This is a genomic window from Synechococcus elongatus PCC 6301, from assembly GCF_000010065.1.
Taxonomy (GTDB): Bacteria; Cyanobacteriota; Cyanobacteriia; order Synechococcales; family Synechococcaceae; genus Synechococcus; species Synechococcus elongatus.
Genome location: NC_006576.1, coordinates 228,290 through 1,045,000 on the forward strand (window position 1 = coordinate 228,290; position 816,711 = coordinate 1,045,000).

General features: G+C 55.7%; 787 protein-coding genes, 12 tRNA genes, 1 other RNA gene, 8 pseudogenes, 1 riboswitch and 1 other annotated feature (2 of these 810 only partly in view). Of the genes and pseudogenes, 377 read left to right on the plus strand and 431 right to left on the minus strand.

The window, feature by feature from the left end:
- The 3 genes in view from SYC_RS14040 to SYC_RS01035 are tightly spaced (at most 11 nt apart) and all read left to right on the plus strand, a layout consistent with a single transcriptional unit that may run on beyond the window.
- Positions 1–1,164, plus strand: the end of a protein-coding gene (locus SYC_RS14040) for a PAS domain S-box protein (RefSeq protein ID WP_011242512.1). It extends 2,334 nt beyond the left edge of the window; 1,164 of the gene's 3,498 nt are visible here — the last part of the coding sequence; its start codon lies off the left edge, out of view; its stop codon occupies positions 1,162–1,164.
- An 11-nt stretch (positions 1,165–1,175) separates the two neighbouring features.
- Positions 1,176–1,616: a response regulator gene (locus tag SYC_RS01030; protein WP_231621307.1), complete on the plus strand. Its 441-nt coding sequence runs from the start codon at positions 1,176–1,178 to the stop codon at positions 1,614–1,616.
- Entirely contained in the window at positions 1,613–4,402 is a 2,790-nt protein-coding gene (locus SYC_RS01035; RefSeq protein ID WP_011242514.1) for an EAL domain-containing protein, read from the plus strand. Before SYC_RS01030 ends, SYC_RS01035 begins: the two co-directional genes overlap by 4 nt.
- Positions 4,403–4,427: 25 nt before the next feature.
- On the opposite strand, the gene SYC_RS01040 is transcribed toward SYC_RS01035, so the two are convergent.
- The 3 genes from SYC_RS01040 to acs form a co-directional block, all read right to left on the minus strand.
- Positions 4,428–5,924: an MFS transporter gene (locus tag SYC_RS01040; RefSeq protein ID WP_011242515.1), complete on the minus strand. Its 1,497-nt coding sequence runs from the start codon at positions 5,922–5,924 to the stop codon at positions 4,428–4,430.
- Positions 5,925–6,430: 506 nt separating this feature from the next.
- Positions 6,431–7,156 carry a DUF3120 domain-containing protein gene (locus SYC_RS01045; protein ID WP_231621308.1) on the minus strand — a complete coding sequence of 242 codons (726 nt, stop codon included), beginning with the start codon at positions 7,154–7,156 and terminating at the stop codon, positions 6,431–6,433.
- 192 nt (positions 7,157–7,348) lie between these two features.
- Complete coding sequence (gene acs / locus SYC_RS01050) at positions 7,349–9,319, minus strand: acetate--CoA ligase (protein ID WP_011242517.1); 1,971 nt, start codon at positions 9,317–9,319, stop codon at positions 7,349–7,351.
- Positions 9,320–9,432: 113 nt separating this feature from the next.
- Between acs and SYC_RS01055 the strand changes: the two genes are divergently transcribed.
- From SYC_RS01055 to SYC_RS01075, 5 genes are read left to right on the plus strand one after another with little or no spacing between them, the layout of a single operon-like run.
- Positions 9,433–10,125 (plus strand): HAD family hydrolase, encoded by a 693-nt coding sequence (locus tag SYC_RS01055; protein WP_039755972.1) that lies wholly within the window; start codon positions 9,433–9,435, stop codon positions 10,123–10,125.
- 3 nt (positions 10,126–10,128) lie between these two features.
- The gene (patD, locus tag SYC_RS01060; protein ID WP_155813855.1) at positions 10,129–10,461 is read left to right on the plus strand and encodes a heterocyst frequency control protein PatD; all 333 of its coding nucleotides are present in this window, start codon (positions 10,129–10,131) and stop codon (positions 10,459–10,461) included.
- Positions 10,458–11,144 (plus strand): YqiA/YcfP family alpha/beta fold hydrolase, encoded by a 687-nt coding sequence (locus SYC_RS01065; protein WP_011242519.1) that lies wholly within the window; start codon positions 10,458–10,460, stop codon positions 11,142–11,144. The genes patD and SYC_RS01065 overlap by 4 nt, the downstream gene beginning before the upstream one ends.
- 35 nt (positions 11,145–11,179) lie before the next feature.
- Positions 11,180–11,479 carry a hypothetical protein gene (locus SYC_RS01070; RefSeq protein WP_011377997.1) on the plus strand — a complete coding sequence of 100 codons (300 nt, stop codon included), beginning with the start codon at positions 11,180–11,182 and terminating at the stop codon, positions 11,477–11,479.
- Between the two features lie 17 nt (positions 11,480–11,496).
- Entirely contained in the window at positions 11,497–12,492 is a 996-nt protein-coding gene (locus SYC_RS01075; protein ID WP_011242520.1) for a 2-hydroxyacid dehydrogenase, read from the plus strand.
- A gap of 93 nt (positions 12,493–12,585) precedes the next feature.
- Here the strand turns inward: SYC_RS01075 and nuoK are convergent, their stop codons facing one another.
- From nuoK to SYC_RS01105, 6 genes are all read right to left on the minus strand, one after another.
- A complete protein-coding gene (gene nuoK / locus SYC_RS01080; protein ID WP_011242521.1) occupies positions 12,586–12,897 on the minus strand; it encodes an NADH-quinone oxidoreductase subunit NuoK in 312 nt (103 codons plus the stop codon).
- 18 nt (positions 12,898–12,915) lie between these two features.
- Positions 12,916–13,521 carry an NADH-quinone oxidoreductase subunit J gene (locus SYC_RS01085; protein ID WP_011242522.1) on the minus strand — a complete coding sequence of 202 codons (606 nt, stop codon included), beginning with the start codon at positions 13,519–13,521 and terminating at the stop codon, positions 12,916–12,918.
- Between the two features lie 3 nt (positions 13,522–13,524).
- A complete protein-coding gene (ndhI, locus tag SYC_RS01090; protein WP_011242523.1) occupies positions 13,525–14,133 on the minus strand; it encodes an NAD(P)H-quinone oxidoreductase subunit I in 609 nt (202 codons plus the stop codon).
- Positions 14,134–14,175: 42 nt separating this feature from the next.
- Positions 14,176–15,294, minus strand: a complete 1,119-nt coding sequence (gene nuoH, locus SYC_RS01095) for an NADH-quinone oxidoreductase subunit NuoH (RefSeq protein ID WP_011242524.1) — start codon at positions 15,292–15,294, stop codon at positions 14,176–14,178.
- Positions 15,295–15,508: 214 nt separating this feature from the next.
- Positions 15,509–16,600 (minus strand): GDP-mannose 4,6-dehydratase, encoded by a 1,092-nt coding sequence (gene gmd / locus SYC_RS01100; RefSeq protein WP_011242525.1) that lies wholly within the window; start codon positions 16,598–16,600, stop codon positions 15,509–15,511.
- 69 nt (positions 16,601–16,669) lie between these two features.
- Positions 16,670–17,755 (minus strand): AI-2E family transporter, encoded by a 1,086-nt coding sequence (locus SYC_RS01105; RefSeq protein ID WP_011377994.1) that lies wholly within the window; start codon positions 17,753–17,755, stop codon positions 16,670–16,672.
- Between the two features lie 116 nt (positions 17,756–17,871).
- On the opposite strand from SYC_RS01105, the gene def reads away from it, so the two are divergent.
- The 3 genes from def (at position 17,872) to SYC_RS01120 (ending at position 19,648) form a co-directional block, all read left to right on the plus strand.
- On the plus strand, positions 17,872–18,450 hold the full coding sequence (gene def, locus SYC_RS01110) for a peptide deformylase (RefSeq protein ID WP_011242527.1): 579 nt from the start codon (positions 17,872–17,874) through the stop codon (positions 18,448–18,450).
- An 87-nt stretch (positions 18,451–18,537) separates the two neighbouring features.
- Entirely contained in the window at positions 18,538–18,732 is a 195-nt protein-coding gene (locus tag SYC_RS01115) for a hypothetical protein (RefSeq protein WP_011242528.1), read from the plus strand.
- Positions 18,733–18,796: 64 nt separating this feature from the next.
- Positions 18,797–19,648: a DUF3747 domain-containing protein gene (locus SYC_RS01120; RefSeq protein ID WP_011242529.1), complete on the plus strand. Its 852-nt coding sequence runs from the start codon at positions 18,797–18,799 to the stop codon at positions 19,646–19,648.
- A gap of 147 nt (positions 19,649–19,795) precedes the next feature.
- Here SYC_RS01120 and SYC_RS01125 read toward each other — a convergent pair whose 3' ends face one another.
- The 14 genes from SYC_RS01125 to dnaB form a co-directional block, all read right to left on the minus strand.
- Positions 19,796–24,100, minus strand: coding sequence for a beta strand repeat-containing protein (locus SYC_RS01125; protein WP_041676900.1), 4,305 nt, complete (start codon positions 24,098–24,100; stop codon positions 19,796–19,798).
- A 67-nt stretch (positions 24,101–24,167) separates the two neighbouring features.
- Positions 24,168–24,332, minus strand: coding sequence for a DUF4915 domain-containing protein (locus SYC_RS14080; RefSeq protein WP_011242531.1), 165 nt, complete (start codon positions 24,330–24,332; stop codon positions 24,168–24,170).
- Positions 24,325–25,251 carry a TIGR03032 family protein gene (locus SYC_RS01130; RefSeq protein ID WP_011242532.1) on the minus strand — a complete coding sequence of 309 codons (927 nt, stop codon included), beginning with the start codon at positions 25,249–25,251 and terminating at the stop codon, positions 24,325–24,327. The genes SYC_RS14080 and SYC_RS01130 overlap by 8 nt, the downstream gene beginning before the upstream one ends.
- A 289-nt stretch (positions 25,252–25,540) precedes the next feature.
- Complete coding sequence (locus SYC_RS01135; RefSeq protein ID WP_011242533.1) at positions 25,541–26,335, minus strand: aminotransferase class IV; 795 nt, start codon at positions 26,333–26,335, stop codon at positions 25,541–25,543.
- Positions 26,332–27,729, minus strand: coding sequence for an aminodeoxychorismate synthase component I (gene pabB, locus SYC_RS01140; protein ID WP_011242534.1), 1,398 nt, complete (start codon positions 27,727–27,729; stop codon positions 26,332–26,334). The genes SYC_RS01135 and pabB overlap by 4 nt, the downstream gene beginning before the upstream one ends.
- The gene (gene queC / locus SYC_RS01145; RefSeq protein WP_011242535.1) at positions 27,726–28,421 is read right to left on the minus strand and encodes a 7-cyano-7-deazaguanine synthase QueC; all 696 of its coding nucleotides are present in this window, start codon (positions 28,419–28,421) and stop codon (positions 27,726–27,728) included. The genes pabB and queC overlap by 4 nt, the downstream gene beginning before the upstream one ends.
- Positions 28,421–29,041 carry a 7-carboxy-7-deazaguanine synthase QueE gene (locus SYC_RS01150; RefSeq protein ID WP_011242536.1) on the minus strand — a complete coding sequence of 207 codons (621 nt, stop codon included), beginning with the start codon at positions 29,039–29,041 and terminating at the stop codon, positions 28,421–28,423. The genes queC and SYC_RS01150 overlap by 1 nt, the downstream gene beginning before the upstream one ends.
- Positions 29,042–29,045: 4 nt before the next feature.
- Positions 29,046–29,222 carry a chlorophyll a/b-binding protein gene (locus tag SYC_RS01155; RefSeq protein ID WP_011242537.1) on the minus strand — a complete coding sequence of 59 codons (177 nt, stop codon included), beginning with the start codon at positions 29,220–29,222 and terminating at the stop codon, positions 29,046–29,048.
- A 214-nt stretch (positions 29,223–29,436) separates the two neighbouring features.
- A complete protein-coding gene (locus SYC_RS01160) occupies positions 29,437–30,003 on the minus strand; it encodes a class I SAM-dependent methyltransferase (RefSeq protein ID WP_011242538.1) in 567 nt (188 codons plus the stop codon).
- Between the two features lie 2 nt (positions 30,004–30,005).
- Positions 30,006–30,716, minus strand: a complete 711-nt coding sequence (gene psb32 / locus SYC_RS01165) for a photosystem II repair protein Psb32 (protein WP_234701787.1) — start codon at positions 30,714–30,716, stop codon at positions 30,006–30,008.
- 235 nt (positions 30,717–30,951) lie between these two features.
- On the minus strand, positions 30,952–31,344 hold the full coding sequence (locus SYC_RS01170; RefSeq protein ID WP_011242540.1) for a DUF1622 domain-containing protein: 393 nt from the start codon (positions 31,342–31,344) through the stop codon (positions 30,952–30,954).
- A 65-nt stretch (positions 31,345–31,409) separates the two neighbouring features.
- Positions 31,410–31,703 carry a hypothetical protein gene (locus tag SYC_RS01175; protein WP_011377987.1) on the minus strand — a complete coding sequence of 98 codons (294 nt, stop codon included), beginning with the start codon at positions 31,701–31,703 and terminating at the stop codon, positions 31,410–31,412.
- Positions 31,704–31,817: 114 nt separating this feature from the next.
- Positions 31,818–35,279 carry a transcription-repair coupling factor gene (gene mfd / locus SYC_RS01180; protein WP_011242541.1) on the minus strand — a complete coding sequence of 1,154 codons (3,462 nt, stop codon included), beginning with the start codon at positions 35,277–35,279 and terminating at the stop codon, positions 31,818–31,820.
- Positions 35,280–35,359: 80 nt separating this feature from the next.
- A complete protein-coding gene (gene dnaB / locus SYC_RS01185) occupies positions 35,360–36,724 on the minus strand; it encodes a replicative DNA helicase (protein WP_011377985.1) in 1,365 nt (454 codons plus the stop codon).
- Positions 36,725–36,922: 198 nt separating this feature from the next.
- On the opposite strand from dnaB, the gene SYC_RS01190 reads away from it, so the two are divergent.
- Complete coding sequence (locus SYC_RS01190) at positions 36,923–39,682, plus strand: DEAD/DEAH box helicase (RefSeq protein WP_011242543.1); 2,760 nt, start codon at positions 36,923–36,925, stop codon at positions 39,680–39,682.
- Between the two features lie 31 nt (positions 39,683–39,713).
- Here SYC_RS01190 and SYC_RS01195 read toward each other — a convergent pair whose 3' ends face one another.
- Both SYC_RS01195 and SYC_RS01200 read right to left on the minus strand, forming a co-directional pair.
- On the minus strand, positions 39,714–40,562 hold the full coding sequence (locus tag SYC_RS01195) for a DNA-formamidopyrimidine glycosylase (RefSeq protein ID WP_011377983.1): 849 nt from the start codon (positions 40,560–40,562) through the stop codon (positions 39,714–39,716).
- A 108-nt stretch (positions 40,563–40,670) separates the two neighbouring features.
- Positions 40,671–40,898 carry a photosystem I reaction center subunit IV gene (locus SYC_RS01200; protein ID WP_011242545.1) on the minus strand — a complete coding sequence of 76 codons (228 nt, stop codon included), beginning with the start codon at positions 40,896–40,898 and terminating at the stop codon, positions 40,671–40,673.
- A gap of 179 nt (positions 40,899–41,077) precedes the next feature.
- Here SYC_RS01200 and SYC_RS01205 point away from each other — a divergent pair, with 179 nt between their 5' ends.
- Both SYC_RS01205 and SYC_RS01210 read left to right on the plus strand, forming a co-directional pair.
- Positions 41,078–42,097, plus strand: a complete 1,020-nt coding sequence (locus SYC_RS01205) for a hypothetical protein (RefSeq protein ID WP_011242546.1) — start codon at positions 41,078–41,080, stop codon at positions 42,095–42,097.
- A gap of 117 nt (positions 42,098–42,214) precedes the next feature.
- Positions 42,215–43,171: a CHAD domain-containing protein gene (locus SYC_RS01210; RefSeq protein WP_011242547.1), complete on the plus strand. Its 957-nt coding sequence runs from the start codon at positions 42,215–42,217 to the stop codon at positions 43,169–43,171.
- Here SYC_RS01210 and pyrR read toward each other — a convergent pair.
- From pyrR to SYC_RS01225, 3 genes are all read right to left on the minus strand, one after another.
- Positions 43,138–43,677, minus strand: coding sequence for a bifunctional pyr operon transcriptional regulator/uracil phosphoribosyltransferase PyrR (pyrR, locus tag SYC_RS01215; protein ID WP_011242548.1), 540 nt, complete (start codon positions 43,675–43,677; stop codon positions 43,138–43,140). The two genes, SYC_RS01210 and pyrR, sit on opposite strands and share 34 nt — an antisense overlap.
- A 65-nt stretch (positions 43,678–43,742) precedes the next feature.
- Complete coding sequence (locus SYC_RS01220; protein ID WP_011242549.1) at positions 43,743–44,594, minus strand: metal ABC transporter permease; 852 nt, start codon at positions 44,592–44,594, stop codon at positions 43,743–43,745.
- Between the two features lie 6 nt (positions 44,595–44,600).
- Positions 44,601–45,338: a metal ABC transporter ATP-binding protein gene (locus tag SYC_RS01225; protein WP_011242550.1), complete on the minus strand. Its 738-nt coding sequence runs from the start codon at positions 45,336–45,338 to the stop codon at positions 44,601–44,603.
- A gap of 64 nt (positions 45,339–45,402) precedes the next feature.
- Between SYC_RS01225 and SYC_RS01230 the strand changes: the two genes are divergently transcribed.
- The 3 genes from SYC_RS01230 to ftsH4 all read left to right on the plus strand — a co-directional run bounded on the left by SYC_RS01230 (position 45,403) and on the right by ftsH4 (position 49,977).
- Positions 45,403–46,434: a metal ABC transporter solute-binding protein, Zn/Mn family gene (locus tag SYC_RS01230; RefSeq protein ID WP_234701788.1), complete on the plus strand. Its 1,032-nt coding sequence runs from the start codon at positions 45,403–45,405 to the stop codon at positions 46,432–46,434.
- Between the two features lie 93 nt (positions 46,435–46,527).
- The gene (trmFO, locus tag SYC_RS01235; RefSeq protein ID WP_011242552.1) at positions 46,528–47,928 is read left to right on the plus strand and encodes an FADH(2)-oxidizing methylenetetrahydrofolate--tRNA-(uracil(54)-C(5))-methyltransferase TrmFO; all 1,401 of its coding nucleotides are present in this window, start codon (positions 46,528–46,530) and stop codon (positions 47,926–47,928) included.
- A 177-nt stretch (positions 47,929–48,105) separates the two neighbouring features.
- The gene (gene ftsH4 / locus SYC_RS01240; protein WP_011377979.1) at positions 48,106–49,977 is read left to right on the plus strand and encodes an ATP-dependent zinc metalloprotease FtsH; all 1,872 of its coding nucleotides are present in this window, start codon (positions 48,106–48,108) and stop codon (positions 49,975–49,977) included.
- 100 nt (positions 49,978–50,077) lie between these two features.
- Here ftsH4 and aspS read toward each other — a convergent pair whose 3' ends face one another.
- Complete coding sequence (gene aspS / locus SYC_RS01245) at positions 50,078–51,877, minus strand: aspartate--tRNA ligase (protein ID WP_011242554.1); 1,800 nt, start codon at positions 51,875–51,877, stop codon at positions 50,078–50,080.
- A 175-nt stretch (positions 51,878–52,052) separates the two neighbouring features.
- Here aspS and SYC_RS01250 point away from each other — a divergent pair, with 175 nt between their 5' ends.
- Positions 52,053–53,855: an ABC transporter ATP-binding protein gene (locus SYC_RS01250; RefSeq protein ID WP_011377977.1), complete on the plus strand. Its 1,803-nt coding sequence runs from the start codon at positions 52,053–52,055 to the stop codon at positions 53,853–53,855.
- Between the two features lie 77 nt (positions 53,856–53,932).
- Positions 53,933–54,289 carry an IS630 transposase-related protein gene (locus SYC_RS01255; RefSeq protein WP_011377976.1) on the plus strand — a complete coding sequence of 119 codons (357 nt, stop codon included), beginning with the start codon at positions 53,933–53,935 and terminating at the stop codon, positions 54,287–54,289.
- Positions 54,290–54,463: 174 nt separating this feature from the next.
- Here the strand turns inward: SYC_RS01255 and cmpR are convergent, their stop codons facing one another.
- The 4 genes from cmpR to SYC_RS01275 form a co-directional block, all read right to left on the minus strand.
- Positions 54,464–55,435, minus strand: coding sequence for an HTH-type transcriptional activator CmpR (cmpR, locus tag SYC_RS01260; RefSeq protein WP_011242557.1), 972 nt, complete (start codon positions 55,433–55,435; stop codon positions 54,464–54,466).
- Positions 55,436–55,505: 70 nt separating this feature from the next.
- Positions 55,506–56,438: a methylenetetrahydrofolate reductase gene (locus SYC_RS01265; protein ID WP_011242558.1), complete on the minus strand. Its 933-nt coding sequence runs from the start codon at positions 56,436–56,438 to the stop codon at positions 55,506–55,508.
- Positions 56,435–57,448 (minus strand): tryptophan--tRNA ligase, encoded by a 1,014-nt coding sequence (gene trpS / locus SYC_RS01270; protein WP_011242559.1) that lies wholly within the window; start codon positions 57,446–57,448, stop codon positions 56,435–56,437. The genes SYC_RS01265 and trpS overlap by 4 nt, the downstream gene beginning before the upstream one ends.
- A 66-nt stretch (positions 57,449–57,514) precedes the next feature.
- Positions 57,515–58,330, minus strand: coding sequence for an ABC transporter permease (locus tag SYC_RS01275; protein WP_011242560.1), 816 nt, complete (start codon positions 58,328–58,330; stop codon positions 57,515–57,517).
- A gap of 98 nt (positions 58,331–58,428) precedes the next feature.
- On the opposite strand from SYC_RS01275, the gene SYC_RS01280 reads away from it, so the two are divergent.
- From SYC_RS01280 to SYC_RS01295, 4 genes are all read left to right on the plus strand, one after another.
- Entirely contained in the window at positions 58,429–58,989 is a 561-nt protein-coding gene (locus tag SYC_RS01280) for a DUF3172 domain-containing protein (protein ID WP_011242561.1), read from the plus strand.
- A 77-nt stretch (positions 58,990–59,066) separates the two neighbouring features.
- The gene (locus SYC_RS01285) at positions 59,067–60,677 is read left to right on the plus strand and encodes a dipeptide ABC transporter ATP-binding protein (protein ID WP_011242562.1); all 1,611 of its coding nucleotides are present in this window, start codon (positions 59,067–59,069) and stop codon (positions 60,675–60,677) included.
- 101 nt (positions 60,678–60,778) lie between these two features.
- Positions 60,779–61,351 (plus strand): hypothetical protein, encoded by a 573-nt coding sequence (locus SYC_RS01290; protein WP_011377972.1) that lies wholly within the window; start codon positions 60,779–60,781, stop codon positions 61,349–61,351.
- A gap of 9 nt (positions 61,352–61,360) precedes the next feature.
- The gene (locus SYC_RS01295) at positions 61,361–61,759 is read left to right on the plus strand and encodes a hypothetical protein (RefSeq protein WP_011242564.1); all 399 of its coding nucleotides are present in this window, start codon (positions 61,361–61,363) and stop codon (positions 61,757–61,759) included.
- A gap of 25 nt (positions 61,760–61,784) precedes the next feature.
- Here the strand turns inward: SYC_RS01295 and SYC_RS01300 are convergent, their stop codons facing one another.
- The 3 genes from SYC_RS01300 to SYC_RS01310 form a co-directional block, all read right to left on the minus strand.
- On the minus strand, positions 61,785–62,261 hold the full coding sequence (locus SYC_RS01300; RefSeq protein ID WP_011377971.1) for a universal stress protein: 477 nt from the start codon (positions 62,259–62,261) through the stop codon (positions 61,785–61,787).
- Positions 62,262–62,369: 108 nt separating this feature from the next.
- Positions 62,370–63,791, minus strand: coding sequence for a RecQ family ATP-dependent DNA helicase (locus SYC_RS01305; protein WP_011242566.1), 1,422 nt, complete (start codon positions 63,789–63,791; stop codon positions 62,370–62,372).
- A gap of 57 nt (positions 63,792–63,848) precedes the next feature.
- Positions 63,849–64,418 carry a 5-formyltetrahydrofolate cyclo-ligase gene (locus SYC_RS01310; protein ID WP_011242567.1) on the minus strand — a complete coding sequence of 190 codons (570 nt, stop codon included), beginning with the start codon at positions 64,416–64,418 and terminating at the stop codon, positions 63,849–63,851.
- A gap of 238 nt (positions 64,419–64,656) precedes the next feature.
- Between SYC_RS01310 and SYC_RS01315 the strand changes: the two genes are divergently transcribed.
- Positions 64,657–65,619, plus strand: coding sequence for a DUF362 domain-containing protein (locus SYC_RS01315; protein ID WP_011242568.1), 963 nt, complete (start codon positions 64,657–64,659; stop codon positions 65,617–65,619).
- Between the two features lie 54 nt (positions 65,620–65,673).
- Here the strand turns inward: SYC_RS01315 and SYC_RS01320 are convergent, their stop codons facing one another.
- The 3 genes from SYC_RS01320 to SYC_RS01330 all read right to left on the minus strand — a co-directional run bounded on the left by SYC_RS01320 (position 65,674) and on the right by SYC_RS01330 (position 70,613).
- Positions 65,674–67,404 carry a diguanylate cyclase gene (locus SYC_RS01320; protein WP_011242569.1) on the minus strand — a complete coding sequence of 577 codons (1,731 nt, stop codon included), beginning with the start codon at positions 67,402–67,404 and terminating at the stop codon, positions 65,674–65,676.
- A gap of 787 nt (positions 67,405–68,191) precedes the next feature.
- Complete coding sequence (locus SYC_RS01325; RefSeq protein ID WP_011242570.1) at positions 68,192–69,601, minus strand: NAD(P)-dependent malic enzyme; 1,410 nt, start codon at positions 69,599–69,601, stop codon at positions 68,192–68,194.
- 316 nt (positions 69,602–69,917) lie between these two features.
- Complete coding sequence (locus SYC_RS01330; RefSeq protein ID WP_011242571.1) at positions 69,918–70,613, minus strand: 2OG-Fe(II) oxygenase family protein; 696 nt, start codon at positions 70,611–70,613, stop codon at positions 69,918–69,920.
- A gap of 139 nt (positions 70,614–70,752) precedes the next feature.
- On the opposite strand from SYC_RS01330, the gene SYC_RS01335 reads away from it, so the two are divergent.
- Entirely contained in the window at positions 70,753–72,141 is a 1,389-nt protein-coding gene (locus tag SYC_RS01335; protein ID WP_011242572.1) for a lysophospholipid acyltransferase family protein, read from the plus strand.
- A gap of 67 nt (positions 72,142–72,208) precedes the next feature.
- Here SYC_RS01335 and SYC_RS01340 read toward each other — a convergent pair whose 3' ends face one another.
- Positions 72,209–73,777, minus strand: a complete 1,569-nt coding sequence (locus tag SYC_RS01340; protein ID WP_011377967.1) for a serine/threonine-protein kinase — start codon at positions 73,775–73,777, stop codon at positions 72,209–72,211.
- Between the two features lie 135 nt (positions 73,778–73,912).
- Between SYC_RS01340 and pheT the strand changes: the two genes are divergently transcribed.
- Together pheT and dnaG are read left to right on the plus strand one after the other, a co-directional pair.
- The gene (gene pheT, locus SYC_RS01345; protein WP_011242574.1) at positions 73,913–76,348 is read left to right on the plus strand and encodes a phenylalanine--tRNA ligase subunit beta; all 2,436 of its coding nucleotides are present in this window, start codon (positions 73,913–73,915) and stop codon (positions 76,346–76,348) included.
- A 142-nt stretch (positions 76,349–76,490) separates the two neighbouring features.
- Positions 76,491–78,575 carry a DNA primase gene (gene dnaG, locus SYC_RS01350; protein WP_011242575.1) on the plus strand — a complete coding sequence of 695 codons (2,085 nt, stop codon included), beginning with the start codon at positions 76,491–76,493 and terminating at the stop codon, positions 78,573–78,575.
- 9 nt (positions 78,576–78,584) lie between these two features.
- Here dnaG and smtB read toward each other — a convergent pair whose 3' ends face one another.
- On the minus strand, positions 78,585–78,953 hold the full coding sequence (smtB, locus tag SYC_RS01355) for a Zn(II)-sensing metalloregulatory transcriptional repressor SmtB (RefSeq protein WP_011242576.1): 369 nt from the start codon (positions 78,951–78,953) through the stop codon (positions 78,585–78,587).
- Positions 78,954–79,053: 100 nt separating this feature from the next.
- Here smtB and SYC_RS13475 point away from each other — a divergent pair, with 100 nt between their 5' ends.
- Positions 79,054–79,224, plus strand: coding sequence for a metallothionein (locus tag SYC_RS13475; RefSeq protein WP_011242577.1), 171 nt, complete (start codon positions 79,054–79,056; stop codon positions 79,222–79,224).
- A 108-nt stretch (positions 79,225–79,332) separates the two neighbouring features.
- Here the strand turns inward: SYC_RS13475 and SYC_RS01360 are convergent, their stop codons facing one another.
- From SYC_RS01360 to SYC_RS01375, 4 genes are all read right to left on the minus strand, one after another.
- Positions 79,333–80,673 (minus strand): TldD/PmbA family protein, encoded by a 1,341-nt coding sequence (locus SYC_RS01360; protein ID WP_011242578.1) that lies wholly within the window; start codon positions 80,671–80,673, stop codon positions 79,333–79,335.
- A 306-nt stretch (positions 80,674–80,979) separates the two neighbouring features.
- Complete coding sequence (locus SYC_RS01365) at positions 80,980–81,486, minus strand: DUF4240 domain-containing protein (protein ID WP_011242579.1); 507 nt, start codon at positions 81,484–81,486, stop codon at positions 80,980–80,982.
- Between the two features lie 165 nt (positions 81,487–81,651).
- Positions 81,652–83,484 (minus strand): calcium-binding protein, encoded by a 1,833-nt coding sequence (locus tag SYC_RS01370; RefSeq protein WP_011242580.1) that lies wholly within the window; start codon positions 83,482–83,484, stop codon positions 81,652–81,654.
- A 514-nt stretch (positions 83,485–83,998) separates the two neighbouring features.
- Positions 83,999–85,210 (minus strand): molybdopterin molybdotransferase MoeA, encoded by a 1,212-nt coding sequence (locus tag SYC_RS01375; RefSeq protein WP_011377960.1) that lies wholly within the window; start codon positions 85,208–85,210, stop codon positions 83,999–84,001.
- 103 nt (positions 85,211–85,313) lie between these two features.
- Here SYC_RS01375 and moaCB point away from each other — a divergent pair, with 103 nt between their 5' ends.
- From moaCB to SYC_RS01435, 12 genes are all read left to right on the plus strand, one after another.
- On the plus strand, positions 85,314–86,285 hold the full coding sequence (gene moaCB / locus SYC_RS01380; protein WP_011242582.1) for a bifunctional molybdenum cofactor biosynthesis protein MoaC/MoaB: 972 nt from the start codon (positions 85,314–85,316) through the stop codon (positions 86,283–86,285).
- Positions 86,282–86,554 (plus strand): molybdopterin synthase sulfur carrier subunit MoaD, encoded by a 273-nt coding sequence (gene moaD / locus SYC_RS01385; protein ID WP_011242583.1) that lies wholly within the window; start codon positions 86,282–86,284, stop codon positions 86,552–86,554. Before moaCB ends, moaD begins: the two co-directional genes overlap by 4 nt.
- 2 nt (positions 86,555–86,556) lie before the next feature.
- Positions 86,557–87,054: a molybdopterin synthase catalytic subunit gene (locus tag SYC_RS01390; protein WP_011242584.1), complete on the plus strand. Its 498-nt coding sequence runs from the start codon at positions 86,557–86,559 to the stop codon at positions 87,052–87,054.
- Positions 87,051–88,034 carry a GTP 3',8-cyclase MoaA gene (gene moaA / locus SYC_RS01395; protein WP_011242585.1) on the plus strand — a complete coding sequence of 328 codons (984 nt, stop codon included), beginning with the start codon at positions 87,051–87,053 and terminating at the stop codon, positions 88,032–88,034. The genes SYC_RS01390 and moaA overlap by 4 nt, the downstream gene beginning before the upstream one ends.
- Positions 88,035–88,677: 643 nt before the next feature.
- Positions 88,678–89,370: a hypothetical protein gene (locus SYC_RS01400; RefSeq protein WP_011242586.1), complete on the plus strand. Its 693-nt coding sequence runs from the start codon at positions 88,678–88,680 to the stop codon at positions 89,368–89,370.
- Positions 89,371–89,375: 5 nt separating this feature from the next.
- Positions 89,376–90,470, plus strand: coding sequence for an FUSC family protein (locus SYC_RS01405; protein ID WP_011242587.1), 1,095 nt, complete (start codon positions 89,376–89,378; stop codon positions 90,468–90,470).
- Positions 90,467–90,718 carry a hypothetical protein gene (locus SYC_RS01410; RefSeq protein WP_011377953.1) on the plus strand — a complete coding sequence of 84 codons (252 nt, stop codon included), beginning with the start codon at positions 90,467–90,469 and terminating at the stop codon, positions 90,716–90,718. The genes SYC_RS01405 and SYC_RS01410 overlap by 4 nt, the downstream gene beginning before the upstream one ends.
- A 26-nt stretch (positions 90,719–90,744) precedes the next feature.
- Positions 90,745–90,945: a 50S ribosomal protein L35 gene (gene rpmI / locus SYC_RS01415; protein ID WP_011242588.1), complete on the plus strand. Its 201-nt coding sequence runs from the start codon at positions 90,745–90,747 to the stop codon at positions 90,943–90,945.
- A 44-nt stretch (positions 90,946–90,989) separates the two neighbouring features.
- Positions 90,990–91,340 carry a 50S ribosomal protein L20 gene (gene rplT, locus SYC_RS01420; RefSeq protein WP_011242589.1) on the plus strand — a complete coding sequence of 117 codons (351 nt, stop codon included), beginning with the start codon at positions 90,990–90,992 and terminating at the stop codon, positions 91,338–91,340.
- Between the two features lie 10 nt (positions 91,341–91,350).
- Positions 91,351–92,133, plus strand: coding sequence for a transporter substrate-binding domain-containing protein (locus tag SYC_RS01425; protein ID WP_011242590.1), 783 nt, complete (start codon positions 91,351–91,353; stop codon positions 92,131–92,133).
- A 30-nt stretch (positions 92,134–92,163) separates the two neighbouring features.
- A complete protein-coding gene (locus SYC_RS01430) occupies positions 92,164–93,327 on the plus strand; it encodes a DUF389 domain-containing protein (RefSeq protein WP_011242591.1) in 1,164 nt (387 codons plus the stop codon).
- A gap of 29 nt (positions 93,328–93,356) precedes the next feature.
- Positions 93,357–93,884, plus strand: a complete 528-nt coding sequence (locus tag SYC_RS01435) for a tetratricopeptide repeat protein (protein WP_011242592.1) — start codon at positions 93,357–93,359, stop codon at positions 93,882–93,884.
- A 283-nt stretch (positions 93,885–94,167) separates the two neighbouring features.
- Here the strand turns inward: SYC_RS01435 and SYC_RS01440 are convergent, their stop codons facing one another.
- A complete protein-coding gene (locus tag SYC_RS01440) occupies positions 94,168–95,703 on the minus strand; it encodes a bifunctional ADP-dependent NAD(P)H-hydrate dehydratase/NAD(P)H-hydrate epimerase (RefSeq protein ID WP_011242593.1) in 1,536 nt (511 codons plus the stop codon).
- Between the two features lie 50 nt (positions 95,704–95,753).
- Between SYC_RS01440 and SYC_RS01445 the strand changes: the two genes are divergently transcribed.
- Positions 95,754–96,281 (plus strand): SRPBCC family protein, encoded by a 528-nt coding sequence (locus SYC_RS01445; RefSeq protein WP_011242594.1) that lies wholly within the window; start codon positions 95,754–95,756, stop codon positions 96,279–96,281.
- A gap of 58 nt (positions 96,282–96,339) precedes the next feature.
- Positions 96,340–97,077, plus strand: coding sequence for a glycosyltransferase (locus tag SYC_RS01450; RefSeq protein ID WP_011242595.1), 738 nt, complete (start codon positions 96,340–96,342; stop codon positions 97,075–97,077).
- Between the two features lie 12 nt (positions 97,078–97,089).
- Here the strand turns inward: SYC_RS01450 and SYC_RS01455 are convergent, their stop codons facing one another.
- On the minus strand, positions 97,090–97,296 hold the full coding sequence (locus SYC_RS01455; RefSeq protein ID WP_041676904.1) for a hypothetical protein: 207 nt from the start codon (positions 97,294–97,296) through the stop codon (positions 97,090–97,092).
- A 279-nt stretch (positions 97,297–97,575) separates the two neighbouring features.
- Positions 97,576–98,973 carry a magnesium transporter gene (gene mgtE / locus SYC_RS01460; RefSeq protein WP_011242596.1) on the minus strand — a complete coding sequence of 466 codons (1,398 nt, stop codon included), beginning with the start codon at positions 98,971–98,973 and terminating at the stop codon, positions 97,576–97,578.
- Positions 98,974–99,283: 310 nt separating this feature from the next.
- Here mgtE and SYC_RS01465 point away from each other — a divergent pair, with 310 nt between their 5' ends.
- From SYC_RS01465 to SYC_RS01480, 4 genes and pseudogenes are all read left to right on the plus strand, one after another.
- Positions 99,284–100,738 (plus strand): phosphoglucomutase/phosphomannomutase family protein, encoded by a 1,455-nt coding sequence (locus SYC_RS01465; protein WP_011242597.1) that lies wholly within the window; start codon positions 99,284–99,286, stop codon positions 100,736–100,738.
- 47 nt (positions 100,739–100,785) lie between these two features.
- Complete coding sequence (locus tag SYC_RS01470; protein WP_011242598.1) at positions 100,786–101,565, plus strand: HpsJ family protein; 780 nt, start codon at positions 100,786–100,788, stop codon at positions 101,563–101,565.
- Positions 101,562–102,139, plus strand: a pseudogene (gene rdgB, locus SYC_RS01475) (RdgB/HAM1 family non-canonical purine NTP pyrophosphatase). Before SYC_RS01470 ends, rdgB begins: the two are co-directional and overlap by 4 nt.
- Before the next feature lie 116 nt (positions 102,140–102,255).
- Positions 102,256–102,969: a potassium channel family protein gene (locus tag SYC_RS01480; protein WP_011242600.1), complete on the plus strand. Its 714-nt coding sequence runs from the start codon at positions 102,256–102,258 to the stop codon at positions 102,967–102,969.
- Here the strand turns inward: SYC_RS01480 and SYC_RS01485 are convergent.
- A complete protein-coding gene (locus SYC_RS01485; protein ID WP_198407991.1) occupies positions 102,932–104,575 on the minus strand; it encodes a cation:proton antiporter in 1,644 nt (547 codons plus the stop codon). The genes SYC_RS01480 and SYC_RS01485 overlap by 38 nt on opposite strands.
- A 103-nt stretch (positions 104,576–104,678) precedes the next feature.
- Between SYC_RS01485 and SYC_RS01490 the strand changes: the two are divergent.
- The 3 genes and pseudogenes from SYC_RS01490 to tpiA all read left to right on the plus strand — a co-directional run bounded on the left by SYC_RS01490 (position 104,679) and on the right by tpiA (position 108,292).
- A pseudogene (locus SYC_RS01490) lies at positions 104,679–105,804 on the plus strand (THUMP domain-containing class I SAM-dependent RNA methyltransferase).
- Positions 105,805–105,867: 63 nt separating this feature from the next.
- Positions 105,868–107,487, plus strand: a complete 1,620-nt coding sequence (locus SYC_RS01495; protein ID WP_011242603.1) for an NAD(P)/FAD-dependent oxidoreductase — start codon at positions 105,868–105,870, stop codon at positions 107,485–107,487.
- Between the two features lie 76 nt (positions 107,488–107,563).
- The gene (gene tpiA, locus SYC_RS01500; RefSeq protein ID WP_071818116.1) at positions 107,564–108,292 is read left to right on the plus strand and encodes a triose-phosphate isomerase; all 729 of its coding nucleotides are present in this window, start codon (positions 107,564–107,566) and stop codon (positions 108,290–108,292) included.
- A 151-nt stretch (positions 108,293–108,443) separates the two neighbouring features.
- Here the strand turns inward: tpiA and SYC_RS01505 are convergent, their stop codons facing one another.
- The 5 genes from SYC_RS01505 to SYC_RS01525 form a co-directional block, all read right to left on the minus strand.
- Complete coding sequence (locus SYC_RS01505) at positions 108,444–109,271, minus strand: M48 family metallopeptidase (protein ID WP_011242605.1); 828 nt, start codon at positions 109,269–109,271, stop codon at positions 108,444–108,446.
- Between the two features lie 72 nt (positions 109,272–109,343).
- Positions 109,344–110,522, minus strand: coding sequence for a TRC40/GET3/ArsA family transport-energizing ATPase (locus tag SYC_RS01510; protein ID WP_011242606.1), 1,179 nt, complete (start codon positions 110,520–110,522; stop codon positions 109,344–109,346).
- A 47-nt stretch (positions 110,523–110,569) separates the two neighbouring features.
- Positions 110,570–110,983 (minus strand): DUF2358 domain-containing protein, encoded by a 414-nt coding sequence (locus SYC_RS01515; protein ID WP_011242607.1) that lies wholly within the window; start codon positions 110,981–110,983, stop codon positions 110,570–110,572.
- Positions 110,983–112,830, minus strand: a complete 1,848-nt coding sequence (locus tag SYC_RS01520) for a chloride channel protein (RefSeq protein WP_011242608.1) — start codon at positions 112,828–112,830, stop codon at positions 110,983–110,985. The genes SYC_RS01515 and SYC_RS01520 overlap by 1 nt, the downstream gene beginning before the upstream one ends.
- 51 nt (positions 112,831–112,881) lie before the next feature.
- Positions 112,882–113,436 carry a glutathione S-transferase family protein gene (locus SYC_RS01525; RefSeq protein ID WP_011242609.1) on the minus strand — a complete coding sequence of 185 codons (555 nt, stop codon included), beginning with the start codon at positions 113,434–113,436 and terminating at the stop codon, positions 112,882–112,884.
- Positions 113,437–113,499: 63 nt separating this feature from the next.
- On the opposite strand from SYC_RS01525, the gene SYC_RS01530 reads away from it, so the two are divergent.
- Complete coding sequence (locus SYC_RS01530) at positions 113,500–114,663, plus strand: aminotransferase class V-fold PLP-dependent enzyme (RefSeq protein WP_011242610.1); 1,164 nt, start codon at positions 113,500–113,502, stop codon at positions 114,661–114,663.
- Here the strand turns inward: SYC_RS01530 and SYC_RS01535 are convergent.
- Complete coding sequence (locus SYC_RS01535) at positions 114,660–115,049, minus strand: cyclic nucleotide-binding domain-containing protein (protein WP_039755728.1); 390 nt, start codon at positions 115,047–115,049, stop codon at positions 114,660–114,662. The genes SYC_RS01530 and SYC_RS01535 overlap by 4 nt on opposite strands.
- 244 nt (positions 115,050–115,293) lie before the next feature.
- Here SYC_RS01535 and SYC_RS13480 point away from each other — a divergent pair, with 244 nt between their 5' ends.
- Entirely contained in the window at positions 115,294–115,575 is a 282-nt protein-coding gene (locus SYC_RS13480) for a hypothetical protein (RefSeq protein WP_011377937.1), read from the plus strand.
- Between the two features lie 106 nt (positions 115,576–115,681).
- On the opposite strand, the gene SYC_RS01545 is transcribed toward SYC_RS13480, so the two are convergent.
- Both SYC_RS01545 and tsaD read right to left on the minus strand, forming a co-directional pair.
- Positions 115,682–116,959, minus strand: coding sequence for a metallophosphoesterase family protein (locus SYC_RS01545; RefSeq protein ID WP_011242612.1), 1,278 nt, complete (start codon positions 116,957–116,959; stop codon positions 115,682–115,684).
- Positions 116,960–117,027: 68 nt separating this feature from the next.
- On the minus strand, positions 117,028–118,077 hold the full coding sequence (tsaD, locus tag SYC_RS01550; protein ID WP_011242613.1) for a tRNA (adenosine(37)-N6)-threonylcarbamoyltransferase complex transferase subunit TsaD: 1,050 nt from the start codon (positions 118,075–118,077) through the stop codon (positions 117,028–117,030).
- A 177-nt stretch (positions 118,078–118,254) separates the two neighbouring features.
- On the opposite strand from tsaD, the gene SYC_RS01555 reads away from it, so the two are divergent.
- Both SYC_RS01555 and psaJ read left to right on the plus strand, forming a co-directional pair.
- Positions 118,255–118,734, plus strand: coding sequence for a photosystem I reaction center subunit III (locus SYC_RS01555; protein WP_011242614.1), 480 nt, complete (start codon positions 118,255–118,257; stop codon positions 118,732–118,734).
- A 34-nt stretch (positions 118,735–118,768) separates the two neighbouring features.
- Positions 118,769–118,894: a photosystem I reaction center subunit IX gene (gene psaJ / locus SYC_RS01560; protein ID WP_173282512.1), complete on the plus strand. Its 126-nt coding sequence runs from the start codon at positions 118,769–118,771 to the stop codon at positions 118,892–118,894.
- Positions 118,895–119,286: 392 nt separating this feature from the next.
- Here psaJ and SYC_RS01565 read toward each other — a convergent pair whose 3' ends face one another.
- From SYC_RS01565 to SYC_RS01585, 5 genes are all read right to left on the minus strand, one after another.
- Positions 119,287–119,964, minus strand: coding sequence for a hypothetical protein (locus tag SYC_RS01565; protein WP_011242616.1), 678 nt, complete (start codon positions 119,962–119,964; stop codon positions 119,287–119,289).
- On the minus strand, positions 119,954–120,193 hold the full coding sequence (locus SYC_RS01570; protein WP_011242617.1) for a hypothetical protein: 240 nt from the start codon (positions 120,191–120,193) through the stop codon (positions 119,954–119,956). Before SYC_RS01570 ends, SYC_RS01565 begins: the two co-directional genes overlap by 11 nt.
- A gap of 4 nt (positions 120,194–120,197) precedes the next feature.
- A complete protein-coding gene (gene crtH, locus SYC_RS01575; protein WP_011242618.1) occupies positions 120,198–121,712 on the minus strand; it encodes a carotenoid isomerase in 1,515 nt (504 codons plus the stop codon).
- 457 nt (positions 121,713–122,169) lie between these two features.
- Positions 122,170–122,514, minus strand: coding sequence for an AAA-associated domain-containing protein (locus SYC_RS01580; RefSeq protein WP_011377933.1), 345 nt, complete (start codon positions 122,512–122,514; stop codon positions 122,170–122,172).
- A 337-nt stretch (positions 122,515–122,851) separates the two neighbouring features.
- A complete protein-coding gene (locus SYC_RS01585; RefSeq protein WP_234701789.1) occupies positions 122,852–124,123 on the minus strand; it encodes an ABC transporter ATP-binding protein in 1,272 nt (423 codons plus the stop codon).
- 274 nt (positions 124,124–124,397) lie between these two features.
- On the opposite strand from SYC_RS01585, the gene SYC_RS01590 reads away from it, so the two are divergent.
- Positions 124,398–125,093, plus strand: coding sequence for a Crp/Fnr family transcriptional regulator (locus tag SYC_RS01590; protein WP_011242621.1), 696 nt, complete (start codon positions 124,398–124,400; stop codon positions 125,091–125,093).
- Between the two features lie 152 nt (positions 125,094–125,245).
- Complete coding sequence (locus SYC_RS13715) at positions 125,246–125,401, plus strand: hypothetical protein (protein ID WP_155813857.1); 156 nt, start codon at positions 125,246–125,248, stop codon at positions 125,399–125,401.
- 56 nt (positions 125,402–125,457) lie between these two features.
- Here SYC_RS13715 and SYC_RS01595 read toward each other — a convergent pair whose 3' ends face one another.
- Both SYC_RS01595 and SYC_RS01600 read right to left on the minus strand, forming a co-directional pair.
- Positions 125,458–126,387 (minus strand): LysR family transcriptional regulator, encoded by a 930-nt coding sequence (locus SYC_RS01595; RefSeq protein ID WP_011242622.1) that lies wholly within the window; start codon positions 126,385–126,387, stop codon positions 125,458–125,460.
- Positions 126,378–127,427: a HEAT repeat domain-containing protein gene (locus SYC_RS01600; protein ID WP_011242623.1), complete on the minus strand. Its 1,050-nt coding sequence runs from the start codon at positions 127,425–127,427 to the stop codon at positions 126,378–126,380. The genes SYC_RS01595 and SYC_RS01600 overlap by 10 nt, the downstream gene beginning before the upstream one ends.
- Positions 127,428–127,713: 286 nt before the next feature.
- Between SYC_RS01600 and SYC_RS01605 the strand changes: the two genes are divergently transcribed.
- From SYC_RS01605 to SYC_RS01630, 6 genes are all read left to right on the plus strand, one after another.
- Positions 127,714–129,252: a ferredoxin--nitrite reductase gene (locus tag SYC_RS01605; protein WP_011242624.1), complete on the plus strand. Its 1,539-nt coding sequence runs from the start codon at positions 127,714–127,716 to the stop codon at positions 129,250–129,252.
- Positions 129,253–129,316: 64 nt separating this feature from the next.
- Positions 129,317–130,648: a CmpA/NrtA family ABC transporter substrate-binding protein gene (locus SYC_RS01610; RefSeq protein ID WP_011242625.1), complete on the plus strand. Its 1,332-nt coding sequence runs from the start codon at positions 129,317–129,319 to the stop codon at positions 130,646–130,648.
- A gap of 56 nt (positions 130,649–130,704) precedes the next feature.
- Entirely contained in the window at positions 130,705–131,544 is an 840-nt protein-coding gene (gene ntrB, locus SYC_RS01615) for a nitrate ABC transporter permease (protein WP_011242626.1), read from the plus strand.
- A gap of 14 nt (positions 131,545–131,558) precedes the next feature.
- Positions 131,559–133,538, plus strand: a complete 1,980-nt coding sequence (locus SYC_RS01620; RefSeq protein ID WP_011242627.1) for a nitrate ABC transporter ATP-binding protein — start codon at positions 131,559–131,561, stop codon at positions 133,536–133,538.
- Between the two features lie 9 nt (positions 133,539–133,547).
- The gene (locus SYC_RS01625; protein ID WP_011242628.1) at positions 133,548–134,372 is read left to right on the plus strand and encodes a nitrate ABC transporter ATP-binding protein; all 825 of its coding nucleotides are present in this window, start codon (positions 133,548–133,550) and stop codon (positions 134,370–134,372) included.
- Between the two features lie 197 nt (positions 134,373–134,569).
- Positions 134,570–136,759, plus strand: a complete 2,190-nt coding sequence (locus SYC_RS01630; RefSeq protein ID WP_011242629.1) for a nitrate reductase catalytic subunit — start codon at positions 134,570–134,572, stop codon at positions 136,757–136,759.
- Between the two features lie 514 nt (positions 136,760–137,273).
- Here the strand turns inward: SYC_RS01630 and SYC_RS01635 are convergent.
- Complete coding sequence (locus SYC_RS01635) at positions 137,274–137,777, minus strand: methyltransferase family protein (protein WP_011377930.1); 504 nt, start codon at positions 137,775–137,777, stop codon at positions 137,274–137,276.
- A gap of 265 nt (positions 137,778–138,042) precedes the next feature.
- On the opposite strand from SYC_RS01635, the gene SYC_RS01640 reads away from it, so the two are divergent.
- The 5 genes from SYC_RS01640 to cobM all read left to right on the plus strand — a co-directional run bounded on the left by SYC_RS01640 (position 138,043) and on the right by cobM (position 142,323).
- Entirely contained in the window at positions 138,043–138,726 is a 684-nt protein-coding gene (locus SYC_RS01640; protein ID WP_011242631.1) for a potassium channel family protein, read from the plus strand.
- Positions 138,727–139,026: 300 nt separating this feature from the next.
- Positions 139,027–139,566: a cytochrome b6-f complex iron-sulfur subunit gene (petC, locus tag SYC_RS01645; protein WP_011242632.1), complete on the plus strand. Its 540-nt coding sequence runs from the start codon at positions 139,027–139,029 to the stop codon at positions 139,564–139,566.
- Between the two features lie 45 nt (positions 139,567–139,611).
- Entirely contained in the window at positions 139,612–140,586 is a 975-nt protein-coding gene (petA, locus tag SYC_RS01650) for a cytochrome f (RefSeq protein ID WP_011242633.1), read from the plus strand.
- Between the two features lie 83 nt (positions 140,587–140,669).
- Entirely contained in the window at positions 140,670–141,539 is an 870-nt protein-coding gene (lgt, locus tag SYC_RS01655) for a prolipoprotein diacylglyceryl transferase (RefSeq protein ID WP_011242634.1), read from the plus strand.
- Complete coding sequence (gene cobM, locus SYC_RS01660) at positions 141,493–142,323, plus strand: precorrin-4 C(11)-methyltransferase (protein WP_011242635.1); 831 nt, start codon at positions 141,493–141,495, stop codon at positions 142,321–142,323. The genes lgt and cobM overlap by 47 nt, the downstream gene beginning before the upstream one ends.
- Here the strand turns inward: cobM and SYC_RS01665 are convergent.
- Positions 142,292–143,161: an EamA family transporter gene (locus tag SYC_RS01665; RefSeq protein WP_011242636.1), complete on the minus strand. Its 870-nt coding sequence runs from the start codon at positions 143,159–143,161 to the stop codon at positions 142,292–142,294. The genes cobM and SYC_RS01665 overlap by 32 nt on opposite strands.
- A gap of 27 nt (positions 143,162–143,188) precedes the next feature.
- Between SYC_RS01665 and radC the strand changes: the two genes are divergently transcribed.
- Both radC and SYC_RS01675 read left to right on the plus strand, forming a co-directional pair.
- Complete coding sequence (gene radC, locus SYC_RS01670) at positions 143,189–143,923, plus strand: RadC family protein (protein ID WP_011242637.1); 735 nt, start codon at positions 143,189–143,191, stop codon at positions 143,921–143,923.
- Positions 143,924–143,964: 41 nt separating this feature from the next.
- A tRNA-Val gene (locus SYC_RS01675) sits at positions 143,965–144,036 on the plus strand.
- Positions 144,037–144,146: 110 nt separating this feature from the next.
- Here the strand turns inward: SYC_RS01675 and SYC_RS01680 are convergent.
- Complete coding sequence (locus SYC_RS01680; RefSeq protein ID WP_011377926.1) at positions 144,147–145,412, minus strand: M16 family metallopeptidase; 1,266 nt, start codon at positions 145,410–145,412, stop codon at positions 144,147–144,149.
- A 176-nt stretch (positions 145,413–145,588) separates the two neighbouring features.
- Here SYC_RS01680 and SYC_RS01685 point away from each other — a divergent pair, with 176 nt between their 5' ends.
- The 3 genes from SYC_RS01685 (at position 145,589) to devC (ending at position 148,686) form a co-directional block, all read left to right on the plus strand.
- The gene (locus SYC_RS01685; protein WP_011242639.1) at positions 145,589–146,335 is read left to right on the plus strand and encodes a phycocyanobilin:ferredoxin oxidoreductase; all 747 of its coding nucleotides are present in this window, start codon (positions 145,589–145,591) and stop codon (positions 146,333–146,335) included.
- An 88-nt stretch (positions 146,336–146,423) separates the two neighbouring features.
- Positions 146,424–147,524, plus strand: coding sequence for an HlyD family efflux transporter periplasmic adaptor subunit (locus SYC_RS01690; protein WP_011242640.1), 1,101 nt, complete (start codon positions 146,424–146,426; stop codon positions 147,522–147,524).
- Positions 147,508–148,686: an ABC transporter permease DevC gene (devC, locus tag SYC_RS01695; protein WP_011242641.1), complete on the plus strand. Its 1,179-nt coding sequence runs from the start codon at positions 147,508–147,510 to the stop codon at positions 148,684–148,686. The genes SYC_RS01690 and devC overlap by 17 nt, the downstream gene beginning before the upstream one ends.
- A 20-nt stretch (positions 148,687–148,706) precedes the next feature.
- On the opposite strand, the gene truB is transcribed toward devC, so the two are convergent.
- Positions 148,707–149,591 (minus strand): tRNA pseudouridine(55) synthase TruB, encoded by an 885-nt coding sequence (gene truB, locus SYC_RS01700; protein WP_011242642.1) that lies wholly within the window; start codon positions 149,589–149,591, stop codon positions 148,707–148,709.
- 92 nt (positions 149,592–149,683) lie between these two features.
- Between truB and SYC_RS01705 the strand changes: the two genes are divergently transcribed.
- A complete protein-coding gene (locus tag SYC_RS01705; protein WP_011242643.1) occupies positions 149,684–150,061 on the plus strand; it encodes a response regulator in 378 nt (125 codons plus the stop codon).
- 121 nt (positions 150,062–150,182) lie between these two features.
- Here SYC_RS01705 and rpmA read toward each other — a convergent pair whose 3' ends face one another.
- Both rpmA and rplU read right to left on the minus strand, forming a co-directional pair.
- Positions 150,183–150,449 carry a 50S ribosomal protein L27 gene (rpmA, locus tag SYC_RS01710; protein ID WP_011242644.1) on the minus strand — a complete coding sequence of 89 codons (267 nt, stop codon included), beginning with the start codon at positions 150,447–150,449 and terminating at the stop codon, positions 150,183–150,185.
- A 34-nt stretch (positions 150,450–150,483) separates the two neighbouring features.
- Positions 150,484–150,867, minus strand: coding sequence for a 50S ribosomal protein L21 (gene rplU, locus SYC_RS01715; RefSeq protein WP_011242645.1), 384 nt, complete (start codon positions 150,865–150,867; stop codon positions 150,484–150,486).
- A gap of 237 nt (positions 150,868–151,104) precedes the next feature.
- Here rplU and SYC_RS01720 point away from each other — a divergent pair, with 237 nt between their 5' ends.
- The 3 genes from SYC_RS01720 to kaiC all read left to right on the plus strand — a co-directional run bounded on the left by SYC_RS01720 (position 151,105) and on the right by kaiC (position 153,966).
- Entirely contained in the window at positions 151,105–151,959 is an 855-nt protein-coding gene (locus SYC_RS01720) for a circadian clock protein KaiA (protein ID WP_011242646.1), read from the plus strand.
- Between the two features lie 89 nt (positions 151,960–152,048).
- Positions 152,049–152,357, plus strand: a complete 309-nt coding sequence (kaiB, locus tag SYC_RS01725; protein ID WP_011242647.1) for a circadian clock protein KaiB — start codon at positions 152,049–152,051, stop codon at positions 152,355–152,357.
- Positions 152,358–152,406: 49 nt separating this feature from the next.
- The gene (kaiC, locus tag SYC_RS01730; protein WP_011242648.1) at positions 152,407–153,966 is read left to right on the plus strand and encodes a circadian clock protein KaiC; all 1,560 of its coding nucleotides are present in this window, start codon (positions 152,407–152,409) and stop codon (positions 153,964–153,966) included.
- Here kaiC and SYC_RS01735 read toward each other — a convergent pair.
- The 4 genes from SYC_RS01735 to SYC_RS01750 form a co-directional block, all read right to left on the minus strand.
- The gene (locus SYC_RS01735) at positions 153,963–154,970 is read right to left on the minus strand and encodes an acyl-CoA dehydrogenase family protein (protein WP_011242649.1); all 1,008 of its coding nucleotides are present in this window, start codon (positions 154,968–154,970) and stop codon (positions 153,963–153,965) included. The genes kaiC and SYC_RS01735 overlap by 4 nt on opposite strands.
- Positions 154,971–154,995: 25 nt before the next feature.
- Positions 154,996–155,478, minus strand: coding sequence for a glutathione peroxidase (locus tag SYC_RS01740; RefSeq protein WP_173282542.1), 483 nt, complete (start codon positions 155,476–155,478; stop codon positions 154,996–154,998).
- 151 nt (positions 155,479–155,629) lie between these two features.
- The gene (locus SYC_RS01745) at positions 155,630–156,046 is read right to left on the minus strand and encodes a type II toxin-antitoxin system VapC family toxin (RefSeq protein WP_011242651.1); all 417 of its coding nucleotides are present in this window, start codon (positions 156,044–156,046) and stop codon (positions 155,630–155,632) included.
- Positions 156,047–156,049: 3 nt separating this feature from the next.
- Complete coding sequence (locus SYC_RS01750; RefSeq protein ID WP_039755738.1) at positions 156,050–156,274, minus strand: hypothetical protein; 225 nt, start codon at positions 156,272–156,274, stop codon at positions 156,050–156,052.
- 151 nt (positions 156,275–156,425) lie between these two features.
- Between SYC_RS01750 and SYC_RS01755 the strand changes: the two genes are divergently transcribed.
- The 6 genes from SYC_RS01755 (at position 156,426) to SYC_RS01780 (ending at position 158,178) form a co-directional block, all read left to right on the plus strand.
- Positions 156,426–156,686, plus strand: a complete 261-nt coding sequence (locus SYC_RS01755; RefSeq protein WP_011242652.1) for a DUF4160 domain-containing protein — start codon at positions 156,426–156,428, stop codon at positions 156,684–156,686.
- Positions 156,687–156,690: 4 nt separating this feature from the next.
- Complete coding sequence (locus SYC_RS01760) at positions 156,691–157,035, plus strand: DUF2442 domain-containing protein (protein ID WP_011242653.1); 345 nt, start codon at positions 156,691–156,693, stop codon at positions 157,033–157,035.
- Positions 157,035–157,283, plus strand: a complete 249-nt coding sequence (locus SYC_RS01765; protein WP_011242654.1) for a DUF4160 domain-containing protein — start codon at positions 157,035–157,037, stop codon at positions 157,281–157,283. Before SYC_RS01760 ends, SYC_RS01765 begins: the two co-directional genes overlap by 1 nt.
- A gap of 2 nt (positions 157,284–157,285) precedes the next feature.
- Positions 157,286–157,546 (plus strand): DUF2442 domain-containing protein, encoded by a 261-nt coding sequence (locus SYC_RS01770; protein ID WP_011242655.1) that lies wholly within the window; start codon positions 157,286–157,288, stop codon positions 157,544–157,546.
- Positions 157,547–157,667: 121 nt separating this feature from the next.
- Complete coding sequence (locus SYC_RS01775) at positions 157,668–157,922, plus strand: type II toxin-antitoxin system Phd/YefM family antitoxin (protein ID WP_011242656.1); 255 nt, start codon at positions 157,668–157,670, stop codon at positions 157,920–157,922.
- The gene (locus SYC_RS01780; RefSeq protein WP_011242657.1) at positions 157,915–158,178 is read left to right on the plus strand and encodes a Txe/YoeB family addiction module toxin; all 264 of its coding nucleotides are present in this window, start codon (positions 157,915–157,917) and stop codon (positions 158,176–158,178) included. Before SYC_RS01775 ends, SYC_RS01780 begins: the two co-directional genes overlap by 8 nt.
- A 126-nt stretch (positions 158,179–158,304) precedes the next feature.
- On the opposite strand, the gene SYC_RS01785 is transcribed toward SYC_RS01780, so the two are convergent.
- Together SYC_RS01785 and SYC_RS01790 are read right to left on the minus strand one after the other, a co-directional pair.
- Positions 158,305–158,538 (minus strand): DUF2281 domain-containing protein, encoded by a 234-nt coding sequence (locus tag SYC_RS01785; RefSeq protein WP_231621315.1) that lies wholly within the window; start codon positions 158,536–158,538, stop codon positions 158,305–158,307.
- Between the two features lie 38 nt (positions 158,539–158,576).
- Positions 158,577–158,741 (minus strand): tyrosine-type recombinase/integrase, encoded by a 165-nt coding sequence (locus SYC_RS01790; RefSeq protein ID WP_011377917.1) that lies wholly within the window; start codon positions 158,739–158,741, stop codon positions 158,577–158,579.
- Positions 158,742–158,813: 72 nt separating this feature from the next.
- Here SYC_RS01790 and SYC_RS01795 point away from each other — a divergent pair, with 72 nt between their 5' ends.
- The 8 genes from SYC_RS01795 to trpC all read left to right on the plus strand — a co-directional run bounded on the left by SYC_RS01795 (position 158,814) and on the right by trpC (position 167,675).
- On the plus strand, positions 158,814–159,056 hold the full coding sequence (locus SYC_RS01795; RefSeq protein WP_190528567.1) for a type II toxin-antitoxin system Phd/YefM family antitoxin: 243 nt from the start codon (positions 158,814–158,816) through the stop codon (positions 159,054–159,056).
- Positions 159,053–159,466: a type II toxin-antitoxin system VapC family toxin gene (locus SYC_RS01800; RefSeq protein WP_011242660.1), complete on the plus strand. Its 414-nt coding sequence runs from the start codon at positions 159,053–159,055 to the stop codon at positions 159,464–159,466. The genes SYC_RS01795 and SYC_RS01800 overlap by 4 nt, the downstream gene beginning before the upstream one ends.
- A gap of 87 nt (positions 159,467–159,553) precedes the next feature.
- A complete protein-coding gene (locus SYC_RS01805; protein WP_011242661.1) occupies positions 159,554–162,004 on the plus strand; it encodes a glycosyltransferase family 39 protein in 2,451 nt (816 codons plus the stop codon).
- Positions 162,005–162,007: 3 nt separating this feature from the next.
- Positions 162,008–163,438, plus strand: a complete 1,431-nt coding sequence (locus tag SYC_RS01810) for a glycosyltransferase (protein ID WP_011242662.1) — start codon at positions 162,008–162,010, stop codon at positions 163,436–163,438.
- 16 nt (positions 163,439–163,454) lie between these two features.
- Positions 163,455–164,468, plus strand: coding sequence for a lysylphosphatidylglycerol synthase transmembrane domain-containing protein (locus SYC_RS01815; RefSeq protein ID WP_041676910.1), 1,014 nt, complete (start codon positions 163,455–163,457; stop codon positions 164,466–164,468).
- Positions 164,437–165,213, plus strand: coding sequence for a TrmH family RNA methyltransferase (locus tag SYC_RS01820; RefSeq protein ID WP_011242664.1), 777 nt, complete (start codon positions 164,437–164,439; stop codon positions 165,211–165,213). The genes SYC_RS01815 and SYC_RS01820 overlap by 32 nt, the downstream gene beginning before the upstream one ends.
- Before the next feature lie 58 nt (positions 165,214–165,271).
- Positions 165,272–166,711 carry a dihydrolipoyl dehydrogenase gene (gene lpdA, locus SYC_RS01825; protein WP_011242665.1) on the plus strand — a complete coding sequence of 480 codons (1,440 nt, stop codon included), beginning with the start codon at positions 165,272–165,274 and terminating at the stop codon, positions 166,709–166,711.
- 76 nt (positions 166,712–166,787) lie between these two features.
- Positions 166,788–167,675: an indole-3-glycerol phosphate synthase TrpC gene (gene trpC, locus SYC_RS01830; RefSeq protein WP_011242666.1), complete on the plus strand. Its 888-nt coding sequence runs from the start codon at positions 166,788–166,790 to the stop codon at positions 167,673–167,675.
- Between the two features lie 306 nt (positions 167,676–167,981).
- On the opposite strand, the gene sipA is transcribed toward trpC, so the two are convergent.
- The gene (gene sipA / locus SYC_RS01835; RefSeq protein ID WP_011242667.1) at positions 167,982–168,218 is read right to left on the minus strand and encodes a regulatory protein SipA; all 237 of its coding nucleotides are present in this window, start codon (positions 168,216–168,218) and stop codon (positions 167,982–167,984) included.
- A 76-nt stretch (positions 168,219–168,294) separates the two neighbouring features.
- Positions 168,295–168,795 carry a hypothetical protein gene (locus SYC_RS01840; RefSeq protein WP_011377911.1) on the minus strand — a complete coding sequence of 167 codons (501 nt, stop codon included), beginning with the start codon at positions 168,793–168,795 and terminating at the stop codon, positions 168,295–168,297.
- A gap of 14 nt (positions 168,796–168,809) precedes the next feature.
- On the opposite strand from SYC_RS01840, the gene SYC_RS14135 reads away from it, so the two are divergent.
- Positions 168,810–168,941: a hypothetical protein gene (locus tag SYC_RS14135; RefSeq protein ID WP_265575067.1), complete on the plus strand. Its 132-nt coding sequence runs from the start codon at positions 168,810–168,812 to the stop codon at positions 168,939–168,941.
- Between the two features lie 79 nt (positions 168,942–169,020).
- On the opposite strand, the gene SYC_RS01845 is transcribed toward SYC_RS14135, so the two are convergent.
- Positions 169,021–169,743 carry a pyridoxine 5'-phosphate synthase gene (locus SYC_RS01845; RefSeq protein ID WP_039755983.1) on the minus strand — a complete coding sequence of 241 codons (723 nt, stop codon included), beginning with the start codon at positions 169,741–169,743 and terminating at the stop codon, positions 169,021–169,023.
- A gap of 329 nt (positions 169,744–170,072) precedes the next feature.
- Between SYC_RS01845 and SYC_RS01850 the strand changes: the two genes are divergently transcribed.
- Both SYC_RS01850 and SYC_RS01855 read left to right on the plus strand, forming a co-directional pair.
- Complete coding sequence (locus SYC_RS01850) at positions 170,073–170,840, plus strand: lysophospholipid acyltransferase family protein (RefSeq protein ID WP_011242670.1); 768 nt, start codon at positions 170,073–170,075, stop codon at positions 170,838–170,840.
- Positions 170,841–170,932: 92 nt separating this feature from the next.
- Positions 170,933–171,526, plus strand: coding sequence for a hypothetical protein (locus SYC_RS01855; protein WP_011377909.1), 594 nt, complete (start codon positions 170,933–170,935; stop codon positions 171,524–171,526).
- A gap of 89 nt (positions 171,527–171,615) precedes the next feature.
- On the opposite strand, the gene gmk is transcribed toward SYC_RS01855, so the two are convergent.
- Positions 171,616–172,167, minus strand: a complete 552-nt coding sequence (gene gmk, locus SYC_RS01860) for a guanylate kinase (protein WP_011242672.1) — start codon at positions 172,165–172,167, stop codon at positions 171,616–171,618.
- Between the two features lie 168 nt (positions 172,168–172,335).
- Between gmk and SYC_RS01865 the strand changes: the two genes are divergently transcribed.
- Complete coding sequence (locus SYC_RS01865) at positions 172,336–173,796, plus strand: leucyl aminopeptidase (RefSeq protein WP_011242673.1); 1,461 nt, start codon at positions 172,336–172,338, stop codon at positions 173,794–173,796.
- Between the two features lie 90 nt (positions 173,797–173,886).
- On the plus strand, positions 173,887–174,471 hold the full coding sequence (locus tag SYC_RS01870; RefSeq protein WP_011242674.1) for a molybdenum cofactor guanylyltransferase: 585 nt from the start codon (positions 173,887–173,889) through the stop codon (positions 174,469–174,471).
- Between the two features lie 3 nt (positions 174,472–174,474).
- Here SYC_RS01870 and SYC_RS01875 read toward each other — a convergent pair whose 3' ends face one another.
- The 9 genes from SYC_RS01875 to ndhC form a co-directional block, all read right to left on the minus strand.
- The gene (locus SYC_RS01875) at positions 174,475–174,867 is read right to left on the minus strand and encodes a DUF4346 domain-containing protein (protein WP_011242675.1); all 393 of its coding nucleotides are present in this window, start codon (positions 174,865–174,867) and stop codon (positions 174,475–174,477) included.
- A gap of 117 nt (positions 174,868–174,984) precedes the next feature.
- Complete coding sequence (locus tag SYC_RS01880; protein ID WP_011242676.1) at positions 174,985–176,160, minus strand: GNAT family N-acetyltransferase; 1,176 nt, start codon at positions 176,158–176,160, stop codon at positions 174,985–174,987.
- A gap of 6 nt (positions 176,161–176,166) precedes the next feature.
- Complete coding sequence (locus SYC_RS01885; protein ID WP_011377905.1) at positions 176,167–176,865, minus strand: RibD family protein; 699 nt, start codon at positions 176,863–176,865, stop codon at positions 176,167–176,169.
- Positions 176,866–176,868: 3 nt separating this feature from the next.
- Positions 176,869–177,144 carry a hypothetical protein gene (locus SYC_RS01890; protein WP_011242677.1) on the minus strand — a complete coding sequence of 92 codons (276 nt, stop codon included), beginning with the start codon at positions 177,142–177,144 and terminating at the stop codon, positions 176,869–176,871.
- Between the two features lie 231 nt (positions 177,145–177,375).
- On the minus strand, positions 177,376–178,278 hold the full coding sequence (locus SYC_RS01895; RefSeq protein WP_011242678.1) for a 6-carboxytetrahydropterin synthase: 903 nt from the start codon (positions 178,276–178,278) through the stop codon (positions 177,376–177,378).
- A gap of 24 nt (positions 178,279–178,302) precedes the next feature.
- A complete protein-coding gene (locus tag SYC_RS01900; RefSeq protein WP_011377904.1) occupies positions 178,303–179,037 on the minus strand; it encodes a hypothetical protein in 735 nt (244 codons plus the stop codon).
- A gap of 166 nt (positions 179,038–179,203) precedes the next feature.
- Positions 179,204–179,722, minus strand: coding sequence for an NAD(P)H-quinone oxidoreductase subunit J (locus SYC_RS01905; protein WP_011242680.1), 519 nt, complete (start codon positions 179,720–179,722; stop codon positions 179,204–179,206).
- Entirely contained in the window at positions 179,715–180,422 is a 708-nt protein-coding gene (locus SYC_RS01910) for an NADH dehydrogenase subunit K (protein WP_011242681.1), read from the minus strand. Before SYC_RS01910 ends, SYC_RS01905 begins: the two co-directional genes overlap by 8 nt.
- Entirely contained in the window at positions 180,413–180,775 is a 363-nt protein-coding gene (gene ndhC / locus SYC_RS01915) for a photosynthetic/respiratory NAD(P)H-quinone oxidoreductase subunit C (RefSeq protein WP_039755986.1), read from the minus strand. Before ndhC ends, SYC_RS01910 begins: the two co-directional genes overlap by 10 nt.
- Before the next feature lie 212 nt (positions 180,776–180,987).
- Between ndhC and SYC_RS01920 the strand changes: the two genes are divergently transcribed.
- From SYC_RS01920 to SYC_RS13490, 6 genes and pseudogenes are all read left to right on the plus strand, one after another.
- Positions 180,988–181,404: a rubredoxin gene (locus tag SYC_RS01920; RefSeq protein WP_011242683.1), complete on the plus strand. Its 417-nt coding sequence runs from the start codon at positions 180,988–180,990 to the stop codon at positions 181,402–181,404.
- A gap of 32 nt (positions 181,405–181,436) precedes the next feature.
- A complete protein-coding gene (locus tag SYC_RS01925; RefSeq protein WP_011242684.1) occupies positions 181,437–182,486 on the plus strand; it encodes a photosynthesis system II assembly factor Ycf48 in 1,050 nt (349 codons plus the stop codon).
- A gap of 64 nt (positions 182,487–182,550) precedes the next feature.
- Positions 182,551–182,802 carry a cytochrome b559 subunit alpha gene (psbE, locus tag SYC_RS01930; RefSeq protein ID WP_011242685.1) on the plus strand — a complete coding sequence of 84 codons (252 nt, stop codon included), beginning with the start codon at positions 182,551–182,553 and terminating at the stop codon, positions 182,800–182,802.
- A gap of 21 nt (positions 182,803–182,823) precedes the next feature.
- A complete protein-coding gene (gene psbF, locus SYC_RS01935) occupies positions 182,824–182,958 on the plus strand; it encodes a cytochrome b559 subunit beta (protein WP_011242686.1) in 135 nt (44 codons plus the stop codon).
- Positions 182,959–182,970: 12 nt separating this feature from the next.
- Positions 182,971–183,092: pseudogene (locus tag SYC_RS13485) on the plus strand (photosystem II reaction center protein L).
- 80 nt (positions 183,093–183,172) lie between these two features.
- The gene (locus SYC_RS13490; protein ID WP_011242688.1) at positions 183,173–183,292 is read left to right on the plus strand and encodes a photosystem II reaction center protein J; all 120 of its coding nucleotides are present in this window, start codon (positions 183,173–183,175) and stop codon (positions 183,290–183,292) included.
- 89 nt (positions 183,293–183,381) lie between these two features.
- On the opposite strand, the gene SYC_RS01940 is transcribed toward SYC_RS13490, so the two are convergent.
- Complete coding sequence (locus SYC_RS01940) at positions 183,382–184,650, minus strand: TIGR04283 family arsenosugar biosynthesis glycosyltransferase (protein WP_011242689.1); 1,269 nt, start codon at positions 184,648–184,650, stop codon at positions 183,382–183,384.
- A gap of 167 nt (positions 184,651–184,817) precedes the next feature.
- Here SYC_RS01940 and lnt point away from each other — a divergent pair, with 167 nt between their 5' ends.
- From lnt to SYC_RS01970, 6 genes are all read left to right on the plus strand, one after another.
- Positions 184,818–186,368 carry an apolipoprotein N-acyltransferase gene (gene lnt / locus SYC_RS01945; protein ID WP_234701790.1) on the plus strand — a complete coding sequence of 517 codons (1,551 nt, stop codon included), beginning with the start codon at positions 184,818–184,820 and terminating at the stop codon, positions 186,366–186,368.
- Positions 186,369–186,406: 38 nt separating this feature from the next.
- Positions 186,407–187,918, plus strand: a complete 1,512-nt coding sequence (locus SYC_RS01950) for a cryptochrome/photolyase family protein (RefSeq protein ID WP_011242691.1) — start codon at positions 186,407–186,409, stop codon at positions 187,916–187,918.
- 278 nt (positions 187,919–188,196) lie between these two features.
- Positions 188,197–188,679 carry a 2-C-methyl-D-erythritol 2,4-cyclodiphosphate synthase gene (gene ispF / locus SYC_RS01955; RefSeq protein WP_011242692.1) on the plus strand — a complete coding sequence of 161 codons (483 nt, stop codon included), beginning with the start codon at positions 188,197–188,199 and terminating at the stop codon, positions 188,677–188,679.
- Positions 188,651–190,414: an ABC transporter substrate-binding protein gene (locus tag SYC_RS01960; protein WP_041676913.1), complete on the plus strand. Its 1,764-nt coding sequence runs from the start codon at positions 188,651–188,653 to the stop codon at positions 190,412–190,414. Before ispF ends, SYC_RS01960 begins: the two co-directional genes overlap by 29 nt.
- Entirely contained in the window at positions 190,407–191,189 is a 783-nt protein-coding gene (gene larB / locus SYC_RS01965) for a nickel pincer cofactor biosynthesis protein LarB (protein ID WP_011242694.1), read from the plus strand. The genes SYC_RS01960 and larB overlap by 8 nt, the downstream gene beginning before the upstream one ends.
- Positions 191,186–191,743, plus strand: coding sequence for a phycobiliprotein lyase (locus tag SYC_RS01970; RefSeq protein WP_011242695.1), 558 nt, complete (start codon positions 191,186–191,188; stop codon positions 191,741–191,743). The genes larB and SYC_RS01970 overlap by 4 nt, the downstream gene beginning before the upstream one ends.
- A 10-nt stretch (positions 191,744–191,753) precedes the next feature.
- On the opposite strand, the gene SYC_RS01975 is transcribed toward SYC_RS01970, so the two are convergent.
- On the minus strand, positions 191,754–193,079 hold the full coding sequence (locus SYC_RS01975; protein WP_011242696.1) for a recombinase family protein: 1,326 nt from the start codon (positions 193,077–193,079) through the stop codon (positions 191,754–191,756).
- A 305-nt stretch (positions 193,080–193,384) separates the two neighbouring features.
- Here SYC_RS01975 and SYC_RS13495 point away from each other — a divergent pair, with 305 nt between their 5' ends.
- The gene (locus tag SYC_RS13495) at positions 193,385–193,672 is read left to right on the plus strand and encodes a phosphorylase (protein WP_011242697.1); all 288 of its coding nucleotides are present in this window, start codon (positions 193,385–193,387) and stop codon (positions 193,670–193,672) included.
- 2 nt (positions 193,673–193,674) lie between these two features.
- On the opposite strand, the gene SYC_RS01980 is transcribed toward SYC_RS13495, so the two are convergent.
- A complete protein-coding gene (locus tag SYC_RS01980) occupies positions 193,675–195,099 on the minus strand; it encodes a hypothetical protein (protein WP_011242698.1) in 1,425 nt (474 codons plus the stop codon).
- Positions 195,100–195,785: 686 nt separating this feature from the next.
- On the opposite strand from SYC_RS01980, the gene SYC_RS14205 reads away from it, so the two are divergent.
- Positions 195,786–196,118, plus strand: coding sequence for a phage integrase N-terminal SAM-like domain-containing protein (locus tag SYC_RS14205; protein WP_081422168.1), 333 nt, complete (start codon positions 195,786–195,788; stop codon positions 196,116–196,118).
- On the opposite strand, the gene SYC_RS01990 is transcribed toward SYC_RS14205, so the two are convergent.
- Genes SYC_RS01990 through SYC_RS02005 form a run of 4 tightly spaced genes read right to left on the minus strand, consistent with a single transcriptional unit; the run spans position 196,024 to position 199,119 of the window.
- Entirely contained in the window at positions 196,024–197,199 is a 1,176-nt protein-coding gene (locus SYC_RS01990; RefSeq protein WP_011242699.1) for an MFS transporter, read from the minus strand. The genes SYC_RS14205 and SYC_RS01990 overlap by 95 nt on opposite strands.
- A 15-nt stretch (positions 197,200–197,214) precedes the next feature.
- Complete coding sequence (locus SYC_RS01995) at positions 197,215–197,670, minus strand: DMT family transporter (protein ID WP_011242700.1); 456 nt, start codon at positions 197,668–197,670, stop codon at positions 197,215–197,217.
- 3 nt (positions 197,671–197,673) lie between these two features.
- Positions 197,674–198,168: a DMT family transporter gene (locus tag SYC_RS02000; protein WP_011242701.1), complete on the minus strand. Its 495-nt coding sequence runs from the start codon at positions 198,166–198,168 to the stop codon at positions 197,674–197,676.
- 48 nt (positions 198,169–198,216) lie between these two features.
- Entirely contained in the window at positions 198,217–199,119 is a 903-nt protein-coding gene (locus tag SYC_RS02005) for an NAD-dependent epimerase/dehydratase family protein (RefSeq protein ID WP_011242702.1), read from the minus strand.
- 104 nt (positions 199,120–199,223) lie between these two features.
- On the opposite strand from SYC_RS02005, the gene SYC_RS02010 reads away from it, so the two are divergent.
- Together SYC_RS02010 and SYC_RS02015 are read left to right on the plus strand one after the other, a co-directional pair.
- Positions 199,224–199,724 carry a MarR family winged helix-turn-helix transcriptional regulator gene (locus tag SYC_RS02010; protein WP_011242703.1) on the plus strand — a complete coding sequence of 167 codons (501 nt, stop codon included), beginning with the start codon at positions 199,224–199,226 and terminating at the stop codon, positions 199,722–199,724.
- A 343-nt stretch (positions 199,725–200,067) separates the two neighbouring features.
- Positions 200,068–203,211, plus strand: coding sequence for an EAL domain-containing protein (locus tag SYC_RS02015; protein ID WP_011377890.1), 3,144 nt, complete (start codon positions 200,068–200,070; stop codon positions 203,209–203,211).
- A gap of 38 nt (positions 203,212–203,249) precedes the next feature.
- Here the strand turns inward: SYC_RS02015 and SYC_RS02020 are convergent, their stop codons facing one another.
- The 3 genes from SYC_RS02020 to SYC_RS02030 form a co-directional block, all read right to left on the minus strand.
- Positions 203,250–206,435: a UvrD-helicase domain-containing protein gene (locus tag SYC_RS02020; protein WP_011242705.1), complete on the minus strand. Its 3,186-nt coding sequence runs from the start codon at positions 206,433–206,435 to the stop codon at positions 203,250–203,252.
- On the minus strand, positions 206,422–209,019 hold the full coding sequence (locus SYC_RS02025; RefSeq protein ID WP_011242706.1) for a PD-(D/E)XK nuclease family protein: 2,598 nt from the start codon (positions 209,017–209,019) through the stop codon (positions 206,422–206,424). The genes SYC_RS02020 and SYC_RS02025 overlap by 14 nt, the downstream gene beginning before the upstream one ends.
- 301 nt (positions 209,020–209,320) lie before the next feature.
- Positions 209,321–209,923 (minus strand): hypothetical protein, encoded by a 603-nt coding sequence (locus SYC_RS02030; protein ID WP_039755988.1) that lies wholly within the window; start codon positions 209,921–209,923, stop codon positions 209,321–209,323.
- Between the two features lie 50 nt (positions 209,924–209,973).
- Between SYC_RS02030 and SYC_RS02035 the strand changes: the two genes are divergently transcribed.
- From SYC_RS02035 to SYC_RS02055, 5 genes are all read left to right on the plus strand, one after another.
- Positions 209,974–211,380, plus strand: coding sequence for a GTPase family protein (locus SYC_RS02035; protein ID WP_011242708.1), 1,407 nt, complete (start codon positions 209,974–209,976; stop codon positions 211,378–211,380).
- Positions 211,377–213,221: a GTPase family protein gene (locus SYC_RS02040; RefSeq protein WP_011242709.1), complete on the plus strand. Its 1,845-nt coding sequence runs from the start codon at positions 211,377–211,379 to the stop codon at positions 213,219–213,221. The genes SYC_RS02035 and SYC_RS02040 overlap by 4 nt, the downstream gene beginning before the upstream one ends.
- A gap of 617 nt (positions 213,222–213,838) precedes the next feature.
- On the plus strand, positions 213,839–214,846 hold the full coding sequence (locus SYC_RS14210) for a septal ring lytic transglycosylase RlpA family protein (RefSeq protein ID WP_011377885.1): 1,008 nt from the start codon (positions 213,839–213,841) through the stop codon (positions 214,844–214,846).
- A gap of 203 nt (positions 214,847–215,049) precedes the next feature.
- Positions 215,050–216,633, plus strand: coding sequence for a bifunctional pantoate--beta-alanine ligase/(d)CMP kinase (locus SYC_RS02050; protein ID WP_011242711.1), 1,584 nt, complete (start codon positions 215,050–215,052; stop codon positions 216,631–216,633).
- A 148-nt stretch (positions 216,634–216,781) separates the two neighbouring features.
- Entirely contained in the window at positions 216,782–217,438 is a 657-nt protein-coding gene (locus SYC_RS02055; RefSeq protein ID WP_011242712.1) for a DUF305 domain-containing protein, read from the plus strand.
- A gap of 35 nt (positions 217,439–217,473) precedes the next feature.
- Here the strand turns inward: SYC_RS02055 and SYC_RS02060 are convergent.
- Positions 217,474–217,547 (minus strand) — tRNA-Pro (locus SYC_RS02060).
- A gap of 78 nt (positions 217,548–217,625) precedes the next feature.
- Here SYC_RS02060 and SYC_RS02065 point away from each other — a divergent pair.
- On the plus strand, positions 217,626–218,603 hold the full coding sequence (locus SYC_RS02065; protein WP_011242713.1) for a UDP-glucuronic acid decarboxylase family protein: 978 nt from the start codon (positions 217,626–217,628) through the stop codon (positions 218,601–218,603).
- Here SYC_RS02065 and SYC_RS02070 read toward each other — a convergent pair whose 3' ends face one another.
- Positions 218,604–219,821, minus strand: a complete 1,218-nt coding sequence (locus tag SYC_RS02070; RefSeq protein WP_011242714.1) for an HD domain-containing phosphohydrolase — start codon at positions 219,819–219,821, stop codon at positions 218,604–218,606. It abuts the gene before it with no gap.
- 416 nt (positions 219,822–220,237) lie between these two features.
- On the opposite strand from SYC_RS02070, the gene SYC_RS02075 reads away from it, so the two are divergent.
- From SYC_RS02075 to SYC_RS02090, 4 genes are all read left to right on the plus strand, one after another.
- Positions 220,238–220,945, plus strand: coding sequence for a hypothetical protein (locus SYC_RS02075; RefSeq protein WP_011242715.1), 708 nt, complete (start codon positions 220,238–220,240; stop codon positions 220,943–220,945).
- A 98-nt stretch (positions 220,946–221,043) separates the two neighbouring features.
- Positions 221,044–221,301, plus strand: a complete 258-nt coding sequence (locus tag SYC_RS02080) for a BolA family protein (RefSeq protein WP_011242716.1) — start codon at positions 221,044–221,046, stop codon at positions 221,299–221,301.
- Positions 221,302–221,349: 48 nt separating this feature from the next.
- The gene (gene grxD, locus SYC_RS02085; RefSeq protein ID WP_039755754.1) at positions 221,350–221,673 is read left to right on the plus strand and encodes a Grx4 family monothiol glutaredoxin; all 324 of its coding nucleotides are present in this window, start codon (positions 221,350–221,352) and stop codon (positions 221,671–221,673) included.
- A 67-nt stretch (positions 221,674–221,740) separates the two neighbouring features.
- Positions 221,741–221,814, plus strand: a tRNA-Pro gene (locus SYC_RS02090).
- A 246-nt stretch (positions 221,815–222,060) separates the two neighbouring features.
- On the opposite strand, the gene lptC is transcribed toward SYC_RS02090, so the two are convergent.
- From lptC to metG, 3 genes are all read right to left on the minus strand, one after another.
- The gene (gene lptC / locus SYC_RS02095) at positions 222,061–223,092 is read right to left on the minus strand and encodes an LPS export ABC transporter periplasmic protein LptC (protein ID WP_011242718.1); all 1,032 of its coding nucleotides are present in this window, start codon (positions 223,090–223,092) and stop codon (positions 222,061–222,063) included.
- Between the two features lie 222 nt (positions 223,093–223,314).
- A complete protein-coding gene (locus SYC_RS02100; RefSeq protein ID WP_011242719.1) occupies positions 223,315–223,911 on the minus strand; it encodes an NYN domain-containing protein in 597 nt (198 codons plus the stop codon).
- 78 nt (positions 223,912–223,989) lie between these two features.
- Positions 223,990–225,567 carry a methionine--tRNA ligase gene (gene metG / locus SYC_RS02105; RefSeq protein WP_011242720.1) on the minus strand — a complete coding sequence of 526 codons (1,578 nt, stop codon included), beginning with the start codon at positions 225,565–225,567 and terminating at the stop codon, positions 223,990–223,992.
- A gap of 136 nt (positions 225,568–225,703) precedes the next feature.
- Between metG and SYC_RS02110 the strand changes: the two genes are divergently transcribed.
- The 3 genes from SYC_RS02110 to hmpF all read left to right on the plus strand — a co-directional run bounded on the left by SYC_RS02110 (position 225,704) and on the right by hmpF (position 229,950).
- Entirely contained in the window at positions 225,704–226,390 is a 687-nt protein-coding gene (locus tag SYC_RS02110; protein ID WP_011242721.1) for a Mo-dependent nitrogenase C-terminal domain-containing protein, read from the plus strand.
- 18 nt (positions 226,391–226,408) lie between these two features.
- Positions 226,409–228,166 carry an FAD-dependent oxidoreductase gene (locus tag SYC_RS02115; protein ID WP_011242722.1) on the plus strand — a complete coding sequence of 586 codons (1,758 nt, stop codon included), beginning with the start codon at positions 226,409–226,411 and terminating at the stop codon, positions 228,164–228,166.
- Between the two features lie 113 nt (positions 228,167–228,279).
- Entirely contained in the window at positions 228,280–229,950 is a 1,671-nt protein-coding gene (hmpF, locus tag SYC_RS02120; RefSeq protein ID WP_011242723.1) for a pilus motility taxis protein HmpF, read from the plus strand.
- Here hmpF and tilS read toward each other — a convergent pair.
- Positions 229,925–230,902: a tRNA lysidine(34) synthetase TilS gene (gene tilS / locus SYC_RS02125; RefSeq protein ID WP_041676919.1), complete on the minus strand. Its 978-nt coding sequence runs from the start codon at positions 230,900–230,902 to the stop codon at positions 229,925–229,927. The genes hmpF and tilS overlap by 26 nt on opposite strands.
- A gap of 104 nt (positions 230,903–231,006) precedes the next feature.
- On the opposite strand from tilS, the gene SYC_RS02130 reads away from it, so the two are divergent.
- Positions 231,007–231,753, plus strand: a complete 747-nt coding sequence (locus SYC_RS02130; RefSeq protein WP_011242725.1) for a DUF561 domain-containing protein — start codon at positions 231,007–231,009, stop codon at positions 231,751–231,753.
- A gap of 137 nt (positions 231,754–231,890) precedes the next feature.
- Here SYC_RS02130 and SYC_RS02135 read toward each other — a convergent pair whose 3' ends face one another.
- The gene (locus tag SYC_RS02135; RefSeq protein WP_011242726.1) at positions 231,891–234,488 is read right to left on the minus strand and encodes a M1 family metallopeptidase; all 2,598 of its coding nucleotides are present in this window, start codon (positions 234,486–234,488) and stop codon (positions 231,891–231,893) included.
- Between the two features lie 95 nt (positions 234,489–234,583).
- On the opposite strand from SYC_RS02135, the gene SYC_RS02140 reads away from it, so the two are divergent.
- The 7 genes from SYC_RS02140 to SYC_RS02155 all read left to right on the plus strand — a co-directional run bounded on the left by SYC_RS02140 (position 234,584) and on the right by SYC_RS02155 (position 240,845).
- A complete protein-coding gene (locus SYC_RS02140) occupies positions 234,584–235,102 on the plus strand; it encodes a gamma-glutamylcyclotransferase (RefSeq protein ID WP_011242727.1) in 519 nt (172 codons plus the stop codon).
- 396 nt (positions 235,103–235,498) lie between these two features.
- Positions 235,499–235,777 carry a hypothetical protein gene (locus SYC_RS13720; protein ID WP_126148198.1) on the plus strand — a complete coding sequence of 93 codons (279 nt, stop codon included), beginning with the start codon at positions 235,499–235,501 and terminating at the stop codon, positions 235,775–235,777.
- 44 nt (positions 235,778–235,821) lie between these two features.
- Positions 235,822–236,112 carry a hypothetical protein gene (locus SYC_RS13725; protein WP_126148199.1) on the plus strand — a complete coding sequence of 97 codons (291 nt, stop codon included), beginning with the start codon at positions 235,822–235,824 and terminating at the stop codon, positions 236,110–236,112.
- 77 nt (positions 236,113–236,189) lie between these two features.
- Positions 236,190–236,465: a hypothetical protein gene (locus SYC_RS13730; RefSeq protein ID WP_155813861.1), complete on the plus strand. Its 276-nt coding sequence runs from the start codon at positions 236,190–236,192 to the stop codon at positions 236,463–236,465.
- Positions 236,466–236,612: 147 nt separating this feature from the next.
- A complete protein-coding gene (locus tag SYC_RS02145) occupies positions 236,613–236,861 on the plus strand; it encodes a hypothetical protein (protein ID WP_126148201.1) in 249 nt (82 codons plus the stop codon).
- 94 nt (positions 236,862–236,955) lie between these two features.
- A complete protein-coding gene (locus tag SYC_RS02150) occupies positions 236,956–239,100 on the plus strand; it encodes a peptidase domain-containing ABC transporter (RefSeq protein WP_011242728.1) in 2,145 nt (714 codons plus the stop codon).
- A gap of 41 nt (positions 239,101–239,141) precedes the next feature.
- A complete protein-coding gene (locus SYC_RS02155; protein WP_011242729.1) occupies positions 239,142–240,845 on the plus strand; it encodes an HlyD family efflux transporter periplasmic adaptor subunit in 1,704 nt (567 codons plus the stop codon).
- A gap of 50 nt (positions 240,846–240,895) precedes the next feature.
- On the opposite strand, the gene SYC_RS02160 is transcribed toward SYC_RS02155, so the two are convergent.
- The 5 genes from SYC_RS02160 to SYC_RS02180 all read right to left on the minus strand — a co-directional run bounded on the left by SYC_RS02160 (position 240,896) and on the right by SYC_RS02180 (position 247,142).
- The gene (locus SYC_RS02160; RefSeq protein ID WP_011242730.1) at positions 240,896–241,117 is read right to left on the minus strand and encodes a ferredoxin-thioredoxin reductase variable chain; all 222 of its coding nucleotides are present in this window, start codon (positions 241,115–241,117) and stop codon (positions 240,896–240,898) included.
- A gap of 138 nt (positions 241,118–241,255) precedes the next feature.
- Entirely contained in the window at positions 241,256–243,070 is a 1,815-nt protein-coding gene (locus SYC_RS02165) for a PP2C family protein-serine/threonine phosphatase (RefSeq protein ID WP_011242731.1), read from the minus strand.
- 56 nt (positions 243,071–243,126) lie between these two features.
- Positions 243,127–243,975 carry a hypothetical protein gene (locus SYC_RS02170; RefSeq protein ID WP_011377873.1) on the minus strand — a complete coding sequence of 283 codons (849 nt, stop codon included), beginning with the start codon at positions 243,973–243,975 and terminating at the stop codon, positions 243,127–243,129.
- Positions 243,976–244,077: 102 nt separating this feature from the next.
- The gene (locus SYC_RS02175) at positions 244,078–245,166 is read right to left on the minus strand and encodes a bluetail domain-containing putative surface protein (RefSeq protein ID WP_011242733.1); all 1,089 of its coding nucleotides are present in this window, start codon (positions 245,164–245,166) and stop codon (positions 244,078–244,080) included.
- 506 nt (positions 245,167–245,672) lie between these two features.
- Positions 245,673–247,142 carry a TldD/PmbA family protein gene (locus SYC_RS02180; RefSeq protein ID WP_011242734.1) on the minus strand — a complete coding sequence of 490 codons (1,470 nt, stop codon included), beginning with the start codon at positions 247,140–247,142 and terminating at the stop codon, positions 245,673–245,675.
- Between the two features lie 149 nt (positions 247,143–247,291).
- On the opposite strand from SYC_RS02180, the gene SYC_RS02185 reads away from it, so the two are divergent.
- Entirely contained in the window at positions 247,292–248,125 is an 834-nt protein-coding gene (locus SYC_RS02185) for an ABC transporter permease (RefSeq protein WP_011242735.1), read from the plus strand.
- A 57-nt stretch (positions 248,126–248,182) separates the two neighbouring features.
- On the opposite strand, the gene SYC_RS02190 is transcribed toward SYC_RS02185, so the two are convergent.
- The 4 genes from SYC_RS02190 to rpmG form a co-directional block, all read right to left on the minus strand.
- Positions 248,183–249,118 (minus strand): Hpt domain-containing protein, encoded by a 936-nt coding sequence (locus tag SYC_RS02190; protein WP_011242736.1) that lies wholly within the window; start codon positions 249,116–249,118, stop codon positions 248,183–248,185.
- A gap of 96 nt (positions 249,119–249,214) precedes the next feature.
- On the minus strand, positions 249,215–251,227 hold the full coding sequence (locus SYC_RS02195) for a ribonuclease R family protein (protein ID WP_011242737.1): 2,013 nt from the start codon (positions 251,225–251,227) through the stop codon (positions 249,215–249,217).
- 21 nt (positions 251,228–251,248) lie between these two features.
- Entirely contained in the window at positions 251,249–251,464 is a 216-nt protein-coding gene (rpsR, locus tag SYC_RS02200) for a 30S ribosomal protein S18 (RefSeq protein WP_011242738.1), read from the minus strand.
- Positions 251,465–251,519: 55 nt separating this feature from the next.
- Positions 251,520–251,714, minus strand: a complete 195-nt coding sequence (rpmG, locus tag SYC_RS13505) for a 50S ribosomal protein L33 (RefSeq protein WP_011242739.1) — start codon at positions 251,712–251,714, stop codon at positions 251,520–251,522.
- Positions 251,715–251,930: 216 nt separating this feature from the next.
- Between rpmG and SYC_RS02205 the strand changes: the two genes are divergently transcribed.
- The 4 genes from SYC_RS02205 (at position 251,931) to SYC_RS02220 (ending at position 257,451) form a co-directional block, all read left to right on the plus strand.
- Positions 251,931–254,051, plus strand: coding sequence for a serine/threonine-protein kinase (locus tag SYC_RS02205; protein WP_234701791.1), 2,121 nt, complete (start codon positions 251,931–251,933; stop codon positions 254,049–254,051).
- A gap of 448 nt (positions 254,052–254,499) precedes the next feature.
- Positions 254,500–254,655: a high light inducible protein gene (locus tag SYC_RS02210; RefSeq protein WP_011377870.1), complete on the plus strand. Its 156-nt coding sequence runs from the start codon at positions 254,500–254,502 to the stop codon at positions 254,653–254,655.
- A gap of 571 nt (positions 254,656–255,226) precedes the next feature.
- A complete protein-coding gene (locus SYC_RS02215; protein WP_231621404.1) occupies positions 255,227–255,898 on the plus strand; it encodes a TVP38/TMEM64 family protein in 672 nt (223 codons plus the stop codon).
- A gap of 2 nt (positions 255,899–255,900) precedes the next feature.
- Complete coding sequence (locus SYC_RS02220; protein ID WP_011377869.1) at positions 255,901–257,451, plus strand: mercuric reductase; 1,551 nt, start codon at positions 255,901–255,903, stop codon at positions 257,449–257,451.
- 20 nt (positions 257,452–257,471) lie between these two features.
- Here the strand turns inward: SYC_RS02220 and SYC_RS02225 are convergent, their stop codons facing one another.
- Both SYC_RS02225 and SYC_RS02230 read right to left on the minus strand, forming a co-directional pair.
- Complete coding sequence (locus SYC_RS02225; protein WP_011242744.1) at positions 257,472–258,134, minus strand: EcsC family protein; 663 nt, start codon at positions 258,132–258,134, stop codon at positions 257,472–257,474.
- A gap of 204 nt (positions 258,135–258,338) precedes the next feature.
- Positions 258,339–259,547 carry a phosphoglycerate kinase gene (locus SYC_RS02230; protein ID WP_011242745.1) on the minus strand — a complete coding sequence of 403 codons (1,209 nt, stop codon included), beginning with the start codon at positions 259,545–259,547 and terminating at the stop codon, positions 258,339–258,341.
- A gap of 247 nt (positions 259,548–259,794) precedes the next feature.
- Between SYC_RS02230 and SYC_RS02235 the strand changes: the two genes are divergently transcribed.
- The 5 genes from SYC_RS02235 to SYC_RS02255 are packed head-to-tail and all read left to right on the plus strand — an operon-like array spanning position 259,795 to position 264,651.
- On the plus strand, positions 259,795–260,175 hold the full coding sequence (locus SYC_RS02235; RefSeq protein WP_011242746.1) for a universal stress protein: 381 nt from the start codon (positions 259,795–259,797) through the stop codon (positions 260,173–260,175).
- Positions 260,172–261,035 carry a ribosome biogenesis GTPase YlqF gene (ylqF, locus tag SYC_RS02240; protein WP_011242747.1) on the plus strand — a complete coding sequence of 288 codons (864 nt, stop codon included), beginning with the start codon at positions 260,172–260,174 and terminating at the stop codon, positions 261,033–261,035. The genes SYC_RS02235 and ylqF overlap by 4 nt, the downstream gene beginning before the upstream one ends.
- Positions 261,036–261,041: 6 nt before the next feature.
- Positions 261,042–262,133 carry an AI-2E family transporter gene (locus SYC_RS02245; RefSeq protein WP_011242748.1) on the plus strand — a complete coding sequence of 364 codons (1,092 nt, stop codon included), beginning with the start codon at positions 261,042–261,044 and terminating at the stop codon, positions 262,131–262,133.
- Positions 262,130–263,071, plus strand: coding sequence for an RluA family pseudouridine synthase (locus SYC_RS02250; RefSeq protein ID WP_011242749.1), 942 nt, complete (start codon positions 262,130–262,132; stop codon positions 263,069–263,071). Before SYC_RS02245 ends, SYC_RS02250 begins: the two co-directional genes overlap by 4 nt.
- Complete coding sequence (locus SYC_RS02255; protein ID WP_011242750.1) at positions 263,068–264,651, plus strand: serine/threonine-protein kinase; 1,584 nt, start codon at positions 263,068–263,070, stop codon at positions 264,649–264,651. The genes SYC_RS02250 and SYC_RS02255 overlap by 4 nt, the downstream gene beginning before the upstream one ends.
- A gap of 336 nt (positions 264,652–264,987) precedes the next feature.
- Here SYC_RS02255 and SYC_RS02260 read toward each other — a convergent pair whose 3' ends face one another.
- From SYC_RS02260 to SYC_RS02270, 3 genes are all read right to left on the minus strand, one after another.
- Positions 264,988–265,521, minus strand: coding sequence for a response regulator (locus SYC_RS02260; protein ID WP_173282515.1), 534 nt, complete (start codon positions 265,519–265,521; stop codon positions 264,988–264,990).
- A gap of 253 nt (positions 265,522–265,774) precedes the next feature.
- Positions 265,775–266,848, minus strand: a complete 1,074-nt coding sequence (gene cobD, locus SYC_RS02265; protein WP_011242752.1) for a threonine-phosphate decarboxylase CobD — start codon at positions 266,846–266,848, stop codon at positions 265,775–265,777.
- An 18-nt stretch (positions 266,849–266,866) separates the two neighbouring features.
- A complete protein-coding gene (locus SYC_RS02270) occupies positions 266,867–267,142 on the minus strand; it encodes an HU family DNA-binding protein (protein WP_011242753.1) in 276 nt (91 codons plus the stop codon).
- 294 nt (positions 267,143–267,436) lie between these two features.
- Here SYC_RS02270 and SYC_RS02275 point away from each other — a divergent pair, with 294 nt between their 5' ends.
- From SYC_RS02275 to SYC_RS02295, 5 genes are all read left to right on the plus strand, one after another.
- Entirely contained in the window at positions 267,437–268,225 is a 789-nt protein-coding gene (locus SYC_RS02275; protein WP_234701792.1) for a pentapeptide repeat-containing protein, read from the plus strand.
- 140 nt (positions 268,226–268,365) lie between these two features.
- A complete protein-coding gene (locus SYC_RS02280; protein WP_011242755.1) occupies positions 268,366–268,836 on the plus strand; it encodes a CRR6 family NdhI maturation factor in 471 nt (156 codons plus the stop codon).
- Positions 268,837–268,979: 143 nt separating this feature from the next.
- Complete coding sequence (apbC, locus tag SYC_RS02285; RefSeq protein WP_011242756.1) at positions 268,980–270,065, plus strand: iron-sulfur cluster carrier protein ApbC; 1,086 nt, start codon at positions 268,980–268,982, stop codon at positions 270,063–270,065.
- A gap of 31 nt (positions 270,066–270,096) precedes the next feature.
- On the plus strand, positions 270,097–271,362 hold the full coding sequence (rodA, locus tag SYC_RS02290; protein ID WP_011242757.1) for a rod shape-determining protein RodA: 1,266 nt from the start codon (positions 270,097–270,099) through the stop codon (positions 271,360–271,362).
- A gap of 97 nt (positions 271,363–271,459) precedes the next feature.
- Positions 271,460–272,191: a glucosamine-6-phosphate deaminase gene (locus SYC_RS02295; RefSeq protein WP_011242758.1), complete on the plus strand. Its 732-nt coding sequence runs from the start codon at positions 271,460–271,462 to the stop codon at positions 272,189–272,191.
- Between the two features lie 64 nt (positions 272,192–272,255).
- On the opposite strand, the gene SYC_RS02300 is transcribed toward SYC_RS02295, so the two are convergent.
- Positions 272,256–272,684: a hypothetical protein gene (locus tag SYC_RS02300; protein WP_011242759.1), complete on the minus strand. Its 429-nt coding sequence runs from the start codon at positions 272,682–272,684 to the stop codon at positions 272,256–272,258.
- 11 nt (positions 272,685–272,695) lie between these two features.
- Positions 272,696–273,853, minus strand: a complete 1,158-nt coding sequence (locus SYC_RS02305) for an HhoA/HhoB/HtrA family serine endopeptidase (RefSeq protein ID WP_011242760.1) — start codon at positions 273,851–273,853, stop codon at positions 272,696–272,698.
- 109 nt (positions 273,854–273,962) lie between these two features.
- Between SYC_RS02305 and dnaA the strand changes: the two genes are divergently transcribed.
- From dnaA to thiC, 4 genes are all read left to right on the plus strand, one after another.
- Positions 273,963–275,411: a chromosomal replication initiator protein DnaA gene (gene dnaA / locus SYC_RS02310; protein WP_011242761.1), complete on the plus strand. Its 1,449-nt coding sequence runs from the start codon at positions 273,963–273,965 to the stop codon at positions 275,409–275,411.
- Positions 275,412–275,551: 140 nt separating this feature from the next.
- The gene (gene ubiE, locus SYC_RS02315; protein ID WP_011242762.1) at positions 275,552–276,253 is read left to right on the plus strand and encodes a bifunctional demethylmenaquinone methyltransferase/2-methoxy-6-polyprenyl-1,4-benzoquinol methylase UbiE; all 702 of its coding nucleotides are present in this window, start codon (positions 275,552–275,554) and stop codon (positions 276,251–276,253) included.
- Between the two features lie 2 nt (positions 276,254–276,255).
- Entirely contained in the window at positions 276,256–277,494 is a 1,239-nt protein-coding gene (locus SYC_RS02320; RefSeq protein ID WP_041676922.1) for a DUF445 domain-containing protein, read from the plus strand.
- A gap of 80 nt (positions 277,495–277,574) precedes the next feature.
- Positions 277,575–277,672, plus strand: a riboswitch (TPP riboswitch).
- Between the two features lie 117 nt (positions 277,673–277,789).
- Positions 277,790–279,160 (plus strand): phosphomethylpyrimidine synthase, encoded by a 1,371-nt coding sequence (gene thiC, locus SYC_RS02325; protein WP_011242765.1) that lies wholly within the window; start codon positions 277,790–277,792, stop codon positions 279,158–279,160.
- 75 nt (positions 279,161–279,235) lie between these two features.
- Here the strand turns inward: thiC and SYC_RS02330 are convergent, their stop codons facing one another.
- Positions 279,236–279,661 (minus strand): hypothetical protein, encoded by a 426-nt coding sequence (locus SYC_RS02330; RefSeq protein ID WP_011242766.1) that lies wholly within the window; start codon positions 279,659–279,661, stop codon positions 279,236–279,238.
- Positions 279,662–279,978: 317 nt separating this feature from the next.
- Between SYC_RS02330 and SYC_RS02335 the strand changes: the two genes are divergently transcribed.
- The 4 genes from SYC_RS02335 to SYC_RS13945 all read left to right on the plus strand — a co-directional run bounded on the left by SYC_RS02335 (position 279,979) and on the right by SYC_RS13945 (position 282,740).
- Positions 279,979–280,596, plus strand: a complete 618-nt coding sequence (locus tag SYC_RS02335; protein WP_011242767.1) for a TenA family protein — start codon at positions 279,979–279,981, stop codon at positions 280,594–280,596.
- Between the two features lie 137 nt (positions 280,597–280,733).
- Positions 280,734–281,870 carry an anhydro-N-acetylmuramic acid kinase gene (locus SYC_RS02340; protein ID WP_011242768.1) on the plus strand — a complete coding sequence of 379 codons (1,137 nt, stop codon included), beginning with the start codon at positions 280,734–280,736 and terminating at the stop codon, positions 281,868–281,870.
- Positions 281,851–282,510, plus strand: coding sequence for a class I SAM-dependent methyltransferase (locus SYC_RS02345; protein ID WP_011242769.1), 660 nt, complete (start codon positions 281,851–281,853; stop codon positions 282,508–282,510). Before SYC_RS02340 ends, SYC_RS02345 begins: the two co-directional genes overlap by 20 nt.
- Before the next feature lie 89 nt (positions 282,511–282,599).
- Positions 282,600–282,740, plus strand: coding sequence for a hypothetical protein (locus SYC_RS13945; protein ID WP_162010010.1), 141 nt, complete (start codon positions 282,600–282,602; stop codon positions 282,738–282,740).
- 238 nt (positions 282,741–282,978) lie between these two features.
- On the opposite strand, the gene SYC_RS02350 is transcribed toward SYC_RS13945, so the two are convergent.
- The gene (locus SYC_RS02350) at positions 282,979–284,142 is read right to left on the minus strand and encodes a class I SAM-dependent methyltransferase (protein WP_011242770.1); all 1,164 of its coding nucleotides are present in this window, start codon (positions 284,140–284,142) and stop codon (positions 282,979–282,981) included.
- Positions 284,143–284,239: 97 nt separating this feature from the next.
- On the opposite strand from SYC_RS02350, the gene SYC_RS02355 reads away from it, so the two are divergent.
- The gene (locus tag SYC_RS02355; RefSeq protein WP_011242771.1) at positions 284,240–285,037 is read left to right on the plus strand and encodes a TPM domain-containing protein; all 798 of its coding nucleotides are present in this window, start codon (positions 284,240–284,242) and stop codon (positions 285,035–285,037) included.
- 115 nt (positions 285,038–285,152) lie between these two features.
- On the opposite strand, the gene clpB (SYC_RS02360) is transcribed toward SYC_RS02355, so the two are convergent.
- The 5 genes from clpB (SYC_RS02360) to glgB all read right to left on the minus strand — a co-directional run bounded on the left by clpB (SYC_RS02360) (position 285,153) and on the right by glgB (position 292,794).
- Positions 285,153–287,777, minus strand: a complete 2,625-nt coding sequence (gene clpB, locus SYC_RS02360; protein WP_041677077.1) for an ATP-dependent chaperone ClpB — start codon at positions 287,775–287,777, stop codon at positions 285,153–285,155.
- A 166-nt stretch (positions 287,778–287,943) separates the two neighbouring features.
- A complete protein-coding gene (gene petE / locus SYC_RS02365; RefSeq protein ID WP_011242773.1) occupies positions 287,944–288,321 on the minus strand; it encodes a plastocyanin in 378 nt (125 codons plus the stop codon).
- A gap of 28 nt (positions 288,322–288,349) precedes the next feature.
- Complete coding sequence (locus tag SYC_RS02370) at positions 288,350–289,324, minus strand: NAD-dependent epimerase/dehydratase family protein (protein WP_011242774.1); 975 nt, start codon at positions 289,322–289,324, stop codon at positions 288,350–288,352.
- Positions 289,325–289,345: 21 nt separating this feature from the next.
- Positions 289,346–290,410, minus strand: a complete 1,065-nt coding sequence (hemE, locus tag SYC_RS02375) for a uroporphyrinogen decarboxylase (protein WP_011242775.1) — start codon at positions 290,408–290,410, stop codon at positions 289,346–289,348.
- A 59-nt stretch (positions 290,411–290,469) separates the two neighbouring features.
- A complete protein-coding gene (gene glgB / locus SYC_RS02380) occupies positions 290,470–292,794 on the minus strand; it encodes a 1,4-alpha-glucan branching protein GlgB (RefSeq protein ID WP_011242776.1) in 2,325 nt (774 codons plus the stop codon).
- 208 nt (positions 292,795–293,002) lie between these two features.
- Here glgB and SYC_RS02385 point away from each other — a divergent pair, with 208 nt between their 5' ends.
- Positions 293,003–293,329 carry a hypothetical protein gene (locus SYC_RS02385; RefSeq protein ID WP_011242777.1) on the plus strand — a complete coding sequence of 109 codons (327 nt, stop codon included), beginning with the start codon at positions 293,003–293,005 and terminating at the stop codon, positions 293,327–293,329.
- 9 nt (positions 293,330–293,338) lie between these two features.
- On the opposite strand, the gene SYC_RS02390 is transcribed toward SYC_RS02385, so the two are convergent.
- The 7 genes from SYC_RS02390 to SYC_RS02425 all read right to left on the minus strand — a co-directional run bounded on the left by SYC_RS02390 (position 293,339) and on the right by SYC_RS02425 (position 305,188).
- Positions 293,339–294,715: a glycosyltransferase gene (locus SYC_RS02390; RefSeq protein ID WP_011242778.1), complete on the minus strand. Its 1,377-nt coding sequence runs from the start codon at positions 294,713–294,715 to the stop codon at positions 293,339–293,341.
- A gap of 282 nt (positions 294,716–294,997) precedes the next feature.
- The gene (locus SYC_RS02395; RefSeq protein ID WP_011242779.1) at positions 294,998–297,778 is read right to left on the minus strand and encodes a cation-translocating P-type ATPase; all 2,781 of its coding nucleotides are present in this window, start codon (positions 297,776–297,778) and stop codon (positions 294,998–295,000) included.
- Between the two features lie 904 nt (positions 297,779–298,682).
- Positions 298,683–299,384 carry a potassium channel family protein gene (locus SYC_RS02400; RefSeq protein WP_011242780.1) on the minus strand — a complete coding sequence of 234 codons (702 nt, stop codon included), beginning with the start codon at positions 299,382–299,384 and terminating at the stop codon, positions 298,683–298,685.
- A 6-nt stretch (positions 299,385–299,390) separates the two neighbouring features.
- The gene (locus SYC_RS02405; protein ID WP_011242781.1) at positions 299,391–300,734 is read right to left on the minus strand and encodes a TrkH family potassium uptake protein; all 1,344 of its coding nucleotides are present in this window, start codon (positions 300,732–300,734) and stop codon (positions 299,391–299,393) included.
- A gap of 629 nt (positions 300,735–301,363) precedes the next feature.
- The gene (gene recG / locus SYC_RS02415) at positions 301,364–303,817 is read right to left on the minus strand and encodes an ATP-dependent DNA helicase RecG (protein ID WP_011242782.1); all 2,454 of its coding nucleotides are present in this window, start codon (positions 303,815–303,817) and stop codon (positions 301,364–301,366) included.
- 9 nt (positions 303,818–303,826) lie between these two features.
- Positions 303,827–304,762, minus strand: a complete 936-nt coding sequence (locus SYC_RS02420; RefSeq protein WP_011242783.1) for a hypothetical protein — start codon at positions 304,760–304,762, stop codon at positions 303,827–303,829.
- Positions 304,763–304,876: 114 nt separating this feature from the next.
- A complete protein-coding gene (locus SYC_RS02425; RefSeq protein WP_041677082.1) occupies positions 304,877–305,188 on the minus strand; it encodes a DUF3067 family protein in 312 nt (103 codons plus the stop codon).
- 329 nt (positions 305,189–305,517) lie between these two features.
- On the opposite strand from SYC_RS02425, the gene SYC_RS02430 reads away from it, so the two are divergent.
- The 3 genes from SYC_RS02430 to SYC_RS02440 all read left to right on the plus strand — a co-directional run bounded on the left by SYC_RS02430 (position 305,518) and on the right by SYC_RS02440 (position 307,258).
- Positions 305,518–305,934, plus strand: a complete 417-nt coding sequence (locus SYC_RS02430) for a YbjN domain-containing protein (protein ID WP_011242785.1) — start codon at positions 305,518–305,520, stop codon at positions 305,932–305,934.
- Between the two features lie 147 nt (positions 305,935–306,081).
- Positions 306,082–306,870, plus strand: a complete 789-nt coding sequence (locus SYC_RS02435; RefSeq protein ID WP_011242786.1) for a hypothetical protein — start codon at positions 306,082–306,084, stop codon at positions 306,868–306,870.
- 82 nt (positions 306,871–306,952) lie between these two features.
- Entirely contained in the window at positions 306,953–307,258 is a 306-nt protein-coding gene (locus SYC_RS02440) for a hypothetical protein (RefSeq protein WP_011242787.1), read from the plus strand.
- A gap of 89 nt (positions 307,259–307,347) precedes the next feature.
- Here the strand turns inward: SYC_RS02440 and rph are convergent, their stop codons facing one another.
- Positions 307,348–308,064, minus strand: a complete 717-nt coding sequence (rph, locus tag SYC_RS02445; protein ID WP_011242788.1) for a ribonuclease PH — start codon at positions 308,062–308,064, stop codon at positions 307,348–307,350.
- A gap of 164 nt (positions 308,065–308,228) precedes the next feature.
- Here rph and SYC_RS02450 point away from each other — a divergent pair, with 164 nt between their 5' ends.
- The 4 genes from SYC_RS02450 (at position 308,229) to SYC_RS02465 (ending at position 311,516) form a co-directional block, all read left to right on the plus strand.
- Positions 308,229–308,744, plus strand: coding sequence for a P-loop NTPase family protein (locus SYC_RS02450; RefSeq protein ID WP_234701793.1), 516 nt, complete (start codon positions 308,229–308,231; stop codon positions 308,742–308,744).
- A gap of 123 nt (positions 308,745–308,867) precedes the next feature.
- Positions 308,868–309,368, plus strand: coding sequence for a bifunctional nuclease family protein (locus tag SYC_RS02455; RefSeq protein ID WP_011242790.1), 501 nt, complete (start codon positions 308,868–308,870; stop codon positions 309,366–309,368).
- A 295-nt stretch (positions 309,369–309,663) separates the two neighbouring features.
- Positions 309,664–310,785 (plus strand): aldo/keto reductase, encoded by a 1,122-nt coding sequence (locus SYC_RS02460; RefSeq protein ID WP_011242791.1) that lies wholly within the window; start codon positions 309,664–309,666, stop codon positions 310,783–310,785.
- Positions 310,786–310,964: 179 nt separating this feature from the next.
- Positions 310,965–311,516: a hypothetical protein gene (locus tag SYC_RS02465; protein ID WP_126146592.1), complete on the plus strand. Its 552-nt coding sequence runs from the start codon at positions 310,965–310,967 to the stop codon at positions 311,514–311,516.
- A gap of 225 nt (positions 311,517–311,741) precedes the next feature.
- Here SYC_RS02465 and SYC_RS02470 read toward each other — a convergent pair whose 3' ends face one another.
- The 24 genes from SYC_RS02470 to SYC_RS02585 form a co-directional block, all read right to left on the minus strand.
- Positions 311,742–313,037 carry a dihydrolipoamide acetyltransferase family protein gene (locus tag SYC_RS02470; RefSeq protein ID WP_011242793.1) on the minus strand — a complete coding sequence of 432 codons (1,296 nt, stop codon included), beginning with the start codon at positions 313,035–313,037 and terminating at the stop codon, positions 311,742–311,744.
- A gap of 195 nt (positions 313,038–313,232) precedes the next feature.
- Positions 313,233–313,781, minus strand: a complete 549-nt coding sequence (locus tag SYC_RS02475; RefSeq protein ID WP_011242794.1) for a DUF4145 domain-containing protein — start codon at positions 313,779–313,781, stop codon at positions 313,233–313,235.
- Positions 313,778–314,026, minus strand: a complete 249-nt coding sequence (locus SYC_RS13950; RefSeq protein WP_011377849.1) for a hypothetical protein — start codon at positions 314,024–314,026, stop codon at positions 313,778–313,780. Before SYC_RS13950 ends, SYC_RS02475 begins: the two co-directional genes overlap by 4 nt.
- 4 nt (positions 314,027–314,030) lie before the next feature.
- Positions 314,031–317,150, minus strand: coding sequence for a type I restriction endonuclease subunit R (locus SYC_RS02485; protein WP_011242795.1), 3,120 nt, complete (start codon positions 317,148–317,150; stop codon positions 314,031–314,033).
- On the minus strand, positions 317,147–318,508 hold the full coding sequence (locus tag SYC_RS02490; RefSeq protein WP_011242796.1) for a restriction endonuclease subunit S: 1,362 nt from the start codon (positions 318,506–318,508) through the stop codon (positions 317,147–317,149). Before SYC_RS02490 ends, SYC_RS02485 begins: the two co-directional genes overlap by 4 nt.
- 264 nt (positions 318,509–318,772) lie before the next feature.
- The gene (locus tag SYC_RS02495) at positions 318,773–319,021 is read right to left on the minus strand and encodes a DUF4351 domain-containing protein (protein WP_011242797.1); all 249 of its coding nucleotides are present in this window, start codon (positions 319,019–319,021) and stop codon (positions 318,773–318,775) included.
- 13 nt (positions 319,022–319,034) lie between these two features.
- Positions 319,035–319,292, minus strand: a complete 258-nt coding sequence (locus SYC_RS02500) for a DUF4351 domain-containing protein (RefSeq protein WP_011242798.1) — start codon at positions 319,290–319,292, stop codon at positions 319,035–319,037.
- A gap of 9 nt (positions 319,293–319,301) precedes the next feature.
- Positions 319,302–320,237: a DUF4351 domain-containing protein gene (locus SYC_RS02505; protein ID WP_011242799.1), complete on the minus strand. Its 936-nt coding sequence runs from the start codon at positions 320,235–320,237 to the stop codon at positions 319,302–319,304.
- Positions 320,238–320,240: 3 nt separating this feature from the next.
- On the minus strand, positions 320,241–320,390 hold the full coding sequence (locus SYC_RS02510) for a hypothetical protein (protein WP_197058179.1): 150 nt from the start codon (positions 320,388–320,390) through the stop codon (positions 320,241–320,243).
- 72 nt (positions 320,391–320,462) lie between these two features.
- Positions 320,463–322,490: a type I restriction-modification system subunit M gene (locus tag SYC_RS02515; RefSeq protein WP_011242800.1), complete on the minus strand. Its 2,028-nt coding sequence runs from the start codon at positions 322,488–322,490 to the stop codon at positions 320,463–320,465.
- A 191-nt stretch (positions 322,491–322,681) separates the two neighbouring features.
- Positions 322,682–323,614, minus strand: coding sequence for a DUF1517 domain-containing protein (locus tag SYC_RS02520; RefSeq protein ID WP_011242801.1), 933 nt, complete (start codon positions 323,612–323,614; stop codon positions 322,682–322,684).
- Between the two features lie 112 nt (positions 323,615–323,726).
- On the minus strand, positions 323,727–323,939 hold the full coding sequence (gene thiS, locus SYC_RS02525) for a sulfur carrier protein ThiS (RefSeq protein WP_011242802.1): 213 nt from the start codon (positions 323,937–323,939) through the stop codon (positions 323,727–323,729).
- A gap of 17 nt (positions 323,940–323,956) precedes the next feature.
- The gene (locus tag SYC_RS02530) at positions 323,957–324,988 is read right to left on the minus strand and encodes a thiamine phosphate synthase (protein ID WP_011242803.1); all 1,032 of its coding nucleotides are present in this window, start codon (positions 324,986–324,988) and stop codon (positions 323,957–323,959) included.
- Between the two features lie 38 nt (positions 324,989–325,026).
- Positions 325,027–325,809 (minus strand): helix-turn-helix domain-containing protein, encoded by a 783-nt coding sequence (locus SYC_RS02535; RefSeq protein ID WP_011242804.1) that lies wholly within the window; start codon positions 325,807–325,809, stop codon positions 325,027–325,029.
- Between the two features lie 26 nt (positions 325,810–325,835).
- Entirely contained in the window at positions 325,836–326,459 is a 624-nt protein-coding gene (locus tag SYC_RS02540) for a HEAT repeat domain-containing protein (RefSeq protein ID WP_011242805.1), read from the minus strand.
- A gap of 6 nt (positions 326,460–326,465) precedes the next feature.
- Entirely contained in the window at positions 326,466–327,287 is an 822-nt protein-coding gene (locus SYC_RS02545) for a HEAT repeat domain-containing protein (protein WP_011242806.1), read from the minus strand.
- A gap of 90 nt (positions 327,288–327,377) precedes the next feature.
- Positions 327,378–327,869, minus strand: coding sequence for a phycocyanin subunit alpha (gene cpcA, locus SYC_RS02550; RefSeq protein WP_011242807.1), 492 nt, complete (start codon positions 327,867–327,869; stop codon positions 327,378–327,380).
- A 51-nt stretch (positions 327,870–327,920) separates the two neighbouring features.
- The gene (locus tag SYC_RS02555) at positions 327,921–328,442 is read right to left on the minus strand and encodes a phycocyanin subunit beta (RefSeq protein WP_011242808.1); all 522 of its coding nucleotides are present in this window, start codon (positions 328,440–328,442) and stop codon (positions 327,921–327,923) included.
- Between the two features lie 509 nt (positions 328,443–328,951).
- A complete protein-coding gene (locus SYC_RS02560) occupies positions 328,952–329,197 on the minus strand; it encodes a phycobilisome linker polypeptide (protein ID WP_011242809.1) in 246 nt (81 codons plus the stop codon).
- Between the two features lie 91 nt (positions 329,198–329,288).
- A complete protein-coding gene (locus tag SYC_RS02565) occupies positions 329,289–330,158 on the minus strand; it encodes a phycobilisome rod-core linker polypeptide (RefSeq protein WP_011242810.1) in 870 nt (289 codons plus the stop codon).
- A 47-nt stretch (positions 330,159–330,205) separates the two neighbouring features.
- On the minus strand, positions 330,206–331,027 hold the full coding sequence (locus SYC_RS02570) for a phycobilisome rod-core linker polypeptide (RefSeq protein WP_011242811.1): 822 nt from the start codon (positions 331,025–331,027) through the stop codon (positions 330,206–330,208).
- A gap of 105 nt (positions 331,028–331,132) precedes the next feature.
- Entirely contained in the window at positions 331,133–331,624 is a 492-nt protein-coding gene (gene cpcA, locus SYC_RS02575; RefSeq protein ID WP_011242812.1) for a phycocyanin subunit alpha, read from the minus strand.
- A 51-nt stretch (positions 331,625–331,675) separates the two neighbouring features.
- Positions 331,676–332,197: a phycocyanin subunit beta gene (locus SYC_RS02580; protein ID WP_011242813.1), complete on the minus strand. Its 522-nt coding sequence runs from the start codon at positions 332,195–332,197 to the stop codon at positions 331,676–331,678.
- Between the two features lie 628 nt (positions 332,198–332,825).
- Positions 332,826–333,254, minus strand: coding sequence for a hypothetical protein (locus SYC_RS02585; RefSeq protein WP_011377843.1), 429 nt, complete (start codon positions 333,252–333,254; stop codon positions 332,826–332,828).
- Positions 333,255–333,400: 146 nt separating this feature from the next.
- Between SYC_RS02585 and SYC_RS02590 the strand changes: the two genes are divergently transcribed.
- The 3 genes from SYC_RS02590 to SYC_RS02600 all read left to right on the plus strand — a co-directional run bounded on the left by SYC_RS02590 (position 333,401) and on the right by SYC_RS02600 (position 336,546).
- Positions 333,401–334,972 (plus strand): SpoIID/LytB domain-containing protein, encoded by a 1,572-nt coding sequence (locus SYC_RS02590; protein WP_011242815.1) that lies wholly within the window; start codon positions 333,401–333,403, stop codon positions 334,970–334,972.
- 80 nt (positions 334,973–335,052) lie between these two features.
- On the plus strand, positions 335,053–335,775 hold the full coding sequence (thyX, locus tag SYC_RS02595; RefSeq protein ID WP_011242816.1) for an FAD-dependent thymidylate synthase: 723 nt from the start codon (positions 335,053–335,055) through the stop codon (positions 335,773–335,775).
- A gap of 117 nt (positions 335,776–335,892) precedes the next feature.
- Positions 335,893–336,546: a diacylglycerol/polyprenol kinase family protein gene (locus SYC_RS02600; protein ID WP_011242817.1), complete on the plus strand. Its 654-nt coding sequence runs from the start codon at positions 335,893–335,895 to the stop codon at positions 336,544–336,546.
- Here the strand turns inward: SYC_RS02600 and SYC_RS02605 are convergent.
- The 3 genes from SYC_RS02605 to SYC_RS02610 form a co-directional block, all read right to left on the minus strand.
- Positions 336,535–336,870, minus strand: coding sequence for a hypothetical protein (locus tag SYC_RS02605; protein ID WP_011242818.1), 336 nt, complete (start codon positions 336,868–336,870; stop codon positions 336,535–336,537). The genes SYC_RS02600 and SYC_RS02605 overlap by 12 nt on opposite strands.
- Positions 336,871–336,971: 101 nt before the next feature.
- Positions 336,972–337,118: a hypothetical protein gene (locus SYC_RS13735; RefSeq protein ID WP_155813863.1), complete on the minus strand. Its 147-nt coding sequence runs from the start codon at positions 337,116–337,118 to the stop codon at positions 336,972–336,974.
- A gap of 117 nt (positions 337,119–337,235) precedes the next feature.
- Positions 337,236–337,793, minus strand: coding sequence for a GIY-YIG nuclease family protein (locus SYC_RS02610; RefSeq protein WP_011242819.1), 558 nt, complete (start codon positions 337,791–337,793; stop codon positions 337,236–337,238).
- A 368-nt stretch (positions 337,794–338,161) separates the two neighbouring features.
- On the opposite strand from SYC_RS02610, the gene SYC_RS02615 reads away from it, so the two are divergent.
- Complete coding sequence (locus tag SYC_RS02615) at positions 338,162–338,638, plus strand: DUF1348 family protein (protein ID WP_011242820.1); 477 nt, start codon at positions 338,162–338,164, stop codon at positions 338,636–338,638.
- 25 nt (positions 338,639–338,663) lie between these two features.
- On the opposite strand, the gene psbP is transcribed toward SYC_RS02615, so the two are convergent.
- Genes psbP through SYC_RS02630 form a run of 3 tightly spaced genes read right to left on the minus strand, consistent with a single transcriptional unit; the run spans position 338,664 to position 341,761 of the window.
- The gene (gene psbP, locus SYC_RS02620) at positions 338,664–339,224 is read right to left on the minus strand and encodes a photosystem II reaction center PsbP (protein ID WP_231621319.1); all 561 of its coding nucleotides are present in this window, start codon (positions 339,222–339,224) and stop codon (positions 338,664–338,666) included.
- 36 nt (positions 339,225–339,260) lie between these two features.
- Positions 339,261–341,204 (minus strand): biosynthetic arginine decarboxylase, encoded by a 1,944-nt coding sequence (gene speA, locus SYC_RS02625; protein WP_041676926.1) that lies wholly within the window; start codon positions 341,202–341,204, stop codon positions 339,261–339,263.
- A gap of 53 nt (positions 341,205–341,257) precedes the next feature.
- The gene (locus tag SYC_RS02630) at positions 341,258–341,761 is read right to left on the minus strand and encodes a hypothetical protein (protein WP_011242823.1); all 504 of its coding nucleotides are present in this window, start codon (positions 341,759–341,761) and stop codon (positions 341,258–341,260) included.
- A 193-nt stretch (positions 341,762–341,954) separates the two neighbouring features.
- On the opposite strand from SYC_RS02630, the gene SYC_RS02635 reads away from it, so the two are divergent.
- Positions 341,955–342,749, plus strand: coding sequence for a proteasome-type protease (locus SYC_RS02635; RefSeq protein WP_011242824.1), 795 nt, complete (start codon positions 341,955–341,957; stop codon positions 342,747–342,749).
- Here SYC_RS02635 and SYC_RS02640 read toward each other — a convergent pair.
- The 5 genes from SYC_RS02640 to SYC_RS02665 all read right to left on the minus strand — a co-directional run bounded on the left by SYC_RS02640 (position 342,700) and on the right by SYC_RS02665 (position 348,571).
- Positions 342,700–343,563, minus strand: a complete 864-nt coding sequence (locus SYC_RS02640; protein ID WP_011242825.1) for a transglutaminase family protein — start codon at positions 343,561–343,563, stop codon at positions 342,700–342,702. The genes SYC_RS02635 and SYC_RS02640 overlap by 50 nt on opposite strands.
- A 3-nt stretch (positions 343,564–343,566) precedes the next feature.
- Positions 343,567–344,523, minus strand: a complete 957-nt coding sequence (locus SYC_RS02645; protein WP_011242826.1) for an alpha-E domain-containing protein — start codon at positions 344,521–344,523, stop codon at positions 343,567–343,569.
- A 19-nt stretch (positions 344,524–344,542) separates the two neighbouring features.
- Positions 344,543–346,009, minus strand: coding sequence for a circularly permuted type 2 ATP-grasp protein (locus SYC_RS02650; protein WP_011242827.1), 1,467 nt, complete (start codon positions 346,007–346,009; stop codon positions 344,543–344,545).
- Between the two features lie 496 nt (positions 346,010–346,505).
- Positions 346,506–347,627 (minus strand): histidinol-phosphate transaminase, encoded by a 1,122-nt coding sequence (locus SYC_RS02660; RefSeq protein WP_011242828.1) that lies wholly within the window; start codon positions 347,625–347,627, stop codon positions 346,506–346,508.
- Between the two features lie 29 nt (positions 347,628–347,656).
- Positions 347,657–348,571 carry a branched-chain amino acid transaminase gene (locus tag SYC_RS02665; protein ID WP_011242829.1) on the minus strand — a complete coding sequence of 305 codons (915 nt, stop codon included), beginning with the start codon at positions 348,569–348,571 and terminating at the stop codon, positions 347,657–347,659.
- A gap of 603 nt (positions 348,572–349,174) precedes the next feature.
- Here SYC_RS02665 and SYC_RS02670 point away from each other — a divergent pair.
- On the plus strand, positions 349,175–350,131 hold the full coding sequence (locus SYC_RS02670) for an alpha/beta fold hydrolase (RefSeq protein ID WP_011242830.1): 957 nt from the start codon (positions 349,175–349,177) through the stop codon (positions 350,129–350,131).
- 269 nt (positions 350,132–350,400) lie between these two features.
- On the opposite strand, the gene SYC_RS02675 is transcribed toward SYC_RS02670, so the two are convergent.
- Positions 350,401–350,664 carry a DUF370 domain-containing protein gene (locus SYC_RS02675; RefSeq protein WP_173282518.1) on the minus strand — a complete coding sequence of 88 codons (264 nt, stop codon included), beginning with the start codon at positions 350,662–350,664 and terminating at the stop codon, positions 350,401–350,403.
- A gap of 125 nt (positions 350,665–350,789) precedes the next feature.
- Here SYC_RS02675 and SYC_RS02680 point away from each other — a divergent pair, with 125 nt between their 5' ends.
- Positions 350,790–352,544 (plus strand): Rqc2 family fibronectin-binding protein, encoded by a 1,755-nt coding sequence (locus SYC_RS02680; protein WP_011242832.1) that lies wholly within the window; start codon positions 350,790–350,792, stop codon positions 352,542–352,544.
- A 396-nt stretch (positions 352,545–352,940) separates the two neighbouring features.
- Here the strand turns inward: SYC_RS02680 and SYC_RS02685 are convergent, their stop codons facing one another.
- Positions 352,941–353,348: a tetratricopeptide repeat protein gene (locus tag SYC_RS02685; protein WP_011242833.1), complete on the minus strand. Its 408-nt coding sequence runs from the start codon at positions 353,346–353,348 to the stop codon at positions 352,941–352,943.
- A gap of 69 nt (positions 353,349–353,417) precedes the next feature.
- Between SYC_RS02685 and SYC_RS02690 the strand changes: the two genes are divergently transcribed.
- The 3 genes from SYC_RS02690 to SYC_RS02695 are packed head-to-tail and all read left to right on the plus strand — an operon-like array spanning position 353,418 to position 355,467.
- Complete coding sequence (locus SYC_RS02690; RefSeq protein ID WP_011242834.1) at positions 353,418–354,410, plus strand: DMT family transporter; 993 nt, start codon at positions 353,418–353,420, stop codon at positions 354,408–354,410.
- Between the two features lie 19 nt (positions 354,411–354,429).
- The gene (locus tag SYC_RS13510) at positions 354,430–354,675 is read left to right on the plus strand and encodes a hypothetical protein (RefSeq protein WP_011242835.1); all 246 of its coding nucleotides are present in this window, start codon (positions 354,430–354,432) and stop codon (positions 354,673–354,675) included.
- 3 nt (positions 354,676–354,678) lie between these two features.
- On the plus strand, positions 354,679–355,467 hold the full coding sequence (locus SYC_RS02695) for a DUF1350 family protein (protein WP_011242836.1): 789 nt from the start codon (positions 354,679–354,681) through the stop codon (positions 355,465–355,467).
- On the opposite strand, the gene SYC_RS02700 is transcribed toward SYC_RS02695, so the two are convergent.
- The 4 genes from SYC_RS02700 to SYC_RS02715 all read right to left on the minus strand — a co-directional run bounded on the left by SYC_RS02700 (position 355,442) and on the right by SYC_RS02715 (position 359,939).
- On the minus strand, positions 355,442–356,785 hold the full coding sequence (locus SYC_RS02700) for a 2-succinylbenzoate--CoA ligase (RefSeq protein WP_011242837.1): 1,344 nt from the start codon (positions 356,783–356,785) through the stop codon (positions 355,442–355,444). The two genes, SYC_RS02695 and SYC_RS02700, sit on opposite strands and share 26 nt — an antisense overlap.
- Positions 356,770–357,720, minus strand: a complete 951-nt coding sequence (locus SYC_RS02705) for an o-succinylbenzoate synthase (RefSeq protein WP_011242838.1) — start codon at positions 357,718–357,720, stop codon at positions 356,770–356,772. Before SYC_RS02705 ends, SYC_RS02700 begins: the two co-directional genes overlap by 16 nt.
- Complete coding sequence (gene malQ, locus SYC_RS02710; protein ID WP_011242839.1) at positions 357,717–359,216, minus strand: 4-alpha-glucanotransferase; 1,500 nt, start codon at positions 359,214–359,216, stop codon at positions 357,717–357,719. Before malQ ends, SYC_RS02705 begins: the two co-directional genes overlap by 4 nt.
- An 87-nt stretch (positions 359,217–359,303) precedes the next feature.
- Positions 359,304–359,939 carry a hypothetical protein gene (locus SYC_RS02715; RefSeq protein WP_011242840.1) on the minus strand — a complete coding sequence of 212 codons (636 nt, stop codon included), beginning with the start codon at positions 359,937–359,939 and terminating at the stop codon, positions 359,304–359,306.
- 118 nt (positions 359,940–360,057) lie between these two features.
- Here SYC_RS02715 and SYC_RS02720 point away from each other — a divergent pair, with 118 nt between their 5' ends.
- The 11 genes from SYC_RS02720 to fumC all read left to right on the plus strand — a co-directional run bounded on the left by SYC_RS02720 (position 360,058) and on the right by fumC (position 373,614).
- The gene (locus SYC_RS02720) at positions 360,058–360,819 is read left to right on the plus strand and encodes a YebC/PmpR family DNA-binding transcriptional regulator (RefSeq protein WP_011242841.1); all 762 of its coding nucleotides are present in this window, start codon (positions 360,058–360,060) and stop codon (positions 360,817–360,819) included.
- Between the two features lie 261 nt (positions 360,820–361,080).
- Complete coding sequence (locus SYC_RS02730) at positions 361,081–361,563, plus strand: chemotaxis protein CheW (RefSeq protein WP_011242842.1); 483 nt, start codon at positions 361,081–361,083, stop codon at positions 361,561–361,563.
- A gap of 15 nt (positions 361,564–361,578) precedes the next feature.
- On the plus strand, positions 361,579–364,098 hold the full coding sequence (locus SYC_RS02735) for a methyl-accepting chemotaxis protein (protein WP_011242843.1): 2,520 nt from the start codon (positions 361,579–361,581) through the stop codon (positions 364,096–364,098).
- A gap of 2 nt (positions 364,099–364,100) precedes the next feature.
- A complete protein-coding gene (locus tag SYC_RS02740) occupies positions 364,101–366,887 on the plus strand; it encodes a hybrid sensor histidine kinase/response regulator (RefSeq protein ID WP_011242844.1) in 2,787 nt (928 codons plus the stop codon).
- A 3-nt stretch (positions 366,888–366,890) separates the two neighbouring features.
- Positions 366,891–367,127 carry a hypothetical protein gene (locus tag SYC_RS02745; RefSeq protein ID WP_011377830.1) on the plus strand — a complete coding sequence of 79 codons (237 nt, stop codon included), beginning with the start codon at positions 366,891–366,893 and terminating at the stop codon, positions 367,125–367,127.
- A 646-nt stretch (positions 367,128–367,773) separates the two neighbouring features.
- The gene (locus SYC_RS02755; RefSeq protein WP_011242845.1) at positions 367,774–368,547 is read left to right on the plus strand and encodes a response regulator transcription factor; all 774 of its coding nucleotides are present in this window, start codon (positions 367,774–367,776) and stop codon (positions 368,545–368,547) included.
- A 12-nt stretch (positions 368,548–368,559) separates the two neighbouring features.
- On the plus strand, positions 368,560–369,801 hold the full coding sequence (locus tag SYC_RS02760) for a sensor histidine kinase (protein ID WP_011242846.1): 1,242 nt from the start codon (positions 368,560–368,562) through the stop codon (positions 369,799–369,801).
- 14 nt (positions 369,802–369,815) lie between these two features.
- A complete protein-coding gene (locus SYC_RS02765) occupies positions 369,816–370,547 on the plus strand; it encodes a pseudouridine synthase (protein WP_011242847.1) in 732 nt (243 codons plus the stop codon).
- A gap of 206 nt (positions 370,548–370,753) precedes the next feature.
- A complete protein-coding gene (locus SYC_RS13350) occupies positions 370,754–371,167 on the plus strand; it encodes a helix-turn-helix domain-containing protein (protein ID WP_162010018.1) in 414 nt (137 codons plus the stop codon).
- A gap of 164 nt (positions 371,168–371,331) precedes the next feature.
- Positions 371,332–372,186, plus strand: coding sequence for a formyltetrahydrofolate deformylase (purU, locus tag SYC_RS02775; RefSeq protein WP_011242849.1), 855 nt, complete (start codon positions 371,332–371,334; stop codon positions 372,184–372,186).
- A 36-nt stretch (positions 372,187–372,222) separates the two neighbouring features.
- A complete protein-coding gene (gene fumC / locus SYC_RS02780) occupies positions 372,223–373,614 on the plus strand; it encodes a class II fumarate hydratase (RefSeq protein ID WP_011242850.1) in 1,392 nt (463 codons plus the stop codon).
- A 780-nt stretch (positions 373,615–374,394) separates the two neighbouring features.
- Here the strand turns inward: fumC and SYC_RS02790 are convergent.
- Positions 374,395–375,474, minus strand: a complete 1,080-nt coding sequence (locus SYC_RS02790; protein ID WP_011242851.1) for a tetratricopeptide repeat protein — start codon at positions 375,472–375,474, stop codon at positions 374,395–374,397.
- A gap of 99 nt (positions 375,475–375,573) precedes the next feature.
- Complete coding sequence (locus SYC_RS02795; protein ID WP_011242852.1) at positions 375,574–376,203, minus strand: HAD family hydrolase; 630 nt, start codon at positions 376,201–376,203, stop codon at positions 375,574–375,576.
- On the opposite strand from SYC_RS02795, the gene SYC_RS02800 reads away from it, so the two are divergent.
- The gene (locus tag SYC_RS02800) at positions 376,202–376,555 is read left to right on the plus strand and encodes a cupin domain-containing protein (protein ID WP_011377826.1); all 354 of its coding nucleotides are present in this window, start codon (positions 376,202–376,204) and stop codon (positions 376,553–376,555) included. The genes SYC_RS02795 and SYC_RS02800 overlap by 2 nt on opposite strands.
- On the opposite strand, the gene SYC_RS02805 is transcribed toward SYC_RS02800, so the two are convergent.
- The gene (locus SYC_RS02805) at positions 376,531–378,084 is read right to left on the minus strand and encodes an anthranilate synthase component I family protein (protein ID WP_011242854.1); all 1,554 of its coding nucleotides are present in this window, start codon (positions 378,082–378,084) and stop codon (positions 376,531–376,533) included. The two genes, SYC_RS02800 and SYC_RS02805, sit on opposite strands and share 25 nt — an antisense overlap.
- Before the next feature lie 117 nt (positions 378,085–378,201).
- Positions 378,202–378,629 (minus strand): annotated as a pseudogene (locus tag SYC_RS02810) (photosystem I reaction center subunit II PsaD).
- A 208-nt stretch (positions 378,630–378,837) separates the two neighbouring features.
- Here SYC_RS02810 and SYC_RS02815 point away from each other — a divergent pair.
- From SYC_RS02815 to SYC_RS13515, 3 genes are all read left to right on the plus strand, one after another.
- Positions 378,838–380,631 (plus strand): aspartate kinase, encoded by a 1,794-nt coding sequence (locus tag SYC_RS02815; RefSeq protein ID WP_011242856.1) that lies wholly within the window; start codon positions 378,838–378,840, stop codon positions 380,629–380,631.
- Between the two features lie 516 nt (positions 380,632–381,147).
- Positions 381,148–384,378 carry an endonuclease/exonuclease/phosphatase family protein gene (locus SYC_RS02820; RefSeq protein WP_041677083.1) on the plus strand — a complete coding sequence of 1,077 codons (3,231 nt, stop codon included), beginning with the start codon at positions 381,148–381,150 and terminating at the stop codon, positions 384,376–384,378.
- A gap of 258 nt (positions 384,379–384,636) precedes the next feature.
- Complete coding sequence (locus SYC_RS13515; RefSeq protein WP_011377821.1) at positions 384,637–384,936, plus strand: hypothetical protein; 300 nt, start codon at positions 384,637–384,639, stop codon at positions 384,934–384,936.
- 61 nt (positions 384,937–384,997) lie between these two features.
- On the opposite strand, the gene ftsH is transcribed toward SYC_RS13515, so the two are convergent.
- Entirely contained in the window at positions 384,998–386,896 is a 1,899-nt protein-coding gene (gene ftsH, locus SYC_RS02825) for an ATP-dependent zinc metalloprotease FtsH (protein ID WP_011242858.1), read from the minus strand.
- A 188-nt stretch (positions 386,897–387,084) separates the two neighbouring features.
- On the opposite strand from ftsH, the gene rpmF reads away from it, so the two are divergent.
- Entirely contained in the window at positions 387,085–387,261 is a 177-nt protein-coding gene (gene rpmF / locus SYC_RS02830; RefSeq protein ID WP_011242859.1) for a 50S ribosomal protein L32, read from the plus strand.
- Positions 387,262–387,276: 15 nt separating this feature from the next.
- Here the strand turns inward: rpmF and SYC_RS02835 are convergent, their stop codons facing one another.
- Together SYC_RS02835 and SYC_RS02840 are read right to left on the minus strand one after the other, a co-directional pair.
- On the minus strand, positions 387,277–388,350 hold the full coding sequence (locus tag SYC_RS02835) for a hypothetical protein (protein ID WP_231621322.1): 1,074 nt from the start codon (positions 388,348–388,350) through the stop codon (positions 387,277–387,279).
- Entirely contained in the window at positions 388,313–388,708 is a 396-nt protein-coding gene (locus SYC_RS02840) for a DUF565 domain-containing protein (protein ID WP_011377819.1), read from the minus strand. Before SYC_RS02840 ends, SYC_RS02835 begins: the two co-directional genes overlap by 38 nt.
- Before the next feature lie 62 nt (positions 388,709–388,770).
- On the opposite strand from SYC_RS02840, the gene SYC_RS02845 reads away from it, so the two are divergent.
- Both SYC_RS02845 and SYC_RS02850 read left to right on the plus strand, forming a co-directional pair.
- On the plus strand, positions 388,771–389,340 hold the full coding sequence (locus tag SYC_RS02845) for a hypothetical protein (RefSeq protein WP_011242862.1): 570 nt from the start codon (positions 388,771–388,773) through the stop codon (positions 389,338–389,340).
- A gap of 22 nt (positions 389,341–389,362) precedes the next feature.
- Positions 389,363–390,751, plus strand: a complete 1,389-nt coding sequence (locus tag SYC_RS02850; protein ID WP_011242863.1) for a DUF697 domain-containing protein — start codon at positions 389,363–389,365, stop codon at positions 390,749–390,751.
- Here the strand turns inward: SYC_RS02850 and SYC_RS02855 are convergent.
- Entirely contained in the window at positions 390,718–392,715 is a 1,998-nt protein-coding gene (locus tag SYC_RS02855) for a hypothetical protein (RefSeq protein WP_011242864.1), read from the minus strand. The two genes, SYC_RS02850 and SYC_RS02855, sit on opposite strands and share 34 nt — an antisense overlap.
- Positions 392,716–392,787: 72 nt before the next feature.
- On the opposite strand from SYC_RS02855, the gene pxcA reads away from it, so the two are divergent.
- From pxcA to SYC_RS02880, 5 genes are all read left to right on the plus strand, one after another.
- The gene (gene pxcA / locus SYC_RS02860; RefSeq protein WP_011242865.1) at positions 392,788–394,053 is read left to right on the plus strand and encodes a proton extrusion protein PcxA; all 1,266 of its coding nucleotides are present in this window, start codon (positions 392,788–392,790) and stop codon (positions 394,051–394,053) included.
- Between the two features lie 9 nt (positions 394,054–394,062).
- Complete coding sequence (gene cobU, locus SYC_RS02865) at positions 394,063–394,605, plus strand: bifunctional adenosylcobinamide kinase/adenosylcobinamide-phosphate guanylyltransferase (protein ID WP_011242866.1); 543 nt, start codon at positions 394,063–394,065, stop codon at positions 394,603–394,605.
- A gap of 89 nt (positions 394,606–394,694) precedes the next feature.
- Complete coding sequence (locus tag SYC_RS02870; RefSeq protein WP_011377815.1) at positions 394,695–395,138, plus strand: hypothetical protein; 444 nt, start codon at positions 394,695–394,697, stop codon at positions 395,136–395,138.
- Positions 395,139–395,242: 104 nt separating this feature from the next.
- Positions 395,243–395,569, plus strand: coding sequence for an MgPME-cyclase complex family protein (locus SYC_RS02875; protein WP_011242868.1), 327 nt, complete (start codon positions 395,243–395,245; stop codon positions 395,567–395,569).
- A gap of 224 nt (positions 395,570–395,793) precedes the next feature.
- Entirely contained in the window at positions 395,794–396,237 is a 444-nt protein-coding gene (locus tag SYC_RS02880) for a transcriptional repressor (RefSeq protein ID WP_011242869.1), read from the plus strand.
- Positions 396,238–396,285: 48 nt separating this feature from the next.
- Here SYC_RS02880 and SYC_RS02885 read toward each other — a convergent pair whose 3' ends face one another.
- Genes SYC_RS02885 through SYC_RS02905 form a run of 5 tightly spaced genes read right to left on the minus strand, consistent with a single transcriptional unit; the run spans position 396,286 to position 400,892 of the window.
- Positions 396,286–397,437 (minus strand): glycosyltransferase family 4 protein, encoded by a 1,152-nt coding sequence (locus SYC_RS02885; RefSeq protein WP_011242870.1) that lies wholly within the window; start codon positions 397,435–397,437, stop codon positions 396,286–396,288.
- Positions 397,438–397,480: 43 nt separating this feature from the next.
- The gene (locus SYC_RS02890) at positions 397,481–398,863 is read right to left on the minus strand and encodes an MFS transporter (RefSeq protein WP_011242871.1); all 1,383 of its coding nucleotides are present in this window, start codon (positions 398,861–398,863) and stop codon (positions 397,481–397,483) included.
- A complete protein-coding gene (gene recO / locus SYC_RS02895; RefSeq protein ID WP_011242872.1) occupies positions 398,847–399,647 on the minus strand; it encodes a DNA repair protein RecO in 801 nt (266 codons plus the stop codon). The genes SYC_RS02890 and recO overlap by 17 nt, the downstream gene beginning before the upstream one ends.
- The gene (gene deoC, locus SYC_RS02900; RefSeq protein WP_011242873.1) at positions 399,644–400,330 is read right to left on the minus strand and encodes a deoxyribose-phosphate aldolase; all 687 of its coding nucleotides are present in this window, start codon (positions 400,328–400,330) and stop codon (positions 399,644–399,646) included. The genes recO and deoC overlap by 4 nt, the downstream gene beginning before the upstream one ends.
- A 19-nt stretch (positions 400,331–400,349) precedes the next feature.
- Positions 400,350–400,892 (minus strand): SRPBCC family protein, encoded by a 543-nt coding sequence (locus SYC_RS02905; RefSeq protein ID WP_231621323.1) that lies wholly within the window; start codon positions 400,890–400,892, stop codon positions 400,350–400,352.
- Between the two features lie 130 nt (positions 400,893–401,022).
- Between SYC_RS02905 and SYC_RS02910 the strand changes: the two genes are divergently transcribed.
- The 4 genes from SYC_RS02910 to SYC_RS02920 all read left to right on the plus strand — a co-directional run bounded on the left by SYC_RS02910 (position 401,023) and on the right by SYC_RS02920 (position 404,443).
- On the plus strand, positions 401,023–402,717 hold the full coding sequence (locus SYC_RS02910) for an ATP-binding protein (protein WP_011242875.1): 1,695 nt from the start codon (positions 401,023–401,025) through the stop codon (positions 402,715–402,717).
- A 69-nt stretch (positions 402,718–402,786) separates the two neighbouring features.
- Positions 402,787–403,180, plus strand: a transfer-messenger RNA (tmRNA) gene (ssrA, locus tag SYC_RS13420).
- 60 nt (positions 403,181–403,240) lie between these two features.
- Positions 403,241–403,864, plus strand: coding sequence for a LysE family translocator (locus SYC_RS02915; RefSeq protein ID WP_011377814.1), 624 nt, complete (start codon positions 403,241–403,243; stop codon positions 403,862–403,864).
- A gap of 75 nt (positions 403,865–403,939) precedes the next feature.
- A complete protein-coding gene (locus SYC_RS02920) occupies positions 403,940–404,443 on the plus strand; it encodes a DinB family protein (RefSeq protein ID WP_011242877.1) in 504 nt (167 codons plus the stop codon).
- Between the two features lie 40 nt (positions 404,444–404,483).
- On the opposite strand, the gene SYC_RS02925 is transcribed toward SYC_RS02920, so the two are convergent.
- Positions 404,484–404,702: a hypothetical protein gene (locus tag SYC_RS02925; RefSeq protein WP_039755778.1), complete on the minus strand. Its 219-nt coding sequence runs from the start codon at positions 404,700–404,702 to the stop codon at positions 404,484–404,486.
- Between the two features lie 188 nt (positions 404,703–404,890).
- Positions 404,891–406,102, minus strand: a complete 1,212-nt coding sequence (gene petH / locus SYC_RS02930) for a ferredoxin--NADP reductase (RefSeq protein ID WP_011242878.1) — start codon at positions 406,100–406,102, stop codon at positions 404,891–404,893.
- Positions 406,103–406,506: 404 nt separating this feature from the next.
- Between petH and SYC_RS02935 the strand changes: the two genes are divergently transcribed.
- Positions 406,507–407,508 (plus strand): phosphoribulokinase, encoded by a 1,002-nt coding sequence (locus SYC_RS02935; RefSeq protein WP_011242879.1) that lies wholly within the window; start codon positions 406,507–406,509, stop codon positions 407,506–407,508.
- A 111-nt stretch (positions 407,509–407,619) separates the two neighbouring features.
- On the opposite strand, the gene SYC_RS02940 is transcribed toward SYC_RS02935, so the two are convergent.
- A complete protein-coding gene (locus SYC_RS02940) occupies positions 407,620–410,349 on the minus strand; it encodes a CBS domain-containing protein (RefSeq protein WP_011242880.1) in 2,730 nt (909 codons plus the stop codon).
- Between the two features lie 23 nt (positions 410,350–410,372).
- Here SYC_RS02940 and rsmH point away from each other — a divergent pair, with 23 nt between their 5' ends.
- Both rsmH and SYC_RS02950 read left to right on the plus strand, forming a co-directional pair.
- Entirely contained in the window at positions 410,373–411,263 is an 891-nt protein-coding gene (gene rsmH, locus SYC_RS02945) for a 16S rRNA (cytosine(1402)-N(4))-methyltransferase RsmH (RefSeq protein ID WP_011242881.1), read from the plus strand.
- A gap of 116 nt (positions 411,264–411,379) precedes the next feature.
- Complete coding sequence (locus tag SYC_RS02950) at positions 411,380–412,759, plus strand: UDP-glucose dehydrogenase family protein (RefSeq protein WP_011242882.1); 1,380 nt, start codon at positions 411,380–411,382, stop codon at positions 412,757–412,759.
- Here SYC_RS02950 and SYC_RS02955 read toward each other — a convergent pair.
- A complete protein-coding gene (locus SYC_RS02955; protein ID WP_011242883.1) occupies positions 412,756–413,148 on the minus strand; it encodes a RidA family protein in 393 nt (130 codons plus the stop codon). The two genes, SYC_RS02950 and SYC_RS02955, sit on opposite strands and share 4 nt — an antisense overlap.
- Positions 413,149–413,363: 215 nt before the next feature.
- Here SYC_RS02955 and SYC_RS02960 point away from each other — a divergent pair, with 215 nt between their 5' ends.
- Positions 413,364–414,614 (plus strand): DUF4912 domain-containing protein, encoded by a 1,251-nt coding sequence (locus tag SYC_RS02960; protein ID WP_039755781.1) that lies wholly within the window; start codon positions 413,364–413,366, stop codon positions 414,612–414,614.
- A 20-nt stretch (positions 414,615–414,634) separates the two neighbouring features.
- On the opposite strand, the gene crtD is transcribed toward SYC_RS02960, so the two are convergent.
- Positions 414,635–416,206, minus strand: a complete 1,572-nt coding sequence (gene crtD / locus SYC_RS02965) for a C-3',4' desaturase CrtD (protein WP_011242885.1) — start codon at positions 416,204–416,206, stop codon at positions 414,635–414,637.
- A gap of 115 nt (positions 416,207–416,321) precedes the next feature.
- On the opposite strand from crtD, the gene SYC_RS02970 reads away from it, so the two are divergent.
- A complete protein-coding gene (locus SYC_RS02970; RefSeq protein WP_011242886.1) occupies positions 416,322–417,149 on the plus strand; it encodes a dienelactone hydrolase family protein in 828 nt (275 codons plus the stop codon).
- A 9-nt stretch (positions 417,150–417,158) separates the two neighbouring features.
- Here the strand turns inward: SYC_RS02970 and SYC_RS02975 are convergent, their stop codons facing one another.
- On the minus strand, positions 417,159–417,365 hold the full coding sequence (locus SYC_RS02975; RefSeq protein WP_039755782.1) for a hypothetical protein: 207 nt from the start codon (positions 417,363–417,365) through the stop codon (positions 417,159–417,161).
- A gap of 90 nt (positions 417,366–417,455) precedes the next feature.
- The gene (gene hemC / locus SYC_RS02980) at positions 417,456–418,418 is read right to left on the minus strand and encodes a hydroxymethylbilane synthase (RefSeq protein ID WP_011242887.1); all 963 of its coding nucleotides are present in this window, start codon (positions 418,416–418,418) and stop codon (positions 417,456–417,458) included.
- A gap of 152 nt (positions 418,419–418,570) precedes the next feature.
- Between hemC and SYC_RS02985 the strand changes: the two genes are divergently transcribed.
- Positions 418,571–419,158, plus strand: a complete 588-nt coding sequence (locus SYC_RS02985) for a hypothetical protein (RefSeq protein ID WP_011242888.1) — start codon at positions 418,571–418,573, stop codon at positions 419,156–419,158.
- Positions 419,159–419,166: 8 nt separating this feature from the next.
- Here SYC_RS02985 and SYC_RS02990 read toward each other — a convergent pair whose 3' ends face one another.
- Together SYC_RS02990 and SYC_RS02995 are read right to left on the minus strand one after the other, a co-directional pair.
- Positions 419,167–420,129, minus strand: coding sequence for an inositol monophosphatase family protein (locus tag SYC_RS02990; RefSeq protein ID WP_011242889.1), 963 nt, complete (start codon positions 420,127–420,129; stop codon positions 419,167–419,169).
- 13 nt (positions 420,130–420,142) lie between these two features.
- A complete protein-coding gene (locus tag SYC_RS02995) occupies positions 420,143–420,661 on the minus strand; it encodes a hypothetical protein (RefSeq protein ID WP_011242890.1) in 519 nt (172 codons plus the stop codon).
- Between the two features lie 216 nt (positions 420,662–420,877).
- Here SYC_RS02995 and SYC_RS03000 point away from each other — a divergent pair, with 216 nt between their 5' ends.
- Both SYC_RS03000 and SYC_RS03005 read left to right on the plus strand, forming a co-directional pair.
- A complete protein-coding gene (locus SYC_RS03000; RefSeq protein ID WP_011242891.1) occupies positions 420,878–421,258 on the plus strand; it encodes an MGMT family protein in 381 nt (126 codons plus the stop codon).
- Entirely contained in the window at positions 421,194–422,549 is a 1,356-nt protein-coding gene (locus tag SYC_RS03005; protein ID WP_041676931.1) for a 16S rRNA (cytosine(967)-C(5))-methyltransferase, read from the plus strand. Before SYC_RS03000 ends, SYC_RS03005 begins: the two co-directional genes overlap by 65 nt.
- A gap of 17 nt (positions 422,550–422,566) precedes the next feature.
- On the opposite strand, the gene SYC_RS03010 is transcribed toward SYC_RS03005, so the two are convergent.
- Together SYC_RS03010 and SYC_RS03015 are read right to left on the minus strand one after the other, a co-directional pair.
- On the minus strand, positions 422,567–423,580 hold the full coding sequence (locus tag SYC_RS03010) for an LCP family protein (protein WP_011242893.1): 1,014 nt from the start codon (positions 423,578–423,580) through the stop codon (positions 422,567–422,569).
- A gap of 88 nt (positions 423,581–423,668) precedes the next feature.
- Positions 423,669–424,856 (minus strand): ABC transporter ATP-binding protein, encoded by a 1,188-nt coding sequence (locus SYC_RS03015; protein WP_039756004.1) that lies wholly within the window; start codon positions 424,854–424,856, stop codon positions 423,669–423,671.
- Between the two features lie 99 nt (positions 424,857–424,955).
- Between SYC_RS03015 and obgE the strand changes: the two genes are divergently transcribed.
- Entirely contained in the window at positions 424,956–425,987 is a 1,032-nt protein-coding gene (gene obgE / locus SYC_RS03020) for a GTPase ObgE (RefSeq protein ID WP_011242895.1), read from the plus strand.
- A 174-nt stretch (positions 425,988–426,161) separates the two neighbouring features.
- A complete protein-coding gene (purN, locus tag SYC_RS03025; RefSeq protein WP_011242896.1) occupies positions 426,162–426,791 on the plus strand; it encodes a phosphoribosylglycinamide formyltransferase in 630 nt (209 codons plus the stop codon).
- A 6-nt stretch (positions 426,792–426,797) separates the two neighbouring features.
- Here the strand turns inward: purN and cobO are convergent, their stop codons facing one another.
- The gene (cobO, locus tag SYC_RS03030) at positions 426,798–427,445 is read right to left on the minus strand and encodes a cob(I)yrinic acid a,c-diamide adenosyltransferase (RefSeq protein ID WP_011242897.1); all 648 of its coding nucleotides are present in this window, start codon (positions 427,443–427,445) and stop codon (positions 426,798–426,800) included.
- 3 nt (positions 427,446–427,448) lie between these two features.
- Positions 427,449–428,591 (minus strand): CobW family GTP-binding protein, encoded by a 1,143-nt coding sequence (locus SYC_RS03035; protein ID WP_011242898.1) that lies wholly within the window; start codon positions 428,589–428,591, stop codon positions 427,449–427,451.
- Positions 428,592–428,726: 135 nt separating this feature from the next.
- On the opposite strand from SYC_RS03035, the gene SYC_RS03040 reads away from it, so the two are divergent.
- From SYC_RS03040 to SYC_RS03055, 4 genes are all read left to right on the plus strand, one after another.
- Positions 428,727–429,245, plus strand: coding sequence for a hypothetical protein (locus tag SYC_RS03040; RefSeq protein WP_011242899.1), 519 nt, complete (start codon positions 428,727–428,729; stop codon positions 429,243–429,245).
- A 31-nt stretch (positions 429,246–429,276) separates the two neighbouring features.
- Entirely contained in the window at positions 429,277–430,251 is a 975-nt protein-coding gene (locus tag SYC_RS03045; RefSeq protein WP_231621324.1) for a YgfZ/GcvT domain-containing protein, read from the plus strand.
- Between the two features lie 57 nt (positions 430,252–430,308).
- Positions 430,309–430,773, plus strand: coding sequence for an EVE domain-containing protein (locus SYC_RS03050; RefSeq protein WP_011242901.1), 465 nt, complete (start codon positions 430,309–430,311; stop codon positions 430,771–430,773).
- 123 nt (positions 430,774–430,896) lie between these two features.
- Entirely contained in the window at positions 430,897–431,688 is a 792-nt protein-coding gene (locus SYC_RS03055; RefSeq protein WP_011242902.1) for a RecB family exonuclease, read from the plus strand.
- A 143-nt stretch (positions 431,689–431,831) separates the two neighbouring features.
- Here SYC_RS03055 and nadC read toward each other — a convergent pair whose 3' ends face one another.
- The gene (gene nadC, locus SYC_RS03060; RefSeq protein ID WP_041676933.1) at positions 431,832–432,680 is read right to left on the minus strand and encodes a carboxylating nicotinate-nucleotide diphosphorylase; all 849 of its coding nucleotides are present in this window, start codon (positions 432,678–432,680) and stop codon (positions 431,832–431,834) included.
- A gap of 99 nt (positions 432,681–432,779) precedes the next feature.
- Between nadC and SYC_RS03065 the strand changes: the two genes are divergently transcribed.
- Genes SYC_RS03065 through SYC_RS03080 form a run of 4 tightly spaced genes read left to right on the plus strand, consistent with a single transcriptional unit; the run spans position 432,780 to position 436,870 of the window.
- On the plus strand, positions 432,780–434,096 hold the full coding sequence (locus tag SYC_RS03065; protein ID WP_011242904.1) for an ABC transporter substrate-binding protein: 1,317 nt from the start codon (positions 432,780–432,782) through the stop codon (positions 434,094–434,096).
- Entirely contained in the window at positions 434,093–434,971 is an 879-nt protein-coding gene (locus SYC_RS03070) for a carbohydrate ABC transporter permease (RefSeq protein ID WP_011242905.1), read from the plus strand. Before SYC_RS03065 ends, SYC_RS03070 begins: the two co-directional genes overlap by 4 nt.
- Positions 434,971–435,798 carry a carbohydrate ABC transporter permease gene (locus SYC_RS03075; RefSeq protein ID WP_011377802.1) on the plus strand — a complete coding sequence of 276 codons (828 nt, stop codon included), beginning with the start codon at positions 434,971–434,973 and terminating at the stop codon, positions 435,796–435,798. The genes SYC_RS03070 and SYC_RS03075 overlap by 1 nt, the downstream gene beginning before the upstream one ends.
- 4 nt (positions 435,799–435,802) lie before the next feature.
- The gene (locus SYC_RS03080) at positions 435,803–436,870 is read left to right on the plus strand and encodes an ABC transporter ATP-binding protein (protein ID WP_011242907.1); all 1,068 of its coding nucleotides are present in this window, start codon (positions 435,803–435,805) and stop codon (positions 436,868–436,870) included.
- A gap of 18 nt (positions 436,871–436,888) precedes the next feature.
- Here the strand turns inward: SYC_RS03080 and SYC_RS03085 are convergent, their stop codons facing one another.
- The gene (locus SYC_RS03085) at positions 436,889–438,376 is read right to left on the minus strand and encodes a flavin monoamine oxidase family protein (RefSeq protein WP_011242908.1); all 1,488 of its coding nucleotides are present in this window, start codon (positions 438,374–438,376) and stop codon (positions 436,889–436,891) included.
- Positions 438,377–438,710: 334 nt separating this feature from the next.
- Between SYC_RS03085 and arsS the strand changes: the two genes are divergently transcribed.
- Complete coding sequence (gene arsS / locus SYC_RS03090; protein WP_011242909.1) at positions 438,711–439,724, plus strand: arsenosugar biosynthesis radical SAM (seleno)protein ArsS; 1,014 nt, start codon at positions 438,711–438,713, stop codon at positions 439,722–439,724.
- 52 nt (positions 439,725–439,776) lie between these two features.
- Here arsS and SYC_RS03095 read toward each other — a convergent pair whose 3' ends face one another.
- Positions 439,777–441,015: a bifunctional folylpolyglutamate synthase/dihydrofolate synthase gene (locus SYC_RS03095; protein ID WP_011242910.1), complete on the minus strand. Its 1,239-nt coding sequence runs from the start codon at positions 441,013–441,015 to the stop codon at positions 439,777–439,779.
- Positions 441,012–442,280, minus strand: a complete 1,269-nt coding sequence (locus SYC_RS03100; RefSeq protein WP_011242911.1) for an aspartate aminotransferase family protein — start codon at positions 442,278–442,280, stop codon at positions 441,012–441,014. The genes SYC_RS03095 and SYC_RS03100 overlap by 4 nt, the downstream gene beginning before the upstream one ends.
- Positions 442,281–442,667: 387 nt before the next feature.
- Between SYC_RS03100 and ftsH2 the strand changes: the two genes are divergently transcribed.
- From ftsH2 to SYC_RS03115, 3 genes are all read left to right on the plus strand, one after another.
- Positions 442,668–444,560, plus strand: a complete 1,893-nt coding sequence (gene ftsH2, locus SYC_RS03105) for an ATP-dependent zinc metalloprotease FtsH2 (RefSeq protein ID WP_011242912.1) — start codon at positions 442,668–442,670, stop codon at positions 444,558–444,560.
- Between the two features lie 183 nt (positions 444,561–444,743).
- Positions 444,744–446,453, plus strand: coding sequence for an ABC-F family ATP-binding cassette domain-containing protein (locus tag SYC_RS03110; RefSeq protein WP_011242913.1), 1,710 nt, complete (start codon positions 444,744–444,746; stop codon positions 446,451–446,453).
- A 424-nt stretch (positions 446,454–446,877) separates the two neighbouring features.
- Positions 446,878–447,228 carry a helix-turn-helix domain-containing protein gene (locus SYC_RS03115; RefSeq protein WP_011242914.1) on the plus strand — a complete coding sequence of 117 codons (351 nt, stop codon included), beginning with the start codon at positions 446,878–446,880 and terminating at the stop codon, positions 447,226–447,228.
- A gap of 44 nt (positions 447,229–447,272) precedes the next feature.
- On the opposite strand, the gene cysC is transcribed toward SYC_RS03115, so the two are convergent.
- Entirely contained in the window at positions 447,273–447,899 is a 627-nt protein-coding gene (gene cysC / locus SYC_RS03120) for an adenylyl-sulfate kinase (protein ID WP_011242915.1), read from the minus strand.
- 77 nt (positions 447,900–447,976) lie between these two features.
- Entirely contained in the window at positions 447,977–448,297 is a 321-nt protein-coding gene (locus SYC_RS03125; protein ID WP_041676934.1) for an ArsR/SmtB family transcription factor, read from the minus strand.
- 92 nt (positions 448,298–448,389) lie between these two features.
- Here SYC_RS03125 and SYC_RS03130 point away from each other — a divergent pair, with 92 nt between their 5' ends.
- From SYC_RS03130 to SYC_RS03140, 3 genes are read left to right on the plus strand one after another with little or no spacing between them, the layout of a single operon-like run.
- The gene (locus SYC_RS03130) at positions 448,390–449,082 is read left to right on the plus strand and encodes an MBL fold metallo-hydrolase (RefSeq protein ID WP_011242917.1); all 693 of its coding nucleotides are present in this window, start codon (positions 448,390–448,392) and stop codon (positions 449,080–449,082) included.
- A 46-nt stretch (positions 449,083–449,128) separates the two neighbouring features.
- A complete protein-coding gene (locus SYC_RS03135; RefSeq protein ID WP_011242918.1) occupies positions 449,129–449,674 on the plus strand; it encodes a rhodanese-like domain-containing protein in 546 nt (181 codons plus the stop codon).
- A 4-nt stretch (positions 449,675–449,678) separates the two neighbouring features.
- Positions 449,679–450,449 (plus strand): sulfite exporter TauE/SafE family protein, encoded by a 771-nt coding sequence (locus SYC_RS03140; RefSeq protein ID WP_011242919.1) that lies wholly within the window; start codon positions 449,679–449,681, stop codon positions 450,447–450,449.
- Between the two features lie 11 nt (positions 450,450–450,460).
- On the opposite strand, the gene SYC_RS03145 is transcribed toward SYC_RS03140, so the two are convergent.
- Positions 450,461–451,522 (minus strand): anthranilate phosphoribosyltransferase family protein, encoded by a 1,062-nt coding sequence (locus tag SYC_RS03145; RefSeq protein WP_011242920.1) that lies wholly within the window; start codon positions 451,520–451,522, stop codon positions 450,461–450,463.
- 99 nt (positions 451,523–451,621) lie between these two features.
- Here SYC_RS03145 and SYC_RS03150 point away from each other — a divergent pair, with 99 nt between their 5' ends.
- Entirely contained in the window at positions 451,622–452,107 is a 486-nt protein-coding gene (locus SYC_RS03150) for a nitrate reductase associated protein (RefSeq protein WP_011242921.1), read from the plus strand.
- 17 nt (positions 452,108–452,124) lie between these two features.
- Here the strand turns inward: SYC_RS03150 and lpxB are convergent, their stop codons facing one another.
- From lpxB to SYC_RS03185, 7 genes are all read right to left on the minus strand, one after another.
- Positions 452,125–453,315 (minus strand): lipid-A-disaccharide synthase, encoded by a 1,191-nt coding sequence (lpxB, locus tag SYC_RS03155; RefSeq protein WP_196794065.1) that lies wholly within the window; start codon positions 453,313–453,315, stop codon positions 452,125–452,127.
- Positions 453,316–453,324: 9 nt separating this feature from the next.
- Positions 453,325–454,131, minus strand: a complete 807-nt coding sequence (gene lpxA, locus SYC_RS03160; protein WP_011242923.1) for an acyl-ACP--UDP-N-acetylglucosamine O-acyltransferase — start codon at positions 454,129–454,131, stop codon at positions 453,325–453,327.
- A gap of 6 nt (positions 454,132–454,137) precedes the next feature.
- Entirely contained in the window at positions 454,138–454,605 is a 468-nt protein-coding gene (fabZ, locus tag SYC_RS03165) for a 3-hydroxyacyl-ACP dehydratase FabZ (protein WP_011242924.1), read from the minus strand.
- A gap of 18 nt (positions 454,606–454,623) precedes the next feature.
- Positions 454,624–455,478, minus strand: a complete 855-nt coding sequence (gene lpxC, locus SYC_RS03170) for a UDP-3-O-acyl-N-acetylglucosamine deacetylase (protein ID WP_011242925.1) — start codon at positions 455,476–455,478, stop codon at positions 454,624–454,626.
- 9 nt (positions 455,479–455,487) lie between these two features.
- Positions 455,488–457,653, minus strand: a complete 2,166-nt coding sequence (locus SYC_RS03175) for a BamA/TamA family outer membrane protein (protein WP_070105206.1) — start codon at positions 457,651–457,653, stop codon at positions 455,488–455,490.
- A 117-nt stretch (positions 457,654–457,770) separates the two neighbouring features.
- The gene (gene purC / locus SYC_RS03180; RefSeq protein WP_011242927.1) at positions 457,771–458,496 is read right to left on the minus strand and encodes a phosphoribosylaminoimidazolesuccinocarboxamide synthase; all 726 of its coding nucleotides are present in this window, start codon (positions 458,494–458,496) and stop codon (positions 457,771–457,773) included.
- Between the two features lie 27 nt (positions 458,497–458,523).
- Positions 458,524–459,783 carry a tetratricopeptide repeat protein gene (locus SYC_RS03185; RefSeq protein ID WP_011242928.1) on the minus strand — a complete coding sequence of 420 codons (1,260 nt, stop codon included), beginning with the start codon at positions 459,781–459,783 and terminating at the stop codon, positions 458,524–458,526.
- 154 nt (positions 459,784–459,937) lie between these two features.
- Between SYC_RS03185 and purD the strand changes: the two genes are divergently transcribed.
- The 6 genes from purD (at position 459,938) to psaK (ending at position 465,797) form a co-directional block, all read left to right on the plus strand.
- Positions 459,938–461,239, plus strand: a complete 1,302-nt coding sequence (gene purD, locus SYC_RS03190) for a phosphoribosylamine--glycine ligase (RefSeq protein WP_011242929.1) — start codon at positions 459,938–459,940, stop codon at positions 461,237–461,239.
- Positions 461,240–461,302: 63 nt separating this feature from the next.
- Positions 461,303–463,297 (plus strand): two-component system sensor histidine kinase NblS, encoded by a 1,995-nt coding sequence (nblS, locus tag SYC_RS03195; RefSeq protein ID WP_041676936.1) that lies wholly within the window; start codon positions 461,303–461,305, stop codon positions 463,295–463,297.
- Between the two features lie 51 nt (positions 463,298–463,348).
- Positions 463,349–464,224: an S-methyl-5'-thioadenosine phosphorylase gene (locus tag SYC_RS03200; protein ID WP_011242931.1), complete on the plus strand. Its 876-nt coding sequence runs from the start codon at positions 463,349–463,351 to the stop codon at positions 464,222–464,224.
- Complete coding sequence (gene gluQRS / locus SYC_RS03205; protein ID WP_011242932.1) at positions 464,224–465,126, plus strand: tRNA glutamyl-Q(34) synthetase GluQRS; 903 nt, start codon at positions 464,224–464,226, stop codon at positions 465,124–465,126. The genes SYC_RS03200 and gluQRS overlap by 1 nt, the downstream gene beginning before the upstream one ends.
- Positions 465,123–465,425: a DUF3593 domain-containing protein gene (locus tag SYC_RS03210; protein ID WP_011242933.1), complete on the plus strand. Its 303-nt coding sequence runs from the start codon at positions 465,123–465,125 to the stop codon at positions 465,423–465,425. Before gluQRS ends, SYC_RS03210 begins: the two co-directional genes overlap by 4 nt.
- 117 nt (positions 465,426–465,542) lie before the next feature.
- Complete coding sequence (psaK, locus tag SYC_RS03215; RefSeq protein ID WP_011242934.1) at positions 465,543–465,797, plus strand: photosystem I reaction center subunit PsaK; 255 nt, start codon at positions 465,543–465,545, stop codon at positions 465,795–465,797.
- A 196-nt stretch (positions 465,798–465,993) separates the two neighbouring features.
- Here psaK and SYC_RS03220 read toward each other — a convergent pair whose 3' ends face one another.
- Both SYC_RS03220 and SYC_RS03225 read right to left on the minus strand, forming a co-directional pair.
- A complete protein-coding gene (locus SYC_RS03220) occupies positions 465,994–466,440 on the minus strand; it encodes a YlqD family protein (RefSeq protein ID WP_011377788.1) in 447 nt (148 codons plus the stop codon).
- Between the two features lie 48 nt (positions 466,441–466,488).
- Entirely contained in the window at positions 466,489–468,438 is a 1,950-nt protein-coding gene (locus tag SYC_RS03225) for an AMP-dependent synthetase/ligase (protein WP_011242936.1), read from the minus strand.
- A gap of 286 nt (positions 468,439–468,724) precedes the next feature.
- On the opposite strand from SYC_RS03225, the gene SYC_RS03230 reads away from it, so the two are divergent.
- On the plus strand, positions 468,725–468,991 hold the full coding sequence (locus tag SYC_RS03230; protein ID WP_011242937.1) for an NIL domain-containing protein: 267 nt from the start codon (positions 468,725–468,727) through the stop codon (positions 468,989–468,991).
- 212 nt (positions 468,992–469,203) lie between these two features.
- On the opposite strand, the gene SYC_RS03235 is transcribed toward SYC_RS03230, so the two are convergent.
- Both SYC_RS03235 and SYC_RS03240 read right to left on the minus strand, forming a co-directional pair.
- Positions 469,204–469,275: transfer RNA gene (locus SYC_RS03235), tRNA-Thr, on the minus strand.
- Positions 469,276–469,285: 10 nt separating this feature from the next.
- Positions 469,286–469,367, minus strand: a tRNA-Tyr gene (locus SYC_RS03240).
- 174 nt (positions 469,368–469,541) lie between these two features.
- Here SYC_RS03240 and SYC_RS13520 point away from each other — a divergent pair.
- The 4 genes from SYC_RS13520 to SYC_RS03255 are packed head-to-tail and all read left to right on the plus strand — an operon-like array spanning position 469,542 to position 471,232.
- A complete protein-coding gene (locus SYC_RS13520) occupies positions 469,542–469,670 on the plus strand; it encodes a hypothetical protein (protein WP_011242938.1) in 129 nt (42 codons plus the stop codon).
- A gap of 10 nt (positions 469,671–469,680) precedes the next feature.
- Positions 469,681–470,130 carry a type II 3-dehydroquinate dehydratase gene (aroQ, locus tag SYC_RS03245; protein WP_011242939.1) on the plus strand — a complete coding sequence of 150 codons (450 nt, stop codon included), beginning with the start codon at positions 469,681–469,683 and terminating at the stop codon, positions 470,128–470,130.
- Complete coding sequence (locus SYC_RS03250) at positions 470,127–470,738, plus strand: tRNA-(ms[2]io[6]A)-hydroxylase (protein WP_011242940.1); 612 nt, start codon at positions 470,127–470,129, stop codon at positions 470,736–470,738. The genes aroQ and SYC_RS03250 overlap by 4 nt, the downstream gene beginning before the upstream one ends.
- 2 nt (positions 470,739–470,740) lie before the next feature.
- Entirely contained in the window at positions 470,741–471,232 is a 492-nt protein-coding gene (locus tag SYC_RS03255; protein ID WP_321167206.1) for a GNAT family N-acetyltransferase, read from the plus strand.
- Positions 471,233–471,234: 2 nt separating this feature from the next.
- Here the strand turns inward: SYC_RS03255 and SYC_RS03260 are convergent, their stop codons facing one another.
- The 9 genes from SYC_RS03260 to SYC_RS03295 form a co-directional block, all read right to left on the minus strand.
- Positions 471,235–473,193: a DNA polymerase III subunit gamma/tau gene (locus tag SYC_RS03260; protein WP_011242942.1), complete on the minus strand. Its 1,959-nt coding sequence runs from the start codon at positions 473,191–473,193 to the stop codon at positions 471,235–471,237.
- A gap of 75 nt (positions 473,194–473,268) precedes the next feature.
- Positions 473,269–473,520: a hypothetical protein gene (locus SYC_RS03265; protein WP_011242943.1), complete on the minus strand. Its 252-nt coding sequence runs from the start codon at positions 473,518–473,520 to the stop codon at positions 473,269–473,271.
- Between the two features lie 9 nt (positions 473,521–473,529).
- Entirely contained in the window at positions 473,530–473,958 is a 429-nt protein-coding gene (locus SYC_RS03270; protein WP_011242944.1) for a tetratricopeptide repeat protein, read from the minus strand.
- 68 nt (positions 473,959–474,026) lie between these two features.
- Positions 474,027–474,383 carry a HesB/IscA family protein gene (locus SYC_RS03275; protein WP_011242945.1) on the minus strand — a complete coding sequence of 119 codons (357 nt, stop codon included), beginning with the start codon at positions 474,381–474,383 and terminating at the stop codon, positions 474,027–474,029.
- Between the two features lie 147 nt (positions 474,384–474,530).
- Complete coding sequence (locus SYC_RS03280) at positions 474,531–475,238, minus strand: hypothetical protein (RefSeq protein WP_011377786.1); 708 nt, start codon at positions 475,236–475,238, stop codon at positions 474,531–474,533.
- Positions 475,239–475,351: 113 nt separating this feature from the next.
- Complete coding sequence (locus tag SYC_RS13740) at positions 475,352–475,564, minus strand: hypothetical protein (protein WP_011377785.1); 213 nt, start codon at positions 475,562–475,564, stop codon at positions 475,352–475,354.
- Positions 475,565–475,826: 262 nt separating this feature from the next.
- The gene (locus tag SYC_RS13745) at positions 475,827–476,291 is read right to left on the minus strand and encodes a hypothetical protein (protein WP_039755790.1); all 465 of its coding nucleotides are present in this window, start codon (positions 476,289–476,291) and stop codon (positions 475,827–475,829) included.
- A 152-nt stretch (positions 476,292–476,443) separates the two neighbouring features.
- On the minus strand, positions 476,444–476,986 hold the full coding sequence (locus SYC_RS13750) for a hypothetical protein (protein ID WP_011377783.1): 543 nt from the start codon (positions 476,984–476,986) through the stop codon (positions 476,444–476,446).
- A 429-nt stretch (positions 476,987–477,415) separates the two neighbouring features.
- A complete protein-coding gene (locus SYC_RS03295; protein WP_162010019.1) occupies positions 477,416–477,919 on the minus strand; it encodes a hypothetical protein in 504 nt (167 codons plus the stop codon).
- A 313-nt stretch (positions 477,920–478,232) separates the two neighbouring features.
- On the opposite strand from SYC_RS03295, the gene acnB reads away from it, so the two are divergent.
- Positions 478,233–480,818: a bifunctional aconitate hydratase 2/2-methylisocitrate dehydratase gene (acnB, locus tag SYC_RS03300; RefSeq protein WP_011242949.1), complete on the plus strand. Its 2,586-nt coding sequence runs from the start codon at positions 478,233–478,235 to the stop codon at positions 480,816–480,818.
- Positions 480,819–480,978: 160 nt separating this feature from the next.
- Positions 480,979–481,839, plus strand: coding sequence for a calcium-binding protein (locus tag SYC_RS03305; RefSeq protein ID WP_231621325.1), 861 nt, complete (start codon positions 480,979–480,981; stop codon positions 481,837–481,839).
- A gap of 58 nt (positions 481,840–481,897) precedes the next feature.
- Here SYC_RS03305 and SYC_RS03310 read toward each other — a convergent pair whose 3' ends face one another.
- Positions 481,898–482,752, minus strand: coding sequence for an alpha/beta fold hydrolase (locus SYC_RS03310; RefSeq protein ID WP_011242951.1), 855 nt, complete (start codon positions 482,750–482,752; stop codon positions 481,898–481,900).
- Positions 482,753–482,932: 180 nt separating this feature from the next.
- Between SYC_RS03310 and SYC_RS03315 the strand changes: the two genes are divergently transcribed.
- Positions 482,933–483,136: a hypothetical protein gene (locus SYC_RS03315; protein WP_011242952.1), complete on the plus strand. Its 204-nt coding sequence runs from the start codon at positions 482,933–482,935 to the stop codon at positions 483,134–483,136.
- 144 nt (positions 483,137–483,280) lie between these two features.
- Complete coding sequence (locus SYC_RS03320) at positions 483,281–484,078, plus strand: DUF6816 family protein (RefSeq protein WP_011242953.1); 798 nt, start codon at positions 483,281–483,283, stop codon at positions 484,076–484,078.
- A gap of 95 nt (positions 484,079–484,173) precedes the next feature.
- Here SYC_RS03320 and SYC_RS03325 read toward each other — a convergent pair.
- From SYC_RS03325 to minD, 4 genes are all read right to left on the minus strand, one after another.
- Positions 484,174–484,245: transfer RNA gene (locus SYC_RS03325), tRNA-Thr, on the minus strand.
- 13 nt (positions 484,246–484,258) lie between these two features.
- Complete coding sequence (locus SYC_RS03330; protein ID WP_011242954.1) at positions 484,259–484,651, minus strand: (2Fe-2S) ferredoxin domain-containing protein; 393 nt, start codon at positions 484,649–484,651, stop codon at positions 484,259–484,261.
- Positions 484,648–484,923 carry a cell division topological specificity factor MinE gene (gene minE / locus SYC_RS03335; protein ID WP_011242955.1) on the minus strand — a complete coding sequence of 92 codons (276 nt, stop codon included), beginning with the start codon at positions 484,921–484,923 and terminating at the stop codon, positions 484,648–484,650. Before minE ends, SYC_RS03330 begins: the two co-directional genes overlap by 4 nt.
- A gap of 14 nt (positions 484,924–484,937) precedes the next feature.
- Positions 484,938–485,744 carry a septum site-determining protein MinD gene (gene minD / locus SYC_RS03340; RefSeq protein WP_011242956.1) on the minus strand — a complete coding sequence of 269 codons (807 nt, stop codon included), beginning with the start codon at positions 485,742–485,744 and terminating at the stop codon, positions 484,938–484,940.
- 174 nt (positions 485,745–485,918) lie between these two features.
- Here minD and SYC_RS03345 point away from each other — a divergent pair, with 174 nt between their 5' ends.
- Positions 485,919–487,091: a hypothetical protein gene (locus SYC_RS03345; RefSeq protein WP_011242957.1), complete on the plus strand. Its 1,173-nt coding sequence runs from the start codon at positions 485,919–485,921 to the stop codon at positions 487,089–487,091.
- Between the two features lie 67 nt (positions 487,092–487,158).
- Positions 487,159–487,731 (plus strand): shikimate kinase, encoded by a 573-nt coding sequence (locus SYC_RS03350; protein ID WP_011242958.1) that lies wholly within the window; start codon positions 487,159–487,161, stop codon positions 487,729–487,731.
- Positions 487,732–488,292: 561 nt separating this feature from the next.
- Here the strand turns inward: SYC_RS03350 and psbA are convergent.
- Positions 488,293–489,375, minus strand: coding sequence for a photosystem II q(b) protein (gene psbA, locus SYC_RS03355; protein ID WP_011242959.1), 1,083 nt, complete (start codon positions 489,373–489,375; stop codon positions 488,293–488,295).
- An 81-nt stretch (positions 489,376–489,456) separates the two neighbouring features.
- Between psbA and cofG the strand changes: the two genes are divergently transcribed.
- On the plus strand, positions 489,457–490,467 hold the full coding sequence (gene cofG / locus SYC_RS03360; protein WP_011242960.1) for a 7,8-didemethyl-8-hydroxy-5-deazariboflavin synthase subunit CofG: 1,011 nt from the start codon (positions 489,457–489,459) through the stop codon (positions 490,465–490,467).
- Positions 490,468–490,540: 73 nt separating this feature from the next.
- On the opposite strand, the gene SYC_RS03365 is transcribed toward cofG, so the two are convergent.
- Positions 490,541–490,840, minus strand: coding sequence for a DUF1830 domain-containing protein (locus tag SYC_RS03365; RefSeq protein WP_011242961.1), 300 nt, complete (start codon positions 490,838–490,840; stop codon positions 490,541–490,543).
- Positions 490,841–491,217: 377 nt separating this feature from the next.
- Entirely contained in the window at positions 491,218–495,828 is a 4,611-nt protein-coding gene (gene gltB / locus SYC_RS03370; protein WP_011242962.1) for a glutamate synthase large subunit, read from the minus strand.
- 294 nt (positions 495,829–496,122) lie between these two features.
- On the opposite strand from gltB, the gene SYC_RS03375 reads away from it, so the two are divergent.
- The 8 genes from SYC_RS03375 (at position 496,123) to SYC_RS03410 (ending at position 504,136) form a co-directional block, all read left to right on the plus strand.
- Positions 496,123–497,940 carry a phosphodiester glycosidase family protein gene (locus SYC_RS03375; protein ID WP_011242963.1) on the plus strand — a complete coding sequence of 606 codons (1,818 nt, stop codon included), beginning with the start codon at positions 496,123–496,125 and terminating at the stop codon, positions 497,938–497,940.
- The gene (locus tag SYC_RS03380; protein ID WP_011242964.1) at positions 497,937–498,296 is read left to right on the plus strand and encodes a phosphomannose isomerase type II C-terminal cupin domain; all 360 of its coding nucleotides are present in this window, start codon (positions 497,937–497,939) and stop codon (positions 498,294–498,296) included. The genes SYC_RS03375 and SYC_RS03380 overlap by 4 nt, the downstream gene beginning before the upstream one ends.
- A gap of 155 nt (positions 498,297–498,451) precedes the next feature.
- Positions 498,452–498,826, plus strand: coding sequence for a 30S ribosomal protein S12 (gene rpsL / locus SYC_RS03385; RefSeq protein ID WP_011242965.1), 375 nt, complete (start codon positions 498,452–498,454; stop codon positions 498,824–498,826).
- 167 nt (positions 498,827–498,993) lie between these two features.
- The gene (gene rpsG, locus SYC_RS03390; RefSeq protein ID WP_011242966.1) at positions 498,994–499,464 is read left to right on the plus strand and encodes a 30S ribosomal protein S7; all 471 of its coding nucleotides are present in this window, start codon (positions 498,994–498,996) and stop codon (positions 499,462–499,464) included.
- Positions 499,465–499,538: 74 nt separating this feature from the next.
- Positions 499,539–501,623: an elongation factor G gene (gene fusA / locus SYC_RS03395; protein WP_011242967.1), complete on the plus strand. Its 2,085-nt coding sequence runs from the start codon at positions 499,539–499,541 to the stop codon at positions 501,621–501,623.
- A 26-nt stretch (positions 501,624–501,649) separates the two neighbouring features.
- Complete coding sequence (tuf, locus tag SYC_RS03400) at positions 501,650–502,879, plus strand: elongation factor Tu (RefSeq protein WP_011242968.1); 1,230 nt, start codon at positions 501,650–501,652, stop codon at positions 502,877–502,879.
- Positions 502,880–502,952: 73 nt separating this feature from the next.
- Positions 502,953–503,270 (plus strand): 30S ribosomal protein S10, encoded by a 318-nt coding sequence (rpsJ, locus tag SYC_RS03405; RefSeq protein ID WP_011242969.1) that lies wholly within the window; start codon positions 502,953–502,955, stop codon positions 503,268–503,270.
- A 209-nt stretch (positions 503,271–503,479) separates the two neighbouring features.
- A complete protein-coding gene (locus SYC_RS03410; RefSeq protein WP_011242970.1) occupies positions 503,480–504,136 on the plus strand; it encodes an LON peptidase substrate-binding domain-containing protein in 657 nt (218 codons plus the stop codon).
- Positions 504,137–504,148: 12 nt separating this feature from the next.
- Here the strand turns inward: SYC_RS03410 and pheA are convergent, their stop codons facing one another.
- Complete coding sequence (gene pheA, locus SYC_RS03415) at positions 504,149–505,024, minus strand: prephenate dehydratase (RefSeq protein WP_041677085.1); 876 nt, start codon at positions 505,022–505,024, stop codon at positions 504,149–504,151.
- Between the two features lie 79 nt (positions 505,025–505,103).
- Between pheA and SYC_RS03420 the strand changes: the two genes are divergently transcribed.
- A complete protein-coding gene (locus SYC_RS03420) occupies positions 505,104–505,661 on the plus strand; it encodes a DUF1997 domain-containing protein (protein ID WP_011242972.1) in 558 nt (185 codons plus the stop codon).
- A gap of 22 nt (positions 505,662–505,683) precedes the next feature.
- On the opposite strand, the gene SYC_RS03425 is transcribed toward SYC_RS03420, so the two are convergent.
- Both SYC_RS03425 and SYC_RS03430 read right to left on the minus strand, forming a co-directional pair.
- The gene (locus SYC_RS03425) at positions 505,684–506,331 is read right to left on the minus strand and encodes a ribonuclease HII (protein WP_011242973.1); all 648 of its coding nucleotides are present in this window, start codon (positions 506,329–506,331) and stop codon (positions 505,684–505,686) included.
- Positions 506,315–508,579, minus strand: coding sequence for an Rne/Rng family ribonuclease (locus SYC_RS03430; protein ID WP_234701794.1), 2,265 nt, complete (start codon positions 508,577–508,579; stop codon positions 506,315–506,317). The genes SYC_RS03425 and SYC_RS03430 overlap by 17 nt, the downstream gene beginning before the upstream one ends.
- Before the next feature lie 59 nt (positions 508,580–508,638).
- Between SYC_RS03430 and SYC_RS13955 the strand changes: the two genes are divergently transcribed.
- A complete protein-coding gene (locus SYC_RS13955) occupies positions 508,639–508,848 on the plus strand; it encodes a hypothetical protein (RefSeq protein WP_162010011.1) in 210 nt (69 codons plus the stop codon).
- A 242-nt stretch (positions 508,849–509,090) separates the two neighbouring features.
- Here the strand turns inward: SYC_RS13955 and SYC_RS03435 are convergent, their stop codons facing one another.
- Together SYC_RS03435 and alaS are read right to left on the minus strand one after the other, a co-directional pair.
- Positions 509,091–511,709 carry a TIGR03960 family B12-binding radical SAM protein gene (locus SYC_RS03435; protein WP_011242975.1) on the minus strand — a complete coding sequence of 873 codons (2,619 nt, stop codon included), beginning with the start codon at positions 511,707–511,709 and terminating at the stop codon, positions 509,091–509,093.
- A 191-nt stretch (positions 511,710–511,900) separates the two neighbouring features.
- Positions 511,901–514,531, minus strand: a complete 2,631-nt coding sequence (gene alaS, locus SYC_RS03440; protein WP_041676939.1) for an alanine--tRNA ligase — start codon at positions 514,529–514,531, stop codon at positions 511,901–511,903.
- 88 nt (positions 514,532–514,619) lie between these two features.
- On the opposite strand from alaS, the gene SYC_RS03445 reads away from it, so the two are divergent.
- From SYC_RS03445 to SYC_RS03455, 3 genes are all read left to right on the plus strand, one after another.
- Positions 514,620–515,123 (plus strand): hypothetical protein, encoded by a 504-nt coding sequence (locus tag SYC_RS03445; RefSeq protein WP_011242977.1) that lies wholly within the window; start codon positions 514,620–514,622, stop codon positions 515,121–515,123.
- A 3-nt stretch (positions 515,124–515,126) separates the two neighbouring features.
- A complete protein-coding gene (locus tag SYC_RS03450) occupies positions 515,127–518,186 on the plus strand; it encodes a DEAD/DEAH box helicase (protein ID WP_011242978.1) in 3,060 nt (1,019 codons plus the stop codon).
- 193 nt (positions 518,187–518,379) lie between these two features.
- The gene (locus tag SYC_RS03455) at positions 518,380–519,468 is read left to right on the plus strand and encodes a DUF4062 domain-containing protein (protein WP_011242979.1); all 1,089 of its coding nucleotides are present in this window, start codon (positions 518,380–518,382) and stop codon (positions 519,466–519,468) included.
- 167 nt (positions 519,469–519,635) lie between these two features.
- Here SYC_RS03455 and SYC_RS03460 read toward each other — a convergent pair whose 3' ends face one another.
- Positions 519,636–520,214, minus strand: a complete 579-nt coding sequence (locus tag SYC_RS03460) for a hypothetical protein (protein WP_011242980.1) — start codon at positions 520,212–520,214, stop codon at positions 519,636–519,638.
- A 46-nt stretch (positions 520,215–520,260) separates the two neighbouring features.
- Here SYC_RS03460 and SYC_RS03465 point away from each other — a divergent pair, with 46 nt between their 5' ends.
- Positions 520,261–520,470, plus strand: coding sequence for a type II toxin-antitoxin system HicB family antitoxin (locus SYC_RS03465; RefSeq protein WP_039755800.1), 210 nt, complete (start codon positions 520,261–520,263; stop codon positions 520,468–520,470).
- On the plus strand, positions 520,463–520,690 hold the full coding sequence (locus tag SYC_RS03470; RefSeq protein ID WP_011242982.1) for a type II toxin-antitoxin system HicA family toxin: 228 nt from the start codon (positions 520,463–520,465) through the stop codon (positions 520,688–520,690). The genes SYC_RS03465 and SYC_RS03470 overlap by 8 nt, the downstream gene beginning before the upstream one ends.
- A 33-nt stretch (positions 520,691–520,723) precedes the next feature.
- Here the strand turns inward: SYC_RS03470 and SYC_RS03475 are convergent, their stop codons facing one another.
- The 8 genes from SYC_RS03475 to ebsA form a co-directional block, all read right to left on the minus strand.
- Complete coding sequence (locus tag SYC_RS03475; RefSeq protein WP_011242983.1) at positions 520,724–521,314, minus strand: helix-hairpin-helix domain-containing protein; 591 nt, start codon at positions 521,312–521,314, stop codon at positions 520,724–520,726.
- An 8-nt stretch (positions 521,315–521,322) separates the two neighbouring features.
- Complete coding sequence (locus SYC_RS03480; RefSeq protein ID WP_407830099.1) at positions 521,323–523,065, minus strand: ABC1 kinase family protein; 1,743 nt, start codon at positions 523,063–523,065, stop codon at positions 521,323–521,325.
- Between the two features lie 6 nt (positions 523,066–523,071).
- Positions 523,072–523,329, minus strand: a complete 258-nt coding sequence (locus tag SYC_RS03485) for a DUF6825 family protein (protein WP_011242985.1) — start codon at positions 523,327–523,329, stop codon at positions 523,072–523,074.
- Between the two features lie 126 nt (positions 523,330–523,455).
- Positions 523,456–524,037 carry a hypothetical protein gene (locus tag SYC_RS03490; RefSeq protein WP_011242986.1) on the minus strand — a complete coding sequence of 194 codons (582 nt, stop codon included), beginning with the start codon at positions 524,035–524,037 and terminating at the stop codon, positions 523,456–523,458.
- Positions 524,038–524,099: 62 nt separating this feature from the next.
- Complete coding sequence (locus SYC_RS03495) at positions 524,100–524,591, minus strand: YajQ family cyclic di-GMP-binding protein (RefSeq protein WP_011242987.1); 492 nt, start codon at positions 524,589–524,591, stop codon at positions 524,100–524,102.
- Positions 524,592–524,663: 72 nt separating this feature from the next.
- Positions 524,664–525,182, minus strand: a complete 519-nt coding sequence (locus tag SYC_RS03500; RefSeq protein ID WP_011242988.1) for a hypothetical protein — start codon at positions 525,180–525,182, stop codon at positions 524,664–524,666.
- Positions 525,183–525,368: 186 nt separating this feature from the next.
- On the minus strand, positions 525,369–526,550 hold the full coding sequence (locus tag SYC_RS03505) for a phosphotransacetylase family protein (RefSeq protein ID WP_011242989.1): 1,182 nt from the start codon (positions 526,548–526,550) through the stop codon (positions 525,369–525,371).
- A 53-nt stretch (positions 526,551–526,603) separates the two neighbouring features.
- A complete protein-coding gene (ebsA, locus tag SYC_RS03510) occupies positions 526,604–526,942 on the minus strand; it encodes a type IV pilus biogenesis protein EbsA (RefSeq protein WP_231621328.1) in 339 nt (112 codons plus the stop codon).
- Between the two features lie 165 nt (positions 526,943–527,107).
- Here ebsA and SYC_RS03515 point away from each other — a divergent pair, with 165 nt between their 5' ends.
- Positions 527,108–528,397: a bifunctional sterol desaturase/short chain dehydrogenase gene (locus tag SYC_RS03515; RefSeq protein WP_011242991.1), complete on the plus strand. Its 1,290-nt coding sequence runs from the start codon at positions 527,108–527,110 to the stop codon at positions 528,395–528,397.
- Between the two features lie 233 nt (positions 528,398–528,630).
- On the opposite strand, the gene SYC_RS03520 is transcribed toward SYC_RS03515, so the two are convergent.
- The 6 genes from SYC_RS03520 to SYC_RS03545 form a co-directional block, all read right to left on the minus strand.
- Positions 528,631–529,590 carry a chemotaxis protein CheW gene (locus SYC_RS03520; RefSeq protein ID WP_011242992.1) on the minus strand — a complete coding sequence of 320 codons (960 nt, stop codon included), beginning with the start codon at positions 529,588–529,590 and terminating at the stop codon, positions 528,631–528,633.
- Between the two features lie 10 nt (positions 529,591–529,600).
- Positions 529,601–532,456 (minus strand): hybrid sensor histidine kinase/response regulator, encoded by a 2,856-nt coding sequence (locus SYC_RS03525; protein ID WP_011242993.1) that lies wholly within the window; start codon positions 532,454–532,456, stop codon positions 529,601–529,603.
- A gap of 8 nt (positions 532,457–532,464) precedes the next feature.
- Positions 532,465–536,685 carry a GAF domain-containing protein gene (locus SYC_RS03530; RefSeq protein ID WP_011242994.1) on the minus strand — a complete coding sequence of 1,407 codons (4,221 nt, stop codon included), beginning with the start codon at positions 536,683–536,685 and terminating at the stop codon, positions 532,465–532,467.
- Between the two features lie 71 nt (positions 536,686–536,756).
- Entirely contained in the window at positions 536,757–537,185 is a 429-nt protein-coding gene (locus SYC_RS03535; RefSeq protein WP_231621329.1) for a chemotaxis protein CheW, read from the minus strand.
- Between the two features lie 97 nt (positions 537,186–537,282).
- Positions 537,283–537,645 (minus strand): response regulator transcription factor, encoded by a 363-nt coding sequence (locus SYC_RS03540; protein WP_011242996.1) that lies wholly within the window; start codon positions 537,643–537,645, stop codon positions 537,283–537,285.
- A 44-nt stretch (positions 537,646–537,689) separates the two neighbouring features.
- Complete coding sequence (locus SYC_RS03545; protein WP_234701795.1) at positions 537,690–538,922, minus strand: response regulator; 1,233 nt, start codon at positions 538,920–538,922, stop codon at positions 537,690–537,692.
- A 737-nt stretch (positions 538,923–539,659) separates the two neighbouring features.
- Here SYC_RS03545 and SYC_RS03550 point away from each other — a divergent pair.
- Positions 539,660–539,860, plus strand: coding sequence for a hypothetical protein (locus SYC_RS03550; RefSeq protein ID WP_041676942.1), 201 nt, complete (start codon positions 539,660–539,662; stop codon positions 539,858–539,860).
- Between the two features lie 88 nt (positions 539,861–539,948).
- On the opposite strand, the gene SYC_RS03555 is transcribed toward SYC_RS03550, so the two are convergent.
- The 4 genes from SYC_RS03555 to purM form a co-directional block, all read right to left on the minus strand.
- Positions 539,949–542,345 (minus strand): GH116 family glycosyl hydrolase, encoded by a 2,397-nt coding sequence (locus tag SYC_RS03555; protein ID WP_011242998.1) that lies wholly within the window; start codon positions 542,343–542,345, stop codon positions 539,949–539,951.
- A 127-nt stretch (positions 542,346–542,472) separates the two neighbouring features.
- Positions 542,473–543,708, minus strand: a complete 1,236-nt coding sequence (locus tag SYC_RS03560) for an LL-diaminopimelate aminotransferase (protein ID WP_011242999.1) — start codon at positions 543,706–543,708, stop codon at positions 542,473–542,475.
- Positions 543,695–544,171 carry a transposase gene (locus SYC_RS13525; RefSeq protein WP_011243000.1) on the minus strand — a complete coding sequence of 159 codons (477 nt, stop codon included), beginning with the start codon at positions 544,169–544,171 and terminating at the stop codon, positions 543,695–543,697. Before SYC_RS13525 ends, SYC_RS03560 begins: the two co-directional genes overlap by 14 nt.
- A 148-nt stretch (positions 544,172–544,319) precedes the next feature.
- Positions 544,320–545,345, minus strand: coding sequence for a phosphoribosylformylglycinamidine cyclo-ligase (gene purM / locus SYC_RS03565; RefSeq protein ID WP_011377763.1), 1,026 nt, complete (start codon positions 545,343–545,345; stop codon positions 544,320–544,322).
- 553 nt (positions 545,346–545,898) lie between these two features.
- Here purM and SYC_RS03570 point away from each other — a divergent pair.
- Together SYC_RS03570 and hemJ are read left to right on the plus strand one after the other, a co-directional pair.
- On the plus strand, positions 545,899–546,099 hold the full coding sequence (locus SYC_RS03570; RefSeq protein WP_011243002.1) for a DUF2811 domain-containing protein: 201 nt from the start codon (positions 545,899–545,901) through the stop codon (positions 546,097–546,099).
- Positions 546,100–546,144: 45 nt separating this feature from the next.
- Complete coding sequence (gene hemJ / locus SYC_RS03575) at positions 546,145–546,756, plus strand: protoporphyrinogen oxidase HemJ (protein WP_011377762.1); 612 nt, start codon at positions 546,145–546,147, stop codon at positions 546,754–546,756.
- A 186-nt stretch (positions 546,757–546,942) separates the two neighbouring features.
- On the opposite strand, the gene SYC_RS13755 is transcribed toward hemJ, so the two are convergent.
- Complete coding sequence (locus SYC_RS13755) at positions 546,943–547,104, minus strand: hypothetical protein (RefSeq protein WP_155813866.1); 162 nt, start codon at positions 547,102–547,104, stop codon at positions 546,943–546,945.
- 126 nt (positions 547,105–547,230) lie between these two features.
- Between SYC_RS13755 and uvrA the strand changes: the two genes are divergently transcribed.
- The 6 genes from uvrA to gor all read left to right on the plus strand — a co-directional run bounded on the left by uvrA (position 547,231) and on the right by gor (position 555,513).
- Complete coding sequence (uvrA, locus tag SYC_RS03580; protein WP_011243004.1) at positions 547,231–550,242, plus strand: excinuclease ABC subunit UvrA; 3,012 nt, start codon at positions 547,231–547,233, stop codon at positions 550,240–550,242.
- A gap of 103 nt (positions 550,243–550,345) precedes the next feature.
- Positions 550,346–551,458 carry a type IV pilus twitching motility protein PilT gene (locus SYC_RS03585; RefSeq protein ID WP_011243005.1) on the plus strand — a complete coding sequence of 371 codons (1,113 nt, stop codon included), beginning with the start codon at positions 550,346–550,348 and terminating at the stop codon, positions 551,456–551,458.
- A 41-nt stretch (positions 551,459–551,499) separates the two neighbouring features.
- Complete coding sequence (locus SYC_RS03590; RefSeq protein ID WP_231621331.1) at positions 551,500–552,315, plus strand: D-hexose-6-phosphate mutarotase; 816 nt, start codon at positions 551,500–551,502, stop codon at positions 552,313–552,315.
- Positions 552,316–552,768: 453 nt separating this feature from the next.
- Positions 552,769–553,479 (plus strand): PHP domain-containing protein, encoded by a 711-nt coding sequence (locus tag SYC_RS03595; RefSeq protein WP_050738279.1) that lies wholly within the window; start codon positions 552,769–552,771, stop codon positions 553,477–553,479.
- A gap of 163 nt (positions 553,480–553,642) precedes the next feature.
- The gene (locus SYC_RS03600; RefSeq protein ID WP_011243009.1) at positions 553,643–554,074 is read left to right on the plus strand and encodes a hypothetical protein; all 432 of its coding nucleotides are present in this window, start codon (positions 553,643–553,645) and stop codon (positions 554,072–554,074) included.
- 98 nt (positions 554,075–554,172) lie between these two features.
- On the plus strand, positions 554,173–555,513 hold the full coding sequence (gor, locus tag SYC_RS03605) for a glutathione-disulfide reductase (RefSeq protein ID WP_011243010.1): 1,341 nt from the start codon (positions 554,173–554,175) through the stop codon (positions 555,511–555,513).
- Positions 555,514–555,566: 53 nt separating this feature from the next.
- Here the strand turns inward: gor and SYC_RS03610 are convergent, their stop codons facing one another.
- The gene (locus tag SYC_RS03610) at positions 555,567–556,880 is read right to left on the minus strand and encodes an MSMEG_0569 family flavin-dependent oxidoreductase (RefSeq protein WP_407830100.1); all 1,314 of its coding nucleotides are present in this window, start codon (positions 556,878–556,880) and stop codon (positions 555,567–555,569) included.
- Between the two features lie 224 nt (positions 556,881–557,104).
- Between SYC_RS03610 and SYC_RS03615 the strand changes: the two genes are divergently transcribed.
- Genes SYC_RS03615 through SYC_RS03635 form a run of 5 tightly spaced genes read left to right on the plus strand, consistent with a single transcriptional unit; the run spans position 557,105 to position 561,412 of the window.
- Complete coding sequence (locus tag SYC_RS03615) at positions 557,105–557,587, plus strand: MSMEG_0572/Sll0783 family nitrogen starvation response protein (RefSeq protein WP_011243012.1); 483 nt, start codon at positions 557,105–557,107, stop codon at positions 557,585–557,587.
- A 36-nt stretch (positions 557,588–557,623) separates the two neighbouring features.
- Positions 557,624–558,628: a Nit6803 family nitrilase gene (locus SYC_RS03620; RefSeq protein WP_011243013.1), complete on the plus strand. Its 1,005-nt coding sequence runs from the start codon at positions 557,624–557,626 to the stop codon at positions 558,626–558,628.
- The gene (locus SYC_RS03625; RefSeq protein WP_011243014.1) at positions 558,621–559,718 is read left to right on the plus strand and encodes an MSMEG_0568 family radical SAM protein; all 1,098 of its coding nucleotides are present in this window, start codon (positions 558,621–558,623) and stop codon (positions 559,716–559,718) included. The genes SYC_RS03620 and SYC_RS03625 overlap by 8 nt, the downstream gene beginning before the upstream one ends.
- A 48-nt stretch (positions 559,719–559,766) precedes the next feature.
- Positions 559,767–560,399: an MSMEG_0567/Sll0786 family nitrogen starvation N-acetyltransferase gene (locus SYC_RS03630; protein WP_081422170.1), complete on the plus strand. Its 633-nt coding sequence runs from the start codon at positions 559,767–559,769 to the stop codon at positions 560,397–560,399.
- Positions 560,396–561,412, plus strand: coding sequence for a sll0787 family AIR synthase-like protein (locus tag SYC_RS03635; RefSeq protein ID WP_011243016.1), 1,017 nt, complete (start codon positions 560,396–560,398; stop codon positions 561,410–561,412). Before SYC_RS03630 ends, SYC_RS03635 begins: the two co-directional genes overlap by 4 nt.
- Positions 561,413–561,789: 377 nt before the next feature.
- On the opposite strand, the gene ruvB is transcribed toward SYC_RS03635, so the two are convergent.
- The 4 genes from ruvB to SYC_RS03650 form a co-directional block, all read right to left on the minus strand.
- Positions 561,790–562,917 carry a Holliday junction branch migration DNA helicase RuvB gene (gene ruvB, locus SYC_RS03640; RefSeq protein ID WP_011243017.1) on the minus strand — a complete coding sequence of 376 codons (1,128 nt, stop codon included), beginning with the start codon at positions 562,915–562,917 and terminating at the stop codon, positions 561,790–561,792.
- Positions 562,918–563,342: 425 nt separating this feature from the next.
- Positions 563,343–563,996 carry an alpha/beta hydrolase gene (locus SYC_RS03645; RefSeq protein ID WP_041676944.1) on the minus strand — a complete coding sequence of 218 codons (654 nt, stop codon included), beginning with the start codon at positions 563,994–563,996 and terminating at the stop codon, positions 563,343–563,345.
- Positions 563,997–564,218: 222 nt separating this feature from the next.
- A complete protein-coding gene (locus SYC_RS13975; protein WP_173282520.1) occupies positions 564,219–564,395 on the minus strand; it encodes a hypothetical protein in 177 nt (58 codons plus the stop codon).
- Between the two features lie 7 nt (positions 564,396–564,402).
- A complete protein-coding gene (locus tag SYC_RS03650) occupies positions 564,403–565,467 on the minus strand; it encodes a RuBisCO accumulation factor 1 (protein ID WP_041676945.1) in 1,065 nt (354 codons plus the stop codon).
- 487 nt (positions 565,468–565,954) lie between these two features.
- Between SYC_RS03650 and SYC_RS03660 the strand changes: the two genes are divergently transcribed.
- Together SYC_RS03660 and SYC_RS03665 are read left to right on the plus strand one after the other, a co-directional pair.
- Positions 565,955–566,179, plus strand: coding sequence for an IS5 family transposase (locus SYC_RS03660; RefSeq protein WP_011243020.1), 225 nt, complete (start codon positions 565,955–565,957; stop codon positions 566,177–566,179).
- 394 nt (positions 566,180–566,573) lie between these two features.
- A complete protein-coding gene (locus SYC_RS03665) occupies positions 566,574–567,230 on the plus strand; it encodes an HD domain-containing protein (protein ID WP_011243021.1) in 657 nt (218 codons plus the stop codon).
- 18 nt (positions 567,231–567,248) lie between these two features.
- Here the strand turns inward: SYC_RS03665 and asnS are convergent, their stop codons facing one another.
- Together asnS and SYC_RS03675 are read right to left on the minus strand one after the other, a co-directional pair.
- Positions 567,249–568,637: an asparagine--tRNA ligase gene (asnS, locus tag SYC_RS03670; protein WP_011243022.1), complete on the minus strand. Its 1,389-nt coding sequence runs from the start codon at positions 568,635–568,637 to the stop codon at positions 567,249–567,251.
- A 103-nt stretch (positions 568,638–568,740) separates the two neighbouring features.
- The gene (locus SYC_RS03675) at positions 568,741–569,073 is read right to left on the minus strand and encodes a septal ring lytic transglycosylase RlpA family protein (RefSeq protein ID WP_011377749.1); all 333 of its coding nucleotides are present in this window, start codon (positions 569,071–569,073) and stop codon (positions 568,741–568,743) included.
- Positions 569,074–569,337: 264 nt separating this feature from the next.
- Between SYC_RS03675 and SYC_RS03680 the strand changes: the two genes are divergently transcribed.
- Positions 569,338–569,706 carry a DUF2237 family protein gene (locus SYC_RS03680; RefSeq protein WP_011243023.1) on the plus strand — a complete coding sequence of 123 codons (369 nt, stop codon included), beginning with the start codon at positions 569,338–569,340 and terminating at the stop codon, positions 569,704–569,706.
- A 69-nt stretch (positions 569,707–569,775) separates the two neighbouring features.
- Positions 569,776–570,822, plus strand: a complete 1,047-nt coding sequence (gene cobW / locus SYC_RS03685; protein ID WP_011243024.1) for a cobalamin biosynthesis protein CobW — start codon at positions 569,776–569,778, stop codon at positions 570,820–570,822.
- Between the two features lie 128 nt (positions 570,823–570,950).
- Here cobW and SYC_RS03690 read toward each other — a convergent pair whose 3' ends face one another.
- The gene (locus SYC_RS03690; RefSeq protein ID WP_011243025.1) at positions 570,951–571,886 is read right to left on the minus strand and encodes a serine hydrolase; all 936 of its coding nucleotides are present in this window, start codon (positions 571,884–571,886) and stop codon (positions 570,951–570,953) included.
- 38 nt (positions 571,887–571,924) lie between these two features.
- Between SYC_RS03690 and SYC_RS03695 the strand changes: the two genes are divergently transcribed.
- Positions 571,925–572,623, plus strand: a complete 699-nt coding sequence (locus SYC_RS03695) for a C40 family peptidase (RefSeq protein WP_011377747.1) — start codon at positions 571,925–571,927, stop codon at positions 572,621–572,623.
- 60 nt (positions 572,624–572,683) lie between these two features.
- Here SYC_RS03695 and SYC_RS03700 read toward each other — a convergent pair whose 3' ends face one another.
- The 7 genes from SYC_RS03700 to purS form a co-directional block, all read right to left on the minus strand.
- Positions 572,684–574,390, minus strand: coding sequence for a bifunctional lysylphosphatidylglycerol flippase/synthetase MprF (locus tag SYC_RS03700; RefSeq protein WP_011243027.1), 1,707 nt, complete (start codon positions 574,388–574,390; stop codon positions 572,684–572,686).
- Positions 574,365–575,408 carry an AI-2E family transporter gene (locus SYC_RS03705; protein ID WP_011243028.1) on the minus strand — a complete coding sequence of 348 codons (1,044 nt, stop codon included), beginning with the start codon at positions 575,406–575,408 and terminating at the stop codon, positions 574,365–574,367. The genes SYC_RS03700 and SYC_RS03705 overlap by 26 nt, the downstream gene beginning before the upstream one ends.
- A gap of 81 nt (positions 575,409–575,489) precedes the next feature.
- The gene (locus SYC_RS03710; protein WP_011243029.1) at positions 575,490–576,515 is read right to left on the minus strand and encodes an ABC transporter permease; all 1,026 of its coding nucleotides are present in this window, start codon (positions 576,513–576,515) and stop codon (positions 575,490–575,492) included.
- A complete protein-coding gene (locus SYC_RS03715) occupies positions 576,502–578,103 on the minus strand; it encodes an ABC transporter substrate-binding protein (protein ID WP_011243030.1) in 1,602 nt (533 codons plus the stop codon). The genes SYC_RS03710 and SYC_RS03715 overlap by 14 nt, the downstream gene beginning before the upstream one ends.
- Positions 578,104–578,184: 81 nt before the next feature.
- The gene (locus SYC_RS03720) at positions 578,185–578,619 is read right to left on the minus strand and encodes a hypothetical protein (protein WP_011377744.1); all 435 of its coding nucleotides are present in this window, start codon (positions 578,617–578,619) and stop codon (positions 578,185–578,187) included.
- A 73-nt stretch (positions 578,620–578,692) separates the two neighbouring features.
- Positions 578,693–579,358 (minus strand): phosphoribosylformylglycinamidine synthase subunit PurQ, encoded by a 666-nt coding sequence (purQ, locus tag SYC_RS03725; protein ID WP_011243032.1) that lies wholly within the window; start codon positions 579,356–579,358, stop codon positions 578,693–578,695.
- A complete protein-coding gene (gene purS / locus SYC_RS03730; RefSeq protein ID WP_011377743.1) occupies positions 579,355–579,624 on the minus strand; it encodes a phosphoribosylformylglycinamidine synthase subunit PurS in 270 nt (89 codons plus the stop codon). Before purS ends, purQ begins: the two co-directional genes overlap by 4 nt.
- A gap of 231 nt (positions 579,625–579,855) precedes the next feature.
- Between purS and SYC_RS03735 the strand changes: the two genes are divergently transcribed.
- Positions 579,856–580,248: a Fur family transcriptional regulator gene (locus tag SYC_RS03735; RefSeq protein WP_011243034.1), complete on the plus strand. Its 393-nt coding sequence runs from the start codon at positions 579,856–579,858 to the stop codon at positions 580,246–580,248.
- A gap of 104 nt (positions 580,249–580,352) precedes the next feature.
- Entirely contained in the window at positions 580,353–582,398 is a 2,046-nt protein-coding gene (locus SYC_RS03740) for a putative bifunctional diguanylate cyclase/phosphodiesterase (RefSeq protein WP_011377742.1), read from the plus strand.
- Between the two features lie 84 nt (positions 582,399–582,482).
- On the opposite strand, the gene SYC_RS03745 is transcribed toward SYC_RS03740, so the two are convergent.
- The 7 genes from SYC_RS03745 to SYC_RS03775 form a co-directional block, all read right to left on the minus strand.
- Complete coding sequence (locus SYC_RS03745; protein WP_011243036.1) at positions 582,483–583,214, minus strand: ABC transporter ATP-binding protein; 732 nt, start codon at positions 583,212–583,214, stop codon at positions 582,483–582,485.
- Positions 583,215–583,220: 6 nt separating this feature from the next.
- A complete protein-coding gene (locus SYC_RS03750) occupies positions 583,221–583,445 on the minus strand; it encodes an indolepyruvate ferredoxin oxidoreductase subunit alpha (RefSeq protein WP_011243037.1) in 225 nt (74 codons plus the stop codon).
- A gap of 32 nt (positions 583,446–583,477) precedes the next feature.
- Positions 583,478–584,740, minus strand: coding sequence for an ATP phosphoribosyltransferase regulatory subunit (locus SYC_RS03755; protein ID WP_011243038.1), 1,263 nt, complete (start codon positions 584,738–584,740; stop codon positions 583,478–583,480).
- A 25-nt stretch (positions 584,741–584,765) separates the two neighbouring features.
- The gene (locus tag SYC_RS03760; protein ID WP_011243039.1) at positions 584,766–585,686 is read right to left on the minus strand and encodes a J domain-containing protein; all 921 of its coding nucleotides are present in this window, start codon (positions 585,684–585,686) and stop codon (positions 584,766–584,768) included.
- A gap of 124 nt (positions 585,687–585,810) precedes the next feature.
- A complete protein-coding gene (locus SYC_RS03765; RefSeq protein ID WP_011243040.1) occupies positions 585,811–587,394 on the minus strand; it encodes a cation:proton antiporter in 1,584 nt (527 codons plus the stop codon).
- 99 nt (positions 587,395–587,493) lie between these two features.
- Positions 587,494–587,727, minus strand: coding sequence for a hypothetical protein (locus SYC_RS03770; protein WP_011377740.1), 234 nt, complete (start codon positions 587,725–587,727; stop codon positions 587,494–587,496).
- A 53-nt stretch (positions 587,728–587,780) separates the two neighbouring features.
- Positions 587,781–589,481 carry an ArnT family glycosyltransferase gene (locus SYC_RS03775; RefSeq protein WP_162010021.1) on the minus strand — a complete coding sequence of 567 codons (1,701 nt, stop codon included), beginning with the start codon at positions 589,479–589,481 and terminating at the stop codon, positions 587,781–587,783.
- Between the two features lie 119 nt (positions 589,482–589,600).
- Here SYC_RS03775 and SYC_RS03780 point away from each other — a divergent pair, with 119 nt between their 5' ends.
- Positions 589,601–591,730: an HAD-IIB family hydrolase gene (locus tag SYC_RS03780; RefSeq protein ID WP_011243042.1), complete on the plus strand. Its 2,130-nt coding sequence runs from the start codon at positions 589,601–589,603 to the stop codon at positions 591,728–591,730.
- Positions 591,731–591,901: 171 nt separating this feature from the next.
- On the opposite strand, the gene SYC_RS03785 is transcribed toward SYC_RS03780, so the two are convergent.
- The 4 genes from SYC_RS03785 to pdxA are packed head-to-tail and all read right to left on the minus strand — an operon-like array spanning position 591,902 to position 595,293.
- Entirely contained in the window at positions 591,902–592,741 is an 840-nt protein-coding gene (locus tag SYC_RS03785) for an Rpn family recombination-promoting nuclease/putative transposase (RefSeq protein ID WP_011243043.1), read from the minus strand.
- Between the two features lie 13 nt (positions 592,742–592,754).
- The gene (locus SYC_RS03790; RefSeq protein ID WP_011243044.1) at positions 592,755–593,486 is read right to left on the minus strand and encodes a 16S rRNA (uracil(1498)-N(3))-methyltransferase; all 732 of its coding nucleotides are present in this window, start codon (positions 593,484–593,486) and stop codon (positions 592,755–592,757) included.
- Positions 593,486–594,232 (minus strand): MBL fold metallo-hydrolase, encoded by a 747-nt coding sequence (locus tag SYC_RS03795; protein ID WP_011243045.1) that lies wholly within the window; start codon positions 594,230–594,232, stop codon positions 593,486–593,488. Before SYC_RS03795 ends, SYC_RS03790 begins: the two co-directional genes overlap by 1 nt.
- Complete coding sequence (pdxA, locus tag SYC_RS03800; RefSeq protein ID WP_011243046.1) at positions 594,232–595,293, minus strand: 4-hydroxythreonine-4-phosphate dehydrogenase PdxA; 1,062 nt, start codon at positions 595,291–595,293, stop codon at positions 594,232–594,234. Before pdxA ends, SYC_RS03795 begins: the two co-directional genes overlap by 1 nt.
- On the opposite strand from pdxA, the gene SYC_RS03805 reads away from it, so the two are divergent.
- Positions 595,292–596,074 carry an ABC transporter permease gene (locus tag SYC_RS03805; RefSeq protein ID WP_011243047.1) on the plus strand — a complete coding sequence of 261 codons (783 nt, stop codon included), beginning with the start codon at positions 595,292–595,294 and terminating at the stop codon, positions 596,072–596,074. The two genes, pdxA and SYC_RS03805, sit on opposite strands and share 2 nt — an antisense overlap.
- Positions 596,075–596,076: 2 nt before the next feature.
- Here SYC_RS03805 and SYC_RS03810 read toward each other — a convergent pair whose 3' ends face one another.
- Together SYC_RS03810 and SYC_RS03815 are read right to left on the minus strand one after the other, a co-directional pair.
- A complete protein-coding gene (locus SYC_RS03810; protein WP_011377737.1) occupies positions 596,077–596,664 on the minus strand; it encodes an allophycocyanin alpha chain-like protein in 588 nt (195 codons plus the stop codon).
- Between the two features lie 104 nt (positions 596,665–596,768).
- Entirely contained in the window at positions 596,769–597,374 is a 606-nt protein-coding gene (locus SYC_RS03815; protein ID WP_041676946.1) for a superoxide dismutase, read from the minus strand.
- Positions 597,375–597,532: 158 nt separating this feature from the next.
- Here SYC_RS03815 and SYC_RS03820 point away from each other — a divergent pair, with 158 nt between their 5' ends.
- From SYC_RS03820 to ruvC, 3 genes and pseudogenes are all read left to right on the plus strand, one after another.
- The gene (locus tag SYC_RS03820) at positions 597,533–598,126 is read left to right on the plus strand and encodes a chromophore lyase CpcT/CpeT (RefSeq protein WP_011243050.1); all 594 of its coding nucleotides are present in this window, start codon (positions 597,533–597,535) and stop codon (positions 598,124–598,126) included.
- A 70-nt stretch (positions 598,127–598,196) separates the two neighbouring features.
- Positions 598,197–599,738, plus strand: a pseudogene (locus SYC_RS03825) (photosystem II high light acclimation radical SAM protein); the annotation flags it as partial.
- Positions 599,739–599,776: 38 nt separating this feature from the next.
- Positions 599,777–600,262: a crossover junction endodeoxyribonuclease RuvC gene (gene ruvC / locus SYC_RS03830; protein WP_011243052.1), complete on the plus strand. Its 486-nt coding sequence runs from the start codon at positions 599,777–599,779 to the stop codon at positions 600,260–600,262.
- Between the two features lie 48 nt (positions 600,263–600,310).
- Here the strand turns inward: ruvC and SYC_RS03835 are convergent, their stop codons facing one another.
- Entirely contained in the window at positions 600,311–600,556 is a 246-nt protein-coding gene (locus SYC_RS03835; protein ID WP_041676947.1) for a hypothetical protein, read from the minus strand.
- Positions 600,557–600,860: 304 nt separating this feature from the next.
- Entirely contained in the window at positions 600,861–601,406 is a 546-nt protein-coding gene (locus SYC_RS03840; RefSeq protein WP_011243053.1) for a DciA family protein, read from the minus strand.
- 127 nt (positions 601,407–601,533) lie between these two features.
- Between SYC_RS03840 and SYC_RS03845 the strand changes: the two genes are divergently transcribed.
- The 8 genes from SYC_RS03845 (at position 601,534) to SYC_RS03880 (ending at position 608,627) form a co-directional block, all read left to right on the plus strand.
- Positions 601,534–602,145: a hypothetical protein gene (locus SYC_RS03845; RefSeq protein ID WP_011243054.1), complete on the plus strand. Its 612-nt coding sequence runs from the start codon at positions 601,534–601,536 to the stop codon at positions 602,143–602,145.
- Positions 602,146–602,347: 202 nt separating this feature from the next.
- Positions 602,348–603,121 (plus strand): PspA/IM30 family protein, encoded by a 774-nt coding sequence (locus SYC_RS03850; protein WP_011243055.1) that lies wholly within the window; start codon positions 602,348–602,350, stop codon positions 603,119–603,121.
- Positions 603,122–603,319: 198 nt separating this feature from the next.
- On the plus strand, positions 603,320–603,988 hold the full coding sequence (locus SYC_RS03855; RefSeq protein WP_011243056.1) for a PspA/IM30 family protein: 669 nt from the start codon (positions 603,320–603,322) through the stop codon (positions 603,986–603,988).
- Between the two features lie 102 nt (positions 603,989–604,090).
- Positions 604,091–605,326, plus strand: a complete 1,236-nt coding sequence (locus tag SYC_RS03860; protein WP_050738280.1) for an MFS transporter — start codon at positions 604,091–604,093, stop codon at positions 605,324–605,326.
- Between the two features lie 43 nt (positions 605,327–605,369).
- Complete coding sequence (locus SYC_RS03865) at positions 605,370–606,608, plus strand: CCA tRNA nucleotidyltransferase (protein ID WP_011377730.1); 1,239 nt, start codon at positions 605,370–605,372, stop codon at positions 606,606–606,608.
- Positions 606,609–606,870: 262 nt separating this feature from the next.
- Positions 606,871–607,299, plus strand: coding sequence for an RNA recognition motif domain-containing protein (locus tag SYC_RS03870; protein ID WP_011243059.1), 429 nt, complete (start codon positions 606,871–606,873; stop codon positions 607,297–607,299).
- Positions 607,300–607,413: 114 nt separating this feature from the next.
- Positions 607,414–607,737 (plus strand): hypothetical protein, encoded by a 324-nt coding sequence (locus SYC_RS03875; protein WP_011243060.1) that lies wholly within the window; start codon positions 607,414–607,416, stop codon positions 607,735–607,737.
- Between the two features lie 95 nt (positions 607,738–607,832).
- Positions 607,833–608,627 (plus strand): glutathione S-transferase family protein, encoded by a 795-nt coding sequence (locus tag SYC_RS03880; protein ID WP_011243061.1) that lies wholly within the window; start codon positions 607,833–607,835, stop codon positions 608,625–608,627.
- 68 nt (positions 608,628–608,695) lie between these two features.
- On the opposite strand, the gene SYC_RS03885 is transcribed toward SYC_RS03880, so the two are convergent.
- From SYC_RS03885 to SYC_RS13530, 4 genes are all read right to left on the minus strand, one after another.
- Positions 608,696–609,574, minus strand: a complete 879-nt coding sequence (locus SYC_RS03885; protein WP_011243062.1) for a metallophosphoesterase family protein — start codon at positions 609,572–609,574, stop codon at positions 608,696–608,698.
- A 64-nt stretch (positions 609,575–609,638) separates the two neighbouring features.
- Entirely contained in the window at positions 609,639–610,505 is an 867-nt protein-coding gene (locus SYC_RS03890; protein WP_011243063.1) for a hypothetical protein, read from the minus strand.
- 110 nt (positions 610,506–610,615) lie between these two features.
- Positions 610,616–612,649, minus strand: coding sequence for a transglycosylase domain-containing protein (locus SYC_RS03895; RefSeq protein WP_011243064.1), 2,034 nt, complete (start codon positions 612,647–612,649; stop codon positions 610,616–610,618).
- 82 nt (positions 612,650–612,731) lie between these two features.
- Entirely contained in the window at positions 612,732–613,022 is a 291-nt protein-coding gene (locus tag SYC_RS13530) for a hypothetical protein (protein ID WP_231621333.1), read from the minus strand.
- A gap of 312 nt (positions 613,023–613,334) precedes the next feature.
- Here SYC_RS13530 and hisG point away from each other — a divergent pair, with 312 nt between their 5' ends.
- From hisG to SYC_RS03915, 4 genes are all read left to right on the plus strand, one after another.
- Positions 613,335–613,991: an ATP phosphoribosyltransferase gene (hisG, locus tag SYC_RS03900; RefSeq protein ID WP_011243066.1), complete on the plus strand. Its 657-nt coding sequence runs from the start codon at positions 613,335–613,337 to the stop codon at positions 613,989–613,991.
- Positions 613,992–614,023: 32 nt separating this feature from the next.
- Positions 614,024–615,820 (plus strand): ABC transporter ATP-binding protein, encoded by a 1,797-nt coding sequence (locus tag SYC_RS03905; RefSeq protein WP_011243067.1) that lies wholly within the window; start codon positions 614,024–614,026, stop codon positions 615,818–615,820.
- A 239-nt stretch (positions 615,821–616,059) separates the two neighbouring features.
- Positions 616,060–618,624, plus strand: a complete 2,565-nt coding sequence (gene ppsA, locus SYC_RS03910; protein ID WP_011243068.1) for a phosphoenolpyruvate synthase — start codon at positions 616,060–616,062, stop codon at positions 618,622–618,624.
- Positions 618,621–619,994: a serine/threonine protein kinase gene (locus tag SYC_RS03915; protein ID WP_011243069.1), complete on the plus strand. Its 1,374-nt coding sequence runs from the start codon at positions 618,621–618,623 to the stop codon at positions 619,992–619,994. The genes ppsA and SYC_RS03915 overlap by 4 nt, the downstream gene beginning before the upstream one ends.
- Here the strand turns inward: SYC_RS03915 and SYC_RS03920 are convergent.
- Both SYC_RS03920 and SYC_RS03925 read right to left on the minus strand, forming a co-directional pair.
- Positions 619,986–622,379, minus strand: a complete 2,394-nt coding sequence (locus SYC_RS03920) for an HD family phosphohydrolase (protein WP_234701796.1) — start codon at positions 622,377–622,379, stop codon at positions 619,986–619,988. The two genes, SYC_RS03915 and SYC_RS03920, sit on opposite strands and share 9 nt — an antisense overlap.
- 161 nt (positions 622,380–622,540) lie before the next feature.
- A complete protein-coding gene (locus tag SYC_RS03925) occupies positions 622,541–623,011 on the minus strand; it encodes a hypothetical protein (protein WP_041676948.1) in 471 nt (156 codons plus the stop codon).
- Between the two features lie 29 nt (positions 623,012–623,040).
- Here SYC_RS03925 and folD point away from each other — a divergent pair, with 29 nt between their 5' ends.
- Genes folD through SYC_RS03940 form a run of 3 tightly spaced genes read left to right on the plus strand, consistent with a single transcriptional unit; the run spans position 623,041 to position 625,337 of the window.
- On the plus strand, positions 623,041–623,910 hold the full coding sequence (gene folD, locus SYC_RS03930; protein ID WP_011377721.1) for a bifunctional methylenetetrahydrofolate dehydrogenase/methenyltetrahydrofolate cyclohydrolase FolD: 870 nt from the start codon (positions 623,041–623,043) through the stop codon (positions 623,908–623,910).
- A 42-nt stretch (positions 623,911–623,952) separates the two neighbouring features.
- Positions 623,953–624,858, plus strand: a complete 906-nt coding sequence (gene crtE, locus SYC_RS03935; protein ID WP_011243072.1) for a geranylgeranyl diphosphate synthase CrtE — start codon at positions 623,953–623,955, stop codon at positions 624,856–624,858.
- Positions 624,858–625,337: a divergent PAP2 family protein gene (locus SYC_RS03940; protein ID WP_011243073.1), complete on the plus strand. Its 480-nt coding sequence runs from the start codon at positions 624,858–624,860 to the stop codon at positions 625,335–625,337. The genes crtE and SYC_RS03940 overlap by 1 nt, the downstream gene beginning before the upstream one ends.
- A gap of 138 nt (positions 625,338–625,475) precedes the next feature.
- Here the strand turns inward: SYC_RS03940 and SYC_RS03945 are convergent, their stop codons facing one another.
- Positions 625,476–626,363 (minus strand): alpha/beta fold hydrolase, encoded by an 888-nt coding sequence (locus SYC_RS03945; RefSeq protein WP_011243074.1) that lies wholly within the window; start codon positions 626,361–626,363, stop codon positions 625,476–625,478.
- Between the two features lie 75 nt (positions 626,364–626,438).
- Here SYC_RS03945 and SYC_RS03950 point away from each other — a divergent pair, with 75 nt between their 5' ends.
- The 3 genes from SYC_RS03950 (at position 626,439) to SYC_RS03960 (ending at position 628,939) form a co-directional block, all read left to right on the plus strand.
- Positions 626,439–626,987 (plus strand): GNAT family N-acetyltransferase, encoded by a 549-nt coding sequence (locus tag SYC_RS03950; RefSeq protein WP_041676949.1) that lies wholly within the window; start codon positions 626,439–626,441, stop codon positions 626,985–626,987.
- A gap of 14 nt (positions 626,988–627,001) precedes the next feature.
- Positions 627,002–627,595, plus strand: coding sequence for a chromophore lyase CpcT/CpeT (locus tag SYC_RS03955; protein ID WP_011243076.1), 594 nt, complete (start codon positions 627,002–627,004; stop codon positions 627,593–627,595).
- Between the two features lie 129 nt (positions 627,596–627,724).
- A complete protein-coding gene (locus tag SYC_RS03960; RefSeq protein ID WP_011243077.1) occupies positions 627,725–628,939 on the plus strand; it encodes a glutathione S-transferase family protein in 1,215 nt (404 codons plus the stop codon).
- Here the strand turns inward: SYC_RS03960 and SYC_RS03965 are convergent.
- The 9 genes from SYC_RS03965 to SYC_RS03995 form a co-directional block, all read right to left on the minus strand.
- On the minus strand, positions 628,936–630,426 hold the full coding sequence (locus SYC_RS03965) for a bifunctional metallophosphatase/5'-nucleotidase (RefSeq protein WP_234701797.1): 1,491 nt from the start codon (positions 630,424–630,426) through the stop codon (positions 628,936–628,938). The two genes, SYC_RS03960 and SYC_RS03965, sit on opposite strands and share 4 nt — an antisense overlap.
- Before the next feature lie 24 nt (positions 630,427–630,450).
- Positions 630,451–631,353 carry a hypothetical protein gene (locus SYC_RS03970; RefSeq protein ID WP_011377718.1) on the minus strand — a complete coding sequence of 301 codons (903 nt, stop codon included), beginning with the start codon at positions 631,351–631,353 and terminating at the stop codon, positions 630,451–630,453.
- A 47-nt stretch (positions 631,354–631,400) separates the two neighbouring features.
- Complete coding sequence (locus tag SYC_RS03975; RefSeq protein ID WP_011377717.1) at positions 631,401–632,057, minus strand: Coq4 family protein; 657 nt, start codon at positions 632,055–632,057, stop codon at positions 631,401–631,403.
- A 74-nt stretch (positions 632,058–632,131) separates the two neighbouring features.
- Complete coding sequence (locus SYC_RS13760; protein WP_126146781.1) at positions 632,132–632,329, minus strand: hypothetical protein; 198 nt, start codon at positions 632,327–632,329, stop codon at positions 632,132–632,134.
- A 262-nt stretch (positions 632,330–632,591) separates the two neighbouring features.
- Positions 632,592–632,674, minus strand: a tRNA-Leu gene (locus SYC_RS13770).
- A 57-nt stretch (positions 632,675–632,731) separates the two neighbouring features.
- Positions 632,732–633,166: a Rho termination factor N-terminal domain-containing protein gene (locus SYC_RS03985; RefSeq protein ID WP_011377716.1), complete on the minus strand. Its 435-nt coding sequence runs from the start codon at positions 633,164–633,166 to the stop codon at positions 632,732–632,734.
- 158 nt (positions 633,167–633,324) lie between these two features.
- Complete coding sequence (locus SYC_RS13535) at positions 633,325–633,531, minus strand: IS1/IS1595 family N-terminal zinc-binding domain-containing protein (RefSeq protein WP_039755816.1); 207 nt, start codon at positions 633,529–633,531, stop codon at positions 633,325–633,327.
- 10 nt (positions 633,532–633,541) lie between these two features.
- Positions 633,542–634,189 carry a BRO family protein gene (locus SYC_RS03990; protein WP_011243082.1) on the minus strand — a complete coding sequence of 216 codons (648 nt, stop codon included), beginning with the start codon at positions 634,187–634,189 and terminating at the stop codon, positions 633,542–633,544.
- A 62-nt stretch (positions 634,190–634,251) separates the two neighbouring features.
- Positions 634,252–634,530 (minus strand): hypothetical protein, encoded by a 279-nt coding sequence (locus SYC_RS03995; RefSeq protein ID WP_039755818.1) that lies wholly within the window; start codon positions 634,528–634,530, stop codon positions 634,252–634,254.
- Between the two features lie 143 nt (positions 634,531–634,673).
- On the opposite strand from SYC_RS03995, the gene SYC_RS13540 reads away from it, so the two are divergent.
- The 5 genes from SYC_RS13540 (at position 634,674) to SYC_RS04020 (ending at position 637,800) form a co-directional block, all read left to right on the plus strand.
- On the plus strand, positions 634,674–634,892 hold the full coding sequence (locus SYC_RS13540; protein WP_071818112.1) for a helix-turn-helix domain-containing protein: 219 nt from the start codon (positions 634,674–634,676) through the stop codon (positions 634,890–634,892).
- 121 nt (positions 634,893–635,013) lie between these two features.
- Positions 635,014–635,223 carry a helix-turn-helix domain-containing protein gene (locus SYC_RS04000; protein WP_234701798.1) on the plus strand — a complete coding sequence of 70 codons (210 nt, stop codon included), beginning with the start codon at positions 635,014–635,016 and terminating at the stop codon, positions 635,221–635,223.
- Positions 635,192–635,590 (plus strand): helix-turn-helix domain-containing protein, encoded by a 399-nt coding sequence (locus SYC_RS04005; RefSeq protein ID WP_011243084.1) that lies wholly within the window; start codon positions 635,192–635,194, stop codon positions 635,588–635,590. The genes SYC_RS04000 and SYC_RS04005 overlap by 32 nt, the downstream gene beginning before the upstream one ends.
- 427 nt (positions 635,591–636,017) lie before the next feature.
- The gene (locus tag SYC_RS04010) at positions 636,018–636,569 is read left to right on the plus strand and encodes a Panacea domain-containing protein (protein WP_011243085.1); all 552 of its coding nucleotides are present in this window, start codon (positions 636,018–636,020) and stop codon (positions 636,567–636,569) included.
- Positions 636,570–637,071: 502 nt separating this feature from the next.
- Positions 637,072–637,800, plus strand: a complete 729-nt coding sequence (locus SYC_RS04020) for a hypothetical protein (RefSeq protein WP_011243086.1) — start codon at positions 637,072–637,074, stop codon at positions 637,798–637,800.
- Positions 637,801–638,157: 357 nt separating this feature from the next.
- Here the strand turns inward: SYC_RS04020 and SYC_RS14215 are convergent, their stop codons facing one another.
- The 42 genes from SYC_RS14215 to SYC_RS13785 form a co-directional block, all read right to left on the minus strand.
- Complete coding sequence (locus SYC_RS14215; protein WP_081422172.1) at positions 638,158–638,421, minus strand: restriction endonuclease; 264 nt, start codon at positions 638,419–638,421, stop codon at positions 638,158–638,160.
- Positions 638,422–638,627: 206 nt separating this feature from the next.
- A complete protein-coding gene (locus SYC_RS13775; protein WP_155813882.1) occupies positions 638,628–639,125 on the minus strand; it encodes a hypothetical protein in 498 nt (165 codons plus the stop codon).
- Between the two features lie 199 nt (positions 639,126–639,324).
- On the minus strand, positions 639,325–640,008 hold the full coding sequence (locus SYC_RS04025) for a hypothetical protein (RefSeq protein WP_011243088.1): 684 nt from the start codon (positions 640,006–640,008) through the stop codon (positions 639,325–639,327).
- Positions 640,009–640,200: 192 nt separating this feature from the next.
- Positions 640,201–640,623, minus strand: a complete 423-nt coding sequence (locus SYC_RS13550; protein ID WP_011377710.1) for a DUF488 domain-containing protein — start codon at positions 640,621–640,623, stop codon at positions 640,201–640,203.
- A 1-nt stretch (position 640,624) separates the two neighbouring features.
- Positions 640,625–641,440: a hypothetical protein gene (locus tag SYC_RS04030; protein ID WP_049749325.1), complete on the minus strand. Its 816-nt coding sequence runs from the start codon at positions 641,438–641,440 to the stop codon at positions 640,625–640,627.
- A gap of 271 nt (positions 641,441–641,711) precedes the next feature.
- Positions 641,712–642,176 carry a glycoside hydrolase family protein gene (locus tag SYC_RS04035; protein ID WP_011243089.1) on the minus strand — a complete coding sequence of 155 codons (465 nt, stop codon included), beginning with the start codon at positions 642,174–642,176 and terminating at the stop codon, positions 641,712–641,714.
- Positions 642,173–642,349: a hypothetical protein gene (locus SYC_RS13780; RefSeq protein WP_155813884.1), complete on the minus strand. Its 177-nt coding sequence runs from the start codon at positions 642,347–642,349 to the stop codon at positions 642,173–642,175. Before SYC_RS13780 ends, SYC_RS04035 begins: the two co-directional genes overlap by 4 nt.
- A 29-nt stretch (positions 642,350–642,378) precedes the next feature.
- Positions 642,379–642,573 carry a hypothetical protein gene (locus tag SYC_RS04040; RefSeq protein WP_039755822.1) on the minus strand — a complete coding sequence of 65 codons (195 nt, stop codon included), beginning with the start codon at positions 642,571–642,573 and terminating at the stop codon, positions 642,379–642,381.
- Positions 642,573–643,151 (minus strand): D-Ala-D-Ala carboxypeptidase family metallohydrolase, encoded by a 579-nt coding sequence (locus tag SYC_RS04045; protein WP_011243090.1) that lies wholly within the window; start codon positions 643,149–643,151, stop codon positions 642,573–642,575. The genes SYC_RS04040 and SYC_RS04045 overlap by 1 nt, the downstream gene beginning before the upstream one ends.
- A 269-nt stretch (positions 643,152–643,420) precedes the next feature.
- Positions 643,421–644,863, minus strand: coding sequence for a contractile injection system protein, VgrG/Pvc8 family (locus SYC_RS04055; protein WP_011243091.1), 1,443 nt, complete (start codon positions 644,861–644,863; stop codon positions 643,421–643,423).
- Positions 644,860–645,072, minus strand: a complete 213-nt coding sequence (locus tag SYC_RS04060; protein WP_011243092.1) for a tail protein X — start codon at positions 645,070–645,072, stop codon at positions 644,860–644,862. Before SYC_RS04060 ends, SYC_RS04055 begins: the two co-directional genes overlap by 4 nt.
- Positions 645,072–645,992: a phage tail protein gene (locus SYC_RS04065; protein ID WP_011243093.1), complete on the minus strand. Its 921-nt coding sequence runs from the start codon at positions 645,990–645,992 to the stop codon at positions 645,072–645,074. Before SYC_RS04065 ends, SYC_RS04060 begins: the two co-directional genes overlap by 1 nt.
- Positions 645,992–648,844 carry a phage tail tape measure protein gene (locus SYC_RS04070; protein ID WP_011243094.1) on the minus strand — a complete coding sequence of 951 codons (2,853 nt, stop codon included), beginning with the start codon at positions 648,842–648,844 and terminating at the stop codon, positions 645,992–645,994. The genes SYC_RS04065 and SYC_RS04070 overlap by 1 nt, the downstream gene beginning before the upstream one ends.
- Before the next feature lie 123 nt (positions 648,845–648,967).
- Positions 648,968–649,258 (minus strand): phage tail assembly protein, encoded by a 291-nt coding sequence (locus SYC_RS04075; RefSeq protein ID WP_011377704.1) that lies wholly within the window; start codon positions 649,256–649,258, stop codon positions 648,968–648,970.
- A gap of 3 nt (positions 649,259–649,261) precedes the next feature.
- A complete protein-coding gene (locus SYC_RS04080; protein WP_011243095.1) occupies positions 649,262–649,765 on the minus strand; it encodes a phage major tail tube protein in 504 nt (167 codons plus the stop codon).
- The gene (locus SYC_RS04085) at positions 649,762–651,186 is read right to left on the minus strand and encodes a phage tail sheath C-terminal domain-containing protein (protein WP_011243096.1); all 1,425 of its coding nucleotides are present in this window, start codon (positions 651,184–651,186) and stop codon (positions 649,762–649,764) included. Before SYC_RS04085 ends, SYC_RS04080 begins: the two co-directional genes overlap by 4 nt.
- A gap of 107 nt (positions 651,187–651,293) precedes the next feature.
- On the minus strand, positions 651,294–651,530 hold the full coding sequence (locus SYC_RS14085) for a hypothetical protein (RefSeq protein WP_231621337.1): 237 nt from the start codon (positions 651,528–651,530) through the stop codon (positions 651,294–651,296).
- A gap of 273 nt (positions 651,531–651,803) precedes the next feature.
- A complete protein-coding gene (locus tag SYC_RS04095; protein ID WP_011243098.1) occupies positions 651,804–652,967 on the minus strand; it encodes a phage tail protein in 1,164 nt (387 codons plus the stop codon).
- A gap of 4 nt (positions 652,968–652,971) precedes the next feature.
- Complete coding sequence (locus SYC_RS04100; protein WP_011243099.1) at positions 652,972–654,423, minus strand: hypothetical protein; 1,452 nt, start codon at positions 654,421–654,423, stop codon at positions 652,972–652,974.
- Between the two features lie 3 nt (positions 654,424–654,426).
- Positions 654,427–656,442 carry a DUF4815 domain-containing protein gene (locus tag SYC_RS04105; RefSeq protein WP_011243100.1) on the minus strand — a complete coding sequence of 672 codons (2,016 nt, stop codon included), beginning with the start codon at positions 656,440–656,442 and terminating at the stop codon, positions 654,427–654,429.
- Between the two features lie 3 nt (positions 656,443–656,445).
- The gene (locus tag SYC_RS04110) at positions 656,446–656,931 is read right to left on the minus strand and encodes a hypothetical protein (RefSeq protein ID WP_011243101.1); all 486 of its coding nucleotides are present in this window, start codon (positions 656,929–656,931) and stop codon (positions 656,446–656,448) included.
- Positions 656,932–657,029: 98 nt separating this feature from the next.
- On the minus strand, positions 657,030–657,869 hold the full coding sequence (locus SYC_RS04115; RefSeq protein ID WP_011243102.1) for a phage tail protein: 840 nt from the start codon (positions 657,867–657,869) through the stop codon (positions 657,030–657,032).
- A complete protein-coding gene (locus tag SYC_RS04120) occupies positions 657,866–658,705 on the minus strand; it encodes a baseplate assembly protein (protein ID WP_011243103.1) in 840 nt (279 codons plus the stop codon). Before SYC_RS04120 ends, SYC_RS04115 begins: the two co-directional genes overlap by 4 nt.
- Positions 658,702–659,046 carry a GPW/gp25 family protein gene (locus SYC_RS04125; RefSeq protein WP_011243104.1) on the minus strand — a complete coding sequence of 115 codons (345 nt, stop codon included), beginning with the start codon at positions 659,044–659,046 and terminating at the stop codon, positions 658,702–658,704. Before SYC_RS04125 ends, SYC_RS04120 begins: the two co-directional genes overlap by 4 nt.
- Entirely contained in the window at positions 659,046–659,315 is a 270-nt protein-coding gene (locus SYC_RS04130) for a PAAR domain-containing protein (RefSeq protein WP_011243105.1), read from the minus strand. The genes SYC_RS04125 and SYC_RS04130 overlap by 1 nt, the downstream gene beginning before the upstream one ends.
- Positions 659,312–659,872 (minus strand): phage baseplate assembly protein V, encoded by a 561-nt coding sequence (locus SYC_RS13355; protein WP_011377697.1) that lies wholly within the window; start codon positions 659,870–659,872, stop codon positions 659,312–659,314. Before SYC_RS13355 ends, SYC_RS04130 begins: the two co-directional genes overlap by 4 nt.
- Positions 659,853–660,095, minus strand: coding sequence for a hypothetical protein (locus SYC_RS04140; protein WP_041676952.1), 243 nt, complete (start codon positions 660,093–660,095; stop codon positions 659,853–659,855). Before SYC_RS04140 ends, SYC_RS13355 begins: the two co-directional genes overlap by 20 nt.
- Before the next feature lie 110 nt (positions 660,096–660,205).
- Complete coding sequence (locus tag SYC_RS04145) at positions 660,206–660,844, minus strand: hypothetical protein (protein WP_041676954.1); 639 nt, start codon at positions 660,842–660,844, stop codon at positions 660,206–660,208.
- A complete protein-coding gene (locus SYC_RS04150; protein ID WP_231621338.1) occupies positions 660,837–661,130 on the minus strand; it encodes a head-tail joining protein in 294 nt (97 codons plus the stop codon). The genes SYC_RS04145 and SYC_RS04150 overlap by 8 nt, the downstream gene beginning before the upstream one ends.
- Before the next feature lie 23 nt (positions 661,131–661,153).
- Positions 661,154–661,483, minus strand: coding sequence for a DUF2190 family protein (locus SYC_RS04155; RefSeq protein ID WP_011243108.1), 330 nt, complete (start codon positions 661,481–661,483; stop codon positions 661,154–661,156).
- 47 nt (positions 661,484–661,530) lie between these two features.
- Complete coding sequence (locus SYC_RS04160) at positions 661,531–663,405, minus strand: prohead protease/major capsid protein fusion protein (protein WP_011243109.1); 1,875 nt, start codon at positions 663,403–663,405, stop codon at positions 661,531–661,533.
- Positions 663,406–663,427: 22 nt separating this feature from the next.
- Positions 663,428–664,891 carry a phage portal protein gene (locus SYC_RS04165; RefSeq protein ID WP_011243110.1) on the minus strand — a complete coding sequence of 488 codons (1,464 nt, stop codon included), beginning with the start codon at positions 664,889–664,891 and terminating at the stop codon, positions 663,428–663,430.
- Positions 664,891–665,100, minus strand: a complete 210-nt coding sequence (locus SYC_RS04170; RefSeq protein ID WP_011243111.1) for a phage head-tail joining protein — start codon at positions 665,098–665,100, stop codon at positions 664,891–664,893. Before SYC_RS04170 ends, SYC_RS04165 begins: the two co-directional genes overlap by 1 nt.
- A 127-nt stretch (positions 665,101–665,227) precedes the next feature.
- Positions 665,228–667,108, minus strand: coding sequence for a phage terminase large subunit family protein (locus SYC_RS04175; protein ID WP_011243112.1), 1,881 nt, complete (start codon positions 667,106–667,108; stop codon positions 665,228–665,230).
- A 308-nt stretch (positions 667,109–667,416) separates the two neighbouring features.
- Positions 667,417–667,920 carry a hypothetical protein gene (locus SYC_RS04180; protein WP_231621339.1) on the minus strand — a complete coding sequence of 168 codons (504 nt, stop codon included), beginning with the start codon at positions 667,918–667,920 and terminating at the stop codon, positions 667,417–667,419.
- Positions 667,921–668,170: 250 nt separating this feature from the next.
- Positions 668,171–668,776 carry a hypothetical protein gene (locus SYC_RS04185; RefSeq protein WP_011243114.1) on the minus strand — a complete coding sequence of 202 codons (606 nt, stop codon included), beginning with the start codon at positions 668,774–668,776 and terminating at the stop codon, positions 668,171–668,173.
- A gap of 24 nt (positions 668,777–668,800) precedes the next feature.
- Entirely contained in the window at positions 668,801–669,346 is a 546-nt protein-coding gene (locus SYC_RS04190) for a hypothetical protein (protein ID WP_011243115.1), read from the minus strand.
- 269 nt (positions 669,347–669,615) lie between these two features.
- The gene (locus tag SYC_RS04195) at positions 669,616–672,159 is read right to left on the minus strand and encodes a primase-helicase zinc-binding domain-containing protein (RefSeq protein ID WP_011377695.1); all 2,544 of its coding nucleotides are present in this window, start codon (positions 672,157–672,159) and stop codon (positions 669,616–669,618) included.
- Positions 672,152–672,514, minus strand: a complete 363-nt coding sequence (locus SYC_RS04200) for a VRR-NUC domain-containing protein (protein WP_011243117.1) — start codon at positions 672,512–672,514, stop codon at positions 672,152–672,154. The genes SYC_RS04195 and SYC_RS04200 overlap by 8 nt, the downstream gene beginning before the upstream one ends.
- Positions 672,507–673,916 (minus strand): DEAD/DEAH box helicase, encoded by a 1,410-nt coding sequence (locus SYC_RS04205; RefSeq protein WP_011243118.1) that lies wholly within the window; start codon positions 673,914–673,916, stop codon positions 672,507–672,509. Before SYC_RS04205 ends, SYC_RS04200 begins: the two co-directional genes overlap by 8 nt.
- A gap of 218 nt (positions 673,917–674,134) precedes the next feature.
- Positions 674,135–674,578, minus strand: a complete 444-nt coding sequence (locus tag SYC_RS04210) for a hypothetical protein (protein WP_011243119.1) — start codon at positions 674,576–674,578, stop codon at positions 674,135–674,137.
- Positions 674,579–675,195: 617 nt separating this feature from the next.
- On the minus strand, positions 675,196–675,444 hold the full coding sequence (locus SYC_RS13785) for a hypothetical protein (RefSeq protein ID WP_041674884.1): 249 nt from the start codon (positions 675,442–675,444) through the stop codon (positions 675,196–675,198).
- Positions 675,445–675,555: 111 nt separating this feature from the next.
- Between SYC_RS13785 and SYC_RS04220 the strand changes: the two genes are divergently transcribed.
- From SYC_RS04220 to SYC_RS04265, 8 genes are all read left to right on the plus strand, one after another.
- On the plus strand, positions 675,556–676,638 hold the full coding sequence (locus tag SYC_RS04220) for a hypothetical protein (protein WP_011243121.1): 1,083 nt from the start codon (positions 675,556–675,558) through the stop codon (positions 676,636–676,638).
- 60 nt (positions 676,639–676,698) lie between these two features.
- The gene (locus SYC_RS04225; RefSeq protein ID WP_011377693.1) at positions 676,699–676,989 is read left to right on the plus strand and encodes a hypothetical protein; all 291 of its coding nucleotides are present in this window, start codon (positions 676,699–676,701) and stop codon (positions 676,987–676,989) included.
- A 2-nt stretch (positions 676,990–676,991) separates the two neighbouring features.
- On the plus strand, positions 676,992–677,195 hold the full coding sequence (locus tag SYC_RS04230) for a hypothetical protein (protein ID WP_039755827.1): 204 nt from the start codon (positions 676,992–676,994) through the stop codon (positions 677,193–677,195).
- Positions 677,196–677,526: 331 nt separating this feature from the next.
- A complete protein-coding gene (locus SYC_RS04240; RefSeq protein WP_039755828.1) occupies positions 677,527–677,757 on the plus strand; it encodes a hypothetical protein in 231 nt (76 codons plus the stop codon).
- Positions 677,750–678,253 (plus strand): hypothetical protein, encoded by a 504-nt coding sequence (locus SYC_RS04245; protein ID WP_011243123.1) that lies wholly within the window; start codon positions 677,750–677,752, stop codon positions 678,251–678,253. The genes SYC_RS04240 and SYC_RS04245 overlap by 8 nt, the downstream gene beginning before the upstream one ends.
- Positions 678,250–678,903, plus strand: coding sequence for a hypothetical protein (locus SYC_RS04250; RefSeq protein ID WP_011243124.1), 654 nt, complete (start codon positions 678,250–678,252; stop codon positions 678,901–678,903). Before SYC_RS04245 ends, SYC_RS04250 begins: the two co-directional genes overlap by 4 nt.
- Before the next feature lie 71 nt (positions 678,904–678,974).
- Entirely contained in the window at positions 678,975–679,454 is a 480-nt protein-coding gene (locus tag SYC_RS04255; protein WP_199290753.1) for a dCTP deaminase, read from the plus strand.
- Between the two features lie 386 nt (positions 679,455–679,840).
- Positions 679,841–680,059, plus strand: a complete 219-nt coding sequence (locus tag SYC_RS04265) for a hypothetical protein (protein ID WP_039755830.1) — start codon at positions 679,841–679,843, stop codon at positions 680,057–680,059.
- On the opposite strand, the gene SYC_RS04270 is transcribed toward SYC_RS04265, so the two are convergent.
- The 3 genes from SYC_RS04270 to murA all read right to left on the minus strand — a co-directional run bounded on the left by SYC_RS04270 (position 680,035) and on the right by murA (position 682,718).
- Positions 680,035–681,078, minus strand: a complete 1,044-nt coding sequence (locus SYC_RS04270; protein WP_011243126.1) for a tyrosine-type recombinase/integrase — start codon at positions 681,076–681,078, stop codon at positions 680,035–680,037. The two genes, SYC_RS04265 and SYC_RS04270, sit on opposite strands and share 25 nt — an antisense overlap.
- Positions 681,079–681,271: 193 nt before the next feature.
- A tRNA-Leu gene (locus SYC_RS04275) sits at positions 681,272–681,355 on the minus strand.
- Between the two features lie 46 nt (positions 681,356–681,401).
- Positions 681,402–682,718: a UDP-N-acetylglucosamine 1-carboxyvinyltransferase gene (gene murA / locus SYC_RS04280; RefSeq protein WP_173282550.1), complete on the minus strand. Its 1,317-nt coding sequence runs from the start codon at positions 682,716–682,718 to the stop codon at positions 681,402–681,404.
- Between the two features lie 170 nt (positions 682,719–682,888).
- Between murA and SYC_RS04285 the strand changes: the two genes are divergently transcribed.
- From SYC_RS04285 to ctpC, 4 genes are all read left to right on the plus strand, one after another.
- Positions 682,889–682,972 (plus strand) — tRNA-Leu (locus SYC_RS04285).
- 158 nt (positions 682,973–683,130) lie between these two features.
- The gene (locus SYC_RS04290) at positions 683,131–684,837 is read left to right on the plus strand and encodes an N-acetylmuramoyl-L-alanine amidase (RefSeq protein ID WP_011243128.1); all 1,707 of its coding nucleotides are present in this window, start codon (positions 683,131–683,133) and stop codon (positions 684,835–684,837) included.
- Positions 684,838–684,907: 70 nt separating this feature from the next.
- Positions 684,908–686,131 (plus strand): (E)-4-hydroxy-3-methylbut-2-enyl-diphosphate synthase, encoded by a 1,224-nt coding sequence (ispG, locus tag SYC_RS04295; RefSeq protein ID WP_011243129.1) that lies wholly within the window; start codon positions 684,908–684,910, stop codon positions 686,129–686,131.
- Between the two features lie 99 nt (positions 686,132–686,230).
- The gene (gene ctpC / locus SYC_RS04300; RefSeq protein ID WP_011243130.1) at positions 686,231–687,508 is read left to right on the plus strand and encodes a carboxyl-terminal processing protease CtpC; all 1,278 of its coding nucleotides are present in this window, start codon (positions 686,231–686,233) and stop codon (positions 687,506–687,508) included.
- Positions 687,509–687,683: 175 nt separating this feature from the next.
- Here the strand turns inward: ctpC and carB are convergent, their stop codons facing one another.
- Positions 687,684–690,977: a carbamoyl-phosphate synthase large subunit gene (gene carB, locus SYC_RS04305; protein WP_011243131.1), complete on the minus strand. Its 3,294-nt coding sequence runs from the start codon at positions 690,975–690,977 to the stop codon at positions 687,684–687,686.
- Between the two features lie 122 nt (positions 690,978–691,099).
- Between carB and SYC_RS04310 the strand changes: the two genes are divergently transcribed.
- A complete protein-coding gene (locus SYC_RS04310) occupies positions 691,100–691,738 on the plus strand; it encodes a DUF3318 domain-containing protein (protein WP_039755832.1) in 639 nt (212 codons plus the stop codon).
- A 2-nt stretch (positions 691,739–691,740) separates the two neighbouring features.
- On the opposite strand, the gene SYC_RS04315 is transcribed toward SYC_RS04310, so the two are convergent.
- Together SYC_RS04315 and SYC_RS04320 are read right to left on the minus strand one after the other, a co-directional pair.
- Positions 691,741–692,070, minus strand: a complete 330-nt coding sequence (locus tag SYC_RS04315; protein ID WP_011243133.1) for a hypothetical protein — start codon at positions 692,068–692,070, stop codon at positions 691,741–691,743.
- 51 nt (positions 692,071–692,121) lie between these two features.
- Positions 692,122–693,846 carry an ABC1 kinase family protein gene (locus tag SYC_RS04320; RefSeq protein WP_196794064.1) on the minus strand — a complete coding sequence of 575 codons (1,725 nt, stop codon included), beginning with the start codon at positions 693,844–693,846 and terminating at the stop codon, positions 692,122–692,124.
- Positions 693,847–693,939: 93 nt separating this feature from the next.
- Between SYC_RS04320 and SYC_RS04325 the strand changes: the two genes are divergently transcribed.
- Together SYC_RS04325 and cbiT are read left to right on the plus strand one after the other, a co-directional pair.
- Positions 693,940–695,409 (plus strand): aminotransferase class I/II-fold pyridoxal phosphate-dependent enzyme, encoded by a 1,470-nt coding sequence (locus tag SYC_RS04325; protein ID WP_011243135.1) that lies wholly within the window; start codon positions 693,940–693,942, stop codon positions 695,407–695,409.
- Positions 695,390–696,004 (plus strand): precorrin-6Y C5,15-methyltransferase subunit CbiT, encoded by a 615-nt coding sequence (gene cbiT / locus SYC_RS04330; RefSeq protein ID WP_011243136.1) that lies wholly within the window; start codon positions 695,390–695,392, stop codon positions 696,002–696,004. Before SYC_RS04325 ends, cbiT begins: the two co-directional genes overlap by 20 nt.
- Before the next feature lie 6 nt (positions 696,005–696,010).
- Here the strand turns inward: cbiT and SYC_RS04335 are convergent, their stop codons facing one another.
- From SYC_RS04335 to SYC_RS04355, 5 genes are read right to left on the minus strand one after another with little or no spacing between them, the layout of a single operon-like run.
- Positions 696,011–696,610, minus strand: a complete 600-nt coding sequence (locus SYC_RS04335; protein WP_231621340.1) for a transglutaminase-like domain-containing protein — start codon at positions 696,608–696,610, stop codon at positions 696,011–696,013.
- A gap of 22 nt (positions 696,611–696,632) precedes the next feature.
- Positions 696,633–697,268: a Vat family streptogramin A O-acetyltransferase gene (locus SYC_RS04340; protein ID WP_011243138.1), complete on the minus strand. Its 636-nt coding sequence runs from the start codon at positions 697,266–697,268 to the stop codon at positions 696,633–696,635.
- A gap of 32 nt (positions 697,269–697,300) precedes the next feature.
- A complete protein-coding gene (dprA, locus tag SYC_RS04345; protein ID WP_011377689.1) occupies positions 697,301–698,509 on the minus strand; it encodes a DNA-processing protein DprA in 1,209 nt (402 codons plus the stop codon).
- A gap of 26 nt (positions 698,510–698,535) precedes the next feature.
- Positions 698,536–699,324: an SAM hydrolase/SAM-dependent halogenase family protein gene (locus SYC_RS04350; protein ID WP_011243140.1), complete on the minus strand. Its 789-nt coding sequence runs from the start codon at positions 699,322–699,324 to the stop codon at positions 698,536–698,538.
- Positions 699,321–699,782, minus strand: coding sequence for an acyl-CoA thioesterase (locus SYC_RS04355; protein ID WP_011243141.1), 462 nt, complete (start codon positions 699,780–699,782; stop codon positions 699,321–699,323). Before SYC_RS04355 ends, SYC_RS04350 begins: the two co-directional genes overlap by 4 nt.
- 141 nt (positions 699,783–699,923) lie before the next feature.
- Between SYC_RS04355 and SYC_RS04360 the strand changes: the two genes are divergently transcribed.
- Positions 699,924–700,757, plus strand: a complete 834-nt coding sequence (locus SYC_RS04360; protein WP_011243142.1) for a universal stress protein — start codon at positions 699,924–699,926, stop codon at positions 700,755–700,757.
- Between the two features lie 97 nt (positions 700,758–700,854).
- Here SYC_RS04360 and psbM read toward each other — a convergent pair whose 3' ends face one another.
- Together psbM and SYC_RS04370 are read right to left on the minus strand one after the other, a co-directional pair.
- Positions 700,855–700,962, minus strand: a complete 108-nt coding sequence (gene psbM, locus SYC_RS04365; protein ID WP_011243143.1) for a photosystem II reaction center protein PsbM — start codon at positions 700,960–700,962, stop codon at positions 700,855–700,857.
- Between the two features lie 240 nt (positions 700,963–701,202).
- Positions 701,203–701,496, minus strand: a pseudogene (locus tag SYC_RS04370) (2Fe-2S iron-sulfur cluster-binding protein); the annotation flags it as partial.
- 336 nt (positions 701,497–701,832) lie between these two features.
- On the opposite strand from SYC_RS04370, the gene psbB reads away from it, so the two are divergent.
- From psbB to SYC_RS04400, 6 genes are all read left to right on the plus strand, one after another.
- Positions 701,833–703,359: a photosystem II chlorophyll-binding protein CP47 gene (psbB, locus tag SYC_RS04375; protein ID WP_011243145.1), complete on the plus strand. Its 1,527-nt coding sequence runs from the start codon at positions 701,833–701,835 to the stop codon at positions 703,357–703,359.
- Positions 703,360–703,435: 76 nt separating this feature from the next.
- Positions 703,436–703,531 carry a photosystem II reaction center protein T gene (locus tag SYC_RS04380; RefSeq protein ID WP_011243146.1) on the plus strand — a complete coding sequence of 32 codons (96 nt, stop codon included), beginning with the start codon at positions 703,436–703,438 and terminating at the stop codon, positions 703,529–703,531.
- 209 nt (positions 703,532–703,740) lie between these two features.
- Positions 703,741–704,247 (plus strand): transcriptional regulator NrdR, encoded by a 507-nt coding sequence (gene nrdR / locus SYC_RS04385; RefSeq protein ID WP_011243147.1) that lies wholly within the window; start codon positions 703,741–703,743, stop codon positions 704,245–704,247.
- A gap of 277 nt (positions 704,248–704,524) precedes the next feature.
- Positions 704,525–705,448 (plus strand): 30S ribosomal protein S1, encoded by a 924-nt coding sequence (locus SYC_RS04390; RefSeq protein WP_011243148.1) that lies wholly within the window; start codon positions 704,525–704,527, stop codon positions 705,446–705,448.
- A 100-nt stretch (positions 705,449–705,548) separates the two neighbouring features.
- Positions 705,549–706,334, plus strand: a complete 786-nt coding sequence (locus tag SYC_RS04395) for an HAD family hydrolase (protein WP_011243149.1) — start codon at positions 705,549–705,551, stop codon at positions 706,332–706,334.
- Positions 706,335–706,395: 61 nt separating this feature from the next.
- Complete coding sequence (locus SYC_RS04400; RefSeq protein ID WP_011243150.1) at positions 706,396–706,950, plus strand: alpha/beta hydrolase; 555 nt, start codon at positions 706,396–706,398, stop codon at positions 706,948–706,950.
- On the opposite strand, the gene SYC_RS13360 is transcribed toward SYC_RS04400, so the two are convergent.
- On the minus strand, positions 706,947–707,291 hold the full coding sequence (locus SYC_RS13360) for a hypothetical protein (protein ID WP_011377685.1): 345 nt from the start codon (positions 707,289–707,291) through the stop codon (positions 706,947–706,949). The two genes, SYC_RS04400 and SYC_RS13360, sit on opposite strands and share 4 nt — an antisense overlap.
- A gap of 134 nt (positions 707,292–707,425) precedes the next feature.
- On the opposite strand from SYC_RS13360, the pseudogene clpS reads away from it, so the two are divergent.
- Together clpS and SYC_RS04415 are read left to right on the plus strand one after the other, a co-directional pair.
- Positions 707,426–707,714, plus strand: a pseudogene (gene clpS / locus SYC_RS04410) (ATP-dependent Clp protease adapter ClpS).
- The gene (locus tag SYC_RS04415) at positions 707,698–708,531 is read left to right on the plus strand and encodes a CPBP family intramembrane glutamic endopeptidase (RefSeq protein ID WP_011377683.1); all 834 of its coding nucleotides are present in this window, start codon (positions 707,698–707,700) and stop codon (positions 708,529–708,531) included. Before clpS ends, SYC_RS04415 begins: the two are co-directional and overlap by 17 nt.
- On the opposite strand, the gene SYC_RS04420 is transcribed toward SYC_RS04415, so the two are convergent.
- The 8 genes from SYC_RS04420 to SYC_RS04455 form a co-directional block, all read right to left on the minus strand.
- A complete protein-coding gene (locus tag SYC_RS04420) occupies positions 708,522–708,860 on the minus strand; it encodes an ArsR/SmtB family transcription factor (RefSeq protein ID WP_011243153.1) in 339 nt (112 codons plus the stop codon). The genes SYC_RS04415 and SYC_RS04420 overlap by 10 nt on opposite strands.
- Entirely contained in the window at positions 708,835–710,454 is a 1,620-nt protein-coding gene (locus SYC_RS04425) for a DUF3352 domain-containing protein (protein WP_011243154.1), read from the minus strand. The genes SYC_RS04420 and SYC_RS04425 overlap by 26 nt, the downstream gene beginning before the upstream one ends.
- The gene (gene cofH, locus SYC_RS04430; protein WP_011243155.1) at positions 710,444–711,604 is read right to left on the minus strand and encodes a 7,8-didemethyl-8-hydroxy-5-deazariboflavin synthase subunit CofH; all 1,161 of its coding nucleotides are present in this window, start codon (positions 711,602–711,604) and stop codon (positions 710,444–710,446) included. Before cofH ends, SYC_RS04425 begins: the two co-directional genes overlap by 11 nt.
- 10 nt (positions 711,605–711,614) lie before the next feature.
- Complete coding sequence (locus SYC_RS04435; protein ID WP_039755834.1) at positions 711,615–711,815, minus strand: hypothetical protein; 201 nt, start codon at positions 711,813–711,815, stop codon at positions 711,615–711,617.
- 218 nt (positions 711,816–712,033) lie between these two features.
- On the minus strand, positions 712,034–713,701 hold the full coding sequence (groL, locus tag SYC_RS04440; RefSeq protein WP_011243156.1) for a chaperonin GroEL: 1,668 nt from the start codon (positions 713,699–713,701) through the stop codon (positions 712,034–712,036).
- A 106-nt stretch (positions 713,702–713,807) separates the two neighbouring features.
- A complete protein-coding gene (fabG, locus tag SYC_RS04445) occupies positions 713,808–714,557 on the minus strand; it encodes a 3-oxoacyl-[acyl-carrier-protein] reductase (protein WP_011243157.1) in 750 nt (249 codons plus the stop codon).
- 57 nt (positions 714,558–714,614) lie between these two features.
- A complete protein-coding gene (locus tag SYC_RS04450; RefSeq protein ID WP_011243158.1) occupies positions 714,615–715,640 on the minus strand; it encodes a potassium channel family protein in 1,026 nt (341 codons plus the stop codon).
- A gap of 36 nt (positions 715,641–715,676) precedes the next feature.
- Positions 715,677–716,636: a glycosyltransferase family 9 protein gene (locus SYC_RS04455; protein ID WP_011243159.1), complete on the minus strand. Its 960-nt coding sequence runs from the start codon at positions 716,634–716,636 to the stop codon at positions 715,677–715,679.
- Positions 716,637–716,719: 83 nt separating this feature from the next.
- On the opposite strand from SYC_RS04455, the gene ispD reads away from it, so the two are divergent.
- A complete protein-coding gene (ispD, locus tag SYC_RS04460; protein ID WP_011243160.1) occupies positions 716,720–717,418 on the plus strand; it encodes a 2-C-methyl-D-erythritol 4-phosphate cytidylyltransferase in 699 nt (232 codons plus the stop codon).
- A 14-nt stretch (positions 717,419–717,432) separates the two neighbouring features.
- Here ispD and SYC_RS04465 read toward each other — a convergent pair whose 3' ends face one another.
- From SYC_RS04465 to SYC_RS04480, 4 genes are all read right to left on the minus strand, one after another.
- Positions 717,433–718,248, minus strand: coding sequence for a sterol desaturase family protein (locus SYC_RS04465; protein ID WP_011243161.1), 816 nt, complete (start codon positions 718,246–718,248; stop codon positions 717,433–717,435).
- 225 nt (positions 718,249–718,473) lie between these two features.
- Complete coding sequence (locus SYC_RS04470; RefSeq protein ID WP_011243162.1) at positions 718,474–718,797, minus strand: RNA recognition motif domain-containing protein; 324 nt, start codon at positions 718,795–718,797, stop codon at positions 718,474–718,476.
- 272 nt (positions 718,798–719,069) lie between these two features.
- Positions 719,070–719,141: transfer RNA gene (locus SYC_RS04475), tRNA-Val, on the minus strand.
- Positions 719,142–719,179: 38 nt separating this feature from the next.
- A complete protein-coding gene (locus SYC_RS04480; protein ID WP_011243163.1) occupies positions 719,180–719,815 on the minus strand; it encodes a ribonuclease D in 636 nt (211 codons plus the stop codon).
- A 289-nt stretch (positions 719,816–720,104) separates the two neighbouring features.
- On the opposite strand from SYC_RS04480, the gene SYC_RS04485 reads away from it, so the two are divergent.
- On the plus strand, positions 720,105–720,500 hold the full coding sequence (locus SYC_RS04485) for a PadR family transcriptional regulator (protein WP_336884509.1): 396 nt from the start codon (positions 720,105–720,107) through the stop codon (positions 720,498–720,500).
- On the opposite strand, the gene SYC_RS04490 is transcribed toward SYC_RS04485, so the two are convergent.
- A complete protein-coding gene (locus SYC_RS04490) occupies positions 720,463–721,668 on the minus strand; it encodes a lipid-A-disaccharide synthase-related protein (protein ID WP_011377678.1) in 1,206 nt (401 codons plus the stop codon). The genes SYC_RS04485 and SYC_RS04490 overlap by 38 nt on opposite strands.
- 95 nt (positions 721,669–721,763) lie before the next feature.
- Between SYC_RS04490 and SYC_RS04495 the strand changes: the two genes are divergently transcribed.
- Complete coding sequence (locus tag SYC_RS04495) at positions 721,764–722,285, plus strand: cofactor assembly of complex C subunit B (RefSeq protein WP_011243166.1); 522 nt, start codon at positions 721,764–721,766, stop codon at positions 722,283–722,285.
- On the opposite strand, the gene hemF is transcribed toward SYC_RS04495, so the two are convergent.
- The 6 genes from hemF to SYC_RS04525 form a co-directional block, all read right to left on the minus strand.
- Positions 722,282–723,310 carry an oxygen-dependent coproporphyrinogen oxidase gene (gene hemF / locus SYC_RS04500; protein WP_011243167.1) on the minus strand — a complete coding sequence of 343 codons (1,029 nt, stop codon included), beginning with the start codon at positions 723,308–723,310 and terminating at the stop codon, positions 722,282–722,284. The genes SYC_RS04495 and hemF overlap by 4 nt on opposite strands.
- A gap of 340 nt (positions 723,311–723,650) precedes the next feature.
- Entirely contained in the window at positions 723,651–724,733 is a 1,083-nt protein-coding gene (mutY, locus tag SYC_RS04505; RefSeq protein ID WP_011243168.1) for an A/G-specific adenine glycosylase, read from the minus strand.
- Complete coding sequence (locus tag SYC_RS04510) at positions 724,733–725,695, minus strand: RNA polymerase sigma factor, RpoD/SigA family (RefSeq protein WP_011377675.1); 963 nt, start codon at positions 725,693–725,695, stop codon at positions 724,733–724,735. Before SYC_RS04510 ends, mutY begins: the two co-directional genes overlap by 1 nt.
- Positions 725,696–725,928: 233 nt before the next feature.
- Positions 725,929–726,426 carry a COG2426 family protein gene (locus SYC_RS04515; protein ID WP_011377674.1) on the minus strand — a complete coding sequence of 166 codons (498 nt, stop codon included), beginning with the start codon at positions 726,424–726,426 and terminating at the stop codon, positions 725,929–725,931.
- 18 nt (positions 726,427–726,444) lie between these two features.
- Positions 726,445–727,461, minus strand: coding sequence for an aspartate carbamoyltransferase catalytic subunit (locus SYC_RS04520; protein WP_011243171.1), 1,017 nt, complete (start codon positions 727,459–727,461; stop codon positions 726,445–726,447).
- Positions 727,458–728,057, minus strand: coding sequence for a DNA-3-methyladenine glycosylase (locus tag SYC_RS04525; RefSeq protein WP_011243172.1), 600 nt, complete (start codon positions 728,055–728,057; stop codon positions 727,458–727,460). Before SYC_RS04525 ends, SYC_RS04520 begins: the two co-directional genes overlap by 4 nt.
- A gap of 96 nt (positions 728,058–728,153) precedes the next feature.
- On the opposite strand from SYC_RS04525, the gene SYC_RS14140 reads away from it, so the two are divergent.
- Positions 728,154–728,276 carry a hypothetical protein gene (locus SYC_RS14140; protein WP_039755839.1) on the plus strand — a complete coding sequence of 41 codons (123 nt, stop codon included), beginning with the start codon at positions 728,154–728,156 and terminating at the stop codon, positions 728,274–728,276.
- A gap of 9 nt (positions 728,277–728,285) precedes the next feature.
- On the opposite strand, the gene SYC_RS04535 is transcribed toward SYC_RS14140, so the two are convergent.
- Entirely contained in the window at positions 728,286–728,597 is a 312-nt protein-coding gene (locus SYC_RS04535) for a DUF6679 family protein (protein ID WP_011243173.1), read from the minus strand.
- A 223-nt stretch (positions 728,598–728,820) separates the two neighbouring features.
- The gene (locus SYC_RS04540; protein ID WP_011243174.1) at positions 728,821–729,441 is read right to left on the minus strand and encodes a J domain-containing protein; all 621 of its coding nucleotides are present in this window, start codon (positions 729,439–729,441) and stop codon (positions 728,821–728,823) included.
- A gap of 162 nt (positions 729,442–729,603) precedes the next feature.
- Between SYC_RS04540 and SYC_RS04545 the strand changes: the two genes are divergently transcribed.
- A complete protein-coding gene (locus tag SYC_RS04545) occupies positions 729,604–730,350 on the plus strand; it encodes a creatininase family protein (protein ID WP_011243175.1) in 747 nt (248 codons plus the stop codon).
- A gap of 7 nt (positions 730,351–730,357) precedes the next feature.
- Here the strand turns inward: SYC_RS04545 and SYC_RS04550 are convergent, their stop codons facing one another.
- The 5 genes from SYC_RS04550 to SYC_RS04570 all read right to left on the minus strand — a co-directional run bounded on the left by SYC_RS04550 (position 730,358) and on the right by SYC_RS04570 (position 737,165).
- Entirely contained in the window at positions 730,358–731,707 is a 1,350-nt protein-coding gene (locus tag SYC_RS04550) for a mechanosensitive ion channel domain-containing protein (RefSeq protein WP_011377671.1), read from the minus strand.
- Positions 731,707–733,605, minus strand: a complete 1,899-nt coding sequence (locus tag SYC_RS04555; RefSeq protein ID WP_011243177.1) for an adenylate/guanylate cyclase domain-containing protein — start codon at positions 733,603–733,605, stop codon at positions 731,707–731,709. Before SYC_RS04555 ends, SYC_RS04550 begins: the two co-directional genes overlap by 1 nt.
- A gap of 119 nt (positions 733,606–733,724) precedes the next feature.
- Positions 733,725–734,639: a FecR family protein gene (locus tag SYC_RS04560; RefSeq protein WP_011377670.1), complete on the minus strand. Its 915-nt coding sequence runs from the start codon at positions 734,637–734,639 to the stop codon at positions 733,725–733,727.
- Between the two features lie 68 nt (positions 734,640–734,707).
- The gene (locus tag SYC_RS04565) at positions 734,708–736,300 is read right to left on the minus strand and encodes a hypothetical protein (RefSeq protein ID WP_234701799.1); all 1,593 of its coding nucleotides are present in this window, start codon (positions 736,298–736,300) and stop codon (positions 734,708–734,710) included.
- A 28-nt stretch (positions 736,301–736,328) separates the two neighbouring features.
- On the minus strand, positions 736,329–737,165 hold the full coding sequence (locus SYC_RS04570) for a prephenate/arogenate dehydrogenase (RefSeq protein WP_011243180.1): 837 nt from the start codon (positions 737,163–737,165) through the stop codon (positions 736,329–736,331).
- 57 nt (positions 737,166–737,222) lie between these two features.
- On the opposite strand from SYC_RS04570, the gene SYC_RS04575 reads away from it, so the two are divergent.
- The 4 genes from SYC_RS04575 to SYC_RS14145 all read left to right on the plus strand — a co-directional run bounded on the left by SYC_RS04575 (position 737,223) and on the right by SYC_RS14145 (position 739,776).
- Complete coding sequence (locus tag SYC_RS04575) at positions 737,223–738,728, plus strand: helicase C-terminal domain-containing protein (RefSeq protein WP_011243181.1); 1,506 nt, start codon at positions 737,223–737,225, stop codon at positions 738,726–738,728.
- An 83-nt stretch (positions 738,729–738,811) separates the two neighbouring features.
- Positions 738,812–739,024, plus strand: coding sequence for a DUF2839 domain-containing protein (locus SYC_RS04580; protein ID WP_011243182.1), 213 nt, complete (start codon positions 738,812–738,814; stop codon positions 739,022–739,024).
- A 169-nt stretch (positions 739,025–739,193) separates the two neighbouring features.
- A complete protein-coding gene (locus SYC_RS04585) occupies positions 739,194–739,535 on the plus strand; it encodes a DUF1815 family protein (RefSeq protein WP_011243183.1) in 342 nt (113 codons plus the stop codon).
- Between the two features lie 106 nt (positions 739,536–739,641).
- The gene (locus tag SYC_RS14145; RefSeq protein WP_265575062.1) at positions 739,642–739,776 is read left to right on the plus strand and encodes a hypothetical protein; all 135 of its coding nucleotides are present in this window, start codon (positions 739,642–739,644) and stop codon (positions 739,774–739,776) included.
- 146 nt (positions 739,777–739,922) lie between these two features.
- Here the strand turns inward: SYC_RS14145 and psbC are convergent, their stop codons facing one another.
- Together psbC and psbD are read right to left on the minus strand one after the other, a co-directional pair.
- On the minus strand, positions 739,923–741,308 hold the full coding sequence (gene psbC / locus SYC_RS04590; RefSeq protein WP_011243184.1) for a photosystem II reaction center protein CP43: 1,386 nt from the start codon (positions 741,306–741,308) through the stop codon (positions 739,923–739,925).
- The gene (gene psbD, locus SYC_RS04595) at positions 741,292–742,350 is read right to left on the minus strand and encodes a photosystem II D2 protein (photosystem q(a) protein) (RefSeq protein WP_011243185.1); all 1,059 of its coding nucleotides are present in this window, start codon (positions 742,348–742,350) and stop codon (positions 741,292–741,294) included. Before psbD ends, psbC begins: the two co-directional genes overlap by 17 nt.
- 222 nt (positions 742,351–742,572) lie before the next feature.
- On the opposite strand from psbD, the gene SYC_RS04600 reads away from it, so the two are divergent.
- From SYC_RS04600 to SYC_RS04610, 3 genes are read left to right on the plus strand one after another with little or no spacing between them, the layout of a single operon-like run.
- Positions 742,573–743,139 (plus strand): photosystem I assembly protein Ycf4, encoded by a 567-nt coding sequence (locus tag SYC_RS04600; protein WP_011243186.1) that lies wholly within the window; start codon positions 742,573–742,575, stop codon positions 743,137–743,139.
- Position 743,140: 1 nt separating this feature from the next.
- The gene (locus SYC_RS04605; RefSeq protein WP_011243187.1) at positions 743,141–743,872 is read left to right on the plus strand and encodes a peptidylprolyl isomerase; all 732 of its coding nucleotides are present in this window, start codon (positions 743,141–743,143) and stop codon (positions 743,870–743,872) included.
- On the plus strand, positions 743,869–745,458 hold the full coding sequence (locus SYC_RS04610) for an NAD(P)/FAD-dependent oxidoreductase (protein ID WP_011243188.1): 1,590 nt from the start codon (positions 743,869–743,871) through the stop codon (positions 745,456–745,458). Before SYC_RS04605 ends, SYC_RS04610 begins: the two co-directional genes overlap by 4 nt.
- Here SYC_RS04610 and priA read toward each other — a convergent pair.
- Complete coding sequence (priA, locus tag SYC_RS04615) at positions 745,421–747,841, minus strand: primosomal protein N' (RefSeq protein WP_011243189.1); 2,421 nt, start codon at positions 747,839–747,841, stop codon at positions 745,421–745,423. The two genes, SYC_RS04610 and priA, sit on opposite strands and share 38 nt — an antisense overlap.
- A gap of 81 nt (positions 747,842–747,922) precedes the next feature.
- On the opposite strand from priA, the gene SYC_RS04620 reads away from it, so the two are divergent.
- Positions 747,923–748,408, plus strand: a complete 486-nt coding sequence (locus SYC_RS04620) for a GNAT family N-acetyltransferase (protein WP_011243190.1) — start codon at positions 747,923–747,925, stop codon at positions 748,406–748,408.
- 207 nt (positions 748,409–748,615) lie between these two features.
- On the plus strand, positions 748,616–749,815 hold the full coding sequence (gene rpoD, locus SYC_RS04625; protein ID WP_011243191.1) for an RNA polymerase sigma factor RpoD: 1,200 nt from the start codon (positions 748,616–748,618) through the stop codon (positions 749,813–749,815).
- A 72-nt stretch (positions 749,816–749,887) separates the two neighbouring features.
- Here rpoD and SYC_RS04630 read toward each other — a convergent pair whose 3' ends face one another.
- From SYC_RS04630 to SYC_RS04655, 6 genes are all read right to left on the minus strand, one after another.
- Positions 749,888–750,670, minus strand: coding sequence for a serine protease (locus tag SYC_RS04630; RefSeq protein WP_234701800.1), 783 nt, complete (start codon positions 750,668–750,670; stop codon positions 749,888–749,890).
- A 173-nt stretch (positions 750,671–750,843) separates the two neighbouring features.
- A complete protein-coding gene (locus SYC_RS04635; RefSeq protein ID WP_041676959.1) occupies positions 750,844–751,386 on the minus strand; it encodes a L,D-transpeptidase in 543 nt (180 codons plus the stop codon).
- 204 nt (positions 751,387–751,590) lie between these two features.
- Entirely contained in the window at positions 751,591–751,818 is a 228-nt protein-coding gene (locus SYC_RS04640; protein WP_011377661.1) for a hypothetical protein, read from the minus strand.
- A 6-nt stretch (positions 751,819–751,824) separates the two neighbouring features.
- The gene (gene hemL, locus SYC_RS04645; protein WP_011243193.1) at positions 751,825–753,126 is read right to left on the minus strand and encodes a glutamate-1-semialdehyde 2,1-aminomutase; all 1,302 of its coding nucleotides are present in this window, start codon (positions 753,124–753,126) and stop codon (positions 751,825–751,827) included.
- A 117-nt stretch (positions 753,127–753,243) separates the two neighbouring features.
- The gene (cikA, locus tag SYC_RS04650) at positions 753,244–755,508 is read right to left on the minus strand and encodes a circadian input-output histidine kinase CikA (protein WP_011243194.1); all 2,265 of its coding nucleotides are present in this window, start codon (positions 755,506–755,508) and stop codon (positions 753,244–753,246) included.
- Positions 755,509–755,617: 109 nt separating this feature from the next.
- Positions 755,618–755,821 (minus strand): heavy-metal-associated domain-containing protein, encoded by a 204-nt coding sequence (locus SYC_RS04655; RefSeq protein WP_011377659.1) that lies wholly within the window; start codon positions 755,819–755,821, stop codon positions 755,618–755,620.
- Between the two features lie 91 nt (positions 755,822–755,912).
- On the opposite strand from SYC_RS04655, the gene SYC_RS04660 reads away from it, so the two are divergent.
- Together SYC_RS04660 and SYC_RS04665 are read left to right on the plus strand one after the other, a co-directional pair.
- The gene (locus tag SYC_RS04660) at positions 755,913–756,458 is read left to right on the plus strand and encodes a peroxiredoxin (protein ID WP_011243195.1); all 546 of its coding nucleotides are present in this window, start codon (positions 755,913–755,915) and stop codon (positions 756,456–756,458) included.
- Positions 756,459–756,586: 128 nt separating this feature from the next.
- The gene (locus SYC_RS04665) at positions 756,587–758,494 is read left to right on the plus strand and encodes a fumarate reductase/succinate dehydrogenase flavoprotein subunit (RefSeq protein WP_011243196.1); all 1,908 of its coding nucleotides are present in this window, start codon (positions 756,587–756,589) and stop codon (positions 758,492–758,494) included.
- Positions 758,495–758,591: 97 nt separating this feature from the next.
- Here SYC_RS04665 and SYC_RS04670 read toward each other — a convergent pair whose 3' ends face one another.
- Together SYC_RS04670 and eno are read right to left on the minus strand one after the other, a co-directional pair.
- Positions 758,592–760,358, minus strand: a complete 1,767-nt coding sequence (locus SYC_RS04670; protein ID WP_011243197.1) for an ABC transporter ATP-binding protein — start codon at positions 760,356–760,358, stop codon at positions 758,592–758,594.
- Positions 760,359–760,613: 255 nt separating this feature from the next.
- Positions 760,614–761,906 carry a phosphopyruvate hydratase gene (eno, locus tag SYC_RS04675; RefSeq protein WP_011243198.1) on the minus strand — a complete coding sequence of 431 codons (1,293 nt, stop codon included), beginning with the start codon at positions 761,904–761,906 and terminating at the stop codon, positions 760,614–760,616.
- A gap of 213 nt (positions 761,907–762,119) precedes the next feature.
- Here eno and gloA point away from each other — a divergent pair, with 213 nt between their 5' ends.
- The 8 genes from gloA to rplL all read left to right on the plus strand — a co-directional run bounded on the left by gloA (position 762,120) and on the right by rplL (position 768,707).
- Positions 762,120–762,533: a lactoylglutathione lyase gene (gloA, locus tag SYC_RS04680; protein ID WP_011243199.1), complete on the plus strand. Its 414-nt coding sequence runs from the start codon at positions 762,120–762,122 to the stop codon at positions 762,531–762,533.
- A gap of 87 nt (positions 762,534–762,620) precedes the next feature.
- Positions 762,621–765,308: an ATP-dependent chaperone ClpB gene (gene clpB / locus SYC_RS04685; protein ID WP_011243200.1), complete on the plus strand. Its 2,688-nt coding sequence runs from the start codon at positions 762,621–762,623 to the stop codon at positions 765,306–765,308.
- A 104-nt stretch (positions 765,309–765,412) separates the two neighbouring features.
- A complete protein-coding gene (secE, locus tag SYC_RS04690) occupies positions 765,413–765,658 on the plus strand; it encodes a preprotein translocase subunit SecE (protein ID WP_011243201.1) in 246 nt (81 codons plus the stop codon).
- A gap of 8 nt (positions 765,659–765,666) precedes the next feature.
- Complete coding sequence (nusG, locus tag SYC_RS04695; RefSeq protein WP_011377657.1) at positions 765,667–766,284, plus strand: transcription termination/antitermination protein NusG; 618 nt, start codon at positions 765,667–765,669, stop codon at positions 766,282–766,284.
- 7 nt (positions 766,285–766,291) lie between these two features.
- Positions 766,292–766,717 carry a 50S ribosomal protein L11 gene (gene rplK / locus SYC_RS04700; protein WP_011243203.1) on the plus strand — a complete coding sequence of 142 codons (426 nt, stop codon included), beginning with the start codon at positions 766,292–766,294 and terminating at the stop codon, positions 766,715–766,717.
- Between the two features lie 74 nt (positions 766,718–766,791).
- A complete protein-coding gene (gene rplA, locus SYC_RS04705) occupies positions 766,792–767,505 on the plus strand; it encodes a 50S ribosomal protein L1 (protein ID WP_011243204.1) in 714 nt (237 codons plus the stop codon).
- 46 nt (positions 767,506–767,551) lie between these two features.
- Positions 767,552–767,691 (plus strand) — a sequence feature (ribosomal protein L10 leader region).
- Between the two features lie 42 nt (positions 767,692–767,733).
- Positions 767,734–768,261 (plus strand): 50S ribosomal protein L10, encoded by a 528-nt coding sequence (rplJ, locus tag SYC_RS04710; RefSeq protein WP_011243205.1) that lies wholly within the window; start codon positions 767,734–767,736, stop codon positions 768,259–768,261.
- 59 nt (positions 768,262–768,320) lie between these two features.
- The gene (gene rplL / locus SYC_RS04715; RefSeq protein WP_011243206.1) at positions 768,321–768,707 is read left to right on the plus strand and encodes a 50S ribosomal protein L7/L12; all 387 of its coding nucleotides are present in this window, start codon (positions 768,321–768,323) and stop codon (positions 768,705–768,707) included.
- Positions 768,708–769,008: 301 nt separating this feature from the next.
- On the opposite strand, the gene SYC_RS04720 is transcribed toward rplL, so the two are convergent.
- Positions 769,009–770,151, minus strand: coding sequence for a DUF3747 domain-containing protein (locus SYC_RS04720; RefSeq protein WP_011243207.1), 1,143 nt, complete (start codon positions 770,149–770,151; stop codon positions 769,009–769,011).
- Positions 770,152–770,242: 91 nt separating this feature from the next.
- On the opposite strand from SYC_RS04720, the gene SYC_RS04725 reads away from it, so the two are divergent.
- The gene (locus SYC_RS04725) at positions 770,243–770,449 is read left to right on the plus strand and encodes a hypothetical protein (RefSeq protein ID WP_011377654.1); all 207 of its coding nucleotides are present in this window, start codon (positions 770,243–770,245) and stop codon (positions 770,447–770,449) included.
- Here the strand turns inward: SYC_RS04725 and speE are convergent.
- From speE to ahcY, 12 genes are all read right to left on the minus strand, one after another.
- Positions 770,446–771,306: a polyamine aminopropyltransferase gene (speE, locus tag SYC_RS04730; protein WP_011243208.1), complete on the minus strand. Its 861-nt coding sequence runs from the start codon at positions 771,304–771,306 to the stop codon at positions 770,446–770,448. The two genes, SYC_RS04725 and speE, sit on opposite strands and share 4 nt — an antisense overlap.
- 50 nt (positions 771,307–771,356) lie before the next feature.
- Entirely contained in the window at positions 771,357–772,121 is a 765-nt protein-coding gene (locus SYC_RS04735) for an HAD family hydrolase (RefSeq protein WP_011243209.1), read from the minus strand.
- 18 nt (positions 772,122–772,139) lie between these two features.
- Positions 772,140–772,211: transfer RNA gene (locus SYC_RS04740), tRNA-Gln, on the minus strand.
- Positions 772,212–772,361: 150 nt separating this feature from the next.
- Positions 772,362–774,221, minus strand: a complete 1,860-nt coding sequence (ilvD, locus tag SYC_RS04745; protein ID WP_011243210.1) for a dihydroxy-acid dehydratase — start codon at positions 774,219–774,221, stop codon at positions 772,362–772,364.
- A gap of 176 nt (positions 774,222–774,397) precedes the next feature.
- Entirely contained in the window at positions 774,398–776,164 is a 1,767-nt protein-coding gene (locus SYC_RS04750; RefSeq protein WP_011243211.1) for a R3H domain-containing nucleic acid-binding protein, read from the minus strand.
- Positions 776,164–777,222, minus strand: a complete 1,059-nt coding sequence (gene ldpA / locus SYC_RS04755) for a circadian clock protein LdpA (RefSeq protein WP_011243212.1) — start codon at positions 777,220–777,222, stop codon at positions 776,164–776,166. Before ldpA ends, SYC_RS04750 begins: the two co-directional genes overlap by 1 nt.
- Before the next feature lie 9 nt (positions 777,223–777,231).
- Entirely contained in the window at positions 777,232–778,611 is a 1,380-nt protein-coding gene (gene trxB, locus SYC_RS04760; protein WP_011243213.1) for a thioredoxin-disulfide reductase, read from the minus strand.
- 59 nt (positions 778,612–778,670) lie between these two features.
- On the minus strand, positions 778,671–780,668 hold the full coding sequence (locus tag SYC_RS04765) for an ABC transporter ATP-binding protein/permease (protein WP_011243214.1): 1,998 nt from the start codon (positions 780,666–780,668) through the stop codon (positions 778,671–778,673).
- A gap of 21 nt (positions 780,669–780,689) precedes the next feature.
- Positions 780,690–781,868 (minus strand): hypothetical protein, encoded by a 1,179-nt coding sequence (locus SYC_RS04770; protein WP_011243215.1) that lies wholly within the window; start codon positions 781,866–781,868, stop codon positions 780,690–780,692.
- A 144-nt stretch (positions 781,869–782,012) separates the two neighbouring features.
- A complete protein-coding gene (locus tag SYC_RS04775) occupies positions 782,013–782,717 on the minus strand; it encodes an SIMPL domain-containing protein (protein ID WP_011243216.1) in 705 nt (234 codons plus the stop codon).
- A 77-nt stretch (positions 782,718–782,794) separates the two neighbouring features.
- On the minus strand, positions 782,795–783,412 hold the full coding sequence (locus SYC_RS04780) for a DedA family protein (RefSeq protein ID WP_199290787.1): 618 nt from the start codon (positions 783,410–783,412) through the stop codon (positions 782,795–782,797).
- A 70-nt stretch (positions 783,413–783,482) separates the two neighbouring features.
- The gene (ahcY, locus tag SYC_RS04785) at positions 783,483–784,763 is read right to left on the minus strand and encodes an adenosylhomocysteinase (protein ID WP_011243218.1); all 1,281 of its coding nucleotides are present in this window, start codon (positions 784,761–784,763) and stop codon (positions 783,483–783,485) included.
- 131 nt (positions 784,764–784,894) lie between these two features.
- On the opposite strand from ahcY, the gene SYC_RS04790 reads away from it, so the two are divergent.
- Positions 784,895–785,272, plus strand: a complete 378-nt coding sequence (locus tag SYC_RS04790; protein WP_011243219.1) for a hypothetical protein — start codon at positions 784,895–784,897, stop codon at positions 785,270–785,272.
- 11 nt (positions 785,273–785,283) lie between these two features.
- Here SYC_RS04790 and hrcA read toward each other — a convergent pair whose 3' ends face one another.
- Both hrcA and SYC_RS04800 read right to left on the minus strand, forming a co-directional pair.
- Entirely contained in the window at positions 785,284–786,345 is a 1,062-nt protein-coding gene (gene hrcA / locus SYC_RS04795; protein WP_011243220.1) for a heat-inducible transcriptional repressor HrcA, read from the minus strand.
- A gap of 57 nt (positions 786,346–786,402) precedes the next feature.
- Positions 786,403–786,747, minus strand: a complete 345-nt coding sequence (locus SYC_RS04800; protein WP_011243221.1) for a rhodanese-like domain-containing protein — start codon at positions 786,745–786,747, stop codon at positions 786,403–786,405.
- Between the two features lie 160 nt (positions 786,748–786,907).
- Between SYC_RS04800 and SYC_RS04805 the strand changes: the two genes are divergently transcribed.
- The 3 genes from SYC_RS04805 to SYC_RS04815 all read left to right on the plus strand — a co-directional run bounded on the left by SYC_RS04805 (position 786,908) and on the right by SYC_RS04815 (position 790,374).
- Complete coding sequence (locus tag SYC_RS04805; RefSeq protein WP_011243222.1) at positions 786,908–788,587, plus strand: DUF3352 domain-containing protein; 1,680 nt, start codon at positions 786,908–786,910, stop codon at positions 788,585–788,587.
- Positions 788,588–788,590: 3 nt separating this feature from the next.
- Positions 788,591–789,079: a phosphohistidine phosphatase SixA gene (gene sixA / locus SYC_RS04810; RefSeq protein WP_011243223.1), complete on the plus strand. Its 489-nt coding sequence runs from the start codon at positions 788,591–788,593 to the stop codon at positions 789,077–789,079.
- Positions 789,080–789,213: 134 nt separating this feature from the next.
- Complete coding sequence (locus SYC_RS04815) at positions 789,214–790,374, plus strand: citrate synthase (RefSeq protein WP_011377647.1); 1,161 nt, start codon at positions 789,214–789,216, stop codon at positions 790,372–790,374.
- 3 nt (positions 790,375–790,377) lie between these two features.
- On the opposite strand, the gene SYC_RS04820 is transcribed toward SYC_RS04815, so the two are convergent.
- From SYC_RS04820 to SYC_RS04840, 5 genes are all read right to left on the minus strand, one after another.
- Complete coding sequence (locus SYC_RS04820) at positions 790,378–792,759, minus strand: endonuclease MutS2 (RefSeq protein ID WP_419756854.1); 2,382 nt, start codon at positions 792,757–792,759, stop codon at positions 790,378–790,380.
- 36 nt (positions 792,760–792,795) lie between these two features.
- Positions 792,796–794,580 (minus strand): mechanosensitive ion channel family protein, encoded by a 1,785-nt coding sequence (locus SYC_RS04825; RefSeq protein WP_162010022.1) that lies wholly within the window; start codon positions 794,578–794,580, stop codon positions 792,796–792,798.
- 131 nt (positions 794,581–794,711) lie between these two features.
- Positions 794,712–796,202 carry an NADH-quinone oxidoreductase subunit M gene (locus tag SYC_RS04830; protein WP_011243227.1) on the minus strand — a complete coding sequence of 497 codons (1,491 nt, stop codon included), beginning with the start codon at positions 796,200–796,202 and terminating at the stop codon, positions 794,712–794,714.
- A gap of 83 nt (positions 796,203–796,285) precedes the next feature.
- A complete protein-coding gene (locus SYC_RS04835) occupies positions 796,286–796,747 on the minus strand; it encodes a 1,2-dihydroxy-3-keto-5-methylthiopentene dioxygenase (protein ID WP_011243228.1) in 462 nt (153 codons plus the stop codon).
- Positions 796,748–796,878: 131 nt separating this feature from the next.
- Positions 796,879–797,205, minus strand: a complete 327-nt coding sequence (locus SYC_RS04840; RefSeq protein ID WP_011243229.1) for a hypothetical protein — start codon at positions 797,203–797,205, stop codon at positions 796,879–796,881.
- Between the two features lie 13 nt (positions 797,206–797,218).
- Between SYC_RS04840 and aat the strand changes: the two genes are divergently transcribed.
- Both aat and SYC_RS04850 read left to right on the plus strand, forming a co-directional pair.
- Positions 797,219–797,899 carry a leucyl/phenylalanyl-tRNA--protein transferase gene (aat, locus tag SYC_RS04845; RefSeq protein WP_011243230.1) on the plus strand — a complete coding sequence of 227 codons (681 nt, stop codon included), beginning with the start codon at positions 797,219–797,221 and terminating at the stop codon, positions 797,897–797,899.
- Positions 797,892–798,875 carry a bestrophin family protein gene (locus tag SYC_RS04850; protein WP_011243231.1) on the plus strand — a complete coding sequence of 328 codons (984 nt, stop codon included), beginning with the start codon at positions 797,892–797,894 and terminating at the stop codon, positions 798,873–798,875. Before aat ends, SYC_RS04850 begins: the two co-directional genes overlap by 8 nt.
- A gap of 77 nt (positions 798,876–798,952) precedes the next feature.
- Here SYC_RS04850 and rpe read toward each other — a convergent pair.
- Positions 798,953–799,637, minus strand: a pseudogene (gene rpe / locus SYC_RS04855) (ribulose-phosphate 3-epimerase).
- Between the two features lie 198 nt (positions 799,638–799,835).
- Here rpe and SYC_RS04860 point away from each other — a divergent pair.
- From SYC_RS04860 to SYC_RS04880, 4 genes are all read left to right on the plus strand, one after another.
- Positions 799,836–801,128: a glucose-1-phosphate adenylyltransferase gene (locus SYC_RS04860; RefSeq protein ID WP_011243233.1), complete on the plus strand. Its 1,293-nt coding sequence runs from the start codon at positions 799,836–799,838 to the stop codon at positions 801,126–801,128.
- 4 nt (positions 801,129–801,132) lie between these two features.
- A complete protein-coding gene (locus SYC_RS04865) occupies positions 801,133–801,741 on the plus strand; it encodes a hypothetical protein (protein WP_011243234.1) in 609 nt (202 codons plus the stop codon).
- A gap of 786 nt (positions 801,742–802,527) precedes the next feature.
- Complete coding sequence (locus SYC_RS04875; RefSeq protein ID WP_011243235.1) at positions 802,528–804,060, plus strand: serine/threonine-protein kinase; 1,533 nt, start codon at positions 802,528–802,530, stop codon at positions 804,058–804,060.
- A 123-nt stretch (positions 804,061–804,183) separates the two neighbouring features.
- The gene (locus SYC_RS04880; protein WP_011243236.1) at positions 804,184–804,786 is read left to right on the plus strand and encodes a TetR/AcrR family transcriptional regulator; all 603 of its coding nucleotides are present in this window, start codon (positions 804,184–804,186) and stop codon (positions 804,784–804,786) included.
- Between the two features lie 14 nt (positions 804,787–804,800).
- Here SYC_RS04880 and SYC_RS04885 read toward each other — a convergent pair.
- Both SYC_RS04885 and SYC_RS04890 read right to left on the minus strand, forming a co-directional pair.
- Positions 804,801–804,872: transfer RNA gene (locus SYC_RS04885), tRNA-Met, on the minus strand.
- Between the two features lie 242 nt (positions 804,873–805,114).
- Positions 805,115–806,716: a LysM peptidoglycan-binding domain-containing M23 family metallopeptidase gene (locus tag SYC_RS04890; protein WP_234701801.1), complete on the minus strand. Its 1,602-nt coding sequence runs from the start codon at positions 806,714–806,716 to the stop codon at positions 805,115–805,117.
- A 607-nt stretch (positions 806,717–807,323) separates the two neighbouring features.
- Between SYC_RS04890 and menB the strand changes: the two genes are divergently transcribed.
- Positions 807,324–808,163 carry a 1,4-dihydroxy-2-naphthoyl-CoA synthase gene (gene menB / locus SYC_RS04895; protein WP_041676962.1) on the plus strand — a complete coding sequence of 280 codons (840 nt, stop codon included), beginning with the start codon at positions 807,324–807,326 and terminating at the stop codon, positions 808,161–808,163.
- On the opposite strand, the gene SYC_RS04900 is transcribed toward menB, so the two are convergent.
- A complete protein-coding gene (locus tag SYC_RS04900; protein ID WP_011243239.1) occupies positions 808,160–809,092 on the minus strand; it encodes a methyltransferase domain-containing protein in 933 nt (310 codons plus the stop codon). The genes menB and SYC_RS04900 overlap by 4 nt on opposite strands.
- A 97-nt stretch (positions 809,093–809,189) precedes the next feature.
- On the opposite strand from SYC_RS04900, the gene SYC_RS13555 reads away from it, so the two are divergent.
- Genes SYC_RS13555 through SYC_RS04925 form a run of 6 tightly spaced genes read left to right on the plus strand, consistent with a single transcriptional unit; the run spans position 809,190 to position 813,278 of the window.
- On the plus strand, positions 809,190–809,378 hold the full coding sequence (locus SYC_RS13555) for a hypothetical protein (protein ID WP_050738281.1): 189 nt from the start codon (positions 809,190–809,192) through the stop codon (positions 809,376–809,378).
- 19 nt (positions 809,379–809,397) lie between these two features.
- Positions 809,398–809,739: a DUF2808 domain-containing protein gene (locus SYC_RS13430; protein ID WP_050738282.1), complete on the plus strand. Its 342-nt coding sequence runs from the start codon at positions 809,398–809,400 to the stop codon at positions 809,737–809,739.
- Positions 809,708–811,384 (plus strand): CocE/NonD family hydrolase, encoded by a 1,677-nt coding sequence (locus SYC_RS04910; RefSeq protein ID WP_011243241.1) that lies wholly within the window; start codon positions 809,708–809,710, stop codon positions 811,382–811,384. Before SYC_RS13430 ends, SYC_RS04910 begins: the two co-directional genes overlap by 32 nt.
- Before the next feature lie 30 nt (positions 811,385–811,414).
- The gene (locus SYC_RS04915; RefSeq protein ID WP_041676964.1) at positions 811,415–811,603 is read left to right on the plus strand and encodes a hypothetical protein; all 189 of its coding nucleotides are present in this window, start codon (positions 811,415–811,417) and stop codon (positions 811,601–811,603) included.
- Positions 811,604–811,613: 10 nt separating this feature from the next.
- Positions 811,614–812,168: a DUF3887 domain-containing protein gene (locus SYC_RS13375; protein WP_050738283.1), complete on the plus strand. Its 555-nt coding sequence runs from the start codon at positions 811,614–811,616 to the stop codon at positions 812,166–812,168.
- 27 nt (positions 812,169–812,195) lie between these two features.
- The gene (locus tag SYC_RS04925; RefSeq protein WP_011243243.1) at positions 812,196–813,278 is read left to right on the plus strand and encodes an ATP-dependent 6-phosphofructokinase; all 1,083 of its coding nucleotides are present in this window, start codon (positions 812,196–812,198) and stop codon (positions 813,276–813,278) included.
- Between the two features lie 13 nt (positions 813,279–813,291).
- Here the strand turns inward: SYC_RS04925 and SYC_RS04930 are convergent, their stop codons facing one another.
- From SYC_RS04930 to SYC_RS04940, 3 genes are read right to left on the minus strand one after another with little or no spacing between them, the layout of a single operon-like run.
- The gene (locus SYC_RS04930) at positions 813,292–813,618 is read right to left on the minus strand and encodes a TMEM165/GDT1 family protein (RefSeq protein WP_011243244.1); all 327 of its coding nucleotides are present in this window, start codon (positions 813,616–813,618) and stop codon (positions 813,292–813,294) included.
- A gap of 4 nt (positions 813,619–813,622) precedes the next feature.
- Positions 813,623–813,970 carry a TMEM165/GDT1 family protein gene (locus SYC_RS04935; RefSeq protein ID WP_011243245.1) on the minus strand — a complete coding sequence of 116 codons (348 nt, stop codon included), beginning with the start codon at positions 813,968–813,970 and terminating at the stop codon, positions 813,623–813,625.
- 46 nt (positions 813,971–814,016) lie between these two features.
- A complete protein-coding gene (locus tag SYC_RS04940; protein ID WP_011243246.1) occupies positions 814,017–814,382 on the minus strand; it encodes a YkgJ family cysteine cluster protein in 366 nt (121 codons plus the stop codon).
- Positions 814,383–814,529: 147 nt separating this feature from the next.
- Between SYC_RS04940 and psb30 the strand changes: the two genes are divergently transcribed.
- Positions 814,530–814,649: a photosystem II reaction center protein Ycf12/Psb30 gene (psb30, locus tag SYC_RS13560; protein WP_071818110.1), complete on the plus strand. Its 120-nt coding sequence runs from the start codon at positions 814,530–814,532 to the stop codon at positions 814,647–814,649.
- Positions 814,650–814,749: 100 nt separating this feature from the next.
- Positions 814,750–815,925 (plus strand): formate-dependent phosphoribosylglycinamide formyltransferase, encoded by a 1,176-nt coding sequence (purT, locus tag SYC_RS04945; RefSeq protein ID WP_011243247.1) that lies wholly within the window; start codon positions 814,750–814,752, stop codon positions 815,923–815,925.
- A gap of 81 nt (positions 815,926–816,006) precedes the next feature.
- Here purT and SYC_RS04950 read toward each other — a convergent pair whose 3' ends face one another.
- A protein-coding gene (locus tag SYC_RS04950; RefSeq protein ID WP_011243248.1) for a valine--tRNA ligase crosses the window boundary here: on the minus strand, positions 816,007–816,711 show its 3' end. The gene runs 2,025 nt beyond the window's last position; only the last 705 of its 2,730 coding nucleotides appear in the window; its start codon lies off the right edge, out of view; the stop codon is at positions 816,007–816,009.

Sequence of the window (816,711 nt, forward strand, 5' to 3'; positions counted from 1 at the left end):
ACGGGGCAAGCCGTTCGTGATGAAACTGGAGCGATTGTAAGAATCTCGGGGGCATTTCAGGATGTTAGCGATCGCAAACGGGCCCAACGTGAGGCTCAGCGACTGGCGGATCGGCTACGAACCACGCTTGAAAGCATTACTGATGGCTTTTATACCCTCGATGAAAACTGGCGATTTAGCTACCTCAATCAGGAGGGTGCTCAGCAGCTGGGCGTCAATGTAGAAGAAACGCTAGGCCAAATGGTCTGGACTGCTTTTCCTGGGTCCTACGAGAGCGAACTCGGCCATATTTATCGGCAAGCGATTGCTACGGGCGAAGCCGCTCATTTTGAGACCTACTATGAACCCTTCGGCCGGTGGTTTGAAGTCCATGCTTACCCTTCTGAAGACGGTTTGGCAGTCTACTTCCGCGATGTTTCAGAACGTCGGCAAACCGAACAAAATTTACGGATTACGCTGCGAGAGCTAGAGCGCAGCAACCAGGAGCTGCAGGAATTTGCCTTTGTTGCCTCCCACGACCTTCAGGAGCCACTGCGCAAAATTCAGGCTTTCTCGGATCGCCTCATTGCTCGGACCAGCAACCTAGATGATGAATCTCAGGATTATCTGAGGCGTATGGCCTCTGCAGCAGGACGAATGCAGACCTTGATCATCGATTTGTTGAACTACTCCCGTGTCAACACTCGGGGTCTGCCCTTACAGCCCTTATCCCTCGACCAAGTACTCGACGATGTCTTGGTCGATATGGAAGCTAGTCTCGATCAGGCCTCTGCGATCGTGGAGCGGCAGCCCTTGCCAACTATCCAGGGTGACGCCGGTCAGTTTCGCCAGGTTTTCCAGAATCTGTTGAGTAATGCCCTGAAATTTCAGTCAGCAGACAACCAACCATTAATTCAGATTTACAGTGAGCTGACAGAGGCTGGGCAATTGAGGTTGTGCATCGCTGATAATGGCATTGGATTCGATGAGAAGTATCTAGACCGAATTTTCAACCCCTTCCAGCGCTTACATAGTCGCGATGCCTATGCTGGTACAGGGATTGGACTAGCGATCGTCAAAAAAATCATTGAGCGCCACGGCGCGACGATTACTGCAAAGAGTATCCCCGGACAAGGTAGTGTATTTTTCATTACTTTTCCTGTAACTGAAAAAGATTTCCGATGAGGCCCAAGACCGTGCACATTCTGATTGCAGATGATGATCAAGACGATTGCTTGATGACACGGGAGGCCTTTAAAGAGTGCAGGATCGCCAACCCCCTCCACTTTGTCCATGATGGCGAAGCCCTCTTGGATTACCTCAAACGGCGCTCTCCCTATACTGATGACCAGCGTTTTCCTTTGCCGGGGCTCATTCTTCTCGATCTCAATATGCCGCTGAAAGATGGCCGCGAGGCACTCGCTGAGATCAAATCCGATCCAGAATTACGATCAATTCCAGTCGTTATTTTAACGACCTCATCAGCTGACGAGGATATTTTGCACAGCTACAACATTGGTGTTAATTCTTTCATCACGAAGCCTATTAGTTTCTCGGGCTTGATAGAGGTAATCTGCGCTTTGGGTCGTTACTGGCTAGATATCGTTGAGTTGCCAAGCGAGAACCGCGGAGCATGACCTATAGCGAAGTTCACTGGCGGTTGCTCTTGGTCGATGATGATGAGGATGATTTCATCATCACCCGTGACTTACTGCGCGATGCTCAACAGGCACAGATCCAGTTGGACTGGTGCTCCGACTTCCAAGAAGCATTGGCAACAATGGGCCGCCAAGAGCATGACGTATATTTGGTGGACTATCGACTGGGTGCTGAATCAGGATTAGACCTGATTGACCAAGCAATTCAGGCTGGGATTACCCGACCTATTATTTTGCTGACGGGGCAGGGGAATGAACAGCTTGATGCCTCTGCAATTGAACTTGGGGCTGCCGATTATCTGGTCAAAGGACAGCTAGATTGTCAGCAATTGCTGCGCAGCATTCGCTATGCCATCGATCGCAATTTAGCAACGACTCGTCTGGCGGAAAGTGAATCCCGTTATCGGTTGCTATTTGAAGCTAATCCAGAACCGATGTGGGTTTTTGCCAAACAAGGGTTGCAGTTTTTGGCGGTTAATCAAGCAGCTTCTCAATTTTTTGGCTACAGCCAGCAAGAATTTCTTGCCATGACGGTTTTAGATATCCAGAGTGAGGAGGAAAAAACACGTTTTTTGCAGTTTTTTGAATCGTTAATCTGCAATCAAATTGTTGATCCTGCTGTGGGAGTTTGGGCTTATCGACATAAACAGGGGCATCTAGTATTTGCTGATGTTCTCATCCATGACTTTGAGTTTGACAACCAACCCTGCTGCCTTATTTTAGCAATTGATATCACCGAAAAACAAGCTGCACGGGAGTTAGCCCATCAGCGCGAACAGGCTTTTCGGAAGCTACTGAATGACAATCGGGATCCACTACTAGTGATTTCAGGCGATCGCAGGATTTGCTATGCCAATCCTGCAGCCCAAAAATTACTAAAGTTGAATTTAGAACAATTAGAATCTCAATCTTTAGATCTACCGCTACTGAGTGACAAGCTTACTGAGTGGGCCTTGACGTTGCCTGATGGCAGCGTAGCAGAGGTAGAGATTCATCGTTCAGAAACTGATTGGGAAGGACAGCCTGCAGACCTGCTCTCACTTCGAGATATTGCTGAGCGTAAGGCATCAGAACAGCAGCTTCGTTTGCTCAAAGAAAGTCTCGAAGCGAGCTTCAACGGTGTTGTTATTGTAGATGCAATCGAACCTGACATGCCTGTGATCTATGTCAATCCAGCCTTTGAGCGAATCACGGGTTATTCTGAAGCTGAAATGCTAGGCAGAAACTGCAGAATATTACAAGGCAATGAGCGTGACTCTCTCCAAATTGAAGAAATTCATCGCGGTCTCAGTCAGGCTGAAAATGTTCATGTAGTCATCCGTAATTTTCGAAAAGACGGCCAACCATTCTGGAATGATCTCTATATTTCGCCTATTTTTAATGCACAAGGTAATGTCACTCATTTCATTGGAGTACAAAACGATATTACAGAGCAAAAACGCTACGAGGAAGAACTAAGCTTCAGTGCTAGCCACGACGTTCTCACAGGTTTACCAAATCGTGCTGTGCTCGAAGACCGCTTACGGCAGGGTTGCAAGATGGCCCTTCGCCAAAAGCATAGCCTTGCCATCCTCTTCATTGACTTAGATGGATTCAAATTAATCAATGACTCTATTGGCCATCGCTCAGGTGACTTGCTACTTGTTGAAGTCGCTCAGCGCATGTGTGAACAAGTGCGGGCGGGTGACACAGTTGCACGTATCGGAGGAGACGAATTTATCATTCTTTTAGTTGATTTAAAACTTGAAAATGATGTTATTTCAATTGCCGATCGCCTACTTGCTAGTGTTGCTCGTCCCTATCATATTCAAGGAATTTATCTGCATGTAACGGCCAGTATGGGGATCACCCTGAGTGACGGTGATATTGAACAACCCACTCAGTTGATCCAACAAGCTGATCTGGCAATGTACAAGGCTAAGCAAGAAGGTCGCAATAATTATCAGTGGTATACCAACGACCTAAACCTACGGCTACGCGAACGAGTTCATCTACGCAATGAGCTGCAAAAGGCAATTGAGACAGAAGCCTTTGAGTTGTACTTTCAGCCCAAAATAGAGGGTTGTAGTGGGCAAGTGATCGGTCTGGAAGCCTTGTTGCGTTGGCAACATCCCCAAATGGGATTTATTTCTCCTGCCACATTTGTACCGATCGCCGAGGATACTGGGCAAATAATTCCCCTGAGCCAATGGGTTTTGGAGACTGCTTGTCGACAGCTCCGAGACTTATTACAGCAAGGAATAGCAGCCCCATCCGTAGCAGTTAATATCTCAACCGTTCAATTTCGACGCATTAACTTCGTTAAGAGTGTTCAATCTGCTTTGCAAAAGTATCAGCTTAAGTCAGAACATTTAGAGATAGAGATTACTGAGAATGTTTTGTTTGACAACACCGAGAAAGCGATCGAGAAATTGCAGCGACTCAAAGAATTAGGAGTAAATATTTCGATCGATGACTTTGGAACTGGATTTTCAAGTCTGAGCTACCTTAAAGAACTACCCATTGATACTGTCAAAATCGACCGCTCATTCGTCCAAGAGATCAACACTGACTCTCGTGATGCAGCTATCACCCAAGGAATCATTTCGATGGCTCACCACCTGCGACTCAATGTTGTTGCGGAAGGGGTTGAGACTGAGCAACAGTTCAAGTTTCTCCAGCAGAGCAACTGTGACCAATACCAGGGCTATTATTTTGCCAAACCGATGCCCTTCGAAGCATTGAAGCAATATTTAATGGATGAAGCTGCGCGCGAACTTCCATAATTTTTGCTGAACACCTATCTTAGGGTCATTGGGCAGTACCCGAACTCTTTAGCGAAGCGGCAGTTGGCGCTCTTCTGGGGCGGAGCACTGAAATTACAGCACCCACCAATCCTAGTGTTGCAGCCAATTGAAAAGCAGACCGCTGTGCACTCAAAAATGCCTCTAATTGAAACCCGCTCAGCCGCACGCCTGCTGCTCCTGCTAGAGCATCTCCCGCACCAGCTGCACTGAGCCCTTGGGCTAGGAGTGTTGCTGCGATCGCTGCTCCAATCGCCTGCCCAAAGTTGCGTGATGTCGACAAGAATCCGTTAGCAACGCTGAGATTTTCCGGTGGGACCTGATTGAGCGTGGCTGTGTTGTTAGGGGGATTGAATAGACCGCCACCCATGCCTTGCAGTATCAACGGCGCAATGATTGCAGTCGAGGATGCGTTGGCGCCCAATGAGGACAAGCCGAGCAAGGCAACGCTAACGCAGAGCAGACCTATGGTGCTGAGAGTCCGAGCACTAAAGCGATTACCTAGGCGACCGATCGTTAAACTTGTAACCGTAATCGCCACTGAGAGCGGGATCAGCAGAACACCCGCCATAACCGGCGATAGCCCCAACACGAGCTGAGCGTATAGGGGTAGGAAAAAGTAGCAGGATACTGCCGAAACAAAGTAAAAAGCAGCCGAAGCAGAGCCGCACGTAAATGCTCTAGATCGAAATAGGCTGAGGTTTAGCAGAGGCTGCCGGACACGCTGTTCTACAAACACGAACAAAAGCAGCGCGACCACTCCTACCGCCAAGAGCAGCAAGCTGGAGGGGTTTAGCAAATTCTTTGAGAGTTCTTCAACGAAGATAAAGGGTGCACTTGTAGCCCCAATAGCAAGGAGAGCTCCTATCCAGTCCAATGATGCTCGGCCTTGAGTTCGGGAACGCAATTTTAGAATCCCTATGCTCAAGATCAGTCCGAGCAGGCTCACCAGCAGGATGATTAGAAAGAGCGATCGCCAGCCAAATTGAACAATAAAGAGTCCGCCAAGAACCAGTCCTGTGACCTGAGAAAGAGCCAAGACCGAAGCATTAACAGCCATTGCCTTACGTTGATCTTGCTTGGGAAAGACAGCAGTGATTTCAGCCATCACGTTTGCTAAAACTAGCCCGCCACCAATGCCTTGAATGACTCGGCAAGCAATGAGTATCTTGACTGTCGGCGCCAGCATGCAGAGCCAAGCGCTGATGAAAATAACACTCATGCCGATAACAACGATGCGTTTACGGCCCCAAATATCCGCTAGTCGACCAGCGGGTAGCAGCGTCACCGTCACCGCGAGTAGGTAAGCAACAACCACCCATTTAAGAATGGGAAGGCCAACATCGAAATGACGCGCCATCGCAGGCAGGGCCAGGGTGACAATGAACCCATCCATGTACACTACGAAGTTGCCGCATTCCACTGCTGCTAACGCCCACCAACAGTGATTCTCACCTTGGGTACCGCTCCAAAAATCCCGGATTTTTTGAATGATTTGATTCATGGTGAGTGATGATTGGATGATGGACTTTGCAAATCGTGCAAGAGCGGCTACGACAGAAAAAGCGTAGGCAACTTAGAACAATAAAACCTCCAAGCTCTTTAGTTATTGAATTGCTATCAAGAACTAAAATACTGAGATTTCGTAGCGAATATAACTAACCCAAAGCTAGCCACTTTAACTATCTAGCAACCCTAACTCTTACCAACAAACTGGAAGAAATTTCTTCAGAAAGATCTCGTGCTTGGTCGTAGTCATTGCTCTATCAGCAACAAGGAGCTTCACTGCGTCAGGCCCAACAGGCTGCCCCGATCCTCAGACTTCACCAGGATGGAATGAGGATTCTCGAACCGCTGCGATCGCTAGACATAGCAGTTCTTCGTTTTGAAGAGAGCTCAGTTATCGATGACGACTGGTCCCGCTGGAGTCAGCCAAGGATTTCGGCATGGAGGATGCGATCCCTGAGCAGGCAGGGACTGAGGATGTGTCGCCTAGTCGTGGTGTGGAAATTACAACTGGGTGAGGCTGAAGCGATCGCTGACAGCAACGAGACCAAACAGGGCATCAACGAGAAGAGTACCGAGCAGGGCACCCGCAAAGGCCCAATGGGCAGGATGGGTGCGGCGCAACGCCCAAATGCCAGCTCCGCAGAGGAGTGAGATCAAGGCGATCGCCCCAATAAGAGCGTTGGGTGTTTGCAAACAGGCGATCGCTTGCTGAGCAAGGGGCAGAGCTTCCGCAGGGGTACTACGAGCGATTTCGCGCCAGAACGGTACTGCACCAATCCAGTAGAAGTAACCGTCGGTGATCGCTGTCCCAATCAAAGAACCCAGGTAGAAGCCATGACCGACCAGGCCTTGCTGGCGGCGTAAACCTGCAATCACAAAGGGCAGGGCGATCGCTTCAACGGGTAAATGAAGATAGGGCTCCCAACGCAACCAGCCCCAGTAAATCGAACCCGCCAGCCAGCTCCAAGCGAACCCCTGGAGTAAGTCTCCCCAGCCCTGCCAGCGCGACTGGCGCTGCAATAGGCCTGCGATCGCGAACCAGAGCACACTGATCAGCAAACTGGCTTCGGGACAAACTCGAACTAAGGGAGCTTGAACGAAAACAGGGACGGAGACCAGAAAGGTTGCGGCCCAAAGTTTTGTCCAAGGGCGCGGCGCAGCCAAAACCATGTCCCGTGACAGCAGCCGGACAAGGGTATCGGCAGGTGGACGGGACGTGACAACCAAGGGAAGCAGACGCCTTCTAAGAAACTTTATTTTTATTCACATTAGCAGAGATTATCGCGACGAAAAGACCCACCAGAGCGTCTTTGGGACTGAGCCTTGTCCGAGGCGATCGCCTCGGACTGTCATCGCAGATCAATCAACTACCTGCAGGAATTGTGCTCTAGGAGCGATCGATTGCTCCAACCGCGCTTCCTAAGTGCCTTGACGCAGCTTATCGAGCACCGAGCGATCTTCCAAGGTGGAAGTGTCGCCCGAAACTTCTTGACCAGCGGCGAGACTGCGCAACAGACGGCGCATAATCTTGCCCGATCGCGTTTTGGGCAGCGCCTCACTGAAGCGAATTTCATCGGGACGAGCGATCGCGCCAATTTCTTGGGCGACGTGTTTCTTCAGGTCTTTAACTAACTCATCGCCAGTCTCAATGCCCGATTCCAGCGTGATGAAAGCAACAATGCCTTCACCTTTGAGATCGTCAGGCCGACCGACAACTGCAGCTTCGGCAACTGCCGGATGGGAGACCAAGGCCGACTCAATTTCCATCGTGCCGAGACGGTGACCTGAGACATTGATCACGTCATCGACGCGCCCCATCACCCAGAAATAGCCATCGGCATCGCGGCGCGCGCCATCGCCGGCGAAGTAGAGATACTGGCCATTTTGCGGAGGAATATGCTCCCAATAGGTGCGACGGAAGCGATCGGGATCGCCGTAGACCGTGCGCATCATGCCTGGCCAAGGATGGCGAATCACCAAGTAGCCACCTTCGTTATCCGGCACCGATCGCCCATCCAGATCGACAACGTCTGCCAAGATGCCCGGGAAAGGTTTAGTGGCAGAGCCCGGTTTGGTCGGCACGGCTCCCGGCAGCGACGTAATCATATGGCCGCCCGTTTCGGTCTGCCACCAGGTATCGACAATCGGGCAGCGATCGCCACCAATGACGCGGTGATACCAGATCCAAGCTTCGGGATTGATGGGCTCTCCGACGGTGCCCAACAGTCGCAATGAGGAGAGGTCGCGAGCGGCGGGATGCTGCTCACCCATTTTGATGAAGGCGCGGATCGCTGTTGGGGCTGTGTAGAAGGTCGTAACGCCATACTTTTCAATCACATCCCAGAAGCAACCGGGATTAGAAGCGCGGGGGGCACCCTCATACATCAGTGTGGTCGCACCGTTGGAGAGCGGCCCGTAGACGATGTAGCTGTGACCGGTAATCCAGCCGACGTCCGCCGTACACCAGTAGACATCGGTATCCTGCAGGTCAAAAGTCCACTGGGTGGTGATGTGGGCGTAGAGGTTGTAACCGCCGGTGGTGTGGACGACACCCTTGGGTTTGCCGGTGCTACCGGAGGTGTAGAGCACGAAGAGCAGATCTTCGCTGTCCATCGGCTCCGCCGGACAGGTAGCGCTGACGGTCTGTTGCAGCTCATGCCACCAATGGTCGCGCCCCGGTTCCATGTGGATGTCTTGCTTCGTCCGTTCCACCACGAGGACATGCTGGACGCTGGGGCAGGCATTGCCTTCCAGGGCTTGATCAACAGAATCCTTGAGGGGCACGATCGCATCTTTGCGCCAGCCACCATCCGCCGTGACAACCAGCTTGGCTTGGCCATCCACCAAGCGATCGCGCAGTGCTTCCGCACTAAAGCCCCCAAAGACAACGCTATGCACTGCGCCAATCCGCGCACAGGCCAGCATGGCGATCGCCGCTTCGGGAATCATCGGCATGTAAACGCCAACGACATCACCTTTTTGAATGCCCAAGGATTTGAGCACGTTGGCGAACTGACAGACCTCGCGATGCAGTTGCGCGTAGGTCAGCGTCCGTGAGTCACCGGGTTCGCCTTCCCAGATAATCGCCGCTTTATTTTTGCGCCAAGTCGTCAAGTGGCGATCGAGGCAGTTGTGGGAAATATTGAGTTTGCCACCGACAAACCACTTCGCAAACGGCGGATTGCTCCAGTCCAGCGTCTGTTGCCAAGGCTCAAACCAGTCCAGCTCCTGAGCTGCCAATTCGCCCCAAAAAGCCACCGGATCGGCCGCCGCTTTCTGGCAGAGCGCTTCGTACGCTTCGGGATTGATTCGCGCCGCACTGGCAAATTCTGCCGAGGGAGGAAAAACCCGCTTCTCTTGGAGGATCGACTCGATCGTTGGCTGGCTCATGGGAAGTGGCTGAAACGTGCTTGAATACGGGCGAGAAGGCGCGATCGCCCCCTGAAAACCATACCCAATCCCTTTGGGGGACGGGTAGGCACGTAGTGTTTTTTGACAGACCCATGCCCCAAGCCGTTATTTACGATCTCGATGGTCTGCTGCTAGACACGGAGCCGATCCACGCCCAGGTCTACGACGAAGTTGCTCAGCAGTTTGGTGTTCAGCTCGATCCCGCCTTTCAGGCCAAATTGCGCGGTCGTCCCTCCCGTGAGACTTCACGCTTGATTGTGGAAACCCTCAATCTCCCCGTGACGCCGGCGGAGTTTCTGGCGATTCGCAAACCGATCATCGAAGCGCGAGTCGCCCAATCGCCAGCCCGTCCGGGTGCTGCGGAATTGGTGCAGGCGTTGCATCAGCGGCAGTTTCCCCAAGCGATCGCCACCAGTTCGACCCAACCGGCATTTGCGATCAAAACCCAGCAGCACCAGCATTGGTTTCGGCTGATCGAGACTGTTGTTTGCGGCGATGACCCGCAACTGGAACGGCCCAAACCTGCGCCGGATATTTTTTGGCTGGCGGCCAAGCGCCTTGGGGTCAAACCCGAAGCCTGTTTGGTCTTCGAAGATTCCGTCAGTGGCGTACGGGCAGCCCTGGAGGCGGGGATGACAGTTATCGCTGTGCCTGATCCTGCCGATCGCGATCGCTTGCCCTCGGAAGTGCACTACTGCTTAGAAAGTTTGGCCGACCTCTTGGACCGCGATCGCTATCCTGACCTCTTAGCGGACTTGACGGCCCTACCGGCTTTGCCTCGATAGCAGATGCGGCGTCAATTCAGAGGCATGGAGATGGATCTGCGATCGCAACTGTTGGCTTGGCAAGTAGTCCTGATAGCCGAGGCGCCGGATTGGACGGCGATCCAACAGCAGGGCCAAGCAATCACTCAGACCCTTGCGCAGACCGAGGGCGATCGCTACCTCACCTATCGACTTGAAATTGAGAAGCACCTGCGGCTCTTACAGCTGGATCTCAGCTTTTGGCAGCGCAGCCGCGCTTCCCAGAGCCAACATGTCCGGGTTGCAGCTCTACAGCAACGTCAGCAAACCCTCATCCGCTACTGTGAAGCAGTGCTTACTGCGATCGCCCAGGCATGACGCGCTACTTCTACCTGCATGGTTTTGCCTCGGGGCCAGAATCGGCTAAGGCCAAGTATTTACGCGGCTGCTTTCAGCGGCTAGGCCTAGAGCTGATCTGCCCAGACTTTAACGAGCCCGACTTTTCCAGCCTGACCTTCAGTCGTCAAGTAGCCCAAGTCGAAGCGCAACTGACCGATGAGCCGACGATCGTGATTGGATCTAGTCTGGGCGGACTGACGGCTGCTTGGCTAGGGCAGCGCAATCCCCAGATCCAGAAGCTCGTTTTGCTTGCACCGGCTTTTGAATTTCTGGCTCAGTGGTTGCCGCGTATGGATGACTCCGCTCTAGCGCAGTGGCAGCAAGCAGGGTTTCGTCCGGTTTACCATTGGCGCGATCGCGATTTTCGTCCTCTTCATTGGCAATTTGTGGAAGACCTGCATCGCTGGCAAGATCAAGATTTAAAGCGATCGCTGCCCACCTTGATCCTGCATGGCACGGCGGATGAAGTGATCGATTTTGCCGCGAGCGAGCGATTTGCCGTCCAGCGGCCTTGGGTGACGCTGCAAGCGCTGACCAGTGATCATGCCTTGGGCAATGTCAGTTCGCAAATTTGGCGCGCCTGCCGGCAGTTTGCCGAACTTTCCGTCTGCGATCGCGGAGCGTTGAGTCAGAAGAGCATTCCGGGCAATCGCCTATCCTGAGGGGCAGTGACCATCTTCAGAATGTCCTGTACGGTATGACATCCTCGCCACTCACGGATCCGCCTAACAACGCCTTCGCGACAGAAATCGAGGCTTTCATTCAGCAGATGGCTCCTCAAGAAGGTCCAGGGATTGTGCTCTGTCGGGGTCATGAACTCTACTACTTCAACGCTGCTGCGATCGCCCGCTGTCCCGACCCTGCCCTACGGGAAGATATGGCCAGCAGTCTGGCTGATCTCGATTTCGCAGCGGAATATCTGGTGGGCTGGTTGGACGGACAGAGCTATCAACTCCAGCGCTGCACTTGGTCTCATCCGGTCAGCGATCGGGACTAAACCCATTTCCCCCAATCATGAAAGTTGCCTTCTTCAGCAGCAAAGCCTACGATCGCACCTTTTTTGAGGCAGCCAACGCTGACTATGGCCACGACCTGCAGTTCTTCGAGACGGGGCTCTCTCTAGGAACTGTTCAACTTGCTACGGGTTTCCGCGCTGTCTGTAGCTTCGTCAACGATCGCCTTGACGCCATCACCCTAGAAGCGCTGGCAGAGCTGGGCGTGGAACATGTTGCCCTGCGCTGTGCTGGGTTCAATCAGGTCGATTTAAGCGCCGCTGAACGCTTGGGCCTCAGGGTAGTGCGTGTACCGGCCTACTCGCCCCACGCCGTTGCAGAACATGCGATCGCGTTGATCCTGACGCTCAATCGCAAAATCCATCGCGCCTACGCCCGCACCCGCGAAGGCAACTTTGCCCTGGATGGTTTGGTGGGCTTTGACCTGAATGGTTGCACCGTTGGCATCATTGGCACGGGACGAATTGGGGCTGTGCTGACGCAAATTCTGCGCGGCTTTGGCTGTCATGTTCTCGCCCATGACTTGGTGGAAAATCCCGACTGTCTGGCAGCGGGGGCTGTCTACACCGACCTTGATCAGCTCTGGCAAGAGGCTCAAATCATCAGCCTGCACTGCCCGCTTACACCCCAGACCTATCACCTAGTCAATCGTGAGGCGATCGCCAAAATGCAGCCCGGCACAATGCTGATCAACACCAGTCGTGGCGGTTTAGTCGATACCCAAGCGGTGATTGAAGGCCTAAAACTCAAGCGGATCGGGGCGCTGGGCCTAGATGTCTACGAACAAGAAGAACCGCTATTTTTCCAAGACCACTCGACAGAAATCATTCACGATGACGTCTTTCAGCGCTTGTTAACCTTCCCCAATGTCGTGATCACGGGTCATCAAGCCTTTTTGACGGATACGGCTCTCCACAACATTGCCGAAACCACTCTCAGCAATCTGACCGATTTAGAGCAGGGTCGAGCCTGTCCCAATCAGCTGTTCGCTGGGTGACGCTACTAAAAAGCTGCCTTGCGGAAACCGAAGGCAGCCATTGCTTGCAAGATTCAAGATTTAGTCAAGCTCAGACGCAGATAGGGCGATCGCCTACCATTTCAAAAGATTGAACTGTTCCATATCCACCGTGTTGCGGTTGCGGTAAATCGCTAGCAAGATCGCGAGACCAACCGCCGCTTCTGCCGCTGCTACCGTAATCACAAAAACCGTAAAGACTTGGCCGCGAATCAATGTGCCATCCAGATAGTTGGAGAAGGCCATCAGGTTGAGGTTGACGGCATTCAGCATCAATTCGATCGACATCAAGACGCGAACGGCGTTGCGGCTGGTCACCAACCCATAGACACCAATACAGAACAGGGCGGCAGCCAAGACCAAAAAGTACTCGAGAGGTACAGTCATGGGATTGTTCCTTATCGCTTATTTCTTGCCAGCACCTGTCAGCAACTCTTCCCGCGATCGCTCGGGTAGCTGCAAATCTGCGGCCGCACCCGTGATCAGGTCTTCAGGTTCGAAGTCGCGGCGGGCCAAGACGATCGCCCCAATCATCGCCATCAACAGCAACACCGAAGCCAACTCAAAGGGCAGCAGGTAGTCGCTGAAGAAGTGTTCACCGATCAGGTAAATCGCTTCATCGCCACTGGCACCAGGGGTTGGCGTCACCGCCCAAGGGGTCGAAATTACAGTCAGGCTCAGGAGGGCAAAGAGACCGCCACAAACCAGAACCGTCAGCCCTTTGCGCAGCCAATTAAACTTGAGTGGTCGGAAGTCTTCCCGTTTGTTGACCAACATGATCGCAAACAGGATTAAGACGTTGACAGCGCCAACATAAATCAGCACTTGGGCAAAGGCCACAAAGCTGGCATTCAGCAGCAGGTAGAGACCAGCGATGCTGATGAATGCGCCTCCCAGCAAAAAGGCCGAGTAGACAATGTTGCTGCTGAGTACAACACCTAGGGCTGCCAAAACCACCCCAGCCGTCAGGATGATGAATGTAACTAGTTGAACGCCTTCGGCAAGAGTCACGGTCTAGTTCTCCTCGTTAGCGGCAGCAGCCTGCTTGTACTGATCGACGAGTTCTTCGGGACGCTGGCCCGCCCGGGGGCGATCGCTCGGCACCACGTGGGGGTCATACTCGCCTTTGGGCAAGTAAGCGAACTCTCGGAAGGGCGTCACCATTGGATCATCGGTCACTTTGTAGGGCAGACGACCGAGGGCAACATTGTCGTAGTTCAGCTCGTGGCGATCGTAGGTTGCCAGCTCATATTCTTCCGTCATCGACAGGCAGTTGGTCGGGCAGTACTCGACGCAGTTGCCGCAGAAAATACAAGCCCCAAAGTCGATGCTGTAGTTCTTGAGGTCTTTCTTCTTGGTCTCTTTGTTGTAGACCCAGTCCACTACCGGCAGGTTGATCGGGCAGACTCGAACGCAGACTTCGCAGGCGATGCACTTGTCGAATTCGTAGTGAATGCGGCCGCGGTAGCGCTCCGACGGAATCAGCTTTTCGTAGGGATACTGCACCGTGACTGGACGCCGCTGCATGTGGTCAAAGGTAACCCCCAAACCTTGGCCGATCGCTTTAGCAGCTTGGAGACTTTCCTTGGCGTAGTCTCCGACTTGCTTCAGAAATTTCAGCATGATCGTGTTCCTTCAGAACTCTCAAGAAAAGACCGAGACGGACTAGCCCCCAAAGGCCACGGGGAAGGTCAGTTTCAGCGCCGCCGTCACCAGCAAGTTGACCAATGAGATCGGCAATAGGAACTTCCAGCCCAAGTCCAGCAGTTGGTCAATCCGCACCCGGGGCACCGTCCAGCGCAGCAGAATCGCCGTGAACACCAGCAGATAAGCCTTGAGGACCGTCATCGTGATCCCCAGCGCTGCCGTTGTGATCTGCAGAATCGGGTTGGCAGGGTCAACACCGATCCAGTCAGCAACGCGATCGAGGGGAATCGGGAACTCCCAGCCACCCAAGTAGAGGATGGAAACGAGCAGGGCAGAGAGAATCAGGTTGACGTAGGAACCAACATAGAAGAGAGCGAACTTCATGCCGGCATATTCGGTTTGATAGCCCGCGACCAACTCTTCTTCTGCTTCCGGCAAGTCAAAGGGCAACCGCTCACATTCGGCCAGCGCTGCAATCCAGAAGATGATGAACCCCACCGGCTGTCGCCAGATGTTCCACCCCAAAATGCCGTAGCCCGACTGCTGGTCAACGATGTCGATCGTGCTCAGCGAGTTGGACATCATCACCACTGCCAGCACCGCCAGTGCTAGGGGAATCTCGTAGCTAATTGACTGCGCCGCAGCCCGCAAGCCACCGAGGAGCGAATACTTGTTGTTCGAGGCGTAGCCCGACATCAACAGGCCAATCGGCTGGATGCTGGAGAGGGCAATCCAAAGGAAAACGCCAGCACCAACATTGGTAATAATCAGTTCTTGCCCAAAGGGAACGATCAGATAGGACAAGAAGACAGGGATGACGACCAGCGCTGGGCCGATCGTGAACAAGAAGGCATCCGCCTTAGCGGGGATGATGTCTTCTTTCAGAATTAATTTCAGACCGTCGGCAGCTGATTGCAGAACCCCCAGCGGGCCTGCATACTCAGGGCCAATCCGTTGCTGCACCGCCGCTGAAATTTTACGCTCCAGCCACACGGTCACGAGGACCCCTACCGTTGCCGCGATGATCATCAGCAGCATCGGCAAGGGCATCCAGAGAACCTTCGAGAGGCCTGGCGAGAGCCCTAAAGACTCAAGCGATTGAATGAATGTGCCTTGGAGGTCGATCCCTCTGTCCATGGCTACTCCACTGCTGCCGATCATGGGTCACGAGTTGCTGTCAATCGCCGCTTTTGCAGGGAAAAACAGGCTTTTATGACTGTTGCTCAGTATATCGGTAGGCCGATCGCCCTCCCTGCAAAACTGAGCACTTTTGCTTAATTCCAAGATTGGAAGTTGCTATCCAGAAGATTCAAAAAACTGTTCATTCAAGCTGGGACGGTGCGATCAGACCTCACTCGAAGTAGTCGAAGGCCTTGTACCCCGCTTGTTTGATCAGAGCATCGCGCTCCGCCAGATGCAAATCTTCGCGCATCATCTCGCTCACCAACTGTTCAAAACTGATGCGCGGCTCCCAGCCCAGCTGCCGCTTCGCCTTCGAGGGATCGCCCAGCAATGTTTCTACTTCAGTCGGACGGAAGTAACGGGGATCAATCGCCACGATCGCTTGTCCCGTGGCTGGGTTGATGCCCTTTTCCTCCACACCACTGCCCGACCACGCAATTGTCAGACCCACTTCCGCCGCCGCAATTTCCACAAACTGACGCACGGAGAACTGTACGCCGGTGGCAATTACGTAGTCATCCGGTTGCTCCTGTTGCAGCATCAGCCACTGCATCTCGACATAGTCGCGGGCGTGACCCCAGTCCCGTTTGGCATCCAAGTTGCCGAGGTAGAGGCAGTCCTGCAGCCCCAGCTTGATCCGAGCAAGAGCACGGGTAATTTTGCGGGTGACAAAGGTTTCACCCCTCAGCGGTGACTCATGGTTGAAGAGAATGCCATTGCAGGCATAGATGCCGTAAGCTTCGCGGTAATTAACTGTGATCCAATAGGCGTAGAGCTTAGCAACAGCGTAGGGGCTGCGCGGGTAGAAAGGGGTCGTCTCAGTTTGGGGAATTTCTTGGACGAGGCCGTACAGCTCAGAGGTCGAGGCTTGGTAGAACCGTGTCTGCTGCTCTAGTCCGAGGATCCGAATCGCTTCGAGGATGCGCAGGGTGCCCAAGCCATCGGTGTTGGCAGTGTACTCAGGACTGTCAAAGGAGACTTGAACGTGGCTCTGGGCCCCGAGGTTGTAGATTTCGTGGGGCTGAATCTGCTGGACAATTCGAATGAGGTTGGTGGAATCGGTGAGATCGCCGCAGTGCAGAATAAAGCGCCGATCGTCGACATGGGGATCTTCGTAAAGATGATCAATGCGATCGGTGTTAAACAGTGAAGCGCGGCGTTTGATGCCGTGAACTTCGTAGCCTTTGTCGAGAAGAAACTCTGCCAGATAAGCCCCATCTTGGCCAGTCACTCCGGTAATCAGGGCGCGCTTACGGGTCATGGCAGAGCAAGGAAGGGAGAGACGGCTCGCTGTAATTTAGCAGCGATCGCGACGCTCTTCCTCAAACCTTCAGGGCAGTTCCACCCCAGAAGCGATGGGATCCTCGGTTGCTGCTGTCACAACCATTGGGGCAAACCCAGTTTTTAACCAATCACTCATTAGACTGGCGAGGGGTACGGCGACAAACAGGCCGAGAATGCCAAAAATTTTGAGCCCGAGCAGGACTGACAGCAAAATCCAAACGGGATTGAGGCCGATGATCTGACCCATCAAGCGTGGCTCGATCAGGTTGTCGTTGATCTGGCCCAGAAGGAACACTGTGATGAATAACTTGGCGGCGATCGCGGGATCCTGAAACAGTAAGACCCCGCAGAGGCTGATCACTAAGAGGATGTCGAGGAAGGGAATCAAGCTGCCGAGGCCGAGCACCAACCCCAACAGCAAAGCGAAGGGTATCTTGAGCAGGCTGAGGGCAACCAGCAGCAGCACGCTATAGAGACTGGCAATAATCAGCTCGCCGCCCAGAAAAGCCTGAAACTTTTGGCGGAGACCAATCGCAAGGCGATCGCGCCAAATCGCAGGCAAGCGTTGCAGCACTGTGCCGCTCACTTCTTCGCCATACATCAGTAGAAAGAGGGTGAGTACGACGGTGATCAGAAAGTTCAGTGCCCCGTCAAAAAATTCGAGGGTGAGGCTCAGAAGTTGGGTACTGAGGGTTTCCACCAGATCTGTCACTTCTGTCACCACCCGCTGAAACAGACTGACCCAATCCAGCGGCAGGTTGAAGGATAGGGTCCAAGCTTCGAATTGCAGCACCTCCAGTTTGGCGGTGTCGTACCAATGGGGTAGCGCCCGAGTCAGAACATTGACTTCGACTAATAGCGGCGGCAAGAGCCAAGTTGCGAGGGCGATAATCAGCGCAATGCCTCCGCCCAAGACTGTCAACAGAGCGAGCGATCGCGGCAGGCCTCGTTGCACGAGCCAGCGCACGGGGAGATCCAGAATGAACGCCATCAGGGCAGCCACCAGAACCATATTGGTCAGGGGCTGCAGCCAGTCCAGCAGTAGTTGCAAAAGCCAGAAATTCAGGGCAAGCAATGGTGCGAGAAGCAACCACCGAATCACCGCTGGCCAAGTACGCCAATCCGCGAGCATGCCAGTTCAGGAAACAATGGGCCGATTTTAGCGATCGCTTGGCACGACTTTACTAGGGCCTTCCGCCGAATCGCGATCGCTTCGTTAAGATTGAGCAAGCCACTGATACTAGACCTATGACCGCTGCTGTCGCCATTCGGGTTGCCAAAAAGAAACTGGCGAAGCCTCCTCTCGATCTCCACTACCTCGGCGATCGGGTGCTGCGACAGCCCGCCAAACGGGTCAGCCGGATTGACGATGAATTGCGGCAAACGATTCGGCAGATGTTGCAAACCATGTACAGCGCTGATGGCATTGGTTTGGCAGCCCCCCAAGTGGGCATCAATAAGCAATTGATTGTGATTGACCTCGAACTCGAGGATGAACAAGCACCACCCCTCGTCTTGATCAATCCCAAAATTGAACGCACTGCTGGTGATCTGGAGCAATGCCAAGAAGGCTGTCTGAGCATCCCCGGCGTCTATCTGGATGTAGAACGACCCGAGATCGTTGAAGTCTCCTACAAGGATGAGAACGGCCGGCCGCAGCGACTCGTTGCCGATGGTCTCCTTGCTCGCTGCATTCAGCACGAGATGGATCACCTCAACGGTGTGCTCTTTGTCGATCGCGTTGAAAATCGCCTTGAGCTGAACGAAGCCCTCGACAAAAAAGGCTTTGCAGTCCAAGCGGTTCGCCCTGTCGCCGCTGCCAGCTAAGTCGACCCTGCATCGGGCACTAGGGCTAGATGTCTGGGGGCTAGCCTGCTATTCTGCAAGCGCAAATTCCTAGCGCGGCTGCGATCGATGGTTGGTACTCCCAAAAGCTCTCTCTTTCTAGGGTTGTCCTGTATTGCCGCGATCGCGGCGGTTGGTTCTGTCTTTGAACTGACCTCGGGCACCCCTCAGCTCGGCACGTTAGTGACTGGTGGCATTCTGGGGCTCAGTATCCCAGTGGCAATCGGTTCCTTTCTGGCGGCTGTGCGTGCTGCTCAGTCTTAAGCCAATCCCGCAGCGGACAGTTCTTCAACTGGTTGCGGAACTGACTTAAGTTTTCCCCGTCCCTGTGGCCATTGAATGGCAATTAATGCCTGAATTTCTCTGTCGTCCCGTGCTTGTGCAAATCGAGGCATCCATGCGAATCCCCTTCTTTCTGCCCCTAGCGGCGCTGGCCGGTACCCTTCTGACGAGTTTGACCCCTCTTACGCCGCAGGCACGGGCGGCTCAGTTCGGGCAAGCTGAGGTCGATCAGAGTAAATTTGTCTTAGCTGCTTCACCGATCGGCAACGGTAGTCGCCATCAGTTACTGATCATTGAACAGGTCAAAAGCACCCGTCCTTGCTGGGTGGAAGAGGCAGGTACCCCAACACGTATCAATCCGCTGTTGTTGACCTTCGACTTCTCTGGCATTTGCGATCGCAAGATCGACAGCAATGGCTACTCCCTGCGAATTGCTGGAGTAGATCTCGGTTTAAACTACCGCCTCAGCATTGTTCGCCGTAATGGCCAAATGGTGTTGGTTGGTCAAGCCTTTCGCAGTGGTCCTGAGCTGGTGATTGCGACGGCCAATGGGGAATCTGCCGGCTTTACTAAGCTGGAACTGCAACCGGGCTGGCGCTTGGGTCGTCGGACTTTTGATGGCAAAGCCTTGGGTCATATCTATTTAGTGACCGATCAGATCCCGCCCGGCATGGCCCTACAAGGTGCTCAGACCAGTCCGAGTGCTGCGGTGGTTCCTCCAGCTAACGTGACCACACCGGTTAAACCAGCCCCTGCACCTGCTTCATTGCAACAACCAGTGCCTCCCCGGCCGCTCCCTAGTGCAAGTCAAGCCCCTGCCCCCACGCTCCGGCCTCTGACTCCCCCGCGGCTAACCCCGCTGCGTCCCTTGCGCCCGTTGACCCCAACCCAGCCGTAACTGACTCAGGTTGAGCTGATCTGCGATCGCCCTGCAACCCATCCTGCTTTCAACCGTTCAAGCCCAAGCGATCGGGCTTGAACGGTTACTCTTTTTCAGCAGGTTGACGGACAACTTCCATTCGGTTCCAGCAGGCTACTTTCCAACCTAAATGATGATGTTTTCACCAATGACGAGGGCAGAAGAAGAGACACCAAGCAGGGTCACTAGGGAGACAAAGTCGGGCACTCCACCGAGTCCCGCTACATTGACAGAGACCGTCGTGCCCAAGAAAGACTGACTGTTCAAGCGCAGGACCTGATCCGCAACAGGATTAGAGCCTTGATAGCCCAGACTATCCAACAACCCGCTTAGATCCAGAACATCCTGCTTGGCATTAAAGTCGATGATTAAGTCGCGAGCCTCAGTAACAGCGGTGTAGACAAAGCGGTCCTTGCCGGCTCCACCAGAAAGGACGTCAGAGCCGAGTCCGCCAATCAAGGTGTCATTACCAGCCCTGCCAAACAGGAAGTCATTCCCCCCGAGCCCCGTAATCAAGTCATCTCCCTTGCTGCCTCGGAGGAAGTCGAGTCTGGGGGTTCCAGTGATTGTATTGACTTCATTCTTGAAGCTCAGCGTGGTAGTGACTACCGCACTGGTGTTGGCAAAATCTGCTCCATCGTCGAGGACAAACTCAATCGTGCGACGGCTTACATCCAGATCGGCTGCATTAGAGGTGTTGGTATAGGTGACGGTGCGCAGGACTTTCTCATAATCCGCCACAGTAGCCAGACCCACGAGCAGCAGCACCCCGGTATTGCTGTCATAGCTGGCCTTAATTGCAGTGCCATCCGTGATTGCACTCAAACTTTCAGCAATGCCATCGGGCCGGTTGACCAAGGTCACGGTCGCTGCGGCGAGGGTTGGAGAGTTGAGATCGGTAATGGTGAGTCCTGAACCCACAACTGAGACTGGCGTACCAGTAAAGACAGCGCCAAAGTTCAGCTCTGGTGATGTGGTGCCATCCAAATCAAGCACCGGTGCTGCGTTGCCAAACACCACATAGCTCTGACCAGATTGACTACCATTGGGGTCGGCAGTTGGAGCACCAATGAGCAGATCATCGATACCATCGCCATTCACATCCCCCGCACCACTCACCGAAGAGCCGAAACCGTCGCCTGCAGTAATGCCATTGATGGCAAAACCATTGACGCCATTCAAGTCAGAGAGATTCAGCTCAGCTGCAAAGCCCCCCTTCTTGCCAAAGACTACATAGCTCTGACCAGAAAAGTTGCCATTTGGGTCTGCATTAGATGCCCCAATGATCAGGTCATCAATCCCATCACCGTTCACATCCCCTGCACCACTCACTGAACGGCCAGATTCGTCGCCTGCAGTAATGCCATTGATGGCAAAACCATTGCGACCATTGAGCGCGGAAAGATTCAGGTCAGCACTGAAGCCCTGATCTGAGCCAAAGACCACATAAGTCTGGCCAGCGTTAGTAGCGTTAGTATTGCTATGGGGAGAGGCACCAAGAGCCCCAATAATTAGGTCATTAATTCCATCACCGTTCACATCCCCAGCACCACTCACCGAAAAGCCGGATTGATCATTTACAGCAATGCCATTAATGCGGAAGCCATTGCTGCCATCTAAATCAGCGAGATTGAGCTCAGTATCAAAGTCATCTGTCTTGCCGAAGACTACATAGCTCTGACCAGAATAATTGCCATTGGGGTCGGCAAGAAACGCTCCAATGATCAGGTCATCAATCCCATCACCATTCACATCCCCAGCACCACTCACCGAAAAGCCGGATTGATCATTTACAGCAATGCCATTAATGCGGAAGCCATTTGTGCCATTCAAATCCGCAAGATTTAGGTCAGCACTAAAGCCCTGATCTGAACCAAAGACAACATAGCTCTGGCCAGAACGAGCTCCATTTGGGTCGGCAAGAGACGCTCCAATGATCAGGTCATCAATCCCATCCCCGTTCACATCTCCAGCACTACTCACCGAAAAGCCGGAGAAGTCATCCGCAGCAATGCCATTGATGGCAAAGCCATTACTCCCATCCAGACTCGAGAGATTTAGGTCAGCACTAAAGCCCTGATCTGAACCAAAGACGACATAGCTCTGACCAGAAAGATTCCCATTGGGGTCGGCACCAAAAGCTCCAATGATCAGGTCATCAACGCCATCACCGTTCACATCCCCGGCACCGCTCACTGAACGCCCAGAGTAGTCATACGCAGCAATACCATTGATGGCAAAGCCATTACTCCCATCCAGACTCGAGAGATTTAGGTCAGCACTAAAGCCCTGATCTGAGCCAAAGACCACATAGCTCTGACCAGCACTATTAGTGCCATTTGGGTCGGCATCGCGTGCCCCAATGATCAGGTCATCAATCCCGTCCCCATTCACATCCCCAGCATTACTGACCGAACTGCCGGAGAAGTCATTCGCTGCAATGCCAGTGATGCGGAAGCCATTACCGCCATCCAGACTGGAGAGACTGACGCTTGCCTTATCCGCCAAGGGGAGCCTTAGAACCGTCACGCTGGTGGTGACTACTGCACTAGTGTTGGCAAAGTCTGCTCCATCGTCGAGGACAAACCCAATCGTGCGATGGCTCACATCCAGATCAGCCGCATTCGAGGTGTTGGTATAGGTGACGCTACGCAGGACTTGCTGATAGTCCTCTACTGAGGCTAGACCTGAGAGCAACAGCACCCCGGTATTGCTGTCATAAGTCGCTGTAATTGAAGTACCTGTGGTTGTGGCACTCAAGCTTTCAGCAATGCCATCCGGTCGGTTGACCAAGGTTACGGTCGCTGCGGAGAGTGTCGGGGAGTTTAGATCAGTGATGGTGAGCCCTGAACCCACGACTGAGACTGATGTACCGGTGAAGACAGCGCCAAAGTTTAGTTCTGCTGATGCAGCGCCATCCAAATCAAGCACCGGAGCAGCGTTGCCAAAGACCACATAGCTCTGGCCGGCATTGGTATTGCCATTGGGGTCGGCATAGTTAGCTCCAATGAGGAGGTCATCAACCCCATCCCCATTCACATCCCCGGCATTGCTGACGGAGGTACCGGAGTTGTCCCCTGCCGCAATGCCATTAATGCGGAAGCCATTATTGCCATTCAGCGCGGAGAGATTTAGGTCAGCACTAAAGCCCCCCTTCTTGCCAAAGACCACATAGCTCTGACCAGAAGCCCCGCCATTGGGGTCGGCATTTCGTGCTCCAATGATCAGGTCATCAATCCCATCCCCGTTCACATCCCCAGCACCATTGACAGAAAAGCCGGAGAGGTCAAACGCCGCAATGCCATTGATGGCAAAGCCATTGCTGCCATCCAAATCCGCAAGATTCAGATCAGCACTGAAGCCCTGATCTGAGCCAAAGACCACATAGCTCTGACCGGCACTATTAGTGCCATTTGGGTCAGCACCAAAAGCCCCAATGATCAGGTCATCAATGCCGTCCCCATTCACATCCCCAGCACCACTGACAGAAAAGCCGGAACGGTCATAAGCTGTAATGCCATTGATGGCAAAGCCATTGCTGCCATTCAAATCTGCAAGATTCAGGGCAGCACTAAAGCCCTGATCTGAGCCAAAGACCACATAGCTCTGGCCAGAAGCACTGCCATTGGGGTCGGCACCACTTGCCCCAATGATGAAGTCATCAAAGCCATCCCCGTTCACATCCCCAGCACCACTGACAGAACGGCCGGAGTAGTCACTCGCAGTAATGCCATTGCTGGCAAAGCCATTGCTGCCATTCAAATCTGCAAGATTCAGGGCAGCACTAAAGCCCTGATCTGAGCCAAAGACCACATAGCTCTGACCAGACAGATTTCCATTAGGGTCAGCAAAATAAGCCCCAATGATCAGGTCATCAATCCCATCCCCATTCACATCCCCGGCACTACTGACTGAAAAGCCAGATTGGTCATACGCCGCAATGCCATTGATGCGGAAGCCATTGCTGCCATTGAGAGTGGAGAGATTCAGGGCAGCACTAAAGCCCTGATCTGAACCAAAGACTACATAGCTCTGACCAGACAGATTTCCATTAGGGTCGGCATAATTAGCCCCAACAATCAGGTCAGCAATGCCATCCCCATTCACATCCCCCGCATTACTCACAGAAATGCCAGAGCGGTCATCTGCCGCAATGCCATTGATGCGGAAGCCATTGCTGCCATCCAAATCCGCAAGGTTCAGATCAGCACTGAAGCCCTGATCTGAGCCAAAGACCACATAGCTCTGACCTGAATAGCCGCCATTGGGGTCGGCATAGTTAGCTCCAATGATGAGGTCATCAATACCATCGCCATTCACATCCCCAGCACCACTGACAGAACGGCCAGAGTAGTCATACGCCGCAATGCCATTGATGCGGAAGCCATTGCTGCCATTGAGAGTGGAGAGATTTAGAGAAGCCTTGGCCATGACCACACCAACGGGGAAAAGAACAGAATCGACAACAGGTTTGGTTTATAGAGGGATTCAGACCGGTTTAGCCCGATTCTTGGACTCGAATCATCCGCCGAATTTCATCAGTCTTGAAGCCAATCGCCATGGGTCTGCGTACCTGTGGCAACACCTGCACGTCATAGAGCTCTTTCACCACTCCTTCTATCCGCAGCTGATGCACCACATCCCCACTGCGTAAATCAATCACCGCTATCCCACAGCGCGGTTGCGCCGTGCTTTTGACTCAGCGTTTCGGTCAGCGGCAAATCACTAAACGTTTTGTTGTGCCGTGCTTGCGATAAACCAACAATCGCAAAGTCCCCATGAAAGGCTAAGCCCCGTAAATACCCCGCACAAAAAGCCACCGGCTCAAACTTGCCTTGCTCGAGATCAACAAAGCCAAACTCTCCAGTGCCTGAGTTTAAGAGCCAAAGCTTGTCTTGATACCAGCGCGGTGAATGGGGCATCGTCAGTCCTGTGAGTAGGACTTCATTGCTGTCGATATCAATGACACAACCCCCACCCAAGCGATGCTCTCGCCAACCATCGGCCACATCCGATTGACTCACTACCGTCACGTAGCGCGGTTGTCCATCTCGGAATGCTAGGCCATTCAAATGGCAGCGGTCTTCTGCGGCTAGCTTGCTAATAAACGGTGGCTGCCACAGCGGTTGAAAGCTATGGCTCTCACTCATCACACTCAGGCAACTAAACGGCGTGTTGACTCCCACGATCTGTTCAGCACTACTGCTAAAGCTTCCTTCTCGTAGACCAATGTCATGGAGGTCTAGGTCTCCGGTGACATAGCTCAGCTGGGGAATGTAGAGCGCGTCATAGCCGTTATGAGTCTCCCCTGGGCTGAGAACGTTCTCGAAGCGCCAGAGTTGATAGAGAGTACTCAGATACAGACTCGACCCTTGAGCGTAAAGCCCCATGCAGCGCTCAAAGGTTCGCTCAAAAACTGACAGCTCTCCGTTCGGCTGCAGGCCAATGAAAAATAGCTTGCCCGCTTGATAAGTCGAGAAGGTCAGACTCAAATGTTGCTCATACAGCCAAGCCGTAAACTGTCGTGAGGCGTTCAGCTCTAAGCTCGGTTGCTCAGCGCGATCGCTGCTGGGAATGCTCATCGCTACTGTTTATTTGGCTCGCTTCAGTCCAAGGGACTCGGGGGAGATCAGAACACCCCTGCGGATTGCAATCTTGACCAGTGCCACTCAATCTTTACTGACTAGTATTGATTGAACGCTCGAATGATTACATTGGCGACATTAGTCTATACGCCTGATTACTGATTGTGAAGACTGTTCTACACATTAAAACAAGTAGCAGCTCAACTTGTCCTAGTTAGCCCTGACCTCAGGATCAACGCCAATCAGTACAGCCAGAAACACCTTAATTAATTCGAAAGATTTGATATCAGAGCTGCAATGCCTCAAAGCGCGATCGCCAGTCCTCTAAATCAGTCCAGAGCGCCCGACCATCCCAGTGACTAACGGGGCGAAAACTGAGGCTATTGCTGAGGGCGATTGCTTCAACCTGATTCCGTTGTGACCAAGCGATTGAGGTTTCCTTTGCCCAGCCGGTTGCGAGCAAGCGCTGGCGCACAATCCCAGGCAGGGCTCCGTCACTGAGAGGTGGAGTCCACCAATCATCGTTGAGGCGGAAGAAGATATTGGCTGCTGCTGCTTCGCTGAGGCGATCGCTCGGGGTCAACAACAGCGCTTCATCGGCTTGCCGCTGTTCCGCCTCCTGTCGTGCCAAGACATTTTCTAGGTAGCTCAGCGTTTTGAAGCGCGACAGAATCGATTCAGGACACCGACGCACAGTTTGAGCCGTAATCAAGCGCAACGGCTGAAATTGAGGCTGACTCAAGCTCGGTACAATCACCAGCAGCGGCTGCAGCGGTTCCGGCGATTGTAGGCCGCGCTGCCCACAGCCACGGGTCAGAGTCACTCGAAGCGCTCCCGTTTCGAGCTCGTTGTGATCAACCGTTGCTTGCAACAGGTCAATGTTTGCATTCGGCGGCAGCGGAATCCGCAACTGCTGGGCACTACTTGTCAGGCGCTGCCAATGTTGCTCAGCCAGACGAACCTTCCCCTGCCAGACCAGCAAGGTTTCAAACAAGCCATCCCCCAAGCTAAATCCGCGATCGGTGACGGCGATCGTCAGATCTTCCGTTGGGATCCACTGACCGTTGCAGTAGCCAATCATGAGGGCTGGAGCGATCGCAACAGGGGTTGCACCTTGACCTGCATCTCAGCGCATTCGTCTAGCGGATCGGAGTCAGCGACGATGCCGCAACCGGCTTGAGCAAGGACTTGGCCTTGGCTGATTTGCAGCGTCCGAATCAAAATGCTGGCATCTAAGCTGCCGTCAAAGCCCAGCCAAAAGAGACTGCCACAGTAGGCTTGGCGGGGAATCGGTTCAAGCTCGTGAATAATTTCCATCGAGCGGATTTTAGGCGCTCCCGTAATCGATCCGCCCGGGAACGTTGCCCGCAGTAAATCCACCGCCGTCAAGCCCGATCGCAGTTGACCAATCACCTGCGAGGTGAGGTGATGGACGTGCTCGTAGCTTTCCAATTGGCAGAGTTGGGGCACCTGAATCGAGCGGGGACGACGAACGCGACCCAAGTCGTTGCGCAGGAGGTCGACGATCATTACGTTTTCTGCCCGATCCTTCTCACTGGCCTGCAACTCCGTCGCTAACTGGCGATCGTGAGCCGGATCGGCACTACGAGGACGAGTTCCCTTAATCGGGCGCGTTTCTACCCAGCCATCGCGGTCGAGGCGCAGAAAACGCTCCGGCGACACCGAGAGCAACTGAAAATCGCCCCCTGCGAAGTAGGCCGAAAAAGGTTCGGGGCTGAGCTGATAGAGCCGTCGATAGAGTTGCCAAGGGCTCAGATCCTTTGGCTGACTGGCGCGAAAAGCCGTGGTTAAGTTGGCCTGAAAAATATCGCCAGCGCGAATGTGGCATTTGACCTGATCCACAGCCTGACAAAAGTCAGCTTCAGTTTGCAGGGCTTGCCAATCAGCCTGAGGCTGCCAATCAGGAGACTGTGAAGGTAGAGCTGACTGCAGGCGATCGCAGACCCATTGCAGTCGTTGTTCCGCCCGTTGCTGGCGATCGCGCGGATCCTGCAGCGGCAATCCCGAGGAGAAAATCCAGGTGCGCCGTTGCTGGCGATCGCAGGCAACCACCAAGTCATAGAGGCTCAACGACCAGAGCGGCAGTCGAGGTTCAACCGGTTTCGGTGTCGGGAGCCGCTCCAGCCAAGCCCCACATTCATAGGACAGAAATCCGCAGATACCGCTCTGAAATGGAGGCAGGTCAGAGTCAGAATTCGTCTGCCAATCTACTGTGGCCAGTGACGTTGCCAAAGCCTGGAAAGGATCAGCCTCAGTTACCAAGCGATCGCCTCGCTGGGTGGCATAGGGCGACAGACAGAGGTAGGCGTAACGGCTTTCGGGCGTTGCTGGCTCCCCCAGATCGAGCAGGACTGCATGGGGATCTTGAGCGAAGGGCGCAAAGGCCTGCTGCGGATCGCACCAAGCAATTTCCCGCACCAAGGGTTGCACGACTCGACGGGCGATCGCGGTCATGGTTGGAGGCTAACGAGCGATCGCCCGATCGCGGTAGCCCATTCGGGATAGCCGGCTTCAATCAAGGCGCGATCGCGAATCCGGCAGGAATCACAACGGCCACAGGCTTCTGCACCACCGGCGTAGCAAGACCAAGTGGCTGGAATCGGCACGCCCAGCACCACGGCCCGCCGCACGATATCGACTTTGTGATCGTGAATCAACGGCGCAACCAGTTGCGGGGCTTGACCTTCGACGCCCACTTTGGAGGAGAGACTCGCCAGTTGCTGAAAAGCAGCCAAATAGTCGGGACGACAGTCGGGATAGCCACTGTAATCCACCGCATTGATGCCGAGATAGATAGCGCTGGCCTGCTGCGCTTCTGCGAGCGAGAGTGCTAAGGCAATGAAGACCGTATTGCGCCCCGGCACGTAGGTTGACGGAATCTCACCGGCGACGACCCCGGACCCTGGCAGGGGTTCCGCCGCATCCGTCAGGGAAGAGCCGCCCCACTGGGCAATGTTGACATCGACAAAAAAGTGCTGATTGATCCCTAGAGCAGCCGCCACCGATCGCGCCGCTTCCAATTCCCGCACATGGCGCTGACCATAGCGAAACGAGAGGGCGATCGCTTCATAGCCATCAGCGATCGCCTGAGCCGCAGCGGTGGCAGAATCTAGCCCACCGGACAGCAACACTACAGCCTTGGCCATCAGCGCACTCCTAGAAACTTGTGCGTCTGCAAACTGACGCGCCAGCGGGGATGTTGCCGCACGTAATTGACGACGCGATCGCAACTTTCGGGGCTATTCCACTCGGGCTGCAGGAGTTTCAGGGTCGTCTCCGGCACCGCGATCGCCTCTTGCTCAGCAAAATCGAAGTCGGCATCTGTCTGAATCACGACTTTCAGTTCATTCGCCCAGTTGTAATTCGCCGCCACCACCGCTTTGAAAGGCTTGGGCGAGAGTGTCACCCAGTCGAAAGAGCCACTGGGAGAAGCACTGCCAGAAGTTTCCAAGTGGCAACGTAGACCCTGCGATCGCAGAGCATTCGTCAGCTCTGTCAGATCATGCAACAGCGGTTCCCCGCCGGTGATCACGACAAATTGGGGCTGAGCAGCAACTGCGGCTTCCACTAGATCGGCGATCGCAACTTCGGGATGGCGATCGCGCGGCCAAGACTGCTTGGTATCACACCAAGGGCAGCCGACATCACAGCCCGCGAGTCTAATGAAAAAAGCACTACAGCCCATCCAAGCGCCTTCCCCTTGCACCGAATGGAAGGTCTCGACGATCGGGAGTGTGGCAGCGGCGATCGAGGTCAGAGCGGACATGGGGTTAGGGGCGCAGACCCAGCCAAGTGATCAGGTCTTGGTGGGTAAAAAATTCCAGCAGCAGTAGAGCTACAAAGCCAACCATGGCAAAGCGGCCATTGATCCGCTCGGCATAGGCGCTCCAGCCGAAGGCCGGATCAGGTTCGGGCAGATTGTCGCGTTTGGCCGAATTGCCAGACATGGGGAAACCGTTGAGCGTTATCTTTTTTCGAGTCTAACGGCTGGCGAGAAGCCGCGCTTTGGCGCAGCGATCGCGGACTTTTATCGCCGCTACTATCAAGCTGGTTGGGCGATCGCTCCCGTGGGTCAGACTGCTCTTGCCAGTACGGCGTAAAAGGGATCTTGTCCTAGCCCCAACCACTGCTGCCAGCCCAGAGCGGGTGAGACTTCTGCAATCACTTCCGGTTCACTAAATCCAGCCGTCTGCGAATGTAGTGCTGCACCAAAGCCAAACGCTGGGCATCACTGCCGTCGCGCCAAGCCGCGATCGCTTTGGAGTAGAAGAGGCGATTGGAGAAGCTGATAATTAGCTGCCCGCCCGGACGGAGGACACGTCTTACCTCTGCCAACACCTGTTCGGGCTGCTGCAGATACTGCACTGAGACTGCGATCAAGACAGCATCAAAGCTACTGTCCAGCTCGGGGAGTGCGGACTGTTGATTGAGGTTCTGAACAAACCAGCGATCGCAGCGGGGATTGCGGTCGAGTTCCTGGGCATTGAGACCGTGGCCAACCACCGTCGCGAAGAGCATTTCCTCCGGCAGATGCGAGACCCAACTACTCATCAGATCCAGCACCTGACTGTTGGGCTGCAGGCGTTCGCGATAGAGCTGCGTTAAGCGCTTCAGGAAGGCGTCATCCACGTGGGTGACAAAGCGCGGCTGTTCGTAGAACAGGGCATCATCACTGCCATCGAGTTTGCTGCGCTGTTCGGCTGTCAGCCAAGGTCCAACAACAGCCATCTTTAGCGGACGTACCAGTAGTAAGTCGCCATCGGAATCACAGTCGCCAGCACCAGCGATACGATCACCACAACCGTTGAGTTGCCACGGCTTTCTTCCGTTTCTTCAGCACTCGCGAAGGTGCCTTCAACCCGGGTGGTGTCAATCACGACGGGCGGGCCCGGATCCGGTTCGCCGGAAAGCACTGCCACGAGGCGATCGCTGGCATCTAGAATTGCCTGATTGTACTTATTGCCCTGACGCAGCGGTACCTGCATCGTTTCGTCGATCACGCTGGTGGCAATCGCAGGGGTGAGCCGTTCAGCCGCCACCTCACCGACCCGGATGCCAATCGTGTTGGTAATCGTATCGAGGGCGATCAGCACCTGATTGGCCTGGGCTTCCGCATCGGGATACCAACGTTTGAAAAGTTGGTCGACAAAGCTATCGATCGTTTCGCCGTAGTCCAAGCGACGCAGGGTCACAAATCGCACCTCGATCCCAGTTTTCTGGGACAGTGGCTGCAGTTCACCCGTCAGCTGACTTTCATTGATTCGGCTCAAGGACTGGGCTTCATCGACAATCCAAGTGTTGCTACCCGCAGGGACCAAGGGTAAGTCCACCGCACCCGTTGCCCATGCCGGTGCCATGGGTAGAACCAAACCTGCGATCGCAATCGCAGTACAGAAGCACAGCTTGAGAAGCCTTGCGCAGCGAACCCAAAGTGAAGTCATAGCAGCGGACAGTCAGTAGCCGCTTTTTATCGTGACATACCGCTGTCGATTGCTTGAGGCAGCGACTGTGCCGCTGGAATTTTTGGGAAGGAGCCGCGATCGCCTTAATTCGATTTGGTCTGAGTGGTGACAGATCGGGTGGATAGCTGCAATCACGGGCTACCCCTAACAGGCGCAGTCCAGCCGTTATTGGCGATCCCTACATACGACTCTGGCTTGGATAGGGCACTTCGAATTAGTGGGTCGACTCAGCCTGCGCGCCTTGAGTTTGCTGTTCTAGCCTCTGCTCCATCTCCATTTCCCGTGCCAGAAAAAAATTGAGAAAGGTTCGGATCAGTGCTACCGCCCCCAGTTGAAGCAGCGATCGTGTGCTGGGCGATGTGGTGGTCGCCACAATATCGGCGCCGAGTTGAAACTCCAAGGCCAAGGAAAGCCAGCCGCCAAAAGTCAGGCGAATCCTGGTGAATGGGGGTTCATTACGCCAAAACTGTCTGCGGAGCAGACCGCTAAGCCGGAGCGTTGACAGCAGTCCAGCCACCACACAAAGCACAGACAGGCTCTCGAGGCAGAGGCGAATGCCCATTGCCAAGACAGCAAGGCCATATTCAAAAGGGGCAAGCTCGGGCATGTTCAAGCTCCTGTTGTTGCGATCGCACGATAAGGCAACTCTCAGAAGCTGTCTGGCCCCACCCTCTACTGACCTCTAATCAGGCTAGAGATACAACTCAGCGAGGCACGGTTGGCAAAATCCTGTTGGAGCTTCTGGTTGTTCTCCAAGCGGACTAAGTAGGCATTGCCACGAGTCTTAAGCTCGTTCAGCATGCACTGACAAATCGGTTTGGCAAACTGCGATGGTGCCCCTCTGGTTTTGGCAGTTTCTTGGCAAACCTGCAGGAAGTTGGCCTGCTTATCGGCTGGGATGTCGTCTTGGGCGGTCACTGGAGCAGCGAACCCAAGGGCGATCGCAACAATTGGCAGCAGTTTCATCGAGTCTTCCAGAAGGCAAAAGTCGGACAGTAGACAACCGGCCGCATAGTCCTAAGCTGGCCGAGTGTTTATTGGGAGCACTAGACGCTTAAGGCTCTTTTTTGGTTTCTGAATTTAGGCTGCGATCGCGACTTCTGACAAGCTTCCTTGGAGAGGAGTCAGCCAGGTGATCAAATTTTCCACCTGTTGATCGGCGCTCTGCAGTCCCAAACCTCGTACCGTCACTCGCCCAGCCGCATAGACAAATCGCCCTTGCAGATTGCTAGGAAGCTTTTCGTGAAGCCGCTTCCAAGCGGGGGCTTCCATCGGCGTCTCCAGAATGACGTGCTGTTTCGACTCGGTTCGAGTGCGCGCAAAGCCAAGGGATTTAGCGACTTGTTTAAGTTCCATCACCCGCAGCAGTTGCTGCGCTGAGGCGGGCAGTGAGCCGTAGCGATCGCTCCAATCCGCAGCAATTTGCAGCAGATCTGCCGGTGTTTGCGCCGAAGCCACAGCGCGATAGGCGCTCATCTTGGCATCGATGTCGGGGATGTAATCAGCCGGAATGAAGGCCGTCAGGCTGAGGTCGATCTGGGTGTCATCGACCTGGGGAATATCCTGACCGCGAATTTCTTGGAGGGATTCCTGCAGCATCTCCATATAGAGGTCAAAGCCGATCGCTTCCATCTGTCCCGACTGTTCCACGCCGAGCAGATTACCGACGCCCCGAATTTCCAAGTCGCGCATGGCAAGTTGATAGCCGGAACCGAGTTGCGTGAACTCCTGAATCGCTCGCAGTCGCTGCCGTGCCTGATCGGACAGCACCGTCTCGCCAGGGTAGAACAACCACGCATGGGCTTGGATCCCAGCCCGCCCGACACGCCCCCGCAACTGATAGAGCTGCGACAGGCCAAAGCGCTGGGCGTCCTCAATCAAGATTGTGTTGACGCGGGGAATATCCAAGCCGGACTCGATGATTGTGGTGCAGATCATCACATCAGCTTCGTTGTTGTTGAAGGCCAGCATGGTTGCCTCTAGTTCGCCTTCCGGCATCTGACCGTGGGCGACAGCAATGCGTAAGCTCGGCAGCATTTCCTGCAACCGCGTCGCGATCGCTTCAATCCCCTCCACGCGAGGCACGACATAAAAGACCTGGCCACCGCGATCAATTTCTTGCGAAATCGCTGTTCGCACTGCCTCCAAGTCGTAGGGCATCAGGTGCGTCTTAATTGGGCGACGGGAAGGCGGCGGCGTGGTGATCAAACTCATTTCCCGCACGCCGGAAAGCGCCATATACAAAGTGCGGGGAATCGGTGTGGCACTCAGGGTTAGGACATCGACTTGGGTTTTGAGCGCCTTGATTTTTTCCTTCTGGTTGACCCCAAAGCGCTGCTCTTCATCGACGACTAGCAAGCCGAGATCACGGAATTGCGTACCTTTGCTCAGTAGCTGTTGGGTACCAACCACCACATCCAGTTCGCCAGTCGCCAGCCGTTGCTGAATGTTTTGGCGCTCACTGGCCGTCCGAAATCGGTTGAGCAAACCGATCTGAATCGGGTAGGGTGCGAAGCGTTCCTTGAGGGTGTGGTAATGCTGCTGGGTCAGAATCGTGGTTGGGGCCAATAGAGCAACCTGTTTACCCGCCGTCACCGCCTTGAAGATGGCGCGAACGGCCACCTCTGTTTTGCCAAAACCAACGTCGCCGCAGACCAAGCGATCCATGGGTTGCGGACTTTCCATATCGCGCTTAACTGCTTCGACAGCCTTGAGTTGATCGGCGGTGGGTTGGTAGGGAAAGGACTCTTCCAGCTCCTGCTGCCAAGGCTGATCCGGTGGGTAGGCGTGGCCCTCTTGCTGCGATCGCTGGGCGTAGAGCTTGAGCAGATCGACGGCGACCTTACGGACGGCTTTGCGGGCCTTGGCCTTGGTTTTCTCCCAAGCCTTGCTAGTCATGCTGCTCAGCTCGGGACGTTCACCGCCCATACCGCGATAGCGACTGAGGCTACCCATCTGATCGGCAGCCACCCGCAGCAGGCCATCGGCATACTGCAGTACCAGATACTCGCGCATTTCGCCACTGAGGCTGAGGCTTTCTAGTTTGACGAAGCGCCCAATGCCGTGACTGCGATGCACCACGTAGTCGCCGGGTTTGAGGCGATCGCGATCGACTTGTTTGGAGGCCGCCCGCCGCCGCTTGCGCACGTAGGTTGGTGAGGCGAGGACGTGCTGACCAAAGCACTCGCGATCGGTGATTAAGGTCAGCCGAAACGTCGGCAGACTGAAACCTTCTAGCTCCGCTAACCCCGAATGCTTGAGGGCGATCGGGACACGCTTTTCACTGAGGCGATCGATCGCGGGATAGTCGCGGGGATTTGGAATAAATTGCGACGGACAGTCGTGCTCCTGCAGCAGCGCCACCATCCGCGAGGGTTGAGCTGAGACGAGCCAAATGCTGTGACGATCGCGTTCAGTCCGAATGAAGTCCGCCAGCTTGCCAAATTGGTGGGGCAGAACGGGGAGCGATCGCGCCGCTAAATCCAGTACCGGCAACTCGCTGTCACTGCTGCTATTGAGTTGTGAAAGTTCAATGCGCTGGAAGCAACGGATTTCTTCCCAAGCAGCTTGAAAGTCGCGGTGGATGGCGGGCCAAACCTGTGCTTGTTCCTGCCAGTGATCCTGAACGTGCTCAATCCAGCGATCGCTGTGGGCGCGACACTGCAACGGTTCATCGATCGCGATCACGGTGCCCGCTGGTAAATAGTCCAGCAGGGAAGCCGATCGCTCAAAGGCTACGCCCAAAAAGCGGCGCATTCCTTCCGGTGGCTGCCCTTCCTGCCAGGCTTCCTGTTCCGCTTCCGTCAGCCAGTCATCGAGGGAGCGATCGGCGAGCGCCGCTGCGATGACTGAGGCGTAGCTGGTGGGGGTTAAGCGTAGGACCTCAATTTCATCGAGCGATCGCTGGGTTGCGGGATCAAACTCCCGTAGTCGCTCCAGCTCATCGCCAAATAATTCCAGCCGCACCGGCAGCTCGGCCGAGACGGGGAAAAGGTCGATAATGTCGCCGCGCCGACTCCACTGCCCCTCCGTCTCAACGGTATCGACGCGCTCGTAGCCAAACTGCGCGAAGCGATCGGCCAGCTCACCGAGGTTGACCTCCTGTCCGCGCTGCAGGGTTTGGCAAAAGGGGCGCAAGGCTTCGACAGGCGGCAAATGGGGTTGTAGCGATCGCTCGGTCGCCACGATCGCTACTGGCTGACTCTGTTCCAGCAGATCGGCAAGGACTTGCAACTGCCCCCAAACCAGCTCTGATTCGGGATCAAAGGCTTCGTAGGGCGAGGATTCTGAGGTCGGGTAAAAATGCAGCGTCGGCCAGCCCATGCCTTCCAGCTGCGCAGCCCAGCGACCGGCTTCTTCGAGGGTGGCGCAAATCACCAGTAGCGATCGCGACTGGGCTTGGACAAGGGCTGAGGTCACCAACCCCTGCGCTAAGCGACCGGCTCCAATCAGCCGCAGGCCCGATTGCTTCTCTAACTTCGTCAGCAGGTCTTGGCTGAGGGGCGATCGCGCCAAGGTGCGAATCAGTGCTGAAAAAGTCATGGATAGATGACCGGTGCGTCAGAGATGAAGTCAAAGAAGAATTTGTCGATCCATTGTGCCGTTTGGGCGATCGCTGGAAATCAACCCGTAGGCGCATGACTGCCCGCTAAGTTGCGAAAGCGCGTAAATTGCGGCTCGAATAGCAGCTTGACGGTTCCGACTGGTCCATTCCGATGTTTGGCGACAATAATTTCCGTGATCCCGCGATCGGGCGTATCGGGATTGTAGTACTCATCCCGATAAATCATCATTACTAAATCAGCATCTTGCTCAATCGAGCCACTTTCCCGCAAGTCGGACATCATCGGTCGTTTGTTCGTCCGTGATTCCACACCCCGACTGAGCTGTGAGAGGGCAATCACGGGTACATTTAATTCACGAGCTAAACCTTTGAGCGATCGCGTAATTTTAGAAATTTCCTGAACCCGATTATCACTGGAGCTACCTTCCATCAGCTGCAAATAGTCAATCAAAATGAGCCCCAGTTGCCCACCCTGCTCAGACATCAATCGTCGAGCTTTCGATCGCATTTCTGAGACAGTCAACCCCGGCGTGTCATCAATAAAAACAGGCAATTGGGAAAGCTGCATAATGCCTTTACCCAGCATCTCCCACTCGTGATCGCCAATCCGGCCCGATCGCAGGCGGCTACTCTCAATCCCAATCTCCATTGACAACAGGCGGTAGATCAGCTGCTCTTTTGACATCTCCAAACTGAACACACAAACAGGCAGTTTGTGAGCAACCGTAATGTTGCGAGCAATATTGAGAACGATACTGGTTTTACCCATGGCGGGACGACCCGCAACAATGATCAAATCCGATCGCTGAAAGCCTTGGGTCATGGCATCCAGATCGTAGTAATTACAGGAGATACCCGAGAGTGCAGTTCCCATGGAACGGCTCTCAATTTCTGCAAAGGTGCTGGTAAGAATCTCGGCTGCTGGCAACAAGCCCATGGTTGGGCGTTCTTGAGTAATCCCAAAGACTTTTTGTTCAGCCTGATCGAGCACTGCTTCTAGCGGTTTAGTCGTGTCATAGCCCAGTTGAATGACGGAATTACCGGCTTGAATCAGTTGCCGCCGCAGAAACTTATCGATGACTAACTGAGCGTATTGCTCGACGTTAGCCGTCGTCACTACGCGATCGACCAGCTTCGCCAGCCGAGATTGACCGCCGACCTTGTCGAGCTGACCGGCATCTTGGAGGGAGGTGGTCAGACTGGTCAGATCGGTCGGCTGGCCTTGGCTATGCAGCTGGACAGCAGCGCGATAGATGTCGCGGTGGTTGGAGTTGTAAAAGGCTTCGGGTGAGAGTACATCGGCAATCCGCCCGATCGCCTCGGGATCGAGCAGGATACTCCCGAGAATCGCTTCCTCAGCTTCGACGTTTTGGGGCGGCTCATGGCGATCGGGAAGGATGTCGAAGCGAAGTTCCTGCACCATGGACGGTCTCAGCAGACGAGTTTATCGATCGTGACATACTCCCACCTCACAGCAGCGGAATCGGTCGCCGCAAGCACCTCGCTCACTGCCGATCGCCCTAGCTCAGAGGAGTCGACCTCCCAATCCTGCGATCGCAGTCCCTGAGAGAGGGCGATCTAACTGCCTGGGCTTCTGACATCCTTCGGTCCGCCAGAGTCTGTGTCTGAAGCCGAATGGGTCACAATTGAAGGGTCGCCCTCAATTCTGGATGTGCTCGTGAGTCAGACTGAAACAGCCTTTTCGCTGGATGTGGCGACGCTGTTTCCGTTCGAGCTAGATGATTTCCAGAAAGAGGCGATCGCGGCACTGGATCAAGGGCGATCCGTCGTCGTTTGTGCTCCCACCGGTTCTGGCAAAACGCTGATCGGTGAATATGCAATCTACCGAGCGCTGGCTCGGGGCAAACGCGTTTTTTACACCACGCCGCTCAAAGCCCTCTCCAATCAAAAGCTGCGGGACTTTCGTGAACAATTCGGCAGCGATCGCGTTGGACTGCTGACGGGCGATACTTCGATCGCGCGGGATGCGCCGATTGTGGTCATGACGACCGAGATCTTCCGCAACATGCTCTACGGCACGCGGATTGGTGAGGTCGGCACCTCGATGATTGATGTCGAGACAGTAGTGCTGGATGAATGCCACTACATGAACGACCAGCAGCGTGGCACCGTCTGGGAAGAGTCGATCATCTACTGTCCGCCGACCGTGCAATTAGTGGCGCTGTCCGCAACGGTCGCCAATGGCGGTCAACTGACCGATTGGATCGACCAAGTTCACGGTCCGACTGACTTAATCTATTCGGACTATCGGCCGATTCCCCTTGCCTTCAGCTTCTGCGGCAACAACGGCTTGTTCCCATTGCTGGATGAGACAGGCAAATCTATTCATCCATCCTTCAAGGTGCGGCGCAAGACCAAGGGCGCCAAGCACGATCGTAAAGGGCGGGAAATTCCTGAGATTCCCTCCCTCGGCTTTGTAGTGGGTCAGCTGCAACAGCGGCAGATGCTGCCGGCGATCTACTTCATCTTCAGCCGGCGGGGTTGCGATAAAGCCGTGCGTGATCTCGGGCCAATCTCCCTAGTCAACGCCGACGAAGCCGCCCGACTCAAGCAGCGGGTCAACGCTTTTCTGGCCCAAAGTCCCGAAGCGGCGCGATCGGGCCACGTTGAGCCACTCTTGCGCGGCATTGCCTCCCACCATGCCGGGGTGTTGCCAGCCTGGAAAGGCTTGATTGAAGAGCTCTTTCAGGAAGGCCTAGTCAAGGTTGTTTTCGCCACCGAAACCCTAGCGGCAGGCATCAACATGCCAGCACGGACGACGGTGATTGCTAGCCTCTCAAAGCGAACCGATAGCGGCCATCGGCTGCTGTTGCCCTCTGAGTTCCTGCAGATGTCGGGTCGGGCTGGTCGGCGCGGCTTGGATGATCAGGGCTACGTCGTCACGGTTCAGTCTCGTTTTGAGGGATCCCAGGAAGCCGCTCACCTCGCAACCGTGGGACCCGATCCGCTGGTCAGCCAGTTCACGCCCAGCTACGGCATGGTCTTGAACCTGTTGCAAAAGCACAGCCTCGAAGAAGCGAAGGAGTTGGTCGAGCGCAGTTTTGGTCGCTACCTCGCTACTCTCTCGCTCAAGCCAGAGCAGGAGAAAATTGCCGCGATCGCTGCTGAGCGCGATCGCCTCCAAGCAGAGCTGGCGGATGTTGATTTTGCGACTCTTGCTGAGTACGACAAACTCTACGGTCGCCTCAAGGAAGAAAAGCGGCTGCTCAAAATCCTGCACGAGCAAGCGGAAGAGGTCGTCCATCGCGATTTAGCTATGGCTCTCTCCTTTGCTGTGGCGGGCACCATCCTCAGCCTCAAGGGTCGCCATGTGCCGGTGCCCGAGCCGCTGCCTGCTGTGCTAATTGCTAAGATTCCTGGCTCAGGCCAGTTCCCTTGGTTGCTCTGCTTGGGTATGGACAACCGCTGGGTTGTTGCGACGACCTCGGATGTCGTCGGGTTGCATGCTGAACTTGCCCGCATCAGCGCTGTTGATTTCCTTCATCCACCGGCACAGCTGCACAAACCGGGTCAGCATCACAAGGGTGATGAAGCAACAGCTTGGATTGCTGAAAAGTTGTGGGAATTGAGCCAACGGCATCACCTCGCCCTCGCGGGCAGTGATCTGGCTGAAGAGGTGGTGCAGCAGGCGGAGCAAGTCGAAGCGGTCAATACGCTTTTGATCAACCATCCAGTGCATTGCTGGCAGAACCGCAAGCGCCTGCATAAACGCCAGCAACAGTTGCAAGCGCTGGAGGATGAAATCGGCGATCGCCGGGCTCGCCTCGAAAAATTGGGGCAGCGCCACTGGCAGGAGTTCCTCAGCTTGATGAGTATCTTGGAAAACTTCTCCTGCTTAGAAGACCTGAAACCAACGGAAATGGGTCAGAACGTTGCGGCTCTCCGAGGCGACAACGAGCTCTGGTTGGGCCTTGTCCTCATGAGTGGAGAACTCGACGGTTTGACACCCGCTGAATTTGCCGCTGCTAGTGAAGCCTTGGTCACGGAAGTTTCACGGCCCGACCTTTGGACGCGTTTTGATGTGCCGCCTGCTGTGGAAGATGCCCTGATGGGGGTGCGCGGTCTACGGCGTCAGCTGCAGCAACAGCAAAGTCGCCGCAATGTCTTTACACCGATTTGGCTCGAACTCGATCTAACCGGTCTGGTCAAAGCCTGGGCAGAAGGCATGGAGTGGAATGAACTCTGTGCGGCTACCAGCCTTGATGAGGGCGATATTGTGCGCGTGCTGCGCCGCACGATCGATTTCCTCGCTCAAATTCCCCACATGCCCTACCTACAAGGGGGTGTGAAAAATACTGCCAGTACCGCTCTCGGCTTAATTAACCGCTTCCCCGTGAAGGATATGGAAGATGAAGCCTGAATAGTCGTGGGTTGAGCCAACTCACTCACCGCTAGGAACAGGGCTGACAGCGAGGACAAAAGTGACTCGATCGCCCAGCCAGTTTGAGTTTTTGAATCGGAGTCCCGCAAGTGCGACAAGGTTGATCCTTGCGGCCATAGACCCACGCTTGACCGCCATAGTTACCGTTCACACCCGTTAGATCGCGGAAGTCACTAAAGGTCGTGCCGCCTGCTCCGATACTGGCCGTGAGGACCTCAACGATCGCTTCCCGCAGTTTTTCCGCCTGGATCTTGGTTAGGCGATCGCTTGGTGTGGTCGGATGAATACCGGTGCGAAACAAACTTTCATCGGCATAAATGTTGCCAATACCCGCCACCAAGGACTGATCGAGGAGCGCCGTTTTGATGGGGCGTTGGCTCCGCCGCAGGCGATCGCGCAGATAGCGGGCGGTGAATTCCGGTGCAAACGGTTCTGGCCCCAGTTTGCTCAAGCCCGTAATCACGGATTCCACAGGGCGATCGGGCGGTACCCACCACATCTGGCCAAAGCTGCGGATATCAATAAATCGCAACTCGCGATCGCCCTCAAACCGCAGCCGCACCCGCGTATGTTTGGTCAGCGGCGTTGCCGGCTCTGTCCAGAAAAACTGCCCTGTCATCCGCAGATGCACGCCCCAAGTTCCTGCAGGCTCTCCCTCACGACTGAGGTCAGCTAACAAATATTTGCCACGGCGTCGCCATTCCTGAATTTGGGTCTGCTGCAGCGCCACGAGGAACAGTTCGGGCGTGGGTGTCGCGATCGTACGAGAGAGTAAGACTTCGCCACCTGTGCAAACGCGTTGCAGGGTTTGTTGAGTCAGTCCACGGCGGACAGTTTCGACTTCGGGCAGTTCAGGCAAAGTGGAGAGCGATCGCGACCGAAGCAGTATACGGCGAGAAATTCAGCCACAAAAAACGGCCACAGTGATGTAGCCGTTTCAGGAACCTCTTGTGAAGACAGAAGCAGTCTATTTTTTGGCGGCTGCTGCAACCACTTGTAATTCTGCTTCGGCAAAGTTGTTGGTGTTGACACCGCCATCCGAGCCGCTGAAGCCGTTGTAGTTCACTTTCTCGAAGCGGACGACCACGGGATACTTGATGCCGCTTTGGTCGACCGAAGCCACCGTGCCGACTTCGTTGAACCAGTAGGACTCTGGGCGGAGGATCCGAACCTTATCACCACGCGCGATGGCCATAACTGATGCTTCCTCGATGAGCTTCTGCGATGTCTCAAAAGGCTGGAATCAGCTTGCAGACATCGTTTCTAGACTACTACCGGTGTTCCAATTGCCGAGGCTTCTCGCCTTTAAGTTTTGTTTCTCTGGACGCTACAGCCCAGTGCGATAATGACCGCCTACCTCCGTGACCTTGGCTTATGACTGTCCTTGCTGCTCCGCCTGAAGCGTCCTTGGATCTCGAGCTTCCCGATCCCAGTGATGAGGCGCTCACCGAAGGCGACTTTCAGCAGCAGGTCGATCAGGCTTGGCTGGTCTGCGATCGCTTTGACTTGCAAACCGAGATTTGGCGCGGTCGCATCCTGCGCGTGGTGCGCGATCGCGAGAAACGGGGCGGAGAAGGGCGCGGCATGGGCTTTTTGAACTGGCTCAAGGATCGCGAGATCACCAAAAGTCGGGCCTATGCCCTGATTGAGTTGGCCAACAGTGCGGATGCCTTGGTGGATGAAGGCATTTTGGAAACAGATACCCTCTCGCGCTTCAGCAAACGGGCCTTTGTCGAAACCTCCCAATCCGCCCCAGAAGTACAGCAGCTGATTGGCGATGCGGCTCGCAACGGCCAGCGGATCACGCGGCAGCAAGTGCGGCAACTGACGGATGAATGGACGGCAGTCAGCTCCGATTTACTGCCGGAACCCGTGCGCCAAAAAGCGGCTGAGAATCGGCTACCGGCCAAAGCGATCGCGCCATTTGTACGAGAGCTAGAGAAACTACCGGAAGTCCACCAAGCGCCACTGCAAGAAGAAGTCGCACTGCAGCCCGATCTCAACACCCTGAAAGAGATGACGGCGGCGGCTCGCTATCTGTCGCGCTACCTCGAAGCAGCCCAGCAAGTGCGGACGCTCAACAATACGACACTGGATTTGGAGCAGGCCCTGAACGAAGCCCAACGGCTCGATATTCTCAACCTCGTGTCCGATCTATTAAGCCAATCGGCACAACTTGAACAGGCGATCGCTAAGCTTTACACCAGTTGGCGGCGTGTCAGCAGCCTCAGCGATCGCCTCTATTTGGAAAGTGGCGCCAGCACACCCAATCTGCGATCGCTGCTCCAGCAGTTGCAAACCCTCTCCGGCACCTTGATCTGCCTGCCCCTCGGCGACATTCAAAGTGGGCGGGTGATTCAACTGCAAGTGGTGGATGACGGCGAGCCCGCTTAGACAGAGCGATCACAATCGCAGCAGGCAGTCTCGCTAGACTGGATCCAAGGGGTATGGCTGCCCATCTTGCTCCTGACCAGCGGAGTCAGAAAGCCAGCCAGCGAAGGAGGATCGGTGATGTCTGATTCCCTCAATCTGCCCGCTGAAAGTCTGGGTCAGTGCCTGCTGCAAGGCTTGCAAAAACAGGTCGATCACTATCTGCACTATCGTCGGGCCGTGCTGAGCGATCGCGATCCTGAGGATCTACACCAGTTGCGCGTCAGTCTGCGACGGCTGCGCAGCTTATTGGAGAACTACGACTTTGCTCTGAGTCTTCCAAAAGCCGTATCCCTGCGATCGCTCTCGACTTTAGGACGCCGCTGCGGTCGTGTCCGTGATCTGGATGTCCTACTGGAAGCCTTGCACGCCTTACCGAAGCCGGAGCGACCTCAAGAAGCACATCAGCTTCTCCAGCTCCAACGAAAATTGAAAAAACGCTGTGGGCAAGCTCGCCGTCAGCTTCAGCGTGAATTAAAGCGATCGCGCTACCAACACTGCATCTTGGCCCTGAGAAATTGGTTGGCTAAGCCCCGCTTTCAAGCAGCTGCCCACCTCGCGATCGCTGACCTATTGCCCGAGTTAGTTCTGCCCAGTTATGCCTGCCTCCATCTCCATCCGGCTTGGTGGATCGACAGGGTTGCCGTAGAGCGCTTGCGGCCCATCGATAATCGACAGCTGCACGACCTTCGCAAGACTGTGAAGCGTTTCCGCTATGGCGTAGAGGTTTTAGAATTTTCGCCAGAACTAGATTTTGAGCCCTTACTGCAGCGACTCAAACCCCTGCAAACAGCTTTAGGCAACTGGCAAGATCGCGCCACTTGGACGGCGTTACTAGCCCATCAGCAGGCGAACTGGCAGCAACGGATTCCGAGCCTGGCCGATCGCTGGCAGCAGGATAGCCAAGTTGCATGGCGGCAATGGTTGGAGCAGCAACAAACCCTGCGTGAACCCAGTACAGGCTTGCAGGTCACGGTCTACGACTGCTTGGGCTGGCGATCGCCTCAGTCGGGCCGGATCAGTGCCACCCCTTCGTGACCATCAACGGACTGGAAGTAGACTTCCACCCGCTCACTGCGCCGCGTCGGCACAACCTTGCCGACGAAATCGGGCTGGATCGGTAGTTCCCGATTGCCGCGATCGATCAGAACTGCGAGGCGGACGATCGCAGGGCGGCCGTAGTCATTCAAGGCATCCATGGCGGCGCGAATCGTTCGACCGGTGAAGATCACGTCATCGACCAGAACCACGGTGCAACCCGATAAGTCCTGGGGGATGCGGCTGCGCTCCGGTTGGCGAGCCCCGATGCGATCGAGGTCATCGCGATAGAAGGTGATGTCCAAACTGCCCCAGGCGATTGGCTGACCTTCGAGCTGGGCGATCGCTTGCGCCAGTCCTTCTGCCAGATAAACGCCTCGGGTATGAATCCCGATTAAGACTAGGCGATCGACCTGTCGGGCACTCTCAACAATCTGCGAAGCGAGACGATTGAGGGTGCGGCGCTGCTCGTCGGCAGACAGCAATTCGATTTGAGAAGGGCTCATGGCGATCGCCTGCAAGACAAGCTCATTATTAGGGGAGGATTGGCCCCACGTCGGTCAAGCAGACCTTAGCTCAGTTTGGATTTAGCGCGCGATCGCCCCCAGATGCCACGACTCGGACTAAACAGAAAGGCTGCCAGAAATGCCAAGAAACTGATCAGGGCGATCGCGGGTCCCGAGGGCAGGTTGAGATAGTAGCTGCCATACAGCCCCAGCCAAGCAGAGGCGACACCGATCACACTGCTGAGCACCAGCATCCAGTGCAGCTCTCGCACCAAAAGGTAGGCTGCTAGCGCCGGGCAGGAAATCAGGGCAATGATCAAAATGACGCCCACCGCCTGCATGCCTGCAATGATCGTCAAACTCATCGCCGTGACTAAGCCAAATTCCAGCCAGCGTACTGGCAAGCCGATCGCCGCTGCTCCCACCGGATCAAAGGAGTAGTAGAGCAAAGGACGATAGCAAAGCGCGATCGCCAGCAACACTCCCACGGCAATGCTGCCACTCCGCCAGAGATCCGTGGGACTGACGCTGAGGATGTCGCCAAACAGAAAGCCTTCCAGATTCAAGCGGCTACCGAGGATGGGAATTAGCAGCATTCCCAGGGCAAAAAAGCTCGCCAAAATTGCATTCATGGCCGCATCGGGTTTAACCACAGCCTGACTCTGAATCCAAGTCAGCAGGCCCGAGCTGAGCAATCCTGACAAGAAAGCGCCAATGCTAATGTCGAGGCCGATCGCTTGGGCAATCACCAAGCCCGGCAGCACCGCATGGGAGATCACATTCGCCAAAAAGCCAAGGCGCTGCACGATCAAGTAACTCCCGACCACCGGCCCAATCACGCCGGCGATCAAGCCCATCAGTAAGGCCCGCCGAAAAAAGTCGTAGGTCAGCGGTGCAGTCAGACTGTCAACAATCACGATCGCCTAGCAAGCAAAGCCCCATTGTCGATCAGGGGGAGCATCAGGCTGGCGCGCACCAAAGGTTTGCTGCAAGTTCTGCGGCGTCAGGGCTCGATCGGGAATGTCGTGGCAGATGATCCGCCGGTTCAGCAAGATCAGGCGATCGTAGCGCTGGAGGGCGTCGCCCCATTCATGGCTACAGACAATCAGGGTTTTTCCCTGCTGGGCAAACTGCTGGAATAGATTCTGCATCAGCCGCTCGGTCGGGTGATCGATGCCAGTAAAGGGCTCATTTAGCAGCAGCAGATCGGCTCCTTGGGCGATCGCCCGCGCCAAAAATACCCGCTGCTGCTGACCCCCAGACAGTTCCGCCAAGGGCCGGTGGCGTAGCTCAGTCAATTGAACTTGTTCGAGAGCCGCCGCGATCCGCGATCCTGTTTGGGGCGATCGCCCCCACCAAGAACGAACCTCAGCCCCCAGTCGCACCACTGTTTCCACGGTGATTGGATACTGCCAATCAATCTGCGATCGCTGGGGCACGTAGGCGATCGAACGCTGACCCCGCCGCAAGGGTCGACCGCGCCAGCGCACTTCTCCGGCATAGGGTGTCAGCAACCCCAGAATGGCGCGCACCAACGTACTTTTCCCAGCACCATTCGGCCCAATCAGAGCTAACTGCTCACCGGCCTGCACCTGTAGACAAATATCTTCTAAGACCCGCTGCTGGCGATAGCAAACGCTGAGGTGCTGGATCTCGAGCATAGGGAATGATAACGATTCTCAAGTTAATCTATCATCAACCTGCGGGTGTTCTGACCAAGTGATGATGAAGATTACGTTGGGTTCTGCTAAAGCACTGAGTCTGATCTGTGCGACAGCGCTGCTTTGGGGCTGTCAGCAGCCTGCTAGCCGCGATCGTAATCAGCCCAAGGTGGTGGCCACGACTGCCGTACTCTGCGACCTCGCGCAGCAAATTGGCAGCGACAGCATCGACCTCACCTGCTTGCTGCAACCTGATCAAGATCCCCACGTCTACACCCCCACACCTGAGGACCGGCGCGCAGTGGAAGAAGCGCAGCTGGTGCTCTACGGTGGCTACGACTATGAGCCATCCCTCATTCGCATTGTCCAGGCCACCCAGTCTGCGGCTCCCAAGCTGGCGGTCTACGAAGCTGCCGTGCCAACCCCTTTGTTGGGGGGAGCGCATGACCATGACCACGGCGAGAAAGCAGGCGACGATCACGGTCACGATCATGCAGAAGAGAAGACAGCAGCAGCCACTGCTGACGCCGATCAGACACCGGATCCCCACGTCTGGCACGATGCCCGCAATGGCATTGCGATCGCCCAAGTGGTCACCCAAGCCCTGAGTGAGCTCCAGCCCGCTGAAGCCAGCACCTATCAGCAACGGGAGCAAGCGATCGTGGCGGAACTCCAGCAAATTCAAGCCTGGATTCCCCAGCAAATTGCCACGATTCCCGCCAATCAACGGCGGCTGATTACCACTCACGATTCGTTTGGCTACTATGCCCGCGCCTATGGGCTGACAGAATCAGGGGCGATCGCTGGCCTCAGCACCCAAGAGCAACCGACACCGACGCGCCTGACGGAATTGGTCAATAGCCTGCGCGCTGCTCAAGTCCCGACTGTTTTCAGAGAGACCACTAGCAATCCCCAGTTGATTGGCACCGTCGCCCAGGAGGCCGGAGTACAGGTCTCTGCGCAACCGCTCTACGTGGAAGGCCCGGGTGGCGCTGATTCCCCCGCCCCCAGCTACCAGCAGATGCTGATCCACAACACCTGTGCGATCGCGACTGGCTTGGGCGGGCGTTGCCAACCGCCTCAGCGGCAGTCCTAGGCTTTCAGCGCTGAGTTCCCAAGGCTGCAGGCTGTTTTGGATGGGGCGGCGGTGCAGATTCGCTAGGATGAAGATTGAATTTTTCCGTTCAGCATGGCAGCCATATCGCAACCCGTCATCGTCATTGGAGCAGGGTTAGCGGGGACCGAAGCGGCTTGGCAGATTGCTGAAGCAGGTGTGCCGGTCATCCTCTACGAGATGCGGCCCCAGCGACAAAGTCCGGCGCACCACAGCGAATCTTTTGCAGAGCTGGTCTGCAGCAACTCTTTTGGAGCGATGGCCAGCGATCGCGCGGCAGGTTTGCTGCACGAAGAATTGCGGCGTCTGGGATCCTTAGTTTTCAGCAAAGCGAGCGAGCATCAAGTGCCGGCAGGCGGTGCGCTTGCAGTCGATCGCGCCTTATTTAGCGAAGATCTGACCCGCACTGTGGCGGATCATCCCTTGGTTGAGATTCGGCGGGAAGAATTGCGATCGCTGCCAACCGAGGGCATTGTTGTCCTCTGCACCGGCCCGCTCACCAGTCCCGATCTTGCAGAGGACCTGCAGCGGTTTACGGGACAGGACTATTGCAGCTTCTTTGATGCGGCCAGCCCAATCGTCACGGGCGAGTCGATTGATCAAGCGATCGCCTTCCGAGCCTCGCGCTACGACAAAGGCGAAGCCGCTTATCTCAACTGTCCCCTCAATCGCGATCAATATCTGGCTTTCCGCGAAGCTCTAGTCACGGCAGAGCAAGCCGAACTCAAGGATTTTGAACAGGAGTCAGCCAAATTCTTTGAAGGCTGCCTGCCGATCGAAGAATTGGCGCGGCGCGGTGAAGACACCATGCGCTACGGTCCGCTCAAACCCGTTGGCCTGTTTGATGCCCGTCTCGGCGATTGGCGCGATCCCGAAAATCGGAGTCGCCGTCCCTACGCGATTGTCCAGCTGCGGCAGGAAGATCGAGCCGGCAACCTTTGGAATTTAGTTGGGTTTCAGACCAATTTGCGCTGGGGCGAGCAAAAGCGCATCTTCCAGATGATTCCGGGGCTCAGCCAAGCAGAGTTTGTCCGGTTTGGGGTCATGCATCGCAATACCTTTGTCAATGCGCCGCAACTGCTCGATGCCAGTCTGCAATTCCGGCAGCGACCGACTCTCTTGGCTGCGGGGCAGTTGATTGGTACAGAAGGCTATAGCGCGGCGGTGGCGGGCGGCTGGTTGGCCGGAACCAACGCGGCGCGCTTAGCCCTTGGGCGATCGCCCCTAGTCTTACCCGACACGCTAGTCAGTGGCTCCCTGTTCCGCTTTATCAGTAGCGCTGAGCCTAAGTATTTCCAGCCGATGCCGCCTAACTTCGGTATCCTACCCAATCTGGAGCAGCCCCCTCGCAACAAGAAAGATCGTTACGCCGCGTACCGCGATCGCGCCCTTCAAGATTTACGGGACTGGCAGCAAACCCACGCGATCGGCAATTTGTCGCCAAGTACAGGTTTAGCTACAACGGCGATCGCGTAACCCAGAATCGGACTAGAACAGCTCTCGAGAATTAGCCCGCTCTAGCTGTTGGCCAGATTGGTGGGATGGCACCGCTCAATTCCTTTCCCGCGATCGCCAAGGGGTGTTGATAACCGCATGACTCGGGATCGCCATTAGGCTACCTTGTTCCCAAAGCCCCTCCACGTGAGAGCGATCATGGCCATCAAGGAGAATCCCACGCGGCCGAGCCGCAACCGTATTATCAGCTTCGTCCTGTTTGGTGTGGGTCTGTTCTTTTTGCTGATTGGGTTAATTCCCGGCGTGGGCAGTCCCCAAGTCTCTCGGGTGCCCTACAGCCTATTCATCGATCAGGTGAATGATGGCTTGGTTGCCCGGGCTTACATCACGCAGGAACAAATTCGCTACCAACTCAAGGATGTTGAGGGCGAAGCGGGTGATGTCCTCAGCACAACGCCCATCTTTGACTTGGAACTCCCTCAGCGTCTGGAACAAAAGGGGGTTGAGTTTGCTGCTGCCCCACCTCAGAAAGGAAATTTCTTTACCACTCTGCTCGGTTGGATCATTCCGCCCTTGATTTTCATTGGGGTGCTGCAATTCTTTGCAGCTCGGCAAGCCCGCAATGGCCCGCAAGGCGCGCTGTCTTTCACGAAGAGTCGCGCTAAGGTCTACGTCGAAGGTGATGATACCCGTACCACCTTCAGTGATGTGGCGGGCGTCGAAGAGGCGAAGGCCGAACTGCAAGAGATTGTTGACTTCCTCAAAACCCCTGAACGCTACCTCAACATTGGCGCTCGTATTCCAAAAGGGGTATTGCTGGTCGGGCCTCCGGGTACCGGTAAAACCCTGCTGGCGAAAGCCGTAGCCGGTGAAGCCCGCGTGCCGTTCTTCTCAATTTCTGGTTCGGAATTCGTCGAACTCTTTGTTGGCGCTGGGGCAGCTCGCGTCCGTGACCTGTTTGAACAAGCCAAGCAGAAGGCACCTTGTATCGTCTTCATCGATGAGTTGGATGCGATCGGGAAATCTCGTGCCAGCGGCAATTTCATGGGTGGCAACGATGAGCGGGAGCAAACCCTCAACCAGTTGCTGACCGAAATGGATGGGTTCTCGGCAGATGGCGCCACTGTCATTGTCCTTGCAGCCACCAACCGGCCAGAAACACTGGATCCGGCATTACTACGTCCGGGTCGCTTCGATCGCCAAGTCCTAGTCGATCGCCCTGATCTGGCGGGACGGAAGGCAATTTTGGACATTTATGGCCGCAAGGTCAAGCTGGATCCGGAAGTCGATTTACAAGCGATCGCGGTACGAACCTCAGGCTTTGCCGGTGCGGACCTTGCCAACCTCATCAATGAAGCTGCTCTACTGGCAGCGCGTAACGGTCGCACAGAAGTCGCGCAAGCTGATCTGAATGAAGCGATCGAGCGGGTGGTCGCGGGTCTGGAGAAGAAGAGCCGCGTCCTCAACGACAACGAAAAACGGATTGTTGCCTACCACGAAGTCGGCCACGCGATCGTGGGTGCCCTGATGCCCGGTGGCAGCAAAGTGGCCAAGATTTCGATCGTGCCGCGCGGTATGGCAGCTCTGGGTTACACCCTGCAACTGCCGACGGAAGATCGCTTCTTGCTCAGTGCCGAGGAACTCAAAGGCCAGATTGCCACGCTGCTAGGTGGGCGATCGGCGGAAGAGATCATCTTTGGCAGCATCACCACCGGCGCTTCCAATGACCTGCAGCGAGCCACAGACGTGGCGGAGCAGATGGTCACCACCTACGGCATGAGCCAAGTCTTGGGCCCGTTGGCCTTTGATAAAGGCGGCGGCAATAACTTCCTTGGCGGTGAGGGTATGAATCCTCGCCGGCGGGTCAGTGATGAGACGGCGAAGGCGATCGACGCAGAGGTCAAGCAACTCGTGGATGATGGTCACGATCAAGCCCTGGCAATTCTGAATCGCAATCGCGATCTACTCGAGGAAATTGCTCAGCGCATCTTGGATGTGGAAGTGATTGAAGGCGACGAGCTGCAATCCCTCCTCCAACGCGCTGAACTGCCCGAGTTGCAGCCAGCCTAAAGCCCAAGGTTACGTCAGAAATTTTGAAGCCCTCCTTTGCAGATAGCGAGGAGGGCTTTTGCGATCGCTTCCAGTCGTTGTCTTGATTGATCCTGAAACCTTAGTCGCGTTCTTTGATCGGCGGTTGCCAAGTGGAGGCGACGTAGAGTTCTTTGAGCTGGCGATCGCTGACATCAGCCGGCGCTTCGGTCAACAGACAGCGGGCTTGCTGCGTTTTCGGGAAGGCGATCGCATCACGGATCGATTCTTCGCCGGTCAGCAACATCACAAGGCGATCGAGACCGTAGGCGATGCCGCCGTGGGGTGGAGTACCAAAGTCGAAGGCTTCCAGTAGGAATCCAAATTTAGCTTGGGCTTCCTCGTGGGACAGGCCGATCGTTTCAAACACCCGTTCTTGAATGTCGCGTTGGTAAATCCGCAGACTACCGCCGCCAATTTCCAAGCCATTGAGGACGATGTCGTAGGCTTGGGCTCGCGCCGTTGTCAGGTCTTCTAGATCTTGAGGATTGGGGGCCGTGAAGGGGTGGTGTAGCGCTTCGTAGCGCTTCTCATCGGCATTCCACTCGACCATCGGGAAGTCCACGACCCAGAGCAAGTTGAGTGCCTCGGGATCGATCAATCCCAACTCTTTACCCAAGAATTGGCGGACGCGATCGAGGGACTTGTTGACGATGTCGGTGCTCCCTGCTCCAAATAGCAACAGCGTTCCGGGTTGTGCCTGAGTGCGACGGAGGATCTCAGCTTTCTGCTCATCACTGAGGTTGTCTTTGATCGCGCCAATCGTGTCGATCTCGCCGTTTTCACGGACGCGAATGTAGGCCAGACCGGCAGCACCGGCTTCCGTGGCTTCTTTGAAGATGTCGCCGCCGGGCTTGATCCGCACGTTGGAAATGCGATCGTTGCCATCGGGAATCGGCAGGATTTTGACCTTGCCGCCGGATTTGACTGCGCCACTGAAGACCTTGAAGCCCATGTCCGCAACGACATCGGAAACATCCACCAGCTTTAGGCCAAAGCGCGTGTCGGGGCGATCGCTGCCGTAGCGATCCATCGCCTCAGCGTAGGTCAAGCGCGGGAAGGGTCGCGGCAGCTCAATACCCTTCACTGTTTTGAAGATGTGAGCAATCAGCCGCTCGTTCAGGTCGATGATTTCTTCCTGGGAGAGGAAGCTCATTTCCATATCGAGCTGGGTAAATTCCGGCTGACGATCGGCGCGCAAATCTTCATCGCGGAAGCAGCGGGCAATTTGGTAGTAGCGATCGAACCCCGACACCATCAGCAGTTGCTTAAACAGCTGCGGTGATTGCGGCAGGGCAAACCATTCGCCCGGATTGACCCGCGAGGGCACCAAGTAATCCCGTGCGCCTTCCGGCGTCGACTTGGTCAGGACGGGTGTTTCAATCTCGATAAATTGTTCTTCATCTTCCAAGAAGCGGCGAATCGCCTTGACGACTTGGTGACGCAGCTGCAGATTGCGGTTCATGCGATCGCGGCGCAGATCCAAGTAGCGGTAGCGCAGCCGCAAATCTTCCCGCACCGTCTCTTCATCGGCGCTGGAAACTTGGAAGGGCAACTGACGGCGGACTGCGTTCAGAATTTCAATGCGATCAGCGTAGATTTCTACTTCGCCCGTTGGCAGCTTCGGGTTGAGGGATTCCGCCGGCCGACCGCTGACCCGTCCGGTGATTTTTACCACATACTCGTTGCGCAGGCCTTCGGCTTGGTGGTATGACTCCGGCGTCCGTTCTGGATCACTAACGATTTGCACCGTGCCTGTGCGATCGCGCAGATCGACAAAGATCACGCCACCATGATCCCGACGCCGATCGACCCAGCCATAGAGCGTGACGGAGGTGCCAACTTGCTCGGCACGAAGTTCGCCGCAGTAGTGAGTGCGCATGGAGACGGGGGCGAGCCTGAACAACAAACTCTCTATTATCTGTGAAGCGGTTCCGATCGCGTGCGATCGCGCCAGAATTCCTAGACTAAGGAGACAAGAGCGTCGCGCCCATTGCCAAGCGATCCAGCCCTGATCTACTGTCCTCAGAGTTGAGGATCTTTGCGTCGGCAGCCCCTTGAACGATCTGTTTCGCCTCTGGTCTCACCTCGCGCCACGCCGACGGCGGCAGCTAATTCTGTTGCAACTGCTGATTTTGGGTTCCAGTTTGGCGGAGCTAAGCAGTCTCGGGTCTATCCTGCCCTTTCTGACTGCTTTGGCCCAGCCCGAGCAATTACTGCAGTATCGCTGGCTCCAACCGATCGCCCAGCGCCTCAGCATCGATAGTCCCAGAGAACTGATCCCTTGGGTGACGGGGGTGTTTGTTGCGACCGTCATCATCAGTAATGGCCTACAGCTACTGACCCTAAACGTACGGGTGCGGCTAGCCTTCCGAATTGGCTCCGATCTCAGTCGAGCTGTGTTTCGCGGCATCCTTTACCAGCCCTATCCTTTCCATGTACGCCACAACAGCAGCAGCCTAATTGCGGAGATTACCCACGACGTCAATGGTGTGGTCTCCAGTGTGATTCAACCCCTGCTGCAACTCAATGCCAGTGTGGTGGTGATTGCAGCGTTGCTGACCGGGCTGTTACTCCTGACGCCTGAGTTGACGATTGCTGCAGCCTTAATTCTCGGTTCCACCTACAGTGCCGTCTATTGGCTCAATCGCCAACGCTTGCTCCGCTTTAGCCGCCTCAAATCTGAAAACTCGCGCCTTGTCCTCAAGATCCTGCAGGAGAGCTTGGGCGGTATCCGCGATGTTTTGCTGGATGGCAGTCAAGGTCTATTTGAGGATCTCTACCGCCGCTTCGACTACAACTATCGCCGCAGCCAAGAAGCTCGGATGCTGATTGCAGAGTCGCCGCGCTTCGTGATTACTGGGATCGCGATCGTCAGTATTGCCTTGATGGCCCAGATTTTAGCCAGCCAAGAACGGGGATTTGCTGAGGCCTTACCGATTTTGGGAGGTTTTGCCCTCGGCTCCTATCGGCTGCTGTCGCCCTTACAGCAGGGATTCGCCGCGATCGCCACGATCCGGTCCGATGCTATGGCCTTGAGTGCCGTGCTGACAGCCCTTGATCGCCCTTTACAGTCGTCCTCAACGGCAATCGCCCCGAGGCCCTTGACCCTAGAGCGATCGCTGCAATTTGAGTCTGTGCGTTTCCGCTATGGCGAGACAGGGCCTTGGATTCTCGATCAGCTCGACCTGACCATTCCGGCCTGTAGCACGGTGGCTTTTGTTGGCAGTACTGGCAGCGGCAAGAGCACCACCGCCGATTTAATTCTGGGATTGTTACAACCCGTTGAAGGCACGATTTGGATTGATGACCGCCCCCTGCAGTCCCCCGAGACGATTCGTGCTTGGCAACAGGCGATCGCCCATGTTCCTCAGTCGATTTTTCTGGCGGATGGCACGATCGCTGAGAACATTGCCTTTGGCATTCCTCCCAAACGGATTGATCGCGATCGCGTCAGGCAGGCTGCTGAGTGGGCACAGATTGCTGAGTTTATCGAGGCGCTACCGCGAGGCTACGACGAAGCGATCGGTGAGCGTGGGGTTCGACTGAGCGGCGGTCAGCGGCAACGGATTGGCATTGCCCGGGCTCTCTATCGCCGTGCCTCCGTTTTAGTACTGGATGAGGCTACAAGCGCCTTGGACAATGCGACTGAAAGTGCCGTCATGGCAGCGTTGCAAGAACTCAGCCGCAATCTCACCGTTATCTTGATTGCTCACCGCCTTTCGACAGTCGAGCGCTGCGATCGCATTTTTGAATTTTCTCAAGGCAAAGTGATCGCGAGCGGTACCTATGCGGAACTTCTGGAGCGATCGACCTCTTTCCAACGCTTAGCGCAGCACGATAGTGATTCTCTGGGATGAAGCGAGGATCAACGAACCAGCCATCCGTGACACATGGCAGGAATTAAGATTATTAGGACATGTGCGAGGAGAGAAGGATGCCGGCAGCCTACAGCAATGACCTGAGGGAGAAAGCGCTAGCAGCCGTCGCAGCAGGGGAGCGCAAAAGTCACGTCAGTCAGATATTCAACATCAGTCGCAACACCTTGGACCTGTGGATAAAACGCAAAGCTGAGACCGGCAGCGTCTCACCCCGTCGTTCTCGCCCCGGTCCTGCAGGAAAGATTAGAGACCTTGAAGCTTTTCGAACCTTTGTCGAGCAGCATGGTCATCTCACCCAAGAGCAAATGGCTGCACTCTGGCCAGAGCCCATCAGTAGTCAAACCTTGGGTCGTGCCTTGAAACGGATTGGGTTTACGCGCAAAAAAGAGTTACGGCTACCGCGAACGAGATGACCAGCAGAGAGAAGCGCTCATAGAAGCTAGCTCCAGCTATAGCGAAGCAGAGGGGGTCACCATCGATAAAGCCAGAGTGGATGACACCCAAGACTACCGATGGGGATAGACCGTCCAATTGTCCTAACCTGCTTGCAGCAAGGACATTGCATGGAGTGGAGCCTATCCATCTGCTTAAACCCCGACGACCGGCTGAGGGGCATCCAACTCCGGATCGGTGGTGGTTGATTCAGGGATTTGGATATCTGCCGCAATCCGCTGGCTTTCGGTCAACAGGTAGTCCAAGAAAGTGGCCGCGACGGTTGAGAGCTGCTTGCCTGCTGGATATACGGCGTGCCACTGACGATGGATGGGGAAACCTTCTACCTCAAACATCTTCAGCTCCGGCGTAGCTCCGGCTGAAGTCAGGGTGTGATAAGAGAGTACCGCTAGGCCCAAGCCACCTAAAATTGCCTGCTTGATCGCCTCATTGCTGCCGAGGTCAAGTTTGACGTTCAAATTGAGGTTATGAGCTGCAAACAGCTGTTCTGTCGCTTCGCGGGTGCCCGAACCACGTTCACGCAAGATGAAAGGCTCTTGCGCCAAACGCTCTAGGGAGATTCCCCGTTGGTTGGCCAGCGGGTGGGAGGCTGGCCCAACGACCACGAGGGGATTATCGAGAAATGGTTGCACAGTAATATCAAAGCCGCTCGGTGGACGGCTGAGTACGTAGAGATCATCAAGGTTGTCATTGATGCGATTGATCAAACCTTCGTGATTCGTCACTTTAAGGGAGACATTAATGCCGGGATAGCGCTGGCAAAAGGGTCCAATCAAGCGCGGGATAAAGTACTTGGCCGTGGTGATCACTGCTAGGCGCAGTTGACCTTGTTTCATGCCTTGCAGGTCCGCGATCGTCATGTCGAGCTGTTCCAATTGCTCAAACACCTGTCGCGTTGTTTTGTAGAGCTGACGCCCTGCCTCAGTCAGGTAAAGTCGCTTGCCGATTTGCTCGAACAGTGGCAAACCAACGGCCTTTGTCAGCTGCTTGACCTGAATGGAGACTGTTGGCTGAGTGAGATAGAGCTCCTCGGCTGCGCGCGTGAAGCTACTATGGCGAGCAGCGGCCTCAAACACTTTGAGTTGGTGCAGCGTTAGATTTTTCACAACTCAAATCACCATTCAATAGATTTAAGTCTATCTTTAATTCGTTGTTTTTAGAATTTTCTCTATATATCTACGACATAAGCAAAGTCGATGATTGGCGATCGCTGGAGGGTTGTAACGGAGCAATGCCTGCCTGATCGAGAATGGCTGGAATCAAGTCTTCTCTCCGCACCGCCATTAAGTGCACGCCTTGACAGAGTTGCTGCGCCCAACGAACCTGTTCAGCCGCGTTCGCAATCCCTTCCGCCAATGGATCCGCTGCCGCTGCGAGGCGATCGATGATCGTCTGGGGAATCTGCACCCCTGGCACATTGCGGTTGATAAACTCCGCATTCTTAGCGGACTTGAGTAGAAAAATACCGGCCAGTACTGGGCGACCGCTAGGCCGTGCAATCTGCTCCATGAAGCGATCGAGGCGATCGAAATCACAAATTAGCTGACTCTGGAAGAACTGCGCGCCAGCGTCTACCTTGCGCCAGAACCGGCGCTCTAGTCCGGACCAGCTCTTCAGTTGCGGATCGACAGCTGCACCCACAAACAGATCACTAGCGCCATCGGGCAAGGATTTCTCGTGGATATCCAGTCCGCTGTTCAGCTTTTGGATGAGCTGCAGCAAGCGGACAGACTCTAGCTCAAACACTGCCCGGGCTTCGGGACTGTCACCCGCCTTCACCGGATCGCCAGTCAACGCCAGAATGTTGTCCAGACCCAGCGCTTGTGCTCCCAACAAATCCGCTTGCAGGGCAATACGATTGCGATCGCGGCAGGCAAACTGGCAGATCGGTTCAATCCCCTGTTGACGCAGGAGCGCTGTGGCAGCCAAAGCAGACATGCGCATGACGGCCCGACTGCCATCGGTAATGTTGATGGCATGAACCCGCGATCGCAGCAATTCGGCATGAGCCAACATTCCGCTGGGATCGGCACCTTTGGGCGGCGCTACCTCAGCGGTGATTAAAAACTCACCGGCGGCGACCGCTTCCCGAAAACGACGCATGTTCATGCCACGGGCCGACTAAAACCAAGGGCATCTTGGACACGGCGCAATGTAGCATTTGCCACTTCACTGGCCCGTTCTCGGCCTTGCTTCAGCACACTATCCAGGTAGCCCGGCTCCGATCGCACTTCTTCGTATTTGGTCTGGATCGGACGCAGGGCTTCGATCGCCGCTTCTGCCAACAGCGGCTTGAATTGCCCCCAGCCCATGTCGGCACATTCTGCGGCAACAGTCTCGCGACTACGGCCACTCAGGATCGCGTAGAGGCTCAACAGGTTATTGCACTCGGGGCGATCGGGGTTGTCGAACTCCAGCCCACGCTGGGGATCGGTCTTACAACGCTTGACCTTCTTCTCAATCAACTCGGGCGGATCGAGCAAGTTGATCCGGCTTAGTTCAGTCGGATCGGACTTCGACATTTTCTTGGTGCCATCGGTCAGACTCATCACCCGCGCACCTGCCTTGGGAATCAATGGCTCCGGCAATTTAAAGATCGGGGTGTCATCACGACCGAACAGGTGATTGATGCGAACCGCAATGTCGCGGGTCAACTCCAAGTGTTGCTTTTGGTCTTCGCCCACCGGCACGCGATCGGCATCGTAGAGCAGAATATCTGCTGCCATCAGCACGGGGTAATCCAAGAGCCCCGTCGAGACGTTCTCACCCTGTTTCAGCGCTTTTTCTTTGAACTGGATCATCCCCTCTAGCCAGTTAAGTGGAGTGATGCAATTCAGGAGCCAAGTGAGCTCACTGTGTGCAGGCACATGAGACTGGACAAAAATGGTGGAGCAGCTCAGGTCAATCCCGCAGGCGAGATAGAGCGCCGCCGTCCGATAGGTGTTTTCGGCTAAGCTAGCGGCCTCATGCGGCACCGTGATCGCATGCAGATCAACCACACAGAAAAAGTTGTCGTACTGCTGTTGGCCTTCGACCCAATTGCGAATCGCCCCGAGATAGTTGCCGAGGTGCAAGTTGCCGGTCGGTTGAACGCCGGAAAGAACGCGGGGCTTCCCCATGGGGCAGGCAGAGTCCAAATGGCTACAAAGGACTATTGTGCCTGAGGATTTCACTGCACCCGCACCTTAGTCTTGCTGGCTGGCAAACTGCTTAGCACCCAAGGCTGCCAAACTCGTGGCCAACAGCACCAGAATCAGCAAGCTGTACCAAGGGTAATTGGCGGGATTGTAGGCCGCTGCTCGCAGCCCCAAGTTGGTGTACGTCAGGGGCATCAGGTAGACCGCTGCTTTGAGAACGATCGGCAGTTGCGCCGGATCAAAGAAGGTCGCACCCAAGAAGGACATCGGCACGATTAAGAAGTTGTTGTAGAGACCCACGGTTTCCAAGGACTTGACTCGCAAGCCGACCAAGACACCAATTCCGGCAAAAGTGGCGCAGTTGAGTACCAACGTCAGCAAGAACAGGGGGTTCAGGAAGCCCCAACTGCCAGTCGCCAGAATTGCGATCGCTAGCAGCGAAACCGAAGTCAGCAGCCCACGCACGACGCCCGCGATCATTTTGCCGATGTGCAGCGCCAGCGGATGAACTGGGAGGAGCAGTGTTTCTTCAAAAGTTTTGCTGAATAGTCGCTCGCCGCAGATCGAAAAAGTGGTGCCGCCAAAGCTAATCGCCATCGACGACAGCGCCACCATGCCTGGCAGGATGAATTCTAAGTAGCTGTTGTAGCCGCTAGGCAGCCCAGAACCTGGACGCAGGGAACTCCCCAGGCCAAAGCCAAAAGCCACGATATAGATCAATGGTGAGACCAAACCAGAGGAAACAATCTGGGTAATGCGCACCCGGAGATCGAGCCAGTCTCCCCAGAAGACGGTCAGGCTGTCTTGCCAAATCAAAGCCAAGGGCGATCGCGGCGCTGCAGTCGAAGCGAGGAGACTACTCATGAGGTTCAGGGAACAATCGTGCTAAACCAGTACTCAGATCAGGATACGGTGCGTTCTTGGCCGCACCTCTCACTCTGCAGTTGCCAACGAGGCTTTGCATGCGTCGCCGTCCTTCCCCTCCTTCCTACCCCAGCCGCTACTCGGAGCCGCCGAGCCGCCCGCCTCAGCAGCCCCAGAACAAAAATCCTTTCGACTTGATGACCTTGTCGATTCTAGGTGGTGTGCTGATCATCGGAATCGGGATTGGCTCGGTGATTACGTCCAACCTAAGCTTCTCGCCAGAGAACGTCGTTTCGCGGGAAGCCTTAGATCAGCAGGCTCCCGATCGCGATATCTGTGTGCAGTACGGTGCCAGTGCTGTCGCGATGGACATGCGCGTCTTTATGACCCTCAATCCGTTTAGCGTCTATGTGTCGCAGCCGGTGATGCAGCCGGGTTGTGTGATTCGGCGGAATAACTGGGCCGTGCTCGAGCAACAGGGAGCCGTCAGCGGAAACGATGTGCGCGACTGCAAAAACCGGATGAATACCTTTGCCTATACAGGGACGCTGCGCAGCAAACCGGCTGTGAATTGCGTCTATCAAAACGACGCTGCTCAGAACCTCTTCCTCTCGCCGGGTGGGGCCGAGCAATCGCCTAACGAAAGCAACCAGTTCTAAAGCGGCAGCTGAGGTTTAATGCAAGGGGCTATTGCCCCTTGTCTGCTTTTGAGACTTGTGAGACCTGCGATCGCTCCATGACTCTTCTGTCCATCGATCAACTTTCGGTGACCTATCCGGGCTCAGAGCAACCGGCTCTCCAGCAGCTATCGCTGGAGCTAGCTGCGGGTGAACGCTTGGGGTTAGTCGGTGAGTCAGGGTGCGGCAAGAGTACGCTGGGGCGCGCCATTCTGCGATTGTTACCGCCCGGCAGCCACCAGCAAGGAGACATTCGCCTCGCGGGGCAAGCACTCGGTCAACTTCAGGGGCGATCGCTCCAACGGTTCCGTGGCGGCCAAGTAGGGCTGGTCTTCCAAGATCCGATGACGCGCCTCGATCCGCTGCAGACGATTGGCGATCACCTGCTAGAAACGCTACAAGTCCACCGACCACACCTCAGCCGCCGCCAAGCCAAACAGCAGGCTCTGAGCTGGCTTGAACGAGTACGGATTCCTGCCAATCGCTGGTCCCAGTATCCGCATCAGTTTAGTGGCGGCATGCGGCAACGCGTGGCGATCGCGCTGGCTCTCCTCTTGCAACCGCGTCTCGTGGTTGCTGATGAGCCCACCACTAGTTTGGATGTGACGGTCGCGGCGGAAATTTTGCAGGAGCTGACGCGCCTCTGTAGCGAAGAAAATACCAGTCTGCTGCTGATTTCCCACGATTTACCAATGGTGGCCGCTTACTGCGATCGCATTGCAGTGCTTTATCAAGGGCAATTGGTGGAAACTGGTCCAACCACAGCCGTGCTGACTCGGCCTCAGCATCCCTATACGCAAACCCTGCTGCAATCTGCCCGAGCTGCGATCGCGTCATCCCCATCAACGCTTCCTGCCACCACACCGCTGCTGCAACTAGAGAACGTCACCCAACATTTTCGTGTTGCTCAATCTTGGCTGCAGGGCTGGCGCGGCGGTGGTGAGATTGTGCGGGCAGTAGATGGCCTGAGTTTAGAAGTCTGGCCCGGCGAAACCCTCGGACTGATTGGGGAATCAGGCTGCGGTAAAAGCACGTTGTTGCGTACCATCCTGCAACTCCTTCGTCCCAGTCAGGGTAAAGTGCTGTTTCAAGGGCAGGATCTGACGCAATTGCCCGATCGCCGTCTGCGATCGCTGCGGCGTGAACTGCAGCTGATCTTTCAAGATCCGGCGGCTTGCCTCAACCCTCGCCTCACGATTGGCGATGCAATCGCCGATCCCCTCAAGATTCAAGGGCTGGCTCGCGGCGCTGCGGCCAAGCAACAAGTGCTGGCGATTTTGGAACAGGTCGGTCTGACGCCCGCTCCCACTTGGGTCGATCGCTATCCCCATCAACTCTCCGGTGGACAGCAACAGCGAGTTGCGATCGCCCGAGCGTTGATTACCCGCCCCAAACTTGTCCTCTGCGATGAGCCGGTCAGCATGTTAGATGCCACGGTACAGGCTCAAGTGCTTGCGCTCATGCAGGAACTGAAGCAGCAACTCAACCTCACTTACTTATTTGTCACGCATGACCTACGGGTAGCGCGGGAATTTTGCGATCGTGTCGCGGTTTTGCAGCGCGGGAAAATCGTCGAAATTGGCCCTGCTGCCCAGGTGTTGACACAACCTGAACATCCCTACACGCGATCGCTGCTGGCTTCGCTACCGGAGTTGCCGATCGCAATTTGAACTCGAAGTTACATCTTTGGGGATCAACGCTGGTAGTATCTTTGCCAGCTCTCGCGACTCAGGGTCAGCATTAACCACTTTGTATTCTGAGGTTTATGGCAATGCCGCCAGCTACAACGGATAAGACAACTGCTCGCTTTCGTCCAGCCTCTGATTTCCCTCGTTCGATCACCGGCTTGAAACAGGAGAAGGCTGAGGCGATCTACTTAGAGCTGCGTGACTGTCTCATTTTCACTAACCGTAGTCGTGGCCAACTGACTCGGCGCAATCAGGAATACAAAAACAAAGCGATGCAGCTGCAGTCGGATGTGCAGCGCCTTCAATCCCTGATTGAAAAGTTGGAAGTTGACAAGCTTCAGATCGAAGCCAGTAAGCGGCAAGTCATTTCCGAGCTACAGGCTGAATTTGCTACTGTCTCCCAACATCTTGATGAGCTATCAAGTGCCTTTGATGAGATTCAAGATTTTGAGAACTTACTCAAGAGCCCTACAGGCTTGATTAGTGCTACACCTCGCTTGATTAAATTTCTGCGCCGGATTGTCACCATCGTGCGCTTTTGGCGGCGACCTGATGATTCCCAACCAACCCTGACAGGCACGGAGCAGGATCGTCGCGATCGCCCGCAGATGTACGACGATCCCGAATCCAATGGGCGTTCGCTCCTCGATCGCTAGGATTGAACGATGGGCAAAGCAAAACTTCAGCGGCTACTGGGAGAACTCGAGGCGGTTCAACTCTCCGATCGCCAGAATGCAGCAGCGATCTATACGGTAGCCACCGTGGCCGTCCAAAAGTTGAAAGAGCAAGCTGTTGCCCCGCCAGTGCCTGCTTTGCCCGAGGCTGCTCCTGTCGATTTTTCAGCGTTCAAACAGCAGTTCGTTGACCACAAAGCTTGTCGGCAATGGTTGAAAGGGCAGGGAGTTCAATTTGCCAAAACACCAAGCTGGGAAGACCTCTATCAGAGTTGGCGATACCTCCTGGCAGTCCAGCCAGCTCTGACAACAACCTTGCAAACTCATCCGTTACCGGCATCGGCAAAGCTCACGATTGCCCCTCACACTCTGCTGGAAAGTCTGGACTAGCCCAGGCTGGTAGCTACAGTTGAGGCTACTGGTCGGCTTGAACGATCAGTACATCGCAGCTGACGTGGTGGACGACATAGCTACTGACGCTGCCCATCAAGATTTCTGAAATCCCGCTCAGACCACGCCGACCCACAACAACGAGGTCTACGCCCAAGTCTTTGACGGCATCGCAAATGCCTCGGCTGGGATCGATAAAGCGAAGCAAGGGAATGGCTTCGATATTAACTGCGGTTGCTTGTTGTCGCAGATCTTGCAGTTGCTGGCGGGCCAACTCAGCATCTTGCCGTTGGCTGGCTTCTGCCAAGCTGAGATCGACAGTCCAGTCAGATGGCGAGTTTAGGAAGTTGATGTAGCTGCTGCTGTAGACCGGAGGTAATGGCGAGCAGTGCAGTAAAACCAGTTGAGCCTGATTTTGTTGGGCTAGCGTCAGCGCTTTCTTAAAAATCGAACTTTTGCCAGCCGAAAGATCAATCGCTGCCAAGATTTTTTGATAGCTCATCTGGCACCTCACAAGCAGCGCTGTTCTACTTCAATTATCCTGCTAGCCCTGCGAATTCAGTATTTAGCTGTCATTGCGAACTGTTGAGCATAGGGATGACAAGAGGGCTCAGCCAGTGGTTTGGCAGCGATCGCAGTGTCCACAGCGCCAAGTTGTGGGGTGATTGCTCCCGAAGGATTGCAACAGCGATCGCCAACGGCAGTCGCGACTGTAGAGGAACTGCCGCAGGGGTTGTAGATCCAGCCGGGGTGCTGGGCGTGGAGTGGGTATGGCTCGCCGCCGATACCGGAAGGGATCCAGCCACTGCAACTGCCCCAGTCTTTGCAGGTAGGCCAAGGCTAAATCCAGTTCATTACTACTGGCTAGGCTGCGAAGATCGCCACTGGCGGGAAGTTGCTGGGCTTGCCGTTGGGCCGCTTCCCATTGTTGCTGGGTAGCCTGCTGAAATCCTTGCCAGCGATCGCGATCGCTCGGATCGAGCCAACCACTGGGCTCACTCACTAAGGTCAGGCCTTGGGCCCGTTGTTGATCACGTCCACCACGGCCGACTTCTTGCAGATATTCACTGAGGAGCAAAGGGGGGTGTACATGGGCAACCCAGCGTACATCGCGCTTATCAATGCCCATCCCAAAGGCAGAGCTACAGACTGCAAAGGGCAGCGAACCAGTTTGCCAAGCTTGCTCAATTTGCCGCCGTTCGCGATCGCTCACTCCGGCATGATAAGCCGCGCAGCGGTAGCCTCGATTGCGCAAGCGGTCGGCCCAGGTTTCACAGTCGCGCCGGCTGCGCAGATAGATTAAGCCACTCTGACCTTGATGTTTGGCTAAAAAGTCTAAGAGCTGATTCTGACGCTGGCGAGGCGTCCACACCGTCTTCACGGCTAGGACAAGATTGCTGCGATAGGGATCGCGCTGATGTCGTTGAGGTTGTTGCAGTTGTAGTATCTGGCTGAGTCGTGCCACCTCTTGGGGGTAAGCGGTCGCTGTGAAAGCTGCGATCGGGAAGGAAGGTTTACCCAATCGGACGAGAGCAGGTCGGATCGCACCTAGCCGCAGGTAGGTCGGTCGGAAACTTTCGCCCCACTGCAGCAGACAGTGGGCTTCGTCGAGGATGAGTCCTGCGATCGCAATCGTTGGCTCCGTCAGACGCGACCAGAGAGGCGTACTCAGTAAGGTTTCGGGCGCCAGATAGAGCAGCTTGAGTTGCGGTAACTTCTGAAGCACGGCCTTGCGATCGCGTGGAGCCATCTGGCTATGGAGGCAGGCGGCAGCAATTCCCCGTGCTTGTAGGTCCGCCACTTGATTTTCAATCAGGGCAATCAGCGGCGTCACCACGATCGTCAACCCCGATCGCAGAAGTGCTGGCACTTGGAAGCAGAGCGATTTGCCACCGCCGGTTGGCCAGATGATCAGACAATCTCGACCTTGAGCGATCGCCTCTACAATCTCAGCCTGTCCCGGTCGAAAGGCGGGGTAACCCCAATGCTGCTGAAGCAGTTGTTGCGCGGTGAGTGATGCGGCCTGAACCATAGCCGGCAAACAAGCAGTGTCTCCAGCATTCCCGCTAGCCACTGCAGATCCCCAAGCTCAGTCAATCAGCCAGTAGCCGTTCTCAGTGCAAACTGCTGAAAAAGGGATGTCCCAAGGATCGTGGGGTAACTCCGACATGATCTGCGCTGCATAGGCGACCACGATCGCCGGAATCGATCGCCAAGCTGGGTCCGCCCGCAGGCGATCGTAGTAGCCACCGCCATACCCCAACCGATAACCTTCCTTATCCACAGCCACTGCTGGCACGATGAGCAGATCAATTTCAGCTGGAGAGACTGTTAGAGAGTCTGCTAGAGGCGCAAGCACTCCAGCGCAGTCCTTTGCTAGAGGCTGTTCAAACTGATAGCAATGGGCATAAAGCCGTTGATTTTGACAGCGAGGCAGTGCCCATTGTTTGGGTTGCAAGAGTAGTGATCGCAAGTCCGGCTCAGCCCCTAGCGGCCAATAACTCAAAACCGTTGTCGCCCGCTGAAACAGCGAAGAGGCTTGCAAATGTACCGCGATCGCTTGGCTGTACTGCTGTCGTTCCACCACTGACAGCGATCGCCGTTCTGCAAGTAGTTGTCGCCGCAGGCTGGCCTTATCAAGGTGCAAGCGCGGAGTCATCCAAAACTGAGTGATCCACAGATTACAAGCGATCGAGGATGGAATGCTGGAATCAGGCTTCTGAAGGACATTTGCACTGATCTAATGATTGTCTACTTATGTTCTACAGTCATTTATCTTATATCAAGAAATTTGAGACTTAAAGCAAGTCCAACTTGAGTCTTTAATAAGAACCTTGGGATATGAAAAATTGGAGGCTCATGGTTACGATCCCAGAGATAACCAAGACGGGTTCGCTATGTCACCGACAGTTGCCTTGCTGCGGGTCGATCGCTACGAAGCCCAATTGCTCGATGAGCGACTCGCGGCCTTACTTGCGCCTTGGGGGGGAATGGCTGCTTTCGTGAAGCCCGGCCAGAAAGTCTTGCTCAAACCCAATTTGTTGACAGGAAATCGGCCCGGTAAGGAGTGTGTGACGCGTCCCGACCTCGTAGCAGCGATCGCGCGGCTAGTTCGCCAAGTCGGTGGAGAGCCATTTTTGGGCGATAGTCCTGCTTTTGGGAGTGCCAAAGGGGTCGCGATCGCTAGTGGCTATGGCCCAATGTTGGAGGAACTCGATATTCCCCTAGTGGAATTTCGCGGTGTGCGACAGAGTACTGACAGTCCTACTTTTCAGCACCTCAGGCTTAGTCGGGAAGCTTTAGGGGCAGATGTCGTTATCAACATCCCCAAGCTCAAATCCCATGTGCAGCTGACGCTCTCGGCAGGCGTGAAAAATCTGTTTGGTTGCGTCCCCGGCAAGATGAAAGCGTGGTGGCACCTCGAAGCTGGGAAAGATCGCGATCGCTTTGGTGAAATGCTTGTGGAAACTGCTCGGGCGATCTCACCAGCACTGACGATTTTGGATGCGATCGTCGCCCATGAGGGCAATGGTCCCAGCAACGGCGAACCGCGATCGCTCAAGCTATTAGCAGCAGCGGATGATGTTTTTGCCCTCGATCAAGCCTGTGCAACATTGCTAGGGCTAAATGAGTTGGCCGTTCCGACCCTAGCAGCGGCAGCACGACTGCAATTACAGCATCCAACATTGCACTATCCCTTTCTAGATGCTGGTGATTGTCGGATTCTGGATTGGCGGCAACCCGACCGCCTAGTTCCCATTGATTTCGGTGCACCTAGAATTCTGCGATCAACCCTGAAGCATCTCTACATCCGATTAATTAAAGAACCGTTCCAAGCCTATGCACGGTCGTCTTCGTAGTTACGAGACTCGTACACAGATCAGTAGGTTGAGGAAACGAAAACGCGATCGCAACTAGAGCTGACTAATCCGAACCGTCTGATTGCGACCATTCAACTTCGCTTTGAGCATCGCCATATTTGCAGCTTTCAACAGCTCAGAGGGAGTTTGGCCAGCAGAAGGGAAGGCTGCAACGCCGAGAGAAATCGTGATCCGACAATTGCTCACTGCTTTCTGACTCACAGCCAGTCGAATTTGCTCAGCCCGTTGATAGGTCATGTCCTCATCCATGCCTGGCAAAATGAGGACGAACTCCTCGCCCCCATACCGACAAGCAAGATCTTCACCGCGCCGACACGATTCCAGCATCGTTTGTCCGAGTGTCTGCAACACTTGATCGCCAACAGCATGTCCAAAGCGCGTATTAAAGTCTTTGAATTTATCAACATCCAAGAAGATTAATCCCACTGAATAAGGGGCATCCCCTAGAGACCGCGATTCATTACGACGAATTGCTGTTAGTAACGTTCGTTCAAGAATTTCATCAAGGAAACGCCGATTATAAAGAGCTGTATTACTATCTCGATAGCTCAACTGTTTGAGCTGTTCTTGAAGGTGCATTACTGCCAAAGGTAAGGCTAATTGCTGACCAAAAGACTCCACAATTTTTTGAGACTTAGGGTCAACATTAGTCAGGTGTAAAATACCAATCAGCTGTTCATGTGCTTGTAATGGAATACAGATAATATTATCAGGAATAATCTCTCCATGTAGATGGTGACAGAGACCGCAGGGATAGGTAAATTCCGCTTGACTAGAGTGATAACATTCGCCTCGTCGCATTGCCCAACAATCGGAGGGCATCGCGAGAGAAGGTAATTCCAACTCACCAAAGCGAGCAATCTCAACGAGTGTATCTCTCGAAGCACTGATTTCAAGGACAGCACCTTGTGCTTGAGGAAACCAGCGCTGAAAGAAATCCTCCAGAATTTTTTTAATCTCTTCTGTAGAGCGACAGGTCAGGAGTAAACTACTTAATTTCTGTTCGAGCTGCAATACTTTGAGCTTGTGATTGAGCGTATCTTCTTTCTCTTGGTAATCATGATCAATGACACTCATCTCCCGTTGCTCTCGGCGTTGTTCTTGATAGAGTGCGATCGCAAGAGTCAAGCCTAGGAGCGAGCCTAAAATCAGGAGGACATTTGTGAGTAGACGATAGCTATCAACATTAATTACACGACGATCGAGGATTCTTCGCTCATTTTGAACAATCTGATTGATTTGAGAGTGTACATTATAATAAGAGGCATCGAGGCTTGGTGTAGCCTCTTGCTTTGCATTCATTAGATTTTGCTGCTCCTCTAGCTTGGATTGGATCAGCGCTGATAACGCCGCAATCTCTTTCAACTGTTCTGGATTGGGGGGCTGAACATAAAAGCTTTTTAACTTATCAATTGAATCCAACAGCTGTTCTTGTCCAAGCTGATAGAGTTTGTTATCGGTTTCTTGGCGACTTTCCAGGTAGCTGTTAAATCGGAAGAGCAGTCGAATCTGGTAGTAGTCAATTATTTGTGCAACTTCGATCGCTTCAAGAGAGCGATCGACTTGGCGACGGGCTTCTTGAATTGCGAATAGTCCTAAGCTCCCTGCAATGCCAAAAACACCGAGGAGTAAGCCTGCCCCACCATAAACCCAAGAACGCCACCCCTTGACTTTTAGGCGCGGTTTTGGGTTTGGTAGTCCTACCTCTATCTCATCCAGTAGTGACTGATCTGAGGAGTCTGCTGTACTGAAGGCATTTTGCATCGCTCTAGAATCTTGAGGCTCCCATAGTCAGTATCGCCATACGTTTTTAGTATTCCCTAACTCATTTTGTCGCCCTTCAGGGTGTGCAAAAAACAATCCTGGTAAATATTCATTGATGCAAACTAGCGTGCTAATTATCAACTAGCAAATTTCACTGCTGCGAATCATTCCAAGCGATCGCTGCTCTTGCAGCAATTTCGACTGACCGTTCTATCTGAGTCATCTACAAGAAAATAAGACTGATATGAGACTGGGGTTATGAGTTACTAGATGCTAGGGTAACTGCTTGCCCTTCTGCGGTGTACGCAAGATGGCGGAATTCTGAAACTCTTATCTAGAGCAGTTTTAAGGGTGTTTAAAGTCCAGAACAGATTGATTTGGACTACTTTTATTTTTTGGAGATTGGCTTTTTGGGGTTCTTACAGCCTAACATGTCCTGCAAATTTTTCTCATTCTGGTCTCATTACTTCTTAATCGCTCTCACCAATTCCAGCAGCCTGGACTAAATAGCGATCGTCTGAAAATTAGCGGTCAAAATCCCCAGTTCGGTTCTTATTTCGAGCCACGAAAAACTCCGGATTGTTCAGATCCAGTCCCGGATTCAGTCGCATATGCCCCATGTCTGCTTGGATAGAGCCGAGAACAGCCTGCCTCTAGGACAAGAAGCTCGCCACCTTGTTTCCGCTCCTAAGACTGTCTCAACTGAAACAATATCTGCCCTACAAAAAATTAGGCCCAAAGCGATCGCCCTGAGCCTAGAAAGGTTTGAAAGTGGCTGGGTTATGCGCTAGTGAGTCACAGCAAGAGTTTGCGCTAGACCATTTGCCTGTGCTGCTTCGACAACGGCGGCTGCGACAGCCGGCGCTACACGAGAATCAAAAGCACTGGGGACGATGTGCTCTGCCGAAAGAGTTTCTGGGGGTACTAGAGCTGCGATCGCTCGTGCAGCGGCTAGGAACATGCTGCTGGTCAGGCTCTTCGCCCGACAATCCAAGGCTCCACGGAATACGCCTGGGAAAGCCAGGACATTATTAATCTGGTTCGGGTAGTCACTGCGGCCCGTGGCGATGACGGCTGCCCGCCCCTGAATCAGCTCTGGTTGAATCTCGGGGATGGGGTTGGCCATCGCGAAAATAATGCGATCGCTCGCCATAGTTTCCACCATTTCGACGGTCAGCACCCCCGGCACGCTGACACCGATAAAGACATCCGCATTGACCAGAGCATCAGCTAAGCTCCCACCTGCTTCAATGGCGAATGCTTGCTTCTGGGGCGTCAGATCGCTGCGATCGCAACTAAGAATCCCGCGAGAATCACAAATGATGATGTTAGTAGCGCCCGCTTCCCGCAGCAGCGAGGCAACGGACAGACCGGCCGCACCGGCTCCATTCATCACGATCCGCACCTGTGAGAGCGATTTCTTGACCAGCTTCAGAGCGTTTTCAAGTGCTGCGAGGGTGACGATCGCGGTGCCATGCTGATCGTCGTGAAACACCGGGATATCTAGCTCTTGCTTCAGTCGAGCTTCAATTTCAAAGCAACGAGGAGCCGCAATATCCTCCAAATTCACGCCCCCAAAGACCGGCGCGATTCGCTTCATCGTCTCGACAATCTCATCCGTGTCTTGGGTATCAAGACAAATCGGGAAGGCATCGACATCGCCAAACGCCTTGAACAGCATGGCTTTGCCCTCCATCACCGGCAATGCACCGGCTGGGCCAAGGTTACCAAGGCCAAGAACGGCGGTCCCATCGGTGACGATCGCCACCATGTTTTGTTTGACCGTTAGCTCGTAGACGCGATCGGGGTTAGCCGCAATCGCCTTACAAACGCGACCCACACCGGGCGTATAGGCCATAGCAAGCTGGGCTTGACTGGTCAACGGCAGCTTTGGCTCGACGCTAATTTTGCCACCACGGTGTAGTGCAAAGGTGCGATCTTCGCTGTCTAGCAACTCCAGATCCGGCACTGCTGCGATCGCTTCAACCACTGCTGCAGCCTGCTCTTCACTGGCCGCTTCTACTATCAGCCGACGGTCAATCCACTGGTTAGTCCGCTGCAGCAATTCCATCTCTGTTAAGTTCGCGCCGGTCGTGGCGATCGCCTGCACAACATGCAGCATGGCAGCGGTATTGCTGGGCATACGCACCAGAACCGAAACGCTGTGACTGGCATTAGGAGTAAGTGCAGAAGCCATTGAGACAGGGGTGCGAAGAGTCTTAATGCCATTGTCCCACCCTGCTCGAGTCTCCCCTAAAGGATTTCTGCCTTCCTTTTAGCTAGAGGCACGGGCGATCAGCTATACGGTGAGATTTTAGCTTGTCTACTAGTCTTATAAAAGTCGCAACTAAGTCCAAAAACAAGTCTTATAAATCTTATAAATAGACAAAAATCACCCTAGAGCTAATCACTGACCTAAAAAAAGACCCAAAGCCTTAAACAGCCTTGAGTCCAGCGATCAGCTCTGCAAATGACTGATTTTTAAGGAACACTCAGTTTGTCTGTGCAGTCGCTCAGCGCAGCTGGATGGGGCTCCAGCGATTCACGGGAGGAGCCAGATATTCTGGGGCAAGTTCCGTCGCCGATCGCGCCGTGAGGTACAGGTCAAAGCTGACTGAGAGTCGCGTCAAGTCAGTCAGGTTTTCGGTGACGCCATGTCTTGTGCTGGCAGGAAACAGCAGCAATAATCCAGCCTGCGGTGGATAGTCAATCCACGCTTGGTTGAGTGCAGCCTCCTCGGCAATCACCTCGCCATAGCCAACGGCTAAGCCGGGCACCAACTCATTGCGCGGGCGATCGTCAAAAATTCTGAGGGCTCCCAGTTCAGGATCGCCGCTGCCGTTCAAGTAGTAGATAGCGCTGAGATGGGCGTTGGGATGGTGATGGGCGCCAATGCTTTGGCCGGGCTCAGAAACAACCGGCCACGATCGCTGAATCCACAATTGCAAAGCCTCCGTTTGAAAACCCAACGCTTGGCAAAACTGCAGCGCTTCAACCTCTACCTGCGATCGCAACCAAGCAAAATCAGGATGTTCATGCACCAAGGCCACGCCATTCATGTCGCCGGTCCAGGCCGATTCCCCACTCGGATTCGCCCAGAGATCACCGCGCCATTGAAAAATCTGAGCAACCATCCGCTCATGTAGAGCCGGATCGGGCGTGAGCAGGTTGCGAGAAACAGCAAGCGGGAACCAAGTATCAATGGGCATCGATTACGGCTGTGAAGAGTCTTTCGATACCCTACTCCACTCGTTATAACTAGCCGAAATAGCCAGAGATTGTTGTCAGCAAGGGCCACAATAGGGGGCACCGTGGCCTTTCTTGGCGATCGAGCGATCGCTATCACGCATGCCTCATGCCATCGTGCAACAGGCCCAGCCTGCCCTGGAATTCATTCCGCCTGACTATCAGCCCTGGCTGCATCGACTGGTCAAGCTAGTTTTACCGTTCCTGTTACGCGCCCAAAAAATTCAGCGGGTTGAGGCCACAGGGATTGAGGAGCTAGCAGGGCTACTGGCACAATTTCAAGCCCGTCAAGTTCGCCTGATTTTGGCTTTTCGACATCCCAGCACCCAAGCCCCCCTTGTTTTGGCCCATTTGCTTTGGAAAACCATCCCGACGGTGGCACGCCACAATCACATTCCGCTGCGATCGCCGGTGCATAGTCAATTCCTCTACGATCGCGGCATTCCGATCTGGGCCGGTCAGTTCACAGGCTGGGTGCTGTCGAAGTTGGGGGGGATTCCAATTCAGCGCGGCAAGTTAGACCGCACTGCCCTCAAAACAGCCCGCGATCGCTTAGTCAATGGCAACTTTCCCCTCGCGATCGCCCCCGAAGGGGCCACCAATAATCACAGTGAAATCCTCAGCCCGTTGGAACCGGGCATTGCTCAGTTAGCCTTTTGGTGTTGTGATGACCTAGCCGCTGACGATCGCGCTGAAGCGGTCGTAATCGTCCCAATCGGTCTGCAATATCCTTTCGTCAACAAGCAGGATTGGCACGCGATCGACCATTTGTTGACGGAACTAGAGCAAGACCTCAACCTCTCCAGCCTCTTACCTTCCTCAATCGATGATCCGGCCGCACGTCGCTACGCCCGTCTGGCGCGACTGGGGCTACAAATGCTCACCACCTTTGAAACCTTTTACCGGGAAGCCTATGGCCAAACCCTAGACCCCAATCCGGCAGACCCTGCAACCGCATCAACGGCCTATCCAGACTTTGCCAGACGACTTCAGCAGCTGCGGGAAGTGGCCCTGTCAGTGGCGGAATCCCACTTCAATCTGCCGGCTAAAGGTTCAATTAGCGATCGCTGTCGTCGCATTGAACAGGCAGGCTGGGATCGCATCTATCGCGATGATTTAGATCAGCTTTCGCTAGTGGCGCGAGGGTTGGCCGACTGGAATGCTACGGAAGCCAGTATTCGCATGGGGCACATGAGGCTAGTAGAGCATTTTGCCGCCGTCTCAGGCTCCTACGTCCGCGAGAAACCGACGATTGATCGCTACGCAGAAGTGCTGACGATCATGGCGCGGGCAATCGCTTGGACTCAAGGTCGCAGTCCCCAGTCCGTCTCTAAACTCAGCCAACGGATTGCCAAGCTACAAATCGGGCAGCCGATCAACGTCAGCGATCGCTATCTGGACTATCGCCAAAACCGGCGAAGTGCGATCGAGCAACTCACCTGTGACCTAACCAATCGTCTCGAACAATCCATCCAAACCTCGACTCACTGAGTCCGTTCTGCAGTCCAGTCGAGTACGGAGATGGTCTCTCAGGCTGTCAGTCTTATTCGCTAGGGAATTAGAACAGTCGCCCTCGGCGGCCATCCGGCAGAATCGTCCACCAGTTCGTTTTCGCCATCTTTAGCTGCACCGGCGTCAGCTTGGCACCCCGCAAGTTAGCCCCGCAAAGATTCGTGCCCCGCAGGTTGGCATTGCTCAAAATGGCATCGCTGAGATCTGCCTTCTGCAAATTGGCGAAACTGAGATCGGCGTTGCCAAAGTAGGCCTGATGAAGATTGGCTCGTCGCAAATTGGCGCGGTGGAGATTGGCCTGACCAAAATCTGCACGCTCTAACTGAGCGGCAACAAAGAGCGATTCCTTGAGTTGAGCCCCTTGAAAGTTGACGCTGGGCAACTGTGATTCACTCAGGTCAATCCGGTTGAGCGGTTGCTGACTAAAATCACGCCGTCCACGCTGGTAGGTTGCCAGAATGTCACGGGCATTGAGGCTGAGTCGTCCAGCACTGTTATTGCCCGAGGTATTGCTCGTCCCACCTGTCCAAGCGGCGATTTGCTGTGCATCTGCCAGTTGCTCAGGCCGATTGCCACTGCGATCGCGGCGTCGAGCGCGAATGGCCTCAGCTTGACGCTCTTGGGGTGAAGGATAGCCTGATCCGGTTCGTCCAGAGGAGGGTTTGATCGGCGGGGCACCTGGGGGCAAGGCACTGAGGCCCTGAATCAGACTGTCGTGGTAAGGCTGTAAATCCAGAGCCGTCATCACTTGCTCAGCTCGTTGGTAGCGATAGCGCACAGAAGCTGCCAACATCTTGCCGAGTACGGTTGCGAGGGCATCACTGACCTGCACCGAATTACGCCACAACAGCTCGCCAGTAACCGGGTTGTAATCCAGATCTTGAGGGCCTTTCCCGGTCATCAAGAACAGACAGGTCACTCCCAAGGAATAGAGATCGCTGCTGTAGACAGGCCGCATGGCAAGTTGCTCGGGCGGCGCATAACCACGGGTGCCGACAGAGAAGGAGGTCAAGGCTGTCAGGCCACTGCCGCCCTGGATTTGACTGACTTGGTCTTTGACCGCGCCAAAGTCGATCAGGACAAGGCGGCGATCGATGTCGCGGCGGAGCAAATTCGCTGGCTTGATGTCCCGATGAATCACGCCTTGGTTATGCAAATACTGCAGGAGGGGCAGCAGTTCACTCAGGAATTGCTTGGTCGCTGTTTCGCTATAAACTCCCTGCTCCCGTACTTCCTGCTCAAGAGTTTTGCCCCGAATATATTCTTGAACTAGATAAAAGCCTTCGGGGGCTTCGAAATAATCCAACAGTGTCGGGACTTGGGGATGGCTGCCAATGCGGCCGAGGGTTTTGGCCTCCCGCCGGAATAGCTCCCGCGCCATCAGCATAATTTCAGGGTCTTGCACCTGGGGCAGCAGCTGCTTGATGACGCAGAGGGGTTCTCCTGGCAACTGGAGGTCTTGCCCAAGATAGGTCGCTCCAAATCCACCCTGGCCGATCGCCTTGACCACGCGGTAGCGATCGCGCAGCAGGAGCGGTGAGCCGCAAGTGGCGCAGCTGCTGTTAGCGTCGTCGTTATTTGGCTGTCCGCAGTCTGGATTGAGACAGAGAGCCATGAGCAGGGTGCAGGGAAGAACCAGATCTTCTACAGTTGCATCCACTTTAGCGGCGATCGCGGCTTCGCAAAGCCCTCCACCCTTTGCCGATAGAATGATTGAGCCGAAACGGGGCACTCAAGGAAGGCGGTTAGCATGCGGATATCCCTGAACTGGTTGCGCGAGCTGGTCCAGGTTGACCTCGAGCCCGAGGTGCTCGCGGAAAAACTGACCCTAGCGGGTTTTGAAGTTGAAGAAATCGAAGACCGCCGCACTTGGGCCGCCGGGGTTGTCGTGGGTCGGGTCTTGGAACGCGAACAGCACCCAAATGCCGATCGCCTCAGTGTTTGTCAGGTGGAGATTGGCCAAGCAGAACCAGTCACGATCGTCTGTGGTGCCAGTAACGTCCGAGCAGATATCTGGGTCGCTGTCGCCACCTTGGGCAGCTATTTACCCTGCATTGACCTCAAGCTAAAGCCGACCAAACTGCGGGGTGTGCGATCGGAGGGCATGATTTGCTCTCTGTCTGAGCTAGGACTGACCAAAGAATCAGAAGGCATCCACATCTTCCCTGAGGATGCAGGCTTACAAGCGGGGCAGCCCGTTGGCCCCCTGCTGGGGCTGGATGATGTTGTCCTCGATTTAACCTCAACGGCGAATCGGGCTGATGCCCTGAGCCTGATCGGGATCGCGCGGGAGGTGCGGGCCTTAACTGCGGCTACCCTGACGCTACCTGAGGTGGGAACTGCAGACCTATCCCGAACTACCCTGTCTTGGCGATCTCTCTACAAAGTGAAGCCTGGAAGCCACTACAGCGGCACGATCATCGAAGGGGTGACGATCGCGCCCTCGCCGGAGTGGTTGCAAAAGCGGCTGCAACTGGCCGGGATTCGCACGATTAATAATGTCGTCGACATTACCAACTACATCCTGTTGGAGTACGGTCAGCCGCTCCACGCCTTCGACCGTCAGAAACTGCAAGCGATCGCGGGCAGTAGCGATCTTGCGATCGGGGTGCGATCGGCCCAAGCCGGTGAAACGCTGAAGACCCTAGACGATCAGGAACGGACGCTAGCCGAAGCCGCTCTGGTAATTACGGCGGGTGATTGCCCAGTGGCCTTAGCAGGCGTCATGGGCGGTGCTGACAGCGAGGTTAGCCAAGAAACCACCCAACTCCTGTTGGAGGCCGCTTGGTTTGAACCGATCGCTGTGCGTCGGTCAGCTCGGAGCCAAGGGCTGCGCACCGAAGCCTCAGCTCGCTATGAGCGTGGGGTCAATGTGACAGAACTGCCGATCGCGACGCAACGGGCGATCGATCTGTTACTACAAATCGCTGGCGGTACTGTCATCAGCCAAACAGTGGCGACCACCACGCAAACTGAACCGGAGCACAGCATCACCCTGCGCCTCCAGCGGATTAATGAATTGCTTGGCCCTGTTCAAGCAGAAGACGAGGAACTGAAAGATCTCGGTGCCGATGATATTGAGCGGTTGCTAACCGCGATCGGCTGTCATCTAACCTTGGTGGATGATGCGGTTTGGCAAGTCCGCGTGCCACCCTATCGCTACCGCGATCTAGAGCGTGAGATCGACCTGATTGAGGAAGTGGCTCGCCTCTACGGGTACGACAACTTTGGCGAAACCCTACCACCACTGGGCAGTGACGAAGGAGCGCTTTCAATCGATGAAAGTCTGCGCCGCCAAATTCGGGCCGTCTGTCGGGGCGTCGGCCTGACGGAATTACAGCATTACTCCCTAGTCAAACCCGGTAGCGATCGCCAAGTCCATCTGGCTAATCCGCTACTGGCGGAATATTCCGCCCTGCGGCTCGATTTGCTCAGTGGTCTGATCGATGCCTTCCAGTACAACTGGGAGCAGGGTAATGGTCCACTCTGGGGCTTTGAAATCGGTCGCATTTTCTGGCGGGAAGAGGATGGCTTCTTCGAGGCCGATCGCATGGGCGGCATTCTTGGCGGTGATCCCAGCCGAGGCCGTTGGCAGCGCGGGGGCAAAGAGCAGGCGATCGACTGGTATGCCGCTAAAGGGGTCTTGGAAGAAATCTTTGAGCGCTTTGGCCTCACGATTGAGTTTCAGCCCGATCGCCAAGACGATCGCTTCCATCCAGGTCGCACTGCTTCGCTCTGGCTGCAGGGTGATCGCCTCGGACGTTTTGGTCAGCTTCACCCATCACTCTGCGAGGGGCGGGGTCTGCCAGCAGAGGTCTACGCCTTTGAGCTGGATCTCGATGTCTGGCTCGACCACCTCGATCAACCAGAACGGCAAGTACCGCGCTTCCAGCCTTATAGCAGCTTCCCTGCCAGCGATCGCGATTTGGCTTTCTTCGTCGATCAGTCTGTGACTGTGGCGGAATTGGAGCGGATCATTCGCCGTCAGGGTGGAGCCCTCCTCAGCGAAGTCGAGCTATTCGACCAATATTGCGGTGAGCATGTGCCGGAGAACCAGCGCAGTTTGGCCTTCCGTCTCACCTATCGGGCGAGCGATCGCACCCTGACTGAGGCAGAAGTGGAGCCGGTGCACGATCAGGTGCGACAGTCCCTCGTCGAACGCTTCCGCGTCACCCTACGCAGCTAAAACAGTCCTAAAGTGATCGCTATCAGCCTCTCTCCAGTAACGAGGGAGAGTCCTTGCTGGCGATCGCCTTGCCAATTTTTGCGACCCCCCTGCGGGGATCAAAAGTCTCCCTCACAATAGGAGCAGGTTGCCCAAGGCGGCCATGGATACTCCTCGGCTTCATCCCGAAACGATCGCAGCAGTCAAAGAACGGGCCGATATCGTCGATATCGTCTCGGAACAAGTCGTGCTGAAAAAGCGCGGCAAGGATTTTGTCGGCCTCTGCCCGTTCCACGACGATAAATCGCCGAGCTTCACTGTCAGTCCGGCTAAGCAGTTCTACTACTGCTTTAGTTGCGGCGCCGGCGGCAATCCGATCAAGTTCCTGATGGAGCTAGGCAAGCAGTCCTTTAGCGAAGTTGTCCTCGATCTCGCGAAGCGCTACCAAGTTCCGGTTCGTACCCTCGAAGTTCAGCAACATCAAGAGCTGCAACGCCAGCTCAGCCGCCGCGAACGCCTCTACGAAGTTTTAGCTGTCGCGACCCAGTTTTACGAGCAGTCGCTGCGCCGACCAGAAGGTGCGGCAGCCTTGGATTACCTCAGGCGATCGCGGCAACTCCAAGAGTCCACCATTCAGAAATTTCAGCTCGGCTATGCGCCAGCCCAGTGGGCCAGTCTGGCAACCCATTTGATTGAGCAGAAGCGCTTTCCTGCTGACTTGGTCGAAGAAGCCGGTTTAGTCGTGGCGCGGCGCAATGGCCAGGGCTACTACGATCGCTTCCGCGATCGCCTGATGATTCCCATCCATGACCTGCAGGGGCGGGTCGTGGGCTTCGGTGGCCGCACGCTGACCGGTGAAGAGCCGAAGTATCTCAACTCGCCCGAGACCACGCTCTTTGAGAAGGGCAAGCTACTCTTCGGGTTGGACAAAGCCCGCGCTGCGATCGCCAAGCAGGATCAAGCTGTCGTCGTTGAAGGCTACTTCGATGTGATCGCCCTGCATGCAGCAGGCATCGATCATGCGGTGGCTTCCCTCGGAACGGCCCTCAGTCGCCAGCAGGTCAAGCTGCTCTCGCGCTACAGCGAATCCAATCAGATCGTGCTCAATTTCGACGCCGATCGCGCTGGTGCTAAGGCGGCAGAACGGGCGATCGGGGAAGTTGAAGATCTGGCCTATCAAGGACAGGTACAGCTGCGGGTCCTCAATCTGCCTGGCGGTAAGGATGCTGACGAATACCTACAGCGTCACAGTGTCGCCGACTATCGTGAGCTACTGGCGCGATCGCCCCTCTGGTTAGATTGGCAGATCGATCAACTGCTGCGCGATCGCAACCTCGATCAGGCCGATCAGTTTCAAGCCGTCGTTCAAGCGATCGTGCAACTGCTGGGCAAGCTGCCCAACACACCTCTACGCACCCACTACGTTCACCAAGTCGCCGAGCGCCTCAGTCAGGGTGAAGCCCGAACTGCTGTTCAGCTTGCCTCAGACCTGCGGGCACAAGTGCGGGGTCAACGTTGGCATGGTCAGGCTAGCCGCTGGGAGAAACCGGGCGATGACAGCATTCGGGAGCAAGCGGAAGCGCAGATTCTCAAGGTCTATCTCCATTGCCCACGCTTGCGCTTGGCTGTCCGCAAAACCCTCCACGATCGCGAAATTCAAGGTTTTAGCCTGCAGCCCCACCGTTTGCTCTGGCAGGCGATTGCTGAAATAGAAGAAGCGCACCTTGGCTTTGCAGCCATGTATCAAGTCGAGCGAGGGGAAGGCAACGGTGACGACTTAGCAGCGATCGACCTCGTGCCGATTCTGCGCGATCGCCTCGATCAACTCACAGGAGTTTCCCTCGGTGGCTTCTTGGAACTGAGTGAAAATGACCACGCCGATCTCACCCATCCACTGCCGTTGTTACGGGGTGCTGTGGCCTTGGTGGAACGACTGCGCTGCGAAAAACGTTGCCGCCATTTGCTTGACTCTTGGGCACGCCAGAGTATTCACACCTTTGAACATTGCATTGAGCAACTGCTGCAAGCAGGCATTGGGGAGGATGTTGATGCTGAGGCGCAGATTACCGCTCTGCACGAACAGCTCAACCAAGAGGCGCTTCACTTCCAAAAGCTTTACTACAACGAGCGCCGCTATCTACAGCAACTCGATCAAGAACGCTGCCTGAATCCCCAAGCATTCTTGGGCATGACAGAGCACGATGCTACTGCGATCGCCCCGACCACTCCCCAGCCGATTTCTGCCTAAGGTGCATCTCTAGCGACACTCTTGTAAGTGATCGAGGGCGTTTTGATAAAGCGCCACAATGTGATGATCCTGTAGCTGGTAGTAGACATGCCGCCCTTGCTTGCGATAGCTCACCAGCCGCAGATTACGGAGCGATCGCAATTGGTGAGACACCGCCGATTCGGAAACACCAATTGCCTGGGCCAAATCCCCAACACAGAGCTCCGATCGCGCTAACAGGGACAGCAACCGCAGTCGATTTGGATCGGCCAGCACTGCAAAAAATTCGGCTAGCGATTGGGCAACTTCGGGTGCGATCGCTTGAAGCTCCGAGGCGATCGCCGCATGAGTCCCTTGGCAGACTACCGTCTCTCCGTCCTGCAGCACTGGTTTTGTCATGAGCCAATCACGGTTTGTCCACCCACCATACCTGAATCAAGATTCAGATGTTAGGCTAAACACATGAACAGTTATTCAGATATTCAAAGGAGTTGCTGTCATGACCTCAACAACCTTGGTCAAATGCGCTTGTGAGCCCTGTCTCTGCAACGTCGATCCCAGCAAAGCGATCGATCGCAACGGTCTGTACTACTGCAGCGAAGCCTGTGCCGATGGCCACACCGGTGGTAGCAAAGGCTGCGGCCACACCAGCTGTAACTGCCACGGCTAATCAACTGTTTCCCTGCTAATCCCCCATCAATCGAAAACCGCTGGCTCCTCAATCATGGGCCAGCGGTTGATTATTTATAGGAGGTGCGATCGCGCAGCCTTACAACCCCTACTCGCCGGTGATCGAGAGACCTTCGACCCAAACAGCCGGCGAAATCCCACCGGGCGTGATCTGGGCGATCGCATCGACTTGGACGATATTGCGCAACAGTTCCCGAAAATCGCCTGCAGCGGTTGCTGATTCGATGCTGACGCGATCGCCTTGATTGACCAACCAGCCATCAAAGGGCAGCGAGAACGAGCCTTGCAAGGACTGAACACCCGCATGGAGCGCTTGCAGATCATCGATCAAGATCACAGACTCGGCCGTATCGAGGCTCAGTTCCGATCGTGCTTCCGCGGCTTCGACTACCCCAAAGTGGGGGCTAACGGTGACTTTAGCCCCAAGGTTGGCGTGACCGGTCGGGCTGGCACCCAGTCGCTTAGCCGTCCCCGCACTATGCAAGAAATTTTTGAGTACACCGGCTTCAATCAACGGGAGCCGGCGAGTCGGAGTCCCTTCACCGTCAAAAGCTGTCGCCCCCCCATTAGATGGATGACGGGCATCGTCGTAGAGATTCAACAGCGGCGAGGCGATCGCCGTTCCCAAGGATTCTGGCGTCGAGAGGCTCTGGCGATCGAGCACACTCTGGGCATTGAACAAGTTGGAAAAGGCTCCTAGCAGTTGTAGAAACGCTTCTGGTGAGAAGCAGACCAAGTATTTCCCTGAAGTGATCGGGCGGTAGTCGAGGTGACTGATCGTTTTCTCTGCTGTCTCAGTAACGCAGCCACTGAAATCGAGATCGGCCAAGCGGTGCGCCATCCGAAACGCCCCCGCACTGCGCGGCTTGCGATCGGCCTGCTCGGTCTTGCTGTAGAGGTAGAGCGAAGCGTAGCTGCCTTTCTCCGATCGCAAGGCCCCAGCGCTATTCAGATAGAAACCCTCACTGCGTCGACGCGCCAAACCGTTGTAGGGCACTGCCGCAATCGCGGGATGACTGGCGAGCAACTGCTGCTCAGCCTCAGCCAAGGCAGCAATCAGCTCGGGCACCGCTTCGATGTCGTAGTTGGGAATCTCCAGCGGCTCTAGCGGTACAGTCGCCTCGGGGCTGAAGTCCGGCGCGTGCTCACGAATCCCGAACTGGCTGGCTTCCAAAGCCGTTTGCAGCGCCAGCTCTAAGCCCGGCAGATCGCTCTCACTGGTGGACGTGACGCCAACCTGTCCTTGCTCATTCCAGACGCGAACTGTGACGCCCGATCGCTGGGAGGCTTTGACCTGTTTGGGGTCGCCCTTCTCGACCTGCACGCTGGTCTCTTCGACGGCAGAACCAGAGACATCGTATTGAGCAATGCCCAAGCGTCGGGCACTTTCACTCACTTGTTCGGCAAGGCGATCGATGGCCAGGGGCATAGTCACACAAGAAAAACGCTGAGAAGAGCCGCAGAAGCTCCTGCTCCTAGTGTATGGATTCTGGAGCGGCGGCGGGGTGCGAGTCGGCTTACCAGAGGGGTAATGACTGCAAACCTGAAATTATTTTGTGAATGTAGGGAAAGAGACAAATCTACATGAATCAATCGTTTTGAATAAAGCAACCGCAATGTGTCTGCGGCTATTCCACGTCTCTACCCAAGCTTTTCCCCGCTCAGCGATGGCGGGGTTTTTCTTGGCCAAATCCATCAGCGCGATCGCCTATTTCTCTCCTCTCAGCCCGGAAGTTCAGTCTGAATCAGCCGCTTCCATCAATGCTGTGAGCCGAGGCAATAACTGCTCAAGTTCCTCTTCTTGCCATTCCTCACCGCTCGGTTGATTGGGATGCGGTTGCAATCGCGGTGGACTGAATCCTGCAGCGGCTTCTACCCCATCCGCCACGGCATACTGAAAGCCCTCGAAGAACCAAGCCTCTTCATCAAAGTCCGTGATATCGATCGCATCGGGATTGGCGATCGCCGTTTCGTAGGCTGCTTGCCCCCGTGAGATCAACGAAGCGCGAAAGACGCTAAATGCATCATCACTGCAGCCACCCTGCAGCAAATAGGCTGCGCCCCAAAGCGACCAATCGTAGGCTCGATCCATCAAGGCATCAAAGTGCTGACTAAAAGCGATCGCCTCTTCCGCACTCAGACTCGCAGGCTGTGTTTGCAAGCGATCGCACTTGGCCTCCATATCGCCATCACTGCGATCGTGCACGTCTTGAATGATGGCCCAGAAATCTTTGAGATCCATTATTTCGCGCCTGAAAGCAGCACCTAGATTGCCCAAGTATTCCTAGAGCGATCGCATGATAATGAACAGAGCCCTCTAAAAGTTAGCGCAAGAAAAACTCCCGCTAATTTAGCAGGAGTTCAGGTAAACCTTTGTGCAAAAAGGCAAAGAGTTGGGGACAATAAATTAACAGCAGCTATATGGCTGAAGCATATCTAATGCTGAACCTCCAATAATTAATGTTTCTGGAGTTGTTGTGGCAGTAATAACATCACCCATCATTGCATTAGAAGCCTTAAACAGGAGAAGTTCAGTAAAAGAATCACCCATTCCTGGATCTCGCGATTCAAAGGTAGTATCAGTTAGGACTCCAGCAATAGCAAAAATATCTGAGATCATTCCAACACTGACAATCACATAATTACCATCACCATCAATGAATGCAGTACCAACTGAAGATTGAATCGTAAAACCATCAGTTCCTACAATGATAGAGTCGATCGATTCAAAGTCAGTAATGTAATCAAATCCATTCCCGAAGGTGACACTACCATTTTCACCACTTGTCGCTGCGATACCGTCACCTGTTGCCGCAAAGCTAAAAGTGTCTGATCCAAGCCCACCAGTTAAGGTGTCAGCGCCAGTGCCACCGTTAATCGTATCGCTGTCTGTACCGCCTACGATTGAGTCATTATCATTATTACCTTCAATCAAGTTACTTCCGTTGATTGCGATAATAGTATCATTCCCATTACTGCCACTAACTGTGTTGCCAGATCCAGAGATAGTAAAACTAGGATTAATGGCAATCTCGATAGAATCATTACCCATGCCACCATCAATAGTATTATTTCCAAATTCAACATTAATGGTGTCACTGCCATCGCCGCCATTAATGGTAGAAGCGGAAAAGCCGAGGATTGAATCATTCCCTAGACCTCCGAGGAGAGTACTACCAAAACCAATCTCTGTGATGACATCATCATTTTCACCACCATCGATCGAGTTACTGCCAGCGATCGTTCCTTCAATCGTATCGTTACCGCTCCCACCTAAAATAGTATTACTGTCACCAAAACCTCGAATATTATCGTTACCTGAATCACCGAAGATTGAGTCATTTCCAAGACCACCATCGATCGTGTCAGCACCATCACCACCTAAAATAGTGTCAGCACCAGCGCCACCATTAATTCTATCGCTGTCTGTACCGCCTACAATTGAGTCATTATTATTATTACCTTCAATCAAGTTGTTTCCGCTGATTTCGATAATAGTGTCATTCCCATCACCGCCCAGAATAGTATCGTCTTGATCAGCGCCAGTGAGTCTATCGTCACCTTCAAATCCATAGAGCACTGCAGGATTAGTACCTATAGCAGTTAAGGTATCAGCACCGATCGTCCCGATTCCTACAAACAAACCGACACCAACAGAGTCTGTTCCATCAAAGACGTTCAGTTCACCGAACAGAGCAGTATCTAGCGCTGTAATCGTTGAGGTTGTTGGCGATCCATTATTAACCGTTCCAGGCATGAGGTTAGTTGTACCAACCCGTGCGGTTAAAGTGTCACTATCAATATCCTCTGCAGTGAAAGTGATGCTGTTAGCGTCAACAACAGGCCCTGCAGTAATTGTTGGAGCATCATTAGTGCCAGCAAGATTAATTGACAATGTCCTCGTCTGAGAGACTGCTCCACGTGAGTCTTTAACAACATAATCAATTGCAATTACTTGAGTATCACCAAGACCTAAGCTGTCATAGCTAGTATCGTCTTGGTCAAAGGAATAGCTACCATTAGAATTGAGAGTAAATCCTGCTGGAGCTACTTGATTAGGGGCAAGTAGGAAAGTGATTGGATCACCATTCGGATCACTGGCGATAAGCTGACCGTTAAAAAGACCCGCGTTTTCAGTAAGGTTTTGTGTTTGGCTTTGTGCGATCGGCTTGCTGTTGAAGTTGAACAGACGTGAAAAGAGCTTGACGAAAGTGAACGCACTGAAATTAAAGGGTGCCATGTCGGTAGAATTCTATGCCGTCGATGGATAAACTTGCCAAAGCGAAAGTCAAAACTGAAAGTCCGGGTTTTGACTAAATTGTTTGGGATTATAGCCCAGAATTTTCAAAGATGTTGGTAGTCGAGGCTTCCACAGATTTCCTGCTAACCACTAATCGAATCATCGTATTGAGGTTATGAAGAGCTAAAACTCGAGCCATGAACTGTACCAAACAATGATTACTCGGTCAGCAACTCAAGAGCGATCCGCACAAACCAGAGCCAAGAAAAGGTATTAACCTACTTCACCCTTCCCTAGTTTTTAAGAATTTTGGTTTCTCCAGAAGAAAATTCTTGTGACTCAGGATATCTGCCTTAGTCACTTCACCACAGTCTTCGTCATCTAGGTTTACTGGATTTATCGAGACTATGATTGTTTCCCATCAGAAAGTTAAGGCATTGACCTTTTCCTAGTGCAATGACTTTGCCAGCCTTGGCACTTGAGCCTGATAACTCAGACTCTAAAGGCATCAGATCTACAGCGATCGCACCTCAACGGGAGTTCCCGCCGCGAGGAAGTCCTGACCAGCCGGCAGAATTGCCCAATGGGTTGATTCAACCAGAGACTTGAGCGCTGCAGAGGACTGCTGAGGATCTACCCAGACCTTGCCCTCGGGAGTCAGCCGCGATCGCCAGAAGCACTGCAGTCCCTCTGGTTTGCGGACAGATTCTGCTAAAGGCAACCAAAGGGGCGATCGCACTTCGTTGCGGCAGGCCATCAGCAAGGGTTTCAGGAAAAACTCAGCCGTGACGGTTGTGGAAACAGGATTGCCCGGACAAGCCAAGACGAGGCCTTGGTGCTCCGGTGCGATCGCAAACAACAGCGGCTTTCCGGGTCGAATTGCGACTTTATGAAAAATCGTTTGGCAGCCCAAGCGTTCCAGGGCAGCGGGCACAAAGTCAGCAACGCCCATCGAGACAGCACCTGTGGTTAGTAATAAGCGCACGCCTTGCGACCAAAATTGCTGAGCGATCGCGGCAAACTGTTCGGGGTCATCCGGGACATGAGCGATCGCCCGTACCTCACAACCGAGTCGCTGCAACTGCTCAATCAAAAAAGGCTGACTGGAATTGCGGATCTGCCCAAGTTCCAACGTCGGTTGCGACCAAGGCACCACCTCAGTCCCTGTGGAAATCAAGCCCACAGGCAGTTTCGACCAGACTGGCAGTTCACCCATCCCCACAGCAGCGGCCAGCATCAATGCCATCGGCGTGAGTCGCTGACCTTTCGCCAGCAGGGGCGAGCCTTGGCGGAGATCTTCGCCCTGCCTTCGAATGAATTGACCGGCGGGAATCGGTGTCGAAACCGCGATCGCATTCTCTTCTTGCACCACATCCTCGACTTTGACGATCACATCAAAGCCAGCCGGAATTGGCGCACCCGTCATCACCGCACAGGCAACGCCTGTGGGATTTGCAAGTAGCGGTGGTTGCTCACCTGCCATCACACGACCAACAACTGGCAACCGCACGGGGCGATCGGGGCTGGCTGCCGCAACATCCTGACTGCGCAGGGCAAAGCCATCCATGGCAGAGTTGTCCCAGTGCGGTAAGTCGCAGGGCGCGGCCAAATCCTTCGCCAACAGGCGATCGCCCGTTTCCAGTAGCGGCACCCTTTCGATTGCCAACGGTAATTGCGCCACTTCAGCCAACAGCAACTCGATCGCTGCCGAATAGGACAAGATCATCACCGCTCCCTTGCGAACGCCCACTCATCTCTTCCCATCAAATCAGTTGGCAGCTCACTCGCTGGCACAATCGAGAGCGAAACAATCGGGCAGGGCAACAGCGATGAGCATCCGCATGATCGATGTCGGTGATAAGGCGGTCACGGAACGAACAGCGCGGGCTGAAGGTTGGATTCGCCTTGCCCCCGAGGTCTATCAGCGCGTTACTCAAGGTCAACTCCCCAAGGGCGATGGCTTTTTGCTTGCCCAAGTCGCCGGCATTCAAGGAGCAAAACGCACGGCGGATCTGTTGCCGCTCTGCCATCCTCTGCCGATCGAAGGGGTGAAAATCGACTGCCAGCCCCTAGCGGATAGCCAAACGATTCGGGTCGAGGCGCGAGTCCGCACCACCGGTAAAACTGGCGTGGAGATGGAAGCCCTCGCCGCTGTTTCGGCAGCACTGCTCTGTCACTACGACTTAACTAAGATGTTCGACGCGACTGCTGAGATCGGCGGTATTGGCCTGCTCGAAAAAACGGGTGGCAAGTCGGGTCATTGGCAGCGGCCAGCGATCGCTCCTGATGTAGCCCCAACCGGCGCCTTAGCAGGCGTTTTCGCAACGGTGACCACGGTCAGCGATCGCGTAGCGGCGGATCAAGCGGAAGATCGCTCAGGGCCACTGATCCAAAACTGGTTAACCGATCAAGCAGCAACGATCGCGACTGCAACCTGTGTTGCCGATGAACCGGCTTTGATTCAAGCGGCGATCCAAGCAGCGATTGCTCAAGGATCCGCATTGATTCTTCTGACCGGGGGAACGGGGCTAGGACCGCGCGATCGCACCCCCGAAGCGATCGCCGATCTAGGTGCCATTCCTGTACCTGGCATTGGTGAAGCGCTCCGCCAAGCCGGGCGATCGGAGACGGTAATGACTTGGCTGCCCCGCAGTGGCGGCTGGATGCTTGAGGGCAGTTTCGTGATCGCTTTGCCCGGCAGTTCCCGCGCTGTTAGCAGCGGTTTGGCGATGTTGCAACCCTTGCTGCCCCACAGTTTGGCAATCTTGAAAGGCGCAGATCATGGAACAGTGAAGGGATGACAACAACGATCACGCTGATCTGTTTTGGAGGGCTGGCAGCACTCAGTCCTGAGGGGCAGCCCATGCCGCTGGAGCTCGACCTACCGGCGACGGTTGCTGACCTTAAAGTGGCGATCGCCCGAGCCTGCGATCTGATGCCAGATTCAGCACTGGCGCAACTGCTGCAAAAGTCAGCGATCGGCAGCGAAACCCGCATCTATATAGATAGCGATTTAATCCCTGCCAGCCTCTCGCACCTGGCCTTGCTGCCCCCCGTGAGTGGAGGTTGAACATGCCAGACTTGCTGACCTGCGATCGCCATCAGATTGAACTGAGCCTAGCCCCCATTCCCCTCTCAGCTGCTGCTGAATTTTGTCACGACGATCGCTACGGGGCCTTTGCCAGCTTTGTGGGCTGGGTGCGGCGCGTCAATGTCGGTCGCTTAGTGACGGGCATCACCTATCAAAGTTTTCAGCCGCTCTGCCGCACAGTTCAGACCGAAATTTGCCAAGAGGCTGAGCAGGTGTTCGGCCAAGAACTGCGCATCTACGTCCAACACCGCCTCGGTGAAACTCGTGTTGGTGACCCCACCGTGCTGATCGGCGTCGGTGCCATTCATCGCGATGAAGCCTGTGAAGCCTGCCGCTACGTAATTGAGGAGCTAAAACATCGCGCCCCAATCTGGAAACTCGAACACTATGAAGATGGAGACTCGGGCTGGGTGCCTGGCAACTGTCTCTGCCAAGAGCGGCGATCGCGCGATCGCAGAGGATCCACAGGGCCGGAATGATCGTTCTAGCAGACCATCACGATCGGCAATTTCGCTATCTGCGCCTGTCCTTAACAGACGTTTGCAACTTCCGCTGCGGCTACTGCCTGCCCAAGGGGCAACAGCTGGATCCACAACGGCCCGCACTGCTCACCCTCCCAGAAATTCGGCATCTAATTGAAGGGTTTGTGGCGCTGGGGATCGAAAAAGTCCGACTGACGGGCGGTGAACCAACGCTGCGATCGGATCTAGTTGATATCGTGCGTGCCGTGGCGGCTGTACCCGGCATTCGCCGTGTTGCCCTGACCAGCAATGGTTGGAATCTGCGCGATCGCTTGGCCGATCTTCAGGCTGCTGGGCTGACTCAGCTCAATCTCAGTCTCGATAGTTTGGACGCTGCCCGCTTTCAGGCTATTACTGGCAGCAGCCGTTTTGAAGCCGTGATGGCCGCCCTTGAACAAGCGATCGCGCTGCGCTTACCGATCCTCAAGGTCAATGCCGTCCTGCTGAAGACGCTGAATTATCCGCAGCTCTCAGACTTTGTTGAATTTGTGCGCGATCGCCCCATTAGCATCCGTTTCATTGAGCTGATGCAAACCCTCGATAATCACGACTACTTTCAGCAGGAGTTTCTATCAGGCTCTGTCCTCACCGAACAGTGGCTAGCGCAGGGCTGGCAACCAATCAAACGCGATCGCACTGCAGGGCCAGCCCAAGAATATTGCCATCCCAATTACCAAGGGAAATTGGGCATAATCGCCCCCTACAGTCCTAACTTTTGCCAGAACTGCAATCGCCTGCGCGTCACCAGTCGCGGGGCGCTGCGACTCTGCCTGTTTGGCACGGGCGAATTTGACCTCCGCCCTTGGCTCCAACATCCCGATCAGCGATCGCAGCTTCTTGAGCAAGTCCAGCAAACCCTCAACTTCAAAACCGCAGGACACCAACTAGCTGAAGCCAACAGCGGCGATACCCGCAACCTAGCGACCTATGGCGGCTAGCAGGTTATTTCTGCCTTAGCGGGAATGAGCAGCCAATTGGCGCAGTTTGCGGAGGCGACGTCTGGCCACTTTTGGAGCTTTAGGACTGTATTTGCGATCAATGAGGATCAAGAGATGGCGATCGATCAGCATCATGGCTTCCTCCTAATCTCAACTCAGGAAAATTTTGCAACTTGATTCAACAAACTATCGAGTTTCTGATTACAAGCTGGCCTGCACTTTTATTATGACTCTCTCAAGATATTCAAGAAGATGCCAATGGCAATAATCAATTCAGCAGAGTAATTGATTTAAGGCAATCTAATTGCAGTTTGGTATTTAGATTGACAATTAAATTTACTTGAGTTTTGCTTTTGCAGTTATCTTGGTTTTTGAGATGAGCAAGAGAGGGAATAGTTGCTCGAGTGATCGCTGCTTCTGCCCTCAATTAGCTTGCCACGGGCCGCGACAGACGCTAAATGTCATCAAATCCCTACACCCCGCTCGTTGACTTGAGAAAGCAAGCTGTTCAAGGGCTGGGGTACCCTAGTCTCGATTCACAAACCTTTTTTGACGGTGAGTTGTTCTAGTTTTAGGGCAAAAGTGGTGCTAAAAAACCAGCTGTGGTTCTCACTAATGATGCCAAGAGGAGGCAAATAGAGAAATGCGCTTTCATTTGCGTAGCCGCTCTGGCGAAGAAATTGTTCTCTATCTGCGGCCTGGTAATCCCTCGGCACCGATTGAGATGGCGGGACCTGCCAATCTCTGTGGCACGGTTTCAACCCTGCTCAAGATGTCTCTGACTGGTTTGTCGGCCACGTCCGACGACTTACTGAGCCTCTGTGAGTACGATCCAGTCTTTCGCCATTGGTTCCGACTCGACGCTGTTGTCAAAGATGGAGATCCAGAGCCAGCCCATCGCGAAGATGCCAAGTTCGCAGCCATGGAGCCGATCTATCCATCCCAAGTGGCGGCCATGCGGCTGGGTGAGCGGCTGACTGCAGCGAGTCTGGTGACAAAGGAGCAGCTAGACGAAGCCCTGAAAGGCATTCAAGAGCAGATGCCACACCTACAAATTGGGGAAATTCTCTGCGGGCGGGGCTACCTCAGTCATAGAACCATGGAGTTTTTCCTCGACCCGATCACCAAGATGAACACGGCTTTTTTGACCCTGCGGCTGGGCGAGCGACTACAAGCAGCGGGTGTCGTCATCGATCGCGATGTCCATCGCGCCTTGCAATGTCAGCAATGGCTGCCGCTGTCTCTGGGGCGGCTACTGGTGCTGAACGGCGCGGTTTCGCAGGCCACAGCAGACTTTTTTGGTCGGTTGAGCATTGAGCCGTCCAGCCTGAGCTAACCCCCATGAAGAGGCTACAGCTCACACTCACGCGAGGGCAATGGCGTCACCTTTGCAAGAGTGCGCTGGGGGTCGTGGTGGCGATCGCGATCGGCAATCAGTTAGATCAGATTCAACCCGACATCTGGAGTTTAAGCGACACAACCTGGAGCGCTGTCACCGTCCTCGTTGTCCTGCAGGCCAACTTGGGGGGCTTAGTCAAAGCAAGTACCAGTCGTCTTCAGGGCACCGTCATTGGAGGAAGCTGCAGCACCTTAGTCGGGTTGCTGCTGGGCTTTTCCCCTTTGAGCGCCGGGCTTTCTGTCTTTCTCTCCTTAGCCTGCTGCTTAACGGCTGGGTTGAATGATGCTTTGCGGCTAGCGGGTCTAACCAGCTTGATTGTCCAAAGCAGCTTTGCGCTAGGTGTCAGTCAGCCTTGGTTGGTTGGACTGGGACGCTTCACCAGCGTCTTAGTGGGGGTCACGATCGCCTTTATCATCTCGCTGCTGCTCTGGCCTCAGCCAGCCTTGCGGCAGCTAGACCAAGAATTGCGATCGCTATTTGCTGATGCCGCCCAGCTCTACACTGCGTTGAATCTCAACGGCGACCAGGATGAGGCGATCGCAGCGCCGCAGCGCACAGCTGGTATTCAACGGCTCCGCCAGCATCTCCGACTCAATCGCCAGAGCCTCGATGAGATTCAGCATGAACCTTGGCTCGACCATGACCGTCGTAGCCAGCCCGATCTGCGAGCCCGCGAAGCCGACACGTTGGTTTTTGCCTTGTATGCCCTGGTGGAGCTCCGGCGCGAAGGTTCCATGCCGCCAGAACTGGAGAGCCCCGATCTCGATTGCTGCATTCAGCAAGGGCTGCAAAGCCTAGCTCAGAAGCTTTCCCTGCCTGCTGAGATTGGCCAGCAACTCGCTACAGTCCTAAAAGAGCAGGTTGAACATCTCCGCACTCTACGGCAACGCCGCGCCCTGCGATCGCTTGATGAGGCTGACTTACTGCGCGGCTTGGCATTCCTACAAGAGATCACGCTGATCGGTCGGCTGCTTCTCCGTTTGGAAGGCCGGCTGGACAATCATCGCTATTGGGATGTGACAGCTGCTAGTGAATGAGCGATCGCACCCTTACCCGCTTGTATAGCAGTCTGCAGGCAGGTGAGGACAATTTGATTTTGGCTTGGCTGGTGCGGATTGGACAGCCTCTGTCCTTTGGGGGAGTTGAGTCCCTCAACCCCCTCGCAAAAACGTCTTTTTTTGATAGAGATGATGTGGTGGCAGGGAAACAAGCTGCGTCAGAGTCGATCGCTTCAGACAAGGACAGTGATGTGGTTGCCCTAGACCAAGCTCTCACGCTACGCTAGTTAACTGTTCGTTTCGCAGCAGAGCAATGCCGAAACTCAAAACTCGCAAAGCAGCGGCGAAGCGGTTCCGCATCAGCGGTAACGGCAAAGCCATCCGCCGTAAGGCTTTCAAAAACCACCTGCTCCAACACAAAAATGCCACCCGCAGACGCCGGCTTAGCCAGCCTGAGGTTGTGCATGAGACCGACCAAGAGCGGGTGAAGTTGATGCTGCCTTACTCCTTCTAGGACGCGGCCACTTCCCCTCTTAGTAAACCGAAGGATTCCAGACCATGGCTCGAGTGAAGCGCGGCAATGTTGCCCGCAAACGTCGTAACAAAATCCTGAAGCTGGCGAAGGGCTTCCGGAGCGGTAACTCCAAACTCTTCCGCACTGCCAACCAACGTGTCATGAAGGCATTGACCAATGCCTATCGTGACCGTCGTCGTCGCAAGCGGGACTTTCGCCGTCTTTGGATTGCCCGGATCAACGCCGCAGCTCGTCTGCACGGTGTCAGCTACAGCCGCTTGATCGGTGCTCTCAAGAAGGCCGACATTCAAATCAACCGCAAGATGCTCGCTCAATTGGCTGTCTTGGACAGTGCGGGCTTCAAAGCGATCGTGGACCTAGCACTGAAGGCTTAGGTTAATCGTTATGAATAAAGCCAGCCGACCGACCCTGTTGCGACGCTGGCTCCTTCTTGGGACGTCAGTATTGGCGTCCTTTTTTTATGGTGCGAACACCAGCGGTACGATCGCAGCTGATCTAGAAACAATTAAGCGCCGCGGCTACCTGATCGTTGGTGTGCAAGCTAACGTTGCCCCGCTGTCTTGGCAAGATGCCCAAGGTCAATGGCAGGGCTTTGAAGTCGATCTGGCGCGATCGCTGGCGGCAGAGTTATTAGGAAATTCAGCTGCAGTCCGATTTGAAGGCTTACAGAGCCGCGATCGCCTACCCGCCCTCCTAGCGGATCGCGTTGATCTACTGATCGCCCAAATGACCGTGACTGATGCGCGGCAGCGGGTGGCGCAGTTTAGTCGGCCCTACTACCGCGATCGCATTGGACTGCTCACAAGACGAGGGATCACTCAACCGCAGCGGGTAGCTGTCCTGCAGGGATCCAGTGCGATTCCCTTATTGCGCTGGCAAGCGCCCGAGTTGGCACTTGTGGGCGTCAAGAGCTACGCGGCAGCCCAAACGGCCCTCGATCGCGGTCAAGTCGATGGGATCGCGGCCGACCGCTTGGTTTTACAACAATGGCAGCGCCAGAGCGATCGCTATCAGCTGTTGCCCCAGCAATGGGGCGATTTTCCACTGGCGATCGCCCTGCCTCAAGGACTGCAGTACCGATCCCTTCAAATTGCCATCGATCGCCTGATCCAGAACTGGGATGCAGATGACAAGCTAAGAGACATCCGAAAGCGCTGGGGCCTTTGAGCCGCAGCCACCTGCTGGTCTTCTTTATCCATGCCCAAGACATTATTGGCGTCGCCGCTCTCACCGAGTGAGCGCGATCGCAAGTCCAGAGAGTTAGAGCGTACGATTCGCCGTGCCTCGGGGTTAACGCAGTCCTACTTATTTTTGGTCGTCACCTCAGCCCTTGTCGCAACCTTTGGGCTACTGGCTAACAGTGTGGCCGTAATCATCGGGGCGATGTTGATTGCTCCTGTGTTGCAACCGCTACGAGGTTTGGCGCTGGCTGGCGTCAATGGCAATCCTCGCTTGCTCAAACGGGCCGGCATTAGCCTGTTGGTCGCCGTGCTATTGGCGATTGCCCTGTCTTGGTTTTTGGGGCGGGTCGTCGCCTTGCCCGAATACGGCAGTGAGGTACTGGGTCGCACCAATCCCAACCTGATCGACCTCGGGATTGCTGTAGTGGCTGGTGCCGTCGCGGCCTATGCCAGCGTTGAGCACAACCTCAGCGATGCGATTGCAGGGACCGGGATTGCAGTTGCTCTGATGCCGCCCTTAGCCACAGTCGGACTGACGTTAGCGCAGGGGGATTTGCGAGCCAGTGGCGGGGCAATGCTGCTCTTTTTGACGAACGTGGTGGGCATTATTCTGGCTGAAATTCTGACCTTCAAGTTGATGGGGGTCAGCCGCCACAAAACCTCACGAGGCCTCTATCTCAGCCTAGTCCTCACCTCACTTTTGAGCATTCCCCTCGGCCTGAGTTTTTGGGAATCCCTACAGAATGCTCGTCTGCAACGTGACCTGCGGGAAATTCTGCTAACTGAAACGATTACGGTCGGGCGGCAAGTTCAGTTGCAGGGGGTCAATATCAACTGGAACCGCAAGCCGGTTGAAGTACAGCTGCAGGTGCGGGCGCTGCGCCCTGTTACACCGAGACAGGTCAAACTCGTTGAAACATTTCTTGAGAACAAATTGGGGCAACCCGTTCGCCTGATCTTCTTTGTCTCGAGTTCTGTGGAAGTGACCTCCGATGAGCCCCCAGAATTGGATATCCCCGAACCGGCCCCAACTAAACCGCCTGCTCCTGCTATAGAAACCAGCCCTGCAGGATCAGCTACAGACCCAGCGGCGGAAGCACAGCCAGCATCGGATACGGAAGCTGACTCCCCGACAGAACCAGCCACAGTGAAGCCACCGGCAGCTTCTGAGGTACCGTAAGGAACGGACCTACACTGCTGCGATCGCTCATGGACGGGACCCCGACTCTCTACCTGTTTGCGTTGATTGGCCTGTTGGGGACAGCGGCATGGTTTGTGTTTCGCCAAGTCCTGAAAACTCGGCGCACCGAGGTAGATTTCAGCCGCCTCCAGCAGCAGTTGAGCCAAGGTCGCGGTGCTGCTGAGGATCACTACCGGTTGGGAAGCATCTTCCTTGAGAAAAAACTTTACGGCCCGGCGATCGCGCAGTTTCAACTGGCTCTCAAGGACAAAAATTTGACTGATCCGGTAGGTTTAGCTCTGCTCTATAACGCCCTTGGCTATGCCTATGCAGCGCAGGAGCAGTTTGACCTCGCGATTCGGCAGTACAAAGAGGCGCTGGAGCAGCAGCCAGATTACGTGACCGCGCTGAATAACCTTGGCTTTGCCTACGAGAAGAAGCAGTTGCTCAGCCAAGCGATCGCCACCTACGAATCCGTCTTGGCTCTAGAGCCGAATAATCGCACCGCTCAACGGCGATCGCAGAGTTTGCAGCAGCGTGTCTCGCCCTCGACGTAAGCCCAGCGATCGCCTGTAATGTCTGGCCGAGAGCAAGTTGTGGTGCTCTGCAAGTAGGTTAGGACATTTTGTCTGAAGGGTATTGGCTGGGGAGTCAACAGCCGCTGTCCGTGGGGGTGATTGCGCACCCCCACACCCACGCATTGGGGGACTCGACTTCCCCAAGCCCCCCGCAACAAGATTTCGGGTGAGACTGATCGGTGGGGCCGCGATCGCTGCGGGTAAAACTAGCCGGTGATGACCTTCGGTGTGAGGTCAATGGGATCACCCTAAAGCATCCTGTTTAACTTGCTAGATACTGTGCTATTTCCGACTGCAGCCGTTGCCCCAGCCAAGGTGTCAATTGGGCAGCAAGTTCCGTGGGTGTGACGCCCAAGGCTGTCTGCTTCTGCGCGATCGCCTGAGCGGTTCGGCTATGCCACCAAGTCGCGGCGATCGCGGCGGAGACGGCATCTGTTTGCGCCAAGAGTCCACCCAGCAATCCGGTCAGGACATCGCCTCTGCCGCCTCGGGCTAAGGCAGGTGTACTGTCCACTAAGGCCCAACTCGCGCCAACGGGCGTCACCACCGTTGGAGAAGGCCCTTTGCGCACCAGAATGAGCGATCGCTCAGATGCGGCTGAAGAGAGGCTTGCGGGAGTGGGGGCAGACCCAAATAGCCGTTGAAATTCGCCCGCATGGGGTGTGATCACAGTCCTAGCCTCCGCCGGTCGTAAAGCCCAATCCTCAGGATGCTGAGCCAAGACGGTCAGCGCATCAGCATCGATCAAGAACGGTGTTGATTGCTGCAAAACCCTGTGCAGGATGGTGCGAATTGTTGGCCCGGTCCCAACCCCTGGTCCGATCGCAATGGCGTTGTAACGATCGCGGTCGATGGGCAGCTCAGCTATCTCGCCAGTCTCAGTTTCTGGACAAGCGACGACGAGAGCTTCTGGAACTTGAGCGATCGCGATCGCACTCAGACTGGCAGGCACCGCTAGGGTCATCATCCCGACGCCACTCGATCGGGCCGCCAAAGCCGCTAATAGCGCCGCACCCCGATAGCGCTGGGAACCCGCGATTAACAGTAGCTGGCCGCGCCGATACTTGTGAGCATCCGCCGCGATCGGGAGCGGTAAAGCCGCGATCGCCGCTTCATCGGTCAGGATCTGGCGATCGGGGACTGGTCCCAAAACGGCAACAATATCTGCTTCAGCAATGCCGAAATCAACCCGCTCCAACTCACCATGCCAAGGAGCTGCCACCAGCTGAAGTAATCCTTGCTTCCAAAGCCCTAAGCAATACGTTCGTTCCGCTCGAATTGCTGCGCCGAGCGGCTCGCCAGAATCAGTATCTAAGCCAGAGGGCAGGTCGATGCTGAGGATTGGTTTGCCACTGTCATTGAGCTGGGCGATCGCGGTTTGTGTTGCTTCATTCAACGGGCGATTCAGCCCAAAACCAAAGCCCCCGTCCAGCCAGCGATCGCAATGCTCGGGATAGTCGCAGGCGATCGAAATCCCGAGGTGCTGGGCAAATTGCAGATGTGCCTCGGTCAGAGGCTTGCGGCGCTCAAACGGATGCCAGATTTGCACTGGATAGCCCTGCAGGTGTAATTCCCGCGCAACTACTAACGCATCACCGCCGTTGTGCCCTGGCCCCACCCAAATGCCCCAGCGTTGGGTGCGATCGGGGTATGCCATCTGCAAGCGTTGACTGAGCAGACCCGCGACTTTCTCCATCAGTGCGGCGACGGGCATGCCAGCAGCAAACAAACGCGATTCGATCGCCTGCATCTGCTCCGCAGTCACCACCACGCGATCGGCCAAAGACAGTGCTGCCATCAGTTCTCCTGCCGCTATCCTCAAAACACAATAGGGCGGGTCAGACAAAGATGGCTGAGCGGTGTTTTCAGCAAGCGATCGCATTTCAAGCCAGTTGCGCGGCGGTCGAAGCTTGCTTCCAGGATTTAGAGCTGATGCATCGCTGGCTCAACCCACTCCTGCGCTGTCGCCCTGAGGGGGACTGGAATCTCGATCGCGGTAGCCGCAACCGATTTCAGATCCAAATTCCCTTGATCTATCCCAGTCTGGAGTGTGTTGTTTGCGATCGCGCCGAAGGACTGATTGTCTGGCAGTTTGAAGGATTTTTTCAGGGAACCGACACTTGGCGCTGGTGGCAGGAGGGTGAGCACACCCAACTCGACAATTGCTTCCGCTTCCGGATTGCCAAGCCCTGGGTTGCTTGGGGCTTCGATCGCGTCGCGGCCGGAGTCACACAACGAGATATGCAAGCCCAACTTCAGCGGCTTAAAGCGATCGCAGAAACATTACCCGTCGCCTCGACAGTGACAGATAATCTGCCCAGTCCCAGCCCCGAGGCCGCCGCTAGTCCATCCACTCCAGCAGACCGTCCTCTCTAGAAGGTTTTGGTTCAAGTTCCCTTGATAAAATCACCCCACGCGATCGCCGGAGTGATTCATGGGCAGCGCTTCTTCTTGCCGCCGCATCTACATTGGCACTGAAGCCAACCAATACTTAGCGGAGCAGACGTTGATCTATTCGATCCGCAAGCACCTTTCGGATCCCAGCATTGAGATCATTCCGCTGACCCAAACTCAGCAGCGCGTTGGTGGCACCCGTTTTGGCTTTGTGCGTTTCACGCTACCGCAAGCAATGGGCTATCAGGGCAAAGCCCTCTACCTCGATGCCGACCAGCTAGCCCTCACTGATTTAGCGCCAATCTTTGACCTTTTGCCAGACGACAAGGCGATCGCCTGCGTCTACGAAGCAGAAGGGCTTTACAACGGCAAACCCCATGTCCAGACCTGGCATACCAGCGTCATGCTGCTGGACTGTGAGCAACTAGCCTGGCAACCAGATGAGCTGTTTGCCACAGTGGTGCCGAACAAGCAAGAACCTAAGCCTGGTCAGATTCGCTATCGCAACTTCATGGAGCTGCAATGGTTCGAGCAGGAGCGCATTGCCAAGCTGCCGCCTTCTTGGAATCACTTCAACATCGTGACGCCCGAGACGAACATTGTGCACTTTTCCCATGTCCGTAGTCAGCCTTGGAAAAATCCTCGCCATGAGTTGACGGATTTTTGGCTGGGTTATCTCAAGGAAGCGATCGCAGCAGGTTATTTACGGCGACGGGATGTAGTCGCAGCAGTTGCACGGGGACATGTTCACCCTTGGACGCTCAAAGCGATCGCCTAGGCGACCGAGAGTCTAGAAACCAAGGCGTTCCCAGTTGAGAATCAACACGGTTGCCAAAACGAGGGTGACGCCCAGCATGGCAAAGCGGCCATTCCAGATCTCAGCCTGTGGCGTAAAACCACGTTTCCAGGCATTCAACTCTTCTCTAGGCACAAGAGGTGTGACGTCGGTTTCTGAAACGTCAGTGAGGTTGAGCACGCGGCTATCAATAGGGGCCATAAGGGGGATCCGAGGATTGCACTCCAACCTGGATTTAGGATCAGGTCTGATCCCTGCCAGATGATTAGTTGCTTTACATATTGACATCATTACAAAAATTGTGGGTGGCTGCCCTTACTGTTAGCGCTGCGCATCAGAAGAGTCATCTTTAGACCGGTTGAGAACCGGCTACCCTGATTAGCTCTCTATTAACTTTTGCAAGCTTTCTGAAATAGCTGAGCTGCAATCCGTTGAACGCCTCCATGAACCGGCGCCAAGGTATTGGTAGCGTCACACTGCTCAGTTCAATCCAAGGATGGCGCGGGCGAGCTGGAGATAGACAAACACACCAGCGACGTCAACTACCGTAGTGATGAAGGGTGCAGACATCAACGCCGGATCGAGGCCAAGGCGTTTGAAGACCAGGGGTAGGACTGATCCAGCAGTGGAAGCCAAGATCGAAATCACCAGCAAGCTGAACCCCACCGCGATCGCGACTTGCCAGTTGCGTTCCAGCAGAAACGCCCAAACAGTGACCACCGCAGCCAGCATGACTCCCAGTAAGGCTCCAGCAATCAACTCCCGCGACACAATCGTCATCGGGTTCATACTCCGCAGGCGATCGGTGTTCAAGCCTCGAATCACAACCGTGGAAGACTGCGCCCCCACATTGCCGCCGGTGCCAATCAATAGCGGAATAAAGGCAGCTAAGGCAACCACTTTAGACAGCACATCTTCTTGACTGCTAATCACTGCACTCGTGCCAGTATTCGTAATCAACAAGACAAATAGCCAAACCACTCGGCGGCGGGCTACCGTCAGCAAATTGGTCTGGAAGTAGTCATCTTCACCCGACTGCACGCCGCCCAGGGTGTAGATATCTTCGGTTGCTTCCTCTTCCAAAATGTCGATCACATCATCGACGGTGACGATCCCGACTAGCCGTTCTTCGCGATCAACGACTGGCACTGCCAGCAAGTCATAACGCTGGATCACCCGGGCGACTTCTTCTTGATCTGTGTCGGTATGCACACTGATCACATCGCGGGTCATCAGTGCACCAATACTGTCCTCCGGGGGGGCTACCAACAGCTCCCGCAGCGATAAAATTCCAGTCAGCCGACGACTGACATCCGTAACGTAAAGGGTATAGATCGTTTCGGTGCGGGGCGCCATCAAGCGCACGCGAGCCAGCGCCTGATCACCCGTCATTCCCTCTTTCAAGGCAACGTATTCCGGGGTCATCAACCGGCCTGCTGTGCCCGTTCCACAGCCGAGCAGCAGTGATGTAATCTCGCGTTCCGCGGGACTGAGTTGCTGCAGTAGCCGCCGGACAATTTTGGCAGGGAGCTCATCAAACAAGCGCACGCGATCGTCGGGCGACATCTGCTCGACGAGGTCGAGGACATCCTGACTGCGCAATTCATCAATCAGTGCTTGCTGCACCGTGCTGTCGAGGTACTCGTACACCTCGATCGCTTCATCTTTGGGTAGAAGACGGAAAGCAAGAGCCTGTAGCGTTTCAGGTAACCCTTCGATCGCCTCAGCAATGTCGGGATATTGCACCGGCTGGAGCAGGACTTTAGCTCCTTGATAGTCGTTGATTTCCAACAACCCCTGTAGTTGCTGTCGAACGATATCGCGAAGCTCTTGGCTGGCGATCGTCCCTTGACCTTGCTCTCGGTTGCTGTCGACCACGCCTTCTCCCTCGCGGCTCCCGAGAGTCTATCAAGAATGCTCCCTATCGGATCAGGACGATCGCGGAAGTTGCGGCAGACAGCGGGGATGACCGCAGGAGGAACAGAATTCTCTCTCATCCTCCTCTCGTCGAGGTTCTGGCAAATGACTATTGAGAAGCAGAAGCAAGCGTGAGTAAAAGTGCGGAGATTCCCTGAGAGGCACCCCAGAGCCCTCACAGCGCCTTGGGCCGCATCCGCCGAAGAGCAACGCCCTGGCTTGCTCAGGCCGATGGCTCGGTAGACTCGTAAGCAACGCTGGTTCCTCTGTCATGTCTGCTGTGCATCTCACTGTCACCCCTCCGGGCCCGATTCGTTTTGGTACTGATGGCTGGCGGGGCGTGATCGCAGCTGATTTCACCTTTGAACGGCTCTTTCGTGCAGCTGGAGCAGCAGCCAAAGTCTTAGCTAGGACTTACGGTGATAACGGGTCTCGCCGCATTTTGGTCGGCTACGATCGCCGTTTTTTGTCAGAAGAATTTGCCAGCATTACCGCCCAAGCGATTCAAGCGGTCGGCCTCGAAGCCCAACTCGCCTCGAACTACGCCACAACTCCTGCCCTCAGTTGGGCAGTTCACGAGCAAGCCGCCCTGGGTGCCCTGGTCATTACGGCTAGCCACAACCCAGGACAATATTCCGGGCTGAAGATTAAAGGCGCTTTTGGCGGCTCAGTGCCCGGCAGTGTCACTGCTGAAGTCGAGGCGCTTTTAGATCAGGGCTTCACACCAGATCTGCCGGATTCCTCAAGTGCGATCGCCCGCTTCGATCCCTGGCAATCCTATCGGCAGATGCTGCGCCAGAAGGTTGATCTGGCTGCCATTCAAGCCGCGATCGCCGGCGGGCGACTGAGTGTGTTTGTCGATGTCATGCACGGCGCTGCTGCGGGTGCTTTGGCTCAGATCCTAGAGGCGCCAGTCACAGAACTGCGCAGCGATCGCGATCCACTCTTTGGCGGCGGTGCACCGGAACCCTTAGCTGCCAATGTAGTTGGGCTCTGCCAGCGACTGAGTGATGGCGTCACTACACCTTTGGCAGTCGGCTTTGTCTTTGATGGCGACGGCGATCGCATTGCAGCGGTCGATCGCTCCGGTGAGTTTCTGAGCTCCCAGGTCTTAATTCCAGTACTGATTGAGCATCTAGCGGCCCGCCGCAGTTGTCCCGGCGAGCTAGTCAAAACCGTCAGTGGCTCGGACTTGATGCCCAAAGTTGCGGCACTCTTCAACATTCCTGTCACGGAACTTCCGGTTGGCTATAAATACATTGCCGATCGCATGCTGAGCCAAACCGTTCTATTAGGTGGCGAGGAGTCTGGCGGCATTGGCTACGGCAGTCATATCCCCGAGCGCGATGGTCTACTCTCAGCCCTCTACCTACTGGAAGCGATTGTCCAGAGCGATCGCAACCTCGGCGATCTCTATGCCGATCTGCAGGCTCGCACACAATTCCAATCGACCTACGATCGCATCGACCTGCCCCTAGCCGATATGAGTGCCCGCGATCGCGTTTTGCAAGCACTGCAGACCCAGACCCCCCAAGCGATCGCCGGTTTAGAAGTCATTAGTTACCAAACCATCGATGGTTTTAAGTTTCGGCTCAGCGATGGTCGCTGGCTAATGGTGCGCTTTAGTGGCACCGAACCCCTGCTGCGGCTCTACTGCGAGGCATCCAGCCCAGAGGCCGTTCAGGAAACCCTCAACTGGGCTAAGGATTGGGCGCAGCGCTGCTGAAAGCCGTCGCTTTGGCAGTACGCTAACGGCAGTCGACCTCTGGCACCATGACTGACGGTTTGCGCACCCCTCCCACCTTTGTTGCCTTTTGTCTGCGTCTGAGCGGGCTATTGATTGTGGTGGCAGGCATCCTCGGACTGCTGCTCCGCCTTCTGGCCGCTTCCTGGAGTGAGCTGACCTGGCGAGCCAGTTTTCTGGCGGAATTTGCCGATCGCGGGGTTATTCCGCTGATTGGTTTAGCCCCGTTTATTTTCGGCTGGGGCCTCGATGGTTTGTCGGGCCGCAGTGGGGGGCGCTGGCAACAGGTTCGCTTGCCGCTGTTTGCAGTGATCGCCTTACTGGGAGCGCTCTATTTGGCGGTCGTTCCGCTCTATTGGAACGACAGCAGTGCGGCAGGTCGTGAGGCACGGCAGAACCTCAATAATCAAGTCGCTCAAACCGAAGCAGAAATCAATAACCGCTATCAAACCCAAGAGTCTGTTCTTGCGCAGCTGTTGGCCAGTCCTGACCAGATCGCGGAATTAGAACGGGCGATCGCGGCCAACCCCAATGCAACGATTCCCGACTTTCTGAAGAAGAATGCCGCTGATTTGCGCAACAACCCCGAGAAAGTGCGGCAGGCCCTGCGCAATGAGCAAAAACAAGAGCTCGATCGCGTCCAAGCTGAGCAGCAACGCCAAGAGCGTCAGCTCAGTAGTGAATTGACCCGTAGCCAAGTGCGTATTGCCTTGAACGCCCTGCTGTTGGCGATCGCCTACCTCTGGCTGGGCAATGCGGGCCTACGCTTGCCCCAACGCTCCACGGCGCAACCGGAAGCAGACGCATGAAGCCATTAGTCGTCGCAACAGGGAATCCGGGCAAACTGCAGGAGCTGCAAGCTTACTTGGCTGAGAGTGGCTGGACCTTGCAGCTGAAGCCAGCCGATTTAGAAATTGAGGAAACTGGCCAGACCTTCGCGGAGAATGCCGCCCTGAAAGCGCAACAAACCGCGATCGCGACGGGAGAATGGGCGATCGCTGATGACTCGGGACTGAGTGTCGATGCGTTAAACGGTGCCCCCGGACTGTTTTCCGCTCGCTGGGGCCATAGCGATCGCGATCGCATCGATCGCTTGCTGCGCGAACTTACAGGACATGAGCAGCGAACCGCAGCGTTCATCTGTGCGATCGCTGTTGCCTCACCCCAAGGCAACATTGTTCTGGCGGTCGAGGGCCATTGTCCCGGCGAAATCCTGACAGCCCCGCAGGGGGCGGGTGGCTTTGGATACGACCCTATCTTCTGGGTGCCCGAGCTGTGCTCAGCTTTGCTGAGTTAGCGCCTGAGCAAAAACGCCAGGTCAGTCATCGCGGGCGAGCCCTTGCTCAGCTTTTGCCCCAACTGCGATCGGTGGCGACCCAGTAGACGGCGCAGCCCTAGTCTCTATGCTCGCTGGGCCAAGAGCGAAGCAACGGAGAGAACTTGAACGAGAAGGCCAGTCGGCGATTGTTAAAATTCAGGCGGCAGGGCGAGGGCACTGAATGTATGTACTGATTGGCGGCGCCGGCTTAATTGGACAACAGCTAGCTCGACAAGTGCTGGATCAGGGGCACACGGTCGCCGTGATCGATCAGGATCCCCAAGTCTGCAAGATGGTGCGCGATCGCCTTGGTGCTATGGCCTTTGAGGGCAGCGCCGTCAACACGGATATTTTGCTCGAAGCTGGGATCTGTCGCGCCGATGCCGTGGCAGCAGTCCTGCGCCAAGACGCACTCAATCTGGCATTGGTGACTCTGGCGTGTCACTACGGCGTCTCGCGGATTATCAGCCGCATCAGCCAGCAAGACTTCATTGAGCCGATGCGGTTGGCAGGAGCTCATCACATCATCAGCACGGTCGATCTGGTCGTCTCGACGATGGTCAACGCGATCGAATGCCCGCAGGTGGAATCGATGCTCCACTTCGAACAGGGGCAGATCGAGGTCTTCAAGTTGACCCTCGACAGTCAGTCACCGGTGATTGGCCGCAGTGTCGCAGCGATCGCGCAGGATCGGAACTTCCCCAGTTCGTCGCTGATCATTGGCTACCAGTCCCATCCCCAGGCAGATCTAGTGATTCCCAGTGGTAACACGGTGCTAGAGGCCAATGCGACGGTTCTGCTGGCAACCAAACCCGGACTGGTGCAATCCTTGGTCAACTTTCTGATGCCCAGTCTCTTTAGTCCGCTTCAGCCCGCAGGAGTTCTGCATCAATAACCTGCAGGCGATCGGCGATCGCTTCCTCGGTCAGAATGCCTTTGCGCGCCGAATCGAGTAGGGCATTTTTTTCCACCAGCAGTAAGCGACGCTGCAGGCTCGAAAAAGCGGGAGCTGCGCTGTTGCGGAGATTGGTCGATCGCCGGTTGTAGAGGCCGCGCAGCGATTGCTCTGCTCCTGCGATCGCCAGTTGGTAGCGCGCCCGTAGTTCTTCATGGACTGCCTTGGGCAAGACCCCTGCATCGTAGAGGTTCAGCAATTCCGATTGCACCGCTTTACCGGCAATCAGCTGCGCTTGCAGTTGTTCTGCTTCCTGCGATCGCGTCGAGCGGGTCGCCACCTTCAAGCGTTTGACAAACCAGGGCAAGCTCAACCCCTGCACCACCAGAGACAGCAACACCACCCCAAATACGAGGTTGACTAGTTCACTGCGGTTCCCGAGGGTAGCGGGCAAACTCAGCGCCAGAACCATCGAGAGCGAACCCTTGATATTGCCCAAAAACAACACATGCTGCCAGCGGAAGGGGATGGGGCGATCGAAACGGTTGACCAGCGCCATCAGGGGATAGACCGTGACGAGGCGAGCAAGCTGGTAGGCCACGATCGCCAGCAGGACAGCCGGCAGCGTTTGCAGCAGCGATCGCGGATCGACTTCTACACCGATGAACAGAAAGATGAAAGTGTTGACGCAGAAGGCTGCGTACTCCCAAAAGTTGATCAGCGTCAGCCGACTTGAGGGGGATTGGGCGCGATCAAGGGCGAGATTCCCCACCGTCAATCCTGCCACCACCACCGCAACAACGCCGGAGACATTCAGCGCTTCCCCTAGCTGAAAGGTGCCCAAGGCCACGGCGACAGTCAGCAGAATGCCACTGAGGGAGTCATCGGCAAGGGTGCGAAACAAGCCCGAGGCCAAGTAGCCCGTCGCCAGTCCCAGCAGTCCTCCCCCCAAAACCACCAGAAAAAAGGACTGCACTGCACTGATTGCTGTCACCTGCTCACCGGCCTGCAGTTCGACGATCAGGCCAAAAATCACGAGGGCTACCCCATCGTTGAACAGACTTTCCCCTTCCACAATCGTGGTCAGGCGTGAGGGCACGGCAATCTCCCGGAAGACGGCAATCACCGAAACCGTGTCGGTAATCGCCAGAATGCTGCCCACTAAGAGCGCTGGTATCCAGTCAAGATTCAGGCCAAATTTCAGCACACTGGCCGTGACCCCCGTGGCTAGCAGAATGCCCGGCCCCGCCAAGACACTGATCGGAGCAAATGAGCTGCGCAGCCGACTGATGTCGGTGTTGATGGCGGCTTGGAAGACCAAAATGGGCAGAAACAGATTGAGAATTAAGCCTGAATCAATCCCTAGGCGACGCGGCAAGAGGTTGGTAATCGTCAATCCCGCCAACACCAGACCGGTGACGTAGGGAATGCGAAAGCGCCGCGAAATCAAGGCCACAAGCGTGGCCCCCAGCAGACAAATCGTCAGGGTGGTGGCCAGGTCGGCGCTGGGTTCTGGCTTGGCAGTGACCGCAGCCAGAGAGAGATCAGCGAGCAGAAAAGGCAGCACGGGCAGGAGGGGTAGCGATCGCCCTCTAGTGTGCGACAAAACCTCAGACTGCAGCGGTCGTTAACCCCCCTTGTTAGGATCAAGGACTGTCCTCTTTCGTGGCGGTTCAGGGCAGCAGTCCACCCATGGTTTTCCTCCCGTCATGAATCAGTACTTTGCCACCGTTGGCCGGGGCCTCGAAGCAATCGCAGCACAAGAGCTGGAGCAGCTTGGGGCCCAAGCGGTGGAACCCCAGTTTTGTGGCGTCGCGTTTCAAGGCGATCGCGAGTTGCTCTATCAAGGTCAACCTCTGGGCACGCATTCCCTTTCGGATTCTCTGGGAGATTGATCAGTTTCCCTGCTGGGATGCCACGGATCTCTACGAGGGCATCCGCGATATCGACTGGACCTATTTCTTGACGCCCGATCGCAGTTTTGCAGTCAGCGCCACGGGCAAAACCGATCGCCTCAATCACAGTCACTTCACCGCCCTCCAGGTCAAAAACGCGATCGTCGACCAACAGTGGGAGCAATTCGGCGAGCGATCGCCGATCGATACCGAACGACCAGATCTGCTAGTGCGGGTTCACCTGGCTCAAGAGCGCTGCAGCCTCAGTCTGGATAGCTCTGGCAGTAGCTTGCACCGACGTGGCTACCGTCCAGCGGTTGGCCTGGCGCCACTCAAAGAATCCCTCGCAGCGGCATTGATCCAACTCTCGGGCTGGGAGTCATCGCAGATGCTCTACGATCCGCTCTGCGGTTCTGGCACCCTGCCGCTCGAAGCAGGACTGATGGCCCTGCAGATTGCGCCGGGTCTATTCCGCGATCGCTTTGGTTTTGAGAGCTGGTGCGACTTTGATGCGCAGTTATTCGAGACTCTCTGCCAGCAAGCCCAAGCCCGTCGTCTGGAGGTACTGCCCGCACCGATTTGGGGTAGCGATCGCGAGGCAGCAGTCGTCGATCAGGCGATCGCCAATGCTGAAAACTCTGGTTTGGCAGAGCGTGTCTATTTCTCGCAATTAGATTTATCAGACGTGGTCGCTCCTGCTGATAGCGGTGTCTTGATTTGCAACCCGCCCTACGGTGAACGGCTCGGCAGTGATAGCGATTTAGGGGCGTTCTACAAGCAATTGGGCGATGTGCTCAAGCAACAATTCAAGGGCTGGACGGCTTTTGTTCTCAGTGGCAACAAGGAGCTAGCGCGGGCGATCGGGCTGAAATCTGCGCAGCGGACGCCTGTTTATAATGGGGGATTGCTCTGCCAGTTAATGAAGTACGAGCTCTACTAATAGCTCAGCTTTTGGATTCGTGGTGAGCGATCGCGCTTTTATTTCTGTTGGCTGAACCGTCGTATGCTGCGCCTCTCCGAAATCAAATTGCCACTGGATCATCCCCCTGAGGCGATCACCACTGCGATTTTACAGAAACTAAAAATTCAGGCGGATGAGCTGCTTGGCTACGAAATTTTTAAGCGTAGCTACGACGCCCGCAAAAAAGACGCGATCGTTTGGGTTTATATCCTCGATCTTAAAGTCAAGAATGAGGCGCAACTACTCAAGCGCTTCCAGAAAGATCCCCACGTCAACCCAACCCCTGATATGTCCTATCGGGTGGTTGCCCAAGCACCGGAAGGATTGACGGAGCGCCCCGTGGTGATTGGTGCCGGTCCCTGCGGGATGTTTGCGGCTTTAACCCTCGCGCAGATGGGCTTTCGGCCGATTCTGTTTGAACGCGGTAAAACCGTCCGCGATCGCACGGCAGACACCTTTGCCTTTTGGAAAAAACGGGGCGAGTTCAACCCGGAATCTAATGCCCAATTTGGTGAAGGCGGTGCGGGTACTTTCTCCGATGGCAAGCTTTACAGCCAAGTTCGGGACCCGCAATACTACGGCCGCAAGGTATTGACTGAGCTTGTCAATTCCGGAGCTAATCCCGAAATTCTTTATGTCAATAAGCCCCATATTGGCACTTTTAAACTCGTGGGTGTTGTTCAGCAAATGCGGGCTCGTATTGAAGCCCTAGGTGGTGAAATTCACTTTCAAAGTCGGGTAGAGTCGCTGCATATTGAAGACCGACAAGTGCGAGGATTGCGGTTGACTAATGGGGACTATATCCCCGCTCGCCATGTGGTTCTTGCGATCGGCCATAGTGCCCGTGACACCTTTCAAATGCTCTTTGATCAGGGCGTTTACATTGAGGCCAAGCCCTTTTCGATTGGCTTCCGCATCGAGCATCCCCAACCCCTGATCGATCGCGCTCGTTTTGGTCCCTTTGCCGGCCATAAATCCCTGGGTGCCGCTGACTATAAATTGGTTCACCACTGTCAGAATGGGCGCACCGTTTACAGCTTCTGCATGTGTCCGGGTGGCTTGGTTGTTGCGGCGACCTCCGAGCCGGGACGAGTCGTGACCAATGGTATGAGTCAGTACTCCCGCAACGAGCGCAATGCGAATAGCGGCATTGTGGTCGGCATCACGCCAGAGGACTACCCTGGGCATCCCTTGGCGGGTATTGATCTGCAGCGTCGCCTCGAAGCCAAAGCCTTTGAGTTGGGTGGTGGTACCTACGAAGCGCCAGGCCAGCTGGTGGGGGACTTCCTCGCCGGTCGCCCCTCGCAACACCTGGGGACTGTTCGTCCCTCCTACGCCCCTGGCGTGCATCTCACTGATCTGAGTGAGAGTTTGCCCGATTATGCGATCGCGGCGATTCGTGAAGCCCTGCCCGCTTTCAATCGCCAGATTCAAGGCTTCGCTCTACCCGACGCCATGCTGACAGGTGTGGAAACACGCACCTCCTCGCCGGTTCGGATTAAACGTGGCGAAGATTTTCAGAGCCTCAACACAACGGGGCTGTTCCCGGCTGGCGAAGGAGCCGGCTATGCCGGTGGCATTCTGTCTGCCGGTATTGACGGCATCAAAGTAGCCGAAGCCGTTGCCCTCGCCATGCTGCGATCGCAACCTCAAACGGTCTAACGCTGGGAGCAAGTTGGGAGAAGTCCGGCGACATCTTAAACTGGTGAACGGTCTTGCAAGGAGCGAACAGTCAGCCGTGCGTCGGATCATCATTGCCGGGAACTGGAAAATGTACAAAACCCAGGCCGAAGCCCTGGAGTTCTTGCAAGCCTTTTTGCCACAGCTCAGCGAAACGCCAGAATCGCGCAAAGTTGTGCTCTGTGCACCCTTCACGACCCTGTCTAGCCTGAGCAAAACCCTCCACGGCAGCCGGGTGCGCGTGGGTGCTCAAAACATTCACTGGGCCAAGGAAGGGGCTTTCACTGGCGAAATCTCGGGAGCAATGCTGACGGAGATTGGCGTTCGCTATGTAGTGGTTGGTCACAGTGAGCGCCGTCAGTACTTCGGGGAAACAGATGAAACCGTCAACCAGCGCTTGCTGGCAGCCCAATCCTTCGGTCTGTTACCGATTCTCTGCGTGGGTGAGTCGAAGCAACAGCGCGATGCTGGTGAGACTGAAGCCGTGATCAGTCGTCAGTTGGAGCGTGGGTTGGTCGGTGCCGATCAAACCAACTTGGTGATTGCCTACGAACCGATCTGGGCGATCGGGACTGGTGATACCTGTGCAGCCGAGGAAGCTAATCGCGTCATTGGCCTGATTCGCAGTCAGCTCAAGGATACTGATGTGCCGATCCAGTACGGTGGTTCGGTCAAACCTGAGAACATCGACGAGATCATGGCGCAGCCAGAAATTGATGGAGCCTTGGTCGGCGGTGCTAGCCTCGAAGCTGAGAGTTTCGCCCGCATCGTCAATTACCAGAGCTAACAGCTCTTGCACCCAGCAGATTCATAAGGATGTTGCTGCTGGGTGTAATCAGGCTTTGATCTCAGATCACAGCCCACACTCATTGGAGGAAGCGATCGCAGCTTCATCAGCTGAACTTCTGACAGTCAGTGCCAATCAAGGACCCTGACAACTAAAGACGAGCAAGCACCTGCTGGCGATAGGTCCAATCATCCAAGCCAAAACCTTGATTCATGCGGTTGCGATCGCCATTCAGTTGCGCAGTCAAGGCACGCGCCCGCTCCCGAGAATCGGGGTGGGTGCTGAGGAAGGTTATGCCGTTATTGCCAAGGCCGGCCAGCTTGTGCATCACTGAAATCAAGCCTGCAGGAGCATAGCCAGCCCGCTCCATAATTCGCAGCCCTCGAGCATCCGCGTCAAACTCAGCGCTGCGACTGTTCGGGCGGTTTAGGGCTAAGTCAACGGCAACTTGAGTGAAGCGATCGCTATCGACACCCAGAGCAGACAATCCAGCTTGCTGTAAGTAACTCTGGCCCAAGCGCTGGGGCAAGTGCCGCCCTTCAATATGGCCGATTTCATGGGCGAGAACGCCGGCCAATTCCGCTTCATTGCTGAGGAAACCGAGCATCCCCGTGGTGATGTAGACGTAGCCACCCATCGTTGCAAAGGCATTGATTTCGCGGCTATCCACCACCTGGAATTGCCAAGGCAGATCAGGGCGATCGCTTTCGGCGGCAAGTCGTTGACCTACATCGTTGACGTAGGCCGCCAAAATGCGATCGCGATTAGGTCGAAAGCGTTGGCTCAGCATCTGCTGGTTCATTTGCCGCCCCAGCTGCACCTCTTGATTGGGGTTGAGGTTGCTAAAGTTCAGGCCCTGAAACAGCTGGATTCCGCCGCGCAGCAGGTTGAGCAGACGCGGGTCAAATTGAGCCTGAGCAGGCCCTGCTGTTAAAGCTAAGGCCGCGATCGCAGCAATTATCGGACGACGCAAAGACATAGATTTCCTAGAGCCCCTCAGAACACTAGAGACGCTCTCTCGATAACCGTCGTTCCATCGCAAGCCGCTTTCTTAACTGGCTGCAAAGCGAATCTTGAGGTAATCATCCTCCATGCTGGCACCCATGGGGCTGAGTGCAGCCAAAGCCTGGGGCAAAACAAGATTGCGGCGATGGTTGCCGATGCGAATGTTCAGCTCATCACCGTTTTTACTAGGGTCAATCTGGCTCTTGGGAATCCCCGGCAAATAGACCTCGAGGTTGTAATCGCTGCCATTTTGGACAACTCGGAGAGTAGTTTCTTTGTAGTAAACCTGCGTTGGATCTTCGTTGGCGTAAAGGGTCTCCTTCAGCCGTTCTAGGGCTTCCAGTCCACACATCTCTTCCGAGTAGAGCGGCACTTCCTTGATTGGCAGAGGGTGAAAATCAGCGTGAATTTCGTCGCGATATTGCTTTTGGTTATCTTTCCAGCGCTGGAAGAAGGGATCCGTAACGCTGTCAGGAATGATCCGATTGGCAATCACCAAATCAGTACCGACGTTGTAGAGGCTGAGATAAGCGTGGGCCCGCAATGATTCTTTGATCACCATCTTTTCGGGGTTGGTGACCAAACGCACCGAGGTAGTCCCCGGATCCGTCAGGACTTTCTCAAGCTCGACCAGCTGTTCGTAGAACTCATAAGGCGCATCCATCACCTCTTTGGTCGGCAGGTTGAAGCCGGCTACCGGGCGAAACAGCGGCTGAACCAGCGGCCGCAACACTTCCGAAACCGCTTGGAAGGGCTTGTAAAGCTTGCGCATGTACCAGCCCGCAACTTCCGGCAGACTAAGTAGCCGCAGCGCAGTGCCGGTTGGAGCCGAGTCGATGATCAGGACCTCATACTCGCCTTCGTCGTAGTGGCGCTTCATCCGCACGAGGCTAAAGATTTCATCCATGCCGGGCAAAATCGCCAGCTCTTCTGCCTCGATTCCTTCTAGACCCCGGGCTTGCAGCACATCCGTGATGTAGCGTTTGACCGCGCCCCAGTTGCCCTCAAGCTCCATCAGAGCATCCAATTCCGCACCCCACAGGTTGGGTTTGACCTCACGGGGTTCATGGCCGAGTTCCATATCGAAACTATCGGCGAGAGAGTGGGCCGGATCCGTACTCAGAACTAAGGTCTTATAGCCGAGTTCCGCACAGCGCAAGCCGGTGGCAGCGGCCACAGAGGTCTTGCCGACGCCGCCCTTACCGGTCATCAAAATTACACGCATGGAGTCCTTGCCCTGATGAGAATCGCTTAAAGATTCGTCAACTTATTCTATCGGTGATTTTTAGTGCGCCGTCGCGGTATCTGTTGGCGTAAAACCGCCCAGGGCGAGCAATCCCAGTAATCGCGGTGGCTGCTAATGGTGCCCTCTGCCGTGAGTTCAAACAGGGTGCGGCCACTGATCTGCGATCGCGGTCGCCAAGGCCAAGGACTGGTCCAAGTCAGCGTCCAGCGGCTTTCGATGCCCGTCTCAGTCGCATGGATGTCATGCAGGGTCAGCTCAGGATCCAGAAACCAGCGATCGATGAAGGCAATCATTTTCTGGTAGCGATCGCGACCCTGAAAGCGCGTCAGGGGATCTTGAAAAAACGCGTCGGGGTCGTAAACCTCGAAGCTTTGATCCTTGGGAAAGCGGGCATAGTCTTGCCGCAGCGTTTCCAGTAGGTCATCCAGCGCGATCGCCATCAGGCTTTCTCCGTGAAGACAGGGGCAGTCAGTTGACGGGCTTGATGGGCCAGGAGTTGATCCTGCGCTTCCGCCAGATTGAGGGCTTGCTGAATGCTGTCGCGATCGACCCAGCCTTGAACCGCAGTCATGGCCACAGCTGACTCATCCGTTCCCCCCGCAAGCACCGGTAATTGCTGCAGGCCGCGCACATCCATCCGCGCGATCGCCTCCGCGAGACTTTCGCCGCAATGCACCCAAATCAACTCTCGGCTGGCGATCGCTAGGAGTGGTTCTGTCGGAGTTGCTGAGAGGCTGCGTTGTAGGTCGGGTAACGTCACTAAACCTAAGACGCGATCGTGGCGATCGTGCACGAGGGCGTGATAACTGGCAGCCTCGATCAGCTGGGCTAGGGCTTGATCAGCCGTTAAGTCACTGGGGAGCCAGCAATCCACCGGACGCAGCGCCACTTCCACAGGCAACCGAAGCGGTAAATCTGGCTCTCGCTTTTGGGGTAACCCGGGCAGATCAGAATGGGTCGCTTTGGGTCGCAGGCGATCGGCCAGCCAAGCACTCAGGCCTGCCGCCGCCATCAGTGGCAGCACAATCCGATAGTCCCGTGTCAATTCAAACAGCAGCAAAATCGCCGTCAATGGAGCACGGACACTTCCCGCCAGTACAGCAGCCATGCCGACCATGGCGTAGGCCGGTGGCGTCGCGATCGGAATCCAGGAGGTTGGGAAAAAAGCCGTTAACACCCAGCCGTAGAAGCTACCCAAAACGGCACCGAGGAACATCGCGGGAGCAAAGCCCCCGCCCACAAAGCCACTGGCTAGACAGAGCGCCGTGAGGCCGAGCTTACCGATCAGCAAGAGCACCAACGTTAGGGGCGTCAGGCTCATGCCACTGAGTAGCCCCTCAATTGTTTCGTAGCCGACGCCCAGTACTTGAGGGAACTGGAGCGCAACGAGCCCGACAATCAAGCCAGCCAACGCAGGCCGCAGCGATCGCGGAATTCGTCCCAAGACTGCACCGATCGCGGTTTCGCCGCGAAAGGCTTGCTGCAGCACCTGCACCAGTGCCATGTAGCTACTGGATACCAAGCTAGCGAGCACGCCCAGCCCCAGATAGAGCGGCAGTTCTAAGGGCGATCGCACGACGTAGTCTGGCAGGGAAAAAGCCGGTTGTGCTCCTAGCCCCACTTGCGCAACCAGCGCCGACAGGACGGCCGCAATCAAGACGGCACTGACGGCTGCCCCAGCAAAACTGGTGCCCAGCACGACTTCGAAGGCAAAGAAAACCCCTGCGATCGGGGCATTAAAACCAGCTGCAATCCCAGCCGCAGCCCCAGCGCCAATCAGCAACAGCTGCCGCTCGCGCGACATTTTGGCCCAACGGGCGATCGCCAGCCCTAAGTTGCCGCCACTCTCCACACTCGGTCCTTCCGGCCCCAGAGAAGCGCCACTGGCCAGCGAGAGTGATGCGGCAAAAAGTTTCTGCGGTGTCCGCAGCGGTTCATCACCACCAGTCCCACGCGCTAGGCCAATCAACCCCGTCATACTTGGCCCAAAACGCGGCCAAATCAGGATCAGACCGCCCATCACCAGACCGCCCAGTAGGGGAATGAGCGCCAGGGTTTGATGGCCACCCCAAGCTGAGAGCGTACTGGTGAGCCAGCTAAACACCCCTTGATGCAAGGACTCGTAGAGCAAGTGGAAGCCTACGATCGCAGCACCTGTGCTCAGCCCAACGCCAGCCGCGAGCAGCAGTAGGTAGGACTCAGGGCTAAACAGCCGCACCAGAGGATTGCTCCAGTGCAGCCCGACAGGCGGATTGGGAATCTCAGCAACAGGAGGAGGGGTCGTCATGGCCTAGCCAATCCGGGATCTTCTTCGGGTCTAGCGCAATGGGAGCTGTTCCTAGCGCCGACCAATCGACTGTTGGTAGGCCGGCCGCTGCGTCAGACGGCGAATGTAGTCCTGCACAGCGGGGTAGGGACTGAGGTCGAAGTCCGGGAAGAACATCGGCACGTAGGCCAGATAGGAACCCACGGCGACATCTGAAACACTGAGGCGATCGCTCACCAGATACTCACGCTGACTGAGCAGGGTATTGAGGCTCCCCAGCAACCGCGGCGCTTCTTTGGCGCGGTTGGCTTCTACAAACAGGCCAGGGCCCAGCGTCGCATTGGCAAACAACACCCACTGCGCTGCGATCGCGCGGTCTTGCGGGGTCTGCAGCTCGCCAAATTTTTCAGCGAGGTAGAGCAAAATCGCACCAGATTCCCAAAGGGTGAATGCGTCGTCGACCAGAGCTGGCACTTTGCCAAAGGGATTGAGTGACAAAAAGGTCGGTTGCCGATGCTCACCTGCTGCCATATCGACGGCAACAGATTCGTAGGGCTGACCGAGTTCTTCGAGGTACCAGGCAACAAGAGAAGCGCGGGTGCGAGCGCTGCCGTACAGCTTCAGCATGGGTCGCGTTCACGAGAGGGTCGTTTCCACTCTACGGTGAAGAAACCTGCATCCTGCTAACTGATGACCCGCGATCGCTTACTCACCCACCGCCAGCAATTCCCAGCGCTCCAAAACAAGGCCTATTTCAACTACGGCGGACAGGGGCCGCTCTCAACGGCAGCGTTGACAGCGATTCAAACTGCTTTCGCCGATAGTCAGCAGCTTGGACCTTTTTCCCTGGCAACTGGTCAGCGAGTCGAGCAGATTAGCGATCGCCTGCGAACGGATCTGGCAGCGCTGCTTCAGACCCAGTCCGAGAACATCACCCTGACTGAAAATGTCTCGGTCGGCTGCAACATTGCGCTCTGGGGGGTGGATTGGCAGGCCGGCGATCGCCTTTTGATCACCGACTGCGAGCATCCCAGCGTCATCGCTACCGCACAGGCGATCGCCCAACGCTTTGGCGTAGAGCTGGATATTTGGCCGTTGCAGGCTGCTGTTGTCGCCGGTCAGGATTTAACTGAAGCGTTTGCAGCGCAACTCAACTCCCGAACGCGACTCGCTGCGATCAGTCACGTCCTCTGGAATTACGGCACAGTTCTGCCCCTCGCCGCGATCGCCGAACAAGCGCACCGTCAGGACTGCCTGCTTTTGGTCGACGGAGCGCAATCGGTAGGGCTGTTGCCGCTAGATCTGCCCGCTACTGGAGTCGATTTCTACGCCTTCACCGGCCATAAGTGGCTCTGTGGCCCCGAAGGAGTGGGTGGTCTCTACAGTCGACCGGAGTCCCGCGCCACTTCTCTGCCGACTTGGTTGGGCTGGCGAGGGGTCGAAAAGAATACCCAGGGCCGACCGATTCGCTCTAAAAGTGATGGTCGTCGCTACGAAATTGCGACCTCGGCTTATCCGCTCTATGCGGGTCTGAGTGCTGCGATCGCCCAACAAGCTGATTACGGGACGATTGAGGATCGCTACAATCGCAGCCGCCAACTGGCCCAGTGGCTCTGGCAGTCGTTACAGGCATTACCAAAGGTGCGCTGCCTCGCAACCACACTGCCACAAGCTGGGCTGATTTCGTTTCAAATCGATAGCTCTCAGTCCCCGTTCAAAATCGTTAGCCACCTGGAAGGCCAAGGACTGCAAATTCGCAGTTTGGTCGGCCCAGATTGTCTCCGGGCCTGCTGTCACTACCTGACTTTGGAAACTGAGTTGGAGTCGCTAGTTGCCGCGATCGCCCAGATCTAGTGACTCGCTGTAGTTAGCTTTGCATTCTTCAGCGCCCGCAGCCGCCGCGAGAAGCTCCGGATCACATCCAGCGCAAAGGTCGGTGTTTCTTGGATGGCAAACAGGAAGCGCCGGCGGTCGAGACGAGCCAGTCGGCAGTCTTGACGCGCGATCGCAGTGGTGGCGCGAAACTTCTGGGCTTGGACGAGAGCACCTTCCCCAAAAACATCACCTGCTTGCAGGACTTCAACGGTGCGATCGCCCACCTTGAGCTCTACCTCACCGGCAAGAATGCCATACATTTCTGCGGCAGCCTCTCCCTCCGAAAAGATGACACTCCCTGCTGGAATCAAAAGATCTTCCGCGTCACGTTGGAGTGCTTTGACGGTCGATGCAGGTGCAAACATGGGCATTCCCCCTCCCCGGGTTAGCAGTGGAAAGAGCTAGAGAGACTTATCAGCATCGCCAAAAATGGTGTTCGCAGAAAAGCTCTTAAACGGTTCTTAACCTAAGGGTTAACCTAACGCATTCCAAGTCGCTGTGATCAACGACACCGTTTGCCAAGCGATCGCGATGTGATCAGCGTTCTTGCAGGCGCCGGCAACTGCCCTTCAGAATGAACAGTGAACTGTCCCTCACCCGCAACCCACCATGAGCCAACCCAATCGTTTCGCAGGCGGCTTCCTTTTGGGTGCTGTCTTTGGCGGCATTCTCGGCGGCGTCTTGGGAGTAGCCCTCAGCCAACGCTCCGCTGCAGCGCTGAATGCGGGTGCAGAACGGGACGGTGACGACGATCGTGATCCAGAAGGTCCAATCGATAGCACTCGGCGCGGCCTCGAGGACAAGATTGCTCAGCTCAGCGATGCGATCGATGACGTTCAGCAGCAGTTGCGTAATGTGCAGCCGCTGGCTGATCTGCAAGCCGACGACTGACTCGACTGATTCTGCGGGTGTGATCTCAGATTGATCAGGATATTTCTGGGCAGCGATCAACGTCGGCTAGTCAGACTTGCTGCGATCGCTACTGCCACCAGAGATCTCAAGTCAAGCTGGCGGCAATCGCGGTTTCCAAGAATCGGTAGAGGTCTGCGGCTTCTTCGCCTCGGAGCGAGCGGTCTTTGAGGTCTTGCAGGACAGGCGTGAGCTGGTCGCAGCGATCGCGGTAGGCCTGATGCTCCGCCAATTGATCGGCAAAGACGCTAGCCTCGATTGCCTCAGGGGTGACCTGTTCACTCAACAGCACGGGTGAGGCAAATTCCCGACCGCTGACGTCGTAGCGCAGGTTAAAAATCAGCGCCCGACTTTGTTGGTGAAGCTGCGCTTGCAGCGATCGCGTATCGAACTCTGAGCGCGGGAAGGCCACAGAGCCACTGATTCGCAGCTCAACGATTGCTTCTTGCGTAGTTCCGGTGGCAATCGCCTGCTCAACCGTTGCGATCGCGGCGGCTTCCAAGTCTGCGGGTGACCAATCTACGCGCGTTTCAAGACGCAAACGGACTATAGGCCGCTGCAGATAGTCCCGTTGCAAAGTGACTTGCGGTTGCTTCTGGCCTGACTTCAATTCCACCGACAGCACGCCCCGAGGCGCTTGATCCTGGCCTTCGGCAATACTGTTCGCTTCCACCGAACCGGGATTAAAGACCCAGTTTTCTAGCTCGTAATACTTATGAATATGGCCAAGCGCGAGGTAGTTCACGCCCGCTTCACGCAGGGGCAACAAATCCTCGTAGCGCAAGGCGCCGCTATAGCGGGCGATCTGGCCTTCCACGCCGTGATGAAACAGCATCACGGTATGTTCAGGGCCAGGCGGTAAAGCGCGAATATCCGCAGCCAAAAGACGAATCATCTGCGGAGCGGCGGAGCCATACCAACAGGAGCCCAGGATCCGCACGCCGCAGTCGAGGTCGATGTAGCTGCCAGTGTGGGTTTCGGGATCCCAGGGTTGATAGCGGTTATCGCCTTCGGCAACACTCGCTTCTGGCTCCAGCAAAATCAGGCCATACCATTCGGCGAGGTAGCGGAGCCAACTACTACGGCTACCGTAGGGCCGATGATCATGGTTTCCCTCGATCGCGATCGCGGGGATCTCAGCTTTCTTCAGCAGGTCTAGCACCAGCAACGCCTGACTGAGAATGGCCGGCTGCACCACTTTGTGTTCGAACAAATCGCCGGCAATCACCACAAAATCGACCTTAGGGTCAATCGCATAGCGAACGAGCGCATCTTCGAGAGCGTGAAAGAAGTCGGTGGTGCGCTTGGGATTGTTGTAGCGATCGAAGCCTAAATGAACATCCGCTAGATGCAGAAAACGCGCCATATCATCGCCAGACTTCCAGCCAGCAGTTTAACGGCGATCGCTCTTGCATTGCTGAGGGCCTAGGGCACCTAGGCGGACCGCTGATAGAGCTCAGCCACAGCTTCTAGGGGCAAGCGCGATCGCACGGTCAGGCTTAGATCCGAGCGATCGCCCACTGCGAGGTGAGCCGCTGCCGCACAGGCAATCATGGCAGCGTTGTCGGTACAGAGCGAAAGCGGCGGAAAGAGCGTTGTGATGCCATGCTCAGCTGCCGCTTTGCCCAGTTGTTCGCGCAGACCGCGATTAGCTGCAACCCCGCCCCCCACGGCGATCGTGGTTAACCCCTCATCCAAGGCTGCTGCGATCGCTCGTTTGGTCAGGCTGCGAGCCACTGTCGCTTGGAAGCTGGCTGCCAGATCCGCGATCGGAAGGTCTTCAGATTCTGCCCGCAGGCGATCGCAAAGCCGCAACATTGCTGTTTTGAGACCACTAAAGCTGCAGTCGTAGGGGTGATACCCCCCACCCGGCAGGGAAATTTGGCCTTCTGGCAGCGGAAACGCTTTGGGATTGCCATTGGCTGCGAGGCGATCGATCACGGGCCCACCGGGATAGCCCAAGCCCATCAGTCGGGCGACTTTATCAAAGGCTTCACCGGCCGCATCATCGCGGGTTTGCCCAAGGGTTCGGTATTGGCCACAGCCATCGACTCGAATCAGGCTGGTGTGCCCGCCCGAAACCAGCAGCGACAGGAACGGCGGCTCCAAGGAGGGCTCCTGTAAATAGGCCGCGAAAATATGACCTTCGAGGTGATGAACGCCCAAAAACGGTTTGTTGTGCAGCAGCGCCAGTGTCTTAGCAGCCATAGTGCCAACTAGTAGAGCGCCGACTAAACCGGGTGCAACCGTCGCTGCAATCCCATCGATCGCCGACCAATCAAGGCCTGCCTCAGAGAGGGCGAGCGCGATCGCGGGATTGACGGTTTCTAGATGCTGCCGCGCCGCCATTTCCGGCACAACTCCGCCGTAGCGACGGTGCAGATCAATCTGCGAACTGACAATGCTGCTGAGAATGTGACGATCCTTTACGATCGCCACCGCTGTTTCATCACAACTTGTTTCAACTGCTAAAACGGTTGTCATCAACTGATACGGTTCCTGATAAAGCTTTCCCGAAGCTTCGGGATTGATTCTATTCGGAAACGAGTGCTTGGCGCTCGTCTTCGAGTTTTTGTACTGCTGGTCGGAGTTCGATCGCTCTTATCGATCGCGGCTCCCAATGCGACTGTTCTGTCGTCACTTCTCGAAGGAAGCCAGTTCATGCGTCGACTGTTTGCTGTCGTGCTCGCCGCCTGTCTGTGGCTGGGCTTTGCTCCCCAGGCTTCGGCTGATGTTGCCGGCCTAACGCCCTGTAGCGAGTCCCCCCGTTTCATCCAACGGGCTGAAGCCGCTGCAACTCCCCAGGCGAAAGCCCGCTTCGAAAACTACTCCCAAGCCCTTTGCGGCGCGGATGGTCTGCCCCACCTGATCGTGGATGGCCGCCTCGATCACGCGGGTGATTTCATCATCCCCAGCTTGCTGTTCCTCTACATCGCCGGCTGGATTGGCTGGGTGGGTCGTTCCTACCTGCAAGCCATCAAGTCTGACAAAGATGCTGCAGGCAAAGAAATCGTGATCGATGTGCCCTTGGCCGTCAAGTTTTCCTTGACTGGTTTTGCTTGGCCCTTGGCAGCGTTCCAAGAGTTCAGCAGCGGTAAGCTACTTGCGAAAGCAGACGAAATCACCGTCTCGCCCCGCTAAGATTTCTGTCGTTTTACGGAGCTGAATGCTAGCCATGGATGGTCTCAAACGTTATCTATCTTCTGCCCCAATTCTCGCAACGATTTGGTTTGCGATTACTGCTGGCATCCTGATTGAATTCAATCGCTTCTTCCCTGATTTGCTCTTCCATCCCCTCTAGGAAAGCGTCAGAAATCAAGTGACACTTAGAACCGGGTTGAGTCTATGACTGAGCCCGGTTTTCGTTTATGGACTTGTTGTTCAAGGGGCATGCACAAAGAACTTATGGCAGTCTCTAATCAAGTTAGGACGGTTCGTGAAGATGGGCATCCTCTGGGACTGTCTCAACTGAAACAATGGCTGCTAAGGAAACGTAGCCAGCAGCACAATCCATGAGATCAATCTACGATCGCCCTTAGATCTCGATCGCCGCTGGTGAGATGGAAGGCGATCGCACCAGTTCGGAACAGCGGCAGTGAGTGCCCGCATTTCGAGCGACTGGTGACGCCTGCTCAAAATAAATGAGGGAAGCAATGCTTCCCTCTTCCACTTCCTCGCTGTTCGGCTTAGAGCCTATCTGACCGTTAAGGACGGTGGCGATCCCCCAAAGTTCCCGAGGATTTCAAAAAAAATTTGATTCCTGAAACTCCCTGACCGATCGCCTGTTGATTGCAGTCTTCGGGTCGCGATCGCCCCTGACCAATCGGGCAGCGCCACCCAAACCACCCAGACATCGACCAGCAAGAGCAGCAGCGTCAGGACTAGCAGAATAATGTACATCCAAGGTTGGGAGAGGGGGCGCACATCGCGCATATCAATCGTTGTTCGCGCTTGCAGCAGGCGGGTGAGTTCCGCAAACCCAGCAATGCGCATTGGCAATAAGTAGCCTTGGCCTTGCTGATCAATCAGGTAGTAAACCAATCCACCCTGTCCAGTCGATCGCGGTTGGATGCGAGCGATCGCTTCCCAAGGCAACTGCCACTGCCGCCGTAGGAACCAACGGCACCAGGTGGGATAGCGGACTTGAATCCCTGCAGAGCTAACTTCGACCTGTTCACTGAGGGCGGCGTAGACCAGGACAAAGCCGATCGCTAAACCCACTTGCAGCCAGCGAGGGGAAACAGGTGCTTCCGTCACTTCCGCTAAGCTCGCGAGGGGACTGGTGAGCGCTAGGTAGAGCAGCAATAACGTGCCGCGAATCAAGGGCGAAATGCGATAAACCCGTTGCTCTGGCAAAAATTCAGTCGTCATTGTGCGATCGCTCTCCACCAAAGACTTCAGCCTCACGGCCCACCCACCATTCACCCAGACCCATCAGCTCTTGGTGCAATTCCGCGATCGCAGCTTCATAAGCGGCGGGTTCCATGCAATCGCGATCGTCTTGCAGCTTTTTCAGACGCAACTGCAACAACAACCAAGGTTTGCCGACTCCCTCAGTTGCACTGATGTAGCGTCCTAGCGCATCGCTGTCTAAATCCATTGCCTTAGACCAAACCCAAGTCAGCGGCGACCCGGTGGCCACAGGCGTAACCTGAGAAAGCCACTGCGTTTAGTCCCTGACCGGGGAAAGTGCTGTCGCCGACGCAGTACAAACCAGGAATTGCGGTGCGATTGAAGGGCATCCCCAGCAAGCCTGCCAATTTACGACGCGGAATTGGCCCATAGGTGCCGTTTTGCCGACCCAAAAAGCGGCGATGGGTGCGGGGCGTACCGACTTCTTGATAGTCGATCGCGCTGCTTAATCCCGGGAAGATCGCCTCCAATCGCTGAATCAGTTTTGCGGCCGCTGCTGCCTTGCGATCGCGGTATTCACTGGGGCTGAGGTTATCCCATTCACCCAACCAGCTGGGCGTGAAGGTGTGAATAATGTGGCGATCGGGCGGAGCTAAAGAGGGATCGAGCAGGGTCGGAATCGAGACAAAGATTGTGCCTTGTTCCACTTCCAATTCATCCCAATTTTCCAGCAGGATGTGGTGGCATTCTGTGCCAGCTGGCAGCAAATCGGCTTTGACTCCGAGATGAAGACTGAGGAAACTGGGCGACTGGCGATAGCGTTGTTGCCAGCGCTGTTCCTGAGCGGGTTCTTGTTGTGGCGGTAGCAGTTCGCCAAAGGTATTCCAGCGGGTGGCGTTGGAGATAATTCGCTTCGCGTAGAGTTTTTCACCATCCGCCAATTCCACGCCGATCGCTCGACCCTTTTCGGTAAGAATGCGGGTGACTCGGGCTTTATAGCGGATGCTGCTGCCCTTAGCTTCCAGACCGGCCACCAGCTTTTCAGCAATGCGGCCAACACCGCCCTTGGGATAGTTAATTCCGCCGTAGTGGCGATCGCTAAAGACCATACCAGCATTGATCATCGGTGTCATCGTGGCAGGCACCACCGACCAGCAGTAGCACTCCATGTCGATGAACTTCAGCAGATCGGGATTGCGAATGTAGCGCCGTGCAATATCACCAACATTCTGGGGCAGATATTTGACCAGGCCCAAGCAGGCCAAAGGGTGTTGCAGGAAGACATTGAACAGATACTTCGGTTCCTCGAGCGACAGTAGTGGCATCGCATTAAGGCAGTTGAACACCTGCCAACACTCGTCGTAAAAACGACGAATTCCCTCCGCTTCCTGGGGGAACTGGGCGATCAGTTCTTGTAGGAAAGCTTCGTAGTCCCGATGCACCTTGAGATCGAGCTGGTTCGGCAAGTGGTAATGAATCTGCACCGGATCGGGGATAGTTTCCAGCGCTTGCCCAACATCGGCCAAGGGGGGAGTCAGCAAATTAGTCGTGCCGGGATCGCCAAAGCCAAAGATTATCGATGCGCCGAAATCGAAGCGATAGCCTTCCCGCTCGAACCAGCCCGCACTTCCGCCCGGAATCAGATAGCGCTCGAGCACCAAAACCTTTGCGCCTTTGGCTGCGAGCTGGGTTGCCGTCACGAGTCCGCCAATGCCCGAGCCAATCACGATGGCGTCGTAGGCGGGTGCAGCGATCGCAGCAGTCATAGCAGGTGTCAAACAGGTTCGATTTCTGAGTGTAGCCCGCTCAGCCTCGGCCCCAACGCAGAAAAAAAGGGCGACCCACCGCCGCCCCAAATGCCGATCCTGCTTGGCTGTGTGCCCAAGAGGAGAAGAGAACACGTCGCCCACTACTGTAGGGCGAACTGCTATTTAATGCAATAGATTCTCAATAAATAAATTGATCAAGCGCTGACCAGGTTGCGATCACCTTCTGATAAGTTACCTAGAATCCTTGACGAATAACGCGATCGCTGCGTAGTTACTCGCTGGGATGGTCGAGCGATCGCCAAGAGGGATTATCAATTATTGAAAAACTGTTGCGTTTGGCAAAAGCTACAGATTAGGTCTACCGTCCTAACCACCGTGGGACGAGAAGCCTTGGCTTCGGTTGGGGTTCAGTCCGTCACTAAAAATCAGAATCAGCATCCACCGCTTCGGCCGATCAGCCCTCAAGGCAGCCACGCCCATCTGTCAGCAAGAGCCGCTCTTCCCGCGAGTCATACTCGAACAGTTCTACGTAGCACCCCCAGTCCACCGCAGTAGTGAACTGCTGTTTGGCCCCTAGTCGAGGAGACTGATTTTCCCACAAGTTCAGGAAGAAGCCGGTTTGCAGCGAGTAGCTGCGACGCTCGCGCAGGGTTTGCACGATGCTGCTGATCCCAGAACTGTGCTGCAGCACCTGTTGCCGAAATCGCTTCTTAATGGGCAGGATCGTTGTTGCAGCAAAGTCTTTGCCGATCGCCGTCAATTGCACTTGACCCTGCTCAAGCTCGGCAAACTGCAACATCACGGCCGCATCAATGAGTGGCAATCAATCATCGACTTCCAGTTGCAAACGCTTCGCAAGTTTAGGAATTATGCGACAGGCTGAAGTTTGCGCGTCAGTTATGTTTGACCTTCAATCGCTGTCAGATCCTTGGAATACGTTGAGTTTTTATTGTGGGAGTTTCTCTGAAAGCACGACTTAATCCACATCCAATTCCCAGCTTCCTTGCATGACTCTGCAAGTCACTTGCTCTGAATGACGGTAGCAATGATTCTTGGAACTGATCAGGATCAATAAAGCCCTATTGGAATGGTTCTCCTGTCGCTATTGGCTAACACAACCACTCTCTCATGATGGCTTAACTCGAGGGTGATGTTGAGCCCAGAGAATCGCGAGATGTTGCGATCGCGGCCGGAGAAGAAAACTCGCTAATCCAGTGCAGGTCAGCCCCCAGGTCAATCACCCCTTCACAGAAGCGATCATTAACCACCTCAAACACCAGCGCCTCATCAATCCAGTCGTAAACCTCGCAATCTTCACTGGTGATTGCAATGCTGATAGTGTAAACCCCCGCATTAAGTTGGTTTCGCCAGCGAAAACTCAACTCCGGAGAACTACCAGCAGCCAAAGCCTTCGGTCGTTTCTCGAGCTGTAGATTGTTGGTTCCATAGATCACAACCCCGTATAGATTGCGAATCGATAGACCAATCAGGGCATCAGGTAAATCCTGATGAATTTGCAATTGGAAAGTGAGGGTCAGGTCACCGCCTTGGAGCACCTTATCAGCCTGCAGACCTGAGCCGCTGAGCCAAGCTTTCGAAATCGTGGCGCGGCCATTGCCATGGCGATTGGGATGAGCGGCCTGCTCGACATAGCAGAGACCGGCCTGTTGGGTTTCCTGCGCCAGCGGTCGATAGTTGTCCCGATCCTCCAGCCCCAACAGTTGGTTGTAGTGATTCAGCACCCAATTGGGATTGCCTCGCTCTAGAATCCGGCCGCCCTCCAGCAGAACTGCTTCATCACAAAGCATCCGCACAGCGTTGGCGTCGTGGGAGACAAACAGAATCGTGGTGCCCTTTTCCTTCAGTTCGCGAATTCGCTTCATACAGCGGGCTTGAAAGCGGGCATCACCAACCGCTAACGCTTCATCAACAATCAACAACTCCGGATCAAGGTGAGCCACTACCGAAAAAGCCAACCGCACCATCATGCTGCTGGAGTAGGTTTTGACCGGCTGATCTAGGAAGTCACCAATTTCGGCAAAGGCAACGATCTCAGCAAAGCGATCGCGAATTTCTTGGGGGGTCAGGCCGAGCAACTGCCCATTGAAAAAGACATTCTGGCGGCCGGTAAATTCTGGATTGAACCCACTGCCCAGCCCCAACAGCGCTGCTACACGGCCACGCACCTTGACCCGGCCACTACTAGGGGTCAGGGTTCCTGCCACAATCTGCAGTAGGGTGCTTTTGCCCGCGCCATTGCGGCCAACAATGCCTATTGTGCGACCGGGCTCTACCTGCAAACTAATGTTTTCCAGTGCTTGGAAGGTCTGCACCCGGGAGGTACGAGGAAATAGCAATTCCCAAAGGCGATCACGGGGATGCCTGTAGCGCTGGAAGCATTTGCTCACAGCCTCCAATTCCAGCACAGGATCCATAGAGGTATTGCCTATCACTCGCCAACCAGCTGTGGGGTTGAGTTTACCGCAGCTCTCCTTGCTTCTCGACCCAGCCCCTGCTGCAGCGATCGCAGTGGGGACTGATGCCTTAGCCAGCAACATTGATTGACATCCGGGAGAGCCACCGTAAGGATGATGCGAGAACAGTCGTGAGCTTGACCCCAGCAGGATTCACCGAGCAGCAGGGTCAGCCCATCAGTCTGGCGTTGCGATCGCGATAGTTGGCATGGCAGATTCTTCGGCAGTTCAGCAGCATCCTCTCTTTGCCAATCTCTCAGCCGAACAACTCGCTCGGCTGACCCAAGCCAGTCGCCCGCGACACTATCCAGCAGGCCAAGCGGTGCTTCTGGAACATGACTGGAGTGATGGTTACTACTTGATCACAGCAGGGATTGCCAAAGTCGCGATCGCGAGCTCCGGCGGCGATGAAGTCATTGTGGGACTACTAGGGGCAGGGGAGTTGTTTGGCGAACTGCGGGCGCTGGGTTTCGAGGCCCGAACCGCAGAAGTCACTGCGCTCACAGCGTTGCAAGTGATTCATCTGCAATCTACGCCCTTGAGCCAAGCCTTGCAGGTTGAACCGCAGCTCGGTCTGCGTCTAGCCCAGGGGTTGGCACGACGACTTTTGGAGACCAATCGTCGCTTTGCCTATCGCAGTGAGGATGCCACTGCCCGTGTGGTTGAGGCCTTGGATTGTCTGGCCCAAAAAGCAGCACTCCCCCAGACGACCAGCGCTTGGCAACCCGTCCCCCTGATCAACGTCAGCATTGTTGGGAGTTTGGCCGGGATGGCACGGGAGACCGCCTCTCGGGAGTTGAGCACCCTAGAAAAGCGGGGTTTCCTCGTTCGCAAGTCCGATCCGTGGCAGCTGTCTGTGCAGCTCTTGAGGCGCTATGGCCTCCGCGCGGAGAGTGCTTCCTGATCGAGCCTTGCTGCTAAAGCGATCGCAGGCAGCCCATCAACGCTACTGTGATCGATCTCACAAGCGCCCCTGATCCAGCGCACAGCATTGGGACGATCGCCGCCGCAGGCTAGAAGCAACCCGCACTCAGCAGGCTTGCTCTGCACTCGACCATGGCTGCACCCACTCCCATCACTCGGACCGCAGTATTGGTGAACAGTGGTCTTTGTACCGCCGCTCTATTGTTGCTGTCACAGTTGATGACTCTGCCGCCATCGCCACTGCCGATCGCTCCAGGATTGCCCGTCGCCCAACGGCCCAGCAGCTAATCCAGATAGCGATCACACCACAAGGACGGACTCGGTTTCGACGCGATCGCACCGAGCTAGAACAGTTGGCTCAACGTCTTAAAATCACATAATTCAGCGGTCATCGCTTCGCGGCAGAGCTGACGAAAATGGCGCACCGGCGGCAGACTGAGTTGCTCCTCAGGAATGACCAGCTTGATGCGACGAGTCAGGCGCGGTTCTGCAGTAGGGCGAATCACAAGGCGCGGATCATGTCGGGCATCGACCAAGGCGGCTTGCGGTAACAGCGCCAGCCAGTAGCCTTCTCGCACCACCCCCCGAAAGCTGTCAAGGGAGTTGAGTTCGAGACAACTATTCAGCTCTAACCCCAACTCTCGAAAGCGCTGCTCGACCAAGCGCTGCATCCCGTAGCCATCCTTAAAGACAACTTGGGGGACATGACTGAGTTGCTCCCACGCGATCGCCTTTTGGTCAGCAAGAGGATGATCAACGGAGAGCAGAACCTGCACTTCCTCTTCGAGCAGCAAATCCACCACGAGACCGGCACTAGTGGTCAAAGTGGGCGAGTCCATCACGATCGCCAAATCAATCAAGCCATCCCGCAGCACTTTCAGCGCGCGATCGCTGCCAAGGGTACTTACGCGCAAATGAATGGAGGGCCACTGCTGCTGAAACCGGTTGAGGACAGCGGGCAGATAGCAGCCGCCGATCGAGTCTGCGATCGCCATGCATAATTCGGTTTGACGCCCCGTCAGCAACTCTTCAATTTCAGTGCAAGCGGTTTGCCACTCTTGGCAAATGCGACGCAGCCGTGGCAGTAAACGCTCACCTGCTGCCGTCAGTTTCATCCGCCCCTGACGCCGAAACAGGGCAATCCCTAGCTCATCTTCCAATCCCTTGACTTGGCGACTGATCGTGGATTGATTACAGCCGACTTTTTGGGCTGCTTCTTGAAAACTTCCGGTTTCCGCCACCCGCAGCGCGGCTTGGAGCTGTTCTAGGCGCATGGCGACCCTTCCCACTCCTTAATCAGCGTTCGCACCGCCGTCAGCAGGGGTTCATCCGCAGGGGTATTCAGCAGCGATCGCAATTGCGACAACGCGCTACGGTCATCGAGCTGCTTGAGGCTATAGAGGCAATCGGCCGGGCGCGGGCAGTTGGGCAACCACCGCAGCAGCAACAAGGTTGCCGCTCGTTTGTGGGGGTGCTGCCCCAGGGAACGGAGACAGGCTTGCCAATCGGCCGTTGTCCAAGCCGTTGTCGTCAGGCGGGACAAGCGAGTCAAGGCTTCTGTTGTGCGAGCATCGGCCAGGGCGGCCAGCGCTTCGGTGCGACCCCGACCCGATTGCATCGCGATCGCAACCAAGTAATCCCATGCTTCTGGCGTCGCGATCGCGGCAATTCCCCAAACTGCCACCTGCACAATGCTGGAGTCATGATCCTCCGCACCTGCCCGAAAGATCGCCAGCCGTTCACGCACCGTAAATAATTCCGAACTCCGCACCGCTTCCAAGGCCGCGCGGCGCACTTGAGGATCGGGATCCAAGCAGAGCTGTTGAAGATGCAGGCGACTGCTAGAGTCCCGCGCCGCCCCCAAGGCGGTAGCTGCCTGCGATCGCCATTGAGGATCAGGATCGCTACTCAAATCCCGGAGTTGCGTTAGCAGAGCCGGATCCTGACTGCTGGCTAAGGCCGGTAGTAGCCAAGTCCGTTCAGCTAAGTCGGCTAGGGCCGCTTGAATGATGTCAGTTGCATTCGACCCCTGGGCCAGCCAAGCTTTATAAATTTCTGTTTTGACCAAACCATCCCGACATAACTCGGTCAGGGCTTGCAAAACAGCGGGGATGCGATCGTGCTGCCAGAGACTGCAAAGGTGAGCCAATAACCACTGCGTCTGCCAGTCATCAGGTATCGCTTGGCAGCGCTGCAACCCAGCTTCGAGGACGCGAACATCAACTGTTTTGGCCAGTTGCTGAACCTGTCGCCAACAATGTTCAAAATCACCGCTTGGCCAGCCGTCACTCTCTGCAAACGCTGCATCAGTCATGTGCAATCAATACAGGTTAAAAACCATGCTAATGGCTCCACCTAAGCGGGCTTCAGAGTCAAGGCTTGTAGCAATTGCTACTAAAAACTGCGATCGCTGCTGAAATGAGCTGGAATTCTGTCCCTCTCAGCTCAAAAAGTATCAATGATTACTTAATGTTTGTTCTGCGCAAACTTCTTGCAGAACATGCATGATTTACAAAAAGTTGTAGTTTCTGTTACCAATTGCGAATCGAGAACTGCCTAATCTGCCGAGTATGCAAGCTGCTTTGTAGGCAGATGAATCCATGGCTCAAGCCACCGCTACTACTGAAAAACTCAATAAATTTGAGAAGCTAAAACTTGAAAAAGATGGTCTCGCTGTCCGCGACCAAATTCAGCATTTTGCCTCGATTGGCTGGGAAGCAATGGACCCCGGCGATCGCGAACATCGCTTGAAGTGGCTGGGTATTTTTTGGCGACCCGTTACGCCAGGCCGGTTTATGGCACGGCTCAGAATTCCCAGCGGCATTCTGCAGAGCCAACAGCTCAATGCTCTAGCTAATTTTCTACAACGCTACGGCGACCAGGCCAGCATTGACATCACCACTCGCCAAAACTTACAGCTTCGGGGTCTTTTGTTAGAAGACACACCGGAATTTTTAGAACGATTGCATGCAGTGGGCTTAACCAGTGTGCAGTCGGGTATGGATAACGTTCGCAACATCACTGGCTCGCCGGTTGCTGGACTCGATGCTGCAGAGTTGTTTGATACGCGATCGCTCATTCAAGCGCTTCAAGATGATCTGACAGCAGCTGGTCAAGGGAATTCTGAATTCACCAATTTGCCGCGCAAATTCAATATCGCCATTGAGGGTGGACGAGATAACTCGATCCACGCAGAAATCAATGACTTAGCATTTACGCCGGCTTATCAAGATGGCACACTCGGGTTCAATGTTTGGGTGGGGGGCTTCTTCTCCTCGACCCGAGTGGCACCAGCCATTCCTCTTAATGCTTGGGTGCCGGCGGACCACAGCGTGATTCGACTTAGCCGAGCCATTCTCGAAGTCTTTCGTGACAATGGCTCACGGGGCAATCGCCAAAAAACTCGCCTGATGTGGCTGATTGATGAGTGGGGGATCGAGCGCTTCCGCCAAGTCGTTAGCGAAGCCTACGGAGCGCCCTTAGCAGCGGCAGCTCCCGAGCTAATGGACTGGGAGAAACGCGACTTCCTCGGTGTCCATCCCCAAAAGCAAGCGGGTCTCAACTTTGTTGGCCTGCATGTGCCGGTCGGTCGCCTGACAACCGAAGACCTCTACGAGCTCGCCCGTCTGGCCGACACTTACGGTCAAGGGGAAGTGCGACTGACCGTTGAGCAGAATGTCATCCTCACCCACATTCCCGATGCGCAGCTGCCCACTCTCCTCGCCGAGCCACTGCTGACACGGTTCTCGCCCCAGCCAGCCCCCCTGAGCCGTGGCACCGTTTCTTGCACGGGGTCTCAGTACTGCAACTTTGCGCTGATTGAAACAAAGCAACGAGCGATCGCGATCGCCCAATCCCTCGAAGCAGAACTCGACCTGCCGCGACCAGTTCGCATCCACTGGACGGGCTGCCCCAACTCCTGCGGTCAACCGCAAGTCGCTGACATCGGCCTCATGGGAGCCAAGGTTCGCAAAGACGGCCAGATGGTTGAAGGCGTTGACATTTTCTTAGGCGGCAAGGTTGGCTACGACGCCCACCTCGGTGAAAAAGCGATGACCGGCGTCGCCTGCGAGGATTTGCCCGACGTGCTGCGCCAACTGTTGATCGAGCGATTTGGGGCTCAAGCGCGATCGCACTAGAGCCCACTCTTCACCTAGACCGGAACCCGAACAATTTCCACCCTTTTCTCCACTTCCAAACATCATGAGTCAATTTTCTCGGCGCAAATTCCTGTTGACGGCGGGCGGAACTGCAGCAGCAGCCCTCTGGCTCAATGCCTGCGGTAGCAACAACAGCTCCACTGATACGACTGGTTCGACTTCAACCCCGGCTCCCAGCGGTACGAGTGGCGGCGATGCGCCAGAAGTCAAAGGTGTGACCTTGGGCTTCATTGCCCTGACCGATGCAGCGCCGGTGATCATCGCCCTCGAAAAAGGTTTGTTCGCCAAGTACGGCCTACCCGACACCAAGGTCGTCAAGCAAACCTCTTGGGCTGTCACCCGCGACAACCTTGAGTTGGGCAGCGATCGCGGCGGCATCGACGGTGCCCACATCCTTAGCCCAATGCCCTACTTGCTGACGGCGGGCACGATCACCAAGTCGCAGAAGCCGCTGCCGATGTACATCTTGGCGCGACTCAATACCCAAGGTCAGGGCATTTCGCTTTCCAACGAGTTTCTGGCTGAAAAGGTTCAGATTAAGGATCCAAAACTGAAGGCGATCGCCGACCAGAAGAAAGCCTCAGGCAAACTGCTGAAAGCAGCAGTCACTTTCCCTGGCGGTACCCACGACCTCTGGATGCGCTACTGGCTGGCAGCCAATGGCATTGATCCCAACAATGACGCCGACCTGGTGGTGATTCCGCCGCCACAGATGGTCGCCAACATGCAGACCGGTACCATGGACACCTTCTGTGTGGGTGAGCCGTGGAATGCACGCTTGGTCAACAAAAAACTCGGTTACACCGCTGCTGTGACTGGCGAACTCTGGAAGTTCCACCCCGAAAAAGCGCTGACGATTCGCGCAGATTGGGCAGACAAAAATCCCAAAGCAACAATGGCACTGCTCAAGGCTGTGCAAGAAGCCCAAATCTGGTGCGAAGATCCCGCCAACTTGGATGAGCTCTGCCAAATCACTGCTCAAGACAAATACTTCAAAACCAGCGTCGAAGACATCAAACCCCGCCTCCAAGGCGACATCGACTATGGCGATGGCCGGTCGGTCAAAAACTCTGACCTGCGGATGCGCTTCTGGAGTGAAAACGCCTCCTTCCCCTACAAGAGCCATGATCTCTGGTTCCTGACTGAGGACATTCGCTGGGGTTATCTGCCCGCTTCGACCGATACAAAAGCCTTGATCGAGAAGGTCAACCGTAGCGATCTCTGGCGCGAAGCTGCTAAGGCGATTGGTCGCGAGCAAGATATTCCGGCTAGCGATTCCCGGGGGGTAGAGACCTTCTTTGACGGTGTCACCTTCGACCCTGAAAATCCCCAGGCCTATCTCGACGGTCTCAAGTTCAAAGCCATCAAAGCCTAAGTCGTCCTGTTCACGCCTGCGATCGCGCGATCGCAGGCACTCACCCCGCCCCTGTCATGACTGTCACGCTTCGCCCCCCCAGTTCTGTCCGTCGCTCTGCTTGGGTTAAAAATCCAAAGCTCAAGCCCTTTCTGCCCTACGTTGTCTGCCTGCCAATTTTTCTGGCGATCTGGCAAGTGATCTCGGCCATCCTCGGCCAAGATCGGCTACCTGGCCCGATCAACGTTGTGGCCAACACTTGGATGCCCTACATCGTCGAGCCCTTCTTTGATAACGGCGGTACCAGCAAAGGTCTCGGCCTCCAGATTTTGATCTCCCTCCAGCGGGTAGCGATCGGCTATCTCTTGGCAGCCTGCACGGGCATCTTGGTCGGTGGTGTTCTAGGGATGAGTAAATTCCTGGGCAAAGGGTTGGATCCGGTGATCCAAGTCTTGCGAACAGTGCCGCCCTTGGCTTGGTTCCCTATCTCCTTGATGGTGTTTCAAGATGCCAATACCTCGGCAATCTTCGTCATCTTTATCACGGCGATCTGGCCGATCATTATCAATACAGCCGTGGGAATTAACCAAATTCCCGATGACTATAACAACGTTGCTCGCGTCCTAAAGCTGAGCAAAAAAGATTACATCCTCAACATCCTGATTCCTTCGACCGTTCCCTACGTTTTTGCAGGTTTGAGAATTGCGGTTGGCCTAGCGTGGCTGGCGATCGTCGCTGCTGAGATGCTCAAAGCGGACGGTGGCATTGGCTACTTTATTTGGGATGCCTACAACGCAGGGGGTGACGGTAGCTCGAGCCAGATTATTCTGGCCATCTTCTACGTCGGTTTAGTCGGTCTTAGTCTCGATCGCCTCGTGGCTTGGGTCGGTCGGCTCGTCAGTCCTGTCAGTCGCTAGGGAGCCCTATCGCCATGTCTGTTTTCTTAGCGGTTGACCACGTTCATCAGGTCTTTGACCTACCGGGTGGCGGACAATATATCGCCCTCAAAGATGTCAGTTTGAATATTCGCCCCGGCGAATTTATCTCCTTGATTGGCCACTCCGGCTGTGGTAAATCGACGCTGCTCAACTTGATTGCTGGCCTTGCCCAACCCAGCAGCGGCGGCATCATTCTTGAAGGTCGGCAGGTCACGGAACCTGGCCCCGATCGCATGGTGGTTTTCCAGAACTATTCGCTCTTACCGTGGCGAACTGTCCGCCAGAATATCGCCCTTGCCGTCGATAGTGTTCTGCACGATCGCAATCGCACCGAGCGCCGCACGATTATCGAAGAAACCATTGATCTTGTTGGGTTGCGGGCCGCAGCCGACAAATATCCCCACGAGATTTCCGGCGGGATGAAACAGCGGGTCGCGATCGCACGCGGCTTGGCGATTCGGCCCAAACTGCTACTCCTAGATGAACCCTTTGGTGCCTTGGATGCCCTGACCCGTGGCAACCTGCAAGAGCAACTGATGCGGATTTGCCAAGAGGCTGGTGTGACGGCGGTGATGGTCACCCATGATGTCGACGAGGCATTGTTGCTCTCCGATCGCGTCGTGATGCTAACGAACGGTCCCGCCGCCCAAATCGGTCAGATTCTGGAAGTTGATTTCCCCCGTCCCCGCCAACGGCTGGAGATGATGGAAACGCCTCACTACTACGATCTGCGCAACGAGCTGATCAACTTCCTACAGCAACAGCGACGGGCCAAGCGGCGAGCCAAAGCTGCAGCACCAGCTCCGGCTGTGGCAGCGTCGCAGCAGAAAACTGTCCGACTGGGCTTTTTGCCCGGCAACGACTGCGCTCCCTTGGCGATCGCTCAAGAATTGGGTCTGTTCCAAGACCTCGGTCTGTCCGTGGAACTGCAGTCCTTCCTGACCTGGGAGGCACTGGAAGACAGCATCCGGCTGGGGCAACTGGAGGGCGCCTTGATGATGGCGGCCCAGCCCCTCGCCATGACCATGGGTCTGGGGGGACACCGGCCTTTCGCGATCGCAACACCCCTGACGGTCAGCCGCAACGGTGGGGCGATCGCCCTCTCCCGTCGCTACCTCAACGCCGGTGTACGCAGCCTCGAAGATCTCTGCCAGTTCTTAGCTGCAACTCCCCAGCGATTGCGCCTCGCCATTCCTGATCCAATTGCCATGCCAGCCCTGCTGCTGCGCTATTGGTTGGCCAGCGCCGGCCTCAACCCCGAGCAAGACGTTGAGCTGGTGGGAATGTCGCCCTACGAAATGGTGGAGGCACTCAAAGCCGGTGACATCGATGGCTTTGCGGCGGGTGAAATGCGGATTGCTCTCGCCGTCCAAGCAGGAGCCGCCTACGTCCTAGCAACCGATTTGGACATCTGGGCGGGACATCCTGAGAAGGTTTTGGGGCTGCCAGAAGCGTGGCTACAAGTGAATCCTGAAACCGCGATCGCCCTTTGCTCGGCCCTGCTCAAAGCCGGCGAACTCTGCGACGATCCTCGTCAGCGCGATCGCATTGTCGAGGTCTTGCAACAACCGCAATATCTCGGGTCTGCTGCCGGCACGGTGCTACAGCGCTACTTTGACTTTGGCTTGGGCGATGAACCCACCCAAATTCTGCGCTTCAACCAATTCCACGTCGATCAGGCCAACTACCCCAATCCGCTCGAGGGCACTTGGCTGCTGACTCAGCTCTGCCGCTGGGGTCTGACGCCCTTACCCAAAAACCGGCAGGAATTGCTCGATCGCGTCTATCGCCGCGATATCTACGAAGCCGCGATCGCTGCCGTGGGCTTCCCGCTCATCACTCCCAGTCAGCGAGGCTTCGAACTCTTCGATGCGGTGCCCTTCGACCCCGATAGCCCGCTGCGCTACCTCGAACAATTCGAGATCAAAGCGCCGATTCAGGTTGCTCCCATTCCGCTTGCTACCTCTGCCTAGGTCTTGACCATGACTGCGATCCTTCCCTCCACGGCTGCAACGGTGAATACGGGTTTTCTTCATTTCGATTGTGTTGGCAAAACCTTCCCAACGCCCCGGGGTCCCTACGTGGCGATCGAGGACGTTAATCTCTCGGTGCAACAGGGTGAATTTATCTGTGTGATCGGCCACTCTGGCTGTGGCAAATCGACCCTACTCAACTTGGTCTCTGGCTTCTCGCAGCCGACGAGCGGCGGCGTCTATCTAGATGGTCAGCCGATTCAGGAACCGGGGCCCGATCGCATGGTGGTCTTCCAGAACTACTCGCTCTTGCCCTGGAAGAGTGCCCGCGACAATATCGCACTGGCCGTCAAAGCAGCGCGTCCCCACCTCAGCACCAGTGAGCAGCGGCAAGTTGTCGATCATCACCTCGAACTGGTGGGACTGACCGAAGCGCAGCACAAGCGGCCCGATCAGCTCTCCGGCGGGATGAAACAGCGCGTTGCGATCGCCCGTGCCCTCTCAATTCGGCCTGAAGTGTTGATCCTCGATGAACCCTTCGGTGCCCTTGACGCGATTACAAAGGAAGAGCTGCAAGAAGAGCTGCTCAATATCTGGGAAGAAGCGCGCCCGACGGTGTTGATGATCACCCACGATATTGATGAGGCCTTGTTCCTCGCCGATCGTGTCGTGATGATGACCAATGGCCCCGCAGCCACGATTGGTGAAGTGCTGGAAATTCCCTTCGATCGCCCCCGCGAACGCGAAGCCGTGGTTGAAGACCCTCGCTATGCCCAACTGCGGACTGAAGCACTCGACTTCCTCTATCGGCGTTTCGCCCACGATGACGACTAACCGCCGCCCTGGCTTCCATCTTGCGGTGGAAGCTCCCAGATCTCTCTAATTGCAGCGGCGATCGCAGGGCCTGATCAATCCCCACAAGCGGTTGCTTTCCCTCATTGCCTTGTCCCTTCTCCCCGTGCGGGGGGAGGGAAGCTGCTCTAGTGTTTCATCGCTCCTGATCCCTCGGTAGCGGCGTTGGCGCTGAGGGAATGTTCGATCTCTCGAAGTTTCTGCCGGTCATCACTCCACTCATGATCGATACCGCCAAAACCTTGTGCCCTTACTGCGGTGTGGGCTGTGGACTGGAAGCTGTCCCCCCGGCACAACCCGGCCGAGCCACGGTCCGCGATCGCGAGGGCACACCGATCTGGCAGATTCGGGGCGATCGGCAACATCCCTCCAGTCAGGGAATGGTCTGCGTCAAAGGCGCAACGGTGGCGGAATCTGTCAGCAAAAGCCGGCTGAAATATCCAATGTTCCGGGCCAGTCTCGACGACCCATTCACGGAAATTAGCTGGGACGAAGCCCTCGACCGCCTCTGCGATCGCATCCAACAGACGCAGGCCGACTACGGCAAAGACGGTATCTGCTTCTACGGCTCCGGCCAGTTTCAAACTGAAGACTACTACATCGCCCAAAAGCTGGTGAAAGGTTGCCTCGGCACCAATAATTTCGATACCAACTCGCGACTCTGCATGTCCTCAGCGGTGTCGGCTTACAGTCTTTGCCTGGGTAGCGATGGCCCACCCGCCTGCTACGAAGATCTTGATCTAGCAGACTGCCTGCTGATCGTGGGCAGCAATACAGCGGAGTGCCACCCGATTCTCTTCAATCGCTATCGCAAGCGCCATAAACAGGGTGGCACCAACCTGATCGTCGTCGATCCACGCTGCACACCAACGGCTGAGGTTGCCGATCTCCACCTGGCACTCAAGCCCGGCAGCGATGTCGCCCTGCTCAACGGCTTGGGCTGGCTGCTCTACCAAATGGGCTATGTCAAAAAGGACTTCATTGCCAACCAGACCGAAGGCTTTGAAGACTGGCTAGCGATCATTGAGGACTATCCACCCCAGCGCACAGCAGAACTGACGGGACTGGCAGTCGCTGAGCTGGTGCGAGCCGCCGACTTGATTGCCTCAGCTCAGCGCTGGCTCTCGCTTTGGTCGATGGGCGTCAATCAGTCGATTCAGGGTACGGCGAAGGCGACCAGCCTGATCAACCTGCACCTCTTGACCCGCCAAATTGGTTTACCAGGCTGTGGTCCTTTTTCCTTAACTGGCCGACCAAACGCCATGGGCGGTCGTGAAACGGGTGGGCTCGCGCATCTGTTACCGGGCTATCGCAAGGTCATCGATCCCCAGCATCGTGCTGATGTGGAGACGATTTGGGGACTGCCGATGGGCAGTATTTCGCCTCAACCCGGTCGTACCGCTTGGCAGATGATCGAAGGCCTGGAGCAGGGTGCAGTGGGCTTCCTTTGGGTAGCAGCGACCAATCCAGCAGTCAGTCTGCCGGATGTGAAACGGGCTCAAGCAGCCCTGAAGCGATCGCCTTTTACCGTTCTCCAAGACGCCTACCATCCCACCGAAACCACAACCTACGCCCACCTCCTTTTACCCGCTGCTCAATGGAGCGAGAAAACGGGCACGATGACCAACTCCGAGCGGCGAGTGACGCTTTGCCAAGCCTTTCGCCAGCCCCCCGGGGAAGCCCGAGCCGATTGGCAAATTTTTGCGGAAGTGGGACGGCGCTTAGGGTTTGCCTTTGACTACACCGATGCGGCTGCCGTCTTTGCAGAGTATGTGCAGGTGACAGCGGGTCGGCTCTGTGACCTCAGCGGCCTGAGTCATGAGTTGCTGGCGCAGGCGGGACCTCAACAGTGGCCATTTCCAGCGGGAGCAGAACCGACGACCGAAAGTAAGCGCCTCTACACGAAACATCACTTTGCCTATGCCGACGGTCGTGCCCGTTTCCAGCCTTTTCATCACTTGGGAGTAGCAGAGCCACCCGACGATCGCTATCCCTTGGTGCTGACAGTGGGACGACTTTACGGCCACTGGCATACTCAAACCCGGACCGGCCGCATCGACAAAATCAACAAGCTGCATCCCAGCGCATTTGTCGAAATTCATCCCCGCGATGCCGATCGCTACAACATCAGTGAAGGGCAAGCTGTTGTGATTCGATCGCGACGCGGAGAAGGCTGTTTTCCGGCCAAGGTGACAACGGCAATTTCACCAGGAGTATTGTTTGTGCCGATGCATTGGGGGGCACTATGGGGCGATCGCACGGAGGCTAATGCCCTCACCCATCCGGCAGCTTGTCCCATTTCTGGCGAACCAGAACTCAAAGCTTGTGCTGTGCAGATTGAAGCAGCGAGTTCAACCTTCACAATCTAAGGGTGTGCAATCAAGAGCCTCACTAAAGCGATCGCTAAGTTGATCTCTAGGCAGAGCCTTATGGCAGCAATTCTGGCTGACTGTTCTCGCCTAAAGGAATGGAATCCGTAAGAGAAATACCCCCCAAGCGATGGTAGCGCCGTAGTAGCAGTAGCTGGTCATCCTAGCGAAGCTAGAAAGTCTACGATGTCTTTTGACTAAAAAAAGAGTGGGAATTAGCAGCAGAGCTGAAGGCAGATAGGCAGCTATAAAAATGATAGTTCCAATACCCAGATAGCCTCCTTGGCTGACAAGTAGGAGGTGATAGAATCCCCAAACAATCGCACCAATAATCACAATTATTTGGCAGGCTGATATCACCTCAAACAAGTTATTAGAGGAGGAGGGATGATCTGTCGGTGGTTTAGAAGCGCTCATGCTGTTCCCAGAGAGACAGGCTTAATCGCATATTGTCTCTAGATAAAACAAAAGACAATTAATGAGTCAATTAAGGTATCAACTTTTGCGATCGCTGCTAAATCAGGCCCGGAATAAAAGCTTTAACGCGAGTTTGGTAGTCGACGTAGTCGGAATAACGATCGCGCAACCATCGTTCTTCTAGCCGCGCCTTCCCAATCAGAACCCCAATTAAGGCGAGGCTGACTGCTGCCTGACTAAGACTCCAAAGCGCGATCGCCCAACCAAGACTGCCTATCATCAAGCCGCTGTAGAGCGGATGACGAATCCAAGCATAGATCCCAGTTTGCACCAGGGTTGATTCTGCATGGGGTGCCGGAAGCGGCGAGAGGCTATCTCCCAAAAAGCGCAGACCGGCAATCGCCAGTCCAGCTCCCATGATCAGGAAGGGAATTGCGATCGCCCATCGCCAAACAATCCAATCTGCTGCGATCGGGATGGCCCAGCGGGGAACCAAAACGAGGGCCACCAACAAGACGAGTTGCGCCAGAAGCCAATACTCACCGCGATCGCCCCGATACCAATGCTTCCAGTCAAAGCCCCAACGCTGAAACAAAGCCATAGCCGCCTCCGAGCTCTGCACATACTATGACTAATCTGAGAGCGATCGCAGACTGTAATGTTCAGAAATTTTTCTTAAAATTAGCCATTAGAAATTTTGCAAGTGAATCCATCAAAATCAATAACAAATATCACTTAAAACGATTACTTTAATTGTCTTTTTGCGACAACAAAAATCCTTTTGATTGATCCAAGAAGTTGACTTTTTAGGAGGTACTTGAAATGATGAAGTGAAGCATCTGCCATAGACTGACAGGTTGGGCGCCATGAAGTGGCATTTTCTTAGACTTTCCCTGGAACGCCCCTACAATCAGCTATTGTTTATTCTTGTTGCGATAATCTCTGTTGGGATTATCTTCAAGATCAACCCAATTGCAACAATTGCTGTTTCTTTTATCCTGTTTAGCAGCTTGCTACAAGTCATCAAAATTGCACGCCCCTCACTGCAGACATCCAAGTCCCTACTTAGGTTTTCCCTATTAACTTTCAGCATTATTGTCATCAATGAATTAGGAGTTCTACAACCCTTTCCCGGTCTTAGTGAAATTTTTCGATTTGTTACCCTTATCGCCCTATCAGTTTTTTTGAGTCTTGTAATTATACTGCTGATCAAAACTCTAATGCATGAGTCGCAAGTCACTGCCGACCTCGTCAAAGGAGGTATTTGTATCTATTTTTTAGTTGCAATTCTTTGGTCGCTCCTCTATGAGGCGATCGCTGTTTTTGATCCTCTCGCTTTCTTGATATTGCCGGAGCACAAAGACAATAATCCTTATGTTTACTTCAGCTTTATCACGCTGACCAGCACAGGCTTCGGGGATATTTTGCCAATCAATCCGGTTGCAAAACTGCTAGCTAGCTTTGAAGCAATGTTTGGGCAACTCTATCTGGCGATCGTGATTGCTCGTTTGGTCAGTCTTTACAGCAGTCAAAATTCGTCGGACTCCTAGGATCCACGCAGCTGCATGGCCTTAGAACTGGGGCGAATGTGAATAGCCTCTCGTGCCAACGGTTCTGCGATCGCACATTTAATCAGTCTCTCTTCACCTCAGCCCCGTCTTTTGGCCGCCAGATCACTGGACCCTCAGGATGCGATCGCGCTACTGCATCCCGTGTTTGTGAAGACTGGCTGCAGCCTCAGTCAGCTTTCAGAAAGTTACAAAACTCAACACTTGGGCGCTAATTTCTTAACGATACAAGGGGAGTGCGATAATACATCCTTGCAGGATAACCATTGCAGCGTCGGTTTTATGACTCAAGTATCGGGAGCTTCAGACGTCCCCAGCATGGGGCGTCGGCAGTTCATGAACCTGCTGACCTTCGGCTCAGTCACAGGTGTCGCCCTGGGTGCCCTTTACCCCGTGGTGAACTACTTTATTCCGCCTTCCAGTGGTGGTAGCGGTGGCGGTGTCGCAGCCAAGGATGCGCTTGGCAATGATGTCGTCCTCTCTAAGTTTTTGGCTGATCACAATGTGGGCGATCGCACCTTGGTACAAGGTCTGAAGGGTGACCCCACCTATCTTGTGGTCGAAAGTAGCGAAGCGATCGGCGACTACGGCATCAACGCAGTTTGCACCCACTTGGGCTGCGTGGTGCCTTGGAACGCTAGCGAAAACAAATTTAAGTGCCCCTGCCACGGTTCGCAGTACGACGCAACCGGCAAAGTGGTCCGTGGTCCCGCACCGCTGTCCTTGGCGCTGGCTCACGTTTCCGTGACCGACGACAAAGTCTTCCTCTCGCCCTGGACCGAAACCGACTTCCGCACCGGCGACAACCCCTGGTGGGCTTAATTACTCCCCCGTCCTCTGAAGACTTCCGAGCCCTGTAATAAAGCCATGAACATGCGTTTTTCTCCAAAAGCTCTTGTGCGCCAACTGGGTCGCCTGAGCTTGGTTGCCTGCCTCAGCCTGGGACTGTTGGGTGCTGCAGACTGGCTCCAGCCTCAAGCAGCGGCAGCCTATCCCTTCTGGGCCCAAGAAAACTACGCTTCGCCGCGGGAAGCGACCGGCAAAATTGTCTGTGCGAACTGCCACTTGGCTAAAAAGCCAACCGAGGTGGAAGTGCCTCACTCCGTTCTGCCCGACACCGTTTTCAAAGCGGTTGTCAAAATCCCCTACGATCGCTCCTCGCAGCAGGTCTTGGGTGATGGCAGCAAGGGTGGCCTGAACGTCGGTGCTGTTTTGATGCTGCCCGACGGTTTCAAACTGGCGCCTGAAGACCGCATCTCCGAAGAACTGAAAGAAGAGATCGGCAACGTCTACTTCACCAACTACTCGGCAGACCAAGAAAACATCATCTTGGTGGGCCCGCTGCCTGGCGATGACCATCAAGAGATTGTCTTCCCGGTACTTTCGCCCGATCCAGCCAAAGACAAAAACGTCTTCTTTGGTAAGTATCAAATTCACGTCGGCGGCAACCGTGGCCGTGGTCAGGTCTACCCTACCGGTCAAAAGAGCAATAACGGCGTTTACACCGCTTCTGCAGCTGGTGTGATCGATGCGGTCACCGAAACGGCTAGCGGCTACGACATCGTCATCCGTAAGGCAGATGGTTCGACCGTGACCGACGCAGTGCCGGCTGGCCCCAGCCCGATCGTGGCAGTGGGTTCGGAAGTTGCAGCTGGCGCAGCGCTGACCAACGATCCGAACGTCGGTGGCTTTGGCCAAATCGATACCGAGATCGTGCTGCAAAGCAGCAATCGGGTCTTGGGTGTGATTGCTTTCTTCTTTGCTGTGATGCTGGCGCAGATCATGCTGGTGCTCAAGAAGAAACAAGTCGAGAAAGTGCAAGCTGCTGAGCTGAACTTCTAGATCTGGTTGCAATAACGGTTGCAAGAGAGAGGGCGGGCCTAGCTTGCCCTCTTTGTATTTGGATAGAAAGGGATGCTGTAACGGTGGCGATTGTGACTCTCTTGGCCCTGCAATTCACCTCCCCAGGTCCAACTCTTGTTGAGATTGGGCCACTCAGCATCCGTTGGTATGGCCTTTTGATTGCCTCAGCAGTTCTGCTGGGAATTAGCCTGTCTTCCCGTCTGGCTCGACGCCGCGATATCGATCCGAATGCGATCGCGGATCTTGCCGTCTGGCTGGTGATCGGTGCGATTCCTGCCGCCCGTCTTTACTACGTCGCCTTTGAATGGCAGCAGTATGCCAGTCGCCCCGCCGAAATCTTGGCGATTTGGCACGGCGGCATTGCAATTCATGGCGCCATTTTGGGCGGTACTGCCGCCCTGATTCTCTTTGCTCGGCGGCGGCAGACTCCGATCTGGCAGCTTACCGATGTGGTGGTGCCTTCGCTCGCACTTGGACAAGCGATCGGGCGTTGGGGTAACTTTTTTAACTCCGAAGCCTTTGGCACACCCACCGATCTGCCTTGGAAACTATTCATCCCCATTGATCGCCGACCCCTGGCCTACATCCAGAGCGAGTATTTCCACCCGACCTTTCTCTACGAATCGCTCTGGAATTTGCTGCTTTGCCTGTTGCTGATCTGGCTATTCCGGCAAGGCCTGCGCCAGCGATTGCCACTCAAGGCTGGGGTGATGACTTGTATCTATCTGATTGGCTACAGTCTCGGTCGGATCTGGATTGAAGGACTGCGTACCGATAGCTTGATGCTCGGTTCCCTGCGGATTGCCCAGATGGTCAGTATCGTGGCGATCGCCTTTGGGGTGCTGGGTTTGGTCTGGATCTACGGCCTGAAGCGATCGCTGCCGGATGTGGTTCGTCCCGCCATTTCGGGAGAGTCGCGTAGTGAGCTTTAGTGCAGGCGTTTACTTCGTCGGGGTCGGCCCGGGTGACCCGGAGCTAATGACGGTACGGGCTCAAAAGCTGATTGCCGCCGCCGATGTTCTGCTCTACACCGATTCCTTGGTGCCCCCGGCAATTTTGGCGGATGCAAGGCCAGACGCAGAACGACTGCCAACGGCCCATCGCACGCTGGAAGAGATTTTGCCAATCCTCAAAGAGCGAGTGGCCGCGGGAGCGATCGTGGCGCGGCTCCACGACGGCGATCCCAGCCTCTACAGCACGATCGCGGAACAGATCGCAGGGTTGCGATCGCAGGACATTCCCTATCAAGTTATTCCTGGCGTCAGCGCCTTTCAAGCAGCGGCCGCTCGACTCGGGCAAGAACTGACTTTGCCGGGACTGGTTCAGACGATCATCCTGACTCGCTGTGCCGGTCGAATTGGACTGCCCGATCGCGAATCCCTCTCGTCCTTAGCCGCGCATCAAGCTAGCCTCTGTCTCTATCTGAGCGCTCGCCAAGCGGAAAAAGCGCAGACGGAATTGCTGGAACATTACTCCCCAGAAACGCCGATCGCAGTTTGCTATCGACTGGGTTGGCCAGATGAAGCGATTTGGCTAGGGAAACTGTCGGAACTGGCGCAGATCACTCAAGATCAGCAACTCGATCGCACGGTGCTCTATCTGATCAGTCCTGCTTTACAAGCCGTCGAGACTGGGCGATCGCAGCTCTACAATCCCGACTATCACCATCTGTTTCGGCCAGAAACTACAGCAGCACGATCGCCCCAGCCATCATGAGCGCCGCGCCCAAAAAGCGCTGTCGGAGCTGCTTTTCACCAAAAAAGACTGCGCCGTAGACGACGCCAATCAGGGTGCTGAGCCGTTTGACGGAAATGATTTGTACGACCGTGGCTTGGTTGAGCGCCACCATTTGCGCGACGACGCCAACGCTGTTGAAAATCGCCATGGCACTGAGCGATCGCCAAGGGTATTTTCGGACAGGCCCTAAGCCGCGCCCCAAGATCAGCAGCACGATGCCGGTGCTGCCAAACAGACAGAGCAGCCAGAAATAGGGATCAGAGGACTGGACGCCGATTTTGTCGAGGTTGCTGGTGATACTCCAGAGGAAAGCCACGACCACCATGATTCGTTGAGCTGGCTGCTGCCAGAGATCGATCAGCGGTTGTAATCGAGAGCTACTGTCGCGATCGCGGCGATTCAGTTGATAGGCACCAATCACGAGCAAGATCACGCCAGCGCTGCCCTGCCAAGCCAAATGTTCTGCCACAATCAGCGGCGAAGTCAGCAGTAGAAACAGGGGTGTCAGGTTAACGATCGGGGCTACGAGCGATAACTCACCCATTTGCAGCGCCCGTGCGTAGAGCCAAAAGGCCACTAAATTGAGGCTGCTGCCCAGCAAGCAGCTCCACCAAAAGTTGGGCCCGATCGCCGGAATCCCCTGCCAGAGCACAATCGGCAAGAGGAGTAGCGTTGTGAGGAGCGAGAGCAACGCGGCTAGACGCGTGGCCGAGAGTTGCTGCAAGCTGCGCTTGGCAAACAGGTCTTTGGTCGCCTCACAGGTGGCTGTCAGGCTGGCAAGTAGTAACCAAGGTGCCAAGCGAATCTCCGTGGGCATGCTGAGGGAGCGTTTCTCTGCAATCCTATGGCGACTTCTGGTTTGCGCGTGGCTGATCTGCCCGAAGATGAGCGACCGCGGGAACGGCTGATGCGATCGGGAGCTAGCAGCCTCTCGACGGCTGAACTGCTCGCGATCTTGTTAGGAACGGGACAAGGACCGGGTGGATTGTCCGCCGTTGGGCTGGGTCAACTGCTCCTCAGTCAGCTAGGAGAACACCAACGCGAACCGTTGCGCGTTCTGCGTCAAATTACGGTTACTGAACTGATGCAAATTCCTGGAATTGGTCCAGCTAAGGCGACAGCGATCGCTGCTGCGATCGAGTTAGGTAAGCGCATCTATCAAACGACGACGAGTGAGTTGCTACCGATCACGTCGCCGGAAGCGGCTGCCAAGGCTCTCAGCGCCGATCTGATGTGGGCGGAGCAGGAACGCTTTGCCCTGCTGCTGTTGGATGTTCGCCATAACCTCTTGGCCCAACGGGTGCTGACCATCGGGACCGCCACTGAAACCTTGGCCAATCCCCGCGAAATTTTCCGAGAAGCCCTACGCCTCGGGGCAACTCGCTTGATCGTGGCCCATAACCATCCGTCTGGGCAGGTCGATCCCAGCAGTGCCGACCTGAGTTTGACGGAACAACTACTGCAACTCGGGCAAGCGCTGGAGCTACCCGTGCTCGATCACCTCATTTTGGGCCAAGGACACCATCGCAGCTTGCGCGACACCACAGGGCTTTGGCAGAAATTTCCACAGGGCGATTGAACTTGCGCGATCGCTGAAATCGCCGTAATATTAGAGCTTACGGGCGATTAGCACAGTGGTAGCGCACTTCCTTCACACGGAAGGGGTCACTGGTTCGAATCCAGTATCGCCCATCAATCTAAACACTTTTGTGACTCTTTTGTGCCCACTAAGGACTGCGAATAATCCTGGCTTGGGCGCTTGAACGTAGCGATGTTTTTCGGGTCGAAAGCCTGGCACTGGGCTAGATCAAATCCGCAATCGCTGCTTCGGGACCAACTAAGGAAAGGCAGCCTTGCTGGAGCCAAGTTTGAGCAACGCGCTGTAAGTCAGTCGCTTGTACGGCCGCGATCGCTTCCGGAAACTGCTGGTCAAAATCGATGCCCAGACCCAGCGTTTCGTACCAGCCATAGAGTTGAGCAATTTGAGCGTTGCTCTGTTTACTAAGCGCGTACTGCCCCAACACCTTGCGTTGGGTGACGGCCACTTCCTCAGAACTGAGCAGGGCTACACTGAGGCGATCCAACTCCGATCGCAGCGCCGCTAGGGCTTGGGGCCCATTTTCGATCGCTGTTCCTAGGTAGGCGACGAATGGTGCGGGGCCAAGTCGCGTCGGGAAGACCGCCGAAACTTCGTAGGCAAGGCTTTGCTTTTCGCGCAGCTCTACAAACAGGCGACTGGACATGCCATTACCCAGGTAAGCCGCCAGCAACTTGAGTGCCGTGTAGTCGGGCGATCGTACATCAACGGTGGCGAAGCCCAGCATCAAAATCAGCTGTTGCATCTGACGGACTTGGCTGACGCGATCGCTGGGTTGATTGCGATCGGGCAGTAGGGCGATCGGTGCGGGAGTCGGCGGATTTTGCCAATCCCCAAAAACCTCTTCGACCCAAGATTCGGCTTCTTCGGGGGTGATCTGCCCTGCCACACTGATCACCAGTTGATCCGGGCGGAAGTATTGCTGATGTGCCGCTGCCAAGCGATCGCGGCTGAGGGACCCGAGGGTCGTTTCGGTGCCCAAGGTGTCGAGGGCATAGGGATGCTGACCGTAGAGACTCTGCCGCAGTTGGTCGTAGGCCAGATTGAACGGCTGCTCCCGTTGACTGCGCAAGGCTTCGAGGGCTAAGCGTTGCTCTAGATCAAATTCGGCATCTGGCAGACTGGGATAGCGCAACAGTTCCGCTGCCAAGGTCAGCAAGGCTGGGAAATCAGCGGCAACGCTCTTGAGGCTGACCAAGAAATAATCGTTGGCGACATCCGTGCCGAGGCTCGCGCCACTGGACTCAACAAATTCAGCGATTTCATGGGCACTGCGATCGCGGCTGCCCTTGGTCAACAAAGCCGAGAGGAGCGCCAGTAAGCCTGCTTGTTCAGGGGGCTCGCTACTGCTGCCCTGCCGCAAGAATAGTCTCCCCGCCACAATATTGGCGCTGGGATTTTCGTAGACCAACAGAACAATACCGTTGGCTAATTGGCTGCGATAGCACGGGGAGGTCAGGAGGGCAGGCAAGGGGAAATTGTCCTGAGCGGGTCGCCGCTGTGACGGCTTGAGCAATGGATTTACAAAAGAGCAAAGGCTCACACGGAGGCGCAAGGCCCTTTTGTTACGATAGCCTGCGCGCTTGCAAGCCTTGCGCGATCGAGATTTTAGAGTGAGTAGTCAATAGGCGTTTTTCAGCGTTGGCGATGTCCTCCAGCACGCGAGTCGGCCTCAAAGAACAGCTGCATCCCTTGATTCGGGATTTGGCCACAGGCATCGAAGCGACTTGGCAGCGGTGGCTGAACCTCGAGCCCTACGCGGCGATGCCAGCAGATTTGGGTTACATCGAAGGCAAGCTAGAAGGCGAGCGGCTCCAGATTGAAAATCGCTGCTACCAAAGCCGGGAGTTTCGCAAACTGCACCTCGAGCTAGCACGGGTTGGCAACAACCTCGATATCCTCCACTGTGTCCTGTTTCCCCGAACAACTTTTGATCTGCCGATGTTTGGCGCAGACTTGGTCGGCGGCCGGGGTCAGATCAGTGCGGCGATTGTCGATCTCTCACCGACTACGATTGCCCGAGAACTTTCCAACGATTACATCGCAGGTTTGACGGCGTTGCCCAATCCAACCTTTCAAGGCCTGCGGGAGTTACCCACGTGGGGTGATATTTTCTCGTCCTTCTGTCTGTTTATTCGCCCCGGGTCACCCGAGGAAGAAGCGGCCTTCCTCGATCGCGCCTTGGGCTTTTTGCAAGTCCATTGTCAACAGGCAGCGGCAGCTACAGCGCTGACCGACCCAGAGGCGATCGCCACCGTGCTCGAGCAGCAGCGCTACTACTGCGAGCAGCAGCGACGCAATGACAAAACCCGTCGCGTCTTGGAAAAAGCCTTTGGTGATGACTGGGCCGATCGCTATATGACGACCATGCTCTTTGATTTGCCCAGTGATTGAGGCAATCGCCTGAGCAAACCGAATTCACGACCGTTACGAAGCGTAATAATCCTTGGCAGAATAAAGAGACTCCTTTTTGACTGCTGCCATGGTTGAGACGCGCAGTCCGGCGACTTTCAAGCCGGCTCTTTCAGGCAATCGCCAGCGCTGGCTGATCTACGGTGGCCTTGCAATCGTCGTCATTGGGGGTGTGGCATTTTTGCGGAGTCGCAGTGCTGCTCCTCCAGAGCCGGCTCCTGTGGCTCAAACCCAAGTCGATCGCTATGTGGGCGCTTTGGGTCGCTTGGAACCGGAAGGCCGTGTGGTCAAGCTGACGGCTCCCCAGTCGGGCTTTAGTCAGGCACGGATTGCGGATCTGCGAGTTGAAGAAGGCGATCGCGTTAGCGAAGGGCAAATTCTGGCGGTACTGGACAATCAGCCAGAATTGGCTGCTGCTGCCGCTGCCGCCAATAGTGCAGTTGCGGTAGCCACAGCAGACTTGAACCGAATTTTGGCGGGTGCCAAATCGACCGATCGCCAAACCCAGCAGCAGCAGATCAACCGTATTCAAGCGGAACTAGCGATCGCTCAGCGGGAATACGATCGCAACCAAGCCCTGTTCCAGAGTGGCGCGATCGCGGCCACAGCCCTCGATAGCAAGCGTTTGGATGTTGAGCGACTTCAAGGTGAGCTAGCAGTAGCTCGCAGCACCCTCGCCAGTTTGTCGGAAGCCCAACCGGAAGAAGTCCAACTCGCTCAAGCCCGCCTCGCTCAAGCTCGGGCTCAGGCCCAAGAAGCAGCAGCGCAACTGGCAAATACGGTCATTCGCGCCCCCTTTGCGGGTCAAGTGCTGCGAGTCAATAGCCGACCGGGTGAAAGCGGCAGTGATGACGGGGTGATTGAATTAGCCCGCACCGATCGCATGCAGGTGGTGGCGGAAGTCTATGAAACGGACGTGGGGCGGATCCGCGTTGGTCAACCCGTGACGATTACCAGTGAGCACGGTGGCTTTAGCGGCAGTCTTACCGGTCGAGTGGCTTTGATCGGCGGCAAGATCGACAAGAAAGGCGTTTTCAGCACTGATCCTGCCTCCGATATCGATTCGCGTGTGGTCGAAGTGCGGATCGATCTGGACCCCAGCGATCGCCAAAAAGTCTCGCAGCTAACCAATCTCCAAGTCCTGGTGCGGATTGATGCAGGTCGCTCTTAAATGGCCATGGCCACGCCGGATTCCCCTCGCATGGCGACAGTTAGCCCGCCAGCGGGTGCGACTGCTCGTGGCCTTAGCCGGCATCAGCTTTGCCGGTCTGCTGATGTTTATGCAAATGGGCTTTCGCGACGGTCTGTTTGACAGCATCGTCACCCTACATGAGGCGATCGCGGCGGATGTGGTGCTGATCAGTCCGCAATCGACCGCACTGACGTCGATGCGGCCTTTTCCGCAACGCCGCCTCTACCAAGCCCTCAGCCTGTCGGATGTGCAATCGGTTAGCCCGCTTTACGTCGGCTTGGTCAACTGGAAAAACCCAGAGAACCGCCAACCGCGATCAATCCTGACACTGGGCATTAGTCCGGATGAGGCCGCATTTGACCTCAAGGGCTTACCGGAAAATCTCAATGCAATCCGCATCCCAGATGTCGTGTTGTTTGACCAGACCTCGCGATCGGAATTTGGCCCAGTAGCCCAGCGTTTTCGGTCGGGGCAATCGGTGGTTACCGAGGTCGGCGAGCGGCGGATTCGCGTCGGTGGACTGTTTACGATGGGCGCCTCATTTGGAGCCGACGGCAATATTATCACTAGCGATCTCAACTTCCTGCGTATCTTTCCTCAGCGACGACGCGATGAGATTGATGTGGGGTTGATCCGCGCTGAACCCGGCACCAATATTGCCCAGCTCGTCCAAGAACTACAGCGATCGCTGCCACCCGATGTGCGAGTCATGAGCAAGCGGCAATTTGTCGAATTTGAGCGCAACTATTGGGCGACCAGTACAGCGATCGGCTTCATCTTCACCTTCGGGACGGTGATTGGCTTCATTGTTGGCGGCGTGATCGTCTATCAGATTCTCTACAGCGATGTTTCGGACCATTTGGCGGAGTACGCTACCCTCAAGGCGATGGGCTACAGCGATCGCTACTTACTGTGGGTCGTGTTTCAAGAAGCCCTGATTCTGGCTGCGCTGGGCTATATTCCCGGCGTGATTCTCTCGACAGGTCTCTACGCCATCACCCGCAGCGCCACGATGATCCCGATTGGGATGACCTTCGATCGCGCCTCGATTGTCTTTATCCTCACCCTTGTCATGTGTTTGGGGTCAGGCATGATCGCGGTGCGTCGCCTAGAGGCAGCTGATCCAGCCGACATTTTCTAACTGGGAACGAGCAATCGCTCTCAAAGAGCCGCGAGTACGACTTTGGGCTTGCACAGTCCTGCCGCGATCGCGCCGATTCCTAAGAACTGGCCGTTGAGATCATAGACACGGACTGGAGCTGCATCGGGAAGAACACTGTCAGGCACGGGCATCGCTTGTCCTTGTCGCCAGCGATCGCTGGTTTCGGCACTCAGTTGAACTTTGGCTAAATGCTGCAATGGCAAATCCAAAGCCAAGAGCGGCACCGCTGCTCCATCGAGCAGTTCAGTCAGCGGCGTGCTCTGGTTCAGATCAAAGCCACTACTCGCAGTACGACGCAACTCTGCTAGGGTGCCACCGACCCCCAGCACGGCTCCGAGGTCTCGCGCTAGAGAACGGATGTAAGTGCCAGCACCACAGTGGATTTCGACAGATAATTCGGCTTGACTGCCCGATCGCCACTGGAGAATTCGAATTGACTGAATTTCTACGGTGCGCCAAGGGAGCTCCGTGGGGGCTTCCCCGCGCCGAGCAAGCTGATAGAGTCGCTGCCCTTGCACTTGTACGGCACTAACCTGGGGCGGTTGCTGCTGAATGTGGCCGAGGAATTGGGGTAGCGCCGCCTCGATTGCCTCTCGCGACAAGTGGCTGGTATCGGCTTCTGCCAGGCGATCGCCCGTCAGATCGTCCGTACTGGTCTGCAACCCGAAGCGAATGGTGCCGACGTAGGTTTTGCCACTGGGAAGATAGGGTAGGAGCCGCGTGGCTCGTCCCACCGCGATCGGCAGAACACCTGTGACTGCCGGATCAAGCGTGCCACCATGGCCGATACGCCGCTCCCGTAACAGACGCCGTAACTTGGCGACACAGTCATGGGAAGTCCAGCCCGCTGGCTTATCGAGGTTGACAAACCCTTCCGATGACATAGCAAGACCTCTGTCTTAAGACGGTAGACTGCATCACAGCCACAAGCGATCGTCGATAGTAGAATTGGCTCTTCTGAGTTACGGTTGCGCAGATGGCCAATATCCTCGTTGTTGATGACAGCAGTCTCTACCTAGAACTTGCCCGTCAAGCCTTAGTTGATCATGGCCACCAGGTTGAACTTGCCAACAACGGTCAAGAAGCCTTGCAATCCGTCGCCAACAAGAAGCCTGTCTTGATTCTGCTCGATATCGTTATGCCAGAAATGAATGGCTACGACGTACTGCGATCGCTCAAGAAATCAGCTGAAAACGCTACGATTCCTGTCATTCTTTGCTCGACCAAAGGCGAGGATTTTGACAAGTATTGGGGGCTCAAACAGGGAGCCAATGCCTACTTGACTAAGCCCTATGAACCAACCGAACTATTGCTATTGGTGCAGGAACAACTGACTGCAGCCCGCAATTCTTGAAATTTGGCGGGGCGATCGTGACCTCTGACCTGACAAAATCAATTGATCAGACGCGATCGCAGACAAAGTGAAGGGGATCAGGACAATAATGTCCGATCCCCTTTGTTCTAGTTCGCTGGAATTAAGCAGCTTCGCCAGCAGGGTAAACGCTGACTTTCTTGCCGCCTTTGCCTTTGCGCTCAAAGGTGACGACGCCGTCGATCAGTGCAAACAGGGTGTCGTCACCGCCGCGACCAACATTGACACCCGGATGGAACTTAGTACCCCGTTGACGAACGATGATGCTGCCCGAGCGCACCACTTCGCCACCGAATTTTTTGACGCCGAGGCGCTGAGCGTTAGAGTCACGCCCGTTACGAGTACTACCCGTACCTTTCTTATGAGCCATGGTCTTGGAATCCTCTGGTTAGAACGACGAAAAACTAGCCAGCAGCGTCAATGTCCGCTTCTGATTTCGGTAAGTCAGCCGCGTTAGCCGTCAAGACTTTACCGCCTACAGTAATCGACTCCACCAAAACCCGGGTCAAATCTTGGCGATGGCCTTGTTTCTTACGGGTTTTTTTCTTGGGCGTCATCTTGTAGACAGTGACTTTGCGACCCCGAGGGTGACTCAGAACCGTCACTTGCACTGTGGCACCGGCCACGTAGGGCTGTCCAATCTGCGGTGCGCCTTCGTCTTGAACGAGCAGGACTTTGTCGAGGGTGAGCGACTGATCCAAGTCTGCGTCGAGGCGATCGAGATCGTAGAACCGACCGGGTTCAACCCAGAGTTGCTTATCGCTTGCTTCGATGATTGCGTAAGCCATGCATTTTCAGCCGTAGAGGTGGCTACACCTGCCGAGGGCAGAGAGAGCACTTGAAGAAACCTGTTCCGAGCCGCCTTTTAAACAACAGCCCTCTATCATCTCAGAAACTTTTGAGAACTGTCAAACTGTGGACAAAGCGATCGCGGCCTCATGAGCTGCAGTGCTAGGCTAAATTAAATTTTTCCTTTGTCCAGAGATTAATCTGTCTGCAGACTCAGTCCTGACAGGAGCGACTGCGTGCTCTCGCAAATTGCAATCTGCATTTGGGTGGAATCGACGGCAATTTTGCAGGATTGCCAGCGGGCGCTGTCGGCCGATCGCTATCAACTCCAAGTCTGTGAGTCTGGCGAAATGCTCTTGGAGTATGCCCAAACCCATCGTGACCAAATCGACTGCCTGATTTTAGTGGCAGCCAATCCCAGCTTCAGGGCAGTTGTTCAGCAGCTCTGCTTTGAGGGAGTGGTGGTACCAGCGATTGTCGTAGGCGATCGCGACAGTGAGGATCCCGATGAACCAGCCAAAGAACAGCTCTATCACAGCGCTGAACTGCACCTCGGTATCCATCAGCTCGAGCAATTGCCCTACCAAGTTGATGCTGCACTGGCTGAATTTCTGCGCTTAGCCCCGGTCGAGGCCATGGCCGACCACATCATGCTGATGGGGGCCAACCACGATCCCGAGCTATCGAGCCAGCAGCGGGACCTCGCTCAGCGACTACAAGAGCGCCTAGGCTATCTCGGGGTCTACTACAAGCGTGATCCCGATCGCTTTCTGCGCAACCTACCCGCCTACGAAAGCCAAAAGCTGCACCAAGCGATGCAGACTAGCTATCGTGAAATCGTTTTGAGCTATTTTTCGCCGAATAGCAACCTCAACCAGAGCATTGACAACTTCGTCAACATGGCTTTCTTTGCCGATGTTCCAGTCACCAAAGTGGTAGAAATTCACATGGAGCTGATGGACGAGTTTGCCAAGAAGCTCCGCGTAGAGGGACGTTCAGAGGACATTTTGCTGGATTATCGGCTGACTTTAATTGATGTAATTGCACATCTTTGTGAGATGTATCGACGGTCTATCCCACGAGAAACCTGAAAAGGTAAAGGAGGTCTTAAGCTCGGCTCAATTTCTCTCTTTATCCTGTTAGATGGTTTGATTGCTGTTGCTACCCCGTTGATCTGCGTATGAGCCCTCGTAAAACCTACATTCTCAAGCTCTACGTCGCCGGCAATACTCCAAACTCAGTCCGTGCCCTCAAAACGCTCAAGAACATTCTCGAAGTTGAATTTCAAGGTGTTTATGCTCTAAAGGTGATCGATGTTCTCAAAAATCCTCAGTTGGCAGAAGAGGATAAAATCCTAGCGACGCCAACCCTCGCCAAGGTTCTACCACTGCCTGTCCGACGGATTATTGGTGATTTATCCGACCGTGAGAAAGTTTTGATTGGCCTTGATTTACTCTACGGCGAACTTCAAGATTCCGACGACTTCTAACTGTCGTTAACTGCTTTGTTGGTACTACCTGACTTCACCCTCTTTTAAGATGACTTCCGCTGAGATGACTAGCCCTAATAATAATTCTGAGCACCAAGCCATCGCTAAGATGCGCACGATGATTGAAGGCTTTGATGATATTAGTCATGGCGGTCTTCCAATCGGGCGATCGACCCTCGTTAGTGGTACTTCAGGAACCGGCAAGACCCTTTTTTCTATTCAATTTCTCTATAACGGTATTATCGAGTTTGATGAGCCTGGGGTTTTCGTTACTTTCGAAGAAACCCCGCAAGATATCATTAAAAACGCCCGTAGTTTTGGCTGGGATTTAGCCAAGCTGGTCGATGAGGGCAAACTATTTATTCTTGATGCTTCACCCGATCCAGAAGGTCAAGAGGTTGTTGGCGGCTTCGATCTCTCTGCTCTGATTGAGCGGATTAATTATGCAATTCAAAAGTATCGAGCGCGGCGGGTTTCAATTGACTCGGTCACGTCCGTTTTCCAGCAATATGATGCCTCTTCTGTGGTTCGCCGCGAACTCTTTCGGTTGGTAGCTCGCCTAAAACAAATTGGGGCAACTACGGTCATGACCACCGAGCGTATCGAGGAATATGGCCCGATCGCTCGTTACGGTGTTGAGGAATTTGTCTCCGATAACGTCGTGATTCTCCGCAACGTTTTGGAAGGGGAGCGCCGTCGCCGCACCCTCGAAATCCTCAAGCTACGTGGCACCAGCCACATGAAAGGGGAATATCCGTTCACGATTACGGATCATGGCATCAATATCTTCCCGCTCGGGGCAATGCGCCTTACGCAGCGATCGTCGAACGTGCGTGTTTCATCTGGTGTCGTCCGACTCGATGAAATGTGTGGTGGGGGCTTCTTTAAGGACTCAATCATTCTGGCAACTGGCGCTACAGGCACTGGTAAAACTCTGTTAGTTAGCCGTTTCGTTGAGAATGCTTGTGCTAACAAAGAGCGGGCGATTCTGTTCGCTTATGAAGAGTCACGAGCTCAGCTGCTCCGCAATGCCTATTCATGGGGAATGGACTTTGAGGAGATGGAGCGCCAAAACCTCCTCAAAATTGTTTGCGCCTATCCTGAATCTGCAGGTCTTGAAGACCATTTGCAGATTATTAAGTCGGAGATCAATGACTTTAAGCCAGCTCGTATTGCAATCGACTCCCTCTCTGCTTTGGCGCGGGGCGTTAGCAACAATGCCTTCCGCCAATTTGTAATTGGTGTCACTGGCTACGCGAAACAAGAAGAAATCACGGGACTATTCACAAATACCAGTGATCAATTTATGGGAGCGCATTCGATTACTGACTCCCATATCTCAACAATTACGGATACGATTATCTTGCTCCAATACGTCGAGATTCGTGGCGAAATGTCCCGCGCCATTAACGTCTTCAAGATGCGCGGATCTTGGCATGACAAAGCAATCCGCGAATTCATGATCAGCGACAAAGGGCCGGACATCAAGGATTCTTTCCGGAACTTTGAGCGGATTATTTCAGGTTCGCCAACACGGATTACCGTCGATGAGAAAAGCGAACTCTCGCGAATTGTGCGCGGCGTTCAAGAAAAAGGGCCGGAGAGCTAGCCAGCGATCGCGCTTAGGTATTCTTGTCTCAGCTCAGTCGTCAACCCGAGCACCGAGAAAGCTAAGGCCTCGCGATAAAGCCGTTGTGCTGGATTCTGTAGCGAATTCGCCGCACCAGCGGCACTGAAAACAGCGGCTTGGGTACAACGATGCATCAGGGTCAGGGCTTGAATGCGTAGACTCAGCGCCTCTCTGAAATCAGCTTGGCCCAAGGCTTGAGCGATCGCCTGTTCGAGTTGCCCAAGTTGGGCAGTTAGAACTTCTCGGCAATCTGCATCGCGCGCAGTCAGCAGCCCTAGACAGGCACGTGCTAACCCACAGGCGAAGGCCGAGGGACTGAGCGTCCCTTGGCGATCGCGATCGCGGATCCAAGTGGCGGGCAGGATGGTCACCAAGCGATCGCGGGGCAGGGTGATGATTAGTTGCGCTGCAACCGTTCCGGTTGTACCCATCGCGGCCAGTGCGAGCGGTGAGACCTTCCACTCAGGCGCTTGGGCCGGGATCAACGCAAACGGTGTTTGCCCCTCTGGCAATGGCGCAGCAATCAGAAACTCTTCAAAAAAACCCCAACCGGTCAGCCAAGGCAGTTCTCCCGACAGAACGATGTGATCCTTATGCCAACTGGCTTGCAGGGGTGAGGGCGATCGACGCAGATGGGAAAAGCCAATCCCCACCGTAGGACGGCCGTAGCTGAGGCCAGAGAGTCGGCGATCGCTGGGTTGATGCTTGCTCAGAAAAGAGGCTGCACTCTGGTGCTGGGTTTGTAAAAAAGCCAAGGCACCGGAAGCACTCGCGATCGCCGCTTGAGCCTGCCATACCTCAACCGGTGAGAGCGCTAAACCTTCCTCACAGGCAGGGACAGAAAACCCGAGCCAACCGCGATCGCCCATTGCCTGCAACACCTGAGCCAGCACTACCGGATCCTGATCGATCCGCTCGGCTTGGGGCTGCACCTCAGCGGTCAGCCAAGCTTGCAAATCTTGCAGGTCGAATCGAGGAGCCATATCAGCGGGCGATCGCGATTAAACCTTAGGCAGCGAGTGCTGCTTCGATCGCTTGAATCAGGCTGGCATCGTTGGGGGCAACGCCACTCTTGAAGCGGGCTAAGACAGTGCCATCCTTGCCGACCAAAAATTTCTCAAAGTTCCAAGCTACGTCACCGGCAGGGTCCGTTTGCGTCAGCGCTGCGTAAAGAGGATGTTGATCCGCGCCTTTGGCATGGACTTTATCGAACAGTTCGAAGCTGACATCGAAACGAGTGGAGCAGAAGGTTTTGATCTCCTCATTGCTGCCCGGTTCCTGGGCCCCAAAGTCATTGCAGGGGAACGCCAAGACCTGCAGACCGCGATCGCGGTATTGGCGATAGAGGGCTTCCAAGCCGCTGTACTGCGAGGTGTAACCGCAGTAGGAGGCCACGTTGACAATCAACAACACCTGACCGGCGTAGTCGCTGAGGCTTTTCGCTGCACCGTCGATGGTTGTGACGGCGATGTCAGTGACTTGAGGAGCCATGGATACGTTACGAATCTTCATGGTCTATTCTCGCAGGCACTCGGGCTGAGCTGCAGAGCCGCTCTGAAATCTCAAGCTTCGGGCGAGCTGGAAGCCAAGCAAAGGCGATCGGGTTTTTAGCGAGCGGGGAGTCCCGTGATGCTTTGGGATTTTAGGAAAGGAGAGGGTTAGCGAGTTCCCAGTCCACCACCCGCAAACCCGTGATGCGAACAAACTCTCGCGTGTTGTAGGTGACGAGGGTGGTATCGAAAGCACGAGCCGTGGCTGCAATCAGGAGATCATTTGGGCCAATGGGTTTGCCTTGGGCAGCGGGGTCAGCGCGAATCAGTCCGGCTTCTTCGGCACAGCGATCGGTGAAGGGGAGACTTTGCAGAGGAGCAAAGAAGCGATCGAGGAGCTGTAGGTTCGCTTCGACGTTTTGACTACGGCGTGCCCCGTAGAGCAGTTCAGATTTGACGATGCTGCAGAGGGCAATGTCTGCGGGCGATTGTTGCCGAAAGTGCTGCAGTAACTGGGGATGGCGGCGATTAAGGAGCTGGATGCAAGCGTTGGTGTCGAGCAGAAACATTGTCTATTGCCAGTCCAGGCGCTCTTCCCAGGCATCAGATGTGGGGCGTTCCGGTGGGTCGCCTTGCCACTGTCTAAAGATTTCGAAGTAGCCCTCAGGCCAGTCGTGGTTGAGGTCGCGCTTGACGAGGAGCGCCAGATATTTAGAGAGAGACAGCTGAGCGGATTCTGCCTTGGCTTGTAGTCGCTTGGCGATGTCTTCGGAGACATAGCAATGGAGCTGAGGCATAAGGAATAGGTTGTTTATATGTAGAGTATGTGTCTCTCAGACTAGCACTGCTAGGGTGGGAACAATAGGATAGCGATCGCCTCTTACCTAAGCTGATATCTGATGAAATTCGGATCAAAGATGCCGAGAAAGTAGCTGAGGAGGTGTTGTAGTGCCAGAGATTAGCCGCTTCTTTGGAATCATTATCACTATGTACTACAACGACCACGCGCCGCCCCACTTCCATGTTCGCTATGGTCAACAGAAAGCCATCATTTCTATTGATACTCTTGCCGTTTTAGAAGGAAGCCTTAAACCCCGTACCCTTGGGCTCGTGATTGAATGGGCAGCTCAGCACCAAGCCGAACTAAGGAATGACTGGCAGCTTGCCCGCCAAAACGCTCCCCTAGAAGCGATCGAACCACTGGAGTAAGACCATGCTCAAAGATGTCATTGCTGTAAAAGCGATCGAAGATTATCAACTTCAGATCACCTTTGAAGACCATAAAGAAGGAATCGTTAATCTAGCCGAAATCATCGAGTTTAGCGGCATCTTCGAGCCGCTCAAGAATCCTACTTACTTTGCTACTGTCCAAGTTGATCCAGATCTCGGGACTCTTTGCTGGGACAACGGTGCAGATATTGATCCGGTGGTTCTGTATGCCAAAGTCACGAACCCAGAAACATCCCTATCTGAGATCCGTGATCGGCTTTTACCTCAGCTAATGTCTAGCGGAAGTGAGCGTAAGGATGCTGAGGAAGCAACTGGGGAGAGCTTGTAGTGCCAACTGTTCTTTTTTTGCGAGGTTGGCGGTTCCATTTCTATTCCAATGAAGGAACGGAACCAATCCTCATTCACGCTCAAAGAGGAGAGGCTGAATGTAAATACTGGCTTAATCCAGAAATCTATGACATCCGAGAAGCCTATGCTTACAATATGAGTAAACGAGATACAAGAGAGGTACGCAAAATTATCCTGCAAAACTTTGATGAAATCGTAGAAGCTTGGACTAACTATTTCGGAGAGTAAATATGAATCCACATCATATCGTTCAAAACCTTAGCTTTGACCAAGAAAACATGATTCTCAGTGTTGATGGGTCAACGTACTCTATCCCAATTAGCCAAGCTTCAAAACGGCTCTCTCAAGCAACAGAAGCAGAACGCAAGCTTTATCAAATTTCTCCCTCTGGCTATGGCATTCATTGGTTAGCAATTGACGAAGACCTATCCATTGATGGCTTGATTCGCTTGGCAAATAGTCTGCCAGTCCAGAATGCCTCCAGATTCTAACCATGCATGGCTTTGAGGAAATGCCCCGTGGGACTGGCCTCAGACAAAGCCCCTGAGTTAGCGATCGCCAGTTTTGGCTAAGTGCTATTGTTGTACAACAAGCTGTACAACTCCTCGGCTCATGAAAGTTGTTTCCTTCAGTGACGCCAGAAAAAATCTCAAGACTGTCTTGGATGAAGTCGTCAACGACGCTGACTACACGATCATTACTCGCCGCAATGCCGAGGAGGTCGTGGTCATGTCCCTCGACTCCTTCAATAGCCTGATCGAAACCTTCCACCTGCTCAAATCCCCTGCCAATGCTGCTCACCTACAACGCTCGATCGCTCAGTACCAGCAAGGTCAAACAGTCGAGCGAAATCTATTAGATGCGTAAGCTGGCTTGGACAAACGAGGCTTGGGAAGATTACCTGTATTGGCAAGGGCAGGACAAGAAGACCTTAAATCGCATCAACAAGCTCATTACCGAAACCTTGCGATCGCCCTTTGAGGGGATTGGTAAGCCAGAAGCGCTCAGGGAGAACCTGACTGGGTTTTGGTCACGCCGCATTGACGACACCAATCGCTTAGTTTACGCAGTAGCAGATGACTACCTGACCATTATTTCCTGTCGCTACCACTACAGCGATTAATACCTCCTCAGTCTTTTCAACAATATGGGTACTGGCTGAGTAATCACAGTTGTGCCAAGGGCAGCAAGTCTGAACAGCAATGTGATGTCTGTCAGCACAAGTAAGGTATGAAATTTATAGACAGACTCATTGATATTTTTGGCTGAGATAGTCGCTGTAGTCTGCCTGTAATTCCTGATCGCTAACGGTTGTTCCTAAGCGTTTGGCAATTCCCCGCAATCCAATCAGCGTTCCTGGCGGAATCACTGACTGGGGTTGGGGGCTTTGTTGCTGCAGAAACTCCGCAAAGTGCAAAACCTCCGTCACCTTTTCTTCAGGAAGCGTTTGGATCAGTTGGTAGAGTTTCTCGGCAGCAGTCATGACTGAAGCCGTTGGATCTGTCTTTATATCGTGGCGAATCATGGCTGGGTCTGGGGGATCCAAGTGATGCGCTGGAAGCGGGCAGGGTTGCCAGCGGTATAACGCACCGTGTTTTGAATGTTGCGATGGCCTAAGTAGTCCTGAATATCGCGAGTCGGTAGACCCTGTTCAGCCAAGGCATAGCCGCAGGACTGGCGGAACATGTGCGGGTGAACCTGAATTTTGAAAGCTTTAGCGATCGCTTAGACTGGTTGGCCTCTAGTTGTTTGCTTGCCATGCAAACTGTTGGCGCGTTTGAAGCCAAGACCCATCTCTCCAGCCTGCTCGACTCCGTCTGTCAGGGGGAGCAGATCGTGATTACCCGCCACGGTTGCCCGATCGCCCGTTTGGTGCCAGCAGAAGGTCCTGATCAGTCTGCGGTCCAAGCCGCGATCGCCCGTCTTCGGCAGCTCAGCCAAGGTCAAACCCTCAACGGAATTACGGTGCAGGAACTCCGTGATACTGGGCGGCGGGCATGAGCTTTGTGTTGGATGTCTCACTGGCTTGTGCTTGGTGTTTTGCGGATGAGGCAACACCGGAATCTTGGGCTTTATTGGAGCAGTTGCAACAATCTCCAGCAGTTGTCCCTGCACTTTGGCTCTGGGAAGTTGGGCATGTCTTGGTGCAAGCAGAGCGCCGGCAAAGGATTAGCGCCGCTGCGAGTCGTGAGTTTTTATCGCTGCTAGAGATGTTGCCGATTGAGGTAGAACCCGCTGCTGTCGGTACCGTTTGGCATGACACATTGGCGATCGCTTGCAGTCAACAGCTGACTGCTTATGACGCAGCTTATTTGGAGCTGGCGATGCGGCGGGGATTCGCTCTGGCAACTTGCGATCGCGCCTTGATCAGTGCTGCGGAAGCCGTGGGAGTTACGTTACTGCCGACCTAAAAACTGCAGATATAGACTTGGACCTCCGATTTACGACCGCCATCGGCAAAATGGTAGGTTGCAGTTGCCTTGTCCCTGCAATCGCCCGTGAAGTCTTTCCCGTTCGCCCGTTCGCCTGCCCATGCCAGCGATCGCCGCGATGCCCTAATCCTGCTGGGGTTCTGGCTCCTGTCCTTAGCGATCGATGGACTTTGGCGGGGCTTCGATCTGGCACCCCCAGCTTGGGATCAAGGCGATCACTTCAGTCGGGCACTCGCCTTTTGGCAGGCTTGGCAATCGCCGCAGCTTTTGGATGGAGGCTGGTGGACGCAACTATGGCAATTGGCACCGACCTATCGCGGGCCGCTGACCTACCTGTTGACCCTGCCACTCTTCTCGTTATTCGGCGCGAACTGGGAGAGCGCGATCGCTAGCAACGGTCTGTTTAGCGGGCTGCTACTGATTAGCACCTACGGACTGGGACGACTCTACGCCAATCGCACAACAGGTTTGGTTGCAGCAGGGTTGAGTTTGGCCGTGCCGCTGACGATCATTCAGCGCGTCGACTACCTGATCGACTACAGCCTAACGGCGATGTTGACGCTGACATGGCTCTGCCTATCGCTTTGGCAATTCGCCCGGACTCCCAAGCGAAGACTGGGTGCAGCGATCGCGAGTGGGATAGCGATCGCGGCTGTCTTTTTAACCCGTCCCACTGGACTTCTCTTCCTCTGGTTACCTTTCCTGTGGCTGGCGATCGCGGCGGTACTGCAACTATTTCGACGGTACCGCTGGCAACCCCTAGCAGAACTGCTGTTGGTGAGTGGCATTGCTGGACTATTGTCTTGGCCATGGTTTAGCACCAACTGGCTGACGATCCTCTCCTCGATTGCCAATGCCCGCGACTGGGGCGTGAAGTATCAGGAAGGCTTGGAGGCGAATACCCTTTCAGGTTGGCTCTACTACCCCGAGAATCTGCCCGAGATGCTGTCGCCTTGGCTGCTCGGAGTCCTGATTGTCAGTAGTGCGAGCGCCGGCGTTTGGCTCTGGAAGCGAGGCGAATCGGGACCCGGTTCCCGCGATCGCTGGCTCTGGCTGGCGGGCTTCCTGTTGGGCGCTTATCTAGTCTGTGTGCTGGGAAGTACTAAGGTCACCCGCTTCTTCCTGCCGCTGCTGCCCAGCCTGATCGTGCCGTTGGTGACTCTACCAACGGTTCTGCCGCGCCGCTGGCAAGTAGGGCTTTGGACTGGGGTTGGAGCGATCGCGATCGCCGTGGGATTGCAAACGATCTTTCCGACACCGCTTCGTGCTAGCTGGCCGACCCGCTTTCCCCAAACCCAAGCTTGGCCGTTGGCTGAGATTATTGAACGGATCCGCGAGACACAACCGCAGCTACAATCGACGCTGGCGGTCTTGACCGATGCTGAAGCCTTGAACGCCTTCAACCTTAACGCCGAGGGGCAAAAGCAGGACTTCAGTGTGTTTGCGCGGCAGACTCTAGCGCCCGAAGACAACTGGCAGGCAGATTTTCGAGCCTTTGACTGGTTCCTCAGCAAAACCGGCGATCAGGGCGTGATGGCGGGTGAGCGGGAGAAACGACTGGTCGAGGCGATCGCGCAGTCTCCCGAATTCCAGTCGGTTGGGCAATGGCCACTCCCAGACGGCAGTCAAGCGGAACTGTGGCAGCGGCGAGCCCTGACCCTCTCAGCTAAACCGATCACCTGTCCCAGTCAGCCGCTGGAGCTCACGGTCACAGCACCCTCTCAAGCAAAAGCCGGTCAGCCCTTCCAGATCACCTATCGGCTACGTGGATCGATCGAACAGCTGCGCAACAGCCTGTTGTTGATCAGCTGGCAAAACGATCGCGATCGCCTCTGGGTTCAAGATCATCAACCCGGGCTGGGCTACCTCAAAGCCGGGAGGGACTGCGTGGAATTGGAAGAACGGCTAACCACTCAGGCACCGGACTCTCTCCCTGAAGGCTCCTATCAGCTCCAGGTGCAACGCCTCGATCGAGAAACGGGCGATCGCCAAACCCTACGGACTGCCCCCACTGCGATCGCCCTTGGATCCACACCAGCCCCCATCAGTCCCACAGCCCTCGATCCGGTCAGTCGCTTGCATCAGTTGGGGGCACTCCTAGAGACTGGTCAGGTTGATCCGCTCTTTGCTGACGTGAATCTTCTCAATCAGGCTGATCCTGAGCAGCATTATCTGCACCAGGCGATCGCCAGTCTCCAAGCGCGGTTAGCGGATGAGCCGAACCAGTTGGACTGGCTTTATCCCCTCACCCTCAGCTATGTGCTGGAGCGGCAAGCCCCCCAAGCGGAGGCCGTGCTGCAGCGGATTGTGGCAGTCAATCCTGACAATGCTTGGAACTGGACTTACCTCGGGTTTGTACAGCTCTATCAATTTCAAGGCAACAAGGCACAGCAGTCTCTACTGGAAGCTGCTCTGCGCCAGCCCGAAGTGCCGATCTTGCCGACTTTACAAGCGGTGGCAGCAGTGCAGTCTGGACAGTGGGGCGAAGCGATCGCCCGTTTACGGGGAGAGAAGTAAGGCATGAATGACCATACCGCCGCGATCGCGGCCCATTTTGATCAGCTAGCACCCAACCTCGATCGCTGGCGGCGACGCAACCGCACCTACTATCGCGATCTCGAAAAACTGCATCGCTTCTGGATTCCTACCGGATCACGAGTGCTGCAGGTTGGTTCTGGTTTGGGCGATCTGCTAGCAACGGTTGAACCATCCTTCGGCATCGGGATTGATGTCTCACCGCAGGCGGTGGCAATCGCTCAGCAACGCCATCCACAGCTGCAGTTCCACTGCTTGGCTGCCGAAGAGTTGACACCCGAGGCGATCGGCAATCCTGAGCCTTTTGACGCGATCATCCTGACGGGAGTGCTCAGCTACCTGACGGATATTCAAGTTGTGCTGGAGCAGCTCCAAGCCTTTTGTCATCCCCGCACGCGCTTAATCCTTGGCTTCCATAACTTCCTCTGGCAGCCCTTGCTCACGGCCGCTGAAAAGGTGGGACAGCGATCGCCCCAACCGCCCGAAAGCTGGCTGGGTATGCAGGATGTGCTCAATTTACTGACGCTGACGGGCTATGAACCAATCAAGCAGGGGCGGCGCTTCCTTCTGCCTCGGCAAATTCCGCTACTGACCGGCTGGATTAACCGCTGGATCAGCCCGCTACCGGTGATTGAGCATCTAGCGCTGACTAACTATGTGATTGCGCGGCCCCTGGCTCAACCGCGATCGCAACCCACAGTCTCGGTGATTGTTCCGGCTCGCAATGAGGCGGGCAATATTGCAGCAGCAGTCGAACGCTTGCCAGAACTGGGGGCTGAGACAGAGCTGATCTTCGTGGAAGGCCATTCCCGCGATCAGACTTGGGAGACGATCGAGCAGACGGTGGCGGAGTATCAAGGGCCGCTGAAACTGCTGGCCTGCCGCCAAACTGGCAAAGGTAAAGCCGATGCAGTCCGGCTCGGCTTCGATAAAGCCAGCGGCGACATTTTGATGATTCTCGATGCTGACTTAACTGTGCAGCCGGAGGATCTCGGCCATTTCTACCGCGCGATCGCCAGTGGCAGGGGCGAATTTATCAACGGCTCTCGGCTGGTCTATCCGCGATCGCGGCTGGCGATGCCGGGGCTGAATACCCTTGCTAATCGAACCTTCGCCCTGATCTTTTCCTTCCTACTCGGTCAGCCGCTTAAGGACACCCTCTGCGGCACCAAGGTGCTCTGGAAAACCGACTACGATCGCGTGGCGGCAGGGCGGAAATACTTTGGTGACTTCGATCCCTTTGGTGACTTTGACCTACTGTTTGGTGCCGCTAAACTCGGCCTCGAAATTGTCGAAGTACCAGTGCGTTATCAAGAGCGCAGCTACGGCAGTTCCAACATTGCTCATGTCCGCGAAGGGCTGATTCTGGCACGGATGTGTCTCTACGCCGCTGGCAAACTGAAGTTCCCTCACTAGTTCCAACTGGACTGTTTTGACTGCTGCTAAACCTCGCGCCTCAACCATCCCGGGCCAGCGCTGGATTTTACCGCTGCTGTTGGTCACCGCATTGCTCAATCTGGGGCTGATGATTTGGGGTGGCTGGCAGACGATTTGGCAACAGTTTCGCCAGATTCCAATCGCCTTCTATCCCCTCAGCCTCCTGCTGATGGGTTTGAGCTATAGTCTGGGCTTTTGGCGCTGGCACACCTATTTGCAAGTGCTTGATCATTGGCTGCCAGTCCGTTCCAGCCTGCGCATTTTCCTCGGCAGCTTAGCCCTGATAGCCTCACCGGGACGAGCCGGAGAATCAATCAAAGCCCTGTGGTTACGGCAACAATTTGGCGTTTCGGCGGCGCGATCGCTGGCGGGGCTGTTCTGTGAACGGCTCTGTGATCTACTGGCCGCTTTGCTGTTAGTCGCCCTGGGATTCTCTGCTCGCTTGGGTACGGGCTTCTGGTGGGCCTGTCTGGGCCTGGCGATCGCTCTATTTCTGATCCTGAGCCAGCCTCAACGCCTACAGGCTTGGGCCAAACGCTTTGGCGGGCGATCGCGACGCCGCAAAGGCTTAGAGCGCTTGGCGCATCTCCCCTTCAGCGCCCGTCGCCTGCTGCAACCGCGATTTTTGGCGGGTGGCTTGCTGATTTCGCTGCTCACTTGGGCGATCGGAGGGGTCGTGCTCTACGGCTGTTTTCAGGTGTTGCAAGCCGAGATCAATCTGCCGACAGCGATCGTAATTCGAGCCGCTGTGGGTTTGGGTGGAGTACTAACGCTGCTCCCCGGCGGCTTGGGGGGGGCAGAAGCTGCCTCGATTTCCTTGGCGTTGCTCTACGGGGCCGATCGCGATCAAGCGATTGCAGCGACGGTGCTGCTTCGTCTGCTCACTCTTTGGTTCCCGATCGCGATCGGTTGGGTAGCCTTGCATCGCCAAACACGTACCCTCAAATCTCTCGCGTTGTCTTCTCTCCCTGACACTGATGCTGACCAGTCGCCAAAATCCTCTCACTAAACAAATTCGCCAACTGCATCAGGCCAAAGGTCGCCGGCAAATGGGGGCTTTTCTGCTGGAGGGAACGCACCTCTTGCAGGAGGCGATCGCAACGAACTGGCCGCTATTGCAGGTCTGCGCGACCCCAGCCTGGCAGAATCAACACCCGCAACTCTGGCAGCAGGCGATCCAAGCGGCACCGGAACAAACGGTGAGTGACGATTTACTGGCCTATCTCTGCACTACGGTCAATCCGGATGGAGTAGTGGCGATCGCAGCACGGCAGCCCCAGCGTCAACCGCCCACTTCAGCCTCCTTGCTGATTGCCGTCGAAACCCTGCAGGATCCTGGGAATCTCGGTACGATCATTCGTACTGCGGCGGCGGCGGGGGCTGATGGTCTCTGGCTGACAGCAGACGGCGTTGACCCCGATCATCCCAAGGTGTTGCGTGCCTCGGCGGGGCAATGGTTCCGACTCCCGATCGCGATCGCCACAGACCTGGGGCAAACCCTACGGAGCTGGCAGCAACAGGGTTATCAGATTGTCTCGACGCTGCCGCGAGCGACGACAACCCTTTGGCAAGCAGACCTCACTCGCCCGACCGTTCTGTTGCTTGGCAATGAAGGGGCAGGGCTGAGTCCAGACCTCGCAGCGATTGCGGATTCCGCCGTCACAATTCCCCAAGCGGCGGGGGTGGAATCTCTGAATGTGGCGATCGCGGCAGCCCTCTTGCTTTACGAAGCCCGCCGTCAGCGACAGAGCTAGCCGCATTGCCGCCGTACAATGGCGAAATGCTTCTGCAATCGGCTGGGAGAACACAAGGGTGAGCAGCGAGTTTGACTACGACGTCATTGTCATTGGGGCCGGCTATGGCGGTTTTGATGCGGCCAAACACGCCTGCGAAAAAGGTCTGAAGACGGCGATCGTGGAAGCCCGTGACCTTGGCGGCACCTGCGTGAATCGCGGTTGCGTGCCTTCCAAAGCACTACTGGCAGCCTCAGGTCGCGTGCGGGAAATTACCGATACCGACCACCTGCAGAACTTCGGGATTCAAGTCCAAGGCGTCAGCTTCGATCGCCAAGCGATCGCCGATCACGCCGCCAACTTGGTCGATACCGTCCGCACCAACTTGGGCAATACCCTCGAGCGGCTCGGGGCTGAGATTTTGATGGGGCGCGGTCGTTTGGCCGGTAGCCAGCGCGTCACCGTCACCGCTGCCGATGGGACTGAAAAGACCTACAGCGCTCGCGATGTGATTCTGGCGACGGGTTCCGACCCCTTTGTACCGCCCGGCATTGAAATCGATGGCAAAACCGTCTTTACCAGCGACGACGCCCTCAAGCTGGAAACGCTACCCCAGTGGATCGCCATCATTGGCAGTGGCTACATCGGTCTTGAGTTCTCCGATGTCTACACAGCGTTGGGCTGCGAAGTGACGATGATCGAAGCCCTCGATCGCCTCTTGCCCACCTTTGACCCTGATGTGGCGAAAGTTGCCCAGCGATCGCTGCTGGATGGTCGCGACATCGAAACCCGCACGGGTGTTTTGGCGCGCAAAATTACGCCGGGCTCGCCGGTTGTGATCGAACTGGCCGACTTCGAAACCAAAGAACTGGTGGAAGTGCTGGAAGTCGATGCTTGCCTAGTCGCCACCGGGCGGATTCCCAGCACCAAAAATCTGGGCTTGGAAACCGTTGCTGTCGAAGTCGATCGCCGTGGCTTCATTCCCGTGGACGATGGCATGCGCGTCCTCCGCGATAGCAAACCTGTGCCCCACCTCTTCGCTGTTGGCGATGCCACCGGCAAGCTGATGTTGGCTCACGCTGCAGCAGCTCAGGGTGTGGTCGCGATCGAAAACATCACCGGCCACCCACGCAGCGTCGATTACCGCAGCATTCCGGCGGCCACCTTCACCCACCCCGAAATCAGCTCGGTCGGCCTCAGTGAAGCGGATGCAAAAGCCTTGGGTGGTCAAGAAGGGTTCGAAGTGGGCAGCGTCCGCAGCTACTTCAAAGCCAACTCCAAAGCCTTGGCTGAGGCGGATGCCGATGGGTTTGCCAAGGTGCTGTTCCGCAAAGATACGGGCGAAGTGCTCGGGGCTCATATCTTTGGGCTGCATGCGGCAGATTTGATCCAAGAAGTCGCTAACGCGATCGCCCGTCGCCAGTCGGTCAAAGAGCTCGCCTTTGAGGTTCACACCCACCCGACCCTGAGTGAGGTGATCGAGTCCGCTTACAAACAAGCTGCTACCGCGATCGCCTAAATCCCTGTCCTGCTCAGCGATCGCTTGCCCAATCGAGGCTGAGCGATCGCAACCCTGTCATTTGCGCCCTACCGCCATGGAAGTCCGCCGCCGTCCCCCCAATCCAGCTGTGCATGTTGCCAGCCTCACCTATCAGGTCAAGGTGCCGGGGAGCAGCCCCAGCAACATCCTCGAAGAGATTGTTTGGTATAAGGAGCGCGAGGTGAATGCTTGGCGAGAGCAGCTGCCGCTGCAGCAGCTCCAGAACCAAGTCCGCGGCTTGACCCAAACGCCCCGTGACTTTTTGGCAGCACTGCGACAGGCACCGACTCGACCGGCCGTGATTGCCGAAGTCAAAAAAGCATCTCCTAGCAAAGGCGTACTGCGAGAAGATTTCGATCCCGTGGCGATCGCCCAAGCCTATGCGGCTAATGGGGCGGCTTGCATTTCGGTGCTGACCGACGAGAAGTTTTTCCAAGGCGGCTTCGAAAATCTACAGCGGGTGCGAGCAGCAGTCGATGTACCGCTGCTCTGCAAAGACTTTGTGATCTACCCCTATCAGATCTACAAAGCCCGCTTACTGGGGGCCGATGCCGTGCTGTTGATCGCGGCGATTCTTTCGGATGCTGACCTGCGCTACTTCCTGAAGATCGCCCACAGTCTGGGACTCAATGCGCTGGTGGAAGTGCATAGCCTGCCGGAACTTGAGCGTGTCCTTGCCTTGGATGATCTGCGGCTGGTTGGCATTAACAACCGCAACCTCAAGACTTTTGTGACCGATCTGGCGGTGACAGAGCATCTTGCTGCCCAATGCCGCGATCGCGATTTGCTCTTGGTCAGTGAATCGGGTTTGTTCACCGGCGCCGATCTCGATCGCGTTACCCAAGCTGGCGCACAGGCCGTCTTGATCGGTGAATCGCTGGTCAAGCAACCGGATCCAGGCTTGGCACTGCAGCAGTTAGTTGGCGATCGCCCCTCAGCCTAAGCTGTCCTGCAACAGCCTTCACTAGAAGCCACTCAGGACGCTTGTACTCGAGCCAACTTACCTCTCACCAGAGGTCAACACCGGCTAGTTTTACCCGCAGCGATCGCCCCTCCACCGATGAGCCCTACCCGAAATCTTGTTGCGGGGGGCTGGGGGAGTCGAGTCTCCCAGTGCGTGGGTGGGGTGCGCAATCACCCCCACGGACAGACGCTTCACAACTCCAGCCCAGACTGGATTTTCCTAAGCCATTCCAAGGTTGTCCCATGCCTCACTCCAGTGGAGGCGAGGGGCTCCTTTGATTCAGACCTAACCTTCGCTACTACTAGCGCCCGATTCCACCTTGGACAGGAACTGCGTATCCAGCAGAAAAGAGCCGCGATCAAACAGCACTACCCAGTAGCCACCGGGACGGAGGCCCGTGATCGTTCCCTGTTCACCGACTGCTAGCAAGTCGGGCGGCCGCAGCATCGGCAACGGGTCAGCACTTTTTAGGTAGGGTGGCTGAGCGGCCAAGCGGACGCGATCGCCGATTGCAAAATCCATAGAGTGGTGAGGGTAGACTCCTAAAAGGTCATTCTCGGAGATGATGCCGTGCTTTGGCGAGCGATCGCGGCTAGGACTAGCGACCCGAGATCGTGGGCAAATCCTTTTGCAAAATTGCCGCCGCCTTGACCGAAACCGACTCTTGATCAGCGCCGATCGATTGGAATTTGCAGCTCATTCGCCGCGCTTCAAGATTGCAGGTGCCCTCACCCTGCAGCACTGGCAAAGGATCTTCGGGCTTAAAGATACGGAAAGCCGGCACCCCATAGCGCCCTGACCAATTGCTGCTGCTAACCGGATCAGCAACCTCGTAGGGTGCGATGAAGCTAAACAGAACTTCTTGGTTACCCTCTGGAACCACAAAGTGGAAGTTATAGCTGGTTTGGCCCTCGGTCACGAGCACTCGATCGCAGGGAATGGCACTCGCTGGGTCAGCGTCGACCTGCAGGACAATCTGACAATCTCGGGCTTCGAGATAGGTGGAGCGGTTCGGTTGAACTGAGCGAAATTCCGGCTGGGCTAGAGCAGGAGTCGCTGCGATCGCGCTGATCAGAAGAGAAAGGCCAAGGCTGCGCATCACAGCATCCTTCGATGGAGAGATTACTTTTGATTGTGGCGGTTCTACCCCATGAGTCAGTTGCCTTTGTAGCAAGATTTCAGTATCGGTCGGTTGCCTCTCAAGGCCATCGAGGCGATCGCCTCTCACTCCCGGACTATCTGTAGCGACAACAATCGGAATTGATCGGAAATTCCCTTGGCCGGAGCGGGTTACCACCTCCAGCCTGAAGGGATCCCAAGGGGTCTAGAGTTTACCCTGCATTGCGAGCTTCATTTCGCGCACCGCCCGCTCTAGCCCAACCAATACGGCTCGACTGATGATCGTGTGACCAATATTGAGTTCTTCCATCCCCGGCAACTGTGCCACCGGATAGACGTTCCAGTAGGTCAATCCATGGCCCGCATTGACGCGTAGACCGGCTGCGATCGCTTGCTCACAGCCTTGGCGGAGTGCTGCGAGTTCCTGAGCTTGGGCGGCTTCCGTCTCGGCCTCGGCATAGCGACCCGTATGCAACTCGATCCACTGAGCTTGAATCGCAGCCGACGCTGCAATCTGATCCGGTTCCGCATCGATGAACAAGCTGACGGGAATCCCAGCGCTTTGAAGCTGATCGACAACCAGAGCTAGGCGATCGCGCTGCCCCACCACGTTCAGACCGCCTTCCGTTGTCACTTCCTCCCGCCGTTCGGGCACCAGGGTGACGTAGTCCGGGCGAATGTCTAAGGCGATCGCCACCATCTCATCCGTGGCCGCCATTTCTAAATTGAGGCGGGTGCGTACCGTCTGCCGAAGTAAGCGCACATCACGATCTTGAATATGTCGACGGTCTTCCCGCAGATGCGCCGTAATGCCTTCTGCACCTGCCAGCTCCGCCAGCACAGCAGCCGCGATCGGGTCTGGCTCAACCGTCCGGCGAGCTTGGCGCACGGTGGCAACATGGTCAATATTGACGCCTAGGGTGGGCAAGGTAGCAGCTCCTCCAGAACCAACAATCCAGAACTGTTGACCCAATTTCACAGCCAGGCACGAGCGTATGTCCACTCCGTCACCTGTGGATTGCCCCCTCAGGATGAGGGCATGGAATCGACGTCCAGTCAGTCGAGCCTAGAGTCTTGGGCCTTTGAATAGTATTGCGCGCTAACCTCAATCCTCTGTATAGAAGAGGCGATTAGCAACGGCCAAGAACTCCCATAACCCTGGGGAGCCGTTGACATAGACTCTGGTCAAACTGTCCGATCGCCAGCGGGGTGATGTCATGCAAGTCACTAGCATGGTGAAGGTTTCCGCCCGTCGTTATGCTGTTGTCCCCTGCCTCGGATCTGTTTGAGGATCACCGACCCATGCTGCAGTGTCAGCAGTCTCGCGTTTCTGGCTGGCTTGCCCCCTTGGCCTATCAGATGGTCGGGCGGATTGTTTTACCTTGCCGCTTTGCCGAGATCGACATTGCCGGCATCGACCATATTCCCCGCAGTGGGCCAGTGATTCTGGCGCCCACTCATCGATCGCGCTGGGATGCGCTGATGGTTCCCCATGCGGTAGGGCGGCCCACCTCCGGCCGTGACGTGCGCTTCATGGTTTCCGCCAATGAAATGCGAGGCATCCAGGGTTGGTTTATCTGGCGGCTGGGGGGCTTCCCTGTCGATACCGATCGCCCGGGCATCGCCAGTGTGCGCTACGGCGTAGAACTGCTCCTGCAGCAGCAGATGGTGGTTGTGTTTCCAGAGGGTGGCATCTTTCAAGATCGGCAGGTGCATCCCCTCAAGCTTGGGCCAGCCCGGATGGCATTGCAGGCGCAGCACCTAGGTCATGAACCAGTCCAAATTGTGCCGATTGGCTTGGTCTACAGCGATCTGCAGCCTCGGCGCGGTAGCCGCTGCAGTATTCGCATCGGTCAACCCCTGTCCACCCAAAGCTATCGACAGCACTCGCCCAAACAGGGGGCGATCGCTCTGACCCGCGATTTAGCCGATCAATTGGGCCGACTCCATCAGCAGGCGCTGCATCATGTTTTGCCTTGTCAGGAACCCTTGATGCCCTTGCCACCGTCCCAAGAGTTGCTCTAGACCTGTGGAGCTTCTGTTGTAGACTGCGATGGCAAGTCCGGCGGGGGCATCCGACGGCTGTTAAATCCCCTTTGAGCGTGAGAACTCCCACTATGCGTTTAGTCGTTCGTAGTCTCGTCTCACTGGCCGCGATCGCCAGTTTGGCCTCTGGGCTTCCAGCGCGGGCGCAGTCTGGCAGCTCTGTCCCTGCACCAGAAAGAGTCACGACTCAATCGAACCTGAATTACGATTCAGTGATGCGCATTATGGCGGAAGGGGATGCCGCTGTGGCAGCACAGAAGTTTCCTGTCGCTCTCGACAAGTACGATCTGGCGCGGAAGTCCTTTGGCGCTCTGGTGCAGTTCCACCAAGGTCTAGCCGGTTCCTTCAGCGGCATTGATGTCAAGATTGCCAACGACCAACGGCAGCGAGCAGCACAAGCGGCACAGGGCCGTGACCAAGCTGGCTACAAGTTGGCGCTGCTCTACCGTCGCCTCAACCAGCCGGAAGTTGCGATTCCCTTACTCGTGCAGGTTGTACAGTCCCAGAACCCCACAACTGATTTGGGTAAACAGGCCTACGCTCAGCTCTACGAATTGGGCTTTACCTCGCTGCCCTATCCACGCAGTGTCGACGGGACTCAGCCAGCGCCGCAGCAATCACCGGCTCCTCAAACCCCACCGGCTCAACAACCGCCAGCACGCTAGCGATCGCTTGGGGGTCGGGCAAGCAACCGACCCTCCTCCGTTTGGACTAGCTGGAAGCTAACCTGAGTCCACAAAAGCAGAGCCGTCGGCTAACTAAAAATGGCCGCTTCTAGGGCGGTGATCGCGGTGTCTAGTTGGTCATTGATTACGCAGCGATCAAACTCTTTGGCCGCACCGATTTCCGTTTGAGCCTGTAAGAGGCGGCGAGCGATCGCGGCTTCATCTTCCGTGGCACGCTCCCGAATCCGTTGCTCCAGCTCCTCAACACTGGGTGGCAGCAACACCACCTGCCGAGCTGAGGGGAGCGTTTTCCTGACTTGGCGAGCCCCTTCTAGCTCAATTTCGAGGATGACGGTGCGCCCCAGGTTGACCTGCTCAATCACCGGCGATCGCGGTGTGCCGTAGAGGTTGCCAGCAAATTCAGCCCACTCTAAAAATTCTTGTTCAGCAATTTTGGTCTGAAATTCCTCGCGACTGAGGAAGTAGTAATGCTGACCGTCGACTTCGCCCGGACGGGGCGATCGCGTGGTGGCGGAGATGGAAAGAAAGGCCTCGGGATGCTGAGACAAGATCGCTTTCAAGAGCGTGCCTTTGCCCACACCACTAGGTCCCGTTAACACCACCACACGACCAATACTCATCGTCTTTGTTTCCTGCGTTGGGGTTCATCGTCGCCTAGAAGCGATCGCGCTGGCAATGAGTCCTGCGTGAGGGCAGCACTCAGCCTCGACCCCAGCGAAGGTGCGTACAATCAGTGCTCAGGGCCATTGACTCTGGCCTATTTCACGCTTGACAGGACGCAAACCGCTATGACATTTCAGGCGATCGCCACGCACCCCCAAGACTGGACCGGCGATACCCTAGCCCTCGGGCTGACCACCGCTGCGATCGGTGAGACCCTCTCTTCCGAGCTACAGAAGCTCGATCAGCAGTGGAATGGCGTTTTGCAGGAGTTGATCAGCGATAGCGAGTTCAAAGCCAAGCTGGCTGAAACGACCACAACTCGGATTGGCGGCAGCATCCGCAAACTGATTCTGGTGGGTCTGGGCGAATCACCAACGACGGAGGACTATCGTCGGGCGGCAGCGGCTGTCGCGAAACAGGCTCGCAGCTTCAAGAGCCAAACCTTGGCGATCGCTTTTCCGCCCAGCGACGATCCTGCAGCAATCGCCAGCGCGATCGTGGAAGGGATTTCCCTAGCGCTCTACAAAGATCAACGCTTCAAATCAGAGCCAGATACAGCAAGCGGCCCCAGCAGCATCGAACTCTTGGGACTGGCAGGGCAAGAAGCCGCGATCGCTCGGGCAGAGCAGGTGGTTGCAGGCGTTGAGCTAGCGCGGCAATTAGTAGCGGCTCCTGCCAACGTCGTCACGCCTGTGACCATGGCCGACACTGCTCAGGAATTGGCAGCTGAACTGGGTCTAGAGCTGGAAATTCTCGAGGCTGATGAGTGTGAAAAGCGGGGCATGGGTGCTGTCCTCGGAGTTGCCAAAGCCTCAGATTTACCGCCGAAGTTCATCCACCTCACCTATCGTCCAGAAAGCACCCCACGCCGGAAACTGGCGATCGTCGGCAAAGGCCTGACTTTTGACTCCGGCGGCTACAACATCAAAGGAGCTGGCAGCGGCATCGAAATGATGAAAACCGATATGGGGGGTGCTGCCGCTACCCTCGGTGCTGCTAAGGCGATCGGTTTGATCAAGCCCGATGTTGAGGTGCACTTCATCTCCCCCGTCACTGAGAACATGATCAGCGGTCGGGGCATGCACCCGGGCGATATTCTGACCGCCTCGAATGGCAAGACGATCGAGGTCAACAATACGGACGCGGAAGGTCGTTTGACCTTGGCAGATGCCTTGGTCTTTGCCGATGGTTTGGGAGTGGATGCGATCGTCGACCTCGCTACCCTAACGGGTGCTTGCATCATCGCCTTGGGAGATGACATCGCGGGCCTTTGGAGCCCCAGTGATGACCTCGCTGAACAACTGCTGCAGGCCGGCAAAGCGGCGGGTGAAAAACTCTGGCGCCTGCCCCTTGAAGAGCCCTACCTCGATGGACTCAAATCACCGGTTGCCGACTACAAAAATACGGGGCCGCGGGCGGGGGGCTCGATCACAGCAGCGCTATTCCTCAAACAGTTTGTCAAGCATCCGGTCTGGGCTCACCTCGATGTGGCTGGCCCTGTCTGGAGCGACAAGGAGAAACACTACAACCCCGCTGGGGCGACGGGTTACGGGGTGCGGACGCTAGTGAACTGGGTGCTGTCCTAGGTCACTTCCAGGGGGCGATCGCCCCTCACTGGCCCGTCGATCGCCCACTGATGATCAAGCTAGACTCTACTGCTGTCTGGAGCGATCGCGATGAATTTTGCTGCCTTGATTTTGGCTGGAGGATCCAGCCGTCGGATGGGGCAGGATAAGGCGTTGTTACGGCTCAACGGTGAGCCACTCCTCATCCGTACGAGTCGGATCGCAGCAGCGGTCTGCGACTCGGTCTGGATTTGCAGCCCTGAGCCCGATCGCTATCAGTCACTACTCTCTCAGCCGGTGCAGTGGTTGACGGAACCCCAGCCGACTGGACCGCAGGGGCCACTCACGGCCTTGGCTTGGGCCCTGCCGCAGATCGATGCGGATTGGATCTTGCTCTTAGCGTGCGATCTACCGCGACTAGCGATCGCCCCACTACAGGCTTGGCGACAGCAGGTTGAACTATTGCCTGAGGATTGTCGGGCTGCAATCGCCCGCACGGAACAGGGCTGGGAACCACTGATCGGCTTCTATCGACCTGCGATCGCGCCAACGATTGCACCTTGGTTGTCGCAGGGGCGTCGGGACTTTCAGGGCTGGCTAGCAACGGTTGCGGTGCAGGAGCTGCCGCTGAGCGATCGCGATTGGTTGGTGAACTGCAACACCCCGACTGATTGGCAAGCGCTGCAGTTGTCCTAGGGCTCAGTCTTGAACGTAGTCTTGACCGCTGAGCAGACAGGCTTCTGCTCGCTGGAACTCACGCCCTAAATAGAGTGCGTGGTCGAGATAACTGAGCGGACAGGGCTGAGTGTCTTCGGTAATCAACTTGCCGAGTTCCTTAGCGGTGCGGCCGCGAAATGTTGCCGTGGGTACCCGCTTGAGATTGCCTTTACAAGCCAGCACTTCCCCGGTTTCTGGATCGGTGGCGAGGCCTTTGTCGTTGATCGCATTGCTGTAGTGATCAGCGCAGATCAATCCAGCTTCGCGATCGAGATAAATCACGAAATAACCTTCTGGATCCAGCTTGATGAAGCGATTGGAAAGTTGATGATCTAGTGCTTTTAGGGCCTGGCGATCGGGGTGGGAGAGGAGCATGGAACGAAACCGTTTTTAGCAATTTTAGCGAGAACGGTCGTTTGTCTTAAAGTTCGCTGAAAGAGAGTCACGATCGCTTGATGATCCCAGCCCTCTGCAAGGCGATTGCTCCCAACGCTAATTCAGCGGAACTTCAGGACGGCTAAAGGGAAGTTCCGCATTAATGGCTTCAATTTCTTGGCTTTCCAGTTCATTGACCTGCCGTAGCCAAGTGCCCAGAATTTGGCCAAAGCGGGGTTGATACCAGCGGTGTAAGCTCCAGTTCGGTGTTGCCGGAAAGCCACGCCGTTTTTTATGACTCCCGCCTGCCCCCGGATCAAAGCTTTGGATCCCGTTGGCGATCGCCCATTCAATCGGTTTGTAATAACAAACGTTGAAGTGAAGGTTGTCAATTTCGTGATCGCAGCCCCAGTAACGACCGTAGAGGCGATCACCTTTGTGCACACAGAAGGACATGGCGATCGGGCGATCGCTACCTTCAGGAGTTGCCGCCACAAACAGCGGGCGATGCCGTGAATGGTGCATGGCGCGATCGAAGAAATCTCGCGTCAGATACTTGCTACCCCACCAGCCGAACTTATCGCAGTGGTCGCTGTAGAAGCGATACATCAGCGGAAAGTAATCGCGGGGAATTTGGTCGCCACTCAGACAGGTGAGGGTCAGTCCGGCCCGTTCCATCGACTTGACCTCGCGTTTAATGTTGCGCCGTTGATTGGCGTTGAACATGCCGAGATAATCATCAAACGTCCGAAAGCCGCGGTTCTGCCAGACCGAATTGTGATGCTGCCAAGCGCTGTAGCCTGCGGCCTCCACCAGTGGCTGCCAGTCGGGATCGACGTAGAGAAAATTGCAGCTGAGGATCTGGTTGTTGTCGCAAAAGCGATCGATCTCCCGCAGCATCAGTCCCGTCAGGGTCGCTTCATCTTCCGCTGGTGCAATCAGAAAGCGATAACCGACTGCGGGTGTCAGCGGCGTCATGCCCAGCAGTTTGGGGTAATAGCGCAGTCCTAACCGACCGGCGAGATCCGCCCATTGCTGATCAAAGACAAATTCACCGTAGCTATGGCCTTTGAGGTAAAGCGGTGCAGCAGCCACTAAGCGATCGCCGCGCCAAACGACCAGATGACAGGGCTGCCAACCGGCTTTGGCGATGACACTGCCTGAGGCTTCTAAATCGTGCAACCAGTCCCATTCCAAAAACGGTGTGGCCAAGGGCTGGGCGATCGCATTCCAATCCTCACGGGGTAGATCCCCGAGACGATCGCACCATTGGAATTTGAGCGGCTCAGTCACGATGGGCTAGGAGGCTGACGTTAACGCCTTTGAGCCTATCGCGTCTGACTCAGTACAGCGGTAATGCAAGAACAGCTCATCGGCCACTGGCTCAGCACTGAGGAGCTGCCAGCGTGGGGCATCAGCTGCAGAGAAATGAAGTCCGGCAACAAGTGGTGAGGCTGGGCAATCGCCCAAGAGTAACGGGCAGAGGGTCAGATACAGCTCGTCGATTCGGTCTGCCGCCAGCAGACTACCGAGCAATTGACCGCCACCGAGCACTGCAATTTGTTGCCAGCTCAGATCGAATTGTGCAAAAGCCTGCTCCCAGTCCAGTTGCGTCTGACCGGCGATCAGAACCGCTTCGAAGCCAGACTCTTGTCGCCAGCGATCGCGGCCCTGTTCTGTGGTCAATAACCAGCGCGGCACCGGCTGCTGAAAAAAGCGGCAGGCTGGCTCGATCTGCCCCGAAGCCGAGCAAATGATCTGCACAGGTTGCGGTGATTGACCGCGATCGCGACGTTGTTGTTGCAACTGCGGATTCGTGACCGAGCGGCAAGTGCCATAGGCTCTCAGCGTGGCCGCGCCCATCAGTACAGCATCCGATTGCGCCACGATCGTTTCTAAGCGCCGTTGATCTTGTGCTGAACCAAAGCGGGCTGGAACAGCCGCCGCTTCCGCAATCCGGCCATCCAAACTGGTGGCGAGTACCGCAACAACCCGCATAACCTACTCACGATCGCGAGGCGCCAGTTGATTGCCCGCCGAAGGATAGTGACGATTGGGCAGCAAGCCCCAAGCTGCTGCATCTGCCGCCCAATTGCGCAGGGGGCGTGACTGACAAAAGATCTGAGCAAAGCGGTGGTTGTAGTGCTGCTTCCAAGCCGTCGGCCAGTCGGCAGTCTGATCCTGTTGTTGCAGCGATCGCACTGCCGCTTCCAACTCCGCCGCTTTCGCCAAAAATACCGCTTCTAAGTCTTGGAAATGCTCCGCCGGCGATCGCATCAAATCCTCACTTCAACCCATCTTTTGAATTTGCTCAACCCGCGCGATCGCTCCGACAAGTCAACTAATTGTGATGTGTGACTCCTACCAATCAAATCCCACCGACCATCCTGTTGCGGGGGGGCTGGGGGAGTCGAGGCCCCCAGTGCGTGGGTGTGGGGGTGCGCAATCACCCCCACGGACAATGGCTTTAGTCGTCAGCCCAGCCAAACCACCCGGATTCAGCCATGCTTAGAGCAAAACGGGTACTGCAGCAGCAGCGTTAGTCAAACCACTGGGTTGTAGACAGTAAACTTCTGCTGAATTGTTGGGACTCTCGATCAGCTTGACCTTATAGAGGCGAGCGCCCAGTTCGCGGATCGGCTCTGCCAGCAAGTCACGGATGTGAACAGCGATATTCTCAGCCGTCGGCACCACTTCTGCGAAGTAAGGAATGTCCTTGTTGAGGAAGCTGTGATCGAACGGTTCGACCACTTTGTCTTGCACCACCTGTTGCAGCGCCGCGAGGTCAGCCAGCATGCCGGTGCGGGGATCAATCTCACCTGCCACCGTTACTTCGAGGTGATAGTTATGGCCGTGACCATGGGGACGGGCACATTTGCCGTAGATTTCGCAGTTTTCTTCAAAGCTGAGGCTCTCTTTCGCCAAACGGTGAGCAGCACTGAAGTGAGTCTGAATCGTTAGGTAGGCTTCCATGGCTTGTCCTAGATAGTCGGCCCAAAGGCTGGGGCTTTCAAACAGTTGAATCCGCACGATCGGCAGATGTGGCGCAAGCCGCTGCCAGATAACCCGCGCCAGATTTTCGGTGGTGGGCAAACCCTGCTGAAACTCTGGCCAGACGTCATTGAGGTAGGCGTAGTCAAGCTGACTCGTCACCTCGGATTTGATCACCCGCTTGACGTCCGAGAGGTTGAGCACCATGCCGTACTCATCCAGCTCGCCCAACATCGAAACGTAGAGCACATAGTTGTGGCCGTGGCCGGGAAAGCGGGCGCAGGCGCCAAACAGTTTTTGGTTCTCGGCGTCACTCAGTTCTGGCAACCAGTAACGGTGACTGGCGGAAAACAGTGCCCGACGGTTGATGATGCACTCCATAGCGTGGCGATCGCGATCCCGTGATTGGCTGTCTCTCATAGGATAGTGGGTTTGCTCAAACGCCTAGGGTTGAGCCGGTAGGCTCTCCGTCGCAGGGCGGGGATTGAGCTGCAGAGGTTGGGGCGTTGCAGCAGCCATCAAAGCGCGATCGCTCCGGCGGTCTAGAAGGCCCAAGGCTAGCTCCCGCACACTGTCTTCCGTTTCTTGGCGCAGTAGCAGCAGCAGGGCATCCTGCAAGAGTCGTTGTTCTCCAGGTTCCAATAACTGCTGGTTTTGCAGGCGTTGCAGCGATCGCACGGCCAAAAGGCGTTGCAGAGGATCCGCTGCGGTCAAAGTCGCCAGCGCTTGATCAAAAATCCCTTCGCGATCGCGCTGCTGTTGCTGACTGACAAAGCTGACTAGGAGGGCTGCTAAAGCAAGCAACCCCATGGTTTCCGCAAAGTTGCTAAAGGCCAGCCAAGGTCGTCCTTCCTCGGTCCAGATACTGCTGCTGGTGTAGAGGGCCAAGCTGACGAGGCCGCCGCCACCGGCTGCTAAAAGCCAACGGCGATCGCGACCGCGCAACCAACGCTGCACTTGCTGCTGACGGCGCGACCAATCCAAGCGCTGCAGACGATAGAGCCATAGGGTCGCCCCAGCACCGAGGGTTAACGATAACGACAGTTGCCAGTCCCAGAGGAAGAGCAACAGTAGGCCACCACCGTAGAGTGCTGTTTTCGGAACCGGAAACCGGCGATCGCCCCACGATAAAGGCAGCCGACGAACAGAATGCGGAAGAGGTCGGGAGCGAACAGGCACAGCAGTCACCAAGCATCGCCAGCGCTTCAGGCCCTATTCTACCGATGCCCCTACCGCCCGCCGCAAGTTTCCAAAAGTTGTGCCCGCCCCCACCACCAAAGTGCGATCGCTTAGGTCGCAGTCAGAGGCTGTAGGAACGGGCAATCGACGAGTTCAGGAACGCGATTTAGTAGGCGTCTTGCAGCTCGTAAAAATCGGGTGAGATATAGTCCTTGCGCAGCGGCCAACCCACCCAATCTTCCGGCATCAGAATCCGCTTGAGGTTGGGGTGTCCCTCAAATTGGATGCCGTACATATCGAAGGTTTCACGCTCTTGCCAATCGGCACCTTTCCAAATCCAGAAGACCGGCGGTACTTTCGGATCGTGACGCGGCAAGAAGACCTTGACCCGCACTTCCTGCGGTTGGCTGGCGTCATCGCTGACTTTGGTCAGGTGATAGAAGCTCACCAGATCCTGCCCTGGCCCTAAATCGTAGCCGCCTTGGCACTGCAGGTAGTTAAACCCGTAGGCAAACAGGGCAGCAGCGATCGGCAGCAACACTTCGCGGTCGACTTGAACGATCTCAACCCCGAGGTGGTCGCGCTCTAGGGCAGTATTTTCGAAGCCGTTCTCACTCAACCAGCGAGAGACCGGCCCGGCTTCAACCACGGCCGTTTCGGGCGTTGGCGTCAACTCTTCAGGCACGATCGCGACCCTCCTTCTCAGTCACCGGCAGTTGCGGAGCGACGGCAGCACCGGCAGCAGCGGGCAAGGGACCGGCTTGACGAGCCGCAGAACGCAGATATTCACCCGTCAGCAGCGGAGCCGTGGGCTTCATCTGGTGGGTCGTGCTGTAGTAACGGTTGGTTTGCAGCAGTTTGCCCCGCTCTTGAATCGAGTCGTTCGCAACCTTTTTACGCAGCTTTACGATCGCATCAATGATCGCTTCGGGACGGGGCGGGCAACCGGGAATGTAGACATCCACAGGCAGCAGTTTATCGACACCGCGCACCGTGGTGGTGGAGTCAGCGCTGAACATCCCACCGGTGATCGTGCAGGCGCCCATGGCGATCACATATTTGGGCTCAGGCATTTGCTCATAGAGCCGCACTAGAGCTGGGGCCATTTTCATGGTCACCGTACCGGCTGTGATCAACAAATCTGCCTGCCGAGGGCTACAACGAGGCACCAAGCCAAAGCGGTCAAAGTCGAAACGGGAGCCAATCAACGCTGCAAATTCAATAAAGCAGCAGGCCGTGCCGTACATTAGCGGCCAGAGGCTGGACAACCGTGCCCAGTTATAAAGGTCATCTAAGGTGGTCAGAATGACGTTCTCTGATAGACCTTGGGTGATTTCGGGAGGGGCTGCCGGATTGCGAATCTCGGCGGGGTTCGTCAGGACCATTCCAATGCTCCTTTGCGCCATGCATAGGCTAGACCAACAACGAGGATCGTGATGAAGATCAACGCCTCGACAAAAGCCAGTAACCCCAGCCGATTAAAGGCGACGGCCCAGGGATAGAGGAAGACGGTTTCTACATCAAAGATCACGAATACGAGCGCAAACATGTAGTAGCGCACGTTGAATTGGATCCAAGCTCCCCCGATCGGTTCCATCCCCGATTCGTAGGTCGTCCGCCGCTCCGGTCCTCGACGACCAGGTCGCAGCAAGCGCGAGGCGGTCAGCGAAAGGATGGGGACCAGTGAGCTGATGAGCAGAAAGCCAAGTAGATATTCGTAGCCATTGAGGACAAACACGCCAAACTCCAGGCTGCAGTCGCTATTCCATTTTGCCATCGCCGCATGAACGGCTCGGCAGAAATGCCTAATCTACTGTAGCGATCGCTGTCCCTTGACTCGCAGTCAGAAGGATTGCGATCGCTTATGTTCTACCTCGGTTTCAGCGAAGGGGCTTCCGGCGATTGGCTTATGATCGCCTTTAGTTCTGCGCGATCGCTTGCCAAGATCCTATGGATACACCTGAAGCTTCTACCCCGCTGGCCAACACCGAGCCTGAGCCGGTAGAAGAGGGCACCCCCGAGGCAGCTGCCGAAACGTCGGAGACGAAGCCACTCGTGTTCCTCGATCGTCACGAGTGTCGATCCTGTGGCTACATCTACGAACCCAATGAGGGAGACCCACGCCGCCAAATCGCCGCAGGGACTGTGTTTGAAGAAGTGCCCTCTAACTGGCGCTGCCCAATTTGCGGCAGTCCTCGGAGTCAGTTTCGCAACATTGGTCCCAAGGGAATCCCCTCTGGTTTCAGCGAGAACTTGGGCTACGGCCTCGGCGTGAATACCCTGACCCCAGGCCAAAAAAACCTGCTGATCTTCGGCGCGCTTGGCCTTGCTGTCCTCTTCTTCCTCAGCCTGTACGGCCTGAACTAAACCATCAATTCATCTCTTCGAGTCTTCGCACCATGTCATCGCTCCTGTCTCGATCGCGTGTCGGCTGGCCGCTTGGTTTCTTGCTGCTGCCCTTGTTGTTTTGGCTACCGGCGCCCGCTTGGGCGGCCACTGAGGTGGCTCCATCAACCAGTCCTTGGCAAGTGATTGATCTTGGCACCGAGAAAACCATCCTGGATATCGCCTTTACCAGCAACAAACAGCACGGCTGGCTGGTGGGCACCGATCTCGCCCTCTACGAGACTCTGGATGGTGAACAAAGCTGGAGCGAACGGGCCCTCGACTTGGACGAGACCTATCGGCTCAACTCGATCAGCTTCAAGGGCGATGAAGGCTGGGTCGTCGGTCAGCCCTCCCTGATGCTGCACACGACCGATGGCGGCAAAAACTGGTTGCGGATTCCCCTCAGCGAAAAACTGCCGGGTTCGCCCCTGCTGGTTACCGCTCTCGGCAAAGGCGAAGCAGAAATGGCAACGGATGTGGCAGCCATCTATCGCAGCCGCGATGGCGGTAAGAGCTGGCAAGCCCAAGTACCCGATGCTGCTGGCGTGGCCCGCTCGGTCAGCCGCAGTCGTGATGGTCGCTATCTGGCAGTCTCGGCGCGGGGTAATTTCTACTCGACTTGGAAACCCGGGGATACTACCTGGACACCGCACCAACGTACGTCTTCTCGTCGTCTACAGCTCATGGGCTTTGGTCCTGACGATCGCACCTGGCTGATTGCCCGGGGGGGACGCCTCCAATTCTCCAAAACCAGTCAGATTGATAACTGGGAAGAAATGCTGGAGGAAAGTGATGCTTGGGGCACTGCAATCGAGCCTGAACGCAACGCAGGCTGGGGCTTCCTTGATTTGGCCTACCGCTCCAAGCAGGAAATTTGGCTGTCGGGTGGCAGTGGCACCCTGTTGGTGAGCGAGGATGGCGGGGAACACTGGCAACGCGATCGCGTGATTGCCAAACTGCCGAGCAACCTCTACACCATCAAGTTTTTTGCACCCAAGCAAGGCTTTGTCCTCGGTCAACGCGGCTTACTGCTGCGTTATGCACCAGAGGCTGCAGCCTAGGGCATAAATTTGGGCGTGCTCCGATAAGATAAGTGTTGTCCGAAATCCCCTGAGGAGCACGTCTATGGCAGGCGGATCTACCGGCGAGCGTCCGTTTACCGACATCATTACCAGCATCCGCTACTGGGTGATTCACAGCATCACGATTCCAGCGCTATTCATCGCTGGTTGGCTGTTTGTCAGCACTGGCCTTGCCTATGATGCCTTCGGTACGCCGCGCCCGAACGAGTATTTCACCCAAGATCGGACGGAAGTACCGATCGTGTCTGATCGCTATAGTGCGAAACAGCAAGTGGACCGTTTCTCGGCTAAGTAGTTTTTTAGGTTGGCCTGAATCATGACCAGCAACAACTCCAACCAGCCAATCACCTATCCGATCTTCACGGTGCGTTGGCTGTCTGTGCACGCTCTGGGCGTCCCCAGCGTGTTCTTCCTGGGCGCAATTGCGGCCATGCAATTCATTCAACGCTAAGGATTTGCTCTCATGCCTACGCGCTCGACTAACCCCAATAAGCAGCCGGTTGAACTCAACCGGACTTCACTGTTCTTGGGCTTGCTGCTTGTTTTTGTCCTGGGGATTCTTTCTCCAGCTACTTCTTTAACTAGCTAGCACTGGCATTGCTTGCGATCGCCCAAGCCTAGGCTCAATCGATCGCTCTTGTTACTGACTCGAGGAGATTAAAACTGTGGCTGGTGGTGGACGTATTCCCCTCTGGATCGTTGCAACGGTAGCAGGCACCGGGGCGCTCGTCGTTGTAGGTCTCTTTTTCTACGGCGCTTACGCAGGTCTGGGCTCGTCTCTCTAGAATCCTGCAGGAGCAGTAAGAGGTCTGAGTTCGCTCGGGCCTCTTATTTTTTTGGGCACTCGAAGACTATGGTGGGGCGATCGCTCGAGTTAGCGATACCAGCGAGCCAGTTGTTGATCGCTGACCCCACAATGGTGCGCCAGTAGGATCAGCTGATTGAGCAACGTTGTTTGCAGCACTCCGCGTCGTTGCCAGCGTCGAGCAGAAGTCATCACAGCCGCTGAGGCGATCGCAATTGTGCCTTGGCGACGCAGTTGCCGCACGAAGCGATAGTCTTCCAACAGCGGCCCTGTACTGAAACCACCGATCGCTCGCCAGCGATCACGACTGAGAAATAGGGCTTGGTCGCCGTAGGGTTGCTGTAGCCAGTGGCTCCGCCAACGCACACCCCGTTCAATCCAGCGTAAGCGCCAGTCTGGGCTATCGATTTGGAGCTGAAATGCCCCAGCGACTACCTGCGGCGGTTGCAATGTTTGCAGCACATGCTCCCAAAAGCGGGGGGGTAGACGGGTATCGCCGTGCAGGAAAAGCAGGATGTTGCCGTGGGCTGCTGCGGCACCTTGGTTGAACTGTCGCCCCCGTCCAGCAGGGCTATGAATCACCTTGGCTCCCCAAGCTTGGGCGATCGCAACTGTTGCGTCTTGACTGCCACCATCGACGACTAAAGTCTCTACCGGGGCATCCCCGATCAAAGCCAAAGTTTGGGGCAGGTTTGCTGCTTCATTGAGGGTGGTGATAATCACCGACAGTTGCGGCTGGGGTTGCCAGAGATTGAGATCTTCAGGGCGATCAAGATCGGAGAGAGATTCGAGCTGTGCGACTTGGAGATCTGCTACTTGAGCAGCTTCTAGGGTTTGTACCAAGACGCGATCGCTACCCCAGTCAATGTTTTGAAACAGTTGGGGTTGGGGTTGACTCAGACCGATCAGCCAATAGCCGCCGTCACTTGCGGGTCCAATCACGACATCCGCTTGCTGGAGAACCGCAAACGCCTCGTCCAGATGATGGGGCTCGATTTGAGGACAATCACTGCCGATGATCACGGTGCGATCGCAGCCTACTTGCCATGAATCCTGAAACGCTTGATGCAGGCGATCGCCCAAATCCCCCTCGGCTTGAGGCTGCACCTCAACCGCTCCTAGCCACTGCTGCCAAGCCTCGGATGTGCCGCCACTGGTGGCGATCAGCACTTCAGTTTGGGGCGATCGCGCTTGCCAGCAATGGGCCGTAAACACCGTCCACTCCGTCAACTGGCGCTGTAGATCAGCTGCTCCCTCGGGTCCCAGTGCCGGAATCAGCCGCGTCTTCGATCGCCCAGGTTCGGGATAGCGACTAAAGAGAATCAGGCGCTGACTCATGAGAGCGCTGGAGCAGGCTGCTAAGGTTCACGGCAGGGCTGAGGCGATCGCAAACCGTCCAAGCCGACCTGTGTCAGTCTACAGCGGGCCAGCCTAGGCACTGTGAGCTCTGCCGGCGATCGCGCCGCTATGTTGAAATCAGCTTCAGTGTTGTTTGAGTCATTGGCTTGAAACTTCTGCACCGTTGGTCTGTTCCTCTGACTCGACCGATCACCCCCTCCCCGCGATCGTGGCGGCTGTGGGGACTGACGCTGCTTTCGGGGCTAGCGATGGCGGCGGCCATGCCCCCACTGGGATTGTGGCCCCTAGCTTGGATAGCCTTGATTCCCCTCTGGCGATCGCTGTTACAGCCGGGCCAAAGTCTTCAGGCCCGCCAACAAGCCTGGCTATGGGCGGCGGCGTTTCAAGGGCCAACCCTGATCTGGATTACTGGCCTGCATCCCCTGACTTGGATGGGGCTGAGCTGGGGCACCAGTCTGGCGATCGCTTGGGGCTGCTGGCTGGTCATCACCGCTTGGGGCTTGGTGCAAACTCGAGTCTGGGTCTGGGCGGTGCAACGTTTGCCCCAACACTGCGGCCTACGGCTGGTAGGCGGCGTTGGCCTCGGGGGCTTGGTGGACTGGCTTTGGCAGCAGTCGCCGCTCTACTGGTCGCCCTTAGCACTCAGTCAAAGTCCGGCCAACACTTGGCTGCTGCCCTTAGCTGAGTTGAGCGGTGCGGAGGGGTTGACCCTATTGATTGTGGCCGTCAATGGCCTACTGGCTTGGGCCAGCCTCAGTCGGCAGCGATCGCTGCTCGTGGGGGCGATCGCCCTCTGGTGCTGTGCCGAATTGACCGGTTGGGGGTTAGGTCAACTGCGTGCTGCGGATGGATCAGCACTGACGATCGGCTTGATTCAAGGCAATGTGCCAACTCGGATCAAAACCGGCCCGGAGGGCATCCTGCTGTCACGGCAGCGCTACCGTCAGGGCTATCAACAACTGACTGAGGCGGGTGTTGATGCTGTGATCACCCCTGAAGGCTCTGACCCGACCCTCTGGCAAGCTGAGCGATCGCCTTGGGCACGTTGGTTGTCGCCTGAGTCTCCGCCCTTGCTGTTGGGAACCTATCTCCCGCAGGGCGATCGCTACTGGCAAAGTCTGCTGGCGCTGAAGCCTGGGGGGGCGATCGCCGGTCGCTACGACAAAGTTCGCCTCGTGCCCCTAGGGGAATATATTCCGGGCGAACGCTGGTTTGGGCGGTGGTTGCATCGGTTATCACCAATTCAACTGGGGATGCAGGCTGGCCGTTCAGATCAACGCTTTCAGACCCCCGTCGGGCAAATCGCCGCTGCTATTTGTTACGAGCTGGTTTTTCCTGAAGTGCTGCAATCGCAGGTACAGGCAGGTGCCACCTGGATTTTGTCGGCGGCGAACCTTGACCCCTACAACGAGCAGTTGATGAATCAGCATTTGGCGCTGGCAGCCTTGCGGGCGGCGGAAACCGATCGCTGGGTCGTGCAGGTTACGAACACGGGCTACTCCGCCCTGATCAATCCCTTGGGGCAGGTGCAATGGCGATCGCAACCTCGAATCTTTACGACTCAAGCTGTTCGCATAGCTCAGCGATCGAGCCAAACACCCTATGTTCGCTGGGGTGACAGCATGACACCGATCCTTCTCGTCAGCACTGTTCTCTGGCTGGGGTGGCGGCAGCGCTGGCCTAAACAAACCCTGTAGATTGCAGAGAGAAACGCGCAGGGATAGGCGATCGCAGCATGACTGTCGGCATTTGGATTCTAGGCGATCAGCTGACTCTGCAGCATCCGGCACTGAGTTCCAGGGCAGTTGATCAGTCGCAGACACGAATTCTGTTGGTTGAATCACTCGAACATGCTCAACGGCGACCCTACCACCGACAAAAGCTGGTGTTGCTTTGGTCGGCGATGCGTCACTTTGCAGACGAACTGCGATCGCAGGGCTGGACAGTGGACTATGTCGAGCAGGCAGATAGCTTTCAAACGGCCGTATCAGCTTGGTGCCAACAGTATCAAATTGCTGAGCTGCAGGTGATGGACCCCGCCGATCGCTCGTTTCGCGCAATTATCAGCAGTCTTGAATTGACCAGCAGTCTGCATTGGTTGCCAAATTGCCAATTTCTTTGGTCAACGGCTGAATTTACCGCTTGGGCCAAGCCCTATCGACAGCTCCGGCTCGAGAATTTTTATCGCGAAGGTCGCAAGCGCTGGCAAGTTTTACTGACTGAAGATCAGGAGCCTATCGGGGGGCAATGGAACTTTGATCCAGAGAATCGTAAGCCTCCTAAAACTGGGCTGCAGCCACCGCCAGCTGCTCATTTTTTGCCAGATGCGATCACGCAAACAGTCATTGAAACTGTGCGATCGCTAGAGTTGCCTCTCTACGGAAAGCTGGAACCTTTTCATTGGCCGGTGACGCGATCGCAGGCATTGGAAGCCTTGGATCAGTTTTTAACCGTTAAGCTCAAAACCTTTGGCCCTTATCAGGATGCGATGGTCAGCGGCCAAGCCACGATGTGGCATAGCTTGATTGCGCCAGCACTGAACTTAGGACTGTTACATCCACTCGAAGTCATTCGCCAAACTGAACAGGCCTTCCACAATAATCAAGCTCCGATCGCCAGTGTTGAAGGCTTTATTCGCCAAATTCTGGGCTGGCGAGAATATATGTACGGTCTTCATCACTATTTCCCTGATACCTACGGGCAATCAAATTGGTTTGAGCACGATCGCCCTCTGCCTGAATTCTTTTGGACGGGTCAAACCGATCTCCATTGCCTCCAACAGTGTTTTCAGCAGATTGAAGCGATCGGCTATAGCCATCACATTCAGCGGTTGATGATTCTCGCGAACCTTGCTTTGATTGCTGGACTTGATCCTTGGGCAGTCAAAGAGTGGTTTCAGGCAACCCATCTTGATGCCTACGACTGGGTGATGGAGACGAATGTGCTCGGCATGGGACTTTTTGCAGATGGCGGAAAGCTTGCCTCAAAACCCTATGCAGCTTCAGCAAATTACATCAATCGGATGAGCAATTACTGTCAAAATTGTCGCTATGACCCTAAACAACGATTGGGCGATCGCGCTTGTCCTTTCAATGCACTGTACTGGGATTTTCTCGATCGCCACGAGCAAAAACTGCAAGCACAAGGACGCATGGGCTTAATTCTCAAACAGCTCCAAAAACTGCCAGACAGCGATCGGGCCGCAATTCGCGACCAAGCGGCTCACTGGCAAGCATCTTGGGATTAATCAGAACTAACTCACTGAGCGATCGGGTCTCCTGAAAAAGCCCGCCTCCTCCACGGACTGATGGCGACATGAGTGCCTCCTTATTTAGGGGGAAGTCTCTCGTCCCTGAAATGTGAAGCAGTTTTGCTTCAGTCAATGGCAATCCTGGCTCTCAGCTTCAAAGCAAGGGTGGTTGATCTAGGCCACATGACGTCAGCAGATCCCGTCGCGAAATCCAAGAGACTGGTGAGGGGACTCGGCAGGACTGATAGGATCGAGCCGCATCCTGCTGCAGTGCTATGAGTCGCTTTCGCATCGGTAATGGCTACGATATCCATCGCTTGGTGGAGGGCCGTCCCCTCATCCTTGGGGGCATTCAACTAGAACACTCCCTTGGGCTGGATGGGCACAGTGATGCCGATGTGCTGACCCACGCAATCATGGATGCCCTGCTCGGTGCCCTGAGTTTGGGCGATATTGGCCACTACTTTCCGCCGACGGATCCGCAGTGGAAAGGGGCCGATAGTCTGAAGCTGCTGGCTCAGGTGAATCAACTGATCCGCGATCGCGGCTGGACGATTGGCAACCTCGATTCTGTCGTGGTGGCAGAGCAACCAAAACTAAAGCCCCACATCGCAGCGATGCGCGATCGCCTCGCGAAGGTGCTTGAGCTAGAGCCTGATCAGATTGGCATCAAAGCAACCACCAACGAAAAACTGGGGCCTACGGGGCGAGAAGAGGGAATCTGTGCCTATGCCGTGGCGCTCTTGGTTCGTGATTAACCTCCGCCGCTGGCTGGCTTTTTGTCTGGCGGCTGTGCTGCTAGTGGCCTGTGGTCGTGCGAGTGCACCGCCCCGTCAGCAGCTGATCGCCAGCGTACGTTTCGATCCCAAAACCTTCAACTACGCCTTAAACGAGGAATCGCCCAACGTTTTTGGGCTGCTCTACGAAGGCCTTGTCCACGTCAATGGCTTTGATGGCAGCCTAAAACCTGGTCTGGCTGAGTCGTGGCAGATTAGCCCTGATCGCCTGCAGGTGGTCTTTCAGTTGCGGCCCGATCTGCGCTGGTCCGATGGCCAGCCCTTGACGGCGGCAGACGTCGACTTCACCTACAACCGCATCTACTTCAATCCCAAGGTGCCAACTGGCGCGCGGGATATTCTGCGGATCGACCAAGATTTACCAACGGTTAGGGCCGCGGGCGATCGCCAGGTGATTGTCCAGACGCCCCGCCCCTTTGCCCCGCTGCTGCGAAACATGGCACTGCCGATTTTGCCCCAGCATGCCCTTGCCACTTCGCTTGAGCAGACTGATAGTCAGGGAAATCCGGCTTTTTTGAGCACTTGGGGTACGGAGACTGATCCAAAGCAAATTATTGTCAACGGCCCGTTTCGGTTACAGCGCTATCAACCGGGCCAACGGATTATTTTTGAACGGAATCCCTACTTTTATCAGCGCGATCGCGATGGGAGTCCGCTACCCAAAATCGATCGTCTCGTTTGGCAAATTGTCGAGAATTCCGACACCCAATTGCTACAGTTCCGCTCGGGCGATTTAGATGTTTTAGAGCCGATTCAGCCCGGTGATTTCTCGCTCTTAAAACGAGAAGAACAGCGTGGTAATTTCACAATCTATAGTGGTGGCCCTGAACCGCTGACCGTTTATCTAACCTTTAATCTCAACCAAGGGCGGCGCAAGGGTAAACCTCTTGTCGATCCGATCAAATCAGCTTGGTTTAATGATGTTCGTTTCCGCCAAGCGATCGCCTACGCCATCGATCGCCCCGCGATCGTCGATACGGCTTATCGCGGCTTAGGTGTAGTTGTCAACTCATTGATCATTCCCCAGAGTCCCTTTTATCTCAGCCCCGAGGAGGGATTACCGGTCTATAACTTCAATCAGCAAAAGGCGGAAGCACTGCTGAAAGAGGCAGGATTTCAAACAGATGCGGATGGTCAACTGCGCGATCGCCAGGGCAATCCTGTTCGCTTCACCGTCATCACCAATGCTGAGAATCCTGTACGTGTCGCCATGGGTGCCCGGATTAAGGGCGATCTGGCCCGTCTGGGGATTCAGGTCGACTTTACGCCGATCGCTTTTAGTAGTGTGATCGATCGCCTGAGTAATCAGTTGGATTGGGAAGGTTTGATTCTTGGACTGACCAGCAACATTGAACCTAACAGTGGTGCGAATGTATGGAATCCTCAAGGCAGTTTACACCTGTTTAATCAGCAGCCCAGTGAGAGCCAAGCACCCATTGAGGGTCAACAAGTTGCCCCTTGGGAAGCTGAAATCTATCGCTTATTTGTTGCTGCGGCCCAGGAACTGAATGACGATCGCCGCAAGGAAATCTATGGTCAAGCTCAGCGTCTTGCCCAGCAATATTTACCTTTTATCTATCTGGTCAATCGCCAACAAATTGCCGCTGTCCGCAACACAGTCACCCCTATTCAGTTCTCAGAGTTGGGCGGTGCGCTTTGGAATACAGAATTCGTATCGGTAAGTGCTGATGATTGATTCACAGGCACTACAAACCCTCCTAGAAGGGGTGGCAACCGGGGCGATCGCCCCTCAACAAGCCTTGGAACAACTGCGCTATCTCGACACTGAAACGATCAGTGACTTTGCTCGGATTGACCACCATCGGCAGTTGCGCACCGGGTTCCCCGAAGTCATCTGGGGGCAAGACAAGACCACTGAGCAAATCCTGACGCTCTTTCGCGCCTATGCGGCCCGCAACCAAGCTGCGATCGCTACGCGCATTGAGCCCGATCGCATTCCCCGACTTCAGGCACAGTTGCCCGAACTGACCTACGACTCGATCGCTCGCATCGCTGCCCTGCAACCTCAGCTCCCCCAACCGCAACCGGGACGTTTGGCGGTTGTCAGTGCAGGCACTTCCGATCTACCCGTGGCAGAAGAAGCCGCAGTCGTGGCTGAACTCTGGGGATTCCGCGTCGATCGCATTCGCGATGTGGGTGTGGCGGGACTGCACCGTCTCTTGGCCGAGCGATCGCGACTCGATCAAGCCGATGTGCTGATTGTGGTGGCGGGTATGGAGGGGGCGCTGCCCAGTGTGATTGCTGGCTTAGTAGCCTGCCCAATTATTGCAGTGCCCACCAGCGTTGGCTATGGTGCTAGTTTCCAAGGTTTAGCAGCCCTGCTCTCAATGCTAAACAGTTGTGCACCCGGCATGGGTGTGGTCAATATTGACAATGGATTTGGAGCTGCTCAACTAGCTGGGCGGATCCTCCGCCGTCTGCATCGACTGGGAAGAAGCGACGACCAATGAGCCTAAACGCCTTTCATTACTTTTTTGACTGCTGTGTCGGCAGTTGGAGCACTGAGCGCACCTATCACTACCTCAGTCGCCAAGAAGTCGAGCGATCGTATACAGAATTCGCGGTGCGATCGCTCTCCGCCGAGACAAAAGCGCAAGTTCTGACGGCCAACGCTCTAACCGCAGATCAGGCTTTAGAAAAACTGCTCGGATTCTGCCTCGGCTTTCACACGGTTTCGGAACACGGCGAAGAAGTCAGCCAAGAACTGAACATGCTGTTTGTGCCTCGAAGCACAGAAGACGGCTGGTTGGTGGGCGACTACCTACGCGATCGTGCTTACGAAGAAGCGCGTCCCATTATCTCCGCTTTTCGCTTCAACCCTGACAGCCGCGAACTCCTGATGACTACGCGCTACACCCGCACAATTTCTGTCGATTCGATCACGCTGGTCAATCCTCGCCTGCGAGTGCGTCGCATTTTGAATTACGTCCGACCGGCCAGCGACGATCAACCCCTGGATACGCTTTCCCTAGTCGGCTTTGGGGTCGAGCAAAAAACAGATTGAGAGCTGGCTATTACAATTGCTGCGGTGGACTGAAGACCAGTTGCAATTGCAACGACCACTCGCGTCGCGATCGCCGTTGGAGTTGAATCTCGCGGATAAATTCCCGAAAGAAAAAGCGCCGCTCCACTTCCGAAAGATCCTGCCAGAACTGGGGAATAGCAACGGCTTGCACCAATTCCGGCAGATTGACGGGCGAGAGTTGGGCTTGGCGATCGCGAAGTTGCACCAGTTCCGTTTGAAGCTGAAGCCGTCGGATAGCAGCTGTCTCCGCGTCGAGGATGCCCCGCGCTTCTAAATCTGGCAGTTCAACGCTCAGAATCTGCTGCAGTTCCGCTTGGCGACTAGCGATCGCAGACTTAGCCGGATTTTGCTCTGGTTGACCCAGTGCTGAAACCGCGATCGGGAGTTCCTGGCAAATGGTTTGAATCACCGTTTGCAGGCACATATCGTAGGCGATCGCGCTGCAACGCGGGCTTTGTTGACAGGCAGCAGGCGATCGCAGATAAAGGTATTCACGGTCGCTGCGGTGGGGTTTGGTGCTGCCAACAATTAGATGCGCCTGACAGGTTTGGCATTGCACCAGTCCGGCCAAGCAACGGGGTGCACTGGCAGTTTTGGGGGGGAGGCGTCGATTGCGCCGCAAAATGCGATCGATCTGCGCGGCTTCTTCTCGCGATACCAAGGCGGGATGGGTGTCGGCCACGATCGCTCCACTGCCGTAGACCAAATCGCCGCGATAGGCCGGATGACTCAGCCAGCGGCGCACGGTCATGACTGCGATCGCCCGCTGATGTTTTTGCGAGACATAGCGGGCAGCCCCTCGCAGGGAGCCATAAATCAGGAAATGCGCGACCCCATCTCGCACCAGTGCAGCTGCAGCCCGATCGATCGCATAGCGATCTTTGCCGCGACGGTAGCCAAAGGGCGCAGGGCCGGGAGGTGGCAAGGCTTGCAATCGATTTCGGGCATGACCAGCTTTTAACCGATCGCGTTGCTGCGATCGCTGTACTTCGGCCCAAAGTGGCAGTAAATCCAGTCCAGCAGCGGAATCGAGGGGGAGAGGTTCGTCTAAACCTACGATTTGCACTTGCACGGACTGTTGCTGACAGTGCTTCAGAACGGGCAACAAGGCATCAAGGCGATCGCCCAGATCGTGGAGTTGCCGAAGCCAAAGGCGATCGCCCGGCTGCAATTCCGTCAATAGCTGCTGTAACTGAGGGCGATCGGGGGCGGGCAATCGGTCACAAAAAACCCGATCGGGGGACTCTGGCCAAGTCTCGAGGGCAACCAGCGTTTCCCAAGTCGGATTCAAAGCGTAGTAGGCGACGATCGCCACGACCGTCCGTCAGTAGGCTACTTTTTCAGCCAGCTAAGCATAGCCCGCGGTTTTTTGCCCACCGACCCGATCGGATGCTCAGCTTCTAGGTAGCGAATGACGGTCATTTCAAGCCAAGGCGGATCCGAGCAGCCAACTAAACTCTGATTTAGTTAGAGACTCAACTGACATCGATCGCCATCAACCGGATCGCACCCTTGAGGATCACTGCGATCGCAGCACTGCCACACTTCTTGTCACTATCAGCGGTAGAAGCAGGGGAAACACTCTAAGAAACCTATCGACAATTGTGGTCACAATTAGGCGTGCAATTGGATGGCGATCGCCCGCCCGCTCACAACTTGTTATTAACGCGGCAGTGGTTATTTATTGTTCCGCTTAGTCGTGAAAGCCACCTGCCGATTAACGTCAATGCCTTGGGTTTCGCGGATCGCACCCGAAAGGCCAGGGGTTCGAATCCCCTTAGCTCCATCTTTCAGGAATTGAATGACTGCGAATTGCAGGCTGATCGCAGTAGCGCTAAAGGGTGTTCAACAGCTCACAGATTAAGTTACCAAGAACTGTTATTGGTTGGGATGCTGTTAGGTTGCTGACGCTATTTCATTTTACTTGCAGAGGGAAAAACTCTTCCATCAACAACAAAAATCTCTGGTGCCCTTTTACCGGCAGCCACTTGATCCTTCCTAAATTTGATTAGCTCCTCTAAAGCTTTAATGGACTCAGTGGTTCTAATAATTAGAAAAATACTGTATTGCGTCCGCTCAGCAGCACCATATATGGGAAGTTGTTTCTCATAACCTGCTCTAATATTATTTGATGTGTATTTTATCTCAACATTCACTCGCGCATTGTAGCCACTAGAAATTTTAAAATCGACAGGACCCCGTCCAGCGTTAGGTTCTCTATTTAAATCTAGATTATGAGCACCGCAGTAGGCAACAGCTATACCAAAGAAAAGCAATTGTGCAAAACGCTCATTCCGCAGATTTTTTGACTCATCCCAAAAATGCACAGATAACCCATTAGCCTCAACCAAAACTTTGAAATGATCACATATCTTGAGAATTAACTGAAGAATATTTTCAGGGGTTACTTTATCTACACCCAACAAGAGTGGATAAAGATTAGCATACTCCCTTGCGATATCAAGCCAAATGAGCTGTCCTGATGGATCCTTGTCAAAATCGTATTTTTCAGCAGAGTTTTTCTTGTATTGTTCTACTAAATCTTTCAGTAATTCGGGATGATGAAGGAGAATATATTTCAACTCACATTTTGTGATTTTTCTTCTCTTCCCTGATGCATCTTTCCAAGAATCTCCGATGATTTCATTTACACGATTACGCAAGTCTTCGTTATGAGCACAAACACGATCAATATCATCCCAACCATTTGCGACAGGAAGGTCATTGAGAATCTCGCAAGGGATCAATACTGTAGGACGATTGCTACCAGCAATGGCTGGAAGTAAGAATTCCTTTCCACGTGCTTTTGCTTGACAGGTATTTAAACTAAGATTTTTAGCAACTCGTTCTGAGTAAGTTGGCAAGTCCAGAAGGATTATATGAATTGTCATATCGCTGATTCGATCAGCACCGATATTTTCTTCAATAAGACCAACTAGCTCAAAAATAACTGGATCGGTTATGCCTGCTTGTATGATTTCCCAAGCAGTGTTGGTTAGATTTAGGGCAATTCCTGAACCGATACCACTACCTGATATACCCTCTGTAGAATAGCCTAAAGATACAAATGGTAGTTCTGGAAATATCAATTTTTTGTGCGCTGCACGAAAGAAGCTATCGCCAGAATGTTTGGTTGCCTCTAAAAGATGAATGATTTTCGTGAAATGAGTTTTGAAACTTAGATATGAGTTCTCAAGCTCTGGAATTTTGGTGCTTCTAAGAAGATGGGGATCAACATAGAACTTGGAGTCAAGATCTATAAATCCATTAAATACTCCCTCTCTTCTCAGATCTTCTTCAGTAACCCCAAAGATCTCGCTTATTCTTCTAGGCATAAAACTACTGTAAATACTGATACAAGCCTAGCGTCAGGATCGATGACAGGAGCAAATTCTCTAAAAGCTTGATTTGTCAGAAATGACGAAAGCTATGGGAGTATCGTCCTATCCCAAAATTAAAGTAACCTAACGTTGAAATTCGGCGGACGGCAAAAGCATAGCTTTTGAAGGTCCGCTAGAATGACGTGTTAGCACATTGCACATGCATGCCAAGGAATTGGTGCGGAGAGGGGGAATCGACCCCCCCTACGTTCACTCTTGGCAAGCAGCACAAATTCATGAACGCTAATCTCTCGTTTGGGTTGGAATTTTCTCTTTCCAGAGACTCCGCAGGAACGCAATTCCGCACCAAACACATGCCATTACCGAAGTAAAGAAAGCGATTGAGTTTTTCATAAACACCTCCAGAGCGATCGCAATAAAGCCAAAGATAGAAGCGAAGACTTCCAACCCAAACGAGACTACGACGTTCACTTCAATGTGTACTTGTACCTCCAAGCCTGTTTTGTCGGCACCGACTAGGTCAGCACTAACTATGTATTAAGCGTCAGATCCGTTAGATAACTACCTTGATGTCTGATTTTATGCACCGGATCTACGGGATAACGCCCGAATCTTAAGGAATTAATTATCATTATCGCCGGATAACACCGTGGTTTTGGGATGTTATCCAGCATTTACCTATGTCATCACCACAACCACCGTGCTTGCTTGATCAGGTGAGAGAAGCAATTCGTCCTAAACATTTCAGCCTCAAGACCGATAAGTCGTATCTTTACTACATTCGAGATTTCATCCCATCCCACAACAAGCGCCATCCTAGAAAGATGGGGAGCGACGAGATTCGAGCTTACCTAACTCTGATTCAGTTAGCGATTCAACTGACATCAATTGCTAACAACTCGATCGCACGCTTGAGGATCACTGCGATCGCAGCAACAGGCCATGCAAACCGCCCATGGCGATCGCCAGCGGCAGAATCAGTAGCGGCACCACTGCTAAGCCAGCACCACTAGCAACCCAGCCGATTCCGGCCGGAATCAGTGCTGACCCCACACTGGCCGCACTGGTTGCAAAACCAACCGTCGCTGGAACCAAGCCTTCTGGTAGGCGTTTGGGAATCAGCCAGATGATGGTGGGGAAAATGGCAGCCAGCACAAAGCCAATTAACGGCAAACTGATCAGCGACTGAGGCTGCTGCCACCAGCCAATCAGCCCAACCATCAGCAAGCCCAGTGAGAGGGTAATGGTGCGGAGTCCACCCAGCGATCGCAAGCTGTAGCTCAGCAAGAATCGACCTGCCGTCAATCCCGGCCTGTAGGCACTCAGGCCATAGCCTGCCCAAAGAGCTGGTGTTGCCCGAGCGATCGTTTGGACGCTGTAAGCCCAGTGGCTAACCGAGGCTTCGATGCCGACATAGATCAGCAGAAATGCCCCAAACAAGAACACGATCGGGGTGCGGAGCGATCGCCGAAGTTGCACATCGGCAGAGGCGGCAAGCAGGTCTGGATTCTTGAGCAGGGGCGGGTAGCGATAGAAGAGCGCCGCCAATACGCCCACCAGAAGCAAGCTAGTGAGCATGGCGAGAACGCTGTAGACTTGCCGCCACTCCAAGCCCAAAGCCAACAGTGTGGTCGCGATCGCAGGCCCGGCAAAAGCGCCAATGCCATAGAAGCCGTGCAGCGCTCCCAGCAAATGCGCCGTGCGATCGTCCTGCACCAGCGTTGTGTTGATGCCTGCATCAATCAACCCAATGCCCATGCCCAGCAGTGGCCCCGCCAGCACCATCAGTAGCCAAGCCGGAACGAGGGCATAAATCAGTAGTGCGGCGGTTAGCAGACTTGCAGCCAAGACCAGCAATCGTCCTAGCCCTAGTCGTGCCATGACCAAACTGCTGGCGATCGCCGCGAGGATGTAGCCACAGATCTGACTGATAAACAGCAGCGTGATCGTGGCTGAGGTCAGCCCATACTCCGCCAGAATTGAGGGCAACAGGACACCAAGACTGGCTTCTGCTAAACCGATACTGATGAAGGCATAGAAGGCGATCGCCACACTGATCCAAAGTGGCGGTGATGACTGAGCGACGAGGCGCATGGCTCTAACTCCGGCTTAGCGATCGCGGTCTAAATGGGTCAGCGTAACGGCGACCAGCAACAGACCAATCGCAACAACGCGAGACGGGCTGATCGGTTGAGGGGTAAGGCCAAACCAACCCCATTGGTCAATAACCAAGGACATCACCAACTGACTGCAGACCACCGCGAGCATCGTGGTCGTGAGCCCTAGCCTGCCAATGACCAGCGTATTCAGGGTCACGTAGACGGCTCCAAGGCCACCTCCACAAAATGCCCAGATCGGCACTTGTCCAAGGTGATCGAGGGATTGAGCACCAAACACACCCAGCACTAAGAGCAGCGACAGGGTACTGGAGCCGACGATGAAGTTGATGGCTGTTGCTGCAATGGGAGACCGCAGCGTTTGCTTCAGTCGAGCGTTGGCTGCCGCTCCTATGGATAGCAACCCGCCGCCCGATCCAGCACCCAGTAATGCAATCAAAACATCCATGACTTAAGCCCTCGGTTGCAACAGAAAGAAGAGAGCGATCGCGAATAGCCCCAAAGCCGCCCGCCGCAGGGGTGTCAGGCGATGCCGAGGCACATTCAGCCAGCCGTAGTGATCCGTGATGACGCTGACGATCGCCTGTCCACTGACCACCAGGCCGAGTGTCAGGGTGGTGCCCAGAACAGAGGCGAAGTGCGTACTCGAAAGGACGTACCAAGGCCCCAGTACACCCCCAAGCCAACTCCAGCAAGGCGCGTGGGCGATCGCAGACCAGCGCGGGCGTCCAAACCGACCGCTGAGTAGCAGGCTGACAAGAACAACAGTGCCAGTCACATAAGAGAGCGTCGCCGCCAGAGGGACAGAGTCGAGCGATCGCGCCAGCTGAGCATTGCAACTGACTTGAATTGGCAGGATGGCGCCACTGAGCAGAGCCAGCCCCAGAAACAAACAGACTTGGCAGCGAGCAGCAATCTGCCGCCAACTGGAACGGAGCAAAATCATTGAGGGCTAGCCTCTGAATTGGCTGTGACTGGGTAGATGCCGGTTGCCCTAGGCGGCGATCGCCTTGGTGGCATAAGAACCTTGGGTAAGCTCCTGAAACACCCCAGGAGCCACAGGTTGCCAGTGAAGTAGTTGTCTGGCGCGATCGCCCGAGACCCGTTGATCGAGAGTAAGCGCATCGGCCAAATCTCCCCAGATTGCCCGAGCCTCCTCCAGCGTCAAGTGCTGCAAGCGATCACCCAGTCCTAATGTCTTGGCGATCGTCAGAGCCACTTGTTGCATCGAGACAGACTCGCCACTGGCACCAATCAGCAGGGTTCTGGCTGGTGCCTGCTCAATCGCTGCGACATAGAGTGCTGCCAGATCATCGATGTGAATGAAGGACCAAGCATTGTCTCCTGCACCAATCACGGGGACTGCCCCTTGGCTTTGGCCTGCTTGCATCAGCATGGGAAGCAAGCCCCCACCCCGTCCATAGACGAGTGCAGGCCGAATCACGATCGATCGCACCCCTTGGTCAGCCGCCGACAAAACCAGTGCTTCCACGGCGGGTCGCCATGCCACCAGCGCTGGTGGATTGAGCGGGAACGTTTCATCCGCGACCGTTGCGCCGGTATTACCCATGACCCAAAGGCCGCTGGTGTAGAGGAAGGGTTTTTGAGTGCCTGCGATCGCTGCCAACAAAGTTTTCACAGCTTGCCGATCCACCAGACCCATAGCTGCATCATTGGTGGCAGCCGTGTGAATGACCGCATCAGCTTGAGCCGCGGCTTGTTGCAAGGCGACGGCATCCGTGAGGTCACCGCGACAGGGTTGAATTCCCGCAGCCTCTAGTCGCTGAGCCGTAGCTGCCGATCGCGCCAAGGCAGTCACCCGATGGCCTTTGGACTGAATAGCAGCCGCGATCGCCCGCCCTAAATAACCCGTTGCGCTTGTGAGGAGGATGTTCATCAATGATCCTTCGGGCTAGAACTCGCCCAGAAACTATCTTGATATCAAGATAGTTAAGGTAAAGGCGACTGTCAAGAATCTCGACGTCGAGATATAATGAAGCCATGGCTTCAGACAAAATCGATCGCATTCTTGAGCAGTGGCAGCAGGAACTGCCCCAGGTCAACGTCGCTCCGCTCGCTGTCACGGGTCGGTTGTTGCGCATTGCCCGTCTGCTCGAAAAGCAGCGCGAGACCTTGCTGGCGAAGTACGGTCTCAGTGTTTGGTCCTTTGATGTGCTGGCAACGCTGCGCCGTCAGGGGCCGCCCTATCAACTCAAGCCAACGGATCTCTACAGCCTGTTGATGCTCTCCTCGGGGGCGATGACTAATCGCATCGATCGCCTAGAGCAGGATGGAATTGTGGTGCGATCGCGAAGTGGCAGCGATCGCCGTAGCGTGATTGTGCAACTGACGCCCAAAGGCATTGCGCTTGCAGATGCAGTGATGCCTGTCCTTTTTGCTCAAGAAGGGGCGCTGCTCTCCGAATTTGCGACTCCAGAGGAGGTGGAGAGACTTGTACCGCTCCTGAGAAGACTGCTGTTAGCAATGGATGCAGCTGAGTAATTAGGCCATTTCACAACGCAAAATCCGGCTACGAAGCAGCTAACTGTTTAGAGCCAGAGAACTTTCAAACCGAATTTTTAGAGCAGACTGGTAGGCGATCGCTATTCCTTTGTGACGTCCAAACGATGTCACTTCTCTCATGTGGTTTAATTTTCACCAAGTTCAAACACCGCAGTTTATGTGTATTTCTGTTTATTGGCTGCCATTGCTGTTTCCGGCTGTCATACTAGCGATGCTAGGAAAAGCCCCCCTATAAAAACGGTATCTTTGTGGACTCCTGAGTGGTCACAGGAAGCTTTAGACTATCGTGGCCAGTCGCTGCTCAATTTGCAGAACACCGACGATGGAACAATCTTCACGCCAGTTCTTCGAGCAAATTAGCCGCGAAGATTGGGAACAAACGCCGGAAAGTGTTCAGCAACTCGTTAGAGCACTACTCGCTGAAAGCGACTTGGTCACCGAGGAAAGTGAACAAGCAAGTACTGGCCGTCTTGCCATCGATCAATACTTTCGAGAGAGTCTACGCTACCAACAGGTTGTCGAAGCCCAGACAGACTTGATTCTGCGATCGCGTTCAGATACGACGGTTGTATTTGCCAACAAACCTCTTTGTCAAGTTCTTGGTTGGCAAGATGGAGATATCAGCGGACAAACTTGGGGAAACTTGGTTCCTCCAAATGATCTCTCTGAACTTCATGAAAAAATTGCAGGATTAAGCCTAGAAAATCCAACTTTTGAAAGCTTAAACCGTAACTACGGAGCTGATCAGAGAATAAAATGGATTCAATGGGTTAATCAAGGCATCTTTAATGACAGAGGAGAGCTGATTGAGATCCAGTCTGTTGGCCGAGATGTCACAACTCTAATTGAGCAAATCACAAGGGAAAAAACATTAAATTATGTCTTTGAAGCAATCCGAAATTCCCTGGATTTAGAGGTTATTTTTGCAACTGCAACTAAAGAATTAGCGAAAACATTAAATGGTTTAGATTGTTATATTGTCCAGTATTTGGAAGAGCAAAGAATCTGGACTCATGTTGCTGAGTTTCAGCATGACGAAAATCAAGAATCAAGACTCGGCATTGAGATTCAGGACTTAGACAACCCTTTCGCAGAACAGTTAAAAAAATTCCAAGTTGTTAGAGTTGAAAATACTCAAAATATTAATGACAAGATCAATAGAGAGCTAGCTAAGTCTACACCTGGAGCGTGGCTACTGGTTCCCTTGATTGTTGAAGAAAAATTATGGGGGAGCTTCACAATTGTTTCAAATCAGAAACCTTTTATATGGAGTGATGGTTATGTTGATCTTGCCAGAAGTATTTCTAGACAATTAGAGATTGCTATTTATCAAGCTGATCTCTATCAAAAAATTCAACAGGAACTAAGCGATCGCAGCAAAGCAGAGCTGGCTCTACAAGAAAGCCAGACCCGATTTCAAAGAATCGCTGACAATTTGCCAGGAATTATTTATGGCTATAAATTGAGGCAGGATGGCACAGATCAATTCACCTATATTAGTTCTGGTTTTAGAGAGGTTTATGGCATTGATCCAGAAACAGCTTTAGAAAACAGTAATGTTGTTTGGGGAATGATTCATCCAGAAGATATTGAGTACTTAAAGACTTCAATCATCAAGTCTCAGCAAACACTTAAAACTTGGAAGGTTGAATATCGAATCATTACTAAGAATGGTGAATTAAAATGGATGCAGGGACGAGCTCGTCCGACTCGCCAAGAAAACGGTGAGACTTTTTGGGATGGACTCATTATTGATATTAGCGATCGCAAAAAAATAGAAGCTGAATTACAAACAAGTGAGGAGCGCTATCGGCTACTAGCTGAAAATATGAATGATTTAGTCTGTTTGCATCAAGCAGATGGAACTTACCTTTATGTCAGCCCTTCTGCTGAAGCCCTACTGGGATTCAGTAGTGAGGAAATGGTCGGCCAGAACCCCTATGATTTTTTCCACCCAGAAGACTGCGATCGCATCCGAGATGAAGCTCACCAAGCCGTGTTAATGGGGGCCGAACTACCGATTGTTTATCGAATGCGAAAAAAACTAGGGGGATATATTTGGTTTGAGACTCTCACTAAACCGATCATGGATGATCAAGGTGTTGTGATTGGACTACAAACAACCTCTCGGGATGTAACTCAGCGTATTGAAATTCAAAATCAGCTTCAATATGATGCTTGTCACGATAGTCTAACGGGGTTAGCTAACCGTAATTTACTAATTGAAAGACTTGAACTATCGCTTAAAAGATCAAAAAGATTACAAAACTATAAGTACGCAGTCTTATTCCTTGATCTCGATCGCTTCAAAGTGATTAACGATAGCTTGGGGCATATCACAGGCGATCAGCTTTTGGTCAGCATCGCCCAAAAGCTACAGTCAATAATTCGCTCTCATGACTTGGCTGCTCGCTTAGGAGGTGATGAATTTGTAGTTCTAGTCGAGGATATTCAAACCTTTGATGAGCCAATCAAAGTTGCCGAGCGAATTCTTGCAGCTATTCAAGTTCCTTTAGAACTCGAAGAACGGTCAATTTACACCTCAACAAGTATTGGCATTGTCTTTGGTAGCCATGAGTATGAGAGTGCAACACAGCTGCTGAGAGATGCGGATACTGCGATGTATCGGGCAAAATCTAGGGGTAGAGCTCGCTACGAAGTTTTTGATAGCGCAATGCATTCTCAAGCTTTAGCGAGGTTACATCTCGAAAATGACTTGCGGCAAGCGATCGCTCGACAAGAATTTGTCCTCTACTACCAGCCAATTATCCAATTGCAGACTGGTAAGATTACAGGCTTCGAGGCTTTGATTCGTTGGCAGCATCCAACTGAGGGCATCAAGCTGCCGATCGACCTAATCCCTATTGCGGAAGAGACGGGTTTAATCACCAGTATTGACTATTGGGTACTAAATCAAGCCTGTCGGCAGCTCTCTGAATGGCAAGCCAGCTATTCACAGGCAGCAGATTTAAGTATGAGCGTGAATCTATCGGCTCAAAACCTTCAGCATGACCACCTCATGGATGAAATTCAATCGGTTTTGCAAGCTACAAAGATTAAGCCTGGCTCATTAACTTTAGAAATTACGGAAAGTATGCTGATTGAAAATACCGATCAGACAATTCAACTACTTGCCGCCATTAATGAGCAAGGCATAGAAATTAGCATTGATGACTTTGGAACCGGATATTCCTCGTTGAGTTATCTGCACAAACTACCTGTCAACAACCTAAAGGTTGATGGCTCGTTTGTTCGTAAAATTACGACTGAATCAACTAATTACCAGATCGTTAATACTATCATTGCCCTAAATAATCAACTAGGACTAAAAGCGATCGCAGAGGGAATTGAAACCCATGAGCAACTCGACCTACTTAGTCAGTTAGGCTACCAGTATGGCCAAGGATATCTCTTTGCTAGACCCCTTAATGCCAAAGATGTTGAGCAGCTTTTCTTGAGCAATTAAAATCCTCAGGGCTAGACTAAGTTGCGATATTTAATTGTTTAGTTTTTACTAGTTGCCTCGCAAATACTGCGATAGCTGCAATATTGACAGCAGAGTCCTGGCTGAGGATCAAAGTCACCTTGGGCTAACTGGACGGCAGCTCGTTCAGCTTGATCAGGAATGAATTCAATTTCAATCCAATCCAGTTGATTGTGGCGGAGCCAAGCGATCGCGGCTTGTGGGCGATTGAGAGCCGCAGCATAAGCCCAAAGCTGCAACTGATAATTCTCTGGTTGAGGTTGCTGATCGGTTTTGAAATCCAGGACCCAATCCGCTCCGACTAGATCGGCCCGCCCCTTGAGCACTAGGCCGCTACTGAGTTCCAAGTGCAGAGTCACTTCACGCTGTTGAGCCTGCTCACGAACAGCGCTGTAAACGGGTTCCGTCGCAAAGCAGCTAGCTAACTGCAGTGCCTGCGGAATCAGGTCTTGATCTTCAGCAGCACAGTAAGGCTTGAGTGCTTCTGGCTGACGTAAATCGAGTTCAAGGGCACGATGGACTAAGAGCCCTAGTTGTGGCGGCCGATCGCTCGTCCCTGCGCCTTCCCCATCGATCGCGCCGGGATGCCCCTGGGTATAGCGGAAGTGAAAAAGGGCTGGACAACGGAAATAGTCCGCAAATGCTGAAACAGAGAGCTCACTGTACTGGGGAGCGATCGCGGCTGTGGACTGCCAGAACAGGGGTGCATCCGCAGTGGGTAACGTCGCCGTAACCGCAATCTCCGTTCCTGAGTTGGGATCAAGCGGTTGGATCGCAGCTTGTTCTAGTCCGGGGGCGAGTAGATCCAGAGGCGATCGCGCCTCTGCAGATTTGGGACTGGTGAGCAGGAGCAAGTCACGCGCCCGCGTAAAGCCAACGTAGAGTAACCGCCTGGTTTCGGCGTCTTCGGCTTGCTGTTTGCGGTACTTGAAAAACTGATAGGCAGCGGCCTGTTCTTTGACGTAGGGTTGCCGCAGAGCGACTCCGAGCTCAGTATCAAACAGAACTGTTTCAGCTTGCGATCTCGGTTTAGCGGTGAGATCGGGAATGATCACGACCGGCCATTCCGAACCCTTTGATCCGTGTAAGGTCATCAGGGTAACGGCATTACCCGCTTTTAGGACGGGACGCGGCAGGACGACTTCGGCCTGTTGTAATTGCTTCCAATAGCGCAGCAACAACTCCAGATCATGCGCTTGAGGTTGTTCACGCAGAAAGGTCAGCAGGGCTTGCCAATCGGCCAGCAGTCGTTGAGCTTGGGGTAAGCTAGCCAGCACAGCACTGTAGCCCGTGGCGCGATCGAACTGCTGCACCAGCCGCAGAGGTGATTCGAAAAAGCGCGATCGCAGCAGGCCTTCCAAAATTTTGATGGCGGCCGCAAACGCTGGATCTGGCCGTTCCTGACGATGACTCCACCAGCCTTTGCCTTGCTGGGCTCGCTGATAGAGCTGGGCATCGCTGAGGCCAAAGGCCGGACTGCGCAACAGGGTCGCTAGGGCGAGGTCGTTGCTGGGATAGACCAAAAACTCCAGCAGCGCTTGCAAGTCATAACCGACAGGGGTTTCGAGGAGGCTACCGCCCCCATTGACCAGCACGGGAATCCCAGCCTGATTGAGAACTTCGCCGTAGACCGTTTCCAAGGGTGCGCGCCGCCGGCAGAGAATGGCAATGTCGCCGTAGGCGATCGGGCGATGTTGGTTGCTCGGCTTGTCCCAAACCAGTAGTGGTTGCTGGATCCAAGTCTGGATCTGCTGAGCGATCGCGGTGGCTTCTTGGATGCGGGCTTGCTCGAGAGAATCTTTCTCTTCCGGCTCAATCACCAGTTGCTGAATGGGTGGCAGCGGATGGGGCGGCTGGCGATCGCTGCGGAGAGGTTGATAGGGATCAAGCACCGGCTCAAAGACTTGATTGATGGTTTCGAGCAGCGTTTGGTGGGTGCGGAAGCTCTGGCTCAGCGTGACGATGTGCCCTTGGTGCTGCTGGATTTGCTGTTGCCAATTGCGAAACACTTGAGTGGCCGCGCCACGGAAGCCATAGATCGACTGCTTCTCATCACCAACCAAAGTCAGGATCAGGTGTTGTGGATCCCAGAGGGCTTGCAGAATCTGGCTTTGCGTGGGGTTGGTGTCTTGGAATTCATCGACAAAGCAATAGCGCCAGCGTTGTTGATAGTGCGATCGCACGGCTTCGCTTTCGAGTGCTCGCACCGCACCACGCTCTAGGTCATTGAAGTCGAGGCAGCGATCCTGTCGCTTGCGAGCATCAATGCTCTTAAGAACGGTTTCAAACGCTTCGTAGATCCGCGATCGCTGGTCTCGATTCCAATCATCTGCCTCGTTAGGACGCAGACTCAGCAATGATTCCTCATCCCTGAGGCGATCGCGGAGAACTTTGCACTGGGTGCGCAACAGCTTTGCCGTATCGGCACTGCCCCAGTTTTTCGCTGAGCCAGCCTGAGTCAGTTTCAGCTTAATGAATTCGTCATAGGTTGCTTGCCAATTTGAGTTGGCCGGATCGAAGAGCGTATCTGACCAAGCGAGAATTTGCTGAATTTGGTCGCTGAGAGCATCCGCTTCACGCCAACTTGCTCCGCTGAGATCCTCGATCGCAGCTTGCCAATCAGAGGACTGCTGGATTTGTTGCAGGCGATCGCGCTGAGCTTGAGCGAGTACCTCACGCCATTGTTCAGATTCGACTGCGAGTAGCGCTTGACTGCGAACCGGATCATCCAGCAGCGTTTCGAGCAGCGGTCGCCACTCGCTGTAATCCATGACATCGAAGCAGCTTGGATCCAGTTCCTGCATCGCTGCCGTCAGCACGGTCTGCTGCCAGAGCTTGCCTGCAAGATCATCGAGGATCGTGAAATCCGCCGGTTGTCCCGCTGCGGCGGGATGTTCGCGACAAATCCGGGCACAGAGGCTATGAAAGGTACTGATTTGAGCAGCTTCAACTTCAGCCAACCAATCAGAGCGATCGGGCCATTTGTTCCCAACGGCTTTACGGATCCGCGATCGCAATTCAGCGGCTGCCTTCTCGGTAAAGGTCAGCACGACAATTTCCAGCGGCGAAACCGACTCGGACGCTTGCTGTAGATGCCAGAGGTAGCGCTGACTGAGCAATTCTGTTTTGCCGGTGCCAGCACCCGCCGTAACCGCTACCGAACCTGCTGCTTGAACAGCTTGGCGTTGTTCCTCAGTCAGCTTCATGGTCGACCTCCTGCTTCAGTTCTGAGTGGCGACAGAGTCCAGCAAAATCGCAGTAGCGACAGTAGCTGTCGTGGGGCCGAATCGGGAAATGCCCACCCTCAAAGGCTTGTTTGAGCCGCGCTGCTAACTGCTCGAGTTCAGTCGCCTCCGCCGGTTTAGGCTGACTGGCTTCCGCTTTTCGCATGTGGAGGTAGCGCACCTGCGCCACGGGTTGATCCGGCGCGATCGCCGCTGCGCCGACTTCCTGATAGAGCGCCAGTTGCAGATCCAGTTTCAATTTCTGGTCTGTATCCCAGACTTTTTGCGTCGTGCTGCCGAGCTTGTAGTCGATCAGCTCAAGGCCAGCAGATGTTCGGTCAATGCGATCGATCGTGCCCCGCACAGGAAGACCCTGCCATTGCCCTTCAAAAGACTGTTCCACCGCGATGATTTCACTGTCAGGGCTACGGAAATTCGGCGATCGCAGCAGACGTTCCGGTAAATTGACGTAACTGAGCTGGAAAGCAGTCCAGCGGGGATGTTGCCGCAGATCACCCTCTCTAGGACGCTGCTTAGCAAGGTGCGCAGCAGCCGTTTCCACGATCGCCAGCAAGATCTCGCGATCAGGCAAGGTCTCAGTCTTGAGCTGAGGCGTCAGTAACTCCAATGCTTTGTGCAACAGGGTTCCCGTCATAGCGGCATCGGGATCGTCAGAGCGCTCTGAGTCTGTCTGGAGATTCAGCAGTTTGCTGGCTGCCCAACGGTAGGGGCATTGACCGAGTTGGATGATGCCAGTCACTGAGAGCGGACGGGTGGGGATAGAGATCGAGTCCGCCAGTTGTCCGTTCCAGACGGCTTCGCCCTGCAAACGAGCTTGAACCTGTTGCGATCGCTGCTGGGCAGAGTGAGCGATCGGGTCTCCGTCATCAACTAGGGTCGATTGAGCCAGTAACCGTCGCCGATATTCTTCGGGACTGTGGGGGCTGTCTGCCGCTGGTGTAATTTGCGATCGCAGACCCATCTGCTCCAGATAGGCCGATGGCAGTTGCTCACGGTTATCGTGCTGACGCACCCAAGAAAATTGAGCAGTTTGAGTAGCGGCCAAAGCGCCGATCCATTGCACCTTGGCTTGCTGCACCAAACTGGCGGCGGTCGGTAGGGGCAGTCCCAGTCGCTGCAGTTGGCGGCGATCGCTGTAGTCAATCAAGGAACTGCTGGCTAAAGGCGCGGGCCAAACCCCTTCGTTGAGGCCGAGATAGAAGACGTGGCCAATCTGGGCTCCGACAATTTGTTCGGGGCGATCGAGTTGGACGCCACCGCGCCCCGGTTGGACAGGCGTGCGACTAATGCGGATTAGTTGCTCAAACTCTTGGCACCATTGCTGACGGGTCAGGGTTTCTGAGGCCGGTTCTGCCAGGTTTTTGAGCTGTTGCTGGAGCCGGTTTAGAGCAACAAGATCCTGAGGCCATCGGCGCAGACCTTGCCTCAATCCCAGTTGTTGAAGCCATTGACGCAGTTGCCCGACCCATTCCGTTCTGGTAGCCGCTAGCGGCCAGGGAGAAAATTCCGTGGCGAGGCTGGTCTGCCATGCAGCTAGATTTTGAGGGCGATCGCGGCGGAGTTGGCGCTGGCGACCGTCGGGCAGGGCGGCGCAGAAGCTCGGGGAAAAAACACGAATGCCGCTGGGGTAGTCGAAGTCAGCAGCGATCGCGGTCAGTAAATCCTCTAGCCAGCGACCGAGGCGCGTTTCACTGATGGCAATTTCATAGAGCATGCGAGTTGGCAGGCCATATTCCCAGCCAATCTGTTGCACTAAAGGGCCGTAGGCGCGATCATCGGCAGCGAGCAAGGCAATATCGGACTGGGCAACATTCTGCTGGAGCAGTTGTTTGACGTGGCCTAAGACGCTGCGCACTTCCTGTTCACGATCGCGGTAGCTGTGGGCGATCGGTTCAGCTATCTTGGGCGGGTTGGGAGCGATCCACTGTTGCAGCCATGGTTCCGGCGATCGCTCTTCCAGCTTGATTTGCCAGCCCCAAGCGGCGAGTTGTTCGAGTTGATGTTGCTGCTGGAGGAGTTCGGTGTAGGGCAAAACAAGAATTGAGCCCTCACCAGCCAGTTGATTAATGCAAGCGAGCTGTTCGGGCTGGGAGTCCCAGTAGCCCCAGAGCAACAGCGGTTCGGGCTGCCCCAAGGCGGCCGCCAGACGAAAGCGCTCCGCAGGGTCGTAACGACCTTGGGCTCGCAGGGCCGTTTGATACGCAGCCGTAAGATCGACCAAGGCTTGCAGGCGATCGCTCAGACTATCAGCGCGTTGCTGCCATTCCTCGAGAGGCACTTGCAAGACGGTGCGGATTTCCGAGAGCAGTTTGTCCGTAGGCCAAGCCTGTAGCAATTCGGGTTTTGGCAGCAGGTGGAGCGATCGCCAAGCTTCGAAGGCACTGACAGGATGGAGATTATGCGATCGCAACTGGCGCTGAGCCAGGTCTTCCAGACTGATCGCCGGAACTTGCAGCACTGCCGCCGCCCGCCGGTTGGGGACAATCACCCTTAGCTCGGCTGGAATTGGGCTGGGTCGGGCACTGACGATATCACGGCTGATCATCTTGAGACGCAGGATGGATGAGGAGACTGAAAGGAGAGTCAGAGCCGAGTTGAACTGCGATCGCTGGCTGAATTGCTCTCTTTCATGGCAGGCATCATAGTGGCGCTCAGGTTGCGTAGACTTGGCCCGTCGCAGAGTGGCACACTTATCGGCCTAGGAGGTCAGAACCATTGATGGCAGAGCCAATTTTCTCAACTAGGCTAGATCTCGAAGTTGACTAGGGTCGATTTTGTATTGACTTATTTTTAGCTTTTGCTTTTGCCAGTGGTCGTACGACTTGTAGATCCTAGTTGCTGCCGCTCTAGGCGATCGGGGTGGTTCCTGTGGGAACCGCATGGATGTATTCACTGCCAGATTGAGGCCACTGCCGCCAGGTTTGTGCTTCGGCGGGGTCGCCCCAACTTAATTGCAGAATCCACTCCTGACCTTGCGATCGCGGCTCTTGGCGTAAGGTAGCCCACTCACTGCGGGCTGCGATCGGGGCGATCGCTGCTTGCTGAATCGGTTCAAAGGCTCGACCGCGATCAACTGCTAGGAAGCAGTCCAACCCTCGACAAACCTGCCACCAAAACCCCAGCACGGACGGCAGGGCCGCTTGCAGTTGTAAGCGATCGCTCTCCAAAGCCAAAAGATCTGGATGGACTTCAGGAAACTGGAGAAAAGCGCCATCCGTCCGCAATTGCTGCCAGACCAAGCCGGAGATGTGATGTTGCTGCTGATAGTCCTGAACACGACTGCGGAAGCCCGCAAACGCTGCGTACTTCTGCAGACCTTCTGTTTGGAAGAAGCGATCGAAAACCGGATGTCCTGTTGGCGGGGTCAATAAATCCAAGCGATCGCCTCGGAGGCAGGCCTGTCGTTCACGCGCCAAAATCTCAATTAAGTCAGCAGTGCTGTAGATCATGGCTGCAGCAGAGCAGGAGTCAGTGAAAGGTCCTGCGCTGATTTTGAAGGATGGCGGGTAGAGTTCACCACTCGTCGCAGTACTCATCTCAGGCGCGATCGCGGCTCGACCCATCTCAGCAAGGACGGAGATCCCTATTTCGCAGCGGCTTGTCGCTCCCAGGCGCGATCGCTAGCGTTAAAGCACTAGCGTTTCCGTTGGCGATCGCAGTGTTGAATCACCCCCTCAAGCCGCGGACAGACTCGGCTGCTTCTGAACCGATCTGGCAGAAAGCGCTGGAGACTTGGCAACAGTGGTTTGGCCTCGATCGGGCGCGAGCCACCCAACTGCTGGAATCGGTGCAGCAGCAACTCGCTCCCACCGAAATTATTCTGATTGGCAAAACCCAGTCCGGTAAAAGCTCGATTATTCGGGGCCTCACGGGGGCTTCTGCCGACATCGTCGGTCAAGGCTTTCGGCCCCACACCCAACACACTCAGCGCTACGACTATCCTTCGGAGCTGCTGCCGCTACTGACTTTCATCGATACGGTCGGGCTAGGGGAAGCGGGTTCAGAACCCGAAGCCGTCTTGGCAGAACTCAGTCATCAACTCGAAACGGAGAGCGATCGCCCGCGCCTCTTAGTCTGGACGGTCAAGGTCAGCGATTTTGCTGTCGATGAGGTTCTGCAACTCGCTAAAAGTTTGCGGCAACGCTTTCCGGCCGTGCCAGCGCTGTTGGTGTTGACCTGTCGCCATGAGCTCTATCCTCCCGAGCAAGTCGATCACCCCGACCCAGAAGAATTCGAACAGCTACAGGATTTGCAACGGGCGATCGCAGCACAGCGCCAGACCTTTGCCGGTTGTAGCGATCGCCAAGTGGATATGGACTTCACCCGCCCGGAGGATCCGTTTCGCTGCCAGTTTGAGGGGCGCGATCGCCTGATCGAAGCCCTGAGTGATCTCCTGCCGCAAGCGGAGGCTCAGGCCTTGCTACAACTGGTTTCGGGCGAAGTCGCTCAAGCCTTGGAACGGCTCTATCGCAGCGTTAGCCAACGCTATCAGCTAGCTTTTAGCTTGGTTGCCTCTGGAGCGGCAGCGATTCCGCTTCCCTTTGCCGCCATGCCCCTGCTAACGGCGCTCCAAACCTTGATGGTGGTTGCCATTGGTCGGGTCTATGGCCAAACCCTGAACTGGGCGCAGGCCAGTGCACTGATTGCCAGCATTGGTGGGGGCTTTTTGGCACAGCTCGCAGGGCGAGAATTACTCAAGTTCATCCCAGGTTGGGGTAGTGCTGTCGCGGCTGCTTGGGCCGGGGCCTACACCTGGGCCTTAGGAGAAGCAGCGACCTTCTACTTTGCGGAAGTCTGGCAGGGCAAGATTCCCGATCGCGATCGCATTCGCCAACTGCTGCAACACACCTTTGAACGCTACCGTGCCCATTGGCCGCCGCCGGAGCATGAGGAGGAACAGCGATGATGCGTTTGACACGGTGGCAGTGGGCCATCCTTGCTTTACCACCAGCGTTGATCGTCACAGGGTTGATTGGTGCCAGCGCTTGGCAACTGCATCACTGGCACCTAACCTGGCTTTGGCCCTGCTTTTTCCTGGGATTTTGGGGGTGGCGCCGGCTACTGGTGCACTGGACACAGCCCCCGGCCGTACAGTTAGCACCTCTCACTCCCGCAGCAGTCTCCGATGCCAATCGGGATGCTCAAGCCCAGGAATTGCTGCAACGAGTTTTGGCGGCCAGCCGCACCGATCCGCCGTTTTGGGAAGACTGGCCAGGATTCTGGCAACGCTGTCTGGAGCTAGTTCAGGGTATTGCCAGTCTCTATCACCCCGAAGTGGAGTACCCCCTGCTCAATATCCAAGTTCTGCAGGCCTATCGTCTGATTCGCGATACGGTCGATGACTTGGATGGCTGGTTGCATGACTACGGGCCGCTGCTCGATCGCCTCACAATCGCTCAGGCCTACCAAGCCTACCGCTGGAGTCTGAAAGCGGCTCCTTGGCTCAAACGAGCGCAACGGGTTTGGGATGCAGCTCAGTGGTTGCTACATCCTGCATGGGCGATCGCCCGCGAAGCCACTCGTGAAGCCAGCGATCGCACCAATCAGGCGCTGTTCGCCAACTTGGGCCAACAGATGCGAGAAGCCGCTCTAGAAAATCTCTGGCAGCGATCGCTAGAACTCTATCGGGGTCAATCCTTACCGACCGCGATCGCTGTGCCGGAAGCGCCACTCACCGAAAGTCTGCTTAGCCAAGTGCAGCAGTGGCAAACGGATACGCAGGTGGTGGAGTCCGCGCCCTTGCGATTCCTGTTGATCGGTCGCACAGGAGCGGGTAAAAGTAGCCTGATCAATGCTCTGTTTCAGACCGAGACTGCGATTGTCGACTGTCTGCCCAGCACCCCCGCGATTCAGACCTACGACTGGCAACTGGACAATGGCGATCGCCTCCAACTCCTCGATTCACCGGGCTATGAACAGGCTGGGCGATTCGATCTGTGGGAATCCGTGCTGACTGCTGCTGACACGGCAGATGCGGTGGTTCTGCTTACCCCTGCCACGGATCCAGCGCTAGCGAGCGATCGCCGCTGCCTGCAAGATCTGCGATCGCGCCGCCCCGATTTACCGCTCTTGATTGGCGTGACCCATGTCGATCGCCTGCGACCCTGGGCCGAATGGCAGCCACCCTACGACTGGCAACAGGGCAATCGCCCCAAGGAGGTCGCAATGCGCGAGGCGGTTGCCTATCGCCAGACTGAACTGGCTGATTTCAGCGAGACGGTCATTCCCCTAGCTAATGCCAATGGGGCACGTTCGAGCTGGAACCTTGAAGCGATCGCTGCCGCACTCTTGCAAACCTGTCCCGAAGCACAGCAACTCCGACTCGCGGCTCATCTGCGCGATCGCCAACTACGGGCTGGGCAGATTACTGCTACCATCCAGCGTCACCAGCGTGACCTCCAGCGTCAACAAGGCTTGACTACGGTCCTCAAGCGGCCGGTGTTAGGACTCTTGGCGCAACTGCTCCAGCAAGATCCTCGTTTGGGTGCCCTCCTCGCCGATCGCTTGCCCATCGAAGATCTGCCCCAGGTAATTGCCGAACTGCAACTCGCCAGTGAACTGCTGCCCTTGCTCAGCAGCGATCGCCCCCTTAATCTCGCCAGTGAACTGGGGACGATTTGGCCGTTGATCAACCGGCAACGGGGTGATCTGCAGGCGTTCAGTACCGCTTTGTTAACGCAGTACGGGGCAGCTTCGGTCATCACCAAGCTCGAGGCAGGAAGGCCGCAGCAACTCCGACAAACCTGAGTGACTGACACCTGCTGCCACAAATAATGAGCACTCACTCATCTGCCGCGACCGGTCGTGATCGCGCCACTCTTAAGGGGGCAAGACTTCAGAAATTGGGTCAACTCCAAGCAGGGCGATCGGCCCTTTCCCTGCCTGCGCAAGAACCAGCCTAGATTCCATCAAGGTTTACAGGCTTCTCAGACAAGGGGGCTCTCCAGAATCACACCCCGGAGTGTGGACCTCATAGATGCGTGATTTTGTCAATCCAAACGTAAAGTTTTGAAAATTTTGTGGTTTTTTGACATTCCCAAAAGGCTTATCCCATCGGGGCTCATCGGGGATCAGCAAAAATCAAGTTAATTAATGTAACGATTATGAGAAAAACTCTTCAAAAACCCGTGGTAACGTGAGGGGGTTGTTTACCTAGGACGAGTAGAAACGAGCGCCTAACGGTTGGCACTTTCTGAACTGTCTAGAACGTGGCGATCGCTGCAGATAGCGAAATCCAAGGCTAGAGAAGTCAAAAGACCCTGCCGTTACGACGAGTCGGTCACTCCCCTTTGGCAAGACATTTGCTGCACTCCGGTGCTGGGAAAAGGCTCACCCCTCGATCGCGTGTGCTTATTTCGCCCGTTATGCAGAAAAGAACTCTTAGCGGTCTGACCTCGACACTCTTGCTCGCAAGCTTGAGTCTGGTGCCCGCCAGCCGCGCCGAGCAGACCCAGCAGCCCCCCGTTGCTACTGCCGCATCCTCTGCGATCGCTGCATCCCAACCTGATGCGACTGCTGATGCTGAGACGCTCAAAGTTGGGAGCTCTCAGACATCTAGGGTTCTAACACCCCCGGAAGACGTGGTTGCCAAGGTTCAACCGCATCAATACCAAGGACGTGAGGCCGCTACGCTCTACGTCAGGAACCTACCCGTCCTCACCTTTGTGGCGCCGCAGCGCAGTGCTAACACTGCCGCCGCCCGAGAGAGCAAACTGCCCACCCCAGCTCAGTTTGTGGATCCGCTCAATGCCAAGCAAGATCCGCTCTGGCGAGCCACCAGTATTGCAGCCCTGATTAATCAACTCAGCCAAGCGGGTCTCCAGGGCGATGTCATTCAAGTTCGCTGGGACGAACGACAAGCCGCACCTGTCATCACGAGTGGCGATCGCGATCTCTTCAAAGTCGATGCCACGATGATTGTGCGCGGAGCCCGGACGCCACGTCAGGCCAGCGTCATCGTCACCAATCGTCTCCGCCAAGCTTTTGGGGCTAATCCCCTCAACACCCTGCCTGACCTAGTGGGCAGTGAAATCGCCGCGGCTCTGCAGCAGGTCGTCAGCACCACAGTTGGTATGGCTTCTTGGTATGGCCCGGGTTTCCACGGTCGGCGTACCGCCAATGGCGAAGTGTTTAATCAGCACACCCTGACGGCTGCCCACCGCACACTGCCCTTTGGCACGTTGGTGCGAGTCACCAATTTACGCAGCGGCTCTAATGTCGTCGTCCGCATCAACGATCGCGGGCCTTTCCATGGCAACCGCCTGATCGACCTTTCCCAAGGTGCGGCTGAGGTCATCGGTCTGCGGTCGAGTGGTGTTGCCCAAGTACGCCTAGACGTTCTGCAAGGCGTTCAGCAAACTGCACAGCGCTAGTCTCTGGCGGAGCGATCAATCCCCCGAACGTGGCAGGATTCCTAAGGGAGTCCTGTCACGCTGTTGATTTGGACTGGTTTGCTTTACAGCAATCGGCTCTGTTGCCGCAAGCAGCAAATCTGAGAGGATCTCCATAGGCTCCTGCCGTCACCACTGGAGTAAAACCAAACGTTGGATCTGGAGTTGCAACCAGAGGGTCGAAGATGCGCCAATTGATTAGCCCAGAGGCTCTTCGGGCCTTTCGCCAGTCGGTGCAAGGCTCTGTGGGCTTTGTGCCAACCATGGGGGCGCTCCATGCTGGACACCGAAGTCTGATCGAGCGATCGCGCCAGCAAGATGACGTGGTCATCGTCAGCATCTTTGTCAATCCGCGCCAGTTTGGCCCCCAAGAGGATTTGAGTCGCTATCCGCAAACCTTGGACGCAGACTTAGCCCTCTGTGAGGCTGCGGGGGTAGATGCTGTTTTCTGTCCCACTGCCGAGGCTCTCTACCCTCGTCCGAGCGATCGCAGTACAGGGGTACAGCCACCGGCTGAATTGATTCAGTCACTCTGTGGGCGACAGCGACCAGGCCATTTTCAGGGGGTGGCGACGGTGGTGCTCAAGTTGCTGCAACTGGTGCAGCCCCAGCGGGCTTACTTCGGCGAGAAGGATGCTCAGCAACTGCGGGTGATTCAGCGGCTGGTGGAGGATTTCAATCTGCCCATCGCGATCGTTCCTTGCCCTACCGTGCGGGAGCCGGATGGGTTGGCTCTCAGCTCGCGCAATCGCTATCTGACCTTTGAAGAACGCAGTCAGGCCAGTGGCCTCTATCGGGCTTTGCGAGCGGCAGCGGAATGCTTTCAGGCCGGGAGTCGCGACAGTCAGGAGCTAGTCGCTGCTGCGACGGCGGTTCTGGCCACTACGCCAGCGGTACAACTGGAATATTGCGACTGTGTCGATGCCGACAGCCTCCAACCCTTGACCCAAATCCCCGATCGCGCTTTGCTGGCGATCGCGGCGCGTGTAGGAACTGCTCGATTGATCGATAACCTAACTTTGCAAGGACGACGACCAATCATTGCGATCGATGGCCCCGCCGGTGCTGGCAAATCGACGGTGACGAAGCGGCTCGCCCAGCAATTGGGGTTGCTCTACCTCGATACCGGCGCCATGTATCGCGCTGTGACTTGGCTCGTGCAGCAACAGGGTATCGATCCGCAAGATCCGATCGTCCTGGCGGAATTGCTTGCTCAAGCGGATCTGCAGTTGCGATCGCAACCAGCGGCGGATGGCAGTGAGCAGCTCCAGGTGCTCATTCAAGGTAACGACGTCACGGCGGCCATTCGCACCCCAACCGTGACGGCTCAGGTGTCTGCGATCGCGGCTCTTCCCTTGGTCCGTCAGTTTTTGGTAGAGCAGCAACGTCAGCTAGGTCAGCGCGGTGGGCTCGTGGCCGAAGGTCGGGATATTGGCACCCATGTCTTTCCCGACGCAGAACTGAAGATTTTTCTGACAGCAACGAATGCTGAGCGGGCGCGGCGGCGCGCACTAGACCTCGAAGCGCAGGGTCTGACGGTTGATCTGGCGCAATTGGAAGCTGAAATCCGCGATCGCGATCGTCAAGATAGTGAACGGGCGATCGCGCCACTCTGCAAGGCAGAAGATGCCGTAGAAGTGTTGACTGATGGTCTCAGCATTGAAGCGGTTACTGACCAGATCATTCGCCTCTATCGCGATCGGGGCTTAGGGGACTCCAGTCCACAAGCTACTCCTGGCCAAACACCGAGTCCTTTGAGTCTTGGATGATTGTGGCTTGAAGCAGACTGAATTAAGCATTCAAAAAGACCACTCTAGTTGTTAGTTATTTTCTTAAGTCTTCTTGTCATTTTCCTTAGCTCTTTAAGTCCTCGGCCATCATTGAAATAAAGCTTCTGTCCGTGGACAGGGGGACTCTATGAATCGTCTATTGCTGCTGAGTGGCCTTGTTGTCAGTAGTGCACTGACAGCAGTGACGATCGCTTCAGTGTTGTCCATCCCTGCTCGGGCAACACCGCCGGAATCCTCTGCGATCGCACAGGAAATGTGGCCGTGGCGTTCCGGTTTTCCCAACAGGATGGGTAACGCCGATCAACACTTCATCGTGATGATGATTCCGCACCACGAAGGCGCGATCGCCATGGCTGATTTGGCGATTAGTCAAGCCAAGCACCCAGAACTCCAAGCCTTGGCCCGAGCGATTCAAACCAGCCAAACCCAAGAAGTTCGCGATATGCAGACTTGGTACCGCCGGTGGTATGGCTCGACCGTACCAGACTGGGACGATCGCCGAGTGAGCAGTTGGCGCAACTCTGGTATGCCGAGCATCGGGATGGGCTGTGCCGGTAGAGCAGGTCTCGCGACTGATTTAATCGCTTTGCAGGCAGCCCCTGACTTCGATCGCGCTTTTATCGAAATGATGATCCCCCACCACGAAATGGGGGTGCGGATGGCTCAAATGGTCTTATTACGCAGCGATCGCCCAGAAATTCAACGACTGGCTCAGGCAATCATCACGGATCAGAATCAGGAGATTCGCCAGATGCAGCAGTGGTATCGCCAGTGGTATTCCTAGGCTGCAGTCGGTTATGGATCGAGTGATTAAAAAAGTCGGGATGACAGGATTTGAACCTGCGGCATCCTGCTCCCAAAGCAGGCGCGCTACCAAGCTGCGCTACATCCCGATTTAGCCATTATACCGAGGGGATTGCACTTCCCAAACTTTCGCAAGTCGGTATGCTGCTGAAAAGCATAGCGACAGAATGATGCGTATCTTAGTGACGGGCGGTGCCGGCTTCATTGGATCTCATCTCATCGATCGCCTCATGAGTGCAGGCCATGAAGTGATTTGCCTGGATAACTATTTCACGGGCCGCAAGCACAATGTTGCCCAGTGGTATGGGCATCCGCGCTTTGAGCTGATCCGCCACGACATCACCGATCCGATTCGCCTAGAAGTCGATCAGATCTACCATCTCGCCTGTCCTGCCTCGCCGGTCCACTACCAATACAACCCGATCAAAACGGCGAAGACGAGCTTCCTCGGGACGGTTAACATGCTAGGGCTGGCCAAGCGCGTCAAAGCTCGACTACTGATGGCCTCAACTTCAGAAGTCTATGGCGACCCCCACGTCCACCCGCAGACTGAAGATTACTGGGGCAATGTCAATCCGATCGGGATTCGTTCCTGCTACGACGAGGGTAAGCGGGTCGCTGAAACCCTCTGCTTTGACTATCACCGTCAGCACAACCTAGAAATTCGGGTCGCGCGGATTTTCAACATCTATGGCCCGCGTATGTTGGAAAACGATGGCCGTGTGGTCAGTAATTTCATCGTGCAAGCGCTGCAGGGCCAGCCGCTGACGGTCTATGGCAGGGGCGAGCAAACTCGCAGCTTCTGCTACGTCTCAGATTTGGTGGATGGGCTGATTCGCCTGATGAATGGCGATCATCTAGGGCCGGTCAATCTGGGTAATCCGAGCGAGTATACGATTCTGCAGCTAGCGGAGCTGATCCGCGATCGCATTGATCCAGCCCTACCAATTGAGTTCCGGCCGCTGCCCCAGGACGATCCGCAACAGCGACGGCCCGATATTAGCCGTGCCCAAGCTTGGCTGAAGTGGCAACCGTTGGTGTCAGTCCAGGACGGCTTAGATCGCACGATCGCCGATTTCCGCGATCGCCAACAGGCTGCCGCGACCCTGATCGCTGACCGCCTTCCCGAAGGGAGCATTAGCTAGCTATCCGCCTTTTGGTCCTCCCTTGGCTAAGCGATCGCCTGTTTGGAATGGGGGAGGGGAGGTTGGCTCTGTTTCTAGAGCATCAGACATATTCAAAACCGCTAGGCAAGCCTCCACTACCCTCGGGTCGTAGAGACGCCCACTGTTGTTCTTAATTTCGGCGATTGCCACTCCTAACCCCAACCCAGGCCGGTAGGGGCGGTGGCTGATCATGGCATCAATCACATCAGCCACTGCGATAATGCGAGCGGCCAGCAAAATCTGTTTGCCGCGCAGCTGCCGTGGATAGCCCGAACCATCCAGTCGCTCATGGTGCTGCATAGCAATCTCTGCCACCGGCCATGGAAACTGGATGCTTTTGAGAATGTCGTAGCACGCTTGGGGATGCAGCTTAATCAACTCGTACTCAATCGGATCTAAACAACCCGGTTTAGAGAGGATTTCAGCGGGCACGCGAATCTTGCCGACATCGTGCAGGAGTCCTGCCACATGGATGCCACGGATGCAGTTCTCATCTAGGCCCAATTGCCGAGCGATCGCCTGGGCTAATTGAGCAACTTGGTTCTCATGGCCTTGGGTATAAGGATCGCGCAGTTCAACCATCTGCACGATCGCCTGAATGGTCTGGTCAAGCAGGCGATCTTGAATGGCAAGGCTACGGCGGCTACTCAAGCCATAGGCCAACAATTGGGCAACTTGGGCCAAAAGCTCCTGCTCAAGTGGGGGAAAAGCATCGGGCTGTGTACTGTAAATATTGAGGGCTCCTAAAGTACGAACACCCTGCTTAAGAGGCAAGGAAATACTGGTTTTGATCTGATAGTGAGTGGCAATTTCTTGCCATGGAGCCAAGCTGGATTGCTCCGCTTGCCAATCGGCAATTTGAATCTGTCCAGTTTTGATTGCTTGCCCAGTTGGCCCCTGCCCAGTTGCTTGGTCATCCCAAGTAATTTGTAGGCTGTCGACGTAGGACTGCAGTCTGCCAAAGCTTGCAAAGGGGCGGAGACTTTCATGGGGATTAAAGCTATTGAGCGTCACCCAAGCGTGGGCATAGCCAGCTTCAACCACACAGAGACGACAAAACTCAGCCAGAAACTCTCGTTCTCCTGAAGCCCTGACCAAGGCCTCATTGCAAGCTTTCAGGGTCAAGAGTGCATGCTCCGAGCGATCGATTAGCATCGATTGCAGCTGTAACTCTTGTTGCAGTTCTTCAGGGCTCATATCACTGAAGATTTCCCGTCAATCTCTGATTTGTTAACTCTGGAGTAACAGAATGAAATCTAAACTAAGGAAAATTGCATAAATTAAAAGCCAGCTTAGAGTCTGTATTCCTGAATGCATCCTCGTTCACTTACGCTACTGAGGTTGCTTAAAGAATTTTCTCCACTTAACTGTTTATTAACAACAAAATCGGGTGAGTGTCAGCTCTGGGTTCAGCCACGGCGTCGAACTCCCAAGGTTGCCGCTAGCCGATCGTCGCTTGAGCTACGACTCAACTGCCAGCGATCACACGTTGGATGATGATTGCAAAAATCTGGCGCCTATTTCTTGTTCGCACCGATTACTCGCTTGGATGTCTGACTGCTAGCTAGGCTGCTGAGCAGTTCAGATGGCTTACCAGAGAGGAACAGTCGTCCATGGTCTCCTGTCCTGGCTTCAACCTTCCCAAAAATCCTCGGCGTCGTGATCTCGTTCAGTTGGCTCAGGCTTGGGGCTGGACAATTGAACCGGCGGGCTACGAGCAACTGAAAGCCACACGTCCAGGCTGGTCTTCGGTGTCAATCACAGGTCACCATGACCACAAACCCATTCCCAAAGGCACTGCCAATAAAATCTATCGACAGTTGCTGCGGCCCCTGCTTGAACCTTCAGCTGCAACGCCTGACTTACAGACCCAAGTGGCTGTTCTAGCGCAGCAGCTAGAGGCAGCCGGTCAAGAGCGGGATGAATGGGCGGCTCAGTGCCAGCACTACCGGCAGGTTGTTGAACAAGCTGATCTCGACCAAGAAGCAGCCGAGCAACTCTTGCTAGAGATTGAACAACGAAACCATCGGCTAGTGAGCGAACGACATTGGCTCAGTAAACGGCTGCGCAAACTGGGATCACAGCTCCAGAAAGCCCAGCGTCAGGCGAGGGTTGCCCTAGAGCAGTTGCGCTGGCTACATGGTCAGAATCAGTTACTGCAAGCAGATTTGAAAATGTCTGTGGCATCTATTGAGCAAGTCGAAGCGATCGCTCTCCGGGCGCAAGCACTGCGATCGCAAGGCGCACCGTCCGATCAATGTCTGGCGCAACTCTTGGGGCAACTGCACCAAGTTTTAGGGCTCTCGGAACCGCAGGCGTAAGGATCACAGTCTCTAGGGACGCATCCTCAACGCATGACAAGCAGGCGAATGGCTCATGTCAGACTAGGGAGCGACAGAGTTGTTTTCCGTTGCAGCCCATGGTCACGCCCGAACAAGTAGAGTCAATGATCTGTGCCCAAATTCCCGATGCACAGGTGATGGTGAACGACCTGACCGGGGGAGGCGACCACCTACAAGTGACGGTTGTTTCGTCTGCTTTTGCTGGTAAAAGTCTCATTAAGCAGCATCAGCTGGTCTATGGAGCGGTTCAAGCCGCAATGTCAACGGAGGCGATTCACGCGCTAGCGCTGAAGACCTATACCCCCGATCGCTGGCTGAATGAAGCACAGGGCTAACCTGTCCTTCGTTAGTATTGTCTACCCCTCTGACGATTGAGATTGATGATGACTCCTGAACTCCAAGAACGCCTGACTAGCATCATTAATGGCGACAAGATTGTTGTCTTTATGAAAGGCAATAAGCTGATGCCCCAGTGCGGCTTTTCCAACAACGTTGTTCAAATCTTGAATATCCTGGGCGTGCCCTTCACCACCGTTGATGTCTTGGCAGACTACGACATTCGCCAAGGGATTAAAGAGTTTTCGAATTGGCCGACCATTCCCCAGGTCTACGTCAACGGGGAATTTATCGGCGGCTCTGATATTTTGATTGAGCTCTATCAGAATGGTGAACTGCAGCAGATGCTAGAGGTTGCCCTCGCCTCCTAGTCCTGCACCTGAGTAGGATACGCCTCTTGGCAGTGACCGGCATCAGTGCTACATTGGTAACTTGTCACGGGGCGTAGCGCAGCTTGGTAGCGCACCACTTTGGGGTAGTGGGGGTCGTGGGTTCAAATCCCGCCGCTCCGATTGAATCGGAATCACTCCAACATCACGATCAGGATGATTGAGTTCTCAGTCATCCTGATATTTTTTGTCTGCATAGCAGGTAGTGGGTTAGATGGGACTGTTCCACAATGCCAAAAAGTCCTGCTATTCCCCTCTCCCTTCTCTCGAGGGTAGAAGAGCAACCGTTGGCTTGGAGGCGTGCTGCATCTTGATTGAATCGCCCGAGGGCAGTTGCACACAGCCCCTAGTTGGCAGTTGACCTGACCCCTAGAGCGAGAGCCGCGATCGCTGGTAGCGCGCTCCCCCGATCGCTGTCGCTTCAGCAGTCTTCTGATTCCAGATCAGGCGATTGGCTTGGAGGCGCGCTTGATCCTTCGCGGAGAAGCTTTCGGCGTTGCCTTCTAGTTGAATCAACTGGGCATTGAGATTGGCCTGCCCGCGATCGCCCCGAACTGTGGTCTGCTCAGCTGGGTAGAAGCCCTGGACCGCGACCGGGCTGTCGACCAAGTTTTGAGGTAGATTCCAGCGCAAATCTTCACCCCGCAACTGGGCAACGGGATCCAGAGCATCGACCTCCACCTGCTGCTGCAGAATCAAAATTTGTGGATCGAGGAGAAGTTCCCCCCGTTGCGATCGCCCTTGTCCCTTGAGCTGACTGCGATCGCGGCGTTCAGCCTGGAGCGGATTGGGGGCCAGCAAGCGTTTCTCAGCTAAGAGCCAGCGGGGCGAGCTGGTTCGTAACTCCGACAGAATCTCCCCTTGCTTAAGGGTCGCTACCATCGGCCCGATCAATTCCAACTGTTGCTGACGGACATCAAACCGGCCTTCTTTGCCCTTGAGCACCACATCGCGATAGGTACCAATGACGTTGCGTCTGAGATCAAAGGTTTGCTGATTGGGCCGCCACTCCAGCTCCTCACCCTTGAGAACCGCCCCCGGTGCCTGTTTTTGGCGAGCGATGACATTGCCACTGATGCGAATGATCTCGGCGTTTTCGCCCTCAATCGAGCCGCGATCGCCATCGATTTCGTAGAGCACCTTGCCGCTTTCATCGTAGAGAAAGCCGAGGGGCTTGGTTAGCTGCGCCGCACTTTTGTCGCTGTTATAGACAATCTGAGGAGTCCGCAGTTCCCAAGCAGGCTTGCCGGTGGGATTGGCCTGCCGCAGGGTAAAGTCCGTGAAACTGAGATCGGGTCGTTCAGCGCGTGGAGGCGCTGGCGGGGGCTCTTGGCAGGCCGTTAGCCCCAAACTGAGGGCTAACAGTAATGCAGACCAAAGCTGGCCCGATCGAAGCGTCATCTCAAATCTCCGAGAAACCCCTGCCTCCAAGGAGGGCGGGATAGGCGCGTCTGTTACCGCCAACCCAGCGTAGCGCTAAAGAGTCGAGGGCGATCTGGCAATTTCAAGAACTGCGATCGGAGCGATCGCCCAAGACAAGAAGCCTGCAGGATTCAACCTGCACCAGTCCAAGATACAGGCCGGAGGCTGAATAGATTCACAATTAGGCCTCCGAGTGCTGCTTCAGGACGGGTTTACACTCTCGGGGGGCACTGCAACCGACCGGCTGTAAGGCTGACGTGGGAGCTTTTGAATGCTCGCTTTCAGGCTTTCGAGATCGATGTAGCGATCGGCAACATTGATCAAGTTATCGCTGGTCATCGATCGCAGGCTGACGACTTCTACCCGCACGCCGCGATAGCCTACCACTTCCACCGCGTAGGCGAGATCTCCGTCGCCACTGACCAGCACCGCCGTGTCGTAGGTGCCGGCCAAGGCCAACATATCAACAGCGATTTCAACATCCAAGTTGGCTTTTTTTGTGCCGTCGGGCAGCTGGATCAAATCCTTCGCCACAACGCGATAGCCGTTACGACGCATCCACAACAGAAAGCCCTGTTGCTTCTCGTTGCTTCGATCCACTCCGGTATAAAAGAACGATCGCAACAGACGCGATCCATTGGTCAAACAGGCCAACAACTTGGTGTAGTCAATTTCGATGCCGAGCTGCAAAGCCGCATAAAACAGGTTAGAACCATCGATGAAGATGGCAATCCTGCCGCGGTTTTCAAGGATCGAAGCCGAACTAGAATAGCCAAGCGGTTCCTGAACAGTGGCCATCAAAAGAAACCCTGCTGGTTATTAAAAAGGGATTTTAAAAAAGCGGCAAAACCGCCCCCTCATTAAACAGCAAAAGTCCTAATCTGCGGGGGCTAATTCAAGGCTCCGAAAGACAGGACTGGGATCCAGGAACTGTTGAGCAGCCGGGAGAAAGCCCCAATGGCCGTGACTTTCGGGATCAAGCTGTTGGGCGATCGCAGGATCATTAAAATCTGCAACAAGTCCAAGCTGGCGGTAGATCTCTTGGCTGATCCCCGGCACGAGTGGTGACAGCCAATAGGCAGCCAAACGCACCGATTCCAGCACCGTGTAGAGAATTTCCTCAACCTTGGCCTGTTCACCCTGCTTAAAGCGTGTCCAAGGGGCTTCTTGGTCGAGGTAACGGTTGCCGGCCTGTACCAGCGCCAAAATTTGTCCGCAGGCTTCGCTGAAGGCCAAGCGATCGTAGGCGGATTTAACAGAATCAGTCAGAGCTTCACCTTGCTGGCGTAGCGGATTGTCAGCGGCGATCGCGGTACTCCCAAGCGGAATTTGGAGCTGACAGTAGCGCTTGGCCATGCTCAGGGTGCGGTTAAGCAAGTTACCAAGGTCATTGGCGAGATCAGCATTGACGACGTTAACGAAGCGCGTCTCTTGATAGTCGCCGTCGCGGCCAAACTCAATCTCTTTGAGGAAGTAGTAGCGTACGGCATCGCTGCCAAAGCGATCGACCAGATCGAAGGGATCGAGGGTATTACCCAGACTCTTGCCCATCTTCAGACCATCTTTCGTCAGGAAGCCATGACCAAAGACGCGATCGGGCAGCGGCAGTCCTGCCGAAAGCAACATCGCCGGCCAGTAGACCGCATGGAAACGCAGAATGTCTTTGCCGATCAGGTGCAGATTGATCGGCCACCACTGACTGAGGGCATTTTCCAGTGTTGGTTCCGCATCGGGATCGAGCAGCGCCGTCACATAACCCAGCAGCGCATCAAACCAGACGTAGAGCGTGTGCTTGGGATTATCAGGAACCGCAAACCCCCACTCCAGATTGACCCGGGAAATCGAAAAATCCTGGAGGCCGCGCTCAACAAAACTCAGCACTTCATTGCGGCGGCTTTCCGGTTGGATGAAGTCAGGATTGGCAGCATAGTGGGCTTCCAGTGCTTCCTGATAGCGCGAGAGCCGGAAGAAGTAGTTTTCCTCGTCGCGCCACTCAACCGCTTGGTTGGTGTGAATCGGGCAGCGCTTGTCTTCGAGTAGATCGCGCTCTTCTTTGAATTCTTCGCAGGCAACGCAATACCAACCTTGCTGCCGTCCAACGTAAATGTCGCCTTGAGCCTCAACACGGCGATAGAAGACTTCCACGATCGCCTGATGACGGGGATCGGTGGTGCGGCTGAAGCGGTCGTAGCGGATGTTGAGCAGCTGCCAGAGGTCTTGGAAGCGAGCCACGATCGCATTGCAATGCTCTTGCGGTGGCTTGCCGTTCTTCTCCGCCGTGCGCTGAATCTTTTGGCCATGCTCGTCGCTGCCGGTGATCATCAACACCCGATCTCCTTGCAGCCGATGGAAACGAGCGATCGCATCCGCCGCGATCGTGGTGTAGGCACTGCCGATGTGCGGCACATCGTTGACGTAGTAGAGAGGAGTCGTCAGGGCAAAAGTCGATGGCATGAGCAGTGCAGGCAGAGAGAGGCCATCGGTCGATCTTAGCGATAAGCGCCCCCCGCACCGGTAGATTCGTCGCCTCTAGCACTGACATTGCGTGATCCCGCAGCTATAACCAAAAGACCCAGTTGGCGATCGCTCCATGTCTGCTTCTGTTGATGACCCCCACTTGCTGGCTTGGCTACGCGGTCTCCTCTCGATTGCGCTGGCCGATGATGACTTTGAAAGCCACGAGCAGGATTTGCTCTGTGCGCTGACTCAAGAGATTTTGGGTCACCCTTGCGACCTCCAAGCCCTCGGCCCGATCAGTCCGTCCGATTTAGCGGCTGATCTTGGTGATGATCCCGAGCGCCGCGAAAATTATTTGCGCACGGCTGTGATGGTGGCACTGGCTGATGGGGTCTACACCCAAACCGAAGCAACCTTACTCCGCCAATTTGCCGCTGCTTTGTCTATGAAGACTGACGTCATTGACGCCCTTGAGCACACCCGCTGCGATCGCGAAGCTGCAGCGAGCGCTGAAACAGTCCCCATTGCTGACTTGCTAGCTCCCGTTCGCCATTGGCTCGATGACTTGCAGGTGCATGAGCCACGCCTGGCTCACTTCTTGGTCAAACTGATTCCGGCCCAATGTCCCTTCGAGCGGGATATTGTTCTCTTTGGCCACAACCTGGTGCATATTCCGCCGCTGTGCAAACTCAACCCCCTCTACGAGCAGCTAGTCTCCCTGCGCCTTCGTGCCCTGTGCTACCTAGCCGACGACTGCGGCGAGGATATCTCCGCCTATTGCTCTGCTGGATCGACGGAATCGGCTTCCTCCATCCTGTAAAACCGATCGGCGATCGCTGTGCTTGAGACCCTTCGCACCGATGTTCTGATCGTGGGGGGCGGAACAGGCGGCACCGCTGCGGCACTTCAAGCGGCCCGCCGTGGGGCCCAGACGATTCTGGTCAGCGAAGGGCCTTGGTTGGGCGGCATGCTGACTTCTGCAGGAGTTAGTGCTCCTGATGGCAATGAACTACGAGCATTGCAGACAGGCATTTGGGGTGCGTTTCTCAAAGCCCTGCGCCAGCGTCAACCCGACGGGCTGAACCACGCTTGGGTTAGTTTCTTCACCTACGATCCTCGGGTCGGATCTCAGATTTTTGCCGACTGGGTGCGAGAACTCCCGAACCTAAAGTGGATCCAAGGCGATCGCCCGAGGGCAGTCATTGGCGATCGCGATCGCCTGCGGGGTGTGGAATTTGAGCGAGTGCGGATCGAAGCGCAAGTTGTCATTGATGCCACGGAACTGGGCGATCTGCTGGCGCTAGCCGATGTGCCCCACCGTTGGGGCTGGGAACCGCAGGAAGAGTGGCAAGAACCGAGTGCGCCGACGCTAGCGCAACTGGAAAGTGACAATCGCTATCAACGCTATCCGGTGCAGTCACCGACTTGGGTCGTGGTGATGGCAGATCAGAGTCAATCCGCTCCACCGATCCCCGCATCGACAAGCTACAACCCCGATCTCTTTGCGGGGGCTTGGCAGACGCCGGATGACCTCGCCTTTTTGGATTACGGTCGCCTGCCCGGCGATCGCTTCATGATCAACTGGCCGGGGCCGGGCAATGACTACGGCGAAGGCTTACAGCGATTAATTCAGGGCGATCGCGCCCATCAGGAATGGATGCAGGAGGCGATCGCTCATAGCCAAGCCTTTGCCCATCACATTCAAGCCCACTGGAGCGATCGCTATGGCTTGGCAAGAGATCAGTTCCCACAGCAAGCGATCGGTGGGGGCGCCTTTGCCCTACAGCCCTACTACCGCGAAAGTCGGCGGGTAGTCGGTAGCTCAACTATTACGGAGTTAGATCTGCTGCCGCTGCACCAAGGACAGGTAGCAAAACTGCCTTGTAATGCATCAGGACAAGTGTCTGCGATCGCGATCGGCAACTACGCCAACGATCATCACTATCCCAATTGGGACTTTCGCCTGCAGCCCAAATCGATGCGCTGGGGCGGTCGCTGGACGGGAACGGCCTTCAGCCTGCCCTATGACTGTCTGTTACCGGTTCAGACTGAAGGGCTGCTCGTCTGTGAGAAAAATATTGCCGTTAGCCATATCGCCAACGGAGCGACTCGCCTTCAACCAGTGGTCTTGGGACTCGGGCAAGCGGCAGGCATGGCAGCTGCTTTGGCCGTGGAACAGAACTGTGATCCGCGATCGCTGTCGGTGCGAGATCTACAAGAAGCCTTGCTAACGGATTCTGAGGCTCCGCAGGCGATCGTGCCACTCTACGACACTCCGCCAGAGCATCCCGACTGGCTAACTCGTCAGCGCGCCTACCTCGATCGCCCTGAAGCCTATCCGGCAACAGGGGTGCATGGGGGAACGGCAGCAGCCTCGCTCATCTCTGCTAGAGCACAAACAGTCAGCGGGCAATTTGAGCGCTTGGGTGACCAAAATTATCAATTGGACGACGGCAAAACCGTTTGGCAATTAGTGACGCTCGATGCCAGCATTGATCAGCAATTCAAGGCATTGAGCGATCGACTGCCACTTGCAGTGGTAGGTCTAATAAACCCCGCTGGGCACTGGCTGATTGTCGAGGCCATCCACCCTTGACAGAGACCGGCGAGCGATCGTAGAACCCAAACACTCCCCTCGCAAGCAGCGTAAATTGGAGAGGTGTGTCCTTCATGGACAGTTTTGGGATTGATTAAGGCGAGGCATCGATAGTGCTCTATCTGGCTGAAGTCGGAAAGCGTGGCGGCTTGTTTGGGGGGAACAAAGTAGAGTTCCGCCTCATTGCTTTTCAGCGGCCGGACGAAGGGTGGCAGGTACTTCCTGAAGAAGAGGTCTTGGCCAGCGATAAAACCTGTGACTTCTCTCCAGGGGCACTAGTGCTACTTGACCTCAACAATTCGCGCCAGGTGCAGCGCATTCAAGAGGCCACTCAGCGCCTACTGGGGTTTCTGCGTGAGTTTTCGCGGCTGCAGGAGCGCTATCGCGCCCAAGAAGCGGAGGTAGAGCAGTGGAAGGAGTCTCTGAGCATTCAGAGTCAGGAACTCAGCCGCCGCCAGCAAGAATTTGAGAATCGTCAAGATCAACTGCAGCAACTGCAGGCAGAGTTGTTTCAGCTGGAGGAGCAAAAACAGGAAGCCCTCGCTATTCAACAGCAGGCAGATGCCCTGCGGGCTGAACTCGATCGCCGCGATCGCGAGTTAAAAGAAGCTTGGCAAGAGCTTGAAATCCAGCGTCAAAGCTTTAGCAGCCAGCCCTTTGGCGCAGTCGCCTTTGCGCCGGAAACCCAGGCAGCAATCGCTCAGCTTGAGCAACAAATCGCGAACTGGCAGAACGACGATACCGTGCTGGCGGAACTCAGCAACAAAGTCACTGCAGCCCAGCAAGATCTCCAGTCACGCATTGCTTCATTGACCAATCCAGACCAGCCTGATGTTGGCAATCTGGAAAACCTGCAGCAGGCGCTGCAAGAACAACGGCGGCAGTTCCAAACTGCCCATCTGGAATGGATGAGCCAGCAAGCTCCCCCCGAGCAGGACAAGCATCAGTTGTCGGAAGAGCAGACCTTGCTGGCTGGGCTCGAGCAACGGCGGCGGGCAATCGCCCAAGCCTGTCAGCTGATCCATGCTCTGACAGGAGAAGCGAATCGCAGCGAACTCGAGGCACTGCCCCTCGAGGAGTTGCAGGAACGGGTGGCTGCAGTCCAGCGAGACTACGATCGCATTTATTCCTTCGTCAACGATCAGGAAGAGGAGTTACGGCTCGAAACCGCTGATCTAGAAAAGCTACGTGCCAACCTCGAGCAAGCCAATGAACTGGAGCGGCTTTCCTTAGAAGGAGAGTTGATCGAAGCCGAGCAACGCTGCCAGCTGCTGGATGAATCCTTGGTTGCCCGGCGACTGATTGCTCAAGAACGTCTCACTGTTTTGCAGCAGTACCAGCAGGTCTTGGAGGGGCGGCAGAGCGGCACCCCGATCGCGCCGGAAGTAGATCTTTCAGAACTGCGATCGCTCTTGGATCGGGAGCTACCGGATCTAGATGGCTTGATTGCCAATGTTCAAGCTCGGGTTGAGAAATTGCAAGAGGACGTGGCGACCATTGAAGGCGGGATTCAAGCCAAGGCCGATCGCGTCTACCGTCTCAAAGAGACTGTCGAATCCACAGAAGAAAAGTGGCGCAACTGCGAGCTCCAAGTTGCTGAAATCAGAGGCTACAACCAAGCGATCGCCGCTTGCCGAGAGTGGCTGGAACAAATTGCCCAAACCTACTCGGAGGTCTACGGTGCGATCTGCACCCTAGCGGAGCAGCAACGTCAGCAACAAGCAGATCGCGCCGCTCTGCAACAGCAGTTAGCAGCGATCAGTCATCAACTGATTGCAGCCTAAGCCAGTCCCCCGCGACTACCGCGACCCGTCTCTGGGGCAGGCTAGAGCTGCAGCTGCCTTGAGGCGCAGTGATCAGCTGGCGGAGTTCTTCGACCTGCACCGTGCTCGGCGATCGCTGCAGTTGATCCTGAAGGAAGGCATGCAAGACTCGCCTTTGGAGAGCGATCGGCTGTTGCGCCAATTGGGAACGACAAAGCCCCCTCTCGCTGAGGGATTGCTGATAGACCTGCTCAGTTAGTTCAGCCAGCCAGTCAGCTTCATCGGCCAGCAGCTCAGCGGTATTGGCAAGGTGGCGATCGCATTGGGGATTGATCTGGCGCAGCTGCGGGAGAACTTCTAGCCGCAGGCGATTGCGGGCAAAGCGGCGATCGCGGTTGGTGCTGTCTTCCCAAACAGGTAATTGAAACTGCTGAACCATCTTGCTAGTTTCAGCGCGGGTAAAGCCCAAAAAGGGTCGCACCAAGGTGAGCCGATCGCTGAGCGATCGTTGCCAGCGCAGACTGGCCAACCCTTGCAGATGGCTGCCCCGCGTCAAGTTGTAGAGCAGGGTTTCGGCGCGATCGCTGGCAGTGTGGCCGGTGACGAGTAAGGCAGCGTCGATGTCGGCCGCGATTGCCTCTAGGACCTGATAACGCCACGTTCGCGCTGCAGCTTCGCTCCTCGGTGGTTCCGGCGATCGCTGGCAGTAAAAGGGGAGCTGCCACTGATCCGCGAGCTGACGTAGATGCTCGGCATTCGCTGTGGAGTCCGATCGCCAGCCATGGTCACAATGGGCGATCGCCAGGGACCAATGCCAGTGCGGTTGTAGACCCCGCAGTAGCTGCACTAACGCGAGGGAGTCCTGTCCGCCCGAAACGGCCAGTAAGAGGCGCGATCGGGTAGGCAGAAGCGATCTCCGCTGTAGGAGCTGATGCAGGCGGGCGTGAAAGGGAGTCCAGCAATCTGAGGACAAAGCGCTAGGCGACGGCAAAGGGCGATGCAACAATGGTAAGAATTCAGTTGCGCTTGCCCAAGCGATCGCAGCCTGAAGTTGGTCACTGCTGTTAGGAAATTGCTATGTCCATGCCTGGTGCGCTGCAAGCAGCCCTGTCCCAAGGTCGTGCACTGAAAGTGATTAGCGGCCTTGCTAACTTTGATGCCGATCTCGTTGCGGCAGTTGTGCGCGCAGCCGATCGCGGTGGCGCTACGTTCGTGGATATTGCTTGCGATGCCAGCTTGGTCCGTTTGGCGCGTCAACAGACAGCTTTGCCGATCTGCGTCTCTTCGGTAGAACCGACAGCGTTCTTGGCAGCGGTTGAAGCCGGTGCTGATCTGATCGAAATCGGCAACTACGACAGCTTCTACGCCCAAGGTCGGGAGTTCAGCGCCGCAGAAGTGCTGGAACTAACCCAAGCGACGCGAGCCTTGCTGCCGCAAATCACCCTGTCGGTGACTGTTCCCCACACTCTACCGCTGGACCAACAAGCGACTTTGGCAGAACAACTGGTGGTTGCAGGTGCGGACATCATCCAAACCGAAGGCGGTACCAGCTCGGCTCCGACCCATGCAGGCGTTCTCGGCCTGATCGAAAAAGCAGCCCCGACCTTGGCAGCCGCTTCCGTGATTTCCAAAGCAGTAAACGTGCCCGTGCTCTGCGCTTCGGGCCTGTCGGATGTCACGGCTCCCATGGCGATCGCAGCCGGTGCAGCCGGCATCGGTGTTGGTTCAGCCATCAACCGCCTCGACAATGAGCTGGCGATGATTGCTGCAGTTCAACGCTTCGTTGAAGCCCTCGATCGCGCTCGAGTTGCTCAAGCACACTAATTTTCAGCCAGACTGAAAGTCAAAAAGCTCTTGTCAGGTTCACACTGCGACGAGAGCTTTTTTTTGTTACCGAAAAAAAGCGATCGCCCCAGATATCCGAGCGATCGCAGTCTTAAATCACTGCCAGTTCCAGCAGATTACTGTTTTGATTCGAGGGCCAACAAACGATTTTGCAGCTTTTGATTTTCCTGCCGTAGCTGATCCATTTCCTCGCGCAATTGCCTCAAGGACTGATCTGGCCCCATTTGCTTCTGAACCCGAGCGATCGCTTCATCCCCCACCCGTTTGACTCGTCCATCAAGACTCATCCCTGCAAGGGATTGCAACAGGCTTAGGGCCTGCGGTGTTTTCATTCGACCTAGCGACGTCACAACTGCCACTTGCGTCAGGAAGAAATCTTCTTGGGCAAGGCTGCGCAATGTGGCTAAAACGCGAGCGATCGCGGCGTCTGTTTGACCCGCAGAAACAGGACCCAGTGCCCGAATTGCAGCGAGTCGCAGCGGTTGCGGCACACCCCGCAAAGTTTGCGCCTCGATCAGCTCTAGGGCTTCAGCGGAATCCGAGAACTGAGCTAACGCTGTTACGGCTGCCGATCGCACTACTTCATTCCAGCCCGATCGCTCTTTGAGAACACTCTTGAGGAGCTTGATCACTGCCTTATCTTTGCGATCGCCGGCGATCGGTTGGCTCGCCACCTGAGCCAACGCCGTAATTGCACTGGCTTCGGCGTAGTAGCTGGCGTCTCCCGCTTCAACGGCTGATTTCAAAGCTCGATAGCGATCGCGGCTGCGGCTTTGTCCGAGAGCAGTAAATACCGCCCGACGAACCCGAGGATCACTATCTTTGACGGCTTTAATCAGCGCCGTCTCCGCTGCTTCTAGGCCGATGCTGCCTAGTTGACCGGCAATCTCAGCGCGGACGCCCCAAAACGTATCTTTGTGGAGCGCATCAGCGAGGGCCGCGATCGCTTCCCGACCGCCCATTTTGGCGAGGGCTGCTGCTGCCTGAATCCGCGCCACCGGATCGGAATCGTGCTGCACCTGCGATCGTAGTTCGGCCAGCGGATAGTCCAGCTCGACAGTTTTGAGGGCGTGATTGCCGACATCAAAGCTGATGAAATCGGGCTTGGTTGCCAGCGGTAGATAGAAGGTTTGCTCCGCTTCGTGGATGCGGAGTCGGAAGACTTGGCTCTCGGTTTCCACGCTACGACCTCGCCCCCGCAACTGACAGAAGGCGATCGGCACGGTGAGGTCGAACAGATCCTTACCGTCCTTCGATTGTGTCTGCTGCACCGTCAACTTAGCGAGCTTGGCGTCAGCATCCCAGCTGTAGCTGACCTTGAAGTCGGGATGGCCGCCTCGGAAGACGTACTGGTCAAACAGCGGCAGCAGATTTCGCCCCGTGGTCTGCTCAATGCTGCGTAACAGGTCGACCGTCTCGACGGTTTGATGAGCATGTTGCTGCACAAAGCGATGGATCGAAGCCCAGAACAGCTCTTCACCCAGTTCCGTACGCAGCAGGTGATAGACGCAAGCGCCTTTTTCGTAGAGGTGGCGATCGTAGAGTTCGATCGCCTCGCGGTAGACGTGGGTGACGATCGGCCGGCGGTAGCGATTGCGATCTTCGTCGAGGTAGCTGCGCAGCGTTTGTAGGCGATAGTAGGCAGCTTCCTCAGCACCGTACTCATGGTCAATCCAGAGACTTTCCGAGTAGGTGGCCATGCCCTCTTTGATCCAGCCGTGGGACCAGTGGCGAATCACCAGCAAATCGCCAAACCATTGGTGCGCCAGCTCATGAGCCACTAGCGTCTCGGAGCTGCGGTTATCGATCGCGGCGCGTTCATCCAGCAAACAGCGATCGGTCAGGAGAGTGCAGGCGGTGTTTTCCATGCCGCCAAAGATGAAGTCGTCGACACAGACTTGCGCGTACTGGACGAAGGGATAGCGATAGCCAAAAGTACGGCTAAAGAACTCGACCATGCGTGGCGTTTTGCCCATGGTGCGCAGGCCCTGATCTTCGCGGCCTTTTTCGACGTAATAGCGGATAGGAATACCGTCCCAGCTATCCTCTAGTTCTGCAAAGTCACCCACCGCCAAGGTCATCAAATAGGTGGGATGCGGCTCCGACTGCCGCCAATGGAACTGTTGCTGTCCCCCATGATCGGTGACCGCAATCGCCTCCCCATTAGAAATGGCACGGTAAGGCTTGGGCACCGTCACCTTCAGTTCGCTGGTTGCCAGTTGTCCCGGATAGTCGAAGCAGGGAAACCAGTAGCGTGAGTCTTCATCCTCGCCCTGCGTCCAAACCTGAACAGGCTTGTTGGGATAGTCCTCATCGGGCTGGATGAAGTAGAGCCCGCGCTGCGGGCGATCGAGGCGGTAGTGAATCGTGATTTCTAGCGATCGCCCAACTTTAGTGGCATTGGGCAGATGAATCCGCAGCTGCTCTCCGTCGTAGTCAAAACGAGCCGATCGCCGGCCAATATTGACCGCTTCAATCTGCTGTTGCACCGCATCCAGTTCCAGCAGTTCAATCCCATCGCGCACGGGCTTGAGACGGATCTGACAGGTTCCCGCCACCTGCTGCTGTTGCAAATCCAGCGTCAGATCTAGCGCAATATGTTCCACCTGCCCCGGGCGATCGGGCACGTAGTGCGGCTTAGCACCAGGCAATTCAAAACTGGGGCGATCGCCGCCATCAAAACCAAGCGAAAAAAAGCGGTGATGCTGGGGCATAGGACAAACTGGGCAGGAGCGCTGGGATCTACTCTAGTTCAGGGCTTGCCTTGCTCCGCTAAACTCTCTTCAGCTCATTTTTAAACCGGCCCAACATGGCAAGCGCACCTTGGGTTTTTGCCTATGGCTCACTGATCTGGCGACCTGATTTTGCTTGGCAGGATCGCCAGCCTGCGGTGCTTCGCGGTTGGAAGCGGCGCTTTTGGCAACTGTCTACAGATCACCGCGGTACGCCCAGCCAACCTGGACGGGTTGTGACCTTGGTTCCAGATGCACAAGCGGAATGCGTAGGAGTAGCGTTTCAGCTCATGGGTGACGTGGGTGCTATCCTCACGGCGCTCGACTATCGCGAGAAAGATGGTTATGACCGTCAAGAACTGGTGATTGAACTGCAGGATCAACGACAGGTCACAGCGATCGTCTACGTTGCGCAAGCTCAGAATCCGCGCTTTGCTGGCCCAACCCCTGTCCCTGCGATCGCTGATCAAGTGCGACGCAGCTATGGCCCTAGTGGCAGTAACGCCGAGTATGTACTGCGACTCGACCAAGCGCTAACAGCTTTGGGCTGGGAAGACCCCCATGTGCGAGCGATCGCCAATCTTGTGGCAGCCTGAGCTCTTCTGAACCTAATCGTTCAAGTCAGCCAGCTTTGCATCAGCCAAAACTAATTTGCATTGCCTTTGAATTTTAAATACAAAACTGAAAACTCTAGGGATTTGATTGACCAGCTCCCAACCCGTTGGGAAGTACCTGTCGATTTTAGGTTGGATGATCTATCACCTGGTTTTCCTCGAAAAACTCAAGCATTACTTTTAAGATAATCCCGAAAAATTCACTTAAGCAAGCTCAAATTCATCAATCAACCAAAATCGTTCTTAGGAGTAATTTTTGCTTAAAAACATTTCCTTAATAAATCAAGTGATCCATTTTTATTTCAGAGAGCTAGCTTATGAGTCAAGGGCGAATCAAAAATTGCTCTTGAGAGTTAAAACACTTAATTGGAGTCTGTCATGTCTCAATTCATTAATTTGATCAACGATCAAAATGCTCAGGAACTTCTAGGCGGAACTACCTACAATCCACCGAGCTATCCTTATCCTTCGTATCCAAAACACAGCTGGTCGGTTAAGCAGTCTGTGTATGCACCAATCAAGTCCGTAGCAGTTAGTAGTTCTGACGCTACAGCATTCAATATTGGTGTTAAAAATCTCTTCAGCCCACAAATTGCTACAGCTACTGCAATTTCTGGAGCTACATCGACAGTTATTGGCGGAACTGTATCTGCCTAAAGTTCAATTAGTGGAAAGCATTCGTAAACTAACAGGAGATAATCATGTCTAAACTCATTAATACTATCGATGACAACCATGCCCAATCCCTTGTGGGAGGGAGTGGTTATTCCATTCCTACGTATCCCAAACATCCTTATCCTAACTACTATGGAAAGCCGTCATCGAGCGTTCAGCAGTCGGTTTCAGCGCCGATTACTTCAATTGCTGGCAGCAGCTCTAATGCACTTGCATTCAATATTGGATCGTTTAACTTGGCGAGTCCTCAAATTGCTAAAGCAACTGCTGTATCCAGTGCCACTTCACTTGTCTATGGTGGGACTGTTTCAGCTTAACTAGGCTGACATAGTGAAATGCTCATTACAGAGTTGATGAGCATTTCATTACTCCTTCACTTTATGAGGAACGAATTGTGAATCAGTGGCTTGAGTCTATCAATGATGATACTGCTCAACAGCTCTTGGGCGGTAAATTCTGGGGGAATAAATGGGGATTATATAAGCCCTCTAAGCCGATCTTAGGAATTGGTCAGAGTGTGACATCTCCAATTCAATCAAGTGCGATTAGTATTTCTAGAGCTACCGCAATTAATATTTCTATATTTAGCAACAATAGTCCTCAGATTGCTACTGCAACATCTATCTCTGGTTCAACTTCTTTTGTAGAGGGTGGAGCAGTTACAGCCTAACCAAAAACTAATTAAAACAATATACTCATTAGACCTATAAATCTACTTGTATTATGAACTTTTAAGTACACATTTAAACTATTTTATTTGCGATTATATTTCTTTAGTTTTATGTCTTGTTGTTCAATGTTGTTTGAGGGCATCGATATGCAAGTTGAATTTGATTTGATTACAGATTTGTCAGATGGGCAAGCTGAGATGGTGACAGGAGCATTATTGCAAACAGCCAATTCAGTAGCAGCAGCAATTGCAAAATCAACTGCGATCGCTCCTACTGGGATTGCAATTAGTGCAGGAACTGTCGCCAATGCACTTTCTATTGCTCAGAATATTGGTGTGAGTACAGTCACATCACCTTCTATACGAGTCCCCATTAACGTAGCTGTCAATCTTTAGCCAGTGCGATCGCAAGTATTTGGACTCTGGAAATTGAGGGTGGGTAATACCACTCTCAATCTCTGATATTTTTCATCCTTCACTCTTAAGTATCGTGAAATATGCATGTATTCGGCAACAAAGTGAAGAGGACTGTGGAGCGGCCTGCATCGCAACAGTTGCAAAATACTATGGCCGTCACTTTGCACTCAATCGAGTACGGGAAATTGTCGGCACAGGTTCGCAGGGAACTTCTCTGTTAGGACTTCGTAGGGGTGCTGAATCTTTAGGATTCAATGCTCGTCAGGTAAGGGCTTCGTTGGAACTCATTGATCATTTAAAAGAAGCACCACTTCCAGCAATCATCCACTGGAAGGGTTATCACTGGGTGATTTTATATGGCCAAAGGGGAAAGCAATATATCATTGCAGACCCAGGGCTTGGCATACGCTACATCAATCGACATGAGTTATTAACTAGCTGGAGTAATGGCGTTATGCTGCTACTTCAGCCAGATAGTGAGAAATTTTACAGTCAAGAAAATGATAAGAATGATAGCTGGATTCGCATTATTCGACGGGTTTGGAACTTTAAAACACTCCTGATTCAAGTTGTCATCATTAATATTGTGATTGGTATTTTGGCACTATCAATGCCACTCATGATGCAGTTTTTAACAGATGATGTCTTGATTAGAAAGGATACACATCTCCTATTCACAGTTGCGATCGCAGTAATTGCGATGAATTTTTTTAGGAATATTATCAATCTAGTTCAATCTCATCTAGTTGGATATTTTGGCCAAAAGCTACAGCTAGATCTCATTTTGGAGTATGGTCATCGACTTCTCCATTTACCCATGGCTTATTTTGATAATCATCGCAGTGGAGAAGTGATTAGTCGAATTGGTGATATTCGGCGAATCAATGATCTAGTCTCAAAAATTGTACTTGGCCTGCCCAGCCAGTTCTTTATTGCCTTGATATCTCTATTCATCATGCTTCGTTACAGCTCAATTTTGACAGCTGCAGCGATTGCCGCATTTTTTGTCGTGACTCTTTTTAATTTAATTTTTCTTCCTTTTTTACGACAAAAAAATAAGCAGCTAATTGCTGAATCGTCCGAGAATCAAGGCTTCCTTGTTGAAACTTTTCGTGGAGCTGTCTTGCTGAAGACAACTCAAGCGATCCATCAAGCATGGGAAGAGTATCAGCAAAACTTTGGCCGACTTTCTTTTTTATCTTGGGGAGCACTCAAGCTAGATATTTATGCCGGAACTACAACCGATTTTCTATCAACTATAACTAATGTTAGTATTCTCTGGCTAGGCAGTAGCTTGGTCATTGATGGCACGCTAAGTATTGGCCAACTGCTAGCCTTTAGTGGCTTTAGTGGTAACTTATTAGGCTTTTTATCTGGAACAGTTGCACTTGCTGACGAATTTTTAATTTCGCAGGTTGTCATTCAACGTTTATCAGAAGTTTTAAGTTCAACCCCAGAGGATACTATCTCCTCTCATAAGCCTTGGATTCAAATTCCTGATGATACTAACATCATCTGCAAGAATGTTACTTTCCACCATCCAGGTCGTGTTGATCTACTGAGGAATTTTGATCTAACAATTCCAGGGGGCCTAGTCACTGCTCTAATTGGGCAATCTGGTTGTGGTAAAAGTACTCTTGCCAAGCTGATTTCTGGCCTCTATCATCTTGACTCTGGAAACATTCAATTTGGCATTTATAACCAACAAGACATTGCTTTAGATTGCTTACGTCAACAGGTTGTTTTGGTTCCTCAAGATGCTCATTTCTGGAGTCGTTCTATTGTCGAAAATTTCAAATTTTCTCATCCCAATACATCATTTGAAAATATAGTTAAAGCTTGTCGAATCACAATGGCAGATGAATTTATCAATGAACTTCCTGACAAATATCAAACCGTATTAGGTGAATTTGGGGCTAATTTATCGGGGGGGCAGAGGCAAAGGCTTGCCTTGGCAAGAGCGATTATCAATAATCCACCTGTCTTGATCCTTGACGAGTCTACTAGCGCTCTTGATCCCGTCATGGAAAGTCAGATCCTTGATAGCCTACTAGCATTTAGAAGAGGTAAAACGACAATTATTATCAGCCACCGGCCACGAGTAATTCAACGTTCTGATTGGATTGCATTCCTTGAGAAGGGAGAATTAAAAGCTCAAGGACGTCCAAATGACCTGAAATCACTTGTTGGTGATCATCTTAAGTTTATTGCCCCTTAATTCCTTTGAATTGAGTTATTTAATCTTGCTGGAGGCTCCCAATGAACGTCAGCGATCAATTAATTAACTGCTATCTAGAAATTGAGAGAAACTACTTAAATGGTCATTTGGAAGCAGCAGAAGAATTATCAGATCAGCTAGTCAAACAACAACCCCAAAATCCTCATTTAAGACTTCTGAGAGGTCACATATACTATAGCCTTGGTGAATTAAAAAAGGCCCGATATGAATATGAGTTGACTAGGGGGTTGACTGCCGATGAAGATTTGATTGAACAGTCACTTAACGGCTTAGAGCGATGCGATAGTCTTCATCCTGACAGAGCTGCTAGCTCAAGCGATGCAACCATTATTTTTCCCCGTCATGCAGTCATTGCTGCTTCCAGTCTTGAGCAGTCTTTCTTAAAGAACCGGGTTGAGGAGGAGACTAGGGATTATCAGCTGACAACTCAAAATGCTGATGAACCGTCTTTGTCTAGTTTTTCTACTCCTACTTCTGATACTGCCAGTGTAATTCAAGTGGTCAGTGATGATGAGATTCCAGAAGATTTACATCTCTTGCAGGCTGATGAGTTTCTTCCCCCTGTTAACCATTGGTTTCAAATTGCAGGTATCAGCTTAGTTCTGGGATTCATTGGGACAATTATTCTTACTTCATTTCTTAAGTATAAAGTCGTTGTTAAGGCACCTGCTCTAATTCGTCCGATTGGGGAAACACGGCTAGTTCAAGCCGCTGTTGAAGGTAAAGTCCGTCAGATTGCTGTTCGTTCTAACCAAGAAGTCCAGCAAGGTGATCCAATTATTGTTATTGATGACTCGCAGCAAATTACCAAGCGAGACCAACTGATTGACAGTATTGCTAAAAATCAACTTAAACTTCAGCAGATTGAGTCTCAAAAAGCTGCGATCGCAGAGGAAATGCTAGCTGAATCCAATAAAGTAGCGCGGGGCATTGATGTGAATCAAGCTGATATTCAAACGGCAGAGGCTAACTTGGCGCTCGCAGCAGATGAATATTCTCGCTATCAAACTCTCTCTAATGCTGGGGCGATCGCTGATCTCTTAGTGCAAGAGAAGCTAGCCAGTTTTCGGGTAGCACAAGCCAATTTGAGCCGCGCGCGCGAGCTAACAGCTCAGACTGAGGAACAGGGTTTAGCCACCCAAGCAAGACTCCGACAGATGCAAGACCAGCTAGCTCAACAAGAATCGGAAACGCTACAACAGATCAAAGTGGAGCAAAAAGAACTCCAACAAATGAATATCAACCTAGCAAATACTGTTGTTCGTGCCCCAATTTCTGGGATTATTCAGTCCATTAACCTGCGCAATCCTGATCAAGTAGTCGGCGTTGGCCAGGAAGTTGCCCGCATTTTTCCAACTCAGAGTGGCTTGACGATTAAAGCATTGGTTCCTTCACAGAACATTTTGCCCGTCGCACTAGGACAACGTGTGCAACTCCGGATTGCCGCCTGCCCCTATCCGGACTTTGGCACCCTTGATGGCAAAGTCCAGGCGATCGCACCCGATTCCGGCGGTTCATCTAGTTCGGCAGCACAGACCAATGAACCCGTTGCCGCGAATAGTCAAGCCTATGAAGTGACGATCAAGCCTGAAGATCGTTCTCTAACTGATGGTCAACGGGTTTGTAAAATCCGTCCTGGGATGGATGCCGAAGCCGACATTATTACCAATGAAGAGACGGTACTCAAATTTATGCTGAGGAAGGCTCGTTTGCTATGGCGATAATTGGCTTCAATTTCTTGAATCAATTATTGAAGCCAATCAAAAATACATATTTAGATGACCTCTAGCTCGAAGTCACGTAAATGTGCACGAAACTTATTGGAAAAGCTCACGAGATAGGGAAAGTTTGCACTAATGGGCTTACCATTCCACTCAGTTAGAATCGCTGCAATTTCGCCTTCCGCGTCTTTTAAGTCAAAGGCTTGATTTCGATGATCAGGATGGTGATACACCACCACTGATTCTTTGACTCGCACGCGATCGCCAACGTTCATAACAGCTTAATGAGGCAGAGACGACAACACAGCTTGAGGCCCAGAGACCTGAGCACTGCTAGAAGCAACCTCTATCTTCCCATAGTCTCTGAGCTTGCTAGCAGAGAGCCATCATTCTGAGGAGCAGGGCCCAAGACTTTAACGATCGCTGGGCCCGACTGGAACACCTAGGTTGGGAGTTGGCTGCGTTGGAGCCGGGACAATCAAGCCAATGCCAGCACCTAAAAGCATGGCAAGGGCTATCGCCCCCAGCCAAGTTCGCCAAGAGAGATTGAAGCTAGGTTCAACCGCTCGATCCACGATCTCAGGAGCTACTACTGTGTCCGCAGGCTTAGGTTCCTGAACGGTGGCGGTGGCGAGTGGCAGCTCCAATGGTGGCGACACAACTGGACTGATTAGGCTCGGTGCGACCTCCGTCAGTTGGCAACAGAATGCTGCCACTGAAATATTGTCGTGTCCGGTCAGCTGGCGGGCGCGATCGATCCAGCGCTGGCCCCAGTCGGCCAACGATAATTCCCCTCGGAGCACAGCACCCACATCTACATGGCCAAGGGTCTCAACCAGACCGTAGTCACTCAGACCATCTGAGCAGAGCAGCAAAATGCCTGGCTCGAGGACGCGAAAGGATTGAACAGGGATCTGCAGTCCCGTCGAAGCCATCACCCCCATCGCCTGGGAGAGGGCAGCCCCTTGCGTTAAGCGCAGGGCCGAACGATAGGCTAGAAAGCCCTGAGTCACTGTCTGAGTAGCGACATCGTGGTCAAGGGTGAGTCGCTCTGTCAGGTGGGGAGTCAACCAATAGGCGCGGCTATCCCCAATGTGGGCGATTGTCAGCTCGGGCTGGGGTCCTGGTGTTTTCAAAGCCAGAACGAGGGTTGTCCCCATGCGGGCTAAGACTTCTGCATCTTGTTGGTTGCGGCTGGCGATCAGATCGTTAATGATCCGCAGGCTGATGCGCAGTTGCTCAGCCAGGCTCTCCACAGGTCGTTCGGGCGCTTGACGATGCTCCAATAGCTGCGGGACTTGGAGTTTAAGACCAGCGATCGCAGTTTGGCTGGCTACTTCCCCACCCACATGACCACCGAGACCATCACAGACCGCAATCCAATCTGGCTGTGGTGATTCGGCAAGGTCGGTTGCTAGGGGATAGCAACTGTCTTCGTTATCGCCGCCGCGCCAGCCGGGGTCAGTCAGGGCGATGGCCTCTACTGTCAAAGACTGCTGCTGGCTGTAGTGCTGCCACGCCTGCCGGAGGATGGCCTGACTCTCGGCTAAATCAGCCTCTGGGGTTTGGAGGCGCTGCACCATTGGGGCGATCGCAGCGGCAGCCTCGGGATGCAACAGCGGCAAGAGGCTCTTGAGGACCTGTCCCAAACGGCGCAAACTGGCTGGCTCAGTCTCTTGGGGATTAGCTATCCCCAGTGGATTCTCATGGTCGTCCAGCAACTCCAGCAGGCGCAACTCACCCGCACAAACGCGGATATTCATCAATTTCAGGACACTACTAGCCACGCCTTGGCAGATCAGGGGCTCCCACAACAGCAGGATCTGCTCAATCCAGTGAATTTGGAGGGCCGTTGAAGCTGTCTTAAGCGCATTGACAAGACTGGGCCAGAGATGACCTTCGCGATTGAGGGGAACGCGCTCGAGCAGAATTGCTGTTTCACCATCCTCTAAGGGCACCAGCGCATAGAGAGTGGGTAGGTGCCGCTGGTGCTCAAACAGCCAGAGGTAGGGTTGCAGAGATTCCGGTAGATGCTCTGGGAGCTGAGGCGGGCGATCAGGATCCAGATCAAACCAAATTTGGGGCGCTACAACTTGATAGCGATCGCTCACCCTCGTTCCTGGGGGCACCTGTGCTGCAGCGGCTCCACTGACCCAAAGAAACCGATTGGCAAGTGGCTCAACTTGACGCGGCAACGTATAGTGCTCTGCGAGAAAATTCTGGGTCATGAACGGCGGCGGGCCGAGGAGCTGGATTCACTGTAGCAGGCTCGTTCAAGGCTGTTTTAGGAAGGGCGATCGCGACTACAAAAGGATTCTGGCCCGCGATCAATCACCTGGCCACCCAAGTCCTGGCAAGCACGTTGCCAAGCCTCATAGTCAGGCAATCCCTGGGCTAAATATTGCCGGAAACGAGGCTCTAACTCTGCCTCACCGACCGTTTCAGCGATCGCCGTGCCATCTTCAGCCACAGCAGCGGCATTGGGACGTTGCTGCGCCAGTTGCTGGATGGATTGCTGGGCCTGCTGGCGCAGAGATTGGGCCTGAGGTTGCCAGTAGGGATGATCACTCAGTGCAAGGAGAGCACGATCGACATCCCACCAACGAGCTTGGCTGAGGGCCGCCTGGGCTTGGGCGATCGCCTGACTGTCCTGTTGCCACTGCTGCTGCCACTGGGCCAAAAGAGCAGAAGCGGTTGGGGTCAGGGGGGTTCCCTCTGGCAGAGACTTCAGCAGTTGTTGGGCAGCTGACCAGTTGCCTGCTAGGAACTGTTGCTCCGCTTCGGTGCGCACTCGTTCGCTCCATTGTTGCGCCGCAGCTTGAGCCTTGGGCGCTTGGCGATCGCTCGTAGGAATCAGTAAGACTAGTTGCAGGGCTTGAGGGTATTGACCGGCAGCCGCTAGCTGTTGCGATCGTTGCCAACGACAGTTGTTGAGTAAGGGCTGAAGGGTTTGGCTATGTTCGAGGGGGGCCAGTTGTTGAAGACAGGACTCAAAGTTGCCTGCCACCAGCGCTTGTCGAGCCGCAGATAGGGCACGTTGCTGCTGCCACTGTTGCCAACCCCACCCAGCAGCTGGAACTGCGATCGCTACAGCAATCAGGCCTATTTGCCAGCGGTACCGAGAAATCGCCATGGTCTTGCTACGCAGATTGCCCACAGGCAGCTTAGCGAGTTCTGAAGCCAATCTGAGCGCTGTCGATCGGGATTGCTATCGGTCTGTACGAGCTATCTCAGATCAAACAATGGCAAGACTGGTGAGGTCGCCCTGAAAACCGGTGATTTCAATCAGGAGATCACGCTCAGCTTGAAACCCAGCTAAGTCATCATTGAAAGCCACAAAAGTTCGCTGCTCGATTTGAAAGGTTGCCGCACCATTGGCCATGAAACGATCAGGCGTCAGCACCGCCACGAGTGACTCTGGGTCGAGGCTGCTCACTGTACCCACGTTACTGATTTCTGTCGCACTGACAGAATTAGGGCCAACCAAGCGATCGCTGCCGATTTGAAAGTCGGTTATCTGATCAAAACCTGATAGTTGTGAATCTGCGATCGCTCGGTAGAGAAACTGATCTTGCCCTGCTCCACCAGTCAATGTATCCGCGCCGAGTTCCCCAATTAGATTGTCATCCCCATTTCCAGCAGTTAGCAAATCGTTGCCGTTAGTACCGATCAGCGTAAAAGCCTCGCTACTACTGAGCTGGTTATCATCATTACCCTTGACGATAGACCGTGCTTCACTGATCGCGATCGCGGTAGCTGGGGAACCGGAACTCACTACAACCTGCTGAGCGATCGCAGTGACTTGAAGAGCGTTGGGCAAACTCGAATCATCACCAGTCACTTGAGCAAGCAAGGCTTGCACGGTTGGCAAAGCGATTGGGTTTTTAGAGAAGTCATAAGCTTCAATTTCCTCAAGGCTATCTAGTGATCTGGTGAATAGATCAGCCACTAGAACTTTATTGAGAAAAGTCTGAGCATCTCGGCTGCCCTCTTCAATCCCCTCAACAATCGCGATCGCTAAATTGGCTAAGCTGAGCCGGCCAGATTCCAACTCTTTGACATAGAAATCTTGACCGATGGGATCAGCGTCGCGGTTCAGAATTGTTTGGAAGAGCGTATTGACAGCCTCAGCGGCAGACAAAGAGCTGAATCGCAAGAAAGACTCTACTGACTCACCAAAGGCTTCAGCGATCGCCCCGTAGTTAAGGGTGCTGAGATTGTCCTGAACGATCACATCCCAAAATTTTTGACCTGCAGGATCTGCTGGCCGACCATAAAAAGCAACATAGAGCTGCTGAGCAGAAGTAATCTTCAGATTAGCCATAATATTTAACTCTCAGAGACTTAAACTTAGAAGAGTCTGGAGACTAGCCCAGAAATAATAAGGCTGGAAATTTTTGGCCGCCTAAATCAATTAAATCCTGTACTTATTGCCAGACTCTAGATCACGACCTCTAGGTTTATTTAGTCACTATTGTTACTTTGGGATAGCTTTTTGAGAAGGTGCAATTTAAGATTAATTTACTGCAACTTTATTGTGCGTTAAATTAATAGTATTAGAGACTAGCTATGATAATAGCCTAAATCAATTTCAGAGATTCTTGGTCAAGATATCCAAAAGATTAGTCAGCAGAATTTACAACCTAGATAGCCCAATCATCCCAAAATTAAAGATTAGACGTAGAGCGTCAATCCCAATTTAGCGAAACGTCTTTGTTAGATGCTGATCGAGCTCCTGATTTTAGCCTCTATAGAACAACCCGCAGTGCATGAGCTAGACGTCATGAACTACGGGTCGATATCTAACATTGCAACGGTTGCTCAGGTTATCTAGCGGCCACCCACAGTGATGGCATCAACCTTGAGGTGGGGCTGGCCCACCGTCACGTAGACGCTGCCGCTGACTGAGCCGCAGAAGCCCGGTGCGAGACCAAGATCGTTCGAGCACATGGAAATGCGCTGCATGATCTCGGTTGCCTCACCAATCAAAGTTGCACCCTTCAGCGGCTTTGTGATGCGCCCATTCTCAATCAAATAAGCTTCATCAACGGCAAAGTTAAACTGACCCGTTGCGCCAACACTACCGCCACCCATCTTCTTGCAGTAGATGCCGCGATCGATTGATCCCAAGAGATCCTCAAAGCGATGAGGTCCCGGGGCAATGTAGGTGTTGCGCATCCGCGAAGCCGCTGCGTAGGTGTAGTTACTCCGGCGACCACTGCCAGTTCGGGGTTGGCCTGTCCGCAGTTCCCCCGCGCGATCAGCGATGAAGTTTTTGAGGATGCCATTTTCGATCAGCAAGGTGCGCTGCACCGGCATGCCTTCGTCATCCATGTCAAGGGTGCCAAAGGCATCGGGCGACAGGCCCTCATCCCAGGCTGTGACACTGCTGTGCGCGATCGCTTCTCCTTTCTTGTCTTTGAACGGGGTGGTACCGCGCTCAATTTGCGTGGTTTCCAGCAAGTGTCCACAGGCTTCGTGGAAAATCACGCCACCAAACTGGTTTGCCAGAATCACCGGATAGGTGCCTGACTCTACAAAATCGGCGTAGAGCATTTGGCCCGCCGACTCTGCGACTTCAGCGGCATCCGCTTCAGAATCCCACGATCGCAAAAAGTCAGGATTGCTCGTGTCTCCCACCCGTTTGCCAATCGAGGCACGGTAGCTGCCATCCGCACAAAGTAGGTTGTAGCCCACGGATTGAGTGAGGCGAATATCTCGCGCAAAGGTCCCATCACTGGCTGCAACCAACACCTCTTGCCAGTCACGAAAATAGGCGGCCCGGCGAGACTGCGCATGCTTCGCCTGTCGTTGCAGGCGATCGCTCGCGGACAGCAACAGATCACCCATCTCCGCCATGGAGCTACAGCGGCTTAGCCACTGATCTTTTTGGCGCAGTTGGCCATAGTCGCGCAGCGGTTCCAGATTGACCGGTGGGACAAGGGATTGCGCACTGGGTAATTGCAGGCCGAGGATCCCTAAAGCTTGTTCGAGCGATCGCTTCAGCCCCTCATAGGACAAGTCATTGGTGCTGACATAGCAATCCGTGGTACCTCGAAACACCCGCACCCCTGCACCACTCGCTAGCCGTGGTGACAGGCTGGTCACTGCATCCTCTTCGACTAGGCAGCTAATGTACTGAACGCGCTCGAGGAAAAACTCGACAAAGCCTGCGCCGGCAGCCCGTCCAAGTCCTAGCAGTTGTGCCAGTGCCGGCGTCCAGCTGCTATCAAAACGCTGGCGATCGCCGGCCGCCAGATCAGCAGCCAACGTTAGGGAAAGGGGCGGTGCAACAACCATGGCAAGCACAAGACTCTAACTTCCGTTCAGTCTAACAACGACTCTTGCTTGGCCTAGAGGGACAGTTTGACGAGGGACTCGCACGGCTCTGTTGAAAGGGAGGAGCCTGCGATAATCAAGCGACGTGACTGTCTCCCTGTCGCAAATTTATGGTTTCCCGTCGCTCTTCAGTTCTTCCTTTCCAGCGCTGGTTAGGAGCACAGCGACGGCAGCGCCTCCGACTGTGGCTGACCCTCGTGCGGCGAGAACTCGAAGCTCAGTACCAAGGATCTGTGCTGGGTAATGCTTGGCCTCTACTCAATCAGCTTTCGCAGCTGTTGATTTACACTTATATCTTCTCGATGATTCTCAAAACCCGTCCTGCTCTGGCCAGCCTTGGCGATAGCACTATGGGCTATGGTCTTTGGCTTTTCTCTGGCCTGCTGCCGTGGATTGCCTTTACGAATGGCTTTAGTCGAGCTGCGACTGCGGTAATCCGTCAGCCCAATCTCGTCAAAAAGGTGGTCTTCCCCCTAGGACTTTTGCCCCTTGTTGACCCAGGGGTCGCTTTGGTCGAAAGTGCGTTTGGCACCCTAGTCTTGCTGGCCGCGACAGCGATCGCTGGGGTGAATCTGCAAGGGGCGCTCTGGTTGCCCCTCCTCTGGCTGCCCCAATTTCTGCTGACGGCTGGTTTGGCTTATCTGCTAGCAGGGTTGACCGTCTACCTGCGAGATATCCCTCAAATTGTCGGTGTTTCGCTCAATCTCTGGTTCTATCTGACACCGATCGTCTACCCCTTGACCCTCATCCCAGAACCTTTACGAGGCTGGTTGCTGACACTCAACCCCATGGCGCAGTTGGTGGAGCTCTATCGTTCTACCCTGTTTGAGCAGCAATTTCAAAGTGAATTGTGGTTCCAGTTCACCGCGATCGCGCTCGTGCTGTTTTGGGCCGGTCGGCGCTGTTTCCAGCGCCTGCAACCGGGATTTTCCGACATTCTCTAGGGGCGGAGAGGGACAGCTGAGTCCTCGTCAATCACTTTGGCAGCGATCGCACCAGATTTAGCCTTCCCGCAGCACCTGGACCAGTTGAGTGGCCAGAACCAACAACTGCGATCGCTCAAAACTGGCGGCCAAGGCCCGAGCGGCTTCTTGAGGTTCAATCGGAATGCTAACCACCGTGGCGGTGTAGGGATCGATTGCCCCACCGGCTAACCGAGCCAGAGCAGGAGTGACGGCAACTTGATCAGCTCGGCCCAATTGCCATTGATCGCTGGCCTGCTTGAGGTTGCGAACCACAACCGCCGCTAGCTGAGCAAAGCTATTTTCAGGCTTGGCGATCGCCCGAGAGCAGATATCCAAGAGGTACTGCCAAGCAGGTTCCGACGAGAGATTGCGCAGTTGCTGACAAGTATGGAGAATCTGCTGCCGTTGCTCAGTCGTTTCCTCGGCCCGAAAATGCTCGAGGAGCTGTTGCAGCAACGCCGTGACGGCGTCATCGGCTCCCATGCTGGCAGCTGTGGCAGTCGGGGTGGCCAGCAGGCTTTCCCAACGATCGACGCGCGGTGCGGATGGGGTCGCTTGACCAGCAGCTGCTAGCAAGTTCTGGAGTTCCGTAAAGGCTGGGTCCGATTGCTCGAGAGTTTGGCGGGTGTATTCCGTCTCCAGCTCACCATTGTTCTGCAGATGCTCGAGCAGGTTGCAAAGAAAATCAAAGCCCTGCAAAAACAGTGACTGCGCTTCTGGGCTAGCAACGTCGGGTTGGTCGCGCAGCACCTTAAAGCCATCTTCGAGGCGGTGTGCAACATGCTGAATGCTCTGTAAACCCAACATGGCTGCGCCCCCCTTAACGGAGTGGGCGGAGCGGAGGAGTTCATTGATGCGCTCTGAATCTTGGCTGGTGGCCACCAGATCCATCAAACCCTTCTCGATTGTGTCGAGATTCTCGCGGGCTTCTTCAATGAAGTATTCGAGAACCTGTTGCTGTTCTGCATCCACGAGCCCAATCCCTCTCCGCTGAAGCCACAACAATGCATGGCCTATTTTGCCTGACCTAAGCAAGCTCTGAGCAGATCTTGTGGAATTGTTGTGGATCTAGTCCACAGACTCTAGGCTTTCGACCACCTCAAATTGGATGCGATCTTGGCGCGGGTCGGCGTGGGTGACGCGTAGAGCCAAGCGATCGCCCAGTTCCACGGGCTGACTGAGGCGAATTGGCAGCTCTAAGCCAAGGTCTTCAATCAGAATCAACGCAAGTTGCTCGTGCTCTCGCAGCCAGCGCAGAATCAGGGACGACCAGATGCGATCGCCCTGACGACGCAGGTACTCCAGACCCCAGTAGCGATTGGTCTGCCGCTCCACCAGCACGGCTTCATAGCTGAGGCTGAGGGTACTCTGCAGCAGTGTTTCCAGTTCTTCTGCACTGAAGGGGAGTTGGTCGCCCCGCAGATGCGCCTTGATTTGGAAGTGGGTAACGAGGTCGGTGTAGCGCCGAATCGGGGAGGTGACCTGCGAGTAGCGGTCGAGGCCCAAGCTGGCATGGCGCTGGGGGTTGAGACTCGTTTCGCTGCGAGGCATACAGCGCCGGATTGCACAGGATCGGACAGGACCGGCAGGCAGCGCCAGCAATTCTTCTTCGCTCGGTAATTCCGGTTGGGGCTGTCCCCGGAACGGTAGCGGTAAGCCGTTTGTTGCGCCGTAGTGGCCCGCGACTTCACCTGCCAGAATCATCATTTCGGCGACGAGGGCACGCGCAGCCGATTCTTCTAGCACGGAAATCGAGATTTGATCGTCGGCTTCAGAGACCTTGATCACCGCCTCAGGCATGTTGATGGCGATCGCCCCTTGCTGGTGCCGCCACCGGCGTCGCCGTTGGGCCATCTCCCAGAGGTCGAGTAATTCTTGCTCTGCTGTCACGCCGAGGTCGAGCATTTCGTCGACATCTTCGTAGGTGAGGCGATAGGTCGGTCGAATTTGGCTGGGCACAATCTCGTAGCTGGCGATCGCCCCTTGCTCATCCAGACAGATACCAAAGCTGAGGGCACAGCAGGCTTGCCCTTGCACCAAACTCATCGGACCGGCCGCCAGTTCCAAGGGGAACATCGGTACCATGCCGGTGGGTAAATAGATGGTGGTGCTGCGGCGACGGGCTTCCAGATCTAGGGCATCGCCCGGTTCAATCAAGCGGGTTGGGTCAGCAACATGCACCCAGAGTTGGAGGCGACCGTCGCTGAGCCGCTGACAGCTCAAACCATCGTCAATCTCCCGTGTACTCTCATCATCGATCGTGTAGACCTTGAGATGGCTGAGATCCTGACGGCGATCGCGGTCAACGGGAGGAGCATCTAAGCAAGTTTGAACCACATCCATCACCGCGACAGGGAATGTTGTCGGGACTTGGCTGCGGCGCAAAAAGAGATTTTCGTGCGGTTGCCAGTAACCCAAGGCGACCAACAGGTCATGGGCAGCCTGAGCCGAGGCTTGGCGACCTAAAGCTGTCAGAACTTCGGTCGCAGCTCGAGTGTTGTTGCCGTCTTCGCTAAAGAGTGCCCATTGTTCGAGGGCCTTCAACCAAGGGCGATCGCTATCGATCCAAGTGACAGTCTCACCACCTTGTGCCTGCTGACAGCGATCGAGAAAGTTTTGCCAGAGTCGGGCTTTTTCAGCAGCGATCGCCAGCTGTCGTTGCTGCTCAGCGACTTGCTCACGGCTGCGCGCTTCGTAGCGATCGCGGCGCTGCCGGAAGTAGGTGCGATCGTCATCCAAGAGACGAAAGGTCGCGTAGAGGGCGGCTGGATCCGCTTGTGAGAACAGCAGATCACTGAGGATTGCGAGTTCTGCCTCTTCCCCTTCATCAACCAACATTTCCCAAGCGATCGCTAACGCATCGGGGTCGAGTAGGGCCTCCACTTCCCTGCGAAAAGCAGCAAGCTCTTGGGGTTTATAGATTTGTCCCGCCACCACATAGGTGAAATCGCGGGGGTGGAGCGAGCGGTTTGCCCCGCGTTCATCGACGACAATCCAATTTTTTTTGCCGTCTGGACGATCCAAAACGCCTAAGTGGCGTTGACCACCTAGGCGAAACTCAATCAGCGTTCCTGCTTCCACAAGCTTGTCCTAGGGCAGGATTTAGCCTTCTTGGTTGAGGAACGGTAGCAGGGCCAGAATCCGAGCCCGCTTGATTGCAACCGCTAAATCGCGCTGTTGACGTGCGGTCAGGCCAGTGATCCGACGGGGAAGAATTTTGCCCCGTTCGGTGATGAACTTGCGCAGCAGATCGACATCTTTATAGTCGATTGGATCGCTGGGCTTGATGGGAGAGAGACGACGACGGAAATAGCTCATGACGGATCCCGAAAAAACAAACGACAAGGGAGATCAGGGTTCTGCACTGGCAGACCTATTTGATCTCTTTATGTGCGGTGTGCTTGTTGCAGTGCGGGCAGAATTTTTTGATTTCTAGCCGTTCCGTCGTGTTGCGACGGTTTTTCTGCGTGGTGTAGCGGGACACGCCTGGAGAGCGCTTAGCTGTGTTGGACCGACATTCCGTGCACTCGAGAGTGATCACGATGCGGGCGCCCTTCGCCTTGGCCATGATTGTTCGACCTTGATGGTTAAGACACAATCTTGAATCATGCCATGCGATCGCCTCTGGGGGCAAGTAATACAAGTTGAGGGCCGCTGGCAATAGCCGGATGCAGGTCTGGGCGATCGCTGCCCCAAGCAAGCAATAGGCACAGTACCCTGTAGGCTAGTCAGGCTCTGGATATCCATGACTTCCAATCCTTCCTCTTCACCGTTCCCAGCCAGAATGGCGACCGAGTTACAGCTGGGAGTGGTGCTGAGCGATCGCTATCAGGTGGTGCGGGAACTCGGACAGGGGGGCTTTGGCCGCACCTATCTGGCGAAGGATTTAAATCGCTTTAAAGAAGAGTGCGTGCTCAAGGAATTTGCGCCCCAAGTTGAAGGAGAAGAGAGTCTCCAGAAAGCTCAAGACCTCTTTCACCGCGAAGCTGGGGTTCTCTACCAAATTGAGCATCCTCAGATTCCCCGCTTTCGGGAACTACTGCGGGTGACCCATGGGGGGCAAGGTCGGCTGTTGCTGGTCCAAGACTATGTGGCTGGGCAGACCTATCAGCAAATTCTGGAGATGCGTCGCGCCCAAGGGCAAACCTTCAGCCCGGCCGAAGCGCTGAGTCTGCTGCAAAATCTCTTGCCGGTGCTGAACTACCTCCATCAGGCGGGTGTGGTTCACCGCGATATTTCGCCAGACAACTTGATCTGTCGCGATCGCGATGGACTGCCGGTGCTGATCGACTTTGGTGGCGTCAAGGCGGCAGCAGCGGAAGCAGTGTCGCAGTTTGCCCAGCGGCGTCAGCGACCATTGACCGCTACTCGGCTCGGGAAAGCAGGTTATGCACCGGGCGAGCAAATGCAGCAGGGGATTGCCTATCCCCACGGTGATCTCTACGCTTTGGCTGTTACTCTGCTGGTCTTGATGACGGGCGAAGACCCCCAAGACCTCCAAGATCCCCTGACCTTGGAATGGCTTTGGCGAGAGCATCTCAGCCTTGACCCAACCTTTGCAGCAGTACTCGATCGCATGCTGGCTTTGCGGCCGCGCGATCGCTTTGCCAGTGCTGCAGAGGTGCAAGCGGCCCTCACGGGTGTGGCTCTGACTCCAGAGCCGATCCAACCAATTCACCCCCCCAGCCCTACCCCAAGCCAGCTCGATACTGTTGTCGTTGCTCCCCGTCAGGTGATTGCACCGCCGGCAGTCGAGCCAGCGCCCACTCAGATCCTGACACCGCCCTCAGCATCCATCGAGCCCGGGAGCTCTGCTGCTGTTGAAGAAGCCGCAACTACCCAGCGCTTCATCTGGGCCGTGTTAGCGATCGTGTTTGCGGTGTTTGCAGCGGGAACCGGCTGGTGGGCAGCTCGCACTTGGCTGGGCTGGCAAACCGATAGCCAAACGCCCACAACACCCACCTTGCCCCTGCCGGATCCAACGCCGGACCCAACGAATTTCAGTCAGCAGCGGGCCGAGTTGGCGAATCAACTGCAAGCCATGCAAGTTGATCCGGCTTTCTTTGAGTTGTTAGTTAATGAAAGCTTTTTCCAAGCTGTCCCAGAGCGGCGGGGACAACCACCCAGCGATCGCCCTGAAGATCGAGAACTCCAGCAGCGCTGGCTGAGCTTGGCCAAAAACTGGATTGTGCGGCTGAATAGCCTGCCGGTGGCGGAGCGATCGCGTTTAGGGCGCTACAGCATTAGTGAACTGAGTGGTTGGCTGGGTATCGCCCAACAACAGTCTGTGAGTGAGGCCGCCTTCCGAGCAGTCGTTGATGCCCAGTACAGCTACCTCAGCGATGATTCAGCGGCACCCCTGCGGGGAAGCCCCCGAGAACAAGTTTGGCTGGCGATCGCGGCAGCTCAGGCAGCGATCCTGCAGGCCGGTGAAGGAGTGACTCTGCTGACCTGGAATGAAGACGGTACCGCGCAAGTTGGCGGCAATTTGGCACCGGGCCAAGGCCGCATTTTCCTCTTGCCGATGCAGGCCGGTGAAGTACTACAGCTCAACTTTTCAGGTGGCGCTGGCAGTGCCTACAGCGTCTTTGCACCCGCCAATGCCAGTGGTGAGGCGATCATTTCTGGGGACAATGCTCCCCAACTCCAGCGAACCCTGATGGCTGGTGGTGTCTATCAAATTGTGGTCACCTCAGCTGCAGGTGGCACAGTCAGTTTCAGTGTGAATGCTCAACGGGCGATCGCAGAGCCGGAGCCAGCGCCGCAACCGCAACCGAATCCGACTCCTGTCCCGCCCAGTGCTGGCACCCCGACCAAGCCAGAAGTTACACTTCCTGCCGAACCCTCGGCTCCTCTACCCGACCCAGAGGCCCCCGCTGTGCCTGAAGCCCCACAGCAACCCTAGGTTCAGCGGCTCAGTCCATCAGATACAGAACTCACAGCGTCGTCACCTCAACTACAGGAGTCGCTACGAATGCTCTGTGTAGCGCTTCAGGTTGCTTTGAACAACTGAATTTCTGCTGGTTGAGATTGGGCTACTGGGGCTGACTCGCCGCAAGGTCAATGCCGATGACCTATTCCTGCTGCGATCGCGGCTTACCCCTGCTCCTTGCCTGGGACCTTATCGCGAACTGCTCATCCAACCAAGAGTGCTGCAGTCTGCACGACCAATGGTGTCTGGCAAGCTTTGCTTGGCAGTGGAGGACCTAATCACCTGGGCTTCAAGGGCTGCGCGAGGAGGGCGAATCGGTCAACAAAAACTGTTCTTAGCTGCTTTCACCCCTAATGATTTACATAAATTTACAAAACTCAATAAATGCGTTACATTGTGGATGTCGTTACAGGATTTCACCATGGACGAACAACAAGGCCTCGACCCAAACTACGGCTTCACCAGCGTGCGGGCTGAACGTTGGAATGGTCGTTTCGCCATGATGGGCTTACTCATCGGCCTGCTGACCGAAGTTCTGACTGGTCAGGGCATCCTGCATCAACTCGGATTGCTGTAAGACTTGTCGCCGCCTCAACGGAGGCTCTCTCCTCCTCTAAACCTCTAGCCGCCAGCGATCGCTTCCTCATCTGTCAGTGGCGATCGCTATTTTGTTTGAGGCGCTGAAATACTTGAGCCCTGCGATCTCTAGAGGGGCTGCCCCAAGACAGTTGATAAGAGTTCTGCAATCACGTTTGAGCAAAAATCTGTGCCAAGTTGCCAAAGTGGCATAGACTAAACCGATGCTCTTGACCTAGCCGTTAGGCTAAAGGGCGAGTGAGGAGTGAACGCTCAGAACAACTCCAAGGTCGAAACACGGAAAGACCTTGGAGTTGTTCTTTGGGCCTGCGTCCTCGAGAGTTTTGAGCCGACCCCAGCAACATCCGCCGCCAGTAATAGATACAGAGATCTAGACTGTCAAGATTTTTGCTGGTAGCAAGCATAGACAGACGCTTTGGCCATAAGTCGAATTCAAGATGACTAAACAGCCCTCACCCATGAATCGTCATCTGTTTTTCATCTAGCCAAGCAGAATCCTCGAGACAATAGACTGACTGGTTTCTGTTCCTTGGGTAGCCTCACGAGTGCCTATGCTCCTTTCAGCGATCGCGCCAGCTTCAATCAGTGTCTGGAATCTGCAAGCAGTGCTTCAGGGGGTATTGGAAAGCATTGGTAATCTTGGGCCGTGGGCTGCGATCGCTTTCATTGGTTTCTATGCCATTGCGACGATCGCTTTTGTTCCTGGCGCAATTCTGACCCTAGGCGGCGGAGTTCTATTTGGTTTGGTTTGGGGCTCGCTCTATGTTTTTGTTGGGGCCACGCTTGGAGCGATCGCTGCTTTTTTGATCGGGCGATATCTAGCGCGGAGTTGGATCTCTCGTCAACTAGCGAGTTATCCAAACTTTGCAGCGATTGATCGTGCAGTGGGAAAAGCAGGCTTAAAAATTGTCTTTCTGACTCGGCTTTCACCGCTGTTCCCTTTTAATTTTTTGAATTATGCCTACGGTGTGACCAGCGTAACGCTCAGAGATTACGCCTTAGCGTCGATAGGGATGGTTCCTGGCACCATTTTGTACGTCTATCTAGGTTCGTTGGCTGGCAATATTGCCACACTGAGTTTGAGCGATCGCCCTCAACAGACAGTCTTAGGATGGGTCATTAATTTGATTGGTTTAGGCGCAACTATTGTTGTGACAATCTATGTCACGCGACTAGCTCGCCACTCATTACAAACGGTTGTGAACCCCCAGGGAGATCAATAGTCTTGTCATCACAGTCTTTCATAGCGTTCGTGAGTCCTGCCGATTCTCACAACCAATTACTGATCGATCGCGTCCATCCCCAGGATTGGATAAACCCCGAGCCTGCTGATTGCTATGACCTCGTGGTGATTGGGGCAGGAACAACCGGGCTCGTGGTCGCTGCTGGAGCGACAGGACTAGGCTTAGGGCTAAAAGTTGCCTTAATTGAAAAGCAACTCATGGGTGGTGATTGCCTCAATTTTGGTTGTGTTCCTTCTAAGGCATTAATTCGTTCTTCGCGAGTGATTGGGGAGCTCCAACGTGCAAACACACTGGGTATTCAAGTCGCTCCAGAGGCAATCGCCGTCGATTTTGCCGCGGTTATGGAGCGTCTTCGGAAAGTGAGAGCAGGCATGAGTGTGCATGACTCAGCTCAACGGTTCCAAGCGCTAGGGGTTGATGTCTTTTTGGGCCAAGCTTGCTTTTGCGATCGCAACACAATTCAAGTGGGTGAGGCAACACTCAAGTTTCGAAAAGCTGTGATTGCAACTGGAGCGCGAGCTACTTACCCAAATATTGAAGGCTTGGAGGCTTCTGGCTTTTTAACCAATGAGACTGTTTTCTCTCTGTCTAATTGTCCCCGTCGCTTAGCTGTCATTGGCGGAGGGCCGATCGGTTGCGAGTTAGCTCAGGCGTTCCAACGTCTAGGCAGTCAAGTCACGCTTTTTCAAAGGCGATCGCAACTGTTACCTAAAGAGGATTTCGAGGCCGCTGAAGTCATTCAAAACCAGTTGAGAGCAGATGGCGTACAAGTTTGTCTCTCAGCCGAAATCACACGGATCGAAAGAACAGCGAGTGGTAAATTAATCACCTTTCGGCAAGAAGGTCGAGAATCTGTTCTTGAAGTTGATGAGATTTTAGTTGGAACCGGGCGATCGCCAAATGTTCAAGATCTCAACCTAGAAGCAGTTGGCGTTGATTATGACTCAGTTCATGGAGTTAAAGTCAATGACTATCTACAAACAACCAATCCTAAAATTTATGCGGCTGGTGATGTCTGTTCACCCTGGAAGTTCACCCATGCAGCGGATGCGGCAGCTCGGATTGTCATTAAAAATGCGCTCTTTTCACCCTTTGGGCTTGGCAAATCAAAAGTCAGCGATTTGATAATTCCCCGCGTTACTTTTACTGATCCAGAAGTCGCCCATGTTGGTCTCTCAGAAACTGCAGCGCGACATCAAGGAATTGCGATCGCAACAATTACCATTCCTCTCGATCAAGTCGATCGCACTGTTTTAGATGGAGAGACAGCGGGGTTTATTAGAATTCATCATCAGCCAAACTCAGATAAAATTCTGGGCGCAACGATTGTGGCTCCTCACGCAGGTGAAATGATTTCAGAGGTCACTACCGCGATCGCAAATCAGTTAGGGATGAGTGCTCTCAGTAGTGTCATTCATCCCTATCCAACCCAAGCGGAAGGAATTAAAAAGGCAGCTGATAATTACCGGCGTACTTTACTAACACCAATGACAAAACAGCTACTGAAATTACTAATGATATTTTCAAAATAAGAGTTTGGTAGAGAGATTGATTAACTTAACTGTGCCGACTTATAGTCAGCAATAAACTTCTGAATAAGCTTTCCTGAGGCTCCCATCATTGCTGCATTAACACCTCCACCTGCAACTGCACCAACAATAGGAACTAATTTAACCATATTAGTCATAGTTTTTTGACCGGCTTTTGAAATTAATCTGACACCAAGAATTCTATTGATTTGGGCTAGTGTTTTGCCTGGGATAGACATGAGTGTTCTGCGAACGGCATTTTGAGCAACTTTAACGCCAATAATGTCTATTAAATCTGTTACGGCAATGCCTGCAGCTGCGGCCAGTAGCAACGGTCGAACCTCTTCATCTCTCACATCAATTCCATGGATAGTAAACAAAGCTGCAGCAAGTTTGATTTGAGAATAAAGAAAGAGCGAAAGATCAGCAGCCAGGCCAGGAACGATTGTGGCAGCTCCGCCCACACTAGTAACAGCTCCTTGCCCTGCTGACCAGATCATTGCTTCTCGAATGGCATGATCACACATGCGGTCACAGTCACCGTTCCAGCGATCATCATTGACAAAACTTTTACCCCAATCAACCCCATCAGCCTGGGCTTTTCCAATAGCATCTCTAATAATTGGTAATTCAAGCAACTTGATCTCAGAAGAGTTAATTGCTGAAGATTCAAAAGAAGAAGTCATAGTTTGTAAAATTGACTGACTATAAACACTTTACAAATTTCTTATCTTTCGTCAAGACTACAAAACCATACCGTATAGGTCATGGAGAAAAGCGCTGAGCCTACAGTTGCCCATACTTCAGGATTGCCGGTCATAAAAAAACAGCCTTGCGATCGCAAGGCTGCTCAGTCAAAGGAACAAACTTAAATCAGGTAGCAGTAGAGCTTAGGCAGCGTCATCCAGTGCAGCCACACCCGGCAGGACTTTGCCTTCCAGCAGTTCCAAGCTGGCACCACCACCGGTGGAAATGTGGCTCATTTCCGAAGCAACACCGACTTTCTCAACGGCAGCGACCGAGTCACCACCACCAATGATCGTGGTTGCACCCTTGCGGGTCAGTCCTGCCAAGCTACGAGCGATCGCTTCGGTACCGACAGCGAATTGATCGAACTCAAATACGCCCATCGGGCCATTCCAAATGACCGAGCGGCAATCGGCCAAGGCTCCCTCGAATTGCTTGACCGACTCAGGTCCGATATCTAGGCCCATCCAGCCATCGGGAATCGCATCGATCGCCACGGTTTTGGCATTAGCATCCGGCGCAAACTTATCGGCCACTACTACATCCACGGGCAGCAACAGTTGCACGCCTTTTTCTTGCGCTTTAGCCATCAGCGATCGCGCCAGATCGAGTTTGTCCTCTTCTACCAGTGAGCCGCCGACCGAAAGTCCTTGGGCTTTGTAGAAGGTAAAGATCATGCCGCCACCAATCAGCAGTTTGTCGCACTTATCCAGCAGCGTTTCGATCACGCCAATTTTGCTGGAAACTTTCGAACCGCCGACGATCGCAGCCAAGGGCCGTTGGGGATTGTCGATCGCGGCTTGTAGGTATTGCAACTCTTTCTCCAACAGGTAACCAGCCACGCAAGGCGAAAGATATTCAGTCACGCCAGCCGTGGGAGCGTGAGCCCGGTGAGCAGCACCAAAGGCATCATTGACGTAGATATCGGCCAAGCTAGCTAGTGCTTTCGCAAATTCAGCGTCGTTGGCTTCTTCCTCAGCGTGGAAACGCACGTTCTCCAACAACACGACTTGGCCATTGCTGGTGGCTGCCACTTGCGCTTCGGCACCGGCACCCACAGCATCGGTTGTCTTAACAACAGGGCGACCCAGCAATTCCGAGAGGCGCTCAGCCACCGGCGTTAAGCGCATGCTCTCGACGGGCTTGCCTTTGGGACGACCAAAGTGGCTGACCAGAATCACCTTGGCACCACTTTCCGACAGGTAGCGAATCGTCGGCAGAGCCGCACGGATGCGGGTGTCATCCGTAATTTTCCCATTGCCGTCCAAAGGGACATTGAAGTCGACACGCACGAGGACCCGCTTGCCCTCTAAGTCAGCGGCGGTCAGGCTCGCTAAAGTTCTTTTGGACACGGTTGGATAGTCTCCTTAGGACAGGCTCAGCTCAGCGGGGCAAGATCGCCCAAACTCCTGCGATCGCGCGCAGTCAAAAGGGGATCAGTTGCGAAACAGCACTCAAGGATGAGCGATCGCAGCCCACAACCCAACGGCTCGCAGTCTGCCGATCACTAAAAATCAGGGCAGTCCCGCTGAATTCGGAGCATCGACGGTAATCATTATTACTGAATAGAGGGGTCTGAATTGGGCGGAGGGAGCCATCATGTTTGAGACAATTCTGTTTCCTGTCGATCGCAGCCGCGAAGCCTGGGAGCCATCGCAGTTGGTCCTGGAGTTGGTGCAGCAATACAGCAGTCGCTTGGTGCTGCTGTCGGTGGTGGCCGATGATGCGGAGTCGGCAGCGGCTGGGGCAGAGCTGCTCGACAAGGGGCGATCGCTGTTTGAAGCCCAGGGTATTGTGCCGGAAATCGTCGAGCGTCAAGGCAATCCACCCTTCGCAATCTGTGACGTTGCCGATGAAGTGGGCGCTAGCCTAATCGTGATGGGCTGTCGGGGCATTGGCCTGACTCCGGAAGGAGCGGCGGAAAGTGTCACCAACCGAGTCATCAATCTTGCCCCCTGTCCCGTGTTAGTTGTGCCATGAGCGCTCCGCAAATTCAGTGGTATCCCGGTCACATTGCCAAGGCTGAACGCCAGCTGCAGGAACAGTTAAAACGGGTCGATGTGGTCTTGGAAGTCCGGGATGCGCGGATTCCCCTCGCGACCGATCACCCGCGCCTGAAAAGCTGGCTGGGAAGTCGGGAGCGGTTGCTCATTCTTAACCGCTTGGACATGATTCCAGCACCAGCACGACAGGCTTGGATCGACTGGTTTCGCAGCCAAGGCGATCGCGTTTTATTGACTGATGCCCACGCGGGTACTGGAGTGGCACAGCTCTCGCAAGCAGCTCAGGCAGCAGGAGCAGCCATGAATGCTCGCCGCAAGCAACGGGGAATGCTTCCCCGCGCGGTACGCGCAGTGGTGATTGGCTTTCCCAACGTTGGCAAGTCGGCCCTGATCAATCGCTTGGTGAAGAAAAAAGTCGTCGAAAGTGCTCGTCGTGCTGGTGTGACGCGATCGCTGCGCTGGGTGCGGGTCAGTGAGCATTTGGATCTGCTAGATGCCCCTGGAGTTCTGCCGAGTCGGCTAGATGATCAAACAGCAGCCCTAAAGTTGGCGCTCTGTGATGACATTGGCGAAGCAGCCTACGACAATCAACGGGTGGCAGCGGCTCTCGTCGATTGCCTGCAAGCCCTGGAAGCACAGCCCCTCAGTGGCGTGACCCCAACCCTCTTCTTCGATCGCTATGGATTGTCGGTCGACGATACTGGCGAAGCCTACCTCGCAGCCTTGGCCGATCATCGTTGTCAGGGCGATCGCGAGCGAACAGCCCTGATGCTGCTCAATGATTTTCGGCGGGGCAGCCTTGGTCCGATCGCCCTTGAACTTCCTCCAACGGCCTAATCTCCCATGAGCGAGAGCGATCGCCGCATTTCCCTCACAACTGATAGCCTGCTGCTGATCGTGGGGCTGTCCCTCATTCTGCTGATGCTCTGGCAGTTGCGCGGCCTAATTTTGATCCTGATGAGTGCGATCGTGTTGGCTGCCTCAATTGCGCCGATCGTGAATCAGCTCGAGCAATGGCGCTTGCCGCGTTGGTTAGGCGTGCTGGTCGCTTATGGCGGCTTGCTGGCCATCCTGACGGGGGCGAGCCTGCTGGTGGGTCCCCTCGTGATCAGCCAAATTCAGACCCTGTTACGGCAACTGCCCAACCTCGTTGAACGGGTAGAACTCCTCTCGATTGACATTGCCGAACAGCTCGATTTGCAAGACTCTCCGCTCTTGCCCCAGTTGGTCAATCCTCAGGAGGTGGCAGGCTGGGTGATCAACACCTCGCAGCAGTTACTTCGTCAGTCCTATGGCATCACCCGTGGCATCTTAGGTGGCTTCTTCAGCGTTGTGCTGGGTCTACTCCTGTCCAGTTACTTAGTTGCTGACAGCAAAACGCTGGGGCGAGGCTTTGTGCGACTCTTTGCTGCCCCTTGGGACGATCGCCTGGCTGCACTACTCGGCCCTGTCGGGCAGCGTATGGGCGCTTATATTCGCGGACGAGTGCTGGTGTCGTTGCTGTTGGGCATTGCGATCGCGCTAGGGTTGCGCACCCTTGGATTGGGCGACTACGCCATTGGTCTGGGGGCGATCGCAGGATTCACCAATCTGATTCCCTTCCTTGGGCCTTTCCTAGGGGCCATTCCGGCTCTGTTTGTGGCCCTAGCGCAGGGCGATAGCGCTTGGTTATTTCTCTGGGTTTTGCTGTTGTTTGTCATTATTCAAAATCTAGAAAGCTATGTGCTCGATCCGCTGCTGGTGGGCGCTGCAGTCGGGATCCATCCGCTCTATCAGCTCTTGGCGGTATTGGGAGGGGTGCAACTCCTGGGGATCGTTGGAGCCGTGATTGCGCCCCCTTGGATTGCTGGTGGCGCTCTTTTACTCGAGCGGCTCTATCTCCAACCCAAGGACTTGGCCAAGCAAGGGCTGCCGTCTGAGGCAACTCAGCCATGAGCGATCGCCTGCAACTAGAAATCACAGAAGTGCCTTCTGAGCGGCTCGATCGTTGGCTTGCCCAGCAGTGGCCGCATCTGTCGCGGGCACGCCTCCAGAAACTGATTGCAGCGGGTCAGCTGCGGGTCAATGGAGAAGTCTGTGATCAGAAGCGCTGGCAGCCGCGTTTGGGCGATCGCCTCGAACTGGAAATGCCTCCGACGGAAGCAATCGCGCTAGCCCCTGAAGAGATTCCCCTCGACATCCTTTATGAAGATGCTGACCTATTGATCGTCAACAAAGCCGTGGGGATGGTGGTGCATCCGGCGGCGGGACATGACACTGGTACGCTCGTCCATGCTCTGCTAGCCCACTGCGGTGACTCCCTGACGGGCATTGGTGGGGAACAGCGGCCGGGTATTGTCCATCGTCTAGACAAGGACACCACAGGGGCGATGGTGGTGGCGAAAACAGAAGCCGCCCTGCTGTCTTTACAAGATCAAATCCGCCAGAAAACCGCCCAGCGGGAATATCTGGGTGTGGTCTTTGGTTCGCCTCGTCAAGATAGTGGCCAGGTTGAAGAGCCGATTGGCCGCCATCTGCGCGATCGCAAACGAATGGCGGTTGTACCGATTGAACGGGGCGGGCGTTGGGCACTCACCCACTGGCAGGTCAGGGAACGGCTCGGTAACTATGCGCTGCTGCACTATCGGCTGGCAACGGGCCGCACCCACCAAATCCGCGTTCACAGTCATCACATGGGGCATCCACTAGTGGGCGATCCGCTCTACGGCAATGGGCGATCGCTCGGGGTCAATCTGCAGGGACAAGCCCTCCATGCCTGGCGACTGAGTTTGCAACATCCCCGCACGGGCGAGGTGATCGCGGTGGAAGCCCCACTACCGGCAGAATTTCAACGTCTGTTGCGTGTCCTTCGCGATCGGAGTGCCCAATCGTGAGCGCCTCCACCCTCTTAGCCGGTCGCTACGAATTGCAAGCGCCTCTGTCATCAGGGGGCTTTGCCGAAACTTGGCTGGCGATCGACACCATGACGCCCTCCCGGCGATCGGTGGTGGTCAAGCAACTGAAAACGCCCGCAGATGACAGCATTTTGCCGGTGGTTCTTGCAGCCTTCGAACGGGAAGCGGCAGTGCTCGAGCACCTCGGGCAGCACTGCGATCGCGTACCAGTCCTCTATGCCTATTTCCAAGAAGCCGGTCAGCTCTACCTCGTTCAGGAATACATTGCCGGTCAAACCTTGCGACAACTGGGACGGCAGTCGCCCGAGCAAGCGCGATCGCTTTTGGAACAACTGCTGGCGATCCTGGCAACCATCCACCAAGCGGGTGCCATTCATCGCGACATTAAGCCGGACAACATCATCCTGCGCGAGTCCGACAGTCGGCCCGTGCTGATTGACTTTGGGGCAGTGCGTCAGGCGATCGAAACCGCTAGCGCCACCCAACTGCGGACGGCTTCCAAGGTGATTGGCACGCCGGGCTATATGGCACCAGAGCAGGCGATGGGGCGAGTCACCTTTGCCACCTATCTTTACGGTTTGGCGATGACAATCGGCTTTATCTTGACAGGTCAAGATCCCCTAGACTGGCCGACGGATCACCAGACGGGTTTGATCTTCTGGGAGGCGTTGCTACCTGACCTCGATCCGCAGCTGCGCCGAATTCTAGAACGCGCCAGTCAGCCCCAACTCATCCAGCGCTACAGCTCTGTTGCTGAGATGCAAGCAGCTTTGACCGCTTCAACCACAGCGATCGCGACGCAAGTGGTTGCACCTCGCCAGCAGCCCAGGAAGCAGAAGGAACGAAAGGCAAGACAAACGCCCAGCAGTGCTCCCCCAACGCGATCGCTGCAACCGGTACCGCCACCGCTGCCCCGCAGCGATCGCCCCCAACAGCAACGAAGCCTGTGGCTCGGGATTGGAATTTTTCTGGTTTTAAGCCTGACTGGAGCTGTCCTTGCCACGGGCCTATGGTTTTGGCAGGAACAAGAGCGGACTCGACAACAAGCTTTGCGGCAGCAGTTTGAAGAACTACAGGCCAATCTTCAGGAAGCGCGACGCCGAGCCGAAGCCGCAAAAGCCGAAGCGGAGCGGGCTAAAGCTGAGGCAGAAGCTGCTAAAAACAACCCCCTTGGCACCTTGGCTGAGCAGTGGTTTGGAGGGAGTAACGAGACGAAAGTCCCCACCACGCTGACCGCTGACAACGCGATCGCCACGGTGGAATCGCTCTATGGTGCGATCGCAGCCCGGAATTGGTCAATCGCGCAGACCTACTTTGCCGGTGATTTAGCTGCCCAATTTGATCCGCAATTCTTCGAGCAGTTCCGGGAGGTGACCGTTGAGAATCTCAGCATCACACGTCAGTCGATCGATCGCATTGAGCTGATTGGTGAGAACCGCTACATCTGGCCCGATGGCAGTCAGCAACGAGAGCAGCGATCGTTCACGATCGCCCCGGATAGCGATGGACTGAAGCTGGTGGAGTCCCAGTTTTTGGCGGTGCTAGAACCCCGCCGCTAGTCCTCCGTTTTGGGCTGGGGAGAATCAACATAGATTTTGGACAAAGAGATTAGGACGTTTTTGCTAGAGAAATCAGCCTCTAACCCGTGATCAAAATAAGCGAGTTCTACCCGCTGCGATCGCTGCTTCACCGATCAGTCTCACGCGAAATCTTGTTGCGGCTGGGGGGGGGGTGGAGTCAAGACCCCATAGTACGCGCGGTGGGGGTGCGAACATCCCCACGGCTGGAGGTCGTTGAAGCTAGACCAACCCACCCAAAACTAAATCGTCTTAACCCACTTAAAAGACTGCTATGGACATTCCTCTCGAAGCGCGATCGCTCGGAGTCTTTGCTGGCTACTGCAACCGCTGCTTGATGAACGTCACTAGCTGCCCCATTTGGCGCTTCAGCGATGCGAGTTCTTCCTCGACAGTCTTCAGCCGTTGCTTGAGCTCTGCCACCTCAGCGCTACTGCCTGCTGCTGTAGGTGCTGGCGCAGGTTTGGCCGCTCGTTGCCGCGCCTTGGTCATGGCCGAGCGGATGGCCTCCACCAGGTCGTGGCGCTCAAAAGGTTTGCCAACAAACTCGAAATACTCGAAGGGTTCCGTGACGTGCTCCGTCACCTCTTCCTTGCGGCCAGACATTACCACTAGGGGAATATCCCAGAGCGTGGCGTCCTGCTGCAGATGCTGGAGCACTTCCCAGCCATTCATGCGTGGCATCAGAAAGTCCATCAAGACGAGATTGGGGTGAACCTGCCGAATCAATTGCAGTCCCTCAGCGCCATCCTGGGCTTCGAGCACTTCAAAGTTGCCTTGAGGCAACATGTCGCGGATACGGGCCCGAATCACGCGGCTGTCGTCAATGATCAGGATTTTCTCTAGGCTCACCAGTTCTCTCCTCTGTGCCGTTGGGTGGAATTCCAGCCCTATCCCTGACCTTGATTGTGGAGTGCAGGTAACGTATCGGCAAGCGATTGACATGCAGCCCTATCAGATGGAGTGCCGCAGCGATCGCCTGTGATTGGGTGACTCAAAACGTTGAGCGCTGTGATTATTTACCTCTTGGCGGGCGCTGAACTGAGCCGCGATCGCGATCGCCCTCTCAGTCTCTCGTGAGGAGCGGGCATACAGTCGTTGCTTGTTAGGCCAGCTCAGCGGCGATCGCCTCCAGAAGGCGTTGATTTTCCGCCGAACTGCGCACGGCCACCCGGAACCAGCGATCGCCCAATTCCGTAAAGCTCAGGCAGTCGCGAATCAGCAGCCGATGCTGCTGCAGAAGGCGCTCCTGCAAGGGCAGGATCGAGTCCTCGGCTTGCACCAACAGAAAATTGGCCTGACTCGGCAGCACCCGCAGTCCCGGAATCGAGGCTAAACCGCTGGCTAATGCGGCGCGGGCTGGGGGGAGCCAGTTCCAAGTCGCGGCTTGAAAATCATGATCTGCGAGCAGTTCCGGCCCTAGAGCTGCTGCGAGACCATTGACGGACCATGGATCGCGCCACTGCTGCCATGACTCCAAACGATCGGGATGGGCGATCGCATAGCCCAGGCGCAACCCTGCCAAGCTGTAGAACTTGGTCAGCGATCGCACAATCACTAGCGATCGGCTCTGAGCTAAGCAAGGCTGCAGGCTCCAGTCCGCTGCAGTCGGCAAAAAGTCCAGAAAAGCTTCGTCTGCAACCACCAGGCGGCAGCGCTGCAAGAGCGGCCATAGGTCTCGCAAGGGCCAGAGCCAGCCCGTGGGGTTGTGGGGATTATTGATCAGCAGGCCCGTCTCAGGTGTGAGCTGAGGTTCCAGTAAACCTCGCAGAGTTGCCAGAGAGGCTGGACGATCGAGAGGTAGGGCTAGACGCCGCCAAGGAACACCAACGGCAGTGAGGGCGCGTTCATAGTCCCGAAAGGCGGGTCCGAGTAGCAAAACTTCGCGGCAAGCGGCAAGATCGCGGGCTGCCCGGGTCAGTAATTCTGCTGCCCCGTTACCGGGCAAAATCCAGTCAGGATCGCAGTCGTGATGTCGGGCGATCGCCTCTCGAAGCTGCCGATACTGGGGATCAGGATAGGCAATCAGGTGGGTGTAATGCTGTTGTAGCCAAGTCGCCAGCCAAGCTGGTGGCCCCAGCGGATTCAAACTGGCTGAAAAATCAAGAAGGTCAGCTGGGGAAGCCCCAGCTAGGCCAGCAGCCCAGCGCAGGTTTCCCCCATGGTTGGGTCGGGTCAAGGCATTTCAGCACCCATCCTAGGTGCTGACTTTCTCCTTAAAGAGCTTACCGGCAGAGAAGGCTGGAACCTTCGTTGCAGGGATTTTCATCTTCTGTCCAGTTTTGGGATTGCGGCCTTCCCGCGCTTTGCGATCGCGAGGTTCAAAGGAACCAAAGCCAACCAAGGTGACTTTGTCACCGCCAGAGACTGCCTCGATGATCGTGTCGAGTGCCGCTGAAATGATGTGTTCTGCCTGTTTTTTCGTAACGTGGGCACGATCCGCAACCTTGTCGATCAAGTCACCCTTGTTCATGGGCTATCTCCTTGAAAACTCAACAATGCGCGAGCATTAATGCTCGGATGATTCGGTGACGCTTGGGAGCTGAAACTCGCTCCCCGAACAGGCTTTACCCTGTTTAGATAGAGGGCTATCGCTGCCCTATTCTAGGTGTCCAGTCTGGAGAAGCGATCCCAGCAATTCGTTAATTTATGTGGACTCGTTAGAACTGACGATGGGAACTTTCTAAATATTCAACGCATCTTTCTGGACGAATTGTCGGCTTGCAGTTGATCCGTTAGCGTAGGTTTTTCTGGGATGGGCACAGCCATGCGCAGCGTTGCTTGGGGATTGGCGATCGCACTCTGGCCCATCGCTGTTTGGGCAGAAAATCCCGAAGACCTACAGCGATTGCTGACGACTCGCCAGTGTGAACGCTGTGATCTCCAAGACTCTGGCCTAGTGCTGGCCCGACTCTCAGGGGCCCGCTTGACCGGCAGCAATCTGCAGCGAGCCAATCTGAGCGGTGCTGACTTGAGCGGAGCCGACCTGCGCCAAACGGATTTGCGCGGGGCGTCGCTACAGCGGGCCAATCTTGCCGGCGCCAATCTGACTGGGGCACGCCTCGACGGAGTTGACCTGCGGGAGGCTTGGTTGACAGAGGCAATTCTGACGCCGCAGCAGTTGGCCTTGGCCCACATTCAGGGTGCTCAAGGATTGGATGTAACCGCGCTGCCTTTTGAACGCTATCAAGCTTGGGGCATTGAGGCGATTCAGGCGGGTCGATTTGAGCGTGCCATCAGTTACTTCGACCTCGCTCTCCAACGCAATCCCAAATCTGCCTCCACCTATCTCAGCCGCGCGATCGCCTATCAAGGTCTGGGGCGATCGGAACAGGCGATCGCCGATGCCCAAGCAGCAGAGCAACTCTACAAAAGTCAGCAAAATCCGGAAGGCGAAAAGCGATCGCAGGAACTGCGCACCACCATCGTTGCGGCTCAAGAACGGGTCGCCAGCAGTGGCAGCAATGGCGGTAACGGGGGCGGGAGTGCAGCCTTGGCCGTGCTGACGGGCATTGTCCAAGGGGTGCTGCCCTTCTTACTGGGCTTCCCCTTCTAGCAAGGGAGCCCGGCGGATTGGGCGATCGCAGCGAAAACAATTGAGGACTTTAATGGCCTTGAGTCGCCTCAGCTCAGGCCAGACAGCCATCTGGGTGGAGGGGACGCCTGATAATAGACGGGTTGTCTTTTGCTGCGCTGATGAGCCGTACCCTTGTTTTACCGGCAGACGCGATCGCTCAGCTTGACCTCAGTCCTGTCCAGACAGCCTTGCCGGAGTTGAAGACTGCCGATTGGCTCACCCTTGAGCAGCAAGTCTGTCTCAAGATCCAATGGCCGCGTAGCGAAGATGACCCGCGAGAACTGGCGGAGATTCCCGAAATTCGCCTCTGGTTTATCCGCTTAGATGCGACCTATCCCCAATTCCCCCTACTAGTGAACTGGCAGTCAGGTGAGCTGGTGCGCTACGCCGCCATGTTGGTGCCCCATCAGTTCAGCCGCAATGAAGGCTTACAGTTCAATCCTGAAGCTCTGGCAATTTGGGTCAACCACAAAATTTTCTACTTCGCTCAGCAACTCGCCGATCGTGGTTTGTCGGGCAGCAGTCGCCTCAAAAACTTTGCACAGATTCTGGGGTTTGAAATCGACGAAAGTTTCTTTGAGCTGCTCTAATCGCTGATGACAGGCGGAGGCGGCTGGTCTCTGGCTCGGAGTGATCTATGGTCCACTGCTGCAGATCCTGGGCTGAGAGTGCCGGGCTGGGAGAACGCTTGTCGATAAGATAGAGGGCTGTAGCTGCTCACGCCCTCACTCCTATGACTTTGACGACCGCGGCTGTTTTGGATGCCCTGCGTCCGGTAGAAGACCCAGAGCTCCGTCGCAGCTTGGTGGAACTCAACATGATTCGCGATGTAGCGATCGCGGGCGATCAGGTCAGCTTTCGTCTGGTGTTGACGACACCGGCTTGCCCTTTGCGCGAGCTGATTGTGGCGGACTGCGAGAAGGCTGTGAAAGCGCTGCCGGGCGTCGCAAGTGTCGCGATCGAAGTGGGGGCCGAAATTCCTCAGCAGCGCAGCTTGCCCGATCGCCAAGGCATTGGTGGCGTCCGCAATATTCTGGCGATCTCCAGCGGTAAAGGCGGCGTTGGTAAAAGCACCGTTTCGGTCAACACTGCTGTCGCTCTGGCTAAAGCCGGGGCTCGCGTCGGTCTGCTGGATGCGGATATCTATGGCCCGAACACGCCAACAATGTTGGGGGTTGCCGATGCCCAACCCAGCGTCAGACCCAGTCCCCAAGGCGACATCCTAGTTCCGATTGAGACCCACGGCATCAAACTCGTCTCGATGGCCTTTTTGATCGATCCCGATCAGCCGGTGATGTGGCGCGGCCCGATGCTAAACGGCATCATTCGCCAGTTCCTCTATCAAACAGAATGGGGCGAGCTGGATTACCTGATCGTCGATATGCCGCCGGGAACAGGTGATGCACAGTTGACCTTGGCGCAGGCGGTGCCTCTGGCCGGTGCGGTGATTGTGACGACCCCTCAGACGGTTTCCTTACTGGATTCGCGCAAGGGTCTGCGGATGTTCCAGCAGCTAAAGGTGCCAGTGCTGGGTATTGTCGAGAACATGAGCTATTTCATCCCGCCCGATCTGCCCGATCGCCGCTACGACATTTTTGGCTCTGGCGGTGGTGAAAAGACGGCGAAAGAGCTGGAAGTCTCTCTACTGGGCGGCATTCCCCTCGAAATTCCGCTGCGCGAGGGTGGCGATCGCGGGGTGCCGATCGTGGTCAGTCAGCCCGAATCTGCCTCGGCACAAGCCTTAACTGCGATTGCACAAAAAATTGCGGCGGCAGTTTCAGTTGCGGCCCTTACCCAGGAATTAGGACAAGAAAGCTAACCTGCCTTAAGGTTCGGTTCTGAGGACATCCATGCTGGCTCGTGGCTTGCGGTTTGGGCAGTGGCGTCAAAAGTTTGCCTTCCTTGATGCCTGGAAGGGCATGGATCGCTGGCTGCTGTTCATTCCGATTGCCCTGACCCTGTTGGGCGGCTTGCTGATCCGCAGCACTCAAGCCAACCAAAACTTCGCCGATTGGTGGCAGCACTGGATTACCGGGGCAGTGGGGGTAGGACTGGCGCTGGCGATCGCTCGCTGGCGCTATGACAACTGGCTGAAGCTGCAATGGTGGCTCTATGGGGTCACCTGTCTCTCACTGATTGCGGTGCGTTTTGTCGGCACCACAGCCCTAGGGGCTGAACGCTGGATCAGCATTGGCGGCTTTAACATCCAGCCCTCGGAATTTGCCAAACCGCTGATGATTGTAGTGCTGGCAGCCATTCTGAGCCGTGAAACGGCCGATCGCTTGCCGGGGCTGATCAAAGCGATCGCGATTATGTCGGTGCCTTGGCTACTGATCTTCCTGCAGCCCAACCTCGGAACTTCACTGATCTTTGGAGCGATCGTGTTTGGCATGCTCTATTGGGCCAATGCCAAACCGGGCTGGCTATTGCTGATGCTCTCGCCCTTGCCCTCAGCCATCTTGTTTGAGGCGCTGCCTTGGGCCTGGCCCGTCTGGCTGGCGATCGTGACTTCCGTTGGCTGGAAGAGTTTTGCGTGGCGCTGGCGCGGTGCGATTGGAGCACTGCTGACCAATGTGGCCAGTGGTGTGGTGGCGGGTTGGGCTTGGCAAAACCTTCTGCAGGACTACCAAAAAGACCGCCTGATTCTCTTCCTCGATCCCAATAAAGATCCACTGGGTGGGGGCTACAACCTGATCCAAGCCCGGATCGCGATCGGGGCCGGAGGAATTTGGGGCCAAGGGCTCAATCAAGGTACTCAGACGCAGCTGCGCTTTATTCCCGAGCAGCACACAGACTTCATTTTTTCGGCTGTGGGCGAAGAGTTGGGGTTTGTCGGCTCGATCGCCGTCATCCTGCTGTTTTGGCTAGTTTGCTGGCGGCTGATTGCGATCGCCACCAGTGCCCGCGATAACTTTGGTTCGTTGTTGGCGATCGGCGTTTTGTCGATGCTGGTTTTTCAGATCGTGATCAACATTGCCATGACAATTGGCCTTGGCCCCGTCACCGGGATTCCCTTGCATTGGCTCAGTTATGGACGATCGGCCCTACTGGCTAATTTCATTGCGATCGGAATTGTCGAATCGGTCTGGCGCTTTCGGCAGATCAGCCGCTACTGAACGTCAAACGGGTTGCGATCGCCTTTCCTTAAGGAGCATCTGTCCTCCATCGCAAGCGCGATCGCCCGTAGGATGACGACAGCCTCGCTGGTTCAAAATGCGCTGCCTAGTTTTCCCTTCGCCTGCTGACGTGATTCAAGCGGTCGCCGATCGCATTGCCGATCGCCTGCAAGCCCAACCCGATCTGTGCTTGGGGCTGGCTACTGGCCGCACTATGGTGCCCCTCTATGCGGAGCTGCTGGGCCGCTCCCTCAACTGGCAGCATTGCCGCATCTTTGCCCTAGATGAATATTGGGGTTTGGCGACCGATCATCCCAGCTCTTTTGCGGCGGAACTGCGACAGCGTTTCTGTCAGCCTGCCGGTTTGCGACCTGAACAAGTTCAGTTTCTGAACGGAGCAGCCTTAGATCCCGCCCAGGAATCGCAGCGCTACCGCCGTTGCCTAAAACAGGCCGGTGGCTTGGATCTGCAACTGCTAGGCCTAGGGGAAAACGGTCATCTCGCCTTCAATGAACCGGGTAGTGCTCGCGAGAGTCGCGTGCGCTTGGTTCAACTGAGCGATCGCACGCGCCAGCAAAATGCAGGAGCTTTCGGGGGCGATCCGGAGGCTGTCCCCAGCGCCGCTCTGAGTTTGGGGTTGGCAGACATCCTGGAAGCTCGGGAATTGCTATGGCTAGTAACCGGAGCTAGCAAGACCAAAATTTTGGCGCAAGCCTTACAGCCACCCCCAACAACGGCCATTCCTGCCTCTTACCTCCAAGAGCACCCCGCCACAACGCTCTATGCCGATCACGCTGCGGCAGCAGCATTGACAGTGGATCAATCTTGAGCAAGTGTTCTCAGGACAACGCGTCCAGCATGGCTGATGAGTTGATTGCTTTCCGAGGCAATCATCAACAGTGGCTCTCAGCTTCAGGGGCGATCGCGGCCGGTCGCGAGGGAGGTTCAACTGTGGCCGTTGGGGCCGTCAGCGATCGCGAGTGCCACCAAGCCTGTTGCTCAGGGCTGAGCTTTACTGAGTAAAAAGTGATCACCACCGGCTGACTTTGGTGCCCGGGCTCCAAGATCTCGACGGCGTAGGAGGGCGATCGCCGGGTCGCTAAGTCCACCACAAACCGGCGACCCACGCGCCGCCAGCTCGGCTCCTTGCCGCGCCACTGCAACCGACAACAAGGCCAAGGCAGCTCTTCGCGATCGAAGAGACGGCAGCAAGGGCCGATGATTCGGTAGCTGTAATGCCCACCGGGGCTGGCAATCACAGCGTGGCTGGGAAGCGGATGTGCCGCCGCTGCCCGATAGGAGCCGAAATCCAGCGGATCCATGCTGACTGTCCCTAGCCCTGTTGCTGGGGAATTTCAGCCAGCTGAACCGTCACCTGCCGCTTCTGTTGCTGACGGAGCAGTTCCAGAGCCAAGCGATCGCCCACCTTTTTCTTCTCCACGGCTGTCTGGAGATCCGAAGCTGAGCGGATAGGCTGACCTTCTGCCGCCGTAATCACGTCCCCTCGACGGATCCCGGCTGCCGCCGCTGGAGAGTTGGGCAAGACTTGGACAATTAAGGCACCGTCAGTTTCCGGCAGATCAATGCTGGCGTTGGGATTACGGTTATTCTCGCGCGCAATTTCCGGGGTCAGCGGCAGCATCTGAACACCCAAGAGCGGGTGGGAGGCTTTGCCAGTCTGAATAATTTGATCTGCAATGCGGCGGGCCGTGTTGATCGGTACCGCGAAGCCAATTCCCTGACCGTCGGCACGAATCGCGGTGTTAATGCCAATCACTTCGCCAGCAGCATTCAAGAGGGGACCGCCAGAGTTGCCTGGGTTGATCGCAGCATCGGTCTGAATGAAGCCAACCCGTTTGTCGGGAATCCCAACTTCTGAACTCGAACGCCCAGTGGCGCTAATAATGCCCACCGTCACGGTGTTGTCGAGACCGAGGGGATTACCGATCGCGATTGCCCATTCGCCAGGACGGAGGTTATCGGAATTGCCAATGCGGACGGTCGGTAAATCCTTGGCATCAATTTTGACGACGGCCACATCCGTAACCGGGTCAGCACCTAGGACTTGGCCATCGTAGGTTCGGCCGTCTTTGAGCCGCACTTGAACGCGATCGGCTCCTTCCACAACGTGGGCATTGGTCATCAGCAGACCATTACTATCAAAGATGAAGCCAGAACCGGAACCCCGCTCGACGCGATTGCCACCCGCCGGCGGGCCGCCAAACAAGCCGCCGAAGGGATCGCCATTGCTGACACGGCGGGATGCATTGATCCGAACCACGGCAGCGCCATCCCGCTCGACAGCCGCCACAATGAAGTTGGCGTTTTCAGGCAAGGGTAACGGGGGCCGATTGGGTGATGCTGCTTCGCTGCGATTTACCGCTAGTGGATTGGGAGGCGTAGGCAACTGTGCCACCTGTGAACAGCCCCCTAAGCCCAGCAGCACTAGGCTGCCGAGCCCCAAGGTTCGTTTGAAGAAGCTGTCAGTCATGAAGCGACCCGTGGCCGGGGGAAATGCTGAATTTATTCTAGGTCTGGCCTTCAGACGGTAATGCAGCGCTTGGTACGGCTTTCCGTCCTGTCTGCTTTGGCAATCGCTGATGCGACGCGGCAAAAAGGTTGGGGGTATAGTATTGATTCCCTATTCAGCTGCGATCGCTGTGGAACAGTCCCTAGAACACCTCTGGGAACAAATTCTGGAACGCTTGCAGCACCAGCTGAGCCGGCCGACCTTTGAAACTTGGATTAAAACGGCGACGGCAGAAGCATTCGACGGCAAAGTGCTGCGTCTCAGTACGCCCAACCCGTTTGCGCGCAACTGGTTGCAGAAATACTATCTGCGCACGATCGCCGATGTTGCCGCTGAAATTCTCGGCCATGGCATTGAACTGCAGATTGGCGTCCTTAGTGACACCAGCGCTGAACCAGAAAGTGGTGCAGAGCTCTGGCCGGCCATCAGTCCACCCCCAGCCGTTGAAGTCGTCAAACCACCGACGACAACAGCGGGACGTCCGCCCCTGCGCAGCAGCGACCTCAACCCGAAGTACGTTTTTAGTCGCTTCGTGGTGGGAGCCTACAACCGCATGGCCCATGCGGCATCCTTGGCGATCGCTGAATATCCAGGCCGCGAATACAATCCACTATTTCTCTGTGGCGGGGTGGGGCTGGGCAAAACCCATCTGATGCAGGCGATCGGGCACTACCGCTTGGAAATTGACCCAGATGCCAAGATTTTTTACGTTTCTACCGAGCAATTTACGAATGATTTGATCGCTGCGATTCGCCGCGACAGCATGCAGAGCTTCCGCGAACATTACCGCGCAGCCGATGTGATTATGGTCGATGACATTCAGTTTATTGAAGGCAAAGAATATACCCAAGAAGAATTCTTCTATACCTTTAATTCCCTGCATGAAGCGGGCAAGCAAATTGTGTTGGCTTCCGATCGCCCACCCAGCCAAATTCCGCGTTTGCAGGAACGTCTGATTTCTCGCTTCTCGATGGGCTTGATTGCGGATATTCAGCCCCCCGACTTTGAGACACGCGTTGCCATTCTCCAGAAGAAATCAGAATTTGAAAATATGCCCCTCCCCCGCGATGTGATTGAGTACATCGCAGCCCGCTACACCTCCAACATCCGTGAGCTCGAGGGCGCTCTGACGCGGGCCGTTGCCTATGCTTCAATTTCAGGCCTAGCCCTGACCTTGGCGAATATAGCCCCCGTTCTCACACCGCCAACGGAAAAAATGGAGCTCTCGCCTGAGATGATTCTCCAAACCGTTGCAGAAACCTTTGATGTCTCAATCGAAGATCTCCGCGGTAACTCCCGACGACGGGAAGTCAGCTTAGCTCGTCAGGTCGGCATGTACTTAATGCGTCAGCATACGGACTTAAGTCTGCCGAAAATTGGCGAACAATTTGGCGGGAAAGATCACACGACGGTGATGTACAGCTGCGAAAAAATTGGCCAGCTTCGCCAGTCCGATCCCCAGATGGGAAAACAGTTGCAAGAAATCAACGATCAGCTGTTTGTAGCTAGCCGCGGTTAGAAGCCACGGCCACCCCCTTTGCTCTTCTGCCGCAGCCCTCAAAGCTTGCTCTAGATTGCAGACTGTTTCACTCTGGTCCGCAGCTTTTAGGAGCGATCGCCGCCTGCGATAGGGTGGGGAACGGAGTGCTGTGAACCCCCATGAGTGTGCTGGCTCCCGATGCGGTGGAAGGGCTATTCGATCAGATTGCGCCGATTTACGACAATCTGAATGATCAGCTCAGCTTTGGCCTGCATCGCCTCTGGAAGCGCATGGCCGTCAAATGGTCTGCCGCAAAACCCGGCGATCGCGTTTTGGATCTCTGCTGCGGCAGTGGCGATCTGGCTTTTTTGCTAGCAAAAGTAGTCGGGAGCAAGGGGCAAGTCATTGGTTTCGATCGCTCGCAGGCGCTTCTGTCTGTTGCAGGCGATCGCGCTCGCCAGCTTGCTAGCGCACTGGTGATCGACTGGCAGCGGGGCGATGCCCTCGACCTACCTTTTCCAGATGATCACTTTGATGCAGCGACCTTAGGCTATGGCCTGCGCAATGTACCGGATATCCCTACGGTTTTGCGGCAGTTGCAACGGGTGTTGAAGCCGGGGGCTAGGGCAGCGATCCTCGATATGCACCGCCCCTACTCACCGCTGTTACGGCAGTTTCAGCAGGTTTATCTTGATCGCTGGGTTGTACCGGCTGCCGCCGCCCAAAACTGTGCTGCTGAGTACGAGTACATCGATGCCAGCCTAGAGGCATTTCCCCAGGGTCAGCAGCAGGTGGCATTAGCGATCGCAGCGGGTTTTCAGCGGGCCAAGCACTACGAACTGGCAGCAGGGCTGATGGGTGTGTTGGTGGTTGAGGCGTAATTTTGGACGGGCGCACCCTCGGTTTATGGCTGTTACCACCAGTCGTTGGCGGGATTATTGGCTACTTCACCAACGATCTCGCGATTCGCATGTTGTTTCGGCCCTATCGCCCAGTCGTGATCGGGGGCTGGCAGCTGCCGTTTACACCGGGACTGATTCCAGCCAACCAAGGGCGATTAGCAAGGCGGATTGCCGACGCCATTTTGGGATCGCTGCTGACCCCTGATGCGCTCCATGATCTGGCGCGCCGCCTCCTAGAACTGCCGCGCTTGGAAGCGGCGATCGCCTGGTTAGTCAGCTTGTTACTAGAGCGCCTGCGCGAGGTTCGAGATCCCCGCAGCATTGAGGTGGCTGCTGATGTATTGCGCGACTTGGCGGGCAGTGCCCTACCCCGCTGGCTACGGGCGATCGTTCGCCAGCGCCAAGGGTTAGACGCCCAGATCGATCGTTGGTTTGAACAGCAGCTCCTCAGCCAGAAACTGGGCCCTTTGCAGGCACAACAGCTGGGCGACTGGTTACTAGAGGGCGCATTTCCACCCGATCAGATTCGGCGGGTCATGCTGGACTTTCTCACCGACGACAACATCCGCAATCTCGATCGCATCGTTCGCGATCGCACCCGGGGCACCGACTGGGTGATCGCCAATTTGTTTGGGGTGCAGTCTAGCTTGCAGCGACTGCGCCAGTTTCTGCGTGAGCAACCCGAAGCAGGCGACGCGGTAATTGCCGAACTCAGTCAACGGTTGGCCCTGCGCCAACAGCTCAGCCAAGCCCTGCAAACCTTTCAGCTGACCGATTTGCCTCAGACGACCCTCACCGATCTCCGTCTTCAACTGCGTCAGGGACTGCGCCAATGGCTGGATCAGGATGGCCTGTCGCTACTAGAAGGGGCACTGGGCGGTCTCGATTGGACCGCAGCGGCGCGGGCCTTGCTCGATCGCTTGCGGACAGCAGTGATCAGTGACGAGGCGATCGCCGCCTTTAGACACGAAGTGGCGCTGATCCTCGACCAGCGGCTGGAGCATGAATTGGAAGATTTAGTTGCTGCCGCCCTGCCCATTTTGGCCTTGGAAGACCTGATTATCGGTCGCGTTGAGGCGACGCCGGCAGCCGATCTGGAAGCGGCAATTCAAGGGATTGTTCGCAGTGAGTTGCAGGCGATCGTCAATATTGGCGGCGTTTTGGGGGTACTGCTGGGCTGCGTGCAAAGCCTGATCAACGTTTGGTCTTTAAGCACCTAGTGTCAGCTTGCAGCTCACCAAACCTCTCGTGATCCCGATCAAGGATCAGCAAGGGACCGTCCCAGCCGTCAGCTAAGATTTGAGCAGGCTAGGGGTGCTCAACAGGGTTGGGCTGAGATTACACCCTTGGAACCTGGCACCGGGTAATACCGGCGGAGGGAAGCTGATCAGAATGATTCCATCGCGATCGCGTGGCAACAGGCGATCGAGGGTCTTCTCCTCGAAAATCGGGTACTCCTAGCCGTCTGGCAGTTCGGTTGCGAATTGCCACTCATCTCGCAAGGAGTCTGTCATTATGCGCAGCGACTGGATCGCACCCCGCCGAGGCCAAGCCAACGTCACTCAAATGCACTACGCCCGCCAAGGCGTGATCACCGAAGAAATGGACTTCGTGGCGCGGCGCGAAAATCTGCCAGCCGATCTAATTCGGGATGAAGTGGCACGGGGTCGGATGGTTATCCCCGCCAACATCAACCACACCAATTTGGAGCCGATGGCGATCGGCATTGCCTCCAAGTGCAAGGTCAACGCCAACATCGGTGCTTCGCCTAACGCCTCCAACATCGATGAAGAAGTCGAGAAGCTGAAGCTCGCGGTCAAATACGGTGCCGATACCGTCATGGACCTCTCGACCGGCGGCGGCAACCTCGATGAGATTCGCACCGCGATCATCAATGCTTCGCCGGTACCGATCGGCACCGTGCCGGTCTACCAAGCCCTGGAATCCGTTCACGGGCGCATCGAAAAACACAGCGCCGACGACTTCTTGCATGTGATCGAAAAGCACTGCGAACAGGGCGTCGACTACCAAACCATCCACGCCGGTCTGCTGATTGAACACCTGCCCAAGGTCAAGAGCCGGATCACCGGGATTGTTTCGCGGGGCGGCGGCATCATTGCCCAGTGGGTGCTCTACCACCACAAGCAAAACCCGCTCTATACCCACTTTCGCGACATCATCGAAATCTTCAAGCGCTACGACTGTAGCTTCGGCTTGGGTGACTCGCTGCGGCCGGGTTGCCTGCACGATGCTAGCGACGATGCCCAGCTCAGCGAGCTGAAGACTCTCGGTCAACTGACGCGGGTTGCTTGGGAACACGACGTGCAAGTCATGGTCGAAGGGCCAGGCCACGTTCCCATGGACCAGATCGAGTTCAACGTCCGCAAGCAAATGGAAGAGTGCTCAGAAGCTCCCTTCTACGTCTTGGGTCCCCTCGTGACCGACATTGCACCGGGCTATGACCACATCACCAGCGCGATCGGGGCAGCAATGGCGGGCTGGTATGGCACGGCAATGCTCTGCTACGTCACGCCCAAAGAGCACTTGGGTCTGCCCAATGCGGAAGATGTGCGCAATGGTTTGATCGCCTACAAAATTGCGGCTCATGCAGCAGATATCGCTCGCCACCGTCCGGGTGCTCGCGATCGCGATGATGAACTGAGTCGGGCACGCTACGCCTTCGACTGGAACAAGCAATTTGACTTGAGCCTCGATCCAGAGCGGGCGCGGGAATACCACGACGAAACTCTGCCAGCAGATATCTACAAAACGGCAGAATTCTGTTCGATGTGTGGACCGAAGCACTGTCCGATGCAAACCAAGATCACCGAGGAAGATCTAACCGAGTTGGAAAAATTCCTCGAGAAAGATAGCGCTCTGGCGTAGGTTCTCGAGCTCTCTTAAGCTGAATTAGAATTGAGCGATCGCTCCTCTAGTGGCACTGGGGGAGCGATTTCTTGATCACCGCGAACGCGGCGTTTGTCGGCATTGCTTGAGGATGCGCTGATCGTTGTCACTGAGACGCTTGAGGTCGTAAAAGCCCGCCAGTTGGGGCGGTTGGTTGGGCTCCGTGGCGGCCGCAGCGATCGGAATGCTGAAACGGTACTCTTGCCCATCAAAACTGTCGGCAATAGTCAGCACCAGTTGGCGATCGCGGATGGTGCCCTGAAAACAGTCAAAGGAGGAATAGGGCATGTAGATTGCACCTTCCAAACGGTTGCCCGCTGCGGCAAAGACAAGATAGGTTTTGCCAATTTCATCACGGGTTTTGGCTTCGCCGTAGAGATAGGCTCCATCCCCCCAGGCAACCTGCGATAGTCCAGCAGTAACCCAGATTCCCAAGCTGCCGAGAATTGCTGCACCCAGACTGTAGCTTAGGCTGCGCATATCACTTCCTCCTCCTATCCCCAAGGTAGGTGGGGGATCAGCGCCTGAATCCAAAGAATAGTTAAAGCCTGGTGATCACTATCGGGATAAACTGCTGGCTTGCACCTGTTGAAAGCTGATTCGGCGGCTGGGGATAGTCGCGATCGCAGAGGGCCTCTAGCGTGCTTGGAACTGGAGTAGTCGTGCTACTGGCCTTTAGCCAGTCTAGGGCGTGACTTGAATGCCTAACAGGAATTCTGATTAGCCTCTATCTAACTGGGTAACTGAGAACCACGGAGTAGGATCAACCGTGATCTCTGAGAAAGCGGGGCTCTTGCGTGAGTTTGGCTGACCGCCTTTGGCAACAAAATCAAGCCTTGGTTGCTGAGATTCGGGTTCATCCCTTTGTCGTGGCGTTGGTGAAAGGCAGCCTGCCCTTGACTAACTTCCAGACCTACATTGGTCAGGATGCTTTTTTCCTAGAAGCCTTTGCGCGGGCCTACAGTATTGCGGCAGCCAAGTCGGCCAATCAGCAAGATTTTGAGCAGTTCCATCAGTTGGCTGATGGCATCCTAGCCGAACTGAAGCTCCATGCCAGTCTGGCCACTCGCTGGCAGATCGATCTGCGATCGGTGCAGCCCAATCCAGCCACGCATCGCTATGTGGATTTTTTGACGGCGATCGCTTGGAGTCAACCACTGGGGGCGATCGCGGCGGCAATGGTGCCCTGTATGCGGCTCTATGCAGACCTGGGGCAGTTCTGGTCACAACGCGGCTATGCCCCTCAACCCTACGGCGAGTGGGTCGAAACCTATGCTGATCCAGCCTTTGACAGTTTGGCCCAGCAGCTAGAAGCCCTGCTCGATCGCCATGGGACCGAGGCGATCGCAGCAGAACCCTATACCTACGCACTGACTTGTGAGCGCGACTTTTTTAGTGCTGTGGGGACGGCATAGCGCTATGGGGGGCAGTGTGTTGGCAGTCGGCTACGGCAATCGGTTTGAGATCCCCTCAACGCCTCCCTCACCCCAGAGACTGGCAAACTGTTGGTGGTCATGGGTTCGAATACTGCAATCGAGGCGCCGCCTAGCTAATGCGTGTTTTGGGATTGATCAGTGGCACCAGTGCCGATGGCATTGATGTAGCGATCGCGGAAATTCAGGGTTTTCAGGCAGACTTAAGCGTTGCGCTACTGGCCTTTGAGACGATTGCCTACGAACCGAGCCTGCGCGATCGCATTTTGGAAGTCGCAGCCGGATTTCCGCTGAGCGTGGCGGAATTGACCGCACTCGACGCTGCGATCGCTCAAGCCTTTGCGACAGCAGCCCAAACCTTGATTCAGCAGCATGGTGCAGTGGATCTGATCGGGTCTCACGGCCAGACGGTTTACCATCAGCCGCTGCAAGCAGGGCAACTAGGCTGGAGTGTGCAGTTGGGCTGGGGAGCTGCGATCGCCCAGCAGACAGGGATTACAACGGTCAGCAACTTCCGCAGTGCCGATCTGGCGTTGGGCGGTCAGGGAGCCCCCCCCGTTCCTGCAGTAGACCTGTGGTTGTTAGGCAGTGATTCCGAAAATCGTTGTGTGCAGAATATTGGTGGCATCGGTAATCTCACCTGGCTGCCGCGCCGCGATCACCCTGACTGGCAGTCGGAAGTCCGCGGTTGGGATACCGGCCCTGGTAATTCCCTGCTGGATCTGGCGGTGCAAAAACTGAGCCAAGGTCGGCTCTCCTACGATGACGGTAGTCAGTGGGCCGCAACTGGACAGATCGATCAGGTGCTCTGCGATCGCTGGTTGCAGGAGGATGACTATTTCCGCTTGCCGCCGCCAAAATCGACAGGACGCGAACGCTACGGTTGGCAGTTTTTAGAGACTTGGGCGGCAGAACTCGATCGCCTCACAGCTGCGGATCAACTGGCAACTTTGACAGAATTTACTGCTGCCAGCATTGTTAATAACTATCGCCACTTTTTGCCAGCTTTACCCGATCGCGTTTTGGTCTGTGGCGGTGGGTTACATAATCAATTTTTGCTGCAGCGATTACAGCAGCAATTACCAACAGTGAAGATCGCGAGTACGGATGATTTTGGGGTCAACTCCCAAGCCAAGGAAGCGATCGCGATCGCGGTTCTAGCCTATTGGCGACAGCACAACGTTCCTGGCAATTTGCCGGCAGTGACTGGGGCGTCGGGTCCTGCCTTACTAGGCGATGTTTTTGCTCGAACCTAAGCAGAGTTCTAATCCAATGCAGCCCCAGGAAACCGCAGCTCGATATGACACCATTGCCCAATGGTGGCAAACGCAACATCAAGATTCACAGTATGGCCTTCGACAATTAGAGCGAGCAATTCAATTTGTCGATCCGACTCACCAGCCCAAGTTAGCTCTCGAGGTCGGCTGTGGTAGTAGTGGCCGCTTTATTGAGTGTCTGAGCAACAGAGGATTTCAGGTCGAAGGACTGGATATTTCCACTGCAATGATTGATTTGGCTCAGCAACTACATCCTGAAGTGACTTTCTACAGAGCAGATATCTGTGAGTGGATTCCTAGCAAGTCCTACAGCTTGATTGTTGCTTGGGATAGTACCTTTCATCTACCGCTAGACCAACAAGCCCCTGTACACAGAAAACTCTGTGCTGCCCTAGAAGATCAGGGGATTTTGATGTTTACCTGTGGCGGTGGAGATCAAGCCGGTGAAATTGCTGGTGTATTCCAAGGTCAGGATTTTGAGTACAGCACCCTAGGAATTGATGCATTTCTGAAGCTCCTCAGTGACTGCCACTGCACCTGTCTTCATCTTGAATACGATCAGTATCCTGAAAGGCATGTTTACGTGATCGCCAAAAAAGTTGGCGCTGCAATTCATTGAACAGACAATTAATCGACTCATAAAATCAGCCAGCTAATTGTCCTAAAACAAAAAGCTGGCCAATGTTAGATGGGTTTGAAACTGAATTGATGGCTGCTGAGCCTCATTTTTCTGTTGCTGTACCCGCTCAGAGAGCAAAATCAAAAGGCGTGAGTCTTGACTCCAACGCCGTGACAGAAAAAGGCGCGAAATTAGATGAATTGCCCCAAGATCAACGCCGCAACACCTGAAAACACAGTGATACCTAATGCGGTCAGCGGCGACTGTCCTTGAGCGACTGCAAAGGTCGTGACCACTCCAGCACCAAGGGCGGCAATTAGGAATTGGTCAAGCAGTGCGCTGTTCAGGAAAGGTCGCTTCATGGCCGTGGGTGAATTGCATTCTGCGCTACAGATTACTGTTCGCTTAGGAAGCGATCGCGGCAGAATCCCCAGACTGTAATTAACGTTTGGGTTTCGCGACCTTTCGTTACAAGCTTGCTGGAACTGTGAAGCCACGTAACGATTGTGCTCGTTCTTCAGGACTGAGGTTGAGCCCTTGCAACAAGACCCCAAAGTTTCCGAGTGCGGTGGGATCGAGCAACCGGTGTAGCACTTCGCGTCGCCGTAACAACTGACTCAGGTCTGATCCGGACTGTGGTTGGGAGAGTGCCATGAGGCGATCGCCCAAGCCCAGCGCCATCAGAAACAGAGCCTGTTCCGTAAAGGCCAAGCGTTTGAGCCCGAGCGCTTCGCCCCAGACTTCCAGCGCTGAAAAATTGACATGGGCCGTCAGATCTTGCTGCCCCGGCCGAGCATAGAGATCGTTGTGAAAGCGTTGCTGCCAGTAGGCCTGAAGGGTGCCATCCGTGCGGCCAGCCGCGTAGTAGCGATCGCCGCTGTAGCCGTAATCGATCGTCAGCAAGTAGCCCCGCTGCAATCCCTGAACGACCTGAGCGAGCCACTGCTTCGCCGCCGGATGCACCTCCGTTCGGTAGCCCTCGGGCAGACGTGCGATCGCCGCTGCCAATCCCAAGTCTGCAAAGACATCAACAAGGTCAGGGCTCGACAGCGGTCCCAAGACTTCTTGCAGAACCCCCGCATTTTCCGTCACATAAATTTCTTGCCATTCACCCCCTTGCCACTGGATCCGATGCACCGGCAGGGCATCCACTAGCTCATTCGAGAAAGCCACACCGACGGTTGGCTGAGTGGCCCAGTCTTCCCAAGTCCACCAATCGACGCGATCGCGCCAGGGTTCTAGTCGCTCTTGCTGCTGCCGCCGCAGTTGGGGCGATCGCTCAATGATGCGATAGTGCAACGTTGCTTCTAACTCGGTTCCGGCGATCGCTGCTAAAAAGTCCCCTGCAAACTGGCCAGCGCCCGCCCCCATCTCGACCCAAACAAAGCGATCGGGTCGTCCGAGAACTTGCCAAAACTCTGCGGCTTGTACCGCCAGCAATTCGGCAAAATCAGCTGAAAGCGAGGGGGATGTGACAAAATCACCCCGATCGCCAAATTGCCCGGTGCGGCTGCTGTAGTAGCCCGACTCGGGATCGTAGAGCGCCCAGCTCATAAACTGCGCCATCGTCAAGCGGCGCTGGGGCTGGCTTTCCAACCATTCTAAGAGGCGATCGGGGATAGCCTGAGTCATCAGAGGGGAGTCCGCTTGCTACGATGAGAGTCTTATTAAGAATTGTGATTGTAGCTGCGTTGCCTTGTCCTTTTTCCGCGCCGTTCCGGTATTGCCCATGTTGACTTCCTGGCTTCCGAAACTCTGTGCTGCGATCGCGGCGCTTCTCTTCCTGCTCCCTGCCGCTCCCGCGCAGGCCTTTAATAATCCTGAGCTCCTGCCTGATAGCCCCACCCCGATCATCGACTTGGCTCGTGTGCTCACCGACACCCAAGAGCAACGACTAGCCCGAGAACTGAACCAGTTTGAAGATGAAACCGGCTGGAAGCTGCGGGTGCTGACTCAGTTCGATCGCACACCGGGGCTAGCCGTGCGTGACTTCTGGAATTTAGATGAGCGCAGCGTGCTGCTGATTGCAGATCAGCGGGGCGGTAACTTACTGAACTTCAACGTCGGTGAAGCCTTCTATGCCTTCATGCCGCGGACTTTCTGGGTTGAGTTACAAACGCGCTACGGCAACCAGTTCTACGTGCGCGACCATGGCGAAGACGGAGCAATTTTTGATTCTCTTCATTCGATTGAAGGCTGCCTGCGCCAGGGTGGCTGCAGTGTGGTGCCAGGGCTACCGCAAGAACAATGGGTTCTAACACTGGTCACCTCCGTCCTCGGCGGTTTGGTTTGTGGATTCACAGCACACCCCCGCAAGCCCGGTCAGATCATCGCTTGGCAATGGGTGCTAATCTTCTCGCCGCTCTGGGGAATTTTGTTCATTGCCTTTGGCATTGGTCCAGTAATTACTCGCACCACTGACTGGCTGCCGCTCTTTCGGAATGTCGCGGGCTTCTTAGTTGGAGCCTTGGGCGCTTACTTGATCTATCAATTCCGCAGTTCGAATTCTTCTACGCCTGCTCAATAGCGATCGCTAGCGATGGCTGATGAAGGTCAGCTGTCACGACTCTATATTCAACAGAAAGCCTGTAATCCCGATCGTGGATTACAGGCTTTTACTTCGCTCAAATTAGAGGGGGTGATTAGCTCAGGGGAACCGCAGTTGGAGTTGCGATCGCCTTAAAGACGAGTCGTTCATTCTCCACAGCAACTTGAATCGTGTCGCCATCACTGAATTGCCCCCTGAGGATCGCCTTAGCGATCGCAGTTTCCAACTCTCGCTGAATGACTCGTTTGAGCGGACGAGCTCCATAGACGGGATCAAAACCAATCTCAACCAAGAAATCGATCGCTTCTGGACTCATCGACAGCGATAATTTGCGATCGCTCAATCGTTCTTCAAGGCGATGCAGTTGAATCCGCACAATCTGCTGCAACTGATCCTTGCGCAGGCTGTGGAAGATGATTGTCTCATCGACCCGATTCAGAAATTCCGGTCGGAAATTAGCCCGCAGTGCTTCGGTGACACGGCTCCGCATTTCTTCGTAGCGGCTGTCATCGCCAGCCACATCGAGAATGTATTGCGAACCGATATTGCTGGTCAAAATCAAGATTGTATTCTTGAAGTCCACTGTTCGGCCGCGGCTATCGGTGACTCGACCATCATCGAGAATCTGCAACATGACGTTGAAGACATCTGGATGGGCCTTCTCAATCTCATCAAAGAGGATGACGGAATAGGGACGCCGCCGCACCGCTTCCGTGAGTTGGCCGCCTTCGTCATAGCCGACGTAGCCCGGAGGCGCGCCGATTAGCCGCGAAACCGCGTGTTTCTCCATGTACTCCGACATATCAATGCGAATCATCGCGTCTTCAGTGTCGAAGAGATAGGCAGCTAGGGCTTTGGCCAACTCGGTTTTACCAACCCCTGTAGGGCCCAAGAAGATGAAGCTCGCGATCGGGCGTTTCGGATCAGACAACCCAGCTCGCGATCGCTGAATTGCATCCGCGACAGCAGAAACCGCTTCTTCTTGGCCAATCACCCGTTGATGCAGTTCTTCATCGAGATTGAGGAGCTTTTGCATCTCTGACTCAACCAGCTTGCTGACAGGAATCCCCGTCCACTTAGAGATGATTTCAGCAATGTCAACCTCTGTCACTTCTTCGCGCAGCAGAGACTTGCCACTGGTGTGGGTCGTCGCTAAACCGCCCTCCATTTCGTTGAGCTTGCGCTGCAGTTCTGTCAGTTTGCCGTACTTCAGCTCAGCTGCTTTGTTCAGGTCGTAATCTCGCTCAGCCTGTTGCATTAGCAAGTTAACCTGATCAATCTCTTCCTTGACGGATTGGATATCAGTAATAACATCCTTTTCAGCTTGCCATTGACTGCTTAAACTCCGCTGCTCTTCTTTTAGGTCGGCCAACTCTTTTTCTAGCCGTTGCAGACGTTCCTGTGAGGCAAGATCACTCTCTTTTTGCAAGGAGAGTCGTTCCATTTCGAGCTGGAGAATCTTGCGATCGATCTCATCTAATTCTTCTGGCTTTGAAGTGATTTCCATCTTGAGTCGAGCCGCCGACTCATCGACTAAATCAATCGCCTTATCTGGCAAGAAGCGATCGCTGATGTAGCGGGTCGAGAGGACAGCAGCAGCGACAAGAGCGTTGTCAGAAATACGGACGCCATGATGCACTTCATAGCGCTCTTTTAAGCCACGCAAAATCGAGATCGTATCTTCTACCGTAGGTTGATCGACAAAGACCTGTTGGAAGCGTCGTTCAAGAGCCGCATCCTTCTCAATATATTGGCGATATTCATCTAGTGTGGTTGCCCCAATACAGCGCAATTCTCCCCGCGCCAGCATCGGCTTCAGTAAGTTGCCAGCATCCATGGAGCCTTGGACCGCTCCAGCACCAACCACCGTATGAATCTCATCAATAAAGAGGATAATGATGCCTTCAGAGTCAGTGACTTCCTTGAGGACTGCTTTCAGGCGTTCTTCAAACTCACCCCGGAATTTAGCACCTGCAATTAAGGCACCCATGTCCAAAGCAATCAGCCGCCGATCCTTGAGGGATTGCGGGACATCACCATTAATAATCCGCTGGGCTAATCCTTCTGCGATCGCAGTTTTGCCAACCCCAGGCTCGCCAATCAAGACCGGATTATTCTTGGTGCGCCGACTGAGAATCTGAATAGTGCGACGGATTTCATCATCGCGGCCAATGACGGGATCGAGCTTGCCACGACGCGCCATTTCAGTCAGGTCACGCCCATATTTTTCGAGGGCTTCGTATTTACCTTCAGGGTTTTGATCAGTCACTTTTTGGCTGCCTCGAATCTGTTGAATAATCTGACGGAGCTGCTTCTCGTCAACCTTGAATTCTTGACTGAGCAAGCGCCCAAAACGGGAATCGCGGGGAAAGCTGAGGATGAGGTGCTCAACCGAAATAAATTCATCCCCAAAGTCCTTGCGAAACTGATCCGCCTGATCGAGGAGTTGATCGAGCGATCGCCCCAGATAAACCGACTGATTACCCCCACTCACCTTTGGCTGGCGGGCAATAAACCGCTCTGTAAACTGCTGTAGTTGTGCCGCTTCTAACCCTGCTTTCTTGAGGATATTCAGAGCCAGCCCTGGTCCTTGAAGCAAGGCCAAAAACAGATGTTCTGATTCAATTTGCTGATGCTGAGCTTGTTTCGCAACATCAGTTGTGCGAACGATCGCTTCCCAGGCTTTTTCAGTAAATTGATTGGGATTCGTCGGTTGCATGGTGAGAAGTTCCAGCGATGAACCCATTTTAGGCAGGGGCGACCGCTTGCCCAGATCGGAGATCCGGCCAGTGCTCGAGCGAAATCCGTCTTTTGAATCGCCAGTAAAAAGCCCCTACTCTGCAGTAGAGGCTGTTGAGAACAATCGTTAGATCTGAAGCAAAAGATTACTGGACCACGATTTTGCCAACCATGCCAGCGCCGCGGTGGGGCTCGCAGTAGTAGGTGTAGGTGCCAGGCTCGCTGAAGGTAGCTTCAAAGGTTTCGCCAGGCGAGAAGGCGAGATCTTTGTGAGAGAGTTCCGGTTGGCCCTCGACCACAACGTTGTGGGGCGCCAGTTTATTGTTGACCCACTGGACCGTGTCGCCCGCTTGGATCTCGATGGTCGAGGGTTCAAACGCCAGCATGCCGTTGTCTGCGCCCATTTTGATCGCAACGGTCTGAGCAGATGCCGGTGCTGCCGAGAGGAAGAAGCTACCGACGCAGAGCACAGCAGCAACAGCGAAGAGGCTGAGGCGGCGTGCAAAAGAAGCCAAAACTTTCATGATTAAGGTTCAGTCAAATGCCGTGGATCTATTTTACGCTAAGGCGCTGGCGAGACTTGAATCCACTAACGCGGAACAGGTCAGCCAAGCTGTTGACGTAGGGCACCATGCCAAACTGGGCGGGATTCACCGGATTGGTGTGGGTGAAATGCCGATAATTGATACAAAATCGATCCCAATCGGTCATCTGAATGCGGAAGACCTTGATGAAGAAATCGACCAAGCCCCGCGTCAACGGAATCTGGAACCAAATGCGCAAGCCAAAGTAGTCGCAGGCTTGGCGAACCGCATCATCCAAGGTGATGGCAGAGGTGCCCAACACGAACTTCCGGACACCCGGTTCTGCTGGAGGGTGAGCAATCAAATAACGAACGACTTGGGCAATATCGTAGGCATGAACAATGTGGAAACTGGCTTCACCTTTGAAGAAGCGAATCAGCCAGAGCCACTTGACGACATCCTGTAACCCCGCCGTTAGGAAGGACGATCGCTTGCCATCACTACCGCCACCAAAGACAAGAGTGGGGAAGACTGCCGTCACCTTGGGCGCGATCGCGAGGTTCTCGATTTCCTGCAGACCCTGATACTTGGTGCGGATGTAATCAGTCCCATAGAGCGCTGCTTCGGGCAGCAACTCATTGTTGTGGCCGAGGACACTCTCGGTCGAGAAGTAGATGACCTGTTGGCAACGCTCGGGATCAAGGCTACTTAGCAGTGTGACGACCTGCTGGACATTGACCTGTTGTGTTGCCTCAGCACCACCCCAAGCTGCAGCCGTCAAAACAGCAATGTCGATGGTTTGCAGTAGCTCGTGGAAGCGATCGATGTCCGCCATATCGGCTTCGATCACCTCCACTCCGGGCCGACGCTTGACATCAATCGTCAGCTTCTGGCGATCGCGGACGAGCAGAAACAGCTCATAGTCTGTGTTGAGCAGCAACGTTTCCGTCAGATAGTGGCCGACACAGCCGCTGGCCCCAGTGATGAAGACGCGCTTACTCACCCAGTGATTGCCTCTCGCAAGTTAGTGACTCGCTGCCAAGAGTTGATCGAGGTTTTTGGCCGTCTCAAAGAAGTGACGGGCATTATCCTCAGGAGTCCCGGGCAGGATGCCGTGGCCCAAGTTGAGAATGTGCCGCTGATTGCCAGCTTTACGCACCGTGTCCAAAATGCGATCGCGGATGAAATCTTGAGAGCCAAACAGCACACCCGGATCGATGTTGCCTTGCAGGCCGATATCCGGACCCAAGCGGCGGCGAGCATCGAGCAAATCAACCGTCCAATCGACGCTGACGATATCGCAGCCCGACTGGCCCATCCGCTCCAGTACGCCAGCACTACCGCTGATGTAGAGAATTAAGGGCACTTCAGGGTGTTTTGCCTTCACTTGCTGGAAGACACGCTGCTGATAAGGCAGAGCGAAGGTGTCGTAATCGATCGGGCTCAGCTGACCGGCCCAAGAATCGAACAGCTGAACAACCTGCGCACCACAGTCAATTTGGTGGCAGAGGTAGATGGCAATGTTGTCGGCTAGCTTGCCCAACAACTCATGCAGGATCGTCGGTTCCGAAAAGGCAAGGTGCTTGATGTTGGCGTAGGTTTTCGAGCTTTTACCTTCGATCGCATAGGCCGCGAGAGTCCATGGCGCACCGGCAAACCCTAGCACGGCGGCTTCGTTGCCGACTTCCTGACGAAGGGTTTCCAAAATTGGACGAATGAAAGGCGTGGCTTCTTCCGGATCGAGATCATGCACTGCTGCCACTTGTTCAGCCGTGCGGATCGGCGGCTCCAGAATCGGGCCTTTGCTCTCAATGATGTCGAAGGGAATGCCCATGCCCGGCAAGGGCGTCAGGATATCCGAGAACAGGATGACGCCGTCGGGCTTGAAAGCGCGGAACGGTTGCAGCGAAATTTCGATCGCCAGTTCCGGCGTTTCCGAACGCTCACGGAAGCCAGGGTACTTGTCCCGCAGATCGCGATAGACCTTCATGTAGCGACCAGCTTGGCGCATCATCCACACGGGTGGGCGATCGAGAACCTCGCCACGGGCAGCGCGCAAAAGTCGGGGGAGCGAAGACGACGCGACCATGAAACCTACAGAGTAGAGGAGCGAACGCCAGTGGGTTCCGCCAGTCTGGCAATTTCGAATTATAGGGGACTGTTGGCAGCCTCACTCAGGGATTCTGGGCCAGAGGCCAGTTCAAGCACGAGGGTCGTCAGCGGTGGCAGACAGAGATCAAGGGAATAGGGCCGATTGTGGCAAGACCATTCATCAGTCCATTTGCCACCCAGATTACCCATGTTGCTGCCGCCGTAGGAGCGGGCATCACTGTTAAAGATCTCGCGGTAGAAACCGGCAACCGGTACCCCAATTCGGTAGTGGGCATGGGGCTGGGGTGTGAAATTACAGACCACCACCAAGAAGCGATCGCTCTCGTGGGCGCGGCGAATAAACGAGACGATGCTGTGACGATTGTCGCTACAGTCAATCCACTCAAAACCGGCTTGATTGCAGTCCTCGCTGTAGAGTGCGGGCGCATTGCGATAGAGGTGATTGAGGTCTTTAACGAATTGTTTCAGACCCTGATGGGGTTCGTACTGGAGCAGGTGCCACTCCAGATCGCCCCAGACATTCCACTCCGCCCACTGACCGAACTCCATGCCCATGAATAGGGTCTTCTTACCAGGGTGGGTGAACATGTAGCCCAACAGGCACCGGAGGTTGGCGAACTTCTGCCATTCATCGCCGGGCATTTTGCCAATCAGATTGCTTTTGCCATGGACGACTTCGTCGTGGCTGAGCGCCAGCATGAAGTTCTCACTGAAGGCGTACCAAATGCTGAAGGTGACGTTGTTTTGGTGGAACTGGCGGAACCAAGGATCCATGCTGAAGTAGTCCAGCATGTCGTGCATCCAGCCCATATTCCACTTGAGGTTGAAGCCCAAGCCGCCGACATAGGTGGGCCAAGAGACCATTGGCCAGGACGTCGATTCTTCTGCGATCGACAGTGCACCGGGGAAGTAACTGAAGATCAGGTGGTTGACCTGGCGCAGGAAGTCCGCCGCTTCAATGTTTTCGCGCCCACCGTACTCATTGGGGATCCACTCACCTTCCTTGCGGTTGTAGTCGAGGTAGAGCATCGAGGCGACGGCATCGACCCGAATGCCATCGATGTGGTACTTGTCGAACCAAAACAGGGCATTGGCTGCAAGGAAGTTGCGCACTTCGTGGCGACCGTAGTTGAAGACCAGGGTGCCCCATTCGCGGTGCTCGCCTTGGCGTGAGTCGGCGTGCTCATAGAGGTGGGTGCCATCGAAGAAGGCGAGGCCATGGCCGTCTTTGGGGAAGTGGCCGGGCACCCAGTCGAGAATGACGCCGATCCCGTTTTGATGGCAGCGATCGACGAAGTACATGAAGTCTTCGGGGCTGCCGTAGCGACTGGTGGCGGCATAGTAGCCGGTGACCTGATAGCCCCAAGAACCATCGAAGGGATGTTCCGCGATCGGCAGCAGCTCGATGTGGCTATAGCCCAGATCGAGCACGTAGGGAATCAGGCGATCGGCCAATTCCCGATAGGTGAGGAAGCGGGCCCCTGGCTTGAGATCGGCAACGGGGACCGGTGGTAGTGGCTTGCCTTGAGCGTCCGTCGCGATCGCATCTGAACTGGCATGCATCCACGAGCCAAGGTGCACTTCATAGACCGAGATCGGCTGCCGCAAGGGCTCTTGATGCCGGCGGCGTTCCAGCCAATCCGCATCCCCCCAGGTGTAGCGATCGAGATCGGCAACAATTGATGCAGTCTTGGGACGAACTTCCTGCTGGAAACCATAGGGGTCACTTTTTTCGTAGATGTGACCGTCGTAGTTTTTGATCTCGTACTTGTAGGCAGCACCTACCGTGAGTTCGGGAATGAACAGTTCCCAGATGCCATTGCTGCGCCGCGCCATCTGATGCTTGCGGCCATCCCAGCTATTGAAATCACCCAGAATGGAGACATTACGGGCACTGGGAGCCCAAACGGCGAAGTTAACGCCAGCCACGTTTTCAAGCTCGCAGGGGTGAGCCCCCAGTTTTTCGTAGATGCGGTGGTGATTACCCTCTGCAAACAGGTGGATGTCATAGTCCGTCAGCAAGGGCGATCGGAAGGCATAGGGATCGTAGATAATCCGCTCGCGTTCTCCCTCTGTAATGCGCAGTTGATAGATCTCCAGAGTCTCTTCTGGGACCCAAGTCTCAAAAAAATGGGGATGATGCACCGGGTGCATCGCAAATTCGCGGCGCAAGGCTGGACAGATCACAGCAGCTTCTTGCGCCTCGGGTAGATAGGCGCGAATCACCCACCCGGCTTGACCTTCGTGCTCGTAGGGATGAGGGCCCAGAATATCGAAAGGATTTTGCTCTTGATTACTGGCAATGCGATTGACCTGCTCGACGGATAGGCTGCTGGAGGGGAGCGGGGTCGTACCAGTCATAGGGTTACGCAGGAAGGATCAGGGTCAGGCTAGCCCAAATAGGCCAGAGTCCTAGTCACTGTAGCAATCCGACTCGACTCTGCTGCAGTTCTTGGCACAGATTACAGAGTTCCGCTCTGGGACGCTGAACCTTGAGGCAATCGCCACAGCGGTTGACGCTGACAAAAATCAGGTTAAAACAACCTCAGAGTCTTCATCAAAAACTCCAGTGCCTCGTTTTCTGCGCTGCTTGCCCCGATCGCTAGCCATCAGTGGCTTGAGTTGCAGTTGCTGGAGCTGGGGGGCGATCGCCTCTCCGCTCCCCATCGAAAGACAGGGTAGTTGTCCTCTGGGCTACTACGCCTCCGGCAGCTACTGTGTCCCGGGGCGGCAAGCGCGACCCGCCGTCCTCAAGCTCGGTAATTGTCCAGTGGGCTGGTACGCCTCCGGTAACTATTGCCTGGCTAGCCAGACGGCTCGGCCTGTGATCCCTAAGCTTGGATCCTGTCCTATCGGCAGCTATGCCAACGGCAACTACTGTGTGCTGACTCGCTAGTGATCGTGCCTAGGCAACTGGGGCCGAGTGGGTTTCGCCAACGTGAACCGTCTTCACCCAGCGCAGTTGTTTAGGCCAGAAGGCCATGCGCATGGTGGTATAGGCCATCACTGGAATCCAGTGCAGCATGTAGATCACACCCAACAGGCTTTGTCCGATTGGCAGGGGATTGCGAGCCTCATGCGATCGCGCTTGCCGGATGCCACGCAACAGACTGATCAGCGTCAAGCCCACGGTCAGACCTGCCAAAGGACCATAGAGGGGCGATCGCTTCAGGATCAGCGCCAAGGCCAAGTCAGGAATAGCAGCGGTCGGCAGGATGTATTGGGTCAACCAGAAAATCGCTAAGTCGACGCTCCGCTGCGGTCCTAAACGGTTGCGGACCAACCAAGGCCAATAGTCGAGGTAGCGTTGGTAGCCCCCTTCGGCCCAGCGACGCCGCTGATGCCAGAGCGCCAGACTGCGAACCACCCCTTCTTCTTGCACGGCGGGATGGATGCAACAGTCAATCCACCAGTGATCAAGATGCAGCCGGAAGGCCAAATCAAGATCGTCGGTAATCGTCTCTTCGTTGAAGCCGCCGCAGCGCTCGAGGGCGGCTCGCCGGATAAATTGCCCGTTTCCGCGCAGTTCACCAATCCCCCCAATCGCGACCCGCTGTTGTTGCAGGTAAGCATCGAGCATCATTTCGACGGTTTGGCCGCGAGTCCAGAAGTTGGTGCCACTATTGGCGATCGCTTTGCGGACCTGCACGGCTCCTAGTTGAGGTTGCTGGAAGCGCGGCAGCACCTGCTGGAGCAGATCTACTGGAGCTTGGGCATCGGCGTCAAAGACGGCAATGAACTCACCCTGGGTCTGGGGCCAAACTTCATTGAGAGCGCCTGATTTACCACCGGGAGCGCCCGCCTGTCGCTGGTGCACCCGCAGTTGGGGATAGTGGCTTTGGAGCTCTGCTAAGCGATCGGGCGTGGCGTCGGTGCTGGCATCGTCGATCACCCAAACCTCGAGGCGATCGCTGGGATAGTCCAAGGAACAAAGGTTGTGAACCAAGCGCTCAATGACTTCGGCCTCGTTTTTGGCAGCAACAAGCAGAGAAACCTGGGGCCAGTCTTGGCGATCGCTGGGTAACGCCACAACTTCAGCATGACGGTGGGCACCCATCAGCCGCAGGAAATGGATGCCCAACCCCAGGGCGATCGCCCAAACGATCGGGGCACCCCACAGGCTGAGATGCAGGGCAGCAGTAAGCCCCCATACGGCAACCAAGACTACGGCAGCCTTGCGGCGGCGACCAGCAGTGTATTGGTAGTAGTCAATCTCGGGAGCAGATGACAACGCCACAGGAGAAGGGGTGACAGTCGCATCCAAGGGTGAATTGAGAGGCATGGGCAGCGTTGCCGCTAGGGAGCAGTGAACAGGCGTCAAGTCTCTCTGTTCTTATCACAGCCTTCGCTGATTCGGCGGTCGACCCCAGAGGGCGATCGCGCTTCATTCCAGTTCTGGACTGCAATCTTGCTTACAATCGGTGATCCCCCGCGCGATCGCTGAAGCCATCTCTTCAACAGCGCGCAAAAAGGGCGGTGAGCCAACTCAATGAGGGGAGGCTAGGGAGCAGCAGGCAAGGTTGTAAACCCGCTCAATCCAACTCCGTTCCGGATCGGTTTGGTATCAATACCGACGCTGGCGCACCCACTTTTCAGCTTCGAGGTACACAAAGAGCAGGAGACTGAAGCCCAGACAAATCGCCAGATCGAGCTGGCTGAGGCTATGGGTGCCAAAGAACTTCTGAAGCGGGGATACATAAACCAGAGCAAGCTGGAGCAACGCCGTCACAATGACCGAGAGCCAGAGCCAAGGGTTCGTTCGCATCGGTGTTTGGATGGTTAAGAGATCACTGCGCACTGGGATCGCATGTCCCATCTGGGCCAAGCACAACGTCGTAAACACCATCGTTTGCCAGCGCTTCGGATCTAGCCCCGGTAACGGAACCTGCGTGTATTGGTAAGCAATCACCATCAGCACAATCGTGAAGGCCGAGAAGACAACCCCGACCCGCAGCATGTAAGTGCCCAGTCCCCGCGCAAAAATACTCTCTTGCGGATTGTGAGGCCGGCGCTGCATGATCGTTGGGTCGCCGGGCTCAACTGCCAAAGCCAAAGCGGGAATGCCATCCGTGACCAGGTTCATCCAGAGGATTTGCAGGGGTGTTAGGGGAACCGCGCCCAAACCTAAAAGCGGGGCGCTAGCGATCGTTAACAGCTCGCCGATGTTGCTGCCGAGAATGTACTTAATAAATTTGCGAATGTTGCCGTAGACAATGCGGCCTTCTTCCACTGCCGCCACAATAGTGGCAAAGTTATCGTCCAGCAGAACCATATCGCTGGCTTCTTTGCTGACATCGGTGCCCGTAATTCCCATCGCCACACCGATATTGGCCTGCTTCAGGGCGGGGGCGTCATTGACGCCGTCGCCGGTCATGGCAACAAATTCCCCTTGGCGTTGGAGCGACTCAACGATCCGCAGTTTGTGCTCAGGAGCCACTCGAGCATAAACTTCCACCGATCGCACAGCGGCATCGAGTTCAGCCCCATTCATGGCTGAGAGTTGTTGCCCCGTCAGAACGGGATGGCCCACTTCCGTGATGCCTAAATCCCGGGCGATCGCCTGAGCAGTGAGCGGGTGATCGCCAGTGATCATCAGTGTGCGAATGCCGGCTTGCCGACAGCGCTGGACCGCCTCTCGGACTTCTGGGCGCGGCGCATCAATCTGACCCATCAAGCCCAGCCAAGTCAGATCTGTCTCGGCATCCTCATCCACATCCGCGATCGCCGAGGGACGGTAGGCAAACCCCAAAACGCGCATTCCTGCGCTGGCCATGGCTTCTCCTGCTGCCAAGATCTGCTGGCGTGTAGCGGCAGTGAGTGACTCAAGCTGGGCATTACCAAAGCAATGCTGACAGCGTTCTAAGATCAGCTCCGCTGAACCTTTGACGAAGAGGACGTAGGGTTGCCCTTCCCGAATCGTTAGGGTCGTCTCTCCCAGATCAGCCACCACCACACTCATGCGCTTCCGCTCAGAGGTGAAGGGGATCTCATCCTGGCGTGGTAGCACCCGCTGTAGTCCTTCCGGGTCAATTCCTGCCTTCGCAGCCACGGTCAGCAGCGAACCTTCCGTGGGATCGCCCACAATGCTCCAGTGCTCGCCGCTGGCCACCAACGCTGCATCATTGCAGACCGCTCCCGCGGCCAACAACAGCATCAGGTCGCGATAGTCGTTCGGGACAATAATTTCACCCCCAATCAAAAAATGGCCCGCTGGCACATAGCCCTCGCCCGTCACCGTGAAATCGTGGTCGAGAGTATGGATCTGCTGCACCACCATCTTGTTTTGGGTCAGCGTGCCGGTCTTATCGGAACAGATGGTTGTGACTGAGCCAAGCGTTTCCACGGCGGGTAAGCGCCGAATCAAACTTTCGCGTTGCACCATGCGCTGAGTCCCGATCGCCAGTGCCACGGTGATCACAGCGGGTAGCCCTTCTGGCACGATCGCCACTGCCATGCTCAGGCCAACGGAGAGCAAATCCTCCCAAGACTGACCATTCAGCACCCCCAAACCAACGACAATCGCCACCAGGATCAAAGCGCCGCTGACCAGTACATTGCCCAACTTGTCCAAGCGCTGCTGAAGCGGCGTCTTTTCACTCTCTACACTTTGGAGCAACGTCGCAATCCGCCCCAGCTCTGTGTTCATGCCCGTGGCATAGACCAAAGCCTGACCACGGCCCTGCAGGACTTCCGTCCCTTGAAACAGACAGTTCGTGCGATCGCCAATCACCACATCGGTCGGCAATTGCTGATCCGCCAGCTTCTGCACCGCTTCGGCCTCGCCAGGTAGCGCCGACTCTTTCACCTGCAAGTTGGCACTTTCGACCAAGCGCGCGTCTGCCGGTACTTGGTCGCCTGCCTCCAACAGGATCAGATCACCGGGTACTAAGCCTGCGACGGGGATTTCCTGATCGCGATTGTCGCGCCGCACCCGAACCAAAGGAGCCGCCATGCCTTTGAGTGCAGCCAACGCCTTCTCAGCGCGGCTTTCTTGCAGATAACCCAGCACCGCATTCAGAACCGCGATCACCAAAATTGCGATCGCATCCTTGGGAAATTGGCCATCTCTCAGGTCTAGCGCTCCAGAGACTACAGCCACCGCTAGCAGCATCAACAACATGATGTTGGCGAACTGGTCCCACAGAATCTGCAATGGGCTGCGGCCTGCTTGCTCCACCAATTCATTGGGGCCATACAGCGCTAGGCGATCGGCAGCAACTTCAGCAGTTAAGCCATTTCGATGAGCATCGAGCTGTTGATGACATTCCTCAACGGTCAAACTATGCCAGTGAGCGATCGGCTGGCGAACATCAGTCAACGAGGCTGACACAATAGCACCCTTCATTTTCGATCAGGACAAGCAGACAGCTGAAAAGTGTCAATTGCCGATAGCTATGGCAATCAAGTTGAGTTCTGGCAGCAGTATTTCGAGGCAGAGTCAGGTGAGAAATTGGCCTTTTTCGCCCAGAGCATCTCCGACTAAGACCCCGAAGGACAACCGAGAGGCGGTTAACTAGGATCCTGCGATCGCCGAGGCTAACCCAGTATTCTCATGGCTACTAAGACCTTGACTCTGTGATTATCCACGAATAATCCTCAAAAATGATCATCAGCACTAAAAATTCGTGCTAGATTGAGATAGTGATTAAAATTAGGGAATCAAGTGTTTTTGGAAAACTGGTTTTCCTTGTGTTTGCATGCAAAGAAAATTGAAATTTCCGCCAATGATGCGCAGCGTAAAAAATTTTCAGTAGGGGCATAGATTAATCCAGCCATAAAAATTTTTCAAAAGAAAAACTCGGCCTTGTTATTCAGGCTTTTCAGCTCATTTGACCTGGCAGACTAGACCTTAATACTGAGTCCTAACAATCTTTTTATTCAACTCTAGTAGCAACAGCTTATAAAACTTAAGCCCTCTCGAGACTCTTGGATTATTTCACTGCTTGGGCCTCCAGTCTCTAGACACTGCTCAGTCGCTAGTACACAGGAATAAACAGTAGTTGTACCCATCAAGACCAATACAGTAAATTGCACAGCAGAAATTAAGCCTGTTGCCAAAGCGGTCAAAGAGAAAATGAGACCAGGAACCCCGCGTAGGATTCAACCAAGGATGGCAATTTTAGGATTCTTACCTGCAGCCCAATCCACAGCCTGAATTCCTGAATAGCAGACTGGTGAGCTTAGCAGTCTTGTGAGGAGGCATGGGGTCGCCGGTCAGCTCTAGTCCCTGAAAACCAGTCGTCGAAGGTCTATTGAGGGAGTTGACTAAGTGCTTGATTTTCACCGACAACGATCAAGGCATCTGCCTCAGCTAATTCGGTGTCTGGGTGAGGATTAACGATTAGCTCTTCACCGCGCTGAATCGCTAAGAGAGTGACGTTGTAACGACTACGCAAAGCCAGCTGCGACAAACTTTGTCCAATAAATGGAGATGGCACATGAACTTCAACCAGACTGTGATCAGGGGAGAGATCAAAGCGGGCTAAGACGGCGGGAGCAGTGAGCGATCGCGCTAGCTGAGCACCCATTTCATCTTCAGGGAAAATGACGAGATCCGCGCCGACGCGCTCTAGCAGCTTGCCATGGACACTGGTAGAAGCTTTAGAGATAACGTGGGGTACTTTTCCTTCTTTGAGGTTGAGCGTTGTAATGATGCTGGCTTCGATGTAGCTTCCAATTGCGACAATCACTACATCAAATTCGAGAACCCCCGCTTCTTGCAGAGCTGAATAATCGGTTGTATCCAAAGATAAGCCATGGGAGAGAGCACCGGACTCAAGTGCTGCATTAACCACTTCGTGATCGTGATCAATGCCTAGAACTTCATGACCCAACTCATGCAAGGTTCTACAAATCGCGCTTCCAAAACGGCCGAGGCCAATCACAGCATACTGTTTACGATCTTTTGAGAGACGGCGCAAGAATTTCCAAGTACTTTGCTGAACAGTCATTCTGGTTTAACCAACGAGTAATTCTTCTTCGGGATAACGCAGACGCGATCGGTGGGGATCTCCAAGCAAAGCTTGCATGAGTAGTAAGATTCCAACCCTGCCGATGTACATTAAAGCAATTAAAACGAGTTGAACACCTGCATTGGCTGTCGCTGTCACTCCCAGATCAAGGCCGACTGTTGCAAATGCAGAAACTGCCTCGAAGAGAAGTTGAATAAATTCCAAGTCCCGATCAAAAACTGCCATGATTAGCGTTCCCAAAATAATTGTAAAGGAAGAGCCAACCACGACTGCTGTTGCTTTTTGAACAATCCTCTGAGGAATTTGCCGTTGAAACATTAGAACTGACTCACGACCTCGCAGGACTGAAATTGTACAGCCAATCAAGATAGCTAGAGCCGTTGTTTTCACACCGCCCCCTGTCCCACCAGGACTTGCACCTATGAACATGAGAGCGATCGTCACCATCTGTGCAAATAAACTCATTTGAGTTTGATCAATGGTGTTAAATCCTGCTGTACGGGGTGTCACGGTTTGAAACCAAGCCGCGAGCATTGGATCGTTAATCGGTAGAGGGCCCAACGTTTTGGGATTCAAATGTTCAGCACCAGGAAACAGGAGCCAACCTCCTATCAACAATCCCAAGGTAGTGAGAATAGCCAAACGAAAATGCAGGCTAAGAGGTGATAAGCGCCGTTTGCCTTTTAACAACTGCCAGCCTTCTAAAATAACAGGATAACCAATCCCTCCAAGAACAATTAGAATCGCGATGATCCAATTGACCCGAAGAGATCCGACAAATCCAACTAGGTTATCAGGATAGATGCTGAAGCCAGCATTGTTGAATGCACTTACACTATGGAAGATTGCCGACCACGCTGCTCCCATCAATGTCTCATGGCGTGACATGAGCGGGGTAAAAAGAGCGATCGCTCCAACAGTTTCACAAGCTAATGTTGCGATCGCAATCGCTCTGAGAACCTGCCGAATTTGAGCCATGCCTGATCGATCGAGAGACTGCTGAATAGCAACTTTATCGCGTAGACCAAAGCGCAGTCCCAGTAGCATCAGCAGAAAAGTTGTAGCAGTCATATAGCCTAATCCACCGACTTGAATGAGCAGGATCAGAACTAATTGACCAAAGGGAGAAAAGTAGGTCCCAACATCAACAACCGATAGTCCCGTTACACAGACTGCAGAAGTTGAGGTGAACAGAGCAGGCAGCCACCCGCCCCACTGCCCGCTTGATTGTGACCATGGCAACATCAACAAAAATGTGCCTGCCAAAATAACTGCCAGAAAACCTAGACTAATTGTCCTAGGCACTGTCAGTCGCCAAGACCTTTGCATAAATTGCGAAAACAGGGACTTGTCTAAGCTACCTCGAAAGAGACCTCACAGCCTAGATAGAGCAATTGCCCCTTGCAGGTAAAACCAAGAGACTAGAAATATGAAGCCAGCAGTTGATTGCTTCAGAAAGAACGCTTGCGAATTGCAAGACACTCCGCAATCATAGGAGCCAGCATCCAGCCAATCTGTGAGGTCAGAGCGATCGCAGTCGCCACCCAAGAATGATGACTCAAAAAAGTCGGAAGATCTGAAATCAGTAGACAGCCAATAAAACTTAAAAATACCGATTGTGTCCAACCGTTATTCATCGATCTAATAATAGACTCTCGATCTAAAATCTCTGATCAAATTTAGTGATGATGTAGCCTCTGCTACCAATCGATTGAACTTAATAATCAACTTCTTACGTTGACCTGATTTGCCTATCGTTCCCATCCCCAAGATAAGTATTTTTGCTTAGATGCTGTTGAACATAGACGATTGTCTCTGGTCTAAGATGTCATTTGATTCTTATTTTATGGTGTTTGCATACCAGGGTTAATCGTAAAAGTTTTAGATGTCTTGCGGATGCACTGATTAGCTCTGAATCTGCTAGATCCTGAGGCCATAGTCTGTACATACAATTGTTGTTAGGTCAAAATCATGCCACCCATCAAGCGTCGGTAGCGAGCCTCGAGTTCTTGTTTGAGTAAAGGCGATCGCGTTAGCTCAGGATCTTGCTCAATCAACTGCTCAGCCGTAGTTCGAGCCAGATCGAGTACATCTTGATCTTCCACTAGGCTAGCAAGGGCAAAATCCGGTAGGCCAGACTGGCGTGTGCCCAAGACTTGTCCAGGTCCTCGTAGCCGCAAATCCATTTCAGCAATGAAGAAGCCGTCTTGGGATTGCTCCATCACCTTAAGGCGCTGTTGTGCAGTCTCGCTGCGCGACGCACTCATCAGTAAGCAATAGGAACGAGCAGCACCACGCCCGACCCGACCCCGCAATTGGTGCAACTGGGAGAGTCCAAATCGCTCAGCATGTTCAATTAGCATGACCGTGGCATTGGGGACATCAACGCCGACTTCGACCACAGTTGTTGAAACCAATATGTCGGTTTGGCGATCGCGAAAAGCAGCGATCGCAGCATCTTTTTCCGCCGAGCTCATCCGTCCGTGCAGCAAGCCAATCTGGAATTCTGGAAAGACTTGGGAGAGGCGTTGATATTCTTCGATCGCCGATCGCAGATCGAGTTTTTCTGACTCCTCAACCAGCGGCAGGACAACGTAAACCTGACGACCTTGGGCAATTTCCCGTCGCATCAAATCATGGGCATGGTGGCGATCGCTCGGCCCTAGAGCAGTCGTTTGAATCGGTTGCCGACCGGGCGGTAATTCATCAATTTGGCTAACTTCCAAATCGCCATGCAAAGTCAGTGCCAAGGTCCGCGGAATTGGCGTCGCTGTCATCGTCAGCACATGGGGGTTGACGCCTTTTTGCTGCAATTTTGCTCGCTGTGCCACGCCGAACCGATGCTGCTCATCAATTACCACGAGGCCAAGATTCTGGAAGTCAACCGGATCCTGAATCAAAGCATGGGTACCAACCAGCAAAGGTAATTCACCTGTTGCGAGCGATCGCTGAATTTCCCGCCGTTTTGCCGCCCGTGTAGAACCCGTCAATAACTCCACCGGCAGATGAAGTTGGGTGCACCAATCTACCAGTTTGCGATAGTGCTGCTCGGCCAAGACCTCGGTTGGGGCCATCAGTGCGCCTTGGTAGCCCGCTTGAATCGCCGCAAGCAGACTGACGATCGCCACCACTGTTTTCCCTGAGCCGACATCACCTTGCACGAGCCGATTCATTGGCCAAGGTTGCTGCAGGTCCGTCAGGATGTCGTTGACGACGCGCTGTTGTGCACCCGTCAGTTGAAAGGGCAGGAGTTGATAAAAGCGATCAATCAACTCACCAGTTGGGGCCAAAACCGCCGCTGCTGCCGCTGCTCGTTGTCGGGCTCGTCGCTGCAACAAGCCCAGCTGGAGGTAGAGAAATTCATCAAAGACCAGTCGCCGGCGAGCCTGTTGCAGAAGTTCTGGCGTTTCGGGGAAGTGAATGGCTGCGATCGCTTGATTCAGAACCAAGAGCTGATGTTGCTCGCGCAGCACGGTGGGCAAAGGATCCCGCAGTTGCTCTGCAGCCGGTAACGCCTGGACGATCGCTCGGCGCAGGGTGTCGGCAGCAACGCCCTCAGTCAGCGGGTAGATCGGGACAATTCGACCAACTTTGAGCGAGGCGATCGGGCTGTCAGGACTGTCGAGAACTTCGATCTCTGGGTTGTCGAGGGTGACGCCGTACTTGCTGCGTTTGACTAACCCCGAGGCCGCAATCATCGTGCCCGGTGGGTAAAGGCGTCGCTGTTGTTCCTGCCAACCGCGACCACTGTAACGAGTTCCCATGAAAAAGCGGCTGAGCCGGAGCTGACCACTGCCATCGCGCACCACCAGCTCCAAGATCGTCAGCTTGGCATTGCGCGGACTGGTGAAGCAGGTACAGCGCTGAACCGCACCGATCAAGGTAGCAGTTTCGCCGGGTTCAAGGGCGCGAATATTGACTTGGCGGGCGTAATCGACGTAGTTGCGAGGGTAGTGATGGAGCAGATCGCGAACGGTGCGCAGCTCCAGCCGTTCTAGTTGCGCAGCAACGCGTGGCCCAACACCCTTGAGATAGGTCAGCGCCTGATCTAGCGCCATCTGACCTGTGGTCGTTGCGACGGGCGATTGACTGCGGGGTAAGCGCCGGACTGGTGGCGAGTTTTCACTGACGCGGGCTTGACTGCGCCGCTGTTGTTCATGAATTTGACGCCGTGTATTAGCCACGAGGTGTTGTCGCTGGCTGGCACTCAGGTCGCCGTAGCGTTGATAGGCTTGGGCCAATTGCTGCCAGCGTTCATCTGCGATCGCGGTGGCAGCCTCTTGCAACGCTTGACTGAGAAATTCACTGAAGCGAGCCTGTCGCCCAACCAAATCGCCAAAGCCCTGCTCCGCCTCGATCGCCAAGGCTTGTTGCAGGCGACGCCAATCGGGAGCTGGGCTGGCCGCTGTCATAGCTGCAGGTCAACGATCCTGATTCCAAGCAAACCGCCAAGCGGCTTCCGCTTGAGCGATCGCCTGGCGTTGTTCTTCAGCCGTCACCAAGCGTCCCAATTGCTTGAGCTGGCGCTGGCAGTCGCGCAGTTGCCGCCGCGCTAACCGCAGCTCAGGCACAGCAAACTCCAAGTCTGCCAACCGCAGGTAGATGGCGGCTAGCTGAATTGTGGTGCTTTCCTCCTCCTCACTCTCGTCTGCAGGCGCCGTGGTGATGTTCAGCATCAAGATATTGGGCGGGCCAGACTGCTGCTCAGCTCCGTCATTTTTGATGGCGGCCTCCAGCATCTGGGGCGGAATGCCGCTGCGGATAATCCCCATTTTTTCGAGCAGACGGTTGGCCTGACGGGAAGTGTGGCGCAGTTGCCGCACAAGGGAGCGATTGAGCGATTGCTGCCAAGCGTAGATTGCTGCGGGGTGGGCCGGCGGAATCTGTTGGAGGTAGCTGAGGTCGAGCTCCAACGGTTTGCTTTCAGGTTCGGCGGGCGTTTCAGTTTCAGTCTCAGTCGGGGCTAGCTGGGTGGCCGTGGCTTCTGCCTCGGGTTCAGAACTGTTGCAGCTCGAGTCAGCCTCACTGGCCGTTTGAGCCAGTTGTTCAGCAATCTCGGCTTCGGCGATCGCTCGCTTCTTGGCTGCTTCTAGCAGCTGGTTGACCGTGAGGTTGGCAACCGTTGCTTCTCCAAGCTGACGGAGATTTTGCTGCAGCGATCGCTGTTTCGCTTCATCGAGCGCCACAAATTGCTCAGGGTAAAGCTGCGTGCAAAGCTGATAACCCGCTTGGATCAGCTGCTCTTGCACGGTGGCAGCCAAAGCTGCGAGGTAGTTGCCATAGACAGCGCTGAATTGTTGAGCCAGTTTTTCGGCTTGCTGACTGAGCATGGTTTTGGATTCCTCAAGGGAAACCACGGCATCACTCCTAAGGCGATCGGTGCAGCCTCAGCGGGCGAGACTGACTATTCCTCCACAATAGCGACTGGCGGAGACCCGCGATTCGCTGGACTTTCTGTACGATCGCCTTGATCAGTCCGGGAACCACTCACTGGCCCGAGCGCCCAATTCAATCGGAATGCTAACCGCCTTCCCCAAGCGAGGTTTTTCGCGGGTTTCGCGAATGGTTTGGGCGATCGCCTCAGCAGCCCCTAGGGCGACGAGGTAGCTCGCGACCTCATTTAGGTGAGAAAAATACTCCCCTTCATCCATGGGAAAGGAGGCCTGCTCTAGGTACTTCCACATAATCTGCAGGAAGATTTTGCCCTGGGTACGTCGTAGCTGCAGGCCGTAGGAATAGCCCCAGCGATCGAGCAAGAGCTGATGCAGTCCTTTTCCGGTCATTACGCAGGGTCCTTCGGCAAGCAAATCTTCAGCAGGTGAGCTAGGGAACAGTGCCACCATCGCTGGGCGATCGGCAGACTGTCGCTTTAATTGTCCCCTTCTCGGACTCTCCAGTACCTAGGACAGCTGTGCGATCGGACAGTCTCTGGGCTGCTGACGATTCTGAGAAAGAAACGCGATCGGGCTGGGCTCAGCCGAAGAGTCTGGCTGGGACGCAGCAGAGCGGCTCACAAGTCAAGTTGTTGTTCGCGTGAAGTCAAAGACCGATCGCTTGCCAATCCACACAATGAATTCATGGCAATTCAATCTTCCCTTCGGTACAGACAACGATGATGCTAACCAATGATTTAATCACCTCTGAAAACGTTTCCAAGGATCTCCTCAAGGCAATCTATGATGCCGCATTTATGGAGACTGCTTGGGATGATGACGGCGACCTGAAAATCAATGAGGACATCGGTTGTTCAGTCTTTATTTCAGACAATCAAGAAAAAATCACCTTCCTACGGGTGTTTAGATTTGAAGAAGGTGTGAGTCGCGCTGATCGGCTGGAGTTTGTCAATCGGATCAATGACAAATACAGCTTCGTCCGAGCCATGTTGACGACATACGACACCTTGGCGTTTGACCATGACCTGTTCATCAAGGGCGGTATCTCCAAGAAGAACTTGGTTTTAGCGACTCGATTTTTCTTGTCCATCCCCCTCGATGCAATTAATGACTGCGGCGAGGAGCTCGTGGCCTAGTCTGAATTGCGATTGATTATTAGTCCCCTGTGGTCCTTTGGCTGCAGGGGATTTTGGTCGAGGCAGTCTTTTCCTTGTTCGCGCCAGAAACATGAACTTCTGGGTTGAAGCGTTGATTATCGGGGGTATCGAACTTACTCACGCTCCATGAAACCGCGCAAATCGCTCGATTCCCTTCACGGTCAGGTGCATCGCTTCATCGGCGTTGTCGATCGCTTTGGACGCTTTGAGCACTCCACCAAAGGCTCACAAGAAACGATTTGCATTCGAGACCTGCACTTGGCAGATACCGACACGCCAATCACGCCTGATCACTGGTGGTTTAAGCTGCGTGACATTTGGCTGGATGCAGGCGTCCGGGTCGGCGATCGCGTCTTGTTCACCGTGAAGGTGCAGCGGGGCTCGAAGGGCGTGGATGGCCCGGACGTGAAGGAGAGCGACAACCCCCGTCGTCAGGTAATGGGCTGCGGCAGCAAACCCCGTAGCGTGGCAGTTCTACAGCGGGCCAATCATCCCAAGGTCGAACTGGAAGCGCTGCAACGAGAACAAGCACGAGAGCGGGTGCAACTGGCTCAGGCCCAGCAGGAATGTCAGCGTCTGCAGCAAGTGCAGGAGCAGCTGGTCGAGCAGAACGAAACTTTAGCTCAGAAACTCGCGATCGCGCGGACAGAACTCGAGCAAGAACAGCAAGCCTTGCAGCAGCTTGAGCGAGCCTACACCCAACTGCGGTTTGCCCTGCGCCGCAGCCAGCATTGGAGTCGCCCCGTTTTGACGGCGGGCACTGCGTTGGCAATTGGCTTCGGAACAGGCTTCGGCGTGGTTCAAGTCTCACCCTTCGCGCCCTGTGCTCGCGGGAGTGCCCTGCCCTTGAAAATCTCTTGGGTCGATCAGCCGAGCGCCATCCCTCTGAAACTCAATCACCATGCCCATTTCTAGTGGATTTTGATGTTCGCACTGAAAACCAGCGGCAGACAGCTGCTTTGAAGACACTGTTGTTATCGCCTCAGGAAAAGCCAAGATGAACTTGATTCCCCTCCCTACGATCGCTCTGGTTGCCAGCCAAGACATCCCTTTTCAAATTAGTTTCGTTGTCGTGGTCTTCTTAGTACTCAACTCCTTCGTCTGGAATCCGGCGATCGCCCAGCCCAAGTCGGAGCCGAGAACTGCCGCGATCGCCGATCCAGAAGAGGACTATCTACCGAAGGAATATCAGAAGGTCGGCCCTTCGCCCGCCGAGATGGAAGCGGTATGCCGCAGGGAAGTTTCGGAGCTGTCGTTAAATGAGTGGCAAGCGCTGCTCTCTGCCTCGAAGCGGCAGGCTTAGGCAAACGATCCCATCGACGAGTTGTCTGGGGCGTCTGCTGGGGCTGGCCTTAGCAGTCTTGTTACAGCAGTCTGCGGGATGGTCGCCAACTAGCGCAGAGCCTCTAACTGAGCCGCTTGAATCTGGGCAATTCCCTGCTCAGCTAGATCCAAAATGTGATTGAGCTGCGTGCGGCTGAAAGGGTTGGCCTCCGCTGTACCTTGAATTTCGATCAGCTCGCCGCGATCGCCCATCACCACATTGCAATCCACGTCGGCTTGGACATCCTCGGGATAGTCCGGATCCAGAAACGCTTCGCCACCAATCAAGGCCACGGAAACGGCTGCAATCGATCGCTGAATCGGGGACTCCGTCAGCTCTCCTTGAGCGATCAACTGGGCGATCGCATCCTGAAGTGCGACCCAGCTGCCATTGATCGCGGTAGTGCGCGTTCCGGCATCCGCTTGCAGAACATCGGCGTCAATCAGAAGGGTACGCTCACCCAACTTTTTCAGGTCGATCGCCGCCCGTAAACTCCGGCCAATCAAGCGCTGAATCTCCTGCGTGCGTCCCGACAGTTTCAGCCATTCCCGCGACTGGCGATCGGGGGTCGCCCCGGGCAACATGCGATATTCTGCCGTCAGCCAACCCTGCCCTTGGCCCGTCAGCCAGCGCGGCACACCCGCCTGAATCGTCACAGTACAGAGCACCTGCGTCTGCCCAAACTGAGCCAGAACTGAGCCGGCTGGAAATTGGGTGAAGCGCCGCTGAAAGGCGATCGCTCGCAACTGATCGGGGCGGCGACCATCGGGACGAATCCAAGCCATGCGGGCCAGCTCTTTGAAGGTTTCCTTTAGCCTATCAAGCTAGTAAGCACTACAAATAGTGCCAGGTTTTTCTGAAATAGAATTTCAGCGCTATATTTAGAATCCAGTTCCCCGGTATGGAGCGCCTCATGGTCTCTCAGCTCAAACCGTCTTTGCTGTCTGTGGTGTCTCCCGCCAAGCCCAGCCAGCCCCTGCCGACGGTCGAGGGACTGGTGCAGATTTTTACCGCCAGCCAGCGTGGCTTCTTCACGAGCGTGATGTCCCAGGCACTCCGCCTGGCCGGACAAGGCACCACCGTTCTGGTCATCCAGTTCTTGAAAGGGGGCTGCCAGCAGGGCCCTGATCAGCCCATTCGTCTGGGCCAAAATCTGGAGTGGGTGCGATTGGGCGTGCCGAACTGCCTCGATACACCTCAGGTAGATGAGAGTTCCGCGATCGCCCTCAAGGAACTCTGGAGATTTGCGATCGCTGCGATCGATAGCGGTCGCTATGAACTCGTGGTTCTTGACGAATTGACCTTAGCTGTTGACTTTGGCCTGATCGCCGAGGCGGAGGTTGTAGAGCTGCTGCGCCATCGGCCTCAGCACGTCGATGTGATTTTGACAGGGCCGCGGGTGTCAGAATCGCTGCTGGCGATCGCCGATCAAATTACGGAACTACGCCGAGGCAGTCGCTATTGAGTGGCGGATCGATGGGCGACCCGAGGATACCCTGCTTCTGGGCAAAGCCTGCCCATAATGGGTCTAAGCGATCCTGCTCTGAGGGGCGATCGCTGCTGTTGCGAGCAAGCAGGAGCCGCCAAAGTGATTGAAATGAAAGTGGCCGGCATTGCCCTCGAGGCTGCCACCCGCAGCCCCATCGTGCTGCTGCGCGATTCTAGCGATCGCCGCGCGCTACCTATCTGGATTAGTCAGGACCAGGCCAAAGCGATCCTAGCGGTGCTAGAGAATCAAACACCGCCGCGACCGCTCACCCACGATTTGATGGCAGAACTCCTGCTGCAATGGGATTTGACGCTGGAGAGTGTGGTCATTCACTCGCTCCAGAACAATACTTTTTATGCCAGCTTGCGGGTACGCCAAGGCGAGGCAGTCAAGGAACTCGATGCGCGACCGAGTGATGCGATCGCCCTTGCGTTGCGGACTCAAGCCACAATTTGGGCGATGGAAGAGGTGATTGCTGAGGCTTCGATTCCAGTGGATCAGGAAGCGGATGAAGCCGAGCAAGAAGCCTTCCGGGACTTCCTTTCGGAGATCAATCCCGCCGATTTGATTCAGCACCATCGCACACAGCGGGGCAACTGAGACGGGCAGCTGACTCTCCCTAGCTGCCGCGATCGTCTGCGGGTCCTCCATCCTGCCGTAGCAGCTTGCAAGCTAGTGAGGACGATCTAGTTCTAATGGATTGGTGTAGGTGCAACAGCCTCTGTCCGTGGAGGGTGCGCAATCACCCCTACACCCATGCAACAAGATTTCGGATGAGACTGATCGGCTCGATCACGATGGCTACGGGTAAAACTCGCCGGTGTTGACCACAGGTTTGAGGCTAATGAGCTCAGACAGAAACGTCCTAACTCTCTACTCAATGCAATAACCTGCCATGCACTATCGCCAATATGGTCGGACGGGGCGATTGATCTCGCGCTTTTCCCTCGGCTTGATGCGCTGTTTGGACTCTGCCGCGCAATTGGAGGCTGTGCTTGATGCTGCGTGGCGGCTTGGCATCAACCACTTTGAGACGGCGCAGTCCTACGGCCCCAGCGAAGCCTATCTGGCGCAAGCCCTGCATTCTCTGCAATTGCCCCGTGATCAAGTCATCATCACGACTAAAATCCTGCCCGATCGCGACCCCCAGCAGATGGTAGAAGCCGTGTTGCGATCGCGTGATCGCTTAGGGATTGACTCGATCGATTGTCTTGCCCTGCATGGTCTCAACCAGCCCGAGCATTTGCAGCAGGCGATCGCTGCATTACCGGCGCTCCAAACCCTGCAAGCGGAAGGCGTCTTTCAGCATTTGGGCTTTTCCAGTCACGGCGATCGCGAATTGATTCTGGAGGCGATCGCTACCGATGCGTTTGACTTTGTCAGCCTCCATTACTACCTGCTGTTTCAACGTCACGCGCCGGTCATTGAAGCAGCTGCAGCCAAAAATCTAGGAATTTTCATCATTTCGCCCGTCGATAAGGGTGGACTCCTGCACCAACCTTCTGCCCAACTGATCGAGGACTGTCAGCCCTTCAGTCCTCTGGCACTCAACTATCGATTTCTGCTCAGCGATCGCCGGATTACAACCCTCAGTTTTGGTGCTGCAAAGGCCGAGGAATTAGCGGTTCTTCAGGACTTCGTTGATGCGGATCAGCCGCTGAGTCTGGAGGAAGCTGAGGCGATCGCGCGACTGGAACAAGTTCGCCAGCAGCGGCTGGGCAGGGACTACTGTCAGCAGTGTTATGCCTGTTTGCCCTGTCCCGAGGCGATCAACATTCCTGAGGTACTGCGGCTGCGGAATCTGGCAATCGCCCACGACATGCAAGCCTACGGACGATATCGATATCGCATGTTTGAAAATGCCGGACATTGGTTCCCGGGGCAGCGAGGCAGCCGCTGCACGGATTGTGGCGATTGCCTACCCCGTTGCCCCCATCACTTGCCGATCGCGGATTTGGTGCGCGATGCTGATCAGCGATTAGCAGGCGCTCCTCGGCGGCGTTTGTGGGGAGATTAGTGATGCTCGCCAGCTTACTCAGCTTGACACTCCTCGGACTGACGTCCGGGGATTCGCGCTTCATCGGGAGTCCAGTGCCTTTACCCTCCACGCGCTTCTTCGCCGAGTGCCCCTCAGATGCGGGGGCCTTTAGCGGTGATACACCCGAGGGCTCTGCCGTAGTACCCAAGGGATTGGAGATGAGCGTATCAACTAAAGTCGTCCTAAAGGACAGGGCTTGTATCCCAGTTTCTTCGGTCAGTCTACTCGCCTCGGTCCCTGCTGGAATCGACCCATGGGCTACGCCGCCACGTCCCGATCCAACACCACTCGACTTTGAGCTGCTCGATCGGGAGGAACAGCCTATTTGCAAGGCCTCAGAAGCTTCACTGCCACCAGGCATTACGATCACCGACCGCACGATCTGTCCGCTAGGGATCATGCAGCCTGACCTCTGGCTGACCCGAGACCTCTATGCCCGCGACCTTGACCCGCAGTGGTTGGTGCAGCTTCGGCAACCGGGGCAACCGGGACGGGTGGACTTGGTAGTGCGGACCGCTGAGTGGAGCAATCGCAGCTATTTTGGCCGCTATCGCTTCTTGATGATTTTTGGGCGAGTCAGCAGTTCAGCAGGCTATAACCTGCGCATCTTTAATCGTGCTGGCCAGCGCCTCGGCACCTACACCTGCTGGTATCAACCGGAGCCTGTCGGCTGCGTCGTCAATCTAGCAACGCCGGGTACTCGCGGCTAGATGGAGGAGAGAGTCGGTCGACGATCACAGTTTGTTTGGTGGGTTGGGGTGGAGCCTCGATCGCGGCGGCTAAAACTAGCCGGTGTTAGCCTCTGGTGAGAGGCGGATAAGGTCTGACTAAAACGGATAAATCTTTTGACTAATTCATTCAAAAGTGTGTTCGAAGCCAATAAAAACGGATCTGAGTAAGTCACCCAGATCCGGCCAACGCAGTGCGTCGAGTAATTAGAGGGTCAGGCTTTCGGGGCGGTTTTCAATCAGGTCGGCCAAGTCCTTGAGGAAGGCAGCCGCATGAGCGCCGTAGATGTGGCGGTGATCACAGGTGAGGTTAACTTGCATCTGCCGCTTGACGCCAAACAGACCGTCAGCCGTGGCCACGAGGGTCGGTTTGGAAGCCCCAATCGCCAGAATCGCACCGGTGCCCGGCGGCAGAATCGCATCGAAGCGATCGACACCAAACATCCCTAGATTGGAGAGGGTAAAGGTGCCGGTGGTGTATTCCTCGGGTTTGAGTTGCTTGGTGCGCGATCGCGCCACGAGATCCTTCCAGTTGCGAGCCAAGCTATAGAGATCGGTTTGATCAGCACGACCCAGTACGGGGGTCAGCAGACCGCCATCATCCATAGCCACCGCGATCGCCACGTTGATGGCTTCGTTGTACTGGACGCCAGTTTCTGTCACCCGAGCATTGAGCAAGGGATGCTTGGCGAGGGTTGCAGCGACGGCTTTGGCCAGCAAAACCGTGATTGTCACGCCTTTGGGCTTGAGCTGCTTGGCCAAACTATCGATCGCATCGGTGGTGATCGTGTAACCGACGCGGTAGACCGGCACGTTGAGGCTCGCTTCCATGTTGCGAACCACGGCCTGCTGGAAGGTGCTGTAGGGCACGAACTGACCCGGCGCGATCGCGGGAGTTGGCGCGGGGGCAGCAGGAGCCGTAGCAACGGGAGCAGCAACCGGTGCGGTGACAACGGCAGGAGCCACAGGGGTAGCGATCGCGGGTTTGGCAGTAACTCCTGCGGCGGCTTCGACATCGGCTGCCACAATTCGACCGTGGGGACCACTGCCGGTAAGGCTACCGAGGTCAACGCCCAAGCTCTTGGCGAGTTTTTTGGCACGCGGGGAGGCAACCAAGCGATCGCTGCGGGTTGCTGTAGGAGCAGCGACAGGTTCAGGGCTCACAGCGACGGGTTCGGGTGCCGCCGTAGCAGCAGGGGTTGCAGGGGTCGCTGCAGCGGAACCAGCACCGGCTGCCTGTTGCTTCGCAACTTCAATTTCGGCTTCAGTTTCTGCAATCAGAGCGATCGCTTCGCCCACGGGAGCATTGCCGCCTGCCGGCACAATAATCGTCGCGAGGTAGCCTTCATAGAAAGATTCCACGTCCATGTCGGCTTTGTCCGACTCGACGATCAGGACTGTTTCACCTTTCTCGACACGATCGCCCGGAGCCTTCACCCACTCGACGATCTTGCCCTCGGTCATAGTGGAGCTGAGGGCGGGCATGAAGACTTCGTGGATCATGAGCGAGTTCCGAAGGGGTAGCGCAGCAAACGTCCGCCAACCGGCGGTTCAATCAACAGCCGATCTTATCGCGAGCCGTGGTCCGGACTAGTGGCGATCGCTGCAGATTTTCGCGAAGGGCAATCGCGCTAGGTACCAACCCAAAGGAAGAGGGTATAGGGCAGTAGGAGGCTCCTGTCGCCAGATTAAGGTCAGTTAGTGAAAGCGGACGGTGGCTCGCGGACGGAAGGGGGTTTGCAGTGAGGTGCAGGCATCGATAAAGGCAGCCAAAATGGTCACCAGCAAAATGAATTCGCGATCGCTGGTGCCAATCGCCACATTGTGCTCATCGAAGACTTGCTCCAGCGGTAGCCAGAGCGGATTTCGGCGAGCAGCTTGATAGGACTTGGCGAGGCGCTTTTGGTGGCGGGCTTCGCTCAGGTTGGTGTCACTGGCACTGTGGGCAAAGTCATTGCGAACGGCCCGAATGCCATGCAGGGCTTTCTCGACTGTGGGATCCAGTAAGCCGAGCCGAGCTGCGAGAGTAATCTTGGCGGCAAAGCTGCCCAGGGAGCGATCGGGGGTGAAGAGAACGTCTTCTTCATCGCCAAGGGGAGCCATGACGGATTGCAACAGGCGTTCGAGGGCCAGATCTAAACGGGCAGCACCAACAAGGACGACACCGCGGCCCCGTTCGGCCATCATTTGCAAGACCAGAGCTTGTGCGGCGGTCGCCACTTGTGTGGGGTCAAAGTTGGGTGTCATGGGCGATCGCAATACTGAGGGTTGTTGGGATCACTGGTTGGAATCACTGCAGCCGCAGGGAGAGATCGGAAAAGGGGCGAACAGCCGGTTTTGTGGGGATGATTGCGCACCCCCACGCCCACGCACTGGGGGACTCGACTCCCCCAGCCCCCCGCAACAAGAAAGATTTCGGATAAGACTGATCGGCTGAATTGCGATCGCTGCGGGTAAAACAAGCTGGTGATGACCTTTGGTGCGAGGCGCATGGGGCTAGGCGGCTTGCGATCGCAGTTCTTCGTAGAGGCCGGTTTGGTTGAGCAGGATGTTTTTGATGCCGTCCTGTACCTGCTTAGAGTTGAGGGCTTGGCTACTCATGGATTGGTGAGCGTCGAGGGCGCTGATGATCGCTTCGAGCAGTTCTTGGGCAAAGTCGGGGGAGCTCGCAAATTGCTCTTTACTGTTGGCGATCGCTTGCTGACGCAGGGTGGGGGATTCGAGGAGTTTGCTGCGGAGGACAACGCTGACGTAGTTGACCTTGTCCGCGTCGGTGAGATCGCCTGTGAATAGTTCGTTCAGTTTGACGATCAGGGCTGAGAGCCAGACTTTCTCTTGGTCTTGGACAACACCTTTGCCGGGTTGGAGGCCGGGGACGGGGATGGCTTCGCCCTGTTGGAGATCGAGGCGGCGATCGCCTTGGTGGCGGACTTGGTAGTGAGTCAGGACAACTTTGGAGAGGTCGATGCTGCCGACTTCGCGCTCAAATTCCAGCAACGGGATCAGGCGACGGAAGACGATCGCGCGTTTTTCGTAAGCGGTGTTGCCGTAGTCGAAGATTTGCGAGAGGAAGGTGTAAAGACGGACGTAGGTGCCTAGGTCGCTGCGGAACAGGGTGAGGGCGGCGAGTTCGTCTTGGGCGGTTTTGAGGGCGGCAGGGTCGTTTTGGGCTTCGGCGGTGCGGGCGGCTTGGCGAGCGTTGCGGTATTGATACAGCAAGCGTTCGGCGATCGGTTCTAGGGCTTTTTGCAGATCACTTTGTTTGGCGTTGGGGTTGAGGACAACTTTGACAACGCGATCGATTTCGTATGCGTCGTAATGCTTCTGAGCATCGAGCTTGAGCCGCAGATCCAAGATCAGGTTGGGATCGGTGGCGCTGGCGAGTTCAGCGGTGGTGTAGTAGGTCTTGAAGGCGGCCAGAATCTCAGCGGGATCGTTGCTGAAATCGACAATATAAGTGGTGTCTTTGCCGGGATGGCAGCGGTTGAGGCGCGATAGAGTTTGCACGGCTTGGATGCCCGCAAGACGCCGATCGATGTACATGCCACAGAGCAAGGGTTGGTCGAAGCCGGTTTGGAATTTGTTGGCGACGATCAGGATTTGGTAGCGATCGCTTTTGAAGGTTTCGCGGATGTCGCCTTGTAAGTTGGGGTTGAGGTTGGGGCTGGTTTCAGTGAACGGGTCGGGGCCAGAATCGCGATCGCGGACTTCGCCACTAAAGGCAACAAGGGTGCCGAGACGGTACTGTTTTGCTGCAATGTAGCGATCGATCGCTAGTTTCCAGCGCACGGCTTCTTTGCGGGAACCGACCACGACCATCGCTTTGGCTTTGCCATTCAGCAGTGGCGCGACGTATTGCTGAAAATGCTCAACCACGATCGCGACTTTCTGGGCGATGTTGTGGGGATGCAGCTTGACCCAGCCCATCAGCTTTTTGAGGGCAGCGTTGCGCTCCACTTCTTGATCGCTAAACTGCTGGCCTGCTTGGGCAAGGCGGAAGGCGACTTTGTAGCTGGTGTAGTTTTGCAGAACATCGAGGATGAAGCCTTCCTCGATCGCTTGCCGCATTGAATAGACGTGGAAGGGCATGGGCAGATTATCAGGGCCAGCCGGTCGGTTGGGATCGGGACGTCTGCCGAATAATTCCAGCGTTTTGGCTTTGGGTGTGGCGGTAAAAGCAACGTAGGTGATGCCGCTTTCGCGGGCACGATCGCTCATTTGGGCCGCAAGGACGGCTTCGAGATCCACTTCGCCGCCGTCGTTGAGATCGGCGAGTTCGGCAGGAGAAAGCAGTTGTTTGAGTTTGCTGGCGGCTTCGCCGGTTTGAGAACTGTGGGCTTCGTCGGCAATGACAGCAAAGCGTTTACCTTCGGTGGCGGCCAGTTCGCGTACGGCTTGCAGAGCGAAGGGAAAGGTCTGAATCGTGCAGACAACAATTTTCTTATCGCCCTTGAGGGCTTCGGCAAGTTTGCTGCTTTTGCTGCCGTCGTCGCGGGTGATGGCAGCAACCACGCCTTTGTGCCGCTCGAAACTTTCGATCGCTTCTTGCAGTTGCGTATCAATGACGTTGCGATCGCTAACAACGATCACGGAATCGAAGACTTTGCGGTTATCGGCGTCGTGGAGTTCACTAAAGAAATGCGCTGTCCAAGCGATCGAATTGGTTTTGCCAGAACCGGCGGAATGCTGCACTAAATACTTGTGGCCAGCCCCTTCTTGCAGGACCGCCTCTTGCAGTCGCCGCGTCACGATCAGTTGGTGATAGCGCGGGAAGAGCAGGCGGGTGATTTGCTGTTTCTTGTTGCGCTCGGTGATGCAATAGCGCCCCAGAATTTCCAGCCAGCTATCGCGTTGCCACACCTCTTGCCAGAGATAAGCGGTGCGGTGACCACTAGCAGAGCTGACAGGATTCCCCGCGCCACAATCGGGCGCACCTGGATCACTGCCTTGGTTAAAGGGTAGGAAAACAGTAGCAAAGCCCGCCAGCTTGGTGGTCATTTGCACTTCGCGATTACTGACGGCGAAATGCACGATCGCGCCACTCGGGAAACTCAGCAACGGTTCTGGCGATTGTCCGGCGGGTTTGGGGTTGCGATCTTGTTTGTATTGATAAACGGCGTCGGCGATGTTTTGGGTGTTATCGGTTTTGAGTTCGACGGTGGCGACGGGAATGCCATTCAGGAACAGAACGAGATCAATACAGTTTTGATTGTGGAGGGAATAGCGCACTTGCCGAATGACGCGCAGCCGATTGGCTTCGTAGCGATCGCGAATTTCGGCATTAGTAGCAAAGGCGGGTTTGAATTGCGCCAGCTTCAGCGATCGCGGCAGTCCGAGGACTTCGAGGCCATAGCGCAACAGATCGAGGGTGCCGACTTGATCGAGTTGTTGCCGGACTCGTTGCAACAGAATCGCTTCGGCTTGAGTGCCTTGTTTTTGTTGCAGAGTTTCCCAAGCTTCCGGTTGGGTTTGTTGGAGCCAAGCAAACAGATCGGGTGGATAAAGCGCTAAAGCGCGATCGTAGTCAGCGGCTGCGCCTTCCTCATAAATCCAGCCTTGCTGGGCGAGGTCTTGGCAAATTTCTGCTTCAAAAGCACTTTCTAAATGCACAGTCATGCGGCCACCTCCGCCAAGCCCCGCACGTCAATTTGTCCGGTCACTGCCGCCGAAATTAATGCCGATCGCCGCTCTTGCAAAAGAGAAAGAGACTTTGTTGATTCATTCTCAAGTGATGTGATCTCTTCTAGTTGAGAATGAATGTGTTTGACAATTAGAATCTGTTCATCTAGTGGAGGCAAAGCAAAAACTGTATCTCGCACAAGCTCTTGGCTAATATTGCCGGCTTTACGAGCACTAACAGCTCGCTCCATCCAAAAAGGTCTAAGGAACTGAATATATCTAAATGTAAACATTGGAACGGCATAATATGAGGGTAAAAGAGCACATAGCGCTTGATTTATAGCAGCAGGGAAAGTAAGAATTCCATTTTTTCCTACGGTTCCACCTCCGCCATACAAAGCAACTAGAACAGTATCCACTGGCAAGATTTCACAAGCAGTATCTTGAATAGCTTGATTTGTGATAGATACTTCAGCAGATCTTACTTCTTGATTTTCGATATCTGTTGTTCTTACCCAAGGAATACCTGAGTCAGAGTCAGCATAATAAAGAGCTTGCTCTTCAGTATTAGGTGTCCCGCCACTAGAAGTTTTGAAGTAATGCTTAATCTTTCCTGTTTTCCAATGGGCGGGGACTTGGCCGAGCCACTCAATGCCCGAATCTTTCAGCGGCGCATCGGGGTTGAGTCCTTTGGTGACTGCGTGGGAAATGACCGCTTGGCGTTTTTCTTGCAGCAGCGCAATCAGACGTTGTTGTTCTGCGATCAGTGCATCAATTTTTGCCGTTTCGCGATCGAGAAAAGATGCGATCGCTATTTGTTCTTCATCACTAGGTACTGGGAGAATAAATGACAAAAAATTATCTTGACTAAGGTTTTGCATACTGGAAGAGGTTCCAGAGCAAACCATTTTTACCTGATCTCTATAAATTTGTGTCTGTGTCCAATAGTAAGCAAAGTTTGGATAGACATTGCTAATTCTTACTTGCCATAAGCGATCAGGCAGAAAAACACAGTCATAATCAACCAAGCTTAAACCAGCAGCACCTACTAAATCAGGTGTATTCATCCTGCTAACAATAAGTCTTCCAGATTTAACAGGACAAGCAGCTCGGTCAATATCTTCTTGAATAATTTCTTTCCTTTCCTCTGGACGGAAAGAACCTGTGTAGACACAGCTAGTTTTAAGTACAGATGGAATTCCTTCGTCTGGAGCATGATCAAGAGCATTAACACTGACTCCAGACTCTATTTCTGGTATTAGTCGCCGTAGTTGTAATACATTCCAGTGAGAAGGAAGTTTTTCAAGCCATTCAATACCGCAATCTTTGTAAGCCGGATATCGAGGAAAACTCATTCCAAACTGTCTCCAGCCCAACGCCGTCAATCACAACCACCTCTCTCTGCACACTACAGATTGAAGTCTTGTCCTAGCTTAGCCCTCGCATCCCCGCAGCACCAAAACCCACAGCGCGATCGGCCTACTTCCCAGCCGCACCAAACAACATTCCCAGCAACTTCCGGCGGCGCTTCCGTCGTTGTCCCTGTTCCGTACTAGATTGCGGCGGATCCAGCTTCGTCTGGCTCATCCCTAACCCCCTCCAAACCGCGATCGGGCCACTTACTGCTGATTCAGCCAATCTTCTAAATCTTGAACATCGGCAAAATCCAACAACGCCTCACATAGATCTTCTAGTTGCTCAAGAGATAGGGCTTGAACTTGCTCCAGTAACTCTGGTGACAGCACCCCACATCGCTTTGGTAGCAAACGAAGAACAAAAGCCGTTGCCACCTCTAGCCGGCCTTCTTGAAAACCCTGTGCAAAGCCTTCTTTCCGAGCAATGCGTTCAACGCTGGTGATGTAAGGCATCGGTTACTCCTGCCTACAACTGCTGATTGAGCCAGTCCTCTAAATCTTGAATGCCAGAGAAATCCAACAAGTCATCTGCTAGATTCTCCATCTGTTCGAGCGATAGGGCTTGTATCTGCGTCAGCAAAGCAGGTGAGAGCGTGCCACAACGTCGGGTAAGCTGCCGGAGAACTAAAGTATCAGCTTGTTCCCTCCGGCCTTCCTGTCTGCCAATGCGTTCAATGCTGGTGATGTAAGGCATCCGGCGCTCCTGCTCATAAGCCGACAGCACTTTCCTCCGCTACTGCTGACTCAGCCACACCTCCAGATCATCAATCGTTGAGAAATCAAATAATGCTTCTCCCAGTGCTTCCATCTGCTCGATAGACAGCGCTTGTACTTGCGCTAAAAGACTTGAGGACAGAGTTCCATAGCGCTTCGTCAGTAAACGAAGAACAAAAATCTTCGCTTCCTCCCGCCGGCCAATGCGTTCAATGCTGGTGATGTAAGGCATTCGGCGCTCCTGCTCATAAGCCGACAGCTCACTCCTGAACTCTAGCTCAAGACCTTCGGGAAGGCTCAAGAGCCAGTCAATGAACTTGAAAAGGCCAATAATGCGCTCTCGACTCAGGCCCCGCTCATACAAAAGTTTCAACAACTCCAGCTTCCATCGCTTGCGCAGTTGCCGATCTTGCTTCGTCTGAATCGCCCGTAAATGCGCAGCCACCGCGATCGCAAACGGATTCTCATCCTCCAAGAGTTGATCAAGGCGATCGAGATAATCCAGCAACTTAACGCTGACAAACTCACTGAGATCACGACTGCCCCAAAGCGCTGTCTCAAAAGCATTGGGTCGCCACGTCGGTGACTCATCCGCCAAAATCGCCACACTCGCGATCGGCACCGCAAAGCGATCGAAGATGCGATAGCGATAGACATACATCCGCTCCGCAAAGTTCGATTCCCTCGCGCCCTGCACCTCAATGTGTACCAGCACCCACGCTTCTTGACCGGCTTTCGTCCAAACCTTAACGAGCTTGTCCGCATAACGTCGGCCAGTCTCCGCCTCGGCTGTAATCTGCTGGAGCTCCTTATCCAGAAACTCATAGCCGCGATCCCAATCAATGTCGGGATCCGCGATCGGCAAAAAGAAGCGAATGAACTCTGGGAAGAAAGCCTCAATTAACTCCTTCCACGGTGAATCGCTCTCGGTAAGGGGCAGCGCAGAATCGGTCATGCTTCATTCCTTGCGATCGCTCCAATAGCGGTCATCTTCCAACTCCTTACCTGAGAGCATCCGCAGCTCCCCATCAATCACAACGGAAAGCCCAGTCCCTGTTTGTCGTGCCAATTCCCGTGCTCGCTGTGCCGCCCGCAATAAAGCAGGCATTACTTTTTGCATATCTGAATCATGATCTTGAGATTGCGACTCTTGGGTCATGACTAACTTCCTCTCTTGTCTTTAGTGAGATAAGCCCCCGAGCATTGTCAGAATGCGATCGGTGACTTGCTGTAACTCCGCATCAATTTCCTCCAGCGATCGCGGTGGCGTAAACACATAAAAATGCCGGTTAAAGGGAATCTCGTAACCGACTTTGGTTTTCTCTGGGTCGATCCAAGCATCCGGCACATGCGGCAACACTTCTCGCTGGAAATAGGTGTCTACATCCTCAGTTAGCGGCACATTCTCGGTATCCCGTAAGCTGGCATCCGCCACAGGCTGCCCCTTAGTCTTGCCCCGCTGCGCCAGTACGACATTCCCCGCCTCATCTCGCTGCGGACGCTCCACTGTAATCGTGCGATAGCCAAACTCTTCATTGCGAAAGATTTTGCTAACGGGTTTCCCATCGCGATCGGCTTCCTCAAAGTTGCCGAACAACCGCGTAATCTCCGCAATCTGCTCCTCGCTCAGTTCCTTGCGCTTACTGCCCAAACTCTTGCGCATCTTCTGCCAAAAACCACTGGCATCAATTAGCTGAACTTTGCCTTTGCGGCTTGCAGGCTTCCGGTTACTCAGAATCCAGATATAGGTGCTGATACCTGTGTTGTAGAACATGTCCGTGGGCAAAGCGATAATCGCCTCGACCAGATCGTTTTCAAGGACATAGCGGCGAATCTCGCTCTCGCCAGACCCAGCCCCGCCGGTAAATAACGGTGATCCATTCAGCACAATCCCCAGACGGCTGCCGCCTTCACTAGCAGGTCGCATCTTCGAGATCAGATGCAGGAGAAAGAGCAACGAGCCATCACTGACGCGAGGTAAGCCAGGACCAAAACGACCGCTGTAGCCCAACTGTTCAGCTTCTCGCTGGACTTCCTTCTGAATCTTTTTCCACTCGACGCCGAAGGGAGGATTCGACAGCATGTAGTCGTACTTGGCATCGGGCAACTTGTCATCGGAGAGCGTGTTGCCAAAGCAAATATTCTGGATGTTTTGTCCCTTGATCAGCATGTCGGCTTTGCAGATCGCATAGGACTCTGGGTTCAATTCCTGCCCCGACAGCACCAATCGCGCCGAAGGATTCAGCTCCGTTAGATGTTCCTCGGCCACACTGAGCATGCCGCCCGTGCCTGCAGTGGGGTCATACAGACTGCGGACAATTCCAGGCTGAGTCAGCGCGGCATCATCCTCAATAAAGAGCAAATTGACCATCAGCCGAATCACTTCGCGGGGCGTGAAGTGTTCCCCAGCCGTTTCATTCGAGAGTTCGGCAAATTTGCGAATCAGCTCCTCAAATACCAAACCCATCTCGGCATTGCTAACCGTATCGGGATGGAGGTCGATCTGCGCAAAGCGTTCAGTGACAAGGTAAAGCAGACCCGCTTTTTCGAGGCGATCGATTTGTAGATGAAACTCAAAGCTATCGAAAATGTCCCGCACTGCTGGCGTGAAGCCTTGGATATAAGCACGCAGGTTCTCGCCAATGTTGTCGGCATCACCCATCAGCTGCTTGAGATCGAGCGGTGAGGTATTGCAGAAGTTCTGCCCTGCTTTCTTCAGCAAGAACGGTTCTGGAGCTAAGCCTTGGCTTTCGCGTAGGACTTTCTCTTCAAGAACAGCGGCTTTCGTCGGGGCAAGCACACAGTCCAAGCGCCGCAGCACCGTAAACGGCAGGATGATTTTGCCGTAGTCACTCTGTTTGTAGTCGCCGCGCAGCAGGTCAGCCACACTCCAAATGAAGGCCGAGAGATTCTGGCGTCCAGTCGGTTGCGGTTCTAGAGGAGCGGCCATTGGGAGGTCTGGTGGCGTAGCGATCGCAATTCCCTGACTATCCATCAACGTCACAGACCCGCCGCGTCCCCGTCCTGATTGAATCCGGCCTTGCAGCATCAGTTCTGCTTTGACCGACTCGTAGCGAGCATCATCCCACGCCAACAACTGTTGCAGCTTGCTATTCCCCGCTGAGCCACCGAGGGCTTGAAGCACCCCGAGGAACTCAGCTTGAAGACTGCTGATTTCGGTCGTTGATTGGGAGGATTCAAACGTCATAGCAAGCGGGTTGAGAGGGTTAAGTAAGGCCAATGAAGTCTGTTGTATTGTCTTTGATTTGGGATGTTCTGGCCGCCCAAGAGACTGGTGCCGGCCGACGCACCCATCGTCTTTTGACCTCGTCCAGCACAAAAAAACCGGAGTCCCCTAGAGGCTCCGGTGGCGGATAGATTGGAGATTCGCGATCGCGTTTAGAGGACGCGCAGGTCAGGATAGTTTGCCATCACGTCGTCGCGAGTCAAGCTTTCGGATTCCGAATCGGGACTCCAGAGCACTTCTACAGCCAGCAGACTTTCACTACCGATCGCCCCAATTTGGCGCAAGGCTTGCTGCAAATCGCTAGTACTGTTCAGAGCGGGAAGCCGCAGTTGCGTTGTCGCTGCGACCAGTAATGTCACCACAATGTACTCCGCAGGCGCTTGGCTGAGCGGGTCGATCGCGGTTGCCGTGTGCGTGGCCTGTTTGACTTGACCATCGACGTTTGAAACACCTTCGCCCGAAAACTTGCTGCGCTCCATCAGGGTCAGCCGGTTGAAGGCATTCTCGGCGGTGCCCCAAGTCACTTTTTGCGCTTCGGCGCTGCCGTAGGCCCAGTATTCGGGGTGGCGCAGCAGAGCAAGGGTCGTCTCTTGCAGAACGTTAGCCAGCCCTGTTTTGCTGTTGGTATTCGCCCGCATCGCCAGCGCTTCAAGATCACGTTGCAGCGATCGCGCACCGGCTAGCAACCCGACTTGAACTTGGGCGATCGCCACTTGGGAGTTGCTGACTGGTGCCAAACGAGCATTGTTGCCCTCACCCCCACTCGCATTTTGGAAGGCTCGCAGCAGGAAGCCAGCGATCGCAATCATGATTAGGAAGCCAAACAGGCCCCCGCCACCGCCAAAGAACAGCGGCAACACGAAGGGGAAGCCAAAGCCGCCACCACCACGGTAGTAGCCACCGCCACCACCGCTGTACGATCGCGACGGGCTACTGAAGCTGCGAGACGGAGCTGAGAAAGAGCCACCGCCGATCCGCCCACCACGGGCAGCCCAGGCAGACTGAGCGGCACTGAGGGTCAAACTGCCCACCAGTAGAACGACTACCAACAGTCGTCCGATCGATTTGAGGAATGGCTTGCGCATAGTCTTGTGGAATGCGGCGCTGAGGCAGACAGACTGCGCTCTCTCTTACTGTAGCGGCTGGCTTCGAGGCATTTCTCTCACCAAAGGCTAACCCAAGGCGAGATAGCCGTACCTAGCCGCCCCCAACGATGGTGACAATCTCAAGGCGATCGCCCGTGGCAGGCTGGGTGTTCTCCCAGAATTGACGGTGCAGGATCTCCCCGTTGTACTCGACAGCAACGAGGCGCGGCTCTAGGCCAAGACTGCGAAGTAAGTCAGGCAAGTTAAGGCCCGCTGGACAGTCGCGCAACTCTCCGTTGATCTGGAGTGAAATGGGTTCAGACATAGACCAGGACTGAGAATCTAAAGCATTTGTAAAAGTTCTGCCGTAGCGGCCTTCGGGTCGGGCGCCTCCATGATCGCGCGGACCACGGCGAGGCGATCGGCACCGGCTGCAACCACCGCAGCGGCATTGCTGACATCGATTCCACCAATCGCATAAAACGGCTGCTGAGCCTGCTGGCGGGCATAGCCTAAATAGTCAAAGCCCGCTGCTGCTTTGCCGGGTTTCGTGGGTGTGGCAAAGATGGGCCCCACGCCGACATAGTCCGCCCCTTCAGCATTGGCACGGGCCAACTCTTCAGGACTGGTCGTCGATCGCCCAACAATGCGATCGGGGCCGAGAATGCGGCGAGCCACGTCCATCGGCACATCCTGCTGACCAAGATGAACGCCATCAGCCCCGCAAGCAAGTGCTAGATCGACGCGATCGTTGACGAGGAAAAGGGCTCCGTAGCGCTGGCAGAGTTCCGCCAAGCGGCAGGCGGTTTCTAGGCGGGTTGCATCCTCCTGCTGCTTGTCGCGGTACTGCACCAATTTCAGCCCTGCCGAAAGAGCCGCTTCAACGACCTCCAGCAAGCGAGGATGGGGCGAGGTCACAAGATAAAGCCGTGCCTGTCGCAACCGACTGAGGCGATCGCGACTTTGCAGCTGAGACTCCAAGACATAGATCTGGTAGCGCATTGCCTTAGCGCGATCGCTGAGATCCCCCTCGATCAGCTTGCCGTATTCCTCAATCACCCGCAGGGCTTCCTGAACCCGCGCACAGTTCGCCAATAAAACGGCATTGAGGTCAGTCCGCTGTCGCTCTTGGGGATGACTCAAGCTCGTGCCGGGATCGTGGGTTGTGTCGCGAGCTTGACGAAATTTTGGGCGATGCCAACTGCCGACTTCTTGCCGAAGCGCCTTGCAAGTCGCGCTCAAGTCAGCGCGCTCGAGGCCAAAGCGGCACCACTCTTCCAGAATGCGCAACCCTTCACGGGCGCGATCGAGGTTGGCATCCAGAATGCGGTGGCAACGGGTTTCAACCCAATCCATGCTCGACTCAGACGACATCCCTTCGACTCTAGCCTGAGGGCTAGGACCCGCGAAAGTCAGCGATCGCCCACTGCAGGGTTAGGCTCTGAACTGGGGTCTGCTTGCACCGAGATCCGATAAAGCTGAACTTGGCTGATCGTACCAAGCGGTTGCGCTGCTTGCCCAGCGCGACTCAACCAAATCAAATCGGGGCGACCGGGATTGATCGTCACTTCTTGTTTGGGCGAAAACGAGAGCTGCTGACCAGCGGTGCCCATACCCGAGAACACGACTTCTCCATCCACGCTAATTTCCGCCCAAGCAGGCCCACGGAAGGCGATCGCAACAGTGCGCGGCTCCGGTTCTAGAGGCGTTGTTGAGAGCGCAGCCTCCGGTGGCGGCGGCGGTTCAGGGGCAGTCGCAGTCGGGGCAAAGGCGATTTGTTGCCGCCAGTTCCAAACGGTGACCCCAGTGCCTGCGATCGCGGCCACAATCACCACAACTAGGCCCAATAGCCCCAGAGAGGCTTTAGAGGGTAGCGCGATCGCCACTTTAGATCGCTGGGTCGCAGCAGCCGTTGCTGGAGTTGCAGCCAGATGGATGTCTGCCAAGGAGAGATCCGCGAGAAGCGTATCGGGATCGAGGCCCAAGCTGCGAGCGTAGGTGCGAATGAAACCCTGCACAAACACGGGCTCTGGCAGGCGCTGAACTTCGCCACTCTCAATCGCCTCGAGGTAGCTTGACCGCACGCGACATTGAGCAGCGACCGCAGCGAGATCTAAACCCTGAGCTTCCCGCGCGGCGCGCAGTTCTGCCCCAATCCGGTACAGCTCTTCTGTGTAGACCAGTGACTCAGTCATGAATCCTTGGGCGCAGCGATATCCTTTTATACACCACCGGCTAGGCGTCGCTCGGCTAAACGCGATCGCGCCTGAACGGCTCGTTCCTCATCGCTGTGAGCCTGCCGGTTGAGAGTTTCTGCAATCGCAGACTGGAGCTGGGTTGCAGCCGGAGCTAAGGTTTCCAGTGCCGCTGCTGCTGCATAGCGCACCACCCATTCCGGATCGTACTGAAGGCAGAGCTTCAGGGTTTCATAGCACTGCTGTTGTTGGGCAAGGCGATCGCTCTCGGACAGATCTGCCCAGCGCACTCGCCCCAAGCCGTAAGTCGCCGCCCGCCGCACACTGAGCGAAAAATCTTCCCGCGCCGCTGACAGGAGCAGGGGCAGGGCTGCCGGTTCTCCAATGCCAGCTAAGGCGCGCAGAGCCCAAGCTCTTGCGCCGTAGTTATAGTCATCCAGATTATTGAGAATGGCTTGTGCCGCTGGAGAACCCAGTTGAATCAGACCATCGACCGCAACCACCGCAGCCCCTGGGTTGTTGAACGCTAAAACGCTAATCAAAGTCGGGATAGCCGCATCAGTACGAGCCGCCGACAGTGCCGCTACCGCCCGCACCAGTCCTTCCGCCGAATCAGCGGCTTCAACAGCAGCGATCAATTCCGTGCTCATAGGTGCCTACAGCAAACCATCCATCAAATCCATCAGCGCGATTGCCGACTCATCCAACTCTGCGATCGCCTCGGGGGTCTGTTGCCGCAGATGAGTATCGAGCAGCCCTTTGAGCGAGATCAGTTTGAGACTATTCTCGGCAAGCGTCTGGGCAATTTGCGGTGCAGCGGGCAAATAGCCGATCGCCCCTAAATCCATCAGGGCCGACCGCCGGCGCTGTAATTTCGGGTCACTCAAACCTTGAACAACCCGCTCAGCATAGTGATCGTCGCCGGTGAGCTGATAGAGCGATCGTGCGGCTGCTAGGCGAATTTTATCGATCGGATGCTCCAGAAACGCTTGCACCACAGGGACAGCAACCGTTGCTCGCAGTTGTCCCAGGGTTTCCATCACCGCATCCGCTGGCTGAGTCAGATGGGGTTTACCCGGAATCGCGGCGATCGCCTCAGGTCCGCCCTCTAACAGTTTCAATAACGCTGGAACCGCAACTGTGGCTTGCAACTCACCTAAGGACTGGGTTGCAGCCTCGCGAACGTAGTAGTCCTCGCACTGCAAGCAGGCAATCAACGGTGCGATCGCCTCAGGACTTTCCAGTTTTCCCAATGCGCGTGCGGCATTGCGCCGTAGGGGATAGCCGCCATCAGGTGCGCGATCGAGGCTATCATCTAAGGCTTCAATCAACAGCGCGATCGCCTCTGGCTGCTTCATCCGAAACCGACCCAGCCACCAAGCTGCGTAGTAGCGATCGCCCGTATCTGCTGTCTGTCGGAGATTCGCGATCGCTTGTTCGTAGGTCAGCGCCTCAGCTGGCGTCCCCGCTTCACTCATTCCAGAAGTCGGCTCACAAAATCACTGATTTAAAAAGGGAAGCCCAGCTCCCCTGAGAGACCTGGGCTTGAACAATGCAGCAGCTAAAAACTAGCTGAGGGCATTGATGAGGTAGTCGATGTAGGAGTTGGCTTCATCGCGAGAGTCACCACTCAAGCCATGATTCGCTTTGATGTACTTCAGCGCTTCCACATACCAGCTCGGCGCCAAGTCGAAGGTCTTGTTGATCTCATCAAGACCTGCCAACAGGTACTCATCAATCGGACCCGTGCCACCCGCAACCAATGCATAGGTCACAATCCGCAGATAGTAACCAATGTCACGCGCACACTTCGCTTTGCCTTCCGGCGTCGATGCAAAGTTGTTGCCAGGCGTGCTGGTGGTGTAGGGGAACTTGCTGTAAACAGCGTTCGCTGCACCGTTGACCAAGCTGTCAGCATTGTTTGCCAACGCCTTAGCCGCTGCCAAACCAGAAGCAGCTTGACGGAAACGACCAAATGCAACTTGCAGTTCAGTGCTGCTCAGAAAACGCCCTTGCGAATCAGCAGCAGCGACAGCTTCGGTCAGAGGAGTCTTGGACATGATTCCCTATTTCTCTGAAAAAAGGTCTGTTATCTCAATCCCAGTCGATGACTAGGCAACTGCAGCAGCAGCTTTGTCGAAGTAGCTGCCCAGCTCGGAAATGATCGCTGAACAGTCACCTTGGGTGATGCCGTTGCGGTCGCTCACAATCGCCACAGCTGCGTCTTTCATCTTGCGAACGCCTTCTGCCACCGATGCACCGGGCACGCCCAGAGCCAAGTAGGTCTCACGCAGACCGTTCAAACAGCGGTCGTCGAGAATGGAAGCATCGCCGGTGAAGACCGCGTAGGTCACGTAGCGGAGAATGATTTCCATGTCGCGCAGACAAGCCGCCATCCGACGGTTCGTGTATGCGTTGCCGCCAGGAGCAATCAGAGAAGGTTGCTCTGCAAACAATGCACGCGCTGCGTTAGCGACGATCGACGAAGCATTACCGGTGATGCGGTTGACCGTATCAATCCGTTTGTTGCCTTCTGCAACCAAGCGGCTCAGCGCGTCCAGTTGGGCGTCGCTCAAAAATTCGCCACGGGCATCGGCTTGTGCCACCACCTTGGTGAAAGCATCAAAAGTCATTCAACCAGTCTCCTGTTCTCGACTTTTTCGTCGTGTTTTGTGAAAGCGGGTCGTAACCGACAAACAGCGGCTGAGTTTTGATCACGCCAACCTGTGATGGCATTGCACCGAATCAATCTAGGCAGCTGACCAAACCAACCAAGAAATATTTTTAGAGAAAAGAGAGACAGCGGACGCTTTTTTAATAATGGTTAACCATCCACCCACAGCAAACCTGCCCTCATACGCTTGGGGCCAAGCTGGCTGCTGGGAAAGTGAGGTCGCGTCTCAACCTGATCGATGCTGAGAGTATTCCCACGACTCGCCAGCAACAGTCATCTCTGATACAGATGCTGCCCAGTGCGATCGCGCTTCATAGCGGGCTATGGTCTCAGTCGTCCCTAGCAGCGGTCACAGCAGCATGGCAAAAGCCGCCTCATCCCTGCGCATTAACGAGGAAGGAAGCGGCTTAGGGGGCTCGATGCTCCCAAACACGACTGAGAGTCGTCAGGAATCTGCGGCGGGGCAACCTAGTCTTCAGCTTCAGCCGTGAGTGGCTTAATGCTGACAATACGGGCACCCAAACGATTGATGCGACGCAATTCTTCGTTCATGCGTGCGTAGGGCACCTTGAATTGAACCGTGCCACTCTGGCGCACGGGGTAGCGATTCAGATCGGTCTGATCACTTTGATGAAGGCCTTCAACTTCGTAGACAAAGACTCGACTAGCGACGGCACCACTACGGGCGCCGACCAAAGCAGATTGACCCAACATGCGTGCAGAACCTCTGGAGAGACGGAGAAGACAACAATAGGGGCAAAAACTGGGATGCTCGCCCAACCCACAGCTTTTACCCCCAGAGAGGCTAGAGGCTAGCCGGCGCCACGCTGACAACACGACCGCCGCTGCGGTTGACCTGTTGCAAGGTGTTGTTCAGTTGCTCGTAGGGCACCAGGAGCGAGCGATTACTGCGGCGCACGCTGGGGAAGCCCGGTTTGCTAATCGCCGCGATTTCAACGCGGAAGATCCGGCTGGCCGTTTGGCCAAAGGGCGTCGAGCCACCCAAGGCCCGCATCGGGGCTTCACCCTTGGTCGAAGCAACGTAGTTGGTGCCAACGCTGGGGGCCACGACCGGTGCCACGGATTTGGCCGCCAAGTTTGCCGCTAGGCGAGAATTGTTACCGCCCAAGGAGGTGCGATCGCTCGTAGCATAGCCCCGGTAGAGCGAGAACAGGCGCGGCAGACCGACGCTCTGCTGACCGACGTGGTACTCAATGTCTCGGTAGTAGGGAACGATGCTTTCGCCGAAGGTTTCCAAGTACTCCGAAGAATCGATGTAGGAGTCGACATCTGCGTCGTAGCCTTGGGTTTCGTAGCGATCGAGGTGCTCGATCACTTCGGCCTCGCTATAGGGTGCACGACCCAACAGATGTTTGCAGTGCAACTCAATGACACGGGTTTGGAAGTTGTTGTAGAAGAACTTGGTCTTGTACAACTCTGACTTAGCCACAGCACGGACAAAGTCGCGCACGGAAATCGAGCCATTGACCAGCAAGGATTCAGCGGCCGTCAAGCGCTCCGACTTCATGATGTAGTCGTTGCCAAGCACTTGGCGGTAAACCGCGCGGATTACCGCTTGTACTTGGTCGCGATCGCCATCAGGACGCAGCTCAACCGGTGCAGCATTGCTGAACGGTGCTGTTCCGAGACGAGAGGATGCAACAGTAATTGCCATCGGGGGCAGACCTCAAAAAAGGGAGAAACGAGGAGCTGAGCGAAGGACTAGGCTGGAGTGATGCTGACGATGCGGCCACCTTGGGCATGAACCCGTTGCAGAGTTGCATTCAGCTTTTCGTAGGACACGAAGTAGGTAGCGTTGCTACGACGAATCCGATTCGAAGTGCGAGCCGTCACGCCTTGCTGCTGTACTTGAACGCGGAAAAGCTGATCACGGCTTCCGCCACAGGTGCCGACAAGAGCACTATCCGTCGAGCCGATCAACACTGGTGACGCTGCATTGCGTGCCACTTCTTGATCGAGCCGCGATCGCTGGCTGGTGGCTGAGCGATCGCTCGTTGCATAGCCGCGATAGAGCTGAAAAATGCGGTTGAAACCAACCGTTTTTTGAGCCCGAATCGTTGCAAAACCCCGGAAGTAAGGAACGACATTATCCCCAAAGCTTTCGGTGTATTCAGCAGAATCAATGTAGGAATTGATATCTGCGTCATAGCCGTGACTGTGATAAGTCGCAGCATGGGCAGCAACTTCAGCTTGATCGTAGGGAGCACGACCCAGCAGGTGTTTAAAGTTCAGCTCAATGAATCGATTGTGAGCATTGTTATGGAAGAATTTTTCGCGATACAGTTCGGAAAGAGCAACTGCCCGAACAAAATCACGAACCGAAATTTCACCACCGCGCAGCAAAGATTCGGCACTGGTCAAGCGCTCGGTGCCCATGACGTAATCATTGCCCAGCACTTGTCGATAGACAGCGCGAATGATGGCGTTGATTTCATCCGAAGATGCACCCGCACGCCATTCTAAAGGAGCTGACTCACTATAGGCCGAGAATCCGAGACGACGGGCTGCTTCAAGACTCGTCATACTCAACTCCAAAAGCTTTTAAAAAAAAGCCCGGAAGAGAGCAGGCAACCTCTGCACGAAAACAGAATCTGCTCTTTCCGGGTTGATCATGATTTCAACTAGGGACTAGCTGAGGGCATTGATGAGGTAGTCGATGTAGGAGTTGGCTTCATCGCGAGAGTCACCACTCAAGCCATGATTCGCTTTGATGTACTTCAGCGCTTCCACATACCAGCTCGGCGCCAAGTCGAAGGTCTTGTTGATCTCATCAAGACCTGCCAACAGGTACTCATCAATCGGACCCGTGCCACCCGCAACCAATGCATAGGTCACAATCCGCAGATAGTAACCAATGTCACGCGCACACTTCGCTTTGCCTTCCGGCGTCGATGCAAAGTTGTTGCCAGGCGTGCTGGTGGTGTAGGGGAACTTGCTGTAAACAGCGTTCGCTGCACCGTTGACCAAGCTGTCAGCATTGTTTGCCAACGCCTTAGCCGCTGCCAAACCAGAAGCAGCTTGACGGAAACGACCAAATGCAACTTGCAGTTCAGCGCTGCTCAGAAAACGCCCTTGCGAATCAGCAGCAGCGACAGCTTCGGTCAGAGGAGTCTTGGACATGATTCCCTATTTCTCTGAAAAAAGGTCTGTTATCTCAATCCCAGTCGATGACTAGGCAACTGCAGCAGCAGCTTTGTCGAAGTAGCTGCCCAGCTCGGAAATGATCGCTGAACAGTCACCTTGGGTGATGCCGTTGCGGTCGCTCACAATCGCCACAGCTGCGTCTTTCATCTTGCGAACGCCTTCTGCCACCGATGCACCGGGCACGCCCAGAGCCAAGTAGGTCTCACGCAGACCGTTCAAACAGCGGTCGTCGAGAATGGAAGCATCGCCGGTGAAGACCGCGTAGGTCACGTAGCGGAGAATGATTTCCATGTCGCGCAGACAAGCCGCCATCCGACGGTTCGTGTATACGTTGCCGCCAGGAGCAATCAGAGAAGGTTGCTCTGCAAACAATGCACGCGCTGCGTTAGCGACGATCGACGAAGCATTACCGGTGATGCGGTTGACCGTATCAATCCGTTTGTTGCCTTCTGCAACCAAGCGGCTCAGCGCGTCCAGTTGGGCGTCGCTCAAAAATTCGCCACGGGCATCGGCTTGTGCCACCACCTTGGTGAAAGCATCAAAAGTCATTCAACCAGTCTCCTGTTCTCGACTTTTATTGACTCTCGATTCCTAAAACGAGAACGCGGTTTTTTCGCATTCTCTAGCAGGGAAACCCTGCACCTGAACCGTCCCCATCATTCTTCAAGAAAACTCTCGATTGTGAGAGACTCTTAACAATGATTTACATTAAATCGTTTGTTAAACGAGAGGGGCCTGTCAGGCAATTGGCGCAGTTCACTGTCGCTTAGCAACGATTAGTGAACCTTATCCAGTTGCCTTGGCATTCTTATACAACGATCGCGGCCACAAGATTCGCTAAAAATTGTGAAGCTCTGACTGACGGGGATTTAGAGCGATCGCGATCGGGATTGGCCGTATCAATCCTGAATCTGTAAGTCGTCCACGACTAGGGTCAATCTCTAGCTTTGTAAAGATGCTTTAAGTTGATGGTCGACGATCGCTTGAGAAGTTGAAGAAAAACTTATGGCTGACCCAACAGCTACATCTTTTGGATCTGAAATCGTTACGAGCTGAAGGTTTGTAATATTCATTTACATTCTTGAACTGAGCGATCGCTGGCTCATGGGACCGGCAGCAGGGCAAGCAACCAGCATGCAGCTGAGACTGAGAGTCATGAGGAACCCAGGCTGTAGCCTTAACGCAGTCCGCCCAAGCGCCAGCACAAAAAAGCAGCGATCGCAACGACCAAGGAGACGATAAAGGCGTTTTCAGTCGAGGATTGAACTGTGGCATCGAGGCGCTCTTCCTCGTTGGTTGCCCGCTGAAAGCGCTGTTCCTTGAGGCGAAAGTAAATGAGCTGAGACAGGACGAGCAAGGCTAGCGGGATTAAGACCCACTGGCTGCTAAGGATCAAGCCAGCGCCACTCATGAAGGTCAGCACGGAGCCAATGAGCAGAAACCGACTGGTGAGGCGATCTTCCTTTTCTTGGCTGAGGGCTTCGAGCAAGTTGTCCATTAGATGGGCTTGCCGCGCTTGCTGTAGTGCCAGCAGCCCGCCCATGAGCCAAAAGCAACCAAACAGCCGCAGACCCCAAGTCAGAGCGGTCGAGATTAGGGTGAGCATCTCATCCTGGAGCACAACAAAGACAGAGACTTAAGACAAGGATTTTTAGCCCTGAGGGCAGTCTAGCGGTCGAAGGAACGGATCGCTCCAGCGGCCTGTCACACTTAAAAAGCTCTGCTCGAGCATTTGCTGCTGTCTCTAAAGCCATGCTGAAACTTTGGGCTCTTCCCCTAGCGATCGGGCTGGGACTTTTTCCGTCGGCACCGGTGACCCAAGCCCAAGCACCTCTCAACCCAACATTACGAGTGGGAATTGTCCAGCGCTTTGGTCGGCAGCCGAGCGATCGCCTGCAAATTGTGGCTGGTGCCCAGCGATCGCTGACGCTCCGATTCACGGTCAATGGTCAACCGCGTCAGTTTCGGGCCCAACGGCTGACGGTGGCGATTGCCCCTGTCCCCCTACCGACCCCCGAGCAGCGATCGCAATTAGTCATTAGTCAGCACCGCAGCTTTGAGAGTGCTGAGGCCAGCGCCGCGCAATGGCGGGCCAAGGGGTTTGACGTCGAAATCGCCCAACCGCAGGGCTGGGAAGTCTGGTTAAAACCGACCCCAGACCTACCTGATGCCGCCCTACCGAGGTTGCTGCAACGGTTGCGCAGTGAAGGAGCCGCGTCTGCTCTGCTACGCAGCGAGACACGCAAGACACAACCGCAGTTGGTTTGGCAGCTAGGGGATCAACGCTTTCAGGGCGATCGCCTCGAGATTGAGAGCAATGGCCCGATCACCGTTGCTGGCATTCCCTACCCGGGTCAGCTCACCCTGCAACCCAATGCCCACGGCGACTTTACCCTCGTCAATACCGTCACAGTTGAAGACTATCTGAGTGGAGTCGTTCCCCACGAAATTGGTGCGGGTGCTCCTGCCCAAGCGATCGCCGCCCAAGCGATTCTGGCGCGGACCTACGCTCTGCGCAATGTACGGCGTTTCCAAGTCGATAACTATGAGCTCTGTGCCGATGTGCGATGTCAGGTCTATCGCGGCTGGGAAAGCCGGCTGCCGACAGTCGAGCAGGCAATTCGTCAAACGCGAGGCTTGGTGCTGAGCTACAACAACCAACTCATTGATGCAGTCTATTCTTCGACAACTGGCGGGATAACGGCTGGGTTTGAAGATGCTTGGCTGGGCCAGCAGCGGTCCTATCTCCAGCCGCGCCTCGATGCTCTGCGACCGCTCTGGAATCTACAGACGAAACCACTCAATCAAGAAGCGAATCTCAAGGCGTTTCTGCAACTACGGGAGGGCTTTAATGAGACTGGTCAGCCGCGCTTTCGGTGGCAGCGCCGTCGCAGTCTGGCCGAGATTCAGGCAGAACTAAAAGCCTATCTCCGCGATCGCCGCGATCCAAGGGCAGAGTTTCAGCAGATTCAATCAGTAGCCGTGAGTCAGCGATCGCCAAGCGGTCGGGTCTTAGAAGTAATCGTTCAGAGCGATCGCGGGCCGATCGTCATTGGTCGCGATGAAGTCCGGCGGGCCTTTGCGGGGCTATTCAGCACCTTGTTTTATCTCGAACCAGAGCAGGATGGCCAGGGACGTCCTGTGGCCTACCGTTTTGTTGGTGGCGGCTTTGGCCATGGGGTTGGCCTCAGTCAGACCGGGGCGATGGGCTTGGCACGCCAAGGCTGGAATTACGATCGCATCCTTAAGTTCTACTATCCCCAAACGCAACTAGAGCCGCTCCATCCAACCATGCTGCAGTCAGTCAACGCCCGAAAGCCTTGAGTGATCTATCAGTCTTTGACAGCGTAGAGCCTGGGTCGCAGGCGCATAAGCTAGTAGAACCTGTACTGTCGATCGCCGTCATGAATCGCTTCCGCGTTGAGGTTATCAGCTGCACTCCTAATCCTCAGCAGACGATTTATGCGGCCATGCACCAGGATTACAGCGAGTCTTTTGTGGTGGAAGAACGCGATCGCTGGCCCGCTGAAGCACAAGCGGGAGAGGTGATCGTTAAACGCCTGCTGGCCGGAGAGCGTGGCCACTATGGCCCCCTCGAACACGCGATGATCGTTTTCAACGTGGGCTATTTCCCCCACAGCGTCATGCAGCAGGCGCGCACACATCGCATTGGCGTCAGTTTCGATGTGCAGTCGATGCGGTATACGGGGCAGCGAGTAGCGGATGCGGCCGCGGGCAAAATTGACCTCGAAGACATCTTCTACCTACGCCCCGTAGGCCAGTACCTCGATCGCCAGGGCAAGAAGTACACCTACACCGAGACTGACCGCGCCAAAGACTTGGAATTGTGTCGTCAGGCAGCTCTGCGCTACCAGGAATTGTTGGAGGCTGGCTATGCCGAGGAACATGCGCGGGGCATTTTGCCGTTTGACTATCGCCAACATTTTGTCGTCAGCTTCACGCTGCGATCGCTGATGCATTTCCTGGATTTGCGCAGCAAAAAGGATGCTCAGATTGAGATTCAGCAACTCTGCGATTTGCTCTGGCCGCATTTCCAAACCTGGGCACCGGCGATCGCTCAGTGGTACGCCAGCACCCGACTAGGGAAAGCTCGGCTTGCCCCTTAGGCGATCGGGCCCTCTCACCTTTGCGGCAAACTACCGGCAAGCAATGCAAGGTCGGCGCGGTTCCTTCAGAAGAGGGCGAGAGCGATAGGCTAGAACGCGAGGTGTGGGCAGGCAAGGGTGAGCGGCATTCTAGCGGTCGTAGCGTGGTTAGGATTGGTGGGCTTGCTGGCGTGGCTGGCCAGTCGTCATCCCGACATACCCAATGAATGGGTGCGCAAAATTGTCCACATCGGCACCGGCAACGTCATTCTGATTGCTTGGGCGTTTCAAATTCCGGCTGCGATCGGAATTGCAGCAGCGGTGCTGTTCTCGGGTGTGGCGTTGCTCTCCTTCTGGCTACCGATTTTGCCGGGGCTTCAAAACGTTGGCCGCCATAGTCTCGGAACCTTTTTTTATGCTGTCAGCATCGGCCTATTGATCGCTGGCTTCTGGCATTGGGCACCTCGCTACGCAGCGCTCGGCATCTTGGTGATGACCTACGGTGATGGACTTGCTGCTTTGGTGGGGCAGCAGTGGGGACGCCACCGCTTTCACCTACAAGGGATTGGCCAGAAAAGCTGGGAAGGCAGCCTGACGATGATGGCCGTCAGCTTTTTGGTAGCGGTGATTTTGCTGGGGTTAACCCAAACCCCTGGCACGATCGCGATTAGCTTGGCAGTCGCGATCGCGGCACCCTTGTTGGAACTCTGGTCTTGGTATGGCATCGACAACCTCAGCGTGCCGCTGGGCTGCGCGATCGTGGCCGCTGGCGTTAGCCACCTATTCAGCTAACAAGGCGTTGAGATCGTTGCGGTAGGCCTGTTCATCTCCGAGCCGTGCCACCAGCAAACATTCCCGTCCCGATTCCAACAAGCGTTGCTGCCAGTGATTGACCGCTTCGGCGTTGCGCAACCAGTAGCGAACAACACTATCAACCGCTTGATCGACATTCCAACCGCGATCGGGTGAGACTTGGCGCGCAGACTCCAAAAAAGGATCCAAACGCGCTTCTGGGGCACTGAGATAGGCCAGCCCTTGGGGATGCTGCCGAAAAGTTTGGTGCTGGAAGACGTCGAGAACGGGGGAAACGCCTAACAATTCAAAGACAAAGCCCATAGCAACTGCGCTGTAACCGTGAATTGGCAGTCAGTGTAGGCAGCAGAATTTTCTGTGACCAGAAATTATTACATTTCGTAAAAACAGTTGCCGTCTTGCTGTCATCTGGCCTGTTCGAAGGTTGGGCTGCTAATCCGGTTTTCGGGCTGCGGGCGCTTCTGCCAACTCCAAGTACTGATGGCAATAAGGGCGAGACTGGTCAGCACCATCGTCCAGCAGCGATCGCGCAGTCGATCTGGGGGCTGCATCAGTCAAGTCCTCGTATGAGATCTAGTGCTAGCCTACTGGCTTGCTAGATTCATGAATCGTCAGCGATCAGATCTGACCTAATCTCGGGGCGGCTCAGGCTGGCAGATTAGCCGGCGCTAGGGAGTGATCACGCTGACGGTGGGGCGATCGCTCTTTAAGGTCAGTCGGCCCAGTTCTTTTTGTTTGGGATCAAAGCGTAGAGACTGCCGCACGCCTCGGGCAGTCAGTTGAGCCAACAATTCAGTTTCCCAGCGGCGTGCCGCTGCTTTGAGTAGTTGCGGTTGCTCAAAGTCTGAAGCGGTCAGGATCGCAGTCAATTCCGATTCTGGTAGCCATTGCCGGACGTCTAGGCGTGGCTCCCAGTCAGCCGCTTGGTCTCCATTACCGGGCGGAACTTGAAGCTGTTCCGCGAGCCACGCTTGCTGCAGGGCTTCCAGTTGCTGGCGATCGGGGCGATCGCAGCGCTGGGCTCGGAACCAATAGCAGCGATCGGGTTGTCGCAGCAGGTGTTGTTGCAAGCTAAGGCTGACATTACGGGAGTAATGAATCAGTTGCAGCTGGCGATCGCGGTCGTAGATCGCATAGATGCCAATGCCCTCCAGCTCAGCGAGTGGGAGCTGCCCCTCCGCATCAACGAATGGCTGGAGTGGGAGTTCGTTTAGGGCTGGGGTCATGACTGGCGTGATCGAGCAAGCAGCGGTGGTTCTAGCGTGCCCTTAATCCTCTCGGCATCAACGTTGAGCGATCGCGCCTAGATCGAGAGTCATCCTGAATTGCAAGCAGTTCATGGCGATCGCAAAGGCTGGAGTGTGACCTCGATTCACCATGAATTGAGTAGGAAGCTAAGCCGAACTTTCTGAGAGGAATTGAGCCCCAGCAATCACCAACGACAACGCCTGTTGGTTGTGTGTGCATGGGGAGTGACCGCCACTCATTCGTAGCCTTGCTTACACTTTGCCGATCTGGCCTCTTCTAGGATGCCAAAGCTGTGGCTTAGCCGAAATGAGGCCACAACAGTCATCTCCCTGTTGATTCTGCTGATATGAGCACTGATGCCCCCCGTCCACCGCTGCCGCCGTTTACTGCGGAGACAGCTGCCCAGAAAGTTCGTATGGCGGAAGATGCTTGGAACCATCGCGATCCAGAGCGAGTTTCCTTGGCCTATAGCCCCAACAGTGTTTGGCGCAATCGAGCTGAATTTTTGCAGGGGCGCGAAGATATCAAAGCCTTCTTAATTCGCAAGTGGAACAGAGAGCTAGACTATCGCCTAATTAAAGAAGTTTGGGCTTGGCATGACAATCGAATTGCTGTTCGTTTCGCCTACGAATATCACGATGATTCTGGTCAGTGGTATCGAGCTTATGGCAATGAAAATTGGGAATTTGATGAACTGGGCCTGATGAAGCGACGCATCGCTAGTATTAATGACTTGGTAATTTCAGAAAGCGATCGCAAATATCATTGGCCTTTAGGCCCCCGACCGCTTGATCATCCGGGCTTGAGTGATCTTGGCCTCTAGCCTGTGAAACAGCAGGGCTAGAGCACTAGCCCTCGCCACTGGAATTGGTGCTCAAAGATAGCACTTGGAACGATCGTAAAATCTGTCGATAGTGTTGGGGCTGCCGCTCAAATTCAGCGGCTGGCAGGGAAATCACAAACGTGTAGAGTTGTCCTCGAGCAAGGGCAATCGCCGCTAGATCATGACGGGATTGCTGCTCCAATTGCACAGCATATTCCAGCAAATATTCTGGCCCTAAGGCGGTTTCTTGCTGTTCGGCGGCTAGTAACTCAACCTGTCGACCCCGATCGGGACGGTTCAGCCATTGGGTTTGGAGCTCGTAGCCAACAGTTGTGGGATCGCCCAGATCGGACAGCTGACTGGTATCAGGCACTGGACTGATCAACAAACTCAGATTGCGATCGGGGCTGAGGGGATCGCGAAAGGCGATCGTGGCAAGGCCGGGATTCTCGACGGCAATCCAAGCGGGTGGGTAAGAGAACTGCCAGTTAGCCCCTTGGTAAATAGGCAGGCTGATCGTCTGACAAGCAGTTAGCACAAGGAAACTAGCGATCGCAAAACTCAGCCCTAGTCGATTCAAAAGCATCGAGATGATACGAGCGAACGCCAGCATCAATTATCCCTAATCCAAGCTGAGATAGGTATACCGCTGTAGACCCTCTTCATAATGGCGAAGCAGCCGCTGGGCTTCATCTAAACTGATTTGATCCTGTTGCAAAGCAGCTTCAGTTTGCTGGCGTAGACGTTCTAGAAGCTGTTCCGTATCGTATTGGACATAGCCCAAGACTTCGCCCATCGTGTCACCTTTAACCACATGCTCAATGCTGTAGCCCTTAGGCGTCAGTTTGATATGGACGGCATTGGTATCCCCAAACAGGTTATGAAGATTACCCATAATCTCTTGGTAGGCACCGCCTAAAAACATCCCTAAAACGTAGGGTTGGTCGGGCTGGAGCGAATGAAGTTCTAACGTAGATTTGACATCTAGCAAGTCAATAAAGCGATCAATTTTGCCATCGCTATCACAGGTCAGATCTGCAAGCGTTACCCGCTGATTAGGCTCTTCATTCAGACGATGAATCGGCATGATTGGGAAGAGCTGATCGATCGCCCAAGTATTGGGAGCTGATTGGAAGACGGAGAGGTTGACGTAATAAATCGACGCCATCACCCGTTCTAGATCTTCGAGATCTTCAGGAATGCGGTCGAGTTGCTTCAAGAACTCCTGAATCCGATGGCAGCAGCTCCAAAAGAGTCGCTCTGCTTTGGCGCGCTCTGTCAAACTCAAATAGCCCAAGCGGAAGGCAGAAACCGCATCTTCCTTGAGTTTGAAGGCATCGTGATAGCACTCCTGCAGATTCTCAAGGGCGATCGCTTCCAAGACTTCGTAAAGGGTGCGGACGATCGCAGAATCCTCTTCCTGAGGTGGTTCCACGGCAGCCCGAGGCACCTCGCTACTGCCCAACACATCAAATACCAACACCGATTGGTGAGAGGCGATCGCGCGCCCACTCTCACTCGTTAAGGTCGGGACAGCCAGCCGGTGTGCCTGACAAGCATCCTTAATCGTGGCAACCACATCGTTGGCGTAGGTCTGCATGTTGTAGTTTTTCGAGGCGTGGAAGTTGGTCTTCGAACCGTCGTAATCGACCCCCAAACCACCACCAACATCGAGATAACGCATGTCTGCGCCCAAGGCGGCCAGTTGCACATAGATCTGCGCTGCTTCTTGGATCGCATCCTTGAGCACGCTGATATCAGAAATTTGCGAGCCGATATGGAAGTGCAGCAGTTGCAGACAGTGCAGCAGGTTCGCTGCCTGAAGTTCCTCGACTGCCGCCACAATCTCGGGCATGGTCAGACCAAACTTGGCGCGATCGCCTGCCGAACTGCCCCAGCGCCCCATTCCTCTGGCGTTGAGCTTGGCACGCACACCTAAAATGGGTTCGATCCCCAAGCGCTGGCTGGCGGCGATCGCAACGTCCACTTCTTCCAGTTGCTCAATCACAAGGATGGGCGTTTTGCCCAAGCGCCGTCCCAGAATCGCCGTTTCGATATAGTCCCGATCTTTATAGCCGTTGCAGATCAGCAACGCCCCCGGCGTATCCAAGTGCGCCAGGGCAATTAATAGTTCCGGCTTTGAACCCGCTTCTAGCCCAAATTGAAAAGGACGCCCATAGTTGACCAAACTTTCGATCAAATGGCGCTGCTGGTTGCACTTGACGGGGAAAACGCCCCGATACTCACCGGCATAGTTATAACGAGCGATCGCTTTGGCAAAGCAAGCATTCAACCGCTCGATCCGGTCTTCCAAAATATCGGGAAAGCGGATCAGCAAGGGCAGATTCAGGCCCCGCCGCCGCAGCGCTTCTACGAGTTCATAAAGGTCGAGGGAGCCGCCGCGATCGCCTTGGGGTGAAACGGTAATGTGACCGGCAGCATTGATACCAAAGTAAGGCTCACCCCAGCCCTGAATCCGATAGAGCGCTTCGCTGTCTTCAATGCGCCACTGCTGCGACTCAACAGCTACCGCCAAGGGTGCGATCGCCGTTTGTTCAGCCGCCATGAGTTTCTCCACCAATGCCCTGCTAGTCTAGCCTGCGGCTCAGTCTGGCACGGCTAGGGCAGCTCAATCCACTGGGTTTGTTCAGGGGTGAGCAAGTAGGCCGACAGATGGGAAACACTGGAGAGGAAGGCATAGCGCAGACGATGCCCTCCATCAATTAAGACAGGCAGTACGGTCGCTGGATGTTCTTGCCGTGCTTGCGCCACAATCAAGGGCCGACTGAGGTCAAAGTCTTCGAGTCCTTTCAGGGCGCGATCGATCCGTAAATCATTGATCGACCGTCCCTTTTCCAGCCGGTTTTTGTCGCGAAAAGGACTGGGCTGCTCAGGATGAGGATAATCAATGCCCTCAAAACGCGCCATGGCCGGCACATGGATGTGATTACGTAGGCAAGCCACTTGGCCTTGGGCAATTAGAGATTTTGCCTTGGCAACGCTCCAGACTCGACGGTAGAAGCGAAATTGCTCATCACACTCGGGATAGGGCAGGGTTTGGCGAAAGCGCTCGTATTCCAGCTCACTCGGTAACCAGCGGGTTGGGGCAGTCAGGATGGGCATCGCGTTAACCCTGAAAGTGCTTAACCATCCAAGCTAGGCTGGCACCAGCTTTCAATTCGTAGCTGTAGCTACTGTTTGCGCTGGCAGCGCTAGGGTTGTTGCAAGTCTTATTCAAGTTCGTGGCGATCACTGACTTCACTTAATCTGTTGCAAGCTGAAGTTGAGTGCTTCCCCGTCCGTTTCCCCCCTTTGCATGACCTACTGCCTCGGCATCGTCACCCAAGCTGGCCTGATCATGGCGGCTGACTCTCGCACCAATGCGGGCATCGACTACATCTCGACTTATCAGAAACTGTTTGACTTTTCGCTGCCGGGTGACCGCACCATTGTCATCTGCTGCTCGGGTAACCTCTCGATTACCCAAGCGGTGCTGAGTCAACTCCGGCGGGATCTCGCCGGTCATTTCGACATCAATCTGCACAGTCTGCCAACGATGTACGACTTGGCTCGCTACCTCGGCCAAAAAGTGCGGCAACTGCAAGAGAGCGACCGCGATTGGCTGAAGCAAGATGGCATCGACTTCTATTGCAACTTCTTGCTGGGCGGACAGATTCGCGGCGGCCCGATCGAGCTTTACTTGGTCTACGGCCAAGGTAACTGCATCCACGCCACCCCCGAAACGCCCTATCTCCAGATCGGGGAAACCAAGTACGGCAAGCCCATTCTCGATCGCACGATCAGTTTTGATACCTCCCTCGACATGGCCGCCAAATGTGCGCTGATGTCCTTAGATTCCACGATGCGATCGAATCTTTCCGTCGGGCCACCCCTCAACCTGGCTCGCTACGAACGCGATAGCTTGGTGGCTCCGATGCTAGTTCAGTTCCCCGCCGGCCATGAATATTTGGTGGAAATGCGCCGTCGCTGGGAAATTTCCCTCAAGGATGCCTTCATGCGGCTACCAGATATCGACTGGAGTCGACAGTTAATGCGATCGCTCAGTCCAGTAAGCGAGTCAGTGCCACTTGATAGTTCAGAGTTGAACTAATTCCAGGGGCGTAGTAAGTGCCCTCAGTGGGTGCTGTCTGAGCTGGTAGGGGAGCACTGGCCACAGCAATGTGGGTTTCGGCCGTGGCGAGGCCGATGGTTGGATCAAAACCTCGCCAGCCTGCTCCTGGCAAATAGATTTCGGCCCAAGCGTGGAGGTCGAACTGCTCTGCTTCGGGGCCACCCCAGTGGTAGCCACTGACAAATCGGCCTGCCAGTCCCACAGCCCGACAGACCTCTAGAAAGACCGCCGTAGTATCTCGGCAGGAGCCTTGACCCAGGGCTAGAGTTTGACCGGGCCAACGGGGATCGCCGAAGGGGCGCTGAACGTAGCGGATTCGCTCGTAGAGGTATTGATTGAGCAGCAGCAAAAACGAGATCGTGTCGTTTTTAGCCTGCTCCAAGAGCTGCTGAGCCAAGCGCAAACAGGCTGGATCAAACCCGCCTGGTAGGTAGCTCTGGCGATAGGGCAGCAGGCGATCGCTCTGGGATTGCGCCTCAGAGCGCAGGGGTAGGCGAACGGCCCAAGGCTCTAGCAGGAACTCAAACGGATTTTCGAGACAGGTCACGACTTCAGCGATCGCTTGCAGCTTGACATGATCGCAGGGGTCATTGAACCAAGCGCGCTGACAGAGATTGCCGTCGAGCTCTTGAACTTCGAACAAGCGATCGGGCTGGGGCTGAATTTGCAACTGAAACGATCGCAATTGCTGGAAGTGATTGCCACGCGGTTGCAGCCGGATCCAGTGAGGATGAAGGTCGACCGGAGCATCGTAGTAATACTCAATCTGATGCTGAATGCGAAAGTGGGGCATAGGTTACGCCACAATCGCATCGAGCGTGAAGAAGGTCTCAAAAATTTGCTGATCAACGTGGTTCATTTTTTGTTCGAGATCATCGAGAAATTCATGTAAGCCAATCTCAAAAATTTCAGCCATTGTTAAATAGCCTAATTCAGCGCTGAGCCGCCCGATCGCCCGTTGCGCCAAGTTCGACCAAGTTCCAGAGGGCGTCCCACAAATCGTATGGAGAGAGGATTCGACACGGCCGAGGCAATGGCGAATCGATCGCGGAAAAATGGGATTGAGGATGAGGAATTCTGCCACTCCCAAGGGCGTAATCCGGCGTCTGCCCTGTTTTCGGAACATTTCGTAAGCGCTAGCCGATCGGAGCAGCGCAATCCATTGCAACTCATCGAGCAACGTCCCTACATCCTGAGGTGAGGGCAGCAAGATGAAGTATTTCACATCTAAAATACGAGCTGTTTTATCCGCTCGTTCCAGCATTCGTCCGAGATGTCCAAAGTGCCAGCCTTCATTGTGGGAAAGGGTAGCATCCATCACGCCAGCAAATAGGTGGCTCGATAATTTTACCTCTTGAAAAAAACGAGGTAGATCGACCTCACCCGCATGACTAGAAGTGTCTTTGATCATCCAGTAGAAGGAGTTAACTTGCTCCCACATTTCAGAGGAGATGATCTCGCGAATTGAACGCGCATTTTCTCGTGCTGCAGCCAAGCAGCTGAAAATTGAGTTGGGGTAATCGCGATCGAAGGTCAAAAATTTGAGCACATTTTCCTCTGTTGCCTCACCATAGCGATCGCGGAAGAGTTCATGATCGCCAGTGGTGACAATCAGGGGTTCCCACTGTTGCGAGGTGCTCGAACCGATATCGAGGTTGAGGCTAAAGTTGACATCGACAAAACGTGCAATATTCTCAGCCCGTTCGATATAGCGATTGAGCCAATAGATAGAGTCAGCAACACGACTGAGCATACAAATATCCTCCTGCTTATTAAGCTTGCGACTGACTAGAATTAAAATCTGATGACTCAGTCAGAACCCAGGTGTCTTTACTGCCGCCACCCTGCGATGAGTTGACGACAAGTGAACCCTTACGCATTGCGACGCGCGTGAAGCCACCCGGTGTGATGTGAATGGTTTCTCCACAGAGAATATAGGGCCGCAAGTCGACGTGGCAACCAACAAGTTCACCATCAATTAACGTCGGCGATCGCGACAGACTGAGAGTTTTTTGAGCAATGTAATTGCGAGGATTTTCTTGAATTAAGCGGGCAAATTTTTGCCGTTCTTCTTCACTGGCTTGGGGGCCAATCAGCATACCATAACCTCCTGATTCACCCGCTGCCTTAACCACTAACTCATCTAAGTGATCAAGGACATAGGCTCGCTGGTCTTCTTCCCAGCAGAGGAAGGTCGGCACATTATTCAAAATTGGATCTTCACCCAAGTAGTAGCGAATCATCGCCGGCACGTAGGTGTAGATCACCTTATCATCTGCTACGCCGGTGCCTAGGGCATTGGCGATCGCAACCCGTCCCTGACGATAGACCTCCAGCAAACCAGGAATCCCCAAGAGCGAATCTGGCTTGAAGGCAAGGGGATCAATAAAGTCATCATCAATGCGCCGATAGATGACGTCCACACGTTTCAGACCACAGGTAGTTCGCATTTGTAAGTAACCATCCGCGATCACCAGATCTCGACCTTCAACTAACTCGGCACCCATCTTTTGAGCCAAATAGGCATGTTCAAAATAGGCCGAATTGTAAATACCTGGGCTGAGAACGACAACGGTTGGGTTATCAACCTGATCAGGCGCAAGGTGCAGTAAGGTATCTAGCAGATGCCCCGGATATTCATCGACCGGCAAAACGCCGCCGCGACTAAAGACCTCTGGGAAGGTACGCTTCATCACTTGGCGGTTTTCTAAGAAGTAGGAAACTCCGGACGGGCAGCGAACATTATCTTCGAGAACATACCAAGCACCACTGCGATCGCGGACCATATCAATGCCGGCGATATGGCACCAGATGCCATGGGGTGGCTTCAGGCCAATACAAGGCTTAAGAAACCCATTAGCTGAGAGAATTAATTCCTCAGGAATGACCCGATCCTTCAGGATTTTTTGGTCATTGTAGATATCCTGTAAGAAGCAGTTGAGTGCTGTAATTCGTTGCTTTAACCCTCGCTCTAAAGGCCACCATTCTGTGGCACTCATTAAACGGGGGATAATATCGAAGGGGATAATCCGCTCGATCCCGCCTTCCGCTCCATAGACATTAAAGGTCGCCCCCATTTTCATCAGGAAGTTTTGGGCTAATTGCTGCCGGCGCTGAATTTCTTCAACGGGCAACGTATCAACCTTGCGCACTAGGAGCTCTGCTTCAGGACGAGGTTGCCCTGGGGCCAAAAATAGCTCGTCGTAGAAGTCCCCCGGATCGTAGCTTTGAAAGAGCACGCCCGTCTTACCCCATAAATGTCATGAAAGGACTATAGAAATCGCTCAGAGTCCACTTCTGTAGTTCGGGATACGGCAAGATAAACTTTTGGATTTGGTTAAGGTGCGATCGCTAGAAGGTCGTAGCAGTATCTCTGCTAGCCCTTTGGTTGGAGCTTTGGACACACCTACGACAGATTCAAGCAGCCGCAATCGCCAAAATTGACACAGTTGCGAGATCCCTGTCTAAAATTTGGATCCCTGTGTGGTGCATCACAGAGGTTCCGATAATTTTGCGGTCTAATGAAATCGAGTTCAGTCTCCGACCTATGATGAACTTCCGCTTTTTACAGCTTGGCAAGTCAGTCGGTTCTTGCTTGATTCTGCAAGGACTCTTACTACTGTTAATCTCTAGCATTCTCAAGGTAGATCCCCTGCAACCCGCCCATAACAGTAGCGCTAGTTTCTTTTGGGAAAACTGGGCTCTTGACCAGCCTCCCGCTGTCCCCTAACTGCCCTAGACCGTCGCTGGTAATGATTGAGTGATTGCTGTTTGCAGATGAGCTAAAGTCCGCTCATTTTCTGCTGGGCTACCAATCGTAATTCGCAGTCCGTCAGCGGTGTGGCGCACCAACGTTCCCTGAGCTTTGAGTTGTGCGGCTAACGCTGCAGTTTGTGAGGAAGACTGCGTTTTTAAAAATAGGAAATTGCTAGCGCTAGGCCAGACTTGAAGCTGGGAAACGACTTGCAGTTTTCGATAGAGGCGATCGCGTTCAGTGATCAATCTAGGGATGGCTGAGAGTAGTTGCGATCGCGCCTCGAGGGCAAGAGTTGCTGCCAATTGAGCCACGCTTGGCAGATTGTAGGGTAACCGAATTGCTTCGAGGGCAGCAATCAGTTGGGGATCCCCAATGCCGTAGCCAACACGATGGGCGGCCAGTCGCAACGCTTTAGAAAAGGTACGGGTAATCAGCCAGTTGGGGTGTTGGGGTAACTCAGCCAGCAGGGTTTCGCCGCTGAATTCAAAATAGGCCTCATCAATTACCACTAAAATCTGGGGCGGGACTTGGCGCAGCCAGTCTTTTTCCGCTTCCGTCAGCGGGTTTGCGGTGGGTGAGTTGGGATGGACAACGAAACAGAGGCGAACTGGCGTGCCCTCCGTTTGGGTAATCGCAGTTTCGGCCGCCGCCAGATCCATCTCCCAAGTTTGGGGATCGCGGCCGATCCGCACTACAGGAATCCCCAAAGTCTCTGCCACAATCCCGTACATCGAGAAGGTTGGCTCCGCCACCAAGACCGAGCCTTGTCCACCCAGGCACGTGGCAATCAAGATCGAGCGAATCAGCTCATCGGAGCCGTTGCCCACAGTGACGTGCTCTGGCCCCGGTTGCCATTGCCCAGCGGTTTGCTCACTCAAGTAGTCGACGATCGCCGCCTTGAGATCCGTGTGGCTGCCATCGGGATAGCGGTTGGACGCGATCGCCTCCACATAGCGATCTGCCAGCGTTTGCTTGAGATCGGTCGGTAGATCATAGGGACACTCATTAGTGTCGAGAATGTCCATCGCCATACCAGTCCCGCCCGGATTGGGGTGGTGGGGCTGGCAACGAGCAAGCTCAGAACGCAAAAACGGCAGCATGGCGCGGCAGGGGTGAGGAGGAGCAGAAATTAACGAAGAGCGATCGGAAAGACCCAGTCTTGGTAGGCGGCCAAGCGCCCTTCGGTGATCAAGGTCAGTTGTTGGCGAATTTGATCGGTGATCGGGCGATCGCACGGTGTCAAGTAGTTCTCAACTTGTTTGACCGGCGTCACCTTGGCGGCAGTACCACTCAGGAATACTTCGTCGGCAATGAACAATTCCGACTTATCAATCGGGCGTTGATCGACGGGGATCCCCAGGTCTTGTGCCACCCGAATCACGCTGTCGCGGGTGATGCCTTCTAGGATGTCTTGGTCGTAGCCAGGGGTGATCAGACGGCCATTGCGAACCATGAATAAGTTCATGCCCGTGGCTTCGCAGACCTTGCCCTGACTATTCATTAGGATGGCTTCATCAAACCCAGAGGCGACCGCTTCAGTTTTGGCGAGCGATGAGGCGATGTAGGCACCGCTGATTTTGCCGCGCAGCGGTAGGCTGCGATCTTCTTGGCGATACCAAGAGCTAATTCGGCAACTGACCCCTTCGGGTGAGAGATAGTCGCCCAGCTGCAGACCGTAGATGAAGAAGTCTTTTTCGATGTTGTGCAGGCGCGGCGCAATCCCCAAATCCGAGGTGTAGACGAAGGGGCGGATGTAGAAAGATTGGCTAGGCTGGTTTTTCTGAACGAAGGCTTCGATTGCCTTGAAGATCTCCTCGGCACTCAATTCAAAGTGGAGAAACTTAGCACTTTGACTCAGCCGTTGGCAGTGGCGATCGAGCCGAAACAGTAAGACGCGATCGGGATTTTCAGGATCGGGGATCCCGCGCAGCCCGCCAAAGGCACCGGTGCCGTAGTGGAGGGCATGAGTTGCAATTGAGAGTTGTGCCTCAGGGAAGGGAACCAACTGTCCGCGAAAAAAAGCGTAGGGCAGAAAGTCGTTCATGGTCCCGATCGAGACTCCCAGTGGCAATGGATAGAGAAACGTCTCAGTGCGGCGACTGAGCCTGCGTTATTTTCTCACCATCTTTATTGAGTCTACAAATCCTGAAATTTCTACCCGTTCCTCAAAGACAGGACTGAGGTAGAGCGATCGCGGTAAGTGCTGGGCTGGCATGGGTGACTCGGAGAAACCGCTCAACTGAGCGAGGTGCCGGGCTGCAGAGCGCCTTCCCCAGACTTTAAAGAGGAGCGATCGCGAAAGCCCCCAACAATTCGCCAGCTTTCAGCGAGACAGTCGGGGGCAGGGGAGTTAACGACATCAAACACAACCGACGGCGACTAGACCGCCGCTTCCATGCCTTCAAACAGGCGATCGCGGATCACAGAGGTGAGCTGAGGGTCGCGGTTGACATCGCGATCGGTCAGCAGGAACCACCAAAGTTGTAGGTTACTCAACATAATGTAAAGACCTCGAAAGAATTCTTAACGCTTGTTAACAATTTAGCAGTCCTTGTCTCAGTTGGGAGTTGGGGAAACCGACCCTGGTGGATCGGTTGTCTGGACAGAAGGGTGGCGCCAAACCTCGAAAGTCCTGTCCCTGGGGCGTATGGAGGCATTGCGATCGCAGGGCAGGGAGAGTGCGTCAGAATGCGAAAGCACCTTTCGAGACCAAGACTGCATGACTGTCGCCATGGCTGCCGCGATCGCCCAGGATTGGCAATGGCAAGGGCACAAGATTCGCTGGACGGTGGCGGGCGAAGGTCAACCGCTGATCCTGCTCCATGGTTTTGGAGCCAATCTCGGCCACTGGCGCAAAAATATTCCTGCGATCGCTGCGGGGGGCTACCGAGTCTACGCCTTGGATCTACTCGGTTTTGGCGCGTCCGATAAACCTGATCGCGACTACAGCCTCGACCTCTGGGCAGAATTGGTCAACGACTTTTGGACGACGCACATCCAGCAGCCGGCTTGGGTGGTCGGCAATTCGATTGGCGCCCTGCTGAGCCTGATGTTGTTGGTGGATCAGCCCGATCGCTGGCGGGGCGGCGTCTTGCTCAACTGTGCTGGTGGTCTCAACCATCGCCCCGAGGAAATGATCTGGCCCTTGGGTTGGGTGATGAGCAGTTTTGCCAAAGTCGTCAATACGCCCAAGATTGGCCCATTTTTGTTCAATCAAGTCCGCCAGCGCTTTCGCATCCGGCAGACGCTGCGGCAGGTTTACGGCAATCGCAACGCAGTGACCGAGGAGCTGGTTGACTTGCTCTACGGCCCCTCCTGCGATCCCGGAGCTTACGAAGTCTTTGCCGCAATTTTGCGATCGCCCGCTGGCCCCTCGCCTCAAGAGCTGTTGCCACAACTACAGCGGCCGTTGTTGGTGATTTGGGGTGAGGCAGATCCTTGGACGCCCGTCTCTGCGAGCAAAATTTTCCAGACGGCGGACAGCGAGGCGGTGATTGAGTACCTAACGTTGCCGGCGACGGGGCATTGCCCCCACGATGAGCGACCGGAGTTGGTCAATCCGCTGATTTTGAATTGGCTGGATCGCCAAGCGATCGCGGCTTAAGACAGGCTCTGCTGGTTGAGAGATCCGAGCTTTCTGTCCGTGGGGGTGTTTGCGCACCCTCACACCCACGCACTGGGGGACTCGACTCCCCCAGCCCCCCGCAACAAGATTTCGGGTAGGACTGATCGGTAGGGAAGCGATCGTGGCGGGTAAGACTAACCGATGTTGATCGCTGGTGAGAGGCTCTGTGAATCGGGTAGTAGCGTCCTAACTGTTCCAATCAATGAAATAAGTTTCTCTGGCTTCTGGTGGATGAGGAGGCAGTCTGCTCAAGCGCCGCTGAGGTCGCCGCGACTGTTGAGGATGCGGCCCGCGATCGTTTCTGGCTGCAGGGCGGAGAGAATCACATGGCCTGAATCGGCGATCAGAACTGCCTTTGTGCGCCGACCGCAGGTGACATCGACGAGTTGCCCACGTTCGCGGGCTTCACTCACTGTGCGCCGGATCGGAGCGGAGTCAGGACTGACGATTGCAATCAGGCGATCGGCGGCGACAAAGTTACCGAAACCGGCGTTGAGTAAGGCTTGAGCCATTGTTGAAGTGGTCGGGGGCAGTGGCCCCATCCTAGGAGCTGTCTGTTCCATGGGCCCTAGGTCAGCCCAAAGCTGAGGCTCCCGCTGGCCTGATAGGCTGGCATCAGTCTGCCTGCCGAAGTCCCATGCAACCTGTCGATTACACCACGTTGGTCGCGGTCTGCCGGGAACTCCAAACAGCGGTTGTGCCGGCTCGGCTCGAACAGGTCTATCAACGCGATCGCTTCAGTCTGTCTCTCGGTCTGCGGACCATGAGCGATCGCCCCTGGCTGTTGCTGTCGTGGCATCCAGAAGCTGCGCGACTGCATTTAGATACGCCGCCACCCCGCGATCCTGACACCTTTACTCTCAGTCAACAGCTGCAAGCGGTGTTGAAGGGATTTGCCCTGATCGATCTGCACATTCCACAGCCCTGGGAGCGCATTGTGACGCTCTCCTTTGGCGATCGCCCAGGAGATCCGCCGCGCTTTCGGCTGTTACTAGAGGTGATGGGCAAGTACAGCAACCTCGTCCTCGTCAATGGCGACAGTGAGATTGTGACGGTGGCGCATCAGGTCAGCGATCGCCAGTCGCGCTTGCGCACGGTACGCACGGGTGAACCTTACGAGTGGCCACCAGCGCTGACGACGCCAATTCCCGATTTGGATGAACCCTTCGATCGCTGGTGCGAACGCCTACAACTCGTGCCAGGACGCCTCGATCGCCAGTTGATTCAGTGCTATCGCGGCCTCAGTAGTCGCTTGGTGCAGCAGCTTTGTCGTCAAGCGGATTTGGATCCGCAGCAGAATACAGCAGCGATCGCCCCGGCTGCGTGGCAGCAGTTGTACGGGGCTTGGCAGGATTGGTTGCGAGGCTTACAGGCTGAGACTGCTTTTCAGCCCCAGTTGCAAGAGTCGGGCTATCGCCTCTTGCCCACAGGGCCAGACTCTGCCAATAGCGTCAACGCGGTGATTGCCACCTACTACGATCGCCAGCTGCTCTCGCAACAATTTCAGCAACTCCGTCAGCAACTGTCGCAACGATTGCAACAACAGCAGCAGAAACTGCAGCAAAAACAACAGGATTTTCAAGGTCGATTACTAGCGGCGGAAGATGCCGATCGCTGGCGGCAGCAGGGCGATTTGCTGATGGCTTCCCTTGATCAGTGGCAGCCTGGCATGGAGTCTCTAACCTTGCCAGATTTTGAGACGGGCAAGCCGCAGCAGCTTCAGCTCGATCCGGCCTTGAATGCGGTGCAAAATGCCCAGCGTTTCTATCGCCGGCACCAAAAAGCCAAGCGATCGCGGCAGGCGGTTTTACCGTTGCTGGCAGAAGTAGAAGCTGAACTACGCTATCTCGACAGCATCGCGACGGCTTTAGCTCCGCTACAAACGGCCCAGACCCGTGCCGATTGGTTGGCACTGCAGGATATTCGTGAGGAGCTGGCACAACAAGGCTACTGGCCTTACAAGACCGATCGCCCCAGACCAACGCGATCGCAACCTGATTTTCTGCGCTACCAAAGCCCCAGCGGCTATGAAGTTTGGGTGGGGCGCAACAATCGCCAGAACGAAATCCTCACCTTCCAAAGCGCCACGGATTACGATCTCTGGTTTCACGCCCAAGAAATTCCCGGCAGTCACGTCCTGCTGCGCTTACCCGCAGGCGATCGCCCCGATCCAGTTGACCTTCAGTTCAGCGCTGATCTGGCAGCACTCCACAGTCGCGCAGCTCAAGCCGATCAAGTGCCCGTCGTTTGGACGGAACCGCGCAATGTCTGGAAGCCAAAGGGTGCCCATCCGGGTATGGTGCTCTACCGGCAGGAGCGAGTGATTTGGGCTCAGCCCCAACAGCGGCGATCGCAACTCACTGATAACGTAGCGTTATCAACCGCTAGGTAATTATCCCTAAATCCCTATGAGCTGAAAACGTAGCCACGATTACACTCTTGTTACACTTGAGTCATAAGGGTACTCCCAAGCTTTGCAGGGGCTGTCTGAGGATTGGGACCACAGCACGGCCACCCACCTGTATCAACTTCATTCAATCAGTAAGGTCAGCGCCAGCGCTGGCCTTTTTGTTCATCACTATTGCGAGCATCAATCGAATAGCAATCGTGCTGGCCCAACTCAGGCTATATCGTTACTGGATTGACACTCAATATTTCCCTTCTAGAAAGAATGGTTACTCTCTGGAGTAACAGACAATTGCAGGTCGGCATGATCAATGCAGCCTAGGATAGCCGGGCTGTGCATTCCAGAATCAAGCGTTGGTTGATCAGAGCGTAGGGCTGGATCTCAAGGGCGGCGCGAAAAGCAGTGATCGCCTCTCGATACTGACCGAGGGGCTGCCAAGCTCAATCCCTTGCCGTGCAAAGCCCCAAAGTGAATGGGGTTGAGGTCGATGACGCGATCGCAATCTTCCAAGGACTCGGAATAGCGCCCTTGCAAGTAGTGCAGAACCGCACGACGGTTCCACGCTTCAGCAAAGTCTGGCAGTTGGTTAATCAAGTCACTTAAGAGTTGCTCCGCCTCTGCCATTTCACCAGCAGTCATCAGCACTTCCGCCCGCTGTAGCCCATTCAGACCATAGGTTCCTTTCTGGCGATACCAGCGCTGCCAAAGTTGCTGAGTGGCGCGATCGCGCACTTGAGGTTCAGTGTCTTTGAGATCCGACAGCAGCGCTGCCAAGCTAGGGTCTTCCATCCGTGTCTTGGTGGGGTTGCTAGGTGCCCGGAGCTCAGCCGGCGTCGCCCACAGCTTATCAACAACGAGATGGGTGATGATCAGAGCGATCGCCTCCGCTGTGCGGGTTTGCCCTTGAAATTTCCTGTTTCGCTGCAACTAGCGATCGCCACAGCCCTGTGGGGTGGCACCTTTACGGCTGGTCGAATTGCGGTGCAGCAACTGTCGCCCTTGGCTGTCGCTTGCGGTCGCTATCTGTTGGCAACCACCGTGCTGCTGCTGATTCTTTGGCAGCGAGAGGGCTGGCCCCCACTGAATCGCCGTCAGCAGCTATTGCTATTCGGCTTGGGCGTGAGCGGCATTGCCCTCTACAACTGGCTGTTTTTCATTGGCCTCAGCCTCATTCCCGCCAGTCGCGCGGCACTGATCATTGCCCTCAATCCAACCGCGATCGCACTGGGAGCGGCGATCTGGACTGGCGATCGCCTGCGATCGTGGCAGTGGGCTGGGGTAGGTCTGTCGTTGATCGGCGCAATCCTGCTTTTGGGTAGCCGTCAGGCTGGAGCACTGACGCTACCGGGCTGGGGTGATCTGGCCTTAGTTGGCTGTGTCCTCTGCTGGACGGTCTACAGCCTGCTAGCTCGACAGGCCCTGCGATCGCTCAGTCCTCTGACCGTCACGACTGGTGCTTGCTGCTGGGGCAGTGTTTTGCTGATCGGACTCTGGCTTGGGCAAGGGGCACAGCTGCCAGTCAACGTCTCGTTCTCGACTGGATCAGCGATCGCGTTTCTCGGTCTGGGTGGGACTGCCCTAGCCTTTTGTTTGTATGCCAATGGCATCGAGCGCTTGGGGGCAGCGCGGGCCGGTCTGTTTATCAACCTTGTGCCCGTGTTTGGTAGTGCGATCGGAGCGCTGTTGCTGCAGGAACCGCTCTCGGGTTTGACGCTACTCGGGGGCTTGCTGGTCTTGGCAGGGGTCGGTCTGGGTACGTTGCAGCGATTGCAACCGGTACCAATCTCAACGACAGAACCAGTGGGAGGCGATCGATCACCGGGCCCGCCAGCCCTTGGGCACGATCGCTAAGATCAGGAAAAACGCTGCCGTGATTGATGCGTTTAGCGCCGAGCCACCGCCCTGGGCTAAATCAGCCCGTCACTCCCTGACTTTTAGCTGTCCGGTCTGTGACGCTTCGGCACGGGCCGCAGAGAGCGCCTGGATCAATCGCCGATCGCCCGTCTATGGCTCCGACGGCCGTCGCAAATGGCAAGAGTTTTATCACTGCAGCTGTGGTTGCAGTTGGTGGAGCTGGAGTAGCGATCGCCCTGCTCCGTCAACTGAGGAGTCTTGACCAATGGCAACCCCACTCTGGCAAACGATTTACAACAATGCAGTGCTCTTGCCCGAGTCGCCCAAGGCAATCGTGCATTTCTTGGGTGGAGCATTCATTGCAGCTGCGCCTCAGGTGACTTATCGCCGCTTGTTGGAAGGCTTGGGCGATCGTGGTTTTGCGGTGATTGCCACGCCGTTTATCAACACCTTCGACCACACGACTCTGGCCGATGAGGTCGGCCGCAGCTACCGCTTAGCCTACGAGCGCCTCCTCGCCTTGGGGCTGATATCGCCAGAACTGCCGATCTTTGGAGTCGGTCACAGCATGGGCAGTAAGTTGCATTTGCTGATGGGTTGCGCCCAAACCAGCGATCGCCGTGGCAATGTCTTACTGGCCTTCAACAATTACTCAGCGCGGCGATCGATTCCGCTACTGGGGCAGTTAGCACCAGCGTTGGATGTCACGGTCGAGTTTTCACCTTCGCCAGCTCGTACCCTGCGCTTGATCCGCGATCGCTATAGCGTGGCGAATAATCTGCTGGTCAAATTCCGCAATGACGAAATTGACCAGACCCGCGATCTGATTGGGGCATTACGCGATCGCTTCCCTGAAACGAGTGAATGGCTGCGCCTGTCGGGTAATCACCTGACGCCGGTGGGGCAATCTCTGCCGCAGCAAACCGGCTTGGCTTGGTTGGATGGCGTTTCGCAGTTGGCCAGTCGGGAGTTGGGGCGTGATTTAGAGGTTGTGACGACCGCGATCGCGGACTGGTGCGATCGCCAGCTCACAGCGCCGGCAACGGTGGTCTAGCCGCGAATAATTGACGGACGGCAGTGCGATCGAGTTTGCCCTGGCTCGTGCGGGGTAAAGCGCTGCAGTTCAGCCATTGCTTAGGGTGCTTGTAGGGTGCAAGCTCCGGCGCGATCGCAGCTTTGAGTTGTTCCGGCGTCACAGCTTGTTGCTGAGGCACATAGGCTGCGGCCACCACTTCCCCCCAGTCAGGATCAGCCAAACCCACAACACAGACTTCTCGAACCAGACCACTGTTGTAGAGCACCGTTTCTACTTCCAGTGGCCAAATTTTCTCGCCACCACTGAGGATGCGATCGCCCTGTCGCCCCAGTAAAATCAGGCTGTGATCCGCTGACCATTCGCCACGATCGCCGCTCTGCCAAAAGCCCTGGGCATCGATGATCGGCTCTACTTGGCCCGGCCCCTGCCAGTAGCCCAAGGCCAAACTGGGGGATTGAATCGCTACGGTTCGATCGGCATTGAGTTGGATCATGACGCCCGGTAGCGGTTTTCCGACGCCGCGAGAAACTGCCAAAAACTGCTGTGGGAAAAGAACGCTAATGAAAGCAGCCGTTTCGGTCGCGCCGTAGCAAGGCGCGATCGGGAGTTGTAGGTTCTGCGCCTGCTGGAGCAGGGTCGGCCAAGCTGGTGCGCCTCCCAGCAAAATCAGCAATCGCTGCTGGAGCCACTGCGATCGCAGCGGTAACAAGCGCTGTAACTGAGTCGGTACCAACGACAGGACAGCCTCAGAACAGGTTGGCAAGCATTCCGCGGATTGCAGCTCGGACCAAGGCAGCAGCCAGAGCGGGCCACCCGTCACTAAACTGCGCACCGCCACCATCAAGCCGCTGACATGGTGCAGAGGCAGGCTACAGATGCCTGCGATCGCTTGACCGTCAATTAGGGGCGATCGCTGAAATGCCAAAGCAGCTGCCGTCAGTCGCTCCCAAGTCTGCACCGCAAAGCGCAACCCGCCACTACTTCCTCCCGTCGCAATGCCAATCCAGCCCGTCTCAAGGGGATCGGCAATGCCCACAGAAGTCGCGATCGGAGCCTCGCCCCAAATCTGCTGCGGCTGTAGTTGCGTGGCGATCGCCTCCCATTCCTGCCGCCGCCAATGTGGGTTACCGAGGATGACCGGCCAACCAGCACTGACGGCTGCAATCCAGTCAGCAAGATAGGCGATCGCATCTGTATGAACGATCAACACCCGCTGAGCTGGACGTCCTTGCAGACTCAGCCAGCGCTGCTCTGCCAACTGTCCAAGGCGATCGCCCTGACCACTGGCTAACCAATCGGGTCCCCAGCAGGTCAATAGTTCTAGGGGTGTTGCCATAGGGCTGCTGCGGTCTTGCTCTCCCAATCATCGGTAAACCAAGCGGTAGTTCCCAAGCCCTGGGCTTGATCGGCTCGCCCCAGTTGCGCCGCGATCGCGGCAACCGCTCGCCAACCAATGGGACTTTCAAACATTGATGAGACCACGACGGGCAGGTGATGCACCTGACAAAACTGCCGGACGGTTTGGGGCCAGCCCGCGATCGCCGGTTTGAGGACATAAAGTCCGGGCCAGCCTTGGGCCTGCCAAAACTGCAGGGATGACAGCTGACTCACTGATTCATCCAACGCGATCGCGACCAGCGGCCAGTCCTGCACGAGTTGGAGAAGGTCATCGACTTGACTAGGATCCAGCGGTTGCTCTAGCCACTCAATCCGACCAGACCGACGTTCGTTAATCGCAGTCAGCACTTGTAGCAAGCGATCAGCTTGTGCTTTGGTCAGACCGCCATTGGCATCCAGCCGCAGCTTTGCTGCTGAGGGTAACAGGCGATCGAGTTGCGGAAGAAGATCTAGTTCGCTTTCCAGATCCAGACCGATTTTCCACTTGTAGGTGGTGGCAGGCGATGCCGTCGCGATCGCGGTCAAAGCAGCAGCCCCAGCAGGTAGCAGCACCGCACTGGTCGGGAGAAAGTCAGTAGCGTTCGATTCCCGCAGGCAACCAAAGCCAAACTGACAAGCTGGCAGCGAGTCGGGCGCCGTGGCGAGATCCTCCCACTCAGGGTCTGGGGGAAAAGCCTCGCAGAAAGCGATCGCCTCTGCCAAAGTCTCACTGCCGAAGGAGGGCCAAGGCGCAATTTCGCCCCAGCGGACTTCCGTGTCGGTTTCGAGGCGCAACCAAATCCCCAATCGCACCGTGATCTGGGCATCCCGCGCAGTACGGAGGGGTTGCCGCAAGCGGCGCTGATAGGGCCGAAACGCGAACCGAAAACTCATCTACAGCGTCCATAGAGCTGCGAGAGTCGCCGCAGGCGTTGGGCACGATCGCCCGTCAGCCAGTCGGCACTGAAGCGCCAGTCCCAGTTGCCGGTGGCTTGCCCCGGTCGATTCATGCGGGCGCTGCTATCCAGCCCGAAGACATCTTGGAGCGGTGCGATCGCCCAATCTGCCGTCGAGCTCCAAGCCAAGCGGATCAGCTTCCACTCAATTTCCCAGCCCGACTCTGCGCCCAGATAATCCAGCACCGTTTGGCGATCGCTGTCATTGCGGGACAGGAACCAGCCGACGGTCGTGTCATTGTCGTGGGTGCCGGTGTAAGCCACCCAGCGACGACCCCAGTAGTTGTGCGGTAGATAGGCATTGCCGGCCCCAGAGTCAAAGGCGAACTGCAGAATCTTCATGCCCGGCAGCTCAAAGCGATCGCGCAGCGCTTCCACCTCCGGCGTAATCACACCGAGATCCTCTGCCAGAATCGGTAGCGCTCCCAGTTTTTGGCGAATCGTGCTCAGCAGATCAGCGCCTGGGGCTTTGACCCACTCTCCGTCGATCGCCGTTTCTTCACCAGCGGGAACCGACCAAAACGCCTCTAAACCGCGGAAGTGGTCGATGCGAATGTAGTCCACTAAGCTGAGGAGCTGTTGCAGCCGTTGCAACCACCAGCGATAGCCATCCGCCTGCAGCGCAGCCCAGTTGTAGACGGGATTGCCCCAGAGTTGGCCGGTTTCGGAGAAATAGTCAGGCGGCACACCGGCCTGCTGATCAACTGCGCCCGTTTCAGGATCGAGGGCAAAGAACTGAGGATTGGCCCAAACGTCCGCACTGTCATGAGCGACGTAGATCGGAATATCGCCAATCAGCGAAATATGGCGGGCTTGGGCTTCTTCCCGCAGGGCCAACCACTGCTCGCGAAATTGCCACTGCAGAAACTGCTGGAAGCCAATTTCGCCGCCCCAGCGATCGCGGGCTTTAGCCAAGGCTTGAGGTTGCCGCTGACGCAGCGCTTCCGGCCATTCTGTCCAAGGCTGACCTTGGCTAGCCAGCTTAATCGCCATGAACAGGGCGTAGTCATCCAGCCAATGGGCTTCCTGTTCACAGAAAGCTTGAAAGAGTTGGCGATCGCTGGAAGCCGCTCTTTGCAGGAATTGGCTGTAGGCACGGCGCAGCAGTTGATCGCGATAGGGCAAGACGCTGGCAAAATCGACGCGATCGCTCGGAAAAGCAGGACAGTCTGCCCAGTCCGATTCTTGGAGCCAGCCATCTTCTGCCAAGAGTTCAGGGCTGATCAGAGCGGGATTGCCAGCCAAGGCGGAATAGCAGAGGTAAGGCGAATAGCCATAGCCTGTCGGCCCAAGGGGCAACACTTGCCACAGTTGTTGTCCCGCCGTTGCCAACCAGTCAAGAAACTGCCGCGAGGCCGGACCAAGGTCGCCGCTGCCGAATGGCCCCGGCAACGAAGTGGGATGTAACAAAATGCCGGCGGCTCGTGTAAACACGGCGCAACTCCAAGGGGCAAGACGTTTTCAGCGTACCCGCAGGCGTTGACCGATCGCGGCCGGTTGCTGCTGGGCTCCCCACCAGACTCAGTCGTTTCTGGGACAAAGCCTGACTGTGGCGATCACATCCTGGTGAGTCACCATGTAGTCCAGCTCACTGTAAATCTCTAAAAGATCTGGGGGTAGCGCCGCCAACAGCCGCACTTCTGCAATCTCTAGGAGCTGCCGGAGTTGGGGTTCACCCAAACGGTGCCCCAGCATTTGCAACTGATTGAGTACTTGCGATCGCGACCAGCGATAGGTGTAGGTCAAGGCTAGTAGCAGGCGATCAATGCCGGGCAGATTGGCGATCGCGACTTGGGTATACACCCAGAGCGGTGGCGGCATCGAGGGTAAGTCGTAGGCGATCGCTTCAGTTGGCGGCAGCCAGAGATCTGCCCAGTAGCGTTCCGCCAAAGCTTGATAGTCGGGCCAGTCCCACGCTGTTTCTGCTAACTGCAACGCTTGCCAAATTTGCCGCCAAGCCTGCGCCACAGCCCAATCCGCTTGCGTGGGTGCCCCAATGCGATCGGTGGTAAGGGCTTGCAGCGGTTCCCCATAGCGCTCGTAGAGGGCAACAAAGGGAGCGGCAGTCTGCCACGGATTGGCTTGAAAAGCCTGCTGAATCGCCGGCGTTTCCTGTTGCAGCCAGTCGTGAACGGAGGGATGGGCAGAAGGGGGCATCAGAACCAAGCAGCCCAGCAAGAATGCTCAGCAGTCTACCAAGATCCGCCACTGGCTTCGGGCTGGGCCGGGGGCGACAGCATCTTTTAGGCTGAGTGAAGACAGCATTGAGAGGATCATGGCTGGTCACAGTAAATGGGCCAATATCAAGCGCCAAAAAGCGCGAGTTGATGCCAAAAAAGCACAGGTTTTTGCCAGACTTTCGCGGGCGATGATTGTTGCAGCTCGACAAGGACTGCCGGATCCTGCCGCCAATTTTCAGCTACGGACGGCGATCGAAAAAGCCAAGGCGGCCGGCATCCCTAATGACAACATTGAGCGAGCGATCGCCAAAGGGGCAGGCACCCTCAGCGGCGACGGGCGGCAATTTGAGTCAGTGCGCTACGAAGGCTATGGCCCCAGCGGTATCGCCATTTTGATCGAAGCCCTAACCGATAACCGCAACCGTACCGCCGCCAATCTCCGCGCCGCTTTTAGTAAGCAGGGTGGCAATTTGGGCGAGACCGGCTGTGTCAGTTGGATGTTTCGCCAGCGCGGCGTGGTTCAGCTGACTGGGGCAATCGCTGAGGCGGATCTACTAAAAGCCTTACTGGATCTGCCGGCTGAGTCCTATGACCTCGATGAGAGTGGCGCGATCGTCTACTGCAGCATTGCCGATCTCGAAGCGTTATCTACACAACTGCGGCAACTGGGCTACCCCGTCGAGGATAGTGAACTGCGCTGGATTCCCAACGACTATCAATTGGTCACGGACGGGGAACAGGCGCGATCGCTCCTGCGCTTATTAGACACCCTCGAAACCCTCGAGGACGTCTGCAGCGTCACCGCCAATCTCGAACTCCCGCCCGAACTGGTCACCGCCCTTGAGGCCACGCTCTAGATGTTGAATTCAATGTCGAATCATCTATCCACCGACCTTGGCGCTGATGAGGATTACGCTGAAGAGTTTCAGGATCCACCGTTATCTCCCTGTTCCGGTGATTGGTCTGCCCACTGGGAGGAGCCCAATTCAGTCGCGATCGCTCCCGAGAGGCATCTCCAAGAGATAGTGACCACCGACACGGTTTTGTCCATGTACTCGTCTGAACAATAGACGTACGCTACAGTTTGGTGCAGGTTTAGGGCTGCAAATACCCTCGCTATGGCCGATCCCATCTCCACCGAGCCCCAGTCGCAGGGGGATCCCTATCTTGCTTTTCAAGTCAGCAAGGGGGAAATTTTTGCGTTTGCGGCAACTAGCGTGCGAGAAGTGATTCTCCAACCCGCTGATTCGATCACGCCAATGCCCAATGTTGCTAAGCAGGTCTTGGGTATGTTCAATTTACGCGGTCGCGTGATTTGGGTAGGTGACCTAGCTCAGTTGTTGGGCCTGCCGAGTCAATTCCGCTCGGATCGTCCCGAGGTGCCGCTGCTGGCGATCGAGCATGGCAATGTTCTGATGGCCGTGATGATCGATCAACTCGGCGGCATGGTTTGGTTGAATCGACAGGAGCTACAGCCGATTAGCGGCCCTGCAAAACTCCAGACCTTTTGTCGGGGTGAACGCCCTGCCACGGAAACTGGGCGGGCAATCCGTGTCTTAGACCCCACCGTTATCCTCAACCCCCAGCACTGGTCCCTCTAGTTCCCCCTAAGCGCTATGACTTCGATGGCATCTGAAGACCGCAGCCTCTCCTACGAGCAAGTTGAACAGGAGTACCTCAGTGGCCACTACAGTGAAGCAGCTGAGCTAGCTGAGGCACTGGTTCAGACTGAGCCGCAGAATCCTCGCCTGCGCTTGCTGCGCGGTCATATCTTCTACAGCTTGGGGCGCAATGACCAAGCACGGGTCGAGTACGAGCTGATCCGGGGAATCACGCCCGATCCCGACATTCTCGAGCAGGCTCTGCTGGGAATGGACCGTTGTGATAGCCGCCCCCACGAGGACGTTAGTTCGGATATGGAAGGCACGGTGATTGTGCCGATTGGGGCAGCTTTGCCGGTGATCGAACAAGTGGATCCGTCGGCCCTAGCACTCGATTTGCCCCCGCTGAGTGGTACGGATACGATCGCAGAGGAACCTAGCTCCGATCGCGATGATGGCGACAATCCTTTTGCCACCGATCCGGCTAGCCCTGCCGCCTCTGAGACCGAGGCTGAGGCACCAGCCTGGTTAGCGGACATAGAAGAATCAGCATTTTCGTCCACGGATGAATCGAGTCCCGAACCTTGGGCAGAGGCTGCGGAAGCTGAAGAGACAGCGGTAGCGGAGCCAGCAGTAGAGGAAGCGATCGCCCCAGCGGCAGAAACGCTGATCGCCAGTGAGCCTGAGGCGATTCCAGAGCCGCTGTCGCCAGAAGTCGATCTTGCTGAATCGCAGCCGCCGATCACAGCGGACGAGACTGTCGTAGAAGTTGATCTGGCCGCAGAGTTCGCCGCCTTGGCTGAGCCAGAAGAGGTTGCCAGTGAGCCAGCCGCTTCTACTGCTGGGCTGGAGGAACCGGGGCCGGTCAGTTTTGACGCGATCGCTGATGAAGTGGCCAAAGAGGTGCTCGGTGCAGCAGAAACTGCCGTTGCGCCTCAGCCCGAGCTGAAAGCCAGTCCTGCCCCCGTTCTCGAGAACCTACCCACGCCGCCCAACCTCGCTGAAGCTGCCGCGATCGCTCGGCAACCAGTGACGTCCCCGCTGCGCCCCCAAGAGACCAAAGCCAATCGGGCAGCTGTTGCGGCCACTCCTGCCAGCAATGCACCCAAAGCCTTACCAACCCCGCCCAAGCAAACAGCAGAAACCCGTGTTGGCTTAATCGCCCTGGTCTCAGCCCTAGCTGCTGCTGCCGTAGGGGTGGTTGGCTGGCAAGCTTCAACACCCGAAGCCCGCAACCGCGTTGTGCTCGCCAGCATGGCCAGCATGGCTGTGGCTGGGGCTGCCTCTGCTGGTATTGCTCTGCAGCTGCAGAACCGGACGGGCAAGCGCTACCGCGATCTGCTGGAGCGACTTAATGAACAGTGCCAGCAGATGAGTAATGGCGACTTTGAAACGCCTCTCCAAGTCGGTGGCAACGATGATGTCGGGATGTTGGCCCTGCGCTTCGATCGTATGCGCAGTGTCTTGGGCGATCGCATCAACCGCCAAGAGAAGCGCCTGACCACCCTAGAGCAGCAACGGGAAGGCCTCCAAAACCAGGTGATTCGTCTGCTGGACGACGTAGAGGGGGTAGCCCACGGTGACTTGACCGTTCAGGCTGAGGTGACGGCCGACGTTCTCGGGGCCGTGGCGGACTCGTTCAACCTGACGATTCAGAACCTACGCGAGATCGTGGCCCAGGTGCGCGATGCAGCACTGCAGGTCAACGCAGCCGCAACCGACAACGAACAGTCCGCGAAAAACCTGTCAGCGGAAGCGCTCCACCAAGCCGAGGAACTCGCCGCTGCCCTCAACTCAGTCCAGGTGATGACGGAGTCGATTCAACGGGTTGCCATCAGTGCCAGCGAAGCGGAGTCGGTCGCCCGCGCTGCTTCGCAAACAGCTCTCAAGGGCGGTGAGGCGGTTGACAAGACCCTCTCAGGGATTTTGCGGATTCGCGAAACGGTGGCCGAAACAACCCGCAAGGTGAAGAAGCTGGCCGAGTCTTCCCAAGAAATTTCCAAGATCGTGGCGCTGATCTCGCAGGTCGCTTCACGAACCAACCTGTTGGCACTCAACGCCAGCATTGAGGCAGCTCGGGCCGGTCAAGCCGGACGAGGGTTTGCGATCGTTGCGGATGAGGTTCGCCAGCTGGCCGATCGCGCCGCGAAGTCCTCGAAGGAGATTGAGCAGATCGTGCTCAAGATTCAGAGTGAGACAGGTTTGGTAATGACTGCCATGGAGGAGGGTACCCAGCAGGTGATTCAAGGGACGCGACTGGCAGAACAGGCCCGTGGTGCTCTTGATGAAATCATTCAGGTTTCGACCAAAATTGACGACCTTGTCCAATCGATTACGGCCGACACTGTGCAACAGACCGCCATGTCTCGCAGCATGGCCGAGGTGATGCAGTCGGTGGAGACCACCGCTCAAAACACCTCTCAAGAGGCGCAGCAAGTGGCTGCTTCCCTGCAGGGCTTGGTAAATATTGCAGGGACGTTGCGAGAGTCTGTGGACCGCTTCCGCCTACAAGCATCGGCTGCTAAGGAGAACTGAGCATGTCGTCCACCAGTGATAACGTTTTGCGATCGCTGTTTCTACGAGAAACGCGTGAAAATCTCCAGCTGCTGACCCAGATGATTGGCCAGATGGAAGCTGGGCTGCCGGATGCAAAAACCTTTGCAGACGCTTCGCGGGCCGCGCATTCGCTCAAGGGTGGAGCCGCCCTGCTCAAGTTCGAAACCTTCCGGCAACTGGCAGCTGGACTCGAGACTTGCCTGTCTCTGCTATCTGAAGCCGAGTTGCCCGACTACGAGGTGAGTCTCCCGCTGTTTCAACGGGCCGCCGCGCTGCTGATTACGGCGACCGATCGCATTGAAGCGGGCGTTGAAGAGCAGGCTGTGGTGCCCGAGGAAGGGAACCCCCTGATTGAACAGCTCCAGGTTTTGCAGGAGATGCTGCAGGCAGCTGTGCAAGTGCCACCGGATCAATCCGCCGTTACCAGCACGCTCGAAGACTTGCTGACCCAAGATTTTGAGACAGTCTTGCTGCCGCCGACTCCTGATTTGGAGCAGACCCTCGATCAGCTCCTGGGCGACCTCGAGGAAACTCCCAGCCCGATCGCTGGCCAGGGAAGCGACGGCGATCGCCCAGCTTTAGAGGACCTCAACTTTGACCTCGAGGACTGGATTGAGGCCAGCGAAGAAGAGTCTGAGACGGTCGAAATCGACATTGTGGCCCAGGTCAAAGCCCTGGAAGCTGCGATCGCTGACTTGACGCAGCACCCCCACGAGCAGCCCCTCAGCTTGGGCATCAAGGACGACATTCTGAGTGCGGTCATCCAAGCCGCTCCCCGTCTGCCGGTGGCCCTGACGCTAGAGCCAGTGGCTAAGGCCCGTACCCAGGACAATGGCAAAACCCCCGTTGTCTTTGAACAGACTCTGCGGGTGCCGGTGCGTCAGTTGGATAACCTCAGCAACCTAGTCGGGGAGATTGTCGTCAGCCGGAATACCCTCGAAAGCGATCAGTCCCACCTACGGGAAACCCTCGAAAACCTGATGCTACAGGTGCACCAGCTGGGTGATTTGGGTGAGCGGATGCGGGAGCTCTACGAGCGATCGCTTCTGGAAACTGCCCTCGCTGCACGTCGCCAACTAGTTGGTAGTTCTACAGCCGCTGGCTCTGCCGGAGCTTCGACCTTTCCCACCGAGCAATTCGACGACCTCGAACTCGATCGCTTTAGTGGTTTCCATTCCATTTCTCAAGAAATGATGGAATTGCTAGTCCGTCTGCGCGAGGCAGCCTCGGACATTGACTTCATGGTCAATGAACCCTTTGACCAACTGACCCGCAACTTCCAGCAAATTACCCTGCAGTTGCAAAGCGAGTTGAACCAGACTCGAATGGTCCCCTTCTCGGACCTGACGGATCAACTGCCACGGGCTGTCCGCGAAATCTCACGGCGCTGTGGCAAGGGTGCCCGTCTGGAGATCGAAGGGAAAGACATCTTGATTGACAAGATGATCCTGCAGAAACTGCAGGCGCCCATGACTCACCTGATCAACAACGCCCTCAGTCATGGCATTGAAACGGCAGAAATTCGCCAATACCGCAATAAATCAGCGGAGGGAACCCTGGTCGTTCGTGCCTCACTCCAGGGCAATCGGACCCTAATCACTGTTACCGATGATGGGGCCGGGATCGATGCTGAGCAGGTCAAGCTCAAAGCTTTGGCACGGGGTTTGATCACCCCAGAAGAAGCCGCAGGGATGCGGGTGCGGGAGATCTATGAACTCCTGTTCCGACCCGGCTTCAGTACCCGAGATCAGGCCGATGAATTGGCGGGCCGCGGGGTGGGGCTAGATGTGGTTCGCCGGGCGCTCCATGAAATTCAGGGCGAGATCGTGGTGGATTCGGAGCTGGGGAAAGGGACAACCTTTACCTTCCGCTTGCCCCTCGCTCTCTCGATTACCAAGGCTTTGACCTGCCTCCACGAACGGGCGCGTTTGGCCCTCCCGATGGATAGCGTTGAGGAAATGCTGGATATTCCCCAGCAGCGCCTCGCGATGGATCCCCAGGGGCAGTTGCGCCTGGATTGGCACAATTTGTCGCTCCCCGTCTTCCCGCTCTCATCCCTCCTCGACTTCCATCTGCCGTTTGGGCGATCGCGCTATTACAACAGTCTGGGCGATGACGGTGTCGTCTCGATTGTCGTTCTGCGTAATGACAACGAGTACCTCGCCGTTCAGACCGATCAGATTGAAGGGGAACGGGAAATTGTGATCAAGCAGATCGAAGGTCCGATCGCCAAACCCCTCGAGATCTTGGGCATCACCGTCCGCTCTGACGGTCAGGTCATGCCGATCGTGGACGTCTTGGAACTGTTTGATATTGCCTACGGCCGCGTCCGTCAGCGTCAAGTAGCCCCCGTAGCCCCCAGTGCTGGCGAGACGAGAACCAATACAGAACCGATGGTGCTGATCGTCGATGACTCGATCACGGTGCGTGAGCTGCTGTCGATGACCTTCAAAAAGGCGGGCTATGTGGTGGAACAAGCGCGCAACGGCCAAGAAGCCCTAAAGAAGCTCTATTCGGGTCTGCCCTGCGATTTGGTTTTCTGCGATATCGAAATGCCGAAGATGAATGGGCTAGAGCTCTTAGAGCGGCTTCAGGCTGATCCCAAGCTGCGGAGTTTACCGGTGGCGATGCTGACATCGCGAGGCGCTGATCGCCATCGTCAAATTGCTGCCCACTTGGGCGCTCGGGCTTACTTCACAAAACCCTATCTAAAAGAGCAGCTGTTGGAAGCCTCGGCTCGCTTGAGAAATGGCGAACGACTCATTTAAACGATGGAACGTTTTGCGGGCATTGCCCTCGCTCTCTTCGGGCTATTTTGCCTTTTCCTACCCACGACTCGTCGCGATCGCTGGTTATCAGCGGTTCCGGCGATTGTGGCTGGTGGAATGTTGCACTGGCAATCGGAACGCGATCGCCAAGAGCAGGCTCAGCGTCAGGCAGATCAGCCTTTGGATCTAGAAGCAGGGGACGTTTTGGACCCGACTCGGAACAAGCCTGGCCGTACCTAAGAACAGCTGCTTTGGGATTACTGACTGAGACCCATTAGGGGAAGCAATCGAGTGTTATCAACCTGAGATCACGAATCAATAAACAAATAAGAAAAGGCAGCACCATGGCAGGTCTAAAAGACAAACTGTTGTGGTGTGATTAATCAACATAGTGCGACAGAAGCGGTTATAGGCACTCTCTAATCGCATCATGTGGGTCTTGCTATCTTGTCTGCTTCTAGACAGTTGTGTGGTGGTGGTTTGAACCTCGACAGCCCGAGCGAGCCTGCCGGTGGTCACTGTTCCAGCGTTGAGACTGGCGCTTCGGTTTTGATGCTCAGGGCATCACCAACCAATCAAGCCGTTGCGTTTCGCTTCGGCGCAGACAGCATTGAGAGATACCCGATGCTTTCGCTGAATCTCATCCAAATTGATGGATTGCGCTTGGTTCAAGGGCTGAAACAGCAGGGAACTCGATCTTGCAAGCCATAGGCATCGAGGACGGCAAGAACCTCGCTCATCGTGAACTTGCTCGAGGATGAATCCCTCTCTCCTCGCGATCGCCGGCTGTCAACCCCAATGCCGATCGTCTAAGCTCGCGGCAGTGTATTGCTGGCGACGTAGCGATCGCTGCACTCTGTGGCTGGCTAGACAATAGGCTGATCCAATGACCTCCAACCCACTCGATGAATCCATGGAATCGCTGACCGTCGTGCCCCCAGCCGCGTCACCGGCGTCGCGCATCCTGGTGGTTGAAGATGAAGCCGTGATTCGGGACATGGTGGCGTTAGTGCTGCAGCAGGAGGGCTTCACGGTCGATGTGGCAGCGGACGGCCGAACTGCTCTCAATTACTTCCGCAGCGATAGTCCTGAGGCCGGATCGGTGACTGAAAACCCCGATCTCGTTGTCCTTGACCTGATGTTGCCGGCAGTCAATGGCCTAGATTTCTGCCGATTATTGCGGCGGCAGGGGGTGACAGTGCCGATTTTGATGCTCAGCGCCAAGGATACGGAAACCGATCGCGTGGTTGGGCTTGAAATTGGAGCCGATGATTATTTGACAAAACCCTTCGGTACCCGCGAGTTGGTGGCGCGGTGTCGAGCGCTGCTGCGGCGCAGCCAAAATCAGCCCGCCGAGACTCCTGCCGTGTTGCGCTACGAAGGCTTAAAACTTTTTCCAGAAGAATGTCGGGTCTTGCTAGACGATCGCGAGCTGACCTTGTCGCCCAAGGAGTTTCGGTTATTAGAGCTCTTCATGCGCCACCCGCGTCGGGTTTGGTCGCGCGATCAGTTGCTCGAAAAAATTTGGGGTATCGATTTCATGGGGGATAGCAAAACGATCGATGTGCATATCCGCTGGCTACGCGAAAAGATTGAAGCCAATCCCAGCAACCCCAGCTATCTGCTCACCGTTCGAGGCTTTGGCTACCGCCTAGGTTAGTCAGAGAATGCCATGGCTGCATGGGAATTTGCACTCGGTCTCCTCACGGCCAGTCTTTGGCGCTGGGCTCGCAAATGGCGATCGCCCGTCAAGGTTAAGCCGATGCTGGCGGCTGTGAGTTCCCTGGAGCCTCAGCTCGAGCAGATCACAACGGATCTCCGCGATCGCGATCGCCTACTAGAAGATCTGCCCGTTAGTTTCCTGTTGCTAGATGCCGACAATCTGGTGCTGGAGGCCAATCGCTCCGCTCGGGTCCTGTTAGCCCTACCACCCGAGGATTACTGTCGTCCCCTACTAGAGGTGGTGCGCTCCTACGAGCTCGACCGCTTGGTGGCCCGCTGTCGGGCGGCCAATGCCCCCCAAACCGATCGCTGGACCTTGACCCCAGTCAACCCCGATCCGTTGCAGGTAGTTCCCCAAACACCACGCCCTGTGCAGGGTCAGGCAATTCCCCTCAGCAATGGTCAGATTGGAGTGTTGATCGAAGACCGGCAGGAGCTGGTGGACTTGGCACAGCAACGTAACCGCTGGGTCCCGGATGTTGCCCATGAGTTGAAAACGCCCCTGACGTCGATTCGCCTATTGGCAGAAGCCCTGCGCGATCGCCTTCAGGATGAACCGCAGGTTTGGGTCGATCGCTTGTTGGGCGAGACCCAACGGCTTGGGCAGTTGGTGCAGGATCTGCTGGAGTTAAGCCGGCTGGAGCAGGGGCCAAGTGGCTTGCAGAAGCTCGAAGCAGTGGACCTTGTCGCCCTGCTGACCTCGGTGCGCAATAGCTTAGAGCCGCTGGCAGAACCGCTGCGACTGGGTTGGGCTTATCAAGGGCCAGAGCAGGGATTTGTGCGGGGCGATCGCCAAAGGCTTTTTCGTCTCTGGCTCAATCTAGTGGATAACGCCATTCGCCATAGTCCCAGCGGCGGCTGTCTCTATGTAGAACTACGGCAGCGCGGCGACACCTGGATCTGCGATCTCTACGACGACGGCCCTGGCTTTGCCGATGCCGATTTGTCCTACCTCTTTGAGCGTTTCTATCGTGGCGATCCCTCACGCGTGCGACCAGCAGCAGCGAGTTCTAGCAGTCCCGGTAGTGGCTTGGGTCTGGCGATCGCACGGCAGGTCGTCGAAGCCCACCAAGGGCGAATCTCGGCGCGCAATCATCCCGTCACCGGCGGGGCTTGGCTGCGGGTACAACTGCCCCAAGAACCATCCCTCACCCCTGCGCTTAAGATCGGAACTGGACGTCGCAGCGGCTGAGCCGTAGTGAGAGCATGGCCGAACGGCTGCAGAAGATTTTGTCGCAATTGGGTGTCGCCTCCCGACGACAGGCGGAACAGTGGATCCAACAAGGACGAGTTACGATCAATGGCCGCGTCGCTGAAATTGGCCAGCAGGCTGACCTCAAGCGCGATCGCATTCACTTGGATGGCAAACGGCTACGCCCCAAGCATCGGCCCGAGGCCCGTTATCTGCTGCTCCATAAACCTGTGGGTGTAGTCTCCACCTGCCGTGATCCGCAGCGGCGGCGCACCGTCATTGATCTCGTCGATCCAGAATTTCGGCCGGGGCTGCATCCGGTGGGACGGCTGGATACCGATAGCAGCGGCTTGCTCTTACTCTGCAATGACGGCGAACTGACCTATCAAATCAGCCATCCCCGCTTTCACATCGAGAAAACCTATCGCGTTTGGGTCGAAGGTCATCCGCCAGCCTCGGTGCTAGAGCACTGGCGATCGGGGGTTTGGCTAGACGACTATCAAACGCTGCCGGCAGGTGTGCGAATCCTGCACGATCGCGCTGAATCGACGCTGCTCGAAGTGATTTTGCACGAAGGCCGAAATCGGCAAATTCGTCGGGTTGCCGAGCAGTTGGGGCATCCAGTTTTACGCCTGACCCGAGTCGCGATCGGGCCATTGCGTTTGGGATCGTTACAGCCAGGGGAGTATCGTTCTTTAACGGCGGCCGAAGTTTATCGCCTCCGTCAGCTCGCACAAGGAACCTGAGTCCAGTAAGTCCTCCCTATGTTGTTTCGTCGTCCGAGCGCCACTCCGCCACCGATAGAGCAATGGCAGCAGCGCTTTCAGTCCACGGGGGCTGTTGCTGCGCGAGCACCGCGAAAGCCTAGGTTTATCCCTAGAGGAGCTCGCTCGTCTGACCCGGATTCAACGGGCGACAGCTCTGGGCGATCGAAGAAGGGCGCAGCGAGAGTTTGCCCGAGCGGGTCTACATCCAGGGGATGGTGCGCCGCTATGCCGACGCCCTCGGTCTCGACGGCCAGCAGTACGCCGATGAGCTGCGAGCACTGATTGCCTTACCTATCTCTCGCAGCGATCGCCCCAGTGATCAGCCACTCGGTCGCCTGCGAACTTGGCAGTGGTATCTGCTCTATCTGCTCTTTGTGCTGTTAGCCATCAATGGTTTGAGCTGGTTGATGCGCCGTGCCGCCCTGCAAGGGGTGAACTTGCAGCAGCCGATTCCGGCCCTGCCAGTCGAGGAGTTTTTGCCACCACCGGCTCCAGCTCCCCGGCCACCTCAGCAGCAGGCCCAGCCCCTCGATGCAGCGCCTGCCAACTTAACTGAGCAATTACGTCAAATTCCGACAACGTCAGCACCAGTGCAGTAAGCCGCCGGTTGCTCGGCAAGCCTGATAAAGTGACAGATCGTGCCCTTGGCACGGCTTTTTCTGGCAATCGGGCGATCGCTACCCTCGGTAGTGGTTCTATTCCCAGGAAAGGTCCCCTCAATGTCCCTCTTGTTTGGCAGCACAGAGCTGCGTCGCAGCCCCCGATGAAACGCCCCACCGCTACGCTGCTGATCTCCTGTCCTGATCAGCAAGGTCTCGTCGCCCGCATTTCCAATTTCATCTTTGCGAATGGTGGCAACATTATTGACGCCGACCAGCACACGGATTTTGAGGCGGGGCTGTTCCTGAGTCGGATTGAGTGGGAACTCACTGGATTTAACCTCGATCGCGAGTTAATTGGCCCTGCGTTTGAAGCGGTCGCTCGCCCCTTGGGAGCGCAGTGGCAATTGCATTTTTCCGATCGCAAACCACGGCTTAGTCTCTGGGTTAGCAAGCAGGATCATTGCCTCCTCGACCTACTGTGGCGACAGCAAGCCGGAGAACTGGATGCAGAAATTCCACTGATTATTAGCAATCACGACAAATTACGTCCGATCGCTGAACAATTTGGTATTGATTTTCTTCATTTGCCCATTACTCGCGAGACGAAAGCAGAGCAGGAAGCTCGCCAGCTAGCAGCGATCGCTGACTATGGGATTGATCTCGTGGTGCTCGCGAAATACATGCAAGCTCTGAGTTCTGAGTTCTTGGCTCAGTTTCCCCAAGTAATTAATATTCACCACTCCTTTTTGCCTGCTTTTGCCGGTGCCAATCCTTACCAACGGGCCTATGAGCGAGGCGTCAAAATTATTGGAGCCACAGCTCACTATGTAACGCCCGATTTAGATGAAGGGCCAATTATTGAACAAGATGTAGTGCGGGTTAGTCATCGTGATGATGCTGATGATCTCGTTCGTAAAGGCAAGGACTTGGAGCGGATCGTCCTAGCGCGTGCGGTGCGTTTACACCTGCAACATCGGGTGCTGACTTACCGGAATCGCACCGTTGTGTTTGCTTAAGCTGTTGATTTGAAGTGGCAAGACAAGGAAATTGATATGACTGAGACTGCGAATCAACGCCGTGAAAGCGACAGCATGGGTGAAGTGCTGGTGCCCACCGATCGCTATTGGGGTGCCCAAACTCAGCGATCGCTGCACTATTTCTCGATCGGTCAAGATCGAATGCCCATTGAAGTCTGTCATGCTCTGGCGATTGCGAAGAAAGCCTCTGCCCTTGCCAATCGAGATTTGGGTGTTTTATCGGCAGAAAAAGCTGATCTGATTGCTCAAGCTGCTGATGAAATTATTGCAGGTCAACTAGATGACCATTTCCCGCTTTATGTCTGGATGACGGGCAGCGGCACGCAAGCCAACATGAACGTTAATGAGGTGATTGCCAATCGGGCGATTGAAATGGCTGGGGGTGTACTTGGGAGTAAAACACCCATTCATCCCAATGATGATGTCAACCGATCGCAGTCCTCGAATGATGTCTTTCCAACCGCAATGCATATTGCTGCAGCTCAAGCGATCGGCCGGCAACTACTGCCCAGTATCGAACGACTAGAACAGAGTCTCCAAGCCAAAGTTGATGAATGGCAAGGCATTGTCAAAATTGGCCGGACCCACCTGCAAGATGCAGTGCCATTAACGCTGGGTCAGGAGTTCTCCGGTTTTGTGGCCATGCTAGCTGAAAATCGTCAGCGCCTACATAATGCTTTGCAAGAACTCTATCCCCTAGCTTTGGGTGGAACAGCGGTTGGTACTGGTCTGAATGCGCCGACTGGATTTGATGTTGCAGTCGCTGATTACATCGCGCAATTGACAGGACTTCCGTTTGTCACGGCAACCAATAAGTTTGCGCAAATTGGTGCCCATGATGCATTTGTTGCTTTAAGTGGCAGCTTGCGAGGACTAGCAGTCTCGCTCTACAAAATTGCTAATGATATTCGCTTGCTAGCCTGCGGGCCACGCTGTGGTTTTAACGAGTTGAGTTTGCCTGCAAATGAGCCTGGTTCATCAATCATGCCCGGCAAAGTGAATCCGACTCAGTGTGAAGCGTTAGCAATGGTTGCCGTGCAGGTCATGGGCTATGACGCTGCGGTCGCTTTCGCTGGGGCTAGTGGTTATTTAGAACTGAATGTCTATAAGCCGTTGATGGTTTATAACGTTCTGGAATCCATTCGAATTCTCTCGGATGCTAGTGATAACTTCCGACGTTTCACCGTGGAAGGAATGACAGCGAATACCGACCAAATCAATACTTACTTAGAGCGATCGCTGATGTTAGTGACAGCGCTGACCCCTGCGATCGGTTACGACCAAGCAGCTAAAGTAGCCAAGTATGCTTTTGAGAAAAATCTCAGCCTCAAGGAAGCGTGTCTAGAACTGGGTTGTATTAGTTCTGAAGAATTCGATCGCTGGGTGGACCCAGCCCAATTAGTGTGATGGTTAAATTGAATCTGATCGAGGATTTTAGTGCCCAATAAGAAGTCTCCAAGCCGGTAAACACTCAAGACCTAGGGAATACTTAGTAATCTGCTAGAGCACTCAGGGGCTGACTGTTTCACTATAGAATGATGCCTCAATCAATGCTGGAATGTCATGCGGTACGACAAGGAGTCGGATTGCATGTCAAGCAACGCCTCTCTAGTCGATCGCCATGGGAGTGCAACGCAAAAGCTAATCCTTGGCTCTGCTATTGAGCGCTTGGAGAAATTTAGTATTCATAATTTGACGGTGCGAGTAGTGGCGCGGCACGCTCACATTTCTGAGCGCACAATTTTTCGCTAATATGCCTCGTGCGATGAATTTCTCGATGCTGCAGTGATCGCCTTGGAGGATTGTCTGCAGATCCCAATATGCATACAGAAATGTTTGAACGAATTTGCTGAAAACTAGGGCGGGAGCGCTGGCAGGCAATTCCATCGATTATTAACAATAATGCCCCGTATCGATCAGCACGCGATCGCAAAATTACAGCGGCCAGCATCCGCTACTATCTCTCAGCTAGTACTTGGTATTACTAGCGCTGTTACTATGGCTCTTCATTGGATGATGCGATCGAAAGTACTGAACTAGCAGTTCGCTTAGCCATTCAAGAAATTGAACAACCAGCTCGCTAGCTATCTCAGGATTGACTCATCACCTCGATAGGAGAAAAACACGATAACACTCGGAATAATGGTCGCTTCCTCAGTCAGGCTATTTGCAGGGCAAAGACAATCACTAGAGCTGTCGCAGTGCAGCTGCCGCTTGTTGTTGTCCGTTAGAATCGCCTCTTTGTTGATAGAGTAACGCCGCTTGATTAAGTGATGATCTTGCTTCTGGTTTCAAACCGCGTGCTAGGTAAGCAAGTCCTAGCCGCAAGTGAAAGTCCGGATTGCGGGGCTCAAGACGTAAGGCATCGCGAAGATAGACTGTAGCGAGTGTTGCGTCTCCTTGATCAAGCAGGATTTGAGTATAGCGATCGAGAGTTTTAGCAGAATTGCGATTGAGTTCAAAAGCGCGACGATAGTTACGATTTGCCGCCTCGCGATCGCCTAAAACCAGATAGATATCTCCTGCTTTGAGCAGCGTGCGAGGATTACGGGGATCAAGACTAATACTGGATTGTAAAGATGTTAGGGCAGCCCGAGGGTTGTTCAGCCCGAGTTGAGCGATCGCCAAATTCGAGTAGATATCTGCTTCACGAGGGGCCAGTCGTGTTGCAGCTTGCAATACTTGTAGCGCGTTCGTGAACTGGCGCTGCTGCAGATAAATTTTCCCCATTTCATTGCGGGGTTGCCAGTTGTTCGGCTCAAGTTGTTGCCAGCGCTGGTAGGTGTTAATTGCACCCACTAAATTGCCCCGCCGTTGCTGAACGGTGGCTAAGCCTCGATAGGCTTCGGCTCGCTTGTTGTCCAATCGCAGCGATTGCTCATAGTAGCGTTCAGCGGCTGCGTACTCACCCAAATTGGCATAGGCCGTAGCTGCTCCAAAGGCAAACGCAGCAGTTTGACTATCCATTGCGATCGCCCGTTCAAAAGAAAGGGCTGCTTGGCGAAAATCTCCGAGTTCGGTGTAGAGATAGCCGATCGCAGAGGCAATACGAGCATCTTGACCATCGATTAACTGGGCTTGTTGATACAGCCCTAATGCCTCAGCCCAGCGCCGTTGTTTCACCGCTTCGCTGCCAGCATCCAAGAGGCGACTCAGTTCTGGATTAGGGACAGCAGCTTGAGCAGGCTGAGCGCTAACAGAGACGATCGCGGGGCTACCCAGTACCATCACGCCAATCGCCAGTCTGGCTCCAAGACGAGCAAGCATAGTCAACTGCGGTCTGAACAACGCCCCTCACCCTAGCAGACGACTGGCACTATCGCGGCTCCAGCAAGCACCCTTGGCGATCGCAATTGACACCACCAATCAGAGCTGAACTTGCTCTAAGAGCTGCCCTGAGGGAATCCAAGCCGTGTGCAATCCGGCCTGTTTAGCTCCTTCAAGATGCTGAGGACTGTCATCTAGGAAAAGCGTGCGGCTAGGGTCGAGTTGATGACGATCGATCACAGTCTGAAAAATGCTGGCGTGGGGTTTGCGATCGCCCAAGTGATGCGAGTAATAGGCCTGCTCAAATAGCGCAGGCAAGCTGCTGTGGCGATCGCCATGATCGTCAATGAAGCGCTGCTCAAAAGCTTCTTGATGGATGGCGTTTGTATTGGAAAGTAGAAAAATTGGACGCTGCGATCGCAGCTGTTCTAAAAATTCGACATGCACCAGCGGCACGCCGCCGAGCATGGCATTCCAAGCCGTATCGATGGCGCGATCGCTCAAGTCTTGACCCAACAACTGGCGGAGACTATCCCGAAAAGTGGCTGGGTCGATGCGACCGGTTTCAAAGTCATCAAACAGGGCCGTTTGTTGCTGCTGGCTGTAAAGAGCGTGCCAGTCGCAGCCACAGAGTTCTTCAAAGGCACGGCGAGTCGACTGATAGTCCAAGTCCAAAATCACGCCACCAAAGTCGAAGATGATGGCGTCGTAGTCCAAGAGCTGAAGCATGGAGCGTCCCGAAGTAAGCGATCGCGGCAATCTCTTGCACAACCTACCCTTGTCTGCGATCGCAGAGCAATTCATTCCGCTGGTGCAGGGCGATCGCTGCCGGATTGAGCAGATTATTTCGACTGGCCAGGTATCACCACCTGACTTTTGGTACGACCAAGATGAGACCGAGTTCGTGCTGATTCTGCAAGGTGAAGCCGAGTTGGAATGCGAAGGTGCAGCACCCCAACGGTTACGAGTCGGAGATTGGCGAATTTTGCCACCGCACTGTCGCCACCGCGTCAACTACACCCAAGCGGATCCTCCAACCATTTGGCTGGCAGTTTTTTATCCCGCTGCAACTGGCACTTGAGGCGGTTGTAGACAACGGATCGCTTCCAGTAAACCCCGCGCCTTGTTCAAGGTTTCTTCGTACTCCTTGATTGGCACAGAATCAGCGACGACACCAGCCCCTGCTTGCACGCTGACACGATGGCCACTCCCTTCTGCCTGAACGATCATCGTGCGGATCGTGATTGCCGTATTCAACTGACCCTCAAAATCGTAGTAGCCATAGGCGCCGGAGTAGGGTCCGCGCCGACAGCCTTCCAATTCATGGATGATTTCCATAGCGCGAATCTTGGGCGCACCGCTGACCGTCCCTGCTGGGAAAGTTGCCCGCAGCAAATCCCAAGCGTCGCGATCGCGATCGAGTAGGCCCACCACGTTGCTGACAATATGCATGACGTGGGAGTAGCGCTCAATCACCATCAATTCATCGACGCGGACGCTGCCTTTCTCGCAGACACGGCCTAGGTCATTGCGACCGAGATCGACCAGCATGACGTGCTCGGCCACTTCCTTGGGATCAGCCAGCAGATCCGTTGCAAGGGCGGCATCTTCTGGTGCAGTGCGCACCCGAGGACGAGTCCCCGCGATCGGGCGGACAGTGGCCACTTGGCGATCGCTTTGGTGTGGATCCTGTTCAGCCTTGACCATCACTTCTGGACTGGAGCCGATCAACTGCCAGTCGCCGAAGCGGAAAAAGGCCATGTAGGGGGAAGGATTGATCAGCCGCAGCGATCGATAGAGATCAAAGGGATCGCCGCTGTAATGCGTCGTTAGCCGTTGCGACAGCACGACTTGGAAGATGTCGCCGGCGCGAATATAGTCCTGTGCTGTCAGTACGTTGGCGCAGAATTGCTCCTGGGTGGTGTTGCTTTGGTAATCGACGGGACGAGACGGTGCCGATTGAGGCGGCAGCCACGGCAGTTGGCGATCGCTGGCGCTCAGTGATCCTTGGAAGCGATTGACCAGTTCCTGCACACGATTGCAGGCCAGCGCGTAAGCGCGATGCAGATCTGGTTCGGCTTGCAAATCCGCATAAGCGATCGCGTAGAGCCGACGCTTGACTTGATCGAAAATCATCAGGCTATCGACCTGCATCCAGCAGCCGTCGGGCAGATCGTTTTCGCCGCCGCTGTGAACCGGGACGCGTGGCTCAATCCAGCGCATCAGCTCATAGCCCCAGAAGCCAAACAGTCCGCCGACGCCCGAGGGCAGTTGCGGCAAATGCACCGGCTGATAGGGCGCTAAACATTGCTTGAGGGCTGCAAAGGGATCGCCGCTAAAGACTTCTTCCGAGCCATCCCGAAACCGACGAGTTGTGCGATCGCCTCTCGCTTCTAGCACCCAGAGTGGATCGCAACCCAAAAAGCTATAGCGACCCAGGTGCTCACCCCCTTCGACTGATTCCAGCAAAAAGCTGTAGGGGCGATCGCGGCAAATGCGGTACCAAGCCGAAACCGGCGTATCCAAATCCGCGACCCACTCTTGATAGACCGGAATGAAGTTGCCTTGCTCAGCCAAGCTGGCAAACGTTGCAAAATCCGGGTAAATCATCGCGGTCAATCCCAAACAGCGGAAAGGCGGATCTTTCGATCCTATTCGACGCAGCCGTAAACGAAAAAGGGAAGCCCGAAGACTTCCCTCAAACTTGTATAAATTCAGACCGGAAACCTAAGCCGTGTAGGGCTGTTTGCCGGTGAATTTAATGGTGGCAGGGTTGGGGTTTTGGCCGATACGGCGATCGACTTTACCCGCGAAGGAGCGACCTTCGTTCACTTTCTCAGGGAAGACACCATCTTTCGGATGGAGGTATCCCACATCCGCGCCGGGGAAGAAGCGATAGATTTTGTAGCTTTCGATCTTGGGTTTGAACTTGGTGCGAAGCTGGGTACCAATGCGAGTGCTTGCTCTTTGCGCGCAAAGTAGAGCAAGTTATCGCCTTCGTGCATCACGGCAGCGCCACCGGTCGGCAGCTCAAACACCTGTTCTTTGGTGCTGGTCCAAGTGATGGCGTATTTTTCTTCGGTCTCTGCGCTCTTGAGTAGACCACCAGTGCTACCGCCAAAAACCGGCGTTTTCCCAGTCAGTGTCTCGGCCATGGGCTTCTCGACAGTGCTTTCCTCGGAATCGTAGCACCGCCCCCAAAGCCGCTCAGAAAGGCTGTTACAGAACTTCAGAGTTCTTATACCTATTCCCTTCTGGCGATCGCAGTGAGAGCCGTCTCATTTCGCGACCGAGCTCGATGTCGAAATGGCGATCGCGCTCACTGATAAGGTGAGAAACGGGCGTGCTGCTGATCACATTGTTATGGCTTTGATTGTTCAAAAATACGGCGGAACCTCGGTTGGCAGCGTCGAACGGATCACGGCGGTTGCCCAACGCATTGCCCAGACGGTTGCTGCTGGCAATCAAGTCGTGGTCGTAGTTTCGGCCATGGGTCACAGCACGGATGAGCTGCTGAAGCTGGCCAATGGGATCAGTGCTAATCCTAGTCGCCGCGAATTGGACATGCTGCTGGCGACGGGCGAACAAGTCTCGATCGCGCTGTTGAGTATGGCCCTACATGAACAGGGCTGCGACGCGATTTCGATGACCGGCGCGCAGGTTGGGATCATCACAGAAGCACATCACAGCCGTGCCCGAATTCTGGAAATTGATCCGCAGCGGCTGCAAAGCCAACTCGATGCCGGTCGGGTGGTTGTCGTCGCGGGGTTCCAAGGCATTGCGTCTAGCGATCGCACAGCGCTGACGGAAATTACGACACTGGGACGGGGCGGTTCCGATACGTCAGCCGTCGCTTTGGCCGCAGCTCTCAACGCCGATCGCTGCGAAATCTATACCGATGTCCCCGGCATCCTGACCACGGATCCGCGCTTGGTACCCGAAGCGCATTTGCTCGAAGAGATCACTTGCGACGAAATGCTAGAGCTGGCCAGCTTAGGTGCGAGTGTACTTCACCCTCGTGCCGTAAAAATTGCCCGCAACTATGGCGTCCGTTTGGTCGTGCGCAGCAGTTGGACGCAGGAACCGGGGACGGGTGTCGTTGCGCCACCACGCCGCAGCGATCGCTCGTTGCAAGGGCTCGAAATTGGTCGCCCCGTCGATGGCCTGGCGTTAGATACGGATCAGGCCAAAGTGGCATTGCTGCATGTGCCCGATCGCCCCGGGATTGCTGCCAGCCTGTTTGGCGAAATGGCGCAGCGCGGCGTCAATGTTGATTTGATCATCCAGTCGATTCACGAAGGCAATAGCAACGACATCTCTTTCACGGTCAGCCAAGCGGATCTGGAGAAGGCAGAAGCGGGCACCACCCAACTGCTCGCGGATCTGGGTGGCGAACAACAGTCGGAAGCCGCTGTCGCCAAAGTCAGTATCAGCGGCGTTGGGATCGTCGGTCGCCCCGGCATTGCGGCTCAGATGTTCAGCGCTTTGGCGCAGGGCGGCATCAACATTCAGATGATCTCGACCTCTGAAGTCAAAGTGAGCTGTGTGATTGCGGCAGCGGATCAGCAACGGGCGATCGCAGCCTTGCAAGAGAGCTTTGAACTGGAAGAGGCGATCGCAGCCACTGCTACCGATGCCTGTACGACCGATTTACCTGCAGTGCGCGGCGTGGCCCTCGATCGCGACCAAGCCCGTTTGGCGATTCTCAATGTGCCAGATCTACCGGGGATGGCGGCTACGATCTTCCAAATTCTGGCCGATCGCCAAATCAGCGTTGACATGATTATCCAATCACAGCGCGGCCGCATCCACAACGGTCAGCCCTGTCGTGACATTGCCTGCACGCTGCCACCGGCTGATGCCGAGCTAGCGGCGGCAGCGCTACAAGCCTTTGCGGATCAACACGGCTGCAGCCTGGAAATTCAGACTGAGATTGCTAAGGTCAGCATTGTCGGTTCGGGGATGGTGCAACAACCTGGGGTAGCAGCACAGATGTTTGCAGCCTTAGCCAACCACGGCATCAATATCCACATGATTGCCACATCGGAAATTAAGGTCAGTTGCATCGTGGATGCCAGCCAAGCGGTTGAGGCTTTGCAAACCGTTCATGCAGCTTTTGGTCTCGCAAGCGATCGCCGGATTGAAGTGCCTGCCTAGTTGCCTGACTTTTCGTCACTGAGTCTAGCCGGGGATCGTTGCTTCGTGACTGATCCCCGCTGTGATAGCCTCTTATCTTTTCGTTCCAGTTAGTTGATGTACCTTTTCAGCGGGTTCTATTCCTACAGCTTTAGCTAGGACAACAGACACAGCGAACTTCGAACAAAATGATGGGAAAAGGAAGTTATTTAAAGTGCTGTTAATCCTTCCTTTACCGCCTCGATACGTAGCCTCTGTTACTGTTCATTAGACGTTCAATGAAATCCCTAAACGAACCCTATGTTTTATGGGGAGAGTCTCGCGGGATTGCTATTCAGGCGTAAAGGAAGTATGTCGGATCGGATTCTGGCTTAGGCCTGAATCCAGGAACTTTGGTGCGATCGCGGTCTGTTCGAACTTGCTGCTAGAGCAGAGCCGCAAAACTTACCAAAAACTAACCTCACTCAGGGGTTCAGTCTCCATGACTTATGGAGTGTTTTTGTGCGGCTTGCAGCTGAGATTTTGGAGCAGACAGAAATGGCGACATCCGTTTTTATTAACGAGTTTCACTACGACAATGCCGGCACGGATGCCGGTGAATTTATTGAAATCTTGGCGCCTCTGGCCACTAGCCTGACTGGCTGGCGCCTAGTGCTCTACAACGGGGCTAACGGTCTGAGTTACAACACTACAGACTTAGGCAGCCTCTCGAGTACTGACCTTGGGAATGGCTTCAAAGCAGTCGTGGTCAACTACCCCAGCAATGGGATTCAAAATGGCGCACCCGACGGCTTCGCCCTCGTAGATGACACAGGCGCCGTGGTGCAGTTTCTCAGCTATGAGGGCACCTTCACCGCCACAAACGGTCCTGCATTAGGCTTGACCAGTACTGATATTGGCATTGCCCAGAGCGGTACTGAACCCCTGGGATCCTCCCTCCAGTTGACGGGCAGCGGCACCCACTACGAAGACTTTACCTGGGCTAGCACGACTACCAACACCAGCGGTGCCCTTAATGCGGGCCAGATCTTGGGTGGGGTTGTCGAGGCGATCGCTCCTCGCATCAACGAATTTGTGTTCGACCACGTTGGCACCGACACCAACGAATATGTCGAAATTTTGGGTGCGGCAAACACGGACTACTCTGCCTACACCCTGCTGCAAATTGAGGGGGACAGCGGTAGCACCCTCGGCCGGATTACCAGCGCCCAGTCCTTGGGCAGCACTGATGCCAGTGGCTACTGGACCACGGGCTTTTTGAATAATGTTTACCAAAATGGCACGCAGACTTTGTTGCTGGTGAGGAACTTTACCGGCAGTGTCAACCAAGTGCTCGATAGCAACGGCGACGGGGTGCTGGATATTACCCCTTGGGATAGTGTTGCCGATGGAATAGCAGTAACTGATGGTGGCCTGGGCGATCGCACCTACACTGCCGCTATCCTCACCCCCGGCTTTGGCGGCAATAGCCTCCGCGTCGGTGGCGCTTCCCGAATCCCCAACGGGACTGATACCGATACCGCTGCTGACTGGGTGCGCAATGACTTTGACCTTGCAGGGCTACCGGGCTTTCCCGGAACACCGGATCAAGGCGAGGCGTTGAACACGCCCGGAGCGGCTAATGCGGTGGTTGATGTGCCACCGCCACCGCCGGAACTGACGGCAATTTATACCATTCAGGGGGCTGGGCAACGGTCTGCCCTCGTTGGCCAGACTGTCACGACCTCGGGTATTGTCACGGCTGTCGACAGCAACGGCTTCTACCTCCAAGACGCCACCGGCGATGGCGATATTGCCACGTCTGACGCCATCTTTGTCTTCACGGGCAGCACCCCCACCGTGGCTGTGGGTAACGAAATCCGCCTGTCTGGGACCGTGTCGGAGTTTACTCCCGGTGGCCTTTCTAGCCGCAATCTTTCTACCACCCAGCTTGGCGGCAGCCTCAACATCACAGTTCTGAGCACCGGCAACACCCTGCCAGCAGCGGTCATTCTGGGCGAAGGCGGTCGTTTACTCCCCTCATCTAATATCGACGATGATGCCTTCGGCAGCTTTGACCCAATCACCGATGGCATCGACTTCTTCGAGTCGCTGGAGGGGATGCGGGTCACAGCTCAAAACCTACTGGTGGTCAATGGTACCAACGGCTTTGGCGAAATCTTTGGGGTAGTCGACAACGGTGCGGGGGCGACGGGTCTGAGCGATCGCGGCACCCTCAACATTAGCCCTGACGACTTTAACCCCGAGCGGGTGCAGGTGCAGTTCGACAGCGGTGTTTTCAACTTCGACTTCCCCGATGTCAACGTGGGCGATGGCATCGGCGCGGTTACCGGCGTGCTGGGCTACGACTTTGGGAATTTCCAGATTGTCGCTACCGAAGACTTCAGCGGCAGCATCCAACGGGGTGGTTTACAACCGGAGGTCAGCACACTCACCCGTGGCAATGACCAGTTGACGGTTGCCACCTACAACGTACTCAACCTCGACCCCAACGATAACGATGGCGATGCCGACATTGCCAATGGCCAGTTTGCAGCGATCGCCCGCCAAATCATCAATAACCTCAATTCCCCGGACATCATTGCCCTGCAGGAAGTTCAAGACAACAGTGGCAGCCTCAATGATGGGGTAACGGCGGCGAACCTGACTCTGCAGACTTTAGTGGATGCGATCGCGGCAGCGGGTGGCCCCACCTACGCCTTCATCGACAACCCGTTCATCACCAACAATGCTAGCGGTGGTCAGCCCGGGGCCAACATTCGTACTGCCTACCTCTACGACCCCAGCCGAGTGTCGTTTGTGGAAGACTCATTGACGACCATTGGTAGCCAACAACCTGGTGAAGCCTTTGCGGGCGCTCGTTTACCGCTAGTCGCTGACTTTGAGTTCAACGGCGAGACGGTGACTCTGGTCAACAATCACTTCTCCTCGAAGGGGGGCAGTGCGCCGATTCTAGGGACTGCTCAACCCTTTGAAAGCCGCCAAGAAGATTCCACAGTTAATGGCTCGTTGGACGATCGCCAGGCTCAGTCTCAGGCTGTGCAGGACTACGTCAATGGACGGCTGGGGAACGACCCCACTGCCAAGGTGATTGTGCTGGGCGACTTCAACGAGTTTGAGTTTGTCTCGCCGGTGCGTGACCTCGCAGCCAACACAGGCCTGACGAATTTGACTGAGCTGCTACCCGAGAATGAACGCTACACGTTTATCTTCCAGGGCAATTCCCAGTCGATTGACCATATTTTGGTCAGCGGCAGTTTGGCTAATCGTGCCGAGATCGATATCGTCAACGTGAATACCGAGTTTGCTGAGTCGCTCCAAGCCAGTGATCACGATCCGGTACTCGCTCGGTTCACCATTGCAGCCCCCAATGTGATCCGTGGTACCTCACAACGTGATGTACTCACGGGCAGCGATCGCAACGATATCTTCCTCGCCAGCGGCGGCCCTGACCGGATTACCACCGGCGGTGGCCGCGATCGCATTGTCTTCACCAACACTAGTCAAACTGGTGTCACCATTACTGACTTTGAGGTGGGGGTCGACAAGCTAGTCCTGACTGACCTGTTGGCGAGCGTTGGCTACACCGGCAATAATCCCCTGGCGGATGGCTTGATCAAAATCCGCAGCTTGGGTAACAGCGATCGCACCCAGCTTTCTCTGGAGTTGGATCGTATTGGCGGTGGGCGCACACAGTCCACAAACTTCCTCACTTTTGAAGGAGTGAGTGCGGCGGAACTGAGCAACTTGGATAACTTTTTCTTCTAGATGACCTAGGCTACAGCAAAAAGTCCCTGAGTTCTCAAGAGATTCTGGGACTTTTTTAATGCATTATTCGGCTGGTTGAAGCGGCGATCGCTGCCAGTCCTGCGAGGGAGCAGCGAAGCTCAACGTCAGGCTGGTTCAGCTTTAGGTGTAATCTAGGGTTTTACTTTTAGAGTTTTGAAGGGTTAAAATCTAAAAGTACATGGCCCAAGCGATCGCAGATATGAGCGCACAAGCCTCTCGAAATCATGAGGAAAAGCGATGGGCTCCAAGCACAACTTTATCTGTCCGAGCTGTGAGTACGAGTCCGGGTTGGTCTCGGGTCAACCAGACTCCGGCATGATGGTCGCAGTCGACACCATGGTTTGCCAAGACTGCCAGTCAGTCGTTGATGTTGTCGTCCAAATCTTCTTGGATGAATACGCAGCTGAAATTGACTTAAATTGTTGTCCTGATTGTCGAGGAACGCGAGTGTCGCCTTGGCCTAGTCAGCATCCTTGCCCTAAATGCCAAGAACCCATGGTGCAAGATAGTCTGTCGCCCGAAATGTTGTGGGATTGACGAGCCAAAGTAAGGGCTTGACCTTGCTGAATCACAGCCAAGCCCCCATAGGGCCAAAGCGCTAAAACACAGCGGGTGCTTGGATCGCTGGCTGAGTCACTGCACTCGATTTCGGAAATTGTTCAACAATTTTGCGAAATTCATCGCCCTCAATCAGTTCTTGATCGATCAAGCGATCGACGAGTCGATCCATCAGCTCGCGGTTCTCTAACACCAGTTGGCGCGCTTCGGCATGACAGGTTTGAATCAAAGCCCGAATCTTGCGGTCAATCTGTGCGGCAACACTTTCAGAATAGTCTGCTCGCCGCGACATCCAATCTCGACCGAGGAAGACTTCGCCTTGATCACTTTCGAGTGCCAAAGGACCCAGATCGGACATGCCGTAGCGGGTGATCATTTCCCGAGCCAGATTTGTAATCATCTCGATGTCAGAAGCGGCACCTTGCGTGACTTCCGCATCCCCAAAGACGACTTCTTCAGCAGCGCGCCCACCCAAGGCAACGACAATGCGATCGCGCAACCAAGCACGGCTATAGAGACCGCTATCGATCAATTCCTCGTTAGGAATCGGTTTGGCAAAGCCGCCAATCCCCCCTGATCGCGGAATAATTGTGACTTTGTCCAAGCGATCGGAATGCTTGAGCAAGGTCATCAGCAAAGCATGGCCGATTTCGTGATAGGCAATCAGCCGCTTTTTCTGACTGTCGAGCAGCGGCGAAAGCGTCATGCCAATCGTGACGCGATCGATCGCATCATCAATATCAGTTTCATCCACGGCAGTTTTATTGCGCCGGGCCGTCAGAATCGCTGCTTCGTTGAGCAGATTTGCCAACTCGGCCCCCGAAAAGCCTGGTGTTCGCCGCGCGATCGCTTCCAAGGAAACCTCTTCGGCCAGTTTTTTATTGCGAGCATGGACTTGCAAAATCCCGAGGCGACCGTTGTAGCTCGGGAGATCAACGGTGATTTGGCGATCGAAGCGGCCGGGACGGAGTAAGGCGGAATCGAGCACATCAGGACGGTTGGTCGCCGCAATAATGATGACGCCCGAGTTTTCCTCAAAGCCATCCATTTCAGTCAGCAATTGATTGAGGGTTTGTTCCCGCTCGTCATTGCCACCGCCAATGCCAGCCCCACGCTGCCGTCCAACTGCATCGATCTCATCGATGAAGACGATGCAAGGAGAGTTTTCCTTGGCTTTACGGAACAGATCGCGAACGCGGCTCGCGCCAACGCCGACAAACATCTCCACAAATTCGGAGCCGGACATACTGAAAAACGGCACGCCTGCTTCACCGGCGATCGCCTTAGCCAGCAGTGTTTTCCCCGTCCCCGGGGGGCCAACCAACAACACCCCGCGTGGAATGCGAGCCCCAACAGCGGTGAAGCGATCGGAACTACGCAGGAAAGAAACGACTTCCTGTAGCTCTTCCTTCGCTTCTTCAATGCCGGCCACGTCTTCAAACATCACGCCGGTTTTGGCTTCCATTTGAAAGCGGGCACGGGACTTACCAAAGTTCAAGGCTTGGTTGGCAGCTCCTGCCGATCGCCGCAGCAGAAAAACCAGGCCGACGATCAGGATCAAAATCAGCCCGAGGTTGACCAGCGTGCCTGCTAAGGCGCTGTTGTCCTGTGTCGGTGTGACCTCAAAGGGCACGTTGTAGCGGCGTGCCGTCTCGATTAACTCTGGATTTTGGTTAAATAGCGGGACTTCTGCACTGCGCCGCCCTTGCAGTTGCACCCGAGCAACGCGCTGCACGGGGTCGTAGTCAATACTTTGGACTTGGCCGTCCGCAATATCTTTGAGCAGGCCCGAGTAATCGAGGGAGACTGTCGTTGGCTCGCTGCGATTTTGGGCGAAGGCCGGTGGAATGTTGCCGCCACCCAAACTCAATCCGAGCAGCAGCACCCAGACAAAACGCCAAGAAGAACGGGTGCGGGACGGGGTGAGAGGCTTGGGCATAGTCGGCAGTACAAACCCCAAGGGCAAAAAAATAGCACCTCCAGTCTAGCGGCGCGCTCTGTTCCTGCGTTGAGCGGTGGCGATCGCCCTCAGCAAGCGCGGCGAACACCCTCAACCAGTTGACCTGCGCTGCCCAACGAATCTATGATCGTCTTTCTGTGAATCTTCCAATCATCCAGTAATCTGCCATGGCCGTCCCAAAGAAGAAAACTTCCAAGAGCAAACGCGACAAGCGCAAAGCCACTTGGAAGCGTAAGGCTGCTCTGCAGGCTCAACGGGCGCTGTCCTTGGGTAAATCCGTTCTGACCGGTCGGGCGAAAGGCTTCGTGTATCCGGCTCAAGACGAAGAAGAAACCGAAGAATAGGCTCTGCTGCTCAATTTAAGTCAGCACCTGGGTGACAGCGTGATCCGCACCGATCGCTGCCACCCAATTTTTGCTACCTGCTGTAGGTTGGCTGATCGGTTCAATGAAGAGTTGCGGATGTAATGCCTTCCAGAAGTACTGGACGAAATCCGCGATCGCCTCAGGCGACATTGCCTGACCCCTTTGACGCTGTAGTTCTTGCTCTGCTTGCAGCCGCCAGTCGTAGCTCCAGCGAAAGTCCTGTGGGCGCAAAATCAGCAGCTGATCGATAAACGCCCATAACGGCTCATAGTCCACTAAACGCCGATTGCAATCCGTCGCAAACCCTTGATCAGCTGTTGTCTCGATCGGCCAAGGCCAAGCGGAAGGGGGCCAATGGCGAACGCGCTGGCAGCCAACAAACCAGCCCTCAAAAATCACCAGATCGACTCGACCCATCGGCACTGGCGCGATGCGATCGCCTGCTCCGGCTTGCAGTGACTTATCAAATCGGGGCAAGAGCGTTGGCTGACCCGCTCGGAGGTCGGTCAGAGTCTGCTGCAACACTGGCAGATCGTGGGTACCAGGTGGCCCACGCCAAATCAGTCGTGGATCCTGTGTTTGCAACTGACAGCGATCGCGGAAGCTGAGGTAACCATCGTCGAGGGACAAGCTGCAGACACGATACCCCTGTTGCTGGAGGAGCAAGGCCAGCACCTGTCCCAAAGTGGTTTTGCCACAACCCTGCCCGCCCAAAATGCCCAGAATGAAAGGACTCGTCTGCTGTTGAATCTGCTGAGCCAGGTGTTGGGCCAGAGGCAACCACAGACGCCAGAGAGTCTTCCAGAACGGTGGTGCACCGGCTGGCAGGGCTGGAAAGCAGTTACAGAGCGGGAACCAAGCGGCCCGCAGCCACTCGGCCTGCACCAACCAATCCATGTCTGGGCGATCGCTGACCATGAGTGCTGTTGCCGCAAGCTGCCAGTGCTGAGCAACCACCTGCAGAGTGTCATCAGTCAGCATCTCTGCTTGATCTAAGGCTGCTGCTGCCTTGGCGGCGATCGCCGCGTCTTCAGGATCCCAGCTTGAGGGTTTCCAAGGCCAGGCCATAGAGAGCACCAAGCTTGAGATTTTGCAGCAAGAGGAACGGCAAACTGCGATCGGGTTTGCCGGCCCCAGGCCCGCGATAGTACAGCCAGCTGCAAGTTTCTACTGAGATCGTAATCACCGCCGCAAAGCTGGGATCCCACACCCCTGACTGGCCGGCCACGAGGGACAGGGTGTTGGTCAACCAAAACCCGAAGAGCAGGAAAATAATTTGCAGCGACAGGCGCCGCCAGGGCTGCTGGAACCATTGCAGGACCCTACCGCCGGCTTCACTCACCAGTTGGTTGAGGCGCGTATTCTGCATATCGGCGAGGACAGGGCAGAGAACGGGCAGCAACAGCGTTGAATACGCGATCGCCACTGCAGAGCATATTAGTCTTGCTGTGTAGAGGTGGGGAATGGTCCTTGGGAAGGGAATCCGGGGTGAGCAGTCGAAGAGTCCAATGGTTGAGCGGCGGCTTGCTACTGACAGCCCTTTTGGGTGGTTGTGGGCTGCTCAGCGGTTTTTGGGGTGTGGAAGCCCCCTTGGGAGAGGCGGTCCCACCGATAGCAACACCCCCCCTGCCGCCGGTTCCGCCGCGCTTCCAAGGCAATGTTTCGCCACGGGACAGTGCTGATCTGAGCGATCGCATGGCCGCCAATCCAGCTGCCTATCGGGCTCCCATCCGGGTGGCAAATCGCTCGAACCATCCGGTGCGAGTCGTTCTGCAACAGGCTGCGATCGCCAAGACGACCGATCCGGTGCACTGGGACTTTGCGCCCCAGGAAGTTGGTCCCCAAGGACTGGTGCTGTCCCTGCCCCAGGGGGAGCTGCGAGTCCAGCCCCAGGACGTTCTGGTGGCCTTTGCCCTCGATGGATCCCAGCTCTACTGGGGACCTTACCAAGTGGGCCGCGATCGCCAGCCGCGCTGGAATCCTGAGCGACAGGAGTGGCAGCTCTTGATTGAGAATCCTGTGCCAGACAGAGGTGAAGACCCCTCACCGGTAAAATAGGGCGTCAGTAATCGCAAGGACGATGAACAAGATGCCAGGGTCGTGGACAACGGGGCGCATGCTCTTGATCGGCGGTGCTCTGCTTTTCGCAACTCTCTGGCTGAGCGATCGCCTCTTGACGGTCGTCAGTGCGGGCGGCTCTTGGCTTGGCTTAGCGATCGCGGGGCTACTGCTGTTGCGCTGGTTACGGAGTCAACCACCAGCGATCGCAGCAACTACGACGAAGACACCGCTGCTGACCCGAGCGATCGTGGAATCGCGCCTAGAGGCCTTGAGCCAGCAAGTGACTGAGCTAACTGAAGAGTACGGGCAAGCTTGCACGGATCCGCTACCAAGCCTGCGATCGGGCTTGCAAACGCGAGACCTCAAGCTGGCCGTCGTTGGGGCACCAGGTGTCGGCAAAACCAGTTTGGTCAATGCCCTCGCCCGCGACTGGCAACCACGCTTCAGTCTCGAGCTGCAAGATACGTTCTGTCTGTTCCGCAACATTGCCACAGCCGCAGAGGCATTCACTCTGCCACCGGATCTGTTGTCTGCTGACCTGATCCTGTTTGTGATTCAGGGGGACCTCAGCGCCTCCGAGCTGCGCTGTTTGCAGAGCCTCTTACCCCAGTCCAATGTTCTGGTGATTTGCAACAGTACGGCGACCGCTGCAGAAGCCGAGCGAGAGCGAAGGGCTGTTGCAGCTCATCTAGCGGGCCTCGTCTCACCTGAAGCAATTGTGTCGGTGTCCGCGATCGCCAGCGATCGCACGGGCATTGCCTCCCTCCTGCAGCGGCTGGACCAGTGGCTGAGCAGTCGCAGCCTCGAACAGCATCTGTTGCAAGCCGTCGATCGCGCCATCAATCGCCAGCAGGCTTGGCTGACCGCTCAACTGTTTGAACAGCGCCGTCTACGGGCGATCGCCGCGATCGATCGAACCCAGTGGCTTGTGGCAGGAACAGTCTTCCTCAATCCAGTGCCCAGCCTGGATCTGATTGCTACCGTTGCCGCCAACGGTCAGATGCTGGTCGAAATTGGCGGGGTTTTTCAGCAGCGCTTCAGCGTTGAACAGGCAAAAGCGATCGCCCTCAGTTTGGGTGACCTGTTGATCAAGCTGGGCTTGGTGGAATGGTCAACGCAAACGCTGGCCGGGCTGCTCAAGAGCAGTGGCTTGGCCTACGTGGCAGGTGGTGCAGTACAAGCTATCAGCGCCGCCTACCTCACGCGGGTGGTTGGCATTACCTTGATCGAGTTCCATCGCCGTCACCCGCATCTCAGCTTAGAAACGCCAGAAGCACGGCTAGAACTGAGTCGTCTGTTGCCCGAGGTGCTCAGCCAAGAACAGCGCAGTGCGGTCTTGACGGGTTTCTATCGTCAGGCCAAGCAGTGGCTAAGTCAGCAGCCGGCCTTGCCGGCCAGTGCCTCCTGAGGCACTTGGTTGAGTAGCGCCAGCAGGGGGCCAGCTTGTTCTTGTCCACTGACGGCTAGGTCACTGTGGCAGAGAATGATGCGATCGCCCGCCCGAGCCAAGAGGTCTGCGAGGCAGCGCAGCAAGCGAGTTTGGGCTGCCTCAACGGGATCGAAGGGGTGCGGTGGGTGCCGTAAAAAGGCGGCGTAGCCGTAGTAGGCAGGCTGGTCGCGTTCCCAGAGGGGCGAGCCAATGTCCAGCCAAAACTGCCAGCGATGCTGGGCCTGAAGCATTCGGTATTGATAGAGCGTCGCGAGGGTGACGGCAGCGATCGGCGGCTGCCACTGGCTTTCTGGGAAGGGATCGGCGGCAAAGGTGCCATCCATAACCAAGCTGTAAAATCGGCCCGCGATCGCGGCTTCTGGTGCCGTTCCAAGGACGGCCTGTAACTGCCAATGGTGATCGGCCACTTCGAGCAGACGCCGTAGATGGGCAGTGTCTGCCAAACTGAGGCGATCGCGCGGCAAGAATTGCTGGGCAGCAGCTTCTAGCTGACCTAGGGCAGAGGGCTCCGTCTGCGCTTGGTGAAGCCAGTCCAGGATCGACTCATAGGCCCGAATCGCTTCGTCACCAAAACGATCCCAGCGCGGTGCCGCTGTCACTGCCAGTAGTTGGGGCTGCTCCCGTTGCGGCAGATAGAGGACATCCGCCATTAAGCCTGCTCGCACCGCATCGATCGCGCCATCGCTTAAGGTGGTCAGCATTTCTGCTACAGCCTCGCGCCGTAGGTGAAGCCCTAAACCTGGTTGGAGAAAGGCCAGGAGCGTGAGCAGCGATCGCACCAAGGCCGAACTGGGTAGGCGGCGCTGCTCTGCGAGGGGACGGACGGCAATCCCTCGCTTCTCTAGAATTTGGATCAAGGTGTAGCGAGCGATCGCATCAATACCGGGACCCACGATCGCAATCTCTTGGGGTTGAATCACACCGTTCTCAACGGCTTGAGCGATCGTTTCGGCCACCTGCCGCAGCAGTTGTCCCCGCGACACCGTTTGCAGACTAGAGAAAGGGCTCTCAAACCACACTGGAGCAGTATCCAACCCATCAGCGGTTTCTAAGCTGGCTTGGAGGGCAGGTTGCCAGCAACTCAGACCAACGGATCCCGATCGCTGCGCCGGCGACTCCCCGCCAATTGCGCTCGCCCATGCTTGCCAAGCTTCAGGATCGGCCCCTTGACCTTCGCGGCAGCGGCCGAGGGGGTTGAAGGTACAGCCCCAGGGCCAGCCAGCGGCCTGAAATCGCTGGAAAACCGGTAGCAGTAACGCTGGATATTCATCGACATCATCACCGTAGCAGCCGCTAAAGCGCTGACTGAGGCGATCGCGATAAGTTGCCAGCGGCCAGAGATCTTGGCTGTAGAGCAGCGCCGCTAGACCATAGCTCAGCAGCCCCTGCGCCAAACACCAATCGACCCAAGTCTGGAGGGCAGGTACGATCGCCGGTGGAAGAGAGGCAGGCAGAACGGCTTGCAGGCGCTGGGGAATCTCGGGAATTGCAACGCCCGCCAACCCGGCCAGTAGCAACAAGTCCAAGCAGCGCCGTACCGAAGCGGCCGCTACAGTACCGGGCCAGAGCAGACTTTCGTCGTTTAACCAGCCTTGCCAAACTTGACTGGCCAGAACCTGCTCGCTTTCCGAGGGTAGGAAGACAACTTGGTTTGGGGCTTGCGACAATCGCAACCAAGGCCAGAACAGCTCTACTTCCTGCTGAATGAAGCCAAGGGGCGTCGCAGTTTGATAGGTGGCAGTAAGGCCAACGGTAGCGCGAAGTCGCGTTTCGAGTTGTAGGCGGCGATCGCCCGTGGCAGCAAAAATTAGCAGCGGCAGGCTGCTCGGGGATTGCGATCGCCCTACCGCTTGCACCCACTCTGGTAATTGCTCGGTCCGTCCTTGCCGACTTGGGCAGTCGAACCACATGGCCGTTGACATTGCAGCAATCTCAGAGCACTACAATCATGGGACAGTCACTGCTGGCATCGCCGCGATTTCCTCTGATTTACTATGGCGTTCTTTGCAGGGATTTCCGATTGGGTTGCTCAACGCCTTCAGCGGAATTCTGAAACTGCGCGGCTCGACCTAGAGCGAGCCTACGAGGCTGCTCTCTACATCACCGCCCTTGAAACTGAATACGCCAGCGGGCGATCGCTGCGGCGCTTGCCCTCCCAGCTCAGTGCCCGTCAGCAGACGAGTCTCCAAGCGGAATTGCGACAAACACTCCGCAGCCTGCGGCACTACCGACAGCGCTACAGACGCCATCAGCCCGTCCAGCTCCAAGCGGGGCTAGCCTTGGGCCGACCCGGGATGGGGATGCCGACCATCGCCCATGAGAAGCTACAACTCATTGAGCAAGTCTTAGCCCGCTACGGACAGCCCACTGTTCACTCCTCCAATCCTGATGATTCGCAACTGATGACCTCGAAAAACAACTCGAAGCCAGTTCCCGATCCCGAAAGTGATGATGAGTATCTGATCAGTCAGACAAGCTTTTTACCGCGATCGATTTTTGGCGCGTTTGCTGACTTACGCCAGCAGCTAGATCCCAAGGCCGAAGACCAGATTGTTCAGAATTTTCGATCGCGCAAGGGCAAAACCCTAATCGCTTTACGGTTTGTCCTGCTGTTGGTCTTGGTACCCCTGCTAACACAGCAAATCAGCAAGTCATTCATCGTTGGCCCCATCGTCGATCGCCTGCGCAGCCAAGACCCAGAGGCAATTTTCCTCAACTTCCAAATGGAAGAAGAAGCTTTCGTCAAGCTGAATCAATACCAGCAGCTACTCCGCTTTCAGCACTACCTCAAAGAAGCCCCACCCCTGACAGAGGCTGAAATTGATGAGCGGGTGCGGGAGAAGGCCGAAGAAATCGCTGTTGAATATCGCCAAGAAAGTTCTAATGCAATCAAGAACATTTTTGCGGACCTCATTTCTGCAGCAGCCTTTGCTATCTTGCTGATTTCCTCACAGGAAGAAATTCAGCTGCTCAAATCCTTTATTGATGAGGTTGTCTACGGCATTAGCGATAGTGCCAAGGCCTTTATCATTATTTTGTTCACTGATATTTTTGTTGGCTTTCACTCACCCCACGGCTGGGAGGTGATCCTAGAGTCAATTTCTCGACACTTTGGAATTCCGGAGAATCGCTCTTTTATCTTCCTGTTCATTGCGACTTTTCCCGTCATCCTTGACACGATCTTCAAGTATTGGATCTTCCGCTATCTCAACCGGATTTCACCCTCGGCTGTGGCGACTTATCGCAACATGAACGAGTAGACGATCGCCATGCTATCTGTCGTCACAGGCCCCAGCCGTTCTGGTAAAAGCGAGTGGGCTGAGCAGCTGGCGTTGCAGTCACAGCTCGCGGTGACCTACATTGCAACAGCGCAAATGAATCTGGAGGATCCCGAGTGGTGCGATCGCATTGCCCTCCATCAACAGCGCCGCCCCGCTGACTGGCAGACCTTAAATATTCAGGCTGAGCTGGCAACAATCCTGACACAAGCCAGCGATCGTGATTGTCTTTTAGTCGATTCTTTGGGGACTTGGGTTGCTGCTTTTTTAGAAGATTCAGAGGCTGATTGGAGCCAACGCAGCGAGACTTTATTACAGTCGCTTCAAAATTGTTTAGCAACTGTCATCATTGTTGCGGAAGAAACAGGCTGGGGCGTTGTACCAGCCTATCCGCTAGGGCGACAGTTTCGCGATCGCCTCGGATCCTTAACCCGTGCAATTTCTGGGCAAGCCGATCAAGTTTTTCTCGCGGTGGCAGGCTATGCCCTAGACCTCAAGTTGCTAGGTGTCATGATTCCGAGCACAAGGCTATAGAAATCCTCAAGATTGAAAGCCCATGTTGCCGGACTAGGATGAAGGCGAGAGAACTCAACGATTCAAGTCCATTCAGCAAGGGCATTGCTATGGCTTCCCTGCAACAATTGCAGCAATATCTTGCCTTATGGTTTCAAGTTGGACAGAGCGTCATTGCAACTGCAAGTGGCCAGACCTACTGCCCGCAACCAGTGCTATCACAGGGTCAATACTCAACTGAGTTCCGAGACTGTTGGCAGCAGCTTGAGCATCTGGGCCTAGAAAATTGTTACCTCGAGGGCACCGTTCTCAGTCTGCAGGAGCTGCTGAGTCCTGCGTGGGAGATCACAGGCTGTGCCCGCTGCTTAATGCCGATCGCTCTCCCAATCGGCAAAGTGCAGAGTCTGTCCTGTCCCTGTAGTGACTCGTTGGCCTGGCCCAATTTTGAGCTGCCAATGCCCCACGTCCCAGAAGGTGCTAACGCTTCCTTGCAGCGGATTTGCGATCGGATTACGGCGGGCGATCGCCGCCGCGACTTGGCTCAGTGGAATTGAATCCTCAGTCATTCCCCGTCATCCGGACTGCCAGTCCCGCAGAGGCGTCCACACTGATCAACAATGAGGGGAAAAGCGTTCGCATTCTAAAACTGATTCCAACGATGGCGACTTATCACTACATTTTGGCTAGCGAAAAATTTTTGCTCGAAGAGGAGCCGCTCGAAGAGGTGTTGCAGGAGCGCCAGCGCCACTATGCAGAGCGCAATCAAACCATTGATTTTTGGCTAGTGCGGCAGCCTGCTTTCCTTGAAGCGCCTGAGTTAGCGAGCGTGAAAGCACAATGTCCACAACCTGCTGCTGCGATCGTTTCGACCAATCCGCAGTTCATTACTTGGCTGAAGCTGCGCTTGGAGTTTGTCTTGACGGGAAGTTTTGAGGCTCCGACTGCTGCGATCGCCGATCCTTTAGCTTCATTGGTGGCTGCCTAGTTGCGATCGCCCGTTCCGCGCCACTCTTGACTGTAGATCAGCAGGGTGGCGCGACTAGTGGCTGAGCTATGGGTGGGAAGCAATCGCTCATCTGGACAGCATAGGCTGCCGTTGCTTTTTCGCCTTACCTGCTCAGACCCAAGCGGGTGAGGAATACACGATTCTTGCAAGCCTTGGGATCTCGTCGGCTATCATTCTCAATATGACGAGCTAGTTGACTCGCAATGACCTACACAGCGGCCTCCCTCAAAGCGGAATTGAACGAGCGAGGCTGGCGATTGACGCCTCAGCGCGAAGAAATTCTGCGAGTCTTTCAAAATCTCCCAGCAGGTGAACACCTCAGTGCTGAGGACCTTTACAATCATTTGCTGAGTCGCAATTCACCCATCAGCCTCTCGACTATCTATCGCACCCTGAAGCTAATGGCTCGCATGGGTCTCCTGCGAGAGCTAGATCTGGCCGAAGATCACAAGCACTACGAGCTCAATCAACCCCTGAAGCATCACCATCACTTGATCTGCGTCAGTTGCAGCAAGACGATTGAGTTCAAGAGCGATTCCGTGCTCAAAATTGGCGCCAAGACTTCCGAGAAGGAGGGCTACCACCTCTTGGATTGTCAGCTCACCATTCATGGCGTCTGCCCAACCTGTCAGCGATCGCTGGTTTAGGTGCAGCTAGCGTAGCGTCCGCAGAAGCAACGACCAATGACAATGGTGTTAGGAAACGGCACTTGCGGACAGCACTGCAGCTGGCAAGAGGTCTTGATAGAGCTGTTCGAGGCGATCGAGGTTGCCCTCAAGGGTGTAGCGATCGAGCACCCGCTGGCGCGCCTTACAACCCAAAATGGCGCTGAGTTCCGGTTGGTCGCGCAGAACAGGCAACAGTGTCTGGAGCTGAGCGGAGGTCCGCTGCGGATTGAGCACAATGCCGGCGCCGCCTTCCAACACTTCCCCATCGGCACCCGCATCGGTGGCTAGGCAAGCCACACCGCAGGCCATCGCCTCTAACAAGGAGAGCGATAGTCCTTCCACAAAAGAGGGCAGGATGAAGGCATCCGCGGCACGCAGCATTTGGATACGGCGTTGCTCATCGGCCTCAAATCCCCACCACTGCACCCCTTGCTCAGGGCCATAACTGACTTCTAGCAGCGATCGCAGCGTACCGTCCCCAACAATCAACAAGCGGCTTTCCGGCCCCAAATTTGCCAGCTTCCAGCCCCGGAGTAGGGCTTCCACATTTTTCTCAGCCGCAATTCGCCCCATGTAGACAAACAGGCGATCGACCCCGAGTTGTTGCTTGAAGTCCGAGGGCCCAGGGCTATAGCGATCGATATCGACCCCGTTCGGAATCACGGCAATGCGATCGCTCGGAACCCCCAGCCGAATCAATAAATCTCGCTGGATTTGGGAGAAAACGACCGTGCGATCGTAGCGGGCGAGACAGGGTGCGTAGAGCTGATAAGTCAGGTGCTGCGTGCCCGAAGAAATATTGCGGAGCTTATGGTCAAAAGCGGGATGGAAGGTCGCTACCAACGGTAGCCCCAGTTCTTCACAGATCTCTGGCAGCAGAAAATCCAGCGGCGAGAGCGTCAGTGAAGCGTGGACGAGATCAGGGCGAATTTCTTCCAGCGAAGACTTAAGAACTTTGCTGGAACGAAAGGACGGGATTGTATAAATCTGAGATTTGTAGAGGCAGGGCAGCGAGACTTCTATGCCCTCACTTCCCTCATCACTGGCTTCAGCTTCACTTTGGGCAAAGTGGAAAAAGCTGACATCGTGGCCGCGATCGCGCAGCGCGTTGGTAATTTCTCGACTGTAGGTGACGTTGCCGCAGAAAGGAGACTTCTTACCCAGCCAAGCAATCCGCATATCATCGCCGTACCAATCTTAATGGGCAGGATAGCACTGAGTCTTATCCGGTGCGGTTATGACTGAGCCAGCTCCCTAACAGGACGATTGCTGATAATCCCAAAAGGGTGGCCGTCAGCCCCAGCCAGCTCTCAGCCAGACCTGCCACGGCGAGCGGCAAGCTGAGGGCGATATTGATCGCATTGTTTTGCAGCCCGAAAACCTTACCCCGCATGTCCGTGGGCGTTTTTTCCTGAATGACGGTTTGCATGGGAATGCCCAGCGCCGCTGCAAAAATTCCGAGAGTCGTAATACAAACCACACTGCCGGCCATGCTCGGTTCGAGACAGGCCAAAATCGCCAGCATGATTGCCATGCCAACCGAGCCGGTGAGGGCAAGACGCTGACGTGAAAAGCGTTGCCCAAACTGACCGACGAGTAGGGCTCCAATACCCATCCCTAAACCAGCGACGGAGAGCAAGATCCCAAACTGATCAGCCCCTAGGTTGGGAATCAGTTCTGCCAGCCGTACCGCTAGGACTGCGAGCGCAGCAAAGACCGAGAACAGGATCACGAGCTGCACCATTGCTGCCCGCACCAAGGGCTGTTGCTGAAGGTAGTTCAGGCCATCCAATACATCCGCCCAGAGATGGCGATCGCTCATGTGACTGCGATCGCGGGGACGCAGCCGCAGGCGGATGAACACCAGCCCCGATAGCACGTAGAACATGCCCACTAGGATTTCTTTACCTTCCCCCATACCGACCTGCTCCAGCAGGGTATCGGCCAAACTCAGGAGCGGCTCACCAACAGCAAAGCCAACGATCGTGGCACCCATCGTGGTAGTGGTGTAGATCGAATTAGCAGCCAGCAAGTGCGATCGCCGCACAATCAGCGGAATGACAACCTGCTCTGCCGGTGAGAAGAATTGATTGAGAGTGGAGACGAGAAACGTGATCGCTAGCAAGATTTGAAAGCCGACCGGCTGCCCAAACAGCCACGTTTGACCCTCGGTCAGATACAGCAACAGGGGAATGGCCAGCACCATGATTCCCCGGATGACATTGCTCCAAATCAAGACCTGTTTGAGGGGACCGCGATCGACCCACACCCCGGCTAAGGAACCGAAGAGAACAGCAGGGATGGTGTAGGCAATCATGATGGCTGAAACCCAACCGCTGATCGGCTGCCCCTCGACTTGAAAACGGCTGCTGATCAGCGCAATCATCAAGACGAGGTAGATCTTGTCAGCCATCTGCGAAAAAATTTCGGCTAGCCACAACGCCAAAAAGTTGGGGTTGCGGAGCACGGGCCAAAATCCAGTGCGACCAGCGGGCGACGGCTGAGCCTTCATCTCTTCATCAGTAACATCAGGAGGAGGCGTCTGCTCACTAGGATCTTCAGGCGTCGGTGGCTGTTCTAGAACCGGCTCAGACAGAGGCAACATGGGATCCTGTCAGCAACGTCTCCAGTAACAGCGCTGATTGTAAGGGCCGTTCCAGATGATACTCGGCAGAGTGGCGGAGTGCTCGCTCCAACATTTGCCAGGCCTCGCGGGGCAGGCTTGCCAGCGGCAGTACCGTTTGGCTGGTGGGAATCTGTTGCAAGGCAGCCAACTCCGTGGCGGTCAACAACAATTCTCGCTGATTGGGGCGACGCTGATACGCAGCAGTATCGGCCAACACACCGCCCAAACTGGGGCTATAGCGCACTCGCCAACGAGATTGTTCCAGTCGCGGTTGCACAGCCTGTTGAGTCAGGCAGCAATAGTGGGTTTGCGGAGCCCAGCCCGCCCAGGCCAACAGCTGCCAGGTGCTTTGGAGGAGGTAGGGTAAAACTTCAAGCCCTGACTGGGTTTCAATCCGAGCGAGATCGCGGCAGAGCAGGGCGAAGAGTTCGGGTTGGGGATGGCGCTCAAGGGCCTGAGCGAGTACCAGTTCGGTGAGATATTGCGCCGCTGCCAGGCGGGCCAAGTCACCACTGAGGGCCGTATGGCTGGTCAAGGTTTCAACTTGCTGGAGACGATCGAGACTTTTGCCGCAGGCAATCAAACAGTCGCCAACCACAAAGAGAGCGGTGCGGCCTCCCAATTTTGATCGCGGTTTGCGGGCCCCCGTCGCGACGACTCGCAGGAGTCCTTGATCCGGCGAGAGCAGGGTTAACAGGCGATCGGCCTCCCCAAGGGGCGTGGCCTTGAGCACGATCGCAGTGGTGGTGTAAGTGCGACTCACGCCGGTGCCGGAGTAGAAGCGGCCAGACGTTGTTGCAGGATCATGGGACCGTAGGAAGTTCCCAAGCGGATAGCTCCCGCTTCAACCAGCGCTGCCGCTTGATCCCAGGTGCGAATGCCGCCCGCCGCATGAATGCCAACACGGTTACGGGTCAGTTGCCGCAGTTGTTGTACCAAGGCCGGTGTCGCGCCGCCAAACCAGCCTGTACTGGTCTGTAGCATCGTTACCCCCGCATCCAGACAGAGGTCGGTCAATTGCTCTAGTTCACTGGGATTCAGCCGGGTTGCTTCCAGAATTGCTTTGATGGGAACGCCCGTGGCCTCCACAATTTCTGCTAGCTCTTGGTGAACGAGATCAGCGCGATCGCTGCGCAGCCAGCCCAGATTGACGACAACATTCAGCTCTTGGGCCCCGTTTTCGACCGCTTCTTGAGCGGCGTAGACCTTGCTGGCAGCGGTACTCGCGCCATTGGGAAAATCGATGACCGTGCAGAGTCGAGGCGATCGCCCATTCAGCCATTCCCGCGCTTGACGCACCACCCAAGGAAAGAGGCAGACCGCTGCGAAGTGATAGCGATCGGCTTCTTGGCAGAGCTGATCAATCTGCTCTAGCGTGGCGGCAGGATCGAGCAGCGAGTGCTCAATGTAGGGGGCGAGGTCAAAATCCGACGACAACTCAGCCATAGACAGACGTTCCTTAGAATCAGGCGCGATCGCTGACAAAGCGACGGATAGCTTCTTCCCGAATTGCCAATAAATTGGCAGCAAGATTCTGGTCCAGTTGAGTCTCAATTAGCTGGATCGGCATGGGCAGCTTGGGTGAGAGTGTGACGTCATAGGTCAGCTGGGTGCGATCTGCGTCTACGGATTGAAACCGCCAGCTACCGTCAAACTGTTCAAAATCCCCCTCGATCATCTGAAATGCCAAGCACTCGTAGGGCGACTCTTGCATGGCTAAAACAACCCGCGCACAGAAGCGAAAACGCAGAAAACATTGGCTGCCAACCTGCTCCAGCCGAATCGAACCATCACTCGTCGGCAATCGCTGACTGATCGAGAGGTTGGGAATGAACTCTGCCAGACGGTTGTAGTCCGTCAACAACGCCCAGAGATCAGCGATCGCAACAGGGACTTCAATTTGGACTTGAATCCGCCGCTGGCGAGGGCCAAGGGAGTGGGCGTCGATCTGCACATCTTGCTGCGGAGAACGGTGCAGGGCGGGAAAACTCAGCGACAGAGGACTCACGTCGTCGTCTCTTGAACGGAATCGCTCTTCCAGCCTAGCGGAGGTCGCGGGTCTCTGCGAGGAGCAGAGCATTGAAGCCCTCCGAGAACTGCTGTAGGCTGCAGGCTATCTTGGCATCCCCTGGTTTGCAATGGCGTCGTCTGTAGCTGCAGCCTCTCTGCCCCCCACCGCTTCAATTGGTACGGTCAAAGGCCCTGGTGAGCAGGCGAATCAATACGTCTTCATCACGGCGGAAAATCACCACGTGCGGGTGGGAGAGTTCGTCTACTACCAACTCCGTAGCCCCCTGGATGACTCGCTACAAGCCATCCTCGGCAAAATCAGCGGCCTGCGGTTGATTGAGCACCTGCCCGATCGCATTTTTGCGGATGTGGAAACCAGTCCAGAAGCGATCGCCGCCTTGATTGGCTTTACCTACGACCACCCCGAACTCTACGAAGTCACGGTTGAGGTAATTGGCTACTTTCAACCTGGACTCGGCTTTATCAACCCGCGACGAGCCCCGGATCCAGGCGCACGAGTCTACCTCGCCGAAGATCAGCGTCTGCAACAAGTTCTGAATCGCCGCCGTAGCGATGATGTCGGTGCTGCCCATGTGGGATCGCTCTTGCTGCGCGATCGCGATGCCGTGCCGATCATCCTCGATGTTAAAGAGCTGGTCAGTACCCACATGGCAATCTTGGCAGGCACCGGCTCCGGTAAGTCCTACACGGCAGGTGTTCTCATTGAAGAGCTGTTGCGACCACAGAATCGGGCAGCTGTCCTGATCTTTGATCCCCATGGCGAATACGGCACCTTGGATGGGCTACGCGGCAATCCCATCTTTGAAGCTGACGGCTACCGTCCGACGATCAAAGTGCTGACACCCGCAGAGATTCGCATTCGCATCTCCTCGCTGAATTTCTACGATCTGCTGACGCTGCTACCCCAGACTACAGAACGTCAACAAGCGGTGCTGGAAAAAGCAGTCAACAGCCTTCGCAAGCATAAAACCCTGCGCGATCGCTGGGATTTTGGCCACCTGATTGAAGCCGTCAAAGAGGCTGACACCACCGAGGACGACGAGGGCAATGAAGTCATGGGCCCTTCAGCTCAGTCTTTGAGTTGGCGCTTAGAGCGGCTGCAGTCCTCGCCCTACTTCCACAGCTGGGAACATCTGATTCCCCGCGATCTATTTGAACCGGGGCAAGCCACGATCCTGCAGATGAATGAGATCCCGCAGGAACAACAGCAGGTGATCTGCACGGTGATTCTGAACCAGAGCTATACCGCTCGCATCAATACGGTGCGGGGTGGCGCGACCGAAGGGGCAGAAGACCATTTGCCCTATCCAATCTTTGCCCTAGTCGAAGAAGCCCACCGCTTTGCCCCTGCCCATGAGCCCTCGCGCTGTAAGCAAATTCTGCGGACGGTGCTTAGCGAAGGCCGGAAGTTTGGCTTTGGCATGGGGCTGATTACCCAGCGGCCTGGCAAAATCGATTCCGACATTCTTTCGCAGTGCATGAGCCAGTTCCTGATGCGGATTGTCAACCCCGTCGATCAGGAGAGCCTCAAGCATGGCGTCGAAGCCGCAGGGCGCGATCTCTTACAGGAACTGCCCTCGCTCAGTCGCGGTCAGGTAATCATCTCGGGTGCCTGCGTCAACACACCGGTTCTCTGCCAAGTGCGCACTCGCTACACCCAGCATGGTGGCGAAACGATGAATGCGCCCGAGGAATGGCAAAAGCATTTCCAAGGGACTCAGGCCAAAGATCGCGAGATTGCGATCGCCCCAATCGCAAACCGACCGGTTGCTGTCCGGCGGCGTAATGTCACGATCGAATAGATTCGGTTATCTCGACTGCAGCGCGATCGCCCACAAGGTGAAGGAGTTTCCTATAATGAGGGGACACAAGGGGCTGTAATGGTTTCGACGTGTTGGTGAATCCTTCACCGTGATTCAGGCCGAGAGGGAGTCCACTCTCGTAAATCCAGGCTCAACCAAAAGTAACTGCGAACAACATCGTTCCTTTCGCTCGTAAGGCTGCTCCTGTAGCTGCTTAAACGCCACAAACTTTCTGGCTCGAGCGTCTAGTCGTAGACTCCGTTAATACGCCTAGACTTAAACCCCCAACGGATGCTCGAGTGGCGGCCTCAGGTCCGTCCTCTCGCTAAGCAAAAACCTGAGCATCCCGCCAACGGGGATAATCGTTGGCTCCCGCACAGTGGGTCAACCGTGCTAAGCCTGTGAACGAGCGGAAAGTTACTAGTCAATGCGGACAGCGGTTCGATTCCGCTCAGCTCCATTTTTATTTGTTAGACGCCTTGTTGCGATTGCAGCAAGCTTTTCGTTTTTTCTGCGCAGCAGGATGATGACGATTCAGCAGTGGCTAGCGCTGGGATTGGCCATGCTCTTCCTAGCTGCACTACCTAGCTTGAGTGTGCTCACAGTTGTCACTCGCTCTGCCAGCTTAGGACTATGGCATGGTGCACTCACGACCGTCGGGATTGTACTGGGCGACTGTCTGTGGATTCTGCTGGCCTTGGTTGGTCTAGAGCAAGTTGCCCAGCTTGAAGGATGGCTGCCACTCATTCGTGCGCTGAGCGCTAGCTATCTGATTGTTTTGGGTTGGCAATTATGGCGATCGCGCGATCGCAAATCATCCCAATTATCCTTACGGGAGACATCCCAGCCCGCAAGTTTCTTGGCAGGACTTTTGTTAACCCTAGCGGATCAAAAAGCACTGCTGTTTTATCTCGGTTTTTTCCCTACATTTTTAAATCTTGAACGCATTGCTGCATCAGAGGTTGCTGGGATCATGGTGATTGCAATCGGGACGATTGGGGGCGTCAAGCTGGCCTATGCTTGGCTAGCAGTGCAGGGGCAACAGCGCTTAATCGGTCGAAGTCAGCCCTGGTTACAAGCGATCGGGGCTGGTTTGTTGATCAGTATGGGCCTGCTACTTTGGCTACAGTTGATTACGGGACGATAACATCTCGTTTACTTGTGGCCTCCTCCCTGCTGACTCAGCTCCAGAATAGAAATCTTGTTGGAGCTAAAACAGGGCATGATCAGTCCGTCCTATTGTCAGCAAATGGCTGCTTACAACCAGCACCTGAATCAACAGATCATCGCCGTCTGCCACACACTCTCCCAAGTAGAACTGGATCGCGATCGCGGGGCTTTTTTTGGATCGATTCAAGCCACTCTAAATCACCTATATTTCGGCGATCGCATCTGGCTGGGCCGCTTTCAGCGACAGCCCTATCACGCCCCCAACCTGGGTCACGAGCTATTTACCCAATTCGCCGAGTACTGTCAGGCTCGTCAAGACTGCGATGATCAAATTCTGAGTTGGGCCCATGACCTTACGGATGATTGGCTCAGTCAAGATTTGGAGTACCACAGCCCGCTTTACCAGCAGACCATCATTCGTCCCCAGTGGTTTTTAGTAACCCACCTGTTTAACCACCAAACCCATCACCGCGGACAAATCACTACTTTGCTGAGTCAACTGGGGCTCGATGTAGGCGTCACCGATCTGCCCTGGGTCGTATCACCCTTGCGATGAGCTGCTGGGACGAAACGCGATCGCTTGACTCAAACCAAACTCACAAATCGACAGAGGCCTGATAGCGATCGCAGGCTACCAAACGATCACCGACATAGATTTCAATGAGTTCACACCCGAAGCTGGCACAAAGCTGCTGACGACGTTGCCAAAAGCAATGAGCCAGATGAAAATCTAGGGCCATGACCGACAGTGTCTCGCCCAGAAGCTCGATTTCAGCGGTCTGCACAGCGCGTAGGAACAGATCGGATGGCATCATCGTTCGATCGTCTGATTTCGCTTAGATCTACGAGACTGCTCTCGCAACTTCAGCATTCTTAAGCAGATCTTCATGATTGAAGTGCAAACCAGCTGCGCGATCGCGACAAAGCCACAAAAAAAGTGGACGCTTCCTCGAAGCATCCACTCACAACGCTCAGACTAGAGCGCGATCTTTACCAGGCTGAACTAGTAGGTTTCAACATGCCAACGACCCGCTTTCTTGAGGGTGCGTTGGTAGTCAGACCAAACCACATCTTCCTTGGCAGCTGCGACGGTCATGGCTTGATCGATCCCATCTTCCATGCCACGCAAACCACAGATATAGACGTGGGTTTTTTCGTCCTTGAGTAGGTTCCAGATCTCGTCAGCATGTTCAGCGACGCGGTCTTGGATGTACATCCGGCCGCCCGCTTCATTTTTCTGCTCGCGGCTGATCGCGTAGGTCAGGCGGAAGTTATCTGGATACTGAGCCTGCAGCGCTTCCAGCTCCTCTTTGTAGAGGATGTTGGCGGTCGTCGGAATCCCGAAGATCAACCAAGCCTTGCCGTTGAATTGATACTCGCTGTTGATGGCTCGCTCGTTGTCTTTAAACATCCGCCATAGGTAGGCTCGGAACGGAGCAATCCCGGTGCCAGTACCCATCATGATCACGTTGGCGTCTGTGTCCGCCGGTAGGAGCATTTCTTTGCCCACAGGACCGGTGATCTTGACGTCATCGCCTGGCTTCAGACCACAGAGGAAAGTCGAGCAGACGCCATTAATCGTTTCGCCGGCTTCGTTCTGGTACTGCAGCTGGCGCACGCACAGCGAGACGGTTTTGTCATCCACGTGGTCGCCGTGGCGAGTGGATGCGATCGAGTAAAGACGGAGCTTGTGCGGCTTGCCTTTGTCATCGGTGCCATCCGGGATAATCCCGATACTTTGACCTTCGATGTAGCGCAGATCGCCTTCCGAAATATCGAAGGTGAGGTGCTGCACAACACCAATCCCGCCTTCTTGAACCAAGGGCTCGTTCGAGAGCACCTTGCCTACGAAAGGCTTGTTAGGCCGGTAGATATTGACAGGCACGTCTTCGGCTGAATGTTTTTTGGCAGCCGGAGCGGGGGTTGGTGCTGCAGCAGGTTCTTCAGCTGCTGCCTGTAGAGGAGCCGCACCATTATTCGCGGCTGCTTCCTCCGCAGGCCGGATGCTAACGATTTTGCCGCCAAGGCGCAAAATCCGTTGCATTTCTTGATTCATCCGGCTGTAAGGCACCTTGAAGAAGGTGCTGCCACTACGGCGGATTGAGCTGTCGGACGGTTCGCCCTCGGCTTGGCGCAGACCGATCACTTCATAGATAAAGAGCCGGTTGCCATAGGTGGTGGTAGCTGCTCCGCCAGCCACACTCGCATTCAACATTCAACTTCTCCGAACCTGTTCTTCAGAAGAGCTCCTGCAACCGGGGCGCACCCCGTCAGTGACCCAGCGTGAATCACAATGCGAAAAAGGCACAGCGTAGGCTGAAGTCACTGTTCTCAGTGTAAGGGTGCAGGCTGCATAAGCTTACCCTGAGCCGCGATCGCCGGTTGTAGCGATTTCAGCGTTTCTTGTTGACTCCTCAGCCTGTCTGGTAAGATTCCGCATAAACGGATACAGTCCGCTTCGACTCGCCGGTATCGATCTCAACCGATAGTGACTACTGACTTGGGGGGTCAATGTCGGTCCGCCGTAGCGATGCTGTCTTAGAACAGCAAGCGGGCGTCCAGACGTGGCCTTGTGCCGGATGCTGACCCCATTATCTCGTCACTGTCTCGAGGGATCCTATGAGCAAGCCAGATCGTGTTGTTTTGATCGGCGTTGCCGGTGACTCCGGTTGCGGCAAGTCAACCTTCCTAAATCGCCTTGCCGACTTGTTTGGTACGGAATTGATGACGGTCATCTGCTTGGATGACTATCACAGTCTCGATCGCAAGGGCCGGAAGGAAGCAGGCGTAACGGCTTTGGATCCCCGCGCCAACAACTTTGACTTGATGTATGAACAGGTCAAGGCGTTGAAGAACGGCGAAACGATCATGAAGCCGATCTACAACCATGAAACCGGCTTGATCGATCCGCCCGAAAAAATCGAACCCAATCGCATCATTGTGATCGAGGGTCTGCATCCGCTTTACGACGAGCGCGTGCGTGAACTGCTCGATTTCAGCGTTTACCTCGACATCGATGACGAAGTCAAAATCGCTTGGAAGATCCAACGCGATATGGCAGAACGCGGCCACTCCTACGAAGATGTCCTCGCCTCGATCGAAGCGCGCCGCCCTGACTTCAAGGCCTACATTGAGCCCCAGCGTGGCCATGCGGACATCGTCATCCGCGTCATGCCGACCCAGCTAATCCCCAATGACACCGAGCGCAAGGTGCTGCGGGTGCAGTTGATCCAACGGGAAGGCCGCGATGGTTTTGAGCCGGCTTACCTGTTCGACGAAGGTTCGACCATCCAGTGGACGCCCTGCGGTCGTAAGCTGACCTGCTCCTATCCGGGCATTCGCTTAGCCTACGGCCCTGACACCTACTACGGTCACGAAGTCTCAGTGCTTGAGGTCGACGGTCAGTTCGAGAACCTCGAAGAGATGATCTACGTCGAGGGCCACCTCAGCAAGACCGACACGCAGTACTACGGTGAGTTGACCCACCTGCTGCTGCAGCACAAAGATTACCCGGGTTCGAACAACGGCACGGGTCTGTTCCAAGTGCTGACCGGCCTGAAAATGCGGGCGGCCTATGAGCGTTTGACCTCCCAAGCAGCACCCGTCGCCGCTAGCGTCTAGGTTGCTCAGGTTTCACTTGTTTTCAGCTTGTTGACTCTAAGCTGCTCTCCTAGCGAGAGCAGCTTTTTTGTTGCTCAGGACTGACTGATGGCTGAGGTCTGCAATCGCTCATTAAGGGTGGGGATAGCGATCGCGCAACCAATGCAGTGCTTGCTGGCGAGCAGTGTCGTCGGTTCCGGCCAGCAATTGCCCATCTAGCACCGCAGCCTGCAGAGCTTCGAGAATCTGGCGGAATTGCGGGCCAGGTCGATAGCCCAGCTTTTTAAGATCGTGACCGCTCAGCGGCAGCACGAGCGGGAGCCATTGCCAGAGATAGCGACTGATCACGCGGCGAGACGATCGCGGTAGAACAGCTGCCGCTAGGAGCAACGTGATTGGGTCATAGTTCGCCAGCTGACGATAGAGCTGACTGGGCAGTTGTGCAGTATCCAGCTGAGTGAGTTGGGCGATCGCGCAGGGCCATTGCTGGAGCCGTTGGATCACGTCCTGCGGGAGTTGCAAGCGTTGGGCGATCGGTCCTGGTTCTGGCAGGCTGGTCAGCAGACTTTGCAACCGCAACAGCCAAGGCAATATTGGCTTGAGCGAGGGATGGGCTTGCTGTTGCCAGCGTCGACTGAGGCGATCGCAGCAGCGGAGTTGGGCTTCTAGCGATCGCGTCCACCAGCAATCACTGTGCAGGCAGCGGAAAGCTTGCAAGGAGCCGAGTTCCCGCAGGGCGGGCAGCCAATATTTTGCCTCCAAAATCAGCTGCAGTTCAGCCCGCAGACGGGTTTGCAGCGCAGGCGTGACACCGTTTTCTCCTTGGGTGCGCTGATAGACGCCACTGTCGAGGGCATAGCGAATTTGTCGCCGCGTTTGTTCTTCGATCGCAAAGCCGAGACGTACCGCGAAGCGCACCGCCCGAAAAATGCGCGTCGGATCTTCGATGAAGCTGTTGACGTGGAGAACGCGCACCTGACGCGCTTCCAAATCAAGGCGTCCCCCAAAAAAGTCAAGAAGTTCGCCCGCGTGGGGTTCTGTCAGGCGAATGGCGAGAGCGTTAATTGTAAAGTCGCGCCGGTAGAGGTCTTGGCGGATCGAACTGGCTTCGACTTCTGGATTGGCGGCCGGATAGGGATAGAACTCCGTGCGAGCAGTGGCGATATCGACCCAGAGCGACTGAAACACCGGATCCTCGTGCCAGAGCAGGGCTGCTGTTTGAAACCGTCCATGCACTTCTAACCGAGCTTGGGGATAGCGATCGCGCAGTAATTGGGCCAGCTCGACCCCTGCCGCCTCAGTGAGAGCGCGGTGAAAGCCATCGACGACTAGGTCAATATCGCTAATCAATAGCGGTGCATCACTCGGAGCTAGGAAGAGATCGCGCACACCACCACCCACCAGATAGAGATGCCAGCCCCGTTCTTCGGCAAAGTGTGCCACAGTTTCCAGTAATTCCCATTGCGCCGGAATCAGACGCTGGTGCAGCCAATCTCGGGGTGTTCCGGGTAGCAAGCAAGCGGGAGCATGCAGAGAAGGTGTTTGGCGCTGTTGATCCTGATGGAGTTGGCGCAGTACATCGGTGCGAGTGACGATGCCCACTAGTTGATTGCGATCGAGTACTGGCAACCGGCCAATGTCGTAGGTGACCATTAGGTCTTCGATTTCCGGCAGACTCGTCTCCGGAGCGATCGTCTTGGGATGGAGGGTCATGTAGCCCTTGACCGGTGCATGACCAAAGCCGTGGTGCAGCGCTAAATCCAAGTCGCGGCGGGAAATGATGCCGACCAGTTGATCCTGTTCGTCCACGACCGAAAGGCCGGAATGACCGTAGCGCAGCAGAATCCGTTCCGCTTCCGCGATCGCAATTTCGGGGCGTACTGTCCGCACCGGCGAGGACATCAAATCGCGAGCCAGCAGCGGTGCTGGTAGTTGCTCTAAAACTGCCGCTCCGATCGCCTCCCAAGTCTCTGCGATCGCCGTACCGCGCCAATTCAGCGAAGCCGCACGGGCATGGCCACCGCCGCCCCACTGCCGGAAGGTCTGGCCAAGATCCGGCCCTTCAATCCGCGATCGCCCAATCACGGTCAAGCGGCGATCGTCGCTACCCTCAACGGGATAGTGAACACCCAGCAGCAGTAAATCCGCTTCCGTCAGCGCAAACAACTGAGCCGCCAGACTGGAGAGCCCCGTCAGATACCCCTCCACCGGCAGCAGCACCCGCGCCAAGGTCTTGCCCCGCCGTTCCTCCAGCTCCAACACTTCCAAGGACTGACTCAACAGCGCTTGCAGCGGCGCAGACAGTCCCGGCTCCACATATTCCCGCAGTACCCGTAGATTCGCGCCCTGAGTCATCAGCCAAGCCAAGGCTTGAGCATCGCGAGGCGTGCTTTGGTCGTAGCTGAGAGACCCCGTATCGACGTGAATGCCGAGGGCTAATACCGTCGCTTCCGCCGGTGCAAGTTGGGTCTGTGCGGCTTGCAACCGTTCACAGATTAGGGTCGCCGTTGCACCGACGGCTTCGACTTGGCGATCGCTCGCGGCAACATCGCAGGGACTTTGCAAATGATGGTCGTAAACCGCGATCGCTTCGAGGTGCGGTAAGTCCAGCCATTCCGCCGCCTTGCCAAAGCGCAGCCGCTCTTGGGCATCCACCAAGTGGATCCGCCGCAGGCGCTGGGGATCGACCGATCGCCGCTCAATTAGTGGATACTCATCGCGATAGAGTGCCAAAAAGTCGCGCACCGCCGGATGAGCCCCACCTGTCAGCACAATGCGCGACCCCGGCAGCAGGCGACTGAGACCCACTGCAGCGCCCAACGTGTCAAAGTCGGCCGTGCCGTGACAGAGAATCAGATCCATGCAATGCCCTAGGCCACCCTTTCATGCTCGCTGATTCTTCGCAGCCGTCGTCATTCCACCACGTCACAGTACTCCAGCGGGAGTTGGTGGAAGGATTATTGCCCGATCGCGGCGGCTGGTTCTTGGATGCGACCTTGGGCGGCGGCGGCCATAGCGAGTTATTGCTATCGGAGTGGCCCAACACGCAGGTGATCGGGCTCGATCGTGATCCAGCAGCGATCGCTGCCAGTCAAACCCGACTGCAGCTCTACAGCGATCGCGTGCAGTTTCAGCACGTCAACTTTGCCAACTATCAGCCGGGCGATCGCCGCTTTCAGGGAATCATGGCTGACCTTGGTGTTAGTTCGCCGCAGCTGGATGAGGCCGAGCGGGGTTTTAGTTTCCGGCAGGATGCGCCGCTGGATATGCGGATGGATCCCACGGCGGAATTGACCGCAGCCGCGATCGTTAACGAATGGGACGAAACCGATCTCGCCAATTTGATTTATCAGTACGGTGAAGAGCGGCTGTCGCGCCGGATTGCTCGCCGCATCGTCGAGCAGCGTCCTTTTGAGCGCACGCTGGAACTATCAGAAGCGATCGCTGGAGCCGTGCCGCGCAGCTATCGCTATGGCCGCATTCATCCGGCGACCCGCACGTTCCAAGCACTGCGGATTGCCGTCAATGGCGAACTCGATGCCCTGCAAACCTTCCTCGATCGCGCCCCCGATTGGCTGGCACCGGGCGGCCGTATTGCTCTGATCAGCTTCCACAGCTTGGAAGACCGGATTATCAAACACGCCCTGCGCGGTGACGATCGCCTGACCGTGATTACCCGCAAGCCACTCTTACCCAGCGAGGCGGAGATTGAGTCCAACCCGCGATCGCGATCGGCTAAGTTGCGGATTGCCGAACGAGTCTTGCCGGAGTCCTAGCCAGCAATCCAGATCCGAGCCGTTCAGAGTGGCCCTTAGCCCTTGACTCAGAGGGCCGCGATCGCGCATTCTGCCGGCAATCCCCATGTCCCCGTTCCTCCAGCAGACGCGCCACCATGAGAGTCAGTGTGATTGGAACCGGCTATGTCGGCCTCGTGACCGGCACTTGTCTGGCACATATTGGCCATGAGGTGCTCTGCATCGACAACAACACCGCCAAGATCGAGCAGATTCAGGCGGGTCAAATCCCAATCTATGAGCCGGGACTAGAAGATCTGATTCAACGAGCGACAGCGGCCGGACGGCTGCAGTTCAGTACAGATTTGGCTGCTGGCGTCGCTCATGCTGAGGTGATTTTTATCGCCGTGGGAACGCCGCCTCTGCCCAACGGCGAAGCTGATATGCGCTTTGTGGAAGCAGTAGCGCGGGGCATTGGGGAACATTTGGATGGCGAAACCTATCGGGTGATTGTCAATAAATCGACGGTGCCGATTGGCTCGGGCGATTGGGTGCGGATGTTGATACTCGATGGCATGTTGGCGCGACGACAGGCCTTAGTCCCAGTTGGGGCGGCGATCGCTGATAGCGAGGATTTGCCCCAAGGTTGTTTTGATGTGGTCAGCAATCCGGAGTTCCTGCGGGAAGGCACAGCGATTTACGACACCTTCAACCCCGATCGTATTGTTCTGGGGGGCAGCAGCGATCGCGCCTTTGCCAAGATGCAGGAACTCTACGAACCGATTGTGCAGCGCCAGTTTGCCGTCGATCGCGATCGCCCACCCGTGCCGGTGCTGCGAACGGATCTGGGTTCGGCCGAAATGATCAAATATGCAGCCAATGCTTTTCTGGCGACCAAAATCAGCTTCATCAATGAAGTCGCCAACATCTGCGATCGCGTCGGCGCGGACGTTGTCCAAGTTGCCAAAGGGATGGGACTGGATGCGCGGATTGGCAGCCGCTTCCTCAATGCTGGCTTGGGCTGGGGTGGTTCTTGTTTTCCCAAGGATGTCTCGGCCTTGGTCCACATCGCCCAGGACTATGGCTATCCGGCTGCCTTGCTAGAAGCCACGATCGCGGTCAATCAACGTCAGAGGCTGATCTTGCTGGAGAAGCTGCAGCAGGAACTAAAAATTCTCAAGGGCAAAACGATCGGTCTGCTGGGGCTAACCTTTAAGCCCGATACCGATGACCTACGCGATGCTCCCTCCCTGACCTTGGCCGAGCAGTTGTTGCGGCTAGGTGCCAAGGTCAAAGCCTATGACCCGATCGTCAAAACGGCCCCGATCGCGGGTCTGGAAATTACAACCTCCCCCCTCGATCTCGCCAGCGGCTGTGATGCCTTGGCTCTCGTGACGGAATGGCAAGAGTTTCAGGAGCTGGACTACCTGCCCTTGGCTGCCCGAATGCGGCGACCGCTGATCATTGATGGCCGCAACTGCCTCGATCGCGATCGCCTTCAGATGCAGGGCTTCCGCTACATCGGGATCGGTCGCTAAGGCAGCACCGCAATACAGTCGATTTCGACTTTGGCGTCCTTGGGTAAGCGAGCGGCTTGTACACAGGCGCGGGCGGGTGCTGTTGCTTCGTCGAACACCGTCGCGTAGATGGCGTTGACGCGGGCGAAATCTTCCATATCCGCCAGAAAGACGGTGGTGCGCACCACATCACCAAAGCTGGCCCCAGCTGCGGCTAACACCGCTTTGAGGTTGCTCAGAACTTGGTGGGTCTGGACTTCTACATCGTCGCCACCGACCATCGTTCCTGTGGCTGGATCGAGGGCGATTTGGCCCGAGACGAACAACATCCGCCCACTCGCCGCGATCGCTTGGCTATAGGGGCCAACAGGTGCCGGGGCTTGGTCGGTATAGAAGACTTCGCGGGTCATACGGTCATTGCTGAAACTTGCTTTGCCATTGTCTCGCTTGGCGTGAATTCCCAGAGGTGGAGCGATCGCAGCAGACTGAGATCAAATGTCATGAAATTCTGACATTAATGGTGCCAAACGGGCTTTTGCAGTCAGAAAGTCTTGGCTGGACTGGAATTTCTCTTGATCCCCAACCAAAGCTGCGGCAAGGTAGAAGCGTCGCATCCCCCATGCTTATGTCTAAATCACCCTATCCACTGGAGCAGATGACCCTGCGACAGTTGCGACGCGTTGCCAGCGAATATGGCGTGTCGCGCTACAGCCGCATGCGTAAGTCTGAGTTAATTGCCGCCATTCAAAAAATTGAGGCAAATAGCGCCGTGCATACTAGCCCTTCCCCCAGCAGCGATCGCCAAGAAGAAGTCGAAGCCACGAAATATGACGTGGGACAACCGCAGCCGGTTGAACCGATCGAGCTGACGGGTGTCGATGCAGAGCTGCCCGATCTGCCGGAAGGCTACGGCGAAAGCCGCATTGTCCTGCTGCCTCGCGACCCGCAGTGGGCCTATGTGTACTGGGATGTGCCGGGCGATCATAAGCAAGCACTCAAATCACAAGGGGGACAACTACTAGCGCTGCGCTTCTACGACGTCACAGATCTTGATCTCAACTATCAATCCCCCCACAGCTTGCAGGAATATCCCTGCGATGAGCTGGCGCGGGATTGGTACCTGCCCGTACCGGTAAGCGATCGTGATTACTTGGTAGAAATCGGCTACCGCGCTGCAGATGGCCGCTGGTTGTTGCTGGCTCGCTCTGCACCTGTGCGCGTACCGCCGGTCTATCCCTCCGACTGGATCGAAGATCACTTCATCACCGTCAACTGGGACGAAGACCTGCGAGGTCAAACCGTCTTCCAACTGGTGCCCCCCAGTCAAAAAGCCAGCTTGGCCAGCAGTGGCGGCGCTGCGCCTGGGCCCGGAACCGTCAGCGACGAAATCTTTGCCCTGTCGGAAGGGGCCGAGTCGATGCGCTTGGCGGGCTCGCTCTACGGTTCGCAGCACATGCGTCCGGTTCATGAAGAAACCCTCAGCTCCTACGTTTTCCCCTCGGGTGTGGGCATGTGGGCGCTGCCAACGGCTTCCGGCTTGACTCAGTCGGGCGTCGGCATGGTCGGGTTCTCGGCGTCGCTGCCGCTGGAGCGGCAACCGCGCAAATTCTGGCTGGTCGCGGATGCTGAGCTGATCATCTACGGGGCCACGGAACCGGATGCCACGGTCACAATCGGCGGCAAAGAGATCAAACTCAGCCCCGATGGCACTTTCCGCTTCCAGATGTCCTTCCAAGACGGCGTGCTGGACTTCCCAATCGAAGCCGTCGCTGTCGATGGCGAACAAACGCGATCGATTCGCATGACCTTCAACCGCGAAACCACCAACCGCCGCACTAACACCAAGGAAGAAGCCCAACTGGAATGGTTCCAGTAGATTCCTTCTGAATTGCAGCTCTAGCGCTGTAACAAACCCGCTGGCTCCGGCTGGCGGGTTTTTGCTGGCTGGACTTCAGGATGCTGCGCCAGAATTTGTCGCATCACCGTTTGGGCCGAATAGCTGACGCCGGCAGTGCCTTCGCCAGGATGGGTGGAGTCGCCGACCAGCCAGAGATTTTTCACCGGCGTGCGATTGGCAAAGCCGAAGGGCCCAAAGGTACTCACTCGCATGCCTAACCCCCCGACACTGCCACGATCGCGATCGGTGTAGCGGGCAAAGGTACGCGGCGTCCCAGCTTCCACATGACGGAGATGCTCAGGCCGCAGGTCGAAATATTGACCCAGGCGCGCCAACATTGTCTCGGTGTAGTCCTGCTTGAGAGCAGCGTAGTCTTCGGTCTGGCTCCAGCGATCGAGATCCGTGAAAGTCGAAGCAACGATCGTGGCTTGTCCCGCGGGTGCCCGACCATCATCGGGGCGACTGACAGAAACGAAGAGGGAATTGTTTTCGCCAAGAGGGCCTGCCGGATCAAACAGGAATTGCAGGTGGGGCGGACAGTCCACCGGAAGAGCGGCAGCATCCACGCCAAGGTAGAGGACAAACGCGCCAGAGGGAGTGGGAGTTTTCGCTAGGCGCTGTTGATAGCCGTTCAAGGCCGGTAGGGTTTCGACCGCTGATCCGAGGAGCCGTAGTAAATCCGCAGCAGTGACATTGGCGACGACATGATCCGCCGCGATCGCTTCGACAGACTGCGTCCGTTGATCACGCACTCGGATGCCCCGCACGCGATCGCCCATGGTTTCGATCGCTTCTACCCGTTGCCGGTAGCGAATTTGGCCGCCGTGCTTCTCCAGCCCTTCCAGCAGGCGATCGCTGAGGACTTGCATGCTGCCTTCGAGGTGATAGAGCCCGTAGGGCGCTTGCGAGAGAGCCAAGGCAGTCGCAGCGTAGAGCACTGCTGTTTCATCGGCACCGCACTGGGAATAGAGCTTGAGCTGAATATCCAGAAACGTCTTGAGGCGGCGATCGCCCCCCAGACCCAGCAGATTCAAGACCTGCCCGACGGTCAGCAGCGCATAGGGTGCCGTCAGCAAGGTTTCGGGGCGCACTGCGCTAATCAACTGCTGCAAATCCCAAAGGTTGCGCGGCGGCAACACTGGCTGACGCTGTTGAAATTGCCAGCCCAACTGAAAGAGCTGCTGCATCAACGACCAGAACGGTTCACTGCCAGGAAACCAACGCTCTCGTTCTGCTTTCCAGCGATCGCGATCGTGCCAAACGCGCACGGGTTCCGATTCGCCGGGGAGCCAAACCGCGCAGGCTGGATCGCAAATTTTGGCTACCGGTAATTCCAGTCCCAGTTCCGCGAAGATTTGGGCGTGAATACCACCCGGTTCCAAGCCTGCAACTTGAGTCGCCCCGACGTCGAAGGTGAAGCCACGCCGCCGAAAAGTCGAAGCACATCCACCCGCGATCGCGGCTTGTTCATAAACCGTGACGGTGAAGCCTCGCGCTGCTAGGAGCGCTGCCGCCGTTAAACCGCCAATGCCTGCACCAATGACCGCAACCGAAGGAGGCTCAACAGGCATGGCAAGAGTTAGAAAACTTTACATTTTCTACTCTAGCGATCGCAGCAGGCACAGAATGCAGCGATTAATGTAACGGAATCGTTAGGATTAGCTCGAATCCGTGCTTCCAGACCTGATGAACAACCTGACACGCCGCCAATTTCTGGCGACTGCCACCCTTGCGACTGGCTTTGCCCTGGCGGCCCGGCCGATCTCAGCTGCTGTCATCAAAACCGATAGCAAGGGGCTAGAGACGGGCACGGCCCAAATTCCAACCGCTGATGGACTCCTTCCTGCCTACTGGGCGCGCCCAACTAGTGGTCAAGTCTTCCCGATCGTGTTGGTCGTGCAAGAAATCTTCGGCGTCCACGAGCATATTCAGGATGTCTGTCGCCGCTTTGCCAAACTGGGTTATCTGGCGATCGCTCCAGAGCTGTTTGTGCGGCAGGGCGATGTTTCCAAGTTGGAGAGCATCGACGAAATCCGCAAGATTGTCAGCAAAGTGCCGGATGCGCAGGTGATGGCGGATCTCGATGCCACCGTTGCTTGGGCATCAACCCAAAAAGGCGATCGCGATCGCCTCGCAATTACCGGTTTCTGCTGGGGTGGCCGCATCACCTGGCTTTATGCCGCCCACAATCCGCAGGTGAAAACCGGCGCGGCTTGGTACGGACGCCTAGTTGGAAACTCGACTGAACTGACGCCCAAACACCCAGTCGATGTCGCTGCCGAATTGAAGGTTCCAGTCCTGGGGCTCTACGGTGGCGAGGATACAGGCATTCCGTTAGGTACCGTTCAACAGATGCGCGATCGCCTCAAGACCGGTTCGAGCAAGTCGGCAATCATTGTCTACGAAGGAGCACCCCATGCCTTCTTCGCAGACTACCGCCCCTCCTATCGTCAAGGCGATGCGCAGGATGCTTGGCAACGGCTACAGACTTGGTTTAAACAGCACGGCGTTTAGATAGCGGACTCAAGATATTGAGCGATCGCCACGACCATGAACCCGCCCGTAGTAGTGCTTGCAGCCGCAACAACCGGCTGGGCGATCGCGATCGGGACGCAGAAATCCGGCTTGAGCCAACAAGATTTGCTGCCGGCGATCGCGGAGTCGCCGACGATTCTCCAAGCGATAACGCAGGCGCGGCAGTGCATTCCAACTCAGATCAGCGGCATCCATTCTGGACATCCCGCAGCAGTGATCTCAGTCTAGAAGTTCTGTCTTGCCTGCGATTGTCTGATTCGCAACCGAGGAAAAACCCTTGAGCGTCTAAGCTTCAGGGCGAACAGTCGCGAAAATCTCGTCGAGAATTTCCTTCGCACCTTGGGCTTTGAGCTGAGCAGCTAGCGCCAAGCCCAGTGCCTCTGGATCGCTGGTGGGGCCGCTGACTTGATCGCGCAGTAGGCGTTGGCCATCCAAGCTAGCGACCATGCCCGTCAGGGTCAGGGTGCCATCCGCGATCGCGGTGTTGACGCCGATCGGGACTTGGCAGCCGCCTTCCAGTTCCCGCAGGAAGGCCCGTTCTGCCAAACAACGCTGCGACGTGGGTTCGTGCTCTAGCGCTTTGAGCAGTTCTAGGATTTCGGGATCTTCAGCGCGGCATTCGATCCCCAGCGCGCCTTGACCCACGGCATGGAGCGAGACTGCTGCGGGAATCAACTGGTGAATGCGATCGGCCATGCTCAGGCGTTGCAAGCCAGCCGCTGCCAGAATCAGCGCATCGTATTCACCGGCATCCAATTTGGCGAGGCGGGTGTTGAGGTTACCCCGCACATCCTTGAACTGCAGGTGTGGATAGTGGTGGCGTAACTGAGCCAAACGGCGCAGCGACGAGGTGCCAATCACGGTGCCTTCGGGCAGAGTTTCGAGCTGATGATCCTTGAAGCGATCGTGGACGACCAGGGCATCCGCCGGATCTTCCCGCTCGGTGACACAGCCAAGGATTAAGCCTTCGGGCAGGCGCGTCGGCAAATCTTTGAGAGAGTGGACGGCAAAATCCACTTCGCCCGCCAGCATGGCAACTTCTAGTTCTTTGGTGAACAATCCTTTGTCACCAATCTTGGCCAGCGCCACATCCAGAATGATGTCGCCTTGGGTACTCATCGTCTGCACATCGAACTGGCGATCGGGATAGAGCCGTTGCAGTTCGCCTTGCACCCAGTGGGTTTGCACCAAGGCTAGTTGGCTTTTGCGAGAGCCAATACGAATCGGACGGGCAGGGCTGGAGACCATGGAATATCAGCAGTGGAGAGCAGCGGCCAAGCAAGGCCCTTAATCAGATTACCGTTTCGAGCGATCGCCCACTCCCGCAGCCGTGCGATCGCTGCTCCGACTATCCCTAGGTGAGCCACCCTCTAGGATCAGGACAAAGACGAGGGATTGGGATGCAGGTTGCGGAGATTAGCCCCCTATTGATCGAACTGTTCGGTGCTGATCGGCTCGAGGCCAATCCGCCGGAAAGTTGGCAAATCCAGACGCCGGAATGTCGTCTGTTGCTGCTGTTGTCGGCCAGTGGTGAATGGCTCCGCGTGCTGTTACCCCTGTTGCCCGCCGTTGATGCTGCCCCCTTTCACAGGCAAATCCTCGAGGCGAATTTTGATGCCACAGGGCCAGTGCGCCATGCCCTGCATCAAAACGTCCTCTGGGGGGTGTTTCAGCATGACCTCGCCAGCTTGACCAGCGGTGATCTCTACCAAGCGATCGCTAGTCTCTTTGATTTAGCGCAGCGGGGCTTAGATCCGTTCTTCACAGCCTTGGCAGAAACGCAGCTGCGGCAGATTGTGCGAGCCGCCAAACAGCAGGGACAGTCTTTACCCGCGACCTTGCAGACCCTCACCCATCTCTACGAAGAAGGCGTTCTGGGGGATCTTAGCAACGGCCCCGAAATTCGCCGTTTCACCCTTGATCGCTGGCGTGAACAATTGGAGCGACTCTGGCCAGAAGTGGAGGTGGACAGCTGGGAGCAGTCCTGAGCAAGGGACTAAACCAGTTCAAGCAGGGGTTGCTGAGCCTGTAGCGCTGCCACAATTGCCTCGTGGCAGGCGGCATTGCTGGCGGCGATGCCCTGGTTATTGAAGAGCTTGCTGCCCGCCCCAAAGTCTAGCGATCGCCCAGTTTGATCGCTAACACGGCCGCCCGCTTCTTGGAGCAGCAACACCCCCGCTGCATGGTCCCAAATGTTCTCGCGGCGATCGCTTGCGGGATTGACCAGCCGTAAGTAGAGGTCTGCTTCACCGCGGGCAATCAGCGCGTATTTGACCAAGCTATCGACGGCTCGCGCTGGGGTCACCAATCCCGCCCGAGTGGCGATCGCATCCTGCCAAGCAGGATGGCCGTGTTCCCGTTCCACACTTTCGAGGCGGAGGGCAGCAGCAGCCTGGCGATCGCTAACTTGCAGTGGAATGACGTGATCGCCTTGGATTTGCCAAGCACCTTGACCCCGTACGGCAGCAAAGAGAGCCCCATCTGGGCCATCGAGGGCCGGCGCGGCGATCGCCGCTACTTCTACCTGTCCGTCCACAATCAAAGCCAGCGCGATCGCATACTGATCGCCGCGTACATAGCCTTTGGTGCCGTCAATAGGGTCGAGAGTCCAGAAGCGATCGCCGGGTTGACCTTTGCCTTGCTGAATCCAAGCCGCCACAGTTTCAGCAGAGACTTGCGATCGCTGTAGCCGGACATAGTCGGTAATCTGATCCAGCACATCGTCTGCTAGCAAACTGGCATCTTCTTCTCCCACCAGCGGATCCGCAGGGAAAGTTTCACTGAGATGCGCCGCAATCAGGGCTTGGGCACCGTAGTCCGCTACAGTCACCGGACTTTGATCGGGTTTGCGCAGGGCGGTGGCTTGGCGATCGTGGCGCACCGTTTGGCAGAGGTGGGCAGCCGCTTGCACCGCAGTCAGAGCGGCGTGGAGTTCAAGACAGTCAGGCAGCAAGGTCACACACGGGCTCAGGTTAGGTGGCGGGCGTCGAAGTGCCGCGGGGTTGTTCCGCAGGCGGGGCAGCTTTGGGAGGTGTCGCCGCAGGCGCTTTCATTTCCGGCACGATCGGGAAGCCCCGCCCAAAACACATGTTGCCGAACCGGAAACAACCGCTGGCTTCCAGTTCCAGCCAGGTTGGTTGGGTTTCGAGCCAGCGTTTCCCCGTCGGGTCATACCAGCGCCATTCCCCTGTCTGCGATCGGCTAAAGTCACTGAGTCCGCCGTAGCTCCACTTGATCTGCACTCCGCTGGGATAGGGCTGCTTGCTGGTGTAGATCGAGACAATTTCGCAGTCGTAGGGCTTGAGCGACTCTGGATCGCGGCCGATATAGCACTTGGAAGGGGTCCGCGCCAGCTCCCGAATTTGGGGTGGCTGAGCGGGTGGGGTCGGCGGTGTGGCGGCCGGTGGAGTCTGGGCGATCGCAGCTACAGCAGTACCCAGGCTAATTCCTAGGGTAAAAACAAAGGTTTGAGCGATCGATCGAAGCATCATCTGCAAGGTCTCCAGTCGCGTCTGGCAGATTGTTCCAAGCCACTGCTCAGGGAGGAATTGACCTTGATTTTGACATCCGATCGCAGTCTCTGACTGTTTGGATTGTGACGATCGCTCCGCAACTCAGCCTAAGATCGACAGAAAGTTGGGGCAGCTCACCGCCGTCATTGCAGTGCGCGTTGTCCCCTTTCTACTGAGGCCCTAGTCCGTCTTCGGGTGAACACCTACGACCAAATCTACGCAGTCGTTCGCCAAATTCCGGTGGGCTGCGTCGCGACCTACGGACAAGTGGCGACCCTAGCCGGGCTGCCCGGAAAACCCCGTGTAGTCGGCTATGCCCTCTATCGAGTCGCTCCCGGTCTGACCGACTCCATTCCTTGGCATCGGGTAGTCAATGCTCGGGGAGCAGTCTCCATGTCTGCGCTGCGGCATGGCAGTGACTATTTGCAGCGCCACCTGCTCGAAGCCGAAGGAATCGAATTTGACCCGCAAGGACGCCTCAGTCTCCACCGCTACCGCTGGCAGCCCGACTTTGCCTCGCCCCAGTCGGGGGAATGCCCGTTGGGTAGCATTTCAAACCCTGACAACGATTCGTGAGGGGGCGTTTGCAGATCTGGCCCTCGATCGCCATCTGCAGCGCTCGGGCTTAGTTGGGGCCGATCGCCGCTTGGTGACGGAACTGGTCTACGGCTGTGTGCGGCGGCAGCGCACCTTGGATGCCCTGATTGACCTGCTGGCCCAACGACCTGCAGCCCAGCAACCGCCGGTGTTGCGGACAGTGTTGCAACTGGGGCTCTACCAATTGCGCTACCTCGAGCAGATTCCGACAGCGGCGGCTGTGGCGGAAACTGTGCAGCTTGCCAAGCAACTGGGTTTGGGTGGTCTGTCTGGAGCCGTCAACGCCATTTTGCGCCAGTATCTCCGCCAATCTGAGGAACGCGATCCGCTGCCGCTCCCGAGTGATCCGATCGCGGCTTTAGCGATTCATCAAAGCTTTCCCGACTGGCTAGTCCAGCTCTGGAGCGATCGCCTGGGCTTGGACGAAGCCGAATTTCTCTGCCACTGGTTCAACCAGCCGCCCAGCAACGACCTGCGAATCAATCCGCTCCGGACTGAGCGATCGCAAGTGCAAGCTGCGTTAGAAGCCGTAGGGATTCGCAGTACGCCCGACCCGCAACTGCCCCAAGCCCTGCGACTAATCGACCCGCCCGGCCCAATTCGACAGCTTCCAGGCTTTGACGAAGGCTGGTGGATGGTCCAAGACAGCAGCGCTCAACTGATTGCCCATCTAGTTGATCCGCAGCCGGGTGAAACGGTGTTGGATGTCTGTGCCGCGCCGGGGGGGAAATCAACCCACTTGGCGGAATTGATGGGCGATCGCGGTCAAGTGATTGCCTGCGATTCATCCGCCAAGCGCCTGCGCAAGGTACAAGAAAATGCCCAGCGTCTGCAGTTGAGCAGCATCACCACTCGCGCGATCGATGGCCGTCAGATCAAGGGTATTCAGGCCGATCGCATTTTGGTCGATGCCCCCTGTTCAGGTTTAGGGATACTTCATCGTCATGCCGATGGCCGTTGGCGGCAGAGTCCTGACAGTGTGGCGGAACTGGCGCAGTTACAGTCTGAAATTCTGGACGCTGCAGCGGCTTGCCTAAAACCGGCGGGAACTTTGGTCTACGCCACTTGCACGCTTCATCCTGCGGAGAATGAGGCAGTGATTGAGCAGTTTTTGCAGCGCCATCCCGACTGGCAGATGGCTCCCTTAGCGGCTGATAGTCCCTTCCAAGCTTGGGCAGAGGCCAACGGCACTCTGCGGATTTGGCCACATCGTCACGATCGCGATGGCTTTTTTGGGGCACGACTGCAGCGATCGCCCGCCCGTGACTAGTGTCTACTGACAAAGACTTAGTTTGCTTCTGCTCCAGCCGGTGCGGATACGGGCAGGAAACGACCAACCTCATTTCTGAGCCAGTCCCAGCCATTGCTCGAGACTGTGGGTGGCGTCACCTCTTGGGCAACCCAAGCATCAATCGCGTTGTAGTCCGGCAACCAATAGCTAATCGCATAGCTGCTACCGCTGGGTTGTCCCGGCAGGGTCGAAACCTCAACAGGCTTACCGCTAGCTAGAAAAGCGGTGATTGCCAACACTTCCGCACCGCTCAAGTTGCTGTCGATATAGGGCTGACTCAAGGCCACCCCAAGCGGCACCCGTAGGATGCCCAGAGGATTCAGAATCTGTTGTTGCAGCGCCTTCATTAGAGCCTGCTGCCGTTTAATCCGGCCAACATCGCCCAAGCCATCCTGCCGGAAGCGCAGGAATTGGACTGCCCGATCGCCCCAGAGATGTTGCTGCCCCGGCTTGAGATCAATGGTCAGGTTTTGGGTGACATCTCGGTACTGCATTCGCTCTGGCACTGTGACGGTCAGGCCGCCGATGCCATCAATAAACCGCGCGATCGCCCGTTGCTCAACGCGGATGTAGCGATCGATGGTGACTTTGCCCAGCAAACTTTGTATGGTCTCAGCCGCCAAGACGGGACCGCCGTAGACATTAGCTGCATTGGTCTTGTCGATGCCATAGCCCGGCAATTCCGTGCGCGTATCCCGCGGCAGCGATACCACCAGCGATCGCCCGCGTTGTGGGTCGAGATAGACAAACAACATCGTGTCGCTGCGGCCCCGAAACATCGCCTCGGGCGAAGCTTCGGGGTCAGGCACTTGATCTACCCCCAAGATCAAGAGACTGAAGGGTCGCTGTAAACCCGTTAGACCGAGGAGCGGTTGACTCGAAGCGGTTGGTAGGCGATCGCCGTTGTTGACTTTGCGCAGGGGCAATGGCTGGAGTCCAAACCAAACACAACCGGCCAGAAGTCCCACCGCAGTGAGCTGCAGGCTGCGTTTCCAAAAGCGACGCGCCATAGGAGTTTTGAGGAGGCGGAATCTAGACTAGCGCTTCTGCGATCGCAGGATTATCGGTGGACGGTCGCTCGGCTGAGCTGGCACAAACCTAGCTGGGGCGAATCGCTTTTCCAGTTTCTAAATCAAACAGATGAATCTGATCGGGCTTGAAGGTTAGCCAGAGGCGATCGCCCATCTGCCAGCATTGTTGCGGTGCCAAGCGGGCCTGAACCGCGATGCCACTCTCTTTGAGTTCACCAGCGATAAAGGTATCGCTGCCGAGGGCTTCGACGCCCGTTACAGTGATCAGCAAGTTCTTCGAGGCGGCAGCCCCCACTTCCAAATGCTCTGGGCGAATGCCGAGCTCCACCGTTTGGCCGTCGTAAAGGCGCAACACCGGCTCCCAAGCTTCCGGCAGTGTGCAGCGAAAGTTTTCAGTCGTCAGTTGCAGGGGTGCCCGCACGGTGACGGGAATTAGGTTCATCGGCGGCGATCCAATGAATTGCGCCACAAATCGATTGGCGGGGCGATCGTAGATTTCCAGCGGCGAAGCAACCTGTTGCAGATGACCACGATTCAACACCGCAATGCGATCGCCCATGGTCATTGCTTCGGTCTGATCGTGGGTGACGTAGAGCGTCGTCACACCCAGTTGCCGCTGGAGCGAAACGATCTGAGCGCGGGTTTCGGCCCGTAATTTCGCATCCAAATTCGAAAGCGGCTCGTCCATCAAAAAGACTTGGGGATTACGAGCGATCGCCCGTCCCAAAGCGACCCGTTGTTTTTGGCCGCCCGAGAGTTGTTTGGGCTGGCGATCGAGCAACGTATCGAGCTGCAGCATTGTGGCCACTTCCCGTACCCGCCGCTTGATCCGCGCTTCCTGCTCCGGTTCATACTGCAAGGATTTCGGCAGCGATCGCGTCGCCAGAGCCAGTTGCTGTTGCCACCAAGGGCGATCGCCCTGCCGTCGCAGTCCAAAGGCCAGATTGTCGTAGACGCTGAGGTGGGGATAGAGCGCGTAGCTCTGAAAGACCATGGCAATATCGCGAGCCTTGGCAGGCAGTCGATCGACTCGGCGATCGCCCACTTTGATCAAGCCTCGGCTGGGCGTCTCCAGACCTGCCAGCAGCCGTAACAGCGTACTTTTGCCACAGCCCGAAGGACCGACCACGACCATAAATTCGCCGTCGGCAATTTCGAGATTGATGCCATTCAGGACGACAACTTCGCCTTTCTGGGGCGATCGGGCCTGTTCTGGAAAACGCTTCTCGATCTCTTCAAAAACAACGCCAGCCACGTTGCAATCCCGGCCAAAGGTCGGGAACAGCTTAGCACTCGTGACTCGAGCGGCCGAGCGCGGCAACCGCCTAAAATGAAAGTTTGATTCCTCACCGCCATGCAGTTCATTGATCACGCCACAATCTGCGTCAAAGCAGGCGATGGAGGCGATGGCATTGTGGCATTCCGCCGAGAAAAATATGTGCCGGCTGGCGGGCCTTCCGGCGGTAATGGTGGCCGTGGCGGCTCTGTCATTTTAGTGGCGACAGAACAACTGCAAACCCTGCTTGATTTTCGCTATCTCCGCCTCTTCAAAGCGCAGGATGGGGAGCGGGGCGGCCCAAAAGGCATGACTGGTGCCAGTGCTGACGACTTAATCATTCAAGTGCCCTGTGGCACAGCGGTGTATGACGCCGAAACAGATGAGTGCCTCGGTGATCTCACCAGTGCTGGCCAAACTCTCCAAGTGGCGCAAGGTGGCAAGGGCGGGTTGGGCAACCAGCATTTTTTGAGCAACAGCAATCGCGCTCCTGAACACGCTCTGCCCGGATTGCCGGGGGAAGAACGGCAGCTGCGGCTGGAGCTGAAGTTGCTGGCGGAAGTGGGATTGATTGGCTTGCCCAACGCGGGTAAATCGATGCTGATTTCCGTTCTCTCTGCAGCTAAACCCAAGATTGCCGATTACCCGTTTACAACGCTGGTACCCAACTTGGGTGTGGTGCGGCGGGAAACCGGCGATGGCACCGTCTTTGCCGATATTCCGGGCTTGATCGAAGGAGCCCATCGGGGTGCCGGATTGGGGCATGATTTCCTGCGCCACATTGAGCGGACGCGCCTGCTGATTCATCTCGTGGATCTGACCGCTGAAGATCCGATCGCTGACTGGCGAACGATTCAGGCGGAACTGAAAGCCTACGGGCGCGGCTTGAGCGATCGCCCCCAGATTCTCGCTCTCAATAAAATCGACGCGGTACTTGATGAGGATCTCAGCTTCTGGCAAGCCGAATTTCAAGCACTGACACCGGTGCCGCTGCTCTGCATTTCCAGTGCCGATCGCCGGGGCCTCGATGCCTTGTTGCGCCTGGTCTGGCAGTGGCTGGATGAACTGGATGCGGCGGCAGAGCTCAGTGAAACGCGGGTTTTGAACTGAAACAACAGGCAGTTGATTGATCGATCATTACCCTGCTGTAATCACGCGATCGCTTGCTGGTAAACCCTGAATTGGCAAACACTGGGAATATTCTGTGCACTCTCAGCCTGAGTGCCGCAGCCCTTGGCTTTCTCTAGGTGCTGCCTGTTCCTAAAGACCTTGTATTAATTGGCTATGTCGAGTCTCACCGTGCCCGATCGCTTCCCTACTGAGTCCTCAACCGCGATCGCCTTAGGGGTTCTGGCCTCTGGCAATGGCAGCAATTTTGAAGCCCTGGCGCAGGCGATCACGGCAGATCAGCTGCAGGCGGAGATTCGGCTGTTGATCTACAACAATCCTGATGCTTATGTGCGCCAGCGAGCTGAGCGGTTGGGGATTCCCGCCTTGCTCCTAGATCATCGCCAGTTTGCCAGTCGCGAGGATTTGGATCAGGCGATCATTACGGCGTTTCGCAATCGCGGCGTCGAGTGGATAGCGATGGCAGGTTGGATGCGACTGGTCACGGAAACGCTGATTCAGGCCTTTCCCGAGCGAATTATCAACATCCACCCCAGCTTGCTGCCTAGCTTTAAGGGAATCCGAGCTGTGGAGCAGGCGATCGCGGCCAAGGTGCGGATCAGTGGCTGTACTGCCCACTTAGTCACGCTCGATGTGGACAGCGGCCCGATTTTGGTGCAAGCGGCTGTGCCTGTATTGCCGGACGATACGGTCGATAGTCTCCAGCAGCGGATCCAAGTGGAAGAGCATAAGATTTTGCCGCTGGCGATCGCCCTTGCTGCTGCGCGATCGCCCCTGCCGGTTTAGCAGTTCCTAAAACTCGATACCGGCTTGCGCTTTCACACCCTGCTCTCGGAACGGGTGCTTGACTAGCTTCATTTCGGTGACTAAATCTGCCACCTCGACGAGGGCAGCCGGTGCTCCGCGCCCAGTCAGAATCACGTGATTGTCGTCAGGCTTTTCAGTCAATCCAGCCAGAATTTGCTCGGGCGAGAGGTAGCCGAGTTTGAGGGCGACATTGACTTCATCGAGCAGTACCAGACGAAAATCGGGATTGCGGATGTAGCTGAGAGCCGTCTGCCAAGCCGTTTGAGCGCTTTGAATGTCACGTTGCCGATCTTGGGTTTCCCACGTGAAACCGTCACCCATAGCGTGAAACTCGAGGCGATCGCCCCAGACCGCAAAGGCGGCTTTTTCTGCGGGTTCCCAAGCACCTTTAATGAACTGCACGATCGCGACACGATGGCCATGACCGAGACTGCGCAGCACCATGCCCAAGGCGGCTGTGGTCTTGCCCTTACCGTCGCCGGTGTGGACAATCACCAGCCCTTTTTCGCGATCGCGACTCGCTAAACGCTGTTCCTGCACCTGTTTTCGGCGCAACATTTTGGCACGATGCTGTTCGTCACTGAGACCAGCAACTTCATTGAGGGCGATCGCAGTTTGATCTAAATCTGTCATGGTTTAGCGACCAAAGCCCTTGCCCCGAGTCGTACTCGGTAGCGTCAGACATGCTTCAAGTTGCTGTTGCAATTCGGCATGATCAAGACCTTGGCCAATCAACACTAATTGATTGCGCTTTGGCCCAGTCCACTCACTGTCATCAATGCTGAAGCGCTTGCCACTCAGATGGAAAATATGACGTTTGGCACTCTCATCAAACCAAAGAATTCCTTTGGCTCGAAAAACGCTGGTCGGTAATTGATTGTCGAGAAAATGCTGCAATTTCCGAATCGCGAAGGGGCGATCGCTCTGGAAGGAGAGCGAGGTAAAGCCATCAATTTCTAGGTGATTGGCAGCATGCTCATGGTGGTGGTCATGATCATGCTCGCAATGGCCGTGGTCATGATCACAGGCTGAATGATCGTGATGATTATGCTCATGGTGATCGTGAGCTTCGTGAGTGCAATGCCCATGATCATGGTCACAATCGCTGTGGTCACGACTATCGAAGTAGCGATCGGATTCAAACAGCGCCACGCTCAGAATCAACGGCAAGGGCACTTGCGCCTGCGTTGTCCGCAACAGCCGTGCATCAGCTTTGATCTCACGGATTTTTGCTTCTAGCTCTTGCAAGCGCGATTCAGACACGAGGTCACACTTATTCAAGAGGATGATGTCGCCGTAGAGCAGCTGATTATAAGCTGCTTGGCTATTGAAGAGGTCAAGACTATAGTTCTCAGCATCAACAACCGTGACGATGGAATCGAGGCGGGTCAAATCTCTCAGCTCTGAACCCAAGAAGGTGAGCGCCACGGGCAGGGGATCGGCTAAACCCGTTGTTTCGACAACGAGATAGTCGATTTTTTCAGGGCGTTCCAAGACCCGATAGACCGCATCCATCAAGTCGCTATTGATGGTGCAGCAGATGCAACCGTTGCTCAGTTCCACCATGTCTTCGCTGGTGGACACAATCAGCTCATTATCAATGCCAATTTCGCCAAATTCATTGACAAGAACGGCTGTTTTAACCCCTTGTTGATTGGTCAAAATATGGTTGAGCAGCGTAGTTTTGCCACTGCCCAAGAAACCGGTGATGATTGTGACCGGCAGGCCGAGCTTGGGAGCATCGAGGGCGCTAGCGACGGCAGAGCTGGCAACAGTCATGGCAAATTCCGAGACAAACGATCGGGCGGCATTGCGATCCCATTATGCCGCTCTCCTTAGGCTTCCTTGGTTGAGTGAGTCGATTGCAATCGCCCGTGACGGCTGACAATAGAGGTAGCGATCGCCCCAGATTCTATGCCGCCAACTTTTGTGACTGACCAAGCTTGGCAAGCAGCCGAAGCGGTTTTGCAGCCCAGTTTCATCCGGCTGATCGACAATCTGCGGCAGGTTTTGGAAGCGAGTGACTGGCAGCATCAGGTCGATCAGCAACTGCTGTGGCCAGAGGGCACCAGCGACCAAGACCAGCAGCGCTGGCAAGATTTAGAGCTGCAACTCTATCGAGCCTCTGAGGAAGAAGCGCCCGCCCTGGAGCAAGAACTAGCCGCTTTACCCACTCCCCAACCGGTCTACACTCTGCAACTAGAGCAGGGCGATCGCCACCATCAATTTGACCTGTGGGAGTTATGTTGGCAGTTGTGTTGTCCTGCTTGGCAGCCCAGTGGTGACTACGACGGCCAAGTCGATCCGGTTTTGCTCACCCCCGATGGCGAGTGCGACTGGGATCAGCTGGAAATCAAAACGCGCCAGTTTGTCGAGCAATTGTTGGCTCGGTTGAACTCAGCCAGTGAGCCAGAAACCGTCAGCGATCGCTGAAGATAGAACATGCTGCGCTCAGCCATGCTTTGTGACGGAATCCGTGCTGCTCTTTGAGCCATCGCTCTGGAGTGTGATTCAGGTCAGCGATCGCGATCGCCTCACCTTTCTGCACAACCAAAGCACCCAATCTTTTTGGCAGCGACAACCGGGGGAAGCCTGCGAGACCGTACTGGTGACGGCGACCGCTCGCATTTTGGATCTGGCGATCGCTGTGATTGATGTGGAAGCAGTGTGGCTGCTCGTTTCGCCCAGTCGCCAAGCGGATCTGCTGCAGCGCCTCGATCGCTATATCTTCTTCTCCGATCAAGTCACGGTTGCAGATGCCGATTCGACGCTAGCGGTGCTGACCCTCATCGGGGATAGCACGCGATCGCTGTTGCAAACAGTAGTGGCAGACGCTTTGCCTGAATTGACGGAGAACCAACACGCCGCGCTGGCAATCGCCGGTCAGTCAGTGCAGTGGGTCAACTACTCCGGACTGGGGTTGCCCGGCAGTTTGTTGCTGGTGCCTGTCAGTGGCCTAGATGCTGTCCAAGCCGCGCTCCAGGCTGCTGGTGCTCAGCTCGCCACGGTTGAACAGTGGGAACGGCTACGGATTCAACAAGGACGGCCCGCTGTCGATCGCGAGCTAACAGAGGAGTACAACCCGCTGGAAGCCGGCCTTTGGCAGACCCTCAGCTTCGACAAAGGCTGCTATATCGGCCAAGAAACGATCGCGAGGCTCAATACCTACAAAGGCGTCAAGCAACGGCTCTACGGTTTAGCGCTAACAACCCTTCCTAGCCAGTTACCGGCTCCGTTGTTGCTAGAGGGCGAAAAAGTGGGTGTCCTCACCAGTGCGATCGCTACAGCAACCGGCGCGATCGGCCTCGGCTATCTGCGTACCAAAGCCGGTGGTGCAGGTTTGACCGTCGACTGCGAAGGTCAACCGGCAATGGTGGTTGATCGGCCTTACTTGCGCCACACCTACTTTGAACCGGAATCAGCTAGCGCTGCTCGCTAGAGCGATCGCCAGTCAGGCGCTAGGCTATGGAGCGTTGCGCGTCTTTCCACTGAGGTCATGGCCTTCTGGTTACTCAAGTCTGAGCCTGATGTCTATGGCATTGCTGATCTCGAACGCGAGGGTGAAACCCTCTGGGATGGCGTGCGCAATTATCAAGCGCGCAACTTCCTGCGCCAAATGGCAGTGGGCGATCGTGCTTTTTTCTACCACTCCAACACCAAGCCACCGGGCATTGTCGGCCTGATGACAGTGAGCGCCACGGAGCAAGTCGATCCCAGCCAGTTTGATCCCGATAGTGATTACTACGATCCGCGATCGCAAGCGGATAACCCGACTTGGATCACCGTCAAGTTGATCTTTGGCGATCGCTTTCAACCAGGTTTGACGCTCGCAGAATTACGGGCTGAATTCACCACCGAAGACTTGCTGATTCTGCGCCCGGGCAATCGGCTCTCAGTCACGCCGGTCGAGGAAGACGTGGCGGAACGGCTTCTACAACGCTTGCGATCGCCGGCAATTTAAAAAGCTGCAGGAAATCTGCGATCGCGGGCATCAACGGTTGCAAATTTCTGCATCTAGACGCTGCAGGGCTGGTTTTCGCAGCAAGACTTGCTAGCCTCTGAGCAATTAGGGAGGAAGACGATTATGGGCTATCGACTCAGCGCGACCCGCCTTCAGACCTATCATCGCTGTGCCCAGGCCTACTACTGGCGCTATGAGCAGCGGCTGCCTGGCCCTGCCGGTTTTGGAAACACAGCACTGGGCACCAGTCTTCATCGCTGTTTGGCGCAGTTTCATCGCGACTGGTCAGGACTGGAACCCCAACCGCCGATCGCTTGGCTGGCAGACTGCTGGCAACAGGCCGCGACCGCTCTCAATGCCGAACAACAGCATCAGGGCTGGCAAATTCTAGAGACTTACTACCAGCAACATATCCTGACAAAAGCAACTTGGACCCGCCCTTTAGCAGTCGAAGGTCGGATTCAAGCCACCCTTGTTTTAGAAGAAATTGAGTTTTTAGTCACGGGTCGCTACGACCGTTTAGATTTGGAAGAAGATGGCTTGCACTTGGTTGATTACAAATCAAGTCAGCGCTTTGATCCGCCCTCATCTAGCCAGATCGATGTGCAGTTAGGACTCTACCAATTGGCACTAGAACCCCGCTTTGGACCCCTGAGGAGCTTGAATTGGTTCCATCTTCGCAGTGGCCAAATCTATCGCTATAACTGCACAGAAGAGCAACGCCAAACTGTCCTTGCTCAGATTAGTGAGTTGGCGCGACAGATTCGCTCTGATCAGCAATGGCAACCGCAGGTGGGTGAGCAATGTCGCAGTTGTAGCTATCGACGCTTTTGCCCAGCAGTCAATGCTCAAGCTGAACCGTTGCCTGAGCCGACTCATCGTCCCCATCGCTTGCAATTAGCCTTAGCGCTCTAAAGCCTTTGGGACGAGCCATCAGCTCAATTAAGTGCTGTTGGAATTACGAGGTTTCTGGATCAATGGTGGCAGCGTGAGCCAGGCTTTCATACTCAGTAGCCCTCTAGCGGCACGCTATTCTCTTGTGGCGTGACCTCAAGACTTCACTGCAGGCGCATGCTGATGTCGAGCCAAGGCGATCGCGTGATCGGGGCACTGCTGGAAATGTAATCCACGCCAGTTTCCGCGATCGCTCGGATATTTTCGAGACTGATGTTGCTAGAAACTTCAATCTTGGTGCGGGGAGCACGATCGCGAATGACTTGAACAGCGGCTTGGACTTGGGCAAGATTCATGTTGTCGAGCATGATCACCCCGACGCCTGCGGAGATAGCTTCCATCACCTGCCCAAGGGTCTCGGTTTCGACCTCAATAATTAACGGGAATGGGAGTTGCGATCGCAACTTTTTGATCGCTGCCGCAATACTGCCCCCCGCCGCTGCAATGTGATTGTCTTTCACCATGACGGCATCATCTAAGCCGAGACGGTGATTCGTACCACCGCCGACTCGAGTGGCGTACTTCTCAAGTAACCGCAGACCTGGCGTTGTTTTGCGCGTATCGACAAACTGAGTCGGTAAATCAGCCAGCTGATCGACAAAGCGACGGGTTGCTGTGGCCACCCCGCTTAGCCGCATCGCCACATTAAGAGCCGCCCGCTCACCACTGAGCAGTGAAGCCAGAGGGCCTTCCAACTCAGCAATCACTTGGCCGCTACCGCACGCAAAGCCTTCGGCCAGCTTGGCTGTGCACTTCACCTGCGGATCGAGCAACTGCAACATCCGAAAGGCGATCGGTAAGCCTGCGATGATACCCTCACTTTTGGCAACCCAAGTCGCCTTGCCGGTCGTACCCTCCAGCCCTAAACCTTGGGCTGAGTGATCACCACGTCCCAAATCTTCGCGCGACCAGTCAGACAGAATCGGGTCGAGCAGGATCCAAGGGGGCAACATGGGGACGATCGCAAACACCGCCTTTTATTGTCTCCCGCTTTGGAGTCCTAGGAGCAGGTCTGCTACAACGGCAGTGACGGTCTGCTCTGGGGCTTGTTGATGCCGTTCTTGCGTTGTGGGTTGACTCGCTGGCGATCGCTGCGGCTATTGCCCCTGCTACTCACCCTATTCATCGTCCTTGCGCTCGGCGGGCTCGGAACAGGAACCCAGCGATCAGCCGCTGCGGATTCGACCGTTGTGCTGCGAGCGCTGCTACCCGCACCGTTTCGAGAGGCGATGCAACCGGCGATCGCTCGTTTTACGGCTGAACATCCTGAAATTCAGCTGGAATTGGTGGCGGGGCCAAATGACACCAGCCTGGTGTCCGACCTCTACACCACCGCTTTTTTGCTTGGGAATGCACCCTACGATTTGGTCTTTCTGGATGTGACTTGGCTGCCAAAATTTGTTGCCGCCGGTTGGTTGCTGGATCTGAGCGATCGCGTTTTGCCTGAAATCCAAGCCGAATTTTTGCCCGCAGCTCTGAATGGCAGTTTTTATCGCGATCGCCTCTATCGCCTGCCTTTGAATGCGGCGGTTGGGCTGCTTTACTACCGGCAGGACTTGATGCCCGAGCCGCCCCAAACTTTCACGGAGCTGGTGCAGCGATCGCAACAACTGCAAGCGCAGGGAGTCGTGCCTTGGGGCTACGTTTGGCAGGGCAAACAGTACGAGGGCTTAGTCTGCAACTTTCTAGAAGTGCTGGCGGGCTTTGGCGGCTACTGGATTGATCCACAAACCGGCGAGGTTGGATTGGATCATCCCGAAGCGATCGCGGCGGCGGATTGGCTGCACAGCACGATCACCGACCAGATTTCGCCCGCGGGGGTCAGCACCTTTCAGGAGAATGAAGCACTCAAGCTGTTTGAAACCGGTCAGAGTGCCTTTATGCGCAACTGGCCCTATGCGGAAATGCTGCTGGAGCGACCGGAATCGGCAGTGCGGGGCAAGGTCGGGATTGCGCCGATGGTCCATGCGCCCGGCCAAACCAGTGCTGCCACCCAAGGAACTTGGGGTGTGGGCATTGCCCAGCAAACGGAGCATCCTGAAGCGGCGTTAACCGCATTGTTAGCACTGACCGATGCTGAGTCACAACGCTTGATCAGCCTTGGTTCTAACTACATTCCAACGCGATCGGCGCTCTATCAAGATCCCGAATTGCTGGCGCGCTATCCCTTCTATGCGACACTGCCGCCCATTTTGGAATCAACGGTGCTGCGATCGCCGCTACCCGCCTACGATGCTCTGTCGGATATTCTGCAGCGTCACCTGAGTGCAGCCATCAGCGGCCAAACGCCCGTTGCGATCGCCCTGCAACAGGCTGCGCGGGAGTCTCGTCAGTTGCTCACCAGTCAGCAAGGAGCAACAGCCTCATGACTCATCCGCCTCGTTGGCTCACCATCCCGGCTCTCCTGACCATTACCGGTGTGTTTGCCTATCCCCTACTGCGGGCTGCTTGGCTGAGTTTGCAAGCGCTGAATCTCAATACCCAGTTGCAGCCGGTCTTCATCGGCCTAGCGAACTACCAGCGACTTTGGGGTGACAGCCGCTTTTGGGGTGACCTGTTCAACACCACTGTCTTTACAGTCACCTCCGTCAGTCTGGAGCTGGTCTTGGGACTGGCGATCGCGCTGCTCTTGCATCAACCGAGCCGCTGGCGCGGCCCTTTGCGAACGATCGCGCTTTTACCGTGGGTGCTGCCGACAGCGGTGATGGCCTTAGGCTGGGCTTGGATTTTTAACGATCCCTACGGCGTCTGGAATGACTGGTTGCAGCAGCTGGGTTGGATTGCAGCCCCGATCAACTGGCTGGGCAATCCGCGCTGGGCTTGGCTGACCTTGGTGGCGGCCGACGTTTGGAAGACCACACCGTTTGTGGCGATTCTGCTGCTGGCAGGGCGTCAGGCAATTCCTGAGGATCTCTACGAAGCCCACTGTCTGGAAGGGGCAACGGCTTGGCAGAGCTTTTGGCAGATCACCCTGCCTTTACTGCGTCCACAGCTGGCGATCGCGCTTTTATTTCGATCGGCTCAAGCCTTTGGTCTATTCGATCTGGTCAAAGTGATGACGGGAGGCGGGCCAGCGAACTCAACGGAAACCTTAGCGCTCTATGCCTACACCACCGCGCTGCGCTACCTCGACTTTGGCTACGGCGCGACGTTGGCGATCGTGACAGCTGCAATCCTCGCCGCTGGCCTCGGTCTGATCTGGGGCTTGGGTCGATCGCGTTCCACCCCGTCGGGAGGACTGTGATGAAACCTCGATTCCGCTGGGCGATCGCTGCTCTCGCCCTCAGTCTGTTCTCCCTTGCGCCAATCCTCTGGCAGCTCCTGACCTCGATCAAGGTCAACGCTGACATCGCCGCCATTCCCACGATCTACTGGCCCCGCCAGTGGACGGTGGAACATTACCAAGCCCTCTGGCAACAGACCCCCGCTTTTGGTCGCTATTTACTGAACAGCGCCGTAGTCTCTGCTATTGCGACTCTCGCAGCTCTGCTGATCGGAACACCCTGCGCCTACGCGATCGCCCGCCGCCGCGATCGCAGCAGTCAAGTCTTGGTAGGAAGCCTACTGCTGGTGACCCTGTTCCCCTACGTTCTGCTGTTTCAAGGACTGCTGGAAGTGGTGCGCTGGTTGCAGTGGGGTAATAACTACGCAGCGCTAGTGGTGCCCTACACGGCGCTGAATCTGCCGCTGGTGATTCTGCTGCTGCGCAGCTTTTTTGAGCAACTGCCGCCGGAGCTGGAGGAAGCCGCTCAGATCGACGGGCTCTCGCTGGGGCAGCGGCTTTGGCTGATTTTGGTTCCGCTGACGGCTCCAGCGTTAGTGACAGCAGGTATCCTCGCTTTCATCTTTTCTTGGAATGAATACGTTTTGGCCCTCAGTTTTATTTCCCAGCAAGCGCTGAAAACTGTGCCGATCGCCGTGGCCGAAATTGGCGGCATCTCAATTTTTGATGTGCCCTACGGTGACATTGCAGCCGCTACCGTAGTGGCGACGCTGCCCTTGATCGGTTTAGTCTTGGTGGCGCAACGGCGCATCCTAGAAGGATTAACAGCCGGAGCAGTGAAGGGCTAAATCTATGGCGTCATTTGCCCTCGAACTGCGTCAACTGCGCAAAGCCTACAGCCCAAGCGTGGTGCCGGTGGCGAACCTGTCGCTCCAGCTCCAGCCCGGTGAATTTCTAACGCTGCTGGGACCGTCTGGTTGCGGTAAGTCCACGACCCTGCGCCTGATTGCCGGCTTGGATCAACCCACGAGCGGCAGTATTTGGCTGGGCGATCGCGAGATCACGACCTTGCCACCGGGCGATCGCGATATGGCCATGGTTTTCCAGAGCTATGCCCTCTATCCACATCTCAACGTGCGCCAAAACTTGACGCTGGGTCTACAAATTCGTCGCACGTCCGCCGCAGAAATTGAGCAGCGCCTGCAACAGGTCGCCCACAATCTTGAGCTGGATCATCTGCTCGATCGCCGACCGGCCCAGCTCAGTGGCGGTCAGCGCCAGCGAGTCGCCTTAGGAAGAGCCCTCGTGCGGCAACCCTCGGTTTTCCTGCTCGATGAACCCCTCAGTAATTTGGATGCGCTACTGCGCGAGCAAGTGCGTGCCCAGATGAAAGCGCTGTTTAGTCAGCAAGCCTCGCCGGTGGTCTACGTCACCCATGACCAAACCGAAGCGCTGAGTTTATCGCACCGGATTGCCATTCTCAATGGTGGGCATCTGCAGCAACTCGACAGCCCCGATCGCATCTACCAAGCACCCGCCAATGCCTTTGTCGCTGGCTTCATCGGCAGTCCCCGCATGAATCTGCTGCCACTTCCCATTCACTCCGGTCAGGCTTGGTTGGGATCACGCGCCTTGCCAATCCCCTCTCATCTCGCGGCGCGATCGCAGGTTTTGTGGGGATTGCGACCCGAACATCTCAAACTGGCGACCCCAGAGGTTGAGCGAGCGATTCCGGTTCAGCTGCACTTGACTGAGAATCTAGGGATGCAGCGCTTGTTGACCGTGGCGATCGCAGCGAATCCTGAAGTACGCCTCCGCCTGCTGATGCCCAGCGATCAACCCATTCCCACGGATCTACAGGTCACGTTCGAACCTGAAAGTCAGCACTGGTTTTGCCCATCCACCGGCGATCGCCTGTAGGTCTCAGGACCTACGGACTCAATTGCAGCGTTGTTCTTGCCGCAGGAAGGTATCAGCTTCAGGCTGTGCTCCCGGATCAATTTGCCGCGCCGCCCGTAACCCTGACTCGATCGCCCCTTCGACCCAGCCGGACTTCATTGTTGTGAAATCACCTGCGAAGTGAATTAAGCCCTCTGGCGTCGTCCACTCACGAATCATCCAGGCTCCGCCGAGCGGTGGCCCACCAAAGGAGCCCCGAATCCAAGGTTGTTCCCCCCAGGCAAAATCAGCCAGCGTCACCACTTCATCAAACAAGTCCGGTAGATCGGAGCGGAACTGATCGACGATTGCCTGTGCCCGCTCTGACTTGGGCCGAGCCAGCATGGCATCCTTGTTGCGACCATTGAGGTAGAAGAAGGTATTGCCATAGCCCCCGCCCTCGTTACCTGTAATATCGATCACCCGTTCCCAAGGGCGATCGGAACCAGCCATGGGCCAGCCGTGGACATTCTGAGCCAACCAAACAGGCGATCGCGTCTGGGCAATCACCTTGACGGTTTGCTCCCATTCCATCTCGGCAAACATGCGCCGTTTCCCAGCCGACCAGCCGGGCCGAACTGCAACTTCTGGCAGAACCGTGAAGGGAATGGTCGAGATAATGGCGTCTCCCTGAAACGTCCGTCCATCTTTGACCGTGACCGTCGCCCGATTAGCCTGCTGATCGATCGCGACAACAGGAGCGTCTAGGATGAAGCGTTCCGAGCCGATTGCGGCAGCCATTGCCTTAGGCAGCCGATCGTTACCCCCTTGGATACGAAACAAATTTTGATCACCGAAATGGTAGGCCAAATCGGGAATCACGCCCAAAGCAGGTGAGCTGCTGGTGAAAGTCCCACCGTGGGCATCAAGTAGCTGAATAAAAGCCTCAGAGCCCCCGACTTGGCGGATGAGCTGGGACAGCGTCAGATTATCGAGTTGCTGAATGGCTTGAGCATCGGGCCAATTGGCATCCAGCACCGTATCGGTGTCGAGCCCATTCAGAATCAAGTAAGTGTTCAGAAGTGAGGCGACACTGACTCGTCGCTCTTGCGGGGCTAAATCCCAAGGCCAGCGACTCAGATCTGCCGCATCCGCTGTCTTGCCGTCGAACAGATACCGAGGCAAGCCATCGTTGAGGGTCAGCAAGGGTAGTTTGAAGTGTCGGATGTAGCTGAGTACGTAGGGCATGTTGGCTCGAAAGTGCCCACCGCCTGCCTCGCTGAACTGACCGCCCTTCAACGGCACCGACAGTAGTCGCCCGCCAATTCGGTTTTGGTATTCAATGACCGTAACTTGGTGACCCCGCCGGAGTAACGACAGCGCCGCCGTCAAGCCTGCCATGCCAGCCCCAAGCACCAACACCGATCGCTTTCTAACTGGCGTAGAGCGAGTCTGGGCTTGTCCTCCTGCCGCCAACGTGCCAGCGAGTCCGGTCGTTGCTGCCGCACCGAGACTTGACTGCAGAAAACGACGACGGCTAAAGCGCATGGAGCCACCAGTCCTTAGGGCAAAGGGAAATTGAGCTTGGGTCAGACAATGAACTCAGCCGGACAGAATCTAGCTGAGCAGCTACGAAGCACTGTCTCGCTGACTCTAGGGCTGCCAATGAACAATGCTGTTTTCAACAGCTTTAGATATATCACCCGTTTCTATTGGCTTCTGGGTTTAGAAATGCTCAGTAACATTCAGAGCAAGAGCCAGTTAGCACAGTGATCAAGGAGTGAGCGTTCAATCAGCTTTTGAGCAAAACAGTACCTCTTGTTTCTCGTTGCCTTGACGCTACAGTAACGATAGTCCTCAAGTCCGATCGCAGAATTTGTCCATGACTGTAATCTCCTCCAATCTAGGTGCTAGTTCTTTGGTGCCAACCTTTACTGACTGCTTGCGATCGCCCCTCACAAAAGCACACATTCATACTCTCCAGATCAACTTGGGGAAGCGCTGTAATTTAGCCTGCAGTCACTGTCATGTCGAAGCAGGGCCGAAACGAACGGAAGAACTGACAGAGGAGGTCTGTCAACAACTGATTCAGTTAATTCAAAAACATCCAGAAATTCAAGTTATTGACTTAACAGGTGGTGCGCCGGAAATGCTCTATGGCTTTCGGCCTTTGGTAGAAGCTGCTCGTCAAGCAAACAAAACGGTGATTGTGCGATCGAACCTCACGATTTACTTTGAGCCAGGTTTTGAGGACTTACCTGAGTATTGTGCTGACAAACAGGTGCGGATTGTCGCTTCACTTCCCTGCTATTTGTCTGACAATGTTGACAAGATGCGCGGCCATGGCGTTTATGATGCTTCGATCCGAGCTTTACAAAAACTAACTGAATTGGGCTATGGCAGTCAGCCTCAGTTAGTCCTTGATCTAGTCTATAATCCGCCACTGCCAACGCAAGAAAAGCAATTCCGACTCACACCCAATCAAATCAGTCTTGAGCAAGACTATAAGACTTTCTTACAGGAAAAATTCAGCATTCAGTTTAATCATCTTTTGACAATCACTAATCTCCCAATTGGCCGAACAGGTCAGTTCCTCAAGCGACAAGATCTCTACGGAAAGTATCTACAGTTTCTCTCTGATCACTTTAATTCTGAAACTGTCGAAGGTTTAATGTGTCGCCACCAGCTTTCGGTCGATTATCAGGGCCAAATTTATGATTGCGACTTTAATCAAATGGCAGAGGTTCCTGCGCTGAATCAGCAGGGCAATCCCCTTACAGTGGCGAATTTGCTCGCCAGCGATCGCCTCGATTTAATCTCTACGATTCAAACGCGCGATTACTGCTACGGCTGCACAGCAGGTTCTGGTTCTAGCTGTGGCGGTGCTTTACTGTAAGGCAGCCTGGGTAACCAACATTGTTGGATCAACAGCCAGTGAAAAGTTGCGATCAAACAGTTTTGGTAACTTTCTGCAGAAAATCACCGAGTAGATAAAGTGATCCACAAAAGACGATCGCTTCTGGATAGGTTTGGGCAATTGCCAGTCCCTCTGCCCAATCAGCCGCCGTTGAGGCGATCGCCCCCTGCGCTGCTGCCCAAGTTTGCAATTCCTCAGACGACCAACAATCATGGTCAGGCACCGGAATGGCAATACAGCGATCGCCCGATCGCAAAAGAGTTGCCAAAACCGCTTGCGCATCCTTGGCTCGCAGCATGCCAATCAGCCAGGTGATTGATTGATTCGGTAAAAGTTGATCGACCGCTTGACGCAAAGCGATCGCCGCCTCCGGATTATGCGCCCCATCAATCAGCAGTCGCCGACCTTGATAATCCAGCCATTGCAAGCGACCGGGCCAGTCAGTATCGGCTAACCCTTGGGCGATCGCAGCATCTTGTAATCCCCAGCCCTGTTGCTGGAGCTGTCGCAAAATCGCGATCGCGATCGCCGAGTTGATTCGCTGGACATCACCAATCAGACCCGACTGATAGGTCAGTCCTTGACTCTGCCACAGTCCTGATTCGATGACTGTTGCGGGTTCGATCGCGATCATCAGTGCTTGTAATTGCTCAGCTCGATTGCGAATTACGGTTCTCGCTTCTGGTAGCAGTGGGCCTACAACCACGGGACAGCGCGATTTGATGATCCCGGCTTTTTCAGCCGCGATCGCCCCTAAGGTCGGGCCTAAAACTGCTTGATGGTCGTGACCAATGCTGGTGATCGCCGTGACGAGAGGTTGTGCAACAACATTCGTTGCATCCAAGCGTCCACCTAGCCCCGTCTCGATCACCACAATATCGAGATCACTGTCAGCGAGGACGAGCCATACCGCTGCCGTCAGCAACTCAAACGGCGTTAGGTCAATGCCATCAGCAGCAGCCAACACGGTCTGAACCGCCTCCAGCAAGCGATCGCTACTAACTTGCTGACCGTTTAGTTGCAGGCGTTCGCACCAGCTGATCAAGTGCGGCGAGGTGTAGCGCCCGACTCGATAGCCGTTCGCCCGCAAGGCCGTATCGACAAACGCACAGGTTGAGCCTTTGCCGTTGGTGCCGGCGATATGGACGATTGGTATTTGATTTTGGGGATTGCCTAGCCGCTCCAAAACGGTCAGGCTGCGATCGAGCCCCAGATCAACGCCTCGCTGAGCAAACGAACCCAGCAGGCGATCGAGTTCCGCCAGACTCATTCGCCAGCGATCGCCAACAATGCGCGTTCGGTCATCGCCAGAGCTTCATCAATTTCTGCGGCACTGACAATCAAGGGCGGCACAAAGCGCACCACTTCCGCACCGGCAGGCACCAACAGCAGACCCTGCTCAATCGCAGCTTTGACCAAAGCGATCGGCGTCACATTGGGATCATTACGCAAGACTAAGCCGTTGATCAGACCCCAGCCGCGCACGCCAGCCAACAGATTCGGGTAGCGATCCACCAGTTCTTGCAAACCCGCCCGTAACTGCTCGCCCCGTGCCTGCACATTGGCTAGTAGTTGATCGCGCTCCATCACTTGCGCGATCGCCAGACCTGCCCGACAAGCCAACGGATTACCACCAAAGGTGCTGGCATGTTCGCCAGCTTGCAGAATATTGCAGGAGGCCTTGACCAGCAGCGCCCCGATCGGCACACCGCCACCCAAGCCTTTCGCAACCGTGAAAGCGTCCGGCTCAATGCCGAGGTTTTCGTAACCCCAGAGCTGGCCCGATCGCCCCATGCCAACTTGGACTTCATCCAAAATCAACAGCATCCGCCGTTGATCGCAGAGCTGGCGCACCGCTTGGAAGTAGGCGCGATCGCCTGGATTGACACCACCTTCACCTTGCAGCGGTTCCAACAGGATTGCCGCCACTGTTTCGCCAGCAGCATCGAGTTCTGCCAAGGTCGCTTCCGGTGCCGCCAAACCGTTGTAGGGCACATAACGGAAGCCTTGAACGAGCGGTTGAAAACCCTTGTGATATTTGGGCTGACCGGTTGCAGTCACGGCTGCCAGCGTCCGACCATGGAAGCTAGCCTGAGCCGTCAGGATGATCGGATTCTCCGCTTCAAGAACCGTGTTGCCATGTTTGCGCGCCAGCTTAATTGCCGCTTCGTTAGCTTCCGCGCCGGAATTACAGAAGAAAACGCGATCGGCACAGGAGTTTGCCGTCAGCCAAGCGGCCAGTTGGCCCTGCTCGGGAATGTAATAGAGATTGGAGACGTGGTGGAGTTTGCGGATTTGATCGCTGATCGCATCTACCAACTCAGGATGGGCGTGCCCCAAGGTGCAGGTGGCAATGCCCGCCACAAAATCCAGATAGCTCCGCCCCTGCGTATCCCACACTCGGCAGCCTTCACCCCGTTCTAAGGCCAGTGGGAAGCGCCCGTAGGTCTGCATGACGCAGGCATCAAACGCATCGGTACTGAAAGGTGATGCGATCGCGGCATCTACTGCCGCCAAGACGGTTTCGGGGCTCACGCGATTAACTCCTCTGTCAGCGGCTTACAGAGCGATTGGATGATCCACTGATTATAAGGTCGGTACTCAGAGCGATGCAGAGTGCCATTCAGGAAAGCGTCTCTAGCGATCGCCTTCATCTCATGCAATCGATGCTGCCTAAGTTCTAAGAATCTTGACCGAACCTCAGCGCACAGCTCATCCAAGGAGGGCAATCACTGTGCAGGTTTAGCCTTTTATAGAGAAGGTGCAGCAGGGGTAGACAGCGCGGCCAAAACAGAAGCTGAGGGATATGCTGAAACCGCTGGAGAGGTTCTCTACGCAGACTTTGCAACAATACGTTAAATTTAGTTAAGAGACTTTCTCAGAATTCTCCGGCCCTATCGGACTCTTTAAGGATCGACGCCCATGAAATGGAACTGGCGCACCCTGGCACTCTGGACTCTGCCGATCCTGGTCATCGGCTTTTTCGTCTGGCAAGGGGGCATTGGGGCGAACCTGCAAACCAATAGCACCATCAATGCGGCCAGCACCCGCATGACCTACGGTCGCTTCTTGGAATACCTCGATGCGGGCCGAGTCACGGCAGTTGATTTTTATGAAGGCGGCCGCACGGCGATCGTCGAGGCCGTTGACCCTGACCTCGATAACCGGCTGCAACGCCTCCGCGTCGATCTGCCTGGCACGTCTCCCGATTTGATCACGCGCCTGCGCGACAGCGACATTAACTTCGACGTCCACCCACCGCGCAACGATGGCGCGATCTGGGGTCTGCTCAGCAACCTGATCTTTCCGATCCTGCTGATCGTCGGTTTGTTCTTCCTGTTCCGTCGCTCTGGCAACGTGCCGGGTGGCCCCGGTCAAGCGATGCAGTTCGGCAAATCGAAAGCCCGCTTCCAAATGGATGCCAAAACCGGCGTGCTGTTTGACGATGTCGCTGGCATCGAAGAAGCCAAGGAAGAGCTGCAAGAAGTGGTGACCTTCCTGAAAAACTCCGAGCGCTTCACCGCAGTCGGTGCCCGTATTCCTAAAGGCGTCTTGCTGGTTGGCCCTCCGGGGACGGGTAAAACCCTGTTGGCTAAAGCGATCGCGGGTGAAGCAGGTGTTCCTTTCTTCAGCATCTCCGGTTCAGAATTCGTGGAAATGTTTGTGGGTGTCGGTGCCAGCCGCGTCCGCGACCTGTTCAAGAAAGCCAAAGAAAACGCACCTTGCATCGTCTTCATCGATGAAATTGACGCCGTCGGCCGTCAGCGTGGCGCCGGTATTGGCGGTGGTAACGACGAGCGGGAACAAACCCTCAACCAGTTGTTGACCGAAATGGACGGTTTTGAGGGCAACACCGGCATTATCATCATCGCGGCCACCAACCGCCCCGATGTCTTGGATGCAGCGCTGACCCGTCCTGGCCGTTTCGATCGCCAGATCATCGTTGATGCACCGGACATCAAAGGCCGTCTGGAAATCCTCAAGGTTCACGCCCGTAACAAGAAACTGGCGGAAGATGTCTCCCTGGATGTGATCGCCCGCCGGACGCCGGGTTTCGCCGGTGCTGATTTGGCCAACCTGCTGAACGAAGCCGCAATTTTGACTGCCCGTCGACGTAAAGATGCGATCACGCTGACGGAAATTGATGACGCCGTCGATCGCGTCGTCGCCGGTATGGAAGGTACGCCGCTGGTCGATGGCAAGAGCAAGCGCTTGATTGCTTACCACGAGGTGGGTCACGCGATCGTGGGCACCTTGGTCAAAGACCATGACCCGGTTCAGAAAGTGACGCTGATTCCTCGCGGCCAAGCTCAAGGTCTGACCTGGTTCGCGCCGGATGAAGAGCAAGGCTTGACCTCGCGGGCGCAAATTCTGGCTCGGATTAAAGGCGCCCTCGGCGGCCGGGCTGCGGAAGATGTGATCTTTGGCCATGACGAGGTGACCACCGGTGCAGGCAATGACTTGCAACAGGTGACGGGCATGGCGCGTCAGATGGTGACTCGCTTTGGCATGTCGGATCTGGGGCCGCTGTCGCTGGAAGGTCAAAGTCAAGAGGTGTTCTTGGGCCGCGATCTGATGACGCGATCGGAATACTCGGAGCGGATTGCCATCCGCATTGATGCCCAGGTTCATGACATCGTCGACCACTGCTACCAAGAAACGCTGCAGTTGATTCGCGACAACCGCATCGTGATCGATCGCCTCGTCGATCTGCTGATTGAAAAAGAAACGATCGACGGCGATGAATTCCGTCAGATTGTGGCTGAGTACTGCCAAGTCCCTGAGAAAGAACGATTTGTGCCTCAGCTGATCTAGCGCACTAGATTAGGGCCTCAACTGACCGCTGCTGGACTTCGGAAAGGCAGCGGTTTTTCTTGGGTCCTTGTTTAGTGGGAGAAAGCAGTTCTGGCGACTAGATGAGAACCGCGATCGCAGGTTGCCTAACGAAGGGTGTCACTTTCCGTTAGGATTGCGAGGATCCCTGTCTGTCCTGTGACTATGTTGCGTCTCGATCGCATCTCTAAGATTTATCCCACCGGTGAGGTGCTCCGAGATGTGAGCTGGGAAGTCAAACCCGGCGATCGTATTGGTTTAGTCGGGGTGAATGGGGCTGGCAAGTCGACCCAAATGCGGATTATTGCCGGTTTGGAAGAGGCCACTAGCGGCGAAATTATTCGGCCCAGTAGCCTCAAAATTGCTTATCTGCAGCAAGAGTTTGATATCGATCCTGAGCGCACAGTTCGGGAAGAACTCTGGCAAGCCTTTGGTGAAGCAACAACCGTTTTTAATCAGTTGTCGGAGGTGGAGCACCAGATGCAAACCGCCGAACCTGAGCAACTAGACGATTTGATCCATCAGCTCGATCGCTTACAACGGCGGTTTGAGGCCTTGGATGGCTATGCGATCGATGCCCGCATTGCCAAGCTTCTACCTGATCTGGGTTTTGGTCTGGAGGATGGCGATCGCTCGGTGGCGGCCTTTAGTGGCGGCTGGCAGATGCGGATGGGCTTGGGCAAAATTCTGCTGCAAGAGCCTGATCTACTGCTGCTGGACGAGCCGACTAACCACCTCGATCTTGAAACGATTGAATGGTTAGAAACCTACCTGAAAGGCTTGAGCCAGCCGATGGTGATCATTTCACACGATCGCGAGTTTCTCGATCGGCTCTGCACCCAAATTGTGGAAACAGAACGCGGGGTAGCTCGCACCTATCTCGGTAACTACAGCGACTATCTCACTCAGAAAGAGCTGGAAAAGACAGCGCAATTTGCAGCCTTTGAGCGTCAGCAAAAAGAACTCGCTGAGCAACAAGCCTTTATCGATCGCTTTCGGGCCAGCGCGACTCGCAGCACCCAGGCCAAAAGTCGCGAAAAGCAACTCGAGAAAGTCGAGCGAATTGAAGCACCCGAAGATAACTTGCGCGGTATTCAGTTTCGCTTTCCACCCGCACCTCGCAGCGGCCGCGAAGTGGTGATGATTGAGGATCTAACCCACGCCTACAACGACAAGATCCTGTTCCTTGGGGCAGAATTGCTAATTGAACGGGGCGATCGCATTGCCTTTCTCGGGCCGAATGGCGCGGGTAAGTCTACCCTGTTGCGGCTGATTCTGGGGCGTGAGCCGCTGCTGGAAGGCAAAGTGGAACTCGGTGCCCACCAAGTCATCCCCAGCTATTTTGAGCAGAATCAAGCGGAAGCGCTAGATCTCGAAAAGACAGTGCTCGATACGATTCATGACGAGGTGCCGTCTTGGAAGGACTCAGAAGTTCGCACCCTTTTGGGGAGTTTCTGTTTCCGCTCTGACACTGTCTTCAAGAAAGTAGGGGCTCTAAGTGGTGGTGAGAAAGCACGACTAGCGCTGGCAAAAATGTTGCTGCAGCCTGCCAACTTGTTGATTCTCGATGAGCCAACGAACCACCTCGATATCCCTGCCAAGGAAATGCTGGAGGAAGCTCTACGAGAGTACGAAGGAACGGCGCTAATTGTGTCGCACGATCGCTATTTCGTATCGAGAGTTGCCAATAAGATTGTCGAAATTCGGGATGGCGAGTTCCGCGTTTATGCCGGCGATTATCACTATTACCTCGAGCAAATTCAGCTGAAGAAAGAGCGAGAGCGGCTGGCGGCAATAGAGGCAGAAAAAGCTTCGAAGGCAGCGGCGAAGCGTGCTAAGCAAAAAGCCAAACAGCAAGAACGCCGTCAGTCCTAATCTGCTCTCTCTCAATGCCAAAAAGCGATCGCAATCATCCGCTCTCACTGGTTAGCCATGCTGGTCAATGACAGGCAAGATCAGGAAGGCGATCGCTTTTTATTCGGCTAAAGGCCAGCTTCTTTCACCCTCACTAATCGAGAGAGAAGCCATCGTTCAGATCCAGAGGAACCATTTACCGCGTCAAGATTGACGGCTGAGCAGTCATTGGCTTCCGCTTTTTGGCCAGATTAAAGATCAAAAACTCTGATGTCTCTGTCGATGCAGTTGCTGTCGACTCGGGCAAACGCGATCGCTGTTACACAGCGCTGAACAGCCGCTCATTTTGAAGACTGACACTCCAAAGAGTGACCTTGAATTAATACTGCGGCATTCAAGACTTTGACTAGGCTGTTTATTCTGGGAGCAGTAACGAGGAATTTTTATGTCGAAGCTGTTTGCGGCGACGGCAGCAGAACGAGCGAGCCGACTAGCCACCCTCCTACAGGAGTTCCGCTTCCAAGTTCATAAACCGCTGTTCGAATCTGCAGGCTTAGCCGCGCCACCCCTATCTAAGCGGCAACTATCCCAACTGCTAGGCGTGTCACCGACCCTGATTGTCAAATATGAAAATGCCGAAATTGACCCCCTCGATATTCGCTGGGGCTTAATGAACCGGATTGCTGAAGTTCTGGGGCTGTCCCTCGATGAACTGAATGGCGTGTTCTCTGGTCAGCAAGACTCCTCCGCCCTACTGGAGCGATCGCAGAAGAAAAGCAACCGCCGCTCTAGCTGAACAGGGCTACGTCAGTTAGCCTCAGACCGAAACCCTCCGCTTCATCAGGCGCGATCGCTGGCCGGGATAATTCCTTGGGAGGCTAAATAGTCCAGCACTTGCGCCACACAATCCTCAAGCGATCGGCTGCCAGTATCAATTTGCAGCTCCGCCGCTTCCGGTGCCTCGTAGGGCGAAGAAATTCCTGTAAATTCTGGGATCTGACCAGCGCGAGCCTTGGCATAGAGGCCTTTGACATCGCGTTGCTCACAGATATCCAAAGAGGCTTGGCAATAGACCTCAATATATTCACCGTCGGCGACCAAGGCGCGGACGCGATCGCGATCGGCACGGAAGGGCGAGACAAACGCCGCCAGGGTAATCACCCCTGCTTCCATGAACAGCTTGGCGACTTCGCCAATACGACGAATATTTTCTTGGCGATCGCTATCGGAAAACCCAAGATCCGCACAAAGGCCGTGGCGGACATTATCGCCATCGAGGACAAAGGTGCGGCAGCCCCGCTCAAACAGCTGTGCCTCAACCGCATGGGCCAAGGTCGATTTACCCGACCCCGATAGACCTGTAAACCACAGAATCACACCGCGATGACCGTTGAGTCGCTCACGATCGCTGCGGGTAATTGTCGCATCGTGCCAAACGACATTCCGACTCGCGGGATCAGCGATCATTCCTAACGCCTCAACGGATTTACAGCCCGTACTAGCCTATCAGCAAGCGGCAGCGGATCCAGTACCTTACGGTTTGCTCAACGCCAGTGACTGAGCACGGCCTGCTGTTCCGCCAAATGTTGCACCAGCCGCTGACTGACTACTTCGCAGAGTTCAAAGACCGTGGAGTCGCAGATTTCGTAGTAGACACAGCCCTGTCGCGGCGTCCGACTCACAACCCCCGCTTGGTGGAGCAGTTTGAGGTGTTTCGAGACATTAGCCTGCCCCAGCCCCGATGCCGCCACAATTTCAGAAACCGAGAGCGCACCTTCCTTCAGGGTGCACAGCACTTGCAACCGAGTCGACTCTGAAAGCAGCTTGAAGTAGTCGGCGACTTGCGCCAGAGCAGCAGAGTTCATGGACACAGGCAATTACGAAACTTTTTTATTCTATTATATTACCACTTAAGAATATTTTGATAAACTCATCATGTCAGCCAGAGGAACCGACTATGCTTTTCCGTCAGCTCTTCGATCGCGACACTTGGACTTACACCTACTTAATTGCCGATGAAGCCAGTGGTGAAGCCGCATTGGTGGATCCTGTTTTAGAACAGTGCGATCGCGATTTAGCGCTGCTGCAAGACCTGGGTCTGACGCTGAAGTTTTGCTTAGAAACTCATCTCCACGCTGACCACATCACCGCAGCTGGGCGGCTGCGGGAATTGACCGGCTGCGAAACTGTTGTACCGGCAGGTGCAAATGCGACCTGTGCTGATCGCTTTGTGGTGGAGGGCGATCGCCTCCAGGTTGGGTCAATTGCGATTACAGTGATCGAAACTCGCGGTCATACCGATAGCCATGCCGCTTACTTGATCCATCAGGCGGAGTTGTTGACTGGCGACTCGCTATTGATTCGTGGTTGTGGCCGTACGGATTTTCAGAGCGGTGATGCGGGTCAGTTGTTCGACTCGGTGCAACGTCTCTTCCAACTGCCGGACAACACCCGCGTTTGGCCTGGCCACGACTACAGAGGGCACACCGTCTCCACGATCGGTGAAGAAAAACGCCTCAATCGCCGTTTTGTAGGCCGCGATCGCCAAAGCTTTATCACCTTCATGAACAGTCTCGACCTGCCTGATCCGCAGCGAATTATGGAAGCCGTGCCTGCCAACGAACGCTGCGGTCATCCCGCCACTAGCTAATACTTCTCACTCATGTTTCAGTCGTGACCCAGCTCAGGCAGTCGCCATGACCTCCTTTTCAACACCCACGAATCGCCAAAACACCCCATTACTCAGCCCCAATCAGTTACAGTTCCTGATCGATCGCCAGGAAGTTCTCCTGCTCGATGTTCGCGAAGTGGCGGAGTATCAGGCGGACCATATCGCTGGGTCGCATCTCTATCCACTCAGTCAAATAACCCAGCTGCCTTTACCGGCTAGCGATCGCCCGATTGTGCTGACCTGTCAGTCCGGGATGCGATCGCAGAAAGCCGCCACCCAATTACAGCAACGTGGACTGACGATCACAGAGCTACAGGGCGGTCTCAATGCTTGGAAGCAACGGGGCCTTCCCACAATCGGTCAGACTGCCAATGCACCGATCAGCCTCATGCGGCAGGTGCAACTGGTCGCCGGATCCCTTGTTCTTATCAGTATCATCCTGAGCTTGACCCTCGCCCACACATGGCTGGGGCTGAGTGCCTTTGTTGGCGCTGGACTTGTGTTTGCAGGTCTCAGTGGCACCTGTCTCCTACCGAATGTTCTAGCGGCGATGCCTTGGAATCGGGGTTAGTACGATGCAGTGGCTTGCGCTTGGGCTGGCGTTACTGATCGGCCTCAGCTTGGGATTGCTGGGCGGTGGCGGTGCTGTTTTGGCTTTGCCAGTCTTGGTTTATGTGCTGGACATTGATCCTAAAACCGCGATCGCGATGACTCTGGTGGTCGTGGGGAGCGCCAGTCTACTGGGAGCAATTCCCCATGCGCGGCGCGGCAACATCGACTGGCTCCGGACAGGGGTATTTGGCAGCTCCACGATGGTAGGAGCCTTTGGGGGAGCTCGACTAGCACTGTTACCTTGGGTGACGGCTCAGCTACAAATGGGTTTGTTTGGTGTGGCAATTTTGGCGGCGGCGAGCTTTATGCTGTGGCCTCAGTCCCCAAAAGCTGACGATCCGGTTTTGAGTTATCCGCGTCCCTTTTGTCTGAGCTGCTGGACTTGGTTAATCAGCGAAGGGATTGGTGTGGGGGTGCTGACGGGATTAGTCGGTGTCGGGGGTGGCTTTGCGATCGTTCCTGCGTTAGTGCTGCTGGGAAAAGTGCCCACGCGCAAGGCGATCGGCACCTCCTTGGTGATCATCGGCCTGAATGCGATTGCAGGATTAATGGGCTACTGGGGTCGCCTTAGTCTGCCTTGGGGACTGACGCTGACCTTCGCAGCTTCTGCCTGCCTCGGTACCCTCTTGGGTGGCGCAGTATCGCAGCGGCTTAGCACGCAGGGGCTACAACGCAGTTTTGCCCTTCTTCTGCTGGCGATCGGAGGGTTTGTCTTGGCGCGAAGTGTTTTATAGCGGCTGACCGCTCAAGAGAGTGAGAAATCGGGTACGAGTTGAAGAATCTGTTGCAAGCGATCGCGTTGTTGGAGCAGCGCCTTGGTTTGTAACAGGTGATCCACCTGAACCAACCCTGCCGTCATTGATGAGGCCATGCCCAAAAACCAGAGATAGGCCGCGCCATTCCAGCGCAGCAGCGGTTCTAGCACTGAAGGCTGACCTTCCAGTAGGGCTTGAGCAGCCTCCACCCAAGCGTCTTCCCCCATCCAAGGCAGTTCTGCCTCGCCTAAATCCCAGTCGCGGGCATGCAAGATCAGACGATCGCAGTGGCCATTCTGCCAGCGGCCCACGATTGCGGCGCGATCGCGCGGTAGCTCTGGACTCCCCTCCAAGCCTTTGATGGTGAAGAAGGTCGTGATCCCGCGCAGACTCAGGGCTTCTTCGATCATCAACTCCGTCGGCGGATGGACGAAGCCACAAACCGGCAAAGCTGCCCCTTGGACAGGAACGAGCATCAATTCGGCAGTGGCAAGCGGCGGTCGTTTGCCCAATTCCGAGCGATAGCCATTCAACACTTCAGCAGCCGGGCAAAGACTGGGTTGATGGAGTTGGGCTACACCAGCTTGTTCGAGACAGCGGTTGAGATTAGCAACAGAACGCGATCGCCAGTTCACCCCGATCGCATCCCAGAGTTCAACCAGAGGCACACCGTATTTTGTTGCAACGCGATCGCTGCCGTGCAGCACAACGGGTTGACCAACAGCGGCGAGCAGCAGCGCCAGCAGTGGTCCCAAAGGAGCCGTGCGATCGCGGCCATCGTAGGGATAGCCCAAGACCAGTGGCGGCCGTGTTGTACTCGGAGCCAAGACAGCAGGCAACCAGTCGGCGTAGGTCTCTAAAAATCCAGCGAGTTCGGTTCCCGTCGGGCGACGAATGCGATGGGCAATTAAAAAAGCCCCAATTTGGGCGGGGGTCGCCGTGGCTGACAGCATGAGCTGCAGGGCTTCGGCGGCCTCAGCCTGCGTCAAAACTTGGCTCGTGTGGCGTCCACTGCCAACCTTACGGATTAGGTCTCGGAATCGCTCGCTCATCGCCTGAACAGTAAACTTTTATGATCTCATTCCCATTTCTGCAAACCGTTCATTGGGAACTTCTCGGGATTGGATGCTGTCCTGCTCGGCCTGATCGCCATGACCTCTTCTGCCAGTCCGTTTTTTCAATTCGAGGCTGACTTTGTGCTCGGCCTACGCTGCATCCCCATGAGCGTGCGCCGCAAACTCGATGACTGTGGCGTCAAGCTCAAGCTAGAACACTGGCACCGTCTCTCGGAAGCCGAGCGCCAACAACTGGTTGATTGGCCCTGTGAGAGCGATCGCGATCGCCAAGCCTACCGGCAGCAACTCCGTGATTGGACCCAGCGCGATTGGGGGGAGCCCGCCAAAGATTTACCGATTGATCCTCAACCGGCTTGGCTGCAACCTGAGATTCCAGAGGCAGTGGAGGCCGCCTGCCAAGTGCTGCAGGTCAGTCTCAGTCCTGATGACTGGCAAGGGCTAGAACCCCTCCAACGCTTTGCCTTGATTAAGCTGGCGCGTCCCGGCCATGAACATCGCAACCTTTATCCAGCGCTGCAGGAATTTGGCCTCACCGAGCGATCGCCCCTTGAGGCTGACTGAGTTCCCGAGTTAGGTTGCTAGCGTTCGCGGGATAGAACTTGTTTTTGCTGGAGCGCTGCAGTCAAAATCTCCTGCGCAGCCCGATCGCAAACTCCGGGTTCCCCTAAGCTTTGGCGCATTCGCTGGTAACCAGCTTGGATCGCCGCTTGCCGGTCTGGATCGAGCAGGATAGCTTTCGCTTCCGCCGCAATGCGATCGGGGTTGGCTTCGTCTTGAAGTAACTCCGGCACGATCGCTTCCATATCGACCAAGTTGACGGGTGACATAAACGGAATTGAGAAGCGCAGAATGTGGCGGGCAATCCAAGCAGTCACGGCTCCGACGCGATAGACCACGACTTGGGGGATGCCTTGGAGACCCAGCTCGAGGTTCACTGTGCCGGATTTAGCGATCGCTAGATCCGCAGCAGCTTGGACCAAAGCCGTTGTTTCGCCGCTGACAATTTGCAACGGCAGGTTCAACTCGCGGGCTGCTTCCTCAATCGTCGTTCGAAACTTTTCCTGAGAGAGCGGCACAAAGAAGCGGAGATTGGGCAGCTCGGCGTTGAGTTGCTGGGCCGCCGCCAAAACGGTCGGCAACAGGAACTTTAACTCCTGAGGTCGCGAGGCGGGATAGAGCGCGATCGCCCGCTCCTGTTCCTGCAGGCCCAGCTGGGCACGAGCCTTAGCGCGATCGGGCCGATCTTGGAGTTGGTCGATCAGGGGATGGCCGACAAAGCTGACTGCCGCCCCGCGATCGCGGTAGTAGGTGGCCTCGCCGGGGAAGATGGCAAAAATGCGATCGCTGAAGTTAACGAGTTGGGTCGTCTTGCCCTCGCCGAAGGACCACACCCATTCCTGGGGCGCGATGTAGTAAAAAATCGGGATGTTGGGGTGAGATTTCGGTAAACGGCCCCCCCAGCCGATATTTGGCCCGATGTAGTCGATCAAAATCGCCGCATCGAGGGACGTTTCGCGAATCTGACGAGCAATCTTTTGCTGCAAGCGCCAGGTTGGCCAAACGTAGGGCAGCGCTTCCCAGATGCCAATCGAACTGATCCCAATCGTGTTAGCCAGCAGCTTTGCACCAGCCGCCGCCATGCGATCGCCACCCAAGGCGAGGATTTCGAGCTCAAGGCCCAATTGCTTCGCTTGCCGAAACAGCGCTGCAATCAGCAAACTGCCCTGTAGATCGCCCGAGACTTCGCCGGTGCTGATAAACAGTCGAATCGCAGCCACTTACTTGCTACCTGGCGTGGGACCCCGACGCTCGCTCCCTTGGGAAGCTTCGAGGAAGTTACAGAGGTGCTGCAGGTGCTCGAGGTCAGAAATCTGGCGGATCTCAGCGATCGCTTCCTTGAGCAACAGGTCGGAGCGATAGAGCAGCCGATAGGCCTGCTTCAGCTGCTTAAAAGCTTCGCCCTCCTGACCATCGCGCAGTCCCGCTCGTTCTAAGCCCACGAGATTGAGCGATCGCACGCGAGCAGGATTGCCTTCAACCAACATGTAGGGCGGTACATCTCGCTCCACACGGCTCATGCCGCCAATCATGGCGTTGCGGCCAACATGGACAAACTGATGCAGCCCTGACATGCCGCCGATCACGGCTCCCGACTCAACCACAATGTGGCCAGCCAAGGAGACGGCGTTGGAGATGACGATCCGGTTGTGCAGGATGCAGTTGTGGGCCACGTGCACGTAGGCCATTAGCAAATTGTCATTGCCGATCACCGTGGCTTCACCAGCTTTGGTGGCGCGGTTGATCGTCACATACTCGCGAATCCGGTTTCGATCGCCAATCCGCACGACCCTGAGCGATCCGTCAGTTTTTTTGTCCTGGGACTCCAGTCCGATCGCAGCGCCAGGAAAGATGCGATTTTCTTCGCCAATTTCAGTCCAACCATCGATGACCGCATGGGCTCCGACGGTCGTATGGGCTCCAATCCGAACATGCTCCCCAATAACGGCGTAGGGGCCGATTTGGACGCTGGGGTGAATCTCGGCTCCCGGCGCAATGATTGCGGTGGGGTGAATTACTGCACTCACCAGCCGTTACTCCACGAGCGAGAACACCAGTTCTCCGCTGGCTGCCAGCTGGCCATCGACCATCGCCTCACCTTGAATTTTGCAGAAGCGACGCCGCTTGGCACTGAGAAGCTGAGCCGACAAGACGAGCTGATCACCGGGTACGACCGGACGCCGGAAGCGGACTTGGTCAATACCGGCAAACACAAATAAGCCCTGGGGCATGTCGGGCATCAAGGTGACAATCACGCCCCCCACTTGGGCCATCGCCTCGACAATCAAGACGCCCGGCATCAGGGGGCGCCCTGGGAAATGCCCTTGGAACTGAGGCTCATTGAAAGTCACATTTTTAATCCCGACCGCCCGCTCGCCCGGTACATAGTCAATAATGCGATCGACAAGGGCAAAAGGGTAGCGGTGGGGAAGAAGGCCTTGAATCGTCTCCACGGCCAAGGGCAACGTCGGCAAGGCAGGAGCATCCGGGTTGACGGTCATGTAGAGAACGAATAGAGGTCAGCGAGAAACAAGGCTGGCCATGCGGGCTTGTAGTTCGCGGGCAAAGCGAACATGGAGCCGGTGGCTAGCTTTGTAGGCAAGGATATGAGCCTGGGGCAAGGCTCCGAGCAAGCTCAGATCCCCAGCTAGATCTAAGAGTTTATGACGCACTGGCTCGTTTGAAAAACGCAGCGGCGGATTCAACCAGCGATCGCGATCGCAGACCAAGGCATTCTCCAGGCTGCCCCCCCGAATGAGGCCCTGCTGACGCAAGGCTTCAATTTGGGGAGCCAAACCAAAGGTTCGGGCTGGCACCACCTCGCGCTCCCAGTCATCTGGCCGCCAGCGCACACTAAACCATTGATTGCCAATCGGGGCAAGGTCAAAGTCAATGCCATAGCTGAGACGGGTTTCCTCAGCAGGAACCGCTGTGACAAAGGCATCACCTTCACTGACCGTCAGGGGCTCTGTGAGGACCGGCACCGACACAGCGCCAAGAAGTTCGACGGTACCGACCGCGGCGATCGCCGCGAGCCACTCTGCCCCTGAGCCATCCAGCAGCGGCAGCTCGGGGCCATCGATCGCAATTTGGACATCGGTCACGCCCAAACCAGCAAGGACAGCCAAGAGGTGCTCAACGGTTCGAATATTGGCTTGATCCGTCGCCAGCTCCGTCGAGAGCAGCGTTTCGCGAACGCGATCGAGCTGTACGGGAATCTCAGGTGTGCCCGGCAGGTCAGTCCGCACAAAAATGCGATCGCGCCCACTGACGGCAGGTTCTAAACGCACGTTGACTTCTGCACCGCTGTGAAGCCCTACACCAGCGCAGTCAACAGGCCCTGCAAGCGTCCGACGGGGAATTGCAATCGCCATGGTCCTGCCTCAGAATTTTTCACCGATCGCAAACTGGATCCGATTGCCCTGATCCGGGGTAAAGCCCAGATCAAGCCGGACTGGCCCCACCGGCGTTGCGATCCGGACCCCAAACCCATAGCCAACGCCACCGCCCGGTTTCCCCCGGATGACCGCCGGCGCACCAATGACAGCACTGTCGCTCCCCAAGGAAGTGCCAGCATCGGCGAACAGAGCTCCACCAAGGAACTGGCTGATGATCGGGAAGCGATACTCCGCACTGGCGACAACAAAGCTCCGCCCACTGGCCAGGCCGCATTCTTCGTAGCCCCGCACGGTGTTGACGCCCCCGATGCAGAACGCCTCATAGGGTGGTAAGTTACCTAGGGCAGTGCCTGCCTGGATATTGAAAGCCAAAGTTTGCGGACATTCTTCAGCAGTCGGATTGTCCTTACGGCAGCCCTCTTGGAAGCGCAGCAAGCGGATGGGCACGTAGAAGCTGTAGCCAGCTCGAATCCGGTTGTAGAACACCCCATTGGCAGTGATCGGGAGGAACTGATCGACGTTGAAGCGGAAAAGACTACCGCGAGTCGGCGTAGCAACGTTATCGCGAGTATCACGAACCGCCCCAAAGATCAGTCCAAACAAGGTGTCTTGCGACCCCCCGGAAGCTGTTAGCGGATTCCCAAACTCATCTTGGGCAAAGGCATTGCCGTTGATGTCGGTAATGTCAACGACGTTGAAGCTGACACCTCCAAATAGAGTCCATTCCGGCCGTGTGTAGGGATCAGCCTGGGGAAGAGTGAACAGAATTTGGGTTCCGGTTCGCTGAGTGATGATGCTGTTGCCATTGGGCAAATTGACATCGATCGGGCCGTTCGTGAACTGGAGCGCTAGCTCCGCACTGCGGAACACATTGACGCTGTAGGAGGAGCGGAAGGGGTCGCCCGCAATCCAGGGATCACTGAAGCTGATATCAAACAAGGCCTGACGCAGACCCACCGAGAGCTGGAAGCCCAGCTTTTGGTTGTTGCCGCCAAAGTTCTGCTCCTGAAGGCCAATGGTGCCGAACAGACCGCTGGCGTCACTAAAGCCGACACCAGCAGAAAAGTTCCCCGTCGAGCTTTCCTGGACGTTGGTGACGACCACAACCTTGGTCGGGTCGCGGGGGTCGGGCTCAAGGTTGAGGCGAACATCACTGAACAGACCGAGGCCAAAGATGCGCCGCAGCCCTGCTTCGGCTTGGGGGCGATTGAAGACATCGCCTTCCTTGAAGGAATATTCCCGCGTGACGATGAAGGGCCGTGTCTTACCACGAATCGGATTGCCCTCTTCATCGGTCGATCGCCCTTCCGCGTTTTGGAAACGAACGATCAGCTCGCTGATTACCCCTTCAGCGACCCGCAGCGTGACTTCCCCGTTGGGGCTGATGCGCGAAGCATCCACCACCTGGGCCAGCACATAGCCGTTTTCGCGGTACCAAGTGTTCAGGGTCCGAATCCGAGCCTGCAGGGTTTGCAGGTTCAGAATTTTGCCGTAATCATCCTTGAATGTTTCTTGAATGACTGAGTCGGGCAAGACCCGCGCCCCATCCAATTCGATCTTGCTCAGGACGGGATTCGGTTCGACCACAAAGGTGATCTGAACTCCGAGAGGCGTATCCTCGGGCAATACTTGGACGTTACTGAACAAGCCAGTACCAAAGATGGCATTGACATCGTTCTGGAGTTGAGTCCTCGTTGAGGTAGCTCCCGCTTGGGTGCGAATAGCGCCGTAGATAGCGTCGAGGAGCTGGGCTTCGTCAGGATTACCAGCAACCCCAACGATTTGAACCTCTGACACGAGCACCTGGGGCTCAGCCGGAGCAGGCTGCTCTGCCGCAGGTGCTGGCGGGGTTGTCGGCGGAGTGGTAGGAGCAGGAGTCGATGCCGGTGGCGTTGCTGGCGTGGGCGTAGCAGCCGGCGGAGCACCGCCCTCATTCGTAGGAGATGTTTGCGCTAGTGGGAGCGGCGGAATCTCTGCAGCAGCGGGTTGAGGTAATGCCGTCGGTCCTTCGATCGCAAAACCAGCAGTGGCTGGCTTCGCGGGGGTCGGCGTTGCTTTTGTCTCAGCCCGAGCCGGTGACGCAGCGATCGCGATCGCGGTGGCACAGTAGACGCTTAAAGCTAGGCGTTGCGCCTGATTGGATTTCAACATAAGGCTCTCTCTCACCACCGACGAACAGACCGACGTAAAACGGTCCTCGCCAAGACGTCACCGCAACCGGAAAGTTGCGAATGGCCAGAACGCCGCAATTCTACCCCACGCTTTTTGTTACAACTCAGCTTGCTGGGTCACTAATTCCAAAACGCGAGCGTAGGCCGCTTCGACGTTACCGAGGTCGCGACGGAAGCGATCCTTGTCTAGGATGCGCTTTTCTGGATCGATTTCCTGCTGATCCCAGAGGCGGCAGGTATCTGGGCTAATCTCATCGGCTAGCAGGATTTGACCTTGGCGATCGCGACCAAATTCCAGTTTGAAGTCCACTAAGGTAATGCCACAGCGGTTGAAAAAGGCCTGCAGCAACGTATTGACTTGCAAAGCAGCCCCTTGCAGGTGCTGGACTTCTGCCTCAGTGGCAACTTGTAAGAGCCGTAGGCGATCGGGCGTCAGCAGCGGATCACCGAGGGCATCATCTTTGAGATAAAACTCGACCAAGGGCGGTGCGATCGCAGTTCCTTCTGCAATCCCCGTTTGCTTGCAAAGGCTACCGGCGGCCAGATTGCGCACCACCACTTCCAAGGGCACGATCTCAACCGCTTGGACCCGCATTTCCCGCTCAGAAATCTGCTCAATGAAGTGATTGGTGACCCCTGCCTGGGCTAGCACTCGGAACAGGTAGCTGGAGACAGCGCAATTAATCGCCCCTTTGCCACTGATTTGACCCCGCTTTTGGGCATTAAAGGCGGTGGCATCGTCCTTGAAATAGGTCCGATACACCTGGGGATCATCGGTGGCATAGACAATTTTGGCTTTGCCTTCGTAGAGGGGAGCGCTCATGCAGATCGGGCAGAATAACGCCCCATTTTACTGTGCAGGGGTGGAAGCGCTCAGCTGCGTCTGGAGAGTCGTCAGTTCAGGGCCCACAAAGCCCAACTGCCCCGAGATGCTTTGACCTTGGGTCAGCGCCTGTTCCGCCGCCGGGCGATCGCCCTGACGGAGTTGGTATCGCCCCAGTCGCGCGTAGTTTTCCATCAAGCCATAGAGATCACCCTCATTGCGCGCTTGGGCTAGCAGCAGGTCATAGACCGCGATCGCATCAGCCGTTTGGTTCTGTTCTTGGTAAAGATCGCGCAGAGCTTCCAGTGCATCCCGTGCGATCGCCAACTGACCGAGAGGCAGTGCCTGCCGATAGACCGTCTGGTAGGTTTCCACTGCAAGCACCAACTGACGCGATCGCTGTTGATTCGCCGCGATCGCCAGCAACCAAGCCGGTTGCAAGTCAGGCCGGATCAAAGCCAATTCCGCTTGCTGAATCGCGATCGCTTCGGCATAGCGTTGGATTTGCTCCAGACTGAAAATTTGCTGCCGCACCGCCCATTCCCGCTGACTGTAGCTGGGTTCCTGACGGGGTCCAAGCCGCGCTTGCTGGACTTGAGAAGTCTGGCCAAGATCCAAGAGTGGGTTGTCGGTCAGAAGAGCAACTAGCGCACCGTAGGTTTCGGCAGCGGCGGCGTAGCGAAAGCTCTCAAACTCACAGGTCGCCAGAGCATCGAGCAAATCGCGGCGATCGCTAGGGGCTTGCGCCCGGGTCAGCAGTTGCCGATAGAGACGAATAGCATTGTCGAAGTCCCGCACCTCTCGGTAGGCGATCGCTAGATCCAATTGCTGCGCCGGACTGAGGTCTGGGGTTGTCGCCTCAATCTGCTGCAGGCGCTTGGCAATCGCTTGACCTTCATCGGAACGATTTTTAGTCCGCGCCTGCTGGCCAGTCAGCTTGAGCAGGGGCAGTTCTTCCTCGAGACCCAAGACTTGGCGCAAACGGATCGCCCGGAAGCGCAACTCAAAGGCCAAGTCATCCTGCTGGAGGTTGGCGGCCCCATCAGCCGCATCCAGGAGTTGGGCGATCGCCTCTCGAATCGCTCGTTTTTCTAAGGGTGTGTAACCCCGTGTCGGCAGTTTGGACGGCAGGAGCGGATCGTTCGGCCCTGTCGTCAGATCGAGTAAGACCGCGCGGGGAATTGGAGCCCCAGTGTCGGGATCGGTCGGGGTCTGAGCAATCCCGGGTGTTGCACCGAGTAGCCAGAGGGCGATCGTGCCGCCCATCATCCATCGCTGCCCACTCATGCTCACGCTCCCCACTGGACTTTCTCTGCATCACTGTATCGGTGGCAGGGTCGCTGCCAACACCGTGCTGGAGATGGGCAGTCAGACAGGTACGATGAAAGCTGCACTGGACAGGCTTCTGGCCTAGCCACACCCACTTTCGCCTCAGACTAGCGTGAAAATTCTTGTTGTCGGTAACGGGGGCCGCGAGCATGCCCTCGTCTGGAAGCTAGCTCAATCGCCGACCGTTGAGGCGATTGTCTGTGTCCCCGGTAACGGCGGCACTGCCGGCGCAGCCAAGTGCCGGAACCATGCGCTCAATGCCTTGGATGGTGAGGCCTTGGCTGACCTCTGTGCCCGCGAAGGTTTGGGTCTAGCCGTCATTGGACCGGAAGCACCACTGGCAGCGGGGGTCGCGGATTTCCTGCGCGATCGCGGCATCGCAGTCTTTGGGCCAAGCCAAGCCGGTGCGCAAATCGAAGCCAGCAAAGCTTGGGCGAAAGCCCTGATGGCTGAGGCAAATATTCCCACGGCGACAGCAGCAGTCTTTACCAATGCGGCGGCAGCCTTGGACTACGTGTGCCAGCAGGGTGCACCGATCGTGGTTAAAGCCGATGGCCTCGCGGCGGGTAAAGGTGTGGTTGTGGCCCAAACGCTGGCGGAAGCAGAAGCCGCGATCGTGGCCTCATTTGAGGGCGCCTTTGGAGCCGCCGGGCAGACGGTGGTGATTGAAGAATGTCTGACGGGGCCGGAAATTTCCGTGCTGGCCTTCACCGATGGCCAGACGATTCGCCCCCTGAAGGTGGCACAGGATCACAAGCGCATTGGGGAAGGTGATACGGGCCTGAACACGGGTGGCATGGGGGCTTACGCACCCGCTCCCCTCGCAACGCCTGAGCTTTTGGCGCAAGTGCAGGCCCAGGTGCTCGAACCAGCACTGGCAACTCTGCGCGATCGCGGCATTGACTATCGCGGCATTCTCTATGCCGGTTTGATGTTGACCCCAGCAGGGCCGAAGGTCATTGAGTTCAACTGCCGCTTTGGTGACCCTGAAACTCAATCGGTGCTGCCGTTGCTGGCGACGCCGTTGGTGGATGTCCTGCTTGCTTGTGCCGAAGGTCGCTTGGCCGATTTGCCGGAGCTAGAATGGCACGATGCAGTCTCGGCCTGTGTGGTCCTGGCAGCAGGCGGCTATCCCGGAGACTATGCCAAAGGCGATCGCATTGACGGGCTAGCCGCTGCGGAAGCCGCAGGGGCCGTGGTTTTCCATGCCGGCACCAACGCCGTGGATGACGAAATTCAAACGGCAGGCGGGCGGGTGTTGAACGTCGTGGCAACGGCTGCTGACTTTGACGCTGCTTTTACCAAGGTCTATCAAGCCTTGGAGTCAATTCAGTTCCGCGATCGCTACTACCGGCGGGATGTTGGTTGGCAAGTGCGATCGAGCGGGGCGGCAGCGACAACCCACGAATCGTAAGCGGTTTCGAGCGGCCAGATACGATAGGGTCAGTCCTGTTTGTTCGGCTTAGAGCAGCTGCCTATGCTGGCCCTTTGGCAACAACTGCGCGATACGCTGACCCGCTGGTGGGCAGATTTCACCCTGCAAACCAAGCTGATGGCGATCGCCACTTTGGTCGTCTCGCTGATTATGAGCGGGCTGACTTTTTGGGCCGTCAATAGCATTCAAGAAGATGCGCGGCTCAATGACACCCGCTTTGGGCGCGACTTGGGCCTGTTGCTAGCTGCCAACGCCACACCCTTGATTGCCGACGAGGACATCGCTGGGCTAACCCGCTTTTCCTACCGTTTCTATCGCAGCACCAGCAGCGTCCGCTATCTGCTCTATGCCGATACGGAAGGTGAAATCTATCTCGGCATTCCTTTCTCACAATCAGAAGTCCGCAACTCCCTCACGATCCAGCGCCGCATTCAACTGCCCCCTGACTACCTGCGTCAGGGCGATCGCCCCTACGTGCGGCAGCATTTGACTCCGGCCGGTCTGGTTACGGATGTATTTGTGCCGCTGTTCCAAAACGATCGCTATTTGGGGGTGCTAGCGATCGGCACGAACCCGAGTCCAGCAGTGGTGGCTTCGTCGGGCTTGACCCGCGATGTGACGATCGCGGTGTTCATCACGATTTGGGTCATGGTGATCGTCGGGGCAGTCTTCAATGCCTTGATCATCACGCGCCCCATTCGCGAGTTGGTGGAGGGCGTCCGCAGCATTGCTTCTGGAAACTTTAAGCAGCGCATCGACCTGCCCCCCAGCGGTGAACTTGGGGAACTGATCGCCAGCTTCAATGACATGGCGGAACAGCTAGAGGGCTATGCCGCCCAGAACATCGATGAATTAACTTCCGAAAAAGCCAAGCTGGAGACCTTGGTTTCGACAATCGCAGATGGGGCCTTGCTATTGGATGCAGACCTCAACTTAGTGCTGGTCAATCCAGCCGCAATTCGCATTTTTGGGTGGGAAGGGCGATCGCTCAAAGGTGATGACGTGATCGATCACTTACCGTCACCCCTTGCCCAAGAATTGCATGATCCACTCAAGGCGATCGCGAATGGCGATCGCGAGGCAGTGGAGTTGCGGTTGACCTTGCCGGAACGCAGTAATCGCACCGTACGCATTTTGGTCAGTAATGTCTTGGATACAGCGCGGGCGAACGTGAAAGGCATTGCTGTCACGGTTCAAGACATCACCCGCGAAGTTGAACTGAATGAAGCCAAAAGTCAGTTCATTAGCAATGTCTCCCACGAGCTGCGAACGCCGCTGTTCAACATCAAGTCCTTCATCGAAACGCTGCATGATTACGGTGACGACCTGAGCGAAGAGGAGCGGCGCGAGTTCCTGTCAACGGCAAATCATGAAACCGATCGCCTCACCCGTCTGGTCAACGACGTCCTCGATCCGTCGTGGCTGGAGTCGAATCGTCGCTACAACTTCGAAGGCATCGATCTGGTTCAACCGATCGAGCAGACCCTGCGCACCTATCAGCTCAACGCCCGCGAGAAAGGGATTGAACTGCGATCAGAGATTGCCCGCGACCTGCCCGCCGTTCGCGCCAATTACGATCTGCTGCTCCAGGTTTTTGCCAACTTAGTCGGCAACGCCCTTAAGTTCACCGCTTCCGGCGGTTGCGTGGCAATGCGTGCCTATTTGGTGGGTCAGCCACTGCGTACAGAGGCAGTGAATCATTCTGAAATTGTCAGCTCACTGCCGAATATACGGATTGAAATCAACGACACTGGCATCGGCATTGATGCCGAAGATCAAGAGGCGATTTTCGATCGCTTTTTCCGGGTCGAAAACCGCGTCCACACCCTCGAAGGCACCGGCTTGGGGCTGTCGATTGTCCGTAATATTGTTGAGAAACATCAGAGCCGCATTCACTTAATTAGTGAAGTCGGAATTGGCACAACTTTCTGGTTTGACCTGCCGATTTATCAACCCGAGGAAGCGATCGCAGCACCCGCTAAGCCTGAGGCGATTACAGCAACGAATGGCACCGAAGTCAGCGTCAGCACCGGCTAGTCGACCCGCTTCAACCAATAATGAGAGAGGCCATTCAGAGATTCAATTGGCATGACTCAAGTACGGATCGGCATCATTGGGGGAAGCGGCCTCTACCGAATGGAAGCCCTCAAGGACGTGGAAGAAGTCCGGGTTGAGACTGCTTTTGGCGATCCATCCGACGCGCTGATCGTCGGCAACCTTGATGGCGTTCCGGTTGCGTTTCTGGCACGCCACGGCCGCCACCATCAGCTCCTGCCCACCGAAGTGCCCTACCGCGCCAACATTTTGGCGATGAAGCAGCTGGGTGTGGAATACATTCTTTCGGCCTCAGCAGTGGGTTCCCTTCAGGCTGAGATCGCCCCACTCGATCTGGTCATTCCCGATCAATTTATCGATCGCACTTTTGCGCGGCCTTCGACCTTCTTTGGCAACGGTCTCGTTGGTCACGTCACCTTTGGCGACCCCTTCTGTCCTGCCCTGAGTCAACTACTGGCCGAAGCTGTCAGTCTGGCGGAAATCCCGGAAATCAAACTGCATCAGGGCGGCACCTACGTTTGTATGGAAGGGCCAGCATTTTCGACCAAGGCGGAGTCACAGCTGTACCGCAGTTGGGGTGCCCAGATTATCGGCATGACCAATTTGACGGAAGCGAAGCTGGCACGGGAAGCCGAAATTGCCTACGCAACCTTGGCGCTAGTTACCGATTACGACTGCTGGCACCCCGACCACGACAGTGTCACGGTCGAGATGGTGATTGCCAATTTGCATAAAAATGCGACCAATGCTCAGAAAGTGGTGCGGTCGGCGGTGGGTCTGCTCAGCGATCGCTGGCCAGAATCGGCTGCCCATGAGGCCCTCCGCTACGCACTGATGACTCCGCCCGAGCATGTGCCAGCCGAAACTCGGCAGCGTTTGGCACTACTCCTGCAGAAATACTGGGGCTAGTGGCGATCGCGCCTCGCGGTCGGTTTGCTCCAACCCCCAGCGGCGATCTGCATCTGGGATCCTTGGTGGCAGCGGTTGGCAGCTATCTCCATGTCCGCAGTCAGTGCGGGACTTGGCTGCTGCGGATTGATGATCTGGATGCGCCTCGTGTGGTCCCCGGTGCCAGCGATCGCATTCAGACTTGTCTCGAAGCCTTTGGACTGCACTGGGATGAAGTGGTCTATTTCCAGCAGCCTCAGCAGGAGCATTACCAAGCAGCCTTGGAGCAGTTGACTGCAACTGGTCGGGTCTATCGCTGTCAGTGCAGCCGCAAGCAGTTGTCCCAATCTGGCGACTCAGTCTCTGTAGATGGATCACTACGCTATCCGGGCTTCTGTCGCGATCGCCAGCTCTCCAGTGAGATCGAGGGGAGCGATCGCCTCAACGTCCAAAATTTGCCCGCGATCGCCCTCGAAGATGCCTGGCAGGGTCGCTATCAGCAGGATCTCGCGCAGGCTGTCGGCGACTTTATTTTGCGGCGGCGCGATCGCCTCTTTAGCTACCACCTCGCTACGGTCGTGGACGATGCCCGGCAAGGCATTACGGAAGTGATTCGCGGCCTTGATTTGCTGGCCTCTACACCCCGCCAAATTGCCCTGCAACAGCTCCTGAATTTACCGACGCCCCACTATGGTCATCTGCCCTTGGTCGTCTGGCCGAATGGCGACAAGCTCAGTAAGCAAACCAAGGCGCCGCCACTCGATCTTCGCCAAGCACCAGCCCTACTCTCCCAAGCGATCGGGCATCTCGGACTCGCCATGCCATCAGACCTACAAGGGGCGCCAGTTGGTGAACAACTGGCTTGGGCGATCGCTCACTTTCCAGCGCCTAGACTAAGCAAGCAGCCTGATTCGCTCTCATGAACAAAGAGACTCTGTTTGCGCTCTCTCTCTTTCCGTATTTGGGCTTTCTCTGGTTTGCAACGCGATCGGGGCAATTTCCCAAGCTGGCGCTTTGGGGCTTCTATGGCACCTTGGTCTTCGTGGCGGTGACGATTCCGGCAGGAATTTACGCCCAAGTCCACTACGGCGAAAGTTTGGCCAATGTAGACTGGCTGCATGGTAGTGCAGAAGTCTTTCTGACCCTCAGCAATATCTTGGTGGCACTGGGCTTTCGGCAACGATTCCTGGAGAACCAAGCCGATCGCGATCGCAATCTGTAAAGTCTTTTGAAGGCTCCTCAGCAAGCTGGCAACAATCGGAAAAGATGAGTAGCGGTTGTCGTTTTGGACGCGTAGAAGCGGCAACTGTCATAGCAAATTGTTTTTAGGAGTGGCCCAATGCTGCCGGTTTTAGCTGCAATTCCCCAAACTGTTGCTTGGAGCCCGAAAGTGGCTCTAGTGATGATTCTGAGCAACATCGTGGCGATCGCCATTGGCAAGGCCACTATCAAGATTCAGAATGCTGGTCCGGCTTTGCCTTCGCCCCAACTTTTTGGGGGTTTCGGTCTGCCTGCAGTCCTCGCGACCGCTAGCTTCGGTCACATTTTGGGCATTGGCGTCATCCTCGGCTTGGCCAACATCGGCAATCTCTAAGCCCCCAGCCCTAATCATCTATTTCTAAAACCTAGGAGCGGTTAGGACGGCACCTCAACTCCTAGGTTTTGTTTTGCGCGATCGCACCTTAAGACATCACTCAAGTCATCAGTCACAGTATTCTTAACGGGCATGAAAAAAGCCCACAAACTTTTTGTGAGCTATCAACACAAATTGATGGTCGAGTCAAGAAAACCTAAGCATTACCGCGAATCTCAACAACAACACCATCGCGCAGCACGATTTCAACTTGCATTTTTTCAATCAAGTTATCGCCCGGATGCAGCTCAAAGAAGCTCTCAATTTGACCTTGGTTGACTTCTTCTTCTAAGTTGACCGTTTGTACTTGTTGCAGTTGCTGGAGAATTTGATTCTTCTGCTCAAGCAGCTGCGTTTTTTGCTGATTGACTTGAATCTGAATGTTGTCAATCTGTTGCAACACATTCGGATGCACTGGATTGGCACTTTGGCTGCGAATTTCGTTGATTGCTGCTTGCCCCTGCAAATCCAACTGTTGAATCTGCGCATCCACTTGACCGAGCTGGCCCTGCAGTGCATTTTGGGCTTCTTGCTTCCAAGTCGGCGTCACGATCGCTTTGACATTGATCGTCCGCTTTAGCTGCAGAGGAGTACCGAGGGTCATAGATAGGGTCACAGAAAAGAATGAAGGGTCAAGGTGCTGAATCGACACTTAACTCGCCGATTCAAACATCCCGTCGATCATAGCCGCGTAGTGTTCCGCGACAACGTTGCTACGGATTTTCAGGGTTTGGGTTAGCTGGCCATTTTCCATGCTGAACGGTTCTTCGATGAGGCGGAATGGTCCAATGCGATCGTCGATGCGGTAGCCCGGGCGATCGCGCACTTCGCGGTTCAGTTCCTCGCGAATCAGCTTCTGTACCACTCCCTGCAGATCGGTTTGGCTGATGCCCTGTTCGCTGGCCCAGAGTGCGATCGCCTCTTGATTGGGCACAATCAACGCCCCCAAACTCTTGCGGTCTTGTCCCACCAACATGATTTGGCTGATATAGGAACTTCGTAGGCAGGCATCTTCAATCGGCTGGGGTTCAATGTTTTCGCCATTGGTCAGCACGATCGTGTCCTTAGCGCGCCCCGTTAGCACCAAGTTGCCTTCACCGACGATGTAGCCTAAGTCGCCGGTGTCAAACCAACCTTCGGCATCGATCGCTTTCGCGGTCGCCTCGGGTTTATTGAAGTAGCCCTGCATGATTTGCGGCCCTTTCGCCAGCACCAAGCCGCGATCGCCACTGGGTCGGTTTTCCTTCGTTTCAGGATCGACGATCCGAATCGCCGTACCTGGAATCGGCTGACCGGCCGAACCCCGTAGGTTGTGCCAAGGCCGTCGCCCCGTCAGCACTGGTGAGGTTTCTGTCAAGCCATAACCCACCAGCAAATCAACACCAACAATTTCGAAGAAGGTATCGAGGTGCAGTGCCAGTGAGCCACCGCCACTGATCACCTGCCGAATTCGGCCACCCGTGGCTTCTCGTACTTTGCCGTAGACGAGGCGATCGCCCAGCTTATGCAACGGTGCTAGCGCCAACATCCGGACACCCTCAGCGAGGCGCTGGGCTGGGGATTGGTTCAGTGCCAGCAAATCCAGTCCTTGCCAGCGGCGCCGTGCCAAAACATAGCGTTGACTCAAGCCAAAGAAGGTATCGATCAAGCGACGTTTCTTCGCCGGTTGCTCGCGAAACTGCTTCTGCACGCCCTCGTAGATCGATTCCCAGAGGCGCGGCACACTGACCATGAACTGCGGCCGATACTGCCGGATGTCTTGTTTGACATTGCGCAGCGTCGTGTAGACCTGTGTGCAGCCCTGGGAGAGCAGGAAATATTCACAAGCTCGCTCGTAGGAGTGCCAAGTCGGCAAAATACTCAGCACGGTGTCGCCAGGTTGCGGCTGCACAACCACACCTAATGTTGTGACTTGGTGCAGCAGGTTGCCGTGAGAAAGCATCACGCCCTTCGGTCGGCCTGTGGTGCCCGAGGTATAGATCAAAGTGGCTAAGCGATCGAGCTGCAAAATTGGCTCCGGTGCCGGCAGCGATCGCCCCATCTCCAGCACGTCACTAAAACCAACGACGCGCAGGCTGTCGATCTCGACTACTTCATCGCTGAGCACGATCACAAACTGCAGCGATAGTGACGCTAAACCAGGCTGTAGTTTCTTCAGCAGCGCCGCGTCTTCGACAATCAAGCCGATCGAACCGCTGTCCTCTAAGACGTAGAGCAGCTCCGATACTTCAGCTTGGGCGCCGCGCACCGCATTGGCAGCCCCTGCCAGCAACGTGCCTTGGTCAGCAATCAACCAGCGGGGGCTGTTATCCGCAAACTGCGCCAAGCGAGGCGGAAAGTCATCGGCTGTGGAGGTAGGCACTCCCAGCGCGAGCAGTCCGGCTGCAAACGCTTGGATCTGAATCGCCAATTCTTGATAACTGAGGGTGATCGCTGGTTTGGCATGGGGTGCAACCAAAGCCGGCATCGATCCAAATTGACTGGCAGCACGTCCCCAAATTTGCGACAAGCTTTGGATATCGCGATAGCTTTTCAGTTTGGCCAAAAGCTGCTGTTCGTGGGGCGTAATGGCGCGGGGTTGCGCGAGGGCGGTTCCAGTCACTCGGTCTACTCTCCTCAGCCAGCGTCCTCATTTTAGAGACCGATCACGCATTCCCTGCATTGCTTATGGGAGTTTTGCGACTGGGGCGATCGCTCGTCTCAGCCTGGCTCAAGTTCTTGTGAGTCAAGCAGCGCTGTCAGATGCCCGTTGCCCTGGCTCGGCGGCCTAAACTGGCTGGCGATCGCGGTTGAAACAAACCGTAGTACAAGACTGATTCCCAGGAACGGCCCAATCCCCCTAGAGTGAGATCAACACCTTTGTGTGGCCCTCAGGAGGAGCGCTAGCCATGAGTTCTGACACTGCGACAACGGAGCTGCGGATCCGCCTTTGCATTCCTGAGCCTCGTCGCAATGAGCCCATCATCTACACGCTGATTACGGAATACCAACTGCAAGTCAACATTGCAGCGGCGACCATGGGAGCCAATGGCATCGGCGAGGGCTGGTTTGATCTCAGCTTGGCAGGCCCCTCTGAGCGTATTGAAGAGGCGATCGCCTACCTGCGTACCAATGGGTTAGAAGTCTGGACTGAGTCTGAGCCCACGGATTGGTAAGGTTAACGACTGCAGTCAGAGGCGATCGCGCTAAAAGTAGCTTGTTAACCGACGATGGACGGATCCGCTAGACCTAGTGAGTGGTGGGGTGTCTCGTCATCCCCCACAAGGTCTAGAGCATCAGAGGTTGCTGCAGTCGAATTCAGCCAAATCATGCTCAAAGCCGAATAGTCTAAGACCCAAGCTTTCAGCAGATTTTTGCTTATTTCTAGAGCCCTTAACGAGACTTGAACTCGTGACCTCTCCCTTACCAAGGGAGTGCTCTACCGCTGAGCTATAAGGGCAGTGGAAAGGTGGGCCGAGCTGGATTCGAACCAGCGTAGGCGTAGCCAGTGGATTTACAGTCCACCCCCATTAACCACTCGGGCATCGACCCAAGCTTTCCACAAGAAGTCATTTAAGCATAGGCCGGAAAGGATTGCCAGTTTTTTGGGAAATTTTCTGGGGTGAAGAGCTGACTTGAAGCAGGCGAGAGGGATTCGCTATCATCAATAGCAACGCCTGCATCTGCGGGGTCTGTTCTTGGAAACCTGTACGGGGCAAGCACAGCATGGGATTAGTGGATCAAATTCTGGATCGCCTGCAAGATTTGGCACGGCGGTTGATCGAAGCGCTGTTTGGTCCTGAAGCCCAGCCTGAACCTGAACCTATCCCCGTCCCTGTGCGCGATCGCCGTTAATCTTCAAGCTTTGCTGAAAATTCTTGTCTTGCATGGCCCCAACCTCAACCTCTTGGGGCTGAGAGAGCCGACAATCTACGGCCAAACAACGCTGGCTGAAATTGATGCCGACCTAATTCAACTGGGTCAGACTCTTGGGGTTGACGTTTCAACACTCCAAAGCAACCACGAGGGCGTCTTGGTCGATGCCATCCACACAGCGCGGGAGCATCAAGACGGTCTTGTGATCAATGCCGGTGCTTACACCCACACCAGTGTGGCGATTCGAGACGCGATCGCGGGCACCCAAATTCCGACGGTGGAAGTCCATCTCAGCAATATCCACAAGCGCGAAGCCTTTCGGCATCATTCCTATCTAGCCCCCGTTGTGGTTGGCCAGATTTGCGGCTTTGGCCCCGATAGTTACCGGCTTGGACTGCAGGCAATCGTCAACCACTTGCAAGCCCTAGCAACGGTATGACAGCCACGGTTCTACCAGAAGCACCCGCCACGATCCGCTTTTTGCAAACGCCCAGTTCCGAGGCTTGGCTTGAGCAAGCTTTGGCAAATTTTGAGATAGTGCTGCTCGACCATTCCCACTGCGAACGGAAGGCGGCTGGAGTTGCCCTCAGCCTGATCAGCCGCTATCCCAGTGATGCCAAGCTGGTGCGGACGCTGACTGCGATCGCCCGTGAGGAGCTGGAGCATTTCGAACAGGTCAATAGCCTCTTAGAAGCTCAAGGCATTCCGCTGCAAGCGCTGCCAGCCCCACCCTACGCCGCTGGTCTGCATAAAGCTATACGACGGACTGAGCCCGATCGCTTGTTGGATCAACTCTTGGTTGCGGCTTTGATTGAAGCGCGCAGCCATGAACGCTTGGGATTATTGGCAGCTCATTTGCCCGATGCCGCGATCGCTGGTTTTTATCGGGCACTGATGGCCTCGGAAGCACGACATTTCGGCGCTTATTGGCTGCTGGCGGTGGAACGTTTTCCGCGATCGCAGGTGGATAAGCGCTTGCAAGAACTGGCAACGCTAGAAAGTCAGCTGCTGAGCAACTTGCATCCTCAGCCACGCGTACACAGCTAATGATGGATGCGATCGCAGTTGGCTCCGTGACACTGCGCCCTTGGCAGCCGAGCGATCGCGAGACAGCAGCGCAATTGATTGCTCAAGTATTGGCGGAGTATGGCTTGGGCTGGGAGCCGGAGGGAGCCGATCGCGATGTGATCGAGGTTGAGCAAGCCTACTGGCAAACCGGCGGTGTTTTCTGGGTGCTGGAGCAGGGCGATCGACTCGTGGGGACGGGAGCCTTTTACCCGCTGCCCATGCGGGGGGAAGGAGCAGCCGAAATCCGCAAGATGTATCTGCTGCCAGAAGTGCGCGGGCAAGGGCTCGGTCGGGCCTTGCTCCAGCGATTGGAGCAAGCGATCGCTGAGGCGGGTTATCGGCAAATTTGGATCGAAACCAGTTCGTTGCTCAAAGAAGCGGTGAGTCTCTACGAGTCAGCAGGCTATCAACCGACAACGGAGGTCCACACGCTGCGCTGCGATCGCGTCTACTGCAAATCGCTGTCCCCATAACACTAGAAATCGACATCTGGTTCAACAACAGCCTCGCTGGTGTCACTCTCAGACTCGCGATCGCTGACCACTTCGCCATTGAAAAACTGTGCCAAACTTCTAGCTGCTTTCAGCCCCGGATCCAGTTCCCAATCGGCTAGCGGGCGGAGTGCTGCGGGCGGTGTTTCAAGCTGAGGCGCTGGCACAACCTCGGGGGATTTGGATGGGCTGGTAGCGATCGCAACCGGTTTTGATTGTGGAATCGGTGGGGATGGAGCAGGCGGGGGAACTGGTGGAGCGACTGCCACTGGCGGCGGCGCGATCGTCGCGATCGCGGGCTGACGGGGGGCTGCTGCGATCGGTTCAGAGGGGGGAGCCGATCGGGGCGTCACGGCAGGTGAAGCAGGCGATCGCGGCATCTCGATTACAACTGGTGGCGGCGGCAAACTAACGGGATTAGGATCTGTGCCGCTGCTGGACTCCAACTCCACAGCGATCGCTTGACCCAAAACAGTTTGAAACGCTTCGGCCAGGAGATTGCGCTTACCCTGAACTATCGAGAGCCAGTTGGGCGGCACGCTGACCACAGCTTGACCGGCTTGGCAGCGCAACAAACGCCCTTGCTGCTGCAACAGCATTTGCGTCCCTCGCGAGGCGATGTTGATTAAAACGCGTTGCCAGAGTTCTTCGAGATTGAGCGGTTCTGGCGCGGCAGCCGCGATCGCCGGCACTTCTGGCGGGGTGGTTGTTACTGCTGGAGCCACAGGAATCGCAACTGGCGCTACGGCTGCAGGACTGGACGGTGTTTCGGCAGGGACTACTGCTGCAGGAATACTCACGGGTCGGGTAACTGGAGCAGCGATCGCCGGCGGTGCAGTCGTTACGGGAGCTTGAGCGCTGGGCAGCAACCCGAGTAAAGCGACTTCCAGCCAGAGGCGGGGCTGCGTCGTGTTTTTGATCTGGAGTTCAGACTGCCGCAGGTGTTGTTGCAATTGCAGAATCTGTTCCGGTGTCCAATCTTCCGCAAAAGTGCAGAGTTCTTGCCAAGTCGCTTCCGTGACCGTGGTTAAGTCGCGGCGCTGGGGAGCCGTCCTAGCAATCAGCAGATCGCGACTGAAGGCAGTCAGATTTTGCAGTACCGTCAACGGTTCGCGACCGCGATCGAGCAGTTGCCGAATCAGCGTCAACAGGGCTTCTGGATCGTTCGCGGCGATCGCTTCCAGCAGTTGTAGCAGCTGACGTTCCGGCACCGCCCCGAGTAGATCCCAGACGGCTTCCGGTGTGACGGGAGGCGGCAGCAGTCCTAGTTGATCAAGCAGACTCTCAGCATCGCGCAGACCACCTTGAGCCAGTTGCGCCACCAAGGCGATCGCTGTCGGCTCGATTTCAATGGATTCTTTCTGGGCAATGACTTGCAGGTGATCTGTCATCGCCTGCAGGGGAATGCGGCGAAAGTCAAAGCGCTGACAACGGGAAATAATCGTCGGCAACACGCGCTGCGGATCGGTGGTTGCCAGCACAAACACCACGCGATCGGGCGGTTCTTCCAAGGTTTTGAGCAGGGCATTAAAGGCTGCCGTGCTAAGCATGTGACACTCGTCGATCACGTAGACCTTGAAGCGACACTGCACCGGCGCGAACTGGGCGCGTTCAATCAGCTCACGGATGTTATCGACACCCGTGTTGGATGCTGCATCAATCTCAATGACATCCAGCGCGTTGCCCCGTGCGATCGCTCGACAGGCTTCACATTCACCGCAGGGACTTGCCGTAGGCACGGTGCTTTGCTGACAATTCAGCGATTTCGCCAGAATGCGGGCGCTGGAGGTTTTCCCTGTGCCGCGTGGACCTGTGAATAGATAAGCAGGGGCAATTCGCTGCTGGGCCAGCGCTTGGCTGAGGGTTCGCGCGATCGCCTCTTGCCCTACCAAATCAGCAAAGCATTGCGGCCGATATTTGTGATGCAGCGGTTCGTAGGCCATCGACAACCAGCAGCGCAACCAGCAGAGGAGATCAGGCTAGCAGAGCAACACCCGCCCTACTGTTCCTGCTGGGCCCTAGGAGGATTGCTCTGGGAAAAAGCGACGACGAACCCAAGACCCCACACCGCTGAGGATAGCGCCTGCCATCAAGAGGCCAAGGGCGGGCTGAAACAGCGGCTGCCAGAGCGCCATCCAAAGGTCAAAGCCCAAGGGCCAATCAAAGCGACGCCCTAATAGTGCGATCGCAAACCAGCCAAGGGCGGCAATCACGAAGAAGACATTGAAGACGAGCAGGCGGTCGAGCCCTTGCAGTAGACGTTGCACCATCAGACGGGACTAGATGGGGAAGAGCCAGTGCTGGACGCGATCGAGGCTAGGCCAGTTGGGTTTACGCTTCTGACCATCCGCCAGACTTTCGCGTAGGTCTTGGCGCAGCTCTGCCGACACCGTGATCACCCGCAGGGCAATGTCGATGTGCTGACGCACACCCTTGGTGTCTGTTTCCAGCATCGCTAAAGCGAGGTTGACCCGTGCTTGCGGATCCTGTGGATTGAGCTTGACTGCCCGTTGGGCGGCTTTCATCGCTTGGCGCGGTTCATCAAGCAGCAAATACAGCCAAGACAGGCAGGTCCAAGAGGCACTGCTGCGGGGCTGGCGATCGCAGATCGACTGAAATACGGGCACCAAATCTGCTGGCGGTTCACCGGCTTGATAGCGATGGATACCGTCTTCAAACAGAGATTCGGGGGTTTCAGTAAAACTCATGCTGCGATCGCAAGATTCTTCAATTCGATCAGCCTATCGTGTTCTGGGCAGGATTCTTCGAGTGGCGACTAAGCCGAGAAGGAGCTACCGCAGCCGCAGGTCTGAGCCGCATTGGGGTTAGTGAACTTGAAGCCACCACCAATCAAAGCGGTGCTGTAATCCAAGGTCATGCCGTAGATATAGAGAAGGCTTTTAGGATCGCAGACGACGCGGAAACCGTCGTAGTCATAGACTTCATCTTTCTCGTGGATCCCTTCAGGCGTGATGAAGTCCATGGTGTAGGACATGCCCGAGCAACCACCCTGACGCACGCCTACCCGCAGCAGTAAATCGGTACCCTGCTGGGCTTGCATGGCTTGCAACTGTGCCAAGGCAGTTTCACTGATCAAAATGCCTTTCTGAGGGGCAGCCGTTGTTTGCGTCATGTCGTTAGGACTCCTAGCGAACCATTCAACCCGTGGATGGCCTGTGTTGCCATTCTACAAAGGCAACCTCGACGCAGGAATGTAGGGTGGGGCTTTCTTGGGATTGGAATAGTGCGGGGGTCAGCCTAAAGCCTCTGAGGTATAGGCTCATTGATTCGGTTGTGATGGGGCCGGAATGAAGCCAACAGGAATTGGGGGGGCCGTGGGAATGACCTCCTCGCGGAGGGCAGCAGCAGTGTTGGCAGACGAGGGAATGAACGTGGGGATAGGCGGCGCGATCGGGATCTCGACAGCAGCAGTATTGAGAGAACGGGGAGTCAATCGCCGAGGGAATTGGCTTTGCGGTGAAGCAGGCGGAGCAGGCATCACAGCGGGCGGCTGCGTTGGAGCAGGTGCCGGGTTTTGAGGATCCTGATAGAAGGGGTTTTGAGTATTTTGAGGTTGTAAATTCGTGCGCAGGGCTTTTTCTTCCTCAAACTGCTCTTTTTCGCGCTGCAAGCGTAACCGCGCCCGTTCGAGTTCAATGGCGGCAAATTCGCCGCAGTTAGTGGAGGGCGGCGAGCTCAGCGGCACAACAATGGCGACAAACGCCCCAAAGTTCGGTGTTTGGCTAGTGCTGAAGTTTTGGACATTGGTTGAAGACTGACTGGCATCAATGCCATAGAAACCCGCCTGTAGCGAAGTTCGACTATTGATGTTTTGGGAGCAGGTAACCCCGTCAGGTGTAGTGATCGACTCCTGGGCAGGCGAGTTTTGGAAGTTATTAATCGAGAACGGAACAGACTGTGCCAACACACTTTCTGTCACAGCGAAAAAGCTGCTCACTGCACAGAGAATGAACCGCTGCAGCTTCATACTTTGTCCCCACACACCTACAGTCACCCATGACTGCACGCAATTATAGTAACGCGCTGTTTCAAGCAACCTGGACCGCGTGACGGAGAGTAACTTTTGCTGTGAATCAGGGATTAGTTGCCGGGGCGAGGCGGCTGAGGGGGTGCGGTATTGGGGCGGGTTGGTGTATTAGGCGTGTTGCTGCCAATTTTGACGAGACTACAGACCCGCTGCGCGATAGTCACGCGATTACCCTGTTGGTCACGAACGGTGGGATTGACAGCAGGCATGGCACAGACATAGAAACTGCGCGGTTGGCGGTTAGTGATCGTGGCAGAACCTACCACGCGCCGGACTTGACGAGGTCCTACTCCGATAAGGCGGGTTGCTAGAGTAGCGTTAGGTTCTAGACGATTACCCGGTCGATCTTTATCAACAACGACTGGGTCTAAGTAGTAGTACCTGAACTGATTATCAAAGTTGCGAACTTCGAAGAAGAATGAGGTTTCGGGCTGCCTAATGTCACGTCGAATAATCGCGGGAGAAACAGCTTGGGCAAGGAATAACGGCAGCGTGATCAGGAAGAGTGGCATGGTGAAAGGAAAAGGTTTACAGGGGGCTACAACTCACTCTAAATTGCAGACGATAATCTCCGGCGACAAATCCCCGAGAATTTCGGTTTTTGCCCATCACCTGCAAGCGAAGCTGACTACTACCAGAGTTAGATAGTGCAATCGTTACATCACTAGTGAGGCTAGCTTGCGACTCCGCATTATTTGCGCCGATAAGTTGGAATTGATAACTGATATCAGCATCATTGAGATAGTCAGCTGGAAATACCATGAAGTTAGTAGAACGACTAATTTTTAGCTGAGCAGGCATCCCAGTCGAAATGATATCGATCACTGCAATAGTTGACTGAAATGTGGCACTACGATCATCAAAACTTAAGCCCCCACTACTCGGTGAGAGAGTACAACTTGCAGGTTGAGCAGTCGCCGGAAGTACTACTTGCAAACCACCAATTATGATTAGCACTGGACAAAGCAATGCTTTATGATTGACAGTGGCCATAAATAAAGCTGATTGTTGCAACTTTGCTTAACTATATTACGCATATATCGAAGAAAGCACCTCTACCCAAAGCTAGATAGAAGTGCTTTCTAATATCAGTGATTCATAGTAGCTGTACTGAGTTCAGTGACCAGATCAACTTACTGGAACTTCTAAGGTGTCGGAGCACAAGTCAGTGAGTACTGCAGTGAGAAGTTGACTGGAGTTCCATCTGTATTTGTCCTTCCAGACAAGAAGCTACCTCCGCCTTGTGGGCCAATAGATCCCCCTAAAGTGAAGTCACTATTAGTCAAAACACCTAGAGGTAAATTAGAGAAAGCACCAGAACTTGAATTCAGTGTAGGTGTAGTGTTACCAGTATTATCTGGAATACTTCCGGTCAGCTTATACACTGGGCTCGAATAGGAACTACCTCCACGAGTAAAGGCTGTCACAGTCCCACTTAGTAGATATAGATTATCTACAGTGGTTGTCACATCAACTGATACGTTAGAAGCCAAATCAAGCTCCCTGGTTGTTGGATTGTAGATTAAAGAGTCCGCAGGACTAATATTCGCACCCAGAATACAGGAAGGAGTAATATCTCCTTCCAAGGTAATAACGCCATCTGCTTTTGCGGGTAGAACCGCAGAAAAGGCTAACAGGCTAGCAGCGGCGGAAGCGGTGACGATTCGGGTCAAGAACTGTTTAGACATGGCTCACTCTCACTCTCTTTAGGAGAACTTATTCGCCCCGGAAGTTTGAGGGAGAGCTCGGTCTTCTTTGCTCTTTCTCTTGGCTTCCTTAACTACAGTATGGAGCAAATCTAAAGACACGAATGCCGGAATGTGCAACTCGCAACATATTTTCGTATTAGCCGTTACAGTTTCGTCACTCTACGAGCTTCGGTTTTTTATCTTTCGTTCAAAATCGTCTCAAAGCCTTGTCCCAGCTAACTTTTTGTCTTTGACTGGGCTGCCAACTCTAATAATAGTTTTTCACTCTTGAGAACTCGTGATAGAGCTTTTTCAATCCTCAAAAAAAGACGATATAGAAACCTCTATTCCTTACAGGCCACAAAAAAGGGGCGATCGCCCCTGGACTGCCCCTCCTTCATGCTGCTGTTGTGCTCAGGCTTGGGTTCCCTAGGGTGTCCCTGTCGGGCCGATGATGCCCGTTGCACCACCCGCCGTTGGCGAAATGGTCACGGTCAACCGCAGCGTGTAGTTACCGGCTGTAAACGGCTGCGACTGGGGATTCTGGGGCAACGCCTTCGACTGGATCTCCACCGTTGTTTCGCCTGAGTTGGCCAGCGGAAACTGGGTTGGAATTTGCAGATCACTCGATGTCGAGGCGGTGTTTGCTCCTGACAGCGCATAGCGATAGAAGAAGGTTGCGGCGCCGGTAAAAGTTTCAGGTTTCGTTGTAAATGAGGCTGGCGGGGTAATCGTCACCAGCCAAGTTGAGGGGTTGTTGACATTCACCACCACCCGCGCCGGACTTCCATAGTTAAAGAAACCGCCCGTTTGGCTATCGATCGTGTAAGTCATCGTGCCATCTGTGACACTGCGGATCTCCCCTGTTGGATCGACTGTGCCACTGAATTCAACGGTTGTTGTCTGAGTCTGGGCTACAGCCGGTGGAGCCATTGCAAGCAGACTTGCTGCTACGGCAACGCCTCCGCTGGCCATGAGCCACCGCGAAGCTGGTTTGATCGATCGACGCTTCTCTGCAAAAGACACTGCGACTACTCCCGCCAAACTTGCAGCGCCGTACGCTGTTTCTCCATCCTATCGACGGATTTCTGGGAAGGCCGCAGCGATCGCTGCTTCAACAGAGGCCACGGTAACGAATCCTGCAATCTGCAAGGTAGGTTGAGAATAAAATCTGAAGTCTGGCTGTAGGCAATCTTGCCGAGTCAGCTTGGGATCTTTGAGAGTGACGACGCAGGAGACGATCGCAATGTTGGAAGCCTACCGCCAAGCCGCCGCTGAGCGCGAAGCCTTGGGGGTTCCGCCGCTGCCGCTGGATGCGGACCAAACAGCAGCCCTGTGTGAGCTCTTGCAAGCCCCGCCTGTGGGTGAGGAAGCGACGCTACTCCATCTGTTGCGCGATCGCGTGCCCCCAGGGGTTGACCAGGCTGCCTACGTCAAAGCAACCTTTCTCAGTGCGATCGCCCACGGTGAAACCACCAGTCCGCTGATCATGCCGGTCGAGGCAGTTGAACTGCTGGGCACGATGATCGGCGGTTACAACGTCGCCGCGCTGATTGATCTACTTAAGAGTGCAGATGTGGCGATCGCTACGGCCGCCGTTGCCGCTCTCAGCAAAACCCTGCTGGTTTACGACGCTTATAACGACGTTGTCGCACTGGCTGAAACCAATGCCTACGCCCAACAAGTCCTAGAGTCTTGGGCAAAGGCCGAGTGGTTCACCAGCAAACCCACTCTGCCGGAAGCGATCACCGTCACGATCTTCAAAGTGCCGGGCGAAACCAACACCGACGATCTCTCGCCGGCCACTCACGCCACCACCCGCCCTGACATTCCGCTCCATGCCCAAGCGATGCTGGAAACGCGGCTGCCCGGTTCCCTCGAAACCATTCCGGTGCTGAAAGAGAAAGGGTATCCTCTCGCCTACGTTGGCGATGTGGTCGGCACCGGCTCTTCGCGGAAATCCGCGATTAACTCGGTTCTCTGGCACATCGGCGAAGACATCCCCTTCGTGCCCAACAAGCGCAGCGGTGGCATTATCCTCGGCGGCAAAATCGCCCCGATCTTCTTCAACACCGCCGAAGACTCGGGCGCACTGCCAATCGAATGCGATGTCAGCGCCCTCGACACTGGCATGGTCGTTACTATTTATCCCTACGAAGGCGTCATTAAAGATGAGGCAGGCACTGTCCTCTCAACCTTTAGCCTCAAGCCCGACACAATTCTGGATGAAGTGCGGGCGGGTGGCCGGATTCCCCTGCTGATCGGGCGATCGCTCACGGATAAAGTGCGATCGCAGCTCGGTCTACCCGTCAGCGACGTTTTTGTGCGTCCGCAACCGCCCGCGGATACCGGCAAAGGCTTCACGCTGGCGCAAAAAATGGTCGGTCGCGCCTGCGGTCTTCCCGGCGTGCGTCCCGGCACGAGTTGTGAACCAATCATGACCACTGTTGGTAGCCAAGACACCACGGGGCCGATGACACGAGACGAGATGAAGGAGCTAGCTTGCCTCGGCTTCAGCGCCGACTTGGTAATGCAGAGCTTCTGTCACACAGCCGCCTATCCCAAGCCTGTTGACATCAAAACCCACAAAACCCTGCCGGACTTCATTGCCCAGCGTGGGGGGGTCGCCCTCAAACCGGGGGATGGCATCATTCACAGCTGGCTCAATCGCATGCTACTGCCCGACACCGTCGGCACCGGCGGCGATAGCCATACCCGCTTCCCGCTAGGGATTTCCTTCCCGGCTGGTTCCGGTCTGGTAGCGTTTGCAGCTGCGATCGGGGCGATGCCACTGGATATGCCAGAATCCGTGCTCGTGCGCTTCACGGGTTCACTGCAACCCGGCATCACGCTGCGGGATGTGGTCAATGCCATTCCTTATCAAGCAATCCAGCAAGGGCTGCTGACTGTCTCTAAAGAAAATAAAGTCAACGTCTTCTCCGGCCGGATCATGGAGATTGAGGGACTCCCAGATCTGAAGCTCGAGCAAGCTTTCGAGCTAACCGATGCCACAGCGGAGCGTTCCTGCGCTGGCAGCACGATCAAACTCAGCGAGGATACTGTCGCCGAATACCTGCGATCGAATGTGGCGCTGATGAAGAACATGATCGCCCGCGGCTACGAAGACAGCCGCACCTTGGCACGTCGCATCCGTCAGATGGAAGATTGGCTGGCCAATCCACAGCTGCTCTCGGCCGATGAAGACGCCGAATATGCAGCCGTGATCGAGATCAATCTCGATGAGTTGACTGAGCCGATTCTGGCTTGCCCGAACGATCCGGATAACGTCAAAAAGTTGTCAGAAGTGGCTGGCGATCCCATCCACGAAATCTTCATTGGCTCCTGTATGACCAACATTGGCCACTATCGCGCTGCGGCCAAAGTGCTGGAAGGTGAAGGCCAAGTGGGCGGTCGCCTCTGGATTTGCCCACCGACCCGGATGGATGAAGACCGGCTCAAGGAAGAAGGCTACTACAGCACCTTCGCAGCGGCTGGTGCTCGCTTGGAAGTGCCGGGTTGTTCGCTCTGCATGGGTAACCAAGCTCGTGTTGCCGATAACACCACGGTCTTCTCGACCAGCACCCGCAACTTCAACAACCGTATGGGCAAGGGTGCTCAGGTCTATTTAGGATCGGCGGAATTGGCGGCAGTCTGTGCACTCTTGGGCCGCATTCCCACACTCGAGGAGTACTTGAAGGTGGCAGCTGAGAAGATTAATCCCTTTGCAGCTGATCTGTATCAGTACCTCAACTTCGACCAACTAGAAGGTTTTGCTGAGGAAGGTCGCGTTAAATCGACTGAAGAAGTCGATCGCATTTTGACCACTGTGTAGAGACCGCTAAATTGTCGGTCAACCTCCGGGGGCGATCGCTCTCGGAGGTTTTTTGTGCTTCATGACCTGTGATCAAAATCACAAGCTGCTCAGGAATACATCACGGCCCGGCTCAGGGCTCTCAGCGAGAGTAAACGTATTCTTCTTTCAGCCCTCAGCCATGGCCTTCCACTCTCGCATCGGCTCCACCAGCCAAGTCAAATCCAGCCTCAAGCTGCTAAAAAGTCTGGAGCCGGTCAACACCTCAAATCTCTCTGCTCCAACACCTACCCCTGCTCCAACACCAGCTATCACGACCTATGGATCTGCAGGCAATGACAATCTTTTAGGTGGTTTTTCTGCAGACATCATCTATGGCGGTGATGGCAACGATGTCCTCTCGGGCGGCACGACCTATTCGATGGCAAGCTACTTCAACGGCCAATATATTAATGATCTCTCTGGCGATACACTCTACGGCGAAGCTGGCAATGATCTCCTCCTAGGTGGACTTGGTCGTGACTATCTCTACGGTGGCGTGGGTGATGACACATTAGAAGGTTACGGCTTCAAACCTCAGCTTTCTCAAGTGGCCGTGGATGATACATTTCCCTTTGAAATTGAGGGTAATTTTCTGGATGGTGGAGAAGGAAATGATGTGCTTCTTGGGTCGATGGGAAACGATACCTTGATAGGTGGAACCGGTGATGACGTTTTAAATGGCCGAGGTGGACGTGACCTGATCACGGGTGGGCTAGGTTCTGACCAGTTTGTTATTAATGTAGAGAGCTACCGCGACAGCGCTACTTTTCCCAACACCTTTGCCACGATTCTGGACTTTAGTGCAGAGGATACTCTTCGCGTCGATCGCCCTGTGATCTTGCAATTAGGATCCGCTAGCGCAGTCAGCATCAATCAAGTCAATCTCTACACAACGTCTGACTCTGGCAGTCTGGATTTGATCGCCAGCATTCAAAGTACTGCCTTTGCTTCAGTCAGTGATTTGGCGACAGCCGTGATGAATGACTTGCTAGGGCTTTAGCTTGAAATTAAGCCTTTGAGTCAGGGTCTCAAGACTGCGAGATCAAACGTCTGCATATTCAACGAAGGTCAGCCCCGCGTAGGAACAGGAGTAGAGCTTGGCAAAGCTTCTCGGGCCAATCTTCTTGCGGATAGTGACCGGTTTCTTCGAAGCGAACAAACTCCGCCGAGGTTAATTTCCCAGCGCCTGCCTCAGCTTCTACCCAAGTGAGCCAAGGATCGCGATCGCCCCAACCGACAAGAATAGGTTGCGACCACTGGGCTAATGCACTGGCAATTTCGGTGCTGACTCGCGCTTGATCTAATTGCCGCACCGTTGCCAAGAGTGCTCGTCCTGCCGCAGAACTGGATAGATAGGGTCGGCGATAGACATCCAGATCGGCATCCTCAACACGATAGCCACCGCCACCTTCCAGCACGCGATCAACTGTCAGTGGATCTTGGCAGAGCATTTCACCGGCGAGAGGCAGACCGAGTTGCCGAATCTTCCAAGGGACGGAAGCGCCGGCATAGAAGGGTGTATTGAATAGGGCAATCCGTTCAACGCGATCGGGATGTTGGGCAGCCCAAAGCAACCCCACTGCTCCCAGATAGCCTTGGACAACGAGATGAAGGCGCTCAATGCCCAGCTCTGCTCGCCATGCTTCCAAGGCGCTGACAAACGCCTCGGGTGTGTAGGCAAACTCGCGCCGCTCTGGCTGACTGGAGAAACCTGCTCCAATCCAGTCCGGTGCGATCGCCCGAAACCCCGCATCGGCGATCGCGGGTAACACCTGCCGCCAGCCATAGCTTTGACTAACCAGCCCATGCAAGCAGACCACAGGTAACTTTGCGGGATCAGCCTGTGTGGGCTCAGCCTCGCGGTAGAACCATTCCAGAGATCCCACCGTTTGTTTCTGTTCCGCGATCGCCACCAGCTCTCCCCTGTTTTTTCTGAAGCCAAACGGCTTTGAGCATACCTTCCCAGCGAGTGGGGGGGTCGCAACAGTCTTCACAATTTTTTTGACGTAAAGATGTATAACGGTAGCAATTTATACAGAAAAATATTGCTAGATTTAAATCAAGCCTAGTTTTGCTTGCTGGAGGGATTGACCATGAACACCACCACCCAATCGCGTGAACTGGTGATGCGCCATCAGCAGGCAATCAAAAACCGCCAGCAATCAATGCTGGGGCGTGCCAATGTCGACATCGGCATGCCGCTGAGCCAAATGCGGCACTACAACGGCACCATTCAAGGCAAGGTGCATTCAGATTTCCGAGCTGCTTACGATCGCAGTGGTGCTGCGCTGAGCTAAGTCCACTGCTGCATCTTGAGTCTCGTCCTCCTAGTCCTCTATTGTCTCGACGAATATCGCTCTGGAATTCCAGGGCGATTTTTTTGTCTGTCACCTCAATCGAGCGATCGCGGAAGATAAAGGCGGATCTCTGGCTGATTTGTCGTGCGTGTTGTTCCTGTTGGGTTACTGCGATCGCTGTTAATCGGAGCGATTGCCCTCGGCTGTTGGCTGACTGTGATCACACCAGCACAGGCGGCAACCTTGAGCGATCGCGCTGCGTCGTATCCGGCTTGGTCAAGCTCACCATCCCTAAAAACCAATGCACCGGATCTGCCCTACCCCGATTGGATGGCAGGAACGTGGCAAGTCACCAGCACCTTGCTGGATTTACAAGCACCCCTCGCGCCGGAAATCATCACACCAGGCTTTGACAGCAATCGCCGCTGGCTGGATCAACCGCCGGAGTTTCCTGTGCGCTTTGGCACCCCGACCTACGCTGCCGCTGCAAAACCGCTACCAGATTTACGGCCTCAAGCAGCCCCCGTCGTCGCCGATCGCGCTTTTAATGGCCTTGCGATCGCCCGCGCCTATCTTGGGGAGGCTGTTGCCACCGTCAAAGCTCCTGATCCCAATCAACAACTCGTCCAGTTGGTGAATGGCGATAGTCTGCTAATGCGGATGACAGGCCGAGCCTGGGAACAGCCCACCGACTTCGTTTTCATTGCTAGCGAACTGAGCCGCCAGATTTTTCGGGGTCAGGGTCGCCCTCAGTTCAACAGCGTAGAAACCACAGCTCGCTACCAGCTGCGATCGCCCAATTTGATTACGGCGGATCAAATTACCGCCATCTATCTGACGCCGCAGGACCCCAGCTACTTTCAAGTTGGCGATCGTCCGATCGCGCTCTACCGTTACGCCCTGACACTGACTCGCACGGATGACATCTCTGAAGCGGCTTGATTCAGTCAGCAATCCGTGGTTACGGCAGGGAACGTCTAGTCAGCTACGACAAACAAAAACCCAGCCTCCAACAAGAAGACTGGGTTTGAGCTCAGAGCCGGTGACCGGATTCGAACCTGCGACCGGCTGTTTACAAAACAGCTGCTCTACCCCTGAGCTACACCGGCAAGGCAGTAATTACTATAGCGGATCGACTGCTGGCAACGCATGTTGATGCAAAATCAACTCTTGCACGGGTTGACCACCTAGCAAATGTTCCTGCAAAATCCGCTCAATCGCTTCGGGGGTGACGCGACCGTACCAAATGCCCTCGGGATAGACCAAGAGAATCGGCCCTTCTTGACAGACGCGCAGACAGTTGGCCTTAGTTCGAAACACCAGAGGCTTGCCAGTGTCGGGGCGATCGAGATCCAACTCCCGCAGCCGGCGCTTCAGATACTCCCAGCTTTCGAGACTGCGATCGCGATCGCAACGAAGCGGTTTAGTTTGGTCGGCGCAGAGAAATAAGTGGCGATCGATCTGATCGAGGCCGAGACTCCGCACCCGCACCGACAGGGTTTCAGCGAGGGTCATCCTTCAGCAGTTGCGGGTTTGACACGACGAATCGGTAAATTGGCGACAAGTGCTGTGACTCGCTGGTCATTTTCTAGCGAGAGTTCCATTCCCTCAGAGTCCAGCTCAACGTAGCGAGAGACCACTTCTAAAATCTCTTGGCGCATCTTTTGCAACAGCTCAGGGCTGAGGTCAGCACGATCGTGAGCCAGCACAAGCTTAAGGCGCTGCTTCACGGTGTCTCGACTGGCCTGTTGCCGGGGGAACAAGCGCTCGAATAAGTCAGCCAGCATTGCTGCAAAGACCCCTAGAGAATTTTTTTATTGAGGATGCGGCGAATCTTACTGAGCACACCGCTCTGGGGTTCCTCAAGATTGAGGAAGTCGATGCTTTCACCACTCAGGCGCCGCGCCACATTGATGAATGCCTTGGCCGCCAAGGAAGGTGCCTCGGCTAGGACCAACGGCTCGCCACGGTTGGTGGAAATAATCACCTGCTCGTCATCGGGAATGATGCCGACAAGAGGGATCGCGAGGATTTCCTGCACATCTTCGACACTCATCATGTCGTTGGCCTTGACCATCGCTGGCCGCAGCCGGTTCAAAATCAGCCGAATCTCTGTGATGCCATGGGCTTCTAGCAATCCAATAACGCGATCGGCGTCTCGGACAGCCGCAATCTCCGGCGTCGTAACAATTACGGCTTCGCGGGCGGCCGCGATCGCATTCTGGAATCCGGCTTCAATTCCAGCGGGTGAGTCGATCAAGATCACGTCGAACTGACCATCGAGCAGCGTCACCAACTGCTCCATCTGCTGGGGGGTCACCGACTCCTTCATGCGGTTGTTGGCCGCAGGCAGCAGGCAGAGATTCGGTTGGCGCTTGTCTTTGACCAATGCTTGCTCGAGGCGGCAATTGCCCGCTAAAACATCCTGAGCGGTGTAGACAATCCGATTCTCCAGCCCCAGCAGCAGGTCGAGATTGCGCAAGCCAAAGTCCGCATCGATGAGCACGAGGCGTTTACCCAGCTGGGCTAAGGCCATACCCAAGTTGGCGCTGGAGGTGGTTTTGCCCACGCCTCCCTTACCGGAGGTGACAACAATAACGCGACTCATAGGGTCCGAAGAGCAGGAGCGGCGATCGCTCAGCCGGCAATCGCTGACTCATCTTAAACCGTGTCGTCAAATCCCCCTAGACTGCCAAAGGCTTTCTATATTCACCCTTCATGACAGGGCTGTTCTGCCTGACGATGGAAAGACAATGCAGCGGGGCTTTCACTCCCAACTTGAATGACAGCGGACTATAACTTACTGATTCTGGGGGCGACACCGGCAGCGATCGCGCTGGCACAACAGGCACGGCGCTGGCAGGCTCGTGTGGCCTTGATCTATCTGCCAGAGAGTTGGGGCGCGATCGATCGCGATCGCCTGTTGATGCGTTGCTTGTTGAAGTCCACTTCTGTCCCAGAAGCACTGGCCTCAGGGCAGGCTCTCTACGAACGCCTTGAGCTACTGCAAGGCCCGATCGCTCTGCAGCAACAGGGAATTGATATTGTTGCCAGTCACTGGAAAGCGACACGATCGCGTCGGGTGGTGGACTGTAGCGATCGCCGACTGGAGGCGCGGCAGATCTGGCAGGCTCAACCGACAGGGGCAGAAGCAACGCCGCTCTGGGACTTACTGACCGCCGATCCACAACCGCAATCTGTGACGGTTACTGGCGATCGCACAATCGCGATTGGAGTTGCCCAAGCCCTGACCCGTCATGGTTGGGATGTCGGCTTGGCAACGCCTGCAATCTGGTCGAGTTGGGAGCCTACGATTGTTCAACGGCTGCAAGCTCAATGTCAGGCTGAGGGCATCCATCTGCTGGAGCAGTCAACTCGTCAGACGGATTCCTGCGAGCTGAGTCTCAATTATTTCCAACCTGATCCGCTGCCGCTGCTGCCGGGGAGTCGGGCGATCGCAGCCAATCTCAGTCCGGCAGAAGTCCGTGCGATCGCGCAACACGGTCTGTTCGGTTGGCCGCGTCAGCAATCAGCTCTAGCCCCGCAGCAAGTTTTAGAGATGGATCCGGCGGCAGCTCAGGTAGGACTGACAGAAGCCCAAGCCCGCCGTCGCTACGGCGATCGCGTTGAACTAGTTACCGCAAGCTGGCAGCAGCATCCTGAAGCCTTGATTCGCGATCAAACGGCTGGTTTTCTGCAGCTTTGTGTGTTGAATAACGGTCGCCTGCTTGGGGCGAGTTGGGTAGCAGACAATGCGGGGGATCTGGTGGCACCTCTGAGTCTGGCGATTCAAACGCGGCGATCGCTGCCTTCACTCTTGGGCCTATGGCCTGAATCGAGTCTTGGGCAGGCGCTAGAGCAATTGCTGGCAGACTGGGAAGTCCAGCGCAATCAGCGGAGTTGGCGACGACGGTTGCTGAGTGAGTGGCAACTCTTCTGGCGATCGACTTTCTAAACGGGCGCAGCTTGGAGGAGACCCCAGCCGAGCGGTATGGTGTCCAAGGAATTGGAGAAGCGATCGCGTGTCATTGGTGACAGCTCTGAACGGCTTAGATCTGTTCTTGGTCGGCTTGATGGGATCAGGGAAAACTACGATCGGGAAGCTGCTGGCGGAGTCCTTGGGCTACACCTACGTCGACACCGACAGTTTGATTGAGAACGTCACTGGGCGATCGATTCCAGAGATTTTTGCCAGCGATGGCGAAGCTGGCTTCCGGCAAATCGAAACGCAGGTCTTAGAAGAAGTTGCGAGCTATCGCCGCCTAGTAGTGGCAACGGGTGGCGGCATTGTGATTCGGCCTGAGAACTGGAGCTATTTGCAACAGGGCTTGGTGATTTGGCTAGATGTACCCATCCCCGAATTGCTACGCCGTCTAGAAGGTGATCAGAATCGACCGCTTCTACAAACTGAGGCTCCGGCTACCACGCTACAAGCTTTGTGGGAGCAGCGCCGCGATCGCTATGCCCAAGCCGATCTCCGTATTGCGATCGAGGCTTCGGAAGATCCTGAAGTAACTATGCAGCGAATTTTAGAAGTTATTCCGAGTGTTCTTAAAAACTCTGCTGATAGCTCTCCTGCAGAGATAGAGACTTAAGCAATCCGATGAGAAATTCGAGGTTCTTGCCTGGAGCAGGATGAGGCCAGTTTGTCCGCAGATAATGGCAACCCTTGTCTTCGAAGGATGTGCATCACCCCCCATAACCTGCAGACCTTTAGCAACCTCTAATCTAGCTAGGACAGCCAGTGAAGATGGCCAGCCTCCAAGACAGGATCTTAAGCCCATCGTTTCCCATCTTGCGGTTTCAACTCAATGGTTGTCATGTGCTAGCGGCGATCGCCCAATACACCGCAAGCGACTCATATTGCACATAGCAAACGGATTAGGAAAGGCACAGGATCCAAAAGAACACTCTCATCCCTAACCTCTCGCTAATTGTGGGAGAGGAGAAACAATAGGACTTTTGGGCGTTGTGGGAAAGTCTTATGCGACCTGTTACTAGCTATGGATTCATGACCAGTGTTCGTACAGTAGCCTCGTATGGCAGCAACGATTTGAGCCCCAGTGCGGTGGGACTTCTTGAAAGGGAAAGGGTCTGAGATTACTCCCAGACCCTTTCACCTACTCAATTTCTAGCTGTTCCGCATCAGCCGGCAATTAGCCGTTGATTGCAGGTGCAGTCAGAGCAACCGGGGTCGCTTCGCCTGCTGCCAAGTCGAGCGGGAAGTTGTGAGCATTACGCTCGTGCATCACTTCCATGCCCAAGTTGGCACGGTTCAACACATCTGCCCAGGTGTTGATCACACGGCCTTGGCTATCCAAAACCGACTGGTTGAAGTTGAAACCATTCAGGTTGAACGCCATGGTGCTGATGCCCAAGGACGTGAACCAGATGCCCACGACCGGCCATGCAGCCAGGAAGAAGTGCAGCGAACGGCTGTTATTGAACGATGCGTATTGGAAGATCAAGCGACCAAAGTAACCGTGGGCTGCCACGATGTTGTAGGTCTCTTCCTCTTGACCAAATTTGTAGCCGTAGTTTTGGCTCTCGGTCTCGGTCGTCTCACGCACCAGCGAGCTGGTCACCAACGAACCGTGCATTGCCGAGAACAGCGAACCACCGAACACACCAGCCACACCCAGCATGTGGAAGGGGTGCATCAAAATGTTGTGCTCTGCTTGGAACACGAACATGAAGTTGAAGGTGCCGCTGATACCCAAGGGCATGCCGTCCGAGAACGAACCTTGGCCGATCGGGTAGATCAGGAACACTGCAGTCGCTGCTGCAACCGGTGCGCTGTATGCAACACAGATCCAGGGGCGCATACCGAGGCGGTACGACAGTTCCCACTCACGGCCCATGTAGCAGAAAACGCCGATCAGGAAGTGGAACACTACCAATTGGTAGGGACCACCGTTGTACAGCCACTCGTCGAGGCTAGCGGCTTCCCAAATCGGGTAGAAGTGCAAACCAATGGCGTTGCTGGAAGGAACAACAGCACCAGAGATGATGTTGTTGCCATACATCAAGGAGCCAGCAACGGGCTCGCGGATGCCGTCGATGTCGACGGGAGGCGCTGCGATGAACGCAACGATGAAGCAGATGGTGGCGGTCAGCAGGGTGAGGATCATCAACACGCCGAACCAACCCACATAGAGGCGGTTGTCGGTGCTGGTTACCCACTCGCAGAACTGCTGCCACAGGCTGGCGCTCTCGCGCCGCTGCAATGCAGTCGTCATGATGTTTTGAGTCCAGTGAATTTTTATGTATGTCTAAGGCGTAATGCCTTATGAGCTAATAATAACAAAACTTTGCGAATTGTGAAGCACTTCTCAGATCAAACTTGGCGATCGCCCCAACAATCAGCTGTGATCACCTACAGTCCGGCCTATACCCTCGTTCCCACCTACGAGTGCTTCAATCGCTGCACCTACTGCAACTTCCGGCGCGATCCCGGAATGGACGAATGGTTGAGCCTATCGACTGCTCAGCAGCGACTGCTGACAGTGCGCGATCGCGGAGTTTGTGAAGTTTTGATCCTGAGTGGTGAAGTCCATCCTCAGAGCCCGCGGCGGGCTGCTTGGCGACAGCGGCTAATTGAGCTGGCGGAGTTGGCTCTAGACATGGGATTTTTGCCCCACACCAATGCTGGTCCCCTGAACCGAGCAGAGATGATCGCCTTACAAAATGTCAATGTGTCCTTGGGCTTGATGCTAGAGCAACTGACACCGCAGCTTCAGCGCACGGTGCATCGCGCGGCACCCAGTAAAGATCCACAGCTACGGCTGCAACAGCTTGAACAGGCCGGAGAGCTAGGTATTCCCTTCACCACCGGACTGCTGTTGGGGATCGGTGAAACAAGCCGCGATCGCCTTGAGACACTTGAAGCGATCGCGGCTTGTCACGATCGCTGGGGACATATCCAGGAGGTGATCTTGCAGCCGCATAGTCCGGGCCGTCAGCAAGCGATTCAACACCCTCCGCTAGCCCCGGATGAGCTGATTGATTGCGTGGCGATCGCTCGGCAAGTTCTACCCACATCGATTGCGATTCAAGTGCCACCGAATCTTTTGACCCAGCCGCAGCAACTAGCGGACTGTTTGGGAGCGGGTGCCCGTGATTTAGGTGGGATTGTGCCCTACGACGAAGTGAATCCTGATTACCAGCATCATGATTTGGATGAGCTTCGAGAAGCACTAGCGCAGCAAGGGTGGCAACTCCAACCGCGTTTGCCGGTCTATCCTCACCTAGTTGATCGCTTACCACAGCGACTGCAGACCCATGTGGCGGCGTGGCTGAATCGGTTCAACTCGCAGTCCAGGTCAAGCTAGCTACCTACGATCGCAACAAAAAGCCTCGACCACTGGTGCCGAGGCTCTGTATTTGAGAGGTTGAGCATACAGATTAAGCAGCCCCCCTAGAATTCATCACCTCGGGCTCATTCAGTTCCTTGCCAACAATGAGATCAGCGCAGGCAATGCGATCAGCCAAAATGGCACTCGCCATCATACCCGAGTGAATTTCGAGCATGGCTTCTTGGTAGGACTCAAAAATCAGTCGTTGTCCTGGAAAAACGACGCGCTCAAAATACCAACCCGTAATATTCGTAATCCGAGCAACCTGAATTTTGCTGGTGGCATTGACGTAGCAGCACAGAACAACATTGTCGCTATTGACCGTGATCGAATCTAGGATTTGAGACATAGCAAGAGCTCGGAGGAGTTGAACCGTAATTTTGGGATCACGCTAACACCCGCTCTAGGGGCAAGCTGTGTATCCAGTTACGAAACCTAAGGCCCTTAACAATCTCTTCAAAATCTCGATTGCGATCGCGGGATCGATCCCAGGATTCCTAATGCAACGGGCACTTGAGGATTGGAAAAGCGCAGGGAGCTTTGTCACCGCAACTCACTGGCGTCCTCCTTACTGCGATTGCTGCAGCGATAGCAATCAGAAACTCATCTTCCAGGGACAGCAGCCTTTACCCAGTTTCAGACTCCCCAACGGTTGACTGCGGACAACATCCAGACAGAAAAAAGGCCCGCGATCGCAGGCCATGGATGAGCTAACAGCGCAAAGTACTAGACAGCAGTTAGTTGTTTATCAGCCACTTCAGGGTTGACCTCCGGCGTGTCTGCTTCCGAAGGCGGCACCACTTGCCAGAACTGAGGCAAGTACTGCTCCCACTGCTCCAGGATATGGCAGGCCTTCGGGCTACCTGTCTTCTCGGCGTGGGCCGTGATCAGCTGTTTAAGTTGCTGCTCACCAGCAGAAGTTGAGACACGTTGCAGCTTGACGATCTCAGGATTGACCTTAGCGGGGAACTGCCCATCTTCATCGAGGAAGTAGGCCAGACCACCGGTCATACCAGCACCCACGTTACGCCCGCAGGGGCCTAGGACCACAATCGTACCGCCCGTCATGTATTCGCAACAGTGATCGCCGGTACCTTCTACAACCGCTTGCGCCTTGGAGTTACGAACCCCGAATCGCTCACCAGCCCGACCATTGGCAAACAGACTACCGCCCGTTGCGCCATAGAGACAGGTGTTGCCGACAATACTGCTCTGGGAGGGATCAAAGCGGACGCCTGCTTCTGGTCGAACGATGATTTCACCACCGTTCATGCCTTTGCCGACGTAGTCATTGGCTTCGCCCACGAGGTTGAGGCTTACGCCGCTGATATTGAAAGCGCCAAAGCTCTGGCCAGCACTGCCGTTGAAGTTCAGGCTGATCTGTCCTTCAAAGCCGTAGTTGCCGTAGCGCTGCGCGATCGCACCCGCGAGACGAGCCCCAACAGAACGATCCGTGTTGACGATCGCTTGCTCGATCGCAACAGAATCTTGATTGGCGATCGCGGCGGTGAGGGCTGGGTTGGCAAGCAACTGGTCGTCCAGCACTGGGCCATTGTCATGAACTTCGTCATGAACCAGCCAGCTGCGATCGGAGCGCGTATCGGGCAGCTTGATCAGGCAGTCGAGATTCAGAGCCGCCGTCTTGGTCAGCTTCAGATCAGGACGTGGCGCTAGTAGATCGGTGCGACCAGTGAGTTCCGTCAGGCTGCGATAGCCCAACTTCGCCAAGATGCTGCGCACTTCTTCGGCAATCAGGATGAAGAAGTTGACGACATGCTCTGGAATGCCAGTGAAGCGCTTGCGCAGTTGCTCTTGCTGCGTTGCGACACCGACAGGGCAGTTATTGGTGTGGCAGACCCGTGCCATGATGCAGCCTTCCGCAATCATTGCGATCGAGCCAAAACCAAACTCTTCTGCACCCATCAGCGCCGCCATGACGACGTCCCAACCAGTCTTGAGGCCGCCATCGACCCGCAGCAACACCCGCTGCCGCAGCTGATTTTCCATCAGGACGCGATGCACTTCGGTCAGGCCCAGCTCCCAAGGCCCGCCAGCATGCTTGATCGAGCTCAGCGGTGAGGCACCGGTACCGCCGTCATGGCCCGAAACTTGGATGATGTCAGCATTCGCTTTAGCTACCCCAGCGGCCACGGTTCCGATCCCGATTTCCGCCACCAGCTTGACCGAGACTTGTGCCTTGGGATTGATCTGATGCAGGTCAAAGATCAGCTGAGCCAAATCTTCGATCGAGTAAATGTCGTGGTGAGGCGGTGGTGAAATTAGCAAGACACCCGCCTTCGAGTTGCGCAGGAAAGCAATGTAGGGGCTGACTTTCTTGCCCGGAAGTTGTCCCCCTTCACCCGGCTTCGCCCCCTGCGAGACCTTGATCTCGAGCTGATCAGCACTCATCAAGTACTCGGGCGTGACGCCAAAGCGACCCGAAGCAATTTGCTTGATGGCCGAGCTAGCAGTGTCGCCATTGCGCAGACCATGCAGGTGCGGCAGGGTTGGGGAGTTCCCTTCTGCGTCAACATCGCCCAGAACTTTGTAGCGAACGGGGTCTTCGCCACCTTCACCGGAGTTGGACTTACCGCCCAGCCGGTTCATGGCGATCGCGAGGGTTTCGTGGGCTTCCCGCGATAGTGCCCCCAGCGACATCCCACCAGTGCAGAAACGCTGCACGATCGCTTCTACCGATTCCACCTCATCCAGTGAGATGGCCGGGCGATCGCTGACGAATTGCAGCAAGTCCCGCAACGCTGTGACCGGCCGCTCTTCCAGGTACTTGCGATAGACCTCAAAGTGGTCGTAGTTTTTGCCTGCTACCACGGCCTTGTGCAGGGCTTTCGACATCTCGGGGCTGTTCATGTGGTACTCACCACCGGGGCGGTACTGCACGAAGCCAAAGTTCTCGAGTTTCTTCTGGTTCAACTCGGGGAAGGCACGGGTATGGAAGCTCATCACCTCGTGGGCGATGTCAGCCAAGGTCAGACCACCCAACCGCGAAGTCGTGCCGCGGAACGCGAGGTCGACTACTTCCATGCTCAGACCAATTGCTTCAAAGATCTGCGCACCGTGATAGCTGGGTAGCAGCGAAATCCCCATCTTGGACAGGATTTTCAGCAGCCCTGCTTCGACAGCCTTACGGAAGTTTTGCTGAGCCCCTGCCAAGCTGACTTGAGCAATCTTGCCGCGCTCCATCAAGCTTTGAGTCTTAGGCGCATGCCACCAGTGGCGCACAGTTTCCAAAGCCAGCCATGGACAGACGGCACTGGCGCCATAGCCAATCAGGCAAGCGAAGTGGTGCGTGCTCCAACATTGGGCGGTATCGACCACCAAGGAGGCTTTCATGCGCAGCCCTTGGCGAATCAGATGATGGTGGACAGCCCCCACGGCCAGCAGCGGCGGAATATAGCTGATCTGCGGCGCGAGGCCCGCCCCTGTGCGATCGCTGAGGATCAGAATCTGATGACCAGCCTGGACGGCTTGCTCAGCCTGCTGACAAAGGGCTGCGATCGCCGCTTGCAGACCATCCGGGCCTTGCTCGATCGCGTAGAGAGTCGAGAGTTCAGCCGCCTTGAGGGTTGACTGCTTGACTTGCTCTAGCTCCGCTTCATTCAAGACTGGCGAGTCTAGCTTCAGCAGCCGTGCCGACTCAGGCCCGACCTGCAGCAGGTTGTCGCGGGCCCCGAGGGTCATGCTCAGGGACATGACCAAACTTTCCCGTAGTGGGTCGATCGCGGGGTTGGTGACCTGGGCGAAGCGCTGCTTGAAGTAGTCGTAGAGCAGACGCGCTTTGCTGGACAGGACAGCCAGGGGAATGTCATCACCCATGCAAAAGGTCGGCTCTTTGCCGTCGCTGGCCATGGCCTCAATCACCATGTCCACGTCTTCAGCGGTGTAGCCAAAGCCGGTCTGGAGGCGGAGCAGATCAAAGTCGCCGAGTTGCTGCTCGTTCCCGAAGTCTTTGTTCTCCAAAACCTGCCGCTCTTGCAGCCATTGACCGTAGGGCTGTTGGCTAGCAATCCGCTTCTTGATGTCCCAGTTTTTGATGACCTCTTTGGTTTCGAGATCGACTTCAATCATCTGGCCCGGACCAAGACGGCCTTTTTCGATGATCGTTTCAACGGGTAGGTCAACAACACCGGCTTCTGAGGCGAAGACAATGTAACCATCAGCGGTGATGCTGTAGCGGGCGGGACGGAGACCATTGCGATCGAGGCAAGCTCCAACCTTTTTGCCATCGCTGAACACCAACAACGCCGGACCATCCCAGGGCTCTTGCAAACCGCTATAGAACTCGTAGAAGTCGACGATTTCCGGATGATCGGCCAAGGCTGGCTGATTCTGGTAGGCTTCTGGCACCATCACCATCAGCGCTTCCTGTGGGGTCCGGCCCGAGTTGACCAACAGCTCTAGGGCGTTGTCGAGGTTGGCGGAGTCACTCCGGTTGAGGTCAACCACTGGCAGCAGATCGCCAATGCGATCGCCCCAGGCAGGGTGTTGGAGATCGGCTTGCCGCGCCATCATCCAGTTGATGTTGCCCAGCAGCGTATTGATTTCACCGTTGTGTCCCAGGAAGCGCATCGGCTGCGCCAAGGGCCACTTGGGCATGGTGTTAGTACTGAAGCGGCGGTGGTAAACACCAAAGTTGCTGGTGTATGCCGGATTAGTCAGGTCGGTGTAGAGCTGACCGAGCACTTCCGATCGCACCATGCCTTTGTAGACAACAGTGCGGCTGGAAAGCGAGCAAATGTAAAAATCTTCGCTAGCAGTGCCAAGGGCCTTTTTGACTGCAGTTTCTACCCGTTTGCGTACGAGGTAGAGCTGCCGCTCGAACTCATCGTCCCGTAGCTGTTCGCTGGCAATAAAGCACTGCTCAATTCGGGGCAGGTTTGCCCGTGCCTGTTGGCCCAAAACCTCGGGGCGGGTGGGGACCAAGCGCCAGCCCAAGAACTGCAGGTTTTCCTCAGCAACAATTTGCTCAATCAGCTGCCGGGCGATCGTGGCTTCAGCGCCATGTTGGGGCAGAAAAACCATCCCCAAGCCAACGCTCGACAGGTCAGCCGGAGCCGCAGCACCAAGCCAAGTTTTCAGCAGATCAGTCGGGATCGCTGTCATCAAGCCAGCGCCATCGCCGGAATCAGAGTCAGCACTACAGCCGCCACGGTGCTCCATACAGCCCAAGGCTCGCAAGGACTTCTCAACCAAGTCGTGGCTGGCACGACCTTGTTGATCGGCCACAAAACCGACACCGCAGGCATCACGCTCTTCGACAAGCCAGCGTGGGCCTTGGTAGGTAGGGTGAGAAGACGAATGAACAGAATGCTGATTCATGCTGCGATAACCGGCCAATGGAGAAAGCAGGGGAAAGGCATGGACCCTGAGCAGCGATCGCCGGAATCGAGGCGACAAACTGACCCCATAGTTCTGCCCAATTACTTGGTTGGAACAAAGATGAGGTCAGTGTGAGCGCAATCGTTTCGAACAGATCTGGAATTGCTGGGAATGTACTGCACATTATAAGGAATCGTTTAGGGCCCTCTCACGATTTCTCTGGAACTCCTGAGGTTGCGGTAGGGTCGCTAAACACAGCGGCACTGTGTTGCAAGGCCCCGTAGGGATGGACTGATGAAACCTGCGCTGAGACGTGGATTGGTCTGGATTGGTTGCACCGCCAGTAGTTGGGGTGGGCTTGTTCTTCCGTCAGCTTGGAGCCCTGCAGCGATCGCCCAGACACGAGCTCCCACCAATCAAACCGGGATGCAACTCCAGATCAATGGTCGGGCGATCGCCGGCCAGTGGGTCGTAGAACCAGCTTCCCAGGGCAGCTTTATCTGGATTGAAGAAGTTGCGCTGCGCAACGGCCTTGGCTTGGAACTATTACCGGGCTTGAGTACCACTCGCCAAGCGATCCGCTGGTTCTCGGATGGACGTGTGGCTGAAGGGGTGGAGCAAGTGCCCGCCCGTCGTCAAAATGGTCGGCGTTTCTTAGAAGTGTCATCGCTGGCGCGTCGCAGTGGTTGGTCCCTGGCAGTACTGGCAGACCAACTGGTGATTCAACTGCCGGCGGCGACGCTCCGGAATCTCAGGGATGGCCAACAGGGAGCTAACCGCCGCCTCGTCTTGGATTTCGATCGCCCAACCCCATGGGAGTGGGATGCAATCGGCCAACAGCTCCGCTTTGATGGTTCAGTTCCTGCTCAGTTGGTGCCCAGTTTGCAGCGCTACGGCATTCAGGCAGAGCAACAGGGCGATCGCACGAGCCTACGATTACCGGCTGGTCTGGGGGTCCGCGTCTCGAGCTTGGGATCGCCTGATCGCATCTTTATCGACCTGCCAACTACCACCGGCCTCCTCAGCCCGCCCGCTGGTCTGGGGAGTAATCCCGCCCCCTTGACTCCCGCCCCACCTGACCTAGCGGGTACGCAACTGCAGCAGCGTCAAGTCACTGTTGACGGCGCGACCTTCCCCGTCTTTGTGATTCAGTTGGACCTGCGCCAACCTAATGTTCGTCTCGCACCGATTTGGGCAGGCAATGGCTCACTGGAGGGCACACAGGTTTTGCAAGCTGTGGCTCGCGATCGCGGGGCTGCGATCGCCATCAATGCGGGCTTTTTCAACCGCAATAATCGTCTGCCACTCGGGGCGATTCGCCGTGACAACATCTGGTATTCCGGTCCGATCCTCAACCGTGGGGCCATGGCTTGGAATGATCAGGGCGAAGTGCTGATTGACCGGCTCGGTCTGCAAGAGACCCTGCAACTCAGCTCTGGCACTCGCATTCCCCTCGTGGCGCTCAATAGTGGCTACGTTCGCGCTGGAGCCGCTCGCTACACCGAGGCTTGGGGCAACAGCTACCAGACAATCCTCGACAACGAAGTAGTGGTGACAGTCCAGGGCGATCGCGTGGTCTCCCAGTCCCAAGCGGACAAGGCTGGCAGCAATCGCTTTACGATTCCCCGCAATGGCTACCTGATCGTCTTGCGATCGGCCAATAGCCTGCGCACTTCTCTGGTGAACGGCACGACAATTCAAGTCCTACAGCAAGCGCAACCCAGCCAGTTCGATCGCTTCCCCCATGCTCTAGGAGGAGGGCCACTCCTCGTCAAATCAGGGCGAGTGGTCGTCAATCCCCAAGCCGAAGGATTTAGCCGAGCCTTTGAGATCGAAGCAGCTCCGCGCAGTGCGATCGGTCTGATGCCGGATGGCCGCTTGGTTCTAGTGGCTGCCCACGAGCAAAACCAAGGCCAAGGCCCCACCCTGCCTCAAATGGCTGCGATTATGCAGCAGCTCGGCGTCGTTGATGCCCTCAACTTTGATGGCGGCAGCTCCACTTCTCTAATCGTCAATGGTCAGCTCGTCAATCGGGCTCGAGGCAGTGCTGCCCGGGTTCACAACGGGCTCGGGGTCTTCCTGGGGCCGACTACGCCGGCCAGTCTGCGATGAAGGTTGGCGATCGCGATCAACGGCCTTGGGGACAGTTCGAAATTCTTGCCCAAGGCTCTGGCTATCAGGTCAAGCGTTTGGAGGTGCTGCCAGGGCAGCAGTTGAGCCTACAGCGTCACCAGCAGCGGCAGGAACATTGGCTAGTCGTGCAAGGGCTGGCACGGGTGCAACTGGGCGATCGCCAGTTTTCTCTGCGCGTAGGGCAATCGCTCGATATCGCGATCGGGGAATGGCATCGCCTGCAAAATCCGGGGGACGAGCTTTTAGCCCTGATTGAGGTGCAAATGGGGGCCTATCTCGGCGAAGATGACATTGAGCGCCGCGCCGATGACTACGGACGCTGCCCAACGTCGTGATAATGGCTGTGGACCCAGTCTGTTGGCCGCTCGTTCCAGAGAGGCTACCTGGGGCGATCGCCTTCTCTTCAGCTGTAGCTTGACCAAGTGCATCAACCCTCGGTAAAGTAAGAGATTGTTGTCTTTTCCAAGAGCAGCCGAACCGGCTTTCTGAAATGCCTACAATCCAGCAGCTGATTCGCGACGAACGCGAAAAAATTACCAAGAAGACAAAATCTCCCGCGCTGAAAAACTGCCCGCAGCGGCGTGGCGTTTGCACTCGCGTCTACACCACGACCCCGAAAAAGCCCAACTCGGCCTTGCGGAAAGTGGCACGGGTTCGCTTGACCTCAGGTTTTGAAGTCACTGCCTATATCCCTGGCATTGGTCACAACCTGCAAGAGCACTCGGTTGTGATGATTCGCGGCGGTCGGGTCAAAGACCTACCCGGTGTGCGCTATCACATCATCCGCGGCACCCTTGATACCGCCGGTGTCAAAGACCGTCGCCAAAGCCGTTCCAAATACGGCGCGAAGCGTCCGAAGGCCTAGGTCCCTGGGTGAGCCTTGTCTGCGTTGATCGTGGCAACGTCAACACTGCAAGCTGCTGGGCAGTTGACCTTGCTCGTTCCAGATGTGATTAACTCTCACCCCTGCGATCGCCCCTTTTTCGCTTCCTCTTTGCGTTGTAGCCCTTGCAAGACTTCTGAGATTCACTGATGTCCCGTCGTACCTCTGCTCAAAAGCGTTCGGTTAACCCGGATCCAAAATTCAACAGCCGCTTGGCCTCCATGATGGTGGCTCGCCTGATGGACTCGGGCAAAAAGTCCCTGGCTTTCCGCATCCTCTACTCAGCCTTCGATCTGATCCAAGAGCGGACCGGAAACGACCCCTTGGAACTCTTCGAACAAGCCGTGCGCAATGCCACCCCCTTGGTGGAAGTGCGAGCTCGTCGGGTAGGTGGTGCAACCTACCAAGTCCCGATGGAAGTTCGCTCGGAGCGCGGTACCGCCATGGCCCTGCGCTGGTTGGTTCAGTATTCCCGTCAGCGCCCTGGCAAGTCCATGGCCATCAAGCTGGCAAACGAGCTGATGGATGCAGCCAACGAAACCGGAAGTTCAGTGCGTAAACGCGAAGAAACCCACAAAATGGCCGAAGCGAACAAGGCTTTTGCCCACTACCGCTACTAGTTCTAGCGACTACAAATCCCGTTACAATATTTAATACGTTCGATTTAGCGATCGACGCTTTCAAGGAGGTTCCAGTGGCACGTTCCGTTCCGCTCGAAAAGGTTAGAAATATCGGTATTGCTGCCCACATTGATGCGGGCAAAACCACGACGACGGAGCGCATCCTGTTTTATTCAGGCGTCGTCCACAAAATCGGTGAAGTTCATGACGGTAACGCTGTTACCGACTGGATGGAGCAAGAGCGGGAGCGGGGTATCACGATCACCGCTGCTGCAATCAGCACCAGCTGGAAAGACTATCGCGTCAACATCATTGACACCCCCGGCCACGTGGACTTCACGATTGAAGTCGAACGTTCGATGCGGGTTCTCGACGGTGTTGTAGCTGTCTTCTGCTCGGTGGGTGGTGTACAGCCCCAGTCAGAAACCGTCTGGCGTCAAGCCGATCGCTACAGCGTGCCTCGGATCGTATTCGTCAACAAGATGGATCGTACTGGGGCTGACTTCTTCAAGGTCTATGGCCAAATCCGCGATCGCGTGAGAGCCAACGCCGTTCCGATTCAAATTCCCATTGGTGCTGAGAGCGATTTCCAAGGCATTGTTGACCTTGTCGAAATGAAGGCTCACATCTATACCAACGATTTAGGTACCGACATTTTAGTCACCGATATTCCCGCAGAACTGCAGGAAACGGCTGCTGAATGGCGCTCCAAAATGGTTGAAGCCGTCGCTGAAACGGATGAAGCGCTGCTCGACAAATACTTCGAAGATGGCGACCTCAGCATTGAGGACATCAAAGCCGGTCTGCGCAAGGGCGTGTTGATCCAAGGCAACGATCGCTTGGTGCCAATGCTCTGCGGTTCAGCTTTCAAAAACAAAGGGGTTCAGCTGTTGCTGGATGCGGTGGTTGAACTGCTGCCTTCGCCTCAAGACATTCCGCCGATTCAAGGCACACTGCCAGATGGCGAAGTTGCTCTGCGTCCTTCTAGCGACGAAGCACCTTTCTCCGCTTTGGCCTTCAAGATCATGGCCGATCCCTACGGCCGCTTGACCTTTGTGCGGGTCTACTCTGGCATCCTGCAAAAAGGTAGCTACGTCTACAACGCCACCAAAGGGAAGAAAGAACGGGTTTCCCGTCTGATCATCCTCAAGGCTGATGACCGGATTGAAGTCGACGAGCTGCGTGCTGGCGACCTAGGTGCTGTGCTGGGTCTCAAAGACACCTTCACGGGCGACACCCTCTGCGATGATCAAAACCCGATCATCCTTGAGTCTCTGTTCATTCCCGAGCCGGTTATTTCGGTCGCGGTTGAGCCCAAAACCAAGAACGATATGGAAAAACTTTCGAAGGCGTTGCAAGCGCTTTCGGAAGAAGATCCGACCTTCCGTGTCTCAGTCGACTCTGAGACGAACCAAACGGTCATCGCTGGCATGGGCGAACTCCACCTCGAAATCTTGGTGGATCGGATGCTGCGGGAGTACAAAGTTGAAGCCAACATCGGTGCTCCTCAGGTTGCCTACCGTGAGACAGTTCGTAAGGCTGTCAAAGCGGAAGGTAAGTTTGTCCGCCAGAGCGGTGGTAAAGGTCAGTACGGTCACGTTGTGATCGAACTAGAGCCGGCTGAGCCTGGTACTGGTTTCGAGTTTGTCTCCAAGATCGTCGGCGGTACGGTGCCGAAAGAGTACGTCGGTCCTGCCGAGCAGGGGATGAAAGAAACCTGCGAATCGGGCGTCTTGGCGGGATACCCGCTCATCGATATCAAGGCCACCTTGGTCGATGGCTCGTATCACGACGTCGACTCGTCTGAGATGGCCTTTAAGATCGCTGGTTCCATGGCGATCAAAGAAGCCGTTCGGAAAGCCGATCCAGTTCTGCTGGAGCCGGTGATGAAGGTGGAAGTGGAAGTACCGGAAGACTTCCTCGGTTCAGTGATGGGCAACCTGATCTCCCGCCGAGGTCAAATCGAAGGCCAAGCAACCACCAATGGCACGGCCACTGTTTCGGCCAAAGTGCCCCTGGCCGAGATGTTCGGCTATGCAACTGACCTGCGGTCGATGACCCAGGGTCGGGGCATCTTCACGATGGAGTTCAGTCAGTACGAGGAAGTTCCCCGTAATGTGGCTGAAACGATCATCGCCAAAAACAAAGGGAACGCTTAAGTAACCTAAAGGAAGACTGAACGCCAATGGCACGCGCTAAGTTTGAACGCACCAAGCCTCACGCAAACATCGGGACCATCGGTCACGTTGACCACGGTAAAACGACGCTGACGGCAGCTATCACCACTGTGTTGGCGAAAGCTGGCATGGCTAAAGCCCGCGCTTACGCTGATATCGACGCAGCTCCGGAAGAAAAAGCTCGTGGTATCACGATCAACACGGCTCACGTTGAATACGAAACCGGCAACCGTCACTACGCTCACGTTGACTGTCCCGGTCACGCTGACTACGTGAAAAACATGATCACGGGTGCTGCGCAGATGGACGGCGCCATCCTCGTGGTGTCGGCTGCTGACGGCCCCATGCCCCAAACTCGCGAGCACATTCTGCTGGCGAAACAGGTCGGCGTTCCCAACATCGTCGTTTTCTTGAATAAAGAAGACATGGTTGATGACGCTGAACTGTTGGAATTGGTGGAGTTGGAAGTCCGTGAGCTGCTGAGCTCCTACGATTTCCCTGGCGATGACATCCCCATCGTGGCTGGTTCGGCTCTGCAAGCCTTGGAAGCCATTCAAGGTGGCGCTTCGGGTCAGAAAGGTGACAACCCTTGGGTTGACAAAATCCTGAAGCTGATGGAAGAAGTCGACGCCTACATCCCCACTCCTGAGCGGGAAGTCGATCGCCCCTTCCTGATGGCGGTGGAAGACGTCTTCACGATTACCGGTCGTGGCACGGTGGCGACTGGCCGGATCGAGCGTGGCAGCGTCAAGGTTGGCGAAACGATCGAAATCGTTGGTTTGCGTGACACCCGCAGCACCACCGTTACCGGTGTGGAAATGTTCCAGAAGACCCTCGACGAAGGTCTGGCTGGCGACAACGTCGGTCTGCTGCTCCGCGGTATCCAAAAAACCGATATCGAGCGCGGTATGGTCTTGGCCAAACCCGGTTCGATTACGCCTCACACCAAGTTTGAGTCTGAGGTCTACGTGCTCAAGAAAGAAGAAGGGGGTCGTCACACTCCGTTCTTCCCGGGCTATCGTCCTCAGTTCTACGTGCGGACAACCGACGTGACCGGCGCGATCTCGGACTTCACCGCTGACGACGGTTCGGCAGCTGAAATGGTGATCCCGGGCGATCGCATCAAGATGACGGTTGAACTGATCAACCCGATCGCAATTGAGCAAGGCATGCGCTTTGCAATCCGTGAAGGCGGCCGCACCATCGGTGCTGGTGTCGTTTCCAAAATCCTCCAGTAGGATTTAACCCCCTAAGGAGTCGGTGGTGAGTCATCACCGACTCTGTCTTTTTGAACCTTGATAATTAACTCCCATGGCTACCCTGCAGCAGCAGAAAATTCGGATTCGTCTCAAGGCCTTTGACCGTCGACTGCTGGACACCTCCTGTGATCGCATTGTCGAAACCGCCAACCGCACCAACGCCACCGCGATCGGCCCGATTCCGTTGCCGACTCGTCGTCGCATCTATTGCGTGTTGCGATCGCCCCACGTTGACAAAGACTCGCGTGAGCACTTTGAAACGCGGACGCACCGTCGGATCATCGACATCTACCAGCCGTCCTCGAAAACGATCGATGCGTTGATGAAGCTCGATCTGCCTGCTGGGGTAGACATCGAAGTTAAGCTCTAGTCATCACTGGAAACAAGAAGCGGGAAGGAACTCCCGCTTCTTGTTTTTTAGCCAATCTTCGAATCATGATTGCCTTGGTATCGTCCCCAACATTGATCAGGTAAAGTTAAGTAACAAGTTTCTGAGACTCGTTCCCACGGCAATCTTTAGGTTGTTCTCGGGAGTCGTAATCGTCTCACACCATTCCTTTAGACGGCGCGATAAGCCTCATGGCAACTGACTCCCTGTCTGTGCGCGAGTTACCTCTATTTCCTTTGCCGGAAGTTGTGTTATTCCCGGGGCGATTGTTGCCGCTACATATCTTTGAATATCGCTATCGCATTCTGATCCAAACCATTTTGGAGAGCGATCGCCGCTTTGGCGTGTTGCTTTGGGATCCGGCCAAGGATGAAGCTGCAACGATTGGTTGTTGTGCAGAGTTAATCCGCCATCAGCGGTTGCCGGACGATCGCATGAATGTTTGGACGTTGGGTCAACAGCGGTTTCGCGTATTGGACTACGTGCGCGAAAAGCCCTTTCGGGTAGGCCTTGTCGAGTGGATTGAAGATGAACCCACCGATGAAGATCTCAAACCCTTAGCGACTGAGGTCAACACCGTCCTGCAGGATGTCGTGCAGTTGTCGGGCAAACTATCCGGCCAAGAAATTGAATTGCCGGACGATCTGCCGGACCTGCCACGGGAGTTGTCCTACTGGGTCGCAGGCCATCTCTACGGCGTCTATGAAGAGCAGCAAAGTCTGCTCGAAATGCTGAACACCCGCGATCGCCTCGATCGCGAACTAGAAATTTTGGGGTCGACCCGCAGTCACTTGGCTGCCCGTACCGTCCTCAAAGATACGCTCAACAGTTTTCAAAACCCGAGCTAGTGCTAACTGCAGCTAGCGAGCCTGTGCAGGTACTAAAACAGACTGGGTAAAGTCGAGGCTGTCATAACTGCCAAGCACCCGCAGTTGTTCTGTACAGTCAGCTACGGCTTGAACGGCTGCTGCGATCGCAGGATCCCGCAGATCGGCCTTTAAGTCCAAGAAAAAGAGATATTCACCCAGCGATCGCTTGGTTGGTCGCGACTCAATCCGGCTGAGGTTAATCCGGCGATCGGCCAAAGTCTGCAGGGGTTTGACCAGCGCACCCGGCACATTGGCGTCCAGGCTGAAGTTCAGGGACGTACAAGCCCCGCCCGGCGTAGGGCTGCGGCTAATCACCCAAAAGCGGGTGCGATTATCGGGGGAATCATTGATGGGAAAGGACTGAATTGGCATCTGATAGAGTTCTGCAGCGCGGGTCGAAGCAATGACCGCCCGCTGGGGATGGCGTTCGAGATCCTGCAGGGCCTCGGTGGTGGAATTGGCGGGGATCAATTCCGCTTGGGGCAGATGCCGCTGCAACCACTGCTGGCATTGCGCGAGGGCCTGGGGATGGGAGAGCACCTGACGGATCGCCGTGCGATCGCTCTCAAAACTAATCAGGGCATGGGCAATCGGTAGAATGAGTGCCCGCTGAATCGACAGTTGGGGCAACTGCCAAAGACTATCTAGGGTGGCGGCAACGCTGCCCTCTACCGAGTTTTCGACGGGCACAACGGCATAGTCAACAGCACCATCAGCCAAGGTCTGTAAGGTGGCTGGAATGCTCCGACAAGCAAGCAGACGGCTGGGCTGTTGATCCTGCTGGGTCAACCAAGCTTGAAAGCGCAGGGCAGCCATTTCGGCATAGGTACCCACGGGACCCAAATGGGCGATCGCCCGCTCGGACATAGCCTTTCCTTGTCGATCCATTCGCTAGCCTTGGGCACAAACACCGTAAAATCGTCGGAAATGCTGCCCATTTCCGCGCATGCTCAGTCAATTTGCCGCGAGCCAAACGGTTGACTTGGCAATCAACCAACCGACAGCTCGTGGTCTACAGGATTATCTCAGACAGTCACAGCGAATCGTTTACACGCTCTTCAACCGCGACCAGTTGCAAGTTCTGGGCGATGACGTCTATCGGTTTGAAATGCGGCCGCTGCAGTTTTTCTCGTTGCAATTACGCCCCATCGTCGATCTTGCTGTTTGGACCGATGAGGCTGGGATTTTGCAAATTCAGTCGCGAGATTGTCAATTGCGGGGCTTAGATTTATTGGCTGCTCGGTTTCAGTTGGATTTAGAGGGCGAGTTGCTGGCAGAATCAAGTCATCACCTGACTGGGGAAGCCCGCTTGAAAGTGGAGGTGCAAATGCCGCCCCTGTTGCGCCTGACGCCACGCCCCATGCTGGAAGCTGCCGGTAATGCCCTCCTCAAGGGTGTCTTGCTGACGATTCGCCAGCAGATTCAGCGACGGCTGGTTGAAGATTACTTGCTCTGGAGTCAAGAGTCTTTCTGTTCTTCGGCGCTGCCACCCCAGTCCAATTGAGCTCATCTTGTGCAAGCAGCGATCAGAATAGGTCAATCTGTTGCGATGGTTGGCGGAGCGATCGCAGAAAGCGGATCCGATGCAGAGGTGTCGGCCCTAGTTGCAGAATCGCTTGACGATGTTGAGCCGTCCCGTAGCCCTTGTGCCGCCCAAGAGCATAACCGGGATAGCGTTCATCGAGCCGTTCGATCAGACGATCGCGCCAGACTTTAGCAAGAATGCTGGCGGCCGCGATCGTGATGCAGTGCCGATCGCCTTGGATGACTGTCGTTTGCGGATAGGTCAGCTGAGGCACTTGCTGATTGCCGTCGATTAGGCAGCGACTGATCGGGCGATCGAGTTTGGCAATCGCTCGTCGCATGGCCAAAAAGGTCGCCTGCAGGATATTCCAACGCTCAATTTCTGCGACACTCGCTAATCCCCAACCTGTGGCAAGGGCCACCTCGCAGATCAGGGGGTAGAGTTGCTGCCGCTGGCGTTGACTGAGTCGCTTACTATCGGTGACGCCGGCTTGCTGGAGTGGCGCGATCGCTGTTTCCGGCAAGATGACGGCGGCGGTGACCACGGGACCGAATAGACAGCCCCGCCCGACTTCATCCACCCCAGCAACCGTTTGCCAGCGATCGCCGGGGCCGAAAAAGTCACTATCCAGCCTAGTCTTGGGACTCACGTTGCGCTGAAGAACGCCGCCGCCGCCGCCCTGGGGCAGGGACTTCGCTAGCTGGAGCAGTGACTTCCGATGCTTCGCTAGCCACTGCCACTGGAGCGGGTGTTGGTTCCACGGGTGTTGGCTCCGCTGGAGTTGGCTCCGCTGGAGTCGGCTCCGCTGGAGTCGGCTCCGCTGGAGTCGGCTCTGATGCAGCGATCACTTCTGCTGTAACAGCGCTCGTTGCTCCTTCGGTTGTGATGCTGCTGGGCTGCTCAGCAGGTGTTTCAGCTGTACTGCTGGAATCTGAACGGGATTCAGAGCTTTCAGCGCTGGCCGTCTCGCGATTCTCACGAGCGAGGGTTGGGCGACCACTGTCCCCACCGCCCCGCCGATGGCGCGATCGCTGGTCGTAGAGTGCCTTGGCCGCCGCGATCGCAGGTTCCTTCTCACTCTCTTGGGCGTAGACCCCGACCAAAACGGGTTGGCTTGGCTCTGGCAGGGATTCTGCCCGAATCAAGGGGGAAGCCCCCATCCAAGCGTAGAGTTCCTGCTCTTCGAGCGTCAGTTCAACGGCCACAATCACTGGTGGCTCAGGCGGTTGACGGCGCGGCCGACGACTCATACCAGTCGATTCACTGTCGCGATCGCGCTCTGGAGCTGAATCCCGAGTGGTGGCCGCCAGCGCTTCGGCCAACCCAGGCGACGCACTGATCTCAGGATTAATGCTGGTATTGGGTAGGCTAGGGCCAGCATTCCGACCACCGCCGCGACGCCGACCCCGTCGTTGGGGCGATCGCTCTAGTAAACCTAGTCCGCTGTAGCTATCACCATTGTTTTCCAGCTCGCTAGCAGGGGTGGTTTCATTGAGGAGCGGTGGGACACCCGTCGCGCGGGCTAGGGCACTGCGGGCGGGCGAGAGATAGCTGTCGTTGCTGGGAGCCAGATTAGTGCTGGCACTGACCGGAGTCGTTGTTGCAACTGGAGTCGTAATTGGTGGGCGATCGGAGGTGCGGACAATCGGTTGTGCACCCACTTCACCTGGTAGATGGGCAACATGACCTAACCCGCCGCAGGTAGTACAAGGTGTGCTGAACAGTTCGTAAATATTCTGGCCTTGGCGCTTGCGCGTCAATTCCACCAAGCCCAGTTCCGACAGCTGAGAAATCTGGGGACGCGACTTGTCATGGCGCAGGGCTCGCGTGAAATGCTCCAGTACTTGGAGCTGGTCACGGCGAGAATCCATATCGATGAAATCGACGATAATCACGCCAGCAATATTGCGGAGCCGCAACTGGCGAGCAATTTCGGCTGCCGCCTCGCAGTTAGTCCAAAGCACTGTTTCCCGTGCCGTGGCCGATCGCGTAAACGAGCCCGAGTTGACATCGACCACCGTCAGCGCTTCGGTCTTCTCGATGATCACGTAGCCGCCGGAAGGCAGGTCGACCCGAGGCTTGAGAGCCTCACGAATGGCAGCGTTGACTCGGAAGTAATCAAGGATCGAACTGCGATCGCGGTATTGCTCAATCAATAAGCCCGGTGCAATCTCGCCCGCCCCCCAGGCACTAAGGTGTTGTTTGACGCGCTTCAACCCGGTGTGGGAGTCCACCACAATCCGGTTGACGCCCTCGTCGTACATGTCGCGTAATACCCGTTGGATGAAGTCATCATCTCGGGTTAGCAAGGCGGGGGCTGGTGTGGAATCGGCCAGTTGCAGAGTCTGTTCCCACTGGCGCTGCAGCGACTCCAAGTCTTCGATGATCAGCTCTTCAGCGATGCCATCCGCTTCGGTGCGTACCAGCAGCCCCATACCAGCGGGTTTGATCAGCACACTCAGCGCGCGCAGTCGGTTGCGTTCGCTTTCCGACATGATCCGCCGCGACAGGCTGACGCCACTGCTGTAGGGCATCAAAACCAGATACCGCCCGGGGAGGCTGATGTTGCCGGTCAGGCGGGGCCCCTTGGAACTAGTGGGCTCCTTCATCACCTGAACCAGCACTTTTTGCTGAGGAGCCAGTAGCTCAGTAATCGCACCAGCACTGCGCCGCAAGCGCAGAGGGCCTAAATCTGTGACGTGAATAAAACCATTCTTTTCGCTGTCACCGATATTGACAAACGCCGCATCGATCCCGGGCAGGACATTCTCAACAACGCCGAGATAAATGTCGCCAATCTGATGAGTGCCTTTGGCAACAATGAATTCTTCAATCTGGTCTTCGGCAAAAACGGCTGCGATGCGGTGCTGTTCAGCAATAACGATTTGTTTGGGCATGCCTGAGGCTCTAGTTGTCTGGCAGTGCGAGCAGAGACGAAAGACCGACAGGAGCTGCGATGAGCAACGCAACACCCGTCTGCTGGCGCAGTCTCGAAGATCAGGCCAAAGCCCACGATCGCTCGATTGTCTGTTGGCGCTCGACACCGACAGACGCTGCATCAAAACTGGATGTTGCCCTCGCAGGACATCCCTACCGTGAGGCCGGGGAACTGAAGTCTAGTGAAAGCGACGCTATTGAAGCGCGATCGCCATCTGTAGAGGCCTGATCGCGTCGATGGGCGTTGGGCTAGAAGACGTTGAGAAAATCCGGCAGTTAGAAAAGCCTAGGAGAAGCCCAGAAAGGTTTCCGAGCAAAACTGCACTAATCTGGCAGTAGCCACTCAGGCTTGGAACTGAGGGACTTCTCAATTACAGTCCCTGTCTTCGGCAGTCGGGCTAGGTGAAATCTTTTCACTCAGCTTAAGTGCCACATTATCACACTCGCACGACCCGTACCCTCGCAGCGGCCTCAGTCGAGATGCAGCGATCGCCGGTGGGCATGGCGCAACTGGAAGTTCTGACCGCTGACTTGTTGCAACAGCGTGATCACCTGCTCGGGGCGCAGCAGCGTGCCGTCATTGCGACAGGAACCGACGTAGCGCAGCCAGAAGTCAGAGTCGCTAGCGGCGGCTTGCAAACGCTGGGGCAGGGGGCTAGGGGCTGTACTGCTCAGGGTATGGAGCCGTTCGCGCAGATTGACTTCCACCTTTTTGCCAGACTTGGTGGTCTGCTCTACTAGCACCGTCTCGGTTGTCAAAACAGACTGAATTAGTGCCTGAACCTCGGTCGATTCTTCCGGCTCGATCCAAAGGTCATATTCCGCGCGACTGAGTAGGGCAGTTACTGCTGGACTCTTCAGCACGACCTCGGCCGTTTCATAGATCGGCAATTCTGGATCAAGTTGAGCCGCCAGTCGTTGCTGGAACTCCGCGGGCTCGATCGCCTGAAACAGCTCAAAGTCCATCAATTCGGCTTCGCTGCTCATTCCCAAGGGCAAAGCATTGGCTGGTACGATGCGCGGGCTGGGATGGAAGCCACCGCTAAACGCCACCGGCAACTTGGCTCGCCGCACCGCGCGATCGAAGACTCGCAGCAGATCTAAGTGGCTGAGCAAGGTCATTTGGCCGAGCTTGCCAAAGCGAATCCGCAGGCGCTGGACTTTTTCGGTCGGCGGTTGGAAGTGCCCTTGGAAGTTGGGAATCGCCGGTGGTGGCACCACGACGTTATGGCCAAAATCGACGCCACAGACGCCGCAATGACTACAGCCATCAAATGAGCAATCAGGCACTACGGCTGCTTCAAGGGCTTTCTGCAGATCCTCTTGCAGCCAGCGTTTATCGATGCCAGTGTCGAGGTGATCCCAGGGCAAGGGCGCATCTAAGGCGCGATCGCGACTGGCTTCGCCTTCGAACAGATTCCATTCGCCAGTTTCGACTTGGCGATATTTCCAGTCCAATCCGGCTTCCGCGATCGCCTGAGTCCAAGCGCCATAGGCTTTATCGAGGCTTTCCCACCAAGCATCCATGCCCGCGCCCAGTTCCCAAGCGCGGCGAACCACGGCAGACAAACGGCGATCGCCCCGTCCCACGAAGTCCTCCATCGCCGAGATGCGCACGTCGGTGAAGTTGACCTTGAGGTTGGGGATCTGCTTAAACTCCGCCGCCAGCAATTCCTGCTTGCGCTTAAACTCCGTCGTTGAAACCGAATGCCACTGAAACGGTGTGTGCGGTTTCGGCGTGAAGTTAGAAATCGTCAGGTTAAAGCCCAGCTTTTTCTTTCGGCCTCGGCATTCCTGCTGCAGCCAGCGCACGGTTTCGGCAATGCCCAATACATCCGCATCGGTTTCGCCGGGCAAGCCGATCATGAAGTAGAGCTTGACCCGATCCCAGCCCTGTTCGTAGGCGGTTTTGACGCCGCGCAGCAGCTCCTCGTTGGTCAGCCCTTTATTGATGATGTCGCGCAGTCGTTGGGTGCCCGCCTCCGGTGCAAAGGTCAGGCCGCCTTTGCGGGTGCCGCCGATGATGTTGGCGATGTTGTCATCAAAGCGATCGACCCGCTGACTGGGCAGCGACAGCGTGATGTTTTCGTCCTGTAGGCGGTTTTTGATTTCAATGCCGACGGCGGGTAGCGCCAGATAGTCGCTGCAGCTAAGGGAGAGTAGCGAGAACTCGTTGTAGCCGGTGGCGCGAATCCCCGTCTCGATCGCTTCCACCACTTGCTCTGGCTCCACATCCCGCGCCGGACGGGTTAGCATCCCCGGCTGGCAGAAGCGGCACCCGCGAGTGCAGCCGCGCCGAATTTCAATCGTCAGGCGATCGTGGACGGTTTCCACGTGGGGCACGAGGCCGATCGAGTAGGCGGGAATTGGGGTCGCCACCCGCCGCAACACTTTTGCGGGCACATCCGCACGATTGGGATGGACTGAGCCATCTTCGGCCATGTCATAAAAGCGCGGCACATAAACGCCCGGCACCTGCGCCAGATCGAGCAGCAACTCTGTGCGACTCAGCTGCGATCGCTTGCCTTCCTCAACAATCAGCCCCACCTCGGGCAGCAATTCCTCGCCATCGCCCAAGACGATGAAATCGAAGAACTCCGCGTAGGGTTCCGGATTCGAAGTGGCGGTCTGACCACCGGCAAAAATTAGCGGCCAGCCGTCCAGATCACCCAAGGTGCGATCGCCGCGTTCCGCCCAAGTCAGTGGTGCGCCAATTAGCGCCAGCATTTCCAGAATGTTGGTTGCCCCCAGCTCGTAGCTGAGACTGAAGCCAAGGATGTCGAACTCCAGCAGCGATCGCTTCGATTCGACGGCAAACAAGGGGGTTTGGGTTTGGCGCAGCTTCTCGGCTAAGTCCGCCGCCGGCAGATAGGCGCGATCGCAAAGTTGACGCGGCTGGGCGTTGAGGATGCTGTAAAGGATGATGTGGCCGAGGTTGGACGCCCCCACTTCGTAGATTTCGGGGTAGGTCAGCGACCAGCGAACGCTTGCCTGTTCCCAGGGCTTGTGAACCGCTCCCAGCTCATTGCCGAGGTAACGGGCGGGCTTGAGGATTTCAGGCGAGAGCAGCGTTTCGACAGCAACAGACACAGCGGCGCGACAGCGCAACAACCGTTCAATTGTGGCATTTCACCTGCTTGGGCTTGGCTGAAGTCGATCAGGTCGCTAAAGACCCGACGTGCGATCTCCACCACAAAGGGTTGTCCTCCGCGATCGCTGCTCGTCTTGAGGGAGCAGTAATCACGGAGGACATGTTTTTGAGCCGTCTGTGAGGGGTGGGCTTAGCTAGCGATCGCAGTCTTGAGCTGATCGAGGGCTGCTGCGATGGCTTCTGGTAGCTTGCTGGCATCACGGCCACCGGCTTGCGCCAAGTTGGGACGACCGCCACCACCGCCACCACAGATTTTGGCAATGCCGCCGATGAACTGACCCGCTTTCAGTCCTTTGGCGATGATCGCGGGACCAAAGGCTGCGACTAGCGTTACTTTGCCTTCTTCAGGACTAGAACCGAGGACAACGGCACCGGCATCGCCGAGTTTTTGCTGGAGTCGTTCCGCTGCGGTTTGCAGAGCGGCTGCATCCACACCGGTCAGGGTTTCAACCAAGACTTGCGCGTCACCGACTGGGATCGCTTGGGACACCAGCGCATCGGATTTGGCGATCGCCAGTTCAGCTTTTAGCGCGGTTAGCTGCTTCTGATTGGCTTTCAACTCCTCTTGCAGCGCCGTAACGCGATCGCTCAGTTCCTCGGGTTTGGCCTTGAAGCGATCGCTCAAGTCGCGGACAACGGCATCGCGGACGTTGAGGTATTCCAGCACGGCAGGGCCAGCCACCGCTTCAATCCGTCGCACGCCGGAAGCGACACCCGCTTCGCTGATGATCTTGAACAGGCCAATCTCGGCGGTATTGGCGACGTGGGTGCCGCCGCACAGCTCCATCGAGACGCCAGGCACGTCAATGACGCGGACTTCCGCACCGTATTTTTCGCCGAACATGGCGACCGCGCCTTTGGCTTTGGCCGTCGCGATCGGCATCACCTCGACCACGGTGCCGTGAGCTTCAGCAATCCACTGGTTGATCTGGTCTTCGATTTGGCGCAGCTCTTCCGGTGTCACGGCTCGCGGACAGTTGAAGTCGAAGCGTAGGCGATCGAAAGCAACCAGCGAACCCGCTTGGGAAATGCCTTCATCGACAATCAGCTTCAAGGCTGCTTGCAGCAGGTGCGTAGCGGTGTGATTGGCTTGGGCGCGGCGACGGCAGGCGCGATCGATTTGCGCCGTAACGCTATCGCCAACTTGCAGCAAACCCCGCTCAATCTGGCCGTAGTGGACGAAGAAACCTGATTCTTTCTGGACATCTTCGATCCGAACAATCAACGATTCGCCCGTGAGGACACCGCGATCGCCAACTTGACCGCCGGATTCCGCATAAAACGGCGTGTGATCGAGCACGATCTGAACGCGATCGCCCGCTTCTGCGGCCTCAACACTTTGGCCTTCGCGGAGGAGCGCTGTGACTTTCGCCGTGGCAACCGCGTCGCCGTAGCCGACAAACTCAGACGGGTGAATCTGTTCCGCAAGGCGATCGAGCGACCCTTGCACCGTCAGGTCGATCGTTTCGTGGGCAGCTTGCGATCGCTGGCGTTGGGCGGCCATCGCCGCTTCAAAACCAGCCAGATCGACGGTCAGTCCTTTTTCTTCGGCAATCTCTTGGGTCAGTTCCAGCGGGAAGCCGTAGGTGTCGTAAAGGACGAAGGCATCCTCGCCGCGAATCTGATCGGTGGCGGCAGCCAGCAGTTCCGCCAGCAGTTTTTCGCCGCGCTCCAAGGTTTCCAAAAAGCGCTGTTCTTCCCGCGTCAGTTCTGCTTTAATCGCCGCTTCCCGTTCCCGCAGGTTGGGATATTGCGCGGCCATTAAAGCGATCGCAGTTTCGGCAATCTCCGCCGTAAAGGGGCGATCGATGCCAATCAAGCGACCATGGCGCACCACGCGCCGAATCAGTCGCCGCAGCACATAGCCGCGCCCGAGGTTGGAAGCCGTGACACCATCGGCAATCAAATGAGTGACGGCACGCAGGTGATCGCCGATCACTTTCAGCGAGACTTTGACCGATTCCGACTCGCTGGCGTAGTCTCGCTGGGCGATCGCAGCCACCGCTTGAATGATCGGGAAAATCAGGTCGGTTTCGTAGTTATTGGGCACGCCTTGCAGGACTTGAGCCATGCGCTCCAGCCCCATGCCCGTATCGATATTCTGCTTCTCCAGCGCCGTCAGATTGCCCGCTGCATCGCGGTTGTACTGCATGAACACGAGGTTGTAGACCTCGATGAAGCGGCTGTCATCTTCCAGATCCAGGCCGTCATTGCCCAGCTCGGGATGGAAGTCGTAATAGATCTCGGAGCAGGGGCCACAGGGACCCGTCGGGCCGGAAGCCCAGAAATTATCTTTAGCGCCCAGTCGTTGGATCCGTGCTTCTGGCACACCAATTTGATCGCGCCAGATCGCAAAGGCTTCGTCGTCTTCTTCAAAGACACTAACCGCTAGCCGTTCCGCCGGCACTTGAAACACTTCCGTGACGAGTTCCCAAGCAAAGGCGATCGCTTCTTTCTTGAAATAGTCGCCGAAGCTGAAGTTGCCCAGCATTTCAAAGAAGGTGTGGTGGCGAGCCGTGCGACCCACATTCTCGATATCGTTGGTGCGAATGCACTTTTGCGACGTTGTGGCCCGTGGCACTTCCGCGACCTGCTGCCCGAGGAAGATCGGCTTGAACGGCAACATGCCTGCGATCGTCAGCAAGACCGTTGGATCTTCAGGGATCAGCGAGGCACTGGGTAGGCGACGGTGCCCCTTGCCTTCAAAGAATTTCAGAAAGGTTTCGCGGATTTGATCACCGCTAAGAGCAGGGGCAGCCATGGATTGCCGAAGCGAAATAAACGACAGGGAGCAGATTAAACCCATCATGCCGTATTGCTTGGGGGGCACCGCGCCCTAAAATCGGGAAATGCGATCGCCCGTGGGGGCTGAACAGACAGGAGTCTGCGATCGCGGCTGTGCTGGGGTGTTGACCCGCATGACTCGTTCTTCCTTGAGTTTGGCTGAGCGCTGGGAATCGGCAAAAGCAGGCTTGCTGGCTTTGGCGACGGCGGTAATTCCGGCAGCAGCGTTGATTGGCCTAGAGATTCAGCGACCCTCTGCCCTGCCGGCTTGGACGACTTTGGCGGTGCATAGCGGCGCGATCGCGGTCAGTGTTTTTCTCTTTGGCGTCACTTACCGCTACGCCATTCGCAGCGACACGAATCCCCATCTGCGCAATGGTTTGGTGGGAGCCTTTGGGTTAGTGCGCGGACTAGGACTGCTGGAAAACGGCGCAACGACCAGTCTGGATTTACCGTGGTTAACTTCGCAGTTGGGCGGTAGTCTACTGCTGTTTGCGCTTTGTGCAACTAGCTTGGATTTTGCGATCGCGCGTGGTTGGTTACGCCCCATTCCCTCTTCTCCCCAATAACCCATGGCAGTGCTGCACGGTGGCTGGCTCGGCGATCGCTTCTGCGTTTGGGCCGAGGCTTGGCAGGCTGGTGAGCCTCAGTCGGCAGCAGAAATTGCGATTCATCCCTACGCGATCGCGGCCACTGACTTAAATGATTGGTGCCAGAAGTACCGTCTGGGATCCCTGACGGGGACGCCAACAGAAGTCCTGCTCTCTATTCCCAGTGACCTGAAGAAAGAGGCGGTTCTACCGTTTCTGAGTGGTCAGGAAATTCCAGATGGGGCGCTGCTTTGGTCTTGGCAGATCCCCGTGCTGTCGCTAGAAGCCGCGATCGCCGGTCAATGGCTGGCGACCTTGCCGCTGGGTTCGGCGGAGGATCATCCTTGGCTGGGGCCAGATCTACGCTTTTGGAGCCACATCTACCGCTGGGCACAAAGTTTGCTGGCTCGGGGGCGCTTTTATCCGGCGCTGGAGTCGAGCGATCGCGGTTTAACGGCAGTTTGGTTGCCACTGTTTAATCAAGCGGGCGATCGCCAGCGCTTCGATCGCTATAGTCAGCAGCTGCCCTTTAGTCAGTTTTGCTATCAGGCAATCGAAACAGCGGCAGCTTGTCCTTGGCAGCCTCAACCGCAGGATCTGTTGCTGCGAGTCCTACAGACTTGGTTGACAGCACGACTACAACCGGCGATCGCGGCGGGAACTCTCGTGTCTGCTGATCTGCTGGCGGCTTGGCAGCAATCGCTAGCGAATGGAAAACCGCTAAAGCTAGAAGACAGTGAAGCCAGTCGCTTGCAAACGGCGATCGATCGCTGGTTACTACCAGTGCAGAATGGCGCAGCTCAGGCTTGGCGGATGGTTTTGCGCCTTGTCCCGCCTACGGAGCAAGAGCAGCCCTGGCAATTGGAGTTTGGCTTACAAGCAGCGACCGATCCCGATCGCTTTCGGCCGGCCTCTCTCCTCTGGCAGGATCCGCTGCCACCTGGGCTACCAGATCAATCTCAGGAATTGCTGTTACGCGGCTTGGGACAGGCTTGTCGGCTCTATCCCCAATTGCAAACCAGTCTGGCGACAGCCTGTCCAGAATTCCATCCACTGACCACAGCGGAGGTCTATCAGCTGCTCAAGCAGGTGATTCCTCAGTGGCAAGAGCAGGGCATTGAAGTGCAACTGCCGCCGGGCTTGCGTGGTCAAGGGCGACACCGGCTGGGAGTGGAAGTCAGCGCCACGTTGCCGAGCGATCGCCCGAGTGTGGGGCTGGAAGCACTACTGCAGTTTCGTTGGGAGCTGAGTCTGGGCGGTCAGCGGCTGACCAAAGCAGAAGTGGAACGCTTGGCAGCCCTGGAAACGCCCTTGGTGGAAATCAACGGCGACTGGATTGAGGTGCGGCCGCAGGATATTGAGTCGGCGCGAGAGTTTTTCCGTAAGCGCAAGGATCAGCCAAATTTGACCTTGGCGGATGCGATCGCGATCGCCAGTGGTGAGTCGCCGAATGTTGGTCGCCTGCCGGTGGTCAATTTTGAAGCGGCGGGCTTACTCGAAGAAGCCTTGGCCGTGTTTCAGGGGCAGCGATCGCCTGCGGCTTTGCCCGCTCCGCCCACCTTTCAGGGCGAGCTGCGACCCTATCAAGAGCGGGGGGTGGGCTGGCTCAGCTTTTTGCAGCGCTTCGGGATTGGGGCTTGCCTCGCCGACGACATGGGCTTGGGTAAGACGATTCAGCTGCTGGCCTTTTTACTGCATCTCAAACACAGCAACGAGCTGACGCGGCCGGTGCTGCTAGTCTGTCCGACTTCGGTGCTGGGCAACTGGGAACGGGAGGTGCAGAAATTTGCACCGGAGCTTCGCTGGAAGCTGCACTATGGCCCCGATCGCGCTCAGGGTAAGGCTTTGGCGACAGCGCTCAAGGACTGCGATTTGGTGCTGACCAGTTACTCCTTGGTGGCGCGAGATCAGAAAGCGATCGCGGCGATCGACTGGCAAGGCATTGTGCTGGATGAAGCCCAGAACATCAAGAATGACCAGGCGAAACAGACGCAGGCGGTGCGAGCGATCGCCCAAAGTCCGACGCAAAAGCCCCGCTTTCGGATTGCCCTGACAGGGACGCCGGTTGAGAATCGCCTCAGTGAGTTGTGGTCGATTGTCGAGTTTTTGCAGCCGGGACATTTAGGCACCAAGCCATTCTTTCAAAAGCGCTTTGTCACGCCGATCGAGCGTTTTGGCGATGCGGATTCGCTGACAGCATTGCGGCAGCGCGTGCAACCGTTAATCCTACGGCGACTGAAAACCGATCGCAGCATTATTGCCGACTTGCCTGAGAAGCAAGAAATGACGGTCTTTTGTCCGTTGGTACAGGAGCAGGCCGATCGCTATCAGGTGCTAGTCAATGAAGCGCTAGCCAATATTGAAGCAAGTGAAGGCATTCAGCGGCGCGGCCAGATTTTGGCATTGCTAACGCGACTGAAGCAGCTCTGTAATCATCCGTCGTTGTTGCTCGAAAAGCCGAAGCTCGATCCGAATTTTGGCGATCGCTCAGCCAAGTTGCAGCGCTTACTAGAAATGTTGGCGGAGCTAACGGATGCGGGCGATCGCGCTTTGGTGTTTACGCAGTTTGCGGGCTGGGGTAGTTTGCTGCAGCAATTTTTGCAGGAACAGCTAGGGCGAGAGGTGCTGTTTTTGTCGGGCAGTACCAAGAAGGGCGATCGCCAACAGATGGTTGATCGCTTCCAAAATGATCCGCAGGCACCGGCAATTTTCATCCTGTCATTGAAGGCTGGCGGGGTGGGGCTCAACCTGACGAAAGCCAATCATGTCTTTCATTACGATCGCTGGTGGAATCCGGCAGTTGAAAACCAAGCGACCGATCGCGCGTTTCGGATTGGGCAACGACGCAATGTACAGGTGCACAAGTTTGTCTGCGCTGGCACTCTAGAAGAAAAAATTGATCAGATGATCGCTAGCAAGCAAGCATTAGCACAGCAGATTGTCGGTAGTGGTGAGGATTGGCTAACGGAACTAGACACCAATCAACTCCGGCAACTCTTGATCCTCGATCGCTCAGCTTGGGTAGAAGAGGAAGAGCCTTAGAGAAGAAAAAATTCGATAGAAGCCAATATCATGCATGCAGAAATAATATGAGCCGAATCTTTCAAGAATAAAAGTTTTTTATTCTGAGTGAACTCAGAGTGTATTGGGTTCTAGGTTTTTATTTGACTTCCAAAAAATAAATGTTATTCTGTTGACCCCAGAGTAAATTTGTAATCTTTCAGGGGCTAATATTATGGAAAAACGTTATCAAATATTTATTAGCTCAACTTTTATTGACCTCAAAGACGAGCGACAAGCTGCATTAAAGGCAATTCTAGAGATCGATCATATGCCAGCAGGAATGGAGCTATTTTCTGCAACTGATGATTCGGCATGGCAGCTTATTCAAGATGTTATAGATAGTTCTGACTACTATATTTTGATTGTTGGTGGTCGATACGGCTCCCTAGATGAGGCAGGTCTTAGCTATACAGAAAAAGAATATGATTATGCACTTTTGACCAAGAAGCCTGTAATACCGCTGCTTCACGAAAACCCAGACAATTTACCAAGGGACAAGACAGAAACTGATAGTAATGCTTGGAAAAAATTACAAGACTTCAGAAAAAAGGTACAAAAAAAGCATACATGTGTTTATTGGCGAAACGCAGATGACTTAAAGGCTAAAGTAATTGTTGGATTGACTTCAGCGATCAAGCGACATCCTGCAGTTGGGTGGGTTAGAGCTGATAAGGTTCCAACAGAAACAGCTTTAGCTGAAGTTCTCTCTCTCAAGAATAAAATTACAGAACTAGAGAAGGAGGCAGCCTTATTAAGAGACAAGCCTCCATCTGGAACTGAGTTTTTAGCACAGGGAAATGACAAATATGAAATTCACCTCTCTTTCAAATCTCGAGGAAAGTTCTCTATCTTTTCACATGATGAGGACAAAAAGTATAATGCATCGATAAACCTAACCTGGAATGCCATATTTGCAGCAGTTGCTCCATCAATGATTAACGAAGCTTCTGCCCATACTCTTCGTCAAGCATTTACAGATTTCTTCAAACGGGAATCATTAAAGGCTTTCCAGAGTCAAAAGAGGTTTGAGAATTATGAGTTAGTTGATTTTTCCTTTCACAAAGATGAAATTGAGACCTGTATAGTTCAGCTTAGAGCTCTTGGACTAATAAAGGAAAACGATCGAAAACGCAGTGTTAGCGACACTAGCACCTATTGGACGCTTACTCCATATGGTAATACCCTTATGGTTCAGCTTCGTGCAATAAAACGTGAGCCTCTCGAGGATGAAGACCTTGATGGAACTGCTGTCGAATCATAATATTAGAAGCGAAGTAGTTTTCTAGCCGACAGAAGTCATTGTTATCGATCAGTCTAATTGTCAACTGTTTTACTCCTAGCTCTATCTAGGTAGTATTTATTAATCTGCTTTTATGAAAGCATCTAATGCTAAATATTTTTTGATCAAAATAAAAATAAAAGCAATATCTATAAAGTAAAAGGAGTCCCCCACTGCCGCCAATTCTGCTTATTGAAGGGCGATCGCCAATAATCGATCAGGATAGTTTCGAGTTGTTGGCGAGGTCGTGTTTGCGTGGGTGCATTCAGCCAAAAGCCAATGCCCACCTCACAAGCCAAACCATGCTGATGATGGAGCGACTGATAGCGAGCCACATAATCCTTGCAATCGTGTTCCCCTTTCCATCGCTGATTCGCCTTAATCGTTTCGCCCACATAGAGCAATAGCGAACAGTGATAGTCAATCACAAAGTAAAGCGCTGCCGTGCCTGCACTTGCTGCAGGCCAACGCCAAAACTCCAAACTGCGGCGACGTAACTGCCACGGATCAATACTGTGGGCGATCGCCTCAGCCTCAGGTACCTGTCCAAATAAATCCGTTGGTAATGGCGGAGGTTGCGATCGCAACGCCGACTGAAAATTAATAATCCGCTGCTTCCAAGCCTCCAACGACTCTGCCGATTGCTCATGCTCGGCGGGCGTACTGCCATAACGAGCCGCCTCTAACTCCCGCACCTGTGATCGGCCAAATAGCGGCAACTGTTCCATTTTGAAGGAGGTATATTGTGGATGTTCAGTAATGCAAGTTGATTATATGAAGACTCACAGCTTCACAGCGATTGTTTACAAGGAGGATGATGTTTACATTGCTGAGTGCCCCGAAATTGGAACAGTTGATCAAGGAGAAACGATCGAACAAGCGATCGCAGGTTTAAAGGAAGCGACAAGACTCTACTTAGAAGAATTTCCTATGCCAAAAACATCACCTCGATTTCTCACTAATATTGAAGTGAGCTATGCCTAAATTGCCACGCGTCTCAAGCCGAGAGGTGATTCGGGCACTGGAACGTTTAGGGTTTGTATTGATTCGACAGACAGGTAGTCATGTCGTGCTGAAGAAAGTCACAGCAGAAGGTGAAATTGGCTGTGTTGTTCCTGTCCATCGAGAGTTAAAAGTCGGCACTCTAAATAGCATCCTAAAACAGGCAAAAGTGACCATTGAGGATTTCATTGATAACCTGTAAACAAAAAAATAATCTGTATAGCGATGAGTCTACTCAGAAGCGGAGACAAGGTAGCCACTGGGCGATCGCTTCTGGAGATAGTTGTAGCCGTCGCTGAAAATCAGCGATATCTCGATAGGGACCGCGCAGCAAACGCTGATGAATAATCTCACGGGCGATCGCTTCATTCACCCCTGGTAGAGTCTCTAGAATTTCAGGATATTTGGCTCGATTCACCCAACAAGGAACGATCGCAACTTCAGGTTCTGCTTCGTAATAGCGAAACACCAGAATCGGCGCGATCGCTTGTAATTGGCTAACGTCTAATCCCAAGGCCTGAGCCACATCGTCCAGATCCGCAAAGAAGAAGCCTTGCTGCCGTAGCTGCACCAAAGTTGTTGTTTGCCTAGGTGTAATCTCAGGTAGCCTTAGCCAGTCTTCAGCAGCCGCACAGTTAACATCTAACCGCAGACCTAAACTCGCGGCCACTTCCACTTCCAGCGCATTCTGAAAGCGATAATTCGGGTTTTGCTGCAAGCGTTGCTGCAGGATTTGTTGCAGTTGTCGCCAAGCCGGAGAAGGGCGATCGCGCTGACTGGTCGCCCACTGTTGCAGGGGTTTGAACCAAGCTGCGATCGCCTCCATAGTTACTCCTAGTTGTTGCTAACGTTCCCCATCCGTTCACTGCGGCGCAGACGCAATTGTGTCCGAATCAAAAGTCCCAACGGAATCAATCCCAAACCAAACGGCGCGATCGCCAGTAGAGGTAAGGCACTCAAACTCACAATCGCTGAGCCAATCCACAGGGCTGCAGTCAGAATCGCCCAAGTCTGGCTCTGCTGCGTCAGCAGGAGGCGACGTAGGAGGCGATCGCTTTCGCTGGCACGGACACGCACGCGCAAATCGCCCTGCTCTAACTTGTCCAGCGTGTCATCCAAGCGGCGCGGCAGCCCCAAGGCTGAGTTGCCCACCGCAAGCGCTTGGCGACTGAACTCATTCAACAAACCAGCAGGATTCGGAGTGGCGTCAGACATAATCTCAAGGGCGTAGGGTTTGGCAACCGTCATGAAATTGAAATCGGGATCCAAGCCTTTGCCAACCCCTTCCAGGGTCGAAAACGCTCGCATCACAAAGGTAAAGGTAGCGGGAAAGCGAAACGGCTGGTCGTAGGCAATCTCGTAAATATCGTCGCTAATCGCACTGATCGACTGGCCTTCAAAGGGGCGATCGAGGAAGTTATCGAGCAGATATTGCACCGATCGCCGCACAGGGCCGAGATCGCCTGTGGGCAAAAGCGCTCCCAGTTCGACTAGGGCACTGACGATATCATCAGCATCTTTGCGGGCAATGCCTAAGAAGACCTGCATCAACTTACTGCGGACATCAGTGCGAATCTCGCCCATCATGCCGAAGTCGTAGAAAATCAGGCGACCCGTCGGACTAACCGCCAAGTTGCCCGGATGCGGATCAGCATGGAAGAAGCCGTGATTGAGCACTTGGCGTAGGTAGGCTTCGGCGTTGAGCTGCGAAATTTTCTGGCGATCGAGGTTGGCCGCTTCCAGCGCCGTGTAGTCACTGATTTTGATGCCGGGCAGATATTCCAGCGTCAGCACCCTCGGACTGGCATAGCGCCAATAGACTCGCGGCACCAGCAACCAGTCGCAGTCGCGAAAATCACGCCGAAAGCGATCGGCATTGCGACCCTCGCGCAGGTAGTCGGTCTCTTGCCAAAGGATTCGGCAGCATTCTTCGTAAATGCCCACCCAATCGCGCCCTTGGCCCCAGCGGCGATGGCGCTGAAAGTATTCAGCAATGCCCCGCAGAATCGCCAAATCGACGGTAAACAGTTGCTGGAGGCCGGGGCGTTGCACCTTGACCACCACGGCTTCGCCGGTCTTCAGACGGGCGCGGTGAACTTGGCCTAGGCTGGCGGCCGCGAGAGGAACCGGATCAAAGTCACTGAACAGTTCTTCAGGACTCGCCCCCAATTCATTGCTCAGGATCTGTTGAACCTGCTCTAGATCAAAGGCTGGGACTTGATCCTGCAGCTTCGAGAGTTCTTCGACATACTCGGCTGGAAATAGATCGGCCCGCGTTGAAAAGAGCTGCCCAACTTTAATAAAGGTTGGCCCCAGATCCAGACAGGTTTCGCGGATCCAACTCGCTAATTTGCGGCGGCGTTGGTTTTGGCGATCGCTACTGAATCCTCCGAAATACGTCCAAGGTCGCTGAATCAGCCACAGTCGAAAACTAAGCAGCAGCACAAACCGCCAGATATCGGCACTGCGCTGCCAGCGTGGATAGCGTCGCCGATCCCAGCGATAGCGACGACGGGGTGGCTGGGGCGGCGAGGGAGCCGCTGCGATCGCGGCTGACTCAACAGAGAGAGCAGTCACAGCCACCTAGTCTGAAAGAGATTGGCGATACTGCTGCAGCGCAAACCGGGTTGCAGCAATTTCCGCTCGTAGGTCATCCAACAGGGCTTGCAGATCCACATCCGTCGGACGGCTCGGTGCTGGCTCCTGCTCCAGATCCGTCTCGGCTTGCTGAATCACTTCCTGCACGAACTGCTGCAGCGTTTGCCGGTATTCTGCTTCCCAAATGCCGAAATCACTGAGGCGATCGGCAACCACTTCGCCCGAGGGCGCGCTGAAATTCACGGACGAGCGATCGCCCCAAGAAAAAGGCTTCCCGGCTGGGATCAGACGGAGCAGACAAGATAGCGTTAACAAACGGCAACAGGGGCCATTATAACGATCGCCACTCGTCTGGCTCTGCTGCGATCACTACTGGAGCGGCGGTGCAGTGGGGGTTGGAGCGACTGGCTCGGGTGCGGAGGGCGCGATCGGTTCGGGTGCGGGAGACGGTGTCGGTGCAACCAAGCTAGGCTCTGTAGCGCTCTCGGTGGATGGAGCCGCCCAAGCTGGTGGTTGCTCGCTCAGGCTATCTGTGGCGGCCGCGTCGGGAAACTCTTGGCTCGGCATGGGCATGACCGGCAGATCGGGTGCGATCGCTGTTGAGGGCTGGCTAGACCACTCGTCAACGGCACTAGGAGGATTGACGGCACCGTGGCGGGCTTCTAGATCACGGTAGTGGGTGCCGGGAAGATTCGCTTCTGGAAAATCCTGTTCGCTCTGCAGGATATTCGCTACTGGATTGAAGGTGGGGCGACTGAATCGCAAGGTCAGGGCAAAACTGGCGCCAAAGCCACATCCGATCGCGATCGCGAGCCATAAGCCGCCGTGAATTGCCGAGCGGCGGGGCTGGCGGGGAGGCGGACTGCTGGGACGTCTTTGTCCTGAACGCGCTGCTGCTTGGGAGGGCTGCTTAGGCGAAACGATGATAGTGCGATCTTCGGGACGACTCATCGTGGCAATCTCATGAACAGCTCCAGCCCAGTCCAGGATCGCCAAGGGCGATCGCCTTCAGACTAGCGATAGTTAGTGAACTGCAACGGCGCCGGAACGTCCTGTTGCTTGAGGTATTGAATCACAGTCTGCAAGTCATCCTTCGACTTAGCACTGACCCGCAGGGCATCTCCTTGAATCGAAACCTGCACTTTCTTGAACTGGTCACGAATCTGTTTCGACAGATCCTTCGCCAGCTCGCTGCTCAGGCCCCGCTGCAGGGTAATGACCTGACGAACGCGATTACCGCTCGCAGTTTCGACTTTGCCGAAGTCAAAAATTTTCAGCGAGAGATTGCGCTTGGCGACTTTAGTTTGCAGCAGGGTGACGACCGCATCCAAGCTGAACTCGCTGTCAGTGTTAATCGTCAGAGTCTCGGCAGTCAGTTCCAAGGTCGTAGCGGAATCTTTAAGATCGTAGCGATTGGTAATCTCGCGCCGCGCCTGATCAACAGCGTTGACCAGTTCTTGCTGATCGAAGTCGCTGACGACGTCAAAAGAGCTTGCAGTGGCCATGGGGATTTAGGAATAACGACGCGAAGAAACCCGATCGCAATCAGCGACTGCGGGCTGAGCAGGTAGCACTGCTCAATCGAAGTAGAACAAAGTGACGAGGTGGTGCTGGTCTTCAGCGTAACGACAGGTTTCCAAGAGCGTGTGGCTGTCGTGGAAGGCAAAGCAGATCAGCTGCTGGCAGCGCGTCACGATCGCCTGGTTGCAGAGGGTGCTGGCTTCCGCCAAAGACAGGTGGTCATTCTCGGCATGTTCAACCAGGTGAATGACCTTTTCCAGTTGTTCCCGCGATTCTCGGGGTTGGCGATCGAGACTTTGGGGCAAAATCACCGTCAGCAGATTGGGGTCCGCTCGCATCGCACCCCGAATCACAGCCGCGTTGGTTCCCTGAGCACCGGAAGTCATCAGACGATTGCCCGCCAGCACGAGAGCGTAGCTCATCATCTCAATCAGGTGCTGGTGCGTGATCGGAACGTGGCGAGATCCAAGAATGGCAACACGCTTGGAGCTGGTTTGCTGAATAGCAGCTAGCTCTTGAGCGAGCTCGTCAATGCGATCGAGCTTGGGGATATCGAGGTCGATGGACTGGCTCAACGTCGAAACGATCGCAACGGCTTGCCCATTTTACAGCAAGCCCTGAGCTGCTGCTCTTTAACCCGCTCCTGCTCCGCATAGCACTGCCTAGGGCTGCCCCGCTTGGGAAATCCCGCAAACCGTCCCAGATCGGAAACCTGCTGGGGTCTAGCTCAGACAGGGGGATCGCAGCAGGATTGTGGGGACTCAGGACGCAGCAGCGATCGCCGGCAATCCAAGCAGAGATTGCAGCCGAGGGAAGTCAAGCGCTTCCCGCACCAAGCGGCTGACATACTGGGCTTTAACGACCTCATGCAACCGCACTTGGCCAAAGGCTTGGTCGATGATTTCCACCGTTGTCAGGGTATCGAGCTGAACCGAGAGAATCGGGATTTCCATCTCTTCGGCCCGACTGATAATTTGCGGCAGCGGCGCGACCCGACCGGTCAAAATCAAGCACTGGGTCGAGGTTTCTAAGGCCGCCAGTTGAATGTCCGCACGATCGCCGCCGGTCACCACGGCCATGTTGCGACCCTTGCGGAAATACTCCATCGCCGAGTTAACGTTCATCGCCCCAATCGTCAGGCTCTCGACCATCAGATCGAGGCGATCGCGGCAGCAGAGCACCTCAGCATTGAGGCGACTGACCAGTTCTGTGACGCTGACGCTGCGCAGCAGAGCGCTCTGGGGCAGGAGACCAAGGACGGGAATACCGCGAGCTTCGAGGAACGGCACCAGGGTTTCTCGGACATGATCTAGTTCGCTCCGAGGCACGGCATTGAGCACCACTCCCAAGAGGCGATCGCCGAGGGATTGTTGCGCCGCTAGCAGACTGTCCACCGACCCTGTTTCGGACCAACGATTGGCCAGCAAGACCGGCGCGTCTAAGGCCGCAGCCACAGCCGGCAGATCCAGACTGAACACCTGACCATCCACCAAACGGCCTGCGCCTTCAATCAGGGCAATATCCCCTGGCGGGCGATCGCGATACTGCTGGAGTTGGGTGAGGTAATCGGTACTATCAGTTTGCGCTAACCGCCGCTGCACACTGGTCGGATCCAGCATCACCAACGTGGGATAGCGCTGATCCTCACTGAGGTTGAGAGTTTCTGCGATGAAGCGAACGTCTTCATCGATCAGGACAGCGCCCGGTTTAACTGAACTGTCTTCAAAGCAAGTGCCCAAGGGCTTGCCGTAGGCAATCCTCAGCCCTTGTTGCTGAAAATACTGCGCAATCCCCAGCGTCAGTGCTGACTTACCGCTATAAGCTTCGGTGGACCCCAACAGAAGATATGGCGAAGACGGCAGCACTTTGCCCCCTGGATCATTTTCGTGGCGAATGTCCGACCATTTTAACGGCGTCTTGAACCCTCCCCAGTACTCCGCCATCAAAATTTTGGGCTGGTTGACCCAAGTTGATCCGCCGCTGGCCTTCGATGGGGTTAGCTGTCGTAACCCAGCAATCGCCGGTAAAAAGCCCCAGGAAAATCTGTTTTCTGCATGCGTTGGTAGCCCATCAACATATCGATCAGATATTCCAGAAATTCGTGGTTGGGCAGCAAAATTTCGTAGGTCAGTTCAGCGTCGTTGTTGAACTGCAGGTGGCAGCGCGTCATATCAGCGGGCAGCGGGGTTACCGTCCAGGTGGCAACAAAAGAAATGGGTGCCCCTCCTTCCACAGCACGACTACCTTCAATCGAGCTGCCTTGATAGAGACTGAGGGCATAGGGTAGGTAGCGGCGCCGATTCGCCTGAGAATAGTAAGGGGTATAGAGTGACACTGCCCGGGGATCTGCTGGGACCAGTTCATCAATTCGCATGGGGATGACAAGACCTCAAGCGTTAGGTTGCCTAGTCTGTCCTAACAGGTTTGCCGCTCCTCGACCAGAGTCTAGGGACTCAAAATGCCCATGTTATGGTTCAGGAGATGTGTTTGACTGCCCTCAATGGCTGCAGCTTGGACTGTTGCATTCGGCCTGTCCCTGCTTTCAATTCTTTGGGTGGAGCTGGTTCGCGATAGTTATCACACCTTGGCCCACTATTGGACGCCGCTCTATCGGCTGCATGTCTGGCATCACAAGGTTTTTCGCCCCGATCTGACGGTTGTCGATCCAACGATCTACAGTCGCGCCCACTGGTATAACGATGTCCCAGAAGCCAGTGTGATGCTGCTCTGCGGCGGTTTATTCGGCTGGCTGGTACAGACCTGGGTGACGGTTGGCGCTTGGCTGCCGTTTCTCGGTTGCTTCTACACCTTGATCTTTCTGGGTGGGGCGATCGCGCGGGGATTGGCCGTACCGGGGGCTGATGCCCTGACGGACCTGACGCACTTGCCCGGTCCTTTCACTGCGCCCCCCAGCGCTTGGTTAGTGAATCGCACCTACCATTGGCGTCATCACTTTGATAGCCAAACAGCCTATTTCTGTGGCACGTTTTCATTTCTGGACAAGCTGATGGGCACCGCATTGTCGCTCAAGGGCAAAACAGTGGCGGTAACAGGGGCAGCTGGCGGATTGGGTCAGGCACTGATTGTCGAATTGCAGCGAGCGGGAGCAACGCCGGTTGCCTTGACTAGTGGTAGCCGTGCCCTGCCAGCACTCTTTGAAGATCTGGGGGTGCGAGTCTTGCACTGGCAAGTGGGGCAAGAGGCGGCGATCGCCGAAGATTTACGGCGCATTGATATCCTGCTGCTCAACCACGGCGTCAATGTTCTGGGCGATCGCTCAGCGACAGCGATTGAGCAGTCCTACGAAGTCAATGCTTTTTCGCAGTGGCGTTTGCTAGAGCTGTTCCTAGAGACAGTCACGGATAATCGCGCAATCGCTCGGAAGGAAGTCTGGGTGAATACTTCAGAAGCTGAGGTCAATCCGGCCTTTAGTCCGCTCTACGAACTCAGTAAGCGGGCAATTGGACATTTGGTGACGCTGCGCCGCCTCGACTCTCCTATTGTCTTGCGCAAACTCATCCTTGGGCCGTTTCGCAGCGATCTCAATCCCTATGGCGTGATGTCCGCTCGCTGGGTAGCTCGCCAAGTGGTAGCTCTGGCCAAGCGCGATATTCGTAACATTATCGTGACAATCAACCCCTTAACCTATCTGCTCTTCCCAATCAAAGAAGTCAGTGCTTCTTGGTACTACCGCTTATTTAGTCGGTCGGGGCGATCGCTAACGTTTACAGACTCTTCAGCAAAAGTTCATGAAGTGATTAACCAGCCTAGAGAGAAATTTCTACGATAAGAACATCCTCGGATGGCTATTCTGAGCTGTTGGGTTGAACATTACCGCTTTGCATTTTAGTGGTTGAGGAAAGCAGAATGTTAGAGTCTTTAGCTTTGGCGATCGGGATCAGTATCGTCATTGTGATCAGCAGTTGGCATGAAGCCTAGAGATAATGAGCTGATCGGACCTCTCTTTTGAACTGCAGTGGTTGTCTTGTTCAGTTGTTACAGACTGAAATCTTGATCGGCTTCTTAATCAACAGCAAATAGATCTTCAAGGTCTTCCAAATCAAGATCGGGTAAATCATCCAGCCCCGGCATTTCAGAGCATGAATCTGGTTGAGATTCTAGGCTGGATGAGGTAGGGTCATCAGCCTGACTTGGCTGCAGTTCTGGAGCGACCATCTCAGAATTCTGAGCTTCAGTCAGGTAGTCAGTTTCAACTTGAACTGTGGAGAAGTCAAAGGCTTCAGCAGACTCTAAGTCTTGAAGAAGATCACTCGTCAGGGAATCTTCCGGGCTGTCAGCACCTACATCAGTCAGAAAATCAGTGGCTGCAGCGAGAATCTCTGCATCGAAGTCTGTCATTTCATCAATGATGACTTCATTACTCAATTCAACAGCTGTGGGATTAGCAAGGCTAAGGGAAGGCTGTAACTCGCTCGGTACAATCACTTCCTGATTCGCAAGGGTAGATAGCACTGCAGCAGGTTCCAAAATAAATGTGGGTGACTGCTTCACTCCTTCAGTTTCTTCTACCGAAACGGAAGTCACAGCATGAATGTCTCCCCAGCGGAGATAGCTATCCGGCAGGCTGGTAATTGTCTGTTCCGATAGACGCTGAAGTTGGGGAGACTGCTCAATCGGTAGACCAATGAGCTGACTGTTGGTATTGCCTTGATCGATTTTGATCAGAATGAGAAAGCGAGCCGATTCTAGCCGAGTTTTAGCAGCCGTGGCTGAGGAATGAGCAACCCCCAATAAATGTTGTTCAATATCAATGACCGTTACTTGTTGGCCTTGATAACTGACTAAGCCAAAGCCTCGCTGATTAGGATCACCATAAAGAGCCGGCATTTGGATAACCTTGCCCACACTTTCAATGGGCAGGGCAAATTGCTGGTTGGCGATTGTAAAAATGAGAAACTGTCGCAAGCTTTGCTGGGAACTATTACGCGATCGCTGTAAACGACGGGGAGTATAGGTAGCCATGACCGAAATCCTAAGACTGTTTCACTTGAATTAGTTCTTGTAGGGTCTGGAGCAATTCTGGCTCGCGGAAAGGTTTGGTGAAGTAGGCGGCGGCTCCCAGATTGAGCGCTAAGCGCCGGTGCTTATCCCCGCTGCGTGAGGTCAACATAGCGATCGGTAGGTTTGCGCCAGCAACGATATTTTTGACTTGAGTCAGGAATCCATAACCATCCAACCGAGGCATCTCCACATCACAAATGGCGGCTTCAACCTTTAAGCCATCTTTTAGTTTATCAATGGCTTCTTGGCCATCCTTAGCTTGTTCAACTCGATAGCCTGCTTTCTCTAAAATATTGGCTAAAAACCGTCTGACATTAATCGAGTCATCGATAATTAAGATGCTCTTCTGAGAGGGAAGTTGATAGGTTGCTGGCTGTATCGCTTTCAAGGAAAGACGACTAGGAACATTCGAATTCTGAATCCACTGCAAGAGCGAAAAGGTATCGACTAAAGGAACAATTCGCCCGTCACCCAGAATAGTGCAACTACTAAATCCCGGCGGCAAAGGAATCGTGCTATTTACTTGACGGATTGTAACCTCCTGTTCTCCCCAGTAGCGATCGACTTGAATGCCGACGAAACTATTGCCCTGGTTAACAAGAAGAACAGTAGGCTGATTGATTGTCGGGACACCATCTAAACTAATGGGCGGGCAGGGCCGACTAAACTGAAACCACTGATCGAGCTGGAGCAGCGGAACCAGTATCTCATCGAGATTAAGAACTGTTTGACCAGCACTATTTAGAATCCAGCTTGGATTGAGTTCAATAATTTCCTCAATTACATCAGTCGGGATGGCAACTAGAATATTGCTGACCTCGATGAGGAGAACCCGTGCAACCGAGAGAGAAAAAGGCACTGTAATCGTAAAAGTTGTGCCTTGGTTAGGTTTTGTTTCAATCTGGATATCTCCCCGAATCTGCTGAAGATTCGTGCGGACAACATCCATGCCAACCCCTCGGCCTGAGAGTTCGGTCACTTGCTCCGCAGTTGTAAATCCAGGCTCGAAAATCAAATCCAAAAGCTCGCGATCGCTGGCAGCTTCTAAGCTTGATTGATCTAGCCCCATCCGTTGGGCACGCTGGCGAATTTTCTGGAGATCAACGCCACACCCATCATCCCGAATTGTAATGACTGTTTGATTCCCTCGATAGGCTGCTGACACTTCGATGGTTGCTGTTGGGGATTTATCCCGAGATTGCCGCAGCTGAGGGGATTCAACACCATGGTCAAAGGCGCTGCGAACAAGGTGTAATAGCGGATCTGCTAGAAGCTCTAGAATGGCGCGGTCAACTAGTGTATTCTCGCCGTTGATAATGAGCCGAACGTCTTTTCCATACTCTTGCCCTAGTTGGCGAATCATCCGAGGATAGCGATTGACCAAGTCAGCAAAGGGGCGCATTCTTACTTGGGTAAGGCGACCCTGCATCTGCTTCGCAGTTCGCCGCAAAGACTGTTCTGTCTGTTCCGTCTCTTCAAGGTTCGTTTCGATATCGCTAGTAATTTCTTGAATCTGAACAATGGTTTCCATCACGTCTTGGGAAACCAAATGCAGAGGGCTGTAGCGATCGAACTCCAAAATATCAAAGTTTTGGTGCCAAGAACTGCCGCCACTACCAACCAAACCGAAAGCTGTTGTTGCTGTCGCCGCGCGATCAGTCGTAGACCGTAACTCAAAGCTCGACTGCTCGAGTCGACGAACTTTTGTCTTGAGTGTTTGCAGAAGCTGCCGCATGCGCTTCAGTTGCAAACTGAGCCCATTCCGCTCAATATTCAATTCACCAAACAATTCGCTCAGGTCTTCTAGTTGTTGAATCCCAACCCGTACAGTTCGTGCTTGGTTAATCTCTGACGTTAAATCTGTTGCATTTATTGGGGGATGAAGCGTTTGGGTTGTGATTGTCTCCGGCGTAAAGTCCAACTGACGAGCTTCAGCAACTGTCAAGCTGGACTGTATATTTTCCGAATTCCGAGTTGCTGTAATTTGATTTTGGTGAATGACTTCCTTAGTTTGAGGGAAAGTTTCTGCTAAGCCAGAATTTGCTTCTAGAGTTATCCCCTCTGGAGACTGATCTTGAGCAACAAATTGACTGGGCAGAGCATTGATTTGCTGGGTTAAAACGAGAGCCTGGCAATGTCTTAAGTCTTTAAGGATCTTGGTAGCGGTCGCCCTTAAATCAGTCGGCTGCTGTTCAAGAAGTTCAGCGATCGAGGTACAGAACTGACTGAACTGGGACAGTTCTAACATCTGCCCCAACCCCGCTAGCTCTTGGGCAACGATTGCAAATTCTTCCAATAAGCAGGGATGCTCTGGGGTTTGCAGCACCGACTCCAAACGTTGCAAGCACCCTTCAACCTCCGATTCAAACAGCAGCGATCGCATATCATCGCCCGCTTCTTCCGAGAGCATTGCCAAATCAGCGTCAGGTTGAGGGTCCCCAAACTGCTCTCGGAGGACAGCAAATAAGGGTTGGACTTGACTCTCAAGCCATTGAGGTGAAGGGTCTGTCCCCTGGCGATTAACTTGCAGAACCTGATGGAGCCGATCAACTCCCTGAAGTAGCTGACGTTCTAGAGACTGGTCAAAGTTTTTGCCGCTGCGCATCACCTTAAAGAAGTCTTCAAGTTGATGCGCTAGTTCGCTGAGGGTGTTGAAGCCCATCATGGCCGCACCACCCTTGATTGAATGGGCGGCCCGGAGGATGAGATCAACTTGCGATCGGCGATCGCTCGCTTGGCTTAAATCGACCAGTTCCTTTTCAATCGTGCCAAGGTATTCTTCAGCTTCTTCCAGAAATTGCAGTCGAAATAATCGCCTGAGGATCACTCATTGTTCTATTCCTCAGCTCCGACTCTAAAGGTGTCAACGGAGGATTTAAGTTTCTGAGCGACAGCCACAGTAGCCTGTAGTGAAGCGGAAATGTGACGGGAGGTGTCTGAAATTTCCTCTGAGAAACCGGCCATCTCCTCCATGAGGTTAGTCACAACATTAGAGGTCTGAGACTGGCTGACGGTTGCTTGCGAGATTGCCTGTACAAGTTGGTCAATCTGTTGGGAAACCTGCACGATTTCTTCAAGGCTTTTCTTAGTCGCCTCGACCAGCTGTGTTCCCTCGACTACTTGGCTGGTACCTGTTTCCATAGCCGTAACCACCTCATTCGTTTCTTGCTGAATCGTTTCAACAATCTGCTCAATTTCCTTGGTAGCGTTAGCGGACCGTGTTGCTAACTGGCCAACCTCTTCTGCAACGACTGCAAAGCCACGACCTTCTTCACCAGCTCGTGCCGCCTCAATACTGGCATTAATTGCAAGTAGATTTGTTTGCAGAGCAATTTGGTTAATCAACGAGATCACTTTTGAGATCTGTTGAGAAGATTCACCGAGCCGCTTCACCTTCTTAGCAGTTTCAGCAACAGTTTCGCGTAGATGAAGAATACTGCGAACAGTCTCATCCATTGTTTGACCACTACTGATAGCTGTTTGCGATGATTTGCGTGCAACTTCAGCAGCTTGGTTTGCTGTGTTCGAGACATCAAGAATTGATTTCGACATCTCAGCAACAGCATTTAGGGTCTTTTTAATCTTTTCTGCCTGACTTTGGGAGTCTGCTGCTAGTCGTTGCATCGAGTTAGCATCGCTATCCAGAGAAGTATTCACCTTCTGAGTGGAGGCTTTTACTTGGACTACGACGGCTCGCAAACTTTCAATCAGAGAGTTGAAAATATCAGCAACTGTACTAATTTCACCGGCTGAGATGTCAGCACGAACAGTGAGATCACCTCGTGATGCATCTTCGACATCACTGAGAAGTTGAATCAGTTCGGCTTGAATCGCTTCGGTCCGTTGCTGTTGCTCTTGTGCCAGTTGCTCAGCGCGATCGCGTGCTGTTTCAGCTTGCTGTAGAAAATCTGCACGCGCTAAGGCTAAGCCAATTTGCGTGGCGAGTTGGCTAAACAAATCAATTTCAGATTGCTGCCAATCTCGTGCTCCTGAACATTGGTGAGCAACAAACAGGGCAATCAGTTTTTTCTCAACCACAATCGGGGCCACCAGATTGGCCTTGACTGCCAAAGGCTCCAATTGCTTGAGATGGCATTCCGTAAATCCAGCATTGTAAATATCAGGAGTCGCCTGAATGCGGCCTGCAGCATAGGCATCTACCCAATCCCGTCTGAAGCAGGGGTCATCGATCGTGATACTCAGTGCTGAGGGCCAGCCATATTCAACTGACTCTGCAATCACAGTACCTGACCAAGTTTCATCGAAGGCATAGACCACAACGCGATCGGTAGCGAGCGCACGGCGAGTCTCTTTCACTGCAGTTTGAAGCACATCTTCAGGATTAGCTTGCGCAACTAATCTGGAGGTAATTTCGCGGATTTGCTCTGCCCGTTTTGCCTCTGTAACCTGTTGCTCAAGGAAACGGGCGCGGGTAATTGCCAACCCTAGTTGCGTTGCTAGCTGACTAAACAGATCAATCTCAGATCGCTGCCAGTTACGTGGCCCTGAACATTGATGAGCAACAAACAAAGCAATTAGTTTTTTCTCAACCACAATTGGGGCAACCAGATTGGCTTTGACTGCCAAGGGCTCCAGTTGTTTGAGATGGCATTCTGTGAGGCCTGCATTGTAGATGTCTGGAGTCGCTTGAATTCGACCTGCAGCATAGGCATCCACCCAATCGCGTCGGAAGCAAGGGTCATCAATCGTGACATTGAGGGCAGAAGGCCAAGAAGGGTTAACCGACTCAGCGGTTACTGTACCAGCCCAAGTACTGTCAAATTCGTAGACAACAACGCGATCAGTATCGAGTGCACGACGAGTCGCGTGTACCGCTAGTTGCAAGACACTTGCAACGTTTGTAGGAGAAACGAGCTGTGAGGTGATGTCTCGAACTAGTTTGGCACGGTTGACCTCTGACACTTGTTGCTCAAGGAAACGAGCCCGAGTCGTTGCCAAACCAACTTGTGTCGCGAGCTGACTAAAGAGATCAATTTCAGACTGTTGCCAATTGCGTGGGCCGGAACATTGATGCGCGATGAATAAGGCAATCAGTTTTTTCTCAACCACAATGGGCGCAACCAGATTGGCTTTGACCGCCAAGGGCTCCAGTTGCTGAATATGACATTCGGTTAGGCCTGCATTATAAATATCTGCTGTCGCCTGAACGCGTCCAGCCGCGTAGGCTTCAACCCAATCTCTACGGAAGCAGGGGTCATCAATGACAACGTTGAGGGCCGCTGGCCAATTAGAGTCGCTCGACTCAGCAACGATCTTGCCACTCCAATTCTCATCAAATTCATAGACCACAACGCGATCGGCCTTGATTGCACGGCGGGTCTCTTGAACAGCTGTTCTGAGCACGCTCTTAACATCAGCTTGAGCAACTAACTCTGATGTAATTGACCGCACAAGTTTGGCCCGATTGGCTTCAGCAATTTGCTGTTCTAAGAAGCGCGCGCGGGTCATTGCCAAACCGACCTGTGTGGCTATTTGGGCGAACAGATCGATTTCAGATTGCTGCCAGTCTCTTGGGCCTGAGCATTGGTGGGCAATAAACAGAGCGATTAGTCTTTTCTCGACCACAATGGGCGCAACCAGATTGGCTTTGACCGCCAAGGGCTCCAGTTGCTGAATATGACATTCGGTTAGGCCTGCATTATAAATATCTGCTGTCGCCTGAACGCGTCCAGCCGCATAGGCTTCAACCCAGTCCCGACGAAAACAGGGGTCGTCAATGACAACATTGAGTCCTGATGGCCAATTGGGGTCGCCAGACTCCGCAATAATTTTGCCGCTCCACTTCTCATCGAATTCATAAACGATGACGCGGTCGGCTTCGAGAGCCCTCCGAGTTTCTTGGACAGCTGTTCTCAGCACCCCCTCAACATCAGCCTGAGCCACCAGCTCTGTGGTGATGGTTCGCACAAGCTTAGCGCGTTCTGCTTCAATCACCTGCTGCTCTAGGAACAGCGCGCGCGTCATAGCTAAGCCAACTTGTGTGGCAAGCTGAGTCATGAGATCAACTTCTAACTGCTTCCACTGGTACGGCCCAGAGCATTGGTGAGCAATGAATAGACCAATCAGTCGTCTCTCAACAATGATCGGGGTAACTAGGTTGGCACGAACTGCAATCGGCTCCAGTTGCTTGATATGGCATTCAGTTAAATTCGCATCATAAATATCAGCTGTGACCTGAACCCGACCCGCTGCGTAGGCCGCTACCCAATCTTTGCGGAAACAAGGATCATCAATGGTTACCTGCAGAGCTTGGGGCCATCCTGGATCAACCGACTCAGCGATGATCGTTCCAGCCCAAGTCTCATCAAACTTGTAGACAACCACGCGATCACATCCGATCGCAGCGCGAGCCTCTTGGACTGCGACATTCAGAACGTCAGTCACATTGGCTTGAGAAATCAGCCGCAGCGTAATTTCACGGACCAGCTGATTGACCCGAACTGTTTCTGAGCGTTGTTGCTCCCGACTGACCTCTGCAGTTGCTAAGGCTGTTTGAATTTGACTGGCAGCGTGGTTAATTTCTTGCCCTAAAACGGCAATCTCATCGTCACCATCCTCGGCAACGGCAACATTCACATCCCCTTGACTGAGCTTTTCAAGAGCTGCGATCGCAGCTTGCAAGCGTCGGCTACTGCGGTTGGCCAAAGCAGCTGCAATTATGCCGACCGCCACGGCTGATAAGCCGGTACCCCAGAGCAGAGTCAGGAAAAGACTGCGTTTGAGCTGGTCGGCTTCCACCTGCGCTGTTGGACTGCTGCTTGTTTCGGTCATCTCGGTAATTGACCGGTTGACGAGGTTATGAACGGTGACTCCTACCCCTAGGACAGGCAGGACACCCATAGCAATCGCTAGCAGGGTCAACTTGAGCTTGAGTCCCGTGCGCGCTGGTTTGTTAGCTGGGCCAGAGAGAGAACTCGTTTCAACCGAAGTGAATGACGTCACCTGATCAGCACCGTTTAGTTTTGGGGTCAGCGCTTCAGTCGTTTGATTGTTGATGGAAGCGGGGGTGCTTTCAGGGCGTTGGGTGGTGGACATAGCGAGTCAGGTCCTGAGGAGTGAAGTAGAAAAGCCAAAGGGCTAACAATCAAGCAAAGCGAGAGGAAGGCTTAAATAGCGTGGGGCTGCAGGCTCTTGGCATGGGCGATCGCAGCAGCATCTAAGACCAACAACAACTCTTGATCTTGGAGGTAGCAGCCTCGCAAGAAAGGCACCAAGGAGGCATCCACGGAGCCGACAGGAGATTGGATATCGCTGGGATTAAGCCGGCTCAGCCCTTCAATTTGTTGAATGGCTAACCCCAGTAATTGGCCCGCTACTTGGATGACGACAACAGCGTATTGCCGTAAATCCAGCATCAGCATGGGTAACCCCAGCAACTGCGGTAGATCGATGACCCAAATCACGCGGTTGCGGTGATTGAGTAAACCCAAGATAGTGCCGGGCATGTTGGGCATCAAGGTTAACTGTTGATGAGTGACCATCACGACTTCTTGAGCCTCAACCGTCGGAATCACCGCGATCGTAGTATCACTCAACCTGAGCTTTAAAAAAGACTGAGTGGTTTGATCAGCAGCTCCAGTATTTGTTAATTCAAAGGAGAGAGAACTATTCATAGCCACCTATAGACCTCGGCTAGAAGTCAACTGAGCGAACAGCCTTTACTAAATCTTCCTGTTGGAAAGGCTTAATGACGTAAGCATCAGCCCCCTGTTTCATCGCCCAGAGGCGATCAATCTCTTGATTTTTGGAACTGCAGACAATGACAGGTAGCTTTTCTGTCTCGGGATTTTTCTTGAGGCTCCGGCACAATTCAAAGCCACTCATGCCAGGCATGACCACATCAGTCACAACAACATCAGGCTTAAACTGGCTCACCTTGTTCAGTGCTTCTTTGGCATCAGCAGCCCCGATGACTGTGTAACCGCTATTTCGCAAGTAGGTGGTGATTAGCTCCATTTCAGAAGCGGTGTCTTCTACAACAAGTACTGTACTCATGAGCTGCTTAACCTTCGTGAGAGCGCAGATGGAAGAAACAAAGACTAAAACTGCTTGTGCAAATGCTGATTAACGATGTTGAGTAATCCCTCCTGAGTGAAGGGTTTGGTGAGGTAGTCAGTCGCGCCGGACATCTTTGCCTTAGCGCGATCGATCAAGCCGGTATTACCCGTAACCATGATGATCGGAGTCGTTTTGAAGTTGGGATGGTTACGGACAACTTTGCAGAATTTATAACCATCAACGTTTGGCATTCCTACATCTAGCAAAATCAGATCTGGCTCAATACGCATGACTTCCATGAGAGCTTTCACAGAATCAATAATCGTGATTACCTCAAACCGATCTTCATCTAGAAATCGGCGTAGCTCGCTCAAGATGATCGGGCTGTCGTCAATACAAACAATTTTGACTGGACGAGCAGTTGCCGAAGGAGAAGAAGTTAAATTGTTCGAAGTATCTACCGGACCAGCGATCGCAGTATTGCCAGAAATTAAATCGCTTCTCAAAAGGGGCGGTAGTTTATCAAATGGCGGTTGTGGCTCTCTAAAAAAAACTACGCCTTCTTGAATATAAGGATCAAGACTGCGCATCAACTTGATCTCATCTTGATGAATGAGTGCAGCCAAATGACGCAGACTGTACCCCTTCAGTAAATTTCCCAGCTTTTGAAGCTTCTCAGGACTAAACTTATTGTTACTCGTACTTTGACTAAAGAGATAGGGGCTCTGAAAAGGCGAGTAGACCTTCTCAGAAAGCCCCGACCATTCTCTTAATCGTTGAAACGTCTCATCTAGGAGAGGGAAAACTGTAAATTCAGTCAAAATTGGCAGCGAGGGATCTAGAGCTAGAAATCTGTGACTCGCAGTTTGAAGACTCAGAAAAGACTCTAAGGTCTCTTTGATCAGATTTTTGATCAAGAGATCTGTTTGAAACTGGTTGATAAATCCTTCAGATCTCAACCAAGACAATGCTTGATAAACAGCAGTTGAATTAGACCCTTCTTGTTTTTCAAATAGGGATCGTATCTGCTGGCGAATAGGACGATCAATATTCGGGATCTCAGCACTAAAAGCCTTAAGATTCCGTTCCAAGCAATCGAAGGGATCGATGGAGGTTATGCCATAGAAAAGATTGCCGTTATGCAGGTAAAATATCCAGCTGACATCTTGACTCAAAATAGTTAAGCAACCACTTGCTCTAGACTCAGCTAGCTGACTAAGCAAGTTTGCTGGGCTGAGTGCTGCTGTTGATCGATCTGCGGCAGAGTACACCATCAACTGCATTCCACAAAATCTACTCATTCATGGGCGGTATTACCTGAATCCCCTAGAAGTCCATAAGCATTCTTAGGGAAAGCAACTTCGTGTCGGACTAGTACCTATTCGAAGATTAAGGCCAAGTTAAATTCAGGCTTTCTCCATCTTAAAGCAATTTTACAATTTCTAAGGATTCTTCATGGTGGATCTTTGGAGCCCAATTTTCGATAAGTAAATATGCTGCCAGTCACTGGAGTGGATGAATTTTTTATTGCCAAAAACTGATTAAATTTTCAAAGCGCCAAGATTACATCAATTGCTTCTCAATGGGCTTTTCCATTGATTCATTGCTACATTTTTGGATGGAGCATTGAGCAATTTAAATCGATAGCTGTAGGAAGCAGATCCTTGAAGAAAAGTGAAGAGGATAGCATTTCGCTAATGGCTCTCCAAACCTGTCCTAGTGATTCAACGGAGTTGGAAGGGCTCTTGCTCACGTCTTTGTTGAAACTTGCTAATCCCATCGGCTCTCCAGAAGTACTTGAAATCTGAGAGGTGCAGAGAGGTAATCAAGGACTGAGCTGACAACACGGGCAAATTAAGATCCTTACCCCATGATTTTCCACTGGGGCAAACGGCGCTCTCGGTCATCGCCCCAACAACTTTAAAAACGGCTTCTCAAGCAGCATTTACAATCGTTTTACGATTTTTAATTTGGCTGGAATGTAGCTTTGAGGCTGTGCTGAAACAAGCAGATGAAACAAGCAATTGCTCAAGCTCAGGAAAGCCTATCGCCAAACAAGACAAGTGAAACCGATGAAAGGACCTGCTTCCCTGCACAGCTTATCCATTGTCTGTGCGATCGCCCTCAAACGGCAGCGACGCTGATTATTGACAATGATTTTGGGGTCAGCAATCCAGATGAGCAGGAGGATTATTCCTTCTGTACTACTTGAATGGTTGGCGATTGCCGAGCCTATCGCTCCAGATCTCGCTCAACTAAGAATCGTCAATTACGATACTTGGCTCAGTTTTCATATTTCTCTAGACGGGTTGTTGATCAACTGGAGAAAAGTTAGTTAGCACACCATAAACTGCCCAAATTGCCATTGGCCGGAGATAGTGGCTAGCGCGAAACGTTGCATTGGCAGTGATCGCTTCCGGCGTACGAAACTGTAAGCCGTTGTCATAAATTTGGCGAATGACCGTCTCTGTCACTTCAAAACAGCGATCGCGGTGACCTAGCAGCAACCAATAGGCAGCAATGCCAAAGTTAATTCCTGTCCACACTTCCAGCGGGTGCGTACCCTTGGGACCTACTGGCGAACCATCTGGCAGCAGGCCATTGGCTAAACCAAATTGACCGCTATGAAACTTCTGGAAGCAAGCCTCATAGACCATATCAGCTGTGGATTGCGCGGCTTCCAGCGGAGCGACCGGCGGTAACTGCAATAGCCGACTATAAAAGTCACCGCAGAGTTGATCCGCCATCACGACTTGGCTACCGCTGCCGCTATCGAGTTGGTAATAGCGGCCATTCCAAAGGGTGTCGTGATAGAGCGATCGCGCCTGTGCTAGCCAGGATTGGAAGTCTTGGCGATCGCGGTCTTCTGCTGACAACTCCAAAACATCAGCGATCGCGAGAGCAGCCTCCAGCGCTGCAATCCAGAGCCCACCGCAGTAGGCACTAATGCCTTGCAAGCGCCAATCATCAAAAGTTTGATCCGGCGCACCGCTATTCTCGGGAATGCCATCACCATCCAGATCAAAGTCCTTGAGATAGCGCAGTGCCGCTACGGCAGCTGGCCAGCAGTCCGACAGGAACCCACGATCGCTCGAACCAGTCAGTTGATAATCACGCCAGACCTGCAGGACAAAATCACAGCCCAAATCCTTCCAAAGGTTGCAATCTTGATAGCCGGTGTAGTTGGTCTGCAACCATGGCGACTCATTCGGTGCGCCTAAGTCATGGGGCGTCGCATTCGCCAACTTGCGTTTCGCTAGCGGACTTTCTTGGCCAATCGTGAACCAGTAGCCAATCACCCGCGTGCGATCGTCAGCTTGGGGAATCGCCCGCGCAAAGGCTCGCATCACCGCTTTTTCTAGCTCTGGCCAGAGCATCAGCAGCCCAAAAGCGCCGTAGAGCCGCACATCCAAACTCTCGTACCAGGCGTAATCCAGGCATTCCAAAACAGCGAACTGCCCGACTGGATCGGCTTCGCTGGCTGCTGTCCACAAACTGCCGCCACTACAGAGGTCATAGAGTTCGTTGAACAGTCCCAGCTTGAAAGTATCGGAGAGGTCATCGCGATCGAGAATCGGTTGTTGCCAAGCAGCGATCGCCTGTTCCCACTCGTCGTAGTGCTTCAGCCCCGTGGCGGCGATCGCGGCCGCATTACGACCGTCACGCCCAAAGAAGTCGGTATAGCGCCGGAAGGCTTTCACACCTGCCGCAAATTCAGTGACCGGCAGGTCCCAAGCGATGCTGAAGGGAATTTCGCGGCTTTCGCCCGGCTGTAGCGTCAGCCGAACAGCGATCGCACCCGCCAATCGCTCACCCGCTGCTGCCGGCTGAGAATCCTGGCGATCTGGAATTGAGCCATCCAGCGCAAAGGATTGCCACAACTCCGATCCGTCACCTGTCGGATCCCAGCGATCGCAGCGGAAAATCTCCAGTCCTTCTGCCTCAGCAATGGCGATCGCCCATTGCCCATCCCCTTCCTCAGGATCTTGCGATCGCGTTTGATCCAGCAGCAGCCCCTGCCAGCCTTCGCCTGCAATCCGCTGATTGAGATTGCCTACACTCTGGCCTAACGCGGGAACGTAGTCATAGACAGGGCTACCATCATCCCGGTAGACGACTTCCGGCGCTTTGTTAGTGTTGGTGAACCAGCCACAAAGATTTTCCCAGCTCAGCAGAATGCTGATCGTCAGGGGGCGATCGCTGGGGTTGTGGAGCTGCCAACGAAAAATTGCGGTCGGATAGCTGGTCGCCTGATAGTCGTGGGGCAGAATTGGCGAGAACTGGCGGCAGTGAATCTCTGCCTCAAACACCTGCTGATAGCTGAACTGGCTGCGTGGGTAGAGGGCGCTGTATTCTCCGGTCGATCGCTCTGCCGTGCTGGCGGGATACCAGTTCCAACTACTGAGGCTGCCATCGCTCGGCGCTTCGGTACTGAGCGCGTAGGCACCCGTGCCACTTTCATAGACCGCGAACTGACAGGCAGGAATGCTGCCATACCAATGCTCGCCGCCGTCTAAATGCCAGAGCGTGACGTCGCCGCGCGGCGATCGCCCCCAACAACCCGCACCAAATCCGCCCAGCGGCGCACCATGCCAAGGCCCATCATCCAGATTGCTGGCGTAGCGAACGGTATACGGTTTTTCCCAGCCCAGACCAAGGGGTCGGCGCCAGGCAGCAGCGGGCAGTTCATAGGTCATGGCCGCTATTGTTGCAGGGCGATCGCGATCGCCTCAAGCCGATCAGCAGCTGAATTGGCAGATGTTCTCCAGCAGTCTGCTTCAGCCAGTGATCGGTACTTGTACTGGATCGCGATCGCGACTGGCCCTAGGCCAAGCCAGCGCTGCGAATCCGCTGCATGGCCGTCACCACGTTTTCGCGGCTGTTGAACGCCGAAATGCGGAAGTAGCCTTCGCCTGCCGCACCAAAGCCTGAACCGGGCGTGCCGACGACATTACAGACCTGCAGCAACTTATCGAAGAAGTCCCAGCTCGTCAGCCCCGCCGGTGTTTTCACCCAAACGTAGGGCGCATTGACGCCCCCATGCACGTCCAGCCCTGCTGCTGTCAGCTCTTCGCGGATGATGCGAGCATTTTCGAGGTAGAAAGCCACCAGCTCCTTAATTTGGGCTTGCCCTTCTGCTGAATAGACTGCTTCAGCACCGCGCTGAACGATGTAGGAAACGCCATTGAACTTGGTTGATTGGCGGCGATTCCACAGCCCCCACAGTTCGACTTCGCTGCCATCAGCAGCTTTGCCTTTCAAGCCTTTGGGAACGACAGTGAAAGCGCAACGGGTGCCGGTAAAGCCCGCATTTTTGGAGAAGGATCGGAACTCGATCGCGCAATCCCGTGCGCCGGGAATTTCAAAAATTGAGTGGGGAATGGCCGGATCGGTAATGAATGCCTCGTAGGCTGCATCGAAGAGAATGATGGCTCCGTTGGCGCGGGCGTAATCGACCCAGGCTTGCAGATACTCACGGCTGGCAACTGCACCCGTTGGGTTGTTGGGGAAACACAGATAAATCAGGTCAACTTTTTCGCTGGGAATTTCAGCCGTGAAGTTGTTTTCAGCACTGATCGGCAGATAGACTAAGCCGTCATATTCGCCGCGATCGTTGGCGTCACCCGTGTGCCCTGCCATGACGTTCGTATCGACATAGACCGGATAGACCGGATCGGTGACGGCGATACGGTTGTTGTTGCCAAAGATGTCGAGAATGTTGCCACAGTCGCACTTGGAGCCATCGGAGATAAAGATTTCCGAGGCATCAACCTCGCAGCCCCGCGATTGGAAATCATGGGCGGCAATCTTCTCACGCAGCCAAGCATAGCCCTGCTCAGGGCCATAGCCCTTAAAGTTCTCACGCTGGCCCATGTCTTCGACAGCCTGAATCATCGCTTGCCGACAGGCAACCGGCAGAGGCTCAGTCACATCGCCAATGCCCAGACGGATGATGGCTGCCTCGGGGTTACTTTGGGCAAAAGCATTGACGCGCCGTGCAATCTCGGGGAAGAGATAGCCCGCTTTGAGCTTCAGGTAATTGTCGTTAATGGTCGCCATGGCACTCCAGAGAATTCGCCGAGCAGCAATCTCGTAGTGTATCGGGTTTATCGCGATCGCCTCGCCAGCCGTAAGGCGAGACACTGAGGGCTCTTGTCGGCCCATCTCGGTTTGATGCGATCGCCCAAGACAAAAATATTGGTGTGGTTTTCGAGATCGCCCTCAGTTGCAAATCAACCCACCACAGTAGCGTCAGTCCAAGATCGAATGCTGTCTGTTCACACCTAAAAGCGTTGACTTGTTCCCCAAGCTTTAAGCGACTCCAGTAGGAGAAATAGCCATAGACCATTTGCCACCCTGGAAAGCCATGGGGTAGAGCTCGCCACTGGATGCCGTCATCCGCGATCGACATCTGGGCACTGACAACTTCTCGGATGTCTACCGCACGGGGAGAGCTGCTGGGATGTGCTGGCGGCAAGATAGGGTTGACGAGCCATCGCCTCAGCACAGGCAACATCCCCATCGCAGCCAATCCCCTAGCCCAATCTCATCGTCTCGACCTTTCCTGTGAAACGGCTTCTTAATTGAGTGAGATTGCAATTTACTCTGGCTAATTCATTGCAGCAAGCCCGTAGTCCGTGCGATCGCGGGCAGGTTGTGGGCTTAGCTTCCTATGGCAGACCAATCAACGTGCCATCACCTGTCACTACTTCACCTAAGGTCCAAGCGGTTTGCCCTTGTGCTTTGAAGAACTTGAGAGCTTGAGTCTCAGCCGCAGCAGGGACAATCACCACCAAGCCGACGCCCATATTAAAGGTGTTGAACATTTCAGAGTCAGCAATATTTCCCTGCTTCGCCAGCCACCGGAACACCGTCGGCCACTTCCAGCTCTCTAAATCGATCGCCACGGTCTGATTGGGGCCTAGGCAACGCGGCAGATTTTCAGGCAAGCCTCCCCCGGTGATGTGCGCCATGCCGTGAATGGGGATTTTCTGGGCTTTGGCAGCCAGGATGGGTTTGACGTAGAGGCGGGTTGGAGTCAGAAAAACATCCCCTAGGGACTGGCCTTCAAAAATGGTTTGAGACGACGTCCAATCTAAGCCACTGTTAGCCACCACTTTGCGCACGAGGCTGTAGCCGTTGCTGTGGACCCCTGAGCTCGCGAGAGCGATCGCTACATCTCCCAACTGAACTTGGCTACCGTCTAACAGCTCTGATTTCTCAGCAATGCCCACGGCAAACCCCGCCACGTCATACTCGCCAGCTTCGTAGAAGCCCGGCATCTCGGCGGTTTCGCCCCCGAGCAGTGCACAGCCCGATTCCCGACAACCAGCAGCAATACCTTGCACCACGGCGGTCAGTTGTTCGCGATCGAGACGTCCCGTCGCCAAATAATCCAAGAAGTAGAGCGGTTCGGCCCCTGCCGTCAGAATGTCATTGACACACATGGCAACCAAGTCGATGCCGATGCTGTCGTGGCGACCGACTTGATGGGCAATTTTCAGCTTCGTACCAACACCATCCGTGCCTGAGACCAACACGGGCTGCCGATAGCCGCTAGGCAGCTCAAAAAAGCCGCCAAAGCCACCCAGTCCCCCCAACACTCCAGGCCGCCGAGTGCTCTCGACTAGGCTGCGAATATCCCCGACAAAAGCCCGCCCAGCTTCGATATCTACACCAGCTTCGCGGTAGTTCATGTCCGGTTTGGGCTCCAGGGGGAAAACCGTCATTGTACCGGCTGAGCCCGGTCAACTTGTCTGGAACGGGTGAGCAAGCTCAGCCTTCTTAGGGGCGATCGCCAGCGCTGCATCTAGAACCTGTGAATCTCTCTCCTGTCTTACTCAGGAAGTTTACATTTTGTAATCTTTTTTGCTGAGCTGAAATCTTCCACAGTCTCTCCACAGTCGGTGGCGCACTTTCCACAATCCCCCCTCCTGGTTTTCCACAGGGCGATCGCGCTAATCCTAGAAGCTTGGCTGTTTCTGGGGAAAACTTGGGTCACCGGTTCATCGTGGATCCAAATTGCGGCTGGCTCGCTAGCGGGCTCAACAAAGCGGCAAGAACACTGCATTCTTGGCCGTTGCTCTCAAGTGAGTCTCAGCAAAGTCCCCATCTGGATAGGAGATTGACAAGCCCTAGGCCCCCTGCCGCACAATGATGCGACCTAAGCCCTGGTGGCCTCGGCGTTGATCCCTAGCGATCGCCTCCGGGTTTTTTTGGGCTGTCCACTCGCTGCCTTGGAGACGCTCTATGCCCGCAACCGTCAGCATCCTTGCTGAAATTCCCGAGGAGCTGCACGACTCACTCAAGGCCTATCTGGAAGGGCATCCGGATTGGGATCAAGATCGTGTTTTTACTGCAGCCCTGTCGCTGTTTCTGTTGCAGAACACGGGCAGCGATCGCCGCGCCGCTCGGGTTTATTTGGATTCGTTGTTTCGTCAAGCCGTGTAACTGAAGGGCCGATCGCGGCTCAATCAACGGCTAGATTAGGAAACGTTGCGCTCTCTTGAGGCCGATCGCGTGGCCTACTACTGGTTCAAGGCATTTCACATCGTTGGTGTTGTGGTCTGGTTCGCCGGGTTGTTTTATCTGGTGCGCCTGTTCATCTACCACGTCGAAGCAAACGACAAGCCAGAACCGGCACGGACCATTCTGCAAGAGCAGTATGGCCTTATGGAGAAACGCCTGCTCAACATCATCACCACCCCCGGCATGCTGGTAACGGTCAGTATGGCGATCGCCCTACTCGTCACCCAGCCGGACTACCTGCATCAGGGCTGGATGCACGCCAAATTAGCCTTTGTAGCCGTATTGCTGGGCTATCACCACTACTGCGCTCGTCTGCTCAAGAAACTCCAAGCTGGCACCTGCCAATGGACCGGTCAGCAGCTACGTGCCCTCAATGAAGCGCCAACATTGTTGCTGGTGCTGATTGTCATGTTGGTGATTTTCAAAAACCAATTCCCCACCAGCGCTTCCGTTTGGCTGATCGTGGGTTTAGTGGTCACGATGCTGGCGACGATTCAACTCTACGCCCGCAAGCGTCGTCTCGATCGCGAACGGCAAGAAGCAGCCGCTTCTCTGGAAGCAGCGCCCACCCAGTCCTAAGCTGGGCCATACCTAAAAAAGAGCTCACTGCAACTGACGCTGGCTTCCTTGGCCAATCAATCACTTCAGTCGCAGTGAGTTTTTTGTTGGACAGTCTTGAACCCAAGCCTACAAGCGTCTGAGAACAGCCCAGTCAATCGCTAATCGCGAAACTGGGGCAGACTTGGCACTTAACCTTGCAAACGACTAAGCGATGACGGTCGACTGCGGACGGGTACGAGCGCGGAGTTTACGGATGCCGTAGGGTTCAGGACGGCTCTGCTGTAGCTCGCGTTTGAGCTGTTTAAGCAGGGTGCGATGACGTTGTGATGGGAAAAAATCGAACTTGAGATCTGGGTTCCAATCCATGCAAAAAGCTGAGAAACAAAGCGCCTGACAACAGGCACCCCAACTTTAGCGCAGGGGCCAAGGCCGCGACCGAGCCAGCCTAGAGGTAAGCGATAGAATCATCTAGATTTTTGCTGCTGCTTTCCCATGCCCAAGCGCGCTTCTGTTGAGCCTTCATCTGATCTGGCTCATCGTAATGGCGATCGTCCAGCAGCGGAGACGGATCAAATTCGGGTACGGGGAGCCCGCCAGCATAATCTCCAAAACCTCGATCTCGACTTACCCCGTAACCAGCTGATCGTATTCACGGGGGTGAGTGGCTCTGGCAAGTCGTCCTTGGCCTTCGACACGATTTTTGCCGAGGGACAACGCCGCTACGTTGAGTCCCTATCGGCATACGCCCGTCAGTTCCTCGGTCAAGTCGATAAGCCCGATGTTGACGCGATCGAGGGTTTGAGTCCTGCTATTTCAATCGACCAAAAGTCGACTTCTCACAATCCCCGCTCGACGGTGGGCACCGTCACCGAAATCTACGATTATCTGCGCTTGCTCTTTGGGCGAGCGGGTGCTCCCCACTGCCCTCACTGCGATCGCTCGATCGCCCCGCAAACCATTGATCAAATGGTCGATCGCCTGGCAGAACTGCCTGATCGCAGCCGCTTTCAAATTCTGGCGCCGGTGGTACGCGGCAAAAAAGGAACCCATAAAAAGTTGCTTTCCAGTCTGGCAGCAGAAGGCTTTGTACGGGTGCGGATCAACGGCGAAGTGCGAGAACTGAGCGACAGCATTGAGCTGGATAAAAATCATGCTCACACAATTGAAATTGTGGTCGATCGCCTCGTTCAAAAGGCCGGCATCCAAGAGCGACTGGTGGATTCCCTGACGACCTGTTTGCGCCGATCTGAAGGAATTGCGGTGATCGATGTCCTGCCGGGCGATCGCGGTAACGTCATCACCCTGCCGGTTGAGCACCATTCCAGCCGAGCCGCTGATACGGGCGCTGAATACAATCGAGAGCCCCAGGGCTATGAACTGGTGTTCTCCGAAAACTTTGCCTGCCCAGAGCATGGCGCGGTCATGGAGGAGCTATCGCCACGCCTCTTTTCCTTTAACTCGCCCTACGGGGCCTGCTCCCATTGCCATGGCTTGGGCACCCTGCGCACCTTTTCACCAGAGTTGGTGGTTCCTGATCCCAACCTGCCGGTCTACGCGGCGATCGCGCCTTGGTCCGAGAAAGATCACAGCTACTACTTCAATCTCCTCTGTGGTGTGGCTGAAGTCAGTGGCTTTGAAATCAGCGATCGCTGGCAGGATCTGACGCCTGATCAGCAGCATGCGATTCTCTTCGGCAGTAGTGAGCCGATCGCCGTCGAAACCGACTCGCGCTTCCGCGATCGCCATCTCTACCACCGCCCCTTCGAAGGTGTCATCCCCATCTTGGAGCGGCAGTATCGAGAGACCAGCTCGGAAGTCTACAAACAAAAGCTCGAGAAATATTTAGTCGACCAAACCTGCGAAGTCTGCCACGGCCTGCGCCTCAAGCCCGAATCGTTGGCGGTACGCATGGGACCCTACCGCATCACCGACCTAACCAGTGTCTCGGTGCGGGAATGTCTGAACAAAATTGAGGCCCTGATCGGCAGCGACAATCGCGAACCGCTGTTGACTGCCCGCCAAATGCAGATTGGCGATCTGGTACTGCGGGAAATTCAAGCGCGCCTGCGCTTCCTGCTCGATGTTGGCTTGGACTATCTCACCCTCGATCGCCCAGCGATGACCCTCTCCGGCGGTGAAGCCCAGCGGATTCGCTTGGCGACCCAAATTGGCGCGGGGCTGACTGGCGTGCTCTACGTTTTGGATGAACCGAGTATTGGTCTCCACCAACGCGATAACGATCGCCTGCTCAACACCTTGATTCGCCTGCGCGATCTCGGTAACACCCTAATCGTGGTCGAGCACGATGAAGATACGATTCGCGCTGCTGATCACCTCGTGGATATTGGCCCCGGTGCTGGTGTTCACGGCGGCCGCATTGTGGCTCAAGGGAACTTGAACCAGTTATTGACGGCTGAAGAGTCTCTCACAGGGGCCTATCTCTCGGGTCGGCGGCGCATTGCTACGCCTGACAGCCGTCGCGCTGGGAATGGCCGTCGTCTGCTTCTCCAAGGTGCGAACCGCAACAACCTCCAAAATCTGGATGTAGAAATCCCCCTCGGCAAGCTCGTCTGTATCACCGGTGTCAGCGGGTCGGGTAAGTCGACGCTGATCAACGAACTCTTGCATCCGGCCTTGGAACATAGTTTGGGGCTCAAGGTCCCGTTTCCCAAAGGCCTGGCAGTGCTGAAAGGGACGAAAGCAATCGACAAAGTGATTGTGATCGATCAGTCACCCATTGGTCGTACACCGCGATCGAATCCTGCCACCTATACGGGGGCATTTGACCCCATCCGGCAGGTATTTGCAGCGACCACGGAAGCCAAAGCCCGTGGCTATCAACCTGGGCAATTCTCGTTCAACGTCAAAGGCGGCCGCTGCGAAGCCTGTGGCGGGCAGGGCGTCAACGTGATTGAGATGAACTTCCTGCCCGATGTCTACGTCCAGTGTGATGTCTGCAAAGGCGCTCGCTATAACCGCGAGACGTTACAGGTCAAGTACAAGGGCAAAACGATCGCGGACGTCCTGAACATGACCGTTGAAGAAGCGGCACAGTTCTTCGAGAACATTCCCCAAGCCAGTAGCCGTCTCCAAACCTTGGTTGATGTCGGCCTCGGCTATGTTCGCCTAGGGCAACCGGCACCCACCCTCTCAGGCGGTGAGGCTCAGCGTGTCAAGCTAGCGACGGAACTAGCCCGACGAGCAACCGGTAAGACGCTCTATCTCATTGATGAGCCGACGACTGGTCTCTCTTTCTACGATGTCCACAAGCTGCTAGACGTAATGCAGCGTTTAGTCGATAAAGGCAATTCGATTGTGGTGATTGAACACAACTTAGATGTGATCCGTTGTGCTGACTGGATTATCGACCTCGGGCCTGAAGGCGGCGATCGCGGCGGCGAAATCGTTGTTTGCGGCGAGCCAGAGATCGTAGCAACCCACAATCAATCTCACACAGGCCGCTATCTGGCCCAAGTCCTTGCCCAGCATCCGCCCGGTCAGTAGTCTTCACGACAGTAGAGCTTCATCTTTTCCTTAGATTGATAGAAACGAGAAGCGACATTCTAAAAGAGACCTCTCAGTCACCCCCACAGGAACAATCATTGCGATGACAGCGCCGACCATTGAACAACTGGTGCGTAAGGCCTGCCAAGTGCAAGCATCTGATATTCACCTGCGAGTGGGGCACCCACCCTACTTTCGCTTGCGGGAACAGATGTATCCGCTCCCCAATGCACCAGCTGCGACCGACAGCGATATGGCGAGCTGGCTTAATGAAATCCTGACACCAACGCAACTGAGTCGTCTCAATGAAACCCAAGAGCTAGACGAGGCCCTGTTTTACCCTGACCTGATTCGCTGTCGGGTAATCTGCTTTCAAACGCTGGATGGCGTCGCCATTACCCTGCGGCTCATTCCTCTGCAGATTCCCAGTCTGATGGATCTGCAACTGCCCACAGTTTTATCCGCCCTGATTCAACGCAAACAGGGATTGATTTTGGTGACGGGGCCAACGGGGTCTGGCAAGTCCACGACGCTGGCCGCCATGATCAGTGAAATGAATCAGTCCATGGCTCGGCACATCATCACGATCGAAGATCCGATCGAATATGTCTTTGAGCCAGTGCGATGCCTGATCACCCAGCGAGAGGTGGGGCGGCATGTCCATGACTTTTCATCGGCTGTACGGGCAGCGCTGCGAGCCGATCCCGATGTCATCCTCGTGGGAGAAATCCGCGATCAAAAAACCCTCAAAGCAGCGATGCATGCGGCGCAAACCGGCCACCTAGTGCTCGGGACGCTCCATGCTCGCAATGCGATCGCCACAATCGATCGCCTGATTGGTCTGGACGGCATGGTCCAGAGCGCCGATACACGAAAGCAATTTCTCGAACTATTGGTTGCGGTGATTGCCCAACAGCTAATCACGACCTATTCGGGGAGTCGGCGTGCTGTTTTAGAGGTGCTCATCAATACACCTGCCATTCAGGACTATCTCACCCGAGGTGAACTAGACGAGGCTTACCGGTTAATGGAGCTCGATACGATTGAGGGGATGCAGACCTTGAATGAGGCACTGATCACTGAGATTGAGCAAGGGCGACTCAGTATTGAAGAAGCCCTCAAAGCTGCTGTCGACCCCGGAGATCTCGATCGCCGAATGCGGATTGCTGGAATCAGCCACTCCTTTGGATTCTCCAGTTTCAAATCCAGCGCCTGAGCAGCGGTCTGCTGCCTCGCCCACCTGCCAGAGCCGGAATGATGGAAGATACGTTTACGCCGTTACAGCTCCAGGTTGAAGGGGCGAGCCTGCGGTTCTGTCGCTACGGTGGGCAAGTATTGTCCTGGCAACCCGCCGATGGTCAAGAGCGCCTATTCCTGAGCGATCGCAGTCTTTACCAGTCCGGTCAGGCGATTCGCGGTGGCGTCCCGATCATCTTTCCCCAGTTCTCGGGGCGCGGGTCATTGCCTAAGCATGGTTTTGCCCGCGATCGCGCTTGGGCTTTGCTGCAGTGGGATGAGGACAGCGGCCAAGCCGAGTTAGAGCTCCGAGAGTCACTAGAAACCTTACAGATTTGGCCGTTTGCTTTTCGGTTGGTGCTCAAGCTGCAACTCCGACCCCAGCAACTGCAGCTGCAACTCACTGTTGAGAACTGCGATCGCCAACCTTGGTCGTTTACAGCAGCACTGCACAGCTATCTAGCGGTGCCGGATCTGGCCACTGTGCATCTACAAGGACTGCAAGGGCGTTGGGGCACGGAACAAACCACGGGCGATCGCTGGCAGGAGATGGAGTGCGATCGCCACTTCCCTCAAGCGATCGATGCGCTCTACGAGGCTCCGGCGCAGCCCTTGACCTTGCTGGCTCCTCCTTGGTCAGCCCTTCAGATCTGTCAGACAGGGTTTACCGAAACAGTGATCTGGAACCCGGGGTCAGCAGGGGTCAGTCAGATTGGCGATCTGGCCTCCGGCTCAGAACAGCAGTTTCTCTGTGTGGAAGCAGCTGTCGTGCAGTCTCCTCCCCGCCTTGAACCTGGGGAAATTTGGCAGGGGCAACAAGTCTTTCAGGTCGGTTGAATGCCCCTGCGATGGTAGTGCTCACTGTTAACCCTGCGAAGTATTCCTGCAATTGCTTGGCAGTGCCGCGATCGCAATCCTAGGGTGAGGATAGTTCGGATGACGACCTCCAGGACAGCGTAAAGCTTGAGGACTGGACGGGTGAACATAGTCGGCGGTGGTTTCCTCTGGAGCCATCGCCTTTTATTGTTGTGTTTCCCAAGCTGGCCCTGCCAACGACGCTCGCTCAACGTCTTGCCAGTGACTCATGACAAGACCAAAGTTGCCCAGAACAGTTTGGTGTACCAACGCAGTGATAAAGGGCTGAATGACCAGACCGCTCCTGAGGGAAATGCTATGCCTGGGGGCGGCTAACGCCAATGCATCCCACCGCAAATTGATAGTGCTCAAACCCTTCCATTCGTTAAAGTAGGATAAAGGCCAACTACTGAACCGATTCCCCTTGCTGCGTCCATGGGTCGAGCCCTGACTGATAGAACGGCTGACCGCATCGATCTGACGGCGGCCGCCGCTCAGGTTCAGACTGTCCTGCAAGGAATTGAAGCCGATAGTTGCCCGCGCCTTTACAACTTCCATCTCCATACCACCTGTTCTGACGGCAAGCTTCAGCCCCGAGAGGTGATGGAACAGGCGATCGCGATTGGGCTACGAGGGCTAGCAATCACAGATCATCACGGCGTGCGAGGCTACGAAGCTGCCTGTGCTTGGCTGGAGGATTATCAGTGGCGCAGTGGCGGTCGGTCGCCCTTGCCCAAGCTCTGGGTGGGAACCGAGATCAACGCCGATCTACAAGGCACCGAAGTGCACATTCTCGCCTATGGTTTTCAGACCAGCCATGTGGCGATGCGGCCCTACCTAGTGGGTCGTCCGCCGCAGGGAGATGCGCACCTGGCACCCAATGTGATTGCCGCCATTCAGCAAGCAGGAGGGCTAGCCATTTTGGCGCACCCCGCTCGCTATCGGCGATCGCCCCAAGAATTGATTTTGGCGGCCTATCGCTACGGCATCGACGGCGTTGAGACCTACTACGCTTACGGCAATCCCAATCCTAGGCAAGCCACCCCAGAACCAACTCAAGCGATCGCCAGCCTAGCCGCTGAGTTGAACTTGCTGAGTAGCTGTGGCACCGACACCCATGGTCGCAGTTTGCTCAGTCGCCTTTAGCTCGGTTCTCATCTCAACGACACTGCTGCTTAGCCAAGGGCGATCGCAGCTGTGGGCAATCGTTCCAGAACTGATTGTGAGTGCGGGTCTAACGCTCTAGCAGCTTCCCCGTAGAATTAGGAAACCGTGCCTTCATATTTAGTAATCGTTGGGGTGTCAATTCATGACCGGTTTTATTCGGGGTCTGTTTCAGAGCAAGCCCAAAGCAGAACAAGCCCCGCAACCCAAGCAGAAAGGGGAGAGCTTCTACCTCGATGCAGACGAAGCGAAGAGCTTGGGCAATTTGGATTACATCCGTTCTGCTTCAACGATTGAACACACCTTTCCTAAAACGGCGAGCAATCCTGAAGAGCGAGTTCTCATTCAAAAAGTTTCATCCCTGTCGCTGGAAGTCGTTGAAGCCTCTGAGGGCTTGCCCCAAGCAGACCAGCGGAAGCAAGCGGCTTTGAACAAGGTAGCCGCGGAGGCCGAGGCCAACAAAGCGCCAACAAAAACCTTTGCCGGTCAAGCCGAGACCAGCGAAACGAGCAGTCGTCGTCGTTCGACCGGTGATTTAGATATGTTCCGTCAAATGGCGCGGGACTTGAAGAAGTAAACCGCGAATCGCGTCGCAGACCAGCAAAGGGTGGCTGCTCTTGAACTTCCAGCGCGGCTGCCCTCATTTTTTGTTCGGGCCAAACAGGGCTTTGCAGCATGAGTTTTGACTACGACCTCTTGGTGATTGGTGCCGGTTCTGGTGGGTTGGCAGCCTCAAAACGAGCTGCTAGCTATGGTGCCAAAGTTGCGATCGCAGAAACCGATTTGGTCGGGGGCACCTGCGTGATTCGTGGCTGTGTGCCGAAGAAGCTGATGGTCTATGCCTCCAGTTTTGCCAGTCAGTATCATTACGCCGAAGCCTATGGCTGGTCTGCTATACAGCCTCAATTCTCTTGGCCCAAATTGATTGCGGCCATCGATGCGGAAGTCAACCGCCTCAGTCGTCTACATATCAGCTTGCTCGAAAAAGCCGGTGTCGATCTCATTTTGGGCCATGCCCAGTTTGTGGATGAGCATCGCTTGCAAGTGGGCGATCGCCAAGTGACGGCGGCAAAAATTTTGATTGCAGCGGGGGGCCGCCCCATCAAGCTGCCGATTCCGGGCGGTGAGCTAGCGATTACCTCGCGGGAGATGTTTCATCTCCCCGAACAACCCCAGCGCTTTGCAGTCATTGGTGGTGGCTACATTGGTTGTGAGTTTGCGGGCATTCTGCGCAGCCTGGGCTCAGAAGTCACGCAAATTATTCGCCGCGATCGCATTTTGCAGGGCTTTGACCAAGAACTGCGGGAAGCGGTGCAAACCGGCATGAGCCAGCTCGGTGTTCAGTTCCGCACGGGCGTCACGGTCGAGCGGATCGATCAGACTGAAACGGGCTTACAACTGAGCTATAGCGACGGCAGCCAGCAAATCGTGGATCAAGTGCTGATGGCCACGGGGCGGGAACCTTGGCTGGAAGGCTTGGACCTAGACGCTGCCGGGGTTGCGATCGAGGGTCGTCGCATTGCGGTTGATGCTTGGAGTCGCACCAATCAGCCCCATATTTTTGCGGTGGGTGACTGCACCGATCGCGTTAACCTTACGCCGGTGGCGATCGCAGAAGGTCGGGCGTTTGCCGATACCGAATTTGGGCAAAAGCCGCGCCAAATCTCCTACGAGAATATTGCTTCAGCTGTTTTTAGCCAGCCAGAAGCCTGTAGTGTTGGCCTGAGCGAAGAAGCAGCCAAAGCGGAATACGGTGAGGAGCGCATTCGGGTTTATCGTAGTCGCTTCCGACCGATGTTTTACACCCTGCCTCAAGCGGAAGAACGGGTGTTGATGAAGCTAGTGGTTGAGACTGAGAGCGATCGCGTTCTGGGAGCGCACATGGTCGGCAAAGATGCGGCTGAAATCATTCAAAGTGTGGCGATCGCAGTGACGATGGGTGCGACGAAAGCTGATTTTGACGCCACGATGGCTTTGCATCCCACTTCAGCAGAGGAGTTCGTAACCATGCCCTAGAGTCGACTGGTAGCACTCTTCATCGGCTTGCGATCGCAGGGTTCAAGCAACCGCTAGGACCCGAGGAGTGCGGTACATTCCAGACGTTCTTGACTAGCATCGCGGCGATCGCGGCGCCATTGAATTTGATCGGCAAGGTATTCAGCGTCTTGGCCGACCCCACAGAAACGGCCCGATCCCCAGGTGTGTAACCAAGGCAGGCCAATGAAGTACAGACCAGGTACTGGGGTGACACCGCGCTGATGAACCGGCAGCCCCGAACCATCAAACACCGGTACTTCGACCCAAGAAAAATCACTGCGATAGCCCGTGCACCAAATCACGGCCGCAATCTCAGCGACTAGAAGTTGGGTTGAGGTTTGACTTTCGGTCGGCTGCCAGCAGGGTTGATAGGGCGGTTCTTCTGGCGCTTCTAGCTGATGCTGAGCAATGAAGTCATCGATGCTGCGGCGAATCCGACAGTAAACCGCATCTGCCGCATCCAAATGAGTAGCGAGGTTGTCCTCAAACTGAATGGCTTGGGAGGTCAGCGTAAACAAACGACCATGCAAGAGCAGACCCTCTTTGGCCCGTTGACGCAGGTCGATTTCCCGCCCCCCATCGCGCCCTGTCAGATAGTGATTGGTTTTGCGGCGAACACTGCGCGGATCTGCATGGGCATCGATCGGGGTGTCGTAGTAGCCCATTTGGTCGAGCCAGTCGACGACATCCCTGCCCCGATAGCGTCGTGGCGATCGCGGGGCAGAGCCCACACTCAGATGAACGGTTCGGCCGGCCAGGAACAAATCCTCAGCAATCTGACAGCCCGACTGACCACTGCCAACAACCAGTACCGCGCCTGGTGGGAGCTGTTCAGGATTGCGGTAGTCTCTTGCATCGATTTGGACAATTGACTCCGGCAAGCGAGCAGCTAACGGATGCCGTTTGGGTTCGTGATAAGCCCCTGTGGCAATAACCACCTGTTGCGCCCAGTACTCCCCTTCGTTGGTCAGCAGCTGAAAACCGCGATCGCACTGCTGCAGTCGTTGTACGGTGACCCCTTCCCGGATGGGCGCCCGACAGGTTTTCGCGAAGCGATGGAGGTAATCGACGATCGCCTGCCGGCCCATGAATCCTTCCGGTTCAGCACCGTCGTAGGGGAAGTCGGGCAGCCGACATTGCCAGTTAGGCGTGACCAAACAAAACGAGTCCCAACGCTGCTGATCCCAGGCAAAACCAATGCGATGCTTCTCCAACACTAAGGGCTGCAGACCCCGTTTCTGGAGGCAGTAGGCCATCGACAGACCGGCTTGCCCCGCCCCAATGACAATTGTGGAATGGCGATCGCGAACACTATCTCGAAGTCGGGCGGGTTCAGAGTTCTGCATGCGATCGCGGTCAACTAGGTAAAACATCCCAATTTAAATGTAATTATTCAGAACATATAAAACCGTATCAATCGCGACCGAAAGAAGATTATTCAATCCAGAATTAAGTCAGGTTAAACAGGCAATCATTTAGTAGTCACCGTTACAGTCATTCCTTAGAACTTGTTTTAGTTAATTGGTAGCTGTTTACACCAGCAGCCACCGTTCTAATTGCAGATTTTCCCATGCCTGAAGTGACGAAGCCGGCCAATCAACCGGGTGATTTTCTGGTTGATTATGAAGAGAAAGTCTTTCCGGATGTCAAAGCAGAACCCGGTGAAAAAGCACTGATCACATTTCACACAGTCGCCTTTGAAGGGTCGATCGGTCTCGTCAACCTTCTCCAAGCTAGCCGCCTAATTAACAAAGGCTTTGAAACATCCATCTTGCTCTATGGGCCTGGGGTCACTCTCGGGGTTCAGCGTGGCTTTCCCAAGTTGGGTGATGCAGCCTTTGATGGTCACTTGAACTTCAACGCTCGGATTCAAAAGTTCTTGGACCAAGGTGGCAAAGTCTACGCTTGCCGATTTGCCCTACAGGCGCTTTACGGTCATGGCGAAGGAGCTTTAATCCCGGGAATCCGTCCGATTAATCCCCTGGATGCGATGGATCTGATCCTGATGCACCGCAAGGAAGGGGCTTTTATCCTCGACACTTGGACGCTCTAGTTCAAGTTGGTTTTTTAGGATTCTTAGGCAGAAGCGATGGCCGATAAAATCATTGTGGCAGCTGCACAAATCCGACCTGTTCTATTCAGTTTGGAAGGATCTGTTGCTCGGGTTCTAGCGGCCATGGCAGAAGCCGCAGCAGCGGGCGTTCAGCTGATTGTTTTCCCTGAAACCTTTCTGCCCTACTATCCTTATTTCTCCTTCGTCGAACCGCCGGTTCTGATGGGGCGATCGCACCTCAAGCTCTACGAACAAGCCTTCACAATGACGGGGCCGGAACTCCAGCAAATTGCCAGGGCTGCTCGACAGCATCGTCTCTTTGTTTTGCTCGGCGTCAATGAGCGAGATGGCGGTAGTCTTTACAACACTCAGCTATTGATTAGCGATCAGGGTGACTTACTTCTGAAGCGCCGCAAAATCACCCCGACCTATCACGAACGGATGGTCTGGGGACAAGGCGGTGGCGCGGGCCTAACCGTTGTCGAAACGGTGCTGGGTAAGGTTGGGGCCTTGGCTTGCTGGGAGCACTACAACCCCTTAGCCCGCTTCAGTCTGATGACTCAGGGGGAGGAAATTCACTGCGCCCAATTCCCAGGATCGCTGGTGGGGCCAATTTTTAGCGAGCAAACCGCGGTCACACTGCGTCACCATGCCCTCGAAGCCGGTTGCTTTGTGCTCAGCTCGACGGCTTGGTTGGATCCGGCCGACTACGACACAATCACTCCCGATCGTAGTTTGCACAAAGCCTTTCAAGGGGGCTGTCACACCGCGATCATCAGTCCCGAAGGGCGCTATCTCGCAGGGCCACTGCCCGAGGGCGAAGGACTCGCGATCGCTGAACTCGACAAAAGTTTGATCACCAAACGTAAGCGAATGATGGACAGCGTCGGTCACTATTCGCGCCCCGATTTACTCAGCCTTCGGATCAATCGCAGCCCTGCCACACAAGTGCAAGCGATCGGTTCAGCTGCTGCCTTGCCAGAACTACCGAACCTAGAAGCCGCACCGGCTGAGACTGCGGAGGACTATCTCCATGCCTAAGTCAACGTCTCAGTCCTTAGGGGAGTTGGTGACGGAACTCCAAGTACAAGGGGTGATGGCTCCGGCGGTTAGAGGAAATCCTGGTCGCCAAGGCGGTGCAGGGCCTTCGGACCATCGGGCGATTACCCTCGAGGGCACAACAGTGATGGTGCCGGTTTACAACTCGACGGCGCAACAGTCGCCCTACCAGCTGACGACAACGGCGGATGGGGGTGTGGCTCTCCATCATCAAGGCGAGCTGACGACCACGCTGGAAACGCCGCCGGAACCCCATTTCTACAACTTGCAGACTGCGGAAAGCATTCCCTACAAGGCGATCGCCCTCCTGCACGGCAAGGATGTGCTGGCCACGACGCTGCAACAGACCTGCATTCGCTTTCGCGATCGCAGCGAGTCTTGCCAGTTCTGTGCGATCGAGCAGTCGCTGACCTCAGGCCAAACGATTGTTCGAAAGACGCCAGAGCAGGTCGCAGAAGTTGTGGCCGCAGCCGTTCGGCTGGATGGCGTTCGGCAACTGGTAATGACCACGGGCACGCCCAACAGTCGCGATCGCGGGGCTCGTCTGATGGCAGAAACAGCCGCAGCAGTGAAGGCAGTGGTGGACATACCGATTCAAGCCCAGTGTGAGCCACCGGATGATCCGGTCTGGTTCAGCCGAATGAAAGCTGCGGGTGTCAACAGTCTGGGCATGCATTTAGAAGTGGTGGAACCGGAGGTGCGTCGTCGCATCTTGCCGGGGAAATCGGAGCTGACCCTCGAGCATTACTACCGCGCCTTTGAGCAGGCCGTGGCCGTCTTCGGTCGCGGTGAAGTCTCGACTTACCTGCTAGCCGGACTCGGGGATAGCGCTGACAGCTTGATCGACTGCAGTCGGCGGCTGATTGCGATCGGCGTTTATCCATTCATCGTGCCGTTTGTGCCGATCGCGGGGACACCACTGGAACGTCATCCGGCTCCAACGACCGCTTTCATGCTGCAGATTTACGAAGCCGTGGGAGCACTGCTCCATGATTCCGATCTGCGATCGGCGGCCATGTCTGCGGGCTGCGCCAAATGTGGCGCTTGTTCTGCCCTCTCGCTGTTCGAGTAGTCCCTGTCTCTTCTTATTTGTCTCATCGTCGTGATTTCGGGTATTGCGATGTACTTCCTTGATCCCACTAGTCCCGAGCTGGGCCAGAGCCGCACCTCCTTGCCAAACAGTTTTGTGCCCTCGGTGCGCTGGGGCATTGGCATTGATGCTGAAGACTTTCGACTGTCGCCAACGGCGAGTTCCGATCGCTTTTCTTTTCATCTGGCGCAGCCGCCTTCGCCGCTGCTGGCGGGCTACTGGGACCTGCGGCGACGCATTTTCTGCGAAGAGCAAGGGTTATTTAAAGACTCCGATCGCGATGATCAAGACGCGATCGCCTATCCGATTGCAGCAGTTGCTCACACCGGTGATGCGGCCGGGCAGGTTGTCGGTGTGGTCCGCATTCTCGAATCCTCACCTCGGGTCTGGTACGGCGGTCGCTTGGGCGTGGATGCCGCTTTTCGTCGCCAAAACCAGATTGGCAAAGGTCTGATCTGGAAAGCTGTGACCACGGCAAATGCTTGGGGCTGCGATCGCTTTTTGGCAACGGTGCAAATTCAAAATGTTCGCTTCTTACAACGCTTGCACTGGCAGTCGCTGGATGAGTTGGAAATTCGGGGCTTGGCCCATTATCTGATGGAAGCAGACCTCAACTACTACCAACCGGCCCGGATGCTCCGCCCCCGTCGTCAAGCCGCATGAGCGATGCTGCGATTGCCCAAGATTTGGCTGCTCTCGCGGCTCAACTCCAAACCTTGGCAGGCTTGCAGGGCAAGCGCGATATTCAAGCAGCAGCAGCGAGTTTGCCCCATCGGCCCTTTCCCAAATTGGGACTAGCAGCAGCCTTGGGTGATGATGCGGCTCTGTTACCTGCGACTGCTAACCGCTTACTCTTCGCTTGCGAAGGAATTCATCCCGACTTAGTGGCAGAAGATCCTTGGTTTGCTGGCTGGAGTGGTGTGCTGGTGAACCTCAGTGACATTGCCGCCATGGGTGGTCGTCCGATCGCGGTGGTCAATAGTCCCTGGAGCCGCGATCGCCAGCATGCTGATCAGGTGTTCGCCGGTCTTCAGTTTGCCGCCGAGAAATTTGGTATCCCGATCGTCGGGGGGCACTCCAACCTCCAAAGCCCCTACAGCGCCCTGTCCGTGGCAGTCCTAGGTCAAGTGGGTCCCCACGTCCTCTCAGCGCGATCGGCCCAAGCCGGCGATCGTTGCTACCTGTTGATCAACCGTGACGGCCAGTTCTATCGCCACTATCCCTTTTGGGATGCCGCCACAGGGACAGCGCCGGAACAGCTGCGTCGCCACTGGGAACTGATGGCGCAGTTAGCCGATGCTGGCTTGGTTTCAGCGGCTAAGGATGTCAGTATGGGCGGCTTGATTGGTACCGCCGTGATGTTCGCCGAAACCAGCGGTGCGGGGCTTGATCTCCACCTCGATCGCCTCAGCTATCCAGCCGGAGTTAGTCGCGATCGCTGGTTGACCTGTTTTCCTAGCTTTGGCTTCCTCCTTGCCGTCCCTGAAGCTTGCTGCGATCGCTTCCTACAACGAGTCGCGACAGAACCAGATCTAACCTGTGATCACCTGGGTTCTTTCACTAACACGGGTCAAGTGCGCCTCTGCGATCGCCAAGCTCAAGTCTGTTTTTGGGACTGTCAAGAGCAGTCCTTGATGGGCTTTTCAGCGCTGACTGATCCTGAATCGCCACACTGAACAACACCCGCTCAGCTACCGATCTTTGGGAAGGGAGCGATCGCATTGCAAGTTAGGACATTGAGATTCGAACGACTCAGCCTCAAACCCGTAGCAATCGTGATTGAGTCCCTCGGTCTCACAAGAAATCTGGTTGCGGTAGGGCTGGAGGGATTCGATACCCAGCAATCTCAGAAATGGTCCTAATTTGCTTGCAGCCTACTTGATGCAATGGCTAAAAAAACTCCCCCGCCTGGTTCGCGCTGCCATCCGACGGGGGACTCCCCTTTGTCCCTGGTGGAGGACCTTATGGGAGATTTCTACCTTCAGTTTGGCGCAGTTAGAGGGCACTGATCCCGAAGCGCAATTTAAATTCATGGGAGCGATCGCCCCCACTTTCATGTCTCCGGTTCAGTCAGCAGTTGCTGCAAAGTCAGCTGCCCACTCGCTTGTGGTGGCTCGTAACCCAAATGTCGCCAAGCTGCTGGCGTAGCCACTCGACCGGGAGGAGTTCGCTGCAAATAACCAATCTGGAGCAGATAGGGCTCGTAGACTTCCTCCACCGTCTGAGCATCCTCGCCGGTAGCCGCTGCTAAAGTCTCCAACCCGACCGGACCGCCGCCAAAGTTCTCGATCAAGTGGGACAATAGGCGGCGATCGGTCCAGTCTAGTCCGCAGGGATCAACGTTATAGAGCTCCAAAGCAGTGGCCGCGATCGCCCCGGTAATTGGCCCTGGTGCTTTGACAGCCGCATAGTCGCGCACCCGTCGTAGCAGGCGATTAGCAATTCGTGGGGTACCCCGCGATCGCTTAGCAATTTCCTCAGCTCCAGCCTGATCGAGCGGTGTATTCAGCAGACGCGCTGTGCGCTGGACAATATCCGTCAAAGCTTCGACCTCGTAAAAACGCAGCCGTTGCACCAGACCAAAGCGATCGCGCAAGGGTGAGGTCAGAGCTCCAATCTGGGTGGTCGCGCCCACGAGGGTGAAAGGGTGCAACGTAATACTGGGGGTGCGGGCACTCTGGCCCTTGCCGATGGTGATGTCGAGCCGAAAGTCCTCCATTGCTGGATAGAGAATTTCCTCCGTGACCTTGGGCAGACGATGAATTTCGTCGATGAACAGCACATCACCCGGCTGCAGATTGACCAGCAAACCAACGATATCGCGGGGGCGTTCCAGCGCTGGTGCCGTGGTGATCCGACATTGCACGCCCATTTCCGTAGCCAGCACCAAGGCCATTGTCGTTTTACCTAAGCCTGGCGGCCCGTAGAGCAGCAAATGATCGAGGCTTTCTTGACGACTTTTGGCCGCTGCGATCGCAATTCCTAGCACATCCTTCAGCTCTGGCTGACCGATGTAATCCGCGAGTCGTTGCGGGCGGATTTGGTCTTCCGGTCGCTGACTCTCTTCGGGAGCAGCCTGCGGGCGAACCAGAGAATCCTGTGGTTCAGAAACAGAGGGCTTCGTTTTAGCCTGCGATCGCCGCTCGGCTGGGTCGGGAGATTTCGAAGAAACAATCGCCATAGCGCCCGCTTGCGCGTCGTCGCTATCCTATCGCCTACTGGGTTGAAGACTCTATTCCTGACCCGCTTCTCCAGCCTAGGGCGATCGCCTCGGCAACATCAAACTAGCCAAGAAAAGAAAAAGCGGCCAAGAGCGACCGCAGCAATTATTCAACTAAGGCCCCAATGCAAACTAGGCAATAGGTCTCTGTTCAGCATGCCCTGCCCTAGAGCGATCGCGGGGCAATCCTCAACATTGCCTGATGAACTGATCCAAGACTTCACATTATGGTTGCGCAGAATATGGAACCTCCAGCAATCCCTTGGTCTGAAGACTGGTCAATAAAAAAGGGTGAATGGTTTCACCCCTTTTTGGCTCAATCGATGGTTTGTTTGATGCCCTGACCAAGCGATAGCTTTCGATCAGGGACGGTTAGTTCTCAGGATTTACCAAAGACCTCGAACGGGTGCAGGGCTCTCTTGAAGCGGCAGGGGCTCCTGTTGAGCAAAGTCGCGGTTAGAGAGCGTATTGGGATTTTGGGCAATCATCCAATCGATGCTGGTTTTTTGCATCGCTAGCTGCTGGTTGGTGTCTAGGAAAGCCAGCGCATCAGGAATAAACTTAGCGTCGGCTGCAAACAAGGCGCCCAAGTTAATCCGAGCATCTGTCGGATAGTTTTGGATGATTTCCAGCGGGGTCGTGCGGTTGTCATCCGCCAAGGAAAGGATAATGGCACTCCGCAGTGCTTGACGACCATCTGCACCGGCTGTTCGAGGAGCCATAACCATGCCGATTTGGTCCAACAGTTTTTCGCCAGAAGCACTGTTCAGCAAGTAATCGGCTTCAACCATTTTGTAGTTGATCGGCCGATTCAGAAAATCGCGGACCGTTTGGAACTGAGTGTGCGTGATATCGACTGCGTCGAGGGTAAAGCCTTGGACTTGATCTTGCTTCGCCATGGCTTGCAGGTCGCCAATCGTCACCGATCGCGCCCAAGCGCCATTAATGAGGGTGACATTGTTCGCTGCCTGAGCAGACGTTGGCATGAACAAGGCCGCAGCGGTTGCAGTTGCGAAAGCACCCAAAAGCAGTGTTTTCATGATCACGAAGTCCTTAACAGCGAGGAGTAGAAAACGAGGAACAAGCGCAGGAAGGAACCGTCATAGATAAGGCTCTTCAGCAGCTCTACTCCTTATCTTCGTTAGAGAGCTTCTGGGTTTGGCAAAGCGACGATGAAGATTACTTTTCGGGAATTTATTCGCGGTCGGGAATTTTAGTTCCAGTTTAGAAACTGGATTCTTTGGGTTGCCTGGGATCGTGGTTTAGCGTTGACGCGCTTTCCAAGTCCCGCCATAGCGGTAGTGCGGATTATCTTGACTAACTTGGGCTTGGCAGCCAGGACAGACGAGCTGCCAGACCCCCTGCGCCTCAACTTGGACCCGATAGCGAACAGTGGCTAGGGCTTGGCAGCGATCGCAGGGTTGAGGAGCGCGGGGCATCTATTCTTCAAACTGCCAAGGTGTTGCGATCGCGGGCTTCATCAAGGACGCGCTTCGGTCGCAAAATCAGCACTAGTCGACCAAGGATGGGCGCAGCGATCGCGGAGGGCGACCACTGAATCCTTGCCCCTTCGGCCTGCTCGACCAAGAAAAAGTGATCGGCATCCCAGTCCCGATCGGCACGATCCACTACTAAAACAACCGCTTCTGTGGGGCCTTCTGGTGCGTTGGGCAGGCGATCGATTTGTTCGAGACAGGCGATCGGATCTTCTGCGGTCAGAATTGCTTGCCAACCCGGCAATGCCAGCCACTGTTGTCCTTGTGGACTGGAGACTAGTCCAAAGGGCCCCTCCGCTTCGACCGCTGCGATCGCTTCAATTTGGCTGCTGCTGAGCGGCAATGTGCCGGCAAACGGGAGGAGTCGCGGTAGGTCTTCTTCGGTTTCCAGTCGATAGATCGGCAGCATCGGTGGTTTGCGACTGGGCACCCCGCTGAGATCTAGCAGCAATGCTTCGATGAGGGCACGAGCCCCCGCCGACTGGGCAAACTGTAAACCCCGGGCAATTAAGCGCGATCGCTCGGTTAGGTCCGTCCGTTCTTGAGCCAAGCGCCAGCATTGATGGGCGACTGCGTCGCCGGGGTGGCGGTCAAAGTTTTCGGGTTGCTTGGGCAGTCGGCAAAAGTCCTTCGTGGCCTTAGCAACTTCACGGATTTGGTCCGCGTCTAACTTGCGCTCTAGGGCGAGTTGAGCACAGAGCGATCGCTGCTCTTGATCCAGCTCGCGCAATTCGTAGAGGAGGTCACTGCCCCATTCTTGATAGGTCTCGCGAACGTGAGCCGGGGGATCTTGCCGCAGGATTGAGTCATAGACCTGCATGGCGACCGTAATTTGGTTCTGCTGAATCGGCTCAAAGCCCGTGGCTTCAAATAGGGTTTGGGGATCGAGTCCATTTTTGAGCAAGGTCTGACAAGCTCTTGCCCAAGCCAGCCAGCGTCCTTCTTTGCGTCGGAGTTGCCCCAACAGTTCCTGACGTTCTTCCTCGCTGAGAGTTGTGGGGGTGAACTCACGCATCGCAAGAGCATTCACAAACAAGACGGATAAATATCAGCATAAACAAAGATGACCTTGCTGCACCAGAACCAGGCAAGGAGAGCTGAAAATAGTTATAGCCAGAGATCGGGAGCTCAACTTTAATGTTTGATGCTCGGCAGTTCTTCGCAGCCAAAAGAAAAGGCAAAACCAGTAAAGTTCAGATTGTTAATCTCTAAAAGCATCATTAATACAACAACATCATCATTAATAGAACTTTTAAAGTCTGACAAAAGTAATAATATTGCCTCAAAATCCAGACTAAATATTTTAATTGAAAACACATAAAAATTGAGAGTCATTGATGTTGTTCTCAAAATTTTCCATGCTGCATTGAGAAGCCATTACAGAGGAAAGGTGATGAGGGTGGCCTTAGAGGGATGGGTTGGCTGCAATAGGAGATGTTGCCTGTGCTGCAGCCATGGTTTGTCAACCCTAGCCCAGTGATTTGACCGAGGCAGAATGAACCTTGCTCGAACCGATCTTGCCGTCGGCAAATCCCCTTGGCTCTCCGCGCACGGTGGAAATCCGAGAAGTCGTCAATGTCTGGATGTACATCGCGGAGAACGGCATCCAGTGGAGATCTCTACTTCATGACTTTCCAGCGTGGCAAACCGTCTATGGCGACTTCTTCCGCTGGCGGCGCTTAGAGATCGGGGAACAGGCTAATCACACCCTGAGTCGCCAAGTGTGACTGGAACTCGGACGGGAGGGAGCACTGTGTTTGGGATTGATGGATAGCCAGTCTGGATCTAACAAAACGGTTGAGCCAAGGATTCAGCGTTGAGCCCAAGCGCTGGCTGATCGAGTGAACCTTTACTGGGCTCGACAATGCGCGGCGACTCTGCCGTGATTATGAAGAGCTCCCCGAACACCATGAGTGTTTCATCTACTTGGTAATGCGTCGCCTGCTGCTGAGAAAACTCACCCTCAATCGACGCTGCCGCCCATCTCCCCGAAAACAGCTTCTTAATTGCTTTAGTCGCTCTTGGCTGCCTTTTTTTAGTTAGTTTGAGGGTGCCTAGGCGATCGCCCTAGGCTTAATTCCATACATTTCCGCCTCACACCACTCACGGGGTCGAATCTTAATGCTGCCGACTTTTCAACCTTCAGCCCGCATTGGAGCAGCCGTTAGCCTTGCAGCGCAGCTTCATGCCGATCAAGTACGCAAAGGCACCAGCATTCCCTATCTAGCGCATCTACTCGCCGTCGCCAGCTTGGTGATGGAGCATGGCGGCGATGAAGATCAGACGATTGCCGCTCTTTTGCACGATGCCATCGAAGATACTGGCCCCGAATCAGAAGCTTTGATTCGTGAGCAGTTTGGCGATCGCGTAACTGCCATTGTTTGGGGTTGCACCGACGGCGTACCTGATGCAGCAGGTCAAAAGCCAGACTGGCGCGATCGCAAACAGCAATACCTGCAGCATTTAGCCACCGTTGCTCCAGATATCCTGCTCGTCTCGGCCTGCGACAAGCTCCACAATGCGCGATCGATTTTGATCGACTTGCAGAACCATGGGCTAGTACTGTTCGACCGATTCAAGGCTGGACAAGCTGGCACAATCTGGTATTACCAGCAGCTCGCTACTTGCTTCCAAGCGCGGCTGCCGGGGCCGCTCAGCCAGCAACTCAGCCAGACCGTTGAAGCCATCCAGCAAACGGCGAAGCAGCTTGAAAGTCTGGTTCGATTGATCCCAGTAGCTTGTTCAAAGGCTCAATACACCGACATCACAGCCTGCTGAGTGCATCTCACGCTAAAACTAAAACTCGGCGTTTTGGGGCGTGCGGGGAAAGGGAATCACATCGCGGATGTTGCCCATGCCTGTGATGAATTGCACCAGTCGCTCAAAGCCTAGGCCAAATCCGGCATGGGGAACACTGCCGTAGCGCCACAGATCCAAGTACCACCAGTAGTTCTCCTCGGGCAGATTCGCTTCAGCAAGACGCTGCTTTAGGACACCGAGCCGTTCTTCCCGCTGAGAACCGCCGATGATTTCACCGATGCCAGGTGCCAGCACGTCCATTGCAGCCACTGTTTTTTGATCGTCGTTGAGCCGCATATAAAGGGCTTTGATTTCGCGCGGGTAATCATAGACGATCAACGGCTTGCGGAAATACTCCTCAGCCAAGTAGCGCTCATGTTCTGATTGCAGGTCAATGCCCCAAGCCACGGGATAGTCGAAGCTGCGATCAGCTTTTTCGAGGAGAGCGATCGCATCGGTATAGCTAACGCGCTCAAAGTCGTTATTGAGGATCGTCTCAGCGCGGTTTAGCACCTCCGAATCAATGCGCTGATTGAAGAACTCTAGATCCTCGCTGCAGCGATCGCTGACTCGCTGGAAGACAAATTTCAAGAAGGCTTCGGCCAAGTCCATGTCGCCGCCAAGATCGCAAAAAGCCGTCTCCGGCTCGACCATCCAAAACTCTGCCAAGTGACGGGAGGTATTGGAGTTCTCAGCGCGAAAAGTCGGGCCAAAGGTGTAGACGTTGCTGAACCCCAGCCCCATAATCTCGGCTTCGAGCTGGCCGCTGACGGTTAAATAGGCACGTTTGCCAAAAAAGTCCTGTTCAAAATCTGGTGCTTGCTGTGACTGCCCTAGCTTGTCGAGATCGAGATTGGTGACCGTGAACAGTTCACCTGCGCCTTCGCAGTCACTCGCCGTGATAATCGGCGTATGCACCCAGAGGAAGCCGCGCTCTTGGAAGAAGTCATGAATCGCAGTTGCCGCAGCATTGCGAACCCGCATCACCGCTCCGAGGGAATTGGTTCGTGGCCGCAGGTGAGCGATCGTGCGCAGAAATTCGAACGAATGGCGTTTTTTCTGGAGCGGATATTGCTCAGGATCAGCACCACCAACAATTTCAACCGAAGCTGCCTGCAGTTCAACGCGCTGACCTTTAGCGGGCGACGCCACCAACTGTCCTTCAACAGCGATCGCAGCACCCGTATCTAACTGCTTGGCAAGCATCTCATAGTCAGCCAGCTCCTGCCCCAGAACGACCTGGATGCCCTTGAGGCAAGACCCGTCGTTGACTTCGACGAAGGTGAACTCCTTCAGTTGCCGAGCAGTGCGAATCCACCCCCGCACCACAACGGTTTGGCCAGGTTGACCCTGGCTAAGGAGATCCACAATTCGCGCTGAAGCCATACGGATGCCGATCGCAAGACAATCTCCATTGAAACCGCAAACCGCAGCGTCTGAAGGTCTGTGAGCGATCGAATCAGTAACTCAAGCAAGGCTGACCACGAAGCTAGCGCAGAACGCGTACTCGGACTGGGCCGCTCCAGTTACTGTGGCCACCCAGATCTCGCATGGCGCCGTAGGCTAAGTCGAGGTCGCAATTGCAGCGATCGTTGACGCGAACCGTCACGCTGCGGCCGCCCCGACTCACTTGCAGCTGGGTCCCCATGGGATAACGGGCGCTCGCTGCGGTGTAGCCATAGTAATTGAACCGTTCACCACTCGCGGTTCGCCCATTGTGATAGGACGAATGGTAAACCGTTGCCCAGACTTCCGAGGCCAAGGCAGACGTGGGGGTCAACAACGCGATCGCTGCTGAGCTCGCAAAGATGAATTGTTTCAAGAATTGGAATTGAACTCTTCACACCACCAGGGCTTACTAAGAAGCGACCTGAGGGACAGTCGAGAGGCAGAAAGGACAATCACTAGAGTCCTCTCGTCGTTTCGGCTAGGAAGAGGTTGAAGGCGCCGAAAACGCGATCGCCTAGGGGCGACGATACCCTGTCATGGGTAAATATACCATCTGACCCTCAGATTGGGTTTGCTTAGTCGTTCGCTTTGGCTATGGCTACGATCGAGAGGCGCTGATTTCAGAGAAATTACCTGCATGGGTCAAGGTCAAAATGTCCTCGGTCAGGACCTCGAAGTTTGCTGCTGTGCCCCGATGACCGGCTGGTATCGCAATGGTTTTTGCCAAACCGATGTCCAAGATCGCGGTAGCCATACGGTCTGCGCTGAGATGACAGAAGAGTTTTTGCTGTTCTCGCGCGATCGCGGCAATGACTTGATGACGCCTCGCCCTGAGTTCAATTTCCCCGGACTGAAAGCCGGCGATCGCTGGTGCCTCTGCGCCAGTCGCTGGCAAGAAGCTTTTGAAGCAGGCATGGCACCGCCGGTGGTTTTGCAATCAACTGAAAAAAGCGCCCTGCGCTACGTCAGCTTGGCGGATTTACAAGCTCATGCCCTGCCGGTTTAGACCGCAAAATCTGGGGGCGATCGCCGTGATCAGCTAGGGTGCAAGCATGTCTTTCTGCGAGAGCGATCGATGCATAAGCTGCCCGTGACGGTGATCACCGGCTTTTTAGGAGCTGGCAAAACGACCCTGATCCGCAATCTCTTGCTTAATAATCAAGGTCGCCGGATTGCGGTCCTCGTCAATGAGTTCGGCGAAGTCGGCATCGATGGTGAGTTGCTGCGCAGTTGCGGCGTTTGCGATGAGGATGAAACTGCAGACAGTAATATTCTCGAACTGGCGAATGGTTGCCTATGCTGCACGGTTCAAGAAGAATTTCTGCCAACCATGCAAACGCTGTTGCAGCGGCGGGAACAGATTGACTGCATTGTGATTGAAACCAGCGGGCTGGCTTTACCTAAACCTTTAGTCCAAGCCTTTCGTCGGCCCGAAATTCGGACTGGGGCAACCGTCGATGGGGTGGTCACCCTCGTCGATGCTGTTGCCGTTGCAGCGGGTCAATTTGCAACGGATTTGGATGCCCTTGAAGAGCAACGCCAAGCAGATGACAGTCTTGATCACGAAACGCCAATCGAAGAGCTATTTGAGGATCAATTAGCCTGCGCTGATCTCGTGTTACTCAGCAAAATCGACTGCCTCTCACCCGAAGAGAGCGATCGCGTTCGCCGTTGGCTGAGTACGCAAGTGCGATCGGGTGTGCCGATTGTGCCGGTGACCAATGGTCAACTTGATTCAGATGTTTTGCTGGGCTTTAATGCAGCAGTTGAAGATAATTTAGAACAGCGACCCAGCCATCACGATCACGAGGAAGAGCATGATCACGATGATGCGATCGCGGCTGTCCATTTAAATCTGGATGCGGAATGGCAGCCAGAAGCATTGGCTGAGCGACTGCAAGCCTTACAGCAATCCCAAACGCTCTATCGTGTGAAGGGTTTTCTAGCCGTTCCGGGCAAATCAATGCGCCTTGTTTTTCAGGGTGTAGGCCCACGCTTCGACTGGTTCTATGACCGTCCTTGGCGATCGCCCGAAGAACGCCGTAGCCAGTTAGTTGTGATTGGTGAAGACCTCAACGCAGAGGTCCTACAATCAGCTCTCAATTCTGTTGCTGTTAGCTAGGCTTTCAGCAGACAATATCCTCTAGTCAGCGATCGCCTGAGTTAAGTGGCGATCGCTCATTAATTCAATGATTTTAGAGCACTGCAGTTGAGACCTTTACTCATCTGGATCTCAATCTCACTGCAACTTTAGGCTGGCTGGAGCTGCTGGCGAACTTGCTGGGCAATAAACGGCAGAATCGCTTCGTTATTGGCGTGTTCTTTGCCTTCGGTGAATGCGACTAAAAGATGGGGTGGCAGTCCCGGAATTTCTAGATAGGCAGCATCATGGCGGACTCGGCTCATCCAGCCTGCTTTAGACCAGAGCTGACTGCCTTGAGGCAAATCTTGACCGAGGAAACCTGTAACTTGATTTTCCGGATCTTCCGCAAGCGATCGCGGATCAAAAGGCCGGTTCAATAGGTTCAACATCCGCTGTGAGGCAGAAGGAGAAACAGCAACGCCTCCAGCGATCGCATGCAATAACCGCGCCGTTGCATTGGTTGTCAACTTGTTGCGGTTCTCAAATTCGGGACCATAGAAGGCACGTTCCCGACCATAAGGGCCATCACCCCAGGTTTTTTGATTGACGTTAATGGGCTGTAATTCCGGCCACATCAACGACTGGTAATAGCGATTGACAATGTTGCGCTGAAATTGCCAGGTTTTGAACGGTCCATCGCCTAATTCGGGGCCACTGGTGGTGCCGCTCAGTAAATCGACAATGTAGCCCGTCGCATCGTTACTGGAATCAACAATCATGTCTCGCAAGGCGCGATCGAGTTCTGCACTGGGCTGAATCATGCCCTGTTGCAACCACTCCAGTGCTGCCACTAAGTAGAAGAGCTTGACAACACTGGCTGGATAGATGGCTTCATCACCGCGATAGTGAAAGCCGCGAATTGGCAATGACCAAAAGCTTTGGGGGGCGATCGCGCCGCCGGTATTCACAGGAACCGGATCGTCGTAGACAATCCAAGTCAGCGCCAATTGGTTGCGTGCCAACTGCGGAAATTCAGCCCAGGTGGCAGCAAGCACGGCCTCGCCCCAGAGAGCCAGCGTGGCATCCGTTTCAAAGAACAGCATTGGCGAACCTTCCACCCAGAAGCCTCGAGTCTACCGAATTGCCGGCCCCCACTCACTGGCAAATCACGACTGATCTCAACTTGTTTGATTCCCCTGCCTGCGATCGCCTTGCCACCCAAGCAGCAGCCGGTCGCCGGTTGCAGATTCTGGAACAGCAAGATCAAGCTTGGCTGGTACGACTGGCCGAAGATGACTACCCGGGCTGGATTTCAGCCAACGATCGCCAACACCTTCAACCTGCCAGCCTGATTTATCAACCCAAGCAACACGATCGCGCCACAATTGAGGCCGTAATTCCAGATGCGATCGCCTTTGCCCAAGCTGCGGCAGCTCAACCGAATGTCTATCTCTGGGGCGGTTGCTTGGGGCCTAATTACGATTGTTCAGGATTGGTACAGACCGCTTTTGCAGCGCAGGGAATTTGGCTGCCGCGCGATGCTTGGCAACAGGAACAATTCTGTGAGTCATTACCCAGTTGGAAAGCGGCAGAACTTGGTGATCTGATCTTCTTTGGTCGACCCGATCGCTGTACCCATGTGGCGATCTACTTAGGCGATCGCGCCTATCTTCATAGTTCAGGGCGTGAGATTGGGCGCAATGGTATCGGCATCGACTGGCTCGATCCAACAGCCGATCCTGTCAGCGATCGCTATTGGCAACAGTTACGGGGTGCCGGTCGGATTATGCGCAGCTATCAAACAGGATGCGATCGCTTCTCGGAGTGGCTGCCCAGTTAATAACTAGACTGCTTCCAGCATCCTTTTTGCAGTGAGTGATTGAAGGAGCTCACAGACTTGTCAGTCATTAGCTCGGAAGTAATCGAGCCAGCGATCGCCAGAATCTGCTCGAACCAAGGTGACTACTAGGCTCGGGATAGCAGCCAAGTTGGGATAGACAAAGTAGCGTGGCTGCCAGTCGGGATGGAACTTCTCTTTGAAGCTGTGCAGTCCTTGAAAGCGATAGAAGCGATCGAGGTGGCGATAGAGGTAATCTAAGCCCTGTTCCACTTGATTCGGTTGATCGAGTTGATCCAAACCAGAAAGAGCCGAGAGTCCTAAGCTGAAGCTATCAAAGCCTCGATCCTTAGCAGCCAAAATCGTATTGACAAGTAAAAACTCCATCGTGCTGCTTTCAGCACTGGGCAAAAAGCGAATTAAATCGAGCGTCAGTTCATTGCGCTGAAATTCTTCAACCCAGTTGGCAAACGCTTGAATTTGGCCATCCTGCGATCGCACGACAGCAATGCTGCCACTGGTGAGGTAATCGCGATCAAACCAGCCTACCGAAAAGCGTTTTTCTGGCCCTTTCATCCGCTTCAGCCACGTATCGCTGACGAAACGCAATTCAGGTAGCAAGGGGTATATTTCTGCGGCTGGAATCACCTCAAAGCGGTAGCCAGCTCGTTCCAAACGACTGAGGGTACTGCGGAAGCCCCGCCCTCGTTTGCCCTGTAGGCTAAAGTCTTGCAGAGGGATGACGGCTTCTTGACCAATTTGATCCGAGGCTAGGCCCTGACGCTGATAGAGCGGCAAGTCATCGGGTAGAACCTGATAGAACGCAGGCAACCAATCGTTCTGCTGACATTCCCGCAAAAACTGCTGAATGATCGCCTCGCGATCGCGGGCAGGACCAATTGGATCACCCAAGGCGATCGCTCCCCGCCCCCGTTGCACAAACGCAATCAGACTCTCACCGCTGGGACTAAAGCAGTAGGATTTGTCCTCCAGCAACGTCAACCGCGCCAGAGAGGTATGGCCATGGGCCCGCACGATCGCGGTCGCCTGCCGTCGTTCTGTCACCGTCGCCGGTGGTTGCCAAACAGGTTGTAGCAATAACAAAAAGGCATAGCCAAGCGTCAGTAGCCCGACGCTAAAAATTGATTCCGCAAACAGTTGACCAAACCGTGTTTGGGGCAATGCCACACGGGCATCCCAGCTAAAAAATAGCTGCAACACCTGTTGAAGAGCCGTGAATAGATCGAAGTCGCGGGAGTAGTGGCGATCGAGCCAAAACGGCCCCAAGGTGCCGTAGGCCAAACTGAACAGCAGCGCCCCCAACAGTACCCGCACCGCTCGCACCCGCGACGGCGCATCCGAGCGCGCGATGTAGATCTTGCGATCGCCGACCAAGCAACCCAGCAAGATCAGGTCGAGAGCAATCAAAGCTGGATGGTGGGCTCGCACGCCTTTGAGGGCAACCGAGAGACTTAAAAGCAGCACCGTCAGCAGCCAAGCGACCTGCTTGCGGCGCAATAGCTGATTGGCTAGGGTCAGCAAAATAAAGCCAATGACAGCTCCAGCGACTCGCCCTTGCGTTTCAACGGTCAAAGTAGCCAGTTGTCCTAGCCAGCGCGATCGCTCAGGCAGATGCGGCAACACTGCCACGAGTAAATTCAGGCTGCCCGCGATCGCCGTCAGCACAGCAATCCAACGCACTCGCACAGCGGGCGATCGCAGCCCTGCGATCGGTGGGAAATGTTTAATTTGGGACCACACGATAGTCATCCAGCAAAATTCGCAGACAGCCAACCGTCGGTACTGCCAAGATCACACCCAGTAAACCGCCGAGCTGCGCCCCAATCAAAATAGCCATCAGCACCCAAACGGGGTGAACCCCAATTGACTTGCCAAACAGGCGTGGCGCAATCAGGTTTTCAATCAGCTGATCGGTGCCCCAGCAGAACACCAAGATTCGGAAGCCCAGCCAAGGATTGCTGAACATCTGCACGATCGCCAAGCTCACAATGCTGATACTGCCACCAAACGGAAAGATCGCCAGTAGGCCAATGCCGCAGCCCAGCAACAGCCAAAAGCGCAGACCCAGCAATAACAAAACAATGGTTGCCGAGCTGCCGATCAAAAAGGCGATCGTCATCTGGCTAAGCAAATAGTTGCGGAAACTCAGCTCCAAGGCCGATCGCGCCCGCGATCGCCAACGTACAGGCAACCAGTTGTAGAGTCCATCCCAAACTTCATCGCCGCGTAGCAATAAATAGAAGCTGATCACCAAGGTCAGCATCGTTTGCAAAGCACCACTCGCCACTCCCAAGAGCAATTCCAGCAAGCGGCTCGTCAAAGCCTGCAGCTGTTCCGACAGGCGGCTCACGACTGTGCCTAACACCGCTCGCAGATCCAAGGGAATCCGGCTAAAGAAGGGGTGTTGTTCGAGCAACTGAAACTGCTGAAAGCCATCATTGAGCGATCGCGGCAGCGTATTGGCCAAGGCAGAGACCTGGTTGATCAAAATCGGCAAGAGCGTCACCGTCACTAGCAGCAGCAGGACAACAATCACCGCCAAAATAATCAGCACCGCCAGCAGACGCGGTACCCGCCAGCGCTCTAGGGCCCGCACCGGCAGCCCAAGGATGAACGAGAGCAATGCTGCTGAGAGAAAAATCGAAATGGGGCCACGAAAGTAATCCCAAATCAGCAGCACACACCAAGCATTGAGCAGAATAGCGGGCAGCCAAAGAAGCGGTTGGAGGGTCGCAATGATGTATTTCAGGCGCCGCTGCCAGCTCATCACATTCGGGGAAAAAGGCTCTCAGCATCGTACCCTTCCCCTCTGCCGATGTAATCGTTGTCCGTAGCGCGTCGCGATCGCCTAGTAGCGAATTCGGGGGTCAATCAGGGCGTTGATGAAATCGACCACGATGCTGGCTAGCACCACCAAACAACCAAAGAAAACGATGATGCCCTGCACCGTCGAATAGTCTCGCAGGGAGATTGCTTCGTAGAGTCGGTTGGCCAGCCCCGGCCAAGAGAAGGCGACTTCCGTCAGCAGAGCACCGCCCAGTAGGGAGGCCAGGGTGAGTCCTAGCAGGGTCACGACTGGAATCAGAGCATTGCGCAGGGCGTGATTGAGCAACAGCCGCCGTTCTGATAGGCCCCGCGATCGCCCGGCATCGATGTAGTCTGCTTGGAGCGACTGCCCCAGATTGACCCGCACCAGCCGTTCAAACACACCACTCAGTAAGAGACCGAGCGTCAGGGCTGGGAGGGCTAAATAACGCAGCGCCAAACCCGCTGCCCGCCAGTCGGCCTTGAGCAACGCATCGAGCACATACAGGCCGGTCGGTCCTAGGGGCGGATCGAGGGTGACGGGGTAGCGAGTGCCGACCGGGAACCAGCCGAGATCGACGGCAAACAGGAGTTGCGCCAGCATCGCTGCCCAGAAGGTCGGCAGAGCGTAGGTCAAAATCCCAAACAGGCGACTGGCCGTTTCGCGCCGACTGTTGGGTTTCGCCGCAGCCATCAGCCCAAGTCCCAGACCAATTGCGATCGCGATCGCTAAGCTGGCAATCGCGAGTTCCGCTGTCGCCGGGAAATATTCGCCGATGATCTGGCGTACGGACTGACCTTGGCTACTAAGAGATTGCCCGAGATCGCCTTTGAGCAGTTGACCGAGATAGTCGAAATATTGCTGCCAGAGCGGGCGATCGAGCCCGAGTTGCGATCGCAGGGCTAGGCGAGCTGCCGCCGGTGCTTTCGGCCCCAAAATCGCATCGATCGGATCGCCGGGCGTCGCCCGCAGCAACAGGAAGATCAACGTCGCGATCGTCCAGAGCATCAGGGGCAGCAACAATAGTCGCGCCAGCAGGTAGCGGCCCAAATCCCTAGCGCGCGACATTTTTCACCTTGCGAAGTTGGCCAAAGGCGATCGCCCCCGAGGCTCGAATATTGCCACCCTGGATGTAGGGCTGACTGAATAGATATTCGCGATTTTGCCAGAGCGGAATGAAGGGTAAATCCTCAGCGCTGAGCTGTTGAAGCTCCCGCAACAGGCGATCGCGAGCTTGGGGATCCGTACTTTCTCCTGCTTGTTGAAGCAGTTGGTTGGCGCGATCGCTGTAGTAGAAAGAGCCTTGATAGTAGCTGCTGCCGGACTGACAGCCCTGCTGCGGATTGCCCTGGCTACAAGCGAGAAAAGGCTGCAAGTAGTTATCGGCATCCAGAAAGTCGGGCAACCAGTCGAGCAAAAATAGGGGATAGGCACCTTTCTCCAGATTTTCGTAGGCCGTGGTCGATTCCACACCCTGCAGCTGCAGGTCAATCAAACCGTCTAGTTGCTGCTGGACTGAAGCACGCAGGGTACTGGCAGCCAAGACATTGCTATTGAGATTGGAGCGATACCAGAGATCGAGCTTGAGCGGCTTGCTGGAGGAATAGCCTGCGGCTGTTAATACCGCTCGGGCTTGCTCCGGATTGTTGCGCGGAAAATCCGGCTCCGAAACCGGAAACTCCGAAGGAACCAAGCTGTAGAGGGGTTGCACCTGTCCATAGAAAACGCGATCGCGGATCACATCGCGGTTGATCGCCAGTGCAAGGGCTTGCCGCACCTCAGGGCGATCGAGGGGCGGGCTGAGGACGTTGACCGTTAGGTAATAAATGCCAAGGCCATCGTTATTGTTGATTTGAATTCGGCCCTCAGCGGCCTGCTGGCGCAATCCCCGAATTTGTTCGGCATCCAAGCCCTGATAGGCGACATCGACTAAGCCAGTCCCTAGAGCACTGTAGAGATTGGAGGGGCTGGAGAAAATCTGAATATCGAGACCTTCGTTGCGGGGTTTCTCGCCCCAGTAGTCACGATTGGCCGCCAGTCGCAGGCGATCGCCCTGAAATGATTCCAGACGATAGGGGCCAGTGCCGACAAATTGCTGCGGTAGAAATTGTCCGGCAGCCGGTTGATAGGCTTGCGGCGAAACTGCACAGAGGCCCGGGAAGGTCAGCAGGGCGAGGAAGGGTGCAAAGGGAGCTTTGAGCTGAATCGTCAGCTCGTAATCGCCAGTTGCCTGAATGGAGGCCACGCGATCGCCCAGCAAATAGGAAGGGCGGCCACCGTTTTTGATGAAGCGTTGCAGAGAGAAGGCCATGGCCGCCGCATTAAACGGGCTGCCGTCGTGGAAGCGCACATCCTGCCGCAGGGGAATGCGATAGGTCAGGCCATCCGGACTGATCTCTGGCAGAGCCGTTGCCAGTTGCGGCACGATTTCAACGCTATCGGGTCGCGTTGTATAGAGGCGATCGCCGAGGGCATAGAGCAAAGCTCCCGAAAGCAGTTCATAGGCATCGGCGGGATCCAGAGTTCGCAGTCGCGCTGCCGTTCCCACCACAATGCGATCGCTCTCGATCGCCTTTGGGAGCGCCACACAGCCCACCAGCCCTACACAGAGCCAGAAGAGCAGCAGACAGCCCAGCAACAGTTGACGCAGACGCATGGGCGTTAATTAAAGCCTGTTCACGGGAAACCCTCAACCTTGGTGCGATTGACCCAAGCGATCCATGACTCTGAGCACGGTCTACTTTCGCACTAGCCAATAGCGGGTGGTCGCTGCGCTGCCATCTTCTTCCCGCCGCTTCTCTTGGCAATCGATTTCTTGGGCCGCAACGGAGCATTGGAACTCAGTGTTGTTGGCGGGCGAGCCCGCCGCTTCCCAAGTACCCATAAACTCTGTGGGCGTCCGCAAGCGGCCACGAATCAGCAGACAGTCTGCAGGGTTGGCCCGCTCCTTGCAGATCCGCAAAGACTCCACCGCCAAGGTGACCTGGGCATCTTCTGGCGCTGTGACGATGCCATCTACCGAGTCTTGCTCCTTGAGGGACACCGCCACTGGAGCATCTAAGGGCCACTCTTGGCTCTGGTCAGACTGAGACCATGGCAGGCGATCGCAGCCGACTAGCGCCGCTGCCAGCACGCTCCCTGCTAACACCCGTTGCCAAGGCGATCGCCGCATGGCTGCTTCTCCTGACTTACCGTGCTCTCAGCCTAGTCGCTTCCGCCTCTGCTGGAGTTCCCGATCCGTCGCCCTAGGCTGCAACCGGCTCGAGCAGACCTGCAAACAGGCCCAGACCATCGACACTACCTGCGATCGCCTCTGCAGCCCGTTCGGGGTGGGGCATCATGCCCAAGACATTGCCAGCCACGTTGGTGATGCCCGCAATATCGTTGCAAGAACCGTTGGGATTGTCGAGGTAGCGGAACAGGACTTGGCCATTCGCTTCCAGCGCTGCCAAGGTTGCAGGGTCTGCATGGTAGCGACCTTCCCCGTGGGCGATCGGCAGATTCAGAATCTGACCTTGCTGGTAGGTGCGGCTCCACGGGCGATCACTCCGCTCGACTCGCAGGGGTGTAGTTTCGCAGCGGAAATGGAGATCGCGATTGCGCACCAGCGCACCGGGCAAGAGCCCAACTTCTGTCAGGATTTGGAAGCCATTGCAAATGCCCAAGACCAAGCCACCCGCCTCAGCGAAGGCAACCGTTGCTTGCATGGCCGGCGAAAAGCGGGCGATCGCGCCGCAACGGAGATAGTCGCCGTAGCTAAAGCCACCGGGCACGACAATCAAATCCAAGCCCGAGAGATCGCGCTCCTCGTGCCAGATCATGCGGGTGGACTGACCTAGCAGACCTGCAGTGACCCACTGCACATCGCGATCGCAGTTTGAGCCGGGGAAAACAATAACGCCGACGTTCACGCTGCTACTCCTGCCACCGCTTCCAATTCAAAGCGATAGTTCTCAATCACGGGGTTAGCGAGCAACTGATCGCACATCTGATCGAGCTGTTCACGGGCGATCGCTTCAGTCTCCGCTTGCAGTGACAGTTCGATGTACTTACCGATGCGGATCTGCTCGACGGAGTCGTAACCAAGGTGCTGCAGGCCAGTTTGAACCGCCGCCCCTGCCGGGTCGAGCACTGAAGGCCGCAAGGTGACGTAAATCCGAGCGTGATAGCGGGTCAAAGGTGCATTCCCCAGGGCAGAACCGTTCTTAATTTTACGGCTTGACGGGGAAACCGCACTTCAGACGGGATGCCAGGCAGTGACTTCACCTAGCTCACCAGCACAGAACCCCAGCCCCTCTATGCCAAGATGCAGTCAGATTGCCTTGGGCGATCGCCACTACTTGGGCCTAGTACCTTCTTGCACCAGTTGGCATTCCAAGGCTGAGATCGGGACTCTTACCGTAGGGCTATGGCCAGCCGTCGCACCCAAAATCAGCAAAAGATCCTAGAAGTCCTGCAAGGGCTCAAACAAGAGATTTCTGCTCAAGACCTCTACATTGAGTTACGCCAACAGCAACAGAGCATGGGTCTCGCCACTGTCTATCGATCGCTGGAAGCCTTAAAGCTCTCTGGACAACTGCAAGTTCGTACGCTGACGTCCGGCGAATCACTCTATAGCGTGCACCGCGAAGACCGCCATCATTTAACTTGCCTACGCTGTAATATTTCGATCGCGATCGATGAATGCCCAGTGCATGCCCTCGAGCAAGACCTGCAGCAAGCCTATGGTTTCGGGATCTTTTATCACACCCTAGAATTCTTTGGTCTTTGTCAGACTTGTCAAGCCTCAAAAGCAGGATAATGTGCAAGTTGGCTGTCATCTTTAGCACAGACGACTACGCCATAGCGCCAGCAGAGTGCTATCAGTAAATACTTCCAGTGCACGCTTTGTGCTCCCCCTCGGCCATGCCAACTGTTCTCTTTAGTCTGACAGCAGAACTTGACTGGGGTTGGCGTATTGAGCAATGGCTTGATCCTCAGCAACTTTGGAAGCGATCGCTCCAGGGATTTGCCGTTGAACAACTCTGGCAAAACAGCACGTCTAGCCATGACTGGCAGGTAAGCTTTCGCCAAGCGATTCAATCCCAGGGGATTTGGCAGCACACGGGTAAATTACGGGCAGACAGCATTGAGAGCAACTGGTATCTTCTAGCCTATCCTTGTCAACTGGAAAACAGCAGTCATTGCTATCTAGGTGTCCTTCAAACCACAGTCGGGGGCAGGGAAGTCGAGGGAAGTAACCCCTGTTCAGAGGGTAAGCTCTCACCGCTCCTACGCCATCGACTGCGACAACAAGAACTGGCTTTAGAGCACAGTAGCGATCTGATGATTCGCTGTAATAATCGAGGCTTTATCACTTGGGCTAATCAGGCACTGCTCGAACGTCAAAATAAATCACTCGACTCTATTGTTGGTATTGACTTTACTCAGTTGCGAACCCAGCCTACCGAGCGACATACCCTCTTACAAATGCTCCGCACAGGGCAAGCACTAAACGCTATGGTCGAATATCAGACAGAGGAGAAAGAATTTTATCTCGTCCAAGAAAAACTGCTGCCCATTTTGTCAGATGATGGGGAGTTAGAAACGATTGTCATCGTCCAGCAGGATTTGACTTTTCAGGCTGCTGCTGAGATCCGGACTCAACAACAACTCCAGACCGATGCACTGACAGGTCTTCCCAATCGGAAAGGGATGTACCAATCGATTCGCCATAACCTCGGGCGGGTCGAGACACACAAGCAACCCTTCGCCCTCTTGCGAATCAACCTTGATCGCTTCCAACGCGTCAACGATGCTGCGGGCTATCACTTCGGTGACTATCTCTTGCGTAGCTTGGCTCTCAATTTGCGGCGGGTGCTCGGCTATGGTACTGAGCTGGCCTGTTTGGGAGGCGATGAATTTGCGGCTGTGATTGCCCCTTGCTACCAGGAAGAAGAGGCGATTGCGATCGCGGATGAAGTCCGTAGTGCGATCGCGATCTCTGGTTCTCTTGCAGCAGCTGCGGGGATTAGTCTTACGGCGAGTATTGGCATCGTTCTGGTCGATACCAATTTGACTGAGGAGATGGTGCTCGATCGCGCCAATCAGGCAATGTTTGCCGCCAAACGCAGGGGCGGGGATTGTACAGTGATCTATCGCCTCCCTTTACACGACAGTATTCGCCAAGAAGCAGCCTTACAGTTTGCCCTGCGCCAGGCGATCGCCGAACAAGAACTCAAGCTCGCTTATCAGCCCATTATTAGCCTGCGTACTGGTCAAATCATTAGTCTCGAAGCGTTGCTGCGCTGGAACCATCCCCATTTCGGCTACATTTCACCCGCCCTTTTCATTCCCTTGGCTGAAGATTCTGGGCAAATTGAATCGCTAGGAGAATGGGCTGTTCATGAAGCCTGCCATCAGCTAGCGGAGTGGGCTAAACAACCCGATCTAGCGCACTTGCGCGTAGCAGTGAACTGCAGCTTTGTTGATCTCAAGACCGAACGCTGGGCTGCGACAGTCAAGACAGCACTCCAGAGTAGTCAACTGCCACCTTCCCAGTTGATTGTGGAATATACCGAAAGCGCAATTGCCAAGGATCCAGCTGCTGCGATCGCCCTCAGTTCCTATCTACAAGATCTAGGAGTAGATGTCGCACTCGATGACTTTGGATCGGGGTATTCCAGCATGGCCTACCTCATTCAATTCCAAGCGCAGGGGCTCAAAATCGATCGCAGTTTAATCACCCCGATCGTAGAAGACGAGCGATCGCAGGCCGTGGTGCGTACGATTATTGATTTAGCCAAACGGCTGGGTTTGAGAACCACTGCAGAAGGCGTAGAAGAACGAGAACAACTGGAATTACTCCATAGTTGGGGCTGTGATTTTGCCCAAGGATTCTACTTCAGCAGACCCCTACTGGCTGACGATCTCCCTGACTTTATTCGCAACTACGAAGGATTGTCCTTGTGATTTGCTTGGATTAAAACGCCTCAGATCACACCAAAGATTACTAATTCGTCCCATCCTTGGCAGCACGATCGCAATCCGCTGCAATTACGACTCCTGCGATCGCCCTAGATAGAGTTCACCGAGGAGCGGATCATCAAGAAGCTCTGCAGCTGGACCAGTTTGACGATCGCGACCACTCTCAAGAATGCAACCACGATCGGCTAGTTGTAGGGCACGACGGGTGTTTTGCTCCACCAAAATGATTGTGGTGCCGCTGTTGTTAATCGCACGAATTTGTTCGAAGACCGTCGCAACCATCAGCGGCGACAGGGCTGCTGATGGTTCATCCAAAACCAACAGCGTCGGTTCTGCCGCCAAGGCTCGCCCCATTGCTAAGAGTTGACGTTCACCGCCGGACAGCGTTCCAGCTCGCTGCGATCGCCGAGTGGCGAGGGTCGGGAACAGGTCATAGATGCGGGCGATCGCAGCGGGTCGATGCTGGGGCCGGATTTGGAACAGCCCCATCTCTAGATTTTCAGCTACCGTCAAGCTGGCAAAAACGTTTCGCACTTGCGGCACATAACCAATGCCCAACCGCACGATCGCTTCGGAGCTGAGACGACTGATCTCTTGCCCGCGGAAACGAATGCTGCCACTGCGTACTGGTACCAGACCCAGTAGCGTCTTAGCCAAAGTAGATTTTCCGGCGCCATTGGGTCCCAAGAGCGTCAGCAATTCACCCGCCGCGACTTGGAGATTGACCCCTTGGACAATATCCAGATCGGGAAGGTAGCCCGCAAAAACTTGGTCTAGATCAAGCAGTGGCGCAGCATTCATTGGACCTTAGGGCGTTTGCTGCAACTCGGGACGTTCTTCGGGCAGAATGGCACCTTCGACCGGACAGACTTGCAGGCAAATACCGCAGTCGATGCAGGTGCTGAAGTCAATCCAGTACCAAGTCGTTCCCTTTTGGTTGCGTCCCGGCCCTTCTTGGATGCAAGCAACCGGGCAGGCATCGACACAGTCAGCGACCCCTTCGCAGGTATTCGTAACAATGGTGTGCGCCACAACAGCAAGTCAGCGAGATAACGCCCCCTAGCCTAACAAGTTGTGGTGGCTCGCTCCGCCACGGCCACCGCTTCACTCTGGGGGGCGCTGCCGCTACTCACCCAAACAATGCGACCAATCCGTCGCCGCTGGGCAAAGGCCTGCACCACTTCTGGCCGGCGATCGCTGTCGAGGTAGAGCTCCACTCGCAGCTGGTCCTGACGCTGCAGACGCTGGGCTTCGGCCAAAGCAGCCCCATAAGCCTCGGAATCAACGGGAATCACCAGTTGATCGATGGCGGGCGGGCGGTGGGGCAAGCGGTTGGCCGCTAGCAATACCTGTTGCAGGTTCTCAATGTTGCAGGAGAAACCGATGCCGGGCTGACCGGCTGCCTGCGGATCGTAGACATCCAAGAGGCGATCATAGCGGCCGCCCTGAGCCAACACCCAAGGCCCAGTCGGTGTTTCATAGACGACTTCGAAGACGATGCCAGTGTAGTAGTCAAAGCTGCGCAGCAAGCTTAAATCGAGCAGCAACGGCGAATCTTGGGGGCCAGCGCTAGCGTTATAGAGCTCAACCAGTTGGGCTAGGCGATCGCGCAGGGTCTGTTCGAGGGGAGTCAGGGTCAGTTGCTGGAGTTTGGCAAAAACCTGATCTGGTTGACCGCGTAGATCATGCAGTAACAAGGCGCGATCGCGGAGTTGGGACTCGAGGGGCAGAGATTCTAAGGTGACGCGATCGAGCTGAGCGATCGCCTGCCGCACCTTTTCGCGCAGGTCTTTGGGGAAGGGTTGTAGGAGCGATCGGGTCAGACTGGCTTCACCGACGACTAGATGCCAGCTCCCCAGCGGCGGCTGTCCAAAGCCCAGCTCCGCCAAAGCATCCGCCAGCACGTGCAACACTTCAGCATCTGCCAGCGTCCCGCCGACCCCCAGCAGTTCCACGCCAGCTTGAAACAGTTCGCGCTGCTGGAGGCGATCGCCTTGGAAGGCCGGACGAAAGACATTGGCGAGGTAGTAGAGCCGCAGCGGCAGGGAAGAACCTGCCAGCCGAGTGACTGCCGCTCGCGCGATCGAAGCCGTCAACTCCGGCCGCAGTCCCAAGCCCGACTCCTCATCGGACTGCACTTGGATTACCGCTGAGCGCTGCACAGCACCGCCGGCTACCAAGGTATCCAACCGCTCCAATGTCGGCGTGATGATGCGTTGATAGCCCCACTGCTGAAAAACCTGCTGCAAGCGGCTTTCGATCCAGCGCTTTTGGGTCACGTCTTGGGGCAGCAGGTCGCGAGTACCGGCTGGAGGCTGATGCACCATGAATTTGATCTGTCCTCAGTCTGTCTTACTTGTTCTTGCTAAACCAACCGCCGAGCAGCCCTCGCTTGCCTTTGGGCGGTGGCGGCGGCGCAGCCTTGGCGTCTTGCTGGGCGAGTTGCCGTTGGGCCTCAAGGGCTTGAGCATTTTGAGGATCCAGCGCCAGAGCCCTGCGAATTGAAACCCGAGCCATGGTCAGTTGATTTTGCTGCAAATAGATGGACCCCATCAAGGCATGGCAGCGGCTATCGTTGGCATCGAGACGGAGGGCATCCCGCAGTTCCGCGATCGCCGGAGCAAAGGCTTGCTTGCTGACGTAGTCCTCAGCCCGTCGTAGGTAACTGGCAACCCGCTCAGATGTACTCGTGGCTCCAGTTGCGACAGGAGCCGCTTCCCCTTGAGTCGCAGCTGTCGCAGCAGCAGGAACTGGGGTGACTGTAACCTTAGCCATCGGCATTGTTTCAGCCACGCCCGGATTGCGCTGCAGATAGACAAGGTTGAGCTCGCTCAGCTGGTTAATGCGTTCTTCAATTTCCGAGAGCGAGCTGTAGAGATCGGTCGAGAGTTGCTGAACAAGAGCTTGATAGTCGGCACGAATTTGAGGACTGATGGCCAGCTTTTGAGCAGCCTCATGCATGGCTCGAATCGAGATTTGGCGCGCTCGGGCCTGCTGCGCTTTGGCTTGTAATACCAGGAGGTGATCTTGATAGCGCTGCGGCTGTGATAAGGCGTTGTAAGCCGGGTTGACAACTCTGGCAAGCACGAGGGTACTGGTGTCTCGCAGCTGTTGCCGATCGCCCTGCAAGCGATCAGGGTGAAGCCGACGCACAATTTGGAGGTACTGACGACGAATTTGTTCGGGTGTCGCATCGACAGAGACGCCCAAAATAGCGTGATAGTCGTTGAAGTCGTCGAGCTGAAACAGCCCCTTATCGAGGCGGAGAACCATTTGCCTAAGCTCCTGAAAAACCGCCGAGGAGCGGCGTCCTTTAGACTTACCCGTCGCACCAAGGACTCGCTAGCACTGGGCTATACCTAACTTGCCAAATCTTTTGATGCATCTGAGTTCGACCTTAGTCGGGGATCGCGGGGGGCTGAGCAGGGAAAGAGAGCGTCTCCCCCAGGATCGGTGAGAGTTCCTGACTAAGCTGGCCAGATCGCACAAATTCCGCGTAGGTATCCGCTTCGATCGCCAACAGTTCGTCTTGTAGGCTCTCGAGTGCATAGTGCTGCAACTCGGGCTGGCGATCACAGAGTTCCGTCAGCTCTTGCGCCAGACTCTTCAGCTTGGCTTCAATCAACTGGATTTGCTCGCGACAAAACTCTGGGTCAATCTCCGCCTGCGGTTCGGCCTGTTGTAAGCGCAGCAGCACCCGCTGTAAGGCCGTTTGGCGCGCGATCGCCTCCGCATACTGTTGCCGTAGAGCTTGATCGCCGAGTAATCCCAGTGCTCCCAGCAGTGGTTTCATCGTCAGCCCTTGGACCAACAGGGTAAACAGCACCGAGCCAAACACGGTCGCCGTAATCAAATCCCGCTGGAGCAGCACCGTCGGAATGCTCAGCGCTAGCGCGATCGAAACAGCGCCGCGAATGCCACCCCACCAGACCACAACCAACTCGCGCCACGAGAGGTCGGAGTGCGACAGCCGATTACTGAGCCAGCCCAAGCCAAAGGTCGCGATCGCTCTTGCTGCCAGCATCGCCACGACAGTAATCGCGATCGCTCCACGGTTCTGCCAGAGACTCTCCAAGGGCACCTGATCGCCAATCAAGAGAAAGACGATTGAGTTGACAAAAAAAGCTAGAAACTCCCAGAACTCCGTGACGATGACTCGGGTGCGTGGGCTCATGCCAATGCGCGAGCCAAAATTGCCCAAAATCAGGCCAACCGGCACCACTGCAATCACGCCAGAACCGCCCAGTTGCTCACTCAAGAGATAACTGCCGTAGGCGGCCACAAGGGCCAAGGATTGTTCGAGCAGCGGTAGATCGAGTCGTTGCGTCAGAAACGAAACCCCGAACCCGATCAGGCAACCGGAACCAATGCCGATACCGAGATAGCGAATTAAGTCGGCCAGCAGTGATTTTGCCTCAAACCCTTGCACTTCTAGCGGCAGCGCTAGCAGAAGACTGAGGGTAACAACTGCGACCCCATCGTTGAAAAGACTTTCGCCCTCGACCAAGGTTCGTGTCCGTTCTGCCACCCCTAACTCACGGAACATGGCGATCACAGACACTGGATCTGTTGTCGCCAAACTTGCCCCAATCAAGAGGGCAATCACGATAGGAACTGAGGTAGTCTGCGAGAGTCCAAAAGCGATACCAAGGATTGAAATTCCGACGCCAATCACGGCATAGAGGCTGATTGGAACCCAATCTTTTTTGAGGTTATTCCATTTCAAATTCCAAGCCGCTTCAAACAATAGGGGCGGCAAGAAAATCGAGAGAATTAACTCCGGCGATAAGTTGATCAGCCGGACATTAAATAGGGCCAGCCCTAACCCCGCAATCACCAAAAGTAAAGTGTAGGGAATTTGGCGAAACCAGCTAAAAACCTGGGGTAGAGTTGCCACACTAAGGGCGACGACCAGAGCCAAAAAAAACCGCTCTAATCCGTATTCCAGCGCTGGCTCAGTGGCCAGGACTTCAAGGCTCATGGGTGTGTGTGTAGCAGGCTATCGTCCATTATTCGGCCTCAGCCTCGTAATCCTGCAGCCAGCGGTGTTTTTGGGCCAAGCGACTCAGCGATCGCGGGATCAATTCCAGCGATCCAAAAACGTTTCGAATGCTTCTGGATCTAGATCCTCTGCCGTGAACCCCCAGCCCAAATCCTGATCGGCCGGAGCGGCATAGTGCTGCGCGATCGCAGTTTGTCGATGCTGCCGCCGCCAGGTTTCGAGGGCTTCCTGAATGACCGCTTCAGGGTCCAGCCCCTGCGCTTCGATGTAGGCGAGCAAATGATCCGCGATTTCCAAGGTGTAGCGAGCCATCGTCAGCAATCACCAAGAAGAACTGTTCGGTCAGGGTTTAGGGCGTCTGGGGTTCAGTCTCGGGGAGGGGGCCCAGGTTCCACTGGCACAGCGACTTGGGGGGCCGGTGCTAGCACGGCTTCCACGAGAACCCAGCCCTGCATGGAGGCACGGTGCTGCCAGTTGTCTGGCAAGGCGGGGACTTGGGCAGGGGCAACCCAAACGCGATCGCCCGCTGGCCGATCGGTAATCGTCTGCAGGCGCTGACCCAAGCGTGGACTGTTGAGGGCCAGTTGAATCCACTGCTGATGAGTTGTGCCATCCACCGGATCGATCGCCCAAAAATTGACGGGTGCTTCTCGTAATAGAGCTTGCACTGCCGGTTGTTGCAGTGCGTAGCGCGTTACGGGACTGCGATCGCTCAGCAGGTGCCAATGGCTGACGGTGGCTAGCCCCAACCAGGGTCCGAGCAGCCAGCCACAGCACCAAAGCAGACTGGCTTTCCGCAGTTGTTGCCGCTGGCTATAGACAATCGGCAGAGTTAGCCAGCCCAGCCCTAGCGCGATCGCCACCCAGCCATAGGGACGCAAACTCGGATCGGCAAGGGCTGAAATTTGACCCGAGAGCAGGGCAATCGCAGCGAGTACCAACACCAGTCCCAATCCGCCAAAGGTCCAGCTCAGCATTGCAGTCCAGCGATGAGTCGGCTGACGAGCACTCAAGCTAAATCCAGAGGATGGCTTCAGACTGGTCGCCAGCCAGCTCAAGCTCATTGCTGCCAGCAAAGCCACCCAGGGCAACAGCTGCAAGGCGTAGTAAGGCGTGCGGGTGCGAAAGCTGGAGAGAATCAGCAATAGTAGCAGCGGATAGACACCCAGTAGCCATTGATAGTGCCGCTGTAAATCACGATCGCGTTCCGGTCGCAGCCAGAGGCGAACCCAGCCAATTAGCCCAAACAGTGGCCATGGGAAAGCATTGAGCGGCAAGTTCCAGAGGTAGAAAGTCCAAGGCTGGCTGTAGAGATCTTCGCTGGCCAGAAAGAAAAATTTGTCGAAGAGTTGGGCGATCGCGAGATCACCCCAGCGCTGCTGACTGCCCCAGAGCCAAATCCCGACCGGAATCCAGCCGACGATGAGGCCAAGCCAGAGGCCACGATTGCGCAGTAGCTTCGGCGCATACCAGAAAAACCAAGGAGCGATCGCAAGCAGTGGCACGCCAATCATGAAGCCTTTGATCAAAAAGCCAAGGCCAACCCCCAAACCCGCCACAAAGCCCCAGAGATTAGCTCGGCGATCGCCCGAGACGGCTTGTAGGAGCGCCCAAATCGAGAGCAACTCGACCGCTAGCAACGGCATATCTTGGGTTGCTAGTTGCGCGTACTGAAACCAAAGGGGCGTCACTAGCAGAATGCCCGCCGCCAACAGGGCTTGGGGACGAGGCAAGAGGCGATCGCCAATCGCAAAGGTCAACCAGAGCGTTGCCAGTCCACTGAGCAAAGCCGGTAGGCGGACGGCAGTGGTGCAGAAGCCAAACAGCTTGTAACTCGCAGCGATCAGCCATTGCACCCCGATTGTGCGGTCGTAGAGTGGCTCTTGCCACCAGCGCGGCGTTACCCAATCACCCGTTTCCACAATCCAACGGGCCTGCAGGGCGTAATAGCCCTCATCGTGAGACATCAGACTTGTTGAGGAGCCAAGACTCAACCCCACCAAGATCAGGAAAGCTAACAGCAGCAGACCGAGGGCGATCGCGATCGCGGGTCGGCGCGGGCCCATAATCCTTGGTGAGCGGCTCGAAAACATCGATACCAGCCATGCAACGCCCCTACGCTACCACCCCACCTTTTCGGATCGGAGACTAGGATGGGGGCGTTTTCTGTGAGGCTGACTAGCGCGTGGCAGCTCAAAATCTCTACATTCTGCACATTCAGACCCATGGTCTGCTGCGAGGGCAGAACTTGGAACTGGGGCGAGATGCCGACACCGGCGGGCAGACCAAGTACGTCTTAGAACTGGCTCAAGCCCAAGCTAAATCCCCACAAGTCCAACAAGTCGACATCATCACCCGCCAAATCACCGACCCCCGCGTCAGTGTTGGTTACAGTCAGGCGATCGAACCCTTTGCGCCCAAAGGTCGGATTGTCCGTTTGCCTTTTGGCCCCAAACGCTACCTCCGTAAAGAGCTGCTTTGGCCCCATCTCTACACCTTTGCGGATGCAATTCTCCAATATCTGGCTCAGCAAAAGCGCACCCCGACTTGGATTCAGGCCCACTATGCTGATGCTGGCCAAGTGGGATCACTGCTGAGTCGCTGGTTGAATGTACCGCTAATTTTCACAGGGCATTCTCTGGGGCGGATCAAGCTAAAAAAGCTGTTGGAGCAAGACTGGCCGCTTGAGGAAATTGAAGCGCAATTCAATATTCAACAGCGAATTGATGCGGAGGAGATGACGCTCACTCATGCTGACTGGATTGTCGCCAGCACTCAGCAGGAAGTGGAGGAGCAATACCGCGTTTACGATCGCTACAACCCAGAGCGCAAGCTTGTCATTCCACCGGGTGTCGATACCGATCGCTTCAGGTTTCAGCCCTTGGGCGATCGCGGTGTTGTTCTCCAACAGGAACTGAGCCGCTTTCTGCGCGACCCAGAAAAACCTCAAATTCTCTGCCTCTGTCGCCCCGCACCTCGCAAAAATGTACCGGCGCTGGTGCGAGCCTTTGGCGAACATCCTTGGCTGCGCAAAAAAGCCAACCTTGTCTTAGTACTGGGCAGCCGCCAAGACATCAACCAGATGGATCGCGGCAGTCGGCAGGTGTTCCAAGAGATTTTCCATCTGGTCGATCGCTACGACCTCTACGGCAGCGTCGCCTATCCCAAACAGCATCAGGCTGATGATGTGCCGGAGTTCTATCGCCTAGCGGCTCATTCCGGCGGGGTATTCGTCAATCCGGCGCTGACCGAACCTTTTGGTTTGACAATTTTGGAGGCAGGAAGCTGCGGCGTGCCGGTGGTGGCAACCCATGATGGCGGCCCCCAGGAAATTCTCAAACACTGTGATTTCGGCACTTTAGTTGATGTCAGCCGACCCGCTAATATCGCGACTGCACTCGCCACCCTGCTGAGCGATCGCGATCTTTGGCAGTGCTATCACCGCAATGGCATTGAAAAAGTTCCCGCCCATTACAGCTGGGATCAACATGTCAATACCCTGTTTGAGCGCATGGAAACGGTGGCTTTGCCTCGTCGTCGTGCTGTCAGTTTCGTACGGAGTCGCAAACGCTTGATTGATGCCAAACGCCTTGTCGTTAGTGACATCGACAACACACTGTTGGCCGATCGTCAAGGACTCGAGAATTTAATGACCTATCTCGATCAGTATCGCGATCATTTTGCCTTTGGAATTGCCACGGGGCGTCGCCTAGACTCTGCCCAAGAAGTCTTGAAAGAGTGGGGCGTTCCTTCGCCAAACTTCTGGGTGACTTCCGTCGGCAGCGAGATTCACTATGGCACCGATGCTGAACCGGATATCAGCTGGGAAAAGCATATCAATCGCAACTGGAATCCTCAGCGAATTCGGGCAGTAATGGCACAACTACCCTTTCTTGAACTGCAGCCGGAAGAGGATCAAACACCCTTCAAAGTCAGCTTCTTTGTCCGCGATCGCCACGAGACTGTGCTGCGAGAAGTACGGCAACATCTTCGCCGCCATCGCCTGCGGCTGAAGTCAATCTATTCCCATCAGGAGTTTCTTGACATTCTGCCGCTAGCTGCCTCGAAAGGGGATGCGATTCGCCACCTCTCACTCCGCTGGCGGATTCCTCTTGAGAACATTTTGGTGGCAGGCGATTCTGGTAACGATGAGGAAATGCTCAAGGGCCATAATCTCGGCGTTGTAGTTGGCAATTACTCACCGGAATCGGAGCCACTGCGCAGCTACGAGCGCGTCTATTTTGCTGAGGGCCACTATGCTAATGGCATTCTGGAAGCCTTAAAACACTATCGCTTTTTTGAGGCGATCGCTTAACCTTTTCAGTTAAAGATTGGGCGATCGCGTTGCTGCAATAGGTAGCGATTGCCAATCTTGACCATTCCACTTGAGCGGGCAGCCAAAGTATTCAGTGCGATATTGCAGTCTTTTTCACGACGGGCTGAGAGAAGCGCGTGGGCTTAAGGTCTTTTTTGCAATCCCATGCATTTAATGTTTTTGGAGCCAGCGATTTAAATCAGCGACAGTCTCAAAGTCGAGCCAATCAAGACTCAAGGCTTCGATCGCCTCCAATGACAGCGATCGAATCTGCTGCTCCTGCTCTTCCGTTAAGTTCTCAAATCGCCGCTGCAGCTGCCTCAAGACCAGAGCCAGCTCACCTTCTTGGCGTCCCTTTTTCTCACCTTCTTCCACCGCGCTTTGATAGAGGCGGGTTTGTTTTAAGTCGGAGACTTCAATACCGAGCATTTGATGAATCTCCTCAATCTCAAGCTGAGGCAACTTACTTGCCACTATAGCCTCCACCAGTTCGAGTAGCTGCTCAAACGCATCCTCATCCTCTGCTGACAACAACACCGCTCTCGCCGTCTCTCCTATCGCTGCCACTGGTACGACCAATAGCTTCAGCAACTGCAATCGCACTGAATTCAGCGATCGCCCGATCAAATCCTCTAGATACAGCCGCTGCACTCGTCCCTGCAGCAGTTCCGTAAAACTCGACTCTTCACCTAAGTCCAGCGATCGCGCCCTGATCAGCAATAGCCCTCTCCAATTGGCTGCCTCGGGATACTGACGGATGTAACCAAATAACTCTGCAAAGTAGCGACTGTAAAAGCCGCGATCGCTCTGCATCTGCGCTTCTAAAAACACTGTTGGATAGCCGCTTCCTTCTTCGATCGGCTCCAGCAATCCATCTAGCCGAAACTCTTGCGCCTTCACCACCGGTGCCGAAAACCGGTACTTTGCCTCGGGCGGAATACCCTCCACCAGTTCCGTCACCAAATCGGGCAGTGTCGCAAAAATTGCGTAAAACAGCTTGTCTGTCTTCATCTCAGCCAGGGTATCAGTCCAGCGATCGCGTTGCAGCGACGGCCTGAGCCAGGCTGAGGGCCACAATCGGCGCGGTCACCGCTCGCAAAATTGATGACCCAAGGGAAACCGGCGTCCATCCGACAGCGATCGCTTGCTCAATCTCGGCGTCACTCCAGCCGCCTTCGGGACCAATTGCGATCGCGAGATCCGTCCAAGCCGGTTGGGCTTGCAGCCAAGGCAGTAAGTTTGGCAGCGATCGCCGTGCCAAGCAGATACAGCGCAGTGAATCTGCGGGGATTTGAGCGATCGCTTCTGACCACAAACGGATCGGTTCAAGCTGCGGGAGGTAGAGGCGTTCTGATTGTTCGCTGGCCTCGATCGCAATCTTGCGCCAGCGATCAGTTTTCTGCGCTTCTGGTCGCACCTGACTGCGATCGCTAATCACCGGCTGAATCGTGGTCACGCCCAACTCGGTTGCCTGACGAATCACCTCATCGAAGCCCTGTTTAGGCAGGGATTGGATCAGCGTCAGTCTTGGTTGAGCAGGCGGCAGGACTGGCACAGCTCCTACGGGGAAAAGCTGATCGCGATCGCCCAATTCTGCCGTCCACAAGCCGCCTTGCCCGTCGATCACGGCACAGCGATCGCCTGGTTTGAGGCGCAAAACCCGCTGCAAGTAATGACGTTGATCCGCCGTTAACGACCAGCGATCGCCCTGCAATTGTTCGGGTGGCAGCCAGAGCCGTCGCAGTTCCCGCGCCATCAGCCCACCGGCAGCGGTTGCAACTCACCCAAGCTGGGTTTGAAGATGCTGGTTTTTAGCCCTGCGGCGCTGAGTTGCGCTTCCAGTTCCGCCTGACTGCCGGAGCCGCGAATGATCTTGTTGAGAATGCCTTTGGACTCGATATCGCCGCCCGTAGCCGTTGGCAATAGGACTTGGAGTTGCAGCCGTTGTGCTAATTCCAGAGCTGTTTTGGCGCCTTGGATGATCGGCCCTGCCAGCGGCAAGTCTAGGCTTTCGATTGGGGCGATCGCAGCAGTCACAGGGCCAGTCACGCTAGGGTCATGAAAACCGTGCGGCTCGTAGTAGAGGCTTTGTCCCGACTGGCGATCGCGAAGTAGGTAGCCGTTTTCGACTTGCGGGACGGGTGCGCCCTTGGTGGCTTGTAGTTCTAGATTGCCGATCGTGACGCTCTCACCCGGACTCAGCACCGTGACTTGGCTAAAGCCCAGCTTGCGAGCGACTTTGGCCGCTGCGGGTGACGCAAAGACAGGAATGCTGCGATCGAGCTGTTCTAGGGTCGGCACATGGGCATGATCCGGCAGACCTTGGGACAAAATCAGAGCATCGATCGCCTCAGGAATCGTCCACTGGTTCTTGTGGCGAGCTTCAAAAAACCACGCCTGATTACCAAAGCTGAGCGGCCCCACCAACCACGGATCAATCAGCAGGCGCAGACCCGCCCATTGCACTAGCCAGCTGTTGGCACCGTAATAACAGACTTCCATCACACCGTTTCCAGTTGAAGAGCACGCTGACGACGATTGTGCGCGAGGGCGATCGCTAATTCCAGCGCCGCCAGAAAACTCTCAGGTCGCGCCATGCCTTGACCCGCGATATCGAAAGCCGTGCCGTGATCCGGCGAAGTCCGCACAAACGGCAAGCCAATCGTCGTATTAACTGCGCGATCGAAGGCTAACAGCTTTACAGGGATCAAACCTTGGTCGTGATAGAGCGCCAGATAAGCATCCGGCGCAGCCACGCCCGCTCGCTGCCAAGCCTGCCCCGCTGAAAGCCAGAGCGTATCGGGCGGTTGGGGCCCCTGTAGCTGGACTTGCGGAAAGCGATCGCGCATCGATGCTAGCCACGGGATTAGCCAATCCTGTTCCTCACGTCCGAGGCGGCCTTGCTCGCCGCTGTGGGGATTGAGTCCTGCGATCGCGATCGTCGGTCGATCAATCCCGAAATCCTGCCGCAGACAGTCGATCAAGAGGCTGAGTTTCTGGGTCAGCAACTCGGGGCTAAGGACATGAGGGACGTCCCGCAGCGGAATATGCGTTGTCGCCAACAGGGTGCGGAGTTCCCAGCCCGTCTGGGGCGATCGCGCCACAAACAACATCCCTGATCGCGAGACTTGAGCAGCCTCAGCCAGCACCTCTGTTTGCCCCGGATAGCCATGCCCCGCCAGTTGCCAAGCTGCCTTGGCGATGGGCGCCGTAACGATCGCTTCAAACTGTCCTTCTAGCGTCCCTGCGATCGCGCTTTCCAACGCTCGAAAGCTGACTTCGCCGCTCTCGGCTGTGATCTCGCCAGTCTGAATGTCCGTTGGAGGATCTGCCGTCGTCCGTTGAGCAAAGTCAGCAGGATCTGCTACCTCAGTCCGCGATCGCAGATTTTGATAACAGGTCTGCCAGCAGAGCGGACTACCGACCAAGGTGATCTCGGTATGCTGAAGAAGGCCTTGAGACTGGGCGATCGCCAGCGCTTTGAGCGCCACTTCGGGACCAATCCCGGCAGGATCCCCCAAGCTGATAGCCACCTGCAGCGGTGAAAGTGACGGCGAAAGCATGGGGCGCTACCTAAAAATTCTGGCGCTGTTCTGGAGCACCGCGATCGCGGCGGAACTGGAATACCGTCTCAATTTTCTCCTCGCCAGCTTCAGTAGTTTGGGTGGTTTGGCGGGCAGCTTATTTGGCCTCTTCCTCTTCTATCGTACGGGCTACCGCTTTCAGGGTTGGTCTTGGCCAGAAGCACAGCTCGTATTGGGCATCTTCACGCTCTTGCAAGGCGCTTCGGCCACACTGTTTGTGCCCAACCTCAACAAAATCGTCGAGCAAGTCCAGCAAGGCACCTTAGATTTCGTGCTGCTTAAGCCCGTCAGCTCGCAATTTTGGCTCTCGACCCGCAGCCTTTCGCCTTGGGGCATCCCTGACTTTCTCTTTGGACTGGTGCTGATTGGCTATGCCGGTCAACAGTTGGGGTTGTCGCTGCTCGATTATTTGCAAGGCATTTTGCCGCTGGCCTGTAGCTTGGTGATTCTCTACAGCCTTTGGTTCATGATGGGGTCGCTCAGCATTTGGTTCGTCAAAATCTACAACGTCACCGAGGTTCTGCGCGGGCTGGTGGAAGCGGGACGCTATCCGATCAGTGCCTATCCCGCAGGCTTCCGAATCTTTTTCACCTTCGTTGTGCCGGTTGCCTTTCTCACGACCTTTCCCGCCGAAGCCGCCCTCGATCGCCGCCCGTTATTTTGGCTCTCTGGCGCAGCTTTCCTCGCGATCGCCTTGCTCTGGCTCTCTAATCGCTTTTGGCGCTTTGCCCTGCGCTTCTACACCAGCGCCTCCAGCTAAATTCAGGTCGGATTAGAACTGGCTACGATCGCCTGAATCCCGGTTTGGAGCGTGTCAAAACAGGGCTGGAGTTGGGCCTGCACTTCTGGTGGAAATCTTTTTAAGGCAACGCCTAATAAGGTTTCGATCGCCTGTTGCATGGCTGCGATCGGCACTTCCAATTCTTCGTAAACGACGGCTAAAGCTTCAAAGCCCGCAGGCGTGGCGTAGTCGGCCCGTCCTGCTGCAACCCCGTAACTGAGACAACGCAAAAACTGCCAACAATCGCGCCAGCAAGACTGCGATCGCGCCTCGGGGTAGAGCGCCCCACCCAGTTCGGTAATGCCGGGAAAGCGATCGAGCAAATCAGCACGGGCGATCGCGATTAATTCGTCGGCATCATCGCGCAGAAACCGGGCTGCCGTCGGGTTGGCATTAGGGAGGCAGGCTAAAGCGATCGCGACCAAATCCGCATCGGTCAAAAAGCGCTGCTCCTCCTCAGCCGCTTGGAAGCGCGTCAGCAGTTCCGCCGGAATCTCGGTCTGCCATGCCTGAAAAGTCGTCAGGCGAGCTTGGGGCAACAGTTGGCGGGCGCGATCGCTGAGGGGCACGACAGTTTCTGCGAAAAGCGGCTTTCTCAGCCTAAAACGCGCAACGCCCGACCGGAGCCGAGCGTTAGCGATCGCTGTCAGAGCAGCATTAGTTCAGGTGCAATCTAAGCGATCGCAGCTGCGTAGTTGGCAGAGGCGAAGTCCCAGTTCGCCAGCTTCTCAACGAAGGTGCTGATGTAGTCGGGACGACGGTTTTGGTAGTCGAGGTAGTAAGCGTGTTCCCAGACATCGATGGTCAGTAGCGGGGTTTGACCATGGGCAATCGGGGTGTCGGCGTTGCCGGTTTTGGTGATTTTGAGGGTGCCATTGTCCAGCACCAACCAAGCCCAGCCGCTGCCGAACTGGGTTGCTGCGGCTTGTTTGAACTCGGTCACGAAGTTCTCGAAACTGCCGAAGTCAGCGGCGATTTTGTCGGCCAACGCGCCGGTGGGAGCGCCACCGCCATTGGGCTTGATCGAGTTCCAGTAAAAGCTGTGGTTCCAAGCTTGAGCCGCATTGTTGAACAGACCGGCTTTGCTAGCGTCACCCGCGATCGCTTTGATCACGGCTTCGATCGGCTGGCCATCGAGGTCGGTGTCTTCGACGGCGTTGTTGTAGTTATTGATGTAGGCCGCGTGGTGCTTATCGTGGTGGAACTCCAGCGTTTCCTTGGTGATGTAAGGCGCCAGTGCCGTGTAGTCAAAGGGCAATGCTGGCAATTCGTAGGACACGCAGTGTGTTCCCTTGAGCAGGTTGTCTTTACCTAGATTAATAAAAACCGGACGCTTCCCTCGTCTGAGCGTCTCCTGCAGCACAAGCCACCCGAGATTGACTAAGGTCGCTTCCGCTATCTGAGATAGTTGAACCTGCAGATTGTGAGCTGAGCCCCATGACCCACGCCACCGACGTGCTGACGCTAGCCCGCTGGCTGGCTGCCGACTTCAGCAATCAAGCCCAAGCCTTCGAAAATCCGCCTTTCTTCGCCCATATCCGTGTCTGTATGCGGCCGCTGGCGCTGGAGGTTCTGGATGGCCTCAGCCTCTACGTGGAGCAAGCCTACGACCTCGACGTCAATCAGCCCTATCGCGCCCGTGTCTTGAAATTGGTACCTGCGGGCGACCACATCGAAATTGAGAACTTCCGGGTCATTGATGGCGAGGACTTGTTTGGGGCGTCCCGCGATCGCGATCGCCTGGCCAAATTGACACGCGATCGCCTCGAGAAACTACCGGGCTGCACCCTCATCACCCATTGGACGGGGAATGGCTTCAAAGGCGTCGTAGAACCCGGCAAGGGCTGCATTGTTGAGCGCAAGGGCCAGGCGACTTATCTCGAAAGCGAATTTGAAATCGACGACGAGAAGATGATCAGCCTCGATCGCGGCCGTCATCCTGAAACCGATGAACAGGTTTGGGGATCGGTGGCGGGGCCATTTCACTTCCTGCGCTGGCACAGTTTTGCCGACGAAGTGCCCACCCCGTAACAGCCACTGAATCCGAGTCCTGATCAGACCTCGCTATGGTGGTAGAGGTCTTGGGTCTTTCGCCGTGGCTATGGCCGATCGCATTCTTTACGTCCGTCTTCCCTGCAATCCGATCTTCCCGATCGGCGTGGTCTATCTCGCGGATCACGTCCACAAGCAGTTTCCGGCGATCGAGCAGCAGATCTTTGACCTCGGAACGGTGCCGCCGCTGGACTATAAACCCGCGCTCGATCGGGCGATCGACCAGTTCCAACCGACGCTGCTGGTCTTCTCCTGGCGAGATATTCAGATCTACGCACCGGTGGGCGGTCGTGGTGGGAATCCACTCCAAAACTCGTTTGAGTTCTACTACGGTCGTAATCCGCTGATTCGGCTGCGGGGTGCTCTCGGGGGCTTCCAAGTCGTCAGCGCCTACTACACGGAACTTTGGCGCAATCTCGGGCTGATTAAACGGGCGCAGAAACGCGCTCAGCGCTACTGTCCGGAGGTGCGGACGGTCGTCGGTGGTGGTGCGGTCAGTGTCTTCTACGAGCAGCTTGGCGACAAACTCGCTAAGGGCACAATCGTTTCGGTCGGCGAAGGCGAAACCCTGCTGGAAAAACTGCTGCGGGGCGAATCGATTGCTAATGAACGCTGCTACGTGGCCGGTGCCGAAAAACCGCGATCGCGACTGATCCACGAGCAACCGACGCCGCTAATTAAAACGGCCTGCAACTACGACTACATCGAGTCGATTTGGCCAGCATTTGGTTACTACTTGGCGGACGGCGACTTTTACATCGGCGTTCAGACCAAACGTGGCTGCCCCCATAACTGTTGTTACTGCGTCTATACGGTTGTCGAAGGCAAGCAAGTTCGCGTCAATCCGGCTGCGGAAGTCGTGGCGGAAATGCGCCAGCTCTACGATCGCGGCGTGCGCAACTTCTGGTTTACGGATGCGCAATTCATTCCAGCACGCCGCTACATCGAAGATGCCAAAGTACTCCTGCGTGAAATTCTAGCGGCAGGTCTAACCGATATTCACTGGGCGGCCTACATCCGCGCCGACAATCTCGACCCTGAGCTGGCCGAGCTGATGGTGCAAACCGGCATGAACTACTTCGAGATTGGCATCACCAGCGGGTCACAAGAACTCGTTCGCAAAATGCGGATGGGCTATAACTTGCGCACCGTTTTGGAAAATTGCCGAGCGCTGAAGGCGGCTGGTTTCAACGATTTAGTGTCGGTCAACTACTCGTTCAATGTCATTGATGAGCGAGAGGAAACGATTCGCCAAACGATCGCCTATCACCGCGAATTAGAGGCGATTTTTGGGGCAGACAAAGTTGAACCTGCGATCTTTTTCATCGGCCTCCAACCGCACACTCATCTTGAAGATTACGCCTTTGAGCAAGGGGTGCTGAAGCGGGATTACAACCCGATGAGCATGATGCCTTGGACAGCGAAAAAGCTGCTCTGGAATCCGGAACCCATGGGCTCATTCTTTGGTGAAGTCTGTCTCGAAGCCTTCCAGCGCAATCCCTACGACTTTGGTCGCGAGGTGATGCAGTTGCTGGAGAACCGACTGGGGCGATCGCCTCTGGCAGAAGCTTTTACCCCTCCAGTCCCGGAGTCTGCGCCGCGATCGCTGGCTTCTGTGTCTTACCAATCGTGGGTCAGCGCATTCTTGGGCTCGATCCGGGGTTGGCGATCGTGGGGTTCGGAGCGCTGCTCTGCCCTGACTCACGCCAAGGCAGTCTGGAACTACTGGACTTCGGCGTCATTTCAACGCCGGCTGGCGCAGAGATTGGCGATCGCCTCGAAACGATCTATCAGGATCTGCATCAGCTCATTGATCTGGTGCAGCCGGATGCAGTCGCCGTCGAAAAGCTGTTCTTCTACCGCATGGGCAACACGATCGCGGTTGCACAAGCCCGAGGAGTGCTGATGTTGGTTTTACGGCAGCGCCGCTTGCCTTACTGTGAGTTCACGCCAGCCCAGGTCAAACAAGCCCTTACGGGTTATGGTAATGCCCCCAAGTTAGCCGTCCAACAAGCGGTTCAACGGGAATTACAGCTAGACGCAATTCCGCGTCCTGATGACGCGGCCGATGCCGTGGCGCTCGCCTTGACCGCTTGGTTTCAGCAACTGGCCTAGTTTTGCTTGGCAATGCTGACGCCAGAGCCACAAACCCCTGCTGATGCTCTAAGCCACGCCAACTTGCAGCGGCACACTCATCGCTTCCAGTCCCCACTCCGCTTCAGTCAGCGGCAAGACAGAGGGGCTTTTGTGGACCAGCGCCGCAGCCGGCTCTGAAAATAGTTGACTACTAGAGCGGCGGGCTGGCCAGTCGCTGCCAACGGTGACGTGCAGAAGTTGACATTCGCCGGCCCAGCGACGGTCAGCTGAGTAGAACTGGCAGTACCGACAGGTTATGGGGAAGGGGGCCATTGCGATCGCACTCACGAATCACGAGCCTATGATCCCAAAGTCATTCTTAACTTTCAGGGGGACTGAACGCCCTAAACATGAATAGCCGTCAGTGTTTAGACGGATTATTTTCTGAGAAACAGCTTAAGAATCTTTTCGTGAATTTGTTACATCTGGAAATTTATCTGGTGGCAATTTAGACGTAAACAACAGAGTTTTGAGGACTTTAAGGTCGGGGATCAAGAAAAACAGAGCAGAACAGGTAAATGAGTGACCTGTTACTAGGGCCAGCTCTCGGGAGCGCAGAATTAAAATTCTGAGAATTCTAGCCCGTGGGGGACGACCACTGTTGGCGAATGCAGAGTGCACAGCAGCGCCAGCGTTGCAATTCTCCCGGTGGGGTGGGAATGCCACAGCGTGGACAGCGTGGTAAGCGACGGCTGAGGTCTCGGCGTCGCTGCAGTGGATCACTGGCGATCGCTGGGTTCAGCGTCTCGCCCCAGCGGCAGGGATGAGCTTGCCAGGATTGCCGCTGGCGATCGGATTCGAGGGGGGCCGTCACTGTGCGGCGATCACGATAGGCCGTTGAAAAGCGGATGTCCTTAATTTCCTGCGGTTTAATCTTCAATTCCTGACGCAGGCGCTGCAGCAGCCGGAGGCGTTCAAAGCTGAGGGTTTGAGCCCAAGCCCCTGAACTCACGGCAACTTGCAGGGTTTGCCGCTGAATTGCGACAGGTTCAGCTTGTGCAGCGATCGCCGGCCCCACCAGACCAGACCAGCGCTGTTGAATTTGGCGCAGGGTGCGATCTTGCTGCCAGCGCGGATCTTGCTGTAACTGCCGGAGCAGCTGTTCGAGCGATCGGGGTTGCATGACCAGACCTTACGCCAGAGAAAACCAACAAGGACTCAGTGTGAAAACAGCCATTCACAGCAACAAGCGGTTGGCGTTGGCTGCTCAGCCGCTACACTAACGAGCGCGTTGGCTCTCTCTAATTGTTATGCCTTCTTCATTGCCCGAGCCAGTTCAGCGAATCCTGCAGGGGAGTGATACCAGCCTCGACCAGGAGCTGCGAGACTTCCAAGCTTGGAGCCAAGCCAACCCAGATTGGGACAAAGTTGTAACGCCCATAACGCCGCCGCCTCAGCAGGAATTTGACTCTACAGAAGCCTTGTTTGCGGCCAGTCATCAGGGCTGGCGACGCTTGCTGCCCGTCGATCGCACACCCCTCTATGCCGTCTCAGTGGTCGCCACAGTGCTGGTGCTTGCAGTCGCCCTTGGCAGTCAACTGGTGAAGCGATCGCCGACGCCCGCTCCCTCCCCTAGCGTCGCCTTCCAAGGACCCGATCTCAGCCAGCGCGAATTTGCCGATCTCAGTCTCGATCGCCTCAGCCAAATTAATCCTGAAGGCCGCGATCGCCCCCGCTTTCAGCTGTTCGTTCAGGCAAGCCCCGGTCAAGACCTTACCCAACTAGCCGCACTCATCCCCGGTTCGGAAGTGCAAGGCGATCGCCTCTTGGTGGGCGAATTTCGCGATCGCCAAGCGGCTACCGCGCGTCAACAGCAGTTTCGGCAGCAGGGCTATAGCACCGAGCTCAAGACAGCACCCTAAATTGGGCCTCAGCAAGCGGAGTCTGACCCAGCCAGCAAGGACGGAAATCCGGTCTTTTGCTCACCCTAGGACTTGACCGTCAGCCAGATCCTCCTTGCTACACTGAATCTCAGCGCCAACCGCAGCGTCTTTTCCCAAGCTTTGGGATATTAGCCCCAGCCTTGAGAGTGGGGCGCGTCAACGCGAATAGGAAGTTTGCGTCATGGGACTTTTCGACCGCATCAGCCGTGTTGTCCGAGCCAACATGAATGACATGGTCAGCAAGGCTGAGGATCCTGAAAAGATTCTCGAGCAAGCCTTGATGGACATGCAGGAGGATCTGATTCAACTGCGGCAAGCCGTCGCGACCGCGATCGCAGGTCAAAAGCGCATCGAGCAGCAGATGAATCAAGCACAGACCCAAGCCGCCAGCTGGCAGCAGCGCGCTCAACTCGCTCTGCAAAAAGGCCAAGAAGATCTGGCGCGTCAAGCGCTGAGCCGCAAGAAAACCTTCAATGAAACGGCCGTTGCCCTGAAGACTCAGCTGGATCAACAGGCTGGACAAGTCGACACCCTCAAGCGCAACTTGGTAGCGCTCGAAGGCAAAATTGCCGAGGCCAAAACCAAGAAAGACATGCTCAAGGCGCGGGCTCAAGCGGCCAAGGCCCAAGAGCAACTGCAAAGTGCTGTTGGTCGCCTGAGCACCAATACCTCCATGGCTGCTTTTGAGCGGATGGAAGAGAAAGTTCTGAGCATGGAGGCGAAAGCTCAAGCCTCGGCTGAACTAGCAGGCACCGACCTCGAAAGTCAGTTTGTATCGCTGGAAGCAGGCGGCGATGTGGAAGATGAACTCGCAGCAATGAAAGCCCAACTGGCGGGTGCACCCACAGCGACTACGGCATTGCCCCCGGGTGCCGCAACTCCCGTCAGCGTTTCTCAGCCCAGCACAGTTGATGCAGAACTAGAAGCCCTGAAGCGCGAACTCGACGGACTCTAGAGCATTCTTCCAAACTGCATACTCTGCAACTTCAGCAATGGGTCTTTGGGTCGGTTGCTGATTTTTTATGCTGTAGCACTACCGCGATCGCCTCAATTTTCACGAGTATTTACAAGCAAGCACCGCAGTGTGCCATGCTATGGAGCAGTTTTTTAACTCTGCCTCACTCCACGGCGTCTCCTATCGGAGGTTTGCACAATGGCACTATTCGATCGCATTGGCGGAGCAGAAGATCCTAGACAAGCCATTGAGAATGCTTTCGCAGATATACAGAAAGCACTAATTCAACTCCGGCAAGCAGTGGCTACAGCAAACGTAGGCAAGCAGCGCCTTGAACTGCAAATAGCAGAGGTACAGTCGCAGGCTAATATTTGGGGACAGCACATACAGCGTGCTACACAGCATGGGCAGCAAGACTCGGTGCGACGCGCTGAGCAAGAGATGCAATCCTGCAACATAACAGTGTTGAGGTTGAAGAGACAGTTAACTCAGCAAACTGAGCATATTGCAACACTCAACCGCAGCTTAGTAGACGCTGAAAGGCAAGTCGCCACGGCTAGGGCTCAGACAAACATGTTGAAGGCGCAGGCAGATATCGCTGCTGCTCAATCGTGCCTGCAAGGTTCGGTGAGTCGTCTCAGCAACAATACTTCCATGGCTGCTTTTGAGCGCATGGAGGAAGAAATTCTAGGCCCGCAGGCCAGTGCCGACTTAGCTGCCACTGATTGCACAAGTCAATTTCAAGCTCTCGTCAACGCTGATGACATAGATTGGAGTCCTGACTCTCAGTCATTAATTCAGCGGGTTGAGATTGAAGTGATCGATTCTGAATTAGCAGTCTTGAAGCGCGAACTGGACTCGCTTTAGGCTTACGCTGAGCGATCGCAACTGACCTGCCGCCCAGCACACGGGGCGATCGCGCCACACTGGGAAAGAACTTGATTCACTTTTTTCCCAGGACAGTTGCCCATGCTGGTTAAAACCTCAGAGTCGCGCTGGCTCGTGCCTTTCCAACGCCGGCAGCGACAATGCTCTTTGGTGGCAGCGGGCGTTTCTTCCATTGGATCCTTCGCTGGAATCATCGCCAAAGGCTGGCTAATTCAAGACATGACCCAGCAGCCACTCTTGCTGGCCGTCAATTTTGCTTGCCTCAGCCTACCGGCAGTCTTCCTTTCACCCCATGCAGGCACGCTCACCGATCGCATTGGGTCCGAATCCGTCCTCAAGCGATCGCAGTACTTTTTGCTGATTGGGGCCATTTTTTCCGCGATCGGCTACGTCCTTTGCAATGGCTGGGTTGCTGGGCAAGTAACAGCGCTGATCGGCGGCACGCTAATCGTTGGTATTGCCAGCGCCTACGAGCTGACTTCGCGCCTGAAATATGTCGGCCTCATTGTTCCAGAAGCAACCTTGGCAGGCTATCTGGCCCAGTTCTCCGTCATCTTCAATGTCGCCAAGCTGATCGGTCCACCAGTGGGGGGGTTCGCTTTGACCTTCCTCCACCCTTCTTGGGTCTTGAGCCTGGACGCTCTCAGCTACCTGGTGCCAATCGCCGTCGTCAACCTTGTGATGCAACCGCGATCGCTGACAGCAGCCGAGCAGCCGCAGCATCGCCTGACTATGACCCAAGCTTGGCAGGGCATCACCCCACAACTACGCAGCATCACACTGTTTGCAGGCGTGGCATCCGTAATCGGCTTTTTCCATCCTGCGATCGTGCCAGTGCTGGCGAAGGCCTACATCGGCCCCGATCCGCTCTCCTTGGGGTGGCTGACGGCCAGCATTGCGATCGGCAGCATCACCGCCGGTCTACTGCAACAGCGCTTCAGCGAATCGGTTATCGGTCGGCCTCGCCAAATGCTGATTCTGGCAACCGGCGTGACAGCGATCGCGCAGGTCGGCTTTGCCCTCCAGCCCAACGCAGGCATAGCTCTCTTCCTAGCCGCCTTGATTGGCTTTGGAACGGCTGGTCTGCTGGCAGGAGCCAACATCATTGGTCAGGCTCTTGCCCCCCGGGAATATCGCGGGCGCGTCGCGGGTCTGACTCAGATCGCCACCTTGGGGGGGGGCGGTGTCAGCAGTTTGCTAGCAGGCGGCCTAATTGCACAATTAGGACTACCCCTAGCCATGGGACTGCTCGGGGTAGCGGGGCTGCTTGCAGCACTGGTCTACGGGCGTCAATCTCTGCAGACAGCAACCCGCTAATCATCCAGCCTTTGACCTGTTCAGGAATTGCGATCGCCCCCCTATGGATGCTGCTCTCGCTGCACGGTTTAACCCTCAAGCTTGGCCTTTCTCGGCTGATGGTCTGCCAGCTGGGGCTTGCTTGGTGGGTGGTGCTGTTCGAGATGCCTTGTTGGGTCGCCTAAGCGACCCCCTTGATCTGGATTGGGTGGTGCCCAACGGCGCCGTCGAAACAGCTCGATCCTTGGCCCGGCAGCACCAGGCTGGCTTTGTGCTGCTCGACGCCGATCGCCAGATTGCGCGGGTTGTCTTTGCCGACATGACCGTTGACTTTGCTCAGCAGGAAGGCGATCGTCTGGAGCAAGATCTGCGGCGGCGCGATTTTACGATCAACGCGATCGCCTACGACTGGCAGCGGCAGACTGTCATCGATCCCTTAGGCGGGCAGGCCGACCTTGAGCAAGGGCTGCTGCGCATGGTTGCCCCTGAAAATCTGGTGGACGACCCGCTGCGTCTGCTTCGCGCCTATCGACAGGCAGCTCAACTCAGTTTCTCGATCGAGCCCGAGACTGCGGCAGCGATCGCTCAGTTAGCGCCACTCCTGCCACAGGTGGCTGGGGAACGGATCTGGGCGGAATTACAGCGCTTACTCAACGTGCCGCCCCCCCATCCGGTTTTGGTCGAAGCGATCGCCAGTGGACTACTGGCCCCTTGGTTCCCTGAGGCAACGCCGGAATGCATGTCCACTCTGGCTGATCATTGGCAACAACTGCAGGCGCAGGCGCCTGAATGGCCGCACTGGTTCACCGCGATCGGGCCTGGGGGCAGGCTCAGTCATCTGGCCTATGCCTGGCTAACGCGCTTGCTCCCAAGCGATCGCGATCGGGCATTGGAGTCGCTCTTGGCGCTCAAAAGTAGTCGAGCCGAGCAGCGATCGCTACTGCAACTCCAGCAGCATTGGCAAGACTGTCAAACCAGCAAAGCAGCCACTACCGCAGGGCAGGTTGCGCTGTTTCAGACCCTAGGTAAGTTGGTACCCGTGCTGCTCGTCCAGCTCGAAGCTAGTGAGTTGCGCCAAACCTTGCTGCGGCGCTACCAAACGCCCAATGACCCGATCGCTCATCTCCAGCCCCTCGTCAGTGGCACCGATCTGCAGGTATCTCTGGGGATTCGCGGTGGACCGCGTCTCGGCCAACTACTGCAGGATCTACGGGTTGCCCAAGCGGAGCAACAGTTCTCCGATTCAGCGGGGGCGATCGCCTTTGCCGCGCGTTGGCTTCAAGAGTCTCCTCTTCCTCAATAGCTTGCAAATGCCGTGTTAGCCTAATCAGTGGCATAGGCTTTTTTACGCAATCTACAGTTCCAGGTGTGCCTGCAAGGCTCTTTGGTTTTCAAGTCCTTCGGGTGGTTTCCATCCGAGCCGGAGATTGCTACCGGTCTATCGCTTCAGTCTTCCAAGGGCGTCATCCCGCGATTACTCGGAATTTACGTTTCACGTCGAAGACGGACAGTTTTGCCATGACGGGGTTCCCTTATCCCGTTTGTTGTTTGAGAGGTCAGTGACCATGTCAGTTCGTGTGTACATCGGCAATTTACCGCGCGTCATTGAGCAAGCCGAGTTGGATGCGGTGTTTGCAGAAGCCGGCGAAGTTTCGGCCAAATTGGTCACCGATCGCAAAACCGGCAAATCGCGCGGCTTTGCCTTCGCAACGGTTGCCAGCGATGAGCTAGCTGATGCCTTGATCGAGCGCTTTAACGGCACCGAAGTCCAGGGCAGCACCCTCAAGCTCGAAAAAGCGCAACCGCGCGAGCGCGACAATGAAGGCGGCAACAACCGTCGTCGCAGTGGTGGCGGTGGTAACGATAATCGCCGCTCGGGTAAAAGCGCTCCTCGGGTCATCTCGTCAGGTCCCGAAGGCTTCCAACCCGATCCTCGCTGGGCTCAAGAACTCGAAAAATTGAAAGAACTCCTCGCTGCTCAAACCGTGTCCTAGGACTGGGTATCGAGACTGTCTGAATCAATGACTGAATTGCGGCTGGGAATTTTTCTCTCAGCCGTTTTTTTCTGGCCGAAAGGCTAGGCGAATCCGGCCTGCCACGGCATTCTAATGTCAAGACATTGGATCACTCACGACATGGGCATGCTGCGTCTCTGGATTTTGGCTTTCGTCTGGCTGCCGCTGCCTGCTCTCGCCCTCCCGAGCGATCGCCAGCTCAAGGACTTTGCCAAAGATCTCTGCACCATCAACAGCCCCAGCCCCCAGCAATTCGAAGCAGCTGTCACCCAGCAACTCAATCGCTGGATTAGCGACCAAACCCTGACCGAGGCCGAGTTACAAATGCCCCAAAAAGCAGAGACTCTCGGAGCCCAACTCGCCGGTTTTCTAATCGAGCAATGTCCCCAGCAAGCCTCTAAACTATTTGGCCTCTAAGAGGTCGACATTGAGAGGTCGGTTCTTGATCCAAGGGCAAGGCAGCCAAGCGTTTATGTTTGATAGAGTCTTGCTGTCACCCGAGGAACGCCCCAATGCTGGAGCTTTACCAGTTTGAGCTATCACCCTACAGCGAAAAGGTTCGGCTGATTCTCGACTTCAAGGGTCTGGAGTATCGCAAACAGGAAGTGACCCCGGGCATTGGTCAATTCGAGGTCTTTCGCCTGTCGGGACAGCGCCAAGTCCCAGTTTTGAAAGATGGCAGCGAAGCGATCGCTGATTCCACCGCGATCGCGCAGTACCTCGATCAAAAGTTTCCAGAGCCGCCATTGACTTTGGCTGATCCGCAGCAGCAAGCCCTGAATGTCTTGCTCGAAGATTGGGCCGATCGCAGTTTTGCGACGGATGTCCGCACCGTACTCCTCGGCGCTCTCGGCTGGGATCCTAGTCTGCGGGAAGCAGCATTGCCAAACCAGGTGCCGGGTCCGCTGCGCAACTTGGTCAGCGCTGTCCCGAGTGAGGTTTTTAGCGTCCTTGGCAGTGGCGTAGGTCTCAGCCCCGAAACCCTCCGCACTGCTCGTCTCAACCTTGAGCAGGGCCTACAGGCACTCTGTCAGCGCCTACAGAACCAACCCTATCTCTTAGGCGATCGCCCCGTGCTGGCAGATTTAGCGATCGCAGCGCACAGTCTCTTCCTGAAGTTTCCGACCACTGCCGCGATCGATATTCCCGCTGGTCTGCGCGGGCGTGGGATTCCTGGCCTCGTCGATAACCCTGACTATACGGTCTTCTTCGAGTGGCGCGATCGCCTCTATCGCGATTTCCGCCGTGGTGCAGCTGTCACCCCGCCCAGCAGCGGAAATGGCCCCACCAAAATCTCGATCGACTAGAGCACAACCGCTGGGGGATTGCGAGCAGGCTGAAGAATTCCACTGACTCCAGCCTGCAGCCCCTAGCCCTAGGCAAAAATCTGTCCTTGGTCAATGAGGCGGCTGTCTTTATCAAACGTTTGGATCCGCAGCTCATTGCCATAGACTTCGAGGCCGGCAAAGCTGAGAGTGCTGGCAGATTGAGCTGTCCAAGACGAGCGGCCCACCGGCCGTAATCCAGCCCCGGCACCGACGATGAGGTAAGTCGTCCCATCAATCGGCTGCGTGCGTTCATAGCTGTGGTCATGTCCACTGATGTAAAGCTGCACACCATGACGCTTGAACAGGGGCACCAGCCGGCCGAGCAGCGTCCGATTAACGCCATAGAAGCCGGATGAATAGATCGGATGGTGGCCAAACACGACTTTCCACGGGGCATTACTGGCTTGTAGGGCGCGATCGAGCCAAGTCAGCTGCTTGTTCCAATCCGCATTGCCATTGGTATCTAGCGCAAAGAAGGCAACTGGCCCTTCTTGGAATTGGTAATAGCGCCCAGTCATGTTGAAGCCAGGGTAGCGAACCTGATCGTTGCCGTTGTTCGTGCGGATATCGTGATTCCCTAAAACCGCCCGGAACTTCACACCCGATTTCAGCAGAGGAGCATAGGGCCGCTCGAACACCGCCTGAATTTTCTCGATTTCGCCGTTGTTATAGATGTTGTCGCCGGCTAAGACAGCAAGTTTGTAAGGATTGGCACGCCGGTAACGCTCCATCGCGGCAGCCACATCGTATTGTCCCCGCGCACCAGTGCCCGTATCCGCCACTGCAATGAAGCGCAAATCTAAAGGGCGATCGCTTGCTGGCAGTGGGGTAATGGCTTGGGCGCTCACCGGTTGGAACCACTGCCGTCCCATTCCAGCAGCGATCGTACTCAGTCCACCCAACACCAGCAGTTCTCGGCGTTTCATGCCCAAGACCTCAGCAAAACGCCTACACTCTGGCCGCTAGCATCCGCGATCGCTGCAGGCTTCATCACTTCGCGGCAACCGTTCCTGCCGAGAAGCGTAAGTTTTTCAGGAAGTTGGCAGGATGATGGCGGATTTCAAGGAAAGCAGCTTGGAGTGCTGCAGGTTTATAGACTCGAAACACCTTCATCAGGGACAGAGAGGCAGCACTTTCGAGGGGACCCACAAAGCGAGTATCGCGATCGAGGAAACAGGGATGAGCGACCAGCATTTGCACATGAGCTTGACTCAGGAAAAAGCAACCTGAGTGAGGATTAACGCTGCGTTCAAAAGTAATGGGAAAGCCAAGAAACTTTCCGGTTAGCTGCATCGCCTCGCGATCGGGCCAGAACTGGACAGCGATGCCGCTATTAGGTCCATCGATGTAGAGCTTATGGGGCTTGTTATCGGTCAGCAAGGAATCGAAGCGATTGGGCTGCAGTACCGCTTGGCTGCCAACATTTGCCTGGAACCATTGCTGTTTAAGAAAGAAGAGCGGATCTTCAATGATCAGATCGTCTTCGAGGAAGCCATACCAGTCAAAGTCGTGCTGGCGATCGCGCAGGTAGGCTTGCGCTGCAAAGCCCAAGAACATGGGTTCACAGTCGACTGGGTGATGCTGATAAAGCGTCTTGGGAAGCGCAAGATGCTCGAGGACATGACAGTCCTGAGTGGTAAAAATTGCGATTTCAACCTGAACTGCTTTCTGTTGGTTGGCCGGTTGAAGTGTGCGATCGCGAATTTGGAGCAGTGCTTGTTGAGGGCCAAATTGACTATGCAACGCCGTAATCAAGCTGCTAAGAGCCGTCACACGCGGACTGGGATCGGCACCCAACGAACCATAGTTTCCGCCTGTCGGCTTCCAATAGTGTGGGACAACAAATAACAGCTTCATCGATCAACCGATGCGATTGTTTGACAGTACGGGACAGACCGCTCCTCAGTCTAGGGATTTGAGCTATCGCTCAGCGCTGAAGCATTGAGCTCGTTTGACTGCCAAGACGGTCAATCGCTGGTGGTCTTGGCGGTCGCAATAGGCTGGCAATAAAAGCTAGGGGGCCTGAGGCTGAGGTGCCGTAGGCTCCACGGGGAGGGGTGGTGCAGTGGGTTCAGGTGGAGGGGGCACCGGTGCCTGCGGTTCAACGGGTGCTGGGGGAGCGGGTTCTGCTTCGACGGCACTGGGTCCCGGCTCAAAAGATTCACCGGTGCCTCAGGGGGAGCATCTTCGTAGCGGGGTTCTTCCGCCGCCGGCTCACTGCTATATTCCGGTTCGGGATCGCGGGAACGGCTCGAGCCAGCATTGGAGGCTGGTGCGGCGGGCAGACTGCCAGCAAAACTGGGGGAGTCCGCCAACTCAATGCCAGCGCCGTAGTCATAGCGGCCGGGTCCACGATCGATCCCCCCTAGGTCACTGCCACTTGTGAACTGAGCTTTAAAGAGCGGTTTCCGTTGATCGGGGTTCGGCAGCGGCGGAAATTTTTCGGGGGGCAGGTCTTTAATGGCCTCGACCATAAAGCGATACCAAGCCACCGCAGCTGCACTACTCCCACTGCCAGTCGGGGCAAAGTTGTCGTAGCCCAGCCAAACCCCGGTCACCAACTGCGGGATGTAGCCAATAAACCAGAGGTCGCGAGCTTGTTCGGTCGTGCCCGTTTTCCCTGCCACTGCGCGATCGGGCAGGTAAGCAGCAGCCCCCGTTCCAGAGGTGACAACGCGCTCCAGCATGGATGTCACGATCGCAGCAGACCCAGGATCGAGGGCTTGCACTGGCTTGATCTGTTTGTCTTGGTAGAGGACTCGACCGCGATGATCGATGATTTCAGCGATCGGGTGGGGTGTCAGATATTTCCCCTGATTGGCCAGAGTGCCGTAAGCACTGGTGATCTCCAGCAGCGTGACGTCTGAGGCTCCTAATGCCAAGGGATAGTAGCGCGCCAAGTCCGCCCGAATTCCCATTTGGCGGGCCACCCGAATGACATTGTCAATGCCAACATCCCGCAGCACCTTGATCGCGACAATATTGACGGAATTAGTCAACGCTTGGGTCAGACTGATCGAGCCACTAAAGCTACGGCTAAAGTTTTGCGGTTTATAGCCCCCCAAATTGATCGCGGCATCCAAGTAGACCTGGGAGGGCGACATTCCTGAAGCGATCGCCGCCGCATAGACAAACATCTTGAAAGTGGAACCCGGCTGACGATAGGCCTGGGTCGCGCGGTTGAACTGGCTGCGATTGAAATCCACCCCGCCCACCATCGCCCGAATTGCCCCATCGCGAGGATCGATACTGACGAGAGCCCCCTGCAAACTGCCGTAGGTCGAGTTTTGGATAGCCTGGTCCGCCGCTTGTTGCCAGCGATAGTTCAAGGTCGTCTTGAGCGTCAGGCCGCCGTACTCCAAGACATCCGGCGCAACAAAGCGTGGCAGTTCCTGGCGAACGTAGTCGGTAAAGTAGGGCGCCAGACTTTGAGCATATTTCGGTGCTGCAGGCTTGAGCGCAAGGGGTTCGCGGCGAGCAGCTTCTGCCTCAGATGGGGTGATGAAGCCCACCTCTTGCATGCGGCTCAGCACACTATTACGCCGCTCTTGAGCCACTTCCAAGGAGACCAAAGGCGAGTAGGCTGTGGGCGCGGGGGGTAGCCCCGCCAGCGTTGCCATTTCTCCTAGGCTGAGGTCTTGGACTGGCTTGCTGAAGTAAGTCCAAGCAGCATCAGCAACCCCGTAGGCCCCTGCCCCGAGATAGACCAAATTGAGATACTGCTCAAGGATTTGGTCCTTGGTCAACTCTTGCTCTAGCTTTTGCGCCATCAGCGCTTCGTTGAGCTTGCGTTGCAGACTGCGCTCTTGGCTGAGAAAAACAATGCGGGCCAGCTGCTGGGTGATGGTACTAGCACCCTCCTGCACCTGACCGCTGAGCAGGTTTGTGACGCTGGCGCGGGCAATCCCGAACAGATCGATACCGCTATGTTCGTAGAAGCGCCGATCCTCAGCCGCGAGGAAAGCCTGACGTAGACGCAGGGGAATCTGCTTGAAGGGCACCTTGTCGCGCGTGGCCGGCCCAATTTTCTGCAGAACGGTATTGTCGGCCGAGAGAATGGTGATCGTGCCCGGTCGCGTGAAGCTAGACCTCTTTGGGATTAGGGAGCTGCTGAATCCATCGCCGCCGCGCGATTTCAGCCCCAGCGACACCAGCCGCCCCGATCGCCAGAATGAGCGCTACCCCTAACCAATGCTGTCGCCCCGATCGCGGTAGACGAGCCGCTCGGGCCTCTCGGCGGGCTCGCCGTCTTTCTGCTCGCGCTTGACGGGATCGAGAGGTAGAAGCCGGTTTGGCCTTCCAAAAAGGTAGCCCCTTGGGTGTTGCAGCAGCCGGCCGATCGCTCGTTGGGTCAGCAGCAGAAGACTTGGCCACAGGTGGTTGATTGCTAGAGCCAGACACCGCTCGATTGAAACTCCCGGAGATAGTGATGCCCTATGAGAGAGCGATCGTGCAGGGATCTTAGCCGCTATCCAAGCATTGAGCAGCAATGATCGTGTAGTTGTTTAGAGGCAAGTCCAGCAGTTGTTCCCACTATTGCGGCGATCGCAACCTGCCTGATCTTGATTATCTGGCAGCGCTGAGAACCACCCTCAAACACCCAGACGGTCATTAGAACCGCTTAGGGACAGACGGGGCTGAACAAGGCACTTTGATACGATCGAAGGACTTTTGCTGCCTGCCACCATGCTGACGATCGCCCTGCCCAAAGGTGCCCTACTCAAAGACAGCATTCGCTTGCTGCAATCCGCAGGGCTCGACTTCAGCGCCTTTTTGGAACCTGGAAATCGCCAGCTACAGATTCTCGATCGCCAGGAACGGGCCAAGGCTTTACTGGTACGCAACTCGGACGTACCGGTCTATGTGGAATACGGGCAGGCTCAACTTGGTGTGGTTGGCTATGACGTCCTGCGGGAGAAAACCGCGAGAGTGGCGCAGCTGATCGACCTCAGGTTTGGCGGGTGCCGTATGTCGATCGCAGTCAAAGCCAGCAGTCCCTATCGTTCAGTACTTGACCTGCCAGCCCACTGTCGCATTGCCTCCAAATTTGTGCACTGTGCTCGCGACTATTTCCACAATCTCGATTTGCCTGTAGAGATTGTGCCGCTCTCCGGCTCTGTGGAACTAGGGCCGATTACCGGTATGTCAGAAGCGATCGTCGATTTAGTTGCCACGGGTCAAACCCTACGCGAGAACGGCTTAGTTGAGATCGAGACGCTGTTTGACAGTACGGCTCGCCTGATCGCCAACCCCTTGGCCTATCGGATCAATGCAGATGGCATTAGTGAACTAATCGAGGAGCTGCGGCAGAGTGTCACTCAGGCGATCGCAGCAACTTGCTAGGGTGAAGCATGACCTGGTCCACGCTTTAATTCATGCTTGCTCTGTTACGTCGTTGGGATGATTGGTCACTACTGAGTCGGCTTTTGCCTTACCTCGGTCGCCACAAGCGGTTACTGATCGGATCGTTGATTTTGCTCGTGCCCTTGGCTTTGGCCGGCGCCGTGCAACCCATGCTGGTGGGGCAAGCGATCTCGGTTCTACAGAACAAGCCGACCTGGGAAATGCTGCAGGGCATGAGCCGCAGTCAAGGCTTGAACCTACTCTCCTTGGCACTGTTGGCCACGATCGTTGTGCGGCTGGCCTTCCGAGGCGTCCAAGGCTACTACGTGCAGGAAGTCGGTCAGCGCGTGACCGCCGACATTCGCCAAGATTTGTTCCAGCACGTCACGGCTCTGGCCGTGCGCTTTTTCGATCGCACGCCTGTGGGCAAGCTGGTGACACGACTCACCAACGATGTCGAAGCCCTCGGCGAAGTCTTTTCGACCGGCGCGATCGGTATTCTCAGCGATATTGTTTCATTGCTGGCGATCGCGATCGCCATGTTTTGGTTGCAGTGGCAATTGGCGCTGTTGCTGACCGTTTTATTGCCGCCCACCACGGCTGTCATCCTCTATTTCCAGCGACGCTACCGCAAAGCCAATTACCGAGCCCGCGAGGAGCTGTCGAACCTCAACGCCAGCTTGCAGGAAAACATGGTCGGGATTGGCATTGTCCAAAGCTTCCGCCGCGAAGCCTACAATGCCCAGCAGTTTCGAGTGGCGAATCAACGCTATCTCGAAGCCGTCGATCGCACGATCTTTCACGACTCGGCCATTTCCGCCACGCTGGAATGGATCTCGCTGGCTGCGATCGCGGCTGTCCTCTGGTTAGGCAGCTTTCTGGTATTGCAAGACCAAATGAATTTTGGTCTGTTAGCAGCATTTATTCTTTACTCGCAGCGGTTGTTTGACCCGTTGCGCCAACTCGCTGAAAAATTCACCTCGATTCAAGCTGGATTTACAGCGATCGAGCGAATTGTCGACATCTTCAATGAACCAATTGAAATTCGCGATGCCGCCCAGACCCAACAACTGAGCCTTGAAACCTCACAGTCTGGAGAAATTCACTTTGAAAATGTTTGGTTTGGCTACAAGCCCGATGAGCCGGTCATTCAAAACCTCAACATCACCATTCAACCCGGTCAAAAGGTTGCACTAGTGGGGCCGACTGGAGCCGGAAAGAGTACGATTATTCGCCTGCTCTGTCGCCTCTATGAGCCAACTCAAGGACGGATTTTAATTGACGGCATTGATATCCGAAATCTACCTCAGGTCGAGCTGCGGCGTCACCTAGGCGTCATTCTCCAAGACGGCTTTCTGTTTGCCGGGGATGTCAGCAGCAACATCACGCTGGGAGAGCCCTACGACCAGGAGGCGGTGCAGGCAGCAGCGCGTCGCACCAATGTTGCCACGCTGATTGAATCGCTGCCGCAAGGCTATGCCACTCCTTTACGGGAACGCGGGACAAATTTGTCGGGCGGACAAAGGCAGCTATTGGCGTTTGCGCGGGTGGCCATTCGCGATCCAAAGGTGTTGATTTTGGATGAGGCGACAGCGAATTTAGATGTCGGCACTGAAGCTCTTGTTCAAGAGGCTTTAGATGATCTCCTGAGCGATCGCACCGCAATTATTATTGCTCACCGGCTCTCGACAATTCGCAATGCCGATCGCATCTTAGTCCTCCGCCAAGGACAGCTAATCGAAGATGGATCACATGATGTTTTGATGGCTCGCAACGGACTATATACCAGTCTCTATCGACTGCAATCACTGGGAGCAGAAGTAGCCTAGCGACCGCGCCACCGACGGTTACTCACCCTAGAGCCAGACTCTCGCGTCTCTAGACCCGAACACTGGCAGGTTTAGCAACAACAAGTGCTAGTCAATCCTGAAGCGTTAAAAGCGTTTCCTAAGTGCTTCAGCCATCTTTGTCGTTTTCTTACAAATCCTGAGCCTTTTCAACAAACCGTTGTTTTTACTGCGATCTAGGTGCCTCCTAAAGATAGGACGTGCGATCGCGAGGCTCAGCTATGACGCTCACCCGCTTCCAGCCAACCGCCGGTAACGAATCACGGGATCAACGGTTCGTGCTCTGGTTTGAAGAGGTCGGCATCGACGACATCCCATTGGTCGGTGGCAAGAACGCCTCCTTGGGCGAGATGATCCGTGAGCTGTTATCCAAAGGGGTCAATGTTCCCCTTGGATTTGCTACGACAGCAGCAGCGTTTCGGTTTTTCCTCGCCGGTGCGGGATTGGAACCTCAACTGCGCCAGCTATTCGCGGATTTGGACGTGGAGGATGTCGTTAATCTCCGGGAGCGCGGCCGGCAGGCCCGGAATCTGATTCTCAACACGCCTTTCCCGGCTGAACTAGAAACCGCGATCGCGACGGCCTATCAGCAACTGTGCGATCGCTATGAACCCACCCCCGCAGTTTGCGATCGCCTCAGTGGCCTCGATCGCGATCGCTGTCAGCGTCAGTTTGGCAGTGTCGATGTGGCGGTTCGGTCTAGCGCAACCGCAGAGGATCTGCCCGATGCCAGCTTCGCTGGCCAGCAGGAAACCTACCTGAACGTGCGTGGGGTGCAGGCGGTTATTCAGGCCTGTCATCGCTGCTTTGCGTCGCTGTTCACCGATCGCGCCATTTCCTACCGCCAGATTAAGGGCTTCGACCACTTTGAGGTGGCGCTGTCCGTCGGGGTGCAAAAGATGGTGCGCTCCGACTTGGCTGCCTCCGGCGTGATGTTCTCAATCGATACAGAAACCGGCTTCCGTAACGCAGCGTTGGTCACTGCTGCCTACGGTCTGGGTGAAAACGTTGTGCAAGGCGCAGTTAACCCCGACGAATTCTTTGTCTTCAAACCAACGCTGCAGCAGGGCTTCCGCCCGACTCTCGACAAGCGGATTGGCAGCAAAGAAATCCGCATGGTCTACGACGAAGGTGGATCGAAGCTGACTAAGAATGTCTCCGTAGCTGAGAGCGATCGCCAACGCTTTGCAATCAGTGACGATGAGGTCCTGCAGCTAGCCCAGTGGGCTTGCATCATCGAGGATCACTACTCCGCCAAACGGGGTTGCTTTACCCCGATGGATATCGAATGGGCCAAGGATGGCCTGAGCGGCGAGCTCTTCATCGTGCAAGCCCGTCCCGAAACCGTGCAGTCGCAGCGAGCCAGCAATCTCCTGCGCAGCTACCAACTCCAAGGCAGCGGTTCCGTCTTGGTCGAAGGGCGGGCAGTGGGCGAAATGATTGGACAAGGCACGGCACGGGTCATTCTCGACGTCCATCACATCGCCGATTTTCAGGCGGGTGAAGTGCTGGTGACCAATCGCACCGACCCGGACTGGGAGCCGATCATGAAGAAGGCGAGCGCGATCGTGACCAATCAGGGCGGCCGAACTTGCCACGCGGCGATCATTGCCCGCGAGATGGGCATTCCAGCGATCGTGGGCTGCGGGACAGCCACAACTGCGATCGCGACCGGCGCCGATGTCACGGTCTCTTGTGCCGAAGGCGATCAAGGTCGCGTCTACGCTGGGCTGCTGCCCTTCGAGGTGCACGAAACGGTGCTGGATGATCTGCCACGACCTCGCACTCAGATCCTGATGAACGTCGGCAACCCCGAGGAAGCCTTTGGTCTGGCCGCTATTCCCTGTGATGGCGTTGGGCTGGCGCGGCTAGAGTTCATCATTGCCAACCATATTCAGGCACATCCGCTGGCGCTGCTCCACTTTGACCAGCTAGAGGATTTGTTTGTCCAAGATCAAATCGCCAAGCTGACAGCGAACTACGATCGCAAAGCCGACTTCTTCGTCGAGAAACTAGCGCAGGGCATCGGGCGGATTGCCGCTGCCTTTTGGCCGAAGCCGGTGATTGTCCGCCTTTCCGACTTCAAGAGCAACGAGTACGCCAATCTCTTGGGGGGGCGACAGTTTGAGCCCCGCGAAGAAAACCAGATGATCGGCTGGCGCGGAGCCTCCCGCTACTATGACCCGCAATACCGCGAGGCGTTTGCCTTGGAATGCCAAGCCTTCCGGCAAGTGCGTGAGGGGATGGGGCTGACCAATGTCATCCCGATGGTGCCCTTCTGTCGGACGCCCGAAGAGGGGCAGCGGGTGCTAGCGGAGATGGCAGCCAACGGTCTCAAACGCGGTGAAAACGGCCTACAGGTTTACGTGATGTGCGAACTGCCCAGCAACGTGATCTGTGCCGATGCCTTCAGTGAGGTCTTTGACGGCTTCTCAATTGGCTCCAATGACCTGACCCAACTGACGCTCGGGCTCGATCGCGATTCCGCCCTAGTTGCAGCCCTGTTTGACGAACGCAATCCGGCGGTCAAACGGATGGTAGCCCAAGCGATCCAAACGGTTAAAGCTGCCGGTCGCAAGATTGGCATCTGTGGCCAAGCCCCCAGTGACTACCCAGAATTTGCAGAATTCCTGGTGGAGCAGGGGATCGACTCGATCAGCCTCAATCCTGATTCCGTGCTCAAGACGCTGCTGGCGATCGCTGCGGTCGAAGCGCGACTGGAGACTGGACGGGACAGAGGGTCTCAGGGCACCCTAAGGCAAATTCAGGATCGACAGCGCAGATGAGCAGGTTGCCCGTCGGCACGGTTCTCAACGATCGCTACGAATTGGATAGCCCCCTTGGGCAGGGTGGAACAGGCACGACCTATCGCGCCCACGATCGCCAGAGCCAACAGACTGTCGCGATCAAAATCCTGACGCTCAGCGGCACCACCGACTGGAAGATTCTGGACTTGTTTGAGCGGGAAGCTCGGATCCTCGCAACCCTGCAGCATCTGGGTATTCCTCACTATCGCGATTACTTTCAGACCGAGACCAGCAGCGACTGTTACTTCTGTCTGGTACGCGACCTCGTCGAAGGCCAGCCCCTCGATCAACTGGTGGAGCAGGGTGCCCGCTTGAGCGAGGAGGAAGTTGTCGTGATCGCAGCACAAGTACTGGAGATTCTGGTCTACCTGCAAAGCCTCTATCCGCCCCTCATCCACCGCGACATCAAGCCGCAGAATCTGATTCGGCAAACCGACGGTCAGCTCCAGCTCATCGATTTTGGCTCTGTGCAGGCGATCGCCCGCGAAACCCTGCTGGGCAGCAACACTTTCGTTGGCACGCTGGGTTACATGCCACCCGAGCAACTCCAGGGGCAGAGCAGTCCGCAATCGGATCTCTATGCTGTGGGCGCGACCCTCGTCTTTCTGCTAACGGGGCGATCGCCCGATCAACTGCAGCGACAGCGGTTGCGGATCGACTTTCGACCCTACGCCAAAATTTCCGATCGTCTAGCAACATGGCTGGATCAACTTCTGGCTCCCCTGCCGGAAGAACGGTTTGGCTCCGCCGCGATCGCCCTTCAAGCGCTCAAAGTCCTGAATCGCCCCAGCTTCAGTCCATCTGCGATCGCCAGTTCCTCCAGCGACACCGTGCTGAGCCTCCGGAAACCCGCCGGTAGCAAGGTGGAATTAACCCGCAGTCCCCAGCGTTTACGCCTGCGAATCCCGCCGCAAGGCCTGCGGCTTTCTCTCTTGGGACTGGCAGGATTCGCGCTGTTTTGGAATGTTTTGCTGGTCTTTTTTACAGCGACCTTTGCTGTCAGTGCCCCCCTATTTCTGCTTTTCTTGCTGCCTTTTTGGTACGTCGGCATCATGCTAATGGCGCCCTTGTGTTTGGCACTGTTTGGCCAATCCATTTTGGAGATCGGACGCGATCGATTCCAGCTGCACATGACTGCTTTGGGAATCAGCAAAACCCTACGTGGTCAAACTGATGACATTAATGCAGTAGAAGTTGCCCACAGTGGGATTCGCATCAACGATGTGCCGCTCTACACCTGTGTTCTACAAGTTGGCATCAATCGCCATCAGTTCGGTTTTATGCTAACTACGATTGAACAAGATTGGATTGCAGCTGAGCTGCAACAATTCCTGCAGCAGCTAGTTTGAAGCGGTGCTGGGGTAAGCAATCCGTTTGTGATGGAACTGCTGCCAAATTTGGACAAAGACTTCCGCGATCGTGGCGAGATCTCGACGGCTTAACCCCGAGGCAGCCAGTTGGTTATCTTGCCAGCGCGCCCGAATAATCCGCTTGACCATACGCAGCGCATCTTCCATCGTGGCATTCTCGAGCGATCGCAGAGCCGCCTCACAGGAATCAGCCAGCATCACAATGCCGGTTTCACGACTTTGGGGAATCGGTCCCGGATAGCGAAAATCCTGTTCATTGACTGTGTAGCGATCGGGATCTTTTTGGGCGAGTTCTTTCGCTTGGTGATAGAAATAGGCGATCAGCATCGTGCCCTGATGCTCAGGGATGAAGTCCCGCACGGCCTTGGGTAACCCTGCCCGCCGCGCCAGCTGTACCCCTTCCGAGACATGGCGTTGAATAATCGCAGCGCTTTGCCAAGGGTCATTGATTTGGTCGTGTTGGTTTTTGCCGCTCTGCTGATTTTCGACAAAACAGCACGGCTCACAGAGCTTGCCCACATCGTGATAGAGCGTGCCAGTACGCACCAACTCCATGTTGCAGCCCAGGGCTCGAGCCGCTGCCTCTGCCAAGGAGGAGACGAATAGCGTGTGCTGAAAAGTACCTGGAGCCTCAGCTGCCAGACGACGCAGCAGGGGGCGGTTGGGGTTCGCCAACTCCGCCAGTCGAATCGGCGTCACGAGATCAAAAATGCGCTCAAGGTAGGGACTGATCCCCAAGGCCACCACACTCCAGGCCATCCCCCGCAGGGCGTGAATTCCCACAGTGGTCAGCAGTGAGATCCAAGAGGCAAAAAAGAGGCCAGCAGGCGGATTGATCAAGCTGCAGAGCAGAAAGGTTACCCCTTCAGCCATGCCAACACCGAGGCCCAGTAACGCCACTTCTTCGCGCGAGCGCAGGGAACCCACACGCACGGCGCCGACCAAGCCAGCCACGGAGCTAGCCATCAGGGAGTTGAGGTCAACCACGGGCACCAAGTTTAGTCCCAGGGGCGCGATCGCAGTCAGCAAGACAACGAGGGTGCTCCCCAGCCGAGCGCCGTAGAAGCTGCCCGCTAGCAAACCCACTGCCGGCAAGGTCGAAACATGCAGCGGCGTGCTGTAGCCCAGGGGGACTGAGAGCGCTAAGACCAAGGGCAAGAGGCGATCGCCCACCCGCAGGTTGGGTTGCCAGCGGCGTTGCATTAACCAGAAGACCGCCAAGCCCAACGTCACAATGCCGCCAAAGCCAATCAAACCGGGCCAGTTAGGGCTGCGGCGCGTCAAACCGAAGTAGTCCAGCAGGGCAAATTCCCGCTCTCGAATCACCTCACCCGAGGCAACGATCACCTGACCTTTGCGAACAGGCACCACCACGTCATCGACAGCACTAGCTCGTAATTCGGCTAAAAAGCGCGTCTTTTCCTGATCGATCTCCAGGGTGCTTTGGTTGTTGATTACCTGTCCCAGCAGGGTTTGTCCCACCAGCACTGCAGAGTTGGAAAGCTGGTTGCCCAAGTGGGAGCGAATCGTGTTTTGAATCACCGGCTCGGGCAGCCCCTGGGGTAGCCCTTGGGCCAGAATGCGATCAAGCGCCTCGCGGAGAGTGAGCTGGAGTTGCTGCCATTGGCGATTGCTGAGGTCCAGGAGTTCAGGCTGGAAAGGTGAGGGGCGAGCTGAAGACTGGAGCGTGTCGAGGCTGTCACGGGCACGGGTGTAGCGCTGCTGAGCCTGACGAATGCTGGAGAGGACATTCGGCCAAGTTTGGGGCGATCGCCGTCGTACTTGCTCCAAGCTATCGAGCAGCTGTTGGAGTTCTGGATCGGTCAGGGGCTGATTGGGTTGGGTCAGCGCTTGTTGGAGTTGACGCCAGCGCTGGGGCGACAACTGGCGCAACGTCAGTTGGGTTTGCTCGCTGAGCTGAGCGACAGGCAGGTAGGGAAACGCACCCAGTTGCTCCCGCACTTCCTCGCCTTGGGCAAGGAAGGCATTTAGGGTTTGGCGTAGTTGCTGATTGGTCGTCGCATTGATGCGCAGCACGGCCGTGGTCCCCGATCGCGCTTCGCTACGGCGGCGATCGGTACTGAGGCGATCGACCACTTGGGCCGAGTCAGGCGCTGTGATAGTGACCGCCGCACGCATCCCTACGTCGAGGCGGGGCTGATTATAAAACCGTTGGCCTGCCAGCGCAGTCATAGCCACGATGCCAAGAATCCCTAAGGCCAGGCAACGGCGATAGGAACGGCGGCGCTTGGGGGTGATTACCAGGCAGGCAGGCCCCAAGGCAAAGCGATCGGGCTCGCGATCGCTCCAGTTAGGTTGCTGACGCACAAAGGGTCGAACGATCCAGCCGGGCAAGGAAATCATGGAAGGGGACGCCAGATCACAAGAGCCAACATGCGATGAGGGGGTCGTGAACAGGCGCTCGGCAAGCATTAGGCCGATTATAGCGAGTTGAGTTTGTCTGCTCAGGCACGCTGGGTATTGAGGCAACTGGCGCCTAGTCGGATGAGCATCCCTCACCAGGGTCAGGTCTTTGTCCCAGGTGGCCAGCGGTAGCCTGTCTGCCAAGCCGCTAACTGTTCGCCCAGGGCTCGCAGACGGACTTGGGGTAGCGATTGCCACCAAGTCAGCGGCAGGATCACCGTGCCGTAGTGACGACCCAAATCAGCTAGCTCCAGAGCGATCGCCTCAGATTCACGGGTTTGCTGCTGCGCGATCGCCCAGAGAAGGGGCAGCTCGGGTAGCCGCCTCGGCTCCGACCAGGACGGTTGCAACCCACGATCAGGCTGTAGATACCGACAGGGTAAAGTCTCAATGCCTGTGTACGTCGGTACCGATCGACGCTGCCAAAGTTCGGCCGCGATCGCCTCCCAAGCTGGTAACAGTGACTCTGGCGGGCGTTCTGAGGATTGCCCCAAAAACAGCGCGATCGCCAACGGGGCTAGCCAGCGATCGGTCCGAGGAGAAAAGCTAAAGACAGAATGCGAAATCGGCAAACCAGCGGAGCACTCAAAGGATAGACGGGATGGCGGCAGCAATACTGGATGGTCGAGCCTTGGCAGCCCAACGGCGCCAACAACTGCGGGAACAAGTAGAAGCGATCGCCCCGGCTGTCGGTCGTCGTCCGGGCCTTGCTGTGATTATGGTCGGTGACAATCCCGCCAGTGCCGTCTATGTCCGCAACAAAGAGAGAGCCTGCGAGCAAACCGGCATTGTCTCCTTTGGCAAGCATCTGCCTGGCGACAGCAGCGAAGCTGAAATTCGGGCGCTGATCGAAGAGCTCAACCAAGATGACCGGGTTGATGGCATTTTGGTGCAATTGCCATTGCCTAGCCATTTAGATGCCGTGCCGCTCCTGCTGGCGATCGATCCTGAAAAAGATGCTGATGGCCTGCACCCGCTCAATCTAGGGCGGCTACTGCGCGGTGAGGAAGGACTCCGCAGCTGTACCCCTGCTGGAGTGATGGAGCTGCTGGCTGCCAATCAAATCGACCCCGCTGGCAAAAAAGCCGTGGTGATCGGTCGCAGCATTCTCGTCGGTAAGCCGCTGGCGATGATGCTGCTGGAAGCTAACGCCACCGTCACGATCGCCCATTCCCGCACTCCCAATCTGCCGGAGGTCTGCCGCCAAGCCGACATTGTCGTGGCCGCAGTCGGACGACCAGAGCTGGTCGGAGCTGACTGGATCAAGCCCGGTGCCGTCGTCGTGGATGTGGGCATTAACCGCTTGGAAGATGGCCGTCTCGTCGGAGACGTGGACTACGAAGCGGCTTCGGCTATCACCAGCTGGATCACGCCGGTTCCCGGCGGCGTTGGACCAATGACCGTGGCAATGCTGTTGCATAATACGGTCTTGAGCTATTGCCGCCGCTCGGGACAGCCCTTTCTGAGCTAAACCGCTGAGTGGTGTGGCCTGTTTCCCATTGCGCTAAGCCCTATGGTCGCCTCTTCATCGCTTCGCTTCGATCTCAAAAGCTACTTAAAGGAGCGGCAGCGCCAAGTTGAGGCAGCTCTAAATGCGATCTTGCCACCCCAAGATCCACCGTTGATCTACGAGTCGATGCGCTATTCCCTGCTGGCAGAAGGCAAGCGGCTACGGCCCATTCTTTGCCTCGCCAGTTGCGAACTAGCGGGTGGAACGGCTGCGATCGCCCTACCGACAGCCTGTGCCTTGGAGATGGTGCACACCATGTCCCTGATCCACGACGACCTGCCGTCGATGGACAACGATGATTTTCGGCGCGGTCGACCCACCAATCACAAGGTTTACGGCGAAGACATCGCCATTCTGGCCGGTGATGCACTGCTGACTTACGCCTTTGAAGCGATCGCCCGTCACACGCCCGAAGTGCCTGCCGATCGCGTCCTCAAGGTGATTGCCGCCTTAGCACGAGCCGTTGGAGCCGAAGGGCTTGTTGGCGGGCAAGTGGTGGATCTGCAATCCGAGGGACGGGATGACGTCAACCTCGAAACCCTGCACTACATCCACACCCACAAAACGGGTGCGCTCTTGGAAGTCTCTGTGGTTTCTGGTGCCATTCTGGCCGGCGCAAGCGAAGAGCTCCAAGAGCAGCTGCGCACCTATGCTCAAAAAATTGGTCTGGCTTTCCAAGTGATCGACGACATCTTGGACATCACAGCAACGGCCGAAGAACTGGGTAAAACGGCGGGCAAGGATCTGGCTGCGAAAAAAGCAACCTACCCCAGCCTGCTCGGTCTGGACGCATCTCGCGAGTATGCCGATCAGCTGATTACCGAAGCGAAAGCAGCGATCGCAGCCTTTGGTGCCGAAGCCGATCCACTGCGGGCGATCGCTGACTACATTACGGCACGGAAACACTGATGTTATCCGTCCTCCGTCAATTGCTGGCCAATGACGTCCTCGTTGCTGCCCTGCTTGCCTGCGGCCTCGCTCAGTTCTCAAAACTGATTGTTGAGGGGGTGCGCGATCGCCGTCTGAACTGGCATGTGCTGATTGAAACCGGCGGTATGCCCAGCTCGCACTCGGCGTTGGTCGCTGCATTGGCCACGGCTGTTGGCCGACAGCAGGGTTGGGGCAGCCTTGAATTTGCGGTTGTCACCGTCTTCGCGATCATCGTCATGTACGACGCAGCAGGGGTGCGCTGGGCGGCAGGTCGCCAAGCTCGTATTTTGAACCTGATCAGCGAGCAGGTGCTGACCACCTCAGAGGAAGAAGATGCGATCGAGCGTCTGAAGGAAGCCCTGGGACATACCCGACTGGAAGTTCTGGTCGGCGCGATCATGGGCGTTGCGATCGCCCTGCTACTAGAGCCTGCTCTGTTACTCTCCGAGTGGCTGTAAGACCAATCTGCACTCGAAGGTCAGTCCCACACTATTGCTTTGAGCAAAAAGATTGGGACTTTGTTCCTGAGCTGATGAACCTTCAACCTGTGGTCAAAATCGACGCGTTTTACCCGTAGCGACGCAGGCGAACCCAGTTCAAATCGAGGGCTGAACCGAGGCATCACAGTTCAGCTGAGGGCGGGTTGACTGGCTAACCCAGGTTTGAATTGCTTCGGCCACCGCATCGGTTTGCTCCAGCATGGCTAAATGCCCACAGTGCCGAAGCTGTCGCAGATTGCGGCCTTCCAGACCAAAGCTGGGATGGAAACTGGCAAGATGCTGCACGTAAGCAGGCGGCATGATCGAATCGCGATCGCCCGCTAAAAAGTAGACCGGCTGCGTCAGTCGAGCGACCAAACTCGGCAGACAGTGAACCTGTTCTGCGGTGGTGGAATCCAGCAGAATCCCAATTGCTGCCCTAGCATCAGCCCCCAAGAAATCCTGCAGGCGCTGTCGCGCCCACTTGCGGGGCAAAGGTCGATGCACACTATCCCAACAGAAAGGCAGCTCAGCGCCCGGAATCTGCCGTAGCCACTGCGGTCGCCAGCGAATCAGCTGCTGACCAAAGCCCCGAAATCGTTCAAACTCTCGCTCGATATAGATGCCGCCGCCCGCATTTACCCCGATGACGCCTGCCACGCGATCGGGACAGAGCCGTGCTGCCCACAGCGCAACAGTGCCACCCAAGGAGTGACCTACCAGCCAAACCCGCCGCAGATCCAAAGCCGTCAGCAGAGCAATCAAGTCTTCGGCATAATCCGCAGGACTATGGCCCAGATCAGGATTGGCTGCGGATTCCCCAAAACCCCGCAGGTCATAGCTGAGGCAAGGCCACTGCGATCGCAGTCGAGTGATCAGCGGTTGCCAATAGGTACGACTCAGCAACCAGCCGTGAAGAAATACCAGTGTCAGTTCAGGGTCGCCGTCCGTTTGATCAGTTTGATCGTAGGCGTGCAACGATCCCCGTAAATTCAGATGGGGCATGCCTTTAGGATAAAGGCTTTGAGCCTGCAGGATTTACTAACGACTGGCACAGCGCCCAAGCGAGTGGCAGCAGGAATGGGGTTTTGGAAGAGTTTATTCTCTGCGCTAGATACACCTGTTGCAGCTCCCAGCTCAGTTCCTGCAGATGATCCCTTGGCAGGCTATGGCCCCCAAGCTGTGGAGATCACCCCCGCGATCGCGGCCAATCAGCGTCTCATTCTCAGCACCCGTCGCGACATCGATCTGCAAGAATTAGAAGCCCTCTGTGACGCTGTCGGTTGGTCACGTCGTCCCGTCCGCAGAGTGCGCCGTGCCCTCGACAACAGCTTTTTAGTTGTTTCCCTTTGGGAACAGTTGGCTCAACAGCGGCGGCTGATCGGCTTTGCCCGTGCCACTTCTGACCACGCGTTCAATGCCACGATTTGGGATGTGGTGATCAACCCCAGCTTCCAAGGACAGGGTTTAGGGCGCGTTTTGATGGAATACGTGATTGCTCAGCTGCAACAAGCTGAGATTCCCAACATCACCCTCTTTGCCGATCCCCATGTGGTTGATTTCTATCGGCGTCTTGGCTTTGTGCTCGACCCCGAGGGCATCAAGGGCATGTTTTGGTATCCCAGTTAGGGGGATCGCAGCGCATGGATGACCTCCAATATCTCTGGACACTGCTGAGCGGTGAATTCAGTAACCAACCCCAAGCAATCGCAGAGCCCGTTCACTTTGTGCAACTGCGACTGTGGCAGCGGCCGCTCCTGTTGTTTGGGCACGATCGCCCTTGCCTCTTCCTAGAGCAGGCCAATGCCTTGCAACTCGATCGCCCCTATCGTCAGCGATTGCTCTGCTTAGAAGCCGATTTCTCAGGTCAACTGAGCGCTCAGTTCTATCAATTCAAAAATGCAGCCGCAGTGCTCGGTGCCGGCCAAGATCCCGATCGCCTGCGATCACTGACCCCCGAAGATGTCCAGCTTCTAGAAAGCTGTCGCTTGGCTGTGGAACAAACCAGCCGCGGCGGTTACAACGCGCAATTACCGGCAGGTTGCCGCTGTCGATTTTGGACCGATGGCATTGAGCGCCAAGTCAGCTTGGGCTTTGAAGTCTGGAGTGAGAGCGATCGGGTTAACTTCCACAGCTTCGATCGCGGCATTGATCCCGAAACAGGTCGCAGCCTGTGGGGCGCGTTGATGGGACCCTACGAGTTCACGAAAGTTGCGGACTATGCCGTTACCGGTTGAGTTTTAAGTCGTCTTCAGTCTGCGATCGGAACAGCTTCAGCACGATCAGTACTTTTGCGATCGCCTACGCAATGAGCAAGGGACAGCAGACTTCGCAAGAATGGGAACTATTCTGGTTTCCCTCTCGCTATGAGTTCTTTTGCCCTCAGTTGGTCTGAGCTGGCTACTTTGACCGATTTCAACCCCGATCGCGTCAATGGCCCCACCAATGCCCAGAGCACCCTACGACTGTTTGGGCAGCCGGAGTCGGCAGTGCGCGTTACCCTCTATCGCGATCACCATGCTTGGTGTCCCTATTGCCAAAAGGTCTGGCTTTGGCTGGAGGAGAAACAAATTCCCTACCGCATCGCCAAGGTGACGATGTTCTGCTACGGCGAGAAAGAGACCTGGTACAAGCGCAAAGTCCCCTCGGGGATGCTGCCAGCATTAGAACTCGATGGCCGAATCATTACGGAAAGCGATGACATTCTGCTGGCGCTGGAGTCTACTTTTGGACCACTGATGCATAGCCTGCTGGATCGGACCGTTTTACCCCTGCGCCGACTGGAGCGGGAACTCTTTCGGGCTTGGTGTGGCTGGCTTTGCTATCCCTCGCGATCGCCCCAACAGGATCAGCAAGGGCGCACTGCCTTTCAAGCGGTAGTTGATCGTGTTGAAGCAGCTCTGGCGAGTACCCCCGGCCCTTACTTCCTTGAGTGCTTTGGGGTGACGGATGTGATTTTCACGCCCTACGTCGAGCGGATGAACGCCAGCCTTTTCTACTACAAGGGCTATTCCCTGCGCGAGATCAACCCACGCCTCAGCGACTGGTTTGAGGCGATGGAAAGCCGCGAAACCTATCGGGGCACCCAGAGCGACTTCCATACCCACGCCCACGATTTGCCGCCGCAAATGGGCGGGTGCTACGCCAACACCGATCCACAAACGGCGGTATGCCAAGCCCGTGTGGATCAAGGCCCTTGGTTTGGGTTGCCCGATGTGACTTATCCTGAGCCGCCCACGGCTCGCCAAGAAGCCCTACAACGGGTGTTGCGCCACAAAGACACGCTAATCCGCCTGAACCCACTAGAGGCTGAGGTCTTCGATCCGGCTCTCCGCGCTGCGCTCACCACGCTAATAACCGGCCAAGTTTGTCCGCCACCGGCTGGCTCTGATCGAGGACTGCGCTATCTGCGCGATCGCATCAGCGTGCCTCGTGATATGTCGATCTATGCGGCCAAACACTTGCGGGAAGCCTTGGAGGCAACAGCACAACTAGCGGGCGATCGCCAAGGACCAGCGATTTCCATGCGCGATCGCCGTGACCAAGATCCTGCCCGCTTTGCCAGTGCAACCGCTTGTTAACGCTGAGCCTGGAGCTGCGCAATCACGGCAAACCGCACATCCTGTCCCCGTTGCAGCGACCGTAGGCCCGGATTCTGCTCGGTCAGGAACCCGAGTCCTTTCTCCTGTCCTGTCAGCAGATAGTCGGCGATCGCGACGCGATACCAGCGATCGGGCCGCAGGGGCTGACCTTGGATTTGCCAGCCCCGATCGCTCCGCTGCACGCCATCGGTTTGCAGGAAGCCGCCACTGCCCCGATTTTTGAGTCCCTGTTCTAAAACCCGTTGCAGCAGCTCACCTCGCATTTCTACCGAGGCGATCGCCCCCCCAAAGGGCAGCATTCGAATCACGTCGTACTGACTAATCGGCCCCGATGGCAATACATCATCAATCCGAATTGCGCCGCTGTTATAAATCGCTAGCTCAGCTGTCGGTACTGCCCGCAGATAACTTTTAGCAATCAAGCGTGTCAGTGCTGTTGATTCGTTACGGACAGAACTTTCTAGCCCATCCAGCGGTTCGGTGGTACGCCCCACGATCGCACTGGGGTCAAAGCCTTGGGCACGGAAGCCGGTGAATCCTTTTTCCAGCCAAGTCTGCACAACAGCAGCTGTTGTCGGATCTTCAGGAATCACTGGCGTGATCGGCACGAGTTGCGAACTGATCTGTAGATCGCGACGATCGCTGTCGTAGGTCAGCCGATGCACGTAGACGGTGCGGGCGTTGGCATCAGCCTTGAAGATTGGCGTGAAGTCATCGCCCACCCACTGCTGGATATTTTCATGCTCGTGCCCACCCAAAATCAGGTCCAAAGCCGGTAGCGATCGCGCCAGTCGTTGGTCCTGTGAGAGATTCAAATGAGTCAGCCCAATAAACAAATCAGTGTTGGACTGACGCTGCTGGATCTGTTGTTGCAGGGTCTTCAGCGGATCGCCGTAGCGGACGTAGGGAGCTTGGTTGCTATCGATCGTTACCCCTAAAACCGAGACTTTCAGCGGCGGGCAAACGGGCTTTTGGCAATCGGTCGCCTGCACCTGAAATTGGTAGTCCGTTTGGGTGTTGGGGAACAAGCGACCCTGAGCATCGAGCACGTTACCCGTTACCAACGCGAACTTCTGCTCCTGCAATCGCTGGCGCAACTGGGCTTCAGAAATATCAAATTCATGGTTGCCAAAGGTCGCTAAGTCCAGGCCCATTGCATTCAGAACAGCAACCATTTGTTGCCCAGCCAAGCGATCGCCGTTGACCTTCGCTGTTCCCAAGGCAGAAGGACTGAGGTAGTCGCCTGCCAACATCGACCAAGTCTGCGGATTCTCTGCCTTCAGTTGCTTCAGCAAGGTCGCAACCCGCGCTAAACCGCCGCTCCGTCCACCCTGTACTGGCGTAATTTCGTAGACGTCATTCAGCTGCAGAATCTGAAAGCGGTAGATCTCTGCTGCCGCCGGCCCCATCCAGCCCAGCCCCAGTGCTACCCCGATCGCCAGCGATCGCCCCAGTCGCATCCCCATTTCCTTTGTTCTGCTCCCACTCATTCACGGACTCGAGGCTAGATAGCCGTTACGCTCCAGAAAAGCACGCAGGGCTTCTGGGAAGTTGCGGTAGCGCACTTCTTTCCCCTTACAGCGACCTTGATCGTCGTAAGTCCCTAGGCATTCTTCCAGCCCCCACTCGGAGGGTTCATAGCGAGATTCCACCAAGGCCCAAGCCTGAGGGAATTTGCCCAAGATGGCTTGAGTCGCGGCATAGCCCGCGAGAAGACCGTTGCTATCTGGCGATCGCGGCGGGGTCTCCTGAATTGCCTTGAGCATCCGCTCAGCAGCTTCTTCATGTAGACGACGGAACTGAGGCTGCTGCGAGACATTGATGAACTTGCCGTTCTGCAATTGCCAGACCTGCACGGGTGGGGAGCTACCGGCATAGGAGCTGAATTGATAAAGAAAGCGATTGTCGACATCCACAAATTCCGATTGCCCATCGCCATCAACATCAACGAGGGGATGAGGCCCCCCGTCAAAGCTGCCCAAAGCCAGCGATCGCCACTGTTTACCGCTGGGATCGCTACTGATCACTTCCACCTGATTGCAGCAGTGTGCTCCACCGGTGTAGTGCGAGATGATCACTTCTGGATAGGGATTGCTGGCGTCCATCTCAGCAATTTCCACCAGCGTGTCCATGCCTGGCAGATCAGGACGGAGAGCACGAAAAACAGTTTTGCCACTAACTTGCACTGTCACAACAGGCGGTGGGGGATCACCATCCGGCGTGGTGCTGCGTGGAACATTGATGCTGACACTGACAGGATTCACCGTGAGCAGCTGTTCGCCGGGACCGCTACTTGAATTGAAGTTCAGCGTAGTGGCGGCTTGAGCGATCGCTGCACCATTACCACCCAAAAAGCTCAGGGCAAGCAGCCAAGCGCTGAGGTTTATTCGCATCTCCCACACCCCAATGAGCCTACCGATTCTGCCGCGATCGCCCTGCCCTAATCCGCAATTTGCAACTGCTGACGAACCTCAGCTACAGGCAGCGCCCAGAAATGATCCCAGCGCTGCGCCAGCAACAGTTGTGGCGAATGGCGCCCCCGCCGAAAAGCATCGGAAATCGCATCAACCAAGGCTGGGATGCGATCGGGCTGAGCCACCGAGGTGCGCAACAACCCCATACTGACCACAACCACGCTGAAGGGAATCGGCAGTTGTCCCATCAGAAAGGCTTGCAGGGCTACTTCACCCCGAGGATCAGTCCCCAACCCCGTCGCGATGTGGTGAAAATCGTGGGTGGTTCGCCAGAGTCGCTTGAAATAGCTCAGGTCATCATCGCCTTCAACCGGCGCAATTTGGATGACGTAGTCGGGGTCAAAGCCATTGCCGACCAGCATCTCCGCATAGACTCGACCAAAACTACCCTCGGGGAGTTGCAGCAAGCTCGACAAGTTGAGTTCGGGCAGCACCCAGCGCTCCTCGAACAACTGGCCGGCAGCAGGATCATTGCGCAGCGCCTCAACCGTCAAGCGACCATATTCACCGGCCTCTAAGGCATCCTCAGCCGTGAAGAGACGACGGACGTCAAAGTCAGCCTCAAACAGACTTTGCAAGGCCGAAAATCCTTGTAATTGCTGTTCAAGCTGGGTGTCGATCATCACAAAAACTCCTGCAGTATTCGAGGCTCGCTGCATCAGAGGCTGCAGCCCGATCGCTTCAGATGAATCGAGGCTTAGCTGTCTTCGGCATTCGGCGGCTGGTGAGGCGACAGTGCGGGCAGGCGATAGCACTGTTCAAGGTAACGCTGCCGATAGCAACGCCAGTAGTGAACAGGATTGAGAATAGCTCTGCGATCGCGCTGAAAAAGTGGCTGAGAAAGATAGTCCTTCCACGGAAATGCCAAGCTCCAGCCGGTAGTAGGCGAGAACATCAGACCGGCCCCCAGAAGAATGCAATAGAAATACTCTTGGCTCCAGTGTGCCCCGCGATTTTGGCCCCTACGACATATGCAACAGTGCTTCATTTAAGCCAGCAAGTACCCTAAACGCTAGCCATCCCAGGGCGCGATCGCGACGCCAGTACAATCCACTGAGGTGAAGCGGCGATCTGACACAAACCCATGAAGGGCGATCGCGTCGGTAGACAGCAAAAAGCCGCTCTAGGGCTGACCCAAAGCGGCTTTCGTTTTGTGATGGGCAAGGTGGGACTCGAACCCACACACTATCGCTAGCGGCAGATTTTGAGTCTGGATAGTCCGCACCTTAAACCCTTGCTCAGCAATTATTCTTGGGCGATGTTCAGGTCAGTGGACTAAAAAGGGGCGGATAGTGGACTAGCTCAGCGCTGCCAGAAGGTCAGCTTTCCGCATGCGGCTCCAGTTCGGAATCTGGCGCTGCTGAGCGATCGCCTTCAGCTCGCGGATGGTCATCGAAGCGCAGACAGTCGGGATGTTTGCATCGACAGCAGCGGTGTGCGTCTGAACCATGTAGACCGTCAGTGCCCAAGGCTCGATCGCAGCGCGTAGTGCGGGGGCCTCTTCGCCCAGTTGCTCAGCCACGAATCGGCGGAAGCCGTACTCAGCGATCGCGACGCGGTGTGCCAGGTGAGTGTTGTACCAGCGGCGAGCGATGCGACCGGCCACGATGGTGCGCCCTGCCCAGCGTCCGAGGTGACGGCCAGCGACGGGAGCGTACTCAGCGATGACTGCGCAGGCCAGCATCAGCATCAGCTGGGCGAGGCCTGCGGTATGGGTGAATGTATTTTTCATGGTGTGAATCTCGGGAATGTGTAGAGCGGCGATCGCGGAATGTGTAGAGCGTCGCGACCGACTTCCATATAATAACAACAGGTTTTGTCTACCGTCAACAAGATTCCTTGGATCTCGTCGGCAAGGACAGACAAGCCCCGCCGAGGCAGGGCTAGTGATCACTGCTGCTGGCGCTTCTTGGCTCGCCAGCGCCGCTGTCGCTCGGTAGCAGTGAGTGGGCGATCGCCGAGGGTCGGCCTGCCAGCACTGCCTCCGGTGAAGGATCGCCTGCAGGATTTGCAGCGCCAGCGCTGGCGACCATCCTCGCTGTGGCCGTAGCGAATCACGTCGCAGCTACTGCAGTTCGGGCAGGGTGGGCAGGTCATGGTGCAGTCCTCAGGGTTTCAGGCAGCGATCGAGGAGCAGCTCTTTGGTGCTGAGCAGCCAGTTGCAGAGTGTGTCTGCCTGTTTGGCGAGACTGCGATCGCGGCTGAGTCGGTTGATCTGCGACAGCGCATAGATCGCCTGCACCATCCCAAACTGGAAGTCGCTCAGGAGTTCAGCATCGGTCTTTGCTGCCGGATTGGACTGCGTGAAGCGGCCACTTTCGTCGCGGTTCCGATGCCAGTCAGCGGGCGCTGTCGTCTTGCGCCGGAGTGGCACAGGCTGCGAGGTGGGCAGCGCTGCAGTGGGCAGGGCTTTTTGATCGCGCTCCTCGGACTCGCGAATCCTCAGGTAGAAATACTCTTGGGCAGCAGCCACTGAGCGCTTTCTTGGGTCGGAGTTCATCGCCACGAGGTATGCCGCCAAGCGCGATAGCCTGTAGTCCTCTCTCGGGCGTCCGCCTGTTTTGAACTTTGTTATCGTGCGGCTGAAGTGATCTGCTACATGCTTCCCACGGCGCTGGCATGAGATGATCGCGCGATCAATGGCGTTGGTGAAATGCTGCCAGTGCGGGTAATCCAGAAAACCCATCAGCTCGCGCCCATTCCAGAACTCTTGGCCGTTCTCGACGTGGCGAATGCTGTCAAACGGTGAAGTCATTGTTCAGTTATCCAGAAAATTGGTGATTGGGCTGTGTCGCTAGATCCGAACGGTTCGGGAAATTAGCCGATGCAGACGTAGACGCCGCGTGAGCGAACTAATGCGTAAGTGGTGCCGTGTCGGTCTTCGTAGGTCTTCGGCGCTTCGTCGATCGGATAAGCGCGGCCTTGGCAATAGACGACACGGCAGTACAGCTCACTGGCTGGCAAGGGCTGATGGCAATGCGGGCAGGTCTCCCAGCGATGAAGCGCTGGCAACAGCGGGCCAGCTTCCGGAAATTCGTGCGCGGTTCGGTAAGCCGCCTGATGGGCAGCCTTGTCGATGTCGAATGAAGGATTCATGATTGTTGTGTTCGAAAGGACAAGAAAGGCGGCTTGCTTACCAGGCGGGGTCGCCTTTCTTCTATGCCTAGAGTTACAGCACCATATGCTGCTGTCAATATGCAGGGCTGATAAAATTTGAGGTACCAAGAGAGGAGAGGTCGATGAAAGTGCGTTGTAAGCTACCGGAGCTAATCCGAGATGCAGGCTTAACACAAGGAAGAGTGGCAACAGAAGCAGGGCTGAGCCCCGTGACTGTGAGTAAGCTGTGTCGTCAACACTTCAGCCAGATAGACGTTGAAACGGTTTACAAGCTATGCCGCTTCTTCCAGCTCAAATCAATTGATGACCTGTTAGAAATTGAGCGTAGCGAGCCTTCTTGAGTTTCCTCGCTTGACCGCGAAAACTCCTCCCAGCCTGCGTTTTCCGTTTCTCTTCTTGCTATGAAACCGCTTTTAGCGTTATCAAAAGCCGATGAAAGTGCGTTGCTACCTAAGAGAACTGATGGAAGAGCGAGGGCTTGATCAGAAGTCCTTGGCGATCGCAGCTGGCTTAGGCGTAACGACCGTGAGCCGCCTTTACAAGAACCGGTTTGACCGCGTGGACGTGACGACACTGACAAAGCTGTGCAAGTTCTTCCAGCTCAAGTCAGTTAACGAACTTTTAGATATCGAAGTAGAAGATGAAGATCCGAGGTCTCAAGACCCTTGGTAGAGTTTTTATTGACGCCAATAAAAAGCCTCTGACCTTTTTGGCGACCCCGCCGAAAAACCCTCCCAGCCTGCGTTTTCCGTTTCTATTTCTGTTAGTAAATACCCTTATGAAAAATTACGCTGTGCCAAACATTGCGGCGCTTAGGAAGCGCACTGGGCTGAGCCAAACGCAGCTGGCTAACATCGTTGGCGTTGACCCTGTGACAATCCGCAACTGGGAAAGAGGGCGATCGGGCCTTGACTGGTTTGTGAAGCTCGCCAAGTTGTGCGAAGCACTTGACTGCTCTCCTCGTGACTTAGTCAAGGATCCGGACAGTGAATCAAAAAAGGTGCCACGGACAGTTAATGAGCTTTTTGCAAGCTTCTAAAACTTTTTACGGGACGTGCCTGAAAAGCTCTCCCAGCCTACGTTTTCCGTTTCACTTCTCATCACAAAAGCAAAGCCCCAAGTGTAGACCGAGGGGCTTTTTTGTTAGATGAGGTGCTTTCAAATCGCTTTCTAGTGTTTTTATGACTACTAAAGCACTACATATAGTGTCTATTGTGTGATGTAATTCGCCTTGCTAACGAAAAGTGGAAAGCTTCGATAGTATGAAGTCGGAGCTTGTTAAGTCTCGCTTGGGGCGAAGGTATGCCGTATCTACCTGGAACAGGTCAAAACATAGAACGAATGGACGCCTGTTGAGTTATCAAATTCGTGCGCTGAAATCAGTATAAGTCAAGAAAAATAGAACTTCTATAACAAGCTAATCCTATGTTAGGTCTGCGGGAGTAGGACGTCTGAGGGAATTTCACATGGCTCTGGAATCAAGGGACAAATTAAAATCATTGGTTCACTACATTTGTAGTAAACGATCAGGTTCTCCGAGCCTGGGCTCAACCAAGCTGAATAAGATTCTTTGGTTTCTCGATAGTATTGTTTACCGACAAACAGGAAAACCAATTACAGGTGCAAAATACAAAAAACTTCAACATGGTCCAGTACCAGTAGATATTCTTGCGATCCAAAAGGAATTGGAATCAGAAGGTAAGATATCTGTTAGTTATGACAGGTCTTACGGATTTGGATTCCGCACAACAATATATACTTCTTTGCAAGAGCCCGACAAAAGCTTGCTTGAAGAAGACGAACTCAAATTTGTAGATATTGTCATTTCACGGATCTGCGACGGCCACACAGCCAGATCCATCAGCGAGCATTCGCATGACGTTATCTGGGAGGCTGCCGCCATGGGTGAGGAGATACCTCTTGAGGCAGTTTTAGCGTCAGAGGAAGCTCCACTAGAGCCTGAAGATATAGATTGGGCTCGTGGCGTCATCCGAAAACGGAAAGAAGGAATTGCTTAATGCAAGGCGGGTCATGGTTTGCCAAGTCAATCATAGAGTCCGAAGAAACGATAAGAGTAAAGGATTATGCGTCTAGTGAATTTTGGCGCTTTGATTCAGCCTGGAACGGTATTACTTGGCGACTTGCAAGACAAGCTCATTTGATGGGGACGGAGATTGGCGGATACAGGGTATATAAATTCCCTGGAATTGACGCAGGCGGTGAATCTGTCCCATCCATGGTCTTGGTCTTTGAAGTCCGGGAGGATGAAGTAGAGATAATTGATTTGCGGATAGGCCCCCCTGTCGCTGACACCTACGAGCTGGATTGGTAGTAGCAATCTACTGATAATTCAAGAGATCACCTAGCCTTTTGATAGTTTAGGATAACCCAGCCGAAAAGCCTGCCCCATCATCGTTTTCCATTTCTATTCAGGCTGCCAATTCACTTGTTAGAAGTTAAATGTTGTGCTTCTGACAAACCTCAATACGTGGTTTACACACACAATTTTAGGTTCTGATCATGCTGACAGATAATCATGAGGCTTTTTTCTCACCATCTAATAACCAAACAATTTGGCGCTATATGGACTTCACAAAGTTCATTAGTTTACTTGAAACCCAAAAGCTTTTCTTTGCTAGGTTAGACCAGTTTGAGGATCCCTACGAAGGCACTTGGTCAAATGCAGGCATTCAAGTTCTTCGAAACCAAGTACAAATTGGTGCTTTCTCAAATAATGCTGCTGAACAATTAATCAATTTTCAGGATATTCAGAGGAAAATAATGTTTATCAGTTGTTGGCATGCCAATGAGTTTGAATCAGCAGCAATGTGGAAACTCTATCTAAATAGCAATGAAGGTGTTGCTATTAAAACTGATTACAATACACTCGCAATCAGCCTAGAAAGTGCACCACTAAAAGCGGGGATATCAATGGTGAGATATATTGATTATGACAATGAAGTAATTCCATTCAATAACATTTTTTATCCCATTACTCACAAAAGACGTAGTTTTGCCCATGAAAAAGAGCTTAGGGCAATTATGTGGACGCCAGAAGCCATTCAAGATCCAGACAAGATACTAAATTCAGTTACTGTTGATATCTTGCCGTCTCAACTTATACAGTCTGTATATGTATCACCAACCGCACCTAGGTGGTTTGGTGAGTTAGTCGACAATGTGGCTCGCCGTTATAGTCTAGAAGTTCCTGTTATTCACTCAGATCTCTATAACCGACCTGTTTTCTAAACTGCTAAGTCTTTCAACCTATCAGAAGAGATATTAATTTTGTTCTTTTTGAAGATACTCTTCCCGACTAGGTAATAATGACATTGGGAGTTGAACTTCTTACTAGTTGCTGTAATTACTAGATATCTTAGCTACTTAACTAAAAAGTTTTAGTAACGATAGAATTCTAAGGTTTTACTTGTAATTTTGCATAAAATAAAGTTTGGATCTTCCAGAACAAAAAACTTACCAAACACTAGATGCTGTTCTGACAGACAGATATTTCTGATTAAGTATTTCGTAAAAATTACCTCTTTTATTAATAATTTTATCTAGTTCTTTAGCATCAAAGGTTATCACAACTATTTTATCCTTAACCTAGGCATTACGAATGATTTGTTTTGCATCTTTCGTGATGCCATTTGTAGCAAAAAAAATTCCAATATTAGCGTCAACATCCCGCATTTTGGAGCAGAAAGTTCTTAACTCACATGCACCTACTGTTTTTTGCCAATTTTTACATTCAACGATTAGTAAATAAGAAAATTCAAAGAAAAGAGTAGCTTCAATTCGTTTTACGGTAAAGTCTAAATCTATTTCTCCTGTTTCACACCTCCTTCTTTTACTATTAAGCTTTAGAATAAGGAGATTCTAGAAAATTATGAGCTAGCTCCTCAAGAACTAAACCAAGGTCATCATCTTCTCTTGGTTTATTTACTCTTGACAGTAAATCAGTAAGCAAATCTCTAGACTTATTAATTTTCTCATCTAATACTATCTCAGGGGTACAGCTTCAACTTATCAAAGAGAGTTAAATCTTGGTGTGAGTTATCTCCCACTCTAGCCTCCTAAATCCGAGTTAAGACAATCTGATTATCTTGCAATTCTCGTGATTTAGAATCTTGATCTAACTCAAAAGTTTCATTAAATGAGTAGGTTAAAAATATATTTTTCTCGGAAACTTCAAACTCGTGAGAACAATGACTGCATTTATTCTCTTCATTCAAAGGTATATCTCTATAACTAGAGTAAACTTCTATGGTTTCCTGACAATTTGGGCAGACAAGTTCAAATTGTTCTGTGAGGTACCCTAATCTCACTAACCTTGAAATAGTCTCTATCCATTTTCCTTCATCTAAGCTAAAGCCAAGTGTTTGATAGATTCGTGGGTTAAATCTTTTTCCATATCCATGGCTGCGAATAGCATGAATAAGTGATTGAATAACATTTTCATCTGACGTGGTTACATCTGACTTTAAGCCTAATTTTTTCAATGATGGTAAAAACTTTATTTTGTGCACAATTGAAAAGACATACTCAATAAGCTCTTCAGGAACATCACTCATAAACCATATATTCCCTTGGCTACTAATATGCAAAGAAGACTCGATTATTTTTCTCGAATAAGAAGTATAGAGAAACTCTAGACGGGTTTCTCTTAAGTCCCCTTGAGCAAAATAATTTGTATATTCTTCAGATGCATCTAAGTCATCTAAATCAGGAGAGGCAGAGACATAGATTGTATCAATATCTCCACCAAATCTCTTATATTTTGTAGCTTTTGATTTCCCATTGAGTTCGTTGTTTTAAAAGCAAAATATCTTGATTAGTAAAAGTCATAGGTTCTATTTCTATGCCGAGCAACAATGACATCGAGTTGTACAGCATTTCACTTTCGCGAATACTAGCTCTTGTCTCGACAACAAAAGTTGTATCTAGAAGCCTAATGTAAGAATTTAAGCGCTTAGTAGGAATAACTATGCGTCTTTCATAATTATCTTCGATTTCATATTTTTTCCCAGCACAAACAAATTCAAGACGCAATAAATTTCCACTGATCCATTCAGCACTGTTAAAGGCAGGCTTTTGAGTAAGTTGAGGCCTTATTTCGTTCTTGAATGGATCAGCTGAGTTTCTATCTTGAATGATCTTGCTGAGCTCATTTCTAGATAGTATTCTCCTCTCTAGGGGTATACCCCAGCAAACTGAAACTCTACCTGCAAATTTATAAGATTGAATCAGTTTAATAATGCTATTGATGTCAATAGCATTTTGGTCAAGAAGTATTTGTACTTCATTGATAAGAGCATCTTTTGTAGTATGTTTTGGCAGATCTTGCCCACCATCGGCATCACCCAATAATTCTTGAAGGGCTTTAACAGGAACATACTTATCTAGCTCCTGAAGAAGGGGAAAGAATCCTAAGTTATTGGAAGACTGCTCTTTCATGCCGAGGCAATTAATTCAAAAGGTAATATCATTAATCCTGTTGGCCTTATTTTAGCCTAAACATACCCAAAGTGAGCTGCTCAGAATTAAAGTAAAGTAATACTTATAGATTTATTGAGATTTAAGACAACTTAGGCAAAATAAGTAATAGTCAGTAGTCTAGAAGAATAAAAAATTATCTCAAGAACAATCTTACTTGAGATGCTTAACTGAAGCACTAGTCAACTCTTGTAACTTAGATGCCACTTCCACTCTATGACATCTTGAGAAATCCATCTCTGCACAGAGCAATAAAATGTTTCCAGTCTCAAGCATCTCAGCAACTTCGCATAAGGTTTGCTTAGCTGCTTCAGGTTCAGGTGGAATCCAATGACTACTACCTGACAAATTACCTAGCGATGACTTAGAAACATATTGAATATTTTCAGAGGTGCAAAGCTTTTGAAGAGCATCTCCGTACCACATTCTAGACCAGGCACGTGGCTTCAATCTTACATCGACTACACAGGTGACACTAAATTCTCTAAGACAAGAAAGAAAAGCATCATAATTTTTTCGGTTTCCGTAACCGAAGGTCAGCACTGTCTTGCTTTCAGAAGTTGCTAAATCAGGCATTTTACAAGTCCAGTAAGCTCAGAGTTTGTACATCAGTTTCTCGGGAGTTTTTTGGAGGGTAAAATATTCCTATAATCATAAAAACTTTGCAATGCTGTTTGAGATTACCTACTATAAAATAAATATCTTTTTTAGACAAGAACTCATTTTCTAGCTTCTCTCTAACCTTGGATAAGGATTCTAATTCTCTTCCCTCTAGACTGGAAGCATTAGATTTATCTCGACACTTTCTATAAAGTTCGCAGATCTCCCAGTCGCTTATTGAGTACGAACGTTTTTTGTTATCTACTTCAGTAAATTGGTAGCCAAACTGGTAAGGTATTTTCTCTAGATTCAACGAAGGCTCGAACAAATCACCCTGATCTTGAATAGCTCTTTGCTTTGGGCTCCACTCACGTTCAGTTTCTCTGCAAAAATATTTTTCTATACTTCTGGGCTTAATTATGCCTAAAGATTTTCCTTGTGCTTGTATTTCAGCGATAGATCTGAATTGCAAAGGTAATACAAAAGACTTACGCTCTTCCCAGTTATTTTTGGTTCCTATGTGCCTGACTACATCTATTGAAGTATCATTAATCCGATAACTTTCTTCTCGATAGTCTTTCTCATTTCTTTCGACTTCTGCACTAATAATCGACCATCTCTTATAACGCTTGTCGAAGTCTAGATTTCGAAATCTCACTGGATAAATTCGAATCCACTGGACGGGTTTTTCATTGGCATCCAGAAGAATTCCTGCAGTACAAACAGTTTCCTTATACTTGGTACTAATAGATGGATAGGTTTTAGTTGCAATTAGGATCTTTCGTCTTTCCATCTACGTCATGAATCACATATTTTTAGCTAAGCCACCATAATACTTTCTCTTGAGTCTTTGTTAAAAAGCAAAATATGACCTTTTCATCTCAGATCAATGAATACATGAGAGTTAAACACTATCTGTAGTGGCCAAGTAGTTTTGATAGCCACTATCTTGTGTTTCTTATCGAGAGAATTAATCTCACTTCTCAGCTAACTGTTGCCTCGGCTCCTCTCAAAACACCCCCAGCCGCTGTCTGCACCTATTGAGCGATCGCACCAATCAAGCCCTAGGCAAACGGGTCTTGATTACTGCCCATCATGCGGCTGAGACGTCGGGCACGCTCACCCACCTGGTCAGCCCAGAGGCTGTTCAGCATCTCATCAGCTGCCTCGGCGTAGCGTCCGGCCTCAATGTGGCCTAGGGTCTTACGGAAGCGAAGCAGGCCGTCGATACCCAGATTAATTGCCATGTCGATCAGCACTCGCTGACGCACCCACGAAAGCTGTCTAACCCAAGGCAGGCGCGACTCAAGCTGTCGCATTGCGTGGTCGATGTCGCTCACCAGCAGCAACCGCGCTTCAGCCTCACTGATGCCGCGGTCGTCCAGATTGCGACCGATGCCAATCGTCAGCCTGCCCGCCGTGCAGCGGTACGGCTTCAGCCGCAAGCCCTCATGCAAGGTCAACTGCCGAATCAGGTCGACACGCTCGCCGGTAAGTTGGTCTGCAATCGTGCGGATGCGGTCACTCATTTCTTCGCTCTTGCGCCAAGGAACCCTGCCGCAAACTCAACCGCTCGATAGACCCCACCCAGCACCTGATTATCCTTAGGCGTTGGGGTCAAATTCACAATCACCAGCGCGGCCGCATGGACGTACAGAAATACCGTGAAAATCTCATCCTTGTGCTGGAGGATTTGAGACATGGAGTTTGTGAAAAATCAACACCCCAATTCTAATTACCCCCATCATCCTTGTCTTGGCTTCGAGGGGTCATCAGAGCAAACAGCGACGAGACGTAGATCATCGTCAGCTCAGCGAAGCGCGGCCGAAGCTCCTTGTCCTGGTAGGCCATGACGCTGAAGGCGATGAACAGCAGCGTTGCCAGCCCAGCCAGCACATTGAACCGCTGCCGATCATCGCTGCTCATCAGTAGTCCCAAACCCCTTTCGGCCCGTCGTCGAGGTGCACGAACCGGCGACCAGCTTTGATGCCGCGACCCACGCCGCCGTTCCAGTTCTGCTCGCACCACTGTTCGAACTCAAGCGGATTGAACTGGAGTGGGGACACATCAGCCGCGCCGCCAGTCAGGTGATAGCTGTCGTCAACACCACCAACCCGAGCGTTAGTCACCGGGTCGCGGAACCAAGACGTGACACCCAGCGGGCCGAACTGCTTACGGAGTACGTCGAGCCGTGCAGCCAGCTTCACGATCCGCCGCTTGTTCTCAGCAGTCACCCGCTGCCTACGGAAGTCATCGAACTGGAACACCTCGCCCACCGTGAAGTGCTCAGAAACGCGAGCATCCCACTCACTCCACTGAACCGTCTCAGCCGTGAGTGGTTGCGCGTTCGCCGTGCGGTAGGTCTTGACCCACTCGGCACTGTCCCGCATGGCAGCGTCGGGAATCACACCCGCCAACATATAGGCAGCCCGGCGATGGTTAGGGTTGTTGGGGTCGAAGTGGATGAAGAAATCGAGGAACTTATCAGCCGTAATGGTGCTCATTGGGCAGTCTTCAACTCCAAGTCCCTAACGCGCCGTTCCAGCTCCACAAGCTGCGCACTGGTGTTCTTGGCGATTTCAAGGATCCGCGTTTGGCTGGCCTTGATTTCGATGATGCTGGCCTACATCGCCCACAGCAGACCAACGATCGCCAGAAAAGAACTAGCCAAGATGGTTGGTGCCGCGCCAGCGAATACACGGTCAAGCGTGGAATGCTCTTTGCTTTCACCCATCTCTTTAGATTCCAGTGAAGTTCTGTTGCGCTGACAACCTCATTTTAAGCGGTAGTAGCGAATTGGCCCACTGTAGAAACCTTGGTACTCAGACGGTGAGGCGAGCCTCGTTCTCGTGGGTCGCGAGCTGCTGTTGCTGATAACCCTTCCCCCATCACAGGTCACGATCCCAATGTGCGCCTGGGGTGGGTTGCCGCCATCAGTGAAGATTGCGATAGCGCCCGGCTCAGGACCGCTGACTTGTTGAGCACCAGAGCGCCGCAGCGCCGCCTCCGCATCAGGGACGTAGTTCGACCCGCCCCACGGTGTCGTGAGCCCTGCCTTTTGAAAAACCCGGTTCACCGCCCAGGCGCAAGTGTTCCGACCGCCATCAGGCCCGCCTTGGGTACTGAACCCCCGGAGCTGCTGAGCAGTCTTACAGAGCAAGCTCCCTTTCTCACTGGCCGATCGCTTGTCGTTCTCGCCGCGTCCGGCTGACCAGTCGTTGTTCGCCTCGCCCTTGGTGCCGCACGTCACCGTCGTCCGGTAGCCGTTACCGTCGAACTTGTGGGTCACGTTGCGGATGTACCAAGTGCCGTCGACGAGGGCGCGGAAGTCCTGCAGCGTGACTTGCCCCTCGGCGGTGAACTCGGGATCGCCCTCCATGCTGAAGTCGATCGTCACCTCACCCGACTGGAGGGACTGCAGCCGCGAGTCCGCTGCCCGCTGCGCTTCGTCGCGGGTCTTGTAGAGCTGCTTCTCCTCGAAGGTCTGGAGGTTGCCGTCTTCGGGCCCAACCGTGAGCAGCTTCTCCTTCTTCTCGTCCTGATCGAAGTAGCGAGCCTTCACCCGGCTGTAGGCTCCTCGGTTCTTGATAGTGGCCCGCCAGTCGCTGACCTCGTCTCCCTTGACGATGCGCTGCGCCAGTTCGACGCCGGGGGTCGCTGGAATGTCGCTCGCTCGGCGCGTAATCCACAATGCCTTGTCGATCGGCTTGGCCGTGATCTTCAGCCTGCGGGCTAGTCGCGTCAGGAAAGCGATGTCTGACTCGGCGGTCTGATCTTCATGCTTAATCGGGATGCTGCCCACGTCGCCAACAATTCGCAGCTCGAGGCCGCTCCTGCTGGCGATCGTCCTGGCGATCTCGCCCAGCGTCGTGTCGTGCCAGCTCTGCGTCCTTGAGTCCTTCATGGCCGGCGCAGTTTCGAGCGCCGTAGCCCGCACGACCATCGATCGCGGGCCGTTGCTGAGGGTCAGGTCATCAACCGCGTAAGTGCCCATGTAGACTGGCAGCTTCCCGCCCTCGGCATAGCCGAGATAGACCTTCAGCCAGGTGCCAGACTTCGGGATCTCCAGTAGCTTGTCGCGGTCGTCGAGCACGATCTCGACGCGATCGCTTAGCTGCTCCGCTTCGTCGACGACGGTAAGGCTCAGCAGCCGGTCGGCGATCTGCTTGGTGATGTTCACCCCGTCGGCCTCGACGAGGTAGGCAGGCTTGCTCATGCTTCAGTCCAGATCCTCAGCACGTTGCGGGTCGTCGGCTCGGGTAGCTCGGGTAGGTCGATCGCAACATCGCCGGGGAGGATCGGCAGCATATCGCTCAGCCCAGGATTCGCCTCCAGCACCGGCTCAACGGTGCCCTCCGTCCTGCCGTAGTAGCGCCAGCAAATCTCGTCGATCTCGTCGAACTGGCGGGTGATGTAGAGCGCCATCAGTTGCCACCCAGAATCAGGTCACGCACGGCAGCCGTCCGCGCCGGATCCACGTCGAGGATTCCCGTCACCGTGGCGGCCGCGTTGACCAGCGACTGCAGCGACGGTGCGCCGCCGCCCGCGATCGACTGGATGACCGACGATGCCTCAGGCCCAAGACCAGCAAGCTGCTCGACTGCGATCGCTACCGCCTCGGGGCCGCGTCCCTGCGCGAAAGCTTGGGCAAGCCCTGCCGCGCTGATCCCCGCCTGCGCCCACTGGGAGGACGTTGCGCCACCAAGCCCGAACGTGCCGAGCAGTGACTCGACGTTGCCGCCCGCGACGGACTGCACAACGCTGGTAAGCTGCCCCGTACTGAAACCCGCCGCCTGAGCGAGTGGGGCAAGTGGCCCGCCGACCGCATTGGCGACGAGCTGCTGGGCCGAGTTCGCCAGCCCAGCCAGCGCAGTCGATGGGCTAAGCGCCGCCCGCGCCCCATAGAGGATCCCCGCGACAAATCGGGTCGTGATCGGCGTTGCCGCCTGTCCGGGATTGTCCTCGCCGTACTTCGCGATCTCAAGGTTGAACTCGATCTTGCGCGGTGCCCCGCCCTGCAGGAACACCGACTTGACCTCGCGGACGGACAGGATGACCCAGCGGCCGAAAACGGTGCCGAGGCCGTCGGTGAGCATGAGCGGCTGGCCCTTGTCGGCCTCCGCCCGCATCGCGTCCACCTGTCCCAACCCGCCGCGAAACTGGGGGTAAATGACACCGGGCAGCGTGATCTTCCGCTCACCGGGACCAAGAAACTGATAGGCGACCTCGCGGGTCAGCCGTTCCTGCAGCGCCCAGCGGTAAGCGTCCGATCGCTCCAGCGACTCATTGGCCGCTGTGTCGAGTCCGAACTGGTAGGAGCCGAGCTGGTAGAGGGGTGTCGCCATCAGTCGTTTAGAGCAGCACGCTGGTTGAGTTCGGCCTCGCGCATCAGGTCATCGAACACCTGGCGCACTTGGGCGGCGATACTACGCGCGTCCTGCCCTGGACCAGCGTTGATTGTGATCGGTGCAGTGATGTTGATCGGGGCGCGCCGATCGCTTCGAGGCGCAGGCGAAACCACGACCGGCGCGGGCATCGGCGCGGCGATCGTGGGTGTGCTATTGACCTCGGGGATCCTGACCTCAGTCAGGGCAAAGCGGGCCTCGGGCGTTGCCACAGAGGCTTGAGCCACGATCGTTGGGGCCGGCAGGGCAATCGACGGCTGCGAAACAATCTGCGGAGCAGGGACGCTGATCGGAGCCGGAGTCGCGATCGCGGGCGCGGGAACCTGCAGCGCTATTGCAGGGGAAATCGACGCGACAAGCTGCTGCGAGCCTGCATTCTCGGTCTGCAGCGGGACGGCCTGCCGGGCCAGAACCGGGCCAGTTTTCGGCGCACCCATCGCGGGCTGAGTGAGTGCTGGCAAGGGTTGGGGCAGGGTCGGCGCTGCTATAGCGATCGCTGGGGCTTGCACCGCACCCATCGCGGCCATCGCCGCCGTCGCAGCCGCAACGAGCGGACGCCGGAGCAAACCTGCACCGCGACGCACGCCAATCCCGAGCGTGCCGGGGATCGCCATGCCGGATTTGGTGAGGGTCGAGAACGGGCCGCGCTTCGCGTCGCTGAACGGCATCAGCTCGCGCACCCTGGCGAAGCTCTGCTGCACGGTCGCCAGCAGCTCGCCAGCCTTTGCCTTCACCCCGTCGATGATGGTTTGGATGATCGCCTCACCGACGCCGGCCAGCATTGACGGCACGCTTCGGATGAACGCGACGACCTGCTGGAACGCGCCCTGAATCTGGGCGACCATCTGAGCAAAGACTGACGCGATGCCAGGGACGATCTTCTGGAAGATGCCGATGACCAACGTGGGCAGTGGGAACAAGATCGCGCCCATCTGGGGCAGGAACGATCGCACTACACCGAGCGCTTGATCCCAGACCGCCCTGAACTGGCTCGTGATGCCCGCAAACGCGGATCCGGCGATGCCGGGTAGCTGTTGCAGTAGGGAGCCGACCGTCGCGATCGCTGCTTGCATGAGCGTCACGAGGACAGTGGCCGCCATGCGAGCGGCGCCCATCACGATTCCGGGCATGGCCCTCATCGCACCGGCTAGCCCGGTGATGAACGACCGACCGAGCGCGACGACACCCATCGCGGCCATGCGCCCGATCGACAGCCAGACTTGCGCCACGGCTGGCAGGATGACCGCGCCGATCGTCTGCCCGATCCGCTGGGCTGCGGCCGCGACTTCCTGCTCGTTGCCGGAGAACAAAGCCACCCAGAAGCGCTTGGCCTCACTGAGTAGCGTCATCACCCCGGTGAGTCCCTGCCGGATGCCTTGGAACAGGTCACTCGCGCCCGCTTGCTTCACTGAACCCCAGAATCCGAGAGCAACCTGCTTGAGGTCGTCCCAGTACGCAATGACTAGGGCGATCGCCGCACCAATTCCCAGCACGGCCAAGGTGATCGGGCCACCAATCACACCGATGGCTGCCACCACGGCACCAATGAGGGGCAGGGCAGCAGTTAAGCCCACCGTCAGCCCCGCGATCGCCACGATGCCTTTCATCAGCCCGGGGTTGGTTTCAGCCCAGCGGGCCATACCTTCAATCACTGGCGTGACCACGTTAGCCAGTGAGTTCAGCGACGGCAGCAGCGCCGCGCCGATCGAGATCGCCAGCCGCTCGCCCGTGTTTTGCAGCGCCTTCATCTGTTCCGCGAAGGTACCCAGCGATCGCTGATAGTCAGCGTCAACAGTGCCTGCCGCAATCGAGCCGCCCGCGTCATCGCGCAGCTTGGTGTACTCGGCGCGATACTTCATCAGGCTCATTAGAGCCAGCTTTGCTTCCTTGTCACCGAAGATCTGTCCGAGCTTAAACGTGTCGCCACCCGTCACTTTGAACAGGGTTTCGACTGCCGCTTCCATCGGATTGATGCCGTTGGCCTTGGCGTCTTTCAGCACCTGCTCGATGTTGACGCCAAACTTCTTGAAGCGCTTCACCGCATCCGGTGCGGTCATCTTCAGCATTGTGTCTGTCAACCGCGTGGCAGCCTGCCCAGCGTCCGGCGCATCGCGTCGCACCATCTGCATCATGGCGGCCAGACTGACCGCGCCTTCTCTGCCTGTCACCCCCAGAGAACCAGCCGCCGCAGCGATCGTCGGCATGAACTGCGCCATGTCCTTCAGCTCGAACGCCCCTTGCTTGCCCGCGTAGGCCAGTGCGTCGAACGTCGCCTTGAGTTCAGTCGGCTTGATCTTCAGCGCATTCTGGAGCTGAAAGCCGGTCTTAGTGATGTCGGTCAGGTTCGAGTTGGTCGCCGTCGCTACTCGACCTAGGGTATCAATGCTGGCGATCGCATCCTTTAGTACGAGGCCTTGGGCCACTAAGTCTTGGATGCCAGAGGCGAGATCGCTGGCTGATTGGTTCGTGCGATCGCGGGCGCTGAGCGCCAGTAGGTCAGCCCCCAACGCCTTGAGTTCTGCCGCGCTAGAGCCTGCCGTCTTGCCGATGTCAGCCAGCTGAGACTCGAAGGCAACAGCTTGCTTGGTCGAGTAGATCAAGCCCGCGCCAACCGCCGCGCTAGCCGCTGCCAACGCCTGAAAAGCGTCGTTGCGCACGACGCCCATAAAGCCTGTCTTGGTGGCCCTGGCCAGTGTGTTGAGCTGGCCTTGGGCACGGGCAATCGACGAACCGAGGGATGCTGCAACGCGCCCCCCAATTTCAAGCGTTACCTGAAAGGCTTTACCTGCCATTCCTCACCTGGCGAGCGGTTTCTTCTTCGACTACGCGGGCTTCAGACAGCCACTCCAGAAAGTCGTCAGTGTCAAGATCGAGGATTTCTTCCAGTGACCAGCCGGTCAGCTTGGAGAGAATGATCACTCCTCGGCGGACCCCTGCGAGAGGGCCTTTCCCTTGAAAGCCAAGTACTGCTCCATCAAGCGATCGCTGTCTACAGCATCCAACTGCTCAAACTCGTCAGGGGCTAACTCACACAGGGTTGCCAAAAGCCACGCGGCCTGATCAGAGGGCGTCCCCTTGATCCGCTGCATCGCCACTTCGTCTCGTACTTTCGGTCGCCGCATCGTGACTGACTTCACTGCGACGCCTGCGATCTCGATTGGGAACTCCAGCTCGATTGTGGCGCTCAATCGCTTGTCAAAAGTCATGGGTTAAATTCCAATCGCTGCACGGATGGACTCAAGCTGGTCAGTGCCACCGACTTTGCGAATCATGCTCACGACGTCGACTTCAATCAGCTCATGACCGTCGATCGCGACTTTGATGTAGCGGAGCGCCATCATGAACTGTCCAGAAGTTTTCTCGCCAGCAGTCCAGTCGCCTGCGTCCATCTCTTTAACCACGCCGCGCATGTTGACGACTATCGGCACGGCTGCCTCGCCGTCGCGGCGTAGCCCCCCGCGAGCTGTAACCTGAGTGGCGGCACCATCAGCCAAGCCCCAAAGCCGAACCACATTCGGGTCGTACTCAAACAGTTGGAAGGTGCACTCCAGCTTCTCTTGCCCTAGGTCGATCTCGACCGGCGCATCCATGCCACCGCCCCGATACTCCTCCATCTGGGTGGTGAGCTTGGGCAGTGTGAGCTGTTCGATAACGCCCGCGTAGCCGCGACCATCGACGAACAAATTGAAGTTCTTTAGAACGCGGGGGATCATCGCGAGTTGACTCCTGCGAAGAGGTCAATGACGTAGGTGTTGACCAGGTGGCTGCGGAACGTGACCCGCTCAGCCGGATAGGGCGGAGTGAACTCGAAGTCGAAGACCACGTTGCCCGAGCTGATGCTGGTCGGGGTGTTTAGCTCGGGGTCGACCCAGACATCACCGCCGAGGATCGCACCGCGTGCCTTGAGCGATCGCAGGTACTCTCGCACCGACTCGCTCACCTCCTCGAGGTAAGTCGCTGTGGTGCAGCGATCGACCGCCCAGAGGTGCCCGCGCAGGATCGATTCGTTGATCATGTCCGCCGTGCGGCGAACCGACGGGAAGGCGTACTTGGGATCGATGCTCAGCGTGCGGTTGCCCCACAGCCGGAAGCCACCCTCGCGGATGATGGTCGCGATTTTCTGCTCGTTCAGCAGGTTGGCGCGGCTCGTGTAGTCGCCCAGCGCGAAGTCGATCTGGCGTGCCGTGCCTTCGATGCCCGCGATCTCGTTGTTTGACGGCGACCACCAGAAACCGCGCTCGTTGTCGATCTTGTTGATCAGGCCAGCCACGCAAGGCGAGGCCGGAGTCTGGTCGCCGTTGCGGAGCACCCATGGGTCGATGACGTAGACGCGATCGCTGCCGAAGTCGTCGTTGAGCTGAATCGCGGCGCTGTCGGTCGTGTTCGGGCCATCGACAATAATCACAGCCCGCAGCCGGTTTGCGATGCCCAGCAGTTCGCTCACCACGCGGGAGCGAACTGCGCCACGATTAGCCGTGCCCGCGACGGCCTGAGTGCCGCCTTCTGGAGGTGCGCCGATCGTTACGGTTGGGCTGGTGATGTAGCCGCTACCGGGGTTGTCGATAATGATCTCGACGACCTTGCCGGCGTCGCCGCCCGTGCCCAGCACAGCGCGAGCGATCGCCCCAGTTCCGCTGCCACCCGAGATTGTCACAGCTGGAGCAGTCAGGTAGCCGTCACCTTGTTCAGTGAGCGGGATCGACAAGATGCCGTTGCTGCTGCGCTGATGAGTGTAGCCAGGAGCAATCAGGATGCGAGGTGCGAAGCCCGCGATGTTCTCAGCGGCGAGGAAGCACTGCACGCCGAGGTAGTTACCAAACTCGTCAGTGCCGCCAATCACGTTAGCGATCGTCTCGGCTTCGCTCACGCCTTCCTCGACACGGACGAGGATCACGACCGCGCCCGCTTGGTCGTAGATCAGGTCGAGGGCAGTACCCAGCGTGCCGGTCGAGCCGATGCCCGCCCAGTCGCTACGGCTGGCGATCAGGATTGGAGTGTTCAGTGGGAACTTAACAGGGTCGGCGTCGGGAGCAGTCCCGATCAGACCAATCACCGATGAGCGCACCGTCTGAATCGGGCGTGCTCCGGTGTCGATCTGCAGAACTTCGACGCCGTGTAAGAAGGTGGTCGTCATCGGTGGGTTCCGTTCTAGTGGTCATTCTAGCCGCACCCAGTTGACCTTATGAAGACCGACAGATTCAAATTAAAAACTGGAGTCCAGAACCTTTGGCAGTTGATTTGCTACTGGCCGCGAACTGCAGCCACGAACTCGGCGGGTAGGTTGCTCAGCTCCGCGATCGCGGCCCAGCCGTCACGGTCTTGGGGTGTCGCGCCGCCGAGCTGACAGACCGCGTTGAAGACAAGGGCGAAGGCCGCGACGCCGTTGGTTGAGACCTGAGACAGGGCGGCGGGCAGACCGGCCACAGCGACTACCGCGCCCGCTTGCAGGGCAGCGCCGCAGATCTGATTGAGCCGCACGTCGGCAAGTAGAACTGCGTTGAATGCGTCCCAGTCAGCTTGGGGTAGCGGCTCAGTGTCTGGCTCAGTGTCTGGCTCGGGCTGGGGGATTGCCTCGACTCGCCAGTCTGTTTCCTCCCAGATAGCCCGCTCGTCATTGCTGAGGGCGGGAGGTGCGATCGTGGTCGCGAAAGCTGGAATCAGGAACGCGCCGTGCTCCAGCGGCGACGGGTCGGCGGGAGTAACGTCGACGAAGATCCGGGTCTGTGGGTCGTAATGGTAGACGAGCATGGCTTAGAACTTGATGCAGGCCAGATAAGCGATGTTGCGCGGGCGGGTTTCGGTGCCGCCAACGCTGCTCGTGGTGACGGCTGTTCCTGTCGTGTAGGTGGTGGCCGCAGTACCGCCTCCAGTCGGGGCAGTCCGCGTATCAAGGTAGTGAGCGTGAGCCTTCAGCTCATCGGCCTGCGTCGAGCCGATAGCGCGGCCAGTATCGACCGAGCGGCCATCAGCCCAGCCCCGGATAAACTCGCCGCGAAGGTCTGGGACGCGGAAGGTCGTCGAGCCGTCGCCAGTGCTGTAGGAGCCGGTCGCGCCACCCGTCCAAGCCGCGTCGCTTACGATGTTGCCGCTGGCTTGGGCATAGGCCCAGAGCCTCGCGTAGGTGGTTCGGCTCAGCAGCGCACCGTTCGCCTTGATGTAGCCGGCTGGCGGGGTGTTGCCCGTCACCCAGATTGCGACGCCTGCGGGGACGGCAAGCGCTGCGATCGCCTGAGCGACACGCTCGCTGGTCATCAGCTTGTCCGGCGCGGTGCCACCTTCGGCCTGGGCTTGGCTGGCGATCGCGGACGAGTTGACCTTGGCGAACGTGACCGCGCCGTCGCGGAGCTTGACCGTGGTTACGGTGTCGTCGCCCGGCGCGTTGGTGTTGCCCGCAGTACCGAGGATCAGCACGCGCACCCGCGCGCCCGTGGCGGGCGCTTCGGAGAGCGTCAGCGTCGGCCCATCCATCGACAAGCTGTATTCGCTAGTCGGCTGCACGACGCCATCGACCGTCACGAGGATAGACGAGGGCGAAGCGGCCACAGCCGTCAGGGTGTAGCTGGTCTGCGCCACGCCTGCCGTAAACACGTTCTCAGTCTGCGTGGTGCCCTGGACGTAGCGGGCATCACTCTCGGCCTTGGTGTAACGGTTCGCTAGCGCCGTCGTGACCGTCGCAGCGAAGCTGGGATCATCACCGAGCGCAGCGGCCAGTTCGTTAAGCGTGTCGAGGGCACCCGGCGCGCCATCCAGCACGGAGTCGATCAATGCCTCGACGGCGGCGAGCGTCGGGCGAGCGGCCACGTCTGCGTCGATCGCGTCAAGCGCAGCCCGCAGCCGCAGTACGTCCTCGGCGAGCTGGTTGTCCGGCGAGGGCTTCTGGTAGTTCTGGTTCGTTGTCCGGTCGTCGGTTGCCATGCGGTTAGATCGTCACGACGCGAAGCTGGCGGATACGCGGCCGTGCCGCAGCGGTACCCGAGAGCGTGAGGCGCACGCGGGTCGTGGTGCCGGAAGCCGTGAACGGGTTGAGTGTGTAGGTCAGCTCGGCCCACTGATCATCGAGCGGCGTGCTGCTGGTCAGCGTCACCGCTTGCCATGAGCCGTCGCCCTTCTGGAACTCGACCGTCACGCCGGAACCGCTGGGCAGGAACGCCTCAAAGGTGGCGCTAACACGCGCGCCCGAAGCGCTCGGGAACGCTCGCGAGACGTAGTTCGCGCTGACTGCCTGCCGCCCAAAAATGGCCTGTGAGCCAGCGAACAGGGTCGGCGACTGCGTGGGGTTGCCGCGCAGGATGGCCGACAGCGTGACCGGATCGTTCAGATTCTCAGCAAGCTGGATCGGTACGTTGTCCGAGCCTCGGATCTGCGACCCATCCGGGCGCGTGTAGATGAACTCGACGTCGGTGTCGCTGTTCACGCGATCGACGCCGGCCAGAGTGATGAGGTCAGTATTGTCGCCGCGCAGAACGCGGATTGTGCCCGTCGCTGGCGTGACGGGAGCGCCCACGATCGTGTACGTGAACTGATCGCCCGTGACGCCAGTCACCGTAAAAGAGCCGTTGTATTCGGTCTGCCCAGCTCCATAGACGATCGCCTTGTCGCCGACCTGCAGACCGTGACCGGGCGCGTTGACCGTGACGGTCGTACCCGATCGGGTGACGCTGATCGCCTGCGCTTGGTAGATCTGGCCGAGGTTGACCGTGCGGCTGTTGCTGCTGAACGCCGCGCCGTAGAGCCGGAAGGTTAGGTCGGCCTCTTGGAAGGGAGTCCAGGTGCTCGCGTTCGAAGACTTGAGCAGCGTGCCCACCGTGTAGGGCTGCGACGTGACCCAGCCGTTCACGGGGTCGAACTTGCCTAGCTCGGCGATCGCGACCGCGTGAATCGGATCGTCAGTCAGGATGACGATTGCATATTCAACTTCAGGCTGCAGGTAGACAGGACTCTGGAAGGTGCATCGCGTCCAGCCGGTCAGGTTGATATCCGCCCCCCGGATCAGGCCGTTCATGATCGTGACATCGTTTGGGATCCCGACTTCGGTTTCGCGGATCTCGACGATGACGTTATTCGATACGGAGCCTCGTGCTTTGAACTGGAGATCGATGCCGGTGATATGGCGTCCTTGCTCCAGCCGGAAGGTCTGCGCTAGCGGATCAGCCCGTACCTCCACGATCGAGTTAATGGTCGTAACAGTGCGGGTGATCGTGTTCACCTGCCGCTGAGTTCGCGTCAGGATCTGCCCCTCACCGATGAAACGGGCGGCGGCTGTAGAGGCCACGCTACCTCGAAACGACACCCGCTTGGTCCCAGTTGGCACGTTAGCCGGAATCGTGAAGGAGCCGGTGATCTGACCGTTGGAGTCGGCTGTTAAGGGCATAGCTTAGGGGGGTGTCAGGTTGATGCCATCGAACAGCAGCTCGACTAGCTGCTCGCCAGGGCCAAAGCCCTCGATTGTGAATTGGACCGTAATCGGCCGCAGAAACCGAGCCGACTGCTCCGTGGACCGCAGCAGCTCAGTTCTAGTTTGAATCTGCTGTGTTTCCCGCGTGGTGGTACTCAGAACATCGCCTACCGCAACGCCTTGCTGTCGGATCTCGCGGGGCGACAGGCGTATTCCCTCGTTCCGTGTTCTGTTAATCCGAATCTCTCGAGTGACAGCGGACTCCCAGACCGTATCGATAACCGTCCAGCGATCGACGGCGGGGTTCAGAGAGGCGATCGCTGGCAGGGGGTCAAAGCTCGCGTATGGGTTGATCTTCTCCTGTCCCGTCGAGCCAAGCTGCTGAAGGACGATCACCTCGGTATAGGGGAGCAGCCAGTCCTGATCATTGTTGTCGCGAACAAGCTGAACTACAGGGGCAATGGGTAGCAGCAGCTCCCCGTCGACGATTGCCGCCGTCTGGGTGATGCCCTGATCGCGAAGGTCGTCGTCCAGGAACGGATCGACGAAGACACCGCGCTTCGCGCTGGGTTCGCGCGAACTGATATCGTTCTTCAGTCGCTCCTCGGCCACGAGGTCAAAGAGGTCGACAATCAGCGATCGCATCCGCTCTAGCTGATCAAACGGGATAGCGCGGATCCCGTCGTTTGAAGTCACAGGGGTAAGTCCCCACCGCTGCGTCACGGTAGCAAGCAGCAGCAGCGAGCTAGGCACTTGAGGCGGCAGCACCTCGAAGCGGCTTGGGATGCCCTTCAGCCGGATGAACTGCCCCGTTCGATCCATGCAGATCCGATCGATGCGCGGCACTTTCCAGTTGTAGTTCGTCAGGACAAGCGTGCCGTTCACCGCGCCCGTCACGGTGAAGCTACCCGCCTGCAGATCCACCGCGCTCGGCGTGACTGGGCCAAGGTAGCGATAGGTGACGGTGTAGGTTGAACCCGGCGCTGGCTCCGCGCCTGCGGGCGACCAGTTCACGCGATCGCCGTCGAGGAAGTAGTCAGTCGTCGGGGTGTAGGTCGTGCCGCCCTGCGTCACCGACTGGATCGAAAGCACCGACACGTCGGGCAGCGTGTCGATCGCCCCCGTAAAAGCGCCGTGGGTGATGTTGACCGTCTTCTCTCGCGTGATCGTGACCGAGCTGATCTCGTTCACGGGGAAGCGGTTAAGCTGAATCGTCGCGCTGCCGCCCGTGGCCCCGGTGAACGTGTCCGGCTCACTGAGTACGGTTTCGAGGTCTGGATCCTCGGCATAAACCAGTCGGGTCGAGGTCGTCTTGTCGACCTTGTAGCCGAAGATGTTGCCGGTGCCCTGCTTGACGTTGAACGAGTTGCTGCCACCGGACAGGCCCAGCGCCGACACCTCCAGCCCTGTGACGATATAATTGCCGTTTGACTCGCGATCGTAGCGAGCCAGAAGGTCAAGGAACGGGTCGCCTACCGGCCCCGCGTTCTGGTCGATCAGGCCACCGTTGACGATCGTGTAAACGGGATAGAACTCACCCGGCTGCCCAGGCTCGTCCTCGTAGCCCCAAGTGGCTGTCCACTTGAGTCGCGCCGCGCCAGGCTCGCCATAGTTGCGCGTCCCGACCGCTGGATCGTAGAGGCCCGGATCCTCGATCTCGGTGATCTCTTCCTCAAGCAGGAACACACCCACTCGGACGATGCCTACGGTCGCGATCGTGAAGCTGCGCTCTGCAACGTCGCGGACGTTTGCCTTCAGATAGATCGAGCTTGCTGGACAGGTGATCGCGCCCGTATCGAAGGTGATGACCGGCGCGGTGCCACGCAGGACAGCGCCGTCCTTAAACACGCTGTCAGCGATGCGCTGCAGCCGATAGAGAAACGTCTTTTGAGCCTCGTTCAGCTCGGCTGACTGTAGACCCTTCCCTGCACGAAACAGCAGCTCGTCGTAGCGATCGGCTGGGTCAAATCGGTTGTAGTAGTCGGTGAAGGGCATGGCCTAGAACGTCACGACGAATTGGAACCGCTGCCGGGTCGTCAGGGCGCGGGTGATTGGAGAGATGCGCTGGATGACGAGCAGCGTGCCGGGGTCGTCGACCTCGCTCGGCTCTAGGTAGTTCTTGCCCAAGGGGACGGACTCGCCCGCTACGGTGTCGAGAAAGATAGCAACCTCGCGGATCACCTCGCCCACGCCGTCCTCGAACTGAAAGAAAAAGTCGAAGCAGACCGAGTTGGTCGGTGTTGGGGAAAGGCTGAACCGCCCCTCCGGTACTGCGATGTCGCCGTCCGGATCCGGAACTACAAAGTCAACGCTCGTCGCCTTGCGCCGTCCCACTTCAGCAAGTAGATCCGACGCGCTGCTAGGAGGCGCCGGGGGCGTTATGCCCCAGCTTGGATCGCCGTTGCCCCAGGCGAGGTGGGCCGTCCGCTGCTGAATTGCGATCGCGATCGCCACCCGTCCGCTAGTCGTGAGGATTGCGGCCATTCACCCGTTCCGAACTGCCGTCATTCTATCTTTGCCAACTGCAGTTCGACTAGGAGCCTATTTGATTTATCAAGCTTTGCACCCTAGGGCGAAAGGTACTAACTGGTTAGTGTACTGACTTGTGTTGAGACGACGGTCTCAACACTCCCCCAAGTTTCACTGACCCAACCGAACGGTCCCCAAGTTTGGCCGCTATACGTTACCGACTCAACATTCTCCTCACTCATCAGCAGCGGGTAGTTCAAGACGTGCCACTCTTCGTCAAGCCGCCCCTCGCTGAGCAAGAAGCGATCGAGCTTAGTCACTTGTGCGGGGGAGTAGTCGATCAGCACGCTGGCGATCGGCTCGGGGGCAGCGTCAATTGTTTTGCCGCGAAAGTCACCGAAGCTGATCTGGGGCCAGTCGGGGCGGGGTCGCGTACCCGAGTGGTCGGACAAGATCCCGCCGTCAGACAGACCGCTCTCGTCCAATACGAAGCGCCGGAAGTCGTAGACAGCGAAGATGCGCTGCAGCCGCGATCGCACGGGCGATGCGATGCGGGCAATGCCGACGATCCGGTCGATTGTGTCCGCGTCGACGGCAGCGTCAAGACCGATCATGAACTCAGCCCAGCGCCGCGTTCCTCGCTCCGACTCCTCGACAAAACCCTCCACATCGACCCACGTCAGGCCGATGCGGATACTCGCAGGTGTGCCCCTGATCCGCTGCCACAGCACACCCTCAGAGACAAGCCGCCGCTGATTCGTGATGTAGGGCAGCAGCTCGCCCAGCCCATACTCATAAACCAGCCATGGGATTACGCCGTCAGGAATGTTGACCCGCTTCGCGATGCGGATGATCGGCACCGGTCGGGCGATGCGGTCGAGCGTCGACGTTGCTCGCGACAGGTTGCGCTCAAGCGGCGTTGCGTTCGGTGGCAGAAGATCGTAGCGGCTCATCGGTCACGGCCTGCCAGCGTCACCGTGACGGTACCCAGCGCCGGCGCGGTGCTTGGCCCACAGACGATCGTGGCTGCTGGGCTGAGCAAATCAACCCGCTGGACACCGGGCGCGTGAAGCTTCGAGATCAGCCAGCTCGTCGTGATGTCGAAACCCAAGCCACCCTCAGAGGTGAAGGCCGCTTCGAGCACATCGGGAAGCGTGTCGACGACGGTGCTCGGTGCCTCGGGTAAGAGCCAGATAGATGCGGTGACGTTCACCGTCGCGATCGTGGCGGGAACCACGGTCACTGCGTCCGTTACAACTCGCACGTCGTCGGCCAGCACGACTGACTCGACGGCTTCGATTAGCCCGGGAGAGGCAAGGCCATCAGGCTCGGTAGACAGAATGCTGATTAACACCTCGCCGGGAGCAGGGCTGCTCACAGCCGCGTCCTTCACCCGTGGGTCAGCCGTCAGCGCTTGATAGCGGTACCAGGCCGCACCGCCTGCGGTCGAGCTGCCCTTGATCCGCTCGATGGTGCGATCGCGAAGCTCGCCATCCGGCTCATTCGGCTGCCGCACCACGCCGTAGAACGCGGCAAGGTTGTCGAGGTCGGGGCCGTTTGAGTAGCGAAGCAGTGTCGCAAGAAGTGCGTCGTTGATCCGCTGACGCAGGATCAGCTCGCGGGCTGCGCAGACCTCCAGCAGCTTGATGACCGGGTCGGATTCGAGGATGGCGGTGTAGCTGGCGTCACGCGATCGCAGGTCGTCGATCAAGTCCTGCAGGATCAGTTCAAAGTCCAGCGCTTCGATGATGGTGGGCGCGGGAATCGTAGCAAAGTCAAGAACGGTCATGAGACGACTAAGCCCTCCAGCGTGATACGCCTGCCCTCGGGGATGTAGTAGCCGATCAGGTTCAGCTCGACTTGACCAGCTGCGCTGGCTGAGACGATGCGAACCTTCTCCAGCTTCAGCCGTGGCTCCCAGCGATCGAGCGCTTCAGCTGTGGCCGCCACCAGGTCAACGATGAGGGACTGGTTGATCGGTCGGTCGACAAGCCGGGGCAGACGTGAGCCGTAGTCCCGTCGCCAGACGCGGGTGCCCACGGGCGTCGTCAGGATGTCCGTAATTGACTGCCGGAGGTGGTCAATGCCCTTCAGCTCCTTGCCACTGTCACGGCTCATGCCTCGGGTCATTAGTCGCCCGCTCCGGTATCTTCACTGGCTTCGATGATTGCCGCCCCGCAGCTGCAGAGGTCACCGATCCGAGCAGTCGGCCTCTGGTTGGTAAAGACCGTGCGACTGCCGGTGATGATCGTGTTCAAGCCATGCAGGGGGCAGGCGTGAAGGTCATCCTTTCGGGCCACGGGGCGGCTGTTGACGAAGGTGTCGTCGCTCCCGGTGATGATGATCCCGCCGTGATCGGTCACGTCGTTTAGTCGAGCGATGCCTGGCGTCGTAGTCACGGGTTTAGGTCAATACGACTTGCGGTCACTGTAACGTTGCCCTCGGCGGTCACGTTAACGTCGCCTTGGGCTTCGACTTGCGCCTCCTGCACAAGGATCACAATCCGTCCTTGGGCTGCGGTGAGGTCGATCTTGTACTCATGCGCTTCGCGGTCGTACTGGATGATTGAGTCATCCTCGAACTGCGTCTTTTGGATCGTTTCTTTGTCCTCGATCTGGGGGTAGTCAGTCGAGAACGCGCCGGGCATCGCGAAGCCCTGACTGATCTCGCCGGAGGGGGCCATCACGACGACGGCCTCACCGACCTCGGGCGCCCACCAGAACCGATCCTTGCCCGCTCGCTGCGTGAGCCACGGAATCCAGTCAGTGAGGAGCAGCGCCTCGCCGCTCTCCTCGTCTTCCTCGATCGCGACACGGATCAGCCCCTTGGGATAGTCAGCCTCGGCTACCCTGCCTACGCGGAGCAAGTTGCCGTGACGCCGACTGTGATCGCTCGCTTCGTAGTCGCCGACGCCGGAAGTTGTGGCGTCGCCGCGCTCAAGCCACTGGGGAGCCATTGCGTACCGTCGCCCAGAAGTAGACTGCTGTTGCCGGGAGCTGATCGCGCTGTGGCTTTTCCAGCCGGTTCTCAAGCAGCAGCTTCGCGGCCACAAGCCGCAGCCCTTGGTTGAATGCGTGGCTTGGTTCGGGCAGCGGCGAGCCGAAAAAGCCACTAGCTGCGGCCAGCGCTGCGTCGAGTGCTTTGGTCAGGCTGTCAGGGTCGGCTGACTGGTAGCCCATAAACTCGCCGATCGCCGCCGGGGTTCACGCCGCGATGGGTGCGGGGGCCGGAGGCGAGGGCGGGGTCGTCGGTTTTGGACGGGGCGGTCGCTTGCGGGATGGTGAAGTCGTCATCGTGGGGGCACCGGGGGTTGATAAGTTCCTAGGTCTAGGTCGCCAAGGCTGATGTCGGCGGCTGGCATTGGGCAGGCATCCCCCACTTGTTCGCCAGGACAACCCGGTAGGATCTGGCCCCCGGGGTAAGCGCCCGATCGCTCAATTGGGCCGACGCCTTCGGCCGCCGCCTCGTCGACGTAGGGGTCGGCGCAATCGCGGTAAACGGTGAAGTAAGCCACCTCGTAGGTAAGCCGAACCGCACCGATTGGCAGGCTGCCCTCGTAGCTCACATCTAGCTCGGTTTCGGTCAGGCGAAGCTCAGCGGACTCCATGCCCGCGATCGTCAGGTGCTCGAGCTCGGCCTCGACTTCGCCAGCTAGGTCGTCCAGCACATCGTCGATATCCTGGAGCACCTGGGCGACACACTCGACCGCGATCGTGGCTGTGCGCCGGATCGACGAGTTCCAGCCACTGGGAGGATGACCCCGTTCAGGCGAGGGGATCTTCTCCGAGCGGCTGAGCACCATGATCGCCGGCAGCTCGTCCTCGGTCAGCGTGTTGGTCCGGGACTGAAAGACGCGGTCTTCTGCGGCGGTCTTCTCCATCAGGGCAGCAGCGATCGCAGACCGAATCTCTCGGCGACGGTTAGGCATTCTGGAGCACCAAAAGCACACCCACGTTGCCGTCTTCCTGCGTCTCCGCAATGCGGTAGTTGACGCCACGCACAATCAGGCGATCGCCCACCTTGGGAGTCACGGGAAGGTCAGATAGCCGGATGCCACAGATGGGCTGGTTGCTCTGTACTCCCATGCCGGTATCGGGGTCGATCATGGCGTGCTTGGACTGAAACACCCCAGGCAGCGTGTAGGTTGCCTCGCCACGCTTGTAGATCACCGGCTCGCCCAGCGTGCGGGTGACATGGCCCAGCATCCGATCCATCAGCCTAGGGAAGTCCATCAGCCTTAGACCGTGACGCCGTTCAGTCGAACCACGGCGATCGCATCACTGGAGCCAGCCGCTTTGATGGCCGCGCCGATCAGGCTGTTGCCCGATGCAGTCGTGGTGACAACCTTGGCGGTGTTATCCCAGTAGACCTTTGCGCCTTGGTTGATCACGCCGGTCGCCTTGGGCAGTTCGTAAACACCAACGGTCACGAACTCGCCTTCCTGCCCGCTAGTCACGGCGGTTGCTGCCACACCAAACAGAGTGCCAATCAGTGCACCGCCGCCAGAGGCGACGTCGTAGGGGGCGATCAGGGGGATGGTATGCCCCGGTTGCGTGTAGTTTTTCATGGGTTCCTTGCGTATTTCTGAACTTTGCTCAGCGCTCAGCTCAGCGCTTAGGGGGTCGGATCAACGCCGCTCGACCGATAGAAGCCTCGGTGGTTGATCACTTTGCATGCGAAATCCAAGCGAACCTTGACCTCCATGCCGTCTACGTCGAAGCCCTCGCGGGTTTCAATCGTGGGGCCACGCTGACCTTCGAGGTAGGCAGCCTCAAGCATGTCAATTTGGCTGGGCGTAGCCAGAACGTAGAACTGCGGTGAAGCCGTATCTAGTCGCGGCTCGACGATCATCTTCATCGATCGCGAGAACACGTTTACGTTAGCGGTTTCGTTGGCATTGATCGGCGCCAAGAGTTTTTCAGCCGCCGTTTCTAACGTGCTAGGCACCAACAAGTAACCCGCCGTCAGATTGATGCGGTTGCCCTTCAGGTCTTGCTGGGTGCGTAGTGCTTGACGGGCTGCTGAGATACCAGCCTCGTTGATGCCGCCAACGCCCACATTTAGGTGGCTTGCGTGGAACAGGGCAATACCGTCACCCATTACTGGTTTAGACAGGAAGTTGTCGTAGATTTTTTCGCTTTCAAAATCTGCAACCGCCCGCCCAATCAACTGCACCATCCGGCTTAAAGCGTCGAGATCGTCGTTGATAACAACTTGTCGGCCGATAGGGACCACTTTCCCGTAAGTTGCTAGGCGGTATTTTTCCAGCCCTTCTGCAAACGGGCTGTCTCGCGTAAACTCGCCCGCTTCGTTGACGCGATCAAGTTGCAGTCGACCATCGAAGGTGATGACGTTTTTGTCGCGGAAGTCAGGCAGGCTTGTGATACGAGTAAACGGAGCCCAGGTTTGAGGCGCTTGCTCGTAGCCTCGAGCCAGAGTTTTGTTGGTGATATCCAACAGGATGTAAGCGAAGTCGCTGGTGGTATGCAGGGCACGACCGGCCAGCTCAATCCGAGTCATGCCTTGGGTGTCAATGCCGCGCATCTCGTGCAAGACACGAACTACCTCAATCAGGCTCATGCCCTGATACCGACGACCCTTTTCATTCAGGTCGCTGATGCCGGTGCGGGCTTCGAGGGCGTTGGCGATGCCTTCGCGGATAGTGTCGCCACGATCGCGGGTGACGGTGATGGTGTTGTCGATGATGGGAGCTGCATTGGCGATCGCATCAATCACCGCTTCTCGGGCTTGGTCAAGGGTTGCACCAGACTGGATTAACTGATCCGCCAAGGTCTGGGGCTGCTTACCACGAGCGACAATTTCGACAATGCTGGCAGCGCGTTTGCGCTCGGCTGCGATCGCTGCGGCGGTGTCGCCAGCGCTGCGCTCTTCAATGGGTGCCGGATCAGCCACAGACGGCGTGGCCTGCTCAGGCGCGAGGGTGTTCTCTTCTCCGTCCATGGGGGACTCCTGTTGGGGGTTTGCTCGGACGCTCGCGGCAGCATCGGCGGGGATCGCCACAAGCGAAAGCTCATGGGGCTCCCAGTCGGTAATCCGATAGGTCATCGGCTCACCGGTCTCGCCTTCGGTTTTTTCGTAGCGGTGAATCATGTAACCCACGCTCACGTTTCGAACGATGCCGTCTCGGACGTCTCGAAAAATCGGTTCGACTTCAGCTCGACTGCTGAATCGGACTAAGGCTCGGCCCTCATTACCGTCGATCCACGCTCGCTCCACCACACCCAATACGCTGCTGAGGTCGTAGGCAGAATGTGAGTTCAGCAACGGTGCGCCGGAGTTCAGGCGATCGAGCCGCACTGACTCTGGAGCCATGCTTAGCTCCTCGTAGTAGCGGCCATCCCAGCCGTTCCGCAGGACTTTAGCGCCAGTACTCCAAGTCAGCTCGACCGTTCGCTGCTCCTCGTTGAGAGTGGCAGGAACGAATGAGGCTCGCAGTGTCAACGGTGTAGCAAAGCGTTTCTGTTCCATGCCCTAGATTTTAGCTCTAGGGTCACTGGGGTTGCGACTCTGTCACTGCGATCGCTTCCTGTCGGCGTGGATCTTGGCGCGGGTCGCTATCCAGAACGAGTCCAAGTTCATCAAAGCGCTTGAGATCCTCGGCCAGTTCAGCAGCCACAGCGTCGGGATCTTCGCCTTGTTCTCGGACTGCTTCAGACCAAGACTTTAGGCCAGCCCGAACTGCGGCCTTGACGGCTTCAGTTTCCTTGGTAGGGTCGATCATCTCGCGCCGTGGCGGTGTCCAAGTGATTGTCGTGCCGTCTAGCAGCGCTCCAGTCAGTCCGGCTGCTTCCACAAACCAAGTCCACACTGGGCTGCACATCTGCGGGATCAGCATCTGCCATCGCCAGGTGTCGATGTTGCGGGCAAACTCAATGTGGCCCATGCGGCCAGAGGAAAAATTTACCTGAGAGTAATCATTTGTCAGCGACTCGTAGGTGATGCCGTAGCCCGCCGCGATCTTATGCAGTAATTGCCGGACGTAGGGCTCATAGCCGTCGTTGCTAGGCGGGTTGGCGAAGCGGATGTCGCGCCCGGGCGGCAAGATTTCGACCGCACCGGGTTCTAGGGTGTCGATGATTTCGTCGTCATCTGGGGCCAGTTCTGGCGCTTCAGTCTCGACGACAAACGCAGCAAAGCAGGCCGCGATTTTCTGCTTGAGCAGCTGGGCTTTCTCGTAGTCGTTCAAGTCCTTGACGTCGATCATCACCGGCGACACCCACGGCACGCCGCGCCGTTGACCGGGGCGATCGAGACGGTAGACGTGGGCAATGTCAGCAGCAGGCACTCGAGATGATTTTAGGGTCGAGGAGCCTGCTGTCGCTTCGCCCGGATGGGTTGGATACAGCCAGTAAGCAACGCGCTGGCCACTAGCATCTAGCTCAATGCCTTGCACGATTTTGCGGTTGCCCCCCAGATCTGCATCACGGGTGACGTCTAGGTGCTCTGGTTCCAGCAACTGCAGTTGCAGCGGTACGGGCAGTCCGTCCTTGGCTTGGCGCGGCAGCTTGCGAATCAGCACCTCGCCGGACTCGACGATCGTTTTCATTGCCAGTGCCTGCAGCCCGTGGAAGTCGTGGCGGCCATCGGCATCGCAGAGGGTCGAGCCAGCCCATGCCTCCCACAGTTTTTTGGCAGCTAGGTCACGGCGTTTGGAACTGTGCTTGGGTTGCCCAACAATGCCTGCGCCGACGACATTGGAGACGATGACATCTCGTGCCCTCAGCGCCCAGCCGTTGTTCTGTGATAGGTCGCGCGATCGCTCTCGCAGCTTGGGTGAGTCGCGGGCGATCTCGGTGTTGGCGCTGCTGCCTTGGGTCGTCCAACCAGCTGTACGCCGCCCACCCTTTGCGCCGTCGTAACCGCGCACCCGTTCTAGGGTTAGCCGTGCCCGCTCTCGTTCTAGCGCGGCTTTGGGGCTGACCCAGGCGATTAGGTCGTCCAGCAGGTTGGGCATCAGCGATCGCTCTGGTCAGGACGGTACTGGATGTAGCGGCGCGTTGTGGTGCGGCCCTTTCCAAGCAACTCTTTCCGCATCAGGTCGCGAGCCTGCAACATCTGAGACAAGGTTTTGTAGCGAACGCGCTTGTCACCGTAAGCGACCTCATCACAGCCGCTAGCGATCGCGGCCTCTAGCGCTTGCAAGTCTTCTTGGGTAAAGGCCATGAACTCAGGTTTCGACGCTACTCACATTCTAGTGGGCGCGAGAATGGGGCTGGGTGACGGCGACAAAAAACCAAAACAGGCCTCAAGGCCAGTCATAGCCTCAAAAAAAGTGGCCACTTTCTTTGGACTACTCACTCAGCCAGCCCGATCGCCGCTTGCGTTGAACCTTGGTAGCTGGCTTGCTGGGTTGCTGCAGGTGTGTCGCATCCATCAGCGATCGCGCGATCTCCTGCCAGCGCTCCGCAGGCCAGCGGTCCAGCCCCATCGCCGTCGCCGCTGCTCTCGCATAGACCCGGCAGTCCAGAGCCTCGTTGCGCGGCCTTGTCTTCACCCACTCGTAGCGCTTAAAGCCTTTCACCAACCTGAATTGCAGCTCCTCAGCCGTCAGCTGCGCGAAATACTCCTCGCCGTACTGCGGGAAGTGCATGAACCCCCTCGGGTACGGGTCGCAGTCATTCAGTGGCGGGTCTAGTCGCAGCCAGCCATACAGCTCGCTCTTCGCCACACTCACACCCACTGGCCAGAGCCGGATGCCGCCCTTGATCGTCTTGCCCTTCAGGCTCACATCCTGCAGTTTCGGCGTGCCCAAAATCGTCGTCAGCGTGTCACGTCCCTTGATTGGAATCACTCGACTCACCGACTGCTTCCGGCACCAGGCGTAGACCTCCATCGTGTTGTAGCCCGTGTCTACACAAACCTTGCCAATCGGTAGCTCACCCCCACCTATCCGTGGATAGGTGCGCGCCAACTGCTTCTCCAGTTCAGCCCACGGGGCAGCCGTCGCCGTGTCGCCCTGGATGACGACGTACTCAACCGACCAGCTCTCAAGGTTTGGCCCCCAGGCCACCACTTCCAGCTCGATGCGATCGCTTTGCACGTCCACACCCGCCGTCAGCACCAAGCCGCCTGGCGGCACCGTTGCGATCGCGTAGTCCTCGCGTCGTCGGTACAGCTGCTCCCAGTCAGGCGCTTCGCCAGCCTCAGCCCAGCACTCGCCCAGAACCGTGTTGACAAACACTCGCTGCTGTTCGTCAGTCTTTGCGTTGACCCACATCCGCACCGCATCGCGCCAACTGAACCAACCCAGTGGCGAATACAGGCTGCTCAAGTGGTAGCCACGCACCGCGCTGTCAGGGCTCTCCGGCACCCAGCGACCAGCGGCCAGCATCTTCGGCTTGTGCCGTTCCTCAATGCCCGTTCCGCAGTGCTCGCACATCAGCACTGGCGCGATGCTGAGGTCGTTCGGGTCGTAGTGAATCCGGTCCCAAGCGATCGCCTGGTACTCACCGCAGTGCGGGCAGGGCACCTGATAGCGACGCTGATCCGACAGCTCCCACTCCCGCCAAATTCGGCTGACCCCAGCCCGCGTCGGCGTACTCACCAGCAGAATCTTGCGGCGGCTAAACGTCCGCGTCCGCGCCTCAGCCAGCCCAATTGGGTCGCCCTCCCCGTCCACATCGCCCGGATAGGCGTCCACCTCATCCGCAAACAACCGCGCGATCGGCATCGACCGCAGGCCTGCTGCGCTGTTTGCCCCCGCTAGCAACACGATTCCCCCCGGGAACTCCTTCGACAGCACACTGTTGCCACTGTCCCGCTCCCTAGCTGGCCGAACCTTTGCTTTCAGGCGTGGCGTCTCATCAATCAACGGCTGCAGCCGTTGCCGGCTGAACCGTTTAGCGATGTCCACCGTCGGCTGAATCACCAGCATCGGCGCGGGCGTCAAGTCGATGGTGTAGCCAATCCAGTTACAGCCCGCCTCAGATCCACCGATTTGTGAGCCTTTGACAAACACAATCTTTTCGACAGAGCTGGTAGCCCCAAGGTTGTCCATAATCTCCGCCAGATACGGAGTCCGGCTCGTGCGCCAGCGACCAGGCTCAGCCGAGGCACGCTGCGACAGGAACCGGAACTGATCAGCCCAGTCACTCACCGACAAAATCGGGTCAGGCCTCAGTCCCTCCAAGAAACCTTGGAGGCAAATGTCAGTTGCAGTAGCGATCGCCATCTGTATTACTCTCCAGAACAGGTCTCAAACCCGCATCAACACTGAGTTTCTTTTGGGCACTTTTCTGCAAACTGGCCAGAATTTGAGGCTGAGAATGCATGCTAAAACTGGGTTTGTGGAGCTTCATATGTTGTCTGAGAGTGCAAAAAAGCAAGCTCAGTTGAGCAACTTTCATTTCGCTTAGCTCAAAGAATTTCTGGGCTGAATATCTTGGACAGAAATCAACGAAAGGTCGGGGCCGGCGGCCCCTTTTTTGATGCCAAAACCCTTGCTATGACTGAGTTCAAAAGTGGCCACTTTTTTTCAAGCTATGACTGGCTTTGAGGGGGGAGTTCCTCGGGCCCTGCCAGCTCTTCCAGCGCCTGGACCAGCTCTCGCTGCAGACACAGCAAGATTTCGTGGCGTTGATTCTCGTCCAACTCGCCAGCGATCGCTCGCACCTCATCCACAATCCGAATCGGCACGTTCAGGATGGCGTCTCGCACCCGTCTCGCATGGCTGAACCAAGTTACCCGCACGTCTTCAGCGCTCACTAGCTGGCCAGCCCGCTCCTCATAGTCCAGCTGCGCCAGCTTGGCAAGGTAATACTCCCGCTCAGCTTTCGACTCATTCAGCCCAGGCAGGCTGCTGTCTTCAGGCTCCGCCACTACACGCGGCGCTTTGCTCTTGTGGTGATTCACGTTAGTGTTCTGAGACCATTCACGGTCCGCTTGAGCGGGGTCAATCTCCCAGCGCTGCCCCACTTTCACCGCAGACGGCAAACGCCCTGATTGAATCGCCTCAAGCACACCCTTGTGCGAGACGTTCCGCATCCGTGCATACGCTCTAGCGCTCACCCGCTGCGACATCAAACGCTCAAAACCTAGGCTGTGACTGCATTCTAGCTGGATTCAAAACTGCAGTGTTAACGACACATTAGCTCAGCTTATCGGCAGCGCTGGGAAGTACCACGAAAGGCTATCGCTAACTCGTTTTGGCGGCTTCGTGACGCCGCACGCTAGACCTTTCAGGAGGAACCTACCCGCATACCAATATCAGCGTATGTGCGGGTAGCAAGAAAGCTCAAGCGAGCTTGGCAAGTCTGAAGTTCACCTCGCGTTCCAGCGTTGTCCTGAGCGCTTCCTGCGTGGCCTGCATGACTGGCTCGATCACGGCTTCCTGCTTAAGCATCACGGGAACGCTGATGGTCTTCAGCGGCGTTATTGGCAAGCGCGCCTTGCTAGGCACGAACGAGCCGCCGACGTAGGCACCGCGAGCTGCGGGCAGTCCACCGTAGCGGTTCTGGGCTAAACGACCGCCAGGCATGAACGCGCCACGAATGAGCTTTCGCTGACCCTTCTTAACCGTGACACTGACACCCTTCGAACCTTGCCTAGGATTGAACCCGCCAAGCGTCGGACGAACCGATGAAAACGTCAGGGTGACGGAGTAGGGGCCGCTTGGGCGCGTCTTCATTGCCTCTTTCACTCTTCCAGCCTTAATGGCGTAGATGGAGCGGATACCCTTGGATGCTTCGACCCCTGCCTTAGTCGTGGCACGCTTCAGTGCCCGCTTGAAGCTGGCGTCGATCACCTCGATTGGGATACGGCCTAGGGCACGATGCACTCGCTGCGCATCCTGTGAGTTGACGCGAATCTCTAGTCCAGTGCCAAGGGAAACAATCGGCATGGTGTGACCTGCGCGTAAGAAGGGCTACCAGCACGCTTCTAAGCGAAGAACGCCTTGAGGTGAACGCGATCGCTCGGTAAGAGCTTTGACGCTGCGAGTACTGATGCTCAGGTAAGCGGTGTGGCTCCAAGGCTTGGTGGGCTTGACGTTGAGTCCGTCGCCGATCGCTGCAGCAATCAAGGCTCCGTTAGAGACGTAGAAGGGCCAACCGTTTGGCAGTCTGTAGAGCGCTTCAATGCGGTGCTTCAGCCAGTAGCTGTCAATCTTACGATTCACCTGAGCAGTGCGATCGCACATGGACAGGTAGCGCAGGCACAGAGCAATCTGCGGAAGGTCCAACTCTGTAAGAGGTGACTTCGGGTGCGTGAGCGAGTTGAAGCCGTGGGCGTCTAGCTCGGGATAGACAGAAAGCGCTTGATCTAAGGCAGTGGCAGCCTCAAGAAGCTCTCCTTGAGCGAAATAGTGATGCCACTCGGTCTGCCCTACAATGCTGGCCACAGAAGTATTCCGGAACACCGATCGCCCTAGATGAGTTCGCCGCTCGTCTGGGGCTTTTCGCATTCTAGCCATGCAGCCAAAGTTCAGACCGTAAGACGCCGTAAGACGAGCGTAAGGCTCAAAACCCGCTCAGAGACTACCTTCTTACTTACTTACACTTCTTACATAGAAATAATAATAATAGAGAGGTGTCTAAGTATATGTACTTAAGGGTGGTTTTAGGTGTTTGTTTTTATAAAGGGCTATATTTTTCGGCGTAATGCCGTAAGTCGTAAGAAAAGCCCCCAAAAGCTAGTCGCTGCAAGGCTTTTGGGGGCTTACGGTGGTTGATACGGTGGTCTCTAACAGTCGATGGCCGTAAGCGGAATCAGGGTGCATCGCTGGGTTCCTACGCCTGCGAAGTGCATCCCCTGCTTAGGCGTGATCGCGCCTGGCAGCTTCCTGAGCGCGGAGACGTAGGCGTTAGCCCATCGGGTCTGTCTGACCCACGAGCTGATCTCCTTGGAGCGGTTGCTGACAGCCAGGTAGGTCTGGCCGTCGACCGCGACGATCTTGAAGCCGTGGCGGCCAAGGATGGCGATCGCCGTCGGGCGATCGACGATCGAGACGACCGAGTTTGGCGTGAACGGCGAAGCGATCGCGATCTGAACCAGTTCGCCGATCTGCGCCCGGCGCCCGCCCTCGAGCTGCACTTGGGTCTGGAGTAGGTGCTGGATGCACTCACGCTCCTCGGTGTCTGTGTCGTCGGGCGCGTAGCTCGACCAGTCCATCGAATCGACCCAGCTAGCGGCCTCCTCCGGCGTCAGTACGTCCTCGCTCATCAGGCTGTAGGCACCGGCCAGAAGCGTGCCGCACTGGTCGCCGAAGCGCTGGCTGTAACGACCTGCCAAGACTGCCGCTAAAGTGCGAGCGTTGGCGCGGATCGTCGGGATGAGCCGAAGGGTGCGAGCGGCGATGCGCTTGCCGACATCTGGCGTAATCAGTTCAGCCATCCGCAGTCGCAGCCCTTTCCAGTCATGATTCGGGTCGCCCCTGCGTAAGGAAAGCAGGCAGAAGCGATCGCGATCGGACTGACGGCTGATAGGGACGTTGACGCTGCTCATGCAGAACATGGCGCGGGCGTCGAAGCGGTTGCAGCCGCCATCGGTGCGGCCCTTATAGATGCTGCCGGAGTCATCGCTACTGGCCGCTCGGATGAACCCGAGCAGGTTATCCATCTGGCCCTTGTTGGTGTCGTCTGACGGGTCGGCCTCGTCGAAGACGACCGGTATCGCATCGCGGCCCAGGAGCGATCGCACGCCTGCCTCGCTGGTTGAGGACTGCACAACGTGGCACGCGCCGCGTAGGATGCCGCGCACATAGTCCCTGAGCACCGTCGACTTGCCCGAGCCTGGGTTGCCCGTCACCCAGACATGGGGACGCCACTCGAGAGCCCCGCAGAAAGGTGCGAGAGCTGTCCAGCCTGCCAGCAGTGCACCCGATGCGGGTACATCCCAAGAGAACTCGTTGGCGAGGAGAAGGATGGCGATCGCGTCGTCTGGGTCGACCTCAGTGGTTGCGAAGCTTTGGAGGTCTACAGCCCGCTCGTAGATATAGCGACTGCCTCGTACGGTCATTGAGGTTGTTTCAGCACCTTCGACCACTAAGCGACCTCCAAGGTGAAGGATAGTCTTGCCGTCGTCCCACCAAGCGCCTCGGCCACGGATCCGAGACGGGTCGAAGACGCCTACGGCTTCGCACTCACGCATGAGCCAGTTCGCAGCTGACTCCCAATCCGCTCCATTCTTCCTTGGGAAAGTCATCTCCCAGTAGTTGAGAGGAGCGATCTGGATCAGATTCAACTTTCGGTGCGAGTTGGCAGTCAGTTCGACGATCTGCTTTGTGCCCCTTGGCAGGTAGTAGTAGCGATCCTTGTCGTAGCCGAGCGCCGTGTAGAGGCTGTCGTCATCACGCGATCGACTCCGCGCCTCAGATCCGCTCGATGTCGCCTCAAGGCTGGGTTCTGCGTTCTCAACTTCCGATGCCTCGACGCACGCAGGCGGATCAAGATCCGGCTCCGGCTCGTAGCAGTTCGCTTTCAGCCAGTTCAGCGCATGCTCCGGCGACCAGTCGGCGTCTGCCAGATCCCACGCTTCCGGAACGCCCTCAGGGTTGCGAACCAAGCGCAGTTCAGCGGCTTCGATCGCGCCTGCGATCGACTGCATGGCAATGATGCCAACTGCGTCAGCGTCAGGCCAAAGAGCGACCTTGCGTCCTCGTAGGGGTGACCAATCCGCCGTCTGCCAATTCTTGGTGCCGCCGTGCCAAGTCGTGACGACAAAGTTGGGGAAGAGCTTAGCCGCAGCATCAGCAGCCTTTTCGCCCTCGACGACGATCACAACCGCATCGGGCAGCGCCCTAAGCCGGTCAAGATTGAACAGCGGCAGCTTGCCGGTGGGGCGCTTCCATTCCCACTTCTCACCGTTCCAGCGACAGGGTCGAATCGACTTTTTCTGTCCGGGCTTGTCCCACCGGATGACGTAGAAATCGTCGCTGTAACGCCAGAACGCTGAGGCTCCGCGTATCGGTGGGTCAGGGCGATCGCGCTTGATGCCAAGAAACTGCTCGACCTGGCGGGCTGCCTCTGAGAAGTCCCAGCCCTTCAGCCGCATGAGCAAGTCGAAGCCAGTGCCACCACCACCCTTCTGATCGCGGCCGCCGCAGTGTGAGCAGAACCAGGTGCCGTTGCCATCGAGGTCATCGAAGCGGTAGCGAGTCTCACCACCGCAGCAGGGGCAGGGGCTTTCCTTGGTCTTGCTGACCACCAAGAACTCAGGAGCAACACCCCCGAGCTTGTTTAGGATCTCCGGCCAGCGTCCTCGGGCTGCATCAGAAATCCTAGACATGACCTTCACCTGAAATTATTTTGTTTGCGTCTTGCATCGAGCGCGCCACACCAGCACGGCCACCGGAGCGCTGTACGAAATCGATGAAACTTTGTTGCTCGGGAGTAACCCGCCCAGTTGGCGTCTTGACCTCGATCGCAGTGAAGAGAGCGATCGTCTGACCGACCATGTCGGGCGTGATGGTGACGCGGGTCAGCCCGATCAGGTCAGAGCTGCCAGGGCAGAGTCCAAAGCGGACGAAACGGCCATCAGCGGCCTTGCAGGTGCCGACGTTGTTGCGCCAAAGCCGGACATCGGGCGACTGGCTCAGCGTCTTCCAGAGGCGTGCCTGCAAACTGGTCTCGCTGTTAGCCATGGGCTTGTCCCCACTGCTGACGCTTACTCTGGCGAGCCTTCCAGTAGCGCTGTGCCCAGCCCGGTTTGTAGCCCCGCTTGCGACCCAGTTCGATCAGTTCTTCAAGGGTCTGAGCCTTGGCCTGCTCTTCCTTCCGCTGCCGAGCGATCGCAGCCTTGTCTAGCTCGATCAGCTCGCCTCTGACCTCTTCAAGACGCCGCGCTTCGACGACGTAGCGATGGCCGCAGTTCGGGCAAGTCGGCTGAGGCGCGTGAGCACAGAAGCACTTCGGACACTGCCGCACCGTCTCGGGCTTCTCTTCGCTCTCGCCCTTGCGCGATCGCCGCTTCTCGCCTTCCAGCGTCCACTCGCGATCGGCCTCAGGCAAGCCATGCCTCATGACGTTGCCGACGTGGTCCAAGATGAGAGCGTGGGACTTCCCAGGGGCTGGTCTGAGAACACGGCCAACCTGCTGAAGGTAGAGCCCGAGCGACTGAGTGGGGCGTAACAAAAGCGCCGCTGTGACGACTGGGATGTCCGTGCCTTCGGAAACGATTTCGCATGACGTGAGCACTTGAATGCGACCGCTGCCAAGGTCGTCAATCAAGTGCGATCGCGTCGCCGAATCGAGCGTGCCATCCAAGCTGGCAGCCTTGAAGCCAGCCGAACTGAACTCGACTGCAACCTTCTGGGCGATCTCCACCGAGGCACAGAAACCGATCGCTGGGACGCCAGGGCAGAGACGCCGGTAGTGGTCGATCGCATCGCCGACAATTACTGGCTTGTCCATCGCCTGAGCCAGCTGATCCTTAGCGTAGTCGCCCGCCCGCATGCGGACGCCAGTCAGGTCAGCCTGAATTGGCGGAGCGTAAATCTTGGTCGGGCAGAGGAAGCCCCGCTCAGTCAGCTCTGCGATTGTCGGGCCAATGATGAGGTCGTCGAACACGTCACCCAAGCCACGGCCATCCGTCCGACAGGGTGTTGCAGTCACCCCCAAGACGCGAGACCGAGGATAGGCACTCAGCACCTTGCCCCAAGTGTTGTCAGGGACGACGTGGTGAGCCTCATCCACCACAATTAGCTCAGGCTCCCAGTCCAACCGATCTAGTCGTCGAACAAGCGTCTGCACAGACGCGACCTGTGTCGGGTAGGGCATCCAGCTGAAACCCGAAGCAATCAGTCCATGCCGGACACCCAAGCGATCGAGCGATCGGCTCGCCTGGAGCAGCAGCTCCTTGCGGTGCACAAGGATCAGCGTTCTCTTTTGCTTAGCTGCAGACTGCAGCGAGATGTAACTAAAAACCGCAGTTTTACCCGCGCCAGTTGGCATCGCCACTAAAGGCGATCTGTGGCCGGTGGCGTAGGAGTGACGCAGCTCTTCGACGACTTGCTGCTGGTAGTCTCTGAGCTCGAATGGTGTCATAATTTGCCCATTAGTTCGTCAGCGAAAGAGCCGGTCTTCTTTGGTAGGGAGCCGGCTTTTCGCTTGTCCCAAAATTTTAGGGTCTCGGAGCAATTCAAGAACAGCCTTGAAATAAAAGCTGTTTTAGTCTTAATAATGCAAAGACGCCAGAGCATCGTGTAATCGACTGCTTGTCATGGAATCGGCCTAGAGTCCTCGACCACTCCACATCACACGTCTCATCCCGCCGTCGAAGCGGGATTTTTTTTGCGGTTCTTAGCTCCTCTGTACGAGGCTTGGCCCACAGCGATCGCCTCTGGGCCGCGCCCTTCCATGTACCGCTGGACGACGTTGTAAACGCTTTTCTGGCTAAGGGCATGACGCCCAAACTCTTTCTGCAGCCAGCTTGCAACCTTGTAGCAAGTCAGGCCCGACGCGTACAGCTCAACAATTCTTCGCTGTTGCAGAGTGTAGATTTCCGAACAGAACTGACCTAAGTGATTTTTGACCAGTAACACCTCAGAATCGCCTAGGCCGTAGAGATCTGCGATTCGAACCTCGATTTCTTCGGCCGACAGCCCACACCACCAAAGCCCTTCAGCCGTCAGACAGAGTTCGGGTTCTAGGATTGCACGGGCATTGGCATCGTTACAATATTGCAAGCGGGAGAGGAATTCAGGCATGGAAATAATCGTCAAGGACAAAGAGAAACGACAGAGAGGAATGAAGCGGATTGCTCAAATCGTCAACTTATGGACCAGAGGCGGAGCGCTAACCTTCGACAATCTGCACTCTCTTTCTGAGAGCTACTCAGAGACTCGCCTCCAGAAGACTGCTCTATCTGCCCTTGCTCGGGCTGAAAAAAGAAACCCAGGGCCAGGAACTTTTCAAGCCTTTGGGGCCATTAATAAAGCAGCCGCCCAAGAACAAGAGCGAGGGGATCGGCTTTCAGAGCATCCTCTTAGCCGCATCAAGGTAATTAGAGTTAAAGGCAAAGTCGCGACTGCTGGGCACTTTTTGGAGTTCTTCATTGGCGAGCTAGAGCCTGATAACGTCGATGATCTCGAAGCGTTTTCTTGGACTTCTGACGGCCTCACCGCTGGTCAAGAAAAGCTGCATCAGTCCTTTGCAAAGCTCTGTGCAGAGCGACGATTGGACACTTTGACCGAGGGACGCCGCTTCACGAACTTGGCGGTGAAGCTAAAGGTTGTTAACGCAGAAGACGAGGCTGAGTTTCTGTTTTGGCTGCTGCTTCCAGACAAGAAGCGATCGCAGAAGGCAGACCGCTGGCTGGCCTCAATCAGCCCTGTTTGGGACTCTTGGGTTGAGACTCTCCCAGCTCCCCAGCTGCTTCCGCAATTCTGAACCAGCTTAAGTATTCGCGCTCAGACTGAATCCAAACCCGTACCGCAGCGATCTGCACTCGGAAGGCGATCGCCAGTTCGTAGACCCGACCCCAAGCCGAGGCAGCTTCACTCTGATCCGCGCATTGAATCACGAGAAGACGATCGGCTTGGGACTGGCCTGCAGCAAAAACGGAAACCTTCATTGGGTACTCCTGACGATGTTCAGCTTGGGAAGCTTGAACAATTTTTTGTAATCTCTGGCTTTCAGTATTGTAATCGTGCAAAACTAAACTGATTTTAAATGCAAGCAGTTTATGTCTTCTGAATTAGCCCGGACTGAGCAGCCTGCACCATTGGGCGTCTTCAGTGGGGCCGAGTCTTTCGCATTAGCGCAGCGCATGGCCCAAGCCTTGGCTGCGAGCAGTCTTGTTCCAGAGGCTTATCGAGGCGACGTCAGCAACACCCTGATCGCACTAGAAGTTAGTCAGCGCATCGGTGCCAGCCCGCTGATGGTGATGCAGAACCTGCACATCATTGAAGGCCGGCCAGCTTGGTCCAGCCAGTTTGTGATCGCCGCCCTGAATTCTTGTGGGCGCTTCACGCCGCTGCGGTTCAGGGTCGAGGATCGCGGTGAGCAGACCGTTACCTACGACTACTGGACTGGCAAGAAAGGCGAGCGGCAAAAGCACACCGCCTCCATGAAAGTGCACGATCGCACCTGCATCGCCAGCGCCACAGACAAGGCCACAGGTGAAGTAATCGAAGGGCCAGAGGTGTCGATCGCCATGGCCGTCGCTGAGGGCTGGTATACCAAATCGGGCAGCAAGTGGCAGACAATGCCCGAGCTGATGCTCCGGTACCGAGCAGCGAAGTTCTTTGGCAGCCTTTACGCTCCCGACATGCTGATGGGTCTGCAGACTGCTGACGAAGTCCGAGACATCGAGCGGGTAGAGGTCAAAGACCTTTCTGTAAGTCGCTCAACAGCGATCGCTTCCAGCCAGTCAGCGATCGCAAAGGACGAGCTTGAAAAGGCTTATGAAGTGGTCGAGGCAGAGCTCGATCGCTTGGCCGATCAAACTTTCGCCGAGGTTGTGGAACCCGAGGTTGTAGAGCCAGCACCTGTTCCACGTCCCGTGGCAAAGCGACAAACGGTCGGTTCCAGCCCCGAGCTGCGAGAGAAGTATGAGAAGGCACTGGAGGCAGCGGGCGTCGACGAGGTTGGCCGCCAGACTCTTGAAGCGATCGCCAAGGTCAAGAGCAGCGACGACCTTTCTGAGAAACAAGTCGCCTCGATCATCGAAAAGCTTGAGCCCGAAAAGATTTCTGCACTCAACAGTGGCGTCAATCCGAAAACCGGAGAGATTCTGGTTCAGTTGACGCCTGAGGCATCCGCGTAGTCTTGTGCAAGCTTTGTAACAAGACTAGAACTACTCAAAAGTTTGTCTAGAAATAGAACTATGCATACCTTCGACATTCACACCGAGCCCGTCGTCGTCGGTCTGCCCCATGGCTGTAGCGCCTGGAGCATCAGCACTGAGTACGCCGGAGTCCGGCTGCTTGGTGGCTGGGAAATCCGCGATCGCAACGACCAGCGACTCTTCTTCATCGGCCGCGAGGTTCAGCAACTCGAACTGCCAGAGCTGATTAAGCGCTGCCGAGAGCACTACCTCTACGAGCCGCCAACCGATGACCCAGCCGGCGAGCCAGACCTTGAAGACCTTGCAGATGTCGATGCTCTCCTGTTCTAGCCATGAATCACAAGCAAACCCGTCGCGCTCGCCTTGCCCACCGGCGAGAGTTGCAGCGCCGCCAGCGTGAAGCCTTGCCAACGATCGTCCTGACCGCTTTCGCAGTTGGCTTGTTCGCTGGCTACGGCTGGGCTGCCCAAGCCTACGGCCAGCACATCACGAGTCCTGCAAGCGATCGCCAAGTCGTAAACAGGGAGCAGCTATGACCAGCAAGCATGAATTATGGATTGATTCTGTCAGCAGCCTGCCCTGCCAGATTCGGAGTCTGAATGGCTATCAGTTTGTTGCTTGCTTGGTCGGTGTTCCACTAGGACACCCAGCATTCGGGCAAGAACTGTCTGTGTTCGAAGGCCGAGCCATTTTCCCAAAAGATATCGATGCCTTGGGCGTGCGAAGGCAGGGCGATCGCGCTTACTGGTTTTTCGTTTTTCCTTGTCACAGCCTCGACAAATTGCGTGCAAGAGAACTTTGCGAATCTCTTGCACGCGGCCTTCACGAACTTACCGTTTTCCCTGTCGCTGGCGAGAGGACAAAGCCATGAAGGAACGACTCGTCAGATTTGGTCATTTAGTCCTGAGTCCAAGCTTCCTGAAGAACTGCGAAAGGCACCAAGAGTACGGCGCTGCTGATTTTCTGTCTCGCAACCTCAAGCAACTCACGCCAGAGCAGATCAGGCAGGGGCTGAGTCAGCGCGATGGCAGCCTCTTGCTGAAGCAGGCCTGCGCGATCGCCGAGGTCAACTACGAGGAGATCACCAAAGGTGCCTAACCGACTGCACGTCACGATTGATGCAGGCCTCGTCTTGGCGCTTAACTGGGCTACTCAAGAGCTACACATCGTCAAGCGCCATCTCATCTGTCGCGCCATCGAAGTCTGGGCCATGAACCCGACACTCAAGCCGTGGCAGCCTTCCGGCAAGGGTGTCCACGCTCATGTCTCAGTTGGGATGAGCGACGAAGACGTCACCTGGATTAAAACTTGGTGCATCGAGTTTGATGCTAGGCCGTCCCAGATTGTTGAGTCTGCTCTGTCTCGCTGGTTTGAAGAATACGGTTTTCTAGCCCGTGTTCAGTCTGGAGAGATCAGCCAAGCCGAGCGCCAACAAATTGCGCGATCGGCTTACGGCAGAGTTGAACGGTTCGAACGCGATGATTCACCAGAGGAAATTCTACGCAAGCAGCTTGAATTTTACACTCGCACCGGCAACGCTCTGCGGATCACGAGGATCCGTCGTGAACTACTGGCGATGGGGGTGGCTGCATGAGCGCCGGGCCCCGTTGGGCTGCAGAGGAAGAATGGCTGCTGGAGGACTTAGTGGGGACCGATGTTTTTGCGGTTGTCTATCAGCGCTATCGAGCGATCGCCAAGCAGAATGGCTGGCCAGAACGGAGCAAAGCTGCACTTTACTATCGATCGAGACTACTTGGCCTGCGTGCTGTCGCCACAGACGACAACCTCAACAGATACGAAGTTGCCCGCCAGCTGGGCATCCAACCTCACCGCGTGCGCACTTGGGTAGACCGCTACCCATGCCTTAAAAGCCGCAAGGTCGGTCGCTGTTATCGCCTTTCCTTAGCGGACCTGCGCAACTTCGCTCTAAAGCGGCCGTATCTGTTTTGGGGCGTCGATGAAATCGGGCTAGCCAATCTGATTGGCGAGACCTACGCCCCGCATGTCCTGCGGAAGAACCACCGCAAAGACACTCGGCGAGCGGTGATTTGCGTCGAAACCGGAGCAGTCTACCCGTCGCTGCATCAAGCCGCTCGGGCCTTCATGCGCAGCGACTACGAGCGAAGCCGCAAGGGTAGATCCCACGTCCTCGCGGCGAACATTCGCTCTGCTGCTCTTAACCCCAGCCTCACTGCCTACGGATGCCACTGGCGCTTTGTTGAAGAACTTCGAGCCAGCGCTTGAAAACACCTCAAACCTAGGTAAAACCTGTGATCCTCGTCGACCACGAAATCAGAGCGCTCTGCGAAGCCGGCATGGTCAGCCCGTTTGACCCAGACCTGATCAACCCGGCCAGTCTCGACGTGCGCCTCGGCCCCAACATCATGATCGAGACGCCGAACAGTCCAAGCTTGCAGAAGCGATCGATCGCAGACTACTGCGAAGAAAGCCCCTACCTCATTGACCCATCCGAGTGGTTCTTGGGTGAAACCCTGGAGCTGTTCAACATTCCGCGATCGCTTGCTGCCAAGTTCGTTCTTAAGAGCAGCCGAGCCCGAGAAGGGATCAACCATCTCTATGCAGGCTTTGCGGACCCACGCTTCCACAACTCCGTACTGACCTTAGAAATCGTCAACGTCCGGCGGTTTCATCCCGTTCCCATCTGGCCAGGGATGCTGATCGGGCAACTGATTTTCTGGCGCTTGAGCGACGAGCCAGAGCGGGATTACTCCGTGACCGGTCGCTACAACGACTGCCTGACTGTGACCGCTAGCAAAGACGCGGGGAAGTCCTGATGGCTCGCTACTGGCTGCAACTCTTCGACCCGTCAGGCCAAGCGCTTGAGCCGACAACCGAGTGGGTCTGTGACGACATCAACGCGCCCGAAGTTGCTCACAAATGCTGTGACTTGCTGCGACATGCGCAGGTCGAAACCATCGAAATCTATGACGCACCACCGACGCCTGGCGCCCTTCCTGTGCAGGTTCACCGGAGGAACCCATGCAAGAAAACCTGACCCTCAAAGACTGTCAGCTCATCTGCTTTCACCTGCGAATGATGAAGTGGCAAATCTTCAGAGAGGGATTCCTCGACTCGTTTTCTGAGTGCAAACAGGTCGAGATCCTAGACGCCTACTACTCCGCCAAACGAGCCCTACGAAAAATCGCTGAACTCTATGGCTATGACCTATCTATCGACTAAAGCGATGGCCGCGTTGCTGGGCTGCAACCCTGAGACCCTGCGCCGCAACTACCGCTCAGGCCTTTACAAGCTCGGCACCCACTGCGTCGTCATTAACCCCAAGGCACCGCCAAAGCAGCAGCGTTTGCGCTGGAATTCTGAGCAAGTGCTTCGCACCAATGCGGGCCTTCGGGCTTACCGCAGCAAGTCCTCGGCGTAGCTCTGGACTTCGCGATCGCCTAGCCAGCGATGGTAGGTCTCGGTGTGGACTTGAGGGCTGTGTCCCATCATCTTGGCAGCCACCGTCACCGGGAACTCGTACTCAATTAGCCGAACGGCATAGCTATGCCGCAATCCATATAAAGGTGGCACACCGTTGGCTTTGGCCCACTGCCCAGCTCGAGTGCCCAACTCTTGATTGTTGCGGACGTTGATCGGCGGCGGCCCACCGTGGCACAGGTCAAAGCGCTGAACCCACTGCGGTGGGCAGGGATAAACCCAGCGCGGCCCTGTCTTACCATCCTTGAGCCAAACCCGTTTTCCCTTAGATTTTCGCAACGAGTCTAGGTCCAGGTACCAAGCTTCGTGCGGGCGAAGGCCGTAGGTCGCGATCGCTGCATAGACCCAGATCCAGCCAGCTCGAAACTCAGGCTGATGGTGCAGCTGCATATTCTTAAGGTGGTCAAACCAGTCGACAATCTGCTGCTGTGTTGGTAGTTCGCGAGGGACGACTTCGCGCCGAGTCGCAACCCCCTGCCACGGCCGCGCATCTAACGGCTGGTTGGCGACTGCGCACAGAAATCGGCAGGCGACGATCGCCTTCTGCAGTGCATTCGGGAAGCCGCGCTTACTACTTAAGTAGCGGTGGATCAGCTCTAGGCTAAATGGCTTGTCTAGCCCAATCTGGCGGTAGTGCGCAACGTAGACCCGCTGCCAGGTGCTCAACGTCTTGGCCGTGCGATCGCGCTCTGAGAAGTAGCGCTCCTCAGCCAGATGCACCAGCCCACTCATCACGCTGGCGTCGATCGGAAGCTCCACATGGTCTTGCCAGCGGAACCGATCCATCTGCAGCTCTAGCCCAACTTGGTGAGCCTTAGCTTCAGCCTGCTTCACCCCCAAGGGCGTGGCATCTAAACCCAAGGGCATGCGCTGCTGCTTCCACTCACCACCAGGAAGCTTCGGCGGCAAGTTGCCACGCAGGTACAGAGAGGCCTTCCGTCGCTCGATGGTCAGCCGCACACCTGCACTTTTGAGCCGCTGTGTAGCCTCTTTGCAAAGCCGATCGATCGCTTCCAAAAGGTGGCCTAACCAGTGGACTACTCGGTGGACTAAATCAGGGTAGTACGCAGTCGCTCAAAGTTGCACGGAGTCGTACGGCACTGCAAAACAAAACCCCCTCGGAGACTGGCTTCAAGGGGGTTTGATTGAGTGATGGGCAAGGTGGGACTCGAACCCACACACTATCGCTAGCGGCAGATTTTGAGTCTGCTGCGTCTACCAATTCCGCCACTTGCCCGTGGCACTTTCGTTACAGTACCAGATACAAGCGTTGTTGCCAAGGGCTATTCTGCCGTAAAGCGCTTGATATCAGCGCCTAACTTGCGAAGTTTTTCCTCAATGTTTTCGTAGCCGCGATCGAGGTGCTGCAGGCCGCTGATTTGGGTTTTGCCCTCCGCTGCTAAGGCCGCCAAGATCAGAGCCGCAGAAGCCCGCAGATCGGTAGCCAGCACCGGTGCCCCCGAGAGCTGCGGTACGCCCCGGACGATCGCCGTATTGCCTTGCAAACGGATGTCTGCACCCATGCGCTGCAGTTCAGCCACGTGCTGCATTCGGTTCTCAAACACCGTCTCGGTGATCACGCTATCCCCTTCACAAATGCTCATCAACGCCATAAATTGCGCCTGCATATCTGTGGGGAAGCCCGGATAGGGAAGTGTCCGTAGGTCAACCCCTCGCAAGCTGCCCTGGGGTTGGGTCTGGAGCTCGTTGCTGCTGGTCTGGACGATCGGACAGCCCATTTCCTCAAGCTTGGCGATTGTAGCCGAGAGGTGATCGGGAATTACCGGCGCGACATTAATTACCGAGTTAGTGATTGCCCCAGCGATCAGAAAAGTGCCTGCCTCAATGCGATCGGGGATGATCGCGTAGTCCGCCGTGTGCAGTCGCTCCACCCCTTGGATGGAGATGGTGTTGGTACCAGCTCCGCGAATACGAGCCCCCATCGCGCGACAGAAGTTGGCCAAATCCACAACTTCTGGTTCTTGCGCAGCATTCTCGAGGATGGTTTCCCCTTCCGCCAGCACAGCTGCCATCATCAGGGTTTCAGTTGCGCCGACACTGGGGCAGTCGAGATAGATCCGCGCGCCTTGCAGGCGACGGCGTGAGCCGGGAATTGCAGCACTGACAATGCCATGCTCAATTTGGACGTGGGCACCCAACGCACGGAGGCCACGCACATGCAGATCCACCGGACGCGCCCCAATGTTGCAGCCACCGGGCAGTGGCATGCGAGCTACCCCTACCCGTGCCAAGAGCGGACCGATCGCAAAAAAGCTGGCGCGCAGCTGATTAACGAGCTCGTAGGGAGCAGCCGGACTGCTGAGATCCCGCAGATCGAGATCAATACAGTCGCCCTGTTGCTGGGTTTTGACGCCCAATGCCTCCAGAATCTCCAGCATGCGGCCCACGTCAGCCAGCTGCGGAACATTGCGAATCCGGCATTGGTCAGGACAAAGCAGCGCTCCAGCCATGACAACGAGAGCAGAATTTTTGGCCCCACTGACGTGAACGGTGCCCGAAAGGGGACGGTTGCCAACAATTTCGAGGAAGGAAGCAGGCGCAGTGGCAGCCTCAGAAGCCGATAAAGACAGGGCGGAAATGGCTCGTTCCTCCTCAAGTGGGGCGCAGGGGTCAAAAAAGTGACCTAATACTACAGGAAACTTGCAGCCTGTCTAGGCAGTAGTAGACAACTCAGTTGCTGACCTCAGAGACTGCTTGACAAAATTTTCTATCGGACTAAAGTAATTAATTGTGCGGTTCGCACTTGCCAGCGGAACTGGCGGAATTGGTAGACGCGCTAGATTCAGGTTCTAGTGGTTTCACGACTGTCCGGGTTCAAGTCCCGGGTTCCGCATTCTTTCTTACCCCTGTCATCAATGGTCATAGGGGTTCGTTTTTTGTTATCTGTGACTATTGCCCACGCAGTAGGAATCTGGCTGTCCATGGCAGTGGGCGGAATCTCATCCGCCACACTAGGACTGGATTGATTCGCCATTCAAGGGAGGTTGTGGGATGTTTTGGCTAGCGCAACTGCCTCCCTTGCAAGTCGTCTATCCGGCCGACCAACAGAAAACTCAGGCCGATCGCATTTTCCTGATCGGTACGGCAGATCCTCGCCAGACCGTGACCATCAATGGCCAACTGATCCAACGCAGTCCTGCAGGCCACTTCGCCCCGAGCTTTCCCCTCCAACTAGGCCCCAATCAATTCGAACTGCGATCGGGCGATCAGCGTTTGACCCTCACCGTTATCCGACAGGCAGCCCAGCCCGCATTAGCGCCAGGGACCTTGTTAGCTGATCTGCAACCTCAGCAGACGATCGCGGTCAGTCCGGGTCAGCCCGTCTGTTTCTCAGCGATCGCCGTCCCGCAAGCTCAGATCCAAGTCCAGATCGGATCGCTACAACTGCCGTTGCAGGGGCAAGCGATCGCGCCACTGCCGAGTAATTCGGCTGTCTTGATTGGTCAAAATCAGCCCGATCGCCCTGCTCCGATTCAACGCTATGAAGGCTGCACCACTGCTTTAGCCGCAGGATTTCAAGGGCAGCCGCAGTTTCAGATTCAGGCTGGCGATCGCCGCCTCACACAAGCCGCTCCAGGTTCCGTGACAGTGTGGCCCGCCCAGCCTTACCGAGTGGCCACGGTGACAGCTCCAGAAGCGATCGCCCGAACGGGGCCGAGTACCGATCATTCACGCCTGACACCCTTACCCCAGGGCACTCAAGCGCAAGTCTTGGGGCAGACTGGCGAGTGGTTGCAGCTGGCCTATGGCGGCTGGATGCGTACCTCAGAAGCGCGACTGACGACGAGTGCCGCTCTGCCGCGATCGCAGGTTCGCAGTGCCAGCTTTCAAAGCCGCGATCGCTGGCTGGAATTTCGGGTACCTTTGAATCGACCAGCCCCGCTGCGGCTGGAACAACAGGGCGATCGCCTGACCCTGCAGCTCTACGAAACCACAGCGCAAACCGACACGATTCGCCTCAGCACCGATCCTTGGCTGCGTAGCTTCCGCTGGGAGCAAGCTCGCCCCGGCGAAGTCACCTATCACCTTCAGCTCGCGAGCCAACAACAGTGGGGCTATCGACTGCGCTACGACGGCAACATACTCGTACTGTCTATTCGCAAGCCGCCGACCATCAGCCAATCACGATTGCAGCAACCCTTGCGAGGCCTGAGGATCTATCTGGATCCAGGTCACGGCAGTGCGGAAGATTTGGGGGCCCGAGGGCCGGATGGCACGCCCGAAAAAGATGTGACCCTGACCGTCTCGAACTTGCTGCGCGATCGCCTCCAGCAGCTTGGAGCCGCAGTTTTAATGAGTCGTAAAGGTGATGAGGACATTTGGCCACAGGAACGCGCAGCACAGATTCAGGCTTTAGAGCCGGATATTGCCCTGAGTTTGCATTACAACGCACTCCCAGATGCGGGTGACGCCGAAGGCACGCAGGGAATCGGTGCTTTTTGGTATCAAGACCAGTCGCAGGACTTGGCGCGATCGCTCCATGACAGTCTGGTGAGCCGCTTACAGCGACCCTCCTACGGCATTTTCTGGAATAACTTGGCACTGACCCGACCCACAGTTGCGCCCTCGGTACTGTTGGAGTTGGGCTTCATGATTAACCCGCGGGAATTTGAATGGATCGTTGATCTCGACGCCCAAAGCCAATTGGTTGAGGCGATCGCCCAAGGGTTGGTCGATTGGTTCCATTCACAGCCGTAATCGCTGGAATACACGTCCGGTTCCGCTTCCGTGGCACTTTAAAGAAGTGATCCGAACTGCTCGCGGTGCCATGCAGACCCTCTCCACCCCCAGCACAACTGCCACTGAGTTTGATACCGTCATCCACCGGCGCCCTACGCGATCGGTTCGGGTCGGTGATATCTGGATTGGCAGCCGCCATCCCGTCGTTGTCCAGTCGATGATCAACGAGGACACCCTCGACATCGATGGGTCTGTTGCCGCGATCCGCCGCCTGCATGAGATTGGCTGCGAGATCGTCCGCGTCACGGTGCCCAGTCTTGGCCATGCCAAAGCGGTCGGTGACATTAAAAAGAAACTGCAAGACACCTATCGCGACGTGCCCTTGGTTGCCGACGTCCACCACAACGGTATGAAGATCGCGCTGGAAGTCGCCAAGCACGTTGACAAAGTCCGGATCAATCCTGGTCTCTACGTCTTTGAGAAGCCCGATCCGAATCGTCAGGGCTACACACCAGAAGAATTTGAGCGAATTGGCAAGCAAATTCGCGACACGCTTGAGCCCTTAGTCACCAGCCTGCGCGAGCAGGACAAGGCCATGCGGATTGGCGTCAACCACGGCTCTCTAGCCGAGCGGATGCTGTTCACCTACGGCGACACGCCGGAAGGCATGGTGGAATCGGCGTTGGAATTCCTGCGACTCTGCGAAGAGATGGACTTCCGTAATCTCGTCATCTCCATGAAAGCGAGCCGAGCGCCGGTGATGATGGCGGCCTATCGCCTGATGGCCAAACGGATGGATGATCTGGGCATGGATTATCCGCTCCACTTGGGTGTGACCGAAGCCGGTGATGGTGACTATGGCCGGATCAAATCGACGGTTGGGATTGGCACGCTGCTAGCGGAAGGGATTGGCGATACGATTCGCGTTTCGCTCACGGAAGCCCCCGAAAACGAAATTCCGGTTTGCTATTCGATTTTGCAAGCCCTCGGCCTCCGCAAAACCATGGTTGAGTATGTCGCCTGTCCAAGTTGCGGACGGACACTCTTCAATCTGGAAGAGGTCCTTCACAAAGTGCGGGCTGCAACCAATCATTTGGTTGGCTTGGATATTGCTGTCATGGGTTGCATCGTCAATGGCCCTGGCGAAATGGCTGATGCTGACTACGGCTACGTTGGCAAAACCCCAGGAACGATCGCCCTTTACCGAGGACGAGATGAAATCAAACGAGTTCCCGAAGAGCAAGGTGTAGAAGAACTGATCAACCTGATCAAAGCAGATGGACGCTGGGTTGAACCGGAACCGATTGCCTAAGTAAAAAGCCAGAAATTTTGACGTCTATCGGGACTGTGTCGCTCAAGAAAGCCTGTGCTAGATTGAGCCTACTCCTTTCCTGATAGGCGGTTTTCGCCAATGGCTTTTTCTAATCGCAAGCTCATCGCCGGTATTTGTGCTTCTGCGATCGCGACCGTAGCTGTGGTGGGGGCAGGGAATCACTGGGCGAGGGGGCAAGCGCTCTTTCAAGAAAGCCCAAAAGAGATCATTGATGAAGTCTGGCAAGTTGTCGATCGCAACTACGTTGATAGCGTTGGCACTTTTGATCGCAACAAATGGCGTCAGCTGAGACGCGAATATCTTGCCCGGAATTACAAGACGCGGGAAGAGGCCTACAGCGCTGTCAAAGAGATGCTGAAGACGCTGGGGGATCCTTACACCCGCTTCATGGATCCGGATGAGTTTAAAGACATGCAAATTGACACTTCGGGTGAACTCACCGGGGTGGGAATTCAGCTTAGCCAGGACCCTGATACAAAAGAGCTGATCGTTGTTTCACCGATCGAAGGTTCTCCGGCTGCTGCGGCAGGCATTCGATCGCGGGACGTCATCGTCAAAATTGACCAAAAGACCACGCAAGGCATGTCTTCCGATGAGGCGGTCAAACTGATCCGTGGCCCCGTCGGTAGCAAGATCACGCTGACCATCCGCCGCGAGAAAGAAACGATCGCCTTCCCGATCGTGCGGGAACGGATTGAGATTCACTCCGTGAGTGCCCGCGTTCAAGAGTCGCCAACCGGCCCCGTCGGCTACATCCGCCTGCGGCAATTTAGTGCCAACTCGGCACCAGAAATGCGGCAAGCCATCAAGGATTTGGAGGCCAAAAATGTTAAGGGCTATGTGCTTGACCTGCGATCCAATCCAGGCGGGTTGCTCTACGCGAGCATCGACATTGCTCGGATGTGGCTACCGAAAGGCGTAATTGTCTCGACCAAAGATCGCAGCGGCATTTCGGAGCAAGCATCGGCGAACAACCGTGCACTGACCGATAAGCCTCTCGTCGTTTTGGTGGATGGCGGTTCAGCTAGCGCTAGCGAAATCCTCTCTGGTGCTCTGCAAGACAACAACCGAGCTGTCCTGATTGGTTCCAAGACCTTTGGTAAAGGTCTTGTGCAATCCGTGCGGCCGCTGGGCGATGGCTCTGGGTTAGCGGTCACGATCGCCAAGTACCTAACCCCCAGTGGTCGGGACATCAATAAGCAGGGAATCGAGCCCAATATTGTTGCTGAACTGACCGATGCTCAGCGCGAAGATCTCAGCAAAAATCAGGATCAAATTGGAACGGCTAGCGATCCTCAATTCCAATCAGCTCTGAAAGTGCTGACCCAACAGATTGCAACAGCTTCGAATAAGTAAATCGGTTCTGTTTGCTGTCTCAATTCCTTAGAATGCTGCAGTGATGAGAGGGACGAGTTGCGATCGCAACTCGTCCCTCTTTTTGATCGATTTTGAAGATAAATGAGTCTAGAGAAGCCAACTTAACTCACCCAAGTTAAGGAGCAATGGATGAGTAGCTGGCAGGCGATCGTAGCTAGCCTTGCTGTTGATAGTCCTGTAAGGATTTCACTTGCAGCGGTTGCTCTAGCAAGGCACGAATCGCTTCAACAGTAGCTTTCGCCCCCGCGATCGTGGTGACAGTTGGCACTTTGTAATCCAGTGCTGCCCGGCGAATGATTTGGTCGTCCACTTTGGCGCGAGCGCCGGCGGGCGTATTGATGATCAGCTGAATCTGATCGTTCTTGAGTGCATCCAGAACGTGAGGACGACCCTCATGCACTTTGAGAATCGGCTCAACGGAGAGTCGCTGCTCTGCCAACACTTTTTGAGTGCCACCCGTTGCAACCACTCGGAAGCCCAACTGTAGGAATTCCCGAGCAATTGGCCCGATCGCAGCTTTATCGCGATCGCTGACGGAGATAAAGACCGTGCCTTGGCGCGGTAGTCGCTGGGAGGCTGCTAGCTCCGCTTTAGCAAAGGCGCGACCAAAGTCCACATCAATGCCCATCACCTCGCCAGTAGAGCGCATTTCAGGCCCCAAGAGAGTATCCGTCCCGGGGAAGCGATCGAAGGGCAGCACTGCCTCCTTAACCGAAAGGTAGCTGGGCACTAACTCAGAAGTGATGCCGAGATCCGCCAAGGTTTGACCGGACATCAGCCGCGCTGCAATTTTGGCGAGTGGACGCCCGATCGCCTTGGAGACAAAGGGCACCGTCCGCGAGGCGCGGGGGTTGGCTTCGAGAATATAGACCTGCTCATCTTTGACCGCGAACTGAATGTTCATCAGGCCAATGACGTTGAGTGCTTTCGCCAGTTGGGTTGTCCAAGCGCGGATTGTTTCCAGCACCGTCTCATTGAGGCTGACCGTGGGCAGCGAACAGGCGCTATCGCCGGAGTGAATCCCAGCCTGCTCAATGTGCTCCATGATCCCGCCGATCACAACTTGACCAGTGCGATCAGCGAGGGCATCCACGTCGACTTCGATCGCGTTTTCGAGGAACTTGTCGATCAAAATCGGGTGATCCGGCTCGACCTGCACGGCTTCGGTCATGTAGCGCTCTAGCTCGGCGTCAGAATAGACGATTTCCATGGCTCGGCCGCCCAAAACGTAGCTGGGGCGCACCACCGTCGGGTAGCCAATGCGATGAGCGATCGCTAAGGCCTCTTCAGGACTGCGGGCCAGACCATTGGCGGGCTGAGCAATATCGAGCTGGCGCAGGATTTGCTCAAAGCGTTCGCGGTCTTCCGCCGTATCGATCGAGTCTGGCGAAGTACCCCAAATCTGGGTACCAAGGGCTTGGCCTTCTGGCGTTTGCAGGAAAGTTTGCAGCGGTACCGCCAGCTTCAGCGGCGTTTGGCCGCCAAATTGGATGATTACGCCCTGGGGCCGCTCGGCCTCCAGAATGTTCAGCACATCCTCGCGAGTCAGCGGCTCAAAGTAGAGGCGATCGCTGGTGTCGTAGTCAGTCGAAACCGTCTCGGGGTTGGAGTTGACCATGATCGTTTCGTAGCCATCCGCTGCCAGCGCAAAAGCCGCATGACAGCAGCAGTAGTCGAACTCGATGCCCTGACCAATGCGGTTGGGGCCACCGCCCAGAATCATCACTTTGGGGCGATCGCTAGGCCGCACTTCCGACTCTGCCGGGATGGTCGTCAGGCCCGACTCAGCCAAGTGCGATCGCGGCGATTCATAGCAGGAGTAGTAATAGGGCGTGTAGGCCTCGAACTCGGCCGCACAGGTATCGACTAGCTTGTAAACCGGTTTGATGCCCTGTTGCTGCCGCCGCTGACGCACCGCTTCTTCCGAGCTACCAAGGGCAAAGGCAATCTGGCGATCGCTAAAGCCAAGCTGCTTCACTTCTAGCCACTGCGCCGGCGTGATTTGCTCAATTGAGGCGCGCTTCAGGAAGTCCTCACCTTCCAGAATTTCGCGGAACTTCTCAAGGAACCAGGGATCGATGCCGGTCAGCTGATAGATATCGCCATCGCTGAGGCCAAGCAGCATCGCCTGCCGTACCGCAAAAATGCGATCGGGGCTGGGCGTGCGCAACTGCGGTTTGATTTGCTCCAGCGTCGGCAGGGTTTCGGGGCGATCGCAGCCCCAACCGGAACGACCAATTTCTAGCGATCGCAGCGCTTTTTGGAACGACTCGGGAAAGGTTCGCCCGATCGCCATCGCCTCACCCACCGATTTCATCATCGTGGTCAGTTGGGCGGGAGTGCCAGGGAATTTCTCGAAGGCAAAGCGCGGAATCTTGGTAACGACGTAGTCGATCGTCGGTTCAAAGGAGGCCGGTGTCTGGCGGGTGATGTCGTTCTTCAGTTCATCCAAGCTGTAGCCGACCGCCAGTTTGGCGGCGATTTTGGCGATCGGGAAACCCGTTGCTTTGGAAGCCAGCGCTGAACTGCGCGAGACCCGCGGGTTCATCTCGATCACGATCACGTCGCCATCTTGGGGATTGATCGCGAACTGGATGTTGGAGCCGCCGGTTTCCACCCCAATCTCACGGATGATTGCGATCGCTTGGTCCCGTAGGCGCTGATATTCCTTATCGGTCAGGGTTTGTGCTGGGGCCACGGTGATCGAGTCGCCGGTATGAACGCCCATCGGGTCGAGGTTTTCGATCGAGCAGATGATCACAACGTTGTCGGCGAGGTCGCGCATCACCTCCAGCTCAAATTCCTTCCAGCCAATCAGCGACTGTTCGACCAGAATTTGGCTGACAGGGCTGGCATCCAAGCCCGACTGGACGATCAGCTCAAACTCTTCTTGGTTGTAGGCAATGCCGCCACCGGTGCCACCCATGGTGAAGGCCGGACGAATGATCAGCGGATAGGTGCCAATCTGTTCGGCGATCGCCTGGGCCTCGGCCATATTGTTGGCGATGCCGCTGGGACAAACTTTGACGCCGATCCGCTCCATGGCCTCTTTGAACAGGAGTCGGTCTTCAGCTTTTTCGATCGCCTCTAACTTCGCGCCGATCAGCTCCACCCCAAAGCGATCGAGGGTACCGTTTTTGGCAAGCGCGACAGCCAAGTTCAAAGCGGTCTGACCACCCATCGTCGGCAGCAGGGCATCGGGACGCTCCCGCTCGATCACCTGAGCGACCAATTCTGGCGTCAGCGGCTCAATGTAGGTGCGATCGGCCGTCTCGGGGTCGGTCATGATCGTGGCGGGGTTTGAATTGACCAACACCACCTCGTAGCCTTCCTCGCGCAGCGCCTTGCAAGCTTGGGTGCCCGAGTAATCAAACTCGCACGCCTGTCCAATAACGATTGGCCCGGATCCGAGCAGCAGAATTTTGCGAATATCTTGGCGGCGAGGCATGGTACGGTCACAGCGGCAAATCCGATCTATTCTGCCATCCGCGCTGGTGCTCCCCGACACTGACCATGAGGTCAGGCTTGTATGCTAGGGACAATTGCGCATGGGTATCGTCACCACCGGCTATGAGCGAACTTCAGCGTCTCAAGGGTTTGCTGCCACCCGAATTGCAGAGTTGGGTCTTTGTCGAAGCTTCGGCTGCCGTCGATCCGCCCTTGGTGACCTGCGAAGAAATCGGCCGCGACGAAGTCGAAATCCAGATCGACCTCCTGCGCTGGGAGCAGTTAGCGATCGACCAACGCAACCTGCTGTTCTGGCATGAAGTGGGCCGCATCCAAAATGATGCAATTCCCCGTGATGGCTGGGAAATGGCAGCTTTGGCGATCGGCTTGGGCGGCGCTGTCGGTGAACTGTGGGTGCGCGACGGTCTGTTGCTGTTGCTAGCCCTTGGCCTCTCGGGATTTGCTGGCTATCGCCTTTACCTAAAAAACAACAGCGAGAAAAAGCTGCAAGAAGCGATCGCAGCTGATGAACGCGCGATCGCGCTCTCAACGCGCTTTGGTTACAGTCTGCCGAATGCCTACAAGAGTTTAGGCAGCGCCATCAAAACGCTGATTGAGCAAACCCCCAAGAAAAAACAGCGCAGCTTCTACGAAAATCGATTGCAAGCTTTGCGCCGCAGTGCTGCCAAAGCAAAAGCGAAGGCTCAACAGCAAGTGGCCGCGAATCCTGAAACTTTCGAAGACGTCTATCAGCAAGGCTAGAGCTACGGCTGATAGTCAGTTTCTGGCCAAGTAGCTTTGATTTCAGCCGCTTGCTGAGCAGTCGTAAACCGCTCCCAGAGAATGCCATTGCAATCGCGATCGCACTCAAACGATTCTGCTTGCGGATCTTCCCAGCCCAAGTGGCGGAGTTGACCCGCTTGTTCTGGCTCTGTCTGGCGAATCGAAAGGTTGAGCTGCGGCGTGCGCCAGAGTGCATAGGCTCCGGCGATCACGACTTCGGGTTCTTGCCCCAGTCGCTGCGAATAATCCGCTACTGAAGCAGCAACATCAGCCACAGCGATCGCGATGTGCAAGCGTTTCGGCTCAGTCATCTGCCAACTCCTCGAACACGCTTAGGGACAGCAATTGCCCGACTAAATCACTCAGCGATTGGATTCGAGAGCCAGCGTAGGGAAGAAAGCCGCAGCGCGATCGCGAGAGAAAGCCACAAAGGCATTAAAGGCATGGCCTGCCACTCGGGCAGGTTCCAGTTCCGGTCGCAGCAGCTCCCACAGTCGCTGCAGGGGTTCCGTTTGCAAGCGCTCATTCTCAGTCAGAGCGAGCAGCAGCTGATTGCGCAGATAAGCTCCTTCATCCGAGAACAGATATTGCAGACCCATTTGTGCAGTCGGCAGTAGATCAAAACCGCCGTCATTCTGAGCGATCGCAATCAGATTTTCGAGGCGATTCCAGCGGAATTTGCCATCTTTGACCAACACTTCCAAGAGACGACGACGGAGCTGCGGCGATTCACCCTGTAGTAGTCGCTTAGCGATGTAGGGATAGGCCACATCGACAATGCGGAAGTCGGGATTAACGCTCAACGCCAAACCTTCTTGCGTGACGAGCGATCGAATGATCAGGGCAAATTTAGCCGGAACACGGAAAGGATAGTCATACATCAACTCTGAGAAGCGATCGGTAATCGTCTTGAAGTTGAAGTCGCGAACCTTCTCGCCCATGATGTCGCCCAGCACCGACTCCAAGGCTGGGATAATGGGCGTGAGATCACTATCGGGCGTCAGGAAGCCAAGGGTAATAAAGTCCTGCGCCAGCTCAACATAATCACGATTGATCAAGTGAACGACGGCATCGACTAGGGTTTCTTTGGTCAACTGATCCAGCTGATCCATCATGCCGAAGTCAATGTAAGCCATGCAGCCTAAGCCATCGGGTCGCGGGCTGGATGGCAGGGCAAAGAGGTTGCCCGGGTGAGGATCGGCGTGGAAGAAACCAAATTCCAGCAGTTGCTGCAAACCGGAAATAACACCAGTTTTGACTACTGCATCTGCATTAATACCCAACTGGTCAAGTTCGGCAGCAGCAGTGAGTTTGACACCGTCAATCCATTCCAGCGTCAGCACATGACGGCTGCTAAATGCCCAGTAAATTTTGGGCGCTTTGACATAGGGACAGTCGCGGAAGTTTTCGGCAAAACGTTCCGCATTACGTCCTTCATTTTCGTAGTCAATTTCCTCGAATAGCTTGTAGCCAAACTCATCGACAATCAGCGTCAAATCGTGGCCAAGATTGAGTGGCAACAACGATCCAAACCAAGTTGCAGCCCAGCGAATCAGAAACAGATCGAGGGTGATTGTCGGCAGCAGATTAGGGCGCTGGACTTTAACTGCGACCGTTTCGCCACTGAACAATTTGCCTTTATAGACCTGACCTAAACTGGCAGCTGCGATTGGCTCTGGCGAGAGTTCTTCAAAGGACTGACTGACGGGTCGCCCCAGTTCCTCTGCCATGATCTCGAAGGCTTGATCATTGGGAAAAGGGGGCAGCTGGTCTTGCAGTTTGGTCAGTTCATCCAAGAAATCGACTCGCACCAAATCTGGCCGCGTCGAGAGGGCCTGACCCGCTTTGATAAAGGTTGGTCCTAGGTTCGTCAGAATCTGTCGTAGTTCCGCTGCCCGCTCCGGCAGATGAGCATCACCAGCCTGTTGGCGCTGATCCCATAACAGTCGCCAGCCAAACCCTAGGAAGTTCCAGAAAATAACGCTGAGCCGCGCGATCGCCAACCAAGGACGACGACGGTAGTAGCGGGTGATCGCCTCGGCATCGTAGCGATCGTAGGCAGCAAGGGGAAAACTCACAGGCGGCAACCAAAACTGGAGGAGCGCACTGGCCACTGACCCTAACCTAGATTGTCAGAAGCTTGTAACAACAGTATAGAAAACGACACAAAGTCACGCCGCATGGCCAAGCCGCTCTTTGACCAACTGCTGGCGAGCGCTCAGCAGGCCCGCGCTCCTTTTCACACGCCGGGACACAAGCTCGGGCGGGCGATCGCAACCCATCTTCAACAGGCCTGGGGATCAGCCATTTTCCAGAGTGATCTACCCGAGTTACCGGAGTTGGATAATCTCTACGCCGCCAGCGGGGTTTTAGCCGAGAGTCAAGCCCAAGCAGCGGAGGTGTTTGGGGCCGATCGCAGCTGGTTTTTGGTCAATGGCTCGACTGGCGGACTGTTGGCCGCGATTTTGACCATCTGCAGTCCCGGCGATCGCCTGCTGTTGCCCCGCAATGCTCACCGATCGCTGTTGAGTGGCTGCATTTTGAGCGGCGCGATGCCGGTTTGGATCACGCCACCGGAGGCGGCAGACTTTGACCTAGTTGGTGTCCCAACGCCTGAACAAGTCGCTACAGCACTGGCTCAGGATCCGCAGATCAAAGCAGTTGTGCTTGTCTCACCGACCTACGAAGGAGTCTGCGCGGATGTGGCTGCGATCGCCGCGATCGCACACAATCACAACCTGCCGCTGATTATTGATGCCGCTCACGGCGCGCATTTGGGCTTCCATCCTGACCTCCCGCGATCGCCCTTACATGAAGGCGCAGATTTGGTTGTCCAATCAACTCACAAGCTACTGGGAGCGTTGACTCAAGCCGCCATGCTGCACTGCAAGGGCGATCGCATTGATCCTGAACGGCTCAGCCAATCCTTAGCTCTGGTGCAGAGCAGTAGCCCGAGTTACCTCTTGCTAGCCTCGCTGGAAGCGGCAACAGAACAGATGCGAACTTCAGCCCAAGACTTACTCCAAGTCACCATTGATCTCGCTCGCCAAGCCCATCAGCGACTGGCCGAGTTGCCGGGTCTGCAGTTACCCGCTCTAAAGATCGGCAATCGCGAGGGCTTTCCCCAGTGGGACCGAACACGGCTGGTGATCAACTTTCAGTCCTGCGGCTGGAGCGGCTTCTGCGCCGATGAATATTTGCACGAGCAATGGCAAGTTACGGCGGAGTTGCCCAGCCTCTCGAATCTTGTTTTTCATCTCAGCTTGGGTAACCGTATTGAAGACATCGATCGCCTCGTCACAGCCTGCGATCGCCTCCTCTCTCAGGAACATCAAGAGGAACTGCCACCGCGTCTGCCGGTTTGGTTAGAACCCGAAACCATCCTGAGCCCTCGCCAAGCTTGGTTTTCTCGCCATCAAACCGTCAGTGCAGAGCAAGCGATCGGCGCGATCGCGGCAGAATGTGTTTGGCCCTACCCGCCCGGGATTCCCGTTTTGGTGGCTGGCGAGCGGATTTCGAAGAGCGCAGTAGACTATCTGCGACAGGTACAGACGACCGGCGGCATTCTCAGCGGGTGCGCTGACCCTGAACTAACCACCCTGCGCATCGTGCAGGACTCTGACACGATTCATGCCTCCTGCCTCTCCTGACCGTTCCTGGCCCTACACGACGTCGGGCATCCCTGACGATTGGTTTGCCCAACTACCCGGAATCCCCCTCACGAAGCGGGAAGTGCGGCTGCTGATTTTGGCGCAACTCCGCCTCGAAGCTAGCTCCTGTCTCTGGGACGTTGGCGCAGGAACGGGCACGATTCCGGTTGAAGCGGGTTTGCTCTGCCCCAAGGGCAAAGTGATTGCGATCGAGCGGGATGAGGAAGTTTGCGCCCTGATCCAGCGCAATTGCCAACAGTTCGCCGTCAGCAATGTCGATGTCGTTATGTGCACCGCACCCGACTGCTTGGCGGCGATCGCCCACTCTCCCGATCGCGCCGTGATTGAAGGCGGCCGCCCGATCGCCACTGTGATTAGTAGCGTCTGGCAACGACTCCAGCCCCAAGGTCGCCTTGTCGTGACCACTGCCAGCTTGGAGGGGCTATATACGATTTCAGAGACGCTAGCTCAGCTCCCAGCTCGCAATATCGAAGTGGTGCAAGCGGCGATGAATCGTCTCGAACGCCGAGGCCGCAGCCAAGTGCTCGCGGCAGTTGATCCAATCTTTATCCTCAGCGGTGAAAAACTGGAATAGCTCCTATCAGCAAGAAACCGACTCTAAACCTTGAGTCATCACTGCAAAATCCGCCAGTGCAATGTCAGGAATTGCCGCCAGTACAGACTCCCAATCAAGACTGGCTTGAAGAGTCTGGACAACAATCGGAAGAGGCTCCGCAAAAATCACGGGCCAGTCGGCTTCCCCCAGCTGCTGTGCTGAGTAGGCAAGCTGCTCTTGCGGTGGGCAAAACTGAGCATCAATGTCCGCTTTATTGCCTCGTGGATCGAGGCGATACCAACCAAGTCCCGGGAGTTTTACAGCCACTAATCCATGCAAGCAGTAGCGCTCGCTCGCTTCATCAAAGCTGAGTCGCTGATAGCAAAAGCCCGCTGGAATTGAGCAAGCCCGCAGCAGTGCAACCAACAGATGACTTTTGGCGTAGCAATAGCCGGTTCGATGCTCCAGCACCTCTGAAGCGCGACAAGTGACAGGATTAAGTTGATAGTCGGAACTATGGCGAATCTGATCGCGCACCCATTCAAAGCAAGCCTGAGCGATCGCCGTTGTAGAAGTCTGATCAGCCCGAAGTTCTGCCGCCAAGATTTGAATCGAGGGATGATCGAAATTGATCACAGAACTCACAGCAAGATAGGGACTGATTGACTCAACTGCTGACATTTTTCAGAACATCCAAATCTGCACCCACGATCGCTTCTAAATTCTCAGTAATTTTCTCAACTGGCCAATCCCACCAAGCAATTTCTAACAAGGCTTCGATGACAGGCTCTGAAAAACGCATCTTCAAAACATCTGCGGGATTTCCCCCAACAATCCCATAGGGTGGCACATCTTTAGTAACGAGCGATCGCGCTCCGATAATCGCACCGTGACCGATTTTCACACCTGGCAAAATTAGCGTTTCATAACCAATCCAAACATCATTACCAATGACGGTATCACCTTTATAAGGATAGTCGCCCGGCTGAGGCATAACGCGATCCCAGCTCGGCCCAAAGATCTCAAAGGGATAGGTTGAAAAGCCCGACATCTTGTGAGCCGCACCATTCATGATGAATTTCACACCTCGAGCGATCGCACAAAACTTACCGATGATCAGCTTATCGCCGACAAAGGGAAAGTGATAAAGCACATTACGCTCAAAGTTCTCAGAATCTTCAGGATCATCGTAATAGGTGTAATCCCCAATCAGAATATTGGGATTTTTCACCGTATTCTTGATGAAGCAGACCTGCAGAAAATCTGGCAAAGGATGCTTATTGTGAGGACTGGGATAGGTCATTAACAGCAGTCAAATCAGTAGGGGACTCGTTTCTAGCAACGCTGACAAAGATCGCTCGGTAAGACCTCAGCTAAGCCCAAGATTTCTAAGTGAGTCAAGTGAATTTGAACCTGATGAAAGTCCAGCCCCGATTGCTCGACAATGTCATCTTTGCTGATCGGCTGGTCGCTTAACAGGGCATAGACCTGTGCTTGTTCAGGACTGAGATCAGCGATCGCTTCTTCTACTTCTTGACTCGGCACTGCTGAGGGCATCAGGGGCGGGGACTGTGGATCGAGGGGTGGCAACTGCCGCAGCCAGTCGAGGAGATGACCGGAGCCTAAAATTGGTTGCGCACCCTGTTGAATTAAACTCAGGCAACCTGCTGCTTTAGGGTTATCTAAACTATTGGGCAAGATGTAGACATCTCGACAGAATTCATTCGCGAGATGAGCTGTAATCAACGCACCTGATCGACCTGGCGCTTCTGTCACTAACAGTGCCCGACTGAGACCCGCAATGATGCGATTGCGGGCAGGAAAAGAGCCGCGATCGGGTTGCGTGCCGCTGGGCTGCTCACTCAGAATTAATCCACCTTGCTCCAAAATCGCCTCGTACAAGGCGCGGTTCTGCGGCGGATAGATCACATTGACGCCAGTGCCGAGCACTGCCACGGTTTTGCCCCGCGCTTCCAGACAAGCTTGATGGGCTTCCGTATCCACGCCGTAGGCCAAGCCAGAAATCACGGTGTAACCGGCTTGGGCGATCGCACCACTTAACTTGCCAGTCCAGCGACGACCGTAGGGCGAGGGGTCACGAGTGCCCACAACCCCGATCGCGACAGCGTCCAGCGGCGGTTGAATCAGGTCTAAGTTGCCTCGGTAGTAAAGGACAGGCGGTGGCGTGGGAATTTCACGTAAGAGGCGCGGATAGGCCGGATCAGTCCACAGTAAAAAATGAGGATTTTGGCGCTGGTGCTGCTCCCACAAAGCTTCTGGCTGGTGCTGCTGTCTGACAGTTGCGATCGCTTCTGCCAACAACAACCCGATCCCATCGACTTCCAGTAGTGCAGTTGTTGGTGCTTCCCAAGCAGCTTCAAAGCAACCAAAGTGCATCAGCAACCGCCGGAGCAAGGCTGGCCCTAGGCGTGGCACATGTGACAGGGCAAGACAGTAGAGGGACTCCGGATCAGGACTGGCCCAAGCCGTCGAGGATTCTTGCAAGCGCGATCGCAGCGGTGCAACAGAATCAAGCAAGGTCATAGCAGCGATCACAGACAGATCGCTCCCTAGGGTGCCCGCCCACAGACCAATCGCACGACTGCGCCCATGTTGGCTGCTAAAGTCTGCTGCGCAGAGCCGTTACGCTGGGCGATTTCCAAATAGCCATGACTCCCTGCCAGCACCAGCAGCTCGCCAATCGCAACCTCGCTGTAAGTCCGAGCCAAGGGCAACCAGCGATCGCCCCAGATCAGACCTGCCGCTGTTTGACCCAGTTCGGCTGGAAGATTGGTGATCAAGTTGCCAAAGCGATCGATCGCCTGAATTTGTCCCTGCCAACCCTGATCCGATCGCTGCGGGTGCGACTCGATCAGAGTCTGCAGGGAAGCGGGATCGATCAGAGGCCCCAGCTCAGTCAACGGCACGCCATTGAGCAAATGAGCGGCCGCCGGTGCAAAAATGTCGCGACCATGGAAAGTCGGATCAGGCTGGGGCGATTGCCAGTAGTTCGGGTTAGTGAGGCTAACTGCCCGTTGTGCTGGAAAGCGACTGAGGACGCCACTCCAAAGGCCATTGTCAGGGCCAATTAATAGGCCGATCGCGGTTTCAATGACCACAGCGCGGCGATCACTACCCACGTCCGGATCCACAACAGCCAGGTGCACGCTGCCGGCTGGGAAGTAGGGCACGGCTTGCAATAACTGCCAACGCCCTGCCGCCACATCCTGTGCTGGAACTTCATGACACAAATCAACTAGGGTTGCCTGCGGGCAGAGGGAATAAATCACCCCTTTCATCGCCCCCACGTAACTGTCCTGCGACCCAAAATCCGTCAGTAAGGTCAGCAGGCGACTCATTCGGGACTGTACTGCCCTGCTTGGAGTCGCGCGATCGCGGCCTCTAATGGTTCAGGGAGCTGCCGAAGAATTCGTCCCCGTTGGCGATCGACGGGAGCCAAAATCACCTGTGCTGTAGCGCAAACTTGGTCGGGCGACAGACAGATCTGACAATCCCAGACCAGCCGCACACCTTGACTCGGGCCCGTGCGCACCCGCACCAGCACAGACTCACCGAGGGCGATCGCACGGCGATAGCGAACCCCAAGATCTACTACGGGTAAATCGACGCCCAAGGCCACCAAATCTGAGAAGGCGACGCCCACCGATCGCAGACATTCCACTCGCGCCTCTTCTAGCCAAGCCAGATAGGTGCCATGCCAGACAATGCCTGCATAGTCGGTGTGATGGGGCTGGACCCGCAAGGGATAGTCAAACCAAGGCGGTGCTACATTTTCAAGATTTATGTCAGCAGACATGACGGCGTCTTTACGCGGTGCGAGGAATTCTCTCTCAAGAAATATTATGAAGAAGTGCAGGGGACGCAGTTAGCCTGCCCCGGCAGTCCCCGACGCAACCCTGCTCTGTGCTCTGTTAAACGACCCAAGGAGCTGTGGTTCATGATTCAAAAAATCTTGCTCGCTGATTCTGGCACCGGCAACTCTGAGGAAATGCTCAAGCAGCTGCTGGAGATTCCGACTCTCAAGCAGGCCAGTATCTCAATTCTGCATGTAGTGCCCGGCCAAATTAGCCCTGAACAGCTAACTCAAAAATGGGAAGAAGGCGGCAAGCTACTCGCCACCGCCGTTCAGTCCCTCAAGCTCGATCCCACCAAGGTCAGCACCATCCTGCGCCAAGGTGATCCCAAAACGGTTGTCTGTCAGGTGGCGGAAGAGATCAACACTGACTTGATCATCATGGGCTCGCGCGGTCTGAAGCGCCTGCAATCAATCCTGCAGAACTCGGTTAGTCAGTACGTGTTTCAGCTGTCGGCGAAACCAATGTTGTTGGTGCGCGACGACATCTACGTCAAACGCCTGAACCGGATTATGGTGGCGATCGATAAGTCAGAAGCAGCTCAAGAGGCTCTGAAACAAGCGATCGCCTTGGCTCGCGATATCAGCGGCGGCCAGCTGCTACTCTCTCATGTCACTAGCGGCCCGGCAGCAAGCAATCCCGAGGAAGATCCGATCTTGCAAGCAGCGGCAAAAACGGCTCGCCAACAGGGAATCGAGGTGAAACTGTTCACGGCTTCCAGTAATAAGGCCGGTGAAGCAATCTGTGCGATCGCGGCTGATGCGAATGCGGATCTGCTGATTCTCGGCTCGCCCGATCGCCGTCCCACCATTGCCAAAGGCTTGCCGGATCTCGATCGCCTCTTGGGCGGCTCCATTTCTGACTACGTCCGCGTTTATGCGGATTGCCCCGTGCTGTTGACCCGCACCGCCGCTTAAGACCCTGGCAGTCTCAGATTTAACAAGACAAAGCCCGGCGAAAATTCGTCGGGCTTTTAAAATGACTCATTGCGAAGACTCAGTTTGAGTCCAGCCTTTATTTCGCTTCGCGGCTTGCCGTCTGGATGTACAGGACGATCAAAAAGACGCTCGGCACGAGCACAAACAGCAGACTGGCAAGGAACCCAAGCTCGTTGACTTGCATAGCGACTCAGCCTCAGTAGTAGCAGTTCCGAAAAATTTTCTTCAGCCTACCACCCTGGGCTCTCGTGCCCCCCAGTTTTTTGCAAAAGCTTGGCGTCCTTTAGGTCTCAGCTGTTGCGATCGACGGTGGATCGCCGGCCACTTCAGTCTCAGTTTGTGGCAGTGCAGGCGGCGCTGTTACCGGAATTGGCCGAGCTAAATCCTGAGCGATCAGAGTCTCGCGTTGGGCCTCTTTCGGGTTGGGTTTGGTCAACACCGTCACGGGTCCATTGACGGTCGCTTGGCAGGCAAGACGGTAGGAATCAGGCTTGCGCTTGAGCTTGCGCTCCTCAAAAGACGTACGGGGCGAGAGATTCTCAGCGCCCTGAACAATTTCGACGATGCAAGTCCCGCATTGGCCGTAGCCGCCGCAGTTCATCATCTTGCCGCCGAAGGTGTAGAGGTCCACTTGGTTCTCTACAGCTTTGAAGCGGAGGTTGGCCCCATCAGCGGCAAAGACCTCTTTGTCTTCACGGATAAAGCGAATGCTCGGCATGGGGTTGGAGTCTCCTGCGGAAAGAGCAGAGGTAAATAAATATTAAAATCTGTTTCGGCAATGTCGCGAACTTTTAAGGCGTCTCCATAGCCCTTCGAGAGCTGAAATCGCAGCGATCGCAGTTGTAACAAGTATTTCTACTCGCTTGCTGGGCTCTCTCACACTAGATACACTTCTTCAAGTCTTAGTCACGTCGCTGGAGACCGTCGGCCCTTAGCAAGGTGCTGTCTAGCTTGTTCAGAGGCGATCGCAGCCTTCCGGTAAGCTGGATTTTGGAATCCTAGAGTCGCAGCTGAGAGCACTCTGGCTAAAAACCTTAGAGGAGGAGCGTAGTCGATGGGACTACCCTGGTACCGTGTCCACACGGTCGTCCTCAATGATCCGGGACGACTGATTGCAGTGCACTTGATGCACACTGCCCTCGTGGCAGGTTGGGCAGGTTCGATGGCTTTATACGAACTTGCCATTTTTGATCCTTCTGATGCCGTGCTGAACCCCATGTGGCGGCAAGGCATGTTCGTGTTGCCGTTCATGGCGCGTTTGGGCGTCACCCAATCTTGGGGTGGCTGGAGCATCACCGGCGAAACCGCCGTGGATCCTGGCTATTGGAGCTTTGAAGGCGTCGCGATCGCCCACATCGTACTGTCGGGTCTGCTGTTCCTCGCAGCAGTCTGGCACTGGGTCTACTGGGACCTCGAACTCTTTACCGATCCCCGCACCGGCGAACCGGCCTTGGACCTGCCAAAAATGTTTGGCATCCACCTGTTCCTCTCCGGTCTTCTTTGCTTCGGCTTCGGTGCTTTCCACCTGTCTGGCCTCTGGGGCCCGGGGATGTGGGTCTCCGATCCCTACGGCTTGACCGGCCATGTCCAACCAGTTGCCCCGGCCTGGGGTCCTGAAGGCTTCAACCCCTTCAATCCGGGTGGCATTGTGGCTCACCACATTGCAGCCGGTGTCGTTGGCATCGTCGCAGGCCTCTTCCACCTGACGGTTCGTCCCCCCGAGCGCCTCTACAAAGCGCTGCGGATGGGCAACATCGAAACCGTCTTGTCGAGCTCCTTGGCAGCAGTCTTCTTCGCTGCTTTTGTGGTCGCTGGCACGATGTGGTACGGCAACGCTGCCACGCCAGTCGAACTGTTTGGCCCAACTCGCTACCAGTGGGACCAAGGCTACTTCCGTCAGGAAATTGCCCGCCGGGTTGATACGGCTGTCGCCAGTGGCGCTTCTTTAGAGGAAGCTTGGAGCTCCATTCCTGAAAAACTGGCCTTCTATGACTACGTCGGCAACAGCCCTGCTAAAGGTGGCTTGTTCCGTACCGGTCAGATGAACAAAGGTGACGGGATTGCCCAAGGCTGGCTCGGCCACGCTGTCTTCAAGGACAAAAATGGCGATGTGCTCGACGTCCGTCGCTTGCCGAACTTCTTCGAGAACTTCCCGATCGTCTTGACTGACAGCAAAGGTGCTGTGCGGGCAGACATTCCTTTCCGTCGTGCTGAAGCGAAATTCAGCTTCGAGGAAACCGGAATTACGGCTAGCTTCTACGGCGGTTCTCTGAATGGCCAAACCATCACTGATCCGGCGCAGGTGAAGAAATACGCCCGTAAGGCTCAGTTGGGTGAAGCGTTCGAATTCGACACCGAAACCCTTAACTCGGACGGTGTGTTCCGGACTTCGCCGCGTGGCTGGTTCACCTTTGGTCACGCCAGCTTTGCTCTGCTCTTCTTCTTTGGCCATATCTGGCACGGCTCTCGGACGCTGTTCCGCGATGTCTTTGCTGGGATTGAAGCCGACTTGGGCGAGCAGATTGAATTCGGGGCCTTCCAGAAATTGGGTGACCCGACCACTCGGAAAACAGCCGCTTAAGGTTGTGAATGGTTAGAGCGGTTTGGGTGATGCTCATTCCGCTCAGCTTTCTTGCTCTGACTATTGGCTCACGGTCATGGAAAGTCTCGTCTACATCTTCGTTTTCGTTGTGGCACTGGGTGTGCTGTTCTTCGCGATCGCCTTCCGCGAACCACCTCGAATCGGCAAATAACCCGCTACAACTGGCCTACAGCCCCGATGCGACTCTGAGTTTGTAGACCAGTTGACCGCTTAGACTCGTTGTTCCTAGCGATCGCAGTTGTTCCTTTTGGAACCGCTTCGATTACACTATGGGGCAACGAGTCTTTGCTTTTAGGGTCGTCTCTGTTTCCGAATCCATGTCTCGGAAACACCTTTCCGAAAGCTTGCGAGGAAACGAGAATGCAATGTCCAGCCTGTCGTCATACTGATAGCCGGGTCCTCGAATCGCGATCGTCTGAAAGTGGTCGCAGTGTGCGGCGGAGACGCGAGTGCCTCAGTTGTGGCCATCGATTTACCACCTACGAACGGGTGGAGTTTGTTCCGATTAGCGTTATCAAACGCAATGGCGATCGCGAGTCTTTCGATCGCTCCAAATTGCTGCGCGGGATTGTCCGTGCCTGTGAAAAAACTGGCGTCTCAGCTCAGCAAATGGATCTGCTCGTCGATGAAATTGAGGGGACCCTTCAGCAGCGCAGCTCTCGCGATGTTCAAAGTTCAGAAATTGGCGAGATGGTGCTGCAGCAAATTGGCCGTCTGAGCGAAGTAGCCTACATCCGTTTTGCCTCGGTTTATCGTCAGTTTCGAGGCGTGCGGGATTTTGTCGAAACCCTCGATCGCCTCCAAGATCTCAGTCGTGATGAAGTGGGGGATGTCCCAGCAGCCGTTACTAGCTTGACGTCGGCCTAACGGTTGCGATCGCCCTTGGGCGAGAAGACCACTATTCCAGCTGTGATGGATTGATTCAGATCGATTAATCATTTGCCGCTCATCGAAAGATTGAGTCCAATGATCACGGACTCAATTTGGACTGGCAAAATTCAAGAGATACGGTAAGATTTTGATTTGGGCAGTTGCCCGCCGGCCCAAGAGCGACTTGTGGCGTCCTGACAGCGCGATCGCCTGTCTAGCCAGCCTTGGTATCGCTCAAATTCGCAGCGGAGATCCACTCTAGGAAGCGTTTAGCATGGTCACACAGGACATCCCAGCGGTCGATATTGGCTTTACTCACGAAGATTTTGCCGCCCTACTCGATCAGTACGACTATCACTTCAATCCGGGTGATACCGTCGTCGGCACAGTCTTCAATCTAGAACCGCGGGGTGCCCTGATTGACATCGGTGCGAAAACGGCAGCATTTTTGCCGGTTCAAGAGATGTCGATCAACCGGGTCGAAAGCCCGGAAGAAGTTCTTCAGCCCAGCGAAATGCGGGAGTTTTTCATCCTCAGCGATGAGAACGAAGATGGTCAGCTGACGCTGTCGATCCGCCGCATTGAGTACATGCGGGCTTGGGAGCGAGTGCGCCAGCTCCAAACCGAAGACGCCACCGTGCGATCAGAAGTATTCGCCACCAACCGCGGCGGTGCTTTGGTGCGGATTGAAGGCCTGCGCGGCTTCATTCCGGGCTCGCACATCAGCACCCGCAAAGCCAAAGAGGATTTGGTGGGCGAAGAACTCCCCCTGAAATTTTTGGAAGTGGACGAAGACCGCAACCGCTTGGTGCTCAGCCACCGTCGGGCGCTGGTCGAGCGGAAGATGAATCGCCTCGAAGTGGGCGAAGTCGTCGTCGGTGCAGTGCGCGGTATCAAACCCTATGGTGCCTTTATTGACATCGGTGGCGTCAGCGGTCTACTGCACATCTCCGAAATTTCCCACGACCACATCGAGACTCCACACAGCGTCTTCAATGTCAATGACGAAGTCAAAGTCATGATCATTGATTTGGATGCCGAACGCGGTCGGATTTCGCTGTCGACCAAGCAACTGGAGCCCGAGCCGGGCGACATGGTTCGCAACCCCGAAGTGGTCTACGAGAAAGCCGAAGAAATGGCTGCTCAATATCGCGAAAAATTGAAACAGCAAGCTGAAGGTCTGGTCGTTACCGAATAGACAACGATTGCTCTGCTGCTGAAGAGAACCGGGCCGCTCAGGTCCGGTTTTTTTGTGGAGACTGCCACTCCGTTCGCTCTTAGATGCTGTTGCCCTAGCCATGCCCGTCCTGCAATTCCGCGATCAGCGCAGCGGCGATCGCTGGCAAATATCAGTCCAAGCCTTGCTGTTTGATAAGGATGGGACGTTGGCGAATAGCGAGGCGTTCCTGCAGCGACTGGTCTTGGCCCGCTACGGAGCGATTGCGGCACAGGTTCCCGACCTCACGACCGACCTCTTGCTGAGTTGGGGCTATCGGCAGGAGCGCGTTGACCCAGCTGGGTTGATGGCGATCGGTAGCCGTCAAGAGAATTTAATTGCTGCAGCTAGCGCGATCGCAGCTCAAGGCTACAGTTGGCCTCGTGCCCTTGACCTGGCAGAGAAGTCCTTTCGTCGAGGCGATGCAGCCTGTGAGCCAAAGGCTGCTCAAACGCCCCCGATCGCGGGCATTCAGAAGCTGCTATCTCAGGCGCGATCGCTCGGCCTCAAGATTGCGGTGATCTCTGCCGATAGCGAGGCTCAGATTCAGTCCTTTTTGGATTGTCATCAGTTGCGTGACTTTGTAGATCTGATTTGGGGCTGCGATCGTCGGCCCAGTAAACCCGATCCGGCTGCTGTTCTAACTGTCTGTCAGCAGCTCAACGTCGATCCGAGTACCGCCGTCGTGATTGGCGATGCCGATAGCGATCTGCGGATGGCTGCAGGCGCTGGAGTTGCAGCGATCGCAGCCGCTTGGGGCTGGTCACAAGCACCGATATTTGAGGCGATCACGCCGATTGTCACTGATGTTGAGGATTTAAAACTCCTAAGAGACGCATCCTCGGGCGATCGCCCTCCACGGATCTAGCAATCGCTGCAGGTGGTTGCCAGACTAGAGGGCACAGGAATGACACCAAGGTTCAGACCCCATGAATCGATCACTGCGCTGGGCATTGGGCCTCTGGGTCAGCTTGGGATTCACACCTGTCCAAGCCTTAGAGACAGTCACCTTCTCAGCGGATGGACAAGTGCAGCAACTGGCGATTGCCGATCTCGCAGTTCTGGCGCAACAGGGGCAAGCCTCCAGCGATCTCTCACGGCTGCTTCAACAAGCCGGGCTGAACAGCCAAGCCGTACGACGCTTCTTAAATTCCCCTCTGCCCTTATCTGGCAGCCAATTATCGGCACTCCTCGACCTCGGTTTTGGCGATCGCCTCGTGCAGGAGCTGAGTCGGACCTTGGGTGCCCAAGCAGAACAACTGCAGAACCCCACCCGCATCAATAATCGCCTCGCCCAGCTCGCCAGCCAGCCTAGGATTTCGGTGCTGCAACTGCTGGAAGTGTTGCCGGCCCAAAGCCTCGCAATCGAAATCCCGCGGCTGCTCAAAGTGCTGCTGCCCTTGCAAACCCAGTTCCGCAGCCTCGGGTTAGACCTTGCCGATGTGGTGCCCTGCCTCAGCGATCGCAGTTGTAGCAGCCGCTAAGCCGCTGTCGCCAGCAACTGACGCAGCAGCGATCGCAAGTGCTGTCGTCCTTCTTGACTGGCCTGGGGCATTTCCGATAACTGGCTAAGCAGCGTGATGGCAGCCACATCTTCAGCCGCTTCAAACGAGTCTAGGGGCACGAGCAATTGCGAGTCCTCGCGACAGTCGAAAACTTGCCAAGACTCCGTTTCGATCACCGCCACCGCTAAGGGGCGCAGCCACAGGCGATCGCGATCGCTGACCACCTCAATCACCTCAGCCAGTAACCACAGCGGCGATCGCTGGCACTGAACGATTTGTCCAGCACAGAATGACGATCGCGATGGTTGCCCAAGGGACATTTGTTACACTGATACTGCTTTTCACAATCGAAACTAACTCGAAATCTGTGCTCCTGCGTTGAGAAAAGGGAAGACAGACCAAACGAGTTGAGTCATCGTCAATCGTTGTTTTTTGAAACCAGAGGAGATCTGCAATGGCCGTGGAGACCATTCAGAAACCAGAAACCACGACCAAACGCAAAATTGCGCCGCGCTATCGGGTTTTGCTCCACAACGATGACTTCAACCCGATGGAGTATGTGGTCATGGTGCTGATGCAAACAGTGCCGAGCCTGACCCAGCCCCAAGCCGTGGACATCATGATGGAGGCCCACACCAACGGCACCGGCTTGGTGATTACCTGCGACATTGAGCCAGCAGAGTTTTACTGCGAACAGCTAAAAAGTCACGGGCTTGAGCAGCAGCATTGAACCGGACGACTAAGCTGCTGACACGCCTGTTTACAGCCCTGCGCGATCGCCCCGTTTGGCAGCGGGTACCGGCTTTCTTGGTCATCCTCGCACTGCTGTGGCTGCCGTGGTTAGGGCTCGGTTCCCTTGCGATCGCGGACAGCAATAGCCGCTCGATCGTCACGCTGGTCGGACTGTACGTCATCTTCTTGTTACTCTTGCCCCGCTGGGGTGAGAGTCAAACCGCCTGGCGACAGCCCTTCCGCCACTATGGTTTGGCGTGGAATGGGCGCTGGCGGCGATCGTGGCTGCTAGGGCTCGGGCTGGGTATCAGTCTCGTTTTGCTGCTCTATGGCCTGCAGTGGAGCCTCGGTTGGCAACAGTGGCAGGGTTGGCCGCCCCAGTTTGGGCGGTTGTTCTTCGAAGGACTGCTGATGGCCACTGCCGTCGGCTTTGCCGAGGAGCTGTTATTTCGCGGTTGGCTCCTCCAGGAACTACAACGCGATTTTCCGCAGCAGGGCGGCTGGATGAGCGCACTCATCTTTGCAGCAGTTCATCGTTTTGGGTTACAAATTTTCGGTTTAAGCCTCTTGGGACTGGCACTGGTTGCTGCGCGTCAGTGCGATCGCCAGCGTCTAGGCTTGCCCATGGGGCTGCATTCCGGGCTGGTCGCCGCCTACTACTGGGTCAATGTCGGTCAGCTGGTGCAGCCACGAGCCGGCCTTTGGGCAGGCTGGACAGGGTGGGAAGGCAACCCGTTGCAGAGCATCCCGGGCATTGGTCTCCTGATGCTGCTCTGGCTAGGGCTAGTTGCTTGGCAGCGGCGCAATCGCCCCGTACCTCAGTCTTGACAGCAATCCGCGATCGCGGGCTGGGCTTGACTGAAGCGCTGTAGCCAAACTTGTAGCGCGGCAAAACGGCTAGGACAGAGTGAGTAGTAGGTCCAGCGGCCTTGGGGACGGGCTTGGATCAAACCCGCCTCTCGCAACTGACGGAGGTGAAAGGAGAGCTTGGGCTGCTTGACCTGGAGGCGATCGCAGAGGTCACAGACGCAGAGTTCCTGTTTGCTCAAGAGATTCAACACTTGCAGACGCAGCGGATCGGCCATTGCTTGCAGGGCGATCGCCGGATCGAGCGTTAGCGGACTCTGGCAGTTAGTTGTCGGGCTCGGCTGCGTCATCAGGCTTCACAGAATCGCTGGGGGGCAGGGTCAGCCACAACTCAAACGGGGTCACACCCGCCCGGGACTTTTGCCACTGCAAGTGCAATTGATCAAAGGGCTGGAGGCGATCCTGCAGGAGTTTGGGCAGGGGTAGCAGACCGAGCTGCCGCAGTTGGGTGAGCTTGAGAATCAGGCGATCGCTAGGGCCATCGCCGGTCAGTGCTGCCGTGGGAGTGGTCGCCAGAGAGGGACGATCGCTCGGGGGTGGCAAAGTCAGCGTTGTACCTGCTGCCACCGTCAGGAAACTGACATTGTTCCTAAGCCAGCCATGTCGGGCGATTGGGCGACCATCGGGCAACTGCCAGAGCGTAGAGCCCCTTGCAGGAACGACTTTGAGTTGACCTGTTTTCTTCAGGTGTTCATCCAGCTTCTGCCAACTCTGCTCCGCTTGGCGTCGGTTACTGGCCTGCACCAGCAGGATCAGCCCCGCCCGAGGTTGGGATTGATTGGCAGGATTGGGATTTTGAACGACACCGATCGCATAGCTACCCTGGCTCCAGCTCAGCCAATCCCGCTGGAGCTGGGTGCTGGTCAAAGCCTCAAAATCGCGATCGAATTGCTGACCACTGGGCAACTGCAGCGCGATCGGGCCGCCACTGATCGCCTGCCAGAATTGGGCGAGGTTGACCGATTCGAACCAGAGGACGGTTTCTGCGGGAACCTGCGATCGCAATTCCTGACGAGGACGGGGGGGCTGAGGGGACGTTGAGGCGGTCGTTTCCGACTCAGTTAGCGCCTTGCCCTGAATTTGAATGCCCTCCGACTGAGTGACAAAGTCAGCGCAAGCCGCCTCTGCCACTGGCGGTAGCCCCCAGGCATCACCCGCTTGGGTACTCGCCGACTGCAGCACAGGCCAGTCGAAATAGAGCCGCAGTTCTGTCGCAGGCGTACTGCCACACAGCCGCTGATAGTCCGCCGTTTGGGTGAGGCTTCCCTCTCCTAGATAGGCAGACAGCAGGCGACGCAGCGTGGCATCACTCTCGCTCAACACGAGGTAGCGGTTCCGCAACAGTAGCAGGGAATAACGATCGCCCAATCGCCCTACCAAGGACTGTCCCGATCGCTGTTCAATCCGCCATTGCTGTTGGCGCTCAAGAACTTGGAGGCGATCGAGCAACAGTTCTGGCTGTGTCAGTTCAAGCGCGATCGCCGCTTGCAGAGACTGGGTTCCTAGCCCAGGGATGGGCGTTTGCGAGGACGGGAGCCAGAGGAGCAGCCGCTCGCTAGCCTGATCGACCAAGGGTTCAAGAAAGTCTGCTGGTAGTTGTTTTAACCAGTCTGCTTCACTCGCAAGAGAGCGAAATAGGCGATCGCCCTGGTCAGCACTGAATAGGAGGCTGGCAGCGGTCTCTTGGGGCTGGAGATCCACCAAGGCACTGGTAGCAGAGTCATTGAGGTTCCAGGGGCGTTGCCACCACAGCAAGCTGACGGTAACCGCCAGCACAACCCCCGCGATCGCCCCAAGCACCAAGCGATCGCGCTGGGATCGGCGTCGCAAGATGCGCCAACGGCGACGCAGTTTAGCCCAATCTGGCCGTACTTTAACCGGCATGAACAGCCTCCACCGCCACGGGCCGGTAGAGCGTATCGCGCTGGTAAGGTTGGCGCCCCGCAGCTGCGATCGCCGCCTCTAGCTGTTCCACGGTTTGAGCCGTTCCGCCCTGGGCCCCTGCCATGCTGGTAATGTGCTCCTCCATCAACGTGCCGCCCAAGTCATTGCAGCCCCAGTCGAGGGCTTGGGTTGCTCCAGCCAACCCCAGCTTGACCCAACTCGGTTGGTGATTGGCAATCCAGTCGCCCAGATACAGCCTGGCCACAGCCATCACCAACAGTGCATCGGATAAATCAGGCTGATCGCGCTTGACCCGCTTGCGCAGCGGTGCCGGCGCCAGCTCCCCCACAAACGGCAGCAGAATGAACTCCGTGATCCGGGCTGGGGTTTCGCCAGCGATCGCAGCTTGTTGGAGTTGTCGCAGTTGTTCTAGATGCTGAGCCTGCTGACTGGGCGTTTCGAGATGACCACTGAGCAGCGTGCTAGTCGTCGGCAAACCAACTTGGTGCGCAGTCTGGATGATTGTTTTCCAGGTTGCACTATCTAATTTTTCGGGACAGAGAATCCGTCGCACCGAGTCATCCAACACTTCCGCTGCAGTGCCGGGCAAAGAGCCCACCCCCGCCGATCGCAAAGCCATCAACACCTCACGAAAACTCAGCCCATCCTCCCGAGCAATAAACTGAATTTCTTGCGGTGAAAAAGCATGGAGATGAATCTGCGGAAAGGCTTGTTTAAGGCTGGCCGTCAACTCGACATAAAAGTCGAGCGATCGCCCGTTGCGTTTTGCCGCTGGATTCAGGCCACCCTGCAGACAAAATTCCGTTGCACCAGCGGCAACGGCTGCCGCTCCTTTTTCAAGCAGAATTGAAGCATCTAGCCAGAAAGCACCGTCTTGATCCGCATCACGACGAAAGGCGCAGAAGTTACAGTGCTGCTCGCAAATATTGGTGAAATTGAGATTGCGATTGATCACATAGCTGACGCGATCGCCCACCTGTCGGGAACGGAGTTGGTTCGCCGCTGCCTGAATTTGCTGACGGAGCGAGCGATCGCGGGCTTTGAGTAAAACGGTAGCGGCTTCCGGTTCTAAAGGCTTGCCATCCAAAACAGACGCCAGGATGGCAGCGACGGTCGCCGAATCAATCACGGGACAACTCTCAAGCGTTCACAGAGCGACGGCGACTCCCTGCAAGCACAGGAGCCGTCGGGGGATTTAACTCAAAAATGGTCCAAGCAATATCGCTAGGGTTTGGACTGACCGACTCCGAAAAAGCAGCGGCTGCTTGAGGGGTATCGAACGGTCCATAGAGCTTGCTGCCTGGTTTGCCGTTCCAGCGGACTTGCAACACAAAGTTCACTGGTTTTGACCTCCTTCGCGCTAGCTTCAGTCTGACAGCCGTTTCCCAGCAAAGCTGTGTCGAATATCACGGTCACAGCCCTTTACGCCTTGTTTGGGATCAGCACCCCCAGAGTAGCCATTGTTCGCCAAAACGGGGGGCCGTGCAGAAAAGCTTCAAGATTCTTGGGCTGATTTTGGGGAGCGGAATTCACCCCCCAAAACTAAGGCGATCGCGGTCTACATCATGCCCATACCGCCCATTCCCGGCATACCCATGCCACCCATACCGCCCATGTCACCGCCAGCAGGCATTGCCGGCTCCGGCTCGGGCTGATCGACAACCAAGACTTCAGTCGTCAGAATCAGCGAGGCGACGGATGCCGCATCTTGCAGTGCCGATCGCACCACTTTGGCCGGATCGAGAATGCCGCTAGCCACGAGGTCTTCGTATTGGCCTGTCAGGGCGTTGTAGCCAAAGTTGAAGTCTTTGTCCCGCAGTTTTTCGACGACGACAGAACCTTCAGCACCGGCGTTGTCCGCGATCTGACGCAGGGGAGCTTCGAGGGCACGGGCCACGATTTCCACACCCAGTTTTTCGTCAGCCACGGTCAGCGACGCTTGCAGTGAGGTCAAGGCACTGGCGAGGTGCAGTAGCGTCGTCCCACCGCCGGGCACAACCCCTTCTTCGATCGCAGCACGGGTGGCATTGAGGGCATCTTCAATGCGCAGCTTGCGGTTTTTCAGCTCAGTCTCGGTCGGCGCGCCGACTTTGATCACAGCCACGCCGCCCGCCAATTTGGCGATGCGCTCTTGCAGTTTCTCGCGATCGTAGTCCGAGTCAGTTTCTTCCAGACTGCGGCGGATTTGAGCGATGCGAGCAGCCACATCAGCTTTGTTCTCATCGCCTGCCACGATGATCGTGGTGTCTTTGCTGATCGTGATCTTTTGGGCCTTGCCGAGGACGCTGCTGTTGGCATCGGCCAAGCTGAGGCCGACTTCTTCGGAAATGACCTGACCGCCAGTCAGCACGGCAATATCTTGCAGGATGGCTTTACGGCGATCGCCAAAGGCAGGCGCTTTGACTGCGACGGTGTTGAGGACACCACGGGCTTTGTTGACCACGAGGGTTGCCAAGGCTTCGCCTTCGATGTCTTCAGCAATGATCAGCAGCGGACGACCGGCACGGGCCACATCTTCCAGAACCGGCACCAGATCCTGAATCGAGGCAATTTTTTTGTCCGTCAGCAGGATGAGCGGATTGTCGTACTCCACGACCTGCCGATCTTGGTCGGTGACGAAGTAGGGCGAGAGGTAGCCGCGGTCGAACTGCATCCCTTCGACAACTTCTAGTTCCGTCGCCAGAGATTTTGATTCCTCAACCGTGATCACGCCGTCTTTGGTGACCTTAGCCACAGCATCGGCAATCATTTGGCCGACTTCATCGTCGTTGCCCGCCGACACCGCAGCGATCGAGCGGATGGCCGCCTCATCCGCCACGGGTTGCGCTTTAGCAGCGATCGCTTCCACCAAGGTTGCCACTGCTTTTTCAATGCCACGACGCAGCACGATCGGGTTGGCACCAGCGGCCACGTTGGTCAAGCCTTCCCGCACGATCGCCTGAGCCAGCACAGTTGCAGTCGTGGTACCGTCGCCTGCGATCTCTTTAGTCTTGGCGGCAACTTCCTGAACAAGGCGAGCCCCTGCATTCTCGTGGGGATCTTCCAGTTCAATTTCTTTGGCGATGCTGACGCCATCATTGATGATTTCAGGTGCCCCAAACTTTTTCTCGAGCAGGACGTTACGTCCGCGGGGGCCCAAAGTCACCTTGACAGCATTCGCGAGGGCGTTGACTCCCCGTTCAAGAGCTTGGCGGGAGTCTTCGTGAAACAGGATCAGCTTAGCCATAGAAAATTGTGGACAGCAGAGTGGTGGGGTGAAGGCGAGCGATCGCCCGCCCTTCACTGTCGCACGGTGTCTTGCAGAGCCGAAGTAGGGATTACCGAAGCAGAGCCTAGGCCATCACCAAGCCGCCATCGATATTGATCACCTGGCCCGTGATGTAGGCAGCTGCCGGATCCGCCGCCAAGAATCTCACCACACCCGCCACTTCTGCCGCTTCACCGTAGCGACCGAGAGGAATCACTTCGAGGAGTTTTTCGGCGGCGAGTTCACTGGTCATATCAGTGGCAATAAAGCCCGGCGCCACGGCATTAACTGTAATGCCACGGCTAGCGAGTTCTTTGGCCACGGTTTTGGTCAAGCCGATTACCCCAGCTTTGGCCGCACTGTAGTTGGCCTGGCCGGGGTTACCCATTTCACCAACCACCGAAGCAATGTTGATGATCCGGCCCGATCGCTGTTTGAGCATGATTTTGGCAGCCGCTCGACTGCAGAGGAAGACACCACCTAAGTTCAAGTCCAGCACCGATTGCCAGTCATCCCGTTTCATCCGCAGTAACAGTGTGTCGCGGGTAATCCCAGCATTGTTGACCAGCACATCTAGCCGTCCCCAACGCTCGATTACCGCCGCAAAGAGGGCTTCCACTTCTGACTCTTGGGAAACATCGGCTTTGACAGCAAAAGCTTCGCCACCGGCCGCCGCGATCGCTGCCACTACTTCGTCGGCAGCACCAGCAGAACTCGCGTAATTCACCGCAACCTTGGCCCCCGCCGCCGCCAATTCCAAGGCGATCGCCCGGCCAATCCCCCGAGAGGCTCCGGTCACCAGAGCAATGCGATCGGTTAGGGGCAAAGCAGTCATGGGAGTGCGCTCCAGAGGGCTAGGGCAGGGTTGATTTTACGATCTTGGCGGAACCTTCTAGGCCAACAGCTTCTCGAGGGCTTGCAATTGCGGACCAGTTCCAAGGCAGAGCAGCAAGTCTCCGAGTTCGAGATAGGTGTCACCGGTGGGACTGGCCAGCAAGGTACCATCCGCCCGCCGAATCGCCAGAATTAGGGCGCCCGATCGCCCCCGTAAATCCGCTTCTCGCAGGGTGCGCCCAATAAATCGCGATCGCGGTTGCTCCAACAAAAACTCATCAATGTAGACCGACCGCTCACTGGCGGAAGTCAGATCATCAATGAAGTCGATCACTTGCGGTCGCCGCGCTGCCGCCGCCATCCGCCGTCCACCGGTGATGTAGGGCGAGACCACCGCATCTGCCCCGCCTCGACGCAGCTTTTGAACCGCCTCAGCAGAACTGGCACGGGCGATCGTCCGCAGGTTAGGATTCAAGGTTTTGGCCGACAGGATCGCGTAAAGATTGTCAGCATCAGACGGCATAGCCGCTACCAAACAGCGCGCCCGCTCAATTCCTGCTTTGATCAACACCTCATCGAGTGTGGCATCGCCGACAAAAGCCTGAAGTCCTGCCGCGATCGCCGTATCAATTGCACTTTCATCGTTATCTAAAACGACAAAAGGCAATGCTTCTGCGTTGAACTCGCGGGCAATTTCTTGTCCAGTGCGACCAAAGCCGCAAATGATGTAGTGATTGTGCAAGCGATTGAGTAAGTGTCGTAGTCGGCGATCGCGCAGCCTCTCTTGGAAGTATCCCTCGGCCAAGGCTTCGGTGGCAGTCTTGATCACATAGCCAATCAAGATCAATCCTGCCAAGATCAGCAGGATCGTAAATAGCCGACCCTTGGGACTGAGGGGATTCACTTCCCCAAATCCCACCGTCGCTAGCGTCGTGATTGTCATGTACAGAGCATCTAGCCCTGTCCAGCCTTCAATCAGCTGGTAGCCCAAGGTGCCGACAACAATCAGCAGGACTAACGCCCAGACGCTATTGACCAGATTGCGACGGTGATCAAGACTTCGCCGCGATCGCTGTGGCTCCATGCTGCCTCGCTCAATCTGAGCGGTGGAGGAAGATCGCTAGCGACCGAAGAGGCGATCGATGATTTCCTGGGGTGGAACCGTCGCCACGTCAACACCCTCCGCCTTGATGCCGATGAACCGATCATCTGCTGGCAGCAGCTTCGCCGGTTCAAAGGGACCAAACAGGGCGATCGTCCTTGTCCCGCTCGCCACGGCTAAATGCATCGGTGCACTATCGGTACAGAGCATCAGATCAGCTCCAGCAATGATCGCAGCAAGTTTGCCGATGTCTGGCGGCTGCACCACTTGGAAGTCGAGATTGGATTTGCGCAGTTCCGCTACAAACTCCGCATCGTCGGGGCCTTGCACCACCACAAAAGGCAGGCTAGGACGCTGTTCGCGAATCGATCGCAACACGATCGCCCATTTCTCAACGGGATAGACCTTCTGCAAACCCTTGAGCTTGGCCAGCGTGCTCGAACCGCCGTGCAGGACGAGGTAACCCTGGCCTGCCAGCCCCAATCGTTGCTGTTCTGCCGTTGCCCAATCCAAATCTTGCCGAGCCAACGTCAGCTTAGGATTCGGGCAGGGAGTATTAATACCAAAGCCTTGCAAGAGATCGTGGTAGAGCGCTCCCGCATACTGTTCACGGTTGAGCGGCACCGCATCCGTGAGAAAAATTTTGCCGCGACCCGCATAGCCCACCCGTTTGGGAATGCCGGTCAACCAGAGGAAGAGACCCACCAGCGATCGCTGGCCAAGGGAGAGCACCGCTTCGTATTCCCGCTCGCGAATGGAGCCGAGCAAATTGCCCCAGTCGGCCAAGCTGTTGCGATCTTTGAAATCGAACGGAAAGACTTGGTCTACCTCGGCGCAGACCCGATAAGCACCCACGGCGCGAGGCTCAACGACGACATCAATCTGAGCCTGCGGATAGTACTTTTTGAGATCGGCGACCGTCGGGAAGAAGAGAATCTGGTCACCGATACCGCCCGGAACCAGGGCCAAAATGCGCATGGGAATCGGGGTAAGCTGAAGTCCGATCTATTCTATGGGACGCTTGCACCCGCCTCGCTAGGGCTTGCAACGGAACAATAACCTTGCATCTGCTGATTCCTGCCGCTGGTTCAGGTCGTCGCTTCGGTGCCGATCGCAATAAACTCCTGCTGCCACTCCTGGGTCAGCCGGTTCTGGCCTGGGCCCTACAAGCCGCCGATCAAGCTCAGTCGATCACTTGGATTGGCATCATTGGGCAGCCAGGCGATCGCGCGGATATGGAAGCGTTGGTTGATCAGCTCCAGCTTGCAACCCCTGTCAGCTGGATTCAGGGCGGCCGAGAACGCCAGGAATCGGTGTTTAATGGCCTGCGATCGCTGCCCAGTGGGGCTCAGCAAGTTTTAATCCATGACGGCGCCCGCTGTTTGGCAACGCCTACCCTCTTCGATCGCTGTAGCGCGGCACTCCAGACTTGTCCTGCTTTCGTGGCGGCCGTTCCAGTCAAAGACACGATCAAACAAGTTGCTGCTGATGGCACAATCGCCGCAACCCCCGATCGCTCAACTCTCTGGGCCGCCCAAACTCCCCAGGGCTTTACCGTTGAGTCGCTGCTGCGTTGCCATCGTCAGGGCCTAAAACAACAGCTTGCTGTGACCGATGACGCCGCGCTCCTCGAAGCGTTTGGTTTGCCCGTGCAGATTGTTGAAGGCGAAGAGACCAATCTCAAGGTGACCACACCGGCGGATCTAGCGATCGCAGAATTAATTCTCAAACAGCGACAGTTTACTGCTGCGATCGCCTAGGGGAGCAGCAACAATTAGCGTTCTTTACCTCGGACTGCCAAGGGTTTTGCAGCAGTGAGTAAAGCCAGACGAACCGAGCGTTGAGTCTGCGGCTGGGAGGCTGGAATTTGAGTGCCTAGGAGTCGATCCCAAAACGTGAAGTACAGACCGTAGTGAAAGCTGTAGCGTTGATGGTGAAGCAGATGATGCTGGGGTCCGATCAACCACTGAGCCAGCCACTGAGAAACCCCTGAATCGGGGAACAGTGAGAAGCCCAAATGGTTGAAAACAGACCAAAGGGTCATAGTCACCAAGGCAGCCAGCAAAATGCCAACGTGAACTGGGAAAACAAAAACAATGCCAATAATCAGCAGTGCCTGCATCACTGCTTCGGGTAGATCAAAGGCAAAGGAGGTCCAGGGTGTTGGGCATTGCGAACGATGATGACCCCGATGTACCCAGCGAAATAACCAAGGCTGATGAAAGAGTCGATGACAGAAATAAAAACTAGTATCTTGCAGAATCAGAACCAGAAAGAAGCTAAAGATTAAATAAAAAAATCCATATTGACTAACATCTGTGTAGAGCCGCGTATGGATCAGCACTGGAGTAGAAGTCAACCAAGAAGCTAATAGGGCAAAGACTAAAGCCGAGGCTATCGAAAGCCCAACATCTGAGCGAATTGACTTCTTCCAAGTCGGCCAATGCTTCACTCTCCTGCGAGTAGATCGCTCTGCCAAAAAGCCATAAAAGAGCCAGTAGAGTCCTCCAGCAATCAGTAGATAACGTCCTAAGATCAGGCCGAAGAAGATCAAGCTATCAGGACTCAAAGAGCGATCAAGCAGGTTCACGAAACCTCGAATTAAGTGAGAGTACCGCTCTCTGTATAACGACTTTTAGCGCAAAAGAGTATAAAGACAAGTCAATAATTACAGAGTCTACCAACAGACTTTAACAATTAAAAAAGCTTAGACAAAGATGTCTAAGCTTCGGATTAAAACTGGATCACTCATCTAGAGATTAAGTGATTCAATTTAAATTTCAGTGAATGTTTGCAATGGTTCTAAGCAGGCAGCTTAGTAGTTGCGGTAACCACCGCCACCGCCACCACCGCGACGGCCACCGCCACCGCCGAACGAGCCGCCACCACTGCGCTCCTCACGGGGCTTTGCTTTGTTGACGCGGAGGCCTCGGCCCATCCACTCAGCTCCGCCAAGTGCAGCAATCGCAGCATCTTCTTCTGCATCAGCGCTCATTTCGACAAAACCGAAACCACGCATCCGACCGGTTTCACGATCGATAGGCAGTTGAACTCGCTTGACCGCACCATACTCCGTAAATACGGCGGTCAAGTCAGCTTCTGTAACCTCGTAGGACAGGTTACCAACGTAAATAGACATGGAGTTGTCTCCGAAAGAGAGAGTTGAGAGCGAAATTTCGGAGAGAACTATGCCAACAAGGACTGAAAAGACTCGTCAGGACTAGAAACACTACAGCCGATATTTTCTCTAGCCCCCAGCCTAGCATTCCCAGCCTCTCTTCGTGTGAGATGACAATATGTGAAGGATTAAAAGTTTTCATGGTTCGGCAACAGGGCGCTTACCACTGTGTCCTACAACAATTTTGTCGTTTGGATTTGCCGTTTGGATTCAAGAGAAGTTGGACTTTGAAATGGGCACTACTGGATTCGAACCAGTGACTTACTGCTTGTAAGGCAGCCACTCTACCGCTGAGTTAAGCGCCCGCGATTCGCGATCGTATTAGAAGATACCATGGCACCGTCTAGTGCTCAAACACACTGCCAAACTGGGCCAGATCGAGGGCCGCGAAGGTGGGAAGACAGGCAAAGCAATCTTGGGCCAACTGCCAGCGACCTTCACGCTGCAGCATCGTCGTCAATTTTGCCTGAGCAGCCAAGAGATAGCGCACGTCATTGCAGGCGTAGCGCATCTGCTCATGGGAGAGCGCTGCAGCATTGCCCCAGTCAGAACTTTGGGCTGTCTTGTCCAGCTCGACACCCACCAACTCCTGGAGCAGGCTTTTTAAGCCGTGCTGTGAGCTATAGGTGCGTGCTAGTTTGCTGGCGATCTTGGTGCAAAAAATGGGCTGAACCGCAATCCCAAGGCCATGCTTGAGGGCGGTGATGTCGAAGCGGGCGAAGTGGAAGACCTTGGTAATTTGCGGATCCTCGCAGAGGGCTTGCAAATTCGGGGCGACGGTTTGCCCTTGGGCGATGCGCACGCAGGTTGTAATTCCCGCTGAATCGCAGAGTTGCACTAGGCAAAGGCGATCGCGGTGGAAATTCAGCCCCATTGCCTCGGTGTCGATGGCGATCGCAGGGGACTGCCGATATTGCGCTAGCAACTCATCTGTTAAGTCTTGTTCACACAGATGAAAGTCTGAGTCGATGCTAGACATGCGAGTGTTCGGCTCCTGTGTGGGCGATCGGCGGCTACAGAAAGGAGAAGCTGCTGCTTCTATCTAACGAGAAGAGTGGATTTTTTCTCAATCCCCGCAGAGAATAAAAAAGACAGACTCAATCAGGTAATCCCTGTCTGTAACCAGTTCAGATGCTGCGACGACACAGGCTGAGCTGCTGTCAACGGTGTGAGGGATCAACTTAGGGCTGCGTTGCACCGACTCATGCGTTGGCGAAATGTCGAGCGGGGTAGCGGCACCCCAGCCAAGTTCTTGCGTCCCTTCGCGCGTGAGTGTTCTCAGCATGGACTTTGAAGACATCTATCGTTTTTTCCAAGATCCGCCCCCGCACTATCTGAGTAAAGAGTTAGCAGTCTGCTATGTGTTGGCGGTGCTTCGGCACGAAGACTCCTACGGCACTGAGCTGATCCAGCACTTGGAAACGCATTGGCCCAACTATCGCCTCTCGGACACGGTGCTCTACACTGCACTCAAGTTCCTTGAGGATGAGCAGATCATTTCGGGCTATTGGAAAAAAGTAGAGGGCCGAGGGCGACCCCGCCGCATGTATCAATTGGCTCAAGCCAACGATGATCGCTCGCGGGATCTGGCCCAACTTTGGGAGAGATATCTGAGCTCGTCGGCCGCTACCGATCGTCAATTGATCCCTGTCGAAGCACGCTGAAAATCTGACCCGCGATCGCGGCGGAACCACCTGGGGAGCCCACTCGCGCTTGCCCATTCTGTCGACAGCGCTCGGGTTGGGTAGGATCCTGCAGAGTCTGGAGAATGACTTGAGCCGCTTGGGTCAGATCGGCAGGCTGAGCGGGAGTTTTGCCAATCGTCTGCACTGAATCTGTTCCGAGGAGCCGCTCTTGGGCTTCAGCAAAGCGATAAGTAAACTGCGGGCCAGCGCCAATCAGTTGGACCACAGGTTTACCTAGGCCAACGGCCTGCTCAACTGCGGTACCAGCCATGCCGATCACCAGCTGACTGGCTTGCAAAATTTCGGCAAAGGCATCGCTCCGACAGTGAACCTCCAAACGGCGATCGCCCACGGAAGTTAAGAGGCGATCGCGGCCATCAAACTGCCAACCGAGATCCATAGCAATCGCCTGGAGTTGAGTGGCATCGATTGCAGGCACGATCGCAGCTGCAAAGGCAAAGTCACCCCATTTGGCTAATTCCTGACAGAGTCGGAGCTGGAGCTTGAGATTGGCGATCGCTTCCGGGAGACGACTACCTGCCAGCAGGGCAATCAAGGGACATTGCGGATCCAGCACCAGCTCAGCCCCCTGTCCCTGCAAAGCATCCATGATCGGATAGCCACAGAAAATGGCTTTGGCAAAGCCTCGGCTCTGTAAATCCGCTGCCGTAAACGCATCACGACAGAAAATCTGCCGACAGCGAGGCGATCGCAACAGTCGCTGTGTCAGCCAAGGCAGCCGCAATCGTCCTTCGTAGTAGCTAGAAGTCGAGACTAGAAAAGCAACAAAGGGACGGCCCGTCAGACTGGCCAGCGCGATCGGCACCACATCCCCAACGGCCACAACCAGTTTGAACTGCTGGCGCAATCGCCAAATGGCTGCAATTTGCCGCAGACTGAGCAGCACGAGTCCCTGGGCGAGATCCCGCACCAATACCCACGGATTCATGTAGAGCAAACCACCCGAAGGCATTGACTCAGTGGGGCCAATGATCGGAACGCCCAGCTTGCGATAGGCATGACCCGCACCGACGATTGGTTGCGCCGCGATCGCCAACTGGGGATTAACCGTTTGAATCGCCTTCACGATCAAGCTGGCGTTGAGATCTTCACCGTGGCCATTGCTGAGGAAAAGCAGATCAGGCATGGTTGTGCGCCTCATCCGCTCGCTGTGGTCGCCCAGCGCGATCGCCTAGATCAGTAGAGTAGAGAGCAGTGCTGCCGTTGTGTTTTTGAACCGCTATGTCCGATCGTGTCACGCTCGCCTCGGTCTTTTTCATCACGCTACTGCCCGTGATTGGGCTCGTCTTCTTTATTCGAGGCTCCTTCAAAGATCGGACGACGACACAGCTATTTGAAAGTGACCTCGATCGTCCCACCTTGATTGCGCGTCTCCAGGACTATTTCCGCAGTCGAGCCTACCGCGTGATCGAAAATGATCCGACAGAGCAGCGGGTCGTTTTTGAAGGGATTGTTGCACCCAGCCTATTTTTGGCAGTGTTCGTGGCAACCTTGGCTGCCACTGGGCTGGGTTGTTTGGGCTTGGTGGTGGCGATTGCGACTGGAAGCAGCCCCCAACTAGCCTTGATCCCAGCGACCCTAGCACCGATCGCCGGTCGCCTGTACTGGCAAAAAGCCAAACGGCCGGAACGGGTCACACTGGCTTTTACTGCAGCGGACCGCTCAGACTTAACTGTGACGGCCCACCGCGATGAGTTGATCACCCTGACCCAATCGTTGCCCCTACGCGCCTTGGAATCCTAGGCGGTCGGCCAGTTGACCCAGTCTTGGGGCTTGAGGAAGACATCGTAGAGCTCTTGCTCGCGACTGCCGGCCTCCGGTTGATACATGTATTCCCAGCGCACCAGCGGCGGCAAGGACATCAGGATCGACTCGGTGCGGCCGTTAGTTTGCAGCCCGAAAATCGTGCCGCGATCGTAAACAAGGTTGAATTCGACGTAGCGGCCTCGACGGTAGAGCTGGAATTGGCGCTCGCGATCGCCCCAAGGGGTATCTTTGCGACGTTCCACGATCGGACTGTAGGCTGGCAGGAAGGTACGACCGCAATCTTGGGCAAAAGCAAACAGTTTTTCCCAGTTGAGATCGGAAACAATGCCGACTTCAGCCGCTTTTTGACCCGCAGGGCCGGAAGGAGCGGGCCCCTTGTTGTAGAGGTCGCCACGCCCGTCTTGGTAGTCGAAGAAGATGCCGCCAATGCCGCGCGTTTCACCGCGATGCTTGAGGAAGAAGTACTCATCACACCACAGTTTGAAGACGTCGTAGAACTGCGGGTAGTGGCGATCGCAAGCAGCCTTAAAGCTGCTGTGGAAGTGCTTGGCGTCTTCCGCAAAGGGATAGTAGGGCGTTAGGTCAGCGCCGCCGCCAAACCACCAGACAGGCCCTGCCTCGAAGTAGCGATAGTTGAGGTGCACCGTTGGGATGTAGGGATTGCGCGGGTGCAGCACCATCGAGGTGCCCGTCGCAAAGTAGCCATGGCCGGCAGCTTCGGGATACTGCGCCAGGATCGAAGGCGGCAGTTTTTCGCCCCAGACTTCCGAGAAGTTAACGCCGCCCTGCTCGAAGACATTACCTTCACGGATGACGCGCGATCGCCCGCCACCCCCTTCAGGACGCTCCCAGCTGTCCTCTCGAAATTGGCCACCGCCATCGAGCGCTTCTAGACCTGCGCAAATCTCGTCTTGCAGGGTCTGCATGAACTGCTTGACCCGCTCGCGCGAGTCACTTGGAGGCACCGGAACGGTCGTAAGGTTCGGAGTGGCGACGGTCATAGACGTGGCACGAATTTCGATCAGCAATGAGCTCGCTGGTTGTGGCTAGCACGGGGCAGGCTCCGCCTCTCATCATCCCAGCTTGAGCCGGATGCAGGCGCGGCAGCATTAACAAACTGTTGCAGAAGCCAAAAACCATTGAGCGATCAGCTATACAGCCTAATTTGGGTTAAGCGATCGCAATGAATGATGATCAAAGCAACAAAACTAAGCCCGCCATTCAATTGCACGATCACTTGCCCAAACGATACTCAAAAGTTTTTAAGAGTGAGCTAAAAAGCTCAGTCGCCAACTATCAAAATCAGGACAGTAGCTTGAGGCCAAAACGGCTAAGAATTGATTACTGAACCTTGGACTTAAGGATTGCAGTAATGATTTGCTGATTCGCTTTTGGGAATGCGAATTCACTTAATTCAGTCGGCTCAACCCAGCGAACTTCCGCACATTCGATCGCCTGCGGTTCACCCTCTAAATGCTGACAGTAGTGAACGTGCAAGGTCACTCGGAAATGCGTATAAGTGTGATCAACGGAAATTAAATGATCACCAACTGCGATCGCGATGCCCAGTTCTTCTTGAATCTCACGACGAATGCAGTCTTCGATGCTTTCACCCGCTTCAATCTTGCCGCCTGGAAATTCCCAGAGCCCGCCGAGCAATCCTTCCGGTTTACGTTGATCAATCAAAATCTGACCGCGATCGTTCCAAATCACCGCGACCCCAATTTGTTTGTGCGGGATTGGAGAGCTAGCTTCGCGCAAGGGCAGTTGTTCAGTCATTTGGGTATTGTAGGCAGCGCAGGCAAACGACCACGGGCAGCGATCGCAGACAGGTTTACGGGGCGTACAAATTGTCGCGCCCAAGTCCATGATCGCCTGATTAAAGTCGCGGGGCTGATCAGGATCGATCAGCGCTTCTGACCATTGCCAGAGTTGAGCGATCGCTCGGGCCGGTGGCAACGGTAACGCCCCCAAACGAGCCAGAACTCGTTTGACATTGCCATCGAGAATCGCTTGCGGTTGGTTGAAAGCCGCACTGAGAATGCCACCCGCTGTCGTGCGGCCAATGCCGGGCAGGGCTTCGACTGCAGTTGCAGACTCGGGAAAGCGCCCTTGATGCTCCGTCACAATCTGTTGGGCGGCGCGGTGCAAATTGCGGGCACGGCTGTAGTAGCCCAAGCCTTCCCAAGCTTTGAGAACGGCGTTGAGATCGGCAATCGCCAACACCTCTACGGTTGGAAACCGCTCCAGCCAACGCTGGTAGTAAGGAATGACCGTCTGGACTTGGGTTTGCTGCAGCATTACCTCCGAAATCCAGATAGCGTAAGGGTCGCGAGTCTGCCGCCAGGGCAAATCACGACCCTGCTGCCCGTACCAGGCCAGCAGCGATCGCCGCAGTTCAGGAATGGCTGCCGCCGGAAACACTAGCTAGCCAAGTATTCCTGCACTTGCGATCGAGCTTGGCGCAGGGTATGCAACGCTTCACGCTCCAACTGACGCACACGCTCGCGACTGATTTGCAGGCGATCGCCAATTGAGGCGAGGGTCATCACCTGGCCATCCTCAAGTCCGTAGCGCAGGGCAATCACTTGTCGCTGTTGCTCAGTCAATTGATCCAAGAGGCGATCGATATCCCGACGCATTGAAGCTTGGAGGGTAAACTCTTCCGGCGTCGTGCAGTCGGTTTCTAGCAAGTCACCCAACTCGGTGTCTTGGTTATCACCGACGCGCAAATCCAAGGACAAGGGATGCCGGGCTTTTTCGAGGTAATCACGCACCTGTGCTGGAGTCAGGTCCAGTGCCGCAGCAAGTTCCGGCAAGGTCGCCGTGCGACCTAGCTGCTGTGACAGCTGACGCTGCATTTTCTTGATCTTGTTGAGCTTTTCGGTGATGTGAATCGGCAGCCGAATCGTACGTGCTTTTTCCGCGATCGCCCGTGTAATTGCTTGGCGAATCCACCAATAGGCGTAGGTACTAAAGCGATAGCCTTTGGTCGGATCAAATTTCTCGACGCCGCGCTGCATGCCGATCGTCCCTTCTTGGATCAAATCCAAGAGGTCCATATTGCGTTTCAGATATTTTTTGGCGACGGAAACGACAAGGCGCAGATTCGCCTCGATCATTTTGCGCTTGGCCTGCTCGCCCAGATGCTGTTGCTGACGCAACTCCTCGATCGACAGCCCTGCTGCTGCAGCCCACTCCAGATCACTAGGATCGCGATCGCCCTCTTCTGATTGCAGTGTCTGTCGGAGTTCCTGCAGCTTCATCCATTGCTGTACCCGCTTCCCAAGTACAACCTCTTCTTCATGGGTCAGCAGGGGCACCCGACCAATTTCACGGAGGTAGGTGCGGACTAAGTCGGAGGTAGGGGTTTCAGTTTTGGCCACGGGAAACCTCGGCAACACGGTGGACGACGAGCCTTGGCCAGTCAGAAGCGGTTCTGGCTGGTGAAGTTGTCTTAATTTTTGTTAACTTTCTTTCAGCTTACGTCATAAAGCTGAGGACGCCTAGCGATCGCCCTATGAAAATTCGTGCTTGGAGAGCGATCGTGGCCCTGGAATTTTTCAGTTTCTGAGAACAATCGCCTGTGCTTAGCCGAGATCGAGACAGCAGACCGCAACTACAGTGAGATCTCCTTCAGTACCAAGCCCTGAAATCCGGCCAGAACTCCGCCTGCAATCAGCGCCACCAAGATGCCAGCGGTCAGCACCCCGAAGCCAATGGAGGGCAGGGCATAGCGTCGGCGAATCCCCAAAATGACCGCCAAGGCTGCACCAGCCCAGGCACCTGTTCCTGGCAACGGAATCGCGACAAAAATTCCCAGCCCGATCGCACCGTAACGCTGCACCGTGGCTTCACCCTTGAGCCGCACCCGCCGCTCCAAGGCTTCCCAAAACCGCTCAAAGGGCGGCCAGCCTTCACACCACTGAATGATCCGAGGCAGCAACAGCAGCACGATCGGAATAACTAAGCTGTTGCCAATCAGAGCAAAGATCAGCGAGGTGCCAAGGTTGAGGTTGAGCGCTAAACCCAATGGAATAGCACCCCGGAGTTCGATCAGCGGCGTTGCCCCCATCAGCATCACCAGCAATTCCGACCAGGGGCGCTCTAACATCATCACTCGGTTTCCTTCGGTCTAGGCCGGAATTGCAGCGGGTACCGCTGCCCCAATCAGGTACAGCAAAGCCATGCGGACAGCAACTCCATTGGTGACTTGCGGCTGAATCAGACTGATCGACTCGTCTTCCATCAGGTCAGAGCTGAGTTCCACGCCTCGGTTGACCGGCCCGGGATGGAGGAGTTTCACGCTTGGCTGGCAGACCCGCAGGCGATCGCGCGTTAGGCCAAACTCCCGATGATATTCCCGCAAACTCGGCAGGAGCGACTGACTCATCCGCTCCTGTTGCAGGCGCAGAGTCATCACAAAATCAGCGTTTTCCAATGCGGACTCTAGTTGCCAGTGAATCTGGAGCTGGCGCGGCAATCCACTGCCAGGAATTGGGGTATTAGCAAACTGGGCAAACTCTGGAGGCAATAACGTCGGTGGAGCGGCTAAATGCACCTCAGCCCCGGCCGCCGTCAGGCTCCAAATGTTCGATCGTGCCACCCGCGAGTGAAGGATATCGCCGACGATCGCAATTTTCTTGCCCGCGATCGCACCCAGACTCGGTTGCTCCGGCTGAATCACACTGCAGATTGTGAACAAATCCAACAGCGCTTGCGAGGGATGCTCGTGCTGACCGTCACCGGCATTGAGTACCCGCACCTCGGTGCCGAGCCGTTCCATTTCCCGCGCGATCGCCTGGGGAACGCCGGCCTGAGCATGGCGCACCACCATAATGTCACTGCCCATCGCCAGATAGGTGCGGGCCGTATCGAGAATAGTCTCGCCCTTGCTGAGCGATGAACTGCTGGCCGCAAAGTTAATCGTGTCTGCCGATAGCCGTTTTGCCGCCAGTTCAAAGCTGCTGCGTGTCCGCGTCGATGGCTCAAAAAACAGCGTCGTTACCACCTGTCCCTGCAAGGTCGGCACTTTTTTATTACGCCGCTGCAGAACCTCAGCAAAGCCCGCCGCTGTACGCAACACCATTTCATATTCGACAGGGCTAAAGTCTGCTAACGACAGAATGTGTCGACGTTGCCAATCGCTCACACGCTCACTCCCATTTGTTCTGCTTCTGCCCGGCGATCGCGGCGCGAAACCGCTGGGCTTTCGGCCAAATACCAACGCCACGGCAAATCGACTCCTCGGGTCAGGCCAATCCGCGTCGTCTGAATCAGCGTTCCCAACGGGTAATCGGCAGCTTCTAGATCGAGAGGACTGGTTGGCCCCAGCCAGGATCCGTCCAGTTGGCGATCGATTGCTAAGAATCGGCACAGCCGTCCTGGCCCAGCCCCTGCGATCGCCTCCGTATCAGGAAATTCCAGCGCCCGAATCAAAACAGCACTCGCCAAGTCTGCTGCTTCCGTCGCCAGATTGATGCAGTGATAGCGACCGTAGATTTGATAGACGTAGACCTGTCCGGGCGGACCAAACATCGAGCGATTTCGTGCCGTCTGACGACGGTACCCATGGCAGGCTGGATCGCCGGCTTCGTAGGCTTCGGTTTCGACAATCCGCCCACGAATGACCCGACCATCCGCAAAACGGCGCACGAGCCAGCAGCCCAACAGGGCGATCGCGGCCTCCGTAGCAGGTTGGCTCAACAAGGGGTGCCAAGGTGATTCCAACAACGCCGCTGTGGTCACAACGCCCGCCAATCATTAAGAAAGCCGACAGGAGCCTCGCCAAGACCTGAGTGGCACGGCAAGCTGAGGGGTATCGGGTTGCGATCGCCGCGCACTATGGACTTCAAGCTTGTTTTGCTCCTGCTCACCATCCCCTTCACCCTTGCGACGCTTTACTTTGGAACGCGCAACGGCTTCTATGATTCTGATGATTACCACGGCAACGGCACAGCCCACTAGCCTCAGAGACTAACTTTCGGGCAGGTCACCACTGCTTTTGGGCAACTGTTCCGCTTCAGGACAATCTTCTGAGACTGTGATTTCGACATTGGTGCGCGGGAAGGTGGCCAGCCGCTGCGTGACCGCGCCAATGCTTTCGAGGCGCACCATTTCTTCCCAAGAGCAAATTTCGTCTTCTTCCTCGGTTTCGTAGCGAAGTGTTACCAAGTCGCCCTCGATATCGAGGATGCGAGCCCGTTCAATCCACCGTTGCTGATCTCGCAGGAACACCCAGACCTCCCGACCATCGCTACAGAGTTGGTAGATCTTGCGATGTAGCATCGTGGTTCTCCAGGGCAGACTTGTGAACGACCCGTGACCATCGGACTTAGGGGGCACCGTTCCCTGACGGGATTGGGCTGATCATAGTACACGCGTCCGGCTACCTCCATGATGCCCGATTTCCGCTGGTGACAGCGCAGCGATCGCTGGAGTGGGGCTCTCTGGATCCTCACACCTCAAGCAATTGCGCCAACCGTCAATTTCAGGTTCTGCGATCGCCGGTCTAGGAACGGCCCCGACGTTCTAGCCGCGTGTAGGTGGCTTCAATGCGGCGCCACAGCTCTGCATCACCCTTCGCCCACTTCAGAGCGCCTTTGAGATACTGGCGGGCGCGATCGACTTTGTTTTGACCAATGAGTTGTTGTGCATAGTCGTAGTAAACCCAGCCTTTGAGTTGCTGGGCACGGGCATCGGTAGGCAACTGCTGGAGTAGTGCATCAACAACCAGCAGGGCCTGCACCAGTTTGCCCTGTCGTCGCAAATCTTCCAGTTGCACTTCGGCATTCCGACGCAGCAGCATCTGTTCGGGCGTCAACGGCGGGGGTGGGGGACTAGAAGCCGCCTGAGCCGAGGCTTGCCGCCGCACCACGGTGACCTTCGGGCCACCAGAATTCTCGGGAGCAGCCGCTGGATCTGCAGCCGCAGCAGCCGAGCGATCGCGGAGCGATTGCTGGAGGCATTGGTAAGCAAGGGTCAGTTCTTGAAACTGAGTTTGGGCCTCGGGGCTGTCGTTGTGATCGGGATGGAGCGCTTTGGCACGCTGGCGATAGTGGCGCTTGAGTTGCGCTTCATCAAAATCCAGTGGTAGTTGCAGCAGCAAGCGGGCTTGGGTGACAGCATCCATCCGAATTAGGGGGATTGAGACTTCACCACGCTAGCGATCGCCCCAGAGAGCGACCACTCGGCTAAGCAATTTGATTGCAGTAAAGGCTGATTCTCAGCTTACGGATCTCCTGCGGCGGGCGGAAGTCAGTATTATCGGGGCAGCCTTCACCGACTGATTCCCATGCTGTTGCAGCGTTCCACTTGGCCCGAAGTTGAAGCCTATCTGCAACAGAGCGATGGCATTATCATCCCGATCGGCTCTACTGAGCAGCACGGCCCGACAGGCTTGATCGGCACAGATGCCATTTGCGCTGAAGCGATCGCCCAAGGAGTTGCCGATCGCACACAGGCGCTGGTCGGCCCGACGATCAATGTGGGTATGGCGCTGCACCATCTTGGTTTTCCCGGCAGTGTCAGCTTGCGGCCGAGTACCTTGCTGCAGGTGATTGTCGACTATCTCAGCAGTCTGGCTCAGCATGGCTTTCGCCACTTCTATTTCATCAATGGCCATGGCGGCAACATCGCCACAGTTCGGGCAGCCTTTGCTGAGTTTTACGCTGTTGCGGGCGATCGCCGCTGTCCTGAACCCGATCGCCTCCGCTGTCATCTAGCGAACTGGTTTATGGTGCCGGCAGTCACTAAGCTGGCCCGCGAGCTTTATGGCGATGAGGAAGGATCTCACGCCACCCCCAGCGAAGTGGCCCTGACACAATTCATCTACCCAGACTCAATCAAGACCGCACCGCTGACGGTTGAGGTTCACAGCAGCCACGCGATCTACGCAGCAGACGATTTTCGCAGGCGCTACCCCGATGGCCGTATGGGTTCGAATCCGGCTTTGGCCACGCCAGAGCATGGCCAACAGTTCTACGAGAGTGCCGTGGCGGAATTGAGCCAGTCCTATCAGGCTTTTTTGGCAGCAGACTGAGTCGTACTTAGAGGCGCAGGACGCGGCGCAGAATTCCCCGCAGTTGATCAGGGCGCGATTGATTGGCTGTAGGTGTTAGCAAGCCTGCGTTCGTCAAAACCTGTTGACGCTGGGCCAACTGCTCGGCCATCACCTGGGATAGGTTTGGACAGCGCTCTAGCAAATGCCGCAGATTATTGCGATCGACGACAAACAATGTACCTGGTTCGAGGGCAACCACGGTCGCTGTCCGAGGGATGTCGAGCATCACCGCCAACTCCCCAAAAAAGTTGCCCGATTCGAGAGTGGCGATCGCTTCTTCTCGGCCCTTAACTTGCACACTAAAACGACCGTTCAGAATCAGATAAAACTCTTCGCCGAGTTCACCCTCACGACAAAGGACGTCACCCACCACGCAAGTGCGACGACGGCCCTTTTCGATCAGCCAGCGAATTTGGCTGTCGTCATAATCCCGGAAGAGATCTACCCGTCGTAGCAAGCTGGGTAGGTAGTCGTCGGGTAGTTCGCTAGTTGTCACCGAGCGATGTCGATGCAGGACCAATTGAGGGAAGGGAATTTGAATCTCGCGCCGTTCAAATTCACTGGCAATCCGAAAATTCAAATCACTTTTAATCGGCTCAATCAGCTCTGGGCGATCGGTCCAAAAGAGTAATTCGAAGTTGAGTGTCGAATCGCCAAAACTCCGAAACCAAACGGTCGGCGCTGGTTGAGTGAGTACGCGACTATCTTGGCGAGCGACGGTCAGCAAGGCATCAGTCAGCCAGAGGGGGTCGGTGCCGTAGGCCACACTGATCGGTAGATGCACGCGGCTGGCTGTATTTTGATAGCTCCAATTAATAATGTTGGAATCGACGAGGCGATCGTTGGGCACAATCACGTGGACATGGTCGAGGGTCCGAACGGCTGTTGCCCGAAATGAGATCTTTTCAACTGTTCCTAAAACACCATCTAAACTCACCAGATCACCGACCTTAATCGGTTGTTCAATCAGTAGAGTAATGCCACTAAAAAAGCTAGCAGCTAGGCGCTGTAAACCTAGACTTAAGCCAAGGCCCAAAACCCCTGCTAGCACCGTGAGGGAACTGAGATCGACCCCGATCGCTTGCAGGCCAATGATCAAGATCAAACTCGTCAGTAAATAGCTAGTGATTGTTGCGATCGCCTCGCGAGGGCCTCGCTCTACACCCAGCCGAACCAAAACAATTTCACGCAACCAGCGGTTCATCTGGCGCATCAGATAGAGCAGCAAACCTGCCAGAACCGCCAGCAAAATCAGTGAACCGAGGGAAATCTGGCTACTTCCCAGCCGGAGCAAGGGGGTGCTGGTCCATTGTTCGAGGCGATCAAAAAGATCCATCACGCATGCTCAGACAAGGTGGGATGCTCAGGAGCCCTAGCGCCTGGGACGGGGAGCCTGTTTGGGGCGATCGCCCAACCCTCGACAGCATAGAGGGCGACTTCGCCATACCCCCGAATTGCAGAGCGCCCCAGCGATCGCGTTTGCAGGCGATCGCCGAGCACCTGCAGCAGGGCTTGACTGATCACAATCGGGGCTTGGAGTTCCTTGGTCATACTTTCCAAGCGACTGGCCAAGTTGACCGTATCGCCCATCACTGTGAATTCCAGCCGCTGTGGCGAGCCAATGTTTCCTGCAAGGACCGGCCCACAGTGCATGCCGATGCCGTTATCGAGGGTAGGTCGTCCTTCCGCTTGCCAGCGTTGGTTGAGCTCATGAAGTGCCTGGCGCATCGCCAAAGCAGCGTCAATTGCAGCGGTAGCATCAGCCGCTTCGCCTTGCGAGAGCGGCGAGCCAAACACCGCCATAACGGCATCACCGATGAATTTATCGATCGTGCCGCCGACTTGGGTAATGGCGGCCACCATGGCGGTCAGATATTCGTTGAGTTGGTTGATCAGCGCTTCTTCATCGCCCAAGCTGGCACGATCGCGGGTCAAGGCAGTAAAGCCGCGCAGATCACAGAACAGGACGGTGACAACTCTCCGCTGGCCTCGCAGCAACTGCTGAGCTTCGAGGGGGCTCTGGAGAATTTCTGCTACCACCGCTGGCGCAACATAGCGCTCAAAGGTTTGACGGAGGCGACGACGCTCGACCCCTTCTCGGAGATAGGCCGCCGCACCCGTGCTGACCCCAATCGTCAAACTCCCTACCAGCGGCAACAACAGGGGTAAGGCCCAACCCACCAGTAAGCTGACCCAAGCGACGCCTAGCCAGAGCAGAGCACCGCCGATCGACGGGGCAATCTGCCAGCGCAGCGATCGCCCTCGTTGGGACAACAGCACGATTGCAATCAGAAACAAACTAATTAGTAAGGCTCGGAGGGAAGCAGATTGGGGCCAGAACCGCAGCCCGGAGCGATCGCGATCGTTAGCGAGGGCGGTGGCTAAAATTTCGACTCCGGCCTGAACACCCCAAGGGGTCGCATGCTGATCCTGCAAGGAGGCAGCAGTGGGGCCAATCAAAATGAGGCGATCGCGCACTCGGCCTTGAATCCGCTGCCACTCAGCATCATCCAAAACTTGCCAGGCTGAAATCTGCGGTAGGTGCCCGCGTGGGCCGTAGTAGCGCAGAGCACGGGCCGGCGATTGCTGCGTCTGTAAAGTCTCAGGCAAACTGGGCAAGAGCGGCAGCCCGAGAGGTTCAACGACCGTTTCGCGGTAGCGAGCAGGGTGATCGAGGATTTGGCCGTTATCCGCGGGTAGCGTATTGATGTAGCCGACTCGCAGATTGGGACCGAGGGTTTCAGTCAAGGAGCCTAGGCTCAATCCGCCCCCACTGCCATCCGGCTCGCGATACTCCGTCGCCAAGCTGATGCGATCGCCGTAGCGCTGTAGCCGCTGGGCCAGAGCCGCATCATCAGCAGGCCCAAAGGCGCTAGGCGTCACAAACAGGAGGTCGATCGCGATCGCCCGAGCACCGGCAGCAAACAGGCGATCGATGATTTGGGCATAGATTGCTCGCGGCCACGGGAAGCCCTCTAAGTCTTGCGCCCAGGCCGGAGCACGGGGATCATCCCGAAAGAAGGCCGCTTGATCAAAGCTGGCATCGTCGATTTTGACGATCAGCAAATCATTGGGCGCTGGGCGTGTGCCCTGCAGCAGTAACAACTGCTGTTGCAACGCTCGGTCGGTCCGCTGCAACGTGCGGGGCATCCAAGCGGTCAAACCACCCAACAGCAGGCTGGCCGTGATCAATAAGCGCCAGCACCAACGATCGATCGGGTTGGACTGCATCATCCGTTCTCAGCGCGCGACTGCTCAGCCCAACAGGGCCACAAGCGTCAAGTCCAATGTCAGTGGCAGCGTAACACCTTCGCGCGATCGCCCTTCAAGCCCAATTGAAAAGAGGCCACAGCTTAGAAAAAGAACGGAAGGCGCGGAACTGAAGGGGTTGGGATGCCGGGAATACCAGGCAAACCCACGCCCGGAAAGAGAATTTGGTACTGGTTCAGAATGCTGGACAAACCGGGTAGTGGCTCCTGGTAGCCACTGAAGAGTTGGCCTTGCAGCAAGCCCGCAAAATCGCCCGCTGTCAGCTGCAAAATGGTCAGCAGAACCCCCTCTGGGCTGAGTTGCAGCTGCTGACCAGCCTGCAGAACGACCGTCTCGCCCTCACTTTCGGGGAAGGTCTCAATCGGATCGCCCGGCTCCGTCAGCGTGGGATCGGTAGACAGCGAGGAGGCACCTCCGTTGCTCGGCGGTGCCGGAATCTGTCCAGCAGGATTGTTGCCGCCAGGAACTTGAATGGTCGGATCGCCCGGCTCCTTCAAGTTGGGATTGGTGGTCAGGGTCGGGTCAGGATTGGTGTCCCCAGCACCGGGTTGGCCCTTAAAGGTGGTAACAGCGACCTGACCTTCGAGCACCGAGATATTGGTGGTTCCATCCTCAGCCACTTCGACGACGTAGTTTGTCCCCCGCACACTCAGCCGAGCCGATTTTGTGCAGCCATTTTGGGGGCCAGAAATCAGAATTTGCCCGCGACTGATCTGAAAGCAACGGGAACCAATTTTGATGACAGACTGTTGCCCCAGCCGCCCGATCGCCTGATCACTAAAGCGGAGTTGAGTGCGGGAAGCGCCGGTTCGAACGACCTGATCACGATTGGCACGACTGTTGATTGGGACTTGGCGATTGTTAATGAAGACTTGGTTGCCGTCCAGAATTTCCACAATGGTGGCTTGATCGGCCGCGATCGCCGGGCTACCCACGAGCCCAGCACCACTGCCCAACAGTGCCAAGCCCAAGAGCCTACGAGTCCATGCGATCGCCATATTTGCCACTCCGCTGCAGTCACCGTTGCCCCTATTACATCAGCTTTGTCAGCTTCTGACGCTAACCTTTAACGTCCGGTAGGAATTGGCAAGTTAGGGGGCAACTCCCCACGGGCAGGCGCTGCTGGATCATCAGGCAAAATCAGCGGCGGGCGCGCTTGCTCCCAGGCCCGAATTTGCGCTTGGGCAGCGTTGTAGAGCGGTCGGCCCGGCGGAATCTGCTGAGCAATCCGAATGGCGCTGTCCCAATCTTGACTGGCGGCAAAGGCTTGGGCTTGGGTTAGTAGTTCGCGATCGCCCTGAGCATCGATCTGCAGTTGCCAGTTCTGAACTCTCACTTGAGCAGCAGTGTATAGGGCCCGTCCCGGAAAGATGCGCTGAGCGGTGGCGATCGCCTCCAGCAGTTTTCCTTCCGCTGCTAAGCGATCGGCGGTTTGGAGTGTCGGCTGATCTTCGCTCTGCTCAATCCGTGCCTGCCAACTTTGCTGCAGGCGTTTGACCTGGGCCGAGCGGGGATTAGTCTCGGCAATCAGCCGAATGGAGCTTAGGGCTTGAAGCAGGTCCTCGATGCGTCCGCTGGCCGCTAATTGCTCTGCTTGGGCTAAGCGCCGGAGGTCCTCGATTTCCGATTGCCAGCGGCTGCTGTACTGCTGAATCACCGTTGCTAAGGGGCGATCGCGGGGATAGGTTGCTGCCACCGCCACAGCCTTGGCCAAGTCTGGCACTTCACCGCTCCAAGTTCGTACTTGCCACGTCTGCAATTGCTGGAGATCCTGTGCGGTGGATTGGAGGGCAGGAACCGTTTGCAGGGTTGTAATCACCTGTTCCACCGCAGTCAACTGCCGCTGATCGAGGGCAGTTTTGGCCAAATCCACCAAGCGATCGCCGGTCCGCTTGAGGTTGGCATCCGCCACATCTCGCACCGGGCTGGTCGTTGGCACTGTCTGGAGCTGCCGCACCGCCGCCAATAGACTGTCCAGATCGCCCTTCCTCAACTGCTGCGCCACAGTTGGGAAGGGACCTTTGGGCGATCGCACGGCAGCAATTCGCCGGTTGAGTGATTCATAGCGCTGACTGTTCCAGTAGCGACTTTCATTCGCCAACAGGCCTGAGGCCAGAGCTGCCGCCCGATCCCACTGCAGTTGCAAAAGCTCTGCTTCCGCTTCCGCGACCAATTGCTCCGCCGCTGTCCAGAGTTGAGGCCACTGCTCCAGCCGCTCGGTCACGGCAGTTTGGGCACAATCGCGATCGCGGCACTTTACCGTCGGGATCTGCTTCAAGATGGCAACTGCAGCGGCAAGATCACCCTGATCGAGCTTGACTTTGGCGAGATCGATCGCCTGCCAGGTCCACTGCTCGATGTAACGCTGCGCCGTGTCGAAGAGTGGGTCGGATGCCGGAATGGTCTGGGCCAGAAACAACGCCTGCTGCAAACTGGCCAATTGCCCTTGTTGCGCCTGTTGCCCAGCGCAGTAGAGCCGCTCAGCCACGGGAGCCAGCCACCAAATCCAAAAGCGGCCACAGGGCTCGTTACGGGGCTGCACCAACAGCAGCGAAAGCGATCCTGCGGCCAGAGCCAGCAGCCCCAAACTCAACCGTCGGGACCAGACTCGCTCAGCCTGTTGCAAGGATTCGAGCGAGGCAGTCGGTTGACTCGACATAACAGACTTCAATTCAGCCTCAACCGGCCTAAAGATAGCGTGGCCGCATCTCCTGATTTTGCTGCAGGATTGCGGCGATCGCCGGTTCATCGGCGGCGGCGATCGCAGTCTTTAGGCGTTCCAGCTGGATCTGATAGCGATCGATCTGCTCGAGCAGTGCTGCTTGGTTATAGCGAGCCATCATTACCCCCAGCTCTGGATTGCCGCCACCCACCCGACTCGTATCGCAGAAGCCAGAGCTAGCGAGAGTGGCTGCCAAGGTTTGCACCGCCGGATCCGGTTCCTGCAGACAGGTCTGAATCAGGCTGGCGCTGATAAAGACCGGCAAATGGGAAATCGTGGCCACCGCGCGATCGTGGCTGGCGGGGTCGCAGTGCAGCACCACCGATCCCAGTTCCTGTGCCAACTGTGCAACCACCGCGATCGCCGCTGGATCCGTCTGGTCAGTGGGCGTCAGCACGTAGGGCCGATTCTGGAACAGGCCCCGCAGTGCGGCTTCAATCCCATTTTCAGCAGTGCCCGCCATCGGGTGCCCCCCCACAAAGCGCGGCCAGAGGGGGTCCAAGGCAGCCACGATCGGCTGTTTAACCGAGCCGACATCGGTGACGATCGCCTCCGGATGCCAGTAATCCCGCAATTCCCGCACGGTCGTTTCCAGCACCCCCAAGGGGGTCGCCAAGACGATCACTTCAGCCTCTGTCAGCACAGCTGGATTTGGACTGGCATGGTCGACAACGCCCCGCGCGATCGCCCGCTCACAGGTCGCAGGACGACGACTGTAGCCCAAGAGCCTGTGACCGCGATCGCGCCAATCAAACCCCAGAGAGCCGCCAATCAGGCCCAGTCCAACAATGCCGATGCGCATAACATCTCTTGCCACTGTTGTTGATCCTACCGACCCCGAGGCCGCTAGGATGAGCCAATGTTTGAGGTCGAAGTTCACCAATTGCTGCGCCGCTGGCTGCGAGAGCAAACTGCAGAAGATGCCTGGCCGCATCATCTCAGTGTGGCGCGGCTCGCAGCTCGTTCCTTGCGCCTCCAGCAACCAACGCTGCTACACCTCCCCGCCAGTGGTGGCGATCGCCTCTATCTATGCAGCGTGCTGCTCCCTCTGTTGCTCTGGCAAGGCCCAGTGGTGATTCTGGCAGCCCCACCCCTGCGCGATCGCCTGCTGCACCGCGAGATTCCTTTACTCCAAAGCCACTTCAACCTCGCCAAGTCGCTGCTGATTGCCGACCAGCTGCCGCGACCTGATTTCCAAGGCGTTTGGCTAACCGATCTAGACCGCTGGCGATCGCACCAAGCGGACTATCCCCACTGGCCCCTAGCCGTGATGGCAGCAGATGACTTTGAAGCCCAATTGATCACTGCAGCGAGCGCTGTGATTACGCCCCAGGATTGGGAAGTGCTGCGCTGTTGCCAGCCTGCAGCCCAAGGGCAACTGCAAGACTGGCAAGCCCGACTGACTTTCCAACTCTTTCAGCGCCCGATCAATCCTACGGGAACCTATCGCCTTGAGGCCGCCGACCTAGAACCCCTGCAAATCTGGTTGCGATCGCAGCTTGATTTACCAGCGGCTTGGCAGACCTGGCTACAGGTTCCAGTCCCAGCTGTGGAGGTGGCCCAGCTCGATCGCGCAACTGGTCAGTTCCAGCTCTGGCGACAGCCCTTGGCGATTGCGGAACTCGCTGCTCCTCTCTGGCGCGATCGCCCTTTACTCTTGGCCGCTGAAGCCTGTGATGCAGCTGGCCAAGCCCCGGCCTGGATTCGCCGGCTTGGGCTTCCTGATCCTGTCAGCGCCCAGTTTGGTAGCGATCGTCATGCCCCAGGCCTCCGGCTATTTCTGCCGCGGCAAGCCGTTCTGCCCAACACCCCGCACTTTCAGCAAGCGCTTCTGCACGAATTGCGATTGCTGCTGCTTTGGCTAGGCAACCAGTCTGTGGTGCTGATTGTCGACGACCGCCCTCTACAGCAGCAGGTCGCCAGCGCTCTCGCAGCGGAATGGGGCAGCCGAGTTCAAGTAGGCGCCACTGCAAAGTTGGCAGACAACAGCATCCATCTCTGTAGCATGAGCACCTGGCTGGGGCTGCAAAGCCAACGTCCTACACCGACGGCGATCGCGATCGCCTCACTGCCCTTTGCCAGTGCTGAACAGCCGCTGACGGCGGCGCGGATTGAATTTTACAAGCAGCAACGCTGGGACTGGTTTCGAGAGTTCCTGCTCCCCGATGCACTGATGCAACTACAACAGGCGATCGCTCCCCTGCGCAAAAACAGCGGCCTCTTGGCTATCTATGACGGTCGCCTCCAGCGCCGTAGCTACGGGCAAGCATTCCTTGAAGCGATCGCCCCCAGTGAACACTTGCGCCAGCTCAGCTTTGAGAATCAAGCCAACCCTTGGCTTGCCCCAGAAGACAGCAGCCTCTGAACCAGGGCTGGCACCTGCGGTGAGGGGCTCGGCCGAGACATGAGATGATCTAGCCAAGGACGTTTTGCAGCCAGAGGATCCCCGTGGGAGAAGCTAAGCGCCGTCAAAGCAGCGATGCCAACGCGAAAGCGAATCAACCCCTGTTGCCTGGGCTGCCCATTACCAAACAACAGTCCGAGCAATTTATCGCCATCACGACCAAGGGAGCCTGGATCGGCATTGGAGCACTAGTGCTGGTTTGGTTCACCGTCCGCCTGATTGGACCGACCCTAGGCTGGTGGGAACTAGCAGACTAGACCCCAACCTGCATCTTCCCCTGCGATCGCGGGAATACTGAGCCCATCGTTAACAGCCACCCGCACAGTTGACAGAAAAAGGGGATCACGCTAAACCAAGTCAAAATCTAAGAGGTTAGCCAGCAATCTTAAGAAAGTGTAAAATTGTGACTAGCCCAGGAGAACGATCGTGTTCATACGGCTTGCAGAACAACACCGACAATTCGTTAAAGATCTCGTCATGAGCTTGCAAGCTCTGGCGACTGCTCTCGAGAACCAAGGCTATCTCGCCTCTTGCTACACCTGCGGTGGGCAAATGAATAGCGCTTCATTCATGGTGAGCTTGGGGAACGACCATCTGATTCGCTTTCTGGTGTCTGACTACGGCATCACTTGGACTGAGATGCGCGACGATCGCGAGCTGATGAAGCTAGAAGGCGCAGAAGCGATTAGCCAACTCCAAGAGCTGGCCAACCTGATCAAGCAGCAAATCACGCCACAAAACTGCCAACTCCGCACCCTCAAAGTTTAGGACGTGATTTCCAGCGATCGATTCTCGCTCTTAGCCTACTTCTCCTCTCCTTAGCCTCTGGCGGCCCTTCTAGGCCGCCTTTTTTTGGCCAATTGCGAGCAGCAAGATGGACGCGAGTACCGTATCGGCCGTGGGACAAATGCTCTTGCGATCGCTGCCGAACTGGCAGCGTCTAACTGAGACTTTGCGACGAGAGGGCTGCGAGCTGGGACTATTCCACCGCAAGATTCCAGAAAACTAGAGCCGCTCAGTGACTTCTCCCAAACCCACCTGTCGGTAAGAGCACCCCAGCTGCTCGCAGGCGTTGTCATTCCCCCAGAGATACGAAAAAGCCCCTGCCGAGGCAAGGGCTTTTCAGACTTTGAGGCTAATGTCCTGCAGTTGGAATTAGTCGAGGTCTCTCATTGCGAGCACGGGTTCGGTCGCGCGATCGATACCTTTCTCAAAGCCTGCAGCAGCTGCACGAGCGCGGCCTGCATGCCAGAGGTGACCGACCAAGAAGAAGAAGGCCAAGACGAAGTGGCTGGTCGCCGACCAAGCACGGGGAGACACGAAGTTCACCGAGTTGATTTCCGTTGCCACACCACCCACAGAGTTCAGCGAACCCAGCGGTGCGTGGGTCATGTACTCAGCCGCACGACGGGCTTGCCAAGGCTGAATGTCATTGGTCAGCTTGTCGAGATCCAGACCATTCGGTCCACGCAGGGGCTCCAGCCAAGGGCCACGGAAGTCCCAGAAGCGCATGGTTTCGCCACCGAAGATGATCTCGCCGGTAGGAGAGCGCATCAGGTATTTACCCAGACCGGTCGGGCCTTGAGCTGAACCGATGTTGGCACCGAGGCGTTGGTCACGCACCAAGAAGGTGAAGGCTTGCGATTGCGAAGCTTCAGCAGCGGTCGGGCCAAAGAACTCGGAAGGATAGACGGTGTTGTTGTACCAAACCATCGTCGAGGCAATGAAGCCCATCAACGACAGGGCACCCAAGCTGTAGGAGAGGTAAGCTTCGCCATTCCAGATGAAGGCGCGACGCACCCAGCCAAAAGGCTTGGTCAGGATGTGCCAGATACCACCCGAAATGCAGATCAGACCAATCCAGATATGGCCGCCAATCACGTCTTCAAGGTTGTCGACGCTGACAATCCAGCCGTCGCCACCAAAGGGTGATTTCAGCAGGTAGCCGAAGATCACAGCCGGGTTGAGGGTTGGGTTGGAGATGATGCGGACATCGCCACCACCCGGCGCCCAGGTGTCATAGACACCGCCGAAGAACATGGCCTTAAAGACCAGCAAGAAGGCACCTAAGCCCAGCAGAATCAGGTGATAACCAATGATGTTGGTCATCTGATTCTTGTCTTTCCAGTCTTGGCTGAAGAAGGTGCTGTACTCTTCCAGCGACTCAGGGCCGCGCAGGGCGTGGTAGATCCCACCCAAACCCAGAACGGCGGAAGAAATGAGGTGCAGAACCCCAACCACAAAGTAGGGGAAGGTATCGACGACTTCGCCACCAGGGCCAACGCCCCAGCCGAGGGTCGCCAAGTGCGAGAGCAGGATGATGCCTTGCTCGTACATCGGTTTTTCGGGGACAAAGTGCGCGACTTCAAACAGCGTCATCGCACCAGCCCAGAAGACGATCAAGCCAGCATGAGCGACGTGAGCGCCCAGCAGCTTACCGGACAGGTTGATCAAACGGGCATTGCCGGACCACCAAGCGTAACCGGTGGAGTCAATATCCCGGCCGCCTGCGATCACGGAAGGACTAGAGAGCGTTACCACGGGGCAGAACCTCTTCGGGGAAGACGAATTTTTCGTGCGGTTGGTCTTGCGGTGCCATCCAGGCCCGAATCCCTTCGTTCAACAAGATGTTCTTCGTGTAGAACGTCTCAAATTCCGGATCCTCAGCGGCCCGCAGCTCCTGCGACACGAAGTCGTACGCCCGCAGGTTCAACGCCAAACCTACAATCCCGATCGAGCTCATCCACAAGCCCGTCACCGGCACGAACAGCATGAAAAAGTGCAGCCACCGCTTGTTCGAAAACGCAATCCCGAAAATCTGGCTCCAAAAACGGTTCGCCGTCACCATCGAGTACGTCTCTTCGGCCTGCGTCGGCTCAAATGCCCGGAAGGTGTTCGATTGCTCTGAATCCTCGAACAGGGTGTTCTCCACCGTCGCACCGTGAATGGCGCACAGCAATGCCCCACCCAAAATCCCGGCCACGCCCATCATGTGGAATGGGTTCAAGGTCCAGTTGTGGAACCCTTGCAGGAACAACAAAAACCGGAAAATCGCTGCCACGCCAAAGCTCGGAGCGAAGAACCAGCTCGATTGACCCAACGGGTACATCAAGAACACCGACACGAACACTGCGATCGGACCCGAAAAGGCGATCGCGTTGTACGGACGGACGCCCACCAACCGCGCAATCTCAAATTGACGCAGCATGAACCCAATCAGGCCGAAGGCGCCGTGCAGTGCTACGAAGTTCCACAAGCCACCCAACTGGCACCAACGCACGAAGTTCCCTTGTGCCTCGGGGCCCCACAGCAGCATCAACGAATGCCCAAACGCATCCGCTGGGGTGCTCACTGCTACGGTCAAAAAGTTGCCGCCTTCTAAGTACGAAGACGCGATGCCGTGGGTGTACCACGACGTCACAAAGCTGGTCCCGGTCAACCACCCGCCCAGTGCTAAATACGCACAGGGAAACAGCAGCAACCCTGACCAACCCACAAATACAAATCGGTCGCGCTTCAGCCAGTCGTCGAGGACGTCAAACCATCCCCGCTCCGCTGGCGCTCGCCCTACTGCAATCGTCATTGGATCTAAAACCTCTTGCCGTACTGAAATCAGAACGTTTCAGCAAGTTGTCCACCCCATGATATCGGCTCCAAGGATTTTTACAATCCGACACGAATTGCTCAGAGACCTTTGGGGGCAAGCCTTTGAGCAGATCTACTCATTGAAATCGCAGAAACTGCCCCTCTCAGGCCAGCACGACCTAAGATCGAGACCGGAACTCATACGCTGACGTCATCTCCTATGCCGAGCCCCGTAGCGACCGTTGAGACGGATTCTTTACAGCAGCCAATCTTGGGATCCCGCCGCCCCAGCAACTATTTTTGGGCGATCGCGGTTTCGGTCGGGGGGACCGGATTTCTGCTGGCGGGCCTGTCCAGCTACCTGCAGGTCAATCTGTTGCCCTTTTCCGAGCCGACCCGACTGGCCTTTTTGCCCCAAGGACTGGTGATGGGCCTTTACGGGATCGCAGCCATCCTCTTGGCCAGCTACCTCTGGTTTGTGATCAGCCTCGATGTCGGCGGTGGCTATAACGCCTTCGATCGCAAAACTCAGAAAGCCACCATCTTTCGCTGGGGCTTCCCGGGCAAAAATCGTCGCGTTGAAATCACCTATCCCCTCAGCGATATCCAAGCGGTGCGCGTGGACATTAAAGAAGGCCTGAACCCCAAGCGGGCCCTCTACCTCAAGGTCAAAGGTCGGGGTGACGTTCCCCTAACGCGAGTTGGGCAGCCGCTACCGCTAACGGAACTGGAATCGCAGGGCGCTGAGCTGGCTCGTTTTCTGGCCGTGCCTCTGGAGGGCCTCTAAGATGCGATCGCTGATCCAAGTTGCCGCCCAAGGACTCCTGATCGGTCTGGTGGCCTGGGGCTTAGTTGCCTGCAGTGGCAGTACCACCTCCCTCTCTGCAGCCAATGCCAATCCTGAGGACGTGGGACGCCTATACCCCGACATCCCTCGTCTGGAGGGCAATGCCACCGTTGTGCTGACGGTCAATAATCAGCCGATCGAGATCGAAGTCCTTGGAAAAGATGCGCCGCTTACCGCTGGCAATTTTGTTGACCTCGTCTCTAAAGGAGTTTACGACGGCACCAGCTTTCACCGCGTGGTGAAAGAACCGCAGCCCTTTGTGGTTCAAGGTGGCGATCCACAAAGCAAAGATCCCAAAGTGCCGGCCCAGCAACTGGGCACTGGGTCCTACCAAGATCCCAATACGAAACAGCCACGCTACTTACCCTTAGAAATTACGCCTGAGGGCGCAAGCCAGCCGGTCTATAGCCGGACGCTGGAACAAGCGAGCGTTAGCCGGCCACCAAAATTGCGGCATCAACGCGGTGCGGTCGCCATGGCCCGCGCATCCTTCCCTGATTCGGCATCTAGCCAGTTCTACATCGCACTGTCGGATTTGGGCTTTTTGGATGGAAACTATGCTGTCTTCGGCTATGTCCGCAGCGATATGACGGTCGTCGATCGCATCAAACAGGGCGATCGCATCCAATCAGCTAAGGTCACAGCAGGTCTGGACAACCTCAAACGCCCATGAGTGGGTCAGCCCTGCGTTCTGTCTTGAATCAGTTGCCGGCCAGAGTGGCACAAGGGCTGCACCAGAGTGATGCTTTCTGGCGATCGCTGCGTTGGGGGCAACTGCCGACACCGCAGTGGGTCAGCGAATCGGCTGATCCGCTCGGCTCCTGCGATCTGGATGTCCTCGTCGCGGGAGGTACCTTGGGGCTTTTGCCTGCACTGGGCCTGCAGCGTCAGGGGTGGCGTGTTGGCCTCTGGGAACGCGGCATGGTCCAGGGGCGTGATCAGGAATGGAATATTTCGCGGCATGAGCTGGCCGTTTTGGTTGAGCTGGAACTACTGACAGCGGAGGAGCTCGAAGCGGCGATCGCGACAGAATTTCCAGCAGCCCGCATCGCTTTTCCCGGTAGCGCCGAGTTGTGGGTCGAAGGCATCCTCAACATTGGTATTTCTCCACGACGCCTGATTGCGACGCTGCTTCAGCATTTTCGTGAGCAAGGCGGGCAAGTCTTCGAACAGACCGCGATCGATCGCGTCAGTGTCCATCCCGATGGGGTTGTCATTGGGGCAGGGTCACAGCGTTGGTCGGGGCGGCTGCTCCTAGATGCCTTGGGGCACTTTTCACCGATCGCGCGTCAAGCTCGAGCGGGTGCAAAACCCGATGCCATTTGCCTCGTTGTTGGTGGCTGTGCCCAGGGCTTCCCCGCCAGCGATCGCGGCGATTTGTTTGTTTCGCGATCGCCCATCCAACAACAGCGCCAGTCCTTTTGGGAAGCTTTTCCAGCAGCAGAGGGTCGCACCGCTTATCTCTTTACCTATATCGACGCCCAGCCAGCTCGTCCGAGTCTGCGATCGCTGCTAGAGGAGTATCTAGCGGCCTTGCCGGAGTACCAGGGCGTGGATTTGCAACAGTTGCAGTGGAAACGCCTGTTGTGGGGAATTCTCCCTAGCTATCGCCAAAGCCCTCTCCAAAGTCCTTGGAATCGGATTCTCGCGATCGGCGACAGCAGTAGCGCCCAGTCTCCCCTTAGTTTTGGCGGTTTTGGCGCATTGTTGCGGCATTTGGAGCGACTCTGCCGTGGCATCCACGAAGCACTGCTCGCTGATTGCCTGCAAGCTGCCGATCTAGCGCTGTTACAACCCCATCAGCCCAACTTGGCTGTGACCTGGCTGTTTCAGCAGAGTATGACGGTGCCCCTCGATCGCTCCTTGCCCCCAGAACGGATCAACGAGCTACTGGGGCGAATCTTCGCCGTGATGGAGAGCTTGGGTCCCCAGACCCTCCGTCCTTTCCTGCAGGATGTGGTGCAGTTTCAGCCCTTGGCCAAAACCCTGTTGATGACGACGCTGCTTCATCCAGTCTTGGTGGCAAAACTGTTGCCGCAGCTGGGACTTCAACCCTTGCTGCAGTGGCTGCCGCAATTTTTGCAGCTTAGTCTCTATCGATCACTCGCGATCGCTGGCGAACCCACAGACTGGCTCAAAGTCTGCGATCGCGATCGCTTCCGCCAGCGCCGCCGCCAAGAGGCCTGGTTCTACGGATCGGGCTGCGACTATGCTGCCCCCCTCAAAAGCTCAGTGGATCGACATCGATCAATAAATTGACGCCTTTGGGGCAGCAGACACGTAGATCTGTCAGTGGCAACCACTGCCAATCGGTCTCGGGGGGTGCTTTAAGTAACAGCTGCCAGCGATGACGCCGTGCGATTCGAGCAATATTGGCCGGCGCAGGCCCCAGAAGTTCAACCCCAGCGGGCAGAATCGGGTGTAATCGGTCCGCGATCGCCTCAGCTGCAGTCATCACTACTGCTTCTTCCAAGCCCCGACAGCTCAAGAGCAGCAGCCGCTGCGCCGGCGGATAGCCATGGGCCTGCCGCTCCTGCAGCTCTTCACCCAGGAACTGGGCATAGTTGTGGTCCAGTAAATGTGTCAGCACAGGGTGATCGGGGCAGTAGGTTTGGACGATCACACGGCCGGGGCGATCGCCTCGACCGGCTCGACCCGCCACTTGGATTAGGGTCTGCAGCGATCGCTCACTAGCACGAAAGTCGGGCATGTGCAGCAACCCGTCCGCCGCCACCACACCAACGAGCGTCACCTCTGGCAGATCAATTCCCTTGGTCAGCATTTGAGTGCCCACCAATAAACTGGCGGGCTGCGATCGAAATTGATCGAGCACTTTTTGATGGCCTCCTTTTTGGCGTGTCGTATCACTGTCGTAGCGATAGACGGCGAGTTCGGGAAACAGCCGTTTGACTTCGGCTTCCACCCGCTGACTACCGCTACCGAAGTTTTTGAGATAGGGCGAATCACAGGCCGGACAACGTTGCGGCTGGGCTTGGGTGTAGTTGCAGTAGTGGCAGCGCAGCAGCGACTGATTGAGGACCTGATCGAGGTGGTAAGAGAGCGAGACATCGCAGTGAGGACAGCCGATCGGCGTGCCGCAGGCGCGACAGGAAACAAAGGTGCTGTGCCCCCGCCGATGGATAAAGAGGATGCCTTGCTCGCCCCGCGCTTGTAGGTCAACGAGGGCTTGCTGTAGTTTCGTGCTGAAGATTGAACGGTTACCGTTGGCTAGCTCTTGGCGCAGATCAACAATCTCAACTGGCGGTAGCGTTCGCGCCTCAACCCGATCGGGCAGCGCTAGGTAGCGAGTTTGAGCCTCAGCACCTTGCGTGGCCGCCCAAGTTTCCAGATCTGGGGTGGCAGACCCCAGCAGGAGCGGACAACCCTCCCATTGCGATCGCCAGTGGGCAACCTGGCGTGCGTGGTAGCAGGGCGGAGTCTGCTCTTGTTTAAAGCTGCTGTCGTGCTCCTCATCCAAAATGATCAGGCCCAGATTGGGTAGGGGGGCAAACACCGCCGATCGCGTTCCGATCACCACCCGCGCACCACCCAACAACATCTGACGCCAAGCGTCGTAGCGTTCGCCATCCGAGAGGCCGCTGTGATAGAGGCAGAGGCGATCGCCGCCAAAGCGCTGCTGAAAACGCTCGGTCAGTTGCGGCGTCAGGCCAATTTCTGGGACCAGCACCAGCACCGATCGCTGCTGATCCAAGAGAGGCGCAATCGCCTGCAGATAGACCTCGGTTTTGCCGGAACCGGTAACGCCGTGGAGCAACAAAGTTTCACCAGCGCCAGCCTGCTGAATTTGAGCCAAGGCAGCGGCTTGAGCCGGTGTCAGCTGGCGAGGCTGATCCGCGCTCAAGTCGGTTGTTTGCAGCCCACTTCGCAGTCGTTCCTTAGGAGTGATCGCCACACAACCCAAGACCGACAGGCGATCGAGTAAGCCTCGACTCGCGCCAGTTTGTTCTTGAAAGGATTGGAGCCAAACCTCACCCCCCAGTTGTTGAAGCTGTGCAAGGACCGCCGCCTGGCGATCGGTTAAGTGAGGCGATCGCGGCTGAACTAAGGTAATCGCGAGTTGCTGCTTCGCTTGAGTGCTCTTGCCGAGGCAGATGTAGCTCTCGACACAGCCCGTTTGCAGGAGTTCGCGCAATCCTTGAGAAGCCTGAGGATGTTGCTGACAGAGATAGCGCCAGCTATAGCCCGTCTCAAGATTTTTCTGCAGTAGCGGCCACAGTCTCTGAGCGGCCCCCGATCGCAAGATTGGTTGGGTACCCGATCGAGCCCGAATTCGGCGTTGCGATCGCCGCAACAGCCCCGGGGGTAGCGCAACCCGCAGCACTTGGGTCAGGGAGACCTGATAGTAGCTGGCGGTCTGTTCCAGCAGCGCCCAATAATGGGGCTGAAAAAAGCTCTGCGCTACGACCTCGTGGATTGGACGAATCCGCGTAGCGTCCAATTCGGCCGCCAACTCGCTGACTATCCGCACTACCAAGCCACCCACCAATCGATCGCCAAAGGGCACCAAAACTACGTCACCCACTGCGATCGCAGGGCTAGCCTCGTAGGTATAGGGGGTTTCTAGCCCAGGGCAATCGACTAGAACCTCTGCCCAGGCTTGGGGTAATCCAGGATGCCTCATGTCGTTAGCACACCCTCAATCCTGGCTGGACATGGCTAAGATCCGAAATCCAAGTAACCGTTGCTTTAGCGTTCCTGAATTATGGTGTCCTCGCTCCAGATTCGTGCAGCCCAACCCGCAGACCTTCCCGAAATCCTGACCCTGATTCGAGAGTTGGCCAGCTTTGAGGAACTGGAGCACCAAGTCGTCGAGGATCCAGACCTTCTCAACGAGCATTTGTTTGGGCCTCAACCCTACGCCTCTGTCCAGATTGCTGAGTGGGACGGCACAATCGCGGGCTACGTTCTCTACTTCATGACCTACTCCAGCTTTCGCAAGCAACCCAGTCTTTATTTAGAAGATCTATTTGTGCGGCCTCGCTTTCGTCGCCAAGGCATCGCCACAGCACTGCTGCAACAGCTCGCTGCGATCGCTACTGAACGTCAGTGTGGCCGAGTTGAGTGGGCGGTGCTCGACTGGAATCAACGGGCGATCGACTTTTACGAAGGATTGGGTGCCAAGCTACTGCCCGACTGGCGAATCTGCCGTTTGGAAGGCGCTGCGATCGGCAATTTTGCTGGTCGATAGACCAACTCAATAGCAAGCGTGCAATTTCAACAGGGCAAGCTACAATCGAAGGGTTTCGAGGCAAGACCGACAACTGGTCGTTGTTCGGTGATTGTCCGAGGGATCTTTGACAACCCCCACTGTTCGATTTGCCTTTGGAGATTTGCTCTCTGCATCCAAAGGCTATTTTTGACGTGAGAAGGCAAAGAACCCCACTTTCTAGGCGCGATGACGCAGCTGATTTCAATCGATAAGGAGCGAGAGGAAGCCGGCATGACTCAGGCCACCGAACTACTCGACCCCGCGCTCAAACCGGCGGAAACAAAGGCCAAACGGAGTAGTCGCAAAAAAGCGACAACTGCTGTTGTTGAGCCCGCAACCACGATCGCTCCGACTGCAGATGTCGACGCGATCGACGACGAGGATTCGGTTGGTGAGGATGAAGATGCGGCGGCCAAAGCCAAAGCTAAAGTCCCCAAAACCTATACAGAAGACTCAATTCGGCTCTATCTCCAAGAGATTGGTCGAATTCGGTTGCTGCGGGCCGATGAAGAAATTGAGCTCGCCCGTCAAATCGCTGACTTGCTTGCTTTAGAACGCATTCGCGATGAGTTGCTCGAACAGCTCGATCGTTTGCCCAGCGACGCCGAGTGGGCCGCTGCTGTTGACTCGCCGCTGGATGAATTCCGCCGCCGCCTGTTCCGGGGTCGCCGCGCCAAGGACAAGATGGTGCAGTCGAACCTGCGGTTGGTGGTGTCGATCGCCAAGAAATACATGAACCGGGGTCTGTCCTTCCAAGACCTGATTCAGGAAGGTAGCTTGGGTCTGATTCGGGCTGCCGAAAAGTTTGACCACGAGAAGGGCTACAAGTTCTCGACCTACGCGACTTGGTGGATTCGCCAAGCCATCACCCGCGCGATCGCGGATCAAAGCCGCACGATCCGCCTGCCTGTTCACCTCTACGAAACCATTTCTCGCATTAAGAAAACCACCAAGCTGCTTTCTCAGGAAATGGGTCGTAAGCCCACCGAGGAGGAGATCGCCACTCGCATGGAGATGACGATCGAGAAGCTGCGGTTTATCGCTAAGTCAGCCCAGCTGCCAATTTCGCTGGAAACCCCAATCGGTAAAGAAGAAGACTCGCGTCTGGGTGACTTCATCGAAGCTGATGGCGAAACCCCCGAAGATGAAGTCGCAAAAAACCTGCTGCGCGAAGACCTTGAAGGCGTCCTTAGCACTCTCAGCCCCCGCGAGCGCGATGTGCTGCGCCTGCGCTATGGCTTGGATGACGGCCGCATGAAAACGCTGGAAGAAATCGGCCAGTTGTTTAATGTCACCCGCGAACGCATCCGCCAGATCGAGGCGAAAGCACTGCGGAAACTGCGTCATCCCAACCGCAACAGCATCCTGAAAGAGTACATCCGCTAGGATCTACGCTTCATTACCTCAGTGAATTAACAAGCTGCTCGAGATAGTCTTGGGCAGCTTTTTTATTAGCATTCACATATAAAATGAAGAGTTTCCTGCCATCGCAGCTTTAATTGTTTCCTCAATTGCAGAAGGTTTCCAAACAATACCTAGTTGAGCTTTAAACGAATCGTCCCCAACTCGTCCAGAATAGATTCCCAAAAATTTTCTTCCCTCGCCTATCATTGCCTCATCCTGATTCGTAGCACCTTCGGGTAGCCAATAACCAACCTGTCGTGCGTAAACAGGTGCACCTGACATTCCTTCACGCATTGCTGTATCAATAAATAGTTTTGGTAATCCGTCAATATCAAAATCTGGCTCTGAGGCAATACTTCCTCGCTTCCACACCGGAAAGTTAGCCCCTCCACTTAATCCTCTAGGAAAGCCTAAAACGAAAACATCTAGGCCCGGACAAAGTCTTATATTATCTAATTTAAAATTTGGATCATTAGCGTGTTTGATTTCAGATCCCTTAACTCCATTAATATTAATAGGAATGGCAACCAAATCTACCTGATACCTATATCTTGGATGTTCATACCAAACTGGCTGTTTGGGTGAATCTCCCTCATCTTCATATAGTGGAATGACATAGGTAGTCCACTCAATAAATTTGAGCCCAGAACTATCATGGGTGCTAGATGGAATCTTGATAAATAGGTGATTTGGAAGAGCAGCCTGATTGGATTTACACTTTAAGGTACTTGGCTCTCTTCCTGTCACATTGTGCCAGTTTGTCACCAAATACGACTTGTCCTCATGCAAATAAAAGAAAGCAGTTCCACAGGCAATTTCTTCATTTTTAAAACACATAGATATTTGAATAGGAACATAGGATCTCGTGTCACGTAACTCCGAGACTCTTTGTCTAGGAAAATTCATAAAAAACCCTTACTAAAAAAGCAATGTACTAGTCGATCTAACTGTGTCTCGTAACACACAGTCCTAGCCCTATTGGGCGTCTCACTCCTACTTTTAAGTAAGACTCAAGGTTGAACGCTGACGATCGCGCCTTCCTCTACTAATTCAAACAGAGCACGGATATCGCGATTTTTCATCCGCACGCAGCCATGGGAAACCGCTTGGCCAATCAGGGATTCAGCCGTCGTTCCATGGAAACCAATCGAGTTTTTGCCATCAGTCCAAAAGCCGATCCAGCGATCGCCTAGAGGATTGTTGGGACCGGGAGGAACAAGACTGCCATTCCAAGGATGCTGCCAAGTCGGATTGACGATTTTGCTCATGACCCGAAAAGTACCACGGGGCGTTTCCCAACCCGGCTTACCGATGCCCACAGGGTAACTCGCGATCGCCAAGCGATCGCGATAGACCGTCACTCGGCGCTGCCGCAAACTCAAAACTAACTTTGTGGTTGGGGCAGGTGCTGGAGGAGGCGCGATCGTTGCTTCTACTGGAATAGCTGGAACCGCCATTGTGGCTGGTGGGGGAATCGGAATTGCCGCAAGTGGGCTGGCGATCGCACAGCAGGCGACGAGCAAGCTGGAGTTCCAGAGAAGGCGCAACGCCATAGCAGCAAGATTGAATTCGGAGGCTATCTCCCCCACTGTACTCAGCAAATTCTGCCAGCGTCGAGTCCCGACAAGACTGCCCATTGTCTGAAAACAATAACTGCTTTACGGTTCAGCCCAGTGAATGGTTATTCGGAGTTGAAGGCTCAGCGATCGCTCAGCGGGCTTGTACTATCTCAACCCACTTGACCTAACGGCAGCAGCTCACAACAAAATGACGATCGCAATCAGGATCAAAGCCAGCGCGCCCGAAAAGTAGAGCGCCTTCATAAACTGCCGCGAGACCAGGCCGATCAGCAGACTCAGGAGAATTCCCAGGAGAATCAAGCCGATGTAAATCGAAGTTTCTCCCCGCTGCGACACCAAAGGATTGCCCCCAGCCGCTTGGGCCAAGAGCAATCCCTCCGACAGCAAGCGTATTGATGCTGTCATTGCGGCTTACAGCGCACTCATCACCGTACGAGCAGCTGCCAGCGTGGCATCAATGTCCTCTTCAGTGTGAGCCAACGAGGTAAAGCCCGCCTCAAACTGCGAGGGGGCAAGGTAGATGCCTTGCTCCAGCATGCCGCGATGGAAGCGACTGAACTTTTGCAAGTCCGACTTTTTGGCGTCTTCGTAGTTGTGCACAGGGCCTTCCGTGAAGAAGAAGCCGAACATACCACTCACCTGACCACCGCAAGCCGCATGACCGGTTTCTTGGGCGATCGCCAACAAACCATCACTCAGGCGCTTGGTGATCTGGTCAAGATATTCGTAGGTGGCAGGCTGGCGCAGCAGCTCCAGGGTTTTAATCCCAGCCGTCATCGCCAAGGGGTTCCCCGACAGAGTACCCGCTTGGTACATCGGGCCAGCCGGCGCGACCAGCTGCATGATCTCGCGTTTACCGCCGTAGGCACCCACCGGTAGGCCGCCACCGATGATTTTGCCCAAGGTGGTCAGGTCAGGCGTAACGCCAAACTTTTCTTGCACGCCACCGTAAGCAATCCGGAAGCCAGTCATCACTTCATCAAAGACCAGCAGGGCATCATGCTCCAGCGTGATTTCCCGCAATCCTTCCAAGAAGCCAGCATCTGGGACGATGAAGCCCGAGTTACCGACGATCGGCTCAAGAATGACCCCAGCAATCTCACCGGGATTTTCCGCGAACAGTGCCTTGACTGCCTCGAGATCGTTGTAGGGCGCGGTCAGGGTATTGGCCGTGGTGCTCTTGGGTACGCCGGGCGAGTCTGGCAGGCCGAGGGTCGCCACCCCAGACCCCGCCTTGACCAAGAACATGTCAGCGTGGCCGTGGTAGCAGCCTTCGAACTTGATGATTTTGTCGCGGCCCGTATAAGCCCGCATCAAGCGCAGCACCGCCATACAGGCTTCGGTGCCGGAATTGACGAAGCGCACCATCTCGATGCTAGGCACTGCATCGATCACCATTTCGGCGAGGACGTTTTCCAATGCACAGGGTGCCCCAAAGCTTGTGCCCTTTTCCATGGCAACTTTGAGGGCTTCGATGACTTCTGGATGCGCATGCCCGCAGATGGCGGGGCCCCAGGTGCCGACGTAGTCGATGTAGCGATTGCCGTCCACATCCCAGGCGTAGGCATCTTTCACGCGATCGAAGACGATGGGTTGACCGCCAACGGATTTAAAAGCGCGCACCGGCGAACTGACGCCACCCGGCATCAGTTTTTGAGCCGCTGCAAAAATTTCGTCTGATTTGATGGTTTTAAAGGGAGAGGACGTGACCAAAGCAATCTCCTCGCAAACAAGCCGCGCGTCGCCAGCGAGCGATGCTGACAGCCTCCTCATTATCCTGCATTGGTTCAATCGCAGCTCAATCCGTTAGGGACTGTTGCAACACAACCGCTAGGAACTCGGGCGATCGCCCTCTGACAGGTTGGGTGGGCAGAGCCCCTGCAAGGTCGTCAACAGCAGCTGCGGATCTAGGGGCTTGGACAAAATTGCTGAGGCTTGGGCTGTGAGTAAGGGATCGACGGGTGGTTCTCCCAAGAACAAAACTAACGGGGGATGGGGATCGGCTTGGTGTTCTCGGAGGTGCTGCAGCAGAAGTAAGCAGCTCTGATCGGGCGGTGGCCAAGCCATCAGAATCACAATGGGCTGCAGTAAATCGAGTTGATCAAGAGCTGTGCTGCCATCGACGAGCCAGATCACCTTAAAGCCCGCCGCCGTCAACATTTCACAGACGACCGTAGCTGCTTCATCCTCTTCTTCCAGTAAGAGAATGTGGCCAGCGGGCAAATTATCGATGGACGGTCTAGGCTCGACGGGTTCGATCAGCGTTTGTTCGGGGATCCAGACTGTAAAGGTACTACCCTGACCGACGGTTGATTCAATTTGAATGTGACCGCCATGTAGTTCAACCAGCTGCTTGGTTAGAGCCAGCCCTAGGCCCGTGCCACCGTACTGGCGGCGAATGGAAGTATCGAGCTGTTGGAACTTTTGGAACAGCTGAGCTTGTTCACTTTCAGGAATTCCAATTCCCGTATCACTGACTTGAAAGATGGCGCGATCGCCTTCTCGCCAAACCCGCAGGAAAACAGTTCCTTGGGGTTCAGTAAATTTGACAGCGTTACTGAGAAGATTAATGAGAATTTGGCGCAATCGCTTTGGATCGGCTCGGAAGACGTCCACACGGTTGTTGAGCTGGAGATCCAGCATGAGCTGAATCTCGCCTAAACGGGCTTTTTCCTGCAGGGTATTGAGGGTTTGGGTTGCCAGTCTTGAAAGGGAGAATGGACGCACTTGTAAGGCTGCTTTACCTGCCTCAATTTGAGACAGATCAAGAATGTCATTGATCAGTTCCAGCAGGTGTTCACCGCTGTCATGAATCGCCTTTATATATTCCCTTTGCCGCTCGGTCAAAGGGCCAAAGGCCCAGCGCAGCAACGTACTTGACATCCCAATCACACAGGTCAGAGGCGTCCTGAGTTCATGACTCATGGTGGCCAAAAACTCACCCTTGGCCGCATTGGCCGCTTGGGCCAAGGCAAGAGCATCAATTAGCTCTTGGGTACGTTCCAGCACGCGGTTTTCTAACGTCTGTGTCTGATCTTGGAGCTGACCGTAGAGCTGTGCTTGGTAAATGGCGATCGAGAGGTGTTCTGCTAGGTGCTGGAGAATATCACGCTCCCGAGGTTGCCACCGATGATCTTGCTGGCATTGATGGGCAACGAGTAAGCCCCAAATTCGCCCCTGCACTAGGATCGGAATTTTACAAACCGATCGCACTTGAACACGTTCATAGAAGGAATACTGCTCCGGCAGTCTTTCCTTATAGAAGCCAACTGAATCAATGAGAAGCGTTTCCCCTTGCTGGAACCGTTGCCATTCCTCTGTCGTGATTAATAGCCCTGGTTGGACTAGAGGATCGATCACCGACAAAAGTGCTTCGTTGCGACGATCTTCGTAGGTAATGTAGGACTGACTTGGAATATAAAGTGGCCAACGTTGATCGAGTCCAGCGTCAAGACATTGCGGCTTAAATTGATAGATAATCGCACGATCGGCATTAAGCAACTGACGAATTTCACGGATCGTAGTTGTCAGAATTTCTGAGAGATCTAAACTGAGACGAATTTGTGCAGAGACTTGACTGATCAGGCGATCTTGTTCTTCTTGCCAATGAAGAGCTTGTTCTAGCGGTTGACAGACGGAAACAGCAGGATATTGAGCTGCTAATGGTGCTCGATCAGCAGCGATCGCGGCAATCAAAAGATTACTGAATTGACTGATCAAGTCTGGGTTGAGACTGAGGTCGCCGAGTTGAGCCAAGGCAGGCTGGTATTCAACTGGTAAATTCGTCGCTTGGCAATAGCGCTGAATACTGTCAGCACCAAACTGCACACTGACATGGTGAGGTTCGCTTAAGGGGTGAGGCTGGCAATACTCTGCGGCAGTCCGCCCTAACAACAGCAGCTGAAACCCTGCTGCGATCGCGATCGCACAATCTCCCGTTTGGGTCCGCAGATGCGTATGCAGCGATCGACTATCCCAATAAAACGCTTGGGGCAGTGTTGCCACAAAATCTTGCAAAGCACTCTGTAACTGAGCAAAACCTTCAGGAGTCAGCCGCTGGCTGGCAAGGGAGCAATTTGAGGATGGTGCCAGCATAGGCAAAACCTGCGATTTAGCAGGCTTTTAGTCATTTAATTGCATTGTTACAGAGATTTTTCGACGGGTTAGAAAGTCCCCATAGGCTTTTAACATCTGGCGTATTTCGTTACCTCAGCTCTGGGTGATAGCCCGCCGTCGCGATCGCCACCTGTATTGCTGCAGCTGAGCAGCTAGTGATCACCGTCACTTGCTTGGAGGCGGGGTCAGCTTGAACCTGAGCTTGCGGATCGGTGGCCTGAATCGCTGTTTCAATTGCTGCGGCGCAAGCACCACAGGCCATATCAGACACGTGCAGTTGAATTGCAGGCATGGAGTTCGCTGAGCTAACGCCGTTTTGTTCAGTCTAGGCCAGCAGCTGTCCTCGTTAGACTGAAGGCGATCGCTTGGATAGTGGAAAAGAGATGCCGGTCAGTCGTCGCCAATTACTCCTCAGCTCACTTTTGGCTTTGCCAGCCCTCGTTTTGGCTCCGCGATCGGCCCAAGCCTTAGGTGGCCCTCAGCCGCCCGTGGATGAGCCCGCCCCGGACTTTTCCTTGCCCACCGACGATGGCCGCGAGCGTCTATCCCTCGCTGACTTCCGGGGACAGTGGCTGGTGCTCTACTTCTATCCCAAGGATGGAACCCCCGGCTGCACCCTCGAAGCCCAGCGTTTTCAACAGGATCTGGCTGCCTATGCTGAACGCAATGCCCAAATCGTCGGGGTCAGTGCCGATGATCTCAGTAGCCACAGTCGCTTCCGAGAAAACGAGGGACTGTCCTACCCCCTGTTGGCTGACGTCAAAGGCGAGGTCAGCAAACGCTATGGCTCTTGGCTAGCTCCTTTCAGCCTGCGCCACACCTACATCATCGATCCAGAAGGGGTGCTGCGCGCTAACTTCACCGCAGTGCGGCCGGTGATTCATAGCAAAGAAGTGCTGGCCAAATTGGATGAGTTGCAAGCGGGGTAGGCCAATCGAGCGATCGCAGAAGAATAGGGTTTAGGCCTCGGGCTGCGATCGCTTCCCCCAGAAATTCTGGAGATCTACGCCTACTGGTTCAGAATCAAAAGCAGTGTGATTGCCCTGAGTATCGTGCTGTGATTCTGAATGCCCAGCTGCCCCAAGGCCCTCTGGCAGGGGCTTGGCAGCGCTACCGTGACACATTGCCGTTGATTAGTCCGCTGCGCAAGCGGCAGTTCGACATTCTGGTAGTGGGTACAGGTCTGGCCGGGGCTTCTGCCGCCGCAACCTTGGCGGAACAGGGCTATCGAGTCAAGGTTTTTACCTACCACGACAGCCCACGACGAGCCCATAGCGTGGCGGCTCAGGGCGGGATCAATGCCGCCAAAAACTACCAGAACGACGGGGACAGCGATTTTCGGTTGTTCGCCGACATGCTCAAAGGCGGAGACTTTCGATCGCGCGATGCCAATGTCTACCGCTTGGCAGAACTGAGCGGCGCCATCATTGATCAATGTGAGGCCCAAGGCGTCCCCTTTGCCCGCGAGTACGGCGGCACCTTAGCGAATCGCACCTTCGGCGGTGTTCTCGTCTCGCGGACTTTTTATGCACGGGGACAAACGGGTCAGCAGCTGCTCTACGGCGCTTACGGCGCTTTGATGCGTCAGGTGGCGACGGGGACGGTGGAATTACACACCCATGCCGATGTCCTTGACCTTGTAACCGTCGATGGCAATGCGCGGGGTCTGGTGATTCGCAATCTCCGCACAGGAGAACTGTCCATTGAAACTGGGGCAGCGGTCCTGCTCTGCACGGGTGGTTATAGCAACGTCTATTACCTCTCAACCAATGCGGTCAAGTCCAACGCTTCAGCGACTTGGCGGGCGCATAGACGGGGCGCATTTTTTGCCAACCCCTGCTTCACCCAAATTCACCCCACCTGCATTCCCAGTGGCGATGCCTATCAGTCAAAACTGACTCTGATGAGCGAGAGCCTACGCAATGATGGACGCGTTTGGGTTCCGGTACAAGCAGGCGATCGGCGATCGCCGGATCAAATCCCCGAGATCGATCGCGATTACTTTCTAGAAACCCGCTATCCTCGCTACGGCAACATGGTGCCGCGGGATATTGCCTCCCGTCAGGCAAAACGGATTTGCGATCGCGGCTACGGCGTTGGTGGAACGGGTCGCGCCGTCTATCTGGATTTTGCAGAGGCGATCGCCCGCGATGGTCAGGCCGAAATTCAGCGCAAATACGGCAATCTCTTCGACATGTATGCCCGCATCAGTGGCGAGGATCCCTACGCCACGCCGATGCGCATTTACCCTGCACCCCACTACACCATGGGCGGACTGTGGGTGGATTACAACCTGATGAGCAACCTGCCGGGTCTATTCGTGCTGGGCGAGGCCAACTTCTCCGATCACGGGGCGAATCGGCTGGGTGCGAGTGCCTTGATGCAGGGCCTCGCCGACGGTTATTTCATTGCGTCCGCCACCGTTACCGGCTGGCTTGCTGGTCAGTCCCAGACTGCCATAACACCCGATCATCCGGCCTGTCAGGAAGCCCTTGCTGAAGCTCAAGCCCGCATTGATCAATTGCTCGCGATTCAGGGCGATCGCAGTGTCGATAGTTTGCATCGTGAACTGGGCGAGATTTTGCTAGATGCTTGCGGCATCAGCCGCGATCGCGATCGCCTGCTCAAAGCGCGGCAACAGGTTCAACATCTACAGCAGACTTTTCGCGATCGGGTGCGAGTTCCGGGTTCAGCAGCCGGGTTGAATCCTGAGCTAGAGAAAGCGCTCCGGTTGGCTGACTTTTTAGAGCTGGGTGAACTGATGATTGTGGATGCTCTGCACCGTGAAGAATCCTGCGGGGCCCACTTCCGCGAGGAACATCAAACTGAAGACGGTGAAGCCCTGCGACGAGACGATCAATTCAGCTATGTCGCAGCTTGGGAATACAGCAACACAGAACCACAACTGCATCGCGATCGTTTGGAGTTCAAGACGTTAGTTCCCAGCCAGCGAAACTATCAATAGCGCCTCCATTTAAGCAATAAGGGGCTTTAGTCCCCCGCCTAGATCGCTCTCCCACAAGAACAGCAACCGTTCGAGTCAAAACACCTCAAAATCTGGTTTAAGCGCAGAGTTCCTCCAACTGTTGACGCTCCCAAAGGCTGCGATAGAGTCCTTCCGTCGCTAACAGTTCACGATGCGATCCGCTCTGAACTAAATGACCACGATCGAGCACCAAAATGCGATCGGCCGTTGCGGCAGCAGCTAACTGGTGTGAGATGAAGATCACGGTTCTCTGGCGATCGCGATCGCCATTCAAAGCCTGCAGAATTTGCGTTGCTGTTTGGTTGTCGACACTCGCTAAAGCATCATCCAAGATCAGAACCGGCGCTTGCAGCAACAAGGCGCGGGCCAAGGCCGTGCGCTGACGTTGACCACCCGAAAGCGTAATCCCCCGCTCACCCACTAAGGTGTCGTAGCGACGCGGGAAATTGAGAATTTCGCGATCGATTTGTGCCTGTTGAGCGGCGGCAATAATCTCGGCTTCACTGACCTCAGGATTGCCGTAGCGAATGTTGTCGCGAATCGGCAAGCTGAAGAGAAAACTATCCTGCGGCACGTAGGCGATCGCGCGGCGCAGGCTATTCAGTGATAGCTGCGTAATGTCCAACCCATCTAAGAAAATGCTGTCAGTCGGAACATCCAGCAAACGGGGCAAAGCGTTGGCTAGCGTTGATTTACCCGAACCAATCGGCCCAACAATCGCGATCGTTTCGCCAGGCTGAACCATGAAACTGATATTTGAGAGCGCGGGTTGAGGCTGGCCCGGATAGTGAATCGTGAGTCCATCCACTTTAATCGCACCAGTCAACTCAGAAGGCGGCACCACCAAGGCTTCAGGAACATCTTGGATCAGCGGTGGATGCTGGAGAATTTCTTCAATGCGATCGACGCTGACTTCACCACGCTGAAAAGCGGTAATCGTAAAGCCGAGTAATGCCGTCGGGAAGACCAGTCGCTCGACGTAGAGAATCAAAGCAATTAAGTCGCCCACCGTAATGCGATTGCCTTCGATCGCTTGTCCTCCCAGCCAGAGCAAAATCAACAGGCTAAAGCTAGCTAAACCTTCTAAGAGTGGAAAGAGAACGTTTCGAGTTTTTGTGAGCTTGAGGTTCGATTTCAGCAGCTTTTGATTCAGTCGACCAAAAGCTGCTCTTTCGTTCGATTCTTGCGCATAGATTTTGATCAGCGAAATGCCACTCATATCCTCTTGGATCAGCTGGCTAATCTCCGATAGCTCCTCCTGCACATCCTGCTGTTCTTGCCGCAGTCGCTGACTAAAGAGTTGAACCAGTAGCAACAGAATTGGATAGACTGCCAACGCTGCCAAACTGAGCAGGGGATCGATTGCCAGCATCAAGGGCAACGTCAGCACGTAGGCAAAGATTGTGTTGACCAGACTGAGAACCGCAAAACCGACCAAGCGGCGAATACTTTCCACATCACTGGTGGCGCGGTTGATCAAATCTCCCAGCGGCATATTGGCGAAATAGGTGGGTTCGAGCCGCAGCAAATGTTCAAATAGACGCTGCTTGAGATCGAACTCCACCTTGCGGCCTACCCCAAAGAGCAAAACCCGCGAGGCCATGCGGATCACCCACATGACCGAGGCTAGCCCCAAAATCAGAGCGCTATAGCGAACGACGTCCCCAAAGCCCAGGCCGTCTTGGACGTCATCGACGCAAGTTCGAATCAGCAGGGGCAGAACGACACCCACTCCATTGACCGCCAGCAGCGCCACAATGCCCAGAACGGCAGGCCGCCAATAGGGACGAATGTATTGCCCCAGCATGGCGAGGCGTTGGCGCGAAGAAAACGAAACGGACATCCACAGCTCGATGACGGCAACCTGTTGATCCTAGCGATCGCCGGCGGGGATGCTTGGAAAATGTGCCCCAGCGAACTCGACAAGCCGGGGTGGATGGTTTCTTACTTGCGGCAATGAGCCAGTTCGATCGGTGACTTAGCCGGATTTGCGATCGCTGCGCCAAATGCCGTAGCAAGCAATCAAAAACAGGATGAACAGAGGAGCGACCCCCAAGAGATCGCTCCAATTGCCATCCGTGGTGGCGAGAGGCAGCACCTAGCGGCCTTTCGGTCCTAGGCCGATCGCCCCTGCATAGAGCGCGTTTTCGCCGAGTGCTGCTTCGATGCGCAGTAAGCGGTTGTACTTAGCGATCCGTTCGCTACGGCTGAGTGAACCAGTCTTGATTTGACCAGCGCGGGTGGCCACGGCCAGATCGGCGATCGTGGTGTCTTCGGTTTCGCCAGAACGGTGGCTAATCACCGAGCGATAGCCGCTGCGAGTTGCCAAATCGATCGTGCGCAGTGTTTCCGTTAGCGTGCCGATCTGGTTGAGTTTGATCAACACCGCGTTGCCGACGCCCTGCTCAATCCCTGATTGCAGGCGATCGGGGTTGGTCACAAACAAATCATCACCGACCAACTGCACGGTGCTGCCGAGCTGCTGAGTCAGGGTTTTCCAGTTGCTCCAGTCGTCCTCTTGCAGGCCGTCTTCGATCGAAACGATCGGGTACTGGCTGACCAGATCGGCCAGAATGCCAATCATGCCGGCAGGTTCGTGGCTAACGCCATCACAGGTGTAGAGGCCATTTTTGTAGAACTCGCTGGAGGCGACATCCATCGCCAGAGCGACCTGTTCACCCGGCTTATAGCCAGCTGCTTCGATCGCAGTCAGCAGCAGTTCCAAGGCTTCTTTGTTGGAGCCGAGGTTGGGTGCAAAGCCCCCTTCGTCGCCAACACCGGTTGCCAAACCTTTGTCCTTGAGGACTTTGGCCAGCGCATGGAAGACTTCCGCACCCCAGCGCAGGGCTTCTTTAAAACTCGGTGCGCCAACCGGCATGATCATGAACTCTTGGAAGTCCACGTTGTTATCAGCGTGAGCACCACCGTTGATAACGTTCATCATCGGCACGGGCAGCACATTGGCCAGCGGTCCGCCCAAGTAGCGATAGAGCGGCAGATTCAGGCTGGTTGCAGCGGCATGGGCCGTTGCCAAAGAGACGGCCAGAATGGCATTGGCACCCAAATTCTTTTTGTTAGGCGTGCCATCCAGCGCGATCATCGCCTTATCAAGACCCTCTTGATCAAGAGCGCTCAATCCGATCAGCGCATCTTCGATCGCAGAGACATTTTCAACCGCTTTCTGAACGCCTTTACCACCGTAGCGGCTGGGGTCGTCGTCCCGAAGTTCGTGAGCTTCAAAGGTGCCGGTAGAAGCACCGCTCGGCACTTGGGCTAAACCTACGGATCCATCTTCGAGGTGGACTTCTGCCTCAACCGTAGGGCGACCCCGCGAGTCGAGAATTTCGCGGGCTGTGATCTCGGCGATCTGCGTCCCGTAATCGTCTGGCATCGGCGGCAGTCTTCCTTGGCTATGTGACAGTCGAAGCAATGGGGCCCCAGAAAGGGGACTTCCCAGAGGTGTGGCGATCGCCAATGTCTAGGACATCGGTTAGGCCGTTACAAATCATACCGGCTCACCTTTCAGGCTTCTGCGTTGCAGCGATCGCGGCCCACTTCCTTCCACAATGGGAAGAACGCCAATCTCAGCCGGAGGCACGACCTGATGCGACTACTGCATACGATGCTGCGAGTCGGGGATCTGGAGCGATCGCTACAGTTTTACTGCGAGATCCTGGGCATGCAGTTGCTGCGGCGCAAGGACTACCCCGGTGGGGAATTTACGCTGGCCTTTGTGGGCTACGGCGAAGAAGCAGACCACACCGTCCTCGAGCTCACCTACAACTGGGGCAAAGAGCAATACGAGCTGGGCGATGCCTACGGTCACATTGCGATCGGCGTCGACGACATTTACGCCACCTGCGAAGCGATTCGCGCCAGAGGCGGCAAAATTAGCCGCGAGCCCGGCCCCATGAAACATGGCAGCACCGTGATTGCCTTTGTTGAAGATCCCGATGGCTACAAAGTCGAATTAATTCAAACCGGGACTTCTGGCGCCAGCGCCCAGCCCGCCGCCTAAGCTTTGAGTCGCGATCGCCAGCCTCAGCCCACCTGAGATAGTGGAACCGGAGCGATCGCTCGCCCACCCGTCAGTTTTAGAGTTTCCATGCAGCCCACCGACCCCAATCGTTTTACAGACCAAGCCTGGGATGCGATCGTCGAATCGCAAACTGTGGCTCGCCAACTGCGGCAACAGCAGCTGGAAGTGGAGCACGTCCTCCTGGCCTTGCTCGATCAGGAGTCGGGGGTAGCTGCAGAAATTTTGGCGAAAGCAGGGGTGGCAGTTGCCAACCTGCGGCAACCCCTCGAAGACTTTGCACGACGGCAGCCTCGCAATGCCTCGGGTACGCAGCTCTACCTAGGACGCGGCCTCGATCGCCTGCTGGACTTAGCAGAACGGGCGCGAGAACTCTGGCAAGACGAGTTCATCGGCGTTGAGCATTTGCTGATGGGCTTCGTGGAGGACGATCGCATCGGTCGTCGCTTGGCGCAGGGTCTCAAACTCGATGCCAAAACACTCGAGACAACGATTCAAGCGTTGCGATCGCCCGCTGCCGATGAGGCTGAAGCAGAAGAGAGCGAACCCAGCTATCCCTTCCTCAGCAAGTACGGTCGCGATCTGACAGCGCTGGCGGAACAGGAAAAACTCGATCCGGTGATTGGCCGTGATCTGGAAATTCGTCGCGTCATTCAAGTGCTATCGCGGCGCAGTAAGAACAATCCCGTCCTGATTGGTGAACCGGGTGTCGGCAAAACTGCGATCGCCGAAGGCTTGGCCCAGCGGATTGTTGCCGGTGAAGTACCGGATTCGCTCAAGCAACGGCGGCTGATCAGCCTCGATATGGGTTCCCTGATTGCTGGTGCCAAATATCGCGGTGAGTTCGAGGAGCGGCTGCGGGCAGTTCTGCACGAGGTCACCCACTCCGATGGCCAAATGGTGCTGTTCATCGACGAGCTACACACCGTCGTCGGAGCTGGGGCAGGTCAGCAAGGCAGCGCCATGGATGCGGGCAACCTGCTCAAGCCGATGCTGGCGCGGGGCGAATTGCGCTGCATTGGCGCGACAACGACCGATGAATATCGCCGCACGATCGAGAAGGATCCAGCCCTCGAACGACGCTTCCAACAGGTCTACGTCAGCCAGCCCAGCGTCGAAGACACGATCGCAATTCTGCGCGGCCTCAAGGAACGCTACGAGGGCCACCACGGCGTCAAGATTACCGACGGCGCTCTGATGGCAGCGGCTAAACTCTCCCATCGCTACATCAGCGATCGCTTCTTGCCCGATAAAGCGATCGACCTGATCGACGAAGCCTCAGCGCAACTGAAGATGGAGATCACCTCCAAACCCAGCGAGCTGGAGGATTTGGAACGACGGCTCCTGCAACTGGAAATGGAGCAACTGTCACTTAGCGGCGAGAACGGACAGGCCAGCGTTCACAGCGATCGCCTTCAGCAAATCCAGACTGAGCTGCAAACGCTGCAAGAACAGCAAGCCCGACTCAATCAACAGTGGCAGCAGGAAAAGCAACTACTGGAAGAACTCGGCCGCCTGCAGGAGGAAGAAGAAACCCTACGTCAGCAGGTTAATCAGGCCGAACGCGAGCATGACCTCAACAAAGGTGCTGAGCTGAAATTTGGGCAACTGGAAGCCCTGCAACAACAGCGGCAGGCGATCGAGGAGCAGATTCAAGCCCTGCACGCCAATGGGCAAACCTTGCTGCGCGAGCAGGTAGAAGAAGCCGATATTGCCGAAATCGTGGCGCGTTGGACCAATATTCCGGTGCAACGTTTGCTGGAGTCGGAGCGCCAGAAGCTGCTCCAGCTCGAAAGTTTCTTGCACCAACGGGTGATCGGCCAAGATGAAGCGGTCGTCGCCGTCGCTGCGGCGATTCGGCGAGCACGAGCGGGGATGAAAGATCCCAGCCGCCCGATCGGGTCGTTCCTGTTCTTGGGGCCCACGGGTGTCGGTAAAACCGAGCTAGCTCGCGCCCTCGCCAACTGTCTGTTCGATGCCGAAGATGCGCTGATTCGCTTCGACATGTCGGAGTACATGGAGAAGAATTCGATCTCGCGCCTGATTGGGGCGCCCCCCGGCTACATCGGCTACGAAGAAGGCGGGCAGCTCTCAGAAGCCATCCGGCGCCATCCCTACGCGGTAGTGTTGTTCGACGAAGTCGAGAAAGCGCATCCCGATGTGTTTAACCTACTGCTGCAGGTGCTCGACGATGGCCGGATCACCGACTCGCAAGGCCGCACCATCGACTTCTGCAACGCCGTGATTGTGATGACCAGCAACATTGGCAGCCAGTTCATCCTGGAGATGGGTGAAGAGGAAGCCAGCCTCGACGCGGTGGAGCTGAAAGTGCTGGGAGCGCTGCGGCAACATTTCCGGCCAGAATTTCTCAACCGGATCGACGACACAATCCTGTTCCAACCGCTTTCTCGCGGACAGTTGCAGCAGATTGTGGACATCCAATTGCAGCGGCTCAAACGACTGCTGGCGGAGCAGGCGATCGCTCTCAACGTCACACCAGCAGCGGCAGCCAATCTGGCCGATCGCGGCTACGACCCCGTCTACGGCGCACGCCCCCTGAAGCGGGCAATCCAGCGGCTAATCGAAAATCCCGTCGCTTCACTGATTCTTGAACAGCAATTTGACGCCGGTGATGCACTGATCGTCGATGTCGATGCCGAGGGACAGCTGCAATTTCAAGTCAGTAAACCCGTTACAGCCACTGTTGTCGAGCCGGATGACAGCCCTGCGATCGCAGTGGAAGCCATTCCCTCTTAGGGTGTTTTCCGTTATTCTAGATCCTCGGGTGTTTGTCGGTTTTACCGGCATCCTCGCCGCTGAACTGCCAGCCGGATGCGATCGCATCCGCAAGAGGACCTTCTGTGAGCAAAAACAACGCAGCCGAAAAAGTACGGAAGAGCAACGTTCCTGACGAAGCTTCTTCTGGTCTCAATCTGGTGAGTTTCCTACAAGAAACTCGGGCCGAACTGAGTAAAGTCGTCTGGCCATCGCGACAGCAACTCATTAGTGAGTCTGCTGCCGTTCTGCTAATGGTCAGTCTCTCGGCAACGTTGATCTACCTGATCAACGAACTGTTCAGTTGGGCGTCTAGTCGCGTATTTGGGTGAACTTCACTGTGACCGACCAATACGAAGAGCAGTTGCTCTCCGCAGATGACAGCGTTGCCAGTGAGAAGGCTCGCTGGTACGCCGTTCAAGTGGCCTCAGGTTGCGAAAAACGCGTCAAAGCCACGCTTGAGCAACGGGTACAGACCCTTGATGCGGCTAATCGCATCCTTCAGGTCGAAATCCCCGAAACGCCAATCGTCAAGCTCAAGAAGGATGGCAGTCGTCAATCGGCTGAAGAAAAAGTCTTTCCAGGCTATGTGCTAGTGCGCATGATCCTAGATGACGACGCTTGGCAGATTGTCCGAAACACTCCTCACGTGATCAACTTCGTCGGCGCCGAGCAGAAGCGCCCGTACGGTCGGGGGCGCGGCCACGTCAAGCCGATGCCACTCAGTCCAGGCGAAGTTGGTCGCATTTTCAAGCGGGCTCAAGAGCAAAAACCCACAGTCAAAATCGACCTTGCCGAAGGCGATCAGATTTTGGTGCTCTCCGGTCCGTTCAAAGACTTCGAAGGCACTGTGATCGAGGTCAGTCCAGAACGCAGCAAGCTCAAAGCTCTGCTGTCCATTTTTGGACGCGACACGCCAGTGGAATTGGAGTTTAACCAGGTTCAGAAGCAGAACTAGTTCTCAGATGGCAAAAAAAGTCGTTGCACTGATTAAGTTAGCCTTGCCCGCTGGCAAAGCTAACCCGGCGCCTCCCGTGGGTCCTGCCCTGGGTCAGCACGGCGTCAACATCATGGCCTTCTGTAAGGAGTACAACGCCCGGACCCAAGACAAAGTTGGCTTGGTCATTCCGGTCGAAATCTCCGTTTTTGAAGACCGCAGTTTCACCTTCATTCTCAAAACCCCGCCCGCTTCGGTGTTGATCGCCAAAGCTGCTGGGATTGAGCGTGGTTCGGGTAACCCCAACAAAACCAAAGTCGGCAAAATCACGACCGCGCAACTGCGCGAGATTGCTGAAACCAAACTGCCGGACTTCAACACCAAAAACGTTGAAGCCGCCATGCGCATCGTCGAAGGCACTGCCCGCAACATGGGTGTCACGATCGCCGACTAGGGTCGGGATTCCTGTCGTTCATTTTCAAAAAGGAGTGGGGAGAGGTCAGCCCTCGCTAACACCCCGAAAACACCATGACTCGTAAAGTTTCTCGTCGTCTGCAAGAGCTGCAGAAGAAAGTTGAAGATCGAGCCTACGAGCCTCTTGCGGCTCTGAACCTGCTCAAGGAAACGGCGACTGCCAAGTTTCCGGAGTCGGCAGAAGCTCACATCCGTCTCGGCATCGATCCCAAGTACACTGACCAACAGCTGCGGACAACCGTTGCGCTGCCCAAAGGCACCGGTCAAACCATCCGCGTTGCTGTCATTGCCCGGGGTGAAAAGGTCGCTGAAGCCAAGGCTGCAGGCGCTGACATTGCCGGTTCTGAAGAACTGATCGAAGAAATCAGCAAAGGCTTCTTGGACTTTGACTTGCTGATCGCCACACCCGATGTGATGCCCCAAGTGGCTAAACTCGGTCGGCAACTTGGTCCCCGCGGTCTGATGCCCTCGCCCAAAGGTGGCACAGTCACTTTTGATCTTGAACAGGCCGTTAACGAGTTCAAAGCTGGTAAGCTGGAATTTCGTGCCGATCGCACCGGGATTGTGCACGTCCTGTTCGGTAAAGCCTCCTTTTCGGCAGATGACCTCTTGGCTAACCTTAAAGCCCTGCAGGAAACCATCGACCGGAACCGTCCTTCGGGCGCTAAAGGCCGTTACTGGCGGAGCGTTTACATTTCGGCAACCATGGGACCCGCCATCGAAGTCGACATCAACGCCCTGCGCGACCCGAAGCTGGCTGAAGCCTAAACAGGGTTTAACACTCATTTCTGAGTTAAGAGTATTGCTCAACCGTTGTAACTAAATAGCATTACCAGAGACAGCAGGTGTTGCACCGCAACTGAAGCATCCTGCCGAGGTAGTCCCCACAGTCTTCGTACTGTTGATCTATTTCGCTCTGGCAACCGAATTTGCCGGAGCTTTTTTGTTGCAAGAGCAAGATTCCATTCCGATTCCCGCCCAGGAGGTGAGATAAAGATGGGAAGAACGCTAGCCAATAAGCAAGACATCGTCACTGAGCTCAAAGGGCTTGTTGATGAGGCGCAAATGGCGTTTGTCGTCGACTACCAAGGCCTGACGGTCGCTGAAATCACCGATCTCCGCAATCGTCTGGAAGCCAGCAACTCTGTCTGCAAGGTGACCAAAAACACCTTGATGCGTCGCGCGATCGCTGATGCCGACGACTGGCAGCCTCTAACCGAATTGCTCAAAGGCACTAACGCCTTTGTGCTGGTCAAAGATGACCCGGGCAGTGCCATTAAGGCCTACCAAGCGTTCCAGAAAGACACCAAGAAGACTGAACTTCGCGGTGGTCTACTGGAAGGCCGTCTGCTCAGCAGTGATGAGCTGAAAGCCATTGGCGATCTGCCGTCCAAGGAAGTCCTGATTGCGCAAATTGCTGGCGCAATCAACGGTGTAGCAACCAAGCTCGCCGTGGGCATCAAAGAAGTCCCGAATTCTTTGGCACGCGGTATCAAAGCCGTTTCCGAACAAACCGACGCGTAATTGCTGCGCTGGTTTGTGTCTGATTGTTGTCCAAACTGATTCCAACGGAGTGCGAAAGCATGTCTGCTAAAACCGACGAAATTCTCGAATCTTTGAAAACCTTGACCCTGCTGGAAGCAGCAGAACTGGTCAAGCAAATTGAAGAAGCCTTCGGCGTGAGCGCTGCTGCTCCTGTCGGTGGTGTTGTGGTAGCTGCCGCTGCTGGCGCTGCTGCTGAAGCCGTCGAAGAGAAGACCGAATTTGACGTTGTCCTGGAAGAAGTTCCGGCCGACAAGAAGATCGCTGTCTTGAAAGTCGTCCGCGGTATCACCGGCTTGGGCCTGAAAGAAGCCAAAGACTTGGTGGAAGCAGCTCCCAAACCGATCAAAGAAGGTGTGTCCAAAGACGACGCCGAAGCAGCCAAGAAAGAGCTGGAAGAAGCCGGCGCCAAAGTCAGCGTCAAGTAGTTCGAGTAGCTTGAAGGCAGGACTCTCTGTCTTCAAGCCGTTTTACTCAACTTCTGCACAAAAGAAAGGGACTTGGTTTTCCAAGTCCCTTTTTGATTGGATTGTTACTGGCAGGGCGTTGCGTGTGAAAAACGAGAATTCACACCAGCCTAAAAATATCTCTGAATAGGAAAAACCTCCGGGCGTCTTTCCGTGTTTCGACTCCGGAGGCTTATTCCTTTCACTCCTCACCTGCGCTAATACTAGCGGGTGACTGTCGAGCTGGCAAGCTTTGACTATGCCGGTTAGCTAATTGTCCTACTCAGCGACCAAACTCGACTCTGCCGTTGAGTCCCCCTTGCTGGCTGAGGTGGGTTTGCCACTGTTCCGCTAGGCTGCGGTTGCGGAAGGGGCCGAGTGCCACTTCGCGCGGCCCCCGCTCAAAAATATTGCTGGCGGGAACTCCCAGTTGTTGAATCCGCTGAATTAAGGCCTGAGGGCTACCGGCGGTGACCGGCACAATCACCAGAAAGGCATCGCTGCTGAGTTGTCCATTCCGGCTGATGGTGAAGCGATCGGGATTACTGGCGGTGCTGGGCGTTGCAGTCGGTGCAGGGGTCGGCGATCGCAAGGGACGAAGGGAGGGAGTCGGGGCTGGCGTGACAGGTGTGGGTTGCTGGGCTGCTGGAAAATTGGGCGATCGCAAAGGGAGGGTGGCTGCGGGAGCCGGTGTGATCGGCATCGCTGGACGAGTGGCTGGGCTCGGGCTGAGGTTCGGCTGATCGAGGCGCACCACGGGAATCGGAATCGGTTGCTGATCTCCCACACTAGGCAGCGCTGACGGAGTGAGCGGCCGCAAAGCGGCAGAGGGGGTCTGCTGAGGGGCGATCGCTACCAAATTAGGATTGCTGGCACTGTAGGCCGCCAGGGTCTGATCGGCGGAGAAGTAGTAGTGTCCGAGAGGTTGTCCTTCGTAGGTGCGGCGGGCCAGTTTCCAGTTGGGAAGTAGGTCGACCTTGAGAAAGTCACGCACTAGGCGGCGCGTAGTACCTAGGGGAATGGTAGGGCTGCGACCATCAAAAGGCACTGCCACGAGCAGCGCTTGGGACTCTTGGGTACGGACTTCGAGACGGTAGCGCAGACCCAACTCTTCACCGCCCATGCGCAGGGAATAGCCATTGCTGTCAGTAGCGCGATCGCAAATGCCAGTGAAGTCAAAGTTGAGCAGCAGCGGCTCGACGGTACCATCGCCGCGATCGCGCCAACAGCGCTGACTGCCAATCTGTTTCTCTTCAATGACCAGCACGTCGTAGCGGTTGATGCCAAGCGGACGCAGGATGACCACGGCCTGTTGTTCTGCGATCGGCTGTTGTCCAAACAGGGCGGCTTGGGCAGGGGGGACGGGGACGGCTGCCAACCCTCCAGCAGTCAGTAGGGCAGCGGTGATGAGTGGATAACGACGCATTGGAAGAGCCTCCGGGCCATTCGCAGACAAGTTTTAGCAGATTGTGAAAGCAGACTGCTAGGATACGCCTGCAAAAAGGAGGGAGTCTGTTGTGGATTGGCTACTGGCCGGTTGGCCAACCCCGCTACTAGAAATTGCGATCGCGGCCGCGATCGTCCACTGTGCAGCGGGTCTCTGGGCTACGGCGATCGCCACACGCAAAGGCCACAGAGCAGGTCAGTGGCTACTGATCGGCTTGATTGGCGGCAGTTTTGCAGTCTTGCTCAGCCGCCGCCTGAGCGATCGCACAAATCCTTAGCCTTGACGAGCGCTCAGACCCCGACGAACGAAATTAGGCTGGGCAAAAGCCGCTTGATGAATGTCGCGATTGTAAATTTCGACTTGCGGCTCAATCGCAGCAAGGCGATCGCTCTGAGGTTTCTGGAATTGTCCCGGCGTATCACTAGCGTAGAGCCAGCTCCACCAGCCGCTCGGATACATCGGCACCCAGCCGTAGTAGGGCTTCGCCTCAGCGAACACGGCTGAGAGCGTTTCAATCATCTCCAGGTGAACCGCGAGGAAGCTATCGGGCGACTCGGCTTGGCTGGCAAAGACCCCACCCGGTTTAAGGACGCGGCGGCAATTTTCGTAGAACTCGCGGTTAAACAGACCAGCAGCAGGGCCGGCCGGATCGGAGCCATCGACGAGAATAACGTCGTAGCTGGCGTCGGGCGCAGTCTGGACAAAGGCGATGCCATCGCCAATTTTGACGTTGAGGCGCGGGTCTGCCCAAGCAGTGCCGATCGCCCCCAAATATTCCTGAGACAACTCGACGACGCGGCCATCAATTTCGACGAGATCGACTTGCTCAACCTCGGCATAGCGCAAAACTTCACGGACGGTGCCACCATCGCCACCACCAATCACGAGCACGCGCGCAATGCTGGCAGCCGTCGTCAGGGGTGGATGGACGAGATATTCGTGGTAGCAAACCTCACAGCGCTCAGCCGTCATCCAGCAGTCGTCGAGCAGCAAACCCCGTCCGTAGTGCTCGGTATCGACGATCGTGATTTTTTGAAAGGGACTGGTTTCTTCCCAGAGGATTTGCCCCCGCAGACCGTAGCGAACGCGATCTTCAAAGACTTCGTCAATCCAAACGGGTGCGTCAGCGCTCACAACAATCCCTCGGGGCAGCAGTAGGTCAGCCCTCTATTGTACGAGGCGCATTATGACTCGACGGGTGATGCAGCCAACGCGGGCGATCGCCCGCTGCTGAAGTCGGTCAACCGGAGCAATTGAATGCGATCGCTCGTCATCGCTTGTTGGCGATCGCGATCGGTGTTGTAGCCCCAATCCGCGAGGTAAAGATCAACGCTTTCGAGCTGGGCAGCCGCTTCCAGGGCCGGTAAGCGGTCTTCGACAAAAGCAATTTGCTCAAACTCCACTTGCAGTTGAATCAGGGTTTGAGTCTTGGGGACGCCAACTTCCTTGCCGTAGATCGCCAAAGGCGGCTGAAGATTTGGAATCTGTTCCAGTAACTCGGCGATAAAGCGGCCATCTTTGGTGGAGATGATCACCCAAGGTGCGGTCTGCTGGGCCAAACGCTCCGCCACGCCGGGGTAAAAGTGATGCAGTTGCAGCCACTCCTTGCGATCGCGCTTAATCCAGCGATCGCGAACCCGATCCATTGCTTGAGAGAGTTCTGTGGTGGTTAGGCCCCAGTCTTTCAAGACGCGATCGCAGAGCTGAGGCCAGTCTGCCAACACCTCTGCATCTGCAACTTCCCTCCGTAAGGCTTGCAGCAGCACGGGCATCTCCCAACCCTGCTCAATCACGGGCCGTAGCAACCGAAAGCGATCTTCTAGACTCGGCTCAGGCACTTCCGGCCAACTGGGATCGCGATCGCAGCCCGCCTGCCAAGCCGCGAGGAAATATTCGCGCAAGCCATCACACAAAACGCCATCGAAATCTAGGGCGAGAAGGGATGCCATAACTGATTCAGAGAAGAACTGGGGCGCTAGGATTCGAACCTAGGAATGGCGGAACCAAAATCCGCTGCCTTACCGCTTGGCGACGCCCCAATGGCTGTGCCTTAACTAAATTAAAAGCCTGAAAATGCTTTGTCAAGTTTTTTCTCAAGATTTTCTGCCTGCGCTGGATGGGCAAGCAGAACAAGTAGCCGAGGGGCCCAGCATCTGACCCCTCTCGCACAGTGAAACCCTCAACGATCGCTAGCGAGATCCGAGAATTTGGCTGAGATCGCGGACGCCGCCCCGGGCCGCCGAGGTCGTCATGGCTGCGTAGGCTTGTAGCGCTTGGGAAATCGGGCGATCACGATCTTTCGGAGTCCAAGCTTGGTCACCCCGCGCTTCCATAGCAGCACGGCGGTGCGCCAGTTCTTCCTCCGAGACCGCTAGATGAATGCGGCGATTCGGGATGTCGATTTCGATGCGATCGCCCTGTTCTACCAGCGCAATGAGACCGCCTTCCGCCGCCTCCGGCGAAACATGACCGATCGAGAGGCCGGACGTACCGCCCGAGAAACGTCCATCAGTAATCAGTGCACAGGCCTTACCCAAGCCCTTCGACTTGAGGTAGCTGGTGGGGTAAAGCATTTCCTGCATACCGGGGCCACCGCGCGGACCTTCGTAGCGAATCAGAACAACATCGCCTTCCTTGACGCGCCCGTTCAGAATCCAGTTGACGGCTTCATCTTGGCTTTCGCAAACCACCGCTGGCCCCGAGAAGACAAGGATGTTTTCATCGACGCCGGCTGTTTTGACAATGCAGCCCTGCTCGGCCAAGTTGCCGTAAAGCACCGCCAGACCCCCATCTTGCGAGTAGGCGTGTTCGATGTCGCGGATACAGCCATTCTCGCGATCGAGATCCAAGGCGGTCCAGCGTTTCGACTGGCTAAAAGCTTCCTGGGTCGGTACCCCGCCCGGAGCCGCCAGATAGCGTGACTTCGCTTCCTCCGTCGCCGTTTCTCGGTTGATATCCCACTGATCGAGAGCTGCTCCCAGACTGGGGCTATGGACGGTTGGGACTTCGCGATGCAACAGCCCAGCGCGATCGAGCTCCCCGAGGATGGCGATCACACCGCCCGCTCGATGCACGTCCTCCATGTGGTACTTCTGCGTCGAGGGCGCGACCTTGCAGAGGTTAGGGATTTTGCGCGAGAGGCGATCGATGTCCTTCATCGTGAAGTCCACACCCGCCTCGTGAGCTGCCGCTAGTAGATGCAAGACCGTGTTGGTCGAGCCGCCCATCGCAATGTCGAGACAGATCGCGTTTTCAAAGGCCTTGAAGCTGGCGATGCTGCGGGGTAAGACCGACTCGTCATCCTGCTCGTAGTACTGTTTCGCTAGTTTGACTGCCAAACGACCCGCTTCGAGGAACAGCTCTTTGCGATCGCCGTGGGTTGCCAGCAACGAACCATTGCCCGGCAGACTCAAGCCCAGCGCTTCCGTCAGACAGTTCATCGAGTTAGCCGTGAACATGCCCGAGCAAGAGCCACAGGTGGGGCAGGCCGATCGCTCAATCGTGGCCACATCTTCATCAGACTCGCGATCATCGGCGGCGACAACCATGGCATCGACCAAGTCGAGGTGGCGCTCTTCACCATTGAGGATGACTTTGCCCGCTTCCATCGGGCCACCGGAGACAAACACGGCGGGAATATTGAGCCGCAGCGCCGCCATCAGCATCCCCGGCGTGATCTTGTCGCAGTTGGAAATGCAGACCAGCGCATCAGCACAATGGGCGTTGACCATGTACTCAACCGAGTCGGCGATCAAGTCCCGCGATGGTAAAGAGTAGAGCATACCGCCGTGGCCCATGGCGATGCCGTCATCGACCGCGATTGTGTTGAATTCCTTGGCGACACCACCGGCTCGCTCAATCTCCCGCGCCACCAGTTGACCCAAGTCCTTGAGGTGGACGTGCCCCGGCACAAACTGGGTGAAGGAGTTCGCGACCGCAATGATCGGCTTTTCAAAGTCCTCGTCCTTCATACCCGTGGCACGCCAAAGTGCTCGGGCGCCAGCCATGTTACGGCCGTAAGTCGTTGTGCGCGATCGGTACTGAGGCATGGTGAGTGTTTCGGCGTCGTCTTCTAACCGAATTATCTGAGCAAATGCCCCCAGCTGGGTCAGACTCGGACTTCAGCGATCGCAATTGCGACAATAGACAACGACCAAGGACCCCAGCAGCGGCAGTACTTTTGAGGGCGATCGCAGCAACTGAGGTCAGGCTTAATCAACAGGCGTTAGGCCGGAAAAATCCGCAGACGCCGGTTCGGTTCTTCGCCAAAGCTGGCGGATTTGAGGCGGTAATGCTCCACCAGTTCGTGCTGCATTTTCCGCACGATCGCCGATCGCGGCAGTAGTTCCACTGGCTGGCCTTTCGGCAGCACGATTTGCTCGACTGCTAGCCGTGCCTCTTCCAGCGCCTCAATCTCATCGTTTTTACCCGCCTTCGTGAACAGCTCTAAGTTGACTGTTTCCGGCTCATCTAACTGCTCTTGATTGAGGAGCCGGCGCAGTGCTCGCACAATCTGCGGCATCGTGTTGGACTTGATCACATGGATCGGCACATGGTGGTTGCGAGCCACATGACGCAGCTTCGACTGGCCTTTGAGTTGCCCCGCCAGCGCCAAAACCACATCGGCATCTGCCAAATCTTTGGTCAGCAAGACCGGCAGTTGCAGCGTGTCGATCACCTGCTCAAGGTAGTGGCGACTGACTGCGTAGGGGTAGACATGCAGCGGTAGCTCTTCGCCATTGGGACCGACTGGACGGGCTACATCGGTCGCCAATGCCTGCTCAAAGGCTACCTCTGGGTCACGCAGATCTTCCCGCGTTGTCGGCACATCTAGTACCGGCGGTAGTGGCCGCATCCGTCCCGACGATCGCCAGCCGCGATCGCTGGTGTGGCTCCAAGTCTGCTGCGTGACGGAGGCCGGTTGCTTGGGCGCATCTTTGAAAGCCGGCGCAATTAGGACGCGGCCATCTTCCGAGAGCGTCCGTACCTGTGGATTGGGCTGACCTTGGCGCAGCAGTAGACCGACGGTGTTCGCCACATCTTCGTGCACGACCCAGCGGTAGCGCTCCAGCATTTCCACCGCAATTTCGAAGGTGGGCGGCGCTTTACGCTCCAGCACCGTTTTCTGGCTACCACGACGACGGGCTTCATCATCACCCAGCGTTACAGATTGAATGCCTCCGACCAAATCTGACAGCGTCGGGTTTTTGATCAGGTTTTCGATCTGGTTGCCGTGCGCCGTCCCGACCAGTTGAACGCCCCGTTCTGCGATCGTCCGTGCGGCGAGGGCTTCCAGTTCTGTACCGATTTCATCAATGATGATCACCTCGGGCATGTGGTTCTCCACCGCCTCGATCATCACTTGGTGCTGTAGCTCTGGCCGCGCTACTTGTAGCCGCCGCGCCCGCCCGATCGCCGGATGAGGAATGTCGCCATCGCCAGCAATTTCGTTGGAGGTGTCGATGATCACGACCCGCTTGAGTAGGTCATCGGCCAGCACCCGTGCCACTTCCCGCAGGGCAGTGGTTTTCCCAACGTCGGGACGACCTAGGAATAGCAGCGATTGCCCTGTTTCTACCAAGTCGCGGATCATGCCGACGGTGCCAAAGACAGCACGACCCACTCGACAGGTGAGACCAATCACTTCGCCTTTGCGGTTGCGGATGGCACCTATCCGGTGCAGGGTACGCTCGATTCCCGCCCGATTATCGGCACCAAAATCACCGACCCGAGCAGCGCAATAGGCCAAGTCTTCACGGCTGACTGGCGTTTCCGACAGGTATTCTGCGCCCTCGGGAAAACGCGCCTCAGGGAAGCGCCCTAGGTCAAGCACCACCTCTACCAAGCGGTCTTTTTGGGGATGGCGCAGCAGCTGATCCCGGAGCTGGGGCGGCAGAATTTCCAGCAGTTCATCGAGGTTATCGACGACTGTCTTTTCGCGCACGGCTGCGAGTTCAGGCGTCAGTGTCTCGGAGGCAAGCGTCTCAGACATCAGGGGGTTCGTAGGAGGAAGGCCGGAATCGATCGCGTTGCACCACCCACCGCTTGTTTGAGCGGCCCCACCAAGGCGATCGCCGTTGTCACTGCGGCTTGCAGAACTTCGGGATGGGCTTCGAGGGATCGCTGCTGTTCTGCCAAAGGCTCTAGCAACTCAGCTAACGGTGTGCGTGCTGCTCCACCGCAGGCGATCCCCGCGACAAAGCGAGAAACCTGGGGTGCTAACAGCTTTAGCTCTTGCAGCTTAGCGACAGTGTGGGCATTGGTGCCGCCCGCTAGCTGCACATGGCCCGGTGGCCCCTCTGTCAGCATGGCTTGAGCGAAGCGCACAGCCGCATGGGTAGTACCGGCTCCAATATCACCGCTCATCGGGCGGCCGTCCGTCTGCCAAATCACGGTTTCAACCGTGTTGCCCACGAGTTCTTGCAAATCCCAGAGGTAGGCGATCGCCTCGGGATGAGCCGGACAACTGATCGCGATCGCCTGCAGTTGGGGCAGCCACGGTTGTAGTTGCTGCCAAAGCTGCTGAAATTCTTTTTGATGCCCGACTTGGGTATGGATCTCGATCGCGTTGATCCCTAAGTCCAGTAATTCCGGCAAGAGAGCCGCAGCATCGACTTGCCAAGCCTGCGCTTCAATTAGCCCGAGCGGGCAGATCGGTAGACAGCGCCCACAGCCATAGCAGCGATCGCGTTGCACGCCAGTGGAAGTAATTGCATCGGTCGGACAGACCCGCTCGCAGGGTCTGGGGCAATCCGTGGGGCAGCGATCGGGATCAAACCAAGCGCGGGGGAAATGCAGATCCTCGCCGTCGTTAAGGCTGACCATCAGCCAGGGGCGATCGCGTCCTGTTAGACGTTCATAGGCTGCGAGTCCTGCCAGCGCTGACCGCACCACAGCCGGCTCCGCCGCCACATCGACACAATCGGCACCGGCAAGGGCATAGGTCAGAGCAAGGTTACGGATCACTGGCAAGTGCTGGTAGCTTGCGCCACAGATCAGCTTGAACCAGTGACCCGCTTGTAGAGCTTCGAGGGGGAATGAGGCACTCACCCCTCAATGCTATCGACTTACCGGCTGGAGGTGTTGCTCGAAGCGAGCGCGGTAATCGCTCTTCATTTTGACGCCGCGAATCTCATCGACTTTGGCCTTGTCTTTGAACAGCTGCAGGGTTGGTGTCCCAACCACACCAGCAGACTGGGCAATTTCCGGATCAGCATCAATGTCGATCAGCACGTAGTGCAGGCGATCGGAGAACTCTTCCGCCACTTTGCGTAGGATCGGCTTTAGCGTCCGGCAAGGGCCACAGGTTGGCGCCGTGTAGAGCACCGCCAAGAGGCGATCGGACTCATGGTAGAGCTTGCGCAGGGCATAGCTGCCTTCGTGGTAGACCGACGTAGGGTCAAATTCAGAGGCTTCCGGCTGACTGGCAGCAGGCGTTGCTGCAGCCTTGGTCTCTGGCTCTGCCGCTGCAGCTTCCTGCTTGTATTCCTGCAGCAAGTTATGAGCCGACAGGTAGCGTTCCGCCAGCAGTGCTGCCGCACAACCCGTTCCTGCGGCTGTAATTGCTTGGCGATATTCGTGATCCTGCACATCGCTCGCAGCAAACACGCCTTCCAGCGAGGTTTCTACGGAATCAGGCTTGGTGCGAATGTAGCCGGTTCCATCCAGCTCAATTTGGCCTTCGAACAGTTTTGTATTCGGGGTGTGACCGATCGCGTAGAACAATCCTTGGGCCGCGATCGCTTTTTCTTCACCAGTTTGATTATTGCGAACGCGCACTGCCTCTAGCAGCGTATTGCCCACTGCTTCGATCGCTTCGGTATGCCAGTGGACGGTGACGTTGGGATGGGCTAGCACGCGATCTTGCATCGCTTTACTCGCTCGCATGCGATCGCTGCGCACCAACAAGTGAACATGCTTAGCGTATTTGGTCAGATAGACCGCTTCTTCCGCCGCCGTATCGCCACCGCCAATGACTACCAGTTCACCATCACGGAAGATCGGCGCAGCTCCGTCACAAATCGCGCAGGCAGAAATGCCGTTGTTCCAGAGGCGGTCTTCGCCGGGTAGAGACAGACGCCGGGCCGTCGCTCCCGTGGCGATGATCACGCTGTGGGCCAGCACCTCCCGCTCTTGGGAACGAATCCGAAACGGACGCTGACTGAGGTCGGCGCTGATCACGTCTTCGGTGTAGAGTTCTGCACCCCAGCGCACAGCTTGAGCCCGCATCCGCTCCATCAGCTCAGGGCCGGTGATGCCCTCTGGGAACCCCGGAAAGTTTTCCACCTCGGTTGTCGTCATCAACTGACCACCGGGCAAGCCACCCAGCTGATAGCCCTCGAACATCAAGGGCTTGAGATTAGCGCGAGCTGCGTAGATTGCCGCAGTCAACCCTGCCGGACCCGAACCAATAATGACCACGTTTTCAACGCCAGTCATGACATCCCCCCAAAGTCATAATGACTACATATTAGAGGATTGTTCGGGTCTACGGGGGCTTATTGTTGGGCGCGATACTCATCGGCGCTCAGGGTGCGCCACTGGGACTCGGGCAGAATTTCCAGCACGGTTTCGTGGAAATCGCAGAGGGTAGGGCGGTGACCCACACTGACGTAGCTGATTCCCAGATTGCGCAGCAGCGTGTAAACCCGATGTTCATTGGCAACGTCGAGGGCGCTGGTGCCTTCGTCGAGGATGGCAAACTTGGGACGGCTGAGCACGATTCGGGCAAAGGCCAAGCGCTGCTGCTCCCCGAGCGAGAAGACACTGCTCCAGTCTTCAAGGGCATCAAAGCCTTCGGGGCGATCGTCGAGGATGTAACGGAGATTGACCCGTTCCAGCGCATCCAGCAATTCCGCATCGCTGAAGCGGCCCGGTGCATGGGGATAGACCAGCTGCGACCGCAGGTTCCCCAGCAGCATGTAGGGGCGCTGGGGCAGGAAGAGAATATCCTGCGTAGATGGCCGTTCAATCTGACCTTGGCCACTATTCCAGAGACCGGCGATCGCTCGCAGCAGCGAAGTTTTGCCAAAGCCACTGGGACCGACGATCAGCAAGGCTTCTTGGTCGGCCAAGCTGAGGTTCAAATCCTTGACCAAGACTTTGCGATAGTCCGGCGTTTCCAAGATGACATCGACGAGCCGCAGCAACGGGCCGTATTCAGTACTGATCTGAGGACGATTGCGATCGGTTTCGGTGCGCTCCACCGTCCGCATCACCTGTTCAAAGGAACCAAGACGATTGACCCCAGCGGCGAAACGCGAAATTTCCTGAATCTGGTAGGTGATGATCGACAGCGCTCCCAAAATTTGCGAGAAAGCCAGAATTGACTGGGAGATCACGCCGAAATCCTGCTGGCCGCTGAAGTAAAGCGGCACCACAATCAGGTAGGGCGGAATTCGCGAGAAGTAGTCGTAGAAGCGCTGATAGACCGAAAGGATGGTATTCCAGATGATCAAGCGATCGAAGTTCAGCAGGACTTGGCCAAAGCGATCGCGGACTTGGCGGCGTTCTTGAGCTTCCCCTTGATAAAAGGCGATCGTTTCGGCGTTATCCCGCACATGCACCATGCCGTACCGGAAGTTCGCTTCAAGACGCAGTTGATCAAAGTTGATCCGAATTAGTTTGGTCCCGGCCAAGACTGAGATTGCCGTCCCAATCACGGCGTAGGCGAGCAGTCCTAGCGTCAACTGCTTGGAAACCGTCCAGAGAATCGCCGTGAAGCTAATCAGTGTTAGGACTGCATCAAAGACTTGAATCAAGAACGACAGGGTTGTGTCGGTAAAAGCTTTGACGTCCTCAGTGATCCGCTGGTCTGGGTTGTCGACTGCCGTATCAGCCGAGTTGGAATCGAGACGATAGTAGACCCGATTGCCAAAATAGCGGCGCAGAAAATCATCGGTGAGCCATTCCCGCCAGAGCAGCCCCAGCTTCAGTGGCAGATAACTGAGTGCCCCTCGCACGGGCAGGGCAATCACTAGCGTCAGCACATAAATACCAAGGAACTGCCAGAAGCTGGCTTGTTCTTTGGCGACGAGGCTGTTTTCCAGCACCCGAGCGATAAAAGTGATACCAACGTTGATGCCATTGATGGCAAACAACAGAAAGATGAGTCCACCCAACATCAGCCAGGGCAACCAGCGGTGCCGAATCTTGCGCCAAAAGGCGGCAAAGACTCCGGCACCAACTAGAAAAATCAGGGCGCAGATACCCAAAAAGGGCGATTGGAGCCAGGCATCAACCTGCTGCACCAGCCCCTTGGCCACCAGATCAACGAATTGAGCCGGTAAAACGGCTGCCCCCAGCTTGGTGACCCCCACTAAGGCAAAGAAGGTCAGGCTGACCACGTCCATCAGCAGGGCGATCAGCAGCCCAGAAAATGCCCAGAGACTATTTTTCTCCAGCGGATAGAAGTAGGGCTGAGCAATCTGGATAAAGCTGTCCCAGAGCTTTTTATCAAAGCGAAAGCGATTGATTTCAGGAGGAGATGCCGTCATAACAAGCCAAGTTGAGCAGGATTACGAACAGACCGTGACGAACAGTTGGAGCAGCCAAGCCTGCTCACCATCATCCGCCCACTCCAGCATTAATTCTTCATTGGGGCTCAGCGATCGCTGTAGCGGTTCCAGCCGTGCCATAAGGCGATCGAGCACGGTGCGGGGCAAATCACCGGTCGAGTTCGGCATCAAGCTGACAGTTTGGTTCTCCCAACGATAGTGATCGCGGGGCCGAGAACTGCGATGGAGATTTTGGCGATCGCCCGGAAGCCCCCAGATATCGACGGTCTGCGATCGCAACATCACCCAGCCGGCATAGCGCGCCAAGGGCGATCGCTGCAGGATAATCGCCACGCCACTGCCCACGGGCTGACGCTGGTAGTCGGCCAGAACCACGTAGATAGCCTGACGCAACTCCACCAGATCGCGCACAATCTGACAGTCCTCGGCCTGAATGCTACCGCCCACAGGTGATGACAGCACTGCCAGCGGTTCCTCGGGGGTCACATCTGCCACCTGCAACAGCCACTCAGGGTCATCGCCGGGCTGCAAGACCCAGGCTGGAGGCGTCGCGCCACTCTGTTGATGCAACTGCACGAGGTTGTGGGCACGGTGCCCGATGGGAGCTTGGGTTCCCACCAAGCTGGTCAAATCCCGGATGCCGCGCTCGGGTCGCGAAAAGGCTGTGTCTAAGCCTGGGGAGAGAGGGGTGCTGACCATGACCAACCAGAGCGCCAACAACACCGTCAGCGCGACCCGTACCCCATCTTGGCCATGCATCAACGCCGTCACTACCGGAAAGGCTGCGATCGCCAGTGCCCAGCTCCAGCGGCTGTTTTGCACCACGATCACACTGACTATCCCCAGCAGTAGGGCGATCGTAGCGGTTGGCCAATCAGCCCAAAAGAAAGCCACCGCGATCGCGGTGAGCAGCGGTTGGCGTTGACTGAGGTAGCCACCAACACTCAGGGCTAGCAGCGCCAGCAGGTAGAGGGGCGATCGCGCGAGATCTAACCCAGCAGCGATCGCAAAGACCAAACTTCCCCGCAACAGTGCCAGCAGGGACTGTTGCCAGGGCATCGCTTGGGGGTCTAGCTGCACCACACCCCTCAAGGTCAGTGGTTTTTGACGGGGCAATGCTCCGATCGCTAGGGCGAGGAGAACAAGAACAACGGCAGAGAAAGGAGGGCTGATGCCCATAGCAATCTTTGAGCGGAAGAACAGGAGCAGCCAAGCGGCCTTTCTCCAGCCTAAAGCCCCCGTTTCTGGGCCGTGCGATCGATCGACTTCCTCCAGCCAGAGTCAGCGGGTTGCAGACGGTCCACGGCAGGCGCTGCAGGCAGTCTAGTAGCGGATTTGCAGGGTGACAGAGGCCGTTACATCCTGCTCACCCCCAACGATCGGCACATTGGCGGCACTATCGGCCACCGCAGTGCGCATCTGGGGCACAGGTCCAGGCGCTGCAGCACTATTGACTTGAATCGTTTGGATCTCCTGGGCGGACAACCCTAGCGATCGCAAAACGATATCGGCTTTCTGGCGAGCATCAGCCGCCGCCTCGCGTAAGGCCGTCGCTTGAGCCGTCTCGAGTTCAGGGTCTGTAGCAACAAAGCGAATACTGTCGATACGAGTGCTCCCAGACTTAACCGCCGCATCAATCACCGAACCAGCAGCATTACTGGGGCTACGAAATTGCAGGCTGTAGGTTGCCGTAAACCCATCGGGGATTTGTTGATTGTCGCGATAGCGGTAGCGGGGGCTAAGCGTAATTCCCGTGGTGGTCAACTGTTCGACGCGGCGATCGCGCAACAGCTTGACCAAGCTATCGGCACGGCGGGAAACCTCTGCTTGTGCCGCTTCGGCTGTTGCAGCTTGGACTTCCACCCCGAGATTGACTTCCAACAGCTTGGCAGTCACGGACTCGCGGCCTTGTCCAGTCACAGTGATCAATCGTTGGGGCGATGGTTCCGTTACGGCAGGGCCGGGCAAGACTAGCAAGGCGGCGGTCGTCAGGGCCAACCAATGCCAAGGCCGTTGTTGACTCAACACCAGTTCAATTCCTGCGGCAGTACAACCGTGATCTTGACGCCGACTCAGGGCGAAACGTGCCCATTCGTTTCAAGACTTTAGCGATCGCGCCGTGCCTCCGCAGTGTCCCGTTGCCGGGCCAGCCACCAACGGCGACTTAACCAGACCAGCAGAAGGACTAACAGCAGAGCAGCAACTCCTTTGGAAACCGGGGCTAACCACTGCTCGACAAGGGCAAAGTTACGCCGAAGTTTGTAGCCGGCCAGCGTCAGCAACAGCACCCAAATCGTGGTACCGAGGGTGGAATAGATCAAAAACTCCCGCAACCGCATCCGCTCGAAGCCAGCGGGCAGCGAGATCAAGGTACGAATGCCAGGAATCAACCGCCCCCAGAACACGACTTTGCGACCATGACGGTTAAACCAACGCCGCGATCGCTGTAGTTCATGAGGGCGGATGCCCAGCCAGCGGCCATGGCGCTCCAGCCAGAGCAGAATCCGGTCTTCACCCAGCCAGCGGCCGAGGTAATACCAAGGCAAAGCCCCCACCATTGTGCCGACGACACCGGCCACGATCGCAGGGAATAAAGCCAATTGACCTTGAGCAGCGGAATAGCCGGCCAAAGGCATGATCAGTTCCGACGGGATCGGGGGAAAGAGGTTTTCGAGAAACATCAGCAGACCGATGCCCCAATACCCCAATCTGTCCATCGTCATATCGATCCAGCGATCCACGATGTTTCCCCCGATTAGATGGCCAAAGGCTTAAACAGACGCCGCACTCAGTCTAGGTGCCCGAGGTCCAGGAGTTGATGTAAGCCGTTTGATCCTCCGTGAGGCTATCGATAACGATGCCCATCGCCTGCAGTTTCAGGGTGGCGATCTGGCGATCGAGGTCTTCTGGAATCGAATGAATGCCCGGCTCCAACCGACCGCGGTTGGTCACCAAATGCTCAACGGCCAGCGCTTGGTTGGCAAAGCTCATGTCCATGACTGCGCTGGGGTGGCCTTCAGCAGCAGCTAGGTTGACCAAGCGGCCTTCGCCCAAGACGATCACCGACTTGCCCGAGGCAAGGCGATATTCCTCGGTGAACGGACGCACGGTGCGCACTTCACTGGACAGGGTTTTCAGACCAGCGATATCGATTTCGATGTCAAAGTGACCGCTGTTGCAGACGATCGCGCCGTCTTTCATGGCAGCGAAATGCTCGGTGCGGATCACATGTTTGTTGCCGGTAACGGTCACAAACAGATCGCCCAGGGGTGCTGCTTCGGCCATCGGCAGCACACGGAATCCATCCATCACCGCTTCGATCGCTTTGACCGGATCGATTTCGGTGACGATCACATTGGCCCCCATGCCGGCAGCCCGCATGGCTGTGCCTTTGCCGCACCAGCCGTAGCCTGCCACCACGATCGTTTTGCCCGCCAGCAAGATGTTGGTAGCGCGAATGATGCCGTCGAGGGTCGATTGACCAGTGCCGTAGCGGTTGTCAAAGAAATGCTTGGTTTCGGCATCATTGACGTTCATGGCCGGGAAGGTCAGCACGCCATCGCGCAGCATGGCACGCAGGCGCACAATTCCCGTCGTCGTTTCTTCTGTGGTACCAATCACGTCCGGCAGTTGCTGCGGCCGCTCTTGGACGAGGGTCGCCACCACATCACAGCCATCGTCGATGATCACCTGGGGCTTGTGATCGAGGGCGATTTGCACGTGGCGGTGGTAAGTCTCGTTGTCTTCCCCTTTGATTGCGAAGAGGGGAATACCGTAGTCCGCCACCAAGCCCGCCGCCACATCATCTTGAGTGGAGAGCGGGTTGCTGGCGATCAAGATTGCATCAGCACCACCAGCCTTGAGGGCGATCGCCAAGTTGGCGGTTTCCGTGGTGACGTGGCAGCAGGCGACCAGCCGAATGCCAGCCAAAGGCTTTTCAGCCGCGAAGCGATCGCGGATCAGGCGGATGACGGGCATTTCCCGAGCCGCCCATTCAATCCGTTGCTTACCCAACGGAGCAAGGCTCAAATCTTTGACTTCGTAACTGATGGGGGCGATCGTTGCTGCGGTCATACGTCATGCAATCCTAGTGCGCGGCGACGCTCGGCGCGGGGGCCAAGATCTCAATATCCCTTACACCTTATCAGCTCGGTTTCCGCGGGCTAGGCAGAGCTGCCAGAATCGGAGCAGTTAGAGGCGTTGCCATGCTGATTCTCGATCTGCAAGCGATTACAGACCTCCAATCTCAGCTCGCCGATTGGCCTGCCGCTGTGCGCGCCCTGCAGGAAATTGCCGACTGTGATGGGGCGATCGAGGATGCCGCAATTAACCTCGCCTTGCAGGCCGGATTGGAGCCCAACACGAGCGATCGCTGGTTGGAGGGTCTAGCCAAACGCTATCGCGCCCAGCTTTGTACAAGGATTGCCACGCAGCAACCTCTGAGTGATCACGATCTGCGCCCCTTGCTTGCTGCCTCAGAAGAGAGCGGTTGCCCAGAGCTATTGCGTCTCCCCGTTGCCCTTTGGGTGCGATCGCTGGGGATTGAGCGCTTTTGCGATCCACTCGCGGAAAAATTGCAGTAGTCTCTCGCAGCCTAGGAGGCGATCGCCTCACTCAGGTAGCTGGCGGTGGCTTCCACCGCTGCTACTGCATTTTCGTAGAGCATGCGGGTCGGGCCGATCAAACTGACACTGCCGACTGGCTGCTGCTCCCGACAGTAGAAGGCCGACACCAAGCTACAGCTGCGAATCGGTGCTAGAGGCAGCTCGGAGCCAATCCGCACCCGCACCTGATCAGCCGCAGGATCCGCCAGCATCAAGGGCAGCAACTGCGTCTGTTCACCTTCCAGCAACTCCAACAGCGCCTGTACCTGTTGCAGCTCGTTGAATTCTGGCTGGCGCAACAAGTCCGCTAGGCCACAGACCAGCAGGGAGGTCGCTGGGGTTGGTTGCCAGCGCTTTTCCAGATCTTGCAAGCCCTGCTGCAGAATTCCCGCCAGACTTTGCAGCTCCGATCCCAAAACAGGCCAATCCAGATTCGCTAAAGCCTGCAGCGATCGCCCTTGCAGTTCTTGATTGAGAAAATTGCTGAGCAATAGCAATTGGCGATCGAGTTGATCGGCCTCCAGATCCCGATCCAGTTCTGGCAGGGTCAGCAATGCCGACTGGGTTTCGTAGCTGTCATTGACAACAATCAGCAACACCTGATGCGGCGCGATCGCCACCAATTGCAGATGCCGCACTTGGAATTCCAAGCCCAGTGGAAAGGTGATTAGGCTGAGATAGCCGCTGAGGCTCGCCAGAATTTGGGCAGCCCCGCGTAGCAGCGCTTCGAGGCTCTGACGGCGATCGGGCAGTTGTTGACTGAGTTGTTGCTCCGTCTGACGTTGCAGAGCGCGATCGGGCTCCATTAGCTGATCGACGTAGAGGCGATAGCCGCCCTCAGAGGGAACCCGACCCGCCGAGGTGTGGGGTTGATAGAGCAAGCCTGCGCGCTCCAACACCCCCATAGCATTACGAATCGTCGCCGCACTGACGCTGAGACCGTACTGTTCCGCTAATGCCTTAGACCCGACCGGCTCCGCCGTCCGCACATAGTGGCGCACCGTGGCACTGAGAATCGTTTGTTGGCGGGCCGTAAGCCGAGACACAAGCATGAAGAGCGATTGCAGAAGAACGCAGACGAGGTTATAAAACGCTAATCAGTTACCCATTTAGTAGAGCGGTACCTGCGCATCGACTAGTCGACTGTAGGCATCAATGCCTCCCCGTAGGTTAACGACATGCTCAAAGCCTTGGGTTAGCAACCACTGACACATCTGCGCCGATCGCATGCCGTGGTGGCAGAGCACGATCGTTTCCTTGCTGCGATCGAGTTCTTGGCCAATGCGATCGACCCATTCTGCTGAGCGGCTGAGGGAATAGACGCGGAATCCTGGCAGCGATGCCAACTCCACTTCTGCCGGCTCACGCACATCAATCAGTTGCCAGTCCGGCGCGGGTTGAGCAGCCTGACGCTCCGCAAAGGTCTGGGGATCGATTTCAGTGAAGTCAGCCATGGCTTGCTCAGGAGCGATCCAAAAGGGGGACAAAAGCCAGCGCGATCGCCTGACCAGCGGCGATTGACGTTCGGTAACGAAGCGCTAGCACTCGTCGTAGTTTACCGAGAAGCCGGAGTCCGTCTGAAATAATTGAGGGCGACCTGCCGCCGCCGACCCTATGAAGCTGCGTACCTTCTACTTGGCGCTCACAGCCGTTGCTCTTAGCCTGCTGGTCAGTGGGCTAGGGCTCTTTGTTTGGCTGTGGAATGGGAGTCCTCTGCGTCTACTCAATGGCAGCCGCATCAGCGAACCGGCCGCAGCCGTGTTCGTCCCGAAGCAAGCGCCGTTGATGACCTCGCTGCTAGTGGCACCGCAACGCTTGCAGGCCCTGAGTCAGGTGGTGACACCGACGCGCCAGCGATCGCAGGTCGATCAGGAATGGCAACAGCTTCAAGAGGCTTTGCTGACGGGCTTTAAGGTCGATTTTGCTAACGATATTGCTCCTTGGTTGGGCGACGAAGTCACCTTTGCTGTCACCAGCCTCGATCGCGATCGCGACAGCAGCAATGGCCGTCAACCCGGCTATCTGGTCGCCTTCTCGACCGCAGACGGTGAACTGGCGCGGCAGGCCCTACAACGCTTCTGGCAAGATCGTGCCGCTACTGGCACGCAGCTCGTTTTTGAAACCTACAAGGGCGTCAAGCTGATCTACGGCGACTCCGCTTTGGTCGGGCGACGGGTCAAGCCCTTGGCAACTGCCGTCTTTGGCGATCGCTTCCTGCTGGCCGCCAATGATCCCAAGGTGCTGCGCGAGGCGATCAACAACGCCCAAGTTCCAGATTTGAACCTGCAGCAGTCCGAGTCCTACCAACGTGCGCTCCAGAGTCTGCAACCACGCCGCTTGGGTCTGCTCTATGCCGATCTCGATAACCTCGGCGACTGGCTGAATGAAAAGGGACTCAGCCGCAAGAGCGAGGAGAGCGATCGCCGCAACCAATTCCAGGGTCTGACGCTGTCGCTGGCACTGAATAAGGCTGGCATCCTGGCTGACACCGCTTTGATCGCCAAGGAACCGCTGCCCAGTAGCACCTTTACGAAAAGCGATCGCCCTTCGGCGGCCCTGCGCTATTTACCCGCAGACAGCCGCTTCGCTCTTGGCTCCCAGAACCTCGCAGGGGTCTGGCAGGAGCTGCAACAACGATTTGGCGACTATCCCGCTTGGCAGGAACTTCAGCAACAACTGCTCGCCACAGTTCAGCAACAGCTCGGGTTGAATCTGCAGACGGAGATCATCGACTGGATCGACGGCGACTATGCCCTTGGACAGAGCGGCGATGACTGGATTTTTGCGGTCGATCGCCGTCAGACTGCCGCTAGCAACGGCATCGAACAGTTGGATGCGATCGCCAGCGATCGCGGCTACACGCCGACCAACATCGACCTCGATGGCCACGAGATCACGGCTTGGACGCAACTGCGCACCGGCAGCAAACGCCGCAATCTCCAGATTCAAGCCACAGTACGGGGTGGCCATGGTCGCGATGGTGATTTTGAAGTGTTTGCCACCTCCCTCGATCGCCTTGCGACAGCACTCGAAGGCCGCGATTCCCTGACGACAAATCCTGACTTCCGCCAAGCCCAGCGCCAACTACCCCAACCCAATCAAGGTGTCCTCTACCTTGACTGGCAGGCCAGTGCCCTACCGCTGACGCAACGCTGGCCTGTCTTGCAGCTGATTGCCCTGCCCTTGCAACCCCTGTTGGAGCACGTGCAGGCGATCGCGATCGCCAGTCCTACCCCTCCCGAAGACAGCACTGACCTGCAGCGACTCTCAATCGAACTGCTGTTGCGGAGCTAGGCGATGGAACTCTATCTGATCCGCCATGGCATCGCCGCCGAACGGGGCACCTACGCGGATGATGACCGGCGCCCCCTGACAGCCACGGGAGAACGCCGCAGTCAACGAGTTGCCCAGCGACTGCTGTCTCTCGGTCTGCATTTCGATGTTCTGCAAACCAGTCCCCTAGTCCGCGCCCACCAAACCGCCGTCATCCTTCAACAAGAGGGGCTGGCTTCCCAAATCGCGATCGCCCCAGAATTAGCGCCCGAAGGCAGTCTGACCGCTTGGCTCCGGCGCTTACCGCCCGCCATCTCGGCTGATCAGCGCTGGGCGATCGTGGGCCATGAACCCGATCTAGGGGTCTGGGCGGAACAGCTGGTCTGGGGATCTGCCCAGGACAAGCTCGTTCTCAAGAAAGCCGGTCTGATCGGTCTGCAATTCCCAGGCGATCGCCCTGCGATCGGAGCCGGATCCCTCTTCTGGCTAACCCCCCCGCGCCTTCTCCTTTAGGGGCACCTGATCAAATTGGCGAAAGACGCGCGGCAGACCCACCATCAGGTTTCGTGCCTGTTGCGACGAAGATGCACCAGCCAGACTGATAGGGTATTCGGAAGAAAGACTGCATGGGGAAGCCCAGGATTGCTATGACTGCCGTCAGCGAGTTTCGGCCTGGCCTAGAAGGCGTGCCCGCCACACTCTCGAGCATTAGCTTTGTCGATGGCCAGCGCGGCGTCCTAGAGTATCGCGGCATCAGCATCGAGCAACTGGCGCAACAGAGCAGTTTTCTGGAAACCGCCTACCTGTTGATTTGGGGCCATCTACCAACTCAGCAGGAATTGACCGAGTTCGAGCACGAAATTCGCTACCACCGCCGCATCAAGTTCCGCATCCGGGACATGATGAAATGCTTCCCCGATAGCGGCCATCCTATGGATGCCCTGCAGGCGAGCGCCGCAGCCCTCGGGTTGTTCTATTCGCGGCGCGCCTTGGATGATCCCGAATACATTCGGGCGGCCGTTGTGCGTTTGCTAGCCAAAATTCCGACGATGGTGGCTGCCTTCCAGCTGATCCGCAAGGGTAACGACCCAATTCAGCCCCGCGATGAACTGGACTACGCCGCCAACTTTCTCTACATGCTGACGGAGCGCGAGCCCGATCCAGTCGCAGCTCGGATTTTTGATATTTGCCTCACCCTGCACGCCGAACATACGATCAACGCCTCGACCTTCTCGGCGATGGTCACAGCTTCGACCCTGACCGATCCCTACGCTGTCGTTGCTTCTGCCGTTGGCACCTTGGCTGGCCCCCTCCATGGCGGCGCCAATGAAGAAGTGCTGGACATGCTGGAGGCGATCGGTTCCGTCGAGAATGTTGAGCCCTACCTCGACCACTGCATTGCCACCAAAACGCGCATTATGGGCTTTGGGCACCGTGTCTACAAAGTCAAGGATCCGCGGGCAGTCATTCTGCAAAATCTGGCCGAGCAACTGTTCGATATCTTCGGCCATGATCCCTACTACGAAATCGCGGTCGCAGTCGAAAAGGCAGCAGCCGAGCGACTCAGCCACAAGGGCATTTACCCCAACGTCGATTTCTACTCCGGCTTGGTCTATCGCAAGCTCGGTATTCCTAGCGATCTATTCACACCGGTGTTTGCGATCGCGCGGGTTGCGGGCTGGCTCGCCCACTGGAAAGAGCAGCTGAACGAAAATCGGATCTTCCGCCCCACTCAGATCTACACGGGCAGCCACAACCTCGACTACACCCCGATCGCCGATCGGGATTTGGCGATCGAATCTGATTGAGGCTTAGGTCTTGGGATAGGCGATAGTAACGCCGTTGCCCCCGTCAGCTTGATCGGCAGCTTCAAACTTCGCGACAAGTGGATGCTCGCGTAGGAACTGCTGCACGCCTTGCCGCAGTTTGCCAGTGCCATGGCCATGGATGATCCAGATCGGTCCAATCGCTTGACGCAGCGCATCTTCCAGCACCACTTCGGCTTCCGAAACACGACTGCCGCGTACATCGAAGGTATTGCGATCGGTGCGAATCGCCGGCGCATCTTTGGGCGGGGGCGGCGGAGTTGTTGACTTAGGCGGGGGCGGGGGCAGTTCTACCTTTTCGCCCTGCAATGACTCCACATCGCCGTAGCTGACCGTCAGCTTGAGGATGCCGCAACGCACCGTTAACTCCTGACGATCCGGCGCGATCGCAAGGATTTCGCCGACCTTACCCAAGCGCGGAATCCGCAGGCGATCGCCCAACTGCGGCTGGAAACCAGGCGGTGGGGCAACGACCGTCACGGCTGGTTGTGACAGCGACTTGAGGGTTTCACTGGCCTGCCGTGCTCGTTCTGCTTTTGTCGCTTTCGGTCCCTGCTGCAGACGCCGCACCACCTTGGCAACCCGCTGTCGTGCCTGCTCAATTTCCGACTGGATCGCCACTTCTTGCTGCTGGCGCAAGCCTTGCTCTCGCTCCCGCAATTCGGCTGTCTTGGCTTGTAGTTCGGCGTGTAGCTTTTCAGTCTGTTGCAACAACTGAGCAGCGGCGGCAGCCTTCTCTTCTTGATCGCGCCGTTGCGCTTCCAGCCCTGCGATCACGGCATCTACATCGCGATCGCGGCCCCCTTCCAGTTGCGATCGCGCCTCAGCTACGACTGCTGGTGATAGTCCCAGTCGCTCGGCAATGATCAGCGCATTCGATCGCCCGGGGATGCCCCAGAGCAAGCGATAGGTCGGAGAGAGGGTGCGATCGTCAAATTCTACCGAGGCATTTTCGAAGCGATCGTCCTGATATTTCAGGGCCTTCAATTCGCCGTAATGCGTCGTAGCGATCGTCAGAGTCGCGTGATCGGCCAAGTAGCGCAACAGCGCGATCGCCAGCGCACTGCCCTCTGAGGGATCGGTGCCCGCTCCCACTTCATCGAGCAGGACGAGGCTAGCTCCCGCGACCGGCAACGCTTCTAGAATTCGGCCAATGCGACGAATGTGACCCGAAAAGGTTGAAAGGCTTTGCTGCAGGGACTGCTCATCGCCAATATCGGTGAGGATGCGCTCAAACCAAGGCAGATCCACCGGCTCTCGGGCGGGGACAAACAGACCGGCGCGCGCCATCAAGCCCGCCAGCCCAAGGCTTTTGAGCGTCACGGTTTTACCGCCGGTATTCGGCCCCGTGATCGCCACCACCTTCAGCGAGGGCTGCAACTGGAAACTGACCGGCACCACTGAGCGATCGGGATCTTGGCGCTGTTGCCAGAGCAGCAGGGGATGGCGCAGCTGACGCAGACAAATCGACTCGCTGCTAGCCGTAAAGCGCGGTCGATTCGCTTCGAGATGCAGGCCGTAGCGGGCCCGCGCCACCGCCAGATCCAATGTTGTCGCGATCGCTAGCAGCGTTTCGAGATCCCCACTGACAGATGCGATCGCCTCACTCAAGCGCCGCCGCACTGCCTCACACTCCACTTCTTCTCGTCGTTGGAGCTGACGTAGTTGGTTATTCAGTTCAATCACACCGCGCGGCTCGATGTAGAGCGTGGAGCCACTGCTAGAGCTGTCGTGGACGATGCCAGGCACTGCCTCTTTCTGCCCCGCCTTCACCGGCAGCACATAGCGATCGCTGCGGCGGCTGATCACCAGCTCCTGAAAGAGATTGGACTGGTTGCGCAGCAGACGATTGAGGCGATCGAGAATTTGGCTGCGCACTTGGCGCTGCTGCTGGCGAATCCCTAGCAGTGCGTCGCTGGCGCGATCGGCAACTTCCCCCGAGTCCTCAATGCAGAAATGAATCTGCTGCTCCAGCTCGGGATAGGTGCGTAGATCAGCAACGATCGCTTGCAGGGTGGGGGCCGCTTCTGCCGCATCGATCAGTCGGCGCAATTGCCGCATCGCCGCGAGGGTTGAGGCGATTTGCAGCAGCTCCTCGCCGCTGAGAACCGCCTGTCGTTCCACGCGGGCGAGGGCTTCGCCAATATCAAAGACCCCCGCAAAGGGCAGACCTTGGGGTAGTGTCAACTCCAACGCTTGGGCTTCTGCAGTCTGGGATAACAAGTATTCACTCTCCGCTTGGCTGCTGGCCAACGGCAGCGATCGCGCTGCTCGTCGGGCCAAGGCCGTGGCTGCAAAGCTAGCCACCTGCTGGCAGAGCAGCGGCCATTCCAGCAATTCGAGCGCTTCCTGTTCAACGGGGAGCAAAGGAGCCACAAGCAACGGGAGGGGTACCGACAAATTCTAGAGCTTTGTCAGTGGCGGCCTGCGGCGATCGCCCCCTTCCGGTTGGGGCTGCCCTTCTAACTCCGGCCAGTAGACCAGCTGTTGCGGGCGACCAATACTGATGCCTTCTGCTTGCAAGGCGTGATGCACGCGCCGCCGCAATTCCCGTCCGACTTTCCACTGCATCAATGGCTGGGTTTTGATCCAAATCTTGATCAGCACACCTTGGTGGGCGATCGCATCGACCCCCAACACCTCTGGCGGTTCACAGATCAGGGCTTGCCATTCCGGATCCGCGTAGAGGTTCTCTACCACGTGCGTTAGACAGGCCAAAACCTGATCGACATCATTCTCCCAACCCACTTCTAGGTTGAAATCGACCCGCGACCAAGTGCGCGAGAGGTTGCGGACTTGAGAAATCGTGCTGTTGGGAATGGTGATCAAACCACCTTCCGCATCACGAATTTGGGTGACTCGCAGGTTGAGGGTTTCGACGAGGCCCCCCTGACCGTTGACATTAATTACATCGCCAACTGCGAATTGGTCTTCCACCAAAATCAGGCAGCCGTTGACCAAATCCTTGACCAAACTCTGGGAGCCAAAGGAGATCGCCAAACCCAAAATGGCGCTTCCTGCCAGAACCGAGCTGGCTGGTAAGCCTAGAGTATTGAGGACCGCTAGCAGGACAGCAAAGGCTACCAGTGCAGTCGCTAGGCCTTTGGACGCCCGCACGATCGTGGTCACTCGCAGCTCACTGCGGCGGCGATCGCCCTCTACGGCTAAGAGAGCACTGCGCTCCCAGGCTTTGGCCGATCGCTCAATCAGTAAATGGGCAATGCGAATGGCCACACCGCCGGCAAACCAGAGGCCAATCAAGCGAATCGGGACATTCAGCCATTCGTCGCGAAACTGGTCGAGCACCGGCGTAACGGTAATGATCTGAAAGCTGGCCCAATACCAGAGCGCGATCAGTAGCCAAAACAAGAGCCAGCGAAACCAGCGATTCCAACTCAGTTTTGCGTCTAGCACACTGACAGGTCGGAGGCGATTCAACAGGTGCGATCGCTGCTGGAGCAGGGCCAAGGGTTCGGCTTCCGCCTCCTGCGTGGATGGCTCTGGGACAGCAGCGGGAACCCGTTGCTGTGCTTCGAGTTGCGCTGCTCGATAGTTGAGTTCCCGTTGCACCCACCAAAACAAGAGAGAAGCGATCGCAGCCAAACAAAGGATGCGAGCCACAGCGCCTAACGTGGCCAGCCAGTTGCGCGGCGAGAGGATCTGGCGCGATCGCTCAATTTCCGCCTGAATTTGCGATCGCCATTGCTCCGCCAGTTCGGCTTGACTTAGACCGTTGTAGTCCGCATCAAGACTGGTAACAGTCACCAAGCGAATCGGTTGCGATCGCCCATCACTCAACAGCAAAATCGGTTCACCGTTCAGCTGAGAGACGACAACCTGAATCGTCTTGGCTTCTTGAAAGCGATCGAGCGCCCGCCGGAGGTTCGCACTGATCTGCGTGGCGCGTTGCTCGACACTGGCCTGCTGCTGAGCGGGATCGCTGCGATCATAGACCGTCGGAGCCGTCACCTCTAGAAGCGGCGTCTGCAGGAGGGGCAGGCGTACAGGCGCAACCTCGACATTGCCAAAACGTTTGACTTGCGCTGGGGGATTGCTAGCTGGGGTTGGCAGAGCTGGTGCCACTTGAGCAGCCGATGGCCAAGCGATCGCGAGCAACAAACCCAGCACCCACAGCCCTGCCCAGCGAATCCGTCGTCTCCCGCGATGGGGATAGCCCTGCAAACCCACCGTTCTCCCTCGCAAAACAGACTCCATTCTGCAAGGGGATTTGCGAAACCTGCAGCGTCGGTCGCGATCATGACCGAGTCCAATGCTTGATTCAGCGAACTTGATTGGTCGGGTGATGCGTTATCAAAACGCTAGGTCAGAGCATCCAAGGCCCGACTCGCAATCACGGCTAGATTGCCGAGGGCAGCGGTGGCCGGTTCTGTCCAAACCACCAGCCACTGGGGCTGAACGCCAAAAATCACAATCAGAGTCGCGAGCATCAAGGCAGGGATGTGCTCACGCAGGGCCCACATTTGGCAGGGTTTCCATTTGATCAGGGAGCCGCCCAAAGAAGGCACGATTGACAGCAATAAGAAGTACACCGAGGTCAGGCCCGTACCCACCATGCAGAACAACGTCTGCACCGTAAAGGTCGAGAAGCTGCCTCGGAAAATCATAAATTCTGCGATGAAGCCAACCATTCCGGGCAAACCACCACTGGCCATCACCGCCAAAATCATCAAACTGCCAACAATGGGTAAACCCCGTTCAGGCGTCAGCAACCCCTGTAGAACCCTCAGATCGCGAGTCCCCGTTCGGCTATAGACAAATCCGACCTCCAAAAAGAGCAGGGCCGAAATCAAGCCGTGGCTGATCATTTGGCAAACTGCTCCCAGCAAACTGAGAGGTGTCGTGGCTGCGGCTGCCAGCAAGATATAACCCATGTGACCGATGGAGCTGTAGGCCACCATCTTTTTCATGTCCTGCTGCACGATCGCACTCAGAGAGCCGTAGAGGGTGCTGACCACCGCCAGCCCCGCCAACCAGGGAGCCACAATCGGCCACACTTGGGGGAACAACCCCAGGCCAAAGCGCAAGATGCCATAGGTGCCGAGTTTGAGCAGAACCCCCGCCAGCATCATTGAGACAGGCGTCGAGGCTTCGACGTGGGCATCAGGCAACCAAGTGTGGAAAGGCACGATCGGGGTTTTGATCCCGAAGGCAACCAGAATCAGCACTAACAGCGTCACCTGCTGGGCAATAGGTAAGACCGCCGCCAGATTGGGGTTATAGGCAAAGCTACCCGCCCCACTGAGAATCGTCAGGGCCAAGAAACCAATCAGCAGCAGTGCACCCGACAAGGCCGTGTAGATCAGGAATTTCGTGGCTGCATAGCCGCGACGGGCTCCGCCCCAAATCGAGATCAACAGGTAGAGCGGAATCAGCTCCACTTCGTAGAAGACGAAGAACAGTAGTAGGTCTTGCGCCAGAAACGCCCCAGACACCGCACCGCTGAGCAACAACATCAGGCCGTGATACAGGCGCGATCGCTGTTCTTGACGCTCGAGTCCCGCAATGATCAGGAAGGTTAGGAGGGCATTCAACCCCACCAAAGGCAGTGATAGACCATCGACCCCGAGGCGATAGCCCAGCCCTAATTGCTCAATCCAAGGCAGTTGTTCTAAGAGCTGCCAGTCGTGGATTTGGGGATCGAACTGGAAGAAGGGTGCGATCGCGATCGCCAACGCCGCCCCAGCCGCAATCGCCGCAGACCGCTGCGCCCAGGCTGCACTGAGCGTTCCTGGCCAGCAGAGCAGCACGGTTGCTGCCACGATCGGCAGCCAAATCAGGGCACTGAGCATCGTGCGATCGCCTCTAGTTGACACCCGCCCTCAGCAAGCAAGGGCAAGACTCAGTATAAAGTTGTCGCGTTCACTGCCAGAATTCAGGGCAGGAGCGGGAACTGACTGGCGATGTCGCTGCCGGTAAACTGAGCGACCCAGCCTTCGGGATTGTTAAAGAAACGCAGAGCCGTGAAGTAGGGCTGACTGCCCATATCAAACCAGTGGCGCGTTCCAGCCGGAACGCTGATCCAGTCATTTTGGGTGCAGAGTAGGGCATAGACGTGATCGCCTAGGTGCAGCGAGAACAAGCCTTGTCCTGCAACAAAAAAGCGAACTTCGTCTTCGCTATGGATGTGTTCTGCCAAAAACTTCTGGCGAAGAGCAGCGCGATCGGGATGATCGGGGCGCAGGCTAACCGCATCAACGGTGATGTAACCGCCTTCGGTTTTGACGCGATCGACTTCCGTCGCATAGGCCGCCAAAATCTGCTCCGGCGTCGCATCATCAGCCAACTCCACCTGAGCCGGCCAGCGTTCAAACCGCAGTCCTTGTTGAGCAAGCAAGGCTGCAATTTCAGCCCGCCGTCCGTGGCTTGGGTCAAAGGCTGTTCAGGCAGATCTTCGCGATAGATCGTTAGGACGGTCATCAAAACCCGGTTCGCTCAACCCCCTAATTATGCCAACCCCTTTTGGTACTAGGGGATACCCAGCTGGCGCAGCAGCAGCTCACTCACGGCATTCGCCACTGCAAATTCACTAAAAAAACTCTGGGAAAAATCAAAACCTCGCATTTCTAGCAGGATGGCCAGCAACAGGCAGCCGACATCCGTCTCGCCCTCCAAACGTTGCCGCTCATAGATCTGGGCAACGCGTCGCGCAATATCCGAATTCACCGCTTCGGGAATGAATTCGTGGTCCAACCAGTCCTGCAGTGCAGCACAAAGCCATTGTCCTTCTGCCGTTGCATCTTGGGCAGGCGGAAGCGTAATGGGGGCTAGAGGCTCAGTCACAACAACAAGCACCCAAGAATCGGCGATGATTGCCACAACTATAGCGATGGACTTCTGCCAGACTGTGACACCGTCAGAAATCGCAACGGTGATTGATTCCTACGCCCGCGGCTGGTTCTTGATGGCGGATGAGGATAGCAGTGATTTGGGCTGGTATCGCAGTCGCGATCGCTGCCTGATCCCCTTGGACAATCGCTTTCGCTATCCACGATCGCTGCGGCGGGTGCTAAACCAACAGCGGTTTGAGTTCGCGATCAGCCGGGATTTTTTGGGCACGATTGCTGGCTGTGCCGATCGCCCCAGCACTTGGATTTCTGACGAGCTAGCAGAGATTTACCAACAGCTACAGCGGTACGGCTGGGCTTTGAGCTGGGAAGCTTGGCAGGGCGATCGCTTGGTGGGCGGCATCCTTGGAGTTGCGATTGGCTCCTTATTTATCGGCGAGTCGATGTTTTACCACGAGCCGGAAGCCTCGAAAGCCGCACTTGCGACGCTCGTTCAAGCCCTGCAGCAGGGAGGCTGGCAGGTGTTTGATGTACAGCTGACCAACCCGCACCTTGAACGCTTTGGCAGTTTTTGCGTCAGCGATCGGCAGTATTCCGCGCAAATTCAGACCGCGATCGCTCGACCCGCAAAGTTGGTCACCCCCACCGGCGATCGCTTCGCCAGCCAGCCCCACTCCTCCGCAGCATCTGACCATGGCTGAACCCCCTCACAACGAAACCTACAGTTGGATTCGCAGCTCCCTACGTTTGCGCGGCTCGGTAGTGCCGATTATCCTGCCGCACGTGATTTACAGCAGTCTGTTTGGGGTGGTTGTGGCTTGGGTGCACTCCAACATCCTCTCGTTGGATTTGCCTGCACTGAGTAGCCTCATTCCCAATATTGTCCTAGGTTTGCTGCTGGTCTTTCGCACCAACACTGCCTACGAGCGTTTTTGGGAAGGCCGACGCATTTGGGGCAACCAAATTAATCAGACCCGGAATTTAGCGCGGCTGATGTGGGTTGAAATTCCCCACGGCGATCGCGATGCCGAACAGCAACTTCGTCAGGCAACAGGCTGGCTAGTAGCGCTCAGCATCGTCATGAAGCAGTGGTTACGGCGCCAGCCCCTTGAAGCCGAGGAACTGAATGATCTCGTCAGTCCCGCTGACTATCAAAAACTCCTGCGATCGCCCCATCCCGTCTTAGAAGTCGCATTATGGATCGACCGCTACCTACAACAGCAACTTCAGCGCGGTCTAGCGGTCTATCAGCTCAACGAACAAAAGCGACTGTTAAACGGCCTGATCGACTGTCTTGGAGGCTGTGAACGCATCCGCAACACTCCCATGCCTTTGGCTTACAGCGTTCACCTCAAGCAACTGATGCTGATCTACTGCTTCACTATGCCCCTGCAATTAGTGGGGAGTTTGGGCTGGCGCATGCCCTTAGTCGTGGGAATTATCAGCTTTGCGCTGCTGGGGATTGAGGCGATCGGTCATGAAATCGAAAATCCTTTTGGGATGGATGCCAATGACCTGCGCCTCGAGCAGTTTTGCAACACTCTGCGTAGTAACCTCCAGCCTTTTTTGCCGGACGGCGCCATTGAGCGATCGCAACCCGAGTCGCAGCCCGTCTCGACAACGGCTGAGCCTCTGCTACCAGCGATCCGTGTCCCTACTCGCGATCGCCCATCCTAAAGCAAAACCCCTCAGCAGACTGATCCACTGAAGGGCTGCAAGATTCAGATTGCTCCACTGAGCGTTGAGCGAGAAGCCTAAGCAGTGACAAGTTCAGGACGCTTGCTGTTGCGAATCGCCGCGATCGCTTCAGCATAGTCCGGCGCGTTGAAGACTGCCGAGCCCGCCACAATTGCGTTAGCACCGGCTTCCAGCACCTGCCAAGTGTTATTGGCTTTCAAGCCGCCATCGACTTCAATCCAAGGATCAAGGCCACGCTCATCGCACATGGCGCGCAGCTTACGGATTTTCGGCAGGACAGCTGGGATGAAACTCTGACCACCGAAGCCAGGGTTGACGCTCATGATCAAAATCAGGTCGCACAACTCCAGCACGTATTCCAGGGTTTCGACTGGGGTAGAGGGGTTGAGGACGACGCCTGCTTGCTTGCCGAGGTCTTTGATCTGAGCCAAGTTGCGGTGCAGGTGGGGGCAAGCTTCTGCTTGGACCGAGATGATGTCAGCCCCTGCTTTCGCGAAATCCGGCACATATTTTTCCGGCTCGACGATCATCAAGTGGACGTCCAACGGCTTTTGGGTCACCGGGCGCAGCGCTTCAACGATCAGCGGTCCAATGGTGATGTTAGGGACGAAGCGACCATCCATCACATCGACGTGAATCCAGTCAGCGCCAGCCTGGTCAACAGCGCGGACATCGTCGCCCAAGCGGCTGAAATCCGCTGACAGGAATGGACGGAGCAATAACAACGGATTTTTGCGTCATAGCCTTTGGACTGAGGCGGCGATCGCTCCTCAGTTTACCAACAGCTGGTGCCCGCGCCATTGTCCGTAGCCTTGGTTACCTCCGATCGATCCCGGAGCTGCGTAGGGTAAGAAATCGCAAAGGCACAGTTTGCTTGCCAAGACTGACTCACCGGCAGACACTGGGTCTCAGCGCCGCTTGACTTGGGGGAGATTGATTGTGAAAAACGTGCTGGCGATCATTCTCGGTGGAGGCGCAGGCAGTCGTCTCTATCCACTAACCAAACAGCGCGCCAAACCAGCGGTCCCCCTGGCGGGCAAATACCGCTTGATCGATATTCCCGTCAGCAATTGCATCAACGCTGACATCAACAAAATCTATGTGCTGACGCAGTTTAACTCTGCCTCGCTCAACCGCCACCTCAGTCAGACCTACAACCTCTCCAGCGGCTTTGGCAATGGCTTTGTTGAGGTGCTAGCAGCTCAGATTACGCCGGAGAACCCCAACTGGTTCCAAGGCACCGCCGATGCGGTTCGCCAGTATCTCTGGCTAATCAAAGAGTGGGATGTGGATGAGTACCTGATCCTGTCGGGGGATCATCTCTACCGCATGGACTATAGCCAGTTCATTCAGCGGCACCGAGACACCAATGCCGACATCACACTCTCGGTCTTGCCGATCGATGAAAAGCGCGCCTCTGATTTTGGCCTGATGAAGCTAGATGGCAGCGGCCGGGTGGTCGAGTTCAGCGAAAAGCCCAAAGGGGATGAACTCAGGGCGATGCAAGTCGATACCACGATCCTCGGGCTTGACCCTGTCGCTGCTGCTGCCCAGCCCTTCATTGCCTCGATGGGCATCTACGTCTTCAAGCGGGATGTTCTGATCGATTTGCTCAGCCATCATCCCGAGCAAACCGACTTTGGCAAGGAAGTGATTCCCGCTGCAGCCACCCGCTACAACACCCAAGCCTTTCTGTTCAACGACTACTGGGAAGACATCGGCACGATCGCCTCATTCTACGAGGCCAATCTGGCGCTGACTCAGCAACCTAGCCCACCCTTCAGCTTCTACGACGAGCAGGCGCCGATTTACACCCGCGCTCGCTACCTGCCGCCAACCAAGCTGCTCGATTGCCAGGTGACCCAGTCGATCATTGGCGAGGGCTGCATTCTCAAGCAATGCACCGTTCAGAATTCCGTCTTAGGGATTCGCTCCCGCATTGAGGCCGACTGCGTGATCCAGGACGCCTTGTTGATGGGCGCTGACTTCTACGAAACCTCGGAGCTACGGCACCAGAATCGGGCCAATGGCAAAGTGCCGATGGGAATCGGCAGTGGCAGCACCATCCGTCGCGCCATCGTCGACAAAAATGCCCACATTGGCCAGAACGTTCAGATCGTCAACAAAGACCATGTGGAAGAGGCCGATCGCGAAGATCTGGGCTTTATGATCCGCAGCGGCATTGTCGTTGTGGTCAAAGGGGCGGTTATTCCCGACAACACGGTGATCTAACACCATGCGCCTCGGCAAAGTTGTCAAATCCAACTCGCACTGTGACTACGTTGTCCAAGTGGATGACGACATGGATGTCTCCAATCCACCAGCCGCCGAGAGCTATGGATTTGGCAGCTTTGTTCGTTTGGAAGGCGATCGCCATTGGGCGATCGGAGTGGTCTACAACTCGCAGTTGTTTAATCCCCTCTTTCTGAACAACGGGCCGCGTCTTTCAAGTGGGCCCGACCCACTATTCACGCCTGATTTAATCAATGAAACCCGCACGCTGCTCTCCACGGTTTTGATCGGCAGCTTAGCGGAAACAGAGGGCGGCGATCGCTACGGCGAACAGGGCATTCCTCGCGCGATCGTGCCGGTCAATACCCCTGTCTACTGCCTCAGCGAAGCAGAAATTGCTGCCTTTCACCGCGATTGCAACGGCCAACCGCAATTTCGCTACTACAGTCTCTTACTGCGCTATGCCGGTAGCTTTGCCAGCCACCTCACCCAACAAGTCTTGCAAGAGCTGGCTGATCTCCAACTGTTTGCCCCCCGCGAGCAACGCGCTCTTGAGATGCTCTGTCGAGAACTAGCTTGGCGCAACACGTTAGGTCCCCTTCAAACAAAATAGAAGAGGCGATGCGAGGCCTTGCGTAATCTTGAATTGACTGGGGAGGCAACACCCCAGACTTTCAATGAGACTTGAGTCATTTATCTAGAAGTTTTTACAAAAAAATATTGTATCGAGGTTGATTAATAAATGCCGACCTAGGAATTAAAAACGATACGATCTAGATCGCCCTTAAAGACGACATTTATCTGTTACTTTTCCATCTTAAATCCACCCACAACTACCATCAATAATGAAGATAATAAATATAGCCACACAAGCTGTGAAGCAATCTAGACCTTGAGTCTGCCTGCAACCTTGATACCGTTTGCTTCCACTCAGTGGAAACAAAGAATCGCCCCTAATGTTAACTAGACTTCGAAAGACGACAACTGTCTTAGGGCAATTGGACGCCCTTAATTACGACGGCAGTGGGGGTAGAACAACTGTCTGCCAAATCAGCCTGTTGCAGTCTGCTTGGTCTCTCGCTGCGCGATCGCTGCAAAAATTGCAACCGAGGTTTTAGCTGCTTCTCCTGACTGGAACACGATTAAAAATAATGACCAGACAATGGTGCGAATCGAACACGCGACAGCATTCAAACAGGTAATGATAGATCTACTGGCTAACCATCTTGAGCTGTTCAAACAGTTCGGCGACCACTCGGCCATCCAGAAATCGTTGGCTGCCACACTTCTGGGAATGACTAGGCAACAGAGCGTTTTACGCCGTCGCTGAATTTATCTTGCTACAGCTCTGTTTCGGGTAGCCAAGCTCACCAGCGACAATCGGGACAGGACTGACTTCATGGCTACTGCAGATCCCAACTTGGGACGCCTGCTCGACCAGCGCTATCAACTCTTGGCCCTGATCGGACAAGGAGCAATGGGGCGCGTCTACCAAGCCCGCCATATCGTCCTTGAAGGCATCGTTGCCATCAAACTCCTGAGTCGGAGCATCGCCGACCCTCGCCAGCAAGAACGCTTTGCTGAGGAAGCCCGCATCTGTGCCCAGCTCAGTCAAACCAGCACCACGATCGTGCGGGTCACAGACTATGGATTAGCAGAGCAGCAGCCGTACTTCGTCATGGAGTACCTCGAGGGCGAAACGCTCAAGGATCTTCTGCTGCGCGGCTCGCTTCCTCTGGCCCAATTTTTGAAAATTACCTTGGCGGTTGCCGAGAGTTTAGTGCAGGCGCACTACGGCGTCGAGAGCCACGGGCAACGGATCCCAATCATTCACCGCGATATCAAGCCCAGTAACATCTTCATCACGACGACTGGCGAAATTAAGTTGTTGGATTTTGGGATTGCCCAACGCTGGCAAGAGGTTGGCGAGACAGAGAAACAAGCCTTCCTCGGCACCCTCTCCTACGCCTCCCCTGAGCAGCTCAATCGCCAGGAGCTCGACCCCCGCACGGACATCTACAGCTTAGGCGTGGTGATGTACCAAATGTTGACGGGTCAACTGCCGGTGCAAGCGGAAACCCTCATGAACCTCAACAGCTGGATTGAAGCGCACAATCATCCCGTACGGCCCCTAAAGGAAGTCGCCCCCTTCCTTAGCCTGCCGCGATCACTGCAGCGGATGATCGAGAATTGCCTAGCCCGCGATCGCAGCGATCGCCCCCAGACAGCAGCCGAGCTTGTTCGGGTACTAGCCCCTCTCGAAGAGCGCTATCAACTGGCCGACACCTTCAGCGATCGACTAGAAAGCTACCTTCAGAAGTTGCCCACTGCACCTCCAGACACAGAGACAGAGCCCACCGTTTCGGCCGAAGCCCTCTGTCGCCTCCAAAGCTGGCCTGCCGACAAACCCTGCGCCCAAATTGTCTTTCCTCAAATGATTCGGGCAGGCAAACTGGCAGTACCCAGTCTTTGGGCGATGTTCCCCGCAGCAGATATCGACCGCTGGCGCCTTAACCGCCTCTACTTGCGAACCTATCGCACCTTCTTCTGCACCTTAGTCCCAAGACCGATGCTGCTTTGGGTCACCGCTATCCAGGGCAATCGCGACCAACGCCTGCGCTGGCTGAAAAACTTTTTAGAACTCCAACAGCAGAGCAATCAGGAATTACTGCAGGCGATCGCTCTCCAACGACACTATCGCATTCTCTTTTTTGCCCTCGAGCACCCCCAGCGCTGTGCCTACGTTTTAGACCTCAAAATTGACGAACACCAAGCCGATCAAATTCGGCAGTGGATTCTCCAGGCCAGTCAACTCCCTCGGCAGGGGTCTGCCAGCAATAGTCGCGAACATCTGCAGCTGGAATTTGAGCGTAAGCGTCCTGGACTCGAAGCCCTACTACAGGGCAGCACGGGGTCCATTCGTCCGCAGTGAAATCGTTGCAGTGGCAACGTTAGCTGGCCTAAACCGCCGCAATTTGGAAATCCTTCTAATATCTCTGGCCGATCGCCAATACTCCGCGCCCACAATAGCGGTGACAGCCTGGGAGAAGTCTGTATGGCGATTGCACCAATTCCGTCGCCTTCTGAGGTGGCTACGCGCAAACGGATCCTCGAAGCCGCCCAGCATCTCTTTGCGGCCCAAGGCTATGAAGCGACAACGACGCGTGATTTGGCTCAGGCAGCAGGGGTGGCTGAGGGGACGCTATTTCGGCACTTTGCAGCCAAAAAAGCGATCTTGATTGCTTTGATGCGCCAAGGCTGGCGACAGTTACTCGAAGACCTGTTGGATGAGCTGAGTGGGCTGAGCGATCGCCGTGCCCTAGGCAGCTGGCTGCAGCACCATTGGCAGGCGTCTGTCCAGCACCGAGAGCTGTTGCGAATCTGCATGCTGGAACTGCAATTTCATCCAGAGCTGCGATCGCTATTTGAGGTTGAAATTCTGACGACGATGGAGGAAGTGCTCGAAGCATTCTGCCAAACCGCGATCGCCCAAGGACTGTACCGCAATCTTCCCTGCCGCCCCCTAGCGCGACTGCTGCTTAACCTCTTCCTGCTGGTGGAAATGCTGCCGCTAAGTCCGCTGCCCGACGGAGATTCAGAGGCGCAAATCGCCTGTCTGGCCGAAGTCATTGAACACGGCCTCGTCTTGTCGACTTGAGCGAGTTTGAAGAATGGCTCAGGCGTGATTTGAACACGCGACCAAGGGCTTATGAGTCCCCTGCTCTACCGCTGAGCTACTGAGCCATAAATTGCTTGTTTGAACAAGCGTTAGCTAGTGTAGCAAACTTAACAGCTACTGCCAATGCGTGATTTTCAAGTTGGACAGAGTAACCCCCTGCCCCTCTCACTCTCCTCAGCGGCGGCGTTAAATCTCGCCTGAATTGCCCTTAACTAGCTACAAGCTTCTCGATCGACCGCCCGCCTCTCAACACGTAAAAGCGATCGCCTCGGATGACGGAAGCGATCGCTGATGAAGCGTTCAGAAACTAGCGAGAAGGGAGATAGGCGATCGGGTTGACTGCGCCATTCCCACGCGGATGCACTTCGAAGTGCAGGTGCGGGCCAGTGCTGCGGCCAGTACTACCCATTTCAGCGACGATTTGACCCTGCTGGACACGCTCACCTGGACGCACCAAGATACGGTTGTTGTGAGCATAGAGCGTCAGGCTGCCATTGGGGTGTTGGATTTCAACCAAGTTGCCGTAGCCTCCGGAGTTCCAACCTGCCGTGACCACTACCCCAGGTGCTGCGGCCAGAATCGGCGTTCCTACCGGCCCAGCGATGTCAATGCCACGGTGCATACGGCCCCAGCGCCAGCCATAACCCGAAGAAAGGATACCCCGTGCGGGCCAAATGTAACCCGCGAAGCGATCGCCGCCTCCCGGCAAAAGCTCATCCGAGTTGAGGCTAGGCAATTCGGGGGCGACAGCTGTTTTGAGCAGCGAGGCAAGGAGCGGCTCGTAGTTTTCGGAACCGAGGGGGGCGACAGCGACTTTATCCGGCTCAGGCTGTTGGGGCTTGAACGGCGTTGCCGAAGGCAGGGCGGGCGTCAGCGATCGCGATGAAGAAAGCGATGGGCCAGAGAACGAGGTCTGAGCCGTAATATCCAAGCTCTTCAGGTTGCTGGGCGGCGGCGAAGATAAACTCTCGATGGTCAATTCGGCATTAAGCCCAGAGCCAAGATTAGCGGCAATTCGGCTAGACGTATCTTCCGTCACCTGTTGGCGCAGCAGCGGCGGCAGGGTAGCAACGGGAGCCAATCTAGCCTGACCCGCTGGGGGGATGGTTAAGCGCTGGCCCACAAAAATCAGGTTGGGATTGCTGAGGCGATTGACCTGAAGCAAATCCTGCAAGTCCAAGCCAAACCGAGTCGCAATCCGACTGAGTGAGTCACCAGGCTGCACCGTGTAAGCCTGGGGCTCTGGGGAGAGCTCAGTCGCTGGGCTGAGGGGACGGATGGCGACTGCAGCAGGTGCTAGGGAGCGGGGCTGAATGACAGGTGCTTCTGCGGTAACAGGGCGAGGCAGAGTCGGAGTCGCCTGGGGCGGCACGCTCGAAATCGGCTCTACCGATCGCTCAGCCGCCGGAGATGGCAAGCGGCTATCTCCCGCAAGAGCCAAGAGGTGCTGCTGAACTGGGTCTTGAACCAAGGGGGCTGCCGTTGCGATCGGCGCAGGCTCAACAGCCTTGGGCTGCAGATTGAGGACCTGATCGACGCGAAGGGTAGTGCCTTCGGTTAGTTGGTTGTAGGTCAGTAACTGAGCGACCGTCAAACCATGGGCCCGCGCGATTGACCAAAGCGTTTCACCTGGTTGAACACGGTGAATTTCTTGAGAGGAGAGAGTGCGAGCGGGGGCTTCAGCTTCGTTGTCGAAGAGCTGGGGCATCACACCGTTGGTCGCCGCTACAGCCGTCGCTTGACGAAGCAAGAGGGAATCAGTGCCAGCGACCGTGAGGGCTAAGCCCATCATGGCAAGTGTTCTTTTGCGCCCACTGCCGCTCCAAGATCCGCTGGTGGCCGTGGCAAGAGGCTCTTCAGCAGTCTCCGGTTCTGAAACCGCACACCCTTGATGCGCAATCTCTGGCATCGAATCTAGGGTGTAGTAGGGAAGGCCGGAAACTTTTTGTGGGAATCCTCTTTTCAAGGACCTACCTCCTAATCTGAACTTGGTCAGTTTGCCGGTCACCAACCACAAGGCTGGAAGGTCAAAAACTGGCAGAACTGCGACAGTCGATGAATGGGGGTACCCATTCGCCACAAACTACCTAGGAAGATTACCCCGCTTTCTCGAATTCGACAAGATCAGTGCCCGAGGGCAGTAAAGCTGAAGGCTTTAATTCGTGAAAACCCTGTCACAGACAGAGATTTCAGCAATTGAGACCTGTGCGTTTAGGGCTATTTCTTAGATTTTGACGAATGTCAACTAGGCTACAGACAGATTCTCGCTTAATTTAAAATTCGCTTAAGTTTTCCTGCAAAGTCCTGTCGTTGTCAGTCTTTTATGAGCTGCCGTGTCGAGGACAACATTTCGCACTTTCCTTGAAAATTCTCATCACCATCAAGGCAATCAATCAAAAAAAGTAATCGATTTTGGCTCATTTACCAGTCATTTCGCTGGGGTTTTGGGTTCTTGAAGGGGCGATTGCAGCGGTAGAACAGCCTGAGAAAATGGGCCAGTGTTCAGAGGAAATGGCGTGGCGCAGGTTCAATGGCAGTCGGTGCGGGAGTACGAGGATATTCGCTACGAGAAATGTGCCGAAGGTATCGCCAAGATCACCATCAACCGCCCTCACAAGCGCAATGCCTTCCGCCCCAAAACGGTGGTTGAGCTGTACGACGCCTTTTGCGATGCCCGCGAGGACATTGCGATCGGTGTGATTTTGCTGACAGGCGCAGGGCCGCACACGGATGGTCGCTATGCCTTTTGTGCCGGGGGTGATCAGTCGGTGCGGGGCGCCGGCGGCTACATCGATGAAGAAGGCTTGCCGCGTCTGAATGTGCTCGACCTCCAGCGGTTGATTCGCACCATTCCCAAGGTAGTGATCGCGCTAGTAGCCGGCTACGCGATCGGCGGTGGCCATGTTCTCCACATCCTCTGCGACCTGACGATTGCAGCCGACAACGCTGTCTTCGGCCAAACGGGGCCCAAGGTCGGTAGTTTTGATGGTGGCTTTGGGGCGAGTTACCTAGCGCGGCTAGTCGGTCAGAAGAAAGCGCGGGAAATTTGGTTCCTCTGTCGCCAGTACGGTGCCAAAGAGGCGCTGCAGATGGGTTTGGTTAATACTGTGGTGCCTGTTGAGGAACTAGAAGCGGAAGGGATTCGTTGGGCGTTAGAGATTCTAGAGAAAAGCCCGATCGCGATTCGCTGTCTTAAGGCCGCCTTCAATGCCGAGTTGGACGGTATGGCAGGCATTCAAGAACTGGCCGGCCACGCCACACATCTTTATTACCTGACGGAAGAAGGGAGCGAAGGCAAGCAGGCCTTTCACGAAAAGCGATCGCCCGACTTTCGGCAATATCCTTGGTTGCCCTAGGCGCGAGTCGCTCGGAACATCCCGAAGCGGCAGAGCCCTTGACCAAAGGCGATTCGCATCAGGATCAGGGTCGGAACTTCGCGCAGTGATTTGATCAGCCCCGAGAAGCCAAAGCGAACGAGGCCAGCCGGGCGGAGGATACCCTGCCAGATCGAATCCAGCCAAGAGGGCAGGGTTTCGCGAGTCCAATCCGCTGTTGTGACCGCACCATCAACCCAGCCTGTCGCTTCTAACAGTTCACTGAAGCCTTCGATGCTGGCAAATTCTGGGTGAGCCCACTGATCTAAGAGCTGGCGCATCACCCAGCGCTCCCAACCTTGGAGCGATCGCCGGCGGGTATCGCGTTGATTCCAGTCAGCCACGACCAGCGTGCCACCGGGTTTGAGCACCCGCAGCAATTCTTTAGCGAACAGGGCTTTATCGGGCATGTGAGGCCCTGCCTCAATGCACCAGACCACATCAAAGCTGGCGTCAGGAAACGAGAGATTGAGGGCGTCATCGACTTTGAATTGCGCTGTCACTCCGTCTGGCGTCAGCGATCGCGCCCGCTGAACTTGCCCCGGACTGATCGTGATGCCAGTGACATCAAAGTGGTAGTCCCGCGCCAGAATCCGGCTGCTTCCGCCAATGCCGCAACCCACATCCAAGACTGTGGTGCCCGCTGGCAGGCGATCGAGGTTACCCCAGCGCACCATTTCATGAACAAAATCTGCTTTGGCTGCCCGAAAATCTTTGCGGCGCAGCGGATTGCCGTAGTGCCCGAGGTGAATGTGCTCGCCCCAGTAAAACTCCAGGATGCCGTCCTGTGTCCAGCTGTCGTAGGCCTGCGCCACTGAGTCGGAAGACTGGTAGCGACGAGGAGTGAGGAGGTAAATGGCGAGCAGACTAACCGGCAACACCAGCAACAGCCAAAGAGGAGACATGGGCATTTTTAACGAATCTTCATGATCCTAACTGGGTTGCGATCGCCTGCAGGTCTTTCGTTCCGCCTTTATCTTGAGGCTAGCGCCACAAGGAGATGGCCCTATGCGTCGGTTTTCCCTACTACTTGCCGCCTGTTTGAGCTTTGCTGCAGTTCCCAGCGAAGCAGTCATCCTGCGGGGACGAACCTTCTTCGATCGCCCCCCCCGCTTGGTCAAAATGGTGACGTTTTTCCAGATCGTCAACCAGTACAGCCCCGAGTATTACCTCGTTCTCAATCTTCTCCCTGAATAGTGGTGAGCCCTTGGGCTCCGTGACACTGCAGCAAACCGAAGGGGTCGATCGCTTTTTCCAATTTCGGCTGGATGCAACCCGCGCTTATGTGGGTGAACCGCGCAACTTTGGCAAAGAGATTCCCGTCGCGGAAACCACCTTTGACAACAGTCAACGCCTCCTGAGCGTCCGGTTTGCCCAGCCTGTAGCGCCCGGGCAGCAAATTACGATTGTCGTTAGACCGCAGCTGAACCCCGATACGGCTGGAACTTACCTGTGGGGCATTACGGCCTATCCGGCGGGTGAGCAACCCGCTGGTCAGTTCTTGGGCTTTGGCCGCATCAACATCTATGATTCCAGCACCTACCGAACCAGTCGCTAGCCGCCATCACCTGCCGGTTCAGCAAGAAGCACTCAGTCTCTGGACAAGCGACGGCATTCGCTTGGATGCCGACCTCTATCGGCCGCAAACGGGGGAGCCCTTGCCCTTGCTACTGATGCGCCAGCCCTACGGACGGGCGATCGCCTCCACGGTGGTCTATGCCCATCCACGCTGGTATGCCGAGCAAGGCTATCTCGTGCTGGTGCAGGATGTACGAGGCTGCGGCAGTTCGACCGGTGAGTTTCAGCTATTTGCTCACGAAGCGGCAGACGGTGCCGAGACGATCGCTTGGGCACAGCAACTGCCGGGATGCAATGGCCGGATTGGGCTCTACGGTTTTTCCTACCAAGGCATGACCCAGCTCTACGCTGCCAGTCAGGCCAGTGGTGCGGTGCGAGCGATCGCACCCGCCATGTTGGGGCCAGATCTCTACCGACACTGGGCCACGGAAGGGGGGGCTTTTCGCCTGCAGCTCAGTTTGGCTTGGGCACTACAACTAGCGGGACTCCAAGCCCAGCGGCAACAAGATCAGCAAGCTTGGCAACAGTTACGAGCGGCGGGTCAGCAGCTGCAATCGGAAGCGGGAATCCAAGCAGCAGAGACTCTGTTGCGCTCCATCGATCCCCACTCATTTTACTTCGATTGGCAGCGATCGCCCGAGGATGCTTACTGGACCGCGATCGCCCCCAATCTGGCTCCAATTGATCTTCCTGCTCTGCACATTGGCGGCTGGTTTGATCCCTACCTGAATGGCACGATCGCGACCTATGAAATCCTGAAGCAGCAAACCACGACTCCCCAATGGCTACGGATTGGGCCTTGGGCGCATCTCCCTTGGGGTCGCAAGGCTGGAGCGATCGATTTTGGCCCTACCGCGATCAGCCCAATCGACGAGCTACAGGTGCGTTGGTTCGATGCTTGGCTTAAGGATCAGCCCGAGCGCCTCCAGGATGAGCCGGCGATCGCGGTCTTTGAAATGGGTCGCAACCAGTGGCGATCACTTGCCGATTGGCCAACAGGAACATCACAAGTTTGGTCGATCGCCAGTGATGGGCTAGCAGCGATGCGCAGCGATCGCGGGCAGTTGCAACGGGCTGCCGCCGATCGCGAGACTTTCGACGTCGTCGTCCATGATCCTTGGCGGCCTGTACCGAACCTGGGCGGCCATAACGGCTTGGCAGCCGGGCCACAGGAGCGCAGCGGGCTGGAGGAACGTAGCGATATTCTCAAGTACCGCAGTCAACCTCTCTCGTCTGACCTCTTGATCTGCGGACAACCGCGTCTCTATCTGATCTGTGAGAGCGATCGTCCCAGTTGGGATCTCTGCGTGGTGCTGTCGCGCCAAACCGCTCGTGGTTTATGGGACTTCAGCCAAGGGTTTCGACGGATTGCTCAAGCGGAAGCGGGTGTAGGCTATTGGGTCGATCTGCAGCCCACCTGTCAGCGCCTTTTAGCGGGCGATCGCCTCTGCCTGAGCATTAGCCTTGCCGCCTATCCAGCCTTTGCCGTCAATCCTGGCCAGAGCGGACAACCAACGGCTACGGTGCCCGCTGAGGCACGGATCATTACCCTGCAAGTGCAGTCAGCAGGAAGCTTTTTGGAGTTACCAACCGTTGCGATCGCTGCCAGTTCCGAGTCAGCCTGATAAGCTACCGCTGATACCGCGGAAGTTGATATGAATCGCTCGTTGCGTCTGGCTTCACTGGGTTGTGCTGCTGCCGTACTGGTCACTGCACCGTGGCAGGGGACTGCGATCGCGACTGCTCAAACCCCCTCAGTCAATGAGACCGTTCAATCATTCAGTCAACTGGTGCAGCGGACCTACGCTTTTCTCCAAGCTTTCCAAAAAGACGACACCAGCTAGCATCCTCAAGTTGCTCGAGCCGCGCCTCGCCGCCGCCCTCACCAACAATGATCTGCGGGCCAACATCCGCGACAGTCGGGCCAAGCTCGGCAAGGTCAATGGGTCTTCCATTGCTGCTATTGATCAACGGCCGGGGTTAGATACGGTCACTGTTTTGATGCAAACAAATACTGGTCAGTTCCGACTGCGCCTGCTGTTTAATCAGCAAGAGCAGGTTGTCGGCTACGACCTACCCGACTTCGTTGAGCCGCCCGAAGCAGTCGCCCGCAACTTTGTCCAAGCTCTTCCCAAAAATCAATCGCTCAAGGCCCGCGCCTTGCTCAGTCCGCTGCTGAAGACCGAGCTCTTCCCCCAGCAAGTGGAGCAGCGCTGGACGACTTTGCAACAACGCACCGGGCCATTTCAGCAAATTGTGAATGTCCGCAATGCTGGCACCGAAGCGGGGATCACGCTCCTGCTGGTCGAAGTGCGCTTCCGCAACGCTGACGACTCCCTCTTCATTTCTCTGGATGGCGACAATCGCATTACAAACGTCGATTTCCCGGAGAATCCGCGCCCAAACTAAGAGCAAAGCCGATCGAAAGGGTGCGCGATGGCGGTGCGCAAGTTAGGCGTTCTCACCAGTGGCGGCGATTGCCCAGGCCTCAATGCTGTGATTCGAGCGATCGCCCGTCATGCCGTTGGCAATTACGGCTGGGAGCTCTGGGGGATTGCCTACGCCACTCAAGGGCTCCTCAAGCGGCAAGCGATCGCCCTGTCCCCCCACCACTTCGATCGGCAGAGTCTTGACCCGTTGCTCTGCAGCGGTGGCACCATCCTCGGGTCCATCAATCGGGGCGATACCCTTGCCCACCAAGCCGAAATTCTGGCTGGCTATCAGGAACTTGGCTTGGATGCCCTGATTGGCATTGGCGGCGATGGCAGTCTGGCCATTCTGCGGCAGCTAGCCGAAGCGGGTCGTTGGCAGTTCATCGGCATCCCAAAAACCATCGACAACGATGTAGCGCTGACTGAGCGGGCGATCGGGTTTGATACCGCCATTCACACCGTTGCGGAAGCCCTGCTGAGTTTGGGCAGCACAGCAGCCAGCCACGATCGCATCATGATTGCCGAGGTTATGGGTCGCCAGTCGGGGCATTTGGCCCTACAGGGCGGCATTGCCGGAGGCGCCGACGTCATTCTCTTGCCAGAAATTCCCTATCGACTGCTGGAGCTCTGTCACTACTTACAGCAACTGCGCGATCGCTGGCAGCGTCGCTATGCCGTGATTGCGATCGCGGAAGGCACCCATCATCCCCCCGAGGTCACTCAAGGACCTGGCAGCTTGGGCGAACAATTGGTTCAGGCAATCACCGCCCAGGATCCGACATTAGATGCCCGTGTCACCGTCTTGGGTCATGTGCAGCGCGGTGGTAACCCCGTAGCGAGCGATCGCCTTTTGGCTACTCAGATGGGCTACGCCGCTGTAGAACGGCTTGCCGCAGGTGCCTCCGGCGAAATGATGGCTTGGCAGGGCGGGCGGGTTGTCAGCGTTCCGCTCGAAGCCGTCTGCCTCCAAAGCCCTACCTTGGTTGATCCTCACAGTCCGCCCGTCGATACCGCTGCAGGGCTGGGAATTTTTCTGGGCGATCGCAGTCTGACTCCTTGGCGGGGTTCAGCGTGCCCCACCCATTGATCGACAGCAGTCTCTAAGGTTCAGGCGTGGATTGATCTACGGGCTCCTCAACCAGCTGATCTTCCTGATCGGAGCCTTGCAAAAGCAAGCGTAAACCAATCACCACAAAACCCACGATCGCCGCCAACTTCAGCCACTGCGGCGGAATGTAATCTGCGATCTGGTCACCTAAAACCACACCGATCAGACTGGCGAGGACCAAAGCACTGGCGGTTCCGAAAAAGACGGCTCGAGGCGATCGTGAACTCCCACCGAGCGCTACCGCTGCCACTTGGCTTTTATCACCCAGTTCCGACAGAAACACTGCCAGGAAACTCGCACCCAACAACTGCCAATCCATTGCCTTAGCTCCAGTGCTGCCAGAGATCCCAACTCAGGACTGCTGCGATCGCTAGCAGCGTCACGCCAGCTGCAACATCCAGGGTGCGTGGGGCAATATGTTGCGCCAGCCAACGACCTACCAGAACGCCCAGCAAACTCGTGCTGATCAAGGCTGTCGCTGCACCGGTAAACACAATCCAAGGCCGATGGGACTCCACTGTCATCAGCAACGTGGTGACCTGGGTTTTGTCGCCGAGTTCGGCCAGAAAAATGGTCAGAAAAGTCGAGACAAACACACCCCAAGCTGAAGACCGACCCGGACTGGCTTCGGTGAGCGTTGGCGTCTCTAGGTCAGAAGAAGGAGCAGCCACAGCATCTTTTCATAATCGTTTCATAAACTTAGCATTGCTTTAGGGTTCAAAGGTCCTCTAGCACCAGCCCGACTGCTTGCCGAAAGCGAATCTGCTCGAGGCTGCGATCACCATAAACGCCCTCGATCTGCTCTTCACAGCAAGCGATCGCAAAATCGTTGAGGTCTTCTTTAGGCACGCCAAACATCGACTCAAAGGTCTCGGGTTGGACGCGGCAAAAGCGGGGGCGATCGTCGTAAATACTGCAGAGGCGGCTGTCGTGGTCAAAGTGGATGCACCAGCCATCGGAGCCCACCATGCTCAGGTAGAGCGCCATTTCCTCGGGCTGCAGGTACTGCTCCAAGTCGGGGCGATCGCGGGGGTCGAGATGACAGCAAGCGCCACACTGTCGTACACATTGCCACTGGGCCATAACGCTGAGATCCGGTGAGGGAAGGTCTGCCTCCAGCCTAGCCCGCGCTTGATAGTGGATTTTTGTAACGATGCTTAAAGCATTGGCGTCCGCTCGGTAGAATCGATTACCGAATCGACATAGGCCCGGTCGAGATCGGGGAGAGATATGGGTTTCCTGAGCAGCATCAATTTCGAAGTCATTTTTCAGCTGACGACGCTGGCATTGCTTGTGATTGCTGGCCCAGCGGTGATCATCCTGCTGTACCTCCGCGGTGGTGACCTCTAGGTCACAGCGTCTCAACCCATCCGGAATCAAAACTTTTGAGCGAGAGGGGCGGTATCGTCCCTCTCCTTATTTGCGTCTGTTCTGCTTTGCGTGACTGCCAATGACTTTTGCCGATCGCCTGCCGCGTCGTCTCATGTTGCTGGGTTCTGGAGAGCTGGGTAAGGAATTTGCGATCGCAGCGCAACGACTAGGAAATACAGTCATTGCTGTCGATCGCTATGCCCACGCACCCGCTATGCAGGTTGCCGATGCCAGTGCGGTGATTTCCATGCTGGATGGCGAAGCCCTCGAAGCAGTGGTTCAAGAATTTCAGCCAGACCTGATCATCCCGGAGATTGAAGCGATCCGCACCGAGAAGCTGCAGGAGTTTGAAGATCGCGGCTTGACGGTGATTCCGACGGCGCGGGCCACGCACTTCACCATGAACCGCGATCGCATTCGTGATCTAGCAGCTCAGCAATTGGGTCTGCGCACCGCTCGCTATGCTTACGCCAGTTGCTTTGAAGAACTGCAGACCGTCGCTGCCGCGATCGGTTACCCGAATGTGATCAAGCCGGTGATGTCCTCCTCCGGTAAAGGCCAATCAATCATCCAGCAGCCGGATCAACTCCAAGCTGCCTGGGACTACGCGATCGCGGGATCTCGCGGTGATAGCCAGAAGGTAATTCTGGAAGAGTTCATCCCATTCGAGCTGGAAATTACGCTGTTGACCATTCGTCAGTGGCAAGGCCCCACTCTTTTCTGTCCGCCGATTGGTCACCGGCAAGAACGCGGCGACTATCAGGAATCTTGGCAGCCCGCACCGCTTCGGCCAGACTTACTGGCGCAGGCACAAGCGATCGCCGCACAAGTGACCGAGGCTTTAGGCGGAGCTGGGTTATTCGGCGTTGAATTTTTTGTTACCCCGGATGAAGTGATCTTTTCAGAGCTGTCGCCGCGCCCCCACGACACTGGCATGGTCACGCTCATCTCGCAAAATCTGAATGAATTTGAGCTACATCTTCGCGCCGTACTCGGGCTGCCAATTCCCGCGATCGAGCTATTGGGGCCATCAGCGAGTCGAGTCATTCTGGCAGAAGACAGTGGCGATCGCCCCAGCTATGCCGGAGTTGCAGCAGCGCTGCAGGAGCCTTGGGTTGATCTGCGACTGTTTGGTAAACCGGATATGCGGCCTCAGCGGCGGATGGGAGTTGCCTTGGCACGAGATGAGAGTGTTGAGGCCGCACGGGCGAAAGCCGATCGTGCCGCTTCCCAAGTGACGATTCAACCCAGTTAAGCCTCTGAGAGGAATGCCAAGAAGCTGCCTCAGGCGTTATTGACCCAAGGCAGCTTGATTGTGAGGAGCGATCGCGTAGCTTTAGGCCTGCAAGCGAGTCAGGCGATCGCGTAGTAGCTCTGCTTGCTTCTCCGCTTCCAGCAGGTTTTCTCTTGTTTCAGCAACCACTTCCGCAGGGGCTTTATCAACAAAGTTCGAACTATTCAGCCGTCCTGAAAGGGATTTGATTTCCTTCTCAACCTTCTCCAGATTGCGACTCAGTTTTGTCTGCAAGGCAGCCAAATCAACCAGACCTGCCAAGGGTAACAGCACCTGCACCGTTGCAGTGACGCCAACCAAAGCTTGAGGCTCTTCGGTCAGGGACTCAACGATCGTCAGCATTTCTGTCTTGGTGAGATCACGAATGTAGGCTTGCGACTGTTCTAAATTGCAGCGCTCTGATTCACTATCACTTTGAAGAATGGCAGTAATTTTCTGCCCCGGCTTCAATCCTGCTTCTGCTCGCAGATTCCGCAGGGTTCGAATCACGTCAATCATGAGCTGAAACTCGCGATCGAGTTCAGGCTGAATCCACTCAGACTGCGGCTGAGGGAAAGACTGAAGTGCTAAAAACTGATCTTCGCCAACTTGATTTAAGGTATGCCAAATCTCCTCAGTCACATGTGGCATGAAGGGATGCAAAAGTCGAAGAATGCCCTCCAGAATCTGAGCTAAAGTCTGCTGAGCAACTAGGCGGGACTGAGCGTCTTCACCATAAAGGCGAGGCTTAACCAGCTCAATATACCA

Excerpts from the sequence above, each read along its gene's own strand:
- SYC_RS01035 (WP_011242514.1), top strand. The coding sequence starts at position 1,613 with ATGACCTATAGCGAAGTTCACTGGCGGTTGCTCTTGGTCGATGATGAT.
- SYC_RS01040 (WP_011242515.1), bottom strand. The coding sequence starts at position 5,924 with ATGAATCAAATCATTCAAAAAATCCGGGATTTTTGGAGCGGTACCCAA.
- acs (WP_011242517.1), bottom strand. The coding sequence starts at position 9,319 with ATGAGCCAGCCAACGATCGAGTCGATCCTCCAAGAGAAGCGGGTTTTT.
- SYC_RS01055 (WP_039755972.1), top strand. The coding sequence starts at position 9,433 with ATGCCCCAAGCCGTTATTTACGATCTCGATGGTCTGCTGCTAGACACG.
- patD (WP_155813855.1), top strand. The coding sequence starts at position 10,129 with ATGCGGCGTCAATTCAGAGGCATGGAGATGGATCTGCGATCGCAACTG.
- SYC_RS01065 (WP_011242519.1), top strand. The coding sequence starts at position 10,458 with ATGACGCGCTACTTCTACCTGCATGGTTTTGCCTCGGGGCCAGAATCG.
- SYC_RS01070 (WP_011377997.1), top strand. The coding sequence starts at position 11,180 with ATGACATCCTCGCCACTCACGGATCCGCCTAACAACGCCTTCGCGACA.
- SYC_RS01075 (WP_011242520.1), top strand. The coding sequence starts at position 11,497 with ATGAAAGTTGCCTTCTTCAGCAGCAAAGCCTACGATCGCACCTTTTTT.
- nuoK (WP_011242521.1), bottom strand. The coding sequence starts at position 12,897 with ATGACTGTACCTCTCGAGTACTTTTTGGTCTTGGCTGCCGCCCTGTTC.
- ndhI (WP_011242523.1), bottom strand. The coding sequence starts at position 14,133 with ATGCTGAAATTTCTGAAGCAAGTCGGAGACTACGCCAAGGAAAGTCTC.
- nuoH (WP_011242524.1), bottom strand. The coding sequence starts at position 15,294 with ATGGACAGAGGGATCGACCTCCAAGGCACATTCATTCAATCGCTTGAG.
- gmd (WP_011242525.1), bottom strand. The coding sequence starts at position 16,600 with ATGACCCGTAAGCGCGCCCTGATTACCGGAGTGACTGGCCAAGATGGG.
- SYC_RS01105 (WP_011377994.1), bottom strand. The coding sequence starts at position 17,755 with ATGCTCGCGGATTGGCGTACTTGGCCAGCGGTGATTCGGTGGTTGCTT.
- def (WP_011242527.1), top strand. The coding sequence starts at position 17,872 with ATGACCGCTGCTGTCGCCATTCGGGTTGCCAAAAAGAAACTGGCGAAG.
- SYC_RS01115 (WP_011242528.1), top strand. The coding sequence starts at position 18,538 with ATGGTTGGTACTCCCAAAAGCTCTCTCTTTCTAGGGTTGTCCTGTATT.
- SYC_RS01125 (WP_041676900.1), bottom strand. The coding sequence starts at position 24,100 with ATGGCCAAGGCTTCTCTAAATCTCTCCACTCTCAATGGCAGCAATGGC.
- SYC_RS01130 (WP_011242532.1), bottom strand. The coding sequence starts at position 25,251 with ATGAGCATTCCCAGCAGCGATCGCGCTGAGCAACCGAGCTTAGAGCTG.
- SYC_RS01135 (WP_011242533.1), bottom strand. The coding sequence starts at position 26,335 with ATGATTGGCTACTGCAACGGTCAGTGGATCCCAACGGAAGATCTGACG.
- pabB (WP_011242534.1), bottom strand. The coding sequence starts at position 27,729 with ATGACCGCGATCGCCCGTCGAGTCGTGCAACCCTTGGTGCGGGAAATT.
- queC (WP_011242535.1), bottom strand. The coding sequence starts at position 28,421 with ATGGCCAAGGCTGTAGTGTTGCTGTCCGGTGGGCTAGATTCTGCCACC.
- SYC_RS01150 (WP_011242536.1), bottom strand. The coding sequence starts at position 29,041 with ATGTCCGCTCTGACCTCGATCGCCGCTGCCACACTCCCGATCGTCGAG.
- SYC_RS01155 (WP_011242537.1), bottom strand. The coding sequence starts at position 29,222 with ATGTCTGGCAATTCGGCCAAACGCGACAATCTGCCCGAACCTGATCCG.
- SYC_RS01160 (WP_011242538.1), bottom strand. The coding sequence starts at position 30,003 with ATGGCTGTTGTTGGACCTTGGCTGACAGCCGAACAGCGCAGCAAACTC.
- psb32 (WP_234701787.1), bottom strand. The coding sequence starts at position 30,716 with ATGACTTCACTTTGGGTTCGCTGCGCAAGGCTTCTCAAGCTGTGCTTC.
- SYC_RS01170 (WP_011242540.1), bottom strand. The coding sequence starts at position 31,344 with ATGCCCGAGCTTGCCCCTTTTGAATATGGCCTTGCTGTCTTGGCAATG.
- SYC_RS01175 (WP_011377987.1), bottom strand. The coding sequence starts at position 31,703 with ATGAAACTGCTGCCAATTGTTGCGATCGCCCTTGGGTTCGCTGCTCCA.
- mfd (WP_011242541.1), bottom strand. The coding sequence starts at position 35,279 with ATGACTTTTTCAGCACTGATTCGCACCTTGGCGCGATCGCCCCTCAGC.
- dnaB (WP_011377985.1), bottom strand. The coding sequence starts at position 36,724 with ATGGTGCAGGAACTTCGCTTCGACATCCTTCCCGATCGCCATGAGCCG.
- SYC_RS01200 (WP_011242545.1), bottom strand. The coding sequence starts at position 40,898 with ATGGCCATCGCGCGTGGTGATAAGGTTCGGATCCTCCGCCCAGAGTCC.
- SYC_RS01205 (WP_011242546.1), top strand. The coding sequence starts at position 41,078 with ATGACTGTCCTTGCTGCTCCGCCTGAAGCGTCCTTGGATCTCGAGCTT.
- SYC_RS01210 (WP_011242547.1), top strand. The coding sequence starts at position 42,215 with ATGTCTGATTCCCTCAATCTGCCCGCTGAAAGTCTGGGTCAGTGCCTG.
- pyrR (WP_011242548.1), bottom strand. The coding sequence starts at position 43,677 with ATGAGCCCTTCTCAAATCGAATTGCTGTCTGCCGACGAGCAGCGCCGC.
- SYC_RS01225 (WP_011242550.1), bottom strand. The coding sequence starts at position 45,338 with ATGCTCGAGATCCAGCACCTCAGCGTTTGCTATCGCCAGCAGCGGGTC.
- SYC_RS01230 (WP_234701788.1), top strand. The coding sequence starts at position 45,403 with ATGAAGATTACGTTGGGTTCTGCTAAAGCACTGAGTCTGATCTGTGCG.
- trmFO (WP_011242552.1), top strand. The coding sequence starts at position 46,528 with ATGGCAGCCATATCGCAACCCGTCATCGTCATTGGAGCAGGGTTAGCG.
- ftsH4 (WP_011377979.1), top strand. The coding sequence starts at position 48,106 with ATGGCCATCAAGGAGAATCCCACGCGGCCGAGCCGCAACCGTATTATC.
- aspS (WP_011242554.1), bottom strand. The coding sequence starts at position 51,877 with ATGCGCACTCACTACTGCGGCGAACTTCGTGCCGAGCAAGTTGGCACC.
- SYC_RS01255 (WP_011377976.1), top strand. The coding sequence starts at position 53,933 with ATGCCGGCAGCCTACAGCAATGACCTGAGGGAGAAAGCGCTAGCAGCC.
- SYC_RS01265 (WP_011242558.1), bottom strand. The coding sequence starts at position 56,438 with ATGAACATGCGTCGTTTTCGGGAAGCGGTCGCCGCCGGTGAGTTTTTA.
- trpS (WP_011242559.1), bottom strand. The coding sequence starts at position 57,448 with ATGGGGAAGCCCCGCGTTCTTTCCGGCGTTCAACCGACCGGCAACTTG.
- SYC_RS01275 (WP_011242560.1), bottom strand. The coding sequence starts at position 58,330 with ATGAGTAGTCTCCTCGCTTCGACTGCAGCGCCGCGATCGCCCTTGGCT.
- SYC_RS01280 (WP_011242561.1), top strand. The coding sequence starts at position 58,429 with ATGCGTCGCCGTCCTTCCCCTCCTTCCTACCCCAGCCGCTACTCGGAG.
- SYC_RS01285 (WP_011242562.1), top strand. The coding sequence starts at position 59,067 with ATGACTCTTCTGTCCATCGATCAACTTTCGGTGACCTATCCGGGCTCA.
- SYC_RS01290 (WP_011377972.1), top strand. The coding sequence starts at position 60,779 with ATGCCGCCAGCTACAACGGATAAGACAACTGCTCGCTTTCGTCCAGCC.
- SYC_RS01295 (WP_011242564.1), top strand. The coding sequence starts at position 61,361 with ATGGGCAAAGCAAAACTTCAGCGGCTACTGGGAGAACTCGAGGCGGTT.
- SYC_RS01300 (WP_011377971.1), bottom strand. The coding sequence starts at position 62,261 with ATGAGCTATCAAAAAATCTTGGCAGCGATTGATCTTTCGGCTGGCAAA.
- SYC_RS01305 (WP_011242566.1), bottom strand. The coding sequence starts at position 63,791 with ATGGTTCAGGCCGCATCACTCACCGCGCAACAACTGCTTCAGCAGCAT.
- SYC_RS01310 (WP_011242567.1), bottom strand. The coding sequence starts at position 64,418 with ATGACTCCGCGCTTGCACCTTGATAAGGCCAGCCTGCGGCGACAACTA.
- SYC_RS01315 (WP_011242568.1), top strand. The coding sequence starts at position 64,657 with ATGTCACCGACAGTTGCCTTGCTGCGGGTCGATCGCTACGAAGCCCAA.
- SYC_RS01320 (WP_011242569.1), bottom strand. The coding sequence starts at position 67,404 with ATGCAAAATGCCTTCAGTACAGCAGACTCCTCAGATCAGTCACTACTG.
- SYC_RS01325 (WP_011242570.1), bottom strand. The coding sequence starts at position 69,601 with ATGGCTTCTGCACTTACTCCTAATGCCAGTCACAGCGTTTCGGTTCTG.
- SYC_RS01330 (WP_011242571.1), bottom strand. The coding sequence starts at position 70,613 with ATGCCCATTGATACTTGGTTCCCGCTTGCTGTTTCTCGCAACCTGCTC.
- SYC_RS01335 (WP_011242572.1), top strand. The coding sequence starts at position 70,753 with ATGCCTCATGCCATCGTGCAACAGGCCCAGCCTGCCCTGGAATTCATT.
- SYC_RS01340 (WP_011377967.1), bottom strand. The coding sequence starts at position 73,777 with ATGGCTCTCTGTCTCAATCCAGACTGCGGACAGCCAAATAACGACGAC.
- pheT (WP_011242574.1), top strand. The coding sequence starts at position 73,913 with ATGCGGATATCCCTGAACTGGTTGCGCGAGCTGGTCCAGGTTGACCTC.
- dnaG (WP_011242575.1), top strand. The coding sequence starts at position 76,491 with ATGGATACTCCTCGGCTTCATCCCGAAACGATCGCAGCAGTCAAAGAA.
- smtB (WP_011242576.1), bottom strand. The coding sequence starts at position 78,953 with ATGACAAAACCAGTGCTGCAGGACGGAGAGACGGTAGTCTGCCAAGGG.
- SYC_RS13475 (WP_011242577.1), top strand. The coding sequence starts at position 79,054 with ATGACCTCAACAACCTTGGTCAAATGCGCTTGTGAGCCCTGTCTCTGC.
- SYC_RS01360 (WP_011242578.1), bottom strand. The coding sequence starts at position 80,673 with ATGCCCCTGGCCATCGATCGCCTTGCCGAACAAGTGAGTGAAAGTGCC.
- SYC_RS01365 (WP_011242579.1), bottom strand. The coding sequence starts at position 81,486 with ATGGATCTCAAAGATTTCTGGGCCATCATTCAAGACGTGCACGATCGC.
- SYC_RS01370 (WP_011242580.1), bottom strand. The coding sequence starts at position 83,484 with ATGGCACCCTTTAATTTCAGTGCGTTCACTTTCGTCAAGCTCTTTTCA.
- SYC_RS01375 (WP_011377960.1), bottom strand. The coding sequence starts at position 85,210 with ATGATCTTGTCCTATTCGGCAGCGATCGAGTTGCTGTTGGCTGAAGTG.
- moaCB (WP_011242582.1), top strand. The coding sequence starts at position 85,314 with ATGAGCATCCGCATGATCGATGTCGGTGATAAGGCGGTCACGGAACGA.
- moaD (WP_011242583.1), top strand. The coding sequence starts at position 86,282 with ATGACAACAACGATCACGCTGATCTGTTTTGGAGGGCTGGCAGCACTC.
- SYC_RS01390 (WP_011242584.1), top strand. The coding sequence starts at position 86,557 with ATGCCAGACTTGCTGACCTGCGATCGCCATCAGATTGAACTGAGCCTA.
- moaA (WP_011242585.1), top strand. The coding sequence starts at position 87,051 with ATGATCGTTCTAGCAGACCATCACGATCGGCAATTTCGCTATCTGCGC.
- SYC_RS01400 (WP_011242586.1), top strand. The coding sequence starts at position 88,678 with ATGCGCTTTCATTTGCGTAGCCGCTCTGGCGAAGAAATTGTTCTCTAT.
- SYC_RS01405 (WP_011242587.1), top strand. The coding sequence starts at position 89,376 with ATGAAGAGGCTACAGCTCACACTCACGCGAGGGCAATGGCGTCACCTT.
- SYC_RS01410 (WP_011377953.1), top strand. The coding sequence starts at position 90,467 with ATGAGCGATCGCACCCTTACCCGCTTGTATAGCAGTCTGCAGGCAGGT.
- rpmI (WP_011242588.1), top strand. The coding sequence starts at position 90,745 with ATGCCGAAACTCAAAACTCGCAAAGCAGCGGCGAAGCGGTTCCGCATC.
- rplT (WP_011242589.1), top strand. The coding sequence starts at position 90,990 with ATGGCTCGAGTGAAGCGCGGCAATGTTGCCCGCAAACGTCGTAACAAA.
- SYC_RS01425 (WP_011242590.1), top strand. The coding sequence starts at position 91,351 with ATGAATAAAGCCAGCCGACCGACCCTGTTGCGACGCTGGCTCCTTCTT.
- SYC_RS01430 (WP_011242591.1), top strand. The coding sequence starts at position 92,164 with ATGCCCAAGACATTATTGGCGTCGCCGCTCTCACCGAGTGAGCGCGAT.
- SYC_RS01435 (WP_011242592.1), top strand. The coding sequence starts at position 93,357 with ATGGACGGGACCCCGACTCTCTACCTGTTTGCGTTGATTGGCCTGTTG.
- SYC_RS01440 (WP_011242593.1), bottom strand. The coding sequence starts at position 95,703 with ATGGCAGCACTGTCTTTGGCCGATCGCGTGGTGGTGACTGCGGAGCAG.
- SYC_RS01445 (WP_011242594.1), top strand. The coding sequence starts at position 95,754 with ATGGCTGAGCGGTGTTTTCAGCAAGCGATCGCATTTCAAGCCAGTTGC.
- SYC_RS01450 (WP_011242595.1), top strand. The coding sequence starts at position 96,340 with ATGGGCAGCGCTTCTTCTTGCCGCCGCATCTACATTGGCACTGAAGCC.
- SYC_RS01455 (WP_041676904.1), bottom strand. The coding sequence starts at position 97,296 with ATGGCCCCTATTGATAGCCGCGTGCTCAACCTCACTGACGTTTCAGAA.
- SYC_RS01465 (WP_011242597.1), top strand. The coding sequence starts at position 99,284 with ATGTCTGCTGTGCATCTCACTGTCACCCCTCCGGGCCCGATTCGTTTT.
- SYC_RS01470 (WP_011242598.1), top strand. The coding sequence starts at position 100,786 with ATGACTGACGGTTTGCGCACCCCTCCCACCTTTGTTGCCTTTTGTCTG.
- SYC_RS01480 (WP_011242600.1), top strand. The coding sequence starts at position 102,256 with ATGTATGTACTGATTGGCGGCGCCGGCTTAATTGGACAACAGCTAGCT.
- SYC_RS01495 (WP_011242603.1), top strand. The coding sequence starts at position 105,868 with ATGCTGCGCCTCTCCGAAATCAAATTGCCACTGGATCATCCCCCTGAG.
- SYC_RS01505 (WP_011242605.1), bottom strand. The coding sequence starts at position 109,271 with ATGTCTTTGCGTCGTCCGATAATTGCTGCGATCGCGGCCTTAGCTTTA.
- SYC_RS01510 (WP_011242606.1), bottom strand. The coding sequence starts at position 110,522 with ATGCGTGTAATTTTGATGACCGGTAAGGGCGGCGTCGGCAAGACCTCT.
- SYC_RS01515 (WP_011242607.1), bottom strand. The coding sequence starts at position 110,983 with ATGGCGATCGCGCTGGATGACCTACTGGAAACGCTGCGGCAAGACTAT.
- SYC_RS01520 (WP_011242608.1), bottom strand. The coding sequence starts at position 112,830 with ATGACGACCCCTCCTCCTGTTGCTGAGATTCCCAATCCGCCTGTCGGG.
- SYC_RS01525 (WP_011242609.1), bottom strand. The coding sequence starts at position 113,436 with ATGCTGAAGCTGTACGGCAGCGCTCGCACCCGCGCTTCTCTTGTTGCC.
- SYC_RS01530 (WP_011242610.1), top strand. The coding sequence starts at position 113,500 with ATGACCCGCGATCGCTTACTCACCCACCGCCAGCAATTCCCAGCGCTC.
- SYC_RS01535 (WP_039755728.1), bottom strand. The coding sequence starts at position 115,049 with ATGTTTGCACCTGCATCGACCGTCAAAGCACTCCAACGTGACGCGGAA.
- SYC_RS13480 (WP_011377937.1), top strand. The coding sequence starts at position 115,294 with ATGAGCCAACCCAATCGTTTCGCAGGCGGCTTCCTTTTGGGTGCTGTC.
- SYC_RS01545 (WP_011242612.1), bottom strand. The coding sequence starts at position 116,959 with ATGGCGCGTTTTCTGCATCTAGCGGATGTTCATTTAGGCTTCGATCGC.
- tsaD (WP_011242613.1), bottom strand. The coding sequence starts at position 118,077 with ATGACAACCGTTTTAGCAGTTGAAACAAGTTGTGATGAAACAGCGGTG.
- SYC_RS01555 (WP_011242614.1), top strand. The coding sequence starts at position 118,255 with ATGCGTCGACTGTTTGCTGTCGTGCTCGCCGCCTGTCTGTGGCTGGGC.
- psaJ (WP_173282512.1), top strand. The coding sequence starts at position 118,769 with ATGGATGGTCTCAAACGTTATCTATCTTCTGCCCCAATTCTCGCAACG.
- SYC_RS01565 (WP_011242616.1), bottom strand. The coding sequence starts at position 119,964 with ATGACGACTGAATTTTTGCCAGAGCAACGGGTTTATCGCATTTCGCCC.
- SYC_RS01570 (WP_011242617.1), bottom strand. The coding sequence starts at position 120,193 with ATGGATTTAGACAGCGATGCGCTAGGACGCTACATCAGTGCAACTGAG.
- crtH (WP_011242618.1), bottom strand. The coding sequence starts at position 121,712 with ATGACTGCTGCGATCGCTGCACCCGCCTACGACGCCATCGTGATTGGC.
- SYC_RS01580 (WP_011377933.1), bottom strand. The coding sequence starts at position 122,514 with ATGTTGCAGTTTGCCGAGCTTGAGCAGGGTCAAGTGCAATTGACGGCG.
- SYC_RS01590 (WP_011242621.1), top strand. The coding sequence starts at position 124,398 with ATGGCAGATTCTTCGGCAGTTCAGCAGCATCCTCTCTTTGCCAATCTC.
- SYC_RS13715 (WP_155813857.1), top strand. The coding sequence starts at position 125,246 with ATGGCTGCACCCACTCCCATCACTCGGACCGCAGTATTGGTGAACAGT.
- SYC_RS01595 (WP_011242622.1), bottom strand. The coding sequence starts at position 126,387 with ATGCGCCTAGAACAGCTCCAAGCCGCGCTGCGGGTGGCGGAAACCGGA.
- SYC_RS01600 (WP_011242623.1), bottom strand. The coding sequence starts at position 127,427 with ATGACTGATGCAGCGTTTGCAGAGAGTGACGGCTGGCCAAGCGGTGAT.
- SYC_RS01605 (WP_011242624.1), top strand. The coding sequence starts at position 127,714 with ATGGCTCAAGCCACCGCTACTACTGAAAAACTCAATAAATTTGAGAAG.
- SYC_RS01610 (WP_011242625.1), top strand. The coding sequence starts at position 129,317 with ATGAGTCAATTTTCTCGGCGCAAATTCCTGTTGACGGCGGGCGGAACT.
- ntrB (WP_011242626.1), top strand. The coding sequence starts at position 130,705 with ATGACTGTCACGCTTCGCCCCCCCAGTTCTGTCCGTCGCTCTGCTTGG.
- SYC_RS01620 (WP_011242627.1), top strand. The coding sequence starts at position 131,559 with ATGTCTGTTTTCTTAGCGGTTGACCACGTTCATCAGGTCTTTGACCTA.
- SYC_RS01625 (WP_011242628.1), top strand. The coding sequence starts at position 133,548 with ATGACTGCGATCCTTCCCTCCACGGCTGCAACGGTGAATACGGGTTTT.
- SYC_RS01630 (WP_011242629.1), top strand. The coding sequence starts at position 134,570 with ATGTTCGATCTCTCGAAGTTTCTGCCGGTCATCACTCCACTCATGATC.
- SYC_RS01635 (WP_011377930.1), bottom strand. The coding sequence starts at position 137,777 with ATGGCTTTGTTTCAGCGTTGGGGCTTTGACTGGAAGCATTGGTATCGG.
- SYC_RS01640 (WP_011242631.1), top strand. The coding sequence starts at position 138,043 with ATGAAGTGGCATTTTCTTAGACTTTCCCTGGAACGCCCCTACAATCAG.
- petC (WP_011242632.1), top strand. The coding sequence starts at position 139,027 with ATGACTCAAGTATCGGGAGCTTCAGACGTCCCCAGCATGGGGCGTCGG.
- petA (WP_011242633.1), top strand. The coding sequence starts at position 139,612 with ATGAACATGCGTTTTTCTCCAAAAGCTCTTGTGCGCCAACTGGGTCGC.
- cobM (WP_011242635.1), top strand. The coding sequence starts at position 141,493 with ATGTGGTTCGTCCCGCCATTTCGGGAGAGTCGCGTAGTGAGCTTTAGT.
- SYC_RS01665 (WP_011242636.1), bottom strand. The coding sequence starts at position 143,161 with ATGCCCACGGAGATTCGCTTGGCACCTTGGTTACTACTTGCCAGCCTG.
- radC (WP_011242637.1), top strand. The coding sequence starts at position 143,189 with ATGGCGACTTCTGGTTTGCGCGTGGCTGATCTGCCCGAAGATGAGCGA.
- SYC_RS01685 (WP_011242639.1), top strand. The coding sequence starts at position 145,589 with ATGTCCTCCAGCACGCGAGTCGGCCTCAAAGAACAGCTGCATCCCTTG.
- SYC_RS01690 (WP_011242640.1), top strand. The coding sequence starts at position 146,424 with ATGGTTGAGACGCGCAGTCCGGCGACTTTCAAGCCGGCTCTTTCAGGC.
- devC (WP_011242641.1), top strand. The coding sequence starts at position 147,508 with ATGCAGGTCGCTCTTAAATGGCCATGGCCACGCCGGATTCCCCTCGCA.
- truB (WP_011242642.1), bottom strand. The coding sequence starts at position 149,591 with ATGTCATCGGAAGGGTTTGTCAACCTCGATAAGCCAGCGGGCTGGACT.
- SYC_RS01705 (WP_011242643.1), top strand. The coding sequence starts at position 149,684 with ATGGCCAATATCCTCGTTGTTGATGACAGCAGTCTCTACCTAGAACTT.
- rpmA (WP_011242644.1), bottom strand. The coding sequence starts at position 150,449 with ATGGCTCATAAGAAAGGTACGGGTAGTACTCGTAACGGGCGTGACTCT.
- rplU (WP_011242645.1), bottom strand. The coding sequence starts at position 150,867 with ATGGCTTACGCAATCATCGAAGCAAGCGATAAGCAACTCTGGGTTGAA.
- kaiB (WP_011242647.1), top strand. The coding sequence starts at position 152,049 with ATGAGCCCTCGTAAAACCTACATTCTCAAGCTCTACGTCGCCGGCAAT.
- kaiC (WP_011242648.1), top strand. The coding sequence starts at position 152,407 with ATGACTTCCGCTGAGATGACTAGCCCTAATAATAATTCTGAGCACCAA.
- SYC_RS01735 (WP_011242649.1), bottom strand. The coding sequence starts at position 154,970 with ATGGCTCCTCGATTCGACCTGCAAGATTTGCAAGCTTGGCTGACCGCT.
- SYC_RS01740 (WP_173282542.1), bottom strand. The coding sequence starts at position 155,478 with ATGGCTCCTCAAGTCACTGACATCGCCGTCACAACCATCGACGGTGCA.
- SYC_RS01745 (WP_011242651.1), bottom strand. The coding sequence starts at position 156,046 with ATGTTTCTGCTCGACACCAACGCTTGCATCCAGCTCCTTAATCGCCGC.
- SYC_RS01750 (WP_039755738.1), bottom strand. The coding sequence starts at position 156,274 with ATGCCTCAGCTCCATTGCTATGTCTCCGAAGACATCGCCAAGCGACTA.
- SYC_RS01760 (WP_011242653.1), top strand. The coding sequence starts at position 156,691 with ATGCTCAAAGATGTCATTGCTGTAAAAGCGATCGAAGATTATCAACTT.
- SYC_RS01770 (WP_011242655.1), top strand. The coding sequence starts at position 157,286 with ATGAATCCACATCATATCGTTCAAAACCTTAGCTTTGACCAAGAAAAC.
- SYC_RS01775 (WP_011242656.1), top strand. The coding sequence starts at position 157,668 with ATGAAAGTTGTTTCCTTCAGTGACGCCAGAAAAAATCTCAAGACTGTC.
- SYC_RS01780 (WP_011242657.1), top strand. The coding sequence starts at position 157,915 with ATGCGTAAGCTGGCTTGGACAAACGAGGCTTGGGAAGATTACCTGTAT.
- SYC_RS01785 (WP_231621315.1), bottom strand. The coding sequence starts at position 158,538 with ATGACTGCTGCCGAGAAACTCTACCAACTGATCCAAACGCTTCCTGAA.
- SYC_RS01790 (WP_011377917.1), bottom strand. The coding sequence starts at position 158,741 with ATGTTCCGCCAGTCCTGCGGCTATGCCTTGGCTGAACAGGGTCTACCG.
- SYC_RS01795 (WP_190528567.1), top strand. The coding sequence starts at position 158,814 with ATGCAAACTGTTGGCGCGTTTGAAGCCAAGACCCATCTCTCCAGCCTG.
- SYC_RS01800 (WP_011242660.1), top strand. The coding sequence starts at position 159,053 with ATGAGCTTTGTGTTGGATGTCTCACTGGCTTGTGCTTGGTGTTTTGCG.
- SYC_RS01810 (WP_011242662.1), top strand. The coding sequence starts at position 162,008 with ATGAATGACCATACCGCCGCGATCGCGGCCCATTTTGATCAGCTAGCA.
- SYC_RS01820 (WP_011242664.1), top strand. The coding sequence starts at position 164,437 with ATGCTGACCAGTCGCCAAAATCCTCTCACTAAACAAATTCGCCAACTG.
- trpC (WP_011242666.1), top strand. The coding sequence starts at position 166,788 with ATGGAAGTCCGCCGCCGTCCCCCCAATCCAGCTGTGCATGTTGCCAGC.
- sipA (WP_011242667.1), bottom strand. The coding sequence starts at position 168,218 with ATGGATTTTGCAATCGGCGATCGCGTCCGCTTGGCCGCTCAGCCACCC.
- SYC_RS01840 (WP_011377911.1), bottom strand. The coding sequence starts at position 168,795 with ATGCGCAGCCTTGGCCTTTCTCTTCTGATCAGCGCGATCGCAGCGACT.
- SYC_RS14135 (WP_265575067.1), top strand. The coding sequence starts at position 168,810 with ATGGAGAGATTACTTTTGATTGTGGCGGTTCTACCCCATGAGTCAGTT.
- SYC_RS01850 (WP_011242670.1), top strand. The coding sequence starts at position 170,073 with ATGCTGTTGTCCCCTGCCTCGGATCTGTTTGAGGATCACCGACCCATG.
- SYC_RS01855 (WP_011377909.1), top strand. The coding sequence starts at position 170,933 with ATGCGTTTAGTCGTTCGTAGTCTCGTCTCACTGGCCGCGATCGCCAGT.
- gmk (WP_011242672.1), bottom strand. The coding sequence starts at position 172,167 with ATGAGTATTGGTCGTGTGGTGGTGTTAACGGGACCTAGTGGTGTGGGC.
- SYC_RS01865 (WP_011242673.1), top strand. The coding sequence starts at position 172,336 with ATGACATTTCAGGCGATCGCCACGCACCCCCAAGACTGGACCGGCGAT.
- SYC_RS01870 (WP_011242674.1), top strand. The coding sequence starts at position 173,887 with ATGAATTTTGCTGCCTTGATTTTGGCTGGAGGATCCAGCCGTCGGATG.
- SYC_RS01875 (WP_011242675.1), bottom strand. The coding sequence starts at position 174,867 with ATGCTCCTCTCCCACCCCGATCGCCAGGCCCTAAAAGCACTAGATCAT.
- SYC_RS01885 (WP_011377905.1), bottom strand. The coding sequence starts at position 176,865 with ATGCGGGTTGTTGCGGTACTCGCCACCAGTTTGGATGGCCGGATTGCG.
- SYC_RS01890 (WP_011242677.1), bottom strand. The coding sequence starts at position 177,144 with ATGCGATCGCCGGCGGAGCATTTCCAAGACTTAGAAGCGGTATTTTTG.
- SYC_RS01895 (WP_011242678.1), bottom strand. The coding sequence starts at position 178,278 with ATGAGAGACAGCCAATCACGGGATCGCGATCGCCACGCTATGGAGTGC.
- SYC_RS01910 (WP_011242681.1), bottom strand. The coding sequence starts at position 180,422 with ATGGTCCTGACGAACCCCGCCGAGATTCGCAATCCGGCAGCCCCTCCC.
- SYC_RS01920 (WP_011242683.1), top strand. The coding sequence starts at position 180,988 with ATGGATACACCTGAAGCTTCTACCCCGCTGGCCAACACCGAGCCTGAG.
- SYC_RS01925 (WP_011242684.1), top strand. The coding sequence starts at position 181,437 with ATGTCATCGCTCCTGTCTCGATCGCGTGTCGGCTGGCCGCTTGGTTTC.
- psbE (WP_011242685.1), top strand. The coding sequence starts at position 182,551 with ATGGCAGGCGGATCTACCGGCGAGCGTCCGTTTACCGACATCATTACC.
- psbF (WP_011242686.1), top strand. The coding sequence starts at position 182,824 with ATGACCAGCAACAACTCCAACCAGCCAATCACCTATCCGATCTTCACG.
- SYC_RS01940 (WP_011242689.1), bottom strand. The coding sequence starts at position 184,650 with ATGAGTCAGCGCCTGATTCTCTTTAGTCGCTATCCCGAACCTGGGCGA.
- SYC_RS01950 (WP_011242691.1), top strand. The coding sequence starts at position 186,407 with ATGACTGTCGGCATTTGGATTCTAGGCGATCAGCTGACTCTGCAGCAT.
- ispF (WP_011242692.1), top strand. The coding sequence starts at position 188,197 with ATGAGTCGCTTTCGCATCGGTAATGGCTACGATATCCATCGCTTGGTG.
- SYC_RS01960 (WP_041676913.1), top strand. The coding sequence starts at position 188,651 with ATGCCGTGGCGCTCTTGGTTCGTGATTAACCTCCGCCGCTGGCTGGCT.
- larB (WP_011242694.1), top strand. The coding sequence starts at position 190,407 with ATGATTGATTCACAGGCACTACAAACCCTCCTAGAAGGGGTGGCAACC.
- SYC_RS01970 (WP_011242695.1), top strand. The coding sequence starts at position 191,186 with ATGAGCCTAAACGCCTTTCATTACTTTTTTGACTGCTGTGTCGGCAGT.
- SYC_RS01980 (WP_011242698.1), bottom strand. The coding sequence starts at position 195,099 with ATGCCTAGAAGAATAAGCGAGATCTTTGGGGTTACTGAAGAAGATCTG.
- SYC_RS14205 (WP_081422168.1), top strand. The coding sequence starts at position 195,786 with ATGTCATCACCACAACCACCGTGCTTGCTTGATCAGGTGAGAGAAGCA.
- SYC_RS01990 (WP_011242699.1), bottom strand. The coding sequence starts at position 197,199 with ATGCGCCTCGTCGCTCAGTCATCACCGCCACTTTGGATCAGTGTGGCG.
- SYC_RS01995 (WP_011242700.1), bottom strand. The coding sequence starts at position 197,670 with ATGGATGTTTTGATTGCATTACTGGGTGCTGGATCGGGCGGCGGGTTG.
- SYC_RS02000 (WP_011242701.1), bottom strand. The coding sequence starts at position 198,168 with ATGATTTTGCTCCGTTCCAGTTGGCGGCAGATTGCTGCTCGCTGCCAA.
- SYC_RS02005 (WP_011242702.1), bottom strand. The coding sequence starts at position 199,119 with ATGAACATCCTCCTCACAAGCGCAACGGGTTATTTAGGGCGGGCGATC.
- SYC_RS02010 (WP_011242703.1), top strand. The coding sequence starts at position 199,224 with ATGGCTTCAGACAAAATCGATCGCATTCTTGAGCAGTGGCAGCAGGAA.
- SYC_RS02015 (WP_011377890.1), top strand. The coding sequence starts at position 200,068 with ATGGAACAATCTTCACGCCAGTTCTTCGAGCAAATTAGCCGCGAAGAT.
- SYC_RS02020 (WP_011242705.1), bottom strand. The coding sequence starts at position 206,435 with ATGAAGCTGACTGAGGAACAACGCCAAGCTGTTCAAGCAGCAGGTTCG.
- SYC_RS02025 (WP_011242706.1), bottom strand. The coding sequence starts at position 209,019 with ATGATCAGCCGTGATATCGTCAGTGCCCGACCCAGCCCAATTCCAGCC.
- SYC_RS02030 (WP_039755988.1), bottom strand. The coding sequence starts at position 209,923 with ATGATCTACAGCACTGCTGACTTAATTGAGATTTTGGCGCGTGAACGA.
- SYC_RS02035 (WP_011242708.1), top strand. The coding sequence starts at position 209,974 with ATGGCGGGTAGAGTTCACCACTCGTCGCAGTACTCATCTCAGGCGCGA.
- SYC_RS02040 (WP_011242709.1), top strand. The coding sequence starts at position 211,377 with ATGATGCGTTTGACACGGTGGCAGTGGGCCATCCTTGCTTTACCACCA.
- SYC_RS14210 (WP_011377885.1), top strand. The coding sequence starts at position 213,839 with ATGCAGAAAAGAACTCTTAGCGGTCTGACCTCGACACTCTTGCTCGCA.
- SYC_RS02050 (WP_011242711.1), top strand. The coding sequence starts at position 215,050 with ATGCGCCAATTGATTAGCCCAGAGGCTCTTCGGGCCTTTCGCCAGTCG.
- SYC_RS02055 (WP_011242712.1), top strand. The coding sequence starts at position 216,782 with ATGAATCGTCTATTGCTGCTGAGTGGCCTTGTTGTCAGTAGTGCACTG.
- SYC_RS02065 (WP_011242713.1), top strand. The coding sequence starts at position 217,626 with ATGATGCGTATCTTAGTGACGGGCGGTGCCGGCTTCATTGGATCTCAT.
- SYC_RS02070 (WP_011242714.1), bottom strand. The coding sequence starts at position 219,821 with ATGAGCCCTGAAGAACTGCAACAAGAGTTACAGCTGCAATCGATGCTA.
- SYC_RS02075 (WP_011242715.1), top strand. The coding sequence starts at position 220,238 with ATGGTCTCCTGTCCTGGCTTCAACCTTCCCAAAAATCCTCGGCGTCGT.
- SYC_RS02080 (WP_011242716.1), top strand. The coding sequence starts at position 221,044 with ATGGTCACGCCCGAACAAGTAGAGTCAATGATCTGTGCCCAAATTCCC.
- grxD (WP_039755754.1), top strand. The coding sequence starts at position 221,350 with ATGACTCCTGAACTCCAAGAACGCCTGACTAGCATCATTAATGGCGAC.
- lptC (WP_011242718.1), bottom strand. The coding sequence starts at position 223,092 with ATGACGCTTCGATCGGGCCAGCTTTGGTCTGCATTACTGTTAGCCCTC.
- SYC_RS02100 (WP_011242719.1), bottom strand. The coding sequence starts at position 223,911 with ATGGCCACTGTTCAGGAACCGCTTGGCTATTCTAGTTCGGCTTCGATC.
- metG (WP_011242720.1), bottom strand. The coding sequence starts at position 225,567 with ATGCCATCGACTTTTGCCCTGACGACTCCTCTCTACTACGTCAACGAT.
- SYC_RS02110 (WP_011242721.1), top strand. The coding sequence starts at position 225,704 with ATGTCTGCTTCTGTTGATGACCCCCACTTGCTGGCTTGGCTACGCGGT.
- SYC_RS02130 (WP_011242725.1), top strand. The coding sequence starts at position 231,007 with ATGTCCATGCCTGGTGCGCTGCAAGCAGCCCTGTCCCAAGGTCGTGCA.
- SYC_RS02135 (WP_011242726.1), bottom strand. The coding sequence starts at position 234,488 with ATGCCCCAGCATCACCGCTTTTTTTCGCTTGGTTTTGATGGCGGCGAT.
- SYC_RS02140 (WP_011242727.1), top strand. The coding sequence starts at position 234,584 with ATGGCAAGCGCACCTTGGGTTTTTGCCTATGGCTCACTGATCTGGCGA.
- SYC_RS13720 (WP_126148198.1), top strand. The coding sequence starts at position 235,499 with ATGTCTCAATTCATTAATTTGATCAACGATCAAAATGCTCAGGAACTT.
- SYC_RS13725 (WP_126148199.1), top strand. The coding sequence starts at position 235,822 with ATGTCTAAACTCATTAATACTATCGATGACAACCATGCCCAATCCCTT.
- SYC_RS02145 (WP_126148201.1), top strand. The coding sequence starts at position 236,613 with ATGCAAGTTGAATTTGATTTGATTACAGATTTGTCAGATGGGCAAGCT.
- SYC_RS02155 (WP_011242729.1), top strand. The coding sequence starts at position 239,142 with ATGAACGTCAGCGATCAATTAATTAACTGCTATCTAGAAATTGAGAGA.
- SYC_RS02160 (WP_011242730.1), bottom strand. The coding sequence starts at position 241,117 with ATGAACGTTGGCGATCGCGTGCGAGTCAAAGAATCAGTGGTGGTGTAT.
- SYC_RS02165 (WP_011242731.1), bottom strand. The coding sequence starts at position 243,070 with ATGACCCAGAATTTTCTCGCAGAGCACTATACGTTGCCGCGTCAAGTT.
- SYC_RS02170 (WP_011377873.1), bottom strand. The coding sequence starts at position 243,975 with ATGGCGATTTCTCGGTACCGCTGGCAAATAGGCCTGATTGCTGTAGCG.
- SYC_RS02175 (WP_011242733.1), bottom strand. The coding sequence starts at position 245,166 with ATGGCTAATCTGAAGATTACTTCTGCTCAGCAGCTCTATGTTGCTTTT.
- SYC_RS02180 (WP_011242734.1), bottom strand. The coding sequence starts at position 247,142 with ATGGTTGTTGCACCGCCCCTTTCCCTAACGTTGGCTGCTGATCTGGCG.
- SYC_RS02185 (WP_011242735.1), top strand. The coding sequence starts at position 247,292 with ATGGTTTCCCGTCGCTCTTCAGTTCTTCCTTTCCAGCGCTGGTTAGGA.
- rpsR (WP_011242738.1), bottom strand. The coding sequence starts at position 251,464 with ATGAGCTATTTCCGTCGTCGTCTCTCTCCCATCAAGCCCAGCGATCCA.
- rpmG (WP_011242739.1), bottom strand. The coding sequence starts at position 251,714 with ATGGCCAAGGCGAAGGGCGCCCGCATCGTGATCACTCTCGAGTGCACG.
- SYC_RS02205 (WP_234701791.1), top strand. The coding sequence starts at position 251,931 with ATGGCGACCGAGTTACAGCTGGGAGTGGTGCTGAGCGATCGCTATCAG.
- SYC_RS02210 (WP_011377870.1), top strand. The coding sequence starts at position 254,500 with ATGGACGAACAACAAGGCCTCGACCCAAACTACGGCTTCACCAGCGTG.
- SYC_RS02215 (WP_231621404.1), top strand. The coding sequence starts at position 255,227 with ATGCTCCTTTCAGCGATCGCGCCAGCTTCAATCAGTGTCTGGAATCTG.
- SYC_RS02225 (WP_011242744.1), bottom strand. The coding sequence starts at position 258,134 with ATGACTTCTTCTTTTGAATCTTCAGCAATTAACTCTTCTGAGATCAAG.
- SYC_RS02235 (WP_011242746.1), top strand. The coding sequence starts at position 259,795 with ATGTTTGAGACAATTCTGTTTCCTGTCGATCGCAGCCGCGAAGCCTGG.
- ylqF (WP_011242747.1), top strand. The coding sequence starts at position 260,172 with ATGAGCGCTCCGCAAATTCAGTGGTATCCCGGTCACATTGCCAAGGCT.
- SYC_RS02245 (WP_011242748.1), top strand. The coding sequence starts at position 261,042 with ATGAGCGAGAGCGATCGCCGCATTTCCCTCACAACTGATAGCCTGCTG.
- SYC_RS02250 (WP_011242749.1), top strand. The coding sequence starts at position 262,130 with ATGAGCGATCGCCTGCAACTAGAAATCACAGAAGTGCCTTCTGAGCGG.
- SYC_RS02270 (WP_011242753.1), bottom strand. The coding sequence starts at position 267,142 with ATGAACAAGGGTGACTTGATCGACAAGGTTGCGGATCGTGCCCACGTT.
- SYC_RS02275 (WP_234701792.1), top strand. The coding sequence starts at position 267,437 with ATGCGCAGCGTTGCTTGGGGATTGGCGATCGCACTCTGGCCCATCGCT.
- SYC_RS02280 (WP_011242755.1), top strand. The coding sequence starts at position 268,366 with ATGAGCCGTACCCTTGTTTTACCGGCAGACGCGATCGCTCAGCTTGAC.
- apbC (WP_011242756.1), top strand. The coding sequence starts at position 268,980 with ATGACTTTGACGACCGCGGCTGTTTTGGATGCCCTGCGTCCGGTAGAA.
- rodA (WP_011242757.1), top strand. The coding sequence starts at position 270,097 with ATGCTGGCTCGTGGCTTGCGGTTTGGGCAGTGGCGTCAAAAGTTTGCC.
- SYC_RS02295 (WP_011242758.1), top strand. The coding sequence starts at position 271,460 with ATGCGCTGCCTAGTTTTCCCTTCGCCTGCTGACGTGATTCAAGCGGTC.
- SYC_RS02300 (WP_011242759.1), bottom strand. The coding sequence starts at position 272,684 with ATGGATCCGCTGGATTTCGGCTCCTATCGGGCAGCGGCGGCACATCCG.
- SYC_RS02305 (WP_011242760.1), bottom strand. The coding sequence starts at position 273,853 with ATGACTGACAGCTTCTTCAAACGAACCTTGGGGCTCGGCAGCCTAGTG.
- dnaA (WP_011242761.1), top strand. The coding sequence starts at position 273,963 with ATGCGACGCGGCAAAAAGGTTGGGGGTATAGTATTGATTCCCTATTCA.
- ubiE (WP_011242762.1), top strand. The coding sequence starts at position 275,552 with ATGAGTGTGCTGGCTCCCGATGCGGTGGAAGGGCTATTCGATCAGATT.
- thiC (WP_011242765.1), top strand. The coding sequence starts at position 277,790 with ATGCGCAGCGACTGGATCGCACCCCGCCGAGGCCAAGCCAACGTCACT.
- SYC_RS02330 (WP_011242766.1), bottom strand. The coding sequence starts at position 279,661 with ATGCGCAGCCTAAGCTACAGTCTGGGTGCAGCAATTCTCGGCAGCTTG.
- SYC_RS02340 (WP_011242768.1), top strand. The coding sequence starts at position 280,734 with ATGCGTGTTTTGGGATTGATCAGTGGCACCAGTGCCGATGGCATTGAT.
- SYC_RS02345 (WP_011242769.1), top strand. The coding sequence starts at position 281,851 with ATGTTTTTGCTCGAACCTAAGCAGAGTTCTAATCCAATGCAGCCCCAG.
- SYC_RS13945 (WP_162010010.1), top strand. The coding sequence starts at position 282,600 with ATGGCTGCTGAGCCTCATTTTTCTGTTGCTGTACCCGCTCAGAGAGCA.
- SYC_RS02350 (WP_011242770.1), bottom strand. The coding sequence starts at position 284,142 with ATGACTCAGGCTATCCCCGATCGCCTCTTAGAATGGTTGGAAAGCCAG.
- SYC_RS02355 (WP_011242771.1), top strand. The coding sequence starts at position 284,240 with ATGTTGACTTCCTGGCTTCCGAAACTCTGTGCTGCGATCGCGGCGCTT.
- clpB (WP_041677077.1), bottom strand. The coding sequence starts at position 287,777 with ATGCAACCGACGAATCCCAATCAATTTACTGAAAAAGCCTGGGAAGCG.
- petE (WP_011242773.1), bottom strand. The coding sequence starts at position 288,321 with ATGAAAGTTTTGGCTTCTTTTGCACGCCGCCTCAGCCTCTTCGCTGTT.
- hemE (WP_011242775.1), bottom strand. The coding sequence starts at position 290,410 with ATGGTCGCGTCGTCTTCGCTCCCCCGACTTTTGCGCGCTGCCCGTGGC.
- glgB (WP_011242776.1), bottom strand. The coding sequence starts at position 292,794 with ATGACTGGTACGACCCCGCTCCCCTCCAGCAGCCTATCCGTCGAGCAG.
- SYC_RS02390 (WP_011242778.1), bottom strand. The coding sequence starts at position 294,715 with ATGCCTCTCAATTCACCCTTGGATGCGACTGTCACCCCTTCTCCTGTG.
- SYC_RS02395 (WP_011242779.1), bottom strand. The coding sequence starts at position 297,778 with ATGAAGGGTGCTATTGTGTCAGCCTCGTTGACTGATGTTCGCCAGCCG.
- SYC_RS02400 (WP_011242780.1), bottom strand. The coding sequence starts at position 299,384 with ATGACTGTTCAGCAAAGTACTTGGAAATTCTTGCGCCGTCTCTCAAAA.
- SYC_RS02405 (WP_011242781.1), bottom strand. The coding sequence starts at position 300,734 with ATGCAAAGGTCTTGGCGACTGACAGTGCCTAGGACAATTAGTCTAGGT.
- recG (WP_011242782.1), bottom strand. The coding sequence starts at position 303,817 with ATGACAGCGGCCAGCCCAGCTCCCGATTGGCGTCGCCTGCAACAAGCC.
- SYC_RS02425 (WP_041677082.1), bottom strand. The coding sequence starts at position 305,188 with ATGACCGGAAAAGGACTGCATCAGCTCTTGCTCGATCGCTGGGGCTAT.
- SYC_RS02430 (WP_011242785.1), top strand. The coding sequence starts at position 305,518 with ATGATGCTAACCAATGATTTAATCACCTCTGAAAACGTTTCCAAGGAT.
- SYC_RS02435 (WP_011242786.1), top strand. The coding sequence starts at position 306,082 with ATGAAACCGCGCAAATCGCTCGATTCCCTTCACGGTCAGGTGCATCGC.
- SYC_RS02440 (WP_011242787.1), top strand. The coding sequence starts at position 306,953 with ATGAACTTGATTCCCCTCCCTACGATCGCTCTGGTTGCCAGCCAAGAC.
- rph (WP_011242788.1), bottom strand. The coding sequence starts at position 308,064 with ATGGCTTGGATTCGTCCCGATGGTCGCCGCCCCGATCAGTTGCGAGCG.
- SYC_RS02460 (WP_011242791.1), top strand. The coding sequence starts at position 309,664 with ATGCACTATCGCCAATATGGTCGGACGGGGCGATTGATCTCGCGCTTT.
- SYC_RS02465 (WP_126146592.1), top strand. The coding sequence starts at position 310,965 with ATGAGCGTATCAACTAAAGTCGTCCTAAAGGACAGGGCTTGTATCCCA.
- SYC_RS02470 (WP_011242793.1), bottom strand. The coding sequence starts at position 313,037 with ATGATCCACGAAGTCTTCATGCCCGCCCTCAGCTCCACTATGACCGAG.
- SYC_RS02475 (WP_011242794.1), bottom strand. The coding sequence starts at position 313,781 with ATGACACCCAACTTTGACCCCACACAAGTGGCGACCGCCGCACAAGCT.
- SYC_RS13950 (WP_011377849.1), bottom strand. The coding sequence starts at position 314,026 with ATGCGCCTCGCACCAAAGGTCATCACCAGCTTGTTTTACCCGCAGCGA.
- SYC_RS02485 (WP_011242795.1), bottom strand. The coding sequence starts at position 317,150 with ATGACTGTGCATTTAGAAAGTGCTTTTGAAGCAGAAATTTGCCAAGAC.
- SYC_RS02490 (WP_011242796.1), bottom strand. The coding sequence starts at position 318,508 with ATGAGTTTTCCTCGATATCCGGCTTACAAAGATTGCGGTATTGAATGG.
- SYC_RS02495 (WP_011242797.1), bottom strand. The coding sequence starts at position 319,021 with ATGCCTTACATCACCAGCGTTGAACGCATTGCTCGGAAAGAAGGCTTT.
- SYC_RS02505 (WP_011242799.1), bottom strand. The coding sequence starts at position 320,237 with ATGACCGATTCTGCGCTGCCCCTTACCGAGAGCGATTCACCGTGGAAG.
- SYC_RS02510 (WP_197058179.1), bottom strand. The coding sequence starts at position 320,390 with ATGCCTGCTTTATTGCGGGCGGCACAGCGAGCACGGGAATTGGCACGA.
- SYC_RS02515 (WP_011242800.1), bottom strand. The coding sequence starts at position 322,490 with ATGACGTTTGAATCCTCCCAATCAACGACCGAAATCAGCAGTCTTCAA.
- SYC_RS02520 (WP_011242801.1), bottom strand. The coding sequence starts at position 323,614 with ATGCGCAAGCCATTCCTCAAATCGATCGGACGACTGTTGGTAGTCGTT.
- thiS (WP_011242802.1), bottom strand. The coding sequence starts at position 323,939 with ATGTCTGAACCCATTTCACTCCAGATCAACGGAGAGTTGCGCGACTGT.
- SYC_RS02530 (WP_011242803.1), bottom strand. The coding sequence starts at position 324,988 with ATGTCGTCTGAGTCGAGCATGGATTGGGTTGAAACCCGTTGCCACCGC.
- SYC_RS02535 (WP_011242804.1), bottom strand. The coding sequence starts at position 325,809 with ATGACTGAGTCACTGGTCTACACAGAAGAGCTGTACCGGATTGGGGCA.
- SYC_RS02540 (WP_011242805.1), bottom strand. The coding sequence starts at position 326,459 with ATGAGCACGGAATTGATCGCTGCTGTTGAAGCCGCTGATTCGGCGGAA.
- SYC_RS02545 (WP_011242806.1), bottom strand. The coding sequence starts at position 327,287 with ATGAGTGAAGCGGGGACGCCAGCTGAGGCGCTGACCTACGAACAAGCG.
- cpcA (WP_011242807.1), bottom strand. The coding sequence starts at position 327,869 with ATGTCCAAGACTCCTCTGACCGAAGCTGTCGCTGCTGCTGATTCGCAA.
- SYC_RS02555 (WP_011242808.1), bottom strand. The coding sequence starts at position 328,442 with ATGACTTTTGATGCTTTCACCAAGGTGGTGGCACAAGCCGATGCCCGT.
- SYC_RS02560 (WP_011242809.1), bottom strand. The coding sequence starts at position 329,197 with ATGTTGGGTCAATCTGCTTTGGTCGGCGCCCGTAGTGGTGCCGTCGCT.
- SYC_RS02565 (WP_011242810.1), bottom strand. The coding sequence starts at position 330,158 with ATGGCAATTACTGTTGCATCCTCTCGTCTCGGAACAGCACCGTTCAGC.
- SYC_RS02570 (WP_011242811.1), bottom strand. The coding sequence starts at position 331,027 with ATGACGAGTCTTGAAGCAGCCCGTCGTCTCGGATTCTCGGCCTATAGT.
- cpcA (WP_011242812.1), bottom strand. The coding sequence starts at position 331,624 with ATGTCCAAGACTCCTCTGACCGAAGCTGTCGCTGCTGCTGATTCGCAA.
- SYC_RS02580 (WP_011242813.1), bottom strand. The coding sequence starts at position 332,197 with ATGACTTTTGATGCTTTCACCAAGGTGGTGGCACAAGCCGATGCCCGT.
- SYC_RS02585 (WP_011377843.1), bottom strand. The coding sequence starts at position 333,254 with ATGCTCACCCTAATCTCGACCGCTCTGACTTGGGGTCTGCGGCTGTTT.
- SYC_RS02590 (WP_011242815.1), top strand. The coding sequence starts at position 333,401 with ATGCTGAAACTTTGGGCTCTTCCCCTAGCGATCGGGCTGGGACTTTTT.
- thyX (WP_011242816.1), top strand. The coding sequence starts at position 335,053 with ATGAATCGCTTCCGCGTTGAGGTTATCAGCTGCACTCCTAATCCTCAG.
- SYC_RS02605 (WP_011242818.1), bottom strand. The coding sequence starts at position 336,870 with ATGGGCTTTGTCTTTGAATTGTTAGGCGTTTCCCCCGTTCTCGACGTC.
- SYC_RS13735 (WP_155813863.1), bottom strand. The coding sequence starts at position 337,118 with ATGCAGCCCCCAGATCGACTGCGCGATCGCTGCTGGACGATGGTGCTG.
- SYC_RS02610 (WP_011242819.1), bottom strand. The coding sequence starts at position 337,793 with ATGACCCCAGCCCTAAACGAACTCCCACTCCAGCCATTCGTTGATGCG.
- SYC_RS02615 (WP_011242820.1), top strand. The coding sequence starts at position 338,162 with ATGAGCACTGATGCCCCCCGTCCACCGCTGCCGCCGTTTACTGCGGAG.
- psbP (WP_231621319.1), bottom strand. The coding sequence starts at position 339,224 with ATGCTTTTGAATCGACTAGGGCTGAGTTTTGCGATCGCTAGTTTCCTT.
- speA (WP_041676926.1), bottom strand. The coding sequence starts at position 341,204 with ATGGCGGCTGAACAAACGGCGATCGCACCCTTGGCGGTAGCTGTTGAG.
- SYC_RS02630 (WP_011242823.1), bottom strand. The coding sequence starts at position 341,761 with ATGCCCATCCTGACTGCCCCAACCCGCTGGTTACCGAGTGAGCTGGAA.
- SYC_RS02635 (WP_011242824.1), top strand. The coding sequence starts at position 341,955 with ATGACCTACTGCCTCGGCATCGTCACCCAAGCTGGCCTGATCATGGCG.
- SYC_RS02640 (WP_011242825.1), bottom strand. The coding sequence starts at position 343,563 with ATGCCCCACTTTCGCATTCAGCATCAGATTGAGTATTACTACGATGCT.
- SYC_RS02645 (WP_011242826.1), bottom strand. The coding sequence starts at position 344,523 with ATGCTCAGTCGTGTTGCTGACTCTATCTATTGGCTCAATCGCTATATC.
- SYC_RS02660 (WP_011242828.1), bottom strand. The coding sequence starts at position 347,627 with ATGCTGCCGTTTTTGCGTTCTGAGCTTGCTCGTTGCCAGCCCCACCAC.
- SYC_RS02665 (WP_011242829.1), bottom strand. The coding sequence starts at position 348,571 with ATGAACGACTTTCTGCCCTACGCTTTTTTTCGCGGACAGTTGGTTCCC.
- SYC_RS02670 (WP_011242830.1), top strand. The coding sequence starts at position 349,175 with ATGGAGGCATTGCGATCGCAGGGCAGGGAGAGTGCGTCAGAATGCGAA.
- SYC_RS02675 (WP_173282518.1), bottom strand. The coding sequence starts at position 350,664 with ATGGCTCAAGCCTTACTCAACGCCGGTTTCGGTAACTTTGTCGCCGCC.
- SYC_RS02680 (WP_011242832.1), top strand. The coding sequence starts at position 350,790 with ATGCAACCTGTCGATTACACCACGTTGGTCGCGGTCTGCCGGGAACTC.
- SYC_RS02685 (WP_011242833.1), bottom strand. The coding sequence starts at position 353,348 with ATGGAAGACCCTAGCTTGGCAGCGCTGCTGTCGGATCTCAAAGACACT.
- SYC_RS02690 (WP_011242834.1), top strand. The coding sequence starts at position 353,418 with ATGGGTGATGATCAGAGCGATCGCCTCCGCTGTGCGGGTTTGCCCTTG.
- SYC_RS02695 (WP_011242836.1), top strand. The coding sequence starts at position 354,679 with ATGGCAACCCCACTCTGGCAAACGATTTACAACAATGCAGTGCTCTTG.
- SYC_RS02700 (WP_011242837.1), bottom strand. The coding sequence starts at position 356,785 with ATGGCAACACCCCTAGAACTATTGACCTGCTGGGGACCCGATTGGTTA.
- SYC_RS02705 (WP_011242838.1), bottom strand. The coding sequence starts at position 357,720 with ATGAGTTTTCGGTTCGCGTTTCGGCCCTATCAGCGCCGCTTGCGGCAA.
- SYC_RS02715 (WP_011242840.1), bottom strand. The coding sequence starts at position 359,939 with ATGCCCCCTTCTGCCCATCCCTCCGTTCACGACTGGCTGCAACAGGAA.
- SYC_RS02720 (WP_011242841.1), top strand. The coding sequence starts at position 360,058 with ATGGCTGGTCACAGTAAATGGGCCAATATCAAGCGCCAAAAAGCGCGA.
- SYC_RS02730 (WP_011242842.1), top strand. The coding sequence starts at position 361,081 with ATGGCCGATCCCATCTCCACCGAGCCCCAGTCGCAGGGGGATCCCTAT.
- SYC_RS02735 (WP_011242843.1), top strand. The coding sequence starts at position 361,579 with ATGACTTCGATGGCATCTGAAGACCGCAGCCTCTCCTACGAGCAAGTT.
- SYC_RS02740 (WP_011242844.1), top strand. The coding sequence starts at position 364,101 with ATGTCGTCCACCAGTGATAACGTTTTGCGATCGCTGTTTCTACGAGAA.
- SYC_RS02745 (WP_011377830.1), top strand. The coding sequence starts at position 366,891 with ATGGAACGTTTTGCGGGCATTGCCCTCGCTCTCTTCGGGCTATTTTGC.
- SYC_RS02755 (WP_011242845.1), top strand. The coding sequence starts at position 367,774 with ATGACCTCCAACCCACTCGATGAATCCATGGAATCGCTGACCGTCGTG.
- SYC_RS02760 (WP_011242846.1), top strand. The coding sequence starts at position 368,560 with ATGGCTGCATGGGAATTTGCACTCGGTCTCCTCACGGCCAGTCTTTGG.
- SYC_RS02765 (WP_011242847.1), top strand. The coding sequence starts at position 369,816 with ATGGCCGAACGGCTGCAGAAGATTTTGTCGCAATTGGGTGTCGCCTCC.
- purU (WP_011242849.1), top strand. The coding sequence starts at position 371,332 with ATGAAACGCCCCACCGCTACGCTGCTGATCTCCTGTCCTGATCAGCAA.
- fumC (WP_011242850.1), top strand. The coding sequence starts at position 372,223 with ATGACTGAGACTGCGAATCAACGCCGTGAAAGCGACAGCATGGGTGAA.
- SYC_RS02790 (WP_011242851.1), bottom strand. The coding sequence starts at position 375,474 with ATGCTTGCTCGTCTTGGAGCCAGACTGGCGATTGGCGTGATGGTACTG.
- SYC_RS02800 (WP_011377826.1), top strand. The coding sequence starts at position 376,202 with ATGGAGCGTCCCGAAGTAAGCGATCGCGGCAATCTCTTGCACAACCTA.
- SYC_RS02795 (WP_011242852.1), bottom strand. The coding sequence starts at position 376,203 with ATGCTTCAGCTCTTGGACTACGACGCCATCATCTTCGACTTTGGTGGC.
- SYC_RS02805 (WP_011242854.1), bottom strand. The coding sequence starts at position 378,084 with ATGATTTACCCGGATTTTGCAACGTTTGCCAGCTTGGCTGAGCAAGGC.
- SYC_RS02815 (WP_011242856.1), top strand. The coding sequence starts at position 378,838 with ATGGCTTTGATTGTTCAAAAATACGGCGGAACCTCGGTTGGCAGCGTC.
- SYC_RS02820 (WP_041677083.1), top strand. The coding sequence starts at position 381,148 with ATGGCGACATCCGTTTTTATTAACGAGTTTCACTACGACAATGCCGGC.
- SYC_RS13515 (WP_011377821.1), top strand. The coding sequence starts at position 384,637 with ATGGGCTCCAAGCACAACTTTATCTGTCCGAGCTGTGAGTACGAGTCC.
- ftsH (WP_011242858.1), bottom strand. The coding sequence starts at position 386,896 with ATGCCCAAGCCTCTCACCCCGTCCCGCACCCGTTCTTCTTGGCGTTTT.
- rpmF (WP_011242859.1), top strand. The coding sequence starts at position 387,085 with ATGGCCGTCCCAAAGAAGAAAACTTCCAAGAGCAAACGCGACAAGCGC.
- SYC_RS02835 (WP_231621322.1), bottom strand. The coding sequence starts at position 388,350 with ATGGCCTGGCCTTGGAAACCCTCAAGCTGGGATCCTGAAGACGCGGCG.
- SYC_RS02850 (WP_011242863.1), top strand. The coding sequence starts at position 389,363 with ATGAACAAGATGCCAGGGTCGTGGACAACGGGGCGCATGCTCTTGATC.
- SYC_RS02855 (WP_011242864.1), bottom strand. The coding sequence starts at position 392,715 with ATGTCAACGGCCATGTGGTTCGACTGCCCAAGTCGGCAAGGACGGACC.
- pxcA (WP_011242865.1), top strand. The coding sequence starts at position 392,788 with ATGGCGTTCTTTGCAGGGATTTCCGATTGGGTTGCTCAACGCCTTCAG.
- cobU (WP_011242866.1), top strand. The coding sequence starts at position 394,063 with ATGCTATCTGTCGTCACAGGCCCCAGCCGTTCTGGTAAAAGCGAGTGG.
- SYC_RS02870 (WP_011377815.1), top strand. The coding sequence starts at position 394,695 with ATGGCTTCCCTGCAACAATTGCAGCAATATCTTGCCTTATGGTTTCAA.
- SYC_RS02875 (WP_011242868.1), top strand. The coding sequence starts at position 395,243 with ATGGCGACTTATCACTACATTTTGGCTAGCGAAAAATTTTTGCTCGAA.
- SYC_RS02880 (WP_011242869.1), top strand. The coding sequence starts at position 395,794 with ATGACCTACACAGCGGCCTCCCTCAAAGCGGAATTGAACGAGCGAGGC.
- SYC_RS02885 (WP_011242870.1), bottom strand. The coding sequence starts at position 397,437 with ATGCGGATTGCTTGGCTGGGTAAGAAGTCTCCTTTCTGCGGCAACGTC.
- SYC_RS02890 (WP_011242871.1), bottom strand. The coding sequence starts at position 398,863 with ATGTTGCCTCTGTCTGAGCCGGTTCTAGAACAGCCACCGACGCCTGAA.
- deoC (WP_011242873.1), bottom strand. The coding sequence starts at position 400,330 with ATGGCTGAGTTGTCGTCGGATTTTGACCTCGCCCCCTACATTGAGCAC.
- SYC_RS02910 (WP_011242875.1), top strand. The coding sequence starts at position 401,023 with ATGGCGTCGTCTGTAGCTGCAGCCTCTCTGCCCCCCACCGCTTCAATT.
- SYC_RS02915 (WP_011377814.1), top strand. The coding sequence starts at position 403,241 with ATGATGACGATTCAGCAGTGGCTAGCGCTGGGATTGGCCATGCTCTTC.
- SYC_RS02920 (WP_011242877.1), top strand. The coding sequence starts at position 403,940 with ATGATCAGTCCGTCCTATTGTCAGCAAATGGCTGCTTACAACCAGCAC.
- SYC_RS02925 (WP_039755778.1), bottom strand. The coding sequence starts at position 404,702 with ATGATGCCATCCGATCTGTTCCTACGCGCTGTGCAGACCGCTGAAATC.
- petH (WP_011242878.1), bottom strand. The coding sequence starts at position 406,102 with ATGTTGAATGCGAGTGTGGCTGGCGGAGCAGCTACCACCACCTATGGC.
- SYC_RS02935 (WP_011242879.1), top strand. The coding sequence starts at position 406,507 with ATGAGCAAGCCAGATCGTGTTGTTTTGATCGGCGTTGCCGGTGACTCC.
- SYC_RS02940 (WP_011242880.1), bottom strand. The coding sequence starts at position 410,349 with ATGGATCTGATTCTCTGTCACGGCACGGCCGACTTTGACACGTTGGGC.
- rsmH (WP_011242881.1), top strand. The coding sequence starts at position 410,373 with ATGCTCGCTGATTCTTCGCAGCCGTCGTCATTCCACCACGTCACAGTA.
- SYC_RS02950 (WP_011242882.1), top strand. The coding sequence starts at position 411,380 with ATGAGAGTCAGTGTGATTGGAACCGGCTATGTCGGCCTCGTGACCGGC.
- SYC_RS02955 (WP_011242883.1), bottom strand. The coding sequence starts at position 413,148 with ATGACCCGCGAAGTCTTCTATACCGACCAAGCCCCGGCACCTGTTGGC.
- SYC_RS02960 (WP_039755781.1), top strand. The coding sequence starts at position 413,364 with ATGTCTAAATCACCCTATCCACTGGAGCAGATGACCCTGCGACAGTTG.
- crtD (WP_011242885.1), bottom strand. The coding sequence starts at position 416,206 with ATGCCTGTTGAGCCTCCTTCGGTTGCGGTCATTGGTGCAGGCATTGGC.
- SYC_RS02970 (WP_011242886.1), top strand. The coding sequence starts at position 416,322 with ATGAACAACCTGACACGCCGCCAATTTCTGGCGACTGCCACCCTTGCG.
- SYC_RS02975 (WP_039755782.1), bottom strand. The coding sequence starts at position 417,365 with ATGGATGCCGCTGATCTGAGTTGGAATGCACTGCCGCGCCTGCGTTAT.
- hemC (WP_011242887.1), bottom strand. The coding sequence starts at position 418,418 with ATGGTCTCCAGCCCTGCCCGTCCGATTCGTATTGGCTCTCGCAAAAGC.
- SYC_RS02985 (WP_011242888.1), top strand. The coding sequence starts at position 418,571 with ATGCAGGTTGCGGAGATTAGCCCCCTATTGATCGAACTGTTCGGTGCT.
- SYC_RS02995 (WP_011242890.1), bottom strand. The coding sequence starts at position 420,661 with ATGATGCTTCGATCGATCGCTCAAACCTTTGTTTTTACCCTAGGAATT.
- SYC_RS03010 (WP_011242893.1), bottom strand. The coding sequence starts at position 423,580 with ATGGCGCGTCGCTTTTGGAAACGCAGCCTGCAGCTCACTGCGGTGGGA.
- obgE (WP_011242895.1), top strand. The coding sequence starts at position 424,956 with ATGCAGTTCATTGATCACGCCACAATCTGCGTCAAAGCAGGCGATGGA.
- purN (WP_011242896.1), top strand. The coding sequence starts at position 426,162 with ATGTCGAGTCTCACCGTGCCCGATCGCTTCCCTACTGAGTCCTCAACC.
- cobO (WP_011242897.1), bottom strand. The coding sequence starts at position 427,445 with ATGACAGATTTAGATCAAACTGCGATCGCCCTCAATGAAGTTGCTGGT.
- SYC_RS03035 (WP_011242898.1), bottom strand. The coding sequence starts at position 428,591 with ATGACTGTTGCCAGCTCTGCCGTCGCTAGCGCCCTCGATGCTCCCAAG.
- SYC_RS03040 (WP_011242899.1), top strand. The coding sequence starts at position 428,727 with ATGCCGCCAACTTTTGTGACTGACCAAGCTTGGCAAGCAGCCGAAGCG.
- SYC_RS03050 (WP_011242901.1), top strand. The coding sequence starts at position 430,309 with ATGGCCTTCTGGTTACTCAAGTCTGAGCCTGATGTCTATGGCATTGCT.
- SYC_RS03055 (WP_011242902.1), top strand. The coding sequence starts at position 430,897 with ATGGGCTATCGACTCAGCGCGACCCGCCTTCAGACCTATCATCGCTGT.
- nadC (WP_041676933.1), bottom strand. The coding sequence starts at position 432,680 with ATGTTGCCCCCTTGGATCCTGCTCGACCCGATTCTGTCTGACTGGTCG.
- SYC_RS03065 (WP_011242904.1), top strand. The coding sequence starts at position 432,780 with ATGCCGTTCTTGCGTTGTGGGTTGACTCGCTGGCGATCGCTGCGGCTA.
- SYC_RS03070 (WP_011242905.1), top strand. The coding sequence starts at position 434,093 with ATGACTCATCCGCCTCGTTGGCTCACCATCCCGGCTCTCCTGACCATT.
- SYC_RS03075 (WP_011377802.1), top strand. The coding sequence starts at position 434,971 with ATGAAACCTCGATTCCGCTGGGCGATCGCTGCTCTCGCCCTCAGTCTG.
- SYC_RS03080 (WP_011242907.1), top strand. The coding sequence starts at position 435,803 with ATGGCGTCATTTGCCCTCGAACTGCGTCAACTGCGCAAAGCCTACAGC.
- SYC_RS03085 (WP_011242908.1), bottom strand. The coding sequence starts at position 438,376 with ATGCGCTTTAGCCGTCGTCGTTTTCTGCAGTCAAGTCTCGGTGCGGCA.
- arsS (WP_011242909.1), top strand. The coding sequence starts at position 438,711 with ATGACTGTAATCTCCTCCAATCTAGGTGCTAGTTCTTTGGTGCCAACC.
- SYC_RS03095 (WP_011242910.1), bottom strand. The coding sequence starts at position 441,015 with ATGAGTCTGGCGGAACTCGATCGCCTGCTGGGTTCGTTTGCTCAGCGA.
- ftsH2 (WP_011242912.1), top strand. The coding sequence starts at position 442,668 with ATGAAATGGAACTGGCGCACCCTGGCACTCTGGACTCTGCCGATCCTG.
- SYC_RS03110 (WP_011242913.1), top strand. The coding sequence starts at position 444,744 with ATGTTGCGTCTCGATCGCATCTCTAAGATTTATCCCACCGGTGAGGTG.
- SYC_RS03115 (WP_011242914.1), top strand. The coding sequence starts at position 446,878 with ATGTCGAAGCTGTTTGCGGCGACGGCAGCAGAACGAGCGAGCCGACTA.
- cysC (WP_011242915.1), bottom strand. The coding sequence starts at position 447,899 with ATGATCGCTGATCCCGCGAGTCGGAATGTCGTTTGGCACGATGCGACA.
- SYC_RS03125 (WP_041676934.1), bottom strand. The coding sequence starts at position 448,297 with ATGAACTCTGCTGCTCTGGCGCAAGTCGCCGACTACTTCAAGCTGCTT.
- SYC_RS03130 (WP_011242917.1), top strand. The coding sequence starts at position 448,390 with ATGCTTTTCCGTCAGCTCTTCGATCGCGACACTTGGACTTACACCTAC.
- SYC_RS03135 (WP_011242918.1), top strand. The coding sequence starts at position 449,129 with ATGACCTCCTTTTCAACACCCACGAATCGCCAAAACACCCCATTACTC.
- SYC_RS03140 (WP_011242919.1), top strand. The coding sequence starts at position 449,679 with ATGCAGTGGCTTGCGCTTGGGCTGGCGTTACTGATCGGCCTCAGCTTG.
- SYC_RS03145 (WP_011242920.1), bottom strand. The coding sequence starts at position 451,522 with ATGAGCGAGCGATTCCGAGACCTAATCCGTAAGGTTGGCAGTGGACGC.
- SYC_RS03150 (WP_011242921.1), top strand. The coding sequence starts at position 451,622 with ATGACCTCTTCTGCCAGTCCGTTTTTTCAATTCGAGGCTGACTTTGTG.
- fabZ (WP_011242924.1), bottom strand. The coding sequence starts at position 454,605 with ATGACCGTCAACCCGGATGCTCCTGCCTTGCCGACGTTGCCCTTGGCC.
- lpxC (WP_011242925.1), bottom strand. The coding sequence starts at position 455,478 with ATGGCGATTGCAATTCCCCGTCGGACGCTTGCAGGGCCTGTTGACTGC.
- SYC_RS03175 (WP_070105206.1), bottom strand. The coding sequence starts at position 457,653 with ATGTTGAAATCCAATCAGGCGCAACGCCTAGCTTTAAGCGTCTACTGT.
- purC (WP_011242927.1), bottom strand. The coding sequence starts at position 458,496 with ATGAGCGCTCCCCTCTACGAAGGCAAAGCCAAAATTGTCTATGCCACC.
- SYC_RS03185 (WP_011242928.1), bottom strand. The coding sequence starts at position 459,783 with ATGAGTGGGCAGCGATGGATGATGGGCGGCACGATCGCCCTCTGGCTA.
- nblS (WP_041676936.1), top strand. The coding sequence starts at position 461,303 with ATGCTGGCCCTTTGGCAACAACTGCGCGATACGCTGACCCGCTGGTGG.
- SYC_RS03200 (WP_011242931.1), top strand. The coding sequence starts at position 463,349 with ATGACTCAAGTACGGATCGGCATCATTGGGGGAAGCGGCCTCTACCGA.
- SYC_RS03210 (WP_011242933.1), top strand. The coding sequence starts at position 465,123 with ATGAACAAAGAGACTCTGTTTGCGCTCTCTCTCTTTCCGTATTTGGGC.
- psaK (WP_011242934.1), top strand. The coding sequence starts at position 465,543 with ATGCTGCCGGTTTTAGCTGCAATTCCCCAAACTGTTGCTTGGAGCCCG.
- SYC_RS03220 (WP_011377788.1), bottom strand. The coding sequence starts at position 466,440 with ATGACCCTCGGTACTCCTCTGCAGCTAAAGCGGACGATCAATGTCAAA.
- SYC_RS03230 (WP_011242937.1), top strand. The coding sequence starts at position 468,725 with ATGAGTTCTGACACTGCGACAACGGAGCTGCGGATCCGCCTTTGCATT.
- SYC_RS13520 (WP_011242938.1), top strand. The coding sequence starts at position 469,542 with ATGGGATTAGTGGATCAAATTCTGGATCGCCTGCAAGATTTGGCACGG.
- SYC_RS03250 (WP_011242940.1), top strand. The coding sequence starts at position 470,127 with ATGACAGCCACGGTTCTACCAGAAGCACCCGCCACGATCCGCTTTTTG.
- SYC_RS03255 (WP_321167206.1), top strand. The coding sequence starts at position 470,741 with ATGGATGCGATCGCAGTTGGCTCCGTGACACTGCGCCCTTGGCAGCCG.
- SYC_RS03260 (WP_011242942.1), bottom strand. The coding sequence starts at position 473,193 with ATGGCCTACGAACCGCTGCATCACAAATATCGGCCGCAATGCTTTGCT.
- SYC_RS03265 (WP_011242943.1), bottom strand. The coding sequence starts at position 473,520 with ATGGTGCAACGTCTACTGCAAGGGCTCGACCGCCTGCTCGTCTTCAAT.
- SYC_RS03270 (WP_011242944.1), bottom strand. The coding sequence starts at position 473,958 with ATGAGTTTTACTGAAACCCCCGAATCTCTGTTTGAAGACGGTATCCAT.
- SYC_RS03275 (WP_011242945.1), bottom strand. The coding sequence starts at position 474,383 with ATGACGCAAACAACGGCTGCCCCTCAGAAAGGCATTTTGATCAGTGAA.
- SYC_RS03280 (WP_011377786.1), bottom strand. The coding sequence starts at position 475,238 with ATGAAGCTGCAGCGGTTCATTCTCTGTGCAGTGAGCAGCTTTTTCGCT.
- SYC_RS13745 (WP_039755790.1), bottom strand. The coding sequence starts at position 476,291 with ATGGCCACTGTCAATCATAAAGCATTGCTTTGTCCAGTGCTAATCATA.
- SYC_RS13750 (WP_011377783.1), bottom strand. The coding sequence starts at position 476,986 with ATGTCTAAACAGTTCTTGACCCGAATCGTCACCGCTTCCGCCGCTGCT.
- SYC_RS03295 (WP_162010019.1), bottom strand. The coding sequence starts at position 477,919 with ATGGCTCCACCGGCTGTAGCCCAGACTCAGACAACAACCGTTGAATTC.
- acnB (WP_011242949.1), top strand. The coding sequence starts at position 478,233 with ATGTTGGAAGCCTACCGCCAAGCCGCCGCTGAGCGCGAAGCCTTGGGG.
- SYC_RS03305 (WP_231621325.1), top strand. The coding sequence starts at position 480,979 with ATGGCCTTCCACTCTCGCATCGGCTCCACCAGCCAAGTCAAATCCAGC.
- SYC_RS03315 (WP_011242952.1), top strand. The coding sequence starts at position 482,933 with ATGAACACCACCACCCAATCGCGTGAACTGGTGATGCGCCATCAGCAG.
- SYC_RS03330 (WP_011242954.1), bottom strand. The coding sequence starts at position 484,651 with ATGACCCTCGCTGAAACCCTGTCGGTGCGGGTGCGGAGTCTCGGCCTC.
- minE (WP_011242955.1), bottom strand. The coding sequence starts at position 484,923 with ATGCTGGCTGACTTATTCGAGCGCTTGTTCCCCCGGCAACAGGCCAGT.
- minD (WP_011242956.1), bottom strand. The coding sequence starts at position 485,744 with ATGAGTCGCGTTATTGTTGTCACCTCCGGTAAGGGAGGCGTGGGCAAA.
- SYC_RS03345 (WP_011242957.1), top strand. The coding sequence starts at position 485,919 with ATGACAGCGGACTATAACTTACTGATTCTGGGGGCGACACCGGCAGCG.
- psbA (WP_011242959.1), bottom strand. The coding sequence starts at position 489,375 with ATGACGACTGCATTGCAGCGGCGCGAGAGCGCCAGCCTGTGGCAGCAG.
- SYC_RS03365 (WP_011242961.1), bottom strand. The coding sequence starts at position 490,840 with ATGTCTCAAATCCTAGATTCGATCACGGTCAATAGCGACAATGTTGTT.
- gltB (WP_011242962.1), bottom strand. The coding sequence starts at position 495,828 with ATGAATCAGCATTCTGTTCATTCGTCTTCTCACCCTACCTACCAAGGC.
- SYC_RS03375 (WP_011242963.1), top strand. The coding sequence starts at position 496,123 with ATGAAACCTGCGCTGAGACGTGGATTGGTCTGGATTGGTTGCACCGCC.
- SYC_RS03380 (WP_011242964.1), top strand. The coding sequence starts at position 497,937 with ATGAAGGTTGGCGATCGCGATCAACGGCCTTGGGGACAGTTCGAAATT.
- rpsL (WP_011242965.1), top strand. The coding sequence starts at position 498,452 with ATGCCTACAATCCAGCAGCTGATTCGCGACGAACGCGAAAAAATTACC.
- rpsG (WP_011242966.1), top strand. The coding sequence starts at position 498,994 with ATGTCCCGTCGTACCTCTGCTCAAAAGCGTTCGGTTAACCCGGATCCA.
- tuf (WP_011242968.1), top strand. The coding sequence starts at position 501,650 with ATGGCACGCGCTAAGTTTGAACGCACCAAGCCTCACGCAAACATCGGG.
- rpsJ (WP_011242969.1), top strand. The coding sequence starts at position 502,953 with ATGGCTACCCTGCAGCAGCAGAAAATTCGGATTCGTCTCAAGGCCTTT.
- SYC_RS03410 (WP_011242970.1), top strand. The coding sequence starts at position 503,480 with ATGGCAACTGACTCCCTGTCTGTGCGCGAGTTACCTCTATTTCCTTTG.
- pheA (WP_041677085.1), bottom strand. The coding sequence starts at position 505,024 with ATGTCCGAGCGGGCGATCGCCCATTTGGGTCCCGTGGGTACCTATGCC.
- SYC_RS03420 (WP_011242972.1), top strand. The coding sequence starts at position 505,104 with ATGCTCAGTCAATTTGCCGCGAGCCAAACGGTTGACTTGGCAATCAAC.
- SYC_RS03430 (WP_234701794.1), bottom strand. The coding sequence starts at position 508,579 with ATGCCCAAACAAATCGTTATTGCTGAACAGCACCGCATCGCAGCCGTT.
- SYC_RS13955 (WP_162010011.1), top strand. The coding sequence starts at position 508,639 with ATGAGCAACGCAACACCCGTCTGCTGGCGCAGTCTCGAAGATCAGGCC.
- alaS (WP_041676939.1), bottom strand. The coding sequence starts at position 514,531 with ATGGCTGCCCCTGCTCTTAGCGGTGATCAAATCCGCGAAACCTTTCTG.
- SYC_RS03445 (WP_011242977.1), top strand. The coding sequence starts at position 514,620 with ATGCGATCGCCCGTGGGGGCTGAACAGACAGGAGTCTGCGATCGCGGC.
- SYC_RS03450 (WP_011242978.1), top strand. The coding sequence starts at position 515,127 with ATGGCAGTGCTGCACGGTGGCTGGCTCGGCGATCGCTTCTGCGTTTGG.
- SYC_RS03455 (WP_011242979.1), top strand. The coding sequence starts at position 518,380 with ATGGAAAAACGTTATCAAATATTTATTAGCTCAACTTTTATTGACCTC.
- SYC_RS03460 (WP_011242980.1), bottom strand. The coding sequence starts at position 520,214 with ATGGAACAGTTGCCGCTATTTGGCCGATCACAGGTGCGGGAGTTAGAG.
- SYC_RS03465 (WP_039755800.1), top strand. The coding sequence starts at position 520,261 with ATGAAGACTCACAGCTTCACAGCGATTGTTTACAAGGAGGATGATGTT.
- SYC_RS03470 (WP_011242982.1), top strand. The coding sequence starts at position 520,463 with ATGCCTAAATTGCCACGCGTCTCAAGCCGAGAGGTGATTCGGGCACTG.
- SYC_RS03475 (WP_011242983.1), bottom strand. The coding sequence starts at position 521,314 with ATGGAGGCGATCGCAGCTTGGTTCAAACCCCTGCAACAGTGGGCGACC.
- SYC_RS03490 (WP_011242986.1), bottom strand. The coding sequence starts at position 524,037 with ATGAGTCGTCCCGAAGATCGCACTATCATCGTTTCGCCTAAGCAGCCC.
- SYC_RS03495 (WP_011242987.1), bottom strand. The coding sequence starts at position 524,591 with ATGGCCACTGCAAGCTCTTTTGACGTCGTCAGCGACTTCGATCAGCAA.
- SYC_RS03505 (WP_011242989.1), bottom strand. The coding sequence starts at position 526,550 with ATGGCGGAGTACTGGGGAGGGTTCAAGACGCCGTTAAAATGGTCGGAC.
- SYC_RS03515 (WP_011242991.1), top strand. The coding sequence starts at position 527,108 with ATGGCTGCAGCTTGGACTGTTGCATTCGGCCTGTCCCTGCTTTCAATT.
- SYC_RS03520 (WP_011242992.1), bottom strand. The coding sequence starts at position 529,590 with ATGGCTACCTATACTCCCCGTCGTTTACAGCGATCGCGTAATAGTTCC.
- SYC_RS03530 (WP_011242994.1), bottom strand. The coding sequence starts at position 536,685 with ATGTCCACCACCCAACGCCCTGAAAGCACCCCCGCTTCCATCAACAAT.
- SYC_RS03540 (WP_011242996.1), bottom strand. The coding sequence starts at position 537,645 with ATGAGTACAGTACTTGTTGTAGAAGACACCGCTTCTGAAATGGAGCTA.
- SYC_RS03545 (WP_234701795.1), bottom strand. The coding sequence starts at position 538,922 with ATGGTGTACTCTGCCGCAGATCGATCAACAGCAGCACTCAGCCCAGCA.
- SYC_RS03550 (WP_041676942.1), top strand. The coding sequence starts at position 539,660 with ATGAAACAAGCAATTGCTCAAGCTCAGGAAAGCCTATCGCCAAACAAG.
- SYC_RS03555 (WP_011242998.1), bottom strand. The coding sequence starts at position 542,345 with ATGACCTATGAACTGCCCGCTGCTGCCTGGCGCCGACCCCTTGGTCTG.
- SYC_RS03560 (WP_011242999.1), bottom strand. The coding sequence starts at position 543,708 with ATGGCGACCATTAACGACAATTACCTGAAGCTCAAAGCGGGCTATCTC.
- SYC_RS13525 (WP_011243000.1), bottom strand. The coding sequence starts at position 544,171 with ATGGGGATGTTGCCTGTGCTGAGGCGATGGCTCGTCAACCCTATCTTG.
- purM (WP_011377763.1), bottom strand. The coding sequence starts at position 545,345 with ATGAACTACCGCGAAGCTGGTGTAGATATCGAAGCTGGGCGGGCTTTT.
- SYC_RS03570 (WP_011243002.1), top strand. The coding sequence starts at position 545,899 with ATGCCCGCAACCGTCAGCATCCTTGCTGAAATTCCCGAGGAGCTGCAC.
- SYC_RS13755 (WP_155813866.1), bottom strand. The coding sequence starts at position 547,104 with ATGGATTGGAACCCAGATCTCAAGTTCGATTTTTTCCCATCACAACGT.
- uvrA (WP_011243004.1), top strand. The coding sequence starts at position 547,231 with ATGCCCAAGCGCGCTTCTGTTGAGCCTTCATCTGATCTGGCTCATCGT.
- SYC_RS03585 (WP_011243005.1), top strand. The coding sequence starts at position 550,346 with ATGACAGCGCCGACCATTGAACAACTGGTGCGTAAGGCCTGCCAAGTG.
- SYC_RS03590 (WP_231621331.1), top strand. The coding sequence starts at position 551,500 with ATGGAAGATACGTTTACGCCGTTACAGCTCCAGGTTGAAGGGGCGAGC.
- SYC_RS03595 (WP_050738279.1), top strand. The coding sequence starts at position 552,769 with ATGGGTCGAGCCCTGACTGATAGAACGGCTGACCGCATCGATCTGACG.
- SYC_RS03600 (WP_011243009.1), top strand. The coding sequence starts at position 553,643 with ATGACCGGTTTTATTCGGGGTCTGTTTCAGAGCAAGCCCAAAGCAGAA.
- gor (WP_011243010.1), top strand. The coding sequence starts at position 554,173 with ATGAGTTTTGACTACGACCTCTTGGTGATTGGTGCCGGTTCTGGTGGG.
- SYC_RS03610 (WP_407830100.1), bottom strand. The coding sequence starts at position 556,880 with ATGCAGAACTCTGAACCCGCCCGACTTCGAGATAGTGTTCGCGATCGC.
- SYC_RS03615 (WP_011243012.1), top strand. The coding sequence starts at position 557,105 with ATGCCTGAAGTGACGAAGCCGGCCAATCAACCGGGTGATTTTCTGGTT.
- SYC_RS03620 (WP_011243013.1), top strand. The coding sequence starts at position 557,624 with ATGGCCGATAAAATCATTGTGGCAGCTGCACAAATCCGACCTGTTCTA.
- SYC_RS03625 (WP_011243014.1), top strand. The coding sequence starts at position 558,621 with ATGCCTAAGTCAACGTCTCAGTCCTTAGGGGAGTTGGTGACGGAACTC.
- SYC_RS03630 (WP_081422170.1), top strand. The coding sequence starts at position 559,767 with ATGTACTTCCTTGATCCCACTAGTCCCGAGCTGGGCCAGAGCCGCACC.
- SYC_RS03635 (WP_011243016.1), top strand. The coding sequence starts at position 560,396 with ATGAGCGATGCTGCGATTGCCCAAGATTTGGCTGCTCTCGCGGCTCAA.
- ruvB (WP_011243017.1), bottom strand. The coding sequence starts at position 562,917 with ATGGCGATTGTTTCTTCGAAATCTCCCGACCCAGCCGAGCGGCGATCG.
- SYC_RS03645 (WP_041676944.1), bottom strand. The coding sequence starts at position 563,996 with ATGAAAACACTGCTTTTGGGTGCTTTCGCAACTGCAACCGCTGCGGCC.
- SYC_RS13975 (WP_173282520.1), bottom strand. The coding sequence starts at position 564,395 with ATGCCCCGCGCTCCTCAACCCTGCGATCGCTGCCAAGCCCTAGCCACT.
- SYC_RS03650 (WP_041676945.1), bottom strand. The coding sequence starts at position 565,467 with ATGCGTGAGTTCACCCCCACAACTCTCAGCGAGGAAGAACGTCAGGAA.
- SYC_RS03665 (WP_011243021.1), top strand. The coding sequence starts at position 566,574 with ATGCTGCCGACTTTTCAACCTTCAGCCCGCATTGGAGCAGCCGTTAGC.
- asnS (WP_011243022.1), bottom strand. The coding sequence starts at position 568,637 with ATGGCTTCAGCGCGAATTGTGGATCTCCTTAGCCAGGGTCAACCTGGC.
- SYC_RS03680 (WP_011243023.1), top strand. The coding sequence starts at position 569,338 with ATGGGTCAAGGTCAAAATGTCCTCGGTCAGGACCTCGAAGTTTGCTGC.
- cobW (WP_011243024.1), top strand. The coding sequence starts at position 569,776 with ATGCATAAGCTGCCCGTGACGGTGATCACCGGCTTTTTAGGAGCTGGC.
- SYC_RS03690 (WP_011243025.1), bottom strand. The coding sequence starts at position 571,886 with ATGCTGTTCTTTGAAACGGATGCCACGCTGGCTCTCTGGGGCGAGGCC.
- SYC_RS03700 (WP_011243027.1), bottom strand. The coding sequence starts at position 574,390 with ATGACTATCGTGTGGTCCCAAATTAAACATTTCCCACCGATCGCAGGG.
- SYC_RS03705 (WP_011243028.1), bottom strand. The coding sequence starts at position 575,408 with ATGAGCTGGCAGCGGCGCCTGAAATACATCATTGCGACCCTCCAACCG.
- SYC_RS03710 (WP_011243029.1), bottom strand. The coding sequence starts at position 576,515 with ATGTCGCGCGCTAGGGATTTGGGCCGCTACCTGCTGGCGCGACTATTG.
- SYC_RS03715 (WP_011243030.1), bottom strand. The coding sequence starts at position 578,103 with ATGCGTCTGCGTCAACTGTTGCTGGGCTGTCTGCTGCTCTTCTGGCTC.
- SYC_RS03720 (WP_011377744.1), bottom strand. The coding sequence starts at position 578,619 with ATGCGGCGATCGCCTTGGCAACGGGTGTTAGCAGGGAGCGTGCTGGCA.
- SYC_RS03735 (WP_011243034.1), top strand. The coding sequence starts at position 579,856 with ATGGCCAGCCGTCGCACCCAAAATCAGCAAAAGATCCTAGAAGTCCTG.
- SYC_RS03740 (WP_011377742.1), top strand. The coding sequence starts at position 580,353 with ATGCCAACTGTTCTCTTTAGTCTGACAGCAGAACTTGACTGGGGTTGG.
- SYC_RS03745 (WP_011243036.1), bottom strand. The coding sequence starts at position 583,214 with ATGAATGCTGCGCCACTGCTTGATCTAGACCAAGTTTTTGCGGGCTAC.
- SYC_RS03755 (WP_011243038.1), bottom strand. The coding sequence starts at position 584,740 with ATGGTGCATCAGCCTCCAGCCGGTACTCGCGACCTGCTGCCCCAAGAC.
- SYC_RS03760 (WP_011243039.1), bottom strand. The coding sequence starts at position 585,686 with ATGGTTCTCCGCCTCGATAAGGGGCTGTTTCAGCTCGACGACTTCAAC.
- SYC_RS03765 (WP_011243040.1), bottom strand. The coding sequence starts at position 587,394 with ATGAGCCTTGAAGTCCTGGCCACTGAGCCAGCGCTGGAATACGGATTA.
- SYC_RS03770 (WP_011377740.1), bottom strand. The coding sequence starts at position 587,727 with ATGGCTCGCTACACCTTGGAAATCGCGGATCATTTGCTCGCCTACATC.
- SYC_RS03775 (WP_162010021.1), bottom strand. The coding sequence starts at position 589,481 with ATGGGCCCGCGCCGACCCGCGATCGCGATCGCCCTCGGTCTGCTGCTG.
- SYC_RS03785 (WP_011243043.1), bottom strand. The coding sequence starts at position 592,741 with ATGAAGACAGACAAGCTGTTTTACGCAATTTTTGCGACACTGCCCGAT.
- SYC_RS03790 (WP_011243044.1), bottom strand. The coding sequence starts at position 593,486 with ATGGCGCGGGAACTGCGACGGCTCTGGCTGCCACCCGAACAATTGCAG.
- SYC_RS03795 (WP_011243045.1), bottom strand. The coding sequence starts at position 594,232 with ATGGAAGTCTGTTATTACGGTGCCAACAGCTGGCTAGTGCAATGGGCG.
- SYC_RS03805 (WP_011243047.1), top strand. The coding sequence starts at position 595,292 with ATGGGGCGCTACCTAAAAATTCTGGCGCTGTTCTGGAGCACCGCGATC.
- pdxA (WP_011243046.1), bottom strand. The coding sequence starts at position 595,293 with ATGCTTTCGCCGTCACTTTCACCGCTGCAGGTGGCTATCAGCTTGGGG.
- SYC_RS03820 (WP_011243050.1), top strand. The coding sequence starts at position 597,533 with ATGACCCACGCCACCGACGTGCTGACGCTAGCCCGCTGGCTGGCTGCC.
- SYC_RS03835 (WP_041676947.1), bottom strand. The coding sequence starts at position 600,556 with ATGGCCCCCTTCCCCATAACCTGTCGGTACTGCCAGTTCTACTCAGCT.
- SYC_RS03840 (WP_011243053.1), bottom strand. The coding sequence starts at position 601,406 with ATGCAACCCCGATCGCTCGAACAGCTGCTCCGGCAGTTACAGCAAGAT.
- SYC_RS03845 (WP_011243054.1), top strand. The coding sequence starts at position 601,534 with ATGCCTTCTTCATTGCCCGAGCCAGTTCAGCGAATCCTGCAGGGGAGT.
- SYC_RS03850 (WP_011243055.1), top strand. The coding sequence starts at position 602,348 with ATGGGACTTTTCGACCGCATCAGCCGTGTTGTCCGAGCCAACATGAAT.
- SYC_RS03855 (WP_011243056.1), top strand. The coding sequence starts at position 603,320 with ATGGCACTATTCGATCGCATTGGCGGAGCAGAAGATCCTAGACAAGCC.
- SYC_RS03860 (WP_050738280.1), top strand. The coding sequence starts at position 604,091 with ATGCTGGTTAAAACCTCAGAGTCGCGCTGGCTCGTGCCTTTCCAACGC.
- SYC_RS03865 (WP_011377730.1), top strand. The coding sequence starts at position 605,370 with ATGGATGCTGCTCTCGCTGCACGGTTTAACCCTCAAGCTTGGCCTTTC.
- SYC_RS03870 (WP_011243059.1), top strand. The coding sequence starts at position 606,871 with ATGTCAGTTCGTGTGTACATCGGCAATTTACCGCGCGTCATTGAGCAA.
- SYC_RS03875 (WP_011243060.1), top strand. The coding sequence starts at position 607,414 with ATGTCAAGACATTGGATCACTCACGACATGGGCATGCTGCGTCTCTGG.
- SYC_RS03880 (WP_011243061.1), top strand. The coding sequence starts at position 607,833 with ATGCTGGAGCTTTACCAGTTTGAGCTATCACCCTACAGCGAAAAGGTT.
- SYC_RS03885 (WP_011243062.1), bottom strand. The coding sequence starts at position 609,574 with ATGAAACGCCGAGAACTGCTGGTGTTGGGTGGACTGAGTACGATCGCT.
- SYC_RS03890 (WP_011243063.1), bottom strand. The coding sequence starts at position 610,505 with ATGAAGCTGTTATTTGTTGTCCCACACTATTGGAAGCCGACAGGCGGA.
- hisG (WP_011243066.1), top strand. The coding sequence starts at position 613,335 with ATGCTGACGATCGCCCTGCCCAAAGGTGCCCTACTCAAAGACAGCATT.
- SYC_RS03905 (WP_011243067.1), top strand. The coding sequence starts at position 614,024 with ATGCTTGCTCTGTTACGTCGTTGGGATGATTGGTCACTACTGAGTCGG.
- ppsA (WP_011243068.1), top strand. The coding sequence starts at position 616,060 with ATGACGCTCACCCGCTTCCAGCCAACCGCCGGTAACGAATCACGGGAT.
- SYC_RS03915 (WP_011243069.1), top strand. The coding sequence starts at position 618,621 with ATGAGCAGGTTGCCCGTCGGCACGGTTCTCAACGATCGCTACGAATTG.
- SYC_RS03920 (WP_234701796.1), bottom strand. The coding sequence starts at position 622,379 with ATGATTTCCTTGCCCGGCTGGATCGTTCGACCCTTTGTGCGTCAGCAA.
- folD (WP_011377721.1), top strand. The coding sequence starts at position 623,041 with ATGGCGGCAGCAATACTGGATGGTCGAGCCTTGGCAGCCCAACGGCGC.
- crtE (WP_011243072.1), top strand. The coding sequence starts at position 623,953 with ATGGTCGCCTCTTCATCGCTTCGCTTCGATCTCAAAAGCTACTTAAAG.
- SYC_RS03940 (WP_011243073.1), top strand. The coding sequence starts at position 624,858 with ATGTTATCCGTCCTCCGTCAATTGCTGGCCAATGACGTCCTCGTTGCT.
- SYC_RS03945 (WP_011243074.1), bottom strand. The coding sequence starts at position 626,363 with ATGCCCCATCTGAATTTACGGGGATCGTTGCACGCCTACGATCAAACT.
- SYC_RS03950 (WP_041676949.1), top strand. The coding sequence starts at position 626,439 with ATGGGGTTTTGGAAGAGTTTATTCTCTGCGCTAGATACACCTGTTGCA.
- SYC_RS03955 (WP_011243076.1), top strand. The coding sequence starts at position 627,002 with ATGGATGACCTCCAATATCTCTGGACACTGCTGAGCGGTGAATTCAGT.
- SYC_RS03960 (WP_011243077.1), top strand. The coding sequence starts at position 627,725 with ATGAGTTCTTTTGCCCTCAGTTGGTCTGAGCTGGCTACTTTGACCGAT.
- SYC_RS03965 (WP_234701797.1), bottom strand. The coding sequence starts at position 630,426 with ATGGGGATGCGACTGGGGCGATCGCTGGCGATCGGGGTAGCACTGGGG.
- SYC_RS03970 (WP_011377718.1), bottom strand. The coding sequence starts at position 631,353 with ATGCGAATAAACCTCAGCGCTTGGCTGCTTGCCCTGAGCTTTTTGGGT.
- SYC_RS03975 (WP_011377717.1), bottom strand. The coding sequence starts at position 632,057 with ATGATCGACACCCAGCTTGAACAGCAATTACAAGGATTTTCGGCCTTG.
- SYC_RS13760 (WP_126146781.1), bottom strand. The coding sequence starts at position 632,329 with ATGTTCTCGCCTACTACCGGCTGGAGCTTGGCATTTCCGTGGAAGGAC.
- SYC_RS03985 (WP_011377716.1), bottom strand. The coding sequence starts at position 633,166 with ATGAAAAATACATTCACCCATACCGCAGGCCTCGCCCAGCTGATGCTG.
- SYC_RS13535 (WP_039755816.1), bottom strand. The coding sequence starts at position 633,531 with ATGACCTGCCCACCCTGCCCGAACTGCAGTAGCTGCGACGTGATTCGC.
- SYC_RS03990 (WP_011243082.1), bottom strand. The coding sequence starts at position 634,189 with ATGACTTCACCGTTTGACAGCATTCGCCACGTCGAGAACGGCCAAGAG.
- SYC_RS03995 (WP_039755818.1), bottom strand. The coding sequence starts at position 634,530 with ATGAATCCTTCATTCGACATCGACAAGGCTGCCCATCAGGCGGCTTAC.
- SYC_RS13540 (WP_071818112.1), top strand. The coding sequence starts at position 634,674 with ATGAAAGTGCGTTGTAAGCTACCGGAGCTAATCCGAGATGCAGGCTTA.
- SYC_RS04000 (WP_234701798.1), top strand. The coding sequence starts at position 635,014 with ATGGAAGAGCGAGGGCTTGATCAGAAGTCCTTGGCGATCGCAGCTGGC.
- SYC_RS04005 (WP_011243084.1), top strand. The coding sequence starts at position 635,192 with ATGAAGATCCGAGGTCTCAAGACCCTTGGTAGAGTTTTTATTGACGCC.
- SYC_RS04010 (WP_011243085.1), top strand. The coding sequence starts at position 636,018 with ATGGCTCTGGAATCAAGGGACAAATTAAAATCATTGGTTCACTACATT.
- SYC_RS04020 (WP_011243086.1), top strand. The coding sequence starts at position 637,072 with ATGCTGACAGATAATCATGAGGCTTTTTTCTCACCATCTAATAACCAA.
- SYC_RS13775 (WP_155813882.1), bottom strand. The coding sequence starts at position 639,125 with ATGAGTGATGTTCCTGAAGAGCTTATTGAGTATGTCTTTTCAATTGTG.
- SYC_RS04025 (WP_011243088.1), bottom strand. The coding sequence starts at position 640,008 with ATGAAAGAGCAGTCTTCCAATAACTTAGGATTCTTTCCCCTTCTTCAG.
- SYC_RS13550 (WP_011377710.1), bottom strand. The coding sequence starts at position 640,623 with ATGCCTGATTTAGCAACTTCTGAAAGCAAGACAGTGCTGACCTTCGGT.
- SYC_RS04030 (WP_049749325.1), bottom strand. The coding sequence starts at position 641,440 with ATGGAAAGACGAAAGATCCTAATTGCAACTAAAACCTATCCATCTATT.
- SYC_RS04035 (WP_011243089.1), bottom strand. The coding sequence starts at position 642,176 with ATGAGTGACCGCATCCGCACGATTGCAGACCAACTTACCGGCGAGCGT.
- SYC_RS13780 (WP_155813884.1), bottom strand. The coding sequence starts at position 642,349 with ATGTCTCAAATCCTCCAGCACAAGGATGAGATTTTCACGGTATTTCTG.
- SYC_RS04040 (WP_039755822.1), bottom strand. The coding sequence starts at position 642,573 with ATGAGCAGCGATGATCGGCAGCGGTTCAATGTGCTGGCTGGGCTGGCA.
- SYC_RS04045 (WP_011243090.1), bottom strand. The coding sequence starts at position 643,151 with ATGAGCACCATTACGGCTGATAAGTTCCTCGATTTCTTCATCCACTTC.
- SYC_RS04055 (WP_011243091.1), bottom strand. The coding sequence starts at position 644,863 with ATGAGCAAGCCTGCCTACCTCGTCGAGGCCGACGGGGTGAACATCACC.
- SYC_RS04060 (WP_011243092.1), bottom strand. The coding sequence starts at position 645,072 with ATGGCGCTCTACATCACCCGCCAGTTCGACGAGATCGACGAGATTTGC.
- SYC_RS04065 (WP_011243093.1), bottom strand. The coding sequence starts at position 645,992 with ATGGCGACACCCCTCTACCAGCTCGGCTCCTACCAGTTCGGACTCGAC.
- SYC_RS04070 (WP_011243094.1), bottom strand. The coding sequence starts at position 648,844 with ATGGCAGGTAAAGCCTTTCAGGTAACGCTTGAAATTGGGGGGCGCGTT.
- SYC_RS04075 (WP_011377704.1), bottom strand. The coding sequence starts at position 649,258 with ATGACTTTTGACAAGCGATTGAGCGCCACAATCGAGCTGGAGTTCCCA.
- SYC_RS04080 (WP_011243095.1), bottom strand. The coding sequence starts at position 649,765 with ATGATCCCCCGCGTTCTAAAGAACTTCAATTTGTTCGTCGATGGTCGC.
- SYC_RS04085 (WP_011243096.1), bottom strand. The coding sequence starts at position 651,186 with ATGACGACCACCTTCTTACACGGCGTCGAAGTTCTGCAGATCGACACC.
- SYC_RS04095 (WP_011243098.1), bottom strand. The coding sequence starts at position 652,967 with ATGGCAACCGACGACCGGACAACGAACCAGAACTACCAGAAGCCCTCG.
- SYC_RS04100 (WP_011243099.1), bottom strand. The coding sequence starts at position 654,423 with ATGCCCTTAACAGCCGACTCCAACGGTCAGATCACCGGCTCCTTCACG.
- SYC_RS04105 (WP_011243100.1), bottom strand. The coding sequence starts at position 656,442 with ATGCCCTTCACCGACTACTACAACCGATTTGACCCAGCCGATCGCTAC.
- SYC_RS04110 (WP_011243101.1), bottom strand. The coding sequence starts at position 656,931 with ATGGCCGCAATCCTCACGACTAGCGGACGGGTGGCGATCGCGATCGCA.
- SYC_RS04115 (WP_011243102.1), bottom strand. The coding sequence starts at position 657,869 with ATGAGCCGCTACGATCTTCTGCCACCGAACGCAACGCCGCTTGAGCGC.
- SYC_RS04120 (WP_011243103.1), bottom strand. The coding sequence starts at position 658,705 with ATGACCGTTCTTGACTTTGCTACGATTCCCGCGCCCACCATCATCGAA.
- SYC_RS04125 (WP_011243104.1), bottom strand. The coding sequence starts at position 659,046 with ATGACCCGAGGCATGAGCCGTGACAGTGGCAAGGAGCTGAAGGGCATT.
- SYC_RS13355 (WP_011377697.1), bottom strand. The coding sequence starts at position 659,872 with ATGGCTCCCCAGTGGCTTGAGCGCGGCGACGCCACAACTTCCGGCGTC.
- SYC_RS04140 (WP_041676952.1), bottom strand. The coding sequence starts at position 660,095 with ATGGGCTACCAGTCAGCCGACCCTGACAGCCTGACCAAAGCACTCGAC.
- SYC_RS04145 (WP_041676954.1), bottom strand. The coding sequence starts at position 660,844 with ATGCCTAACCGTCGCCGAGAGATTCGGTCTGCGATCGCTGCTGCCCTG.
- SYC_RS04150 (WP_231621338.1), bottom strand. The coding sequence starts at position 661,130 with ATGGATCGGATGCTGGGCCATGTCACCCGCACGCTGGGCGAGCCGGTG.
- SYC_RS04155 (WP_011243108.1), bottom strand. The coding sequence starts at position 661,483 with ATGAAAAACTACACGCAACCGGGGCATACCATCCCCCTGATCGCCCCC.
- SYC_RS04160 (WP_011243109.1), bottom strand. The coding sequence starts at position 663,405 with ATGGAACAGAAACGCTTTGCTACACCGTTGACACTGCGAGCCTCATTC.
- SYC_RS04165 (WP_011243110.1), bottom strand. The coding sequence starts at position 664,891 with ATGCCCAACCTGCTGGACGACCTAATCGCCTGGGTCAGCCCCAAAGCC.
- SYC_RS04170 (WP_011243111.1), bottom strand. The coding sequence starts at position 665,100 with ATGGCCTTTACCCAAGAAGACTTGCAAGCGCTAGAGGCCGCGATCGCT.
- SYC_RS04175 (WP_011243112.1), bottom strand. The coding sequence starts at position 667,108 with ATGGCGATCGCTACTGCAACTGACATTTGCCTCCAAGGTTTCTTGGAG.
- SYC_RS04180 (WP_231621339.1), bottom strand. The coding sequence starts at position 667,920 with ATGCGGAACGTCTCGCACAAGGGTGTGCTTGAGGCGATTCAATCAGGG.
- SYC_RS04185 (WP_011243114.1), bottom strand. The coding sequence starts at position 668,776 with ATGCCGATTGTTTCCCTTGGCACTGGACTAGAGATTCGCGTCAACTCA.
- SYC_RS04190 (WP_011243115.1), bottom strand. The coding sequence starts at position 669,346 with ATGGCTAGAATGCGAAAAGCCCCAGACGAGCGGCGAACTCATCTAGGG.
- SYC_RS04195 (WP_011377695.1), bottom strand. The coding sequence starts at position 672,159 with ATGTCTAGGATTTCTGATGCAGCCCGAGGACGCTGGCCGGAGATCCTA.
- SYC_RS04200 (WP_011243117.1), bottom strand. The coding sequence starts at position 672,514 with ATGGCTAACAGCGAGACCAGTTTGCAGGCACGCCTCTGGAAGACGCTG.
- SYC_RS04205 (WP_011243118.1), bottom strand. The coding sequence starts at position 673,916 with ATGACACCATTCGAGCTCAGAGACTACCAGCAGCAAGTCGTCGAAGAG.
- SYC_RS04210 (WP_011243119.1), bottom strand. The coding sequence starts at position 674,578 with ATGCCTGAATTCCTCTCCCGCTTGCAATATTGTAACGATGCCAATGCC.
- SYC_RS13785 (WP_041674884.1), bottom strand. The coding sequence starts at position 675,444 with ATGAAGGTTTCCGTTTTTGCTGCAGGCCAGTCCCAAGCCGATCGTCTT.
- SYC_RS04220 (WP_011243121.1), top strand. The coding sequence starts at position 675,556 with ATGTCTTCTGAATTAGCCCGGACTGAGCAGCCTGCACCATTGGGCGTC.
- SYC_RS04225 (WP_011377693.1), top strand. The coding sequence starts at position 676,699 with ATGCATACCTTCGACATTCACACCGAGCCCGTCGTCGTCGGTCTGCCC.
- SYC_RS04230 (WP_039755827.1), top strand. The coding sequence starts at position 676,992 with ATGAATCACAAGCAAACCCGTCGCGCTCGCCTTGCCCACCGGCGAGAG.
- SYC_RS04240 (WP_039755828.1), top strand. The coding sequence starts at position 677,527 with ATGAAGGAACGACTCGTCAGATTTGGTCATTTAGTCCTGAGTCCAAGC.
- SYC_RS04250 (WP_011243124.1), top strand. The coding sequence starts at position 678,250 with ATGAGCGCCGGGCCCCGTTGGGCTGCAGAGGAAGAATGGCTGCTGGAG.
- SYC_RS04255 (WP_199290753.1), top strand. The coding sequence starts at position 678,975 with ATGGTCAGCCCGTTTGACCCAGACCTGATCAACCCGGCCAGTCTCGAC.
- SYC_RS04265 (WP_039755830.1), top strand. The coding sequence starts at position 679,841 with ATGACCTATCTATCGACTAAAGCGATGGCCGCGTTGCTGGGCTGCAAC.
- SYC_RS04290 (WP_011243128.1), top strand. The coding sequence starts at position 683,131 with ATGTTTTGGCTAGCGCAACTGCCTCCCTTGCAAGTCGTCTATCCGGCC.
- ispG (WP_011243129.1), top strand. The coding sequence starts at position 684,908 with ATGCAGACCCTCTCCACCCCCAGCACAACTGCCACTGAGTTTGATACC.
- ctpC (WP_011243130.1), top strand. The coding sequence starts at position 686,231 with ATGGCTTTTTCTAATCGCAAGCTCATCGCCGGTATTTGTGCTTCTGCG.
- carB (WP_011243131.1), bottom strand. The coding sequence starts at position 690,977 with ATGCCTCGCCGCCAAGATATTCGCAAAATTCTGCTGCTCGGATCCGGG.
- SYC_RS04310 (WP_039755832.1), top strand. The coding sequence starts at position 691,100 with ATGAGCGAACTTCAGCGTCTCAAGGGTTTGCTGCCACCCGAATTGCAG.
- SYC_RS04315 (WP_011243133.1), bottom strand. The coding sequence starts at position 692,070 with ATGACTGAGCCGAAACGCTTGCACATCGCGATCGCTGTGGCTGATGTT.
- SYC_RS04325 (WP_011243135.1), top strand. The coding sequence starts at position 693,940 with ATGGCCAAGCCGCTCTTTGACCAACTGCTGGCGAGCGCTCAGCAGGCC.
- cbiT (WP_011243136.1), top strand. The coding sequence starts at position 695,390 with ATGCCTCCTGCCTCTCCTGACCGTTCCTGGCCCTACACGACGTCGGGC.
- SYC_RS04340 (WP_011243138.1), bottom strand. The coding sequence starts at position 697,268 with ATGACCTATCCCAGTCCTCACAATAAGCATCCTTTGCCAGATTTTCTG.
- dprA (WP_011377689.1), bottom strand. The coding sequence starts at position 698,509 with ATGACCTTGCTTGATTCTGTTGCACCGCTGCGATCGCGCTTGCAAGAA.
- SYC_RS04350 (WP_011243140.1), bottom strand. The coding sequence starts at position 699,324 with ATGAGTCGCCTGCTGACCTTACTGACGGATTTTGGGTCGCAGGACAGT.
- SYC_RS04355 (WP_011243141.1), bottom strand. The coding sequence starts at position 699,782 with ATGTCTGCTGACATAAATCTTGAAAATGTAGCACCGCCTTGGTTTGAC.
- SYC_RS04360 (WP_011243142.1), top strand. The coding sequence starts at position 699,924 with ATGATTCAAAAAATCTTGCTCGCTGATTCTGGCACCGGCAACTCTGAG.
- psbM (WP_011243143.1), bottom strand. The coding sequence starts at position 700,962 with ATGCAAGTCAACGAGCTTGGGTTCCTTGCCAGTCTGCTGTTTGTGCTC.
- psbB (WP_011243145.1), top strand. The coding sequence starts at position 701,833 with ATGGGACTACCCTGGTACCGTGTCCACACGGTCGTCCTCAATGATCCG.
- SYC_RS04380 (WP_011243146.1), top strand. The coding sequence starts at position 703,436 with ATGGAAAGTCTCGTCTACATCTTCGTTTTCGTTGTGGCACTGGGTGTG.
- nrdR (WP_011243147.1), top strand. The coding sequence starts at position 703,741 with ATGCAATGTCCAGCCTGTCGTCATACTGATAGCCGGGTCCTCGAATCG.
- SYC_RS04390 (WP_011243148.1), top strand. The coding sequence starts at position 704,525 with ATGGTCACACAGGACATCCCAGCGGTCGATATTGGCTTTACTCACGAA.
- SYC_RS04395 (WP_011243149.1), top strand. The coding sequence starts at position 705,549 with ATGCCCGTCCTGCAATTCCGCGATCAGCGCAGCGGCGATCGCTGGCAA.
- SYC_RS04400 (WP_011243150.1), top strand. The coding sequence starts at position 706,396 with ATGAATCGATCACTGCGCTGGGCATTGGGCCTCTGGGTCAGCTTGGGA.
- SYC_RS13360 (WP_011377685.1), bottom strand. The coding sequence starts at position 707,291 with ATGTCCCTTGGGCAACCATCGCGATCGTCATTCTGTGCTGGACAAATC.
- SYC_RS04420 (WP_011243153.1), bottom strand. The coding sequence starts at position 708,860 with ATGACGCAGCCGAGCCCGACAACTAACTGCCAGAGTCCGCTAACGCTC.
- SYC_RS04425 (WP_011243154.1), bottom strand. The coding sequence starts at position 710,454 with ATGCCGGTTAAAGTACGGCCAGATTGGGCTAAACTGCGTCGCCGTTGG.
- groL (WP_011243156.1), bottom strand. The coding sequence starts at position 713,701 with ATGGCTAAGCTGATCCTGTTTCACGAAGACTCCCGCCAAGCTCTTGAA.
- fabG (WP_011243157.1), bottom strand. The coding sequence starts at position 714,557 with ATGACTGCTTTGCCCCTAACCGATCGCATTGCTCTGGTGACCGGAGCC.
- SYC_RS04450 (WP_011243158.1), bottom strand. The coding sequence starts at position 715,640 with ATGGAGCCACAGCGATCGCGGCGAAGTCTTGATCACCGTCGCAATCTG.
- SYC_RS04455 (WP_011243159.1), bottom strand. The coding sequence starts at position 716,636 with ATGCGCATTTTGGCCCTGGTTCCGGGCGGTATCGGTGACCAGATTCTC.
- SYC_RS04470 (WP_011243162.1), bottom strand. The coding sequence starts at position 718,797 with ATGTCTATTTACGTTGGTAACCTGTCCTACGAGGTTACAGAAGCTGAC.
- SYC_RS04480 (WP_011243163.1), bottom strand. The coding sequence starts at position 719,815 with ATGTCTAGCATCGACTCAGACTTTCATCTGTGTGAACAAGACTTAACA.
- SYC_RS04490 (WP_011377678.1), bottom strand. The coding sequence starts at position 721,668 with ATGCCTGATCTGCTTTTCCTCAGCAATGGCCACGGTGAAGATCTCAAC.
- SYC_RS04495 (WP_011243166.1), top strand. The coding sequence starts at position 721,764 with ATGTCCGATCGTGTCACGCTCGCCTCGGTCTTTTTCATCACGCTACTG.
- hemF (WP_011243167.1), bottom strand. The coding sequence starts at position 723,310 with ATGACCGTCGCCACTCCGAACCTTACGACCGTTCCGGTGCCTCCAAGT.
- SYC_RS04515 (WP_011377674.1), bottom strand. The coding sequence starts at position 726,426 with ATGATGTTAGAGCGCCCCTGGTCGGAATTGCTGGTGATGCTGATGGGG.
- SYC_RS14140 (WP_039755839.1), top strand. The coding sequence starts at position 728,154 with ATGGACTTCAAGCTTGTTTTGCTCCTGCTCACCATCCCCTTCACCCTT.
- SYC_RS04535 (WP_011243173.1), bottom strand. The coding sequence starts at position 728,597 with ATGCTACATCGCAAGATCTACCAACTCTGTAGCGATGGTCGGGAGGTC.
- SYC_RS04540 (WP_011243174.1), bottom strand. The coding sequence starts at position 729,441 with ATGGATGCTGTCACCCAAGCCCGCTTGCTGCTGCAACTACCACTGGAT.
- SYC_RS04545 (WP_011243175.1), top strand. The coding sequence starts at position 729,604 with ATGCTGTTGCAGCGTTCCACTTGGCCCGAAGTTGAAGCCTATCTGCAA.
- SYC_RS04550 (WP_011377671.1), bottom strand. The coding sequence starts at position 731,707 with ATGGATCTTTTTGATCGCCTCGAACAATGGACCAGCACCCCCTTGCTC.
- SYC_RS04555 (WP_011243177.1), bottom strand. The coding sequence starts at position 733,605 with ATGATGCAGTCCAACCCGATCGATCGTTGGTGCTGGCGCTTATTGATC.
- SYC_RS04560 (WP_011377670.1), bottom strand. The coding sequence starts at position 734,639 with ATGGCGATCGCATGGACTCGTAGGCTCTTGGGCTTGGCACTGTTGGGC.
- SYC_RS04565 (WP_234701799.1), bottom strand. The coding sequence starts at position 736,300 with ATGTCGAGTCAACCGACTGCCTCGCTCGAATCCTTGCAACAGGCTGAG.
- SYC_RS04570 (WP_011243180.1), bottom strand. The coding sequence starts at position 737,165 with ATGCGCATCGGCATTGTTGGACTGGGCCTGATTGGCGGCTCTCTGGGG.
- SYC_RS04575 (WP_011243181.1), top strand. The coding sequence starts at position 737,223 with ATGTTTGAGGTCGAAGTTCACCAATTGCTGCGCCGCTGGCTGCGAGAG.
- SYC_RS14145 (WP_265575062.1), top strand. The coding sequence starts at position 739,642 with ATGGACGCGAGTACCGTATCGGCCGTGGGACAAATGCTCTTGCGATCG.
- psbD (WP_011243185.1), bottom strand. The coding sequence starts at position 742,350 with ATGACGATTGCAGTAGGGCGAGCGCCAGCGGAGCGGGGATGGTTTGAC.
- SYC_RS04600 (WP_011243186.1), top strand. The coding sequence starts at position 742,573 with ATGCCGAGCCCCGTAGCGACCGTTGAGACGGATTCTTTACAGCAGCCA.
- SYC_RS04605 (WP_011243187.1), top strand. The coding sequence starts at position 743,141 with ATGCGATCGCTGATCCAAGTTGCCGCCCAAGGACTCCTGATCGGTCTG.
- SYC_RS04610 (WP_011243188.1), top strand. The coding sequence starts at position 743,869 with ATGAGTGGGTCAGCCCTGCGTTCTGTCTTGAATCAGTTGCCGGCCAGA.
- priA (WP_011243189.1), bottom strand. The coding sequence starts at position 747,841 with ATGAGGCATCCTGGATTACCCCAAGCCTGGGCAGAGGTTCTAGTCGAT.
- SYC_RS04620 (WP_011243190.1), top strand. The coding sequence starts at position 747,923 with ATGGTGTCCTCGCTCCAGATTCGTGCAGCCCAACCCGCAGACCTTCCC.
- rpoD (WP_011243191.1), top strand. The coding sequence starts at position 748,616 with ATGACGCAGCTGATTTCAATCGATAAGGAGCGAGAGGAAGCCGGCATG.
- SYC_RS04630 (WP_234701800.1), bottom strand. The coding sequence starts at position 750,670 with ATGTGTTTTAAAAATGAAGAAATTGCCTGTGGAACTGCTTTCTTTTAT.
- SYC_RS04635 (WP_041676959.1), bottom strand. The coding sequence starts at position 751,386 with ATGGCGTTGCGCCTTCTCTGGAACTCCAGCTTGCTCGTCGCCTGCTGT.
- SYC_RS04640 (WP_011377661.1), bottom strand. The coding sequence starts at position 751,818 with ATGACAGCATCAATACGCTTGCTGTCGGAGGGATTGCTCTTGGCCCAA.
- cikA (WP_011243194.1), bottom strand. The coding sequence starts at position 755,508 with ATGCTGGCACCATCCTCAAATTGCTCCCTTGCCAGCCAGCGGCTGACT.
- SYC_RS04655 (WP_011377659.1), bottom strand. The coding sequence starts at position 755,821 with ATGCCTGCAATTCAACTGCACGTGTCTGATATGGCCTGTGGTGCTTGC.
- SYC_RS04660 (WP_011243195.1), top strand. The coding sequence starts at position 755,913 with ATGCCGGTCAGTCGTCGCCAATTACTCCTCAGCTCACTTTTGGCTTTG.
- SYC_RS04670 (WP_011243197.1), bottom strand. The coding sequence starts at position 760,358 with ATGTCCGTTTCGTTTTCTTCGCGCCAACGCCTCGCCATGCTGGGGCAA.
- eno (WP_011243198.1), bottom strand. The coding sequence starts at position 761,906 with ATGCCAGACGATTACGGGACGCAGATCGCCGAGATCACAGCCCGCGAA.
- gloA (WP_011243199.1), top strand. The coding sequence starts at position 762,120 with ATGCGACTACTGCATACGATGCTGCGAGTCGGGGATCTGGAGCGATCG.
- clpB (WP_011243200.1), top strand. The coding sequence starts at position 762,621 with ATGCAGCCCACCGACCCCAATCGTTTTACAGACCAAGCCTGGGATGCG.
- rplK (WP_011243203.1), top strand. The coding sequence starts at position 766,292 with ATGGCAAAAAAAGTCGTTGCACTGATTAAGTTAGCCTTGCCCGCTGGC.
- rplA (WP_011243204.1), top strand. The coding sequence starts at position 766,792 with ATGACTCGTAAAGTTTCTCGTCGTCTGCAAGAGCTGCAGAAGAAAGTT.
- rplJ (WP_011243205.1), top strand. The coding sequence starts at position 767,734 with ATGGGAAGAACGCTAGCCAATAAGCAAGACATCGTCACTGAGCTCAAA.
- rplL (WP_011243206.1), top strand. The coding sequence starts at position 768,321 with ATGTCTGCTAAAACCGACGAAATTCTCGAATCTTTGAAAACCTTGACC.
- SYC_RS04720 (WP_011243207.1), bottom strand. The coding sequence starts at position 770,151 with ATGCGTCGTTATCCACTCATCACCGCTGCCCTACTGACTGCTGGAGGG.
- SYC_RS04735 (WP_011243209.1), bottom strand. The coding sequence starts at position 772,121 with ATGGCATCCCTTCTCGCCCTAGATTTCGATGGCGTTTTGTGTGATGGC.
- ilvD (WP_011243210.1), bottom strand. The coding sequence starts at position 774,221 with ATGCCTCAGTACCGATCGCGCACAACGACTTACGGCCGTAACATGGCT.
- SYC_RS04750 (WP_011243211.1), bottom strand. The coding sequence starts at position 776,164 with ATGTCTGAGACGCTTGCCTCCGAGACACTGACGCCTGAACTCGCAGCC.
- trxB (WP_011243213.1), bottom strand. The coding sequence starts at position 778,611 with ATGACTGGCGTTGAAAACGTGGTCATTATTGGTTCGGGTCCGGCAGGG.
- SYC_RS04765 (WP_011243214.1), bottom strand. The coding sequence starts at position 780,668 with ATGACGGCATCTCCTCCTGAAATCAATCGCTTTCGCTTTGATAAAAAG.
- SYC_RS04770 (WP_011243215.1), bottom strand. The coding sequence starts at position 781,868 with ATGGGCATCAGCCCTCCTTTCTCTGCCGTTGTTCTTGTTCTCCTCGCC.
- SYC_RS04780 (WP_199290787.1), bottom strand. The coding sequence starts at position 783,412 with ATGACGATGGACAGATTGGGGTATTGGGGCATCGGTCTGCTGATGTTT.
- ahcY (WP_011243218.1), bottom strand. The coding sequence starts at position 784,763 with ATGACCGCAGCAACGATCGCCCCCATCAGTTACGAAGTCAAAGATTTG.
- SYC_RS04790 (WP_011243219.1), top strand. The coding sequence starts at position 784,895 with ATGCTGATTCTCGATCTGCAAGCGATTACAGACCTCCAATCTCAGCTC.
- hrcA (WP_011243220.1), bottom strand. The coding sequence starts at position 786,345 with ATGCTTGTGTCTCGGCTTACGGCCCGCCAACAAACGATTCTCAGTGCC.
- SYC_RS04800 (WP_011243221.1), bottom strand. The coding sequence starts at position 786,747 with ATGGCTGACTTCACTGAAATCGATCCCCAGACCTTTGCGGAGCGTCAG.
- SYC_RS04805 (WP_011243222.1), top strand. The coding sequence starts at position 786,908 with ATGAAGCTGCGTACCTTCTACTTGGCGCTCACAGCCGTTGCTCTTAGC.
- sixA (WP_011243223.1), top strand. The coding sequence starts at position 788,591 with ATGGAACTCTATCTGATCCGCCATGGCATCGCCGCCGAACGGGGCACC.
- SYC_RS04815 (WP_011377647.1), top strand. The coding sequence starts at position 789,214 with ATGACTGCCGTCAGCGAGTTTCGGCCTGGCCTAGAAGGCGTGCCCGCC.
- SYC_RS04830 (WP_011243227.1), bottom strand. The coding sequence starts at position 796,202 with ATGCTCAGTGCCCTGATTTGGCTGCCGATCGTGGCAGCAACCGTGCTG.
- aat (WP_011243230.1), top strand. The coding sequence starts at position 797,219 with ATGATTGCCACAACTATAGCGATGGACTTCTGCCAGACTGTGACACCG.
- SYC_RS04850 (WP_011243231.1), top strand. The coding sequence starts at position 797,892 with ATGGCTGAACCCCCTCACAACGAAACCTACAGTTGGATTCGCAGCTCC.
- SYC_RS04865 (WP_011243234.1), top strand. The coding sequence starts at position 801,133 with ATGCGCCTCGGCAAAGTTGTCAAATCCAACTCGCACTGTGACTACGTT.
- SYC_RS04875 (WP_011243235.1), top strand. The coding sequence starts at position 802,528 with ATGGCTACTGCAGATCCCAACTTGGGACGCCTGCTCGACCAGCGCTAT.
- SYC_RS04880 (WP_011243236.1), top strand. The coding sequence starts at position 804,184 with ATGGCGATTGCACCAATTCCGTCGCCTTCTGAGGTGGCTACGCGCAAA.
- SYC_RS04890 (WP_234701801.1), bottom strand. The coding sequence starts at position 806,716 with ATGCCAGAGATTGCGCATCAAGGGTGTGCGGTTTCAGAACCGGAGACT.
- SYC_RS04900 (WP_011243239.1), bottom strand. The coding sequence starts at position 809,092 with ATGCCCATGTCTCCTCTTTGGCTGTTGCTGGTGTTGCCGGTTAGTCTG.
- SYC_RS13555 (WP_050738281.1), top strand. The coding sequence starts at position 809,190 with ATGCGTCGGTTTTCCCTACTACTTGCCGCCTGTTTGAGCTTTGCTGCA.
- SYC_RS04910 (WP_011243241.1), top strand. The coding sequence starts at position 809,708 with ATGATTCCAGCACCTACCGAACCAGTCGCTAGCCGCCATCACCTGCCG.
- SYC_RS04915 (WP_041676964.1), top strand. The coding sequence starts at position 811,415 with ATGAATCGCTCGTTGCGTCTGGCTTCACTGGGTTGTGCTGCTGCCGTA.
- SYC_RS04925 (WP_011243243.1), top strand. The coding sequence starts at position 812,196 with ATGGCGGTGCGCAAGTTAGGCGTTCTCACCAGTGGCGGCGATTGCCCA.
- SYC_RS04930 (WP_011243244.1), bottom strand. The coding sequence starts at position 813,618 with ATGGATTGGCAGTTGTTGGGTGCGAGTTTCCTGGCAGTGTTTCTGTCG.
- SYC_RS04940 (WP_011243246.1), bottom strand. The coding sequence starts at position 814,382 with ATGGCCCAGTGGCAATGTGTACGACAGTGTGGCGCTTGCTGTCATCTC.
- psb30 (WP_071818110.1), top strand. The coding sequence starts at position 814,530 with ATGGGTTTCCTGAGCAGCATCAATTTCGAAGTCATTTTTCAGCTGACG.
- purT (WP_011243247.1), top strand. The coding sequence starts at position 814,750 with ATGACTTTTGCCGATCGCCTGCCGCGTCGTCTCATGTTGCTGGGTTCT.